The organism is Bradyrhizobium sp. USDA 3262 (assembly GCF_054060035.1).
This window is the reverse complement of record NZ_JBSSCT010000001.1, coordinates 1,250,837-2,171,383: the sequence shown is the minus strand read 5'-3', so window position 1 is coordinate 2,171,383 and position 920,547 is coordinate 1,250,837. Positions and strand designations below refer to the sequence as shown.

The 920,547-nt window shown below is 64.1% G+C and carries 819 protein-coding genes, 3 tRNA genes, 1 other RNA gene, 17 pseudogenes and 2 riboswitches (2 of these 842 only partly in view); of the genes and pseudogenes, 456 read left to right on the top strand and 384 right to left on the bottom strand.

Translation table 11 applies throughout. The features are described 5' to 3' along the window. Positions 1-430, bottom strand: partial view of a UTP--glucose-1-phosphate uridylyltransferase GalU gene (galU, locus tag ACVWYP_RS10035; protein ID WP_304498507.1) — the 5' end (the start) only. Its footprint begins 446 nt before the window's first position; 430 of the gene's 876 nt are visible here — the first part of the coding sequence; the start codon lies at positions 428-430; the stop codon falls past the left edge of the window. Between the two features lie 223 nt (positions 431-653). Between galU and ACVWYP_RS10030 the strand changes: the two genes are divergently transcribed. Together ACVWYP_RS10030 and ACVWYP_RS10025 are read left to right on the top strand one after the other, a co-directional pair. Continuing rightward, positions 654-2,033 (top strand): lytic murein transglycosylase, encoded by a 1,380-nt coding sequence (locus tag ACVWYP_RS10030; protein WP_304498506.1) that lies wholly within the window; start codon positions 654-656, stop codon positions 2,031-2,033. Between the two features lie 329 nt (positions 2,034-2,362). Then, positions 2,363-4,069, top strand: a complete 1,707-nt coding sequence (locus ACVWYP_RS10025; protein ID WP_304498505.1) for an SGNH/GDSL hydrolase family protein — start codon at positions 2,363-2,365, stop codon at positions 4,067-4,069. A 172-nt stretch (positions 4,070-4,241) separates the two neighbouring features. Here the strand turns inward: ACVWYP_RS10025 and ACVWYP_RS10020 are convergent, their stop codons facing one another. Next, the gene (locus tag ACVWYP_RS10020) at positions 4,242-4,619 is read right to left on the bottom strand and encodes a CsbD family protein (RefSeq protein ID WP_304498504.1); all 378 of its coding nucleotides are present in this window, start codon (positions 4,617-4,619) and stop codon (positions 4,242-4,244) included. Positions 4,620-4,763: 144 nt separating this feature from the next. After that, positions 4,764-5,498 (bottom strand): SDR family NAD(P)-dependent oxidoreductase, encoded by a 735-nt coding sequence (locus ACVWYP_RS10015; protein ID WP_304498503.1) that lies wholly within the window; start codon positions 5,496-5,498, stop codon positions 4,764-4,766. 181 nt (positions 5,499-5,679) lie between these two features. Between ACVWYP_RS10015 and ACVWYP_RS10010 the strand changes: the two genes are divergently transcribed. Together ACVWYP_RS10010 and ACVWYP_RS10005 are read left to right on the top strand one after the other, a co-directional pair. Next, on the top strand, positions 5,680-6,459 hold the full coding sequence (locus tag ACVWYP_RS10010) for an SDR family NAD(P)-dependent oxidoreductase (protein ID WP_304498502.1): 780 nt from the start codon (positions 5,680-5,682) through the stop codon (positions 6,457-6,459). A gap of 101 nt (positions 6,460-6,560) precedes the next feature. Continuing rightward, positions 6,561-7,448 carry a TauD/TfdA dioxygenase family protein gene (locus ACVWYP_RS10005; RefSeq protein WP_304498501.1) on the top strand — a complete coding sequence of 296 codons (888 nt, stop codon included), beginning with the start codon at positions 6,561-6,563 and terminating at the stop codon, positions 7,446-7,448. Between the two features lie 223 nt (positions 7,449-7,671). Here ACVWYP_RS10005 and ACVWYP_RS10000 read toward each other — a convergent pair whose 3' ends face one another. Continuing rightward, positions 7,672-8,328 carry a YqgE/AlgH family protein gene (locus ACVWYP_RS10000; RefSeq protein ID WP_028342624.1) on the bottom strand — a complete coding sequence of 219 codons (657 nt, stop codon included), beginning with the start codon at positions 8,326-8,328 and terminating at the stop codon, positions 7,672-7,674. Positions 8,329-8,464: 136 nt separating this feature from the next. On the opposite strand from ACVWYP_RS10000, the gene ACVWYP_RS09995 reads away from it, so the two are divergent. Then, positions 8,465-9,304 (top strand): protein-disulfide reductase DsbD domain-containing protein, encoded by an 840-nt coding sequence (locus tag ACVWYP_RS09995; protein ID WP_304498500.1) that lies wholly within the window; start codon positions 8,465-8,467, stop codon positions 9,302-9,304. 211 nt (positions 9,305-9,515) lie between these two features. Next, a complete protein-coding gene (locus ACVWYP_RS09990; protein ID WP_304498499.1) occupies positions 9,516-10,898 on the top strand; it encodes an oligosaccharide flippase family protein in 1,383 nt (460 codons plus the stop codon). 84 nt (positions 10,899-10,982) lie between these two features. Here ACVWYP_RS09990 and ACVWYP_RS09985 read toward each other — a convergent pair whose 3' ends face one another. From ACVWYP_RS09985 to cysG, 14 genes are all read right to left on the bottom strand, one after another. Next, on the bottom strand, positions 10,983-12,164 hold the full coding sequence (locus ACVWYP_RS09985) for an MFS transporter (protein ID WP_304498498.1): 1,182 nt from the start codon (positions 12,162-12,164) through the stop codon (positions 10,983-10,985). A 23-nt stretch (positions 12,165-12,187) separates the two neighbouring features. Next, positions 12,188-13,585: an FAD-binding oxidoreductase gene (locus tag ACVWYP_RS09980; protein WP_304498497.1), complete on the bottom strand. Its 1,398-nt coding sequence runs from the start codon at positions 13,583-13,585 to the stop codon at positions 12,188-12,190. Between the two features lie 241 nt (positions 13,586-13,826). Next, the gene (locus tag ACVWYP_RS09975) at positions 13,827-14,615 is read right to left on the bottom strand and encodes a 3-hydroxybutyrate dehydrogenase (RefSeq protein ID WP_304498496.1); all 789 of its coding nucleotides are present in this window, start codon (positions 14,613-14,615) and stop codon (positions 13,827-13,829) included. Positions 14,616-14,627: 12 nt separating this feature from the next. Further along, entirely contained in the window at positions 14,628-15,797 is a 1,170-nt protein-coding gene (locus tag ACVWYP_RS09970; protein ID WP_438077346.1) for a DUF3734 domain-containing protein, read from the bottom strand. A 187-nt stretch (positions 15,798-15,984) separates the two neighbouring features. Further along, on the bottom strand, positions 15,985-16,482 hold the full coding sequence (locus tag ACVWYP_RS09965) for a CAP domain-containing protein (RefSeq protein WP_028342239.1): 498 nt from the start codon (positions 16,480-16,482) through the stop codon (positions 15,985-15,987). A gap of 302 nt (positions 16,483-16,784) precedes the next feature. After that, entirely contained in the window at positions 16,785-17,834 is a 1,050-nt protein-coding gene (locus ACVWYP_RS09960) for a sulfate/molybdate ABC transporter ATP-binding protein (protein WP_028342240.1), read from the bottom strand. Continuing rightward, positions 17,824-18,786, bottom strand: coding sequence for a sulfate ABC transporter permease subunit CysW (gene cysW / locus ACVWYP_RS09955; protein WP_439711146.1), 963 nt, complete (start codon positions 18,784-18,786; stop codon positions 17,824-17,826). The genes ACVWYP_RS09960 and cysW overlap by 11 nt, the downstream gene beginning before the upstream one ends. Before the next feature lie 8 nt (positions 18,787-18,794). Beyond that, positions 18,795-19,601, bottom strand: a complete 807-nt coding sequence (gene cysT, locus ACVWYP_RS09950) for a sulfate ABC transporter permease subunit CysT (protein WP_028342242.1) — start codon at positions 19,599-19,601, stop codon at positions 18,795-18,797. 50 nt (positions 19,602-19,651) lie between these two features. Beyond that, positions 19,652-20,641, bottom strand: coding sequence for a sulfate ABC transporter substrate-binding protein (locus ACVWYP_RS09945; RefSeq protein ID WP_304498494.1), 990 nt, complete (start codon positions 20,639-20,641; stop codon positions 19,652-19,654). Positions 20,642-20,845: 204 nt separating this feature from the next. Then, on the bottom strand, positions 20,846-21,574 hold the full coding sequence (locus ACVWYP_RS09940) for a phosphoadenylyl-sulfate reductase (RefSeq protein ID WP_028342244.1): 729 nt from the start codon (positions 21,572-21,574) through the stop codon (positions 20,846-20,848). After that, positions 21,571-22,086: a DUF934 domain-containing protein gene (locus ACVWYP_RS09935; protein WP_028342245.1), complete on the bottom strand. Its 516-nt coding sequence runs from the start codon at positions 22,084-22,086 to the stop codon at positions 21,571-21,573. Before ACVWYP_RS09935 ends, ACVWYP_RS09940 begins: the two co-directional genes overlap by 4 nt. Next, the gene (locus ACVWYP_RS09930; RefSeq protein WP_304498493.1) at positions 22,073-23,728 is read right to left on the bottom strand and encodes a nitrite/sulfite reductase; all 1,656 of its coding nucleotides are present in this window, start codon (positions 23,726-23,728) and stop codon (positions 22,073-22,075) included. Before ACVWYP_RS09930 ends, ACVWYP_RS09935 begins: the two co-directional genes overlap by 14 nt. A gap of 12 nt (positions 23,729-23,740) precedes the next feature. Next, positions 23,741-24,058, bottom strand: coding sequence for a DUF2849 domain-containing protein (locus tag ACVWYP_RS09925; RefSeq protein WP_028334721.1), 318 nt, complete (start codon positions 24,056-24,058; stop codon positions 23,741-23,743). Continuing rightward, the gene (gene cysG, locus ACVWYP_RS09920; RefSeq protein ID WP_304498492.1) at positions 24,055-25,506 is read right to left on the bottom strand and encodes a siroheme synthase CysG; all 1,452 of its coding nucleotides are present in this window, start codon (positions 25,504-25,506) and stop codon (positions 24,055-24,057) included. Before cysG ends, ACVWYP_RS09925 begins: the two co-directional genes overlap by 4 nt. Positions 25,507-25,753: 247 nt before the next feature. On the opposite strand from cysG, the gene cysD reads away from it, so the two are divergent. The 3 genes from cysD to ACVWYP_RS09905 all read left to right on the top strand — a co-directional run bounded on the left by cysD (position 25,754) and on the right by ACVWYP_RS09905 (position 30,840). Next, entirely contained in the window at positions 25,754-26,548 is a 795-nt protein-coding gene (cysD, locus tag ACVWYP_RS09915) for a sulfate adenylyltransferase subunit CysD (protein ID WP_038386140.1), read from the top strand. Positions 26,549-26,611: 63 nt separating this feature from the next. Next, positions 26,612-28,531: an adenylyl-sulfate kinase gene (gene cysC / locus ACVWYP_RS09910; protein ID WP_304498491.1), complete on the top strand. Its 1,920-nt coding sequence runs from the start codon at positions 26,612-26,614 to the stop codon at positions 28,529-28,531. Positions 28,532-28,677: 146 nt separating this feature from the next. Further along, a complete protein-coding gene (locus ACVWYP_RS09905) occupies positions 28,678-30,840 on the top strand; it encodes a malate synthase G (RefSeq protein WP_304498490.1) in 2,163 nt (720 codons plus the stop codon). A gap of 457 nt (positions 30,841-31,297) precedes the next feature. On the opposite strand, the gene ACVWYP_RS09900 is transcribed toward ACVWYP_RS09905, so the two are convergent. The 3 genes from ACVWYP_RS09900 to ACVWYP_RS09890 all read right to left on the bottom strand — a co-directional run bounded on the left by ACVWYP_RS09900 (position 31,298) and on the right by ACVWYP_RS09890 (position 33,316). Next, a complete protein-coding gene (locus tag ACVWYP_RS09900) occupies positions 31,298-31,453 on the bottom strand; it encodes a Thivi_2564 family membrane protein (RefSeq protein WP_016842974.1) in 156 nt (51 codons plus the stop codon). Between the two features lie 112 nt (positions 31,454-31,565). Beyond that, positions 31,566-32,198 carry a DUF2865 domain-containing protein gene (locus ACVWYP_RS09895; RefSeq protein ID WP_304498489.1) on the bottom strand — a complete coding sequence of 211 codons (633 nt, stop codon included), beginning with the start codon at positions 32,196-32,198 and terminating at the stop codon, positions 31,566-31,568. A 287-nt stretch (positions 32,199-32,485) separates the two neighbouring features. Then, entirely contained in the window at positions 32,486-33,316 is an 831-nt protein-coding gene (locus tag ACVWYP_RS09890; protein WP_304498488.1) for a L,D-transpeptidase, read from the bottom strand. Between the two features lie 227 nt (positions 33,317-33,543). Between ACVWYP_RS09890 and ACVWYP_RS09885 the strand changes: the two genes are divergently transcribed. The 3 genes from ACVWYP_RS09885 to ACVWYP_RS09875 all read left to right on the top strand — a co-directional run bounded on the left by ACVWYP_RS09885 (position 33,544) and on the right by ACVWYP_RS09875 (position 35,711). Further along, on the top strand, positions 33,544-34,656 hold the full coding sequence (locus ACVWYP_RS09885) for an AI-2E family transporter (RefSeq protein WP_028342252.1): 1,113 nt from the start codon (positions 33,544-33,546) through the stop codon (positions 34,654-34,656). A 76-nt stretch (positions 34,657-34,732) separates the two neighbouring features. Continuing rightward, positions 34,733-35,104, top strand: a complete 372-nt coding sequence (locus tag ACVWYP_RS09880; protein ID WP_016842979.1) for a DUF883 family protein — start codon at positions 34,733-34,735, stop codon at positions 35,102-35,104. Between the two features lie 166 nt (positions 35,105-35,270). Beyond that, positions 35,271-35,711, top strand: a complete 441-nt coding sequence (locus tag ACVWYP_RS09875) for a hypothetical protein (protein WP_304498487.1) — start codon at positions 35,271-35,273, stop codon at positions 35,709-35,711. A gap of 165 nt (positions 35,712-35,876) precedes the next feature. On the opposite strand, the gene ACVWYP_RS09870 is transcribed toward ACVWYP_RS09875, so the two are convergent. From ACVWYP_RS09870 to ACVWYP_RS09845, 6 genes are all read right to left on the bottom strand, one after another. Next, a complete protein-coding gene (locus ACVWYP_RS09870; protein ID WP_028342254.1) occupies positions 35,877-36,269 on the bottom strand; it encodes a hypothetical protein in 393 nt (130 codons plus the stop codon). A gap of 351 nt (positions 36,270-36,620) precedes the next feature. Next, entirely contained in the window at positions 36,621-36,794 is a 174-nt protein-coding gene (locus ACVWYP_RS09865) for a hypothetical protein (protein WP_196238193.1), read from the bottom strand. A 134-nt stretch (positions 36,795-36,928) separates the two neighbouring features. After that, positions 36,929-37,111 carry a hypothetical protein gene (locus tag ACVWYP_RS09860; protein WP_016842983.1) on the bottom strand — a complete coding sequence of 61 codons (183 nt, stop codon included), beginning with the start codon at positions 37,109-37,111 and terminating at the stop codon, positions 36,929-36,931. An 83-nt stretch (positions 37,112-37,194) separates the two neighbouring features. Continuing rightward, positions 37,195-38,127, bottom strand: a complete 933-nt coding sequence (locus tag ACVWYP_RS09855; RefSeq protein WP_304498486.1) for a DMT family transporter — start codon at positions 38,125-38,127, stop codon at positions 37,195-37,197. Between the two features lie 43 nt (positions 38,128-38,170). Further along, complete coding sequence (locus ACVWYP_RS09850; RefSeq protein WP_304498485.1) at positions 38,171-38,851, bottom strand: transglutaminase-like domain-containing protein; 681 nt, start codon at positions 38,849-38,851, stop codon at positions 38,171-38,173. 167 nt (positions 38,852-39,018) lie between these two features. Next, the gene (locus ACVWYP_RS09845; RefSeq protein ID WP_304498484.1) at positions 39,019-39,240 is read right to left on the bottom strand and encodes a hypothetical protein; all 222 of its coding nucleotides are present in this window, start codon (positions 39,238-39,240) and stop codon (positions 39,019-39,021) included. Positions 39,241-39,437: 197 nt separating this feature from the next. On the opposite strand from ACVWYP_RS09845, the gene ACVWYP_RS09840 reads away from it, so the two are divergent. Then, on the top strand, positions 39,438-39,692 hold the full coding sequence (locus tag ACVWYP_RS09840) for a hypothetical protein (protein ID WP_304498483.1): 255 nt from the start codon (positions 39,438-39,440) through the stop codon (positions 39,690-39,692). 357 nt (positions 39,693-40,049) lie between these two features. Here the strand turns inward: ACVWYP_RS09840 and crcB are convergent, their stop codons facing one another. From crcB to ACVWYP_RS09820, 4 genes are all read right to left on the bottom strand, one after another. Next, the gene (gene crcB, locus ACVWYP_RS09835; protein ID WP_304498482.1) at positions 40,050-40,436 is read right to left on the bottom strand and encodes a fluoride efflux transporter CrcB; all 387 of its coding nucleotides are present in this window, start codon (positions 40,434-40,436) and stop codon (positions 40,050-40,052) included. Beyond that, complete coding sequence (locus ACVWYP_RS09830) at positions 40,433-40,606, bottom strand: hypothetical protein (protein WP_304498481.1); 174 nt, start codon at positions 40,604-40,606, stop codon at positions 40,433-40,435. The genes crcB and ACVWYP_RS09830 overlap by 4 nt, the downstream gene beginning before the upstream one ends. Positions 40,607-40,674: 68 nt before the next feature. Then, a riboswitch (Fluoride riboswitch) is annotated at positions 40,675-40,735 on the bottom strand. A 61-nt stretch (positions 40,736-40,796) separates the two neighbouring features. Further along, entirely contained in the window at positions 40,797-40,919 is a 123-nt protein-coding gene (locus tag ACVWYP_RS09825; RefSeq protein WP_304498480.1) for a hypothetical protein, read from the bottom strand. A gap of 37 nt (positions 40,920-40,956) precedes the next feature. Beyond that, on the bottom strand, positions 40,957-41,133 hold the full coding sequence (locus ACVWYP_RS09820; protein ID WP_196238195.1) for a hypothetical protein: 177 nt from the start codon (positions 41,131-41,133) through the stop codon (positions 40,957-40,959). 186 nt (positions 41,134-41,319) lie between these two features. Here ACVWYP_RS09820 and ACVWYP_RS09815 point away from each other — a divergent pair, with 186 nt between their 5' ends. Beyond that, positions 41,320-41,562 (top strand): hypothetical protein, encoded by a 243-nt coding sequence (locus ACVWYP_RS09815; RefSeq protein ID WP_304498479.1) that lies wholly within the window; start codon positions 41,320-41,322, stop codon positions 41,560-41,562. 25 nt (positions 41,563-41,587) lie between these two features. On the opposite strand, the gene ACVWYP_RS09810 is transcribed toward ACVWYP_RS09815, so the two are convergent. From ACVWYP_RS09810 to ACVWYP_RS09800, 3 genes are all read right to left on the bottom strand, one after another. Further along, the gene (locus tag ACVWYP_RS09810) at positions 41,588-41,728 is read right to left on the bottom strand and encodes a hypothetical protein (RefSeq protein ID WP_155258615.1); all 141 of its coding nucleotides are present in this window, start codon (positions 41,726-41,728) and stop codon (positions 41,588-41,590) included. Positions 41,729-41,785: 57 nt separating this feature from the next. Next, a complete protein-coding gene (locus tag ACVWYP_RS09805) occupies positions 41,786-42,667 on the bottom strand; it encodes a DMT family transporter (RefSeq protein ID WP_304498478.1) in 882 nt (293 codons plus the stop codon). 124 nt (positions 42,668-42,791) lie between these two features. Beyond that, the gene (locus ACVWYP_RS09800; RefSeq protein ID WP_304500211.1) at positions 42,792-43,514 is read right to left on the bottom strand and encodes a TetR/AcrR family transcriptional regulator; all 723 of its coding nucleotides are present in this window, start codon (positions 43,512-43,514) and stop codon (positions 42,792-42,794) included. A 113-nt stretch (positions 43,515-43,627) separates the two neighbouring features. Between ACVWYP_RS09800 and ACVWYP_RS09795 the strand changes: the two genes are divergently transcribed. Then, positions 43,628-44,851 (top strand): cytochrome P450, encoded by a 1,224-nt coding sequence (locus ACVWYP_RS09795; RefSeq protein WP_304498477.1) that lies wholly within the window; start codon positions 43,628-43,630, stop codon positions 44,849-44,851. Between the two features lie 85 nt (positions 44,852-44,936). On the opposite strand, the gene ACVWYP_RS09790 is transcribed toward ACVWYP_RS09795, so the two are convergent. Next, on the bottom strand, positions 44,937-45,749 hold the full coding sequence (locus ACVWYP_RS09790) for a response regulator (RefSeq protein ID WP_016847263.1): 813 nt from the start codon (positions 45,747-45,749) through the stop codon (positions 44,937-44,939). Positions 45,750-46,019: 270 nt separating this feature from the next. On the opposite strand from ACVWYP_RS09790, the gene ACVWYP_RS09785 reads away from it, so the two are divergent. Together ACVWYP_RS09785 and ACVWYP_RS09780 are read left to right on the top strand one after the other, a co-directional pair. After that, positions 46,020-46,223, top strand: a complete 204-nt coding sequence (locus ACVWYP_RS09785; protein WP_018269610.1) for a NepR family anti-sigma factor — start codon at positions 46,020-46,022, stop codon at positions 46,221-46,223. Further along, positions 46,223-46,771 (top strand): sigma-70 family RNA polymerase sigma factor, encoded by a 549-nt coding sequence (locus ACVWYP_RS09780; protein ID WP_016847265.1) that lies wholly within the window; start codon positions 46,223-46,225, stop codon positions 46,769-46,771. Before ACVWYP_RS09785 ends, ACVWYP_RS09780 begins: the two co-directional genes overlap by 1 nt. Positions 46,772-46,859: 88 nt before the next feature. On the opposite strand, the gene ACVWYP_RS09775 is transcribed toward ACVWYP_RS09780, so the two are convergent. Beyond that, positions 46,860-49,769 (bottom strand): EAL domain-containing protein, encoded by a 2,910-nt coding sequence (locus tag ACVWYP_RS09775; protein ID WP_304498476.1) that lies wholly within the window; start codon positions 49,767-49,769, stop codon positions 46,860-46,862. A 217-nt stretch (positions 49,770-49,986) separates the two neighbouring features. Here ACVWYP_RS09775 and ACVWYP_RS09770 point away from each other — a divergent pair, with 217 nt between their 5' ends. Beyond that, a complete protein-coding gene (locus tag ACVWYP_RS09770; RefSeq protein WP_304498475.1) occupies positions 49,987-50,352 on the top strand; it encodes a methylamine utilization protein in 366 nt (121 codons plus the stop codon). Positions 50,353-50,371: 19 nt separating this feature from the next. On the opposite strand, the gene ACVWYP_RS09765 is transcribed toward ACVWYP_RS09770, so the two are convergent. The 18 genes from ACVWYP_RS09765 to urtA form a co-directional block, all read right to left on the bottom strand. Next, a complete protein-coding gene (locus ACVWYP_RS09765; RefSeq protein WP_028342265.1) occupies positions 50,372-51,355 on the bottom strand; it encodes a hypothetical protein in 984 nt (327 codons plus the stop codon). Positions 51,356-51,859: 504 nt separating this feature from the next. After that, positions 51,860-52,888, bottom strand: a complete 1,029-nt coding sequence (locus ACVWYP_RS09760; protein ID WP_051003091.1) for a cytochrome-c peroxidase — start codon at positions 52,886-52,888, stop codon at positions 51,860-51,862. Between the two features lie 176 nt (positions 52,889-53,064). Next, positions 53,065-54,726 (bottom strand): CHASE domain-containing protein, encoded by a 1,662-nt coding sequence (locus ACVWYP_RS09755; RefSeq protein ID WP_038386111.1) that lies wholly within the window; start codon positions 54,724-54,726, stop codon positions 53,065-53,067. A 424-nt stretch (positions 54,727-55,150) separates the two neighbouring features. Next, the gene (gene ureG, locus ACVWYP_RS09750; RefSeq protein WP_028334695.1) at positions 55,151-55,789 is read right to left on the bottom strand and encodes an urease accessory protein UreG; all 639 of its coding nucleotides are present in this window, start codon (positions 55,787-55,789) and stop codon (positions 55,151-55,153) included. Between the two features lie 173 nt (positions 55,790-55,962). Continuing rightward, complete coding sequence (locus ACVWYP_RS09745) at positions 55,963-56,700, bottom strand: urease accessory protein UreF (RefSeq protein ID WP_304500210.1); 738 nt, start codon at positions 56,698-56,700, stop codon at positions 55,963-55,965. Beyond that, positions 56,681-57,298 (bottom strand): urease accessory protein UreE, encoded by a 618-nt coding sequence (locus ACVWYP_RS09740; RefSeq protein ID WP_304498474.1) that lies wholly within the window; start codon positions 57,296-57,298, stop codon positions 56,681-56,683. Before ACVWYP_RS09740 ends, ACVWYP_RS09745 begins: the two co-directional genes overlap by 20 nt. Positions 57,299-57,305: 7 nt before the next feature. After that, on the bottom strand, positions 57,306-57,605 hold the full coding sequence (locus ACVWYP_RS09735; protein WP_028342270.1) for a putative quinol monooxygenase: 300 nt from the start codon (positions 57,603-57,605) through the stop codon (positions 57,306-57,308). 24 nt (positions 57,606-57,629) lie between these two features. Further along, complete coding sequence (locus tag ACVWYP_RS09730) at positions 57,630-57,929, bottom strand: putative quinol monooxygenase (RefSeq protein WP_024581875.1); 300 nt, start codon at positions 57,927-57,929, stop codon at positions 57,630-57,632. Positions 57,930-57,977: 48 nt separating this feature from the next. Beyond that, entirely contained in the window at positions 57,978-59,693 is a 1,716-nt protein-coding gene (ureC, locus tag ACVWYP_RS09725; RefSeq protein WP_028342272.1) for an urease subunit alpha, read from the bottom strand. Position 59,694: 1 nt separating this feature from the next. After that, on the bottom strand, positions 59,695-60,249 hold the full coding sequence (locus ACVWYP_RS09720; protein WP_304498473.1) for an HD domain-containing protein: 555 nt from the start codon (positions 60,247-60,249) through the stop codon (positions 59,695-59,697). 5 nt (positions 60,250-60,254) lie between these two features. Further along, the gene (locus tag ACVWYP_RS09715) at positions 60,255-60,560 is read right to left on the bottom strand and encodes an urease subunit beta (RefSeq protein WP_038387566.1); all 306 of its coding nucleotides are present in this window, start codon (positions 60,558-60,560) and stop codon (positions 60,255-60,257) included. A 111-nt stretch (positions 60,561-60,671) separates the two neighbouring features. Continuing rightward, positions 60,672-60,974, bottom strand: a complete 303-nt coding sequence (locus ACVWYP_RS09710) for an urease subunit gamma (protein WP_304498472.1) — start codon at positions 60,972-60,974, stop codon at positions 60,672-60,674. A 28-nt stretch (positions 60,975-61,002) separates the two neighbouring features. Next, on the bottom strand, positions 61,003-61,839 hold the full coding sequence (locus tag ACVWYP_RS09705) for an urease accessory protein UreD (RefSeq protein WP_304498471.1): 837 nt from the start codon (positions 61,837-61,839) through the stop codon (positions 61,003-61,005). Between the two features lie 49 nt (positions 61,840-61,888). After that, positions 61,889-62,584, bottom strand: coding sequence for an urea ABC transporter ATP-binding subunit UrtE (urtE, locus tag ACVWYP_RS09700; RefSeq protein WP_024581870.1), 696 nt, complete (start codon positions 62,582-62,584; stop codon positions 61,889-61,891). A 4-nt stretch (positions 62,585-62,588) separates the two neighbouring features. Then, positions 62,589-63,350, bottom strand: a complete 762-nt coding sequence (gene urtD / locus ACVWYP_RS09695; protein ID WP_304498470.1) for an urea ABC transporter ATP-binding protein UrtD — start codon at positions 63,348-63,350, stop codon at positions 62,589-62,591. A 4-nt stretch (positions 63,351-63,354) separates the two neighbouring features. Further along, on the bottom strand, positions 63,355-64,524 hold the full coding sequence (gene urtC, locus ACVWYP_RS09690) for an urea ABC transporter permease subunit UrtC (protein WP_168858008.1): 1,170 nt from the start codon (positions 64,522-64,524) through the stop codon (positions 63,355-63,357). Positions 64,525-64,759: 235 nt separating this feature from the next. After that, on the bottom strand, positions 64,760-66,358 hold the full coding sequence (gene urtB, locus ACVWYP_RS09685) for an urea ABC transporter permease subunit UrtB (protein ID WP_439711187.1): 1,599 nt from the start codon (positions 66,356-66,358) through the stop codon (positions 64,760-64,762). A gap of 118 nt (positions 66,359-66,476) precedes the next feature. Then, positions 66,477-67,772 (bottom strand): urea ABC transporter substrate-binding protein, encoded by a 1,296-nt coding sequence (gene urtA, locus ACVWYP_RS09680; protein WP_439711144.1) that lies wholly within the window; start codon positions 67,770-67,772, stop codon positions 66,477-66,479. A 522-nt stretch (positions 67,773-68,294) separates the two neighbouring features. Here urtA and ACVWYP_RS09675 point away from each other — a divergent pair. From ACVWYP_RS09675 to ACVWYP_RS09665, 3 genes are all read left to right on the top strand, one after another. Then, positions 68,295-69,767: a DEAD/DEAH box helicase gene (locus ACVWYP_RS09675; RefSeq protein WP_439711143.1), complete on the top strand. Its 1,473-nt coding sequence runs from the start codon at positions 68,295-68,297 to the stop codon at positions 69,765-69,767. A gap of 24 nt (positions 69,768-69,791) precedes the next feature. After that, the gene (infA, locus tag ACVWYP_RS09670; protein ID WP_016842649.1) at positions 69,792-70,085 is read left to right on the top strand and encodes a translation initiation factor IF-1; all 294 of its coding nucleotides are present in this window, start codon (positions 69,792-69,794) and stop codon (positions 70,083-70,085) included. Between the two features lie 279 nt (positions 70,086-70,364). Continuing rightward, the gene (locus ACVWYP_RS09665; protein ID WP_016842648.1) at positions 70,365-70,577 is read left to right on the top strand and encodes a cold-shock protein; all 213 of its coding nucleotides are present in this window, start codon (positions 70,365-70,367) and stop codon (positions 70,575-70,577) included. A 222-nt stretch (positions 70,578-70,799) separates the two neighbouring features. Here ACVWYP_RS09665 and ACVWYP_RS09660 read toward each other — a convergent pair whose 3' ends face one another. The 5 genes from ACVWYP_RS09660 to ACVWYP_RS09640 form a co-directional block, all read right to left on the bottom strand. Beyond that, a complete protein-coding gene (locus tag ACVWYP_RS09660; RefSeq protein ID WP_168858009.1) occupies positions 70,800-71,429 on the bottom strand; it encodes a TadE/TadG family type IV pilus assembly protein in 630 nt (209 codons plus the stop codon). Positions 71,430-71,437: 8 nt separating this feature from the next. Further along, complete coding sequence (locus ACVWYP_RS09655) at positions 71,438-72,007, bottom strand: TadE/TadG family type IV pilus assembly protein (RefSeq protein ID WP_016842646.1); 570 nt, start codon at positions 72,005-72,007, stop codon at positions 71,438-71,440. A 170-nt stretch (positions 72,008-72,177) separates the two neighbouring features. After that, complete coding sequence (locus ACVWYP_RS09650) at positions 72,178-72,684, bottom strand: pilus assembly protein N-terminal domain-containing protein (protein WP_038387572.1); 507 nt, start codon at positions 72,682-72,684, stop codon at positions 72,178-72,180. Positions 72,685-72,880: 196 nt separating this feature from the next. Beyond that, complete coding sequence (locus tag ACVWYP_RS09645; protein WP_304498466.1) at positions 72,881-74,326, bottom strand: hypothetical protein; 1,446 nt, start codon at positions 74,324-74,326, stop codon at positions 72,881-72,883. A 15-nt stretch (positions 74,327-74,341) separates the two neighbouring features. After that, on the bottom strand, positions 74,342-75,172 hold the full coding sequence (locus tag ACVWYP_RS09640) for a sterol desaturase family protein (RefSeq protein ID WP_026192176.1): 831 nt from the start codon (positions 75,170-75,172) through the stop codon (positions 74,342-74,344). Positions 75,173-75,452: 280 nt separating this feature from the next. Here ACVWYP_RS09640 and ACVWYP_RS09635 point away from each other — a divergent pair, with 280 nt between their 5' ends. The 9 genes from ACVWYP_RS09635 to ACVWYP_RS09595 all read left to right on the top strand — a co-directional run bounded on the left by ACVWYP_RS09635 (position 75,453) and on the right by ACVWYP_RS09595 (position 84,204). Further along, positions 75,453-75,617, top strand: a complete 165-nt coding sequence (locus ACVWYP_RS09635; protein ID WP_016842642.1) for a Flp family type IVb pilin — start codon at positions 75,453-75,455, stop codon at positions 75,615-75,617. 172 nt (positions 75,618-75,789) lie between these two features. After that, positions 75,790-76,314, top strand: a complete 525-nt coding sequence (locus ACVWYP_RS09630) for an A24 family peptidase (protein ID WP_028342284.1) — start codon at positions 75,790-75,792, stop codon at positions 76,312-76,314. A 127-nt stretch (positions 76,315-76,441) separates the two neighbouring features. Beyond that, positions 76,442-77,236 (top strand): Flp pilus assembly protein CpaB, encoded by a 795-nt coding sequence (gene cpaB / locus ACVWYP_RS09625; protein WP_304498465.1) that lies wholly within the window; start codon positions 76,442-76,444, stop codon positions 77,234-77,236. Positions 77,237-77,238: 2 nt separating this feature from the next. Next, the gene (locus ACVWYP_RS09620) at positions 77,239-78,717 is read left to right on the top strand and encodes a type II and III secretion system protein family protein (RefSeq protein ID WP_085970777.1); all 1,479 of its coding nucleotides are present in this window, start codon (positions 77,239-77,241) and stop codon (positions 78,715-78,717) included. 8 nt (positions 78,718-78,725) lie between these two features. After that, positions 78,726-79,478 carry a CpaD family pilus assembly protein gene (locus ACVWYP_RS09615; RefSeq protein WP_304498464.1) on the top strand — a complete coding sequence of 251 codons (753 nt, stop codon included), beginning with the start codon at positions 78,726-78,728 and terminating at the stop codon, positions 79,476-79,478. After that, positions 79,475-80,743 carry an AAA family ATPase gene (locus ACVWYP_RS09610; protein ID WP_028342288.1) on the top strand — a complete coding sequence of 423 codons (1,269 nt, stop codon included), beginning with the start codon at positions 79,475-79,477 and terminating at the stop codon, positions 80,741-80,743. Before ACVWYP_RS09615 ends, ACVWYP_RS09610 begins: the two co-directional genes overlap by 4 nt. A gap of 24 nt (positions 80,744-80,767) precedes the next feature. Beyond that, the gene (locus ACVWYP_RS09605) at positions 80,768-82,231 is read left to right on the top strand and encodes a CpaF family protein (RefSeq protein WP_028342289.1); all 1,464 of its coding nucleotides are present in this window, start codon (positions 80,768-80,770) and stop codon (positions 82,229-82,231) included. A gap of 11 nt (positions 82,232-82,242) precedes the next feature. Continuing rightward, a complete protein-coding gene (locus tag ACVWYP_RS09600; RefSeq protein WP_028342290.1) occupies positions 82,243-83,220 on the top strand; it encodes a type II secretion system F family protein in 978 nt (325 codons plus the stop codon). Positions 83,221-83,229: 9 nt separating this feature from the next. After that, entirely contained in the window at positions 83,230-84,204 is a 975-nt protein-coding gene (locus ACVWYP_RS09595; protein ID WP_028342291.1) for a type II secretion system F family protein, read from the top strand. A 335-nt stretch (positions 84,205-84,539) separates the two neighbouring features. Here ACVWYP_RS09595 and ACVWYP_RS09590 read toward each other — a convergent pair whose 3' ends face one another. Continuing rightward, the gene (locus tag ACVWYP_RS09590; protein ID WP_016842632.1) at positions 84,540-85,337 is read right to left on the bottom strand and encodes a tetratricopeptide repeat protein; all 798 of its coding nucleotides are present in this window, start codon (positions 85,335-85,337) and stop codon (positions 84,540-84,542) included. A 205-nt stretch (positions 85,338-85,542) separates the two neighbouring features. Here ACVWYP_RS09590 and ACVWYP_RS09585 point away from each other — a divergent pair, with 205 nt between their 5' ends. From ACVWYP_RS09585 to ACVWYP_RS09575, 3 genes and pseudogenes are all read left to right on the top strand, one after another. After that, positions 85,543-86,919, top strand: a complete 1,377-nt coding sequence (locus tag ACVWYP_RS09585) for a leucyl aminopeptidase family protein (RefSeq protein ID WP_304498463.1) — start codon at positions 85,543-85,545, stop codon at positions 86,917-86,919. Beyond that, positions 86,912-87,754: a C40 family peptidase gene (locus tag ACVWYP_RS09580; RefSeq protein WP_304498462.1), complete on the top strand. Its 843-nt coding sequence runs from the start codon at positions 86,912-86,914 to the stop codon at positions 87,752-87,754. The genes ACVWYP_RS09585 and ACVWYP_RS09580 overlap by 8 nt, the downstream gene beginning before the upstream one ends. Positions 87,755-88,045: 291 nt before the next feature. After that, positions 88,046-88,642: pseudogene (locus tag ACVWYP_RS09575) on the top strand (IS630 family transposase); the annotation flags it as partial. 121 nt (positions 88,643-88,763) lie between these two features. Here the strand turns inward: ACVWYP_RS09575 and ACVWYP_RS09570 are convergent. The 6 genes from ACVWYP_RS09570 to ACVWYP_RS09545 all read right to left on the bottom strand — a co-directional run bounded on the left by ACVWYP_RS09570 (position 88,764) and on the right by ACVWYP_RS09545 (position 97,247). Next, the gene (locus ACVWYP_RS09570; protein ID WP_304498461.1) at positions 88,764-90,389 is read right to left on the bottom strand and encodes an ABC transporter ATP-binding protein; all 1,626 of its coding nucleotides are present in this window, start codon (positions 90,387-90,389) and stop codon (positions 88,764-88,766) included. A gap of 3 nt (positions 90,390-90,392) precedes the next feature. Further along, positions 90,393-91,577, bottom strand: a complete 1,185-nt coding sequence (locus tag ACVWYP_RS09565) for an ABC transporter permease (RefSeq protein WP_028342296.1) — start codon at positions 91,575-91,577, stop codon at positions 90,393-90,395. Next, positions 91,577-92,686 (bottom strand): microcin C ABC transporter permease YejB, encoded by a 1,110-nt coding sequence (locus tag ACVWYP_RS09560; RefSeq protein ID WP_304498460.1) that lies wholly within the window; start codon positions 92,684-92,686, stop codon positions 91,577-91,579. Before ACVWYP_RS09560 ends, ACVWYP_RS09565 begins: the two co-directional genes overlap by 1 nt. Before the next feature lie 3 nt (positions 92,687-92,689). Next, a complete protein-coding gene (locus ACVWYP_RS09555; RefSeq protein ID WP_304498459.1) occupies positions 92,690-94,561 on the bottom strand; it encodes an extracellular solute-binding protein in 1,872 nt (623 codons plus the stop codon). 17 nt (positions 94,562-94,578) lie between these two features. Then, positions 94,579-96,435, bottom strand: a complete 1,857-nt coding sequence (locus tag ACVWYP_RS09550; RefSeq protein ID WP_304498458.1) for an extracellular solute-binding protein — start codon at positions 96,433-96,435, stop codon at positions 94,579-94,581. 263 nt (positions 96,436-96,698) lie between these two features. Then, complete coding sequence (locus ACVWYP_RS09545) at positions 96,699-97,247, bottom strand: c-type cytochrome (RefSeq protein WP_028342300.1); 549 nt, start codon at positions 97,245-97,247, stop codon at positions 96,699-96,701. A gap of 200 nt (positions 97,248-97,447) precedes the next feature. On the opposite strand from ACVWYP_RS09545, the gene ACVWYP_RS09540 reads away from it, so the two are divergent. Continuing rightward, positions 97,448-98,188, top strand: coding sequence for a 3-deoxy-manno-octulosonate cytidylyltransferase (locus ACVWYP_RS09540; RefSeq protein WP_304498457.1), 741 nt, complete (start codon positions 97,448-97,450; stop codon positions 98,186-98,188). A 21-nt stretch (positions 98,189-98,209) separates the two neighbouring features. Further along, the gene (locus ACVWYP_RS09535) at positions 98,210-99,070 is read left to right on the top strand and encodes a prephenate dehydratase (protein ID WP_028342302.1); all 861 of its coding nucleotides are present in this window, start codon (positions 98,210-98,212) and stop codon (positions 99,068-99,070) included. 153 nt (positions 99,071-99,223) lie between these two features. Here the strand turns inward: ACVWYP_RS09535 and ACVWYP_RS09530 are convergent, their stop codons facing one another. Then, positions 99,224-100,240: an LLM class flavin-dependent oxidoreductase gene (locus tag ACVWYP_RS09530; protein ID WP_028342303.1), complete on the bottom strand. Its 1,017-nt coding sequence runs from the start codon at positions 100,238-100,240 to the stop codon at positions 99,224-99,226. A 389-nt stretch (positions 100,241-100,629) separates the two neighbouring features. Here ACVWYP_RS09530 and metF point away from each other — a divergent pair, with 389 nt between their 5' ends. The 3 genes from metF (at position 100,630) to maiA (ending at position 106,288) form a co-directional block, all read left to right on the top strand. Next, the gene (gene metF, locus ACVWYP_RS09525) at positions 100,630-101,544 is read left to right on the top strand and encodes a methylenetetrahydrofolate reductase [NAD(P)H] (protein ID WP_016840922.1); all 915 of its coding nucleotides are present in this window, start codon (positions 100,630-100,632) and stop codon (positions 101,542-101,544) included. Positions 101,545-101,547: 3 nt separating this feature from the next. Next, the gene (gene metH, locus ACVWYP_RS09520; protein ID WP_304498456.1) at positions 101,548-105,402 is read left to right on the top strand and encodes a methionine synthase; all 3,855 of its coding nucleotides are present in this window, start codon (positions 101,548-101,550) and stop codon (positions 105,400-105,402) included. Positions 105,403-105,628: 226 nt separating this feature from the next. Next, a complete protein-coding gene (gene maiA, locus ACVWYP_RS09515) occupies positions 105,629-106,288 on the top strand; it encodes a maleylacetoacetate isomerase (RefSeq protein ID WP_304498455.1) in 660 nt (219 codons plus the stop codon). Positions 106,289-106,592: 304 nt separating this feature from the next. Here the strand turns inward: maiA and ACVWYP_RS09510 are convergent, their stop codons facing one another. From ACVWYP_RS09510 to ACVWYP_RS09500, 3 genes are all read right to left on the bottom strand, one after another. Further along, positions 106,593-107,219, bottom strand: coding sequence for a glutathione S-transferase family protein (locus ACVWYP_RS09510; protein WP_304498454.1), 627 nt, complete (start codon positions 107,217-107,219; stop codon positions 106,593-106,595). Positions 107,220-107,422: 203 nt separating this feature from the next. Next, positions 107,423-107,713, bottom strand: a complete 291-nt coding sequence (locus ACVWYP_RS09505) for a hypothetical protein (RefSeq protein WP_028342307.1) — start codon at positions 107,711-107,713, stop codon at positions 107,423-107,425. Positions 107,714-107,725: 12 nt separating this feature from the next. Next, positions 107,726-108,319, bottom strand: coding sequence for a GNAT family N-acetyltransferase (locus ACVWYP_RS09500; protein WP_456684100.1), 594 nt, complete (start codon positions 108,317-108,319; stop codon positions 107,726-107,728). 152 nt (positions 108,320-108,471) lie between these two features. Here ACVWYP_RS09500 and ACVWYP_RS09495 point away from each other — a divergent pair, with 152 nt between their 5' ends. Continuing rightward, positions 108,472-108,753: a hypothetical protein gene (locus ACVWYP_RS09495; RefSeq protein ID WP_304498452.1), complete on the top strand. Its 282-nt coding sequence runs from the start codon at positions 108,472-108,474 to the stop codon at positions 108,751-108,753. A 190-nt stretch (positions 108,754-108,943) separates the two neighbouring features. Here the strand turns inward: ACVWYP_RS09495 and ACVWYP_RS09490 are convergent, their stop codons facing one another. The 5 genes and pseudogenes from ACVWYP_RS09490 to ACVWYP_RS09470 all read right to left on the bottom strand — a co-directional run bounded on the left by ACVWYP_RS09490 (position 108,944) and on the right by ACVWYP_RS09470 (position 116,468). Next, positions 108,944-111,388 (bottom strand): penicillin acylase family protein, encoded by a 2,445-nt coding sequence (locus ACVWYP_RS09490; RefSeq protein ID WP_304498451.1) that lies wholly within the window; start codon positions 111,386-111,388, stop codon positions 108,944-108,946. A gap of 263 nt (positions 111,389-111,651) precedes the next feature. Next, a pseudogene (gene glpK / locus ACVWYP_RS09485) lies at positions 111,652-113,155 on the bottom strand (glycerol kinase GlpK). Positions 113,156-113,413: 258 nt separating this feature from the next. After that, a complete protein-coding gene (locus tag ACVWYP_RS09480; RefSeq protein WP_304498449.1) occupies positions 113,414-114,415 on the bottom strand; it encodes an SGNH/GDSL hydrolase family protein in 1,002 nt (333 codons plus the stop codon). A 14-nt stretch (positions 114,416-114,429) separates the two neighbouring features. Then, on the bottom strand, positions 114,430-115,212 hold the full coding sequence (locus ACVWYP_RS09475) for an SGNH/GDSL hydrolase family protein (protein ID WP_439711142.1): 783 nt from the start codon (positions 115,210-115,212) through the stop codon (positions 114,430-114,432). Next, on the bottom strand, positions 115,209-116,468 hold the full coding sequence (locus ACVWYP_RS09470; RefSeq protein ID WP_304498447.1) for an OpgC domain-containing protein: 1,260 nt from the start codon (positions 116,466-116,468) through the stop codon (positions 115,209-115,211). The genes ACVWYP_RS09475 and ACVWYP_RS09470 overlap by 4 nt, the downstream gene beginning before the upstream one ends. 273 nt (positions 116,469-116,741) lie before the next feature. Here ACVWYP_RS09470 and apaG point away from each other — a divergent pair, with 273 nt between their 5' ends. After that, positions 116,742-117,140, top strand: coding sequence for a Co2+/Mg2+ efflux protein ApaG (gene apaG, locus ACVWYP_RS09465; protein ID WP_028333747.1), 399 nt, complete (start codon positions 116,742-116,744; stop codon positions 117,138-117,140). A gap of 126 nt (positions 117,141-117,266) precedes the next feature. Here apaG and ACVWYP_RS09460 read toward each other — a convergent pair whose 3' ends face one another. From ACVWYP_RS09460 to ACVWYP_RS09450, 3 genes are all read right to left on the bottom strand, one after another. Next, the gene (locus ACVWYP_RS09460; protein WP_304498446.1) at positions 117,267-118,286 is read right to left on the bottom strand and encodes an Hsp33 family molecular chaperone; all 1,020 of its coding nucleotides are present in this window, start codon (positions 118,284-118,286) and stop codon (positions 117,267-117,269) included. Positions 118,287-118,497: 211 nt separating this feature from the next. Beyond that, positions 118,498-119,424, bottom strand: coding sequence for an ornithine carbamoyltransferase (gene argF, locus ACVWYP_RS09455; RefSeq protein ID WP_016844071.1), 927 nt, complete (start codon positions 119,422-119,424; stop codon positions 118,498-118,500). Next, the gene (locus ACVWYP_RS09450; RefSeq protein ID WP_304498445.1) at positions 119,424-120,632 is read right to left on the bottom strand and encodes an aspartate aminotransferase family protein; all 1,209 of its coding nucleotides are present in this window, start codon (positions 120,630-120,632) and stop codon (positions 119,424-119,426) included. The genes argF and ACVWYP_RS09450 overlap by 1 nt, the downstream gene beginning before the upstream one ends. Positions 120,633-121,119: 487 nt before the next feature. Here ACVWYP_RS09450 and ACVWYP_RS09445 point away from each other — a divergent pair, with 487 nt between their 5' ends. Continuing rightward, entirely contained in the window at positions 121,120-121,632 is a 513-nt protein-coding gene (locus ACVWYP_RS09445) for a GcrA family cell cycle regulator (protein ID WP_304498444.1), read from the top strand. Between the two features lie 347 nt (positions 121,633-121,979). Beyond that, positions 121,980-122,921 (top strand): IS110 family RNA-guided transposase, encoded by a 942-nt coding sequence (locus ACVWYP_RS09440; RefSeq protein ID WP_304498443.1) that lies wholly within the window; start codon positions 121,980-121,982, stop codon positions 122,919-122,921. A 79-nt stretch (positions 122,922-123,000) separates the two neighbouring features. Here the strand turns inward: ACVWYP_RS09440 and phoB are convergent, their stop codons facing one another. The 13 genes from phoB to ACVWYP_RS09375 form a co-directional block, all read right to left on the bottom strand. Beyond that, positions 123,001-123,711 carry a phosphate regulon transcriptional regulator PhoB gene (gene phoB / locus ACVWYP_RS09435; RefSeq protein WP_016844067.1) on the bottom strand — a complete coding sequence of 237 codons (711 nt, stop codon included), beginning with the start codon at positions 123,709-123,711 and terminating at the stop codon, positions 123,001-123,003. 146 nt (positions 123,712-123,857) lie between these two features. Beyond that, on the bottom strand, positions 123,858-124,574 hold the full coding sequence (gene phoU / locus ACVWYP_RS09430; protein WP_016844066.1) for a phosphate signaling complex protein PhoU: 717 nt from the start codon (positions 124,572-124,574) through the stop codon (positions 123,858-123,860). 107 nt (positions 124,575-124,681) lie between these two features. Continuing rightward, the gene (gene pstB / locus ACVWYP_RS09425; protein WP_016844065.1) at positions 124,682-125,500 is read right to left on the bottom strand and encodes a phosphate ABC transporter ATP-binding protein PstB; all 819 of its coding nucleotides are present in this window, start codon (positions 125,498-125,500) and stop codon (positions 124,682-124,684) included. Continuing rightward, positions 125,497-126,342, bottom strand: coding sequence for a phosphate ABC transporter permease PstA (pstA, locus tag ACVWYP_RS09420; RefSeq protein WP_035631484.1), 846 nt, complete (start codon positions 126,340-126,342; stop codon positions 125,497-125,499). Before pstA ends, pstB begins: the two co-directional genes overlap by 4 nt. 4 nt (positions 126,343-126,346) lie before the next feature. Further along, on the bottom strand, positions 126,347-127,336 hold the full coding sequence (gene pstC / locus ACVWYP_RS09415) for a phosphate ABC transporter permease subunit PstC (protein WP_028340523.1): 990 nt from the start codon (positions 127,334-127,336) through the stop codon (positions 126,347-126,349). Positions 127,337-127,565: 229 nt separating this feature from the next. Continuing rightward, positions 127,566-128,576 (bottom strand): phosphate ABC transporter substrate-binding protein PstS, encoded by a 1,011-nt coding sequence (gene pstS / locus ACVWYP_RS09410; protein ID WP_038384874.1) that lies wholly within the window; start codon positions 128,574-128,576, stop codon positions 127,566-127,568. 135 nt (positions 128,577-128,711) lie between these two features. Then, on the bottom strand, positions 128,712-130,025 hold the full coding sequence (locus tag ACVWYP_RS09405; RefSeq protein WP_028340521.1) for an ATP-binding protein: 1,314 nt from the start codon (positions 130,023-130,025) through the stop codon (positions 128,712-128,714). A gap of 84 nt (positions 130,026-130,109) precedes the next feature. Beyond that, the gene (locus ACVWYP_RS09400) at positions 130,110-131,165 is read right to left on the bottom strand and encodes a putative bifunctional lysylphosphatidylglycerol flippase/synthetase (protein WP_026192163.1); all 1,056 of its coding nucleotides are present in this window, start codon (positions 131,163-131,165) and stop codon (positions 130,110-130,112) included. A 333-nt stretch (positions 131,166-131,498) separates the two neighbouring features. Then, entirely contained in the window at positions 131,499-131,726 is a 228-nt protein-coding gene (locus ACVWYP_RS09395) for an Rdx family protein (protein ID WP_304498442.1), read from the bottom strand. Positions 131,727-131,744: 18 nt separating this feature from the next. Further along, positions 131,745-132,653, bottom strand: a complete 909-nt coding sequence (locus tag ACVWYP_RS09390; protein WP_304498441.1) for a haloalkane dehalogenase — start codon at positions 132,651-132,653, stop codon at positions 131,745-131,747. Further along, complete coding sequence (locus ACVWYP_RS09385; RefSeq protein WP_304498440.1) at positions 132,650-133,240, bottom strand: TetR/AcrR family transcriptional regulator; 591 nt, start codon at positions 133,238-133,240, stop codon at positions 132,650-132,652. Before ACVWYP_RS09385 ends, ACVWYP_RS09390 begins: the two co-directional genes overlap by 4 nt. A 108-nt stretch (positions 133,241-133,348) precedes the next feature. Continuing rightward, positions 133,349-133,645 carry a hypothetical protein gene (locus ACVWYP_RS09380; protein WP_028340517.1) on the bottom strand — a complete coding sequence of 99 codons (297 nt, stop codon included), beginning with the start codon at positions 133,643-133,645 and terminating at the stop codon, positions 133,349-133,351. A gap of 2 nt (positions 133,646-133,647) precedes the next feature. Next, entirely contained in the window at positions 133,648-135,042 is a 1,395-nt protein-coding gene (locus ACVWYP_RS09375; RefSeq protein ID WP_304498439.1) for an OmpA family protein, read from the bottom strand. A gap of 168 nt (positions 135,043-135,210) precedes the next feature. On the opposite strand from ACVWYP_RS09375, the gene ACVWYP_RS09370 reads away from it, so the two are divergent. The 3 genes from ACVWYP_RS09370 to ACVWYP_RS09360 all read left to right on the top strand — a co-directional run bounded on the left by ACVWYP_RS09370 (position 135,211) and on the right by ACVWYP_RS09360 (position 137,800). Beyond that, positions 135,211-136,269 carry a polysaccharide deacetylase family protein gene (locus ACVWYP_RS09370; RefSeq protein WP_304498438.1) on the top strand — a complete coding sequence of 353 codons (1,059 nt, stop codon included), beginning with the start codon at positions 135,211-135,213 and terminating at the stop codon, positions 136,267-136,269. A gap of 252 nt (positions 136,270-136,521) precedes the next feature. After that, positions 136,522-137,322 (top strand): SDR family NAD(P)-dependent oxidoreductase, encoded by an 801-nt coding sequence (locus ACVWYP_RS09365; RefSeq protein WP_028340514.1) that lies wholly within the window; start codon positions 136,522-136,524, stop codon positions 137,320-137,322. Between the two features lie 148 nt (positions 137,323-137,470). Beyond that, entirely contained in the window at positions 137,471-137,800 is a 330-nt protein-coding gene (locus tag ACVWYP_RS09360) for a patatin-like phospholipase domain-containing protein (RefSeq protein ID WP_304498437.1), read from the top strand. Between the two features lie 20 nt (positions 137,801-137,820). On the opposite strand, the gene ACVWYP_RS09355 is transcribed toward ACVWYP_RS09360, so the two are convergent. After that, positions 137,821-137,970, bottom strand: a complete 150-nt coding sequence (locus tag ACVWYP_RS09355) for a hypothetical protein (RefSeq protein ID WP_304498436.1) — start codon at positions 137,968-137,970, stop codon at positions 137,821-137,823. Between the two features lie 36 nt (positions 137,971-138,006). Between ACVWYP_RS09355 and ACVWYP_RS09350 the strand changes: the two are divergent. The 3 genes and pseudogenes from ACVWYP_RS09350 to ACVWYP_RS09340 all read left to right on the top strand — a co-directional run. Further along, positions 138,007-138,229, top strand: a pseudogene (locus ACVWYP_RS09350) (SDR family oxidoreductase); the annotation flags it as partial. Between the two features lie 132 nt (positions 138,230-138,361). Beyond that, on the top strand, positions 138,362-138,670 hold the full coding sequence (locus ACVWYP_RS09345; protein ID WP_304498435.1) for a type II toxin-antitoxin system RelB/DinJ family antitoxin: 309 nt from the start codon (positions 138,362-138,364) through the stop codon (positions 138,668-138,670). Between the two features lie 30 nt (positions 138,671-138,700). Further along, positions 138,701-138,951: pseudogene (locus ACVWYP_RS09340) on the top strand (type II toxin-antitoxin system RelE/ParE family toxin). 200 nt (positions 138,952-139,151) lie between these two features. Here the strand turns inward: ACVWYP_RS09340 and boxB are convergent. From boxB to ACVWYP_RS09320, 4 genes are all read right to left on the bottom strand, one after another. Beyond that, a complete protein-coding gene (gene boxB / locus ACVWYP_RS09335) occupies positions 139,152-140,603 on the bottom strand; it encodes a benzoyl-CoA 2,3-epoxidase subunit BoxB (protein ID WP_304498434.1) in 1,452 nt (483 codons plus the stop codon). 12 nt (positions 140,604-140,615) lie between these two features. Then, positions 140,616-142,304, bottom strand: a complete 1,689-nt coding sequence (gene boxC / locus ACVWYP_RS09330; protein ID WP_304498433.1) for a 2,3-epoxybenzoyl-CoA dihydrolase — start codon at positions 142,302-142,304, stop codon at positions 140,616-140,618. Between the two features lie 176 nt (positions 142,305-142,480). After that, complete coding sequence (locus ACVWYP_RS09325) at positions 142,481-143,290, bottom strand: alpha/beta fold hydrolase (protein WP_304498432.1); 810 nt, start codon at positions 143,288-143,290, stop codon at positions 142,481-142,483. A gap of 153 nt (positions 143,291-143,443) precedes the next feature. Then, positions 143,444-144,976 (bottom strand): benzoate-CoA ligase family protein, encoded by a 1,533-nt coding sequence (locus tag ACVWYP_RS09320; RefSeq protein ID WP_304498431.1) that lies wholly within the window; start codon positions 144,974-144,976, stop codon positions 143,444-143,446. An 80-nt stretch (positions 144,977-145,056) separates the two neighbouring features. On the opposite strand from ACVWYP_RS09320, the gene ACVWYP_RS09315 reads away from it, so the two are divergent. After that, a complete protein-coding gene (locus ACVWYP_RS09315) occupies positions 145,057-146,049 on the top strand; it encodes a helix-turn-helix transcriptional regulator (RefSeq protein WP_276325856.1) in 993 nt (330 codons plus the stop codon). Positions 146,050-146,202: 153 nt separating this feature from the next. Here the strand turns inward: ACVWYP_RS09315 and ACVWYP_RS09310 are convergent, their stop codons facing one another. Next, the gene (locus ACVWYP_RS09310) at positions 146,203-146,988 is read right to left on the bottom strand and encodes an IclR family transcriptional regulator domain-containing protein (RefSeq protein ID WP_304498430.1); all 786 of its coding nucleotides are present in this window, start codon (positions 146,986-146,988) and stop codon (positions 146,203-146,205) included. Positions 146,989-147,112: 124 nt separating this feature from the next. Between ACVWYP_RS09310 and ACVWYP_RS09305 the strand changes: the two genes are divergently transcribed. Further along, positions 147,113-148,471 carry an aromatic ring-hydroxylating dioxygenase subunit alpha gene (locus ACVWYP_RS09305; protein ID WP_304498429.1) on the top strand — a complete coding sequence of 453 codons (1,359 nt, stop codon included), beginning with the start codon at positions 147,113-147,115 and terminating at the stop codon, positions 148,469-148,471. A gap of 192 nt (positions 148,472-148,663) precedes the next feature. Then, on the top strand, positions 148,664-150,100 hold the full coding sequence (locus tag ACVWYP_RS09300; protein ID WP_304498428.1) for a glutamine synthetase family protein: 1,437 nt from the start codon (positions 148,664-148,666) through the stop codon (positions 150,098-150,100). 133 nt (positions 150,101-150,233) lie between these two features. On the opposite strand, the gene ACVWYP_RS09295 is transcribed toward ACVWYP_RS09300, so the two are convergent. Further along, positions 150,234-151,394, bottom strand: a complete 1,161-nt coding sequence (locus ACVWYP_RS09295) for an enolase C-terminal domain-like protein (RefSeq protein ID WP_304498427.1) — start codon at positions 151,392-151,394, stop codon at positions 150,234-150,236. 60 nt (positions 151,395-151,454) lie between these two features. Here ACVWYP_RS09295 and ACVWYP_RS09290 point away from each other — a divergent pair, with 60 nt between their 5' ends. Then, the gene (locus ACVWYP_RS09290) at positions 151,455-152,030 is read left to right on the top strand and encodes a TetR/AcrR family transcriptional regulator (RefSeq protein ID WP_028340504.1); all 576 of its coding nucleotides are present in this window, start codon (positions 151,455-151,457) and stop codon (positions 152,028-152,030) included. A 185-nt stretch (positions 152,031-152,215) separates the two neighbouring features. Here ACVWYP_RS09290 and ACVWYP_RS09285 read toward each other — a convergent pair whose 3' ends face one another. The 5 genes from ACVWYP_RS09285 to ACVWYP_RS09265 all read right to left on the bottom strand — a co-directional run bounded on the left by ACVWYP_RS09285 (position 152,216) and on the right by ACVWYP_RS09265 (position 157,021). Continuing rightward, on the bottom strand, positions 152,216-152,944 hold the full coding sequence (locus ACVWYP_RS09285) for an ABC transporter ATP-binding protein (protein ID WP_304498426.1): 729 nt from the start codon (positions 152,942-152,944) through the stop codon (positions 152,216-152,218). A 7-nt stretch (positions 152,945-152,951) separates the two neighbouring features. Beyond that, positions 152,952-153,719: an ABC transporter ATP-binding protein gene (locus tag ACVWYP_RS09280; protein WP_304500209.1), complete on the bottom strand. Its 768-nt coding sequence runs from the start codon at positions 153,717-153,719 to the stop codon at positions 152,952-152,954. Positions 153,720-153,723: 4 nt separating this feature from the next. Then, entirely contained in the window at positions 153,724-154,671 is a 948-nt protein-coding gene (locus ACVWYP_RS09275) for a branched-chain amino acid ABC transporter permease (RefSeq protein ID WP_304498425.1), read from the bottom strand. Beyond that, complete coding sequence (locus ACVWYP_RS09270) at positions 154,668-155,585, bottom strand: branched-chain amino acid ABC transporter permease (RefSeq protein ID WP_018269575.1); 918 nt, start codon at positions 155,583-155,585, stop codon at positions 154,668-154,670. Before ACVWYP_RS09270 ends, ACVWYP_RS09275 begins: the two co-directional genes overlap by 4 nt. Before the next feature lie 263 nt (positions 155,586-155,848). Beyond that, a complete protein-coding gene (locus tag ACVWYP_RS09265; RefSeq protein WP_304498424.1) occupies positions 155,849-157,021 on the bottom strand; it encodes an ABC transporter substrate-binding protein in 1,173 nt (390 codons plus the stop codon). Positions 157,022-157,243: 222 nt separating this feature from the next. Here ACVWYP_RS09265 and ACVWYP_RS09260 point away from each other — a divergent pair, with 222 nt between their 5' ends. Continuing rightward, a complete protein-coding gene (locus tag ACVWYP_RS09260; RefSeq protein WP_304498423.1) occupies positions 157,244-157,963 on the top strand; it encodes a hypothetical protein in 720 nt (239 codons plus the stop codon). A gap of 188 nt (positions 157,964-158,151) precedes the next feature. Here the strand turns inward: ACVWYP_RS09260 and ACVWYP_RS09255 are convergent, their stop codons facing one another. Beyond that, positions 158,152-159,048, bottom strand: a complete 897-nt coding sequence (locus ACVWYP_RS09255; protein ID WP_304498422.1) for an RNA polymerase sigma factor — start codon at positions 159,046-159,048, stop codon at positions 158,152-158,154. A 35-nt stretch (positions 159,049-159,083) separates the two neighbouring features. Next, on the bottom strand, positions 159,084-159,392 hold the full coding sequence (locus tag ACVWYP_RS09250; RefSeq protein ID WP_028333780.1) for a hypothetical protein: 309 nt from the start codon (positions 159,390-159,392) through the stop codon (positions 159,084-159,086). Positions 159,393-159,572: 180 nt separating this feature from the next. On the opposite strand from ACVWYP_RS09250, the gene ACVWYP_RS09245 reads away from it, so the two are divergent. Together ACVWYP_RS09245 and ACVWYP_RS09240 are read left to right on the top strand one after the other, a co-directional pair. Further along, positions 159,573-160,979 carry a DHA2 family efflux MFS transporter permease subunit gene (locus ACVWYP_RS09245; RefSeq protein ID WP_304498421.1) on the top strand — a complete coding sequence of 469 codons (1,407 nt, stop codon included), beginning with the start codon at positions 159,573-159,575 and terminating at the stop codon, positions 160,977-160,979. A 108-nt stretch (positions 160,980-161,087) separates the two neighbouring features. After that, positions 161,088-162,362 (top strand): NAD(P)/FAD-dependent oxidoreductase, encoded by a 1,275-nt coding sequence (locus ACVWYP_RS09240; RefSeq protein ID WP_028340496.1) that lies wholly within the window; start codon positions 161,088-161,090, stop codon positions 162,360-162,362. 176 nt (positions 162,363-162,538) lie between these two features. Here ACVWYP_RS09240 and ACVWYP_RS09235 read toward each other — a convergent pair whose 3' ends face one another. Continuing rightward, positions 162,539-163,489 (bottom strand): AraC-like ligand-binding domain-containing protein, encoded by a 951-nt coding sequence (locus tag ACVWYP_RS09235; RefSeq protein ID WP_304498420.1) that lies wholly within the window; start codon positions 163,487-163,489, stop codon positions 162,539-162,541. Positions 163,490-163,637: 148 nt separating this feature from the next. Between ACVWYP_RS09235 and ACVWYP_RS09230 the strand changes: the two genes are divergently transcribed. Continuing rightward, positions 163,638-164,297, top strand: a complete 660-nt coding sequence (locus ACVWYP_RS09230) for an isochorismatase family protein (protein ID WP_304498419.1) — start codon at positions 163,638-163,640, stop codon at positions 164,295-164,297. Positions 164,298-164,497: 200 nt separating this feature from the next. Here ACVWYP_RS09230 and ACVWYP_RS09225 read toward each other — a convergent pair whose 3' ends face one another. After that, entirely contained in the window at positions 164,498-165,724 is a 1,227-nt protein-coding gene (locus ACVWYP_RS09225; RefSeq protein ID WP_304498418.1) for an ABC transporter substrate-binding protein, read from the bottom strand. 53 nt (positions 165,725-165,777) lie between these two features. Beyond that, positions 165,778-166,980, bottom strand: a complete 1,203-nt coding sequence (locus ACVWYP_RS09220) for a cytochrome P450 (RefSeq protein WP_304498417.1) — start codon at positions 166,978-166,980, stop codon at positions 165,778-165,780. Positions 166,981-167,062: 82 nt separating this feature from the next. Between ACVWYP_RS09220 and ACVWYP_RS09215 the strand changes: the two genes are divergently transcribed. Further along, positions 167,063-167,587 (top strand): MarR family winged helix-turn-helix transcriptional regulator, encoded by a 525-nt coding sequence (locus ACVWYP_RS09215; protein ID WP_028340491.1) that lies wholly within the window; start codon positions 167,063-167,065, stop codon positions 167,585-167,587. Positions 167,588-168,067: 480 nt separating this feature from the next. On the opposite strand, the gene ACVWYP_RS09210 is transcribed toward ACVWYP_RS09215, so the two are convergent. Beyond that, complete coding sequence (locus ACVWYP_RS09210; protein ID WP_304500208.1) at positions 168,068-169,924, bottom strand: feruloyl-CoA synthase; 1,857 nt, start codon at positions 169,922-169,924, stop codon at positions 168,068-168,070. A 162-nt stretch (positions 169,925-170,086) separates the two neighbouring features. On the opposite strand from ACVWYP_RS09210, the gene ACVWYP_RS09205 reads away from it, so the two are divergent. Then, a complete protein-coding gene (locus ACVWYP_RS09205) occupies positions 170,087-170,608 on the top strand; it encodes a MarR family transcriptional regulator (protein WP_439711141.1) in 522 nt (173 codons plus the stop codon). A gap of 194 nt (positions 170,609-170,802) precedes the next feature. After that, on the top strand, positions 170,803-172,632 hold the full coding sequence (gene atzF, locus ACVWYP_RS09200) for an allophanate hydrolase (RefSeq protein ID WP_304500207.1): 1,830 nt from the start codon (positions 170,803-170,805) through the stop codon (positions 172,630-172,632). A 53-nt stretch (positions 172,633-172,685) separates the two neighbouring features. Here atzF and ACVWYP_RS09195 read toward each other — a convergent pair whose 3' ends face one another. The 9 genes from ACVWYP_RS09195 to ACVWYP_RS09155 all read right to left on the bottom strand — a co-directional run bounded on the left by ACVWYP_RS09195 (position 172,686) and on the right by ACVWYP_RS09155 (position 182,249). Continuing rightward, the gene (locus ACVWYP_RS09195) at positions 172,686-173,405 is read right to left on the bottom strand and encodes a GntR family transcriptional regulator (RefSeq protein ID WP_038384905.1); all 720 of its coding nucleotides are present in this window, start codon (positions 173,403-173,405) and stop codon (positions 172,686-172,688) included. 13 nt (positions 173,406-173,418) lie between these two features. Beyond that, positions 173,419-173,811, bottom strand: coding sequence for an oxalurate catabolism protein HpxZ (gene hpxZ, locus ACVWYP_RS09190; protein WP_016845830.1), 393 nt, complete (start codon positions 173,809-173,811; stop codon positions 173,419-173,421). A 1-nt stretch (position 173,812) separates the two neighbouring features. Further along, a complete protein-coding gene (locus tag ACVWYP_RS09185) occupies positions 173,813-175,189 on the bottom strand; it encodes an AtzE family amidohydrolase (protein ID WP_439711186.1) in 1,377 nt (458 codons plus the stop codon). Between the two features lie 28 nt (positions 175,190-175,217). Continuing rightward, positions 175,218-175,397 (bottom strand): DUF4089 domain-containing protein, encoded by a 180-nt coding sequence (locus ACVWYP_RS09180; protein ID WP_018269566.1) that lies wholly within the window; start codon positions 175,395-175,397, stop codon positions 175,218-175,220. 19 nt (positions 175,398-175,416) lie between these two features. Further along, a complete protein-coding gene (locus ACVWYP_RS09175; protein ID WP_304498414.1) occupies positions 175,417-177,189 on the bottom strand; it encodes a dipeptide ABC transporter ATP-binding protein in 1,773 nt (590 codons plus the stop codon). 97 nt (positions 177,190-177,286) lie between these two features. Further along, the gene (locus ACVWYP_RS09170; protein ID WP_028340483.1) at positions 177,287-178,186 is read right to left on the bottom strand and encodes an ABC transporter permease; all 900 of its coding nucleotides are present in this window, start codon (positions 178,184-178,186) and stop codon (positions 177,287-177,289) included. Positions 178,187-178,189: 3 nt separating this feature from the next. Beyond that, the gene (locus ACVWYP_RS09165) at positions 178,190-179,203 is read right to left on the bottom strand and encodes an ABC transporter permease (protein WP_304498413.1); all 1,014 of its coding nucleotides are present in this window, start codon (positions 179,201-179,203) and stop codon (positions 178,190-178,192) included. A gap of 309 nt (positions 179,204-179,512) precedes the next feature. Next, positions 179,513-181,135, bottom strand: coding sequence for an ABC transporter substrate-binding protein (locus tag ACVWYP_RS09160; RefSeq protein WP_453945714.1), 1,623 nt, complete (start codon positions 181,133-181,135; stop codon positions 179,513-179,515). A 412-nt stretch (positions 181,136-181,547) separates the two neighbouring features. Then, on the bottom strand, positions 181,548-182,249 hold the full coding sequence (locus tag ACVWYP_RS09155; RefSeq protein WP_304498412.1) for a hypothetical protein: 702 nt from the start codon (positions 182,247-182,249) through the stop codon (positions 181,548-181,550). A gap of 182 nt (positions 182,250-182,431) precedes the next feature. On the opposite strand from ACVWYP_RS09155, the gene ACVWYP_RS09150 reads away from it, so the two are divergent. Continuing rightward, on the top strand, positions 182,432-182,767 hold the full coding sequence (locus tag ACVWYP_RS09150) for a Rap1a/Tai family immunity protein (protein WP_304498411.1): 336 nt from the start codon (positions 182,432-182,434) through the stop codon (positions 182,765-182,767). A 43-nt stretch (positions 182,768-182,810) separates the two neighbouring features. Here the strand turns inward: ACVWYP_RS09150 and ACVWYP_RS09145 are convergent, their stop codons facing one another. Together ACVWYP_RS09145 and ugpB are read right to left on the bottom strand one after the other, a co-directional pair. Then, positions 182,811-183,758: an aminoglycoside phosphotransferase family protein gene (locus tag ACVWYP_RS09145; protein WP_304498410.1), complete on the bottom strand. Its 948-nt coding sequence runs from the start codon at positions 183,756-183,758 to the stop codon at positions 182,811-182,813. Positions 183,759-183,985: 227 nt separating this feature from the next. Further along, positions 183,986-185,305, bottom strand: coding sequence for a sn-glycerol-3-phosphate ABC transporter substrate-binding protein UgpB (gene ugpB, locus ACVWYP_RS09140; protein WP_439711185.1), 1,320 nt, complete (start codon positions 185,303-185,305; stop codon positions 183,986-183,988). Between the two features lie 228 nt (positions 185,306-185,533). Here ugpB and ACVWYP_RS09135 point away from each other — a divergent pair, with 228 nt between their 5' ends. The 6 genes from ACVWYP_RS09135 (at position 185,534) to ACVWYP_RS09110 (ending at position 195,181) form a co-directional block, all read left to right on the top strand. Next, complete coding sequence (locus ACVWYP_RS09135) at positions 185,534-186,490, top strand: TRAP transporter substrate-binding protein (protein ID WP_304498408.1); 957 nt, start codon at positions 185,534-185,536, stop codon at positions 186,488-186,490. A gap of 34 nt (positions 186,491-186,524) precedes the next feature. Further along, on the top strand, positions 186,525-188,591 hold the full coding sequence (locus ACVWYP_RS09130) for a sensor histidine kinase (protein WP_304498407.1): 2,067 nt from the start codon (positions 186,525-186,527) through the stop codon (positions 188,589-188,591). Beyond that, complete coding sequence (locus ACVWYP_RS09125) at positions 188,561-190,309, top strand: ATP-binding response regulator (protein ID WP_304498406.1); 1,749 nt, start codon at positions 188,561-188,563, stop codon at positions 190,307-190,309. Before ACVWYP_RS09130 ends, ACVWYP_RS09125 begins: the two co-directional genes overlap by 31 nt. Then, positions 190,306-191,043: a response regulator gene (locus ACVWYP_RS09120; RefSeq protein WP_028333805.1), complete on the top strand. Its 738-nt coding sequence runs from the start codon at positions 190,306-190,308 to the stop codon at positions 191,041-191,043. The genes ACVWYP_RS09125 and ACVWYP_RS09120 overlap by 4 nt, the downstream gene beginning before the upstream one ends. Before the next feature lie 223 nt (positions 191,044-191,266). Then, positions 191,267-194,302: a DNA polymerase I gene (polA, locus tag ACVWYP_RS09115; RefSeq protein ID WP_028340474.1), complete on the top strand. Its 3,036-nt coding sequence runs from the start codon at positions 191,267-191,269 to the stop codon at positions 194,300-194,302. Positions 194,303-194,545: 243 nt separating this feature from the next. Continuing rightward, on the top strand, positions 194,546-195,181 hold the full coding sequence (locus ACVWYP_RS09110) for a LysE family translocator (RefSeq protein ID WP_028333807.1): 636 nt from the start codon (positions 194,546-194,548) through the stop codon (positions 195,179-195,181). 250 nt (positions 195,182-195,431) lie between these two features. Here ACVWYP_RS09110 and ACVWYP_RS09105 read toward each other — a convergent pair whose 3' ends face one another. After that, complete coding sequence (locus ACVWYP_RS09105) at positions 195,432-196,058, bottom strand: glutathione S-transferase family protein (RefSeq protein ID WP_304498405.1); 627 nt, start codon at positions 196,056-196,058, stop codon at positions 195,432-195,434. A gap of 214 nt (positions 196,059-196,272) precedes the next feature. Here ACVWYP_RS09105 and pyrE point away from each other — a divergent pair, with 214 nt between their 5' ends. Both pyrE and ACVWYP_RS09095 read left to right on the top strand, forming a co-directional pair. Continuing rightward, a complete protein-coding gene (gene pyrE, locus ACVWYP_RS09100) occupies positions 196,273-196,836 on the top strand; it encodes an orotate phosphoribosyltransferase (RefSeq protein ID WP_057019495.1) in 564 nt (187 codons plus the stop codon). Positions 196,837-197,024: 188 nt separating this feature from the next. Further along, the gene (locus tag ACVWYP_RS09095) at positions 197,025-197,822 is read left to right on the top strand and encodes a DUF2865 domain-containing protein (protein ID WP_028340471.1); all 798 of its coding nucleotides are present in this window, start codon (positions 197,025-197,027) and stop codon (positions 197,820-197,822) included. 129 nt (positions 197,823-197,951) lie between these two features. On the opposite strand, the gene ACVWYP_RS09090 is transcribed toward ACVWYP_RS09095, so the two are convergent. Continuing rightward, positions 197,952-198,383, bottom strand: a complete 432-nt coding sequence (locus tag ACVWYP_RS09090) for a hypothetical protein (RefSeq protein WP_028340470.1) — start codon at positions 198,381-198,383, stop codon at positions 197,952-197,954. A gap of 194 nt (positions 198,384-198,577) precedes the next feature. Between ACVWYP_RS09090 and ACVWYP_RS09085 the strand changes: the two genes are divergently transcribed. Then, on the top strand, positions 198,578-198,871 hold the full coding sequence (locus ACVWYP_RS09085) for a GIY-YIG nuclease family protein (protein WP_304498404.1): 294 nt from the start codon (positions 198,578-198,580) through the stop codon (positions 198,869-198,871). A 269-nt stretch (positions 198,872-199,140) separates the two neighbouring features. Here ACVWYP_RS09085 and ACVWYP_RS09080 read toward each other — a convergent pair whose 3' ends face one another. Further along, positions 199,141-199,374 (bottom strand): hypothetical protein, encoded by a 234-nt coding sequence (locus tag ACVWYP_RS09080; RefSeq protein WP_304498403.1) that lies wholly within the window; start codon positions 199,372-199,374, stop codon positions 199,141-199,143. A 270-nt stretch (positions 199,375-199,644) separates the two neighbouring features. Here ACVWYP_RS09080 and ACVWYP_RS09075 point away from each other — a divergent pair, with 270 nt between their 5' ends. Together ACVWYP_RS09075 and ACVWYP_RS09070 are read left to right on the top strand one after the other, a co-directional pair. Further along, positions 199,645-202,188, top strand: a complete 2,544-nt coding sequence (locus ACVWYP_RS09075; RefSeq protein ID WP_439711140.1) for a glycogen/starch/alpha-glucan phosphorylase — start codon at positions 199,645-199,647, stop codon at positions 202,186-202,188. Positions 202,189-202,323: 135 nt separating this feature from the next. Further along, a complete protein-coding gene (locus ACVWYP_RS09070; RefSeq protein WP_304498401.1) occupies positions 202,324-203,145 on the top strand; it encodes an acyl-CoA thioesterase in 822 nt (273 codons plus the stop codon). Positions 203,146-203,336: 191 nt separating this feature from the next. Here the strand turns inward: ACVWYP_RS09070 and ACVWYP_RS09065 are convergent, their stop codons facing one another. Continuing rightward, positions 203,337-204,350 (bottom strand): IS5 family transposase, encoded by a 1,014-nt coding sequence (locus ACVWYP_RS09065; RefSeq protein ID WP_259244704.1) that lies wholly within the window; start codon positions 204,348-204,350, stop codon positions 203,337-203,339. Positions 204,351-204,698: 348 nt separating this feature from the next. Between ACVWYP_RS09065 and rocF the strand changes: the two genes are divergently transcribed. Further along, on the top strand, positions 204,699-205,676 hold the full coding sequence (rocF, locus tag ACVWYP_RS09060; RefSeq protein ID WP_028340465.1) for an arginase: 978 nt from the start codon (positions 204,699-204,701) through the stop codon (positions 205,674-205,676). Positions 205,677-205,903: 227 nt separating this feature from the next. Here the strand turns inward: rocF and ACVWYP_RS09055 are convergent, their stop codons facing one another. Then, on the bottom strand, positions 205,904-207,520 hold the full coding sequence (locus ACVWYP_RS09055; RefSeq protein ID WP_304498400.1) for a phosphoenolpyruvate carboxykinase: 1,617 nt from the start codon (positions 207,518-207,520) through the stop codon (positions 205,904-205,906). Between the two features lie 927 nt (positions 207,521-208,447). Beyond that, the gene (locus ACVWYP_RS09050; RefSeq protein ID WP_304498399.1) at positions 208,448-209,194 is read right to left on the bottom strand and encodes a HugZ family pyridoxamine 5'-phosphate oxidase; all 747 of its coding nucleotides are present in this window, start codon (positions 209,192-209,194) and stop codon (positions 208,448-208,450) included. A 241-nt stretch (positions 209,195-209,435) separates the two neighbouring features. Between ACVWYP_RS09050 and ACVWYP_RS09045 the strand changes: the two genes are divergently transcribed. From ACVWYP_RS09045 to ACVWYP_RS09025, 5 genes are all read left to right on the top strand, one after another. Next, complete coding sequence (locus tag ACVWYP_RS09045) at positions 209,436-210,137, top strand: response regulator transcription factor (protein ID WP_016843287.1); 702 nt, start codon at positions 209,436-209,438, stop codon at positions 210,135-210,137. 110 nt (positions 210,138-210,247) lie between these two features. Continuing rightward, the gene (locus ACVWYP_RS09040) at positions 210,248-212,056 is read left to right on the top strand and encodes a sensor histidine kinase (RefSeq protein ID WP_304498398.1); all 1,809 of its coding nucleotides are present in this window, start codon (positions 210,248-210,250) and stop codon (positions 212,054-212,056) included. After that, on the top strand, positions 212,053-212,493 hold the full coding sequence (locus ACVWYP_RS09035; RefSeq protein ID WP_304498397.1) for an HPr kinase/phosphorylase: 441 nt from the start codon (positions 212,053-212,055) through the stop codon (positions 212,491-212,493). The genes ACVWYP_RS09040 and ACVWYP_RS09035 overlap by 4 nt, the downstream gene beginning before the upstream one ends. 214 nt (positions 212,494-212,707) lie before the next feature. Further along, positions 212,708-213,109, top strand: a complete 402-nt coding sequence (locus ACVWYP_RS09030; protein ID WP_021076632.1) for a PTS sugar transporter subunit IIA — start codon at positions 212,708-212,710, stop codon at positions 213,107-213,109. Further along, complete coding sequence (locus ACVWYP_RS09025; protein WP_028340460.1) at positions 213,106-213,432, top strand: HPr family phosphocarrier protein; 327 nt, start codon at positions 213,106-213,108, stop codon at positions 213,430-213,432. The genes ACVWYP_RS09030 and ACVWYP_RS09025 overlap by 4 nt, the downstream gene beginning before the upstream one ends. Before the next feature lie 168 nt (positions 213,433-213,600). On the opposite strand, the gene ACVWYP_RS09020 is transcribed toward ACVWYP_RS09025, so the two are convergent. Further along, positions 213,601-215,214, bottom strand: a complete 1,614-nt coding sequence (locus ACVWYP_RS09020) for a glycosyltransferase family 39 protein (protein WP_304498396.1) — start codon at positions 215,212-215,214, stop codon at positions 213,601-213,603. 110 nt (positions 215,215-215,324) lie between these two features. Continuing rightward, entirely contained in the window at positions 215,325-215,543 is a 219-nt protein-coding gene (locus ACVWYP_RS09015; RefSeq protein ID WP_304498395.1) for a M15 family metallopeptidase, read from the bottom strand. A gap of 238 nt (positions 215,544-215,781) precedes the next feature. On the opposite strand from ACVWYP_RS09015, the gene lepA reads away from it, so the two are divergent. The 4 genes from lepA (at position 215,782) to ACVWYP_RS08995 (ending at position 220,827) form a co-directional block, all read left to right on the top strand. Beyond that, positions 215,782-217,593, top strand: coding sequence for a translation elongation factor 4 (gene lepA, locus ACVWYP_RS09010; RefSeq protein ID WP_018269553.1), 1,812 nt, complete (start codon positions 215,782-215,784; stop codon positions 217,591-217,593). Between the two features lie 100 nt (positions 217,594-217,693). Beyond that, positions 217,694-218,023 carry a hypothetical protein gene (locus ACVWYP_RS09005; protein ID WP_304498394.1) on the top strand — a complete coding sequence of 110 codons (330 nt, stop codon included), beginning with the start codon at positions 217,694-217,696 and terminating at the stop codon, positions 218,021-218,023. Positions 218,024-218,276: 253 nt separating this feature from the next. Then, complete coding sequence (locus tag ACVWYP_RS09000) at positions 218,277-219,503, top strand: MFS transporter (protein ID WP_304498393.1); 1,227 nt, start codon at positions 218,277-218,279, stop codon at positions 219,501-219,503. A gap of 151 nt (positions 219,504-219,654) precedes the next feature. After that, complete coding sequence (locus tag ACVWYP_RS08995) at positions 219,655-220,827, top strand: acyl-CoA dehydrogenase family protein (protein ID WP_304498392.1); 1,173 nt, start codon at positions 219,655-219,657, stop codon at positions 220,825-220,827. A gap of 238 nt (positions 220,828-221,065) precedes the next feature. On the opposite strand, the gene ACVWYP_RS08990 is transcribed toward ACVWYP_RS08995, so the two are convergent. Next, positions 221,066-221,278 (bottom strand): hypothetical protein, encoded by a 213-nt coding sequence (locus ACVWYP_RS08990; protein WP_304498391.1) that lies wholly within the window; start codon positions 221,276-221,278, stop codon positions 221,066-221,068. Positions 221,279-221,574: 296 nt separating this feature from the next. On the opposite strand from ACVWYP_RS08990, the gene ACVWYP_RS08985 reads away from it, so the two are divergent. Further along, complete coding sequence (locus ACVWYP_RS08985) at positions 221,575-223,542, top strand: methyl-accepting chemotaxis protein (protein WP_304498390.1); 1,968 nt, start codon at positions 221,575-221,577, stop codon at positions 223,540-223,542. A gap of 218 nt (positions 223,543-223,760) precedes the next feature. Here the strand turns inward: ACVWYP_RS08985 and ACVWYP_RS08980 are convergent, their stop codons facing one another. Beyond that, entirely contained in the window at positions 223,761-224,672 is a 912-nt protein-coding gene (locus ACVWYP_RS08980; RefSeq protein WP_304498389.1) for a sterol desaturase family protein, read from the bottom strand. Between the two features lie 106 nt (positions 224,673-224,778). Between ACVWYP_RS08980 and ACVWYP_RS08975 the strand changes: the two genes are divergently transcribed. Genes ACVWYP_RS08975 through ACVWYP_RS08965 form a run of 3 tightly spaced genes read left to right on the top strand, consistent with a single transcriptional unit; the run spans position 224,779 to position 226,672 of the window. Continuing rightward, positions 224,779-225,384, top strand: coding sequence for a TetR/AcrR family transcriptional regulator (locus ACVWYP_RS08975; protein ID WP_304498388.1), 606 nt, complete (start codon positions 224,779-224,781; stop codon positions 225,382-225,384). 11 nt (positions 225,385-225,395) lie between these two features. Then, positions 225,396-226,178 carry a sulfite exporter TauE/SafE family protein gene (locus ACVWYP_RS08970; protein ID WP_304498387.1) on the top strand — a complete coding sequence of 261 codons (783 nt, stop codon included), beginning with the start codon at positions 225,396-225,398 and terminating at the stop codon, positions 226,176-226,178. Between the two features lie 35 nt (positions 226,179-226,213). Next, on the top strand, positions 226,214-226,672 hold the full coding sequence (locus tag ACVWYP_RS08965) for a DUF1801 domain-containing protein (protein WP_304498386.1): 459 nt from the start codon (positions 226,214-226,216) through the stop codon (positions 226,670-226,672). Positions 226,673-227,550: 878 nt separating this feature from the next. Here the strand turns inward: ACVWYP_RS08965 and ACVWYP_RS08960 are convergent. The 3 genes from ACVWYP_RS08960 to ACVWYP_RS08950 all read right to left on the bottom strand — a co-directional run bounded on the left by ACVWYP_RS08960 (position 227,551) and on the right by ACVWYP_RS08950 (position 231,888). Further along, positions 227,551-228,210: a hypothetical protein gene (locus tag ACVWYP_RS08960; RefSeq protein WP_304498385.1), complete on the bottom strand. Its 660-nt coding sequence runs from the start codon at positions 228,208-228,210 to the stop codon at positions 227,551-227,553. A 741-nt stretch (positions 228,211-228,951) separates the two neighbouring features. Then, the gene (locus ACVWYP_RS08955) at positions 228,952-231,150 is read right to left on the bottom strand and encodes an EAL domain-containing protein (protein ID WP_439711184.1); all 2,199 of its coding nucleotides are present in this window, start codon (positions 231,148-231,150) and stop codon (positions 228,952-228,954) included. 357 nt (positions 231,151-231,507) lie between these two features. Next, on the bottom strand, positions 231,508-231,888 hold the full coding sequence (locus ACVWYP_RS08950; protein ID WP_016843321.1) for a L,D-transpeptidase: 381 nt from the start codon (positions 231,886-231,888) through the stop codon (positions 231,508-231,510). Between the two features lie 252 nt (positions 231,889-232,140). On the opposite strand from ACVWYP_RS08950, the gene mepA reads away from it, so the two are divergent. The 6 genes from mepA (at position 232,141) to ACVWYP_RS08920 (ending at position 237,440) form a co-directional block, all read left to right on the top strand. Then, a complete protein-coding gene (gene mepA / locus ACVWYP_RS08945) occupies positions 232,141-233,103 on the top strand; it encodes a penicillin-insensitive murein endopeptidase (RefSeq protein WP_304498384.1) in 963 nt (320 codons plus the stop codon). Between the two features lie 130 nt (positions 233,104-233,233). Further along, positions 233,234-233,743 carry a hypothetical protein gene (locus ACVWYP_RS08940; protein ID WP_304498383.1) on the top strand — a complete coding sequence of 170 codons (510 nt, stop codon included), beginning with the start codon at positions 233,234-233,236 and terminating at the stop codon, positions 233,741-233,743. Between the two features lie 202 nt (positions 233,744-233,945). Further along, positions 233,946-234,731: a molybdate ABC transporter substrate-binding protein gene (modA, locus tag ACVWYP_RS08935; RefSeq protein ID WP_304500205.1), complete on the top strand. Its 786-nt coding sequence runs from the start codon at positions 233,946-233,948 to the stop codon at positions 234,729-234,731. Positions 234,732-234,735: 4 nt separating this feature from the next. Beyond that, positions 234,736-235,431, top strand: coding sequence for a molybdate ABC transporter permease subunit (gene modB / locus ACVWYP_RS08930; protein WP_028340445.1), 696 nt, complete (start codon positions 234,736-234,738; stop codon positions 235,429-235,431). A 2-nt stretch (positions 235,432-235,433) separates the two neighbouring features. Further along, a complete protein-coding gene (gene modC / locus ACVWYP_RS08925) occupies positions 235,434-236,105 on the top strand; it encodes a molybdenum ABC transporter ATP-binding protein (RefSeq protein WP_304498382.1) in 672 nt (223 codons plus the stop codon). Between the two features lie 93 nt (positions 236,106-236,198). After that, a complete protein-coding gene (locus ACVWYP_RS08920) occupies positions 236,199-237,440 on the top strand; it encodes a hypothetical protein (RefSeq protein WP_304498381.1) in 1,242 nt (413 codons plus the stop codon). A gap of 9 nt (positions 237,441-237,449) precedes the next feature. On the opposite strand, the gene ACVWYP_RS08915 is transcribed toward ACVWYP_RS08920, so the two are convergent. Next, on the bottom strand, positions 237,450-239,243 hold the full coding sequence (locus tag ACVWYP_RS08915; RefSeq protein WP_304498380.1) for a potassium/proton antiporter: 1,794 nt from the start codon (positions 239,241-239,243) through the stop codon (positions 237,450-237,452). A 239-nt stretch (positions 239,244-239,482) separates the two neighbouring features. Here ACVWYP_RS08915 and ACVWYP_RS08910 point away from each other — a divergent pair, with 239 nt between their 5' ends. Together ACVWYP_RS08910 and map are read left to right on the top strand one after the other, a co-directional pair. Then, positions 239,483-240,799 carry a mechanosensitive ion channel family protein gene (locus ACVWYP_RS08910; RefSeq protein ID WP_028340442.1) on the top strand — a complete coding sequence of 439 codons (1,317 nt, stop codon included), beginning with the start codon at positions 239,483-239,485 and terminating at the stop codon, positions 240,797-240,799. 167 nt (positions 240,800-240,966) lie between these two features. Beyond that, a complete protein-coding gene (gene map / locus ACVWYP_RS08905) occupies positions 240,967-241,791 on the top strand; it encodes a type I methionyl aminopeptidase (protein WP_016844429.1) in 825 nt (274 codons plus the stop codon). Positions 241,792-241,838: 47 nt separating this feature from the next. Here map and ACVWYP_RS08900 read toward each other — a convergent pair whose 3' ends face one another. Further along, complete coding sequence (locus ACVWYP_RS08900) at positions 241,839-242,558, bottom strand: DNA-3-methyladenine glycosylase I (RefSeq protein WP_304498379.1); 720 nt, start codon at positions 242,556-242,558, stop codon at positions 241,839-241,841. 123 nt (positions 242,559-242,681) lie between these two features. Here ACVWYP_RS08900 and ACVWYP_RS08895 point away from each other — a divergent pair, with 123 nt between their 5' ends. Further along, positions 242,682-243,284, top strand: a complete 603-nt coding sequence (locus ACVWYP_RS08895; RefSeq protein WP_456684099.1) for a JAB domain-containing protein — start codon at positions 242,682-242,684, stop codon at positions 243,282-243,284. 162 nt (positions 243,285-243,446) lie between these two features. Continuing rightward, a complete protein-coding gene (locus tag ACVWYP_RS08890) occupies positions 243,447-244,700 on the top strand; it encodes a tyrosine-type recombinase/integrase (RefSeq protein ID WP_456684098.1) in 1,254 nt (417 codons plus the stop codon). A gap of 437 nt (positions 244,701-245,137) precedes the next feature. Here the strand turns inward: ACVWYP_RS08890 and brxL are convergent, their stop codons facing one another. Genes brxL through ACVWYP_RS08845 form a run of 9 tightly spaced genes read right to left on the bottom strand, consistent with a single transcriptional unit; the run spans position 245,138 to position 260,594 of the window. Continuing rightward, positions 245,138-247,234, bottom strand: a complete 2,097-nt coding sequence (gene brxL / locus ACVWYP_RS08885; RefSeq protein WP_456684097.1) for a BREX system Lon protease-like protein BrxL — start codon at positions 247,232-247,234, stop codon at positions 245,138-245,140. Between the two features lie 11 nt (positions 247,235-247,245). Beyond that, positions 247,246-249,747: a BREX-1 system phosphatase PglZ type A gene (pglZ, locus tag ACVWYP_RS08880; protein WP_456684096.1), complete on the bottom strand. Its 2,502-nt coding sequence runs from the start codon at positions 249,745-249,747 to the stop codon at positions 247,246-247,248. Between the two features lie 2 nt (positions 249,748-249,749). After that, on the bottom strand, positions 249,750-253,229 hold the full coding sequence (pglX, locus tag ACVWYP_RS08875; RefSeq protein WP_456684095.1) for a BREX-1 system adenine-specific DNA-methyltransferase PglX: 3,480 nt from the start codon (positions 253,227-253,229) through the stop codon (positions 249,750-249,752). Then, positions 253,229-253,729 carry a hypothetical protein gene (locus ACVWYP_RS08870; protein WP_456684094.1) on the bottom strand — a complete coding sequence of 167 codons (501 nt, stop codon included), beginning with the start codon at positions 253,727-253,729 and terminating at the stop codon, positions 253,229-253,231. Before ACVWYP_RS08870 ends, pglX begins: the two co-directional genes overlap by 1 nt. Beyond that, entirely contained in the window at positions 253,726-254,898 is a 1,173-nt protein-coding gene (locus tag ACVWYP_RS08865) for an AAA family ATPase (RefSeq protein WP_456684093.1), read from the bottom strand. The genes ACVWYP_RS08870 and ACVWYP_RS08865 overlap by 4 nt, the downstream gene beginning before the upstream one ends. Next, positions 254,898-258,431, bottom strand: coding sequence for a BREX system P-loop protein BrxC (brxC, locus tag ACVWYP_RS08860; protein WP_456684092.1), 3,534 nt, complete (start codon positions 258,429-258,431; stop codon positions 254,898-254,900). The genes ACVWYP_RS08865 and brxC overlap by 1 nt, the downstream gene beginning before the upstream one ends. Before the next feature lie 8 nt (positions 258,432-258,439). Further along, positions 258,440-259,051, bottom strand: coding sequence for a DUF1788 domain-containing protein (locus ACVWYP_RS08855; RefSeq protein ID WP_456684091.1), 612 nt, complete (start codon positions 259,049-259,051; stop codon positions 258,440-258,442). Next, a complete protein-coding gene (locus ACVWYP_RS08850; protein ID WP_456684090.1) occupies positions 259,051-259,671 on the bottom strand; it encodes a DUF1819 family protein in 621 nt (206 codons plus the stop codon). The genes ACVWYP_RS08855 and ACVWYP_RS08850 overlap by 1 nt, the downstream gene beginning before the upstream one ends. Next, complete coding sequence (locus ACVWYP_RS08845; protein ID WP_456684089.1) at positions 259,671-260,594, bottom strand: WYL domain-containing protein; 924 nt, start codon at positions 260,592-260,594, stop codon at positions 259,671-259,673. Before ACVWYP_RS08845 ends, ACVWYP_RS08850 begins: the two co-directional genes overlap by 1 nt. Positions 260,595-260,721: 127 nt before the next feature. Here ACVWYP_RS08845 and ACVWYP_RS08840 point away from each other — a divergent pair, with 127 nt between their 5' ends. Beyond that, a complete protein-coding gene (locus ACVWYP_RS08840; RefSeq protein WP_456684088.1) occupies positions 260,722-260,865 on the top strand; it encodes a hypothetical protein in 144 nt (47 codons plus the stop codon). 20 nt (positions 260,866-260,885) lie between these two features. After that, positions 260,886-264,227 carry a DEAD/DEAH box helicase gene (locus tag ACVWYP_RS08835; protein WP_456684087.1) on the top strand — a complete coding sequence of 1,114 codons (3,342 nt, stop codon included), beginning with the start codon at positions 260,886-260,888 and terminating at the stop codon, positions 264,225-264,227. Between the two features lie 84 nt (positions 264,228-264,311). Here ACVWYP_RS08835 and ACVWYP_RS08830 read toward each other — a convergent pair whose 3' ends face one another. The 5 genes from ACVWYP_RS08830 to ACVWYP_RS08810 form a co-directional block, all read right to left on the bottom strand. Beyond that, positions 264,312-265,829 (bottom strand): 3'-5' exonuclease, encoded by a 1,518-nt coding sequence (locus ACVWYP_RS08830; protein WP_456684086.1) that lies wholly within the window; start codon positions 265,827-265,829, stop codon positions 264,312-264,314. Next, a complete protein-coding gene (locus ACVWYP_RS08825; protein WP_456684085.1) occupies positions 265,829-267,598 on the bottom strand; it encodes a UvrD-helicase domain-containing protein in 1,770 nt (589 codons plus the stop codon). Before ACVWYP_RS08825 ends, ACVWYP_RS08830 begins: the two co-directional genes overlap by 1 nt. Further along, a complete protein-coding gene (locus ACVWYP_RS08820) occupies positions 267,595-270,243 on the bottom strand; it encodes a PD-(D/E)XK nuclease family protein (protein WP_456684084.1) in 2,649 nt (882 codons plus the stop codon). Before ACVWYP_RS08820 ends, ACVWYP_RS08825 begins: the two co-directional genes overlap by 4 nt. A 172-nt stretch (positions 270,244-270,415) precedes the next feature. Next, a complete protein-coding gene (locus ACVWYP_RS08815; RefSeq protein WP_456684083.1) occupies positions 270,416-270,805 on the bottom strand; it encodes a PIN domain-containing protein in 390 nt (129 codons plus the stop codon). Positions 270,806-270,813: 8 nt separating this feature from the next. Further along, the gene (locus ACVWYP_RS08810) at positions 270,814-271,050 is read right to left on the bottom strand and encodes an antitoxin (RefSeq protein WP_456684082.1); all 237 of its coding nucleotides are present in this window, start codon (positions 271,048-271,050) and stop codon (positions 270,814-270,816) included. A gap of 152 nt (positions 271,051-271,202) precedes the next feature. On the opposite strand from ACVWYP_RS08810, the gene ACVWYP_RS08805 reads away from it, so the two are divergent. The 4 genes from ACVWYP_RS08805 (at position 271,203) to ligD (ending at position 277,778) form a co-directional block, all read left to right on the top strand. Further along, positions 271,203-271,964, top strand: a complete 762-nt coding sequence (locus tag ACVWYP_RS08805) for an ImuA family protein (RefSeq protein WP_456684307.1) — start codon at positions 271,203-271,205, stop codon at positions 271,962-271,964. After that, a complete protein-coding gene (locus ACVWYP_RS08800) occupies positions 271,879-273,402 on the top strand; it encodes a Y-family DNA polymerase (RefSeq protein ID WP_456684306.1) in 1,524 nt (507 codons plus the stop codon). Before ACVWYP_RS08805 ends, ACVWYP_RS08800 begins: the two co-directional genes overlap by 86 nt. After that, entirely contained in the window at positions 273,399-276,668 is a 3,270-nt protein-coding gene (locus ACVWYP_RS08795; RefSeq protein WP_456684305.1) for an error-prone DNA polymerase, read from the top strand. Before ACVWYP_RS08800 ends, ACVWYP_RS08795 begins: the two co-directional genes overlap by 4 nt. A gap of 162 nt (positions 276,669-276,830) precedes the next feature. Beyond that, positions 276,831-277,778, top strand: coding sequence for a non-homologous end-joining DNA ligase (gene ligD / locus ACVWYP_RS08790; protein WP_456684081.1), 948 nt, complete (start codon positions 276,831-276,833; stop codon positions 277,776-277,778). A 28-nt stretch (positions 277,779-277,806) separates the two neighbouring features. Here the strand turns inward: ligD and ACVWYP_RS08785 are convergent, their stop codons facing one another. Continuing rightward, positions 277,807-278,397 carry an SOS response-associated peptidase gene (locus tag ACVWYP_RS08785; protein ID WP_456684304.1) on the bottom strand — a complete coding sequence of 197 codons (591 nt, stop codon included), beginning with the start codon at positions 278,395-278,397 and terminating at the stop codon, positions 277,807-277,809. 60 nt (positions 278,398-278,457) lie between these two features. Here ACVWYP_RS08785 and ACVWYP_RS08780 point away from each other — a divergent pair, with 60 nt between their 5' ends. The 4 genes from ACVWYP_RS08780 (at position 278,458) to ACVWYP_RS08765 (ending at position 282,809) form a co-directional block, all read left to right on the top strand. Then, a complete protein-coding gene (locus ACVWYP_RS08780; protein ID WP_456684080.1) occupies positions 278,458-278,964 on the top strand; it encodes an SOS response-associated peptidase family protein in 507 nt (168 codons plus the stop codon). 203 nt (positions 278,965-279,167) lie between these two features. Then, entirely contained in the window at positions 279,168-280,121 is a 954-nt protein-coding gene (locus ACVWYP_RS08775) for an ArdC family protein (RefSeq protein WP_456684079.1), read from the top strand. Continuing rightward, complete coding sequence (locus ACVWYP_RS08770; protein WP_456684078.1) at positions 280,118-280,483, top strand: DUF2958 domain-containing protein; 366 nt, start codon at positions 280,118-280,120, stop codon at positions 280,481-280,483. The genes ACVWYP_RS08775 and ACVWYP_RS08770 overlap by 4 nt, the downstream gene beginning before the upstream one ends. A 175-nt stretch (positions 280,484-280,658) precedes the next feature. After that, positions 280,659-282,809 (top strand): ParB/RepB/Spo0J family partition protein, encoded by a 2,151-nt coding sequence (locus ACVWYP_RS08765; protein ID WP_456684077.1) that lies wholly within the window; start codon positions 280,659-280,661, stop codon positions 282,807-282,809. A 70-nt stretch (positions 282,810-282,879) separates the two neighbouring features. On the opposite strand, the gene ACVWYP_RS08760 is transcribed toward ACVWYP_RS08765, so the two are convergent. Beyond that, positions 282,880-283,002, bottom strand: coding sequence for a hypothetical protein (locus tag ACVWYP_RS08760; RefSeq protein WP_456684076.1), 123 nt, complete (start codon positions 283,000-283,002; stop codon positions 282,880-282,882). Between ACVWYP_RS08760 and ACVWYP_RS08755 the strand changes: the two genes are divergently transcribed. From ACVWYP_RS08755 to ACVWYP_RS08600, 32 genes and pseudogenes are all read left to right on the top strand, one after another. Beyond that, a complete protein-coding gene (locus tag ACVWYP_RS08755) occupies positions 283,001-283,156 on the top strand; it encodes a hypothetical protein (RefSeq protein ID WP_456684075.1) in 156 nt (51 codons plus the stop codon). The genes ACVWYP_RS08760 and ACVWYP_RS08755 overlap by 2 nt on opposite strands. A 173-nt stretch (positions 283,157-283,329) precedes the next feature. Next, positions 283,330-287,685: a strawberry notch-like NTP hydrolase domain-containing protein gene (locus ACVWYP_RS08750; RefSeq protein ID WP_456684074.1), complete on the top strand. Its 4,356-nt coding sequence runs from the start codon at positions 283,330-283,332 to the stop codon at positions 287,683-287,685. Then, positions 287,685-288,744: pseudogene (locus tag ACVWYP_RS08745) on the top strand (DUF7146 domain-containing protein). Before ACVWYP_RS08750 ends, ACVWYP_RS08745 begins: the two are co-directional and overlap by 1 nt. A gap of 333 nt (positions 288,745-289,077) precedes the next feature. Continuing rightward, a complete protein-coding gene (locus ACVWYP_RS08740) occupies positions 289,078-290,007 on the top strand; it encodes a DUF2493 domain-containing protein (RefSeq protein WP_456684073.1) in 930 nt (309 codons plus the stop codon). 140 nt (positions 290,008-290,147) lie between these two features. Then, positions 290,148-290,588, top strand: coding sequence for a hypothetical protein (locus tag ACVWYP_RS08735; RefSeq protein ID WP_456684072.1), 441 nt, complete (start codon positions 290,148-290,150; stop codon positions 290,586-290,588). A gap of 585 nt (positions 290,589-291,173) precedes the next feature. Next, positions 291,174-291,497, top strand: coding sequence for a DUF736 domain-containing protein (locus ACVWYP_RS08730; protein WP_041751133.1), 324 nt, complete (start codon positions 291,174-291,176; stop codon positions 291,495-291,497). Between the two features lie 205 nt (positions 291,498-291,702). Continuing rightward, positions 291,703-291,954 carry a helix-turn-helix domain-containing protein gene (locus ACVWYP_RS08725; RefSeq protein WP_456684071.1) on the top strand — a complete coding sequence of 84 codons (252 nt, stop codon included), beginning with the start codon at positions 291,703-291,705 and terminating at the stop codon, positions 291,952-291,954. A 108-nt stretch (positions 291,955-292,062) separates the two neighbouring features. Further along, positions 292,063-292,320: a DNA -binding domain-containing protein gene (locus ACVWYP_RS08720; RefSeq protein WP_012047453.1), complete on the top strand. Its 258-nt coding sequence runs from the start codon at positions 292,063-292,065 to the stop codon at positions 292,318-292,320. A 125-nt stretch (positions 292,321-292,445) separates the two neighbouring features. Continuing rightward, positions 292,446-292,766 (top strand): transcriptional regulator domain-containing protein, encoded by a 321-nt coding sequence (locus tag ACVWYP_RS08715; RefSeq protein WP_456684070.1) that lies wholly within the window; start codon positions 292,446-292,448, stop codon positions 292,764-292,766. Next, positions 292,744-293,217, top strand: a complete 474-nt coding sequence (locus ACVWYP_RS08710) for a DUF2285 domain-containing protein (protein ID WP_083780742.1) — start codon at positions 292,744-292,746, stop codon at positions 293,215-293,217. The genes ACVWYP_RS08715 and ACVWYP_RS08710 overlap by 23 nt, the downstream gene beginning before the upstream one ends. Positions 293,218-293,354: 137 nt before the next feature. Further along, positions 293,355-293,630, top strand: coding sequence for a helix-turn-helix transcriptional regulator (locus tag ACVWYP_RS08705; protein ID WP_012047456.1), 276 nt, complete (start codon positions 293,355-293,357; stop codon positions 293,628-293,630). A gap of 10 nt (positions 293,631-293,640) precedes the next feature. Then, positions 293,641-294,519, top strand: coding sequence for a replication initiator protein A (locus ACVWYP_RS08700; protein WP_456684069.1), 879 nt, complete (start codon positions 293,641-293,643; stop codon positions 294,517-294,519). A 208-nt stretch (positions 294,520-294,727) separates the two neighbouring features. Further along, positions 294,728-295,366 carry a ParA family partition ATPase gene (gene parA, locus ACVWYP_RS08695; RefSeq protein ID WP_456684068.1) on the top strand — a complete coding sequence of 213 codons (639 nt, stop codon included), beginning with the start codon at positions 294,728-294,730 and terminating at the stop codon, positions 295,364-295,366. Next, a complete protein-coding gene (locus tag ACVWYP_RS08690) occupies positions 295,363-295,617 on the top strand; it encodes a ribbon-helix-helix protein (protein WP_456684067.1) in 255 nt (84 codons plus the stop codon). Before parA ends, ACVWYP_RS08690 begins: the two co-directional genes overlap by 4 nt. After that, on the top strand, positions 295,614-296,123 hold the full coding sequence (locus ACVWYP_RS08685; protein WP_456684066.1) for a DUF2840 domain-containing protein: 510 nt from the start codon (positions 295,614-295,616) through the stop codon (positions 296,121-296,123). Before ACVWYP_RS08690 ends, ACVWYP_RS08685 begins: the two co-directional genes overlap by 4 nt. Continuing rightward, positions 296,120-296,665, top strand: coding sequence for a S26 family signal peptidase (locus ACVWYP_RS08680; protein ID WP_456684065.1), 546 nt, complete (start codon positions 296,120-296,122; stop codon positions 296,663-296,665). Before ACVWYP_RS08685 ends, ACVWYP_RS08680 begins: the two co-directional genes overlap by 4 nt. Before the next feature lie 44 nt (positions 296,666-296,709). Then, positions 296,710-297,045: a DUF736 domain-containing protein gene (locus tag ACVWYP_RS08675; RefSeq protein WP_342640208.1), complete on the top strand. Its 336-nt coding sequence runs from the start codon at positions 296,710-296,712 to the stop codon at positions 297,043-297,045. A 4-nt stretch (positions 297,046-297,049) separates the two neighbouring features. After that, positions 297,050-297,823 (top strand): lytic transglycosylase domain-containing protein, encoded by a 774-nt coding sequence (locus ACVWYP_RS08670; protein ID WP_456684064.1) that lies wholly within the window; start codon positions 297,050-297,052, stop codon positions 297,821-297,823. A gap of 244 nt (positions 297,824-298,067) precedes the next feature. After that, positions 298,068-299,807, top strand: coding sequence for a relaxase/mobilization nuclease domain-containing protein (locus ACVWYP_RS08665; RefSeq protein ID WP_456684063.1), 1,740 nt, complete (start codon positions 298,068-298,070; stop codon positions 299,805-299,807). A 28-nt stretch (positions 299,808-299,835) separates the two neighbouring features. After that, positions 299,836-301,821, top strand: coding sequence for a conjugal transfer protein TraG (locus ACVWYP_RS08660; protein WP_456684062.1), 1,986 nt, complete (start codon positions 299,836-299,838; stop codon positions 301,819-301,821). Between the two features lie 6 nt (positions 301,822-301,827). Continuing rightward, on the top strand, positions 301,828-302,262 hold the full coding sequence (locus ACVWYP_RS08655) for a CopG family transcriptional regulator (protein WP_456684061.1): 435 nt from the start codon (positions 301,828-301,830) through the stop codon (positions 302,260-302,262). A 217-nt stretch (positions 302,263-302,479) separates the two neighbouring features. Continuing rightward, positions 302,480-303,415: a P-type conjugative transfer ATPase TrbB gene (gene trbB / locus ACVWYP_RS08650; protein ID WP_456684060.1), complete on the top strand. Its 936-nt coding sequence runs from the start codon at positions 302,480-302,482 to the stop codon at positions 303,413-303,415. Then, on the top strand, positions 303,412-303,771 hold the full coding sequence (locus tag ACVWYP_RS08645; protein ID WP_456684059.1) for a TrbC/VirB2 family protein: 360 nt from the start codon (positions 303,412-303,414) through the stop codon (positions 303,769-303,771). Before trbB ends, ACVWYP_RS08645 begins: the two co-directional genes overlap by 4 nt. After that, the gene (locus ACVWYP_RS08640; protein WP_456684058.1) at positions 303,768-304,049 is read left to right on the top strand and encodes a VirB3 family type IV secretion system protein; all 282 of its coding nucleotides are present in this window, start codon (positions 303,768-303,770) and stop codon (positions 304,047-304,049) included. Before ACVWYP_RS08645 ends, ACVWYP_RS08640 begins: the two co-directional genes overlap by 4 nt. Positions 304,050-304,057: 8 nt before the next feature. Next, positions 304,058-306,496: a conjugal transfer protein TrbE gene (trbE, locus tag ACVWYP_RS08635; protein ID WP_456684057.1), complete on the top strand. Its 2,439-nt coding sequence runs from the start codon at positions 304,058-304,060 to the stop codon at positions 306,494-306,496. Then, positions 306,493-307,257 (top strand): P-type conjugative transfer protein TrbJ, encoded by a 765-nt coding sequence (trbJ, locus tag ACVWYP_RS08630; RefSeq protein ID WP_456684056.1) that lies wholly within the window; start codon positions 306,493-306,495, stop codon positions 307,255-307,257. Before trbE ends, trbJ begins: the two co-directional genes overlap by 4 nt. Positions 307,258-307,267: 10 nt before the next feature. Then, positions 307,268-307,603, top strand: a complete 336-nt coding sequence (gene trbK-alt / locus ACVWYP_RS08625) for a putative entry exclusion protein TrbK-alt (RefSeq protein ID WP_456684055.1) — start codon at positions 307,268-307,270, stop codon at positions 307,601-307,603. A gap of 4 nt (positions 307,604-307,607) precedes the next feature. After that, the gene (trbL, locus tag ACVWYP_RS08620; protein ID WP_456684054.1) at positions 307,608-308,960 is read left to right on the top strand and encodes a P-type conjugative transfer protein TrbL; all 1,353 of its coding nucleotides are present in this window, start codon (positions 307,608-307,610) and stop codon (positions 308,958-308,960) included. Then, a complete protein-coding gene (gene trbF, locus ACVWYP_RS08615; RefSeq protein ID WP_456684303.1) occupies positions 308,960-309,640 on the top strand; it encodes a conjugal transfer protein TrbF in 681 nt (226 codons plus the stop codon). Before trbL ends, trbF begins: the two co-directional genes overlap by 1 nt. Before the next feature lie 2 nt (positions 309,641-309,642). Beyond that, a complete protein-coding gene (gene trbG / locus ACVWYP_RS08610) occupies positions 309,643-310,617 on the top strand; it encodes a P-type conjugative transfer protein TrbG (protein ID WP_456684053.1) in 975 nt (324 codons plus the stop codon). After that, positions 310,617-311,819 carry a TrbI/VirB10 family protein gene (locus tag ACVWYP_RS08605; protein ID WP_456684052.1) on the top strand — a complete coding sequence of 401 codons (1,203 nt, stop codon included), beginning with the start codon at positions 310,617-310,619 and terminating at the stop codon, positions 311,817-311,819. The genes trbG and ACVWYP_RS08605 overlap by 1 nt, the downstream gene beginning before the upstream one ends. 2 nt (positions 311,820-311,821) lie before the next feature. After that, a complete protein-coding gene (locus tag ACVWYP_RS08600) occupies positions 311,822-312,055 on the top strand; it encodes a DUF2274 domain-containing protein (RefSeq protein WP_456684051.1) in 234 nt (77 codons plus the stop codon). Between the two features lie 51 nt (positions 312,056-312,106). Here ACVWYP_RS08600 and ACVWYP_RS08595 read toward each other — a convergent pair whose 3' ends face one another. Beyond that, positions 312,107-312,526, bottom strand: a complete 420-nt coding sequence (locus ACVWYP_RS08595) for a hypothetical protein (protein WP_456684050.1) — start codon at positions 312,524-312,526, stop codon at positions 312,107-312,109. 149 nt (positions 312,527-312,675) lie between these two features. On the opposite strand from ACVWYP_RS08595, the gene ACVWYP_RS08590 reads away from it, so the two are divergent. The 5 genes from ACVWYP_RS08590 (at position 312,676) to ACVWYP_RS08570 (ending at position 315,901) form a co-directional block, all read left to right on the top strand. Then, the gene (locus ACVWYP_RS08590) at positions 312,676-313,395 is read left to right on the top strand and encodes a class I SAM-dependent methyltransferase (protein WP_456684049.1); all 720 of its coding nucleotides are present in this window, start codon (positions 312,676-312,678) and stop codon (positions 313,393-313,395) included. Positions 313,396-313,605: 210 nt separating this feature from the next. After that, entirely contained in the window at positions 313,606-313,941 is a 336-nt protein-coding gene (locus tag ACVWYP_RS08585) for an ArsR/SmtB family transcription factor (RefSeq protein WP_300778872.1), read from the top strand. A gap of 46 nt (positions 313,942-313,987) precedes the next feature. Beyond that, on the top strand, positions 313,988-314,476 hold the full coding sequence (locus ACVWYP_RS08580) for an SRPBCC family protein (protein WP_456684048.1): 489 nt from the start codon (positions 313,988-313,990) through the stop codon (positions 314,474-314,476). A 43-nt stretch (positions 314,477-314,519) separates the two neighbouring features. Beyond that, positions 314,520-314,933 carry a DoxX family protein gene (locus tag ACVWYP_RS08575; protein ID WP_456684047.1) on the top strand — a complete coding sequence of 138 codons (414 nt, stop codon included), beginning with the start codon at positions 314,520-314,522 and terminating at the stop codon, positions 314,931-314,933. 176 nt (positions 314,934-315,109) lie between these two features. After that, a complete protein-coding gene (locus ACVWYP_RS08570; RefSeq protein ID WP_456684046.1) occupies positions 315,110-315,901 on the top strand; it encodes a phosphodiesterase in 792 nt (263 codons plus the stop codon). Between the two features lie 252 nt (positions 315,902-316,153). Here ACVWYP_RS08570 and ACVWYP_RS08565 read toward each other — a convergent pair whose 3' ends face one another. The 5 genes from ACVWYP_RS08565 to ACVWYP_RS08545 form a co-directional block, all read right to left on the bottom strand. Then, on the bottom strand, positions 316,154-317,110 hold the full coding sequence (locus ACVWYP_RS08565; RefSeq protein ID WP_456684045.1) for a LysR substrate-binding domain-containing protein: 957 nt from the start codon (positions 317,108-317,110) through the stop codon (positions 316,154-316,156). After that, the gene (locus ACVWYP_RS08560; RefSeq protein WP_456684044.1) at positions 317,107-318,006 is read right to left on the bottom strand and encodes a LysR family transcriptional regulator; all 900 of its coding nucleotides are present in this window, start codon (positions 318,004-318,006) and stop codon (positions 317,107-317,109) included. The genes ACVWYP_RS08565 and ACVWYP_RS08560 overlap by 4 nt, the downstream gene beginning before the upstream one ends. A 16-nt stretch (positions 318,007-318,022) precedes the next feature. Continuing rightward, on the bottom strand, positions 318,023-318,589 hold the full coding sequence (locus ACVWYP_RS08555; RefSeq protein ID WP_456684043.1) for a dihydrofolate reductase family protein: 567 nt from the start codon (positions 318,587-318,589) through the stop codon (positions 318,023-318,025). Positions 318,590-318,717: 128 nt separating this feature from the next. Then, positions 318,718-319,218 (bottom strand): SRPBCC family protein, encoded by a 501-nt coding sequence (locus ACVWYP_RS08550; protein WP_456684042.1) that lies wholly within the window; start codon positions 319,216-319,218, stop codon positions 318,718-318,720. A 120-nt stretch (positions 319,219-319,338) separates the two neighbouring features. After that, the gene (locus tag ACVWYP_RS08545; protein ID WP_456684041.1) at positions 319,339-319,692 is read right to left on the bottom strand and encodes an ArsR/SmtB family transcription factor; all 354 of its coding nucleotides are present in this window, start codon (positions 319,690-319,692) and stop codon (positions 319,339-319,341) included. Positions 319,693-320,910: 1,218 nt separating this feature from the next. Here ACVWYP_RS08545 and ACVWYP_RS08540 point away from each other — a divergent pair. The 3 genes and pseudogenes from ACVWYP_RS08540 (at position 320,911) to ACVWYP_RS08530 (ending at position 322,510) form a co-directional block, all read left to right on the top strand. Continuing rightward, complete coding sequence (locus ACVWYP_RS08540; protein WP_456684040.1) at positions 320,911-321,624, top strand: SDR family oxidoreductase; 714 nt, start codon at positions 320,911-320,913, stop codon at positions 321,622-321,624. 7 nt (positions 321,625-321,631) lie between these two features. Next, positions 321,632-321,905: pseudogene (locus ACVWYP_RS08535) on the top strand (ArsR/SmtB family transcription factor). Between the two features lie 35 nt (positions 321,906-321,940). Beyond that, positions 321,941-322,510 carry an AAA family ATPase gene (locus ACVWYP_RS08530; RefSeq protein WP_456684039.1) on the top strand — a complete coding sequence of 190 codons (570 nt, stop codon included), beginning with the start codon at positions 321,941-321,943 and terminating at the stop codon, positions 322,508-322,510. A 63-nt stretch (positions 322,511-322,573) separates the two neighbouring features. Here the strand turns inward: ACVWYP_RS08530 and ACVWYP_RS08525 are convergent, their stop codons facing one another. Beyond that, positions 322,574-323,206: a hypothetical protein gene (locus ACVWYP_RS08525; protein ID WP_456684038.1), complete on the bottom strand. Its 633-nt coding sequence runs from the start codon at positions 323,204-323,206 to the stop codon at positions 322,574-322,576. Between the two features lie 130 nt (positions 323,207-323,336). On the opposite strand from ACVWYP_RS08525, the gene ACVWYP_RS08520 reads away from it, so the two are divergent. Further along, positions 323,337-323,555, top strand: a complete 219-nt coding sequence (locus tag ACVWYP_RS08520; protein WP_456684037.1) for a helix-turn-helix domain-containing protein — start codon at positions 323,337-323,339, stop codon at positions 323,553-323,555. Between the two features lie 680 nt (positions 323,556-324,235). Here ACVWYP_RS08520 and ACVWYP_RS08515 read toward each other — a convergent pair. Both ACVWYP_RS08515 and ACVWYP_RS08510 read right to left on the bottom strand, forming a co-directional pair. Continuing rightward, positions 324,236-326,770, bottom strand: a complete 2,535-nt coding sequence (locus ACVWYP_RS08515) for a S8 family peptidase (RefSeq protein WP_456684036.1) — start codon at positions 326,768-326,770, stop codon at positions 324,236-324,238. Further along, complete coding sequence (locus ACVWYP_RS08510) at positions 326,760-327,968, bottom strand: AAA family ATPase (protein WP_456684035.1); 1,209 nt, start codon at positions 327,966-327,968, stop codon at positions 326,760-326,762. The genes ACVWYP_RS08515 and ACVWYP_RS08510 overlap by 11 nt, the downstream gene beginning before the upstream one ends. A gap of 352 nt (positions 327,969-328,320) precedes the next feature. On the opposite strand from ACVWYP_RS08510, the gene ACVWYP_RS08505 reads away from it, so the two are divergent. Next, positions 328,321-330,450, top strand: coding sequence for a helix-turn-helix domain-containing protein (locus ACVWYP_RS08505; RefSeq protein WP_456684034.1), 2,130 nt, complete (start codon positions 328,321-328,323; stop codon positions 330,448-330,450). A gap of 5 nt (positions 330,451-330,455) precedes the next feature. Further along, positions 330,456-331,919, top strand: a complete 1,464-nt coding sequence (locus tag ACVWYP_RS08500; protein ID WP_456684033.1) for a hypothetical protein — start codon at positions 330,456-330,458, stop codon at positions 331,917-331,919. Positions 331,920-332,036: 117 nt separating this feature from the next. On the opposite strand, the gene ACVWYP_RS08495 is transcribed toward ACVWYP_RS08500, so the two are convergent. Continuing rightward, the gene (locus ACVWYP_RS08495; RefSeq protein WP_456684032.1) at positions 332,037-332,834 is read right to left on the bottom strand and encodes an HNH endonuclease; all 798 of its coding nucleotides are present in this window, start codon (positions 332,832-332,834) and stop codon (positions 332,037-332,039) included. Positions 332,835-333,103: 269 nt separating this feature from the next. On the opposite strand from ACVWYP_RS08495, the gene ACVWYP_RS08490 reads away from it, so the two are divergent. Together ACVWYP_RS08490 and ACVWYP_RS08485 are read left to right on the top strand one after the other, a co-directional pair. Continuing rightward, entirely contained in the window at positions 333,104-334,300 is a 1,197-nt protein-coding gene (locus tag ACVWYP_RS08490) for a hypothetical protein (RefSeq protein ID WP_456684031.1), read from the top strand. A gap of 1 nt (position 334,301) precedes the next feature. After that, on the top strand, positions 334,302-335,039 hold the full coding sequence (locus ACVWYP_RS08485; RefSeq protein ID WP_456684030.1) for a hypothetical protein: 738 nt from the start codon (positions 334,302-334,304) through the stop codon (positions 335,037-335,039). A gap of 635 nt (positions 335,040-335,674) precedes the next feature. Here ACVWYP_RS08485 and ACVWYP_RS08480 read toward each other — a convergent pair. After that, positions 335,675-336,745, bottom strand: a complete 1,071-nt coding sequence (locus tag ACVWYP_RS08480; RefSeq protein WP_456684029.1) for a sensor histidine kinase — start codon at positions 336,743-336,745, stop codon at positions 335,675-335,677. A 288-nt stretch (positions 336,746-337,033) separates the two neighbouring features. Between ACVWYP_RS08480 and ACVWYP_RS08475 the strand changes: the two genes are divergently transcribed. Beyond that, positions 337,034-337,720 carry a Crp/Fnr family transcriptional regulator gene (locus tag ACVWYP_RS08475; RefSeq protein WP_126700687.1) on the top strand — a complete coding sequence of 229 codons (687 nt, stop codon included), beginning with the start codon at positions 337,034-337,036 and terminating at the stop codon, positions 337,718-337,720. Between the two features lie 170 nt (positions 337,721-337,890). Continuing rightward, a complete protein-coding gene (locus tag ACVWYP_RS08470) occupies positions 337,891-338,913 on the top strand; it encodes a fatty acid desaturase (RefSeq protein ID WP_456684028.1) in 1,023 nt (340 codons plus the stop codon). Positions 338,914-339,063: 150 nt separating this feature from the next. Here ACVWYP_RS08470 and ACVWYP_RS08465 read toward each other — a convergent pair whose 3' ends face one another. Both ACVWYP_RS08465 and ACVWYP_RS08460 read right to left on the bottom strand, forming a co-directional pair. Next, positions 339,064-340,224 (bottom strand): AI-2E family transporter, encoded by a 1,161-nt coding sequence (locus ACVWYP_RS08465; RefSeq protein WP_456684027.1) that lies wholly within the window; start codon positions 340,222-340,224, stop codon positions 339,064-339,066. Between the two features lie 121 nt (positions 340,225-340,345). Next, positions 340,346-341,248, bottom strand: coding sequence for an alpha/beta fold hydrolase (locus ACVWYP_RS08460; protein ID WP_456684026.1), 903 nt, complete (start codon positions 341,246-341,248; stop codon positions 340,346-340,348). A 376-nt stretch (positions 341,249-341,624) separates the two neighbouring features. Between ACVWYP_RS08460 and ACVWYP_RS08455 the strand changes: the two genes are divergently transcribed. The 7 genes and pseudogenes from ACVWYP_RS08455 to nhaA all read left to right on the top strand — a co-directional run bounded on the left by ACVWYP_RS08455 (position 341,625) and on the right by nhaA (position 346,076). After that, entirely contained in the window at positions 341,625-341,804 is a 180-nt protein-coding gene (locus ACVWYP_RS08455; protein WP_126700689.1) for an immunoglobulin domain-containing family protein, read from the top strand. A 536-nt stretch (positions 341,805-342,340) separates the two neighbouring features. After that, positions 342,341-342,604, top strand: a complete 264-nt coding sequence (locus tag ACVWYP_RS08450; RefSeq protein ID WP_456684025.1) for a hypothetical protein — start codon at positions 342,341-342,343, stop codon at positions 342,602-342,604. Continuing rightward, entirely contained in the window at positions 342,601-342,903 is a 303-nt protein-coding gene (locus ACVWYP_RS08445; protein ID WP_126700691.1) for a hypothetical protein, read from the top strand. The genes ACVWYP_RS08450 and ACVWYP_RS08445 overlap by 4 nt, the downstream gene beginning before the upstream one ends. A gap of 170 nt (positions 342,904-343,073) precedes the next feature. Then, positions 343,074-343,316, top strand: coding sequence for a hypothetical protein (locus tag ACVWYP_RS08440; protein WP_456684024.1), 243 nt, complete (start codon positions 343,074-343,076; stop codon positions 343,314-343,316). A 310-nt stretch (positions 343,317-343,626) separates the two neighbouring features. Continuing rightward, entirely contained in the window at positions 343,627-343,896 is a 270-nt protein-coding gene (locus ACVWYP_RS08435; RefSeq protein ID WP_126700715.1) for a DUF1488 family protein, read from the top strand. Positions 343,897-343,905: 9 nt separating this feature from the next. Further along, a pseudogene (locus ACVWYP_RS08430) lies at positions 343,906-344,714 on the top strand (transglutaminase-like domain-containing protein). 48 nt (positions 344,715-344,762) lie between these two features. After that, complete coding sequence (nhaA, locus tag ACVWYP_RS08425) at positions 344,763-346,076, top strand: Na+/H+ antiporter NhaA (protein ID WP_456684023.1); 1,314 nt, start codon at positions 344,763-344,765, stop codon at positions 346,074-346,076. A gap of 80 nt (positions 346,077-346,156) precedes the next feature. Here the strand turns inward: nhaA and ACVWYP_RS08420 are convergent, their stop codons facing one another. After that, a complete protein-coding gene (locus ACVWYP_RS08420; protein WP_456684022.1) occupies positions 346,157-347,020 on the bottom strand; it encodes a transglutaminase family protein in 864 nt (287 codons plus the stop codon). A gap of 107 nt (positions 347,021-347,127) precedes the next feature. Between ACVWYP_RS08420 and ACVWYP_RS08415 the strand changes: the two genes are divergently transcribed. After that, positions 347,128-347,337 (top strand): hypothetical protein, encoded by a 210-nt coding sequence (locus ACVWYP_RS08415; protein WP_456684021.1) that lies wholly within the window; start codon positions 347,128-347,130, stop codon positions 347,335-347,337. Between the two features lie 739 nt (positions 347,338-348,076). Then, a complete protein-coding gene (locus ACVWYP_RS08410) occupies positions 348,077-348,418 on the top strand; it encodes a hypothetical protein (RefSeq protein ID WP_456684020.1) in 342 nt (113 codons plus the stop codon). On the opposite strand, the pseudogene ACVWYP_RS08405 reads toward ACVWYP_RS08410, so the two are convergent. Both ACVWYP_RS08405 and ACVWYP_RS08400 read right to left on the bottom strand, forming a co-directional pair. Continuing rightward, positions 348,415-348,573 (bottom strand): annotated as a pseudogene (locus ACVWYP_RS08405) (IS5/IS1182 family transposase); the annotation flags it as partial. The gene ACVWYP_RS08410 and the pseudogene ACVWYP_RS08405 sit on opposite strands and share 4 nt — an antisense overlap. 55 nt (positions 348,574-348,628) lie before the next feature. Then, positions 348,629-348,848 (bottom strand): annotated as a pseudogene (locus ACVWYP_RS08400) (transposase); the annotation flags it as partial. A 200-nt stretch (positions 348,849-349,048) separates the two neighbouring features. On the opposite strand from ACVWYP_RS08400, the gene ACVWYP_RS08395 reads away from it, so the two are divergent. The 9 genes and pseudogenes from ACVWYP_RS08395 to ACVWYP_RS08355 all read left to right on the top strand — a co-directional run bounded on the left by ACVWYP_RS08395 (position 349,049) and on the right by ACVWYP_RS08355 (position 360,612). Then, the gene (locus ACVWYP_RS08395) at positions 349,049-349,468 is read left to right on the top strand and encodes a CopG family transcriptional regulator (RefSeq protein WP_126700697.1); all 420 of its coding nucleotides are present in this window, start codon (positions 349,049-349,051) and stop codon (positions 349,466-349,468) included. Positions 349,469-349,473: 5 nt separating this feature from the next. Beyond that, the gene (locus ACVWYP_RS08390) at positions 349,474-350,673 is read left to right on the top strand and encodes an extracellular catalytic domain type 1 short-chain-length polyhydroxyalkanoate depolymerase (RefSeq protein ID WP_456684019.1); all 1,200 of its coding nucleotides are present in this window, start codon (positions 349,474-349,476) and stop codon (positions 350,671-350,673) included. A gap of 281 nt (positions 350,674-350,954) precedes the next feature. Further along, the gene (locus ACVWYP_RS08385; protein ID WP_456684018.1) at positions 350,955-352,730 is read left to right on the top strand and encodes an SLC13 family permease; all 1,776 of its coding nucleotides are present in this window, start codon (positions 350,955-350,957) and stop codon (positions 352,728-352,730) included. 483 nt (positions 352,731-353,213) lie between these two features. Beyond that, positions 353,214-353,465, top strand: coding sequence for a helix-turn-helix transcriptional regulator (locus tag ACVWYP_RS08380; RefSeq protein ID WP_456684017.1), 252 nt, complete (start codon positions 353,214-353,216; stop codon positions 353,463-353,465). A gap of 186 nt (positions 353,466-353,651) precedes the next feature. Then, positions 353,652-353,819 (top strand): annotated as a pseudogene (locus tag ACVWYP_RS08375) (JAB domain-containing protein); the annotation flags it as partial. 351 nt (positions 353,820-354,170) lie between these two features. After that, complete coding sequence (gene glgX, locus ACVWYP_RS08370; protein ID WP_304498374.1) at positions 354,171-356,285, top strand: glycogen debranching protein GlgX; 2,115 nt, start codon at positions 354,171-354,173, stop codon at positions 356,283-356,285. Positions 356,286-356,674: 389 nt separating this feature from the next. After that, positions 356,675-358,540 (top strand): sigma-54-dependent Fis family transcriptional regulator, encoded by a 1,866-nt coding sequence (locus ACVWYP_RS08365; RefSeq protein WP_304498373.1) that lies wholly within the window; start codon positions 356,675-356,677, stop codon positions 358,538-358,540. A 38-nt stretch (positions 358,541-358,578) separates the two neighbouring features. After that, entirely contained in the window at positions 358,579-359,643 is a 1,065-nt protein-coding gene (locus ACVWYP_RS08360) for a hypothetical protein (RefSeq protein ID WP_456684016.1), read from the top strand. 564 nt (positions 359,644-360,207) lie between these two features. Next, a complete protein-coding gene (locus ACVWYP_RS08355; protein ID WP_304498371.1) occupies positions 360,208-360,612 on the top strand; it encodes a hypothetical protein in 405 nt (134 codons plus the stop codon). Between the two features lie 9 nt (positions 360,613-360,621). Here the strand turns inward: ACVWYP_RS08355 and ACVWYP_RS08350 are convergent, their stop codons facing one another. Beyond that, on the bottom strand, positions 360,622-361,377 hold the full coding sequence (locus ACVWYP_RS08350) for an SDR family oxidoreductase (RefSeq protein WP_304498370.1): 756 nt from the start codon (positions 361,375-361,377) through the stop codon (positions 360,622-360,624). A 495-nt stretch (positions 361,378-361,872) separates the two neighbouring features. On the opposite strand from ACVWYP_RS08350, the gene ACVWYP_RS08345 reads away from it, so the two are divergent. Beyond that, positions 361,873-362,316, top strand: coding sequence for a hypothetical protein (locus ACVWYP_RS08345; RefSeq protein ID WP_304498369.1), 444 nt, complete (start codon positions 361,873-361,875; stop codon positions 362,314-362,316). Positions 362,317-362,610: 294 nt separating this feature from the next. Here the strand turns inward: ACVWYP_RS08345 and ACVWYP_RS08340 are convergent, their stop codons facing one another. The 3 genes from ACVWYP_RS08340 to ACVWYP_RS08330 form a co-directional block, all read right to left on the bottom strand. After that, positions 362,611-363,165, bottom strand: coding sequence for a flavin reductase family protein (locus tag ACVWYP_RS08340; RefSeq protein WP_016847112.1), 555 nt, complete (start codon positions 363,163-363,165; stop codon positions 362,611-362,613). 135 nt (positions 363,166-363,300) lie between these two features. Next, positions 363,301-364,401, bottom strand: a complete 1,101-nt coding sequence (locus tag ACVWYP_RS08335) for an LLM class flavin-dependent oxidoreductase (protein ID WP_304498368.1) — start codon at positions 364,399-364,401, stop codon at positions 363,301-363,303. A gap of 321 nt (positions 364,402-364,722) precedes the next feature. Then, positions 364,723-367,065, bottom strand: a complete 2,343-nt coding sequence (locus ACVWYP_RS08330) for a mechanosensitive ion channel family protein (protein WP_304498367.1) — start codon at positions 367,063-367,065, stop codon at positions 364,723-364,725. Positions 367,066-367,379: 314 nt separating this feature from the next. Between ACVWYP_RS08330 and ACVWYP_RS08325 the strand changes: the two genes are divergently transcribed. Next, positions 367,380-369,110: an ATP-dependent Clp protease adaptor ClpS gene (locus ACVWYP_RS08325; protein ID WP_304498366.1), complete on the top strand. Its 1,731-nt coding sequence runs from the start codon at positions 367,380-367,382 to the stop codon at positions 369,108-369,110. A gap of 7 nt (positions 369,111-369,117) precedes the next feature. Here ACVWYP_RS08325 and ACVWYP_RS08320 read toward each other — a convergent pair whose 3' ends face one another. Beyond that, positions 369,118-371,205, bottom strand: coding sequence for a tetratricopeptide repeat protein (locus tag ACVWYP_RS08320; protein WP_304500204.1), 2,088 nt, complete (start codon positions 371,203-371,205; stop codon positions 369,118-369,120). A gap of 332 nt (positions 371,206-371,537) precedes the next feature. On the opposite strand from ACVWYP_RS08320, the gene ACVWYP_RS08315 reads away from it, so the two are divergent. Both ACVWYP_RS08315 and ACVWYP_RS08310 read left to right on the top strand, forming a co-directional pair. Next, positions 371,538-372,002 carry an Rrf2 family transcriptional regulator gene (locus ACVWYP_RS08315; RefSeq protein ID WP_304498365.1) on the top strand — a complete coding sequence of 155 codons (465 nt, stop codon included), beginning with the start codon at positions 371,538-371,540 and terminating at the stop codon, positions 372,000-372,002. Beyond that, positions 371,989-372,807 carry a class I SAM-dependent methyltransferase gene (locus ACVWYP_RS08310; protein WP_304498364.1) on the top strand — a complete coding sequence of 273 codons (819 nt, stop codon included), beginning with the start codon at positions 371,989-371,991 and terminating at the stop codon, positions 372,805-372,807. Before ACVWYP_RS08315 ends, ACVWYP_RS08310 begins: the two co-directional genes overlap by 14 nt. A 45-nt stretch (positions 372,808-372,852) precedes the next feature. Here the strand turns inward: ACVWYP_RS08310 and ACVWYP_RS08305 are convergent, their stop codons facing one another. The 9 genes from ACVWYP_RS08305 to ACVWYP_RS08265 all read right to left on the bottom strand — a co-directional run bounded on the left by ACVWYP_RS08305 (position 372,853) and on the right by ACVWYP_RS08265 (position 379,222). Then, positions 372,853-373,020 (bottom strand): hypothetical protein, encoded by a 168-nt coding sequence (locus tag ACVWYP_RS08305; RefSeq protein ID WP_168857300.1) that lies wholly within the window; start codon positions 373,018-373,020, stop codon positions 372,853-372,855. Between the two features lie 50 nt (positions 373,021-373,070). After that, positions 373,071-373,490 carry a large conductance mechanosensitive channel protein MscL gene (mscL, locus tag ACVWYP_RS08300; protein WP_028340425.1) on the bottom strand — a complete coding sequence of 140 codons (420 nt, stop codon included), beginning with the start codon at positions 373,488-373,490 and terminating at the stop codon, positions 373,071-373,073. Positions 373,491-373,568: 78 nt separating this feature from the next. Then, positions 373,569-373,853 (bottom strand): hypothetical protein, encoded by a 285-nt coding sequence (locus ACVWYP_RS08295; RefSeq protein ID WP_304498363.1) that lies wholly within the window; start codon positions 373,851-373,853, stop codon positions 373,569-373,571. Between the two features lie 77 nt (positions 373,854-373,930). Beyond that, positions 373,931-374,335, bottom strand: a complete 405-nt coding sequence (locus ACVWYP_RS08290) for a DUF3597 domain-containing protein (RefSeq protein WP_304498362.1) — start codon at positions 374,333-374,335, stop codon at positions 373,931-373,933. A 331-nt stretch (positions 374,336-374,666) separates the two neighbouring features. Further along, positions 374,667-375,167 (bottom strand): Rab family GTPase, encoded by a 501-nt coding sequence (locus ACVWYP_RS08285; protein WP_212054222.1) that lies wholly within the window; start codon positions 375,165-375,167, stop codon positions 374,667-374,669. Continuing rightward, positions 375,167-376,918 carry an OmpA family protein gene (locus tag ACVWYP_RS08280; RefSeq protein ID WP_304498361.1) on the bottom strand — a complete coding sequence of 584 codons (1,752 nt, stop codon included), beginning with the start codon at positions 376,916-376,918 and terminating at the stop codon, positions 375,167-375,169. Before ACVWYP_RS08280 ends, ACVWYP_RS08285 begins: the two co-directional genes overlap by 1 nt. Position 376,919: 1 nt before the next feature. Next, positions 376,920-377,306 (bottom strand): hypothetical protein, encoded by a 387-nt coding sequence (locus ACVWYP_RS08275; RefSeq protein ID WP_304498360.1) that lies wholly within the window; start codon positions 377,304-377,306, stop codon positions 376,920-376,922. 139 nt (positions 377,307-377,445) lie between these two features. After that, entirely contained in the window at positions 377,446-378,102 is a 657-nt protein-coding gene (locus tag ACVWYP_RS08270) for a response regulator transcription factor (protein WP_018269507.1), read from the bottom strand. A gap of 49 nt (positions 378,103-378,151) precedes the next feature. Beyond that, positions 378,152-379,222 carry a sensor histidine kinase gene (locus tag ACVWYP_RS08265; protein ID WP_304498359.1) on the bottom strand — a complete coding sequence of 357 codons (1,071 nt, stop codon included), beginning with the start codon at positions 379,220-379,222 and terminating at the stop codon, positions 378,152-378,154. Positions 379,223-379,359: 137 nt separating this feature from the next. Between ACVWYP_RS08265 and ACVWYP_RS08260 the strand changes: the two genes are divergently transcribed. From ACVWYP_RS08260 to ACVWYP_RS08240, 5 genes are all read left to right on the top strand, one after another. Further along, the gene (locus ACVWYP_RS08260) at positions 379,360-379,785 is read left to right on the top strand and encodes a hypothetical protein (RefSeq protein WP_137481307.1); all 426 of its coding nucleotides are present in this window, start codon (positions 379,360-379,362) and stop codon (positions 379,783-379,785) included. A 211-nt stretch (positions 379,786-379,996) separates the two neighbouring features. Further along, complete coding sequence (locus ACVWYP_RS08255; protein ID WP_304498358.1) at positions 379,997-380,449, top strand: MarR family winged helix-turn-helix transcriptional regulator; 453 nt, start codon at positions 379,997-379,999, stop codon at positions 380,447-380,449. A 41-nt stretch (positions 380,450-380,490) separates the two neighbouring features. Then, positions 380,491-381,093 carry an isochorismatase family protein gene (locus ACVWYP_RS08250; protein ID WP_304498357.1) on the top strand — a complete coding sequence of 201 codons (603 nt, stop codon included), beginning with the start codon at positions 380,491-380,493 and terminating at the stop codon, positions 381,091-381,093. Then, positions 381,080-381,409 carry a hypothetical protein gene (locus tag ACVWYP_RS08245; protein WP_016848133.1) on the top strand — a complete coding sequence of 110 codons (330 nt, stop codon included), beginning with the start codon at positions 381,080-381,082 and terminating at the stop codon, positions 381,407-381,409. Before ACVWYP_RS08250 ends, ACVWYP_RS08245 begins: the two co-directional genes overlap by 14 nt. After that, positions 381,406-382,668, top strand: a complete 1,263-nt coding sequence (locus tag ACVWYP_RS08240) for an MFS transporter (protein WP_304498356.1) — start codon at positions 381,406-381,408, stop codon at positions 382,666-382,668. Before ACVWYP_RS08245 ends, ACVWYP_RS08240 begins: the two co-directional genes overlap by 4 nt. Before the next feature lie 67 nt (positions 382,669-382,735). Here the strand turns inward: ACVWYP_RS08240 and ACVWYP_RS08235 are convergent, their stop codons facing one another. Continuing rightward, the gene (locus ACVWYP_RS08235) at positions 382,736-382,912 is read right to left on the bottom strand and encodes an MJ0042-type zinc finger domain-containing protein (protein ID WP_311986722.1); all 177 of its coding nucleotides are present in this window, start codon (positions 382,910-382,912) and stop codon (positions 382,736-382,738) included. A 391-nt stretch (positions 382,913-383,303) separates the two neighbouring features. On the opposite strand from ACVWYP_RS08235, the gene ACVWYP_RS08230 reads away from it, so the two are divergent. The 6 genes from ACVWYP_RS08230 (at position 383,304) to ACVWYP_RS08205 (ending at position 390,849) form a co-directional block, all read left to right on the top strand. Next, entirely contained in the window at positions 383,304-384,011 is a 708-nt protein-coding gene (locus ACVWYP_RS08230; protein ID WP_304500203.1) for a TetR/AcrR family transcriptional regulator, read from the top strand. Between the two features lie 19 nt (positions 384,012-384,030). Beyond that, a complete protein-coding gene (locus ACVWYP_RS08225) occupies positions 384,031-385,002 on the top strand; it encodes an ABC transporter permease (RefSeq protein ID WP_253588656.1) in 972 nt (323 codons plus the stop codon). Between the two features lie 42 nt (positions 385,003-385,044). Beyond that, positions 385,045-386,061, top strand: coding sequence for a sugar ABC transporter substrate-binding protein (locus tag ACVWYP_RS08220; protein ID WP_028340412.1), 1,017 nt, complete (start codon positions 385,045-385,047; stop codon positions 386,059-386,061). Positions 386,062-386,138: 77 nt separating this feature from the next. Continuing rightward, positions 386,139-388,262 carry an ABC transporter permease gene (locus tag ACVWYP_RS08215; RefSeq protein ID WP_304498355.1) on the top strand — a complete coding sequence of 708 codons (2,124 nt, stop codon included), beginning with the start codon at positions 386,139-386,141 and terminating at the stop codon, positions 388,260-388,262. Next, positions 388,259-389,356 carry an SMP-30/gluconolactonase/LRE family protein gene (locus ACVWYP_RS08210; RefSeq protein WP_304498354.1) on the top strand — a complete coding sequence of 366 codons (1,098 nt, stop codon included), beginning with the start codon at positions 388,259-388,261 and terminating at the stop codon, positions 389,354-389,356. The genes ACVWYP_RS08215 and ACVWYP_RS08210 overlap by 4 nt, the downstream gene beginning before the upstream one ends. Beyond that, positions 389,353-390,849 (top strand): sugar ABC transporter ATP-binding protein, encoded by a 1,497-nt coding sequence (locus tag ACVWYP_RS08205; protein ID WP_304498353.1) that lies wholly within the window; start codon positions 389,353-389,355, stop codon positions 390,847-390,849. The genes ACVWYP_RS08210 and ACVWYP_RS08205 overlap by 4 nt, the downstream gene beginning before the upstream one ends. Before the next feature lie 112 nt (positions 390,850-390,961). On the opposite strand, the gene ACVWYP_RS08200 is transcribed toward ACVWYP_RS08205, so the two are convergent. The 3 genes from ACVWYP_RS08200 to ACVWYP_RS08190 are packed head-to-tail and all read right to left on the bottom strand — an operon-like array spanning position 390,962 to position 392,470. Continuing rightward, a complete protein-coding gene (locus tag ACVWYP_RS08200; RefSeq protein ID WP_304498352.1) occupies positions 390,962-391,336 on the bottom strand; it encodes a hypothetical protein in 375 nt (124 codons plus the stop codon). A 50-nt stretch (positions 391,337-391,386) separates the two neighbouring features. Continuing rightward, positions 391,387-391,674 carry a DUF5658 family protein gene (locus ACVWYP_RS08195; protein ID WP_249167463.1) on the bottom strand — a complete coding sequence of 96 codons (288 nt, stop codon included), beginning with the start codon at positions 391,672-391,674 and terminating at the stop codon, positions 391,387-391,389. Beyond that, positions 391,661-392,470, bottom strand: coding sequence for a sterol desaturase family protein (locus ACVWYP_RS08190; protein WP_304498351.1), 810 nt, complete (start codon positions 392,468-392,470; stop codon positions 391,661-391,663). Before ACVWYP_RS08190 ends, ACVWYP_RS08195 begins: the two co-directional genes overlap by 14 nt. 303 nt (positions 392,471-392,773) lie before the next feature. Here ACVWYP_RS08190 and ACVWYP_RS08185 point away from each other — a divergent pair, with 303 nt between their 5' ends. After that, on the top strand, positions 392,774-394,561 hold the full coding sequence (locus tag ACVWYP_RS08185; protein WP_051447845.1) for an adenylate/guanylate cyclase domain-containing protein: 1,788 nt from the start codon (positions 392,774-392,776) through the stop codon (positions 394,559-394,561). A 160-nt stretch (positions 394,562-394,721) separates the two neighbouring features. On the opposite strand, the gene ACVWYP_RS08180 is transcribed toward ACVWYP_RS08185, so the two are convergent. Beyond that, positions 394,722-394,798 (bottom strand) — tRNA-Arg (locus ACVWYP_RS08180). A gap of 152 nt (positions 394,799-394,950) precedes the next feature. Further along, positions 394,951-396,429 carry a sensor histidine kinase gene (locus ACVWYP_RS08175; protein WP_028340405.1) on the bottom strand — a complete coding sequence of 493 codons (1,479 nt, stop codon included), beginning with the start codon at positions 396,427-396,429 and terminating at the stop codon, positions 394,951-394,953. 365 nt (positions 396,430-396,794) lie between these two features. On the opposite strand from ACVWYP_RS08175, the gene rpmH reads away from it, so the two are divergent. The 8 genes from rpmH to ACVWYP_RS08135 all read left to right on the top strand — a co-directional run bounded on the left by rpmH (position 396,795) and on the right by ACVWYP_RS08135 (position 403,562). Next, positions 396,795-396,929, top strand: a complete 135-nt coding sequence (gene rpmH / locus ACVWYP_RS08170) for a 50S ribosomal protein L34 (protein ID WP_008542748.1) — start codon at positions 396,795-396,797, stop codon at positions 396,927-396,929. A 32-nt stretch (positions 396,930-396,961) separates the two neighbouring features. Then, the gene (rnpA, locus tag ACVWYP_RS08165) at positions 396,962-397,372 is read left to right on the top strand and encodes a ribonuclease P protein component (protein ID WP_212054238.1); all 411 of its coding nucleotides are present in this window, start codon (positions 396,962-396,964) and stop codon (positions 397,370-397,372) included. A 3-nt stretch (positions 397,373-397,375) separates the two neighbouring features. Beyond that, the gene (gene yidC / locus ACVWYP_RS08160; RefSeq protein WP_212054240.1) at positions 397,376-399,283 is read left to right on the top strand and encodes a membrane protein insertase YidC; all 1,908 of its coding nucleotides are present in this window, start codon (positions 397,376-397,378) and stop codon (positions 399,281-399,283) included. Between the two features lie 213 nt (positions 399,284-399,496). Further along, positions 399,497-400,147 (top strand): ribosome biogenesis GTP-binding protein YihA/YsxC, encoded by a 651-nt coding sequence (gene yihA, locus ACVWYP_RS08155; RefSeq protein WP_304498349.1) that lies wholly within the window; start codon positions 399,497-399,499, stop codon positions 400,145-400,147. Next, on the top strand, positions 400,147-400,515 hold the full coding sequence (locus ACVWYP_RS08150) for a DUF423 domain-containing protein (protein WP_304498348.1): 369 nt from the start codon (positions 400,147-400,149) through the stop codon (positions 400,513-400,515). The genes yihA and ACVWYP_RS08150 overlap by 1 nt, the downstream gene beginning before the upstream one ends. Positions 400,516-400,743: 228 nt before the next feature. Beyond that, the gene (gene argB, locus ACVWYP_RS08145) at positions 400,744-401,637 is read left to right on the top strand and encodes an acetylglutamate kinase (protein ID WP_016848093.1); all 894 of its coding nucleotides are present in this window, start codon (positions 400,744-400,746) and stop codon (positions 401,635-401,637) included. Positions 401,638-401,696: 59 nt separating this feature from the next. After that, positions 401,697-402,683 (top strand): DUF1036 domain-containing protein, encoded by a 987-nt coding sequence (locus ACVWYP_RS08140; protein ID WP_304500202.1) that lies wholly within the window; start codon positions 401,697-401,699, stop codon positions 402,681-402,683. 186 nt (positions 402,684-402,869) lie between these two features. After that, a complete protein-coding gene (locus tag ACVWYP_RS08135; RefSeq protein ID WP_304498347.1) occupies positions 402,870-403,562 on the top strand; it encodes a pyrimidine 5'-nucleotidase in 693 nt (230 codons plus the stop codon). 39 nt (positions 403,563-403,601) lie between these two features. Here ACVWYP_RS08135 and ACVWYP_RS08130 read toward each other — a convergent pair. After that, positions 403,602-404,542: pseudogene (locus ACVWYP_RS08130) on the bottom strand (IS110 family transposase). A 386-nt stretch (positions 404,543-404,928) separates the two neighbouring features. Between ACVWYP_RS08130 and dapD the strand changes: the two are divergent. The 3 genes from dapD to dapE all read left to right on the top strand — a co-directional run bounded on the left by dapD (position 404,929) and on the right by dapE (position 407,817). Beyond that, positions 404,929-405,774, top strand: coding sequence for a 2,3,4,5-tetrahydropyridine-2,6-dicarboxylate N-succinyltransferase (dapD, locus tag ACVWYP_RS08125; protein ID WP_028335932.1), 846 nt, complete (start codon positions 404,929-404,931; stop codon positions 405,772-405,774). A 247-nt stretch (positions 405,775-406,021) separates the two neighbouring features. Beyond that, positions 406,022-406,633: a DUF805 domain-containing protein gene (locus ACVWYP_RS08120; RefSeq protein WP_304498345.1), complete on the top strand. Its 612-nt coding sequence runs from the start codon at positions 406,022-406,024 to the stop codon at positions 406,631-406,633. 17 nt (positions 406,634-406,650) lie between these two features. Next, positions 406,651-407,817, top strand: coding sequence for a succinyl-diaminopimelate desuccinylase (dapE, locus tag ACVWYP_RS08115; protein WP_304498344.1), 1,167 nt, complete (start codon positions 406,651-406,653; stop codon positions 407,815-407,817). A 218-nt stretch (positions 407,818-408,035) separates the two neighbouring features. Here dapE and truA read toward each other — a convergent pair whose 3' ends face one another. From truA to def, 3 genes are all read right to left on the bottom strand, one after another. Then, entirely contained in the window at positions 408,036-408,773 is a 738-nt protein-coding gene (gene truA / locus ACVWYP_RS08110; protein WP_057018975.1) for a tRNA pseudouridine(38-40) synthase TruA, read from the bottom strand. Further along, positions 408,773-409,708: a methionyl-tRNA formyltransferase gene (gene fmt / locus ACVWYP_RS08105; RefSeq protein ID WP_304498343.1), complete on the bottom strand. Its 936-nt coding sequence runs from the start codon at positions 409,706-409,708 to the stop codon at positions 408,773-408,775. The genes truA and fmt overlap by 1 nt, the downstream gene beginning before the upstream one ends. Before the next feature lie 224 nt (positions 409,709-409,932). Then, on the bottom strand, positions 409,933-410,460 hold the full coding sequence (gene def / locus ACVWYP_RS08100) for a peptide deformylase (protein WP_038385628.1): 528 nt from the start codon (positions 410,458-410,460) through the stop codon (positions 409,933-409,935). A 170-nt stretch (positions 410,461-410,630) separates the two neighbouring features. Between def and ACVWYP_RS08095 the strand changes: the two genes are divergently transcribed. From ACVWYP_RS08095 to ACVWYP_RS08085, 3 genes are all read left to right on the top strand, one after another. Further along, complete coding sequence (locus ACVWYP_RS08095; protein WP_304498342.1) at positions 410,631-411,839, top strand: DNA recombination protein RmuC; 1,209 nt, start codon at positions 410,631-410,633, stop codon at positions 411,837-411,839. A 283-nt stretch (positions 411,840-412,122) separates the two neighbouring features. After that, positions 412,123-412,428 (top strand): GIY-YIG nuclease family protein, encoded by a 306-nt coding sequence (locus ACVWYP_RS08090; protein WP_304498341.1) that lies wholly within the window; start codon positions 412,123-412,125, stop codon positions 412,426-412,428. 78 nt (positions 412,429-412,506) lie between these two features. Further along, positions 412,507-413,883: an AmpG family muropeptide MFS transporter gene (locus ACVWYP_RS08085; protein ID WP_304498340.1), complete on the top strand. Its 1,377-nt coding sequence runs from the start codon at positions 412,507-412,509 to the stop codon at positions 413,881-413,883. A 249-nt stretch (positions 413,884-414,132) separates the two neighbouring features. On the opposite strand, the gene ACVWYP_RS08080 is transcribed toward ACVWYP_RS08085, so the two are convergent. From ACVWYP_RS08080 to ffs, 5 genes are all read right to left on the bottom strand, one after another. After that, positions 414,133-414,576, bottom strand: a complete 444-nt coding sequence (locus ACVWYP_RS08080) for a hypothetical protein (RefSeq protein WP_439711183.1) — start codon at positions 414,574-414,576, stop codon at positions 414,133-414,135. Between the two features lie 148 nt (positions 414,577-414,724). Continuing rightward, the gene (gene recR, locus ACVWYP_RS08075) at positions 414,725-415,330 is read right to left on the bottom strand and encodes a recombination mediator RecR (RefSeq protein ID WP_304498339.1); all 606 of its coding nucleotides are present in this window, start codon (positions 415,328-415,330) and stop codon (positions 414,725-414,727) included. Further along, complete coding sequence (locus tag ACVWYP_RS08070) at positions 415,331-415,651, bottom strand: YbaB/EbfC family nucleoid-associated protein (protein WP_028335943.1); 321 nt, start codon at positions 415,649-415,651, stop codon at positions 415,331-415,333. A gap of 23 nt (positions 415,652-415,674) precedes the next feature. Continuing rightward, a complete protein-coding gene (locus tag ACVWYP_RS08065) occupies positions 415,675-417,528 on the bottom strand; it encodes a DNA polymerase III subunit gamma/tau (RefSeq protein ID WP_304498338.1) in 1,854 nt (617 codons plus the stop codon). A 112-nt stretch (positions 417,529-417,640) separates the two neighbouring features. Further along, an RNA gene (gene ffs, locus ACVWYP_RS08060) (signal recognition particle sRNA small type) lies at positions 417,641-417,737 on the bottom strand. Between the two features lie 110 nt (positions 417,738-417,847). On the opposite strand from ffs, the gene ACVWYP_RS08055 reads away from it, so the two are divergent. From ACVWYP_RS08055 to ACVWYP_RS08030, 6 genes are all read left to right on the top strand, one after another. Beyond that, positions 417,848-418,267 carry an HIT domain-containing protein gene (locus ACVWYP_RS08055; protein ID WP_028344138.1) on the top strand — a complete coding sequence of 140 codons (420 nt, stop codon included), beginning with the start codon at positions 417,848-417,850 and terminating at the stop codon, positions 418,265-418,267. Positions 418,268-418,274: 7 nt separating this feature from the next. Beyond that, a complete protein-coding gene (gene nudC, locus ACVWYP_RS08050; protein ID WP_304498337.1) occupies positions 418,275-419,225 on the top strand; it encodes an NAD(+) diphosphatase in 951 nt (316 codons plus the stop codon). A gap of 78 nt (positions 419,226-419,303) precedes the next feature. Next, entirely contained in the window at positions 419,304-420,251 is a 948-nt protein-coding gene (locus tag ACVWYP_RS08045) for a sugar kinase (protein WP_304498336.1), read from the top strand. Positions 420,252-420,327: 76 nt separating this feature from the next. Beyond that, a complete protein-coding gene (locus ACVWYP_RS08040; protein ID WP_016848075.1) occupies positions 420,328-420,828 on the top strand; it encodes an Lrp/AsnC family transcriptional regulator in 501 nt (166 codons plus the stop codon). 161 nt (positions 420,829-420,989) lie between these two features. Then, complete coding sequence (locus ACVWYP_RS08035) at positions 420,990-421,301, top strand: hypothetical protein (protein WP_245288899.1); 312 nt, start codon at positions 420,990-420,992, stop codon at positions 421,299-421,301. After that, positions 421,282-422,748 (top strand): methyl-accepting chemotaxis protein, encoded by a 1,467-nt coding sequence (locus tag ACVWYP_RS08030; protein WP_304498335.1) that lies wholly within the window; start codon positions 421,282-421,284, stop codon positions 422,746-422,748. The genes ACVWYP_RS08035 and ACVWYP_RS08030 overlap by 20 nt, the downstream gene beginning before the upstream one ends. Positions 422,749-422,892: 144 nt before the next feature. Here the strand turns inward: ACVWYP_RS08030 and ACVWYP_RS08025 are convergent, their stop codons facing one another. The 4 genes from ACVWYP_RS08025 to hrpB form a co-directional block, all read right to left on the bottom strand. Continuing rightward, positions 422,893-424,392 (bottom strand): phosphomannomutase/phosphoglucomutase, encoded by a 1,500-nt coding sequence (locus tag ACVWYP_RS08025; RefSeq protein ID WP_304498334.1) that lies wholly within the window; start codon positions 424,390-424,392, stop codon positions 422,893-422,895. 356 nt (positions 424,393-424,748) lie between these two features. Further along, the gene (locus ACVWYP_RS08020; protein ID WP_304500201.1) at positions 424,749-425,249 is read right to left on the bottom strand and encodes a TIGR02281 family clan AA aspartic protease; all 501 of its coding nucleotides are present in this window, start codon (positions 425,247-425,249) and stop codon (positions 424,749-424,751) included. A 201-nt stretch (positions 425,250-425,450) separates the two neighbouring features. Beyond that, a complete protein-coding gene (locus tag ACVWYP_RS08015; RefSeq protein ID WP_304498333.1) occupies positions 425,451-426,917 on the bottom strand; it encodes an NCS1 family nucleobase:cation symporter-1 in 1,467 nt (488 codons plus the stop codon). Positions 426,918-427,330: 413 nt separating this feature from the next. Next, complete coding sequence (gene hrpB, locus ACVWYP_RS08010; protein ID WP_304498332.1) at positions 427,331-429,799, bottom strand: ATP-dependent helicase HrpB; 2,469 nt, start codon at positions 429,797-429,799, stop codon at positions 427,331-427,333. A 227-nt stretch (positions 429,800-430,026) separates the two neighbouring features. Here hrpB and ACVWYP_RS08005 point away from each other — a divergent pair, with 227 nt between their 5' ends. From ACVWYP_RS08005 to ACVWYP_RS07965, 9 genes and pseudogenes are all read left to right on the top strand, one after another. After that, the gene (locus tag ACVWYP_RS08005) at positions 430,027-431,094 is read left to right on the top strand and encodes an acyltransferase family protein (RefSeq protein WP_304498331.1); all 1,068 of its coding nucleotides are present in this window, start codon (positions 430,027-430,029) and stop codon (positions 431,092-431,094) included. Positions 431,095-431,340: 246 nt separating this feature from the next. Next, positions 431,341-431,954: pseudogene (locus tag ACVWYP_RS08000) on the top strand (sigma-70 family RNA polymerase sigma factor). 404 nt (positions 431,955-432,358) lie between these two features. Beyond that, entirely contained in the window at positions 432,359-433,114 is a 756-nt protein-coding gene (locus tag ACVWYP_RS07995) for a cytochrome c biogenesis CcdA family protein (protein WP_369525578.1), read from the top strand. 17 nt (positions 433,115-433,131) lie between these two features. Next, positions 433,132-433,710 (top strand): thioredoxin family protein, encoded by a 579-nt coding sequence (locus tag ACVWYP_RS07990; protein WP_304498329.1) that lies wholly within the window; start codon positions 433,132-433,134, stop codon positions 433,708-433,710. A 190-nt stretch (positions 433,711-433,900) separates the two neighbouring features. Further along, on the top strand, positions 433,901-435,307 hold the full coding sequence (locus ACVWYP_RS07985) for a cytochrome ubiquinol oxidase subunit I (RefSeq protein ID WP_304498328.1): 1,407 nt from the start codon (positions 433,901-433,903) through the stop codon (positions 435,305-435,307). After that, the gene (cydB, locus tag ACVWYP_RS07980) at positions 435,304-436,305 is read left to right on the top strand and encodes a cytochrome d ubiquinol oxidase subunit II (protein ID WP_304498327.1); all 1,002 of its coding nucleotides are present in this window, start codon (positions 435,304-435,306) and stop codon (positions 436,303-436,305) included. Before ACVWYP_RS07985 ends, cydB begins: the two co-directional genes overlap by 4 nt. After that, entirely contained in the window at positions 436,305-436,433 is a 129-nt protein-coding gene (locus ACVWYP_RS07975) for a DUF2474 domain-containing protein (protein ID WP_304498326.1), read from the top strand. The genes cydB and ACVWYP_RS07975 overlap by 1 nt, the downstream gene beginning before the upstream one ends. 170 nt (positions 436,434-436,603) lie before the next feature. Next, positions 436,604-437,197, top strand: a complete 594-nt coding sequence (locus tag ACVWYP_RS07970) for a L,D-transpeptidase (protein WP_028343513.1) — start codon at positions 436,604-436,606, stop codon at positions 437,195-437,197. Between the two features lie 60 nt (positions 437,198-437,257). Further along, entirely contained in the window at positions 437,258-438,295 is a 1,038-nt protein-coding gene (locus tag ACVWYP_RS07965; protein ID WP_304498325.1) for an amino acid ABC transporter substrate-binding protein, read from the top strand. Positions 438,296-438,567: 272 nt separating this feature from the next. Here the strand turns inward: ACVWYP_RS07965 and ACVWYP_RS07960 are convergent, their stop codons facing one another. After that, positions 438,568-439,707: an acyl-CoA dehydrogenase family protein gene (locus ACVWYP_RS07960; RefSeq protein WP_304498324.1), complete on the bottom strand. Its 1,140-nt coding sequence runs from the start codon at positions 439,705-439,707 to the stop codon at positions 438,568-438,570. Positions 439,708-439,838: 131 nt separating this feature from the next. Beyond that, entirely contained in the window at positions 439,839-441,023 is a 1,185-nt protein-coding gene (locus tag ACVWYP_RS07955) for an acyl-CoA dehydrogenase family protein (RefSeq protein ID WP_095732334.1), read from the bottom strand. Positions 441,024-441,193: 170 nt separating this feature from the next. Here ACVWYP_RS07955 and ACVWYP_RS07950 point away from each other — a divergent pair, with 170 nt between their 5' ends. Together ACVWYP_RS07950 and ACVWYP_RS07945 are read left to right on the top strand one after the other, a co-directional pair. Next, positions 441,194-441,739, top strand: coding sequence for a carboxymuconolactone decarboxylase family protein (locus ACVWYP_RS07950; RefSeq protein ID WP_038385649.1), 546 nt, complete (start codon positions 441,194-441,196; stop codon positions 441,737-441,739). Between the two features lie 134 nt (positions 441,740-441,873). After that, positions 441,874-442,368, top strand: coding sequence for a VOC family protein (locus tag ACVWYP_RS07945; protein ID WP_304498323.1), 495 nt, complete (start codon positions 441,874-441,876; stop codon positions 442,366-442,368). Between the two features lie 353 nt (positions 442,369-442,721). On the opposite strand, the gene ACVWYP_RS07940 is transcribed toward ACVWYP_RS07945, so the two are convergent. Further along, on the bottom strand, positions 442,722-443,225 hold the full coding sequence (locus ACVWYP_RS07940) for a DUF2938 domain-containing protein (RefSeq protein WP_304498322.1): 504 nt from the start codon (positions 443,223-443,225) through the stop codon (positions 442,722-442,724). Beyond that, entirely contained in the window at positions 443,218-444,081 is an 864-nt protein-coding gene (locus tag ACVWYP_RS07935; protein ID WP_304498321.1) for a class I SAM-dependent methyltransferase, read from the bottom strand. The genes ACVWYP_RS07940 and ACVWYP_RS07935 overlap by 8 nt, the downstream gene beginning before the upstream one ends. Before the next feature lie 82 nt (positions 444,082-444,163). On the opposite strand from ACVWYP_RS07935, the gene ACVWYP_RS07930 reads away from it, so the two are divergent. Then, positions 444,164-444,601: a helix-turn-helix domain-containing protein gene (locus ACVWYP_RS07930; RefSeq protein ID WP_304498320.1), complete on the top strand. Its 438-nt coding sequence runs from the start codon at positions 444,164-444,166 to the stop codon at positions 444,599-444,601. A gap of 249 nt (positions 444,602-444,850) precedes the next feature. Here the strand turns inward: ACVWYP_RS07930 and ACVWYP_RS07925 are convergent, their stop codons facing one another. The 3 genes from ACVWYP_RS07925 to ACVWYP_RS07915 form a co-directional block, all read right to left on the bottom strand. After that, positions 444,851-446,065, bottom strand: coding sequence for an MFS transporter (locus tag ACVWYP_RS07925; RefSeq protein ID WP_304498319.1), 1,215 nt, complete (start codon positions 446,063-446,065; stop codon positions 444,851-444,853). Between the two features lie 117 nt (positions 446,066-446,182). Continuing rightward, positions 446,183-447,427, bottom strand: coding sequence for an MFS transporter (locus tag ACVWYP_RS07920; RefSeq protein ID WP_304498318.1), 1,245 nt, complete (start codon positions 447,425-447,427; stop codon positions 446,183-446,185). A gap of 308 nt (positions 447,428-447,735) precedes the next feature. Continuing rightward, complete coding sequence (locus ACVWYP_RS07915; protein ID WP_172645969.1) at positions 447,736-448,227, bottom strand: type II toxin-antitoxin system HicB family antitoxin; 492 nt, start codon at positions 448,225-448,227, stop codon at positions 447,736-447,738. 86 nt (positions 448,228-448,313) lie between these two features. On the opposite strand from ACVWYP_RS07915, the gene ACVWYP_RS07910 reads away from it, so the two are divergent. Further along, the gene (locus ACVWYP_RS07910) at positions 448,314-449,186 is read left to right on the top strand and encodes a protein-L-isoaspartate O-methyltransferase family protein (RefSeq protein WP_028343525.1); all 873 of its coding nucleotides are present in this window, start codon (positions 448,314-448,316) and stop codon (positions 449,184-449,186) included. Positions 449,187-449,192: 6 nt separating this feature from the next. Here the strand turns inward: ACVWYP_RS07910 and ACVWYP_RS07905 are convergent, their stop codons facing one another. After that, positions 449,193-449,867 carry a DUF938 domain-containing protein gene (locus ACVWYP_RS07905; protein ID WP_304498317.1) on the bottom strand — a complete coding sequence of 225 codons (675 nt, stop codon included), beginning with the start codon at positions 449,865-449,867 and terminating at the stop codon, positions 449,193-449,195. A 395-nt stretch (positions 449,868-450,262) separates the two neighbouring features. On the opposite strand from ACVWYP_RS07905, the gene soxX reads away from it, so the two are divergent. The 8 genes from soxX (at position 450,263) to ACVWYP_RS07865 (ending at position 456,510) form a co-directional block, all read left to right on the top strand. After that, the gene (gene soxX / locus ACVWYP_RS07900) at positions 450,263-450,553 is read left to right on the top strand and encodes a sulfur oxidation c-type cytochrome SoxX (RefSeq protein ID WP_304500200.1); all 291 of its coding nucleotides are present in this window, start codon (positions 450,263-450,265) and stop codon (positions 450,551-450,553) included. A gap of 32 nt (positions 450,554-450,585) precedes the next feature. Further along, positions 450,586-451,080, top strand: coding sequence for a thiosulfate oxidation carrier protein SoxY (gene soxY, locus ACVWYP_RS07895; protein WP_028343528.1), 495 nt, complete (start codon positions 450,586-450,588; stop codon positions 451,078-451,080). A gap of 293 nt (positions 451,081-451,373) precedes the next feature. Next, complete coding sequence (gene soxZ, locus ACVWYP_RS07890; protein WP_304498316.1) at positions 451,374-451,685, top strand: thiosulfate oxidation carrier complex protein SoxZ; 312 nt, start codon at positions 451,374-451,376, stop codon at positions 451,683-451,685. After that, the gene (gene soxA, locus ACVWYP_RS07885; RefSeq protein ID WP_304498315.1) at positions 451,682-452,539 is read left to right on the top strand and encodes a sulfur oxidation c-type cytochrome SoxA; all 858 of its coding nucleotides are present in this window, start codon (positions 451,682-451,684) and stop codon (positions 452,537-452,539) included. The genes soxZ and soxA overlap by 4 nt, the downstream gene beginning before the upstream one ends. Continuing rightward, positions 452,536-452,850, top strand: coding sequence for a hypothetical protein (locus tag ACVWYP_RS07880; protein WP_304498314.1), 315 nt, complete (start codon positions 452,536-452,538; stop codon positions 452,848-452,850). The genes soxA and ACVWYP_RS07880 overlap by 4 nt, the downstream gene beginning before the upstream one ends. Before the next feature lie 34 nt (positions 452,851-452,884). Continuing rightward, complete coding sequence (soxB, locus tag ACVWYP_RS07875; RefSeq protein WP_028343531.1) at positions 452,885-454,633, top strand: thiosulfohydrolase SoxB; 1,749 nt, start codon at positions 452,885-452,887, stop codon at positions 454,631-454,633. Beyond that, positions 454,630-455,085, top strand: a complete 456-nt coding sequence (locus ACVWYP_RS07870) for a DsrE family protein (protein WP_304498313.1) — start codon at positions 454,630-454,632, stop codon at positions 455,083-455,085. The genes soxB and ACVWYP_RS07870 overlap by 4 nt, the downstream gene beginning before the upstream one ends. Positions 455,086-455,469: 384 nt before the next feature. Further along, the gene (locus ACVWYP_RS07865) at positions 455,470-456,510 is read left to right on the top strand and encodes an MBL fold metallo-hydrolase (protein WP_304498312.1); all 1,041 of its coding nucleotides are present in this window, start codon (positions 455,470-455,472) and stop codon (positions 456,508-456,510) included. A 172-nt stretch (positions 456,511-456,682) separates the two neighbouring features. Here the strand turns inward: ACVWYP_RS07865 and ACVWYP_RS07860 are convergent, their stop codons facing one another. The 3 genes from ACVWYP_RS07860 to ACVWYP_RS07850 form a co-directional block, all read right to left on the bottom strand. Then, the gene (locus ACVWYP_RS07860) at positions 456,683-457,498 is read right to left on the bottom strand and encodes an ABC transporter substrate-binding protein (protein WP_304498311.1); all 816 of its coding nucleotides are present in this window, start codon (positions 457,496-457,498) and stop codon (positions 456,683-456,685) included. A gap of 203 nt (positions 457,499-457,701) precedes the next feature. Then, positions 457,702-458,475, bottom strand: a complete 774-nt coding sequence (locus tag ACVWYP_RS07855; RefSeq protein ID WP_304498310.1) for an ABC transporter ATP-binding protein — start codon at positions 458,473-458,475, stop codon at positions 457,702-457,704. Continuing rightward, entirely contained in the window at positions 458,472-459,515 is a 1,044-nt protein-coding gene (locus ACVWYP_RS07850) for a FecCD family ABC transporter permease (protein ID WP_304498309.1), read from the bottom strand. The genes ACVWYP_RS07855 and ACVWYP_RS07850 overlap by 4 nt, the downstream gene beginning before the upstream one ends. A 112-nt stretch (positions 459,516-459,627) precedes the next feature. Next, a riboswitch (cobalamin riboswitch) is annotated at positions 459,628-459,825 on the top strand. Between the two features lie 163 nt (positions 459,826-459,988). On the opposite strand from ACVWYP_RS07850, the gene ACVWYP_RS07845 reads away from it, so the two are divergent. The 3 genes from ACVWYP_RS07845 (at position 459,989) to ACVWYP_RS07835 (ending at position 463,689) form a co-directional block, all read left to right on the top strand. Continuing rightward, positions 459,989-462,202 (top strand): TonB-dependent receptor, encoded by a 2,214-nt coding sequence (locus tag ACVWYP_RS07845; protein ID WP_304498308.1) that lies wholly within the window; start codon positions 459,989-459,991, stop codon positions 462,200-462,202. 111 nt (positions 462,203-462,313) lie between these two features. Next, complete coding sequence (locus ACVWYP_RS07840; RefSeq protein ID WP_304498307.1) at positions 462,314-462,487, top strand: hypothetical protein; 174 nt, start codon at positions 462,314-462,316, stop codon at positions 462,485-462,487. Positions 462,488-462,696: 209 nt separating this feature from the next. Further along, positions 462,697-463,689 carry an ABC transporter substrate-binding protein gene (locus ACVWYP_RS07835; protein WP_304498306.1) on the top strand — a complete coding sequence of 331 codons (993 nt, stop codon included), beginning with the start codon at positions 462,697-462,699 and terminating at the stop codon, positions 463,687-463,689. 17 nt (positions 463,690-463,706) lie between these two features. Here ACVWYP_RS07835 and ACVWYP_RS07830 read toward each other — a convergent pair whose 3' ends face one another. After that, positions 463,707-464,954, bottom strand: a complete 1,248-nt coding sequence (locus tag ACVWYP_RS07830) for an ATP-grasp domain-containing protein (RefSeq protein WP_304498305.1) — start codon at positions 464,952-464,954, stop codon at positions 463,707-463,709. Between the two features lie 226 nt (positions 464,955-465,180). On the opposite strand from ACVWYP_RS07830, the gene ACVWYP_RS07825 reads away from it, so the two are divergent. Further along, complete coding sequence (locus ACVWYP_RS07825; RefSeq protein WP_304498304.1) at positions 465,181-466,419, top strand: MFS transporter; 1,239 nt, start codon at positions 465,181-465,183, stop codon at positions 466,417-466,419. Between the two features lie 124 nt (positions 466,420-466,543). On the opposite strand, the gene ACVWYP_RS07820 is transcribed toward ACVWYP_RS07825, so the two are convergent. Further along, positions 466,544-466,996, bottom strand: coding sequence for a MarR family winged helix-turn-helix transcriptional regulator (locus tag ACVWYP_RS07820; protein WP_092078941.1), 453 nt, complete (start codon positions 466,994-466,996; stop codon positions 466,544-466,546). A 76-nt stretch (positions 466,997-467,072) separates the two neighbouring features. On the opposite strand from ACVWYP_RS07820, the gene ACVWYP_RS07815 reads away from it, so the two are divergent. Next, positions 467,073-468,881, top strand: a complete 1,809-nt coding sequence (locus ACVWYP_RS07815) for a chloride channel protein (protein ID WP_304498303.1) — start codon at positions 467,073-467,075, stop codon at positions 468,879-468,881. Between the two features lie 168 nt (positions 468,882-469,049). Next, positions 469,050-470,768: an N-acyl-D-amino-acid deacylase family protein gene (locus ACVWYP_RS07810; protein ID WP_304498302.1), complete on the top strand. Its 1,719-nt coding sequence runs from the start codon at positions 469,050-469,052 to the stop codon at positions 470,766-470,768. 80 nt (positions 470,769-470,848) lie between these two features. On the opposite strand, the gene ACVWYP_RS07805 is transcribed toward ACVWYP_RS07810, so the two are convergent. Beyond that, positions 470,849-472,165 carry an MFS transporter gene (locus ACVWYP_RS07805; protein WP_304498301.1) on the bottom strand — a complete coding sequence of 439 codons (1,317 nt, stop codon included), beginning with the start codon at positions 472,163-472,165 and terminating at the stop codon, positions 470,849-470,851. A 225-nt stretch (positions 472,166-472,390) separates the two neighbouring features. Here ACVWYP_RS07805 and ACVWYP_RS07800 point away from each other — a divergent pair, with 225 nt between their 5' ends. From ACVWYP_RS07800 to ACVWYP_RS07780, 5 genes are all read left to right on the top strand, one after another. Beyond that, complete coding sequence (locus tag ACVWYP_RS07800; RefSeq protein WP_304498300.1) at positions 472,391-473,152, top strand: class I SAM-dependent methyltransferase; 762 nt, start codon at positions 472,391-472,393, stop codon at positions 473,150-473,152. Positions 473,153-473,188: 36 nt separating this feature from the next. After that, positions 473,189-473,842 carry an ABC transporter ATP-binding protein gene (locus ACVWYP_RS07795; protein WP_304498299.1) on the top strand — a complete coding sequence of 218 codons (654 nt, stop codon included), beginning with the start codon at positions 473,189-473,191 and terminating at the stop codon, positions 473,840-473,842. Beyond that, positions 473,839-476,298 (top strand): ABC transporter permease, encoded by a 2,460-nt coding sequence (locus ACVWYP_RS07790; RefSeq protein WP_304498298.1) that lies wholly within the window; start codon positions 473,839-473,841, stop codon positions 476,296-476,298. Before ACVWYP_RS07795 ends, ACVWYP_RS07790 begins: the two co-directional genes overlap by 4 nt. Next, on the top strand, positions 476,288-477,373 hold the full coding sequence (locus ACVWYP_RS07785) for a lipocalin-like domain-containing protein (RefSeq protein ID WP_304498297.1): 1,086 nt from the start codon (positions 476,288-476,290) through the stop codon (positions 477,371-477,373). The genes ACVWYP_RS07790 and ACVWYP_RS07785 overlap by 11 nt, the downstream gene beginning before the upstream one ends. Positions 477,374-477,742: 369 nt before the next feature. After that, positions 477,743-478,135 (top strand): MAPEG family protein, encoded by a 393-nt coding sequence (locus ACVWYP_RS07780; RefSeq protein WP_028343548.1) that lies wholly within the window; start codon positions 477,743-477,745, stop codon positions 478,133-478,135. Positions 478,136-478,301: 166 nt separating this feature from the next. Here ACVWYP_RS07780 and ACVWYP_RS07775 read toward each other — a convergent pair whose 3' ends face one another. From ACVWYP_RS07775 to ACVWYP_RS07765, 3 genes are all read right to left on the bottom strand, one after another. Further along, positions 478,302-479,492, bottom strand: coding sequence for an ABC transporter substrate-binding protein (locus ACVWYP_RS07775; protein ID WP_028344242.1), 1,191 nt, complete (start codon positions 479,490-479,492; stop codon positions 478,302-478,304). 275 nt (positions 479,493-479,767) lie between these two features. Further along, a complete protein-coding gene (locus tag ACVWYP_RS07770) occupies positions 479,768-482,941 on the bottom strand; it encodes an efflux RND transporter permease subunit (protein ID WP_028344243.1) in 3,174 nt (1,057 codons plus the stop codon). Continuing rightward, positions 482,938-484,122, bottom strand: coding sequence for an efflux RND transporter periplasmic adaptor subunit (locus ACVWYP_RS07765; RefSeq protein ID WP_375764675.1), 1,185 nt, complete (start codon positions 484,120-484,122; stop codon positions 482,938-482,940). The genes ACVWYP_RS07770 and ACVWYP_RS07765 overlap by 4 nt, the downstream gene beginning before the upstream one ends. Positions 484,123-484,986: 864 nt before the next feature. On the opposite strand from ACVWYP_RS07765, the gene ACVWYP_RS07760 reads away from it, so the two are divergent. From ACVWYP_RS07760 to ACVWYP_RS07730, 7 genes and pseudogenes are all read left to right on the top strand, one after another. Then, the gene (locus ACVWYP_RS07760; protein ID WP_456684015.1) at positions 484,987-487,059 is read left to right on the top strand and encodes a cadherin repeat domain-containing protein; all 2,073 of its coding nucleotides are present in this window, start codon (positions 484,987-484,989) and stop codon (positions 487,057-487,059) included. After that, positions 486,992-492,973 carry a cadherin domain-containing protein gene (locus ACVWYP_RS07755; RefSeq protein WP_456684302.1) on the top strand — a complete coding sequence of 1,994 codons (5,982 nt, stop codon included), beginning with the start codon at positions 486,992-486,994 and terminating at the stop codon, positions 492,971-492,973. Before ACVWYP_RS07760 ends, ACVWYP_RS07755 begins: the two co-directional genes overlap by 68 nt. A 319-nt stretch (positions 492,974-493,292) precedes the next feature. After that, a complete protein-coding gene (locus tag ACVWYP_RS07750) occupies positions 493,293-493,793 on the top strand; it encodes a phage tail protein (RefSeq protein WP_028344246.1) in 501 nt (166 codons plus the stop codon). Between the two features lie 12 nt (positions 493,794-493,805). Further along, a pseudogene (locus ACVWYP_RS07745) lies at positions 493,806-493,865 on the top strand (phage tail protein); the annotation flags it as partial. Positions 493,866-493,875: 10 nt separating this feature from the next. Next, positions 493,876-494,331 (top strand): phage tail protein, encoded by a 456-nt coding sequence (locus ACVWYP_RS07740; RefSeq protein ID WP_456684014.1) that lies wholly within the window; start codon positions 493,876-493,878, stop codon positions 494,329-494,331. Positions 494,332-494,343: 12 nt separating this feature from the next. After that, on the top strand, positions 494,344-494,877 hold the full coding sequence (locus ACVWYP_RS07735; protein WP_028344248.1) for a phage tail protein: 534 nt from the start codon (positions 494,344-494,346) through the stop codon (positions 494,875-494,877). A 7-nt stretch (positions 494,878-494,884) separates the two neighbouring features. Next, positions 494,885-495,445 carry a GNAT family N-acetyltransferase gene (locus ACVWYP_RS07730; protein WP_035633357.1) on the top strand — a complete coding sequence of 187 codons (561 nt, stop codon included), beginning with the start codon at positions 494,885-494,887 and terminating at the stop codon, positions 495,443-495,445. On the opposite strand, the gene ACVWYP_RS07725 is transcribed toward ACVWYP_RS07730, so the two are convergent. Then, complete coding sequence (locus tag ACVWYP_RS07725) at positions 495,427-495,729, bottom strand: DUF6916 family protein (RefSeq protein WP_245288904.1); 303 nt, start codon at positions 495,727-495,729, stop codon at positions 495,427-495,429. The two genes, ACVWYP_RS07730 and ACVWYP_RS07725, sit on opposite strands and share 19 nt — an antisense overlap. A 502-nt stretch (positions 495,730-496,231) precedes the next feature. Between ACVWYP_RS07725 and ACVWYP_RS07720 the strand changes: the two genes are divergently transcribed. The 10 genes and pseudogenes from ACVWYP_RS07720 to ACVWYP_RS07675 all read left to right on the top strand — a co-directional run bounded on the left by ACVWYP_RS07720 (position 496,232) and on the right by ACVWYP_RS07675 (position 507,990). Further along, complete coding sequence (locus tag ACVWYP_RS07720) at positions 496,232-497,386, top strand: iron-containing alcohol dehydrogenase (RefSeq protein WP_304498295.1); 1,155 nt, start codon at positions 496,232-496,234, stop codon at positions 497,384-497,386. 91 nt (positions 497,387-497,477) lie between these two features. After that, positions 497,478-499,028 (top strand): AMP-binding protein, encoded by a 1,551-nt coding sequence (locus tag ACVWYP_RS07715; protein WP_304498294.1) that lies wholly within the window; start codon positions 497,478-497,480, stop codon positions 499,026-499,028. A 113-nt stretch (positions 499,029-499,141) separates the two neighbouring features. Beyond that, complete coding sequence (locus tag ACVWYP_RS07710) at positions 499,142-499,840, top strand: DUF2270 domain-containing protein (protein WP_411783863.1); 699 nt, start codon at positions 499,142-499,144, stop codon at positions 499,838-499,840. 78 nt (positions 499,841-499,918) lie between these two features. After that, entirely contained in the window at positions 499,919-500,806 is an 888-nt protein-coding gene (locus tag ACVWYP_RS07705) for a TauD/TfdA dioxygenase family protein (protein WP_304498292.1), read from the top strand. A gap of 436 nt (positions 500,807-501,242) precedes the next feature. Next, a complete protein-coding gene (locus ACVWYP_RS07700) occupies positions 501,243-502,838 on the top strand; it encodes an ABC transporter substrate-binding protein (RefSeq protein ID WP_304498291.1) in 1,596 nt (531 codons plus the stop codon). Between the two features lie 90 nt (positions 502,839-502,928). Continuing rightward, complete coding sequence (locus ACVWYP_RS07695) at positions 502,929-503,876, top strand: ABC transporter permease (protein ID WP_304498290.1); 948 nt, start codon at positions 502,929-502,931, stop codon at positions 503,874-503,876. A 4-nt stretch (positions 503,877-503,880) separates the two neighbouring features. After that, the gene (locus tag ACVWYP_RS07690; RefSeq protein WP_028341495.1) at positions 503,881-504,774 is read left to right on the top strand and encodes an ABC transporter permease; all 894 of its coding nucleotides are present in this window, start codon (positions 503,881-503,883) and stop codon (positions 504,772-504,774) included. Next, the gene (locus ACVWYP_RS07685; protein ID WP_304498289.1) at positions 504,774-505,787 is read left to right on the top strand and encodes an ABC transporter ATP-binding protein; all 1,014 of its coding nucleotides are present in this window, start codon (positions 504,774-504,776) and stop codon (positions 505,785-505,787) included. Before ACVWYP_RS07690 ends, ACVWYP_RS07685 begins: the two co-directional genes overlap by 1 nt. Beyond that, positions 505,784-506,779 carry an ABC transporter ATP-binding protein gene (locus tag ACVWYP_RS07680; protein ID WP_304498288.1) on the top strand — a complete coding sequence of 332 codons (996 nt, stop codon included), beginning with the start codon at positions 505,784-505,786 and terminating at the stop codon, positions 506,777-506,779. Before ACVWYP_RS07685 ends, ACVWYP_RS07680 begins: the two co-directional genes overlap by 4 nt. 270 nt (positions 506,780-507,049) lie before the next feature. Beyond that, positions 507,050-507,990, top strand: a pseudogene (locus tag ACVWYP_RS07675) (IS110 family transposase). Positions 507,991-508,021: 31 nt separating this feature from the next. On the opposite strand, the gene ACVWYP_RS07670 reads toward ACVWYP_RS07675, so the two are convergent. The 4 genes from ACVWYP_RS07670 to ACVWYP_RS07655 form a co-directional block, all read right to left on the bottom strand. After that, a complete protein-coding gene (locus ACVWYP_RS07670; protein ID WP_304498287.1) occupies positions 508,022-510,001 on the bottom strand; it encodes an acetyl/propionyl/methylcrotonyl-CoA carboxylase subunit alpha in 1,980 nt (659 codons plus the stop codon). Beyond that, complete coding sequence (locus ACVWYP_RS07665) at positions 509,998-511,614, bottom strand: acyl-CoA carboxylase subunit beta (RefSeq protein WP_304498286.1); 1,617 nt, start codon at positions 511,612-511,614, stop codon at positions 509,998-510,000. The genes ACVWYP_RS07670 and ACVWYP_RS07665 overlap by 4 nt, the downstream gene beginning before the upstream one ends. After that, entirely contained in the window at positions 511,614-513,212 is a 1,599-nt protein-coding gene (locus tag ACVWYP_RS07660; RefSeq protein ID WP_304498285.1) for an AMP-binding protein, read from the bottom strand. Before ACVWYP_RS07660 ends, ACVWYP_RS07665 begins: the two co-directional genes overlap by 1 nt. A 142-nt stretch (positions 513,213-513,354) precedes the next feature. Beyond that, complete coding sequence (locus ACVWYP_RS07655; RefSeq protein WP_304498284.1) at positions 513,355-514,221, bottom strand: BKACE family enzyme; 867 nt, start codon at positions 514,219-514,221, stop codon at positions 513,355-513,357. A gap of 214 nt (positions 514,222-514,435) precedes the next feature. Here ACVWYP_RS07655 and ACVWYP_RS07650 point away from each other — a divergent pair, with 214 nt between their 5' ends. Continuing rightward, complete coding sequence (locus ACVWYP_RS07650; protein ID WP_304498283.1) at positions 514,436-515,659, top strand: ABC transporter substrate-binding protein; 1,224 nt, start codon at positions 514,436-514,438, stop codon at positions 515,657-515,659. Positions 515,660-515,800: 141 nt separating this feature from the next. Here the strand turns inward: ACVWYP_RS07650 and ACVWYP_RS07645 are convergent, their stop codons facing one another. From ACVWYP_RS07645 to ACVWYP_RS07630, 4 genes are all read right to left on the bottom strand, one after another. Next, positions 515,801-516,631, bottom strand: coding sequence for a helix-turn-helix domain-containing protein (locus ACVWYP_RS07645; protein WP_304498282.1), 831 nt, complete (start codon positions 516,629-516,631; stop codon positions 515,801-515,803). Between the two features lie 175 nt (positions 516,632-516,806). Further along, positions 516,807-517,463, bottom strand: coding sequence for a glutathione S-transferase family protein (locus tag ACVWYP_RS07640; protein WP_304498281.1), 657 nt, complete (start codon positions 517,461-517,463; stop codon positions 516,807-516,809). Beyond that, entirely contained in the window at positions 517,463-518,632 is a 1,170-nt protein-coding gene (locus ACVWYP_RS07635; protein WP_304498280.1) for an acyl-CoA dehydrogenase family protein, read from the bottom strand. Before ACVWYP_RS07635 ends, ACVWYP_RS07640 begins: the two co-directional genes overlap by 1 nt. Positions 518,633-518,818: 186 nt before the next feature. Then, a complete protein-coding gene (locus ACVWYP_RS07630) occupies positions 518,819-519,955 on the bottom strand; it encodes an acyl-CoA dehydrogenase family protein (protein ID WP_304498279.1) in 1,137 nt (378 codons plus the stop codon). A 214-nt stretch (positions 519,956-520,169) separates the two neighbouring features. Here ACVWYP_RS07630 and ACVWYP_RS07625 point away from each other — a divergent pair, with 214 nt between their 5' ends. Then, positions 520,170-521,711: an acyl-CoA synthetase gene (locus ACVWYP_RS07625; protein WP_304498278.1), complete on the top strand. Its 1,542-nt coding sequence runs from the start codon at positions 520,170-520,172 to the stop codon at positions 521,709-521,711. Between the two features lie 125 nt (positions 521,712-521,836). Beyond that, on the top strand, positions 521,837-523,057 hold the full coding sequence (locus ACVWYP_RS07620) for an ABC transporter substrate-binding protein (protein WP_028341508.1): 1,221 nt from the start codon (positions 521,837-521,839) through the stop codon (positions 523,055-523,057). A gap of 263 nt (positions 523,058-523,320) precedes the next feature. Here the strand turns inward: ACVWYP_RS07620 and ACVWYP_RS07615 are convergent, their stop codons facing one another. Further along, positions 523,321-524,085 (bottom strand): helix-turn-helix domain-containing protein, encoded by a 765-nt coding sequence (locus ACVWYP_RS07615; RefSeq protein WP_304498277.1) that lies wholly within the window; start codon positions 524,083-524,085, stop codon positions 523,321-523,323. Between the two features lie 253 nt (positions 524,086-524,338). Here ACVWYP_RS07615 and ACVWYP_RS07610 point away from each other — a divergent pair, with 253 nt between their 5' ends. The 3 genes and pseudogenes from ACVWYP_RS07610 (at position 524,339) to ACVWYP_RS07600 (ending at position 529,748) form a co-directional block, all read left to right on the top strand. After that, positions 524,339-526,558, top strand: a complete 2,220-nt coding sequence (locus ACVWYP_RS07610; protein ID WP_456684301.1) for a marine proteobacterial sortase target protein — start codon at positions 524,339-524,341, stop codon at positions 526,556-526,558. A 205-nt stretch (positions 526,559-526,763) separates the two neighbouring features. Then, a complete protein-coding gene (locus tag ACVWYP_RS07605; RefSeq protein WP_304498275.1) occupies positions 526,764-527,354 on the top strand; it encodes a class GN sortase in 591 nt (196 codons plus the stop codon). A gap of 170 nt (positions 527,355-527,524) precedes the next feature. After that, positions 527,525-529,748 (top strand): annotated as a pseudogene (locus ACVWYP_RS07600) (acetate--CoA ligase family protein). A 189-nt stretch (positions 529,749-529,937) separates the two neighbouring features. On the opposite strand, the gene ACVWYP_RS07595 reads toward ACVWYP_RS07600, so the two are convergent. Both ACVWYP_RS07595 and ACVWYP_RS07590 read right to left on the bottom strand, forming a co-directional pair. Beyond that, the gene (locus ACVWYP_RS07595; protein WP_304498273.1) at positions 529,938-530,699 is read right to left on the bottom strand and encodes a S1 family peptidase; all 762 of its coding nucleotides are present in this window, start codon (positions 530,697-530,699) and stop codon (positions 529,938-529,940) included. Positions 530,700-530,829: 130 nt separating this feature from the next. Continuing rightward, a complete protein-coding gene (locus tag ACVWYP_RS07590) occupies positions 530,830-531,105 on the bottom strand; it encodes a hypothetical protein (protein ID WP_155258555.1) in 276 nt (91 codons plus the stop codon). 26 nt (positions 531,106-531,131) lie between these two features. Here ACVWYP_RS07590 and ACVWYP_RS07585 point away from each other — a divergent pair, with 26 nt between their 5' ends. From ACVWYP_RS07585 to ACVWYP_RS07545, 9 genes are all read left to right on the top strand, one after another. Next, positions 531,132-531,809, top strand: a complete 678-nt coding sequence (locus ACVWYP_RS07585; RefSeq protein WP_245288750.1) for a LuxR C-terminal-related transcriptional regulator — start codon at positions 531,132-531,134, stop codon at positions 531,807-531,809. Between the two features lie 345 nt (positions 531,810-532,154). Then, on the top strand, positions 532,155-534,608 hold the full coding sequence (locus ACVWYP_RS07580) for a S8 family serine peptidase (protein WP_304498272.1): 2,454 nt from the start codon (positions 532,155-532,157) through the stop codon (positions 534,606-534,608). A gap of 172 nt (positions 534,609-534,780) precedes the next feature. Next, positions 534,781-534,972, top strand: a complete 192-nt coding sequence (locus ACVWYP_RS07575) for a hypothetical protein (RefSeq protein WP_016842276.1) — start codon at positions 534,781-534,783, stop codon at positions 534,970-534,972. Positions 534,973-535,029: 57 nt separating this feature from the next. After that, positions 535,030-535,209 carry a hypothetical protein gene (locus ACVWYP_RS07570; RefSeq protein WP_016842277.1) on the top strand — a complete coding sequence of 60 codons (180 nt, stop codon included), beginning with the start codon at positions 535,030-535,032 and terminating at the stop codon, positions 535,207-535,209. 36 nt (positions 535,210-535,245) lie between these two features. Then, positions 535,246-535,587: a hypothetical protein gene (locus tag ACVWYP_RS07565; protein ID WP_304498271.1), complete on the top strand. Its 342-nt coding sequence runs from the start codon at positions 535,246-535,248 to the stop codon at positions 535,585-535,587. 98 nt (positions 535,588-535,685) lie between these two features. Next, on the top strand, positions 535,686-536,372 hold the full coding sequence (locus ACVWYP_RS07560) for a methyltransferase family protein (protein WP_304498270.1): 687 nt from the start codon (positions 535,686-535,688) through the stop codon (positions 536,370-536,372). A 169-nt stretch (positions 536,373-536,541) separates the two neighbouring features. Then, the gene (locus tag ACVWYP_RS07555) at positions 536,542-537,174 is read left to right on the top strand and encodes an HAD-IA family hydrolase (protein WP_304500455.1); all 633 of its coding nucleotides are present in this window, start codon (positions 536,542-536,544) and stop codon (positions 537,172-537,174) included. Between the two features lie 441 nt (positions 537,175-537,615). Then, a complete protein-coding gene (locus ACVWYP_RS07550; protein ID WP_304498269.1) occupies positions 537,616-538,563 on the top strand; it encodes an AAA family ATPase in 948 nt (315 codons plus the stop codon). A 6-nt stretch (positions 538,564-538,569) separates the two neighbouring features. Continuing rightward, the gene (locus ACVWYP_RS07545; protein ID WP_304498268.1) at positions 538,570-539,946 is read left to right on the top strand and encodes a vWA domain-containing protein; all 1,377 of its coding nucleotides are present in this window, start codon (positions 538,570-538,572) and stop codon (positions 539,944-539,946) included. Between the two features lie 15 nt (positions 539,947-539,961). Here ACVWYP_RS07545 and ACVWYP_RS07540 read toward each other — a convergent pair whose 3' ends face one another. Continuing rightward, positions 539,962-540,489, bottom strand: a complete 528-nt coding sequence (locus ACVWYP_RS07540) for a hypothetical protein (protein ID WP_244481872.1) — start codon at positions 540,487-540,489, stop codon at positions 539,962-539,964. 458 nt (positions 540,490-540,947) lie between these two features. On the opposite strand from ACVWYP_RS07540, the gene ACVWYP_RS07535 reads away from it, so the two are divergent. After that, a complete protein-coding gene (locus ACVWYP_RS07535; RefSeq protein ID WP_304498266.1) occupies positions 540,948-542,168 on the top strand; it encodes a DUF2235 domain-containing protein in 1,221 nt (406 codons plus the stop codon). A gap of 203 nt (positions 542,169-542,371) precedes the next feature. Here the strand turns inward: ACVWYP_RS07535 and ACVWYP_RS07530 are convergent, their stop codons facing one another. Genes ACVWYP_RS07530 through ACVWYP_RS07520 form a run of 3 tightly spaced genes read right to left on the bottom strand, consistent with a single transcriptional unit; the run spans position 542,372 to position 546,425 of the window. Further along, positions 542,372-544,597, bottom strand: a complete 2,226-nt coding sequence (locus tag ACVWYP_RS07530; protein ID WP_304498265.1) for a xanthine dehydrogenase family protein molybdopterin-binding subunit — start codon at positions 544,595-544,597, stop codon at positions 542,372-542,374. Next, positions 544,597-545,085 (bottom strand): (2Fe-2S)-binding protein, encoded by a 489-nt coding sequence (locus tag ACVWYP_RS07525; protein WP_304498264.1) that lies wholly within the window; start codon positions 545,083-545,085, stop codon positions 544,597-544,599. The genes ACVWYP_RS07530 and ACVWYP_RS07525 overlap by 1 nt, the downstream gene beginning before the upstream one ends. Further along, positions 545,082-546,425: a c-type cytochrome gene (locus ACVWYP_RS07520; RefSeq protein WP_304498263.1), complete on the bottom strand. Its 1,344-nt coding sequence runs from the start codon at positions 546,423-546,425 to the stop codon at positions 545,082-545,084. Before ACVWYP_RS07520 ends, ACVWYP_RS07525 begins: the two co-directional genes overlap by 4 nt. Positions 546,426-546,558: 133 nt before the next feature. Between ACVWYP_RS07520 and recQ the strand changes: the two genes are divergently transcribed. Beyond that, positions 546,559-548,427: a DNA helicase RecQ gene (recQ, locus tag ACVWYP_RS07515; protein ID WP_304498262.1), complete on the top strand. Its 1,869-nt coding sequence runs from the start codon at positions 546,559-546,561 to the stop codon at positions 548,425-548,427. A 7-nt stretch (positions 548,428-548,434) separates the two neighbouring features. Here recQ and ACVWYP_RS07510 read toward each other — a convergent pair whose 3' ends face one another. Continuing rightward, on the bottom strand, positions 548,435-549,883 hold the full coding sequence (locus ACVWYP_RS07510) for a DUF6880 family protein (RefSeq protein WP_304498261.1): 1,449 nt from the start codon (positions 549,881-549,883) through the stop codon (positions 548,435-548,437). A gap of 45 nt (positions 549,884-549,928) precedes the next feature. Further along, a complete protein-coding gene (locus tag ACVWYP_RS07505) occupies positions 549,929-550,180 on the bottom strand; it encodes an SWIM zinc finger family protein (protein ID WP_304498260.1) in 252 nt (83 codons plus the stop codon). Positions 550,181-550,366: 186 nt separating this feature from the next. Here ACVWYP_RS07505 and ACVWYP_RS07500 point away from each other — a divergent pair, with 186 nt between their 5' ends. The 3 genes from ACVWYP_RS07500 (at position 550,367) to ACVWYP_RS07490 (ending at position 554,133) form a co-directional block, all read left to right on the top strand. After that, complete coding sequence (locus ACVWYP_RS07500; protein ID WP_304498259.1) at positions 550,367-551,065, top strand: alpha/beta hydrolase; 699 nt, start codon at positions 550,367-550,369, stop codon at positions 551,063-551,065. A gap of 297 nt (positions 551,066-551,362) precedes the next feature. Beyond that, a complete protein-coding gene (locus tag ACVWYP_RS07495; RefSeq protein ID WP_304498258.1) occupies positions 551,363-553,111 on the top strand; it encodes a flavin-containing monooxygenase in 1,749 nt (582 codons plus the stop codon). Positions 553,112-553,191: 80 nt separating this feature from the next. Then, on the top strand, positions 553,192-554,133 hold the full coding sequence (locus ACVWYP_RS07490; protein ID WP_304498257.1) for a metallophosphoesterase: 942 nt from the start codon (positions 553,192-553,194) through the stop codon (positions 554,131-554,133). Positions 554,134-554,397: 264 nt separating this feature from the next. Here the strand turns inward: ACVWYP_RS07490 and ACVWYP_RS07485 are convergent, their stop codons facing one another. Beyond that, positions 554,398-555,657 carry a S1C family serine protease gene (locus tag ACVWYP_RS07485; protein WP_304498256.1) on the bottom strand — a complete coding sequence of 420 codons (1,260 nt, stop codon included), beginning with the start codon at positions 555,655-555,657 and terminating at the stop codon, positions 554,398-554,400. 426 nt (positions 555,658-556,083) lie between these two features. Here ACVWYP_RS07485 and ACVWYP_RS07480 point away from each other — a divergent pair, with 426 nt between their 5' ends. Next, positions 556,084-556,215, top strand: a complete 132-nt coding sequence (locus ACVWYP_RS07480) for a hypothetical protein (RefSeq protein ID WP_259245081.1) — start codon at positions 556,084-556,086, stop codon at positions 556,213-556,215. 630 nt (positions 556,216-556,845) lie between these two features. Here ACVWYP_RS07480 and ACVWYP_RS07475 read toward each other — a convergent pair. Continuing rightward, entirely contained in the window at positions 556,846-557,019 is a 174-nt protein-coding gene (locus ACVWYP_RS07475; RefSeq protein ID WP_155258556.1) for a hypothetical protein, read from the bottom strand. Between the two features lie 1,163 nt (positions 557,020-558,182). Here ACVWYP_RS07475 and ACVWYP_RS07470 point away from each other — a divergent pair. Together ACVWYP_RS07470 and ACVWYP_RS07465 are read left to right on the top strand one after the other, a co-directional pair. Then, the gene (locus ACVWYP_RS07470; protein ID WP_245288752.1) at positions 558,183-558,494 is read left to right on the top strand and encodes a hypothetical protein; all 312 of its coding nucleotides are present in this window, start codon (positions 558,183-558,185) and stop codon (positions 558,492-558,494) included. Positions 558,495-558,900: 406 nt separating this feature from the next. Beyond that, positions 558,901-559,017: pseudogene (locus tag ACVWYP_RS07465) on the top strand (transposase); the annotation flags it as partial. 506 nt (positions 559,018-559,523) lie between these two features. On the opposite strand, the gene ACVWYP_RS07460 reads toward ACVWYP_RS07465, so the two are convergent. Both ACVWYP_RS07460 and ACVWYP_RS07455 read right to left on the bottom strand, forming a co-directional pair. Then, the gene (locus tag ACVWYP_RS07460; RefSeq protein WP_304500454.1) at positions 559,524-559,766 is read right to left on the bottom strand and encodes a hypothetical protein; all 243 of its coding nucleotides are present in this window, start codon (positions 559,764-559,766) and stop codon (positions 559,524-559,526) included. Positions 559,767-560,313: 547 nt separating this feature from the next. Then, positions 560,314-561,327, bottom strand: coding sequence for a 1-aminocyclopropane-1-carboxylate deaminase (locus ACVWYP_RS07455; protein ID WP_456684013.1), 1,014 nt, complete (start codon positions 561,325-561,327; stop codon positions 560,314-560,316). A 161-nt stretch (positions 561,328-561,488) separates the two neighbouring features. Between ACVWYP_RS07455 and ACVWYP_RS07450 the strand changes: the two genes are divergently transcribed. Then, positions 561,489-561,953 (top strand): Lrp/AsnC family transcriptional regulator, encoded by a 465-nt coding sequence (locus tag ACVWYP_RS07450; RefSeq protein ID WP_304498253.1) that lies wholly within the window; start codon positions 561,489-561,491, stop codon positions 561,951-561,953. Between the two features lie 181 nt (positions 561,954-562,134). Continuing rightward, the gene (locus tag ACVWYP_RS07445; RefSeq protein ID WP_304498252.1) at positions 562,135-563,307 is read left to right on the top strand and encodes an Ig-like domain-containing protein; all 1,173 of its coding nucleotides are present in this window, start codon (positions 562,135-562,137) and stop codon (positions 563,305-563,307) included. Positions 563,308-563,340: 33 nt separating this feature from the next. Here ACVWYP_RS07445 and ACVWYP_RS07440 read toward each other — a convergent pair whose 3' ends face one another. Continuing rightward, entirely contained in the window at positions 563,341-563,721 is a 381-nt protein-coding gene (locus tag ACVWYP_RS07440; RefSeq protein ID WP_304498251.1) for a c-type cytochrome, read from the bottom strand. Between ACVWYP_RS07440 and ACVWYP_RS07435 the strand changes: the two genes are divergently transcribed. Further along, positions 563,659-564,678 carry an NAD-dependent protein deacetylase gene (locus tag ACVWYP_RS07435; protein WP_456684012.1) on the top strand — a complete coding sequence of 340 codons (1,020 nt, stop codon included), beginning with the start codon at positions 563,659-563,661 and terminating at the stop codon, positions 564,676-564,678. The two genes, ACVWYP_RS07440 and ACVWYP_RS07435, sit on opposite strands and share 63 nt — an antisense overlap. Positions 564,679-564,788: 110 nt before the next feature. Here ACVWYP_RS07435 and ACVWYP_RS07430 read toward each other — a convergent pair whose 3' ends face one another. From ACVWYP_RS07430 to ACVWYP_RS07395, 8 genes are all read right to left on the bottom strand, one after another. After that, entirely contained in the window at positions 564,789-565,085 is a 297-nt protein-coding gene (locus ACVWYP_RS07430; RefSeq protein ID WP_016842303.1) for a hypothetical protein, read from the bottom strand. Further along, positions 565,082-565,360 carry a cell division topological specificity factor MinE gene (minE, locus tag ACVWYP_RS07425; RefSeq protein ID WP_026192121.1) on the bottom strand — a complete coding sequence of 93 codons (279 nt, stop codon included), beginning with the start codon at positions 565,358-565,360 and terminating at the stop codon, positions 565,082-565,084. The genes ACVWYP_RS07430 and minE overlap by 4 nt, the downstream gene beginning before the upstream one ends. After that, positions 565,360-566,175, bottom strand: coding sequence for a septum site-determining protein MinD (gene minD, locus ACVWYP_RS07420; RefSeq protein WP_016842305.1), 816 nt, complete (start codon positions 566,173-566,175; stop codon positions 565,360-565,362). The genes minE and minD overlap by 1 nt, the downstream gene beginning before the upstream one ends. A gap of 21 nt (positions 566,176-566,196) precedes the next feature. Then, a complete protein-coding gene (gene minC / locus ACVWYP_RS07415) occupies positions 566,197-566,913 on the bottom strand; it encodes a septum site-determining protein MinC (RefSeq protein ID WP_304498249.1) in 717 nt (238 codons plus the stop codon). Between the two features lie 50 nt (positions 566,914-566,963). Next, entirely contained in the window at positions 566,964-567,383 is a 420-nt protein-coding gene (locus ACVWYP_RS07410) for a hypothetical protein (protein ID WP_304498248.1), read from the bottom strand. Positions 567,384-567,401: 18 nt separating this feature from the next. Then, positions 567,402-568,379: a tripartite tricarboxylate transporter substrate-binding protein gene (locus ACVWYP_RS07405; protein WP_304500453.1), complete on the bottom strand. Its 978-nt coding sequence runs from the start codon at positions 568,377-568,379 to the stop codon at positions 567,402-567,404. A gap of 88 nt (positions 568,380-568,467) precedes the next feature. Next, positions 568,468-569,397: a LysR substrate-binding domain-containing protein gene (locus tag ACVWYP_RS07400; protein ID WP_304498247.1), complete on the bottom strand. Its 930-nt coding sequence runs from the start codon at positions 569,395-569,397 to the stop codon at positions 568,468-568,470. Positions 569,398-569,421: 24 nt separating this feature from the next. Next, the gene (locus ACVWYP_RS07395) at positions 569,422-570,738 is read right to left on the bottom strand and encodes a dicarboxylate/amino acid:cation symporter (RefSeq protein ID WP_304498246.1); all 1,317 of its coding nucleotides are present in this window, start codon (positions 570,736-570,738) and stop codon (positions 569,422-569,424) included. A 311-nt stretch (positions 570,739-571,049) separates the two neighbouring features. Between ACVWYP_RS07395 and ACVWYP_RS07390 the strand changes: the two genes are divergently transcribed. The 4 genes from ACVWYP_RS07390 (at position 571,050) to ACVWYP_RS07375 (ending at position 573,986) form a co-directional block, all read left to right on the top strand. Next, positions 571,050-572,192: an FAD-dependent monooxygenase gene (locus ACVWYP_RS07390; protein ID WP_304498245.1), complete on the top strand. Its 1,143-nt coding sequence runs from the start codon at positions 571,050-571,052 to the stop codon at positions 572,190-572,192. A gap of 23 nt (positions 572,193-572,215) precedes the next feature. Then, the gene (locus tag ACVWYP_RS07385; protein ID WP_028341542.1) at positions 572,216-572,614 is read left to right on the top strand and encodes a carboxymuconolactone decarboxylase family protein; all 399 of its coding nucleotides are present in this window, start codon (positions 572,216-572,218) and stop codon (positions 572,612-572,614) included. Further along, on the top strand, positions 572,604-573,455 hold the full coding sequence (locus ACVWYP_RS07380; protein WP_304498244.1) for an alpha/beta fold hydrolase: 852 nt from the start codon (positions 572,604-572,606) through the stop codon (positions 573,453-573,455). The genes ACVWYP_RS07385 and ACVWYP_RS07380 overlap by 11 nt, the downstream gene beginning before the upstream one ends. A 120-nt stretch (positions 573,456-573,575) precedes the next feature. After that, entirely contained in the window at positions 573,576-573,986 is a 411-nt protein-coding gene (locus ACVWYP_RS07375; protein WP_155258557.1) for a hypothetical protein, read from the top strand. Positions 573,987-574,194: 208 nt separating this feature from the next. Here ACVWYP_RS07375 and ACVWYP_RS07370 read toward each other — a convergent pair whose 3' ends face one another. After that, on the bottom strand, positions 574,195-574,461 hold the full coding sequence (locus ACVWYP_RS07370; RefSeq protein WP_028341544.1) for a hypothetical protein: 267 nt from the start codon (positions 574,459-574,461) through the stop codon (positions 574,195-574,197). A gap of 447 nt (positions 574,462-574,908) precedes the next feature. On the opposite strand from ACVWYP_RS07370, the gene ACVWYP_RS07365 reads away from it, so the two are divergent. Together ACVWYP_RS07365 and ACVWYP_RS07360 are read left to right on the top strand one after the other, a co-directional pair. Next, entirely contained in the window at positions 574,909-575,145 is a 237-nt protein-coding gene (locus tag ACVWYP_RS07365) for a DUF6894 family protein (protein ID WP_028341545.1), read from the top strand. A gap of 622 nt (positions 575,146-575,767) precedes the next feature. Continuing rightward, on the top strand, positions 575,768-576,184 hold the full coding sequence (locus ACVWYP_RS07360; RefSeq protein WP_304498243.1) for a VanZ family protein: 417 nt from the start codon (positions 575,768-575,770) through the stop codon (positions 576,182-576,184). Positions 576,185-576,237: 53 nt separating this feature from the next. Here ACVWYP_RS07360 and ACVWYP_RS07355 read toward each other — a convergent pair whose 3' ends face one another. Then, entirely contained in the window at positions 576,238-576,891 is a 654-nt protein-coding gene (locus ACVWYP_RS07355; RefSeq protein WP_304498242.1) for a LuxR C-terminal-related transcriptional regulator, read from the bottom strand. A gap of 463 nt (positions 576,892-577,354) precedes the next feature. Between ACVWYP_RS07355 and ACVWYP_RS07350 the strand changes: the two genes are divergently transcribed. The 8 genes from ACVWYP_RS07350 to ACVWYP_RS07315 all read left to right on the top strand — a co-directional run bounded on the left by ACVWYP_RS07350 (position 577,355) and on the right by ACVWYP_RS07315 (position 589,451). After that, the gene (locus ACVWYP_RS07350) at positions 577,355-578,275 is read left to right on the top strand and encodes a LuxR C-terminal-related transcriptional regulator (RefSeq protein WP_304498241.1); all 921 of its coding nucleotides are present in this window, start codon (positions 577,355-577,357) and stop codon (positions 578,273-578,275) included. A 97-nt stretch (positions 578,276-578,372) separates the two neighbouring features. Continuing rightward, positions 578,373-579,383 (top strand): UDP-glucose 4-epimerase GalE, encoded by a 1,011-nt coding sequence (gene galE / locus ACVWYP_RS07345; RefSeq protein WP_304498240.1) that lies wholly within the window; start codon positions 578,373-578,375, stop codon positions 579,381-579,383. Positions 579,384-579,724: 341 nt separating this feature from the next. Then, positions 579,725-582,340 carry an AMP-binding protein gene (locus tag ACVWYP_RS07340; protein ID WP_304498239.1) on the top strand — a complete coding sequence of 872 codons (2,616 nt, stop codon included), beginning with the start codon at positions 579,725-579,727 and terminating at the stop codon, positions 582,338-582,340. Between the two features lie 276 nt (positions 582,341-582,616). Next, positions 582,617-583,897, top strand: a complete 1,281-nt coding sequence (locus ACVWYP_RS07335) for a GNAT family N-acetyltransferase (RefSeq protein WP_304498238.1) — start codon at positions 582,617-582,619, stop codon at positions 583,895-583,897. A 323-nt stretch (positions 583,898-584,220) separates the two neighbouring features. After that, positions 584,221-585,063: a 4'-phosphopantetheinyl transferase family protein gene (locus ACVWYP_RS07330; protein ID WP_304498237.1), complete on the top strand. Its 843-nt coding sequence runs from the start codon at positions 584,221-584,223 to the stop codon at positions 585,061-585,063. Positions 585,064-585,110: 47 nt separating this feature from the next. After that, positions 585,111-586,151, top strand: a complete 1,041-nt coding sequence (locus tag ACVWYP_RS07325) for a thioesterase domain-containing protein (RefSeq protein WP_304498236.1) — start codon at positions 585,111-585,113, stop codon at positions 586,149-586,151. 40 nt (positions 586,152-586,191) lie between these two features. Continuing rightward, complete coding sequence (locus tag ACVWYP_RS07320; RefSeq protein ID WP_304498235.1) at positions 586,192-588,207, top strand: non-ribosomal peptide synthetase; 2,016 nt, start codon at positions 586,192-586,194, stop codon at positions 588,205-588,207. A 65-nt stretch (positions 588,208-588,272) separates the two neighbouring features. Continuing rightward, the gene (locus ACVWYP_RS07315; protein ID WP_304498234.1) at positions 588,273-589,451 is read left to right on the top strand and encodes an acyl-CoA dehydrogenase family protein; all 1,179 of its coding nucleotides are present in this window, start codon (positions 588,273-588,275) and stop codon (positions 589,449-589,451) included. A 151-nt stretch (positions 589,452-589,602) separates the two neighbouring features. On the opposite strand, the gene asnB is transcribed toward ACVWYP_RS07315, so the two are convergent. From asnB to ACVWYP_RS07300, 3 genes are all read right to left on the bottom strand, one after another. Beyond that, on the bottom strand, positions 589,603-591,342 hold the full coding sequence (gene asnB / locus ACVWYP_RS07310; RefSeq protein ID WP_304498233.1) for an asparagine synthase B: 1,740 nt from the start codon (positions 591,340-591,342) through the stop codon (positions 589,603-589,605). A 295-nt stretch (positions 591,343-591,637) separates the two neighbouring features. Continuing rightward, a complete protein-coding gene (locus ACVWYP_RS07305) occupies positions 591,638-592,267 on the bottom strand; it encodes a hypothetical protein (RefSeq protein WP_456684011.1) in 630 nt (209 codons plus the stop codon). A gap of 22 nt (positions 592,268-592,289) precedes the next feature. Further along, complete coding sequence (locus ACVWYP_RS07300; protein WP_456684010.1) at positions 592,290-593,018, bottom strand: polysaccharide biosynthesis/export family protein; 729 nt, start codon at positions 593,016-593,018, stop codon at positions 592,290-592,292. A gap of 180 nt (positions 593,019-593,198) precedes the next feature. On the opposite strand from ACVWYP_RS07300, the gene ACVWYP_RS07295 reads away from it, so the two are divergent. The 4 genes from ACVWYP_RS07295 to ACVWYP_RS07280 all read left to right on the top strand — a co-directional run bounded on the left by ACVWYP_RS07295 (position 593,199) and on the right by ACVWYP_RS07280 (position 598,805). Next, a complete protein-coding gene (locus ACVWYP_RS07295) occupies positions 593,199-594,680 on the top strand; it encodes an undecaprenyl-phosphate glucose phosphotransferase (RefSeq protein ID WP_304498231.1) in 1,482 nt (493 codons plus the stop codon). A 167-nt stretch (positions 594,681-594,847) separates the two neighbouring features. Then, a complete protein-coding gene (locus tag ACVWYP_RS07290; RefSeq protein ID WP_304498230.1) occupies positions 594,848-595,966 on the top strand; it encodes a Wzz/FepE/Etk N-terminal domain-containing protein in 1,119 nt (372 codons plus the stop codon). Positions 595,967-596,355: 389 nt separating this feature from the next. Beyond that, positions 596,356-597,780, top strand: coding sequence for an oligosaccharide flippase family protein (locus ACVWYP_RS07285; RefSeq protein ID WP_304498229.1), 1,425 nt, complete (start codon positions 596,356-596,358; stop codon positions 597,778-597,780). An 83-nt stretch (positions 597,781-597,863) separates the two neighbouring features. Then, the gene (locus ACVWYP_RS07280; protein WP_304498228.1) at positions 597,864-598,805 is read left to right on the top strand and encodes an FkbM family methyltransferase; all 942 of its coding nucleotides are present in this window, start codon (positions 597,864-597,866) and stop codon (positions 598,803-598,805) included. Positions 598,806-598,928: 123 nt separating this feature from the next. Here ACVWYP_RS07280 and ACVWYP_RS07275 read toward each other — a convergent pair whose 3' ends face one another. Further along, positions 598,929-599,942 carry a polysaccharide deacetylase family protein gene (locus tag ACVWYP_RS07275; protein WP_304498227.1) on the bottom strand — a complete coding sequence of 338 codons (1,014 nt, stop codon included), beginning with the start codon at positions 599,940-599,942 and terminating at the stop codon, positions 598,929-598,931. 336 nt (positions 599,943-600,278) lie between these two features. On the opposite strand from ACVWYP_RS07275, the gene ACVWYP_RS07270 reads away from it, so the two are divergent. From ACVWYP_RS07270 to ACVWYP_RS07235, 8 genes are all read left to right on the top strand, one after another. After that, positions 600,279-601,499 (top strand): glycosyltransferase family 4 protein, encoded by a 1,221-nt coding sequence (locus ACVWYP_RS07270; RefSeq protein ID WP_304498226.1) that lies wholly within the window; start codon positions 600,279-600,281, stop codon positions 601,497-601,499. A gap of 9 nt (positions 601,500-601,508) precedes the next feature. Continuing rightward, a complete protein-coding gene (locus tag ACVWYP_RS07265) occupies positions 601,509-602,642 on the top strand; it encodes a radical SAM protein (protein WP_038385697.1) in 1,134 nt (377 codons plus the stop codon). Positions 602,643-602,659: 17 nt separating this feature from the next. After that, positions 602,660-603,841: a glycosyltransferase family 4 protein gene (locus ACVWYP_RS07260; protein WP_304498225.1), complete on the top strand. Its 1,182-nt coding sequence runs from the start codon at positions 602,660-602,662 to the stop codon at positions 603,839-603,841. 93 nt (positions 603,842-603,934) lie between these two features. Continuing rightward, a complete protein-coding gene (locus ACVWYP_RS07255) occupies positions 603,935-605,284 on the top strand; it encodes an O-antigen ligase family protein (RefSeq protein ID WP_304498224.1) in 1,350 nt (449 codons plus the stop codon). Next, a complete protein-coding gene (locus tag ACVWYP_RS07250; protein ID WP_304498223.1) occupies positions 605,253-606,563 on the top strand; it encodes a glycoside hydrolase family 5 protein in 1,311 nt (436 codons plus the stop codon). Before ACVWYP_RS07255 ends, ACVWYP_RS07250 begins: the two co-directional genes overlap by 32 nt. Positions 606,564-606,934: 371 nt before the next feature. After that, entirely contained in the window at positions 606,935-608,380 is a 1,446-nt protein-coding gene (locus tag ACVWYP_RS07245; protein ID WP_453945726.1) for a hypothetical protein, read from the top strand. Positions 608,381-608,956: 576 nt separating this feature from the next. After that, complete coding sequence (locus ACVWYP_RS07240; RefSeq protein ID WP_304498221.1) at positions 608,957-611,605, top strand: type I secretion system permease/ATPase; 2,649 nt, start codon at positions 608,957-608,959, stop codon at positions 611,603-611,605. Beyond that, on the top strand, positions 611,592-613,019 hold the full coding sequence (locus ACVWYP_RS07235) for an HlyD family type I secretion periplasmic adaptor subunit (protein ID WP_304498220.1): 1,428 nt from the start codon (positions 611,592-611,594) through the stop codon (positions 613,017-613,019). Before ACVWYP_RS07240 ends, ACVWYP_RS07235 begins: the two co-directional genes overlap by 14 nt. Positions 613,020-613,143: 124 nt before the next feature. Here ACVWYP_RS07235 and ACVWYP_RS07230 read toward each other — a convergent pair whose 3' ends face one another. From ACVWYP_RS07230 to ACVWYP_RS07200, 7 genes are all read right to left on the bottom strand, one after another. Next, on the bottom strand, positions 613,144-615,993 hold the full coding sequence (locus tag ACVWYP_RS07230; RefSeq protein WP_304498219.1) for a hypothetical protein: 2,850 nt from the start codon (positions 615,991-615,993) through the stop codon (positions 613,144-613,146). Positions 615,994-616,127: 134 nt separating this feature from the next. Beyond that, positions 616,128-616,742 (bottom strand): DsrE family protein, encoded by a 615-nt coding sequence (locus ACVWYP_RS07225; RefSeq protein WP_304500452.1) that lies wholly within the window; start codon positions 616,740-616,742, stop codon positions 616,128-616,130. A gap of 37 nt (positions 616,743-616,779) precedes the next feature. Beyond that, positions 616,780-617,409 (bottom strand): hypothetical protein, encoded by a 630-nt coding sequence (locus tag ACVWYP_RS07220; RefSeq protein ID WP_304498218.1) that lies wholly within the window; start codon positions 617,407-617,409, stop codon positions 616,780-616,782. Beyond that, positions 617,406-618,410 carry a TAXI family TRAP transporter solute-binding subunit gene (locus ACVWYP_RS07215; protein WP_028341570.1) on the bottom strand — a complete coding sequence of 335 codons (1,005 nt, stop codon included), beginning with the start codon at positions 618,408-618,410 and terminating at the stop codon, positions 617,406-617,408. Before ACVWYP_RS07215 ends, ACVWYP_RS07220 begins: the two co-directional genes overlap by 4 nt. A gap of 1,254 nt (positions 618,411-619,664) precedes the next feature. Then, entirely contained in the window at positions 619,665-619,916 is a 252-nt protein-coding gene (locus tag ACVWYP_RS07210) for a hypothetical protein (protein WP_080686790.1), read from the bottom strand. A gap of 215 nt (positions 619,917-620,131) precedes the next feature. Next, complete coding sequence (locus tag ACVWYP_RS07205) at positions 620,132-620,503, bottom strand: hypothetical protein (RefSeq protein WP_028341572.1); 372 nt, start codon at positions 620,501-620,503, stop codon at positions 620,132-620,134. Between the two features lie 802 nt (positions 620,504-621,305). Further along, entirely contained in the window at positions 621,306-621,500 is a 195-nt protein-coding gene (locus ACVWYP_RS07200; protein ID WP_028341573.1) for a hypothetical protein, read from the bottom strand. Between the two features lie 186 nt (positions 621,501-621,686). Here ACVWYP_RS07200 and ACVWYP_RS07195 point away from each other — a divergent pair, with 186 nt between their 5' ends. The 9 genes from ACVWYP_RS07195 (at position 621,687) to ACVWYP_RS07155 (ending at position 627,850) form a co-directional block, all read left to right on the top strand. Further along, positions 621,687-621,932, top strand: coding sequence for a DUF6894 family protein (locus ACVWYP_RS07195; protein WP_028341574.1), 246 nt, complete (start codon positions 621,687-621,689; stop codon positions 621,930-621,932). Between the two features lie 342 nt (positions 621,933-622,274). Beyond that, positions 622,275-622,541: a hypothetical protein gene (locus ACVWYP_RS07190; RefSeq protein ID WP_018273180.1), complete on the top strand. Its 267-nt coding sequence runs from the start codon at positions 622,275-622,277 to the stop codon at positions 622,539-622,541. Then, entirely contained in the window at positions 622,534-622,830 is a 297-nt protein-coding gene (locus ACVWYP_RS07185) for a hypothetical protein (protein ID WP_028341575.1), read from the top strand. Before ACVWYP_RS07190 ends, ACVWYP_RS07185 begins: the two co-directional genes overlap by 8 nt. A gap of 40 nt (positions 622,831-622,870) precedes the next feature. Next, positions 622,871-623,152, top strand: coding sequence for a DUF1488 family protein (locus ACVWYP_RS07180; RefSeq protein ID WP_028341576.1), 282 nt, complete (start codon positions 622,871-622,873; stop codon positions 623,150-623,152). Between the two features lie 43 nt (positions 623,153-623,195). Next, the gene (locus ACVWYP_RS07175) at positions 623,196-623,396 is read left to right on the top strand and encodes a hypothetical protein (RefSeq protein WP_028341577.1); all 201 of its coding nucleotides are present in this window, start codon (positions 623,196-623,198) and stop codon (positions 623,394-623,396) included. A 383-nt stretch (positions 623,397-623,779) separates the two neighbouring features. Continuing rightward, on the top strand, positions 623,780-624,007 hold the full coding sequence (locus tag ACVWYP_RS07170) for a hypothetical protein (RefSeq protein WP_028341578.1): 228 nt from the start codon (positions 623,780-623,782) through the stop codon (positions 624,005-624,007). 607 nt (positions 624,008-624,614) lie between these two features. Further along, a complete protein-coding gene (locus tag ACVWYP_RS07165) occupies positions 624,615-624,749 on the top strand; it encodes a hypothetical protein (protein ID WP_259245075.1) in 135 nt (44 codons plus the stop codon). A gap of 1,254 nt (positions 624,750-626,003) precedes the next feature. Next, positions 626,004-626,804: a toll/interleukin-1 receptor domain-containing protein gene (locus ACVWYP_RS07160; RefSeq protein ID WP_453945727.1), complete on the top strand. Its 801-nt coding sequence runs from the start codon at positions 626,004-626,006 to the stop codon at positions 626,802-626,804. 35 nt (positions 626,805-626,839) lie between these two features. After that, positions 626,840-627,850 (top strand): hypothetical protein, encoded by a 1,011-nt coding sequence (locus tag ACVWYP_RS07155; RefSeq protein WP_453945729.1) that lies wholly within the window; start codon positions 626,840-626,842, stop codon positions 627,848-627,850. A gap of 239 nt (positions 627,851-628,089) precedes the next feature. On the opposite strand, the gene ACVWYP_RS07150 is transcribed toward ACVWYP_RS07155, so the two are convergent. Beyond that, the gene (locus ACVWYP_RS07150) at positions 628,090-628,458 is read right to left on the bottom strand and encodes a hypothetical protein (protein WP_453945731.1); all 369 of its coding nucleotides are present in this window, start codon (positions 628,456-628,458) and stop codon (positions 628,090-628,092) included. Positions 628,459-628,533: 75 nt separating this feature from the next. Here ACVWYP_RS07150 and ACVWYP_RS07145 point away from each other — a divergent pair, with 75 nt between their 5' ends. The 4 genes from ACVWYP_RS07145 to ACVWYP_RS07130 all read left to right on the top strand — a co-directional run bounded on the left by ACVWYP_RS07145 (position 628,534) and on the right by ACVWYP_RS07130 (position 635,568). Continuing rightward, positions 628,534-630,129 (top strand): recombinase family protein, encoded by a 1,596-nt coding sequence (locus ACVWYP_RS07145; RefSeq protein WP_453945733.1) that lies wholly within the window; start codon positions 628,534-628,536, stop codon positions 630,127-630,129. Next, positions 630,107-630,985, top strand: a complete 879-nt coding sequence (locus ACVWYP_RS07140; RefSeq protein WP_453945735.1) for a ParB/RepB/Spo0J family partition protein — start codon at positions 630,107-630,109, stop codon at positions 630,983-630,985. Before ACVWYP_RS07145 ends, ACVWYP_RS07140 begins: the two co-directional genes overlap by 23 nt. Before the next feature lie 3 nt (positions 630,986-630,988). Then, positions 630,989-631,885 carry a plasmid partitioning protein RepB C-terminal domain-containing protein gene (locus tag ACVWYP_RS07135; RefSeq protein ID WP_456684009.1) on the top strand — a complete coding sequence of 299 codons (897 nt, stop codon included), beginning with the start codon at positions 630,989-630,991 and terminating at the stop codon, positions 631,883-631,885. Positions 631,886-632,448: 563 nt separating this feature from the next. Continuing rightward, a complete protein-coding gene (locus tag ACVWYP_RS07130) occupies positions 632,449-635,568 on the top strand; it encodes a TIR domain-containing protein (RefSeq protein ID WP_453945739.1) in 3,120 nt (1,039 codons plus the stop codon). A 177-nt stretch (positions 635,569-635,745) separates the two neighbouring features. Here the strand turns inward: ACVWYP_RS07130 and ACVWYP_RS07125 are convergent. From ACVWYP_RS07125 to ACVWYP_RS07115, 3 genes are all read right to left on the bottom strand, one after another. Then, a protein-coding gene (locus ACVWYP_RS07125) for an IS3 family transposase (RefSeq protein WP_168859417.1) occupies positions 635,746-636,935 on the bottom strand; the annotation gives its coding sequence in 2 pieces (ribosomal slippage) (positions 635,746-636,686 and positions 636,686-636,935; 1,191 coding nt in all). A 993-nt stretch (positions 636,936-637,928) separates the two neighbouring features. Next, the gene (locus ACVWYP_RS07120) at positions 637,929-638,345 is read right to left on the bottom strand and encodes a hypothetical protein (protein WP_456684008.1); all 417 of its coding nucleotides are present in this window, start codon (positions 638,343-638,345) and stop codon (positions 637,929-637,931) included. Between the two features lie 269 nt (positions 638,346-638,614). Next, entirely contained in the window at positions 638,615-639,244 is a 630-nt protein-coding gene (locus ACVWYP_RS07115) for a hypothetical protein (protein ID WP_456684007.1), read from the bottom strand. Positions 639,245-639,423: 179 nt separating this feature from the next. Here ACVWYP_RS07115 and ACVWYP_RS07110 point away from each other — a divergent pair, with 179 nt between their 5' ends. The 5 genes from ACVWYP_RS07110 to ACVWYP_RS07090 all read left to right on the top strand — a co-directional run bounded on the left by ACVWYP_RS07110 (position 639,424) and on the right by ACVWYP_RS07090 (position 645,450). After that, positions 639,424-640,179 (top strand): hypothetical protein, encoded by a 756-nt coding sequence (locus ACVWYP_RS07110; protein WP_456684006.1) that lies wholly within the window; start codon positions 639,424-639,426, stop codon positions 640,177-640,179. Between the two features lies 1 nt (position 640,180). Beyond that, on the top strand, positions 640,181-641,116 hold the full coding sequence (locus tag ACVWYP_RS07105; RefSeq protein WP_456684005.1) for an AlbA family DNA-binding domain-containing protein: 936 nt from the start codon (positions 640,181-640,183) through the stop codon (positions 641,114-641,116). Positions 641,117-641,208: 92 nt separating this feature from the next. Next, the gene (locus ACVWYP_RS07100; RefSeq protein WP_456684004.1) at positions 641,209-641,439 is read left to right on the top strand and encodes a hypothetical protein; all 231 of its coding nucleotides are present in this window, start codon (positions 641,209-641,211) and stop codon (positions 641,437-641,439) included. A gap of 88 nt (positions 641,440-641,527) precedes the next feature. Next, complete coding sequence (locus ACVWYP_RS07095; RefSeq protein ID WP_456684003.1) at positions 641,528-643,294, top strand: hypothetical protein; 1,767 nt, start codon at positions 641,528-641,530, stop codon at positions 643,292-643,294. After that, positions 643,291-645,450: a hypothetical protein gene (locus tag ACVWYP_RS07090; protein WP_456684002.1), complete on the top strand. Its 2,160-nt coding sequence runs from the start codon at positions 643,291-643,293 to the stop codon at positions 645,448-645,450. The genes ACVWYP_RS07095 and ACVWYP_RS07090 overlap by 4 nt, the downstream gene beginning before the upstream one ends. A 198-nt stretch (positions 645,451-645,648) precedes the next feature. Here the strand turns inward: ACVWYP_RS07090 and ACVWYP_RS07085 are convergent, their stop codons facing one another. From ACVWYP_RS07085 to ACVWYP_RS07070, 4 genes are read right to left on the bottom strand one after another with little or no spacing between them, the layout of a single operon-like run. Beyond that, a complete protein-coding gene (locus ACVWYP_RS07085) occupies positions 645,649-646,188 on the bottom strand; it encodes a hypothetical protein (RefSeq protein ID WP_456684001.1) in 540 nt (179 codons plus the stop codon). A gap of 37 nt (positions 646,189-646,225) precedes the next feature. Next, positions 646,226-646,651, bottom strand: coding sequence for a DNA/RNA helicase domain-containing protein (locus ACVWYP_RS07080; protein WP_456684000.1), 426 nt, complete (start codon positions 646,649-646,651; stop codon positions 646,226-646,228). Next, positions 646,648-647,487, bottom strand: a complete 840-nt coding sequence (locus ACVWYP_RS07075) for an IS5 family transposase (RefSeq protein ID WP_168859419.1) — start codon at positions 647,485-647,487, stop codon at positions 646,648-646,650. Before ACVWYP_RS07075 ends, ACVWYP_RS07080 begins: the two co-directional genes overlap by 4 nt. Positions 647,488-647,547: 60 nt before the next feature. Beyond that, positions 647,548-649,143, bottom strand: coding sequence for a DNA/RNA helicase domain-containing protein (locus ACVWYP_RS07070; RefSeq protein WP_456683999.1), 1,596 nt, complete (start codon positions 649,141-649,143; stop codon positions 647,548-647,550). A gap of 40 nt (positions 649,144-649,183) precedes the next feature. Between ACVWYP_RS07070 and ACVWYP_RS07065 the strand changes: the two genes are divergently transcribed. Beyond that, entirely contained in the window at positions 649,184-650,080 is an 897-nt protein-coding gene (locus tag ACVWYP_RS07065; RefSeq protein WP_456683998.1) for a 3'-5' exonuclease, read from the top strand. 27 nt (positions 650,081-650,107) lie between these two features. Here ACVWYP_RS07065 and ACVWYP_RS07060 read toward each other — a convergent pair whose 3' ends face one another. The 4 genes from ACVWYP_RS07060 to ACVWYP_RS07045 all read right to left on the bottom strand — a co-directional run bounded on the left by ACVWYP_RS07060 (position 650,108) and on the right by ACVWYP_RS07045 (position 653,986). Continuing rightward, positions 650,108-651,097 (bottom strand): c-type cytochrome, encoded by a 990-nt coding sequence (locus tag ACVWYP_RS07060; RefSeq protein WP_456683997.1) that lies wholly within the window; start codon positions 651,095-651,097, stop codon positions 650,108-650,110. Positions 651,098-651,871: 774 nt separating this feature from the next. Continuing rightward, positions 651,872-652,513 carry a hypothetical protein gene (locus ACVWYP_RS07055; protein ID WP_456683996.1) on the bottom strand — a complete coding sequence of 214 codons (642 nt, stop codon included), beginning with the start codon at positions 652,511-652,513 and terminating at the stop codon, positions 651,872-651,874. Between the two features lie 408 nt (positions 652,514-652,921). Continuing rightward, complete coding sequence (locus ACVWYP_RS07050) at positions 652,922-653,119, bottom strand: helix-turn-helix transcriptional regulator (protein WP_456683995.1); 198 nt, start codon at positions 653,117-653,119, stop codon at positions 652,922-652,924. Positions 653,120-653,263: 144 nt separating this feature from the next. Next, positions 653,264-653,986 carry a hypothetical protein gene (locus ACVWYP_RS07045; RefSeq protein WP_456683994.1) on the bottom strand — a complete coding sequence of 241 codons (723 nt, stop codon included), beginning with the start codon at positions 653,984-653,986 and terminating at the stop codon, positions 653,264-653,266. Between the two features lie 225 nt (positions 653,987-654,211). On the opposite strand from ACVWYP_RS07045, the gene ACVWYP_RS07040 reads away from it, so the two are divergent. The 7 genes from ACVWYP_RS07040 (at position 654,212) to ACVWYP_RS07010 (ending at position 660,162) form a co-directional block, all read left to right on the top strand. After that, on the top strand, positions 654,212-654,412 hold the full coding sequence (locus ACVWYP_RS07040) for a hypothetical protein (RefSeq protein ID WP_456683993.1): 201 nt from the start codon (positions 654,212-654,214) through the stop codon (positions 654,410-654,412). Further along, positions 654,409-654,855, top strand: a complete 447-nt coding sequence (locus ACVWYP_RS07035; RefSeq protein WP_456683992.1) for a DUF2924 domain-containing protein — start codon at positions 654,409-654,411, stop codon at positions 654,853-654,855. The genes ACVWYP_RS07040 and ACVWYP_RS07035 overlap by 4 nt, the downstream gene beginning before the upstream one ends. Further along, positions 654,852-656,231 carry a recombinase family protein gene (locus ACVWYP_RS07030; protein ID WP_456683991.1) on the top strand — a complete coding sequence of 460 codons (1,380 nt, stop codon included), beginning with the start codon at positions 654,852-654,854 and terminating at the stop codon, positions 656,229-656,231. Before ACVWYP_RS07035 ends, ACVWYP_RS07030 begins: the two co-directional genes overlap by 4 nt. A 176-nt stretch (positions 656,232-656,407) precedes the next feature. After that, on the top strand, positions 656,408-656,680 hold the full coding sequence (locus ACVWYP_RS07025) for a hypothetical protein (RefSeq protein ID WP_245453018.1): 273 nt from the start codon (positions 656,408-656,410) through the stop codon (positions 656,678-656,680). Between the two features lie 491 nt (positions 656,681-657,171). Continuing rightward, positions 657,172-657,522 carry a DUF3606 domain-containing protein gene (locus ACVWYP_RS07020; RefSeq protein WP_456683990.1) on the top strand — a complete coding sequence of 117 codons (351 nt, stop codon included), beginning with the start codon at positions 657,172-657,174 and terminating at the stop codon, positions 657,520-657,522. An 835-nt stretch (positions 657,523-658,357) separates the two neighbouring features. After that, positions 658,358-658,582 (top strand): hypothetical protein, encoded by a 225-nt coding sequence (locus ACVWYP_RS07015; protein WP_456683989.1) that lies wholly within the window; start codon positions 658,358-658,360, stop codon positions 658,580-658,582. A gap of 233 nt (positions 658,583-658,815) precedes the next feature. Then, on the top strand, positions 658,816-660,162 hold the full coding sequence (locus ACVWYP_RS07010) for an IS5 family transposase (RefSeq protein ID WP_026191834.1): 1,347 nt from the start codon (positions 658,816-658,818) through the stop codon (positions 660,160-660,162). Positions 660,163-660,552: 390 nt separating this feature from the next. Here the strand turns inward: ACVWYP_RS07010 and ACVWYP_RS07005 are convergent, their stop codons facing one another. The 6 genes from ACVWYP_RS07005 to ACVWYP_RS06980 form a co-directional block, all read right to left on the bottom strand. Further along, entirely contained in the window at positions 660,553-662,856 is a 2,304-nt protein-coding gene (locus ACVWYP_RS07005; RefSeq protein ID WP_453945743.1) for an AAA family ATPase, read from the bottom strand. 33 nt (positions 662,857-662,889) lie between these two features. Beyond that, on the bottom strand, positions 662,890-663,870 hold the full coding sequence (locus ACVWYP_RS07000; protein ID WP_453945745.1) for an FRG domain-containing protein: 981 nt from the start codon (positions 663,868-663,870) through the stop codon (positions 662,890-662,892). Between the two features lie 37 nt (positions 663,871-663,907). Beyond that, positions 663,908-665,104, bottom strand: coding sequence for a hypothetical protein (locus ACVWYP_RS06995; RefSeq protein ID WP_453945747.1), 1,197 nt, complete (start codon positions 665,102-665,104; stop codon positions 663,908-663,910). Further along, the gene (locus ACVWYP_RS06990; protein ID WP_453945749.1) at positions 665,101-666,669 is read right to left on the bottom strand and encodes a type I restriction-modification system subunit M; all 1,569 of its coding nucleotides are present in this window, start codon (positions 666,667-666,669) and stop codon (positions 665,101-665,103) included. The genes ACVWYP_RS06995 and ACVWYP_RS06990 overlap by 4 nt, the downstream gene beginning before the upstream one ends. Further along, positions 666,659-669,016 carry an EcoAI/FtnUII family type I restriction enzme subunit R gene (hsdR, locus tag ACVWYP_RS06985; protein ID WP_453945751.1) on the bottom strand — a complete coding sequence of 786 codons (2,358 nt, stop codon included), beginning with the start codon at positions 669,014-669,016 and terminating at the stop codon, positions 666,659-666,661. Before hsdR ends, ACVWYP_RS06990 begins: the two co-directional genes overlap by 11 nt. A 520-nt stretch (positions 669,017-669,536) precedes the next feature. After that, a tRNA-Ser gene (locus tag ACVWYP_RS06980) sits at positions 669,537-669,626 on the bottom strand. Between the two features lie 708 nt (positions 669,627-670,334). Here ACVWYP_RS06980 and ACVWYP_RS06975 point away from each other — a divergent pair. Further along, a complete protein-coding gene (locus tag ACVWYP_RS06975; protein WP_304498217.1) occupies positions 670,335-670,487 on the top strand; it encodes a hypothetical protein in 153 nt (50 codons plus the stop codon). Positions 670,488-670,493: 6 nt separating this feature from the next. Here the strand turns inward: ACVWYP_RS06975 and ACVWYP_RS06970 are convergent, their stop codons facing one another. The 4 genes from ACVWYP_RS06970 to ACVWYP_RS06955 form a co-directional block, all read right to left on the bottom strand. After that, on the bottom strand, positions 670,494-670,667 hold the full coding sequence (locus ACVWYP_RS06970; protein ID WP_304498216.1) for a hypothetical protein: 174 nt from the start codon (positions 670,665-670,667) through the stop codon (positions 670,494-670,496). Positions 670,668-671,476: 809 nt separating this feature from the next. Then, positions 671,477-672,928 (bottom strand): trehalose-6-phosphate synthase, encoded by a 1,452-nt coding sequence (locus tag ACVWYP_RS06965; protein WP_259245074.1) that lies wholly within the window; start codon positions 672,926-672,928, stop codon positions 671,477-671,479. A 202-nt stretch (positions 672,929-673,130) separates the two neighbouring features. Then, positions 673,131-673,964, bottom strand: coding sequence for a trehalose-phosphatase (otsB, locus tag ACVWYP_RS06960; RefSeq protein WP_028341580.1), 834 nt, complete (start codon positions 673,962-673,964; stop codon positions 673,131-673,133). 3 nt (positions 673,965-673,967) lie between these two features. Continuing rightward, positions 673,968-675,458 carry an MFS transporter gene (locus ACVWYP_RS06955; RefSeq protein WP_304498215.1) on the bottom strand — a complete coding sequence of 497 codons (1,491 nt, stop codon included), beginning with the start codon at positions 675,456-675,458 and terminating at the stop codon, positions 673,968-673,970. A gap of 184 nt (positions 675,459-675,642) precedes the next feature. Between ACVWYP_RS06955 and ACVWYP_RS06950 the strand changes: the two genes are divergently transcribed. Then, on the top strand, positions 675,643-676,011 hold the full coding sequence (locus tag ACVWYP_RS06950) for a DUF3175 domain-containing protein (RefSeq protein ID WP_304498214.1): 369 nt from the start codon (positions 675,643-675,645) through the stop codon (positions 676,009-676,011). A gap of 141 nt (positions 676,012-676,152) precedes the next feature. On the opposite strand, the gene ACVWYP_RS06945 is transcribed toward ACVWYP_RS06950, so the two are convergent. After that, the gene (locus ACVWYP_RS06945; protein WP_304498213.1) at positions 676,153-678,186 is read right to left on the bottom strand and encodes a methyl-accepting chemotaxis protein; all 2,034 of its coding nucleotides are present in this window, start codon (positions 678,184-678,186) and stop codon (positions 676,153-676,155) included. A gap of 463 nt (positions 678,187-678,649) precedes the next feature. Here ACVWYP_RS06945 and ACVWYP_RS06940 point away from each other — a divergent pair, with 463 nt between their 5' ends. Both ACVWYP_RS06940 and ACVWYP_RS06935 read left to right on the top strand, forming a co-directional pair. Then, positions 678,650-679,822 (top strand): FIST N-terminal domain-containing protein, encoded by a 1,173-nt coding sequence (locus ACVWYP_RS06940; protein WP_304498212.1) that lies wholly within the window; start codon positions 678,650-678,652, stop codon positions 679,820-679,822. Next, the gene (locus ACVWYP_RS06935) at positions 679,819-681,192 is read left to right on the top strand and encodes an ATP-binding response regulator (RefSeq protein ID WP_304498211.1); all 1,374 of its coding nucleotides are present in this window, start codon (positions 679,819-679,821) and stop codon (positions 681,190-681,192) included. The genes ACVWYP_RS06940 and ACVWYP_RS06935 overlap by 4 nt, the downstream gene beginning before the upstream one ends. A 322-nt stretch (positions 681,193-681,514) precedes the next feature. Here ACVWYP_RS06935 and ACVWYP_RS06930 read toward each other — a convergent pair whose 3' ends face one another. From ACVWYP_RS06930 to ACVWYP_RS06915, 4 genes are all read right to left on the bottom strand, one after another. After that, on the bottom strand, positions 681,515-682,255 hold the full coding sequence (locus tag ACVWYP_RS06930) for a LuxR C-terminal-related transcriptional regulator (protein WP_069278684.1): 741 nt from the start codon (positions 682,253-682,255) through the stop codon (positions 681,515-681,517). Positions 682,256-682,374: 119 nt separating this feature from the next. Next, positions 682,375-683,055 (bottom strand): response regulator, encoded by a 681-nt coding sequence (locus ACVWYP_RS06925; RefSeq protein ID WP_016843264.1) that lies wholly within the window; start codon positions 683,053-683,055, stop codon positions 682,375-682,377. Between the two features lie 135 nt (positions 683,056-683,190). Further along, on the bottom strand, positions 683,191-684,393 hold the full coding sequence (locus tag ACVWYP_RS06920) for a c-type cytochrome (RefSeq protein WP_369525594.1): 1,203 nt from the start codon (positions 684,391-684,393) through the stop codon (positions 683,191-683,193). A 26-nt stretch (positions 684,394-684,419) separates the two neighbouring features. Then, a complete protein-coding gene (locus ACVWYP_RS06915; RefSeq protein ID WP_369525593.1) occupies positions 684,420-686,087 on the bottom strand; it encodes a PQQ-dependent dehydrogenase, methanol/ethanol family in 1,668 nt (555 codons plus the stop codon). On the opposite strand from ACVWYP_RS06915, the gene ACVWYP_RS06910 reads away from it, so the two are divergent. From ACVWYP_RS06910 to ACVWYP_RS06890, 5 genes are all read left to right on the top strand, one after another. After that, on the top strand, positions 686,071-686,271 hold the full coding sequence (locus tag ACVWYP_RS06910) for a hypothetical protein (RefSeq protein ID WP_245288893.1): 201 nt from the start codon (positions 686,071-686,073) through the stop codon (positions 686,269-686,271). The genes ACVWYP_RS06915 and ACVWYP_RS06910 overlap by 17 nt on opposite strands. A 268-nt stretch (positions 686,272-686,539) precedes the next feature. After that, entirely contained in the window at positions 686,540-687,025 is a 486-nt protein-coding gene (locus ACVWYP_RS06905) for a (2Fe-2S)-binding protein (protein WP_304498208.1), read from the top strand. A 90-nt stretch (positions 687,026-687,115) separates the two neighbouring features. Further along, the gene (locus ACVWYP_RS06900; RefSeq protein ID WP_304498207.1) at positions 687,116-689,455 is read left to right on the top strand and encodes a xanthine dehydrogenase family protein molybdopterin-binding subunit; all 2,340 of its coding nucleotides are present in this window, start codon (positions 687,116-687,118) and stop codon (positions 689,453-689,455) included. 13 nt (positions 689,456-689,468) lie between these two features. Then, a complete protein-coding gene (locus tag ACVWYP_RS06895; protein WP_304498206.1) occupies positions 689,469-690,269 on the top strand; it encodes an FAD binding domain-containing protein in 801 nt (266 codons plus the stop codon). Positions 690,270-690,502: 233 nt separating this feature from the next. Continuing rightward, on the top strand, positions 690,503-691,615 hold the full coding sequence (locus ACVWYP_RS06890) for a CaiB/BaiF CoA transferase family protein (RefSeq protein ID WP_304498205.1): 1,113 nt from the start codon (positions 690,503-690,505) through the stop codon (positions 691,613-691,615). 166 nt (positions 691,616-691,781) lie between these two features. On the opposite strand, the gene hppD is transcribed toward ACVWYP_RS06890, so the two are convergent. Further along, a complete protein-coding gene (gene hppD / locus ACVWYP_RS06885; RefSeq protein ID WP_304498204.1) occupies positions 691,782-692,900 on the bottom strand; it encodes a 4-hydroxyphenylpyruvate dioxygenase in 1,119 nt (372 codons plus the stop codon). 123 nt (positions 692,901-693,023) lie between these two features. Between hppD and ACVWYP_RS06880 the strand changes: the two genes are divergently transcribed. Both ACVWYP_RS06880 and ACVWYP_RS06875 read left to right on the top strand, forming a co-directional pair. Beyond that, a complete protein-coding gene (locus ACVWYP_RS06880) occupies positions 693,024-693,500 on the top strand; it encodes an Lrp/AsnC family transcriptional regulator (protein ID WP_304498203.1) in 477 nt (158 codons plus the stop codon). A gap of 268 nt (positions 693,501-693,768) precedes the next feature. Continuing rightward, positions 693,769-694,080: a DUF1272 domain-containing protein gene (locus ACVWYP_RS06875; RefSeq protein ID WP_304498202.1), complete on the top strand. Its 312-nt coding sequence runs from the start codon at positions 693,769-693,771 to the stop codon at positions 694,078-694,080. 286 nt (positions 694,081-694,366) lie between these two features. Here ACVWYP_RS06875 and fahA read toward each other — a convergent pair whose 3' ends face one another. The 5 genes from fahA to ACVWYP_RS06850 all read right to left on the bottom strand — a co-directional run bounded on the left by fahA (position 694,367) and on the right by ACVWYP_RS06850 (position 700,155). Further along, complete coding sequence (fahA, locus tag ACVWYP_RS06870; protein ID WP_304498201.1) at positions 694,367-695,638, bottom strand: fumarylacetoacetase; 1,272 nt, start codon at positions 695,636-695,638, stop codon at positions 694,367-694,369. A gap of 108 nt (positions 695,639-695,746) precedes the next feature. After that, complete coding sequence (hmgA, locus tag ACVWYP_RS06865; RefSeq protein ID WP_304498200.1) at positions 695,747-697,093, bottom strand: homogentisate 1,2-dioxygenase; 1,347 nt, start codon at positions 697,091-697,093, stop codon at positions 695,747-695,749. A gap of 2 nt (positions 697,094-697,095) precedes the next feature. Next, positions 697,096-698,049, bottom strand: a complete 954-nt coding sequence (locus ACVWYP_RS06860; RefSeq protein ID WP_028344095.1) for an MBL fold metallo-hydrolase — start codon at positions 698,047-698,049, stop codon at positions 697,096-697,098. 231 nt (positions 698,050-698,280) lie between these two features. After that, complete coding sequence (locus tag ACVWYP_RS06855) at positions 698,281-698,517, bottom strand: DUF2783 domain-containing protein (RefSeq protein WP_304498199.1); 237 nt, start codon at positions 698,515-698,517, stop codon at positions 698,281-698,283. Between the two features lie 9 nt (positions 698,518-698,526). Then, on the bottom strand, positions 698,527-700,155 hold the full coding sequence (locus ACVWYP_RS06850; RefSeq protein WP_028344093.1) for an FAD-dependent oxidoreductase: 1,629 nt from the start codon (positions 700,153-700,155) through the stop codon (positions 698,527-698,529). A 169-nt stretch (positions 700,156-700,324) separates the two neighbouring features. Between ACVWYP_RS06850 and ACVWYP_RS06845 the strand changes: the two genes are divergently transcribed. Next, a complete protein-coding gene (locus ACVWYP_RS06845) occupies positions 700,325-700,885 on the top strand; it encodes a MarR family winged helix-turn-helix transcriptional regulator (protein ID WP_028344092.1) in 561 nt (186 codons plus the stop codon). 293 nt (positions 700,886-701,178) lie between these two features. Here ACVWYP_RS06845 and ACVWYP_RS06840 read toward each other — a convergent pair whose 3' ends face one another. Then, positions 701,179-702,093 carry an NAD(P)-dependent oxidoreductase gene (locus tag ACVWYP_RS06840; protein WP_453946187.1) on the bottom strand — a complete coding sequence of 305 codons (915 nt, stop codon included), beginning with the start codon at positions 702,091-702,093 and terminating at the stop codon, positions 701,179-701,181. Between the two features lie 24 nt (positions 702,094-702,117). Continuing rightward, positions 702,118-702,924, bottom strand: coding sequence for an N-acyl homoserine lactonase family protein (locus ACVWYP_RS06835; protein WP_016843242.1), 807 nt, complete (start codon positions 702,922-702,924; stop codon positions 702,118-702,120). 389 nt (positions 702,925-703,313) lie between these two features. Between ACVWYP_RS06835 and ACVWYP_RS06830 the strand changes: the two genes are divergently transcribed. The 4 genes from ACVWYP_RS06830 (at position 703,314) to ACVWYP_RS06815 (ending at position 709,995) form a co-directional block, all read left to right on the top strand. Then, positions 703,314-704,873 carry a caspase family protein gene (locus tag ACVWYP_RS06830; protein WP_456683988.1) on the top strand — a complete coding sequence of 520 codons (1,560 nt, stop codon included), beginning with the start codon at positions 703,314-703,316 and terminating at the stop codon, positions 704,871-704,873. Between the two features lie 141 nt (positions 704,874-705,014). Further along, positions 705,015-705,665 carry an OmpA family protein gene (locus ACVWYP_RS06825; RefSeq protein ID WP_304498196.1) on the top strand — a complete coding sequence of 217 codons (651 nt, stop codon included), beginning with the start codon at positions 705,015-705,017 and terminating at the stop codon, positions 705,663-705,665. A 246-nt stretch (positions 705,666-705,911) separates the two neighbouring features. Next, a complete protein-coding gene (locus ACVWYP_RS06820; protein ID WP_304498195.1) occupies positions 705,912-706,829 on the top strand; it encodes an efflux RND transporter periplasmic adaptor subunit in 918 nt (305 codons plus the stop codon). A gap of 13 nt (positions 706,830-706,842) precedes the next feature. Beyond that, the gene (locus ACVWYP_RS06815) at positions 706,843-709,995 is read left to right on the top strand and encodes an efflux RND transporter permease subunit (protein WP_028343654.1); all 3,153 of its coding nucleotides are present in this window, start codon (positions 706,843-706,845) and stop codon (positions 709,993-709,995) included. A 778-nt stretch (positions 709,996-710,773) separates the two neighbouring features. Here the strand turns inward: ACVWYP_RS06815 and ACVWYP_RS06810 are convergent. From ACVWYP_RS06810 to ACVWYP_RS06785, 6 genes are all read right to left on the bottom strand, one after another. Then, entirely contained in the window at positions 710,774-711,409 is a 636-nt protein-coding gene (locus tag ACVWYP_RS06810) for a pyridoxamine 5'-phosphate oxidase family protein (RefSeq protein ID WP_304498194.1), read from the bottom strand. Between the two features lie 75 nt (positions 711,410-711,484). Next, complete coding sequence (locus tag ACVWYP_RS06805; protein ID WP_304498193.1) at positions 711,485-712,786, bottom strand: ArgE/DapE family deacylase; 1,302 nt, start codon at positions 712,784-712,786, stop codon at positions 711,485-711,487. Next, the gene (locus tag ACVWYP_RS06800) at positions 712,783-714,471 is read right to left on the bottom strand and encodes a dipeptide ABC transporter ATP-binding protein (RefSeq protein ID WP_304498192.1); all 1,689 of its coding nucleotides are present in this window, start codon (positions 714,469-714,471) and stop codon (positions 712,783-712,785) included. The genes ACVWYP_RS06805 and ACVWYP_RS06800 overlap by 4 nt, the downstream gene beginning before the upstream one ends. After that, entirely contained in the window at positions 714,468-715,301 is an 834-nt protein-coding gene (locus ACVWYP_RS06795; protein ID WP_304498191.1) for an ABC transporter permease, read from the bottom strand. The genes ACVWYP_RS06800 and ACVWYP_RS06795 overlap by 4 nt, the downstream gene beginning before the upstream one ends. Further along, a complete protein-coding gene (locus ACVWYP_RS06790; RefSeq protein WP_304498190.1) occupies positions 715,301-716,302 on the bottom strand; it encodes an ABC transporter permease in 1,002 nt (333 codons plus the stop codon). The genes ACVWYP_RS06795 and ACVWYP_RS06790 overlap by 1 nt, the downstream gene beginning before the upstream one ends. Beyond that, complete coding sequence (locus tag ACVWYP_RS06785; RefSeq protein ID WP_304498189.1) at positions 716,299-717,876, bottom strand: ABC transporter substrate-binding protein; 1,578 nt, start codon at positions 717,874-717,876, stop codon at positions 716,299-716,301. Before ACVWYP_RS06785 ends, ACVWYP_RS06790 begins: the two co-directional genes overlap by 4 nt. 185 nt (positions 717,877-718,061) lie before the next feature. Here ACVWYP_RS06785 and ACVWYP_RS06780 point away from each other — a divergent pair, with 185 nt between their 5' ends. Further along, positions 718,062-718,922: an AraC family transcriptional regulator gene (locus tag ACVWYP_RS06780; RefSeq protein ID WP_304498188.1), complete on the top strand. Its 861-nt coding sequence runs from the start codon at positions 718,062-718,064 to the stop codon at positions 718,920-718,922. 247 nt (positions 718,923-719,169) lie between these two features. Here ACVWYP_RS06780 and ACVWYP_RS06775 read toward each other — a convergent pair whose 3' ends face one another. After that, entirely contained in the window at positions 719,170-719,844 is a 675-nt protein-coding gene (locus ACVWYP_RS06775) for a Crp/Fnr family transcriptional regulator (protein ID WP_016845951.1), read from the bottom strand. 214 nt (positions 719,845-720,058) lie between these two features. Here ACVWYP_RS06775 and ACVWYP_RS06770 point away from each other — a divergent pair, with 214 nt between their 5' ends. The 5 genes from ACVWYP_RS06770 to ACVWYP_RS06750 all read left to right on the top strand — a co-directional run bounded on the left by ACVWYP_RS06770 (position 720,059) and on the right by ACVWYP_RS06750 (position 726,872). Next, entirely contained in the window at positions 720,059-721,777 is a 1,719-nt protein-coding gene (locus tag ACVWYP_RS06770; protein WP_369525552.1) for an AsmA family protein, read from the top strand. After that, positions 721,734-722,105 carry a hypothetical protein gene (locus tag ACVWYP_RS06765; protein ID WP_369525551.1) on the top strand — a complete coding sequence of 124 codons (372 nt, stop codon included), beginning with the start codon at positions 721,734-721,736 and terminating at the stop codon, positions 722,103-722,105. The genes ACVWYP_RS06770 and ACVWYP_RS06765 overlap by 44 nt, the downstream gene beginning before the upstream one ends. Positions 722,106-722,240: 135 nt before the next feature. Beyond that, entirely contained in the window at positions 722,241-724,685 is a 2,445-nt protein-coding gene (locus ACVWYP_RS06760) for an adenylate/guanylate cyclase domain-containing protein (RefSeq protein WP_304498187.1), read from the top strand. Between the two features lie 404 nt (positions 724,686-725,089). Continuing rightward, positions 725,090-725,986: an alpha/beta fold hydrolase gene (locus ACVWYP_RS06755; RefSeq protein ID WP_304498186.1), complete on the top strand. Its 897-nt coding sequence runs from the start codon at positions 725,090-725,092 to the stop codon at positions 725,984-725,986. A gap of 7 nt (positions 725,987-725,993) precedes the next feature. Then, positions 725,994-726,872 (top strand): efflux RND transporter periplasmic adaptor subunit, encoded by an 879-nt coding sequence (locus ACVWYP_RS06750; RefSeq protein ID WP_304498185.1) that lies wholly within the window; start codon positions 725,994-725,996, stop codon positions 726,870-726,872. Between the two features lie 165 nt (positions 726,873-727,037). Here ACVWYP_RS06750 and ACVWYP_RS06745 read toward each other — a convergent pair whose 3' ends face one another. After that, positions 727,038-727,889, bottom strand: a complete 852-nt coding sequence (locus ACVWYP_RS06745) for a caspase family protein (protein ID WP_304498184.1) — start codon at positions 727,887-727,889, stop codon at positions 727,038-727,040. A gap of 372 nt (positions 727,890-728,261) precedes the next feature. Between ACVWYP_RS06745 and ACVWYP_RS06740 the strand changes: the two genes are divergently transcribed. The 9 genes from ACVWYP_RS06740 to ACVWYP_RS06700 all read left to right on the top strand — a co-directional run bounded on the left by ACVWYP_RS06740 (position 728,262) and on the right by ACVWYP_RS06700 (position 740,471). Further along, positions 728,262-729,989: a hypothetical protein gene (locus ACVWYP_RS06740; RefSeq protein ID WP_304500451.1), complete on the top strand. Its 1,728-nt coding sequence runs from the start codon at positions 728,262-728,264 to the stop codon at positions 729,987-729,989. A gap of 289 nt (positions 729,990-730,278) precedes the next feature. Continuing rightward, the gene (locus tag ACVWYP_RS06735; protein WP_028343641.1) at positions 730,279-731,004 is read left to right on the top strand and encodes a thermonuclease family protein; all 726 of its coding nucleotides are present in this window, start codon (positions 730,279-730,281) and stop codon (positions 731,002-731,004) included. Positions 731,005-731,187: 183 nt separating this feature from the next. Beyond that, positions 731,188-732,021: an LssY C-terminal domain-containing protein gene (locus ACVWYP_RS06730; RefSeq protein WP_304498183.1), complete on the top strand. Its 834-nt coding sequence runs from the start codon at positions 731,188-731,190 to the stop codon at positions 732,019-732,021. A gap of 135 nt (positions 732,022-732,156) precedes the next feature. Then, entirely contained in the window at positions 732,157-733,341 is a 1,185-nt protein-coding gene (locus tag ACVWYP_RS06725; RefSeq protein ID WP_304498182.1) for a pyridoxal-phosphate-dependent aminotransferase family protein, read from the top strand. Between the two features lie 258 nt (positions 733,342-733,599). Continuing rightward, positions 733,600-733,908, top strand: coding sequence for a GIY-YIG nuclease family protein (locus tag ACVWYP_RS06720; protein WP_304498181.1), 309 nt, complete (start codon positions 733,600-733,602; stop codon positions 733,906-733,908). A 283-nt stretch (positions 733,909-734,191) separates the two neighbouring features. After that, positions 734,192-735,244, top strand: a complete 1,053-nt coding sequence (locus tag ACVWYP_RS06715) for an ABC transporter ATP-binding protein (RefSeq protein WP_304500450.1) — start codon at positions 734,192-734,194, stop codon at positions 735,242-735,244. Positions 735,245-735,267: 23 nt separating this feature from the next. Beyond that, positions 735,268-736,332: a substrate-binding domain-containing protein gene (locus ACVWYP_RS06710; RefSeq protein WP_304498180.1), complete on the top strand. Its 1,065-nt coding sequence runs from the start codon at positions 735,268-735,270 to the stop codon at positions 736,330-736,332. 125 nt (positions 736,333-736,457) lie between these two features. Then, positions 736,458-738,179 (top strand): ABC transporter permease, encoded by a 1,722-nt coding sequence (locus ACVWYP_RS06705; RefSeq protein WP_304498179.1) that lies wholly within the window; start codon positions 736,458-736,460, stop codon positions 738,177-738,179. Between the two features lie 183 nt (positions 738,180-738,362). Continuing rightward, a complete protein-coding gene (locus ACVWYP_RS06700) occupies positions 738,363-740,471 on the top strand; it encodes a S9 family peptidase (RefSeq protein WP_304498178.1) in 2,109 nt (702 codons plus the stop codon). Between the two features lie 210 nt (positions 740,472-740,681). Here ACVWYP_RS06700 and ACVWYP_RS06695 read toward each other — a convergent pair whose 3' ends face one another. The 3 genes from ACVWYP_RS06695 to ACVWYP_RS06685 all read right to left on the bottom strand — a co-directional run bounded on the left by ACVWYP_RS06695 (position 740,682) and on the right by ACVWYP_RS06685 (position 744,050). Next, positions 740,682-741,401 (bottom strand): ribonuclease activity regulator RraA, encoded by a 720-nt coding sequence (locus ACVWYP_RS06695; RefSeq protein ID WP_304498177.1) that lies wholly within the window; start codon positions 741,399-741,401, stop codon positions 740,682-740,684. Between the two features lie 101 nt (positions 741,402-741,502). Continuing rightward, positions 741,503-743,242, bottom strand: coding sequence for an L-arabinonate dehydratase (araD, locus tag ACVWYP_RS06690; RefSeq protein WP_304500449.1), 1,740 nt, complete (start codon positions 743,240-743,242; stop codon positions 741,503-741,505). 175 nt (positions 743,243-743,417) lie between these two features. Then, on the bottom strand, positions 743,418-744,050 hold the full coding sequence (locus ACVWYP_RS06685; protein WP_018269422.1) for a response regulator transcription factor: 633 nt from the start codon (positions 744,048-744,050) through the stop codon (positions 743,418-743,420). 153 nt (positions 744,051-744,203) lie between these two features. Between ACVWYP_RS06685 and ACVWYP_RS06680 the strand changes: the two genes are divergently transcribed. Further along, on the top strand, positions 744,204-744,512 hold the full coding sequence (locus tag ACVWYP_RS06680; RefSeq protein ID WP_304498176.1) for a hypothetical protein: 309 nt from the start codon (positions 744,204-744,206) through the stop codon (positions 744,510-744,512). A 134-nt stretch (positions 744,513-744,646) separates the two neighbouring features. On the opposite strand, the gene ACVWYP_RS06675 is transcribed toward ACVWYP_RS06680, so the two are convergent. The 6 genes from ACVWYP_RS06675 to ACVWYP_RS06650 form a co-directional block, all read right to left on the bottom strand. Next, complete coding sequence (locus tag ACVWYP_RS06675; protein WP_028343631.1) at positions 744,647-744,964, bottom strand: hypothetical protein; 318 nt, start codon at positions 744,962-744,964, stop codon at positions 744,647-744,649. 3 nt (positions 744,965-744,967) lie between these two features. Next, a complete protein-coding gene (locus tag ACVWYP_RS06670) occupies positions 744,968-745,825 on the bottom strand; it encodes a CheR family methyltransferase (RefSeq protein WP_304498175.1) in 858 nt (285 codons plus the stop codon). A 37-nt stretch (positions 745,826-745,862) separates the two neighbouring features. Continuing rightward, on the bottom strand, positions 745,863-746,252 hold the full coding sequence (locus ACVWYP_RS06665) for a response regulator (protein ID WP_018269419.1): 390 nt from the start codon (positions 746,250-746,252) through the stop codon (positions 745,863-745,865). Between the two features lie 43 nt (positions 746,253-746,295). Next, positions 746,296-746,778, bottom strand: a complete 483-nt coding sequence (locus ACVWYP_RS06660; protein WP_304498174.1) for a chemotaxis protein CheW — start codon at positions 746,776-746,778, stop codon at positions 746,296-746,298. Between the two features lie 22 nt (positions 746,779-746,800). Continuing rightward, positions 746,801-749,524 carry a hybrid sensor histidine kinase/response regulator gene (locus tag ACVWYP_RS06655; RefSeq protein ID WP_304498173.1) on the bottom strand — a complete coding sequence of 908 codons (2,724 nt, stop codon included), beginning with the start codon at positions 749,522-749,524 and terminating at the stop codon, positions 746,801-746,803. Between the two features lie 390 nt (positions 749,525-749,914). Next, positions 749,915-751,438: a flagellin N-terminal helical domain-containing protein gene (locus ACVWYP_RS06650; RefSeq protein WP_028343820.1), complete on the bottom strand. Its 1,524-nt coding sequence runs from the start codon at positions 751,436-751,438 to the stop codon at positions 749,915-749,917. Between the two features lie 551 nt (positions 751,439-751,989). Here ACVWYP_RS06650 and ACVWYP_RS06645 point away from each other — a divergent pair. From ACVWYP_RS06645 to ACVWYP_RS06630, 4 genes are all read left to right on the top strand, one after another. Next, positions 751,990-752,700, top strand: coding sequence for a Crp/Fnr family transcriptional regulator (locus ACVWYP_RS06645; protein WP_304498172.1), 711 nt, complete (start codon positions 751,990-751,992; stop codon positions 752,698-752,700). A gap of 190 nt (positions 752,701-752,890) precedes the next feature. Continuing rightward, positions 752,891-753,595: a Crp/Fnr family transcriptional regulator gene (locus ACVWYP_RS06640; RefSeq protein WP_304498171.1), complete on the top strand. Its 705-nt coding sequence runs from the start codon at positions 752,891-752,893 to the stop codon at positions 753,593-753,595. Between the two features lie 105 nt (positions 753,596-753,700). Then, positions 753,701-754,640 (top strand): IS630 family transposase gene (locus tag ACVWYP_RS06635; RefSeq protein WP_370143840.1). Its coding sequence is split into 2 segments (ribosomal slippage): positions 753,701-754,036 and positions 754,038-754,640, totalling 939 coding nucleotides; the frame shifts between segments, so codons are not numbered across the junction. 171 nt (positions 754,641-754,811) lie between these two features. After that, positions 754,812-755,060 carry a hypothetical protein gene (locus ACVWYP_RS06630; protein WP_304498170.1) on the top strand — a complete coding sequence of 83 codons (249 nt, stop codon included), beginning with the start codon at positions 754,812-754,814 and terminating at the stop codon, positions 755,058-755,060. Between the two features lie 119 nt (positions 755,061-755,179). On the opposite strand, the gene ACVWYP_RS06625 is transcribed toward ACVWYP_RS06630, so the two are convergent. Next, entirely contained in the window at positions 755,180-755,782 is a 603-nt protein-coding gene (locus ACVWYP_RS06625; RefSeq protein WP_304498169.1) for a helix-turn-helix domain-containing protein, read from the bottom strand. Positions 755,783-756,393: 611 nt separating this feature from the next. On the opposite strand from ACVWYP_RS06625, the gene ACVWYP_RS06620 reads away from it, so the two are divergent. Continuing rightward, positions 756,394-756,789, top strand: a complete 396-nt coding sequence (locus tag ACVWYP_RS06620; protein WP_304498168.1) for a hypothetical protein — start codon at positions 756,394-756,396, stop codon at positions 756,787-756,789. Between the two features lie 95 nt (positions 756,790-756,884). On the opposite strand, the gene ACVWYP_RS06615 is transcribed toward ACVWYP_RS06620, so the two are convergent. Continuing rightward, positions 756,885-757,067, bottom strand: a complete 183-nt coding sequence (locus tag ACVWYP_RS06615; protein WP_028343814.1) for a hypothetical protein — start codon at positions 757,065-757,067, stop codon at positions 756,885-756,887. Between the two features lie 96 nt (positions 757,068-757,163). Further along, positions 757,164-758,165, bottom strand: a complete 1,002-nt coding sequence (locus tag ACVWYP_RS06610) for a glycoside hydrolase family 3 N-terminal domain-containing protein (protein ID WP_304498167.1) — start codon at positions 758,163-758,165, stop codon at positions 757,164-757,166. A 182-nt stretch (positions 758,166-758,347) separates the two neighbouring features. Here ACVWYP_RS06610 and ACVWYP_RS06605 point away from each other — a divergent pair, with 182 nt between their 5' ends. Beyond that, positions 758,348-760,393: an acetoacetate--CoA ligase gene (locus ACVWYP_RS06605; protein ID WP_304498166.1), complete on the top strand. Its 2,046-nt coding sequence runs from the start codon at positions 758,348-758,350 to the stop codon at positions 760,391-760,393. A gap of 14 nt (positions 760,394-760,407) precedes the next feature. Here ACVWYP_RS06605 and ACVWYP_RS06600 read toward each other — a convergent pair whose 3' ends face one another. Further along, the gene (locus ACVWYP_RS06600) at positions 760,408-761,331 is read right to left on the bottom strand and encodes a LysR substrate-binding domain-containing protein (protein WP_304498165.1); all 924 of its coding nucleotides are present in this window, start codon (positions 761,329-761,331) and stop codon (positions 760,408-760,410) included. 71 nt (positions 761,332-761,402) lie between these two features. Between ACVWYP_RS06600 and ACVWYP_RS06595 the strand changes: the two genes are divergently transcribed. The 3 genes from ACVWYP_RS06595 to ACVWYP_RS06585 are packed head-to-tail and all read left to right on the top strand — an operon-like array spanning position 761,403 to position 764,384. Further along, positions 761,403-762,563, top strand: a complete 1,161-nt coding sequence (locus ACVWYP_RS06595; RefSeq protein ID WP_304498164.1) for a DSD1 family PLP-dependent enzyme — start codon at positions 761,403-761,405, stop codon at positions 762,561-762,563. Positions 762,564-762,580: 17 nt separating this feature from the next. Beyond that, positions 762,581-763,237 (top strand): HAD-IA family hydrolase, encoded by a 657-nt coding sequence (locus tag ACVWYP_RS06590; RefSeq protein WP_304498163.1) that lies wholly within the window; start codon positions 762,581-762,583, stop codon positions 763,235-763,237. 13 nt (positions 763,238-763,250) lie between these two features. After that, positions 763,251-764,384, top strand: coding sequence for a threonine synthase (locus ACVWYP_RS06585; protein WP_304498162.1), 1,134 nt, complete (start codon positions 763,251-763,253; stop codon positions 764,382-764,384). Between the two features lie 26 nt (positions 764,385-764,410). Here ACVWYP_RS06585 and ACVWYP_RS06580 read toward each other — a convergent pair whose 3' ends face one another. Together ACVWYP_RS06580 and ACVWYP_RS06575 are read right to left on the bottom strand one after the other, a co-directional pair. Further along, positions 764,411-765,604: a methyl acetate hydrolase AcmB gene (locus tag ACVWYP_RS06580; protein WP_304498161.1), complete on the bottom strand. Its 1,194-nt coding sequence runs from the start codon at positions 765,602-765,604 to the stop codon at positions 764,411-764,413. 40 nt (positions 765,605-765,644) lie between these two features. Continuing rightward, positions 765,645-767,285 (bottom strand): flavin-containing monooxygenase, encoded by a 1,641-nt coding sequence (locus ACVWYP_RS06575; protein WP_304498160.1) that lies wholly within the window; start codon positions 767,283-767,285, stop codon positions 765,645-765,647. A gap of 302 nt (positions 767,286-767,587) precedes the next feature. Between ACVWYP_RS06575 and ACVWYP_RS06570 the strand changes: the two genes are divergently transcribed. Further along, positions 767,588-768,490, top strand: coding sequence for a helix-turn-helix transcriptional regulator (locus ACVWYP_RS06570; RefSeq protein WP_304498159.1), 903 nt, complete (start codon positions 767,588-767,590; stop codon positions 768,488-768,490). Positions 768,491-768,509: 19 nt separating this feature from the next. Here the strand turns inward: ACVWYP_RS06570 and ACVWYP_RS06565 are convergent, their stop codons facing one another. Then, positions 768,510-769,544, bottom strand: a complete 1,035-nt coding sequence (locus tag ACVWYP_RS06565) for an aldo/keto reductase (protein ID WP_304498158.1) — start codon at positions 769,542-769,544, stop codon at positions 768,510-768,512. A gap of 22 nt (positions 769,545-769,566) precedes the next feature. Then, positions 769,567-770,748 (bottom strand): MFS transporter, encoded by a 1,182-nt coding sequence (locus tag ACVWYP_RS06560; protein ID WP_304498157.1) that lies wholly within the window; start codon positions 770,746-770,748, stop codon positions 769,567-769,569. A gap of 100 nt (positions 770,749-770,848) precedes the next feature. Here ACVWYP_RS06560 and ACVWYP_RS06555 point away from each other — a divergent pair, with 100 nt between their 5' ends. Together ACVWYP_RS06555 and ACVWYP_RS06550 are read left to right on the top strand one after the other, a co-directional pair. Further along, the gene (locus ACVWYP_RS06555) at positions 770,849-771,805 is read left to right on the top strand and encodes a LysR family transcriptional regulator (RefSeq protein ID WP_304498156.1); all 957 of its coding nucleotides are present in this window, start codon (positions 770,849-770,851) and stop codon (positions 771,803-771,805) included. A 92-nt stretch (positions 771,806-771,897) separates the two neighbouring features. Further along, positions 771,898-772,302, top strand: coding sequence for an SRPBCC domain-containing protein (locus ACVWYP_RS06550; RefSeq protein ID WP_456684300.1), 405 nt, complete (start codon positions 771,898-771,900; stop codon positions 772,300-772,302). Between the two features lie 6 nt (positions 772,303-772,308). On the opposite strand, the gene ACVWYP_RS06545 is transcribed toward ACVWYP_RS06550, so the two are convergent. Beyond that, a complete protein-coding gene (locus ACVWYP_RS06545) occupies positions 772,309-773,058 on the bottom strand; it encodes a class I SAM-dependent methyltransferase (RefSeq protein ID WP_304498154.1) in 750 nt (249 codons plus the stop codon). 336 nt (positions 773,059-773,394) lie between these two features. Between ACVWYP_RS06545 and ACVWYP_RS06540 the strand changes: the two genes are divergently transcribed. The 5 genes from ACVWYP_RS06540 (at position 773,395) to ACVWYP_RS06520 (ending at position 781,351) form a co-directional block, all read left to right on the top strand. Next, entirely contained in the window at positions 773,395-775,770 is a 2,376-nt protein-coding gene (locus ACVWYP_RS06540; protein ID WP_304498153.1) for a glucose/quinate/shikimate family membrane-bound PQQ-dependent dehydrogenase, read from the top strand. 237 nt (positions 775,771-776,007) lie between these two features. Beyond that, complete coding sequence (locus tag ACVWYP_RS06535) at positions 776,008-777,327, top strand: Hsp70 family protein (RefSeq protein ID WP_304498152.1); 1,320 nt, start codon at positions 776,008-776,010, stop codon at positions 777,325-777,327. Between the two features lie 132 nt (positions 777,328-777,459). Next, positions 777,460-779,049: an ABC-F family ATP-binding cassette domain-containing protein gene (locus tag ACVWYP_RS06530; RefSeq protein WP_304498151.1), complete on the top strand. Its 1,590-nt coding sequence runs from the start codon at positions 777,460-777,462 to the stop codon at positions 779,047-779,049. A 776-nt stretch (positions 779,050-779,825) separates the two neighbouring features. After that, entirely contained in the window at positions 779,826-780,464 is a 639-nt protein-coding gene (locus ACVWYP_RS06525; protein ID WP_304498150.1) for a flavodoxin family protein, read from the top strand. Then, positions 780,461-781,351, top strand: coding sequence for a sigma-70 family RNA polymerase sigma factor (locus ACVWYP_RS06520; RefSeq protein WP_304498149.1), 891 nt, complete (start codon positions 780,461-780,463; stop codon positions 781,349-781,351). Before ACVWYP_RS06525 ends, ACVWYP_RS06520 begins: the two co-directional genes overlap by 4 nt. A 62-nt stretch (positions 781,352-781,413) precedes the next feature. Here ACVWYP_RS06520 and ACVWYP_RS06515 read toward each other — a convergent pair whose 3' ends face one another. Then, positions 781,414-782,829: an MFS transporter gene (locus tag ACVWYP_RS06515; protein WP_304498148.1), complete on the bottom strand. Its 1,416-nt coding sequence runs from the start codon at positions 782,827-782,829 to the stop codon at positions 781,414-781,416. A gap of 246 nt (positions 782,830-783,075) precedes the next feature. Between ACVWYP_RS06515 and ACVWYP_RS06510 the strand changes: the two genes are divergently transcribed. Continuing rightward, on the top strand, positions 783,076-783,846 hold the full coding sequence (locus tag ACVWYP_RS06510; protein WP_304498147.1) for an ArsR/SmtB family transcription factor: 771 nt from the start codon (positions 783,076-783,078) through the stop codon (positions 783,844-783,846). Positions 783,847-784,065: 219 nt separating this feature from the next. Then, the gene (locus ACVWYP_RS06505) at positions 784,066-784,446 is read left to right on the top strand and encodes a hypothetical protein (RefSeq protein ID WP_304498146.1); all 381 of its coding nucleotides are present in this window, start codon (positions 784,066-784,068) and stop codon (positions 784,444-784,446) included. A 77-nt stretch (positions 784,447-784,523) separates the two neighbouring features. Here the strand turns inward: ACVWYP_RS06505 and ACVWYP_RS06500 are convergent. Then, a tRNA-Ser gene (locus ACVWYP_RS06500) sits at positions 784,524-784,613 on the bottom strand. A 213-nt stretch (positions 784,614-784,826) separates the two neighbouring features. Between ACVWYP_RS06500 and ACVWYP_RS06495 the strand changes: the two genes are divergently transcribed. Continuing rightward, positions 784,827-785,690, top strand: a complete 864-nt coding sequence (locus ACVWYP_RS06495; protein WP_304498145.1) for an alpha/beta fold hydrolase — start codon at positions 784,827-784,829, stop codon at positions 785,688-785,690. A gap of 439 nt (positions 785,691-786,129) precedes the next feature. On the opposite strand, the gene ACVWYP_RS06490 is transcribed toward ACVWYP_RS06495, so the two are convergent. Both ACVWYP_RS06490 and ACVWYP_RS06485 read right to left on the bottom strand, forming a co-directional pair. Continuing rightward, entirely contained in the window at positions 786,130-787,287 is a 1,158-nt protein-coding gene (locus ACVWYP_RS06490) for an ROK family protein (protein WP_304498144.1), read from the bottom strand. A gap of 165 nt (positions 787,288-787,452) precedes the next feature. Then, positions 787,453-788,256 carry an SDR family NAD(P)-dependent oxidoreductase gene (locus tag ACVWYP_RS06485; protein WP_304498143.1) on the bottom strand — a complete coding sequence of 268 codons (804 nt, stop codon included), beginning with the start codon at positions 788,254-788,256 and terminating at the stop codon, positions 787,453-787,455. Between the two features lie 124 nt (positions 788,257-788,380). On the opposite strand from ACVWYP_RS06485, the gene ACVWYP_RS06480 reads away from it, so the two are divergent. From ACVWYP_RS06480 to ACVWYP_RS06465, 4 genes are all read left to right on the top strand, one after another. Beyond that, a complete protein-coding gene (locus ACVWYP_RS06480; RefSeq protein WP_304498142.1) occupies positions 788,381-789,331 on the top strand; it encodes a GlxA family transcriptional regulator in 951 nt (316 codons plus the stop codon). Positions 789,332-789,587: 256 nt separating this feature from the next. Further along, positions 789,588-790,055, top strand: coding sequence for a 50S ribosomal protein L21 (gene rplU / locus ACVWYP_RS06475; RefSeq protein WP_016847849.1), 468 nt, complete (start codon positions 789,588-789,590; stop codon positions 790,053-790,055). Between the two features lie 102 nt (positions 790,056-790,157). Then, positions 790,158-790,427 carry a 50S ribosomal protein L27 gene (gene rpmA / locus ACVWYP_RS06470; RefSeq protein WP_016847848.1) on the top strand — a complete coding sequence of 90 codons (270 nt, stop codon included), beginning with the start codon at positions 790,158-790,160 and terminating at the stop codon, positions 790,425-790,427. Between the two features lie 170 nt (positions 790,428-790,597). Beyond that, positions 790,598-791,194 carry a GNAT family N-acetyltransferase gene (locus ACVWYP_RS06465; protein WP_016847847.1) on the top strand — a complete coding sequence of 199 codons (597 nt, stop codon included), beginning with the start codon at positions 790,598-790,600 and terminating at the stop codon, positions 791,192-791,194. Positions 791,195-791,299: 105 nt separating this feature from the next. On the opposite strand, the gene ACVWYP_RS06460 is transcribed toward ACVWYP_RS06465, so the two are convergent. Continuing rightward, positions 791,300-792,214: a DMT family transporter gene (locus ACVWYP_RS06460; protein ID WP_304498141.1), complete on the bottom strand. Its 915-nt coding sequence runs from the start codon at positions 792,212-792,214 to the stop codon at positions 791,300-791,302. 154 nt (positions 792,215-792,368) lie between these two features. On the opposite strand from ACVWYP_RS06460, the gene ACVWYP_RS06455 reads away from it, so the two are divergent. The 12 genes from ACVWYP_RS06455 (at position 792,369) to ACVWYP_RS06400 (ending at position 803,691) form a co-directional block, all read left to right on the top strand. After that, positions 792,369-792,848, top strand: a complete 480-nt coding sequence (locus ACVWYP_RS06455; protein ID WP_453945753.1) for a MaoC family dehydratase — start codon at positions 792,369-792,371, stop codon at positions 792,846-792,848. 101 nt (positions 792,849-792,949) lie between these two features. Then, positions 792,950-793,999 (top strand): GTPase ObgE, encoded by a 1,050-nt coding sequence (gene obgE, locus ACVWYP_RS06450; RefSeq protein WP_304498140.1) that lies wholly within the window; start codon positions 792,950-792,952, stop codon positions 793,997-793,999. An 82-nt stretch (positions 794,000-794,081) separates the two neighbouring features. After that, entirely contained in the window at positions 794,082-795,224 is a 1,143-nt protein-coding gene (gene proB, locus ACVWYP_RS06445) for a glutamate 5-kinase (protein WP_304498139.1), read from the top strand. 123 nt (positions 795,225-795,347) lie between these two features. After that, positions 795,348-796,640, top strand: coding sequence for a glutamate-5-semialdehyde dehydrogenase (locus ACVWYP_RS06440; RefSeq protein WP_304498138.1), 1,293 nt, complete (start codon positions 795,348-795,350; stop codon positions 796,638-796,640). A 45-nt stretch (positions 796,641-796,685) separates the two neighbouring features. Beyond that, the gene (locus ACVWYP_RS06435; RefSeq protein ID WP_453945755.1) at positions 796,686-797,309 is read left to right on the top strand and encodes a nicotinate-nucleotide adenylyltransferase; all 624 of its coding nucleotides are present in this window, start codon (positions 796,686-796,688) and stop codon (positions 797,307-797,309) included. 186 nt (positions 797,310-797,495) lie between these two features. Beyond that, positions 797,496-797,864 carry a ribosome silencing factor gene (gene rsfS / locus ACVWYP_RS06430; protein ID WP_028340796.1) on the top strand — a complete coding sequence of 123 codons (369 nt, stop codon included), beginning with the start codon at positions 797,496-797,498 and terminating at the stop codon, positions 797,862-797,864. A 50-nt stretch (positions 797,865-797,914) separates the two neighbouring features. Continuing rightward, positions 797,915-798,397, top strand: a complete 483-nt coding sequence (gene rlmH, locus ACVWYP_RS06425; RefSeq protein ID WP_304498137.1) for a 23S rRNA (pseudouridine(1915)-N(3))-methyltransferase RlmH — start codon at positions 797,915-797,917, stop codon at positions 798,395-798,397. A gap of 40 nt (positions 798,398-798,437) precedes the next feature. Next, on the top strand, positions 798,438-799,844 hold the full coding sequence (locus ACVWYP_RS06420; protein ID WP_304498136.1) for a murein hydrolase activator EnvC family protein: 1,407 nt from the start codon (positions 798,438-798,440) through the stop codon (positions 799,842-799,844). Further along, positions 799,841-801,208 (top strand): S41 family peptidase, encoded by a 1,368-nt coding sequence (locus ACVWYP_RS06415; RefSeq protein WP_018269401.1) that lies wholly within the window; start codon positions 799,841-799,843, stop codon positions 801,206-801,208. The genes ACVWYP_RS06420 and ACVWYP_RS06415 overlap by 4 nt, the downstream gene beginning before the upstream one ends. A 149-nt stretch (positions 801,209-801,357) precedes the next feature. Then, positions 801,358-802,572, top strand: a complete 1,215-nt coding sequence (locus tag ACVWYP_RS06410) for a divergent polysaccharide deacetylase family protein (protein WP_304498135.1) — start codon at positions 801,358-801,360, stop codon at positions 802,570-802,572. A gap of 81 nt (positions 802,573-802,653) precedes the next feature. Beyond that, entirely contained in the window at positions 802,654-803,157 is a 504-nt protein-coding gene (locus ACVWYP_RS06405) for an RNA pyrophosphohydrolase (RefSeq protein WP_076864732.1), read from the top strand. 33 nt (positions 803,158-803,190) lie between these two features. After that, positions 803,191-803,691, top strand: a complete 501-nt coding sequence (locus tag ACVWYP_RS06400; protein ID WP_304498134.1) for an RNA pyrophosphohydrolase — start codon at positions 803,191-803,193, stop codon at positions 803,689-803,691. On the opposite strand, the gene ACVWYP_RS06395 is transcribed toward ACVWYP_RS06400, so the two are convergent. The 7 genes from ACVWYP_RS06395 to ACVWYP_RS06365 form a co-directional block, all read right to left on the bottom strand. After that, positions 803,649-804,644: a helix-turn-helix domain-containing protein gene (locus tag ACVWYP_RS06395; RefSeq protein WP_304498133.1), complete on the bottom strand. Its 996-nt coding sequence runs from the start codon at positions 804,642-804,644 to the stop codon at positions 803,649-803,651. The genes ACVWYP_RS06400 and ACVWYP_RS06395 overlap by 43 nt on opposite strands. Positions 804,645-804,657: 13 nt before the next feature. Continuing rightward, a complete protein-coding gene (locus ACVWYP_RS06390) occupies positions 804,658-805,011 on the bottom strand; it encodes a hypothetical protein (protein ID WP_304500462.1) in 354 nt (117 codons plus the stop codon). A 96-nt stretch (positions 805,012-805,107) separates the two neighbouring features. Beyond that, complete coding sequence (locus ACVWYP_RS06385) at positions 805,108-805,515, bottom strand: F0F1 ATP synthase subunit epsilon (protein ID WP_028340802.1); 408 nt, start codon at positions 805,513-805,515, stop codon at positions 805,108-805,110. Positions 805,516-805,632: 117 nt separating this feature from the next. Further along, positions 805,633-807,075 carry a F0F1 ATP synthase subunit beta gene (gene atpD / locus ACVWYP_RS06380; RefSeq protein WP_016843821.1) on the bottom strand — a complete coding sequence of 481 codons (1,443 nt, stop codon included), beginning with the start codon at positions 807,073-807,075 and terminating at the stop codon, positions 805,633-805,635. A 25-nt stretch (positions 807,076-807,100) separates the two neighbouring features. Next, a complete protein-coding gene (locus ACVWYP_RS06375; RefSeq protein WP_028340803.1) occupies positions 807,101-807,979 on the bottom strand; it encodes a F0F1 ATP synthase subunit gamma in 879 nt (292 codons plus the stop codon). A 91-nt stretch (positions 807,980-808,070) separates the two neighbouring features. Continuing rightward, entirely contained in the window at positions 808,071-809,600 is a 1,530-nt protein-coding gene (gene atpA, locus ACVWYP_RS06370) for a F0F1 ATP synthase subunit alpha (RefSeq protein WP_028340804.1), read from the bottom strand. Continuing rightward, entirely contained in the window at positions 809,600-810,160 is a 561-nt protein-coding gene (locus tag ACVWYP_RS06365) for a F0F1 ATP synthase subunit delta (RefSeq protein WP_028340805.1), read from the bottom strand. Before ACVWYP_RS06365 ends, atpA begins: the two co-directional genes overlap by 1 nt. Positions 810,161-810,790: 630 nt before the next feature. Here ACVWYP_RS06365 and ACVWYP_RS06360 point away from each other — a divergent pair. Further along, positions 810,791-811,282 (top strand): septal ring lytic transglycosylase RlpA family protein, encoded by a 492-nt coding sequence (locus ACVWYP_RS06360; RefSeq protein WP_016843825.1) that lies wholly within the window; start codon positions 810,791-810,793, stop codon positions 811,280-811,282. A gap of 200 nt (positions 811,283-811,482) precedes the next feature. Here the strand turns inward: ACVWYP_RS06360 and ACVWYP_RS06355 are convergent, their stop codons facing one another. Then, entirely contained in the window at positions 811,483-813,693 is a 2,211-nt protein-coding gene (locus tag ACVWYP_RS06355; protein WP_304498132.1) for a primosomal protein N', read from the bottom strand. Between the two features lie 123 nt (positions 813,694-813,816). Here ACVWYP_RS06355 and ACVWYP_RS06350 point away from each other — a divergent pair, with 123 nt between their 5' ends. Continuing rightward, positions 813,817-814,788: a tyrosine recombinase XerC gene (locus tag ACVWYP_RS06350; protein ID WP_304498131.1), complete on the top strand. Its 972-nt coding sequence runs from the start codon at positions 813,817-813,819 to the stop codon at positions 814,786-814,788. Positions 814,789-814,934: 146 nt separating this feature from the next. Continuing rightward, complete coding sequence (locus ACVWYP_RS06345; RefSeq protein ID WP_026192099.1) at positions 814,935-815,525, top strand: DUF4337 domain-containing protein; 591 nt, start codon at positions 814,935-814,937, stop codon at positions 815,523-815,525. Between the two features lie 144 nt (positions 815,526-815,669). Here the strand turns inward: ACVWYP_RS06345 and ACVWYP_RS06340 are convergent, their stop codons facing one another. The 12 genes from ACVWYP_RS06340 to ACVWYP_RS06285 form a co-directional block, all read right to left on the bottom strand. Beyond that, complete coding sequence (locus ACVWYP_RS06340; RefSeq protein WP_028340809.1) at positions 815,670-816,209, bottom strand: hypothetical protein; 540 nt, start codon at positions 816,207-816,209, stop codon at positions 815,670-815,672. Positions 816,210-816,249: 40 nt separating this feature from the next. After that, the gene (gene lpdA / locus ACVWYP_RS06335) at positions 816,250-817,650 is read right to left on the bottom strand and encodes a dihydrolipoyl dehydrogenase (RefSeq protein WP_304498130.1); all 1,401 of its coding nucleotides are present in this window, start codon (positions 817,648-817,650) and stop codon (positions 816,250-816,252) included. An 84-nt stretch (positions 817,651-817,734) separates the two neighbouring features. Further along, positions 817,735-818,484, bottom strand: coding sequence for an SDR family oxidoreductase (locus ACVWYP_RS06330; RefSeq protein WP_038384688.1), 750 nt, complete (start codon positions 818,482-818,484; stop codon positions 817,735-817,737). Between the two features lie 72 nt (positions 818,485-818,556). Further along, entirely contained in the window at positions 818,557-819,786 is a 1,230-nt protein-coding gene (gene odhB / locus ACVWYP_RS06325) for a 2-oxoglutarate dehydrogenase complex dihydrolipoyllysine-residue succinyltransferase (RefSeq protein WP_304498129.1), read from the bottom strand. 165 nt (positions 819,787-819,951) lie between these two features. Next, positions 819,952-822,912 carry a 2-oxoglutarate dehydrogenase E1 component gene (locus tag ACVWYP_RS06320; protein WP_304498128.1) on the bottom strand — a complete coding sequence of 987 codons (2,961 nt, stop codon included), beginning with the start codon at positions 822,910-822,912 and terminating at the stop codon, positions 819,952-819,954. A gap of 254 nt (positions 822,913-823,166) precedes the next feature. Then, the gene (gene sucD, locus ACVWYP_RS06315; protein WP_028340814.1) at positions 823,167-824,048 is read right to left on the bottom strand and encodes a succinate--CoA ligase subunit alpha; all 882 of its coding nucleotides are present in this window, start codon (positions 824,046-824,048) and stop codon (positions 823,167-823,169) included. Positions 824,049-824,086: 38 nt separating this feature from the next. Beyond that, entirely contained in the window at positions 824,087-824,563 is a 477-nt protein-coding gene (locus ACVWYP_RS06310) for a DUF1579 family protein (protein ID WP_304498127.1), read from the bottom strand. A 2-nt stretch (positions 824,564-824,565) separates the two neighbouring features. Further along, positions 824,566-825,762 (bottom strand): ADP-forming succinate--CoA ligase subunit beta, encoded by a 1,197-nt coding sequence (gene sucC / locus ACVWYP_RS06305; RefSeq protein WP_304498126.1) that lies wholly within the window; start codon positions 825,760-825,762, stop codon positions 824,566-824,568. A 161-nt stretch (positions 825,763-825,923) separates the two neighbouring features. Then, positions 825,924-826,892 (bottom strand): malate dehydrogenase, encoded by a 969-nt coding sequence (mdh, locus tag ACVWYP_RS06300; RefSeq protein WP_038384693.1) that lies wholly within the window; start codon positions 826,890-826,892, stop codon positions 825,924-825,926. 223 nt (positions 826,893-827,115) lie between these two features. Continuing rightward, a complete protein-coding gene (gene zapE / locus ACVWYP_RS06295) occupies positions 827,116-828,303 on the bottom strand; it encodes a cell division protein ZapE (RefSeq protein WP_304498125.1) in 1,188 nt (395 codons plus the stop codon). 220 nt (positions 828,304-828,523) lie between these two features. Further along, a complete protein-coding gene (thpR, locus tag ACVWYP_RS06290; protein ID WP_244068727.1) occupies positions 828,524-829,060 on the bottom strand; it encodes an RNA 2',3'-cyclic phosphodiesterase in 537 nt (178 codons plus the stop codon). 166 nt (positions 829,061-829,226) lie between these two features. Next, a complete protein-coding gene (locus ACVWYP_RS06285; RefSeq protein ID WP_028340819.1) occupies positions 829,227-829,886 on the bottom strand; it encodes an arylesterase in 660 nt (219 codons plus the stop codon). Positions 829,887-829,941: 55 nt separating this feature from the next. On the opposite strand from ACVWYP_RS06285, the gene ACVWYP_RS06280 reads away from it, so the two are divergent. From ACVWYP_RS06280 to ACVWYP_RS06270, 3 genes are all read left to right on the top strand, one after another. Continuing rightward, positions 829,942-830,661, top strand: coding sequence for an ABC transporter ATP-binding protein (locus tag ACVWYP_RS06280; protein ID WP_028340820.1), 720 nt, complete (start codon positions 829,942-829,944; stop codon positions 830,659-830,661). Between the two features lie 13 nt (positions 830,662-830,674). Then, positions 830,675-833,245: an ABC transporter permease gene (locus ACVWYP_RS06275; RefSeq protein WP_304498124.1), complete on the top strand. Its 2,571-nt coding sequence runs from the start codon at positions 830,675-830,677 to the stop codon at positions 833,243-833,245. Positions 833,246-833,479: 234 nt separating this feature from the next. Then, positions 833,480-834,271, top strand: a complete 792-nt coding sequence (locus ACVWYP_RS06270) for a Bax inhibitor-1/YccA family protein (protein WP_021078796.1) — start codon at positions 833,480-833,482, stop codon at positions 834,269-834,271. Positions 834,272-834,652: 381 nt separating this feature from the next. Here ACVWYP_RS06270 and ACVWYP_RS06265 read toward each other — a convergent pair whose 3' ends face one another. The 3 genes from ACVWYP_RS06265 to acnA all read right to left on the bottom strand — a co-directional run bounded on the left by ACVWYP_RS06265 (position 834,653) and on the right by acnA (position 839,211). Beyond that, a complete protein-coding gene (locus ACVWYP_RS06265; protein ID WP_028340822.1) occupies positions 834,653-835,024 on the bottom strand; it encodes a DUF2794 domain-containing protein in 372 nt (123 codons plus the stop codon). A 543-nt stretch (positions 835,025-835,567) separates the two neighbouring features. Continuing rightward, complete coding sequence (locus tag ACVWYP_RS06260; protein ID WP_304498123.1) at positions 835,568-836,329, bottom strand: DUF1223 domain-containing protein; 762 nt, start codon at positions 836,327-836,329, stop codon at positions 835,568-835,570. Positions 836,330-836,490: 161 nt separating this feature from the next. Further along, positions 836,491-839,211 (bottom strand): aconitate hydratase AcnA, encoded by a 2,721-nt coding sequence (gene acnA, locus ACVWYP_RS06255; protein ID WP_304498122.1) that lies wholly within the window; start codon positions 839,209-839,211, stop codon positions 836,491-836,493. A 240-nt stretch (positions 839,212-839,451) separates the two neighbouring features. Here acnA and ccmA point away from each other — a divergent pair, with 240 nt between their 5' ends. The 5 genes from ccmA to ACVWYP_RS06230 all read left to right on the top strand — a co-directional run bounded on the left by ccmA (position 839,452) and on the right by ACVWYP_RS06230 (position 842,348). Next, positions 839,452-840,054 (top strand): heme ABC exporter ATP-binding protein CcmA, encoded by a 603-nt coding sequence (ccmA, locus tag ACVWYP_RS06250; protein WP_304498121.1) that lies wholly within the window; start codon positions 839,452-839,454, stop codon positions 840,052-840,054. Beyond that, positions 840,051-840,719: a heme exporter protein CcmB gene (ccmB, locus tag ACVWYP_RS06245; protein WP_018269392.1), complete on the top strand. Its 669-nt coding sequence runs from the start codon at positions 840,051-840,053 to the stop codon at positions 840,717-840,719. The genes ccmA and ccmB overlap by 4 nt, the downstream gene beginning before the upstream one ends. A 75-nt stretch (positions 840,720-840,794) precedes the next feature. Then, entirely contained in the window at positions 840,795-841,574 is a 780-nt protein-coding gene (locus ACVWYP_RS06240) for a heme ABC transporter permease (protein WP_304498120.1), read from the top strand. 4 nt (positions 841,575-841,578) lie between these two features. Next, positions 841,579-841,758 carry a heme exporter protein CcmD gene (ccmD, locus tag ACVWYP_RS06235; protein WP_304498119.1) on the top strand — a complete coding sequence of 60 codons (180 nt, stop codon included), beginning with the start codon at positions 841,579-841,581 and terminating at the stop codon, positions 841,756-841,758. After that, positions 841,755-842,348 carry a DsbE family thiol:disulfide interchange protein gene (locus ACVWYP_RS06230; RefSeq protein WP_304498118.1) on the top strand — a complete coding sequence of 198 codons (594 nt, stop codon included), beginning with the start codon at positions 841,755-841,757 and terminating at the stop codon, positions 842,346-842,348. Before ccmD ends, ACVWYP_RS06230 begins: the two co-directional genes overlap by 4 nt. A 187-nt stretch (positions 842,349-842,535) precedes the next feature. Here the strand turns inward: ACVWYP_RS06230 and ACVWYP_RS06225 are convergent, their stop codons facing one another. Beyond that, on the bottom strand, positions 842,536-843,138 hold the full coding sequence (locus ACVWYP_RS06225; protein ID WP_304498117.1) for a septation protein A: 603 nt from the start codon (positions 843,136-843,138) through the stop codon (positions 842,536-842,538). 61 nt (positions 843,139-843,199) lie between these two features. Then, positions 843,200-844,148 (bottom strand): annotated as a pseudogene (gene ftsY, locus ACVWYP_RS06220) (signal recognition particle-docking protein FtsY). A gap of 49 nt (positions 844,149-844,197) precedes the next feature. Between ftsY and ACVWYP_RS06215 the strand changes: the two are divergent. Both ACVWYP_RS06215 and ACVWYP_RS06210 read left to right on the top strand, forming a co-directional pair. Continuing rightward, on the top strand, positions 844,198-844,899 hold the full coding sequence (locus ACVWYP_RS06215; RefSeq protein WP_026192094.1) for an RluA family pseudouridine synthase: 702 nt from the start codon (positions 844,198-844,200) through the stop codon (positions 844,897-844,899). A 105-nt stretch (positions 844,900-845,004) separates the two neighbouring features. Beyond that, positions 845,005-846,144: a DUF2336 domain-containing protein gene (locus ACVWYP_RS06210; RefSeq protein WP_304498115.1), complete on the top strand. Its 1,140-nt coding sequence runs from the start codon at positions 845,005-845,007 to the stop codon at positions 846,142-846,144. Between the two features lie 256 nt (positions 846,145-846,400). Here ACVWYP_RS06210 and mtaB read toward each other — a convergent pair whose 3' ends face one another. Together mtaB and dapF are read right to left on the bottom strand one after the other, a co-directional pair. Next, entirely contained in the window at positions 846,401-847,675 is a 1,275-nt protein-coding gene (gene mtaB / locus ACVWYP_RS06205; RefSeq protein WP_304498114.1) for a tRNA (N(6)-L-threonylcarbamoyladenosine(37)-C(2))-methylthiotransferase MtaB, read from the bottom strand. A gap of 18 nt (positions 847,676-847,693) precedes the next feature. Then, complete coding sequence (gene dapF, locus ACVWYP_RS06200; protein ID WP_304498113.1) at positions 847,694-848,581, bottom strand: diaminopimelate epimerase; 888 nt, start codon at positions 848,579-848,581, stop codon at positions 847,694-847,696. A 183-nt stretch (positions 848,582-848,764) separates the two neighbouring features. Between dapF and ACVWYP_RS06195 the strand changes: the two genes are divergently transcribed. Next, complete coding sequence (locus tag ACVWYP_RS06195) at positions 848,765-849,475, top strand: GyrI-like domain-containing protein (protein WP_304498112.1); 711 nt, start codon at positions 848,765-848,767, stop codon at positions 849,473-849,475. 5 nt (positions 849,476-849,480) lie between these two features. After that, positions 849,481-850,209 (top strand): SIMPL domain-containing protein, encoded by a 729-nt coding sequence (locus tag ACVWYP_RS06190; RefSeq protein WP_304498111.1) that lies wholly within the window; start codon positions 849,481-849,483, stop codon positions 850,207-850,209. Between the two features lie 227 nt (positions 850,210-850,436). Here ACVWYP_RS06190 and ACVWYP_RS06185 read toward each other — a convergent pair whose 3' ends face one another. After that, the gene (locus ACVWYP_RS06185; RefSeq protein WP_304498110.1) at positions 850,437-851,501 is read right to left on the bottom strand and encodes an MBL fold metallo-hydrolase; all 1,065 of its coding nucleotides are present in this window, start codon (positions 851,499-851,501) and stop codon (positions 850,437-850,439) included. A gap of 451 nt (positions 851,502-851,952) precedes the next feature. On the opposite strand from ACVWYP_RS06185, the gene ffh reads away from it, so the two are divergent. From ffh to rimM, 3 genes are all read left to right on the top strand, one after another. After that, positions 851,953-853,500, top strand: a complete 1,548-nt coding sequence (gene ffh, locus ACVWYP_RS06180; protein WP_018269389.1) for a signal recognition particle protein — start codon at positions 851,953-851,955, stop codon at positions 853,498-853,500. An 85-nt stretch (positions 853,501-853,585) separates the two neighbouring features. Continuing rightward, positions 853,586-853,918, top strand: coding sequence for a 30S ribosomal protein S16 (gene rpsP / locus ACVWYP_RS06175; RefSeq protein WP_028340838.1), 333 nt, complete (start codon positions 853,586-853,588; stop codon positions 853,916-853,918). Positions 853,919-854,049: 131 nt separating this feature from the next. Beyond that, entirely contained in the window at positions 854,050-854,571 is a 522-nt protein-coding gene (rimM, locus tag ACVWYP_RS06170) for a ribosome maturation factor RimM (RefSeq protein ID WP_304498109.1), read from the top strand. Between the two features lie 13 nt (positions 854,572-854,584). Here the strand turns inward: rimM and gcvA are convergent, their stop codons facing one another. Beyond that, positions 854,585-855,496, bottom strand: coding sequence for a transcriptional regulator GcvA (gcvA, locus tag ACVWYP_RS06165; protein ID WP_304498108.1), 912 nt, complete (start codon positions 855,494-855,496; stop codon positions 854,585-854,587). Positions 855,497-855,667: 171 nt separating this feature from the next. Between gcvA and ACVWYP_RS06160 the strand changes: the two genes are divergently transcribed. The 6 genes from ACVWYP_RS06160 (at position 855,668) to ACVWYP_RS06135 (ending at position 861,666) form a co-directional block, all read left to right on the top strand. Next, complete coding sequence (locus ACVWYP_RS06160) at positions 855,668-856,867, top strand: MFS transporter (RefSeq protein WP_304498107.1); 1,200 nt, start codon at positions 855,668-855,670, stop codon at positions 856,865-856,867. Between the two features lie 311 nt (positions 856,868-857,178). Then, on the top strand, positions 857,179-858,261 hold the full coding sequence (locus ACVWYP_RS06155; protein WP_304498106.1) for a quinone oxidoreductase family protein: 1,083 nt from the start codon (positions 857,179-857,181) through the stop codon (positions 858,259-858,261). A gap of 9 nt (positions 858,262-858,270) precedes the next feature. Then, positions 858,271-859,032 carry a tRNA (guanosine(37)-N1)-methyltransferase TrmD gene (trmD, locus tag ACVWYP_RS06150; RefSeq protein WP_304498105.1) on the top strand — a complete coding sequence of 254 codons (762 nt, stop codon included), beginning with the start codon at positions 858,271-858,273 and terminating at the stop codon, positions 859,030-859,032. A gap of 109 nt (positions 859,033-859,141) precedes the next feature. Continuing rightward, on the top strand, positions 859,142-859,522 hold the full coding sequence (gene rplS, locus ACVWYP_RS06145) for a 50S ribosomal protein L19 (RefSeq protein WP_018269387.1): 381 nt from the start codon (positions 859,142-859,144) through the stop codon (positions 859,520-859,522). A gap of 417 nt (positions 859,523-859,939) precedes the next feature. After that, positions 859,940-861,346 carry a 3-isopropylmalate dehydratase large subunit gene (leuC, locus tag ACVWYP_RS06140; RefSeq protein WP_304498104.1) on the top strand — a complete coding sequence of 469 codons (1,407 nt, stop codon included), beginning with the start codon at positions 859,940-859,942 and terminating at the stop codon, positions 861,344-861,346. 110 nt (positions 861,347-861,456) lie between these two features. Continuing rightward, positions 861,457-861,666: a hypothetical protein gene (locus ACVWYP_RS06135; protein ID WP_016847629.1), complete on the top strand. Its 210-nt coding sequence runs from the start codon at positions 861,457-861,459 to the stop codon at positions 861,664-861,666. Between the two features lie 269 nt (positions 861,667-861,935). On the opposite strand, the gene ACVWYP_RS06130 is transcribed toward ACVWYP_RS06135, so the two are convergent. Beyond that, a complete protein-coding gene (locus tag ACVWYP_RS06130; RefSeq protein ID WP_304498103.1) occupies positions 861,936-862,490 on the bottom strand; it encodes a hypothetical protein in 555 nt (184 codons plus the stop codon). 158 nt (positions 862,491-862,648) lie between these two features. Here ACVWYP_RS06130 and ACVWYP_RS06125 point away from each other — a divergent pair, with 158 nt between their 5' ends. Further along, entirely contained in the window at positions 862,649-862,942 is a 294-nt protein-coding gene (locus ACVWYP_RS06125; protein ID WP_016847630.1) for a DUF1330 domain-containing protein, read from the top strand. 75 nt (positions 862,943-863,017) lie between these two features. Here the strand turns inward: ACVWYP_RS06125 and ACVWYP_RS06120 are convergent, their stop codons facing one another. Continuing rightward, positions 863,018-863,356, bottom strand: a complete 339-nt coding sequence (locus ACVWYP_RS06120) for a hypothetical protein (protein WP_304498102.1) — start codon at positions 863,354-863,356, stop codon at positions 863,018-863,020. Positions 863,357-863,483: 127 nt separating this feature from the next. Continuing rightward, the gene (locus ACVWYP_RS06115) at positions 863,484-863,717 is read right to left on the bottom strand and encodes a hypothetical protein (RefSeq protein ID WP_016847632.1); all 234 of its coding nucleotides are present in this window, start codon (positions 863,715-863,717) and stop codon (positions 863,484-863,486) included. 340 nt (positions 863,718-864,057) lie between these two features. On the opposite strand from ACVWYP_RS06115, the gene ACVWYP_RS06110 reads away from it, so the two are divergent. Then, on the top strand, positions 864,058-864,267 hold the full coding sequence (locus tag ACVWYP_RS06110; protein ID WP_304498101.1) for a hypothetical protein: 210 nt from the start codon (positions 864,058-864,060) through the stop codon (positions 864,265-864,267). Here ACVWYP_RS06110 and ACVWYP_RS06105 read toward each other — a convergent pair. After that, positions 864,264-864,590 (bottom strand): hypothetical protein, encoded by a 327-nt coding sequence (locus ACVWYP_RS06105; RefSeq protein WP_304498100.1) that lies wholly within the window; start codon positions 864,588-864,590, stop codon positions 864,264-864,266. The two genes, ACVWYP_RS06110 and ACVWYP_RS06105, sit on opposite strands and share 4 nt — an antisense overlap. A gap of 115 nt (positions 864,591-864,705) precedes the next feature. Here ACVWYP_RS06105 and ACVWYP_RS06100 point away from each other — a divergent pair, with 115 nt between their 5' ends. The 3 genes from ACVWYP_RS06100 to ACVWYP_RS06090 all read left to right on the top strand — a co-directional run bounded on the left by ACVWYP_RS06100 (position 864,706) and on the right by ACVWYP_RS06090 (position 866,678). Next, a complete protein-coding gene (locus ACVWYP_RS06100; protein WP_304498099.1) occupies positions 864,706-865,104 on the top strand; it encodes a metallopeptidase family protein in 399 nt (132 codons plus the stop codon). A gap of 86 nt (positions 865,105-865,190) precedes the next feature. Beyond that, complete coding sequence (leuD, locus tag ACVWYP_RS06095) at positions 865,191-865,793, top strand: 3-isopropylmalate dehydratase small subunit (RefSeq protein WP_304498098.1); 603 nt, start codon at positions 865,191-865,193, stop codon at positions 865,791-865,793. A gap of 93 nt (positions 865,794-865,886) precedes the next feature. Then, entirely contained in the window at positions 865,887-866,678 is a 792-nt protein-coding gene (locus tag ACVWYP_RS06090; protein WP_304498097.1) for a hypothetical protein, read from the top strand. Positions 866,679-867,042: 364 nt separating this feature from the next. Here ACVWYP_RS06090 and ACVWYP_RS06085 read toward each other — a convergent pair whose 3' ends face one another. Beyond that, positions 867,043-867,921, bottom strand: a complete 879-nt coding sequence (locus ACVWYP_RS06085) for an HpcH/HpaI aldolase/citrate lyase family protein (RefSeq protein ID WP_304498096.1) — start codon at positions 867,919-867,921, stop codon at positions 867,043-867,045. Positions 867,922-868,063: 142 nt separating this feature from the next. On the opposite strand from ACVWYP_RS06085, the gene ACVWYP_RS06080 reads away from it, so the two are divergent. Next, the gene (locus tag ACVWYP_RS06080) at positions 868,064-868,720 is read left to right on the top strand and encodes a carbonic anhydrase (protein ID WP_028340853.1); all 657 of its coding nucleotides are present in this window, start codon (positions 868,064-868,066) and stop codon (positions 868,718-868,720) included. Positions 868,721-868,723: 3 nt separating this feature from the next. On the opposite strand, the gene ACVWYP_RS06075 is transcribed toward ACVWYP_RS06080, so the two are convergent. Then, on the bottom strand, positions 868,724-869,284 hold the full coding sequence (locus tag ACVWYP_RS06075; RefSeq protein ID WP_028340854.1) for a TIGR00645 family protein: 561 nt from the start codon (positions 869,282-869,284) through the stop codon (positions 868,724-868,726). A gap of 25 nt (positions 869,285-869,309) precedes the next feature. Then, positions 869,310-870,344 (bottom strand): aspartate-semialdehyde dehydrogenase, encoded by a 1,035-nt coding sequence (locus ACVWYP_RS06070; protein WP_304498095.1) that lies wholly within the window; start codon positions 870,342-870,344, stop codon positions 869,310-869,312. A 116-nt stretch (positions 870,345-870,460) separates the two neighbouring features. Between ACVWYP_RS06070 and ACVWYP_RS06065 the strand changes: the two genes are divergently transcribed. Both ACVWYP_RS06065 and ACVWYP_RS06060 read left to right on the top strand, forming a co-directional pair. Then, the gene (locus ACVWYP_RS06065; RefSeq protein ID WP_304498094.1) at positions 870,461-871,255 is read left to right on the top strand and encodes a hypothetical protein; all 795 of its coding nucleotides are present in this window, start codon (positions 870,461-870,463) and stop codon (positions 871,253-871,255) included. 176 nt (positions 871,256-871,431) lie between these two features. Then, positions 871,432-871,836 carry a hypothetical protein gene (locus ACVWYP_RS06060; RefSeq protein ID WP_016847645.1) on the top strand — a complete coding sequence of 135 codons (405 nt, stop codon included), beginning with the start codon at positions 871,432-871,434 and terminating at the stop codon, positions 871,834-871,836. Between the two features lie 261 nt (positions 871,837-872,097). Here ACVWYP_RS06060 and leuB read toward each other — a convergent pair whose 3' ends face one another. Then, on the bottom strand, positions 872,098-873,210 hold the full coding sequence (leuB, locus tag ACVWYP_RS06055) for a 3-isopropylmalate dehydrogenase (RefSeq protein ID WP_304498093.1): 1,113 nt from the start codon (positions 873,208-873,210) through the stop codon (positions 872,098-872,100). A gap of 275 nt (positions 873,211-873,485) precedes the next feature. On the opposite strand from leuB, the gene ACVWYP_RS06050 reads away from it, so the two are divergent. Further along, positions 873,486-874,349 carry a DMT family transporter gene (locus ACVWYP_RS06050; protein WP_304498092.1) on the top strand — a complete coding sequence of 288 codons (864 nt, stop codon included), beginning with the start codon at positions 873,486-873,488 and terminating at the stop codon, positions 874,347-874,349. An 81-nt stretch (positions 874,350-874,430) separates the two neighbouring features. Continuing rightward, entirely contained in the window at positions 874,431-875,639 is a 1,209-nt protein-coding gene (locus ACVWYP_RS06045) for a YbfB/YjiJ family MFS transporter (RefSeq protein ID WP_304498091.1), read from the top strand. A gap of 95 nt (positions 875,640-875,734) precedes the next feature. Here the strand turns inward: ACVWYP_RS06045 and ACVWYP_RS06040 are convergent, their stop codons facing one another. The 3 genes from ACVWYP_RS06040 to ACVWYP_RS06030 all read right to left on the bottom strand — a co-directional run bounded on the left by ACVWYP_RS06040 (position 875,735) and on the right by ACVWYP_RS06030 (position 877,900). Next, a complete protein-coding gene (locus ACVWYP_RS06040) occupies positions 875,735-876,520 on the bottom strand; it encodes a molybdopterin-binding protein (protein ID WP_304498090.1) in 786 nt (261 codons plus the stop codon). Between the two features lie 11 nt (positions 876,521-876,531). Then, complete coding sequence (locus tag ACVWYP_RS06035) at positions 876,532-877,164, bottom strand: cytochrome b/b6 domain-containing protein (RefSeq protein ID WP_304498089.1); 633 nt, start codon at positions 877,162-877,164, stop codon at positions 876,532-876,534. A gap of 181 nt (positions 877,165-877,345) precedes the next feature. Continuing rightward, on the bottom strand, positions 877,346-877,900 hold the full coding sequence (locus tag ACVWYP_RS06030; protein ID WP_304498088.1) for a fasciclin domain-containing protein: 555 nt from the start codon (positions 877,898-877,900) through the stop codon (positions 877,346-877,348). A gap of 325 nt (positions 877,901-878,225) precedes the next feature. On the opposite strand from ACVWYP_RS06030, the gene ACVWYP_RS06025 reads away from it, so the two are divergent. Further along, on the top strand, positions 878,226-879,626 hold the full coding sequence (locus ACVWYP_RS06025) for an MFS transporter (RefSeq protein WP_304498087.1): 1,401 nt from the start codon (positions 878,226-878,228) through the stop codon (positions 879,624-879,626). A gap of 77 nt (positions 879,627-879,703) precedes the next feature. Here the strand turns inward: ACVWYP_RS06025 and ACVWYP_RS06020 are convergent, their stop codons facing one another. After that, on the bottom strand, positions 879,704-880,465 hold the full coding sequence (locus ACVWYP_RS06020; protein WP_304498086.1) for an SDR family oxidoreductase: 762 nt from the start codon (positions 880,463-880,465) through the stop codon (positions 879,704-879,706). Between the two features lie 86 nt (positions 880,466-880,551). Between ACVWYP_RS06020 and ACVWYP_RS06015 the strand changes: the two genes are divergently transcribed. The 3 genes from ACVWYP_RS06015 to ACVWYP_RS06005 are packed head-to-tail and all read left to right on the top strand — an operon-like array spanning position 880,552 to position 882,633. Continuing rightward, on the top strand, positions 880,552-882,081 hold the full coding sequence (locus ACVWYP_RS06015; protein ID WP_304498085.1) for a malonate--CoA ligase: 1,530 nt from the start codon (positions 880,552-880,554) through the stop codon (positions 882,079-882,081). Between the two features lie 26 nt (positions 882,082-882,107). Continuing rightward, the gene (locus ACVWYP_RS06010; RefSeq protein WP_304498084.1) at positions 882,108-882,359 is read left to right on the top strand and encodes a hypothetical protein; all 252 of its coding nucleotides are present in this window, start codon (positions 882,108-882,110) and stop codon (positions 882,357-882,359) included. 1 nt (position 882,360) lies between these two features. Beyond that, on the top strand, positions 882,361-882,633 hold the full coding sequence (locus tag ACVWYP_RS06005; protein WP_453945759.1) for a DUF3658 domain-containing protein: 273 nt from the start codon (positions 882,361-882,363) through the stop codon (positions 882,631-882,633). Here ACVWYP_RS06005 and ACVWYP_RS06000 read toward each other — a convergent pair. Together ACVWYP_RS06000 and ACVWYP_RS05995 are read right to left on the bottom strand one after the other, a co-directional pair. Beyond that, positions 882,611-883,471, bottom strand: a complete 861-nt coding sequence (locus ACVWYP_RS06000) for a sulfite exporter TauE/SafE family protein (protein WP_304498083.1) — start codon at positions 883,469-883,471, stop codon at positions 882,611-882,613. The two genes, ACVWYP_RS06005 and ACVWYP_RS06000, sit on opposite strands and share 23 nt — an antisense overlap. A 13-nt stretch (positions 883,472-883,484) precedes the next feature. Further along, positions 883,485-883,733 (bottom strand): hypothetical protein, encoded by a 249-nt coding sequence (locus ACVWYP_RS05995; RefSeq protein ID WP_304498082.1) that lies wholly within the window; start codon positions 883,731-883,733, stop codon positions 883,485-883,487. 122 nt (positions 883,734-883,855) lie between these two features. Here ACVWYP_RS05995 and ACVWYP_RS05990 point away from each other — a divergent pair, with 122 nt between their 5' ends. From ACVWYP_RS05990 to ACVWYP_RS05970, 5 genes are all read left to right on the top strand, one after another. Then, a complete protein-coding gene (locus ACVWYP_RS05990) occupies positions 883,856-884,758 on the top strand; it encodes a LysR family transcriptional regulator (RefSeq protein ID WP_304500448.1) in 903 nt (300 codons plus the stop codon). A 229-nt stretch (positions 884,759-884,987) separates the two neighbouring features. Further along, positions 884,988-885,386 (top strand): succinate dehydrogenase, cytochrome b556 subunit, encoded by a 399-nt coding sequence (gene sdhC, locus ACVWYP_RS05985; RefSeq protein ID WP_028340868.1) that lies wholly within the window; start codon positions 884,988-884,990, stop codon positions 885,384-885,386. A gap of 14 nt (positions 885,387-885,400) precedes the next feature. After that, a complete protein-coding gene (gene sdhD, locus ACVWYP_RS05980) occupies positions 885,401-885,775 on the top strand; it encodes a succinate dehydrogenase, hydrophobic membrane anchor protein (RefSeq protein WP_085964893.1) in 375 nt (124 codons plus the stop codon). Between the two features lie 3 nt (positions 885,776-885,778). Next, a complete protein-coding gene (gene sdhA / locus ACVWYP_RS05975) occupies positions 885,779-887,617 on the top strand; it encodes a succinate dehydrogenase flavoprotein subunit (RefSeq protein ID WP_304498081.1) in 1,839 nt (612 codons plus the stop codon). Between the two features lie 18 nt (positions 887,618-887,635). Continuing rightward, positions 887,636-888,421 (top strand): succinate dehydrogenase iron-sulfur subunit, encoded by a 786-nt coding sequence (locus tag ACVWYP_RS05970; protein WP_304498080.1) that lies wholly within the window; start codon positions 887,636-887,638, stop codon positions 888,419-888,421. 27 nt (positions 888,422-888,448) lie between these two features. On the opposite strand, the gene ACVWYP_RS05965 is transcribed toward ACVWYP_RS05970, so the two are convergent. The 3 genes from ACVWYP_RS05965 to ACVWYP_RS05955 all read right to left on the bottom strand — a co-directional run bounded on the left by ACVWYP_RS05965 (position 888,449) and on the right by ACVWYP_RS05955 (position 893,483). Beyond that, positions 888,449-891,199 carry a bifunctional acetate--CoA ligase family protein/GNAT family N-acetyltransferase gene (locus ACVWYP_RS05965; protein ID WP_304498079.1) on the bottom strand — a complete coding sequence of 917 codons (2,751 nt, stop codon included), beginning with the start codon at positions 891,197-891,199 and terminating at the stop codon, positions 888,449-888,451. 125 nt (positions 891,200-891,324) lie between these two features. Further along, positions 891,325-893,199: a ferrous iron transporter B gene (gene feoB / locus ACVWYP_RS05960; protein WP_304498078.1), complete on the bottom strand. Its 1,875-nt coding sequence runs from the start codon at positions 893,197-893,199 to the stop codon at positions 891,325-891,327. Continuing rightward, complete coding sequence (locus ACVWYP_RS05955; RefSeq protein WP_026192088.1) at positions 893,196-893,483, bottom strand: FeoA family protein; 288 nt, start codon at positions 893,481-893,483, stop codon at positions 893,196-893,198. Before ACVWYP_RS05955 ends, feoB begins: the two co-directional genes overlap by 4 nt. Before the next feature lie 333 nt (positions 893,484-893,816). Between ACVWYP_RS05955 and ACVWYP_RS05950 the strand changes: the two genes are divergently transcribed. The 6 genes from ACVWYP_RS05950 (at position 893,817) to ACVWYP_RS05925 (ending at position 902,867) form a co-directional block, all read left to right on the top strand. Further along, complete coding sequence (locus ACVWYP_RS05950; protein WP_304498077.1) at positions 893,817-895,961, top strand: hybrid sensor histidine kinase/response regulator; 2,145 nt, start codon at positions 893,817-893,819, stop codon at positions 895,959-895,961. Positions 895,962-896,305: 344 nt separating this feature from the next. Further along, positions 896,306-898,357 (top strand): ABC transporter ATP-binding protein/permease, encoded by a 2,052-nt coding sequence (locus tag ACVWYP_RS05945; protein WP_304498076.1) that lies wholly within the window; start codon positions 896,306-896,308, stop codon positions 898,355-898,357. A gap of 30 nt (positions 898,358-898,387) precedes the next feature. Continuing rightward, positions 898,388-899,245 carry an FkbM family methyltransferase gene (locus ACVWYP_RS05940; RefSeq protein ID WP_304498075.1) on the top strand — a complete coding sequence of 286 codons (858 nt, stop codon included), beginning with the start codon at positions 898,388-898,390 and terminating at the stop codon, positions 899,243-899,245. Between the two features lie 331 nt (positions 899,246-899,576). After that, the gene (locus tag ACVWYP_RS05935) at positions 899,577-899,963 is read left to right on the top strand and encodes a VOC family protein (RefSeq protein ID WP_304498074.1); all 387 of its coding nucleotides are present in this window, start codon (positions 899,577-899,579) and stop codon (positions 899,961-899,963) included. Positions 899,964-900,072: 109 nt separating this feature from the next. Further along, positions 900,073-900,306: a hypothetical protein gene (locus ACVWYP_RS05930; protein ID WP_304500447.1), complete on the top strand. Its 234-nt coding sequence runs from the start codon at positions 900,073-900,075 to the stop codon at positions 900,304-900,306. A 230-nt stretch (positions 900,307-900,536) separates the two neighbouring features. Beyond that, the gene (locus ACVWYP_RS05925) at positions 900,537-902,867 is read left to right on the top strand and encodes an OmpA family protein (RefSeq protein WP_304498073.1); all 2,331 of its coding nucleotides are present in this window, start codon (positions 900,537-900,539) and stop codon (positions 902,865-902,867) included. A gap of 257 nt (positions 902,868-903,124) precedes the next feature. Here ACVWYP_RS05925 and ACVWYP_RS05920 read toward each other — a convergent pair whose 3' ends face one another. Both ACVWYP_RS05920 and ACVWYP_RS05915 read right to left on the bottom strand, forming a co-directional pair. After that, entirely contained in the window at positions 903,125-904,882 is a 1,758-nt protein-coding gene (locus ACVWYP_RS05920; protein ID WP_453945761.1) for an alkaline phosphatase, read from the bottom strand. 110 nt (positions 904,883-904,992) lie between these two features. Then, positions 904,993-905,358 (bottom strand): nuclear transport factor 2 family protein, encoded by a 366-nt coding sequence (locus tag ACVWYP_RS05915; RefSeq protein WP_304498072.1) that lies wholly within the window; start codon positions 905,356-905,358, stop codon positions 904,993-904,995. A 95-nt stretch (positions 905,359-905,453) separates the two neighbouring features. On the opposite strand from ACVWYP_RS05915, the gene ACVWYP_RS05910 reads away from it, so the two are divergent. After that, positions 905,454-906,041, top strand: coding sequence for a TetR/AcrR family transcriptional regulator (locus tag ACVWYP_RS05910; RefSeq protein ID WP_304498071.1), 588 nt, complete (start codon positions 905,454-905,456; stop codon positions 906,039-906,041). 168 nt (positions 906,042-906,209) lie between these two features. Here the strand turns inward: ACVWYP_RS05910 and argG are convergent, their stop codons facing one another. The 6 genes from argG to ACVWYP_RS05880 all read right to left on the bottom strand — a co-directional run bounded on the left by argG (position 906,210) and on the right by ACVWYP_RS05880 (position 911,892). Next, the gene (gene argG / locus ACVWYP_RS05905; protein ID WP_304498070.1) at positions 906,210-907,547 is read right to left on the bottom strand and encodes an argininosuccinate synthase; all 1,338 of its coding nucleotides are present in this window, start codon (positions 907,545-907,547) and stop codon (positions 906,210-906,212) included. A gap of 98 nt (positions 907,548-907,645) precedes the next feature. Beyond that, complete coding sequence (locus ACVWYP_RS05900; RefSeq protein ID WP_304498069.1) at positions 907,646-908,428, bottom strand: phosphatase PAP2 family protein; 783 nt, start codon at positions 908,426-908,428, stop codon at positions 907,646-907,648. A 39-nt stretch (positions 908,429-908,467) separates the two neighbouring features. Then, a complete protein-coding gene (locus ACVWYP_RS05895) occupies positions 908,468-908,953 on the bottom strand; it encodes a hypothetical protein (protein ID WP_304498068.1) in 486 nt (161 codons plus the stop codon). A 65-nt stretch (positions 908,954-909,018) separates the two neighbouring features. Further along, a complete protein-coding gene (rlmN, locus tag ACVWYP_RS05890) occupies positions 909,019-910,233 on the bottom strand; it encodes a 23S rRNA (adenine(2503)-C(2))-methyltransferase RlmN (RefSeq protein ID WP_304498067.1) in 1,215 nt (404 codons plus the stop codon). Positions 910,234-910,308: 75 nt separating this feature from the next. Continuing rightward, complete coding sequence (locus tag ACVWYP_RS05885) at positions 910,309-910,893, bottom strand: invasion associated locus B family protein (protein WP_439711233.1); 585 nt, start codon at positions 910,891-910,893, stop codon at positions 910,309-910,311. A gap of 162 nt (positions 910,894-911,055) precedes the next feature. Then, positions 911,056-911,892 carry an SDR family oxidoreductase gene (locus tag ACVWYP_RS05880; protein WP_304498065.1) on the bottom strand — a complete coding sequence of 279 codons (837 nt, stop codon included), beginning with the start codon at positions 911,890-911,892 and terminating at the stop codon, positions 911,056-911,058. Positions 911,893-911,997: 105 nt separating this feature from the next. On the opposite strand from ACVWYP_RS05880, the gene ACVWYP_RS05875 reads away from it, so the two are divergent. The 3 genes from ACVWYP_RS05875 (at position 911,998) to ACVWYP_RS05865 (ending at position 915,575) form a co-directional block, all read left to right on the top strand. Next, positions 911,998-912,978 (top strand): NADPH:quinone oxidoreductase family protein, encoded by a 981-nt coding sequence (locus tag ACVWYP_RS05875; protein ID WP_016847222.1) that lies wholly within the window; start codon positions 911,998-912,000, stop codon positions 912,976-912,978. A gap of 866 nt (positions 912,979-913,844) precedes the next feature. Then, the gene (locus tag ACVWYP_RS05870) at positions 913,845-914,384 is read left to right on the top strand and encodes a hypothetical protein (RefSeq protein WP_453945763.1); all 540 of its coding nucleotides are present in this window, start codon (positions 913,845-913,847) and stop codon (positions 914,382-914,384) included. A gap of 18 nt (positions 914,385-914,402) precedes the next feature. Further along, complete coding sequence (locus ACVWYP_RS05865) at positions 914,403-915,575, top strand: TAXI family TRAP transporter solute-binding subunit (protein ID WP_304498064.1); 1,173 nt, start codon at positions 914,403-914,405, stop codon at positions 915,573-915,575. Positions 915,576-915,650: 75 nt separating this feature from the next. Here the strand turns inward: ACVWYP_RS05865 and ACVWYP_RS05860 are convergent, their stop codons facing one another. After that, positions 915,651-916,049, bottom strand: coding sequence for a YkvA family protein (locus ACVWYP_RS05860; protein ID WP_304498063.1), 399 nt, complete (start codon positions 916,047-916,049; stop codon positions 915,651-915,653). A 91-nt stretch (positions 916,050-916,140) separates the two neighbouring features. Further along, a complete protein-coding gene (locus tag ACVWYP_RS05855; protein ID WP_016847224.1) occupies positions 916,141-916,446 on the bottom strand; it encodes a 4a-hydroxytetrahydrobiopterin dehydratase in 306 nt (101 codons plus the stop codon). Between the two features lie 211 nt (positions 916,447-916,657). Here ACVWYP_RS05855 and ACVWYP_RS05850 point away from each other — a divergent pair, with 211 nt between their 5' ends. Together ACVWYP_RS05850 and ACVWYP_RS05845 are read left to right on the top strand one after the other, a co-directional pair. Beyond that, positions 916,658-918,061 (top strand): TAXI family TRAP transporter solute-binding subunit, encoded by a 1,404-nt coding sequence (locus ACVWYP_RS05850; RefSeq protein WP_304498062.1) that lies wholly within the window; start codon positions 916,658-916,660, stop codon positions 918,059-918,061. 185 nt (positions 918,062-918,246) lie between these two features. Continuing rightward, positions 918,247-919,809, top strand: a complete 1,563-nt coding sequence (locus ACVWYP_RS05845; RefSeq protein ID WP_304498061.1) for an alkaline phosphatase D family protein — start codon at positions 918,247-918,249, stop codon at positions 919,807-919,809. A 296-nt stretch (positions 919,810-920,105) separates the two neighbouring features. Here ACVWYP_RS05845 and ACVWYP_RS05840 read toward each other — a convergent pair whose 3' ends face one another. Continuing rightward, positions 920,106-920,547 carry the 3' portion of a hypothetical protein gene (locus tag ACVWYP_RS05840; RefSeq protein ID WP_304498060.1) on the bottom strand. 686 nt of this gene lie beyond the right edge of the window, so only the last 442 of its 1,128 coding nucleotides appear in the window; its start codon lies beyond the right edge, outside the window; its stop codon occupies positions 920,106-920,108.

Below are 920,547 nucleotides of genomic sequence, written 5' to 3'. Positions count from 1 at the left end.
GCTTCAGGCAGCCCGGTGTGTTCAGCACCAGCTCGTCCGGCAGCACCACCGCGAACGGCTCGTTGCCGACGATATCGCGCGCGCACCACACCGCGTGGCCGAGCCCGAGCGGCGCCTGCTGCCGGGTGAAACTCATCGCGCCGGCCTCAGGCTGGTTCTGCGCCAGGATATCCTGCTCGGTCTTCTTGCCGCGCTGCGCCAGCGTGGTGTCAAGCTCGAACATGCGGTCGAAGTGATCCTCGATGATACCCTTGTTGCGGCCGGTGACGAACACGAAATGCTCGATGCCGGCTTCCCGGGCCTCGTCGACCACGTACTGGATCAGCGGCTTGTCGACGATCGTCAGCATCTCCTTCGGCATCGCCTTGGTGGCGGGCAGCACGCGGGTACCGAGACCGGCGACGGGGAATACGGCTTTGCGGATCTTCATGGGATTATCGGAAGCCTTGAAATGGGTGGGACGGCGGCACGAAATGAATCATGCCTTTGGTACCCCGTTTTGCAGCCGCCAACAAAGGCGGATGTGTGGTGCGGCTTAATTCCGCCGTTCCCGTCAGCCAATGCGGGCCGCAACAAAATCTCGCCCTTGTTAAGTTATTGGAAACCGTGCCGGGGCCTTCTGGAACAGCACGATTTTGACAGGCACACGACAAATGCGCGCGATGGGAACATCAAGGACCAAGCTTTTCGGCGCGAGCCTGATCGCGCTGGCCCTGCTGCTGCCCGGCAGCGCGCAAGCCCAGTCGGCAGGCAACGGCCTGACCAACCTGATCGACAGCATCTTTTCCGGACCGAACGCGACGCCGCCGCAGGCCGCGACCGGACAGGATGGCGCAGCGCCGCCATGGAGCGGTGAAGACGGCGCCTCCGGCCATCCGCTGATGACGGCTGCGGCGATCCGCCAGGCCGCGTCGGACTTCCCGAACTGCGTCGCAGCGATGTGGCCAGATGCCGCACGACGCAACATCAGCCAAGAGAATTTCGAGCGCTTCACCGCCGGCCTCACGCCCGATCTGCGCATCATGGACCTGATGGATTCGCAGCCGGAGTTCACCAAGGCGATCTGGGATTATCTCGACATCCTGGTCAGCGACACCAGGCTCGCCAAGGGCCGCGAGATCCTTGCGAAATACAAGCCGCAGTTCGACGCCACCGAGAAGGCCTATGGCGTCGACCGCTACATCATCGCGGCGATCTGGGGCATCGAGTCGAACTACTCGACCCAGATGGGCGATCGCAGCGTGGTGCAGTCGACCGCGACGCTCGCCTGCATCGGCCGCCGTCAGGCCTATTTCAAGGACGAGTTCCTGTCGGCGCTGGAGATCCTCAACCGCGGCGACCTCAGGCCCGAGCAGATGCGCGGCTCCTGGGCCGGCGCGTTCGGCCCGACCCAGTTCATGCCGACCGCGTTCAAGCGCTATGCCGTCGACGGCGATGGCGACGGCCGCCGCGACGTCGTCGACAATCCGAGCGACCTGATCGCCTCGACCGCCAACAATCTCAAGAAGGACGGCTGGCAGACCGGCGCGAGCTGGGGCTACGAGGTCGTGCTGCCGCAAGGCCTCAATTACATGCTGGCCGACCGCGCCAAGGCGATGCCGCTGTCGCAATGGGAGCATCTCGGCCTCAAGCGGCCAGGCGGCCAGCCGTTCCCGCGGCCGTCCGACAAGGCCTATCTGCTGGCGCCGGCCGGCGCCGAGGGGCCGGGCTTCCTGATGCTGCAGAATTTCCGGGTGATCATGAAGTACAACCCGGCGGAAGCCTATGCGCTCGCCATCGGCCATTTCGCCGACCGCCTGCGCGGCGGCCAGCCCTTCGCGCAGCCCTGGCCGCGCCTGGAGCGGGTGCTGTCGCGCGCCGAACGGCTGGAACTGCAGCAGCTGCTCGCCCAGCGCGGCTTCTACAAGGGCACGCCCGACGGCCAGTTCGGCAGCCAGACCCGCGAGGCGCTGCGCGGCTTCCAGGTGTCGATCGGGGCACCGGCCGACGGCTTTGCCACCGCCGAGGTGCTGGAGCGGCTGCGGGGGCGGTAGGGCCGAAGCCGCAGGGCTGCCTCCCGTAGCCCGGATGCAGCGCAGCGAAATCCGGGGTTCTCGCCGTGCGGCTGGTCTGGTCCCGGATTACGCTTCGCTCCATCCGGGCTACGGCTCTCCCTCCCCCTCCCCCCGCAAGCGGGATCGGGGCACGGTTCCGTCGGGGCGAGATCCGCCCCTCCACCCCAAAAGTAACCGTGAAATCCGATATTTGCCGCCTGCCTTGACGGCTGCCGGAGACACCCGATTTATGGTGGAAAAGCTGCCCGCTTGCGGCCCGATTCCGCTAGTATGCTCACGTACTTCCAGATCATTTGCGACCGAACGCGATGCGAGAGCCAAAGTCCTTTTTGCGCATATTCACCGAAGCCGGTCCGCTGGTCGCGCTGACGGTGGCGCTTGCGCTGTTGATCGGCATTGCCCAGCCCGCCTCGGCGCAATTCTTCGGCTTCCCCGGCTTCGGCGGCGGACCGCCGCAACCACAGCGCCGCGCTCCGCCGCAGCATGGCGGTGGCGGCTGGTTCGGCGGCGATTTCTTCGCGCCGTTCCAGCAGCAGCAACCCCAATCATCGCAGCCGCAGCGGCCGCGCGAGGATTTCTCGCGTGCCCCGGCACCGGCCAAGCGCGAGGCCGCCGCCGAGCGCAACGTGCTGGTCATCGGCGACGCCATGGCCGACTGGCTCGGCTATGGCCTGGAGGATGCCTATTCCGACCAGCCCGACATGGGCGTGATCCGCAAGCACAAGACGGTCTCCGGCCTGATCCGCTATCAGCCCAAGGGCGACCCGGCGGATTGGGCCGCGGCCGCGAAGGGCATTCTCGCCACCGAGAACCCGGACGCCATCGTCGTGATGCTCGGCCTCAACGATCGCACCGCGATCCGCGAATCCGTCGTGGAGAAGAAGGTCGACAAGAAGGACGAGAAGAAGGACGCGCGCGGCAAGCCCGAGGCCAAGCCGGGCGACAAGCCCGATGCCGCCGCCAAAACTGATGGCAAGCCGGTCGAGGCCGAGCCGCCGGCCGACGACGCCGACAACGATCAGCAGGGCGCGCCGGAAAAGACCGCGCGCTCGCCCAATGGCCTCTATGAATTCCGCGACGACCGCTGGGTCGAGCTCTACGGCAAGAAGATCGAGGAACTGATCAACGTGCTGAAGAGCAAGGGCGTGCCGGTGCTTTGGGTCGGCCTGCCCGCGATCCGCGGCCAGAAGGGCACGTCGGACATGCTGTTCCTCGACGCGCTCTATCGCGACGGCGCCGGCAAGGCCGGCATCACCTATGTCGACGTCTGGGACGGCTTTGTCGACGAGGCCGGCCGCTTCATGCAGAAGGGCCCGGACTTTGAAGGCCAGCCCCGCAAGCTGCGTACCGATGACGGCGTGTTCTTCACCAAGGCCGGCGCGCGCAAGCTCGCGCATTATGTCGAGCGCGAGGTGACGCGCCTGCTCGCGGTGCGCTCCGGGCCGATCGCGCTGCCGAGCGAACCGGCGACGCCGGATACCAGCGCCGAGCCCGGCAAGCCCTCGCCGCGGCCGCTGGCAGGCCCGGTGCTGCCGCTGGTCGCCTCCACGGTCGGCACCGATCAATTGCTCGGCGGACCGGGCTCGCGGCCCGCCGCTGTCGATGCGCTCGCCGCGCGCACGCTGGTGAAGGGCGAGGCGCTGGCGCCGCCCGCCGGCCGCGCCGATGATTTCGTCTGGCCGCGCCGCGAGATGGGCCGCGAGCAGGCCAAGGGCGATGTTCCGGTTGCCGCCACCACGCCCGCCGCGCCGGCGGGCGGGCCGGCCAATCCGCCGCCCTCGACCACGGCGATCGCGCCCGACGGCTCGATCATCACCGCGCCGAAGCCGCCAAGGCGTGTGTTCCGGCCGGCCCAGACCCAGGCCCAGCCGCAACAGCAGCCGCAGACACAGCCCTGGCTGCGCGATCTGTTCGGGTTCGGTGCGCCGCAGCAGCGCCCGCTGGTCGCTCCGCCGCCGCGCCCGCCGCGCGGTGTCGGACAGCGGGCCGGAGTGCCGGGGAATCCGTGGCAGTAAGCCGCGCGCCTTCCGATAGAATTGACGCTACATCCACGTCATTGCGAGCCAACGGGTCGCGCGAACGCGCGCCCGATGACAGGCTCCGCGAAGCAATCCATCGATCCGCACGCGCGGACGGCTGGATTGCTTCGTCGCTTCGCTCCTCGCAATGACGGTGGGCGAGATGGTATCAACCGTAATAGCGCCAGCGCGACGGCGGCGGGCGGCGCGGCTGGCGCGTCATCAGGAGCGCGAGCGCAAAGCCGATGCCGCCGGCGATCAGCAGCGATCCCAGCGGGTTCTCCTGCACCGCATGCGCCATCGCCTTTTGTCCGCTGCGAACCGTCTCGCCGCGATGCTCATAGGCGTCCTTGGCGTAGTTGACCGCGGTGTCGGCGGCGTCGCGCGCGGCGTCCTTGGCCTGGCCGTAGAGATCCTGCACCGAGCCTGCGGCTTCGCGCACGCGGCCCGAGGCCTGGGTCTGCGCATCGCCGGCCGCATCGCCGACCGCGCCTTCGGCCTTGCCCGCGAACTCCTTCGCCGTTCCGAAAATCCGATCCTTGTCCATCGTCACGCTCCCTGATCTGTCCGGGAGCTAACCGGGAAACGGCGCGCAGGTTCCTGTGCGCCAAAGCGCAATAGTCGCGCTTTGGCCCCCCTATTCGAGCATGATCTTTCCGGAAAACCGCTTCACACTTTTCCGGATCATGCTCTAGAGGATCAGCCCGCCGTCGACGACGATGGTCTGGCCGACGATGTAGGAGGCGAGCGGCGAGGCCAGGAACAACGCGGCGCCGGCCATGTCGGCGGGTGTGCCGAGACGCTTCAGCGGAATGCGCTCGAGCGCACCTTCGAGACGCTTCGGATTTGCCGTCGTCGCCTTGGTCATCTTGGTGTCGACGAGGCCGGGCGCGATGCCGTTGACGCGGATGCCGTTCTCCGCCCAGGCCTCGCCGAGCGTGCGCGTCAGCCCGACGGCGCCGGTCTTCGAGGCGTTGTAGGCCGGATTGCCCATGGTGGAATGATAGGCCGCGGTCGAGCTCACGATGATCAGCGAGCCCTTGGCTGCGCTCAGCATCGCCTGGAATTTGGTGGCGCAGGCCATCAGGCTCATCAGGTTGACCTCGAGCACCTTGCGAAAACCCTCCATCTCGAATTCCCCGCGGCGGTAAATCACCGCGCCCTGCGCCAGCACCAGCACGTCGAGCCGGTCGAACGACGGCTTGAAGGCCTCGATCGCTTGCGGGTTGCTGACATCGAGCTGCGCGTAGGCAAGGCCCTCGAGATGCGAGCCTTCCTCGGTGGAATAATCGCTCGCCTGCGCGCGCGTACCGCAGATCGCGACGCGCGCGCCCCTGGCCCGGAACGCCTGCGCGATGCCGTTGCCGATGCCGCTGGAGCCGCCGACCACCAATATTTGCTTGCCGCCGAAATTGAGCTCGTTCATCGCGCGTTCCTCTCTCGTGCTGTTGTCTTGATTGAGCATGATCCTTTTCGGAAAGCCAACCGGGAAACTTGCGTTAACGCGCTGCGCGCATGTCGATATCGGGTCGGTGGTTTGACGTATCTTGCGATCAGTGCCAGCGTTGCCGTCTCTCACAACGCAAAAAATCAACGGGGGGTCCGTCATGTCCGAATACAAGCAGCTCAGCCGTTCGGTGAAGGGCCTCACCGTTCTCGTCACCGGCGCCGCCAGCGGCATGGGCCGCGCCACCGCGCGGGTGTTTGCCGATGAAGGCGCCAATGTCGCGGTCACCGACCTGACCGAAGAAGGCACGCAGGCGGTGGCGAAGGAGATTTCGGCGAGCGGCGGTTCGGCGAAGGCCTGGACGCTCGACGTCGGCGATCGCGACGCCATCACCAAAGTCGTCAACGACGTCGCCGCGCATTTCGGCGGGCTCGACATCATCGTCAACAATGCCGGCATCTCGGTGCGGGTGCCGATCGACGATCCCGCTTACGAGGACGCCTGGGCAAAGGGCATCGCGGTGATGCTAACGGCGCATCCGCGCATCATCCGCGCGGCACTGCCATACCTGCGCAAGTCGCGCTCGCCGCGCATCGTCAACATCGCCTCGACCGAGGCGCTCGGCGCAACCGCGCTGCACAGCCCCTACTCCGCTGCCAAGGGCGGCGTCACCGGCCTGACGCGCTCGCTCGCCGTGGAACTGGGACGCGAAGGCATCACCGTGAACTGCATCTGCCCGGGTCCGATCCGCACCGCGATCACCGACCGCATCTCCGAGGAGCACAAGACGCTCTACGCCAAGCGCCGCACCGCGCTCGCCCGTTACGGCGATCCGGAAGAGGTCGCGCACATGACGCTGAGCCTGTGCCTGCCCGCGGCGTCGTTCCTGACCGGCGCCGTGATTCCGGTCGACGGCGGGTTGATGGCGCGGAATGCCTGATCCGCGCGCGGCCGCGAAGCGTTGACAGCGCGCGCGTGGTGAGTAGCCTTCCCGTCAAACGAAGCGGGAAAACCGCCCGCGACAGACGGGGAGATACGCCAATGACGGTCCTGATCCGGCAGCTTCACAAGCACTTTGTCGGCGAGGTCTCCGGCGTCGATCTGCGCAAGCCGCTGACGAAGCAGGAAGCGATCGACATCGAGGCCGGCATGGACAAATACGCCGTGCTCGTGTTCCACGGCCAGGACATCACCGACGACCAGCAGATGGCATTCGCGCTGAACTTCGGCGAGCGCGAAGATGCGCGCGGCGGCACCGTGGCGAAGAAGGAGGACTATCGTCTCTCCGCAGGGCTCAACGATGTCTCCAATCTCGGCAAGGACGGCAAGCCGCTGCCGAAGGACCACCGCACCCACCTGTTCAACCTCGGCAACTGCCTGTGGCACTCAGACAGCTCGTTCCGGCCGATCCCGGCGAAATTCTCGCTGTTGTCGGCGCGCGTGGTCAACCCGAAGGGCGGCAACACCGAATTCGCCGACATGCGCGCCGCCTATGACGCGCTCGACGACGAGACCAAGGCCGAGCTCGAGGACATGATCTGCGAACACTCGCTGATGTATTCGCGCGGCTCGCTCGGCTTCCTCGACTACACCGACGAGGAGAAGCAGATGTTCAAGCCGGTGCTGCAGCGCCTGGTGCGGACGCATCCGGTGCACGGCCGCAAGTCGCTCTACCTGTCGTCGCACGCCGGCGCCATCAGGGGCATGAGCATGCCGGAGGCGCGGCTGCTGCTGCGCGACCTCACCGAGCACGCGACGCAGCCCGAGTTCGTCTATGTGCACAAATGGACGGTGCATGACCTCGTGATGTGGGACAACCGCCAGACCGTGCACCGCGTCCGCCGCTACGACCAGTCGCAGCCCCGCGACATGCGCCGCGCCACGGTCGCCGGCACCCAGCCGACGGTCGCGCAGGAAGCGGCAGAGTAGCGGCGCCGCCATCGTAGCCCCACTCACCGCTGTCGTAGCCAAACCCACAGCCGTCGTCCCGGGCAAGCGAAGCGCGACCCGGGACCCATCACCACGGAGCGCCGTTGTTGCGCGACGCTGTGGCCCCAGCGCGGCATCACAACCGTACGCGGCGGTTATGGTCCCTGCTTTCGCAGGGACGACACCGTGAATGTGGACGGATCGTCGACGACGTCAGCGCGGCCTACGCGTGGCCGGCGTCGTTCGACAGCATGCCGGCCTCGATGCCGATCTTGCGCAAAGCGCGCGCGTATTTCTCGTCGACGTCGGTGCCGAAGATCAGCTCCGGATCGGCATCGCAATGCAGCCAGCCATTGTGCTGGATCTCGTTCTCGAGCTGGCCCGGCGCCCAGCCGGCATAGCCGAGCGCGAGGATCGCGTGCTTGGGGCCGGCGCCCTTGGCGATCGCCTTGAGAATATCGACGGTCGCGGTGAGCGAGATGCCGTCGTCGATGTTCAGCGTCGCATCCTGAATGTAGAAGTCGCTGGAATGCAGCACGAAGCCACGGCCGGTGTCGACCGGCCCGCCCTTCATCACCTTCATCATCTCGGCATTCTCGGGCAGCTGGATCTGGTCCGACTTCTCGATGATGTCGAGCTGCACGAGCAGCCCGGGGAAATCGATGCTGCCGGCCGGACGGTTGACGATGATGCCCATCGCGCCCTCGGAGGAATGCGCGCACATGTAGATCACGGAGCGTTCGAAGCGCGGGTCGTTCATGACAGGCATCGCGATCAGCATCTGGCCGTCGAGATAGCCGCCTTCGGCGGCATGGGCGCCGACGGCCGGGCTTCTGCCGGCGGTCTTGCGAGTCTTGCCTGTTTTGCCTTCAGGGCGCATCCGCAAAGGCCTTTCCTGCTGATTTGACATCCTGATATCGGGTGGCGGTTCTGTCAATCAACCATCGACCGCCGTGCGGCGATGCATCACAAGCAATTCAATGGTTTGCACCGAAAGTTGCAGGTAAAGACGTCTCATGATCGTCATAGTTCCCTTGCGTGCCGCATTTGGCGTTGCCGCCCTGTTTTCCGTCGCATGTATGGCAACGGAGGTGCGCGCCGACGACGCCTCGCCGTGGCAACAGGACACGCATTCGGCGGTGCGGCTGCTCGCCGGATCGCGCAGCGGCGCGGTGCTGCTTGGCGGCATTGCGTTCCAGTTGCAGGACGGCTGGAAGACCTATTGGCGGACGCCGGGCGATTCCGGCGTGCCGCCGCGGTTCGATTTCTCCAGGTCGGATAACGTCGAGGCGGTCACCGTGATGTGGCCGGCGCCGCGGCAATTCGACGACGGCGCCGGCGGCACCTCGCTCGGCTACAAGCACCAGGTGGTATTGCCGCTGCGCATCGTGGCGAAGAATCCCGACAAGCCGCTGGTGCTGCGCGCCGACATCAACTACGCGGTGTGCGAGAAGCTGTGCGTGCCGGTGGAGGCGAAGGCCGAGCTGGCGTTCGCAAGCGTCGCATCGACCGAGGACGCCGTGCTGTCGGAGGCGCTCAACGCGGTGCCGAAGCCCGCCAATATCGGCGACCCCATCCCGTTTTCGATCCGCGACGTCAAGCGCGACGGCAAGAACCACGTGCTGGTCGATGTCAGCGCGCCCGAGAGTAGGGACCTCAGCCTGTTCGTCGAGGGGCCGACGCCCGACTGGGCGCTGCCGGTGCCCAAGCTCGTCGAACACGCGCCGCCGGGCGTGAAGCGCTTCTCTTTCGAGCTCGACGGCCTGCCGCCCGGCGCCAAGGCCGACGGCGCCGCGCTGAAGCTGACGCTGGTCGGCGGCGACAAAAGCTACGAATTCAATATCAATTTGAATTGAGCCGTAGGGTCATTCCGGGGCGATGCAGCGCATCGAACCCGGAATCTCGAGCTCCCCCGGTGCGCAATTGCGCACCTGAGGTTCAGTGCTTCGCACTGCCCCGGGACGACCCCGAAGGGGTGCGTCACCCAACCCAATCTTAACGTTTCGTTGATAGATCGGGGCCATTGCCGCCTCGCGGCGCTTTAGGAATTTTTCCGCCTTGGCTGTGATGGAGACACAATCCGCAACCTCTGCGCCATTGGGCCGGGCCGCACGCCTGCGAGGGCTCGCCGCGCGCGCGCTCGGCGGCACCAATGAGGCGTCGGTCACCAAGCGCCTCGCCGGCATGATCTTCGCCATCCGCGTCATCAGCGCCGCCATCGCCTATCTCGCGCAGATCCTGCTGGCGCGCTGGATGAGCGGCTCGGACTACGGCATCTATGTCTATGTCTGGACCTGGGTGCTGCTGCTCGGCAGCACGATGGATTTCGGCATCGCGCCCTCCGCGCAGAAGATCATTCCGGAATACCGCGCGCGCGGCGACCTTGCGGCGCTGCGCGGCTTCCTTTCCGGCGGCCGCTGGGTGGTGCTTGCGACGTCCAGCATGGTCGCGCTGCTGCTCGCCGGCGTGATCCACCTCGCCTCGCCCTGGATCGATCCCAACGCAATCGTGCCGCTCTATATCGGCTGCCTGACCTTGCCGCCCTTCGTCGTCGCCAACACCCAGGACGGCATCTCGCGCGCGCATGACTGGATGCAGCTCGGCCTGATGCCGCAGTTCATCGTGCGGCAGGGGCTGATCATCGCGCTGACCGCCGGCGCGCTGGCGCTCGGCCTCAATCTCGGCGCCACCGCGGCAATGATCGCGAGCGCCGCCGCGGTGTACATCGCGGCGATCGGCCAGATGGTCGTGCTCAACCGCCGCCTCACCGCCCACCTCGGGCGGGGCGAGAAGAGCTACGACGTCAAAGGCTGGTTCGCGATCTCGCTGCCGATCATGCTGGTCGAGAGCTTCTATCTCCTGCTCGGCTACACCGACGTGCTTATGCTGCAGCAATTCCGCTCGTCCGAGGAGGTCGGCATCTATTTCGCCGTGGTGAAGACGTTGGCACTGGTGTCGTTCGTGCACTACGCGATGGCGGCGACCACGGCGCACCGCTTCGCCGAATACAACGCGCTCGGCGACAAGGACCGGCTGTCGGCCTATGTCGCGCACGCCATCAGCTGGACGTTCTGGCCCTCGCTGCTCGCGACCGTCGCCCTACTGGCGTTCGGCAAGCCGCTGCTGTGGCTGTTCGGCCCGAAATTCGTCGACGGCTACAGCATCATGTTCGTCGCCGCGATCGGCCTCGTGGTCCGCTCGGCGATCGGCCCGGTGGAGCGGCTGTTGAACATGCTCGGCCACCAGAGCATCTGCGCAATAGCCTATGCGGTGTCGTTCCTGATGAATGTCGGGCTCTGCATCGCCCTCGTCCCCCGCTACGGCGGCATGGGCGCCGCCGCGTCGACCTCGCTGTCGCTGACCTTCGAGACGATCCTCTTGTTCTATGTGGTGCGCTCGCGCCTCGGGCTGCACGTATTGGCGTTCGGCAAGCGGCGACCGGCGCCATAGCATTCCGCCGGACGCGGCCTAATGCGATGGCATGACCGCCGCCGGACTGGAAAACCTGCCTGACCGCGTTCAACCTTGCGCCTGTCAGGCGCGCCTGACGTCCGCCTGCTGCCAATCGTGGCCGGCAACCATACGGCGGAAGAACCACAGCACGGCCGGGCAAGCCAGCAGCGCGGCGGCGCCGAAGTCGAGCGCCGCGCTGGCGGAGCCGACCGAGGTGGAGAGCTTTCCTCCGATCGCAGGTCCCGCCAGCATGCCGGCGTAGAAGACGGTGTAGAATATTCCCATTCCGATCGGCCGCGTCTTCTGCTCGAGCACACGCGCAGGCAGGCTCATGATCGGACCGGCAGGCAAGCCACAGAGGATTCCAAGAGCAATGACGACGGGAAGCACCGTGCCGCTGCGCGACAGGAGCAGTGTCAGGAGCGCGAAGGCGATGCAGCCCGTGACCAGGATGACCTCGCCGCGCCTGGTCCGATCGGCGAGCAAGCCGCCCAACGGCACCGAAAGGGCGGCGAGCCAGAGCACGATACTGATGGTTGATCCGGCTGCGGCGCCGGACCAGCCGTGCTCGACAAGCATCGACGGACCAAAACTGAAGATCATCGCAAAACCGATGTTGTAAAGACACCAGATCAGGCCGGCGGCAATCACGGCGCAGATCGTGTCCGCGGTCAGGCTGCTGCGCTCGCCTTCAACCGCGACGGCCGCATCCGGCGCGCGATAAACCAGAGCGATGAGGCCGAGACCGATCAGGATCACCCCGGCGACGGCAAGATTGACGGCATGGAGCCCGAGCGTGGCTCCGATTGCCGGCAACAACATGAGAGCGACGGCGATGCCGGCCGGCCATGAGTTGATGAAAATGGCCATCGCGGTGGCGATTTCCCGGCCGGCAAACCAGTCCGCGACCATCTTGGTCATCAGAACGTTCAGGAGGACGCCGCCGATGCCGGCAGTCAGTCGGCCCGCGATCTGCACGCTCCACGACATTGACGTGGTCATCAGCAGTTCGCCTGCCAGCATCATCAGGAGACCGGCAAGCACCACCAACTTGTCGCCATAGCGGCGGCCGATCGCGCCGCCAGGCAAGGCAAGCAAGGCGCCCGGCGCAAAGTAGAGCCCGATCAGAACGCCGATATCGGCCAGGCTCGCGCCCAGACCCTGGCTGAGCTGCGGCGCGATGGCCGCGACGCTCTGAAACTGAAAGGCGATGGTGGCACGAGCGACGAACAGGACCGCAAGCATGGTCCAGCGGCTGCGCATCTGGTTTCCTCCAGTTCCAGTTATCATGATTGTGTCGTCGGCCTGATATTCTGGTTCAGGCGGAAGAAATTGGTCGGATCGTATTTGGCTTTGAGCGCGGCCAGCCGGGCATAGTTCTCGCCATAGGCGTCGCGGACACGATCCTCGCCCTCGTCGCCGAGGTTGTTGGCATAGACGCCGCCGGTCGAATAGGGCCTGACGGCACTCCACAACTCGCGCGCCCAACGCATGTTCGCCTCGTCACCGGCCGGATCGTCCCAGACCGCCACGGGAAAGCAGTCGAACGCCGCATCGCGGTTTGCGTAGGGCGAGTTCGATACCGGAACCCGTGCAATTGCGCCGCCGACATGCTGGAGGACCAGCAAGGACGAGGTGTTGGGGGCTCTCGCATAGGCGTCGAGCAGCGCGTCGATCGCGCCCGCACCGATCTCGCGCAGGAACTGCGCCTTCCAGTAATAGCGGCGTCCCCGCGGAAACAGGGCATCGCCACCCGACTGAATCTCGAGATAGGGCACGGTTGCGAGGCGCGTCTCGACGGGCGAGCCGAACTTGACGATCGGCGAAAGCGCGCGCTCACCGTCATGATGCGAGCCGACGTAGCAACCGGAGATGTTGAAGAACCGGTCGCCCGACGGCAGCGTCACAAGGGCCGCATCGACGTTGACCTCGTCGGCAGCGTTTCGGGCGAATTCATCGTAGAACTGCATGGCCTCGCGCGCCTGATCGTAAGGATAAAGCGTTGACGCCACGGGCAACGACGTGCCGATCGGATGCAACCGGTATTCGAACGCAGTCACGATGCCGAAATTGCCGCCGCCGCCTTTCAAGCCCCAGAGCAGGTCGGGGTGTTCGGTCGCGCTGGCCCTTAAGACCTGTCCCTCGGCTGTCACCACTTCGGCGGCAATCAGATTGTCGCAGGTCAACCCGTATTTTCGCCCGAGCTTGCCGAAGCCGCCGCCAAGCGTCAGCCCGGCGATGCCGGTGTCGCTGTTGACCCCCATGGTGGTCGCCAGGCCGTGCGCCTGCGTGGCACGATCGAATTCGCCGAGATCGAGGCCGGCCTCCGCGCGCGCGGTGCGCCGGACCGGATCGACGTCGATGCGTTTCATCCGCGACAGGTCGATGACCATGCCGCCGTCACAGACCGAGAGGCCGGCGACGTTGTGGCCTCCGCTGCGAACGGCCACCGGGAACGTGCGGGACCTCGCGAACGTCACAGCCTCGACCACGTCCTGGGTATCCGCGCAGTAGGCGATCATGGCCGGCCGCCTGTCGACGGCGCCGTTCCAGACCCTGCGCGCCTCGTCGTAACCGGCGCTCCCGGCGAGGACCACCTTGCCCTTGAGCCGTAGCTGGGAGGCGGACCGAAGCTCGGAATGCGATTTGCCCATCACCTCGTCATATGGCTGCCGCTGCTCCATCCGATTTGCTCCTCGCCACGAATGCCCATGCCATCATCTCACGGCGTGCCAAATCGTCCTGAATCCGATCGGAAAAAGTTGCGAAATTTGCCGAAAAGGGATGGCTCCAGGCGCTGGCGACGACGCCGACATGCGCACCGCCTGCGATGTCGTCCGCCCTGGCCCGCTGCCTCAAAACAAAAGCCGGCCCTGATCCAATCAGGGCCGGCTTGTTCTGAAGCCGCCAAATCCCGCCGGAAAATTACTCCGCGGTCCAGCCGCCGTCGATCGAGTAGTTGGAGCCGGTGATCTGCGCGGCGTCGTCGCTGCACAGGAACAGCGCAAGCGCCGCGACCTGATCGGAGGTCACGAACTCCTTGGTCGGCTGCGCGGCGAGCAGCACGTCCTTGATGACCTGCTCCTTGGTCATGTTGCGGGCCTTCATGGTCTCCGGGATCTGGTGCTCGACCAGCGGGGTCCAGACATAGCCCGGGCTGATGCAGTTGCAGGTGATCTTGTGCTGCGCGAGCTCCAGCGCCACCGTCTTGGTGAGGCCGGCAATGCCGTGCTTGGCCGAGACATAGGCCGACTTGAAGGGGGAAGCGACCAGCGAGTGCGCCGAGGCGGTGTTGATGATGCGGCCCCAGCCGCGCTTCTTCATGCCGGGCACCGCGGCGCGGATGCCGTAGAACGCCGACGACAGATTGATCGCGATGATCGCTTCCCACTTCTCCGGCGGGAATTCCTCGATCGGCGACACGAACTGAATGCCGGCATTGTTGACGAGGATATCGACCGAACCGAAGGTCTTCTCGCCGAGCGCAATCATGTCGGCGATCTCGGCCGGCTTGGTCATGTCGGCCGGCGAATGCACGGCCTTGACCTTGAAGTCGGTCTCGATGCCCGAACGCTCCTTCTCGATATCGGCCGGAACGCCCATGCCGTTGAGAACGATATTGGCGCCGGCTCCCGCGAAGGCGCGCGCGATCGCCAATCCGATGCCGCTGGTCGAGCCGGTCACAACGGCGGTCTTGCCTGTCAACGTACCCATTATCGGTCGCTCCTATTTGCTTGCGGGGGGTGTGGGTTCATCCCCCGTGAGATCGTAAGTCACCATGGTTTCCCCGGACTGCGGCCGTTCTAGCCATTCTTTGTGACGCATCGACAAATGCACGTCGCGGACGCCCGCGCCCCAGTGCTCGACCATCGCAACATGGGAGAAGTCGTAGTCCTTCGAGGAGCTCTCGTAGTTCTTGCTCTTGTAGATCAGGTGAACCACCGTGACGGTGTTCTCCTTGGACGCCTTGCGCAGCAGCTCGACCGACGGATCGTTCTTCAGGTAATCGGGCAGCTTGCCGATCAGGTCGCGCACCGCCATTCGGGCGTTGTGGATCTGCCTGTTCTTGTCGGTGTTCATCCGCGTCCGGCTGGAATAGCGGATGTCCTTCTCCCGCTCGGCGGCCTCCAGCAGCGTCTCCGGCAACGGCCCGCGCGCGCTGAACAGATCGACCTGGAAGATCAGGAGATCGCGGCTGGTCTCCTCGTCGAGCACGAAGTCGAGCGGGGTGTTGGAGGCGATGCCGCCGTCCCAGTAATGCTCGCCCTCGATGACGACGGACGGAAAGCCCGGCGGCAGCGCGCCCGAGGCCATGATGTGCTCGGGGCCTATCTTCTTGCCGAGCTTCCTGAACTCGTAATTGTCGAAATAGCGGAAATTGCCCGAGGTGACGCTGACCGCGCCGACCGACAGGCGCGTCTTCAGATCGTTGATGCGGTCGAAATCAACGAGGCGCTCCAGCGTCTTCTTCAGGGGCGCGGTGTCGTAATAGCTCAGCGATTGCGAGCTGCCGGGCGGCCACAGCGGCGCCGGCGGGATCCGCGGCGTGAAGAAGCCGGGCACGCCGAAGGTCGCGATGATGGCGGCGCTGGTCTCGTTGAACAGCGAGCGGGCGCGTTCATGCTTCGAGACCGGATTCCACGGCACCGGCGCCGACACCATCTCCCAGAATTCCTTCAGCCGCGGCACGCGCTCGGCCGGCTCGTTCCCGGCGATGATCGCGGCGTTGATGGCGCCGATCGAGATGCCGGCGATCCATTCCGGCTCGAAGCCTGCGTGGCAGAGCGCCTGAAAGGCGCCGGCCTGATAGGAGCCGAGCGCGCCGCCGCCCTGGAGAACCAGCACGCGCTGCGCTTGCGCGGGCGTCGAGGCCGGCGCGGAATCCGAAGTATCCATGCGTAACCGTTGGGTCAGGAAATGACTTCAGGCGCACCGTGGCGGCTGTTCGCCGCGGCGTCAATCAACGAGATGCGGGGCTCTTTGTTTGAGCATGATCTCCGCGCAAACGCTTCGCGTTTGTCGCAGGGAAAACCGCCTCACACTTTTCCGGATCATGCTCCAGATCACGCGGAATTTATCGAGATCAGGTTGCCGCCAAAATGAGCGTCCAGAACACCTTGTACTTGGTGTTGGGTGCATAGACCGCCGCGATGCCCATTTTTGTGACACCGCCCTTCAGCATATTGGCCTTGTGCGGCGGTGAATCGCGCCAGCCCGAAAAGGCTTCCGCAAGCGTGTGATAGCCGGCCGAGATGTTCTCGACCGCCACCGTCGCAGGATAGCCCCCGGCCTGCAGCCGCTTGCCGAGCGGGGCCTTCACGTCGTGGTCCATCTTGTTGCGGGCGGCCATCGCCTGCGATTGCTGCTCGGCGAGCTTGGTCAGATCCGGATCCACCACCACCGTGCCAAGACCATTGTTCTGGCGGTACTGCGAGAACATGATCGCGGCGGCCTGGCTATCCAGCACCGCGCCGGGCTGTGCCATGTTGAGATACATGGTCGGTTCTTCCGGGAGTTTGGTGTCGGCGGCGCAGCCGGCAAGCACCAGAAGCCCGAACAGGGCGACCGTCGTCCGTTTCACTTTTGAGAACCCCCAAGGTTGGCCCGCCGTTGTTGCATACCAACCGTGGCTGAATGGTGAACAGGGGCTAACTTTTGGCCACACAAAACGCCGTCATTCCGGGGCGATGCGGTAGCATCGAACCCGGAATCTCGAGATTCCGGGTTCGGTCCTGCGGACCGTCCCGGAATGACAGGTGAGATTGTTGGCCTGGTAGCCCGGATGAAGCGAAGCGTAATCCGGGACAGCCCATCCGCGGAACGAAGCCCCGGATTTCGCTGCGCTTCATCCGGGCTACGGGCACTTCGCGCGGGGCTACGGCCCTACTCCTGGGCGGCAAAGATCCGGTAGCGGCGGGGCTGCAGGGAGACGATTTCGCCGGCCTGGAGCTCGCGGTCGCGGGGGGCGTCGATCTCGATCACGGTCTTGCCCTCGCTCCCCGACAGGGCCACCTCGGCGCGCTGGATCGGACCGAACGAACGGACATGCCGGATGGCGCCTTCCAGGGCGCCGGTTCCAGCCGGGCCGACCGCCATGTCGTGGCGGCGGACGAACAGTTTTGCCGCGCCGGACGCCGCGCCCAAGGCCGGAATGTTCAGGGGACGGCCGTCCAGCCGCACCGCATCGCCGGCAACGTCGACCGGCAGCACGATGGATTCGCCGATGAAGCCGTGCACGAAGGCAGTCGCCGGATTGTCATAGACCTCGCCGGGCGAGCCGATCTGCTCGATCTTGCCCTTGTCCATCACCACGACGCGGTTGGCGACTTCGAGCGCTTCTTCCTGGTCATGGGTAACGAAGATCGAGGTGACGTGGATCTCGTTGTGCAGCGAGCGCAGCCATTGCCTGAGCTCCTTGCGCACCTTGGCATCGAGCGCGCCGAACGGCTCGTCGAGCAGGAGGATCCGCGGCTCGATCGCGAGCGCGCGCGCCAGCGCGATGCGCTGGCGCTGGCCGCCGGACAATTGGCTGGGATACCGGTTGGCCAGCCAATCGAGCTGCACCAGGTCGAGCAATTCCTTGACGCGGGCGCGGATCGTCGCTTCGTCCTTGCGGATCGCGCGCGGCTGCACGCGCAGGCCGAAGGCGACGTTCTCGAACACCGTCATGTGGCGGAACAGCGCGTAGTGCTGGAACACGAAGCCGACCTGGCGCTCGCTGGCGCCGCGCGAGAGCGCATTCTCGCCGTCGATCGCGACCTCGCCCGAGTCAGGCCAGTCCAGGCCCGCGATGATGCGCAGGAGCGTCGTCTTGCCGGAACCCGATGGACCGAGCAGGGCCAGCAACTCACCGTCGGCGACCTTGAGATCGACATTGTCGAGCGCGGCGAAGCTGCCGAACGTCTTTACGATATTCTTGACTTCAATCGCCATCGGGCACCTCTGCCTCGTCGAGCCGCCGCTCGAGAACGGTTTTCGCCACCAGGGTGATCAGCGCCAGCATCGCGAGCAGCGACGCGATCGCGAACGAGGCGACGAACTGGTATTCGTTGTAGAGAATTTCGACCAAGAGCGGCATCGTGTTGGTCTCGCCGCGGATGTGGCCGGAGACGACCGACACCGCGCCGAACTCGCCCATCGCGCGCGCGTTGCAGAGCAGGACGCCGTACAGCAGGCCCCATTTAATGTTGGGCAGCGTGACGCGGAAGAAGGTCTGCAGGCCGGAGGCGCCGAGCGAGATCGCCGCCTCCTCTTCCTGGGTGCCCTGCTCCTGCATCAGCGGGATCAGCGCGCGCGCCACGAAGGGGAAAGTGACGAAGATCGTCGCCAGCGCGATGCCGGGCACCGCGAACAGGATGTGGACGTTATGGGCCTGCAGCCACGGCCCGAAATAGCCCTGCGCGCCGAACAAAAGCACGAAGACCAGGCCCGAAATCACCGGCGAGACCGAGAACGGCAGATCGATCAGCGTGATCAGGAAGGTCTTGCCGGTGAACTCGAACTTCGAGATCGCCCAGGCCGCGATCACCCCGAACACGAGATTGACCGTGACCGAGATCGCGGCGATCAAGAGCGTCAGCTTGATGGCGGCGAGCGCCTCGGGCTCCGCCAGCGCCGCGAGATACGCGCCGATCCCCTTCGAGAAGGCCGACGCAAACACCACGACCAGCGGCAGCACGACGAAGATGCTGAGGAAAGCGATCGCCAGCGCGATGATGATGAAGCGGACCGGGCCGGGCTCGGTGCGCAAGTTGCGCTGCGCCGTCCCCGGCTCCGCGCGCGCGATCTCGAGCCGCGGCGCCGGCGCCGCCACGCTGACATCGGTCGCGGGTGCGTAGGTCCGCAGTTGCGAGGTCGAGGTCACCAATCCCGTCTGCATCGACATCTTGAGCCTCAATGCACGGGGATGCGGGCTTGCGCCCAGCGCTGCAGCCGGTTGATCAGGAAGATGATCAGGAACGAGGCCACCAGCATCACGACCGCGATCGCGGTGGCATCGGCATAGCGGAATTCGGACAGCCGGATCACGATCAGCAGCGGCGCGATCTCGGAGACATTGGGCAGATTGCCCGCGATGAAGATCACCGAACCGTACTCACCGATGGCGCGGGCAAAGGCCAGCGCGAAGCCGGTGAGCAGCGCCGGAATCAAACTCGGCAGGATGACGCGAAACACGGTGTGCCAGCGATTGGCGCCCAGGCTCGCCGCCGCCTCCTCGATCTCGGGATCGAGATCGATCAGCACCGGCTGCACCGTGCGCACCACGAACGGAATGCCGATGAAGATCATCGCGATGAAGATGCCGATCGGCGTGAACGCGACCTTGATGCCGAGCTCGGCGAGCGGCGCGCCGAGCCAGCCCTTCTGGGCGAACAGCTGCGTCAGCGCGACGCCGGCGACCGCCGTCGGCAGGGCAAAGGGAATATCGACGATGGCGTCGAACAGCCGCCGGCCCGGAAAGCGGTAGCGCACCAGCGCCCAGACGATGATGGTGCCCATCACCAGGTTGACGCAGGCGGCCGCAAACGAAAGCCCAAACGAAATCTTCAGGGCATTCAGGGTGCGGCGGCTGGTGATGATGCCCCAGAACTGGTCGAGGCTGAGCTCGAACGTCTTGAGGAACAGCGCGGCCAGCGGAATCAGGATGATAACGGAGAGCCATGTCAGGGTCAGTCCCATGGTGAGACCGAACCCCGGCAGGGTACTGCGCCGTGCAACCGCTGTGCTCACATATCCCCCTGATAATCCGATCAGTTCTTGTAAATCTGATCGAAGATGCCGCCCTCGGCGAAGTGCTCCTTCTGCGCCTTGGTCCAACCACCAAAAACGTCGTCGATGGTGAAAAGTTCAACCTTGGCGAAGGATTTTTCGTACTCCTTGGCGATCTCGGGATCGCGCGGCCGATAGGAGTTGCGCGCGGCGATCTCCTGGCCTTCCTTGGTGTACCAGTACTTCAGATAGGCTTCGGCGACCGCCCGGGTGCCCTTCTTGTCGGTCACCTTGTCGACGACGGCGACCGGCGGCTCGGCGAGGATCGACTGCGGCGGGGCCACGATCTCGAACTTGTCCGCGCCGAATTCGCGCAGCGCCAGAAAAGCTTCGTTCTCCCACGCCAGCAGCACGTCGCCGACGCCGCGCTCGACGAAGGTGACGGTCGAGCCGCGCGCGCCGGTGTCGAGCACCGGCACGTTCTGATAGAGGTCGGCGACGAATTTCTTCGCCTTGTCGGCCGAGCCGAACTTCTTCTGCGCATAGCCCCAGGCGGCGAGATAATTCCAGCGCGCGCCGCCCGAGGTCTTCGGGTTCGGCGTGATGACGCTGACGCCGGGCTTGATCAAATCGTCCCAATCCTTGATGCCCTTGGGATTGCCCTTGCGCACCAGGAACACGATGGTCGAGGTGTAGGGCGAGGCATTGAGCGGCAGCCGCTTCTGCCAGTCGGCGGCGATCAGGCCCTTGCCCGCGATCGCATCGATGTCATAGGCAAGCGCCAGCGTGACGACATCGGCCTGCAATCCGTCGATCACCGAGCGCGCCTGCGAGCCCGAGCCGCCATGCGACTGCTTGATCTCGACGCTCTTGCCGGTTTCCTTCTGATAGGCCGCGGCGAACGCCTTGTTGAAATCGACATAGAGCTCGCGCGTCGGATCGTAGGACACGTTCAGCAGCGAATAGTCGGCCGCAAAGGCCGAGCTCGCCCACAACAGTCCCGCGACCAGCGGCAGGATACGACGGATCATTTCTGTCTCCATTCAACCTGAGAAATGTCAGGGAACACGCAAGACATAACTCACGGCGAAGTGGTCTTAAGTCAACGAAACCGGTTTTCTTTGTTTTCGGCGGCGCAGCGCGCTTGTGCTACGAAGTCGCCGCACTGCGAAGGCTTTGTCGCGTCGCCAAATCGCGATGAACCGTCATCGCGATCGAGCGCCCTGCTCCATGCCCTATGACATCTTCATTGTATGGATGCCGCATTCCGTCTTGGCCCGGCCGCGCCAGCGGCCGTCGCGCGCATCCTCGCCGGCAGCGGACCGGCTGCTGCAAGGCATACACCCGACCGACTGATATCCCGATGCGACAAGTGGATGCGGCGGCAGCTTGCCGAGCGTGTAGATCGCCTCGATCTCCTCGCGGGAGACATTGGCGAACGGATTGAATTTCAGCCTGACGCCATCATCCTCGACAACCGGGATGTCGGCGCGGGCACCGCCCTGGAAACGCTTGCGGCCGTTGATCCAGCCGGCGAACGGCTTCAGCGCGCGCGCCAGCGGCTCGACCTTGCGGATGCGGCAGCAGGCGTCGGGATCGGTGAACCACAATTCGCGGTCCGGATCCTGGCGCGACAGCGCTTCCTCATCGGGCTTGATCGAACGCACATCGGTGAGGCCGAGCGTGGCTATCAAAGTGTCACGATAGGCCAGCGTCTCCTCGAACAGCCAGCCGGTATCGAGAAACACCACCGGGATCGCCGGATCGACGTCCGCCATCACCTTGAGCAGCGCGGCGGACTCGGTGCCGAACGACGACACCAGCGCCACCTTCTCGCGGCCGAGCGTCTTGACCGCGGCCGCGATCACCTCGGCGGGTGACGCCGTGCGCAGCGCGCGATCGAGCGCATCGGCCGCGGGCAATGCGGCCGGCGCCACTGCGAGCTCTGGTGCAAGCGTGCTCACTGGCCGGCGCTCTCCGAGTGACGCAGCTGCGTGCGGCGGTTGAGTGCGGTGACGCGGCCGTCGCCGGTCGGCTGGTAGAACACCGAATAGCGCTTCATGGTCGCGGCAAACGCGTCGGCATCGGCATCCTTCTTCACCTCGAAGGCGTCGAAGCCGGCGCGCGTCATGAACACGAACTGGTCGCGCAGGATCTGGCCGGTGGCGCGCAGCTCGCCGTCATAGCCGTAACGCTCGCGCAGCAGGCGGGCCTGGCTGTAGGCACGGCCGTCGCGGAAGGTCGGAAACACCAGCGCGACCGAGGCCAGCCGGTCGAGATGCGGCACAAGATCGTCGAGGTTACGGTTGTTCGGCCAGATCACCCCTAGCTTGCCGGGACGGCGCAGCAGCGCCTCCGGATCGGCGAGAAAGCGCTCGGCGCTCACCAGCACCGCGCCGTCGCCCGGCAGCTCGGCGCCGTCGGCGACATGCACGAACAGATCGGTGGTGATTCTTCCCTGCTTAACGAGTGGCATAGACCCGCTCCCTGATAGGCTCGACGCCCAGACGCTTCACCGTATCGACGAACAATTCCTCGGGACGGTCGCGCAGCGCGAGATAGGCTTCGACAATGTCTTCGATCACGTCGGCGACTTCCGCATAGGGAACGGCCGGGCCGATCAGCGTACCCAACTGCGCGTTCTCGTCGGCGCGGCCGCCGATCGTGATCTGGTAGAATTCCTCGCCGTTCTTCTCGACGCCGAGAATGCCGATGTGGCCGACATGGTGATGGCCGCAGGCATTGATGCAGCCGGAGATGTTGATGTGCAGCCGCCCGATCAGGTCCGCGGTGTCGTGGTTGGCGAAGCGCCGCGTCAGCTCCTGCGCGATCGGGATCGAGCGCGCATTGGCCAGCGAGCAGTAATCCAGCCCGGGGCAGGCGATGATGTCGGTGACGAGGTTGACGTTCGGCGTCGCGAGGCCGAGGCGGTCGAGCGCCTTGAACAGCTGCGGCAGGTCGCGCTTGGCGACGTGCGGCAGCGCCAGGTTCTGCTCGTGGCCGACGCGGATCTCGCCGAACGAATATTTGTCGGCGAGATCGGCGACCGCGTCCATCTGCTCGGCGGTGGCATCGCCCGGAGGGCCACCGACCGGCTTCAGCGACAGCGTCACGATCGAATAGCCCTGCACCTTGTGCGGCGCGACCGAGTTCTTGCGCCAGCGCTCGAACAGCGGATCATGCGCGGCCTGCTTCAGCTCGTCCGGCATGTGCGGCAGCTTCTCGTAAGGCGGATAGGAGAAGCGCGAGCGCACCTCCTCGATGGCGGCGTGATCGAGCGTCAGCCCGACATCGCCCATCGCCTTCCACTCCTCCTCGACTTCCTTGGCGAACTTCTCGATGCCGAGCTCGTGCACCAGGATCTTGATGCGCGCCTTGTAGATGTTGTCGCGGCGGCCGTACTGGTTGTAGACGCGCAGGATCGCCTCGATGTAGCTCAGGATATCGCGGCCCGAAACGAACGGCTTGATGGTCTTGGCGATGAACGGCGTGCGGCCGAGGCCGCCGCCGACCAGCACCTCGAAGCCGGTCTCGCCGTCGGCATTCTTGTGCAGGCGCAGCCCGATGTCGTGGATCTTGATCGCGGCGCGATCGTGCTCGGCGGCGGTGATCGCGATCTTGAACTTGCGCGGCAGGAACGAGAATTCCGGATGCAGCGTGGTGTGCTGGCGGATCAGCTCCGACCAGATCCGCGGATCTTCGATCTCGCCCGGCGCGACGCCGGCCCACTGGTCCGAGGTGACGTTGCGCATGTTGTTGCCGGAGGTCTGCATCGCATGGATGCCGACTTCCGCAAGATCGGCCAGCGCGTCGGGCAGCTCGGCGAGCTTGATCCAGTTGAACTGGATGTTCTGCCGCGTGGTGAAGTGGCCGTAGCCGCGGTCGTAGCGGCGCGCGACATGGGCGAGCCGGCGCAGCTGCTTCGACGACAGCGTGCCGTAGGGGATCGCGACGCGGAACATGTAGGCGTGCAATTGCAGGTACACGCCGTTCTGCAAGCGCAGGATCTTGAATTCGTCCTCCGTGAGCTCGCCGGAAAGGCGGCGCTTCACCTGGTCGCGGAATTCCGAAACACGCTCGTTGATCAGCGTGCGGTCGAGTTCGTCATATGCATACATGATGGATGAGCCTTACGCCGGCACCTGAAGATCGATCGTGACGCCCTTGGCGCGGATGTGTTCGCGAAGATTGCCCGGCTTGAGCTTGCCGCCGTCCTTGAGCTCGACCGGCGCGATGTAGGGGCCGACCGCGCCGACATCGTCGGCGGTAGCTTCGGCCAAAAGCGCGCGCGCGTCGTCGGAGGTGCTGACGACGGCGGAATCGGACAGTTCGGTGGACCAGCCTTGCTTGGCGGTTCGGTACACCACGGCACCATCCCAGGTGCGGTTGGCGGTCACCACCGAGGGGCCCGTGATCCTGATTTTCTTCTGTTCAAGCGGAGAGGTCATTCGGCAGCTTTCAGCAGTTCGGAGAACATCTGGTTGGAGAAGAGTTGGGTGACGTTGGACCGGCTCCACGGCGCGGAATGCGCGACCACGTCGCCGATGATGAGAATGGCGGGACCGCCATCGACCTGTTTGACGAGCTCGGGCAGCCGCGCCAGCGTGCCGACCGCGGCCTTGGCATCCGGCCGCGTCACGCGCGCGAACACGCCGACCGGCGTCTCCGGCGAGCGGCCCGCGGCAAGCATGCCTTCGCGGATCGAGGGCGCCGCGGTCATGCCCATATAGACGACGACGGTCATCTTCTTGTCTGTCAGCACTGACCAGTCGACGACCTCGGCATCGCGCGCCTTGTGCGCGGTGAGGAAGGTGATGCGCAGCGCCTCGTGCCTGAAGGTCAGCGGCACTTCGAATTGCGCGGCCGCACCCAGACCGGCCGAGACGCCCGGAATGATGGAGTAGGCGACGCCGGCGTCGCGCAGCGCCTCGATTTCCTCGCCGCCGCGGCCGAAGATAAAGGGATCGCCGCCCTTCAGCCGCACCGCGCGCTGGCCCGACTGCGCCGCCTCGATCATCAGTGCATTGATGGCGTCCTGGCCGATGCCGGGCTTGCCGACACGGCGGCCGACCGGGATCCGCGTGGCATCGCGCCGGATGCGATCGAGAATTTCCGACGACACCAACTCGTCGTAGAACACGACGTCGGCATCCTGCAGCGCGCGCAACGCCTTCACCGTGAGCAGATCCGGATCGCCGGGACCGGCGCCGACCAGCGTCACGTGACCAATGGCTTTGCCTTCCGCGCTCGCGCCGGCGAATGCGGCGGGATCGGTGATCGCGTTCAGCGCCCGCTCGGCCTCGTCCTTGCGGCCGGCCAGCACCAGTGCGCCGATCGGGCCGTCGACGATGCGCTCCCAGAAGCGGCGGCGCAGCGGAAACTCCTCGATGCGGGCGTGGATCGATTTGCGGACGCCGCCGATGAAGCCGGCGAGATCGCCGATCCGCGCCGGCAGCACCGCCTCGATCTTCTCGCGGATGCGGCGCGCAACCACCGGCGACGTGCCGCCGGTGCCGACTGCGACCACGACATCGCCGCGATCGACGATCGCCGGCATGATGAAGGTGGAATGTACGAGGTCGTCCATCACGTTGACCGGCAGGCCGATCGCTTTGGCGCGCACCGACATCGCAACACCGATCTCGCCTGCGCCGGCACAGAGGACGGCGATGACATCGGAGAGATCGGCGGTGAGCGGATCGCCTTCGGCGCGCTCGATCCGCGCGGCGTCCTCCGCCGTGAGACCGGCAATGTCATGATCGCCGTCCGTCGCGTACCAGCGCACTGCGGCGCCGGCGGCTGCGAGCAGCCGCAACTTGGCGCGCACGAGCTCGCCCGCTCCAACGAGCAGCACCTTGCCGCTTTGCAGATCCAGAAACACCGGCAGATATCGCATCAGACACTCGCTTCCCCAATTTGGGGGTTGACTGAAATTATTTTCTATTTATCTCTCGATCAAGCCCAGCAAAGAGAAAATTATTTCTTCTCTATTGCAGCGCAACTTTAGAATTTTCAACTCCACAGGCCAAGGCCAAGAGATGCATCTTCTCGACAACGAATCCGTCGCCGCCAGGACGCGGTCCGCAGCCCTTAGCAATGCATCTTCCGTGCCGGGGATTCCTGCCAATCAGCCCCCTCCGTCGATGGATCATCTCGACGAGCTGGAGGCGCAGAGCATCTACATTTTGCGCGAGGCGTTCGCCCGGCTGAAGAAGCTCGCGCTGCTGTGGTCGCTCGGTAAGGATTCCAACGTGATGATCTGGCTGGCGCGCAAGGCGTTCTTCGGCCGCGTCCCGTTCCCGGCATTGCACGTCGACACCGGCAAGAAGTTTCCGGAGATGTATGCGTTCCGCGACCGCTTCGGCAAGGAATGGGACCTCGACCTGCGCGTCGAGCCTTGCCCGCCGATCGACAGCGTCGACCCGACCCTGCCGCCGGCCGCGCGTTCCGCCGCGCGCAAGACCGAGGGGCTGAAGCTCGCACTCAACAAATTCGGCTTTGACGGACTGATCGCCGGCATCCGCCGCGACGAGGAGGCGACGCGCGCCAAGGAGCGCGTGTTCTCGCCGCGCGGCCTCGAAGGCGAATGGGACGTCCGCGACCAGCCGCCGGAGTTCTGGGACCAGTTCAACGCCTCGCCGCCGCAGGGCGCGCATTTGCGCATCCATCCGATCCTGCATTGGACCGAGGCCGACATCTGGGCCTACACCAAGCGCGAAGGCATTCCGATCATCCCGCTCTATCTCGCCAAGGACGGCAAGCGCTACCGCTCGCTGGGTGATGCCGACATCACCTTCCCGGTCGCCTCCACCGCCTCCAACATCGACGAGATCCTCACCGAGCTCGACGGCACCAAGGTCCCGGAGCGCGCCGGCCGCGCGCTCGACCACGAGACCGAGGATGCGTTCGAGCGGCTGCGCGTCGCCGGCTATCTCTGATCGACACTCGAAGCAACACCTGACTCCAAGCAAACTGGCTTCCCACTTCGTGCGAGCGTTCCGATGAACATGATCCTTCCCACCGCCTCGATCTCGGCAACGCCCAACGGCACGACGCGGCCGCAGGTGCGCATCGTCATCGTCGGCCATGTCGATCACGGCAAGTCGACGCTGGTCGGGCGCCTGCTGCATGAGACCGGCAGCCTGCCGGACGGCAAGCTGGAAATGCTGAAGGCGGTGAGCGCGCGGCGCGGCATGCCGTTCGAGTGGTCGTTCCTGCTCGATGCGCTGCAGACCGAGCGCGACCAGGGCATCACCATCGACACCACCCAGATCCGCTTCCGCACCCGCTCGCGCGACGTCGTGCTGATCGACGCGCCGGGCCACGCAGAGTTCTTGCGCAACATGATCACCGGCGCCTCGCAGGCCGACGGTGCGGTGCTGATCATCGATGCGCTGGAAGGCGTGCGCGACCAGACCAGGCGGCACGGCTATCTCTTGCATCTGCTCGGCGTGAAGCAGGTCGCGGTCGTGGTCAACAAGATGGACCGCGTCGAGTTCAGCGCCGATCGCTTCAAGGAGATCAGCGACGAGATTTCCGCGCATCTGACCGGCCTCGGCGTGACGCCCACGGCGGTGATCCCGATCTCGGCGCGCGACGGCGACGGCGTTGCCGAGCGCACGGCACGGATCGACTGGTACCAGGGACCGACCGTGGTCGAGGCGCTCGATGCGCTCGAGCCGGCACGCCCGCTGGCCGAGCTGCCGCTGCGGCTGCCGGTGCAGGCTATCTACAAGTTCGACGACCGCCGCATCGTGGCCGGCCGCATTGAATCCGGCAGCCTGAAGGCCGGCGACGAGATCGTGATCATGCCGACCGGCAAGATCGCGCAGATCAAGACCGTCGAGAGCTGGCCGGTGACGCCGGTGGGCGCCCCGCAGGGCGCCGGGCGCTCGGTCGGCATCACGCTCGACCGCGAGCTGTTCCTCGAGCGCGGCGACATCATCGGGCATGCCGGGCAAAGCCCGCGCGACACCCGCCGCATCCGCGCCCGGATCTTCTGGCTGCACGACAAGCCGCTGACCAAGGGCGAGCAGATCCTGATCCGGCTCGGCACCAAGGAAAGCCGCGCCACCGTGGTCGCGATCGAGAAGGCGATCGATCCCGGCGCGCTGTCCAACGAAGAGAACACCGCGATCGCACGCAACCATGTCGGCGAGATCGACATCTCGCTGGCGCAGCCGGTTGCAACCGATCCCTACACCGACAATCCGCGCACCGGCCGCCTCGTGATCGAGGTCAACGGCCGGATCGCCGGCGGCGGTCTCGTGCTGTCGGTCGACGCCGGCCGGCCGGCGGTGCCGGTCGATATCGTGCCGGTGGAGTCCGCGTTGCGGCCGGACGAGCGCTCGGCGCGCTACCATCACAACGGCGCGGTGATCTGGCTGACCGGCCTGCCCGGCTCGGGCAAGTCGACCCTGGCGCGGGCGCTGGAGCGGCGCCTGTTCGGCAATGGCGGCTCGCCGATCCTGCTCGACGGCGACACGCTGCGTGCCGGGCTGAACGGCGATCTCGGCTTCTCGCCGCAGGACCGCGCCGAAAACATCCGCCGCCTCGCCGAAGTCGCTACCCATCTGGCGCGCAACGGCCATATCGCGATCGTCGCCGCGGTGTCGCCCGCGGCTGCCGACCGTGCGGTCGCACGTCGCATCGCCGACAGCGCGTTCCGCGAGATCTATGTCGCGACGCCGGCCGAGGTCTGCGAGACCCGCGATCCCAAGGGCCATTACGCCAAGGCCCGCTCCGGCGGATTGCCGTCCTTCACCGGCATCACCAATGACTACCAGCCGCCGACCGGCAATGAACTGACCATCGACACCTCGAACCGCTCGGTCAGCGATGCCACCGACGAGATCGAGCGGATGCTGGCCACGACCGGCATCCTGTTCGACGAACTGACCGACCTCGCGGCGAATATCTAGGCGGCATGGCCTCCTCCTCTGGGGGGCCTTCTCAGAGCCGTGGCTTTAGGGCTAAAAGGGCCGTGAACGCGGCTCTTTGGCGCGTTTTTTGCTGATTTCTCTCGAAAACAGCCCCTAAACGCCCCGTTTCTTTGAGAAAGCCCATCATGACTCGTGTCGATGCCCATGGATTGAAGATCGCCCCTGTCCTGTTCGATTTCATCGCCAAGGAGGCGACGCCGAAAACCGGGATCGCCCCGGATGCGTTCTGGGCCGGACTTGCCGCCATCATCCAGAAGCTCGGACCGAAGAACCGCGAGCTGCTCGCGGTCCGCGACGCGCTGCAGGCCAAGATCGACGACTGGCATCGCGTCAACAAGGGCAAGGCGTTCGACATCAACGCCTACACCGCGTTCCTCAAGGACATCGGCTACCTGCTGCCCGAGCCCGCGACCCACAAGGTCGAGACCGCAAATGTCGACGAGGAAATCGGCAAGATCTGCGGCCCGCAGCTGGTGGTGCCGCTCACCAACGCCCGCTACGCGCTGAACGCCGCCAACGCGCGCTGGGGTTCGCTGTACGACGCGTTCTACGGCACCGACGCGATCCCGCACGATCCGAGCGAGGCTGGCCGCGGTTACAACAAGGCCCGCGGCGACAAGGTGATCGCGAAGGCGAAGGCGTTCCTCGACGCCGCCGTGCCGCTTGCGACCGGAAGCCACACCGACGTGACCTCCTACGCCGTGATCGCGGGCCAGCTCTCGGTCAAGCTGAAGAGCGGCAACTCGACCGCGCTGAAGAACGCCGCCCAGTTCGCCGGCTATCAGGGCGACGCCGCCCAGCCTTCCGCGATCCTGCTCGTCAACAACGGCATGCATGTCGAGGTCAAGATCGACCGCAACAACGTGATCGGCAAGGATGACCCGGCCGGCGTCGCCGACATGACCCTGGAATCGGCGGTCTCCACCATTCTCGACATGGAAGACTCGGTCGCCGCCGTCGACGCCGAGGACAAGGTTCTGGTCTATCGCAACACGCTCGGCCTGATGAACGGCACGCTGTCGGCCGATTTCGAGAAGGGCGGCAAGACGCTGACCCGCTCGCTCAATGCCGACCGCGTCTACAGGAAGCCCGACGGCAGCGAGCTGAAGCTGCACGGCCGCAGCCTGCTGTTGATGCGCAATGTCGGCCACCACATGTTCACCGACGCCGTGCTCGACGCCAAGGGTGAGGAAATCCCGGAAGGCATCCTGGATGCCGCGGTCGCCGGCCTGCTCGCGATCCACGACCTCAAGGGCAATTCCAAGGTCAAGAACAGCCGCACCGGCTCGGCCTATATCGTCAAGCCGAAGATGCATGGCCCCGACGAGGTGACGCTGACCTGCGACCTGTTCGCCGAGGTCGAGAAGATGCTCGGCCTGCCGGAGAACACGCTGAAGGTCGGCATCATGGACGAGGAGCGCCGCACCACGGTCAACCTCAAGGCCTGCATCCAGCGCGCCTCCAAGCGCATCATGTTCATCAACACCGGCTTCCTCGACCGTACCGGCGACGAGATCCACACCTCGATGGAAGCGGGTCCGATGATCCGCAAGAACGACATGAAGGCGCAGCCATGGATCAAGGCCTATGAGGACTGGAACGTCGACAACGGCCTGATCGACGGCCTGCCCGGCCATGCCCAGATCGGCAAGGGCATGTGGGCCGCGCCCGACAAGATGGCCGACATGCTGGCGCAGAAGATCGGCCATCCGCAGGCCGGTGCCACCACCGCCTGGGTGCCGTCGCCGACCGCGGCCACGCTGCACGCGCTGCATTATCACCAGGTCAACGTGATCGCCCGGCAGCAGGATCTCGCCAAGGGCGGGCCGCGCGCAAAGCTGTCCGACATCCTCACCATTCCGGTGTCGCAGTCGAACTGGGCGCCCGACGACGTGAAGCAGGAGATCGACAACAACTGCCAGGGCATCCTGGGCTACGTCGTGCGCTGGATCGACCAGGGCGTCGGCTGCTCCAAGGTGCCCGACATCCACGATGTCGGCCTGATGGAAGACCGCGCCACGCTCCGCATCTCGAGCCAGCACCTCGCGAACTGGCTGCACCAGGGCGTCATCACCAGGGATCAGGTGATGGAATCGCTGAAGCGCATGGCTGTCGTCGTCGACAAGCAGAACGCCGGCGATTCACTCTACAAGCCGATGGCGCCTTCATTTGGTGGCGTTGCCTTCAAGGCGGCTTGCGACCTGATCTTCGAAGGCCGCACGCAGCCGAACGGCTACACCGAATACATCCTCACCGCGCGCCGCCGCGAGGCCAAGGCCGCGGGCTGATCCGCGAGCGATCGCAACGACTAAGCAAAGCCCCGGTGCGAGCCGGGGCTTTTTTGTTGGCGCCGCGAGCCTGCCGTCGCAGGGGCGCACTGCCAAATTATCGAAAACAACCCCATGCAAAGGTGCCGGCGGCGGCCTGCGGACACGGCAACTTGACTCGTCGGGCAAATCAGCGGCATTATTCCATTATTCCGAAATCGTGCCGACGCCCTCGCCGTGTCATCACCCGCGCATGCATGCGCGGGGGGCGACACCGAGAAGCTGTTTGACAACTTGAATCGCGTCCCACCGTCATCGTCGTCCCTGCGAAAGCAGGGACCCATAACCACGAATGGTAGTTGTTGGATAGCGCCGGAACGACGCATCCCGTTCACAATAAAAGCCGCGGAGTATGGGTCCCTGCTTTCGCAGGGACGACGATGAGGATGGTTCCGCTTCGCTCCTCGCAATGACGGATCTAAAACACTGCCAGATACTTCAGCAGCGAGACGATGCCGATGATGATGACGACGGCGCGGGCGATCTGCTTGGCGCGGCCGTCGAGCGGCAGCATGTTGATGAGATAAAGAACGAGAATAACGACAAGGAAGGTGACGAGTACGCCGACGAGCATGCGGAGCCCCCTGATGGCATCGGTGAATGTGCTGTTCGCCCTTTGCTAACGTGCAGGAGGCAGGCCGGTTCCGCGCCAGGAACCGAAAGCGACCGCCCGCGTGCGATCGACGCTACTCGCGTGCCAGCACCGCCGGCCGGCCATATTTGGCGCGGATGCGATCCGGCGCCGGCGTGAAGTTGAGCTGCGCGCCGCGCCGGTCCGGACGGCCCACCGACATCAGCCCGTCCTTGCCGGCAACGATGTCGCCCTTGCGCAAGGTCGGATCGTCCTCGATTTTCACCGCGGCGAGGCCGACCGAGTCCTTGCCGTTGCAGGTGCAGCCCGAGACCAGCTCGTCGCGATAGCGGAACGCGTTCGGCAACTCGGAATACGGCTTGCCGTCTTCCGTCGCGGCGTTGTCGATATTGCCGCCATAGACCACTTCGGTCGCGCTCGCCGGACAGAAGCTGTTGCAGCTTTCCGCCTTGCTCTGGTTGCCGGTCGCCGCAAGCGGGAAATAGCGGCCGTCGCAGGTCCGCACGCAATAGGCCTGGCCGACGTCATAGCGCGGACGGCGCTCGATCCGCGGCGCCATCGGCGCCGGGCCGTCGTCGAACGGCATCCGGATCACCGGCGGGCGGCCATGCATGAAGCCGCCGAACAGTTGCGAGAAGAAATCCTGAGCTTGCGCTGCGGGCGCAAGGGACAGGCCGAGCAATGCCGCCGTCCCAAACGCGCAGCGTCTCACGTGCCGTTTCACCATTACCGACCTCGGTACAATCCCGATCCCTGGAGCCCCCCGTTCCGATTGAATCGGAACGGGGCTCTCGATTCTTGTTCTGACGCGTTTTCTTCACGCGAACGGGTATCCACTTCGCTCGAAGACGCTCTAGTGTCCCGAATCCGAAGTTCGCATCATTTGCCGCACCTTCGGAGCGAACTTCGGATTCGATAAGGACACTAGGAAACTTATGATTCTAGTGTGCTTTATGAATGCGAAGTTCGTGAAAGCGGCTGCCGCGAAATCGCACGAACTTCGCATTCAGCACACTAGTACAACGAGGAAGCCGTCGGGATGTTCATTGCCTGACGCCCGGAAGGCAGCGTCATCGCCGCTGGGCGCGGCCGCGCCGCGGCCGGCCGGACCGAGATCTGCGTCGTGGTCGAGCCGATCTCGCGCGCGGCGAGGTGCGGCGCGTTCTTCGGCAGCACCACGACCCTGGTACCGACATCGACCCGGCTGAACAGGTCGGAAACGTCTTCATTGGTCAGGCGGATGCAGCCGGACGAGACGAACTTGCCGATCGTCGAGGGATCGTTGGTGCCGTGGATGCGGTATTCGCTGGACCCGAGATACATCGCGCGCGCACCGAGCGGGTTGCCCGGGCCACCGGCCATGAAGCGCGGCAGATAGGGCTGGCGCCTGATCATCTCGGCCGGCGGATGCCAGTCCGGCCATTCCGCCTTGCGGCTGATGCTCTGCACGCCGGCCCAGGTGAAGCCTTCGCGGCCGACGCCGACGCCATAGCGGATCGCCCGGCCGCCGCCGAGCACGTAATAAAGTGCGGTGTTGCCGGTATCGATGATAATGGTGCCGGGTGCCTCAGTCGTGTTGAGCGCGACGGTGGTCCGGCGCAGCCGCTCTGGCAGCGCGCCGTCCTCACCGGCCCCACTCGAAGGGTCGTTCATCACCTCATCGGCGGGAAATGCGCCCGGTTGCGTCGACGCATAGCCAAGCGCAGAAGAGCGGACCTGGGCGCTGGCCGACGTGCTGACGACAAGCGGCGTCACCAACAGGACGCTGCCGATGGCGAGAGTGCGGGCAAGGGTGCGCGCGGCGCGCGACGCAAGCCGGCGGCTGGAAACAGGCTGCTGTGTCATGTGCTGCCCCTGGACGGGATGCGCATCGTGGTGATGCGATGCCGGGCCAACGCGCAGGGCCGCGAGTCAGTTCCGCCGCGAATCGTCGCGAGGTCGCGATTGTCAACCCGTCACGTCTCACGAAGCCGCGATGGAACTTTCTCCGCGGCGATCAGTTGTCATCGCGCAATTCGGCGCGCGGGGCGACCACGCGACGGGTTTGTTCGTCCTCACGCGGGAGGAGTTCGGTGCGCGCCTTTCCGAGTGAAGACCTGCTTGGCAATGCGCCCGAAGGCACGCCCGTCCCCGACAGCAAGATCGAACTGCCGCCGGTTGTCAGCCGCGCCGAGGCCGTCGCCTTCGCATTGATCGCCCTGCTGGTCATTGTCGTTGTGGCGGTGCTCTATCTCGCACGCGCCTTCTTCCTCCCGATCACCATGGCTTTCATCGTCGGCACCATGCTGTCGCCGGCGGCGAGCATGCTTGAACGCTATCGGATCCCGCGCGCGCTCGGCGCGGTCGTCATCGTGATCGCGGTCGGCGCCGCCGTCAGCTTCATGGTCGGGCTGATCGCCTCGCCGGTGATGGAGTGGAGCTCGCGGCTGCCCGAACTCGGCGCGATCCTGAGGGAGAAACTGCATGTGTTCGACCGGCCGCTCGCGCTGTGGCAGGAATTGCAGACCATGGTCGGCGGCTCCGATACGCTGGCCACGCTCCAGCTGCCGAAATTCGAGTGGGTGCAGCCGACGCTGGAATTCCTGTCGCCGACCTTCGCCGAATTCCTGCTGTTCATCGCGACCCTGATCCTTTTCATCGCAAGCTGGAAGGATCTGCGCCGCGCACTGGTGATGGCCTTCAGCGAACGCACGGCGCGGCTGCGTACGCTGCGCATCCTCAACGAGGTCGAGACCCATCTCGGCAATTATCTGCTGACGGTGACCATGATCAATGTCGGCGTCGGCATCGTCACCGGCGCGATCTGCGCGATGACGGGCATGCCAACCCCGGCCGGGCTCGGTGCGCTCGCCGCGACGCTGAACTTCGTTCCGATCATCGGTCCGGTCGCGATGTTCGTCGTGCTGGTCGTGGTCGGCATCATCGCCTCGCCGACCATCGGCGCCGGGCTGATCGCGCCGGCATGTTTTGCGGTCGTGACCTTCCTGGAAGGACATTTCGTGACGCCGACGATCGTCGGACGGAGGCTGTCGCTGAATGCGCTCGCGGTCTTTCTGGCGCTGGCGTTCTGGACCTGGCTGTGGGGTCCGATGGGCGCCTTCCTGTCGTCGCCGCTCTTGATCGTGGCGCTGATCGTCAAGGAGCATTTGATGCCGGTCAATTCGCCGCAGCTGCCGGAAGACTAGCCCCGGTTTCGCATCGGGAACCATGCACCGCGCGGCGCGTTTTTGTTCCAGCACGCAAGTTCTCCGGGAGCCTTCGATGTCGAGCACGGACAGCGCATTTGGGATCAAGAACATGACGGACAAAGCGACCTACGAACGCCTCGAAAAGGATGTCACCGCCGTGAAAAACGATATCGCCGCCCTCACCGAACAGATCACCGACGCGCTGAACTCGTTTGCCAACAACGCGGGCAAGCAGGCCCGCCGCCGCTACAAGGATGCGCGCGCCAGTGCGGAAGATACACTCGACGACATGTCGGAGCGCGGCAGCGCGATGATGGGCGCGGCGCAGGATGCCGCATCCTCGATCGAGGAATCGCTGGAAGATATGATCACGCAGCGGCCGCTGGCGACGGTCGGCCTTGCACTCGGTCTCGGCTTTCTGATCGGCGTCACCTGGCGCCGCTAGGCAGTCTGCGGTCTCCGGGGAATGAGCCCCATGGTGGCGATCATGCGAAAACCACCGTTCTGGATGCGATGGCGGCGCTGGCGCGCCGCCGCCGCGTTTGTCGATGCACTCTTCAGGGCAAGATTCAAGGCAAGAATCAGGGCAAGATTCAGGGCAGGGCTGGTCGATGCTTCAGCGGCTGATCAATGACGTCAAGGACTCCACCGGCAACGCGCTGCGGCTGACGTCGCTGGCCGCGGCCACGGCGATCGCGCTGTTCATCACCATCGCCTTTCTGTGCGCGGCGGCCTTCGTCTACGTGCTGCAGCACTACGGGCCGGTGGAAGCGTGCCTCGCCGGCGCCGCGCTGTTTCTTGTCGTCACATTGATCGCCACCAGCGTCTACATGGTGCGCAAGCGCGAGATGCGCCGCCGCGCCGAGAAGGCGGCAAAGGCCGCCGCGGCCAATGTGTTCGCCGATCCGGTGGTGGTCGCCACCGGCCTGCAGATCGTGCGGGCCATCGGCGTGAAGCGGCTGATCCCGCTCCTGGCGGTCGGCGGCCTCGCGCTCGGCCTGATGGCAAGCCGCAGCGCTGCCAGCAGCAGCGAGGCGGACGAGGAGGAATAGCCTGCGTTGCCCGGTAAGGTGCAAACCGCAACCAACGATGTCATCGCCCGGCTTGACCGGGCGATCCAGTATTCCAGAGACGATTGTGATTGAGCCGATGGGCCGCGGCGTACTGGATCGCCCGGTCAAGCCGGGCGATGATATTAGACCGACTGTGCGCCCTGCTCAGGTCACGCAGCGGCCGGGCTGCAGCAGCTTGGCCACTTCGGTCAGCACGCTGACCACCGGCTCGCAGGCCACCTTGCGGGTGTCGCCGGGCCGTGCCCGAGCCGGCACTGCGGGGCGATGGCGCGCCTCTTCCTTGGCCACGGGGACGCGGACCAGCACCGACGTATCGGGAAGCCGCTCGACCTTCAGCGCAACGGTCCGGCTCGGCAGGCCGGTGACTGGAACCGTGGCACGGTCGGTCTTGGCGGCGCGATTGACGGCGCTCTCCGGCGCCAGTGCAGTGGTGACCTGCTGGCCGCCGATGAGATCGTGGCCCGATGCCAGCTGGACGGCGCCAAGCGTCAGCCCAGCCGCCAGCGCAGCGAAAATTCCCATCTGAATCTTTGACATGGTGATGTCCCTCGCCCCATGGAAATTCGCTCGACGATCCCTTGGCGATCCCGGACACAACGCGAACGAAACCCGCGGGGTTCTCGCGTCCGGCCATCACTTAACCGTGTACGAAAATATTTTCGCTTGCGCGGAACGACTCAGGGGGTCTGCGAGTCATTGGAAGAGCCGGTTATTCCCCCTGCCCCATTGACCGGCGACGTAGGGCGCGACCGTGGTGATGCCGGTCGCGCCCTGCTCTTTTTCTGGTGTGCCGCGAACGATGCGTCAGCCGGCCTGTCGCTCACCGGTCGCAATCGAAAACCTGAAACCAAAGGCCCGGTCCTCCCACGCGCGAGAGGACCGTCCGCGTCAGGCATTGTCGTTGGCTGGCATATCCTGGGATCGAACAACCGTCACTTCACGGCATGACGGGCAACGACCGACGTGAAACTTGATTCCGGTTGTCTGGTCGTCGACGAGCATCAATTCGCTCAAGGGCTCACCGCATTTGCAGGTGACCGTTTTCTGATCGGCAAAGTACATCTGACGTCCTCCATAAGCCTGGAGATTTCTCGTCTTCGGGGCGAGCTCGCTTGCGCCGTGCTCGCCCCCTCGCTTCCGCTCCTTCTCGTTCGGTCAGATCCGGCCATCCGGATGGTTGGTGTGGCTCCTGGCGCTTATTTCGAAGCGGATTGCGCCTTCCTTGACTCCGCGGCTTCGCGCGCCTGCCGCTCGGCCTTGAGGCGCTGGAAGTTGTCGTAGAACGCCTTCTCGTTGGCGCGATGCTCCTTCATCGCCTGCGATGCGTCTTGCTGGCGCTGCGCATCACGGTCCTTGCGCTGCTGGGGAGTAAGATTCATACGACCTCCGACTAAGCTCTTGAATCAACGCTGGATTCAACGCGCGAGGCCGGAAAAGGTTGCACCTTGGAAGGGAACTGGGTCTATTTGCGCAGGCTCGCCCAGACGCCGCCGAGGATCAAAAGACCGCCAACCAGATGGATCAGCTTCGGCGGTTCGCCGAGGATGATCCAGGACAGGAAGGCGCTCGCGATCGGCGCGACGTAGAGCACCAGCGAGCTCCGCACCGAGCCGAACCGCGCGCCGAGCCAGGCGAAGCCCGCATAGGCGATCAGGCCGGGCACGAGGCCGGCGAAGACATAGGCCTCGAACGCCCGGGTGTTGAACACCTCCGCCGGGGTGGCCCACATCTCCTGGAGCGCCGGCGGCAGCGAGCACAGCGCGCCCGCCGCCGAGAACAGGCTGACCCGCGCCAGCAGCGAGGCGCGCGGCGCGACGCGCGACTGCAGCAGCGTGTAGCCGGACCAGCCGAGCATCGCGCAGACCACCAGGAGATCGCCCCAGGCCGCGCTCGATTGCGTCAGCGTTTCCAGATGACCGCCCGAGACGATCAAGAGCGCGCCGCCGAGCGCCAGCGCCGTACCAAGCCATTGCAGCGGACCGATATGTTCGATGCCGAGCGCCGCCGAGATCAGCAGCACCATGATCGGCGACAACGCGAAGATCAGCGCGATGTGGATCGCCGTGGTCGTGATGCCGGCGATGTAGACCGGGGCGCCGCACAGGAACATGCCGAGGAAGCCGGCGGCGAGGATCGGCCAGAGGTTCTGCGCCAGCGGGATCTTGCCGTCGCGGATCGCCGCGATCGCAAACGGCGCGAGGCCGATGGCGATGATGCTCCAGCGGAAGAAGGCCAGCGAAAACGGCGGTACCGAGCCGGCAAGCCCGCGCGCCAGAACCTGGTTGGAGGCCTGCCCGACCGCGACCAGGATGAAGCCGGTCAGCGCGACCGCGTCCTCCCAGCCTTTGGCGGGGCGGCTGACCTGCGCCTGCGCTTTCGGCGGCTCCGCATCCATGACACCGCCCCCTCAGCCGGCGCGCGATCGGCTCACACGTCCGCTACTGCTCGGCCGCCTCGCGCTCCATGTCGCGGCCGGCGAGATCCTCGCCCTGCATGTTGGCGTATTCGCGCGCCATCTCGCGCATCAGGAATTTGGCGGGGACGTCGTGATAGCTGCCGTGGTCGTTGACATACTGCATGTAGGCGCGCCCTTCGCCGTCGAAGGGATGCAGCAGCGCGTCGGCGTGGCCGTCGAAATCGAGCGGCTTGACGCCGAGCTTGGCGCACAGCGTGTCGTTGAAGGTCGGGGTCGCCTTGCGCCAGGCGCCATCGACGAACACGTCGGTGAAGCCGTGCCAGGTGAACAGGTCCGAGCCCATGCTCTGGCGCAGCTTCTCGGTGGTGAGATGGTTGCGCACATCGGCGAAGCCGACGCGCGCCGGGATGCCGTGGACCCGGCAGGCCGCGGCATAGAGCGCCGCCTTGCCGACGCAGTAGCCGTTGCCGGCGGCGAGCACGCTCGAGGCCCGGTAGCTCTCGGGCGAGCGCATGCTGACATAGGGGTTGTAGCGGATGCCGTCGCGCACCGCGGTGTAGAGCCGGCGCGCCTTGTCGCGCACGCTGGCGTCAGACGGAACGGCGGCGCGGGCGAACGCCTCGACGGCGGGATGGTCGCTGTCGACATATTCGCCTGGGTCGGTGTAGAGGCGGCTGATCGTATCGGGGAGCTGCTCGGTCATGGCATAAGCTTAGCAAGCCATCTGCGCAGTTCAATGCAGCACGTGCGGCCCTTCCGGCAGCCCTGTCCCGCCGAAGCCCCGCTCCAATTAGATCGAAACGGGGCTCTGGATTATAGTTTGACGCGTTTCCTTCACGTGAACCGGTGCCCACTTCGCTCGAAAACGCTCTAGTTCTCGAAGTGTTCATCCAACCGCGGTGACGGGTAGCCGCGCCGCTTCGCCTTGAAGTATTGGCGTGCGAAATGGATGCCGATCCCGATCAGGAACGGCGGCGCAAGCGCGGCGGCGATCATGAGCGCGGTGATCGACTTCGGCGTCAGGATGTCCAGCACCATCGACGCCAGCAGCCACAGCGTGGCAGCAATCACCGCGACGTCGACGTGCTTCATTCCCCGGTCTCTCCCTTGGTTCCTGGCTACCATCCGGGTTCCATCCTACCGGCTGGCCCCGGACGCGCCAAGGATTCCGGGCGGCAGACGATACCTCCGGCCCTTCACTTTTTTGGAACGGCGCTTGTTTGGAACGGCGCCTGCGCGCGCCACGTTTATCCAGATCAGACCTTGATCAACCGAGTTCGGAGGCCGCGATGGGCAACTCCAGTGACATCCACAGCGGCGTCGACCGTCCCGCCAGCCGGAACGGCGTCAACGATCCCGTCGGCGGGGTCGATGTGAAGCGAACCTTCAACGACAACCAGACGCCGCACGAACGCGCGCAATGGGCCGCCGATGTGCGTGCCGACGCCACGCCGAAGCGCGGCGAGCCGTTCCTGCCCGAGGCGCTGCGGCGGCGCCCGACGTCGCCGATCAATCCACGCACCGGCCGCCGTGCGACTGATTAGCGCCTAGCGAGACTGGTATATCCATTCGTCAATTTCGCCCCGTCATCCTGAGAGCCTGACCGAAAATGAAATCGAGTCATTTCAACATCTTGCGGCGGGCATCATCGGAACAGAAACCTCGGATCGCTGTTGCGAAAGCGCTTAATTCGTAGAGGATTCCGATCGGGAGGAATCTATTACCTCCTAAGAGCCCGGCACCGCGTCCCTTGGTTTTCAAAGACTTATTTTGAGTCAGACTCTGAGGTGCGAGCGAAGCGAGTCTCGAAGGATGTACGGCCACTAGCCTGGCCGTGCATCCTTCGAGACGCGCGTTCCGCGCTCCTCAGGATGACGGAAAAGCGACCGCTTATCTGACCATCAAGTCGTGAACGCCCGCACCAGCAGCAGGCCGCCGAACAGCGCGAGAATCGAGAGCACGACGGAGGCTGCGATATAGGTGCCGGCCGCCCACAGCTCGCCGCGCTGCATCAATACGATCGCATCGAGCGAGAAGGTCGAGAACGTGGTGAAGCCGCCGCAAATGCCGACGGTGAGGAACACCCGCATCGCCTGGCTGGCATTCCAGCTCAGCGCGAACGACTCCGCGAACACGCCGATCAGGAACGAACCCACGATATTGATCACCAGCGTGCCCCAGGGAAATTCCGCGCCGACCAGGCGCCCCGCGCCGATCGCCACCAGATAGCGCGCGACCGATCCCAGCGAACCGCCGATCGCGACCGCCGCCAACAACTGAACGTTCAATGCTTCACCTTTCCGGCTCGCCATTCGACGAAGCCCGCCAGCACCCCAAACACGAAGGCCGCAGCGACCAGCTCGCCCGGCGCGTCGACCAGCAAGGCGACGACACCGACGAGCCAGATCGACCCGACCAGCGACAACGCGATTGAGAGTGAACCAGGAAGACCCGTCATGCGCTGTCCCTTCTCATTCGCGGGACACGGCGGGTCAGCGGTGGCGCATGCTCCTACCGACGCTGTCGCGCCCGGTAGGAGTCATCAGCCTTGCGGCGGTTATCGGGGGACTCCATCCCCATCAACATGGCGATGGTAGGCGAGCGGAGCGGCAGGAGCAAGTGGCCGTTCCGCCGTTTCGCTTCTCGGCTTAGCCGGTCGTCGACAGCATCGCGTTCAATTCGACGGCTGTCCGGAGCTGATCGATGCGCGCGACAATCTGCTCGCGTTCGACACCACGCGGCAATTGAGCGAGCAGGCCTTCAAGTCGCACACGATGTTCCTCGAGGCGCTGCTCGAATGTATGGGGTTCAGATCGCTTCCGCTTTTGAATCGTCCTCTGCATTATCGACCTTTGGCGGTTGAAGACCGGGGCTGTTGGCCCAGCGGTCCAGTTGCTCAATGACTTTCGCGTGGCTCGGGCGCCGCGGTTTCGGGGCTTCCGGCTCGTCGGACAGCTTGCGGGGAAGCTTGACTTGGTTGGCCATAGCATCTCTCCAGCGACTTCGACATAACGAGACGGGCAGCCGGATCGTTCCCAAATTTTTTTATCTAAGTTATTGATTTCATTTGTTAATAATACTCAATTGGCATTTTTGTCTCAACCGGTGGAACCTCACGCGAGTTTGGCGGTTTAGCAAATTACTCAACAAGCTAAGTCTGGGTGTTTTGCGATGAATGAGCTTCGCGCTGAACGGCTTCAGGTCATGCTGTCGCCAGAGGAGTTGGCAGCCCTCGACGATTTCCGGTTCAAGCACCGCATGCCGACCCGCGCTGCGGCGGTCCGCGAGCTGCTCAAGCTCGGTCTGGCCGGCATTGGCACCGACGGGGCGGCAGGAGTGAAATCGAGCGATTATGGGGTGTTTGACCGGGGGCCGGATGGGCACACCCAGAGCGACGCGCCGCAGGAGGAATGACGGCGCGTTGGCAGCATGGTGACGATCAACCGGCGGCGAACAGGTCCACAATCGCCTTCAGGATGCACACCACGAGGGCCGACGTGAACATCGCCGTGCCGAGATCTGCGAGATAAAGCAGTTGCGCCCTCTGCTCAGCATCAAGCCGCGCGATCGCTTTGCGCATGGCCAAGCTCCCTTTTCGGGAGAACGCAATGCGCCGATGTCCGTTCCCTCCTTTGCGTCAAGCCCGCTGCAGCGCCAGCGTCACGCCGCCGAGCGTCAGTGCCATGGCGCCGATCTCGCGCAGCCCCAGTGGCTCACCGAGAATGATCGCGGCCGACACCACGCCGATGACCGGCACCAGCAGCATGCCCGTTGACGCCGATGTCGGCGGCAGGCGGCGCAGCGTCTCGAACCAGGTGAGATAGCAGATGCCCATCGGCATCAGCGTCATGTAGGCAAAGCAACCGAGGCCGAGCGGCGTGATCGCGGCATAGTTCGGATGCTCGAAGAGAATGCCGAGCAGGAGCATCACGAGACAGCCGATGCCGACCTGCCAGGCCACCACTGCGAGCGGCGGCATCGGCAGCGGCTTGCGATTCAGCACGTTGCCGAGCGCGAACAGGATGGCGCAGGCGAGCGCCAGCGCGATCCCGGAGAGCTTGTCGGCGCTGAACGCAAAGCCATTGCCGCCGAGCAGGAGCGCAACGCCGGCGACGCCGAGCACCAGCGCCGCAAGATCCCGCAGCGTCGGGCGGCTGTGCAGCACCGGCCATGCGAACAGCATCGCCCAGATCGGCATCGTGTAGGCGAGTAGCGCGCCCTCGCCGACCGTGACGAATTTCATCGCGATGGTGCCAAAGCCCATCCAGGCGAAGACATTGGTGAAGGAAGCGAACAGCAGCCGCGGGATCGCCTCGCGCGGCACCGCGAGCGACTGCCCGCGGGCCAGCGCCAGCGTGCCCAGGATCACCGCCGCGCAGGTGCCGGCAAGCCCACGGGCGAACAGCGGCGGCCATTGCTGCAGCAGCAGCTTCATCAGCGGCCAGTTCAGGGCCCAGCCGAACGCCGTCACCACCAGGCAGAGAAAGCCCACCGTTCTATCGCGCTGCGTCGTATCCATGGGCCGCGCTTAGCAGGCGAAGGCACGGGATTCCACATCGCTTGGCGTATGAGGGGCGCGTCGCATATGCAGGGACGCGTGGCACGCGCGAATAACCGGGCGTCGACCTTCGGACACCGCGCCGTCAGGCGAAGGTGCCGATCGTGATCCGCGGCCAGCCGTCGCTTTTCCGCGCGGCGGCAAGCCTGGCCGTCCAGGCATCGATCAGGCTTGCGATGAGCAGGCGGCCGGTGCCGCGCATGTCGGGCAGTTTCATGGTCGGCGTGCCGAGCGTCAGCGCGACCACGCCGTGGGTCGCCGCCAGCAGCGCGGTCGCGAGCCGCTGCGGCAGGCCGGGCGCCGGCTCGGCGCCATGTGCCGCCAGAAATTCCCGCACCGAGACCACGAACAATTCGTAGCTGCGGCGCGCGATCTCGGTCTCGCCGAAATAGACGCCGTCGGGAAAACGGCGGTCCTCGATCGTACCGGACATCGAGAACAGCGAGCGGAAGTGATCGGGATTGTCGGCCCAGTAATCGAGATAGGTTTCCATCACGCGCCGCAGCCGCAACTCGCTGTCGGCCGTCTCCGCGCGAACCCGCTCGAGGCGTTCGGCGACCGCCTCGAGGTTCTGCTGCTTCACCGCGAGCAGCAGCAACAGCTTGGTCGGGTAATATTTGAGGACGGTGCCCTTCGAGTAGCCGATCGCGTCGGCGATCTTCTGGATCGATACGGTCTCCAGCGTGCCGGCGGCGAACTCCTTGCGCGCGGTTTCCAGGATCAGCGCCTTCAGCGCCTCCTTGTCGGCCTCCTGGCGCGCCCTGCGCTGAAAGCGCCGTGCGCCTTTGGCTCGCTCCACGATCGACATCCCCATCTGCCTCGCGCCTCCATGCCGCGCACCCGCCCCGATGGCAACCCCGCCCTTGCAATATGCAAGTTAATTGACTATGGTCAATTAACTTGACAAGACGGAAGGATCCGATGAGCACCGATGCGAGCCCCCTTGCGACCCCCCTTGCAGGCGAAATTGTCCGCAGCGATTTCGATCCGTTCAGCGCGGCGACGCGGGCCGATCCCTACGGCACCTATGCGGAGCTGCGTGCCGCGGCGCCGGTCATCCGCCTGACCAGATATGACATCTGGACGGTGCCGCGCTTTGCCGAGGTCAAGACGATCTTCGGAGACCATGTCAATTTCAGTAACGCCGGCGGCGCGGGGCTTGCGAACCACTTCAAGGAAAAGCCGTGGCGGCCGCCAAGCATCGTGCTGGAAGCCGATCCGCCGCTGCACACGCGAACCCGTGCGGTGCTGGCGCGGATCCTCTCGCCCGGCGCGATGCGGCGGCTTGCCGATGACTTCAAGGCGACGGCGACGCGGCTGATCGACGGGCTGGTCGAACGCGGATCGTTTGACGCCATCAGGGACATCGCCGAGGTGTTTCCGGTCAGCGTGTTTCCCGACACGCTCGGCATCGACCAGGAGGGCCGCGAGAACTTCCTGACCTATGGCGCGATGGTGTTCGCCGGCTTCGGGCCCGAGAACGACTATTTCCGCAACCTGATGAAAGAGGCGCCGCGCGTGCTGCCCTGGGTCGCGGCGCGCTGCCAGCGCGAGGCGCTGCGCCCGGGCAGTTTTGGCGCGCAGGTCTATGAGGCGGCCGACGCTGGGGAGATCAGCGCGGAGGAAGCGCCATTGCTGGTGCGTTCGCTGCTCTCGGCCGGGCTCGACACCACGATCAGCGCGATCGGCATGGCGCTGTACACGCTTGCGCGCCATCCCGAGCAGTGGTCGCTGCTTGCAGCCGATCCGTCGTTGTCGCGCGCGGCATTCGACGAGACCCTGCGCTTCGATTCACCGGCGCCGTTCGTGTTCCGCACCACGCCGCATGACACCGAGATTGCAGGCGTCAGGATCGGCAAGCACGAGAAGGTGCTGCTGCTGCTCGCCTCCGCCAACCGCGACGAGACGCGCTGGGAGCATGCCGACCAATTCGACGTCAGACGGCGGCTGTCCGGACACATGGGCTTCGGCGTCGGCATCCACGGCTGTGTCGGGCAGATGGTGGCGCGGCTGGAAGCCGAGGCCGTGATCACAGCGCTCGCCAGCCGCGTCAAGCAGTTCGAGATTGCAGGCCCCACGGCCTTCCGCGACAGCTCGGGCCTGCGGGCGCTCAGCACAATGCCGGTCCTCGTGACGCCGAAGTAACGTCACGATCGAAGGCTCGCTCAAAAAAAGCCGGCGTACCTTTCGGCACGCCGGCCTGGATTTTTGCCGCTTGCGTAAATTCAGCTCATGCCGATGCCGCGCGCGGCGTGCGGTTGCGCGAGTTGCGCTGGAAGAACAGCGCCTGGCTCGCCACTGCCGACACCATCGCCGGCTGGAACGGCTTTGAGATCAGGAATGCCGGCTCCGGCCGCTCGCCGGTCAGGAAGCGCTCGGGATAGGCGGTGATGAACACCACCGGCACCTCGAAGGTCCGCAGCAACTCGTTCACGGCATCGAGGCCCGACGAGCCGTCGGCGAGCTGGATGTCGGCGAGGATCAGGCCCGGCTTCTTGTTCTTGGCGAGCGCCACCGCATCCGAATGCGTGCGCGCAACGCCGATGACGTTGTGGCCGAGATTCTTCACCAGGCTCTCGAGGTCCATGGCGATGAAGGTCTCGTCCTCAATGATCAGGACGTCGGTGGCGATCTCGGCGGCCATCTCGCGGCCGGCGGCATCGGTCAGCTTGCGCGTCTCGGCGATATCGGTGCCGAGAATGTAGCCGACCTCCTCCTCCGAAAAGCCCTCCAGCGACAGCAGCAGGAAGGCCTGGCGCGGCAGCGGCGTGATGTTGGACAGCCGCCGCTCCGGCGGCAGCGACAGCGTCGCCACGTCGGCATTGTCGTTGTTGTTCACCGACACCGAATTCCAGATCTGGGTGAACAGCCGAAACAGGCCGGCGCGCGGCCCGTGGGTCTGGTCCAGCAACGATCCATCCTGCAACAGGGCCTCGAGCATGGCCCCGACATAGGCGTCCCCCGACGCCTGATTTCCGGTCAGTGCGCGAGCGTAACGGCGCAACAGCGGAAGGTGTTCGGCAACGATCTGCGATCGGGACATTCCCACTCCATCCTTGTTCGTGAGGCCTGGTGGCCTGAAACCCGTTGTCTGGGGGCGCCAGAATCCAGTTCTGGGGCGCCCCCGGTTCCCCTGCATGCCCGACTACGCGCGAAAGCCGAAAAAGTTCCACGAAATAGTTCCAGCATTCCGGAACTTTCTGCGCAACTTTGCATTAGCTCCAGACCGACGAGGCAACGCGGCCAGCCTCTTTTTTCGAGGAAACGACTTGGAAATCAGAGACTTAACTCCCGGGGAAGCGTGGATCACATCATGAAGGAAGTAAAGAAGCAGGGCGGTCTCAACGCCGAGATTCAATCGAGAATCGGCCACCAGCTTCGCGCCATGTACGATGACGTGGTGCGACAGGGCGTACCCGACCGCTTTGCGGAGCTGATCCGCAAACTCGACGGGCCGGAGGCAGCGGCGGCGGCCGTCGCCGGGGGCGATACCGACAAGAACAATGGAGGGGACTAATGCCTCTCACGAATGAACTTCGCGACGATATCCTTGCGTCGGTCCCGAGCCTGCGCGCGTTCGCGATCTCGCTGTCCGGTAATGGTGACCGCGCCGACGATCTGGTGCAGGAGACCCTGCTGCGCGCGATCGCCAACATCGACTCGTTTCAGCCCGGCTCGAACCTCCCCGCGTGGCTGTTCACCATCCTGCGCAACCTGTTTCGCTCCGACTACCGGAAGCGGCGGCGCGAGGTGGAGGATGCCGAGGGCAACTACGCCAAGACGCTGAAGAGCCAGCCTTCGCAGGCGGCGCATCTGGAGTTCGAGGAATTCCGCGCCGCGCTCGAAAAGCTGCCGCAGGACCAGCGCGAGGCGCTGATTTTGGTCGGCGCGTCCGGCTTCTCCTACGAGGATGCCGCGGCGATCTGCGGCTGCGCGGTCGGCACCATCAAGAGCCGCGTCAACCGCGCACGATCGAAGCTCTCCGCGCTGCTCTATGTCGACAGCGCCGAGGATTTCGGCCCCGACAACACCGTGCGCGCCGTGATCGGCGGCAATGGCGGCTAAGCGCGACCACGGCGATAAATGAGAAAAGGCGGCCCGCGGGCCGCCTTTTTATATTGGCCTGCAAGGCCGGGTGACGCTCAGCGCGCCATCAGCTGGCCATCGCCGTCTTGACGGAGGCCGGCTTGAAGCCGTTTCTCAATTCGAGGATCTTGGCCGCAATTTCGGTCACCGGGACCGGGTGACTGAGCAGGAAGCCCTGCGCCTCGTTGCAGCCTTCGGCCCGCATATGATCCAGCTGCTCGACGGTCTCGATGCCCTCCGCGATCGTGGTCATGCCGAGGCTTCTGCCGAGGCTGATGACGGCGCGGACGATCGACTTCGATCCATGCGTCGCGGTCGCGTCGCGCACGAAGGATTTGTCGATCTTGAGCTTGTCGAACGGGAAGCTGCGCAGATAGCTCAGCGACGAATAGCCGGTGCCGAAATCATCCAGCGCGATGCGCAGCCCCTGCGCCTTCAGCTTGTGCAGCGTTGCAAGCGTCTCGTTGCTGTTCGCGAGGAACACGGACTCGGTGATTTCGAGCTCCAGCCGGCGCGGCGACAATTTTGACGCCGCGAGCGCGTTGACAACGACGTCGATGAAGTCGGCATCACGAAACTGGACCGCGGAGACGTTGACCGCGAGCTTCATCTCGCCGGGCCAGGTCGTCGCCTGCTCGCAGGCGCGATTGAGCACCCATTCTCCCAGCGGGCCGATCAGGCCGATCTCTTCCGCGATCGGGATGAACTGGTCCGGCGACACCAGCCCGCGCTTGGGGTGATGCCAGCGCAGCAGCGCCTCGAAGCCGCAGATGCGGTCGAGATGGAGATCGTAGAGCGGCTGGTAGAACAACGAGAACTCGTCCTTGGCCATCGCCTCGCGAAGGTCGAGCTCGATCGCCCGTCGCCGCTGCAGGCTGGCGTCCATCGCAGGCTCGAAGAAGCGCCAGGTGCCGCGGCCTTCCATCTTGGCGCGGTACAACGCGACGTCGGCGTTCTTCAGGAGCTTCTCGCCGGTGGTGCCGTCGCCCGGCGACATCGAGATGCCGACGCTGCATCCGACGACGACGCGATGCCCGTTCAGCTCGTAGGGCGCGCCCACGCATTCCACGATGCGGCGCGCGAGGCGTTCGGCCTCGTCTCCGCCCTGGACGCCACACTGGATGACCGCGAACTCGTCGCCGCCCAAACGCGCGACGGTGTCGACCTCACGGACGCAGGCGTTGAGCCGGTCCGCGACCGCGCACAGCAATTCGTCGCCGACCGGATGCCCGAGCGTGTCGTTGACCTGCTTGAAATTATCGAGATCGAGGCAGAACACCGCGAAGCCGAGCCCGCGGCCGACCTGCGCAACCGCCAGCTCGATCCGTTCGGCCAGCAACGTCCGGTTCGGCAGCTTGGTCAGCGCATCGTGCCGGGCCATGAACGCGATCTGCGATTCCGCCCGTTGCTGTTCGGTGACGTCCTCGCAGGTGACGAGCCAGCCGCCATCGGACGTCGGCCGTTGCGCGATCGCAATGATCCGTCCATCGCTGAGATGCTGCAGATAGTTGCCGTCGTGCTGGGCCATCGAGCGCTCGCGCTCCGCCAGCAGGTCGGCGACAGTCCGCTCGCCGTGATTGCCTGCGGCGATGCTCAGGTCGAGCACCTCCTCCATGGTCATTCCGGGAACGACAAGCTCCGGCGATATATCGAAGATTTCGCAGAACCTACGATTGGCGACCTGCAGCCGCGCCTCGCTGTTGTAGAGGCACAACCCTTGCGACATGTGCGTGAGCGCCGCGTCGAGCCGCAAATTGGTGGCGTGCAGCTCCGCCTTCTGCTGCTTCAGCGCGGAGATGTCGCTGTAGACGAGAACGACGCCGCCCTCCTGCGTCTCGCTGCGGCTGACGCGCAGCCAGCGTCCATCCGAAAGCTGCGCCTCACTCGCAAAGCCGCCGATGTCACCGTCGGCGGGCGCCAGCCTGGCGGCATCGAGCGGATGCGACTGCAGAAGCTGCGGCGAGAGACGGATGAATTCACTCGCGCGCGAGTTGGCCAGCGCGACCTGGCCGTCCGCGTCGAGCAGCACGACGCCCTCACGCGACGTTTCAAGCGCATCGGAAAGCCGTGCCTGCGCCGAGCGGCGTTGCGATACCTCTTGATTGACCATGCGCCGGATGTTGTCGCGCATCGTTTCCATGGCGGTCAGAAGCGTGCCAAGCTCGTCGGTACCGCCCTTGGGGATGGTCGCGTCGAGGTCGCCGCCGGCGATGCTTCGCGCGGCCCGCGATGCGATCGCGACCGGTCCGATGATGCGGCGCGCCAGCAGCCACGAAAACAGGGCCGACAGAAACAGCGCGACGGTCAGCCCGGCGACGTTGAGCTGCAGGTCCCGCTTGATCGTCGAGAGCGCCTTCTGCCGGAACAGAAAGCCATCGCCGGCCGTATAGTTGACCAGCAGCTCGACCTGCTGGCTGACGATCTTGGAGTAGCGATCGACATCGCCGACCGTCGCACCCGGTGCGCGCGGATCAGCCACCGCGCTTCCCTCTGTGGACGATCCGATCGCGCGTCGGTGCAGCGCCATCCAGGCGTCGGCGGCTTCCTGAACCTTTGCGGCGGCTTGCGCGGCGCGCGAGGATTGCGACCGATCGGCAGCAATAGCCAAATCTTCCGAGAGCGTCTTCGCGAGCTTTTCAATCTGGCCATCGAGATTGGCGCGGATCTCCGGATCCGTGGTCAGCAGGCGCTGCGACGAGGCGACCCGCATCGTGGCGAAATCCGCACCGGCCGCGCGGGCATAGTTGATCGACATCAGGGATTCGTCGAACGTCTTGGCCACCAGATCGCCGGCATGGCGGATGCCGAGGATGGAGTACCCGCCGAGGGCGACCGCAACGGCGCTCATCGCAAGGCAAAAAATCAGAATCTGGCTGCGGATCGAACCCTTGGTCAGGGCAAGACGCGAAAGGCGGCCGGTTGCGAACCGAAAGGCCGCACCGCTCTTTACCTTGAGGTTGCCAAATAGGCTGTCCATGCCCGCGTTTCGCCGTAGTGCTCGATACTCAAGCTACGCAGAAACGCGCAGCACTGCGGAAAATAACTGTCTGCTCAAAATTGCCTTAGTAGTGACTGGAACTCATGCTGAAATCGTTAAGATCAGCTGGCGATAATCACCCTTACAGGTAATCCGGGAGCCACGCTTGCAGCCCGGGATAGCCGATATTTGGTGTTCGAGGTTCAGCGGGGGTCTTATGCAGTCAGGCTTGTTGCGCGCCTTGCGCCTGGGCCAATTCGGTCGCGTGCCATTTGCGGCGGCGATCGTCACTGGAGCGCTTGCGGGAGCCGCTTTGGGCGCAGCCCCTTATGTCATTTCGCAGAAGGATCGTGAATTCAAACCCGCGCAGATCTCGATCAAGCGGGGTGAGGTTTTACGATTCGTTAACGATGACGGTGAACTGCTGCATCACGCTTATTTGAGCACCGATACGTTCAGTTTCGACTCGGGCGACCAGCAGCCGGGCAGCAAGTTCGACGTCACCTTCTCGGTGCCCGGCGACTACACGGTGCTGTGCGGTATTCATCCGAAGATGAAGCTCGCCGTCCACGTCGCCAAATAGCCGCCCAGGCGGCGGCGATCTACAGGACCGACGTCTTGAAGATCGCGGCGTGGCCGAAATAGTAGACGAACAAGGTCACCGACAGCGCGGCACAGAGCGCGACCGGGGCAAGCCACGGCGCGCGGCGGTCGCGCGACAACACCTTGTTGTCGGCGACAATCGCAAGCAGGACGGCGATGATCGCCGAATGTCCGATGGTATCGATCTTGCCGAATTCGAAGCACGCGCTGATGAACATCCCCGTCAGCACGGTGGCGGCGCAGCGCCGGATCAGCGGGGTCCAGATCAAGGCAAAGGCGAGCGTGAATTCCACCATGCCGGCAGCGCGCATGTAGAACTCGTTGTCGAAGCCCAGCGTCATCGCGGAATGCTCGATCAGCAGCGGGAAGCTCCACTCCGGATAGGCCCATTTTTCGACCGAGGCCCACATCAACGTCACCGCGGCGGCGTAGCGCATCACGTCGATCGGCCGGATTCCGAACAGATCCTTGTTCAGCCCGACGAGCGCAAGATAGGCGGCAACACCGAGAAAGATCGGGTAATCGGCGAGGTGAAAGACACCGTAGTCGCGCACGCCGATCCCGAACAGGACCACCATCCCCGCCGCCGACAGCGGCAGCGTGCGGCGTGACAGCATCCCGGCAGCGATCGCAAGTTGCAGCGCGCCCACGAACGGCGACGTCGTCTTCAACTCGGGCGTCAGCAGGATGCCGCCCACGGCCCAGATCGAGATGAAGAAGAACGCGCATACGGCGCGGATCATCAATTCGGTGCGCAGCCGCAGTCCCTCGGTGACGCGGTCCATCACCCGGATCGTGGCATCACCCAGCGAGGTGGGCTCGATCAGGCAACCCGCAAACAGCCAGAAAATGGCGACGCCGAGCAGCAGCTCGAAATCCAGGCAAAGAACATTCTCGAGTCCGCGGGGTTGACCGGCGACATCGTAAGCACAGAACCATTTGACATGTGCCTCGGCACTGCGCGCGGCTACGACACAAAACAAAACCGCTGCAAGGCACGTGGCGAAAAAGGAGCGCACCGCCGAGACGGTATCTCGCGCCCATCCACTAAACATTGAACCAACCGCCCACACACTTAAGGACTTGTTTAACTTATATCAAATTTTACGCTTTGCGCCTGCCGGGACACCCCGTGGTTGCATTGTGGTTAATCATGGCAGGCGAGCCCCCGGCCTGTCCCTTAGTGCAGTCTTTACAGCCGGTTCCCTCAAATTTTAGCTAATTCCGGCACGGGAGCTCAATTCAACTGTCGTAGTCAAATCCGGACAAAATCGGATCGGGAGGCCGGTACAGTGTTCGGAGCGTTGAGCGTCGTAAGTATCGGGGTGGGGTCGGCCCTCGCCTACATGACAAGATCGTCCGCTGCGCGCGCAGCGACACTCGAGACCTGTGCGGGCGCATTCGTGATCGTCGGGTTCGGCCTGCTGGGCGCGGCGCTGCCGCACCTGTGCTGAACGAACCTCGTTCTGAACCGCGTTGGGCCGAGGTCAGCGCGGCAGTTTGGGGACCCCTGCCACCGGCGGGGCCGTTGCAGTCAGGGTTTGCAGGAAGGCGATGAGGTCGTTCTTCTCGCCTGCCGTCAGGGACAGCGGCTTGATGTCGGGCGATCGGCTCGGCCGATCGATCCCGCCCTTGTTGTAAAGCTCGATGACATCTTCCAGCGTCGCCACCGATCCGTCGTGCATATAGGGCGCGCGGCGCGCGACGTCGCGCAATGTCGGCGTCTTGAACGCATATTTCAGCTTCGCCGAGGTCGGAAAGAAACGGCCGCGCCCGATGTCATGGCCCTTGGCGGTGCCGATATCCTGGAAGGATCCGTCGGAAAACGACGGGCCGCTGTGGCAAGCCGAGCAACGCGCCTTGCCGTTGAAAAGCTCAAAGCCGTGCTGGGCTGACTTGCTGATGGCGGTATCGTCGCCCTTGATCCAACGGTCGAACGGAGCCTCGCCTGCGATGATGGAGCGCTCGAAGGTCGCCAATGACGCCTCGATCCTCGGCCGCGTGATCGCGCCGTCTCCGAACGCGTGGGTGAAGGCATCGACATAGCCGGGGATCGCCGACAGTCGTGCGATCAATTCCGGCTCGGTCATGTTCAGGTTCGCCGGACTGAGGATCGGCCCGAACGCAACGGATTCCAGATCCTTGAACTTGCCGTCCCATCCCAGCGGCTCGAAGAAGGCCACATCGATCAATGTCGGCGAGCGGATCGGCAGGCCCTTGGGATCCTCACCGATGGCGCGCGGAAGGCCGTCGGCCCATGAAAGGGATGGCCTGTGGCAGCTCGCGCAGGAGTGCGTCTTTGACCTCGACAGCAGCGGATCGAAGAACAGCAGCTGCCCAAGGGTGGATTTCGCCTCCGAATAGGGATTGCTGCTCGGGAACGGAACGACGTCCGGCCGCCGATAGCTGGCACGGATTGTCGCAGGGTCGCCCGGCGCTGTCGCCGGGGTCAAGGCAAGCGACAGCCCTACCGGCAAAACTGCCGCGAGCAAGGTCAGGCTGACCCAAAGCCTCATCGGGGTCCTCAGACGGTATCCTGCTCGGTATATGCCCAAGCAAGTTCAACGAAGTTTTAACAAACGGTTGCGGCCTATTACGGATACCGGGCATTGGTCACGATGACGCGGGGCCTGCGCGCGCCTGATTTCGATCAATCCGCGCGGCGGTCTGGTCACACAACCTGAGGCAGCCGCTACTTCTTCACCGGGCGCAGCGGCGCGGAGAACTGCTCGGTACGGTCGCGCTCGGTCATGTCGACGACGGTATCCATCGGCGCGGTCAGCTCATAGACATAGGAGACGTCGGTGAAGTAGCGCTTTGCGGTGCCGCCGAGCGCCTCGGGCGCGACACGGTCGAGCAGGATCAGGCCGAAATCACTATCGACCCGCCGCGTCGCCTGGCTGGTGTTGAACTCCTCCCAGCGGAAATGGAAGACCGCGTCGGCGTCCTCGCCGACGACCTCCCAATTGGCGACGATGTGCGGGTGCTTGCCGACCAGCGACAGCCCTTCGTCGGAATGCGAGGCAAGCTCGAAGAACAGCAGCGACAGCGATTGCGCGGCGCGGGCGCTGACGGTGATGTCGGGACCGTTCACAGCGATCCGGTCGGCATGCGGGATCGAGCGCGATTCGAACAGGCCCTTCAGCTTGACGCCCTGCCACTGGCTCTCGCTGAGCAGCGTGACGACGTTCGACATCGCGTGGATGCGCCCGATCAGGAGCTCGCGCGCGACGTCGATATCGGCGCCGTGCCGCAGCGTGCGGGTCACGATCGACTGGATCACCGCAAGGATGTTCTTGACGCGATGGTTGAGCTCGTCGATCACGGCGGTCAACCGGCGCTCGAAGCCGATGCGGACCTCGATCTCGCGGCTGAGGCGCAAATTGTTGTAGGCGACATAGCCGAACAGGCCGCAGACGATACCGGTCAGCGCGAGGCCGATCGCCGCGACGATGGTCGCGGTCTGCTGCGCACGCACCGTGGCGTTGCTCTTGGCGTAATAGTCGAGCGACCAGTCACGGCCGCCGAACGTCACCGTGCGCACCATCGACGGCAGCGGGCCGTCCTGGCGCACCGCGCGCGAGGTGACGATGCCCTGCTCGTTGGCAGTGAACTCGTCATTCGAATCGCGCGGGTCCTTCAGCGCCACCGCGAACAGCGAGCTGTCGTCGTTGGTCAGCATCAGCGACGACAACTCATAGGAGAAGGTGATGAAGCCGGCCGGCTCGGATGCGCCCTCCTGGAACACCGGCGCGGCGAGCACGACCCCGACCGGGCCGTTCTGCCGCAACAGCGGCACCGGGTCGGAGGCCACCGGCTTGGCGTTGGCCATCGCCCGCGCCAGCATCGGGCCCACCACCGAGTGGCGGTCGAAGGCGCGGCCCGGAATGCTCAGGGTCTCCGGATTGCGCGGCTCGACGTCCATCAGCACGTTGATCGGCTTGTCGAGCGCCTTGAGGTCGAGCGCCTGGTCGTCGAAATCGCGGATGGTCGGATTGGTGAAGCCGTTGGCCTTCAGCTCGGCCTCCGCCGCGGCGAGCTCGTCCGGCTTGAGCCGCGCGATCCAGGCAGCGACGACGAAATCGGTCTTGAAGGCGTAGATCGCCGAGCGCAGCGGCTGCAGCATGTTGGCCTTCACCATCGACGGCGCCCGGAACAGCCCCGAGGCGACCCGCGCCAGCAGCTCGCGCTCGGTCAGGCGGTCCTGCACCAGGCTGGCATGGACGTCGATCGCCCGCGCCAACGCAATGCCGTCGATCGCGAGCTCCTGATCGTGCACCCGATAGGCGGCAAGACCGGAGAGCAGAACTCCGATCAGTGCAATCAAGGCAACGATGAAGCCCAGTCGAACCACACGCTTACTCGGCAATCAGGGGGTGGCGAAAGGGGACGGAAGGCATCTGGCTTCTGCGAGGGCGGCGACAAATCAGGATGCGATGAAAGCCCGCCGCAAAGTAATATGGAATAGCGATCATCGGTCCGCAACAGGAGCCGGTCGGCAACATTAACGACGACGCCACCCGGCGGTCTTTGGCGGCGCCAACGGTTGCTAATCGTCAAAGTTGGAAATTGTTCCGGCTATTGCGCAGCTTTTTTGCGGCGAGGTGCGCGCCCCTCTCATCGACCGTCACCCCGCGCAAAGGCTTCGCCTTTGTCGCTGGAGGAGCGCGGCACGCGCGTCTCGAAGGGTGAACGGCCCGACTGGTGGCCGTGCACCCTTCGAGGCTCGCGACGCTCGCACCTCAGGGTGACGGGACCCGTGCCACAATGATTAACGCCTAACCCGCCTTGACCTTGCCCTGCGACCGAAGGCCGCCCTTGGTCTCGATGAAGCTGATGATGCGATCGAGGCCGTCGCTCTTCTTCAGGTTGGTCATGACGAAGGGCCGCTCGCCGCGCATCCGCCTGGCGTCGGTGTCCATCTTCTCGAGCGACGCACCGACATGGGGTGCGAGATCGATCTTGTTGATCACCAGGAGGTCGGATCGCGTGATGCCAGGGCCGCCCTTGGAGGGGATCTTGTCGCCGGCGGCAACGTCGATGACGTAGATCGTCAGATCGGCCAATTCCGGCGAGAAGGTCGCCGCCAGATTGTCGCCGCCGGATTCGATCAGCACCAGATCGAGGTCGGGGAATTTCGCCCGCATGTCGGCGACCGCGGCGAGATTCATCGAAGCGTCCTCGCGGATCGCGGTGTGCGGACAGCCGCCGGTCTCGACACCGGCGATGCGGTCCGGCGTCAACGAGCCGGAGCGCACCAGAAACTCGGCATCCCATTTGGTGTAGATGTCGTTGGTGATCGCGGCGATGTCGTAGCGCTCCCGCATCGATTTGCAGAGCAGGTCCATCAGCGCGGTCTTGCCGGAGCCGACCGGACCGCCGACGCCGACGCGAAGTGGGCCGTGGGAAGTGGGCATGAGGCGCTCTCTCCGTTATCGTCGTCCCGGCCGAGTGCGCAGTTGCGCACGGAGCCGGGACCCATTACCACCGAATTCAATTGTTGCGAAAAGCTGGGGCCGCAGACTTGCGTAACCACGAAGGCCGGTGGTTATGGGTCCCGGCTTTCGCCGGGACGACGGCGGAGGGTGCCTCATGACCGGAACAGCCTCGTGTACTGCGTCTCGTGACGCAGGCTTGCGAGATCGGCGCGAAAGGTCGCGCTGCCGAGATCGTCGAGCGAGGCCGCGTCGGCCCGCGCCGCGGTCGCGGCCACGACCGGCTCGAGATCGGCCAGCACGCGCTGGCTGTCGGTCTGCCCGAGCGGGATCAGCCGGCTGCCCGCGGAAATCCAGTTCGAGGTCACTGCATGCAGGAAGGCGTGCAGCACAGGCGGAAGCCGAATGCCATGCGCGGCGCTAACGAGGCCGACTGCGATCGGATAGACGATCGGTCCGTCGCAAGCCGCGATCATGGCGTCGAGGCCGGGCGAATTCCAGGCGGCACGGGCAATCTCGATGAAGGCGCGCCCCTGCGTCGTGGTCTCGAGTTGCCGCTCGCGCGACGGCACGAAGGCGGCCGCGCGTTCGGCAATCTCCTTCAGCCCGGCGGGATCATGCTCAGACGCCGCGCGAAAACTCTGCGCGAGAAACACGGCGTCGCAAAATCCGCTGCCGTCGGCGAGCATCGCGGCGAGCCAATCGCGCAGCGACGCTGCATCGGTGATGTCGCCGGCCTCGACCGCCCATTCGATGCCGCCGGAATAGGCAAATGCTCCGACTGGAAAGGACGGCGACAGCCATGTCATCAGCCGGTACAGCGCGGCCGCCTCGTCCTCCGCCATCCCGCCGCGCAGCACGGCGGGATCGGGCTCATTTGTGGTCATGAGCATGGGAGTGGTCGTGGTGATGATGGGCATGCTCGCAATGCTCATCATGATGATGGTGGTGGTCATGGTCAGGCCCATGTTCATGGCCATGGTGGTGACCGTGATCATGCGCATGGCTGTGGGCATGATCGTGCCCGGTGTGACCATGCGCGTGCTCGTCGGCATGCGCATGCTCGGCATAGGCGCCGCCCTCGGGATCGAACGGCGCCTCGATCTCGATGACACGGGCCCCTAACCCCTTCACCATCGCCTCGATCACGTGATCCCTGCGGATGCGCAGGCCCTTCGGCATGATCTGGGTCGGCAGATGACGGTTGCCGAGATGCCAGGCGACCCGGATCAGATGATGCGGATCGCTGCCGCGGATTTCCGCGAGCGGCTCGGGAGCTGCGACCACCTCGACGAGGCGGCCGTCCTCCAGCACCAGGGCATCGCCGCCGCGCAGCGCGACGGCGTTTTCGAGATCAAGCAGGAATTCGAGCCCGCGCGTCCCTGACATCACCATCCGCCGCCGATGCCGGTCGTCGAAATCGAGCACGACGGTGTCGGCTGCCGCTTCCTTCCAGCGATGCTGTCCCAGGACTTTGGTGGCGCGGATCATCGATGCCTCAGAGCTTCTCGACCTTGGCGTCGCTGATGATCTCGATCACCGTCGGCCCGGTCTTCATGTTAGCGGAATATTCGCGCCATACCTTCATGTGCGGCGCCCTGGCATGGCCGTTGAGATCCTCGCGGCTCTCCCAGCGCTCGACCACCACATAGAGGTTGGGATCGTTGACGCTGACATTGCCGTCATAGGAGATGCAGCCCTTCTCCTTGCGGGTCTCGACCGTGCAGGCCTTGTGCCCCTTGATGAAGTCGTCCTTGTTCTCCGGCTTCATCGGCGTGGTGGCGATGACATAGATCATGCTGTTGCTCCCGTTCTTCTTATTTTAGCGGACGTCGACCTTCTCGGGCGTGATCACCTCGATCTTCGGCGGCGCGGCCATGCATTTCACCGCGACCCGGCCGAACGTCTTCATGTGCTCGGCGGTGCGATGCGGCACCAGTGCCTCCGCGTTCTCCCACTGCTCGACGAACACCATCTTGCTGTGGTCGGTGACGCTCTCATGCAGATCGTAGGCGATGTTGCCGGGCTCCTTGCGGGTTTCCTTGATGCAGGCCGTCGCCGCGGCGATGAATTCGGCGCGGGTCTCGGGCTTGATGGTCAGCGTGGCAACGACGTAAATCACGGAAATTCCTCCCGGTTTTCTTTTCTGGGTGAGATACCGGGATGGGTTTTAGAACATAAAATAGCGCTGTGCCATGGGCAGCACCTCGGCCGGCGCGCAGGTCAAGAGCTCGCCGTCTGCGCGTACCTCATAGGTCTCGGGATCGACCTCGATCTCGGGCGTCGCGTCGTTGTGGATCATGCTCTTCTTGGAGATCTTGCCGCGGGTGTTCTGCACCGCATAGAGCTTCTTGGCTGTGCCGAGCTTGCGGGCGAGACCGCCGCTCGCCGCGGCCTTCGAGGTGAACACCACCGAGGACGCGGTGAGCGACTTGCCGAAGGCGGCGAACATCGGCTGGTAATGCACCGGCTGCGGCGTCGGGATCGAGGCGTTGGGATCGCCCATCGGCGCCGCCACGATCGAGCCGCCCTTGATGATGCAATCCGGCTTGACGCCGAAGAACGCCGGCGACCACAGCACGAGGTCGGCGAGCTTGCCTTTCTCGACCGAGCCGATCAGCTTCGACACGCCGTGCGCGATCGCGGGGTTGATGGTGTATTTGGCGATGTAGCGCTTGACGCGGAAATTGTCGTTGTCGTTGCCCTTGTCCTGCGGCAGCGTGCCGCGCTGCTTCTTCATCTTGTCGGCGGTCTGCCAGGTACGGATGATGACCTCCCCGAGCCGCCCCATCGCCTGCGAGTCCGACGAGATCATCGAGAGCGCGCCGAGATCGTGCAGGATGTCCTCGGCGGCGATGGTCTCCTTGCGGATCCGGCTTTCGGCGAAGGCGAGGTCCTCGGCGATCGACGGATCGAGGTGATGGCACACCATCAGCATGTCGAGATGCTCGTCGATGGTGTTGCGGGTGAACGGCCTTGTCGGATTGGTCGAGGACGGCAGCACATTCTTGAGGCCGGCGACCTTGATGATGTCGGGCGCGTGGCCGCCGCCGGCACCTTCAGTGTGGAAGGCATGGATGGTGCGGCCCTTGAAAGCCTTGATCGTATCCTCGACGAAGCCGGATTCGTTGAGCGTGTCCGAATGCAGCATCACCTGGACGTCGTAATCGTCGGCCACCGATAGACAGGTGTCGATCGCCGACGGCGTGGTGCCCCAGTCCTCGTGCAGCTTCAGCGCACAGGCGCCGGCCTTGATCATCTCGACCAGCGCCGCCGGGCGCGAGGCATTGCCCTTGCCGGAGATGCCGAGATTGACCGGGAAAGCGTCGAACGACTGGATCATCCGTCCCATGTGCCAAGGGCCGGGCGTGCAGGTGGTGGCGAAGGTGCCATGCGACGGGCCGGTGCCGCCCCCTAACATCGAGGTGACGCCACTCATCAGCGCGTGCTCGATCTGCTGCGGGCAGATGAAATGGATGTGGCTGTCGAATCCGCCCGCGGTGAGGATCTTGCCCTCGCCGGCGATCACGTCGGTGCCGGGGCCAATGATGATGGTCACGTTGGGCTGGATGTCGGGATTGCCGGCCTTGCCGATCGCCGCGATCATGCCCTCCTTGATCGCGACGTCGGCCTTCACGATGCCCCAGTGATCGACGATCAGCGCGTTGGTGATGACGGTGTCGGCCGCGCCCTGCGCGTTGGTCACCTGCGACTGCCCCATGCCGTCGCGGATCACCTTGCCGCCGCCGAACTTCACCTCCTCGCCATAGGTGGTGAGATCCTTCTCGACCTCGATGATCAGGTCGGTGTCGGCAAGCCGCACCTTGTCGCCGGTGGTCGGGCCGAACATGTCGGCATAGACGGAACGCTTGATCTTCACGGACATATCAGCCCCCAGTTTCAGCCAGCGCGGCCCTGGCGCGCGCAATCGTGTCGTCGAAAATGCGGTCGAGCCGCGGATTGATGCCCCGGCAGCCGGCAACGACCTTGTTGGCCCAGGTCGCATAGTCGGCGAGATCGTCGCGCTCGTCCTTGCTTGGATGCGGCACGATCCGCGCGCCGATATTGCTGATCTTGTCGGCGATCTTGATCAGCTTTGCATCGGGAGACTTGTGCGGAGCGTCCTCGATCTGCTTTTGCCGGCGGGCAGCCTTTGGCAGGCTCATGTCGTCGGTGCATTCGGCCACCAGCGAGGCAACGCGCACGCTGAACTTCTGCACGAGCTCCTCGCGCGTGGTCTCGGTGTCCTCGATCGTGTCGTGAAGCCAGCCTGCCGCCACCAGCTCGGCATCGGCGCCATCGGTCACCTGCGCGAGCAGGTTCGCGACCTCGGCGAGATGATTGATGTAAGGCTCGCTGCCCCGCCCCTTGCGCGCCATGCCGTTGTGACGGCGCGCAGCAAGCTCGGCGGCTTCGGAGACCATGCGGAGCGCGGGCAGCATCGGACCTAAAGCTTCCCCTTCACCTCGGCGCGAAAACCGTAGATCACGCGCTTGCCGGCGAGCGCGACGAGGTGGACGTCGCGGGTCTGGCCGGGTTCGAAGCGGACGGCGGTGCCGGCGGCGATGTCGAGGCGCATGCCGCGGGCTTTCTTGCGATCGAATTTCAGCGCCGGATTGGTCTCGAAGAAATGGTAGTGCGAGCCGACCTGGATCGGGCGGTCGCCGGTGTTGGCGACCGAGAGCGTCACGGTCTTGCGGCCGGCATTGAGCTCGATCTCGCCGTCCTTGATGAAGAGTTCGCCGGGGATCATGTCCTTCTCCTCGTCATTCCGGGGCATGCGAAGCATGAACCCGGAATCTCCTTAAACAATCTCTGGATTCCGGGTTCGGCCTTCGGCCGCCCCGGAATGACGCGCGCGTGGCTATCGGATCGGCTCGTGCACGGTGACGAGCTTGGTGCCGTCGGGGAATGTCGCCTCGACCTGGATGTCGTGGATCATCTCCGGGATGCCATGCATCACCTGCGCGCGGGTCAGGACCTGGGCGCCGGCTTGCATCAGATCGGCGACGGTGCGCCCATCACGCGCGCCCTCGACGATGAAATCGGTGATCAACGCGACGGCCTCGGGATGGTTCAGCTTGACGCCGCGCTCGAGCCGGCGGCGCGCCACCATGGCCGCCATCGATACCAGGAGCTTGTCCTTTTCGCGGGGAGACAAATTCATGCGAGCACTCTGATCGTTCTTGAAAGGTTTAGTTGAGCCACAGCCGCGGCAGCGGGACAGTGGAGGCGCGACCGAGCACCATCATCATGTCGGCGCGCAGCCGGGCCGCATCTTGGGCACAGAAGCGGGCCATTGCAAAGCCATTCCAGGCGGAGATGCCGACCTCGCCGCCGAAGTTTTCCGACGCCTCGCGGATGCGCTCGACCAACGCCTCGTCGCCCGGCACGATCAGCGCCGTGCCGATCGCGCAGCCGCCATTGGCAATCGCTGGCCTTGCCAGCTTCTCGCCAATCTCGCCGTCGAGCCTGACGGTCTCGGCAAACACCAGCCTGCCGCCACGCCGCATCCGCCAGCGATCGACAAATTCGCCGTGGCGCATGGTCTCGCCCATCGCTGCGCGGCCGAACACCACGATCTCGCAGAGCAGGAGCGAAGCACCCTCGGCGAGGTCGATGTCGAAGCTGCGGTGAATGCGGGCACGGTCGAACAGGATGGTTTCCTGCGGCAGCCAGGCGAGATGCGCGCCTGCGGCAACGGTCAGCGCGATGTCGAGCCGTGCCGCCGCTGCCGGTGCGCGGTAGACTTTCTCAGCCGCCGCCGTGGTCAGCGTCAAACGCGCGCCCTCGCCGGCCGCGATCGCGATCTCGAAGCGATCCCCGCCGGCAATGCCGCCGGCGGTGTTGACGAACATGGCCGAGAGACCGTCGTCCTCCGGCGATGGGAAGCGGACGCGCAACGAGCCCGACTCATGCAGGTCGCCGCGGCGGGTGGCACCGTCTTTGAGATGCACACCGAATCGGACCGCACCCTGGGCGCGGTTTGCCGCAAACGTCGCCGCTGCCGCGCCTGCGATCCCGCTCCGCATTCCCCCGACGCTCCCTCCGCGCGCCACGACAGGCGGCGTCACATCCTGTTCACAGCGCCATCTGGCGGCTGATCTCGGCGGGATCGAGGCTTGCGCGGTCGCAGGCATATTTCACCGCACCCCGGTCCATCACGGCAAAACTGTCGCCGAGTTCGCAGGCAAAGTCGAGATATTGTTCGACCAGCACGATCGCGATGTTGCCAAGGTTGCGCAGATACGAGATGGCGCGGCCGATATCCTTGATGATCGAGGGCTGGATGCCCTCGGTCGGCTCGTCGAGCAGCAGGAGCTTTGGCCGCATCACCAGCGCGCGGCCGATCGCGAGCTGCTGCTGCTGGCCGCCGGAAAGGTCGCCGCCGCGGCGGCCCAGCATGGTCTCCAGCACCGGAAACAGCGAGAACACGTCGTCGGGAATGTTGCGGTCTTCGCGCTTGAGCGGACCGAAGCCGGTCTTGAGGTTCTCTTCCACCGTCAGCAGCGGAAAGATCTCGCGGCCCTGCGGCACGAAGCCGATGCCGCGACGCGCCCGCTCATAGGGCTTGAGCGCGGTGATGTCCTTGCCGTCGAAATTGATCGCGCCGGACGCGATCGGATACTGGCCGACCATGGCGCGCAGCAGCGAGGTCTTGCCGACGCCGTTGCGGCCGAGCACGCAGGTCACCTTGCCCGGCTCGGCGGTCAGCGACACGCCGCGCAAGGCCTGCGCCGCACCGTAGTAGAGATTGATGTTGTCGATCTTCAGCATCGCCCTAGCGCCCCAGATACACTTCGACCACCCGCTCGTTCGACGACACCTGGTCGATCGAACCTTCGGCGAGCACCGAGCCCTCATGCAGGCAGGTCACCTTGACGCCGAGCTCGCGTACGAAGGTCATGTCGTGCTCGACCACCATGATGGTGTGGTTCTTGTTGATCTCCTTCAGGAGCTCCGCGGTCAGATGGGTCTCGACATCGGTCATCCCTGCGACCGGCTCGTCGACCAGCAGCACCTTCGGGTCCTGCGCCAGCAACATGCCGATCTCGAGCCACTGCTTCTGGCCGTGCGACAGGCTGCCGGCGAGGCGGTTGCGCGCATCGGTCAGGCGGATGGTCTCGAGCACCTTGTCGATACGCTCGGACTCGGCCTTGCTGCCGCGCCAGAACAGCGTGCCGCGCACGGAATGATCGACATTGAGCGCGAGCAGCAGATTGTCCTGTACGGTCTGGCTCTCGAACACCGTCGGCTTCTGGAATTTGCGGCCGATGCCGAGCTCGGCGATCCGGGTCTCGTCGAGCCGGGTCAGGTCGACGGTGCCGTCGAACAGCACCGTGCCCTCGTCGGGCTTGGTCTTGCCCGTGATGATGTCCATCATCGTGGTCTTGCCGGCGCCGTTCGGGCCGATGATGGCGCGCATCTCGCCGGGCTCGAGCGCCAGCGACAGATTGTTGATGGCGTGAAAACCGTCGAACGAGACGTGCACGCCATCGAGGTAGAGCATGGCCGAAGTGGCGCGGGTATCCATGACGTTCATCTGCCTACTCCGCCGGGTTCGGTGCGCCGATGCCGTCTTCGCGCGCGGCACTCTCGGCGTCGGGTGAGTTGCGCCGCGCTTTCAGCGGCTCCCACCAGGCGTTGAAGGTACCGACGATGCCCTTGGGCAGCAGCAGCGTGACCAGGATGAACAGCGCGCCCAGCATGAACAGCCAGTACGGTGCGAGTGGCCCCGAGGTGAAGAACGTCTTGGCATAGTTGACGACGACGGCACCGAGCGCCGCGCCGATCAGCGTGCCGCGGCCGCCGACCGCGACCCAGATCACCGCCTCGATCGAGTTGGCGGGCGCGAACTCGCTGGGATTGATGATGCCGACCTGCGGCACGTACAGCGCGCCGGCGACGCCGGCCATGCAGGCCGACAGCGTGAACACGAACAGCTTGTAGGATTCGACACGATAGCCAAGGAAGCGGGTCCGGCTTTCGGCGTCACGCACCGCGATCAGGACCTTGCCGAGCTTCGACGTCACGATCGCGCGGCAGATCAGGAAAGCGATGATCAGCGCAAGGCAGCTCAGCAGGAACAGCGCCGCGCGGGTGCCTTCGGCCTGCACGTTGAAGCCGATGATGTCCTTGAAGTCGGTCAGCCCGTTGTTGCCGCCGAAGCCGAAATCGTTGCGGAAGAACGCCAGCAACAGCGCGTAGGTCATCGCTTGCGTGATGATCGAGAGATACACGCCGGTGACGCGCGAGCGGAAGGCGAGCCAGCCGAAGCAGAAGGCGAGCAGACCCGGCACCAGCAGCACCATCAGCGCAGCAAACCAGAACTTGTCGAAGCCGTACCAGTACCAGGGCAGCTTGCTCCAGTTCAGGAACACCATGAAGTCGGGCAGGATCGGGTTGCCGTAGACGCCGCGGCTGCCGATCTGGCGCATCAGGTACATCCCCATCGCGTAGCCGCCGAGCGCGAAGAATGCGCCGTGGCCGAGCGAGAGGATGCCGCAATAGCCCCAGATCAGATCGATCGAGAGCGCGAGGATGGCGTAGCAGACATATTTGCCCCACAGCGCGACCAGATAGGTCGGCACCTGGAACATCGAGCCCTGCGGCAGCAGCAGGTTCGACAACGGGATCAGCACGCCGATCGCGGCCACGATCAGGACGAACGCGGTCGCGGCGCGGTCGAGCGAACGGGTGAGGATGTGCGGCGTCATCGGCGAACTCCCTTGCCTCTCCCGCTTGCGGGGGAGCGCAGGCCGCCTTGGGCGGCCGTTCTTAGGAGACGCCGAAGCGGAGCTTCGGCTATGGCGCGCATCAGCGCGCGGCGGGTGGGGGTCTCTCCACATCGGGAGTGTACCGTGTGGAGAGACCCCCACCCCAACCCTCCCCCGCAAGTGGGAGAGGGAGTCGCAGCGCACTTCGGGGCAGTCATTGGTGGCTCAAAGCAGGTCATGCTTCCACCGCCCGACCCTTGAGCGCGAACAGGCCGCGCGGCCGTTTCTGGATGAACAGAATGATCAGCACCAGGATCGCGATCTTGCCGAGCACCGCGCCGGCCATCGGCTCGAGGAACTTGTTGGCGATGCCGAGCGTGAAGGCGCCGACCAGCGTGCCCCAGAGATTGCCGACGCCGCCGAACACCACGACCATGAAGCTGTCGATGATGTAGCTCTGGCCGAGATTCGGGCTGACATTGTCGATCTGCGACAGCGCCACGCCGGCAATGCCGGCGATCCCCGAGCCGAGGCCGAAGGTCAGCGCGTCGACGCGCGAGGTGGCGATCCCCATCGAGGCCGCCATGCGGCGGTTCTGGGTCACCGCGCGCATCTCGAGTCCGAGCGCGGTGTAGCGCAGCATCGCCAGCAGGATGGCAAACACCGCGAGCGTGAAGCAGAGAATCCAGAGCCGGTTATAGGTGATGGTGATCTGGCCGAGCTCGAAGGCGCCGCTCATCCAGGACGGGTTGCCGACCTCGCGGTTGGTCGGACCGAACGCGGTGCGCACCGCCTGCTGCAACACCAGCGACAGGCCCCAGGTCGCGAGCAGCGTCTCCAGCGGACGGCCGTAGAGGAAGCGGATGATGGTTCGCTCGATCACGACACCGATCAAGCCGGCGACCAGGAAGGCGAGCGGCACCGCGATCAGCAGCGAGTAGTCGAACAGCGCAGGATAGCGGCTGCGGATCACCTCCTGCACCACGAAGGTGGTGTAGGCCCCGAGCATCACCATCTCGCCATGCGCCATGTTGATGACGCCCATCACGCCGAAGGTGATGGCAAGCCCGATCGCCGCGAGCAGCAGCACCGAGCCGAGTGACAGGCCGTACCACGCATTCTGCACCATCGACCACATCGCCAGATTGCTCTGGATCGAGGACACCGCGCTCGCGGCGGCGTTGGCAACCAGCGGCGGCTGGTCGGTGCCGAGGGCGGTGAGCAGCGCCAGCGCCTCCTGATCGCCGCGCGCCTTGACCACGGCGACGGCGTCGAGCTTGTCGCTGTCGGATGCGTCCGACTTGAACAGGATGATGGCGGCGCGCGCCTCGGCGAAGGCCTGCTTGACCGACTTGACGCTCTCCTTGGCGAGCGCGCTCTCCACCGTCGGCAGCAAATTCTCCTCGTGGCTCTTGAACACCGACTGCGCGGCGGCGAGGCGCTTGGCCGGATCCGGCGACAGCAGCGTCAGGCCGCCGAGCGCGGCCTCCACGGTGCGGCGCAGGCGGTTGTTGAGGCGGACGGCGGCGGCGTTGTCGGGCAGCTTGTCGACGGCAGCACCCGTGGCGGCGTCGACGATCTTGCCGTCGGTCCGCGTGATGAAGACCTTCTTGCTGTCGGGATCGGCCGAGAGCCGGCCGTCCTGCAGCGCGCTGATGATGGGCGAGGCCAGCGCATTGCCCGACGCGGCAACCTCACCGATCGCAGCCTCGGTGTCGGAGAACTCGTCATTGGCGAATTTGGCGACCGAATCCTCGAACGGACCAGCCAGCGCCGGCACAGCGACGCAGCTCAGCAGCAGGATCGAGAGACAAAGCGCGCGAAAGCGATCAATACAATTGGCAAACACGTCAGTACCCCGGCAGGAGTGTGAGGAGAAGGCGGCGAGCGGTGCCGCCTTCTCCGGTGTTGGAAGGTTGTGTTGTGTCGTTGTTGAGGTCAGGCGCGCCCGATCAGGAGCCCTGGCCGCCGCACTTGTTGGTCTTGGTGTTGTAGTTGCCGCACTTCTTGCCGACCCAATCGCCGATCAGGTCCTTGGAGCCCTCGAGCTCCTTCGACCAGGCATCGCCGGCCACCAGGCCCGGGGTCTTCCAGACCACGTCGAACTGGCCGTTGCCCTTGATCTCGCCGATGAACACCGGCTTGGTGATGTGGTGGTTCGGCAGCATCTGCGACACGCCGCCGGTCAGGTTCGGCGCCTCGATGCCGGGAAGCGCATCGATCACCTTGTCCGGATCGGTCGACTTCACCTTCTCGACCGCCTTCACCCACATGTTGAAGCCGATGTAGTGCGCTTCCATCGGATCGTTGGTCACGCGCTTCGGATTCTTGGTGTAGGCCTGCCACTCCTTGATGAACTTCTCGTTCGCCGGGGTCTTGATCGACTCGAAGTAGTTCCAGGCGGCGAGATGGCCGAGCAGCGGCTTGGTGTCGATGCCGGCGAGCTCTTCCTCGCCGACCGAGAACGCGACCACCGGGATATCGGTCGCCTTGATGCCCTGGTTGCCGAGCTCCTTGTAGAACGGAACGTTGGCGTCGCCGTTGATGGTGGAGACCACCGCGGTCTTCTTGCCGGCCGAGCCGAACTTCTTGATGTCGGCCACGATCGTCTGCCAGTCGGAGTGACCGAACGGCGTGTAGTTGATCATGATGTCGTCCTGGGCGACGCCCTTCGACTTCAGATAGGCTTCCAGGATCTTGTTGGTGGTGCGCGGATAGACGTAGTCGGTGCCGGCCAGCACCCAGCGCTTCACCTTCTCTTCCTTCATCAGATAGTCGACGGCGGGGATCGCCTGCTGGTTCGGCGCAGCGCCAGTGTAGAACACGTTGCGCTCGGACTCCTCGCCCTCATACTGCACCGGATAGAACAGGATGTTGTTCAGCTCCTTGAACACCGGGAGCACGGATTTGCGCGACACCGAGGTCCAGCAGCCGAACACGACCGCGACCTTGTCCTTGGTGATCAGCTCGCGGGCCTTTTCGGCGAACAGCGGCCAGTTCGAGGCGGGGTCGACCACGACGGGCTCGAGCTTCTTGCCGAGCACGCCGCCCTTCTTGTTCTGCTCGTCGATCAGGAAAAGGATCGTGTCCTTCAGCGTGGTTTCGCTGATGGCCATGGTGCCTGACAGCGAGTGAAGGATGCCAACCTTGATGGTGTCGTCGGCCGCTTGCGCGGGCGCGAGGGACGAGGACGCAGCCAGGCCCAAAACCAGGCCGGCCGTCGCCGCGAGCGCGCGGCGGCGGGTCATCGTCGTTATTTTGTGAGAAAGGTGAGTAAGCATGAAATGTCGTCTCCCTGACGCAGGCGTGGAACGCTGCGAACGGCCGCTTGGCCGCCTGCGGTTAAGGGAATCGCAAGAACTGTGCCACGGTGCGCAGCCCCCGTAAGCCGATGAACCGGCTGGATAATTTCATCGGTTCCGGGCAAATACGGAAGCCGCTTGCTCAATCATTGAGCTGTCAACTTGACTGCCGAAAGAGCAATCAGACTATTTTGTAGGCAAAATCGCAGTCTTGGCTAAATTTCCGGCACCGATTTGTGACAGTTTGCGCGATGGTTCAGCGAACTCCGGGCACCAAAGACGGCGATCTCATCTTGAAACCGCCCAGTTCCTGGTCCATATCCTCGCCATGCCCGCGACATCGCGGTGCCTTTGCGAGCTGCGTGTTCAAGCTGCCCCAAGCGGCTTCTGGCTCGCCTTTCAGCTAACCCAGCTTGACGCCCCAGACACGCGGGTGTCCCCGAATGCCTTCCTGCGCTTCCGGCCGATATGGGCCGGGACGACGACGGCTTTTATGGAAAGAACCACCTTTTGACCTCCTTTCAGGATTTCGGCCTCGCCGATCCCATCGCCCGCGCGCTCCGAGAAGAAAATTATCTCACGCCGACCCCCATCCAGGCCCAGACCATCCCGCTAGCCCTTGCCGGCCGCGACGTCGTCGGCATCGCCCAGACCGGTACCGGCAAGACCGCCTCCTTCGCGCTGCCGATCCTGCACCGGCTGCTTGAAAACCGCGTCCGCCCGCAGCCCAAGAGCTGCCGCGTGCTGGTGCTCTCGCCGACCCGCGAACTGTCCGGGCAGATCCTCGACAGTTTCAACACCTATGGCCGCCACATCCGGCTGTCCTCGACGCTCGCCATCGGCGGCGTGCCGATGGGCCGCCAGGTCCGCTCCCTGATGCAGGGCGTCGAGGTGCTGGTCGCCACCCCCGGCCGCCTGCTCGACCTCGTGCAGAGCAACGGACTGAAGCTCAACCAGGTCGAGTTCCTGGTGCTCGATGAAGCCGACCGCATGCTCGACATGGGCTTCATCAACGACATAAGGAAAATCGTCGCCAAGTTGCCGATCCGGCGCCAGACGCTGTTCTTCTCGGCCACCATGCCCAAGGACATCGCCGAGCTCGCCGAAGCGATGCTGCGCGACCCGGCCCGCGTGGCGGTGACGCCGGTGGCCTCGACGGTGGATCGCATCGCCCAGCGGGCGATCCAGGTCGATTTCGCGGCCAAGCCGACGGTTCTCGCCCAGTTGCTGAAGCAGGAACCGGTCAACCGCGCCCTGGTCTTCACCCGCACCAAGCACGGCGCCGACAAGGTGGTGAAAAGCCTTGCCAAGGCCGGCATCGAGGCCAATGCGATCCACGGCAACAAGTCGCAGAACCACCGCGAGCGCACGCTGGCGGCGTTCCGTTCCGGCGAAATCCGCACGCTGGTGGCGACCGATATCGCCGCCCGCGGCATCGACGTCGACGGCGTCAGCCACGTCGTGAATTTCGACCTGCCCAACATCCCGGAGACCTACGTCCACCGCATCGGCCGCACGGCACGCGCCGGCGCCGACGGCGTCGCGATCTCGCTGATCGCCGGCGCCGAGGAGATGGGCTATTTGCGCGATATCGAGCGGCTGATCCGGATTACCGTGCCGCGGGAAGACCGCCGCACGCAAGGCAGCTCCTCTGGCGGCCGCGAGGCCGCCGCGCCGGCGCAGGCCACCCACCCGCACCGGGGCGGCCGTTCTGCGCCCCGGGCACATAATGTCCGTGGGAATGAGGCCGCTCCGGGTGCAAAAGGCCCTCGCCGCCGCCGCCGTCGAGGTGGTAATAATGGCGCGCCGCAGACGAGCCGGGGCGAGTCGCCGCGTCCGTCGCAGGCCGGCAACAGCGAAGGCATTCAGGGCGTCGCCTTCTTGCATCGCGAGAGCCGGCCGAATCCGCAACACAACCGCAACAACCGACCGAAGCACTAGCCGTCGCTCGATCTGGAGAAACATATGGCTAAGGAAGAGCTGATCCAGTTCGAAGGACTGGTGACCGAAATCCTCCCCGACGCTCGTTACCGGGTGCAACTCGATGCCGGGCACGAGATCGTCGCCTACACCGCCGGCAAGATGAAGAAAAACCGCATCAAGACGCTGGCCGGCGACCGTGTTACGATCGAAATGTCGCCCTACGATCTCGAAAAGGGGCGCCTGATCTTCCGGCACAAGGACGAACGTCCGAGCGGCGCGCCGGGCGGCCCGCCGCGGGGCGGAGCCCAGCGCGGCGGCCAGTTCCGCCGCCGATAAGCGGGGTATTGCAACCGCTGCGGGCATGATGTCCTGATGTCCTGCGCACAATTGGCCGGCGGCTGCGCCGGCCAAAAAATCGCGCACGTCAGGATTGTTTTCAGGATTGTTTTGAAGCCTTCTATCGAATAATATCCTACCCATCGATTTTCGGCCGGACGACATTAGCCAATACCGGTACAGCCGGTTCAGACGCTGACGACCCTTCCAAAAATTCGATCTCACCACCCCGCCGATCAGCGGGTCTTGAACTTGTATATCTGAGAAGGGACTACCCACGTGAGCATGGGAACCGTGAAGTGGTTTAACGCGACCAAGGGCTACGGCTTCATCCAGCCGGATGAAGGCGGGAACGACGTGTTCGTGCACATCAGTGCAGTCGAGCGCGCCGGCCTTGGCACTCTGCGTGAAGGCCAGAAGATCTCCTACGAGATCGTGGCTGACCGCCGTTCCGGCAAATCCTCGGCCGACAATCTGCGCGCCGCCGGATAAGCCGATTTCCCGGGAGCACGAAGCTCCAGGAAATTGTCGCTAAAGCATCAAGGGCCGCATCTTCGGATGCGGCCCTTTTTGTCTGGATTGCCAACCGGCGTCAGCGTCGTTCGAAGAGCTCTAGAGCCTATCCCGTTCCGATTGAATCGGAACGGGGCTCTAGATTCTTGTTTTGACGCGTTTTCTTCACGCGAACCGGTATCCACTTCGCTCGAAAACGCTCTAATAGGTCGAGCAGGTCGTCGGCATCGTGGCGGAGGTCGGGGCGTAGAACACGCAAACCGACTGCCGCGGCCTGGTGAAGGCGACGTCGGTGAGATTGATGCCGCTCTTGGCCATCACATAGCCGACCGTCGGAACGTATTTGTAGCTGACTTCGCTGAAGATCAGGTAGGTGCCCGCAACCAGCAGCGCCGCCGGAACGACGCTGGTCACGACATCGCCCTGACTGCGGCTCGAGGCCGTCAATGTGGCCTGCGTGGCGCCCGTGGCCATCACCCCCGCCTTGCTCCACTGGATCCGCGCGACCTTCGAGGCATCGACGTAGATTTCCGACAATGTGACCTTGGTCGGCGTCGGATCGTATGGCGTCATGATGCCGACGCTGGCGCTGAAGAAGTTCTGCAGGTCGGCATCCACCACCTGCGTCGACTGCGAGGTCAGGTCCGACGCTGCGCGCGCCATCAAGGTGACCTTGCGGTCGACCGCGACACCGGATGAAAACTCGACGGTGCCGAAGAACAGCACCAGCATCAGCGGCAGGACGAAAGCGAACTCGACCGCGGCAAGGCCCCGGCGGTCATTGCAGAGGGCCGCGACCGAGCGCAGCAAGGCCGCTGCCTGGGTTTTCATGACGTTGCTCATGAGCATGTCGCCCCGGCGGTGCCGGATGGCTCGTTCTTGAATGTCGCGGTCGCGGTCAGCAGCCGCTTGCCGTTGGCGAGGTTGGCGACATTGAAGCCAAGCTTGGTGACGAACAGCGGCCACTGATAGAACAGCCGGACCACCACGACGTCGCCGTCCTTGCCAGGACACCATTTCATGGTCGGAATGAATGCGTTGTTGGAATCGATCGGAGGCGCGATGTTGACGCTGCTGAAGCCCGTCGCAGCGGGATAGCTGCGCACGTCGACCGATATGCCGTTGGCGCAATCGAACAGTGCGCTGACCTGGCCGCAGACGAAGTTCTTGAACTGCTGCTGGGTATAGCTTGCGCCCTGCGCCTGACCGGTCATGATCATGCGCGCGGAATCCTGCGTCACCGTCTCCAGCACCTGGCTCGCGAAGAAGATCATCGCCACTTCGATGATCGCAAACAGCAGTCCGAAAAACAGCGGCGCGACCATCGCGAATTCGACCGCGGTCGCGCCACGGCGGTTTCGGCGAAAGCGATGGAGGAGGCGCGCAAAAGAATGAGCGGGCAGCGGCATCAACGACCCCGGATCAACATGGCGACAACAACTACCCAAGACTCATTGTCGAAGTATTTCGCCGGATCGAGACAGAGCGACCCGATCCGTTAGGCTTTTCTTAACCATGTCGGATGAACCGCCTCGGCCGACGGCTGCCCCGGCGTGTGAAACGCCGGCGCGGACACGCGCTAGTTCTGCGGCTTCGCGGCCGCGCCCGAGCCGGAGGCCTGGCTGTTGAGCGAGCCGGCCTGGTCCATGGTCGACTTGAAGTAGGTCTCGCCGTCGCCGAGGGTGATGCGGCGCTGGCAGACCGGCATGCAGCTGTAGGTCTCGCGATCGACGCCGCGATAAACGGTGACCAACTGGTCGGTCGGACCTTCGACCTGGATCTGGCGATCCACCAGCACCTGGCCGGTGCGGTCGAGTGCGATGAAGTTGGTCGCGCCGTAGCCCTTGCCGGTCACGACAACAACGCCGCCATTCTGCAGGGTGACGTCGGCGATCAGCGGGTTGCCGACCACGATGGTGGAGATGCCGCCGGGCAGCTTGACGAGCTTGGCCTGATCGACATTGACCGCAATCCGGTCCGGATCCGGCGCAGCCGTTGCGAATGCGGGCCACAGCAGAACGGCTGCGGCCAGCGAGATGAATCCAATGCGCGCGACGGCGCGAATACGCTGGGACTGAAACGACATACCTTACCCCGGGACGTTAACAAGCCGGCAAAAGCGATACGCAGCGGACCGGCGCCCGACGCAGGCAAATCTGACGGCAATTCATTTAAGAAGAGCAAAAATCGACCGCTGAATTGCGCGGATGTCACGACTTCCGGAACGGATCGGCCAACGGCCCGGTGATCCCGCGGAAAAACACCCCCGCGGGGACCGCCGCCTAGCCGGCGCCACGCACATGCACCACCACGCGGTCGTCCGCGTAGAGGCGCTGCCATCCATCGATGTGATCGAGAAATTTGGAGGCGGGCGTGGCCGGATCGAGCATCACCGCATCGATTCTGTAGGTCTTGAGCAGATCGAGGAAGCCGTTGACGTCCTTGAGCTGGAGCGCACGATAATAGGCCATCCCGAACTTCTCGCCGTAAAGCTCGGCACGGCCGTCGACGAACACCGGCACCTGGCGCCAGATCAGATAGCCGCCGAACTGCAGATCATTGAGCACGCGCTGCACGTTGTGCGCCTTCAGCGCGTCGACGGCGGCGGTGGGCGAATGGATCGTCGGCGGCGACATGTCCCGGCGCGCCGCAATGAACCAGGTCGAGACGCAGAGCGCGGCGATCAGCATCGCGGCCGGCGTGGCCTTCAGCCGGACCACGCTTGCGGCCCGCAGGCCGAACTGGGTTGCCACCGGCGTCAGCACGGCCAGCGGCAACAGCAAAGCGAAGAGCTCGAGATTCCTGACATGGGATAGCGCCATGTGCAGCAGGCCCAGCGCCAGGGCGATTCGCGGCAGCGGCAGCTTCACCCCGCAATAGAGCGCCCCGCCGATCAGGCCGAGAATGGTCAGCTCGAACGCATCGACGTGGCTGAAACTCGCCGGCATCCACTCCGCGATGAGATGCAGCAATTCACCGAGGCTGAGAATCCTCAGCGAGGCGAGGATCGTCCCCCAGCCATAGGGCGTCACGCAGCACGCGGCCAGCGCGCCGAGGCCGAATGCGGCCCAGCGCAGCGCCAGCGGCAATCTTTGCGCTGGCGCGGCGTTCCACAGCGCATCGAGCGCGAAGGCGCCGGCCAGCACCAGGCCGAACAGAAAGCCGCCATGCAGGTTGGCCCAGAGCGCGATCAGCGGCAGCAGCCAGAACGAAGGAGCCTCGCGGCGTTCGCTGGCGACCATCAGGCCGTTCGCCCAGACCATCATGATCGGCAGCGCAAGCACATGCGGACGGGCCAGCAGATGCCCGCATGTCAGCACCAGCGCCGCCAGCGCGATCAGGCTGGCGTAGATCGCCGGCAGCGCGCGGCTGAGGATGGCGGTGAGCAGTGCGAAGGTGGCGGCGCCGCAGGCCGCGGCGAGCGCCGCGGGCCCGGTCCACCCGGCAAGGTCGTAGGCCTTCGCGAACAGGACCTGCGCCAGCCAGGACGACGACACCCATGGCTCACCCGCCTTGGTGAAGGAATAGATATCGACCGACGGCAATGCGCGGTGGTCGAGGATCCACCGGCCGACGGCAATCTGCCAGTAGGTGTCGGAATCGGCGAGCAGCCTGTCGCCGACGACCAGCAGCAGCGCATAGACGCCGCACGCCATCCAGAACCAGGCCGGGACTTCGGCGAACACCGAGGCCCGCGCCTGTGGGACGGTTGCGGTCTCAGCACTCATGCGCGCACGGTCCGGTCAATGACGGAACGGATAGGCCAGCTGTCCGCCGATTTCGGCCGGCACGCCCTGCTCGGCGTCGACGCCGTAATCATCCGGAAGCTTGCCTTCGGGCATGCGGAATGTCCCGAACAGAATGTCCCAGAGCGGAAACGTGCCGGCAAAATTGGTGTCGCCACCCTCCTCGAGCGCGGTGTGATGCCAGCGATGAAACACCGGCGTGGCGATCACATATTTGAACGGACCGAGCGTCCAGTTCAGGTTGGCGTGCACGAAGGCGGAGTGGAATGTGGTGAAAGGACCGACCCACAGCATGATGTTCGGCGAGATGCCGGCCATCAGCAGGATCACGTCGACCGAGATCGTGCCGATCAGCAGATTGACGGGATGGAAGCGCGCCGCCGAGATCCATTCGAGATCCTCGGAGGAATGATGAATGGCGTGGTACTTCCAGAAGCCGCCGCCGTGAAACATCCGGTGCAGCCAATACAGCATGAAGTCGGAGGCGACCAGGAAGATGATCGATTGCAGCCAGAGCGGCAGCTGCGCCAGCGGGCCGTGTCCGTTCTCGTAGAACGAGATCAGCTCGTCGGCACCGTGCACGTCGAACACCGCGGCCGCGCCCACCACCAGCAGCCCGATGCGCAGCACGCGGGCGAATACCGGCACGAAGAACCAGTAGCAGATGTCCGTGACCAGCTCGCGCTTCTGCCACCACGGCTTGCCGGGATTGCAGGCCCAGAAGTGGGTCAGCACCGTGAAGAACAGCGCGAGGCCGATCGTGATCGGCACCACCCTCATCATCGTCTGGCCGAGCATCTCGATGACTTCGATCGGAAGGGTGGACATGGCAGCCTCATACTACGGAAGCCCCATGGGTATAGATGTGCGCTTAAGGAGCCGTGAATAGGCCCCGGGCGCCCGATCGCAGCAACAGTCTGCAATTTTAGCGGACCGCTTAATGCCAAATTTACTGTGCGCAACAACAGCGGGTTCCCGCGGAGTTTCTACGATCAAATTAACTGCGCCGAAATCGTCCAACACTAGGGTGCCGCAATGGTCACGGTGCTGAGAACGCCGGCGAGACCAAATCTAGTTCGACCAGCCACGTGTACACAGGAGTGATTTTATGAAGAACCTCGTTTCGCGCTTCGTGAAGGACGAATCGGGCGCGACCGCCATCGAGTACGGCCTGATCGCCACCGGTATCGCCATCGCGATCATCGCTGCAGTCAACGGCGTCGGCACGAAGCTCTCGGGTACCTTCAACTCGATCTCGGGCTCGCTGAAGTAAGCCGGCTTCGACGAATTCGCATCAAAGGTCCCGGCAATCCCGGGACCTTTGCTATTTGTCGGGGGCCGATCGGCAGCCTCCGTTGAAGGTGCCGGCAATCCTTTTCCGATTGTTCACCATTGGCCGCTAGCGTCGGGTCTCGACCGCAGCTCCAGCTTGACGGCATGAATTCATGATCCTCGACATCGCACGCTTGATGCTGTTTCCGGCCCTGATGGCCTTTGCGGCGGCAAGCGATCTGTTGACCATGACGATCCCGAACCGGATTTCGCTGGCACTGGTGGCGGGCTTCTTTGTCCTGGCGCCGCTGACCGGGATGGGCGTCCACGATATCCTCACCCATGCCGGCGCAGGCGCGCTGGTTCTCGTGGTGGCGTTCGGCATGTTCGCGATGGGCTGGGTCGGTGGTGGAGACGCCAAGGTCGCGGCCGCGGCCGGCCTGTGGTTCGGGTTCGAGCATCTGCTGCCCTATCTGGTCTTTGCCTCGCTGTTCGGCGGTGCGCTGACCGTGCTCTTGCTGCAGCTGCGGCAATGGCCCCTGCCCTACCCGCTCGCGTCGCAGGCCTGGCTCAGCCGCCTGCACGACAAGCAGACCGGCATTCCCTACGGCATCGCACTCGCCCTCGGCGCCCTGCTGATCTATCCCGAGACGGACTGGATCAAGACGATCGATCTCGCGCACTTCGCGATGCGCTGAGAAAGCAGCGGTAACCGCCCGTTAAGGCGATTTAGATACGCCTCATTAACCATGCTTTGACGAATAGCTGGTCAACTCCCATCACGGCGGCGGCAGCGTCGCGGCGTCATGTGGAAAGTGAAGCGTAATGGATAAGGCCCGCATTCTGGTCCTGGCAATTGCAGGCTGCGCCGGCCTTGCGGCGCTTTATTTGGCGAGCGGAAGCGACGACAAGCCGGCGGCCCCTCCGCCAGTTGCCCAGCTGCCGACAGTCGACATCCTGGTCGCGCGCGCCGACATCGGCCTCGGCCAGGCAGTGAAGGCCGAAGATCTGCAGTGGCAGACCTGGCCGGCGGCGACCGCCAGCGCCAGCTTCATGCGCAAGGACAGCCACGCCGACGCCATCAAGGACGTCACCGGCTCGATCGCGCGCGCCCCGTTCATCCAGGGCGAGCCGATCCGCGAGCAGAAGCTCGTCAAGGCCGACGGAAGCGGCTTCATGGCCGCGATCCTGCCGAGCGGCATGCGGGCAGTATCGACTGAAATCTCTCCCGAGACCGGTGCCGGCGGCTTCATCCTGCCGAACGACCGGGTCGACGTCCTGCTGTCGAAGCGGGACAAGAATCCCGACCGCAGCGGCGCCGACATCGTCAACTCCGAGGTCATCCTGACCAATATCCGCGTCCTTGCGATCGACCAGGCGCCGAAGGAGAAGGACGGCACCAACGCACTGATCGGCAAGACGGTGACGCTGGAGCTGAAGCCTGACCAGACCGAGACGCTGGCGCGCGCGCGCCAGAGCGGCGTCCTGTCGCTGGCGCTGCGCAGCATCGCCGACAACAACGGGACCGACGTCAGGACCGACGACAACCACCAAAGACGCGGTGAGACCATCAACGTCATCCGCTTTGGCGTTGCCAACCAGGCAACGATGCAGAAGTGACCATGAGGACACAGGTGATGAAGGGCGGGGCAACTCAACGGACGATGCGGGCCTTCATGGTCCGCGCATTGTCGTTCTCGGCCGTCGCGGCGCTCACGCTCAACCCGGCACTGACGCCGGTGGTGGCGGGCGACTACCGCGCCGCTCCCGCCGCGGCCGACGGCCAGATGAACGCCCGCTTCCTCGCACTCGGCGTCGGCAAATCGGTGGTGATCGATCTGCCGAGGGACATCAAGGACGTGCTGGTCGCCGATCCCAAGATCGCCAATGCCGTGGTCCGCTCGGCGCAACGCGCTTACATCATCGGCGCGACGGTCGGCCAGACCAACATCGTGTTCTTCGACGCCGCCGGTCAGCAGATCGCGGCCTATGACATCGCGGTCAAGCGCGACCTCAACGGCGTGCGCGCGGCCCTGCGCGCAGCACTGCCGAATGCCGATATCCAGATCGAGGGTGTCGGCGAGGGCGTCATGCTGACCGGAAGCGCAGCGAGCCCGATCGAAGCGCAGCAGGCCGGCGAGATCGCCACGCGGCTGGTCGGCAGCGCCGACAAGGTCGTGAACTCCATCACGGTTCGCGGCCGCGACCAGGTGATGCTGAAGGTGACGGTCGCCGAAGTCTCGCGCAGCCTGATCAAGCAGCTCGGCATCGACCTCACCGCGAACCTCAACTACGGCACCACCGTGGTGAAATTCACCAACAACAACCCGTTCACGGCGAACAACGCGGCGCTGGTGCCCGGTAACGCCCTCACCACATCGTTCGGCGCGGCTCCATCGGTGTCGGCGACACTACGCGCCATGGAAAGCGCGGGCGTGGTGCGGACGCTCGCCGAACCGAACCTGACCGCGATCTCCGGCGAATCGGCGACCTTCATCTCGGGCGGCGAATTTCCAATTCCGACCGGCGTGACCTGTCAGACGACGACGGGAGGCGCGATCGGAAATTGCGTTCAGACCGTCAGCTTCAAGAAATTCGGCATTTCGCTCAACTTCACGCCCGTGGTGCTGACCGAGGGACGGATCAGCCTGCGCGTGATGACGGAAGTGTCGGAAGTCTCGACCGAGAACTCGCTGACCGGCGGCGCCGGCGGAACGACGATCCCCTCGATCAAGACCCGGCGCGCCGAGACCACGCTGGAAATTCCCTCGGGCGGCTCGATGGCGATGGCCGGCCTGATCCAGGACCAGACCAAGCAGGCGATCAATGGCCTGCCCGGGCTGGCGTCGCTGCCGGTGCTCGGAACGCTGTTCCGCAGCCGGGATTTCGTCAACAACCAGACCGAGATGATGGTGCTGGTGACGCCCTATGTCGTTCGCGCGGTGGCGCAGAAGGACCTGTCGCGTCCGGATGACGGCTTCGCCAACGCATCCGATCCGCAGGCCGATCTGCTGGGCAGCATCAATCGCGTCTACGGCGTGCCCGGCCGCACCGAGCCGGCGCGGAATTACCGCGGCACTTACGGCTTCATTACGGACTGAGGCGGACGATGACACAGACCATATCCAGGACATCCGCCGGTTACCGGCGCGGCATCGCTCTCGCCGGAGCGCTCGTCAGCCTCGCGATGACGCTGGGCGCCTGCCAGCACGCCGCCGACAACAGCTTCGCGATGGTGAACGCGCCGGCCGACTATCGCCAGCGTCACCCGATCGCGGTCACCGAGGCTGATCGCTCGATCGTGGTCTTCGTCGGCCGCAGCCGCGGCGGCCTGACTGCGGAGCAGCGCGCCGAGGTGATGGGGATGGCGCAGGACTGGATGCGCGAGGGAACCGGCGCCGTCACCATCGACGTTCCCGCCGACACGCCGAACGCACGGACCGCCCAGGAATCGCTGCGCGAGATCCAGGCCACGTTCGCCGCCGCCGGCGTGCCGCCGCGCGGGATCCTCGTTCGCAAATACCGTCCCGAGGATCCGCGCCAGATGCCCGCGATCCGCGTGAACTATCCAAAGATGAAAGCGGTCGCCGGGCCGTGCGGCCTCTGGCCGGAAGATCTCGGCCCGTCGATCCACAACGGGTCCTACATCGAGAACAAGCAGTACTACAATTTCGGCTGCGCCAATCAGCGCAACCTCGCAGCCATGGTCGAAGACCCGACCGACCTCGTGCAGCCGCGCGCGGAAACCCCTGCCTATACGTCGCGTCGTAACATCGCCTTCGACAAGTATCGCAAGGGCACCACCACCGCCACGACTTATCCCGAGTCCGACAGGGCCAAGCTAAGCGACACAGGAAAATGATCACCTACGCGCAGCAAAACTCCGAAGAGCAGACGGACGCGCCGCCGCAGGCCGCGGACGACCATATTGCTCCGGCGCCACGGGTTTCGGTCCAGGCGTTCTGCGAAACGGTCGAGACCGCTGCCGCCGTGCAGTCGGCGGGCGAGGATCGCCGGCTGGCCAAGGCTCACCTCAAGATCCAGATGGGCGGCATGGCGGCCGCCATCGAGGCCTATCGCTCGGCGCCGACGCCCAACGTCATCATCCTCGAGACCGAGGGCCGCGGTGACATCCTGGCCGGCCTCGATCAGCTCGCAACAGTGTGCGACGCCGGCACCCGCGTGGTCGTGATCGGCCGCGTCAACGACGTGACGCTGTATCGCGAGCTGGTGCGCCGCGGCGTCAGCGATTACGTGATTGCGCCTGCCCATGCGATCGACGTGGTGCGCGCGGTCTGCAACCTGTTCTCGGCGCCGGAAGCCAAGGCGGTCGGCCGCATCGTCGCCGTCGTCGGTGCCAAGGGCGGCGTCGGCGCCTCGACCATCGCCCACAACGTCGCCTGGGCGATTGCCCGCGATCTGGCGCTTGATTCAGTGGTCGCCGACCTCGACCTCGCCTTCGGCACCGCCGGCCTCAACTACAACCAGGATCCCGCGCAGGGCATCGCCGACGCCGTGTTCTCGCCGGACCGCGTCGATACCGCCTTCGTCGACCGCCTGCTGTCGAAATGCACCGACCATCTGAGCCTGCTGGCGGCGCCGGCGACGCTCGACAAGGTCTACGATTTCGGCGCCGAGGCGTTCGATGCGATCTTCGATACGCTGCGGACCACGATGCCCTGCATCGTGCTCGACGTGCCGCATCAATGGTCCGGCTGGACCAAGCGCGCGTTGATCGCGGCCGACGACATCCTGATCGTGGCGGCGCCCGACCTCGCCAATCTGCGCAATGCCAAGAACATGTTCGACCTGCTGAAGGCCTCGCGGCCCAACGACCGCGCACCGCTGTACTGCCTGAACCAGGTCGGCGTGCCGAAGCGTCCCGAGATCGCAGCCGGCGAGTTCGCCAAGGCGATCGAAAGCCAGCCGATCGCCGCCATCCCGTTCGATCCGCAGATCTTCGGTTCGGCCGCCAACAACGGCCAGATGATCGCCGAGATTTCCGCCAATCACCGCGCGGTCGAGATGTTTCTGCAGATGGCGCAGCGGCTGACAGGCCGCGGCGAGACCAAGAAGCCGAGGGGGTCCTTCCTGTCGCCCCTGCTCGAAAAGCTGCGGTCCAAATAGTGGTCCGCGTGGAGTTAAGACGTCGTGTTTGGTAAGCGTAGCGGAAACGATGGGGACGTGCGGGCACCCAAGCCCGCGTTTCAGGCGCCGGAGCCCGCCGGCGCGCCGGCGATGTCGCGCGAGTCCGCCGCACCGGCGATCTCGTCGCCGCCGCTGGCACCGAGCAAGCCACCGCCTGCCCCCGCCGTCGAAGCCCGCCGCTCGGACAACTACTACCAGGTCAAGGCGACGATCTTCGGCGCCCTGATCGAGGCGATCGACCTTGCCCAGCTCGCCAAGCTGGACAGCGAATCGGCGCGCGAGGAAATCCGCGACATTGTCAACGAGATCATCGCGATCAAGAACATCGTGATGTCGATCGCCGAGCAAGAGGAGCTGCTCGACGACATCTGCAACGACGTGCTCGGCTATGGCCCGCTGGAGCCGCTGCTGTCGCGCGACGACATCGCCGACATCATGGTCAACGGCGCAGGCACCGTGTTCATCGAAGTCGCCGGCAAGATCCAGCGCACCGGCATCCGCTTTCGCGACAACCAGCAGCTTCTCAACATCTGCCAGCGCATCGTCAGCCAGGTCGGCCGGCGCGTCGACGAATCCTCGCCGATCTGCGACGCCCGCCTCGCCGACGGTTCCCGCGTCAACGCCATCGTGCCGCCGCTGGCGATCGACGGGCCCGCGCTCACCATCCGCAAGTTCAAGAAGGACAAGCTGACGCTGGAGCAGCTCGTCAAGTTCGGCGCGATCACCCCCGAAGGGGCGACCATCCTGCAGATCATCGGCCGCGTCCGCTGCAACGTGATCATCTCCGGCGGCACCGGCTCGGGCAAGACCACGCTGCTGAACTGCCTGACGAACTATATCGAGCACGACGAACGCATCATCACCTGCGAAGACGCCGCCGAGCTTCAGCTGCAGCAGCCGCATGTGGTGCGGCTGGAGACCCGGCCGCCGAACATCGAGGGCGAGGGCCAGGTGACGATGCGCGAACTGGTCCGCAACTGCCTGCGTATGCGCCCGGAACGCATCATCGTCGGCGAAGTCCGCGGCCCCGAGGCGTTCGACCTGTTGCAGGCCATGAACACCGGCCACGACGGCTCGATGGGCACGCTGCACGCCAACAATCCGCGCGAAGCACTGTCGCGCTGCGAATCCATGATCACCATGGGCGGCTTCTCGCTTCCGTCTCGCACCATTCGCGAGATGATCTGCGCCTCGGTCGACATCATCGTGCAGGCGGCGCGCCTGCGCGACGGTTCGCGCCGCATCACGCACATCACCGAGGTGATGGGCATGGAAGGCGACACCATCATCACCCAGGATGTCTTCCTCTACGACGTGGTCGGGGAAGACGCCAACGGCAAGATCATCGGCAAGCACCGCTCGACCGGCATCGGCCGGCCGCGCTTCTGGGAACGTGCGCGCTACTACAATGAAGAGAAGCGGCTTGCGGCGGCGCTCGACGCCTCCGACGCGCCGGCGCCGGTCTAGGGGAACGCAGGATGCAGACGCAAACTCTGGCTCTCGCCTTCCTCGCCGCCACGACGGTCGGCGGCATCGCCTGGGTCTTCCTGTATCCCTACCTTTCGGGGGAAAAGAAGGCCGAGTCGCGCCGCGCGTCGGTGGCGCGCAGCGAACCCACGACGACACGAAATGCCGACCGCACGCAACGCTCCCGCCGCGAGCAGGTCGAAGGATCGTTGAAGGAGCTCGAGGCGCGGCGTCAGAAGGACAAGAAGGTCCCGCTCGGCGTGCGCATCTCGCAGGCCGGACTGGACTGGTCGGAGCAGAAATTCTGGATGATCTCGGGCGCCCTTGGCCTGTTCGGGTTCGGCGTGGCCTTCATGGTTGGCGGAGGCCTGCTCGGCGCGGCCGGCATCGGCTTTGCCATGGGTCTCGGCCTGCCGCGCTGGGTGCTTGGCTTCCTGAAGAAGCGGCGAGAGAAGGCGTTCCTGAAGGCGCTGCCCGACGCCGTCGACGTCATCGTGCGCGGCATCAAGGCCGGCCTGCCGCTGTTCGAATCGCTCAAGGCGGTCGTCAACGACGCCCCGGAACCGCTACGCAGCGAGTTCCTTGCGATCATCGAGACCCAGGCGATCGGCATGCCGCTCGGCGAGGCCTGTGCCCGGCTCTACGAGCGCATGCCGCTGCCAGAGGCCAACTTCTTCGGCATCGTGATCGCGATCCAGCAGAAGTCCGGCGGCAATTTGTCGGAAGCGCTCGGCAACCTGTCGAGGGTGCTGCGCGACCGCAAGAAGATGGCCGAGAAGATCCAGGCGATGTCGATGGAAGCGAAGGCCTCCGCCGCCATCATCGGCTCACTGCCGCCAATCGTGATGATCCTCGTGTTCCTGACGACGCCGGACTACATCGCCCTGCTGTGGACGAATTCGATGGGCCAGCTCATGCTGGTCGCCTGCGCGATCTGGATGTCGATGGGCGTGCTGGTGATGAAGAAGATGATCAACTTCGATTTCTGACGGTGCAGCATGATTGATATTCTGGTCGCCAAGCTCCACGACGTCAGGTTCATGACCATGCTGCTTGCCTTCTTCGCGGCAAGCGCGACGGTCTACACGCTGGTGATGCCGCTGCTCGCCGGCGGCGATCTCAACAAGCGCATGAAGGCGGTCGCCAGCGAGCGCGAGCGCCTGCGGCAGCGCGAGCGCGACCGTCTCTCCAAGTCGGAAAAGGTGACGCTGCGCCAGACGCCGAAGCAGGCCGTCTCCAAGATGGTGGATGACCTGAATCTCACCAAATGGCTGGCCCAGGAAGCGGCGATCGAGAAGCTCGTGATGGCGGGCTATCGCGGCCACGCTCCGTATGTCTATTTCCTGGCAGCGCGGGCGGTCACGCCGATCCTGATGCTGATCGGCGCGATCATCTATACGTTCTTCATTGCCGGCGCGAACTGGTCGCTCACGCTCAAGATCGGCATTTGCGTCGGCGCGGCCTATGCCGGCCTGCAGGCGCCGATGCTGTTCCTGAAGAACGCAATCTCCAAGCGCCAGCTCCAGATCAAGCGCGCGTTCCCGGATTCGCTCGACCTGCTGCTGATCTGCATCGAGTCGGGCATGTCGGTCGAGGTCGCATTCCGGAAAGTGGCCAACGAGATCGCCGGGCAATCGGTCGCGCTGTCGGAGGAGTTTGCGCTGACGACCGCGGAACTGTCCTATTTGCAGGATCGCAAGACGGCCTATGAGAACCTGGCGCGCCGCACCGGCCTCGAAGGCGTGAAGTCGGTGTGCATGGCCTTGCAGCAGTCCGAGCGCTACGGCACGCCGCTCGGCCAGAGCCTCCGCGTGATGGCGCAGGAAAACCGCGACATGCGGATGAACGAGGCCGAGAAGAAGGCCGCATCACTGCCGCCCAAGCTGACGGTGCCGATGATCCTGTTCTTCCTGCCCTGCCTGTTCATCGTGATCCTCGGCCCGTCCTACATCAAGATCGCCACGATGCATTGAGTTGCGCAGCAGCGGACTGCGTTACTGCTTTTCCTTCCCCCTGAAAGGGGGAAGGTCAGGATGGGGGTCGGCCGCAGACGCCGCTGCGCAATGGAGAGATGATCCCCACCCGCTTTGCTCTCGCGAGCAAAGCGACCTCCCCTTTTCAAGGGGAGGTTTGGAGTATGCATAGCCCAAATGACGGCCTGCCTTCTCCTTCCCCCGGAAAGGGGGAAGGCCGGGATGGGGGTCGGCCGCAGACGCCGCTGCGCGTGGAGAGATGATCCCCACCCGCTTTGCTTTCGCGGGCAAAGCGACCTCCCCTTTTCACGGGAGGTGGAGCTGCCACGTTTGGTTTAGTCGTCCTTGGCGACGACCGGCGCCGCACGCGACGCGGTCCGCGGGCCGTCCTTGCGGTTCAGCATGTCGCGGAGATAGGCGACGTTGGCCGCGGCCTCATCCGACGGCAGGTCGGCCTTGACGATCGTTTCGGCCTCCGCGAAGCGGCCCTGCAGGCCGACGACCAGCGCAAGGTTCTGCCGGATCCGGGTGTCGGCGCGGGCGCTGGCATAGGCCTGGCGCAGCGTCTCTTCCGCTTTCGGCAAATCCTTGGTCAGCATGTAGGACAGGCCGAGATTGGACAGCACCGACGGCTCGTCCGGTGCCAGCCTGAGCGCACTGGCGTAATAGCGCCGCGCCTCCTCGTGCCGGTTCATCTTGTCGAGCGTGGTGCCCTGCACCGACAGGATCCGCCAGTCCGGATTGTCCGGGCTGTGCGCGCGGCTCAGCACGTCGAATGCAGCCTGCGAATTGCCGTTGTCGGCCAGCGCACGGCCATAGGCGGCGAGCAGCGCCTTGTTGCCGGGGTTGGCGATCGTGGCCTGCTCGAGCACGGCGCAGGCCTGCGAGCGCTGTCCGGTCATCCGCAGGGCCTGGCCGTAGCCGACCGCGGCGGCGACATCCTTGGGATTCTTGCGATAGCGCTCGCCATAGACCTCGACGGCGCGGCGCGGATCATCGGGCGTGGGATCGGACCGCGACGTGATCGATCCCGCCACGTCGGACATGGTCTGGCAACCGCCAAGCCCTGCGGCCAGGACCGTCAGGAGGGCTGCGGAAGCGAGATGCCGGGTCAGATTGGACTGTCGACGCATGGCACGGTGACTCACGAAATCGGGCGAACGGTTCCAGCCGAGTGTGCCAGCAATAGACTGTTAACCCTAACGTCCGGTTAACTGCCGGCGCGGGCAGCCGCCTCTCCGGTTCCGGCCTGCACGTCGCGTGAACCGTTGGCGCGCTACCATCCGTGGCGAAAGGCGTGTAGTAGCCACCAACGACGCCAGAACAGCCGAGAGCCGCATGCCATCCGTGTTCGAGACCACCACGACCGCCGCCACGCCGATCACCTTCGTCACCAAGGCGACATGGGATGCGATTCGGGGCGAGCTGCCGGCACCGGCGCGGCAGTTCGCGGCGGCCAATGACTTTGCGGCCAAGCCCGGCAAATCGCTCGTCCTGCCGGCGGCAGACGGCGGCATCGCGCAAGTGCTGTTCGGTCTCGAGGACGCCGACCACAAGGCGCGCGATCCGTTCCGGCCCGGCGCCCTGCCCGGCCTGCTGCCGCCGGGCGTCTATCGGTTCGCCAATGCACCGCATGACACCAGACTTGCCGCACTCGCCTTCGCACTCGGCTGCTATCGCTTCGGCCGCTATCGCGCGAACAAGGTCCCCGAAGTCCGCCTGGTGCCGCCCGACGGCGTCGACACGGCCGAGATCACCCGGATGGCGGATGCCGCGGCGCTGGCGCGCGACCTCATCAACACGCCGTCCAACGACATGGGGCCGGCCGAGCTCGCCGACGTGGCGCGCGACCTCGCGACGCGGTTCGGTGCGGCCTTCAATTGCATCAGTGGTGACGAGCTCGCGCAGAACTTTCCGCTGATCCACGCCGTCGGCATGGCGTCGACTCGGGCGCCGCGGCTGATCGAGCTGAGCTGGGGCGACCCCGCCCATCCGAAGGTGACGCTGGTCGGCAAGGGCGTCTGCTTCGATACCGGCGGGCTCGATCTCAAGCCGTCGAGCGGCATGCTCATTATGAAGAAGGACATGGGCGGCGCCGCCAACGTGCTGGCGCTGGCCCAGATGGTAATGGACGCGAAGCTCAAGGTGCGGCTGCGCGTGCTGATCCCGGCGGTCGAGAACGCGGTTGCCGGCAACGCGTTCCGCCCGCTCGACATCTTCAAGTCGCGCAAGGGCATCACCGTCGAGATCGGCAACACCGACGCCGAAGGGCGGCTGGTGCTCGCCGACGCGCTGGCGCTCGCCGACGAGGAGACGCCCGATCTGCTGGTCGATCTGGGCACGCTGACCGGCGCCGCGCGGGTGGCGCTGGGCCCGGATCTGCCGCCGTTCTACACCAATGACGAGGCGCTTGCCGGCGACGTCGCATCTTGTGCAAAGAGCGAGAACGACCCGTTGTGGCGGATGCCGCTGTGGCCGGCCTACGACGCCTGGCTCGACTCCAAGACGGCCGACATCACCAACGCACCGTCGGGCGGCTTCGCGGGCTCGATCACCTGCGCGCTGTTCCTGCAGCGCTTCGTCGAGCATGCGAGGAGCTGGCTGCACGTCGACATCTACGGCTGGACGCCGTCGGCAAAGCCCGGCCGTCCCGAAGGCGGCGAGTGCCAGGCCGCGCGCGCGATCTACAAATTGTTGAGCCAGCGCTATGCATGACCCCCGTCTGACGCCGGCCCGCGACGACCTCGCGGCGAAATATCTCGAGGGCAAGGTCAAGGCCGCGCGCTTCGTCGAAGGCGAGGCCTTCGAGGTTTTTGACGCGATCGCGCCGCTGCGCCAGGCGCCGGCGAGCGATGCCGAACAGATGACGCAGGCGCTCCGGGGCGAGCGGATCACGGTGTACGATCGCAACGGCGAAGGCTGGGCCTGGGGCCAGCTTGCCGATGACGGCTATGTCGGCTGGATTCCCGAGGCCGCGCTGACGACGCCCGGCGCCGCCCCGACGCACAAGGTCGCGGCGCTGCGCACGCTGGCGTTTCCGGGCCCGTCGATCAAGCTGCCGCCGGTCGAGGCGCTGGCGATGGGGACGAAGCTCGCCATCATCCGCGAGGACGGTGCGTTCGCGCTGACCCGCGAAGGCTGGCACCTGCCACGCCAGCATCTCGCGCCGCTCGACACGATGGCAGGTGATTTCGTCGCGATCGCCGAGCAATTCGTCGGCACACCGTATCTGTGGGGCGGCAAATCGAGCCTCGGCATCGATTGCTCCGGCCTGGTGCAGATTGCGCTGACCGCCGCCGGCACCGGTTGCCCACGCGACAGCGACATGCAGCAGGAAGGGCTCGGCGGCGAATTGACGGCTGTCGAATCGAAGCAGCTGCAACGCGGCGACCTGATATTCTGGAAGGGCCATGTCGCCATCGTGCGCGACGCGACGACGATCGTGCACGCCAACGCGCATCACATGGCAACGGCGCTGGAGAACACGCACGCCGCCATCGCCAGGATCAAAGCCGCCGGCAGCGAAGTCCTCGCGATCAAGCGGCTTTAGGCAATATCCATCCCCGTCATCCTGAGGAGCGCGCTCTCGCGCGCGTCTCGAAAGATCGACGGCCCCACTCGGGCCACGCATCCTTCGAGGCTCGCCCAGCGGCGCAATTGCGCCGCAAGGCTCGCACCTCCAGCGACAACGGCGAAGCCGTTGCGCGGGGACGACGTAGGACTAAAGCGGGATGGGTTTAGGTTGAATCGATTTGGGATTCCCAAATCAGTGTGTTTCTGATTCACCATGCTGGCTGGATAGGAGGCCGGCATGGATGGGCAAGCCTTATTCCCTGGGGACGGCGATTTCACCATACGTGGTCTCGTTGCCGAGCTCGCCCGTCGCGGCCTGAAGGTCGATTACCACTCGGTGTGGGACGAAGCTGAGCGGCTGGTCTTCATCGACGAGACCTGGACCAGGACCGATATGGCGCCCTTGCGGGGATGGGCGCCGCGCGGACACAGACTTCACGCCAAGGTTCCTCACGGCCGCTGGAAGACCATGACCTTCCTGGCGGCCTTGCGCCATGACCGGATCGATGCGCCATGGTTCATCGAAGGGCCGATCGATGGCGTGAGCTTTCGCACCTATGTCGAGAAGGTTCTGCTGCCCGTCCTTCGACCCGGCGATATCGTCATCTTGGACAACCTCGGCAGCCACAGGAGCAAGGTAGTTCGCCAGCTCATCCGCTCGGTCGGCGCCAAGCTCTTCTTCCTGCCAAAATACTCGCCCGATCTGAACCCGATTGAACAGGTCTTTGCCAAGCTCAAACACCTGCTTCGCAACGCCGCCGCGCGAACCGTCGACGCAGTCTGCGCCGCTATCGGCCACGCGCTCGACGCCTTCACCTCCGAGGAATGTGCCAACTACCTCAAAAATTCAGGCTATCGAACTTAATGCCATCACGCTTTAGAAGCGAGATGCCGTAGGATGGGTAGAGCGCAGCGAAACCCATCAAGCTGCTTCCGCGCGGATGAATGATGGGTTTCGCTTCGCTCTACCCATCCTACGAAGCTCGCTACGTCGCCACCGCCCCGTCGCCGGCCGCTTCGATACGGAACGCGGCGGCGAACAGCGCGCGGGTGTACTCGCTCTTCGGATTCTTGAACAGCTCGGAAGCCGGTCCCTCCTCCTCCACCTTGCCGGATTTCATCACGATCAAATGGCTCGCCAGCGAGGCGACCACGCGCAGATCGTGCGAGATGAACATGTAGGTGAGGTCGCGCTTGCGCTGCAGGTCGCGCAGCAGGTCGACCATCTGGGCCTGCAGCAGCATGTCGAGCGCGCTGGTCGGCTCGTCCAGCACGACGAAATTCGGCTCCAGCACGACCGCGCGCGCGATCGAGATGCGCTGGCGCTGGCCGCCGGAGAATTCGTGCGGATAGCGGAAGCGCCAGTCGGGATCGAGCCCGACATCCTTCAAAGCCTTGATCACCCGCGCTTCACGCTCCTCGCGCGACAGCTGCTTCTGGTGCACCTCGAGGCCCTCGGCAATGATGTCGGCCACCGACATGCGCGGGCTGAGCGAGCCGAACGGGTCCTGGAAAACGATCTGCATGTCGCGGCGGAACGGCCGCATCTGCTTGAAGCGCAGGCCCTGGATGTCGCTGCCGAGGAACACGATCGGACCATCGGACGAAATCAGCCGGAGCAGCGCGAGCCCGAGCGTGGTCTTGCCGGAGCCGGATTCGCCGACCACGCCGAGCGTCTCGCCCTTGCGCACCGCGAGGCTGACGCCATCGACCGCCTTGATGTGGCCGACGGTCGAGCGCAACAGCCCGCGCTTGATCGGAAACCAGACCTTGAGATTGTCCGCCGACATCACGACCGCTGCGCCCGGCTGCGGCGGCGCCGGATCGGGCTTCGGCTCGGCCGCGAGCAGCGCCTGGGTATAGGCGTGCTTCGGCGCGGTGAAGACCTGCTCGACCGGCCCCTGCTCGACGATCTTGCCGTTGTTCATCACGCAGACCGTGTCGGCGATGCGGCGGACGATGCCGAGATCGTGGGTGATGAACAACAGGCTCATGCCGAGCCGCGCCCTGATCTCGGCCAGCAGCGCCAGGATCTGCGCCTGCACGGTGACGTCGAGCGCGGTGGTCGGCTCGTCCGCGATCAACAGATCGGGCTCGTTGGCGAGCGCCATCGCGATCATCACGCGTTGGCGCTGGCCGCCGGACAATTGGTGCGGATAGCTCTTCAGCCGGGTCTCCGGCTCGGGGATGCCGACCTGGCCCAATAGCTCCAGCGTCCGCGCCCGCGCTGCCGCGCCACTGACGCCCCTGTGCAGCGACAGGATCTCGCCGATCTGGGTCTCGATGGTCTGGAGCGGATTGAGCGAGGTCATCGGCTCCTGGAAGATGATCGAGATGTCGTTGCCGCGAACCTCGCGCATCTCCCGATCGGACGCGGTCAGGAGGTCGCGGCCGCGGAAGCGGATCGCGCCGGTGGGATGCGACGCCGTCGGATAGGGCAGCAGCTTCAGCACCGACAGCGCGCTGACGGATTTTCCCGAACCGGATTCGCCGACCAGCGCGACGCACTCGCCGCGCTTGATCGAGAACGAGATGCCGTCGACCGCAAGCGCGCGGCCGAAGGCGACCGAGAGGTCGCGGACATCGAGCAAAGGCTGGTTGATCGCGTCCATGCCTCAGCCCTTCGAGAACGTCTTGCGTGGATCGAAGGCGTCGCGCGCGGCTTCGCCGATGAAGATCAGGAGCGACAGCATGATCGCGACCGAGAAGAAGCCGGTGAGGCCGAGCCAAGGCGCCTGCACATTGGCCTTGCCCTGCGACAGCAACTCGCCGAGCGAGGGCGAACCGGGCGGCAGGCCGAAGCCGAGGAAATCCAGCGCCGTCAGCGTCATCACCGAGGACGAGACGATGAAGGGCAGGAACGTCATGGTCGCGACCATCGCGTTCGGCAGCAGATGGCGGAACATGATCACGCCGTTGGACACGCCGAGCGCACGCGCCGCCTGGATGTATTCGAAGTTGCGGCCGCGCAGGAACTCGGCGCGCACCAGGCCGACCAGCGAGACCCAGGAGAATAGCAGGAGGATTCCGAGCAGGATGAAGAAGCCCGGCGGCAGCACCGCCGAGATGATCAGCAGCAGATAGAGCGAGGGGATCGCGGTCCAGATCTCGATCAGCCGCTGGAACATGAGATCGGTCCAGCCGCCGAAATAGCCCTGCACGCCGCCCGCGGCGATGCCGATGATCGAGGACAGGATAGTCAGCGTCAGGCCGAACAGCACCGAGATACGGAAGCCGTAGATCAGCCGCGCGACCACGTCGCGGCCCTGATCGTCGGTGCCGAGCCAGTTGTATTCGAGGTCGCGGCAGCCGGTCAGTCCCTTCCGCTTCACCACGTCCTTGCACTGCTCTTCGGTCAGGAGCCAGGTCGGCTTCGACGGCACCGCCGTCGGCGGGTCGAGGTTGCGGCTGTCGTAGGAGTAGCGGATCGGCGGCCAGATCATGCTGCCGCCCTTGGCGGCGATCTGTTTCTGCAGGTAAGGATCGCGATAATCGGCTGCGGTCTCGAAGTCGCCGCCGAACGTGGTCTCGGCGTAGGTGAAGATCACCGGCCAGTACAGGCGGCCGTCATATTTGACCATCAGCGGCTTGTCGTTGGCGATGAAATTGGCGAACAGCGACGCCACGAACAGCACGAGGAAGATCCAGAACGACCAGTAGCCGCGGCGATTGGCCTTGAAGTTCTGCCAGCGCCGCCTGTTCAGCGGCGACGGCGAAAAGCCGTGCCGCGTGGCGGGCACCGCCTCGCCGAGCGGCGATTGCGTCGAGGTCTCGACCGGTTGGGGCGCGAGCATCGTCATCAGACCTCCCGCGCTTCGAAATCGATCCGGGGATCGATCCACATATAGGCGAGATCGGAGAGCAGATTGACCACCAGTCCGACCAGCGAGAAGATGAACAGCGTCCCGAACACCACCGGATAGTCGCGGTTCAACACGCTCTCGAAGCCAAGCAGCCCGAGCCCGTCGAGCGAGAAGATGGTTTCGATCAGCAGCGAGCCGGAGAAGAACGCGTGGATGAACGCGCCCGGAAAGCCGGCGATCACGATCAGCATGGCGTTGCGGAAGATGTGGCCGTAGAGCACCTGGCGCTCGCTGCAACCCTTGGCGCGCGCGGTCATCACATATTGCTTGCGGATCTCATCGAGAAACGAGTTCTTGGTCAGCAACGTCATGGTGGCGAAGGCGCCGAGCGCCATCGATACCAGCGGCAGCGTCAGGTGCCAGAAATAGTCGATGATCTTCCAGTACCAGGGGAATTGCGCCCAGCCGTCCGAGGTCAGGCCGCGCAGCGGAAAGATATTGAGGAATGAGCCGCCGGCAAACAGCACGATCAGGAGGATCGCGAACAGGAAGCCCGGGATCGCAAAGCCGACGATGATCACCGCCGAGGTCCAGGTATCGAACCGCGAGCCGTCCTGCACCGCCTTGCGGATACCGAGCGGGATCGAGATCAGATAGGTCAGCAGCGTCATCCAGATGCCGAGCGACATCGAGACCGGCAGCTTCTCCTTGATCAGCTGCAGCACGCTGACACTGCGGAAATAGCTGTTGCCGAAGTCGAACCGCGCGAAATTCCACACCATCAGCGCGAACCGCTCCGGCGCCGGCTTGTCGAAGCCGAACTGCACCTCGAGCTTCTTGATGAAATCGGGATCGAGGCCCTGCGCGCCGCGGTATTTCGAGTTGATGGCCGCGCCTGCACCCGCGCCCTGGCCGCGCTGCGCGCCGAAATCGCCGCCACCTCCCGACACCCGCGACGTGCCGCCAGTGTCGGCGCCGTTGATCTGCGCGATGACACGCTCGACCGGACCGCCGGGGGCAAACTGCACGACCACGAAGGAGACGAACAGGATGCCGAGCAGCGTCGGCAGCATCAGGAAGATACGTCGGGCGATATAGGCGCTCATCGGCTACTTCGCCTGCTCGAGCTTCGCGGCCTTGGCCGCATCATACCACCAGTTCTCCGGGGCGCCGACGCCCTGGGCATATTTCGCCAGCTTCTCGGTATGGCCGAACTGGTCCCAATAGGCGATCGGGTGCGTGTTGCGGTACCATTGCGGCACCCAGTAGCGGCCGGCGCGGAACACGCGGTCGAAGGCGCGGCAGGCGATCGTCAGCTCATGGCGGCCGTTGGCGCCGATGATCTTCTCGATCAGCACGTCGATCGCGGGATTGGCGATGCCTGCGAGATTGTAGGAACCCTTGGTCTTCGCGGCGTGCGAGGAGAAGAACGGCCGCATGCTGTCGCCGGGCGTCGCCGAGAAGCTGAAGCGCTGCATGGTCATGTCGAAATCGAAATCTTCCACCCGGGCGCGGTACTGCACCGCGTCGACCAGGCGGAACGTTGCCTCGATGCCGAGCGTGCCGAGGTTCTTGATGTAAGGCCCATGGTGCGGCTGCAGCGAGGGCTCATCATTGAGGAATTCGATGGTGATGGGCTCGCTGTTCGGCAGCACGCGCTTGCCGTCCTTGACGACACAGCCGGCCTCGTTGAGCAGCTGCACCGCCTTGCGCAGCAGCGCGCGATCCTGGCCGGAGCCGTCGGACATCGGCGGCACGAACGGCAGGCCGAACACTTCGTCGGGCACCTGGCCGCGGAACGGCTCGAGCAGCGCCAGCTCCTCCGGCGAGGGAGGCCCGTCCGCCACCATATCCGAGTTCTGGAACGGCGAGACGGTGCGCGCATAGGCATCGTACATGATGGTCTTGTTGGTCCACTCGAAGTCGAAGGCGCAGATCAGCGCCTCGCGCACGCGTGGATCCTTGAACTTGTCGCGGCGCGTGTTGATGAACCAGCCCTGTGCGCCGGACGGCGTATCGTCGGGCAGCGTCTCGCGCTTGACGCGGCCATCCTTCACCGCGGGGAAATCGTAGCGTGTCGCCCAGACGCGCGCGGTGAACTCCTCGCGGAACAGATAACTCTTCGAGGTGAAGCCCTCGAACGCCACATCGCGGTCGCGATAGAATTCGTAACGCACGGTGTCGAAATTGTAGCTGCCGCGATTGACCGGCAGCTCGGCACCCCACCAGTCCTTGATGCGGTCGAATTCGACGTAGCGGTTGACCTCGAACCGGCCGACCTTGTACGGCCCCGAGCCGAGCGGCGCATCGAGCGTCGAGTCCTCGAAGGACCGGTTCGCGTAATAGGCCTTGGAGAAGATCGGCAGGCCCGCAACATAGAGCGGCACGTCGCGCGCGCGCCCCGCCGCGAAGGTCACCACCACGGTCGCGTCATCGGGCGCCTCGGCCTTGACGAAGTCGCGCAGCTGCACCTGGATCAGAGGGTGGCCTTTTTCCTTCAGCGTATTGAGCGAGAAGGCGACGTCCTGCGCGGTCAGCTTCGAGCCGTCATGGAAGCGCGCCTCGGGGCGCATGGTGAAGCGGTAGGTCAGCTTGTCCGGCGAGATCTGCACCGAACTCGCGGCATAGCCGTACATCGCGTCGGGCTCGTCATTGGCGCGCGACATCAGCGTCGCGAACGTCATGTCCATGCCCTGCGCGCCTTCGCCCTTGAGGACGTAGGCATTCAGCGAATTGAACGTGTAGTAGGACTGGTTGTAACCGCGCACCCACGGGATCACCGAGAACGCCCCGCCCTTCGGCGCCTTCGGATTGACGTAGTCGAAGATCTTGAAATCCGCCGGATATTTCAGGTCGCCGAACACCGACATGCCGTGCATCTCGGTTCCGTTGTCGGCCGCCGCCGGTGCAGCACGCAAGCCTGCAGCACTCAACGCACCGATGCCGAGACCGAGTGCGTGCCGACGGGAGAATAGCGCCATGCGCGAATCCTTGAGTTTTATGAACGCTTGAGCTTGGCCGCCTTGTCGGCGTCGTACCACCAAAGATTCGGGAATCCAGAAACAGCGTATTTCGGCAGCGGGTCGGGATGGCTGAAGCGATCCCAATAGACATAGCGCTGCTTGTCGTAATTGAAGTGTGGAACAAGATAGAAGTTCCAGAGCAAGACCCGGTCCAGCGCCTTGGCGGCGGCGACCTGATCGACGCGGCTGGTGGCGAAGATGATGCGTTCGATGATGGCATCGACCGCCGGATTCTTGATGCCGGGAAGATTGTTCGAGCCGGGCCGGTCGGCCGCCTGCGAGCCGAAATTGTCGCGCTGCTCGTTGCCGGGCGAGATCGACTGTCCCCAGACCTGGGTTACCATCTCGAAATCGTATTCGCGGACCCGGTTCTGATACTGCACCGTGTCCACGGCACGCAGATTGACGGTGATGCCGAGGCGCTCAAGGCTCGGCTTGTAGAACAGCGCAATCCGCTCCATACCGGAATCGCCGCTGTTGCCGAGTATCTCGACCGTGAACGGCTGACCGGACGAATCGACCAGCTTGCGGTCGCGAATCTCGAAGCCGGCTTCCTTCAACAGCCGCGTCGCCTCGCGCAGATTGGCGCGCACGTTCTCCGGCGTGCCGCCGACCGGATCCTTGTAGGGCGTCGTGAAGACTTCCGGCGGCACCTTGTCGCGCACTGTCTCTAGGATCTCGAGCTCCTTGCCTTCCGGCAGGCCGGTCGCCATCAGATCGGGGATGCCGTCGAAATAGCTTGAATCGCGATGATAGTCGCCGGTCGAAAGCACGCGGTTCATCTCTTCGAAATCGAACGCGTAGTTGAAGGCGCGGCGCAGCCTGGCATCCGCGAATTTCGGGCGCCTCAGGTTGAACACCCAGCCCTGCATCCGACCCTGGTTGCGGACGGTGAAGAGCTCCTTGAGCAACCGCTTCTCACGCACCGGCGGAACGTCGTAGGCCGACGCCCACTCCTTCGCGCTGCGCTCGCCGTACCAATCGAACTGGTCGGCCTTCAGCGCCTCGCGCGCGACCGTGTCGTCGCGGAAATATTCGTAGCGCAGCTCGTCGAAATTGTTCTGTCCGATCGCGATCGGAATGTCCTTGCCCCAGTAGTCCTTGACGCGCTCGAGCACGACCGACCGTCCGGCGACGAACTCCTTGATCCGATAGGGACCCGAGCCGATCGGCGGCTCCAGCGTGCTCGCGGTGATGTCACGCTTCTTGCCCTGCGCGTCGGTGCCTTCCCACCAATGCTTGGGCAAAATAGTGAGCTGGCCGGTAATCATCGGCAGTTCGCGGTTGCCTGCGCTGTCGAAGGTGAACTTGACGTCGCGATCGCCGATCTTCTCGGCCTTCACGATATGCCGGTAGTAGGCGCTGAACATCGGGCTGTTCGCCTTCCACGCCTCGAAGGAGAAGATCACGTCCTCCGGCGTGACCGGCTTGCCATCATGCCAGCGCGATCCGGGCCGCAAGCGGTAGATCACATAGGAGAAATCATCGGGGAAGGCTGCCGCCTCGGCGAGTTCGCCGTAATAGGTATCGGGCTCGTCGAGCGAGGCCTCCATCAGCGAGTCGTAGATGCGAGCGACAGCGGCCGAGACGGAGCCTTTCAACCCCGCAACGACGAGGTTGAAGCTGTCATAGGTGCCGGGCTGGAACAGCCGCACCACGCCGCCCTTCGGCGCGTCCGGCTTGACGTAGTCGTAGCGCTTGAAGTCGGCGGGATATTTGATTTCGCCGTAGGTCGAGAGGCCGTGCCGCCATTTCAGCCCGTTGGGGGCATCGTCGGCGAAGGCCGGCGTGATCGCCGACAGGCTGGTGGTGAGTCCGAGCGCCGGAGCCATTGCCGCCAGTGCGCTGCCTTGAAGGAGGTGTCGTCGGGTGATCGCCAAATTCGGTCTTCCTGCTTGCGGCCCCGCTTACATGGGACCCAATATAAGGCAACGGTTCGACAAATTACGTTGCTTTTTCCTCATGATATTGGCCCGGGAACAATATCGGTGCGGCGAAACGTCCCGATAACAACCCCGCGACAGCGGATTCCCCATGCGAAAACGGCCAGGCATTGCCTGGCCGTTTCATCCGCATGCTTGCGCGAAGCAAATCGTTACTTCGAGGCGGTCGGGAGCGGAGCCGGATGCTCCGAGTTCGAATTCAGATAGGCGATGATGTCGGCACGCTCGCTGTCCTTCGGCACACCGGCAAAGCCCATCGCGGTGCCCGGGATGAAGCCCTTCGGGTTGGTCAGGAACTTGTTGAGGTCGTCGAACGACCATTCGCCGCCCTTGCCCTTCATCGCGGCCGAGAAATTGAAACCGCGGCCCTCGCCCTTCTTCTCGCCGACGACGCCGAACAGGTTCGGACCGACGCGGTTGGGACCGCCCTTCTCGAAGGTGTGGCAGGCCTGGCACTTCTTGGCGGCCGCGGCGCCCTTCTCGACGGACGCGGTCTGCAGCAGCTTCTCGATCGGCTCGGATGCGGCCGCAGCGGCCTCGCCGCCACCGCCATGGGACTCTTCCTTCACCGCGATCTCAAAACCCGGCTTCTCCGGCAGCTTCGGCGCGAATTTCGCGCTGGCGGCAAAGCTCATCACCAGGACGACGATGCAGGTGCCGAGAACCGCACCGAGGATTTTGTTGAGTTCGAAGGAGTCCATTTTGGGTCAGGCTCCGGGCCTTGAATGTCGACTTCAGGCCGGGAATACGGCCGCGGGGAAAGACCTGGGAATCGGCCTTATCGCACCGCCCCAAGCAGGGTTGAGATATCGGTTTGCCCGCGCTCTGGCAACCCGTATAAACGCGCCGAATTCAACCTCCTCCCCGGCAATTTCCGCAGGCCGGACGGGCCCCGACACGAATGACCCAACCCCGTACCTTGGTGCTGATTCCGGCTCGCATGGCCGCCACCCGGCTGCCAGGAAAGCCGCTGCTCGAGATCGCCGGCGTGCCGATGATCGTCCATGTGCTGCGGCGGGCCGAGGCGGCCGGCATCGGCCGGGTTGCGGTTGCGACCGACACGGCCGAGATCGCTACGGCGGTGAAGGCTGCCGGCGGCGAGGTCGTGATGACCCGCGCCGACCACCCGTCCGGCTCGGACCGGATTTATGAAGCAATGACGACCCTCGACCCGGGCGGCCATGCCGAGATCGTGGTCAATCTGCAGGGCGATTTTCCGACCATTAGTCCCGAGACCATCCGCAGCGTGATGCCGGCGCTTGACGATCCCGCAGTCGACATCTCGACCCTGGCCTCGCGCATCCATAGCGAGGAGGAGGATCAGGCCCCGAGCGTCGTCAAAGCGGTCGGCTCGCCGATCGGGCCGAACCGGTTGCGCGCGCTGTATTTCACCCGCGCCACCGCGCCCCATGGCGACGGGCCGCGCTACCATCATATCGGTCTGTACGCCTATCGCCGGGCCGCGCTGGAGCGGTTCGTAGCGCTGCCGCCCTCACCGCTGGAGCAGCAGGAAAAGCTCGAGCAGCTGCGCGCGCTGGAGGCCGGGATGCGGATCGACATCACCATCGTCGACACCGTCCCGCGCGGCGTCGACACCCCGGCCGACCTCGAAACCGCCCGCAGAATACTTTCCAAAGCCTGACCGGCTGGTAAAAGGCCACCCATGACCAAGAAGCTGAAAATCGCGTTCCAGGGCGAGCCTGGCGCCAATTCCCATATCGCGATCGTCGAGGCCTATCCCGACGCCGAGCCGATGCCCTGCCCGACCTTCGAGGACGCGCTGGCGGCGATTTCCTCGGGCGAGGCCGATCTCGGCATGATCCCGATCGAGAATTCGGTCGCCGGCCGCGTCGCCGACATCCACCATCTCTTGCCCGCCTCGGGCCTGTTCATCGTCGGCGAATGGTTCTTGCCGATCCGCCACCAGCTGATGGCGATCAAGGGCACCAAGCTCGCCGACATCAAGAGCGTGGAGAGCCACGTCCACGCGCTCGGCCAGTGCCGCCGCGTCATCCGCAAGCTCGGCATCAAGCCGATCGTCGCCGCCGACACCGCCGGCAGCGCCCGCGACATCTCCGAGCGCGGCGACAAGAGCGTGGCGGCGATCGCCTCCCGCCTCGCCGCCGATATCTACGGCCTCGACATTCTCGCCGAGGACATCGAGGACGAGGCCCACAACACCACCCGCTTCGTGGTGCTGGCGCGCGAGGCCAAATGGGCGGCGCAGGGCTCGGGGCCGCTGGTCACGACCTTTGTCTTCCGGGTGCGCAACTTGCCCGCCGCGCTGTACAAGGCGGTGGGCGGCTTTGCCACCAACGGCGTCAACATGACCAAGCTCGAAAGCTACATGGTCGACGGCAATTTCTTCGCCACGCAATTCTATGCCGATGTCGACGGCCACCCCAACGACCGCGGGCTCGCCTTTGCGATCGAGGAATTGAAATTCTTCTCGCGCGAATTCCGCATCGTCGGTGTCTATCCCGGCCACCCGTTCCGCGCCACCTTCAGCGAGACGCAGGATTAGACCAGGCGAGCGCAGCCTCTCTACGGGGTCGTCCCGGCGAAAGCCGGGACCCATAACCACCGGATTGGGTTGTGGGAGCGATAGCGACCCCAGCGAAGTGTAACAACTTTCATTCGTGGTAATGGGTCCCGGCCTGCGCCGGGACGACAATCTTTATGCCGCCCTCTTCGCAAGCCCGAACGCCTCGGCGAGCAGGCTGTACGACTTCTTCCGCGCCGCGTGGTCGTAGACCGCTGATATCACCATCAGCTCGTCGGCCTGGGTCGCCGCGATCAGCGGCTGCAGCTTCGTCATCACGGTTGCGGGGCTGCCGACGAAGAGGCGGGCGCGGTTGCGCGCGATCGAGGCGCGCTCGGCGTCGGTGTAGGGATAGGCTTCTGCCTCCTCGACGCTAGGCAGCGGCAGATACTGGCCGCGGTCGCGGCGCAGCCGGTTGAGATCCATCGACATCGCAAGCCGCTCGGCTTCCGCGTCGGTCTCCGCCGTGACGACGGCGACTGCCAGGATCGACTGCGGCGTCGCGCGCCAGCCCGACGGCTTGAAATGTGCGCGGTAGTTCGTCATCGCCGCAATTGCGTCGTGAGTGGCAAAATGATGTGCGAACGCAAAGCCCATCCCGACCTGTGCGGCGAGCTCGGCGGAATAGTCGCTCGAGCCGAGCAGCCAGATCGGCGGCAGCGGCGAGTCGTCCGGCATCGCCACCACATTGTTGTAGGGATGGCCGGGTGGGAAATCGCGCGTCTCCCACAAGGTCAGCTCGTGCAGCCGCTCGAGGAAATCATCGCCCTCGCGGCGATCGAGCCGGCTGCGCAGCGCGTAGGCGGTGGCGCCGTCGGTGCCGGGCGCGCGGCCGAGGCCGAGATCGATGCGGCCGGGAAACAGCGCCTCCAGCATCTTGAAGCGCTCGGCGACGACCAGCGGCGCATGGTTGGGCAGCATCACGCCGCCGGAGCCGACACGGATATGCTGCGTCACCGCCGCGATCTGCCCGATCATCAGATCGGGCGCCGGACTCGCGACGGAAGCGAGGTTGTGATGTTCGGCGAGCCAATAACGTGTGTAGCCGAGACCATCGACATGGCGCGCCAGATCGATGCTGTTGCGGAGCGCAGCGGCCGGCCTGGTGCCAGTGGTGACGACGGACAGGTCGAGGACGGAGAGCGGAATCATGGCCGTCAACCTAGTGTGGCGCCACGGGGCGACAAAGGCCCCGGCCGCGCAGACCAGTCCCGCAGCGGAACGTCGGCGCCGGCAGCGGTTGATCTTGGGACGATATACGACGATTCACTGATGCACCAAGCTACCCACAATCGATCTCGACCTCCAATCACTTGCATAATCGTTATTATATTAATATATTCAATACTTTAATACTACAATCGCGAAACAGATTACCTGCCCACCGGACGTTCTTGATAGTCAATTTTTGCCGAATCTACGCCATGAATGGGCAATTTCCCATATCCGATGGGCTGTTTGATCCCACGCGTTTGGCTTATCTTAGGGTCTTCATATCCAGGCCGGACGTCTGCCCTCCAGTTGCGGAGCCTTTGCGTATCATGACCGAGACCATTTCCTCCGTGCCGAACGCACCGCGTGCGCCCAAGGCGCCGAAAATCTCCTTCGAGTTCTTCCCGCCGAAGACCGAGGAGATGGAGCGCAATCTCTGGGAGACGATCAATCGCCTGGCGCCGCTGACGCCGAACTTCGTCTCGGTCACCTACGGCGCCGGCGGCTCGACCCGCGAGCGCACCCATTCGACCATCACTCGCATCCTGCGCGAGACCGATCTGCTGCCGGCCGCGCATCTGACCTGCGTCAGCGCCTCGCGCGGCGAGATCGACGACATCGTCGACCGCTATCATGAGGTCGGCGTCCGTCACATCGTCGCGCTGCGCGGCGATCCGCCCGGCGGCATCGGCACGCCCTACTTCACCCATCCGGACGGCTACCAGAGCTCGGCCGAGCTCGTCGCCGGGATCAAGCGGCGCCACGCCGACATCGAGATCTCGGTGTCCGCCTATCCGGAGAAGCATCCGGAAGCGAAGGACTTCGACGCCGACATCGACACGTTGAAGGCCAAGGTCGACGCCGGCGCGACGCGCGCGATCACCCAAGTGTTCTTCGACAACGACCTCTACCACCGCTACGTCGACCGGGTGCGCGCGCGCGGCATCGAGATTCCGATCGTGCCGGGTATCATGCCGATGCACAATTTCAAGCAGGCCCGCAATTTCGTGACGCGCGCCGGCACCAGCGTGCCGGACTGGCTCGCCGAGAAGTTCGAGGGCCTCGACAACGACGCCGAGACCCGCAAGCTGGTCGCCGCCACCGTCGCCGCCGGCCAGGTGCAGAAGCTGTTCAAGCACGGCGTCGATACCTTCCACTTCTACACCATGAACCGCGCGGACCTCGTGTTCGCGATCAGCCACCTGCTCGGCATCCGGCCGAACGGTGCCCAGAAAGCTGCCTGACACATGTCCGTTCCCGTTTCCCCCAAGCGTAACGCTTTGCTCGCGGCTGCCCGCGAGCGCATCCTGGTGCTCGACGGCGCCATGGGCACGATGATCCAGGGCCTGCAATTCGACGAAGCCGCCTTCCGCGGCGCGCGCTTTGCGGACTTCCACCGCGACATCAAGGGCAACAACGATCTCTTGATCCTGACCCAGCCCGATGCGATCACGGACATCCACGCCGCATATCTGCGCGCCGGCGCCGACATCGTCGCGACCAACACCTTCTCCTCGACCTCGATCGCGCAGGCCGACTACGACATGTCGGATCTCGCCTATGAGCTGAACTTGCAGGGTGCTCGTCTGGCGCGCACCGCCGCCGAGCGGGTGAGCGCCGAGGACGGCAAGCCGCGCTTTGTCGCCGGCGCACTCGGCCCGACCAACCGCACCGCCTCGATCTCGCCCGACGTCTCCAATCCCGGCTATCGCGCGGTCACCTTCGACGATCTGCGCAAGGCCTATGGCGAGCAGGCCAAGGGTCTGCTCGACGGCGGCGCCGACCTGCTGCTGGTCGAGACCATCTTCGACACGCTGAACGCCAAGGCGGCGCTGTACGCGATCTCCGAGATCATCGAGGAGCGCGGCATCGACGTGCCCGTGATGATTTCCGGCACCATCACCGACAAGTCCGGCCGCCTGCTCTCCGGCCAGTTGCCGGAGGCGTTCTGGCATTCGGTGCGGCACGCCAGGCCGATCACGATCGGCTTCAACTGCGCACTCGGCGCCGAGGATCTGCGCGCGCACATCGCCGATATCGGCCGCGTAGCCGACACGCTCGTGTGTGCATACCCGAATGCCGGCCTGCCCAACGAATTCGGCCAGTATGACGAGACGCCGGACTACATGGCACGGCTGATCGGCGAGTTCGCCGCCGCCGGCCTCGTCAACATCGTCGGCGGCTGCTGCGGCACCACGCCCGACCATATCGCGGCGATCGCCAAGGCCGTCGCCCCGCACAAGCCGCGCGTGGTGCCCGAGATCGCACCGCGGCTCAGGCTGTCCGGCCTCGAGCCGTTCACGCTGACCGACGCCATCCCGTTCGTGAATGTCGGCGAGCGCACCAACGTCACCGGCTCGGCGCGCTTCCGCAAGCTGATCACCGCCGGCGACTACACCGCAGCACTTCAGGTCGCGCGCGACCAGGTCGAGAACGGCGCTCAGGTCATCGACGTCAACATGGACGAGGGCCTGCTCGATTCCGAAGCGGCGATGGTGACGTTCCTCAACCTCGTCGCCGCCGAGCCCGACATCGCGCGCGTGCCCGTGATGGTCGACTCGTCGAAGTTCCACGTCATCGAGGCCGGCCTGAAATGCATCCAGGGCAAGCCGATCGTGAACTCGATCTCGATGAAGGAAGGCGAGGAGAAATTCCTGCACGAAGCGACGGTCGCCAAGCGTCACGGCGCCGCTGTCGTGGTGATGGCGTTCGACGAGACCGGCCAGGCCGACACGTTCGCGCGCAAGACCGAAATCTGCAAGCGCGCCTACGATATCCTGGTTGGCAGGCTCGACTTCCCGCCCGAGGACATCATCTTCGATCCGAACATTTTTGCGATCGCGACCGGGCTCGAGGAGCACAACAATTACGGCGTCGACTTCATCGAGGCGACGCGCTGGATCCGGGCGAACCTGCCGGGCGCCCACATCTCGGGTGGCGTCTCCAACCTGTCGTTCTCGTTCCGCGGCAACGAGCCGGTGCGCGAGGCGATGCACTCGGTATTCCTGTATCACGCGATCCATGCCGGCATGGACATGGGCATCGTCAATGCCGGGCAGATGATCGTCTATGACGACATCGACCCCGAGCTGCGCCAGACCTGCGAGGACGTCATCCTCAACCGCGATCCCGGCGCCTCCGAGCGACTCTTGGCGCTGGCCGAGAAGTTCCGCGGCAAGGAGAAGCAGACCAAGGAGCAAGATCTCGCCTGGCGCGAATGGCCGGTCGAGAAGCGGCTGTCGCACGCGTTGGTGCACGGCATCACCGAGTTCATCGAACAGGACACCGAGGCAGCCCGCCAGAACGCGTCCCGTCCGCTCGACGTCATCGAGGGCCCGCTGATGGCCGGCATGAACGTGGTCGGCGACCTGTTCGGCGACGGCAAGATGTTCCTGCCGCAGGTCGTGAAGTCGGCCCGCGTGATGAAGCAGGCGGTCGCCTATCTGATGCCGTTCATGGAGGAGGAGAAGGCCCGCAACCTCGCCAACGGCATCACCGGCGGCCGCAACGCCGCGGGCAAGATCGTGCTCGCGACAGTGAAGGGCGACGTCCACGACATCGGCAAGAACATCGTCGGCATCGTGCTCCAGTGCAACAATTACGAGGTCATCGACCTCGGCGTCATGGTGCCCGCCAACAAGATCATCGAGACCGCGAAGGCCGAGGGCGCCGACATCATCGGCCTGTCCGGCCTGATCACGCCCTCGCTCGACGAGATGAGCTTCCTCGCCGGCGAGCTGCAACGGCAGGGCATGAGCCTGCCGCTCCTGATCGGCGGCGCCACCACGAGCCGCGTGCACACCGCCGTCAAGATCGACCCGAACTATCCGGGCGGCCCGGTCGTGCATGTCAACGATGCGAGCCGCGCCGTCGGCGTCGCCTCCTCGCTGCTGTCGGCCGAGAGGAAACAGGCCTACGCCGCCGAGGTGCGGGCCGAATACGCAAAAATCTCGACGGCGCATTTCCGCGCCCAGGCCGACAAGAAGCGGCTGAAGCTGGGCGACGCCCGCGCCAACAAGGTCGCGATCGACTTCGCGGCGGCGCCGCCGAAGAAGCCGGCTTTCTTCGGCCTGAAGAGCTTCGACGCCTACGATCTCGCCGAGCTCGCCGACTACATCGACTGGACGCCGTTCTTCCAGACCTGGGAGCTGACCGGCCGCTACCCGGCGATCCTCGACGACCCCAAGGTCGGCGAAGTCGCCCGCTCGCTCTATGCCGACGCGCGCAAGATGCTCGACACGATCATCAAGGAGAAGTGGTTCACCGCCCGCGCCACCGTTGGCTTCTGGCCGGCCAACGCAGTCGGCGACGACATCGAGGTGTATGCCGACGAGAGCCGCGCCGGGAAGATCGCGACCTTCCATACGCTGCGCCAGCAGCTCGAGAAGCGCGAGGGCCGCTTCAACGCCGCGCTGTCCGATTTCATCGCGCCGAAGGAAACCGGCATCGCCGACTATATCGGCGGCTTCGTCGTCACCGCGGGGATCGGCGAAGATGCGGTCGCCGATCGCTTCAAGAACGCCAATGACGACTACTCCTCGATCCTGTGCAAGGCGTTGGCCGATCGCCTGGCGGAAGCCTTCGCCGAGCGCATGCACCAGCGCGTGCGCAAGGAGTTCTGGGCCTATGCGCCCGACGAGGCCTGGTCGGCGGACGAACTGATCCTCGAGAAATATGACGGCATCCGCCCCGCGCCCGGCTATCCGGCGCAGCCCGACCACACCGAGAAGCAGACGCTGTTCGCGCTGCTCGACGCCGAGGCAACGGCCGGCGTGAAGCTGACCGAAAGCTTTGCGATGTGGCCGGGCTCGTCGGTCTCGGGCCTGTACTTCTCGCATCCCGAAAGCTTCTATTTCGGCGTCGGCAAGATCGAGCGCGACCAGGTCGAGGACTATGCCGCGCGCAAGGCCATGACGGTCGCCGAGATCGAACGCTGGCTGGCGCCGGTGCTGAACTACATCCCCGCGCAGGACGGCGCCAAGGGACCGGCGATCGCGCCCGCCGCGACGCCCGCCAACGACGCGGAGCTGGCCTCGCATCCGCAGGGCTGCACCTGCGCCGTGCACCTCGCCTGGCGCAAGAAGAAGGTGGGCGCGGGATAGCTCCGCTCGTCTCTTCACCTCGCCCCGCTTTTGCGGGGAGAGGTCGAAGCCGAAGGCTTCGGGTGAGGAGTGCCCCCGCAATGACAGTCGCCTTTGTTGTCCGGTGAGGATTTCCGAGTCGGAGAGGGCTATAGTGCGGGACAACCGTGCCTTGCCCCTCACCCGGCGCTGCGCGCCGACCTCTCCCCGCCAAAAGGCGGGGCGAGGTGAACATCGGATCCCCCCCATGCAATTCTTCTCCTTCTGGCGATCGCTGGCGAGCTTTCGGGTGCGGATTGCGCTCAACCTCAAGGGCGTGGCCGCCGATGTCGTCTTCGTCGATCTCGATGCGGACGCGCATCGCGCCGACGCTTATCGCAAGATCAATCCGCAGATGGCGCTGCCGGCGCTGGTGACCGACGACGGTACGGTGCTGTTCCAGTCGCTGGCGATCATCGACTGGATCGACGAGACTTTTCCGACGCCGCCGCTGCTGCCGGCGGATGCGCTCGGCCGCGCCCGGGTGCGCGGGCTGGCGCTGATCGTCGCCTGCGAGGGCCATCCGCTGCTGACGCCGCGGGTGCGCCGCTATCTCGACCGCGAGCTCGATCTGCGCGACAGCCAGCAGAACGCGTGGCGGCGGCACTGGACGATCGAGACGCTGGCGGCGCTCGAGGGCCATCTCGCCGGCCACAAGGCAACCGGCCGGTTCTGCCATGGCGATGCGCCGACCCTTGCCGACATCTGCCTGGTCGGCCACGTCACGGCGGCGATCAACCAGCAGATCAGCCTGTCGCCCTGGCCGACCGTGAAGCGCATCCACGAGACCGCCATGGCGCTGCCGGCGTTCGCCAAGGCGCATCCATCCGCGCAGCCGGATACACCGGAAGCGATGCGGGCGAAGTAGCTTGCGGACGCGTTGCAAAGGACACGCAGAGGCACAAACCTGTGCGCGGTTCTCTCTCGACCGTCGTCCCGGCGAAGGCCGGGACCCATACGCCGCAGCGGATGTTGCGGATGGGACTGGTCGTTCCAGCATCGCATAACCATTTGCAGCGGTGGTTATGGGTCCCGGCCTTCGCCGGCACGACACTGAGTGTGTTGCACGGGCTGTCAGTCATACTTGCGCATTCTCACTTGCGCATTCTCATTCCCCGGTGCGCAATTGCGCGCCGGGGAATGACGACGGAGAGAGATGACGCTACGCCGCCCTAACCGCTCGGCGGCGCCAGCGGCTGCACGATCTCCTGGAACGGCGGCAGCGCCTCGCAACGCGCGGCGTGGGCCTTGAGCGCCGGATAGCGCGCATCGAACAGATGCGGATGCGCCTCGCCGGTGAAGCGCAGCGCGCAGGCCACCGCGACGTCGGCATGACCGATGCGATCACCCAGCCAATAGGGCGACGGCACCGCCGCGCGCTCCTGCTCCAGCACCGCGAGCACGCCCGCGATCTGCGCCTCGCAACGCTCGACCCAGAGTTTCAACTGCTCCTTGCGCAGCACTCGCTCATAGACAAGGCTCACCGCCTTGTCGGCGAGCCCGGTCGCCAACGCCGTGATGCGCAGGTGCTTGCGCCGCTCCGGCCCCGAGCGCGCGATCATCGCCTTGTCCGGCCCGACCAACTCGTCGAGATAATCCAGGATCGCACCGCTCTCGATCAGCGTCTCACCGTCGTCGAGCACCAGCGTCGGCACCCGCCGCACCGGGTTGTAGGCCGCAACCTTCTCCGCATCGCCGAAGGTCGACCACGGCTTGTGCTCAAACGGCAATCCATAAAGCCGCAGCGCGATCGCGGTGCGGCGGACAAAGGGCGAGTCATATTGGCCGATCAAAAACATCTATCATCTCGTCGGTCATGCCGCGGCAGGCCGTGCCTCGAAAGCAGGCTTTCGAAGTGTAGCGGCCCAAGCCGGGTCAGAGGTTGCGCTTTGCACCATCCTAGATGAGATGTACCGCGTTGCAATATGGCAAGTCATTCCGGCGAAGCATTGCCTGCTATTGATTCTGCCGAGGCCACAGGCGGGACGCGACAGAACCGGCGCTACTCCTCAACCATGTTGGTGAGCTCACCTGACTCCATCAATAGCGCCACGGCCTGCTCCATATTCGCCCTTGTGATGGATTGAACTATCACCAGGTTCGGCTCGAAGAACACCCTGCCACGCTCAAGCTCGTCATTGATGGCTTGCGCGAGTCGTGCGGGGTCATAGAAATTCAGAAGGTATCGCTTTCCTGAAGCGTTGATCCACGCTTGCGAGAACCAACCCTTCGCCTCGACTTCCCATTCGTAATCTGCAAAGTCCGCTGGCAATTCCAACGCGAAGTCGGACATATATTCGCCTCTCTATCCAATCACCGGCACATGCCGCGCCGCATCGCGCGGCAGTTTGCCGTCGAGCCTCGGATCATCCGCCACCTCGATCTGCCGCAGGAACGGACGGAAGCCGGAGCGCTGGTAGAACGCGACGGCCGAGGGATGATCGAAGGTGCAGGTGTGCACCCAGACGCGGCTGACGTCGCGCGACCAGGCGATCTCGAGCGCGCGGTTCATCAGGAAGCGCGCGGCGCCGGTGCCGATGAATCTTGCGGTGACGCCGAAATAGAGCAGCTGGCATTCGCCGGGCACGCTGAAATCGAGTTCAAGCAGGCCCTCATCCTGGCCGTCGACGCCCAGCCCGTAGAGCTCGTTGCCGGGGGCGTGGATCCTCGAGGCGAGATCGGAATCATCGAGCGCGGTGCGGGTGAACCACAGCCACTCCTCGCCGACCCGGCGATAGAGATCGCGATACCAATCGAGCGCGGGCGGCTCGACCTTGCGCAGGCGCCACGCGCCGGGCGGATCGTCGCGCAGCGGCGGGCGCACAGTCATTTCCAGATGTGTGACGACAGCGGCGATCTTGCCGTGGGGGATGTCGGAATAGCCGTCGGGCAGCAGCATTAAGCGACCTTTGTTTCCATATTGCCGTCGGGAAATATCGGCATGTCACTGCGCAGATGCAATGCAACGCCGCGCAACAATGTTACCGATTTGTCAGTGGGGATTTGCGCGAATCAGGCGCTCGATGTCGAGAGGCCACCGGAGCACCGACCGTGTCGCGCCATCACACGCTGCCGCCGATCATCACTACGCCGCCACCCCCGAAGCCGAAGCCCACGCGGCGCCGGCGTGGCGTCGGTTACGCGCAGGGTGCGCGTGTGGCTGACGAGGCCGCAGACATCGAGCATGGTGCACCAGTGCGCAGCACGCCGGTTGTTCCGCAGCATGCGCGCCCGGTCGAGACCGTCGAGCGGCGCGCGCCGTCGCCGAACGGCAAGCTCAGCGACGACACGCTGCGCGCGATGCTTGCGGTGCAGGAGAAGCTTGAGAGGTAGGGTGCGCCGGCGCTTGCCACCCACTCACTGTCGTCCCTGCGGAAGCAGGGACCCATAACCACAGGGTTGCGTTGTCGAAGGGCGCTGTGGCCCCGGCACCGCAAAGCATCGGCATTCGTGGTTATGGGTCCCGGCCTTCGCCGGGACGACGGTGGAGTTTGTGGCGCAGCCAGTGAGACGTACTCGCCCCTCACCTCGGCGTCAGCGTGATCGCTTCTGCGGTAGCGGCTTCCACAGCGCCGCGGCTGTAGAGCAGCGGCACATACTGGCCCGTCGCCCACAGCGGCGCGAGGTCGCGGTAGTGGCCGCTGAAGGGATCGCCGGATTGGCCCGGCGTATTGATCGCGCGGCTCGCATCCCAATTGCCGACATCGAGCACCATGCGGAATGAAGCGCCGGAGATCAGATGATAGTCGGAGCGGCGATAGGTGGCGGCGCGCGGCACGTTGGCGGCGCCGCCAAAGGCGAGCGGGCCGACCTGCATCTGCGCCGCGGTCGCCTTGTCGGCGAGCGGCATCAGCGCGTGATTGAACTGCGCGACATGCAGCCGGCCCCAGCGCCAGGTCGACGCATCGGGACCGAGTTTGTCGGCAACATCGGCGACGGCCTCGCCGAGGCTGTCGCACAGCACGCGGTCGCGCTCGGCTGAGGGATCGCTGCCGAGCGCCGCGTCCGGCTTTTCGAGATAGCCGACAATCGCGGAGATGCTGGAGGCTTCCGGCGCGATCAGCTCGGCCGCCTTCGGCGCGGTGGTCTTGAGCAGCACCGGGCCGAGATGGTTTGCGATCCACACCTCATAGACCGCGGCGGCCGCGCTGTCGGCCGCGTCGCGCGCATCCCACGCCTTGAGCAGATCGAGGCCCTTCTTGACGTTCGCGTCATCCGACGTGAGCGGCTTCAGCAGCGCGACCAGGCGCCGCGCGAGCATGCCGGTGTCGTCGTTCTGCAGCGCCATCGCGTCCGCCAGCGTCACCTTGCTGTTGGCCTGCAGCACCTCGGTGATGCGCTGCCAGCGCGCGCTGTCGGCCCATTCGAATCCGACCCTGCGCTCACCCACCGGATAATCCGCCGGCAGGTTCATCTGGTTGGCGGTGGCGATGAAGCCCTGCTTCGGCTGATAGAGCTTCGGCAATTCGTCGAGCGACAGAAAGCCCTGCCACTCATAGCGGCCGTCGCCGGGCACCGGCATCAGGCCGTCGAAACTGGCGCGGCGCGGCGTCTTGCCGGCGGCGACCCAGCCGATATTGCCGCTGATATCCGCATAAACTTGGTTCTCCGACGGCGCGCCCCAGCGCCGCATCGCACCGAGGAAGCCGTTCCAGCTTTTCGCGGTCATGTAGTCCGACGAGCCGAAATAGGCCGAGGTGCCCGGCTCGAACCAGATCGAGCGCACGGCGAACGCATGCTTCTTGTCGGCGTCGACGAAGATCACCGGGCCGTGGCGGGTGAACTTCAGCTCGAGGTCGCGGTCGGCCTCGCCCTTCACCGCTTCCTTCTCGTGCACGATCCGCATGTCCTCCCAGCCGGTGCCGTAGCGGTACTGGTTCGGATTGTCGGGATTGAGCTCGTAGACGTAGAGGTCTTCCTGGTCGACGTTGAAGATGGTCAGCCCGAACGCGATGGTGTCGTTGTGGCCGATCGAGATGCCCGGCAGCGCCGGCTCGCCGGCGCCGATCACGGAGATGCCGGGTGCGTTGAGGCCGACGATGTAACGCAGCGACGGCACCGAGTGCTCGCGATGCGGATCGTTGGCGAGGATCGGACGTCCGGTCGCGGTGCGCGATGCCGCGATCACCCAGTTGTTGGAGCCGATGGTGTCGCGCTGCTGGTCGGCCTCGGCGAGGAACGTGTCGGGGTCGTGCGCCAGCGCCGCCTTCTGGTCCTTCGGCGCGGCGAACTTCACCGGCCGCGTGGCAAGATCGTAGGCGGCGAGCACCGCCTTCGGCACGCTGCAGGGATCGAGGCCATCGGGGATCCTGGTGGTCCAGGTCGGCTCCAGCTTGACGCGGAAGCGATCGGCATCGAGGCCGGCAGCGCAGGCGACACGCGAGCGCTTCACCTCGGAGGCGACGTTACGCGTGAGACCATGGCTGCGGACGCGCACGACATCCTCCGCCGACCACAAATCCGGCATCGTGCCTGCGATCCTGAACTCGATCGGCAGCGCACGCTTGCCCGCCTGAACGTCGGCGACATAGGCGTTGACGCCGGCGACGAACGCCTCCGCATAGGATTTTGCCTTCGGACCATAGGCCGTCCATTCCGCATTCATGTCGCCGCGATAGAGGAACAGACGCAGCGCCTTGTCCTGCTCGGCATAAGCGGGGCCAAAGTCCTTCGCCAAGAGACCGAGCCCGCGCTTGCGCCAGAGATCGATCTGCCAGAGCCGGTCGCGCGCGGCGTTGAAGCCTTGCAGGAAGAACAGGTCGTGCTCATTGCCGGCATAGATGTGCGGAATGCCCCAGACATCGACCAGGATCTGGCCCGGCGCCTTCAGCCCCGCGACGTCGGTCTTGACCTGGCGCGCTGCGACGAGCGGGCTCGGTTTCTCGCGCGCGGTGGCGGGAGCGGTGAGTATTGCGGCACAGAGCGCGGCGGCGAGTAGCTTGGCGACGCGGTTGAGATCCGTGTTCATGTTGTTCTCCGATGGTTGTTATTGATTGTTGTGCGCACTTGACGAGATTGAATTGAGCGGCAGCCGCAGCGGCGCTGCGCCCCCTCCCGCTTGCGGGTCGCGACGAGCAAAGCTCGCGCTGAGAGGGCTGGGGTGGGGGTTTCGCCGCTTGCGACACTCTTGGTGAGGAGAGAGCCCCCACCCGTAGCGCATCTGACGATGCGCTACGACCTCCCCCGCAAGCGGGAGAGGTGCAGCGAGCTTGCCGCAGCATCAGATCATTACTACTCCCCCTCGTCGCTCGCCAGCACGCCCTTCACGGCGCGGGCCCAGCCGGCGAGCTTGCGCTCGCGCGTCGCCTGGCTCATCGCCGGCCTGAAGCGGTGCTCGAGCCGCCAATTGTCGGCGAATTTCGCGGGCTCCGGATAGACGCCGGCATCGAGGCCGGCGAGATAGGCGGCCCCTAACGCCGTGGTCTCCTGGATCATCGGGCGATCGACCGGGGCGTTGAGCAGATCGGCGAGCCGCTGCATGGTCCAGTCCGAGGCGGTCATGCCGCCGTCGACGCGCAGCACGGTGTTGGCGGCATTGGCCTCCGGCCAGTCGGTGCGCATCGCGGCCCACAGATCGAAGGTCTGGTAGCAGACACTCTCCAAGGTCGCATGCGCGAGCTCGGCCGGACCGGTGTTGCGGGTCAGCCCGAACAGCGCACCGCGCACGCGCGGATTCCAGTACGGCGCGCCCATTCCGACGAAGGCGGGCACGAGGTAGACGCTCTGCATGCTGTCGGATTTGTCGGCAAGCGGCCCGGTCTCGGCGGCGTGCTTGATGATGCCGAGGCCGTCGCGCAGCCACTGCACCGCGCTGCCGGCGACGAAGATCGAACCTTCGAGCGCGTAGGTGCGCTGGCCGCCGAGCTGGTACGCGATGGTGGTGAGCAGCTTGTTCTTCGAGGCCACCGGCGTGGTGCCGGTGTTGAGCAGCGCGAAGCAGCCGGTGCCGTAGGTCGACTTCATCATGCCGGGCTCGGAAGCAGGCCTGACCGATGGTCGCGGCCTGCTGGTCGCCGGCGATACCGGAAATCGCGATCGGGCCGCCAAATAAGTCCGCCGTGCTCTCGCCGAACCGGGCGGAGGAATCTTTCACCTCGGGCAGCATCGAGCGCGGCACGCGCAGCAGCTTGATGAGGTCGTCGTCCCAGGCGCCGGTGTGGATGTTGAACAGCAGCGTGCGCGAGGCATTGGTGGCGTCAGTGGCGTGGACTCTCCCGCCGGTGAGCCGCCACAACAGATAGCTGTCGACGGTGCCGAACAGCAGTTCGTCGCGCTCGGCGCGCTCGCGCGCACCCGGCACGTGATCGAGGATCCAGGCCACTTTGGTGCCCGAGAAATAGGGATCGATAATGAGACCGGTCTTGGCCGAGATCGCCGGCTCATGGCCCTCGGCCTTGAGCCTGGCGCAGATGTCGGCGGTGCGGCGGTCCTGCCAGACGATGGCGCGGTGCACGGCCTGTCCGGTGGCGCGATCCCACACCACGGTGGTCTCGCGCTGGTTGGTGATGCCGATCGCGGCGATGTCCTTCGCCTTCAGGCCGGCCTTCTCCAGCGCCTCGCGGCACACCATCACGGTCGAGGTCCAGATGTCCTCCGGCTCGTGCTCGACCCAGCCGGAGGCAGGGAAATGCTGCGGAAACTCCTGCTGCGCGACGGCGGCGATGGAGATGTCGCCGCGAAACACCATGGCGCGCGACGATGTGGTGCCCTGATCGATGGCCAGCACGAAAGACATGAGCGTTTCCCTTAAAGAGCTTCATCCCGAGAGGGATTGGTGCAGGCGCAAAGGGAGCGGATTACCGCGGCGAGGTCAAGATTGGTGGTGAGTGTGGCATAGCGAAGGTATTGGTCCCGTCATCCTGAGGAGGCCGCAGCGCGGCCGTCTCGAAGGATCGACGGCCACCAGCCGGGCCGTGCATCCTTCGAGGCTCGCAAGAGCTCGCACCTCAGGATGACGGTGAACGAGACAGGCGCAGCGAGAGAGGCCAGCCGATCACATCGGCCGGTAGGTCCTGACGTCGGCGGGGACGTTGACGCCGATCTTGATCGCGCCGACCGAGCGGATGATGTCGTCGCCGAGTAGCTGGGCGAAGCAGGCATAGCCCCAGTCGTTCATGTGCAGGCCGTCGGCAGTGACGAAATCGGTGATCGGGATCGCCTGTTTCTCGTGCCAGTCGCGCATCACCTCGAAGCGCGGGAAGATGCCGACATGGCGCAGCGCGGCGATGCGGCCGAGCAGCTTCACCATGCCGCGCGCGCTTTCGGGACGCTCGGTGACGCGCGGCGAATATTGCGGATCGACCAGCACGACGTCGGCGCCGGACGCCTGAAGGCGCGCCACGCCGTCCTCGACCTGCTTGGCGGTCTCGGCAGGATCGAGGTTGCGCAGCACCGCGTTGGTGCCGACCTGCCAGATCACCATGTCGGGATGTACGTCGATCACTTCGGTTTGCAGCCGCGCCATCATCTCGGGCGCGTCCTCGCCGCCCTTGCCGCGATTGAGCACGGTGATGTCGGCGGACGGATACTGCCGGCGCAACTGTCCGGCGAGCCGGTTGGGATAGGTGAATTCCGGCGCCGACGAACCATAGCCCTGGGTCGAGGACGAGCCGAACGCGATGATGACGACCGGCTTGCCGGCGGCGAGCTTGGCCGCGACATGCGGCAGCGAGCCGGTGCTGTTCGGCACGCCCTTGGGCTGCTGACAGGGCACGCGGTGGAAGATGTCGCTGGCGGATTTCGCGGCCTGCTTCACCCTGTCGAACGCCTTCGCGGCGACGCCGGGTTGCGGCTGCTGAGCGGCGGTCGCTTCGATCGCGGCGGGCCTGCTCGGCTCTGTCTTCGTGGCTTCAGCCTTGGTACCGGATGAGATCGCTGCATGCTGGTCGGCCTGTCCGGTCTGCGCGCGCGACGGCGCGACCGCGAGCAGTGCCAGCGCCGCAGCGGCGCACAGACTCCGCCCTGCGGAAGCGCGAAAAGGGAAGGCAAAACGCATTTACTCTGCTTCCTCTAATTCTGCTGCACCGGGCCCAGATGGGCCGCATCGATCACGAATTTCGCCAGTGCGCGGCCGAGACAGGCATGAACCTTCTTGGCCAGATCGACACCATGCGAGGTGCTGAACAGGTCAAAATATCCGGCGTCGCTCCACTGCTTCATAATCGCGAACCGGTCGAACAGCGGAACGTCGTGCTGCTGCGCCACCACCTTCATGTTGTCGAGATATGGCGGCGCAGAGATCATCGTCTCCGTACGCGGGCTGTATTGCAGATTGACCAGCACCACGTCGGTCCCGGCGTCCCGCAACGCAACAACGCCTTCGTTGATGGCGGTACGGAAATCGTCGGGATCGACTGCTCGCATAGCATCGACCGTTCCGGTCTGCCAGATAACCAAAGTAGGCTTTTTTGCTTCAACAAGCTTAACAAGAGTTCCCGCGGTCTCCTCGGCGGTGCTCTTTCCCTGTAATTCTACGGATAGATCGATCGTCGACGACGGCAACGCCTCCTTCAGCGCCGCCTGCAGCGTGGCCGGATAGGCGCTCGCCTCGTTGCCCTGGATGGTCGAGGAGCGGCTGCCGACCACCAGCACGTTGAGCGGCCGGTTGGACTTGATGGCGTCGGTGACCTTGGGCAGCGAGCTCTCGCTCGTAAGCAGATAGGCGGGCACGTCGCAGGGCGGCGGCGGTGCCGGCTCCGCCGTGTCGCCGGCGCGCGCGGGCACCGCCGCCAAACCGGCCGTCAGGCAGGCTGCGAGCAGCGTCAGGCCCAGCATCGTCCGCGCGGACTTCATGCTCCCCCTCCCGCCAGATCGGCGTTGCCGGCGGCGCCTTTTTTCGAGGCGCCTTTGTCGGCGGAGTGTTTGTACCACGAAATGATCCACGCCATGCCGCACATGATGAGGATGCCGCAGACGCTGATCAAGGCGTGCAGTGCGGCACCGCCAGATACTTCGGCAAGCACGAAGTGACCGGCAAAGGCGAGGAAGACCCCGAGGCAGAATATCTCAAGCGAATGCTGGCCACACAGGATCAAAGGTCGCAGCCAGGGCGATTTCAGGCCCGGCCAGTCCTTGGGCAGGAAGCGCACGGTGAGCGCAGCGAGCGCCAGGAAGTGTGCGAACCGCAACACGTCCAGGTCGGTCTTGTTGATCGGATACATCCATTGCTCGATCACCTTCGGCATGATGTGGCCGAGCTGCGGCACGTACCAGGTCAGCGTCACGAAGAACGCCGCGACCAGATAGACGATGCAGATCCACATCGTGATGTTCGACGACAGGATGCGCGACATCCGCCGGGCGCCGCCGAGCGCGCACCAGGCGCCGAACACGAACAGCAATTGCCAGGCGAACGGATTGAACGCCCAGAAGCCGTTCGGGTAGGCCGAGAGATAGAGGTCGAACTGCCAGGTCAGCGCGTAGAGCAAGACCGAGAGGCCGAGCGTGACGTCGGGCTTCCATTTCATCAGCCACAGGATCAGCGGCAGGAACAGCATCAAGACGATATAGAGCGGCAGCACGTCCATGTTGACGGGACGGAAGCGCAGCAGCAGCGCCTGGACGATGGTGACGTCGGGCTGCTTGAGGAAGTCCATGATCCCCATTTCCTCGCTGTAGAGCGGGTTCTCGAACGAGGTCGCGACATAGGAGATCTCGGCGAGGAAGATCGTGAACAGGAAGACGTGCGCGACATAGATCTGCCAGACCCGGCGCAGGATGCGCGCGGTCGCGATCACGAAGCCGCCCTCCAGCATGGCGCGGCCGTAGACAAAGGCCGCGGTGTAGCCGGAGATGAAGATGAAGATCTCGGTGGCGTCGGAGAAGCCGTAATTGCGGATCGTCAGCCAGGTCAGAAGATTGGTCGGCAGATGATCGATGAAGATCAGCCACAGCGCGAGCCCGCGGAACAGATCGAGGCGGAGCTCGCGCTCGCCGGTCGCCGGCAGAGTGATCGCGGGCGCAGCAACCTTCGCCTCGGCCTCAGCCTTTACTTCGGCCTTGGCGTCAGCCACCGGCGAACCGGCTATGGGGTCGGCAATCGAGCTCATCAAACACCGTGTCGGCTGCGGATGCCCCGCACGCCGTGCTGAAAAGATAATATCGGTCCGCGAGTTGCCGACAAAGCACGGAGTGCGGCGGCATGCGGCCGCGCTTTAGAGCGGAACTATGTTGAAACCGCGATGAACGGACCGCCCCTGGGCCGCCTTTTCACGGCCTGGCAGGCGATTGGTTCCGGCGGCTCAATTGGCTATGATGGCGCCCTGTTCGAGCATGATCCGGTCGAAAACGGACCATACGCCAGGACCATCGGATTGAGCCGCATGTACCGCGCCGTTACCCGCCAGATCGAAGTCACCGTCGAGCCGAACTTCATGCCCGAGCGCTCGTCGGTCGACCGGCGCGAATATTTCTGGTCGTACAAGATCGTGATCGTCAATTCGGGCCCGGAAACGGTGCAGCTGCGGACGCGGCACTGGATCATCACCGACGCCACCGGCCGCCGCCAGGAGGTGCGCGGTGAGGGCGTGGTCGGCGAGCAGCCGGTGCTCGCGCCCGGCGAGCGCTTCGAATACACCTCAGGCGTGCCGCTGCCGACCGCCTCCGGCTTCATGACCGGCAGCTATCAGATGGTCACCGAAGCTGGCGAGCGCTTCGACATCGACGTGCCGACATTCTCGCTGGACAGCCCGAGCCCGGGCGGCAAAAGGGTGTTGAACTGACGCCTGCATAGCCCGGATGGAGCGAAGCGCAATCCGGGGCAGGTGCATACGCGATTGGAGCGGCCCCGGATTGCGCGGAGCCTGTCATCGGGCGCGCGTTCGCGCGACCCGTTGGCTTCATCCGGCCTACGATGACGAACGCGCCTGCTCCACGCCGGCTTCCTGCGGCGTGAACTCATACACCGACGAGCAGAACTCGCAGGTCACGACGACCTTGCCGTCCTTCACCATCTCGGCGCGGTCGTTCGGCGCGAAGCTCTTCAGCATCGACGACACCGCATCGCGCGAGCAGGAGCACTGCGCGCGCAGCGTTTGCGGGTTGAAGACGCGAACGCCGCGTTCGTGGAACAGGCGATAGAGCAGCCGCTCGCCGGACAGATCGGGATCGATCAGCTCGACGGCCTCGACGGTCGAGATCAGCGACTGTCCCTCGACCCACGCATCGTCGTCCGGCACGCTATGCGTAGCCGTGCCTTCCGGCGCATCGCCGGGATGCAGATCGGCCTGCTTGGCCCGCTCGGGCGCCTTGGGCAGGAATTGCAGCAGGATGCCGCCGGCGCGCCAGTGCAGCTTGCCGCCCTCGCCACCGCGCATCTCCTCGCCGACCGCAAGCCGCACACGCGTCGGAATCTGCTCCGAGCGCAGGAAATATTCATGGGCTGCCTCTTCCAGGCCGCCGCCGTCGAGCGCGACCAATCCCTGGTAGCGGCTGGTGTTCGAGCCCTGATCGATGGTCATCGCAAGGTGGCCTTTGCCGAGCAGCTCGCCCGAGCTCTGGCCGTTCTTGAGGCGCGATGCGTCGTAGCGCGCATAGGCGCGCAGCCGGTCGGGCGCCTGGAAATCGACGATCAGGAGCGACACCGGACCGTCGGTCCGGGTCTGCAGAATGAAGCGGCCCTCGAACTTGACCGACGAGCCGAGCAGCGTGGTCAGCACGATCGCCTCGCCAAGCAGCTTGCCGACCGCGGGCGGATAATCGTGCTTGTGCAAGATCTCGTCGAGCGCGGGGCCAAGCCGGGTCAGCCGGCCGCGCAGGTCCAGCGCGCCGACCTCGAAGGCCAGCACGGCATCGTCGACAGGAACCGCTGAGGGCGCGCGAACCGGCGCCTCGGGCGTGATTTTGATGTCGGGGGATTGTGAAACCATGGCGCTCTATCTGGGGTCTCGGACCGCAAAACGAAAGGGGTTCACCGGAACGGATCTATCCGTCGTCCCTGCGAAAGCAGGGACCCATAACCACCAATGTGAGTTGCTGCATCAAGCTGGGGCCCCAGCTTTCACAACAATTGACAGCGGTGGTTATGGGTCCCGGGTCGCGCTGCGCTTGCCCGGGACGACAGCGCTTACTGATCTACGACTACGCGACCGCGTCGAAACACCAGGCCAGGATGCCCTTCTGCGCATGCAGGCGGTTTTCCGCCTCGTCGAACACCACGGATTGTGGCCCGTCGATCACCTCGTCGGTGACCTCCTCGCCGCGATGCGCGGGCAGGCAGTGCATGAACAATGCGTCCGGCTTGGCGAGCGACATCAGCTTGGCATTGACCTGATAGGGCCGCAGCACGTTGTGGCGGTGCTCGCCCTCCTTGTCACCCATCGACACCCAGGTGTCGGTGACGACGCAGTCGGCGCCGCGCACGGCGGCTTCCGGATCGCTGCCGAGCATGATCGGCGCGCCGGTCGCCTTGATCCAGTCGCGCATCGGCTTCTTCGGCGACAGCTCCGGCGGGGTTGCGACATTGAGCTGGAACTTGAACCGCTCGGCGGCATGCGCCCAGGAGGCCAGCACGTTGTTGTCGTCGCCGGTCCAGGCCACGGTCTTGCCCTCGATCGAGCCGCGGTTTTCCTCATAGGTCATGAGGTCGGCCATCACCTGGCAGGGATGCGAACGCCGGGTCAGGCCGTTGATGACGGGGACGGTGGCGTGAGCCGCGAGCTCGAGCAGCGCGTCATGGTTGAGGATGCGGATCATGATCGCATCGACATAGCGCGACAGCACGCGCGCGGTGTCGGCGATGGTCTCGCCGCGGCCGAGCTGCATCTCGGCACCGGTCAGCATGATGGATTCACCGCCGAGCTGGCGCATGCCGACGTCGAACGACACCCTTGTGCGGGTCGACGGGCGCTCGAAGATCATCGCCAGCGTCTTGCCTTCAAGCGGCTTCCTGCCCTTCTCATGCGCCTTCAGCTTCGCCTTCATGGCGGCTCCGGCGGACAGCATGTTGCGCAGCTCGCCGAGCGGCAGCTCGTTGATATCGAGGAAGTGACGGACCGGCTTGCTCATTATCCAGCCGCCTTCTTCGGCTGGGCCGCCGACAATGTCGCGCAGGCGCGCTCGAGCGCGGTGATCGACGTATCGATCTCGGCCTCGGTTACGATCAGGGGCGCCAGGAACCGTACCACATTGTCGCCGGCGCCGACGGTGAGCAGCTTCTCGTTGCGCAGTGCTGCGATCAGGTCGCCCGACGGCACCACGGCCTTGACGCCGATCAACAGCCCCTCGCCGCGCACCTCCGACAGCACGCCGGGATAGCGGTCGACGACGGAAGCGAGCTTCTGCTTGAGCAAGAGCGACATCTTTTGCACATGCTCGAAGAAGCCGGGTTTCAGCATGACGTCGAGCACGGCATTGGCGGCGGCGACCGCGAGCGGATTGCCGCCGAAGGTCGAGCCGTGCGAGCCGGGCGCCATGCCTTCGGCCGCTTTCGCGGTCGCCAGCACCGCGCCGATCGGGAAACCGCCGCCGAGCGCCTTGGCCAGCGACATCACATCCGGCGTGACGCCGGTGCGCTTGTAGGCGAACAGCTCGCCGGTGCGGCCCATGCCGGTCTGCACTTCGTCGAAGGCGAGCAGCAGGCCATGCTCGTCGCAGAGCGCGCGCAGCGCCTTGAAGAACGCCTGCGGCGCCGAGCGCACGCCGCCCTCGCCCTGCACCGGCTCGATCAGGATGCCGGCGGTGTGCGGACCGATCGCCTTCTTCAACGCCTCGATGTCGCCATGCGGCACCTGGTCGAAGCCGTCCATCGGCGGGCCGAAGCCTTCGAGATATTTCGCCGAGCCGGTCGCGGCCAGCGTGCCCAGCGTGCGGCCGTGGAAGGCGCCCTCGAAGGTGATGATGCGGTAGCGCTCGCCATGGCCCTTGGAGAAGTGATAATGGCGGACCAGCTTGATCACGCCCTCCATCGCTTCGGCGCCGGAATTGCAGAAGAACACGAAGTCGGCAAAGCTCTGCTCGCACAGCCGCGCGGCCAGCACCTCGCCGTCCGGGCTCTTGAACAGGTTCGACATGTGCCAGAGCTTGGTCGCCTGGTCCTGCAGCGCCTTGACCAGATGCGGATGCGCATGCCCGAGCGCGTTCACCGCAACGCCCGAGGTGAAATCGAGATAACGGTCGCCGTTGGTTGCGATCAGCCAGGCGCCCTCACCGCGCTCGAAGCCGAGATCGACCCTGGCGAAGACGGGGAGCAGATGCGACGTGGCAGCGTTGGTCATGGCGTTCACTGACGGTTTTTGAGCCGACAATTGCCGCGGGGCTTGACGCCAGCGCAGCAACGGCCAGCTTCGGAAAACAAAACGGCCGCCTTTGCGGGCGGCACGTGGCGGACATTCTATGCTGCGGTCGGTAGGTGTCAATCGCCACGAAGTGGCCTTCCTGCAATGCGAAACGAGCGCAATCCGGAGCATTCCGGTGCGGTGGAAAAGCCTCATCGCAATGCTTAACTGTATCGGAACATGTGGACGCACGGCCGCGGACTCTTGCGCCAGAGTCACGCCATATTGTAGCGTTTGGCCTGTCGGGTACGACATCTCGTGCGGCAGTACTGGACCCTCTAAGTAGCCTTCGTATCGCGCGTAAACGTTCGGGCGCAAGACCGCGCCCGGCGAGGGCTAAGGGATTCTGGCCGCAGGGATATTTGTCCAGATTGGCTCGCAGCGCCGCTCCAATGATTGGCCGGCGCTACGCGAAGGGAAGAATGCGATGACTGTATTGACCTGGTCCGACGATCGCGTCGAGCAGCTGAAGAAACTCTGGGAGTCTGGCCTGTCGGCCAGCCAGATCGCGGCGGAACTTGGCAATGTGACGCGAAACGCCGTGATCGGCAAAGTGCATCGGCTCGGCCTCTCCGGCCGCGCCAAGGCCCCCTCCACGGCCGCGCCGCGGCAGCGCAAGGCCCGCCCCGCCCAGCACATGATGCGGGTGGCGCGCCCGGTGTCCCGCGGCAACACCGCGCTGGCGCACGCCTTCGAGGTCGAGATGGAGCCCGATCCGATCTCCTACGACAATGTGGTGCCGATGAGCCAGCGGCTGTCGCTGCTCGAACTCAACGAGGCCACCTGTCACTGGCCGGTCGGCGATCCCTCAAGCCCGGAATTCTTCTTCTGCGGCGGCAAGGCGCTCGGCGGCCTGCCCTATTGCGCGCATCACTCGCGCGTCGCCTACCAGCCCGCCGCCGATCGCCGCCGGCCGTCGGCGAAACCGCAGATCAAGTGAGCACTCGGGAAACTACGGAAGACCTGAAAAACAAATCCCCGCGAAAGCGGGGATTTTTTTATGGCGCGTGGCCCGTTACATCATCGGCGTCGTCCCGGCGAAAGCCGGGACCCATAACCACTAATGCGTGTTGTTAGAAAGCCGTCTGGCCCCGTGCCGATTACGCCGGCCGCGGCGTATGGGTCCCTGTGTCTTGGAAGTCTGTCAGGATGAGGGTGGGCGGGAAGCCGTTGGGTCCTTGGCGCTTGACGCCGTGAGCCGGCTCGGTCTCCCGCCCGTTCCATCTATCAACCTGAACAGTTGCACGAGGCTGCGCCAACAGACCTCGCATCACAGGGACAGGCACCGTGATCATAGCTCTTCGTTACGTCGGAATCGACATCTCCAAAGACCACCTCGACATCTTTGATGAGGCTGACGGCGTGCCGAGGCGCATTGCCAACGCGCCACAGGCCATCACACAGCAGGTGGCGCGTTGGCAATGCGATGCGCTGGTGGTCTTCGAGGCGACGGGTATCTATGACCTCGCGCTTCGCGAGGCGCTGCGTCAGGCCGGGATCCAGTTCGCACGGATCAACCCGGCCCGTGCCCGCGACTTTGCACGGGCCAGCGGCCTACTCGCCAAGACCGATCCGATCGATGCGCGGATGCTGGCGGCCTTTGCGCGGGCCATGCAACCCGCCCCCGAGCAGGTCGCCGATCCTGCACGGGGCGCCTTGGCGAGGCTTGCAAAACGGCGGGATCAGCTGGTCCTCATGCGCGCCCAGGAGAAGAACCGGCGCAGCGAGGCCGACGATCGCGCCATGGCCGAACGCATCGGCCGCCTCATCGAGGTCCTCGACAGCGAGATCGCCGAGATCGAGGCCGACATCAGCGCATTGATTAAAGCCGAAGCGGAGATCGCGGACGATGCGAAGTTAATGCGTTCGCTGCCCGGCGTGGGTCCCGTGGCCTGCATGCAGCTCATCGCGCAGATGCCGGAACTCGGGCGGGTCGGACCGAAACAACTCGCAGCGCTCGCTGGCCTTGCTCCCTTCAACGTCGACAGCGGCGCCTTCCGCGGCAAGCGCAAGATTGCGGGCGGCCGAAAGCGCGTTCGTGACGCCCTCTATATGGCGGCCCTCAACGCAGTTCGCAGAGCAGATCCGTTCAAGGCCTTCTATGCACGACTGCGACAGGCGGGAAAACCAGCCAAACTCGCCCTCATCGCCGTCGCCAGGAAGCTGCTCACGGTCCTCAATGCCATGATGCGAGACCGAAAGCCGTACCTGCAGACCAAACCAACATAACAGTTGCCGGCTCCCGTGCGCAATTGCGCACTAGGCCGGGACGACACCGTGCTACGGGATATGAATCCCGCAACGGCCATTACGGCTGCGGCTCGGCCTTGGCAAAGCGGTCGTCGAGCGCGTAGCCGGCGCCGCGCACGGTGCGGATCGGATCCTGCTCGCGGCCCGGATTGAGCAGCTTGCGCAGGCGGCCGATATGCACGTCGACGGTGCGTTCATCGATGTAGATGTCGCGGCCCCAGACGCTGTCGAGCAGTTGCTCGCGGCTGAACACGCGGCCGGGATGCTCGAGGAAGAATTCGAGCAGGCGATACTCGGTCGGCCCGAGATCGATCGGGCGGCCCGAGCGCGCCACGCGGCGCTTCTCGCGGTCGAGCTCGATGTCGCCATAGGTCAGCACGGTTGCAAGCCGCTCCGGGCTCGCGCGGCGCAAGAGGCCCTTCACCCGCGCCAGCAGCTCCGGCACCGAGAACGGCTTGACGATGTAATCGTCGGCGCCGGTGGCAAGCCCGCGCACGCGCTCGCTTTCCTCGCCGCGCGCGGTCAGCATGATGATCGGAAGCTGCTTGGTCTCGGGCCGCGCCCGCAGGCGGCGGCACAGCTCGATGCCGGACAGGCCCGGCAGCATCCAGTCGAGGACCACGAGGTCGGGAACGCGCTCCTTCAGCCTCGTGTCGGCATCGTCGCCGCGCCCCACCGTCTCGACATCGTAGCCTTCCGCATCGAGGTTGTAGCGCAACAGCGTCGTCAGCGCTTCCTCGTCTTCGACTACCAGAATGCGTGCGCTCATCGGTTTAAGTTCTTTCTCTGTGGTGATCCGTTGCCCAGACGCAAACCGAAACGCTTACTTCCTTGAGCATAGTCCCCGCGGAAACGAATTGTCGCGAGGATCGTCCAGTTTCACTCTTGCCGGTTTCGCGCTTGCCGATGATGCCTTCAGTTGCCCGGCACCGTGGTGGCAAAAGTGGTCATGTCCCCCTTCGGGCGCTTGTCGGTGATCTGCTGGCCCTCGATCATGTAGAACACGGTCTCTGCGATATTGGTAGCGTGATCGCCGATCCGCTCGATGTTCTTGGCGCAGAACATCAGATGGATGCAGAACGAGATGTTGCGCGGATCTTCCATCATGTAGGTGAGCAGTTCGCGGAACAGCGAGGTGCAGATCGCATCGACCTCCTCGTCGCCCTTCCAGACGTTCATCGCCGCCGGCAGGTCGTGCGCGGCGTAGGCGTCGAGCACCGACTTGACCTGCGACAGCACGAGGTCGGTCATGTGCTCGAGGCCGCGGATCAGCTTCAGCGGCTGGAAATCGCTCTCCAGCGCCGCGACACGCTTGCCCATGTTCTTGGCGAGGTCGCCGATCCGCTCGAGGTCGGTGGCGACGCGCATCGCGCTGACGATCTCGCGCAGGTCGATCGCCATCGGCTGGCGGCGCGCGATCGTCAGCACCGCGCGCTCTTCGATGTTGCGCTGCAGATTGTCGATCTCGATGTCGGCGGCGACCACGCGCTTGCCGAGCGCGACGTCGCGACGGATCAGCGCGTCGACCGACTCGGTAATCATCCGCTCGACCAGGCCGCCCATCTCGGCGACCAGGCGGGTCAACTCCTGCAGGTCGCTGTCGAATGCCTTGGCGGTATGTTCAGAAGCCATCGCTTGTCTCCCTCAAACCATGATCCCGGGGATCATGGTTTCGTGTCCTGAATTTTAGCATGCCCTGATCGGAAAACCGGTTTCCACTTTTCCGGATCATGCGCCGGTCAACCGAACCGGCCGGTGATGTAGTCCTGGGTGCGCCGATCGCTCGGTGAGGTGAAGATCTTGTTGGTGTCGTCGAACTCGATCAGCTCGCCGAGATACATGAAGGCGGTCTTGTCGGAGACGCGCGCCGCCTGCTGCATGTTGTGGGTGACGATCGCGATCGTGTAGTCCTCGGAGAGCTCCTGGATCAGCTCCTCGACCTTGGCGGTCGAGATCGGGTCGAGCGCCGAGCACGGCTCGTCGAACAGGATCACCTCGGGGCGCACCGCCACGGTGCGCGCGATGCACAGGCGCTGCTGCTGGCCGCCGGAGAGCGACAGGCCGGACGCGTTCAGCTTGTCCTTGACCTCGTTCCACAGCGCGCCGCCGCGCAGCGCCTTCTCGACCCGGTCGTCCATCTCGGACTTCGAGATCTTCTCGTAGAGGCGGATGCCGAAGGCGATGTTCTCGTAGATCGTCATCGGGAACGGCGTCGGCTTCTGGAACACCATGCCGACCCGCGCGCGCAGCAAGTTGAGGTCGAGCTTGGGGTCGAGAATGTTGGTCTGGTCCAGCATCAGCTGGCCGACCGCGCGCTGGCCCGGATAGAGGTCATACATCCGGTTGAAGATGCGCAGCAGGGTCGACTTGCCGCAGCCGGACGGGCCGATGAACGCCGTGACGCGGTTGGTGCCGAGCGTCAGGTTGATGTTCTTCAGCGCGTGGTGCTCGCCGTAATAGAAATTGAGATTGCGCACCGTGACTTTCGGCGGCGCTTCAGGCAGCGGAACCTGGGGAACGTGGCCCGCGGCAGTCGTGGAGACGGAAAGCTCGGTCATTTTGCGGCCCTTTCGGCACCAAGGATACGCGCGCCGATATTCAACGCGAGCACGGTGAATGTAATGAGCAGCGCACCGCTCCACGCCAGCTCTTTCCAGTAGGCGTAGGGGCTCTGCACGAAGTTGTTGATGGTCACCGGCAGGTTGGCCATCGTCTTGGTCAGATCCAGGCTGAAGAACTGGTTCGACAGCGCGGTGAACAGCAGCGGCGCGGTCTCGCCGGCGACGCGGGCTGTCGCCAGCAGCACACCGGTGATCAGACCCGATCGCGCCGCACGATAGGCGATCCGCTTGATCACCAGCGAACGCGGCAGGCCGAGCGCGGAGGCGGCCTCGCGCAGCGGATTGGGCACCAAGAGCAGCATGTCCTCGGTGGTGCGCAGCACGACCGGGATCACGATCACCGCGAGCGCAAGACTGCCTGCGATCGCCGAGAAGCCGCGCATCGGCACCACCACCGCACCATAGATGAACAGGCCGATGATGATCGAGGGCGCGCTGAGCAGGATGTCGTTGATGAAGCGGATCACCGAGGTCAGCTTGTCGTGCTTGCCGTATTCGGCGAGGTAGGTGCCGGCGAACAGGCCGAGCGGCGCGCCGATGCCGACGCCGATCACCGTCATGATGAGCGAGCCGACGATGGCGTTGAGCAGGCCGCCTTCGGTCGAGCCGGGCGGCGGCGTGTTCTGGGTGAACAGCTGCACGCTGAGGCCGGCAAGGCCGTTATAGACCAGCGTGATCAGGATCAGCGCCAGCCAGGTGACGCCGAACAGCGCCGCGCCGACACAGAGTGCGCGGATGACGATGTCGCTGCGGCGGCGGGATTTGTAGATCGGGTTCATGGCGTTACTTCCCCGCCTTCTTTTCAAGCCGCATCAGCATCAGCCGCGCGCCGGCGAGCACGAAGAAGGTCAGCACGAACAACAGCAGGCCGAGCAGGATCAGGCCGGACTGGTGCAGGCCGTCGCTCTCGGCGAATTCGCTAGCGATCGCCGCCGAGATCGTGGTGCCCGGCGCGAAGATCGACGACGAGATCCGGAACGAGTTGCCGATGATGAAGGTCACCGCCATGGTCTCGCCGAGAGCGCGGCCGAGCGCCAGCATGATGCCGCCGATCACGCCGACGCGGGTGTAGGGGATCACGACGTTGCGGACGACTTCCCAGGTGGTGCAGCCCATGCCGTAGGCGGCTTCCTTCAGCACCGGCGGCACGGTCTTGAACACGTCGACCGAGATCGCGGTGATGAAGGGCAGCACCATGATCGCAAGGATCAGCGCGGCGTTGAACAGGCTGAGATAGGACGGCGGACCGGCGAACACCGCGCCCAGCACCGGGACGCCTTCGAAGATCCGGATCATGAAGGGCTGGAAGGTGTTGGCCAGGAACGGGCCCAGCACGAAGAAACCCCACATGCCGTAGATGATCGAGGGAATGCCGGCGAGCAGCTCGATGGCGATGCCGATCGGGCGGCGCAGCACTTGCGGGCAGAGCTCGGTGAGGAACACGGCGATGCCGATGCCGACCGGAATGGCGATCATCATCGCGATGACGGAGGTGATCAGCGTGCCGTAGATCGGGCCGAGCGCGCCGAGCACCGGCGGATCGGCCGAGGGCGCCCAGCGCTGCGTCCAGAGGAAGGCGAAGCCGTATTCCTTCATCGCCGGCCAGGCGCCGACGATCAGCGACAGGATGATGCCGCCGAGGATCAACAGAACCGAGATCGCCGAGATGCGGGTGATCCAATAGAAGGTGAGGTCACCGAGCTTGAAGGCGCTGAGGGCCTTGGCGCGATCGTAAGGTCCCGCGGCTTCCATCACATCGCTCTGAACAGCCATGTCTGCCACGCCAATCCCCTCTTTAGTATGCAAAAGCCACGCAAACCGCTACGCCCCGAAGCGATCTTCACTGACGCATTTGGCCGGGCGTCGTCGTTCCAGCCACGCCTCTTGAGGCGCGAACCCCGGCCTCGATCCCGCGCTTGTTGCCGCGGTGATGGAGACCGGGTCTTGGTCGCTCAACCTGTGCCGCGATCGAGTCGGCACAGGTCCTGCCGCAACGTCGGACTTAGCTCTTGATGTCCGAGGACCAGGTCTTCTCGATCAGCTTGACGACCGCGTCCGGCATCGGGATGTAGTCGAGCTCTTCGGCTGCCTTGTCGCCCTTCTCGAAGGCGTACTTGAAGAACTTGAGCGCTTCCTGCGAGGCCGCCTTGTCGGTCGAGTCCTTATGCATCAGGATGAAGGTCGCCGCGGTGATCGGCCAGGAGGCTTCGCCCGGCTGGTCGGTCAGGATCACGTAGTAGCCGGGAGCCTTGGCCCAGTCGGCGTTCGAGGCGGCGGCCTGGAAGGCAGCGATGGTCGGCTGCACGGTCTTGCCGGCCTTGTTGACCAAGCCGGTGTAGGTCAGCTTGTTCTGCTTGGCATAGGCGTATTCGACATAGCCGATCGCGTTCTTGGTCTGGCTGATGTTGCCGGCAACGCCTTCGTTGCCCTTGGCGCCGACGCCAACCGGCCATTCGACCGCGGTGCCGGAACCGACCTTGGACTTCCAGTCGGCGTTCGACTTGGAGAGATAGTCGGTGAAGTTGAAGGTGGTGCCCGAACCGTCCGAACGGCGCACGACGGTGATCGCATCGCCCGGCAGGGTCAGCTTCGGATTGAGCTTGGCGATCGCCGCGTCATTCCACTTCGTGATCTTGCCGAGATAAATGTCGCCGAGCACTTCGCCCGACAGGATCAGGTCGCCCGGCTTGATGCCTTCGAGGTTCACGACCGGGACGATCGCGCCCATCACCATCGGCCACTGGACGAGGCCGTCCTTCTCGAGCTGCTCGTGCTTGAGCGGCGCGTCGGTGGCGCCGAAGGTCACGGTCTTGGCCTGGATCTGCTTGATGCCGGCGCCGGAGCCGATCGACTGGTAGTTCAGACCGTTGCCGGTCTCCTTTTTGTAGGCGTCAGCCCACTTCGAATAGATCGGGAACGGAAACGTCGCGCCCGCGCCGGTAATATCGGCAGCGAAGGCCGACGTCGAAGCGGCGATCATGCCGGCTGCGACGATTGCTTTGATGAAATTCATGGGTTGTCTCCATCCAGTGAGCGAAGCGCCGAATGCGCCCGATCGCGCTCACGCCGGTCCATCTAGGAGCGGTCGGTGCTGCTTTTACGAAGGTTGGATGACAGTTGGATGACAGCGCTAACCAGCTGAAAACGCTTAGCTTTGGGTTGGTAACGGGGTCTTCGGGCGGGGAAAACAGGCGGTAAAAGTGGCGCCGTTCTTGGGCACGCTCTCGATCAAAAGACGCCCGCGATGACGGTTAAGAATATGTTTCACCAGCGATAATCCAAGGCCCGTTCCGCCCTGGTTACGGCTGTCGCCGACGTCGACCCGGTAGAAGCGCTCGGTCAACCGCGGCAGGTGCTCCGGGGCGATGCCGGGGCCGAAATCCCGTACCATGACACGGATTTCGGGGGTGCCCTCGCCCGATGCGCCCGAAACGGCCTGATTCAGCGACACTATGACGCGGCCCCCCGAGGCGCCGTATTTGAGGGCGTTCTCGATCAGGTTCTCGAACAGGCGGAGCAGTTCCTCGCGGTCGCCGGCGATCATGACCGGGGCCTGAGGCAGGTCGACCTCGATCTCGACCTGGCGCTCGCTGGCCAGTGCCTCGAGCCCGTCGGCCACCTGGCGGATGATCGGCACGATATCGATCGAGGCCTCGGGCCGCACATGGGCCGACAGTTCGACCCGCGACAGCGACAGCAAATCGTCGATCAGCCGCGCCATGCGGGTGGCCTGGGTGTGCATGATGCCGAGGAAGCGCTCGCGCGCCCGCGCGTCCTCGCGCGCCGGCCCCTGCAGCGTGTCGATGAAGCCGGACAGCGCGGCGAGCGGCGTGCGCAGCTCATGGCTGGCATTGGCGACAAAGTCGGCGCGCATCTCCTCGACCCGGCGCAGCGGCGTCAGGTCGTGGAAGGTCATCAGCATGCATTTCTCGGTGCCGCCGAACTGGGTCGGCACCGGCACCGGCGTGATCACCAGTTCCATCCAGCGATCGACCGGAACGTGGTCGGTATAGGTGGCGCGGCGCGGCTCGGTGGTCGCGATCGCCTCGCGCAGCGCGGTGATGATCTCCGGCGAACGCAGGGCAAATTGCGCCAGTTCGTTCTTGCGCAGCGCCGGCGCGAGCTGCGCCGCGGCGGTGTTGAGATGGATGACGCGGCCGGCGCGATCGAGCAGCACGGCCGGGTCCGGCATGCCAGCGACGACCGCGCTGACCGCGGCGGCCTCGACCGGATTGACGCCGCGGACATCCTCGCGCGAGGTTCCGGCATCATGCAGCCGCCATGGCACCAGCGCCGCGGCCGCGATGCAGACGAACACGGCGCAGGCGCGCACCAGCGACAATTCGCCGAGCGCGACCACCACGCTCAACGCCAGCGCTGCGGCAAGCAGGATCAGCGCGGAGTGGCGCAACCGGTCGGGCCAGGGCGAGAAGATGGAGGAATGCGAATCGTCAACTGCCATCGCGGCGGCTTTCATCCCGTCGGTTCATGTCTCGCCCAGGCGCGGTCACATCGACCTTCCCTCGGGAGGCATCGGGCCGCTTCATCAGACCCCGGAGTCACCGCGCTTGCGAACCAGAACCGCCTCATGGTGCGGCTCGGCGCGGGGACCCGAATCAGCCTGCGGCAGCCGTTTGAGTCGGGCGCCGACGATAACCTCCCGAAACGTCAGCAAGATTACAGATATGACGAACGGCGCAATATAGTAGAGCAGCCGGAACAGCAGCATACCGCCGAGCAGGTCCTCGCGGTCCATCTGCCAGAGGCCGACCAGCATGGCGGCGTCGAACACTCCGAGTCCGCCGGGGGAGTGGCTGGCGAAGCCGAGCAGGGTCGCGGACACGAAGATGACCGCGACCACGACGAAGCCGAGATTTGGCTCGTCCGGCACCAGCACGTACATCGCCAGCGCGCAGAAGCCGAGGTCGAGGATACCGATCGCGATCTGCAGCAGCGTCAGCGGGCCGCCCGGCAGGGTCACGGTCCAGGGGCCGCGGCCGACCACCCGCGGCTGGGTCCAGACCCAGACCACATAGGCGACCAGCGCGGTGATGATCGCGAATGCCAGCGCCCGGTTGAGCCAGGGCGGCAGCTGGTCGATGTTGGCGGCCGCCTCCGGGTGGTAGGCGATGCCGAGCCCGAGCACCGCGGCATTGCCGAGCCAGAAGGTGAGCCCGGCGAGAAAGCAGATCTTGGCGACGTCGATCGCGTTCAACCCCCACGCCGAATAGATCCGGTAGCGCACCGCGCCGCCGGTGAAGACGCTGGCGCCGACATTGTGGCCGATCGAGTAGGAGGTGAAGGCCGCGAGCGCGTTGATGCGGTAGGGCACATGGGCGTGGCCGATCGCGCGCACCGCGAACAGATCGTAGAAGGTCAACGTGAAGTAGCCCGCCGCGACGAACAGTCCCGCCAGGGCAATCTGCCGCGGCTCGGTGCTCTTGATGGCCTCGAGCACCTCGTTGGTGTCGATGCCGCGCAGCATGTGATACAGGACGTAGCAGGCGATGCCGATGACGGCGATGCTGATGACAACACCCAGCCGATGCAGGATTTGCTTCTGGCGCAGAAACGCCATCGCCCTGCGTATTGCTTCCAGCATCTAGACCTCGAATTGCGATCCCGCGACGACGGCTCCCGGGCGAACTCCGCCGGCGCTTCGCTGTGCCCTGGCCCGTGTAGCGCGTTTTAAACCGGAGTGGAATTCGTCAAAAGACAATAAAACGCGCATCTTCAAGATATTACGGATGATTCATGACAGCGGGTGCACAAATATGCGCGTTTCCCGCCGCCTTCGACAAGACTTGACATGCGCGTGCGGCAGTTAGCCCGCCGAACGGTCCGCAAGGCCATCCGGGAAACTACGGTGAAGCATCGGCACGGCCGAATAGAGAATGATCGTCCGCTACCCGGCCGACAGGCGCTCGGCTGATCGTCAATCCCGCGCGGCCGTGACCGCGGCGACGATCTCGGCGGCATCGGGAAAATGTCCCTTGGCGCGCCTGGCGACAACCTCATCGCCAAGCTTGACCTCGAAGATGCCGCCCTTGCCGGGGATCAGCGTCGCGTCGACGCCAAGGCGCTCGCGCAACAGCGCCGCGGCCTCTTTCGCACGCTTCTCATAGCCGCACGGCCGGCAATAGGTGATCGAGACATTCGTCATGTCATGCCCTCCGTGCTCTCATGCGGCATGGCGCTGCGCGGAGGCGGCCTCGACGCCGGCGATCCAGCCGGCCACAGAGCGGCCGATCGCCTCCGGATGATCCTCCTGCAGATAATGCGCGCCCGCGCCGAGTTGAATGACCGTGCAATGCGTGAGCGTCTTGGCGAATTCGGCGGCAAAGGCCGGTGACACCAGTGCCCCGGGCGACCCAACGAACAGCAGCTTCGGATAGGTCGATGCCGCGAGCGCGGCATGCGCCGCCGTGAGCGCCTGAGTAACGTCGGCCGGCTCGCCCGCGATCGGCAGTTCGCGCGGCAGCATCAAGGTCGGCTTGCGGCTCTCGCGCGTCGCAAACGGCGCGCGGTAGGCGGCCATCTCCTCCTCGCTGAGCGTGCGCAGGATCGAGCCGGGCAGCACGCGTTCGACGAACGCATTGTTATCGAGGATCATCGCCTCGCCCACGCCCGGCGTGCGGAATTTCCGGAACGTCTCCCGCGCGGCGTCGTGCTGGTGGAAGTCCGACCAATCGCGCATCGGGCGGATGAATTCCATGAAGGCGAGCCCGCGCACCAGTTGCGGACGGCGTGCCGCGAGGTGGAAGGCGAGCGCCGTGCCCCAGTCCTGGGCGACGAGATAGGCCGAGGAGATGCCGAGCTCGTCGATCAGCGCGTCGAGATAGTCCGCCTGGTCGAAGAAGCGATAGCCGATGTCGGGCTTGCCGGATTGGCCGTAGCCGATCAGGTCGGGCGCGATGCAGTGCCCGACGGGGGCGACCAGCGGCATGATGTTGCGCCAGATGTAGGACGACGTCGGATTGCCGTGCAGGAACAGCACGTGCGGCGCGTCGCTGCGGCCGGTCTCGCGATAGGCCATCGTGCTTCCGAGCACGGCGCGATGATGCAGGCTGATATCGGCGGATATGGTCATGGCAACTCCTTGAACACGGTTTGGAATGCGATCGTCTTGAAACGCGTCAGCGCGGCTTCGCTGCGTTCGACCTTCATGCGCAGCATCGCGCCCTGCCAGGATGCGAGCAGGAAATCGGCCAGCTGATCGGGATCGAAGTCGGAGGCGATCTCGCCCGTGGCCTGAGCCTCGGCGATGCAGGCCGCAAACGGCGCGCGCCATTCCCGGAAGATGTCGTCGAGCTGCTCGCGCAGCATCTCGCTCGAGCCCGACGCCTCGAGGCTGAAATCGCCGATCAGGCAGCCGCGGGTGAAGCCGTCATGCGCGAGCTTGCCGGTGATCAGATCGAGATAGCTTCTCAGCCTTTCGCGCGGCGTCAGCGTCGTGTCGCCGAGGGCTTCCGCGACCAGGCCGCGCACATAGAGGAAGTAGCGGTCCAGCACCTCGGACGCGAACAGCTCCTTCGAGCGGAAATGGTTGGTGAAGGAGCCCTGCGGCGCACCGGCGGCGACCGTGACGTCGCGCACGCTGGTGCCGTGATAGCCGGTCCGGAACATTTCCTTTAGGCCGGCGTCGAGGATGGCATCGCGGAGAGAGGGTTTTGGCATGGGCGGAATTTAATACGTACGTACGTATTGATGTCAAGCGCTAAAATGAATGCGGCTCGACCTGCGCTTGGCGAGGCCGCTCAGGCCTGTCGGATCAGGAGATTGAGGTCAGCTCGCGGGCTTGCTGCGCGAAACCACCCAGTCGCGCAGCCAGGAGCCGATCGCGCAGCCGACGAGATAGAGCGCGAACATGACCAGGAAGAGGTCGAGCCAGTAGCCGAACCGGCCGGGCACGATCCGCGCGAACGACGCCGCCACCAGCGCGGCGGCGAGCAGTGCCAGCCAGCGCATCCAGACCTTCGAGACGCCCTGCGCCCGATGCACCACCGCGATCCAGCCCATGCAGAAGCCGAGCAGCGCCGCGCCGAGCAGCCAACCCCAGAAGAATGTCGCGAGCACGGTCATCGCTACTTCACCACGAATTCGATGCGGCGGTTCTGCGCCTTGCCGTCTTCACTTTCGTTGCCGGCCAGCGGCTGCGTGCTGCCGTAGCCGATCGGCGTGAAGCGGCTGGCGGGCAGACCGGCGCGCACGAGGTAATCCACCACGGCCTGCGCGCGCCGCTCCGACAGCGCCTGGTTGGCGGCCTCCTCGCCGTCGCTGTCGGTATGGCCGGCGATCTCGATCGTCGCATTGGGGCAGCGCAGCGCGGTCTCGATCAGGCGGTCGAGCAGGCCGGCGGAATCCGGCACGATGTCGGCTTTCCCCGACTCGAAGCGAATCTTGCCCTTCGAGAGGATTTCGGAAAACAGCTGCTGGCACACCGTGGGATCGACCGGGGCCGCCGCCGGCTTGACCGTGACCTCGGCCTTGTACTGCCAGCCCTGCGGAAAATCCTTGCCGAGCCCGTCGCGGATCTGGCCGGCGGCGGCATCGTAGAGCGCATCGCCCGACAGCTTCACCTCGCGGTCCGACACCACCAGCGTTCCGGTCGACAGCCGCGACAGCGCGCCGAGCGCGGGCACCACCGCGGCCGCAAAACCCGACGGCGCGCCGATGCTGGCCTTGAGGTTGTCGACCACCTTCTCGCTGAAGAACTTGCGGCCGGCGGCAGCGACCAGCGCGGCATGCACGTTGTTGTCGGGGACGTAGCCGGTCAGCGTCAGCGTCACCGCGACCGGGTCCTTGTAGGCCTGGAACACGTAAGGCGGCGCCTTGATGTCGTTGGCGGCGATCGAATAGCCTTCCGGCAGGTTCTTCAGCGCCGCGGCGACCGCTTCGCGTCCGCCGAGCTCGCGCGCCATGCCGGCGAGATTGACCTTGTTGTCGGTCAGCGTGATCTTGCCTTCCTTCAGCTTGCCGATCTGGTCGAGCAACAGCAGCGCCGCCGCGTCGAACCGCAACGGCGCGCCGCGGGCGAGCACCATCTGATCCACCACCTCGACACCGCCGAGACTGGCCTTCGCGGCCTCGGTCAACTTGCCCTTGCTCGACGGCAGCGGCGCATTGCCGCCGAGCGTGACCCGCACCACGTCGCGTTCGGCGGACCAGACAAAGGGCTTGGCTTCGGGAACAAGGCGGGTCTCGTCGTTCACCAGCCGCACGCCGGGCACAGCTTCGACCGACGCCACCGCGCTGAGGCGGCCGTCTTCGGAGAAGGCGTTGGCCGCGAACGTCACGTCGCGCCCGTCGACGCTGATGCGGCGCTTGTCGAGGACAGTGTCCTTCAGTGCGGTATTAGAGCGCGCGGCAAGGTCCGCTTCGACCGTTGTGGTGCTGGTCCAGGCCGCAATACCCCAAAGCACGACCAGTGGAATCACCCCCGGCCACCACTTGCTACTCCACTTGAAAAGTCCGTGCATTCAGCGTCCTGCGGGGTCGGGAACCAGAGAGAAAACAAACCCTTGGCTGACTGTCAAACCCCAAATGACGCCCATGGCGGGGGCGCCATGTCGGACCGGGATAACAGTTTCTTCAGTGGTCTTTCGCTAAGTTTGCCGCGGAATGCAAATCGGCCGGCCCGCGCCCTCATGAAACAACTCCGCAACACCGTGATCCGTGCCGGCATGGAGGCGTTGTATTTCTCGGGTGCGCATATCCTGCTGCGGCCGATCTTCGCCGGCGTCGGCGCCATCTTCATGCTGCATCACGTCCGCCCGCGGCGCGGCGATGCGTTCCAGCCGAACCATCATCTCGAGGTCACGCCGGACTTCCTGCGCGCGATGCTGACGCATCTGCGCGCGCTCGACGTCGACGTGATCAGCATCGACGAGGCGCATCGCCGTCTCAGCGAACGGAATTTCGCGCGACGCTTCGCCTGCTTTACCTTCGACGACGGCTATCGCGACAACCGCGATTTCGCGCTGCCGGTGATGCGCGAGTTCGGCGCCCCGTTCACGGTCTATGTCGCGAGCGATTTCGCCGAGGGCTGCGGCAGATTGTGGTGGATCGCGCTGGAGCGGGTGATCGCGGCGGCGTCCGCGATCGCGGTGCCGATCGACGGCACCATGACACGGATCGACACCGCGACACCGCAGGCCAAGCGCACTGCTTTCGGCCGCATGCACGACTGGCTGCGTTCCCTGCCCGGCGAGCAGGAGATGCAGGCCGAGATATCAGCGCTGTGCGCCCGTCACTGCGTCGACGAGACCGGCATCGCGCGCGAGCTCTGCATGTCCTGGGACGAGTTGCGCGGCTTTGCCGACGACCCGCTGGTGACGATCGGCGCGCACACCATCACCCATTGCAATCTCGCCAGGCAGAGCGAGACCATCGCATCGTTCGAGCTCGCGACCAGCCGGGCGCGGATCGAGGATGCGCTGCAGCGGCCGGCATTGCATCTCGCCTATCCCTATGGCGACCGGATCGCCGCCGGGCGGCGTGAATTCGCCCTCGCCCGGTCGATCGGCTTTCGGACCGCGGTGACGACGCGGCCGGGCATGCTGTTTCCCGAAAGCGCCGACCATCTGACCGCCCTGCAGCGGGTCTCGCTGAACGGCAATTACCAGGACGCGCGCCTGCTGCCGGTGCTAACATCAGGCGCAGCCACCGCGGTGTGGAACGGCTTTCGCCGCATCGACGCGGCGTAACGCGTTTCCCGTTTCCATCCCGACTCGACGCAACCCAATTTCGGTCTGACTTCCCCTTCCCCCTGAAAGGGGAAGGTCGGGATGGGGGTCAGCCACAAGCGACGGTGTCTGGGGAGAGAGCAGATCCCCACCCGCTTTGCTCTGTCGAGCAAAGCGACCTCCCCTTTTCAAGGAGAGGTACCGATCCCTCCCCTCTCCTTGACTCGATCCCCGGCCGCGCCCAGAACCACTGGCAACGCAATGGAGGAGCGCATGTTCAAGGATCTGTTTTCGCTGAAGGGCCGCGTCGCATTGGTGACCGGGGGATCGCGCGGCATCGGCAAGATGATCGCGGCCGGCTTCCTCGCGCAGGGTGCCGCCAGGGTCTACATCACCGCGCGCAAGGCAGGTCCCTGCGAGGCGACCGCGCAGGAGCTGTCCGCCGCCTATGACGGCGAATGCATCGCGCTGCCGATCGACATCTCGACCGTCGAGGGCTGCGAGAAGCTCGCGGGCGAGATCATCAAGCGCGAGCCGAAGCTCGACATCCTCGTCAACAATGCCGGCGCGGCTTGGGGCGCGGACTTCGACGAATTCCCGGAGAGCGGCTGGGACAAGGTGATGAACCTCAACGTCAAGTCGATCTTCTTCCTGACCAAGGCGCTGGCCAAGCCGCTGCGCGCGGCGGCGACGCACGACAGGCCGGGCAAGGTGATCAACATCGCCTCGATCGACGGCATCTTCGTCAACCCGATGGAGACCTATTCCTATGCCGCGAGCAAGGCCGCGGTGATCCATCTGACGCGCCGCATGGCGACCCGCCTGGTCAAGGACAACATCAACGTCACCGCGATCGCGCCCGGCGCCTTCAAGTCGGACATGAACCGCGCCGCGCGCGACCACGCCGACGAGGTCGCCAAGCGTGTGCCGGCGAAGCGCGTCGGTACCGACGAAGACATGGCGGGCACCGCGATCTACCTCGCCTCGCGCGCCGGCGACTATGTCGTGGGCAACACCATCGCGGTCGATGGCGGCGTGGTCTACGCGACGGCAGGACTGGAGATCGCGGGGTAGCGATTGCCTGCTCTCGACTAAGGAAAGGGGTGAGTCCGAGACCTTTTCGGCTCACCTCTCTCCGGCCTCTTCAAAGGAGAGAAATCCTCAGCCGACGGCTGATAACGGAAAGGCCGCCAACGGCGGCGGTTAGTCTATAGATTTGAATATGCCGATAACCGACTTTATGGGCGCCATAGTCGCGTGCCTGATCGCTGATGGTTACGATCCGACTGACATTAAAGAGTTGGCCGACGAACTTCGACAGATCGCTATTGAGCATCCTGATTTTGTCGAACGGTATGACAGAGCGCTTGCAGCGCGCGATGCAGGAGAGATCGAGCGGCTATGGTTTCAGTGCCAGCTAATTCTACGGTCCTGGGGTAGCCTGCGCATCAACGCGGTAACGAAGCGTCTGCATGTTGGACACAGCAGCCAATCCTACCCGTTGTTTCCGCGCATCTTCCAAGTTTGGCCCGCAAAACGAGATTCGCACTGAGTGATAAGAACAACCCATTTCTAAAGGCTCGACGCGAACGCATCGACGAGCCGATCGAACGCGTCGGCTCTTTCCCATTGCGTGGCGTGGCCGGCACCGTCGACCAGTTGAACCTGGCCACGCCACAATGTCGGCGCCGTCAGCCGTTGCAGATAGCCGAGATCGACCATCTGCTCCTCGCTGCCATGCGCGATTGCCAGCGGAATTCCGCGATTGCGCCCGGCGCCTTCAAGTCGGACATGAACCGCGCCGCGCGCGACCACGCCGACGAGGTCGCCAAGCGCGTGCCGGCGAAGCGCGTCGGACGAGGACATGGCGGGCATCGCGATCTACCTCGCCTCGCGCGCCGGCGACTATGTCGTAGGCAACGCCATCGCGGTCGATGGCGGCGTGGTCTACGCGACCGCGGGGCTGGAGATCGCGGGCTAAGCGGCCGCGCGACCGACCTACAGCAAAGGCTCCGCCGAAGGGCGGGGCTTTTTTTTGTCGCTGGCTCACCTGCTTCCATAGGCGCATGTCATTCAAATGCATTACATTGGATGCGAGTGAAGGAGGATCGCTATGGCTTCGAATGCCCTGGTCCAGACCCGCATCGATGCGGACGTAAAGGAAAAGGCCACCGAGGTTCTGGAGAACACGGGTCTCACGGTATCCGACGCCGTGCGGATTCTGCTGACACGCACGGCCAATGAAGAAATGCTTCCACTGGAGCTCGTGAGCAACAGCCAGGCTTACGACAGCTGGTTTCGCGAGAAGGTGCACCAGCCGTTAGCGGATACCCGGCCCGGTCTCGATGATTCCGAAGTCGAAGTGCATTTCGCGCAACGCCGCGCCGCCGCGCTTCTAAAAGCGACAGGGCGTAAGCGGTGAAACTCGTCTGGTCGCGCTGATCGCGACGACATTTTCAGCTACATCGAGGCCGAGAATCCTCGTGCGGCGGTCCATGTTGACGAACAGATTGCCGATGCTGCGCGGCGCCTGCTCGACTTTCCTGACAGTGGCGGCCCGGGCGTGTCGCCGGCACGCGCGAGTTGGTCATCCCGCGCACACCTTATGTCGCGGCGTACCTTGTCGACGGTGAGACCGTTCGTATCTTGCGCGTGATTCACGGCGCGCAGATGTGGCCCGACGAACTTACAAATGACGATTGAGGCCGGGCTCCGTACCGGCATCTGATCAAAAAAGAAAGGGACGAGCCCGGGACCTTTTCGGCTCGCCCCTTCCTGTTCTCTCCCTGCGGAAAGAAACCGTTAGGTCACGATGCGATTCTCACATCACGACCTAATCTGTCGCTTGAGCATGATCTCTTCGGAAAACCGCTTCACACTTTTCCGGATCATGCTCGCGCCGATCAGCTCTCGATCCTCACATATTCGAAGTCGCCGGGCTTGTTGTCGATGCCGACCTTGGGCGCCGAGATCCACGAGGCGAACTCGCCCGGTTCGGTCACCGGCTTCATCAGCGAGGCGATGAAGTCGCCGTCCGCGGTCGACGGCAGCCAGTCGTTCTTGCGCTTGGCCCAGGTGGCGTCGTCGATCAGCAGGCCATCGGGCGTCGCATGGACGTCCTTGAACTCGCCGATCTGGCGGTGGAAGGCGGTGTTCGGCACCGCGAGCTTGTAGTCGATGCCCGCGGTCGAGATCACCTTGTTCCAGCGCAGCATGCCCTTGACGCAGTCCTGCGTGTAGTCGTCGCGCAGCCGCATGTTGAGCGCGGTCAGCGCCGGCTCGTCGACCATCTTGATCTGGCCGTCCACCATCTTCATGACCGGATAAGTCGAGCTCTTGAGCTGGTGGTCGTCGTCGATCGTGGTCTCCTTGTAGCGGCCCTTGATGCCGGCGTTGAAGGCGTTGGCCGCGTTGGTCGACACTTCCGAGCCGAACAGGTCGAGCGACAGCGAATAGTGCAGGTTCAGCTTCTTCTGGATGGTCGGCAGATCGATCACGCCGAGCGCGCGGATCCTGGCGATGTCGTTGGGATCGGTGATGCCGGCTTCCTTCATCGCATCGCAGGTGCGCTGCACGACGCGGGTGATGCCGGTCTCGCCGACGAACATGTGGTGGGCTTCCTCGGTCAGCATGAAGCGGCAGGTGCGCGACAGCGGATCGAAGCCCGACTGCGCCAGCGAGTGCAGCTGCATCTTGCCGTCGCGGTCGGTGAAGTAAGTGAACATGAAGAACGACAGCCAGTCCGGCGTCGCCTCGTTGAAGGCCCCCAACATGCGCGGGCTATCCGCGTCGCCCGAGCGGCGGCGCAACAAATCATCCGCCTCCTCGCGGCCGTCGCGGCCGAAATACTTCTGCAAGAGGTAAACCATCGCCCAGAGATGGCGGCCTTCCTCGACATTGACCTGGAACAGGTTGCGCATGTCGTAGAGCGAGGGCGCGGTCTTGCCGAGATGGCGCTGCTGCTCGACCGAGGCCGGCTCGGTGTCGCCCTGGATCACGATCAGGCGACGCAGCATCGCGCGGTGCTCGCCGGGGACTTCCTGCCAGGCTGGCTTGCCAAAATCCTCGCCGAACGGGATGACGCGGTTCTCTTCCTGCGGGGCAAGAAGAATGCCCCAGCGATATTCGGGCATCCGCACGTAGTCGAACTTGGCCCAGCCGCGTGGATCGACCGAATAGGCGGTGCGCAGATAGACGAGCGATTCCTGGAAGCCGTCCGGACCCATGTCGCTCCACCAGTCCATGTAGCCGGGGTGCCAGCCCTCCAGGGCTTTGAGCACCTGGCGGTCCTCGGCGAGATTCACGTTGTTCGGAATCTTGGTCGAGTAATCGACGTTCATGATGTTCATGCTCATGGCCGTGCTCCCTTAAACCCTCGTCATGTCGAATTGCGCCTTCTGGCCGGTGCCGTAGCGGCGCAGCGCGCCGTCCTCACCGACCGCGTTCGGCCGCTGGAAGATCCAGTTCTGCCACGCGGTGAGGCGGGAGAAGATCTTCGATTCCATGGTCTCGGGGCCGACGAAGCGCAGATTGGCTTCCATGCCGGTGAGGCCGTCGGGCGAGAACGAGGTGCGCTCCTCGAAGAACACGCGGACCTCGTCGTCCCAGTCGATGTCGTCGAGCGCGAAGGTGACGAGGCCGAGCTCCTCGGCCTCCTCCGCGTCGAGCGCCTTGCCGATCGAGCCTTGCGCGCGCTCCAGATCCGACGGGTCGGCCTGGAAGCGCGATTGCAGCCGGGTCAGGCCGTGGCTCATCGGATAGGGCCCGAAGTTCATCGCCGTCAGCTCGATCGCCGGCGGCGGACGGTTGTCGCCCTGCTTCTGGCCGATCAGCATGTAGGAGCGGTCGGCGGCGAACACGAGTTCGGCCAGCGTGCCGACGAAGCAGGAGCCGGGCTCGACCAGCGTCACCAGCGTGCGCGAGGTGACGTCGATGCGCTTGAGCACGCGCTTCCAGTAATGCCTGACCTCGTTGACCAGCCAGTGCGCCTTGTTGGCCTCCAGGAACGCGTCATAGGACACGACATTGGCGCGCTCGCCATGGCTCTTGAACACCAGCATCGCGATCTCGAGCTCGTTGATGCGCAGATGCAGGATCGCGTCATCGAGCTCGCGGGCGACCTGCAGCGGCCAGAACGTCGGCCCTTGCGCGATCATGCCGTCGATGTCGGCGGGCGCTGCGGTCTCCGGCGCCTTGATCGAGATGGTGGCGATGCGCGCCGCGCGATCGATGTCGACGCTGACGAAGGCGTAGCGGATGGCGCTGTCGTCGATGGTGCGCGTCAGCGGCGCCAGCGCGATGCCTTTGCCGGCGCCGTTGCGCTTCGACTTCGCGGCGAATTCCTTGACGCGCTCGGCCAGCTTGCCCTCGAGCTTGGAGTTCGGCGCGATCTCGTCGACCAGGCGCCAGGAGACGGCGCGCTTGCCCTTGATGCCTTCCTCGATGGTGCAGAAGAAATCGGCGTGGTCGCGGCGCACCTTGCGTTTGTCGACGACGCGGGTGAGGCCGCCGGTGCCCGGCAGCACCGCGAGCAGCGGCACTTCCGGCAGCGCAACGGCGGCGGCACCGTCATCGGCCATCATGATGTGGTCGGTCGCGAGCGCGAGCTCATAGCCGCCGCCGGCCGCGGTGCCGTTGACGACGGTGATGAAGCTCTGGCCGGAATTCTCGCTGGAGTCTTCCAGGCCGTTGCGGGTCTCGTTGGTGAACTTGCAGAAGTTGACCTTGTGGGCATGGGTCGAGCCCGCCAGCATGCGGATGTTGGCGCCGGCGCAGAACACGCGGTTCTTGCCCGAGCGCATCACCACGACCTTGACCTCGGGATGCTCGAAGCGCAGCCGCTGCACAGCGTCCGCAAGCTCGATGTCGACGCCGAGGTCGTAGGAATTCAGCTTGAGCTGGTAGCCCTCGAACAGGCCGGCGTTCTCGTCGACGTCCATGGTCAGCGTCGCGACATCGCCGACAACGTCGAGCTTCCAGTGCCGGTAGCGCGACGGATCGGTCTGGAAGTCGATGTACTTCGCCCCGCCTGCAAGGACGCGATCGTCACCAGCCATGGGCCACCCTTATCTGTTGTCTTGCTGTTGTTCGTTTGAAGGTTCGTCGTCGAGGTCTTCATGCACAATAATGCATGTTTTTGATCCGGTCTAGTTCAAAACGCAAAAACATGCATTTTGTTTCATGTCCGCGAAATTCATTGGCTCGGCCAGTGGCCTGGCACCGGCACCAAAGGTCAGGCCGCCAGTGCCGGGTCGTCGCGGAGCGCCGCCCTGGCGAATTCGGTGACCGCCTCGAGCGTGACCGCGGGCGCCTCGCGATGCGGCGAGTGGCCGGCGCCAGCGATGGCCACGACGTCGACCGGGCAGTAGCACTCGTCCTGGGCGATCTCGACCTGGCGCATCGTGCCGTACTCGTCAGCCGCGCCCTGCACGATCAGCACGGGCACGCGGATATAGGCGAGATAGTCGGAGATATCCCAATCGCGGAATGCCGGATCGAGCCAGGCGCCGTTCCAGCCATGGAAGGCGTTGTCGACGTCCTTGTGCCAGCGCGCCAGCTTCTCCTTCAGGTTGGTGGTCTCATACGCCGTCTTGATCTCGGCGATCGACTTCACCGAAATGTCCTCGACGATGAAGTGCGGCGCCAGCAGTGCCAGACCGTGCAGGCGATGATCCTGATGCGCGCCGGCATAGATCGCGGCAATCGACGCGCCGTCGGAATGACCGAGCAGCAGGCCGCGGCGGAAGCCGATCCGGTCGAGCAGCTTCGGCAGCACGTCGAGCGCCTCGCGATGCATGTAGTCGACCGGACGCGGCAGCTTCGCCGGCGACGAGGCGCCGTAGCCTGATCGCGAATAAACGAACACGCCGGCGCCGGTCGTCGCCTGCAGCTTCTCGGGGAAGTCGCCCCACAGCCCGACGCAGCCGAGGCCTTCATGCAGCATCACGATGGTCGGCGCCACATCCGGCGAGGGACCGATCATGCGGTATTCGAGCTCGGCGCCGTCGATGCTGAGGAAGCCTGTGGGGTTTAGATTCGTCATGATCACGATAAGCCTTCCTCACTCGTCGTCCCGGCGAAGGCCGGGACCCATACGCCGAGGCCTTCGTTTTGAGAGATGCTGTTCAACGGCTTTCGCACAACAACTAACGCCTGTGGTTATGGGTCCCGGCCTTCGCCGGGACGACGTGGGGAGCTAGTGCTCGTGCTCCCGCAACTTGAACCGCTGGATCTTGCCGGTCGCGGTCTTCGGCAGATTGTCGACGACGTCGATCCAGCGCGGATATTTCCACGGGCCGATCTTCTGCTTGACGTGCTCCTTCAGCGCCTCGTGCAGGCCGGCGGCTGAACTGTCGGGCCGCAGCACGACATAGGCCTTCGGCTTGAGCAGGCCTTCCGGATCCGCCTCCGGCACCACGGCGGCTTCCAGCACCGCGGGATGGGTGATCAGCGCGCTCTCGACCTCGAACGGCGACACCCAGATGCCGGAGACCTTGAACATGTCATCTGCGCGGCCGCAGAAGGTGTAACGGCCATCGGCATCGCGCGTGTATTTGTCGCCGGTGCGGGTCCAGGCGCCCTCGAAGGTGGCGCGGCTCTTGGCGCGTTGATTCCAGTAGCTCTCGCCGGCCGAGGGCGCATCGACCAAGAGCTCGCCGACCTCGCCGTCCGCGACGTCGGCACCGAGCTCGTTGACCAGCCGCACCTTGTAGCCGGGCACCGGACGGCCGGACGAGCCGTATTTGATGTCGCCGGGCGCATTCGACAGGAAGATGTGCAACAGCTCGGTCGAGCCGACGCCGTCGAGGATGTCGACGCCGAACCGCGCGCGCCAGGCATTGCCGACCGATTCCGGCAATGCCTCGCCCGCCGAGGTGCAGACGCGCAAACGATCGCCGCCGGACTGCGCCTTGGTCGCTTCGTCGTTCAGCATCGCCGCGAACAGGGTCGGCACGCCGAAGAAGATGCTGGGATGATATTTGTTCATCAGCGCGAACATCACGGCCGGTGTCGGCCGTTCGGAGTTCAGCACCGTGGTGGCGCCGACCGACATCGGGAAGGTCAGCGCATTGCCGAGTCCGTAGGCGAAGAACAGCTTTGCCGCCGAGAGGCCGACATCATCCTCGCGGATCCCGAGCACCTGTTTCGCGTAGGTCTCCGCGGTCGCCGCGAGATTGGAATGCAGATGGCGCACGCCCTTCGGCATGCCGGCCGAGCCCGACGAATAGAGCCAGAATGCCGGCTCGTCGGCATGGGTCGGCGCGGTCGCGAACACGTCGCTCTCGCGCGCGATCTCGTCGGACAGCTTCTTGTGCCCGTGCGCATCCTTGCCGGAGACCACGACATGCTCGAGGTCGGGCATGCGCGCGATGATGTCCTTCACCACCGGCAGCAGCGCCTCCGACACGAACAGCACGCGCGCCCGGCAATCGCCGAGGATGTAGCCATACTGCTCCGCGGTCAGCAGCGTGTTGAGCGGCACCGGCACCACGCCGGCGCGGATCGCGCCCAGGAACACGATCGGGAAATCGACCGTATCAAGCATGATCATGGCGACCCGCTCTTCGCGGCGGACGCCGAGCCGGCGCAGCATGTTGCCGACGCGGCGGGTCTGCTGCTGCAACTGGCCATAGGTGATTTGCGACACCGTATCGTCGAACACGACCTTGTCGCCGCGGCCTTCATCGACGTTGCGGTCGAGCAGCCAGGAGACCGCGTTGTAAGTCATGCTCCGCTCCTCGGACCCGGACGTGCCACGCTTCCCTCTCCTGTGAATTTAAGAATTATAATTCATACAAAGCCACTACGTTGGCTTGCTGTCAATCCTTATCGGCACTATGTTTCCTAGAACATCGGTCTGATTCAGTCAGGACCGCGCGTCGCACAGGGATCATGACCGCAGCCAACGATCCGGAAACCGACTTCCTTGAGCAGCTCGGCCAGCGCGTGCGCACGATGCGCGCCCTGCGCGGCATGTCGCGCAAGGTGCTCGCCAAGGTTTCCGGCATTTCCGAACGCTACATCGCCCAGCTCGAAAGCGGCAAAGGCAATGTCTCGATCGTGCTGCTGCGCCGTGTCGCAGGCGCGATGGGGGCGCATCTCGAGGACCTGATCCCCTCCAGCGAGCCGGTGCCGGACTGGGCCGTGATCCGCGATCTCCTGCGCAAGGCGTCGCCGAACCAGATCGCGCAGGCCAAGGACATGCTCGCCGGCAGCAGCCCGCTGGCGCCACGCCGCGCCTCCTTCTCCGGCATCGCGCTGATCGGCCTGCGCGGCGCCGGCAAGACCACGCTCGGCCGGATGCTGGCGAAGAAGATCGGCTGGAGCTTTGTCGAGCTCAACAAGGAGATCGAGGCGCAGAACGGCCTCTCGGTCGCCGAGATCATCGCGCTGTACGGCCAGGAGGGCTTCCGCCGCATGGAGCAGGCCGCGCTGACGCAGCTGCTGGCGCGCAAGGAATTGATGGTGCTGGCGACCGGCGGCGGCATCGTCTCCGAGGCGTTGACCTTCGACCTGATCCTGTCGTCGTTCTACACGATCTGGCTGAAGGCCGAGCCGGAAGAGCACATGGCCCGCGTCCGCCGCCAGGGCGATCTGCGCCCGATGGCCGACGACCGCTCGGCGATGGCGGAATTGCGCAACATCCTGGTCAGCCGCGAGCCGCTCTACGCCCGTGCATCCGCCGTGGTCGACACCGCCGGCCTCTCGGTCGACGCTGCCGCCGCGCGGCTGATCGATTCGGTGCGACCGGTGCTGCAGAACGAGGCGCGCTCGTTCGGGCTGCGCAGCGTGGCGCTGTAGGCGCACCACAACTCCTGCGTCACAACCGGTTTATCCCCTCATCCTGAGGAGCTTGCGCAGCAAGCGTCTCGAAGGACGAGGCCACTAGTCGGGCCTCATGGTTCGAGACGCGCTTCGCGCTCCTCACCATGAGGGACCTCCCACGCATTAAAACTACAGCAACCGGCTCTTCACATCATCGGCGCCGTCGCGCAACAGCGGCAGGAAGCGGTCGATCAATTCCTGCATTGGCACGCGATCGACATGCGCGCCCATGTTGATCGCGGCGACAATGGTGCCGTCGTAGCGGTGCACCGGCACCGAGATGGAGCGGAAATGCGGCTCGGCCTCGCGATCGACCAGTGAGTAGCCCTGCGCGCGATCGGCGATGATGGTGGCGAGCAGCTTCTTCGGATCGGTGACGGTCTGCGCCGTCACCGGATCGCGGCGCATCGTCCTCAGCCGCGCCGCGAGCTCGGCATCAGTGAGCCGGCCGAGCATCGCGCGGCCGACCGAGGTGCAGAACGCCGGGAGCCGGTAGCCGATGTCGAGACCGGCGGAGAACACCCGGGTCGGGCTCGAGCGCGCGACGAACACGACGTCGTCGCCGTCGAGCAGTGCGAGCGAGGCGATCTCCTGCGCTGCCGTCGCGATGCGATCGAGCACCGGCTGCAGCACCGTCACCACCTGGTTGGATTGCAGGAACGAGCCCGCCAGCGTCAGCACATGCGGCGTCAGGGTGAACAGCTTGCCGTCGGTGGCGACGAAGCCGCCATGCGCGAGCGTGAACAGGATGCGGCGCGCGGTGGCGCGCGGCAGATCGGCGGCACGCGCCAGATCACTCAGCGTTGCCGGGCCGGACACGGTGCCGAACATCTGCAACAGGCGCAGGCCGCGATCGAGCGCCTCGACGAAATCGGTGGCGCGTTCGTCCTGGTCGGTCCGCTTCAGCTTGGGCATGGCGTTTTAGGTTGGGTTGCGGCTTTGAACGGTTCAAAAATTGCGCTTGCTGTCCGAAACAGACATGGCATAATTCGCACATTCGTTCAATAGGCGAACAAATCCAAATCCGGGAGACGCCGCCATGATGAGCCAGGAAGCGAACGATCTGATCACCCGCACCGGGCGCAAGGACCCCTGCGGCAGACTGATGCGGAGCTACTGGCAGCCGGCGGCACTGGTCGACGAGCTGGAAGGACCGCGCCCGGTTCGGCCGGTGCGGCTGCTCGGCGAGAACCTGGTGCTGTTCCGCGGTGAGGACGGAAGCTACGGGCTGATCGATCGCCGTTGCGCGCATCGCGGCGCCGACCTCGCCTTCGGCCGGCTTGAGAATGGCGGGCTGCGCTGCGCCTTCCACGGCTGGCTGTTCGACACGTCAGGCCAGTGCATCGAGACGCCGGCGGAACCGGCCGGCTCGCAGCTCTGCAAGGGCATCAAACAGCGCTCCTATCCCGTGGTCGAGAAGAGCGGCATCCTGTGGGCCTGGCTCGGCGAAGGCGCCCCGCCCGCCTTTCCGGAACTCGACTGCTTCGTCGCGCCCGGAAGCCACACGTTTGCGTTCAAGGGCCACATGAACTGCAACTGGCTGCAGGCGCTCGAGGTCGGCATCGATCCGGCGCACGCCTCCTTTCTGCATCGCTTCTTCGAGGACGAGGACACCTCGGCGGCCTACGGCAAGCAATTCCGTGGGGCCTCGGCCGGTAGCGACATGCCGATGACCAAGATCCTGCGCGAATATGACCGGCCGATCATCAATGTCGAGCACACCGAATATGGCCTGCGCCTGATTGCGCTGCGCCAGCTCGACGCGGAGCGCACCCATGTGCGCGTCACCAACCAGCTATTCCCGCACGGCTTCGTCATCCCGATGTCGACCGAGATGACGATCACGCAGTGGCACGTGCCGGTCGATGACGAGAATTGCTACTGGTATGCGATCTTCACCAGCTACGCGACGCCGGTCGACAAGCAGAAGATGCGCGACCAGCGGCTCGAGCTCTATACGCTGCCGGACTACAAGTCGCGCAAGAACAAGAGCAACGATTACGGCTTCGATCCGCACGAGCAAGCGACCGAGACCTATACCGGCATGGGCACCGACATCAACGTGCATGACCAGTGGGCGGTGGAATCGATGGGCCCGATCCAGGACCGCACCAACGAGCATCTCGGACAGAGCGACAAGGCGATCGTGCAGCACCGTCGCCTGCTGCGACAGGAGATCGAGAAGGTTGCAGGCGGCGAGAAGCCGATGCTGTTCCTCGACGACGCCTCCGCGCGCAGCATCCAGGGCCCGGCGACGATGGACGGCATCGGCCCGACCCAGGGCTGGGAGCTCTACTGGATGGAAGTCGACGTCAAGCGCCGCCGCGGCGCGCCATGGGCCGCCCCGGTGCCGAGCGAGATCGCCGGCAAGGTGCATCATCTGACGGCGGCGGAGTGATGATGGCTTCTGTCGCGCAGCGCAGCATCCTTCACCTCGCCCCGCCTGCGGGGAGAGGTCGGATTGCATCGCCAGATGCAATCCGGGTGAGGGGGTACAGGTCCATCGACAAATCGAGGTGGCGGAGAGAGCCCCTCACCCCAACCCTCTCCCCGCAAGAGCGGGGAGAGGGAGAGACAAAGGAGTGACGCGGTGAGCTTCGTCGAGCGTCATGGCCTGTGGTCGGATGAGCAGAAGGAGGCCGCACAACGCCTCCGCCGCATCGTCGAGGAAAAGAACCTCGAAGTCATCCGCCTGTCGTTCCCCGACCAGCATGGCATCCTGCGCGGCAAGACGCTGATCGCCGGCGAAGCGGTGCGCTCGCTGGAGGGCGGCTGCTCCATCACCACGACGATGCTCGCCAAGGACACCTCGCACAAGACGGTGTTTCCGGTGTTCACATCAGGCGGCGGCTTCGGCATGAAGGAGATGGAAGGCGCGGCCGACGTGCTGATGGTCGCCGATCCCACCACGTTCCGCGTGCTGCCCTGGGCTGACAACACCGGCTGGCTACTCTGCGACCTCTATTTCAGCGACGGCCGGCCGGTGCCGTTCGCGACCCGCAACCTCTATCGCAAGGTGCTCGATCAGCTCACCGGCCGCGGCTACGATTTCGTGGCCGGCCTCGAGGTCGAATTCCATCTGTTCAAGCTCGACGACGCCCACATGGCGCCGGAAGACGCCGGCCAGCCCGGACAGCCGCCGTCGGTCAGCCTGCTGTCGCACGGCTATCAATACCTCACCGAGCAGCGCTACGACCTGATGGAGCCGGCGCTCGAGATCATCCGCCGCGACATCATCGCGCTCGACCTGCCCTTGCGCACGGTCGAGGTCGAGTTCGGCCCGAGCCAGTGCGAATTCACCTTCGCGCCGACTGTGGGTCTTGCGCCCGCCGACACCATGGTGCTGTTTCGTTCGGCGGTGAAGCAGATCGCGCGCCGCCACGGCTATCACGCGACCTTCATGTGCCGGCCGAAACTGCCGAACGTGTTCGCCTCGGGCTGGCACCTGCACCAGTCGCTGGTATCGCGCGCCAATGGCGAGAACGTCTTCATGGCGAAGGAGACGGGCGAGCCGCTCAGCGCGCTCGGCCGCGCTTGGCTCGCCGGCCTGATCGAGCACGCGCGGGCCTCGACCGTGTTCACGACGCCGACCATCAACGGCTACAAGCGCTACCGCTCCTATTCACTGGCGCCGGACCGCGCGATCTGGGGCCGCGACAACCGCGGCGTGATGATCCGCGTGCTCGGAGCGGCCGGCGATCCGGCGACCCGTCTGGAGAACCGGATCGGCGAACCCGCCGCCAATCCCTATCTCTACATGGCTTCGCAAATTCTATCCGGCCTCGACGGCGTCGACCGCAAGCTCGACCCCGGCCCGTCCGCCGACACGCCTTACGAGACCAAGGCCGCGCTGTTGCCGAAATCGCTGCGCGAGGCGGTGTTCGCCCTCAACGACGATCCGTTCTTCCGTCAGGCGCTGGGGCCGGAGTTCGTCGACTACTACGTCTTCATCAAGAACGCGGAGATCGAACGCTTCCAGGCCGAGGTGTCGGACTGGGAGCACCGCGAATATTTCGAGATGTTTTGACGGAAGCGTCGGCGCAGGCGCCCCCGCCGCTCTACAGCATGATCCGGAAAAGTGTGAAGCGGTTTTTCCGAAAAGATCATGCTCAAAGAAGGAGCTAAAGCGCGATGACGATTCAACCCAATCTCATCGCGCTTTAGACGCTTGCAAGGTGAGCCGCAACGGCCGCTTCGTTCCATTCCAGACCGACACCAGGCGTGTCGGGAATATGCAAAAGACCATCCTTGATTTCATATGGCCGTTCGAGAATCGGATCGGCCCAGTCCTGCCATTCCAACCAATGGGCGGTCTCGGTTGCGCGCATGACGTGAGCGGCAACTTCCGGATAAAGATGCGTTGAGATGGGGATACCCGCCGCGCCGGCGATCGCAGCCGCGCGCATCCAGCCTGTCACTCCGCCGATGCGCATGAAATCCGGCATCACCAGGTCGCAAGCCCTCTTCGCGATCGCCTTATGCATCTCCCTCGGACCATAGAAGTTCTCCCCGATCTGGATCGGCGTCTTCAGCTCCGCCGCCAGTTGGGCGTGTCCGTCGAGATTGTCATAGACGACAGGCTCTTCGATCCAGTCGAGGCCATAATCATCGATCGCATGGCACCGCTCGATGGCTTCGGCGAGATTTAGCCCCTGGTTGTAGTCCACCATCAAATGCATGCGATCGCCGACGGCTTTTCGAACGGCGTCGAGGGTCGCCAGATCCTCGCGCGGATCGCTCCTGCCGAGGCGCAATTTCAGGGCTGAGAACCCTCCTTCGTCCCGCAATTCCAAAGCCTCGGCTGCGACGGCGGCTGGCTCCTTCAGCCAAAGGCCGTTGCTATTGTAGGATCTCACGGCGCCGACCGTCGCCCCCAACAGCACGCACAGCGGCTTGTTTGCGGCTTTCGCCAACGCGTCCCACGCGGCCATGTCGAGGCCCGACGCCGCGATCATCGACAATCCCTCATAGCCGACAAAGTGAAGCGATTTGCGCGCCGCCGCGAACAGCTCGACAGGCGCCACGCTCCGACCTCTGAGCAATTCGCCGAGATCATGCAACGCGGGGACCAGATAGCGCAGCGATTTCACGATATAGGGCTCGAGATAGCCGCGCCCGACGATGCCCTCCTCGGTCACCAGATCGATGAGGACGAGCGGCCACTCCGATATCGTGACAATGCGCGCGACCACGGGCCGCTTCAGCTTGATCACCACCGGACGAGCTTTGATCTCTCTGAGCGTCAATGAATCGGGCATGGCAATTGCTTTCGCAGCGCGAGGAAGCTGACTGGCGCGGGCCGAGAAATCCCGGAAAGCCATTCCAATTGGTTTTTCAACCGATGTAAATTCACTACCCGGTATATTTAAGAGGGTGACTGCATGGCGCGATCTGCAGAACCGACCCGGCGGCGCATCCTTGCGGCCGCATACGTCCTGTTTCGCCAGCGCGGATACAGCCGCGTGAGCATGGACGAGATCGCATCGGCGACGAGGGTTACGAAGCGCACGCTCTACAATCATTTTCAAAGCAAGGATCAGCTGCTCGCCTTCGTGCTCGAAGCCCAGAACGAACTGGCCCTGGCTGCGTTCGCGACGTTTGGCGACAAGCTGTCCGGCTCGCCGGCGGCGATCATCGACGGCCTATTCCGCGACCTCGCGGTCTGGGCGGACAGGCCGCGATGGGCCGGCTCGGGATTCACCAGGCTGGTCATCGAGCTCGCCGATCTCCCTGGGCATCCCGCACGCGCAATTGCGCGCCGGCACAAGGCCTTGCTCGAAACCCATCTCGGCGCGCTGCTGAAGCGGGCCGGCGTCCGCGAGGCTGACCGCCGCGCACGCGAGATCTGGCTGCTGTCCGAGGGCGCGATCTCCCTGATGCTGGTGCACGGCGACCGCGCCTATGCAGCAGCAGCGGCCGACGCAGCGAAACGACTGCTGCGGGGCTCTTCACGGTAAGCCGCGGCAGCCCGCCTCTCTGATCCGTCATCCTGAGGAGCGCCAACGGGTCCGCGCGAAGCGCGGCCCGATGACAGGCTCCGCGCGTCTCGAAGGATGCACGGCCACCAGCCGGGCCATCGATCCTTCGAGACGCCTGCTACGCAGGCTCCTCAGGATGACGGCGATACGGCAATGCTTGCTGCTCAAATCCCGAGATATTTGTGCTGCAGATCCGGCTCGGCGAGCAGCTGTTCGCTGGTGCCGCTCCACACCGTGCGGCCGCGCTCGATGATGTAATGGCGATCCGCGATGCGGGCGAGGTTTCCGACGTTCTTGTCGATCACCAGTACCGACTGCCCGCGTCCCTTCAGCATCGACAGACAGCTCCAGATCTCGTCGCGGATCAAAGGCGCGAGGCCTTCGGTCGCCTCGTCGAGGATCAGCAGCTTCGGATTGGTCATCAGTGCGCGGCCGATCGCGAGCATCTGCTGCTCGCCGCCCGACAGCGTGACGCCCATATTGCCTGACCGTTCGGCGAGCCGCGGAAACAGCGCATGGATCTTGTCGATGGTCCACGGATCGGAGGCACCGAAGCGATTGCCTGACGCGGCGACGAGATTTTCGCGCACCGTGAGGTTCGGGAAGATCTGGCGGCCTTCCGGCACCAGGCCGATGCCGAGCTTGGCGATCTTGTAGGACGGCAGGCCGCGCACCGCCTCGCCGGCGAAGCGGATGGCGCCTGATCGCGCCGGCGTCAGGCCCATGATCGAGCGGATCGTCGTGGTCTTGCCCATGCCGTTGCGGCCCATCAGCGCGACCATCTCGCCCGACTTGATCTGGAGCGACAGGCCGAACAGCACCTGGCTCAGCCCGTAGCAGGTCTCGATCGCGTCGACTTCGAGCAAGGTATCAGCGGTTCTGGTATCAGCCATCCTGGTCTCAGTCATGGCGCGTCACCGCATGCTGTTCGCCGAGATAGGCGCGCTTGACCTCGTCATGCTTGCGGATCGCATCCGGCACGTCGCAGGCGATGACGCGGCCATAGACCAAGACCGTGATGCGGTCGGCGAGCGCGAACACCGCCTCCATGTCGTGCTCGACCAGCACGATGGTGACTTCCTTGCGCAGCTCCTTCAGCAGCGCGACCATCCGCGCCGATTCGGTGACGCCGAGCCCGGCCATCGGCTCGTCCAGCAGCAACAGCTGCGGCCTGGTGGCGAGCGCGACCGCGAGCTCGAGCTCGCGCTGCTCGCCATGGCTCAATTGCGACACCACAATATCGGCGCGCGGGCCGAGGCCGACGCGCTCGAGCGCCGCGCGCGCGGACTCGCGCAGATGCCGCTCCTTGCGCGCATTGCCCCAGAAGTGGAACGAGTGGCCGTCATGCGCCTGCGCCGCCAGCGCGACATTGTCGATCGCGGAGAAATCCTTCAGCAGCGAGGTGATCTGGAACGAGCGCGCCAGCCCGAGCCGGCTGCGCTTGTAGGACGGCAGGTTCGTCACGTCGCGGCCGGCGAAGCGGATGGCGCCGGAGTTCGGCATCACCTGCCCGGTGAGCTGGCTGATCAGCGTGGTCTTGCCGGCGCCGTTGGGGCCGATGATCGCGTGCAGCTCACCTGGCACCACCTCCATCGAGAGGTTGTCGGTCGCGGTGATGCCGCCGAAGCGGCGGACCAGGTTGTCGACGCGGAGCAAGGGATCAGGCAAGGAATCAGCCACGGCGCATCCTCCCGAGCAGGCCCATGATGCCGCCGCGCGCGAACAGCACGATCAGGAGCAGCACCGGGCCCAGGATCAGCCCCGAATATTCGGTGAACTGCGACAGCAGCTCCTCGAGCAGGAGATAGACGATCGCGCCGATGACGGGACCGAACAGCGAGCCCATGCCGCCGAGGATCACCATCACCATGAGGTCGCCGGAGCGGGTCCAGTACATCACCGCGGGGCTGACGAAATCGGTGTTGTTGGCAAGCAGCGCGCCGGCCAGGCCACAGATCGTGCCTGATATCACGAAACAGACCAGGCCGTAGCGATTGGCATGGAAGCCGATTGCCTGCATGCGCTGCTCGTTGGAGCGGACGCCCTGCACCACGAGGCCGAAGCGCGAATTGACGATGCGCCAGATCAGATAGAGGCCGCCGAACAGGCAGGCCAGGCAGAGGTAATAGAACTGGTTGCGATCCGACAGGTTGATCAGACCGGCGAAATCGCTGCGCTTGTAGACGGTGAGTCCGTCGTCGCCGCCGTAGCGCGACAGCGCGGAGGCGATGTAATAGGCCATCTGCGCAAAGGCCAGCGTGATCATGATGAAATAGACGCCCCGGGTGCGCAGTGACAGCGCGCCGATCAGCAGCGCAAACAGCGCCGAGACGGCGAGCGCCACCGGCCACTGGATGAAGCCGGAGCCGATGCCCTCGGCGGCGAGGATGCCGACGGCATAGCCGCCGATGCCGAGATAGGCGGCGTGGCCGAAGCTCATCATGCCGCCATAGCCCATGATCAGATTGAGGCTCGCGGCGGCGAGCGCGAAGATCACGATCCTGGTGAACAGCGTGAGGATGAAGATATTGCCCGTGACCGCCGAATAGAACGGCAGCAGGATCAGGGCGGCACACATCAGCGCCGCGACCGCATTGGAGACGTTGAGCTTACCCGTCATCGTTTGGCCGCCGGGAACAGCCCCTCGGGCCGCAGCACAAGGATGATGGCCATCAGGAGGTAGATCAGCATCGAGGACAGCGCCGGCGCCGCGGTGGACGCCGCCGCCCCGCTCAGCACCTTGCGCAGCAGGTCCGGCAGGAAGGCGCGGCCCATCGTGTCGATGATGCCGACGAAGATCGCGGCCATGAACGCGCCGCGGATCGAGCCGATGCCGCCGATCACGATGATGACGAAGGCCAGGATCAGGATGTTCTCGCCCATGCCGATCTGCACGGTGAGGATCGGCGCCTGCATCAGCCCGGCGAGACCGGCGAGCGCCGCGCCAAGGCCGAACACCAGCGTGAACAGCAGCTTGATGTTGATGCCGAGCGCCCCGATCATCTCGCGGTTGGAGGCGCCGGCGCGGATCAGCATGCCGATGCGGGTGCGCATCACGACGAGATAGAGCATCGCTGCGACCGCCAGCGCGACCACGATGATCATGAGGCGGTAGGCCGGATAGTAAACGCCGGGAATGATCTGCACCGGCACGGTGAGCCAGGCCGGCAGCGGCAGCGCGAGACCGGCCGGGCCCCAGATCAGCCGGACGGCGTCGTTGAAGAACAGGATCAGGCCGAACGTCGCCAGCACCTGGTCGAGATGGTCGCGGCCATAGAGATGCCTGAGCGCGACATATTCCAGCACGATGCCGAGCAACAGCGTGGCGCCCAGCGCCATCAGCGCGCCGAGCACGAAGCTGCCGGTCCAGGCCACGAAGGTCGCCGCGAAATAGGCGCCCATCATGTAGAGCGAGCCGTGCGCCAGATTGACGAAGTCCATGATGCCGAACACCAGCGTCAGCCCGGCCGCCAGCAGGAACAGCAGGAGACCGAATTGCAGGCCGTTCAGCAGTTGTTCGACGACGAGATACATCGTGAGGCTACGTCACCTTTAAATGAAACAGCGGCAGCGCGCATGCGCCGCCGCTTATACGGCTTGTTGCTCTCCCTCGCCCCGCTCTTGCGGGGCCGGGACGAGCAAAGCTCGCCCTGAGAGGGTTGGGGTGACGGGCTCATTCTGCGAACCGAATTCGCGGAAAGAGCCCCTCACCCAATCGCTTCGCGATTGACCTCTCCCCGCAAGAGCGGGGCGAGGTGAAGCGAAAGCAAGCCGCGCGCCAAAAAGACGCCCGACAATCACTTCATCGGACACTTGTCGTGGAAGCGATCCTGGTCGTCCTTGACGATGGTCGCGACCGTCTTCAGCGACAGCTGGCCCTCGGCATCCTTGACCACGTCCTGCAGATAGAAGTTCTGGATCGGAATGTGGTTGTTGCCGTACTTGAACGGTCCGCGAACCGATTTGAAGTTCACCTTCTCCATCTCGGCCTTCATCGCGTCTTTCTTTGTCAGGTCGCCCTTCACCGCGACCACGGCGCTGTTGATGAGGTTGGCAGCGTCGTAGGACTGCGCGCCGTAGAAGGTCGGCCGCAGGCCCGGATACTTCTTGCGGTAGTCGGCGACGAACTTCTTGTTCTCCTCGTTGGGCAGGTCGTTGACCCATTGCTGCGCGCCGGGAACGCCGAGCGCATTGTCCTTTTGCAACGGCAGCGACAATTCGTCGATCGTGAACGCGGTGTAGAGCGGGATCTGCTGCTTGATGCCGGCCTGCGCGTACTGGTTCAGGAACTGCACGCCGGCCGCACCCGGATAGAACACGAAGATCGACTCGGCCTTGGAGTTCTTCGCCTTGGTGAGCTCGGCGGAGAAGTCGAGCTGGCTCGGCCACACCGTATATTCCTCGCCGACCACCTGGCCCTTGAACGTGCTCTTGACGCCGGCCAGCATGTCCTTGCCCGCGGCGTAGTTCGGGCCGATCAGGAACACCGACTTGACGCCCTTCTGGTTCATGTAGGTGCCGACCGCCTGCGGGGTCTGGTCGTTCTGCCAGGAGGTCGAGAACACGTAAGGCGAGCACAGTTCGCCGGCGAGCTGCGACGGACCGGCATTGGCCGAGATCAGGAAGGTCTGCGAATCGACCGCGGTCTTCAGCGACGCCAGCAGGACGTTCGACCAGATGTAGCCGACGATGAAGTCGACCTTGTCGGACTGCACCAGCTTCTCGGTCTTCTGCTTGCCGACATCGGGCTTCTGCTGGTCATCCTCGTAGATCACCTGGACCGGCTTGCCGTCGATCTTGCGGCCGAGATGGTCGAGCGCAAGTTCGAAGGAATTGCGCATGTCGTTGCCGATCACGGCGGTCGGACCGCTGAAGGTCGAGACGAAGCCGATCTTGACGCTGTCAGCCGCCGTCGCGGGCTGCGCCAGCGCCAGAGCCATGGCGCCTGCCAGCCAAAATGCCTTTTTCATATTCACTCCCCTCCTCAACCAAAGATCCCGCCAGGCTCGATCACGAGGGCCCGGGGGTCACGCTTTGCGCGCGTCGTTCTGTGACGTATTTTGTGCGCGATATCGCAAGTCTGCAGCAAGCATGAACCGACGGCGCTGACTTAGAACCTTCGGCGCATACCCCAGCACCTTGCATCATAATTCGTCTAAATCGACCATGGCAAGAAATATAATGCCGGTTGCGTGGGCAACGATTGTCGCAGGCGCCGGCCTTCGGCAACGACCCACGCCCGCACGGCAGCAGGCTTTAACGATCCGGTAAAGCACCCGGAAACCACAGGCCGGCAAGCGCCTGCGGGCTTCATTGTCCGGAAAGCATCCCTGGCCGACGCTGCCGCCAAAGGGGTGCGTCACATGCTGAATTACATCTTCGGCTTCAATGCCCGGATGGGCCGACTGGCTTTCTTCTTCTGCACCTTCGTGGTGGGCCTCGGCTTTATGATGCTGGTCTACGGCGTCACCGGCAACGCACCGGCGAGCGGCAGTATGGACGTGCTGCTGGCGCAGGCATCGAGCAACCCCGTGCTGGTCATTGCCTTCTACGGCATGCTCGTCATCTGCTTCATGCTGCAGTCGATGCGGGTGCGCGACATGGGCTGGGATCCGGTCTGCGTGATGGCGGCATGGATCGCCCTCCTCGTGCTCGACAGGGCCATTGCCGGACGATTTCCCGAATATGCGCTGACCTATCAGCACACCGAAACGGTGGTCGGCGCCGCCGTCAATGGCGCCATGAACATCGTCCTGCTGGTCTGGCGGAGCGGCGGCTATTTCGAAGAACCGCCGCCATTGCCGCGTGAGACCAGCGGCGACGGCCTGTTTCAACGAAACAGCACACCGGCCGCAGGCGGCAGCCGCGTTGCGCGGATCGCCAACGGCGAATTCGGCGGAAAGACTCGGTAGCCGCCCTCCTGTCGTCCCTGCGAAAGCAGGGACCCATAACCACCGCCTTGTGTTGTCGAAGCAAGCTGTGGCCCCAGCATCGTACACCAATTGCCATTCGTGGTTATGGGTCCCGGATCGCGCTTCGCTTGTCCGGGACGACACGGAATTTGCGGCGCGATCACTGCTCCACAGCCCGTCGGCGACCACTAACCTCTATCCACCGCCCATTCGGCGCCGTCGATCGCATAGGACGCGTGGCGGAAATCCCTGATCGTCGCAACCTTGTCGGCCGACCAGTCGAGCAGCATGAACGATCGGGGCGGCGCGCCCTGTGCGTTCGGGTCGAACACCAGGATCGCCGGGCGTCCCTCGACCTGTCCGGTCACCAGGTGCCAATCGTCGATCTTCGAGTAATTGCCGAAGTAGCGCGACACCTCGGCCTTGCCGTTCAGCCCTGTCCGGTTGACGAGCTCGAGCCTGATGTCATCGGCGATCATGGCGCGGATGGCATCGAAGTCGCGGGCGTTGAAGCTGCTGACATAGGCGTTGAGCCTGATGCGATCGGCCGGCGACAGGCCGGGCCGCGGCGCATCGTCCGGTTCGCTGGCAAACTCGCGCAGCTGCGTGCGTCCACGGTGCAGCGCGGCCTTCACCGCGGGCAGACTGAAATCCATGATGCCGCAGATCTCCTGCAGGGAACAGCCGAGCACATCCATCAGGATCACGCTGGAACGCTGCGCCACCGGCAGGCGCAAGAAGGTGCGCAGGCTGGTCGCGGCGATCTCGCGGCGGCCGACGTCATCAAGCTCTCCGGCCATCATGTCCACCTCCTCCGGCGCGTGGAGCGCTTCCTGGCGGTTGCGCCGCCTGAGGAAGTCGAGCGCGGTGTTGTGCGCGATCCGGAACAGCCAGGCTTGCGGATTCTGGATCGGCGCGGCGGACCCGAAGGCTTCCACCGCCTTGATCAGCGCGTCCTGCAGCACATCCTCGCCGTCGATGACCGATCCGACCATGCGGGCGCAGTAGCGATGCAGCCTTGGCCGCATCGCCGCCAAGAGCGCGTCGACGTCGGTCGCGGCCGGCGCTTGGTGTGGTGACGTCATGATGGCTCCGCCAGATCGGTGCACTGCCCGCCGGTTCACGGCTCATCCAGCATACGATAATTCCCGACAATCACCGCACTGCGAACCAGCGGCGGCTCGGCGCAACGATCGCGGATGCCGTCCTGGAACGCCTGGAACGCGGCCAGTTTCGGGATCGGGCTCGAGCCGTCTTCGGCGGCGGTCTCGACCATGTGGATGAAGGTATCGTCCTCCAGCCGCAGGGTCAGATAGCGCACGCCGTCGGGTCTCGCCGCCTTCAGCTCGGCGAACACAGCCGACACCAGCGCGGCATTCTTCTCCGCCATCTCCGGCTTCGCCTTGTACCTGATCAGGGTCCGTCTCATCGCAGCCTCCTTGGCCCGGTTCTGCGGCCTGAACCGGCCGCGTCAAACCCAAGGACGTTCGCCAACCGCCAAAGGATGCGGTCCGGCAAAAATAAATTTTGGCCGCATCCTTTGCCCGTTCCGGTTCGTCCCTGCCGGCGAAGCGCGCGCAACCTCGCGGCGCGGCAACGGAGAACGACCATGCAGACCCCTCAGCAGCGCGCCGAACAGCGCTGGGTGCTCGGCCTCACCGCGCTGGCATCCTTCATGATGGCGCTGGACGCCATGATCATGACCACCGCCTTCGCCACCATCCGCGCCGATTTCGGAAGCCGGGTGGAGACGCTGCAATGGACCGTCAACGCCTTCAACCTGACCTTCGCGGTGCTGCTCCTGACCGGCGCGGCGCTCGGCGACCGGTTCGGGCGGCGCAGGATGTTCGCGGCCGGTATCGGCCTGTTCGTCGTGGCATCCGCAGCCTGCGCGCTGGCCGGCAGCGCCACGGCACTGATCGCCGCCCGTGCCCTGCAAGGCGCGGGCGCGGCGCTGGTGATGCCGCTGGCCATGGCGATCCTGAGCGGCGCCTTCGGCCGCGAGGAGCGCGCCCGCGCGCTGGGCATTTTCAGCGGCATCACCGGATGCGCGCTGATCATCGGTCCCGCGATCGGCGGCTTCATCACCGAACATCTCGGCTGGCGCTGGATCTTCTGGATCAACCTGCCGATCGGCCTGGTCGCGATCGCCCTAGTGATCGCCCGCTTGCGCGAAAGTTTTGGGCCGGCAGCGCCGCTCGACATCGCCGGGCTGACGCTGGTGGCGCTCGCGGCGCTCGCATTAGTCTGGGGCCTGCTGCGCGGCAACAGCGTCGGCTGGGCCAGCGCGGAAGTCTCGGGCGCGCTGATCGCCGGCGTCGCGCTGGCGGCGCTGTTCGTGCTGTGGGAGCTGCGCGCCACAAGCCCGATGGTGCCGATGCGGCTGTTCGCGGCACGGCCGTTTGCATCCGGGATGGCCGCAAGCGTGCTGTTCTACGCCGCGATGTATGGCGTGCTGTTCCTGCTGCCGCAGTTCCTGCAGATCGCGCTCGGCTTCGACGCCTTCGGTGCCGGGCTGCGTCTGCTGCCGTGGACGGCGACGCTGTTCGTCACCGCGCCGATCGCCGGCGCCGCGGTCAACCGGTTCGGCGAGCGCACGCTGGTCGTCGCCGGCCTCTTGATGCAGGCGATCGGGCTCGGCTGGATCAGCGAGATCGTGGGCCCCACGGTGCCCTATTCGGCGCTGGTCGCGCCGCTGGTGCTCGCCGGCGTCGGCGTGTCGATGGCAATGCCGGCCGCGCAGAACGCGGTGCTGGGCGCGGTCGCCGTCAGCGACATCGGCAAGGCGTCGGGCGTCTTCAACATGGGCCGTTTCCTCGGCGGGATGTTCGGCATCGCGGCGCTGGTGGCGAGTTTCACCGCCAATGGCGCGGCCGATTCATCCGGACATTTCGCCAACGGATTCGCATCGGCGATGAGCCTTGCCGCAACGCTGTCATTCGCCGGCGCGGTCGCGGGACTGTTCCTGCCGATGCGGCGGCGGGCCGTCGCCGCGGCCGCGCCGCAGGATGCGTGAGGCGATTGGGTTTTGCTATCGGGCGATCGGGCATTTCGTGTTGGAATGAGGCTGCGAATGAATACATAATCAAACGACGAAGCCGTTCGAACCCGAGGGCGACATCAGATGACGCAAGCGCCGGCCAAACCTCATCGCGTGGTGATCGTCGGCGCCGGCTTCGGCGGCTTGGAAGCCGCCTTCGGTCTCGCGGGCGCGCCGGTCGAGATCACCCTGATCGACCGCCGCAACCACCATCTGTTCCAGCCGCTGCTCTATCAGGTCGCGACCGCTTCGCTTGCCACCAGCGAAATCGCCTGGCCGATCCGCTATCTGCTGCGCGACCGGCCCGAGGTGACGACGCTGTTCGCCAATGTCTGCGGCGTCGACGCGGTGGCGAAGCAGGTGCAACTCGACGACGGCGGCAGCATTCCCTACGACACGCTGGTCCTCGCCACCGGCGCGCGCCACGCCTATTTCGGCCATGACGAATGGGAGCCGTTCGCGCCCGGCCTGAAGACGCTGGAGGACGCCACCACGCTGCGGCGGCGCATCCTGGTCGCCTTCGAGCGCGCCGAGCGCGAGACCGATCCGGACAAGCGCGCGGCGCTGCTGACCTTCGTCATCATCGGCGCCGGGCCGACCGGCGTCGAGATGGCCGGCACCATCGCCGACCTCGCCAAGGACACGCTGCCGCAAGACTTCCGTCACATCGATACGCGCAAGGCGCGCGTGGTGCTGATCGAGGCGGGCCCGCGCGTGCTGGCAGGATTTCCCGACGATCTCTCGGCCTATGCGCAGGCGTCGCTGGAAAAACTCGGCGTCGAGGTGATGCTGGGCGAGCCGGTCACCGAATGCTCGGCCGACGGCGTGGTGTTCGGCGGCAAGCGGCTGGAGGCGCGCACCATCGTCTGGGCCGCCGGCGTGCGCGCCTCGCGCGCCGCCGAATGGCTGAAAGCGCCGGCCGATCGCGCCCATCGGCTGCAGGTCGAGCCGGATTTGACCGTGCCGGGCCATCCCGATGTCTTCGCCGTCGGCGACACCGTCACGATCAAGGACCCCGACGGCAATCCGGTGCCCGGCATCGCGCCGGCCGCCAAGCAGGAGGGGCGCTACGTCGCCGCGCTGATCAAGGCCCGGCTCGACGGCAAGACGCTGCCGCCGTTCCGTTACAAGCATGCCGGCAGCCTCGCCCAGATCGGCAAGAAGAAGGCGGTGATCGATTTCGGCTGGCTCAAGCTGCGCGGCTCGCTGGCATGGTGGATCTGGGGCCTCGCCCACATCTACTTCCTGATCGGCGTGCGGCATCGGATTGCGGTGGCGATGAACTGGCTCTGGATCCACACCCGCGACCAGCGCGCCGCACGGCTGATCACGCAAGGCAGCAGCAAGGTGGCGCAGTAGGTGACTCGGCCTCGGCGATCCGTGCACAATCGCCGTTCCGTCATCCTGAGGAGCGCGTAGCGCGTCTCGAAGGATGCACGGCCACCAGCCGGGCCGTCGCCCTTCGAGACGCGCGTTCCGCGCTCCTCAAGGTGACGGATTGGAGATCGGTGCACGACGCAACAAACCGCAGCCCCTCACCCCATCACCTGATGCGGCGAGCGGCCGAACGCGGCCTTGAAGGCGCGGCTGAAATGCGAGACGTCGCTGAAGCCGAAGCTCAGCGCGACATCGGTGACATGGCTGAAGCGCCGCTCGGCCAGCGCCTGATAGGCAGCGGCGAGGCGCTGCTGCCACAGCCAGCGGATCGGCGTCGAGCCTTCGCGCGCGAACAGGCGATTGAGCGTGCGCGGCGCCATGTTCTGCGCCGTGGCGATCGCATCGAGATCGAGCCCGGGATCGTCGAGATTGGCCAGGATGTAGGCCTTGACCCGCACCAGCCGTTCGTCGCCGCGCTGGAGCCCTTCGTCCGTCAGCTCGGTCTGCAGCGTCGTCGCGAAAATATCGAGCGCCGCCGCGCCTAGCCGTATCGCCGCAGGTCCGGCCGCGTCATCGAGTCGCGTCAGCCGGCGGATCAGCGATCCCGCCAGCGCTCCCACTTTCGACGCGTTGCCGACCCGCCGCGCCGTCAGGCGCTGCGCATCCGGCAGGCGTGCGAGCAGCAGAGGCCGCGGGATCGACACCATGATCGCGCGCGCGCTCGGGGCGAATTCGAGCGTGAACGGCTGCGCCTGGTCATGGAGCATTAGATCGCCCCGGCGCATGTGCACGTCGCGGCCGCCCTGGGCGAAGCTGACCTCGCCGCGCAGCGTGAGCCACAGCATGAAATAGTCGCGCGGATCCCTGCGGACATCGCTCGCGCTGCGCATCACCCGGATGCGGTCGGCGGCCGGCGTCGACGACCAGATGTCGTTGATGGCAAGCGGGCCGAGATGGCGGATCGAGATCGACGCCTGGAACGCCTCGTCGGCGACGCGGCGGCATTCGGTCAGCGAGAATTCGCGGCAGGTGACGTGATGCCAGCGGTCGAAACTGTCACCCGGCGCAACAAGCGTTTGCGCGACGACTGTGTGATCTGGGGTCTGCATCGGACCTTGCTCCCGCCCAACCCGGCAGCGGGATATTCTGCGTCCAGCCCTCCCTTCTGGCAAGCAGAGACCAGCGGCTGGCCGGCGCAGCCAAGAACGATCGCGGGAACCGGCGTAGAAATTGTCTCTCACCAGGAGGAGACACCACATGGGCTACCAATGCGAAATCATCGATCCCGCCCGCACGGTCATGATCGTCGTCGACATGCAGAACGATTTCGTGGCCGAGGGCGCCAAGCTGCGTTCGGCGCAGGCCGCTGCCATGGTGCCGCGGCTGGCCCAGACCCTGAAGGCCTGCCGCGACAAGGGCATCCGCGTCGTCTACACCGCGCATGTGCATCGCCGCGACGGCAGCGACATGGGGCTCTATGACGATCTCTATTCGCCGATCGCCGACCGGTCGTCGCTGGTCGACGGCACCGAGGGCGTCGAGATCTTCAACGACCTCGCGCCCGCCCCCGGCGAGCACGTCATCAAGAAGCACCGCTACAGCGCGTTCTTCGCCACCGATCTCGATCTCATCCTGCGCGAATGGGGCATCACCACGGTGATCATCTCGGGGACCACGACCGAGAACTGCTGCCACGCCACCGCGCGCGACGCCATGTTCCACAATTACAAGGTCGTCTTCCTGTCGGACGCGACGGGCACCTTCGATTATCCGGATGTCGGCCAGGGCGCGCTGTCCGCCGAGGAGGTGCACCGCGCCACGCTGACGATCCTCGCATTCTCAACCGCACATGTGATGACGGCGGCCGAGATGCTGGCGCGGGTGAAGGTGGCTGACGGAGCAGCGAAGGCAGCGTAGCGAGTTCACGAACAGCGCACCGCACATTCGGTCCGCCTCTCCCCTTGTGGGAGAGGCCGGAACGCATGAAGCGAAGCGAAATGCGATCCGGGTGAGGGGTCGCGATCTCTCCGCGCAGCACGCCGCATGGAGAGATACCCCTCACCCCAACCCTCTCCCACAAGGGGAGAGGGGGCGCAGCGGTGTTCGCGGCAGCAACCTCACTTCACCAGTGAGCAGCCGCCATCGGCCAGCGGGCGGAACGCCTGGTCGGCCGGGATGGTCGCGATCAGCTTGTAATAGTCGTAGGGGTACTTCGACTCGTCCGGCTTCTTCACCTCGAACAGATACATCGGGTGGATGACGCGGCCGTCCTGGCGAATCGTGGTGTCGCCGAACAGTCTGTCCTTGCCCTTGAAGGTCTTCATCTGCGGCACCACCGCCTTGGCGTCGTCGCTGCCGGTGGCGGCAACCGCGTTGAGGTAGGCGAGCGTCGCGGCATAGACGCCGGCCTGGTTGCCGCTCGGCATCTTGCCGTTCATGCCGGGACGCGCGGCAAAGCGTTTTGCGAACGCGCGGGTATCGTCGTTCATGTCCCAGTAGAAGGCTTCCAGCAGCTGCAGGCCCTGCGCGACCTTCAGGCCCATGCCGTGGACGTCGTTCACGAACAGCAGGAACGCCACCATGGTCTGGCCGCCCTGCTGGATGCCGAACTCGGCCGCCTGCTTCACCGCATTGATGGTGTCGCCGCCGGCATTGGCGAGCCCGATCACTTTTGCTTTCGAGCTCTGCGCCTGGAGCAGGAAGGACGCGAAGTCCGACGTGCCGAGCGGATGCTTGCTCGAGCCCAAAACCTTGCCGCCGTGCTTCTCGATGTAGTTCGTCGCCTCGGCTTCAATGCCTTTACCGAGCGCATAATCGACGGTCACGAAATACCAATCCTTGCCGCCGCGCTGCATCATCGCGGCCGCGGTGGTGTTGCCGGTGGCCCAGGCGTCGTTGACCCATTGAATGGTGTTCGGCGAGCAGGCCTTGCCGGTGAGATCGGAGCTCGCGGTCGACGACGCCAGGAACGTCATCCGGCTATCGCGCAGGATGGTGTTGATGGCGAGCCCGACCGCCGAGTTGGGCACGTCGACGATGGCATCGACGCCTTCGACATCGAGCCATTTGCGCGCGATCGCCGAGCCGACATCGGCCTTGTTCTGGTGATCGGCATAGACGATCTCGACCTTGATGCCCTTGCCGCCACCGCCGAAATCCTCCGCGGCCATCCGCGCGGCTTCCACCGAACCCATGCCGTTGGTGTCCTGGAAGATGCCGGAAATGTCGTTGAGCACGCCGACGCGGACCACATCGCCGGAAATCTCCGCGCGTGCGCTGCCCGCGGCGCAGGCCAATGCCAGCGCAAGTCCAATCCTCAATCGCCCAACCCCGAAGCCCCTCATCGTCTCCCTCCCATGTTTCCTCAATCGACCTTTTGCTGGTCTTGAGCGTCTCGTCAGGCCGGCGTGATCTCGACCGGCAGGCTGCTGAGCCCGCGCAGCGTGTTGTTGAAAAGGCGCTTCGGCTCGCCGGTGATGTCGATCCTGGCGACACGACGCGCCAGCGCCGCCATCATCACCTCGCCTTCGAGACGGGCGACCAGCTGGCCGACGCACATATGGATGCCCGACCCATAGCCGACATGGCCCGACGTGCGGCGGGTGATGTCGTAGCTGTCGGGCTCCTCCCAGCGGCGCGGATCACGATTGGCCGCGGCCAGGAACATCAGCACCTTCTCGCCTTCGCCGATGCTGGCCCCACTGAGCTCGACGTCACGGGTCGTGGTACGGAAGAAAGTCTGGACCGGACTTTCGAACCGCACGGCCTCCTCGAAGGCGTTGCGCGCCAGCGTCGGATCGTTGCGCAGCTTCTGGAACTGGTCGGGGAAGCGGGCGAGGCAGTAGACGGCGGCGCCGATGCCGTTGACGGTGGTGTCGAGACCGGCTGACAGCAGCGAGCGCACCAGCAGCGGCGCTTCGGTCGCGGTAATGGCGCCGGTATCGACATGGGCGTGAATACAGGCGCCGATGCCGCCTGGGGTGAGATTGTCGCGCTGGCATTGCTCGGCAACATAGGCCTGATGCGGTGCCGAGCGCTCGATCGCCTCCTTGCGGAGCTCGTTCGGCGGACCGAAGGCATTGAACACCAGACTGGCATAGGGCAGCAGATGCTCGCGGCCCTCCGGCCTCAGGCCGAGCGCATCCGGGAAGATCGACAACGGATAGGCTTCCGCAAGGTCCGCGATCGCGTCGAAGCGGCGCTTCTCCAGCAGCGCGTCGAGGCGGGCCTCCGCGGCGGCGGCAAATTGCCCACGAAGCTGCTTCATCACGGTCGCCGACAACACCGTGCTCAGCACGGCGCGGGTCCGGGTATGGGCGGGCGGGTCGGCCTCCAGGATCAGGCTCGCCGGCCGCCACGGCTTCTCCTTGGAAAAATCGCTGAGGCCGACGCCGCGGCTGGAGCAGAAGGTCGCGGGGTCGTTCAGCACCGCATGGACCTCGGCGTAGCGCGCCACGCCATAGACATTCCACTTGTCGAGATAGACCACCGGCCCCGCCTCGCGCAGCCGCTCGTGGGTCGGGAATGGATCGGCGAAGAACTCGAGCGCGAATGGATCGACGTCGAGATGCGGGACGGACGCAGCTTCTGTTGCAGTCATCGGGACCTCCCGAGGTTTGATCTTGTCAACACGGGCCGCATATCTATTGCTCCCGAACGGTTTCGCAGCGATGATTTGAGAGATGAGCAGCCAGCCCCTCCCCCGAAAGCCCCGCCGGCCGAGACCGGCCGATCCCGCAGACGCCAGCGATGGCCCGCTGCTGGACCTTGATCGCTACGTGCCGGCGTTCATCACCTTCATCGGCAACAAGCTGTCGAACAGCGCCACCGCGTTTTACCAGAAGAATTTCGGCGTCAACGTCACCGAGTGGCGGATCATCTCGCAACTGGCGATCGAGCCGGGCATTCCCGCCTCCCGGATCTGCCAGGTGATCGGCTTCGACAAGGGGCCGGTCAGCCGCAACCTCGCGGCATTGCAGAAGCGCGGCCTGCTGACCATCCGCACCGCGCCGGACGACGGCCGTACCCATTCGATCACGCTGACAGCGCGCGGCCGCGCCATCCACGACAAGGTCATCGTCGCGGCGCTGGAGCGCGAGCGGCGGCTGCTGGCGTGCCTGAAAAAGGACGAGCGCGAGGTGCTGATCGAGCTGCTGCGCCGGCTGCACGAGAATCTCGGCGCCGTCACCGGGCAAAGCACGACCTGACGGCGCAGCCGGGCCACGGGCGGCGCGCTGCGCCCCCACGGTCTTCGCCCGATTGTCCATGCGTGCCGTTCGCGCCATGCTGCGCAACATTCTCCTCCCAAACGCGTGGCCGTTGACCGGCCCTGTCCCGATTGGGGTGGAAACTCGCATAGCTTAGTTGCTATGGCAACTAAAAATCCGTGATGCACTGCGTCGTCGGGTCGCAAGCGGAGGGACGTGACGCCGCCATCAGGTCAGGCGAGCACACTCCTCAGGCTCCCTCCCCCCTTGCGGGGGAGGGCTGGGGAGAGGGGTGGCCCCGGGCTCAACTCGAGCCGTTGCGCAACGCCACATCAACGACTTGGCTCACCGACCAACGCGTGTCCTCGTGTTCAATCGGCAGCGGAGCAAGCGGTACCCCTCTCCCTAGCCCTCCCCCGCAAGGGGGGAGGGAACCCTTCCGCCGGTGCCTTCCTTACGTCCGCCTTTTCTACCGCAATCTCAGCCCGCGCAGGCGATCGCCTCACCCGACCCGTCGTCCTCCAATACCGCCACCGCTGCGGCGCGGCGCGTCAGCACGGCGCGCTGGTTGATGTAGCCCTTGTCGGTGATCTCTCCGCCATCGACCGAGGCGGGCTCGGCCAGCAGCAGCGCACGGGTGGCATGGCCGGAGGAATGACCGCCCTGCGCCTTCAGCGCCGCCAGCCCCTGCCCGATCGCGGAACGGACCGCCGGATGGCCGATCACCTCGCTCGCGTCGGCGCTCTCGGGCAGCCCTGCCAGCGAACGGCAGGCGGCGAGGTTCGGAAACACCAGGAAGCGCACCTCGTCGCGGCCATGGCCGGTGACGACGATGTCCTGCGCGAGCGGCGCCAACGCCGCGATGCCGGTGACGCGCAAGGTGCCGACGCTGACCCAGGTGCCGGAATTGAGCTTGAAGTCCTCCGCCACGCGGCCGTCGAAGAACAGGCCGAGATCGGGCCGCGCGGGATCCGCGAAGGTGACGGCGTCGCCGATCTTGTAAAAACCCTCGTCATCGAAGGCCTCAGCGGTGAGCCCAGGCGCCTTCCAGTAGCCCGGCGTGACGTTGGGCCCGCGCACCCGCACCTCCAGCTTGTCGCCCGACGGCACCAGCTTGAGCTCGGTCCCGGGAATCGGCACGCCGATATTGCCGGAGCGTTTGGCCAGGAAGTGGCAATCGGTCGCGAGCGGCGAGGTCTCGGTCGAACCCCAGGCCGACACCATCGGCAGCCGACGGCCGACGGTCCGCAGCGACAAGTCCTCCAGCGCGTCCCACAGATTCTGCGGCAGCGCCGCGCCGGCATAGAAGGCGAATTTGGTGCCCTCGAAGAATTTTTTCCGCAGTTCGTCGTCGATGCGCAGCGCCGCGATCAGCATGTCGAAGCCGCGCGGCACGTTGAAATAGACCGCCGGCACCACGCTGCGCAGGTTGGCCAGCGAGGTCGCAAACAGGCCGGGCGTCGGCTTGCCGCCGTCGATATAGAGCGTGCCGCCGTTGCGCAGCACCAGGTTGAAATTGTGGTTGGCGCCGAAGGTGTGGCTCCAGGGCAGCCAGTCCAGGATCACAAGCTCCTCGCTACCGCCCTCGAGGAACGACCAAGTCTGCGCCTTGGCCTGCTGGCTCGAGGTCAGCATGCGCTGGGTGTTGATCACGGCCTTCGGCGTCCCTGTCGAGCCCGAGGTGAACAGGAATTTTGCGATCGTGTCCGCCGTCACCGCCGCGAACGCGTTGGCGACCTCGGGCGCTTCCGGCGTGGCAGCGACGGTACGGAACGGCAAAGCATCGGCATCGTCGGGATTGCCGCTGACGATGGTTGCGCGATGCAGCGGCTTGATTGCGCCAAGCGCCGCGGCAAAGGGCTTTGTGCTCGAAACGTAGATGGCACCGGGATCGAGCAGGCTGACCATGCTCTTCAACTTGTCGAAGTCTTTCGACATCAATGAATAGGCCGGCGAGATCGCGGCCGAGGGCACGCCGACATGCTGCGCGGCGAGCGCAAACAACGCGTGGTCGATGCCGTTGTCGGAGAGGATGACGAGCGGACGTTCAGTGCTCAGCCCCTGCGCGAGGACCCATGATGCGGCCCGCCGGACGATGCCGAGCGCGTCGCGATAGCTTACTGTGGTCCAGGGCGCCTCGGCGTTGGCGCGCTCGCCGAGAAAGACGCGGTCCGGGGCCTGCCGCGCCCAATGCTCCAGCCAGTCGCCGACGCAGCGGGCGCCTTGCTTCAGCGGCGTGGTGGAGCGGACCAGGATGCTGCCGTCGTCGCGGCTGACCGCAACGATCGCGGGCGTCGCGAACAGGCTGCTCGGATTGTCTCCGCTGGCGGCGGCCATCGTCATGGTTTCCTCCTCGCCCGTGTCTTTGCGGGATCGCGCCGCAACATGGTGCGGCGCCGCGGTCCCGGCCGGGCTCTTTGGTGATAATGTTGCGGACATCAATTGTTGTCGTCAACAACAATCTTTCCATCCCGCCTTGGGCGCGCTAGCCTTGCGGTCATGGCAGGCCAGCAAAAGACATCGCGCAAGGCGGCAGGAACGGCAGCGGCAATGCGCCGCTCCCGGTCGCATGGAGCAAATGGCGGCGCGCCCAGCGGCGACGACATCGGCCTCGACGCGCTGGTCGGTCACGCCGGCTATGCGGTGCGCCGCTTCCAGCTTTGGATCTTTCAGGATTTCATCAAGACGCTGGCGACGGTCGATATCCGCCCAACCCAGTATTCGGTGATGACCGTGATCGGGGCCAATCCGGGCCTCAGCCAGATGGCGGTGGCAAAGCGGCTCGGGATCGAGCGCGCGCGGCTGGTGCATCTGCTCGACAGCCTGGAAGAACGCGCCTTCGTCAGCCGCGTCCCCTCCGCGACCGACCGCCGCTCCCATGCGCTGCATCTGACCGGGCGCGGCAAGACCGCGCTGGCGCAGTTCAAGCGGCTCGCCGCCGAGCATGAGCGGCATGTCGCCGAGAAGATCGGCAAGGAAAACCGCGAGCAGCTGCTGCAGATCCTCGCCTGCTTCACCTGACCTCGCGACGAGATTTCGGCTTGATCAAAGCTGCCTTTAAATTGGGCAGCTACTCTTTCATGCGAGCCCGCGTTCGTTCCCGACAGGCATTTCAAGCGACTGATATTGTGCAATAATCCGTCTCACGACGGGCGCGGGCGAATTGTACACAATGGCATATTGCTTGCTTCGCTCAGGCTGCAATTCCCTTGCGGATGGCATCCGACGCCTCCCGCTCACGAGATGAGGCCAAGCACGTGACTGAAACTGTCGCCGCGATCGTCGCCGCGCACCGCGCCAAGACCATGACGCCGGCCCAAACCGTGACGCGCTGCTACCAGCGCATCCGCGAGCACAATGATCCCGCTATCTTCATCAGCCTGCGCGACGAGAAGGATGCACTTGCCGAGGCCGGGCGGCTCTCCGATCCGACGCTGCCGCTTTACGGCGTGCCGGTCGCGGTCAAGGACAACATCGACGTCGCGGGCCTGCCGACCACCGCCGCCTGCGCGGCGTTCTCGTATGTGCCGGCACAGGACTCCGCCGCAGTGGCAAAACTGCGTGCGGCCGGCGCCATCATCATCGGCAAGACCAATCTCGACCAGTTCGCCACCGGCCTGGTCGGCGTGCGCTCGCCCTACGGCATCCCCAAAAATCCGGTGCGCGGCGATCTCGTGCCGGGTGGATCGAGCTCCGGCTCCGCGGTCGCGGTATCAGCTGGACTTGTGCCGCTTGCGCTCGGCACCGATACCGCGGGCAGCGGCCGCGTCCCGGCGATGCTCAACAACATCGTCGGGCTTAAGCCGAGCCTCGGGCTGATCTCGACCAGCGGCGTCGTGCCGGCGTGCCGGACGCTCGACTGCGTCTCGATCTTCTCGCTCACCGCCGACGACGCGCTGGCCGCGCTTGCCGTGATGGCCGGGCCGGATGACGCCGATCCGTACTCGCGCGACCGGCCGCTGGCTCCGCTCGCGGCGTTTCCGGCGAAGCTGAAGCTCGGCATTCCCCAAGGCGGCCAGCTGAAATTCTTCGGCGATCATGAGGCCGAGAAGGCCTATGGCGAGGCGTGCAGGCGCTGGCGGGCGCTCGGCGCCGACTTCGTCGAGTTCGATCTCGCGCCGTTCTACGAGACCGCACGGCTGCTCTATGAGGGCCCGTGGGTTGCGGAGCGCTATCTCGTGATCCGCGACCTGCTCGCGTCGTCGCCCGAGGCGGTCCATCCGGTGACGCGCGAGATCACCGTCGGCGGATCGCGTCCCACCGCTGCGGATACTTTTTCTGCGCTGTACCGCCTCGAGGCGCTGCGCCGCGTCGCCGAGCGCAGCCTCGCACACCTTGATGCGATCGTGCTGCCGACCGCCCCGACCGTCTATTCCACCGCTGATGTGCTCGCCAACCCGATCGAGCTCAACTCGCGGCTCGGCACCTACACCAATTTCGTCAACCTGCTCGATATGTGCGGCCTGGCGCTGCCGGCCGCGATGCGGCCCGACGACGCGCCGTTCGGCATCACGCTGCTCGCCCCTGCCGGCCGTGACGCGGAGCTTGCCAGTATTGGCCGCGTCTTCCATGCCGACACTGGACTTACCCTCGGCGCCAATTCACTTCCGCAGCCGCCGCTCACGGCCGCGCCGACGCGGGCCGGCCCCGGTGACATCACCATCGCGGTGGTCGGCGCGCATCTCTCCGGCATGGCGCTGAACCACGAGCTGACGACGCTCGATGCGCGCCTGCTGGAAGAGGCGGTCACCGCGCCGGACTACAGGCTGTATGCACTCGACACCACGCCGCCCAAGCCCGGCATGCTGCGCATCGAGGCCGGCGCGGGCCATGCGATCAAGCTCGAGCTGTGGGCGATGTCACCGGCAGCGTTCGGAAAATTCGTCGCCGCGATCCCGCCGCCGCTGTCGATCGGCACGATCAGGCTCGCCGACGGACGGCAGGCCAAGGGCTTCATCGTCGAGCCTGCCGCGATTCATGGTGCGAGCGATATTTCATCCTATGGCGGCTGGCGGGCGTTCATGACGGAGAAGACGAAAGCCTAGCCGCTCCGGCGGCACGCTCCCTCGCCCCGCAAGCGGGGCAAGGTAAGAAGAAGCTACACCGACACCGCGTAGGTCTCGTATTCCCCGCGCACCTGCTCGATATGGGCGCGCATCGCCGCGGCGGCGCCTGTCTTGTCGCCGCGCATGATGGCGACGACGACGCGGTCGTGCTCGGCGTGGGATTTTGCCAGACGCCCGAGATTGCGGAACTGGGCGCGGCGGAACGGCTGCACGCGCACCCGCGTCGCCAGCGTGATCTCGGCAATATAGGCGTTCTGCGACCCGGCATAGATCGCGTTGTGGAAGCGCTCATTGACCTCGTGGAAGCGTTCGGGATTGCCGGTATAGCTCAGCACCCGCAATTCCTCGTGGATCGCTTCCAGCGCGTGGCGCTCCGCCGGCGTCATCCGCTCGGCGGCAAGGCCGGCGCAGATCGCTTCCAGCTCGGCCATCGCCTCGAACATGCCGGTGAGCCGTTCAAGCGAGGGCCGCGCCACGACGGCGCCGCGATGCGCGCGGGCATCGATCAGGCCGCTCGCGGCAAGCTGCCGCAGCGCTTCGCGCACCGGGGTGCGCGAGACGTTGAATCGCCGCGCAAGGTCGGTCTCGTCGAGCCCGGCCCCCGGCGGCAGCGTGCCGCGCACGATCTCGTCGGCAAGCTGCAGCCGCAGCTCTTCGGCACGGGTGACCTTGTCGACCAGCGACGACGGCCGATCGATGCGGCGCACCGTCATCTCGGATTCTGCGCCCTGCGGCAGATCGTCCAGGCTCATCCTCGATAGCCCTTCAAGCACCTTTGGGTTCATCGATGACGCTGACATGGGCCGCGACGATTCTCCAGCCCTCGGGGAAACGAATCCAAGTCTGCATCTGCCGCCCCACCCTACCCGGTGCGCTGTCCCGGTAGAACAGCGTCGAGGCGATCGCGGTGTCGCGGCCATAGGTCGTGATCACGGTCCGCTCGATCTTGCGCATCAGCCCGACCGGTGAGCGTCCGGCGCGAAACGCCATGATCTCGGCATAGCCATAGAGGTTCTCGCCAATGCCGTAACGCAGCGTACGGCGGTCGTCGCGGAACAACTCGTCGAGCACGGCAACATCGTTCGAGACCAGCGCTTTCTCATATCGCTGGAACTGCGCGGTGACCTCGGCGACCACATCGGGAAGATCGATATCCATATCAGAGTCCTCTCGGCGCCGGCGCGGCCACAACGCCCATCTGTTCCAGCGCGTAGGCGACCCGCAGTGCGACGTCCTCGCGCCAGGGCGCCGCGATGATCTGCACACCGATCGGCATCGGTTCGAGCGGTACCGGCACGGCGACCACCGGCAGGCCGATGAAGGAGATCGGCTGGGTGTGGATGCCGATATTGGCGCGCACCGGAAGCTCGACGCCGTCGAGCGTGAAATTGGCCTGGCCGATCTTCGGCGCGGTGCACGGCGTTGCCGGGGCCAGGATCACGTCGACCGACTGGAACAGCTCCAGCACCCTGGCGCGATACCAGCGGCGGAATTTCTGCGCCTTGTCGACATAGACCGCCGGGATCATCGCGCCCGCAATGAGACGGTCGCGCACCGCCGGATCGAAATCGTTGGGACGCTCGCGCAGGTGATCGAGATGCAGCGCGGCACCCTCGGTCGTGGTGATGATGTAGGCCGCGGCACGGGCGCGCGCCGCTTCGGGAAGCTCCACGGTCCGCGTGGCACCGAGCGCCTTCGCGACGCGCGCGACCGCCTCTGCCGCCTCCGGAAACAGATTCTGCTGGAAATAGCCGCCGGCGATCGCAACCCGCAGCCCGCCAATATCATTGGCAAGTAATCGCACGGTCGGCTCGACCGACTGCACGATGCAAGCCGGATCATCGGCATCAGGTCCCTGCATGGCGTCATAGACGAGCGCGAGATCCTTCACGCTGCGCGCCAGCGGGCCGAGATGATCGAGGCTGGCGACGAACGGATAGGACCGCGCGCGCGACAGCCTGCCGTAGGTCGGCTTCAGGCCGAACGTGCCGCAGAACGACGACGGCACGCGGATCGAGCCGTTGGTATCGGAGCCGAGCGCGATCGGCACCAGCGCGCCGCCGACGGCGCTGCCGGAGCCGCCGGAGGAGCCGCCGGTCATCCGCGCCGGATCATGCGGATTGCGCGACGGACCGTCATGCACGTTCTCGCCGGTGAAGTCGTAGGCGTATTCGCCCATGTTGAGCGCGCCGACCAGCACCGCACCGGCCGCTTCCATCCGTTCGATCAGCGTCGCGTCGCGCGGCGACGGCGGCAGGTCGCGGTTGATCTTCGAGCCGGCGCGGGTCGGAAGACCCTGCACATCGAACAGGTTCTTCACCGCGAACGGAACGCCGGCGAGCGGGCCGACCGGCTGACCGGCCGCGATCGCGGCATCGACCGCGCTGGCCCTGGCACGCGCGCGATCGGCGGTGACGTCGGTGAAGGCATTGAGGACCTTGTCATGCGCCGCGATCCGCGCGAGCGCAGCCTCGGTCGCGGCAAGAGCCGTGATCTTGCGGCTCGATACGGCCTGCGCGGTCTCGGCGGCCGACATGGAAGCGGGAATTTCGGACATCGCGATCTCAGGTCGAATAGACGGCGGCCGACACGACGTCGTCCGGCAGCGGGAAGTCATCGACCAGCCGCGCCAGCCGCAGCGAGACGTCGAGATTGGCGCGCACCGCCGGACGCCAGGCGTCCTCCAGCGGCAACGCCATCGCGCGGGCGACGGCGTTCATGTAATCGTCCAGATGATCGGTCATTTCGCTCCCAATGAGTTTCTCAAGCGACCGGCAGCGGCGGATGCGGGATCGCCGTCAGCAGCTCCCTTGTATAGGCATCCTGCGGATTGCCCAAGACGTGTTCGGATGTGCCCTGCTCCACGATGCGACCGGCGCGCATCACGATGACGCGATCACACAGCAGGCGCACGACATTGAGGTCGTGCGACACGAACAAATAGCTCATGCCCATCGACTGCTTGAGGTCCTGCAGCAAATTGAGCACCACCGCCTGCACCGAGACGTCAAGCGCCGCGGTCGGCTCGTCGAGGATCACGAGCTTCGGGTGCAGCGCGATGGCGCGCGCGATGCCGACGCGGGCCTTCTGGCCGCCGGACAGCTGGTGCGGGAAGCGATCCAACAGATTGACCGGCAGGCCGACCAGCCGCGCAAGCTCCTCGCAGCGGTCGCGGAGCGCATCACGCCCCTTGATGTCGCCGAGCTGCATGATCGGGTCCGCGATCGCGCGCGCCGCGGTAAAGCGCGGGTTGAGGCTGTCGGTCGGATCCTGAAACACCATCTGGATCTGGCTGCGCCGCGGCAGCCGCGCGAAGGACTGCGGCGCGATGCCGCCGATGTCCTCGCCATCGAACATGATGCGGCCGGAAGTCTGGTCCAGCAGCCGCATCACCATCATCGACGTCGTCGACTTGCCGCAGCCGGATTCGCCGACCAGCCCGACGCTCTCGCCGTGGTCGATCGAGAAACTGATGCCGTCGACGGCGCGGAAGGTCTCCTCCTCGACCGGCGGCTTGCGCCCGAACAACTTTGCGAGCACCCCGCCCGCGCCCTGGCGCGGATATTCCTTGACGAGCTTTTCGACCAGCAGGAGGGGTTGCTTCTGCTCCCTCTCCCCGTTCTTCACGGGGAGAGGGTTGGGGTGAGGGGCTGTATCCGCGAGCACAGTATGCGGAGAGTCCCCCTCACCCGCCACGCTCCGCGAAGAGTCCTCCTCCGGCAACAGATCCCGCAACGACACACCGAGCCGCGGCGTCGCGCGCATCAGCTTCCGGGTGTAGGCGTGCCGGGGCGCGGCGAAGATATCGGCCGACTTGGCGGTCTCGACCACGTGGCCCTTCTCCATCACCACGACGCGGTCGCAATAGGCGGCGGCGAGGCCGAGGTCATGCGTGATCAGGATCGTCGACATCGAGCGGCGCCGGGTCAGCTCGACGATCAGATCCATCACCGCCTTCTGGGTGGTGACGTCGAGCCCGGTGGTCGGCTCATCGGCGATCAGAAGCTGCGGATTGCAGGCCAGCGCCAGCGCGATGACGACGCGCTGGCACATGCCGCCCGACAGCTCGAACGGATAGGCATGATAGCGCTCGCGTGCGCGCGCGATCTTGACCTGCTCCAGCGCCTCGATCGCCTTTTCGCCGCGATCGGTGACCTGGGCCTGCTGGACGTGCTGGCGCAACACGTCCTCGATCTGGTGCCCGACCTTGCGGATCGGATTGAGGGCGGCGCGTGGGTTCTGGAAGATCATCGAGACTTCGCGGCCGCGCAGATCGCGCATCTGGCTCTCGGTCGCCGACTTGACGTCGATGCCGGAAAACATCACCGAGCCCTCGGCGATCCGGCCGGCGCGATCGAGGATCCGCATCACGGCATAGGAGGTCACCGACTTGCCGGAACCGGACTCGCCGACGATGCCGACGGTCTCGCCCTTGCCGACGGATATGTTGACGTGCTGCACCGCCTTGACGATGCCGCGACGCGTCGTGAACTCGACCGTGAGGTCGCTGACGTCGAGCAGCGGCTGAGCGGTCATGCGCGCCTCCCCTCATGGGGCGCGTCATCCAAAAATCCGCAAAACAACCCCATGCAAAGGAGCGGAGCGGTAGCACGACACCGGACCGGGACAGGCATCACGTCCTCCGCTGCGGGTCGACGATGTCGCGCAGGCCGTCGCCGAGCAGGTTGAAGCAGAACACCGCGATCATCAGCGCCAGGCCCGGGAACAGCGCGATCCACCATTCGCCCGACACCATGAAGCCGGCGCCCTCGGCGACCATGATGCCCCACTCGGCGGTCGGTGGCCGGACGCCGAGGCCGATAAAGGAAAGGCCCGCGGCGTTGAGGATCGCATAACCCATGGTCAGCGACATCTGCACGATCATGATCGGCATGATGTTGGGCAGGATGTGCCCGAGCAGAATGCGGTATTCGCCATTGCCGGACAGCCGCGCCGCCTGCACGAAGCCGGCGTTGCGGCGGACGTTGGCCTCGGCGCGCGCGACGCGGGCGTAGAGTGGGAAGTTCACGATCGCGGTCGCGATGATGATGTTCTGCACGGTGTTGCCGAGCGCCGCGACGATGCCCATCGCCAGCACGAACAGCGGAAACGCCATGATGGTGTCGGCGATGCGGCCGACGATGCGGTCGGTCCAGCCGCCGAAATAGCCGGCGGCGATGCCGGCCAGCCCGCCCATCAGGAACACCAGCACCACGGAGGCAACCGCGATGAAGGTGTCGAGCCGCGTGGCCACGATGACGCGGCTGAAGATGTCGCGGCCGAGCTGGTCGGTGCCGAACCAGTGCGCGGCGGACGGCGGCTTCAATGCTGCCGCGGTGTCGGAGGCGAGCGGGTCGTACGGCACGACGTAGGGCCCGAACAGGGCGGCAAACAGGATCAGGACCAGCAGCGCGAAGGCAAAGCCGGTGACCTTGTTTTCGCTCAAAACGTAGCGGGTCTGCTCGAACATCGCGGCAAGGGCCGACGTGCGGGCGGGACCTGCGGGCTCGACGGTTGGAGCTACGGTACTCATGCTCTAGCCCTCCAGCCTGACGCGGGGATCGATCACGCCGTAGAGGATGTCGATCAGGAGATTGAGCAGCACGTACATGACCGCCATGGTCAGCACGAAGCCCTGCACCGGCGCGAAGTCGGACGCGATCAGCGCCTCGACCGCGTAGGAGCCGATGCCGGGCCAGGCGAACACCTTCTCCACCAGCACATTGGCGCCGAGCAGGAAGGAGAACACCATGCTGAGCGTGGTGATGACCGGCAGCATCGCGTTGCGGAAGGCGTAGGTGACGATCACCTTGCCGGGCGACAAGCCGCTGGCGCGCGCGGTGCGGACGAAGTCGGACGCCAGCACCGCCAGCATCGAGGCGCGCGTCATCCGCGCGATCGGCGCCAGCGAGAAGATCGCGAGCGTCACCGCCGGCAGGATCAATTGGCTGAGCGCGGAACGAAACGCCTCGAAGTCCCGCGCGATCAGCGTGTCGACGAGATAGAAGCCGGTGACCGTCGGCGGTGCGCTAGTGAACACGTCGAGCCGGCCGAGCGGCGCCGGCGACCAGCCGAGCCGGAAATAGAACACATAGACCAGCACGAGCCCGGTGAAGAACACCGGCAGCGACACGCCGGCCGTGGTGGTGACGCGGCAGAGATGGTCAATCCAGGAGCCCGGCCGCGTCGCCGCCAGCACGCCGAGCGGAATCGCGATCACGATGGAGACGACGAGGCCGAGCAGAGTGAGCTCGGCCGACGCCGGCAGGCGGTTGCGCAGCTCGGCTGCCACCGGCTGGCCCGTGGTGAGCGATGTGCCGAGATCGCCGTGGGCGAGATCGTTGGTGTAGCGGACGAACTGCTCGATCAGCGGCTTGTCGAAGCCGAGCTTCTTCCGGATCTGGTCGACCGCCTCCTTGGTGGCCGCGGGGCCAGCAAAATACGCCGCGGGATCGCCCGGCAGCGCACGCGTCAAAAGGAACGTCACGATCACGACCCCGATCAGCGACGGGATCGCGAACAGCAGCCGCTTGCCGATCAGGGTCAGCATGGCGTGCTCCCGGCTGGATCGCGCAAAGCCACAACGGGACTGGACGGGCTCCCTCCCCCACAAGGCAGGACAATCGCATATGGGACGCACGAGCTTATCGGCTGGCTTACTTCGCCTCTCCCGCTTGCGGGGGAGGCCGACGCGATCGAAGAGCGCGGCGGGTGGGGGCTCTCTCCACTCAGGGATTCCCAATGTGGAAGCACCCCCACCCCGCCCTCCCCCGCAAGCGGGAGAGGGAGCCTGAGAAGCGTGCTCACCTCACTAACGAGGTCGACACACGCGAGTGCGTCGCGCGCGCTCATCACCGCCTCACCCCTTCGCCATCGCGCGATAGTCCAACCGGCGGTGGAACCAGTATTCGTAGCCGGTCACGTTCTTCTGCATCGCGACGTTGACGAAGGGCTGATAGAGCGGGATGCGCGGGATGTCGGTGAAGGCGAGATCGACGAAACCCTTGACGTCAGCGTCGTAGGCCGCGGTGTCGCCGTTCGCGGCGGCGATGCGCGCGCCGTCGATGAGCTTGTCCATCTCTGATGACTTGTAGCTCATCGTGTTGAAGATCGAATTGTTGCCGTGATAGCACCAGTAGAAGAAGTACTCGGGGTAATCGAGCCAGCCCGAGAACACGTTGGTGAACAGCGGCATTTCCTTCTTGGTGAGCTCGGTGCGCCAATTGGCGCCGGGCACCTTGTTGATCGTGGTCTTGATGCCGAGCTGCGCGAGGCTCTCCTGCACCAGCACGCAGAGCGGCTCGTTGACGCCAGCGAAATTCAGGTCGAACGAGATCGTGGTCTCGAAACCGTTGGCGTAGCCGGCCTCAGCGAGCAGCGCCTTGGCCTTCTCCATGTCGGTGTAATATTTCGTCGGCTGCGGCCAGGCGACCTCGGTCGGCTTGTCCTTTGCCGCGCCGAACATCGGGTTGGCGAGACCGAACAGCACCGCATCCATGATCTTCTGATACGGCATCGCGTAGGCCATCGCCTGCCGCACCTTGGGATTGTCGAACGGCGGCTTGGTCACGTTCATGCCGATATACTGGATGCCGTTGGAGAACGGCAGCGACACCACGTTGAGCTTGCCGTTCGCCTTCATCTCCTGGAAATCCTTGAACGGCAGCTCGTAGGAGATGTCGGCGTCGCCGCGCTCGAGCAGCGCACGGCGGTTGCCGGCCTGCGGCACCATGCGCCAGATCACGCGCTTGATCTTCGGCAGCGGACCGCAGACCCAATCGTCGTTGCGCTCCATGACGACTTCGGTGCCGGCGGTCCACTTGGTCACCCTGTAGGCGCCGGAGCCCGCGGTCTGCTGCTTGGTGAATTCGAGACCCCAGGGATCCTTCTCGCTGGCGTTCTTCTTCACCAGTTCGGAGTTGACGACGCAGGGCACGATGACAGCGAGGTCGGGGATCGTCAGCTTGTCCTTCTTCAGGAAGTCGACGCGCACCGTGGTGTCGTCGACGATCACGAACTGCTCGGGCTTGGTCAGCGAGCCCGCGCTCATCTGGAAGGTCGGGAAGCCGCCGACAGAGACGGCACGGTCGAGCGACCATTTGACGTCCTTCGCCGTCACCGGCGCGCCGTCGTGGAACTTGGCGTTCTTGCGCAGCTTGAAGGTGACCGACATGTCGCCGATGTTGATGTCCTCGGCGAGCTCGGGCTTAAACTTGTCGCGGTCGTAATAAGGCACACCGCCCGGACCGCTCTTCATCTCGTGGCTGATCAGGCGGTCGTAGCAATTCCACGACACCTCGTAGCCCGGCACGTTGGTGCCGACGCCATGGATATCGAGATTGTTGGGACCGCCTTCGGAGACGATCAGCAGCGTCTCGGAGCGCGCATCGGCCTTGGCCGGCGACCAGATCGCCGGCGCGGTCGGCGCCAGAGCCCCCGCGGCCAGTCCGGACACCGATTTGAGGAAATCGCGACGCTTCATGTGATGCTCCAACGCCTTGGGAAACGGCCTTGGAACTCAGATCGCAAGGATTGTGCCAACCCTTAACGAAACGTTATGAGGCGCTAATACGCTGTAGAGATGGAGGAAATCGTCAAAGGTATTTTGAGCTGGCCTCAGTTACCAATTGACGATTGCATACAAAGGCCGACAATCTGCCCAATTAACGAGCAAACATCGGCGCTGCTCGCTTTATGGCCGATGTTCGATGCTGCCGCACGACCGGTATTATGGCGCAAACACCACAAGCGGGGTCATAGAGGTGATCGGGTTATGTGGCCTTATTGATCGTTGGTGCCATTGCCTTCAATGGTTTGGGACATTGCCCCAAGCGTGACCCCATCCCTGCTGAAGAACCGCGCACCGGCGTCTCCACCAAAAATGAAGCGGAAGTTTACGACGCGGGTCTCTGGAAAGCGTCCTGATACTCGATGCGGCCGAAGGCCCAAATCGCGGTTTCCCCAGCTTGCAGCGCCGCTTTTCTCTCAGGCGTAATTTCGAAAGGTAGGTTTATGACAACCGACGCAGTCTCAGCCCCCGGAGGAATTGTGACTATAATTACCCGCTGGTCGCCATTTGGGTCCCTGGAAAACTCACTTCGGGGAAACGATCCATAGGCTACCGCCCCTACATTTGTGAGTTTGTAAGCGGGCGTCTGCCCGTAGTTTTTTAGATGGATATGAACGACTGGAACTTCCGGTCCATTCAAATTGCGAATGAAAGCGTCACTGACAAAAACGTAAGCGCGAAGTTGCCGTTCAGCGGTCTTGTCGGCGTTCGTTACCAATCTGGCAGTGGCCAGCCAGAGCATCCAAGTGACAATGCCCAATAGCCATTCACCGGGCTTGATTCCAAGGACCGTTACTTCGGGAGTGTGCTCGCCTCCATGCTGATTCTTCTGTTCACTAGCAGCGCTTATTGGAGGAGCGGGCGGATGATTGGAGGCATCTTGGCTGCTTACGGAATCTTTGGCTTGCTCCTTCGTCTGGGCATTTGGAATTTGACTATAGGGATGCTTTAAGGGCCACAGCGACACGACCGCCAAAGCAAGGGCAACGATGATCGCCCACAGCAACTCCCTTGGTAAAGGCCACATTCCCATCCCCCAAATAGACCGATACTACCTATTGGGGTTCCGTAGCCGCAATACACCTAAAAGCCAATTCCGCGAAGCCAGGATTACAATGAAGCTCAAGCGTGGATCGTTTGCGGCAAACTTCTTGCGTGCGTTGCGGAGCTTGAGCTTGAACAAGTCGTTTTGGAGGAAATCTGAATCCAATGCCCAGAGTCTTGCTGATCGCCATTGCGACCGCTTTTACGTTTCAGAGCGCTAGCGCCCTCACTGGGTTGGAACTTAAGAAGGCGTGTGATCAGAAATCCGGCGTCGGGAATACCGTATGCCTTGTGTATTCGCGTGGCTTCATTGACGGCTTCGTGACCGGAAGGATTGTCGGGAAAAACGACGTTACTGTTTGCCTTCCCAAGGAAGGCGTGGCCGCAGAACAAGCCCGACTTATCGTCGAAAAGTATCTACGGGATAATCCGGAGCAACTACACCAAGAAGCGGGCCTGTTGGCTGCGAGCGCCATAGTTGGCTCGTTTCCGTGTCATTGAAATTGCTTGTGGCGTTTGCGCAATAATACCGCCGTATGAGAAGCTAGTCCGGCCAGATCAGCTCCTGCAATTGCACGAAGTCATCGACCCGGTCCGGCCAACCCTCGATGCAGATGTGCCGGAGCGGATCGCTGGCCGAGTGCAGCATCAAGAGCGCCATCAGCCGCCGCTTCAACGCGAACGTCACCTCGGCACGCGGGATGCCGAAACCGTCGAACAGGCTGCGCACCCGGCGGGGATGCCCGGCGGCCATGAAGGCGCTGGGGCCGAGCAGGTCGTACTCACCCCACCCCGTCCGGACGTCGCCGAAGTCGATCAGGCCGGAGACGTGCCAGCCGTCGGCCCGGCGTCCGAGCAGAAAGTTCTCCGGGATGTATTCGCCGGTCAGGATCACCGGCGGCGCGGTCATCGGGATCAACTCAGTGGCGTCACGCAGGAGATCGCCGAGCGAGGTGAGGAATTTCGCCGGCAGGCCGAGCCGTTCGTGCCGGGTCCGGCACTGCGCAATCTGGGTGCGCATGAAGGCCTCCCAGCGCGGCTCGATCGCGAGCAGGCTGCCGGGCGGCACGCGCTGCACCTCGGCAATCACGGCCCCGATCTCGGCGAGCACGCGCTCCCGCTCGGCTTCCGACAGCGACGGCCACACCTCCGAGCCGACGGTGCCGGCGAGGTGCGTGATGACGAGATAGGGCCAGCCGTCACGCTCGCCCTCTGCGACCAGGTCGGGAATCGGAATGCCGAGCCGTCCGCGCAACGCCGCGAGCGCGCCGCGCTCGGACACGAATTGCGGGCGCAGAAACGGCGGGAAGAGTTTCAGGATCAGGCCATCGTCCAGGGCGACAACCAGATTGGTGCCGGTCGAGAACACATGCGGCGCGACGCACGACAGCCCGTGGCCATCAGCAATATCGCGCGCGACCGGCAGCCAGCGCGACGTGTCGCTGCGCCAGGCGCGGTAGCTGTCGTAGTTGGTGAGGGAAGGAAGATGCATTCGCGCGCGGCCTCTCAACGCTGTCGTCCTGGCGAAAGCCAGGACCCATAACCACCGAATTTGATTGTAAGCGGGATCGCGGCCCTAGCCTCGCGCAACGATGAGCAGCCGGGGTAATGGGTCCTGGCTTTCGCCAGGACGACCCTGAGTGTGTGGCGCCGCTTGCGAGCGATACATTCACATCCTCTCAGGATGACGGAGAAACAGTTGAGCAGTCTGGATGCCCCTCACCGATCCGGATTGGCGCGCTCGAACTGGCGCAAGAGGCGGTTGCCGCGCTCGACGGCGTTGTCCATCGCGGCCTGCGCTGAACGCTTGCCGGCGAACACCTGCTCGAGCTCCTCCTCGATCACGTCGCGGATCAGGACGAACGAGCCGAGGCGGATGCCCTTCGAATGGTCGGTCGGCGGCTTCAGCGTCACCTCCTCGATCGAGATCGAGGCGCCGGGATTGCGATCGTAGAAACCCTGCGCGCGGGTGAGATCGAATGCGGCGCGGGTGATCGGCAGGTAGCCCGTGTTCTGGTGCCAGGCGGCCTGCACCTCCGGCCGCGACAGATAGGCGAAGAACTTCGCCACGCCGGCGTATTCGGCGCGCGGCCGGTCGCGCAGCACCCACAGCGTCGCGCCGCCGATGATCGAGTTTTGCGGCGCGCCCTGCACGTCGGGTTCGTACGGCATCATGCCGTAGCCGACCTCGAATTTGGAATTGGCCCTGATGTCGGCGCGCGTACCCGACGAGCCGATGAACATGCCGCATTCGCCCTTCTGGAAACGCGGCTCGGCCGCCTGCCCGCGGCCGCTGTAGTCGAAGGTCTTGTCGGCCTGCCATTGCGCGAGCTGCGCGATGTGGCGCACCACCAGCGGATTGTTGAAGATCAGCTGGGCGTCGAGCCCGGAAAACCCGTTGGCCTTGGTTGCGATTGGCAGATTGTGGAAGGCGGAGAAGTTCTCGACATTGATCCAGGACGGCCACGACGTGGTCACGCCGCACATCGCGCCCGCCGCGCGCAGCCGCTTGGCCACGACGCCGAGCTCCGGCCAGGTCCTCGGCGGCACACTCGGATCGAGCCCGGCGGAGCGGAACATATCCTTGTTGTAGTAGAGGATCGGCGTCGAGGCATTGAAGGGGAACGACAGCATGTTGCCGTCGACGTCGGCATAGTAGCCGGCCACCGCGGGCAGATAGGCCGACGGCGCGAATGCCTCGGATTGATCGCGCATCAGCTCGAACACCGGATAGATCGCGCCGCGGGCCGCCATCATAGTTGCGGTCGCGATCTCGTTGACCTGTACGATCGCCGGCTGGCTGCGCGAGCGGAAGGCGAAGATCGCCGCGGTGACGGTCTCGGTATAGTTGCCCTTGTAGGCGGGCACGATCCGGTAGTCGGATTGCGAGGCGTTGAAATCGGCGGCAAGCTTCTCGAGCTGCTTGCCGAGCTCGCCCGACATCGCGTGCCACCACACGATCTCGGTGGCCGCCCGCGCCGGCGACACAAGCAGAAGAGCCGCGACGACGAGGTGCAAAAGCTTCAAGGCGAGCTTCAAAGCGAACTTCACGACGAGCCGTTCCCGGATGCCAACACGCCCTCATAAGGCGCTACAACCGCAGATTCAACCGACACCACAGGTTGCACCGCGGATTTAACGTTTGGCCGATGGCGAACCAGCGCCATTCTGCTAAAATTGCGTTGAACCTTTTCTTCCCGCCCTGGACACAAATCACAAGGGGAATTGTAGCCTGTGTACCGCCGCGCCGGCCTTTCGCGGATAACGATGCTTGCCGTCGCGCTGTCATGGGCAGCGGTCCCGGCGAGCGCTTTTGCGCGCGAATTCCGTACCGCCGATACCCAGAATGAGGACTATCCGACCGTCCAGGCGCTGAATTACATGGACCGCCTGATCGCTGAACGCACCGCCGGCCGGCACCGCATCGTGGTCTTCCATTCCCGCCAGCTCGGTGAGGAAAAGGAGACGCTGGAGCAGACCCGGGCCGGCGCCATCGACCTGAACCGGACCAATGTCGCGCTGATCGGGACAATGGTGCCGTCGGTCAACGTGCTGGCAATGCCGTTCCTGTTTCGATCGCCCGAACACCTGCAGAACGTGCTGGATGGACCGATCGGCAGCGAGATCCTGAACAGTCTCGGGGCTCACGGCTTCGTCGGGCTGGCCTTCTACGATTCCGGCGCCCGCTCGATCTACAACAGCGTCCACCCGGTCCATTCGCTCGACGACGTCAAGGGACTGCGGTTGCGCGTGCAGCAATCCGAACGGATGTCGGACGTGATGCGCGCGCTCGGCGCCCAGCCGGTCCAGATGCCCTACGGCCAGGTGCTGACCGGATTCGCCACCGGGCTGATCGACGGCGCCGAGAACAACTGGGCGTCCTTCGTCACCACCGGTCACTACAAACACGCCCGCTACTACACGTTGACCCAACACACCTTCAGTCCGGACGTGCTGCTGATGTCGCAAAAGGCCTGGGCCAGCCTCTCGCCGGAGGAGCAGGCGATCTTCCGCGAGGCCGCGCAGCGCTCCAGCGTCTACATGCGCGAGAGGTGGCGGGAGCTCGAGGAGCGCTCGCGCAAGCAGGCGGAGCTGGCGGGCGTCGAGATCGTGACCGATATCGACCGCAAGCCGTTCGAAGCTGCAATGGCCGGCATCTACGCCAGGGCCGAGCGCGATCCCGCGACATCAGCGCTGATCGAACGCATCCGCAACATGGAGTAACCGGATCTTGGACGCATCAAAGCAGGACGGGACGATGCGACGGCGGGCGGCCTTCGGGCCGCAGGGCCGTTTCCGCATCGTCCAGCTGCTGCGTGCGGTGCCGATCCGCTGGCGCATCCTTTCGATCGCCCTGCTCAACTCCGCGGTCGTGATCGTGCTGGCGGTGCTGATCTGGAACGGCTCGAAGGTGCTCGGCTCGGCCTGGGAGGACGTCCGCCAGGTGCGGGAATCCGACAAGATCCTGGCCAAGCTCGAAAGCGAGACCAGCCGCCTGCAGAACCTGATCCACCGCTACATCAATCAGCCGAGCCCGGACCTGTTCGCCGAAATCCTGCTGCTCCGCGAGGCCGTGCTCGGCACGCTGACGAACCGGGCCTCGACCGACCCGATGCTGTCAGGCTCGGTCGAGCAGCTGGAGCGCGTCACCAGCCGCTTCCTCGACGGCTTCGGCGAACTGCGCACCGTGCAGACCAGGATCGCCAAGACCTATGACGAGCAGGTGCTGTCGCCGACCAAGGACATGGCCGGGCTCTATTCGATCATCGAGGGCGCGACCGGCCATCGCGATGCACTGATCTGGCCCGCGCTCGGCAAGTCGCGCGAAGCGTTCACCTCGCTGCTGGTCGCCGCGAACGCCTACTATCTCTCGCTTGCCTCCTCGTCGGCCGAGGAAGCCCGCCGCAACATCGATACGATCGAGAAGACGATTCCCGTCATGACCGATCTGGCCGAAAACGATCTGCAGCGGATGGCGCTGGCGCGGCTCAAGGTCAAGACCGCCGAGCTGCGCGACGGGCTCGGCAAGCTCAGCGAGCAGCTCAGCAACCGCACCGATCTGCTGCGCAACTCGATCGACGCCAGCCAGGCGGATGCGATCGGCGCGATCGACGATCTCTCGGTCAAGATGCGCCAGCGCGAGCAGAAGGCGCAGGAGACGTTCGACAAGACGCTGACCTCGATCTCGCGCCGGGTGCTGTCGATCGCCGTGATCTTCCTCGGCGTCATCATGTCGGCCGGCGTCATGATCGCGCTGTCGATCCGCCTGCCGCTGGCGCAGATCATGGCCGCGATGCGCACCATCACCTCTGGGGATCTCGACCGGCCGGTGCAAGGCACTTCGGCCAAGGACGAGGTCGGCGCCATGGCGCGTGCGGTCGAAGTGTTCCGCGAAAACGCGATCGCCAAGCGCAAGACCGAGGACGAGCTGCGCACCGCCAAGGAGGAGGCCGAAAGCGCGCTGCTCGAGCTCAATACCGCGCAGCAGAACCTGATCGATGCCGAGCGTCTCGCCGCGCTCGGCGGCCTCGTCGCCGGCGTCGCCCACGAGGTCAACAATCCGATCGGCATCAGCCTGACGGTGGCCTCGAGCTTCGCCCGCCGCAGCGAGATGTTCGAGAACGACCTGAAGACCGAGCCGCTGCGCCGCTCCAAGCTCGACGAGTTCGTGCGCGCCTCGCGTGACGCATCGCAGCAACTGGTCGCGAACCTGACGCGCGCCGGCGAGCTGATCCAGTCGTTCAAGCAGGTCGCCGTCGATCGCTCGCATGCCGAGCGCCGCCAGTTTGCCTTGAGCGAATCCACCGACCAGATCGTGGCGAGCCTGCGGCCGGTGCTGAAGAAGGCCGCGATCGCGCTCTCGGTCGATGTGCCCGAGGGGCTCTTGATCGACGGTTATCCCGGCGCCTATGGCCAGATCTTAACCAATCTTTTCCTCAACGCCGTCAATCATGCCTTCGCCGATGGCCGCTCCGGCACCATCACCATCTCGGCGCGCGGGCGCGGCGCCGACGATGTCGAGATTATCTTCGCGGACGACGGGGCTGGCATGACGCCGGACGTGCAGCGGCAGGCGTTCGACCCGTTCTTTACGACGCGCCGCAACGAAGGTGGTACGGGCCTCGGCCTCCACATCGTCTATAACCTCGTCACCCAGCAGCTCGGTGGACGCATGATGCTGGAGTCAAGGGTAGGACAAGGCACCACTTTTCGCATTATCATGCCCAGGATCGCCAAAGGACAGCCCATGGGCCAGCCCACGATCACTGACGCAGCAGCCGACGGAACCAGTCAATGGCCGAACAGGACGATGTCCTCCAACTGATCGACGATACCGAGAGCCCCCCGGAGGACTCGTCGGCCCGCAAATGGAAGATCGCCGTTATCGACGACGATCACGCCGTCCATGAAGGCACCCGCTTCGCGCTGAGCGATTACAACCTGAACGGTTCGACGCTGGAGATCCTCTCCGCCTACTCTGCGGCCGAAGGCCGCACGCTGATGCGGGACAACCCCGACATCGCAGCCGTGCTGCTCGACGTCATCATGGAGACCGACGTCGCCGGCCTCGAGCTCGTCGAGTTCATCCGCAACGAGATCAGGAACGAGACCGTGCGCATCATCCTGCGCACCGGCCAGCCCGGCCAGGCGCCGGAACGGCGCGTCATCGTGCAATACGACATCAACGACTACAAGGCGAAGACCGAGCTCACCGCCGACAAGCTGTTCACGTCGCTGACGGCCGCGCTGCGCAGCTATCAGCAGCTCGAGCGCATGGTGCAGACGCGGCGCGGGCTCGAGATCATCATCGACGCGGCCTCGACGCTGTACGATTTCAAGTCGATGCAGCGGCTGGCCGAGGGCGTGCTGACCCAGCTCGCCTCGCTGCTCAACGTCGACTGCGCCGGCATTCTGGTGCTGCGCGACGACGGCAATTCGGCCGCGGCCGATTTCTCGGTGCTGGCCTGCTCGGGCTGCTACAGCCGCTTCATCGGCACCACCTCGTCGAAGGCGCTCGATCCGGACCTGCGGCACATGGTGGAGGAAGCATTCCAGCGCCGCAAGAACGAGTTCGCCGACCATCGCAGCGTGCTCTATTCGCGCACCGGCAGCGGCCGCGAGGTCGTGGTGCTGCTGCAGGCCGAGCGCCAGCTCTCCGACACCGACCGTGCGCTGGTCGAGATCTTCTCGAGCCGGCTGTCGATCGCGTTCGACAATGTGATCCTCTACCAGCAGCTGCACGAGGCCAACACCCAGCTCGAGGACCGCGTCGCGCAGCGCACCCGCGCGCTGATGCAGGCCAACCGGCGGCTCTCGGCGCAGTGGCTGCGGCTGCAGCGCGCCAACGGCTTCAAGAACGAGATCCTCGGCACCGTCGCCCACGATCTGAAGAACCCGCTCGGCGTGATCCTCGGCCGCACCGAGATGCTGACCGAGCTGATCGGCGCCGGCTCGCCGAAGGAAAACGTCACGTCGCAGGTCGAGCACATCAGGGACGCGACCAAGCGGCTGACCTCGATGGTCGACCATCTGATCTCGGACGCGATGGCCGATGCGTTCGACATCACCATCCGCCGCGAGCCGGTCGACGTCGCGGCCCTGGTCAACGAGGTCACCGAGGCCAATTTGCCCTCGGCGGTCAACAAGCAGCAGAGCATTTCGGTCTCGGGGCCGCAGCAGTTCGTCACGATGTGCGACGCCGACCGGATCCGCGAGGCGATCGACAACCTCGTCAGCAACGCCATCAAGTATTCGCCGATCGGCGGCAAGATCACGGTCACGGTCAGCCATGAGGGCGACGACACCGTGATCCGCATCGTCGACCAGGGTCCCGGCCTCAGCCCGGAGGATCTCGGCCGGCTGTTCGGCCGGTTCCAGCGGCTGTCGGCCAAGCCGACCGCGGGCGAGAGCTCGACCGGCCTCGGCCTTTCCATCGTCAAGCGCATCATCGACATGCATGGCGGCCATGTGACCGCGCAGAGCCCGGGCCCCGGACAGGGGTCGACCTTTACGGTTACACTGCCGGCGACAGAGACATCATGAGCCAGAACCCGCATATCTTCATCGTGGACGATGAGGCACCGGCCCGCGAAATGGTCGGCGATTACCTCAAGATGCACGGCTTCGGCGTGACGCTGTGCGATGGCGGCAAGAGCCTGCGCAAGGAGATCGAGGGCTGCACGCCCGATCTCGTGGTGCTCGACCTCAACATGCCCGAGGAAGACGGGCTGTCGATCATTCGCGACCTCAAGAGCAAGATCAACGTCCCCGTCATCATGCTGACAGCTACTGCCAGCCCGATCGACCGGGTGGTCGGGCTGGAGCTCGGCGCCGACGACTACGTGGCAAAGCCCTGCGAATTGCGCGAGCTGATGGCACGCATCCGCTCGGTGCTGCGGCGGAGCGGGCCGGCGAAAGCGGCTGCGCCGGAACCGGCGAGCGCGAAGGCCGAAAAGGAGCAGCTGGTGCGGTTCGGCACCAAATGGCTCGATCTCGAGGCCCAGGCGCTGCGCGACGACGAGGGCAACGAGCATCCGCTGACGGCCTCCGAATTCGGCCTCCTGAAGGTGTTCGCGGCCAACCCGAAGCGGGTCTTGTCGCGCGAGCGGCTCCTGGAACTCGCCAATGCGCGCGACGCCGAAGCCTTCGACCGTGCCGTCGACCTGCGCATCATGCGCATCCGCCGCAAGATCGAATTCGACCCGACCAAGCCGTCGGTGATCCGGACCATCCGCGGCGGCGGCTACCTGTTCTCGCCGACCGGGGACAAGGCTTAGCGCTGCGAAAGCTGTCCCGCTTCTCAATGTCGTCCTGGCGAAAGCCAGGACCCATAACCACGACTGCCCGGGTTGGGTAGGCTGGACCCACAGCGGGCTCAAACAACGATCATTTGGGGTAATGGGTCCTGGCTTTCGCCAGGACGACAAATCGTTGTGTGGCACCGGCGGATTCAGCGACACAAAGGCTGTCAATCCGCGCAAAAATCCCTAAGTTTCGGCCATGCCGAAAACAGCCTCCAAAGCCCCCGCCAAGCCCGCATCGAAGACCGACCCCAAGCCCGTCGCCGCCAAGGCCACGGCGAAGGGCGACCATGTCTTCCTGGTCGACGGCTCGTCCTACATCTTCCGCGCCTACCACGCGCTGCCGCCGCTGAACCGCAAATCCGACGGGCTGCAGGTCAACGCCGTGCTCGGCTTCTGCAACATGCTGTGGAAACTGCTCCGCGACATGCCCGAGGACAACCGGCCGACGCATCTGGCGATCGTGTTCGACAAGTCGGAGATCACATTCCGTAACAAACTCTACCCCGACTACAAGGCGCACCGGCCGCCGGCGCCCGACGATTTGATCCCGCAATTCGCGCTGATCCGCGAGGCGGTGCGCGCCTTCGAACTGCCCTGCCTCGAGCAGGTCGGCTTCGAGGCCGACGATCTGATCGCGACCTATGCGCGGCTCGCCAGCGAGCGCGGCGCGACCACGACGATCGTGTCATCGGACAAGGATCTGATGCAGCTCGTCAACGACAAGGTCGTGATGTACGACACGATGAAGGATCGCCGCATCGGCCGCGACGAGGTGATCGAGAAATTCGGCGTGCCGCCGGAGAAGGTGGTCGAGGTGCAGGCACTGGCCGGCGACTCCACCGACAACGTGCCCGGCGTGCCCGGCATCGGCATCAAGACCGCCGCGCAGCTGATCATCGAATATGGCGATCTCGATCAGCTGCTGTTCCGCGCCGGCGAGATCAAGCAGCCGAAGCGGCGCGAGGCGCTGCTGGAGAACGCCGAGAAGGCGCGCATCTCGCGCCAACTCGTGCTGCTCGACGACAAGGTCGAGCTCGAAGTGCCGCTCGACGACCTCGCCGTGAACGACCCCGACTCGCGCCGGTTGATCGCCTTCCTCAAGGCGATGGAGTTCACCACCCTCACCCGCCGCGTCGCCGACTACGCGCAGATCGACCCGGCCAATGTCGATGCCGATCCCGGCAACAAGAGCGGCGCGAGCGTGTTCTCGCCATTGCCGCCATCCGATGTGACTCCGGCGCCCGGAGACGCCCCGACATCTGCGGCACCGCTGCCGAAAGCCAAGCCGACCGGCGCGCGTGACGACAAGAATTCGAGCCGCAAGGGCACGCCGGCGACGCTGGCCGAGGCCCGTGGCGAGGCGATCCGGAAAATTGGCTTCGACCGCAAGGCGTATCAGGCGATCGGCAGTCTCGATCAGCTCAGCGCCTTCATCGCCCGCGTGCCCGACACCGGCTATGTCGCGATCGAGGCGATGTCGGAATCGATCGACCCGATGCAGGGCGAGCTCTCGGGCCTTGCACTGGCGCTGGCGCCAAACGATGCGTGTTACGTCCCGCTCAGCCACAGGCAGGCCGGCGGTGGCGCGGGCCTGTTCGACGCCGGACTCGCACCCGGCCAGATCAAGACGGCCGAGGCGCTGGAAGCGCTCAGGCCGCTGCTGGAGTCCGTCGGCATCCAGAAGGTCGGCTTCGACGTCAAGTTCACCTCGGTGATGCTGGCGCAGCACGGAATCACGCTGCGCAACATCGACGATGCGCAGCTGATGAGCTACGCGCTCGATGCGGGCCGCGGCTCGCATGCGCTGGAGGCGCTCGCCGAGCGCTGGTTCGGCCACGCCGTCGTCAATTACGGCGGCCTCGTCGGCAGCGGCAAGGGCAAGCTGACCTTCGATCAGGTCACGATCGACAAGGCCAGCGAATATGCGGCCGAAAGCGCCGACGTGATCCTGCGGCTGTGGCGGGTGCTGAAGCCGCGTCTCGTCGCCGAGCGGATGGCGACGGTGTACGAGACGCTGGAGCGGCCGCTGGTCTCGGTGCTGGCGCGGATGGAGCGGCGCGGCATCTCGATCGATCGCCAGGTGCTGTCGCGGCTGTCGGGCGATTTCGCCCAGACCGCGGCGCGCGTCGAGGCCGAGATCCAGGAGATCGCCGGCGAGCCGGTCAATGTCGGCAGTCCGAAGCAAATCGGCGACATCATCTTCGGCAAGATGGGATTGCCCGGCGGCAGCAAGACCAAGACCGGCGCGTGGTCGACCACCGCGCAGGTGCTCGACGAGCTTGCCGAGCAGGGCCACGAATTCCCGAAGAAGATCCTGGAGTGGCGCCAGGTCTCGAAGCTCAAGTCGACCTACACCGACGCGCTGCCGACCTACGTCAATCCGCAGACCCATCGCGTCCACACCACCTACGCGCTGGCCGCGACCACCACGGGCCGGCTGTCGTCGAACGAGCCGAACCTGCAGAACATCCCGGTGCGTACCGAGGACGGCCGCAAGATCCGCCGCGCCTTCATCGCGACGCCGGGCCACAAGCTGGTGTCGGCCGACTACTCACAGATCGAGTTGCGGCTGCTCGCCGAGATCGCCGACGTGCCGGTGCTGCGCCAGGCATTCCGCGACGGGCTCGACATTCACGCCATGACCGCATCCGAAATGTTCGGCGTGCCGATTAAGGACATGCCGAGCGAGGTGCGCCGCCGCGCCAAGGCGATCAATTTCGGCATCATCTACGGCATCTCGGCATTCGGCCTCGCCAACCAGCTCGGCATCGCCCGCGAGGAGGCCTCGGCCTACATCAAGAAATACTTCGAGCGCTTCCCGGGCATCCGCGCCTATATGGACGAGACCAAGGATTTCTGCCGCCGCAACGGCTATGTGACGACGCTGTTCGGGCGCAAGTGCTACTACCCCGACATCAAGGCCTCCAACGCCTCGGTGCGCGCCTTCAACGAACGCGCCGCGATCAATGCGCGCCTGCAGGGCACCGCGGCCGACATCATCCGCCGCGCCATGATCCGCGTCGAGGACGCGCTCACCGAGAAGAAGCTCTCGGCGCAGATGCTTTTGCAGGTGCATGACGAACTGATCTTCGAGGTGCCGGACGATGAGGTCGCGGCGACGCTGCCGGTGGTGCAGAAGGTGATGCAGGATGCGCCGTTCCCGGCGGTGCTCCTGTCGCTGCCGCTGCAGGTCGATGCCCGCGCCGCGAACAATTGGGACGAGGCGCATTAGCGCTTCCTCACCTCTCCCCGCTTGCGGGGAGAGGTCGGATCGCTCTTGCGATCCGGGTGAGGGGGTACAGGTCTCACCTCGGTCCTTGCACGTTGAGAGAACCCCTCACCCCAACCCTCTCCCCGCAAGAGCGGGGCGAGGGAGCGCACCACCTTCGCCGCCACATTGCTCCGAGAGCAATTCCGGCATGGCCGCGCCGCGGACGACACGCTAGAAGTGTGCGCATCCCTCGCGAGACCCGTCATGCCCCACACATCCGCTTTGCTCGGCTTTGCGCTCATCTGCCTCGGCATGGTGCTGACGCCGGGGCCGAACATGATCTATCTGATCTCGCGCTCGATCACGCAAGGGCCGGCGGCCGGCATCGTCTCGCTCGGCGGCGTGGCGCTCGGCTTCGTGTTCTACATGCTGTGCGCGGCGTTCGGCATCACCGCATTGCTGTTTGCGATTCCCTACGCCTATGACGCGCTGCGCTTTGCCGGCGCGGGCTATCTGCTCTGGCTGGCATGGCAGGCCGTGAGGCCCGGCGGCCGCTCGCCGTTCCAGGTCAAGGCGCTGAAGGTCGACGGCCCGCGCAAATTGTTCGCGATGGGCTTCGTCACCAATCTGCTGAACCCGAAGATCGCGATGCTTTATCTGGCGCTGCTGCCGCAGTTCATCGACCCCGCCGGCGGCAGCGTGCTGACGCAGTCGCTCGCGCTCGGCTCGATCCAGATCGTGATCAGCGTCAGCGTCAACGCGATGATCGCCCTCGCCGCCGGTTCGATCGCGGTGTTCCTCGGCACCCGCCCGACCTGGCTTTTGGTGCAGCGCTGGCTGATGGGCACCGTGCTCGCAGGGCTGGCGATGAAGATGGCGCTCGAGGCGCGGCGGGCCTAGCGAGTACCCTCTCCCCTTGTGGGAGAGGGTGGCTTCGATGCTTCGCATCGAAGCCGGGTGAGGGGTTGTTTCCACGAGTTCGTCTGCGGGGACAACCCCTCATCCGGCGCTTCGCGCCACCTTCTCCCACAAGGGGAGAAGGGAAGTAAGCGCGTAGGATGGGTAGAGCGCAGCGAAACCCATCCTGACCACCGCGGATTCGAAGTGATGGGTTTCGCTGCGCTCTACCCATCCTACGGTTCAGCAACCCTCAATCCAGCTTCGCCTCCATCCCCCGCTTCGTCGCCGGGCGGGCCATCAGCGTCTCGTACCAGCGCTTGACGTTGGGGAAGTCGGCCAGGTCGACCTTGTGGCGCGGATGGCGCCAGGCCCAGCCGAGGATGGCGAAATCGGCGACCGAGAGATCGCCGGCGACGAATTCGCGCCCATCAAGCCGGCGATCCAGCACGCCGTAGAGTCGCCGCGTCTCGGCCATGTAGCGCTTCAGGCCGTAGGCGCGGTCCTGCTCGTTCTCCAGCGCGATGAAATGGTGCACCTGGCCCGGCATCGGGCCGAAGCCGCCCATCTGCCACATCAGCCACTCATAGACCGGAATCCGTTCCGCCAGCGGCTTCGGCAGGAACTTGCCGGTCTTCTCGCCGAGATAGAGCAGGATCGCGCCGGACTCGAAAATGCCGACCGGCTTGCCGCCGGGCCCATCCGGATCGACGATCGCCGGGATCTTGTTGTTCGGGCTGATCGCAAGGAAGGCGGGCGCCATCTGTTCGCCCTTGCTGATGTTCACCGGGATCACCTTGTAGGGCAGGCCCATTTCCTCCAGCGCGACCGAGATCTTGCGGCCGTTGGGGGTGTTCCAGGTGTGCAGCTCGATGGTCATTTCCGCTTCCCGTGCAAGTGTTTGGGCAAGTGTTTGGCCGAGTGTTTGGCGCCTGCTTACGGGGAACGGAACGGCCGCACAACCGCGCTTTCCGGAAAGCACGCCCGCGGAAATCGCGGCTTGGGCACTGTTGACGGCGGAATTTCCGCGCTGGAATGTGCCGGTAAGCGTGGATAGATTGCCGCCCGCCTCAAACCCTCAAGGGAAAAAGTCTTTGTCCAAATCAGCCTCCCGCGCCCGCCTCGCCGAGATCATCCGCAAGCGTTCGTTCGGCCGCGGCGAGATCACGCTGGCGTCGGGCCGCAAGAGCGACTTCTATTTCAACCTGAAGCCGACGATGCTCGATCCCGAGGGCGCGGCGCTGCTCGCCGAGCTCACCTATGAAGCGCTGAAGGACGACAAGCTCGACTTCGTCGGCGGGCTCGAGATGGGCGCGGTGCCGCTCGCCGGTGCGATCGCGCAGCTGTCCTGGCTGAAGGGACACCCGATCGCGGCGTTCTTCGTGCGCAAGAAGCCGAAGGAGCATGGCGCGAAGCTTTCCGTCGAAGGGCTTGCGAAGGGCGAGAGCCTTGCGGGCAAGCGCATCGTGATCGTCGAGGACGTCACCACGACAGGCGGCTCGGCGCTGAAGGCGGTGGAAGCCGTGCGCGAGGCCGGTGGCGAGATCGCCCTGGTCTTCACCATGGTCGATCGCGAGGAAGGCGCCACCGAGACGTTTGCCGAAGCCGGCTTGCAATTCCGCGCGCTGTATAAGGCCGGCGAGTTCCTGAAGGACTGAGGTTCCTTCGCGGCTATCTCCCGCCGTCGCGTATCGCCGCGCGGTGCGCGTTTCCTGTGACGCCGTCACCCCAAATCAATCGCTCGTTTACCATCCCGCCTTAAGGTGAGTCCGCCGGGGCAGCTTGTCGCCGCGGCGTGGCGCGTCGGGTGGAGTTGGCGTTGCGTACAGAGTTGAGTGATCGGCGCATGCGGCGCCGCGTGATGCTTGCCGCCGCAGCCGTTGCGGGTTCCATCCTGGTGGTGCCCGCGCCTGTGTCAGCCGAAGGGCTGCTCGACTTCTTCTTCGGCGGTTCCCAGAAGCAGCAGAGCCGGCAGGCACCGCCGCAAGCCAGTTTCTTCGCCGACCCGTTCGGCCTCAACCAGCAGGCTGAGCGGCAACCGTCCGCCCCCATCTCGGCGCCGCGCGTGGCCGGTTCCGGACCGGCATATTGCGTGCGCAGCTGCGACGGCAAATATTTTCCGCTGACGATGCGCGGCAACGCCACGCCGGCGCAGCTTTGCCAGGCGTTCTGTCCGGCGAGCGCGACCAAGGTCTATTACGGCAGCCATATCGACAGCGCCGCATCGACCGCCGGCGAACGCTACGCCGACAGCGAGAACGCCTTCGCCTATCGCAAGGCGCTGCGCGCCGACTGCACCTGCAACGGCCGCGACCCGGCGGGGCTTGCGCCGGTCGACCTCGCGCTCGATGCCTCGCTGCGTGCCGGCGACGTGATCGCGACCACCGACGGCCTCGTCGCCTACACCGGCATCCGCGTCGGCAACGAGCAGTCCTTCGACTTCACGCCGGTCGCCTCCTATCCCGGATTGACCACGGCGGTCCGCGCGCGGCTCGGCGAAATGAAGGTTGCCCCCGTCAGCGCCGAGATCGCGGGCGACGCGCCGCTGCCTGAAACCGGCCGCGATGTCGCGCCACCTGCGCCGTCGTCTGGTGCGCCGAAGGGCAACGCCGCAAAGCCCGCCAAGCGGGCCGAAGCGAACTGACGGGCGTAAGGCCGTCATTCCGGGATGGTGCGTAAGCACCAGACCTCAGATGCGCAATTGCGCATCGGGAATCTCGAGATTCCGGGTTCGCCTCTTCAAGGCGCCCCGGAATGACGCTGTTACAAATTGCTACCGCGCCACGATCACGCCGATCACGTTCGGCGCGGCCATGTATTTCTCCTCGATCGCGGCCCGCGCGGCCGCGCGGTTCTCCGGATTGAGGATGCCGCGCTTCTCGGCGAGGATCATCCAGCAATAGCCCCACCAGTCCGTCAGCATGCCGTGATCGTCGACGAGATCGTAACCCTGCTCGCCGGCGAAAATCCGCGCATGCGCTTCATCGAGCGAATCGAGCCAGGCGTGGTCCTCGTCCGAGAACAGCCCGTCGCTGAAATCATCCGTGGTGTAGCCCCAGATCGACATGCAGACCGCGTTGAACTCGCGATCGAGCTGGTCGTCATCGATCGGCTGGCGCCGCGAGGCCTGGTGCAGCCGCGATAGCGACCGCGCGAAATCGGCAATCCGGGTCAGAGCGAATTGATCGAAGGCGATGGTGGACATGTAGTCCTCGCGGAGACTGAGAGACCATAGATATTGTGTCGGCACAGGCGCCGAATCACAATGATATATCAAAGACTTGCTAAAGTGTTCTTAATTCGTTCTGATTGGTTTATAGACCGCCCCCGGACGTCGTCCTGGCGAAAGCCAGGACCCATTACCCCAATAGGCCGACATCTCGCGAGCTCGGGCCACGAATGAGCACCGCTGGCAGCTATTACGTCTACATCCTCGCAAGCCGGCATCACGGCACGATCTATATCGGGGTCACCAACGATGTCGGCGCGCGGCTTGAATTGCATCGTTCCGGGCGAGGCTCCAGATTTGTGCTGAAGTACAAAATATTCCGCCTCGTCCATATCGAGGAATTCGCCTCGCCGCAGGAAGCCATCGCACGCGAGAAGCAGCTGAAGTTCTGGAAGCGCGATTGGAAGATCAGGCTGATCGAAGCGGAAAATCCGGATTGGAACGACCTGTCGGGCCTCATCTGACTATTGGGGTAATGGGTCCTGGCTTTCGCCAGGACGACGATGTGGGCGGCACTGCATGCCTGCCCACAAAGCAATTCGGGCCGCTGACCAGGTCAGCGGCCCGTTGAAAATGGCTTCGGAATGAAATGCGTCGGAATGAAATGCGTCGGAGCTGAAAAATGTGCCCGCCCCACGAGCGACAGCTGTGTTTGTAAAGGCTCCGTTAAGCCTTGGAAATCCGTATCACCACGGTGTTTCGGATCGCGCGTGAAAGCGCGTGATGCGGCCGCTCAATTCGCTGCCGAGAGCAGCTTGTCGCCGCAGGCATTTGCGTAGAACTTGCCGCCGCATTGCCGCTTGATGGCGGCGCAGCGCGCGGCGGGCGATGCGTTCTGCGCCACGCTGAAGGCGCAACTCAGGCCGTCGGCACTGCGGCCCGGTCTGCCCGCTGCATCGGCTGCGCTGGTCGCCGTGATGCACACCACGAGCAACGCCGCGGCCGCGATCTCGATCAAGAGTCTCATCACGCATCCTCCGGTCAATTGTCGCCAAATCCCGGCTTCTGCAGCGCCATCGTAGCACCCATGACGGCTGCTCCGGAAGGTTCCCGAAGCGGCCCGGTCCTTGCATAAAATCACGGCAGCGCTGTCTATGGCATCGTCCCTGACGGTTTCGATTGCCATGCAACGCGGGTATCATTGCGCTGGAGCCTGATCGGAAGGCCGCGGAACCGGGATTTCCGGGGGAACCATGCTCCACCAATGAGATGGGGTCATGATGCACATCATCGCATCATGTTCCGGTTTGAACGGCAGGGATTGGGCGCGTTGCAGGAACAGACAAACTACCCGGCATTGAACCAGCCGATCGATGAGCTGGCGCTGACCGAAATCAAGAGCGCGATCCTGGCCAAGCTCCGGCTTGCGATCGGCAAGGACGCCACCGTTGCGACCAGACGCGACTGGTACAAGGCCGCGGCGCTGACGTTGCGCGACCGCATCGTGCACCACTGGCTGACGGCCGAGAAGCAGAGCTACGACGCCGGCGCCAAGCGCGTCTATTACCTCTCGCTCGAGTTCCTGATCGGCCGCCTGTTCACCGACGCGCTGAACAATATGGGACTGCTGCCGCTGTTCGAGGCGGCGCTCGGCGACCTCGGCGTCGATCTCTCGGACCTGCGCAAATGCGAGCCGGATGCGGCGCTCGGCAATGGCGGCCTCGGCCGGCTTGCAGCCTGCTTCATGGAGAGCATGGCGACGCTGGCGATCCCCGCGACCGGCTACGGCATCCGCTACGATTTCGGGCTGTTCCGCCAGATCATGAACCATGGCTGGCAGCAGGAATATCCCGACGAGTGGCTCGCCTTCGGCAATCCCTGGGAATTCCAGCGGCCGGAGGTGGTGTACAACGTTCACTTCGGCGGCCATGTCGAGCATGTCGACGATCGCGGCCGCGACCGCGCCACCTGGCACCCGGCGGAAACCGTCGAGGCCATGGCCTACGACACGCCGATCGTCGGCTGGCGCGGCCAGCACGTCAACGCGCTCCGCCTGTGGTCGGCGCATGCGCCCGACCCGCTCGAACTCGACGTCTTCAACACCGGCGACTACGTCTCGGCCAGCGCCGAGCAGGCCCGCGCCGAAGCGATCTGCAAATTCCTCTATCCGAACGACGAGAGCGCGGCGGGCCGCGAGCTCCGGCTGCGCCAGGAATATTTCTTCGTCTCGGCCTCGTTGCAGGATCTCGTGAAGCGGCATCTCGCCTCCGACGGCGGCCTGCGCAACCTCGCGCAGAAGGCGGCGGTGCAGCTCAACGACACCCATCCGAGCCTTGCGGTCACCGAGCTGATGCGCATCCTGGTCGACCTGCACAATTTCCGCTGGGACGAGGCCTGGAAGATCACGGTCGCGACGCTGTCCTACACCAACCACACGCTGCTGCCGGAGGCGCTCGAGACCTGGCCGGTCGAATTGTTCGAGCGGCTGCTGCCGCGGCATCTCGAGATCATCTACCGCATCAACGTGGCCCATCTCGCGCTCGCCGAGGAACGCTTCCCCGGCGACATCGAATATCGCGCCTCGGTCTCGCTGATCGACGAGCGCAGCGGCCGCCGCGTACGGATGGGCCAGCTCGCCTTCGTCGGCTCGCACCGCATCAACGGCGTTTCCGCGATGCATTCCGACCTGATGAAGGAGACCGTGTTCCACGACCTGCATCATCTCTATCCGTCGCGCATCACCAACAAGACCAACGGCATCACCTTCCGCCGCTGGCTGATGCTGGCCAACCCGCGGCTGACCGCGCTGCTGCGCGAAACCTGCGGCGAGGCCGTGCTCGACGACTTCTCGCTGCTCGAGCGGCTCGAGACCCATTCGAGCGATCTGGAATTCCAGAAGCGCTTCCGCGACGTCAAGCATCACAACAAGCTGGCGCTGGCGCGGTTGATCCGCGAGCGCAACGGCATCCAGGTCGATCCCTCGGCGCTGTTCGACGTGCAGATCAAGCGCATCCACGAATACAAGCGGCAGCTGCTCAACATCCTGGAGACGATCGCGCTGTACCACGCGATGAAGGACGAGCCGCGGCGCGACTGGGTGCCGCGCGTGAAAATCTTCGCCGGCAAGGCGGCGGCGAGCTACCGCTACGCCAAGCTGATCATCAAGCTGATCAACGACGTCGCCGAGGTCGTCAACAACGACGCTTCGCTCGGCGGCAGGCTGAAGGTCGCCTTCCTCGCCGATTACAATGTCAGCCTCGCCGAGGTGATCATTCCGGCCGCAGATCTCTCCGAGCAGATCTCGACCGCCGGCATGGAGGCGTCCGGCACCGGCAACATGAAGCTCGCGCTGAACGGCGCACTGACGATCGGCACGCTCGACGGCGCCAATATCGAGATCCGCGACAATGTCGGCGAGGAGAACATCGCGATCTTCGGCCTCGAGGCCGGCGACGTCATGGTCCGCCGCAAGCAGGGATTGGACGCCAGCGACGCGATCCGCAAATCGCCGCGGCTCGAGCGCGCGATCCGCGCCATCGAGAGCGGCGAGTTCTCGCCCGGCGATCCCGCACGCTTCGCCTCGATCGGGCACGCGCTGCGCTATCTCGACCACTACATGGTCTCGGCCGATTTCGATTCCTATTACGACGCGCAGCGCGGCATCGACGCGCGCTGGCGCGTGCCTTCCGCCTGGACCCGCGCCTCGATCCTCAACGTCGCGCGCATGGCGTGGTTCTCCTCCGACCGCACCATCCGCGAATATGCCGAGGACATCTGGCACGTGCCGGTGCATCCGGGCGCCTCGCCGCAGCTCGGCAACCAGCGCGAGGCGAAGGGCTAATCCCGGGACGCGGAAATCGATTACGCCCGACGTCATTGAAATCAGCGCGATTGCCCGCGATATTGCATGATGGACGTCATTGCTCGTCATTGCGTATGGCGATACGGAAGCGCCAGTCGATATTGAAAGATCCGCATGCTCACCAAGACCCCGCACCTTTTCGATGAAGCAACCGCCGTGACCGCCGGCGACAGCCGCTGGCAGGGACGGACCAGTCCCGATTACTGGGCGTTCGTCGGCCCGTTCGGCGGCTGCACGGCCGCGACCATCCTGCGCGCGCTGATGCAGCATCCGCAGCGCGCGGGCGATCCGCTGGCGCTGACGGTCAACTACTGCGCGCCGGTCGCCGAGGGCGCGTTCGATCTCGATGTCCGCCTGGTCAAGGCCAACCGCTCGAGCCAGCACTGGTCGGTCGAGATGACGCAGGGCGGCGGCGAGGTCGCGACGCTGGCGACCGCCGTGTTCGCCGAGCGCCGCCCATCCTGGTCGCACCAGCCCGCCGAGTTTCCGGGCGCCGTGCCGTTCGACGAGCTGCGCTCCTTTCCGAAGCTCAAGATGACCTGGGCCAACCAGTACGATTTCCGCTTCGCCGAGGGCGAGCCGAAGTTCGCCGGCGGCGGCGGCGCGCAGCAGCCGTCGAGCCCCTACTCAAAGCTCTGGATCGCCGACCGTGTGCCGCGCAAGCTCGATGCGCTGTCACTGATGTCGATGTCGGACGCGTTCTTCGGCCGCGTCTTCCACGCAAGGCACGAGCTGGTGCCGTTCGGCACCGTGTCGCTGACGACCTATTTCCACGCCGACGCGGCCGACCTGGATGCGGAGGACACCACCCGCGTGCTCGCCACAGCCGACGCCAAGACCTTCCACAAGAGCTACGGCGACCAGCACGGCGAATTGTGGTCGCCTTCCGGCCGGCTGCTCGCGACCACGACGCAGATCGCTTATTTCAAGGCGTAGCGCGTGAAGAAGTTAGGTTGAACTGGCGATGCAAAGGCGGTGCGCCCCCTCTCCCGCTTGCGAGGGCTTTGCGCAATCGGGCGTGCGCGGGTGCAGGCCAGTGTCAGGCATTTTTTTGCGTGGCTTCTGGGGGCGCGCGGGAGTGGACAGCTTCGTTTGGGCGGCCGATTGACGGCATTGCGGAGCGGCGGTCACAGCGCAACACCCGTTGGACGCAGCATTGCCCATCGTTTGAGGTTCATGGCGAGGCAGAGAAGATGCAGATGGGTCTGATTGCGTGCCAAGCCCAGATAGCGAGCGCGCGCCCAGCCATAGACGCCCTTGAGGCGCGCGAAGACCTGCTCGACCGGGGCGCGGCGCCGTCCCACGGCGTCGTTGAAGCGCTTCTGACGCGCGGTCAGGGGATGATGCTTGTTGGGCCGGAACATCAGCCGCGGCTTGATGCCCCGGGCCGCGAGGAGGGCGCGGCGCTCGTGCTTGTCATAGGCCTGGTCGGCGTAGACCGCCTTCTCGTCGCCGCAGATCAACTCGTCGGCCGGCACCGTGTCGTTGACCGCGGCGTCGGTCAGCTTGCTGCGACGGATGATCGCCGAGCCCTGGTCGACGCCGACATGCGCCTTGTAGCCGAAGTACCGCTTGCCACCCTTCTTGGTCCATCGCGCATCCGCATCCCGCTCGCTGTTGACCAGCTTGCTCGGCGCACGCCCGTCCGGGCCGAGCGGCAGCGGGTCTTTCGGCGGCTTCGGCGGCTTCACCGCCGCCGGGATCAGGCTCGCATCGATCAATGTGCCCCGGCGCAGCACCAGCCCGCGCGCGTCGATCTGGCGCAGGATCTCGCCGAACAGCCTCTCCTCCAGATCGGCCTGCTGCAAAGCTTCGCGGAAGCGCCAGATCGTCGTGTGGTCGGGCGTCTCGTCACCGAGCACAAAGCCGCAGAATTCGCGGAACGAGGCCCGATCATCGAGCGCCTCCTCCAGCTCCGGATCAGACAACCCATACCATTGCTGCAACAGCAACGCCTTGAACATCACCAGCCGTGGATAGGGCGGCGCTCCACGCTCCGGTTCAGCAAGGCTGCGCAGCACGCACTCCACAGCCGCCCAATCGACCAGCTCGCAAATCCGCCTCAGCACCGAACTCCCTTTCCCCCGCCGCGACACCAGCGCATCTGCGAAGCTCGCTTGACCAACCTGCCGATACGCCATCCCCGCCTCCCCCTTCAGATCGGTCTTAGAGAATCGCAGATTCCCCTTTGCGCAAAGCCCTCGCTTGCGGGGGAGGGCTGGGGTGGGGGCTCTCTCCACGAATCATATCGCGGAGAGAGCCCCCACCCGCCACGCTTCGCGTGTCGGCCTAAGAGCGAGCTTCGCTCGTCTCGACCCCGCAAGCGGGAGAGGCGAAGCGAGTCCGTGGCCTGACTTATTCAACCAAGAATCAACCCGGGCGCGCCCGCAACTATCCACATTGGTCTGTTACGACCGCATTGCCTATTTCAAGGGTTGAGGGAACATTGGCACGTCGCTTCTGTTCCACACCTTTGGGAGCACTGCTGCATGTCCGAAGCCGACACTTCAAGACCCTCGCGCATCGCCCTGCTTGGCGTTCCCATCGAGATCGGCGCGTCGCAGGCCGGCCCGCTGATGGGGCCGGATGCGCTGCGCACCGCGGGCATCGCGCGCCTGCTCGAGCAGCTCGACTTCCAGGTCGACGACCACGGCAACCTTGCGATCCCGCAGGTCGTCGCCGACGGTCCGGTGCCGGCCAACACCAGGTTCTATGACGAAGTGAAGACCTGGACCCGCGCGCTCTCCGAGCGCGCCTATTGGCTGGCGCATTCCGGCGCGATCCCGATCTTCATGGGCGGCGATCACTCATTGTCGATGGGGTCGATCAACGGCGTCGCACGCTACTGGCAGGAAAAGGGCCGGCCGCTGTTTGCGCTGTGGGTCGACGCGCATGCCGACTACAACACGCCGGCCACCACCATCACCGGCAACATGCACGGCATGTCGGCCGCGTTCCTGTGCGGCGAGCCCGGTCTCGACGATTTGCTCGGCGGGCTGCCGCGCGCCTCGATCCCGCCCGATCAGCTCGACCTGATCGGCACGCGTTCGGTCGATCCGCTGGAGCGCAAGCTGCTGCGGCAGCGCAATGTGTCGATCGCGGACATGCGCCAGATCGACGAGTTCGGCGTCGCCGTGCTCACGCGCCGCGTCATCGAACGCGTCAGGGCGAAGAACGGCGTGCTGCACGTCTCGTTCGATGTCGACTTCCTCGATCCGGCGGTGGCGCCCGGCGTCGGCACCACGGTGCCCGGCGGCGCGACCTATCGCGAAGCCCATCTCATCATGGAGCTGCTGCACGATTCCGGGCTGGTGCGCTCGCTCGACATCGTCGAGCTCAATCCCTTCCTCGACGAGCGCGGCCGCACCGCGCGCGTCGCGGTCGAATTGATCGGCAGCCTGTTCGGCCTGCAGATCACCGACCGCCAGACCCCGAGCAACGCGGTGCTGCCGGAGATGGGGGAGTAAGGCATAGCGAAACGCACTCCAGCTCCTGCCCGTCACCCTGAGGAGCGCGCACTTACGCGCGTCTCGAAGGGTCGACGGCCCGACTGTGGCCGTGCATCCTTCGAGGCTCGCAAGAGCTCGCACCTCAGGATGACGGGGGAGATAGCGTTGCGCGCTGCATAACAAGGCAACAAACAAAAAGGCGGCCACGAGGGCCGCCTTTTCAAATCGCGTATCGCTTGCGCGGCTTACTCCGCCGCCAGCTTCACTTCCGGCGCGGCGGCGCGGACTTCGGCGTCGACCTGCGCTTCGAACTTGGCGAAGTTCTTCTGGAACATGCCGACCAGCGCACGCGCAGTCTTGTCGAACTCGACCTTGTCGGCCCAGGTCTTGATCGGATCGAGGATGTGCGGCTCGACGCCCGGCAGCGAGGTCGGCACCGCGAAGCCGAAATACTTGTCGGTGCGGAAGTCGGCGTTGCGCAGCGAGCCGTTCAGCGCCGCGGTGAGCAGCGCGCGGGTCACCTTGATCGGCATGCGACGGCCGGTGCCGTACTTGCCGCCGGTCCAGCCGGTGTTGACCAGCCAGCAATCGACATTGTGCTTGGCGATCAGCTCGCGCAGCATGTTGCCGTAGACCGACGGATCGCGCGGCAGGAACGGCGAACCGAAGCAGGTGGAGAATTCCGGCTGCGGCTCATTGCCGAGGCCGCGCTCGGTGCCGGCGACCTTCGCGGTGTAGCCGGACAGGAAGTGATACATCGCCTGCGCCGGCGTCAGCTTGGCGATCGGCGGCATCACGCCGAAGGCGTCGGCGGCGAGCATCACGACGTTCTTCGGATGCGGCGCGCAGCCGGTGCGCGAAGCGTTCGGGATGAAATCGAGCGGATAGGCCGAGCGGGTGTTCTCGGTCTTCGAGCCGTCGTCGAAATCGGGCACGCGATCGTTGGCGCCGAGCACGACGTTTTCCAGCACCGCGCCGAAACGCTTGCTGGCGGCGTAGATTTCCGGCTCGGCTTCGCCGGACAGCTTGATGCATTTGGCGTAGCAGCCGCCTTCGAAATTGAAGACGCCGTCCTCGCTCCAGCCATGCTCGTCATCGCCGATCAGCGTGCGCTTGGGATCGGCCGAGAGCGTGGTCTTGCCGGTGCCGGACAGACCGAAGAAGATCGCGGTGTCGCCGTCGGCGCCGACATTGGCCGAGCAGTGCATCGGCATCACGCCCTTCTCGGGCAGATAGAAGTTCAGCGTGGTGAACACGCTCTTCTTCATCTCGCCGGCATATTGCGAGCCGCCGATCAGGACGATCTTGCGGGCGAAATCGATCGCGACGACGTTCTCCGACTTGCAGCCGTGGCGCTTCGGATCGGCGCGGAAGCTCGGCAGGTCGATGATCGTGAGTTCGGGCACGAAGCTCGCGAGCTCCGACGCCTCGGGGCGGATCAGCAGCGTGCGGATGAACAGCGAGTGCCAGGCAAGCTCGGTGAAGACGCGGGTCTTGATGCGATGCTTCGGATCGGCACCGCCATAGAGATCCTGCGCGAACAGCGTCATGCCTTCGGCATGCTTGAGGAAGTCGGCATGGAGCGCAGCGAACTGCTCCGAGGTGATCGACTGGTTGCCGGCCCACCACATGCTCTTGTCGGTCAGGCCGTCGCGGACCGTGAACTTGTCCTTCGGACTGCGCCCGGTGAACTCACCGGTATCCGCGCAGAGCGCGCCATCGGCCGACAGCACCGCTTCGCCATTACGCAGCGAATGCTCGTAAAGCTGAGGCGCGCCATAATTCCAATGCACGCCCTTGAGATTTTTTAAGCCGAATTTATCGGCGCCGAAGGCACCGTTATGCACGCCCGTCTCTTGCACGAAGAACCTCCTCGAACCCGCGTATCCTTGTTCGCGCGAATGTCGCTAGTCGCGCCCCGCCGCGGTGACCGTGATCAGAATATAGCCTCTCGGCTTCGGTCCGGCGACCTAATAGTGGGGATCGCCGGGCTTGCCAAGCCAATCGAACGGCTTTTGGCTGATTCCAAGGCAGGCACATCATCTGGCGCAAATACCGCAGCGCGAAACCCTTTCGTCTTGCTTTCGTTTTCTTGTTGTTTTCCCGACGGTCGAGCGACGTTTCGTCGCCTTTCCCGCCGCGCACGGAGCTTTGCGATGCACAAAAAGTGCCAGCCGGCGGGCAGCGCCTTCGCCGATCGAGGCGAACGGCGCGGAGAATGCCGGGTATGCATTTCGCGCTGAGGATGTATCGTTGAGATGAGCCGCCGCGCATTGACGCAGCGCTGCAGAGCCGAGCATGACCACCATCGTGTTGCACGCGGCACCACCTGATCGGCATTGAGCTGCAGATCAGAGCTGCTGACGAGCAGTTTCGATTGCGCTCAACACGCCTTCGTCGAAGCCCGATTGTATCAATGCTCAACTGCGATGAATGTTCCGCAGTGCGTCGCGTTCGGCGGCGAGACGATCGCTGACCCCGGCGATCGATGATAACGCAATCAGCGCGGTCGCACGCGCGCGTCATCGCGGTCGACATCGCGATCCGGCTGATTTTCCGAGGCAGCCGCGCCAGACATTCTTGCATGCACATCGAGCCGACGGGCGATGACACGACACGCCCGTGCGAAATGATCGCGCTGTCAAATCCGCGCAGACTGGAAGCGACGCGCGGTTGGAGGACAGCTCGCCTCGGCGACCGCGCAATCGCGCCGCCGCGGCCATGCGACACCATGCCTCGCCACGGCCGCAGCACCGCAGTGCGGACAGGTGGTTTTCGCTGATCGCTTCCTATTCCTTGGCGCGTTCCTTGGCGCGCGCCTCGCCGGCGAGCCGCACCAGCATCTTGCGCAGCTCGGTGCCGGTGGTGACACGCTCGGGGAAATCCAGCCGCAGCGTGTCGCGGCCGGCCTGCATGTCCATGCCATCAGGATCGCAGCCGGTGCAGAGCCATTCGGCACTCTCCGCGCCGAGCAGCCGCGTGGCGTAGAGGTTCATGGCCTCGCGGTGATCCTCGTTCATATGCGCCACCGCGCCGGGCTCGGCTTCGAGCAGCTCCTCGGCTCCCCCGAGATCGGTCAGGAATTGCGCGGGTTTGAGGTCCACGATGCGGCCAAACCCGGCGACCAGATGGGCACCGCTCGGCCTGATCCGGAAAAACGAAAAATCCTTAAATTCCACAAAGGCTTCCGCTGACGGATGGGCGCCGAGATAGCGCCGGCGGACGAGCTCCCGCCCGGCCTCCGCGACCTCCTCCGCCTGACCGGCCAGCATGATCCGGGCACCCTCCAGCGGATCGCCCTCGGCGCGCTCGTCCAGCATCAGCGACACCCTGGGATCGGCCAGGACGTTCTTGGTATGCAGCGCCAGCCGGGAAATCAGCAGGATCGGCGAGCCGTCGGGATGGCTGGCCAGATTGACCAGCGAGCAATAGGGATCGCCGGTGCCGGCCATCAACGTGGCGAGGGCGCCCTGGCGGCTGCGGCGGAGCAGCGAGCGGGCAAGGTGGGCAGGATCGAAGTCGGCGGTCGGTTGCATGGGCCTATCGGGTCATTTTGGGGGCGAATCGGGCGGGTTCCCTATGAAAAAAGGGCCTTTTCTCATGGTCCAAGGGTGCTATATGGGGACCCATCGCGTGGGTCGCAGAAGCGGATTTTTGCGGAACTCGGTCACACTTCAGCCCAGCTTGCATTGCTCGTTGACCGCGTTCGAAGCCCAATTCTACGGCGCGTCGCCAGAGTGCCCGCCGTCTAAGCCACTCTCATTGTGAAAGCAGCACATGCCCACAATCGCCCTGGTCGACGACGACCGCAACATTCTCACTTCGGTTTCGATCGCGCTCGAAGCCGAAGGCTATCGCATCATGACCTACACGGACGGTGCGTCGGCGCTGGATGGGTTTCGCACGTCGCCGCCCGATCTTGCGATCCTCGATATCAAGATGCCGCGCATGGACGGCATGGAAACGCTGCGCCGGCTGCGCCAGAAGTCCGACCTGCCGGTGATCTTCCTCACCTCGAAGGATGAGGAGATCGACGAGTTGTTCGGCCTGAAAATGGGCGCCGACGATTTCATCCGCAAGCCGTTCTCGCAGCGCCTGTTGGTCGAGCGGGTCAAGGCCGTGCTCCGCCGCGGCCAGCCGAAGGATCCGACCGCCGCACCGAAGGAGCCGGACGCCCGCGCACTCGACCGTGGCCTGCTGCGGATGGATCCGGAGCGCCACACCTGCACCTGGAAGAACGAGCCGGTGACGCTCACCGTGACCGAATTCCTGATCCTGCAGGCGCTCGCCACCCGCCCCGGCGTCGTGAAGAGCCGCAACGCGCTGATGGACGCGGCCTATGACGACCAGGTCTATGTCGACGACCGCACCATCGACAGCCACATCAAGCGGCTGCGCAAGAAGTTCAAGGTGGTCGACGACGACTTCGAGATGATCGAGACGCTGTACGGCGTCGGCTATCGCTTCAAGGAAGCCTGATCTGCGCTTCCCGGGCGGCTTGTTAACTGACAGGCTCCGCACGGCTGGGGTAAGCTCGGTCGATTGTCTGCTTCGCGGGACGACATCCATACCAACCGGCAGCTTTGCCAGTGCTTGATCGAACGCAGCTCGAGCAAGGCCTGAACACCGAGGACGCGTCGCAGCTCCTCGATCAAGAGGCCGTGGCCGACGAATTGGCGCGCGACAAGGGCTGGCGCCGTCCGCTCGGCTGGCTGCGCCGCGCCGGCCAGTTCTTCTTCGCGCTGTCGTTCTCGAGCCTGACGCGCCGCATCGTCTCGCTCAACCTCGCCGGCCTCGTCGCGCTGGTCGCCAGCATCCTCTATCTCTCGCAGTTCCGCGCCGGCCTGATCGAGGCGCGCACACAGAGCCTTCTGGTCTATGCCGAGATCATCTCGGAGGCGATCGCGGCGTCCGCGACCGTCGAAGGCAATACCGTCACGATCGATCCCGACCGCCTGCTCGACCTCAAGCCGGGCGAGAGTTATGGCCAGCCGGACGAATCGGCGGATTTCCCGATCAATCCCGAGCGGGTCGCGCCGGTCCTGCGCCGCCTGATCGCACCGACCAAGACGCGGGCCCGCATCTTCGACCGCGACGGCGGGCTGATCCTCGACAGCCGCAATCTGTTCGCGCGCGGCGACGTGCTTCGCATGGAGCTGCCACCGCCGTCGGAGAAGCCGTCGCTCTATGAGAAGACCAAGGCCACGATCAAGACCTGGCTCAACCGCGGCGACCTGCCGATCTACCGCGAGCTCGGTCCCGAAGGCGGCAAGGGCTATTCCGAAGTCGCACAATCGCTCGAGGGCATGAAGGGCAGCGCCGTGCGCGTCACCGAGCGCGGTGCGATCATCGTGTCGGTTGCCGTCCCGGTGCAGCATTTCCGCGCCGTGCGCGGCGCATTGATGCTGACCACCCAGGGCGACGACATCGACCAGCTGGTGATGTCCGAGCGCCTCGCCATCCTCAAGATCGGCGGGGTCGCCTCCGCCGTCATGATCATGCTGTCGCTGCTATTGGCGAGCACGATCGCGGGCCCGGTGCGGCGGCTCGCCGACGGCGCCGAGCGCGTCCGCCACCGCATCCAGACCCGCGTCGAGATTCCCGACTTCACGGGGCGCCGCGACGAGATCGGCCATCTCTCCGGCGCGCTGCGCGACATGACCAACGCGCTCTACAGCCGCATCGAGGCGATCGAGATGTTCGCCGCCGATGTCGCCCATGAGCTGAAGAACCCGCTGACCTCGCTGCGCTCCGCGGTCGAGACGCTGCCTTTGGCGCGCAACGAGAACAGCCGCGCGCGGCTGCTCGCCGTGATCGAGCATGACGTCAGGCGGCTCGACCGCCTGATCTCCGACATCTCCGACGCCAGCCGGCTCGATGCCGAATTGCAGCGCCAGGACATGGCGCCGGTCGATCTGCGGCGGCTGCTGACGACGCTGACCGGCGTCGCCAACGAGACAAGGCTCGGCCACGACGTCGCCGTCGAAGCCCGCTTCGAGGGCCGCGGACCGACCGATACGCTGTCGGTGCCCGGCCATGATTCGCGGCTCGGCCAGGTGATCTCGAACCTGCTGTCGAACGCGCAATCATTCTCCAAGCCGGGCGACAAGGTGCGCATCGTCTGCCGCCGCACCCGCGGCGAGGTCGAGATCGTGGTCGACGATGACGGGCCCGGCATCGGCGAGGACGCGCTGGAGCGGATCTTCGAGCGCTTCTACACCGACCGGCCGCACCAGGGTTTTGGCCAGAACTCCGGCCTTGGGCTTTCGATCTCCAAGCAGATCATCGAAGCGCATGGCGGACGCATCTGGGCCGAGAACCGCTTTGGCCCTGCGGACGCAGACGGCAAGCCCACCGTCGCCGGCGCGCGTTTCGTGGTCAGGCTGCCGACACTATGAGCGACAATTCGAGCGTGCACGCATCCGCCGTTCTGGTCGGCGAGCGTGCGGTGCTGATCCGCGGCCCGTCGGGCGCCGGCAAGTCGCGTCTCGCCTTCGACCTGATTCTCGCCGGGCGCACCGGAGCGCTTCCGCCGGCCATTTTGGTGGGGGATGACCGTGTCCATCTCGACACAGCCGGCGAACAATTGTGGGTTCGTCCGGTTCAGCAATTGGCCGGTCTGATCGAGATCCGAGGCCTCGGAATCCGCCATTGTCCGTTCGCAGGCGAGGCCGTGGTGGGGCTGATCGTCGACCTCGCCGCCGACGACGCCGAGCGGCTGCCGTCGCCCGAGGCGCTCACGATTCGCCTTAATGGTGTTTTGATACCGCGAATTCCCGTCGGCATCGGCTTCCAACCCCTGCCGCTGGTTGTCGCTGCGCTGACGACAACCTGAAAGTTCATGTTCCCGTAATCTTGCGGCCAATTGTGGGAAGGGAATTGGTAACCATATCACATCCACTATCGCGTCGGATTTTGCCGGCGCAGCCTCCCCTCTCTACCGCCAGGAACCGGGAGACTAGCCAAGATGCCCTCTTGCGCAGGGCCTCTGGATGGTCAAAGTGGCGCGTTCGTGCGGTGCACCAAAGGGCGCCCGCGAGGAGTTTCCGATGATTGGTCTAGTGCTGGTGACCCATGGGCGCCTTGCCGACGAGTTCCGAGCGGCGCTCGAACACGTCATGGGTCCGCAGAAACAAATTGAAGCGATTACGATCGGGGCCGAGGACGATTCCGATCTCTGTCGAAGCGACATCATCGAGGCGGTGAACCGCGTCGATAGCGGCGACGGCGTTGCGATTCTCACCGACATGTTTGGCGGCACGCCGTCCAACCTTGCGATCTCCTGCATGAGCCGCCCGAAGGTGGAAGTGCTCGCAGGCATCAACCTTCCCATGCTGGTCAAGCTTGCCAAGGTTCGCGAGGAGCGTTCGCTGCCCGACGCGATCGCGATGGCCCAGGAAGCCGGCCGCAAATACGTCACCATCGCCAGCCGCGTTCTCGCAGGCAAATGAGCGACGAGGCTCCGGGCGGAAATCAAATCGGCCCGGGCGTGCCAGCCGGCGCCATTTCCCGTGAGCTGCTGATCGTCAACAAGCGCGGCCTGCATGCGCGGGCATCTGCCAAGTTCGTCCAGCTGGTCGAGCGCTTCAACGCCGAGATCTGGGTCACCCGCGGCACCGAGACCGTCGGCGGCACCTCGATCATGGGCCTGATGATGCTCGCCGCCGGGCCCGGCACCACGGTCGTGGTCTCCGCAAAGGGCGAGCAAGCGCAACAGGCGCTCGACGCCATCGCCGAACTCGTCGCCAGCAAGTTCAACGAGGAAGGCACTTAGGTGCTGCCTCGCGTGCCGCGACGCTAAGCGGAAGCCTCTTCCCGTCATCCTGAGGAGCGCGAAGCGCGTCTCGAAGGATGCACGGCCCGGCCGGTGGCCGTCGATCCTTCGAGACGCCGCTTCGCGGCTCCTCAGGATGACGGAAAACGGCGGTGATGCCGGGAATGGCTACTTCGCCGGCGGCACCAGATAGACCTTCCACACCGTCGACGGACCGGGATGGCCGTTGAAGAAGCGCATGGTGGTCATCACCAGCGGCTCGGCATCCTTGGCGTGCTCCGCCATCCACGCCTCGCAGGGCTTCAGGAACACCGGATCGGTGGTGTCGCAGACGCCGATGAAGCCGAGGCGCTTGGCTTCGTCGAGCGACGTCAGCCCCGACGACCAGGCTTCGCCCGGCACCAGCGATGCCGGATGATCCGGACTGTAGAACGTCATCGGCTCGCCGATATCAGACCGCGCGACGACCACGGCCCAGCGCGAATGGAATCTGTCCTGCCAGGTCTGGGTGAGCTCGCGCGCGAGCTCGGAGCGCGCGGCGTAGGTCGAGCCGCCGATATGGTTGGACGCGATCTCCTGCGTCGCGATGCTGGGCGCGGCGATCAGCGTGACGACCGTGGCCACGAACCAGATCGCGGTGATCGAGAACAGCGCCATGCGCGGGAAGCGGAGCGAGGGGATCGCGACCAGCGCCAGCGGCACCAGGAAGAACAGCGGGATGCCCCAATCGGTCTTGATATAGACGGTGAACGCCAGCGCGCCGAGCGGCGGCCCGATCGCGACGATCAGCTGGATGATCCAGACGTTGAGCGCCTGCGGAAGGTTGACGGCGGGATTGGGTCCGCGCGACCAGATCCGCGCCAGCACGTCCGACGGCCGCCACGGCACCGAGCCCAGCAGCAGCGCCACAAGGCCCAGCACGACGGGAATCGCGAGCAACCCGGCATTGTGCACGACATAGCCGATCACGAGCTGCACATTGAGTGCGCGGCTCGACAGCGCGTAGACGTCACCGGCATAGGTGAACGGCACGAAGTCCACCTCCTCAAGCCACACCAGATGCGGAATCATCGCCACGATCATCGTGCCGATCGCAACCCATGGCGCCGGCGAGCGCAGGAATTGCGTCCGTTGCGGATGGATCAGCGCGGCGAGCCCGACGGCGCCGATCATCGTCACCACCCAGTACTTGGTCATCAGCGCCAGCATGCCGGCAAAGCCGAGCCAGAGCCCCGATTTGAAGCTGCGCTTCTCGAACGCGTTCAGATAAGCCAGCACCAGCAGCGGCAGCGGCACCAGCTGCGCGAGATCGGCATTGTATTTGAAGCCCTTGAAATTGAAGATCGGGTAGAGCGCGAGCATCACCACCATGAAGAACGCGCGGCGGCGATCGACGACGCGCAGCGCGATCAGCCAGCACACCACCAGCGCGAAGCTGACCGTCGTCATCGCGAGCGCATAGGTCGACCAGTTGGTAACGGGAAAAATCCTGAACCAGACCCCGGCGATCCAGCCCGACAGCGGCGGGTGCTTGCCATAGCCGAGCAGGAAGCGCTGGCCCCAAGCATAGGCTTCCGCAACATCCATATGGATGTCCTGCGCGGCCTTGAGCTTGACCAGGATCAGCGTCCACAGCACCGCATGAACCAGTGCGAAGCCGATCACGAACCACAGGCTGGTCCCGGGATCGGTGGCGCGCGAGGCGATCCAGGCGGCGATCCGCCGGATCGTCAGCTTGCGGTTGGTGCGCCGGGCGGCGGGGAGTGTGGAGGCGGTCGACATGGCCTGTGCCTGAGGCATGCCCCGGAAAAGTGGGAAGCGGTTTCCCGGAAGGATCATGCCCGAATGGAAGCGGAAACGCAGATGGGTGCTGATCTGCATTTCAGCGCGCTTTAGCGCGTTTTTGTGGCCAGTGAAATCAGCTTGGCGTGAGAACGCCTCCAGCAAGCGGATTCACTTTCCGGGAAGTCCGGCCGGGACTCGAAATGCATGGTATCGTAGTGACGCCGCTTGCCGCCCCAGATGAAGCCGTGGCGCGCGAAGATGAAGATGTTGACGATCTTGCGCGGCGTCCGGTTGTTGCAGGGGATGTCTTGCCCTTGCCGGCCCACAGCCGGTCATCCGAAACTTTCAGGTTGAGGTCGATGGCGGCGGCGTAGCCATGCATGCTCATCCGCCCGGTGCCGGCAACGCGAAAGACGATTTTCGGGCCGAAAGACCTGGCAGGAACATACCCGGAAATCGGTTACGGCAACCCTGCCGGAAACGGCGTGGTGATTCGCCGTCACACCCCTGCAAAATACCGCAATTTGGTTGCCCGCGCGGGGGTGCGGATGCTATCCCGCGCCCATGACAACTGCCCCGATTTCGAACATCCGCAACTTCTCCATCGTCGCCCATATCGACCATGGCAAATCGACCCTTGCCGACCGCCTGATCCAGATGACGGGCGGCCTGTCGGATCGCGAAATGGCGGGCAAGGAGCAGGTGCTCGATTCGATGGATATCGAGCGCGAGCGCGGCATCACCATCAAGGCGCAGACCGTCCGCCTGAACTACCGCGCCAAGGACGGCAAGGATTACATCTTCAACCTGATGGATACGCCCGGCCATGTCGACTTCGCCTACGAGGTCTCGCGGTCGCTGGCGGCCTGCGAGGGTTCCCTGCTCGTGGTCGACGCCAGCCAGGGCGTCGAGGCGCAGACGCTCGCCAATGTCTATCAGGCGCTCGACAACAATCACGAGATCGTGCCGGTCCTGAACAAGGTCGATCTGCCCGCCGCCGAGCCCGAGAAGGTCAAGCAGCAGATCGAGGACGTGATCGGCATCGATGCGTCCGACGCCGTGATGATCTCGGCCAAGACCGGCGTCGGCGTACCCGACGTGCTGGAAGCGATCGTCACCCGCCTGCCGCCGCCGAAGGGCGACCGCGACGCGACCCTGAAGGCGCTGCTGGTCGACAGCTGGTACGACGTCTATCTCGGCGTGGTCGTGCTGATCCGCGTCGTCGACGGCGTGATGAAGAAGGGGAGCCGCATCCGCATGATGGGCACCGGCGCCGCCTATGACATCGAGCGCGTCGGCTTCTTCACGCCGAAGATGGAGCAGGTCGAGGAGCTCGGCCCCGGCGAGATCGGCTTCATCACCGCGGCGATCAAGGAAGTCGCCGACACCCGCGTCGGCGACACCATCACCGATGACAGGAAGCCGATCAGCGAGATGCTGCCGGGCTTCAAGCCGGCGATTCCCGTCGTGTTCTGCGGCCTGTTCCCGGTCGATGCCAACGACTTCGAAACGCTCCGCGCGGCGATGGGCAAGCTGCGGCTCAACGACGCGAGCTTCTCCTACGAGATGGAAACCTCCGCCGCGCTCGGCTTCGGCTTCCGCTGCGGCTTCCTCGGCCTGCTGCATCTGGAAATCATCCAGGAGCGGCTGTCGCGCGAATTCGACCTCAATCTGATCGCGACCGCGCCGAGCGTGATCTACAAGATGAAGCTGACCGACGGCACCGAGCTCGAGATCCACAACCCGGTCGACATGCCCGACGTGGTCAAGATCGCCGAGATCGAGGAGCCGTGGATCGAGGCCACGATCCTCACCCCCGACGAGTATCTCGGCAGCGTCTTGAAGCTGTGTCAGGACCGCCGCGGCTCGCAGAAGGAGCTCACTTATGTCGGCTCCCGCGCGATGGTGAAATACGACCTGCCGCTCAACGAGGTGGTGTTCGACTTCTACGATCGCCTGAAGTCGGTCTCCAAGGGCTACGCCTCGTTCGATTATCATCTGACCGACTACAAGCCGGCCGACCTGGTCAAGATGCAGATTCTGGTCAACGCCGAACCGGTCGACGCGCTGTCGATGCTGGTGCATCGCACCCGCGCCGAAGGCCGCGGCCGCGCCATGGTCGAGAAGATGAAGGAGCTGATTCCGCCGCACATGTTCCAGATCCCGATCCAGGCGGCGATCGGCGGCAAGGTGATCGCGCGCGAAACCGTGCGCGCGCTGCGCAAGGACGTCACCGCGAAGTGCTACGGCGGCGACATCACGCGCAAACGCAAGCTTCTGGAGAAGCAGAAGGAAGGCAAGAAGAAGATGCGGCAGTTCGGCAAGGTCGACATCCCGCAGGAAGCCTTCATCGCCGCGCTCAAGGTGGACAGCTGAGGCGACGCCGCCGGCGCAACTGTTGCGCATTCTTGTCCCAGCAACAAAACGCACCATGATTTGAATCGCCACTGCATCGCGCTCCGACTAGACTGCGATCATGTTGCGCATCCTGTTCCTCCTTGTCGTCATCCTCGCCTTGCTGCAGCCGGACCTGAGCTCGGCCGCCTCCTCGAAGAAGCGGCACGGCACCCGCTGGCACGGCTATGGCTTCCTGCCCGGCTACCGGCAGCCGCCGAACCAAACCATTCCGGTATTCGGCCCGCGCGGCGCCGCGCGCGGCTACCCGGACTATTCGCCGCAATACTGGTATGGCGGCGATTGGTACTATTTCGGCCGCCCCGGATTCTATCGCGGCCGCTACAATGGCGGCAGTTTTGGTCCGTGCTGGACCTGGACGCCGATCGGGCGGGCCTGGCAGTGCGGGTAGAGCGTTTTCGAGCGAAGTGGCTCCCGGTTCGCGTGAAGAAAACGCGTCAAAGCAAGAATCTAGAGCCCCGTTCCGATTCTATCGGAACGGAAAAGGTTCTAGCCGCGCGTCGCTGCGACATCCTGCGCACGCAACTCACAATCCGCTGATCCCGGAATGCGAGGCATGTTGCCCGTCATGTTGCCCCCGGACCTCGGATAGGCCACCATCCTCCCTGCGCGCACCACAACAAACAACAGCGCCGTGGAAACGCATGAGCAAGGCCGCTCGGTTCGATTATGGCTGGGTCGTCGTCGGCGCGGGCGCGCTGATGACCTGCGTCGGCTTCGGCACCATGCTGTCGCTCGCGGTGTTCCTGCAGCCGATCTCGGATGCGATGGGCTGGTCGCGCGCCGGCATCTCGGCGGCGGCGACGCTGGATTTCCTCTGCATGGGTTTTGCGGCGTTCGCCTGGGGCGCGCTGTCCGACCGCTTCGGCACCCGCGTCGTGGTGCTGGCGGGCAGCCTGCTGCTCGGGCTTGGCCTCGTGACGGCAAGCCAGGCGCAGAGCCTGTGGCAATTCCAGCTCTGCTTCGGCGTGCTGATCGGAATCGCGGCCGGCAGCTTCTATGCGCCGATGATGGCGCTCGCCAGCGCCTGGATCGACAAGCATCGCAGCCTCGCGGTCGCGCTGGTGTCGGCCGGCATGGGCGTATCGCCGCTGACCGTCGCGCCGTCGGCAAGCTGGCTGATCGCGGCCTATGACTGGCGCTTCGCGATGCTCGTCATCGGCATCGCCGCATGGGCGCTGCTGATCCCCGCATCGTTCCTGGTGCGCCCGGCGCCGCAGGGAACGGACGTCGCAATCCCAACCGCCGCGAACGCGCCGCAAACCGAATGGACCGCGGCGCAGGCGCTGCGCACGCCGCAATTCATCACGCTGGCGCTGGCGCATTTCGCCTGCTGCGCGGCGCATTCCGGGCCGATCTTTCACATGGTGTCCTACGCCATGGTGTGCGGCATCGCGCCGCTCACCGCGGTCACGGTCTACAGCCTCGCCGGCTTCTCCGGGCTCGGCGGCCGCCTGCTGCTCGGCGTGCTCGCCGACCGGCTCGGCGCCAAGCCGGTGCTGGTCGGCGGCCTCCTGGTGCAGGCGCTGTCGATCGCGACCTATCTCGCGATCGCGCAGCTCGGCGAATTCTACGCGCTGTCGGTTGTGTTCGGGCTCGCCTATGGCGGCGTGATGCCGCTCTACGCCGTGCTGGTGCGCGAGTTCTTCGGCGCGCGCATCATGGGTACGGTGTTCGGCGCGGTGTCGGCCTTCGCGAGCCTCGGCATGGCGCTCGGGCCGTGGGCCGGCGGTTACGTGTTCGACACGTTCCACGGCTATACATGGCTGCACGCCGGTTCCTTCGCGATCGGCCTTGCCGCGGTCGCGGTGGCGTTGAGTTTTTCGACCAAGCGCCAGCCGTCGCTCGATCTCGGCCGCGCCGCCGCCTGAGCGCGGACGCATTCGTCACGCTCGCGTGCACCGGGGCAGCGGATGGATAGCTGATCTGCGTCGGCGCCGACCTGCCTTGCCCTCCCTTGCCGGATGAGCCACCATCGCCTGGCCTGCCCAACAAGAATGACAGAAGGCGCCGAGGACACGCATGAACAAGCCGCAGGGATTCGACCTTGTCGAGCGGGCGCGCGCGCTGGCGCCGCTGATCACGAGCGAAGCCGACGAGATCGAACGGACACGGCGGCTGACGCCATCGGTCACCGCGGCCCTCGTCGAGAACGGGCTCTATCGCGCGCTGCTGCCGAAGCGCTTCGGCGGCGCCGAGGCGACGCTGGACGCGTTCATGCAGATGCAGGAGGAGATCGCCAAGGCCGATGCCTCCACCGCCTGGTGCCTCGGCCAGTGCAGCGTCTGCGCCATGACCGCGGCCTATCTCGAGCCCGACGCTGCGAACGAGATCTTCAACACCGCGCCCGGCATCCTGGCCTGGGGCGCGATCGCCCATGAGGTCCGCGCCGAGCCCGGCGGCTATCGCGCCAGTGCGCGCTGGGATTTCGCCTCGGGCTCGCGGCAGGCGAGCTGGCTCGGCGCCCATGTCCGAATCGTCGAGGCCGACGGCTCACCGCGCAGGAAGCCCGACGGTTCGCCGGAGATCCGGACCATCCTGTTCCCGATGTCGCAGGCGACCATGTACGACGTCTGGGACGTGATCGGCCTGAAGGGCACCGGCACCGATTCCTATTCGGTCGACAACCTCTTCATTCCGGAAAAATTCGCCGCGCTGCGCGACGATCCCGCCGCGTGCCGCGAGGGCGGCCCGCTCTACAAGCTCTCGACCAACATGGTGTTCAGCATGGGCTTTGCCGCCACCTCGCTCGGCGTCGCCCGCGCCACGCTGGATGCGGCGACCGAGCTTGCCCGCGGCAAGACCCCGCAGGGCCTCAAAGCGATGCGCGACAACAACGCCGTGCAGGGCCAGATCGGCCGCACCGAGGCCAGCCTGCGCGCCGCGCGCGCCTATCTGTATGCGACGGCCCACGAGGTCTGGAGCGATCTCGCCCGCGGCGATCCGATCACCGAGGCGCATCGCATCGCGATCCGCATCGCCTCGACCTGGACCATCCACCAGTCCGCCGCCGTGGTCGACATCGCCTATCACATGTCGGGGGCGACGGCGGTGTTCGCCAAGAATCCCTTCGAGCGACGGTTTCGCGACATGCACGCGATCGCGCAGCAGATCCAGGCCCGCGACACCCAGTATGAGGACGCCGGCAAGGCGATCCTGGCGGGCAATCTCGGCGCTCCGCCGACGGCGCGCTGAAGCGCGATCAAGTCAGATACGGCATCCCGGTTTTGGGCCAGAAGCAGAACAGCCTTGCGCGGCGTGACACGTTTCAAAAAGGTGACCAGCCTGAATGGATCACCCAATCACCAACGCAGTCTGTAGGATGGGTGGAGCGCAGCGATACCCATCATCCCTCCGCGCGGATAAAGGTTGATGGGTATCGCTTCGCTCCACCCATCCTACGACGCTAAAGCTCTTGATGCGGCTGTGTGTCTCAGCGCTCCCAGACCTTCGAGGTTTTTCGTCCTCGCAAGAGCTGACGTACGCCGAGCAAAATGCCGGTCAAGGCCAAGCAAAGCGCCAAGACCAACGAAAAACCCATGAACATAATGACGATGCTTGCACCCCTTCCAACGGCGAAGTACAGCGCTGCGGATGCCACCGTGAAACCAAGCGTGATTGCGAGCTGAAAAAGCCAGTACCGCATCCATCTCATTTTCCGACATTAACACGAATGGCCGCGTCGCCTATCAATGGCTCTCGGTTTTCCGCGCTCTTGTTTGGCGGGTTACTGTTTAAGCCTTTTCGTCCGGGGAGATTAGCGTCGGCCCACAAGCGGCAAGGTCGGCTTCGAGCCCAACCTGATCTCGATTGAGCTGCATGGTACGAAAGTAGCACCGGCGGCAATGGTCGCGGCACGAATACCGGCGGCGCAACATCCGGTTGTTAAGCTTTTTCTGGGAGTTTGCGGACGGCGCAAATGCCTGGAGTTCCGCTGGTCCCATGTTCACGCTTCGATCGATTGCCGCCCGCCTGATTCTGGCGATTTCGCTGACTGTCGCAGTCGCCTGCGCCATCCTCGGCGGCTTCTCCATCAGCCAGCAGCGGGCGCTGACGCGGCTCGCGCTCGATCAGCAGCTCAAGCTGCAATATGACAGCGTGATCGCAGCGATCGACTATGAAGGCCGCGCCGCGCTCGCGGTCTCGGCGGTCATCGCTGCCCTGCCGCCGGTCGAAGATGCCATCGCCAAGGGCGACCGCGACGGCCTCGGAAAGCTGCTCGGCGCCTCCTGGGCGTCGATGAAGGCGCAGGGCATCCCGCTGATCTCGTTCTGGCAGCCCCCGGCGACCAGCTTCTACCGGGTCCACGCGCCGAAGACCTTCGGCGACGACGCCTCGACGCGGCGGACCACGGTGGTGGAATCGAACAGGACCGGCAAGCCGATCGTCGGCGTCGAGCCCGGCCGCGAAGCGCTTTCGATCTTCGGCATGACCCCGATCATGCACGAGGGCAAGACGCTGGCCAATGTCGACGTCGGCGCCGCCTTCGGCAAGGAATTCGTCGACCGCGCCAAGAGGCGCTTCGGCATCGACCTCGCCGTGCATTCCTACGACGGCCAGAGCTTCAAGCGGCTGTCCTCGACCTTCGGCGATACCGTGGTCGCGACCCCCGACGAGCTCAAGCGGGTCATGAACGGTGCGGCGCTGCTGCGCGACGCTGTTCTCGACGGCCATGCGGTGGAGCTCTATCTCGGCCAGATCAAGAACTATGCCGGCGAGCCGGTCGCCGTGCTCGAGATCGTCAAGGACACCAGCGACTATGAAGCCGCCGCGGCGAGCGCGCAGCGCAATCTGATCCTCGGCACGGTCGCGATCCTGGCCGCAGCCGTGCTGCTCGCGTTCCTGCTCGGCCGCGGCCTGTCACGGCCGCTCACCGCGATCACCGCTGTCATGAACCGCCTGTCCAGCGGCGACACCAGCGTCACGATACCCGGCAGCGAGCGCCGCGACGAGCTCGGCACGATGGCGAAGGCGGTCGACGTATTCCGCCGCAGCATGGTCGAAACCTCCTCGCTGCGCGAGGCGCAGGAGGCCGACAAGGTGAAGGCGGAGGCCGACAAGCAGGCATTGCAGCGGCAGATGGCCGACCGTTTCGAAGCCGACGTCAAGGGCATGGTCGCCGCCGTCGCACGGTCCTCGGGCGACATGCAGCGCGTCGCCAACGAGATCACGGCCAGCGTCAACGGCGCCTCCGAACGGACCTCGGCGGCAGCCGCCGCGTCCGAAGAAGCCTCGGCCAGCGTCAATGCGGTCGCAGCCGCAACCGAAGAGCTGGCGTCCTCGATCACCGAGATCGGCCGCCAGGTCACCCATTCCAGCCGCGTCGCCGACAGCGCCGTGACCAAGGCCATGGAGACCACCGAGATGGTGACGAGCCTTGCCGCATCGGCGGAGAAGATCGGCGACGTGCTGCGCCTGATCAGCGCGATCGCGAGCCAGACCAATCTGCTGGCCCTCAACGCCACCATCGAGGCCGCGCGCGCCGGCGAGGCCGGCCGCGGCTTTGCCGTGGTCGCCGCCGAAGTGAAGGATCTGGCGAGCCAGACCGCGAAGGCGACCGAAGAGATCGCCGGCCAGGTCGGCGCGATCCAGTCCGCCACCGGCAATTGCGTCAGCGCGATCGGCGACATCAGCGGCACCATCCGCGAGATCTCGGGTATCGCCACCGCGATCGCGGCCGCCGTCGAGCAGCAGGACTCGGCGACGCGCGAGATTGCCCGCAGCGTGCAGCAGGCGTCCACCGGGACCGTCGAGGTCTCCGCCAATATCGCGGGCGCGAGCGAGGCCGCCGGCCAGTCGCGGGCCCTCACCGGCAACGTGCTGGATGCGTCCGGCCAGCTCGGCGATCACGCCGCCGCGCTGTCGCGCAGCGTCGACACCTTCCTCGCCGGACTGCGCAATGCGGCGTAATCTTACTGTGTCATAGGCACAATACCCGTCATCCGTCACCCCCGCGCAAAGGCTTCGCCTTTGTCGCTGGAGGTGGCCGCTTCTTCAGCGGCCCTCGAAGGGTCGACGGCCACCAGCGGGGCCGATCCATCCTTCGAGACGCCGCTTCGCGGCTCCTCAGGATGACGGGACAGAAAGCATACGCCTCGGAGCTATGACGCGGCAGGACCAGGCCGCGATCATGGCCAGGGCAATACGGGCGGCGGAGCCGATCGATCCGCCTTATCGTCCGGCCCTGCCCCAGCCCGCCCCCAATCGCGCATGAACGGCATCTTCAGCAGTCCGCGCAGCGACTGCTTCTCGGGATCGTCAAAGCCGTCGAGGCCATAGCGCAGCTCCGCGAAGCGCGGACCGCGATTATAGGTGCCGCCGAGCCGGTCCCAAATCGAAAGCAGGTTCGAATAATTGCTGTCGGTCTCCGGCTGATGACGCGAATGATGCATCTTGTGCATGTTCGGCGTCACGAAGACGAGCCGCAGCCAGCGGTCGAGCCGCTCGGGCAGGCGGATATTGGCGTGCTCGAACTGGGCGTTCAGCGCCGACAGCGTCAGATAGCTAACCAGCACCCAGGCCGGCGTTCCGAACACGACCACGCCGGCGATGTGCCAGCCGATCCGCCACAACGTCTCGCCGGGATGCTCGCGGAAGGCCGTCGTGACGTCGACGAAGCGGTCGGCGTGGTGCATGCGGTGGAAGCGCCACATCCAGCCGAGCTTGTGCATCGAGACGTGGGCGAAATAGGCGAACAGGTCGAGCCCGATGATGCCGAGCAAGAGCTGGTTCAGGGGTGACAGGCCGAGCCAGTGCGACAGGCCGAATTTCGCATCGAGCGTCCATTGCGCGGCCAGCGGCGACAGCGGGCTGAGCAGCAGGTTCACGCCGACAAAGATCACGGTGATGGCGGCGTTGCGGCCGATATTGCGCAGCCGGTCACCGCGCGCATAGCTGAATAGCGGAAACGCGGCCTCGAACAGCAGCACGATCGCAAACGACGCGAGCAGGAACGCGATCCGGGCGGCGGTGGACGGCAGCTCGACATGGGCGATCTCGCCTGCGCCCGGATGCCACAGAAGCTTTGCAAAGCCGATCATGCCGATAGCCTCCTCTTTACAAAACGAATATTCGTTCTTTATAATGGCGACGAATGATCGTCAAGCCCGCCGCATCGGCCGGCCGCGACCTGACAAGGACCCGACAATGCCGAAGGTGAAACCCGAAACGCTGGCCATCCGCCGCGAGGAGATCCTGCAGGCCGCGGAAATCTGCTTTGCCCGCCAGGGATTTCACCAGACCACGATCCAGGACGTGATCAAGCAGTCCGGGCTCAGTGCCGGCTGCATCTACGGGCATTTCACCGGCAAGGAGGAGTTGATCCAGGCGATCGGCGAAAGCCGCCATGGCCGCGACAGCGCGCTGCTGGCGCTCAAGGATCCATCGGACGATGTGTTGCAGAGCCTGCGGTCGATCGCCCGCGGCTTCCTCGGCGACCTGCAGAAGGAAGAAGGCCTGCGCGCCCGCCGCGTCGCGCTGCAGCTCTGGGCGGAGGCGCTGCGCGACGACGTGGTCCGCGACCAGGTGGTGAGCGGAATCCGCCAGCCGATCGCCCTGATCGTGGACCTGCTGCGGCGCGGCCAGAAGAGCGGCGCGATCGATCCTCACGTGCAGCCGCGCGGCGCGGCGCGGGCAATGGTCGCGATGTTCCAGGGCATCGTGCTGCAACGGCTGTGGGGCGAGACCGTCTCGACCGCGGAGGCGATGCACGCCTTCGACATCTTCCTTGCCGGCCTTGCCGCCAGGCGCTGACGGGGGATGCGGTGATCGTCCACGACCTTCTCGCCGGTATCGGCACGGGCCTTGCCGGCGGCCTGACCGCCGGGCTGCTCGGCGTCAGCCCCGGCGGCGGACTGGTCGTGTTCTCGGTGCTGCTGCTCGGCGCCGGGCAGCACGTCGCGCAGGGCATCTCGCTGGTCGCGCAAGTGCCGCCGACCAGCCTCACCGGGATCAGGCGCTATTGGCAAAGCGGCAACCGCACGCCATTGCGCTGGATCGCGCTGCTGACAGTCGGCTTCGTCGCCGGCGGCGCGGCCGGCGCGCTCGCCGTCAACCATGTCGCCGAGCCCGCGCTGCGCTGGACCTATGTGGCCTATCTCGTCGTGCTCGACGCGATGCTGATCCTGCGCGGCGGACGCGACGAGGCGAAGCATGACGGCAAAGGCACCGCGCGCGACATATCCTGGCCGGCGCTGCTCATTGTCGGGCTGCTCGCCGGCCTGTCGTCGGGCTTTCTCGGCATCGGCGGCGGACTGGCGACCGTGGTCGGACTGAGCGCCGTGCTCGGCATGCCGCAGCATCAGGCGCAGATGGTAAGCCTCGTGATGTCGCTGATCCCGACCACGATCCCCTCGGCCTGGATCTATTGGAGCGAGGGCTCGCTCGCATCATGGCCGGTGCTGGCAGGCGTGATCGTCGGCCTGCTCGCCGGCACCGATCTCGGCGCCCGCGCCGCCAACCGCATCGACCGCGCGCGGTTGCGTCGCGCGATGATCGTCTTCGTCTCGCTGATGGCGGTCTATATGACCTTCAAGGCGCTGTGGTAGATAGACGTGGATACGTCCTCCTCGCGGAGCCCACCATGCGCAAGCCGGCAACATCGACCAGCAGAGCGGCATCACGGTCGCACGCGAAACCGGCAGCTGCGCTGTTCGACGCCTACCCTGCCCCGGTCAAGGCCAGGCTGCTGGCGCTGCGGCGCCTGATCTTCGAGACCGCGAAGGCGACCAAAGGCGTCGGCGCGCTGGAAGAAACGTTGAAATGGGGCCAGCCGAGCTACCTCACGCCGGAGACCGGCAGCGGCAGCACGGTCCGGATCGATCAGGTGAAGCCGGCAGCCGACCGGGTCGCGGTCTACTTCCACTGCCAGACCAATCTGGTCGAGACCTTTCGCGAGCTCTATCCCGAGCTCAGCTACAGCGGCAACCGCGCCATCCTGCTCGATGTCGCGGGCAAGCTGCCGGAGCCCGCGCTGCGCCACTGCGTGGCGCTGGCGCTGACCTATCATTTGAAGAAGCGGACGGCGGGCGACCGGGTGTAGTACTTTCCACGGCATTGCGTAGAGCGAAGCGACGAGGAAATCCCTCTAGGCGCGCGTGAGGCTAGGGCGCGTATTTATGAACCCGGCATGTCCGCTTTCGAGGAGAAGCCGACACGCGGTGCAGACCGCGGAGATGTCGCCTTGTGACCCGAAGCAGACTTCCTCTGTTCATGGAAAATTGAGCATTCACCGTGTTCCCGGTTGACGGAGCGCTGTTGTGCAACCCAAAAGTGGTGTGTGTTGTCGGCACTTTTGTCCCCCGAAACGAGATTACCGTGAACCCTCTCTGCAAGAGCGCAGTCTTAGCTCTACTTGCTGCTACGAGCTTATCAGCAGTGGCTTGTTCTCCCCAGGAGGACGTCCATCTCACCTGCGCGACGACTATCTTTGTTGCGGACAAGCTTACCCGATCTGAGACGATGACTTCTGCTAGTGGCCCATAGCTGACGGTCTGCATGACCACGGGAAGTCGGCTCTCCGAGGTGAACCGGAAGTCGCCCGGCTCGGTCGCTATGGGCGGCTTTTGACCCACAGCGGACATTCACCTTTCCAGCGCGCACGATCTTCGCCGAGTGGTCTTCTTCATGGCAAAACAGCTCGCTGTTGGGAAAAATCTCGCCGCGATTCGAAATACGGAATTCTGTTTCGCGGGTGCTTTGCACATATCATCGAGGTGATTGGTAACACTCCGAATGCCTCGGCTACGAATTGTCTTAGAAGATGGCCAGACATGCCGATGGACAGTGGGGCGCGAGAAACGACGGTACACGGAGGTAGGCGAGCAACGGCGATCGACTATCTCACAGTCTCACGCTCTGACTCACGCGACCTGGAACACCTCGTACTCAAGGCCGAAACCCGGTCTGCGGATAGCCTCATCAAAGGCATCCGAAGATACTACACCGCCGAATGGTAGTATGGGTCACGGAATCAGGCGGACCCAACATAATCATGGGACGCCTAACCACGTGGGTCATGGCCCGGGGCGCACGCGCCTTCAGAAAAGCCACGACCTCGGGACTTATGTCCCCCACAGACCGGTGCATCTTTCCGGCGTTCGAAAACAGCCCGCCACCTTCCTGATCAAGCCGAAGCGCGCCGATGTCGACGATTTCCCCAACGCGAACCTGGAATTTGGCGTGAGGGCCACCATACCCTTCATTTGTATTGCCGCACTTTACACTCCGCAAAAGGTACTCGCCTGGAGGAAGTGAGGTAATCCCGCCAAACGCCGCCAGCTTTCCGCCTCCGATCACGCTGGCCCTGATCGTTTTCGTCGGCGCGTCCTTGTCGAGATTTTGGCCGAGAGTGACTACAGGAAAGACACAACGAGTGACACCCCCACCGATCTTTGGTGTGCTGAGGATCGCGTCAACGATCACCACACCTCGATGGTCTTGCAGCTCTCGAGCGATGTGTTCGTCGACCGGCAAACCATCCTCCGGTCTTAGAACGTCCCCGCTTTGTGCCCGAGCAGCAGTCATTGAAGCGACGGCTGCGAGCCAGACAGCCAGAAGAATGGTAGGCTTCATCGCCATTGTGCCTCCCGCAACTGCTCTCAATCCTAGCAGGCGCAGCTTACCGAATACAACCTTTAGGCCAAACGACGCGGAAAATCAGCCAAGCGAACACGCATAAAAACTTCATACTACCTCTGGGTGCATTGGCAATGCCGATCACCTTCCCTTGGGACCGAACCGACAGCGGCCGATGAACGACGTCCGTTCATGGTCCTTCGCGCCATGCTGGCAGGATCACTGTTGGTCGGCTTCTCGGGGTAGACCGGAAGCGGAAGGCATGCCGCTCAAACGGCGAATTTGACCGGTTGCAGCCATTGCCGAATGCGGTCAAATCGATCTGTTGGCTTGCTCGCGGCTGGCCGATCTAGCAACCCCCATACGTAAATGAATGCGGGAAAGCCCGCAAGCAAGCATCCAAACACGCACAGGTGGACGATCCATCGTCTGCTCTGTGTCCGCAAAGCAAATAATCCGCCTAATAAGGTCAAGATGGGCGCCAACCAAATCCAACCGAAAATGATCAAAAGCACATGCGCCATGGTCGACCCGTTGGGAGACGAAATTCATCCAGGGTGCTTAATCATATCGCACCGCGCCCGCCTTGTCCGCTTCTGGCCCTTTGCGGACATTCACTTAGGCATCGTCGATGTCTGCTTTTGAGGGCAACTAGGACCGCGCACGCGCGTACCGGCTTCATGAGTACACGCCCTAGATGGATTGCTTCACTGTGCTCACAATGATGCGGTGGAGACAGCTCCACTACGCCACCAGCGCCGCGGCGACGCGCTGCGCCTTCAAGAGTCTGATGACCTCGGCGTTCGGCCGGGCGCGGCTGAACAGAAAGCCCTGGCCCTCGTGGCAGCCTTCGGCGCGCAGGCAGCTCAACTCCGCCTCGGTCTCGACGCCCTCGGCGGTGATGGTGACGCCGAGCCCGACGCCGAGACTGACGATCGAACGCACGATCGCCTGCGCGTCCGGGTTCGCGCCGAGGTCGCGCACGAACGACTGGTCGATCTTGATCTTGTCGAACGGAAAGCTGCGCAGATAGCTGAGACTCGAATAGCCGGTGCCGAAATCGTCCATCGACATCCGCACCCCGAGCGCACGCAGCGCATGCAGCGTCGCCAGCACCTGGCTGCTCTTCTCAAGCAGCAGCGTCTCGGTGATCTCAAACTCGAGCCGCCGCGCCGGCAGGCCGGATTGCCGCAGCGCGTCGGTGACCAGCGCCAGCAGATTGCCGGTACGGAATTGCAGCGGCGACAGATTGACCGCGACGCGCACGTCGTCAGGCCATTGCGCCGCGTCCATGCAGGCGCGATGCAGCATCAGCGCGCCCAGCGGATTGATCAACCCGGTCTCCTCGGCCACCGGGATGAACTCACCCGGCGAGATCATGCCGCGCTCCGGATGCGGCCAGCGCACCAGCGCCTCGAAGCCGGTGATGCGCCCGCTCGTGAGATCGACCAGCGGCTGGTAATAGGGCTGCAGGCCTTCGTTCTGGATCGCATCGCGCAGGTCGATCTCGATCTTGCGGCGGCTTTGGGCGCGCGCGTCCATCTCCGCCTCGAAGAAGGAGAAGGTGCCGCGGAATTCGCTCTTGGCGCGCGACAAGGCCATGTCGGCGCTCTTCAGGAGCTTTTCGGAATCCTCGCCGTCGCCGGGCGACATCGCGATCCCGATGCTGGCGCCGATCACCACCGAATGCCCCTCGAGCAGATAGGGCTCGCCGATCGCGTCCAAGATCCGCCGCGCCAGCAACACCGCGTCCTCGGGCCGCATCACGCCGCCCTGCACGATGGTGAACTCATCGGAGTTGAGACGGGCCAGCGCATCTTCCTCGCGCAGGGTCGAGCGCAGGCGCTTTGCGACCGCGCGCAGCAGCTTGTCGCCGATGCCGTGACCGAGCGTCTCGTTGACCGCCTTGAAATTGTCGAGGCCCAGCATCAGCACCGCGACCTTGTCGGTCGAGCGGCGGGTGTGCTGCAGCATCTCGTCCATCTGCTGGCGCAGCAGATTGCGGTTGGGCAAGCCGGTCAGGCTGTCGTGCTGGGCCATGAAGGCGAGCCGCGCCTCGGCGCGCTTGCGTTCGGTGATGTCCATCAGCGCGAGCAGCATCGCCGGCTGGTCGCCATGCATCAGCTGGCGCGAATAGATCGCAAGGTCGATCAACGTGCCGTCGGCGCGCACATGCTTCCAGGTCCGCGCCGCCTGCTCGTCGCTGCTGCGACCCGCCGCCCAGGGCAGCTCGGCATCGAACGCCTGCAGGCTCCTGATCGTCATCCGCTCGAATTCGGCGCGGACATAGCCGTAATGCGCGATCGCGGCGTCGTTGACCGCGAGGATCCGCTCGCCGTCGAGCGCGCACAGGATCATCGGCACCGGATTGCCGTCGAACAGCAGGCGGAACGACGCCTCGCGCTGCTTCAGTTCGGTGATGTCGACGCGCAGGCCGACGATGCCGCCATCCGAGGTCAGCCGTTCCTCGATCAGCACCACACGGCCGTCGGCCAGCACCTGCTCGTGCCGCTCGCCCGGCTGGTACATCTTCCTGAGCCGCTCGGCGATCCACGCCTCCTCGCGGCCGGCAGCCTCGGGATAGTCGCCGCGCGCGACGCCGACGCGGATGGTGTCTTCGAGACGCGCACCGTGCTCGAACAGATCGGAGCTGCGCTTGTAGATTTCCGAGTATTTCTTGTTCCAGAGCGTGTAGCGGCCTTCGGGGTCGAGGAACACGATGCCCTGCGGCAGGATGTCGATCGCCTCACGCAGCCGCGCGTTGGATTTGCGCGCCTCGGCGATCGCCGCCTCGGCCTGCGCGCGCTGGCGCACCAGTTCACCGATCTCGACCGCGGGGCGGCGCGATCTGCCCGACACTTTCGGCATCGGTGTGGGACGACGGCCCCGAGGACGGGACAGTTTGGCCTGGTTCGGCTTCTTGGTGTTTTTCTTCGGCCGCATCATCGGTGTCGCACGCCCCACGCGCATTCCAGTTCGGCGATATATCTGCGATAAGTCTCTGAAAAATTGGTATCTCTTGGCGAGTAGCTGCGCTGCCCGAGAAGCCCTGGCATGCCTGCTTTGCAGGCGAATTCACGCCGGGCGCGAGTTCGCTTCCGGTGCGCCAGCGGCGCACGGCACAGATTCGCAGCATGGAAGCGCCTGCGCTTGGTGAAGGAAGCGTAAACAAGCGCGCGATTGCACAATGAATGCGCCGAAGACGCTTCAAGCGCACCAATGTTTGTCAGCGTGCAGCAGGGTTATCGTGCGGTTAAGCCGCGGTGCGCCTCGGCCTTCGCATTTTTGCCGAATCATACCTTAGTTGGTGATCTCAATCCGCGTGCCGCCGCGGCCGTTGCGCTCGACCAGCCCATAGAGCATTGCGGCGTGCGAGGGATGCAGGCGCACGCAGCCATGCGAGGCCGGTCCGCCAAGGCGCGTGAGTTCGTATGTTCCATGAATGGCAAACCCGCCATGGAAGAAGATCGAATGCGGCATCGGCGAGTTATAGTACTTCTTCGAGTACCAGCGGCGCGCCAGCATCTGCGGGCGGAAGACTCCGCTCGGCGTGCCATAGCCGCGGCGGCCGGTCGACACCGGCCAGTTGTAGCGTCTCGCGCCGTCGACGCTGACCGCCATGCGCTGCGATGATTTATCGATGTGAACGACGACGTCGGCCCGCGCCGGGGAGAGCGCCAATATCGACGCAGCTATCGCGGCGGCAAATGCAGGCCGTACGCACGATACGCTTGTCACAATAACGCCTACCCTGAAATTATTGCGGACATGATGTCGCCCACAACGTGCGCTTGTAAAGTGGCGTGGCTCACATCGGAGCCTGGAAGCCGCGGGTAATCTTAATCCACCCTGTGGGCGATCAAGCGAATGGGATGAAAGCGCGGTCCGCCTGCTCCGAATCCATGCTAGCCTTGCGCCGACAGAGTGATCCGAATGACACCCCGCCTGCGTCTGTTCCCACTCCTGATCTTAGCCCTCGTCGCCTGCACCATCTCCGCGCGGGCGCAGGACAGGGGCTCGCTCAATCCACAGCCGCTGCCGCCGCTCGCCAACCCTGACGATCCAAAGATCGGGGCGAAGCAGCTGTTCGCGCGCAAGGTGCTGCCGGCGGCGTTGCCGACCCGGTCGATCGGCGGCTACACCAAGGGTTGTCTCGCCGGCGCCGCGCAGATGCCGCTCAACGGCGACACCTGGCAGGTGATGCGCTTGTCGCGCAACCGCTACTGGGGTCACCCCAACATGATCGCGCTGCTGAAGCGGCTCGCGGCCAACGCGCACAAGGACGCCGGCTGGCCGGGTATCCTGGTCGGCGATATCGGCCAGCCGCGCGGCGGCCCCGCGCTCTCCGGTCACGCCAGCCACCAGATCGGACTCGACGCCGATATCTGGCTGACGCCGATGCCCGATCGCAAATTGTCGCGCGAGGACCGCGAGGAGATGTCGGCGGTGATGATGGTGCGCGACGACCGGCTCGACATCGATCCGCGCGTCTTCACGCCGGGCCATGTGCTGGTCATCCGCGACGCGGCGCGGGAGCCGGCGGTGCAGCGCATCTTCGTCAATCCCGCGATCAAGAAGGCGCTGTGCCGCGAGGCCAAGGGCGATCGCGGCTGGCTGTCGAAGATCCGGCCGTGGTGGGGCCACGACTACCACTTCCACATTCGCATGCGATGTCCGCCCGGCAGCCCTGGCTGCGAGGGACAGAAGCCGCAAGCGGAGGGCGAAGGCTGCAAGCCGTCCGATCTCGCCTTCTGGTTCAAGGATTCGGTGCTGCACCCGAAGCCTCCGCCGAAGCCGCCGAAACCCCGCCCGCCGATGACGCTGGCGCAGATGCCGGCTGACTGCAGGACGGTGCTGAACGCCCCCGACGCCAAACAGCAGCTGCCAGGGCAATAACATCTTCGTCAGGCGGCTATGCCGGCCGCTTCGAACTGCGATATGATCTCGTGCCGTTGCGCCGTAAGCGCGTTCGGGCGATGGATCGGGGCGGCTGATCTATTTATCCGTCATCATGAATGGACCAGACATGCGCAAATCGCTCCTCGCGGCATCGCTGCTGCTCGTCTCGGCTCCCGCTTTCGCGGCGGAGGAGCCGAGCGGCTGCGACAAGTTCAAATGGTCGATCGAGCGCGCACGCGCCGCGCTGACCGCGCCCGATCGTGCCAAGGTCGTATCGGGAAGCGAGCAGACCGCGCTGCCGGCGACCGCGATCACGCTGGCGCTGGTGGCCCCCGGCGACGCCAAATTGCCGATCCCGCCGGAGCGCGCGCCGAAGGAAGGCACCTTCGCCGGCTTCACCAGCTTCAAGGCCGCGCCGAAGGCCGGGATCTATACCGTCAGCCTGTCGGCCGGGGCCTGGGTCGACCTGGTGCAGGACGGGCATTTCCTGAAGCCCAAGGCGTTCAGCGGCGCGACCGATTGCGACGGTATCCGCAAGACCGTGAAATATGACCTCGCCGCCAGCCCCTTCGTGCTGCAGGTCAGCGGCTCAAAAGAGAATTCGCTGTCGATCGCGATCCAGCCGTCGGACGAATAGGACGCGTTAGACAAAGGGTCGCCTTTACCGTAAGCCTCAGCCTGCTATGTTTGCAGTGCGATATCCCTGAGGACCGTAAGTCCGTCGGGGACCAGCGGAACAGCGCTTCCGTCCGTCGCAGGCCAGACCTCACCCAACGCCTGATTTGCGCGCCGGTTCGCGCGTGAACTCGCACGGAGCGCTTTCCATGTCACGACTTTCAATTTCAAGGCTTGCCGGACTTTTCACCGCTTTCGTCATCGTGCTCGGCACGCTGCATTCGCCCGCGAGCGCCGAGGACAAGACGCTCACCGTCTTTGCCGCCGCCTCGATGAAGAACGCGCTCGACGACATCGATGCGGCCTATACCGCCAAGACCGGCGTCAAGATCACCGCCAGCTATGCCGCGAGTTCGGCGTTGGCAAAACAGATCGAGCAGGGCGCGCCGGCCGACGTGTTCGTCTCCGCCGATACCGACTGGATGGACTATGCGATCAAGCAGAAGAACATCAATGAGCCGACGCGGGTGAACCTGCTCGGCAACTCGATCGTGCTGATCGCGCCGAAGGATTCCAAGATCGACAACGTCAACATCGGACCCGGCTTCGATCTCGCCAAGCTCGCCGGCGACGGCAGGATCGCAACCGGCGACGTCAAGGCGGTGCCGGTCGGCAAATACGCCAAGGCCGCGCTGGAGAAGCTCGGTGCCTGGCAGGCGGCCGAGCCAAAATTCGCGATGGCCGAGAGCGTCCGCGCGGCGTTGACTCTCGTGGCGCGCGGCGAAGCCGTGCTCGGCATCGTCTACTCGACCGACGCCAAGGTCGAGCCGGGCGTCAAGATCGTCGGCACCTTCCCGGCCGACACCCATCCCGCCATCATCTATCCGGTCGCGGCGACCACGACCGCGAAGGGCGAGACCGCCGACTATCTCGCCTTCCTGCGCTCCTCGACGGCGAAGACGATCCTCGAGAAGTACGGCTTCAAGTTCCTGATCAGCCCGACGACCTAAGCGCGTGTTTGAGATCTCGCCGGCCGAATGGACGGCGATCCTGCTGTCGCTGCGGGTCGCCGTCATCGCAACACTGGTGGCGACCCCGTTCGGCATCGCGCTCGCCTGGCTGCTGGCGCGGCGCGATTTCTGGGGCAAGTCGCTGCTCGATGCCGCCGTGCATCTGCCGCTGGTGCTGCCGCCCGTCGTTACCGGCTATCTGCTGCTGCTGACCTTCGGCAGGCGCGGCCTGGTCGGCGGCTGGCTGGCCGACCATCTCGGCATCGTGTTCGCGTTCCGCTGGACCGGCGCTGCGCTCGCCTGCGGCGTGATGTCGTTTCCGCTTCTGGTGCGGCCGATCCGTCTCTCGATCGAGGCGGTCGACCGCCGCCTTGAGCAGGCGGCCGAGACACTCGGCGCCGCGCCCTGGCGGGTGTTCGCAACCGTGACGCTGCCGCTGGCGCTGCCCGGCGTGCTGGCCGGCATGGTGCTCGGTTTTGCCAAGGCGATCGGCGAGTTCGGCGCGACCATCACCTTCGTCTCCAACATTCCCGGCGAGACCCAGACCATTTCGTCGGCGATCTATTCGCTGATCCAGACGCCGGATGGCGACACCGCCGCCGCGCGGCTCGTGATCATCTCGATCGTGCTCGCGGTCGGCGCACTGGTTGCGGCTGAAGTGTTCGCGCGTCGCGCCACCGCGCGCCTGCACGGGCAATAGCCATGCTGCGCGTCGACATCACCAAGCAGCTCGGCGAGTTCTCGCTTGCGGCCTCGTTCACGAGCGAGGGCCGCGTCACCGGCCTGTTCGGCGCGTCCGGCTCCGGCAAGACCTCGCTGATCAACACCATCGCGGGGCTGTTGCGTCCTGACCGCGGCACCATCGTGATCGACGGCGAGACCGTCGACGATACCGCGACCGGCATCCACGTCCCGACCTGGCGCCGCCGCATCGGTTACGTGTTCCAGGACGCGCGGCTGTTTCCGCATCTCGACGTCGGGCAGAACCTCGACTACGGCCGCCGCATGAACGGCCTCACCGAGGATCCCGCGCAACAGCGGCGCGTCGTCGACCTACTCGACATCGGCGCCCTGCTCGACCGCCGTCCCGGAAAGCTCTCCGGCGGCGAGCGCCAGCGCGTCGCGCTCGGCCGGGCGCTGCTGTCCAAGCCGCGGCTGCTGCTGCTCGACGAGCCGCTGGGCGCGCTCGACGAAAGCCGCAAGCTCGAGATCCTGCCCTATCTGGTCCGGCTGCGCGACGAAGCCGGCGTCCCGATGGTCTATGTCAGCCACGACGCGGCCGAGCTGCGCCAACTCGCCACCCAGATCGTGATGCTGCGCCGCGGCCAGGTGACCGCGTTCGGCGGTGTCAAGGTGCTGACGGCGGGCTCGTAGCTGGCCGTTTTTCCGAAAGTCGGCATAAGATAGCCTATCTTGTCTGCTAGGCCCGGATCGGGACGTCCGATCGGGCATGGGGAAGGGTGAATTGTGCGACTGACTGGCTGGGTGTTGCTGCTGATCGGCGGGCTGCTGTGCGCCACGATTTCGTGGGCCGCGCTCGGCTTCCTGCTGATGGGCGTCGGCCTGATCGCGCTGCAGGTCGCCGAGGGGCGCCGGCGTCCGGCCGATGCTGCCGTGCCGGCCGGCGTCTCGGGATTTACCCCGCCTCACCTCAGCGACGGGCTGCAGCCGCCGACCCTCGACCCGGTCGCAGGCCAGGATACCGGGCAGCGTCAGCCGCGCCGGGTGGCCTGGCCCGACAAGAACAACGACGCGCCCTACGATCGCGAGGCGTGGCGGCGGCTGGTCGAGAGCGATCCCGACCTCGCCCAAATCGCCAATGTGCTCGCCGATTACGGCCCGCAATATGTCGATGAGCTGGCGGCGAGCTATCTGGCCGCCCCCGACAAGGGCCGTTTGGCGGCGATCGTCGACGGCATCATCGCGCGCGCCCGCGACGGTCAGGCGGTCCCGCTGCCGCCCGCGCCAGTCGAAGCATCGCGGCCACCGCCGTTGCCGCCCCGGCCAGCGCCGAAGCCGGTGACCGCCCCTGCCGCCAAGCCGGCGACTTCGCCGAGCAATTCCGCCGATGCGCTGGAAGCGTCCCTGCTCGCCACGGTCGAGGAGGCTTCCGCCAGGATCGCCGCCGAACGTGCGGGTCTCTTCAAGCCTGCCAAGGAGATTAACAAGGAGCTTAACAAGGAGCCCGGCGAGGCAACCGACAGCCGGCCGCAGGCGGCGGGCCAGCGGCAACCGCTATTCGGTCGCGCCCCCCGGGACGCCAAACCCGCCGAGCCGCCGCCAGTGCCAGCCTCGCCGCCGCCAATGCCAGCGGCACCGCCGCCGATGCCGGCCGACACGCCCGCCGATCTCGAAGCATCGCTGATCGCCGCCGTCAGCGAGGCCGCCGTCCGGCGGGCGGACGCCAAGGACACCCCCAAACCGGCGCTGGAGCCCGCGCCGTCGCCGGCGAAACGCGAGCCCGAGATTGGTAGCGTCGCGCCTGCCTCTCCACCGGCACCACCTGCGAAGACACCACCTGCGAAGACACCTGCCGACAATCTCGACGAGACGCTGCTCGCGGCGCTGGCCGAGATTTCCGGTCAGAAAATCAAAGGCGAGCCCAAGCCGGACTCAGCGTCCAAGGGCCCATCCGGTCCGCCGGACGACGGGCTGTCCGACATGATCAAGAAGTTCGCCCCGGATTCGAACTTCCTGCGCAAGACGTAACGGCGCGGCTCAGACCCCCGCCACCGACGCCCAGATATCGGCGAGCTTGCGCTTGACGATCTGCATCCGCGTTTGCGGCGCGACCTTTTCCTCTTCCTCCGGCAACCGCAGGCCGACCACGTTGACGCGGCCGCCGCTGATGCTGCGCGCCACCAGCACGATCTCGTCGAGCGCCAGTTCGGCCCCTTCCTTCGGCGCGCGGTCGAGATTGACGTCGAAATAGTCGGCGAGCGTCAGCTTGGCCTGGTGCTCGTCGACCTTGACGCCGTAGATCTCGGCGAGCTCGCCGAGCGTATGCTCCGCCGACACCATGAAGTCGCCGAGCAGATGCGGATCGGGCGCGCTCGACGGCGCCATGTCGACGAAGAAGCGGTCGAGCGCCTCGGCGCGCTTCGGCGGCGCCAGCAGATAGATGTAGTCGCCGGGCGCGACCGGATCGGCCTCGGTCGGCGTCAGGATCCGCTCGTCGCGGATCACCAGCGTCGGCTTCGACCAGGAGGGGATCAGCCCGCGGCGGAAGTACAGGCTCTTCGGCCGCACCGGATAACCGACCAGCTGCTGCTCGAGCTGGCCCGGCAGATCGAGCTCGACACGGCGCGGGCCGCGTTCGGCGCGCGGCAGCGCGACATGCAGCCGCCGCGCCGCCGGCGCCAGCGTCCAGCCCTGCAACAGCAGCGAGATGATGACGACGACGAAGGCGACGTCAAAATAGAGATAGGCCTTCGACAGCCCGACCAGCATCGGGATCGAGGCGAGGAAGATCGCGACCGCGCCGCGCAGGCCGGTCCAGGCGATGAAGACCTTCTCGCGCCAGTTGAACTTGAACGGTGCGAGGCAGATCAGGACCGCCAGCGGCCGCGCCACCAGCATCAGCGCGAACGCCACCAGCACGGCGCCGCCGGCGCTGGAGAGCAGGCGATGCGGCGAGACCAAGAGGCCGAGCAGCACGAACATCACGATCTGCGCCAGCCAGGTCGCGGCGTCGAGGAACGTCACCACCGAATTATGCGCGCGGGTCGGCCGGTTGCCGATGATGATACCGGCGAGATAGACCGCGAGGAATCCCGAGGCATGCACGATCTGCGAGCCGCCGAAGATCACCAATGCCGCGGTGGTGACGAACGGCGCATGCAGGCCCTGCGGCAGCGCCACATAGTTCAGCGCGATCACCACCAGCCGGCCGCCGATCACCCCGATGATGGCGCCGAACACGGCCTCCTGGATGAACTCCAGCGCGATGTGCGAGGCCGAGCTCTGGCCGATCGAGATGAACTCGACCAGCATCAAAGTGAGGAAGATCGCGAACGGATCGTTGGTGCCGGATTCCGCCTCCAGCGTCGCGCCGACGCGCGGCCGCAGGCGCAGGCCCTGGGTGTGCACCAGCAGGAACACGGCAGCCGCGTCGGTCGAGGCCACGACGGCGCCGACCAGCAATGACTCGGTCCAGTTGAGGTCGAGCACAAAGCGGGCGACCGGCGCCGTGATCAGCGCGGTCAACAGCACGCCGGCGGTCGCCAGCACCATCGAGGGCACCAGCACGGTGCGGATGCTGGCAAACCGCGTCTTCAATCCGCCGTCGAACAGGATCAGCGCCAGCGCCACCGAGCCGACCAGATAGGTGGTGCGGACGTCGTCGAACTGCAGCCGGCCTGGACCGGAATCGCCCGCCAGCATGCCGATCAGCAAGAACACCAGCAGCAAGGGGGCGCCGAACCGCAAGGCCAGCAGGCTCGACAGGATGCCGGCCATCACCAGCACCGCACCGAGCAGGATCGCTATACTGACGGAGTCGAGGGATGCCATGCGCCTTCGGAGGTCTCAAGGACTTGGGAGGTCTCAAATACTTGCAATTGCATCCTTATCGTCGCCACACTGGGACGCCAACCGATTTCTGACATGAGCGGCAATGTGCCCGGTCTCATCAGCCCTAGGTCGCCTCCACACTGTGTTGTATCGATGGTCGCGTGAGCGCCTTTGTGGGATTCTCGCTGGGCATTCGAATCACATTTGGCTGACCCGCACTGCAAGTTGAGAATTTGCCGATGGACATGAGCCTGAAGGACGTCCTGGAATCGATCCAAATGGCGGCGCGCTCGGTTGGCGCCGAGGTCGCCTCGCCCTGGTTCTATCTGCAGTTCGGCATCATCCTCGCCGCCGCGGGCCTCGCCTACGCCGCCGATACCGCCATTCATGCGCGGGTCGACATGGCGTCGCTGGCGATGCGCTGGCCGCTGCCGCTCCGGCACTTCGCCCGCGTGATGGTGAAGAGCGCCTCCACCGCCGTGTTCGCGGTCCTGATGATCATCTCGCGCATCGTGATGTGGCACGCAACCTGGCCGAGCCGCAGCTATCTGATCGCGGTCTCCGCCAAGCTGGCGCTGGCCTGGCTGGTGATCCGCCTCGTCACCTCGGTGATCGACAACGCCTTCATCGTCAAACTGGTCTCGATCGCGGCCTGGGTGGTCGCCGCCCTCAGCATCATCGGCCAGCTTGACTGGGCAGCCGAGACGCTGGATTCGTTCGCCGTTGTGGTGGGCGGTCTGCGGCTGACGCCGCTGCTGCTGATCAAGGCCGGCGCGCTGCTGATCGTGGCGCTTTGGCTGAGCAATATCGCCAGCAATTTCATCGACGGCCAGATCACCCGCTCGACCGACCTGACCCCGTCGATCCAGGTGTTGTTGGTCAAGATCATTCGCATCGGCCTGATGGTGGTCGCGGTCGCCATTGCCCTGAGCGCGGTCGGGATCAATCTGTCGGCGCTGGCGGTGCTGTCTGGCGCCGTCGGCGTCGGCATCGGTTTCGGCCTGCAGAAGATCGTCGCCAACTTCATCTCGGGTATCATCCTGCTGGTCGACAAGTCGGTGAAGCCGGGCGACCTCGTCACCATCGGCGACAGCCAGGGCCGCATCAGCGCGATGAAGACCCGCTACATCTCGGTCGCCGCCGGCGACGGCCGAGAGTTCCTGATCCCGAACGAGGACCTGGTGACGCAGAAGGTCACCAACTGGACCTACACCGACAAGAATACGCTGGTGAAAATCGCTTTCGCCGTCAACTACGACGCCGATCCAAGGCTGGTCTGCAAGCTCGCGATCGATACCGCCGCGGCCCACGCCCGCGCGCTCAAGGGCAAGCCGCCGAACTGCATCCTCACCGAATTCGCCGAGCTCGGCATGAAGTTCTCGCTGACCTTCTGGATTGCCGACCCTGATGGCATGGACAATGTGAAGAGCGACGTCATGCTGGCGCTGTGGGACGCCTTCAAGCAGCAGGGCATCCGGGTGCCCTACCCGGTGCGGGAACTCCGCATCCGCGGCGGCGCGCTGCCGGTCGAGAGCGTGGTCGAGGTCTCCAACTGACCCTTGAGCACAATCTTTTTGCAGGACCGGTGGCCGCTGTTCCGGATTGTGCCCGGAAATCAAGCCGTTTGGACATGTCCCCATGCCCAAGCTTGGCTTGCGCCGGGCGCGCCGATCATTAAATTAGGGCCTGAAATCAGCCCCTTGCCCGCAGAAACAGCCCGCCCATGAGCTATATCGACGCCACCGACACCTCGCTTCGCAAGACCGGCCAGATCAAGCTGCACGGACCGAGCGGCTTTGCCGGCATGCGCAAGGCGGGCGCCCTGGTGTCGAAATGCCTCGACGCGCTCACCGACATCGTCAAGCCGGGCATCCCGACTTCCGTCATCGACGAGTTCGTCCGCAAGTTCGCCTTCGATCACGGCGCCTATCCGGCGACGCTGATGTATCGCGGCTACCGCTACTCGACCTGCACCTCGATCAATCACGTGGTCTGCCACGGCATGCCGGGCGACCGGCCGCTAAAGGAAGGCGACATCGTCAATGTCGACGTCACCTTCATCGTCGACGGCTGGTACGGCGACTCCAGCCGCATGTACGCGATCGGCGCCATCGCGCGGAAGGCCGAGCGGCTGATCGAGGTGACCTATGAGGCGATGATGCGCGGCATCGCCGCGGTGAAGCCCGGCGCCACCACCGGCGATATCGGCCATGCCATCCAGAGCTATGTCGAACCGCAGGGCATGAGCGTGGTGCGCGACTTCTGCGGCCACGGCCTCGGCCGCCTGTTCCACGACGAGCCGAACATCATCCATATCGGCCGGCCCGGCGAAGGCGCGCCGCTGAAGCCCGGCATGTTCTTCACCATCGAGCCGATGATCAATCTCGGCAAGCCGCATGTGAAGATCCTGTCCGACGGCTGGACCGCGGTGACCCGCGACCGCTCGCTGTCGGCGCAATTCGAGCACTCGGTCGGCGTCACCGCCGACGGCGTCGAGATCTTCACGCTGTCCGAACGCCATGGCGAGAAGCCCTGGGTTCAAGTGTAATCGGATTCAGGCGTAATCGGATCCAGGTCCAGTCATCCTCGGCAAGTTCAGTAGTCGCTCCGCGTGCGCTCGACGATCTCCTCGCGCGTGTGGTTCTCTCCGATCGACATCGCGCAGATCCGCGACAGATGCAGATAGGACAGCCCGGTCTCCTCCGCCCAGGCGTTGAACTGCGCCTGCACCTTGGCGAGATCGCGCTTCGACTTGACCTCCTCGGCGATATCGAGGCCGGCATCGCGCAGGCAGGCGACGACGTCGCGCGAGGTGACGAAGCCGTCCCAACCGAGGAAACGTAGCAGCATCTGTCCGGTGTTGCCGCCGAGCCGGCTGCCGCGCTTCGCCAACAGCTCCAGCAGTCCGACCTCATCCGATGACGGCCAGGCGCTAAGGAATTTGCCGAAGCTGCCGTGCTCGCGTGCGATCTCCTGCACGAAGCGGCCGTTGTCGCGCACCGACATGATCTTGGCGCCGTTGCGCACGATCCTGGCGTCGCTGACGAGCTTCTCCCAGAATTCGTCAGGCTTGAAGGCGAGCTTGGCGGGCTGGAAGCCGAGGAACGCCTCCTCGAAGCCCGGCCATTTGGCATCAATCACGCTCCAGGCAAAGCCCGCGCAGAACACGCGCCTGGTCATCTCGGCCAGCACGCGGTCGTCGCCGAGCTTGGCCAGCGCCTTGGCGCCCGCCGGCGGCCGCAGCAGCTTCTCCAGCGCCTTCGGCCCGCCCTTGCGCTTCTCGGCGCGCGAGCGGATCACCTTGAATGATGTCACGCCGCCCTCCCCCTCTTTGCTCTCGAACCGTTGCAGCCGACGGTAATTCGCCCGAAGCATCGTGGCAAACCGGAGCAGCATCGGCTCTTGCAAATCGCCGCGAGCACGGCATGGTTGTGGCCGATGCCCACCAAAGCCAGTGACAGCCCCGATCAGCCCGACGAGACGCCACATTATCACGGCCATCGCGAGCGGCTGCGCGAGCGCTTCTATGCGGCCGGGCCCGACGCGCTGACCGACTATGAGTTGCTCGAAATGGCGCTGTTCGCCGCGATCCCGCGCCGCGACACCAAGCCGTTGGCCAAGGCGCTGCTGAAGAAGTTCGGCTCGTTCGCCGAGGTGGTGCACGCGCCGGTGGCGCGGCTGCGCGAGGTCGAGGGCGTCAGGGATGCCTCGATCAACCAGCTCAAGCTGCTCGCCGCCGCCGCCGGCCGGATCGCCAAGGGCGAGATCAGGCGCAACATCGCGCTGTCGTCCTGGAACGACGTCATCGACTATTGCCGCACCGGCATGGCGTTCGCCGACAAGGAGCAGTTCCGCCTCCTGTTCCTCGACAAGCGCAACCAGCTGATCGCCGACGAGGTGCAGCAGACCGGCACCGTCGATCACACCCCGGTCTATCCGCGCGAGGTGATCAAGCGCGCGCTGGAATTGTCCGCCACCGCGCTGATCCTGGTGCACAACCACCCCACTCACCCCTTTTGCGTCACGTTGGATCACGCTTAAGCACGGTTAAACACTAGCAAAATCGCGGCTTTTTGGCATTGCGCGGTGGGGGCGGTTTTGGCAAATTGGGGGCTGTAAAAGGGGTAGAAAACGGCCTTCCGCTCCCAGCTAGCGATCCCTGTTTCTCCTCGACCGATCCCAGTCCGGGAAGGAGGAAACGCCATGCCCGCCCTAACCGACACCGCGATCCGACATGCACTGAAGCGCGTCGAGGTCAGCCGCAAACAAGAGAACCTCGCCGATGGCGAAGGACGCGGCACCGGCCGTCTCGTCCTCGTTCTCAAACCCATGCCGAAACGCGTCACCGCCGACTGGATGGCGCAGCAATGGCGCGACGGCAAACGCACCAAGAAGAAGATCGGTGCCTATCCGTCGATGTCGCTCGCGCAGGCCCGCGAAATTTACAAGCGCGACTTTGCCGACGTCATCCAGAAGGGCCGGAGCATCAAGATAGCCACCGATACCCGCCCAGGCACGGTCGCCGATTTGTTCGAGGGTTATGTCGCGGCGCTCAAGGAAGCCGGCAAGCCGTCCTGGAAGGAAACCGAAAAGGGCCTTAACAAGATCGCCGACACGCTTGGGCGCAACCGCCTCGCCCGCGAGATCGAGGCCGAAGAAATCATCGAGCTGATCCGCCCGATCTACGAGCGCGGTGCAAAGTCGATGGCCGATCACGTGCGCTCCTACCTTCATGCTGCCTTTAGCTGGGGCATGAAGTCCGACAACGACTATCGCCAGCAATCGTCTCGCCGCTTCCGTCTCCCCTTCAATCCCGCAACGGGCATCCCGACCGAGCCCAAGGTCCAGGGTACTCGCTGGCTCGACGAAGACGAGTTCGTGCAACTCTATCGCTGGTTGGAATGCCCTGACACGCCGGTCCATCCCTCCTATCCGCGCGCCGTGCAACTCATCATGCTGACCGGCCAGCGCGTCGAGGAGATTGCGCGCCTCCATGTCGATCAATGGGACGCCAAGGAGCGGATCATCGACTGGTCGAAAACCAAGAACGAGCAGCCCCACGCGGTCCCAGTGCCCTCGCTCGCTGCGGAGCTGATCGAGTCGATCAAGCCGAACGAATACGGTTGGTTCTTCCCTTCGGCAAAAGAACCGAAGAAGCCCGTCAGCCACGGCACGCTGTATAGCTTCGTCTGGCGACAGCGGGACCGCGGCGTGATCCCCTATGCGACGAACCGCGATCTCCGCCGAACTTTCAAAACGCTTGCCGGCAAAGCGGGCGTATCGAAGGAAATCCGCGATCGCCTCCAAAACCACGCCCTCCAGGACGTCAGCTCCAAGCACTACGATCGCTGGCACTATATGGTCGAAAAGCGCGCCGGCATGGCCAAGTGGGACAGGTTCGTTCGCGCACTGCTCAAGAAGAAAAGGGTCAACGACACACTGAAGCAGGCCGCGTGAACTGTCGCGTCGTCACCGTCGTCGGCACGCTCGGGCTGCTCTGGCCCATCGCTCCCGTCCATGCCGACCCATGCGAGGCGCCACTGCCAAGCCAGGCCGGCGTCCGCTTTTCTGGATTCGTCCGATACGTCGGTGATGGAGACGGCCTTTGCGTCGGTAAGACGGCGAATCCCAAGGAGTGGATCGAAGTTCGGCTTGCAGATTTTGACGCGCCGGAACTACACAAGCCCGGTGGTCCCGCAGCCAAGGCGGCCCTTGAGCACGTCGCCCTCCAGCGCGCAGTTGTATGCACGACGGAACGAGGCCGTGGCGGTCGCGTCATTTCCTTCGATCGGGTGATCGCCCGCTGCTGGATTGGGCCCAAAAGCATCGGCGACCTGCTTCGACGGGCTGGCATCGCCGAAGGTGGAAATTAGCTGTGGTCGGCGCCGCCTCGGCTAGCCGGAGCTCTCGCTGCTTGGCGCGGCGCTCTTTGCTTTCAGGTACGTAACCTCAAAGGCTTTGACCAGACGAAACGATTGCACTCGATTGGCAAGACTGAATGCATCGTTCATCTCGAATTTTTGGAAAATATCCAAGCCCCGATCGAGACTGATTTTCCAGCCGGTGTCACTCACAACGTGACGCGCGTGGATCGTGTTTGTCCCATCAAATTCCCATGAAAATTTAACCCCTGCTGCCGTGCAAGCGTTCTCGACAGCGACAAGATTTGCTTGCTGCTTCTCTGGGTAATTTTCGTCCGGACAGGTGATTAGTCGCACCGTGACCTCATCCTCCGGTGCCTTGCGCACGGCGATCATCTCGATGAACTCCATCAGATTCCGCACCTGATGGAACATCCGGATATAGGGGTCGGTGATCACGATGTTTGTCGCGCCCTCGAGCCATGGCCAGAAAAGCTCAGCGAAAGTGACGCCTTTCTGGTTCTCGCTGAAAACCTTGTGCCCCTCGCGCGGACCAACGCGAGCGCCCTTCGTCTCCGCCGGCTTCTGGACAACCTGCGGGACAGGCGCGTCAGCGCGCCCCTTCACTCCTTCAGGCACAGGCTCGTCATGGGCGGGCGCGCGCTTATGGTAGTATTGCGGATACTCAGCTTCCTCGAGTGTCTTGACGACCACCTTACGGCCATCGCGAGCGGTGAATGAGAAATCCGTCTCTGGATAGGTACTGTCGATCCGAAGAAGCTGGTCCTTCACCCGCTTCCGTCCTTCAGCAGCGAGATGCAGGATCTCCTCCACCTCTGCCTCTGTCGCGTTGTCCGCCGGGAAGAGCAGCTTCATCATCCCGGAGAACGCCTTGTTCACGCCATCGCGGTCGCGCGTCGAAATATCCGATGAGAGCGTGAACAGGGGCTGGTAGCGATTGGAGTAGTCGTCATTACGCATGTGCCGAAGAATTTCGGCAAGGTAGTCGACGACGAAGCCATACCCTGATGCAAACATTTCTCCGCGGATGACGTCGATCTCCCAACCAGGCACATAGGTGTGGAGTCGGTCGATGAAGGCCGAATCGTAATATTTCTCCGGAAGCTCCTCGAATAAGTCGGTATGCTTCAGCATGTACGGGACATTGTGCTTGGTGTTCCCGACAAAGACCATCGACGACTCGGCGCCAAGTGTTTCTACTCCTCGCGAGAAGCTCTTGTTGGCCATATAGTTTTTCATGATGTCGACAAGCGCCTTATCGACCCGCTTTTGCCGACCGGCGAACTCATCGAAGGCTACGACGTCCCAGTAGCCGACCAATCCGATCTTTCCCGAACTGTTATTGACGAACAGCTTCGGCACCGTCACTTCGCCTCCGGAGATCAGGATGCCGTGCGGCGAGAACTCTGAGAAGATATGCGACTTGCCAGTGCCTTTCGGCCCCAGCTCGATCAGATTGTAGTTTCGCTCGACGAAGGGCACGAGGCGCATCAGTTGCAGGAGCTTGCTGCGGCGTCCGAACATCTCGGGATCGAAGCCGACCGTCTGGAACAGCAGATCGATCCATTCGTCGGTCGTGAATCCCGCGCGCGCGCCGAGAAAAGCCTCATAGTCGAACTTCGATAGCTGGATCGGCTTGATGCTCCCCAGAATCCAGGGTTCGATGTTCTTGTCCTCGCTGTGCTCGTATTCGACGTCGGCAATGCACCAGACACCGCTAACTAGTAGCTTGGGATGAGCCTTCACGGTGTCGGAGTCGATGATGACCTTCTTGATGCCCAGGTTGGCGAAGGTCGCCTCATAGGCATCCTTGTCGGTGTTGAGATCGACGCTGATCTTGTCGATCACCTTCCATCGGCCCTTTTCCCGGATGTTCGATCGGATCAGCCCGGCCTCATTGCGATGGACGTAGTGCTTGCGAAGGATTTCCTTGACGGTCTCGATCCCCGATTGGATCGAGCTCTCATCATTGGTAGCGCAGTATTGCCCGAGCAGGAACTCCAACACGTAGGACGGGACAATGGCATTGCCCTTTACCGCCTTGACCAGGTCCTTGCGAACCACGAGGCCCGGGAAGCGTTCGTTGATTTTGTCATCCAGCGCGGTCATCGCTTCCCCCGTCAAAAATCGAAATCACTCGAGAAACTGCGGCGCAGCGTGTAGCGAGCCGTGCGGTACTCCCTGAAGTGGGACGTATCGCCATGCCGCTCTTCCAGCTTCAGCATCACCTCCTGGCCGTTGAATTCGTCGGCCCGGCGGAGCAGGAGGAATCGTACCGGGACTTCGCGCTCGCGCGCGTTTTCGGATCGGAAGTCGAACACAAGCTCGTGGCTATCCGAGATCAATTCGCCCGACTGGGCATAAATCCCCGTTCTGAGGGTGCGCGCCTGGGTTTTCTCCGTGATGGCCTCCACCTGGTAGAAGCGAACCGAGATCTGGCTCGACGTGATCAACTGGTTGGAGCTTCCGATGATCTCCACCTCAACGGCGGTCGTGTCGCTCTGCCGTTTCTTGTTGATCTTGACGACGGGAACGACAACCTCCTGAAGGGTTGCGCCGCCATGCACGAACCGGCTCCCCGATCCCTGCCGGCGGAGCCGATTGATGGATTTGGGGATGAGCAATTCCACCGAGCCTTCGAGACCGGCCTGCTCCGGCGTAAAGCGTCGCAGACCATGATTGCCCTTCAGACCGTGTCCGAGGATGAAACGCCGGTCGCGGAAAAGAATCACGTCACCTTCGACCTGCGCGGAGGAGAAGTCGCTCTCTTCGATCGGGCGGTGTTGGTAGATGAAGCCATGATCGGACGTCACGATCATGTTGTTGGCGTTCGCGCCATTGAGCTTTTTGACAACCCGCACGATCTCCTCGATCGTGTCTTCGGCGGCCTCGAAGACGCGCTCCTCTGAATCCCGCTTGTCGCCGATCGCGTCGATCAAATTGTGATAGACGTAAACGACGTCATGATCTCGGACGAGCGCTCGCGCCTCGTCCTTGTCCAGAGCCATGAGGTCCTCGGCCTTCAAGGCCGCCGTTCTATCGCCCGTCCGCCCCGTCGCGAGGATTTTCTTGCGGTTTTCGATACCCTGCGAACTCTGGCCATTCACCAGCACGGTGCCGCTGTCGTGGTCCGCAATCTGCAACTCGCCATTGGGCAGAAGCGCCGCCATCCCGAGCTGGGTGTAGCTCGGAAGGCAGCCGAACATTGGATCGATGCCAGCCTCGTAGCGGTCCAAGCTGAGGATGCGCCCTCGTAGTTCCTCTGCCACCTCATAGCGGAGCGCGTCGGAAATGATGACACACACCTTCTGATCGCGCCGGCGAAATTCGCCCACATGCTCCCTGTAAAAAGTGCGCTGCGCGGGAATCGGGGGCGCTGACCAAGTTTCAGCCCCGTCGACATGCGTCTGCCAGGCCTCGTTCAGGCGCAGGAGGTAGCTGTTTACGTAGTGGTTCTCGACCTGTTCGAACAGCTCGCGCATCAGCGTCGCCTGGCCGGACTTCTGGATGCGCGAGATGAATTTCCGGTAGAGCTGATCGATCCGGAACCAACTCTTCGCGTAACGCTCGACGCCCTCCGCGAGGCTGGTCATGCCGAGCGTGACCTGTGCCATCGCTTGCTGGAACTCGGCGGCGAAGCCGATCGCTTCATAAAGGTCGCGATAGGCGCCATACCAATGGCTTTGCCGACGCTGGCGGATCCAGTTCAGGACTTCTCCCTGCGCCACAGTCTGGCTGCCCACCTCATGGACCAATGCGCGGATGATTGCGCGGTCGACCTCCTCGAAGTAATCCACTTCGATCAGCGCGCGGAAGTCGCGCTTAGCGAGATCCTGGGCCACGCTCAGCGCCTCGGCATATTCGGCCGAGAGGGTCGCAAAGGCTTCCTCCGCATTCCGGTTGTTCTTCCAGCGACGGAAGAACACCAGGGCTTCGGGAGCCAGAATCGCTTCGCCACCGACCGCGCTCTGATAGCAGGACTTGAACAGCGTGATCGCGAAGTCGCCAACGCTCCCCTTTTCAGGGCGGTAGCCGAAGAGCCGTTCCATCTGATCCCAGAGGAAACCGCTCAAGCCGACACGGTCGATCAACCGCAGGCTGTCATCCTTGCCGGCTGCCAGCTCGCCCAACAACGCCTCGACGACCGTATCGAAGTCGCCGTCGGCCCCAGCGCACACGCTGAGCATCCTCAGACGCAGCTTCGCCTTGGTGTCGTCTCCGCGAACGGCGGCCTTGAGCTTCTCCAGCCGGCGTCCGGAGCGAAAGAACTCCTGATGTTCCCGAACCACCTCCTCGAAGCTGATCGGCAATCCCAGGTCCGCCAGCCAGATCGCGACCTGATCGCTCTTGAACACCCCGTGCGCTAACTCGATGTCGAGCAGCCAGTTGTCGACGTCGGCCGGGCGTGGTCCGTCGCGATAGAGCAAAAAGCGCCGCTTCGGCTCCTCACGCAGGACGCGATGCTTCACCGCGAACTCGGTGTTCAACACCTCGATCTTTTCGACATCATCGAGCGTCAGCGCCTCGAACGCCTGCCGGAATTCGTGCGACGGATCGTACCAGAAGACGATCCGGTGCTTGTCGAATTGGGTTTCGAGCCCCTTGGCGATCCGGTGCTGCATGCTCAGTCGTCCGAATCGTTGAGGCCCTTGATCGACTTCAGGGCGGCGCCGAACTTCGGATAGTTGCCCTTCACCCCATCATCGAGGTCTATCTCGATCTTTTGGGTCGCCAGCGGGAACAAAACGTCACGCTCCCAAGCATCAAGCTCCTCGATCTGCCGGGCTGTCGTTTCGATCTCCCTCAAGGCCTTGGTTTTCTGCGCGGTCGAAGCGTCCCCGCTGATGCTGAGCGCTTCCTGCGCCCGGCGGTGCGCCTCGAGCTTGGACCGGAACTCGCGAAGATAGTCGTTCAGCACGATACTCACCGTGTCGGGGCGGTAGCGGTGCATATAGATCAGCGCGTTGAAGGTGCCCTTCGGGCTGGAGAACAGCCAGTAGATGGGCCTCTTCTTGTACCGCTTCACATGTTCGTTGAAAAAGTCCCGAGTGAAGTACCTGCGAATGTCCTTGCCCAACGCCTGCTCGACGAAGGCGAGGTCTTCCTGGAAATGCTCCTCGCCTAAAGTGACACGCAAGAAGCTGCGGAACCGCGCAACAATGTCGTCCGCGAACCAGTCACCGTCGAGCACGGGGATCACATTGTCGGCGTCCACCTCAAAGGTAGGGTTTGGTACCTTGGCGCGATAGTCCTCCAACCCTTCACCCTGGTTCGCGAGGATCAGGCCGGGCACATCGAGACTGTAGCGGCCGAACATGCAGCCCACGGCATAGTGCAGGAATTCGGCCATGGTGTCGGAAAGCAGCCGTGCCTCGCGCTCCGCTTCCGTGCCCTTCACGCCGTAGCGATAGGCCGGGTTGCAGGTGAGGGTGATTTCGTCGATCGGAACATCAGGCGTCAACTCGTCATGCAAACCGTAGGCATCGATGAAGATGCGGTTGTTCTCTTCCTCCAGCCGCTGCATCTCGTCCGTCATGCCCTGCCAATGGGCGCGCAGGCGGGCATAGGTGGCCTTTAGCGTCTCGGCCCGGTGATCGAGCGAGAGCAGCGGGAGCGTGGTGAAGTCCCAAGAGGTTTCGTGGGCGTCCCAGTCGGATTTTCCAAGCTGTATAGCTGTTGAGGCGTTGCGTTTGACCCTAGTGTCACGAATTTCATCACGAATTGGTAAGTTCACCAGGCTGCCCGGGTTGAAGTCGAGTGTCGGGCAGATGATTTCAAGAATCTTGGCGCAAGGCTTACTAAGGAGAAAGGCGAGAATCGAATTGGTTTCATCTGCATCGTGCGGTAAGAAAACGCTACCCTTTTGATCGAAAATCCCGAAGTCGTCTTTTAGACGCGCTGAGAACGAACCAGAGCTCAGGTTTGTGTACGTGATGCCATTTTCGAAGTATCGACGATGATTGCGCAAGACCGCACTTGGATGAGTGCGGATTTCTTGACCATCATTGGACCAGTTCAGAACGTAGTCTTTATTTCCATACCATTTGCGAAATTCTCCACCCTTGGTGTAAGGGACCCACTTCCATCCTGAATTCGTGGCGCCTTTGCGCAGTCTTTGATCGGTTTCATGCCAGTATCTCAGGAATCTGTTATTATCGCCCGTCTGTAACCCAACACAGATGTCGCAACGTTCGCCAAGGCGTTCATTCTCTTTGAAGGCATGAAGCATTTCTTCCGAAAGCCAATATGCGATTGGATTACCGGGGATCGAGAGAAGGTCGGTTTGCTTGAAGGTGAACCTGCCATAACTGCGGTCCAGAAATAGGGCCTCGATCTCGGATGGCGTTCGGACTTGAACGTGCTTTTCAAAAAGCCGCCTGTATAGTCCGATTGTGTTCTCAGCTGGAGCTGTCTTCCTAACGAGGAATGCAACGCTGCCAAAATCAGAACCAAAAACTCCTCTTCCAAGATGGAGCAGCCCAACAATTGAAGTTCTTTCAACAAGCGTAAGTCGTAGCTTTTCAAATGATCCGAGGAACATCCAAGATGGCAGGTTGATCATTCCATACATGCCGTTCGGCAAAAGCGCGTCAACGGCTCTCTCCATGAAAGCCGTCATCAAGTCGGACTTTGAGTTAGGATAAACTGTCTGAAGGTGAGACTTTAGCTTCAAATTCATGCCGTTAGCGTTCATATACGGCGGGTTGGCTACCACCACATGATACTTCGGCGACAGCGCCTCGGCCATGTGCAGCACAACCACAACTCTGTCCTGCACCTCTTTCAGTAGCAAATCGCTGCCGAAGTCCTGCGCCTCCACCACGCGCAGTGCCTCGGCCGCGTCGCGCAGCTTCGGCACGATCAGTGAACCGAAGTTTTTCGCCTGCTCGAACTGCACGAGCGTCTCGCGCAGTTCATCCGTGAACAGGTCGCGCCCCACCAGTGCAGCCACGTCCGTCATCTCGGCCGCGGTGAATGTCACATTCTGCAGGACGACGATGTCAGGCTTAGCCTCCATCCGCAGGAATCGACGCCGCCCCAGCCGCGCCGCCGCCTTCATCGCCAGCGCGAAGGCCGCCATCGCGCCGGCGCGGTCGTCGATCTCCAGCCCGGTGAGATTGTGCTTCAGGATCAGCGTCGGGATCTGGGGCGGGTCGTAGCCTTCTTCCTCGTAAATCGCGTGGAGGAGGTCGAAGGCGTAGGTTAGCATATGTCCGGACCCGCACGCCGGATCGCAGACTTTGATCTCCTCTGGTGACGTGATGCGCAGGAAGTTCTTCTCTGGCTCTTCCGGCGCGATGTAATAGTCCATGCGCTCCCTTAGCCGGGAGGTCGGCCGATTCAGCATCCAGAGCCGACCGAGGGAATTCTCGACGAGGTAGCGCACGATCCAGTGTGGCGTGAACAGTTGCGTGGCTGCCGGGATATTCTCGGCCGTGATCTTCACGTTTTTCTTCAAACCCGCGAAGACCTCATCCTTCTTCTCGGAGATGTAAAATTGGTAGAGCCAGCCGATGACTTCGACATCTTCGCAGACCTCCGGCGTCATCGCCTCGCGCAAATGGGCGAGAATCGAGGCGTTCGATAGCAGGTCCTCGGGCAGCAGCAGCTCGGTGTAGTCGTCGATCCGCTCGAACAGGAAAGGCATAACCCTGTGCCAATCGTTACAGATCGCGACGAGCAGCAGCCGATAGGCTTCGGCCTGCGCGTCCGGGCTTGGAGCACGGCCGTCCAGCAGAGCGCGGACCTGAGCGCGAATCTTCTCCGGGACGCGGTCCTCATCCATGTTCCCGGCCTTGGCTTCGGCCAGGATTTCCGGCTGGAACTGACCGGACAAAGGCGAGACAACCCGAACGGGGTTGAGCTCGTTCACGTCCATGAAGCGCAGAGCCGAAAAGCGGTTGAACCAGACATAGGCCACTCGCTCGATCACCTGGTTCTTTCCATCCAGCGCGATGGCCGCCTCAAGCTTCTTCATCGCCTCTAGATGCTCGCGCCTAGCGGCGGCGCCTTCCGCGAGCACGGAGTCCAACTTGGCGCTGACCTGCCCCATCAGAGTGCGGCGGGCAAACTGCGCGAACTTCTTGAGCCTCGTGGTGTCCATCAAGCCGCCCCCTCACTAATCCGCCGGATGGATTGATCACCAAACCGCTTTTTCCATTGCTCAATATTCAAGATGATGCAGCTTGCTGCGCAATCGCGCGCCCAATCCGCGTGGCGTATGGGGATCGATTTCTTCAGGTCATCCTGCTTTGTTAGCAGCAAGGCTGCTTCCAATTTCTTCATTGAAAGCAGTACAACATAGACGACGCTTAGGTCGCCCTTCCCCTGGACAGATCGAAAGAAAAGAGTGTCTCGAAATTTCCCGGACAGGCTTTGCACAAGCTTGCCGGAGTTCAGTTTCTGCTCAAACGCGGGCACGTCCTGGGCAGAAGGATTATCGGGGTCCTTTATTTCAACGAATATAGACCGATCTTCGTATTCAGCGATGAAATCGACGCGCTGCATGGTACTATTGCCATGATAGGCGCTGTCATCAAAATGAATAACCGCCTTCGCCTCCGGGAACGCGATTTCCAAATCGTATTCCTGCACCGTTGTCATAGCGTGACTCCCTCTAGGGAGCGCTCGATTTCAGCGTCGTACAACTCGCTGAAGGTCTTAGCTATTCCGGTATTCACGAGCTGGTCGTAGTCATCGGTGGAGTGAACGGCTATCGCTTCACTATCCTCCTCTCTAACCAGCACATGGAATCGAACGTGATCCTCCTTGCCCTTTTCCATGAGCAAGTCGAACCACTTCAGCAGAACATAATCATGGGTCGCGAGGACGATCTGCTGACCGTTGCGCGACAGCTCTAGGAGAAGCTGAACGAGCTTCTTCATCAGCTTCGGATTGAGGTTGGCCTCCGGTTCATCCCACAGCAGAACGCCAGTGGCACCGGGGTTGATCGAGCCGTTGCAGAGCAGCCGATGGAGTACGCCGATTTTCCTGTACCCCTCGGCTGTCATGCCGCTCGACAGCGATTGCCCGCCTTTCGGCACGAAACGGGTGACAGTCGAGTCCTGGTAGGCCTGCGCTGCCTCAGACTTCGACCGGGCGGGATCGGCCTTCGCCTCGTAGCGGCCAGGCTCGAAGCGGAAAGCGCCTTCGCTCGTCCAGCGATACCGCCCGCCGACGAGGTCGACCAATTCGTGGACAACGCTCGATAGCCTCGGATCGTCATCGAGGCTCGAAGCCTCGTCGTCGAAACCCGGACGGACGAGGAGTTCCGCGAGGTCGATATAGCCGTCGTCGAAGATCATCTCGACGGTGGCGCGATCATGATCCGCGTGGCACATGCCACGGACGAGCGACAGCACCTCCTTCGTCGGAATGAAGACGGGTTGCAGTTCATGCCCCGACCCGCCGGCATCCACCTTGATCTGCACGGCTTGAGAGCGGCTGCTGAACGAAATCGCCACGCGAGCGTCATCGCTGCTCACCAAGTTGAGCCGCGTTGGGGCCTTCGCGCCGTTGGCGCGCAGGGTGCCTATCCTGCGTTCCTCAGGAGAAAAGAGCCGTAGCAACTTCCTTGATATCTCGGCCGCTACCTCCTTGGCCGAGCGATCGTCGGATGGAGGCAGGCCCGCCAGCGCCAGGCCATAGATCGCCTTCAGGAGGTGTGTTTTGCCCGTCCCGTTGGAGCCTATGACCACGTTCACCCGCGGGGACAGCGATAGCTGCAAGCTCCCGAACGCCGTGAAATTCTCGATCTCGACGCCGGCGATCATCACACAGTCACCCGCTTGCCCGCGCGGATTTCGGCGATCAGCGTCTCGCGCAGGGTATTCAGATAGGCATCAATGTCCTGCTCGTCGGCGAGGTACGGCTTGGCATAGGTGACGCGCAACGCGCTGGCGGCCACATATTCCGGTTGGGTCGGCGCCGGCGGTGTGCCGCTCGTGCTGTCTCTGAAGCCGCGCGGCTTGTCGTCCTCACCGTCCTTCTTCACGGGAGGCGGCGCGGTTACGCGGCCGAGCAGTGCCGGAAAGCCGGACGCCCGAAATCCGCTCACCCGCTCCCTGATCACCGCAATCAGCTTGCTGGTCTCGATGGTATCAAGAACCATCGTGAAAGCTGCTTCGATTTCGCGGCGGTCAGGCTCCGCCAAGGAAGCGAATTCGGGGAGCGCCCGCAGCTTGGCGCGAAGCTCATCGACATCGGCAATCGCCGTCTTGCGTTCCGCCGCGAGCCGTTTGTCAACCTCCGCCCTCAGGGCATCAAGGGCGCCCTTGATCTGCTGGATGGCGTTGCCCTTGAAGCAGTTGGGATCCTCCAAGACCTCGTGGATGGTGCGGGCCTGATCTTCGCCACCATATCCGAAATTGGCATTTTGATCGGCCAGATAGGTCCGCGCCTCGTCATAGATCGCCTTCTGACCACCGCCCATGAAGCGACGAATCGGATCGAGAATGACCTCCTTCAGATCGAGCAGCCGATCCTCGTGGCGACCGAGGTCCTGAAGATACCAGGCATAGGGCTTTCCCGTGACCTCACGGAGCGCATCCTGAAGACTGCCCAGCGCAGACAGAAAGGGGTAACGCGACGATTGACGTTCGAGGACCACGAGTTCGGTCTTGAGCGCGCCGAAGGCTTCGGCTGTCTCGATCCCGAGTGCTTTGCCCTCAGCGCCTGCCGGCTGCGCATCGAAAAACTCGCGGAAGAATTCCTTGAGCTTGCGCGTCTGCGCCGGCGTGAACTCCACTTGGAGTTCGAGAACGATATTGCCGAGAGCGTGGGCGTTCTGGAGCCCGCGCAGCAAGGCGTCGCCTTCCAAGGGGCTGCCGTCCGAGCGCGCTTCGATCTTGCCGCGGCCAAGCAGGCTGGCCATGGTGCAAAGGATGGCGGCGTAGGACCAGCCATAGGGCTTGCGCTCGAACCGCTCGACGATGGCCTTCACCGTCGTCCTGATGCCGTTGCGCGCGTTTGACTGCGCGAAGTTGAGAATCTCCTGCTCGGCCTCGGTGAGATTGGCGCCATCCTCGCCGAACATGCCGTCGTTACCGTGCGTAAGGAACCGGCCGATCTCGTTTTCGGAATAGGCAGCGCCGCGCAGCATGCCGAGATTGACGTGGACCTTGTCGACAAGGGTCTGGAACGCACGCTCGATCCGGGCCTGAGCATCCTCGGAGCGAACCTCAATTTCCTCCCCGCGCACGAAAAGCCGGGCATCGCTCACGAGGGCGCGGGCCTTGAGGGTGAGATCGCGCTGCCGGCCGTTGTTCTGCTCGCCCTTCTCGCGGACGATGCGCTCGATGCTCGGCTGCTGCGTCACGGAGCGCGCCTGACGGACATATTTGTCCGTCCGCTTGAACGTCATCACGTCGCTGACGAAGCGGTTGTCGGCATTGAGAACGATGGCGAGTTCGTCCCTCGACATGGTCCGCATGGCGGTCGCTTCGGCGTTACCGCTCTGCTCGTGAAAGGGCGTGATGACGTTGATCGCCAGCTCGTAGTCGCGACCGAGCAGCCGATCATCGAGGTAGCGCGCAAAGGCATAGTCCTGCGAGGACGCCTCGTGCCGAAGCTTGCGGCTCTTGATGACGCCATCGAAAATCAGCGTCTCCAGCTCCTTGGAGATTTCCGCTGTGTCGACTTCGATCGCCTTGATTTCCTGTTCGACGTCCTTCTCCTCATCGGTCAGGAACTCGAACAGCTCGCCATTGCGCTGGATGTAGGTGTTCTGCTCAAGCAGGCTCAGCGCCTCATCAACACGCCGCTTATGCTTCGTCAGGTCCGTGTCGAACCCGTCGAGCATCAGGACGGCGACATTGCGGGCCGTGGGCTTGAAGCCCTTGACGTATTTGACCAGAAACAGCGCCTTCAGAATCCGTGTGGCGAATTCGTCACCCAGGTTCTTCTCGGCAATCAGGATCGATTGCTGAACATTCGATTTGAGCGCGGCGCGGATGCCCTCGAACATCTGATCGAAGGTCGCAAGCCCACCGACCGGCAGCTCCGCGAGCCGCACCGCGACTTCCTGGAAAACGCCCAGCATGGACCGTTCACCGACCGAGCTGTGCTTTCCCTCGAACGCGTTGTGCTGGGACAGATTCTGAATCGCCAATTGGAACAGCGGATACTGGTAGGGAACAAAGGGATAGCTGTGAATGAAATGATCGCGGTCGCGGAAGTTCTCCAGCCGGATCGAGCCATCCGTGAAGTCGAACAGCGTCTTCAGGTTGTTCGACTCGCGGTGGTAGACGTCGGACAGGCTACTGATGCCGGACTCCGTCTTTTTGAGCAGCCGCCTCTGGATCACTTCGGCGACATCGGCGCTGTTAAGCGGCATCCGATTGGCGAAGCGTGCCTGAATCTTGGAGAAGTCGTTCTCCTGTCGCTGGTTCATATCGCCGATAACCGACGCCATATCCTGCTGCGCCGTGACGATGATCCAGGCCCGACCGCGGCACTTGGTGTTCAAACTCTCCGCGATCGTCTGGAGGTTCGTCATGAGCTTGACGTTGTCGGCGATGTACTGACCCACCTCATCGACGAAGAAATTCAGCCGGAAGCCCGGCTTCTGGGTTTCGATATAAGCCTTCACCTTCTCGGCAAAGTCCTCGATCGACGACCGGAAATCCTGGCGATACCGCGTCAGGATGCCTTCGCCCTCGGAGGGATTGGCGCCAGTGGCTTGGGTATAGGCTTTGGCGACATTCGCGTTCTCTAGCAGCGCCTGCTCGCGTCCGCGCTCCCAGGGTTTCCCGGCGACAGACTGATAAGCTTCCCTGAACGCCTCGAGCACCCCACGACTGTCCAGATCGCGCTCGAACTGCGCGATGTGCGGCTGCTTGCCATAGTAGCCGCCCATCTCGTCGAAGACTTTCTGGAACACAGAGAGCAGCGCGTCGGTCTGCACCTTCGAGATGACGTCGGCCTTCTGGTCGATATTGAACAGGATGCTCTTCGACGGGATCGACACGGCTTTGCGTAGGTCGGCCGCGAGGATCTCATTGTGCGCGCATTTCAGTTTGAAAAGCTCATAGGCTGAGCTTCCGCCGATGTCCCGGTTCTCCAGAAGGAGCGCCAGCATTTTCAGCAAATGCGATTTGCCCGAGCCGAAAAAGCCCGAGATCCAGACCCCGTTGGCCGTGCCATAGTTGTTGTAGGCATCAAGGAATTTTTCGAGCTGACGCTCGATCTCATTCGTGATGACATATTCCTCAAGTTCGACCCTGAGGCTGGCTTCGTCATCGGCCTTGATGACCCCTTCGATCGCACGATCGACGGGCTTTTCGAAGATGTCGCGAAGTGTGGTCATGCCCCCCCTCAGATCTCATAGTGCGTTATGTCGAATGCCCGGTAGTATTTGTCGTCGTGCAGGATTCCGAACAAATCGAGTGACGCGCCGGAATCCAGGCTTTGTGTATATTTTCCCGGGAAGAACATCACCGTCGGTTTTTCCTTGGCGGTGCTCTGAAGGTTATTCAACACATTGTGGGATCGGATATAGGGGTAGACCTCGCCGACACCCGACAGGAACAGAACATCGAACTCCCGCTCAGCAAGAAGGGCCCCAATTTCCGGAATGAGATGGGTTTCCGGATCGAGAACCCCTTGCAGAAGCTCTTTGAGCTCGTCCTTTCCGATGCTTGGCTCCGCCGCGAGAACGTCATCCCATATGCCGCGATTACGCAGCAGGGAGATGCTGAGGTCATAGAGGTTGATCTCGACCACGCGCACGCCGTGATTCTCGAGTTGCTTCACGAGGCTCGCGCGCATCGCCTCCATTCCGACCGCTTCCTCGACCGGATAGGGGCAGATGAAGAACGGCACTTCATTGCCGAGACCCTGCTTTTTGAGGAATCTGTCGCTCGCGATCACCCTGAGAAGGTGGTCGAAGCGGTCCTTGGAGGTTGCCGTCTTGCTCAGCCGCGCCATTACCCCTTCCTCCCCACCTGCCGATCCGCTCCTGGGAAATATCGGAGTTCATCGGGTTTTCCCGCCTGAATGACGACCAACAGGCGCGGTGACAACATCGCTCCGAGTATTCGGTTGTCGTGCGACAAGATTTCAGCCTCGCGCATCAGGCGAAAAAGCACCGCCCGAAGCTTGGCTCGCGTGGACATCGAGAGCGCCCCAAGCTTTGGAGACCACTCTTCCTTCGCAGCGTAAAATGTATCGAAATCATCGTAGGTCAGGTCCGTTCGCAGCGACATGAACCTGTCGCTCAGTACCTCGACAGCGAATTCGGCAATGAACCTGTAAGCGCGACAGGCGGCGAGCCACAGAAGCGCCGCCTGTTCGCTCCGCGCTCCTTCGATTAGCAGAGCCAGCTCGCCCGGGGACAGGCGCTTCAAGCGATTTACGATCTCCCGAATTGACCGCCGCGCCGAACTTGTCTTCCGAACCGGAAACGCCCCGCTCCGTTGCGCTTCCGCCACCGTCGCTTCCCAATCGTTGCCAGCGTCATGAAGACGGGCGATAGCCACGCTTTCGTTGATGTAGAGCCCGCCAGTACCGAATGACATCAGATAGGGCTGTTGCTGCGGTCTCTCCATCAAGCACCTCCAACCCTTTTTGGAGTCTGCTCGACCTCCCCGAACTCGAAATCTGCGCGTCTCAGTGCACGCTCTGTCTCATGGAGGTTGAGCGCAACAATATGTTGAGTGCGCGGATTTTGCTGGCTTGCATCTCCCAATAGGCCCAGTCGCTTAAGCACATAAAACAGCATCGCGTAGCGAACGCTGAGGACGGCACGATCATTCGTCATACCGTAGTCCTTCGCGACCACCGCGCGCTGAGTAGGCGTCAGCCCTGGATGGGGACCGATCTCAATGTCAAAGGTCTTCTTCCACAAAGCATCCTGATCACCACCTGGACCGGGCACGTCCATGTGACGCACACCAAGAATGCGCGGCAGCAAGAAGTCTTTGAATTTTTCATCGATATGGCAGTAGCCCCGAACGTGCCACCGGAGTCCGTCATAGCCAAAGGCGTGTGGTGTCATCCGACGCCACATTGGGTCGGTTCGCCTGCTCCCCATCGACTGATAGTAGACTTCCACCGAACGGTTTTCACGAAGGGCTTGAAGGACCGCCTTCAGCACATCAGAATCCACCTCGCGGCGGGGCGTCAGCGCGATGTCGGTCTCCGGTGGATTCGAGATCCACGACTCACTGGGATCGGCGAGCCCTTCCGCCAAAGACCGCAGACGCGACAGATACCCGTCGGGGTCCGGTTTCAGGAAAATCGGCGAGAACTGCGGGCCCGCGACATAGCGCTTGGCGCTCTTGTCATAAATGGCGTTCTGCGGCGCGCGCTCCTGATAGAGCGTCAAGTCTTTCGACGCTTGTGGCACGGACACGCCGAACATCTCGATGATGTCAGACCGGTTGACGCCGCCCTCCCAGAACAGCCGGAACTCGATGAACTCGAGCCGGCGTTCCACGCCCCATTTCAACGCTGCGCCGCCTTCTGGCATCACCAACTCCACTTTTCGCCGATACGGATAAAAACTATATGGACATATCGACGCGATCTGTGTAGTTATTATTCCCATCAAAGGCGCCCGTCAATGGTGACCGGCGCGATAGCCCGGAGGCAAGGGGATGGCGAAACGCAGTTCAAAGGGGGAAGTCACCAGCAAGAAGGCGGCGAGCGCCGCCGGCAAGGTACTGCGGAACCCGAGAAGCAGTAAGGCCGCAAAGACAGCGGCTGCATCGGCGCTCACCCAGCGTCCGAACAAGAAGTAGCGCCCCGGGAGGAGCTGACGTTGTCGTCACGCAAGCGCACCGCCGGCTCCGTGCAAGACGATCTCTTCAACGAAGAAATCTCTTTGCTCCTTCCCGCCCGCCATGCGGTCGACGGGAAGGTGCTCGGGAGTCCGGTGCGGCAATTGGCGGTTCCCGCTTCGCGGGAGAGCTGCCGGCTCAAGCCCTTTTCAATTCGACGGGTCAATGGATACGAAGCGACCCTGAAATCCGGCGAGACGCTGAAGGTCATCAGCGCCAGGACGGCAACGCGGCTAGACGCCGACCTGGTCCTTCTGGTGCCAGGTGCGTCGGAAAAGACCCAGATTGCCGAGGCACTCGAACTTGGCGAAGGCCGATGGATCAACATCGCGCCCCTCGACATCGCGGCGCTCGATGTTGCTGCGCGGAATGCGCGCCTGGCCGCCGTCGTAGCTTCATGGCGGGACGCGGTCCGCATCCGGGAAACCCGTCCCGCCGAGCCTGGTCAGCCTCCCGCGCGCGGATTGCGGCGTCCCCAGATCGGCGCGCTCCATGCGGCACTCGCGCATGCAACGCGCTCCACCGAACCCGCCACCATCGTCATGCCTACCGGCACGGGCAAGACGGAGACGATGCTCGCGCTCAATGCCCTTCAACGGTTCGAGCGATTGCTGGTGGTCGTCCCTACCGACGCGCTGCGCGAGCAGATCGCAGGCAAGTTCGAGACGCTCGGCGTCCTCAAGCAGCAGGAATGCCTCGAAGCGTCCGCCCATTTCCCGGTTGTGATGCGCCTCTCCCACATACCCCTGACCCCGGCTGAGGTGGACCAGATCTTCGACAGCGCAAATGTCGTTGTCACCACGATGCAGATCGCAGGACGTGCCGAAGCGCCGGTTCAGGAGCAGATGGCGGCGCGCGCCTCGGCGCTCTTCATCGACGAGGCGCATCATATCGGCGCGCCGACCTGGGCACGTTTCCGCGGCCTGTTCGTCGATTCCGCCTCGCCATTGCCCATCGTTCAGTTCACCGCCACGCCATTCCGCGAGGATGGCCGACGTGTCGACGGCGAATTCATCTACACCTATCCGCTCAAGAAGGCGCAGGCTGAAGGTTATTTCAAACCGATTCGATTCGAGGCCGTGTTTGGCCTCGACCAAGCCGACGCCGATCAGGCCATCGTCGAAAAGCTCGGCACAATTCTGCAGGCTGATCTGGACGCCGGTCTCAATCATCTCGCCATGGCGCGCTGCTCCACCATCGACCGCGCCAAGGACCTTCATAAGCTCTACAGCGCGATGTTCCCGGAGTTTCGGCCCGCCATCGTCCACAGCCAGCAGCCCGAACGCGACCGACGCGCAAATCTGGCAGCCCTTCGTCGCTTCGAGAGCCGAATCATTGTCTGCGTCGACATGCTGGGGGAAGGCTTCGACTTACCCGAGCTCAAGATCGCCGGGCTTCACGACCCCCACAAGAGCATTGCCGTAACAATTCAGTTCGTCGGAAGGTTCACCCGACAGGATCCCACACTCGGAGATGCGACGGTGATCGCTAACACCGGCATCGACGACATCGATCGATCCCTAGCAAAGCTTTATGCCGAGGACGCAGACTGGAATGCGCTGGTCGAGGCGCTGAGCTCCGCGCGGATCGAGCGGCAGGTGCGGCGCGCCGAAATGTTCAAGGGTTTCGTCGGCGACCTCAGCGACATCCCACTGCAGACGCTCGAACCCAAGATGAACGCCGTTGTCTACAGGACCTCGTGCGACGCCTGGGAGCCGCTGCGCGCCGAAGACCTGTACAATCCGGGCGTCTACCTCGGGATGAAGATCAATCCGCACCAGCGTGTCGCCATCTTTGTCACCCGTTCCGAGGAGCAGGCCGGGTGGACGACCGCGCAGCACGCAACCAACGTGATCTGGGACCTGCACATGATGCACTGGGACCAGGCGAAGGGCCTGCTCTACATCAGCAGTTCGGCGAAGGGGCCCTATGACAGACTTGCCAAGACCGTCTGCGGCGAGACCACGCGGCGCGTCGAGGGCGAAGAAGTGTTTCGCAGCCTTCATGGCTTCAAGCGCCTGATCTTGCGCAATCTCGGCCTCACGCATCACCAGGGGCGCGGCGTACGTTACTCCATGTATATGGGTGTCGACGTCGCCGACGGCCTCGACACCGCGAAGTCACAATCGCGGATCAAGAACAACGTCTTCGCAAGCGGTTTTCTCGATGGTATGCCGGTCACCCGTGGCTGCTCGGCCAAAGGCAAATTTTGGTCGATCTCTCCGGTGCGCGATCTCACCGACTGGACGGAATGGTGCGAGGACATCGGCCGGTCGGTCAATGACCCCGGCATCACAACCGACGGCGTTTTCAAAAGCGCCATGCGACCGCGGCAAATCAACCAGCGACCCGAAGTTCCTCCTGTCGCGATTCATTGGCCGGAATCGCTGCTGATGCAGATCGAGGATCGAGTCGAGATCAGTTTCGGCGATCAGCCCGTCCTATTCACGGAATGCGACATCGACTTGCTTGACCACGAACGAACGGGACCGCTTCGCTTCGCCGTGCGCAGCGACGCTCATGTCGCCGAGTTCGAAATCGTGTTCATCGACGGAGCCGCCCGCTACCCGCAACGCTCTGGCCCCAAGGCGACCATCAAGATCGGCGCCAAGGTGAAGACGTTGTCAGAGTCCTTCGGCGACGATTCTCCTCAGATCGACTTCGGCGACGGTTCGCTCCTGATCTACAGCCACCTCTACGCGCTGCCGGAAGGCGAAGCCGTAGAGCCCTATCCTGCCGACGGGATCGAGGCGTGGGATTGGTCCAAGACCAATATCCGAGCCGAATCCCAGGGGCCCGAAAAGCGAGCCGAGTCCGTCCAGCGGCGCGTGATCGACAATTTGCTTGCCGACGGTGAGACTTATGATCTGATCTTCGATGATGACGGCGCCGGGGAAATCGCCGACGTCGTCTCGCTCCGCGTCAAAGAAAGCCTTGTGCAGGTCACGCTGTATCACTGCAAGTATTCGAGCGGGACGACGCCAGGCGCGCGCGTGAAAGACCTCTACGAAGTTTGCGGACAGGCTCAGAAATCAGCCCGATGGCGCGACCGACCCAGCCGCATGTTCACCCATATGCTCAAGCGCGAGAAGCTGCGGCTCGACAAGGGGCTCAGCTCCCGGTTCGAGCTTGGCACTGCTGCAGGCCTGAGGAAACTGAAGGCGAGCTGGCAAGACTATCGCTACGAATTCGACGTGCGAATCGTGCAGCCCGGTCTTTCCCGGAAAGCGATCACTGAGGAAGGGCTACACCTTCTGGCTGGCGTCGAGACATACCTCCTCGAGACACGCGCCATGCATCTCAAGGTCATCGGCAGCAACTAACCGACACGGGTACCGAGCGACCCAACTTGCGTGGCGTGCTAGGTGAACCAATTCTCGACACTGAGACCGCTGACGCAGTCAGATTCAACACTCGACCCAAACGACTTCCCCGATGCTCATGAACACAAGGGCGCCGCGCGCTGCGCCCGTCGCCTCGAGATAATCTCGTAGCTGTCCGACATATCCAGCTCGAATGCTCGCGGTTGGGTTCAGGTCAGATTTCCAGTCGACCACGACATCGATCTTCCCCTGCCTGATCGCAAGGGCGTCAGCCCGCCCCGCGACAAAAGCGGCGTCCCGCGCTGCCCATACTGCCAGTTCGGGAACGAGGTAGGGCTTGAGCGCCGCGATCTCCGGCAAGGCCAGCGCCCGCAATGCGGTCTCAGCCATTTCAGCGGGCTCTGGAAGAGGTCGCTCATCGTCCGCCGTACTGATCAACTGTGACAGCAACACATCCGCCCGATCCACCGCGGCTTCTCTCTTGTTCAGCAGCTCGCCGGTCAGGAGCTCTTCCATCAGTTTATGAAGAATAATTCCGCGCAGGGCGCCCGCTCCGACTACATCAGGATGTTCAGCTATCGCCTCTGCGACGATCACGCTTTCCAGCGGATCCCGAAGACGCTCCAGATCGTGATCGCTAGGGCGGCGCCAAACGATAGGTCTTGCACTCTCGTCTATGCATCGCTGCTCGGATGCAAATGCGTCCGCGGACTGCCCATTCTTGCTGCTAGGCGCAGGGCGTGCTGCCGGCTCAGGAAGAGCCGAGAGATCGAGTTCAGGAACCTCGCTCTGCCTGAGATTGATCGAGCTGAACCACGAGTCCTTCGCGGCTTGGGGAATGGAGGGGAGGATCAGGAGATCACGCGCACGGGTGCAAGCGACATACCAAATCCGTTCCCTTTGGTCGGCGTCTTCCTCGCTTTCCTCCGCGCGCGCGGCCGCCAGATCCGGTGGCGCGACGCCGCCGAGCATCCAGTGCAACGTGTTATCGGACTGGCGATGAACGAATTGATCCCCGCGATATAGCTCCGTCGTCGAATTAATCGGGATTACGACAGGCCATTCGAGGCCTTTGGCGCTGTGGATGGTGACGATCTCGATCGCATCCTCAGCTGCGTCAATGCGACCTTCAGGCACTCGAATCCTTCGCTCCCAATCGGCCTGGAGGTCGCGCACAAAGGCGCGCAAGCCCGCGACGCCGTAGCGCCTAGCCCGCTCGATCAGAGCGTCGAGGTTCGCCAACGCTCGCGCATTGCGGTTCTTGTGGCGGGCCGCCATGATGACCCGCGCGTTAAGCCGCTCAATCGCGGTCGCCAGAACTAAGCTCGGCGTTGAAATCGCGGCCAATTTTCGCAGATTTTGCAGTTCCTGCAGAACCGAACTTGCCAATGGATGCCGCACAAGGGCCGCATCGGTCCTCACCGTGAAGTACGTCGCTTGGCCTGCTTCGCCGGGAGGAAGCGAGGCTGTGATGTCGAGGAGTTCCTGCTCACTCAAACCGACGAGCGGCCCGCGCATCAATGCACCGAAAGCGAGCACATCCGAGGAGTCTGCCAGGACGCGCAGAAGCGCAAGTATGTCCTGCGTCTCCTGTCGCCGCATTAACGTCTGACCTGCTTGAGAAGATACCGCGAGGCCGCGCTGTTCAAGAGCGCGTTCATACCGCGCCAGAGTTCAGTATGCCCCGGCGATAGCAGCGCGATTTCTCCCGGCTTTAGCGGCGATTGCGACTTGTCTGCGCGCGTAATCGTTACGTTGCCGATCAAGCGCGTGCAAATCTCCGCAACGCGCTCGGCCTCGGCTTCTCTGAACATCTCCGCGTAGATGCGCCCGTCCGTATGGACCTCGACGGTGAAGCGGCTCACGCAGGAAACTGGGTAATCATAATCAGGAATCGTCGGCGCTAGAGCCACGTATCGGGGCTGCGACGGCTTGGAAAACACATCTTCAAAGCAGGAATTGACGTGCCTGATGATTGCATTTTGCGATCTGAAGTTTGCGGTGACTTCAAGGACCGCACCGGAATCCTGCGCTCCGATCAGCTCGCAACAGTGCTGATAGGCTTCGATGTCGGCGCCGCGGAAACGGTAGATCGCCTGCTTCGGATCGCCCACGAGGAACAGCGAGCCGGGCCGGAGCTTGCCTTCGTGCCAAGGTCCTGGGTGTCCCGGTATCGCGGCGATCAGGAAGAGAATCTCGTTTTGGACCCGGTCCGTGTCCTGAAACTCGTCGATGAGAATGAACTTGTATCGCCGCCCAATGGCTTGCCGCACGTCGTCGTGACACCGGACCAGATCTCGCACATGAAGCAAAAGATCGTCGAAGTCGAGGACTGCCGCCGCCCGCTTCCTGTCACGATAACCCACCAGCAACTGGTCCAGCGAAGACGACAGAGTGCAAACGAGGCAGCTCGCGATGTGACCGACGAGTTCGTTCCATGCATCGTTTACGACTTGGTACCGTGCGATAGCATCCGCATCGCCTCCTTCCTCCCGATAGGCGCCGAACCTCTGTGCGGCTTCGTCGTACGAGATGAGTTGCAGGCCTTTGTCGATGAGACGCGAACGTCCGGCGTCGCAGAGCTTCCAAAGCGCGGCAAAATCGGGAATAGCAACGAAGGTATCGGTATAGCGCGCTGCGAGCTTTCGGAGCTCCTGCGCAATCCCGCGCGCCCACCTGTCACGCTCGCCGCTCGACTGCCATCGGTCAAAATCGTCAACCGCTTGGACAAAGTTGATGTCAGGGCGCGCGTTCGAGACCGGTGGGACGGGTTTGGCATCGGGATGTTTGCGGCGCAGGACCGCGAGTTCGCGAACGAGTTCGACGACCTCGAGCGGAATTTCCTGCGCGAGCACGACGATCGGATCGTCGGCAGTGGCGTCTGCAGCCAGGCGTCGCGAGAACCAAGCTGAAAGCTCAGATAGGAACAGCGCATCTGCAACCGGCGCATCCACGACTCGAGCGCCGGGATCGAGTGCAGCCTGCACGCCGTGAGTATGCAAGATGGATTGGCAAAATCCGTGAATCGTGGTCGCCGTGAGATCGTCGAGCCGCGTGGCTGCGCTCGCAAGGCATGCGCGCTGAGTGTCCGTGAGCCGCCCGTCAGGCAAAACCGGTTTGACAAATGCTGGTATATCGTTGAGGAGCAGCGCGTCTACCGTGTCCCTGATGCGACGTGCGAGCTGGCTGGCAGCGAGTTCGGTGAACGTGATCGCGGCGATTTCGCCGGGTTCGTGGCCATTCGCGAGCATCATGGCGATCCGACCGGCCATGAGAGAGGTCTTGCCCGTGCCCGCCGCGGCCTCCACCAGCAACACCGATGTAAAATCGGTCATGGCACGTCGGCGATTGTCCTGATCGACGAGGGTCATGTGGACGCGTTCCAAAGCTTGCTCAGTGTCTGATTGGCGGCTCGGAACTCGACGTTTTTTCTGCGGAGATAGCTCTCGCGATCGGCAGGCAACGCGAGACGCATGTCGTCGTAGTCTGTGTCCTTTTCCCACCGTGGCGCGAGACGGCCACTGCGCAGAATTTCCGCGGCTGCCTTCAAATACGTCGTGGCGTCGGTGATGGCGCGGTCGAGTTCTTCGCCTCTGAGTTCGAACCTCGCAGGATCGTCGGCGAGGTAAATCAGTCGGGCTACGATCGTTCTGACCTCGGGAAGAAGCTTGCGCACCGCCATCGCATAGAGGACCCGCTGCAGCTCGCGGCCCTGCCCAAGTGCGATCCGCTGGCTCTTTGGCGGCGGTTTGACGCTCTTATAGTCGGTGATCTGCGCGCCATCGCCGGAGGCGCGAATGTCGATCCTGTCGATGCGGCCACCATAGATAAGGCTGGCTTCTGAAATCGGGATGGTGACCGTTGCATCCCATGGCCACACATTCAGATCGGTCTTGTCTTGACCAAATGGCACCTCACTCCAGCTCCGTGTGTCGGCGCGTGTCGGATCATCAGAGCAAAGCCCCCTGGATGTGCGTCGTGCCGCTTCGCGAACCGTGTGCCGCCACAGAATTGGTGGCGGCACGGAACGCTGCAGTGGCCACGATGAGACGACCGAAGCTGACGCCTTTTCAATTGCCTCGGCGATTTCCTCTTCGTTCGCTCGGGCAAAACCCGGTATGGGCTCAAGTGTCGTGATGGCGCTGCTTATTAGCTCATGCACCAGCTCGCCGAATGTGAAGGGATCGAGTTGGAGTGGTTCCGGCTCCAAGCGAACAGAACGCCATCCCAGAGCATGGCGCCACACGAAGCCGAGCGGATCACGTAATAGACGCTGGAGCGTTGTTGTCGACTGCGTGCGGGCGAGAGCGGCGATAATTGCAGGATGGTTCGCGGCGACCAAGCCGTCGTGGGCAGTATGCGTCCCTTCTCGGTGCCAGTTTCGCCAGCACAACTGAGTTTGACGGACATGCTGAAGTTGGCCCGCATCCTGGGGGCGCGCCAGCAGACGATCCGGCTCGCTGAAAGCGTGCTCGGGAATACGATCGCGCTTGCGCACGATTTCGTCGGCAGGCCACAGAGAGCTTGGTGACAGAATGCTGCCCTTTGCACTCCGTTCTGGGCGTGACAGAACCAGGACACCTCGCGTTCCGGCGCGGATGACTTCGAAATTCAGCCGATCGCGTTCCGCCATCGTGACGGGACGAAGTTTGCGGCGACTGAGCACGTGGTCTGGGATCAGAGGATCATCATTCTCCGAGCGTGGCCAGGACCGACTCGTCAAGCCAAGCAAGCGGGTAAAAGGTCGGGGGCTCGCGGCCAAATGAGACGCCGGACACCACACGACATTATTCGCGGGATCGCGTCCGTCGGTCACCTTTAAGACCTCCAGCGAGAGACCGATCGCATGTGGTGGCGCGCTTCGCAGCGCTTCGTCCCACATCGCCAAACTTGCTCCGCTGAACAACCGCCGACCGACCTCGCGTCCTGCAACAGGTCCCTGCGCAAGAAGCTCAAGGATCGGAAGCAAGATCCGTTCGGCAACATCGCCTCCTGTCCGATGGATCCTCGCCGCTGACAATGCTTGCTGCCAATGATCGAGAGCCCTAAGGCCCGCGCTTCGCGGGATAGCGGCAAACCAGTCGTCCGGGAGCGTGTTGAGGAACGGTCGATTGGGCAGCCTCCTTATGAGACGCCAAACACGTTCTTGGCTGAGACCATTCGTCAGGACGTCAGCAAGCGCGGCGCACGCCTGGCCTTCGGGCGTGCTGAGAGCGGGAACGCCGTGCGAGAAGTGCACCGGAAGACCGGCGTTGCGGGCATATGCCAGAACATGATCGTCCCAGTCCTGGGTCGAGGTAGCGGCGATTGCTATTTCTTCGGGCTTTGCCTGGCCTGACGACAGAAGCGCGCGCGCCCAGCGCAGTGCTTCAATCACCTCAGATTTTGGATCGGCGCTCACTTCGGCGGAGACTTGCGGCGTGAACGGCGTGCGAGGGCGGACTGTTCCTCTGAACCATGCATGATCGCTCTGGGACGGCAACTCCCAGATCACATTTGTAAACCGCGTGAGTTCGTTCACCAACGAGCGCCAGATCGGATCCACGGACACAAGCCCGACCAACGTCACAGGTCCGAGGAGCGTCTTTGCTTGCGATGCGCGCTCGATTGCGGTGGATCGAAGATCGCGTGGTAGCATCCGTGCTGCCGGAAGGCCTTGCCGAATGCGTGTTTCGATTAGGTGTAGATCGGCGAGACGACTGATATCGTTCGGAAGCGATGACAGGTCGACGTCCGCGCGCCAAATCGCATCCAATGATTGAAGCACCGCGCGCGGCATTCCGGGCAATCCCGCTACATTTGCGATATCCTTGAAGCCGCCATCAGCGAGTGCGCTTTGAATCGCCGGAAAGAGAACGTCGGTGCCAAGAGGTGACAAAAAGCCACCCGCAAGGCGCGCCGCAAGAAGGGGGAATGTCAGGATATCTCGGCCGATAGCCCCTTCGCGGGCAGCGGCAAGGCGTTGGCTGCGCAGTGCGAGCGGACCATCAACGATGAAAGTCGACCGCGTGACCAACAGCCCCCCCTCTGACCTTATCGCAAACAGTAGCTTGAGCGTCCGGCGCAGGCGGACATGCTGATTCTCGGTCGTTTGATCGCGCGTCTTAAGCAGCGAAATCCGGCGCTATGGCCGCACAATTCTGTTCCGTTCAGCCGGGCTGAGCTTAAAGAATCGAGCTTCGGCAGGGTCAAGCGAGCCAGTTCTCCACGTTAAGACCGCGGATACGGCTGAACTCATCGGTATTGGCCGTAACGATGGTGGCGCCCGTCGTGTATGCGTGCGCGGCGATCAGAAGATCATTACCGCCGATTGGTCTCCCAGCGGCCTCCAGTTCAGAGCGGATGCCGCCATACTCGGCGTCGGCCGGGACATCAAATGGCAGCACAGGAATTTCTCCAAGTAGATCTTCGACGGCCTTAAGCAGGCGCTTTGAACCGCTCTTTGCGCAACCGTAACGCAGCTCCGCTGCCACGATAATGCTGGTGCAGATGTTATCCTCGCCGACCTTTGCGATCCGCTGTGCCGCCTTGCCCTGCGGATTCTTGACGAGATCGGAGATGATATTGGTGTCGAGCATGTAACGCGTCACAGGACGCGCTCCGGCGTCGGAATGGGATCCTCGATCTCGGGGAAGTCCTCGTCGAGTGGCTTCATCGACTTGAGCAAAGCAACGAGGCCGCGCTTGCGCACCGGCTCGATCACGAGCCGCTCGCCGTCGCGATGCATGATCGCCTCGTCGCCGGGCAGTTCGAACTCGACCGGGATGCGAACGGCCTGATTGCGGCCATTGCGGAAAAGTCTGACGTGCCGCTGCTCACCCATTGGGACCACCTCTAAGCATATGCCAAAGACATATGCCGTCAAACGCCCAGCGACAAGGGCCGAATTACGCGCGGCCCTCGACTCTCATTGACTCTTCCTGCAATGAGAACAAACATAGAACATACCTCAACCTGGGATCGTTTCAAGCGGATATGAGCACGCCCGCTAGCCATTTGACCGTGTCCGAACTTCGAGAGCGGATCGCCCGCCTTGAAGGCCACGGCCGCCGCGCCAAATCGGTGCTTCCCTTCGGAATCATCGATCTCGACACCCGCCTTCCCGGCGGCGGGCTGGCGCTCGGCGCTCTCCACGAAGTGGCGGGAGGCGGCAATGGCGCAGTCGACGGCGCTGCGGCCGCGCTCTTCGCGGCTGGCGTGGCGGCGCGGACCAAGGGCAAGGTGCTGTGGTGCATCACGCGGCCAGACTTGTTCGCGCCGGCGCTGGCGCAGGCCGGATTGGCGCCGGCCCGCGCAATCTATGTCGAGGCCGGCGACGACAAGACCGTTCTGGCCTGCATGGAGGAAGGGCTGAGGCATGGCGGCCTCGGCGCCGTGGTCGCCGAAGTGGGCCGTCTCACAATGACAGCCTCGCGCCGGCTTCAACTCGCGGCCGAGGGCAAAAGCACCATCGGCATCGCGTTGCGGCGCTGGCGCCGCCAGACCGAGGCGGCGGACTTTGGACAGCCGACAGCAGCGATGACGCGCTGGCGCGTCTCGGTGCTGCCATCAACGCCGCTGCCTGTTCCAGGTGTCGGGCGACATCGCTGGCTTGTCGAACTCATCCGCGCTCGCGCGGGTGAAAGCGCAGATTTCGAGTTGGAGGCATGCGATGACACGGGTCGTCTCGCTCTTCCTGCCGACCTGGTCCACCGACCGGCTGCGGCGGAAGGCTGGCGACGCGGCGCCTCCGCCTGAGGCGCCGCTCGTCCTGATCGGCCGCGAAGGAAGCAGGCGGGTTGTGCTGGCGGCGGACGCCGCCGCGCATGCCGCCGGCCTTCGCGTCGGCATGCCGGTCGCCAAGGCCCAGATTCTCGTGCCGGCCCTCATTATCAAGGACGCGGATCCGGCAGCGGACGTCGACGCGCTGGACCGTCTCGCCCTGTGGATTCTGCAGCGCTTCGCGCCGATCGTCGCTGCCGACCCGCCTGACGGCATCGTCATCGACTCGACCGGCGCCGACCATCTTCATGGCGGCGAGCTGGCAATGCTCGACGCGCTCATTGGCCGGCTGGCGATGTCGGGCGTCGCTGCGCGCGCAGCCATCGCCGATAGTTGGGGCGCGGCCCATGCGCTGGCGCGCTATGTCGCGCGACCGACCTTCATCGCGCCGCCCGGACACGGTGCATCCGCTATCGCCCAGTTGCCGCTGGAAGCGCTGCGGCTTCCGGCCGCGATATCCGGGGACCTGCGCGTTCTCGGTTTCGAGCACGTCCACGACATTCGGGCGCAACCGCGCGCCCCGCTGATATTGCGGTTTGGGCCAGAGCTCGGACGGCGTCTCGACCAGGCTCTCGGCCAGGACGCCGAACCGATCGAACCCATCCGACCGCCCGATCTGGTTGAGGTAAGGCGCGCCTTCGCTGAGCCGATCGGCGCGGCCGAGACGATTGCTCGCTATGTCGGCAAGCTCGTTATCGATCTCTGCGCCGCGCTCGAGGACAAAGGCCTCGGCGCGCGACGACTGGACCTCCTGTGCCGCCGCGTCGACAACCGCATGCAGGCCGCGCGGGTCGGCACCGCGCAGCCGGTGCGGGACAACAAGCGCCTGACCCGACTGATCTGCGACCGGATCGAGACCATCGATCCGGGCTTCGGCATCGAAGCGATGACGCTGGCAGCGACCATCGCCGAGCCGCTCGTGCGCAGGCAGCTCATGAGCTCACTGGTCGAGGAAACTGCACCTGATATCTCGGACCTCGTGGACACGCTCGCCAATCGCGTGGGCGAGCGCGCGATCTATCGGATCGCGCCCGTCTCGAGCGACGTGCCCGAGCGCTCCGTCTGTCGCATTCCCGCGATGGCGCCCGACAGTGACGCGACGTGGCCGAACCACTGGCCGAGGCCCGCACGCCTGCTCGCGCGGCCGGAGCCGATCGAGACGGTCGCACTCCTGCCGGATCATCCGCCGGTCTCCTTCACCTGGCGTGGCATCCGCCGCAGGGTGAAGCGCGCCGACGGTCCCGAACGCGTCTTCGGCGAGTGGTGGAAGCGGGATGCCGAGCTCGCAGCCGTCCGCGACTATTTCCGCATCGAGGACGACGCCGGCGAGCGCTACTGGGTCTATCGTTCCGGGGACGGCGAGGATGCGTCGACCGGCTCGCACCGCTGGTATCTGCACGGGATGTTCGGATGAGCACCCAGCGCTACGCCGAGCTTCAGGTTACCTCGCATTTCAGCTTCCTGCGCGGCGCGTCGTCGGCCGAGGAATTGTTCTGCCTGGCCGCCTTGCTCGGAATCGACGCGCTCGCCGTAGTCGATCGCAACTCGCTCGCTGGCATCGTGCGGGCCCATGAAGCGGCGAAGGCGACGGGCGTGCGCCTCGTCGTCGGATGCCATTTGGATCTCGCAGGCGGCATTTCGGTCCTCGTCTATCCGACCGACCGGCCGTCCTATTCACGGCTCTGCCGTCTGCTTTCGCTCGGCAAGAAGCGCGCCGGCAAGGCCAAGTGCCATCTCGAATGGAGCGATCTCGTCGCCTATGGCGAGGGGCTAATCGCGATCCTCGTGCCGGACCTCGCCGACGACGAATGCGGGCTTCGCCTGCGCCGCCTGCGCGAGTCCTTTGGCGATCGCGCCTATCTGGCGCTCACGCTGCGGCGTAGGCCGAACGATCAGCTCCGCCTTCACGAGCTCTCGAACCTTGCCGCGCAACTGCGCGTGCCGACTGTCGTCACCAATGATGTTCTGTTCCACGAGCCCAGCCGGCGCATGCTGCAGGACGTCGTGACCTGCATCCGCCACAACGTCACGATCGATGAGCTAGGCGATCGTCGCGAGCGTCACGCCGATCGCTATCTCAAGCCGTCCGAAGAAATGCACCGGCTGTTCAGCCGCTATCCCGAGGCCCTGGCCCGCACGCTGGAAATCGTCGAGCGCTGCCGCTTCTCGCTCGATGAGCTCGCCTACCAGTATCCGGAAGAGCGCGACGACCCCGCGCTCACGCCACAACAGGCGCTGGAAAAGCTCACCTGGGTTGGCGCCGGCGAGCGATACCCCGAAGGGCTTCCCGACAGCGTGCGCGCGACCCTTCAGCATGAGCTGCGGCTGATCGAGAAGCTCGGCTACGCGCCGTACTTTCTCACGGTCAACAGCATCGTCAGATTCGCGCGTTCGCGCGATATCCTGTGCCAGGGCCGCGGATCGGCTGCCAACAGCGCCGTGTGCTTCGTGCTCGGCATCACCAGCATCGATCCGGGCCGCAATGATCTGCTCTTCGAGCGGTTCGTATCGGAAGAGCGGCGCGAGCCGCCCGACATCGATGTCGACTTCGAACACGAGCGGCGCGAGATCGTCATGCAGTGGGTCTTCGACACTTACGGTCGCGATCATGCCGCGCTTTGCTCGACCGTGATCCGCTACCGGACCAAGGGGGCGATCAGAGATGTGGGTAAGGCGCTCGGTTTGCCGGAGGACCTCATCCGCTCGCTTTCCGGCCAGGTCTGGGGTTGGTCAGAGGAAGGCGTCGCCGACCGGCACGTGGCGGAGTTGAATCTCAATCTCTCAGACCGGCGCCTGCGCCTCGCGCTCGACCTCGCCCGGCAGCTCATGGGCGCGCCGCGACACCTGAGTCAGCATCCCGGCGGCTTCGTGCTGACGCACGATCGCCTCGATGACCTCGTGCCGATCGAGCCGGCCGCGATGATCGATCGCCAGGTAATCGAATGGGACAAGGACGACATCGATGCCCTGCGCTTCATGAAGGTCGACGTCCTGGCGCTCGGTATGCTGACCTGCATGAAGCGCGGCCTCGACCTTCTCGCCGACCACAAAGGCGTCAACCTCGATCTCGCAACCATTCCCGCCGAAGATCCCCGCACCTATGCGATGATCCGCAAAGCCGACACGCTCGGCACCTTCCAGATCGAATCCCGCGCGCAGATGTCGATGCTGCCGCGTCTGAAGCCGCGGACCTATTACGACCTCGTCGTCCAGGTCGCGATCGTCAGGCCCGGCCCGATCCAGGGTGACATGGTGCATCCTTATCTGCGGCGACGCGAGGGACTGGAGCCGGTCCACTACCCGAAGCCGGAGCTCGAGAAAGTCCTGGGCAAGACGCTCGGCGTGCCGCTCTTTCAAGAACAAGCGATGCGCGTCGCCATCGAATGCGCCGGCTTCACGCCGGGCGAGGCCGACTTGCTGCGCAAGTCGATGGCGACTTTCAAGCACACGGGCGGCGTCAGTTCGTTCAGGACCAAGCTCATCGAGGGCATGGTCGCCAACGGCTACGATCGCGATTTCGCCGAGGCGACGTTCCGCCAGCTCGAAGGCTTCGGCTCTTACGGATTTCCGGAAAGCCACGCAGCCTCTTTTGCGCTTATTGCGTATGCCAGCGCCTGGCTCAAATGCTGGCACCCCGATGTCTTCTGCGCGGCGCTGCTCAATAGCCAGCCCATGGGATTCTACGCGCCGGCGCAAATCGTCCGCGACGCCATCGCGCATGACGTCGAGGTGCGCCCCGTCTGCACCAACGCTTCACGGTGGGACTGCACGTTGGAGCCGACCGAAAACGAGGATCGCTTCGCCGTCCGTCTTGGCCTGTGCATTGTCAAGGGCCTCGCCAATGCCCACGCCGCCGCGATCGTCGCGTGCCGGGCGGACCGGCCGTTCGCGTCTGTGGACGACCTGTGGCGCAGGGCCGGCGTCCCCGTCGCCGCGTTGACGCAGATCGCCGAGGCGGACGGGTTTCGTGCGGCCTTCGGCCTGGCGCGCCGCGAGGCGCTCTGGGCGATCAAAGCCTTGCGCGACGAACCGCTGCCGCTCTTCGCCGCCGCATCGGCGCGCGAGAACGACAACGTCCCCGAGATCATTGAACCGCCTGTGTCGCTACGGCCGATGACCCGCGGCCGCGAGGTTGTGGAGGACTATGGCCACGTCGGACTTTCGCTGCGCAATCATCCTGTGACCTTCCTGCGCGACGATCTCCGCCGGCGTCGGATCGTTTCGTGTTCCGAGGCGATGCAGGCGCGCGACGGCCGCTGGCTCGAAGCCGCGGGAATCGTGCTGGTGCGGCAAAGGCCCGGCTCGGCCAAAGGCGTCATGTTCATCACGCTCGAGGACGAGACCGGGATCGCCAACCTCGTCGTCTGGCCCCAAGTGTTCGAGGCCAACCGGCGCACCGTCCTCTCTGCCGGCATGATCGCTGTGCGCGGCAGAATCCAGCGCGAAGGCGAGGTCGTTCATCTGGTCGCGCAGCGCTTCACCGATCTCTCGCCCGAGCTGGCAAGCGTCGGCGACCGCGACGCGCCGTTTCCGGTGCCGCATGGACGCGGCGATCAGGTTACGCACGCCGGCGGCCCCGATCCGCGCGAGCTGCCGCCCAAGGGCCTGCGCGCCCGCGATATCTATATTCCGGACCCGCACATCGATACGATCAGGGTGAAGACCCGGGATTTCCACTGATGTGGACTGGGTAGCGGCGCAATCGTTGGCGCACGAAACGGTTATCGATTAAGTGCGGGCGATCTGCCGACTTGTCGGCCAGCTCCGCGGAGGAACGGCGGAATGGCGCGAACAATAAAGAGGAGCGACAGAGCAGCCGCCAAACACCCGCCGGCCTGGATCATGCCGCAGCTCACGCGTCTCGTTACCGAAGCCCCTGACGGTCCCGAATGGCTTCACGAGATCAAGTATGACGGATACCGGATTCACGCGCGCATCGATGGCGACGATATCCGACTGCTGACCCGCACCGGCCTTGATTGGAGCCATCGCTACCAAGCCACGGTTTCGGCGCTCCGCGCACTTTCGGTCGAGAGCGCATATCTCGACGGGGAGCTCTGCGCGGTTCGGCCTGATGGCGTAACGTCCTTCGGCCGCCTGCAAGCGGCGATGGACGAAGGTCGCACCGGCGACCTCGTTCTCTTTGCGTTTGACCTTCTGTTCCTGAACGGCAACGACACGGCGAAGCTGCCGCTCATTGAGCGCAAAGCGCGCTTGGAAGCGGTGCTCTCGAAACCGACACCTGGGCTCCACTTCGGCGAACACGTGGTCGGCAACGGGCCCAGGTTTCGCGAGCACGCCTGCCGGCTGGGACTCGAGGGCGCCATTTCGAAACGGAGCGATCGGCCCTACGCGCCGGGCGACCGCGGCCTCTGGGTAAAGTCAAAATGCCTCAACCGTGAGGAATTCGTCGTCGTCGGGTGGACCGACCCCACAGGCAGCCGCCCCCATATCGGCTCGCTGCTGCTCGCCTACTACACCGACGACGGCACGCTGCGGTATGCCGGGCGGGTCGGCACTGGGATTACGATCTCGGAGCTGAAACGCTTGGCCCGCAGACTCGAACCACTGAAGACGTCACGCATGCCGCTCGACGTCCCGCCGCCCCGCGAAACCCGTTTCGGCTCACCGCTTGAAGTGTCGCGCGTGCATTGGGTCAAACCCGAACTGGTCGTCGAGGTGACCTACCTTACCTGGACGGAGGACAACCTCTTGCGCCAGGTTTCCTATCAGGGCGAGCGGCAAGACAAGCCCGCCCGCCAGGTCGTGCGCGCCGTGCCGCATCCATGATCCAGATTTTGCGGCGCTTTAGCTCGGCTTACCCGACCTGCTCGACGAGCAGCGTTCCTGGCGCGAGCGGCGTGATCAGCGATTTCGCCGGCACGGATGGATCGAGCCAATCCGCCCAAGCATCGCGATCGAGGATCACGATTTGCCGATCGTGGTAAGGTGCGATGTCAGGGCCCGGCTCCATGGTGAGCATGGTGAACGCCTCGCCGACCTCGGGCGTGTTCCGCCAAATCCCGGCGATGCAAAAGAGCGGCTCGTCTTTCTTCGTGAAGAGCCATTTGTCCTTGCGCTTCTTCTTCGGGTCCTTGGGATCGGTGAACTCGTAGAATCCGTCGGCAACGATCAGGCAGCGGTTCGATGAGAATTCCCGACCTTCTGACCTGAAGTTATAGACCGGCCGCTTGTTCGGTCCTGGCCAGCTCCATCGCCGTTGCACCATGTCGCCTTCGCCTCGCGCGCCCTCGACCGTCCGGATGATCGGACCCACATCGGTGATCTTGATATCGTTGCGGGCCTCGATGTTCGGGCGGCCTTCGGCGAAGCGGATTTTGATCTTGAGATCGGCGAAGTCCTCGACGATGGAAGCGACGTCCACGTGTAGGCGATAGTCGTTGCACATCGTCCAAGGTCTCCTTTCCCGTTTGCGCGAGATGGCCGTTCTTGTTATGTTCGCTCCACCATGAGCGCAAGCGTTTTCGACTCCGAGGCAGCGATCGGTCAACGACGCGTCGTCATCCGGCGCAACGGCGGCGACCTCGAAATGGTCGAGCTGCCGTGGGGCCTTCAACCACGCGAGCCCGGAGGCCGCGCCTTCACCGTCATCCGCGCAGAAGGGCGCACCTTTCCCGATCACCGCTGCCTCGTGCCAGCCTCCGAGTTCCGCCATCGGAGCCGCGGCAAACACTACGCCTTCTCGCTCGCCGACGGCGACTGGTTCTATTTTGCGGGTATCTGGCGTCCCGCGACGTGCGAGTGGCCGGAAGCCTACGTGATCCTGACGATCGAGGCGAACGCGAATGTTGCTCCGTTCCATGATCGTCAGATGGCAGTCATTCGCCGCGAGCAACGCATGGCCTGGCTCGATCGGACACAGCGGGAAGACGAGCTTCTTCGACCGCTGCCTGTCGGGACCTTCAAGGCCAATCGAACATCGGCTGAGCGGCGACAGGCGGAGCTAGCATTTTGAAATCCTGACTGACGCTCTGCGCGTTTCAGGATCTGAGGCTTTGAGGGGAAAGCCTTCCCCTGCGGCCGAGCCAGGGTCTCAGCCGACCCCTTCTGCGGGGAGACCCCGCAACGCCCCCTTTAGAGTGAGAGTGCGGACCGGGGTTGCCGTGACGGGTTGAGGGCTGGAGGAGAGGCCTCCGGCGCCCGTCGCGGAGAACCGCGATGTCCAGACATGATCGCCATGCTCGCTCCGGCGTCGACCGGACCAGTCTCTACGACGACATCACCAGCAAGATCATCGCCGAGCTGGAGGCCGGGCGCGTGCCCTGGGTCCAGCCGTGGGGCACGGCGGCGGCGAAGGCGCCGCTCGCCATGCCGGCGAATGCCGCGACCGGGCGGCAGTATTCCGGGATCAACGTGCTGATCCTCTGGGGGGCGGTGATCGACCACGGCTTTCCCGTTCAGAGCTGGTTGACCTTTCGCCAGGCGCTATCGCTCGGCGGCAATGTCCGCAAGGGTGAACGCGGCACCACCGTCGTCTATGCCGATCGCTTCATCCCCGATGACGAAAAGCGACGCGCCCAGGAGACCGGCGACGAAGCGCAGGCAATTCCATTTCTCAAACGCTTTACCGTGTTCAACGTCTCTCAATGTGAGGGTCTGCCCGACGACCTCGCGGTCGCGCCGCCTGCGCCCGAGCCCGGCACGATCGAGCCACGGGTCGAGGCACTGATCAAGGCCACCGGCATCGACTTCCGCATCGGCGGCAATCGCGCCTTCTACATGCCGGCGGCCGACTATGTGCAAGTACCTCCACCACAGGCGTATTTCGAAACCATCAATTGGCATCGCACTGCGCTGCATGAACTCGGCCACGCGACGGGTCATGAGTCCCGTCTCGGCCGTGACTTCTCCGGCTCCTTCGGTTCGAAGAAGTATGCCTTCGAAGAGCTGGTCGCCGAAATGAACGCGGCCTTCTGCTGCGCCTCCATCGGCATCATCCCAACCGTGCGCCATGCCGATTACATCGGCTCATGGCTGGAGGTGCTGCACGAAGACAATCGCGCGATCGTGCGTGCTGCATCGCAGGCGAGCAAGGCGGCCGACTGGCTGCTTGCGTTTCTCCCCGAGGCCGCGACAGTCAGCGAACCCGCGCATGACAGGAGGGCGGCATGATCCTCCTGACCGATGACCTGCGCGAGCGTCTGCTCGCCAACGGACGTGATCGCGGGGCCGACCACGTGCCCGTGGTCAAGTTCTTCAACCCGTTGGGCGAAGGCGTCTGGCTCGCGACCGAGCTGGATGCGGACGGCGACACGCTCTTCGGCCTCGCCGATCTCGGCTCGCCCGAGCTGGGCAGCTTCTCGCTTGAAGAAATCGCTTCGATCCTCCTGCCGTTCGGCATGTCAATCGAGCGTGACATTCTCTTCACCGGCGAATTTCCCATCTCGGTCTGGGCGGAGGCCGCCCGCGAGGCGGGAAGCATTCGAGCGGCCGAGCGCATTCTCTACCGAGCGGCTTCGCCACGTCGAGCGTGAGGCGCACATCCTGAAATCCGTAAAGCCAGAAACGCACACTTCCGTATCTCCGCCTCTATGGAAAACCGGATCATCTGCTGGCGGCGCCGTCCTCAGAGATAGAGGGCGGCGCTTCGCTTCGTGACGGGTTGGAAGCAGAGAGAGGCTCTCGGCGCCCGTCGCGGAGTATCCCGACATGGCAAAGGCTGCCAAGAAGATCGTCTTCTCGCGCTCGCGCGACATTCCCTTCAACAAGCTCGTGCTCTCGGAGGCCAACGTCCGGCGAACCCGGCCGGAAGCCGAGCTCGACGAGCTGGTCCACGACATCGGCCGACGCGAGGACCTCGTCCAGGGCCTCAATGTCCGCGCCATCCTCGATGAGGACGGCAACGAGACCGGCACGTTCGAGGTTCCGGCGGGCGGGCGCCGCTATCGCGCGATCGAGCGTCTGGTGAAGGCCAAGCGCTTCCCGAAGGACGGGTTCGTCCCCTGCATCGTTCGGAAGTCCGACACCAAGATTCTCGCCGAAGACGACTCTCTTGCCGAGAACCTACTGCGTGCCGGACTTCATCCGCTCGATCAGTTCCGGGCGTTCCAGGACATGCTCGACAAGGGCATGACCGAGGAGGAGATCGCCGCGGCCTACCTCACGACCGTCCAGGTCGTGAAGCAGCGGCTGCGTCTCAACGCGGTCTCGCCTGTCCTGCGCGACGCTTATGCTCAGGAGAGCATGACGCTCGACATGTTGATGGCCTTCACTGTCAACCCCGATCACGAGCGCCAGGAGCAGGTGTGGGAAGCCGTGCAGCATTCGTACAATCGGCAACCCTTCCATATTCGCCAGTTGCTGACCGAGACCACGATTCCGGCCTCCGACAAGCGCGCGCGCTTTGTCGGCGTAGACGCCTACGTCGGGGCCGGCGGCGCAGTGCTACGCGACCTGTTTGAGGACGATAACGGCGGCTGGCTTCAGAACCCAGCGCTGCTTCACCGCCTGGTCGGCGAACGGCTCAAGACCGTGGCCGAGGAGATCGCCAGCGAAGGCTGGAAGTGGGTGAAGATCGACCTCGACCTGCCGTATGGCTACGACCATGGCTTGCGTCAGATCACCGGCTCCTTCGTCGATCTCACCGACGAGGAACGGGCGGAACGCGAGACGCTGCGCGCGGAATACGATCGGCTCGAGGCGGAGTATGACGGCGCCGACGAGCTGCCGGACGAGATCGATCAGCGCCTGGGCGAGATCGAGGAAGCGCTCGATGCCTTCGAGAAGCGCCCGGTCGTCTATGATCCCGCCGACATCGCTCGCGCCGGGGTCTTCGTCAGCGTCGATCGCGACGGCGACATCGTGGTCGACCGTGGCTATGTGCGGCCCGAGGACGAGGCGCCTGTTGCCGTCGACGGCGGCGACGCCGAGATCGAGGGAGAGGACGGCAGGATTGATGCCTCCGCAGCACCGTCCGCTCAGCGGGCTGTCATCACCATCGGCGGACAAGACCCGGAGGGCGACGACGATGAGGACGATGATGGCGTCAAGCCGCTGCCCGAGCGCCTGGTCATCGAGCTCACCGCCCATCGCACCCTGGCTCTACGTGAATCGGTCGCCAACAACCCGCACGTCGCTCTCACGGCGCTCCTGCACAAGCTGGTGCTCGACGCGTTCAAGCGCAACGCGCACGGCTCCGCCGTCGAGGCGGCGGTTCGGGAGGTCCACTTCCCCGTTCAGGCCACCGACCTGAAGGACAGCGCTTCCGCCAAGGCCATCCAGGCCCGTGTGGAAGCGTGGAAGGCCGACATGCCGCTAGAGGACGACGATCGGCTGTGGGACTGGATCGCAGGGCTCGACGATGCGAGCCGTCTCGCCCTGCTCGCGCATTGCGTCAGCTTCGGGATCAACGCTCTTTACGAGCGTCCGAATCCCTATAGCGGCAACGGCGTCTCGCAGCACTGGCTCGACCGGCGGATGCGCGACGCCGATCGGCTCGCGCGCGAAACGGGCCTCGACATGGTGGAGGCTGGATGGCGCCCGAGCGTGGCGAACTATTTCGGCCGCGTCACGAAGAGCCGGATCGTCGAAGCTGTGCGGGAAGCGCTCGGCGAGGAGAAGGCGCAGCTCATCGACCACCTCAAGAAGCCCGACATGGCCAAGGAAGCCGAACGGCTGCTCGCCGACACCGGCTGGCTGCCGGAGCCGCTGCGTCCCGCCGATCCCGACGCAACGAGCACGGCAGAGGCCAGCGAAGCCGACGGAGACGATGCGCTGCCGGCCTTCCTCTCCGACGATGAGGACGAGCAGCCAGGTGACGGCGACGTCGACGCCTCTCCGACGATGATCGCGGCCGAGTGAAACGACCATGGCGGGAGCGGCTTCGATCGCTCCCGCCATTTCTCAGCAAGGAGCGTTCCGATGACCAAGCTCAGCTCGGCCACGCCCGCGCCGGGTCGTCTTCCAGTATTTCGTGCCCGTCCATGTCGAGATCGAAGACAGTCTCGTCTGCGCCGTGACGGTGATCGACGAAAGGCACCGATCCGGACTTCATGACCCTTACGCCGGAGGCAGTGTCGGATGACGACGTTCATGCGGCTTGCCTGTCCGTCGCCGCCAACATCGACCTCGCCGAGGAAATCGGCGCGGCAGAATTCCGCGCGGCGCTCGCTGCCTTGCGAGCGGCCAAGAAGGCGACCGGAGACTGAGGTGCCGGCGCGTATCGCGAACGCGACACGAGCAGTGCGCATCGCGTGGTGGCGCGCTGTGAAGGCAGCGGCGTGACGAGAGAGAGAGCTTGGCCGGGACGGGTTTGAGCCGGTGCGGTCCAGAGAGAGCGCCGGCCGGCTCGCCCGTTCCCGCTCTCCCGAGGTTCACCGACATGATCCCATCCAGCGCTCTCGCGGCCGCGCCTGCGGTCGCGGCGTCGCCGCTTGCGTCTCCCTCCGACATCGCTCGCTGCATCGGCGCAGCCGCGCACCATCTCCTTCCGCATCTCGAACAGGGCCGTCAGATCGACGCGGCAACCCTTCGCGCCGTGATGGAACCAGCGTTCGGCGGCTCCGACGCGTCCGGCGCCTGGGACTGGAAAACGGCCTACGACGCCTGCGAGGCCGCGACCGTTTTGTTTCTCCGCAAATACGGAAAGGCGCTTCTGCGCAAGGCCGGTTCTCCGGCCCTGGCCCTCCCCATGCTGGAGAAGATCGTCGGCCTCCTGCCGACCCACACGCGCCGTTCGACCGAGAGCGAGGCCCTCCAGCAGTTCTCGACACCTATCCCGCTCGGCCTCGCGGTCGCGGCCGCCGCGGCGATCACGCCGGCCGACCGCGTGCTCGAGCCTTCGGCGGGCACCGGCCTGCTCGCCATCCTCGCGGAGATCGCAGGCGGACCGCTCGTCCTCAACGAACTGGCGGAGACCCGCGCCGGCGTTCTCTCCCTACTGTTTCCGACGATCACCACGACCCGGCACGACGCCGCGCAGATTCACGATCACCTCGACGCCGCCGTCGTGCCGAGCGTCGTCATCATGAACCCGCCGTTCTCGGGGATGGCCAACGTGCAGGGCCGCATGGCCGACGCCGCGCTCCGCCATATCGGCTCGGCGCTGGCGCGGCTTGCCGACGGCGGTCGCCTGGTCGCAATCACCGGCGCCAACTTCGCGCCGGACGCTCCGGCCTGGCGCGACGCCTATGTCCGGCTACAGGAGCGCGGGCGTGTCGTCTTCTCCGCCGCCATCGACAGCCACGTCTATGCCAAGCACGGCACGACGTTCCCGACGCGGCTGACCGTCATCGACAAGCGCCCGTCCGACGATCCCACCGTATTCCCGGCTGCGCCCGGGGTTGCGTCGGACGTCGCCACGCTGCTGGCCTGGATCGCGGAGCACGTTCCGACACGGCTGCCGGTCGAGGCCTCCGTCACGGTTCCGGCTGTCAGCACGCCGCGCACCGTTCGCGGCTACCTCGCCCGCGCCGCACAAGCGGCAACCCGACCGTCGACCATCGCCGAGCCTGACGGCGTCGAACTCAGTTACGAGATAATCGACTGCACGCCGCCGCAGGGCGCGCGCCTCTCGGATTCCATCTACGAGGACTATGCGCTCCAGAGCATCCGGATTCCCGGCGCTCAGGATCACCCGACGCAGCTCGTACAATCGGCGGCGATGGCCTCGGTCGCGCCGCCGAAGCCGAGCTACCGTCCGAAGCTCCCCGGGAATATCCTCAGCCTGCTCTCGGCCGCGCAGCTCGAAACGCTGATCTACGCAGGCGAGTCGCATGGCAACCATCTCGCCGGCGGCTGGTCCGTCGACGACACCCTCGATGTCGTGACCGTGGCGGCCGAGGACGCCAAGGGTGCGGTCCGCTTCCGCCGCGGTTTCATGATCGGCGACGGCACGGGTGTCGGCAAAGGGCGCGAGTCTGCCGGCATCATCCTCGACAACTGGATGCAAGGCCGCCGCAAGGCGGTGTGGATCTCCAAGTCCGACAAGCTCATCGAAGACGCGCAGCGCGACTGGTCCGCGCTCGGCATGGAGCGCCTGCTCATCACGCCGCTCTCGCGATTCCCGCAGGGCAAGCCGATCACGCTGCCGGAAGGCGTCCTATTCACCACCTATGCCACGCTACGCTCCGACGACCGCGGCGAACGCCTTTCCCGCGTGCGGCAGATCGTTGAATGGTTGGGCCCCGACTTCGACGGAGTGATCATTTTCGACGAAGCGCACGCCATGCAGAACGCGGTCGGCGCCAAAGGTGAACGCGGCGATCAGGAGGCCTCGCAGCAGGGCCGCGCGGGCCTGCGCCTCCAGCACGCGCTGCCGGACGCCCGCATTGTCTATGTCTCCGCCACCGGCGCGACGACCGTGCACAATCTCGCCTATGCGCAGCGCCTCGGCCTCTGGGGTGGCGAAGACTTCCCGTTCTCGACCCGGGCCGAATTCGTGGAGGCGATCGAAGCCGGCGGTGTCGCCGCCATGGAGGTGCTCGCCCGCGACCTGCGGGCGCTCGGCCTCTACACCTCGCGCTCACTGAGCTTCGCCGGCGTCGAATACGAGTTGGTCGAGCATGAGCTGACGCCCGAGCAGACCCGCGTCTACGACGCCTACGCGGACGCCTTCGCGATCATTCACAACAACCTCGATGCCGCCATGCAGGCCGCCAACATCACCGGCGGAAGCGAAGGCGGATCGGGAACGCTCAACCGCCAGGCCAAGTCAGCCGCGCGCAGTGCATTCGAGTCTGCGAAGCAGCGCTTCTTCGGGCACCTGCTCACCAGCATGAAGACGCCGACCCTGATCCGCTCGATCGAGCGCGATCTCAAAGACGGCCATGCCGCCGTCATCCAGATCGTCTCGACGGGCGAAGCGCTGATGGAGCGCCGCCTCGCCGAGCTGCCGACCGAGGAATGGAACGATGTTCGCGTCGACATTACGCCGCGTGAATACGTTCTCGACTATCTCGCCCACTCCTTTCCGGTCCAGCTCTACGAGCCGTTCACTGATTCGGAAGGCAAACTGTCGTCGCGTCCGGTCTACCGCGACGGGCAGCCGGTCGAGAGCCGCGAGGCTGTTGCACGTCGCGATGCGCTGATCGCGAAGCTCGCGAGCCTACCTCCCGTTCCGGGCGCGCTCGACCAGCTCGTGCAGCACTTCGGCACAGACATCGTCGCCGAAGTGACCGGCCGATCGCGCCGCATCGTCCGCAAGTCCATCGGCGCCGCAAAGAGTGACCGCCTTGTTGTCGAGACCCGAGCGGCCTCCGCCAACCTCGCCGAGGCGCAGGCGTTCATGGACGACTACAAGCGTATCCTCGTGTTCAGCGACGCGGGCGGCACCGGCCGCAGCTATCACGCCGAGCTCACGGCGAAGAACACGCGCCTTCGCGTGCACTATCTCCTCGAGCCCGGCTGGAAGGCGGACGCCGCCATCCAGGGGCTCGGCCGTACGCATCGCACCAACCAGGCGCAGCCTCCGCTGTTCAGACCGGTCGCGACCAACGTCAAGGCCGAGAAGCGCTTCCTGAGCACGATTGCACGGCGGCTCGATACGCTTGGCGCGATCACGCGCGGACAACGCCAGACGGGCGGCCAGGGTCTGTTCCGGCCGGAGGACAATCTGGAGTCCCACTATGCGCGGGACGCCTTGCGCCAGCTCTACATGCTGCTCGTTCGCGGCAAGATCGAGGGTTGCTCGCTTCAACGCTTCGAAGCGGCCACCGGCCTGAAGCTCATGGATGCCAACGGCATCAAGGATGACCTGCCGCCAATCACCACCTTCCTCAACCGCATGCTCGCGCTGACCATCGAGCTGCAAGCCATCCTGTTCACGGCCTTTGAGCAACTGTTGAACGCCCGCATCGAGGGCGCCGTCGCCGCCGGCACCTACGACATGGGCCTGGAGACGCTGCGCGCCGAAAGCTTCGTCATCACCAACCGTGAGACGATCTACACGCACCCGGGCACCGGCGCGGAGACGCGGCTGCTGACCATCATGCAGCGCCAGCGCAATCGTCCCGTCACGCTCGATGAAGCGCTGAGCCGGCTGCGCGAGCGCGGATCGCGGCTTCTTGTCAATGAGCGCTCCGGGCGTGCTGCCGTGCAGGTCCATGCACCGTCCATCATGCTCGACGACGGCGAGGTCGAATACCGCGTTCGCCTGATCCGTCCGATGGAGGTGCCGAATTTCCCCATCCGCACGATGGCGGAAAGCCATTGGCAGGAGGCGGACGAGGCGACATTCGCCGCGGCCTGGACCACGGAACTGAACGAGGTGCCGGCGTTCGCCGACTCGACCATCCACATCGTCGCCGGTTTGCTGCTTCCGATCTGGAAACGGCTGCCGAACGAGTCGACGCGAGTCTACCGGCTGCAAACCGACGACGGCGAACGCATCATCGGCCGCAGGGTCTCGCCGGCGTGGGCGGCGACCGCCACGGCGACCGGCCTGCCTTCGCTAACGCCGGACGACGCCTTCGCCGCCTTGATCGAGGGCAAGACCGTCATCGATCTCGCCGAGGGGCTTCAGCTTCGTCGCGTCCGGGTGATGGGTGGTCATCGCATCGAATTGTCGGGCTTCACCGACACCATGGGCGAACGGCTCACGGCCTACGGGCTCTTCCACGAGATCATTTTGTGGAAGCTGCGCATGTTCGTTCCCACAGACGCCAGCGGTCCCACGATCCTCGCCAAGGTGATGGATCGCTATCCGGTCGCGCGCGTCGGCGAGCGGGAGGCGGCGTGATGTCTCGGCTCGATGCTTCTGAACTGGCGCACCGTCTCGCGCGCAATGCCGAGGCGGTGTGCCGCCACTATCTGTCCAACGGACGTCGCGAAGGTCGCTACTGGATGGTAGGCGACGTGCGCAACACGCCTGGACGCTCGATGTTCGTGCGCCTGGCCGGCCCCAAGAGCGGCAAGGGCGCGTCGGGCAAATGGACCGACGCCGCCACCGGCGAGCATGGGGACCTTCTCGACGTCATCCGCGAGAGCTGTGGCCTCGTGGATTTCGCCGATGTCGCGAGGGAGGCACGTGCCTTCCTCAGCTTGCCGCAACCGGAGCCGCCGCGCGACGAGCGCCGCGCGATACATCCTGCTCCGACCGGGTCTCCGGAGGCCGCCCGGCGCTTGTTCGCCATGTCGCGACCGATTCATGGCACGCTGGTCGAGGCGTATCTCCGCAGACGCGGCATTACATCTTTTCGCGGAGCCGGATCGCTCCGCTTCCACCCGCGCTGCTACTACCGTCCCGACGAGCATTCCGCGACCGAGACCTGGCCCGCCATGATCGCCGCCGTTACCGATCTCGACGGCCACGTCACCGGCGCACATCGGACCTGGCTCGATCCCGACGGCTTCGATCCCATACGGCTCGGCAAGGCGCCGATCGCGACGCCGCGTCGCGCGATGGGCGATCTTCTCCGTCACGCCGTCCGCTTCGGCGTCGCCGGCGAGGGTCATGGCCGCGGGCGAAGGCATCGAGACGATGCTCTCGCTCAGGATGGCGCTGCCCGACATGCCGGTGGTCGCCGCTCTGTCGGCAGCCCATCTCTCGGCCATCGTGTTCGCGGACACGCTGCGCCGGCTTTACATCGCGCGCGACGACGACCCGGCCGGCAACGGTGCGATGGCGACGCTGATCGAGCGCGCGTCCGGCGACGGCATCGAGGCGATCGTGCTGTCGCCGACTCTTGGCGATTTCAACGAGGATCTCCGTATGCTCGGGCCCGACGCGCTGCGGGCGAACCTTCGGGCGCAGCTCGCGTCGCGGGACGTCACCCGTTTCATGGCCGAGGCCGCATAGAGCTTGCGAGCATGAACGACCGCCGGAACGGCGGTGAGGGCAACCTCGTCGCCAGTGGCCGATGCTCCACGGTGCTGACGAGAGCCGCGCCCACGGCCTTCAAGAGGGCGATCGGGACGGCAAACGGCCCGGCCCGGCAACCTTGTGGGCCGACTATTTTCCGTCGGCGGCGGAGCCGCCTTTACATCGCGAAGCAAAATAGTCGGCCCCCTGCGGTCCTTCGCTGACGCTTCGGCCCTGCGCTTCGCTCCGGGTGCAGGGCCGACCCGCCTGCCGTCTTTCGTCGCCATGAAGGCCGCGAGGGTCGCGGCCAATCCAGCGACGGAGCATCCCATGACCACCGACGACGACTTCGAACCCCACCACACCTCATCTCCGACCGACCACGTTCTTTCCGAGCTGCAGCTCTACGGCTTCCGTCCCTTCCAGGACGAACCGGACCCCCGAGCGCTTCCCGAAGGCAACCTCGTTGCCGGGGCCATCGCCGACATCTTCGATGCTCTCGTTGCCACGCTCAGCGACACACGCCTCGAACCCGATCTCGAAGACCTGCTGTGGTCGACCACCAACGTATTTCATCGCGCCGCCGGCCGCATCGCCCGAGAGCTCGATGATAACGAGCAGGCGCAGCGGCGCAGCCAGCGCGAACAGGACGGCACTGAGGTCAAGTCCGTCGAGCTGGAGCGGCTGATCGCCGAAGGACAGACGCTCATCGAGCGGCGCGACGCCTTCGAGCTGATGCGCGACCAGGCCTGCGAGCACTTCGAGCGCCACACCGGATCGGCCTGGCGGCCGCGCAACGGCTCACTCGTCAACCATCGCGCGATGACCGCGGCGATGATCGACAGCCGAGACTTCCTGGCCGCGAAGAAGCGCGCCGAAGCCGAGGTCATGCTGCCCCCAGGCCCGAAGATCGCGCTCAGCGGCGGGCTCGACTTCAACGATCATCGCCTGATCTGGGCCAAGCTCGACCAGGTGCACACGAAGCACCCGGACATGGTGCTCATGCATGGCGGTTCGCCGAAGGGCGCCGAGCGCATTGCCGCGCGCTGGGCTGATCACCGCAACGTGCCGCAGATCGCCTTCAGGCCGGACTGGACGAAACACGCCAAGGCCGCACCCTTCAAACGGAACGACGCCATGCTGGCCGGCCTGCCCATCGGCGTCATTGTCTTCCCGGGCACGGGCATCCAGGACAACCTGGCCGACAAGGCCCGCAAGCTCGGAGTTCCCGTCTGGCGCTACGGCGATAAACCGAAGTGACCGCCGTCAACACTTTCCGGAATCCGAGCGCCGCGGCGAATTCAACTCGCCGCGGTCTTCCAATTTTTGCTATTCTCCATCCGCGCCGTGGTGGTGGTGGAAGGCGCGACCGTTAGACGCTTCTCACGGAGGCCACCACCATGATTGTCCTCAGCATTCTCGCCAGCATCGCCGCCATTGGCGTCATCTGCTGTCTTTTGTTCTACCTTGCCGTCTATGCGCTACCGCTGTTCGCCGGCGTCACGGCGGGCGTATGGGCCCATGGCGGCGGCGCTGGCTGGCTCGGAGGCCTCGCCGCCGGCTTCATCACTGGTCTCGCGACCCTTCTTGTCGGCCACCTGTTGCTCACGTTCGTCAAGCCGCTCTGGCTGCGGCTGCCGATCGCCCTTGCTTTCGTCGCTCCGGCCGCGCTCGCCGGCTATCACGCGACACATGGGATTGTGAAGCACACCATGCCTTCCGAAACGTGGCAGATTGCCTTCTCGGTGGTGGGGGCGATTGTCGTCGCCATCACTGCCTTCGCTCGCCTCGCGACACTGGCCCCGCCCGGTCAGGCCGGTCAGGGCATGGCTCGCGCCTGACGCCATTCCAGCGGTGCGGCGTTGCCAGACCAGCCCGCAGCCTTCGGTTTCACGCGTCAGTTGGCTTTCGCCGTGCGCCGCGGGACTTCGGGGGTCGCAGCGAGCCGCTGGTAGCGCGTCACGTTGGAACGCGCCAGGGCCGCGCAACGAACGACGATGTCTGCGAAGACAGCGGCCGGATCGTTCGCCCCCGCGTTTCTCATCGGGGCATTGATGCGCGGGTTCGCTTCCCTCGACGTGGTGAAGCACTGGCCGCCGTCGCTGTCGGATCTCTGCGGTTGCACGACGGGATCGCCAAGTTCTCCTTGATCCTTCCCTGTCTGATCGAGCGCTCCAAGCGGCCTCTTTGATGGGCTGATCTGGCCGAAGGCCGGCTTCGCCTCGATCGCCTATGCCGCAATGGCGTCGATCGACTTTCTTCCCCTGGGCTGCGCCCATTCCTCGCGAAACAAGAAAGTCTTCCGGCTGCCATCCTCCGCTGCGCTCCGGCCCGCAGGCAGGTGCGGCGTCGATCGCCTCCGGCCAACCGATCGCCATCGAGGCCGCAATGGTGCGGGCTCGAAACAGAGATCAAGGAGAACTACCATGGCGACCATCGGCACCTTCAAGAAGTCCGGCAACGAGTTCGTCGGCCAGATCGTCACCCTCAGCGTCCAGGCCAAGAACGTCCGCATCGTCCCCGAAGCCACCCGCTCGGGTGAGAACGCCCCCAGCCACCGAGTCTTTGCGGGACGCGTCGAGATCGGCGCCGCCTGGACCAAGCGCTCCAACGAAGGCCGCGACTATCTGGGTCTCAAGCTCGACGACCCGTCGTTCACGGCTCCCATCTACGCCAACCTCTTCGACGACGAGGAAGGCGAAGGCTATAGCCTAATTTGGTCCCGCCCCAACCGCCGCAACGGCGAGTGAGGCGTAAGCCCCAGGCCCCGCCCGGCTTGACCGGGCGGGGCCTGGCTCGCTCCCGGAGACGAGGGGCCAGACGACCGAATCAGTTCACGGCGAGTCGGCTAACAGCCTGTCTTTGTCGGCCATTTTTGCTCGCTTTCTTGACCAAGAACGACTATTTTAGTCGTAGTTCTGGCTGCTCGATCGGCCCGGTGGGAGGTGATCATGCATGATCACCGCCCGACAATCGCGGGCCGCTCGCGCGTTGCTGGGATGGACACAGGAGACGCTCGCGGACAAGGCCCTGGTATCGCTGACGGCGCTCAAACGACTCGAATCCGCTCACAGCGCCGTCTTCGAGTCGACGGAAGATCAGGTCCGTCGCACGCTAGAGGCCAACGGCATCGTCTTCCTGTCGTCCGACCAGGGCGAAGGAGTGATGCTTGTACGCGCGAAAGTGGGCGGCCACGGCAGAACTTGACGCGGCACCCCCGTGCAGCGTGCACGGCGCTCCTCTTGCACCGGCCGCCAGTGTGCGTAGGGTTAACAATCCGTTGCACCGAACCCGTGTCGATTGTCGGGGCTCGAATTGACACACCAAGCATTCCTAGACGAGCCGCCGCAAAGCACGCTGCTGACGAGCTACGACCGCGCTCACATGAAGCTCTACATGCGGCTGCTCGACGCGGAAACCGACGCCGCCGATTGGCGCGAAGCCGTGGCGCTCCTGTTCGGCATCGACGCCGGCAGGGAACCTGAGCGCGCCTATCGCGTGCACCGCAGCCATCTCGCCCGTGCCCGTTGGATGCGTGAGTACGGCTACCGGCAGCTCGCGCGCGAGGCCTGATATCGAGACGTGATGCTGTCCTAGCATCACCCCTTGCATGTTCGGCGGCTACCCGCCGTCGTCTCAACCCGCGATCGTATTCCTCCTTCGCACGCGCCCGACCAAAGGGTCGGGGGAGGAAACACATGGGTCCCGACACATCGCGCTGGCGCACCTCCGAGACCTACGACTATCTCGATTATCTCTTCGCGCCGGACCTCGCCTGGGAATGGCTGAGGCGCAACCCGAAATACCAACGAGACTTTGCCGAAAGCGAGCGATCCTCCGCTGCCGCCCAGCGCTTCGCCGTGCTGGTGCGGCCGCGCTGGGGGTTGCGCTTTCGCGATCGACCCGTCGCTGGCCGCCACGAACGCCACCGTCTTCTGGACCCCCGATGTCGATCCCGGCACTGTCATCCTCACCGCAGTGCCTCCATCGCCTTCAGTGGAGAGCGCCGTCCCGCCTGACCTCGATGCGAATACCGCCCGCGACGGCGCAGACGGGTTAAGCATTGTCCAGGGTCGCGGCGCGAACGCCGTTCGACTCTTCCTCACAACTGATGCCTCGCCCGCGAACCCAGTTGTCGCATTGGTCCCGCTGGGGGCCGATGGCCTCGACCGCATCGACGCGGTCACCCGTCTTTGGCGTGCCGTCAACGGACGAAAGGTGCCGATCGACGGGCGACTGACCAAGCAGCAGCGTCGGCGACTTCGGCGCATGCTTCAGGCGGTGGATGGACACACGGAAGGGGCGAGTTACCGCGAAATCGCCGAAGCTATCTTCGGGGCCGCCCGCATCGCCGATGCGTCTTGGAAGACCTCCGCCCTTCGCGACGTGACGATTGATCTCGTGAAGGACGGCCTCGCGCTGATAGCTGGTGGCTATCGCGCGCTCCTGCGTCGGCGACGCCGTCAGTAATCCCGCCCCGCTATTCCGCAGGGGTGCGATTTTAGCACTCGCATCTTCGCCATCCCCCCACGCAGCTTTCCTCCGCCACCGTGGCCTTCGCTCGCCGGTACTCGCCGGCAACCTGAACGAACGCCCGGAGGTGCGACATGACGAATCTCGCCGGCTTGCCGCCGCGCTTCTTGCGGACGCCGGAGGCCGCCGACTTCCTCGGCCTCTCCAGCCGGACACTTGAGAAGCATCGCACCTACGGCACCGGGCCAGCCTATCGGAAGCTCGGCGGGCGCGTCGTCTATGCGCTCGACGATCTCAAGGCCTGGGCCGACCGCGGCGCGGTCACCTCGACGTCCGACCCGCGCGGCTCCGTGCTGCCGGCCAAGCGCCACGACTCGGCCTCGGCGCAGGCCGGCCGTAGCCGTCGTTGAGAGGCACGGCATGTCCTGGGCGCGACGCCATAGCGAACGCGAGCAGCTCGATCTTTTCCGGGCGCTGCCCGGCGATCTCGCGCCGCGCGACGCGCAGGACCTCATGGCCTATCCGTTCTTCTCACTCGCCAAGTCGAAGCGGCTGGCGCCGATCAACTTCAAAGCCGGCACCATCGTCATCCGGGTCGAGGCGGTCCCGGAGCACGGCATGGCGACGATCTGGGACGCCGACGTGCTGATCTGGGCAGCCTCACAGATCGTCGAGGCGCGCGACCTCGGCCTGCGGCCGTCGCGCCTGATGGCGGCGACGCCATACGAAATTCTCTCCTTCATCGGCCGCGGGGTGAGCGCGCGCGACTACGACCGCCTGAAGGCCGCGCTCGACCGCCTGCAATCGACCACCGTCGCGACCTCGATCCGCCAGCCGACCGAGCGGCGGATGCACCGCTTCTCCTGGATCAACGAGTGGAAGGAGCGTGCGGACGCGCACGGCCGTCCGCTCGGTCTCGAGCTGATCGTACCGGACTGGTTCTTTGCCGCTGTCCTTGATGACGCGCTGGTGCTCACAATCGACCGCGCGTACTTCCGTCTGACCGGCGGGCTGGAGCGCTGGCTGTATCGCCTGGTGCGCAAGCACGGCGGCCGCCAGCACTACGGTTGGAGCTTCGACGTCGCCTATCTCCATGCGAAGTCCGGCAGCCTCTCACCGCTCAAGCATTTCGCCTACGACCTGCGCGACATCGTTCGCCGGCAGACGCTGCCCGGCTACCGGCTGACCATCGAGCAGCCGTCGGACGCGCCCGAACGCCTGGCCTTCGCACCCATCGATCCTGCTGCCCTCGCTCCACTAGGCCGGCGCGGAATCTCTCGCGCTGGGGATAAGCTGTGAATCGCCTCGTGCTATCAGGGACCCGGCCTCTCGTGCCATCGGGGACCCGAACCTCGTGCTATCGGGGATCGGAATCATGGAATCCGGGCGCGGATTCAAGACATTGCGCGCGCCGTAACTCTTCTAACCAAGATTCCTTCGGAATCTTTCTAACGGCCGTCCCGCACTCCACACCTGTGCATGAGTGCCGCCGCCAGCGAGCCGCGCCATGATCGTCGCGCTGCTCAACCAAAAAGGCGGCGTCGGCAAGACCACGCTCGCCCTCCATCTCGCCGGTGAGTGGGCGAGACGCGGCCAGCGCGTCACGCTCATCGACGCGGACCCGCAAGGCTCGGCACTCGACTGGTCTCAGCAGCGCGCACGCGAAAGCCTTCCACGCCTGTTCGGCGTCCTCGGCCTGGCGCGCGATACGCTCCACCGTGAGGCGCCCGAACTCGCGCGCAATGTCCATCACATCGTCATCGATGGCCCACCACGCGTCGCCGGGCTGATGCGTTCGGCACTGCTGGCGGCCGACTTCGTCGTGATCCCGGTTCAGCCGTCGCCGTTCGATGGCTGGGGCTCGGCCGAAATGCTCGCCTTGCTGAGCGAGGCGCGCGTCTATCGTCCGCAACTCGTCGCCCGCTTCGTTCTCAATCGGTGCGGCGCGCGCACCGTCATCGCGCGCGAGACGGCCCTCACGCTCGCCGATCACGATCCGCCGCTGCTCGCCTCCAAGATCGGTCAGCGTGTCGCCTTTGCCGACGCCGCGCAGTCCGGGCGTCTCGTCTGGGAAGCACACACGGCAAGTCCGGCGGCGCGCGAGATCACCGCCCTCGCCGCCGAGGTCGGGAGGTTGGCGCGATGACGCAGCGCTCCTCCAAACGCGCCTTCATCGCGCGGCCGGCCGATCCCGAACGCTGGATCAAGGCGCCGGCGCCGCGCTCCAGCGGCAACGGTGACGCGGCCGCGTTCACCGCGCGGCTGACGATCGACATCACGCCGGAGCTGCGCGGCCGCATCAAGGTCGTCGCCTTTCAGCGCGGCCTGACCGTCGCGGACATGCTGCGCGACCTGCTCGCCCACGAATTCCCTCCAGCCGAAGGAGACCTGCCATGACCAGCGCGTCCCACCTGCGTCTCGTGCCGCCCGCGCCCCCCGTCGACGGCCTGACGCGCGTCGAACTGACGTGGATCGAGAAGAAGGTCGAATACTGGATCCGCTTCGGCAAGGAGAAGGAGGAGCAGATCCTCGACCGGCGCCGCCGCACTCTCAGCTTCGCGTCGAACAGCATCTTCGCGCTCGTGCGCTGGGCGTCGAATGACCACGGCACGATCATCTCACGCATCGACATCGTGCGGGCGATCACGCCCGGCGAGCATTTTCAGACGCTTCCGTTCGTGCGGCCGGGCGGCGACATCTTGCTCAAGATGGAGGGCTGGCCGAAGGTCGAGCGCGTCCTTCAGATCATCGATTCGATCGAGGCGATCGGCATCGATCCGACGGAGGTATCGCCGCATCACTGGCGGCAGGTCCACAACCGCCTGACCGCCGGCCAGGAGCCGCGCAGGTATACCGTCGAGCAGCATCGGGCGATCCTTCTGCGCCGGAGCGTCGAGCCGTGACGCGCTTCGGCTACGTCATGACGACGTACTTCGCCGTGATGGTGGTTGGCGTCCTTTCCTTCCTTCCGGTGGCGCCGAAGCTCATCTGGAATGCATCGGCCAGCGTGCCGCTCGGCCTCTATTCCATCGAGCCGGCGCGGCACCTCGAAGTCACCGACCTCGTCGCTGTCGCGACACCCGAGCCACTCGCGTCATTCATGGCGGAGCGCCGCTATCTGCCGCACGGCTTGCCGCTGATGAAACGCGTCGCCGCCCTTCCGGGCCAACGCGTTTGTCGTCACGGGGCGCACATCACGGTCGACGGCATCGACATGGGCGACGCGCTGGCGCGCGACCACGCGGGCCGCGACCTGCCGGCCTGGCAGGGCTGCCGCGGCATCGCCGATGGTGAAATCTTCCTCATGAACTGGGCCGCCCCCGACAGCATGGACGGCCGCTACTTCGGCCCCCTTGCCGCCACCTCAATCATTGGCCGCGCGATCCCGCTGTGGACCGACGAGGACGGCGACGGCCGATTCGAATGGCGCGCCGCAACGCGGTGACGGCGCACCAAACGCATCCTCTTCACCGCAAACAGGAGCTTTCAATGCCACAGATCGGAGAGTTCACGCGCACCAAGAACGGCTATACCGGCCATGTCCGCACGCTCGCAGTGAACAGCGAGATGGTGCTGATTCCGGCCGAACATTCGGACGCCGAGAATGCGCCGGACTACCGGGTGCATCTCGGCGACAGCAACGGCCCCGAGATCGGCGCCGGCTGGAAGCGCACCGGCGAAAAGGCCGGCGACTATGTCTCCGTCCAGATCGACGACCCGACGCTGGGCCAGCCGATCCGCGCCAACCTGTTTCAGTCGGGCGACGCAAAGTCGGTCTGGGGTTTGCACTGGAATCGTCCCCAGAAGCGGCCCGAGCGGGATTGAGGCGATGCTCATCCGCTCGACATCGCGGAGACGGAGTAAGGCCGCCGGGCGACTCCCGCTCGCCCGGCGTCTTTCCGCTCTTCTCCTTTCCGGCCTGCTGATCTTCGGCCCGTTCACTGGCGCGGCATATGCGCAGAACGCGCCTGCCGTGCGTCCGCTGCGCGCGCACCCGATCGCCGACTACATCGCGGAAGCCGCGCGGCGGTTCGGCGTGCCCGTCTCCTGGATACGAGCCGTCATGGGCGCCGAAAGCGCCGGCGATACGCGCGCCGTATCGCGCAAGGGCGCGATCGGCTTGATGCAGATCATGCCCGACACGTGGTCGGAGCTGCGCGCCCGTTACGGCCTCGGTCGCGATCCTTTCGATCCGCACGACAACGTCCTGGCCGGCGCGGCGTACCTGCGCGAGATGCACGACCGCTACGGATCGCCGGGCTTCCTCGCGGCCTACAACGCCGGCCCTCAGCGGTACGAGGAATACCTCGCTGGCGTTCGCGCATTGCCCGCCGAAACACGCGCCTATGTCGCTGCGCTTGCGCCCCTTATCGGCGGCAAGCCGCTCGAAGACGCGACCACGATTGCGCCTGTTCCGCTCGCGTGGACCCGCTCTCCCTTATTCGTCGTGCGCGCGAACGGCGGCGCGAATGCAGCGGCATCGCAAGAACAGCGCGGGCCAGGTGACAACGCGACGACACCACGAGCGCCTGATGCGGCATCGCTTTCACCGCGCTCCTCCAGCCTCTTCGTCGCGCAAGCGAGTCCGGACCCGCAGAAATGACGCCTCCGTTGCCAGATCGCGGCGTAGCGAGCCCCAGCGTACAGGAGCGTGTGGAGAGGCGAGAAGGCGCAACCACAACCGCACGATGGCAGGATAAAGGGGCGCGATGTGCGCGCCATGACGGTTGTGCTTTTTCAATAGGTTACATGCCGAAACCGCGAGGTGCGCCGTCCCGGCGCGGCCTGCGGTTTCCGCCTTTTCTCAATGAATTCCGATCTCTGGCGCGATGTGCGGGGCCGCGGCCATGAGCACTGAAGACGATTTCCGCATTCGGCCTGGCCGCATCCGCTCTAGCCGTGCGCAGCGGGCGCGGCCCTTCATTGCGCAGGCGCTGGCCGCTGCTCAGCGAGCTGGCGGCTCTGTCTCGCGCAAGGGGACGATCGGCCCCGGGCATCGTTCGCGCTTCGGCCGCGGCCAGCGCGCCTCGGTGCAGGCCAACCGCCTCATTACTTCACGCTCGCGAGGCGCCGTCGTGAAGGCGCGTGTCGTCCGCCACGGCGCGCGCGGCGCACCGCTCGCGACCCATCTCGGCTATCTGCGGCGCGAGGGCGTCACCCGGGACGGGGAGAAAGCACGGCTCTTCGGTCCTGGCACCGACGAAGCCAACCCGAAGGACTTCGCCGATCGCTGTGCCGACGACCGCCATCACTTCCGCTTCATCGTGTCGCCGGACGACGCGATCGAGATGGCCGACCTCAAGCACTTCACTCGCGACCTCGTCGGCCAAATGGAGAAGGATCTCGGGACCACGCTGGACTGGGTCGCCGTCGATCACTGGAACACCGAGCACCCGCACGTCCACCTGATCGTCCGTGGCATTCGCGACGACGGCGAGAACCTCGTCATCTCGCGCGACTATATCAAGGAGGGCATGCGCGACCGTGCGCGCGACCTGATCACCCAGGAGCTCGGCCCGCGCACCGACCACCACATCCGCACCGCGCTGGAGCGCCAGATCAATGCCGAGCGCTGGACGAACCTCGACCGTCAGCTCACGCGCGATGCATACAGCACGGGCGTCATCGACCTCGCGCCGCGCGCCGATCGCCGGCCGGATGAATTCCATGCCCTGAAGGTCGGACGCCTACGCAAGCTGGAGACACTCGGTCTCGCCGATCAAGTGGGGCCGGGGCAATGGGTCATCTCCGATGCGGCCGAGAAAAGCCTGCGTGAGCTCGGCGAGCGCGGCGACATCATCAAGCGGATACATCACGGTCTCGCGGAGCGCAGCCTCGAACGCAGCGCGGCAAGCTACGTCCTGGCCGGCGAAAGCCTGGACGAACCCATCGTCGGCCGCTTGCTCGCGCGCGGGCTCGACGACGAACTGAAGGGCAGCGCCTTCGCGATCGTCGATGGTGTCGATGGCCGCACTCACCACATCAAGCTTGCCGACCTCAACGCCGCCGGCGACTCCGCCCCCGGCTCGATCGTTGAGCTGCGCCGGTTAGACGATGCGCAGGGCCGGCGCCGTGTCGCGCTCGCCGTCCGATCGGACCTTCCGCTCGAACAGCAGATCACCGCGAACGGCGCCACTTGGCTCGACCGACAGGCCATCGCCCGCGAGCCAGCCCCGCTCGGCGACGGAGGTTTCGGCGCCGAAGTCCGCGACGCGCTCGACCGCCGTGCCGAGCATCTCATCGGTCAGGGGCTGGCGGAACGACAAAGCCGTGGCGTCAGCTTCAGCCGCAACCTGATCGGGACACTGCGGCGTCGCGAGCTCGACACGTTGAGCGAACGTCTCACCGCCGAGACAGGCCAAGCGGCCGTCAAGACCGGCGTCGGTGAATACGCCGCCGGCACCTATCGTCGCCGCTTTGATCTCGCTTCCGGCCGGTTCGCCATGCTCGACGATGGCCTGGGCTTCCAGCTCGTGCCGTGGTCGCCGTCCCTCGAACAGCATCTCGGCCGCCATGTCTCCGGCGTCACGCGCGGCGACGGCGGGATCGATTGGAGCTTCGGGCGCAAGCGGGGAATCGGCCTGTGACAAAGCTATTCGACAAGGAGCGCAGGTGATGTCCGCAACAAAGATTCTCTGGGGCCAGATCCTCGTCGTCGCGCTGATCATCGTCGCCACGTCGTGGGGTGCGACCGAGTGGACCGCGTGGCGACTAGGCTTCCAGGCGCAGCTCGGTGAGCCTTGGTTCACCATCCTGGGATGGCCCGTCTATTATCCGCCGTCATTCTATATGTGGTGGATCGTCTACGACGCTTACGCGCCGGCGATCTTCGTCGAGGGTGCCTATATCGCGGCGTCGGGCGGCTTCATCGCGATCGCAGTCGCGATCGCCATGTCGGTGTGGCGGGCTCGTGAGTCCAAGAACGTCGACACCTACGGCTCCGCGCGCTGGGCCCGGCCCGATGAAGTGGAGGCCGCAAGCCTTCTCGGTCCCGACGGCGTGGTGCTCGGTAAGTTCGGCCGCGACTATCTCCGGCACGACGGCCCCGAGCACGTCCTCTGCTTTGCCCCGACTAGGAGCGGCAAAGGTGTGGGTTTGGTCATTCCCTCGCTACTCACTTGGCCGGGCAGCGCCATCGTGCACGACATCAAAGGGGAAAACTGGCAGCTCACGTCGGGATTTCGCGCCCGGCACGGCCGCGTGCTGCTGTTCGATCCGACCAACGCGAAGTCTTCGGCCTACAACCCCTTGCTCGAAGTGCGGCGCGGGGAATGGGAAGTCCGGGACGTCCAGAATATTGCCGACATCCTGGTCGACCCCGAAGGATCGTTGGAAAAAAGGAATCATTGGGAGAAGACTTCCCATGCCCTCCTGGTCGGCGCGATTCTCCATGTGCTCTACGCGGAGGAAGACAAGACGCTCGCCAGCGTCGCCTCCTTCCTCTCCGACCCACGACGACCGATCGAGTCGACGCTCGCAGCGATGATGAAGACCCCGCATCTCGGGGAAGCCGGACCACACCCGGTCATCGCGAGCGCGGCGCGCGAGCTCCTCAACAAGTCGGACAACGAACGGAGCGGCGTGTTGAGCACCGCCATGTCGTTCCTCGGCCTCTACCGCGATCCTGTTGTCGCCGCCGTCACGCGCCGCTGCGACTGGCGCATCACTGATATTGTCGGGGGAACGCGGCCGACGACGCTGTATCTCGTTGTGCCACCGTCGGACATTGCGCGCACCAAACCTCTGATCCGTCTGATACTCAACCAGGTCGGTCGACGCCTGACGGAAGATCTCCATGCGAAGTCGCGACGCCACCGCCTGCTTCTCATGCTCGACGAGTTTCCGGCGCTCGGCCGGCTGGACTTCTTCGAGAGCGCACTGGCGTTCATGGCCGGCTATGGCTTGAAGGCGTTCCTGATCGCGCAGAGCCTCAACCAGATCGAAAAGGCCTACGGCCCGAACAATTCGATCCTCGACAACTGTCACGTCCGGGTCAGCTTCGCCACCAACGACGAGAGGACCGCCAAGCGCGTCAGCGATGCGCTCGGCACCGCGACCGAGCTCCGCGCCATGCGCAACTATGCGGGTCACCGGCTGAGCCCCTGGCTCGGCCATTTGATGGTGTCGCGCTCCGAGACCGCGCGTCCGTTGCTCACGCCTGGCGAGATCATGCAGCTCCCGCCGACGGACGAGATCGTCATGGTCGCAGGAACGCCGCCCTTGCGCGCGAAGAAGGCGCGCTATTTCGAGGACCATAGATTTCAGGCGCGCATCTTGCCGCCGCTGGCTCTGACGAAGCCGGATGATCCGCAGTCGAACGACTGGACCGGCAGGTTCGTATCACCCCCACCTTTGCAGGAGGCCATATCGCCGGTGAGCCCCATGGACGACGAAGACCCGACCGGCTCCGAGAAGCGACGCCAGCCGGAGCTCAATCGCGTGGCGCCCATCGAGAAGATGCCGCCGATCGACAACGAGTTTGAGATCGATCCCAACGATGACGAGCCGGACGATGCCGCGCGGCTGAGCCGCATGAACCGGATCGTGCAAGGCATCGCGCGCCAGGTCTCACTCGATCCCAACGACGGCGTGGAGCTGTAGGACGCCATGCCGAATCCGAACAAGAAGCGGCGGCTTTCCGTCTATCTCGATCCCGGCGTGACCAAGGCGCTCGCCGAATACGCGGCGCGCCGCGCGCAGCCCCGATCGCTCATCGCCGAGGCTGCCATAGCATCCTTCCTGTCGCCGGATGCCGCGGAGCGGCAGGAGGCAGCGCTCACCAAGCGGCTCGACCAGCTCGACCGGCGCATGGCGCGCCTCGAGCGCGACCTTGGCATCGCCGTCGAGACGCTCGCGGTCTTTGTCCGCTTCTGGCTGACGACCAACCCGCCGCTGCCCGAGCCCGCGCAGGCGGCCGCACGCGCCCAGGCCGGCGAGCGTTACGACGCCTTTGTCGCCGCGCTCGGACGGCGACTCGCCAAAGGTCCAAAGCTCCGCCAAGAAATCTCCGAGGACGTTCCGGCCGACGCGAGTAACGAATAGGCGCGATCACGCCGCTCGCAAGTCGTCCGCTACTTCGCCGTTTCCCTGTATTTCTACGCCACACTACGACGACCCCTTCAGGGTTGTTGCGCTGCCCCATTTTCTGCCTCTTCTACTCATCCCCGATCCAGGGCCGCTCACGAGCGGTCCCGCGCAGAACGGGGGCGAAGTGGCAGCGTCATTCCAACAATCCGAGGCAGTTCTTCGCGGCACACGGATGCTGCGCACGGCCCTCGGCCCGGCCATTGCCGGATTCCTGGAAGACCCGTCGATCGTCGAGGTGATGCTCAATCCCGATGGGCGGCTCTGGATTGACCGGCTCTCGGAGGGCTTGGCCGACACAGGCGAGCGCTTATCGCCTGCCGACGGCGAACGGATCGTTCGGCTGGTCGCCCATCATGTCGGCGCCGAGGTTCACGCCGGAAGCCCGCGTGTGTCGGCGGAGCTGCCCGGAACGGGAGAGCGTTTCGAGGGTCTCTTGCCGCCGGTGGTGGCCGCCCCGGCGTTCGCGATCCGCAAGCCGGCCGTCGCCGTCTTCACGCTGCAGGACTATGTGGCCGCCGCGATCATGACGGCCGACCAGGCCGAGATACTTCGCCAAGCGGTCGCCGATCGCCGCAACATTCTCGTCGCCGGGGGAACGAGCACCGGCAAGACCACGCTTACCAACGCACTGCTCGCTGAGGTGTCGAAGTCGACCGATCGTGTCGTCCTGATCGAGGATACGCGCGAGCTTCAGTGCGCGGCACCCAATCTTGTGGCCATGCGCACCAAGGACGGCGTGGCCACGCTGTCCGATCTCGTGCGCTCGTCTCTGCGCCTGCGGCCCGACCGCATTCCCATTGGCGAGGTGCGCGGCAGCGAGGCGTTGGACCTTTTGAAGGCTTGGGGCACCGGACATCCCGGCGGGATCGGGACGATCCACGCCGGCACCGCGATGGGTGCGCTCCGTCGTCTGGAGCAACTCATCCAGGAAGCCGTCGTCACGGTGCCCCGCGCTCTGATCGCCGAGACCATCGATCTTGTCGCCGTGCTGAGCGGCCGCGGCGCATCGCGCCGGCTCGCCGAGCTCGCCCGCGTCGAAGGTCTCGGAACCAGCGGCGACTACCGCATCACCCCCGCAATACCAAGCACAGCAGGAGACCACGCATGACCGCAGTTCAACAGCCATCATTCAAGCAACGCCCATTCGCCGGCTCGGTCCTCGATCGGTTCGGCGCCATTGGTCTAACCGCGGCCGTGCTTCTCTACGCAGCGCCGGCCTATGCCAGCGGCTCGTCCATGCCCTGGGAACAGCCGCTCCAGCAGATCCTCCAATCGATCGAGGGCCCGGTGGCGAAGGTCATCGCCGTGATCATCATCATCGTCACCGGCCTGACGCTGGCCTTCGGCGATACCAGCGGCGGCTTCCGCAGGCTCGTGCAGATCGTCTTTGGCCTGTCCATCGCGTTCGCCGCATCGAGCTTCTTCCTGTCGTTCTTCAGCTTCGGCGGCGGAGCGCTGATATGACGACGGGTATGCTCGACGCCGCCGAGGTGCCCGGCTTCTCGGTGCCGGTTCATCGTGCGCTGACCGAACATATCCTCCTCGGCGGCGCACCGCGTTCGATCGCCATTCTCAACGGTACGCTCGCCGCCGCGCTCGGACTCGGCCTGCGGCTCTGGCTCGTCGGCCTCGGCCTTTGGGCCGTCGGCCACTTCGCCGCCGTCTGGGCGGCGAAGCGCGACCCGATGTTCGTCGAGGTCACGCGCCGTCATCTGCGCATTCCCGGCTTCATGGGCGTGTGAGGCGGCCGATGATGAACCTTGCCGAATATCGCCGCACCTCCTCGCGCCTCGCCGACTTCCTGCCCTGGGCAGCGCTCGTCGGAGAGGGTGTCGTCCTCAACAAGGATGGCAGCTTCCAGCGCACAGCACGCTTTCGCGGCCCCGATCTCGACTCCGCCGTGCAGGCCGAGCTGGTCGCGGTTGCCGGTCGCCTCAACAACGCGTTCCGCCGGCTCGGCTCCGGCTGGGCGATCTTCATCGAAGCGCAGCGCCACGGCGTCGGCGCTTATCCATCGAGCCGCTTCCCGGATGCCGCGTCCGCCCTGGTCGACGCGGAGCGCAGGGGGGACTTCGAGGAAGCGACCGCGCATTTCGAGTCGAGCTACTTCCTCACCTTTACCTACCTGCCCCCGGCTGAAGACGCCGCCCGCGCCGAGAACTGGCTCTACGAGGGCAAGGCCGACCGCAGCGTCGATCCCTATGAAGTTCGGCGCGGTTTCGTCGATCGGACCGACCGAGTCCTGCAGCTCATCGAAGCCTTCATGCCCGAATGCGCCTGGCTCGATGATGGCGAGACGCTGACCTACCTGCATTCCTGCATTTCGACCAAGCGGCATCGCGTACGCGTGCCCGAGACGCCAATGTATCTCGACGCGCTGCTGGCCGACCAGCCGCTTACGGGGGGCCTCGAGCCGCGCCTCGGCCAAGCACACCTTCGTATCCTAACGATCGTCGGCTTTCCTAGCGCCACGACGCCGGGACTCCTCGATGATCTCAATCGGCTCGCCTTCAGCTATCGGTGGAGCACGCGCGCCATCCTGCTCGACAAGACCGACGCGATCAAGCTGCTGACGAAGATCAGGCGGCAGTGGTTCGCTAAGCGCAAGAGCATCGCAGCGATCTTGAAGGAGGTGATGACCAACGAGGCATCCGCGCTCGTTGACACCGATGCCGCGAACAAGGCGGCAGACGCTGACCTCGCGCTGCAGGAGCTCGGCGCTGATTACGCCGGCGAGGCCTACGTCACCGCGACGGTGACGGTCTGGGACCATGACCCCCGCATTGCTGTCGAGAAGCTGCGGCTGGTCGAGAAGGTCGTGCAAGGTCGCGACTTCACCGCAATGCCCGAGACAATCAATGCCGTTGATGCCTGGCTCGGCTCACTGCCGGGGCATGTCTACGGGAACGTGCGCCAGCCGCCGATCTCGACGCTCAACCTCGCCCACATGATCCCGCTGTCGGCGGTGTGGGCGGGGCCGGAACGGGATGAGCACTTTGGTGCGCCCCCCTTGCTGTTCGGCAAGACCGAAGGGTCCACCCCGTTCCGGTTCTCTTTGCACGTTGGCGACGTCGGCCACACGCTCGTCGTCGGCCCGACGGGCGCCGGCAAGTCGGTGCTCCTGGCGCTGATGGCGCTTCAGTTCCGGCGCTATCCCAACTCGCAGGTCTTCGCCTTCGACTTCGGCGGCTCGATCCGCGCCGCGGCGCTTGCGATGGGCGGCGATTGGCACGACCTCGGCGGCGGCCTCACTGAAGGGTCCGCCGAGAGCGTTTCGCTGCAACCGCTCGCCAACATCCATCATGTGCCCGAGCGGGCTTGGGCCGCTGATTGGATCGTCGCGATCCTGATGCGCGAAGGCGTCGCCATCACGCCCGAGGTCAAGGAGCATCTCTGGACCGCGCTGACCTCGCTCGCGAGCGCGCCCGTGATCGAGCGCACGATCACCGGCCTCGCGGTGCTCCTGCAATCCAACGACCTCAAGCAGGCGCTTCGGCCATTCTGTGTCGGCGGAGCCCATGGCCGCCTCCTCGACGCTGAGCACGAGCATCTCGGCGAAGCATCGGTCCAGGCATTCGAGACCGAAGGCCTCGTCGGGACCGGCGCGGCGCCGGCCGTGCTCGCATACCTGTTTCACCGCATAGAGGATCGCCTCGACGGGCGCCCCACCTTGCTGATCGTCGATGAAGGCTGGCTCGCGCTCGACGACGAAGGCTTCGCCGGTCAGCTCAGAGAATGGCTGAAGACGCTCCGGAAAAAGAACGCCAGCGTCGTCTTCGCCACGCAGTCGCTGTCAGACATCGATAATTCGCCCATCGCCCCAGCCATCATCGAAAGCTGCCCGACGCGAGTGCTGCTCCCGAACGAGCGCGCGATCGAGCCGCAGATCGCCGCGATCTACGGCAGGTTCGGGCTGAACGTCCGCCAGATCGAGATTCTCGCGCGCGCGATGCCGAAGCGCGACTACTACTGCCAATCGCGGCGCGGCAATCGTCTCTTCGAACTCGGCCTCTCAGACGTCGCCCTCGCGCTGTGCGGCGCGTCCTCCAAGACCGATCAGGCCGCTATCGCCCGCATCGCTGCTGAGCACGGCCGCGACGGCTTCCTGCCCGCGTGGCTGCGCCACCGCGGCGTCGATTGGGCTTCCGATCTCATCCCGAGCCTCACCAACCTGGAGACACCATCATGATTGTCCGTCGCACCCGCGCGGCGCTTCTTGCCGCCACGGCTCTTTCGCTTCCGCTTTCGTTTTCGCCCGTCTGGGTCGCGGCTGCTTCGGCGCAGTGGATCGTCTACGACCCGACCAACTACGCGCAGAACGTGCTGCAGGCCGCACGAGCTCTGGAGCAGATCAACAACCAGATCACCTCGCTTCAGAACGAGGCGCAGATGCTGATCAACCAGGCCCGCAATCTCGCGAGCTTGCCGTATTCATCGCTGCAGCGTCTTCAGCAGTCCATCCAGCGCACGCAACAGCTCCTCGGCCAGGCGCAGAACATCGCCTTCGACGTCCAGCAGGTCGACCGCGCCTTCCAGACAACTTACGGCAATGCGTCGCTGACGGCATCGGATCAGCAGTTGATCGCGGATGCGCGCACGCGCTGGCAGAACACGGTGGGCGGTCTTCAGGACGCGATGCGTGTCCAGGCCGGCGTGGTCGGTAACATCGACACGAACCGGAACGAGATGTCGGCGCTGGTCGGCCAGAGCCAGGGCGCTACGGGTGCGCTGCAAGCGACCCAGGCCGGCAACCAGATCCTCGCGCTGCAGGCGCAGCAGCTCGCGGACCTCACGGCTGTCGTGGCGGCCGACGGACGCGCACGCGCGCTTGCCGACGCCGAGCGCGCGGCCGCCGCCGAGCAAGGGCGCGAACAGCGCCGCCGTTTCCTGACGCCCGGCTCCGGCTATCAGCCCGGCAACGCGCGCATGTTCCCGAGCAGCGGCAACTGAGGGCGCTGCTGTGGACGCCAAGCTCCTCGCCCGGATCGGCGCAGTTGCGTTCGTCGCCGTCGCGATCACCGCGACGGTCCTTGAGCTGACCCGGAAGGAGGAGCGGCCTGAGATCACGCCGGTGCGGCCGGCACAGGCGGGTGCCGCGGACCCGCTGCGAGCCGAGCTGTTGCGATGCCAGGAACTCGGCGAGGCCGGGCCGCGCGATCCGGCATGCCTGCGCGCCTGGGCGGAGAGCCGCCGGCGATTCCTGATGCCGCGCACCACACCTTCGATGAGCCCGTCGCGTGCGAGCCGGCCCGCCAGCGAGACGCGCGGCGAAGGCGCCGCGCCGAGCGACGAGTAGCATCATGGGCGGCACGGGCGTCATCGACCATTTCCTCGAAGTCTTCACCCGCTACATCGACAGCGGCTTCGGGCTGCTTGGCGGGGAAGTCGCGTTCGTTGCGACCACGCTGATCGTGATCGACGTGACGCTGGCCGCGCTCTTCTGGAGCTGGGGCGCCGACGACGACATCCTCGCCCGGCTGGTCAAGAAGACCCTGTTCGTCGGCGTATTCGCCTACCTCATCGGCAACTGGAACAACCTCGCACGGATCGTCTTCGAATCCTTCGCCGGTTTGGGACTGAAGGCGAGCGGGACAGGCTTCACGACCGCCGATCTTTTGCGTCCGGGTAAGGTCGCGCAGACCGGCCTCGATGCCGGCCGCCCGCTCCTCGACTCGATCAGCGGCCTCATGGGCTACTGGTCGTTCTTCGAGAACTTCATCCAGATCGCCTGCCTCTTCCTCGCCTGGGCGCTCGTCCTGCTGGCGTTCTTCATCCTCGCGGTTCAGCTCTTCGTCACGCTGATCGAATTCAAATTGTCGACGCTGGCGGGCTTCGTCCTCATCCCGTTCGGGCTGTTCGGACAGAGCGCGTTCATGGCCGAACGCGTGCTCGGCAACGTGATCAGTTCCGGCATCAAGGTGTTGGTGCTCGCCGTCATCATCGGCATCGGCTCGACGCTGTTCTCTGAGTTCACCTCCGGTTTCGGCGGCGCCAGCCCGACGATCGACGATGCGATGGCGATCGTGCTTGCCGCGCTCTCGCTCCTCGGCCTCGGGATCTTCGGGCCCGGAATCGCCAATGGGTTGGTCAGCGGCGGCCCGCAGCTCAGCGCCGGCGCGGCGGTCGGCACCGGCCTCGCCGCGGGCGGCGCGATGGTCGCAGCCGGCGCGGCCGGAGGACTTGCACTGCGCGGGGGAGCGGCCGCCATATCGGGGACGGCGGCCGCTGCGCGGGGAGGAGCGGCCGCCGCAGGAGGCGCGGCAACTGCCTACAGCCTTGGTGCCGCAGGGCAGTCCGGCGCAGCCGGCGTCGCCTCCGGCCTGGGCGGCGTCGCGCGCGCCGCCGGGAGCGCGGCCGCTTCTCCACTTCGCCGTGCCGCGAGCCGCGCAGCAGACAGCATGAAAGAGAGCTTCTCCGCGGGCGGCCGCGCCGCCTTCGCGGCGACCGGGGGCTCCTCGACGATGGGCACGATCGGCGGCGATGACTCCGCTGCGTCCGCCAGCGCCGGGACGCAAGAACCGCCCGCCTGGGCCCGCCGCATGAAGCGCTCGCAGCAACTCAATCACGGCGTCATGGCCACCGCGCACGCGATCCGCGCCGGTGACAGCCACGGCGGCGGCAGCTCCGTCAACCTTTCCCAGCGAGACCAATGATGTTCAAGCGACCCTCCACGCACTACGGCAAAACACCCGAGCCCGAGACGCCCTATCAGCGCGCCGCGCAGGTCTGGGACGAGCGCATCGGCTCGGCGCGCGTGCAGGCGAAGAACTGGCGACTCATGGCTTTCGGCTCGCTGGCCTTGTCGGCCGCCTTCGCCGGCGCGCTTGTGTGGCAATCGGCGCGCGGGTCAATCGTGCCGTGGGTGGTTCAGGTCGACAATCTCGGCCAAGCCCAGGCCGTCGCGCCCGCGGTTGCCGACTATCGCCCGACCGATCCGCAGATCGCGTTCCATCTCGCTCGCTTCATCGAGCAGATCCGCTCGATCCCGGCCGATCCGATCGTCGTTCGACAGAATTGGTTCCGCGCCTACGATTTCACAACCGACCGTGGCGCTGCGACTCTGAACGACTATGCCCGCGCCAACGACCCTTTCACCAAGGTCGGCAAGCAGCAGGTCGCAGTCGACGTCTCGAGCGTCATTCGAGCCTCGCCTGACAGCTTCCGCGTCGCCTGGACCGAGCGCCACTACGACAACGGCCAGCTCGCGTCGACCGAACGCTGGACGGCCATCCTCACCATCGTCGTGCAGCCGCCGCGTGACGCGGAGCGGCTACGGGCCAATCCGCTCGGCATCTACGTCAATGCGCTCAACTGGTCGCGGGAGCTGGGGTAACAATGAACCGAGAGAACGTCAGCGCCGTAAATCCGGCTTTCCGTAAATCCGCAATCTCTGCCGCTCTTCTATCGGCCATGCTGCTGGGCGCGTGCGCCACGAAGCCTCCGCAGATCAGCTATGATTCCGATGTCCCGCCCTTGCCGGCCGTTCCGGCGGCGATTGTCGACGAGCGGCCGCGCCCACTGCACATCCCACCGGCCTGGTCGCCCAGCCATGGCGGCGCGGTCGCGAGCTCTCCGACACTTCGGGTGGCTAATGCCAACGCCGCCGCCCGCGTCGAGCCGCGCAGGGAGGGCTATTACAACGCCATCCAGATCTATCCGTGGTCGGAAGGCGCGCTCTATCAGGTCTATACGTCGCCGGGCCAGATCACCGACATCGCGCTCGAACCGGGCGAAGGCCTGACCGGCGCCGGCCCGATCGCCGCCGGCGACACCGCCCGATGGATCATCGGCGACACCGAAAGCGGATCGGGAGTCACCCGTCGTGTCCATGTGCTGGTGAAGCCGACACGCACCGACATCACGACGAACCTGGTCATCGCCACGGACCGCCGCATCTACATGCTCGAGCTGCGCGCCGACGCCAATCCCTACATGCCGGCCGTCGCATGGGCCTATCCGCAACTTCCCGCTTCGCAGGCCCAAGGTGTTCCGGCGACGCCAGTCATCCCCGCCGCTGCGGCGCGCAACTATCGCTATGCGCTGAGCGGCAACACTCCGCCGTGGCGGCCGACCGCGGTCTATGACGACGGCCGGCGAGTCTACATCGAATTCCCACGCGGCATCGTTCAGGGCGAGATGCCACCTGTCTTCGTCATCGGCTCGGAAGGCGAACTCCAGATCGTCAACAGCCGCATCTACCAGAACGTCCTTATCGTCGACCGCCTCTTCGGCGCCGCTGAGCTCCGTCTCGGCAGCGGTGACCACCAGCAAACAGTGAGGATCTCGCGCAGTGACGGGAGGCCATCATAATGAGTGACTTCGACAATCCCGGCCGCGGAGCCGAGACCGAGGAAGGCTCGAGCGACTCCGCGGCGCCTATGCGGCTGCGCGGAGAGCCACCTCGTGTCACCCGGCTGTCCCGCAAAACCCTCGCAGCGATCGGCCTGGTCGCGTCGATCGGTCTTGGCGGCGCGCTGATATACGCGCTCCAGACCCGCAACGCGGGACCTCGGAACGAGGAACTCTATTCCACCACGAATAGGTCCACCGCCGATGGACTTGCTGGCTTGCCACGCGACTATACCGGCCCGCGACTTGGACCGCCGCTGCCGGGCGACTTGGGCCGACCCATCCTGAGCGCGCAAGATCGCGGACAACCGGTCGTACCGCCAACCGTCCAGCCGACCGTGGATGCGGCCGAACAGCGTCGTCTCGCCGAGCAGGAAGCCGCGCGCACGAGCCGTGTCTTTTTCCAGGCCGAAGCGCGGGCGATTGCCGCTTCACCCGCACCTGGCGGCGGCGCCACCAATGCGAACCTGACAGGCCTCGGGCTTCCTGGGCAGTTCAACATGCCGACCGCACAAGAGCGCGCGCAGGATCGGCAGCTCGCCTTCCTCAATGCCGCCACCGATCGCCGCACTGTCGCTCCGGATCGCGTGATGCCACCGGCCTCACCCTACGTCCTGCAAGCCGGAGCGGTGATTCCCGCCGCCTTGATCACCGGAATTCGCTCCGACCTTCCCGGACAGATCACGGCCCAGGTGACCGAGAACATCTATGACAGCCCGACCGGCCGACTTCTCCTTGTGCCGCAGGGCACCCGGATCATCGGTCAGTACGATAATGCGGTACAGTTCGGCCAGCGTCGTGTTCTGCTCGTGTGGAATCGCCTGATCTTCCCCAACGGCCGCTCGATCGTGCTTGAGCGCCAGCCGGGGGCGGACGCGGCGGGATATGCCGGCCTCGAGGATGGCGTTGACTATCACTGGTGGGACCTCGCCAAGGCGGCGGGCCTCTCCACGTTGCTTAGCGTTGGGGCCGAACTGGCGATCGACGACGACGACCGATTGCTGCGCGCCATCCGCAACGGTGGCCAGGACACGATCAACGACGCGGGTCAGGAAATCGTCCGCCGACAGTTGAACGTCGCGCCGACGCTCACCATCCGGCCCGGCTTTCCAGTCCGCGTGATCGTCACACGCGACCTCGTGCTCGAACCGTATCGGGGATAACGATGCCAAAGCTCAAGCTTGCCGCACTCGAAGACGATAAGCCCGTCAAGGTGTCATTCGAACTTCCAGCAGACGTCCATCGGCAGCTCATCGCGTATGCGGAAATCTTGGCAAGGGAGACAGGCAAGCCCGTTTCCGATCCTGTGAAACTCCTTCCTCACATGATCCAGCGATTCATGGCGACCGATCGGGGATTCGCGAAGGCGCGTCGGCAGCATGGTACCACTTCTACGTAATCCTATTTTCGAAGCACGATCTGCTCCGCCCGCCACAGTCCGCCCTGGTGATCACCTGCTCGAGCAGGCGTGCCGAACTTGATCGTAGGAGCCCGTCTCGAAATAGACCTTGCTCAGTTTTAGCACGAGGCCAATGTCAACAATGATATTCCTGCGTTTGCAGAAATAGCCCTGATCACTTTGCCAAAGGCGGACGTCCTCGTCGCCGCCCTCAGGGCTATCGAACTTCCATCCCGGGATAAATTCGAACAGGGCGAACCCAGTAGCGGAGCCACCGACAATATTGAACGAGGTCTCGTCATCGAAGCAGGAGTCTACATCGTTCCAGCTCAATTGGACGATGGGGAATTCTGCGTCGTCCATCTGCCGGATTGCAGCCGAGACATCTACCCAGCTCGGCTCTCGAACTTCAACACAATGCCAGTGTTGTCGCGGCGGGTAATGCAGGACGGTCAGATGGCGTGCTGTCATGCTGTGAACTCGGAAGGTAGACAGCCGGCTTTTCCTAGCCCCCGTTTCGTGCACGAGACGCAACCTGCATTGCATCTCACGCGCCTACCCATTCCTGACTTCTTTGGGAAACGACTGGCGGTGGTCCAGTATTGAAGAGGTTCTTCCGCATGAACGACGACGTGAACGAGCCAACGAAAAAGTTCGATGCATCCCGAGCCGCAGAATATGAGAGTCAGAGTCGAATAGCTCTTGCTGGTTATGACGCTTGTCATGAACTCGCGGCCTGCATTCTGGCTGCTGCCCTTGGAACTGGCGGAAATCGGCGGATTCTTATCGTCGGTATAGGTGGCACCGCCCAAGAAGTGATTTCGATTTCCCGAATTGAGCCCACGTGGGAATTTACCGGCGTGGACCCTTCGCAGCCAATGCTCGCGCTCGCCGCGGAACGGCTTGAGGCGCACGGGCTAAGCGACAAAACCATGCTGCATATCGGGACCTTAGATAGTCTCGCGAGAGAGCAAGACTTTGACGCCGCCATGATGCTCGGGGTGCTGCATCATTTGCCAGGCGATGACGCGAAGAGCGCCATTCTGAAGGCAATTGCAGATCGGATCGCGCCGGGCGCTCCTCTAATTCTAGCCGGTAATCGCTATGCCTACGCCAGTAAGCCGCTACTCCTTGCTGCGTGGGGAGAACGTTGGCGAATGCATGGCGCGGCGAGCGAAGAAGTGAAGGAAAAGCTCGGCAAGATTCTACAAGGTGCCGACCCACCCCACTCCTCAGTATCGGTATTTGAGCTACTTGACGGGGCAGGTTTTGAACAGCCGGAAAGCTTCTTTTCGAGCCTGTTTTGGAACGCATGGATCGCGTGGCGAAAGCGCCCTTAACAGCTGCACACCCGACTGGTTACGTTTTTGGTTGCAAGGGCCGCGATGATAAGCCTAGCGCCCGCCGCGTGCGCCGATATTGAGGCGCGGCCGTATCGCGTCAATTCATTGCGTGACACGCGCCCTTTGTTGCGTGCAGCGCGCCTATTCGCGGCGTGAACAATTCGTCACTGTTCAACCAACACGTTGGCAACCAATCGGTTGGATACGATGACGGACGATCGACTGAGCAACATCTTCTTCGCCCTGTCCGCCAGAACGAGACGCGACGTTCTGACACGGCTTGCCGCCCGCGACGCAACCGTCAAAGAACTGGCCGAGCCCTACGACATCAGCCTCGCGGCCGTTTCCAAGCACCTCAAGGTCTTGGAGAGCGCTGGCCTCATCTCGCGACGCAAGGATGCTCAGTTTCGCCCATGCCACTTCAATCCCGCGGCACTCCAAGCCGCAGACGATTGGCTGGCGGATTACCGGCACTTCTGGGACCGCAGCCTCGATAGGCTCACCGAATATCTGAGGACAGTACATGTGACCTCGACCGACTGACCAGTGATCGGACCCGCTCCCATTTTCCATAGCTAAGAAAGGCATCATGATGACGACGCAAATAGACCAGAACTCTACAGAAAAGCCGGTGATCACGATGAGCCGCGTCTTCGATGCGCCGCGTGACGTGGTTTGGAAGGCTTGGACGGATCCAAAGCATGTAATGCAATGGTGGGGCGGCGAAGGTTTCACCAGCCCCGTGTGCGAGATGGACGTCCGCGTGGGTGGCGCATGGCATCAGATCATGCAGTTCCCTGACGGCACCAAGATTACGATGGACTTCGTCTACACCGAGGTCGATCCCCCAAAGCGCCTGTCCTGGCGTAACGCGGTAACGCAGCCGAACGGTCCGCCGTCCCTGCTTCAAACTCTATCGTTCGAGGATCTCGGCGATGGCCGAACCAAGTGGGACTTGGTCGCCTTGGCTGAGTCGTTCGAGCAGCGAGATATCGCGGCTCGTATGGGCTTTGCGGGCATGGTGACGCAAGGCCTTGATCGCCTGGCGAAGCACCTCGCAGCTGCTGAACGTGTCTGACTGTAAGCGCGAGCCCAGCATCTGGCATGGCAGGGGGAAATCGATGGACACAGCGATCGACGGTCTCATCAATTTGAAGGTCCAGCGTCTAATCGGATGGATTTTCACCGTCCTAATCAGCGCACTACTGGGCTTCTCATCCGTGATCAAGCTGGTGGCTGTGCCCGAGGTTCGACAAACCCTGTCGGGCCTCGGCTGGCCAGCTCACCTCGACTTTACAGTGGGCGTGATCGAGCTGATCTGCCTTGCGCTCTTTCTGCTCCCTCGCACCGCGGTTCTCGGCGCGGTGTTGGAAACGGCGCTGCTTGGCGCGACCGTCGCCCTGAAGCTGCGCGTGGGCGATCCAATGATTACGCACGTACTCTTCGGCGTTTACATGGGATTTTTCGTCTGGGGCGCGCTGTACTTCCGCGAACCCCGAGTTCGCCAACTAATGCCGTGGCGGGGTCTACCTTAGCTAAGCATTCGCTGTTTCCGTCGCTGGCGACGCGTCGCCGGGCGGCCCGTCCGGATACGGCCGGCCGCTTGAACGTTCGCCATCTCCCGCCCCCAAGTCCCACTCATGCTCGATCATCGATGCTAGGCCGGCGACGGCCGCTTCCTGGGACGACTATCCGCGTCAGGAGATTCAAATTGATCATCGCTCAGATCACCGACCTTCACGTGGCATCGACTTCCGCGCCTTTGTTCGGGCGGGTCGACACTCGCGAGCACTTTCGAAGAGCTATCGACCACCTACGCGGAATTTCGCCCTTGCCTGACCTGCTCGTCTTGACCGGCGACATCGCGGACACAGGCTCGCCGGAAGAATATCGATTTGTTCGCGAAGCGCTGGATCAGCTTTCGATCCCATCATTCATCATTCCGGGCAATCACGATAAGCGCGAGGCGCTGCGAGAGGTATTTCAGCATCATCAGTACCTCCCGCGATCGGGCTATATTCAATACCTCGTGTCGCATTTGCCCCTTCAATTGATTGGTCTCGATACCCTAGCAGAAGGCCACGGCCATGGAGAGCTGTGCCAGGAGCGGCTGGACTGGCTCGATGCTCGACTCGCCCAAGCTGACAAGCCGGTCATCTTGTTCATGCACCATCCTCCTGCTGCGACCGGCCTCGACGCCATCGACGAGATGGGATTGCGCGTTGGCGCCGAGCGGCTCGCCGAAATTGTGCAACGCCACCGAAACGTTGAGCGAATCCTCTGCGGCCATGTCCATCGCCCCATCTCCTTTCGTTGGGCGGGCACAACGGTCTGCGTTGCCCCCAGCAGCGCGCATCAAGCGACCCTGGATTTGGCGCCCGGCGCTGAACTTACTTTTATGATGGATCCCCCGGCTGTCGGGCTTCATCAGTGGATGCCGCCAACCGGACTCGTCTCACATCTGAGCTTTATCGGGCCGTTCAGTGGGCCTCATTCGTTCTGATGCTCCATCCGCACTGTGCTGAACAGTCTTGCGCGCGGCACCCAGCGCGTCCTGCGCCGACTGCGATGCGGGGCTGAGTCCAATGTCGAGGCCGAATGACAAAAAGGCATTGCCACGGCCCGACCACGCTTAAATGAATAGGCGGCTCGGTCGCCAGTACCGGACGTCGTCAGTTTTCACTGCCACCGCATAAACCGACGGAGACGCCTCCCGGCGGAAGCCGAATGCAGCTCTTGCTCTTGGCGAATGCACTTACTGATGGGGTAAGATCGACCCCTGATTGCCAACCGCCGGCTTTTGCCGACTGCGCTGCTGGAGCACCCCAGAGCGATTCGACATTATTCTCGCGAGGCTAAGCATGCGACGAAGAGCCGGATTGTCGTTTCGCGGCGACCAAAATGCGCAAAATGGCAACAGCTCCGCCGCGAGAGGCTTGTAAACAACCCCTGGAAAGTTCGCTCCCACGGTTGCTTCGCTGGTCAGCGTCAGACCTCCGCCGATCGAGACCAAATTCATAAGGTTGTCTCTGCTTACACGATGGCGTTCGATACTAGGATGGTGGCCCAGCCCGGCTAAATGCTTCACCAGGTAGTCATGGATTTCGGGACCAGGATCCGCTTCGCTGACAATGAAGCGCTCGGCGCGGAGATCTTCCCATGAGAGCGCGGCAAAGTCCGCCAACCTGTGTAGCCGGGGCATCGCAACGAGAACCCGCTCGTCCCAAAGATGAAGCCGATCGCAACCATCGACTTCCTGCTCACCCGTTAGAAAGGCGATGTCGGTCTGATGATGCCGGACGGCCGAGAGATGTCCGCTCGGACTTCCTTCGAATACGTCAGTCCGCACGTCAGGATGCTTGATCAGGTACTCACGCAGCAGATCCGCCAAGAAGCCTGAGGCGAGTGACGAGAATATCCCAATGCGCACCGCGCCAGCTTCCCCACGCCCAATAGCGCCAACTTCGACCATGGCATGCGTCACCTCTCCCATGGCACGACGGGCGTGATCGAGGAAACGTTCCCCCGCGTAGGTGAGCTGGACGCCGCTAGCGCGTCGCATGAATAGAGCTGCCCCAAGTTCATCCTCGAGGTCCCGAATCCGACGGCTGAGCGTAGATTCCTCAACCGAAAGTGTCCTCGCCGCGCGCCGAAAGCTGCCATGGTCGGCCGCTGCGATAGCATATCTCAGGTGGCGCAATTCCACCGTCACGGGGCGCCTCGAGACACAGATCGTGCTCGAGCTTCGTCCCGGAGAAAGGCAACGAATCTGCCGACCACTGCTTCTTCCCTGTCGGGTGTCCAAGTGAGATCGACGTCCACCCATGCATCGCTCTCGGCGACGGGTTTGACGGTCACTCCGGGACAGGAAAAGTCGGTCCTACTTTCCGCGATTAAGGTGACGCCGAAGCCTGCGGCAACCAGGGTCAACAAGCCTTGCCTGCTCACCGGGTGGGAGTGCAGCGATGATCCCGCGCCTAAGAGCGAACTGATGAATTCTCCCGAAAGTGAATCCGCACCGCTTTCGTGAACGAGCACCACTTCTTCGCGGAGCTCATCCCAAGTTACGGAATTGCTGGCGGCAAGCCTGTGCCGCACGGGTACGGCGGCGACGATCGGCTCCCGATAGATGGGGACAGCTACCGCCTTCGGCCATAATAGGTGCCGCGGCACGAGCGCCGCGTCGAGCCATCGCTCCTGCAGTGCAGGTGCAATTTCCTGCTCGTGCAGTTCGTGGAGCACGAGACTGACCATTGGGTGAGCAACCCGCCAGTCTCGAAGTAGCTCGCGAATCAGTTCCCCGGAGGGCGGCACCTTCACGCCAAGCCTGATCTCTCCTAACTCACCGTTCGCATTACATTGCGCAGCGCGTCTGATTGCATGAAAGTCTCCGAGCGCGCGGCGGACATGGACCATGATGGCCCTCCCGCCGGCGGTCAGTCGGACGCCAAAGCGGCCCCTTTCAAAAATCGTGAGTCCCAGCTCATCCTCGACCCGGGTGACGCCGCGACTTACAGTCGACGCGTAAATGCCGAGCCGCTTCGCGGCCTCGCCGAAGTTTCCGGCATCAACCGTTGCCGCCACGTATTGCAGATCGATCAGTTCCATCGATCAGCCAGAAGACTCAGGCTGCCGCTCGGTGGTAAGTTAGAACTGCCACGCCCATAGGAAATGTTTGCGTCTCAACCAGGTCCATCTCTATCTTTTGCTCCGCGTCAGGAAACAGCCGGCCTCCGACCCCAAGAGCAAGGGGCATAACCATGAGGCGATACTCGTCGATCAGCTTTGCCCCTGCTAAGGCGTGGGACAAACGCCGGCTGCCGGCGATAAGGATCGGACCGCCATCCTGCTGCTTGAGGCTAGTGATCTCGCTCGCTAGGTCCCCTTGAATGACCCGGCTATTGTTCCAATGCGCCTCGCTTATCGTACGTGATGCGACGAGCTTTGGCATTGCATTCATCTTCTCTGCGAACGGCCCGAATCGAGACGGCCACGCGGCAGCGAATGTCTCATAAGTTACGCGGCCAAGAAGCAATGTCTCTGCTTCTTCGACCTCATTGAACTTGTAAGCGAATTGCTCGGGGCTTTGGTAAGGCGTAACCCATCCACTCCAAGAGCGGTCCGGCTCAGGCGATGGTGCCTCCATAACCCCGTCGAGTGTTACAAACGCCGAGAGTATTAGCCTTCTCACAATCTTCTCCCTTCAAAGTGCATTTGGTTTCCGTGATCGCTGCCTGCGGCGTCCGCTTTCCGATGCGAGGATGCCAAAGATGACCGAGCCCGGCTCCGACATCATGGGGCCGGACCGGCCGCGCCGGCCTAGGTCGCAGTTGTCGCTTTGATGTGCTCGATGAGCTGGTCGAGCGCTGTCGCCCAGCCATTATGAAAGCCCATCTGCTCGTGCCGCTGGCGGCCCTTCTCGTCTTTATGGAGGGCCGTGGCGACGTAGCGGGTGCTCTCGCCAATCGACTGCAGCTCGAGCACGACGGTCATCCCAAACCGAATGCCGTCCGCCGGCCGCCAACCCGGAAGCAAGGTGTCCGTCCAAACAAGCCGCTCGCCAAGAACGACCTCAAGGTAGCAGCCGACATTATCGACTGTCGCGCCACCTTCGGGGGCTTGCATCACCGTTCGGAAAATGCCTCCTGGTTGGAGGTCGATCTCGCAGTGTATCGTGCGCCACGGCCTCGGCGTGTACCACGCTTTGAGGTGCTCCGGTTGGGTCCAAGCCTTCCAGACCAATTCCCGCGGGACCTCAACGACCCTGTCGAGGACGAGGTCGAGTTGAGGGTCTGGCTTCTGCAGCACCGACTTCTTCATACATACTAGCCTTCTTCTTGATGGAATTTCAGCATCAGCGGCAATCGCCCGAAATGCGTGAGACCGGTCGATGTCGTTCGGGTCCAATGAGGCTGGTCGGGACCGCCGCGTCCGCACACCTCATGGTGTGTTCTTCCGATCGTTCTTCAACTGAATGACGTACTCATCCAGCTGATCGAGCCGTCGCTCCCATAGTTCGCGCTGCCGGCCGAGCCACTCCTCTGCAAGCCGCAGCCGTTTCGGGGCTAAGCGATACATTCGAACGCGCCCTGCCTTTTGCGAGCTCACCAAACCGCAGCGTTCGAGCACGCCGAGATGCTCGACGAACGACGGGAGGGCCATGCCAAACGGCGCAGCAAGCTCGCTCGCACTGGCCGGGCTTCGGCTTAGGCGTTCGAGCACCCGCCGCCGGGTGGGATCCGCCAGCGCCCGGAATACGGTGTCGATGGGTTCAAGCGCGGCGGTGGCGACCATCAAATGCTCTCTCACTAGTGGATTTGCAGCGATACTAAGGGCGAGCATCGATTAGGGCAAGGCCTAAGTGATGCGCCTGTTTGTGTAGCAAATTCGGCCATTTTCGACTAACTGACTTAGGTCTGTTCCTAAGTGAGGCTGTCAGGCGCGTCCGTATAGGCCGGCGTCGTCCGGAGCGTCGTGGGGCTGTGACAACATCAAATTGAGTGCTTGCCGACTCCACCCGTGCGCCAGCGCGCAGGAGATCAATTTCCTCCGCCTGCCGGAGCAGCACGTCACCGCGTGCTGATCGCAGGCTGCTCGGGAGCCGGGGGAATGGGCCTCGCTCAGGAACTCTCCGCGCAAGCTGCCTAGCCACTCACTTAGAAACCCTCGAATGGCGAATTGGGTCTCGCTGATCCCGATGACTGCTGCGCGCGAAGGAACCGACTGGGCCTGGCGTCAGGGTCGTGTGCATCGCGCAAAGGCGTCTCTCGCGGCATCACTGTCGCTTGAACGAAAACAAACTCATTGCCCTTGAGCGCTACGGTAAAGTCCACGGCTGCCTTAGCGGCCCAACATATACAGGAGGGCCTCCGAATTGATCTGCTGTGACATCAATGACCGTCGAGCCGACTATCAACACCGTATGGAGGTCGGCGTTGTAGCGACCGCGCCGGACGGTTCCGCAGTGGAGCACAGCACGCAAATAGGTTGAGCAGAGCCCACAATTCAGAGCCGGAAAGAGCCTGCGAGAGTGCGACAGGAAGAGATCGACATCAATGTCTGGCGCGTATTCGGTATACGCTCGTCGTGCAACTGATACGTCGAAGCAACCTGACTCAAACGCCCTGCGCGTCTGATGGGCCTTGGCGCGAATCTCTGCGAGGCAAGGATGAAGCGGATCAGGCATTTGTAAGATGTGCTCCAAGCCGCAGTGAGGACGGAGCTTTCCTATGCTCATGCCTCCGGCGTAGACTCGGTCTTAGCAAATTCGGGCCGCGAGTTCCGTTGCAGCCGACGCAGGTTTTAGTGCGCGCCGCGCACGTTATCGCCGGACGGAAATGACCCTAGCTAAAGGGTGACGACATTTCGGTCATTCACGCACGACCTCGCATGCACGCCCCCTCCTGCTCGACGGCAGTCACGTCGGACTCGGGGCCTCTGAACCAAGCACTACCTAGTTCGAAGAGGAATTGGCGAAGAATGGAGGCACGCAGACTTCAAGGACGGGTAGCCTTGGTAACCGGTGCCTCGTCAGGAATCGGCGAGGCCACCGCACTCGCGCTTGCGTCGGAGGGGGCTAAATTAGCGATCATCGCGCGCCGGCTCGATCGCCTTGAAAGGTTGGCTGACCGAATCCGCGAGAACGGTGGCGTGGCGCTGCCTATCCAGACCGATGTTGCTACAGAGACGCAGGTGTCCGCGGCAGTTGACCGGGTCGTGGATGAATTTGGACGCTTGGACATGTTGCTCGCCATCGCGGGCGTCGGGGTGGCTGCGCCATTCCAACGCACCACGACCAGCGAGTATCGGCAAATGTTCGATGTCAACATTTTCGGGTTGCTCTATTCCATTGCTGCTGCGTTGCCGATCATGAAAGCTCAGCGTGATGGCCATGTTGTGATCTTGTCGTCAGGTACGGGCCGTTACATTCACCCCTCGACGGTCTATTCGGCCTCTAAACACGCGGCCACCGCGATCGCGGAATCGCTGCGGCGTGAAGTCTGCACAGATGGCATCCGAGTAACCTCTGTCGAGCCCGGTGCCGTAAGCACAGAGTTCATCTCTCAAATGCGACCCGAGGTCCGCGACGCCGTCGAGAAGCGTCTTGGCGACATGGAACTACTTGAAGGCCAGGACGTCGCGGCCGCCATCATTTACGCGGTCACCCAACCAAAAAGGGTCAACGTCAACATCCTTACGCTCTATCCCGCTCAACAGGCCGCATAAGGGGCCATTGTCGCTGAACCAAATCTTCGACGCTTTATCAGATCCGACGTGTCGGACCCCTGTTCGAGCGGCTTTGTTGCACAGGCGAGCAAAACGTGCGTGATGTAACCGCCTACGCTGGAATCTCCCAGCCAGCTGTTTCGAAGCATCTAGGCGTCCTCAAAGAGGTTGGCCTCGTCCGCCACCGGAAAGAGGGGTGTCAGACGCACTATCGAGCAAAGCCACAGGGCCTCGCGCCGACGATCAGCTGGGTGGCTGTTTATGCCGTCCTTCAGCACTGACCTCACCCCCGCAATGCTAAGGAAAGGAAGGACAAATGATCGAGCCGACCACGCAGGCCGTTTCTCGCGAGCGCTATATGGCACGCGTATTGATCACGGGCATGTCAGGGGCCGGAAAATCGGCGGTGATAGACGAACTTGCAAGACGAGGCTACGCGGCCATAGATCTCGATTCGCCGGAGTGGTCCGAATGGATCGACTGCGACGCCTCTGACACGCTCACTCCGCAGAAGGGAAAAGATTGGGTCTGGCGCGAAGGGAAGGTCAGAGCGCTTCTCTTAGAGCATACGGAAGGCACGTTGTTCATTGGAGGATGCGCGCAGAACATGGCGCGCCTATTCCCGTTGATCGACAAAATCATTCTCCTCTCCGCTCCTGTTGGAACGGTCATGGAGCGGCTCGAGGCACGTTCCTCTGGTGGTTATGGCAACAACGAAGAAGATCGGAGCAAAGTTCGAGAGCTCATTGCGCTGGTCGAGCCATTGCTGAGAAAATCATCCAATCATGAAATCGACACGGCGAGACCCGTTGGCACAACAGTGGATGAGATTATTCGATTTAGCACCCGCGGGCTGCGAGCATCGACTGGAAGCGGTGCTGGCTGAAATTGAAGACTTGGTGAGGTCTCCCCTTATGTTGGACAACGGCCACCCCTGTGAGGAGAGGAGTTACCTGATTGCATTGAGAAAGGCCGCAGACATGCCCCAGCTGTAGATCGGCCACGAGTCTTCGGCTTCATCCTCCAAAGTGAAGTGAAAATCCTTCAGGCGCTTTGCCTCCAGCATCCGCAACATGTCCGAAAACTGCCCGCGCGTGACCTCAAGTGACAGGTTCAGCGAGCCAAAATGCTCGGTTCGGAATAATCGGCCCGCATCCGGAAATTCGGTTTTCATGGGGGTGGGTGTCATAATCATAATGACGCCGGGCCAAGTGAACCGAGCCTCGGGCATGGTAAGAGCTCCAGGCATTATCACATAGGTGAACTCGACCGACCGCCGTGGCGGACCGGGCTGAACGACCTGCCCAAAACTGGCCGTGCAGCTCCCAAGAATCTCGCCGCGCCAGTTGCCCGGCTGTATCTCCGGCAGCTTGAGTGTAGGCCTCTTCCCCTTGGTATTTGGCATTTGGCTCGTCCTTCTGGGTTTGCCGTTCAATGCAACTCCGATGCGACGCTCGTTTGGCCAGAGAGTGACGCGAGTTCTCATCGCGGCGAGTTTCGCTCCGACCGATTTGCCGCCGCTATTATCCATTTTTACGACCACAATCGGAGACCACTTCCACCACAACCAAATGCGCGGCATTTCTTTTCGTGAACGAGCGTGAGTGGACGTGTGCTGCGGGGCGACCCGTGAAGCGCACGTGACCAAGTCTGTCCGCTCGGAGCACGAGCCACCAAGTGGCCGGTGGCCTTAAAATGGAACGGAGTCGCTCATGGATGCCCCCAAATTCCTGACCCCCGAAGAAGTCGCAGAACGCTACCGTGGCGAAGTCTCTGTCGGTACGCTAAGAAACTGGCGTTCGATGCGAGTCGGACCTGGCTTCGTAAAGATCGGAAAGGCCGTTCTCTACCCGATCGCCGAGCTCGACGAGTGGGACGAACAGAATCGCGTCTCTTGTCGTGCGTCGAACCGACTCATGGAGCTCACGTGATTGACCGTGATGGTCCCGTTGGCGCACTTGATACCTCTCCCAGTTATCGGCACCAGTTCTGCCGCCCCGCGCTGATCCGCGCGTCAAATCAATCACTTATTTGGAGACCTCGCCTCCTGCACAACAATCCCGCCCGATACCCCATCTGAATGCTCGATCACGATCCATCATTTCAGGCAGTGATTGAGCGTGGTTCTGACCCCTAATCGCAATAGCCGCAATTGATGCCCTTTACCCAACCACGTTGCGCGTCTCGCTACCAATATCGGTGGAAGTGCTCGCTGGTCATGGTCGTGGCAACGGATAAAGGCGGCGGTGAATCGTTCGGAATGGGATCGGTAGAAAGGTGAAGTCGACGGCGGGGCGCCCAGCCTCGCCGCTGCGAAGGCAGAGGTCGTGGGTTCGGCCAGGTGCTTGCGGCGGCGCTCGCCCGCTCCTGACGGTGGTCCATCACGCTGGCGAGGAATTGCTTCAGCCGGTTGGATTGTTGCAACAAACGGTCCCCAATATGGTCGTCCACAAGGCTGTCTAGCCCGCCCATCGGGATGGTGTGGCGCTTGCAGCCGGCGGCCTGGCGCGACGCCTCATGCGCGTATATGCGCTGGCAGCACCCCTTGTTGTCGTTCGTGTCTGACAGTTTACTCTCAGCGCGCCGCGCCAACGCAGAATTGGCTCCACCACTATCGGCGTGGGCGCAGCCGTACTGCTGTCCGCACGTCCTGTGCATTGGCCCTGCTGGTCTGGAGCCATTGTCTGAACTCAGGGAAAATGGGCTTAGACCCGTCAGGATCCTCCAGCGTCAACAGAACACCAAAAGGCACGCCTTCAGCCGGGAAGCGAGCTTCGGCGCGAACAAGACTGGTCACTTCCAGACGCCATAGCTCCGAGGCGCCGTTGTCGACGAAATTGGATTCGTATTGCTTGGAAGGCCACCACTTCAGGCCGTGGTCGATCAATGCCCTCTCCGGGATCGCAAGCTGCGCCGATTTGGGCAGATAGCGAGCGGCAATCTGATTCGTATACCGATCGCTTCCATCCTTCGCGGGCTCGAGTTGACGCTGCTTAAGGGACGCTTCGAGATTGACCCGCACGAATTCCGCGCCAAAGGCGGGGTCGAGCGGCGGCGAATAGACGAGCGTTATGCGAGCGCGGCCAGAGCACATTCCACCGTTGACCAGGCTTTGCGGCCAACTGAACGGAAACCGAAGAATAACCGGCTTGCTCTCGCCGATGCTGAGACGGCTTTGAAAAAGGAGCGTGATCTGATGGTCTTCCGTCTGAAGCATGTCAGCGACACTTCCCGGCTGCCCGAAGCCTGCGAACTGGCGGCCAAGCTCTCTCAACCCGCGTTTCGTCAGAGGATCCGGCATGCTGGCGTGATGGAGCAGCATGGCGCGAAGCGCTTCGGTGGTCAGACCGCCCTCAGTCGCAGTATCCATGCCGGCCAAAGCGCGTGCGACAAGCGGTGCAGCATAGCTCGTGCCGACGACGTCTTGTTTTGTCCCGTCGCTTGCAATGGACGCGAGACCGGTCGAAGCCCCCGTCGCCACGCCGGTGCCGCCGTAGGTCGCAACATCCGGCTTCACGCCAACCTGCAAGCCGGGCCCACGCGTTGTGTAGATCGTTGGAGCACGATGGATTTGCTGTGTCTTTGGCGGGTTGAGCGCACCGACGGAAATGGATCGCACGCTCTCCGCCGGCTTATAAATCGTGTCCGGCGATGTCCGCGCGGCGAAATAGTTCACAACGTCGACGGGCCGGTTTTGCCACGGCGCGCGCGATTGCGCCTTTGGCAGATTACCGGCCGAGTTCACGAAGATCACGCCATGTGCGTCGGCGATCTGGTCCAGGCGCGACGCATAGATGCTGTATCGATGCCGCTCAACGTCGGCAACGGCATTGATCGACAGATTGAAGATTCGGACGCCATGCGTTTCCTTCGCCTCCGACACGGCCTGTTCGAGTTCTTCCAAAAAATCCGAGAATCCTTTGGGATATTTCGCGATGAAGGAGCCCTTGGGATAAAGCGGCGCATCATAGATGCGACAGCCATTTGCCTCGGGCGTTATCTCCGGGGCGTTGGCGAGCTGTCCCATGGCGATCAAGCCGGCGACGCCGGTGCCATGAGCTGGGTCATATTCGGTCGGAGCTAAGTAGTCGAACCGGTCCACAATCCAGTCGTCGAGGACGGCGGACACCCCTGAATCGATCACGCCGACGACCGGATAGGCCGATCCGATCTCCGGTTTTGGGATCGACAGCTTTTGAGACTGTGCGCCGTTTTCATTTGTCTGACCGGCTGCCGACACTTCGTCCGTAAGCTGGAGCAGGATCGGAGGAAGGATGGCGCGCACCAGCGGATGCTGTTGGAGAGCGCTCAGAGCGGCCTCATGCCGTTCGGGGTTCTGGTCGATCTGCGCATAGGCCGGCAACGGCGCGACATCGGCGCGCGCAAGACCCGATCGGTTGTCGACCAACGCTTGGTGCTCGCCCCGCGTCAACTGCACTTCAAGAATCGGTGTGCGGCCGATGGCTGAAGCCACGTAACTTCGCGCGCCGCGGCCGAGAGAAAGAAGCAAGACTTCTAAAGTTCTTTGCAGGGTGTTGCGACCGGTTGGATCGTCAGCGATGACACGGTCATCGGGCGTCTCGAACAGTTCGACCTGATAACCCGAAACCGAACGCGGGTCTTCCAACCAAGCCATCGCGGCGGCCGTTGAAAACGTGCGCTTCTGTTCGGGAGGCGCAATTTCAATGGACTCCACCGCGCCGACTTCCGCGCGCGCGATCGTCGGCGCTTTGTAGGGTTGGTCGTCCTTCTGGCGATATTTTGTTTCGACCGTGATCTCGGCCTGCTCGATCCGGTTCCGAAGCGCCCCGAGATAGATCAGCGGCGCGCGAAAATACAGCGTGCCCACGGCGTCAGCGCCGACGCAGGGAAATTGATCGCGCTTGAACAGCCATCCGACGGGTCGATAGGATTTCGCCAGCGCCTCATTTCGCATCTGCACCTTCACATAGGCGGCCGGGCCATATGGACTTTGGCGTATCTCCGCAATGATGGCGTCGATCGATGCGAGCAGCGACTGCTTATGCCGTGCGAAAGCCTGGTCCGCGCCGTCGAAGAAGTCTTTATTGCGCGGCGGCTGCCCGGGGTCTGGCGCCTGATGGAAGTCCTGATCGTTGAGGATGATCTGGACTGGATTATTGGGCATGGACCCCCTCCATCAGGACGAGGTGACGTTTCGCCTTTTTCAGATCGCTGACCCTCGACTGGCCGTATCCCGTCGCTTCGCCAATTTCGGTCTGCTTCATCGAGAATTCGGGATCATTGGCGATGAGGCTGACGAACGCCTCCTGATCTGTTGCAAGGATTCGCGCCGGCAAGTGGTCGTGATAGGGAGCGCGCGACAGCACTGTGCTCAAGGCGCGAAATACGCCTGGGCCGTCATGCGCTTCCCCGCCCAGCGCCAAGGTGCGCTTGACGGACCTGCAAACACGCTCAATGTCGGCGCCCGTTCTTCCAGCAAGACAATATGAGAATACGCGCAAGGTCGGCGCTTCTGCTTTGATCGGCATTAAGAAACGCGCGATCAACTGCTCCCGCGCCTGTAGGTCTGGCTCGCCAATCTGAACCTGCGTCTCGAAGCGCCGCCAGACCGCCGGATCGAGAAGCCTGTCATGGTTGGTGATTGCGATGGTCACGCCGTAGCCGCGCCGATGATCGAGATTCTGAAGCAGGGTGTTGACGACCCTTTTGATTTCTCCAATCTCCTGCGGGTCGTCCCGCAGCTTGGCGAGCGCATCAAATTCATCAAGCAGGAGCACGCAGGCGTAGCGGTTCGCGAAGTCGAATAGGTTCGCGATGTTTCTCGCTGTTGTTCCCAGAAACGACGAGATCAGCCCGTCAATGCGGGCTGTAACCAACGGCAGATCGAGGCGCTGCGCGATGTAGTGTGCCGTGACCGTTTTCCCCGAGCCGGGAGGTCCATAGATCAGCAGCGACCGTGTCGGCTCAACACCCATAGACTGGAGGGCACCAGCGCTGCTCCATTCTTGAAGCAAGCCGTCGATCGTCTCGCGGATGGTGTCTGCATAAACCGGCTGAGGATTTCCACTCTCCGGAAATTCGATGGAACACAGCCGCGCCCCGGTCTCGCGATCGATCGGCGGATTGACGGCGGGCGTCAGTTTTTCGCCGGAGACTTGGGCGCGCGAGATTTCTACCCGGCTAGGAGCCATCTCATGGGTTTCGTTAACGGCAGCGCGAAGCCGATCGATGGTCGCGGCTTCCTTCGTGTGCCCCGCCTTTTCCAGCCGTTCGCGCAGTCTCAGCACCTGCTTGTCCAGCGCCTCGCGGTCGCCGGACAAGCCTGCGCGGATGATGCTCTGCACGACCGAAAAGTGCTCCATAGGACGATCCTGACTTCCATATCGAGAAATTGATGATTCGTATAGCTACTATGCGGCTCTTCTAGGGAAAAATCAACGAGATTATCGGCTATGTATGCGTTTCGATCGGCCTGCGCGCAGATTGAATCGGTCTGAGGGCGATCGCGATCCGGTCCTATGACGCTGGTTGAGGATTGGGCGCAGCGCTGTTCTCAATCCTGCCTGTGGGCGAATCGGGGCAGCAGAGGGCAAAGGCGGAATCCCAGCAAGCTGGCTCGGCAACCAAAGCGGGCACCAAGAAACGTTTATGAAACGTTTCTTGATTTGTGAGAAATGTTGTGTGATACGTCTGGCCGACAGAAGGAAGCCGACGATGAGCCGCGATGCTGCCATTGGAAAACACCTCGCCAGGCTGCGCGAGCATGCGCAGCTCAAGCAAAATGAACTCGCCAAGAAGCTTGAGTGGAGCGCAGCCGTGCTCTCGCGCGTGGAGGCAGGTGACCGCCCGCTCGCCGACGATGAGCTGGACATTATCCTGAAGGGTATCGGCACGCCGGAAGCGGCGCGGCTCAAAGAGATCCTCGGACGGCAGTGGCAGCGGCTGCCCGAACCCGCTCTCGGTGACGCTGATGCCGATCTCCTGTGGGAGGCAGAAGAAGTCGCTGAAGAAATCCACGCGCTCGCGGAGCACCCCGATGTGAAGCAGCTCTTCGAGCGGCGTCTAGTGCGCTATGAGGAAGAGCTTCGCCTAGCGGCGCAGCATGTTCTCAACAAGCGCTATAACGTCGCCTTCGTGGGAACGATCGGTGTCGGCAAGTCCACCGGCATCTGCCGCATCGAGCAATTGGAACTTCCGAGCGCAAAGGGCATGCCAAACGCCGTGTTGGAGACCGGCTCTGGCGGCATCACGATTTGCGACGTGCATGTCCGGAAGGGACCGGGATATGGCTTGATCGTCGAGCCCTGCACCGAAGATGAAGTCCGTCATCACGTCACGGACTTTGCCAACTCTCTGCTGAACCCCGCCAAAGCCGGCGACGACGACGAAGAGGAAGCCGGTTCCGGCTCTCCTGGAATCTCGCGCGAGATCGACCGCGCCTTGCGCAGCATGACGGGCCTCCGCCGCCGCCGCTCCGAGCGCAAGCCCGACGGCGCCATCATACCTGCGAGCGATAATGCGCGCGTTCTCGCCGCGCGCCATCCGGACGCCAAGACGTTGTCCGTCGAGATACTCGCCCGCATGGAGCTGCATAAACGGGACCGCCGCGACCTGTGGCACGACGCCAGCACCGGCAAGCCGCCGCTGGTGTGGCTGCAGGAGAACTTCGAGAAGATCAATAATGGCCGTCATCCCGAATTCACGGTGCCCAAGCGCATCGAAGTCGTGGTGCCGAACGACATACTGGGTGACGACACGGTGACGGTCACGCTCATCGACTCCCGTGGCATCGACGATCTCGCCGCGCGCGCCGACCTTGAGCAGCACTTTGATGATCCCCATACGCTCGTGATGCTCTGCACACTCTTTGCTCAAGCACCATCGACCGAAGTACGCCAACTCCTGACGCGCGCCAAAGAAGCGGGTGTTCGCACCCTCGCCACGCAGGCGGCGATCCTGGCGCTGCCGCGATCGGGCGAGGCGCTTGCGGTTAAGTTTGACGGGGAACTCGCACAGACCGAAGAGGAAGGCTACGAGCTGAAAGCAGACGAGGTGCGGCTCAAGCTTCATGCGCTCAACCTCGATCATTTGCCGATCGCCTTTTTTAATTCGGCAACCGATGAGCCGGCAACGCTTCGCGCCTTCATCGCGGAACGCATCGAAGCCCTCCGGAATAGCCATCGTGCGGCGTTGCGCGAGATCATCGCCGGCGCCAGGGACCTGCTCGCCAACTACGAGAAGGCGCAAGCAGAAGAGACGCTGCGGACGGCGGCCAAGCGCCTCACGATCTGGCTCAAAGATAATGCCGAGCTGCCGCGCTCGGCGTCGCGCCGCGTGCACGATAGCCTTTTGTCGACGACACGGGCCGCCCATTGGAAAACGATCTACGCCACCATCAGCCGCCGCGGAGGGTGGCCGAACCTTGATTATGCGCACCAGCTCAGCCATGGCGCGCGCCGTATCGCAACGCACGTGGTCGAGAACAAGATTGAGGGCTTCAAGACGATCGCCACCAGCGTCTTGAGCGACGACGATCTCGTCGACGCGCACGACCTTGCCCGCCAGGCCGTGCGCACGCTCGAAGCCGGCTTCGATGAGATCATCCGCAACGCGCAGTTGGTCGGCGAAAGCATCTATGCCGATGATCTGCGTGAGGATCTTGAATTCTGGCGCGCCTGCAGCGCCATCGCCGGCCGCGGCTACAAGGACCGGGTCAATGAGAAGAACCAGCACTGGTTCGAGGACGAACGCCATGGCGAGGCCGAGGCGCGCGTGATGGAGCTGGTGGCACAGAAGTGGAGCGAGGCCGTGACCGGCGTCCGGGCCTTGCTGCCGGAAGGCTAACGGCGATGGCGTATCTTTCCGAGATCGAAGCGGCTTTGTTTCTCGGGTTGAAGGTCGAGACCGTTCAGTACCTGTCCAAGACCTGCCCAAAAAAAGGCGACGACCGCACGCTCAGATCCGTCAAACTCGATGGCGGTAAGGCGTATGACGAGGCTGAGCTCGAAGCTTACCGCACTTATTTGAACGAGCCGTGGCCGCTCCCCAAGCCCGGCGTGCGGCCGACGATCCCCAAAGCGATCCGCGACGACGTCAAGGAAGAGTCGCACCACGGCTGCGCGATCTGCGGCCACATGGATAACGGCGAGATTGCCCATATCGAAGCCGTCGCCAAGACGCTGAACAACGCGCCCGGCAACCTCATCTATCTGTGCCCCAACCACCACACCAAGTACGACCTCGGTTACAAGGTCAAATCGAACGTCACCGCCGATGAGATCAAGGCGGCGAAGCTCTTGAAGCAGAACGCCCGCCGCCGCGTCATGAAATACGAGGCGTTCGCGACCAAGTCGCTGATCTCCCTGATCCAGTTTGTGCGCAATCTCGAAAAGAGCATCGCCTCGGCCGCCACCGACAACCTCAAGGCCATGCATCTCGCCGAGCTGACCAACCTCTTGGCCGCGGTGCCGGAGCTGACCAAGGCGGCCGAAGCGGAGGCCAAGGCCGACAAGCTGACTACCAAGCCCGAAAAAGCGCTTATCAAGATCGCGCCCAAGCTAGCGGCCATTTCCGCCACGGTGCCCGCCAAGCAGACCGAAAAGGCGGTCCGCGACAAAGCCAAAAAGCTGGTCGCCGAGGTCGAAGGCGTGCTGGTGAATATCGACGAGGTCGATTGCCCGCACTGTGGCGGCCGCGGCCTTACGGGCCTCGTCGGCGATTTTTGCCGTTACTGCAAGGGATCGTGCTTCGTGAGTTCGGCCAAGGCAAACGCTTATGACCCGGGCGAGCTCGACGAGGTCGAATGCCCGCGCTGCCACGGGCGCGGCACGACCGGTCTCGTGTCCGATCTTTGCGCCTATTGCCGTGGTTCATGTGTCGTCACGCACGCGAAGGCTGAGGCCTACGAGCCGGATGACATTGACGAGGTGGAGTGCCCGCACTGCGGCGGGAAAGGCACGACCGGCCTGGTGAACGATCTTTGCGCTTACTGCCATGGCTCGTGCGCGGTTAGTCAGGCGCGGCATGACGCCTATGATCGTGAAGAAATCGATGAGGTCGATTGTCCGCACTGCAATGGAAAAGGCATGACCGGCCTGGTCTCCGATCCGTGCGCCTACTGTCACGGCTCGTGCGTGGTCAGTCAAGCGAGGCATGACGTCTATGATCCCGAAGAAATCGACGAGGTGAAATGCCCGCGCTGCGGCGGCAAGGGTACGACAGGGTTCGTTGGCGATATCTGCAAATTGTGCCACGGATCGTGCGTCGTCAAAGAAGCCAAGGCCGACGCCTACCGGCGCAAACGTGAGCGATAACGTGGTGTCAGATGAACATCGATGATCCGGTCATCGTCCAGCTTCGCGTCTATTGATTTTGGAGCGACCTTTTTGACGAACCTCAACGATGGGCTGAACTGAATTGTACGCAATAAGCTACCTATCCAGCTCGAACTGCGAAAATCTTTCAGCGAGACGATCTCGGTCTGGATAGTCCTGGGATCGCGACGGGAGCTTAATCAACTGCCCTGCCATAGCCTTGAGCCCATACTCGAACATTGGCCCGTCATTCATTGAAAGCAACGCCTCGCTCACGTGGATTCGGTAGACGGCGCAGCGACGTTCGTAGCTATCAGTGATCGTTAGTCGGAATGCTCCCTGGCCCAATCGCGGCTTGATCAATGTCGGCTTACCGAAACGTTCAGCCATGATCGGCCCTGCGTTTTGAATTCCGGGAACCGAAGTCAATCGATCAGTGACCGCGGACCAGAGGTATTGGCCATCCCTTTCTTCAGTGCTGAACCCCTTGCCGGTCACGATATTTGGCGACCAGCCCTCTGGAACAGGTAGCCACAGATCCCTCGACCAGAAGAACGGCTGGGTCAGAATTCGGCAGCCAATGACAGGATCCTGTCGATCGTCCAGAGTAATCGGGTCACGACGATAACTCCCAATTCGTGCCCGCATCTCGGCGCGGCTGGAAACGCCGTTCTTGAGGCCAAAAGCGTCCCACGCCAGCGACAGCGGCGCGATCGATGCATGACCGAAAATGCCCCCGCCTACGATGAAGTTGTTTGGCGCATGCAGCTTGAAGAGGAAAAGCTCGCCCGGTTGGAGCGCCCGAAACTGCGTGGTGCCGCTAGGTTGCCAGAAATTGACTTCGTCGTGTGGAGCGGACGCGCTCAATTGGTCAAACCAGGATTTGTCCGTAACAGCGACGAACAGGCGGACCATGATCAATCTCGCTGGTCCACTGTGGCGATGGACAGAGATACTCCTCGGCTCCGATTAGCCGGTCGCACATCGATCTTTGGCATCACGCTTCAGGGATTTCCTCGGGTCCGTATATCACGTCATCACCGCTTTTCGTACTCCGATACCTAATACATCGACCGCCCCACTCCATCCATCCCTTCCCTCGACCACCGAAGCCAGGCCGAGGCCGTCGCGCCTTCGCAATACTCAGTGATTACAATCGAGACGGACTGACCCAGAGGATTGGATTGACCACCATTTGTCGTGAGGCGCTTTACGATCTTGTATGGACTGAGCCGGTGCGCATGATCGCTCAGCGCATGGGCGTCTCCGATGTGTGGCTGAAAAAGTGCTGCGCTAAGGCTGACATTCCCGTACCGGACCGGGGCTACTGGGCGAAACTCCGCGCAGACAAGAAGGTTGTCCGCCAAAAACTGCCGCTACGGTCACCGGGAATGGCGACCGACGTGACGATCGGAACCGGTCCGCGCTCATATCCATGGCCTCCCAATCCTCAAGCGGAACTTGCCGCGCCGCTGCCCACTGAACCTACGTTCGCTGAATCTATTGAAGCTGTCGCCGTCAGAGTCGACCAATCACTCGGGAAGGTGCGCTTTGTGCGCGATCTCGGATCGGCCCACAAGTTGATCCGCCATCTCCTCGACGAAGATGCGCTGCGTCGTCTGAAACCCAGCGATGCTGCGTATAGACTCCGTTACAGTGAACCCTTCTTCGATAGCCCTTTCGAACGGAGACGACTGCGGATCCTGAACAACCTGTTCCTTGCCCTGATCAAGGCCGGCCACCAGCCCTGGCTTGGCGAACAGGCCCGCAATGTCGGTGTGACAGTGGGCAGCCAGAAGATCTCGTTCACACTGGACCACCCCAGGGCCAGGACGCAGGCCAACGGACGAATCCAAGCGCCACACGAAGCTTACGAAATCCTGCGGCTAGAAATCTCAGCATCCGGGGACTCCTGGGAGGATGACGACAGCGGACGCATCGAGGATCGACTTAGAGAAATCGTCCTGAAGCTGATCGTGGCCGGTGAGGTTCAGTACCGTGCCAGTGCCCACACCGCCTATGAAAACGCGTGCCGACGCCGTGCCGAGATGGAGCGCAGGCTGGCCCAACAACGCGCCGAGGCAGCCCGACTTGCACGTGAAAAAGCCGCCAAGGCAGAAGCGGAGCAACGTAAAACATTGCTCCGAATGGCAGCCGATCATCGAGCGGCCCAGGATATTCGAGCGTTCGTCAAAGCCGCCATCACGGCCTTCAGTCCAGAAAAGGCCGAAGAAAGCCTCGTCGCAGGCTGGGCGGCCTGGGCCTTGGGAGTCGCAGACCAGATTGATCCGGTAGGCCGCCTTCAGATCACAGAGGATGGACCGTCCATCGAGAATCCGGCGGTCGCCCCGGAAGCAGAGCAAGGGAGCCAAAGGAGGTGAGATGCCAGAAGACGAGAGGTTACAGGCTGTCAAGCATCTCCTTTTCAACTATGTGCGGAGCCCCTCCTTGCGCCACATTCGGGATCCGCATGCGGTCATTGTGCTCGCTAACGAGATCATGCGCGTCGTCGACCGCCGCAATTCAGTTTGGCTCAAATGGGATGAGCAGCGGGAGAAGCTCGTAAAATCGGCCGTAGGCTGCTGGATTCCACTCGATGATCTGAGCGACTTTCTGAACGGACTGCCTGGACCGGCGCTGACAACGACGGACGTCACCCAGCGCATGCGGGCTTTCGAAGACGAAGACTATTTCTCCTACCCCAAGGAAGGGCTGCAGCCGGGCTGTCTGGCGATTTATGAGCGTGAGAAAGCCAAGGGGACCGAGCTACCAGCCATTATTGGGCTCTTGCGCGACCATGTCGAACGCGAAGAAGAGCGCCTCAGGATCGAGCAAAAAGAACGATATGAGCAATCGCGCGAAAAGGACCGGGTCGCCCGGGAGCAACGACTTCTGTCCGGCGCCGATTGCAAGTGGACACAGCTAGCGAAATCGCCCGACTGGCATTGCCGCACGAATGGACGGCTGTACCGGCTCTCGCCGACGAAGGACAAGATGTGGAATCTCCACCGCGCGAACAAGGTAGACGGTCCGAGTGGTTCGCTGATTGGAAAATATCAGAGCCGGCGTGATGCGTCGAAAGTGGTCGCCCAAGTGGCGTATCAGCCCGACCAGCTTTAGTTGGTTGGCTGCCACGCCCAGCCGGGCTGTCTTCCTTTTCAGCGATAACGATCGAGCCTAGTCGCGCGTCGAAGATCCCGAATCTTTCAGAGGATTGAAGACATCCACTGCAAAGCTAGAGCCACCTAGCTTTTGAGCATTTCGCGTGAATGGGTTAGAGTAGTTTGGTGACTCAACGTGCTCGGACCATCCTCAGCGTGACCAGATGTTGCTAAGGATGAAGATCACGTTAGATCACCGATTACCGACCCCAAACTCATACCCCAGCGATTTCTTGGCCCAAGAGAAATTCCTTTCCAATCAATGCGATATCTTCTGTGAGAATATTGGTGCACAACAATCCCACTCGATACCCCATCTGCATGCTCGATTACGATCCATCATTCTTAGATAGTGATTGAGCGTGATTCTTATTTTCCGTCGGATGATTCCCACAATATCGCCAAACGCAAGCGGCGCCTGTTCACGCCTGACGGACTATTCTGCGACTGGGACGTAGACAGTTGCTCTCCGAAGGTGGAGGCCGCACGTTCGCATCATGCGGTGCGCCAGCGACAAGCTGTTTCGTCAAATTTCATCGCAAGCGTCCAGCGTTCGTCGACGCAGTGTTGCTGTGGCCGAGGCGGCGAAGCCGCTTACGCGGCATGGATTGCGTTTGTGGCAAACGTTGCATGGGTGATCGCCACGGTGGTTCCTGCGGGACCCGCCACAGTCTCGACAGTAGCACCGAGTTGTTGGGCGAGCGCATTCACGATGCCCGTGCCGAGCCCGGTTTTCGGTTGAGCAAAGACACCGTCCGGCTTGCCGACGCCATTGTCCGCGACCGAAAGCTTCCAGTTCGTCCCATGGACCTCATATGCGACGGAAATCCGGCAATCGATCTCATCATTTGGAAACGCGTGCTTCAGGGCATTCATGACAAGTTCGGTGACAATCAAGCCAAGACTCTCGGCCTGACGGGACGTCGCGTTGCCTGCCTCCCCGACCACTTTCAGCGAGACGGGCCGCGTATCACCGATCATCGACGTTGCGAGCGTGTCGCATAGCCTGGTCAGATAAGGCATCATCTCAATAGGTCCGCTGGCCCCGGATCCATGGAGTTGTCGCTGTACGGCCGCAACGGACATGACGCGCTTGTGGGCATCTTGCAGGTGGACGCGCGTCTCCTCAGACTCCACCGTCTTCGCCTTCATCAAGATGATGCTGGCGATGATTTGCAGGCTGTTTGAAATGCGGTGCTGAAGCTCATCAAGGAGCATGTCCTTCTCCCGTAGCAACTCGTCTTTCTCGCGCTCCAGGGCGCGTCGCTCCGTGACGTCTTCCATGCCGAGCAGAACGGTTGCTTGGGCACCACCCTCGTAGAACACTTGCCGGGCGCTTAAACGGATTCTGCGGTGTCCGAGATCGGGGAATTCATGCTCGACGTCGTAGCCTTCCATAACACCGTGCTGCGATATGACCTTTTCGAGCAATTCCCGCAGTTTTGGAATGTCCCATTGTCCGTCGCCCAAGGCATACAAATGCCGGCCTTGGGTGTTCTCCGGGCTGACCTTGAATGTCGAATAAAAGGAGCGGCTCGCGGCGACCACGCGCAGTTCATTGTCCAGTACGAGAATGGGCGCGCGGACGGTGTCGACGATGCCCTGAGCGAGCGCGCATGCGTCCGCGACATTGGTGAACTGATCTCTGAAGGCGATGGAATGCATAATTGTCGCAGTCCCCGTACACGCTGCGAAGCCCCGTGGCGACGCGACCGCGCCGGGCCTTGCCGGATCAACGCAAGGGCTGACAAACCACCAAAACGTCCAGCAATTGAAGCGTAGCGTCGATGCCGACGGAGAACTGTATAATATTGCTCACGCGCATCGGGCGACGGGCGGAGCTACAAAAAACGTCTCGCCCGGATGCTTCAGGATCATCTAAGTGCGGACAACATTCAGATTTCTGTCACGCGTCTCCAGTGTGTATGGGAGGCCAAGGAAAGAGACCCCATCATGACACGGAAAGCAGAGCCCACGTTCGATCCCAAGGCCTTCCTCGCCAAGGCTAACGGGGGGCGGACCATCTCCAAGCACCAGATAAATCAAGTCATCTTTGCGCAGGGTGATCCGGCCGATTCAGTCCTCTATATCCAACACGGAAAGGTGAAGGTGACGGTGAACTCCGCACAAGGCAAGGAAGCGGTGGTAGCCATCCTGGGGCCAGATGAATTCTGCGGCGAAGGTTGTCTCGCGGGCCAGCCTCGGCGCATGGCGACTGCGACGGCAATGACGGACTGCGAGATCATGCGGATGGAAAAGAGCACCATGATCCGCGTCCTCCACGACGAGCCGGCCTTTTCCGAGATGTTCGTTGCGCATCTCTTGGCTCGAACCATTCGAGTCGAGGAGGATCTGGTTGATCAATTGTTCAATTCTAGTGAGAAGCGCTTGGCGCGGGCGCTCCTTCTGCTGGCCAATTTCGGCAAGGAGGGAAAACCCGAGCCAATCATTGCAAAGGTCAGCCAAGAAACGTTGGCGGATATGATCGGGACCACGCGGTCTCGCGTCAGTCATTTCATGAACAAGTTCCGGGAACTGGGCTTCATCGAGTACAATGGTACTTTGAAGGTTCACAGCTCGCTGTTGAGCGTCGTTCTGCATGATCACCCCCAGATCAGACGGGACGATGAGCAAGATTGACCAACTGTGCCCTGGCTATGTGTTATATTGGTGGATGCCATCGTAGCTCTGGCGTGGCGACGTGTCCTGAATGACACGGACCGCAATAGGCCTCAACCACGCGGTGCGGTAAAGCGCCGGCCCATTCGCGTTTCTCGGCCGGAGAGCGTCATTCAGCGGAAGCCATTAGCATGGATCAACGCGCGACCAATGTCCCCACGTCCGATTCCCGAGCCCTGGCCCGTGCAATGGGCCGCTATCGCGAACTGAATAGCGCGCGCAGCATCTTCGAGACCCTGATCACGGCAGTGCCGTTTTTCCTTCTGTGGGTTTTGATGTGGGCTGCTCTCGATGCCCGCTATTGGATTGGCCTTCTGCTGGCCGTACCGGCTTCAGGCTTCCTCGTACGCCTCTTCATGATCCAGCACGACTGTGGCCACGGATCATTCTTTCGCCATCGTCTCGCAAACGATTGGGTCGGACGCGTTATAGGCGTGCTGACATTGACGCCGTACGATTTCTGGCGGCGCACCCACGCGTTGCATCATGCAAGCTCGGGTAATCTCGATCGGCGTGGAATTGGGGACATCGACACGCTGACCGTCCGTGAATTCAAGGCGCTGTCCAGGGGGCGCCGGCTGCTGTATCGCCTGTACCGTCACCCAATCGTCATGTTCGGCATCGGGCCGGCGTATCTATTCATCTTGCGGCACCGGCTGCCGATGGGACTGATGCGCAGTGGTTGGCAACCCTGGGTAAGCGCGATGGCAACAAATGCTGCAATCGTGGTTTTGATCGCGCCGATGATGTGGCTCGTCGGCGTTGGTCCATTCCTGCTTGTTCAGGTGCCGATCACGCTTCTCGCCGCCTCGATCGGGGTCTGGCTGTTCTATGTCCAGCACCAGTTCGAAGATACATTCTGGGCTCACGAGGAGGGTTGGGATTTTCATGAAGCCGGATTACACGGCAGCTCGCATTATGATTTGCCAATCGTCTTGCGCTGGTTTACCGCCAATATCGGCGTGCATCACGTCCACCATCTATGTAGCCGGATTCCTTATTACCGCTTGCATCAGGTGCTGCGGGATCACCCGCAACTTTCTGCCGTCGGGCGGCTGACGCTCTTCCAGAGCCTTCGCTGTGTGCACAAGGTCCTTTGGGATGAGGATCGACATAAGCTTGTTTCGTTTCGCGAGATGACGTCTGCCTGCTAGCCCTTGTAAACGTTGGGATTGCGCGAGTGAGATGCCTCTTCCCGCTTAATAGCGGAACCGCAACATTGGTTAGCGCAGCCCGCGCCAAAGCGGACGCCAGCCGCTTCGTCTCTCAGCCGCCGGTCCCGCGCGCAAGGATCTGCACCGCCATTAGCCTTCAAGCAGGTGTCCCAAAGGCTTTAGCGGGCGCAGCCGATCGCTGACGATTTTTAGGACGGCCAGCATTGGAACGGCCAGGATCGCGCCTGGCACGCCCCACATCCAGAACCAGAACACCAGCGACAGGATGACCAGCACGGGGTTCAAGGTGAAACGCCGCGCGAGAAGCATAGGCGTCAGCGTCTCGCCTTCGACGAGATGGATACCGAAATAGAGGGCCGGCGGGAGCAGGGCCCACCACAAGCTGTCGAAGCTCAACATTCCGGCCAGGAGGAAAATGATGGTTCCAAACAGCGGTCCCAGAATTGGAACATAGTTGAGCAGGAAGGCGGCGGCTCCCCACAACAGGGGGTCTCCCAGCCCGCAGAGATACATTGCAATCGCCGTCGCGACTCCCACCGCAGCATTCATGGCGGTGATTGTCAGCAGATAGGCGGATATGTCCGCTTCGATCTGCTGAGAGATGTCCACAGCTTGCCGCTTGTCGGCAAAATTCGGCAGCACCTCGACGATACGTCGCAGGAAGATCTCGCCTGCGACCAACAGAAAATAAAGCACCAGAACGGTCGTAAACAAGCCGTCCAGGACGGCACGCGTGCCGGCAAAGAGTGCGCCCGTAAGACCGAGATCCCGGCGAACCGAAACGGTGGAGTCACTTTTTCCCGGAGCGTCTGCGACATGCTCGGCCTGCTGGATGGTCTTTTGCAGCACTTCGATCGGGCGCTTCAGGACGACCATGTGAGCCTCCAGGCGCGGTATGCCTTCCGGCAATTTCTCAGCCCACGTTGTGGCAGGCACGGACAAAGCTGCCACAAAGCCAACAAGCGCTCCGACGACCAACAGGATCGCCAAGAGCGCTCCGACGGCGCGGGGTAGACGGACCCGTTCAAGGAGACGCACGGCGGGTTGCAGAATGAGCTGCAATACGAAAGCGAGCACTACGGGCAATATGATCGAGCTGGCCACGTAGACGGCCGCCAAAACGGCCAAGGCTAACAGACTGCCGAGAAAGAACGTCTGCGGATTGGACGGCAGCGGCATTTCAACATTGTCGGCCGCCGCGGTTGGCAGGGCATTCGGCTCCGGCGGTACCCTAGCGTCCCGCTGTGGCGACGGCGGGGGATGCTCCGGCAACGTCGAAAGCGAAACCACGGTCTTCCCTCCAGTCCCGGTGTGAACTGTCCTGGAACCCGAACCCGCGTCACCCGCCTCAAACCATTCTAACCCGTCAGCGGTAGCGATATCTGACAGCGCTTCTTTGTTTGCCGATGAACTAATGCAAAGTTTCGGCAGCGGCTTCGTTGATGGCCGCCATCAGATCAGCAGTGGCAGACTGTTGGATCATGTGCCCCGCGCCGGCGATGCGGTGCAATCTGCTCTGCTTGACTTCGTCGTGCAGCCTGACCGACTGCTCATTGATGTCGATCAGACGGTCGTTCTCACCGGCAAGTATGATCGTAGGCATCTCAAGTTCGCCGTAAGTCTTCGAGGATGCAAATGCGGCGGGAATCATCAACGCCGCCTCCGCGGCGCTAGCGCGTATCTGGGATGGCCGGACGGCCATTTCTTTTGGAAAACCGCTGAATTTCGCGGGAACTGATCGCGGGCCGAACACCTTGCGCAACATGACGGGCCACATCAAACGACTGAGAATCGGCGAGATGGTGTAGCTGATGATATCCCCGAGCCCGGGTATCGCAGGTAGCGATGAGGCCGTTACGTCAGCGCGGGCAGTTGGGAAATAATATCCCGAGGCGAGCACCAGCGCTTCGACGAAAGACGGGTGCCTTATTGCCAGCGCTACGGCAACGGAGGCCCCCCAAGAATGCCCGAGCACAATCGCTTGCTGAACATTCAGTCGATCAAGCGCCTTCTTGAACAGATCTGCCTGCGCTTCCGGGGTCCAAACGACATTCCGGGGCCGCAAGCTATGTCCGAATCCCGGACGATCGAACACGATGACCCTGTAATTTTCGGCCGCCAGATCGATCAAACCGCTCGACTCGAAATCCTGGATCATGCTGCCATTGCCGTGAAACAGAACCAGCGGCAGGCCATTTCCGCGTTCCACGTAGTGCAGATGAACCCCATCGACGTCGATGAAATGCCCCCGTGGCGGGTTATCGCGTTGCGCTTTCCTGGCAAAATGCCGGTTGGCGAGCGCTGTCCCTGCCATAAGGGTCGCTGCCCCAGCAAGGGCGGTCGTTATAGGATATCGACTGAAGGCGACCAGACAGTGGGACAGAAATGAGGAAGAATGTTTTTGCGGAAAGGCCATGTGCAATACCTCAGGGGGTCTGCACGATGCCTCAGGAAAATGAGAAATGTTGCAGATGTTCTAGAACCGGGGCAGTCGAGTTTTCGTTCCAATTATCGCGGAAGAAGCTGCATGTGCCGGAAGGGGCTGCCTGCTGTTCCCTTTGTACAAATTAACGCATCATCACCCACGGGCGCTGTCGGATTTCCGCGTATCGGGCCCACCAAACTACCGCGATCTAGAAAGGAACTTATCCATTGCGCCACTGTTGTCGGCATATCCAATGGAGAGTTTCATGCCTGATAACAACAACAAAAATCCGAACGAAAAGCAGCCCGGCGAAAAACCGGAAGGCACGTATCATTTCAATCCGGGCAACCAGTCCGGCAAAAGCAAAGCTGTCCCCAAAGATCGATCTGAACCAAGTAACGACAGGGATGCGATTGAAACGAACGAAAAGCGCCCGCGAGAATAATCGTTCGGTGTCAGAAATAATCGAATTCAGCAAATGTGGATGGAGGTTGGCGCGTCCAGCGTGGACGACCTTAGGCCGAAGCGTAAGACATTGACGCGAGCTGAATACCTTAGCAGCCAGAGACACTTGCGTCGCCTGGACATGAGCGGAGAAGCGACAGATCACGATTTCGACGACGACGACGTCCACCGCTGCAAGTTGATCCCTCTCACCGGGGTGGGTGAGCCTGCTCCTGGCCAGGCCGGAGATCGATACAAAAGCGAGCCGATCTCCTTGTTTAGAACTCAGTCGAGGCCCATATAAATAAGGTTCGTTGATTTGGCCGATATGGCTTTGCGGTGTCAGAGACCCGCCATCCTCTTACGAATGTTCGATAGCGAATGCATGCGCCCTCCGGCGCGGCATGTCGCTCCATTCGATCTCTGGAATGAACTCCGACGCTGACCACGAATGTACTGGCTGCTAGGAGAGCGTTCCGGTCCGAATGGGCACACCGGGCACGCGGTCATTCCGTGGCCCTGCGGAGACCCGCAACCATGGCCAACCGTACGACACAAGCCATCGTCCGCTTTACGAATGCGTTCCTGCTACCAGGCTCTAATAAACCGCAACCGGCCGGGGACTATCGCGTCGACCATGACGAGGAGTCCATTGAAGGCGTCTCCCGACTGGCGTGGCGCCGCGTTGGCTCATTCATCCATTTGCCTGGGATCGGCGTGAAAATATCGACTCATCAGATGGTGCCGATCAATGCAGCGGACCTCGATGCCGCACTCGAAAAGGACAACAAGACATCATGAACGCTCCGAATCTTTCCCGACGTATCACCCGTCCGATGCGCGCCGACGCCCCGACCCATCTTTACGCCGTGGGGCAGGCAGTCCGGCTAAAGGGCGGTTTCGTGCGGCGGTCCCTAGGCGCCAGCATTTATCACATTACCGGTACCTTGCCGTCGCGTGGAGAGCTTCCGCAATATCGTATCCGCAACGACGACGAACGTCACGAACGGGTGGCGACGCAGGACAACCTCGAGCCGGTGAGCACTTCGTCTGGTAGCGAAGGCGACACTCTCATCGAGAGAACGTTCGGTCATGGCTAAGGGACAGAAGCGCGGCAATCGCGAGGCCAAAAAGCCGAAGCAGGAGAAGGCCGCCCCTAAGTCAGCGGACCCGTTCGCCAGCCAAACCAGACTCGCCGCGAATACAAACACCAGGCGCGCCAAAGGCAAAGCGCGGTGGTCGTGACGCTGTGTGGCGTCGGGAATCAGCGATGAAGATCGTGATCGAGTTCTACCGTATCCGCGAAACGGACAACGCGCACGCTGTCATTGGCCAGGAGACTGCACACGCCGCAAATCTCGATGATGCAATCGAGATTGCACAGCGGCTTGCAAAGACTCTCAACATGCCGCAGCAGCCAGACGCCATGTTGATCAGCGATAGCGACGGAAACAAGCTTTATGTTCACAGGTTCCGCGTATTTGAAACACCGGATGAAAGGTCACTACCATGAACGCTCCCGGGACGGAGACCGAACTCGGACGGCATGCCCTCGCGATTGGCGTTTGGGAAAATGAGGGCGGAGCACCGGCGCCCGACACGCTTGACCATCAAGACGATTGGAAGATAGAGGCGGATCGATCCCGGACGCTCCATCCCGTGTTCCCCCGCGTAGATACGCCTCGACTCACGATGACGGCCCTCTGGCGTTGGGCAGTGAGCGATAACCGTTTGTCGCTCGCCGAACGCTACGCTAGCTGCAGAAAGGACCGCAGTGGGCTACCAACGGCCGCCTTGATGCCGGTTATAGCCGTGTGCCGATCATGACACTGGCTTTCCTCAATCCGAGCCGGAGCTTCGATGAGGCGCGCAATGCGGTTGTCTTCTTCGGTCATGACGGCATGTTCGAGATACGGTTTTTTGTCGAGATCGCGGCACTCGCAGGAGGCCAGCCACGGGGCGCGCGAATGTCGGAGGCGCAATATCTTTCGGCGTTCGATGCAATGCGTGCATCCATCCATGATGTTGCACGCAAGGCCTATTCCCACAGCCGCCGCAATTCGAACACCCTGACCGCCACCGATTTCCGGTAGGGCGGTGCGATGCTGATCCGCTACGGCTACGAGATCATCCTGACCTGCACACAACCGACCGCGTTGGTGTGCCTGCTATCGGTCCATGAGGATCGCGCGGACGAGATCAAGGTTCCCGAGACGATCGTCACGACACCGGATGTGCCGGTGTCGACCTATCGCGACTTCTTCGGCAACCGGTGCCGGCGGCTTGTCGCGCCGGCTGGCGACCTCTTGATCTTGGGCGACGCCACGATCGAGGACGATGGCAAGCTGACCCCGTGGTGCCCGAGCCCGGGAACTCCCGTGCCGGATCTGCCGGACGAGTGCCTCGGCTACCTCATGGGCAGCCGCTATTGCGAGACGGATCGTCTCAGCGAGATCGCGTGGGATACATTCGGAAAGATTCCGCCCGGTTGGGGCCGGGTGCAGACCATCTGCGACTTCGTGCAAGCCCACATTCGTTTCGACATATGCAAACTCGCGCGACACGCACGGCGTTCGACGCCTTCCATGAGCGTGTCGGGGTCTGCCGCGACTTCCCGCATCTGGCGATCACCTTCTGCCGCTACCTCAACATCCCTGCACGTTATGTGAATGGCCATCTGGGCGACATTGCTGTGCCGGTCGTCGATCCGACGGACTTCAACGTCTGGATCGAGGTTTTTCTCGACGGTGCGTGGCATACATTCGATCCGCGCAACAACGTTCCAAGAATTGGCCGGATCGTGGTCGCGCGTGGGCGCGACGCCGCCGACGTCCCTCTCATCAATTCATTCGGACCTCATGTCCTGAAATCCTTCCGAGTCTGGACCTACGAGGTGCAGGCATCGCTATAGCCGCAGAACCTGTCGCCACCGCTACCGAGACAAGGAGGGGCATTTAAGATGAACGAGAGTCTCTCCCGACTCCCGAGAGTGCCTGCTGATCGGCTGACCAAGCCATTCATGCGTTTCCTTCGCATCGAGGCCATGGCAGGCGCCGTCCTGTTGCTGAGCACCCTCGTGGCACTCGCTCTCGCCAACTCATCGTTGTCGGCTTCGTTTCTCGCCCTGTGGGATATCCACGCCGGGATCAATCTTGGCGGCCTGGAGATATCGCGATCGCTGAAGCATTGGATCAACGATGGGTTGATGACGCTCTTCTTTTTCGTCATTGCGCTCGAGCTGAAACGTGAACTGGTGCTGGGCGAACTGCGCGATCCCCGAGCGGCCTTATTGCCTGTCGCCGCAGCGATCGGCGGGATGGTCGTGCCAGTCAGCGTATTCCTACTGATCGAAGGCGGTGGCCCTGGAGCAAGCGGCTGGGGCACCGTGATGTCAACCGACACGGCCTTCGTGATCGGCTGCCTGGCGGTTCTCGGTTCGCGCATTCCGGAGAGTTTGCGGCTGTTCCTGCTCTCGCTCGCGATCTTCGATGATGTCGGTGCCATCCTGGTCGTGGCGGTCGGCTATGGCGGCGCCTTGAACTGGCTGGCTCTCGGCGCGGCGGGAGCAGGATTGGTCGCCGTGGCCGCGATCGCACGCTTGGGCGTGCGCAGCATCCCAGTCTATTTCGCTATGGGCGGCGTTATCTGGCTCGCGTTCGATGCTTCCGGCATCCACGCGACCCTGACGGGGGTCATCCTCGGATTGATGACGCCGGCGCGGAGCTGGGTGAGCGACAGGCGTCTCCATGCTATTCTTGATCGGGTCGTTGCCTATCCGCCTGGTGACCATTGGAGCAACGACACAGCCGCTCGCGATGATCTCAACAAGGCGGGCATCGCAACGCGCGAGGCGCTGTCCCCGATCGAGCGCCTTGAGATTGCGCTCCATCCTTGGGTCGCATTTGGCATCTTGCCTCTTTTTGCCTTGGCCAATGCGGGGGTCCCAATGATCGCCGCAAAATTCGACCCTACGCTTACGACTGCAATCTTCGCCGCTTTCGTTGCAGGCAAGCCGGTTGGCGTGATCCTCTTCAGCTTCCTTGCTGTGAAATCGCGCCTCGTCATTCGTCCGAGCGAGTTGTCGTGGGGTCTGCTGGCAGCAGGAGGATTGCTGACCGGCATCGGTTTTACGATGGCGCTGTTCATTGCCGAACTGGCTTTCGATTCGGTCCTTCTGAACTCGGTCAAACTCGGCGTCATGGTCGCCTCGGTCATCTCGGCCGCAGCGGGATTCCTGGCGTTGATCTGGCTAACGTCCTCTCGCAGGGAATAAGGCGCGTCGAATTGCCTTCAGCGTCGGACTTAGGGCGATCGTGACTCTTGCTGTGATCGGCGGAACGTCGCGTGATGCATCTATGAAACGACACGAACCTCGACCGACATGCCAAGGAAGGCATCGCTCATCCCCACGAAGCTGCCGGCTACGGGGGTCACCTGCCGGATGTCTCGCCCCACTGCAACGGGAATGAGATTGACACCGCCGACGCTGCGGTTCGTCGGATCGAAGGTGATCCAGCCCGCGCCCGACAGATAGACTTCCGCCCAGGCATGGGTTGTGCCTGCCCCGTCGGATCCGACGATGTCCTGAGCCGGATTGTGGAGATAGCCCGACACGATCCTCGCTCCGAATCCGAGCGTCCGAACCGCCTCGATGAAGAGGACCGCGAGGTCGCGGCAGGAACCCCATCCGCGCTCCAGAGTCTGCACGGGTGACTGCGTGCCCTCCTCGTCGCGACCCTGGTAGGAGACCCATGCCAGGATGCCGGCATTGATATCCTTGAGAAGTGAAAGCGTATCGGTCGGATTGCTGCGGATAAAGGCTTGAACCCATTCTCGCAATCGTCTCGTCGGATCGGGATGCTGCGGAATTGCCAGAGCCCCAAGGTCCGTCCATTCATCGTCGCTGTATCGAAATGGATAGAAGATCGCAGACGCCGCGACATCGAAAACCGGCCATGCAACGGCATCGAGCTCCAATTCGGCAACGCTATCGATGATCAGCCTCTCCGCCATGCTCTGGAATGTGGCTGTCGCGACCATGTTCCCTGCAACGTCCTGCGCCCAGGTCACGACCGCATGTGGCTCCACACTCAGTTCCATTGACAGCAGACGGAGTTCGCGGCTCTCCCGCGGCCGAAGCATGAGGCGATGCGGGCGCAGGCTAACGAGCTTGCCATAGCGATAGGTTGTCCTATGGCTGATTCTGAACTTGATCATAATTCTCTTCCAACCGGGGTACCGCTCCGTTTTCCTTTGCACGGGCAAGCCTGCAGTCGCTGCCCACAACCGCTCAATGAGCATGTCTGATCGTTCTATGGCCGCCGATGCTTTCGGAGCGGATCGCAACCATATCACGGCATATTGCCCTGCATGGCGATCATCCGGCCTGCGAGATTGACCCCAAGAACGGGCGGCTGGCTTCCCAATTTAACCCCTTCATTGCGACGATCGCAGGGTTGTTCGTCATTGATGAAGGAGATGGCCAGGGGATGAAGAGCTTGAACACGATTGCACTTATCCGTCGCTGCCTTTGAACGGGAGAGTCGGCACCGTAGTTAGACCCAGGCGTCTACTTTGCCCCTCTCGGGCCGCCACCTTGTATGGAACAAACCGTCGATTTTGGAACCGGGCTACGTCTGGTGGGCGCAGGTCGGCATATGAGACCGTGCTGATTTCTACCGGTCGCCAGCCCTATCATGCAGAACAAATCTTCGCTGACTCTGGTGAACCACCATGCGATGACTGCACTTCTGTGGATAGCAAAGCGACGCCGTCATCACCATATGTTCATTACGAGTGGCGCAGAACTCCCTCACATCAGCCACTAGTCGAGGAGGCCCCTATGCGAGGCCAACGCTTCGGAAGCAAGATCAAGCTCCCCTCAACCATAGCAATCAAACATCAACTTCTGACGATGATGTTCGAGGACGAGATCAGGGCGATTCCACCTGGTGGCGCTTTCAATGAAAACAAATCTCCAGCGCTCGCCATGTTGAAACGGCTCAGAGGTTCGCCCCTCGCGCGCGCCCGCTAGCTGAGGGCAGTCATTCCCCTCGCCACCGGCTTTCGTTCTTGGAAACTGCGACGGCGATGCGTCGATGGCGGGAGCGTCAGCTTTCGGGCCGCGCGTTCTTGGAGTGAGCGCTGGCGAGAGCATACGTGGGTGCACTGGTCAATTTTGCACAGATCAAATTACTCGCGGCGCTAATTTAGGCCAGCGAGGCCGGCTCGACCGCTCCGAGGCTCGGCGCGCCTGCTCAATGGAGGAAGCCAGTGAAAGTTGCGTATGCCTTCATGGCAGCGGGTTTGATCATCGTTCCCACAGTGCAGGTCGCGGCCGCAGAGCAAGCGGTACTGGGGCAAGGCAACGTGTCCTGCAGGACATGGAGTTCCGATCGCAACAGTAGTGAAGCCTCTGCCCGCGTCGCTTGGATACTCGGCTTCATTACGGCGTTCCACCAGTACGGGCCACGTCCCGAGCGCGACGTCTCCTCCGGTAGCAGTACCCAGCAAATCACTGAGTTGGTCGACCATCATTGTACCCAGCACCCTACCGACGATGTGTATCGCGCGGTGCTTGCGGTGATCGACGAGTACAAGCGTATCCGGAACTAGGCCGTGGACTCGTTAACGCGCAGCGATAGCGGCATTGACGAAAGTTGAATAAAGGCGAGGTAGTTCGCAGCGAGATAGTCGTAGCGCGTCGCGACTCGACGACGCTGCTTGATCTTGTTGAAGAACCGTTCAACCAGATTGCGCGCAGGGTAGAGAAGCGGACCGAAGCATAGCGCATCGGTGCGCTTCGTTTATTGGTGGGCTACTCGCCCACACGCCGGCTCGCCGCCAGCGAACGAAGCGATTGTAACAAGTGGTGCGCGGACCGAAGTTGACCGGCAGATCACGCCACGGTGCCCCAGATCGCAAGAGACCTAGAAGATGCCATTGAGGACGGGACGGTCGTTCTCCCGCGGCACTCCGCGCGGTTTATTGGCAGCAACGGCCTGATGCCAGTCCGTTCCTCGTCGGTGAGTGCGTAGCGAATGATTTGGCCCCTTCGGTTGGGGCTTGAATCACCGTTCGGCAGGCGGGCTCAACATCCGCGGCCAAGGAACGCTTTGGTCCCGATGCGCCCGAAGCGGACTGGTTATGCTCCCATTGAGTTTTGTCCGTGACCCAAGTGGCCTTGAAAGTCGCCTCCTGACATCCATATACCATCCAACCAGATGGTTATTGGATGGAAGCGCTATGCCCGACAATGTCCGCGAACTCCGGTCGAAGCCCCCCGAGACCGAAAAAATTACGATCAATCTGGGTTATGTCGACTTGGGTCACGTCGATCTTATGGTGCAGGAAGGGTTCTACTCGAACCGGACCGATTTCATTCGGACGGCGATCCGCAACCAACTCGAACGTCACGCCGACGTCGTCAAGCAATCCTACGCCCGGAAAAGTCTGGACCTCGGCCTGCGGGATTACAGCCGCGAGCAACTCGAAGCGGCGCGGCGAGCCGGTGAGATGTTGCACATCAATGTTCTGGGGCTTGCAAGCATCGGCCACGATGTCACGCCCGAACTCGCTCGCGCGACCATTGCCTCGGTCTCGGTGCTGGGAGCATTGCACGCCAGTCCCCTGGTAAAGGCCGCTCTCGCCGACAGGATGAGGTGAAGACGATGCTCAACCAAGACGCAATTCGCGAAGCCACACGCCTCACGCGCGAGGGCCAACTCGCCGAGGCCACGGCGCTCCTTCAGCGCATGCTGCGCGGTGAGAGCACGCCACCGCGCACGAGCGGGCGCACCGCTCTTCTAGAACGCGAGCCGCCAACCATTGACGCGAAGGCCGATCCTTTCGATGGGCCGGATAGTCCGCACCTCGGGCGGGCCACACCCGCCCAGCCGTCCGTGCTTCGCCCGCTGCTCGACCGTGCGCAGATGCGCCCGGGATTCTCTTTGCGGGATGGGGTCAAGCCCGCCCCGCCGTCCATACGCGACATCGTGCCCGATGGCGCAAGGTTCATCGAAGGGACCTATAGTAACGCGGCGGGAAGCCGTGCCTACAGGCTCTTCATCCCCAGCCATTATCAGAAGGGGCAACCACTTCCCTTGGTCGTCATGCTGCACGGCTGCACCCAGTCGCCGGACGATTTCGCGGCCGGCACAAGGATGAATTTCATCGCAGAAGAGCAGACATGCTTCGTGGTCTATCCTGCACAGCGCAGCGACGCCAACCAGGCGAAATGCTGGAACTGGTTTCGCACGGCCGACCAGCAGCGGGACAGCGGCGAGCCTTCGCTGATCGCGGGTATCACGCGCCAGATCATGCGCGACTATTCGGTTGATCCAAAGCGAGTCTACGTTGGTGGACTGTCAGCCGGAGGCGCCGCTGCCGCCATCATGGGAGCAACGTACAACGATCTGTATGCGGCAATTGGTATGCATTCCGGCCTCGCCTGCGGGGCCGCCGTTGATCTCCCCTCCGCGTTTGTCGCCATGCGGCAAGGCGGAAGGTACGATGACATGGTCATTCCCGGTGACCGGCTTCCTGTTCCGACTATTGTTTTTCACGGCGATTGCGACACGACGGTCCATCCCAACAATGTCGATCAAATTCGTAAGCTGGTACTGAGAGCGACGGGCACGCAAAAGAAGGTGCATCGCGGGCAAGTACCGGGGGGGCACGCCTATACCCGCACGATCCATGCCGACGCGGCTGGGCGTGGCATCTTTGAGCACTGGAATATCCACGGAGCTGGACACGCATGGTCGGGAGGCAGCCCTGCAGGGTCCTACACCGATCCGCGTGGGCCAGACGCAACGAGGGAAATGATGCGCTTCTTCCTAGAGCATTCGCTATCACTGCAGCGGGGCTAGATTTCGTCCGATCGTGGCCTTCTCAGAAGTTTGGCGATGTCCGGTTTTGCGCCGCTGTTGGGGGACAAGGACATCAAACGCGCGTCATCCGGCTCCGTCGTTATGAGTACACGACCTAGTGAAGGACGCAGCCGGAGTTTGCGGCACCGGCGCACGTCCGGTCGTTTGGCTCCATAGCGGCGCGACTTTCCGCCGGAACTCTCCTGAAGCGCTGTAGATTACGACATTGCGTTCCTTCTCCCGCAGCTACGCGCGCGGCTGCAACCTTTGCCAGGTGCTGCTTGACCACCGATCAGGTTATTGTCTTCGCGGTCATCGCTGGGCTGATGGTCCTCTTCATCTCGGAGAAGATCCGCTACGACTTGGCGGCACTGTTGGGCCTCCTCGCCGCCGTGGGCACCGGGATAGTCCCCGTCGACAAAGCCTTCGGAGGTTTCAGCGACCAAGTCGTCATCATCGTCGCTTCCGCGCTCATCATTAGCGCGGGCGTAAGCAAATCGGGCGTCATCGCGCGCCTGATCAGGAGGGGGGAGCCCTACATGAGGACGCCCGGCACCCAGGTCTTTATTCTCGCAACCTCCGTCGCTCTGCTCTCATCATTTATGAAGAACATCGGTGCGCTCGCGATCTTTCTTCCCGTCGCTCTGCAAATCGCGCGTCGGAGCGGGACGTCTGCGTCGACACTGCTGATGCCGATGGCCTTCGCCTCGTTGATCGGCGGCGTCGTCACTCTCGTCGGAACCTCGCCCAATATACTGGTCTCTCGGATCCGCCAGGAGGTTCTTGGTAAGCCGTTCGAGATGTTCGACTTCGCCCCGGTCGGGCTCGGCATTCTTGTCGCAGGTCTCGGTTTTCTGGCCTTTGGCTGGCGCCTCCTGCCAGCAAGCCGGGGCGCACAGGCTTCAGCGCAGGACGCTTTCCAGGTTGACGCCTATATTATCGAAGCATCAGTCCCCGCATCTTCCCCGTTTGTCGACAAGACGGTGGAGTCGCTCGAAGCTCTTGGCGACGGCGAGGTGAGCGTTACGGCGATCATCCGGGAGGGCGGGCGTCGCTATATCCCTTCCGGCCACTGGTGGATTTTTGCGGACGACGTGCTCGTCTTGCAGGGCGATGCCCATGCGGTGCAGGAGCTCGCGCAGGAGGCGCGGCTCGATGTGGTCGGCACGGCAAAGACGCCCGACGAGACGCTCGCTCCCGCGCAGATCAGCGTCGTGGAGGCTGTTGTTATGGCCGACTCGCAGCTTGTTGGCCGCACGCCTTCAGACCTGCGGCTGCGCGACCGATTCGGGGTAAATCTGCTTGGTATTAGCCGCCCCGGGCAAGCAGGCAACGCCCGGTTGGGCCGGACGCCTTTCAAGGTCGGCGACGTCGTCATCCTGCAGGGAAGCACCGTGGGCACACCGGACATCCTAAGGGATCTTGGCTGCCTTCCCTTGACAGACCGGGCAACGGGCTTTGGTTCCTCCCGTAAAGATTATCTGCCACTCGTGATCCTCGCGATCGCGATCGTCCTCATCGCGGCAAAGCTCGTTCCCGTTACGGCGGCCTTTTTCGGTGCAGCGGTTTTGATCGTGCTTTTACATGTACTCACGCTCGGCGAAGCATACCGCGCGCTCGACCCTCCGATCCTGGTCCTTCTAGCTTGCCTCATCCCGATTAGCGATGCCGTCAGCAGCACCGGCGCGGCAGGCATCGTGGCGGGCGCGCTCTCGGCCGTGGCGGGAGAACTCTCGGCGACCGGCACGGTCGCGCTTGTACTCGTCGCGACCATGGCGATGACGCCCTTCCTTAACAATGCTGCCACAGTCCTCATCATGGCGCCGATCGCGGTCGGCGTAGCCAGAAATCTCGACCTTAATCCTGATCCGTTCCTGATGGCGGTAGCCATTGGAGCGGCATGTGATTTCCTGACGCCGATTGGGCACCAGTGCAACACGCTCGTAATGGGGCCGGGCGGCTATCGGTTCGGTGATTATTGGAAGTTAGGCCTACCACTCTCCGTTATCGTTATCGTGTTGGCCGTCCCACTGATCACGTTGCTCTGGCCATTGTGAACGGTTCTGATCGATAAGCGTGGTTCGCCGGCGGCTTTTCTGAGAAACTGGCAAGTGGCGCTTCTGACAAGTCGCGATCGACCGCGTAGGCGGTCTGCCTGAACTCCGCCCCGTCGAGCAGGCTGGATGAAGCCGGATATTGTGTCTGCCGCATACGACCGCGATGTCTGGCGTGTGGATAACGGCCATCGTTTGCCGAGCGATGCATCACTAAGGGCCTGATACTCTTTGTGACTACTGGTTGGCCTACAGTGCAAGCACGGCCGACGGTCCGAGTGGTTCGCCTATTTGGAAATATCAGAGCCGGCGTGATGCGTCGAAAGACGTCGCCCAGGTGGCATATCAGCCCATCCAGCTTAGCCGGCTGCCAAGCTGGGCTGGGCTGTCTTCCTTCTCCGCGATGACCCGGGGCTCCTATTCTGCGTGATGATCAAACCAATCGTGCAACAGGCTGTTGCACGATTGCAGCTACAAGGAGCGTCCGTGTCGAGTCCCACCTACCTGACGATTGATGAAGTTATAGAGCGATACCGTGGCCAAATCAGCGAAGGCACATTCCGCAACTGGCGATCTCTGCGAATCGGACCGTCGTTCATCAAGATCGGCAGAGTGCCTCTTTATCCGATCGAGGAGCTCGATCGCTGGGATCAATCGAACCTGGTCGTTTGCCGACGATCACAAACCTTTCGAACGAACCAGTCGGCCATTGCAGAACTCGAAGCGTCCAGCTTTTGAGCATTTCGCTCGAATGGTCTAGGGTTGTTGGTGACCCAACGTGTTCACCGCATCCTCAGAATGACTAGACGTTGTCGAGGATGAAGAACACGTTGGATCACAGACTACCGGCCCCAAACCCATACCCCAGCTACTTCTCGACTTAGCAAGAATGCTTTTTGGTTCAATGCGATATGTTCCGAGAGAATGCTGCTGCACAACCATCCCTCCGGCGACCCGACGCCGTCGCAGGCCGACATCCAGATGACGAAAGCCATCGTCGACATCGCCAAGCCGCTCGGGATCGCCGTGCACGACCACATCATCGTCGGCAAGAACGGGCATACCAGCTTCAAGGGCATGCGGCTGATTTAGGATTGCACTCAACAAGCCCTCCGCTGTCGTCCCGGCCTAGTGCGCAATTGCGCACGGGGGCCGGGACCCATAACCACAGGGTTGCGTTGTCGAAGCACACCGTGGCTCCAGCTTTGCAAGCCAATTTGCTTTCGTGGTTATGGGTCCCGGGTCTCGCTGCGCTTGCCCGGGACGACATCGAGATTGTGGCGGAGAGTCATACGTCCGCATTCTCGCGACATCTCTTGCCGAGCCTTGCATCTCGTTCCGTCCGCGTCATACGAACCAAGCGCAACTGACGCTAAACTAGCCCATGCAACGTTTTCCGCGCGGCGGCGTTTGTTGCAGGTTGATCTCATGGCTGGGGGACCGATGTCCGATTACGTCATTGAGGAGGGGCTGCCCTATCCGCTGGGCGCCCACTGGAGCGGCCACGGCACCAACTTCGCGGTGTTTTCCGCCAACGCCACCAAGGTCGAGGTCTGCCTGTTCGACGGCGAGCGCGAGACCCACCGCTTCGAGCTGCCCGAATATACCGACCAGGTGTTTCACGGCTTCATCAACGGCGTGCAGCCGGGGACGTTCTACGGCTATCGCGTTTACGGTCCCTACCAGCCGGACGGCGGCCACCGCTTCAATCCGAACAAGCTGCTGCTCGATCCCTACGCCTGCGCCCATGCCGGCAGCCTGACCTGGAATCCGGTGGTGTTCGGCTACAAGATGGAGAGCGGCGACGACCTCACCTTCGACGAGCGCGACAGCGCGCCGTTCATGCCGAAATGCGTGGTGGTCGATCCCAATTTCGACTGGGTCCAGGAAGCGCAGCGGCAGGACGTGCATTGGGACGAGACCGTGGTCTACGAGACCCACGTCAAGGGGTTTACCAAACAGCACCCGGGCGTCGACGAACATTTGCGCGGCACCTATGCCGGCTTCGGCTCGAACGCCGCGATCGATCATCTCAAGGCGCTCGGCATCACCTCGGTCGAGCTGCTGCCGGTGCATTCCTTCATCAACGACAGCAACCTCCTCGACAAGCGCCTCACCAATTACTGGGGCTACAACACCATCGGCTTCTTCGCGCCGGATCCGCGCTACGCCGCCGACGTGCCGAACAGCCTGCGCGAATTCAAGGAGATGGTGTCGCGGCTGCATGGCGCCGGCCTCGAGGTGATCCTCGACGTCGTCTACAACCATACAGCCGAAGGCAATGAGCGCGGCCCGACGCTGTCGTTCAAGGGCATCGACAATGCGAGCTATTACCGGCTGCTGCCGGACAAGCGGCGCTACTACATCAACGACACCGGCACCGGCAACACGGTGAACCTGTCGCATCCGCGGGTGATCCAGATGGTGATGGACAGCCTGCGTTACTGGGCCGGCCACATGCACGTCGACGGCTTCCGCTTCGATCTCGGCACCATCCTGGCGCGCGAGGTCTACGGCTTCGACGAGCAGTCCGGCTTCCTGAAGGCGATGAACCAGGACCCGCTGCTCGCGACCGTCAAGCTGATCGCCGAGCCTTGGGACTGCGGTCCCGGCGGCTACCAGGTCGGTGGCTTCCCGCCAGGCTGGGCGGAATGGAACGACAAGTATCGCAACGTCGTGCGCGATTTCTGGCGCGGCGAGGCGGCGCCCGGCGCGCTGGCGCCGCGGCTGCTCGGCTCGCACGACGTGTTCAACCGCGAGGGCCGCCGCACCTGGGCCAGCGTCAACTTCATCACCGCCCATGACGGGTTCACCCTGAACGACTGGGCGAGCTACAACAACAAGCACAACGAGGCCAACGGCGAGAACAACAATGACGGCTCGTCGGACAACCACTCCTGGAATTGCGGCGCCGAGGGCCCGACCGACAATCCGGATATCCGCACGTTGCGCGAACGGCAGAAGCGCAACATGCTGACGACGCTGCTGGCCTCGCAGGGCACGCCGATGCTGCTCGGCGGCGACGAGTTCGGCCGTACCCAGCGCGGCAACAACAATGCGTACTGCCAGGACAACGACATTTCGTGGTTCGACTGGAATTTTTCCGACGACGCCGGGAAGCTGCTCGCTTTCACCAAGCGGATGATCAAGCTGCGGCGCGACTATCCGATCCTGCGCCGCAGCCGCTTCCTCTCCGGCGATCGCGATCCGCAGCTCGAGATCCGCGACGTGGTCTGGATCAACACGGCAGGCGTGGAGATGACGCAGGCCGACTGGACCACCGGCTGGATCAAATGTTTCGGCGTCGTGCTCGACGGCCGCGCGCGCAAGACCGCGATCGCGCGCGAGGGCGAGGACGACACCGTGCTTGTCATCCTCAACAGCTACGAGGGCGAGGTCGACTTCAAGCTGCCGCCGACGTCGGCCGGCCCGCGCTGGTCGCTGCTGCTCGATACCAATGCGCCGGAAGAGCCGCCGGGCGCGCAGTTTGCGTTCGACGGCACGTACAAGGCGGCGGGGCGTTCGTTCGTGCTGTTCGCGGCGGGTGAGGTCAAGTAGTCCCCGTAGCCCGGATGGAGCGCAGCGAAATCCGGGGACTGGACCATCCGCGGTTGAAGCAACCCCGGATTACGCTGCGCTCCATCCGGGCTACAGGTGCGCCTTCTCCTTCCCCCTGAAAGGGGGAAGGTCGGGATGGGGGTCAGCCACAGGCGACGCTCTTTGTGGAGAGAGCAGATCCCCACCCGCTTTGCTCTGCCGAGCAAAGCGACCTCCCCTTTTCAAGGGGAGGTTGGAGCCGATCCGCTCGGAATGGCGGATTACGCTTCGCTGATCCTCTGGACAGAGCTGCCTTCCCAAATGCTTCCCGCCCCGCGACCCCGTCGGCCAATTGACATTCGGCCGCGGACTGCCAGACTTCGCGGAAAATTAGGGGTGGAGACCTCTGGATGGCCAATCTTTCGGCCTCAAATCACGTCGCCCGTGTTTTGTCGGCGGCCAACCAGGTGGCCGGCGTCGACACCGAGACGCGGATTGCCGCGTCCTGGCGGCGCTGCGTGGTCAGTCACAACCTCGATCCGGCCCGGCGCGGCCCGCCGCAGACCCTGACCGAGGCCGAGGTCCGGCACCTCGCCGAGCCGATGGAGGATTTGATCCAGGTCGCGATCCCCGAGCTCGAGGACCTTGCCCGCGTGCTCCACGACTCCGGCTACTGCGTCAACCTCGCCGATCCCAACGCCACCATGCTGGTGAGCCGGCTGCCCGGCGGGGACTACGCGCGGATGTTCCTGGAATGGAAGATCTACACCGGCTCGAACTTCGCCGAGACGTTCGAGGGCACCAACGGGCTCGGCACCGCGCTCGCCGAGCAGCGGCCGATCCTGGTGCATGGCGACGAGCATTTCCGCGAGCAGTGGCACATGTTCACCTGCGCGGTGTCGCCGCTGTTCGATCATGCCGGCCGCCTCGCCGGCGCCGTCAACATCACCTCATGCCGCAGCGACCTCGGCCGCAGCGCGCATGAACTGGCGCTCGCCGTCACCACGGAGGCAACGCGGCGGATCGAGCAGTCGTTCTTCCGCCGGCGCTACCGCGCCTCGTGGATCGCGATGCTGCCCGGCGACGGGCACGGCATGCTGGCCTATGACGACGACCGCCGCGTGGTCGGCGCCTGCCGCACGGCGCGCGCCGCGTTCGGCCTGACGGATGCGATGATCGAGGACGGCATCGACCTGTCGCATCTGGTTCAACTGGACGATCGCGCGACACGCGCCGCCGGCGAGCAGGTCGCACTGCGCCGCGCCGACGGCACGCCGTGGGGCCGCGGCCATCTGGCGCCGCCGGTGCGGGCGCGTTCGCCGCGTCCACCATCCACGCCGCCGCGCGAACAACCGCCCGAACAGTTTTCCGGCCTGCACCGGCTGGCGGGCCGCGATCCCATGCTGATCAAGGGCGTGAAGCGGCTGATGACGGTCGGTAATCTCGATCTGCCGATCCTGCTGCATGGCGAGACCGGCGCCGGCAAGGACGTGTTTGCGCGCGCCATCCATGCCGCGAGCAATCGCGCCGGCCGCAATTATGTGGCGCTGAACTGCGCGGCGATGCCGGAGAGCCTGATCGATGCCGAGCTGTTCGGCTACGAGGCCGGCGCCTTCACCGGCGCGCGGCGCGAGGGATCGAAGGGGCTGATCGTGCAGGCCAGCGGCGGCACGCTGTTCCTCGACGAGATCGGCGACATGCCGCTTTCGCTGCAGACCCGGCTGCTTCGCGTGCTGGAAAACCGCGAGGTCTGGCCGCTCGGCGCGCTGAAGCCTGTCGCGGTCGACATCCGCCTGATCAGCGCCACGCATCGTGATCTGGCGCGGATGGCAGAGGACGGCAGCTTCCGCTCCGATCTGTATTACCGGCTGCGCGGCATGGAGATCCGCCTGCCCGCGTTGCGCGAGCGCGCCGACCGCAAGGACATCATCGCGCAGATCGCCGACGAGGAAGCACCTCACTGCCGCATCGCGGCCGACGCCTGGGCGCAGCTGATGGCCTATCCGTTCCCCGGCAACATGCGCCAGCTCCGCCATGTGCTGCGGCTCGCCGGCGCCACCGCGGAGGACGGCGTCATCACAGAGGCCGATCTCGATCTGCCGCCGTTCAGCGCATGCGGTGTGGAGGCCGATCACGCAGCGAGCGAACGCGCCGCGATCGTCGATGCATTGCGCGCCAATGACGGAAGAGTGACGAACGCGGCCAAGGCGCTCGGGCTCAGCCGTGCGACGTTGTACCGGAAGATCAAGGCGTTAGGGATCGCGCTGGACAGCTAGACCAGAACGGCCCCTGCTGTTCCGGCCGTGCGGGAAAGGTGATATCGTACGGTTTTCGCCTTCAACGCCACGGAGCGGGTCCCATGACACGGTTTCCCCTCGCTGTGGTCGTTGGCCTCATTGCCGCGACCATTTCGCAGCCTGCCGCCTCGGATTCTACCGAACAACGATTGGGCAAAGTCCATTTTGTAACATCCTGCAAGCCTGAAGCGCAGGAGTTGTTCGATCGGGCCATGCTGTATCAGCATTCGTTCTGGTACAGCGCGTCGCGACGCACCTTCGAGGAGGTGCTGCAGGCCGACCCACAATGCGCCATCGCCTATTGGGGGATCGCGCTCAGCTACCTCTACAATCCGCATGCACCGCCGCCACCGGAAAACCTTCCGCTCGGCCTTGAAGCTGCGAAAAAAGGCCAGGCGCTGAATGCCGGCACCCCGCGCGAGCGGGAATACATCGATGCGATCGCGGCGATGTATGTCGACTACGACAAGGTCGATCACCGCACCCGCGTGCAGCGATTCCTGGCGGCCGAAGAGCAGGTCGCGACGCACTATGCCGACGATGACGAGGCGCAGATCGCCTATGCGATCACGCTCAACGTCGCGGCCTCGCCGGGCGACAAGACCTACGCCAACCAGCTGAAGGGCGCGGCGCTGCTCGAACCGATCTTCACGCGCCAGCCCGAGCACCCCGGCATCGCCCACTATCTGATCCATCTCTACGACTACCCGGCGCTCGCGGAGAAGGGCCTCCCCGCGGCGATGCGCTATGCCAAGATCGCCGAACACGCGCCGCATGCCCAGCACATGCCGTCGCACATCTTCACGCGCGTCGGCTACTGGAAGGAGTCGATCGCCCTCGAACAAGGAATCCGCGCGCATTGCCAAGGAAGACGGCGAGCAGCAGGACCAGGCGCACGCGATGGACTATCTGGTCTATGCGTATCTGCAGCTCGGGCAGGACAAGGAGGCGCGTGCGGTGGTCGACGAGCTCGGCAAGCTCCAGTTCAAGCTCGACCGGTTCGCAGGCCCCTTCGCGGTGGCGGCAAGCCAGGCCCGCTATGTCTTCGAACGCGGCGACTGGAAGGGTGCTGCCGCGCTTGAAGTGCATCCGACCAAATACGCCTATGCTGACGCCATCACCTATTTCGCCCGCGCGGTCGGCGCTGCGCGCTCCGGTGATCCCGCTGCCGCCAAGGCCGATGTCGCCAAGCTGGTCGAGCTGCGCGACAAGTTGAAGGACACGAAGGACGCCTACTGGTCCAACATCGTCGACATCCAGCAGCAGATCGCGAGCGCCTGGGTGCTGTACGCGGACGGCAAGTACGACGAGGCGCTCGGCGCGATGAATGCCGCCGCGGAGGCGGAAGACAAGACCGAGAAACATCCCGTCACCCCGGGACCGCTGGCGCCGGCGCGCGAGCTCTACGCGGCGATGCTGCTCGATCGCGGCATGGCCAAAGAGGCGCTCGCCGCCTACGAGGCCGTGCTCAAGAAGGAGCCCAATCGGCTGGCGACTTATCTCGGCATGATCAAGAGCGCCAAGGCGGCCGGCGATCAGGCCAAGACCCAGGAATGCGCGGATCAGATCGCCCGGCTCACGGCCGACGCCGATCTATCGCGGCCGGAGCTGATCGAATTGCACCAGACGACCGGAAGCAAGCTGTGATGCCACTGATGACATGGCGCAACGGTGGTGCGGCGCTGCTCGGCGCCGTTGCGCTATCGCTTTGCCAGGTGCCACCGGTTGGCGCGATGGAGATCCTCGGCCAGGCCGGCGTGCTCGGCGAATGGGAGCTGACCGGACATCTCACCGAAAGCGCGCCGGGCACGCCCAGGCAGTTCTCCGGACCACTCAAGATGAAGCATGTGGGCATCTGCACGCAGGACGGGCCGGACGAACGCGCCGGAGAGATCAAGCTGCAAATCACGGGTGCGGATTCGCAGGTCACCGCCGAGCTGGTGCTGGACGGCGCGCCCTGCACCTACAGCGCCCGCAAGACGCGCAATTACGAGGGCACGCTGTCCTGCGCGGGCCGCGCGCCCGTTCCGCTGCTGGTGTGGCTCAAATAGCCGATACCGTCAGGCCGCCGGCCGCGCGCGGCGCAGCCATTCGTTCAGATCGATGCGGCCGAGGCGCGCCTCGCCGAGCGGCACCAGCGAGTGCTGCTCGACCCGGCCGCCCCAGTAGAGCGCGTCGGGATCTTTGACCACCTCGCGCGGATCGCCTTTTGCCTTCAGGTAGCGCGCGACGATCTCGTTGAACGGCGCGCGGTCGGGACCTGCGATCTCGACGATGCCGTTGCGCGGCGGCTCGAGCGCGATATCGGCGACGAGCGCGGAAACGTCCTCCGCCGCGATCGGCTGGAACAGGCCGGGCGAGAGCCTGACCGTGTTTCCAGCCGCGCTCGCATCGGCAATCGCGCCGACGAATTCCATGAACTGGGTCGCGCGGATGATGGTGTAGGGAATGGCGGACGCTTCGATCAGCTTCTCCTGCGCCACCTTGGCGCGGAAGTAGCCGTTCTCGGGCGTGCGGTCGGTGCCGACGATCGAGAGCGCGACATGGTGCCTGACGCCGGCCGGCTTCTCCGCCGCCAGCAGGTTGCGGCCGGAGGTCTCGAAGAATTCCATCACCGCCTTGTCCTCGAACGAGGGCGAATTGGCGAGGTCGATCACGACGGCCGCGCCGGCCAGCGCCTCCTGCAGCCCCTCGCCGGTGATCGCATTGATGCCGTTTTTCGGCGAGGCGGCGACGACGTCATGGCCGCGCTGGCGCAGAATGGCAACGGTCCTGGAGCCGATCAGTCCGGTACCGCCGATCACAACGATCTTCATGATGATACTCCTTGTCGGTGACGAGGTTTCTCGAGACATGCTTGCCGGATTTGCCCGCGGCAATCGTCATGGGTACGTCGATCCGCAGCAACTTCGATGGTTGCCGCGCGCGCGGCCGACCACGGCAGCGGGGAGAAGGATTGGTGAGTCGCGCGCCCTCCTCGGTCGCTCTCTCGCATGCAACCACACTATAGCACGCCACGGCTGTTCTGATGTCGCGGAACCTGCCATCTGGTGCGTCATCTGATGCGCACGAGCCGTTGGTGGCTACGCTTGCTGAACCTTCTACCGTCGCGTAAACTAATGCGTGCGTTCCAGCCAGCGTGCTGGGGTACCGAAAGCTTCGGCCGCTGCCGGGACATCACCGCGGGCTCTCTTTCGTGCTGCAACGCAAATGCTGGGCATGACGTTTAGCCCGCTGTGCACTCCTTGATTTGATTTCAGCAAACGCAGGAGGAGTCTATGCGGAATTTTATCACCTTTTTCGTTTCCAGCATGGCAATCGTCGTTGCGGGGTCGACCGCGTTAGCGGGTGAGAAGGTGCTCGAGTTCAAGCTCGTCACCAAGCCTGTCGACGTCAAGGTCATCGAAGCAGCAAACGTCGAAGGGCAGACGGTCGTTTCCGGCAAGTTCTTTGGTGTCGCCGTCTTCAATGACGGCCATATCGGGGTGAAGGAGTTCGTCCATTCAGGAGACATGCTGAAGGGCTCGGGCTCCTATTACGGTTACAGCACCTACACGTTCGAGGAAGGCGCGATCACCGCGCGTTACACCGGCGCGATCAAGGACGGAAAATCAAACGGCGAATATACGATCCTTTCGGGCACGGGCGCCTATGCGAATGCGACGGGCACAGGAACGATCGAAAGCGCGCCCAACCCGTTCAAGGGGGTCAATCTCCTGAACATCAAACTGGTCGTGAGAACGCCGGGGTCATAGCGGCGCAGCGTCCGCAGGACCACGGCAAGGACAGCGACGCCTCACATGAGGTTGGCCCGGCCAGCGGTCGCACGGCCGCGCCGGGCCCACGCTGCGCGGGAAGGTCAAGGCGTTGACGATCGGGCTGAATGGTTGGCGAGTTCGTATTCTATCTCCGTCATGGCCGGGCTTGTCCCGGCCATCCACGTCTTGGCCGTGCAGGAAGTAAGGACGTGGATGCCCGGCACAAGGCCGGGCATGACGAGTGCAAAGAGTGTCGCAGCGAACCAAACAATCGCCGATTTGATCAATCCGTCAGGAAAACTCGTTCCAGCTGACACGCCGTGCGTCGAGGTCGCCGAGCTCGACCGGATCATGGATGTTGCGCACGCTCTGGAAGCCGCTGCGCAGATAGATCAGCGGATCGACGGTGGTCGCAGCGCGGACGTGCTGGACCTCGCCGATGAAGATCGAATGGGTCTTGGTCTCGAGCTCCTGCGCCAGCACGCAGTCGAACGCCGCGACGGCATCCTCCAGCACCGGGGCGCCGGTGGCGCCGGTGGTCCAGCGCCCAAACGCAAAACGGTCGTCGCCGTTGACGCCCTTCTGGCCGGAGAAGGTCAGCGCCAGCAGCGCGTGGTCTTCATTCAGGAAGTTGATGACGAAATGGCGCTCCTCGCGGATGCGCTGATGCGCGCTGGCGTTACGGTTAACGCAGACCAGCACCGAGGGTGGATTGTCCGACAGCGAGCAGGCCGAGGTCACGGTCAGGCCGGTGCGCTGCCCGGTCTCGGAGCCGACCGTCACCAGCGCGACGGCGCCCGCGCAATGGCGCATCGCCTGCTTGAAACTCTGTGCGTCGACCGTCATGCCGCAAGCCCTGTTTGAGCATGATCTTGCCCGGAAAACCGCTTTGCACTTCTCCGGATCATGCTTCGATAAAAAACACTCCGTTCAAGATATGCGACGCGGGGTGCGAGGCAAGCCCCGCACCCCGCGCAGCTGTCATGCAGCCTTCTCGAACTCGGCGCCGAGATGCTTGAGCCGCGGCATCACCTCGTTCTTGAGCAGGTCCAGCGAGTGCCGCCAGGCTTCCGGCTTGTGCTTGTAGTCGAAGCCGAACACACAGAGGACGCCGAAGCCGCCGACCTCCCGGTAGATCTTCTCGATCTTCTCGGTGACCGTCGCGGGCGAGCCGACGATCCAATTCCGGCGCGCGCAATATTCGACGGTGACGTCGCTGTCGGGCACGTCGGGCGCGTGCTTCAGATAGTCCTTGAAGCCGAAATGGCCGAGCAGCGGCAGGAAGTACTCGCTCATCATCCGGCCCATCATGTCGCCGGTCGAGAGCTTCCACGCCTCCTCGTCGGTATCCGCCACGAACACCTCGCGCACCAGCCGCCAGTCCTTGCGGCTCGGCTTGCGGCCGGTCTTGGCAGCACCGGCCTCGACCGAATCCCAGTGGCTGCCGACATAGGCAGGGTTGAGGTTGAGGCTCATCGGGATGAAGCCGCGCTCGCCGGCGAGCTTGAGCGTGTCGGAGTTCTTCGACAGGCCGGCGACGCCGATCGGCGGGTGCGGCCCCTGCAACGGCTTGATGTGCGGCTTGAGGAAGTCGAACATCGTGTCCGGCTTGCTCACCGTCCAATATTTGCCCTTGTGCGTCCAGGGAGCCGGTTCGGACCACATCTTCAGGATGATCTCGAGCGCCTCGCGGGTCATATCGCGGTTCTGGCCCGACATGCCGTCGACATTGAACATCGCCCAGTCGCTCGGCAGGCCCGAGGCCGCGACGCCGAAGTTGAGGCGCCCGTTCGAGAGATGATCGAGCATCGCAACGCGGTTCGCGAGTTCAGCGGGATGATGATACGGCAGCAGGAAGCCGCCGGGCCCGATGCGCAGATTCTTGGTCTGCAGCAGCGCCTGCGCCACCAGCAGGTCGGGCGACGGGTGCGGCTCCCACGGCGCGGTGTGGTGCTCGCCGATCCAGGCTTCCTGATAGCCGAGCTCGTCGAGCCAGCGCATCGTCTGCAGGTCCCAGTCGTGGCCCTCCTTCAATCCGCACTCCGGCGGGTGCGAGGGCATGGTGAAGTATCCAAGCTCCATGTGCGTTTCCTTCCTTCGCGTTGGGTTCAGTCGTGCAATGCGTCTTGCCGCGCATTGCATGACGATCAGCAAGCGCTGTGCCAGCGGAGGAAGTCGCAAGGAATGGGTGAGAACGGCCGGATTTCGGCCGGCTGCGCGCCGGTCTTCGGGCTCAGGAGCGCCGCGACCGTCTCACGGTCGCGAGACGTGTCGCAACCGTGAGACGGATAATGCCCCTCATGGTGAGGAGCGCGAATGTGCGTCTCGAACCATGAGGCCCGTCTGTGGCCTACATCCTTCGAGACGCCCGCTATGCGGGCTCCTCAGGATGAGGGTCAGGAATCACCCCGCCGCGCGGCGCGGCTGGGCGTTGGTATCGGGCTCGGAGGGTGGAGGAAGCTGCATCAGGATGGTCTGGCCCATCGAGGCGATCTCGATGCCCTCCTCCTGGAAGCGCCGCTTCATGCGGCGGTTGAACTCGCGCTGCACCGCCCAGCGGCCGCTATCGGTGCAGCGGATCTGGCCGACGATGGTCACGACCGAGCCGTCGACCTTGTCGACGCCCCACAATTCGAGGTCGCCTCGGATGAATGCGCGATACGCCGTCTCCTGGCGCATCCCGGCGACGATGTCCTTCAGCACCTCGCCGGCGCGGTCGGTGTCCTCCTTGTAGGACACGTTGACGCTGACCGCGGCATTGCCGGCGCCGCGGCTGGAGTTGGTGATCGTCGTCACCGCGCTGAACGGCACGACGTGCACCGAGCCATCGCCGGCGCGCAGCCGCATGGTGCGGATCGAGACGTTCTCGACCACGCCCGACAGGCCCGACACCGTGACGTTGTCGCCGACCTGCACGGTGTTCTCGATCAGGAGGAACAGCCCCGTGATGAGGTCCTGCACCAGCTTCTGCGAGCCGAAGCCGATCGCGATGCCGACGATGCCGGCGCCGGCGAGCAGCGGCGCCACATTGACGCCGATCTCGCTGAGCGCCGTGAGCCCGACCACCGCGACGATCATGCAGAACAGCGCGGTTCGCAGCATCGGCTGGAAGGTGCGCAAGCGCGCGGCGCGGGCGTAATGCCCGTCGCGCGACAGGGTGTCGATCTGCCGATCCATCAGCGCATTGGCGACTTCCCAGATCACGGCCGCGGCCAGCGCGGCGATCCCGATCGTCACCAGCGCCGAGATCAGGCGGCTTCCGATCTGGCCGCCATAGAACCAGACGATGGCGTCGACACCCCAGACCTCGAGCAGCGCGACGAAGCCAATGAAGGCGATCACCGCCGTGACCACCTTGCGCAGCAGCGGCAGATAGCGGTTGGCGCGGGTCTCGAGCCCCGGGAAGCGCTGGATCAGTTCCGGGCTGATGCGGAAGCCGCGATCGATCAGGCTCAGCACCACCATGGTGACGAGGCGGGTAACCAGCAGCACCGCGATGGTGCCGACGAAATATTGCAGCAGCAGCGAATAGCCGTTGCGGATGTTGAGCGCCCACACCGCCCACAGCGCGAGGTCGAGCGCGATCGCCAGCACATGCCAGAGTGCCGCGAGCCGGTTGCGCGTCCGCGCCGCAAGCCCGGTGCGATCGGCCGGCGCGCGGATGACGTCGGCGACCTGGCGGCGGCACTGCAGGATGATGACGACTACAAAGAGATGCACCACCAGCATCACGAGCCGGATCAGCGCGGCATAGCCGGCGCGATGCAGCCCGAGCAGCAGCGCGACATTGGCAAAGGCGATGCCGGAGACGCCGACGGCAACGATCCGCCGGGCCCAGATCTCGATATAGGCCGCGGTCTCGGCACGGACGCGGAACAGGCCGAACGGCCCTGCCAGCGCGCGCACCGCGCAGATCAAGACGCGCGAGAACACATAGGCGTTGACGACGGCAAGGATCACGAGCCGCGTGGTCGATTGATCGCCGATCTCGGTGCCGAGCAGCGCGGTGGCGATGCCGCCGAACACGACGACCGGCAGCAATTCGAGCAACAGGCGCCCAAGCACGAAGGGCAGCCGGATCAGCGACTGCCAGGCCCGCGCCAGGCTCAGCCGGCGCCGCTGCAACTCGGGCGCCGGCGTGACGTCGGCAACCGACGACGGCGGATCGACGCTGGCGAGCGTCTGCACCGGCATGCGCGCGGTCTGCGGCAGCCGCGCTTCCAGGAACGCGACCGGCCGCTTGATCAGGCGGAACACCACCCATTCGGCGGCCAGCGCGCAGCCGAACACCAGCGCCAGCTTCCAGGCGATATCGATCAAGAGGCCATAGGCGACCGGATCATTGGCGGTGCGCACGAACCAGTAATAGAACGCCGGGAAATGCGTCAGCGTGCGCGCGACGTCGGCGACCTCGCGCGACATCTCACCGACCTGCTCGGACACCATCAGCAACAGCTGCGCACCAAGGCTGTCGGCGGTGAGCGGGATCGATGACTGCGGCTGCTCGGGCGCCGGCTGCGCCGCCGCCTGCGGCGAGGCATTGGCGATGGCGCGCAGCGTGTTGATGATCTCGCCGCGTTTCTTGTCGTCCTGCAGCGTGTCGAGCGCGCGCTTGGCCTGCTCGGGCGTCAGCGCGTCGTTGGTAACGGGTTGCGGCGGCGCCGGCTTGGCGGCCGGCTGCGCGAACGCGGGAGAGACGAACAAAGTGAAGACGAGAAGCAGCGCAAGGCGAAGTTTGTGCGACACGAGGGCCTCATAAAATAACTGCGCGACCGCAAACCCTTGGGAGGAATCTGCTCTCGCGCTCGCGCCATGTCGGATACTCCTTTTCGCCCCGATGGTGTGTCGGAAGTTTGCCGCTGTGACGGCCATCTCTTGGCATTTGCCGCAACACAATCGTCACAGGCGTTGAGCCGCGTTTACACTTCCAGTGCGCGTTCCCGGCCGATCGGCTCACTACACGTCAGGGATGAGACGGCAGAAACTTTCGCTTGACGCGCAGGAGCCGCCATGATGTTCTTATTTTGTTCTTTTGTTCCCAATTGCGTTTCGGAGGTCTCATGCACGACGTGTTTAGCGACGACGGTCCGGTGCGGCTCTTCATTCACGACGACGACGAGACCCCGCTGGAATTCGTGCAGGATTTGTTGCGCACGGTGTTCGGGAAATCCGAGCAGGAAGCCATCGCATCCGCTGCCTTGATCGAGGCCAAGGGCGCCATTCCGTGCGGCCCCTATCCGGGACCGGTCGCACGGGCAATCTTCAACTCGGCGAAGTGGCTGATCCGCTCGAACGGCCAGCCGTTGATGATCACCACCGAATCCGCCGACGCCAGCCGCCCCTGCGATCTCTGCGAAGCCCCGAGGGCCGTGACGGAGATTCTGATCCCCGGTACGACTGCGTCGCTGTGCAGCGAATGCCTGCTCGCTGCACGCCGCAGCTCGGAAGAATTGCCGGGCGAGACGTTTCGGTCCGCTTACGTTGCGCTCGACTGGCATTTCGCCGGCGTTCCGCGCAACCTGATCGTGACACGGGCGCGACAGTTTCCGGGCCACATGCGCGCCGACGTTCAGGTCGCGATCGACAAGCTGCTCACCGATCCAATCCATTTCTTCGGCATCCATGAGGAATATCGCTACGAGACGCTCGACTTCGCGGCGCTGATGAAGGCCGGCCGCAATGCGCCGGCGATCGCGCCGCCGCAATATCGCGACGTCGATATCGGCGAGGCCGAGCCGGTGAAATGCCTTGCCAATGGACTATGGCTGTGCCGAACCGGCGAACTGCGCTACGCCGTGCTGCTGACGTTCCATCGCGAATATAATCACGAGCCGTCGCTGCGAATCGAGCTTGCGTTGCCCGCGGGGGCGGCCGGCAATGCTTTCGTGCAGCGCACCTTCTCCGAACTGGAAGCCGCCGTGCATGCAGCGCGATCCTATCGCGGCAAGATCCTGTCGCTGGAGGATGGCGCCAACTATCGCGGACGTTCGCGTGGCTTGACCGTGCATCGCCTGCCGACGGTCGCTCGCGACGACGTGATCCTGCCGGACCGGACGCTGCGGCTGCTCGACCGCAACGTGCTCGGTTTTGTCGAGAGCCGCGATCTGTTGCGCGGGCTCGGCCAGTCGACCCGCAAGGGCATCCTGCTCTACGGCCCGCCCGGCACCGGCAAGACCCACACCATCCGCTATCTCGCCACCAACCTGCCAAACCACACAACGCTGATCATCACCGCCGAGCAGGTCGGCCTTCTGGGCGCCTATATGAGTCTTGCCCGGCTGCTGCAGCCGACCATGGTCGTGATCGAGGATGTCGATCTGATCGCACGCGACCGCGAGGACATGGGCGGACCGTGCGAGGAATCCCTGCTCAACAAGCTGCTCAACGAGATGGACGGCCTGAAGGAGGACTGCGACATCCTGTTCGTGCTGACCACCAATCGGCCGGAAGAGCTGGAAGGCGCGCTGGCCGGCCGGCCCGGCCGCATCGACCAGGCCATCGAGGTGCCGCTGCCCGACGAGACCGGACGCGGCAAGCTGATCCGGCTGTACGGCAAAGGCCTGCCGCTGGAGCAGCCGATCGTCGACGAAGCGGTGCAGCGCACCGCCGGCGTCAGCGCCGCCTTCATCAAGGAGCTGATGCGCCGCATCGCGCAGGCCAGCATCGCCCGCGAGGGAGGCCAGGATGTCACCGCTGACGACATCGACGGAGCGCTGAACGAGATGCTGTTCGACGGCGGCCGGCTCAACGTGAAGCTGCTCGGCGGCGCGCAGGGGATGAGTGCGGGGTGATGGCCGATCACTTCGCCGCTGCCGGCAGCAGCAGCGCGCCCTCGCCGGCCGCGACGCGCGCAAGCTCGTCCGACACGCGGGCCAGCACGCGGTCCCAGGCCTGCGGCTTGTCCTGGCGGAACAGCCGCATGGTCGGATACCAGGGCGTGTCGGCGCGATCGCGCAGCCAGCGCCAGTCAAGCGCATATGGACACAGCATCCAGACCGGGCGGCCCAACGCGCCGGCAAGATGCGCCACCGAGGTGTCGACGGCGATCACGAGATCGAGCGCGCAGACGGCCGCCGCGGTGTCGGCGAAATCGCCGAGCATCGGCGCGAGGTCGACGATACCTGCGCCAAGGCCCCGCAGCACCGGAGCATCGTCCGGCCGCGGCTCCTTCTGCAGGCTGTAGAGCTGCACGCCTGATGTGACCAGCCGCGGCAGCACCGCGTCCGCCGGCAGCGAGCGCTGGCGGTCACCCTTGTGCCTGGGATTGCCGGCCCAGACCACGCCGACCTTCAGTGCAGTCACGCCGGCGAGCGCCTCGCGCCAACGCGCGAGCTTGCCGGCATCCGCCTGCAGATAGGATATCGCTGCGGGAATGGTCTCGACGGTGGTGCGGAAGATCCGCGGCAAGCTCAGCAGCGGCAGTTGCAGATCGAACGGCGGCAGCGGCTCGCCGCGCGCGAACACCGCGACATCGGACAGCATCGGCCGCAGCAGCGCGACCAGCGCCGGCTGCACCTGCAGAATGATCCGGCCGCCCCTGCCCGCCAGCATCGGCACATAGCGGACGAAATTGATGGCGTCGCCGAGTCCATATTCGGCAAACAGCAGCAGCGTACGTCCGGCAAGCGGCTCGCCCTGCCATTCCTGCTCGTCGAACACGGGATCGCCGTCGCTGAGCATCCTGGTCTTGCGGCGCCACTGATACCCCTCAAAGCCCTCCTCGAACTCGCCGTTCATCAGCAGGAAATGCGCGTGGTTGTAGTGCGCCAGTGGCTGCTCGGGATCGAGCGCGATGGCCCGGCGCGACGCGACGAGCGCGGCATCGATCTCGCCGGCATTGCGCAGCGCGACCGCGAGATTGGCGTGGCCCTTGGCATAGAGCGGCTCGAGCTCGATGGCGCGCCGATGCGCGGCGACCGCGGCCTCGACCAGGTTCTGCGCCTCGAAGATGATCCCGAGATTGGTGTGCGCGGCGGCGTAGTCCGGCTTCAGCGCCAGCGCGAGCTCGGCGCAGGCGATGGCGTCGTCGACCTCTCCGAGCTCGAACAGGCAGGCGCCGAGATTGTTGAGGATGACGTGATCGGACGGGTCGCGGGCCGAGACTTGCCGATAGATGCGGATAGCCTCATCGCGTTCGCCCGCCTCGTGCAGCACCATGGCCAGCAGGCGCTGCGGCGCGATGTTGCCGGGATCGAGTGCGATCGCGCGGCGGTAGTGCAGGATCGCATCCTCCAGCAAGCCCTGGCGATAGAGCGCCGCGCCAAGGCCGCAATGCAGCCCGACATTGTCGGGATCCGCGGCAAGTCCGCGGCGATAGGCCGTGGCGGCCGCTTCGTGCCTTTTCTGATCGCTCAACACATTGCCGAGGTTGAGCCAGACGCCGCGATAGACCGGATCGCGCGCGATCACCTCGCGATAGGCCTGTTCCGCCTCGACCGGCCGCTGCTGCCCGGCCAGCGCGACGGCGAGGTTGAACCGCGCCCGCGTCAGGCCGCCATCGAGTGCGATCGCACGGCGGAACGCGGTCTCGGCCTCGTCGAAACGCGACAGATCGCACAGCGCAACGCCGAGCTTGATGTGCAGGCCGGCATCGTCCGGCCGCAGCGTGACGCCGCGCCGGAACGCCGCCGCCGCGCCTTCGTGCTCGCCCTTCACGGCGAGCGCGTCGCCGAGTGTGGCGAAAGCCGGTGCATGATCCGGATCGAGGTTGAAGACCCGATTCAGCAGCAGCGCGCCTTCCGCGGCACGATCGGTCACGAAGGCGATGACGGCGGACAGATGCAGCGCCAGAACGTGGTCGGGATCGGCGGTGAGGATGTCGCCGCACAGCGTGCCGGCCTCCGCCGCGCGGCCCGCGCCGTAATGCGCCACCGCATCCCGCAACATCCGATCGACCGCCACACTGCCCACGATACCGCCCCTGCCAACGACCCCGATGCGGATTAAACGGGCGGCGCCGCAAAATCCGGCACGCGAATCTCGGTTGAACAATCAAAGCCGAGGTGCAGGTCCTTGATCTCTTCTCCTTCCCCCTGAAAGGGGGAAGGTCGGGATGGGGGTCAGCCGCAGACGACGCTGCAAGTGGAGCGAGCTGATCCCCACCCGCTTTGCTCTGACGAGCAAAGCGACCTCCCCTTTTCAAGGGGAGGTAGGAGGGCGACCAGGAGCCCGCCATCGCCCCCTTGACGGCCGCCGCGTCATGTAACATATGAAGTTACATGATCCGAGATAGCCGTCTGTCCAGTGTCCTGCATGGCCTGCTCCACATGATCGGGGCCGGCGAGCCGGTCACGTCGGAGCAACTTGCGCAGGCGATGGCCACCAACCCGGTGGTGGTGCGCCGCGTGATGGCGGGGCTGCGCGAGCAGGGCCTGGTGCATTCGGAGAAGGGCCATGGCGGCGGCTGGACGCTGGCGCGCGATCCCGCCGACACCACGCTCGCGGACATCTATCGCGCGGTCGGCGCGCCCACGATCGTCGCGATGGGCCATCGCTCGGAAAATCCCGGCTGCCTGGTCGAACAGGCCGTCAACGACGCGCTCGGAGACACGTTTCGCGAGGTCGAAGCGCTGTTCCTGAAGCGGCTCGGCGCGGTAACGCTCGATGCGCTCGCGAGGGATTTCAAGCGTCGGCTCGCCAAACACAAGCAAAGTCTCGAGGACCAGATTCATGCAGTCAAGTGAGCAGGCGAAACCTCTGCCGTACAACGATCCCGCGCACTGGGACAAAATGGTCGCCGCCTACGAGGCACAGTCGCAGCCGTTCACGACATTGTTCGCCGACGCCGCAGTCGCAACGCTGCCGATCGACCCATCATCCAGGGTGATCGACGTCGCCACCGGCACCGGCGCCGCGGCGCTGGCCGCCGCCCGCACCGGGGCCCAGGTCACTGCGATCGACTTTTCCGCCGGCATGGTGGCGCGGGTCCATGCGCATGGGCTTCCAAATATCGAGGCGCGGCAGATGGACGGCCAGGCGCTCGACCTGCCGGATGCCGCCTTCGACGCGGCGGTGTCGGTGTTCGGCGTGATGCTGTTTCCGGACTGGCGCGCCGGCCTCTGCGAGATGGCGCGGGTGACGCGACCAGGCGGATCGGCGGCGATTGCGGTCTGGAAAAGCGCCGATGGCGCCGCCGTGCATCTCTTGCTCTCGCAGATCATCCGGCGGCTCTATCCTGACAACGTCACGCCGATGCCCTGCACGGGCCTCGCCGAGCTCGCCGATCCCGGCCGCCTCGCCGCTGCGCTCATCGCCGCCGACTTCTCCGATCCGGCGATTGCCGAGATCACCCACGACTTCAAGCTCAATGTCGCCAATCCCGCCGACGTCGACAAATTGTTCGAGTTCATGCCGCATTGGAGCGGGCTCGATGCCGACCAGAGCGCCGCAGTCGCGCGCGCCTTCCGCGCCGAGATCGCGCGCAGGCGGGTCGGCGACAGCTTCGCGATTCCGTCGACCGCGCTGATCGCGACGGCGCGGCGGGCTTGACCGCAGCTGGCGTGATCCGACTACGTTTGCGGTCCCCTGCCGGCGCTAGCGCTTGTCGTCGTCCGGCTTTTCTTCATCGCTCGGCGGCTGCAGGCCGGGGCTATTGGCCCAGCGATCGAGTTCCTCGATGACCCGCCGGTGGCTCGGCCGTAGCGGCTCTGCACCACCGGGCTCTTGCGACAATTTTCGGGGCAGCTTGACCTGATCTGGCATGGTGAGGCTCCAGAGCTGGGGGCTGTACGCAGTGGCATTCGCAGCGGTTACTACGCGCGCGACTTGAGGAGATCGCGGATCTCGGTGAGCAGATCCTGATCTTTGGTCGGCTTCGGCGGTTCGGCCGGCGCCGCGGGCGCTTCGCGCTTGAGCTGGTTCATGAGGCGGACCACGATGAACAGCACGAAGGCGACGATCAGGAAGTTGAGCGTCAGGGTCAGGAAGTTGCCCCAGGCCAGCACCGCGCCCTGCTTCTTGGCATCGGCAAGGTTGGTCGCCGTCACCGACTTCGACAGCGCGGTGAAATAGTTGGAGAAGTCGAGCCCGCCGCTGACCGCGCCGATGATCGGCATGATGACATCGGCCACCATCGACGAGACGATCGCGCCGAACGCCGCACCGATGATCACGCCGACGGCGAGATCGACGACGTTGCCCTTCATGGCGAATTCCCTGAATTCCTTCAGCATGGGATCTCCTGTTTTCCGAATGGATGCGATGGCACGGCGCGGCGACCGGATCGCCGGCCGCTCCAAGGGGACGAAAGATTATTTGCGATCGGCCGGCTTCGCGGGCGCCGCGACCGGCTGCGCAGGCGCGGCCTGCTCCCATGGCGCCGGCAGGATGACCCGCGCCGGCGGCAGGTTCTGCGCCGCGCGTTGCACATTCGCATTGGCCGGGTGCGCCTCGTCGGCGGAATTATCCGCGCGGGCGATGGCGACATGGATGCCGAGCGCCAGCGCAACGAATCCAATTCCCGCAGCGAGCGCCGCGCCAAACCGCAGCATGGCAGGCCGCTGCCGGTTCATGATGGCAGGATGAGATGAGGTCATCGCAACTGCTCCTCACGCAATACACATCGTTCGGAACCGCGCGGGCGCGAGCGCCGCGCGCGGCTGGAGGCAGGACGTCAGGTCTTGATGTCATCCGGCAGCTTGCCGCCATTGGCGGCGAGCTTGGCCATCACCTGCTGATGCAGCCAGACATTCATGGTGGCGGTGTTGCTGGTGTCGCCGGTGTAGTGCAGCTCCTTCGCGAGCTCCTTGCGCGCCGCAAGGCCGCTGTCGAGACCGAGCGCCTTCATCAGGTCGACGATCGAGCTGCGCCAGTCGAGCTTCTCGCCGGTCGCCGCGGCCGCCTTGTCGACGATCGCGGCGACGTCGACGGTTTGTGCCGCCGCGGTGCCGGACGCAGCGGATGCAGACGTCGACGCCGATGGCGCTGCGCCGGGCGCTGCCGCCGTCGTGCTCTCAGCGGTCTTGGCCTGGGCGCCGTGGCCGAAGATTGCACCCATGATGCTTCCAAAAATGCCCATGATCTCTCGCTCCATGCGCCCGAGACACCGTTCGTCCCGTGGCTGTTTCCAGTGACCGGCGGACGATAGGCAGGCCATTGGCCGAGCGGAAGATGACCATCGTCACTATCGGAGTGTGGGACGGCGTGGTGCTGTTGGCGGCGTGCGGCCTCAGCGCCCGCGCGAGAGCCTTTCATCGTACGCCCCACGTGCGATGAAGTCAGCCGTCCCGGCCCGATTCGCCAGCCCCGAGAAGTCGGGACGGCTGACACCAGCGCGCGTTCGATGTGAGGCGAGCGTTTTCGAGCGAAGTGGATACCGGTTCGCGCGAAGTAACGCGTCAAACAGAAATCTAGAGCTGGCGGCGGCGGATGGTCTGGGCAAGTTCGACAAAGCTCTCGGCAATGCCGACGCCGGTCTTGGCGCTGACCGATTTGACGCTCGACCTGGCGAGCTCGGCAATCGCGCCCGCGCTGCCCGCGGCTTCCGGCAGATCGATCTTGTTCAGCAGCGCCCGGTAGGGCCGGCCGGGGAAGCGCTCCTCGAAGCCGCGGACCAGTTCGACCATGCGGGTCACCGTCTGCGGCCGCGTGACGTCGGACACGATGATGGCGGCGGAGGCGCCGGTGACATAGACGGTGTCGAAGATCTGCGTGCCGAAATCACCGTCGGTGTCCCACAGCACGAGGCGCATCGGATCGCCGCCGTCCGCCGGCACCACGTCGTGGCTCAGGATCTCGACGCCCAGCGTCGATTTGTACTGGCCCTCGAACCGGTTGTAGATCAGCCGATAGAGGATCGACGTCTTGCCGACCCCCATATCGCCGAGCAGCATGACTTTCGCGGTGAGCATCAGCGGGCCACTTCGCCTCGATAGACCGTCTCGAACGCCACGCGGCGATTGCCGCCGACGGTGGCGTCGACCCGGTCGGTGATCGGCATCGTCGCGGCGCGCGAAACCAAAATCAGCCGCGACGGATCGACCCCCAGCGCGGTCAGCCTGCGCTGGACCTGCTCGGCCCGCTTGCGCGCCAGCGTCCGGTTGGTGCCTTCCGTGCCGCTCTGATCGGCATAGCCGACGATGCGCAGCCTGAGATCGTTGTTCGCCATTAGTCCGGCGAGCTCGCGCAGCTGCTGCTCGGCCTGGTCGTTGTCGAGGACCTCGTCTGAATTGTTCGCGAAGAAGATCGCGGTCGTGGCGATGAAGCGGTCGAGCCGCGCCGCCGGGCCGTCGACGACGGACTGCAGCTTCGCATATTGCTCGCCCAGTTTGGCGTACTGCTCGCCGAGCTTGTCAGATTGCTCGGTCAGGGCGGCATATTTCTGGTCGCCCGACTTCGCCTGCGCACCGATCGCCTCGCGCATCTGGTCGAGGCTCGCCTGCAGGCGCGTCAGGCTCTGCTGCAGGCGCGCGATGCCGGCCTGCGATGCCGCGATTTGCTCCGGTGCGGACACCAGACCGATGTGGTTGACGATCTTGTACGGTGCCGCGGCCGCGGCGAGCGCATCGATCAACGGCGCGGTCTCCAGCTGGCTCGGCTCTATGCCTGAAACGGCCACGCTTCGGCTGCCGTGATCAAACTCGAGCCGCAGCGGGAACGAGGCCAGCAACGGCTGCTTTGCGGCGAGCTGTTCCAGCGCCGCCTGGGTCCGCCGCTCCACAAGACCGCGCGTCACCGACGTCGCGGCAAGCCAGAGCAACAGCGCAGCCACCGCCGCGAGCAAGGCGAAAAGGATCACCTTGCCGCGCCGGCTCGCGATCCTGGGTGGCGTATCGTCGGCCTCGATCGCGGCTGCCAGCGACGCCAGCATCGGCCCGTCGCAATCCGCGCCGCGGTCGATGCGCTCGATCGCATCGAAGAACAGCGAGTTGATCCTGGCGTTGTCGGCGGGACGCAGCGGTCCCAGGCACTCCGCCGCCAGGATAAAGCGCGGCGAGGCGCGCAGCGCGAGCTGCCGTCCGCCGAAATCGAGCGTTTGCAGATTGCCTTCGCCGGCCAACGCCTGCACGGAGAATTCCAGGATCGCCGCGACCATCGCGCTGAGCAGGTCGGCGCGTTCGTCGGCGGTCGCTTCGCGCTTCCAGTCCGCGATCAGGCGGCCATTGCCGCGTTCGATGATCAGGAGCCGGTTGATCTGCGGCGGCTGGTCGGCGAGCACGAATTCGCTGATCGGGCGCCCCGTCACCAGCGACTTGACGCGGCCGACCCACAACTGCGCCGAGGTCAACGCATTGATGCGCTGCTCGAGCGAGGCAACCAGCTCCCTGAACGAATTCGCCACCGCGGCGCTGACCAGCCGGCCGACGATCGGATAGAGCGCCTCGATCATCTGCTCGCGCGAATTCTTGATCTCGCTGCGGATCGCCGAGACCACAACCGGCGCAATCGCACTGGCGAGCTCGCGCGGCCGGTTGACCTCGGCGCGCTCCAGCGCCTCGACCAGGATGCCCGCGGTTGCCGTCTCCAGGCGGTCGGCGTTGCCGACATAGCGCTGCAGCGAGTCGAGGTCGGCCTCCAGCGACGTCAGACGCGTCGCCTCGGGCTGAAACAGCAATGTCTTGAGCTGCTCGATCTCGCGGTTCTGGCCGGCAGCAGCTGCCATGCTATTTGCCCGTGCGGTCGGATCCCAATCCGCTGATGACCGAGCCGAGCTGGGTGATCGCCGCGCCGACATCCTTCAGCGAGTCGAGCCGCTTTTGCTCGGTATCACGCTCGAGGTCGGAGAGCCGCGCAGAAAGCGCGGTGAGCTCGTTGGTGAAGTCCGCCTGCATCTGCTTGAGCGATGCCTGCATCTCCTCGCGCAGGCCCGAGAGGTTGGTCTCGAGCGAACGTTGCGCACCGCCGAACAGCAGGTCGCGGACCTGATCGATCGCCGCCATGCCATGCGCCACGGCGTCCGCGCCGTTGCCGGCCGCCGGAGCGTCCGCCGGTCCGTCCGTACCTTTGGTCTGGCGCTCGATACCCTTCATGGTCATTTCCCGCTTACTCATAGCCGCGCAATCCGGACCTGCGGTGTCAAAAAGCAAATCCGAAACAACCCTATAGCCAATTTTGCGGGCGCGGCCCAGAGAAAGGCGAGCAATCTCAGCCGGATCAACCGCGTGGTTGTGCGATCGCGGCCAATTATTTCTAGTAAGTTATTGCCTTTATTGCGAGTTCTGTACGGTTCTTGACCTGGCATTTCTCCAGAATCGTGCTGACATAGTTCTTCACGGTTCCTTCCGCCAAATGCAGCTGCTCGCCGATCTCGGTGTTGCTCTTGCCCTCGACGATCAGCGTAAGAATTTCATTCTCCCGCGCCGTCAGCCCGTCACGAACCGGCAGCTTCGCCGAGACGCGCGGACCGCGCAGCCGCTTGAATTCATCGAGGATGCGCGCGGCGACGCTGGGCGAAAGCCCGGACTGGCCGTTGATCACCGCGCGGATCGTCGAGGCGATCTCCTCCATCCTGGCGTCCTTCAGGAGATACGCCTTGGCGCCTGCGCTCACCGCCTCGAAGATCAGATCGTTGGTCTCGAACGTCGTCAGCACCACGATATGGGTCTGCGGCAATTCGCGGAGAATCCGCTGGGTCGCGGCGATGCCGTCGACCCGCGGCATCTGCAAATCCATCAGGATGACATCCGGCCGATAGCGCCGCGCGAATTCGATGGCCTGCTCGCCATCGGCCGCGCCGGGAAGGATCTCGAAATCGTCGTTCTGCTGGGCAAGCAGCGTGGCGATACCTTCCCTGATCAGGGTCTGATCCTCGGCGATCAGCACCCGTATCTTCTCAATTCTGCTCACGGGCTTTCCGTCATCCTCTCGAAAACGCGTTGAACGCGCGGCAACGAATTCACTCGGCCAGCACGCCGGCAGACGCTGCCGGCGGCACCGCCACGGGGAGCGAGATCCGGACCAGCGTTCCCTGCCCGGGCGCGCTCTCCACCGCACAGCTGCCGCCGACAAGTTCAGCAAATTCGGCCATTCCAATCAATCCGAAATGTCCTGGCGTCGGGACCGCGAGATCGAAGCCGCGGCCGTCATCGCGGATCTCGACAATCAGCTTGCGGCCGACCGCGGCCGGTTCGTCGAAAGCGTGAAAGGAGACGCGGCGCGCCTGCGCATGCGTCTGAACATTGCGCAGTGCCTCGCTGAGAATGCGCTGAACCGTCAAGCCGCAATCGCGCAAGCCGGGGCGCGCCGCTTCGTCGATCTGGATCGACACCCTGACGCCGCTGCGTGCGGCGAAGTCGCTGAGCAGCCCCTCGACGTCGGGATCAAGCTTCAGGTCGTCGGGCGTGCGCAGGCGATCGATAGCTTCGCGGGCGCGCGAAAGGCCGCTCGCGGCCGCATCTTCAGCGGTCGCAAGGCTGTCCGCCACACGGGCGGGATCAGCCGACAGATAATGCCGGATCAGCCGGATCTGGGTCAGCAGCGCCACGATCGAGTGCACCAGCGTATCGTGCAGATCGCGCGCCAGCCGCAGCCGCGTCCGCGCCAGCGAGGCAAAGCGCACCTCCGCGCTCGCCGCCTCGAGCTGCTGCTCCATCAGGCGCCGGGCGCGGCGCTCGCTGCCGAGCAGCGTTTCGACCTGACGGCCGGCAAAATCCGGCATGGCGATGACGAAGTAATGCGACTGCGCACCGTTCCAGAGCACGACCGCCGTCATCGGCTGCGTGATGTCAGGCGACGCGCCACGCACACCGGCCAGCGCAATCATGTCCCGCTGGCCTTGGGCAAGCGCCGCCAACTCGGCTTCCATGCCGACCAGCAACACACACTCGCAGCAATCGACGCCGGTTGCGGGAAGCCACTCGACCAGCCGGCCGATCTTCCGCTGCATGCTTCGATCGGCGCCGATGACGGCGAGACCGATGACGTCGGCTTCTGCGGCCGCAAGCAAATCCGCGCTCAGATCGATCATGCGTTGCCCATCAGCTCAGCGAGCAGCCCACTCTGGCGTAAGCCGGCAGCGGTCGCAAACGAATATGACTTTCGTCACAACCGGTCCTGACCTTCGTCAGATGCCGCCGCTGCTCGAAATGCGGTTCTGTCTCACGAATGAGCAACAGCGCAAGCCATGATGTGCCACATGCCGGCGTCCATGGCGATGCCGGCCGGGCGCCGGGCCTCGCGGAAGGTCGCGCCAGTCGGCCGGAATGTGAGCTGACAATGAAGGGCGCACCACGAAAACCGTCGGGCATCGAGCTGCGCATGTTGGCGGAAGCAAGCAAGCCCGCGCGGCGCCGGCGCCTGAGCGCAACCCAGAAGATGGCGTTGCAGGAAGCGCTCGCCGGCCGCCTGCAGCTCTATCCGCGCGGATATGCCGCGAGCAAGACCGGACCGTTCCACTCCCGACGCGCCATTCTCGGACTGGTGCGCGCCGGCCTTATGAGCCTCAGCGCGACGGCGCGCTATGCGGCCGTGACCAGGCGCGCGCGCGAGATGTACGAGGCCGCGGCAAGCAGCGACGCTGCGCCCGAGTAAGCGCGCACCATTGCGCTGAGGCGCTCGAAGCCCTCACCATCCATTTCATTTCTCCGCAGAGGCCTGGCCGGCGTCACACGCGCGTGGACGCTCTCGCGTGCCGGCCGCGAGCAGCGTCAGACCAGCCGGTTGGCTGCAGCAGGGCACGTATGCAGATAAACTGCGAAGATAATCTTTACAGTTTACCTTCATATTTGCTATCCGATCCGGCATGAGCAATGTACCGGCCCGTCCCGGCTCGGCGCGCACATCCGCGCTCGCCGAAGATCTTCGCCTGTTGATTGGAACGCTGAAGCGGCGGCTTCGCGAGCAGGGCCAGCGCGAGGACCTCCCGCCTTCCCAGGTTGCGGTGCTGCTTCGCCTCGAAAAGGACGGTCCCGCGACCGTGTCCAGCCTGGCGCGATCGGAGGGCATGCGTCCGCAGTCGATGAGCTCGGCGATATCGGCGCTCGAGGCTGCGGGCCTGGTCCGCGGCGCGCCGGATCCGGACGACGGCCGGCAAACCATCATGTCGCTCACCGATAGCTGCCGCGAGCGGCTGCGCACCGGCCGCGCCGCGCGGCAGGACTGGCTGTCGCGCACCATCGCCGCGCGGCTGTCGGCGCGGGAGCAGGACGAACTCGCCGGCGCCGTCGGCTTGCTGAAGCGGCTGGTCGAGGATTGAGGCCGGCTGCGCCGCGACCGCTTGCGAAAAAGGTAACGACCATGGCCCTGACGACGCTCGATCCGATCACCGCATTGATCGTCATCGATCTACAAAGCGGCCTCATGGGCTGGCCCTTCGCCCATCCGATCGGCGACATCGTGGCTCGCGCCGCCGCGCTTTGCGCTGCGTTCCGGCGGCGCGGTCTACCGGTCGCGCTGGTCAATGTCGACGGCAGTTCGCCGGGACGAACCGAGCAGGCGCCGCGCCATGGAAATTCAATTGGAAATCCATTTGGCGGCCCGCTTCCCGACGGATGGACCGATCTCATTCCGGAGCTCGACCGACAGCCCAGCGACATCGTCGTGACCAAGCGAACGCGAGGCGCATTTGCCAGCACCGACCTCGAAAGCCTGCTGAGAGCCCGCGGCGTCACGCAAGTCGTGATCGTCGGCGTCGCCACCGCCGGCGGCGTCGAATCGACGGCAAGACAGGCCTATGAAGCGGGCTTCAACGTCACGCTCGCGATCGACGCCATGACCGACGCGAGGCCGCACGCACATGCCTACAGCGTCGAGCACGTGTTCCCGCGGCTCGGCGAAACCGGCTCGACGCAGGCGATCATCGATCTCGTTGAAAGGACCAACGCGCATGAATTGGCTTGATCTCGTTGCTTATTTCTTCGGCGGCGCCTTTCTCACCAATGCGATCCCTCACGTCGTCGCCGGCATGATGGGCGAAGCGTTCCAGAGCCCGTTCGCCAAGCCGCCCGGCGAAGGCCTGTCCTCATCGACCGTCAACATCGTGTGGGGCTTCTTCAACCTCGCGGTCGGATATCTTCTGGTCTGCCGCGTCGGCGACTTCGGCCTGCGAACCACCAGCGACGTCGCGGCGCTCGGTCTCGGCGGTCTGCTCATCGGCCTGTTCCTGGCGCGGCGGTTCGGGCGGTTTCACGGCGGCAATGAACCTCAGAGAACATGAGACGCGTATTTCGATCGTTCGCGAGCTTCAACTACCGGGTCTGGGCGGCCGGCGCGCTGGTATCCAACATCGGCACCTGGATGCAGCGCGCCGCGCAGGACTGGCTCGTTCTCACCCAGCTGACAAATCACAGCGCGTCCGCCGTCGGCATCGTGATGGCGCTGCAATTCGGGCCACAACTATTATTGATGCCGTGGACCGGCTTTGCCGCCGATCACTTCAACCAGCGCAAGCTATTGATGGCGACCCAGGCGACGATGGGCGCGCTCGCACTCATCCTCGGCATTCTCACCGTCACCGGGTTGGTGCAGCTCTGGCACGTCTACACCTTCGCGTTCCTGTTCGGCTGCGCGGCAGCGCTCGATGCCCCGGTGCGGCAGACCTTCGTCGCCGAGCTGGTCAGCGATACCAATCTGTCGAATGCGATCGCGCTGAACTCGACCTCGTTCAACGCCGCGCGCATGATCGGCCCCGCCGTCGCCGGCCTCATCATCGCCTCCGTCGGCACCGGCTGGGCGTTCCTGTTCAACGGCGCATCGTTCCTGGCGGTGCTGACCTCGCTGACCCTGCTGCGCACCTCCGAGCTGCGTCCGAACGCGCGCGCCCATCGCACCAAGGGCAGAGTGATGCAGGGCTTCCATTATGTCTGGTCCCGGCCTGATCTCAGGGCGACGCTGATCATGCTGTTCCTGATCGGGACCTTCGGACTGAACTTTCCGATCTTCATCTCCACCATGGCGGTTGGCGTGTTCCACACCGATGCGCGCGGCTTCGGCCTGCTGTCGTCGATGATGGCACTCGGAACGATGTCGGGCGCGCTGCTTGCCGCGAGCCGCGAGGAGCCGCGCTTCGGCTCGTTGATGCTGGGCTCCGCGATCTTCGGGCTGGGCTGCACGCTCGCCGCATTGGCGCCGGGCTATTGGCTGTTCGCCGCGGCGCTGGTCGTGATCGGCGTCGCCGCGCTGACCGTCACCAACACCTCGAACGCGCTGATGCAGCTCTCGACCGAGCCGGCAATGCGCGGACGGGTGATGGCGCTGCGGCTCGGCGTTGCGCTCGGCGGCACGCCGATCGGCGCACCGATCGTCGGCTGGGTCGCCGATCACCTCGGCCCGCGCTGGGCACTCGGCGTCGGCGCCGCAGCCGGCTTTGCCGCGGCGATCGTCGCAATCGGCATGCTGTCCCGATCGGGCGGCGAAGCCGAGCGCCGCAGCCAGGAGGCGCGAAGGAGCGAGGTCAACCTGCCGCAGCAGCGTTGATCGCGGCGCCATCGACCGGCGCTCCTACTCTGTGTTTGGACACGTGTCCGTCACACGGACCGAAACGCTAGTAAGCGTAGGACGGCTTGCCCGGCTGCACGGTCAGCCGAAAGGCGACATCGGTCGAACCATCCATCAGTTCGATGATGTGGTCGCACACCAGGCAACGAAACTCACCCGCGACGCCGCCCTTCGACGTCAATTCGATCCGGCGATAGCCGGCCTGGCAATGGGGGCACGTCACGTCAGATTTTCGCATGGAATCAGCAAGCCGTTGCGCTCTCGAGTTTCCCACACGCCCATGATCGGAAATGTGACGGCCGTCTAACCGGCGTGCTGGTCGACGAGAGCGCCGGGAATTTGTGCTGTGCTTTCAGCGCGAAAAGTTCCCGACGATGGCCGGAACGACGCCGAGCCCAGGCTGGCAACACGGCCGCGGACCCAAAAACGAGCGAGCGCTCTCTCAGAAAATTTCATCATCCCCCTTTTCCGGGCGCCGTTTCGTGGGCTAGGAATTAGGCAAGGGCGTAAAGCCCAGCCCGGACCAGCAACAAAATGAAATGGTCCGGGAGCATAGCCAGGGAGGCAACGTGGGTCTCGCGCGTCAGCGACCGGGGACGGCGAATGCGTTCGCGATGGACGTGCTTTGCGCACGCATCCTCGAACGTCATCGGGATTCCATCCGGGTCCAGAAAACCCATCTCGCCGTTCCGAATCTCACGCGCATCATCGGCGCCACGCTCACGCTTTCCAACAAGCACGGTTTTCACGCCACCACGCTGCGCCAGCTCGCGGAAGCTTCGGGCCTCAGCATGGGCGGCCTTTATACCTACTTCGACAGCAAGCCGACGCTGCTGTCGATGATCCTCGGCGAGGTCGCCGAGACGGTGGCGGAGGTCCTCAACTCGCCGCCCGCCGACGTGAAGCAGGATGCGCGCAAGCATCTGCACTGGATCATCGCGACCCATGTCCGCATGAGCGAGGCGATGCAGCCCTGGTTCGTGTTCTGCTTCATGGAAGCGAAGTCGTTTCCGCCGGCGGAGCGCCAGCGCGCCATCGAGATGGAGGTGATGACCGAGAAGATAATCGCCGGCGTTCTCAAGCAGGGTGTCGCCAGCGGCGTCTTCGCGATCGACCAGGTCACGCTGACCGCATCGCTGATCAAGCCGCTGCTGCAGGACTGGTACGTCAAACGCGCGAAGTACCGCAGACGCGGCACCTCGATCGAAACCTACATCAGCGCCGTCGGCGCATTCGTCGATGCCGCGGTCGCAGGCCGGACGCGGCCCGGCCGCGTCGCGCCCGGCTCCCGCACGAGAACCAGACAGACGGCGCACCCATAGCCGCAGGAAGGACGAGGCAATGAAGCGATTGCGGTTCAATCAACAGGAGATCGTCTTCGCCGTCTTTGCCGTGCTGTTCCTGGCGTTCTCGATTTTCCTGCGCGGCTTCCTGACGCCGGAGAACATGCTGACGCTGCTGCAGAACGTCGCGGTGCTCGGCATCCTCGGGCTTGCGATGGCGATCGTCGTGATCGGGCGCGGCATCGACATCTCCCTGATCGCAGCCCTCGCGGTACCGCCGGGGCTCGTGCTGCAGATGGTGCAGAACGGCCACTCGCTTCCGACGGCGCTGGTGACGGCCGTGCTGCTCACGATCGCGTTCGGCCTGGTCAATGGCTGGCTGATCGCCTATGCCGAGGTCCCTTCGCTGTTCGCGACGCTGGCGACCGGCCTGCTGCTCGCCGGCCTCGGACAGGCCGCGCTGTTTCAGCTCGACGTCGTGCAGTGGAGCGACGGCATGAAGGGCTTCGAGCGGCTCGGACAAGGCACCATCCTTGGCATTCCGACCTCGATCGTGATGTTCGCGATCGCCTGCGTCGTGGTCGCGTTCCTGCTGCGCCAGACGCGCTGGGGCGCCTATATCTACGCGATCGGCGACAATCCCTACGCGGCCCGCGTCACCGGCATCCCCTCGCGCCCGATCATCGTGCTGCAATATGTCGTCGCGGCGCTGATCGGCTGCTTCGCGGGCCTGGTGATGGCGGCATCGGTCAACTCGATGCCGACCCGCATCTTCAATTCGACCCTGATCTACGACGTCATCCTCGTCGTCGTGCTCGGCGGCATCGGCCTGTCGGGCGGCCGCGGCGGCGTGCTCAACGTCATCATCGGCACGCTGCTGATCGGCACCATGCTGAACGGCATGACCATCATGGACATTTCCTACGCCGGACAAAACCTCGTCAAGGGTGTCGTCCTGCTGCTCGCCGTCATCACGGATTCATTCCTGAATCCGCGCAACGAAGAAACGGCACAGCAGGGCGACATCTGAACCAAGCCACAAGAACATTCAATCACGACCAAGGAGGAAGCAATGAAATACGCTGTCAGGACTGCAAAGGTGATCGCCGCAGCGCTCGGTCTTGCCGCCATCGCCGCTCCGGCTCTGGCCCAGCAGGGCCTGGACGAGCCGTTCCAGAAGCCGTTCAGGGAAGCTCTCGCCGGCAAGACGGTGGCCTACGTTCCGGTCGCCATGAACTTCGACCTCACCGAAGGCTGGTACGCCGGCATGAAGAAGGAGCTCGAGCCCTTCGGCGTGAAGTTCGAGATCCGCGATCCCAACTGGAACACCAATGCCGGCGCGCAGGCGGTGACCTCGCTGATCTCGGAGAAGCCGGCCGTGATGGTGATCCACAATCCGGACGTACAGACCTACGCCAAGTTGCTGCAGCGCGCCGAGAACGAAGGCATCTACGTCATCCAGATCAACATGGGGTCGGCCTATCGCTCGTCGGCTTTCGTCGGCGCCAACTGGATCGAGATCGGCGAGCGGGACACCGAAGCCGTGGTGAAGGCCTGCCAGGGCAAGTCGAACAAGATCGCCATCGTGCAGGGCGCGCTCTCGGCGGCCGCCAGCGCCTACACGCTCAAGGGCGTCGAGAACGTGCTCGCCAAGCATCCGGAGATCAAGGTGGTCTCGAGCCAGGCGGCCGACTGGGACGCCGCGAAGGCCAAGGCGATCACCCAGACCGTGCTGAAGCAGAATCCTGATCTTTGCGGCATCGTCGGGTTCTGGGACGGCATGGACATCGGCACCGCCGCCGCGGTGAAGGAAGCCGGCCTGACCGGCAAGGTGTTCGTCGCGACCTCCGGCGGCGGCGAGCGCAAGGGCGCCTGCGAGCTCGTGAAGTCGGGCGCGTTCGATCTCAACATGAGCTACGACGTGCCGACCCAGGCCGCGCAGATGGCCGGCACGATCAAATGGCTGCTGTCGTCGGGCGCCAAGGCCGGCTCGATCAAGGGTTCGGAATACACGACGCTGATTCCGATCACCAAGGAGAACGCGGACAGCCAGACCGCGTGCTGGAATCTCAGTGACCTGAAGAAATAGTCCGGCCATTCCCGCTCGACGTCCCGGGCGATTTCACCCCGGGACGTCGATCTTCCCAAATCGAACGCCTTGCTGGAATGCCGATGCGCGACACCCTGACGAGCCTGCGTTACCGCTACTGGCCGGATCATCTCCTCGGCGAGATCCTGTCGAAGCGTTGGACCGAGACCGCAATACCGGTGATCCTGCTTTTGATCGTCGGCTTCGCGCTCAGCCGTTCCATCGATCACTTCCTGTCGCCGTCGAGCCTCGCCGACACCGCGCGGCAGGCCGGCGAGATCGGCTTCATCGGCCTCGGCATGGCGCTGGTCGTCATCGTCGGCGGCATCGATCTGTCGGTCGGCTCGATCTTCGCGCTGACGGATTTCTGCGCGCTTTATCTGCTCGACGTGCTGAACTGGCCGGTACCCGCGGTGGTGGTCGCCACCCTCGTCTGCGGTGCACTGCTCGGCGCCGTCAACGGCGTCCTGATCGGCTACTTGCGGCTCCGCGCCTTCATCACCACGCTGATCACCTTGATCATCTACCGCTCGGCGTTCGATCTGTTGATCCAGCGCTACTCCAATTCGATCGCCGCGGCCTTCCCCGACATCCCGTCCTGGAATTTCATCGGCGGCGGCGACGTGTTCGGCATTCCGAGCGTCGCCTTGGTCTACATCGCGATCGCGATCTTCGGCCATATCTTCATGACCCGGCTGCGCCCGGGCTGGCACATCACCGCGATCGGCGGCTCGCGCCGTTCGGCCTACAATTCCGGCATTCCGGTCCGCCGCACCATCGCGCTCTGCTATGTCGCAAGCGGCGTGCTGACCAGCATCGCCGCGCTGTTCTTCGCGGCCCGGCTCGGCACCGTCGGCGGCGACATCGGCGTCGGCCTCGAGGTGATCGTGCTGACCGCGACCGTGCTGGGCGGCATCACGCTCGGCGGCGGCAAGGGCTCGGTCGCCAAATCGCTGGTCGGCGTGCTGATCGTGCTCTTGATCACCAACGGCCTGACCACGCTCAATGCGCGCGGCGGCATCAACCGCATGGCGCTGGCCGGTATCCTGCTGGTCGCCGCGATGGTCGACATCCGCTGGCAGAAGAACCGCACCCGCATCATCAGCAAGGTCTATGTCGCGCCGACCTATCACGCGCTGCCGCCGCCGCCGGCAACCGAGATCGGCCAGGGCGGCCCGTTCGAGCAGAACGACAAGCTGCGTGACGTCGAACTGATCGGGCTCGGCCGCATCGAGGCGCCGGAGGACGTGATCCTCGATCGCAACAACAATCTCTACGCCGGCTCGCGCCATGGCGACATCATGCGCTTCTTCGCGCCCGACTATCAGCGGATGGAGGTGTTCGCCCATATCGGCGGTCAGCCGCTCGGCATGGCGTTCGACCGGCAGGACAATCTCTATGTCTGCATCGGGGGCATGGGGCTGTATCGGATCAAGCCCGACGGCACCGTGGAGAAGGCGACCGACGAGACCAATCGCAGCATGCATTCGGTGAATGACGACAGCCGCCTGCGGCTCGCCGACGACCTCGACATCACCGACGACGGCCTGATCTTCTTCTCGGAAGCCACCGTGCGCTACGAGATGGACGAATGGCCGATCGACGGGCTCGAGGCGCGCGGCAACGGCCGCATCATCTGCTACGACACCAAGACCGGCGCGACGCACACGGCGCTGCGCGGCCTCAAATTTCCCAACGGTATCTGCGTCGCCAGCGACGGCCAATCGATCCTGTTCGCCGAAACCTTCGGCTGCTCGATCAAGCGGCTGTGGTTCGCGGGGCCGAAGAAGGGCCAGGTCGAGGTGGTGATGGACAATCTGCCGGGCTATCCTGATAACATCAACCTCGCCTCCGACGGCAATTACTGGCTGGCGCTGGTCGGCATGCGCAGCCCCTCGCTCGACCTCGCCTGGAAGATGCCGGGCTTCCGGCGCCGCATGGCCAAGCGCGTCCCGGTCGACGAATGGCTGTTCCCGAACATCAACACCGGTTGCGTCGTCAAGTTCAACGAGCAGGGCAAGATCCTCGAATCGTTCTGGGACCTGCGTGGCGAGAACCATCCGATGATCACCTCGATGCGCGAGCATCGCGGTTATCTCTATCTCGGCGGCATCATGAACAACCGGATCGGCCGCTACAAGCTGGAGAACGCGGACCCGAACTTCGTGCAGTATGACAAGCGCTGGGGGAAGCTGTCGTGATCGCGGCCGTCAGGGAATTCGCCAACCGCTTTCTCGGCCGCGGCGAGGCCACCATCACCGTGCCGTCGTTCGACGGCGCGCTGAAGCCGAACCAGAAACTGGAATCTGCGACCACCTTGCTGGAATGCGAGGCGCTAGAGGATCTCGCAACCGACGGCCGCAACCTCTATGTCGCCGACGGCCGGCGTCTGCTGCGCCTCGACGGAGGCGGAGCGGCCGAGCTGCGCAGCTTCGAGCAGCCGATTTCGGCGCTCTGCGCGCTCACCGGCGGCGGCATCGCGGTCGCGCTCGGCGGCCGCGAGGTGCGGCTCTATACCAATCCCTCGTCGGGCGAGCCGAGCGTGACGTTCAGCGATGCAGCCTTCAACGCGATCAACGCGCTGACGCAGGCCGGCGACGGGACCCTGATCGCAACCGACGGCTCGGCGAGCTGCGGCATCGATGATTGGGCGCGCGACCTGATGGAGCTCAACCGGAGCGGCCGCGTGTTCCGGCTCGATCCCAGGACCAGGTCGGTGCAGCCGCTGGCGTCGAAGCTCGGCTACGCCTTCGGCGCCTGCGCGCGCGGCGATGGCGTGCTGGTCAGCGAGAGCTGGCGGCATCGCCTCGTCCTCGTCTCGAACGGGAGGCCGCCGCAGGTCGTGCTCGGCCACCTGCCCGTCTATCCGTCGCGGCTGTCGAAGGCCGCGGGCGGCGGCTATTGGCTCACCGCATTCACCGCGCGCACCCAGCTGATCGAGTTCGTGCTGCGCGAGCCGGCCTACCGGCGCCGCATGATGGCCGAGATCGACCCGGCCTATTGGGTGGCGCCGCGGCTGCGCTCGGGCTTCTCGTTCAAGGAGCCGATGCAGGGCGCCCACATCAAGACGATGGGCGTGATCAAACCGTGGGCGCCGCCGCGCTCCTATGGCCTCGTCATCCGGCTGAGCGAGGACGGCAAGCCAAAGTATTCGCTGCACAGCCGGGTCGACGGCGTCAATCACGGCGTCGTCGCGGCGCTCGAGCTGGGCGGCGACCTTGTGCTGATCGCCAAGGGACCGGGCCGCGTGCTGAAACTGCCCCTCGCCGGGCTCGCCGAGGAGGTCGGCTCATGAGCGACACCGTGCTTTCCCTGCGCAAGGCCACCAAGCTTTACGCCGGCGTGCCCGCCATCGAGGGCGTCGACTTCGATCTGCGCCGCGGCGAGATCCACGCGCTGGTCGGCGAGAACGGCGCCGGCAAGTCGACACTGACCAAGGTGATGGCCGGCGTCGTGACCTTGACCTCCGGCGGCATGAGTGTCGACGGCGCGGAGGTCGCGCCGCGGACGCCGCTCGAGGCCCGCAATCTCGGCATCGCCATGGTGTTCCAGGAGAACAGCCTGGTGCCGACCATGACGGTCGCGCAGAATCTGTTTCTCGGGCAGGAGAAATTCTACAACCGGCTGCGCGGCATCTACATCGCCGCCCAGCAATTCCTGCAATCGCTGAATTTCGACGTGACGCCGACCGCGACCGTCAGCGGGCTCGGCGCCGCCAAGAAGCAGATGGTGGAGATCGCGCGCGCGGTTCTGCACAAGGCCAAGGTCATCATCTTCGACGAGCCGACCGCGTCGCTGACGCCGGAAGAGAAGAAGTATTTCTTCGACCTGGTCCGTGACCTCAAGAAGCGCGGCGTCTCGATCATCTTCATTTCGCACGCGCTGGAAGAGGCTCTGCTGCTCGCCGACCGCATCACCGTGCTGCGCGACGGCAAGCACGTCATCACCGACGACGCCGCGAAATTCGATCGCGCGGCGATCGTGCAGGCGATGGTCGGACGCGACCTCTCCAACACGCTGTATGGCGCGCGGAAGACCAGCGTCCGGCCGGCGGGGACGCGCGTGCTCACGGTGCAAAACCTCAAGATGGCGCCGATGGTGAAGAACAATTCGCTGTCGGTATTCGCCGGGCAGATCACCGGCGTGTTCGGCCTGGTCGGCGCGGGCCGCACCGAGACCTTCAAGATCGTGTCCGGCGTGTTGAAACGCGACTTCTTCCACGGCGGCGAAATCATGCTGCACGACAAGCCGGTGCGCTACCGGGTTCCGGCGCCGGCGGTCAAGGCCGGCATTGCCTATGTGACCGAGGATCGCAAGGTCGAGGGCTTCTTCGAGACCGCCTCGATCGCCCGCAACATCTATCTCGGCCTGCTTTCCAAATTCCCCGGGGGCCGCATGATGTTGTCGCGGCGCGAGACCAATTCGGTCGGCAAGACCTGGACCCAGCGCCTCAAGGTTCGCGCCATCGGCGACGAGGCCAAGGTGGTCGAGCTGTCGGGCGGCAACCAGCAGAAGGTGGTGATCGCCAAATCGCTGGTGCAGGAGCCCGAGCTGATCATCTTCGACGAACCGACCCGCGGCGTCGACGTCGGCGCCATCGTCGAAATCCACGAGCTGATCAACCAGCTCGCAGACGAGGGCAAGGCGGTGGTGGTGATCTCGTCCTATCTGCCCGAGATCATGGCGCTGTCCGACCGCATCCTGGTCTCGCGCCAGGGCAAGGTGGTCGAGGAATTCTCCGCGCTCGAAGCCACCGAGGAGAAGATCATGTACGCGGCGATTCATTGATCGCCGCAACGGACATGCGTCACGGCCGGCTCGCCGCACGCAGCGCATTCATGCAAGCATCGCTCAAGCAGGTGCGGCGCGGGAAGCCGCCTGCTGCGGTCATGGTCGCGCGCTACTTCGGTCCGACGGTTCCAGTCACCTTCAGCCTCGCCGACCTCACCCAACCCGAGACGTCGTTGCCCGTCCCCGGATTGAGGTACATCACCGACGACCAGCCATCATTGGTTTGCGCATACGCGATCAGCGCGTCATTTGGAATGACGAACACCCCGCGGATCGGACAGTGCAGATTCGGTGCCGAGTAGAATTGCAGCCGTCCCGTGCCTGTCACCACATTGGCCAGCGGCGGCGACAGCATCGGGACGCGGCTGGTGCCGGTCTGCGGCTCCTTGCAGCTCGACGGCATCTGCGCGTGCACGGTCGCCCCCGGAGCCCCCAGGATCACGGCACACCAGACCATGCAGGCGACGACAAACCTGTCCGACATCACTGATCCTCCTGATTTCGCCAGTTGCGGCAACCGGCGAAGGGATTGATTCAGTTCGTGCCCGCGATGATGACGAGGTTGTTCAGGACAGGCGTGGAGCAGAAGGCGACGACGAGAGCGATGTTGTAAACGTTGTTGCTCCGCCAAAGCAGCCACGTGATCACGAACGTCAGGCCAAGCTTGGGCACCAGCCACCATACGCCGAACCATGTCTGCGCCAGATGCATGAACGGGTTCAACTCACCCAGTCCGAGACTCAGGATCACATTCGTCGACACGAGGTCGGCGTAACCCAGCAGCAGGGCGAGGAGCACCAGAAGACCCTTAACCCAATTCATTCCGAGACTCCCGATGCCAGTAATGCCGAAGATGCCGGATTGGCCAGATCACACTATTGATGATGTCCACGCGCTCGGCAGGCACGAGGCCCGTTGCAGGATATTCGTCCGGCTTCGGTACCCAGGCCGTGCCGAACAGAATGTCGAGGAGCGGAAAGCAGGCGGCGAAGTTTTTGTCCCTGTGCTCGGGAAGGACCGAGTGATGGATCCGGTGCCATTGCGGATTGTTGATCCATGTCACGTACCGACCGAGCGGAATGCGGACGTTGAGATGGGCACACGCATCGGGCATGAAGAAGATGAATCCCACCGCGATCACCATGTCCGGCGGGATGCGGAACAGGATCGCCATGATCGGAAGAAAGGCGTCGGACAACACCCGCTCCAGCCAGAAATGCCGGCCGCCGGTAATGAACGTCACGCCGTTCGCGCTGTGATGGAAGGAGTGCATCGCCCATAGAAAGGGGATCGCATGTTGAAGGCGATGGTATGCGTACTTGTAGAGATCGAATGCGACCACGATGATTGCGAGGGAGGCGTACCACCAGTAACCGTCGGTCGGCAGCTTGATCCAGCCGAGACCGGTATAGCTGGCAATTTTCCCCGCACTGATCGCCGCGATCGGAGCGAGCATGGACGACAACCCGAGGCTCACGATCACCGCGAGCCAATCATCGCGAAACTCGCCGTAGGGAACGTCCGCGATCGGCCATCTTTTTTCCAGGATGCGACTGGTGTAGACGATGCCCAGGAATACGGCCGCATAAAATACGGCGTTTGCGACGTCACTCTGCATGAGGGATGACTCGCCGGTTCAAAAGGACAGACAATAAGAATAAAAACATTTGTGTGCCTATAAGCTGAAAAAGCTTATTTTTTCTCAACGTTCCGGCGGCGGCAAGCAGGGTTTTTACGGGGGGCGGGTCCGAGTGGGGGCCCCGGGACAGGTTGCATCCAGACGGCGCTGGCGCCCATTTCTGGTCTGAGGAAGCCGACCGGTGTCGCCTTTCGACCCATTTCGCAAGTTTTCGCTGGCTCAGGCGGAGCCCGCCGTGCTTTGATCGCTGGCAATATTTTGAGAATATTTTGAGGGCATGCCTTGGCCTCCGATCGCATCGAGCGGCGATTGGCTGCAGTGCTAGCGGCCGACGTCGCTGGGTACAGCCGGCTGATGGGACGGGACGAGGAAGGCACGCTGACTTGCCTGAAGACCCTTGTAGGGACCATCGTTAATCCGGCAATAGCCGCCCATCGGGGCCGTGTCGTCAAGACAACGGGAGATGGCCTGCTCGTCGAGTTTGCGAGCGTCGTCGACGCGATACGCAGTGCCGTTGAAATTCAAAACACGTTGGCGGCGCGGACGATCGCCGTGCCGCTGGATCAAAAGATAGAATTTCGCATCGGCATTCATACCGGCGACATCATCATCGATCGAGACGATATTTTCGGGGATGCCGTCAACATCGCCGCTCGACTCGAAAGCATCGCCGAACCGGGCGGGATCTGCGTATCCGACGACGCCTACAGACAGATCAGAAGCAAGGTCGACATTGTCTTTGAAGATATGGGACTGCAGTCTCTGAAGAATATCGCCGAACCAATTCAGGCTTGGCGATCCCGGTTGAGCACTCAAACGCCATCCGACGAAAGGTCAGCTTCGGCTGCGGCCCATCCGCAGCCGCTCACTCTTCCTGACAAACCTTCGATCGCGGTGTTGCCGTTTCAGAACATGAGCGGCGATCCCGAGCAGGAGTATTTTGCTGACGGGATGGTTGAGGAGATCACGACGGCACTATCGCGCAGTCGCGCCCTTTTTGTCGTCGCACGCAACTCCGCCTTTACTTACAAGGGAAAGGCCATCGACATAAGCCGTGTCGGACGGGAGCTGGGAGTCCGCTATGTCCTCGAGGGCAGCGTGCGAAGGTCGGCCGACCGAATAAGAATAACGGGACAATTGATCGAGGTGACAAACCAGGCCCATATCTGGGCGGATCGCTTCGACGGATATCTAAACGACATTTTCGTGCTGCAAGATACGGTTGCATCAAGCGTAATCGGAGCGATCCTTCCCAACATCGAAAGGGCGGAGATTGCGCTTGCCGTTCGCAAGCCGCCTGCGAACCTCACCGCCTATGACCACTACCTTCGCGGCCTCTCGTCTTTATATCTGTTTACAAGAGAGGCGCATCGCGGGGCCCTGCCTCTTTTTGTGCGCGCCACCGAACTCGATCCGGGCTTTGCACTTGCCTACGCAGTACAAGCTGGATGGTACCTCACGGCCAAGGCCTTCGACTGGGTCAGCATCGGACGCGTCGAGATAGAACATGCCGAGCGAATCGCGCGCGAAGCATTGCGGCTGGGCGATGACGATCCGCGAGTGCTCGCTTTCGCGGGTCAAGTCTTGACCTATGTCGTGAAGAAGGTTGCGGAAGGCGAGGCACTCCTCTCGCGCGCAGTCAATCTGGACCCTAATCTTGCGACGGCGCGATTATGGCTCGGCGGAGCCAAGAATTTCCTCGGCGAGTATGATGAGGCGATCGAGCAGTTACACCTTGCATTGCGATTGAGCCCGCTCGATCCACGAACTTTCCTCGCCTATCAAGGATTGGCGAGTGCACACTTCCAGGCAGGACGATACGACGAGGCTTTGGTATGGGCGTCCGACGGTGTCCGGCGTTGGCCTGACTTTGTTCAACTCCATCGTCAGATGATGGCGGCTCTCGCGATGCTGGGCCGGATAGACGAAGCTACCAAATGCAGCGATCAGGTCCGTCGATTGAGCCCGGGCTTGACGATCGCGGAATACAAGAGAACGACGCCCTTTGTGCGCAGCGAGGATGTCGAGAAGGTCGCGGCGGCCTGGCGACTGTCCGGTATGCCCGAATAGATCCTCTGAAGCGCCCGACACCGACAGCCGATTCCCGGCCCGGTCTCACCCCGCATCCTGACCATCTTTCAACGTCGGCTTGCGACCCGGCGCCTCGGTCCAGGCCGCCATCGCGGGCAACCGGGTCGAGAACGGAAATGTTCGTGGTTTTGAACGAAAATGGCGCGCCCGGAACGATTCGAACGTCCGACCCTCAGATTCGTAGTCTGATGCTCTATCCAGCTGAGCTACGGGCGCATTTTCGCGGGAGGGCTTGAGCCCGCATGGCTCCGGGAGCCCCGGAACGTCGCGAAAGAGCGCTCTAGCTACAGGCTCCGGCTCCAGTTGGCAAGGTCTGGAAGTACCAATTTCGGCGCGGCTTTAGCCGCCCCGGAATACCGGAACGGCCCCTACGCCCTCGCCCGCTCGCTGCGGACCGACAGCAGTTCCACCGGACGATCCGGGATCGAAATCCGGAAGGTGGCGCCGATGGTGCCCTCGACCAGATGGATGTGGCCGCCGTGAGCCCGGATCAGCTCGGCGGCAATCGCAAGGCCGAGTCCGCTGCCGCCGGGGCGGCCGGAGGTCTGGAACGCCTCGAACAGGTGCTCGCGCGCCTTGGCTGGAACGCCCGGACCGGTGTCGGAGACCTCGATGATCGCAACCGTCCCCTCGCGGCGACCGGTGATGCGGATCTGCTGCGCGCCGCCGTCGCTGGCCGGCCGGCTTTCCAGCGCCTGCGTCGCGTTGCGCACCAGATTGAGCAGCACGCGGAACAGCTGGTCCGGGTCGGCGTCGATGGTCAGGCCGCGCTCGATCGCGCTGATCCAGGTGATCGAGACATCGGTCGCAAGTCCCGCCGACTCCCGCACCTCGGCAACCGCGGGCTCCACCATGATCACGCGGCGATCAGGCGCCGCCTCCTGCGCGCGGCCATAGGAGAGTGTCGACTGGCAGAAGGCGATGGCGCGCTCCAGCGAGCGCAACAATTTCGGCGCAAAGCGCTGCACCCGCGGGTCGGGCACGCTGGCGAGCTGGTCCGACAGCAATTGCGAGGACGCCAGCAGATTGCGCAAATCATGGTTGATCTTGGAGACGGCGAGCCCGAGCGCGGCAAGCCGGCTCTTCTGATGCAGCATCGAGACGAGGTCGCGCTGCATGTCCGACAGCTCGCGCTCGGCAACGCCGATCTCGTCGCCGCGCTGGCTCGGCACGATGATTCGCGCCGAACTCTCCGGATTCTCGTGGAAGCCGACCAGGCTCGCGGTCAGCCGCCGCATCGGGCGCACGAACAGATAATGCAGCGCCAGATAGACCAGGCCGGCGGTCAGGCCGGCAATCAACAGCGCGACGACGAGGACGTTGCGCGAGAAGCGGTACATCGCCTGCCGCAGCGGCTTCTCGTCGATCACGACCTCGATGAATTGCGCCTGGCCCGGCGCGGGTCCGACCACGCGGATGGTCTGGTCGCCATGCTCCAGCATGATCTCGAAGGCATCGACGATCGCCGACCACACCGTCATGGTCCGCATGTCGACGTCATGGTCGATCGCGGCCGGCAGGTCGGCGCTGGCGAGCAGCCGGCGCTGCTGTCCCAATTTGATGGCGACGGCACGGGCGCCGATGCTGGTCAGTATCTGCCGCGCCAGCGATTCCGGCACCAGGCCGGACGGGGCGGCATCAAGCACCAGCGCAGCGGTATTGGCGGCGGCCAGGCGGTCATTGAGCCGGTTCATCCGGAAGTTGGCGATGGCCGGGACGTAGATCAGGAGCCCGGCGATCATCACCAGGGGAATCGTCAGCAGCAAAAGCTTGCCCGACAGCCCGAGCCGGGGGGACGGCTTGGGCCGCTGCTTCTGCGCGGTCGCCTGATCGTCAGTTAGAGCCACAAGATAAGGCCTTGTTTGGCTTAGGGGTCGGAAGATGGGGCCCGGCCCCCAAGCCGGTCAAATTACGGATCGCTAATGTGGGCGGTTCCCCGAACGCCCCAAAGCGTCTCCATACCGTCAATTACCCCGCGAAATCAGATATATTCGCCCCAATTGCGACGTTTCGAAGAAGCCTTTTTGCGACGCCCTGTGACATTGACGAAAACAGGGCGCTCCCTTATAAGCCGCGCCAACTGTCCGCGATGGCCCGGTTCTTGACCCGGGGGCGGCTCCTTGGGGCCGTCAACGGCTCGTTTGGGCCTGCCAGCATCACCGGATTCCATCTCAATACAACGGCAAATTGCCCGGTCAGCGGAGAATTACCCGTGAAGCGGACTTATCAACCCAGCAAACTGGTGCGCAAGCGCCGTCACGGCTTCCGCGCCCGCCTCGCCACGGCCGGCGGCCGTAAGGTCCTCGCTGCGCGCCGCGCGCGTGGCCGCAAGCGCCTGAGCGCCTGAGCCCGGACGTCTCCTCTCCGGAGATACCCATTATGGATCGGCTGAGGCAGCGGGCGGATTTCCTCGCCGTTGCCAATGGCGCACGGGCGAATACCGCAGCTTTTGTGCTGCAGGGCCGCCGCCGCGACGATCAGGGCCCGATCCGCGTCGGCTATACCGTCACCAAGAAGAACGGCACCGCGACCGAGCGCAACCGCATCCGCCGCCGGCTTCGCGAAGTGATGAGACAGGTCGACGCCGTATTCATGCGGCCGCACCATGATTATGTGCTAGTGGGCCGTCGTGACGCGCTGACCCGCGACTTCGCGACCATGCTTGACGACCTGCGGTCGGCGCTGCGCCGCCTCGACCGGCCTGCGCCCAAGACGGGTAATAACAAGACGGGTACCAACAAGGCGGGTAACAAAAGCGCGCCCAATCCGAATGGAATGACGAGACCCTAAGAGATGTCCGACAACCGCAACACGATCCTTGCCGTCATTCTGTCCGGCCTCGTCCTGATCGCCTGGCAATACTTCTACAATGTGCCGCAGATGGAGAAGCAGCGCGAGGCGCAGCGCCAGGCGGAGTTGCAGAAGCCGGCGCCGCAGGCGACTCCGGGTGCTGCTCCTGGCGCTACTCCCGGCGCCGCTCCGGGAACCTCGGCAACCCCCTCTCCGGCCCCCGGCGCGCCTGCTGCTGACGCTCCGGTCGCGAGCCGCGAGACGGTGCTTGCCTCCGGCCCGCGCATCAAGATCGAGACCCCGCGCGTCACCGGCAGCATCGCGCTGAAGGGCGCCCGGATCGACGACCTGGCGCTGGTTCAGTTCCGCGAGACGGTCGATCCCAAATCGCCGGCTGTCGTGCTGCTTTCGCCGTCGGGCACGGCCGAGCCTTATTATGCCGAGTTCCTGTGGCTGACCGCCAACGGCTCATCGGTGAAGACGCCGAACGCCGAAACCGTCTGGCAGCAGGAGGGATCGAACAGCCTGTCGCCGAGCACCCCGGTGATTCTGAAATACGAGAACGGCCAGGGCCTGACCTTCCGCCGCACCATCTCGATCGACGATCGCTACCTCTTCAGCATCAAGGACGAGGTCATCAATCAAGGCAGCGCGCCGGTGACGCTGTATCCGTTCGGGCTGATCTCGCGCGGCGGCAAGCCGCCGGTCTCCGGCTACGCGATCCTGCACGAAGGCCCGATCGGCTATCTCGGCGAACACGGCCTGCAGGAATTCAGCTACAAGAACATCGACGAGGCCAAGACCCCGACCGGCGGAAATTCGCGCGGCATCGTGTTCACGAAGGTCACCGACGGCTGGCTCGGCATCACCGACAAATACTGGGCCACGGCACTATTGCCGGAGACCACCGCAACGCTCGAAAGCGCCCGCTTCACCACCGGCGACAAGCGCTACCAGACCGACTACATGCTCGGCGCGCAGACCATTCCGATCGGCGGCACCGGCGTCGCCAACGGGCGGCTGTTCGCCGGCGCGAAGGAGGCCGCCACGGTCGGCCTCAACTTCCCGCTGGTCGGCTTCGGCGGTTACAACAAGCAGCTCGGCCTCAACCATTTCGATCTCCTGATCGACTGGGGCCACTTCTACTTCATCACCAAGCCGATGTTCCTGGCGCTCGACTGGTTCTATCGCCTGGTCGGCAATTTCGGCATCGCGATCCTCTTGGTGACCGTGATCGTGAAGCTGTTGTTCTTCCCGCTCGCCAACAAGTCCTACGCCTCGATGGCGAAGATGAAGTCGGTGCAGCCGCAGCTGCAGGCGCTGAAGGAACGCTATCCTGACGACCGCGTGAAGCAGCAGCAGGAGATGATGGAGATCTACAAGAAGGAGAAGATCAACCCGATCGCGGGCTGTCTTCCCGTCGCCTTGCAGATCCCGGTGTTCTTCTCGCTCTACAAGGTGCTGTTCATCACCATCGAAATGCGGCATGCGCCGTTCTTCGGCTGGATCAAGGACCTCTCGGCGCCCGATCCGACCAACCTGTTTACGCTGTTCGGCCTCATTCCGTTCGATCCGATCGCGCTGCTCGGACCGCATTTCGGCTCCTATCTGGTGATGGGCATCTGGCCGATCATCATGGGCATCACGATGTGGGTCCAGATGAAGCTCAATCCGGCGCCGCCGGATCCGACCCAGAAGATGATCTTCGACTGGATGCCGCTGATCTTCACCTTCATGCTGGCAGGCTTCCCGGCGGGTCTCGTGATCTACTGGGCCTGGAACAACCTGCTGTCGGTGCTGCAGCAGAGCTACATCATGAGGCGCAACGGCGTGAAGGTGGAGCTGTTCGACAATCTGAAGTCGACGTTTCAAAAAAAAAGCGTGACGACTGAGACAAAGAAGGCGACGTAGCTTCCAGCAACAGCGCTTCGTCACCATGTCATGCCCGGCCTTGTGCCGGGCATCGACGTATTGGAGGGCGGCCAGCGCGTCTTCGAGCGAAGCGGGCGACCTTCGATTCAATCAGAACCGAGGCTCTGGACATTGACCTGGATGGCCGGGTCGTCCTACGCCAAGGACCCGCCTTGGGCCTTTGCCCGGCCGCCACGAGATGGAATCCTTCGCATGAGCACCGAACCCGATGCGGCGCTGATCGAGCAAGGCCGAAAACTGTTCGCCGGCGACTGGCGCTTCATCTGGGCCTCGCCCTCGATCGAGACGCTGCCGCCGATGGCCGGCCTCGAGGTCGCCTTTGCCGGCCGCTCCAATGTCGGCAAGTCGAGCCTGATCAACGCGCTGACCGGCCGCGGCAACCTGGCGCGCACCTCGCACACGCCGGGGCGAACCCAGGAGCTGATCTTCTTCGAGGGGCCGGAGAAGGCGGGCTTCCGCCTTGTCGACATGCCCGGCTACGGCTACGCCTCGGCGCCGAAGACCAAGGTGGCGTCATGGACGGCGCTGATCCACAAATTCCTGCTCGGGCGCGCGACACTGGCGCGGGTCTACGTGCTGATCGACGCGCGCCACGGCATCAAGGACGTCGATCTCGACGTGCTGAAGACGCTGGACAAGTCCGCGGTCAGCTATCAGGTCGTGCTGACCAAGGCCGACCAGGTGAAGGCCGGCGAACTCAAGACCGTCATCGCCGACACGTCAGCAACGCTCGCAAAGCATCCAGCCGCCTTCCCCGAAATGCTGGTGACCTCGTCGCGCACCGGCGACGGCATGCCGGAGCTGCGTGCCGCCATGGTGCGCTTGATCGAGGAACGGCGCTGATGAGCGGCGCATCCCGCCTCCTGATCGGCCTTGCCGCCATCATGGGCGCCTGTGGCGTGATGCTGGCGGCGGCCGCAGCCCATCTGCCTGATGCCACGCGGCTGGCGGCGGCATCCTCGATGCTGCTGTTCCATGCACCCGCCGTCGTCGCGGCCATCGCGGTCGCGGATCGCGCGATCATCCATGCGAAGCTCGCAGTCGCGGCGGCGGCCGGGTTCGTCATCGCGGCGTCACTGTTCGCAGGCGACCTCGTGCTGCGCCAATATGCCGGCCATGGATTGTTTCCGATGGCTGCGCCGACCGGCGGAACGCTCTTGATCCTGAGCTGGCTGGTGCTGGCGGTCGCGGCGGTGTGGCCGAAGCGGTGATGACCGCCATACTTCCTTCTCCCCTTGTGGGAGAAGGTGGCGCGGATGCAATCCGCGCCGGATGAGGGGTCTCTATCCGCGGAGTCAGACCCCTCACCCGTCTCAATCGCGCGTTGCGCGATTGATCCACCCTCTCCCACAGGGGGAGAGGGCTGAAGACCGCTTTGCGCCCTGCCCGCCAATCAGATAGAACCGCGCCACCCCTCCGCTGACGACGAGACCAGCCCCATGACTGACCAGCACATCAGCCCGCTCGATCAGGCCCGCATCCTGTCCGAGGCGCTGCCACACATGCAGGAATATGACGAGGAAACCATCGTCATTAAATATGGCGGCCATGCCATGGGCGCCGAGGACACCGCGAAGGCGTTCGCGCGCGACATCGTGCTGCTCGAGCAGACCGCGATCAATCCGGTGGTCGTGCATGGCGGCGGGCCGCAGATCGCGACCATGCTGAAGCGCCTCGGCATCCAGTCGGAATTCGCCGCGGGCCTGCGCATCACCGACGCCGCGACCATCGAGATCGTCGAGATGGTGCTGGCGGGCTCGGTCAACAAGCAGATCGTCGGCTACATCAACGAAGCCGGCGGCAAGGCCGTGGGCCTCTCCGGCAAGGACGGCAACATGGTGAAGGCGTCGAAGACGACGCGCACCATGGTCGATCCGGATTCCAACATCGAGAAGGCCATCGACCTCGGCTTCGTCGGCGATCCCGAAAAGGTCGACCTCACGCTGCTCAATCAGCTGATCGGCTATGAGCTGATCCCGGTGCTGGCGCCGCTCGCGACCTCGCAGGACGGCCAGACCCTGAACATCAACGCCGACACCTTCGCCGGCGCGATCGCGGGCGCGCTGAAGGCCAAGCGCCTGCTGCTGCTGACCGACGTGCCGGGCGTGCTCGACAAGTCCAAGAAGCTGATTCCGGACCTGTCGATCAAGGAAGCCCGCAAGCTGATCGCCGACGGCACGATTTCCGGCGGCATGATCCCGAAGGTCGAGACCTGCATCTACGCGCTCGAACAGGGCGTGCAGGGCGTCGTGATCATCGACGGCAAGACGCAGCACGCGGTGCTGCTCGAGCTCTTCACCAACCAGGGCACCGGCACGCTGATCCATAAGTAATGGCAGACGCGGGACACACGGCGAGGATCCCTCGCCGGTCGCCGGCGGCGCGGCTCGCGATGGCGCTGCCGGCCGCGCTGGTGTCGTTCCTGTTCTCGGCGGCGCCGGCGCATGCCGACCTCAAGCTCTGCAACCGCATGAGCTATGTGATCGAGGCCGCGATCGGCATCGACGACAAGGCCGCAACCGCGACACGCGGCTGGTTTCGAATTGATCCGGCGAGCTGCCGGGTCGTGGTGCAGGGCGCGCTCACCGCCGACCGCGTGCTGCTCAATGCGCGGGCGCTCGGCGTCTACGGCGCTTCGCCGATCCCGCAGAACGGCACCGACACGCTCTGCGTGGCGCAGGACAATTTTGTGATCGCCGCCGCGCGGCAATGCCGCTCCGGCCAGATGCCCGCGCAATTCACCCAGATCACGCCGACGAAGACCGACGACGGCAATCTGGTCGCCTATCTCGCCGAAGACAGCGAATATGACGACGAGCAGGCGCGCCTCGCCGGCATCCAGCGCCTCTTGGTGATCGCGGGCTACGATGCGGCGCCGATCGACGGCGTCGACGGGCCGAAGACCCAGAGTGCGCTGTCGGCGTTCCTCAGGAGTCGCGGGCTCGCCGGCGACATCGTGCAGTCGCCGAATTTCTTCGCCACCATGATCGATGCCGTGCAGAAGCCGTCGCCATCGGGGCTGACCTGGTGCAACGACACGCCGCACAAGGTGATGGCCGCGGTTGCAACCGACGACGGCAAGGTGGTGACCAGCCGCGGCTGGTATCGCATCGACCCCGGCAAGTGCCTGCATCCGGACGTGTCAGGCACACCGAAGCAGATCTATTCGTTTGCCGAAGCGGTCGACAACGACAACCGCGCCATCCGCATCAAGGACAAGCCGCTGAACTGGGGCGGCGGGGTCCAGCTCTGCACCCGCGAAAGCAAGTTCGAGATCAACGAACAGGGCGACTGCAGCACCCGCGGCCTCGCCGCGCTCGGCTTCACCACCGTCGACATGACCAGCGGCGGCAAGACGCTGCGCTTTGCGATGCCGTGATGAAGACAACGGCGCCACAAACACCACAGTCGTCCTGGCGAAATCCAGGACCCATAACCACAGGATTGCGTTTGGCGAAGAACGACGAGCATCGTGCCACATTGATAGATTCCGCGGTATGGGTCCTGGCTTTCGCCAGGACGACAGCGGAAGACCGGGCGATCGCGCCGACACGCGGAGAAAGCCATGACTAAAACTGCCCGCAGCTTCGGCCATGTCGAGACCTGGGTGTTCGACCTCGACAACACGCTGTACCCGCATCACGTCAACCTGTGGCAGCAGGTCGATGCGCGGATCGGCGAGTTCGTCAGCAACTGGCTGAAAATCTCGCCCGAGGAAGCGCGGCGGCTGCAGAAGGACTACTATCTGCGCTACGGCACCACGATGCGCGGCATGATGACCGAGCACGGCGTGCAGGCCGACGACTATCTCGCTTATGTGCACAAGATCGACCACTCGCCGCTACAACCCAATCCGGCGATGGGAGCCGCGATCGCAAAACTGCCGGGGCGCAAGCTGATCCTGACCAACGGCTCGGTCGACCATGTCGACGCGGTGCTGGGCCGGCTCGGCATCAGCAACCATTTCGACGGCGTGTTCGACATCATCGCCGCCGATCTCGAGCCGAAGCCGGCGCCGCAGACCTACCAGAAGTTCCTCAGACTCCACGACGTCGATCCGGCGAAGGCTGCGATGTTCGAGGACCTCGCGCGCAACCTCGTGGTGCCGCATGAACTCGGCATGACCACCGTGCTGGTCGTGCCCGACGGCAGCCAGGAGGTGGTACGCGAGACCTGGGAGCTCGAAGGCCGCGACGCCGCTTATGTCGACCATGTCACGGATGATCTCACCGGCTTCTTGCAGCGGCTGAAGCCGTAGCCTCTCGACAGATGTCGTCCCGGCGAAAGCCGGCAACTGTTATGTTGGTTTGGTCTGCAGGTACGGCTTTCGGTCTCGCATCATGGCATTGAGGACCGTGAGCAGCTTCCTGGCGACGGCGATGAGGGCGAGCTTGGCTGGTTTTCCGGCCTGTCGCAGCCGTGCATAGAAGGCCTTGAACGGATCAGCTCTGCGAACTGCGTTGAGGGCCGCCATATAAAGGCGTCACGAACGCGCTTTCGGCCGCCCGCAATCTTGCGCTTGCCGCGGAAGGCGCCGCTGTCGACGTTGAAGGGAGCAAGGCCAGCGAGCGCTGCGAGTTGTTTCGGTCCGACCCGCCCGAGTTCCGGCATCTGCGCGATGAGCTGCATGCAGGCCACGGGACCCACGCCGGGCAGCGAACGCATTAACTTCGCATCGTCCGCGATCTCCGCTTCGGCTTTAATCAATGCGCTGATGTCGGCCTCGATCTCGGCGATCTCGCTGTCGAGGACCTCGATGAGGCGGCCGATGCGTTCGGCCATGGCGCGATCGTCGGCCTCGCTGCGCCGGTTCTTCTCCTGGGCGCGCATGAGGACCAGCTGATCCCGCCGTTTTGCAAGCCTCGCCAAGGCGCCCCGTGCAGGATCGGCGACCTGCTCGGGGGCGGGCTGCATGGCCCGCGCAAAGGCCGCCAGCATCCGCGCATCGATCGGATCGGTCTTGGCGAGTAGGCCGCTGGCCCGTGCAAAGTCGCGGGCACGGGCCGGGTTGATCCGTGCGAACTGGATCCCGGCCTGACGCAGCGCCTCGCGAAGCGCGAGGTCATAGATACCCGTCGCCTCGAAGACGACCAGCGCATCGCATTGCCAACGCGCCACCTGCTGTGTGATGGCCTGTGTCGCGTTGGCAATGCGCCGCGGCACGCCGTCAGCCTCATCAAAGATATCGAGGTGGTTTTTGGAGATGTCGATTCCGACGTAACGAAGAGCTATGATCACGGTGCCTGTCCCTGTGATGCGAGGTCTGTTGGCGCAGCCTCGTGCAACTGTTCAGGTTGATAGATGGAACGGGCGGGAGACCGAGCCGGCTCACGGCGTCAAGCGCCAAGGACCCAACGGCTTCCCGCCCACCCTCATCCTGACAGACTTCCAAGACACAGGGACCCATAACCACCAATCTGCGCTTGGCTACTCGCTGTGGCCCCAGCGTGCCGCAACGCTGGCATTCGTGGTTATGGGCCCCGCTCGCGCTGCGCTTGGCCGGGACGACGGGAGGAGAGAGTCGGCTTGGCAGGAAGGAGTTTGCCTTGACTCGGCGGCCCCAAATTCCGAAAAAGCCCTGCAAAATTCCCGCCATATCCCCGATACGCCCAAGGATTGTCCTGATGTCGCTGTCCGCCCTCGAAACCACCGTCAACACCGCGTTCGACGCCCGCGAAGGCATTTCGACCTCGACCAAGGGTGAGGTCCGCGAGGCGGTCGACCACGCGCTGGAGCTGCTCGACAAGGGCGAGGCCCGCGTCGCCGAGCGCGAGACGAGCGGCAAGTGGAAGGTCAACCAGTGGCTGAAGAAGGCCGTGCTGCTGTCGTTCCGCCTCAACGACATGGGCCAGATCGCGGGCGGCCCGGGCAAGGCATCGTGGTGGGACAAGGTGCCGTCGAAGTTCGAGGGCTGGGGCGAGAACCGTTTCCGCGACGCCGGCTTCCGCGCCGTGCCGGGCGCGATCGTGCGCCGCTCGGCCTTCATCGCCCGCAACGTCGTGCTGATGCCCTCCTTCGTCAATCTCGGCGCCTATGTCGATGAAGCCACCATGATCGACACCTGGTCGACGGTCGGCTCCTGCGCCCAGATCGGCAAGCGCGTCCACATTTCCGGCGGCGTCGGTATCGGCGGCGTGCTCGAGCCGCTGCAGGCCGAGCCGGTGATCGTCGAGGACGATTGCTTCATCGGCGCGCGCTCGGAGGTCGCCGAGGGCGTGATCGTGCGCAAGGGCGCGGTGCTGTCGATGGGCGTGTTCCTCGGCGCCTCCACCAAGATCGTCGACCGCGAGACCGGTGAAATCTTCGTCGGCGAGGTCCCGGAATATGCCGTCGTAGTGCCCGGCACCCTGCCGGCCAAGCCGCTGAAGAACGGCCAGCCGGGACCTGCCACCGCCTGCGCCGTGATCGTCAAGCGCGTCGACGAGCGCACCCGCGCCAAGACCAGCATCAACGAGCTGCTGCGGGACTGATCGGTCTTTCGCCGCGAGATCAGTCCGTCACCGTCACCGTCACCCTGAGGAGCCTGCGAAGCAGGCGTCTCGAAGGGTCGACGGCCACCAGCGGGGCCGTGCATCCTTCGAGGCTCGCCCAGCGGCGCAATTGCGCCGCAAGGCTCGCACCTCAGGATGACGGGTCTGGACTGATCGAACCAATTTCGATCTGACGCCGACATATCTCCGGGCCGCGAAGAATTGCCGCAGCCCGGAGTTTATTTTCATGGACTGGGCCAACTACCTGTTCGGCTTCAAGGGCCGCGTCAACCGGGCCAAATTCTGGCTCGCAGGGCTGATCATCGTCTGCTGGATGATGTTCCTGGCCTTGCTGGCGGTCTCGGCCGGCCTCGGCGGCAAGAACGGGTTCAGCTTCAATGTCGACGACATCTTTCGGGCCTTCGACCCCGACAGCTACAAGTCGCTGAGCTGGGCCGGATTGCCGGCATTGCTGGTCAAGGCCTGCGGAACGTTCTTGTTCGTTTGGGTCTATGTCGCTGTCTCGATCAAACGCCTGCACGACCGCGACAAAAGCAGCTGGTGGATGGTCCCGTTTTTCGCGATCCCGGGTCTGATGAGCCAGTTCTCGGACCGGCTCCCCGATGAATCCTATTGGGTGGTGGCCGCGGGAACGATCGTCTTCGTGCTCTATGTCTGGGGCTTCATCGAGCTCGCCTTTCTGCCCGGCACCAGCTATCCCAATCGCTACGGCCCCAACCCGCTTGGGAAAACCCATGTGCGGCAAAGCCGCGACAGCGGGTCGCGCTCCGCGCGCGGCTGGGACCAGCAGAGCGAGCTCGATACCGTGCCGCACAAAGCTGGTCCCCCCGCCGTGTGACGTGTTAAGCGAGGCGCATGAGTGATGCCGTCTCGATTACCCGCGATCTCGTTCGCTGCCCCTCCGTCACCCCGGCCGACGCCGGCGCGCTTGGCGTTCTCGAAAACCTGCTGAAAACCGCAGGCTTCGAGGTCCACCGCGTGACCTTCTCCGAGCCCGGCACCGCCGATATCGACAATCTCTACGCCCGTATCGGCAGCTCGGCGCCGCATATCACCTTCGCCGGCCACACCGACGTGGTGCCGCCCGGCGATGAAGCCGCGTGGACGCTCGGCGCGTTCTCCGGCGAGGTCAAGGACGGTTATCTCTATGGCCGCGGCGCCGTCGACATGAAGGGCGGCATCGCCTGCAGCGTCGCCGCGGTGCTGCAATATCTGCAGGACCATGGCGGCAAGCCACAAGAGAATGGCAACGGCTCGATCTCCTTCCTGATCACCGGCGATGAGGAAGACGTCTCGATCAACGGCACCGTCAAGCTGCTCAAATGGTGCGCCGAGCGCGGCGAGACATTCGATCATTGCGTGCTCGGCGAGCCTTCGAATGTCGAAGTGCTCGGCGACATGATCAAGATCGGCCGGCGCGGCTCGCAATCCGGCACGCTGGTCGTCGACGGCATGCAGGGCCATGTCGCCTATCCGCACCGCGCCTCCAATCCGGTGCCTGATATCTCGCGGCTGATCGTAGCGCTGAGCGACGAGCCGCTCGATCTCGGCAGCGCGCAGTTCCAGGCCAGCAACCTCGAATTCACCACGGTCGATGTCGGCAACACCGCGAGCAACGTGATCCCCGGCCAGGCGCGGGCAAAATTCAACATCCGCTACAACGACAACCACACCCAGGAGAGCCTGCGCCAGCTGGTCGACGAACGGCTGGTGAAAGCCTGCGGCAACCGCATTCGCGCCCACATCGATTGGCAACCGTCGAACTCGAACGTGTTCGTCACCCAGCCCGGCCCGTTCACCGACCTCGCGGTCGCCGCGATCGAGGAGATCACCGGCCGCAGGCCGGAGCTATCGACCTCCGGCGGCACCTCGGACGCACGCTTCATCTCGAGCTATTGCCCAGTGATCGAGTTCGGCCTGGTCGGCCAGACCATGCATCAGGTCGATGAGCGCACGCCGGTGGCCGATCTGGAGAAGCTGACGCGGATCTATCGGGGCGTGCTGGACAGGTATTTCGGGTAGGTCAGCCGCCCGGCTGGACAAAAACATCGAAAACAACCCCATGCACAGTAGGGGTTGGGGCTACGAGCCATCCACCCGCACCAGATACAGCGTGGTATTTCGGGTAGGCTCACATCCGTAGGATGGGTAGAGCGCAGCGAAACCCATCATGGGCGCCGCGGATTCGAAGTAATGGGTTTCGCTTCGCTCTACCCATCCTACGAGATCATTCACACCGCCTAGTAATCCACCCGCATCAGATAGAGCCCGTCCGGTGGCGCCACGGGGCCGCAGGCGGCGCGGTTGCGGGCGGCGAGCGCACCCGCGAGGTCGTCTGCGCTCCAGCGGCCCTCGCCGACCCAGACCAGCGAGCCCACCATGGAGCGCACCTGGCTGTGCAGGAACGAGCGCGCCGACGTCACGATGTTGATGGCGGCACCGTCACGGGTGACGTCGAGCTGATCGAGCGTCTTCTCCGGCGACTTGGCCTGGCACTCGGTGTCGCGGAAGGTGGTGAAATCGTGCTTGCCGAGCAGGCGCTGCGCGGCGGCGTGCATCGCGTCAGCATCGAGCGCGCGCGGCACGCGCCAGACCCGGCCGATGTCGAGCGCGAGGTTCGCGCGCGTGTTGGTGATGCGATAGAGATAGTGCCGCCTGGTCGCGGAGAACCGCGCCTCGAAATCGTCGGGCACGATGTCAGCCGCGAGCACGCCGATCGGATTGGGCCGCAGATGCGCGTTCAGCCCGTCGCGAAAGCGACCGGGCGGAAAATGCTTGGCGATGTCGCAATGCGCGACCTGGCCGCGCGCATGCACGCCGGCGTCGGTACGCCCGGCGCCATGGACGCGCACGTCCTCGCCGCAGATCGCCTTGACCGCCGCCTCCAGCGCGCCCTGCACGGTCGGCGCAGTGTCCTGGATCTGCCAGCCGGAGAACGGCGTGCCGTCATATTCGATGGTGAGCTTGTAGCGGGGCATCAGCTAAGCCGCGCAGGCGGCTTCAACGGCGTGCCGCGCAGAAAATCCGCTGCCTTCATCGGCGCCTTGCCGGCGCGCTGCAGTTCGAGAATCCGGATCGCGCCGTCGCCGCAGGCGATCGCAAAATTGTCGTCGAGCACATCGCCCGGTGTGCCCGAGCCCTTGGCCAGCTCGCAGCGCAGGATCTTCAGCCGCACCGGCTCGCCTTCGCCGGTGAGCTCGCACCAGGCGCCGGGGAACGGCGAGAGCCCGTGAATGTGCCGCAGCACCGCATGCGCCGGCTGCTTCCAGTCGATCCGCGCCTCGGCCTTCTCGATCTTGGCCGCATAGGTGACGCCGTCCGCGCTCTGCTTCGTCAGCTGCAAGCCGCCGCGCCCGAGCGCCGCCAGCGCGCGCACCATCAGGTCGGCACCGAGCGGCGCCAGCGCGTCGTGCAGATCGGATGCCGTCATGCTGTCCGAGATCGGCAGCCGTTCGGCCATCGCGACGTCGCCGGTGTCGAGGCCGACATCCATCTTCATCACCATCACGCCGCTCTCGGCATCGCCCGCCATGATGGCGCGGTTGATCGGTGCGGCGCCGCGCCAGCGCGGCAGCAGCGAGGCATGCAGGTTGAAGCAGCCGAGCCTGGGCGCGTCGAGAATGGCCTGCGGCAGGATCATGCCATAGGCGACGACCACCGCGGCGTCTGCGTCATGCACGCGAAACTCTTCGAGCGCTTCCGGCGTTTTGAGGGTCTTCGGCGTCAGCACGGGAATGCCGAGGCGGCGCGCCTCCTGCTCGACCGGCGTCGGCTGCAGCTGCAGGCCGCGTCGCCCGCCCGGCTTCGGCGCGCGAGTATAGACCGCCACGACCTCATGGCCATGGGCCACGAGCTCCAGCAGCGTCGGCACCGCGAAATCGGGCGTGCCCATGAAGATCAGGCGGAGAGGCATGACGAGAACTCGGTCTGTTCCTCCCCTTGCGGGGAGAGGAATCGCATATGAAGCACGCGGGTCTATCCGCGAATTCGGTTGGCCTCTCCCGCTTGCGGGGGAGGCCGGATCGCATCGAAGATGCGATCCGGGTGGGGGCTATTTCAGCGATACGACTCGTGGAAAGACCCCCACCCCAACCCTCCCCCGCAAGCGGGAGAGGGAGTCGAGTGCCGATGGCGATCCTACTCCGCCGCGCGCTTGGCGGCCTTCTCGAATTTCTTGAAGACGCGGTCGCGCTTCAGTTTCGACAGATAGTCCACGAACAGCACGCCGTTGAGATGATCGATTTCGTGCTGGATGCAGGTGGCGTAGAGCCCCTCCGCATCCTCCTCATGCACCGTGCCGTCGAGATCGGTGAATCGCACGCGCACCCGCGCCGGGCGCTCGACCTCCTCGTAATATTCGGGGATCGACAGGCAACCCTCTTCGTACACCGACAGCTCTTCCGAACGCGCAATGATCTCCGGATTGATGAAGACGCGCGGCTTCGCCGTGGTCTCGCCGTTCTCGTCGCGCTTGGCGAGGTCCATGGTGATCAGCCGCAGTGGCTGCGCGACCTGGATCGCCGCGAGCCCGATGCCGGGCGCGTCATACATCGTCTCGAGCATGTCGTCGGCCAGCTTGCGGATCTCCGGCGTCACCTTCTCGATCGGTTTCGACACCAGCCGCAACTGCTTGTCCGGCAGGATGATAATTTCTCTTAATGCCATGGCGGCGATTTAAGCTGCTGACTTCATGGGGTCAATGCGCTCAGGAACCCGTTAGGACAACGTTAACCACGTTTCTTCACCCCGCATTAACCCGGAAAATCAGGGATGCATTTGCCATAAGCGTTCCCTCTTCGTTCGCGTCGGGCCGCGAATCGGCTACAACTGCCGGCATGAACGAGATTCTCCTCACGATTGGCGACCTTCCGGTCCGTGTCTCCGACGCATTGATCGGCCTTGGGGCGCTGGCGCTGATCCTGCTGCTCGCCATTGCGGTGGTGATCGCACGCGCCAGCCGGCGCGGCGCGGAACTCGCGATGGCCCAGGCCATCCGCGCCGACGAGCTGGAGGAGCGGCTCGCCGACATGCTGCGGGCCCAGAGCGAATCCTCCGGACGCGTGGACGCGATGACGCAGGCGCTGGCCGGCCGCCAGGCGGAGATGGCCCGGGCCGTCAACGAGCGGCTGGATTCGGTGACCCACCGGGTCGGCCAGTCGATGGAGCAATCGACCCGCAACACGATGGATTCACTGCGCGTGCTGCACGAGCGGCTCGGCATCATCGACCACGCGCACAAGAACCTCAACGAGCTCACCACCCAGGTGACGACGCTGCGCGACGTGCTCGCCAACAAGCAATCCCGCGGCGCGTTCGGCCAGGCGCGGATGGAGGCGATCGTCCAGGACGGCATGCCGAAGGGTTCGTTCGAGTTCCAGTACACGCTGACGTCGGGCAAGCGGCCGGACTGCGTCGTGTTCCTGCCCGACCAGCGCCCGCTCTGCATCGACGCGAAATTCCCGCTCGAGGCCATGACCGCGCTGCACGATGCGCGCAGCGACGAGGAGCGCAAATTCGCCAGCCAGCGGCTGCGCGCCGACGTGCTGAAGCATGTGAGCGACATCGCGGAGAAGTACCTGATCCCGGGCGAGACCCAGGACACCGCGCTGATGTTCGTGCCGTCGGAATCGGTCTATGCCGAGATCCATGACGGCTTCGACGACGTGATCCAGAAGGCCTATCGCGCCCGCGTCGTGCTGGTGTCGCCGTCACTCTTGATGCTGGCGATCCAGGTGATGCAGCAGATCCTGAAGGACGCCCGCATCCGCGACGCCGCCGACCAGATCCGCAACGAGGTGATGCATCTCGGCGACGACCTCGGCCGCCTGCGCGAGCGCGTGCTCAAGCTGCAGACCCATTTCGGCCAAGTGAACGAGGACGTCAGGCAGATCCTGATCTCCGCCGACAAGATCGAGAAACGCGCCGGCCGGATCGAGGAACTCGACTTCAGCAAGTCCGAGACCCCGATCGAGGTGCCGCGCTTCGTCAAGCCCAGCACGTCCGACCTGTTCCCCGCCCCGCGCAAGCTGCAGGCGGGGGAGTGATTGTTGTTTCTAGAAGTTGTCCGGCGTGCGCCACCTAATCGATGTCATCGCCCGACTTATCCCGAAATAGCCGCGGGTGGCGGATAGGCCTCTGGGATATTGGATCGCGCGGTCCATGTGCGCAATTGCGCACAGGCCGGGCGATGACAGTCTTTTTGAGGCTGATTCTGGCAACAACTTCTCTATGACGGCACCTAGCGATGTTGCCGACCAAAGATCGCACCACATAATCAGGTGTCATCGCCCGGCTTGACCGGGCGATCCAGTATCCCAGAGGCGGCAGATGGGGGCACGCAGCTACTACGTCTACATCCTCGCCAGCCATATCGGCGGCACGCTTTACATCGGTGTGACAAATGACCTCATTCGTCGCGTCGGCCAGCACAAGTTGAAGTTGGTCGAAGGCTTCACGGAAAAGTACGATGTCGTAAGGCTGGTCTATTTCGAGCAGTTCGATGATCCTGAGAACGCGATCCGACGCGAGAAGCGGCTGAAGAAATGGCGACGCGCTTGGAAGATTTCCCTAATCGAAAAAGACAATCCGGACTGGAACGATCTTTATCCCGAAATTGCCGCAGGTGGCGGATAGGCCTCTGGGATACTGGATCGCCCGGTCGAGCCGGGCGATGACAGTCTTTTTGGGGCCGAATCTGCTACCAACTCCTCTATGACAGCACCTGAAGCGACGTCAGACGCGTCTGCAAAGCCGGAGCCAAAGCCCGCCGCCACCTCCTGGCGCGACAGTTTTGCGGTGTACCTGCAGCCGCGGGTGCTGATCGTGCTGCTGCTGGGCTTCTCCTCGGGGCTGCCGCTGGCGCTGTCGGGCTCGACGCTGCAGGTCTGGATGAAGGAGGCCGGGGTCGATCTTGGCACCATCGGGCTGCTGGCGCTGATCGGCACGCCCTACACGCTGAAGTTCCTCTGGGCGCCGCTGGTCGACGCGCTGCACGTGCCGCTGTTCACGCAGATGTTCGGCCGCCGCCGCGGCTGGCTGCTGTTCTCGCAGTTGCTCTTGATCGCGGCGATCCTGGTGCTGGCGATGGCCGATCCGGCGCGCTCGCCGTGGTTCGCGGCCTTCGCCGCGCTGCTGGTCGCAACCGCTTCGTCGACGCAGGACATCGTGGTCGATGCCTTCCGCGTCGAAAGCCTGCCTGAAAGCGAGCAGGCCGCCGGCATGGCGTCCTATGTCGCGGCCTATCGCGTCGGCATGCTGGTCTCTACCGCCGGCGCGCTGTTCATCGTCAGCGGCTTCGAGTCCGCTGGCCTGGCGCGCCCGTCGGCCTGGATGTGGGGCTATGTGGTGATGGCCGCGCTGGTCGTGATCGGCATCGTCACCGCGCTCGCGGCGACCGAGCCGGCGCAATCGAAGGGCGCGGAGGCGGCCACGCACGCGCAGAACGCCGCGGAACGCGTATTGCACGCGGCGCTCGGCGCGTTCTCCGAGTTCCTCAGCCGCAAGGACGCCTTCGCCGCGCTCGCCTTTGTGGTGCTGTTCAAGTTCACCGACGCGTTTTCCGGCACCATGACCGCGCCGTTCGTGATCGACATCGGCTTTTCCAAGGTCGACTACGCGGCGATCGTGAAGGGTGTCGGCCTCGCCGCAACCCTGATCGGCGGCTTTGCCGGCGGCTTCGTGGCGCGGCGCTATTCGCTGGCGACCAGCCTGTGGATCGGCGGCGTGCTGCAGGCGGTCGCCAATCTCTCATTCTCCTGGCTCGCCCATGTCGGCGTCGATCAATGGGCGCTCGCGCTGGCGATCACTGCGGAGAACTTCACCAGCGCGATCGGCACCGTGATCTTCGTCGCCTATTTGTCGGCGCTGTGCCGCAATCCGCTGCACACCGCGACCCAGTACGCGCTGCTGACGGCGCTCGCCGCGGTCGGCCGCACCTATCTGTCATCGGGCGCCGGCTATGTCGCCAAGGCCGTCGGCTGGCAGGTGTTCTTCGTGATCTGCGTACTGGTCGCGATCCCGAGCCTGATCCTGCTCGCCTGGCTGCAGCGGCGCGGGCATTTCGACGAGTTGGGGCCGGTGAGGGTTTAGCTCAGCCCCCGTAGCCCGGATGGAGCGCAGCCAATCCGGGAGACCTCTCCACTGACGCGACCGTCCCGGATTTCGCTGCGCTCCATCCGGGCTACAGGCTCTCCGCGCGTCGTCCTGGCGAAAGCCAGGACCCATTACCCCAAATGCGAATTGTTGCGCGACGTTGGGGCCACGATCCATCCGACAACCAAAGCCGGTGGTTATGGGTCCTGGCCTTCGCCAGGACGACGATGAGGATGGGTGAGGCAGCTACTTCGCCACCACGCTCCACTTGGTGACGATGGCTTCGCTCATCTCGCCGGCGTCCTTGGCGCAGGCGACCTCGTCGACCTTCACCGAGATTTCCTTGCCGGAGAGGCTTTTGAGCTGCGCGGCCTGGGCGTCGTTGGTTGGAACGAGCTGGAAGGTTTCCGGCCCGGTTTCGAGATTGCACAGACCGTTCGGCGGCGGCAGGCGGCGCGGCTCGCTGGTGATCTGGTAGGTCGCGACGCGCTTGCCGCGGTTCTTCGCGTCGCGCACCTTCATGACGCCGAGTTCGCCCGACAGCACGTCGCCGGCGTGGATCATCTTGCCGGGCTTCTGCGGCGCGTCGGCCTGCTGTGCGATGGCGCAAGGCGCGGCGAACGTTGCCGCCAAAAGCGCAAAGCCCAAACGTACGCCGAACAAGCGTACGCCGAATCGGTGTGCCGTCATTGTCAGTGGTTCCGTATCTTGATTCGTCAGAGCGTGAATGACCGTCCCCGAATCGGCATCCACCCTACCATTTTGTTTCGGTGCGATCTTTTCGGATTGTAACCGATCGCTTGGCGCCCGACGCCGTGCTCGGCGCCGGCATCGCGCGCTAGAACAGCGTCCGCTGCCGCATGGCTGCAGATAGCGTACCTTCATCGAGGTAATCAAGCTCTCCGCCGACCGGCACGCCATGCGCGAGCCGCGTCACCCGCACATTGGCCTCCGACAACAGGTCGGTGATGTAATGCGCGGTGGTCTGGCCATCGACGGTCGCATTGAGCGCCAGGATGATCTCGCTGACCTCGGGCGCATGCGCGCGCGCCACCAGTTGATCGATGGTGAGATCCTGCGGACCGACGCCGTCGAGTGGCGACAGCGTTGCGCCGAGCACGTGATAGCGGCCATTGGTCGCATTGGCGCGTTCCAGCGCCCAGAGATCGGCGACGTCGGCGACCACGACGATGATCGAGGGATCGCGGCGCGTATCGGTGCACACCGTGCAGGGGTTTTGTGTATCGATGTTTCCGCAGGTCTTGCAGACCTGGATCTTGTCGATCGCGACCTGCAGCGCCGCGGTCAGCGGCGTCATCAGGGCTTCGCGCTTCTTGATCAGATGCAGCGCCGCGCGCCGCGCCGAACGGGGCCCGAGGCCCGGCAGCCGCGCCAGCAACTGGATCAGCCGTTCAATCTCGGGGCCGGCAACGCTTGCAGCCATTTAAGTCGGACCAAATCCCGGCGGCAGGCCGAGCCCGCCGGTGAGCGCCATCATCTTCTCCTGCATCGCGGTCTCGGCCTTGCGGCGGGCATCGCCATGCGCGGTGACCAGGAGATCCTCGAGCACCTCGCGTTCCTCCGGCTTCATCAGCGACGGATCGATCTTGATGCCCTTCACTTCCATCTTGGCGGTCATGCGCACCGTGACCAGACCGCCGCCGGAGATGCCTTCGACCTCGACATTGCCGAGCTGTTCCTGCATCTCCTGCATCTTGGATTGCAGCTGCGCTGCCTGCTTCATCATGCCGAGAAAATCAGCCATGCGTGCGTCCTTGTAGCCAAATATCAATCGTCGTCGCTGTCGGAAGTTTCAATCGGATCTTCGCCGGTCGCATCCGCAACCGGAACCTCGGCGGCAAGGCGGCGGACCTCGACCACCTTGGTGCCGGGGAAGCGCGCCAGCACCTCCTGCACGCGCGGATCGGCTTCCGCAGTGCGCTGATGCTCGCTGCGCGCCAATTCGTTCTGCGAACGGACGGTCGGCTGGCCGGCCTCGTTGGAGATGATCACGGTCCAGCGCCGCCCGGTCCATAGTTCGAGCTTGCGCGACAGATCGGTGACCAGCGCGCGCTGCGCCTTTGGCTCGAGGGCGATCTCGAGCTGGCCGTCCTCGATGCGCACCAGCCGCACATCGGCCTCCAGCGCACTCTTCATCATGATGTCGCGCTTCTCGCCGGCGAGCGCGATCAGCTGCGGAAAGCTTGATATCCGGAGCGCCGGCGCGGCATCGGCGGCCGGCGCTGCCATCTGCGGACGCGCGGCGAAATCGGCGCGCGGCGCGGCCTGCGGCGCGCGCACCGGCGCGGATGACATCGCAGGCATTGCCGAGGATGGTGCGCCGCGCGACGGTTGCGAGGCGGCGGATCCCGACGCCGCGGGCGCAGCGCCGCCGCCATTCTGCTCGATCATCCGGATCGCCTCATCCGGCGTCGGCAGATCGGCGACATAGGCGATCCGCACCAGCACCATCTCGGCGGCGGCGGCCGGGCGCGTCGCGGTCTGCACCTCGGCGATGCCCTTGAGCAGCATCTGCCACATCCGCGACAGCACCCGCATCGACAGCTTGGCGGCGAATTCACGCGCCCGCACCCGCTCGGTCTCGCCGAACGCGACATTGTCTGCCGTCCCCGGCACGACCTTCACGCGGGTGACGAAATTGACGAACTCGGCAAGGTCGGACAGCACCACGACCGGATCGGCGCCGACGTCATATTGCGCGCGAAATTCGGCGAAGGCGCTGGCGAGATCGCCGCGCGCCAGCGAATCGAACAGGTCGATCACGCGGGTGCGGTCGGCGAGGCCGAGCATCTGCCTGACCGCGTCGGCCTTCACATTGCCCGCGGCATGCGCGATCGCCTGGTCGAACAGCGACAGCGAGTCGCGCACCGATCCCTCGGCCGCGCGCGCGATGATGCCGAGCGCCTCGGGCTCGACCTCGACGCCTTCCTTGGTCGCGATATTGCCGAGATGCTTCATCAGCACGTCGGCTTCGACGCGGCGCAGGTCGAAGCGCTGGCAGCGCGACAGCACCGTGATCGGAACCTTGCGGATTTCGGTGGTGGCGAACACGAACTTGGCGTGCTCCGGCGGCTCCTCCAGCGTCTTCAGGAAGGCGTTGAAGGCCGCCGTCGACAGCATGTGGACTTCGTCGATGATGTAGACCTTGTAGCGCGCGCTGGCCGGCGCATAGCGCACGCTGTCATTGATCTGGCGGACATCGTCGACGCCGGTGTGGGAGGCGGCGTCCATCTCCAGCACGTCCATGTGCCGGCTTTCCATGATCGCCTGGCAGTGGATGCCGAGATCGGGCATGTGGATGGTCGGCCCGTTCACCGAGCCGTCCGGCTTGGCGTAGTTCAGCGCGCGGGCGAGGATGCGCGCGGTGGTGGTCTTGCCGACCCCGCGGACGCCGGTGAGGATCCAGGCCTGCGGAATCCGCCCGGTCTCGAACGCGTTCGAGACGGTGCGCACCATGGCCTCCTGGCCGATCAGATCCTCGAAGCTGGAGGGTCGGTATTTGCGGGCGAGAACGCGGTAGGGCTTGGCGGCGTCCGGCGCGGCGCCGAGATCGAAACCGCCGTCAAGGCTTGCTTTGCCTGCGCCATCGGACGGTTGGGAGGGGTCGCCAGCGTCATTCATGCATCGATCCGCAACTTGGGAATTGTCTCTTCGGCCGGCGTGCGGATAGGAGCCGAAATCGAGCGCCGGGCGCGGAGACCGCCATTCCAGCGCGATTCGCTCGGAAAAACAGGTAGGAGACTGACGAGCGACCCGATCCGGACCTCGTTAGGGCTGCTTCCTTCCGGACCTGACCCGGTTGGCGAGTGGCTCGTCCACCGCCAATCTCCCGGTCCCTATTTGGGGCCAAAACCGCCGGAAAGCAAGCGGCCTGACCCGGCTTTGTAAGGCTGGCTTTGTGGGACTTGTCTGGGAACACGGAAAGGCATTATTTGCCCGTATGCCCGCCTCCAATTGGTCGCTGCATTCGCAGCTCAAGAAAGACACTATCGACATCGGCGACCTGCCGCTGTGCAAGGTGCTCGTCATCAAGGATGCGCATTATCCGTGGCTGCTGCTGGTGCCGCGGCGCGACGGCGCGGTCGAGATCATCGACCTCGACGAGGTCGCGCAGGCGCAGCTGATGACGGAAATCACCCGCGTCTCGCGGGCCCTGAAAGAGGTCACCAAGTGCGACAAGCTGAATGTCGCAGCGCTCGGCAACCTCGTCCCGCAGCTCCACGTCCATGTCATCGCGCGCCGCACCAGCGACGCTGCATGGCCGCGTCCCGTTTGGGGCGTGATGCCGCCGCTGGCGCATGACGCCGAGGAAGTGCAGAATTTCATCAGCGCGCTTCGCCGCAAGATCTGGTTGGGTTGAACATTCAATGTCCGCATTCGATTCCTTTCCGCTCGGCCAGCCGGCCTTTGTCACCCATGTGCTGGACCGCGCCGCGCATCTGCGCACCAACGACGAAAAACTATTCGCGCTGGAGGGCCACCGCGAAGCCCGTGCCTACGTGATCTATCGCGACTCGCTGGTCGTGAAGCAGGAGGACGGCGGGGCCCGCGCCCTGCTCTCTCTGGAGGAAGCCCGCAGCTACGGCGCCAATCCCGGCACGATTTTCCTGGGGCTGCGCGACGCCGCGCCGATCTTCGGCATGGGGATCGCGCCGCAGGCGGCCGAGAAGCTGGTCGGACGCGCCGACGTCGCGATCACCGAATTGCGCGGCATGGCGATGCAGGGAGTGGTGCCGCCCGAGCAGCTCTCGGCCATCGCGATGGCGAAATCGATGGTAACCTGGCATCAGCGCCACGGCTTCTGTGCGAACTGCGGCACCCGCACGGCGATGAAGGACGGCGGCTGGAAGCGCGAATGCCCGAGCTGCAAGGCCGAGCACTTTCCGCGCACCGACCCGGTCGTGATCATGCTGGTCACCTACGGCGACAAGGTGCTGCTGGGGCGGCAGAAGCAGTTCATGCCCGGCATGTATTCCTGCCTCGCCGGCTTCGTGGAAGCCGCCGAGACCATCGAGGACGCCGTGCGACGCGAGATTTTCGAGGAGTCCGGCATCCGCTGCACCGACGTCAACTACTACATGACGCAGCCCTGGCCCTATCCGTCATCGCTGATGATCGGCTGCACGGCGCGCGCGACCAACGAGGATATCGTGGTCGACCGCACCGAGCTGGAGGATGCGCGCTGGTTCGACCATGCCGAGGCGTCGCTGATGCTGAAGCGCCAGCATCCCGACGGGCTCGCCGGCCCGCATCCGTTCGCGATTGCCCATCATCTGCTCGGCCGCTGGGTGCATCACCAGAACCCGTTGGACAAATAGCGGGAACCGGACATCGTTCTGCCGATTAAAGCTGGACACAGTTCTGGCAGTAACGGAACCATTGCGACGGATCCCCGCATGAATTTTCAGAACGGCGCCCCGAAAGTCCCGCCCCGCATCCTCTGCATCGGCCTGCCGGTGCGCGACCTGACCTTTCGGGTCAGCGTGCCGGCGCGCGGCTCCAAGGAGAACGCGACGCATTTCGACGAGATCTGCGGCGGCAACGCGCTGAACGCCGCGATCGGCATCGTCCGGCTGGGCGGCCGCGCTTCGATCTGCGGACCGATGGGCGATTCGCAGGAGACCTCGAGCCGCTACATCTTCGACAAGCTCGCCCAGGAAGGCATCGAGACCAATCATCTGATCCACATGCCGAACCTGGTCACCCCGATCTCGGCGATCATGATCGACGACAGCGGCGAGCGCACCATCGTCACCTTCCGCGATCCGGAGCTCTGGAAGGTCAAGCTGCCGCCGACCGAGCTCTTGCTGGAGGATTGCGCGGCGATCCTGACCGAGAGCCGCTGCGCGCCGTTCTGCACCGAGCTTTGCGCCGAGGCGGTCAAACGCGGCATTCCGGTGGTGGTCGACGTCGACCGCGCGATGTCGATGCGGGAGGGGCTGCTCACCGCCTCCTCCCATCTGGTATTTTCCAGCGAGCCGCTGCAGGAGACCGCCGACGTCACCGACGACGGCCAGGCGCTGCACAAGCTCGCCAAGCTCACCCCGTCCTTCCTGGCCGGCACCCGCGGCCCTCAGGGCACGATCTGGCTCAACGAGAAGGGCGGGCTCGAGGAGACCCCGGCCTTCCCGGTCCATACCGTCGACACGCTCGGGGCCGGCGACGTCTTCCACGGGGCGTTCGCCCTCGCCATCACCGAGAAACAGCCGCTGCGGGACGCGCTCCGCTTCGCCTCGGCTGCTGCAGCACTGAAATGCACCCGCTTCGGGGGTGCTTATGCCGCACCGCAACGCACTGAAGTTGAAGAGTTTTTGGGTCAGCACGCCGACGCCAAGCCGGCCTGAGTCGTCACGAATCGCTTGATTTGGAAGATTCTTCTCTATATGAGGGATATTGAACCTTCATATGGAACTTTCTTCTATGACAGATGTCGCCATTCAGCTTCATGACAACAGCCGCCGCCTCGACGCGATCGATCGCAAGATTCTGACCGTGCTGCAGGAGGATGCGTCGCTCTCCGTCGCCGAGATCGGCGACCGGGTCGGACTGTCGTCGACGCCGTGCTGGAAACGCATCCAGCGGCTGGAGGCCGACGGCGTGATCCTGCGCCGCGTGGCGCTGGTCGACCAGAACAAGATCGGGCTCGGGATTTCGGTGTTCGTCTCGGTCGAGAGTGCCGACCATTCGGAAGCCTGGCTGCGCAAATTCGCCGACGCGGTCAGCGCCATGCCCGAGGTGATGGAGTTCTACCGGATGGCCGGCGACGTCGACTACATGCTGCGCGTCGTGGTCGCGGACATGCAGGCCTACGACGTGTTCTACAAGAAGCTGATCAGTGCCGTGCCGCTGAAGAACGTCACCTCGCGCTTCGCGATGGAGAAGATCAAGTCGGTGACGGCGCTGCCGGTGCCCGCGGCGTAAGCGCCGCCGCACGATCCCGCACGAGACGTCGATACGCTCCCAGGTAGTTCGCCTGTCCGGCATTTACCTGAAGTTAGCGCCGGCAGCGGTATCCTGCTGCGATGGAGCCGGGGGAGATCATCCCAGCGAAACGACCGCCTGCCTGGCTGGGCGCGGCTGCATTGCTGCTTGCGAGCTGGATCGCGGTCGCAGTGCCGTCGCTAAAGGTGCGGGCGGGCAGCGACGTGGTGGCCGTGGCCTTTCCGCCATGGTGGCGCGCCGAGCGCGCGCTGATGGCCGCCGCGTCCGCCGATGCGTCGATCGTTCGGATGACCGCGATCCCGGCCCTGCTGGTGGTGCGGCCTGATCGCGATGGCGGGCTGCGCCGGCTGTACGAGGCCGGCGCCTTGCTGACCATGGATCCGCAGGCGATCGCCGGCTGCTTCACGGCGGATGACGATCTGGGGGCTGGGGATGACCTTCGAAGGCGATGAGATGGCCGCCCTGCGCGAGACGGCCAGCAAGATCCTGCTCGTGGTGCTCTGGCTGCACGTTCCGATCGCAGTCATCGTCGGCATGACGCTGCACACCGACTGGCTGATGCCGGCCGGCTTCATGGTCGCGATGGCGCTGGCTGCGACATTGTCGTGGCGCATCTCGGGGAACGGCGTTTCAACGCGCCTGATCGTTGCCGTGGCCCTGATGGCCGGCGTGTCGATGCTGGTCTACCAGTTTGCCGGCCACCGCTGGCAGGTCGACATGCACATGTATTTCTTCGCCGCGCTGGCGTGCCTGGTCGCCTATTGCGACTATCGGCCGATCGTCGCCGGCACTTTGGCGGTTGCCCTGCATCACCTGACGCTGAATTTCATCCTGCCGGCCGCGATCTATCCCGGCGGCGCCGATTTCGGCCGCGTCGTTCTCCACGCCGTGATCCTCCTGATCGAGGCCGGCGTGCTGATCTGGCTCGCGCACACGCTTGCCGAACTGTTCGAGAAAGCGGCGCAGAAGGCGGCGGAGGCCGAGGCCGCCGGTGCCGCCGAAGCGCGCGCCAACGCCGAGCGGATCGAGGCCGAACAGGCCAAGCGCGACCGCGATGCCGCGCGGCGCGAGCTCGCCGCCGGCTTCGAGCGCAAGATCGGCGAGGTCGTCGAGGCCGTCGCGGTGGCGGCGAGCGCGATGCAGGGCCTGTCGACAACGATGAACGGCAGCAACGCGGAAACCATTCGCCAGGCCACCGCCGCCGCCTCCGCATCGACGCTGGCGTCGAGCAACGTGGAAACCGTCGCGTCCGCGACCGAGGAGCTGACGGCCTCGATCAACAGCATCGCCGAGCAGGTGACGCGCTCGGCGCGGATCGCCGCCAAGGCCGCCGACGAGGCACGCCGCACCAACAGCGTCGTCGAAGGCCTTGCCGCCGGCACCCAGAAGATCGGCGAGGTGGTGACGTTGATCCAGAGCATCGCCAGCCAGACCAATCTGCTCGCCCTGAACGCAACCATCGAAGCGGCGCGCGCCGGCGAGCATGGCCGCGGATTCGCCGTCGTCGCGAGCGAGGTCAAGGCACTGGCCAACCAGACCGCCAAGGCGACCGAGGAGATTTCGGCCCAGATCCAGGATATCCAGAGCGCGACGGGTGCTGCCGTCAGCGCGATCGGGACCATCGGCACCACCATCGCGGAGATCGACCAGGTCTCGGGCGAGATCGCGGCCGCCGTCGATCAGCAGGGCGCGGCGACCCGCGAGATCTCCAGCAATTTGCAGCAGGCCGCCGATCGCACGCGGGACGTCAACAAGGGTATCCTCAACGTTAACCGCGCCTCCGAACAGGCCGGCAGCGCGACCGCACAACTGCTCGATGCGGCGAACGGCCTGTCGTCGCAATCGGAATGGCTGAAGACCGAGCTGGACCGCTTCCTGGCCTCGCTGCGGGCAGCGTGAGCACCACCTCCTGAGCTGTCATCGCCCGGCTTGACCGGCGATCCAGTACGCCGCGGCCTCTCGGCTCAATCACGACCGTCTCTGGAATACTGGATCACCCGCTTTCGCGGGTGATGACACCATTCTTCGCGGCGAGCAGCCAGCTCAGATCTTCTGATTGTACTCGCCGACCTCGGGATGCGTGCGCAGCACGGCATCCATCGCCTCGAACATGTCGTGCATGCGCCGCTCGCTGACCGGGCTTTCCACCACGACCACGAGCTCCGGCTTGTTCGAGGACGCGCGCACCAGGCCCCAGCTGCCGTCCTCGACCGTGACGCGCACGCCGTTGACGGTGACGAGGTCGCGGATGTTCTGGCCCGCGACCTTCCCGCCCTGCTGCTGCAACGCTTCGAAGTGCTTCACGACCGCGTCGACGACGCCGTACTTCGCCTCGTCGGCGCAATGCGGCGACATGGTCGGCGACGACCAGGTCTTCGGCAGCGCGTCCTTGAGGTCAGCCATCGACTTGCCGGGCGCGCGGTCGAGCATTTCGCAGATCGCGATCGCCGACACCAGGCCGTCGTCATAACCGCGACCGAACGGCTTGTTGAAGAAGAAGTGGCCGGACTTCTCGAAGCCGGCAAGCGCGCCCAGCTCATTGGTGCGGCGCTTCATGTAGGAATGCCCGGTTTTCCAGTAGACCGTCTTCGCGCCCTGCTTCTGCAACACCGGGTCGGTCACGAACAGCCCGGTCGACTTCACGTCGACGACGAACTGCGCATTCGCATTGATCGCCGACATGTCGCGCGCCAGCATGACGCCGACCTTGTCGGCAAATATCTCCTCGCCGGTGTTGTCGACCACGCCGCAGCGGTCGCCGTCGCCATCGAAGCCGAGGCCGACATCGGCCTTGTGCGCCAGCACCGCATCGCGGATCGCGTGCAGCATCTCCATGTCTTCCGGATTCGGATTGTATTTCGGGAAGGTATGGTCGAGCTCGGTATCGAGCGGAATCACCTCGCAGCCGATCGCCTCCAGCACCTGCGGCGCGAACGCGCCCGCGGTGCCGTTGCCGCAGGCCGCGACGACCTTCAGCCTGCGCTTCAGCTTCGGCCGGCTGGTGAGGTCGGCGATGTAGCGCGCCGGATAATTCTCGTGGAATTGATAGGAGCCACCGACCGTGTTGTTGAATTCGGCGTTGAGCACGATTGCCTTCAGCCGCGACATCTCGTCGGGACCGAAGGTGAGCGGACGGTTGGCGCCCATCTTGACGCCGGTCCAGCCATTGTCGTTATGCGAGGCGGTGACCATGGCGACGCAGGGCACGTCGAGATCGAACTGCGCGAAGTAGGCCATCGGCGTCACCGCAAGCCCGATGTCATGCACCTTGCAGCCCGCCGCCATCAGGCCCGAGATCAGCGCGTATTTGATCGAGGCGGAATAGCCGCGGAAATCGTGACCGGTGACGATCTCTTGGCGGACGCCGAGCTCCGCGATCAGCGCGCCGAGCCCCATGCCGAGCGCCTGCACGCCCATCAGGTTGATTTCCTTGTTGAACAGCCAGCGCGCGTCGTACTCGCGAAACCCGGTCGGCTTCACCATCGGCTCGGATTCGAAGGCATAGGTGTTCGGGACCAGCGCGGATTTCGGCTTCGGAAACATGGGTCGGCCTTATGGTCGTATGCAGAAAGACATCGTCGCAGCCTTTAGCGAATGCGCGGGCCGGGCGAAAGCAGAGACTGGGGCTGGTGACCAACAATTACGGCAGAAATGGCGGCAACTATCCCGCGAGTTGAACGCCGGATCGCGCCGGCCTTCCCAGCATTACGGTGACAGATTCGAGCCCGCGATCTCCGCAATCGTCGTCCCGGCGAAGGCCGGGACCCATACGCCGCAGCGGGTGTTGGGTTCGGGACCCGTCGTTCCGGCGTTGCTCACCAAAGACGGTCTGTGGTTATGGGTCCCGGCCTTCGCCGGGACGACAGCGAGTGTGTCGCACGCTATCCCGTGAGGATGACTTATTGCTCCAGCAACAATTTGCCGTTGGCGTATTCGAAGCGCTTCAGCTTCGACAGGAAAGATAGGCCGAGCAGGTTTTCCGACAGCGCCTCGTCCGGCAGCACCAGGGCGTCGACGTCGCGCACGGTCAGGCCGCCGATCTCGATCATGGCGATGCGGGCGCGCGCGGCCTTGATGGTGCCGTTCGCGGTGGTAACGCGCGAGGTGTAATCGCCCGGCACCGGGCGCAGGCCGAAACGGGCAGCCGAGGCCTCGTTCAGCGCAACCACCGAGGCGCCGGTGTCGACCATGAAGTTGATGCGCTGGCCGTCGATCCGGCCGTCGGTCGCGAAATGACCGCGAGGATCGGGCGCAATGCTGAACGTGCGGGCGCTGGCCTGCGCCACCGTGACGGCTGGGGCGGCGGTCTGCCTTGTGGTGGTCGCGGCGGCGGGCGACATCTTGCTGGCCATCTGAGCCATGAAGGTGCCCAGGCCGATCAGGATGGCCGCGAAAATCATCAGGTTACGCATGACACCATACTCGGAAAACCGAACACGCAATTTCACCACGCCGCCCGCCCCGCCGCGAGCGAGGGCGGCGGCACGAGCCTGCCATTTTGGCGAAAAGGATGAGCGAAGGGTTAATGTGAGCCCAGAGAAGCGGCCGAATGACATCGGCCGGCTGCCCGGGCAACAATTTGCCGGCCTTCAGGCCGTCTTTCAGGCCGTCCTGGCAACCGGGCTCGGCATCGCAACGCGCAGCGCGTAATAGACCGCGCCGGCGATTCCGACACCGAAGAACCAGCCATAGACCGCCCACCACGCCGGCAGGATCGAGGTGAAGTTCGGCAGCACCGACGAGAACAGCGCGCCGATGCCGGCCGCGATCAGCGCGCTGACGTTCCAGCCGTTCTGGAAGCGATATTCGCCGTTCTCCTGATACAGCGCCGGCACATTCACGCGACCTTTGGCGATCAAATAGTAATCGACCATCATGACGCCGAAGATCGGCCCCATCGTCGCGCCGATCAGCCCGACGAACGAGGCGGCGCTGCCCTCCCAGGGCGCAAACGGATACAGCGCGAGCGCAATCAGCGCCGCGATATAGCCGCCCTTCTTGAAGTCGATATGCCGTGGAAACACGTTCGAGAAGTCGAACGCCGGCGAAACAAAATTGGCGACGACGTTGATGCCGAGCGTCGCCACCGCGAAGGTGACCGCCGCGAGCAGCGCCAGGAACCAGCTGTCGAACTTCGCCGAGATCTGGTCGGGATGCAGCAGCACCTCGTGATAGACGTTGAACGCCGCGATCGTGGTGACGCCGGCAACCAGCGAGAACAGGATCAGATTGACCGGCAGGCCCCAGATATTGCCCTTGCGCAGCGCTTTCTCGTCGGGCGCATAGCGCGAGAAGTCGCAGAAGTTGAGATAGAGCGCGGCGAAATAGGTGATCCATGTGGCGGCGACGGCGCAGAGCGCCGGGAAAGAGCCGGGCACGCCGGGCACGCCGGCTTCCTTGGTCTTTTCCAGCAGCACGTCCTGCGGGATCGGCGCGGTGAGCGAGATGCCGCCGGCCGCGATGCACAGATAGATCGCAAGGATCAGCATCATCAGCCACACCGCAGGACCCGCCCAGTCCTGGAAGCGCCGCACCGTTTCCATGCCGCGCTGGATGATCAGCAGTTGCAGCGCCCAGATCACGACGAAGCAGATCACCTCGAGCGTGGAATGGCCGAGCATATGGCTGGACTGGTGGAACGCCTTGAAGCCGTCGATGCGCGTCAGCAGCGCGACGATCGCGCCCGAGGCCGCCGCGGTCTGCGCGCCGTACCAGAAGCATGCCACGACGGCACGGACCAGCGCCGGAATGTTGGCGCCCCAGACCCCGAACGAGGCGCGCGCCAGCACCGGATATGGCACGCCGGTCCTCACACCCGCATTGCCGATCAGGCTCATCAGCACGAAGATCACCAGCGAGCCGGCGCCGATCGCGATGATGAAGTTGACGAAGCTGCCGCAGAGCAGGAACAGGCTGGCGGCGAGATAATAGCCCCAGAGGCTGTGCACGTCCGAGGTCCAGACGTTGAAGATGCTGAAGGCGCCCCAGTTGCGTTCCTTGGCCGGCGCCAGATCTTCGTTGTACAGCGACGGCGATGCGTTCTTGATCTCCAGGTTCTTGAAGTCCATGCCGGCCTCCCCAAGTGCGAGCCCGTGATCCCATCCCAGCGCGCAAATCTAACCACCGTTTGCCGGCGCTCGCCAGCGCAACCGATCAAGCATGATCGGGAAAACGGAGACCGGCGCCCTTAAGGCATGATGAAGTTAGGTTGAGCCTGCGACCGCAAAGATGCTGCGCTCCCTCTCCCGCTTGCGGGGGAGGGCTGGGGTGGGGGCTCTCGCCGCGAGTCGCATCGCGGAGAGAGCCCCCACCCGCCGCGCGCAGGCGCGCAAGAGCGCTGCCGAGCGCGTCGGCCTCCCCCGCAAGCGGGGGAGGCGAAGCGAGCCTGCGGTCCGACTGATTCAACCAAGAACCATCGTGCTCTAGCTAGCGCAACAACGCGAAACGTTGACGCGGCGCGACAAAGCGTTGCCTCGAAGATTCAAGTGCCGCGCGGTTTCACGCGCCTGGTCGGCATCGCGCTGGCGGGATCTTCCGGCCAGGGATGGCGCGGATAGCGGCCACGCAGGTCGGAACGCACCGCGGCGTAACTGCCGCGCCAGAAACCGGGCAGATCGCGCGTCACCTGTACCGGCCGCTGCGCCGGCGACAGCAGTTCCAGCACCAGCGGCACCGCGCCCTTGGCGATCGAGGGATGGGTGTTGAGCCCGAACAGCTCCTGCAGCCGCACCGCGATGGTCGGGCCCTGCTCGGCCTCGTAATCGATCGCGAGTTGCGTTCCAGTCGGCGCCTCGAAATGCGTCGGCGCCTCGCGATCGAGCCGCGCGCGCAATTCCCACGGCAGCAGCGCCATCAGCGCATCCGACAGATCGCCGGCGGACAGGTCCTTCAGCGCGGTCTTGTCGTAGAGCGCCGGCACCAGCCAGTCGTCGGCACGCGCGGCGAGCGCGGTGTCGGACAGATCGGGCCAGCTCTCGTCCTCGGCCCTGCGCAGGAACATGACACGGTCGCGCCATTGCTTGGAGTGCTTCGACCACGGCAACCGGTCGAGCCCGGCCGCGATCAGCCCGTCGGCGAAGACGCGCGCGGTCTCGGCCGAGGGCTGTAGCGACATCGGTGCCTCCGACAGCGTGATCGCGTGCAGCGAACGCCGGCGACGGGCGCGCAGCGCCATCGCGCCGCGGTCGAACGTCACCTCTTCCACGTTCTCGATCTGGTCGGCGAAGCGCTGCTCGATCTCCTCCTGGGTGATCGGCGCCGCCAGCAGGATGCGGCCGCTCGCGGCCGTGCCGGTCAGTTCGGCAACCGCGATATAAGGCAGCCTCGCCAGCGCCGCGGTCTGCTCGACGGCGGCGCCGCGGCCATTGGCCAGCACGAAGCTGCCATTGCCGCGGTTCCTGGCGACGCGATCCGGAAACGCGAAGGCCAGCATGACGCCGGTGGAGAGATCCTTCGTTTCGCCGGCCGCCGACTTCACCTGGGCGGCCCAGCGCGCCGCCATGCTGCGGGCGCTCGATGCCCGCTGCGAACGGTCGCGGCGGAACTGGTCGAGCCGGACGTCGAGATCGACACTGTCGCCGCCGAGCCCGCGCTCGGTCAGAACCGCGGCGATCTCGGCCGCCTCCTCGCCCATACCGAAGCGGGCGGAATCCACGATCATGCGTGCCAGCCGCGGCGGCAGCGCAAGGGCGCGCAGGCTCTGTCCTTCCTCTGTAATGCGGCCATCGCCGTCGAGCGCCCCGAGCTCGGACAGCAGCGATTTGGCTTCCTTCAGCGCCGGCCCCGGCGGTGGATCGAGGAAGGCAAGGCCTGCGGGATCGCTGACGCCCCATTGCGCGAGATCGAGCACCAGCGAGGACAGATCGGCGGAGAGGATCTCGGGCGCGGTGTAGGCCGGCAGCGACGTGGTCTGCGGCTCGTCCCAGAGCCGGTAGCAGACGCCGGGCTCGATACGGCCGGCACGGCCGCGCCGCTGATCCACCGCGGCGCGCGAGGCCCGTACGGTCTCAAGCCGCGTCAATGCAATGTCAGGCTCGTAGCGCGGCACCCGCGCGAGGCCAGAGTCCACCACGATGCGCACGCCCTCGATCGTCAGCGAGGTCTCGGCGATCGAGGTCGCCAGCACCACCTTGCGGGTGCCCTTCGGCGCCGGCGCGATGGCGCGATCCTGCACGGCGGCATCGAGCGCGCCGAACAGCGGCACGATCTCGACCGCGGCGTCGTGCACACGCTCGGCCAAAAAAGTCTGGGTGCGGCGGATCTCGGCGGCGCCCGGCAGGAAGGCCAGCACCGAGCCGGCATCGGCGCGCAGCGCGGCCGCGATCGTCTCGGCCATCTGCCGCTCCAGCGGCGCGTCGACCTTGCGGCCGACGTAACGGGTCTCGACCGGAAAGGCGCGCCCCTCGCTTTCGACCACCGGCGCGTCGCCGAGCAGTTTTCCGACGCGTGCGCCGTCGAGCGTTGCCGACATCACGAGGATTCGCAGGTCCTCGCGCAGGCCGGTCTGCGCGTCGCGTGCCAGCGCCAGCCCGAGATCGGCATCGAGCGAGCGCTCATGGAATTCGTCGAACAGCACCGCGGCGACGCCGTTGAGCTCGGGATCGTCGAGGATCCGGCGCGAGAAGATGCCTTCGGTGACGACCTCGATCCGCGTCGCGCGCGACACCTTCGAGCCGAAGCGCACGCGATAGCCGACGGTCTCCCCGGCACGCTCGCCGAGCGTCTTCGCCATCCGCTCGGCGCTGGCGCGCGCGGCGATGCGGCGCGGCTCCAGCACGATGATCTTCTTGCCCCTCGCCCAGGGTGCATCGAGCAACGCGAGCGGCACGCGCGTGGTCTTGCCGGCGCCCGGCGGCGCCACCAGCACGGCGGCGTTGTGACCATCGAGCGTGCGGTCGAGCTCATCGAGCACGGCGTCGATCGGCAGCGGGCTATCGAATTGGCGCGGCAAGGATTCTCATCACCGCAGCGGCGCTCGGGCCGGGCTGCGTCCCATGGTTAACAAACCGTCTCGGATTCCTCTTGGATTCTTTTGGGTTCTTGGGCCTCTTAGACCATTCGCCGGCTACGGGAAACCCGCGGAAAGGTCCGGTTCGGTGGCACATCGCTTGTATCGATAAAGGAGAAAGCAACCGATCGGGCCGATGATAGGCCCGATCACGCCGGAACAGGACAAAGATGACCACAAACGGCACAGCCGCTGCGACAGATCGTTCCGCCCCACGCGCGAGCGGACGCGTCGATTGGGTCGACTATGCCAAGGGCATCTGCATCATCATGGTCGTGATGATGCATTCGGTGCTGGGGGTCGAGAAGGCCGCCGAGCAGACCGGCTTCATGCATTATGTCGTGATGTTCGCGAAGCCGTTCCGGATGCCGGACTTCTTCCTGATCTCGGGCCTGTTCCTGTCGGTCGTGATCGATCGCGACTGGCGCACCTATCTCGACCGCAAGGTGATGCACTTCGCCTATTTCTACGTGCTCTGGGTGACGATCCAGTTCGGCTTCAAGGCGCCGTCGCTGGCCGCCGAGACCGGCTGGGCCCAGGTTGGGCTGCAATATCTCGAGTCTTTCATCGAGCCGTTCGGCACGCTGTGGTTCATCTATCTGCTGCCGATCTTCTTCGTCGTCACCAAGCTCGCGCGCAACGTCCACCCGCTCGTGATCTGGCTGATCGCGGCAGCGCTGGAGACCGCGCATGTCGCGACCGGCTGGACCGTGATCGACGAATTCTGCTCCCGCTTCGTCTACTTCTACACCGGCTACGTCCTCGCCGATTACGTGTTCGCGCTGTCGGACCGCGCGCGGGCACGGCCTGCGCTGACCCTGCTCGGGCTTGGGCTCTGGGCGCTGATCAATGGCGGCCTGGTTGCGCTCGAGGTGAGCGAATGGCCGGTCGTCTCGCTCGCACTCGGCTTTGCCGGCGCCTGCGCGATCATCGTGACCGGCACGCTGCTGGCGCGCGCGCACTGGCTTGGCTTGCTGCGCTTCTGCGGCGAGCATTCGATCGTGATCTATCTCGCCTTCTTCCTGCCGATGGCGGCGACACGCACCCTTCTGCTGCGCTTCGGCGTCATCCACGATATCGGCCTGATTTCGCTGATCGTGACCGCGGTCGGCGTCGCCGGCTCGCTCGTGATCTGGCAGCTGGCGCTGGCGGCGCGGGCCAATTTCCTGTTCGAGCGGCCCGATGCGTTCTGGATTGCCCCGAAGAAGGCGGCGCCCTCGCTGCAGGCGGCCGAATAAGCCCCGACAGTGCCAGAAGTCATGACTGCCGGATTCGTTCCGACGGCGGGAATCCGGCCGTTCGAACTTTCCGCACATTGAAATTATTGGCTTTTTGATCCCGAATGTTTCGTCGCCTGGGCCGCGACGAAACAATTCTCCCGGTCACGAAACCATTTTCCGCTTTTCGCGCAGACATCCGGAAACGGGCCGTAACTAACGTTTGTCCCAACGAACCGCCGCCCAACGGCGAACTGGGAGCCTGTCATGCCGAACGTCATCGCCATCAACGCTGCAGCCACGAAGCATATCGACGCTGCTCGCGCGACCTCGGATGAAACGCTGCTCGCGCGTATCGCCAAGAATGACCGCACCTCGATGCACACGCTCTATGCCCGTCATAACGTCCGGGTCTACCGCTTCGTGCTCCGCATGGTGCGCGACACCACCATGGCCGAGGACCTGGTCAGCCAGGTGTTCCTGGACGTCTGGCGCACCGCAGCCCAGTTCGAGGGCCGTTCGCAGGTCTCGACCTGGCTGCTCTCGATCGCCCGCTTCAAGGCGCTGACCGCGCTGCGCCAGCGCAAGCATGAGGACATCGACCAGGACGACGTGCTGGAGATCGCCGACGGCGCCGACACGCCGGAAACCTCGCTCGATCGCGCCACCACCAGCGAGATCCTGCGCGCCTGCGTGGCCAAGCTGTCACCGGCCCACCGCGAGATCATCAATCTGGTCTACTACCATGAGAAGTCGGTCGAGGAGGCTGGCGAGATCATCGGTATCCCGCAGAGCACGGTGAAGACCCGCATGTTCTATGCCCGCGCAAGCAGCTCGCCGACCTCCTGCGGGGCGCCGGCGTGGATAGCGTCGCCGCATAAAGGATAGCTAATTCAATATCTTAACGGGAGATCACGCGATTCAGGCAATTGTCCACGAAGCCGAAAAATTCAGGCGACGAAACAATTGAAACAATCGACGACATCACCCGGAAAAACACGATCTCTATACCTATATCCAACGACGCAACCCCATTTACTGAACCGGTTTCGATACCTCTTCGTTCTAACCTCCCAAGTAGCCTCCAACGACCCGGCCGGGATGCCCCCCAGCCGGGTCGCTCTGTATTTGGCGCGGCGCCGTGATGCCGAGCGCGCCTCGCCTCACACAGACGTGACGCGGCTCGCGACCGGCCCACCGTAACGGCCAAACCGTCCCCGCGAAGAACATCAGGCGTACCCGGCGCGGCCCTCTGGCGCGCCGGGACTCCGATGGACGGATGACGATGCTCAGCCTTGCCCTTGCCCTGCTTGCCGGTGTCGCCACCGTCGCCGCCCCTTGCACCCTGCCGATGCTGCCGATCCTGCTTGGGGTATCGATAGGCCAGACCGGCAAGGCGCGGCCCGCGATGATCGCGCTTGGTTTCGTGATGTCATTCTCTGCGGTGGCGTTGCTGCTGAGCGCGATCACGCGCGCCTTCGATTTCGATCCGAACGTGCTGCGGACCGGCGCGGCCGTGCTGCTCGCGGGCTTCGGCCTCTTGATGATCTGGCCGGCGCCGTTCGAATGGCTGTCGATCCGGCTCACCGGCGCCGCCAAAGCGTTTTCGAGCGAAGCGGATACCGGTTCGCGTCAAGAAAACGCGTCTACACAAGAAGGCAGCTTCGGTCAGGCTGCGCCGTCGCACAGCCTGTTCGGCGGCTTCGTGCTCGGCTCTACGCTCGGCCTGGTGTGGACGCCGTGCGCCGGCCCCGTGCTCGGCTCGATCCTGACCATCGTCGCGACCTCGAAGGACACGGCGTGGGCGAGCCTGCAGCTCGTCACCTACGCGATCGGCGCCGCGATCCCGATGCTTGCGATTGCCTATGGCGGACAGGCCGTCACCACGCGCGTGCGCAGCATGGCGCGGATCGCGCCGCGCCTGCAGCAGGGCTTCGGCGTCGTGATCGTCGCATTCGCCGCGCTGTCCTACCTGCAATACGACACGCTGATCGTGGCGTGGCTGACCCAGTTCTATCCCAACGGCCAGATCGGCCTGTAAGCCCAAAGGAGATATCGATGTCCCTGCGCTTGATTGCCGTATCCGCTCTGGTAGCGGGCCTTGGCCTCGGCGGCGCCGTGATCCCCGGCCTCTGCACCGAGTCAGACGCGCCGGCGCAGCCGGTGCCGCGGGCGATCGCCATGACAACCGAACGGAGCCAGACCGCGCCCGAATTCGCCGGCATCAGCAACTGGTTCAATTCGCAGCCGCTCAGGCTGGCCGACCTGCGCGGCAAGGTCGTGCTGGTGGATTTCTGGACCTATGGCTGCGTCAACTGCGTCAACACGCTGCCGCATGTCACCCAGCTTTATTCAAAGTACCGGGATCGCGGCCTCGTCGTGATCGGGGTCCACACGCCGGAATTCCCGTTCGAGCATTCGGCCTCCAACGTGCAGGCGGCGCTGAAGCGGCACGGCATCCTCTATCCGGTGGCGCAGGACAACAATTCGCAGACCTGGAACGCCTACCGCAACCAGTATTGGCCGGCGCAATACGTGATCGACCAGAACGGCAAGATCGTCTTCCAGCACGCCGGCGAGGGACAGTACGACGAGATCGACCGCACCGTCGCGCGGCTGCTCAACGCCAACAGCTGAGGCCTGATGAGATCAGGTTGAGCTGGAACGGCATCGGAGGTTCACCTCTCCCCAACGGGGAGCGGTGAACCGGGACCGCGCCAAGCCGATCCAGCCAAAACTCAACCCGCTTTAGTCGGACAATCCGCCCTCTTTGTCGTCACAGCCGACGTGGTAAGGTCCACGCCAGGTCGACGATGGATGGTGCGTGATGTTCGAAGGCTGGGATGCGGTCGTACTCGCCCGCGCGCAATTCGCTTTCACGATGTCGTTCCACGTCGTGTTTCCCGCATTCTCGATCGGGCTTGCGAGCTATCTCGCGGTGCTGGAAGCGCTGTGGCTTGCCACCAAGCGCGAGGTCTACATCAACCTGTTCAATTACTGGCTGAAGATCTTCGCGGTCGCGTTCGGCATGGGCGTGGTCTCGGGCATCGTGATGTCCTACCAGTTCGGCACCAACTGGTCGGCGTTTGCCGACAAGACCGGGCCGGTGATCGGCCCGATGATGGCCTATGAGGTGCTGACCGCATTCTTCCTGGAAGCCGGCTTCCTCGGCGTGATGCTGTTCGGGCTGGAGCGCGTCGGCCCCAGGCTGCACTTCGTGGCGACGTTGATGGTCGCGATCGGCACGCTGATCTCGGCGTTCTGGATTCTGTCGGCCAATTCCTGGATGCAGACACCGACCGGCCACGCCGTCAACGCCGACGGCCAGTTCGTCGCCGCCGACTGGCTCAAGGTGATCTTCAATCCGTCGTTCCCCTACCGCCTCGTGCACATGGTGCTGGCGGCGTACCTCACCACCTCGCTGGTGGTCGGCGCGGTCGGTGCCTGGCATCTGCTGCGCGACCAGCATCTGGCGGGAGCGCGCGTGATGTTCTCGATGGCGATGTGGATGGCGACGCTGGTGGCGCCGATCCAGATCCTCGCCGGCGACCAGCACGGCCTCAACACGCTGGAGCACCAGCCCGCCAAGGTGATGGCGATGGAAGGCCATTACCAGAGCCACAAGGACGGCGCGCCGCTGATCCTGTTCGGCTGGCCCGACCAGCGTGAGGCGAAGGTGAAGTATGCGATCGAGGTGCCGAAGCTGTCGTCGCTGATCCTCAAGCATTCGCTCGACGCGCCGCTGGCCGGCCTCGACACCGTGCCGCGCGAGAACTGGCCGCCGGTGCCGATCACCTTCTGGTCGTTCCGCATCATGGTCGGCCTCGGCTTCCTGATCATGGGGCTTGGCCTGTTCAGCCTTTTGATGCGCTGGCGGGGGATGATGTACCAGTCGCCGCTGCTGCATCGGTTCGCGGTGCTGATGGGCCCCGCCGGCTTCATCGCGGTGCTCGCCGGCTGGATCACCACGGAGACCGGGCGGCAACCGTTCACGGTCTACGGGCTGCTGCGCACGGCGGACTCAGCGTCGCCGCTGGCGGCGCCGGCGGTGGGCTCGTCGCTGATTGCCTTCATCATCGTCTATTTCGCCGTGTTCACCGCGGGCGTGATCTACATCCTGCGGCTGATGGCGCAGCCGCCGCATCCCGGCGAGCAAGGCCCGACGAAAGATCTTCCCGCCCGCGCAGCCGGCATCACGCCGGCGGCAGGTGCTGCCGTGGAGGGCGCACGATGATCGATCTCGCCACGATCTGGGCCTTCATCATCGCCTTTGCCGTGTTCGTCTATGTCGTGATGGACGGCTTCGATCTCGGCCTCGGCATCCTGTTTCCGCTGTTTCCGCAAAAGACCGACCGCGACGTCATCATGAATACGGTGGCGCCGGTGTGGGACGGCAACGAGACCTGGCTGGTGCTCGGCGGCGGCGGCATGATGGCGGCGTTTCCGCTGGCCTATGCGGTGCTGATGCCGGCGCTCTACACGCCGATGATCGCGATGCTGCTCGGCCTCGTGTTCCGCGGCGTCGCCTTCGAATTCCGCTGGCGGACCCAGAAGGCGCGCAACAAATGGGATCTCGCTTTCGCCGGCGGCTCGCTGCTCGCGACACTGGCGCAGGGGATCGCGCTCGGCGCCATCCTGCAGGGCATCCATGTCGAGGGGCGCCAGTACGCCGGCGGCTGGTGGGATTGGCTGACACCGTTCAGCATTCTGACCGGCGTCGCGCTGGTGATCGGCTACGCGCTGCTCGGAGCGACCTGGCTGGTGATGAAGACCGAGGGTGAGCTGCGCGACCGCGCCTACCATCTGAGCTGGATGCTGTTGATCGCGATGCTTTGTGCGATCGGCGCCGTCAGCATCGCAACCCCGTTCCTGGCCGTGCAATACACCCAGCGCTGGTTCGCCTGGCCCAACATCATCCTCACCGCGCCGGTGCCGATCGCGGTCGCCGCCGTCACCGCGCTGCTGCTGCGCGCGCTCAGCGACAAGAACGACCACCAGCCGTTCTTCCTGACGCTGGCGCTGTTCGCCCTGTCCTATGCCGGGCTCGGCATCAGCATGTATCCGTACATCGTGCCGCAGAGCATCACGATCTGGCAGGCGGCGGCGCCGGCGAACAGCCAGATCTTCATGCTGGTCGGCGTCTCGATCCTGGTGCCGCTGATCCTCGGCTACACCGCCTGGGCCTATTGGGTGTTCCGCGGCAAGGTGCGCCCCGGCCACGGATACCACTGATGCCCGAGGGCCCGAATCAGCGGCCGCTCGGCCAGCGCCTGCTGTGGTTCGCAGCGCTGTGGCTCGGCGGCGTCGGCACCGTGGCGCTGATCTCGTTCGCCTTGCGACTCTGGATCGCGCCGAAATGAGACGGCCCGCGCAACGTGCCGCGCCCGTCAATGACAAAAAACAGAAGCATTACAGGGATATACCTGTGATGCCGTCCTAAGCTTGCCATCAAGCTGCCGCTGAGATTTGATGCTGCCTGATTTGCGGGTGGAGCAACCATTTGGCCGCGCGCCAACAAGGAGAGCTTTGCATGACGAAACTTCGTCACCTGGTCTGGATGTTGATCGCGACGGGCGCGCTCGTGCTGTCGACGTCGCAGGGCTTCGCCCAGAGCCGCCCGGACTCCGACGAGCCCGGTCTTGTCGCTGACGACAGCTACGAGCTCGACCCGGAATGGCAGAAGCAAGTCGTGTATTACCGGACCAATGAGGCACCGGGCACCATCATCGTCGCGACGGCCGAGCGCCACCTTTACCTGGTGCAGGGCAATGGCCGCGCGCTCCGCTACGGCATCGGCGTCGGCCGCGAAGGCTTTCAATGGCAGGGCCTGGTGAGCATCACCCGCAAGGCCGAGTGGCCGGACTGGGTGCCGCCGCCGGAAATGATCGCGCGCCAGCCCTATCTGCCGCGCTTCATGGCGGGCGGCCCGGGCAATCCGCTCGGCGCACGCGCGATGTATCTCGGCACCACGGTCTACCGCATCCACGGCACCAACCGGCCCGACACCATCGGCACCGCCGTGTCCTCCGGCTGCTTCCGCCTGGTCAACAACGACGTCGCCGATCTCTACAACCGCGTTCCGGTCGGCACCAAGGTGATCATCCGGCAGAAGCCCGAACTGTAGCCATCAGCCTGCTTCGATATCCGTCCCGCTTTCCCCCCGATCATTCGCGAGAGAGAACCCATGCGTACATTTCGAGGCGGCCTGACGATCGGGCTCGCGATCGCCGCGCTGGTTGCGGCCGCCGCCATCACCTATGAGCGCTACGACACCCGCACGCTGAAGCGCACCGTCCGCCGCGGCGACGTGCTGTGCGGCGTCAACAAGGGCCTGCCGGGCTTCTCGATCCCGGACGACAAGGGCAACTGGACCGGCTTCGACGTCGACTTCTGCCGCGCGGTCGCGTCGGCGATCTTCGACGATCCGTCGAAGGCGAAGTTCGTGCCGCTCGACGCCAGCGAGCGCTTCAAGGAGCTGCAGAACCGCAAGGTCGACATCCTCTCGCGCAACTCCACCTGGAGCATGTCGCGCGAGACCAATTACGACCTCTATTTCCCCGCGGTCGCCTATTATGACGGCCAGGGCTTCATGCTGCCGCGCTCGCGCAACATCGATTCCGCGCTCGACCTGAACGGCAGCAAGATCTGCGTGCAGGCCAACACCACGACGCAGCTCAATCTCGCCGACTATTTCCGTGCCAACAATATGAAGTACACGGAGATGAAGTTCGACAAGCTGGACGACGTCGTGAAGGCCTACAACTCCGGCCAGTGCGATACGCTGACATCGGACGCCTCGCAGCTCTATGCGCTGCGGCTCAACCTCGCCAAGCCGAGCGACCACACGATCCTCGCCGACATCATCTCCAAGGAGCCGCTGGCGCCGGTGGTGCGCTTGCGCGACGACGACTGGATGATGATCGTGAAGTGGACGCTGTACGCCATGATCAACGCCGAAGAACTCGGCATCACCTCGAAGAATATCGACGAGGCGCTGAAGTCGAAGAAGCCGGAGGTGATGCGGCTGGTCGGCACCGAGGGCTCCTATGGCGAGGATCTCGGCCTGACCAAGGACTGGGCCGTGCGCATCATCCGCCATGTCGGCAATTACGGCGAGGTCTACGACCGCAACGTCGGCGCCGACTCCAAGCTGAAGATTCCGCGCGGCATGAACCAGCTCTGGAACGCCGGCGGCGTCCAGTACGCACCGCCGATCAGGTAACGGCGCGCAGCCGGGCCACGGCCGCCACCACATACAACGCCGTCGTCCCTGCGAAAGCAGGGACCCATACGCCGCGGCGGATATTGTAGGTGGGACTCGTCGTTCCAGCGGCGCGCGACAGTCACCCATTCGTGGTTATGGGTCCCTGCTTTCGCAGGGACGACAGTGAGCATGCTGTACGGCTTCGGTGTCATCACCCGGCTCGAGCCGAGCGATGACAGCGTGTTGCGTGGCGACGACGCCGCGTTATGCGACGACGACGATGCGGCCGATCAATATCCCTTGCCGCTCGCCAGCTGGTCGGTGTGGAAATTGCTGTCGCCGAACAGCTCCTGGCAGACCCGGGCGCGCTTCATGAAGAAGCCGATGTCGAACTGGTCGGTCATGCCCATGCCGCCATGCATCTGCACGCCCTCCTGCACCGCCAGCGTCGCCGTGGTGCCGGCGCGCGCCTTTGCCACCGCGACCGCGGTTGCGGCCTTGTCGGCATCCGTATCGAGCGCCTGCAGCGCCTTCAGCACCGCGGCGCGGGTGATCTCGATGTCGATGTAGAGCTGGGCGGCACGGTGCTGCAGCGCCTGGAATTCGCCGATCGCCTTGCCGAACTGCTTGCGCTCCTTGAGGTAGGCCACGGTGCGGCCGAACACCTCGTCGGAGAGGCCGACCATTTCGGACGCCACCGCGCCACGGCCAATATTGAGCACCCCCTCGAGCAGCCCAAAGCCCTGATCGACCTCGCCGAGCACGCTGTCGGCGTTGACCTCGACATTGTCGAACACGATGCGCGCCGCGTTGTGCGAATCGACCATCGCGGTGCGCTCGACCGCGAGCCCCTTGGCCTTCGGATCGACCAGGAACAGCGTCAGCCCGTTCTTGTCGCCGGCGCTGCCGGCCGTGCGCGCCGCGACGATCAAGAGATCGGCGGTGTGGCCGTCGACCACGAAGGCCTTGTCGCCCGACAGCTTGAAGCCGTTGCCGGAGCGCGTGGCCTGCAACTTCGTCTGCAGCGGGCGATGCTTGGCGCCCTCATCGATCGCCAGCGCCGCCAGCAGCGAGCCGTCGGCGATTTTGGGCAGATGCTGCGCCTTCTGCGCCTCGCTGCCGCCGCGCGACAGCGCCGAGGCGGCGAGCACCGAGGTCGCGAGGAACGGCGACGGCATCAAGGTGCGGCCGATCTCCTCCATGACGATGCCGGCCTCGACGCAGCCGAGCCCGCTGCCGCCGAACTGGTCCGGCACCAGGAGGCCGGAGAAGCCCATCTCCGCAAAGGTCTTCCAGAGATCGCGCGAGAAGCCGGTGGCATCCTTGGCATCGCGCAAGGACCGCAGATGCGCCACCGGCGCCTTGTCGCTGATGAGGCCGCGCGCACTGTCGCGCAGCATGGATTGTTCTTCGGTGAGGACGAGGGCCATAGGAAAATCCGATCTAACGTACTAAGCAACTGTCTGAGTTCGTCATTCCGGGGCGATGCGCAGCATCGAACCCGGAATCTCGAGGTTCCGGGTTCGCCGCTTCGCGACGCCCCGGAACGACGGTGCAGCGATCACGCGCCCGGCAAATCGAGGATGCGCTTGGCGACGATGCCGAGCATCACCTCCGAGGTGCCGCCCTCGATCGAATTGGCCTTGGTGCGCAGCCAGGCGCGCGGGCGGGCGCCGCCCCGGGAGCGGTCGCTCTCCCATTCCAGCGCGTCGATGCCGCCGGCCGACATCAGGATCTCGTAGCGGCGCTTGTTGAGCTCGGTGCCGTAATATTTCATCGCCGAGGAGAACGCCGGATGCGATTGCCCGGCCTTGGCGAGATCGACCGCGCGCTCCGCGGCAGCCGCGAGCGCGGCCTCGTCGACCTCGAAGTTCGCGATCTGGCTGCGCAGCTGCGCGTCATCGAGCTTGCCTTGCGCGTCCGCACCGACCGAGTCGGCGGCGATCTGGCCGAGCGGACGGCCGACGCCGCGCTCGCCCATGCCGGAGATCATCGCGCGCTCGTGCTGCAGCAGGTATTTCGCGACATCCCAGCCCCGATTGACGGTGCCGACGACATGCGACTTCGGCACGCGGACATTGTCGAAGAAGGTTTCGCAGAACGGCGAATAGCCCGAGATCAGCAGGATCGGTTTTGTGGACACGCCCTTCGACGTCATATCGAAGAGAATAAAACTGATGCCGTCGTGCTTCTTGGCCGCCGGATCGGTGCGCACCAGGCAGAAGATCCAGTCGGCGTAGTTGGCATAGGACGTCCAGATCTTCTGGCCGTTGATGATGTAGTCGTCGCCGTCGCCGACCGCGCGGGTCTGCAGCGAGGCAAGATCGGAGCCGGCGTTCGGCTCCGAATAGCCCTGGCACCAGCGGATCAGGCCCGCGGTGATCTTGGGCAGGTGCTCCTTCTTTTGCTCCTCGGTGCCGTATTTCAGCAGCGCCGGTCCGAGCATCGAGATGCCGAACGAGGTCAGCGGCTGACGCGCGCCGATCGCAGCCATCTCCTGGCGCACGATCTTGGCCTCCTCGCCGTCGAGGCCTCCGCCGCCATATTCCTTCGGCCAATGCGGCACGGTCCAGCCCTTGTCGCGCATCCGCTCGAACCAGACGCGCTGCGCTTCGGACGAGAATTTCGTGTTGCGGCCACCCCAGAAGGTGTCGCCATCCGAGGTCATCGGCTTGCGCATCTCCGCCGGGCAGTTCTGCTCCAGCCAGGCGCGGGTCTCCGCGCGGAATTTCTCGAGGTCAGCCATGGTGCGTTTCCAGTCAAAAAATCGTCGAATTGGATTCGACCTTAGACCTACGCAGCCGCCGAATTCAATATGCCTCGCGGCCGCGCCATGCTCTGGCGTCGCTACTCACTGCGCGCGATCGGGTGTATCGCCGAGATGGGGTAACGCTTGAAAAACAAGAGGAAACGGACATGCGGCTGAAGCTGCTTTCGCCTAGCGAAATGAACGCCGCCCAGAAAGAAACCTACGACGAGTCGATCGCCGGCAAGCGCGGCGCGCCACCGGCGCCGATGATGGCCTGGCTGAACAGCCCGGAGATGGCACGGCATGCCACGCGGCTCGGCGAGGTGCTGCGCTTCGACACGATCTTTCCGCCAAAACTGTCGGAGATCGCGATCCTCGTCACGGCCCGGCACTGGACCGCGCATTACGAATGGTATGCCCACAAGCGCCTGGCGCTGAAGGGCGGCCTCGACCCGAAGATCATCGAGGACATTCGCGTGCGCCGGACGCCGACCTTCGACGATCCCAAGGCCAGGGTGATCTACGACGTCGCCAAGGCGCTGCACGAAGGTCACGGCCTGCCGAAGGCACTGTATGACGAGGCGGTCGAGGTGCTGAGCCAACGCGGCCTGGTCGAGGTAATCGGCCTCTGCGGCTACTACACCATGGTGTCGATGACGCTGAACACGTTCGAGTTCCAGCTGCCCGGCGGCGAGTTGTCGGAGCTCTGCTAGGCCCCCGCCGACCGTGGCGCGTCCGGAAACCTTGCGTTTCCGGATCGGTCGCTCTGTCCTCGGCAAATCCGGACTATATCAACGGCAGAAGCCTTGCCCGTAATGCAGGGCGCTGACCCGAACGGAGCCGGACTATGCCGCAGAATCCCCCCATCATCGCGGGCACGCGGATTGGACATGTCCACCTCAAGGTGGCCGATCTCGACCGGGCGCTCGGCTTCTATTGCGGCGTGCTCGGCTTCGAGCTGCAGCAGCGCATGGGCACGGACGCGGCCTTCATCTCGGCCGGCGGCTATCACCACCACATCGGCCTCAACACCTGGGAAAGCAAGGGCGGCCATCCGCCGCCGCCGGGCACCACCGGCCTGTTCCACACCGCCATCCTCTATCCCACCCGCCCGGCGCTCGCCGACGCGCTGCACCGGGTGCTGTCCGCCGGCATCCAGCTCGACGGCGCCAGCGACCACGGCGTCAGCCAGGCACTGTACTTGCGCGATCCCGATGAGAACGGCGTCGAGCTCTATTGGGATCGCCCCGAGGCCGAATGGCCGCGCAGCGCGGACGGCAAGCTCGCGATGTTCACGCGACGGCTGGACGTTGAGGACCTGCTGAAGAAGCGGGCGGCGTAATTCCGCAACCCGGGAGAAGCGTGTAGCCCGGATGAAGCGCAGCGAAATCCGGGTTCGCTCCATGAGGTGATACTGTTCCCGGATTACGCTGCGCTTCATCCGGGCTACGGGTTCTACAGGTCTTTATTCCCCTTCCCCCTGAAAGGGGGAAGGCCGGGATGGGGGTCAGCCGCAGGCTCTGCTGCAAGTGGAGAGCAGATCCCCGCCGCTTTGCTCTGCGAGCAAAGCGACCTCCCCTTTTCAAGGGGAGGTCGTAGATCGGATGCAGTTTGTAGCCCGGATGGAGCGCAGCGAAATCCGGGTTCGCTCCATGAGGTGATGCTGGCCCCGGATTGCGCTTCGCTTCATCCGGGCTACGGGTTCAGGAACAGGTGCGCGAGCCGGCCGGCCGCATAGAACCCAAAGCCGAACACCGCATGCGTCACGAGGCTCTGCAGCCGCGCCGCCCATGGACGGGGCGTGCGGCTCGCGGCGATGCCGGCGCCCATCGCGGGCTGCATCACCAGGAACGGCGCGGCCACGTTGCCGATCCCGACCATCAGGGCCGGAGCGATGGTGGGCTGCCGCAGCCAATCGAGGCCGAAGGTCGCAAGCAGCACGCCGGCAAAGCCGATCCCGATCAGATAATGCGCGGCCCATCCGATCACCCGTTCGCCCGCGACCTGCGGTGACGCGGCGATGCGGTCGTGGCGCAGGCGCCCGCATACGAGATGGCCGAGCCAGCGGCCGACCAGGGCATAGTCCAGCGACGGGATGCCAAGCAGACGCTTTCGAACCATCCCCCAGATGTCCATCACGACGGTCGCACCGGTCCCGATCAGCACCGCGCTCGCCACAAATTCCTCCGCTTCAACCATGCGCGGCCTCCGCCGGCGCTCGTGCCGCGACCATCCAGCAGGCGGCAGTGAAGCGAATCTCGGTCCCATGGATGTAGCGATCGAACACGTCGCGCACGGTCTCGATCACCTGCGTTCGGCGCGGTTCCTCCATCGCCTGCAGCATCGTCCCGACCGGGCCGAGCCAACTCACATAGCGGGTCAGCTCCGATGCCGGAAAGCTGAGGGCGACATCGACCGGATCGATCGCGATCGCCTCCCAGCCGCTATCATCCAGGATAGCTTCGACCCGCTTCCGGTCGGCGAAGCCGAATTGCCCCGGCGCATCGGGACGCCGCGCCGGAAGATCCGGCAGCAACGGCTTCGACGCCTGTTCCGCCGTCGTCATGAACGGGTTCTCGGCGGCGCCACGCCACGCGATGAAGCGGAGCGCAGCACCCGGCCGGGCCGCGCGGCGCAGATTGACGAAAGCCTGCACCGGATCGGCAAAGAACATCACGCCGAGGCGCGAGATGATCATGTCGAAACTCGCTGGCGCGAACGGACAGGACTGCGCGTCGGCGCAGATGAAGCTGACCGGCCGCTCTTCCCGCTCCGCGCGGGCGCGCGCCGCCGCGATCATCGGCTCGGAAATGTCGATGCCGGTGCAATGCCCTTGCCGGCCGAGCACGCCGGCAGCAGCGAAGGTCGTGGCGCCCGTGCCGCAACCGATATCGAGCACGCGGCTGGCCGCGGCATCGGACACTGCTCGGACGAGCAGCTCTTCAAGCGGCTTGAACATCCCTTCGAGCACGTCGCGCGTCTCGACCCAGGCGCGGCCGGCGGCGCCGTTCCAGAGTTTGACCTGCTCGTCGCCAGCTTGCGGTGCGACACCCATGATTCTCGTCCTTCTTGATGCTTGCCTTACGCAAGCGGTAGGCTGGATACTGCCAGTTCAAGTGAACTTGAGGTCAAGGGCCATGCGGGACATCGACATCGCGGAGGTGGCGGAGCTATCGGGCGTGCGCGCCTCGACCTTGCGCTTCTACGAGGAGAAAGGTCTGATCGCCTCGCATGGCCGGCGCGGGCTGCGCCGCCTGTTCGATCCGGCGGTGCTCGACCGGCTGGCGCTGATCGCGCTCGGGCGCGCCTCCGGCTTCTCGCTCGACGAGATCGCGAGAATGTTCGCGCCCGATGGAAGGCCGCGCATCGACCGGAAAATGCTCTCTGCCAAGGCCGACGAGCTCGACCGCACCATCCGCAGGCTCAACGCGATGCGCGACGGCCTGCGCCACGCCGCCGTCTGCCCGGCTCCGAGCCACATGGAATGCCCGACTTTTCGCCGGCTGCTGCGGGTCGCGGCGGCGGGCAAGATCGGTGAGCCGAAGACGGCGAAGAAGCGGCCCAAGAAGGCGTGACAGAGATCGCAGCCCGGATGAAGCGCAGCGAAATCCGGGATTCCCTCCAAGAGGTGATACTGTTCCCGGATTGCGCTTCGCTTCATCCGGGCTACGGGCTACTACAGGTCTTTATTCCCCTTCCCCCTGAAAGGGGGAAGGTCGGGATGGGGGTCAGCCACGGGCTCTGCTGCAAGTGGAGAGAGCAGATCCCCACCCGCTTTGCTCTACGAGCAAAGCGACCTCCCCTTTTCAAGGGGAGGTGGAAAGCTACTTCCCTTTCGTCATGATCGTCGCCGCCGCGATCAGCTCGAGGCCAATGCAGCCGTAGAACGGCAGTGCGTAGCTGCCCGAGAGATCGTGCAGCAGCCCGACCACGCCGGGGCCGAAGGCGTAGGTGATCTGGTTGATCGCGGTGATCAGGCTGACCAGCACGCCGAACGCACGCGGATCGAACTCGCGCTGCACGATCAGCGCCGGCAGCGTGATCAGATTGCCGACCGAGAAGCCGAACAGCGCGCAGGCGGCGATCTGCGCTACGTCATTGTGCACATTGATGATGACGGCGAGCGCGACCGCCTGGCTGACGAAGGACAGCGCCGATGCCAGCCGCTGGTTGAGCCGGTCGATCACGAAGGAGAACGAGACGCGCCCGACCACGGCCATCGCGGTCAAGAGCGCCATCGCCACCGTCGCGCGCTCGCGGCCGATCACCTGATCGAGATAGGCGATCAGATGCACGATGAAGCCGACCTGGGCGAACAGCACCAGCGCGAAGGCAATCGACACCGAGAGGAAGCGGATGTCGCGCAGCGCCCGCGCGCGCACCTGGGTCGCCGATGGCGCGTCGGCCGCCGCGGCAGTGACTGCGTGCAGATGCGCCGGCGGCCGCCCGACAAAGATCAGGATGACAGGCACCATCACCACGATCAGCAGCCCTGCGGCCGCGATCATCGCGCCGGAGAAGCCGAACGTGCCGATCCCCGCCACCAGCAGCGGCACGCCGACGATGCCGCCGAAGCTCGCGCCGTTCAGCGCCAGGCTGATCGCCATGCCGCGCTTCTTGTCGAACCACAGGCCGAGCGTGTTGGTGATGATGCCGAGGCTGGTGCCGGCCCAGCCGAACGCCAGCAGCGCATCGGCAAGAAAGAGCTGCCAGGGCTCGCGCACCTCGCCGATCGCAACTGCCGCGACCGCCATCGCGAAGGTGCCGGCGATCAGGCAGCTGCGCGCGCCGAACGCCTTGATCGCCTCGCTGACGAAGGCAACCAGCGCCGCGCCGAAAAGGTAGAAGAAGGTCGTGCCCGAAGAGATCAGCGACGCCGGCCAGCCGTGCAGCCGCTGCAGCTCGGCGACATAGACGCTCTGGCCGTAGAAGCCCAGCCCCCAGCCGAAGGTCGCAAGCAGGAAGCAGACGACGACGATGCGCCAGCCCTCATAACCAAGCGAGGATTCGTCTGATAGCGTGGATGAGGATGCGTCCATTTCTTGCTCTTGCTTCCGACATCGTCATGACCGGTTTTATCCGTTCTCACGATGTAAGGAGCCGTGCAAGCCGGTCACTTCGAAACGGATCGAAGTGTCAGCAATTGGCAGCAGGAACTAGATGCTCGGATCCGGGATTTCTTCCACCGCGCGCAATTTCATACGTCGCTTGGCGAATGAAGCCAGCCACAGCACGGCAAGGCCGAGCAGCACAGGCGGGAACACCACCCAGTTGACGGCATTCCAGCCGTAATGCGCGAGCAGCTGGCCCGACGAGAACGAACCGATCGCCATCATGCCGAACACGAGGAAATCGTTGAACGCCTGCACCTTGTTGCGCTCCTGCGGCCGGTGCGTTTCCAGCACCAGCGCGGAAGCGCCAACGAACGCAAAATTCCAGCCGATCCCGAGCACGAACAGCGTCGCCCAGAAGTGCGGCGCAGTGACGCCTGACAGTCCGATCATCGCGGCGACCGCCTCGAGCGCCAGCCCGAGCGCGACGATAACCGGCGCGCCGAACCGCGCGATCAGCGAACCCGTGAAGAAGCTCGGGCCGTACATCGCAACGATGTGCCACTGAATGCCGAAATTGGAATCGCTGACCGACAACCCGCACATCTTCATGGCGAGCGGCGCCGAGGTCATCACCAGATTCATCATCGGATAGGCGATCACGCCGCACAGCGCCGCGGCGATGAAGCGGGGCTGCCTGGCGATCTCGAGCAGCGGGCGGCCGCCATACAGGTCCGCAGCCGCAGGCTTCGGCGCGTCGACGCCCGAGAGCACCGCCATCGCCACCAGCGCGACCAGCGCCTGCATCACGAAGGAGAACGCGAACAGATAGGGCGGCCAGATGTCCATGGTCCATTGCACGAGCTGCGGCCCGAGCACGCCGGCGAACACGCCGCCGGCCATCACCCAGGACACCGCCTTGGGCCGGAACCCGACACTCGCGCCATCGGCGGCGGCAAAGCGGTAGGACTGCGCGACGGCGCCGTAGAGCCCGCCGAGGAAGGTCGCGCCGCAGAACAGCCAGAACGATGAATGCAGGATCGCCCAGGCGCCGAGCGCGCCGGTGAGCGTGCCGCAGAAGGTGCCGATGATGAAGGCGACGCGCCTGCCATAGGCGCGCGAGATCGCGCCGGTCGGCAGCGTGCCGGCGGCAAGCCCGAGCACATACATCGAGAGCGGCACCGTCGCGAGCGAGACGTCGGGCGCCAGCGTTGCGCCGACGATCGAGCCGGTGGCGAAGATCACCGCCGAATTGGCGCCGGTCAGCGCCTGCGCCGCCGCAAGCCGCCACACATTGCTGCGCGCCCGCGCGTCGTCGGCCGCCTCATCGGATGCTGTCACGTCGATCATCGGTAGTCCCGCCTCGAAGCCCCGGCGGGAGCCCCCAATCGCCGGCACTATGGAGAGCGGGTCGAGGCCGATCAACCGGCGCAAACGGACCGAGGCCATGCAGGAGGCGCACACGACATCGCTTGCTCTCACAGAGTGACGTCACAGCAGCCCGGCACTTCTATCAGTACCGTCATCCTGAGGAGCGCGTAGCGCGTCTCGAAGGATGCACGGCCCCGCTGGTGGCCATCGACCCTTCGAGACGGCCGCGTTGCGGCCTCCTCAGGATGACGGTGATAGAGTTGAACAATGGCGTGACGACGGACTTTCTACCGCGCTGGCTTCTTGCCAGGCCGCTTCTCGGCGCGCAGCGCGCCGGTCTTGTGGACCTTGGAGCGCGGCCCGACGAGGTGCGGCTTGTGAACGTGCCATTCAAGCGCGAGCGTCGCAGCGAAACCGAAAAAGCTCGAACGGCTCATGCCGAGTCCGGCGGCATGCTTGTCGATCCGTGTGATCAGGCTCTTCGGCAAATAGACGTTGACGCGCTCGGACGGGTCGGGCGGATCGACGCCGACCATGAAGAAGGCCGCGACGTCCGAGCCCTTCGGCGCCACGATGCGCTCGATCGGGGTCGGCTCCGGCAATGGCTTGCCCTGCTCGACCCAGCCGTCGACGGTCTGCGCCAGCGTTTGCTCGGCGCGCTCGATCGCGTCTTCCTGCGATCGCCCCGCGGCGACGCAGCCGGGAAAATCCGGGAACCATGCCCCGAACGCGCCGCGCGGCCCGCGCTCCAGCACGGCCGGATAAAGCCGCCTCTTCATTCTGGCCTCCGTCGTCGGAGTATGCTATTTCACACACATCGGTGTGTCAAATCACACAACAGGCGACATCGTGGGAGACCGCGGCAATGGACCCGCAAGCCGAACTCCGCGTCATCCGCGCGGCCTATGCCAAGCAGATCCTGGCCGCCGCCAACACCATCAATCCGCGGCTGACGGAGGCCTTCGCCGCCATTCCCCGCGAGGACTTCGTCGGCCCGGGACCATGGATGATGCTGCGATGGTGGAGCCGCGACTATGCGCCGACGCCCGATGCCGACCCGGTCTATCTGTACACCAACGATCTCGTCGCCTTGCGCCCCGAGCGGCGTCTCAACAACGGCCAGCCGTCGCTCCACGCCCATCTCATGCACCAGGCCGCGGCCGCCACCGGCGAGCACGTGGTGCATATCGGCACGGGCACAGGGTACTACACCGCGATCCTCGCGCATCTGGTCGGACCGTCCGGCCGCGTGACCGGCATCGAATACGATCCGGACCTTGCGGCGGACGCGCGCGCCAATCTCGCCGCTTACGCAAATGTCGAGATCATCCAGGGCGACGGCACGATTGCGCCGTTCGAGTCCGCCGACGTGATCTATGTCAACGCCGGCTGCACCCGGCCTGCCGCGCGATGGCTCGACGGGCTCGCCGCCGGCGGCCGCCTGATCCTGCCGCTGACGTCGGACGAGGGATTCAAGGGTGGCGCGCCGGAGCAGGTGGCGCGCTCCGGCGCCGTGTTCCGGATCCGGCGCGAGGGCGCAGAGTATCAAGCGGACTGGATATCGCCGGTCGCGATCATTCCCTGCGACGGCGGCCGGGACGAGACGTCCGAAAAAACGCTCGCCGAAGCCTTCGCCCGCGGCGGCTGGCAGAACGTGACCCGGCTCTACCGCGACGCCGGGATCCCCGACGAACGTTGCTGGCTGCGTGGGCCAGGCTGGTGCCTGGCTTACGATTGAGCGCGGCTACTTGCGGGCAAAAACCAGAATCATGTTGTTGGCCGGCATTTCGAAGCTGCCGGCGAGCTTGAGCCCGACGCTTCCCGCAAGCGTCTCGAGATCGGCGATGTCGCGCACGCCCCACTCGGCGTCGCGTTCGCGCAACGACGTGTCGAACACGGCATTGCTGAGCGCGGTGTGCTTGCCGCCACGCTTGAACGGGCCGTAGAGCAACAGCCGGCCGTCGGCGCGCAGGTGCCGCGCGGCGCCGGCGAACAGGCCCTCGGCCACGCGCCACGGCGCGATGTGGATCACATTGGCGCAGAAGATCGCGAGCAGTTGGTCCGGACCTTTGCCGTCCGACGGCGCCGGCGACCAGACCGGGTCGGACAGATCGATCGGCTGCGGCGGCCGGATGTTGGCAAGGGCGGCATGCGCGCGCCAGGCCTCGATGCTGCGCAGGTGCGCCGCATGGAGGTCGCTCGGCCACCAGGTGATGTCGGGCGTCTGAGCGGCGAAATAGACGACATGCTGGCCGGTGCCGCTGCCGGCTTCCAGCACGTCGCCGGATTGGCCGGCGAGGTAGTCCTTCAGGACGGTCCAGATCGGCTGATGGTTGCGATGGAACGCCGGCGCATCGAGCCGCCCGTCCGCCTCGACCGGTTGGCCGTCCTTGCCGAACTCCGCCACGAATTCCGCCACCGCGCTTCTCCTGTTAGCCGTATGTAGACAGTGCAGCCGTAATCAGCAAAGCGGAACCGAGCGGCGATACTGCCAAATCCGTCATCCTGAGGCGCGAGCCCTTGCGAGCCTCGAAGGATGCACGGCCACCGGCCGGGCCGCGCACCCTTCGAGGCTCGCTCCGCTCGCACCTCAGGGTGACGGGTCTCATCTCGTCGGTGCGGACCGCTGCTCTGGCATTAACCCCGTCGCAACACGCCTATTCTCCACATTGCCAGCCGATGGCCTTTGTGCTTTCCACTCTTTATATTGCGATATATTGCGATGGGATCATCGAGATTGAAGCCCGGGAAACGTCCTTGATCGCCACTTTCTCCAAGCCAGCCTTCGTCCTGGCGCTGCTGGCAGGCACCGCCATGGCCGCGCCCGCGCGGGCCCAATCCGCCGCCGAGGGACAGAAGCTCGCCTTCGACCGCGGCAAGGGCAATTGCCTGACCTGCCACGTCATCAAGGGCGGCGACCTGCCCGGCACGATCGGCCCCGAGCTGAGCGGCCTGAAGGCCAAATACAGCCGTGACGAGCTGATCGCGATCGTGACCGACGAGACCAGGCGCAATCCGCAGACGGTGATGCCGCCGTTCGGCCGAAACCGGATTTTGAGCGAGAAGGAAATCGACGCGGTGGTGGACTTCCTGCAGACGCTGTGACGCCGCAACCGTCGCTTGAGGAGATTTTTTTGATGAACATCACGACCAGCGAATTTTCTAGAGCGCGCCGGATGGTGCTGAAGGGCGCGGGCGTCGCCGCGCTGATCGGCCTCGGCGTCATTCCGTTCGACGTGCCGCAGGCGCTCGCCGCCGCCAACGACAAATATCCCGAAGACGCATTCAAGCAGAAGACCGAGGCCGACGCGATCAAGGCGCTCTATGGCAAGACCGCCGAGCCGACGGACAAGGTCAAGATGGACGCGCCGGAGATCGCCGAGAACGGCGCGGTGGTGCCGATCTCCGCGACCACGACGCTGGCCGATGTCACCTCGATCTCGTTTCTGGTGAGCGAGAACCCGATTTCGCTGGTGGCGTCGTACAAGATTCCGGCGGGCACGCTGCCGACCGTCGCCAACCGCATCAAGATGGCGAAGACCAGCAACGTCACCGTGATCGTCGAGGCCGGCGGCAAGCTCTACAGCGCCAAGAAGGAAATCAAGGTCACCGTCGGCGGCTGCGGCGGCTAGTGCATATATGAGCGTCGATCGAACCCGCGAACTCGCTGTGCCCGCTCTCCCGCTTGCGGGGTCCGAGGCGAGCGAAGCTCGCTCTCGAGGTTGGGGTGGGGGTATCGCCACGATGGACATTCTTCGTTTGGAGAGAGCCCCCACCCGGATCGCATCTAGCGATGCGACGCAGCCGAAGCCTTGCTTCGGCGTTCTTCAGAGACGGCCGCTGAAGGCGGCCTATGCTCCCCCGCAAGCGGGAGAGGTGAAGCGAGCCCGTCGATGGGCTGTCGCGACAACAGAGGACTAAACCGATGGCATCGAGCATTCGCGTGCGCGCCACGTCAAACGGCGACACCACCGAGGTGCAGGCGCTGATCCAGCACCCGATGGATTCCGGCTTCGTCAAGGACGCCAAGGGCGAGATCATTCCGCCGCATTTCATCCAGCAGCTCACCTTCGAATATGACGGCAAGCCGGTGTTCGTCGCCGACTGGGGCGGCGGCGTCTCCAAGGATCCCTATGTCAAGTTCGCCTTCAAGGGCGGCAAGAAGGGCGACGATCTGAAGGTCAGCTGGATCGACAACAAGGGCGCGACCGACACCACCACGGCGAAGATTCAATGACACGGCGCCTCGCAATCCGCGCAACAATAGCCACGCTCGCGCTTGGCTTGCTGGCGTGCGCACCAGCGCGCGCGGCCGACAGCGTCGATCCCGCCGCCGACAAGGCCGCGTTCCAGAAATTCTTCACCAGCAAATTCCCCAAGCTGAAGCTCGAGGATTTCGTCAACGGTCCCTATTCGATGAATGAGGACCTGCACAGGCAGTGGGAGGAGAAGGAGCAGTTTCCGCCCTACGAGTTCTCGCTCGAAGCCGGCAAGGAGATGTTCGCGACGCCATTCAAGAACGGCAAGACCTACGCCGACTGCTTCCCGAACAAGGGCATCGGCATCCGCCAGAACTATCCTTACTTCGATGAGAAGGAAGGCAAGGTCGTCACGCTCGAGCTCGCGCTCAATCGCTGCCGCGAAGCCAATGGCGAGGCGCCGTTCTCCTATGTGAAGGACGACATGGCCGCGCTCACCGCCTACATGGCCTTCACCTCGCGCGGCAAGCCGATGGATATCAAGATCCCGAACGATCCGCGCGCGCTGGAGGCCTATCAGAAGGGCAAGGAGTATTTCTACACCCGCCGCGGCCAGCTCAATTTCTCCTGCGCCACCTGCCACATCCAGAGCCCGGGCGAGCGGATCCGCGCCGAGGTGCTGGCGCCGGCGCTCGGCATCCTGAACGCGATGCCGATCTACCGCTCGGAATGGAGCGGCATGGGCACCACCAGCCGCCGCTTCACCACCTGCAACAGCCAGATCCGCGGCGTGCCGCTCAATCCGCAGGACGACGAGTACCGCAACCTCGAATACTATTTGTCCTATGTCAGCAACGGGCTGCCGATCTCGGGGCCGGGAGCACGGCCATGAGCGCGGCCATCAAAGCTGTCTTCGCAGCATCGGCCCTGCTGATCGCAACCGCGAGCGGCGCCCTCGCCGCCTCCGAAGCCGACTACAAGGCCGCCTACGCCGCCGCCGAAGCCGCCAACAAGGAGGCAGGCAGCCTGCGCAACCAGTGGACCACCACCGCCTCGACACTATCTGCCGCAAAAAAGGCCGGTGAGGCTGGTGATTTCGACACCGCAGTCGCCAAGGCCAAGGAAGCCGAGGCACTGGCAAAGGCCTCGATCTTCCAGGCCACCAGCGAAAAGGAACGCTGGAAGGACATGGAAGTTCGTTAAGAGCGCGCAGGCCAGGGGCCGCGCGGAGAGAGTGATGATCATCCGCCGCCGGGAATTCCTGAAAGCTGCGGCCGCCGCAACGCTAACGGCCGGCCTGCCCCGCCTTGCGCGCAGCGCCGACACCGCCAGCGTCTACGACCTCGAGCGGTTCGGCAACGCCCGCATCCTGCACATGACCGACACGCATGCGCAGCTGAAGCCGGTGTTCTTCCGCGAGCCCGGCGTCAATCTCGGCGTCGGCGCGATGGCCGGCCAGCCGCCGCACCTCGTCGGCAAGGCGTTCCTCGACCGCTTCGGCATCCGGCCCGACAGCGCCGACGCCTATGCCTTCACCTGCGTCGAGTTCGAGAAGGCCGCCGGCCGGTTCGGACGGCTCGGCGGCTTCGCCCACCTGAAGACGCTGGTCGACAAGCTGCGCGCCGATGTCGGCGAAAAGCGTTCGATCCTGCTCGACGGTGGCGACCTCTGGCAGGGCTCAGGGCTCGCCAACGCCATGAACGGCGCCGACATGGTGGAGGCCGCCAATCTGCTCGGCATCGAGGCGATGACCGGGCACTGGGAATTCACCTATGGCGAGCAGGTGCTGCGCGACAACCTCTCCCGCTTCAAGGGCGAGTTCCTGGCGCAGAACGTGTTCCTGACCGAGGAAGCCGCGTTCAACGACGCCAAGGCGTTCGACCCGGCTTCGGGGCGGGTGTTCAAGCCGTCCTTCATCAAGGAGATCGGCGGCCATCGCGTCGCGATCATCGGCCAGGCCTTCCCCTACGTGCCGATCGCGCATCCGAAGCGCTTCACGCCGGACTGGAAGTTCGGCATCCGCGACGAGGAGCTGCAGAAGCTCGTCGACGGCCATCGCAACAACGATAAGGTCGAGGCGGTGATCCTGCTGTCGCACAACGGCATGGATGTCGACCTCAAGCTCGCCAGCCGCGTCACCGGTATCGACGTCATTCTCGGCGGCCACACCCACGACGCGATCCCGATCCCGATCACGGTGACCAATGCCGGCGGCGTCACGCTGGTGACCAATGCCGGCTCCAACGGCAAGTTCATCGGCGTGCTCGATCTCGATCTCGCCAAGGGCAAGGTCGCCAATGTCCGCTACCGGCTGCTGCCGGTGTTCGCCGAACTGCTGAAGCCCGATCCTGCGATGCAGACGCTGATCGACAAGATGCGCGATCCGCATGTCGACGAATGGAACAGCAAGCTGGCCTCGGCCGACCGGCTGCTCTACCGCCGCGGCAATTTCTCCGGCACCGTCGATCAGTTGATCTGCGATGCGCTGCTGAACGAGCTCAACGCCGAGATCGCGCTGTCGCCGGGCTTCCGCTGGGGCATCACCACGCTCGCCGGCCAGCCGCTGACTATGGAAGACGTGCTGTCGGAAACCGCGATCACCTATCCGGAGACCTACGTCGCCACGATGACCGGCAGCCAGATCAAGGATGTGCTGGAAGACGTCTGCGACAATCTGTTCAACGTCGATCCCTATTATCAGCAGGGCGGCGACATGGTCCGCGTCGGCGGCCTCGCCTACACCTGCACGCCCGGCGAGACCGTCGGCAAGCGCATTTCCGAGCTGAAGCTCGGCAGCGGCAAGCATCTCGAAGCCGGCAAGCACTACAAGGTCGCAGGCTGGGCCTCGGTCAACCAGCAGAGCGGCGCGCCGATCTGGGATGTCGTCGCCAGGCATCTGCGCTCCGGCCGGCCGCCGAACCGCGACGAACCCGGCGTGACGCTGAAAGGCGTCGAGGACAATCCGGGCATCGCGAGGCACGGATGACGCGGCGCACGATCATCGCGGCGCTCGGCCTCGCGGCGATCGCACTGGCGACGCCGCTCGCCCGCGCCCAGCTGGCGCCGTTGCAGGACAAGCCGTTCGCCGAGCACAAGGTCGTGCTGCAGCTCTCCGACAACGATCCGAGGAAGCAAGGCCTCGTGATCGGCGTCGCCAACAATCTGATGAAGCACTACGATCCCGACAAGGTCGCGGTCGAGATCGTCGCCTTCGGCCCGGGCATCGACCTGCTCAAGCCCGACAACCCGAACCGCAAGCTGGTCGAGAGCCTGGTCGCGCAGGGCGCGCGGGTCGACATCTGCCTCAACACCGTCGACACGATCGAGCGCGACAGCGGCAAGCGGCCGGACTACATCGCCGCCGCCACCCCCGTGCAGGTCGGCGTCGCACAGATCTTGCTGCTCACCGAGAACGGATACACCCTGGTGAGGCCGTAACCCTAATCGCCTCGACGCCACCATCGTACCATCGGGAGTGGTGCCCCTGATGGAGCTGCAGGAGCAGGGCCGGAGTTACGTGCGGCCGTAGTCGCGCCGCCCAAACTGCGAAAATATGTCCCGTCATCCTGAGGCGCGAGCGGAGCGAGCCTCGAAGGATGCACGGCCCCGCCCGCCCTCCGCGCGTCCGCCCCTCATTCCCTGAAATATCTGGGCCATCCACCCTTCGAGGCTCGCTTCGCGAGCACCTCCAGCGACAAAGGCGAAGCCTTTGCGCGGGGGTGACGGGACAGGAGTCGCACGGGGATGGATTTGCTTTGAATGGACCCTATCTATGGAATAATATCCTCCATGTGACTCGGCCCGGAGAATAGGTAAGCCGTCATGATCTTTCGCCAGCTCTTCGACAGCGTATCCGGCACCTACAGCTATCTGCTCGCGAGCCGCGCCGGCGGCGAGGCATTGATCCTCGATCCGGTGCTGGAGAAGGCCGACCGCTACTGCAAGCTGCTGCAGGAACTCGACCTCAGGCTGGTCAAGGCCGTCGACACCCATCTGCACGCCGATCACGTCACCGGCCTCGGCGAGCTGCGCGACCGCACCCAGTGCATCACCATCATGGGCGAGCAGAGCAAGGCCGACGTGGTGTCGATGCGCGTTTCCGACGGCGACAAGGTGACGATCGAGGGCCTCTGCCTCGAGGCGCTGTACACGCCCGGCCACACCGACGATTCCTATAGTTATTTAATGGGCGACCGCGTCTTCACCGGCGACACGCTGCTGATCCGCGGCACCGGCCGCACCGACTTCCAGAATGGCAGCGCGCGGGCGCAGTACGATTCGATCTTCAACCGCCTGCTGAAGCTGCCCGAGGAGACCATGGTGTTCCCCGCGCATGACTACAAGGGCGACACCGTCTCCACCATCGGCGAGGAGAAGCGCTACAATCCGCGGCTGCAGGTCAAATCGATCGACGACTATGTCGAGCTGATGAACAACCTCAATCTGCCGAACCCGAAGCTGATGGACGTCGTGGTGCCCGCCAACATGCATGTCGGCCTGCACCAGGACGAACTCGCCAAGGAAGGCCTCTCCCTCAACGCGCGCGACGCCATCGCGAGCCTCGGCCGGCCCGATATCCTGCTGGTCGATTTGCGCGAGAGCGGCGAGCGGGCCAAGCACGGCACGCTCGCGGGCGCGCTGCACGCGCCCTATCCGGGGATTTGCGCCACCTTGCAGCCCGGCGGCATGCTGCGCGAAGTCGCGGCCGCAACCGGCCGCCGCGTCGTGTTCTTCTGTGCCTTCGGCGAGCGCTCGGCAATGGCGGTGGCCGCCGCGAAGAAAGCCGGACTGGTCAATACCGCTCATATCGAAGGCGGCATCGACGCATGGAAGAAGGCCGGCGGGCCGGTGGTGATGGGGTAAACGTCCAACCGTCTAGCCCACACGAAAATATGAGACCGTCACCCTGAGGTGCGAGCGGAGCGAGCCTCGAAGGGTGCACGGCCACGTCCTGTCCGCAAACATTTGGAGACATCCGGGCCGTGCATCCTTCGAGACGCGCTACGCGCTCCTCAGGATGACGGATGACGAAGGATCACCGCGTCACTCGCTGCAACTCTTCCGTCAGCCGATCCAGCGCATCCGCCAGCATCACGCCGCCGCACACGGTGAGCCGCTCGGGCAGCACGATGCGCTTGCTTTGCGGATAGAAGCGCTCCAGCGCCGGATGCAGCAGGAAGGCGCGACCGTCATCCTCGGCGCGGTCGCCGGCTTCCGACACCAGGATGAAATCCGGCCGCAGTTTTACGATCGCCTCCAGCGAAGCAAACCCGCCTGCGCCGACGCCAAGTTCGCCGGCGGCGTTGGCGAGGCCGGCTGCCGCCAGCAGCGAGCTGACCAGGCTATGGTCGCCCGAGACAAAGCCGCGCCGCTCCAGCGGCAGCACGCGGTAATGATGCGCGCTTGCCGCCGCCCGCGCCCGGGCGGTGGCCGCGTCGAGGCGCACGATCTCGGCCTCCGCGCGATCGGGATGCTGCACCACATCGCCCATCGCGCGAATCTGGTTCTTCACCTCATCCAGCGTGCGCGGCACCGTGAATTCGACGAGGTGCAGCCCGTTGGCCTTCAACAGGTCGCGGGTCGCGCGCTTGTCGAACAGGCTGACCACGACGAGATCGGGCTTGAGCAGCAGTACGTCCTCGGCCTCGCCGGACAGGCGCGGAAAATTTCGCGCCTTCTCGGCGGCCCAGGATTGCCAGGCATCGCGCGAGAAGCGGCTGAGACCGATGATCTGGTCGGGGTCGGCCAGCGACAGCACGAGCTGGTCGCTGCAGACATTCATCGAGACGATGCGCGGTCCGGCGGCGGACGCGGCACCGGCAGAAACAAGCCACAGCAGAATCGCGACCATCGCTCCAAGATGAAGCGAAGCAAGATGGCTGCCACGCTGACGCTGAGCCCCCTCTCCCGCTTGCGGGGGAGGGTTGGGGTGGGGGTGTCGCCGCGAGTCATATCGTGGAGAGAGCCCCCACCCATAGCGCATCTTTCGATGCGCTATGACCTCCCGCGCAAGCCGGAGAGGTGCAGCGAGTTCGCTGCGATACTCCGGCCACATCACACGTCCGCCCACGGCACGATGACGGCCTCCCGCTGAAATTCGGCACGGTAGGCGCTGACCCGGAATACGCTGGCGAGGACGCTCTCCGACAATGCTTCAGCAGGCGCGCCCTGCGCGGCAAGCCGCCCCTCCGCGAGCACCAGCACATGATCGGCAAAGCGCGCCGCGAGCCCGAGATCGTGCGTCACCACGATCACCAGCACGCCGGTGTCGGCGACGTTGCGCAGCTTCTGCATCACGTCGATCTGGTGGCGCGGATCGAGCGAAGCGGTCGGCTCGTCGGCGAGGATCACCGGCGCCTCCACCGCGAGCACCCGGGCCAGCGCGACGCGGCTGCGCTCGCCGCCGGAGAGTTCGGTGACGCGGCGATCGCTGAATTCAGTGACGTCGACCGCCTGCATCGCCCGCAGCACCGCGTCCATATCCGTCGGCGACAGCCGCGCCGGATCGGTCGCGCCGTGCGGGTAGCGGCCGAGCGCGACGATGTCGCGCGCCGGCAGCGGCCAGTGCACCATGTGCCCCTGCGGCAGATAGGCAAAGCGCTTCGCACGCTCGCGCAGCGGCAGCGACGCCAGCGGATCGCCGCCGATCCGGATCTCGCCGTCGGAGGGAATCAGCCCGGCCAGTGCACGCAACAGCGTGGTCTTGCCGGCGCCGTTCGGCCCGACCAGCGCGACCAGATGGCCCGATGGCAACGACAGCGAGACATCGTGCAGCACCTTGCGGCTGCCGAGCGAGGCATTGAGCGCGGCGGCGGAGAGCAGCGTCATGCCACACCTCCGCCGAGCGCGCGGCGTTCGCGCATGATGAGGTAAAGGAAGAACGGCACGCCGATGATCGAGGTCAGCACGCCGACCTTGATGTCCGATGTCGAGGGGATGATACGTACCGCGATATCGGCGGCGAGCAGCAGCGCCGAACCGGTGAGCGCGCTCGGCACCAAGAGCCGCGCCGGATCGTGACCGATCAGCGGACGCATCAGATGCGGCGCGACGAGGCCGATGAAGCCGATCGTGCCGGTGACCGCGACCGCGCCGCCGACGCCGAGCGCCACGCCCGTGATGACGAGTAGCCGCAACCGTCCGACATCGACGCCGAGGCTCTGCGCCGCCTCCTCGCCAAGCGTCAGCGCGCGGAAGGCGCTCGCCTGGCTGAGCAGGATGGCGGCGCCCGCGACGATGAAGGGCAGTGCCAGCGCCACGTGCTGGAAGCTGCGGTCCTCCAGCGAGCCGAGCAGCCAGAACGCGATCTCCAGCACCACGAAGGGATTGCTCGAGAGGTTCATCACCAACGCGGTCGCAGCACCCGCAAAGCTCGAGATCGCGAGCCCGGCCAGGATCAGGATCAAGAGCCCGGCATTGCGGCCAGCGATCGCAAGCAGCGCGAACACCGAGCCGAAGGCGGCGATGATCGCCACCACCGGCAGCGCATAGGAGCGCACATCGGCGAGGCCCAGCGCGATCACCAGCACCGCGCCGAAGGCCGCCGATTGCGGCGCGCCGAACAGCGACGGTGAGGCCAGCGGATTGCGCAGCAGCCCTTGCAGCGCCGCGCCTGACAGCCCGAGAATACCGCCGATCGCGAATGCCAGGATGGTGCGCGGCAGGCGGATCTCGCGCACGATCACCTGCGCCACATCGCTGCCGCCGCCGAACAGCGCCTCGATCACCGCAAGCGGCGATAGCCGCACCGGCCCGATGCCGAGCGAGATCACCAGCAGCAGGACCACGAGCGCGAGCAGCGCCGCGGTGGCGCCCCACCGGCGCCGCGCCGCGACCTCGGCCGCCAAGGCAAAATCCTGCACGCTCATCGGATCCATGCTCTTACAGCGATCGCCGTGGCAGACAAGCGACACTCGACAAAAACCGTGGCCGCCCGGCCGCCGCCCGACTTCCGCCGGATTGACTTTGCTGCCCGGCCGAACCCTAGATGAACATGACGGTTCTTTCATGAGATGAAAAGGGAATGCGGTGCGGGGAAACTTCCCCAACGCCGCGGCTGCCCCCGCAACTGTATGCGGTGAATCCTTCGTCACAGGCCACTGGGAATCTCGGTCCTGGGAAGGCGACGAAGGGTAACGACCCGCGAGCCAGGAGACCTGCCGTCAGCCGTGGTCACACGCGAGGATGCCGGTCGGGGAGTACAGGCATGAGCTTCACCTGATGCCGTGAGCACGATGGTGAGACTGGTTCGCGGTGACGTGCCACTGACGTTGCCGAGGCCTCGCTTATGTTCCCCTTCCCTTTCCATCGGCGGCACCGCGTGCATCTGCTTGCGTCGACGATGATCGCACCTGCAATCCTTGGCTCCGCCGCGCGGGCGCAGCAGGCACCCGCTCCCGATCAGTTGCCGGCGATCGAAGTCACCAAGCCGGGCGACCAGAACGTCACGCGCGCCAGGCCGGCCGCAGACGAAGCGCCGGTGCCGCGCCGCCCGGCGCCGGGCACCACGCAGAGTAATAATACGGGCAGCGGCAGCGGATCGGGCACGACAGCGACCGGCGTGGCCACCGGAACGGGTGGCACCGGTGGCGGCCGCCAGTTCGCCGGCATTGTCGGCTCCTCCTCGGCCGTGATCACCGCCGACGACATCGCGCATTCGCCGGTGCAGTCGCTACCGGAGATTCTTGCGCAGGTGCCGGGCGTGCAGTTGCAAACGCCCTATGGCGGACCGAACGGCGCCAAGACGTCGGTCGACCTGCGCGGCTTCGGCGCATTCGCGACCGACAATACCCTCTTCCTGCTCAACGGCCGCCGCCTCAACGACGTCGACAAGGCCGGCTTCGACCTCACCACGATCCCGCTCGATTCCATCGAGCGCATCGAGGTCACGCGCGGCAACAGCGGCGCGGTGCTCTACGGCGACAACGCGGTGGGCGGCGTGGTCAACATCATCACCAAGACCGGTGTCGGCAGCCCGCCGACGACGATGCGGGCCGAGGGCGGATACGGCTCGTTCAACACCCGCATGGCCACGGTCTCCGCGGCGCTCAATTCCGGACCGTGGTCCACCTCGTTCTACGGCAACGGCATCAAGTCCGACGGCTACCGCGTCAACAATGCGCTCGACCAGCGCAACGCCGTCGGCAACATCAACTACACCACGCCTGATCTCACCGCCTTCCTCACCGTCACCGGCAGCGACCAGAAGCTCGGCCTGCCCGGCGGACGGCTGGTCGATCCGTCGATCGGCGTCAACGAGTTGCTCACCGATCGCCGCGGCGCCGCGACGCCCTTCGACTATGCCAACCAGCAAACCGCCAGCGTCACCGCCGGCTTCACCAAGACGCTGATCAACGGCGTCGACCTGATCGTCGACGGCGGCTGGCGGCAGCGCGAGACGCAGAGCGGCTTCTTCGGCAAGGTGCCGACCATCAGCTTCGCTTCGACCTACAATGACGCCGCGCTGCAGACCTGGTCGCTCACGCCGCGGCTCAGCGTCAAGAATGTGATGCTGGGGATGCCGTCGACGATCCTGACCGGCATCGACTATTACGATTCGACCTTCCGCGAGGCGCGCGGCGCCTATCAGGGCGTCGACCCGTTCCACATCTACAATATCGAGCAGCAGTCCGTGGCCGGCTACTGGCAGCACACGATCGGCGTGCTGCCGACGACCGACTTCTCCTACGGCGCGCGTGTGCAAAACACCAGCGTCTCGGCGCGCGATCGCTACGACCCGAACGCGCCGTTCGCGTTCGACGCGCAGGCGGCACCGCTCGACAGCAACGAGACGCAATACGCGCTGCATGTCGGCGTCGAGCATCGCCTGACCGACACTTTCTCGGTGTTCGGCCGCGCGGCACGCGCATTCCGCACGCCTGATGTCGACGAACGCGTCGCGTCGGGTCCGTCATTCGACCCGCTGACCTTCGCCCCGATCCCGCAGACCTTCCAGCTCAAGACCCAGACCTCGCAGGATGTCGAGGGCGGCTTTCGCGTCAGGACCAACCGCTTCCAGGTCCAGACCAGTGTCTATCTGATGGATCTCGAGAACGAGATCCATTTCAACCCGGTGCTGTTCTTCAACACCAACCTCGACCCCACCCGCCGCTATGGCTCGGAGACCAGCGCGGCGCTCAAGGTCAGCGACAGCGTCACCCTGCGCGCCGGCATGGCGATCACCCGCGCGGTGTTCCGCGAAGGCATCTGGGCCGGCAACGACGTGCCGCTGGTGTCGCGCTACACCGGCAATCTCGGCGTCACCTGGAATATCTGGCAGAACTATCTGGTGTTCGACGCCACGGTGCGGGCCTGGAGCGCGCGCATCATGGACAACGACCAGGCCAACACCCAGAGCCGGATTCCCGGCAACGCCACCGCCGACATCAAGCTGAGCGGGCAGTATGACCGCTTCTTCTGGTCGCTGAGCGTGAACAACCTGTTCAACGCGCTCTATTACGACTACGCCATCGCGAGCACGTTCACGGAGGGCCGCTTCTCGGCCTATCCGCTGCCCGGCCGCACCTACATGGTGAAGGCCGGCGCGACGTTCTGAGCTGTCCAGCACGGCGGGGTGTGCGCCCGCCGCGTCGTCTCATCACGTTACAAGCGTCCGCAAACTGGAGTAGAATTCCGGCAGCTGATTTGACCCGTGCAGGGGAAACGCATGGCCAAGGCCGGAAAGACGAGCAAGGACGGCGCCAAGACCAAAGACAAGATCGACGACAAGTCGAAGAAGCCTCCGCCGCCCGCAGCGCTGCAGGACGATGACTATTACGAGGACGGCGACATCGCCACGCCGAAGCTCGACCGCTACGGCAATGATGACGAGCCATTGTGAGGCGCGGCAGATGTCCATCCAAATGTCCCGGGCGCAGTTGCGCGCCGGGTCGCGGGCGGCGGCCTCGTAGCTTGCGAGCTACCGAGCCCGGTTCATCGTCGCCAAGCAGACATTAGGTCGCAGCGGGGTCATGGGCTGGCCCCCCTTCCGGATTGGTTGCCGTGCTAGGCTCCGCATGGACGCTGGGTCCTTGCCCGGGGGGCGGTGCCATGAGGTTTGCGAAGGCGGTGCTCACGGTCTTCTGCATGATCGCGTCGACGTGCGAACCGTCCAATGCGCAACAAGCCCCCAGGAAAGTAGGAATCCTTCTCAACGGCAGCCCGTCGCCGCTCTTCGACTCCATCAAGAAAAACCTTCTGAGCGACTTCGCCGACCGCGGCTATCTCGAAGGCCCCGACATCGTCATCGAACCGCGATTTGCCGAGTCGAAGCTCGAGCGCCTTCCGGGCCTCGCCTCGGAGCTGGTCGGTGCGAACGTGGATGTCATCCTTGCACTCGGCGGCCCGGCGTCGGTGGCGTCGCAGAAGGCGACGTCGACGATTCCGGTGATCTTTGCAATCGTGACCGACCCGGTTGCATTGAAGCTTGTCGCCTCGATGGAAAAACCGGGAGGCAACATCACGGGCCTCACCAACCTCGATCCGCAGCAGGCCAGCAAGCAATTCAAAATTCTGAAGGAGGCATTGCCCGGAATCACGCGCGTTGCGATTCTCAGCGATCAAACGATCCCCGGCGCCGATGAACGCGGGCTCGCTCCGATTGACCGTGCCAACGAGGCCGCAGCCAAGGCCTTGGGGTTGGAGCCGCAAATCGTGAAGGTCAAGAGTGCGGACGATCTGGAGGCCGCAATTGCCGGGATGGCAAAGGAACGCGCGGAGGCGCTGCTGGTCCTGGAAGTGCCGGTGCCCTTCAGCAATCGAAAGCAAGTTGGTGAACTGGCCCTGAAGAACCGCTTGCCGGCGATGTTTCCCGGCGGCCAGGCGGACGCGGGCGGGGTGATCACCTATGGCGCCAACGTCGCCGATACATGGCGCGAGTTTGCGACGTTCGCCGACAAGATTTTCAAGGGCGCGAAGCCGGGCGACCTGCCGGTCGGCGTCGTCACCAGGCGAGAGCTGATATTCAATCTCCAGGCGGCCCGGGCCGTGGGCGTCGAGATCCCACCCGAGCTATTGAAGCGTGCAGACAAGGTCGTGCAGTGAATTCGCGGTGAAGGATACTATCGGAAATCGCCATTTTCGATCGCCTTGATGCTGCCGCGATCGAGCAGATGCGCGCCAAAACCGCCGCGCGCGAGCGATGAGGCGATCTGCGGTGATGCCAGCAGCAACGCCGTGGTCATCGCGAGCGGCACGGCACTGAGCCAGTCGAGCCGCACCGGCGTCAGCTCTTCACTGCTTCCCCGGTAGTGCCCTTCGCCCGCGGCGATGCGGCCGCATTCCCGGATCAGGTCACGCCGCGTACCATCGCGCGACGCACTGCCGAGCAGCGCCTGCATCGCCAGATGCGTCCGCACCCCGGCGCGGCCCTCGGGCAGCGGCGCCGGGGTCTCGCCGCGCGAGACGCGCAGCAGCAAATCGACCAGATCGACGCCCGACTGAAAGGCGTTCATCGGCTCGACCAGCCGGGGGTTGCAGTCGATCAACAGCGGCGTTGCGCTGTCGAGCGGCATGATGACGTCGACCGAGAGCGCACCGTGCCAACGAAGATGCGCGCCGATGGTCTCGAGGCCGGCGCGGATCGCCGGCCTGCTCACGCTCTCCTTGATCGCCTCGCCGCCGCCGACACCGGCCGCAATCTGGCGGTAGGCATGGAAGCCGACAAGCGTGCCGTGGCAGAACACCGACTGCGCCTTCTCGACCGTGCCGGTGATCAGATCCTGCGCCAGCACCTCGCCGGCAAAATCGTCCGCGGACTCGAGGTCGTAGAGCGCTCTATTGAGATCACCAGCGTCGCGCACGAACCAGACGCCGCGGCTGGCGGTGCCGACCGACGTCTTGACCACGGATGGAAACCGCACCGCCTCGCGCAGCTCCTCGGCCGAGTTCACGATCCGGGTCGTCGGCTGCGGCAGGCCGAGCCGGTCGAGCAGACGGCTGAAGCCGGCCTTGCTGTGCACGGCGCGATAGCTGGCGAAATCCGGCAGCGCGAGGCCGGTACGTGATGCCAGCCCCGCCGCGGCGCGGGCGAACAGAAATCCCTGTTCATGCGTCGGCAGCAGCACATCGAAATGCCGCGAGGCCAACAGGCGCTCGACGAAGCGCAGGAAGCCGGCTGGATCCGACCGCAGCGGCGGACAGTGGTGGTATTTGCGGACGAAGCGGGAGTAGCGCGCCAGGCACCAGCGCGAGGGGTCGCAAACCTCGACGTGATGGCCGGCCAGTCCGAGGATCGTGATCGCCTCGCGGCCGGAGGTGCTGGAGCCCTCCGACACCAGCACGCGGAGCTGCTTTTTGGGGTCGATCATGGCCGATCATCGCCGTGCCGCCGCGCTTTGTCGCCGCATTTAATGCCGCATGTGTCGATCCGGCACGCCCGCGCCGGGGGCAGCCATGCGCCCGCGTTCATGGACAATTAGCGGCCAATCTCTATTTTCGGCGGGCCCTGCCGGGCATTTTGTTTGACGCGTTTTCTTCACGCGAACCGGTACTAACTTCGCTTGAAAACGCTATGGAACTGGGGTTTTCGACGACATGGTCGACGTTCTGGCCGCACCGCAGCAAGCGAAGGCCGACAGCGCGCTGCGCACGCTGACGGGGATTTCGGTCGCCCATTGGGTCAGCCATTTCCATATCTTCGTGCTGCCGATGTTGTTCCCGTTCCTGAAGCAGCAGCTCGGCGTCGGCTATGTCGAGCTCGGCCTCGCGCTGACGGTGTTCGCGGTGGTCTCCGGGCTGACCCAGGCGCCGATCGGTTACCTCGCCGACCACATCGGGGCGCGCAAGATCCTTTTGATCGGACTGACCATCGGCGGTTGCGCGCTGATCGGGCTCGGCCTGCATCTCAGCTATACGTCGCTGATCGTCTGCGCGGTGCTGCTCGGCCTTGCCAACAGCGTCTATCATCCGGCTGACTATGCAATCCTCTCGGCTCATATGGACGAGGCGCGGATGGGCCGCGCATTCTCGATCCATACCTTTGCCGGCTTCCTCGGCGGCGCGGTGGCGCCCGCGATCATGGCGGCGCTGGTTGCCTCGATCGGCGGCCTCGGCGCGCTGATCGTCGCCGGCGCGGTCGGTCCGCTGGTGGCGCTGTTCCTGATCGTGCTCGGGATTCCCGATGCCGGCGCCAACAAGAACAAGGCAAAGGACGATGCGGCACCGAAGGCGAGCGTGATCACGCCGGCGCTGATGGTGCTGACGGCCTTCTTCACGCTGCTCAGCCTGTCGACCTCGGGCATCAACAATTTCGGCGTGGTCGCGTTGATGGGCGGTTACGGCGCGTCGTTCTCGACGGCCAATATTGCGCTGACCGCATTCCTCGGCGCCAGCGCCGCCGGCGTGCTCGCCGGCGGCTATCTCGCCGACTGGACCCACCGCCACAGCCAGGTTGCCGCGGCCTGCTTCGCGGTCAATGCCGCCCTCGTGCTGCTGATTGCGCTGCTCAACCTGCCGTCCGTGGCGCTCACGCTGGCGATGGGGCTCGCCGGATTCCTCGGCGGCGTGATCGCGCCGTCCCGCGACATGATGGTGCGCAACGCGGCGCCCCCCGGCGCCGCCGGCCGCGCCTTCGGCATCGTCTCCACCGGCTTCAACTTCGGCGGCATCGTGAGCCCGCTGCTGTTCGGCTGGATCATGGACCAGCACATGCCGCACTGGGTGTTCGGCGCCTCCGTGGTGTTCATGGTGCTGACCGTGCTGCTTGCTCTGGTCACCGAGCGCAAGCCGCAGGCTTCGGCGTATCAGGCCGAGACCGCCAGCCCGCGCGCCTGAGAGGCTTTCACCGCCGTCATTGCGAGGAGCGATAGCGACGAAGCAATCCATCTCTCGTGCTGCTGAGCTATGGATTGCTTCGCTCCGCTCGCAATGACGTGGATAGAGTTTGCGCGACGTGAATTCATTCCGACCGTCGCGACAGCACCTGCTTCAGGAGCGGCTCGATCCGCGACAGCTCATCGAGATGGACAGCCGACAATTCGGCGAGATGATCGGCCGCAAGGCCGGTTAATTTCAGCAGCACCCGCCGCTGGTCGGCGGGATCAAGCACGCGCTCGACCAGCCCGGCCTCGGACAGCCGGTCGACCAGTTCGACCGTGGTGTGGTGACGAAGCCGCAGCCGTTCGGCCAGATCGCCGACCGCAACCGGGCCACCGCCCGGATAGCCCCTGATCGCCAGCAAGGCCTGATGCTGCCGCGGCGTCAGGCCCGCGGCCTTCGCGGCATCCTGGCTGAACTCCAGAAAACGGCGGATCAGATAGCGAAATTGCGACAGCGTTTCGTAATCGCCCTGGCTGGGAACCCGTTTTTGGTCCTGCCTCGGCGATTTCGACGGTCCTTTCAACGCTGCCATTCGATGTCTCCCGCTTGTAATTATATCGCAATGCGATATGACGCCGCGTCCACTTCACCCGAGCCTTACGCCACCAATGAGCGTCATTTCCACCAAATCGAGCGCCTCCGCCAAGACCAGTGCCAAGATCGGCGACAAGGCCAGCCACCTCCTGAGCGACTTCACGACCGATCCCCGCGTCGTGGTGATCTCGGCGATCGCCGTGTTCGTCTCCGCCGCCGGCGTGCTGGCCGGTGCGGGACTGCTGCAGCTGATCAAGCTTGCCACCAACATCGCCTATTTCGGCCAGTTCAGCTTCGCCGACCTGAAATTGCAGGATTCGCCGCTCGGGCTCTGGACCGTGCTGGTGCCGGTCGCGGGCTCGCTGATCATCGGGCTGATGGCGCGCTTCGGCAGCGAGAAGATCCGCGGGCACGGCATTCCGGAAGCCATCGAAGCCATCCTGCTCGGCCGTTCCCGGCTCGACCCCAAGGTGGCGATCCTGAAGCCCTTGTCGTCAGCGGTGTCGATCGGCACCGGCGGTCCGTTCGGCGCGGAGGGCCCGATCATCATGACCGGCGGGGCGATCGGCTCGCTGATCGCGCAGATGCTTCCGGTCAGCGACAACGAGCGCAAGACCCTGCTGGTGGCGGGCGCCGCCGCCGGCATGACCACCGTGTTCGGAACGCCGATCGCCGCGATCATGCTCGCGGTCGAACTGTTGCTGTTCGAATGGACGCCGCGCAGCTTCATTCCCGTCACCGTCGCCGCCGTGGTGGCGGCGGTCGGGCGCACCTTCCTGCACATGCCCGCGCCGCTATTCCCGTTCACCGGCGGCGTCGACATCTCGGTGCTGCAGCTCGGCGCCTGGATGCTGATCGGAATCCTCTCCGGGCTGCTGTCGGGCGTGCTCACCCAGCTGGTCTATGGCTGCGAGGACATCTTTCTCAAGCTGCCGATCCACTGGATGTGGTGGCCGCTGATCGGCGGCCTGGTCGTCGGCCTCGGCGGGCTGATCGAGCCGCAGGCGCTCGGCGTCGGCTATGACAACCTCGCGTCGATGCTGAGCGGCGACGTGGTGCTGAAGGCCGCGCTGCTGCTGCTCGTGGTGAAAGCGGTCATCTGGTCGGTCGCGCTCGGCTCGGGCACGTCGGGCGGCGTGCTGGCGCCGCTGCTCATCATGGGCGGTGCGATGGGAACGGCGCTGAGCGGCTATCTGCCGGCGGCGAGCCCCGGCTTCTGGGCACTGCTGGCGATGGCGGCGACGATGGGCGGCACGATGCGCTCGCCGCTGACCGCGACCTTCTTCGCCGTGGAGCTCACCGGCAACACCCATGTGCTGCTGCCACTGATCGCGGCCTGCGGCACCGCGCATGGCGTCACCGTGCTGCTGATGCGGCGCTCGATCCTGACCGAGAAGGTGGCGCGGCGCGGCCATCATCTGGTGCGCGAGTACCGCGTCGATCCGTTCGCGCTGACCCGCGTGCGCGACGTCATGACCAAGGCGGTCGAGACCGTCGCCGACACCATGACGCTGCACGGCGCGGCCGCCTTCCTGACCAACCCGAAGACCGGGCACCCGAGCTTTCCCGTCGTCGACGCCAGCCATCACGTGCTCGGCGTGATCGACCCGCCCTCCGTGCTGCGCTGGCGCCGCGCCGGCAAGCATCGCACCGCGACGCTCAGGCAGCTGCTGGCCGGCAGCAAGATCACCGTCGCCTATCCCGACGAATATCTCGACCGGCTCGCCGACCGCCTGATGCAGGTCAACGTCTCGCATCTGCCTGTGATCTCGCGCGAGGACCAGCGCCTCGTCGGCTATATCGGCTGGAAGGACCTGATGCGCGTCCGCGCCAGGCTGCAGGCCGAAGAGACCCAGAAGACAGCGTTCTTCGGCGCGCGCTAGGTTCGCGGCGATTTGCCCGGCGGAACAAATTTCCGCCGGGCGGCAACGTTCGATCCCAGCTGGCAAATCAGCATCCGCGCATCCCAGAGCTTCATCGGCGCTGGTTGACAGCATCAGGGGCTGACCCATGATGCCGTCAACCAAAAAACAGCCTCGGGATGAAATGCCATGACCTCGACCCCAGACCTCGTGATCCGCGGCGGCACCATCGCTGACGGCAAGGGCGGCGACCTCTATGAAGCCGATGTTGCGATCACAGGCGGCAAGATCACCGACGTCGGCAAGGTCTCGGCAAAGGGCAAGGAAGAGATCGACGCCCGCGGCAAACTGGTGGCGCCCGGCTTCGTCGACGTCCACACCCATTACGACGGCCAGGTGACCTGGAGCCATGACATCACGCCGTCGTCGCAGAACGGCGTCACCACGGCGATCATGGGCAATTGCGGCGTCGGCTTCGCGCCGTGCCGGCCGAGCGACCACACCAGGCTGATCCAGCTGATGGAAGGCGTCGAGGACATTCCGGAGCCGGTGCTCTCCGCCGGCATTCCCTGGGCGTGGGAGAGCTTCCCCGACTACATGGAGTGGCTGTCGAATCGCAATTTCGACATGGACATCGGCGCACAGCTGCCGCATGCCGCGCTGCGGGTCTATGTGATGGGCGAGCGCGGTGCGCGCCGCGATCCCGCAACGGCCGAGGACAACAAGGCGATGGCAGCGCTCGCCGGCGACGCCGTGCGTGCGGGCGCGCTGGGCTTCTCGACCTCGCGCACGCTCAATCACCGCACCTCGACCGGCGACTACACGCCGACGCTGAAAGCCGGCGAAGATGAACTGACCGCGATCGCCGGCGCGATGCACGGCGTTGGCCGCAGCGTGCTGCAATTCGTGCTCGACCAGAGCACCGTGCACGAAGACCTGCCGATGATGCTGCGGGTCGCCGAGAACACAAGGTGCCCGATCTCGTTCTCGGTCGCCCAGGCCGACAAGGCGCCGCGACGCTGGCGGCAGACCATGGACACCATCAATGAAGCCGCCGCCCGCGGCCTGTCGATCACGACCCAGATCGCGGCGCGGCCGGTCGGGCTGCTGCTCGGGCTCGAATTGTCGCGCAATCCGTTCCAGACCCATCCTAGCTATCGCGAGATCGCCAAATTGCCGCTGGCCGAGCGGCTCGCGCATCTGCGCCGACCCGAGGTGCGCGCGGCGATCCTGAGCGAGAGCGCGACGGCGACCGACGATCCGCTGTTCTTCCGGCCGAACTACGACAAGATGTACCTCCTGGGCAATCCGCCGGACTACGAGCAGCCGCCGGAAAACGCGCTCGGCCCGCAGGCGCGCCGCCAGGGCCGGCAGCCGGAAGAGCTCGCCTATGACGCGATGCTGACCGACGAGGGCCGCGGCATGCTCTACGTGCCGTTCCTGAACTATGCCGACGGCAACCTCGATGCCGTGCATGAGATGCTGCGCGAGCCGAGTGCCGTGCCCGGCCTCTCCGACGGCGGCGCGCATTGCGGCATCATCTGCGACGCCAGCTTCCCGACCTATCTCTTGACGCACTGGACGCGCGACCGCAGCCGCGGCGAGAAGCTCTCGATTCCGTTCGTGGTCGCGGCGCAGTCGCGCAAGACCGCGCTGTCGGTCGGTCTGCATGATCGCGGCGTGATCGCTCCGGGCTTCAAGGCCGACGTCAACGTGATCGATTACGACCGGCTGCACCTGCATCCGCCGAAGGTGCATTACGACCTGCCGGTCGGCGGCCGCCGCCTCTTGCAACAGGTTGACGGCTATGACGCCACCATCGTGTCGGGCATCGTGACCCAGCGCGAGGGCAAGGCCACCTGCGCACGTCCGGGCAAGCTCGTCCGCGGCGCGCGGGGATTGAATTAAGACAAGACAGTCGCGGCAAACACCCGCCTCTCCCCTTGTGGGAGAGGCAAGGTGCAGCAAGTCTCTAAGGGTGCGCCCCCTTACGTCGGCGACATCGCGCCTTTGATCGTGTCTGCCGGCTGCGACGTGCCGGTCAGGCGCGCGCGCTCGGTGTTCGGCCACAGCAGCAGCAATCCGAGCAGGCCGGAGCCGGCCATGATCGCCGCGTTGATGGTGAAGCCGGACATGTAGCCGGCCATCGGCGTGGCCGCATGCTGAATCACATTGCCCATCACCATCGGCGCCAGGATGCCCGAGATCGTGTAGAGGGCACCGTAGATCGCGATGATCGCGCCGCGCTGCGACACCGGCGTGAACTCGCCGAGCATCGGCGGGCACACCACATAGATCGAGCCGCACAGGCCCGAGCCGATCACCAGCAGCGCGATCATGATCCCGCCGGGCGGCGCATAGGGCAGCATCGCGAGAATGGCGCCGCCGACGATCAGCGGCACCGAGCCGAGCACGCCGCGCGCGCCGCGGGTGGTGAAGCCGCGCGTCAGCATCAGCTGCGAGATCCAGCCGGTCAGCAGCACGATCGTCGCGCCGAAGATCCAGGGCAGGATCGAGACGAAGCCGGCCTGGTGCTGCGAGAAGCCGAGCCCCTCGATGATGAAGGACGTGAACCAGGTGAGCCCGAGCGACAGCGCCCAATAGGCGCCGAAGGTTGCCACCACGCAACCGATGAAGGTGCGCGAGGTCAAAAGCTTCAGGTAAGGAATCCGCGGCTCGTCGGCCGTCACGGCAGACGTCGACACCAGCGGCCCTTCCTTGCCGAGCGCGAACCAGGCGACGGCCCAGATCAGGCCGACGATGCCGAGCGCGCCGAAGGCGTGATGCCAGCTGTGATTGACGATGATCCAGTTCAGCGCGGGCACGGCGAGGATCACGCCGAATGCGGAGCCCTGCGACAGGATCGCGGTCGGCAGCGTGCGCTTCTCGTCCGGAAACCATTTGTAGATCGCGTGCGCGGCGACCGAGAAGGCCGGCCCCTCGCCGGCGCCGAGGATGATGCGGCAGATCACCAGCGTCGTGAAGCTGACGGTGCCGACCATCGGAAATTGCGCCAGCGACCAGATCACCGCCAGGATCAGCAGCACCCAGCGGGTGGCGACGCGATTGACGATGAAGCCGACCACGATCGCCGAGATCGAGAACAGCAGGAAGAATGACGAACCGAGATCGCCGAACTGCTCCTGGGTGAGGCCCATTTCCTTCTTGATCGGCACGCCGGCGAGCCCGACCACGATCTTGTCGGCAAAGTTCACCACCATGAACAGGAATAGAAGGAAGGTGATTTGCCAGGCGCCCTTCGGCGTCCCCTCTGACGTCCTCTTGGACGTCGCTTGCGTCGTCATGTCCGGCTCCCCGTCGTTTTCGTTTTTGGCTTCGTAAAATCGGCCCCGTCCGGCGATGCTAGCCACGCCTCGCCGTGCAACGCAACACCGCATTTCCTCGGGGTCACGCGCCCCAGAGCGCTTCCAACGGCCTGATCACGATCGCGTCGGTCGCGCCAGTGAAGCGGTGAACTGTCATGTCCCGACTGCTATGTTCGAGGTCAACGAAAAGCCCGGGGTTATTTCATGAACAGATCGATCCTACGTGCGGCCGCTTGCATTGCACTCGTATCCGCCGCCCTGCTTGCCGTACCTCAAGTTCGCGCGGAAGACGCCGCCAATCCCGACTACGCCGCGATCGTCGCCGCACCCGATCGCAGCGATGCGGATCGCCAGGTCGACCAGCGCCGGCAGCCGGCCAAGATGCTCGCCTTTGCCGGCGTCAAGCCCGGCATGACGATCCTCGACATGGCGGCAAGCGCCGGCTACAGCACCGAACTGTTGGCGCGCACCGTCGCGCCGTCGGGCAAGGTCTATGCGCAGGATTCCGCGACCGTGCTCGAGCGCTTCGTCAAGGACAAGTTCGACACCCGCGCCAAGGCGCCGGCGATGAAGAACGTGGTCCATGTGGTGCGGGACTATGACGACCCGATCCCGCCCGAGGTCAAGAACCTCGACATGATCACCTTTTTCTTTTTCTATCACGACATCACCTATTTGCCGGTCGACCGCGTCGCGATGAACAGGAAGATGTTCGCCGCGCTCAAGCCCGGCGGCTTCCTCGTGATCGCGGATCACTCCGCCAAGGCCGGCGAAGGCACCAGTGTCGCCAAGACGCTGCACCGGATCGAGGAGAGCACCTTGAAGCAGGAGATCGAGGCGGCCGGCTTCAAGCTGGTGGCCGAGGGCGATTTCCTGCATCATGCGGAGGACCCCAAGGACATTCCCGTCTTCAAGGCACCGGTGCCGATCGACGAGTTCGTCCTGAAATACCAGAAGCCGCAATGAGGCACGGCCATCGCTTCATCTGACCAGACCGCCGCGGTGCTTCGCGTCACCGGCCTGACCAAGAGTTACCGCTCTGCCGGCGAAGACGTCGCCGTGCTGCGCGGCGTCGACCTTGCCGTTGCAACCGGCGAGAGCGTGGCGCTATCAGGCGAATCCGGCAGCGGCAAGAGCACGCTGCTGCATCTGATCGCCGGGCTCGATGCCGCCGACAGCGGCGAGATCGCGCTCGCCGACATCGTCGTCTCCCACCTCAACGACGCTGGCCGCGCCGAATTGCGCCGCGACCGGCTCGGCCTCGTCTTCCAGCAGTTCAACCTGATCCCAAGCCTGACGGTCGCGGACAATCTCGTGTTTCAGTCGCGCATCGCCGGCCGGCATGACGCCGCCTGGCACGACGAACTGGTCGAGCGCCTCGGCCTGAAAAGCCTGCTCAGGCGCTATCCCGAGCAATTGTCCGGCGGTCAGCAGCAGCGCGTCGCGATCGGCCGCGCGCTGGCGCCAAAGCCGCTGCTGCTGCTCGCCGACGAGCCGACCGGCAATCTGGACGAGGACACCGCCGACGAGGTGCTGGCACTGGCCCGCGATCTCGTGACCCGCACCGGCTGCGGCTTCCTGATGGTCACGCACAGTGCGCGGCTCGCGGCGACGCTCGACCGCCAGGTCACTTTGCATGCCGGGATCGTCGCATGAGGCGCGCGCTGTGGATTCTTGCGGTGCTGCTCAGCCACTGGCGGCGGCATCCGATGCAGCTCGCAACACTGCTGATCGGCCTGATCTCGGCCACCGCGCTGTGGAGCGGCGTGCAGGCGCTGAACCAGCAGGCCCGCATCGCCTATGACCGCGCCGCCGCGACCTTCGGCGGATCGCGCACCGCGATGCTGGTCGCCAAGGACAGCGCGACCTTCCCGCAAGCACTGTTCGTCGATCTGCGCCGTGCCGGCTGGCCGGTGTCGCCGATGCTGGAGGGCCGGGTCCAGATCGACGGACGCAGCTTCCGCCTGCTCGGCATCGAGCCGGTGACGCTGCCGTCCGAGGTCGGCAACGCGCCGGCCGTCGGACGCGGCAGCCTGCAAGCCTTCGTCACGCCGCCGGGCGAAATGCTGGTGGCGAGCGAAACGCTGCGCGATCTCGGCCTCAAGGAAGGCGAGCGGCCACAGGCCAACGGCACGAGCTTGCCGCCGCTGCGCGTACAGGCCGAGCTCGCGCCCGGCGCGCTGATCGTCGATATCGGCATTGCGCAGGACATCCTCAAAATGCCCGGCCAAGTCTCGCGCCTGCTCGTCGGCAAGTCCACAGCACCGCACGCAGCGCTGGAAAGCGTGGCGGGTGACAAGCTCCGTCTGGTCGAGCCGAGCGCCGAGAGCGACCTCGAACGCCTCACCGACAGCTTCCATCTCAACCTCACCGCGTTCGGCCTGCTGTCGTTCTTCGTCGGCCTGTTCATCGTCAACTCCGCGATCGGCCTCGCCTTCGAGCAGCGGCTGCCGATGCTGCGCACGTTGCGCGCCTGCGGCGTCTCGGCGCGGATGCTCAACACCGTGCTGGTGATCGAGCTGGTGTCGCTGGCGCTGGTCGCCGGCCTCATCGGCCTCGTCTGCGGCTACTTCATCGCGGCTGCCTTGCTGCCGGATGTCGCGGCATCGCTGCGTGGGCTCTATGGCGCGCAGATCCCCGGACAGCTTTGGCTCAAACCCGTCTGGTGGTTCGCCGGCATCGCCATCAGCATTCTGGGCGCGCTCGCCGCGGCGGCCGCGAGCCTTGCCAAGGCGATCCGGATGCCGGTGCTGGCGACGGCGCAGCCGCAGGCCTGGCAGCAGGCGCAGCGCCGCTGGCTGATCATCCAGAGCGCGGCGGCACTCGCGGTCTTTGCGGTCGCCGCGGGCCTGATCTGGTTCGGCGATTCCCTGATCGCGGGATTTGCCGTGCTGGCCGCGCTGATGCTCGGCGCGGCGCTGATCCTGCCGATGGTCCTGCAGATTGCGCTGGCCTTCGGGCAACGCAGCGCGCGGGCGCCGGTCGGCATCTGGTTCTGGGCAGACAGCCGCCAACAATTGTCGGGACTGTCGCTGGCGCTGATGGCGCTGCTGCTTGCGCTCGCGGTCAATGTCGGCGTCGGCACCATGGTGGAAAGTTTTAATCGCACTTTCCTGGTCTGGCTCGACGGAAGGCTCGCCGCCGACGTTTACATCAGCGCCGCCAGCGATCAGCAGGCAAAGGAGATCAAGGCCTGGCTGCGCCACCGGCCCGAGGTTGAGGCAATCCTGCCAGGCGGCCGCGCCGACACCCAGCTCGGCGGCGCGCCGATCGAGGTGCTCGGCCTGCCCGACCACGCCACCTATCGCGACAACTGGCCGTTGCTCGAAAGCGCTGCGAATGCGTGGGTTCGGCTGCGGCCCGGCGACACCGGCCTCGTCAGCGAGCAGCTGTCGCGACGGATGAAGCTGTCGATCGGCGATCATATCGAGGTACCCGCCCCCGGTGGCAACTGGCCGCTCGAGATCGTTGGCATCTATGCCGATTACGGCAACCCCAAGGGCCAGATCGCGGTCAACTTCGCCGCGCTGACCCGGCACTTCCCGCAGACACCAATGACGCGGATGGGCCTGCGCGTGGCACCGGACAAGATCGCACCGCTGATCACCGCGCTACAGGAGAAATTCGGTCTCGATGATCGCAACATCGCCGACCAGGCCAGGATGAAAACGGAATCCAGGCGGGTCTTCAATCGCACCTTCTCGGTAACCGCGGCGCTCAACGCCTTCACCCTCGGTGTCGCCGGCATCGCGCTCTTGACCAGCCTGCTGACGCTGGCCAACTCGCGGCTGCCGCAGCTGGCGCCGCTCTGGGCGATCGGCCTGACCCGGCGGCGACTCGCGGCGCTCGAACTGTTGAAGACCATGGCGGTCGCACTGATCACCGCCCTGTTCGCGCTGCCGCTCGGCCTGCTGGTGGCGTGGTGCCTGCTTGCGATCGTCAACGTCAAGGCGTTCGGCTGGCGGCTGCCGTTCCACGTATTTCCCTTGCAGCTGATCGAGCTGCTCGCGGTGGCGCTCGCCGCCGCATTCTGCGCGGCGGCGCTTCCGGTCGCCAGGCTGGCGCGCATGCAGCCGGCCAGCCTGATCAGGATCTTTGTCAATGAGCGCTAGCGGCACCATCACCCGTCGCGCCTTTGCCGGCGGTGCGCTGGGGCTCGCGCTCGGCGGCAAGACGTTCGCGCAGGGCTTCGCCGGGCTCGGCGAGACCGCGGAGGGATTTGCCGCCGTCACGCCGGGCAAGCCGTTCACGTTCCCCGCAGACCACGGCCCGCATCCGGAATTCCGGATCGAGTGGTGGTACGTGACCGCCAACCTGTCCGACACGAGCGGCGCGGCCTATGGCGCGCAATGGACGCTGTTCCGCCAGGCGATGAAAGCGGGCGGACCGGCCGAGGGCTGGGCCAATCAGCAGCTCTGGATGGGCCACGCCGCCGTGACCAGCGCCGGCACGCACCGCTTCCGCGAGACCTTTGCCCGCGGCGGCGTCGGGCAGGCCGCTGTCGAAGCCACGCCGTTCCGCGCCTGGATCGACGCCTGGGAGCTGCGCGGGCGCGATCCGTTCGATGCGCAACGCGTCGCGCCGCTTGAGCTCAAGGCCTCCGCCACCGACTTCAGCACCGCGCTGCGGCTCGAGGCCGACCGCGCGCTGGTGCTGCAGGGCGACCACGGCTACAGCCGCAAGTCGGATCGCGGACAGGCCTCCTATTACTACAGCCAGCCGTTCTACAAGGCGTCCGGCCGTATCGTGATCGACGACAGACCGGTCGACGTCACGGGCATAGCCTGGATGGATCGCGAATGGAGCAGCCAGCCATTGGCGGCCGACCAAACCGGCTGGGACTGGTTCTCGCTGCATCTGCCCGGCGACGAGAAGCTGATGCTGTACCGGCTGCGCCAGAAGGACGGCCGCGAAAACCTGTTCGGCAACTGGATCACGCCGGACGGCCGCTCGGCCGAGATCGCCGCCGGCGGCAACAGCATCGTGCCGCTCGCAACCACCGAGATCGACGGCCGCAAGCTGCCGACGTCATGGCGCGTCAGCCTGCCCGCACGCGGCCTTGCCATCGAGACCACGCCGCTCAATGCACGGAGCTGGATGGGAACCAGCTTCCCGTATTGGGAAGGCCCGATCCGCTTCTCAGGCAGCCACGCCGGAATCGGCTATCTTGAGATGACGGGGTACTAGAGCTTTTCCCGTTCCGATGGAATCGGAACGGGGCTCTAGATTCTTGTTTTGACGCGTTTTCTTCAGGCGAACCGGTATCCACTTCGCTCGAAAACGCTCTAGGACGTGACGGAATTGGTCCGAATGGGGCCGCGGCATAACTATGCTCCCTCGCCCCGTTCTTACGGGGAGAGGGTTGGGGTGAGGGGCCGTCTCCGCGTACTCGGTGACAGCTGGTCTCGCCGAGGTCCCCCCTCACCCGGAACGCATCTGACGATGCGTTCCGACCTCTCCCCGCGCGCGGGGAGAGGTAAAGCAAGGCCGCATGTCACACCGGGCTTCGCTGTCCCGTCATGACATCGGGGTCAATGGAAAGAGGACACGCCTGACATGTACCACTACACCGCCATCGTCACCTGCCTTGCGGTCGCGCTGCACTTCTTCTTCGCGCTGCAGGTCGCCCGCGCCCGCGCGGTCTACGGGGTCAAGCTGCCGGCGATCACGGGCAATCCGGATTTCGAGCGCATCTACCGCATCCAGATGAATACGCTGGAATGGATGCCGATCTTCCTGCCGTCGCTCTGGCTGTTCGCGGTCTATGTCGGCGATGCCACGGCCGCGGCGGTCGGCGCAATCTGGGTGATCGGCCGCATCGTCTATTTCATCGGCTATCGCGAAGCGGTGGCGAAACGCAGCCCCGGTTTCGCCATCCAGGCGCTGGCCTGCGTCATCCTTTGGGTCGGCGCGATCGGCGGCGCGGTGTGGCGGCTGGTCCACGCGTAACGCCGCCACATATTCCGCCGTCGTCCCGGCGAAGGCCGGGACCCATTACCACAGGCAGGTGTTTTGCGAAGGCTGGAGCTCCAGCTGCGCACAACAACCGACATCGGTGGTTATGGGTCCCGGCCTTCGCCGGGACGACACCGATGTTTGTTTCGCCAGCCACGCCTCACTTGGTCAGCGGGCAGCCGCTTTCCTTGGCGGTGAAGAAGGCCTTGTCGCCGGGCACCACGGCGATCTGCTTGTAATAGTCCCACGGCTTCTTCGACTCCGAGGGCTTCTTGACCTCGAACAGATAGAGGTCGTGCACCATTCGGCCGTTCGCGAGCACCTTGCCCTTGGCGAAGGCGTCATCGACCGGCAGCTCCTTCAGCTTGGCGGCGACCGCCTCGCTGTCCTTGGTGCCGGCGGCCTTCACCGCCTTCAAATAGCTCAGCGTCGCCGAATAGGTGCCGGCATGGATCATGCTCGGCATCCGGCTGGTGCGCTTGAAGAAGCGCTCGCTGAAGGCGCGCGAGGCATCGTCGTGGTCCCAGTAGAAGCCCTCGGTGAGCACGAGACCCTGCGCCGCCTCGAGCCCGAGACCGTTCACCTCCGACAGCGTCATCAACAGGCCGGCGAGCTTCTGCCCGCCGCGCACGATGCCGAACTCGGCCGCCTGCTTGATCGAGTTGGTGGTGTCGAGGCCGGCGTTGGCGAGCCCGATGATCTTGGCCTTCGAGCTCTGCGCCTGCAGCAGGAAGGACGAGAAGTCCGACGAATTGAGCGGCACGCGGACCGAGCCGACCACCTTGCCCTTCTTCGACACGACGATGTCGCTGGTATCCTTTTCCAGCGCGTAGCCGAAGGCGTAGTCGGCGGTCAGGAAGAACCAGGTGTCGCCACCCGCCTCCGTCAGCGCGCCGCCGGTCCCGACGGCGAGCGCGCGGGTGTCATAGGCCCAGTGGAAGCTGTAGGGCGTGCAGGCATCGCCCGTGATACGCGAGGTCGCCGCGCCGACCACGATGTCGATCTTCTTCTTCTCCTTCGACAGCTCCTGCACCGCGAGCGCGACCGACGACGTCGTGAGCTCGGTGATCATGTCGACGTTCTCGACCTCGTACCAGCGTCGCGCGATCGCGGTCGCAAGGTCCGGCTTGTTCTGATGGTCGGCGGTGACGATCTCGATCTTCTGTCCCAGCACCTCGCCGCCGAAATCCTCGACCGCCATCCGCGCGGCTTCGAGCGAATATTTGCCGCCGTAGTCGGCATAGACGCCGGACTGATCGTTCAGGATGCCGATCTTGACGCCCTGGGCCATCGCCGGCGCCGCAAGCATCAGGCTGCAAGCCGCGACCGCGGCCAAAAATCCGGACTTCATTCTATGCTCTCCCAGCAGTTTCTATCAGGAAAATCGGCGCGACATTATTTTATAACCCCACGCCTGCCCATCTCTTTCCGCTCAGCCAAAAGTATGGGCTGCGTCGGAAGGCACTCGCTGCTTTCCCGTCACCCTGAGGAGCGCGGAACGCGCGTCTCGAAGGGTCGACGGCCCGGCTCGTGGCCGTGCACCCTTCGAGACGCCTGCTTCGCAGGCTCCTCCAGCGACAAAGGCGAAGCCTTTGCGCGGGGGTGACGGACACAAGTGTAGGCTGCTCAACCCGCCACAGTCGCCTTGGGCTCCGCCGGCTTGCCCTCGTTCTTTCCTTCCGCGAGGTTGCGCACCACCATGTAGAAGATCGGCGTGAAGATCAGGCCGAACAGGGTGACGCCGAGCATGCCGAAGAACACGGCAACACCGACCGCCTGCCGCATCTCGGAGCCCGAACCGGTCGACACCACCAGCGGCAGCACGCCGAGGATGAAGGCGAACGAGGTCATCAGGATCGGCCGCAGCCGGAGCCGGCAGGCTTCGATCACCGCGTCCAGCCGCGACCGGCCCTCGAGCTCGATGTCGCGCGCGAATTCGACGATCAGGATCGCGTTCTTGGCGGCCAGCCCCACCAGCACCACGAAGCCGATCTGGGTCAGGATGTTGACGTCCTGGCCCATCAGACGCACGCCGATCGTGGCCGCGAACAGGCACATCGGCACGATCAGGATCACCGCGAACGGCAAGGTCCAGCTGCCATATTGCGCGGCCAGCACCAGATAGACAAACAGCACGCAGATCGGGAACACGTAGAGGCCGGCATTGGCGCCCGTGACCTGCTGGTAGGACAGGTCGGTCCACTCGAAGGAAAAGCCGCTCGGCAATGTCTGGTCGGCGAGCTGCTTGATGGTGTTGAGCGCCGTCGTCGAGCTCACGCCCGGTGCCGGCTCACCCTGCAATTCGGACGCCGAGTATAGATTGTAGCGCGCGACGCGGTCGGGTCCCGAGACGTCCTTGAAGTCCACGATGCTGCCGAGCATCACCATGTCGCCGGCAACGTTGCGGGTGCGCAGCCTTGCGAGATCGGGGCTATCTTTCCGGAACGGCAGATCGGCTTGCGCGGTAACGTGATAGGTGCGGCCGAACAGGTTGAAGTCGTTGACATAGGTCGAACCAAAATAGGTCTGGATCGTGTCGTTAATGTTGGCGATCGGCACCCCAAGCTTCTGCGCCTTGACGCGATCAATGTCGACGAACAGCTGCGGCGTGTTCGCGGTGAACGGAGAGAACACCGACGTGAGAGACGGCGATTTGCGCGCGGCTGTCACCAGTTCATCGGTCGCGGAGGCCAGCAGTTCGGGTCCGCGCCCCTGGCGATCCTGGACACGGATGGTGAAGCCACCACCGGTGCCGATACCGGGCACGGCCGGCGGCGGAATGACGATGATGAAGGCGCCCTGGATCACCGAGAGACGCTTGCGCAATTCGGCCGTGATCGCGTTCGCCGTCAGCCCCTTCTTCAGGCGCGCCTCCGGCTCGTCGAATACCGGGAACAGCGCCGCGGCGTTGCCCTGCTGCGTGCGCGTCGCACCGGAGAAGCCGGCGAAAGCCGCGACGCGAACGATGCCCGGCGTATCCAGCGCGATCCGCTCGATCTCGCGCACAACAGCGGTGGTCCGCGCCAGCGACGCGGCGCCCGGCAGCTGCGCCGAGATGATGACATAGCCGCGATCCTGCGCCGGAATGAAGCCCTGCGAGGTGGTCGCGAGCAGCCAGCCGGCGCTGCCAATCAGTACGAGGTAGAGCGCAAGCATCACCACCGTATGCCGGATCACGAAGTCGGCCACCGATGCATAGCCGTGCGCGAGCCGGTCGAACACGCGGTTGAACAGCGCGGTGAAGCTATCCCAGCCGCGCGCGATGATGTTCCAGCGCGCCGGCGGGCGTTTCTCCTCATGCGGCACCAGGATCTGCGAGGCCAGCGCCGGCGACAGGGTCAGCGAGCAGAAGCAGGAGATCGCGGTCGCGACCGCGATCGTCACCGCAAATTGCTGGAAGAACTGCCCGGAAATGCCGCCGAGGAAGGCGGTCGGCACGAACACCGCGCACAGCACGAGCGCGATCGAGACCAGCGCGCCGCCGACCTCCTCCATGGTCTTGAGCGCAGCGTCGCGCCTGCTCATGCCGTGCTCGAGATGTCGCTCGACATTCTCGACCACCACGATGGCGTCGTCGACCACGATGCCGACCGCCAGCACCAGACCGAACAGCGTCAGATTGTTGATCGAGAAGCCGAGCGCGGCCATCACCGCGAAGGTGCCGACCAGCGACACCGGGATCGCGATGATCGGGATGATCGCAGGCCGCCATCCCTGCAGGAACACCAGCACCACGATGACGACGAGCGCCATCGCCTCGTAGATCGTCTTGATCAGCTCGTGGACCGATTGGGCGATGAATTCGGTCGGGTTGTAGCCGATATTGTAGTCGAGCCCCTTCGGGAAACTCGCCTTCATCCGCTCCATCGTGTCGGAGATGCTCTTGGCGGTGGCGAGCGCGTTCGATCCGGGCCGTTGCGTCACCAGCAGCGCGACGGCGGATTTGCGCAGCAGGAAGCTGTTGGTGGCGTAGGACAGCGCGCCGAGCTCGACGCGGGCGACGTCGCGCAGACGTACCGTGCGGCCGTCGGAGCCGGCCTTCACCACGATATCCTCGAACTGCCTGATGTCCTTGAGGCGGCCGGTGAAGACGAGGTTCGGCTGGAAGGCGCGATCGGCGATCGGCGGCTCGGCGATCTGTCCGCCGGCGATCTGCAGGTTCTGCGCCCGGATCGCCGCCAGCACCTCGGTCGATGTCAGACCGAGATTGGCGATCCGGTCGGGATCGAGCCACAGCCGCATCGAGTAATCGCGCGCGCCGAACATCTGGATGTCGCCGACGCCATCGAGCCGCAACAGCTGGTCGCGGACCTGCAGCAGCGCGTAGTTGGAGATGTAGAGCTGGTCGAACGTGTCGTCGGGCGACAGCATGAACACGACCATCAGGATGTCGGGCGAGTTCTTGCGCGTGGTCACGCCGTTGCGCTGCACCTCTTCGGGCAGCCGCGGCTGCGCGATCGCGACGCGGTTCTGCACCAGCACCTGGGCCTTGTCGAGGTCGGTGCCGAGCTTGAAGGTCGCGGTGATGGTGAGCTGGCCGTTCGACGTCGCCTGGCTGTAGAGATACAGCATGTCCTCGACGCCGTTGATCTCCTGCTCGATCGGAGCGGCGACAGTGTCGGACACGGTCTGCGCCGAGGCGCCCGGATATTGCGTGGTGACGACGACGGTCGGCGGCACCACTTGCGGATATTCCGAGACCGGCAGCGTCGGATAGGCGATCGCCCCGACGATCAGCAGCACGATCGACAGCACCATCGCGAGGATGGGCTGGTTGATGGAGAGCCTGCCGAGATTCATGGTTTGGCACCTGCGGCGGGCTTGTCAGCGGCGGCGGGCTTGTCGCCTGCGGCGGGCTTGGAATCCGCCGGAGCCTGCGCCATTTTCGGCGTCACCTTGGCGCCGACGCGGGCGCGCTGCAGGCCGTCGACGATCACGTGATCCTCCGCCTTGAGGCCTTCGCGAACAACGCGCAGGCCATCGTCGAGCGGCCCGAGCGTGACTGCTCTTGCTTCCACCGTGTTGTCGTCCTTGACCACGAACACGATCTTGCGCGACTGGTCGGTGGCAACCGCGCTGTCCGGGATCAACAGCGCCTCATAGGGCGACGAGCCGATGATGCGGACGCGACCGAACTGGCCGGGCAGGACCGACAGATCCTTGTTCGGAACGACCGCGCGGCTGCGCAGCGTCGCGGTCGAGACGTCGAGCCGGTTGTCGAGGAAGTCCATCTTGCCCTCATGCGAGGGCTTGGTTTCGCCGGTCAACGCGATCTGCACCGGGTTCGCCGTGTCGCGCGAGCTCGGCCGCCTGCCTTCGAACCACAGCTTGCTGTTGCGCTGATAGGTCGCCTCGTCGACGTCGAAATAGATGTAGATCGGATCGAGCGACACGATCGAGGTGAGCAGCGTCGCGCCGCCCTCGCTGCCCTGCACCAGATTGCCCGGGGTCACCAGATGCCGGCTGACGCGGCCCGTGATCGGCGCCAGCACATGGGTGAATTCGACGTTGAGCTGCGCGGCCTTCAGCGTGCCTTCGGCCTGGGTCTCGGCAGCGCGCGCCGCCTGCAACGCCTGGCGGCGCTGATCGACGACCTGCTCGGAGACCGCGCTGGTCTGCACCAGGTTCAGCCCGCGCTCGAGATCACGCTTGGCAAGCTCCCCCTTGGCCCGCGCGTCGGCGAGCTGGCCTTCGGCCTGCAGCACGACCGCCTCGAACGGCCGCGGATCGATGATGTAGAGCAGATCGCCGGCATGGACGATCGCACCATCCTTGAACTCGACGCTGTTGACGAAGCCGCCGACACGGGCGCGGACCTGGACCTCTTCGATCGCCTCGAAGCGGCCGGTGAACTCGTCCCAGTCGGTGACGGTGCGCTTGACCGGCTGCGCGACGGTCACGGGCGGCGGCGGAGGCGCGGCCTGCGATTGCGCGCTCTTGTTGTCGCAGCCGCCGAGCGCCAGCCCGGCCAGCAGCCCGATCGGCGCAAGACCGAGCCAAGGCCTGAGCGACGGGCCGCGCGAGGCATGGCGGCGAAGCGAATGACGCTCGACGCCGGTCACCGGAGCCACACGTCCCGTTCTGTCAATCGAACTCAATTCCCTCTCCCCCAGGATCAGTGCAGGGCTACCAAAGTCGCAATTGGACTTGCGGTGATTCAACGCGGATGGACCACCGCAATGTCGCGGCAGCGGACGTCACAGATGTAGCCGCTCCCCAGTCTGTTCAAGATGGCCGCCGGATCAAGCAAATAGTTGCGCAATCTGAAAGCCTTACGACGTGATCGCGAAGCCGTGACGACGGGAAGGGACAGATTCACTGGCCTTTCGGGTGAGGAGAGATCACAGACGACTCGCCGAGAATCAATCACAAGGCGAATCACCGACACATATCCGTCACACAACGCCAATTCGGTCTGCGGCGCAGAAACCACCGGGGGTCGCACAAGATTAAAAATGGTCGAATCCCCATATTCTACCTCCCGCTGCATGGCCGAATCGTGGTTAACGACGCGGTGTCACGTGGACACACATTGACACTCGGAAACATCGACAATACGGTCGTGGTTGCCAACCGGTAAATTTTCTTGGCCGCCGCGCTTTTCTCGAACATTCATTGGGCTTTTCTCGCGGCGTGAGTGAGTGGAAGCGATTACGTAATGGCAAGCGCATTTGATCTTGCTGATGTCGGGACTCCGCAACCGTCGCGGTGTCCGCATATTGCGAGCGGACCGGTGCGATCTCGGGTCGCGGGTGGTCAACCTCAACGTGTGAAATGCTTCACACGTCATCGTCCCCAACAAATGTAGTTATTGATCGGCTTTCACGCCGATCGCAGGAGTGCTCATGTCGACCATACCTGCCTATACAATCGGTGGTTTAACCCGCCCCGAACTTCATCTCGATCCGAGCGGCAATATCATTCTGGATCCGGCCGCGCAGGCGTTCGTCAATACATATGGTCTGCAATATCTTTACCTGGGCTGCCCTCCCGGCACGCCGTATCCGCCGGTGCCCGGCTTCCTGTCGCCTCCGACCGACGCCAATTCCGGCGCCAACACGGTCGTTGAGGGCGCCGCAGCCAATACATCGGTCGGCATCACCGCGCAATCCACCAGCCTGATTGGTCTTCCGGTCACCTATTCGCTGGTGTCCGATTCCTCGCATGGCGGCTTCAAGGTCGATCCGCATACCGGCGTGGTGTCGATTGCCGATCCCTCCAAGGTCGATTTCGAGAGCTCTGGCGGCAGCTACGTCGTCAATGTGCAGGCGACCGACGGTATCTTCGTCTCGTCGCAGAGCTTCACGATCGCGGTCAGCAATGCCCCGCCCTCGACACCGACTGACGGCAACGCCACCGCCAACGCCGTCAACGAGGGCGCCGCGGTCAACACCTCGGTCGGCATTACCGCGTCGTCGGCCGACGTCAACGGCCCCGGCGTCACCTACTCGCTGACATCGGATTCCTCCAATGGCGGCTTCAAGATCGATCCCACCACCGGCATCGTCACCGTCGCCAATTCGGCCAAGATCGACTTCGAGACCGCGCCGGGCCACGCCTACACCATCACGGTCCAAGCCAGCGACGGCCATGGCGGCGTCAGCTCGCAGAGCTTCACGATCAACGTCAACGACGTCGCGATCAGCACCCCGGTCGACGTCAACGCCGCCGCCAACAGCGTCGTCGAAGGCGCCGCCGTCAACACGCTGGTCGGCATCACCGCCTCCGCGGTCGATCCGAACGGCCCCGCAACCACCTATTCACTGACCGGCGACACCTCCGGCGGCGGCTTCGCCATCAATGCCACGACGGGCGTCGTCACCGTCGCCGATCCGAACAAGCTCGATTACGAAAGCGCGCCCGGCCACGCCTACACCATCACCGTCCAGGCCACGAGCGGCGCGAGCTCGACGACGCAGACCTTCACGATCGGCGTGACCGACGCTGCACCGTCGGCGCCCGCCGACTCTGACGCCGCGGCCAACTCCGTGGTCGAAGGCGCCGCCATCGGCACCGCCGTCGGCATCACCGCGCACGCCACCGACATCAATGGCGGCACCGTGACCTATTCGCTGGTCGGCAATGCCCACGGCCTCACCATCAACGCCGCGACCGGCGTCATCACCGTCGCCGATCCCACCCAGATCGATTTCGAAACCGCGCCCGGCCACGCCTACACCATCACCGCACAGGCCAGCGACGGCACGCAGACCAGCACGCAGACCTTCACCGTCAACGTCACCGACGTTGCGCCGTCGACCCCGGTCGACAACAATGCTGCCGCCAATACGGTTGTCGAAGGCGCGGCCGCCGGCACCACGGTCGGCGTCACCGTATCCTCGACCGACATCAACGGCCCGGGGGTGACCTATTCGCTGACCGGCGACACCTCCGGCGGCGGCTTCACCATCAACGCGACGACGGGCGTCATCACCGTCGCGGACCCGAGCAAGCTCGATTACGAAAGCGCGCCCGGCCACGCCTATACCGTCACCGCGCAGGCCAGCGACGGCACCCTTGCGACCTCGCAGACCTTCACCATCGCCGTCACCGAAGCCCCGCCGTCGACCCCGGTCGACAGCGACGCCGGCGCCAATGCGATCGCCGAAGGCGCGGCCAACGGCTCGACCGTCGGTGTCACGGCGTCGTCGATCGACGTCAATGGCCCGCCGGTGACCTATGCGCTGATCGGCGACACCTCCGGCGGCGGCTTCACCATCGACGCGACAACCGGCGTCATCACCGTCGCGGATAGCACCCAAGCTCGATTACGAAAGCGCGCCCGGCCACGCCTACACCGTCACCGCGCAGGCCAGCGACGGCACGACGGCGAGTTCGCAAACCTTTACGATCGCCGTCACCGACGTCGCGCCGTCGACCCCGGTCGACTCAGATGCCGGCGCCAACACCGTCCTTGAAGGCGCAGCCAACGGCTCGACCGTCGGCATCACCGCGTCGGCGACCGACATCAACGGTCCGGCCGTGACCTATTCGCTGATCGGCGACAGCTCCGGCGGCGGCTTCACCATCAATGCCGCAACCGGCGTCGTCACGGTCGCCGATTCGAGCAAGCTCGATTTCGAAAGCTCGGGCGGCAGCTACACCGTCACCGCGCAAGCCAGCGACGGCACGCTGGCGAGTTCGCAGACCTTCACCATCAACATCGCGGATGTTGCGCCATCGACCCCGGTCGACGGCGATGCCGCCGCCAACAGCGTTGTCGAAGGCGCGGCCGCCGGCACTGCGGTCGGCATCACCGCGCATGCGACCGACGTCAACGGCCCGGCCGTGACCTGGTCGTTGATCGGCGACACCTCCGGCGGCGGCTTCACCATCGACCCGACGACCGGCGTCATCACCGTCGCCGACCCGACCAAGATCGATTATGAGAGCAGCGGCCCAACCCATTCCTACACGGTGACCGCGCAGGCCAGCGACGGCACGCTGGCGAGCTCGCAGAGCTTCACCATCGCCGTCAACGACGCCGCACCGTCGACCCCGGTCGATGCCGACGCCGGCACCAACACGATCGCAGAAGGCGCTGCCAACGGCTCGACCGTCGGCATCACCGCGTCGGCAACCGACGTCAACGGCCCCGCCGTGACCTGGTCGCTGATCGGCGATACCTCCGGCGGCGGCTTCACCATCAATGCGACGACGGGCGTCATCACCGTCGCGGACAGCTCCAAGATCGACTACGAAGGCCCGGCCGGGCACGCCTACACCGTCACCGCGCAGGCCAGCGACGGTTTGCTCACGAGCTCGCAGACCTTCACCATCGCCGTCACCGACGTCGCGCCGTCGACCCCGGTCGATGCCGACGCCGGCGCCAACCGCGTTGCGGTCAACGCGCCGATCGGCGCGGGAACCGGCGTCACGGCATCCTCGACCGACGTCAACGGCCCCGCCGTGACCTATTCGCTGGTCGGCGACACCTCCGGCGGCGGCTTCACCATCAATGCGACCACCGGCAAGATCACGGTCGCCGATCCCAGCAAGATCAACATTGCCGACCCGTCCTATGACGTCACGGTCGATGCGAGCGACGGCACGCTGCACAGCCAGCAGACCTTCACCATCGCCGTCGTGGTCGACCAGGCGCCGGTCGTCACCGCAGGCCACACGCTGAACTACACCGAGAACCAGGCTGCGACCGTGATCGATTCGGCGATCACCGTCACCGACGGCGACGACGCCAATCTGGTGTCCGCGACGGTGCAGATCACCGGCAACTACACCAACGGCCAGGATGTCCTCGGCTTCACCAACCAGAACGGCATCACCGGCTCGTTCAATGCCGCGACCGGAACGCTGACGCTGACCGGCTCCTCCAGCGTCGCGAACTACCAAACCGCGCTGGCGTCGGTGACTTATATCAACACCAGCGACAATCCGTCCGGGCTGGCGCGCACCGTCACCATCACGACCAATGACGGCACGCTCGACAGCTCACCCGTCACCGACACCATCAACGTCACCCCGGTCAACGACCCGCCGGTCGTCACTGCTGGTCATACGCTGAACTACACCGAGAACCAGGCCGCGACCGCGTTCGACCCGGCGATCATCGTGTCCGACGTCGACAACACTACGCTGACCGGCGCGACGGTGCAGATCACCGGCAACTACGCGAACGGTCAGGACGTCCTCGCCTTTACGTCCCAGAACGGCATCACCGGCTCGTTCAATGCGGGAACCGGCATGCTGACGCTGACGGGCACCGCCAGCGTCGCCGATTATCAGGCCGCGCTCGCCTCGGTGACCTATCAGAACACCGGCGACAACCCGTCGGGCCTGGCGCGCACCGTCACCATCATCGCAAACGACGGCACAGCGACCTCCACGCCGGTCACCGGCACCATCAACGTCACGCCGGTCAACGATCCGCCGGTCACGACCGCCGGCGGCACGCTGAACTACACCGAAAACCAAGCCGCGACCGTGATCGATGCGTCGGTCAACGTGACCGACGTCGACAGCGCCAATCTGACCGGCGCGACGGTGCAGATCACCGGTGGCTTCGCCGCCGGCCAGGACGTGCTGGGCTTCGTCAACCAGAACGGTATCACCGGCTCGTACAATTCCGCGACCGGCGTGCTGACGCTGACCGGCTCCTCCAGCGTCGCCAACTACAAGGCCGCGCTCGATTCCATCACCTATTTCAACTCGAGCGACAACCCGTCCGGGGCGGATCGCACGGTCAGCTTTACGGTCACCGACGGCACCGACAGCAGCAACACCTCGACCTCGACCATCCATGTCACCCCGGTCAACGATGCGCCGGTCGTGAGCTTCGGTGCCATCACCGGCTTCTCCGAGCCGCCGAACGGCACGCCGGCAGCGAACTCGACGCCGGTCACGATCACGCCGAACCTGACGATCACGGACGCCGAAGGCAACAATCTGACCGATGCGACCTTCGTGCTGAACAATCTGAAGCCGTCGGATGCGCTGTCGATCGCCGGCCACGCCGGCAACAGCGGCGATATCGGCGGCATCCATTTCGAGATCACCAGCACCGCGGGCACCGAGACGATCAGTTTCACCGGTACCGACACGCTCGCGCACTACAATGCGGCGCTGGACCTGATCCAGTTCAACAACACCAGCGAAAACCCCGACACCACCGCGCGGTCCTACAGCCTGACCGTGCACGATGACGGCGGTACCGCGAATGGCGGCAGCAACACCGGGACGGGATCGACGACAGGAAGCGTCACCGCCGTGGACGACGGACCCACCGCGTCGGTGCCGGCGGACAATTCGATCGGAACAGCGTTCTCGCACACCAATTTCGCGATTTCAGGGCTCTCGGTCGCCGACATCGATGCCGCGAGCGGCAACGTCACGGCGACGATTGCCTCAAGCCATGCGAACCTGACCTTCAATACCGCCGGGCTCGCCAGCTTCACCAACAACAGCAGCCACACGGTGACGCTGACCGGCACCGTCGCGCAGGTCAACACCGCGCTGGCGACGCTGACCTACAACAGCGACGACGGCTTCACCGGCTCGGATACCGTCACGCTGAACATCAACGACAACGGCAACACCGGCACCGGCGGGCCGCTCACATCGGGCGCCCAGACCTTCCATGTCGGCGTCGTCCCGCAGGTGTTCTATATCGACAACTCGCCCACGGCGCTGGCCAACAGCGCCAATCTCGGCACCGCGGCCGATCCATACACCTCGATCGCCGCCTACAACGCGGCGAATCCGGCGGGCTCGGGCGACTATGTCGTGCTGAGGTCCGGCACTTATACCGAGGCCAACGGCATCAACCTCGCCAATGGCGTCAACCTGGTCGGCGGCAGTCACTCCCTGACGTTCACCAATCCGGTGACCGGCGCCCTGGTGACCGCGAACACCGCGACCGGGACCGATCCGGTCATCAAGGTGACCGGCGCCGACAACGGCATCGACTTGCTCGGCACGTCCGGCCACAGCATCAGCGGCGTCAGCATCGATACCTCGGCCTCGACCGGCATGGGCATCAGTGACGACGGCAACAATGTCGGCACCGTCACGATGTCCGACCTCACGATCAAGACCGCCAGCGGCGCGGGCATGAGCTTCACGCATGGCGGCACCATCACGCTGACCGGCACCAACAACTCCATCACGTCAGGCACCGGCACCGCGCTCGATGTCGAGAACACCCAGATCGGCTCGTCCAACCTCATCCTCAAGAGCATCACCTCGAGCGGAGGGTCCAACAACGGCATCATCCTGTCGAATACCGGCACGGCCGCCGGCAACGGCGGCCTGCACATCACCGGCGACGGTTCGACGGCCGGCAGCGGCGGCACCATCGCCAACAAGACCGGCGCCGACGGCAGCACCGCGCAGGGCAGCGGCGTCTATCTGAACAACACCAAGGACGTTCAGCTCTCTTATCTGGCGATGCACGACTTCCAGAACTACGGCATCGTCGGCACCAACGTCACCGGCTTTACCCTCGGCAACACCACGGTGACCGGTACGAACGGCACCAGCGTCGGCGGAATCGGCGAGGGCGACGTCTACTTCACCGGCCTGTCCGGCACGGCGTCGGTGACGAATTCGACCTTCACGGGCGCGGCGCTCGATGCGTTTCACGTCTTCAATAACAGCGGTCAGACACTCAACCGCATCACCATCACCGGCTCGACCTTTGCGACCAATTCGGCGGCCGGAAACAGCTCGGGCGACGCCCTGGTGTTCCAGGCCACCGACGGAACATTCAACGCGACCGTTCAGAATTCGACATTCACGTCGGCGCGCGGCGACCTGTTCCAGCTCGATCTGCACGGCGGCGTCAGCTCGGACCTCGTGCTGAACGGAAACAGCTTCTCGAACAACAACCAGAACATCGTCTCGGGCGGCGGCGGCATCACCATCAGCTCCGGCGGGACCGGCGACCACGCCAACCTGACCTTCAATATCGCCAACAATACCATGCGTGATGCCCTCGGCACCGCGCTCGCCATCAGCACGGGATCGGGAGCAAGCTCGTTCAACGGCACGATCGATTCCAACACGATCGGCGTCGCCGGCGTCGCGAACAGCGGCTCCGCCCAGGGCAGCGACATCGGCTTCGTCACGATGGGCGGGGCCAATTCCAGCGTCACGATCACCAACAACCATCTGTATCAGTACAACAACGACGGCATCGAACTGCAGACCGGTGACGCTGCGAACGGCGGCAACGCCCTATTGACCGCGATCGTCATGGGCAACACGGTGTCCAACCCCGGCACGTTCGGCAATCATGGATTTGAGCTCAACGCCGGCACGGTCGCAGGCGATGCGCAGAGCGTCTCGCTGACGCTGGGCGGCACCGGCGCCCAGGAAAATCAGTTCCTCGGTTCGGGCGCGAATGGCGGCACCGATATCCGGCTGCGCGATCGGTTCGACACCACCGTCGGCCTGCACGCGGGCGATGGTTCGTCCTATGGCGGCGGCGCGACCGATACCGCCGCGATTTCGAGTTACGTCCTGGCGCACAATACGGTCACCACGGCGCCGACATTCAGCGTCACGGCGGGCAGCACACACGGGTTCGGCTCATCGCCGCTGCTCGCCGCGGACGGCGGCGTGCAGGCCGCCGTCGCGACCCCGGGCGAAACCCACCTGACACAGAGCGAGCTCGACTCGGTCGTCTCAGCGGCCATTACCCAATGGGCAAAGGCTGGCGCAGACGCGGATCAACTCGCCGCGCTGCGTGCCGTGACCTTCAGCGTCGCTGATCTCGCCGGCCAGGTCGTCGGCCTGGAAAGCGCCGGCCACATCACGATCGATACCGATGCCGCCGGCCATGGCTGGTTCGTCGATTCGACACCGTTGGACAATTTTGAGTTCACCCACGCGCTCAACGCTTCCGGCTCCGATCTGCAGACCGATCCGTCGACAGCCGCAGCAGGTCATCTCGATCTATTGACCGCCGTGGTCCATGAATTGGGACACGTGCTCGGCCTCCCCGACCTGACGTCGTCATCGGATGTCAACGACTTGATGTATATCAGTCTCGCCGATGGCGAGCGGCGGCTGCCAACTGCGGCGGATGTCACGCAAGCCAACGTGGGATCGGCGAAGGCGATGCCCATGCAGAGCGACACATCCGCAAACCTCAACCGCGACGGCTTCGACTTCTCGTCGTTCACCCAGACGCCCTCGCAGGCCAACACCGGCCATGCGGACCTGGCCGCGAACACCCAGGCCTTTTCCGATCTGTTCAGCGGGCACGCCAATGCCGGCCCCCCCTGGTGGGTCGGCCACGAGACGGTGTTCGCGGCCATGGGTGGCACGCCGGCCGACAATCACGCCCAGCCGCACCATGACCTGATCGTCTGATCGGACGCCGTATCGACCGCACAGCGCCTGCCGAACCGTTTCGGCAGGCGTTGCCGCTGACGGATACCAGTAAATTTCAATCGCCTCATGATGTCCGCGTGGACATGTCCGATTCGTGACAACGGTGCCGCCAGCGGCGATACCGTCTCGTCGCGAGCCGCGAATGACTCACGCGGCCGCGGAATCGAAAAAAAACGCAGAAGTCCGACAATCGTTGAGGTTGCACTGGCCGTAAAACACGCTATCGTGCAGACGTTGCATACGCAGCATCATTGTCTCGAATTTTTTACAAATCGTACGACGTATTCGCGGAGGACCTATGGCTGATCCGTATCTTTCCGAAGTCCGCATGATGTCGTTCGGCTTTGCGCCCAAGGGCTGGGCATTCTGCAACGGCCAGCTGCTTCCCATCGCTCAGAATCAGGCGCTGTTCTCGTTGCTGGGCACGACCTATGGCGGGGATGGGCGCGTCACTTTTGGCCTGCCCGACCTTCGGGGCCGGGTGCCGATCAGTACGGGCGCTGGCTATGCGCTCGGCCAACGCGGCGGCGAGGAGAGTCACACGCTCACGATCAACGAGATGGCGCAGCACAATCATTTGGCCAACGCCACCAACAGCAACGGTAGCCAGCCGCTCGATTCGGGTGCCTATCTCGGTGCCTTCAACAACGGCTACAGCACGTCGACGACCGACATCACCCCGCTCAATCCCTTGACCGTGGGCAATGCCGGCGGCAGCCAGGCCCATCAGAACATGCAACCGTTCCTGACGATCAATTTCAGCATTGCCCTCCAGGGCATTTTCCCCTCGCAGAATTGACGAGAAGCGCCGATGTCAGAAGCTTTTGTAGGCGAAATCCGTATGTTCGGCGGCAACTTTGCCCCGGTCGGATGGAATTTCTGTGACGGCAGCCTGTTGGCGATCTCCCCAGTACGACGCGCTGTTCAATCTGATCGGCACCACCTATGGCGGCGACGGCCAATCTACCTTCGCGGTCCCCGATCTGCGCGGCCGTGTGCCAATCCACACGGGCACCGCCAGCAGCGGCACGACCTATGTCATGGGACAGACTGGCGGCGTCGAAAACGTAACACTCACGACGCAGACGATCCCGCAGCATTCACACGCCTTCATCGCCGCGAAGCAGACCGGCACCGCGTCGAACCCGCAGGGAAATATTCTCGATCAGACGACCGGTACGATCGCCATGTATATCGACGGCCAGCCGCCCGATGGCCCGATGGCGAGCGGAATGCTGACGAATACCGGCGGGAACCAGCCGCACAGCAATTTGCAGCCGCTGCTTTGCGTCAGCTTCATCATTTCGCTGTACGGCATTTTTCCGAGCCAGGGCTAGGAGCGCGACGACATGTCCGATCAGTTTCTCGCCGAGATCCGCATCTTTCCATTCAACTTCGCTCCCAAGGGCTGGGCCTTCTGCGGCGGTCAGATCCTGCCGATCTCGCAGAATACGGCGTTGTTCTCACTACTCGGCGTCACCTATGGCGGCAACGGCACGTCGAACTTCGCGCTTCCCAACATGCAGGGCAACGCACCGGCGGCGCCCGGACAGGGCCCCGGGCTGTCGCTGTATGACCTCGGAGAGACCACCGGCTCTCCCAATGTGACGCTGCTGCAAAACCAGATACCGCTTCACAACCACCCTGTGAACGTCGGCACGCAGGACGTCGCTGACGTTCAGGTCCCCAGCCCGACCCGCATCCTGGGCAAATCGGCCAATGCCTTCGCCTATGTGCCCGGTAGCGCAACGCCAACACTGACGCAGATGAACGCCACCATGATCGGCATGACGGGCGGCAACCAGCAGCACAACAACATGCAGCCTTACCTCACGCTGAACTTCTGCATCGCGCTGCAGGGCGCCTTCCCGGCGCGCGGCTGAGGTCGTCTTGGGTCTCGACGCGCCAGGCACCACGCCCGCACCAGCGTTCGGCTGGACGCGCGCGGCCGCTTCCGGCTGCCGCTTTCGCCGCCTGGCGGAGCCGGATCTGCCGTTCCTCGGCCAGCTCTATGCCTCGACCCGCGCCGAGGAGCTGGCGCCGGTGCCCTGGAGCGAGGCGGACAAGGCCGCCTTTCTCGATCAGCAATTCCGTGCCCAGCACGCGCATTACCAGAAATACTATCCGAACGCCGACTGGCTGGTGATCGCGCAGGGTGGTGAGGACATCGGCCGGTTCTACATCGAGCGCTGGCCGAGCCAGCACCGCATCATCGACATCGCCTTCATGCCGGCGCATCGCGGCAAGGGTTATGGCGCGGCGCTGCTGCGCGACGCGATCGACGAGGGGGCGGCCGCCGGCAAGGACGTCTCGATCCATGTCGAGAAGCTCAATCCGGCGATGCGGCTCTACCGGCGGCTCGGCTTCATCACCGAGGAAGACAAGGGCGTTTACGACCTGATGCGGTGGCGGGCGGCAGGAGCTTCCGACCGTCAGGTGAAGACCGCCTGATAGCCATTGCCATCTCCGAGCGGGCCGATCGGCACCAGGAAGATCTCCATCACGCCCCGCGCCGGATGCCGCACCGGATAGATCGCCTGCGGCAGCCACGCGCCCTTCGGGCCCGTGAACAACAGCGAGAACGCACCGCCCGGCCGGCCGCTGTTGCCCGCGGGCTCGACCTTGGCGAGCTTCAGCGCCACCGCGCGATCCGCCGCCTGCATCTCGAACTCAGCATCCTGATGCGGCGTGAAGTCGTCAATGTGCAGTTTGGCGAGATCGACGGTGGATGTCATGCGCACGTCCCTGTTGCTTTCGAGGTGTAACACACGCCGCGATGTTGCCGTCAAGATTTCTGCCGGTCATCCGATTTCGACCTGAAGCTTTCACCGTCATTCCGGGGCGCCCTCTGCTTCCAGGGGGAGGCAAGTAAACGCAAGACTCGGATGCAGCGCGCCGCGAGGATGCGGATGTATGACTCACGCGAGCGCCACATATTCGATGTCGTCCCGGGCAAGCCAACGGGTCGGCGCGAAGCGCCGCCCGATGACGGGCTCCGCGCGACCCGGGACCCATAACCACCGATGCCAATTGTTTAGCCAGCGCTCGGGCCACAGCTCACTTCAACAACGCAACCCTGTGGTTATGGGTCCCTGCTTTCGCAGGGACGACAGCGGAATGGGCGGCGCGACCGTATCAAACCACCGGCAGGACCCTGATGACTGCCCCGCCTTCCTCCGCTAACCTCGCCGCAAAGGACCGCCAGCAAGGCGGACCGTGTTGAGGGAGGACAGGCGCGTGCATCGAGGCCGTGTCGTATTCGGCGCCATGGACGAGGTCGTGTTCGGGCGGCCCGCGCGTGAGGCCATCGTCGAGCAGCTGGACCGGCTGGGCGCCGAGCGCGCCTTTCTGATGGTGTCGGGCACGCTGAACCGCGAGACCTACGAGATCGAGAAGGTCCGCGCGGCGCTTGGGCGCCGCTGCGTCGGCACGTTCGACAAGATGCCGGCGCATACGCCCCGCGCCGCGGTGATCGCGGCGGCGGAGCAGGCGCGCGGCGCGAAAGCGGATTTGATCGTCACGATCGGCGGCGGCTCGATCACCGACGGCGCCAAGGCGGTGCAGCTTTGCCTCGCCAACAACGTCACGACGTCCGACGGCATCGAGACGATCCGCACCCATGGCGGCGTCTCGCCCGCGATGAATCCGCCGACCGTGCGCCAGATCAGCGTGCCGACCACCATCGCCGGCGGCGAGTTCTCGTCGATCGCCGGCGTCACCAACGAGGCCAAGCGGCAGAAGGAGATGCTGCGCCATCCGCTGGTGATGCCGCGCGCCACCATCCTCGATCCGGAACTGTCGGTGCACACGCCGGAATGGCTGTTCCTGTCGACCGGCATCCGCGCCGTCGATCATTGCGTCGAAGGCATCTGCTCGCGCGAGGCGCATCCTTACGGCGACGCGCAGGCGCTGAAGGGGCTCGAGATGCTGGCGGCCGGCCTGCCGCGGGTGAAAGCCAACCCGAAGGATATTTCGGCGCGAATGGATTGCCAGATCGGCACCTGGCTCTCCACCGGCCCGCTCGCCTCGGGCGTGCCGATGGGTGCGAGCCACGGCATCGGCTACGTGCTCGGCGCCGAGTTCGACGTGCCGCACGGCTACACCTCGTGCGTGATGCTGCCCGCGGTGATGCGCTGGAACAAGCGCGACAATGCCGACCGGCAGGCGCTGGTCGCGGCCGCAATGGGGCATGCGGGCGCGGACGCCGGCGACGTGCTCGACCGCTTCATCCGCGACCTCGGCATGCCGCGCAGCCTGCAAGAGGTGCGCGTCGGCCCCGAGCATTTCGACCGCATCGCAACGCAAGCGATGCGAACGCCCTGGGTGCCGCGCAATCCGCGCAAGATCGACGATCCATCCCAAGTTCGCGAGATTCTGGAGATGGCTGCATAGAGCGTTTTCGAGCGAAGTGGGTACCGGTTCGCGTGAAGAAAACGCGTCAAAACAAGAATCTAGATCACGATAAAGGGGGATGTGACGTTCGATGTACACCGGCAAGCATGCTTACCTGCGCCCGCTGCAACCCGCCTTCATCATGGCCGGGACCGGCGAGACCGTCACCTATCGTGAGCTCGAGGCACGCTCCAACCGGCTCGCGCATCTGTTCCGCAAACAGGGGCTGCGGCGGCTCGACCATTATTCGATCTTCATGGAGAACAACAACCGCTACCTCGAGGCCTGCGGCGCCGGCGAGCGCGCCGGGCTCTACTTCACCTGCGTCAACTCCTACCTCACCGCGGGCGAGCTCGCCTACATCCTGACCAACAGCCAGTCGCGGATCCTGATCACCTCGAGGCTGAAGCTCGACATCGCGCGCGAGGCGCTGAAGGAGTGTCCGCAGGTCGAACTCTGCATCGTGGTCGACGGCGAAAGCGAGAGCGATCGCGTTGTCGGGCTGCAACAGGCCACCGCGGACCTGCCGTCAACGCCGATCGCGGACGAATATGCCGGCACCGCGATGCTGTATTCCTCCGGCACGACCGGCCGGCCCAAAGGCATCGTGCGGCCGCTGCCGGAGCAGCCGCCGTCGCAGAACCTGCCGCTGTTCGATTTCCTGACGAAGCTCTGGCACTACCGCGAGGGCATGGTCTACCTCTCGCCGGCGCCGCTCTACCACTCGGCGCCGCAAGCCGCGGTCAATCTCACCATCCGGATGGGCGGCACGGTCGTCATCATGGAGAGTTTTGATCCCGAGCGCTATCTCGAGCTGGTGCAAAGATGGGGCATCACCCACAGCCAGCTGGTGCCGACCATGTTCTCACGCCTTCTGAAGCTGCCCGAGGAGGTTCGCACCCGCTACGATCTGTCGACCCTCGAGATCGCGATCCATGCCGCCGCGCCTTGCCCTGCGCTGGTCAAGGACGACATGATCAAATGGTGGGGACCGATCATCCACGAATATTACGGCGCGACCGAGGGCCTCGGCTTCACCGCCTGCAACAGCCAGGAGTGGCTCGCGCATCGTGGCACCGTCGGCAAGGTCCTGCTCGGCGATCTGCATATCCTCGACGAGAACATGCAGCCCTGCTCCAAGGGAACGCCGGGCACCGTGTGGTTCAGGACCGCCACACCATTCGAATATTTCAACGACCCCGCCAAGACCAGCGAGGCGCGCTCGGCCGACGGCAGCATGAGCACGGTCGGCGACGTCGGCTATGTCGACGACGACAACTTCCTTTATCTCACCGACCGCGCCACCTTCATGATCATCTCCGGCGGCGTGAACATCTATCCGCAGGAATGCGAGAACCTCCTGATCACCCATCCCAAGGTCGCCGACGCCGCGGTGTTCGGCGTGCCCAATGTCGATCTCGGCGAGGAGGTGAAGGCGGTGGTGCAGCCGGTCGACGGCATCGCGCCGGGGCCGGAGCTTGCCGAGGAACTGATCGCGTTCTGCGCCAGCGCGCTGTCGCGCCAGAAAGTGCCGCGCTCGGTGGATTTCGAGGCTGAGCTGCCGCGGCTGCCGACCGGCAAGCTCTACAAGCGCCTGTTGCGTGACCGCTATTGGGGCAACAAGACCTCGCGGATCGTGTGAGCGGCATCCGGACTGATGCTGCCAATCCAAGCCGGCGGACGCAACGGACTCGCCGGTCGCGCGGATTTCGCGCTATGCTCCGGGATCGCAAGCCAGCTTCGCCGGAGGCCGCCATGCCATCGCCCCAGCCGCGCGAGCCGGAGCCGGTGCAGGCCGGAAGGCTCGAATTCACTGCCGCCGAGATCGGTGCACTCGCCCATCTCTATCGTGGCGAGGTCTATCGCAGCACGGTCTGGCGCACCCGTCTCGACAGCTCGACCAACTGGGCGGTGGTCACGACCGGGATCGCGCTGTCGGCGACCTACAGCAGTGCGGAAGCCTCGCCCTTGCCGATGGTCCTGGTCGGACTGCTGGTGACCGTATTCCTGCTATTCGAGGCGCGGCGCTATCGCTATTTCAACGTCTGGCGCGCCCGGGCGCGGTTGCTCGAAACCGATTTCTACGCACCGATGATCCGCGGCGAGGGCCCCACACCGAACGCAGCCTGGACCGAACTGCTCGCCAACGACTACCGCCGCCCCAGCTATCACATCAGCTATGTCAGAGCGATCGGCCGGCGCCTGCGACGGACTTATGGCTGGATCTTCGCGATCCAGGCCATCGCCTATTACGGCAAGCTGGCGATCCACCCGCTGCCGCTGACCACGATGAGCGCGATCTTGGACCGCGCTTCGATCGGTCCGATTCCCGGAACCATCGTGATTCTGGCCGGTGTCGCCTTCCATTCCAGCTGGGCGCTGTTCGCCTTCGTCACACATCGCATCGAGGTCGCGGACCGGCGCACGCGGCACAATCTGATCGCAATGGGCTGAGGCGCCGCGGGCCGCGTTGCCGATCGCCGGCTTTTCCCCTAACCTCGCCTCAACAACAAAGAAAAGGGAGGACTTGCGATGGAAGTGATCCCACTGCGTCCGGGATTCGGTGCCGAGCTGCGCGGCGTCACGTTGGCGGACGTTGCCGCCAGCGATGCCGCCTATGCGGCGGTGCGCGCGGCGTTCGAGGAACATTCGGTGCTGGTGTTCCGCGGCCAGGAGGTCAGCGACGACACCCAGTTCGCCTTCTCGCGCCGGTTCGGTCCGCCCGAGGTGACCAAGGTCGGCTCAATGGGCACCGGCTCGCATTTCGTGATCCTCTCGACCTTCGGGCCCGACGGCAAGGTGGTTCCATCCGATCACCGGCAGCAGCTGCGCGCCAGGGCCAACCAGCTCTGGCACACCGATTCCTCCTTCAAGCGCGTGCCGGCGCTGACCTCGATCCTGTCGGCGCGCATCATTCCCGAACATGGCGGCGAGACCGAATTCGTCTCGATGCGGCTTGCCTTCGAACGGCTCGACAAGGACACGGCGAAGCGGCTGGAGAACGCGTTCGCCTGGCACTCCTACGCGCATTCGCGCAGCAAGGTGGCCACCGGCCTTGCGACGTCGGATGAAGTCGACGCGCTGCCGCCGGTGTGCTGGCGCATGGTCTGGCGCAATCCCGTCAACGGCCGTGGCGCGCTGTATCTCGCCTCCCATGCCTATGGCGTCGAGGGCATGGATGCCGAGGCCGGCGAGGCGCTGATCGAGCAATTGACCGAAGCCGCGACCGCGCCCGGCGTCAGCTATCTGCACCAATGGAAGCAGGGCGACGTCGTGATGTGGGACAACCGCGCCACCATGCATCGCGGCCGCCCCTGGCCGGCGCATGAGGGCCGCCTGATGATTCGCACCACGATCTCGGCGACCGAGGCCGATGGCGTCGCCAACATGCACCTGCCCTCGCCGCAGGCGGCGGAGTGAGGCGAATGCGAATGTTTCCCCGTCATCCTGAGGTGCGAGCCTTGCGGCGCAATTGCGCCGCTGGGCGAGCCTCGAAGGATGCACGGCCACCAGCTGGGCCGTCGATCCTTCGAGACGCGCTTCGCGCTCCTCAGGATGACGGAGAGCGCGTGCAGTGCGCGGCTTACGTCGGCGACAAACTGTCGCTGATTGCGGCCTGCTTCACGCCATACGCATCGGCGCCCGCAACTTAATTCGAAGGGAGTTTCGCCGCTGGATAGCAAAACAACCCGAGTTCCCCGCAATCACAGCCATTATTCCCGATCCGTGGAAATTTTAATGTTGTGGGGTCATCCGAATTGCCAATCCCCGCGCGATCCTCGCTGGTTGCCCGACAGCCTCACCGTGGTATCGTCGATGCCAATCGGCCATTGAGACCGAAATGTGGGAGGGGACCATGCGGAGCGTGCAAGCGCTGGCCGTCGCGGTGTTGTCTGTGCTGATCATCGGCGACGTTTCACGCGCAGCCGAGCCGAAACCGGGCGGCATCTTCAGGATCTATCACCGCGACAGTCCGGGCAGCGCCTCGATCCACGAGGGCGCGACCTATTCGCTGAACGTTCCGTTCATGCCGATCTTCAACAATCTCGTCATCTTCGACCAGCACATCGCCCAGAACAGCGCCAGCACGATCCGGCCCGAGCTTGCGGAGAGCTGGGCCTGGAGCGGCGACAACAAGACGTTGACCTTCAAGTTGCGCAAGGACGTGAAATGGCACGACGGCAAGCCGTTCACCGCAGCCGACGTCAAATGCACCTTCGACATGCTGATGGGCAAGTCGCAGCAGAAGTTCCGGCAGAACCCGCGCAAGTCCTGGTACGAGCAAGTCGAAGAGGTCACGACCAACGGCGACTATCAGGCGTCGTTCAAGCTGAAGCGGCCGCAGCCCGCCCTGCTGTCGCTGCTCGCCTCGGGCTATTCGCCGGTCTATCCCTGCCATGTGTCGCCGGCCGAGATGCGCACCAAGCCGGTCGGCACCGGCCCGTTCAAGTTCGTCGAGTTCAAGGCCAACGAGTCGATCAAGCTCACCAAGAACCCCGACTACTTTAAGAAGGGCCTGCCTTATCTTGACGGTATCGAGTTCACCATCATCCCGAACCGCTCGACCGCGATCCTCGGCTTCGTCTCCGGCAAGTTCGACATGACGTTCCCGACCGAGGTCTCGATCCCGCTGCTCAAGGACGTCAAGTCGCAGGCGCCCAATGCGGTCTGCGTGGTGGAACCGAACAACGTCTCCACCAACATCATCATCAATTCGACCGCGCCGCCGTTCGACAATCTCGACATCCGCCGCGCGCTGGCGCTGGCGCTCGACCGCAAGGCGTTCATCCAGATCATGTTCGAGGGCCAGGGTGACATCGGCGGTACCATGGAGCCGGCACCGGACGGGCTGTGGGCGATGCCGAAGGACATGCTGGAGCAGATCCCCGGCTACGGTCCCGACATCGAGAAGAACCGCGAGGAAGCCCGCAAGCTGATGCAGAAGGCGGGCTACGGCCCGGACAAGCACCTGCAGATCAAGGTCTCGACACGCAACATCGCGGTCTATCGCGATCCCGCGATCATTTTGATCGACCAGATCAAGAGCATCTACATCGACGCCGAGCTCGACGTCGTCGACACCGCGCAATGGTTCCCGAAGATCGCCCGCAAGGACTATTCGCTCGGCCTCAACCTCACCGGCAATGCCGTCGACGAGCCCGACCAGTCCTTCTACGAGAACTATGCCTGCGGCTCGGAGCGGAACTACACCAATTATTGCAACAAGGAGATCGAGAAGCTGTTCGACCAGCAGTCGGAAGAAACCAATACCGACAAGCGCAAGAAGCTGGTCTGGGAGATCGACAAGAAGCTGCAGGAAGACGTCGCGCGTCCGATCATCTTCCATGCCCGCACCGGCACCTGCTGGCAGCCTTACGTGAAGAATGTCACGATCATGTCCAACAGCTCCTATAACGGCTATCGTTACGAAGACGTTTGGCTGGATAAATAGAAATAGCGTTTCGAACGAAGTGGATACCGGTTCGCGTAAACAAAACGCGTCGGAAGACAAGACACAGGCGGGATCAGGGAGAGAGCCAGGGTGTTTGCCTATATCGTGCGGCGGCTGTTCCTGATGCTCGTGACCCTGTTCGGGATCTCGGTCATCATCTTCGCGCTGCTGCGCGTCGTTCCCGGCAACATCGTCGACATCCTGTTCGACGCCGCGGGCTTCGTCGACCCCGCCGACAAGGCCAACCTCGAGCGCGAGCTCGGGTTGAGCCAGCCGATCGTGATCCAGTATCTGCACTGGATCGGCGGCCTGCTGCGCGGCGATCTCGGCTATTCCTACGTCTCGGAAAAGCCGGCGCTGGAGGAAATCCTGCCGCGGATTCCGATCACCGCGCGGCTTGCCGGACTGGCGCTATTGTTCTCCGCCTCGATCGGCATTCCGCTCGGTGTCATCAGCGCCGTCCACCAGGGCTCAAGGCTCGATTATGCGCTCCGCGTGGTCAGCCTCAGCGGCCTGTCGCTGCCGTCATTCTGGCTCGGCCTCTTGATCCTGATGGCCTCGGTCTCGCTGTTCGGCACCATGCCGATCTTCAATCCGAACCCGAAGACCTGGCTCGAGGCGCTGACCATCTATGCGGTGCCGGCGATGGCGGTCGGCTTCCGCAGCGCCGCGCTCACCATGCGCATCACCCGCTCCTCGATGCTGGAGATCCTGCGCCAGGATTATATCCGCACCGCGCGTGCCAAGGGCGCCTCCGAGGCCTCCGTGAACTATCACCACGCGCTGAAGAACGCGGTGCTGCCGGTCATCACCGTGATCGGCATCGAGGCCGCGTTCCTGATCGGCGGCCTGATTGTCACCGAGACCGTGTTCAACATCCCCGGCATCGCCCGCTTCCTGGTCGAGGCGCTGCGCTGGCGTGACTACCCGATCGTGCAGAACCTCGTGATGTTCATCGCCGTCGTCGTGGTGGTGGTCAACTTCATCGTCGACATGCTCTATGCGGCAATCGACCCGCGTATCCGGTTTGGAGACTGAGCGCTTGGCAACGATCAATTTCGACAGCGAATTGCGACGTGCCGGGGCCAACGCCACCGGTGGCTGGGGACGGTTTGCATTCCTCGCGCAACGCCACGTGCTCGGCACGGTCGGCCTCGTCATCATGCTGCTGTTCGTGCTGACCGCGATCTTCGCGAACGTCATCAGCCGCTACGATCCGCTCAGCGTAGATTCCGCGCATCGGCTGGCGGCGCCGTCCGCGCTGCACTGGTTCGGCACGGACTCCTTCGGCCGCGACGTCTGGAGCCGCATCATCCATGGCGCGCGGATCTCGCTTGCGGTCGGCATCGGCTCGACGACGCTCGGCGCCACGCTCGGCGTGATCGTCGGCCTCGCCTCCGGCTATCTCTCCGGCTGGGTCGACCTCGTGTTCCAGCGGGTGACCGACATCCTGCAATCGCTGCCGCTCTTGGTGCTCGCACTCGTCATGACCGCGGCGCTCGGCCCATCGCTGCCGAACGTGATCCTGGCGATCGCAATTCCCCTGATCCCGACGGTCGCGCGCGTGATCCGCGCCAACACGCTGGCGCTGCGCGAGCAGCCGTTCGTGGAGGCCGCCAAATCGATCGGCATGAGCGAGACGCGGATCGCGCTGCGCCACGTGCTGCCCAACACCATCGCGCCACTGATCGTGCTCGCCACCGCGCAGCTCGGCTCGACCATCCTGACCGAAGCGTCGCTGTCGTTCCTTGGCCTCGGCATCCCCGAGCCTTATCCGTCCTGGGGTCGCATGCTGTCCGAATCCGCCGCCGAATATGTCCGCACCGCGCCATGGCTGGTGATCTTCCCCGGCATTGCGATCAGCCTTGCGGTGTTCGGCACCAATCTGTTCGGCGACGCGTTGCGCGACATTCTCGATCCGAGGCAGCGCGGCTGATGAGCGAGGCCAAGACGCTCGATACGATTCTCGATGTGAAGAACCTGCAGACGGTGTTCTTCACCAACTCCGGCCTGTTCCGCGCGGTCGACGACGTCTCGTTCTCGGTCCGTCGCGGCGAGACGCTCGCGATCGTCGGCGAGTCCGGCTGCGGCAAGAGCGTCAGCGCGCTGTCGATCATGCGGCTGGTGCCCGATCCGCCCGGCCGCATCGTCGGCGGCTCGGTGACACTCGAGGGCACTGATCTGCTGAAGCTCGACGATGCCGCGATGCGCGACATCAGGGGCAACCGCATCTCGATGATCTTCCAGGAGCCGATGACTTCGCTCAATCCGGTGATGCGGATCGGCGACCAGATCATCGAGGCGGTGCGGTTGCACCAGAAGGTCAGCAGCAAGGAGGCCTGGAAGCAGGCCGTCGACATGCTGCGGCTGGTGCGCATCCCGGAACCGGAGCGTCGCGCGCAGGAATATCCGCATCAGCTGTCCGGCGGCATGCGCCAGCGCGCCATGATCGCGATGGCGCTGGCGTGCCGGCCGGCGCTCCTGATCGCGGACGAACCGACCACGGCTCTCGACGTCACCATCCAGGCGCAGATCCTGGCACTGATCGTCGATCTGCAAAAGCGGCTCGGCACCGGGCTGATCCTGATCACCCACGACCTCGGCGTCGTCGCGCAAACCGCGCAGCGCGTGATCGTGATGTACGCCGGCAAGAAGGTCGAGGAGGCGACGGTCGAAGCTTTGTTCGAGACGCCGCTGCACCCCTACACGCGCGGACTGATGGCCTCGATGCCGGCGGTGATCGCGCTCGGCGCGAAGACCGATGCGCGGCTGACCGAAATCCCCGGCATGGTGCCGTCGCTGACCAAGCTGCCGCCTGGCTGCGCCTTCGCGCCGCGCTGCAAGCTGGCAGTCGACCGCTGCCGGCAGGAATATCCGCCGCTCGACGAGGTCAAGAGCAATCACTGGGCCGCGTGCTGGCGCGCCGGCGAGATGGCGGAGGCGTCATGACCGAACAGCGCCCGCTCCTCGAGGTGACCGACCTCGTCAAGCACTACGCGGTGCGCGGCGGTGTGCTGCGCCGGCAGGTCGGCACCGTGCATGCGGTCGACGGCGTCAGCTTCGCGCTAGGCGCCGGCGAGACGCTCGGGCTGGTCGGCGAATCCGGCTGCGGCAAGTCGACGGTGGCGCGCACCGTGCTGCGGCTGGTCGAGCCGACCAGCGGCGCCATCAAGCTCGATGGCGAGGACATCGCGCCGCTCAGCAAGACGGCGCTGCGGCCGTACCGGCGCTCGATGCAGATCGTGTTCCAGGATCCGTTCGCCTCGCTCAACCCGCGCATGACGGCCGGCGACATCGTCGGCGAGCCCCTCACCGTGCATGGCCTCGCGACCGGCGCGAAGAAGCAGGAGCGTGTCGCGGAACTGTTCCAGCAGGTCGGCCTACGGCCCGACCAGATGAAGAATTTCCCGCACCAGTTCTCCGGCGGCCAGCGCCAGCGCATCTGCATCGCGCGTGCGCTGTCGCTCGGGCCGCGGCTGATCGTCTGCGACGAGCCGGTCTCCGCGCTCGATGTCTCGATCCAGGCCCAGGTGATCAATCTGCTGATCGACCTGCAGCGCCAGCAGAACTTCTCCTATCTGTTCATCGCGCACGATCTGGCGGTCGTGGCCCATATCAGCCACCGCGTCGCCGTGATGTATCTCGGCCGAATTGTCGAGATCGCCGACAAGCACGAGTTGTTCGCCAATCCGCGCCACCCCTACACCCAGGCCCTGCTCGCCTCGGTGCCGATCGCAGATCCGAAGGCGAAACGCACCGCCCCCCTGATTGACGGCGATGTCCCGAGCCCGATCAATCCACCTTCAGGCTGCGCCTTCCACACCCGCTGCCGCTACGCGATGGATCGCTGCAAGACCGAACGCCCGGTGCTGCAGGCGGCCGGCCCGGCGCATCAGGTCGCCTGCTGGCTGAATGACGGCACGGGGCAAGCGGCCTCATAAATCAGTGTCGTCCCGGCGAAGGCCGGGACCCATTACCGCGAATGCCCGTTGATTTGCCAAACTGGGGCCACAGCTTGCTCCAACAACATACAGCGGTGGTTATGGGTCCCTGTGTCTTGGAAGTCTGTCAGGATGTGGGTGGGCGGGAAGCCGTTGGGTCCTTGGCGCTTGACGCCGTGAGCCGGCTCGGTCTCCCGCCCGTTCCATCTATCAACCTGAACAGTTGCACGAGGCTGCGCCAACAGACCTCGCATCACAGGGACAGGCACCGTGATCATAGCTCTTCGTTACGTCGGAATCGACATCTCCAAAAACCACCTCGATATCTTTGATGAGGCTGACGGCGTGCCGAGGCGCATTGCCAACGCGCCACAGGCCATCACACAGCAGGTGGCGCGTTGGCAATGCGATGCGCTGGTCGTCTTCGAGGCGACGGGTATCTATGACCTCGCGCTTCGCGAGGCGCTGCGTCAGGCCGGGATCCAGTTCGCAGGATCAACCCGGCCCGTGCCCGCGACTTTGCACGGGCCAGCGGCCTACTCGCCAAGACCGATCCGATCGATGCGCGGATGCTGGCGGCCTTTGCGCGGGCCATGCAGCCCGCCCCCGAGCAGGTCGCCGATCCTGCACGGGGCGCCTTGGCGAGGCTTGCAAAACGGCGGGATCAGCTGGTCCTCATGCGCGCCCAGGAGAAGAACCGGCGCAGCGAGGCCGACGATCGCGCCATGGCCGAACGCATCGGCCGCCTCATCGAGGTCCTCGACAGCGAGATCGCCGAGATCGAGGCCGACATCAGCGCATTGATTAAAGCCGAAGCGGAGATCGCGGACGATGCGAAGTTAATGCGTTCGCTGCCCGGCGTGGGTCCCGTGGCCTGCATGCAGCTCATCGCGCAGATGCCGGAACTCGGGCGGGTCGGACCGAAACAACTCGCAGCGCTCGCTGGCCTTGCTCCCTTCAACGTCGACAGCGGCGCCTTCCGCGGCAAGCGCAAGATTGCGGGCGGCCGAAAGCGCGTTCGTGACGCCCTTTATATGGCGGCCCTCAACGCAGTTCGCAGAGCTGATCCGTTCAAGGCCTTCTATGCACGGCTGCGACAGGCCGGAAAACCAGCCAAGCTCGCCCTCATCGCCGTCGCCAGGAAGCTGCTCACGGTCCTCAATGCCATGATGCGAGACCGAAAGCCGTACCTGCAGACCAAACCAACATAACAGTTGCCGGCCTTCGCCGGGACGACAGTCTTTATGCCGCCGCCTCGATCTCCACCACGATCTTCCCCGTCGTCACCTGCTCCCCCTCGGCGACATCGATCGACAACACCGTGCCCGCGACGCCGGCGGTGTGGACGTGCTCCATCTTCATCGCCTCCAGCGTCATCACCGGCTGGCCGGCCGCGACCTTGTCGCCCGGCTTCACCAGCACCGCGACGACCCGGCCGTTCATGGCGGCGCGGACCTTGCCGTCGCCTCCGGCCGCCGTCGCGCTTTCCGGCGGCGCCAGCGTGAGGTCGCGCGCCGACAGCGTGACGCCACAGTGCAGGATATAGAGCCGATCGCCATCGCGCAGGAATCTGGCCTGCTCCATCACCCCGTCGTGGTGGAAGCGGATGCTGTCCTGACTGAGCTCGTCGATCACGAAGCTGAAGCGATCGCCGTTGCGGGTCGCGAGGTAGCTGCCGTCGCGTTCGCGAACGATCTCGATCTCCTGCACGCCGTGGCCGAGATCGATCCGCAGGCCGAGCGGGAATGTCGCTGCAAGCGACCGGCCGCGCTGCCATGGCGGGCCGTGCGGATTGGTGACGTAGAGCAGCAGCGCCGCAAGCGCGACATCGCTGCCGCGATCGGGCCGGACCGCGAGCAGCGCATCGCGGTTGTCGCCGATGAAGGCCGTGGTCGCCTCGCCCCTGGCAAAGACCGGATGGCGCAGGCAGTCGATCAGGAAGCCCTGATTGGTGGTGACGCCGAAGGCCGTGACCTGCTCGAGGGCACAGATCAGCTTGCCGCGCGCTTCATCGCGGGTCGCGCCGTGGCTGATGACCTTGGCAATCATCGAATCATAGAACGGCGGAATCTCCGAGCCGGACTGCAGCGCATGCTCGACGCGGATACCATCTGGCATCTGCCACCGCGCCATCGTGCCGGATTGCGGCATGAAATCGTGCGCGGCATCCTCCGAACAGAGCCGGACCTCGATGGCATGGCCGGAGAACTTGACGTCCTCCTGGGTCAAGCCGAGCGGCGCGCCGCTGGCGACGCGCAGCTGCAATTCGACTAGGTCGAGCCCGGTGATCGCCTCGGTGACGGGATGCTCGACCTGCAGCCGCGTGTTCATCTCCATGAAGTAGAAATTTCCGGCGCGATCGAGCAAAAATTCCAGCGTGCCCGCACCCTCGTAGCCGATCGCCTTGACCGCCTGCACCGCGACCGCGCCCATCCGCGCGCGCAGCTCCGGCGTCACCGCCGGCGACGGCGCCTCCTCGACCAGTTTCTGGTGCCGCCGCTGCACCGAGCAATCGCGCTCGCCGAGATGGATGGCGTTGCCGTGGCGGTCGCCGAACACCTGGATCTCGATGTGGCGGGGATTGACGATCGCGCGCTCCAGAATGACGGTTGGATCGCCGAACGCGCCCTGCGCCTCCGATCGCGCGCTGCGCAGCGCGTCGGGAAATGCCGCCGCATCGGTGACCAGCCGCATGCCGCGGCCGCCGCCGCCGGCGACCGCCTTGATCATCACCGGAAAGCCGATCGTCCCCGCTTCCGCCAGCATCACGGCATCGCTCTGGTCGGCGCCCTGATAGCCGGGCACGCAGGGTACGCCGGTCCGCTGCATGATCTCCTTGGCGCCGGCCTTGTTGCCCATCGCAAGGATCGCCTCCGGCGACGGACCGATGAACACCAGACCCGCATCGCGGCAGGCCTGCGCAAAATCCTCGTTCTCGGCGAGGAAACCATAGCCGGGATGCACCGCGCCGGCGCCGCTCGCCTTGGCGGCGGCGATGATCGCGTCGATCTTCAGATAGGATTGCGCCGGCAGCGCCTCGCCGATCCGCACCGCCTGGTCGGCCTCGCGCACGTGCAGCGCATCGCGGTCGGCGTCCGAATAGACCGCGACGACGCCATGGCCGAGCCGCCGTGCCGATCGCATGATGCGCAGCGCGATCTCGCCGCGGTTGGCGATCAGGATCTTGAAGAACGGCGTCCGCTTCACGATTGCCCCGCTCATGGCCGCGCCACCGAGAACTGCATGCGCTGTGGGCTGCGGGCCTCGGCTTCGCGGCAGATCGAAAGCACCTCTGACAGCACCGTCCGCGTATCGCGCGGATCGATCACGCCGTCGTCGAGCACGCGGGCGCTGGTCGAGAATACGTCCATCTGGCTGTCGAACACGCCGGTGATCTGCGCCTTCATCGCGTCCAGCTTCTCCTTCTCGATCGGCTTGCCGCGCCGCGCGGCGGCGGCTTCAGTGACGATCGCCATTGTTTCGGCGGCCTGCTCGCCGCCCATCACCGCGGTCTTGGCGTTGGGCCAGGAGAAGCAGAAGCGCGGGTGGAAACCGCGACCGCACATGCCGTAATTGCCGGCGCCGAACGAGGCGCCGCAATACAGCGTGATCTGCGGCACCGTCGCCGAGGTCACCGCCTGGATCATCTTCGAGCCGTGCTTGATCATGCCGGCCTCTTCATAGGCCCGGCCCACCATGTAGCCGGTGGTGTTGTTCATGTAGAGGATCGGCGTACGCGATTGGCAGCAGGCCTGGATGAAATGCGTCGCCTTGTTGGCGCCGGGCACATCGAGCGGGCCATTGTTGGTGATGATGCCGATCGCTTGGCCCTGGATGCGGGCATGGCCGCAGACCGTCGCCGGGCCGTAATTGGCGCCGAACTCGGTGAAGTCGGAATCGTCGATGAAGCGCGCGATCGCCTGGCGCATGTCGACGGGGCGCTTGTGGTCCATCGGCATGATGCCGAGCAATTCCTCGGCGTCATAGCGCGGCGGCTTGAACGCAGCCGGTTCGCGGTCCGGACGGTCCCAAGGCAGCTTGGCCATGATGTCGCGCGCGATGCGCAGTGCGTCGCGGTCGTCCTCGGCGAGATAATCGCCAAGGCCCGAAATCGAGGTATGCATCTCGGCGCCGCCGAGCTCCTCCTCGGTCGCGATCTCGCCGGTGGCGGCCTTGAGCAGAGGCGGACCGGCGAGGAAGGCGCGGGTGCGGCCGCGCACCATCACGATGTAGTCGGACAGGCCGGTCTGGTAGGCGCCGCCCGCGGTCGAGGAGCCGTGGGTGACGGTGACGACAGGAAGCCCCGCCGCCGACAGCCGCGCCAGGTTGCGGAAGATGTTGCCGCCACGGACGAAGTCCTCGACGCGGTAGCGCAGCAGGTTGGCGCCGGCGCTTTCGACCAGCTGCACATAGGGCAGCTTGTTCTCCAGCGCGAGTTCCTGCACCCGCAGCGTCTTGTCGAGGCCGTAAGGCTGCAATGCACCCGCGTCGATGCCGGCATCATTGGCGCTGACCATACAGCGGATGCCGGAGACGAAGCCGATGCCCGCGACCAGTCCGCCGCCGGGCACGCTCTTGTCCGCATCCGCTACGTCGAACATGTAGCCGGCGAGCGTCGACAGTTCGAGGAAGGGTGAACCGGGATCGAGCACCAGCGCGACGCGTTCGCGCGGCAACAGCTGGCCGCGCTTGTGGAAGCGGTCCTTGGCCGCGGCGGAGGCCGCGCGCGTCCGCTCCTCCAGCGCGCGCATCCGGGCGATCAGCGCCAGCATGCCGTCGCGATTGCCCTGGAAGGCGGCGCTGCCGGTGGAAATCGTGTTCTCGATGATGGCCACTAGGCGCGCTCCACAAAATGCCCACTGTATTGCTGCCGCAGCTCGACCTTGCGCAGCTTGCCGGTCGCGGTCATCGGCATCTCCTCGAGGATACGCACCAGCTTCGGCACCTGGAAGCCGCCGAGGTGCTTTCTGCAATGCGCCTCGATGCCGGCCTCGTCGGCCACCGCGCCGGGCTTCAGCTTGACGAAGGCGGAGACCGCCTCACCCCATTGCGGATGCGGCAGGCCGACCACGGCGGCATTCTGCACGGCGGGGTGCGCCAGCAACGTCTCCTCGATCTTGACGGAGGCAACGTTCTCGCCGCCCGACTTGATCATATCCTTCTTGCGGTCGAGGAACAGCACCTCGCCATTGCCGTCGATCAAGGCAAGATCGCCGGTATGGTGCCAGCCGAACTTGCGCGCCTCCTCGGTCGATTTTGGGTCCTTGTAGTAGCCCATCATCACGTTGGGCCCGCGATGCACCAGCTCGCCGATCTCGCCGCGCGGCAGCAGGTTGCCATTGTCGTCCATGATCGCGGTCTCGTTGACGATCAGCGATTCGCCCCAGTAATTGCCGAAGCGGTCGAGCTGAACCTCCGGGCGGGACATCGTCGTCGCCGGATACATCTCGGTCTGGCCGCTGGACAGCACGAAGTTCGGACAGAGATCGGCCATAGCGCGCTCGAGCAGCGGCTTGCTCATCGGCGCCATGGTGTAGATGCAGCAGCGCAGGCCCGACAGGTCGTAGTCGCGCCGGCGCGGATGGTCGAGGATCGCCTGGTACATCAAGGACAGGCCGACGAACACGGTGAGCTTATCGCGAACGATCGCCTCCATGCAGGCAACCGGATCGAAACCGCGCATCAGCGCCATGCGGCCGCCGACCGAGAGATAGCTGAGCAGCAGCACGTGGCCGGCGCAGTGGAACAGCGGAAACTGTCCGGTGATCCCGTCATCGCGAGAAAGCTGCATCTCGATGCAGTTGCTCATCACGGCCATGACAACGGCGAGGTGACAATGCATCGCGCCCTTCGGCCGCGAGGTCGTGCCTGACGTATAGATGATCATCGCGAGGTCGCGGTCGTTGATCTCGATGTCAGGCTCGATCTCGGGCTGTCCCTCCAGCAGACCGTTGAACTCCTGCAATCCGGTCTTGCCGGCATTGCCGGTCAGGTCGATTGCGATCATCTCCATGCCGCGCGCTTCCAGTGCGGCGCGGCGGTCGGCCTGGGCATGAAGGGCGTCGTCGATGACGGCGAAACGCACCTCGGCATGGCCGAGGATGTAGTCCATATCCGACGGCCCGAGCATGGTGTTGATGGGCACCCAGACCAGGCCGGCGCGGTGAATGCCGAACAACGCTTTGACGAATTCGACCGAGTTGTTGCAGACGGTCGAGATCTTTTCGCCCGGCTTCAGCCCGCGCTGCACCAGATGATTGGCGAAGCGATTGGCGTCGCGCTCGAGTTCGGTGAAGGTGACCTGCCTGTTGCCGTCCGTCAGCGCGATGCGATCCGGAAATCGCCGCGCGGCGCGCTTCAACAGATCGCCGATCGCGACCCGCCCGATGCGGCCCGGCCCGGTGACACCGCCGGTTGCTGCGAGATTGTGCATGTATGTCCTCCTGCCTCGTCATTGCGAGGAGCCCGCGACAAAATTGCAAAGCAATTTTGCGCTGAAGCGACGAAGCAATCCATACTTTCCAAACGGCAGGATGGATTGCTTCGCTGCGCTCGCAATGACGGCTGGCGTGGCCCTAGTGCCTGACCCCGAAAATCTGCCGCGCTTCCGCCGGGCTCGCGATCTCGCGGCCGGCACGTCGCGCGCAGGCGGCGAGGCCTTCGACGAGCTGCCCGTTCGACGTCACCTTGGTGCCGTCGCCGAGATAGAACGTATCCTCGAGCCCGCTGCGCAGATGGCCGCCGAGGTCGGCGGCGCGCTGATGCAGCGGCCAGATCTCGGCGCGGCCGATCGCAGTGACCTGCCAATGCGCCTCCGGCGCCTTCAGCTTCAACAGGATCGGCAACAGCTCCGGATCGGCCGGCATGCCCGAGGCGACGCCCATGACGAAATTGTATTCGAGCGGACCGGAATACATCCCGGTCTGCCGGTACATCCCGACGCAGCGCACGATACCGACGTCGAAGCACTCGAATTCGGGGATGGTGCCGGCCGCCTTCATCACGTCGAGATAGTCCTGCACCTTCTCGACGGCGTTATCGAACATCATGGGCGGCCAGGCCCAGGTGTTGTCGGCCTTCACCTTGAGATAATTCAGCGAGCCGGCATTGCAGGCGGCGATCTCGGGCCGCGTCTCGCGCACGCAATCGAGCGCGCCCTGGTAGTTCGGGCCCGAGGTGCCGGTGGTGTGGTTGATGATCACGCCGGGACAAGCCTCGCGGATCGCCTGCTGGATCTCCTTGCTGACGCCGACTTCCCAGGACGGCAGATGGCCCTTGTTCGGCTCCTGCTGGCGCAGGTGGATGTGCATGATGCTGGCGCCGGCGTTGAACGCGGCCTTGGCCTCGCGCGCCATCTCTTCCGGCGTCACCGGAACGTTGTGCTGCTTCGGGTCGGTAAGCACGCCGTTCAGCGCGCAGGTGATGACGGCCTTGTCGCTCATGGGTCTCTTGTCCGCTTTGCGGCGCACATGCGCTGCTGATCGCCCCATGATGAGAACTTTGTCGTCGCGTCATCTTGCGTTGACTGGCTAAGTGGATGCGCTCACGACGCAATCCGTCGCCAGCCGGTTAACACAAGACGCGACGCCCGCATCACGCCTAACCTTGCCGCCAAGCAGAAGCGGCGCAACAAGCCGGCATCACGGGGAGAACGTCATGGTCTCGATCAACCGGCGCACATGGCTGACGGGCGCGGCAGGCGCGGGATTTGCCGCTATGGCAGGCCTCTGGCCTTCGCTGGCCGATGACACGCCCGGCGTCACCGCGACCGAGATCAGGATCGGCAGCACCACTTCGCTCAGCGGCCCGGTATCCGCGCTCGGCGTGCAGGCGCGCTGCCAGGAAGCCTATTTCAAGATGCTGAACGAACAGGGCGGCATCGCCGGCCGGCAGATCAAATACATCTACTACGACGACGCGTTCAATCCGGCGAAGACGGTCGAGCAGGTGCGCCGCCTGATCGAAAGCGACAATGTCGCCTTCCTGTTCAACATGCTCGGCACCGCGCCGAACTCGTCGGTCGTCAAATACATCAACGCCGCCAAGGTGCCGCACCTGTTCCTGTCGGTGAACGGCGACAAATGGGGTGACTACAAGACCTATCCCTGGACCATGGGCTTTGCGCCGAGTGCGCGGACCGAGGCGCAGGTGTTCGTCAAATACGCGTTGAGCCAGAACAAGAACGCGAAATTCGCGGTGCTCTACCAGAACGACGACCTCGGCAAGGATTTTGTCGCCGGAGCCAAGGACGTGCTCGGCGAGCGGTTCGCGACCGCAGCCGTGGTGGCCTCGCACGAGGTCACCGATCCCACGATCGATTCCCAGATCGTGGCGCTGCGGGGCGCTAATCCCGATGTGCTGATCTCGGGCACCACGGCAAAGTTCTGCGCGCAGTCGATCCGCAAGATCTATGAGCTCGGCTGGAAGCCGATGCATTTCATCGCCAGCGGCGCCGCCTCGATCTCATCGACCATTGCGCCTGTCGGCCTCGACAAGTCGCAGGGCACGATCTCGTCGGCCTATGTCAAGGACGTCGCCGATCCGGCCTGGGCCAATGATCCCGGCGTAAAGAACTTCCTCGCCTTCATGGAGAAATACTTCCCCGACGGCAATCCGAAGGAGGGCTACAACCTCTACGCCTACACGGTAGCGCAGGTGCTGAAGATCGTGCTCGAGCAGTGCAAGGGCAATTTCAGCCGCGACAGCATCATGGCGCAGGCCAACAATTTGAAGGACGTTGAGGTCCCGACGCTGTTGCCCGGCATCCGCGTCAACACCAGCCCGACCAATCATCACCCACTGCAGCAGCTTCAGCTGCAACGGATCGAAGGCCCCGGCTGGCTGCGGTTCGGCGAGGTGATCCAGGGCGCGAATTTGTGACCCCAGGCGTCGTCCCGGGCAAGCGAAGCGCGACCCGGGACCCATAACCACGAATGGAGGTTATAGAGTCCTCTGGAGCCACAGCCGTCTAAAGTACTGAGATCGGTGGTTATGGGTCCCGGCTTTCGCCGGGACGACAGTCTACGTCAACGCGCGCTCGCTCGCGGCCTGTCCGGTGCGATAGATCGCAAGATCCCGCGAGCCGGAGAAGATCGCGCGCGGCTTCAAACCATAGAAGCGGCGGATCGAGTGGCTGAAATGCGTCGAGTCGGGATAGCCGATATCCTGCGCGAGATGCGCGAGGTTGATGTCCTGGTTGGCGAAGTGCAGCAGATGCCGCGCGCGCTTCCAGGCGCGGAAGGAGCGGAACGAGATCCCGGTCTCCTCCTTGAACAGATGCAGGAAGCGCGAGGGCGATAGCCCGGCCTCGCCAGCGCAGCCTGCCGCGGTCACCGGCTCGCCGGAGAACTGCCCGATGCGGACGATCGCGCGCACGACACGCGGATCGAGCACGCGCTGCGGCAGCGCGTCGCCGAAGCACATGGTGTCGAACTCGGCATTCGCGATCGCATCGCGATGCTGCATCTCGGCAAGCGTCGCATAAGCGTTGCGAATGCGATTGGCGAACAGATGAGAGTCCGGTCCTTGCAAACGGCGGGCGACCGCCTCAAGCGTGCCGTCGGGCACGCTTTCCGGCTCGATCGCGACGCAGATCGCCGAGCGATATTCGCTGGTGATGGTGTGGCGCAGGTTCGGCATCGTCACCGCGAGCTCGCCATGCGACTCGCGGCCTTCGCTGGTCGACAGATGCAGCCCGTCGCGGATCGCGACATAGACATGGAATGCGCCGGGACAGCGCTCGCGCGGGCGGCCGAGCAGCCCGGCATAGAACACCCGTTCCGGCGTAATCAGCATCCGGTGACCGGATTGCTGACTGGAGCTCTGGCACTTCGCGTCCACGATCGCGTCCATGGCGGTTCCTCCTCGCGCGGCTCTTTGGGCTGCTGCGGCGGAGCTACCATAACGCAAATTCGCGAGCTGTCACCGATGTGAAATGTCGTCATTCCGGGGCGCATCGAAAATGCGAACCCGGAATCTCGAGATTCCGGGTTCGATGCTGCCGCATCGTCCCGGAATGACGGAGAAGTTACGGCCGCGCCCGCGGCGCAACGTTCTGTTCCTGCCCGGCTTTTTGCTCCGCCGCCACCGCGCGCTGGTAACCTTCGCGCTGCTGCAGCCGCGCCCAATAGGCCGCGACATTCGGCCCGAAATCCTTGGCGAGGCCGATATTGCTGGCAAGCCGCAGCGCATAACCGTTCGTAATGTCGGCCGCCGTGAAGCGTTCCGCGCAGAGGAATTCCGACTTCGCGGCAGCAGCTTCCACTGCACGCAGGCGGCCCAGGAACCATTTTGCATAATCACCCGAGACCTGCGGGTTGCGCCGCTCCTCCGGCTCGAGCTGGCTGTAGCGGAGCACCAGCGTCTGCGGAAAGGTCAGCGTCGCGTCGGAAAAATACATCCAGTTCAGAAACGCGCCATAGGCCGGCTCATCGACGCCGACAATCAGCGGCGTCGGGCCGTATTTGGTGCCGAGATAATGGCAGATGCCGGAGGACTCCGTCATCCTGGTCTCGCCATCGATCATGAACGGGATGGTGCCGAGCGGATTGATGCCGAGATATTCCTTGGCGAACACCCGCGGCGGGAACGGCAGCATCTTCAGCTCATAGGGCAGCCCAAGCTCCTCCAGCATCCACAGGGGACGGAACGAGCGCGCGGCGTCGCAGTGATAGAGCGTGATCATCAGGCGTTTCCCTTTTGCTTCAGGCCAGGCAGCGTGCCCATCATCTTGCACAATACCATGAGCATCACCTCGTCGGCGCCGCCGCCGATCGAGGTCAGGCGGCTGTCGCGATAGGCGCGGCTGACCGGCGTCTCGTTGGTGAAACCCATGCCGCCCCAATATTGCAGGCAGGCATCGGTGAGCTCGCGGCCGAGCCGGCCGGCCTTCAATTTGGCCATGGTCGCGAGCCGGGTCACGTCCTCGCCTGCCACCAGCGCCTCACCGGCACGATAGATCAGCGAGCGCAGCAGCTCGACCTCGGTCTGCATCTCCGCGAGCTTGAAGTGCACCACCTGGTTGTCGAGGATCGAGCCGCCGAACGCCTTGCGGTGGCGAGTGTAGTCGATGGTCTCGTTGATGATGAATTCATGCGCCTTCAGGCAGGCTGCCGCGCCCCACAGCCGTTCCTCCTGGAACTGGATCATCTGGTAGGTGAAGCCCTGGCCCTCCTCGCCGATCCGGTTGCGCTTCGGCACCCGGACATTGTCGAAGAAGATCTGTGCAGTGTCGGAGGAGCGCATGCCGAGCTTGTCGAGCTTGCGCGCGACCTGCGCCCCCTTGGTCTTCATCGGGACGCAGATCAGCGACTTGTTGCGGTGGACCTGACCGTCGCTGGTGTTGGCGAGCAGGCAGATCCAGTCGGCCTGGGTGCCGTTGGTGATCCACATCTTGCCGCCGTTGATGACGTAATCATCGCCATCGGAGCGCGCACTGGTCTTGATCGAGGCGACGTCGGAGCCGGCACCGGGCTCGGAGACGCCGATGCACGCGACCTGATCGCCGGCGATCGCCGGCACCAGGAATTCGCGCCGCACCTCGTCGGAGCCGAACCGCGCCAGCGCCGGCGTCGCCATGTCGGTCTGCACCCCGATCGCCATCGGCACGCCGCCGCAGGTGATGGCCCCTAACTCCTCGGCCATCATCAGCGCGTAGGAATAGTCCAGCCCCTGGCCGCCGAACTCGACCGGCTTGTTGAGGCCGAGGAAGCCGAGATTGCCGAGCTTCTTGAACAGCTCATGCGCCGGGAAGATATCGGCCTTTTCCCATTCGTCGACATGAGGGTTGATCTCGGCCGCGATGAACTTTTGTAGAGCGCGGCGCGGTTCGTCGTGGTCGGCGGTGAAGAGCATGTTGATCTCGCGTTTCCTCGTCTCTTTCCTCAGCTCCCCCTGAAAGGAGGAGGTCGGCACGCTCGGCAACGCCGAGCGGGCCGGGTGGGGGTCACACCGGCAGTCGAACGCGCGGCTTGACCCCCACCCTGCCCTCCCCCTTTCAGGGGGAGGGTGTTTCCTCGCTCGCAGCCCTATCCAGCGCGTTCACAATCCCATCTGCCGGCTCGCGAGATCTTTCATGATCTCCTCGGTGCCGCCGCCGATCGCGTTGACCTTGACCTCGCGGTAGATGCGCTCGACCTTGATGCCGCGCATGAAGCCGGCGCCGCCGAAGATCTGCACCGCCTCGGAGGCGCAATGCGCCATGGTCTGCGTCGCCTGGTTCTTCATCATGCAGATCTCGGCGACCGGGCTTTCGCCCTGGCCGAGCCGCCACGCCAGCATCTCCAGCATCGCCTGCGAGGCCGCGACCTTCTGCGCCATGTCGACGATCTTGTGCCTGATCACCTGGTGCTGGGCGATCGGCTTGCCGAACGTCTTGCGCTCCTTGGCATAGGCGACCGCCTCGTCGAGGCAGACGCGCGCATAGGCGGTGCAGCTCGCCGCCATGCCCATGCGCTCGCTGTTGAAGTTCTGCATGATGATCTTGAAGCCCTGGCCTTCCTCGCCGATCAGGTTCTCGACCGGCACCCGGCATTCGTCGAAATGAAGTGTCGCGGTATCCGACGCCCACCAGCCCATCTTCTTCAGCTTGGTGCGGGACAGGCCCGGCGTGCTGCCTTCGATCAGCAGCAGGCTGACGCCGCCGGGGCCCTCGCCGCCGGTGCGCACCGCGACCGTCAGATAGTCGGCCCGCATGCCCGAGGTGATGAAGGTCTTCTCGCCGGAGACGACGTAATGATCGCCGTCGCGCCGCGCCTTGGTGCGCAGGTTCGCGACGTCGGAGCCGCCGCTCGGCTCGGTGATCGCGAGCGCGGAGATCTTCTTGCCGGCGAGCACCTCCGGCAGCACCCGTGCCTTGACCTCGGGCCGCGCGGCGCGCGCGATCGGCGGCGAGCCGATGGTGTGGCTCATCAGGCTCGAGGAGACGCCGCCGGCGCCGGCCCGCGCCAGCTCCTGCGAGGCCACGATCTTCATGAACTGGTCGGCGGCGATGCCGCCATATTCTTCCGGGAAGCCAAGGCCGAGCAGCCCGATCGCGGATGCCTTGGCATAGAGCTCGCGCGGAAACTCGCCGTCTTCGTCCCATTGATGGGCATAAGGCTCGATTTCCCTGGCAACAAAGCGCCGCATCACCTCGCGAAAGGCCTCATGCTCGCCGGTGTAGAACGGGTTTGCCATCGCGTGCTCCGTTGATTCTTCGCTCCGACGATGTCCGGATTTCTCCCGGTTCACTTGCGTCGAGTGGCTGTCATCGGTGCCGGCGTCCGGTCCGGCGATTTGCCAGCCACTAAACGCAAGACAGTATCCTAATACGCCGCCTCCACTGCTATTTCATGGCATCAATTGAGCCAGGAACAGGCGGCGCAAGACTGCCGTTCCGGAGGAGGGAAATTTGCCGGTTCGTTATTACGACTGGATCGCGCATCATCGCCGGCGCACGCCGGACAAGATGGCGCTTGTCGATCTCGCGAGCGATCGCCGCTTCAGCTATGCGGAGCTCGACGCCCGCGTGTCGCGGCTCGCCGCCTGGCTGCGCGACGGGCTGAAGGTCGCCCACGGCGACCGCGTCGCGGTGCTGGCGCTGAACACGACTGATACGCTGGAGGTGCAGTTCGCCTGCTTCCGGATCGGCGCGATCTTCCTGCCGCTCAACACGCGCCTCACCGTTCCCGAGCTGCGCTACATCACCGGTGACGCCGCGCCGAAGGTGATGATCCACGACGACGACCTCGCCGAGACCGCGCTTGCGGTAGCAAAGCTCTGCAATGTCGCTGCGACCGTGAGGCTGGGCCCGGGCGGGGCCTATGAGACCGGCATTGCGGCAGCCGCGCCGCTCGAGCGGTTCGAGGAGGTCATGCTCGATGACATCTCGACCATCATGTACACCTCGGGGACGACGGGCCAGCCCAAGGGCGCGATCATCACGCATGGGATGACGTTCTGGAATTGCGTCAATCTCGGCGGCCCCGCCTACATCTCGCCGGCCTCGGTGCTGCTGACGGTGCTGCCGCTGTTCCACACCGGCGGGCTGAATTGCTACACCAACCCCGTGCTGCATGCCGGCGGCACCGTGCTGATCATGCGCGCCTTCGATCCCGGCGAGGCACTGAAGCTGATCGGCGACCCGGCGCAAGGCATCAACGTATTCTTCGGCGTGCCCGCGATCTACCAGTTCATGGCGCAGCATCCTGCCTTCGCATCAGCGGATTTCAGCCGCCTCGTCATCGGCGGCGTCGGCGGCGCGCCGATGCCGGTGCCGTTGCTCAAGACCTGGGAGGCGCGCGGCGTGGCGCTGCAGCAGGGCTACGGCATGACCGAGACCTCGCCGGCGGTGATGGTGCTCGACCGCGAGGATGCCGCGCGCAAGGCCGGCTCCTCCGGCAAGCCGGTGCTGCACACCGAGGTCCGCATCGTGCGGCCCGACGGCAGCGACGCCGCGGTCGGCGAGCTCGGCGAACTCTGGGTCAAGGGTCCGAACATCACGCCGGGCTACTGGAACAGGCCGGACGCCAATGCCTCCTCCTTCACCGACGGCTGGCTGCACACCGGCGACGCCACGCGGATCGACGAGGAGGGCTTCTACTACATCGTCGACCGCTGGAAGGACATGTACATCTCGGGCGGCGAGAACGTCTATCCGGCCGAGGTCGAGAGCGTGCTGCATCAATTGGCCGCCGTCGCCGAGGCCGCTGTCATCGGCATCCCCGACGAGCAATGGGGCGAAGTCGGCATGGCGATCATTGCCGTAAAGCCAAGCCATTCGCTGACCCCGGCCGAGGTCCACGCGCATTGCCAGGCCAATCTGGCGCGGTTCAAGTGCCCGCGCCTGATCGAATTCATCGAGGTCCTGCCGCGGAACGCGACGGGCAAGATTCATAAGCCGACGCTTCGGCAACAATTCAGCCGGCCGAAGCCAACCGATACCGCGGCGTGAGCCAGACGCGCGCCGCGCGCTCCGGAATTCGCCGCGACAAGGATTACCCCGTTGCCGTCTGCCGGGACCGGCTGCGGGTTCGTTGCGTTAGTCCCCAACCAAAATCAATCGAGGAAATTGCCTTTATGAAAACAACAACACTGTCGCTGCTGGCAGCCGCCACGGCGCTCTGCCTGCTCTCCACCCAGGCCGCCTTTGCACAAAAGAAGTATGATACCGGCGCCTCCGACACCGAGATCAAGATCGGCAATGTCGAGGCCTATAGCGGTCCTGCCTCCGCCTACGGCGTCATCGGCAAGACCGAAGAAGCCTATTTCAAGATGATCAACGACCAGGGCGGCATCAACGGCCGCAAGATCAACTGGATCTCCTATGACGACGGCTACTCGCCGCCGAAGACCGTGGAGCAGATCCGCAAGCTGATCGAGAGCGACGAGGTGTTCCTGGTGTTCAACGCGCTGGGCACGCCGACCCAGACCGCGGTACAGAAGTATCACAATGCCAAGAAGGTGCCGCAGCTCTTTCTCGCCACCGGCGCCAGCAAGTGGAACGATCCGAAGGATTTCCCGTGGACCATGGGTTTCCAGCCGAGCTATCGCGTCGAGGCGCGGATCTTCGGCAAGTACATCCTGAAGGCCAAGCCGGATGCCAAGGTCGCGATCTTCTATGCCAATGACGATTTCGGCAAGGACTACCTGGTCGGCTTGAAGGAGATCCTCGACAAGTCGAGCGTCAAGATCGTCGCCGAAGAGAGCTACGAGACCACCGAGCCGTCGATCGACTCCCACATCGTCAAGCTGAAGGACACCGGCGCCGACGTGTTCGTCAACATCTCGACGCCGAAATTCGCGGCGCAGGCGATCAAGAAGATCGCCGAGCTCAACTGGAAGCCGATGCAGGTGATGACCGACGTCTCGATCTCGATCGGCGCGGTCATGAAGCCTGCCGGGCTCGAGGCCTCGGAAGGCGTGCTGTCGGCGGGCTATCTGAAGGACGCGTCCGATCCGCAATGGAAGAATGACGAGGGCATGAAGAAGTTCATGGCCTTCGCCGAGAAGTACATGCCGGGCGCCAACCTCGCCGACGCCAATCTGGTCTATGGCTACGCCGCGGCACAGACCATGGTGCAGGTGCTGAAGCAGGCCGGCGACAACCTGACGCGTGAGAACGTGATGAAGCAGGCCGCCAGCCTGAAGGATTTTGCGCCCGACACGCTGATCCCCGGCATCAGGATCAACACCAGCGCGACCGACTTCGCGCCGGTCGAGCAGCTCAAGATGATGCAGTTCAAGAACGGACAGTGGGAGCTGTTCGGCGACATCATCAGCGCCGAGACCGGCGGCTAGCGCCAACCGCACGAACAGCTAGCACTGAGTATCGCGAAGCCGCCCATCCGGGCGGCTTCGTTGTTTTGCGGTCCTTCGCAGGTTGGGGCTTGCCGAGTTAATTCCGCCGGCGACCACTCTTTCACCGTCACGCTGAGGAGCGCGCCCTTGCGCGCGTCTCGAAGGGTCGACGGCCCGGCCGGTGGCCGTGCATCCTTCGAGGCTCGCCCAGCGGCGCAATTGCGCCGCAAGGCTCGCACCTCAGGATGACGGAGCTAACTCTGTTAGCCCGGCAAAAAGATCGCGAACGGCTCATCGATCGTCCGACGCAGATGCTCGCGATAGGCGGCGTAGTTCGCATCATCCGCCGACACCCGGCCGAGGCTGGGCTTGGGCACGTTCTTCACCGGCAGGAACGCGATCGGCGCGGCGACTGGCGTCAGCAGCGAGCCGCGGCCGGCGAGCAGCGTCGTGATGATGCCGTACATCTCGCCGGAATTGCGCGGGCGCGACACCGTGATCACGCGATGCTGGCCGTGCCGGTTGGTCACGAGATAGACGAAGCCGGATTCATTGGGCACCGCGACTTCGCCGTACTGCGTATAGTCGGCGTCCTGCCGCTCGCCTTCGCGGAAGCCGAGCGATGACGACGCCTCGTCCCAGGTGATCTCCGTCCGATAGGCGTAGAGTGCGCCCTGCTCGCCGAACGACGGCCGCACTGTGATGTAGGTGCCCTCGATCCGCGCCACCGCCCGGCGCGAATAAGATCCGAGGCTGTCGGGCGCGATCCCGCCAATGGCGGGTGCGGCCACCGTGATCGTCTCCGGCAGCTTGCGCAAGGACACGCCCAGCGCCTGCTCCAGCCGCACGGTGGTCGCCAGCGTGAACGGGCGGCGGCCGCCGAGCACCTTTTCCAGCGTCGAGAGGCTCAGCTTCGCCTGCTCGGCCAGCGCCTGCCGCGAGATTCGACGGCGCGCGATTTCCTCGCGGATGGTCTCTGCGACCTGCCGGCTCTGCTCGGCGGACAGCTGCTTGTCAGGCGTCGGCATCCAGATTCCTGCCCGGTTCCCCTTGATTCCGCGCAGTCTAGCAGACCGCACAACCCATCACAAAACCGCACAAACCCGCCTCCCGCGGCGGCGGGCCGTGCCGGACGGCGGCCAATCATTGCCGATCATTCTGCTCGCGCCAAAACCGCCGTTCTCCATGATCGCGAGGCAGCGAAAGCCTCGCTCGGGAGTGACGAAAATGACGATTTACGATGCATGTGAGAGCAGCCCGCAGATCCGCCTGTCGCGCAGGATGCGCATTGCGCTGTTCTTCCTGGTGGAAGGTGAGGCCGCGCTGGTGATCGGCTTTGCGGCCTTGTTCGTGAGCTTCGATCCGGTGTGGTCGGCCGAGCTGCCGCGACAGGCGGTGCTGCGGCCATCAGATGCGCGTTCCGGCTCGCTGCTGTTCAAGACCGACGATGGCTACCGGGATGCACTCAGGCTCGGCGTCGATGTCGACCTCACCGTGTCGGGCCCGACCGTCCGCGCCCGCGTCACGCAGATCTTCCGCAACCCGACCAAGGAGTGGGTGGAGGCGACCTATGTCTATCCGCTGCCGGCCGGTGGCGCGGTCGACACGCTGAAGATGGTGGTCGGTAACCGCGTCGTGGTCGGCGACATCAAGGAGCGGCAGCAGGCCCGCGCCATCTACGAGCAGGCCAAGCAGAATGGCCAGAAGGCCGCGCTCACCGAGCAGGAGCGGCCAAACATCTTCACCAATTCGGTCGCCAATATCGGCCCCGGCGAAACCGTGCTGGTGCAGATCGAGTATCAGGAGCCGGTGCAGCAGAACGGCAGCGAATTCTCGCTGCGGGTGCCGATGGTGGTCGGCCCGCGCTACAATCCGCGTCCGGTGGTGCAGAGCGTCGACCTTCGCGCCGACGGCAACGGCTGGGGCGCCACGTCAACCGATCCCGTGCCGGACCGCGACCGCATTGCGAGCGAAGTGCTCGATCCGGCGGAGAATGCGCCGGTCAATCCGACCAACATCACCGTGCGCCTCAACGCCGGCTTCCCGCTCGGCGAGGTGAAGAGCCATTTCCACCAGGTCAGGATCGAGAGTCCCGACAGCACCACGCGCATCGTCAAGCTCGCCGAAGGTCCGGTGCCGGCCGATCGTGATTTCGAGCTGACCTGGAAGCCGGCCGCCGAGAAGGCGCCGTCGGTCGGGCTATTCCGCGAGCATGTCGGCAATTCCGACTATCTGCTCGCCTTCGTTACCCCGCCGTCGGTCGAGCAGGCGCAACAGAAGCCGTTGCCGCGCGAAGTGATCTTCGTGATCGACAATTCCGGCTCGATGGGCGGCACCTCGATCATCCAAGCCAAGGCGAGCCTGACTTACGCGCTCGGTCGCCTGCAGCCGGCCGATCGCTTCAACGTGATCCGCTTCGACGACACCATGGACACGCTATTCCCGTCGCCGGTCGCCGGAAACAGCGCCAATATCGGCAATGCGACGGCGTTCGTCAGCGCGCTGCAGGCCCGCGGCGGCACCGAGATGGTGCCGGCGATGCGCGCGGCGCTCTCAGACACCAACCATGACGACGCCAATTACGTCCGCCAGGTCGTGTTCCTGACCGACGGCGCCGTCGGCAACGAGCAGCAATTGTTCGAGACCATCAGCGCGCTGCGCGGCCGCTCGCGCGTCTTCATGGTCGGCATCGGCTCGGCGCCGAACACCTATCTGATGACGCGCGCCGCCGAACTCGGCCGCGGCACCTTCACCCATATCGGCTCGGTCGAGCAGGTCGACGAGCGCATGCGCGGCCTGTTCGCCAAGCTGGAGAACCCGGCGGTGACGAACCTCTCGGCGAAATTTTCCGAGGCGACGGCCGACCTGACGCCGTCGGCGCTGCCCGACGTCTATCGCGACGAGCCGCTGGTGCTGGCCGCCAAGCTCGACAAGCTGGCCGGCTCGGTCGAGATCAAAGGCCGCATCGGCGACCGCCCGTGGAGCGTGACGCTGCCGCTCGCGAATGCCGCTGAAGGCAAGGGCCTGTCGAAACTGTGGGCGCGCCGCAAGATCGCCGATGCCGAGGTAGCGCGCACCACGCGGCAGCAGAGCCCCGAGGAAGCCGACAAGACCATCCTCGCGCTGGCGCTGGAGCATCAGCTCGTCACGCGGCTGACCAGCCTTGTCGCGGTCGACAAGACGCCGAGCCGTCCTGAAGGCGAGCCGCTGAAACTCTCCGAGTTGCCGCTCAACCTGCCCACCGGCTGGGATTTTGCGAAGCTGTTCGGCGAGCGTCCGAGTCTGCCGGCTGCACCGGGCGAGCGGCGCGCCGACGGTGGCGACGGCAAGGTGCAGCTCGCTGCGCTGAAGCGGTCATCGGTCGCGACGCAAGCTCCCGGCACGATCCAGCTGCCGAAGACCGCGACCGATGCGGAGCTGAAGATGATCGCGGGCGTGATCCTGCTCACGGTCAGCCTTCTCCTCTTGGTGTTCAACCGGCGTCAGACGTCGCCCCAATGACGTCGGATGAAAGGAGGAGGTGCCCCCCAACCTCCTCCTTCAAGAGCGCGCGCGGCCTTCCACCCGTCCCCCAAAGGGCCGCGCGCGCCACTCTTTTCCAACCCGCAATGTCATTCCGGGGCGATGCGCAGCATCGAACCCGGAATCTCGAGATTCCGGGTCTGGTCCTTCGGACCATCCCGGAATGACAGCAACAGGCGCAACAATGCCCCGCTTCATCCCATCCCTCGCCTTCGCCCTTATCGGCCTGATCCTGTTCGGCCAGGGCGCCTATATCCATGCCAAGGCGCTGCTCGCGCAGGTCCTGCTGGAACGCGCCTTCGCACAGAGCATCGCGACCGGCCAGCCGGTGAAGCCGTGGAGCTGGGCCGACACCTGGCCGGTGGCGCGGATCGAGGTGAAGCGCCTGCACGCTTCCGCGATTGCACTTGCCGGCAGCAGCGGCCAGGCGCTGGCGTTCGGCCCCGGCCATGTCGAACAGACCGTCGATGCCGGCGAGCGGGGCGTGGCGGTCTATTCCGCACACCGCGACACGCATTTTCGCTTTCTCAGGGATGTCACAATCGGTGACGAGATCGACGTCACGCGAAGCGACGGCAAGATGTTTCGCTATCGGGCCGATCGCAGTTCGGTGGTCCGCTTCGATCAATCGGGGGTCGATCCGCTCACCGACCGACGTGAACTGGTGCTATCGACCTGCTGGCCGTTCGATGCGCTGACATCGGGGCCCGAGCGTTATCTGTTGCACGCGACTTTGGTCGAAGCGGATTCGCGCCCGCGCGAATCGGGTTCCTGATACGCAATCAATTTTGCGCCTGCCGGGATATTGCGCGCGGTGCCCTGACCTGCGCCAGCATGAGTTGCTACCCCCTTTCCCTCGCCATAAAAACAATGAAAAATCGCGCGCCTCACGGTGATCCGCCGTGGCCACAGGAAACAAAGACAACAAGGATAAGGGCAGGCTCCATGGAAGCTTTCGCAAGCACCGCGTCTCATGTGTCCCACAAATGGGCGCCGCCCGCTGACGCCAGCGATATCGTCAAGAGCATCCACGCGATGCTGCATCCGCGCAACATCGTGCTGGTCGGCGCCACCGACAAGCCCGGCAATTACGCCGAACGGATATGGAACAATCTGGTCAAATACGGCTACGCCGGCGGCCTCTATCCGATCAACGCCAAGCGCGAAGCGATCTGGGGCGTCACCTGCTACAAGGACTTCGCCAGCCTTCCCGAAAAACCCGACCATGTGCTGGTGCTGGTGCCGGCCCGTTTTGCGGTACAGGTGATCCGCGATGCGGCCGCGGCCGGCGCGCGCTCGGCGACCATCGTCACCTCCGGCTTCAGCGAGTTGCAGGATGAAGAGAGCCAGCGGCTCGCGGTCGAGCTGAAGCAGGCGATCAAGGAGACCGGGCTTGCCGTCACCGGCCCGAATTGCCTCGGCAATCTCAGCGCCGGCGAGAACCTGTTCACCAATATCGACGACCGCATCGTCACCATGGAGCAGGGTGCGGTGGCGATCGCCGGCCAGTCCGGCGCGATCGTGATGGCGATCCGCCAGGCGCTGGAGGATCGCGGCGTCGGTGTAGGGTACATGGTCACCACCGGCAACGAATCCGGCCTAGAGACCCCGGACCTGATGAGCTATTTCGCCGCCGATCCGAGCATCCGCGTCATCGTGGTCTATCTCGAAGGCGTCAGGAACACAAAAGTGTTCCGCGATGCCTGCAAGGCCGCGCGCGCCGCCGGCAAGCCGGTGATCGCGCTCAAGCTCGGCGCCTCCGAAGGCGGCCGCGCCGCTGCGATGGCGCATACCGGTGCGCTCGCCGGCTCGATCGAGACCTTCGATGCGATCTCGACCCGCGAAGGCGTGATCCGGGTGCGCGGACTGGATGAATTGATCGAGACCACCGAGTGCTTCGTCCATGCCGATCCGCCGAAGGGCAATCGCCTCGCGGCGGTGTCGCTGTCGGGCGGCAAGCGCGGGCTTTTGATCGACGCGTTCTATTCCGCCGGGCTGAATTTTGCGCCGCTGAGCCCGAACGCCTCGGAGCAGCTGGCAAAAATGCTCGGCCCCGGCAGCATCGTCGGCAACCCGCTCGACGCCGGCTTTGCCGCGGTGGTCGATCCCTCCGTCTACATGAAGTCGATCAAGATCATGATCGACGATCCCGACACCGATATCGTCATCATCGATGCCGAGCTGCCGAAGGCGCCGCACGAGCTGCGCGAGCGCAATTTGCGCATCGTCAACGAGATGGCGGGCCAGGCCAACAAGCCCGTGATCTATATCAGCGCGATGTCGATCGGCTTCACCGAATTCACCAAGGGGCTGCGCAAGTCGCGTGCCCGATATCGCGGTCATGCAGGGCCTCGACCGCGCGGTCGGCGCGATCAAGTCGCTGATCGAATATGCCGGCCTGCGCAAGGAAGTACCCGATATCGCGTCGAGCTCGAAGGCATCGGCGCGCGCGGTGCTGGAGAAGACGCTGAAGGCCGCCAACGGCGCCGCCGCGCTCGACGAGGTCGCCTCGAAGAAGCTGCTCAAGGCCTACGGCATCCCGGTCTCAAAGGAAGAGGTCGCGCAGACCGCGGCTGAGGCCGTGAAGATCGCCAGGAAAATCGGCTTCCCGGTGGTCGCCAAGGTGGTCAGCCCCGACATCCTGCACAAATCCGATATCGGCGGCGTGGTGCTGAACCTTGCCAGTGCGGCCGAGGTGAAGAAAGCGTTCAACGACATCACCGCGCGGGTGAAGAAGCTGAAGGGCAAGCCGAAGCTCGAGGGCATCCTGATCGCACAGCAGGTCAAGGCCGACCTCGAGCTCGTGGTCGGTGCCTCGCTCGACGCCGAGATGGGCCCCGTCGTGCTGTTCGGCACCGGCGGCGTCGATATCGAGCTGATGAAGGACGTCGCCCTCGCCGGCGCGCCGCTCGACGCCGCCGAGGCGAAGGAGCTGATCGCCAGGACCAAGGCCGGGGTCAAGATGAAGGGCTACCGCGGCAAGCCCGCGCTGCACGAGCCGTCGGCGGTGAAGGCGCTGGTCGGTCTTTCCAACCTGATGGCAGACGCCAATGGCCGCATTGCCTCGATCGACGTCAACCCGTTCCTGATCAACAGCAAGCTCGGCGTCGCCGTCGACGGCCTGATCGTGCTGAACAACGCCGCCGCGAACAAGGCCGCGGGGCATTAGGTTCGGCGCACGCTCGCAGTTCCGTCATCCTGAGGTGCGAGCGGAGCGAGCCTCGAAGGATGAATCGGCCCGGCTGGTGGCCGTGCATCCTTCGAGACGCCGCTTCGCGGCTCCTCCAGCGACAAAGGCGAAGCCTTTGCGCGGGGATGACGGAACTCTGAGCGCGTCAGCGGTTCGACCGCCATCGCGCTAAAAGCTCGCACCCCACGGCCGCGCGGTCTGCATCACCCAGTCGCGATAGAGTGTCAGCGGCGTCACGCCGGTGATGCCGCCGCAGCCGGCGGCGCCGTTCGGCCCCGTCGACCAACTCACCACGCCGACGATTGCGGGGCCGCCCTGCTTGTCTTCGAACACCGGCGCGCCGGAATCGCCGGTGCAGGCCCCGAGCCCTTCGCGCACGCCCTGCCCGACCGGATCGACGAGACGGATCTGCAACGTGCCGGGCTTGCCGCTCGCGATCAGGCCGGCGACGCGGGTGGCGCCGCCGCTTTTGCCGTCACCGCGCACGGTGACGCCGACGCCCGCGATGGTGAAGCGGCCGCCGACCTGGATCGGAATGTTTGGCATGCCGAGCGCGGCCGGCGCCTTGCCTGCGGCCGGCGCCGCAAGCTGCAGCAGCGCGACATCGGCGGTCGCAACATGACTGGTCATCGCCTGCATCCGAAAGCCGGGATGGATCGCAACCGTCCTGACATCCTGCAGCGTCGGCTGCCTGTCCGCGCCATATTCGACGATCTTGTAATCGGCGCCGGGCTGCACGCAATGCGCCGCGGTCAGCACGACCTTCGGGGCGATCAGCGCACCGGTGCAGAAATTGCCGCGCGAGCCGACGATGGTGACGACGGAGCGCGCAACGCCATCCGTCGACGGCGCGCCGCCGCCGACGATGGCCAGCGCCGGCGTCGCCACCAACAGGGTCAGAAAAGCTGTCGCTCGAATCACGCTCGTCATGAAACCCCGTCGGTCTGCTGCTGAATCGAGCCTATCCGAGGCGCGGCATTGCGTCGCTCGCACCGGGCTCTGGAGAACACGCAATATTGTACAGAGCATCCAGACCTGCGCGCGTCAATTGTCTAAATATCTACGCGTCGATCTCTACGACGTTGAAGTCGCCGCCGGAATCCTGCAGCGCCATTGCGTTCACGCGCCACACATCGCCGTCTTGTCGCCATACGCACACATCGAATCGCGCGTCCGGCGCGCGGGTGACGTTCGAATGTGAACTGCGTCTCTTGATTGCCCGCATCAGCGCCGTAATTTCGATCCGGCAATCATACAACCTCCGGCAGCATATCGCATACTTACCTTTATGACTTTTCTGGATGCCGGCGCCGTAGATCTCAACACGGCGCTCCATCCGTCATTTCGTTGAGTTAGAGGATAATGATGAGGATAGCGGTCGTCACGCCGATCAGGCTGTTCAGCGAGGGGCTTACCTCGAGTTTCCAGAACCACGCCGAGTTTGCGATTGCGGCGGCGGTGTCCGATCTCGCCGGCCTGCGCGAGACCCTCGAGACCGACAGTGTGAATGTCATTCTGATCGACGTCACACAGGGCATCGATCTCGACGAAGTGCGTGCGATTGCGAGCGACCATGCGGATGTCGCACTGGTGGCGCTCGGCCTCAACGAGGACCGGCGCGACGTGGTCCGCTGCGGCCGGGCCGGATTCAGCGGCTACATTTCCCGGAACGCCAGCTTCGATGAGCTCTGCCGGGCGCTGTCGGATGTGGCATCGGGGCGGCTCGCCTGCAGCGCCGAGATTTCCGGCGGCCTGCTGCGCGCGCTGTTCTGCATGGAACGTCAAGCGGATACGATCGACGCGGACCAGGGGCTGACGCGCCGCGAAAGCGAGGTTCTCAAGCTGATCGGACACGGCCTGTCGAACAAGGAGATCGCGCGCGATCTCAATCTCAGTCTTGCGACGGTCAAGCACCACGTCCATCACGTGCTGCAGAAGCTCGGCCTGCCGCGCCGGGCGCAGGCGATGCGACGGGTGCGCGAAGCACCGTGGATCGCATCATCGGCAGCGATCCCCGATCGGGCCCGCGAGCTCGACTGACACCGACATCCTGAATTCCGTGTTCGCCCGACGCGCGGGTCGCGTTCGCGCACCGGCGCGCAGATGCAAGCGCATGTCTGCCCTGGCACGCACAATGGTGCGGTGAGATCGGTCTCGACTAAACCCTTCGATCGATCGTTCGAGAGGCAGGATCGATCTCATCGACCGATCGATCCGTATCGCCGGCTCGATCCTTTCTGATCCACCGCGGTGAATAGGCCTTTCGCGTCACAGCTGCCACAACTGCACCAACGCAACGACATGTGGTTCGCTGCGTGAGAGCAAATTGTCGCGGAAGACGGATCGGCTGCACGGATTTGCGGCTGATCAGTCGGGATTGATTTCATGAATCCAGTTGCCGATATCGCTGGTCTGGCTGCCTTATGGCAGAGAACGTCGGGCGGCGACCCCGCGGTCAAGATCGCGATCATCGACGGCCCCGTCGATTTTAATCATCCTTCGCTCAGGCAAGCCCGCGTCGCCAGGGGCGGCGAGTTCGTCGCACCGGCTTCGCCGATGATCCAGTCCGAGCACGGCACGCATGTCACGAGCGTGCTGATGGGTACGCCCGGCAGCCCGGTGCTCGGCGTCGCGCCGAATTGCAGCGCGACCGTGTTCTCGATCTATCGCGAGAATGTCGCCGGGCAGATCGAGCCGTCGTCGCAAAGCACCCTGGCGCTCGCGATCAACCAGGCGCTCGCCGCCGGCGCCGACGTCATCAATATCAGCAGCGGCCAGCAATCCGCGACCGGCCAAGCCGACCGCATTCTGGTCGACGCGGTCCGCGCTTGCGAACGCGCCGGCAAGCTGATCGTCGCCGCCGCCGGCAATGACGGATGCCGCTGCGTCCAGGTGCCGGGCAGCCTCGCTTCGGTGCTTGCGGTCGGCGCGTGCGATCCGGCCGGCAATCCGCTGCCCTTCAGCAATTTCGGCGACGCCTATCTCGAGAACGGCATCCTCGCGCCGGGCGAAAACATCGCCGGCGCCTCGCCGGTCCGCAATATCAGCCTGCGCTCCGGAACGAGTTTCGCGGCGCCGATCGTCAGCGGCGTCGTCGCCCTGCTGCTCTCATGCCTGCGCCAGACCGGACGCAAGGCCGATCCGCAAGCCGTCCGTGCCGCGCTGCTCGAAAGCGCGGTGCCCTGCCGCAGCGACGGCAGCGCCTCGCGCTGCCTCGCCGGACGGCTCGATATTCCCGCGGCTGTCGCCGCCCTGCTTGGCGAGCAGGCGGACGCCGTCATGCCGTCGGGTGCCACGGCCGCGACTCCCCGTTTCCGGGGAGTGTCCGCGCGCCCTTTCGTCCAACCGTCATCCGCCGCTCAGCCAACTGCAACCAGAGAGGGTTCCATGGGAGATCTATCAGCAATGTCTGCACCATCGGCTCCGCGCATATTCGGGCCGGACGGCTCGGTCCTGCGCAGCAGCGCCGGGATCATGCCAAGCGAAGCGCAGCCTGCTGCGCCCGCAGCGCCTGCGGCCATCGCCGCGGCCGTTGATCACGGCGTCGCCGTCGCGCCGATCGCAGCGCCGGCGCCGTATCCGTATCACGCCCCCCACGCGGGCGGCGACATGGTCTGGATGCCGACGCCGGCGCCGCAGATGGTCATGCCGCCGATGATGATGCCGCAGATGGCGATGCCGGCGGCCGGCATGATGCCGCAGGCCTGGCTGCAGCCGCAGCAGCTGCCTGCGCTGATGCCGAGCAACGCGCTTCCCGTCGCGATGCCGCAGGCGCTGCCGATGTACGAAGCCCCCGCGGTTCGTACCAGCGAGAAGAGCTGCGGCTGTGGCGGCGGCATGCGTCCGCAGGGCGCCGCGGCGGAATCCACCGGACAGCTCGCGTTCCCGATCGGCCGGCTGTTCTACGATTTCGGCAAGGAGGCCCGCCTCGACTACTTCGTGCAGGCCATCGCCAATTGGCGCGACAGCCTGATCGGACGCGGCGATCCGGCGTTCGGACCGGAGCGCGACCGCTCCGGCGATACCTCGGCGCCGTACAATCCGGCGATCATGGCGCGCTATCTGTTGAACCAGGCCGAAGGCGAAAGCGCGACGCCGAGCGGCTCGGGCAACAACTTCCCGGATGCCGATGCCATCATCTGGACGATGACGATCGACTCGATCCCGATCTATGCGGTCAAGCCGCTCGATGTGTTCGGTCTCGGATTCTTCGCCGCGCTGATCCTGGCGCTCTGGCATCAGGAGGTCTCGCATGACGATCCATCGAACACCCGAACCGTGGTACCGGCAGCGCGCGGCGGCGACGATACGCCACCGACCACGCCCCCGGCTTTCCCGCCGCGCGGCGGTGTTGCGCGGATTTCGATGGCCGGCTGGGTCGACAGCGCCAACACGACCAAGCTCCTGAACGGGACCGTCGTGCCGACGCTGGTGACCGACTGGCGCGGCTTCTACCAGTGGGATCTCTACACGCTCTTCGGACCCGATCCCGACACCTGGCCGGCCGGCGCGGAAGGCTTCCTCGAACGGATCTACAACGAGTTCCGCAATGTCGGCCTCTCGCCGCAGGATCGCGCGCTGAACTATTCCGCGATGAATGCCTACAACACGCGGAAGATCTTCACCGACGTCGCCAAGAAGGGCTTGCGGCTCGACACCGTCGAGGTCGACCAGAGCATCATCTGCCGCCCGGACTCGGTTTGTCACGACGTGACTTACCGCTTCTTCAATCCGACCCAGGTCCTGACCCAGGCGCGCGAAGTCTATCAGTACACGATCGACGTGAGCGACGTGGTGCCGGTGGCGGTCGGACCGCTGCGGCAGTGGCAGGTCTATTGACGCGATTGCTCCTCTGCGTCCGGAGGAGATCAGAACGTGGCGCGAATGCGTCACGTGGTCCGGGGGATCGACGCGATGAGCGATCCCCCGGGCGACGTCCAGCGACGGCTGCCCCGGTCGGTGCCCACCTCCCGTAGTTGCCGTCAATTCAAACCGAAAGAAGGAGCTGAACATGTACGCAAGGAACGACTTTGAGACCTTCGGCAGCGTGCGTAGCCCGATCCAGTGTGAGGGCATCGAGCGCGGTCCGAAGCGGATTGCCGACGTGGCGACCAACGGGTCGGTCAACCCGCAGGGCTGGGGAGAAATCCTCGGCGGCGTCGCGCAGGCGCTGCCGGGTGTCCTCGGCGCCTTCGGCATCTGATCGCCAAACTCGGGGCCCGGCGCTGTCGGGCCCCACCCCATCTTCGAGGAGGCCGACATGATGCAGAAATCCACCGCCAGGAGCCCGCAGCAACAACAGCAGAATGGTCGCCGGATCGAGCCATCCGGCAAGATCGTCGTGTCGTCAGTCGTGAGCCACGCCTCGCTGATCGCTGCGATCAGCGACCGCAACCCGATCATCGCCAAACGCACCACATCCGACGAAGACAAATCCTGACGTCGTCGTCATCACCGAACCTATGGAGCCGATGCCATGGCAAAACCGCCCCGCAAATCCGGATCCGACAGCGCCGCCTCGCCGCCGCCGGCGGAAGCACCTTCCGCAGCGTCACGCATGGCCCAGGCGCGGCGCCCGATGGAGGCCGCTGTTGTCGCCCGTCCGAAGATCGCCACCACCCCCACTCCGCCGACAACGCCGACCTATCTGGCGCCGCCGCAGGGCCCCGGGGCTCCGCAGCAGATGCGCCATGATGGCTCACCGCATTCGGAGGAGCGGCTCAACACCGCGATGAAGATCCTGCTCGATCCCACGGCGCGCGCGCTGCCGAGCAAGGTCTATTCCGGACAGGCGCGAAACTGGACCCGCAGACCGTAATCGGCGTTGCGCGCCGAGCAGGCCGCGATCCGCAACCACGCACGCAACGGCCCGCCCCGATCCGGCGGCGGGGCCGTTGCCGTTCGCCGGAGAGAAACATGAACGAGAACGGCAATCCCCCTCGCGTCAATCTGCGCCGCGCCGCCTTCACATGTGTTGGCCTCGGCACATTCCTGTTTCTCGCGGCCGGCACGCTGCGATGGGCCGGCGCCTGGGTGTTCCTGCTCGAGATCACGATCGGCGGGCTGATCACCGAGGCCTGGCTCGCCCGACACGATCCGGGGTTGCTGGCGGAGCGGCGCACCGCACGCGGCCAGGCCGGATGGGACCGCATCATCACGACGATCATGCCGCTGCTGTGGCTGACATGGCTGCCGCTGATGGCGCTCGACGCAGTCCGCTACCAGACATCGCTCGTGCCCTTCTGGTTGCAATGCGCCGGCGCCGTGATGATCGCGGCATCGTTCTACATCGTCTACCGGACCTACCGGGAAAACAGCTACGCCGCGCCGGTCGTGAAGATCCAGCGCGCGCGCGGGCATGCGGCGGTGACCACCGGACCCTACGCCTATGTGCGGCATCCGATCTATGCCAGCGGACTTCTAACCTATGTCGGCACGCCGCTGCTGCTGGGATCCTGGTATGGCCTTGCCATCGTGCCTGTGATGGCGGCGCTGCTCGGCCTGCGGTCGCTGATGGAGGAGCGGATGCTGACCGCCGAGCTCGACGGCTATGCCGAATATCTCGCACGGGTGCGCTATCGCCTGGTGCCGATGGTCTGGTGAGCTGGTTCCGCGTGGCGGATTTTGCCGCGAACTGGCGGCTTGCCTGATCGGCGGCAATTCCAATAAAGAAGGCTGGACGCGCGTTTCCCTGTTGTCCTGCAATCGGCCGGACGATCCGAGGCGAAGCCGCCGCTTTGCAACGGGCAGGACTTTGATGATCGAGACTTTGATGATCGAGGCAGTGATCTGGGATTTCGGCGGCGTCTTGACCACCTCGCCGTTCGAGGCATTCGCGCGCTATGAGACCGAGCGCGGCCTGCCGATCGACATCATCCGCCGCACCAACGCCGCCAATCATCTCGAGAACGCCTGGGCCAAGTTCGAGCGCGCCGAGATCGATATCGAGGCGTTCGACGCGCTGTTCGCCATGGAATCGAAGGCGCTCGGCGCCGAGGTGCGCGGCAAGGACGTGCTGCCGCTGCTCTCCGGCGACCTGCGCCCCGAGATGGTCGAGGCGCTGAAGCGCATCAAGGCGGCATTCAAGACCGGATGCATCACCAACAATCTGCCGGCGAACGCGATCGGCAGCCGCAGCGGACGCACGCTCTATGTCGCCGAGGTGATGACACTGTTCGACCACGTCATCGAGTCCGCGAAGATCGGCCTGCGCAAGCCCGACCCGCGGATTTACCAGATGATGGTGGAGACGCTGCAGGTGAACCCGAAGAACTGCGTCTATCTCGACGATCTCGGCGTCAATTTGAAGCCGGCGCGCGAGATGGGCATGACCACGATCAAGGTCGCGAACGCCGCGCAGGCGATCGGCGAGCTTGAAGCCGCGACCGGCCTCACGCTGAGGTGAGGCGGTTTCGCAGCCGGCACGACCAGATGCAGCTCTGCATGGCGCATGCGCATCTGGACTGCCTGAAGTAGGCGATCGACCAGAAGATCGTTGGCCCGCAGCGCAAGGAATACGTGAGGAGCTGCGCGGGCTGACGGTAGCCGGTCTACGAGATTCTTCCCCTTCCCCCTGAAAGGGGGAAGGTCGGGATGGGGGTCAGCCGCAGACGCCGGTGTTGATGGAGAGAGTAGATCCCCACCCGCTTTGCTCTGGCGAGCAAAGCGACCTCCCCTTTTCAAGGGGAGGTTCGAACTACACGCTAACGACCGTATTGCGCTCGGCGGAAATACCCCGGAACCCTTGCGCTAACGCCATGCCTTTGCGGGCCAAACGAGCCTTGTGCTTTGTCCGCAACGGGCGCAGAACAGGTCCGAGTTCAAGGCAAATTCGGAGCTGATCCTCGTGGCTGACACCAGGCCCACCGCCTCGATCGAGGCCGTGGAAAGCGGCCTCGCCGCGCAAGGCTATATTGCGAGCCGGCAGATCGCGACCGCGGTCTTTCTCTCGCAGCAGATCGAGAAGCCGATCCTGGTCGAGGGCCCTGCCGGCGTCGGCAAGACCGAGCTGGCGAAGGCGATCGCCGCATGGCGCGGCATGAAGATGATCCGCCTGCAATGCTATGAGGGCCTCGACGAGGCCAAGGCGCTGTATGAGTGGAAATACGCCAAGCAGCTGCTCTACACCCAGATCCTGAAGGACAAGCTCGGCGAGGTGCTCGGCGGCGCGCAGTCGCTGGCGGCTGCGCTCGACCAGCTCCACACCTTCGGCGACGTGTTCTTCTCCAAGGAATTCGTCGAGCCGCGGCCGCTGCTGCAGGCGCTGGAGCAACCGGCCGGCTGCGTGCTGCTGATCGACGAGATCGACAAGTCGGACGCCGAATTCGAATCGCTGCTGCTGGAAATCCTCTCGGACTTCCAGGTCACGATCCCCGAGCTCGGTACCGTCTCCGCAGTGGCGCCGCCGACCGTGATCCTGACCTCGAACAGCGAGCGCGATCTCGGCGATGCCTTGAAGCGGCGCTGCCTGCACCTGCATATCGGCTTCCCCGAGCAGAAGCTGGAGGAGCGCATCGTCGAGAGCCGGGTGCCCGGCATCTCGCAGACCCTGCGCAAGCAGATGGTCGGTTTCATCCACGAGATCCGCTCGCTCGACCTGAAGAAGCTGCCCTCGGTCAGCGAGGCGATCGACTGGGCGCGCGTGCTGGTGCTCTTGCAGGCCAGCGAGCTCGACCACGAGATCGTCAAGGACACGCTCAACGTGCTCCTGAAATACGAGGCCGATATCGAGGCCGCGACGCCGCAGATTTCGTCCTTCATCGCCAAGGCGTCGCGCCAGGGCGTGTTCAGCTAGACCAAGATGCGCGAGAACCTGCATCGCTTCTTTCGTGCGGCGCGGGGGGCCGGGGTCCGGGTCTCGCCCGCCGAAAGCATCGATGCGATGCGGGCGGTCGCCCAGGTCGGCTTTGCCGATCGCGACATCCTGCGCGACACCTTCCTGCTGACGCTGGCCAAGACGCAGGACGAGAAGCGCGCGCTCGGCGAATGCTTCGACCTGTTCTTCAGCCAGCCCGAGCCGCAGCAGGAGAACGCCGAGCAGAGCAAGACCGACGACGGCAGCGAATCCGGCGCCAACCCGTCGGCCGACGAGCATGGCGATGCGTCGGGCGGCGCCGCCAGCGAGAATGTCGGGCCACTGGCGCAGATGCTGCTGTCGCAGGATCGCTCCGCGATATCGAGCGCGATCGCCAACGCCTCCGGCGCCGCCTCGCTGCCCGATATCCGCTACTTCACCCAGCGCGGCATCTTCCAGACCCGCATCCTCGATGCGATGGGGATCCAGCGCCTGCGCGACGACATCGACGACCTGACCACGCGCAATCCCGCGCTCGCCGAACGGCTGCAGGAGGCGCTCAACGGCCTGCGCGGCACCGTTCGCGATGCAGTCTCGCAGGCCCTGCTGCTGTACGGGCGCGAGGAAGCGGAGAATTTGCGCAACGAGATCCTGCGCAACGCGCCGCTGGCGCGGATCGAGCCGCGGCAGGTCGAGCAGATGCGTACGCTGATCCGCCAGATCGCGCGCCGGTTGCGCGAGCGCTACTCCAAGCCGCGCAAGCGCCAGCGCCGCGGTCATCTCGACGTCCGCCGCACGCTGCGCCGGAACGCGGCCTGGGGCGGCGTCCCCTTCCTCACCGCGTGGAAGCGCAAGCATCGCGACCGCCCGAAGATCGTCGCGCTGTGCGACGTCTCGGGCTCGGTCGCCCGCGTCTCGGACTTCTTCCTGCTCCTGATCCACAGCCTGCACGAGGTGGTGGACGACGTCCGCTCATTCGCCTTCTCGGGCCACCTGATCGAGGTCAGCGACATCCTGGAATCGAACTCGCCGGAAGAGGCGATGAAGGAGATCATGTCCAAGGTCGGCTTCGGCTCGTCCGACTATGGCAATTCCTTCGCCGATTTCGAGGACAATTGGATGAGCGCGATCACGCCACAGACCACGGTGATCGTGCTCGGCGACGCCCGCAGCAACAATCTCGATCCGCGCGCCGACATCCTGCGCCGCATCGGCGAACGCTCCAAACGGCTGGTCTGGCTCAACCCCGAGGGCCGCATGGTCTGGGGTTTTGGCGATTCCGAGATGCCGCGCTACGCGACCTTCTGCAGCGTGGTGCGCCAATGCGCGACCGCGCAGCAACTCGAGCGCGCCGTGTCGGATATCGTCGCGACGTATCAGTAGGCCGCCGGCCGCGCCTTAGATGGCAAGCGACTCGCCGTGGAACAGCCACCCGACGAACGCAGCCAATGTCAGTGCGATCGAGGCGAAGATGCCGACCAGCTTGATCGTCGTGATCGCCTTCAGGATCGAGACCGACCGCGCCGCCGCATGCGGGTCGCCGTGCAGCAGCAGCCATGCCAGGAGACAATCCTCGATCAGATCGCTGAGCAGGTACACCGCCGGCACCACCAGGCCGAGCCACGCCGCGGACGGATAGATCCGGCTGAGCCAGTGCGATGATGCCGCCCCCATCGCGCCCGCCAGCGCCAGCATGACGATCAAATCGAACGGAAACAGGATCGGAAAGACGTACTTCATCCGCAGATCGGACTGCACCAGCTCGCCAAGCTGGTCGCCGGTGTAGCTCAGTGTCTTCTCCGGAAATCGGGTGCGGAACCTGCTTGCGAACACACGGTCGGAATAGCTGCCGACCCACCAGAACAGTCCGAACGCCGCCACCACAAGTCCTGAGAGAATGGCCGTCACGAGAGCTTGAGGGCTCATGCCGACCCGTTCCTGTTGTTGTTGAGGAAGCTGTGGGAGGCCGCAGGAAAAATGATCGCGTGCACCGCGGAGTCCCTGAAAGGGAGAAAATGTCGACGCATATAGCAATGATCGACGAGCAGGTTTCCATCTTTTCCGAAGTGTTGCAATTGAATTCTGGGAGCGCCATTGGCGGCCGACCCAACGCATCGCAAACGGAATTGGATCACGGCAACTCTCCGTCATGGCTGGCATCGGCGAGCTGAAGCGACGCCGTCCTTCGCAGCTTTGGCCGGCCGTGGCGAGATTCGATTCGATCCAAAGGCAGGCAACGCCGACGCGCATCGCGCTTCGACTACCCGGCACCACCGGCGGTTACGCCGCCGCCACAGAACCGTCTTCAATTGGAGATTGAATTTTCACCGCATTCTGCCGTACATAGATGCCGCGAATTTTCACGGCGACCGCGAGGGCAACGGATGCCGAAGGATATTGTGATTTGTTGCGACGGCACCGGCAACGAGATCGGTGACAATATTTCCAACGTGCTGAAGCTGTTCCGCGTCGCCGACAAGAATGACCGGCAGCGGATCTATTATCATCCCGGCCTCGGCACCATCGGCCTGCAAAACGCCTGGGGACGCTTCAAGCAGCAGGTGCGCGGCTTGTTCGGGCTGGCTTTCGGCGCCGGTCTCGACCAGGACACGCTCGGCGCCTACCTGTTCCTGTGCCGAACGTGGGAGCCCGGTGACCGGGTCTGGATGTTCGGCTTCAGCCGCGGTGCCTACACGGTGCGCGTGCTCGCGGCCTTCGTCCATGTGATGGGCCTGCTGCCCGTCGACCAGCTCGACCTCGCAAGCTACGCCTTCGGCACCTACAAGAAAGCCAGCTCCGACGCCCAGAAGTCCGACGGCACGTTCGACTATGCTCCGTTGAAGGAAGCCTGGCACTTCAGCCAGATTGCCGGCGGCCGCAACATCGACATCGAGTTCGTCGGGGTCTGGGACACCGTGGCCTCGATCATCGTGCCGCGACAGGACAACTTCCTGTTCGACTTGCAGACCCTGCTGTTCACCCGCACCAATTCCAGCGTCAAACGGTTCCGCCAGGCGATCTCGATCGACGAGCGCAGGCGCATGTTCCGACTCAATCGCTGGATCGAGCCGCAGAAATTCCGCTCAGATCCGTTCGATCCGGCAACGGAGGTGGAGCAGGACATCCGCCAGGTCTGGTTTGCCGGCGTGCACTCCGACGTCGGCGGCGGCTATCCGGAAGACCAGAGCGGCCCGTCAAAGTTTCCGCTGATCTGGATGCTCGAACAGGCCAAGGCGGCCGGCCTGCACATGGATCAGGCGCTGATCGATCATCTCGCCTGGGGGATGCCGTTGCCGCCGCACAAGCACGACTATGTGCCGCCGAGCGCGACCGCCCCGCTGCACAATTCGCTGACCGCCGCCTGGGAAATCCTGGAATGGATTCCGAAGAGCGACAAATGGAAGGAATGGCCGGAGCGGAAATCCTTCCTCGGTCTCTATCTGCCGCGCGGCGAGCCGCGGCCGATTGCGGACGGCGCGACCATCCATGCATCGGTGCTGGAGCGCATGGAGAAGGATTCGGCCTACAAGCCGGTCAATATGCCGAAGACCTACAACGTCGAGCCAATGACGCCGCCCCCGGCCCCACCCGCGCCGACGGCTTGAGCGTTAGAGAATGATTTAGCAACCGGGAAGGCAGCCTGCTCCCTCTCCCGCTTGCGGGGGAGGGTTGGGGTGGGGGTATCACCGCGAGTCACATCGAGGAAAGAGCCCCCACCCGCATCGCATCTTCGATGCGATGCGACCTCCCCCGCAAGCGGGAGAGGTGCAACGAGTTTGCGGTGAGATCAATCCAAATCAGTTTCATTTCACGTATCGATCGCGTCCTTGATCCGCTTGCGGCTGAGCGGCAGGTCGCGCAACCGCTTGCCGGTTGCATGCGCGATGGCATTGGCGAGCGAGGCGGCGGCCGGGCCCTGCCCGGTCTCGCCGCTGCCGAGGAACGGCTGGCCGGGGCGGTTGATGATGTGGACGGCGATGCTGTCGGGCACAGCATTGAAGCGCAGGATCGGGTAAGTCTGCCAGTCGATGCTGGTGATCCTTGTCTCATCGAAGGTGACGCCTTCATAGAGCGTCCAGCTCGTCGACTGCACGATCGCGCCCTCGATCTGGTTGGTGATGCCGTCCGGATTGACGACCTGGCCGGCGTCGACGGCGGCGACCGCGCGCACCAGCCGGGCCCGCCCGGTTTCGCGGTCGACCTCGACCTCGGACGCGATGGCGCAATAGGCGGCGAGATTCTTGTAGCGCGCGAACGCGAAGCCGTAACCGCGATTTCGCGGCGGCTGCTGCCCGCGCGTCCAGCCGAACTCCTCCGCGGCCTTCTCGACCACCGCTCGGCCGCGCTGGTCGTCGAGATGCCTGAGGCGAAACTCGACCGGATCGGCGCCGGCGAGACCGGCCAGTTCATCCATGAAGCTCTCGGTCGAGAACACGTTGTGATAGGCGCCGAGCGCGCGCATCGCGGAGATCCGCAGCGGCATCGCGGGGATGAAGTGATGCATCACATGCGCGTTCGGAAAATTGTAGATCGGGATCGCGTTGCGATCGCCGCCACCTTCCGGCAGCGGCAACGGCTTTGGTGCGGGCACCGCGAATGATCGCGCCATGTGCTGGGCCGCAAGCAGCGCGCCGGCGCCGCCCGGCCGCATCGAATGCGTGTTGCTCCACACCGCAAAATTCCAGTCGGCGATCTTGCCGTCGGCCGTGAGCGACGCGCTCAATTTCGTCACCATCGCCGGACCATAGGGCTCCCAGCCGTGCTCCTGCTCGCGCATCCACTGCACCCGTACCGGGCGCCCTGGCAGCGCTCGGGCGATCAGCGCGGCGTCGGCCGCAGCATCGTCGGCGCCATTGTGGCCATAACAGCCGGAGCCTTCGACATGGATCAGGCGGACGCTGGCGGGCGTCATGCCGAGCATCTCGGCGATCGCCTGCCGGTCGGGATAGACGCCCTGCGTGTGCGTCCACACCGTCATCGCACCATCGACGAATTGCGCGACCGCGCAAGACGGCCCGATCGAGCCGTGCGACTGGTAAGGCCGCGTATAGGTTGCTTCGAGCGACCGCGCGCCGCTCACCGTGGGATCATTCCTTTGAAAGATTGCAAAGTCCTGCGACGGCAGCGCAGTCAGCACGTTGGCCAGATCGTGCTGGTTCGGCAGCTTCGCGCTCTCTCGCCACTTCGCCGCGGCGGCCAGCGCGTGCATGGCCTTGACCGCCGAAAATTCCTTCTCCGCCACCACGGCCAGGAAGTTGCCGTCGCGCACGATTTGAATCACGCCGGGCATTTTCTCGATCGCGGCCGTGTCGCATTCCACGAGCTGCGCGCCGTAGCTCGGCGGGCGCACCACGCGCGCATGCACCATGCCGGGAAGCCGCATGTCCTGCACATAGGCGGCGCCGCCCGTGACCTTGGCCGGAATGTCGACGCGTGGCACCGGCTGGCCCATCACCTTGAAGCTCGCCGGATCCTTCAGGCTCGATGTCGGTTGCGCCTGGACGTGCAACATGTCCGCGGCGACAAGCTCGCCATAGCCCAGACGCCGGCCATCGGGAGCGACGACGGCCGCATTCTCGGTTCGCAAGCCGTCGGGCGGCAGGTCGAAACGCTTTGCCGCCTCGGCCACCAGCAACATGCGCGCCTGCGCTGCGGCATGCAGGATCGCCGTGCCGCTGTCCTGCATCGAATGACTACCGGACGTATAGCCTTCGTTCGCCGTGAGTTTGGTGTCGGCGGTGATCACCTTCAGCGCATCGAAGGGAATATCGAGCTGCTCGGCCGCGATCTGCTGGAACGCAGTGCGGAATCCCTGGCCGAGTTCGGCCTTGCCCGTAAAGGCCGTGACCTGGCCATTGGCATCGATGCGGATCCAGGAATCCAGATTGGGCGATTTCGCCAGGTTGCCCGGCAACTCCGGGCTCTGCGTAGCCTTCTGCTCCTGCGCCACCGCATGGCGCAGCGAGAAGCTGACGATCAGCGCGCCGCCGCCGGCCAGCACGCTGCGGCGATCGAGAACCACCGGCGCGGTCATCAGACGCTCCTGTCGCTTGCGGCGTCGGCCGTATCCATCAACCTGGCGGCGCGGTGCACTGCGCGCAGGATGCGCATATGGGTGCCGCAGCGGCAGAGATTCGGCTCCAGCTCGGCGCGGATCTGCGCATCCGATGGCTTCGGATTGCGCATCAGCAGCGCCTGCGCGCGCATCATCATCCCGGCGATGCAGTAGCCGCACTGCGCCGCCTGCTCCTCCATGAAGGCGCGCTGGATCGGCGCCGGCGCGGCCACGGTGCCGAGCCCTTCGAGCGTCGTCACCTGCTTGCCTTCGACCAGGACCAGCGGCGTGACGCAGGACAGCACCGCCTTGCCGTCGACGATCACCGTGCAGGAGCCGCATTGCCCGAGACCGCAGCCGAACTTGGCGGCATTGAGCGCCAGATCATTGCGCAGCGCATAGAGCAGCGGCGTATCCGGCTCCGCATCGACCTGATGATCGTGGCCATTGACCTTCAATGTCATCATGGCTTGCCTCGCTGTCTGGATTCTGATGGCGTGTCGCGCGCCGCAAGCGACGTGGCCTGCACCGCCCGCGCATCGCGCACCGCCTTGTCGAGATTGGCCCACGCCGGCCGCTTGCCGAATCGGGCGCGCAGATAGGCCGTGAGCGCGACCATCCGCGCATCATCGATGCTGGCGGCGAAGCCCGGCATGATCGGGCTGCGCTCGCCTTCGACGGCGCCAACGCCCGACAGCACGATATTGAGGAGGTTGCGCGGGTCGGGGCTTGCGATCGCCGTGCTGAGCGCGAGATTGACGCCGCCATAGGGCAGCGCGCGGCTCCCTTCATGGCAGGAGGCGCACGCCGCGGCATAGATCGCCGCGCCGGCAGCATGGGCCTGTGCCGCATCATCCGAAGACGATTGTGCTACGACGTCGGCTGGCCGCTTGCGATCCGGCGCCGGCGCGCCCGAGATATCGGCCATGTACACGGCGATGGCCCGCACGTCGCTGTCGGGCACCGTCGAGAGATTGCCGACCACGTCAGCCATCGGCCCGCGCGCGGTGCCATGATCGGCCTGCCAGCCATGGCGCAAATAGGCGTAGAGCGCGTCGGCGGTCCACCGCACCGGGGCGTGCGAGGTGTCGTTCAGCGCGTAGGCATGCCAATTGTCGACCTCGCCGCCGGAGAACTGCGCATTGACGCGCTCGGCGCCCAGCGCGTTGCGCGGCGTGTGGCAGGCGCCGCAATGCGCGAGCCCCTCCACCAGATAGGCGCCGCGGTTCCATTCCGCGCCCTTCGCCGAGTCCTGAGGGGCATCGCCGCCGCGAAGATACAGCAGTTTCCACCCTGCGATCAGCGGTCGATAGTTGAACGGAAACGACAACTGATTCGCCGGCGGCGACGCGTGGACCGGCTGTCGTGTCATCAGGAATGCATATAGTGCCCGGTCGTCCGCATCCGAGACGTTGGTGAAATGGTCATAGGGAAAAGTCGGGTAGAGATGCTGGCCATCGCGCGCCACGCCCGAGCGCATCGCGCGGACGAACGCCTCCTCCGGCCAGCGCCCGATACCGGTTTCGGCATCCGGCGTGATGTTGGATGAGAAGACGATGCCGAACGGCGTTGGAACCGGGAGCCCGCCGGCATAAGTCGCGCCGCCCTGCACGGTATGGCAGGTGTTGCAATTGCCGATCGCGGCGAGTTCGCGGCCGCGTTTGACCGCATCGGGGTCGAAGGTATCGGCCCGCGGCGGCGCAATGGCGGCAATCTGTGGCCGCCGGGCGACCGCGAGGCCCATTGCCGCGCCCGCGACCAGCACGATCGCGGCAATGCCTGTGATGATCCGCAGCTGACCAGTCATGCTGAATTGAGTTTGTTGTTGGGACGTGTATTAACACCTTTCGTTCCGGTATCGTTCGGCCATAAGACCTCGATCACCGCCTGTTGACCCCGAGGAAATCCTGGGAAATCCCAAAGGGATCGCGCAAGGGACCATGACCGCCCAGCCCGCCCTCGATCGCGCCTCCGCCCCGTCTCGCGATGCGCTGTCCGTGCTCAGTTCCGTGTTCGGCCTGTCGGGCTTCCGCGGCGCGCAGGAAAAGATCATCCGCCACGTCACCGATGGCGGCAATTGCCTGGTGCTGATGCCGACCGGCGGCGGCAAATCGCTGTGCTATCAGCTGCCGTCGCTGCTGCGCGACGGCTGCGGCATCGTGGTATCGCCTTTGATCGCGCTGATGCGCGACCAGGTCGCGGGCCTCACCGAGGCCGGCGTCAACGCCGCGGTGCTCAATTCCACACTGTCCTATGAGGAGGCCTCCGAGGTCGAGCGGCGGCTGCTCGCCGGCGATCTCGACCTGCTCTATGTGGCGCCCGAGCGGCTGCTGACGCCGCGCTGCCTCAATCTGCTCGGCCAGGCGCAGATCGCGCTGTTTGCGATCGACGAGGCGCATTGCGTCTCGCAATGGGGCCATGACTTCCGCCCGGAATATATCGGCCTGTCGGCACTCGCCGAGCGCTTCCCCAAAGTGCCGCGCATCGCGCTGACCGCGACCGCGGACGCGCTGACCCGGAGGGAGATCGCCGAGCGGCTGCAGCTTACCGACGCACCGCAATACGTCGCGAGCTTCGATCGGCCCAACATCCGCTACGAGATCGTCGACAAGCAGAATGCGACCACGCAGCTGAAGAACTTCATCAAGGAGCGGCATGCCGGCGACGCCGGCGTGGTCTATTGCCTGTCCCGCGCCAAGGTCGAGGATGTCGCGGCGGCGCTCAGCGAGGCCGGCATTGCCGCGTTGCCCTATCATGCCGGGCTCGACGCCGGCCTGCGTGCCCGGCATCAGGACCGCTTCCTCAACGAGGACGGCATCGTGATCGTCGCCACGATCGCGTTCGGCATGGGCATCGACAAGCCCGACGTGCGCTTCGTCGCGCATCTCGATCTGCCGAAGAGCATCGAAGCCTACTACCAGGAGACCGGACGTGCCGGCCGTGACGGCAAGCCGTCGGCCGCGTGGATGGCCTACGGGCTCTCCGACATCGTGCAGCAGCGCCGCATGATCGATGAATCGACCGGCTCCGACGCCTTCAAGCGCGTCTCGGTCGGCAAGCTCGACGCGCTGGTTGCGCTGGCTGAAACGGTGCATTGCCGCCGGCAGCGCCTGCTCGGCTATTTCGGCGAGACCCGCGCGGAGGAAATCTGCGGCAATTGCGACAACTGCCTGACGCCGCCGCGCGTCCGCGACGGCAAGGTGCTTGCACAAAAGCTGCTGTCCTGCGTCTACCGCACCGGGCAACGTTTTGGCGCCATGCACCTGATCGACGTGCTGGTCGGGCGGCTGACCGAACGGGTCAAGCAGTTCAACCACGACCAGCTGTCGGTGTTCGGCATCGGCCGCGAGCTCAACGAGAAGCAATGGCGCGCAGTGCTGCGCCAGCTGGTGGCGATGGGCCATCTGCGTGCCGACAGCGACGCGTTCGGCGCGCTTGTTCTGACCGACAGCGCCCGCGGCGTGCTGAAGGGCGAGACCGCGGTGATGCTGCGCGAGCAGCCGGAAGGCGCGCGCAACCGCGCAGTCCGCGGCAAGTCGCGCCGCGGCGAGCTTGTGCCCGCGGCCGACAGCCCGGGTGGCGTCGCAAATCCCGCGCTGCATGCGGCGTTGCGCGCCTGGCGCTCGGACGTCGCGCGCCAGCGCGGCGTGCCGGCCTATGTCGTGCTGCACGATTCCACCATCGACGGCATCGCCGCGATGCGGCCGGACACGCTGGGCGAGCTGCGCAACATCGCAGGAATCGGCGACAAGAAGCTCGAGCACTACGGCGACGAGCTGATCCGCATCGTGAAGGCGACGGAAGGCTGAACCATTCTCACGACGTCTTCTTCGACGTCAGCAGCTTGATAAAATTCCGCTTCGCCTTATGGCGCGTCATGAGATCGGAGAGGTAGGCCGAATGCTGGGTGGCTCCCTCAAGCCGCCGCATCCGCTTGATCATGGCGTGAGCGTCGCTGTAGTTGCCCTGCCCACCCATCCGAACCTTGCGTTCGACCAGGTCGGCGTAGGCCTTCAACGCCTCGGCAGGAAGATCGGCTTCGCTCGCCTTCGCGAGCTCTTCCATCAGAACTTCGCGGCATCCGTGCTTGCCGGCAGCCGCCCATGCGTCCGCCAGCAGCCCCTCCGCGATGAGCACTCGAACTAGAACTTCGGCCGCTCCAAACACGTCCCATTCCGATTGCAGGCCAGATCTCCCAGCTCGGACGCTCAGTCCGGCAACGGCCTTGTCGCGGACGAGGATCTGCGCGTTGTCGTCACCAGCGGCAGATTTCAATCGCAGGTAAAGTTCAACGCTGGGTTCCCGACTGAACAGCTTCCAGAGCAGTTCGTTGGCGTCTTCATTTCGTCCGTTGCGCTGAAGCAGATCACAAGTAAGGAGAACCAAATTCTGGTCCGGCTCATCCTCAAATTTCCACAGCCCCTCTTCGGCCCATTTCAGCGCCTCCTGCTCCCGCCCCTTGTCGAGACAGAGCTGAGCAACGTCGAGATAGTGATACGCCGTCGACAGATCACTCGCCCGAATGGCGATGATCCCGTCAACATCACCGTCCCGTTCAGCAAAACGCTCCATCAGAGCTCGAAGCGCATATCCTTCGACGGGTTGATCCTCTGTTCGCCTCCCTCGTCGGGATTTCAGCTTTTGCCACCCTTCGGCTGCCAGCCTGCGATATTCAGCGAGCCCCGCCGCGCCGAGAACGTCGGCATAGGTCTCGCTCGCGCCAAAGAAGAACTCCCATTCGGAATTGACTTCGCGGGCAAACAGCGCGCGCGCCAATTCGATGGGATCAGGCTTTACCTGCTGGCAGGCGGTAAGATGAATTTCGCAAGCCCGTGCGTAGCAGGCTCCTCCGCCGCCATCGGAATCATCGACCTTGGTCAAGGCCTCGTCCATTCGCGCGAAGAGATGATCGAGCAGTTCAAGGACAAGCGACGCTCTCCCGCCTTCGAGCAGAACCGAAATGCGATTAAGGGTGCCATCAATCTGACGAGCCCAGTCTCGCATATCGCGATACTCGATGTAGCCGCGGACCCGGGTCGCGTCGGTGATGGCCCTCTTGAGTTGCGCGCTCAGCGTGGCATCATCGGCCGTGTCGAGCGCGACGGACAGTTGCAGTTCTTCAAGCAGCTTGGGGTCGCGCTCAGCGAGCCCAATAACCATCTCGACAAGACGATCGACACCCTTCGCGCGTAGATGATCACGAATCTTGCCAAGCCGGTTCGAAGCCTGTCCCGGTTCGCCCAGCTCCAGATCGTTGACCGTCAAGGCCACCGCTGTCAGATGCTTGCAGAAGCCCCGATCGGCGAAGGCCTAACAAGTACAATTGCCGGAGAAGCTTTTGCCTCGCCCAGTCAGCTCACAGCGATAGATTTCAGTACCATCCACCCGCGCAACCACGCGGGCCTCGCCGATCGTCATGATCTCCACCCGGCCATCCGCCTGATAAGCGCTGCCGCGAGCGAAGGTTTTGTCGCCAGCGGTCTCCCGCAGCGCGGCAATATCGAACCGGCCGGGCCGCGCCCCGGTTTCAATGTCGCGCGCGGAGCGTTTTGGAGATTGCATCACACGGGCTCTCTTGATCTCCGGGGATCTGGATGTCCCAGCATATCAACCCGTGTCGACCGCGACGAGTAGATGACGCCATCGTGACACCGGCGCGATGCGGCCGTGCTTTGTCTCGTTGACGGCCGCTGGATGCCCGCTCATCCTGACCGCGTTTCCCTAACTCATCCACCAGAGGAGCCGAACATGAGCAGCAAGCCGACGATCGTTCTGGTTCACGGATTCTGGGGAGGCGCGGCGCACTGGAGCAAGGTGATCGTCGCACTCTCGCGCAAGGGGCACACCGACCTGCAAGCGGTCGAGATGCCGCTGACCTCGCTCGCCGACGACGCCGAACGCCTGCGCAAGATGGTCAAGCAGCAGGCCGGCCCGACGCTGCTGGTCGGCCATTCCTATGGTGGCGCAGTCATCACCGAAGCCGGTGATCTTCCAAACGTCGTCGGCCTCGTTTACATCGCGGCCTTCGCGCCGGACGCCGGCGAGAGCCCCGGCGGCATCACCGCGGGCCTCCCACCGGCGGCGATTGCCAATGTCGCACCGGATAGCGACGGCTATCTCTGGATCAAGCCTGACAAGTTTCACGAGAGCTTCTGCCAGGATCTGCCCGCCGATGAAGCGCTGGTGATGGCAGTCACGCAGAAGGCACCGCTCGCCAGCACGTTCGGAGACAACGTCACCGCGCCGGCCTGGAGAAAGAAGCCGGTCTGGTACCAGATTTCCAGCGAAGACCGGATGATCAACCCCGACAATCAGAAGCGGATGTCGGAACGGATGAAGCCCCGCAAGATCATCACGCTCGCTGCCGGCCATGCCTCGCTGGCCTCGAAGCCGGACGAGGTGACCGCCTTCATCGACGAGGCCGCGGCCAGTCTGGCAAATGCGTAAGCACGCGCCTCCAAGCGATTCGGTGAGTTCGAAAGCGGCGTTACCGCAGCGCTGACCGGCACCATCCCTGCTGCTTTGGATCGGCGGCATCGGCACGGTCGTGTGGTTCTGTTCCAAGGTCCAGCGGCTGGAGTGAAGCAGCGCCCGGATACCGCAGCCCTTCGCCTCGCGGCATAGGAGCCATACCCGACGGGGCAACGCCCGCGCTTGCGGGCCGCGCCGCCCTCGCCCTAATCTTCGTCCACCGCGTCCAACGAGGCGCGGACAAGACATAACGATATAGGGAAGAGACGGCCCATGGCTCAGGAGAGCACCGCGCGCAAGGCTGCGCGCCCTGCCGAAACCGGAACGTTCGATGCCGTGGTGATCGGTGCAGGCTTCGCCGGCATGTACATGCTGCATCGGCTGCGCGGCCTCGGCTTCACCGCGCGGGTCTATGAGGCCGGCGGCGGCGTCGGCGGCACCTGGTACTGGAATCGCTATCCCGGCGCGCGTTGCGACGTCGAGAGCCTGCAATATTCCTTCTCGTTCTCCGAGGAACTCGATCAGGACTGGAGCTGGTCGGAGAAGTATTCTCCGCAGCCCGAAATTCTCGCCTACGCCAATCACGTCGCCGATCGCTTCGATCTGCGCAGCCAGATCGTGTTCGACACCCGCGTCACCGCGGCGACCTTCGACGAGCAGGCAGGCACATGGCTGATCGAGACCGACCGCGGCGACAGGGTCACCGCAAAGTTCTGCATCATGGCGGTCGGCTGCCTGTCGGCGCCGAACCGGCCGGCTTTCCCAGGCATGGCGGATTTCCGCGGGCCGATCTATCACACCGGCGAATGGCCGCATGAGGGCGTCGACTTCACCGGCCTGCGTGTTGGCGTGATCGGCACCGGCTCATCGGCGATCCAGTCGATCCCGATCATCGCGCAGCAGGCGTCCGAGCTCACGGTGTTTCAGCGCACCGCGACCTGGTCGGTGCCGGCATGGAACGAGCGGCTGTCGACGGAATATCTGAGGGAAGCCAAGGCGCATTATCCGGAGCTGCGCGCAAAAGCCCGTGCGCGCCCGACCGGCTTCTATTTCCAGTTCAACGCCCAGCCCGCCTTGCAGGCGAGCGAGCGGGAGCGCGAGCAGCAATACGAAGAAGCCTGGCAGCGCGGCGGCCTGCCCTTCCTCGGCGCGTTCGGCGATCTCCTGTTCGAGAAGGCCGCCAACGACACCATCGCCGATTTCGCGCGCGAGAAGATCCGCGGCATCGTCAAGGATCCCGCGACGGCTGAGCTGCTGTGCCCGCGAAACGTGTTCGGCTGCAAGCGGCTCTGCGTCGACACCAATTATTTCGAGACCTACAATCTGCCGCATGTGAAGCTGGTCGACGTGTCGACGACGCCGATCGATCGCTTCACGACGGAAGGCATTATCGTCGACGGCACCGAATACAGGTTCGATGCGATCGTCTCCGCCACCGGCTTTGCCGCCATGACCGGCTCGTTCGACAAGATCGCGATCACCGGCCGCGGCGGGCAGACGCTGGCCGAGAAATGGCGGGCCGGCCCGCGCGCTTATCTCGGCCTCGCCTCCGAGGGCTTTCCGAACCTGTTCATGATCACCGGGCCCGGCAGCCCGTCGGTGCTCGCCAGCATGATCCAGGCGATCGAGCAGCATGTCGATTGGCTGGCGGATTGCATCAGCCATATGCGCGACATCGGCGCCGGCACGATCGAGGCGGCCCGCGACGACGAGGACGCCTGGGTCGCCCATGTCAACGACGTCTCCACGGTCTCGCTGCGCTCGACTTGCAGCTCCTGGTATGTCGGCGCCAACATCCCGGGCCGTCCCCGCGTGTTCATGCCCTATATCGGCGGCTTCCCGATCTATGTGCAGAAGTGCAATGAGGTGATGAACTCGGGTTACGACGGCTTCGTGCTGCAGGGCGGGCGCAACGGCAACGCGCCGCCGCAGGTGCGTTTCACCGAGCGCTGGCAGGTGCCGCTCGACATCGAGGTGATCTCGCCGGCCGCGGTCGCCGCGAAGCGGGTTCCCGTGGTCTGAGTGCCGGCGGTATCCCCACCGGGATTGCGCATGATAGTGTCGCGCCGGTCCGCGTTTCAAACCGCGGGCCGACGGGGAACATGGCCGACACAGCATTGCAGGGATTGATCGAGCGGATCGGCGCCGACCATGTGGTGCGCCGGCTTGGGATCGAGGCCGCGCACGAGAAGCAGCTGTTCGGTCAGGGCACGCTGGTGTTCAATGTCGAGAACTGGAAGCTGGCGCCGCGGATCATCGAGACCGCGCTCAAGGTGACCGGCCTCCATGGCCGCGCGCGGCGCAATGCCGATAGGGTCGAGGTGCGGCGCAATCTGGTGACGTCGGCGCGGCTGCCGGTGGCCTTCGACGGCTTCACCATCCTCCAGCTCAGCGATCTCCACGCCGACATCAGCCAAGGCGCGATGCGGCATCTGATGGACATCGTGCGCGATATCACCTGCGATATCTGCGTTTTCACCGGCGACTACCGCGGCAAGACGTATGGGCCGTTTGAAGCGAGCCTCGCGCTGATGCGAGATCTGTGCGCGCGGATCAAGCTGCCGCTCTACGGCATCCTCGGCAATCACGACAGCATCCGCATGACGCCGGCACTGGAGGCGATGGGCATCAGGATGCTGTTCAATGAGCAGGAGCCGATCACGCGCGATGGCGCGACGATCCATCTCGCCGGAATCGACGACGCGCATTTCTACCGCACCGACGACACCGCAAAGGCTGCCGCGGCGATCCCGCGCGATGCATTCTCGATCCTGCTGGCGCATACGCCGGAATCCTACCGCGCGGCGGCGGCGGCCGGCTTCGATCTGATGCTGAGCGGCCATACCCATGGCGGCCAGCTCTGCCTGCCCGGCGGCATCGCGATCAAGCTGGAGGCGCGGCTGCCGCGCCGGATGGGCAGAGGCGCCTGGTGGTTCGGTGAACTTGTCGGTTACACCTCGGCCGGCGCCGGCACCAGCCTTGCGCCGGTGCGGCTGAATTGCCCGGCCGAGATCACCGTGCACACGCTGCGGCGGGCCGGTTGAGCTCACCCCGCCCGTACAGACGTAGGATGGGTAGAGCGCAGCGAAACCCATCGTTCTCGCACGCGGAACGGTGATGGGTTTCGCTTCGCTCTACCCATCCTACGAACTACGAACTGCCGTCGCAGGCGCCCATTGCCAAAATATCGAAAACAACCCCATGCAAAGTAGCCGGGGGCTGCCCGGACGTCGCAAGGAAAGACGCATGGCCGGTAGCCAGATGCAGTCGCCCTGCGGTAAGGACGGGAAGACGGCGTAGCGGAGGTCTCAATTGCCCTTCTTCGCGTTCGCGCTCTGCTCGTTCACCGTGCAGGTGATCAGCAGCGTGTAGCCGCGCGCATTCTTGGCAATCTCGGCGGTTTCCTTCTTCATCTCCTCGCGCCACTCGGCGGTCCGGTACGCCACCGCGCTGTTGTCGAGAAAGTCGCGCAGCGCGCCGGTCTTGATCGCGAAGTTGATGTTCTCCGGGATGGTCCCCGTCGCCCGCGCCATCCTGACCGCGTCGAGCTTGGCAGCCACCACGCCGACCACCGCGCCGGTAAGATCGAACAGTGGACCGCCGCTGTTGCCGGGCTGCACCGCGGCGCTGATCTGCAGATGACGGGTATCGTTGAGGATGCCGCTCAACGAAGAGACAATGCCCGTGGTGACGGTGAAATCGGATGTCAGCAATCCGTGATAGGGATAGCCGATCGCCACCACGCCGTTGCCGACCAGGATGGGGTTTTGCCTGAGGCTGACGACATCCTTGAACGGGGTCGGCGCCTGCAGCAACGCGAGATCATTGGTCTCGTCATCGGACACCAGGCGCAGCTTGACCGGCGCCTCGCCGCTCAGGTTGCCCGTGATCTCGCTGCAGCCGCCGACAACATGGTGATTGGTGACGACGTGGCCGCTGCTGCTGACCACAAAGCCGGTCCCCGTCCCTGATCTGGCCTGTTTCTGCGTGGGCCCCGGAGCCGCCTGCTGCGGCGGCGCAGCCGCGGGCTTTGTCGCGACGGCGAACTCGCCGGCATTGGCGACGCCGTTCTTCTTCACCGAGACGACGCAGTTGAGCAGTGCCGGCAGCAGCTGCGCGGTCTGATTGAGGTTGAACTGAAACAATTGTCCCTGCGCGAAGGCGGTCATCTGGCGCGCCTTGCGGAACTGGTTGATCAGCGCCGAGTTCACCGGCATCTCGACATTCACGAGCTGCGTGCCGAGCGGCATGCCGTAGACGTTGAAGGCCGGCTGGCCGTCGAAGGTCAGCGCGAGCGGAAAGGCCTCGCCCGCCGTCAGGCGCCAGCTCTCATGGGCAAAGCCGAGCCGCCAGCTGCCATTCTCGGCGATCGACACCATGAAGAAGATGCCGCTTTGATACGTGGTGCCCGCCGAGCAATGCGTGAAGGCGCCGTTCTTGTCGTTGGTGAAGGCGCCGCCTTTCCAGTTGCCGACGCTGATCGAACCGTAGGGACCGCGCGCGCTCGACGGAGTTGCAGACGCAAACAGCCATGCGGCTGCAACGACCGCCCAGACCGCAACTCTCATGACGCACACTCCCCAGCCACAACCCATCATAGGAGGCGGAGAAATTCATCCGCAAGTGGAGCGCGGCTTGGACTTTGGTCCTGCAGCCACGCAAGCCCGCCGCGGATGAGGCCATCGCCACACCCTCAGGTTATAGAACCTATGTTCCTATTTTGTTCCTATGTCAATCGAGGTGCCGTCCGTATTCAAGCCCCATGTCCTGAGTTGGATTTCGGAGTGTCCTAATTCGGATTAAGCGAACGGAAACCAAGGGTTGGCCGTTGTTCTCGGTAGAGCTACTGAGGCGGTTTGGTGAATGTTCTGCCCACGGCGAACATTCGTGGGTGAACGGACCGGAATGATCCGGATAGGCCCATCAAGAGTTCTTTAAAGTGGCCCTGCGACGATCCTCAGCATTGGCTGAATGAGCTTAAGGATTGCCCATTCATGAAAGGGCTGTTTATTGCAATAAGCGTCATCGCCGGCCTTTTCATCGGCGATCAACACTTCAACCACGGTCAATACACGGACGCCGTGCAGCGCATGGTTGCTCAGATGAGGCATTCTTTCGGAATATAAGGCCGCCTCAATTGAACGGAGTGCCAGTCGCTCTTAGTGCGATTTATATGCCGTGATGATTTGGGCGAATTCGTCGTCATCATCGACGGTCACTAAACCGATGACCATCCAGCCTGCGCACAAGCCGAGAACCATCAACGTCATCTTTAGCCACGGTCTCATAAAAGCTAATATGCTCCGAGAACCAGCTATTTTCCACCCCACCGGTCGTTTGGTGCTCTCCGTATTAGGCCCCAGTGGGCCATTGGATGTTCTGGCCCCATCAATTTCCATGGTCGCCATCTGTTCTTGATCTAGCTCAACGAGCGGAACAACGGCGGCATCCGGGGATTCACCGTGGGTGAACCGAGTTTCCTTGGCCTGATTTTGATTTGAGCGCTAAAGTGCGCACGCTCGCTCGAAACACCTTTGAGGGGAGAGTCATGAAGTCAATTTTCAGAATTGCTTTGGCCTTAGCTATTTTTGCCGGTTCCACCGCGACCTATGCGCAGACCTCAACCACACAGAAGGCCGCGACCGGCCAAAAGGGCGCCGCTAAAAACGCGAAACGAACTTCCATGCATGATGGCTGCCATAGCAGGGCGGCCCAAATGTCGGGAAAGCCTTGCCATTAACGTAAAGGAGGCCGCCTCAGTTGGTGGCCTCTTCCTCGTCCTGTTCGGCCAAAATCTCTTTGTCGAGTTCGAGTTTCTTAATCAGCCCGTTCGATTTCCTTGACGCCGATCTGTCCGTCACGAGCAAGCAGAAACTGGCATCCTTCGCCAAAAGCCCTGTTGTTAGTTCGCGTTCGCCAGCCATCAGCATAACCTTTCCTTGACCTACTGGCGCCGCTTGGAGAGGGGACGCGGACGATGGGCGCTGCGACGCAGCCCCATCCATTTCGCTCTCTTCCCCGGCCACGCCCGGCCTCAACCTCGTCGATCACAAGTCGCCCGGCGATCTCATCACGTAAAAAGAAACGGCCCCAGCGAGGCATCGGGCCGGGGCCGAGTTGCACTTTGGTCGTCCCAGCGCTCGTCCAGCGCCGGGCATGCGGCAACGGCAGTCGCCCTTCCCGTGTCCCAAATGAAATGGCCGCAGCATCCCGTGTGAATCAAAAGGGGCCGCACCAAAATGCGGCCCCCGCTGAACAGCCACTCAAAATGCCCCTGCCTCTCAGCAGAGGGCTGTAGCTCTCGCCAATATTTAGACTTTTAACGGTGTTGTGGATTCCGGGTCATAACGGATCTGTTTTCAGGTGTCCTAATTCCCCCGCTGCGAGTGTCCTAACTAGAATAGGACAGCACCTCAATCGGGGTGCTGTCCCGTATTTAAGCCTCGTGTCCTGAGTTGGATTTCGGAGATTACTGAGCAAGAATTTCCAAAGAAACAGCCCCAGCACCCTTGGAGGGTAGTGCTGGGGCCGTTCTCATTGCTGTCGCCGAGCCGCCGCTGTCGGTAATCGGGCTAGCCCCTCTGGGCCTCAAAAAATTGTCCTTAATGAAACCTTCCCTGCCCAAGTGAGGCGAATGATCCAATCAAAGCGTGAGCCAGTCAATTAACTTGCGTAAATCAAAGGTAAAGAAGTCGTCCGGATGCTTAACGGGCCGGGCCGGGTGTCCTAATTTCCGGCTGCGAGTGTCCTAACTAGGACAGCACCTCAATTGGGTCCTGTCCGTATTTAAGCCTCGTGCCCTAAGTTGGATTTCGGAGTATCCTAATTCAGAATAAGCGACGGAAACCGCAACTCGGTCAATGTTCTCAGTGGGACAACCGAGACGGCCATCGGATGTTCTGGCTCCATCAATTTGCATGGGACACCATTCGTTCTTGATCTAAGTCAATGAGCAGAACAGAGGGGCATCCGGGGTTCTCCGTGGGTGAACGGAGTTCCAGCCAGCCTGTTCGCTGCTTTCGTCCCCCTTAGCATTCCACACGGAATACCCCGCCATCGCAGGGGTTGGAAGCTGAGGGAGGTCGAGCAAGCCATGGAAAGCGAAAGCACGCCTTCAAGGCCGGGTGAAGCCGCATGGGAAGCGTTGACATTCGATGAGCCGGTCAACGTCGCGCTAGCCATCTGGGCGGCGCTATTGGTGGCCCACGTCATCGCGGCGTCGGTGTATTATTGGCGGGAGCAGCGCAGCCCGGAATGGTTGGCCGCACTTGCGGTTTTGGCATACTTGCCGATCTTGGTGCCGATCGTCTGTCTTGGCCTTGTCTTTAAATATCTGATCCGGCCGCTGATCGGAAAAATAAGACTGTTTCGGCGAAGGTCCGATATCAAAGGCGTCGTTGAGTAAGGCCGCCTCAGTCATGGCGTCCTATCTCCAGACAAATCGCTACAAGGCGCTCGGGCTCGCCACTTCCGTAGAAACACGGCCCCAGTGCCAGGGGACACTGAGACTACGGCAAGGTCCCGCGTTTACGCGAACAGAAGCCACGCTATGCTGGCAAGAAGCCCGATGAACGACATTGCCAAAACGCTGGCGAAGGCAATCTCCACACCGTCTATCCGCTCAGAATGCAATCGCATCAAACCGCCCTCCGGCGAAAAGGGATCGAAATTCTTTAACCGATTGCAGGTGTCCTGGTTCCTTGCAGCGAGTGTCCTAGCCAGGACAGCACCTCAACCCGGACACTTCCCGTTCGCCGCGAAGACGGGGGTACTGCGGCTCCTCAACCGAGGAGCGCGGCGTGCCAGGAGCCATCTCGACCAGCTATGTCGAACGTCAGAACCTCACGCTGCGGATGACGCAGAAGCGGTTTGCTCGCTTCACCAATGGCTTCTCAAAGAAGCTAGATCACCACGCCGCAGCCGTGAGCCCGAACGTGGCTCATTGCGCGCCGCTCCCCTCCTCTAGGTCGGCGGCCTAAAGAAACGGCCCAGCGAGGGAGTGCCTACGGCGTCAGGCGCGCTGAGCGCCCTCAGCCCATTTGGCCCTGTTGGCGATCACTGCGAGCCGCCTATTAATTCCGGCTTCGGTCCGGCGCATATGATCCGCTATCAGCCGATGATCCAGCCCAGCTTCATGCAACGCGACCAACAAGCGCTCCTCGATCTCAGTCCAACTCTTGAACCGGTTCGCACGCATTCGACAAGGCCCGCCTTGGAGCTCAAACAAACGGCCCCAGCACTCGGCAAGGAGGCTGAGGCCGAGGAGCGCCCGTGGGGTAGGGAAAGATTCTGGACACCCCCGCGTGAGCTAGAACCTCGATGGCACGGAAGGGCATTTGCATATGTGAATGAGTGTCCTGATTTCCCCAGGCAAGTGTCCTAACTAGAACAGCACCTCAACCCGGACATTTCCCGTTCGCCGCGAGGGCGGACGCTATTGCTGTTCCCCAACCGAGGAGCGCGCCGGCGGATTTGGTTCGCTGAACCAGTACCAGGATGCGAGGGCATGGACGCCGACGCCGATCAGGAAAATGCCTGCATAGAGCTCGACTGCATGATTCATCGCCAGCAGGCGGGCATGCGGCGCGGCACCCTGGCCCTGGTAGACCCAGCACCAGTGCCCCACGGCGACGATGCCAACGCCGAGCGCGGCGGCGGCTCGGCCGAATGCATTCATCCTCACGCGATGGTCTCCCAACTCGCCCGGCCCGGCAAAAATACCGGGCGAAGCTGACGCGGACCTGACGTGGGACGGGAGGCGTGTAGCCCGGATGCAGCGCAGCGAAATCCGGGATGATCCCCGAGCGGCACGAACCCCGGATTGCGCTTCGCTCCATCCGGGCTACGGTTCTTCTCCTTCCCCCTGAAAGGGGGAAGGTCGGGATGGGGGTCAGCCGCAGGCGACGCTGCAAGCGGAGAGAGCAGATCCCCACCCGCTTTGCTCTGCGCGCAAAGCGCCCCCCCTTTTCAAGGGGAGGTGAGAATGCGTGGCCCGGATGGAGCGCGGCGAAATCCGGGATAGTCCCCGAACGGCACGGGCCCCGGATTGCGCTTCGCTGCATCCGGGCTACGGCTCTTCTCCTTCCCCCTGAAAGGGGGAAAGGTCGGGATGGGGGGCAGCCACAGGCGACGCTGCAAGCGGAGAAAGCAGATCCCCACCCGCTTTGCTCTGCGCGCAAAGCGACCTCCCCTTTTCAAGGGGAGGTGAGAATGCGTGGCCCGTCTCAGCCGTTCCTGAACGCGTAGGCGTAGCCGTTGAGCGCCGGCGCGCCGCCGAGATGGGCGTAGAGCACCTTCGATCCGGCGGGGAAATAACCCTTCTGCACCAGATCGATCATGCCCTGCATCGACTTCCCCTCGTAGACGGGGTCGGTGATCATGCCTTCCAGCCGCGCGCTGAGGCGGATCGCCTCCTTGGTCTCCTCCGACGGCACGCCGTAAGCCGGATAGGCATAGTCCTCGATCAGCACGACATCGTCCTCGACGATGTCGCGGCCGAGCTCGACCAGCTTTGCGGTGTTCTGCGCGATCGACAGCACCTGCGCCTTGGTCTGCGCGGGGGTGAACGAACCGTCGATGCCGATCACGTTGCGCGCGCGCCCGTCGGCGGCGAAGCCGACCAGCATGCCGGCATGTGTCGAGCCGGTCACCGTGCAGACGACGATGTAGTCGAACTTGACGCCGAGCTGGCGCTCCTGCGCGCGCACCTCTTCGGCGAAGCCGACATAGCCGAGCCCGCCATATTTGTGCACGGAGGCGCCGGCCGGAATCGCATAGGGCTTGCCGCCCGCCGCCTTCACTTCCTCGGTCGCCTGCTCCCAGCTCTTGCGGATGCCGATGTCGAAGCCTTCGTCGACCAGCCGCACATCCGCGCCCATGACGCGCGAGAGCAGGATGTTGCCGACGCGATCATAGACCGCGTCCTCATGCGGCACCCAGCTTTCCTGCACCAGCCGGCACTTCATGCCGATCTTGGCCGCGACCGCCGCAACCATGCGGGTGTGGTTCGACTGCACGCCGCCGATCGAGACCAGCGTGTCGGCGTTGGAGGCGATCGCGTCGGGGATGATGTATTCGAGCTTGCGCAGCTTGTTGCCGCCATAGGCCAGCCCGGAATTGCAATCCTCGCGCTTGGCGTAGAGCTCGACCTTGCCGCCGAGATGCTTTGACAGCCGATCGAGCTTCTCGATGGCGGTCGGCCCGAATGTGAGCGGATAGCGCGCGAACTTCTCCAGCATGCTGGTATCCTCATTGGTGGTCTAGAACGGCGGCCACAGCTATCACCCCTGGCGCGAAAGGTGCTCTCTAACTCGGCTTGAGGAGTTACCGGAAATTGCTGGATTTGCCACGTATGATATGTTTTCTCTCACAAAACTGCTCAATCGCGAGAGATTCTTCCATGTCCGCCCGACTCGACCGCATCGACCTCAAGATGTTGAGATTGCTGCAGAAGAACGGCCGGCTCGGCAATGCCGAGCTGGCCGAGCAGGTCGGCGTCAGCCCCGCGACTTGCCATCGCCGGACGCAGGCGCTGTTCGACGAGGGGTATCTCAGCGGCGTCCGCGCCATGGTGGCGCCGCGCAAGCTCGGCAAGGGCACGCTGGTCATGGTCGGCGTCGTGCTCGACCGCTCGACGCCGGAAAGCTTTGCGAGCTTCGAGCAGGCGGTGGCGAAACTCAAATGCGTGCTCGACTGCCACCTCGTCGCCGGCGATTTCGACTACTTCCTCAAGATCCGCGCCGGCGACGTCGACGACTTCAAGCGCATCCATGGCGATCAGCTGATCGCGCTGCCCGGCGTGCGGCAGACCCGCACCTTCTTCGTCATGAAGGAGGTGGTGGACAATGCGGCGCTGGAGTTTTGAACGTGATCCCGGCACAGGCCAGGCGCCGTGAGCCGCCAGGTCGGCCGGCCTGCCCGAGAGAAGTAATCCCTTCATCCGACTTGATGGCCAGCGCAAACCGGCGCAGTCTGTGCCGGAATCCCCGCGGGGTGCGGGATCGCGCGCGCGGACGCGCGGGGGCATTGATCCGCGGATGACAATCATGAACGCCACGGCGATCCGACTGGTCATTCCGTTGCTGGCACTTGCCGCCGGCGGCACGGCAGCGCTCGTCTTCGGCATCCGCCAAACCCAGCAAATCCTGGGCGGGAACACGCCTTTGACGGCGACGGCACCATCCGCGCCAGCGGCTCCGGCGCGAGGCCAAGACGCGCGAAACCAGGACAAGACTGCGCTGGCAAAGACGCAAAGCGAGACCGCTGCCTTGGCCGAGGCGCTGGCAGGGCCGCCGCCGGCACCAGGCGGCGACGCGGTGCCGGAGTTCGACGTCGTCAACATCGAGCCGACCGGCGAGACCGTTGTCGCCGGCCGGGCGCACCCGGGCACGACGGTGGAACTGCTGCGCAATGGCGAGGTGCATGATCGCGTCGTGGCGGACAAGTCGGGCCAGTTCGTCATGGTCCCGCGCCCGCTTCCGCCGGGAAACTATGACTTGACCCTGCGCATGACGCGTGACGGCAAGCAGGTGACCTCCACGCAAAGCGTGGCGGTGGCGCTCGAGGCTGCGACAAGGGAGCGGCCGATGGTGGCGCTGATGGCACCTGACAAACCGGTCCGCGTGCTGTCGCAACCTGCGGCCACGGCGCCGGCGGCCGGGAAAGTGGCCATCGAGGCCGTCGAGACCGAACCGGACGGCAAGCTCCATGTGAGCGGTCAGGCAGCTCCCGGCGCGACCGTCAGGCTCTATCTCAACGGCAGCTTGATCACGTCCGCGACAGCCGACGAGAAGGGGCACCTCTCGGTCACGATCAACAAGGGCGTGACCGCCGGCAACTATCAGGTGCGGCTTGACGACGTCGACCCCACCTCCGGCAAGGTCCGCGCGCGTGCCGAGGTGCCGTTCAACGTTCCGGACACGATGACGACCGCATCGATCCCGGCATCGCCAACCTCGTCCGCCCGTGCGGATATGGCCAAACCGCAGCTCGCCGCGGCGGCAACCGCCACCGCATCTGATGTGAAGTCCCCCTCCGCCGTGATCGTGCCGAAGATCACGACGACCACCGTCGCCCGCGGCGACAGCCTGTGGCGGATCAGCCAGCGCGCATTCGGCGCCGGACAGCGCTACGCCGTGATCTATCGGGCCAACTCGCAGCAGATCCGCAATCCCAATTTGATCTATCCCGGCCAGGTCTTCGTCGTGCCGGCAAGGTGAGACCGGCCTTCCGTCAACGGTCACTTGCAACGGTCACTTGCCGGGGGATTTCAGGAACGCCACGATCCTGGCGCGATCCTCCGCCGAGCGCACGCCGGTATACGGCTTCATGCCGTTGCCCGACACCACGGCCTCGGGATCCTCGATGAAGCGCAGCAGCGTGCTCTCATCCCAGACGATGTCGGATGATTTCATCGCCTCCGAATAAGGAAAGCTCGCAACCGATCCGGCCTTGCGGCCGACGACATTGTGCAGGTTCGGGCCGGCGCGGTTGTCGCCGTCCTTGATCGTGTGGCAGGTGCGGCAGGAATTGTTGAACGCCTGCTCGCCGGACACGCCGGCATCCTGACCATGGGACGGCGACAGCGCCAGCGACATCAACCCGCAAACGACGACGATGAATCCCGGCCGCATCGATCACTCCGTCGGCAATTGCGCCAGGCAAACAGGCGCGCGCAGCACCACGTCTCGGGTGCCATGCGGTCAACGCAGAGGCAGCGTGAAAGGTCCGCTCGCGGCAGGCCCCACATCTGGCGCAGGCGCGCGCACCGCACTAGATGTGCTGCCATGCAACACCCCGCCCTGCAGGATTTCGTCGCCGGCCACCAGCGCTTGTTTGTCCTGACCGGGGCCGGCTGCAGCACCAATTCCGGCATTCCCGATTACCGCGACAGCGATGGCAACTGGAAGCGGACGCGCCCGGTCACCATCCAGGCGTTCTTGGGCGAGGCGGCGACGCGGCAGCGCTATTGGGCGCGCAGCATGGTGGGCTGGCGGCGGTTCGGCCGCGCGGCGCCGAATGGCGCGCATCGCGCGCTGGCCAAGCTCGAACAGCAAGGGCGCTGCGAGCTGCTGCTGACCCAGAATGTCGATCGCCTGCACCAGGCCGCCGGCAGCCGGCGCGTGATCGACCTGCACGGCCGATTAGACGTGGTGCGCTGCCTCGGCTGCGGCGCGACGATGCCGCGCGAACAATTCCAGGACGAGCTCGCGCGGCTGAACCCCGCCTGGCTCACGCTCGATGCCGCCGACGCCCCCGATGGCGACGCCGATCTCGAGCAGGATTTTTCGTCGTTCGTGGTGCCGGCCTGCGAGGCCTGCGGCGGCGTGCTGAAACCCGATGTGGTGTTCTTCGGCGAGAACGTACCGCGCGATACGGTCGCGTCAGCGCAGGCGCATCTCGAGCAGGCCGACGCCGTGCTGGTGGTCGGCTCCTCGCTGATGGTCTATTCCGGCTTTCGCTTCGTCCGGATGGCAGAGCAGCGAGGCCTGCCGATTGCCGCCGTCAATCTCGGCCGCACCCGAGCCGACGAGCTGCTCACCCTCAAGATCGAGGATAGTTGCGAGACGGCGCTGGCGTTTTTGTTGTAAGCCGCTGCTCTCTCCACGTCATTGCGAGGAGCGATAGCGACGAAGCAATCCATCGTTCCGCGGAGGGATGCTTCGCTGCGCTCGCAATGACGATGGGCCAGGTTATCGCACTACGCGCGATGGCGCGGCGCCTTGGCCATCGGCATGTTGGCGTTCCAGTGCGTCCAGCTGACGCTGGCGAGGCTGCCGAGATCCGTCGCCAGCGGACGACGGGTGCGGCGCTCGTACTCGGCGATGCAGCGGCCCGACTCGCCGATCTTGCGCTGCAACTCGTCGATCGTCATCTGCGTCGCGCGGCCGCAATTGGCCTTGCCGAGCTGATCGGCCTCGATCGCCTTCAACGCCGCCCGCAGCTTCTTGAGCTGCGCGCGCTGCCAGGCAATGTGACTATCGCTGTCTGCCGTCATGTGGCCGCCACCATCTTTGATCGTTGCACGCCATTGGGAACCTCGATGTCGACCTCGAGCATCGAGACAAACTTGCCGCGGTCCATCCGGACCACGACCTTGTCGGGGTCGACGTCGATATGCTTGGAAACCACGCTCAGGATTTCCGAACGGAGTGTCTCCAGGAGATCGGGCGCGCCGGTCCGGCCACGCTCATGCGAAAGCAGGATCTGCAACCGCTCCCGCGCGACGGGCGCCGATGCGGCGCGGCCGCCGAACAGCCGCATTACGTTCATCATGCCGCCCTCCGTCGCAGTAGCCGATCCATCAGCCCCTTGCGTTGAACCGGCACGGTCATCTCCACCGCCTCGCCCATCAGGCGGCGTACCGCGTCGGTATAGGCCCGCGCCGGCGCGCTGCTTGCTGCGTTCAGCGTGACCGGACAGCCGACATTGGAAGCGCGCAGCACGTCCTGGCTTTCCGGGACGATGCCGAGCAAGGGGGTCGCAAGGATTTCCAGGATATCGTCGATCGAGAGCATCTCGCCGCGCGCGGCGCGGCCGGCATCATAGCGGGTGACCAGAAGATGCTTCTCGACGCGCTCGCCGCGCTCGGCGCGGACCGTCTTGGAATCAAGCATGCCGATGATGCGGTCGGAGTCGCGCACCGACGACACTTCCGGATTGGTGACGATGACGGCTTCGTCGGCGTAGCGCATCGCGAGCGTCGCGCCGCGCTCGATGCCGGCCGGGCTGTCGCACAGGATCCAGTCGAACTTGGTCTTGAGGTCGGCGATCACGCGCTTGACGCCCTCTTCGCTCAGCGCGTCCTTGTCGCGGGTCTGCGACGCCGGCAGCAGCCAGAGATTCTCCAGCCGCTTGTCGCGGATCAGCGCCTGCGGCAGCTTGGCGACGCCCTGCACCACGTTGATGAGGTCGAACACCACCCGCCGCTCCGCGCCCATCACCAGATCGAGGTTGCGCAGGCCGACGTCGAAATCGATGACGACGACGTTCTGACCCATTTGCGCGAGCGCCGCGCCGAGCGCGGCGGTTGAGGTCGTTTTGCCGACCCCGCCCTTCCCAGACGTCACGACCAATACCTTGGCCATTCTCTCTCTCCTTGTGGTCGGTCAGTTCAAAGGTGTGATGCGCAGCATTTCGCCCTCGAGCCACGCCTGGGCGGGCCGGTTGCGCAAGCTGTCGGCGATTTCGTCCGCGGTCTGGTAGTAGCCGTCGATCGCGAGCAGCTCGGCCTCGATCCTCTGGCAGAAGATGCGGGCCGCCGAATTGCCGTTGATGCCGGCCATCGCGCGGCCGCGCAGCGTGCCGTAGACATGGATCGAGCCGCCGGCGACGATCTCGGCGCCGGAGCCGACCGAGCCGAGCACGGTGACGTCGCCCTCGGCGAACACGATCGACTGGCCGGAACGAACCGGGCTCTCCAGCAGCAGCGACGGCAACTTGGTCTTGTCCTTGTCCTTGTTTTTTTCCTGCGCCTGCGGCTTCTGCGGCTCGACATGGGTGATCGCGCAGGCCCGGCCGCCGGTCAGAAGCGGCGGCATGTTGGCGCCGAGCTTCGCTTCGTCGACCCCCTCGATGCCGAGGATGCGGATGTTGCGTTCAGCGAGGCTGCCGATCAGATGCGCGATCGCGGTCTGGCTGAGATCAACCGCCGAAAGGTCGAGCACGATGGGCTTGCCGGTGAAGAAGCCCGGCGACTTCGCCAGCGTCGCGTCGATCTCGGCCAGCCAGGACACCACAGGCACGACCGGCGAGAAAACGAACGCAACGTAGGAACGGCCGCGCATGCGGACCTGCTGACGTGCGACCTGTTGAGTTGCGTCCATCGCCCCTGACTCAGTTGTCTTGTCGAATGGTTAACAATCGGACCGCATGGTTAATCAAAGGTTAACGCGGTCAGGGTTTTCACCGATTTGAACAGCACTCGCCCCGGGACCCCGAAACGCGCTTCGGCGTTTGAACAGGTGGAATTGGGGGAGATACGGCCGCGTTTTTGAGCTGGATCAATTTTCTTCGCGCCAGACGGGGCTATCATTCCGAGCAAGCGTTTACAGACCACGTCATGACCCACTCCAGCTGGATTGAGATCCTGCGGTGCCCGAAATGCCGACGCACGGGCCACGCTGAGCTGTCCGAGGTCGCCCCGCTTCGCAACCGAATTGTCCGGGTCTCGGAGGAATTCGAAGTTCGCCCCGACGAGCGCGGCGACGATTTCCAGTGCCGAGCGTGCAAGCTGCCAGCCCTGCCATGACAGATGCTTTGGCTCGCAGTTGCCCGTCACGTCAGAAAACGTCATCAAATCAAATAATTGCAGCTATTCCGCCTTAATATTCGCCGACTTGACGATCGGCCACCACTTCTCGACCTCGGCAGCCTGATGGCTGCGCAGCGCGTCGGGGCCCTGTCGGTCGGGCAGCGGGATCTCCTGGCCGAGCTCGGCGAAGCGTTGCCGGACGGCAGGCTCGGCAAGCGCCGATATCACCGCATTCGACAGGATCGACACGACGTCAGCGGGCGTGCCTTTCGGCGCCCAGATGCCGTGCCAATAGGCGATATAGAGACCCGGCAATCCGGCTTCATCGACCGTCGGAATCTCCGGCGCCGATGCAAGCCGCGACGACTGGGTCACCGCAAAAGCCTTCACGGTCCCGCTCTTCACCTGCGGCAGCGAGTTCGAGGCCTGATCGAACATGATGTCGATATGCCCGGCCATCAGATCGTTCAGCGCCGGACCGGCGCCGCGATACGGCACGAAGGAGAAGTTCGCGCCGGTCAACTGCTGGAAGAACACGCCGGCGACATGCGCGCCGGATCCCGGGCCCGCGGTGCCCGCCGTCGCCTTGCCGCCATTGGCCTTGAGCCAGCCGATCAGCTCCTTCAGGTCCTTCGCCGGCAGATCGGGCCGGCCGATGATGAGCTGCGGCCCGCTGGCGATCAGCGCGATCGGCCCGAATTCGCGCACATCATATTGCAGTTGGTAGATCGCGCCGTTCAGGCAATGCGTGCCCCAATGCCCGATCGTGATCGTGGTGCCGTCCGGTGTCGCACGCGACACGCGCAGGCCTGCGACGGTGCCGGAGGCGCCGGTGACATTCTCGATGATGACGGGATGGCCGAGCGTGCCGCGCATATATTCGGCGAGGATCCGCGCCAGCACATCGGTCGGCCCGCCGGCGGCGAACGGCACGATCATGGTGACCGGGCGCGCGATGGTCTCCGCGCGAGCGCTGATCGATGCCACCGGCAGCGTCGCCGCGCCGAGTGCGAGCTGCAGGAATGGCCGGCGAGACATGTTGGGCATCTGCGTTCCCCCTCATCTGTCATAGAGCCGGCATCGTCGGGCGGTCCAGCCTGAAGACGCGACGTCCCCCATTCGCTCGCTAGAAGCTCCAGCCCTTCGACGTGGCCCAGTCCAGCATGAATTGCTCGGTCTCGCGCCCGGCATCGGCGAGCCATGCGGTGAAGTCTGCGATGGCCCCGGCGCTTTCATTGTCGGCGAGATAGAACGAGCGGTATTCGCGCTTGCGCAGGCCGAGGTCGCCGAACGGCAGGCAGAGCTGGCCGGCCATCAGCTCGTCGATCACGAGAAACAGCGGAAACAGCCCGATGCCGATGCGCTCGATTGTCGCCTGCAGGGCGAAGAACATCTGCTCGAACCGCAGCGTCTCCTGATCCGCGCTCATCTCGCCGCCGGCCTGGGCGAGCCAGCGCGGCCAGTCATAGGGCTCGGTCAAATAGGTGATGAGGGTGTGATGCCGCAGATCATCGGGGGTGGCGAGCCGCCCGCGGCTCAAGAGATCGACATGGCAGACCGGTGCGATCAGCTCGGTCATGAAGTGCTGCGACATCCAGCCGACCGGCTCGCCGACATTGCCGCGGATCGCGACGTCGAATGAACGGTCGTTGACGTTGAGCGGCCCGATCGAGGTCAATAGTCGCAATTCGACATCGGCGCGCATGCGCTGGAACGACGCGATGCGGCGGATCAGCCAGCGCATCGCAAAGGTCGGCGGCGCGCTGACGCGCAGCACCGACGGCGAGCCGTATGCCTTCATGTCCATCGAGGCGAGCGCCAGCCGATCGAGGATGGCCGTGACCTCGCGATAGTAGATCTGCCCGGCGGCGGTCAGCGTCAGTTGCGAGGGGGCACGGCGAAACAGCTTGACGCCGAACCAGTCCTCGAGAAGCGCGACCTGGCGGCTGACGGCGCCGTGGGTGACGAGCAGCTCTTCGGCGGCCTTGGTGAAGCTGACGTGCCGCGCGGCCGCCTCGAATGTTCGCACCGCGTTCAGCGGTGCCAACTTTCTCATGGTCGTGTCGCGTCTCCGGATGCATCAGGAAGATAGCGTGGCGGCGTCCGGATTGTCGAGGGCGCGGACGAATTGGGCGCGGTCGAGGTCGCCTTCCCAGCGCGCCACCACCACGGTCGCCACCGCGGTGCCGATGAAGTTGGTCAGCGCACGCGCCTCCGACATGAAGCGATCGATGCCGAGCAGCAGTGCGATGCTTGCGACGGGAACATGACCGATCGAGCCCAGCGTCGCGGCCAGCACGATGAAGCCGCTGCCCGGCACGGCAGCCGCGCCCTTCGATGTCAAGAGGCAGACCACCACGAGGCCGATCTGCTGGACCAGCGACATCGGCGTGTCGGTGGCCTGGGCGAGAAACACGGCGGCCATGGTCAGATAGATGCAGGTGCCGTCGAGATTGAAGGTGTAGCCGGTCGGGATCACGAGGCCGACGGTCGATTCCGCGCAGCCGGCGGCCTTCATCTTGTCGATGAAGCGCGGCATCACCGATTCCGAGCCGGACAGGCCGAGCACCAGCAGCAGCTCCTCGCGGAGATAGCGGATCAGCTTGAAGATGCTGAAGCCGGCAAGGCGCGACACGACGCCGAGCCCGACGATCACGAACAGCACGCAGGTGAGATAGAACACCAGCATGAAGTGCGACAGCGCGACGATCGAGCCGACGCCGTATTTGCCGATGGTGAAGGCCATGGCGCCGAATGCGCCGATCGGCGCGATCCGCATGATCATGCCGATCAGGATGAAGAGGATCTTCGACAGCTTCTCGATCGCCACCAGCACCGGCTTGCCGCGCTCGCCATAGCGTTGCAGGGCGATGCCGAACAGCACGGCGAAGAACAGCACCTGCAGCGTGTCGCCGCTGGTGAATGCGCCGCCCACGGTCGACGGGATCACGTTCATCAGGAAGCCGACGACGGACTGGTCGTGCGACTGCGTCACGTAGGAGGCGACAAGGCGCGAATCCAGCGTATCAGGCGAGACATGCATGCCGACGCCGGGGCGCGCCAGGTTGATGACAACAAGGCCGAGGATCAGCGCCGCGGTCGTGGCGATCTCGAAATAAACAAGGGTCTTGACGCCGATCCGTCCGGCCTTGCGCATGTCGCCGAGGCTCGCAATGCCGTGCACCACGGTGAGGAAGACGATCGGCGCGATCGCCATCTTGATCATCTTGATCAAGGCGTCGCCGAGCGGCTTCAGCGCCGCGCCGATATCGGGCCAGAGATAGCCGACCAGCACGCCGAGCGCGATGCCGATCAGCACCTGGACATAAAGACGCGCATGCCAGGGCGCAGCGACAGCGTCGAGACGGGCGGCGCCGTCATTGGTGATCGTGGACATGGGCGTCGATCCTCTGATGTCTTTGATGTTGGCCGCGCAGCAGGCATCGTCGGCAGACGCATCGCTGCAGCAGCGGCGGAACGTTGGCGGGCGATTGGCCGAAGCGCAAACGAGTTAAGCTCAGGCAGCGTGACCTCAGCTCACAGGCCGACCGCCGTCTCGATCGGCGACGGCGGCACGAGGCGCGAATGGGGCCACCCCGCGTGAGCCCACCTCACGCTCCGTCAGCATTACTCGTTTGCGGGCGCCGCCGGCTTTGGCCGACAAAAGCCGCGAAGCCGGTCAACCGGCGCAAGCTGTGAGGAGCGACAATGAGCAGACTTTCGGTGGCGGTGATCGGCGCCGGCATGGGCGGGCTTGCCTCCGCCGCGGCGCTGACCCGCGCAGGGATTGATGTGACGGTGTACGAGCAGGCCCAGCGCTTCACCCGGCTCGGCGCCGGCATCCAGATCGGCTGCAACGCCATGAAGGTGATGCGGGCGTGGGACCTCGAGCCGCTGCTGCGCCGCGAGGCGTTCTATCCACGCTCCTGGAACAACAAGGAGTACGACACCGGCGAGGTGCGCTTCGACATGGTGTTCGGCCCGGCCGCCGAGGAGCGCTATGGCGCGCCTTATCTGCTCGGGCATCGCGGCGATCTGCATGCGGCGCTCGCCAGCGCCGTGCCGGAGAAGCTGGTTCGTCTCGACCACAAGCTGACCGCGATCGAACAGCGTGCGGACCGCGCGGTGGCGCTGACCTTCGCCAACGGCCACAGCACGACGGTCGACGCCGTGGTGGCGGCGGATGGCGTGCATTCCTTCGTCAAGGAACGGCTGTTCGGCCGTGATGAACCGAACTTCACCGGCCGCATCGCCTATCGCACGGTGTTCCCGGCATCGCTGCTCAACGGTTATCCGATCGACGACTGCACCAAATGGTGGGGACCCGATCGCCACATTGTCATCTACTACGTCAAGCCTGATCGTAGCGAAGTCTACTTCGTGACCAGCCAGCCGGAGCTCGGATTTACCGTGGAATCCTGGTCCGCCACCGGCGACGTCAACGAATTGCGCAGGGCGTTCGAGGGCTTCCATCCGCAGGTCCGCAAGGTGCTGGAGGCCTGCCCGTCGGTGCACAAATGGGCGCTGGTCGACCGCGATCCGCTGCCGCGCTGGAGCGAGGGCAACATCACGCTGCTCGGCGACGCCTGTCACCCGATGACGCCTTACATGGCGCAGGGCGCGGCGATGGCCATCGAGGACGCGGCGGTGTTGTCGCGCTGCCTCAAGGGCGTCGATCGCGACGGCGTTTCCGACGCCTTCCGCCGCTTCGAGGCGACGCGCAAGCCCAGAACCTCGCGCGTGCAGGCGAGCTCGCGCACCAACACCTGGCTCAAGAACCCGACCGATCCGGACTGGGTCTACGGCTATGACGCCTGGACCGCGCCGCTCGCCGAGCCGGCGCTGGCGTGACCACACTTCAAGAGGAGACGCTGATGACCGACGCAAATCCCCGCGGCGAGAAGTTCGAGCGCGGACTGCAGACCCGCCGCACCGTGCTCGGCGACGCCTATGTCGAGCGATCGCTGAAGGCGGCCGACGATTTCAACTGGCCGATCCAGAAGCTCGCGACCGAATATTGCTGGGACGAGATCTGGAATCGCCCCGACCTCGACAAGCGCAGCCGCAGTCTGCTCAACCTCGGCATGATCGCGGCGCTGAACCGGCCGCATGAGCTCAAGGTGCATATCCGCGGCGCGCTCAACAACGGACTGAGCAAGGCCGAGTTGCGCGAGGTGTTCCTGCAGATCGCGGTCTATTGCGGCATGCCCGCCGGGCTCGACAGCTTCCGCATTGCCAAGGACGTGTTCGCGGAGATGGGCCTTGTCGACTGAACCGGCCCCGATCGAGATTGCTGCGTGGCAGGGCTTTGTCCGGCACGAGGTGCAGGGCAAGGCCGGGCGGCTCAGCGTCCGCAGCGGCGGCCCCGAACGCGGGACGCCGGTACTGCTCTGCCATTCGATCCTGACCAGCAGCGCGATCTGGCATCGCCAGGCACTCGCGCTTGCTGCCCGCGGCCATCGCGTGCTCGCACTGGACAGCAGGGGTCACGGACAATCGGAGGCGCCGCGCGGTCCCTACGCCATGGACGATCTGGTGGCGGATGCGGTCGCGGCGCTCGATCACTTCGACATCGCGCGGGCGCACGTGATCGGCGTCTCCCAGGGCGGCATGACGGCGTTCGGTCTCGGCGTGCGCCATCCCGACCGCCTCCTCAGCCTCTGTGTGATCGCCGCACGGGCCGATGCACCGCCACCATTCGCCGCTGCTTGGGACGACCGCATCGCGCTGGTGCGCGAACAAGGCATTGCGGCGCTGGCGGCGCCGACCGCCAGGCGCTGGTTCGGACCCGCCTTTCTCACGGCACATCGGGCGATCGCCGCGACGCTGCTCGACTGCATCAACCAGACCGATCCTGAAGGCTTCATCGGCTGCGCGCGCGCAATCCAGTCCCTCGCCTATCTCGACGGCGTCAAGCAGCTGCAGGTTCCGCTGACAATGATCGTGGGCGCAAACGACCAGCTGCTGGTGCAGCCGATGACGGAGCTTGCAACGATGCTGGGTTGCCGGCTCGTGATCATTCCCGGCGCCGGGCATCTGCCTCAGGTCGATCACCCGGACGCGGTCGACGCCGCAATCAAACTCCACCTGCGCGAGATTGGGCCAGTGGCGTGAGGCGTGTCATCCGACCGCGAACGCCGCTCCAATAATTATCGGCGGTGTAAGGTGCTTCACATGCAACTCACAAGCGATGAGGTTGAATCGCGCGGACTACTTGTGCAGGAGGAGAACTCTATGTCCACGTATGTGACAGGCTTCACAAGAGACGCCAAATCCCAGAACGTCGTCGAGTTCGCGTCTGACCTGGCCCCGGACACCTGGATATCGATACCGCGGGGCCTGATCGAGAATATCAAGGAATTGCCCGGCAAGGCGGCACAAGGCGCTTACGTCAGGGTGGGCATCAAGCTCGCGGAGCCGGCCTCGCCTGAGGGAAAAGTCTTTGCAGCGCTGACCGACGGGCTCAACACCGCAATTGTCTCGCTTTCGCGGAAGGTCGCCCCCGCCCTGGACAGCACCGGCAAGGCAACGCACGCGAGCGACTCATGCATCCGTTGTCTCGAGGCCTGCAAGCTGATCGTCCTTCCTCCGGACGACCCATTTGCTCAGATTACTTGCATGTTGGGGTGCGCGGCTTGCCCATGAGCTCCTGAAAGAGAGGCTGGGCTAGCCGATCGGCATCTGCGCGGGTTCAACCAATCGACATGGCGCTTGCCGTCCGCCGCAAGGCACCACTTGGCGGCGGCGAACGGCACGAGCTTGCGTCGGACGCAACCGGGCATCGATGTATTTGCTCTACGCCCGAGGAAGACCCGCGACTTCGTCGCGGGCCTCCCGGGAAGGACTATGCCGATCAGTGGACCGAACGGTCGGTGCGGGCAGCGGCCCGCGCGGTCGTCATCTTGTTGCGGGGCGTCAGAACGCTGAGTTGATGCGGCGTCGCCGACGTCGTCGCCACGGGCGCCTGTTCGCGGGCGTTGGCGGCGCCAATGACGCCGGCCTGCACCGCCGAGATCGGCAGGCCCGCGGCCTCGTAGGTCGGAAGCTCCGCGGCGGACACGGCGGTTGCGCTCGCGATCGCGAGAGCGGCGGCAATGGTGGAGAGGGAAATCTTGATCACGGAAGGCTCCTCAATGGCACGTGAGAAGCAGAGTTAGTCAGCTATTATTGCAATGCAATATCATTATTGCGGCACCGCACAAATAATTGATTGCCGGCGCGACCCAGCAGCCGTCGTGAACCGCTGCTCGTTAGCTTCGGATGTCAGGGATTGCCGCACGCTTCCTTGACCGTCCGAGAGAGATCTCGGCGCATCCGGGCTTGTCCCGGGCATGACGGCGCGGAAGAATCGGTTCATTCCAAATGCGATTGCCCTGCTATCGACCCGATGCGTCGTTCGACCTTCCGAACCGATGATGATGCAGGTCCACGTCGGGGTACTCAACAATGATGATCCGCCCTCCTAGAATAGCGGCTTGCCGTCCGCCTCCCCATGGTGCGATGACACCATCCTGATGCGTAGAGTTCGGCGCAGTCGTCGGAATGTTCGCCTCATCCGGAGACACCAATGCCGCGGTATTTTTTTCATATCCACGGCGGCCATTCAGTGCTCGATGATGTCGGCTTGGATCTTCCCGACATTTTCGCCGCACGGACGACGGCGATTGAACTGAGCGGCGAGATACTCAAGCACGACGTGACGGAGCCATTCTTGCGTCATCTTCGCTGGCATGTCGAAATCAGCGACAGCCCCGAGCCGGGCGGCCAGTCACTGTTCGTCCTTCGGTTTTCCATTGCGGCATGAATAGCAGCGAACGCAGCGCTCGCCTGGGGCGCCTCGTGGCCATTTTAAAACTTCGCGATCGAGCGCAGCGTGCAAGCTTGATGTCCGGGAGGAGTACTCAGAACGCACCGGAGACACGCTGAGCGAAAGCTGCAATTCCAGTCCATTGTGGCCGGACCAGCCGCCGGCTTGCCTTGGCTCGCAGAAACCAATCACCACTACATCATGGAGAAGAAGCTTTCTGCCGATCCGCTTTCAAACATCACCGCCTGGTGTCTCGAATTTGTTTTCGCGCCTAGACCTGACCTCGGAGGTCCCGCATGACAGCAAGACACATCTGGTACGTCTCCTTCGTTGATCAACGCGATGCTCCGCCCGACAGGCACGCACGAAGGACTGCGACATTCGTATCCGAACAGGATGCGAAGCAGTTCACAATGAAACTGGCGGAGGACCGGCGCATCGAGAGACTCTCGGCTGGAACGATCAACCCGTACCGGCCAAAACGGATTATCGGATCCAGGGAAATTGGCCAGTGGCTTGGCAAGACTTAGCCCACCATGGTGATCCGCAGTTGAGCTTGCCCCCACCGTGGAACGACGATCCACCTCTTAAAACGGCCGCGCCTGGAGAGTAGTTGCGAATGCGAATGATGAAACCAAGCTACTCCGTTCTTGCTGACCCACAAGGGATGACGCAAACCGTATTCCGATGTTTGGCCTGGGGATTAATCCTGGGCCTCTTCATCGTCACCGATACACCGCTGGCATTCCGTCCGCACACATTGGTATCGGCGAACATTGATCGTTTTGCAGCTCTGTTCATTATCGGGGTCGCCTTTTCGCTCGCCTATCCGAAGCGCGTGCTGCCAATACTGCTCGTCCTGCTAGTTATAGTCGTCGGCTTCGAACTCATCCAAAGACTGCTCCCCGACAGACATGGATACGTGAGGGACATGCTCGTTAAAGGCGCCGGCTGCTGTGCAGGCGTTTTCATCGCAACTGCCTTGAGACGCTCGTTCTCTGCAATCTCCAGGCGTACAGGCAGCCCGTTGATCTAGCGGGAATGGTCATCTCGCGCGAAGCTCGATGAAAAAATGCCGGTTCGTCGCCGCTATTCGGATGGAACGCCGGTCGGCCCGGAATATGAGACGGCCAGCGTAGCAAGGACGGTCCTGTTGCTGATCTCGAGCTTGCGGAAGATGTGGTGCAGATGGACCTTGATGGTACCGTCGGCCACCTTCAGACGGCGGCCAATCTCCTTGTTCGATAGGCCCTCCGACACCAAACGCATGATCTGACGCTCGCGGTCCGTCAGCACCGCAAGATATTTCTCCGGAATCGTCGTTTGCGCATAAGGGATGGCTTCTTCGTACGAGGGCGGAGGCAACGTCTTCTGGCCGTCGGCGACTTGCCGCAACGTCTGCAAGAGAGTTTCAGGCTCCTCCTCGCTCAGAAGAACACCGCAAGCTCCCGCTGCTGCGAGCATGGCGAGATCGCGATCCTCAACCGAGGCGGCAAGAAACACGAGCCGCACACCGAGCGCCCCGGAATTTGCGACCTCGAGCATGGCCTGCCCAAAAATGTCGGGCATCGACATGTCCAGAATGGCGATGTCCGGCGCAAGGCTCTGCATTGCCTTGAAGCAGCTCGCAATGTCATTGCAGCGAGCAACAACTTTGAAATCGCGCTCTGCTTCGAGCAGGCAGTTCAGACCCAATAAAACGACTGGATATCTACTGGCAATTACAACACGACTGAAATGCATTTCCGATCAACCCTCAGTCCCCCTCCAGTTCAGATCGGCGCCCATGTCATTAATAAGTTACTCTAATATGAGACATGCTAGTAAGGTTTTGTTGTCGCGTGGCCCCGTGAATCTACCGCCTGGAGCGCGCCGATAAACATGATTCCACAACGCGTAATCGCAGCGACGATCCGACACACCCTCAGCGAGCGTCCGTCGACCAGGACCCGGCGACCGCCCTCGTCAAGTTGATGGTCCCAAATGCCCTATAACCAACGGTATATAGGGATATTGGGGATTAGCATCTAACATTCGTAAATATTTTCTGAGTGGGTTAAGCGCTTTTCGTCCCGGGTTTGTTCCATCGACCAAATCTGAGGAAGCTTGTTTTTACGTCGTTCTTTTTAGCTGGGCGGGCCACCGAAAATGAACCGGGTTCAACCGTTCAACCGCTTGTATCATTGTAGCGTCCGGGAGAGTTTCCATGAGACGACGATATCCTTTTGCCATTGCGCTGGTTGGTGAAAATAGTCTTCGCAAAGAAGGCCTTGCAAGAATTCTAAATTCGGAGAATTTTGTCCTAGCCTCAATAGACGATGCCGATGATTGGCCGAGCGACGAGGCGCTTCAGAACGTCCCCGCCAGTCAGGCATTGTTCCTCATTGTTCATAGCGGCGATGATTTTCGCTCGACAGTCGAGCAGATCGAATCGTTCAAGCACCGCTGCACGGATGCACGTGTGGCAGTTGTCGCGGATCACTTTCACCTGAGTGATCTGGTTGCCGCATTCCGGGCCGGCGCCACCGGATATTTCATCGACGTGATGAACTGCGACGCGTTCATCAAATCCATCGAACTCGTCATGATGGGTGGGACGGTATTCCCGCCGGCATTCTTGACGTCCGCCCTCGATACCGAGAAACGCGAGGTGGACGATGCTCCCGTAGCCAACGATGACGATCGCGCCGTCGCAACGGCAGATGACACGCTGGCTCAGCAACTTTCGCCGCGGGAAGTTTCAATTGTGCAGTGCCTGATTGAAGGCGATTCCAACAAGTGCATTGCGCGCAAGATCAAGATTGCCGAAGCCACGGTGAAGGTTCACATCAAGGCGATCCTTCGCAAGATCCGGGTTCAAAACAGAACGCAGGCAGCAATCTGGGGATTGAACCATCGATCTGCGGCTTGGTCGAGAAGCAGCAGTTCGGCACATCAGATCGTCGACGTAACCGAGCGGCTCCTCCCGCCTGGCCGGGAAATTTCCAAGATCGCGAGAGCGGGCCGGCCGGCGCCACTTGGCGCGATCGACCATGCGGAGAGCTACTTTGAAGCCTCCCTCGCCAACGGCCATACCCGCAAGGACATGAGCTCAAAAGCCGACGGGGCGATCCGACTGCGAAAATAGCTGAGACTCGTCCGGTCTGGCGCATCGGCATCACCGCGCGGGATGATTTCCCGCGCGCGGCGGGCAATGACCACGCAGACGCGAAACGGAAGCGGAAATGATCTTGTTGACCGGCGGTGCCGGCTATATCGGGTCTCACATTGCTGTCGCGCTACTCGACGCCGGGCTCGATGTCGTCGCGGTCGACAATCTTTGCAACAGCAACAGCGCCTCCCTCGAACGGATACGAGCCATCTGCGGACGATCGGTCATTTTCCGGCATGCCGATATCCGCAATGAAGAGGCGATCTACCAGATCCTGCGCGCCCACGACGTGACCGCGGTCATTCATCTCGCCGGCCTCAAGGCGGTGGGCGAGTCCAGCGCGCAACCCATCACCTATTACGACAACAACGTCGTGGGAACGATGCGGCTCGTGTCGGCCATGACGCGAGCATCCGTCAAGACGCTGGTCTTTAGTTCATCCGCAACCGTTTACGGGACACCCGCGTACCTGCCGCTGGACGAGAAGCATCCTGTCGCGCCGATAAATCCATACGGCCGCACAAAATACTTCATCGAAGAAATCCTGAAGGATCTTCATGGGGCCGACAAGGATTGGCGGATTGCCATCTTGCGCTACTTCAATCCGGTTGGCGCCCACGAAAGCGGACTGATCGGAGAAGATCCTCTGGATGTGCCGAACAATCTGCTGCCGATTGTCGCACAAGTGGCGATCGGACGGCGTCCGAAGGTGCATGTTTGGGGAAACGACTATGATACTCCGGACGGCACCGGGATCCGTGACTACATTCACGTTGTCGATCTTGCATCCGGACATCTGAGCGCCCTGAGCCAACTGAGGCAGCCGGGCCTCCTGACTGTCAATCTCGGAACGGGAAGCGGCAGCAGCGTCATGGACGTGATCCAGACATTCAAGGAAGTGAGTGGCCGGCCAGTTCCGTATGTGATCGACCAACGCAGGGTCGGCGACGTCGCGATCTGCTATGCCGATCCAGTTCTCGCGAAGAACCTGTTGGGCTGGACATCAAAGCGATCCCTGACACAGATGTGTGCCGACCATTGGCATTTCCAGATGAAGAACCCGAATGGCTATCGCGGCGCGTAGTCGGCGAGAGCCGTCTGCGTCTTGCGCGGTCACGACGATGACCTAGCGGCTGCCAAGACCACACCATCTCGGTGGCTGACGAGAACTCCTGTGTTGTTCGAGGCCCGCTCAATCCCGCGCAAGATGGACGACTGCTCTCATCGGCGAGCGCAAGTAGCGCCGCTGCCCGGTCTGGTTAAGCCACCACTCACCAATGCTCGCAATCGGCAGGATGGCAGGATGCCGCACTGAATATTGGCTAATCCCGAATTGCTGCCTTCACTTGCTGTACAGCAAGGCATCTTCGGGAGCGGCGCGCTATGGTTGTGCGAGCCGACTTAGGTTGTTCAAGGTGGGACGGAATGCTTCTGGACAACGAGACGCCTGCCGCCACCATGTGTTCCGAGAGCTTCCGCGCTCGCGACAGTGGGGAGCCGGAAGCACGACTCACGATAGGCCAGATCATCGGTCGAACAGCCAGTCGGTTTCCGAACCAGCCGGCGATCGTCTCGAGCGCTTTCGAGCCTCTGACATACAGCGGTCTTGAACGCCAGTTGAATGCATTCCGACGGCGGCTGCGCTTGGCCGGATTCGACTGCAATACCCGGATCGGGGTCTTGATGCCGAACGGCCCGGAGGCGGTTCTCGCCATCGTGGCAGTCGCCTGCTGTACCGTCGCGGTGCCCCTCGACCCACGCCTCTCCCAGCCTGAGATCGAGCAGCGTCTCGACATGCTGAACCTGAGCGCCCTCGTTGTGCTGCAGGGCAGCGCCCCTGAAGCTCGCCAGGCCGCAGCTCGCAGAACGCTTGCCATTATAGAAGCCGCTCCGGTCGGACAGGGGCAGCTTGGACTCGAGATCGCCGTGCAAGTTTCCGCCTCCCCTGCCATCGACGCCGAGCCGGATCCGCGCTCCCCCGCCTTCATCCTGCAGACGTCGGGCACGACCGCGCAGCCGAAGCTCATTCCGTTCAGTCATGACAATATGCTGGCGGCGGCCGAACGCCTTCGGGCCTGGTTCGGCCTCACGTCCCGGGACCGATGCCTGAGCGTGTCGCCCCCGTACTATTCTCATGGGTTGAAAGTAACGGTCTTCACGCCGTTGCTCACGGGAGGCAGCATTGCCATCCCGGCGAACAATGCGATCGTCGCACTCGATGAGTGGTTCGATGTCCTGCGGCCGACCTGGTACTCGGCGGGCCCGACGCTTCACGCCACGGTGCTGGACAAGGCGCAGAGCCTCGAGAATGCAGGGGCTGCGCACACTCTGCGATTCGCCATGTCAGGCGGCGCGCCGCTGCCGAGGACCGTGCAGGACGGCCTGCAACACGCTCTGGGCGTGCCGGTGCTGGAGCATTACGGCTCCAGCGAGGCGGCGCAGATCGCCGCCAACCAGCTGCCGCCCGGTCCGAACAGGCCGGGCACCTGCGGGAGACCCTGGCCCGATACGGTGGCGATCGTTGGTGAGGATGGACATCCCCTGGCGGCCGGCGAGCGCGGAGAGATCTGGATTCGTGGACCGACCGTGACGTCGGGCTATCTCGATGCGCCGGAACTCAATCAAGCCGCTTTCACGAAGGGTTGGTTTCACACCGGCGATATCGGCAGCCTCGACGAAGACGGCTTCCTTTCGCTGGACGGCCGCCTGAGCGAGCTGATCAATCGCGGCGGTGAGAAGATTTCTCCCGCCGAGATCGAAGCCGCGCTATTGCGGCATTCGGCCGTCGCCGAAGCTGCGGCCTTCGCGATCTCACATCCGCGCCTGGGCGAGGACGTCGCAGTCGCCATCGTCCCTCATCGCGGCGCGCAGCCGACCGCTGCGGAGCTTCGCCAGTTCCTGCAACGCGAGTTGGCCTCGTTCAAGATTCCGAGACGCATTCTGACGCTCGACCATCTGCCGAAGGGGGTGACGGGAAAGGTTCAGCGGCGACGTCTGCGCGAGCTGGTCGACCGGCCACGGGGGCATCTGGCGCCGATGCCGGCGCCTGTCGCGAACGGGCCGCTGAATCTGGAAGCCGAGTTGCTGACGCTCTGGCGCAGGCTGCTCAAGAACCAGGCCGTGACCGTCGACAGCGATTTTTTTGCCAGCGGCGGAGACTCCCTTCTCGCGATGGAGATGCTGCTCGAGGTCGAGCGGCTCGTCGGCTATCCCGTGCCGGAAACCATCATGTTCGGGGCGGAAACCATCCGGCAATTTGCCGCAAGGGTTTCCGCACCAATGGACACGTGGGCGACGGCGTTCTTCCAGCCCCATGCGTGCGGCACGCGGTCTCCGCTGTACTTTTTTAACGGCGACCTTGTCAGCGGCCACGCGAGCGTGCGGCGGCTGGTAGAGCTTCTGGGGCCGGATTATCCGATCATCTCGATCAATCCCCACGGCCTTCATGGGGAGCCGATTCCGGTCTCGATCGAGGCCATGGCCGCCGACCGCCTGCCGTTCATCCTGGCAAGGCAAGCGAGCGGTCCCTTTCTTCTTGGTGGCAAGTGCAATGGCGCCATGGTGGCGTTCGAAGTGGCCCGCCAGCTGATGGCAGCCGGCCACACGGTTGATTTGGTCACGATGGTGGACCCGCCGACTGTCAGTGCCCGTCCAATGCCACGGGCGATCCTCAGGCTGCTGAAGCCGCTGGTTTCGCCTTATCTTTTGCGTTGGACCTTCGAGCAAATGGTGAGACTGGAGCGATACATGAAGCTCCCCGCGAACGGACAGACTGCGAGCGCCAAGGTCGAGATTCCCGCGGCGTTGTGGGACGCTCATTCAATCGCAATGGCGCAGTATTGTCCGGCGCCGCTCGAAATCCCTGTGGCCTTTTACGCGGCCGACCACGATGGCCGAGCGTGGCGGCATCTCAGCTCTCAACTGGAATTGATACAGGTGCCTGGCGGACATCCCGGCTGCCTGTTGATCGGTGCGGAACTGCTCGTGGATCACCTGCGGCGGAGATTTGAAAAACTCACCTCGGGATCGAGCGCCACGTGAGAAACCGGACGTCAGCCATGGCAGGCCGTGGTGAGCGGGCGGGGGATCAAGGCCGTCGGACGCCGAAGGCTGGAGCACGCTGCACCAGCCTTGAGCCCGGTCGATCTCAGCTTCACCTCGGCACAGTTGCTCCGCCGGCACAAGAGGCTAGCGTGGGTACTCAGGAAGGGTCCGCACCTCGATCAAATTCCGGATATAGTTCGCGTTATCGGCCTCCGCCGAGGCAACGGTCGGAGACGCCCAATCACGACGTGTCCGTCAGAGGGATGCCTGTGTGTGACCAGCCACCCGTCATCGGATCTTGCATCGGATCTTGCGCGCGCGTTGCAGCTTGGTCCTTCGGTCTTCCCGTCGCGGCGCGCGTTCGGTCCTCTGGCGTTGGAACGGGAAAGCATGCCTGAGACGGTTACCGATGTCAGCCTGGATGCCCTGGAGAGCATTGCGTGGCTTGAAACCTCATGGAAGGAGCTCGAAGCGCGAGTGACTCACTCGTTCTTCTTGTCCTGGCTCTGGATCGGCACCTGGCTCCGGCATATCCCGAAGGGCGCGCAACCACACGTCCTCGTGGCCCGGTCATCAGGCAAGATCGTTGGCCTGGCGGTCATTTGCCGGCGGAGAACGTGGAGTCTCGGGCCGCATGCACGGACGCGCTGGCTGCTCAATGAAACGGGAGATACCCGCTTCGACCGATTGTTCATCGAGTACAACGGCATTCTTGCAGAGCAATCCGATGCCATCATGTCGGCGGGTCTCAATGCGTTGACGTCCCGCCTGCACCGGTCGGATCAGTTGGTGCTCTCCGGAATTGATCCGGACCTTGAGGCGACTGCCAGTCGCGCCGCAGGCCTGGCTGGGCTCGTGACCGAGGTGAAACAGGCTGATGCGGCATTGTGGGTTGATTTTGTCCCGGTCCGCCAGCGAGGGGGCGATTATCGCGCCACATTGGGCCGCAGCACGCGCCAGGCCGTGAGCCGTGCCATGCGGTTATATGCCGAACGCGGCCCCGTTGAACTCCGCATCATGGAAACGACGACGGAGGCCCTCGCCGCGTTCGATCTGCTGAGCGACTTTCATCGGTCGCGATGGGGACGCAGGGGAGCCTTCGCCAATCCCGGCTTCCGTCCGTTTCACGAGGACCTCATTGCCCGCGGCGTTCCCACGGGGGCCGTTCGCATCTCACGGACGATGGTGGGGAACGAGACAATTGGGGTGGTGTACAATTTCGTGCACGACGGCCGTGTCCTGAACTACCAGAGCGGCTTTCTCTATGAGAGCGACAGCCGGCTCAAGCCCGGGCTCGTCAGCCATGTGCTGGCCATTGAGGACAGCATTGCACGCGGGGAAAGCGGCTACGACTTCCTGGCTGGTGGCGGCGGGCACAAGTCCCATCTGGCCAATCGGGAACAGGCCATGACGTGGATCGCTGTAGGCAAAGACAGTCCGGAGCGCCACATCGAGGCCAAGATCCGCAGCGCCAAGCGGATGCTACGAACCATTGCTACGAATCTTCCAAAAAAGACCGCGGCTCTATATTCGGTGTTCGGGACTAGTTCCTAGTCGATCGGTTTGGGCTCTTTGGCGAGAACCAACGTCTGGGTTGGCGATGTGGCCATTGTCGGTGCTGCGCCTTTTTGGCTGCCGGACCGGGTCGCGCTTACGCCCGGACTGCATCCATTGACCGTTTAGCGGTTTAACTCTCCTAGGAATATTCCCCGCTACCGCTTTGGCGGAAGGACGCGCCGCGCTTTGCCGCCGGGTCACTCAACCCAAGCCGCACAATCCGGGGGCACCGGATGGGAACTGGCAAAAAATGGGTAATTACGATGGTCCATTGAGCCACGGCGGTGCGCGACTAAAATTTCGACCAGCAGTCCGTTCGAATGCCCATCGCAAGACCCGTTCGCAACCTACCGGCGGCAATCCGGATCGAGGCCAATAGAAAGCAAGTTGTGATGGCTTTTCGCATAGGTGCCTGTGAACAGAGCGCGTGGGAAAATAGTCGTTCCTTTGACGGGCAAGGCTATCGCAAACTTGAAAGCGGAGCTCGCGGAGCCGGCACCGCCCGCTCGAGCTTTTCGGACAAAGCAGTTGAGCTGAGACGAGGGATCATCACGCCGGTTCTCGAGAATGATGGCTTGGAGGTCCTGGCATTCATGCTCCATGTGGAGCAGGACGTCATCCGGGAGCTAAGCGTTTGCCTCAACGCAGAGGAACATCGGCGCGCCGAGGGATTGAGATTGGAGCGAGACCGCCGCCGCTTCATCGTTAGCCGCTGGCAGCTGCGCCACGTGCTCGCGTCCAAACTGGGAATTTCGCTTGCGGAGATCGAGCTGGAATATGGACGGCTGGGCAAACCCCACCTCTCCCGCCGCATGCCCGCCCGCGACTTGCGCTTCAGCGTCTCACGATCCGGAGAAGTCGCGGTCATCGCCCTCTCGATCACGCAAGAGGTCGGGGTGGACATCGAGGCAGTTCTCCCTGTGCCCGAAGCGGACGAGATCGCAGCGCTCTGCCTTTCCACCTCCGAGTACGAGTCCTACGCCGCCCTCGATCCGGAAGACCGGCTGGAAGGCTTCCTGCAGCGCTGGACCCGGCTGGAGGCTGTCTCCAAGGCGCTGGGGTGCGGCCTGGGACAGCCGATTTGCTGGGATGAAAAGGATTGGGCTGTCCGAAGCTTCCTACCGCAACCTGGATATGTCGGGAGCGTGGTCGTCCGGAAATGAACTGTCATCCGGGGTCGAAGATACCGCGATGGCGCACGGAACAGGAAATGTCAGCTTCATCCATGAAAAGCCCGATGTCAGCGCAGGTGATGCAGTTTTCGGAGCTGCTCGCAGACCTCGCGGTCAAGGACATCAAGGTCTGGGTCGAGGGCGACCGGCTGCGCTGCAACGCCCCGGCCGGCGCGCTGACGGCGGAGCTTCGCGATCAGTTGCAGGGTCGGAAGGGCGAGATCATCGCGTTTCTGAACATGGCCACGGCCGCCGCCACGCAATCGCCTGCAATCGTTCCGTTGCAGTCCGGCGGAACACGCACGCCCATTTACGCCGTACCCGGTCATGTCGGGGCACCGTCCTCATTCCTGGACCTCGCGAAGAACCTGGGCGGCGATCAACCGTTCTACGCACTCCAACCGCCTGGCTTCGATGGGCAGAGCGAGCCGATGGACCGCGTCGAAGATATCGCCGAGTACTTCGCCCGCCAGATCGTCGAATATCAACCGACCGGTCCGTACATCATCGCCGGCTATTGCTCCGGCGCTTCAACAGCTTTCGAGCTGGCGCAAATCCTGGGACAACGGGAAGCGGAGGTCTCATGCGTTGCGCTGTTTGGCCCGCTTCACCCCACCACCTATGGGGAATGGCCGCGCCGGCTGTATTTCCTTGCCCGGGGCAAGGCGGAATCGTTCCTGCATGAGACAGCGAAGCTGCCGACATTCAGCGCCCGTCTTCGATATTTCGGCAGTCGCCTCCGCGAGCACTTCCGCGCCTTCGTCCCCCTCGTTGGCAAGAGCGAAGAGCCTGTCGCGGCAGATCCGGTGTTGGCGAGCAGGGCTCTACTCAAATCCACGGCGATCGCGGCCTTTCAGCGGTACGCTCCCACTGCGTATTCGGGTCGGGTTTGCATATTTCTTCCCAACAAAGCGTGGCTGCGATCGGGTGCCGCGCCACACCGATGGCTACCAGTAGTACCGCATGCCGAATTTTACTTCGGGCCCGATGACTGCAACGAAGCCACGATGCTGATGGAACCTGACGCACCTGCCATCGCAGACCTCTATCGCCAGGCAACCCAAAAGCAGAACGATTGACGTGATTTGATTTTTAGTTTTCCCGATGGGAGCGTATTTCATGAACGAAGTCCTACCTATCGCGCCGGAGGGCGTCGCGCTTCCTCTGCTGAAGGATTCCGATCATCAGGCGCTGGTTGTCGATTACAACGCCACGGCAACACGCTATCCGTCGGACAGGACGATCATCGATCTCTTCCGCGACCAGGCGACGCGCAGTCCTGACGCCGAAGCGATCCGCTTTGGCAATGCAACGCTGACCTACCGGCAGCTCGACGAACGCTCCAACCAGATGGCCGCGCATTTGGGCTCGACCGGCGTCGGTCCGGGCCGGATCGCCGTTGTTTTCATGGAGCACTCCATTGAAGTCGTCGTTGCGATCCTGGGTGTCCTGAAGTCCGGCGCAGCCTATGTGCCGGTGGATGCGGCAACGCCGAAGGGGCGTATCGCAACAATCCTGCAGGACATTTCCAACGGGACCGACGGGCGGGCGCCGGTGGCGATCACCCAGTCGCGCCTACGTTCCGGCATTCCCCCGGACCTTGCCGACATTTTCGTGCTCGACGCCGATTTCGATTCGATCATGAATCAGCCGGCCTCGGCCCGGCCGTCCGCGGCCACGCCGGACGGCGCCGCCTATATCATCTTCACCTCGGGCTCGACCGGCACGCCCAAGGGCGTCGAGATCGAGCACCGGAGCCTGGTGAACTACATCTGGTGGGCCGCCCAGGTGTACAGTTCCGGCGAGAGCCTCGCATGGCCCCTCTTCTCATCCCTCGCATTTGACCTGACCGTCACAACGCTCTTTACGCCACTCATCACCGGCGGCCGCATTGTGGTCTATCTTGGCGATCCCGGAGTGCAGAGCATGGTCGCGCTCAAGGTGATCGACGACAATGCGGTCGATATCATCAAGCTGACGCCGGCGCATCTCGCGATGATCCGCGACCGCAATCTTGAGACCACAAGACTGCGCAAGTTCATCGTGGGCGGTGAGGACTTTAAGGCCGCGCTGGCTCGCGACATCACCAACGCTATTCCCCATCCCATCGAAATCTACAACGAGTATGGACCAACCGAAGCCACGGTGGGCTGCATGATTCACCGTTTCGACACCGACCGGGATCAATCCGCATCGGTGCCGATCGGCGTTCCGGCCGCGAACGCGGGAATCTACGTCCTCAGCAAGGAATATCAGCCCACCGGCCCCGGGATCATCGGTGAGATGTTCATTGCCGGCGACGGTCTCGCGAGAGGTTATTTCAATCGCGCTGATCTGACCGACGAACGTTTCCGCACGGTCGCCGATCCCCGAGATGGGCGCTCGAAGCTGCGGCTCTATAAGACGGGCGATCTCGCCCGCTGGAACTCCGAAGGACGCCTGGAATTTCTCGGCCGCGCCGATCATCAGGTGAAAGTCGGTGGCACCCGTATCGAGCTGGGCGAGATCGAGGCTCGGCTGCTCAAGCACCCGGAAGTTCAGGAATGCGCCGTCGTCGCCATCGCCACCTCGATGACGAAAGCGGCGACGCAGAAAACGAACGGCCATGTCGAACCGTCGACGCCCGAAGACGGCATCGCACGGCTTGTGGCCTACTATGTCTCGTCGAAAGCTCCGACCGTGGCGGACCTGCGCGCGCACCTCGCCGAAGAACTCTTGGAGTCGATGATTCCGACGCACTACGTTCGCCTCGAGCGGATGCCGCTCACGTCCAACGGCAAGATCGACCGCTCGTCGCTTCCCGAGCCGACGGCGGAAAACATCCAGCCGGCGCAAGTCTTCGCCGCCCCCTCGACAGAGACCGAGAAGACCCTGGCCGCGCTATGGTGCCAACTCCTGAAACTCGAGTCGATCGGACGCCACGACAACTTCTTCGACCTTGGCGGGGAGTCGCTCCTGGTGGTGCGAGCGGTGTCGCGCATGCGAAAGATCTTCGGCGTCGACGTGCAGCTTCGCAACCTCTTTGAGCGCCCGACACTGGCCGAACTGGCGGAAATCATCGACGGCATGCGCTGGGTGGCCGGTTCCAATACCCCTTCCCTCTCGGAGGGACCGAGAGAGGAGGTCGAACTCTAGCCGGAAGGCCTCCGCCCGGTCTTGGGCGTCGGGACAGGCCTTTGAGTCAGCTCGTAGCAGATCGGATGAAGACGATGGACAAAGCTTGGATGTCGGCGCGAGAGCCGGAGCTGCCTTGGATGGCGGCGGAGTATGAGCTCTTACGGGACCAGGTCCGCCGGTTCGTCAAGGAGGAAATCAAGCCCTGCGCGGATCGCTGGGAAGAGAACGGGTTCATTCCGCGTTCGATCCTGCGCCGCATGGGCGAGCTCGGTTTCTTCGGCATCCGCTACCCGGCTGAGTATGGCGGCGCCGAAATGGACTCTGTCGCGTCAACGGTCTTCGCCGAGGAGCTCGGGCGCTCGACCTATGGCGGCGTCGCCGACGCGATGCTCGTCCATGCCGACATGGCGTCCTTGTATGTCTTTCACGACGGGACCAAATCCCAGCGGGCCCGCTGGATGCCTGGCATTGTCAGCGGCGAGGTGATCACCGCGGTCGCCATCACGGAGCCGGATGCGGGCTCGGACGTGAAAGCCATCCGCACGCGCGCGGTTCGAGACGGCGACTCCTACGTGCTCGACGGCACGAAGCTCTACATCACGAACGGCGTCCACGCGGATCTCTACTGCGTCGCGGCCAAGACGGATCCCGCGGCAGGAACCAACGGGATCACGATGTTCCTCGTCGAGAAGGGGACGCCAGGCTTCAGCGTCGCGCGCGAGCTGGACAAGCTCGGCTGGCGCTCCTCCGACACGGCGGAACTTGTCTTCGACGGTTGCCGCATCTCCGCCGAGAACGTGCTTGGCGCGGAGGGACAAGGCTTCTACTCAATCATGCGAAACTTGCAGAACGAGCGCCTTGTCCTCGCCGCCATGTCGATAGGGATGGCCGAGGCGGCGATCGATATGACCGTCACCTACGTGAAGACCCGCCGCGCATTCGGGGGCGTCCTTTGGGACATGCAGGCGATCCGTCAACGTCTCGCGATGCTCTCTGCGAAAGTAGAGGCAAGCCGTCAGTTTCTCTATGCCACTGCTTGGCGCATGGCGGCCGACGACGATTGCCTGCGCGAGACCTCGATGTTGAAGGCCATCTGCGGCGAACTCGTCAACGAGGTCGCATATGCGTGCGTGCAGTTCCACGGCGCTATGGGCGTCATGCGCGAGAGCGCGATCGAGCGCGTAGCGCGTGACGCGCGCGTCCTCTCCATCGCCGGCGGCGCGACGGAGGTGATGCTTGAGGTGGTCGCGTCGATGTCATGATCTTGATGCGGCGCCGACGACGTCGCTCTGGCATTGGTTGCAGGAAGGCCGAGTGCCGGCTCTTCGTGCGGCGGTCCGGGCTTGGATCGATTCGGCATCCGGGCCGGTCGCGGCGACCGACGCAGCAAACGGCGCGCCGGATTCACCGATTTCACTCCGCCGCTGCAACCCGTTCGCTCGATGAGGCCTCCGAACTGCCGAGGCTTCCAGCTGATTGAACATGATCAATGGCCTGAACGTGTATCCCTTTCACTGCCCTTCCAGATGGGTCATTCATGCTCGCAAATTGCTGAGACCAGAGAAACGCGGTCGGCGTGGAGCATGCGATCGAAGGACCGACGGGGACAGTTAGGCAGGCTGTCGGGTTGTCGAAAACGCCATCAAAGATGGTCCTGTAGAAATATCCCTCTTTGGACGTCGGCGTTTGCCGCGGAAAGCGCTTGCTCGCCTCCGCGAGCATCTGATCCGAGACTTTATTCTCGGCTTGATGTTTCAAGCTCTCAATCCAGCTATACCCCACCCCGTCGGAAAACTGCTCCTTCTGACGCCACAAGATCGCTTGCGGCAACAGATCGGTAAATGCTTCCCGCAATATGCCCTTCTCGATTTTCTCCCCAGGGCACATTTTCTCGGCGGGGTTTATCGACATTGCGTAGTCCAGGAATTCCTTGTCCAGGAAGGGCACACGAGCTTCGACCCCCCAGGCCGCCATTGCCTTGTTCGCGCGACAGCAATCATACTTGCTGAGCGCAAAGATCTTTCGGACGGTCTCCTCATGGAATTCTTCCGCTGATGGTGCCATGTGGAAGTAGAGATAGCCGCCAAATACCTCGTCAGCGCCTTCTCCGGACAACACCATTTTGATGCCCATTGATTTTATCTTACGCGCCATGAGGTACATCGGCGTGCCGGCACGAATGGTGGTGACATCAAAGGTCTCCAGGTGCCGGATCACGTCCGGCAATGCGTCCAACCCTTCCTGCACGGTAAAGACAATCTCATGATGGACCGTGCCGATGTGAGCCGCCACGTCTCGCGCATGCTTCATGTCAGGTGAGTTTTCGAGGCCGACGGAGAACGAGTGCAGCCTCGGCCACCATGCTTCTTCGGTTTCTCCCGACTCGATCCGCTTGAAGCGGTGGCGGGCCGCGAGCGCCGCGATAAGCGAAGAGTCGAGCCCCCCGGAAATAAGCACTCCGTAAGGCACATCGCACATCATTTGCTGCTTGACCGCAGCTTCGAGCGACGTCCGGAGTTCCTGCAGGGATACCTTCCTCGTTGGAAGAGTATGTGCCCACTGTGGATCATACCACTTGACGAACTGTCCGGCCTTTCCGCTGTAATGATGTCCCGGAGGGAACTCCCGGATCGTCTCGCATACGCCATCGAGAGCCTTCATTTCGCTCGCGACGTAAGTCGTGCCGTCGCTGCCCCATCCGATGTAAAGCGGAACGATGCCGATGTGGTCTCGGGCGACGAAGAAATCGCCACTGCGCTCGTCGAAGAGGGCAAATGCAAAAATTCCACTCAGCATATTGCACACGGCAGGTCCGTACTCGTCGTAGAGATAGAGGATAATTTCGCAGTCGGACTTCGTCTTCCAAGCGTGCGGCAGCTTCAGTGCCTCGCGCAAAGCGACATGATTGTAGATCTCTCCGTTCACGGCCAACGCCCGACCCGCGGTGACGTCGAGAAGGGGTTGAGCACCGTGCTCCACGTCGACAATGGAAAGGCGCTCGTGCGCGAGCACTGCGCCGTCGCTGGAGTAGATGCCGCTCCAGTCTGGCCCGCGGTGCCTGACTGTCTTGGCCATCTCGAGCGCCCGGCTGCGAACCGTCTCGATCGAATCCTTAAATCCAAAGATGCCAACGAAGCCGCACAAGGAGGTCACCCTTCTGTGAGTTCTAGATCGCAGAGAAGCGGAAGAGCGGATCGAGAACGGTCAAGGTCACAAAATATTCAAGGTTCAGATCAAGCGGAATTACCCTCTGCCTAAGCGGCGTCACCGTCGGATAGGCGATAAAATATGCGGACAAGCGGCATCAAACTCCATGGCTGCTCGTGTCTTCCAATTCCAGGTAGTCCCTGATGCGGGCTGACCGGCCGCTTCATGCGATCGACCGGAGTGCAAATTCCTCGCCTCGCTTGATGTGCCGATCTCGACCACGATGCCGCTTCCGGCTTCGTCACCTGCTGTCGCGCCGCGAGTCTGCCGCGGTCACCTCAGACCGGCCTATCACGACGGGGGCATTTGAACTGCTCAGCTTTCGGGGTGACGCGTCGGGACCGTCCTGGTATCGCAGCGAGACCTCGATGGTGTCGCCCGGCTGCAACTCAGCGTCCTCGTTCACGACAATCCGTTCCGGTCCCTTCTCGCTCTTTCTAATAATGACAATATCCGGCTTACTGCCGGCGCCCCGTGCGAGCTGCGATCGAACCATCGAAGTGTACTGAAGCTTCTCGCCGACGCTCTGCAGTTTCTCGCGAATCTGATTGAGCTTTAAGCTGGTCTCTTGCAGCTCACGAAACAGATCAAGCTTCCGCTGATCGTCGAGCTTTGCCAACCGTCTGGCGTACTCGTCCTGCAATTTCTTGACCTGGAGCAATTGCGCAGAGGTCTGCAGCCTCCGGGTCGCCGACAGCAGAACCGCGCGACGCGCATCCGTCACGCGAGGGCTGATCAACGATCCCTTGCCGAACAGGTCGGTCGCTTTCTGAAGGTCCTCGACGTCGGACTGAAGTCCCTCTTCATCTTTCTTTTGCTGCTCCGATAGTACGCGGACCTCGTCGTCTCCCTGCCGAACGCTGCGCTGCAAGTACGCCTTTTCCTGCTGATAGTCACTCTGCTTCGTCTTCAGATATTCGGCTTCCGCATTGACGATTTCCGAAACCGCCGACCGGGCTATCGGCACGTCGGCAAGAGAAGCGCTTGGATTGATCTGCGTCCCTTTCCCCGAGTTCGCTCTTGATGCGCCACATACGCGCCTGTTCCTTGGCGAGTTCTGTCCAGAGCGATCCATACTCGCTTCTCAGGTCAGCTGACTCGAGATACGGGTTATTCATCCTGATATGCATGATGTCGTAGCCACCCGCCATGGCGATGAGCTGGCGCGCGGTGCTCGCCGGACGATAAGGGTACTCGCCCGGCTTCGACACGTCCCCGTTGACGTAAACAGGCCTGTACTCCGCCACGATCGCCGTGACCTGATCTGCATCTATCACGACCACGACCTCGCGGCCGTCCACGGTCCTCTGTCGAAAGACCTTGCTCGTCAGTGCGGCCCCGACCTTGGCCCGAATCTCTTGCAACGGCAGGCCGGCGACCGGGACCATCCCAACCAGCGGCAACGAGATATTGCCATCGACCTGGACCGGAGCACGCTGCCGCAGCTCCGGCACGCCGGCTACCGCGACCTCCAGAACATCTCCGACGTTCACTCGATATTCGGCTTTCGCCTGAGCGGAAATCGTCAGGCCAACAGCCACCAGGCCCCATCTGACACAACGGCCGGATTGACCGCCACGGTTGTCAAGATGAAAGAAATTACGCAGCTTGGCGTTCGGCATGGCGTGCTCGATGGCTCGGTCTCACTGAATGATCGACAATCTAAACCCGCAGCGCCTCGGCTCAACTGACCATCGTAGTTACTCCCGGCTACCCATTTATTGCCAGTCCGCCTCCTGACCCGAATGCTATTGTTTTTGTCAGGGGGACGGACTGCTTGACGGACTGCTTGGGAGTAACCGGTGAGTTATGCGTTTTTCACCAATTCGCCGGCTCCTACCGAGCGTTCGGCGCATTCGGTCACTGGCCGCAAGGCAATTCCGGCTGACATTGGCAAGAATCGATTGGCCGCCTTGCTGGTATTGGCGGCAGGCGCCGAGTTCGTCCTCGTAGCCGTTGGGGCTTTTGCCGCCGCCGTCCTCTATTACCGACTGGTCCTTCAGCTCGACTATCCGGACACTCCCAAATATATCCTGGAATCCATTCTGATTGCCACGTTGCAGCTGCTCGTATCCGTTGGGCTGCGGCAGTATTCGCGGATCCAGACGCAGCCCCGGCACATCTTCATGTGGAGCGGCGTCAGCGCCGTCTTCTTCGTATTCTCCTTCTTCATCTCGACGATATTTCTTCTCAAGATCTCGGACGGCTACTCGCGCGCGACCGTGATGGCCCAGGCAGCAAGCGTCATCGTCATGGTGCTCTGCGCGCGGGCAATATGCTTCTCGTTGCTGCAACCTGCCATCGCATCCGGACTGATCGATGCCAGGCGCGTCATCCTCATAGGTGAACCGGGCCACTGCTTGAATTTTTCCGGACGAGTGAGCGCCACCGGAATCCGGACCATTCGCTCGTTCGAGTTGCCGACCTTTCGCACTGGCGCTTCGGCACCGGAGGTGCGATCCCATGTCCGAGAACTGATCGCGGAGTGCCGGCCGCTGCGAGCGGATGACATTGTCATTCTGACCTCGGAGTCGGATGTTCCGGCTGCCCTCGCGCTCGCCGGCGCCCTGTCAGAGCTCCCGGTTGACGTTCACGTCGTCCCGGTCGGCGCAATCGACCTCATGGCCGTGTCGCGCATCACGCAGTTCGGCAACATGGTGACGATGCGGATCTTCCAGTCTCCGCTGACGCCGTTCCACCGGGCAATCAAACGAGCCTTCGACATCGCGGCTGCAACTGTCGGACTTATCATCATCAGTCCCCTCTTCGTCATCCTTCCACTCGCAATCAAGCTCGATTCCCCCGGGCCGGTGCTATTTCGTCAGACGCGGCACGGCTACAACAACGAGACTATTCGCGTGCTGAAATTCAGATCGATGACCGTGATGGAGGACGGCGACAATTTCAAGCAGGTGACCAGGCACGATCCACGCGTGACCCGGTTGGGGCGCTTCATGCGCCACAGCAATATCGATGAGCTTCCACAGCTCTTCAACGTGCTGGTCGGCGATATGTCACTCGTCGGACCGCGTCCGCACGCGACCTCGCAGAACGAGAGCTTCGCCCGCCTGATTTCGTCATTCTCCCGCCGCCACAACGTCAAGCCCGGCATTACCGGCTGGGCACAGGTCAACGGCTATCGCGGCGAAACCGACACCTTGGAGAAGATGCAACGCCGTGTCGAGCACGACCTGTATTACATCGACAATTGGTCATTCCTTCTCGATCTCAAGATCATCGTCATGACCCTCTTCTCCAGAAAGGTCTATTGGAATGCCTGTTAACGCGATGTCGATTGCTGCGTGCACTCCGTACAGCAAGACCGCAAGGGCATTGCAATCGATCCCGTTCCGGTTTGATCGGCGGAGGCTTCGGTAGGCCACCAGTAACTGCAGGTTCGAGACAAATGCTGCAAACTCACAGAACAGACAATTCGGCACCTCAGGACCCGATGCCGCCTGAATTTGGTTCGCCGGCCGAATTCGTGGCGGAGGGCTTCGCCTTTTTGCGCCGCCGCCTCTCGATCATACTGCTGACGTGTTTTCTGATGTTTGGCGCCGGCTTGCTCTATCTCGTTGTCACCGTTCCGACGTTTACGGCAACCGCGCAACTCATCGTCGACGCCAAGTCGGCTTCTTCCAACGACACGGCGTCGGCAACGACGGCCGTCGAAAGCCAGGTCGCAATCCTGAAGTCCGAAAGTGTCGCTCGCGCGGCGATCGCGAAGCTCGGTTTGGCGGGGGATCGGGAATTCTCCAGCGGCGCCCTGCACCGCTTCAGCCGGTCGATATCAGGGATGCTCGGCTGGAGCAGACCGGACACGGACGTCGTCACGCGTGATGCGATGGAAGCATTCGCGCGCAAGCTCTCGGTGAAGCGCGCCGGCCTCACCTACATTGTCGATCTCGCCTTCAACTCCGCCGACCCCGATCGGGCAGCGCAGGTCCTGGACACCATCGTAGAGACCTACATTACGACGCAGATGGACGCGAAATACAAATGGGGTCTGCAAAACGAGAAATGGGTCAAGGATCGTGTCAACGAATTGAGCAGCCAGGCGTCGACTGCCAAAAAGGCCGTAGCGGATTACAAGACTGGCATGGCGGCTCCCGCGAACACCGCCGCGGCAGGTCCACCCTCGGCGCAATCGACCGGAACGACGCAAGACGAACTCCGCGAACTGGAAGCCACGGCGGACGCCGCCGCCAAGACGTATGACAGTTTCCTCCGCATGTTGCGTTACATGGACGCCATGCAGCAGCAATCCGCGCCGGTGTTCGAGGCTCGTCTGCTCACCGGGGTGTCTCATCCCTACACGGCCAGCTCGCCAAACGCCCGATTGATACTTGGATCGGCGATCCTCGGCGGCATGCTTCTGGGGATTGGAATTGGATTGCTACGCGACAGGTCTGACCGGGAACGCGCCCCCGCGCGCAGGTCTGCAGGCACCGCACCCGGAGGAACTGCAGTGGTCCAGGGGCTCAAGGCGAGCGGCGTCAAGCCCCATTTCGATGGTTCGTTCAAGGTCGAGAAACAACATACGTACAAGGAGGCCAATCCTGACTTATAGGCGCATGAATTGGCTCCCGATCGCGATACGCAAGCTCGATTGAAATGCCCCCGTACATCACCGTCGAACAGTGCGCGTCGGCGAACCGCCTTCATCGCGATGAAGGCAGCATGCTTCCCGCTGCGGCCACCGGAGTGGGTAATCCAGAAGGGCCGAACGCTCTCCGCAGCCGTGGGGTTATATTCGACCCTGCGACAATGTGTCGATTTGACAATGAGTCGCCTTTGAACGCTCAGCCTCCGCGCAGTCCGCTCCTCCGCCCACGAGGTGCGCCGAACCGGGAATTTCGGGCAAGAGCTCGATCACAATTACTGGGCGCCGCGTGGCGTCCACCAACGTTGGCTTGAGCAATGACGAGCTTTACCCGAGCGCCCGGCGGACCGGCGACCATGTTCAGCAATGTCTTCCGGCAGTCATGGCTGGCTTTGGCATACCGATGCTCGGGCGCGGTCGTCTCGTTCCTCTTCGGCGTAAGCTTTGCGCGGATGATGAACATAGAGGAATACGGCGCGCTCATGTCGTTGATGACGTTCGCGCTCGTCGCCTCCACGGTCGGCCTCGTCGGTCAGCAATTTCGCGTGTTGCGGGAAATACCAAGCATCGCCGCCCGGAAAGACTACCCGGAGATCGGCTCGATCGTCGCGAAGCGGCTTCGAGTGGCATGTCTGGGCAGCGTTGCCGTGACCGTAATCGCCCTCCTTCCGTTCGTCGCCGCTCACGGCCGCGGCGGGATATTCGGAAGCTGGCTATATGCCACGAGCGTACTGCTGATATTGCCGTTGTCCTTGATCGAAATGCAGAGCTCGCTGGGGCGCGCGCTCGGCTCCGTCAATCTCGCACTCGTGTCGAAGGATGTGTTGTGGCGATTTCTCATCATATTGCTGGGCGCCGTTCTGTTCGCGACGTATGGCCATCCGCTGCCGGCGCAAGACGTTCTGCTGATTGCGACTGCAATCCTGGTCGTGCTGATCGCCGCTCAGAACATTTACCTACGGCATCTCGCGGAGGGATGTAAGGTTTTCACCATGGCGGTGAGGCGGTCCAACGACCGGCTTGGCGACGTCCTTTCCAGTTCGGGACCGTTCTGGGTAACCAGCGTCACCAGTATCATGGGCGGCACGATCGACCTCGTCGTCATCTCGGTCATGGTCGGCCCGGAAGCCGCTGGATATTACTACGCTGCCAGCCGGATCGCGCTCCTTCTTGATTTCTTCCTGGCGACCTTCTGTATTCCGGCGGCGCCCCTCATCGCACGTCTGTTCGATGAGAATCGTCATGCGGAAATCACACGCGTCACGTCGGGAGCGTCATTGGGTGCGTTTGTCGCCGTCCTCGGCTGCGTGGCGACGTTGGCGCTGGGCGGCGACCTCGCGCTGATGGCGTTCGGAGAGACTTTCACTCGCGCCTACAGCGTCCTGATGGTCCTGGCAATCGGCATGCTGGTGTCGACATATTTCGGGATCGGCCCCATCGCCTTGAACATGACGGGGCATCAGCGCGCCGCGATGCACATCGTGGTGATCACCTGGGCGGTGGGGATCCTGGCCATGATCGGCGCGACCTTGGCCTTCGGGACAATAGGAGCGGCGGTTGCCGGCGCCTGCGCAGGCATCGCAACCAGGGCATGGACAGCGGCCTACATTTATTCGGCGGAAGGGATCGATATCACGGCCACCACGGCGCTCCTCGCGTTGGTCAGGCGCGCAACGGGGAGAGGCGCATCCGAACCGCGTACCGAGGCAATACGGCCGGAAGCCAGCGCCACCATTCTTGACCTGCAGCCTGCTCGCGGCAGTCGGGACACGCGTACATGAATTGGGGAGGTAGTTGAATGCGTTCGCTGTCATCCGAGGACGCGGCTGCTGCAATCGGACTTACGCACGGGAGGCGGTACCTGATGGACCGGGGTACATTCGAATACGAGGTGTCAGGGAGCCGGCTTTCCATGGGCCTGGTGAGGCTTCTGCACACCGTTGTTGCGCGGAGTACCGGGCGCGGCATGGGACTTGCCATGCGGGCGGTCAAGCCGCTTCTGCATTCCCAGCTGTCTTGCGTGCATTTCGCCGACGGCAGCCGCTTGTACTTTGAGCTGAACGACGTCTACTGGAATGCGTTCTTCATCGGCCAGCCCGGCATGACCTACGAGCCGGACATAGCGACGCTTCTGCTGCGGCTGAAGGATACCGACTATACGTTTTTCGATTGCGGTGCGAACATCGGATACTGGTCCGTTCTCGTCACGTCGGAAATGCTGGGTCGCAAGCGCGCGATTGCCGTCGAGGCTTCACGGGAGACGCTTGCAATTCTCGAGCAGAACCGCGACGCGAATGATCAGCGCTTCGAGATCTGCCGCAGGGCATTGTTCGAGTACGACGGGCGCAGCCTGTTCTTCTCCGACGACGGACCTCATTCGGCCCGACACATCGTAACGTCGCAGAGCAGCCGTCCGTCACATACCGAACCCGTCATGTCGATAACGATCGATGCGCTGGCAAGGGACCAGCAGCTGACCGACCGCGATCGGCTCGTCATCAAGCTCGACGTCGAGGGCCAGGAGGTTGCGGCCCTGAAGGGCGCCCGTCAAGTTCTGAAGCGCGACACGCTGATAATCTACGAAGATCATGGCCAGGATCGCAGCCACGCGACCACGAGGTATGTGTTCGAGGCACTCGGACTTCCAGTGTTTTCTCTTGCTGCGGACGGGTCAGTCACGAGAGTCAGCGACCTCGGCACACTGGATCGCCTGAAGGTGAACCCCAAGATCGGCTACAATTTCGCGACCTGCCCACCCGGCTCCGGCTTCCACCGCTGGATCTCAGGAATCGCAAGTCACGCATGATCGTGTGGAGCGCTGCCGGCGGCCGATCCCGGCGCACGAGATCGCCGGCTGCTCAATCCGCTTCGCGCGCCCAAGCCAAATTCGCGTGCACTCGGCTCTCCGACGCGATCAGAATGCACGATATCAATTGCTGCGACCGAACAGCATCTCGACCGCCGACTGGACGCCATTCATTCGCCCTTCGAACGGAACTCTGTCGTCGGATGGACCTCCGACCGCGATGCGGGGAAGCCCAAAAACATTCGGCTCGCGATCAGATATCTGTCCATGCCGAGTTGTGACTGCAGTCGAAAAACCGACTTCCACCGCGAGATCTTGTTCTCGAGGACCGCATGCCCTGGAGTTGCCGTAGGGAAAAGCGACGTGCCGAACCGGGCGCTGAAGCAGTCCCTCCAAATAGGTGCGATTACCCGCCATTTCGGCGCGCGCTGAAGCTGCATTCAGGTACGCGAGTGCCGGATGCGATTCCGTGTGTCCGCCAATCGAAGCCAGGGGGTGTCGTGCCAGGGCCTGGAGCTCGCGCTCATTGATGAAATAGGTGTCGTTCAAGGCCTCCAGCGATAGATCAGCCTTGCTGAAGGTAGGGGCGAGCATTTCGACTCGTTGGTAATCCTCATGGACCCAGTTGCTCACCTTCTCCAGGGCCGATGCTTTCTCGTCAAAATCGCGACAGCTGAATCGCATGTTCATTGCGTCGATCGCAAGACTGTCTCTCGAGCGGAACAGGTCGCGCAAGCCCAGCCACCACGGTTGCATCGTTCGCGTCACCGCACCCGTTGGAACATAGACGGTGAAGGGCGCGTTATTTCGCTCAAGGATTGGCAATGCAGTCGTGACGTTGTCCTTGTAGCCGTCGTCGAAGGTAAGCACCGCATACCGGCGGGGTTGCGGATCCACCGCCAGCTGCTCGAGACATGCATCGAGACTGACGATCTCCCATCCTTGCTGGCGCAGCCACTTCAGAGTGTATTCAAGGAAATCAGGCGATGCACCGGTCTTCAGCTCCGAGTGCCAGTCCTGCTGAATCTCATGGAACATCAGGATAGCGGCCCTGCCGGCAAATGCCTTGCGCAAAGCAGGCGCAAATCCCGCCCAACTAGCCGCATGGAATATGGTTCGGCTGAGAAGTCGCTTCACGCGAAGCCACCACCGGACAGGCTGATTGCGTGCAAGCCGACCAAGCGGCTTCGGTGCTCATTTGATTGCGTGTGCGATCTCCCCATGCTCATCCTCAAATAGCCGTCGTGAACACAGCAATGTTTCCGATGGGAAACAGCCCTCCATTTATCAACAAACCGCGTCGCTCTGGCAACCACGGCGCTGGTACTCACTACTGGGTACCCCAGATTTCATCGCCTCCACTCTGAATGCGCCGCCTGCATCGAACTGCTTTCACGGTAGCTTTTCGTCGGACACAGAGTGCACCGGCCACTGGTGATGCCGGCCTTTGTGATGTGCGTGTCGAGGGCCCTAATGAAAGTACTGCTCGCCAATAAGTTTCTGTTCAACAACGGTGGCGCAGAGGCAGTGCTGCTTCAGGAAAGGATGTTCCTGACGAGCAGCGGGGCGGACGTCATTGACTTCGCGATGCAGCACGAGCGGAACATCGAATCCCGCTATGCAAATCACTTCGTGTCTCGCCAGGAATACCGGACCGGCGGCCATCTCGCCAAGATCAAGAGCGCGCTCTCGTTGATTCACTCGCGCGAAGCCGTGAGCAAACTCGCATCCCTGATCGAGGAGACCCGGCCGGACCTGATGCATTGCCACAACATCTATCACCAGCTGACCCCGTCGATTGTCGGCGTCGCCAAGTCGCGCGGGATTCCGGTCGTGCTGACACTGCACGATTCGAAGCCGGTGTGCCCGGTGCACACCCGCATGCGAGAGGACCAGCTATGTTCGTCGTGTCTCGCCGGCGATTTCCATCACGTGCTGATGCACCGCTGCGCTGACGGCTCGATCGCACAGAGCGCCACGCTTTACATGGAAGCGGTCATTCAGCGCTGGTTTGGCAGCTACGAGAAGGTGGATCGCTTCCTCGCGCCGAGCCAGTTCATGCGGGAGTCGGTGTTGCCGCGGTTCGCAGCGGACCGGGTCCAGGTGCTCTACAATGGCGTGGATGTCACCGGCATTTCGGCGAGCGATCGGGACAAGGGATACGTGCTCTATTGCGGCCGGCTCGCGCCGGGAAAAGGTGCGGAGACGCTGTTGCGCGCCCACGAAGCAGCGGACTGCCGGTGGCCTCTCGTCATCGCGGGCTCCGGCCCGCTGGCGGATAATTTGAAGGCGCAATTCACCCGAAATGTGCGTTTCGCGGGCCAGCTATCCGGCGAAACTCTAAACGAGACGATCGCCGAGGCTTCCGTGGTGGTTGTGCCTTCGGAGTGGTGCGAGAACTGCCCGATGTCGGTGCTGGAGGCGATGGCCTATGGCAAGGCGGTCATAGCGACCCGCGTCGGCGGCATTCCGGAGCTCGTGGACGATCGCGTGACGGGGCTTTTGTTTGAGCCCGGCAATACGGACGAGCTTCGACGCCACCTCGATTGCCTGATGAGCGACGCCGCACGCCGTGCAGGCATGGGAGCAGCAGGAAGAAGCCGCGTCGAAGCGGACTTCTCTCTCGAGAAGCATAACACCGAACTGATGGCCGTCTACCGATCACTGGTGAGCGAGCGGCATTCATCGCATTGAGGATTGCAAATGGACCTCACCGTCATCTCCACGTTTCGTTGCAACTCGAGATGCCAGATGTGTTACATCTGGAAAAATCCGACCGATCCAAAGGAAGAGGTCACGCTCGAGACCCTGGCGAAGCTTCCTGGCGGGTTCGATAATCTCAATATCTCCGGCGGAGAACCGACTCTGCGGAAGGATCTCGCCGAGATGGTGGACCTGCTCCACCCCAAGGCCCGGATCATAGAGATCAGCTCGAACGGCCTGCATCCCGAGCGTCTCCTCCCCATCATCAAGAAGCACCCGAAGATCAAGGTTCGTTTCAGCCTCGAGGGTGACGCGACCACCAGCGACTGCATCCGCGGCGAGAAGGACGGCTATGCCACGAAGGTAGCCGGACTTCGCATGCTGCAGGAGGCAGGCGGGCAAGACCTCGGATTCGCCTTCGTCATCCAGGATGAGAATGTGGCGCAGCTCGTTCGAACCTATGAACTGGCGCGTTCGATGGGGTTCGAACTTGCGACCTCGACGCTGCACAACGCGTGGCAGTTCTACAAGAACGACAATTATTTCTACGAGCGCGTCGCCGTGGCCCGGCAAGTGGAAGGGCTTATCACTGCGATGCTCAAGAGCAACAAGCCGAAGAACTGGTTTCGCGCCTACCTGAATCTGGGCTTGATTGAAAAGATCCTCGGCCATCCGCGGTTGATACGCTGCAGCGCAGGCACTGATTTCGCATTCATCGACCCCTGGTCCGATGTGTGGGCCTGCAATGTGCGGTCGGATCTGCCGCTGGGCAACCTGGCGCGCCAGTCCTGGAGTGAGATCATGGCCAGTGACACGGCCAAGAACTCCGTCGCCAAGGTTCACGCTTGCCAACAAAACTGCTGGATGGTGACGACCGCGCGCACGGCAATGCGCTCAACGCTGATTCCGCAGGCGCCGAAGATGGGGCCGCTCATCTGGGTGCTGAAGAACAAGCTGAAGGTCGAACTCGGCCGGCCGATCTGTTTCGATCAGTACATCGATTACTCCAACGTCGCGCCTACCCCGCGTGTCCAGCGAACGTCATTCCTCAACGAAAAGCAAAAGGCACGATTGGTGCGCGGGAGAGAGACGGTCGACGCCCGATATCCGCTCAAGGAATTCATGAATAACTAATTTGACAGGAGGGTGCAGTGAGTGCGGATCATCTGGTACTGCGGGTGATCATGCTTGGCCTGCGTGGATTTCCCAATGTGCAGGGAGGAGTGGAAGTTCACGCAGAGCACCTCTGCCCTCATCTCAAGGAACTGGGCTGCGATGTCGAGGTGATCGTTCGCTCCTCGTATATGCCGCCTGATCGCGGCAACGAGTGGCAGGGTGTGCGTTACCAGCGGGTATGGTGTCCGAAGACCTCGGGTCTCGAGACAATCGTCCATTCGTTCCTCGGAGTGCTTGTCGCCGCATGGCAGCGGCCGGACGTGTTGCACATCCAGGCCATCGGGCCGGCCTTGATGGCGCCACTCGCGCGCTTGCTGGGACTGCATGTCGTCGTGACGCACCACGGCCCGGATTACGAACGGGAGAAGTGGGGCCGCTTGGCCAGGATGGCCCTGCGCGCCGGCGAGGCCTGGGGAATGCGATTCTCCGACGGCCGCATCGTCATCTCCCAGACCATCCGAAAGCTGGTGCGGGATAAGTACGGCCTGAATTCGGACCTCATTCCAAACGGCGTCACCTTGCCTGACGTGCCGAAAAGCACTTCGGTGCTGGAGAAGCTCGGGCTTACGCCGGGACGATATGTGCTGATGGTAGGCCGGCTGGTACCAGAGAAGCGGCACACCGACCTGATTCAGGCCTTTGCCGATGCCAGACTCACCGGATGGAAGCTCGTGTTCGTCGGCGCCTCCGAGCATCCGGACGCGTATACCGAAATGCTTGCGGCGCGCGCCGGGGCAACCGCTGGGGTGATCATGGCGGGCTTCCAGTGCGGCCTCGCATTGCGGGAGCTATACGCCCACGCGGGCATTTTCGTTTTGCCATCCTCGCACGAAGGCTTGCCGATCGCGCTGCTGGAAGCTCTGAGCTTCGGTTTGCCCGTGGTGGCCAGTGACATTCCTGCTCACCTGGAGATCGGATTGAATGACGCGCACTATTTTCATGTGGGAGATGTATCAGGGCTCGCGGATCGCCTGGCATCGTTTGCACACAGTCCGTGGCCGTTGGAACTGCGCGAGAAGACACGCAACTGGTTGGCTGAGCGGGAGGACTGGCGCTCTATCGCAGAGCGCACTCTCGGATGCTATCGCAGAGCAATCGAGCCTCGTCGAGGCGGTCCTCATGCGCGGTCCCGGACAGCGCCGCCCAGCACCGCCTAGCGAGCTGCGCACGCGGCGTGCCGGCCAACGCGCCATGCCCGTCCCGCGGTTGAGGTATTGCCTCAAACCGATCGAACCAAAGCGACGTTCAAGATGAATACACTCCTGCTGTATTTTCTTATCTATACGTTCTTTCGATCGATCTCCAACGGCCTCGACCGTCTGTCCGGGACGAGCTTTTCCATGATCCTGTCGCTCACCGTCATCGGGATCGGTGTTGTGGCCGCCTGGCACGCGCGACATGTCAGGATACACAAAAGACTGTTCGTACTCTTGATAGCCATGTCCGTCTTTGTTGCCGCTTGCATCCTGTCTTTTGTCACCAATGGCTTCGGAGCCGGCAAGATCGTCAACCAGTATACCGCCCTGTACGAGATGTTCAGGTACGTGCACCTGATCATGTTCGTCACACTACTTGCTGCCCTTTATCGTCATCCGGATTTTTGCCCGCGCCTCCATCGTGTTTACATGTGGCTGTTGTTCGTCATTTCCGCGGTGGGGCTCGGTCAATACCTGACCGGTCATGCAGAGCTCGTCACGCAATACGACAAGTTTGAACGGGTGGCAGGTCTTTCTTCGCACCCCGTACCCTACAGCCTGGAGATCGTGCTGACCTTTTTCGTTTGCGAGCTGTCGCGCCGGAAAATGCGGCTTCCCATTCAGCACTTTCACCTCGCGGTGTACTCGCTGTTTGTTGTTGCCCTGGTCCTTTCCGCTTCAAGGACCGGAGTCGCTCTGCTCGGGGTGGCCCTCAGCGTATACCTTTTTGTCCAGAGGCCTGCCCTGCTTCCCGCGTTCGCGGCAGCATTCGCGATCCTCATGTGGGCATCTCCATTTGGAGAGTTGTTCTCGGACCTGAAAACCGTTCCGGACTACATCATGAACGGCGAATATGTGGTGTGGGACTGGCAAACCGCCGTGACCTCGGTCCATTGGCGCATTCACCACTGGTACTATCTGTCCACACTTGGGTTGGAACGAGCTTGGATCGGATATGGCCCCGGTCAAACCCCACTCTACAGTCCGTTCCTTCTGCAGGCGCACAATCAATTCGTGGAGATTTTCTTCGATACGGGCATGGTAGGCCTGATCTCCTTTGCCGCGTTTTGGTTCAGCCTTCCGGTGGCTGCAATGTCCGAACGGCGACGGCTCATCAACACATTCGGAAAAAAATCGGCGGAAGCCGGAATTCTGCACTTCTGGGTCGCCATCTTTGTCGGCGTGACGCTGGTTGCATTGCTCGATCAAAGCTTTAACCGGGAAACAGTGGCGTTCTCGCATTTGATCGTCACCGTTTTCATCGTCCTGTCCCAGCCGGAGGCGGTCACCGCACGAAGCCCCGGATGGTCCTTCCGCCACCTTTTGATGACCGCCGGTTCGCCGGCCGATGTAGCATTTGGAGAACGTAACCTTGCAGTCGCGGAAGAACGGCGCTCCACCTAGATCTCAACCTGGATTGAGCCGGCGTCACGCACTTCAGGCCGTCGCCGGCGCGGCTGCGTACGGCGTGACGCGATCGCCGGTCTTCGGACAGCCAACCGCCGAACCGTCCCTTGATCGCCAGTCGGACGTCGCGTTCGCGTCGTCGCACGACCGCCTGCGCGGCATAAACATCCAGCAGCCCTTCGCGCATTGGCAGACGGGTGAGCCCTGGAACATCCGTAGGGGCTGGGACAGTTGGATGCCGAAACAGCGGCTTGAAAGAATTGCCGCCAGCGGAGTCGACTTCCTGCGCATCTGTGTCGATCCAGCGCCGCTGCTCGCCGTCGAGACCAAGGCTGATTTGACCTCAGGCATCGAAACTGTCCTCCGATCGGTCGACGCCGTCCTTCAGGCCGGCATGAAGGTGCTATTCGACGTTCACGTCAGTACGGAGCACACGGACTGGAACATTCAGACGTTGACCGATGGAATCGCAGGCCCGCATTTTCTGCGTCTTGTCGAAGTGGAGACGAGCATCGCAGCGGCATTGCAGGCGAGATATAATCCCCAGTCGGTCGCGCTGGAGCTGTTCAATGAACCGCCGCCGCCGTCGGATTTCAGCTCCAAGACGGCTTGGGCGGAGCAGCTCAAACATCTTTACGACGCGGTACGATCAGCCGCTCCGAAACACACGCTGATCCTTTCAGGAATGAACTACGCGAGCATCGATGGTCTGCTCTCGATCGACGTAAGCGCCTTCGACGCGAATACAATATTCGTGTTTCACTACTACGAGCCGTTCATCTTCACGCTTCAGGGCGTGAATGTGTCCTACAACAAGTATGTGCATCGCCTCCAATTTCCCCCACAACCCGACGACCGCGTTCGGGTGATCGAGCGAGCGACGGGTCTGGCGAAATCGGACGAGGAAACCTCCGTGTTGCGAAGGACGTACCTTGTCGAGCAGTTGAGCAACAACGCAGGTCAGTATTTCGATGTCCCTCAGGGTATCGAGTTCATCCGTCGCAGAGTCGGCGAGGTCGCCGCCTGGTCCGACAAGAACAAGGTCGATCGCAAGCGCGTCATGTGCGGTGAGTTCGGATGTTTTGGCGACTTCGCCGGTCGCACCGGTGCCGCGTTATCGGATCGGGCGACGTGGTTGCAGTCGGTACGTCAGGCCGTCGAGGAAAACGGATTTGGCTGGTGCGTTCACGACCTCGATGAGTCGTTTCGCATCACCAGCGACAACGGCGCATTTGTCCCGGAGCTCCTGACAGCGCTCGGTCTGCGCAATCCATGAGACCGTAGGCTGAGCCAGGCGAGCCGACGCGACCTTGCAGAAATCAAATGTGGCGCGAAACCGACCAACGCTGCAAATTTCAGCGGAAAATCGCCCGTGTGCAGTAAATGTCGGTCAGGTTATACGTGTGTATAAATCACACTTTGAAAGTTTTTTTGCCATCTTTGATTATTAACCCACCGACTCAGCAGTCGGGGGGGCAACTTCCAAAAATCCCACTGCTTGAAATCTCCTCGCGGTTCGAGGCTGCAATTCTTTGGAATCGGAATCTGTTCGCGGCTGAAGTCGCGAGCATGCAATCTGTCGCACATCTCTGATGCGCGGCAGCGGAATTCCTCGTCCTTAAATTTGGTCTGCAATGGAGAACTAAAGTGGCGCTGACCGATGTCATCTATCAAAACACGCCTGGCAACAGCGAAGGGTTTCCGCTTGGCGTCCCTTCAAGCTATTCCTGGTACGGCGGGAGCACCGGCCATACAGGCAGCACCCCGCCCTCCAATTTCACCTCCGTCACGGGGTGGGGTCAGGTCTATCCCAAGTCCGGGGCAACCAACGATTCCAATCCGGCCAACGTTCAGATCGCCGACTTCCAGACGTGGGTGCATCTGAAAACTGGCGGCTGGGTTCTCGTGCAAGATCAGGCGACGGACCCGATCGCCGGATCTCAGTTTCTCGCCGACTTTTCCGGAAACACGAACTCTGCCTGGAGCGTGACAAGGCAGGCGGACGGCAGCGCGATGGGCGCTGCGCCCCTCAGTGGATACAACGACCATTTCTGGCCGGGCTCACGCGGCAGCTATTCGGCCGGAACGGTCGATGGGGTCTACGTCCAGGCCAATATGAGGACCACTGATCCGAACGAACATCTCGTTGCCGATCTGGGAGCTGATTGGTGGTCGACTCCAACAGCCGCATACGTCGACGGGTTCTCCAACAATCCCGGTGCCGGGATGAGCGATTGGGTCGAACTGACGACGAGCTACAAGACCCTTTACTTCACCTCGATGACGTCTGCGCAGTTGCAGGCCGATCTGCCGCCTCCGCTGCAGGGCACCTCTTCGCCGACGACGCCCACGACGCCGACGACACCAACGACGCCGACCGACCCGACGATACCGTCGCAGCCGACAACGCCGACCGACCCCACGACGCCGACAACCCCCACGACTCCGAGCGTGACTGCGCCGGTGCTCGACGTCGCGGACAAGTCTCTCTGGGTGGCCGGCAGAGGCGGTCAGGTCGACTTGGGGACGACTCTTACAACGACCGACCCCAACGATAACCTCACCCTGAATATCATGGGACTGCCGCGATACGAGACGATCACGACCGGCGATGGCACGACGCTCAGGGGCAACAACATCACCCTGACGTCCGCGCAGGTCGACAGCGGACTGACGCTGACGTCGAACTACAAGGGCAATGCTCATCCGGTCGCGAACCTCACGCTGACCGCGAGCGCTATGGATCCGACCACCGGTGCTGTGATGTCGTCGGACCCGCAGACGATCCGCGTGACGGATCCCCGGCCGTCCAGCTCGACTGGCGGAAACACCGGCAACTGGGCAAACCACGGCTTTGCGCAGTGGCAGCAGCAGATGGGCGTGGACTCCAGCACCCTGGCGAACACGGCATCGCAGATGACCGGTTGGGGCGATCAAGGCACGCGAGCGTCCCAGGCAAGCCAGGGCTTTGCGCTGCTGAACCAGTATCTGGCCGGTAGCTCCGGTCGGGTCGACGGTGGTCAGATCGCAGCGGCCATGTCGAATGGGACCGGCTGGACGCACAACTCGTTCCTGAGCAAACCTCAGGGTTGATCCGGCTACTGCACCCGGGGGCTCTGCGCCCGGGTGCAGTACCCATCAACGTGTTGGGAATTGGAAACGGACAGTCGATCGCGGACGGTAACGGCGAAGGGACTGTCACGCGCGGGTCTCGATCTCGGTTGGCTTCATCGCCCGCATCTGTTTCCGAGCGATCAAAACGCGTGCTGGCGCAACAGCTTCGGGTATGCGGCAAATTTGCGCGCAATTTACCGGTGCAAAAATCAAGATTTGAAACTTTTTTCGCCATTTTTGCGCATTAACGAACCGGTTCAGCAGTCGGGGGGCAGGTCTAAAATCCCACTGCTTTGAAATCCCTCGCGGTTCGAGGCCCTAGTGCTTTGATGTTGCTTGCGCCTTTTGGCTGCGAGCAAGCGGTATGTCGCATGCTCTGTCGATGCGCGGCATTGGAATTCCCAGTCTTTGGAAATGCACGAGAAGGAACACAAACGCGGCCGGGTAGCCGCGAAGGGTTGAGTAAGAATGGCGATCCAGAACGGAAATGCCCCCGCCGCAGATCTAGGGCTTCGCGCGCTAGCTCTGTTCCTGCGCCTCCATGGCGTGAATACTGTGCCGGACCAGCTCCGCGATCGTTGCGGGAGCGACGAGATCGGCATTCGCGCGATGCTTCGCTGCGCGCGCGAATTCGGAGTCAAAGTCCGTTCGCGGACAATGGATTGGACCCGCCTTGCGGGTATCCAGCTGCCCGGAATCGCCTCGCTGCGTGACGGCGGATTTCTGCTGCTGGGCAAGATCGACGACCAGGTGGCGCTTGTGCTGCACCCGACCTCGCCGCATCCGAGCCGGATGACGCGCGCGGAATTCGAAGCGATCTGGGATGGCGGTCTGATCTGCGCTGGATCACAGAGCTTCGCGCAGCGCGCACGTCATGCATTTGCCGACATCCGCACGCGCTCGTTTGACTTGGGCGCCGGCCTGATGCACCGCGCCGGCGAGGGCCTGATGCGTGCCCGTGACGGCCTCACGAAGAGCTTCTTGGCGATGAGACCTGGCATCCTGATGCGCGGGCCTCGCGACGAGGCCGCAATCCATCCGGCGAACACAAACACCGAATCCCCGGCCGCCGGCGTCGAATCCGAACATGACGATGAATCCGGGCTCATTGCGCTGGCGATCTTGCTGCGTTGCCATGGAATCGCTGCCGACCCCGGCCAAATTCGCCACCGGATCGGCTCAGCGCGCCTCGGCGTTACTGAAATCCTGCGCTGTGCCAAGGATTTCGGGCTCAAGGCAAAGGTGCAGAGGACGAGCTGGAACAGGCTTGCCGTCACTCCGCTGCCGGGAATTGCGGTGCTGCGCGACGGCAGCTTCCTGATCCTCGGCAAGGTTATCGACGACAAGCTTCTCGTTCAGCGCCCGCTGTCTCCGCGCCCCGAAGCAATCACCCAGGCCCAACTCGAGGCCATCTGGGACGGCGGCATCATCCTGATGGCCCGGCGCGCCAGCCTGACCGATCTCGCGCGGCGCTTCGATATCTCCTGGTTCGTCGGCGCCATGCAAAAGTATCGTCGCCTGCTCGGCGAGGTGCTGGCGGCGTCGTTCTTCCTTCAGATCTTCGCCGTTGTCTCACCGCTGTTCTTCCAGGTGGTGATCGACAAGGTGCTCGTGCATCGAAGCATGAGCACGCTCGACGTGCTGGTCGTCGGGCTTGTCGTGCTGACCGTGTTCGAGGCCGTTCTCGAGACGCTGCGCGTCTACCAGTTCGCGCATACGACAAACCGTATCGACGTCGAGCTCGGCGCCAGGCTGTTCCGTCACCTGTTGGCGCTGCCGATCGCCTATTTCCAGACCCGCCGCGTCGGCGATTCGGTGGCGCGCGTCCGCGAGCTCGAGAACATCCGCCAGTTCCTGACCAGCTCGGCGCTCACGCTGGTGATCGATCTGCTGTTCACCGTCGTCTTCCTTGCGGTGATGTTCTATTACTCGACGACGTTGACGTGGATCGTGCTGGCGTCCTTTCCGCTCTACATCGGCATCTCCGCGGGAGCCGCGCCGCTGTTCCGTCGGCGCCTCGACGAGAAGTTCAATCGCGGCTCCGAGAACCAGGCCTTCCTGGTCGAGAGCGTCACCGGTATCGAGACGCTGAAGGCCATGGCGGTCGAGCCGCAGATGCAGCGCCGCTGGGAGGAGCAGCTCGCCGGCTACGTGTCCGCAAGCTTCCGCGTGCTCAGCCTGAATAACACGGCGAGCCAGGCGGTCCAGATGATCAACAAGCTGGTCATCGCCGCGACCCTTTACTTCGGCGCCCGCCTGGTGGTCAGCGGGGATCTCACTGTCGGCGAGCTCGTCGCGTTCAACATGCTGGCCGCGCGCGTCAGCGCGCCGGTTCTGCGGCTCGCACAGATCTGGCAGGACTTCCATCAAGCCCGCCTGTCGATTGATCGTCTCGGCGACATCCTCAACACCATTCCCGAGCCGAGCTTCACGCCGGCCCGCGCGGCGCTGCCGCCGATCCGCGGCCAGGTCACATTCGAGCACGCGACCTTCCGCTACCGCATCGACGGCCCCGAGGTGCTGCACGACGTGTCGTTCAGCGTCGAGCCAGGCCAGGTCATCGGCATCGTGGGTTCATCGGGCTCGGGCAAGAGCACCATCACCAAGCTGATCCAGCGTCTCTATGTCCCGGAGAGCGGACGCGTGCTGGTCGACGGCGTCGATCTCGCGATGGTCGATCTGAGCTGGCTGCGGCGCCAGATCGGCGTCGTGTTGCAGGAGAACGTGCTGTTCAACTGCACGGTCCGCGACAACATCGCGCTGGCCGATCCGGCGATGCCGATGGAGCGCGTCATCGAAGCGGCGGAGCTAGCCGGCGCCCACGACTTCATCCTCGAACTGCCGGAGGGTTACGACACCGTCGTGGGCGAGCGCGGCAGCAGCCTGTCCGGCGGGCAGCGCCAGCGAATCGCAATCGCGCGCGCGCTCATCACCGATCCACGCATCCTGATCCTGGACGAGGCGACCAGCGCGCTGGACTACGAAAGCGAGCGCGCGATCCAACAGAACATGAGGCGGATTTCCGCCGGACGGACCGTGTTCGTCATCGCCCACCGGCTGTCGACGGTGCGCAATGCAAACCGGATCATCACCCTCGAGCATGGCCGCATCGTCGAGGACGGCAGCCATGACGAGCTGATCCGCACCAACGGCCGTTACGCCAACCTCCATTATCTGCAGGCCGGTATCCATGACGTCCGCTAGCCGCAATGTCGTCGCGTTCCCGAGACGCGAACCTCGCCGCCGCGAGCACGAAATCGCCTTTCTGCCGGCGGCGCTCGAGATCGCCGAATCGCCGCCGTCGCCGATCGGGCGCGCGATCGGGGCCTGCATCATCGCCGCGTTCTGCATCGCGCTGTTGTGGGCGACGCTCGGCAGCGTCGATATCGTCGCCAGCGCGACCGGCAAGATCGTGCCGGGCGGGCGCACCAAGCTGATCCAGCCGTTCGAAACGGGTGTGGTCCGCGCCATCCGCGTCCGCGACGGCCAGAGCGTCAAGGCCGGCGACGTCCTGATCGAGCTGGACCCGACAATGACGGAAGCCGACCAGGAGCGCCAGAAGAGCGATCTGCTTGCGGCCGAGCTGGACGTCGCGCGGCTGCGCGCCGCGCTGGCCGCAGATCCGCTCGCGGCCTTCCGGCCGCCGCAAAACGCAAGTGCCGCCGAAATCGAGATGCATCGCCAGTTCCTGATCAGCCAGCGCGCCGAACAGAGCGCAAAGCTTTCTGAAATCGAGCGCCAGCAGGGTCAGAAGGAGGCGGAACGGGCGACCACATCGGCGAGCGTCGACAAGCTGGAGGCGACGATCCCGGTACTGAAGGAGCGCGTCGACATCCGCAAGGGTCTCGTCGAGAAGGCATTGGCGTCAAAGGTCGTCTATCTCTCCGAATATCAGGAGCTGGTCGCCATGCAACAGGACCTCGTCCTGCAGCAGAGCCGGCTGCGCGAAGCCGATGCGGCGATCGCCCTGCTGAAGGAGACCAAGGACAAGACTGCCGCGGAGTATCGCCGCGCGACCTATGATGCCCTTGCGAAGGCCGAGCAGAAGGCTGCGAGCGCTGCCCAGGAGGTGGTCAAGGCGGATCGGCGAACGAAACTGCAGAGCTTGACCGCACCGGTCGACGGCGTCGTGCAGCAGCTTGCCGTTCATACGGTGGGCGGCGTGGTGACGCCCGCTCAGGCGCTGGCCGTCGTGGTCCCGAGCGAGAGCCAGCTCGAGATTGAGGCCATGCTCTCGAACCGCGACATCGGCTTCGTTCATCCGGGCCAGAAGGCGGAGATCAAAGTCGATACGTTCAACTTCACCCGGTATGGGCTGCTTCATGGCGATGTGCTCAGCGTGTCGACGGATGCCATCACGCGCGAGAAGCAACAGGGCGGCCCCAATGACCGGACACTGGGCGCGGCACAGAGCAGCAGCGAGCCTAAAGGTCAGGAGCTGGAATACGCCGCGCGCGTTTCGCTCGACCGGACGCACATGCAAATCGAGGACAAGCTCGTCAAGCTCGGGCCGGGCATGGCGGTGACGGTCGAAATCAAGACCGGCACGCGCAGGATCATCAGCTACCTGCTTTCGCCGCTGGCACGGTACCGGCAGGAGGCCCTGCGCGAACGGTAAAGCGAAGCGCGTCGCCGGACATTGCGGCCGAGCGACGCGCCACTCGCTTCAGAGCGACGCTGATCGCGTTGGTGCCGGTCGTTCAGACGATTGCGGTGAAATTGCCGGTGGGTTGGCGCATGCGCTATCGGCGCAGCGCCTCCAGGCGCGATTTCGCCTCCTGGACTCCCGCGGCGTTGGCCTTGGCATAGAGGTCTTGTGCCCTGCGCTCGTCACCGCGCGTGCCGTAAGTTCCCCATTTCGCAAGAATCAGGGGATCGTAGGTTTCTGCGAGCGCGAAGCTCGCCTGGGCGCTGCCCATTTCCACGGCGCGCTCGAGGACAAGCCGCGCCGCGCCTATGTCGCCCTGACGCAGCAAGGAGCTCGCCCGCGCAACCAACCCTCCCGCTTCCGCAGCCTGCTCGGGAGCAGGCTGCGCAACTGCGCGAGCAGGCGCCGCTCGTGTCTGTTCGGCGACTGGATTGGTGGCCACTTCGATGGACTTGTCCCGCGCGGTCGCACCGGTCGTCAACGCCGCGCCGTGCGCTTTGCGATCCTCGACCTCATACGCATGGATTGCGCTCCGCGACAAAGGGAGGTGCTGCGCCTGCACGTCGACCCTGGCGCGCAATTGCTTCAATTCGGCAGCGCTGGCTTCCGCTGCCTGCTTCTGCAGCACGATTTCTTCGCCCGCTTTTGCCGCCCGCGCCGTCTGGGCCTCGCTGTCGCGATGCGCTGCCGCCAGATCCTGCTCCAGCCGCGCGGACCGCTCTCGCTCCTTTTGCAGGTCCGCCGCAGCGCTCTTTCCCGTCGCTTGCAGCCGGGACGTTTCTTTGCCCGCTTCGGTCACGAGCACGGCCTTGCTCTCGATATCACGTCGCGCCGCCGCAAGATCCTGCTCCAGCCGGGCGGACCGCTCGCGCTCCTTTTGCAGGTCGGCCGCACCGCTCTTCTCCGCCGCCTTCAGCCGGGACGTTTCTTTGCCCGCTTCGGTCACGAGCACGGCCTTGCTCTCGATATCACGTCGCGCTGTCGCAAGATCCTGCTCCAGCCGCGCGGACCGCTCTCGCTCCTTTTGCAGGTCGGCCGCGCCGCTCTTCTCCGCCGCCTTCAGCCGGGACGCTTCCTCGTCTGCTTTCGTCACCAAGGCCGTCTTGGTCGCGACATCGCGCCGCGCTGCCGCAAGATCCTGCTCCAGCCGGTCGGCCCGCGCCGCTTGCAGTGAGTTCTGCAACTCCGCCGCTCCGCTTTCCCTTTCCCGCTTCAGTCGGGCGGTTTCCTCGCTCGCTTTCGCCGCCAGCGCGGTCTGCGTCTCAACATCGCTGCGGGCAGCCGCAAGATCCTGCTCCAGCCGCACGAGTCGCTCACGTTCGTCCGGTGTGGATTTGTGAACCGAAGCGGCGCCGTTCTCGGCCGCCTGCCTGAGCTCCGCCGCTTCTTCACCGGCTTTGCGTGCCTGCGCCTCGAAGGCATAGATCGTGCTTCGGGTCTGGGAAAGCTCCTGTGCCAGCGCGTCGGCCTTGGCACGCGATTCCCGCAGCTCGGCGGCCCCGGCCTCCACCGTCCGCTTCTGCCGCAGGGCTTCATCGGCCGCCTTTGCGGTCAGCGCGGTCTGGGCCTCGACATCACGCCGCGCGACCGCGAGATCCTGCTCCAGCCTTGCGGACCGCTCTCGCTCCTTTTGCAGGGAGCTCTGCGTCTCGGCCGCTCCGCTTTCGCTTTCCTGCTTCAGTCGGGAAACCTCCTCGCCTGCTTTGGTCGCCAGCGCGGCCTGGGTCTCGACCTTGCTGCGGGCAGCCGCAAGATCCCGCTCCAGCCGCGCGAACCGCTCACCTTCGTCGGGTGTGAATTTGCTGACCGAAGCCGTGCAGCTTGCAACCGCCTGCCTGAGCTCCGTCGCTTCGTCTCCGGATTTGCGGGCTTGGGCTTCGTATGCATAGATCGAGCTCCGCGACAGGGAGAGGTCTTGCGCCAGCGCCTCGGCTCGTTCGCGTGATTGCCTGAGCTCGGCAGCTCCGACGTCCGCTGCCTGCTTCTGCCGCAGAGCTTCTTGCTTTGTCGTTGTCGCCAACGCCATCTGGGTCTCGACATCGCGCCGCGCTGCCGCCAAATCCTGCTCCAGCTGCGCGCTCCGCTCGCGCTCCCTTTGCAGGGACGACTGCATCTCCGTAGCGCCGCTTTCACGCATCCCTTTCAGCCGGGAAACCTCCTCGCCCGCCTTTGCCGCCAGCGCAGTCTCGGTCTCGACGTTGCGGCGCGATGCCTCGAGATCCTGCTCGAGCCGCGCGGACCGCTCGCGCTCTCGTTGCAGATCCGCCACGCCGCCTTCCGCCGCTGCCTTCAGCCGAGACGCTTCCTCACCCGCCCTTGTCGCCAGCACGGTCTGGGTTTCGACATCACGCCGCGCTGCCGCCAGATCCCGCTCCAGGTGCTCCGCCCGCTCACGCGTCTCTTGCAGGGAGTTCAGCAACTCCGCGCCGCCCTGCGCGGCCTGCTTCTCTTCGGCCGTTTTGTCCGTCAACGCGGCCCGGGCCTCGATATCGCGGCGCGCCGCGGCGAGACTCTGCTCCAGCGATTCGGCCCGATAGCGCTCCTGCTCGAGACGTTGCAGCAACTCGATGTCACGTCTGGCATTCGTCAGTTCACAGGAGAGCGACTCCGCCCAGTTGTATTCCCGTTTCGAAGTCTGCCCCGTGTCGCCGACTGTCGCTTGGGCAAGCTGCACCGGTCTGTCGTTGCCGGCTCGACCCGGCGGCAAGGCTTCGGGAGCGCCGTTCCTTGCCGCTTCGATGAAACCGGGACTACGGGCAGCCGCCGAATGCTGCGGTTGCGTCGAAGGGCGGGCCGGATCAGGGGACGCCCGTGTTTCCGTCGTGCACGCCATTGCGAGCACGGCAGCAGTCGTCCACGACAGCGCGGACCGTCCCGCCTTGGGCAGCAGCCGGCGCGACGAATCTGCGATGTCGCGGCCGGCAACTGCTTTGTCCTTGAGCATAACCGGACCCATCCGCAATCACCTGTCGCGTAGCGACACGATCTGTTGAGGTGCGGTATTATGCGCCGTACTGCAGCGCGAAGCCTACAGCCCGCATGGAGGACCCACCCACCCCTTTCGGGTTAGGCCACAGGTCACGGCTTCACATAGGACCAGCCCTTCTCCTGCAGTTCCATCACGCGCACGACGCCTGACTTCACCACCTCCGCCTGGCGAACGATCGGGATGTCCTTGTTCTCGGCCTTGTGCATTTTTTCCTGGGTATTGCCGCAGGCCTTGAACGAGACCTCCGGCGTGCTCAGCGCCATTTCCTCGAGACGGGCTTTCACCGGCGACGTGTCGTCGCGCAGCATGTGGAGGCCAGGCCCGAAGGTGACCACCTCGATCTTCACCTTCTCGCCGAGATCCTTGTAGTATTGCGCAACGTTGACTGCGTTGTTGAGCGCGAGATTCATGGCTGCGGGATCGTTCGTGTTCACCTGCAGGATCAGGTTGTGCGACTTGGCGTTGGATGGAAGCCGGGCGTTGGCGTTGAGAGGAGATCGTTCCCCCTTGTGGGTGGTCGCCTTGCGCGAGACATGAACCCTTTGGACCTTTTCTGAAACGTGCCGATAGTCCGCAGTGGGATTCGTTGTTGTCGGTGTCCAATACCGTCCGCCGCCTTGCTCCGCCGCAGCGTATGAAGCGGACAGCAGCACCGTTGCGGCTCCGATCATGGTTACCTTCGCAATTTGCTGAAACACGCGCATGGATGCCTCTCCTGTTAAAGACACGTCATTCAAATCTCTAACCGTTGGGTTTTGCGGTCGGTTGTGGCCACCTGCACGCAGCGGTGATCTTCGCGCGCACCACATCCATCCCGCCCAACGGGAACACCGCATCCAGCGCCGGTCCGGTACGGGGTGCGAGGTGAATATTGAGACCTCCGCCGTCCGGAAGGGACTGCAGCAAGCGAATCACGTCGCCACCGAACGCAACGCCGGTCCCGGACGCAGGCACAGCTGCCGCGACCTGCTGCGGCGGACCGTCGTTGATACGGTAGGAAATCGCATATCCATCGCCGCGACCGGACACGCGGGATCCGGCGACGATCAGTTCGCTCCGCCCGCCATGGCAGCGAATCGAAAGCGTCATTACGCTTTCGCCGGCACCGTCGCGCGATGACGTTGTGGCGGTGGCGACCGGTGAATAGTCGAGCGGTGAAGTGGTCAGGCTGACGACCCAGCTGCTACCTTGGTTCGCCTGGGGCGGCGCTGACGCCCGCGGTGTCTTCTCGGAGCACTCCGGCCGTTCGGAGCGCTCCTTGGCGGAGCAATCGCGGAGCTGAGCGATCTGACGAAATCCTGCCGCCTGCGCCGAAGCAATACCGCTTGCGAGCAAAACTCCAGCCACCGCGCAGGTCGCCGCGCGTCTCATTGCGATGGATTTGCGGCGGTGCGCGGCCCGCGATCGAGCCACGCCTGCGCCGCGGGGAAGCGCGTCAGGCCGGGAACGGTCGCGGCGAGATTGATCGTCTTCCACTTTTGGTCGAAGCCCGGCTGCTGCAGCTTGTCGATCCGCGAGAACAGATACTCCACGAAGCGCGCGAGGCGCTCATAGCGGTTCGATTTGGCCGGAAAGTTGAAAGCCACCAGAGCGGTCGGCACTGCGATTGTCGTGACGCGCTCGCCCTGCTTGATGAGATTGGGATACTCCGTGGCCTCGAGCGAGGCGGGAAGATAAAAGTCTTCGAACCTCCTGTCATAGGGAACAGGCAGGAACTTGAACCCCGGCTCCCAGCGGCCGCGCACGAAAGCATCCACCGGCTTCGAGGTGATGAAGACGACCGCGGCCATCTCGCCCTTGCGCATCTGCTCGAGCGCGACCTGATGAGGAATGAAGGTTTTTTCCACATCGAGGCCAAGGCGGCTGAAGATCAGCGGCCCCGAATAGGCCGCCGCAGTACCCAGATTATTGAAGTTCACCTTCTTGCCGGCGAGATCGCTCAGGCTTTGGATCTCGGGACGAACGAAGATATGCAGTTCGGACGGAAACAGGTTCAGCACGAACGCCAGCCGTTGCTGGATATCCGGCACCTGGCTTCTGTATTCCTCGAGCACGTCGGAATTGATGATGGCGGCATCGATGCCGCGCAAATACAGCAGTGAGTTCACATTCTCCGTCGGCCCGCGCGTCACGACCGGCAACACATGCAGCTTGTCGCCATCGTCTACGACGCGGGCGATTTCGGCCGCGAGACGAATGGGCGCGCCCTCGAGCAGGCCCCCGGCGAGGCCGACCGTCCAGGCATTCATCGTCACCTGCGGCTTTTGCGGCGGCGGCTCGCGTCGCAATTGACGCGCTGCAGCAGGTTGCGCCTGTGCATCCACGTTGGACATCGGAACGGTCGCGAGCAGCGGAATCAGCAGCGCCAGCATGCGCAACGGATGCAATTCACTTTTTGCGGTCTGTCCCATGGGATCTGCGCCCTCGCCGATCGGTCATTTTGTCGTAGTTTCATGCAGTTCATCGGCGCGCGCCATTTCTCCGCATGGGGGAGCCCCCTACCCCTTCCGGATTATCCACTGTGCCTGCCCCCACGCCGCAGCAGCGAGGGATCACAGGGTGGAACATCACCGGCACCATACTGACGGCAGGCGCCGGAAACCCTGCCTGACCGTCGGCGAGGTTGCGGGTTTCCTCATTCAGCGCGCAAGGCCAGCACCGCGACGTCGGCTTGCGACAAGCGTGACGGCAGATTCGCGGCGTCGACACGCGATCGGGACCGCTTCAATGGTGGCGCCTTGGTACGTTTGGCGATCTCACGGCCGATGCTTCCGAACCCGACGATCAGCCAACGCGTCTGCGCGATTTAGCGAAATCCCGCCGTTCCCACTGATGCGCCTGCTGATGGGCTGCTTGTTCGGCGATGGGATGCAAGTGACTGAGCGTATGGATGGTCCCGTATTCGGCCATCGCCGGCGCCGAGGCGCTGGAGCTCGTCACGGTGAGGCCCGGACGGACCAAAAACAGCAACGGCAGGAAGAACCCGGCTGCCGGTATCATCAGAAACGCGCAAAAGCCGCGCCATCGTGATCCGGCTGTTGCACGCTCCGTGATACGGCGAACGAGTGGCGTTGTTCCGAGACATTTCAGCAGCCGCGGCAGATATTCTTTATCTTGGCAGCTGTCCGAGCTTCTTCTACTGCAAACGGGTCCTTGTATGGAGGCCGCCCGGCGTCGCTTTCAACGATTGCGGGCTTTTCCAATTTCGGAGGATAGGCTGCGTCGTAGCAGGCCAGGCGTGCGGTCGCGCCTCCGATGGCGCGACAGTCCGGCCCCTTAGCGATGGCGCTTTGCACGCACGTAGACAAAACTATTACGGCAATAATGCTTCGCATCGAATTTCCTTTGCGCATATGGTCGCTTGACGCACGGATATGAAACCAAAATCTGCTTCCAGGAAGGCCACGTCGACCCGACACCTCGCAAGAAGAGCCAACGGGCATCATGTTACTTGTACTGTTGCAGGCTCCTGCATTGATCGCTGCGTCACCATCTCGCTAAAATCGAGTTAGCTGCCATGCTCCGATCTTTCGGCTCGGCGCCGCCGCAATTGTCCTGATCTTTGTCGACTCAGTAGAGAGCCCGCCAGTCTTCATTGCCGAAGAAGCAATGACGCAAAACAGATATCAAGGCATCGAATCGAATTCAGCAGGCACCCTACCTGCTCGAAAGAACACAGTCGGCTGGTCGTCGTAATCACCCGTCTCGGGATCCGAGCTTGTCGAGAAGGCAACGACGCCTGCCTTACTCATGGCAAGCCTTTCGGCAGTTCGACGCGCACTTTCCTCGCTCCGGCACGCAATTGGCGTACCGGCCTTTAACTGATCGCCTTTCGCAGGGTCAAAGGATTGAACGAGAAAATGCGTCTGGCGCGGCATCATGACCGCTTTTCAGCACTGTGGTCCGACCAGCTACGCATTTCTTGATGCGTCGTTTCGGTCCGACCAATTGAGCTCCGATTGAGGGCACCTACGCCGCCCCCGGCGCCTCCGCTTCGTTGGCGCGCAGAATCGAGCCGGCGTTATCCCGACCCCATGAAGCGCGAGCGGCAATCTCGGAGCGCGTGATCCTTCCCGGCTTGCTTGTACGCTCGTCAACTCTTTGTTGCTGCGTTTGCGAGCTCCGTTTCGATCCCGGTGGCACAAGCCTTGGCAAACGAGTAATCCATGCTCGTGGATGCCACATTCTTCACGAATTCTCTGACGACGTTCTCTTTAGAGTAAATGCTTGCCGCCTTGAATTTGGCGAGAGCGCCGTCCGCGGCTGTGAACTGAGCGACGCAAATCGGTACCAGAACGGACATCCGGCCGCTGGTCTCCGCTGTGGTGCGCATGATTCTGGCGCCTTCCTCCGTGACCCAACCGCCCCAGATAAATCCAATCGCCATGGTTGCCACCGCGCCGAACGCGATCCCTTGAAGGAAGCGGGTCCGTGCCTCGCCTTGCAGGATTGCAGGAATTTTCATGAAGGTCGCCTTTCTTGAGCGCGCGCAGAGACGCGCCCGCGACGCTGACGCTCCGTGACAAACACAATGTTATGATTGCGCCTTCCGATGGCACGTGAGCTGCTGCTACGACGACTGGCGGCGACTTCGGAAGTCGCTGCTTCATGGGCAGCTTCGAGGTGAGCAATTTGCCAACCCGTATTCGGACGCTATATGGCTAGCTTGATGGTGTAAAGGGCGTTCTGTTCTGCGGCGGACTGCGCACGCAGATTGTCACTCGTGACAAAAACGCTACTGGTAGCGTTCTGCGTACGAACGGCGCGCCATGATTTCCTTGGGGTGGTCCTTCACGCTGCGACCGGCGTGACTTGAAACTGCGCAAGCGTTAATCGAACGTCGCATAATTCTGGGGCGAACTGCCGGAGAGGGATTGCGACGGTTGGCTACTTCCACTGCCTATCGGATAAGATCCTCGACGATTGGCCCCGCTTTGCGACGCACGATGTGGCATGGCCCGTCACCGTCGGTCAGCGACGGCCATCCCGACGAAATCCTCCTCGGCAGCGTGCAATTCGCGAGGAATGGTCATGGCCGCTTGTCGTTCTTTCGCGGGAGTGACGTCACGGTATTAACACCTGACATTTCGAGCACTGAAAGCTGCTGGTCTCCGGATCGATGCAGGCAAAGCCGACGGGCACATGGTCGGCGCGGGTAGCGGTGTCCCCCCTCACATAGGCGTAGCCGTCCGCCTGTGAGAGCCGTGCCACGTCCAGCCTCCCACAACGTGGACACTCAATATCTACGGTCCATTCGTCGCGCGTGGTCATTCGCGGCTTTTGGGGACAGAACCACGCGACCCCAACTCATCGGCCTGGCCAGAATCAATGAATTCCTGAGCCTGCGCCTTGGTGGCGAAGGTGATGAGTCCATTGCCGACTACACCACCCTCGAGGAGTTCGGCCACTGCGTAGTTGCCGCCAATGGAGGGGCAAGTCGTCCAACCGATGCGGTTCTTCATTCGTCGAGTATGCGCCGCGGCCGGTCAACATGCCAGACCGAACCTCACCACAATCGAACTGACATCGTCTAAGATTGAGGAATGCTTGGAAGTCGGCTAGCTTGGCAACCATCACCAGATCCGATCTGGGCATTTTCCGGTGACAGAGAGACGCTACAGCGCTCCCGCCTATTCGGGAGCAATCGCATGCGTAGGCACTTTTTCGATCAGCGCGAAGGTGATGAGATGATCCCCGACGAACAGGGGATAGATCTCGTTTCACTGGAGGCTATGCAACACGAAGCAACCTTCGCGCTGGCACACTTGGCCAAGGATGAAGCTCGACGCTGCATTATCGATGCTCCTGCACGCCGTCTTGCAATCAACGTTCGCGACGAAGATGGACCGGTCTTACGGGCGACGTTCACCTTCGAGATTAGACGTTTCCAGTGAGGCCCCATATCCCCCTCTCGCTCGGCGCGAGAGGTCGACCACCGCCCGATGTGGCTGCACAATAGAGCCCTCACAGTAGTCAAAAGCAGCAAAAAACAGTGGGGCGACGCTCCTCGTGTTTGGCGGGAGCGCACTTAACTCTCAGTGACCGATGGATGCCGACGAATGGGCGGTTATGGGGCATCATGACGCGTCCGCCGGGGGAATAGCGAGCGCTTGAGGCGTCCCGGCCGCGCGACATCGGACCGCGAGAAAGCGGTAGCTAATGCCGTCGAAAGAGCGCATGGTTGCTTATGGGCGAGCCGACACGGGCGCCCGAGCGTTGGCAAAAGGCGGGCGTACATGAAAACTCGCTCGCGACGGGAAGTCGTCACCTTCAAGCATTCGTTCCAGATCAGGGGCATCGATCACCCCCTGCCCGCCGGACGCTACGAAGTCATCACAGACGAGGAGATGATCGAAGGGCTTTCCTTCGCGTCTTATCGCCGCGTTGCGACCATGATGATCGTGCCGGCAGCCTCGCACGGCGCCAGGATGGAGATGTTTTCCATCGGTCCGGTCGACCTGGCGGATGCACAACGGATCGACGCGAGCATGCCAGATGAGTGACGAACCGCTCGATCTGGATAAACATCGTGGGATTGCAGCGCAGAAAGCGACGGAAATCCGCCGCGCAACGACGGATGTCGAGAGTCGTGCGCGGGAGCTGCGCGAACGGCAAAGCGTGCTGGAAAACGGACTAATGTCGGTCGCTGCGACCTCATGGCCGGAAGCGGCCGCCAAGGCACGGTACGTGCTGAACATCTACGCTGCGAGCCTGTCGCCTGACGACACAAGGCATCGCGATCTCGTCGCGGCGATTCTGGCGGATTTTGTCCGGCTCGATGGGCAGGGCTGAAGCTGTGCCGGCTTCAGCCAACGGCAACGGGTTTAGTCGCATGGCACTTGAACAAGCTTGTTTCACCAGTTTCGAATACGACCGCATGATCGTCCAGTTCTCGATGCGCGACGGCGCGAAGGTCGTCCCCTGTGCGATCTCGACCTCCGCGATGGATGAGCTAGAAGGGGCAGGACGCGCACCATCGAGCGAGCGCGAAGCGCAGTTCATGCGACTGCGAGAGCGCATTGAAGCCCGCGCCACCGTCAAATACATGGCGGGCGAGTTCGAAGGTGTGCCCGCCGGCATCATCCTAAGAAGCATCGACTTCAGGAAGCAGTAAGAGTCGCGGGCCACCGAGGTCGCGAAAACAAGGGAGACCACGCTTGAAGGGCGACATAGTCAACAGTGATGGCGTACACGTCGCCGTGGTGATCGATACCGCTATTTTCGACCTTAAGGGCCGGAAGCTTTACGATCTGAAGGGCAGCAGGATTTATCGGCTCTCGGGTGAACTGGTGGGTCACCTCAACGAAACCGGCGGCTCCTTAAGACGGCTCGACAAGTCGACAGACAGTTTGTTCTAGCAATTTCCGTATGGGAGGCGTCGTCGCAGGAACCGGAATGACACCAGGACGTTTGACGAAGGCGGCGAAAGATCGTGAATCGTAAGGCCGCCGCCAGCGACGGACGAACACACCGAGACCTAAGCCGAAGTCGTGTCTCCCGAGACTGTCTCATAATTTAGGGAGGATCGAGTGCCAGGGATGATTAGAGACCGAGGCTTCGGACGCCAGGGCTCTACCGCCGCGGCGCGAGAAGCCAACAAGATATTCCGAAAAGTGGAGGCCGCGCCGAGCGAGCGTGCCAAAGCCGACAAAGCGTTCCAGGCCAACCGCGAGCGTCTCAAAGCCGAGCGATTGGCGCGAGAATCCGAGCTTCCCGTCAAACCGCCAACAAGGCCCGCTAAATGACGTCGCATCATCGCGAAGCGAGGCAGGCGATCGTTCGCGAATGGAACCACTGGATCGGGACGCAGCCGCTTGATGGAAAAGCCTGCGCACGCGACGCGCGGCGGTTTTTCCTCGAGATCAAAGCCAGGCGCGAGCCAACATTACTGGATTTTCGGTCGGGCGCCGATGACAAATGGCAGATCGTCCATCAATGGCTCATGGCGGAGCGGCTGATATCAAACTAAGACACCGCTTTCTTTGCTGTACTCTTGCTAGGCGTAGCGACAGAGCTCCACGAATACAAGACTTTCACGGCGGCAGCACAACGGGATGAATCCGCACTGCTCGATCAGGACTATACGACGCCGCGTTTGCTCCAAGTTTTCGCTGCGCACTGACTTTAGCATCGCGACCGTCGCACGCGTTTTAGTGCTCGCTATTGGCCAGCCACAGGCGTAGGGTGGCTGGTATCACCGTATCATCAACGGCATCGACCGGTGACTGAGGGTCACGTGCGCTCCCGCCAATGGACTAGCAGGAGCGTTCGATGACGCGTTTTCGTGCCTCGGAATGGATCGTTCCGCCGGTAATCGTGCCGCTGTTTCTTCTGCTTCTCGTATGTGCTGCGGCCATCCTCAACGGCTAGCACGGCTCCCTTCGCCTGCTTGGTGACAGGGAGAACCTATCACGGCAAACGCCACTTTCGACGCAGTCGCGGCAAGACCGTTGTGATGCGCCTTGCGCGAACTGGGCACGAGGGCAACGTGTGCGTCCGCATCGTTACGTCGCCCGCGACGCTTATTGCAGCCGAATGGGCTGGAAGAACTCAGACCCCAATTGGAGATAGACATCATGGCCAAGGGACAGCAACGCGGCAATCGCGAAGCCAAGAAACCGAAGAAGGAAAAAGCAAAGGTGATTGCAGCGGCGCCCAGCCGCAAAGAGGCAGGCTGGCAGCCGGACTTCGGTCCTGCAAAGAAGAAGTAAGCAGAGGTTGAAGCTTTAGCTTGATTGCTTCCAAGATCCCGAGCGAGTGGCGCTGGCAGTAGCTCATCAATTCCCTCTATCGGTCCTGGAAAGTCATTTTCGTCATCACGAGCGGCACAACGCCGTCAGGCGTTGAAGCGATCGCTGACGGCACTGAGCTTCTCCTTGATGCACATCGACGGCGGTACTGAGGACGACAGGCGCTTCCGCCTCCTAGCTGGAGACTCTCCATGTGCGAGAAGTGCATCGAACTCGACAAGAGAATCGAGCATTATCAAAAGCTCTCAAGCTGCGTAACCGACCAGACTGCGCAAGAGGGAATCCGCTTTCTTATTGCAAAGTACTGCGCGGACAAGAAGGCGATACATCCGGATCAGGGATGAAGCCGGCTTCAGCTGCCGACGAGGCAATGGCCGCTAGGCTGCATAGTTTTGCGACCAAAGGCTGACGGCCGAGCGATCGAAGAGTATCCGGCCGCCTCCACGATACCGTCTTAGCCGCTGCCGAAACCCCGAAGTTCGTGCCGCTTCCGACCCGGCGGAGTGTTGGCACATTAGAGATCGCAGCCCTCACCATGACGATCCCACGAAAGGTGGTCGTACAGGGAGGATTTCGCATGTACGACAACGCAAGTTGCTTGCCGAGGCATGTAAAGGTTCGCGAAATGCGCTCGGAGAAGCGAAGGCCTACGGCGCTGGCGCAAAGCGCTTGCAAAGGTGGCGTTCCGCCGCCATTGAGGGCTCGAAATCGTAGTTTGGCGTGCCAAATCGCGCGATGGCGGAGGGAGAGAATCTAGAAAAAAATTTGCTCTTCTGCTGCGGCTGGGGTGCCCTCGCTAGGGGAGAACATCCGAATCTCCAGGGCTCTCGGTATCACTTAGGCCATGCAAATTAGCCCGAGCCGCCAGCCCGGACAGTTGCTGCCCCTAAAGGAATGCGCCTTCAGGCCTGTAGGAGCGACCACTCATAAATCCGGTGATGTCCGCTTCCGAGGGCAAAGCCGACACGTGCCCCCTCCCCCGGGATGTCGCTTTGTGACCCCAGAACGGACATGTCGTAGGGATCGCTGTACTCGAGACGTACGCGGTGTCTGGAGAGCGAGCGTTTTGGATGTCAGCGCGTAGCGCCGTCACCATCGGCAAACTGTGTCCAGCGAACAACTACGAGACCCCACGGCCAAAAATCCAGCCATGCGTATCAATAGTCGGACGAGGCAACTTCTGTTAATCTCTCGAACTGCGCATTGGAAACCGCCGTGAATTACTTCGGTAACTTGGGGAGCCGCATGCCCGAAAAATCAAAAAAGATATTTATTAGCTACAGTCACCAGGACTCGGAAATCGTCGAAAGGGTTTTGTCATCCCTCAGAACATCGGACGTGATCGATTATTTCTACGAGTTCTTTTTCGATACAGAAGCCATCCGGATAGGAGGCCACATAGCTGACAGTCTGGCCACCGCTCTGAAGTCTTCAGACTACTATGTGCTTTTCATTTCGGAGTCCTCCCAGAAATCAGACTGGGTAAAGCGCGAGATCGCCACTGCTTTTGAACTGGCGCGCAAAAAAGAGCTTACGGTCGTTCCTCTGCTCGTCCAAGGCGCCGAGGTGCCTTTTGAATTTCGCGGCCTGCTTTACGTCGATTTTCGTGAGGATTTTACCAGGGCCGTCCGCCAGCTTGAGGGCTTCTTCGAGAGTGAAGTGACGCAGGCAAGAGAAGTCGCAAAGCCTAACGTGGCAGGTCTGCAGCCACATCCGCCACCGACTGCATGCAAAGACTTTCTTGGAGTCATGCGTCTCGGCGACCTCCGCCAGCTGCTCACGCGCCGCCTTACCAATAATGACATCAAAGTCGTATGGTTCGATGTCTTCAACACGAGGATGGAGGACGAAGTCGGAGCAGTGCCTCTGGCGCTGAGCTGTGTCGAGCTGCTTGACAGAGCGCGTCGGCAGGAGGTGCTTGATCAATTACTGAAAGGCCTCTGCCAGAATCATCCATATCTCGGCAAAGCCGCAGAACAGGCGTGGCTTTCCGGCGTGAAGGACGTTGAACGGTAGAGGCGCCGGGCATTAAGCGTAATAGGAACAGCAAAGTGGCGCACAATCCGACCTTCAATTCCTTGGTATCCCAGCTACGCCTTACGCCGGCAGAGACGCCACCGCCAGAACTGGCTGATCAAATAGAGATTACACTGCGGTGGTTCGAGCGAGTGGTTGCAAATCTGGCGGCCGGCACAGAAACGGCTCGCACCGTGTCGGCCGGGTATCTGGCAGATAGGGAGTTCAACGCCTTTGCGGGTACGGTCGATGGAAGGGATGTTGTTGCCGTCAATTTGGGAATTTTGATCAGATCGCAAAACCTCTGTTCGATGGCTTTGGCATCAAATGTTGACGTCCCCTGGCTGCATCCGGATCGCTCACGAAGATCTGTAGGTCTTCCAGCTATCCGGTCCGGCGCAGTCCGCTACGTGTTTTTGCACGAACTCGGGCATATCTGGAAGGGACACACGCTCCTAATCGCACAGCAGTACGGCCGGAATTCCATAGACGAAATGAACATGGCTTCGTCCTCAAGGGTTAGTAAGCTGGACGCGCAGACTATGGAAATGGATGCGGACGTATTTGCCATCAGTGGGATCGTGTTGCAGCAGTTGCACAGGGCAAAAGCCGACAGCTGGATCAATCCGGAATTTGAGGAGATCAATGGTAATGGTGCTGCAGCTGTCGCCAGCTCGCTGTTCGCCATCTACCTAGTTTGGCGGATGTTCGAAGAGGCGTGCGATCTGAAAGGCGTAAGAATAAGCTCCCACCCTCCCGCCCCCATGCGGCAGAACATGATATTTGCCCACGCATTAAGTGAGTTGACCGGTCGCCACGGTTTCGAGTTTTCCAAAGCGTCGGCCATAATTGAGGCCGTCTTTAAATCGGCTGAATTGTGCTATGCGGCCGCGCGCGGCCATCCTGTTGACGTGGCAGGATTCGCACAGACCATTTCACCGGAAGGCCACAAGTATGTTGGAAGCCTGATTAGCAATCTGGAGGTGCTTCGGCCCCGCCTTCAACTGCTTCTACGTAATCGAAAGCCCGAAGAACTCGCCGAGTGACACCGTGCGACATACTGAATTGATCTGTTGGCGATCGCGCTGACTTGGCTGCGGCCGCTGTGCGAGACTCTCGTTTTTCAAGGAAGTGCCTGTCTTCCGACGGCTCGTCGATGATGACACGGACCGCGCCGCGATTTTCAGTCGGAACGTGGGCATGGCCCGTCCTCTCTCCAGCCGCACACCCGGCAGCACAACTGCGCGACAAAGCTTCGCGGCTTCGAATGCTGCCCAGAATCGGCCTAATGCTTGGTATCGGCTGGCTCGATTAAATCGGATAGAAGTGCCGCTGTCGCTTCGAGGCTCTCTCTAACCTGGACGAGTTTTTTATCGGACAAAATCAGCCGGCGTCCTGACGCCTTCACCACACATTCAAATATTCCATCTGAATGTCTCATGAGACTTAGCAGGTGTTCCCCGCTCGGACCATTAACGCCCGCTAGCCAGTTCTTTGCCGTTCGCTCGTTGGCTCCGGTCCATCGGATGAGTAGCTTAAGTGCTTGATGGGTATCACCCAGCTCAGAGCGGAGCACTTCTGCAATCAGCAGCGCATAGTCAGTGGCCAGCGCCTCATAATCTACTGGAAGAGATCTGCCCGCTTTAGGAAGCATTTTTCCGCCAGGGATGCATATAGTGTGGTCGTCCCGGACAGCTCATCACCCCTTCTTGACGTTAGTGGGGCAGTCATGACCGTCTTCGAATCATCAAACCTACCCACTTCCGCAACGCGCGTCGGACCGCGGCCGCTAGCGGCAGAATACGTGCGAATGTCGACCGACCATCAACAATACTCAACCGCCAACCAATCACAGGCGATTCGGGAATATGCCGCTCGGCATGGCTTTCAGATACAGATGACTTACGAAGACAGCGGCAAGAGCGGTCTAAATCTAGATGACCGAGACGCGCTAAAGCAGCTCATCGAAGATGTGCAAAGCGGCGCAGCGGACTTCTCGACAATTCTGGTTTATGACGTCAGTCGCTGGGGCCGCTTTCAGGATGCCGACGAAAGCGCCTATTACGAATACATCTGCAAACGTGCGGGCATCTCGGTCCACTACTGCGCCGAACAATTCGAGAATGATGGAAGCCCCGTTTCGACTATCGTGAAAGGCGTCAAGCGGGCGATGGCCGGCGAATACAGCCGCGAGCTTTCGGTCAAGGTTTTTGCTGGGCAGCGACGATTGATCGAACTCGGCTACCGTCAAGGCGGACCAGCTGGCTACGGACTAAGGAGACAATTAATCGATCAGAACGGCGCACCCAAAGGGGCGCTGCTGCGCGGTGAGCACAAAAGCATTCAGACGGATAGAATCATCCTTATTCCTGGCCCCAATGAGGAAATTGAGACCGTTCGATTTATCTACGAGAGTTTCGTGCATCACGCCAAGAGTGAGCGCGAAATTGCGTCCTATCTCAATGACAGGGGCATCTCCACCGATCTCGGCCGTCCCTGGAGTCGGGCCACCGTGCACCAGATCCTGATCAATGAAAAATATGTCGGCAACAACGTCTGGAACCGCTGCTCCTGCAAGCTGAAGGGTCACCGGGTCCATAACCCACCCGAGCACTGGATCCGGCACGACAAAGCGTTCGATACGATCGTCGATGACGAGACCTTCCAAGCAGCACAAAAGATCATCAACGATCGCGCCAAGACCTATTCCAATGAAGAATTGCTGGACCTGCTGCGCGGCTTGCTCGAGAAGTACGGTTACCTGTCCGGCATCATCATCGATGAGTTAGAGTTTGGTCCCTCGAGCAGCGCCTACCGTGCCCGCTTCGGGAGCCTTATTCGGGCATATGAACTGATCGGTTTCACTCCGGAGCGGGACTACCGCTATGTTGAGATTAACCGAGCATTGCGGCGGATGTATCCCGAGCTGATCGCGACTACGATCCGCGGCATCGAAGAGATCGGCGGTACCGTCGAGCAGAACGATGAAACCGATCTCCTCTCGGTCAACGACGAATTCACAGCCTCGCTATGTTTGGTTCGTGCGCAGGAGACGATGGCCGGCTCATATCGCTGGAAAATTCGATTTGATGCCGGCCTGCGGCCGGATATCACGGTCGCGATTCGTATGAACCAGATGAACAGCGCAATCCTCGACTACTATCTGTTGCCGCGCTTCGAGATTGAGCACTCAAGTACTGCGCTCGCCGAGGACAATGGCTTGGCGCTGGATGCGTACCGCTTCGATACGCTGGACATGCTGTTTGAACTTGCCGCGCGTTCGCAATTGATGGAGGTCAGCTATGGGCTCGGTTCAATCCATTGAGATGGTCTCAATCGGCGCGATCGATGTGGTGAACCCACGGGCTCGCAACCGGCGTGTCTTCAAAGAGATTGTCACTAGTGTTGCAGAACTCGGGTTAAAACGGCCGATCACGGTGAAGAGGAAGGCGGGTGATGGCGAGCAGCGCTACGACCTCGTCTGCGGTCAAGGGCGGCTCGAGGCCTATCAGGCACTCGGGCAGCGCGAGATCCCGGCGATCGTCGTTAATGCAACCAATGAAGACAGCGCGATCATGAGCCTGGTCGAGAATTGCGCCCGGCGCCAGCATCGCTCAATTGACCTGCTGCACGACATCGAAGGCCTGCGGCAGCGGGGCTACGAGTTCGATGACATCGCCCGCAAGACCGGGCTCACCGTCGAATATGTGAGGGGTGTCAGCAACTTGTTGGAGAGTGGCGAGCAGCGATTGTTGCGCGCGGTCGAGGCCGGGCAATTGCCGGTCAGCATCGCCGTCTTGATATCCCAGGCCGAAGACAGTGACGTCCAAAACGTCTTGCAACACGCATATGAGGAGAAGCTATTGCGCGGCCAGCGCTTGCTTGCGGCCAAGAAATTGATCGAGCAGCGGCGGCGCCGCGGCAAGGGATACAAGACCGGCCCACGTCGGACCGACGATACCCCGATCAGCTCGAATGCCCTGCTGCGCGCCTACAAGCAGGACGTTGACCGTAAGCGCGTCTTGGTCCGCAAATCCAACAGCACAAAGGCGCGGCTGGTCTTCATTCTGGAGGCTTTACGGAAGCTCCTCACCGAGCCGGACTTTCTGACGCTTTTGCAAGGTGAAAAGCTCGATACCCTGCCGAAGAACCTTGCGGTTCGACTGCACGGCCAAGGCTGAGCCATGGCGCGCCGACCTCATATTGCAGTACGGATGAGCTTTGAGGAGCGCACGCTCGCCGTCCGGCTTGCCGACATCCAGCCCCTCAAGCTGGTGTCGGAGGAGGTCAAGCGCTCGGCAAAGTACCGGCAGATCGCGGCCTCGATCGCCGAAATCGGATTGGTCGAGCCGCCGGTTGTGGCGCGCAGCCGGGACGCAAGTGGCAGATTTCTGCTGCTCGATGGTCACCTGCGATTGGAGGTTTTGAAGGATTCCGGCCTGATGGAAATCGAATGTCTGGTGTCGACCGAAGACGAGGCCTTCACCTATAACAAGCGCGTCAACCGCATTGCGATCATTCAGGAACATCGAATGATCCTCAAAGCGATCGAGAAGGGCGTCTCGGAGGCGCGGATCGCGAAGGCCCTTAATGTCGACGTCGCCAGCATCCGTCGTCGCCGCAAGCTGTTGGACGGCATCTGCGCTGAGGCGGTTGAGCTGCTCAAAGAGAAGCATTTGACCCTCAATACGTTTTCAGAATTGCGCAAACTCGCGCCGATCAGGCAGATCGAGGCTGCGGAGCTGATGATCGCGATGAACAATTTCTCGAACAGCTATGTGCGGTCGCTGGTGGTGGCAACGCCACGCGGTCAATTGGCGGTCGGCTACACGCCGCGCCAGCCCAAGGGCCTGTCCGATGAGCAAGTTGCATTGATGGAACGGGAATCCGCGTCGCTTGCCCGTGAGTTCAAGGTCGCCGAACAGACCTATGGCACCGACCATCTCGATCTGGTGTTGGCGGTCGGCTACGTCTCAAAACTGCTGCGCAACGGCAAGGTCGTTGGCTATCTGGCAAAGCACTTCCAGGAGCTGCTGTTTGAATTCCAGCGGATCACGGAATCCGAGGCGACCGCGGCCTGACAGCCCGCGTTCGGCAGCCCTTTAATTAAATTGGCCGCCTTCGCGTATTGAAAGTTATGACATAAATCAGCCGCTGAGCGACCACCACTCGGAATCCGGCTATCAGCAACTACAAGGAATTAACCCGCCAAGAACTCTACGACCGCATCTGGACAACTCCAATCGTGAGGCCCGCCAAGGAGTTTAGGCTGTCCGACGTCGGACTTACGAAAGACCTGTCGCCGCCACCCGCTCGAGCTCCGGGAGAACCTCGCCAGCGGACGTCGAGAAACCGCGGCTCCGAAGCGTTAGAAGTGGAAGCGCAGCCGACAAAGCTCTCGACGAGAGGTTGTACGTGACGTATGATCTAGAAATTGAGGGGTGAATTCACCCGACGCCGTTAATTATCGCAATGCTTGTCCGATGCTTGGCATCGAGGCCGGGGCTGATTCAGCACGGCAAGCAACGCATTGCGCGAACTGCTGCTGGATTGATTTCTTGGTCGACCCACCTGGCGCTACAAACCCATCGCTTTCCGCATAGCCGCTGCGCAAGTTGTGGCCGATGGCATAGGCGAGGCCATTATGTTGGATGTTCCTGCCAATGGAAATGCGGACGCAACGCCCGAGGCGGCTTCGCAGAATCCCGCGCAGTTCGCTCCTCGATACTGGTGCTTCCTCAGCTATTCGCGAGCCGACGCCAAGCTGGCGACACGCCTTCAAAAATTCCTCGAGAACTATCGGCTACCGGGCAATCTTGCCCGCCAAGTCACACCACCGGCCGGACTATCGCCAATCATTCGACCGGTTTTTCGAGATCTCACTGACCTAGCTGCTGCGCCGCAACTTTCGGAAGCACTCAAAGAGGCTTTGCGAAATTCCGCTAAGCTGGTTGTACTTTGTAGCCCGAATGCTGCTGCCTCTGAGTGGGTGAACGATGAGATCAAGTATTTTCAGTCGCTCGGCCGCCACGCTGACGTCTACCCTCTGATCATTGCAGGCGAGGCAAATTCGAAAGACCCAAAGACCGAGTGCCTGCCTGCCGCATTGCGGGGAAGAGAAAGGATTGACGAGCCCTTCCTTGTCGACTTGCGGCAGAACGACTTCAAGTCCGGTGGCCTCCGGCTCATTGCGGGCCTACACCACCTATCACTCGACGACCTGGTGCGGCGTCATGTTCTAAGACAGCGGAAGGTTATCGCATCAGCAATAGCGCTTGGATTCTTTCTAGTCGCGGCAGGAACACTTGCGATGCTGCGAGTTGCGGCTGACAACAGCTATGCGTCCATCTTGGCAGAAGCGAAGGCGCATGAGGCCTCCGAGCGCTTTCGTACGGCAGAGCATGTCCTAGATGCCGTCCCCCTCTGGGTCGACCGCTTTGCCTCATCGTCAAATCGACAGACCTCAAGCGAGTTGAAGCTCAAATTGAGCTACCAAGCGGGCTCAGAGCCGCTTGATCCAATTCAGTTCGAAATGCCTCTCGACCCGGGCCTTGCTTCCTCATTACCGTTTTCCGGAGACGGTCGGCGGATGGCTACGCCCGAACATATCACTACGATAAAACAAAGCCCTAAGAACGATTGGCTGGGCGTATTCGACCGCCGGTCGGGAAAACGCGTGTCGCGGATTTTTGGGCAGGTGAACTCAACAAACATTGCCCTCAATCGAGACGGCACCGTCCTTACGACATTGACCGACAACAACCTTGTGTTTCGTTCCGTTGCAACGGGAGACATCGTTTCGAAGACTGCGACAGCCGAAGATGATGATGGCTTGACGTTTGCAGCGTCAGACCGCGACCGACTCATCTATTTTGGCACTAATAAGGATGGCCCCCTTCAGGTCTTCGAGAGCACGACTGGCCATATCTTGGCAACTGTTTCGTCAAAGAAGAGCAGCCGGGTCAAACGTATTTCGACCGGCGAAGAGAGGGAATCCGTCAAGCACCTCCCGGTTCTGTTTGGGAATGGCGAGCTCTGGTTCGTCAATCTGGACGATGGCACGCAGAACGTCGCAAGCTTGCCGGATCACGCGACTGCGCGCGACATCCTGTGGGTCTCTGCAGCACAAGATGCTGTCCTCATTGTCACTGGCAAAGACACCTTAGCGCTTTATCGAAAAGGCGAGCCTCGCCCGGTCGTCGTGTCCAAGCCGACAATGCCAGACATTGGTAAGGCTGTCGTGCTTAGCGATCACCGCTTTGCGGTGATCTCGTCTGATGATCCCAAGGAGATCGTCTTTTTCGATCCCGTTGATCAATCCGAAACCAGTCGCCATAAATTGTCCGAAGAAGTGACCGGTTTAGCCTCCCTCGGAGGATCTCGCTCTGTAATGGCCGCACTTGCGTCGGGCGCGACCTACCTGGTCTTCGACGGTGACGACAAGGAGGTGGAACTCCTAGGCCAGCGAATGCCGGTCTCATATGCGGCCAAAAACGAGATCGGAGGTCTCTACGCCTTAGGCACAGAAAACGGGTACTACATTATCGGGCAACCAGACTCAGGGGTAATTTTGCGCGAGGGGACCATCGGTCAGACTCCGGTCTTAGCAATTGACATCGAGCCGAGGGCCCGATCAGTCGAGATTATCGGAGGAGATGGTCGCCGCAAGCAGGTCGAAATGTTGGCGCCTCGCCAGCTTGTAAGCTGGCTGGTGTCGGACTTCACCACAATCAATCCCCATGGCGAAGACGATAAATGCCGCGATCTGGCTCTTTCGCCGCAAGCAGATACCTTGGCAGTTCGCACCAAAACTGGGCTTGGACTATACAGGTCCAATGGCGAATTCCTTTCCAGATTTCTTTACAAGACAGACGGATTAGAAGGCGAAAAGCCGACGTTCGAATTCGACCCGACAGGCCGCTGGATTCTATTTGCGTATCATGGAGAGCCTATTTCCGTAATAGAAGTAGCAACGGGCCTGGCGGCGGAGACGCATCCCCAATATCCTGACAAGTTGTCGGACGTGGATCCCGACAGTTGCCCGCGGTCGTTCGACGGCGCTCTCTCCTGGATTGATACAACTAGCCTTTTGCTTCCAACGACGACGGGCGGGCAGCGGTGGCGCATTGCATCGGGACAGAATGGCGCGCCGCCGACATTGACCCTTGAAGGCGAGGATCCTGAGCGTGCCGTCAGCATAGAGCCACAGGATTTCAAGACTAAGTTTTCCGCTCCCGCAGGAGACCGTGAGGTGTCGAAAGAGCCGACGGAAGCTCCTGTTTTGCGCAGAGCTTCAAATCAGGAAACTATAGCCGTCTTGGGCCAATTCCAGCAGTACGCCGATTATTTCACCTTCAGCTCAGACGGAACCAGGCTGCTTATCGCGGCAGCACTGTCCGGAAACGACGACGATGCGCGCCCCAACGGAGGCTACGCGCTGATAGACGCTAAGACTGGAGCAACGATTCGCGAGCACCGAGAATACATGGTCGACCCGACGCGCCTCGAATTTCAACCCCATGGTAAGTATCTTCTCGCCGCCCCAGCAGGAGGTGCTGATTTTGAGTTCGAGGGGGTTGCAACTCGAGCCGACCTCATCGAGGCCTCTTCCGGCGAGCTGGTTGCCGATTTGACGAAGGGATTCGGCACAAGCGTCAAAGCCAGAAAAGTTGGCGGCTACGCGGACCATGTTTTTTCGTCCGATGGGCGACTGCTTTATGCCGTCCGGCAGACTGGGAATATCGACGTCTGGTCATTGAACTAGCGCTCGGCGCTGAACCGTACTCTTGATTCGAACGTTGTGCGGCATCGATCTTAATTGGTGAGCATCTACTTAGACCACTTTGATTGCGATGACCGATAATGCCAAAAGGAGCTTGGCCCATGGCACTGTTCAAGGCTGCACTACTCACGATGGCGACGGTGACCTTGCCCCCAAGTTTTATCCAATCCTGAGTTCGCTCCGGCCATTGGATTTGCCCGGTTGGGCGGTGGTAGCGGCGGGAGCTGGCGCGGAGCCCTCGGCATAGCGCAGCGCCAGATCCCGTCGCGGATGGCAGGTGACGGCGAACTCGGACGGCGTCTTCCATCCAAGCCGCGAGTGTGGGCGTGCATCGTTGTAATCGGCCCGCCAGCATCCGAGCGCGACGCGGGCCTGGGCCAGCGACGTGAACAGCGTCTCGTTCAACATTTCGTCCCGAAGCCGGCCGTTGAAGCTCTCGATGAAGGCATTCTGCATGGGCTTGCCTGGCGCGATGTAGTGCCAAGCGACGCGGTTCTGATCAGCCCATGTCAGGATGGCGTTGCTGGTCAGCTCGCTGCCGTTGTCGCTGACCACCATCTTCGGCTTGCCGCGCTCGATCACCAGCCGGTCCAGCTCCCGCGCTACACGGGTGCCGGAGAGCGAGGTATCGGCCACCAGCGCCAGGCACTCGCGAGTGCAATCATCGACAACGGTGAGGATACGGAAGCGGCGGCCGTCAGTGAGCTGATCCGACACGAAGTCGAGCGACCAGCGGTCGTTCGGCACCATCGGCACGGTCATCGGCGCCCGGGCCCCGATCGCCCGCTTGCGGCCGCCACGGCGGCGCACCGCGAGCCTCTCTTCCCGGTAGAGCCGGAACAGCTTCTTGTGGTTGACCAGATAGCCCTCCCGCTTGAGCAGCACATGCAGGCGTCGATAGCCGAAACGACGACGCTCCTGGGCGATTGCCCGCATCCGCTGGCGAAGGCCGGCTTCGTCGGCCCGGGTCGTTTGGTATCTCATGGTCATGCGGCAGCAGCCGATGGCTTTACACGCCCGCCGTTCGCTCATCCCGAAGGCGCCTCGGAGATGGGCGACAGCTTTCCGCTTGGCCGCGGGCGTCACCATTTCTTTCCCACGAGGTCCTTCAAGGCCGCGTTGTCCAGCATGGCGTCGGCCAACAGCCGCTTCAGCCGCGTGTTCTCGTCCTCCAGCGTCCTCAGCCGCTTTGCCTCGGAGACGTCCATCCCGCCAAACTTGGCTTTCCATTTGTAGATACTGGCGTCACTGACGCCGTGCTTACGGCACAGATCGGCGACCGAAACGCCGGCCTCGTGCTCCTTTAAAATCCCGATGATCTGCTCTTCCGAAAAGCGGCTGCGCTTCATGCTCTGGTCCTTGTTGTGGGCCAGAACGAACTTCAAGCTGGATTAAGCCCGTGGGGCAAGGTCAACGGGCCTGCTTCTAACATTCAATTGGGCTTGTCTGGCACAAGTCCCAACCTGCGACGACATCAGAGATGCTCTTGATGCCTCAGCCGATTTTTCGAAATGGAGAGGCGAACAGGTTAGCGACGGTCAGTGGCAAACGTCTCATTCAGTCTTTGGCTTTGATAGTTGTGTAGTGACTAAGAGAGACTTCCGCTGTGAGCTGGGGCCCATTAGCTCTCTGGAATTGGCAACGAACAGCTTCACTAGCTTCCGAGATCTCCTACAGCGATGCCTACCAAAACCGGATTGGATCCACAAAGCGGGTCATGATGCGCTACCAAATCAGGGATTCCTAAATATGGATGGACAGAACGGCTCTCTGTATTTGATGAAGACCAAACAAGAGTCGCAGGACGTGTACATCTTAACTCTTCTCATACTGGAGCGGATGTAGCTCGCGATCGCTTTTTCGCGGACTGGCGAGAGCGACGGCTACCCTCGCAGCTCTGCCTCCGGCCCCTCGAACCGATCAAGATCATGTCTTGATAAGAGCGTGAGATGCTCAACACTCCGATACGCCTTGCCTTGCGATGCTGGACCGATCTGTCGTCGTTAGGCGATACCGACGAATAAACGCCTCGGTAACGGCTAAGCTCGGTACCGTTCGCATATCCGATGTTATGGAAGAAGTCGGCCTTTGGGCGAACAAGGCATGTCCTTGACAGAGGACCAATAGTACCTAGGACGCGACGTCCGCATCGACCTAAGAACCAGACATGAGCACCGCCCATCGCTCGGTCCGCTAAGGGCCACAAGCGGCTGCGAGCGGATGCAGCAAAAACCGCGCCGCTACCCGACACGTCGTCGGCTCGTGCGAGCAGCGTCGGCGGTACTTCGAAGCCGAGCGCCTTGGCAGGCTTTCAAGTTGATCAGGATCTGGCAGCAACAACCCTAGCTCGCCATTTGGTAGTCTTTCGGCAGTCGGCCAACGACCCAATCAGCCAGCATCTCGACCTCATCGATAGCAAGCAGGAACCGCTCCTGCGTTACTTGGAGCAACGGCGCAAGAAAAGAGTCGGGATTTCCGCCCGCCTCCTGCCAAGTCTGCCACTCCGTTTCGCTCGCAAAGAAGGGCATAGAATGCTTCGTCAGCGTTCCATTGTCATGTCTAACATCAAGCGAAGTGAGATTGGTCCCATGCTGTCCGCGATTCCGAGCAAGCACCACTTGCTCGATCACATTAAGCCGCACCGGGCAATCGCTCCAATCCGTGTCTAGAATGTGACCGAGGACGGCAATGTACGCGGCGACGAATCCCTCTTTCTTTGCAAGAGCTTTCTGCGCTTCCTCGAACTCAAATCTGATCACGTGCTTTTGTAGAGTCTGGAAGTAAAGCTTTAGCGTGTCGGACAGCAGCGATACCGCAGACAGGCCCAGTAGTCCTTCGCCGTTTCCGCATCCATCCACTCCCGCAGGAAGGGCGGTTCGGGGTCCTCGCTATACGGCGGATTGTCGTAGGGGCTCTCACTGCGATTTGATGTCCTCGAACGGTTTCACGCCTTCTGCGTAAAGAAACCGAATGAGGCTCGTTCGCTGTTTGAGGAAATGAGTAACGTCCATAGCGGTACATCCGCGAGCTATGCCAATGGAATCGATAGCGAGTGTGCGAAGAGCTCCAGCTCCTTCGGGCGCGAAAATTTTTCGTTCAGATGGTTCAGCACGCGCACAGCGAATTCAAGCGCCCAAACGACGGTCTTGGCTGAGAATGCCGCGTTCTCGTCGCGCGGTACATCCTTAATATCAACGTCGGTCTGAATGTGCACCTTGTTCCGGTATTTCCGCAACTTATGCAGTTCATCGTAAATATCGGCCCCAAGCCCCTTGAGGATATCGTACTTCTTCATGACGTTGATAATGTTGTTGAAGAGTTCAACATTCTTTGTCGCCAGCTCGTCGCGATCCGCTTTCGTGATGTTGGGCACGCCTTCGCGAGTGAAGTTCTGAGCGCGGTAGATGATCTCGTGCAATGCCGCTTCTACGATCGATCCCGTCTGGACGACAATCAGTTTATTGAACACGCCATTCTCGTTCAACGCACTCAACCGGCACAGGGCATCAGCGTTGCGGACGAGGTTGTCGCCGACCTTGAAATCACCGATGAACCGGCACACGACTTGTTTGGTCGTCCGGGCCAACTTCTTTCTGTCTGGTTGGAAATAGTTCCTCAGAAATGGATATTTCTGTATTTGAGCCTTGATTAAATCCATGATTTGGCTCCAAGCGATGTCCCGCTCAATTGCACCCGCCGAACAATATCACAGATAAGCTGACGGGAGAGCGGCCATGCGCCCGCCGCGCCTATGCGCGGATAGCGTCCAAACTGGCTTGAAGTGAATATGCACATTTGGGAAAGTTCTAGCCTACACCTCCAATTCCAGGCGAACCAATGTTCGATAAGAACCGTTTGACACCGGACGATCCGACCTATCCCGATATCGACGACATTAATGACGCGGTACGAAAGGTTCGCTCGCTCGTCGCTGACGAATTGAACGCCGGCAGTGAGTCTCTTGAATCCGCCCTCTACGAAAGCGCGAGATGCTACCTGCAGGCCCATGTCAGACGGGCCTTAATGTTTTTGGATGGCGGCGCTCAAGCTCTTGAGGCTGGCTACGGTCTGGTGACCTTGACCTGCGCCCGATCGCTGTGGGAATCTACCGCCTGCGTTCATGATTTCGGGAAGAAGTTGTGCGCGATGATGGATGAGGACGACGTGGTTAGCGCCACCAAGTTCGTCCACCAGCGGACTTTCTCGACCCGCTTTCAAGTCGAACAAATGAATCATGACGATTTCGACTACACCGCGGTTAACATACTTAAGCAGATCGATGCGCTGGAGAAGGTCATACCGGCTGCGCGACGAAACTACGACCAGCTATCCGAAACTGTCCACCCAAATGCTTATGGTGCCCACGCATACTTCGAGTTGACTCGAGAAGGCGGCGTCGCAAGGTTCAGCAATACTCACAAAGATAGAGAACTCTACAGCTTGTTTGCATCATCAGCCGGCCTTCTGTCTCTCGTCTACCGGACCTACCTGGACATCGACATTTCATTTCTGGCGCTCATGGAACGCGAGCTGGGTAATCGCATCAAGGATTATGAGCGTCGGAAGGCTTTGGGCCTCGTGAAGGAAACGTGAAATGCTCACGCTGGATAACGAAGCCGAACTTATTGCCCTTCATACCGGAGGCGTGAAAGAAAGCCTGCACCTCGAATACAAAGCCTCGGACGCCGTAAACAAGCGTGATAGTCAAAAAAAGCTTGAGATGGCGCGCGATGTTTCCGCCTTTGCTAACGCAGATGGTGGGCAAATCGTTTATGGCATGACTGAGAAGGATCATGAACCGAATGGCTTGGACGATGGTGTAGACCCGCACGAATATCCTGAAATCTGGTTTGAACAGGTCCTCCAGCAGTACATCACGCCTAAGCTCACAAACGCAAAACCCCGACATGTACTGCTCTCAAACGGTCGGGTTGCGGTCGTAATTGATATTCCTGCCGCTACGGGTGATCCCCATCAGGTCGATAACCGCTATTACCGGAGGCACAACTACAACAAGCTGGCGATGGAGCATTATGAAGTGCGGGACATGTTCCGCCGTTCCACCTATCCCGACCTCTATCTTGAATTCTACTTCGACGATCTGAAAAAGAAAGAGATGTTGAAGCATATCCCTGACGCTGATCATAAGCCTGTTGGCCTAAGTCCCGTCATTAAGAACCGCTCTAACGAGCCCGCGCTATATGTCGTTGCCCTTGTATACGTCGATGCGAGGCTCAAAGTGCTCTTCGACTCTTCTTACGATAGACTTGGGGAGACTGATTTTGATGGGGTAGCGGTCATTCCCTACCGGATTAGTTTTAATCCTAACAAAACGATGCCGGTGTTCAAGGAGCAGCCGACGCTCATGCCCGCTCTGGGAATTGTCGTCCCTGAACAGCAGCTACGCCACGACAGCGACTACATCTTGGCCTACGAAGTTCGCGCACCCGGCTGTCATAAGACAGGCAGCAATCTGCTTATGGTTGAGTGGGGAAAGTTTCTCGTCATAAAACCGGGCGTGGCTGACTGAGACTCCCCAGTTCGGCTTTGGGTCACAAATGGAAGTGCCCATCATGCGCCGCGCGGGTCAGCACTTACTTCGATAGCGGACCTGCACTAGCTTTGGCGGATAAGATCAAAAGGGCCAAGACCGTTGGCCTGCTGGATGAGGCAGCCCGCAAGGATGCCGATACGCTCCGCAAAATGCGAAACGAATTTGCGCACCTGAAGACCAAAATCCATTTCGATAGTCCTCCGATTGAGGCGTTGGCCGCTCAGCTCAGCACCGATGAGCTGGACAAGCCGAACCAGAAGGCTGTCGAGGCGGCGATGGCCAAGGTGGAAAGGCGGTAGCGCCTACCCGAAAAGATCACCAAGGCCTGGTGCACTGGTCCCGTCGTCCGGCTATACTACCTGGAGGCGAATGGCGGGCGGGGGGATTATGTTTCAGATAGGCAAACCGACAGAGACGTTGCGGCTTTTGCACTGGACGAAAGAGCTGCCACGCGCGAGTGAAAACGATCCGCTCGGCCTCGAGCTACGGGTTTCCGCGCGGCTCGCCAACGAACTTCTTTACTGCATCACCTCCATTACGCCCCGCGCCCGCTACTACGCGTTTTTTCCTTGGGCCATGCAGAACTACAATGAGCAAGAGCGTCTTACCAAAGGCGATCGCGGTCGCATTCAAGGCGTTCTGGCGCGCGAACGCGCCATGGTCGTAGGGGCCGTTTTGCACCACAATAAGAAAACATGCCAAGGCGGAAGTCTCGGCGGAAGCGACAAAGCCATCAAGCTCGTCCAGAAGCCGGCGCGCTATTACGATCTTCTAACCTGGAAGCATCTCAATAATGAGGAAGGGCAGTTTGGCGCTGCTTACAAGGGTTCGCTTATCAATCTCGGCGTGTTCAAGGCGGCAGATGAAGTAAGCGAAGAGGTCGAAGCCGAAACCAATGAGCTGGATAAAAGAACACAATCCATAGAAGTCCGCGAATTGAGCCCGCTTGGTTTGCGCTTGGCGAACGCCTTCGGCAAGTCGATCCACAAAACGGCTTATGTCTCGCAGTCGCTGACGTTGAAAGATAAGATCGCCTCCAATGTGCTGTTGGAATTTGGAAGCAAGGCGGGCCTTTGCGAAATTAATCACCGACGCTCTAAGGATCGGGAGGTCCTTCGCGACGTCTTCTTTGCGAATTGCGTGGAACTGAACCGGCCCGCGCATCATCGGCGGCGGATGTCGCTCCTGCTCCTCCTTGCTTGCGTCAAACAAGCGCGGGACGCTGGCGTTTCGCTTGACGTTCGCACCTTCAGCGATATGTGCTATTTCGATGCAGTTATCAACGAGGAAGAAGAGCCAACAACGCACCCGGTCGTTCTGCCTGCCATCCTTTCCGACATTAAGGAGCGTTGGCGCATTTTTCACACGCAAGGGTATCTTGCGGTTGCTTTGCAGTCATTTTTGGTCGCAATCGTCAGGCAAATTGCTAACAAGCCGGCCGGTGTTGAACGTGAGCAACTGGCGCTTCTCCTAAATCCGCCGAATTTGTCCGAGCGCTTCACGGAGGTCTTTGGCACCGATCTACCCCGTGACTTCTACGAGATGACGCCACGGGAGACCCTTGCCCTTTGCGGAATCACGCTCGGCAACGCGAAGAAGCCGTCTCTATCGATCGATGCCAAGTTCTCAGAAAGACAGCTCGAGGAACTATTGGTCGAGAGTGAAGCCAATGAAGCCGCAGGTGTCGTGCTCGCGTCCATGCTACTATATCAAACTATCCACCGCCATAAGCTCCGAAATTCAGACCAGTTCAACAACTGGTATGGCCAGCAAATTCGTAACGACTACGCCGACGTAGCGCTCCCCGGGCTCATTCGTTTCTTCGAAGGCGAGTTTGGCGAACAGTGGACCGAGCAGACAAATGGCGAAATACTGGATCGGGTCATCTGGCGGTTTGTCATCCGGCAACATCAGACGATGAGCTACGAACGCGGGTTTGGAGGCGCAGCGCCACTCTTTCATGTTGACGTGACGCGAGTCGTCGCAACCGAGATGAATTATACCGATCCCCATGCGAAGAATTCCCGTTTTTGGTCAGCGCTACAGATCCTGACGGATCTCGGCCTGATTGTTAGGGACGACCAAGTTTATGAGCTGACCAAAGATGGTGAAGCTTGGCTTGCGTCTGAGCTCGGGCGGGTAGGCACAGCATGAAACCTATCGACCTCCTTGAACAATTCGACAAGAGCAATGGCGCGGTTGGTTTCATTGCCACGTATGAGTTTGATCCACAGTTCTTCGAGCGGCGGATTCTGACGAAGAAGTCGTTTGGGTCAGCGGAGCGCCTTGTGGTGTTCATGGATCGCGCGCGTTACCAGGAACTTGTCGACAACGGATTGGGGGTCTCTGGCTTCAATCGCCGTTATCTCGTCATACCGGTCGGCCGCGCGCCTTATGTGTTTCATCCGAAGCTCTATTTAACGCTGGGCGAAAAGCGGGCTGATGCGCTGATCGGCAGCAGCAACTGCACAAGCGCCGGGATCGGCTATAATCTCGAACTTTGTTCCGGGTTTTCCGTATCCGAAGGCGCGCCCAAATCTGACGAGCAGCATCAGAGGGCGATCATCCGTCAGGTCTATGAGGCCATGAAAGCGTTCACTGCGGATGCCGGGCCGCTCCGCGAGTTGATCGAGACCGAATTCTTCCGATCGGCAGAAAATCTCTATCCTTGGCTCGATCCAAGAGTTGCCGTCCCGCCCGGCGATATCACCCTCCTTCACTCTCATGAAGCCCCTTTGTGGAAGCAGCTTGTCGCGCGCATTGACAAGGAGAGCGTGCGCAGGATTACGATCGTCTCGCCATTCTACGACCGCGATCTTGGCTTTATCAAGCAGTTGCGCGCGCAATGGCCCAAAGCCAAACTATCCATCGTCGCCCAGCCGCAATACGCAACATTGGCAGGCGAAAAGCTGGCCGACGTTTTCAAAGGCGGGAAGCACGAACTGCTCGCCGCTAGTCCGCAACCTGGCCGGCGGCTTCACGCCAAGGCGTTTGCCTTTGAGACCAGTTCTGGCACTTATTGGTTTACCGGAAGCGCAAACGCCACGCGCGCGGCTTTTAACGGGCGCAATACAGAAGCTGGTTTCTTGCTGGAGACGAAGGAAGGCGCCGAGTTTCTCCTGAAAGAGAGCGGTCTCAAGCTGAAGCGGCTTGATCCGCGCAAATTTCAAGCGGGTCATGATGACGAGCCAGCGAGCGTCAGCCAGCCACGGGCGCTGGTTCTCCATTCAGCGGTGCTCGACGACAATGGGTTGCTTGTCTGTGAAGTAAACGTCGCAAGCGGCATCGACGCTTTGACGCTCCGCGTCCGCAATTACAATGAACCGTTGCCTATGCTGTCAGCGCCTCTCCGCCGCCAAAAAGGAGACACGGTCTCATTGGAGTTGAGCGAGACTCAGATTGAGCAAATCCGCGTCGCGGCGGTCTGTGATATCAAGGGCATCTCAGGCTCAGGCACAGAAGTGCTTAGCAACGGTGTCGCGCTGGTCCAAGTCTACCACCTGCTTCGCGAACGACCGGGATCACATGGCGGCGGAAACCCGCTACGCCGGATCGAGGAAACCGGCGAAAATCTGGTCTCGTATGTGGAATCGCTCGGAAGCGTCCGGGAAGCCGTAGAGTTTTTCAACAATTGCAGCATCCGGTTCTTCGACGGTGAAGGCACCGGGCGCGGTTCCAAGGGAACGTTCTGGCGACCACGCGATCCATTTAAGCCCGATGCTCCACCGAATTGGCTTAATATTCGTTTGGGAGGATCGCCGGCTGATCTCCGGGCAGCTATTGAGGATTTTGTCGAGCGCCATCAGTCAGACAGGCTTTATCGTCACGTACGCCGCGCAAATCTCAATGGCCTTTCCAACTTTCTCGATATCTTTCGAACCCTCAATAGCCTTCTCTTCGCCTATCACTCTCGGACAGCCCCAAGGGTCGGACCGATCATCCCGTTTGGCGTCGTTACTCGCTACGTCATGATAAATATAGAATTGCTTATTGGTCCTTATGAGCCGCGCGAAGATGCTTATGAGGGCAACGGCTTTATTTCGGCAGTGTACGCCAACTTCGCAGGCGACCGGGCAATCGTTCGTGACCGGCTGAAGGAAGAGCGTGTTCCGCAGATGCTCTGCGCCGCGATGGAGGCTATGCTGCGTGTCCGAGCCAAGGCACGTAAAATGGATGGGCTCGATGATTGGGCTGCCCGGCGGGTTCGGTGGATTACAGCGTGGATCAAGGCGCAAGGGCAACCAGAACCGAAGCGCGAGGACATCGAGGCCGCAGGTCTGGAATACTTGCCTGGCAAGAGGGCTGCTTGACGGGCAAAGCCTCAAGATGAGGTGACGTTTGGTACAGAGACCAGGATCGAGATCGTGTATCCTTCCGGCTCATCGCTCCCCTCGTAGGTTGATCGGATGTCCGCTTCACGTCCATAAGCAGGTTTCGCGTATGAGTTGTTATGGAAGAAGTCGGCCAGTGGCCGAGGCCAGGGTGCGCAACAATGAGAGCGTCCGTAATCAAGCATTGTGCGGTAGGTAGCGTCCCGCCACTTTCAGAAACTGCCCAAACGCAAATAATGCACGATCAATCTTTCTTGGATCGAAGTCTAGCAGACGGACGAACGGCACATATTCGGTCTTATAGGCCTGGTAGATCTCGGCCTTCACTTTCGGAAGCTCCGCCACTTTCCCGGTCTTCATGAAGTGCATCGCCCGGTACGTGTGTTGGTCAAATATCGGCCACGAATCCGGATCGATACAGTGCATATAGAATATATTCCAGATCGCTCCTCCCGAAGCGGCTGAATGCAAATATTGCTGCTCCAGCCTGTTTTTTGGGAACGATAGCGGATAATTTGTAACGACGCTGTTGTGCTTTTTCTTCGAAAGCACCGATCCATTCTTCCACTCGAAGAGCAGCAAACGTGACGTCTCGGATAGCGGCCGCCCAACATAAGGCTCGTACTTCTCGGGATCATACGAATCCGGATATCTTCCACTCCAGTGATCCAAGAACTGCTCAAGCGAACCCAATTCAATTGAAAATGATAAGATCATTTTGAATCGCCCCTGTTGGGCAGGAACCGACGCCGCCTCAAGTGGGTTCGAGCAACGATAGACCGCAGTGACGGAGAAAATCTGCCGTTCCATCATAGTAGGATGGTGGCCGCGTCGCATCGATTTCGTCACCCGTCGGTACGTAGATGACCATACCTTGGCGCGCGCGCGTCAGCAGCACACGATAGGCGTTAGTTAGGTAAATCTTTCGGCTCTCATCGTTGACGTTCTGCCAGCGCGTACCCGAAAATCGGTAGTACTGCCATTTGCCATCGATTGAACGAAAATCAGCATCCCAGCAAACACCGACCCAATCCAGCTCCAGACCTTGAATGTCGAACTCGGTCGCCGGGTCTTCCATGTAGTAGGACGAGCGGACGTCGTCTCTTCCGTTCAGAAACCAGGTCGCGGCATCAATCTTCTCATGGACATTGATTCCCTCAGAGTCTGACTCAAAATTCATGACTTGACGTTGGCCGATCTGGCGATGCGGCGGACCAGTTGTCGAGTTGACGCAATAAGGAGCCATGCTTCAGCCGAGGTGACGGAGGCCTCCCAATCCTTGGCAAGACGTCGGCAGCGGTTAAGCCATGCCAACGTTCGTTCGACGACCCAGCGTCGGGCAACAACAACGAAGCCTTTTGCCTCATCCGGGCGTTTGACAATTTGAATAGTGGGCCCGTCGATTCTCCGGAGCGCGTTCTCAAGCTTTTCGCCGGCGTAGCCGCCGTCAGCAAACAAGTGCGCAATAGTCGGGTAGCTCGCACACGCCAAAGTGACGACGGTCGGCGCACCGTCCCGATCCTGAACATTGGCCGGGTGCACGATGGCGCTCAGCAAATTTCCTTGTGTGTCGGTGACGATATGACGCTTGCGACCTTTGATCTTCTTGCCCGCATCAAAGCCGCGCGGCCCACCGCTCTCGGTCGTCTTGACCGATTGACTGTCGATGATCGCCGCCGTTGGTTGCGGCTCCCGTCCAGCAAGCCTGCGCGCGATTTCAACCAAGGCGTCATTGATCAAGTCCAACACCCCGCTGTCGCGCAGGCCATAAAAATAGTACTGGACCGTCGTAAAGGGAGGAAAATCCTTCGGCAAAAGCGCCCATTGGCATCCCGTCGTCGCAATGTACTGGATCGCATCCCATACCGATCGCATGCAGGTCTTGCGCGGTCGACCCACCTTGCTCCGCCCTGGCATCAACAGCTCGATCAAGGCCCATTCCGCATCCGTACAATCGCTTGCATAGCGCAGCGCTCGTCTGTCATGCTGACAGCGGGTGATTTCGGTCCAGGTCATCTGCTTCTCCGATGGCTTCGAACACCTCGAAGAATCACAACCTGCTGAAATCACCCAACTTTAATTTCCGGTCAGCCTCTCAGGCTTAAGACGCGAGGCGCCTGATGATGCGACTAAGCCGATCCGCTCCGACCCGCGCGCGCGATTACGAAGCCATTGCTTTGCCTGTTTTAGGCTCCGCGTGACGGCGATTGGATATGACGCTTTGATCTGCCGATAGAGGTGCGTGGCTTCCTCGGCTTCACCTGCAACCAATGCGCCGACAAACTCCGACATCTTTTCAGCACGGAACGATCGAACGGAAACTGCCAGGTGAAGGGCTGGCAGAGATTGGCTCTCGAGCCCATCTAGAAGCGCCTCCAGATTCTGACCCCAATGGTAATCACGATGAGCAAGCTGCTCGGATGTGTAGACTTTCCAATCACGAAAGCTGCGCTTGAGCGCTGAGAACCATTCAGTCAAACCCGCTTCGCCAGCGTTGATCTCTTGCCCTCCACCTACGAGGCAAATGATCGTGCACCAGCCGTCATGTCTGTCCATTACGCTGATGAGGAATTCAGGCTCAGACATTTGAAAGTTTGTCTGCCCCTTTTTTTGACTCATGAAATTTGCCAGATGCTTGGCGTCCCACGCACGCTGTGCTTCGTCGAAAACGGCGACACGCTCGATCGGAGGCTCAGAGGTCACCAGATTGGCGTCCCGGAAATGCATAATATTTTGAACGAAGCTTCTGACTTTGCGGACGGCATCGGACTTCTTGGCTTTCTCGCCACGCTCCTTTAGTTGCGCATGTTCGTCCCGAGCCAGTGCCTCGCGCAGCACTTCTACCAAGGGGCCGTTGCCGGATAGGAAAACGGCATGCTCTTCCTCGTGGGTTTTGGTCCGAAGTGTCACCAGATTAAGGCCAGCCAACGTCTTGCCGGCGCCTGGCACCCCAGTGACAAAGCAAATGGCCTTTCGTCCTTGCGACTTGGCATCTTCGATGACGTCCGCAAGGCAGGTAGCCGTCTGACTTAGGTTTTTTGCGCCAGCGTCGGAACGAGTAATGTCTTCAACTCGGTGCCCTTGATAAAGCGCTTGAGCCGCCTCAATAATTGTCGGCGTGGGCTTGTATCCAGCTTTTGCCCATTGCGCGCCCTCGAGGTCGCCCTGTCTCGGCGTCTCGGCAATGACCCGCCCAATGATCTGACCAAGATTTCCCCCGTTCGAGCGGATCGGGCTCGCGACTCCGTCTGCTCCCCACGTTAGAGCAAACGAAGGGAGCTCAGCCAGGGTAGCGACGACGATCGGGACTATTCGGCGCTCGTGGCTACCGGAATGAAAATTCTTGAGGTCGAGCGCGTAGTCCAGCACCTGGTCGATAGCCGCTGCATCGACCTGATGCGCACCAACCTTGAATTCGATGACAAAGACGATCCCCGCTGCAGTCATGACCACATCGGCACGCTTGCCCATACGTGGGATCGCGAACTCAAATGCGACCCAACCGTCGAGCCCACGTGACTGGGCCCGCACAAGATCGATCTGACTCAGCCATGCATTGCGCTGCAATGCATCCAACGCAAAAGGATTTTGCTTGGCAAGGATTCCTAAAACAGCTTCAGGGGTATGATCGAAAAGCTCTTGGATCGAGCTAGAATAAAAGGCACCATTCATCGAGATTTGCGCACTTCCGCCTATTTTATTGGTTGATCCTATGCCGTCGGACGAAATCGATCTAGCGACAATGGCCGAGATACTGATGAGGTCTTCCGACTATCGGGTGCTTCGTCGTCTCGCGGCTCGAACCGAGTTCACCCCGTCCGAAGGACAAGCAACAAAGACCGGCATTCTGCTCGATGTCGAGACCACTGGGCTCAATACAGCGCAGGATGAAATCATCGAACTTGCGATGGTGAAATTCGACTATCTGCCAGATGACAGCATAGCTCGAATCACGGACGTATTCTCATCATTCAACGAGCCTCAGAATCCCATCCCTGCTGAGATCACCGAACTCACGGGCATTGCCGACGAAATGGTAGTGGGGCATCGGATTGAGCCCGAGGCCGTCTCGGCGTTTGTCTCCGACGCTGTAATCATAGTCGCCCACAACGCGAACTTTGACCGGAAGTTCGTGGAACGCTATTGGCCCGTTTTCGAACGGAAGCCCTGGGCGTGCTCCGCCACAGAAATCGAGTGGCGCAAGCACGGATTTGACGGATCGCGCCTTGGCTACTTGTTGGCCGGGGTTGGCCTATTTCACCAGGCCCATCGGGCAATTGACGATTGCCGCGCTTTGGTTGAGATCCTGTCTTTTAATATGCCGAACCTCAATCGATCCGCATTCGCCGTTCTTCTTGAGCGTGCGCGGCGCAAGACAATCCGCATATGGGCCGAACAATCCCCCTTCGAATTGAAGGACGCTTTGAAGAAGAGAGGCTATCGGTGGAGCGACGGGTCAGATGGAAGACCTCGGTCTTGGTACGTCGATGTTGACGAAGCTCACCAGGACGCCGAAATCGCCTTTTTGAGAAAGACGATCTATTTGCGAGACGCTGATCCACGACAGCAGATATTGAGCGCGATGAATCGGTTTTCGATTCGCGTGTAGATGATCTAGCGGTTCGCGCTGACATGCTCAACGCGCCTTCTTTACCTTTGCAATCGCGGCCCGGATCGGTGCGAACGGTCCATACTTGTGCTGTCGCTCGCTGAAACCGTCGGCATAAGGGCCGTAGGGCGTATCGACCGGCTTTCGCAAAAGATCAGGGAAGTCCCTATCCAACCCAGCCTTTTTCGGACGCGACTGCGAAATGACGAAGGCCGCCACGTCCCACGCCTGCTCGACGGAAAGCTGCGGGTTCAGGTAATCTGCGCCATGCGGCATGTTGAAATGCAGGAAGTTCGCCGCAGTAATTAATCGCGCCATTCCTGCGCCGTCGTTGAAGCTGTCCGGCCCCCACAACGGCGGCATCACATACCCGAGATCCGTTGTCGGCAGGCTGCGGCGGATTCCAGAACCATCTGTGTTGTGACAGGATTGACAGGAATTTGCATAGATCACCTTGCCGCGAGCAGGATCGGCCGCTCGTTTGAGTTCGGGCATCGTTCCGGCACCGAGCCCAGGCAAGATCTGTCCCGCTGCAACGCCCGACGACAGAAACTTGATATAGGCGACGATCGCCTGCATCTCGGCGCTATCATTCGGCAGTTCACGGCCATTCATACTGCGCACCATGCAGGAGTTGACCCGCTCCTCGATGGTAATTTCAGCACCGAGCCTTGCACTATATTGCGGAAACAATTCAAACAGGCCGAAGATCGGCAATCCAAACTTCTTCGTTCCGGCGGCGAGATGACAGTTGCTACAGGCGAGATTGTTGCCCGCAAACCGCTTTGCCGTATCCGCGACTTCTGGGCCGATATGTGCATATGTCGCGGTGATGAGGTCGCGTCCCCTCCGCACCTGAACACCAAAGGCATCGTTCGGCAATGCACCGACCTCTGGCGCCGTCCAGACTGCCGGCGCCTGCGCGCACGCCGCGCTAGACGCAGAAACTCCGGCGGCAGCGGCGGTAAGAATGCAGGCAGCCCGTAAGAGAGAAAAACATTGGCTTTGTAACAGCATGTCTGCTCCTCGTGCCCGAATGCGCAACTGGATCATTCAACGACGGTTTCTGTCAACGATAGGTAGCCTCCGTGAGCGAGCGGCTCATTCCTCGATCTGGATCAGCCTGTGCACAAGCTACGGACTACCGGAAAATGAATGATTCACGGTGTGATGCAACTTTCCGAGCGAACATCAGCAGCGGGTCAAAAGTCGACATCAGCCAAAGGTCGTCCCGATGCACGCACGTTGCGGAGCAGGTTTATCCCGAGCGGACTTCTACGACTTTAGCCCAAGTGGGCTTTTTGTTTTTATTTCCGAACTTTTTGCGTGTGAACCATGGAGACCGGTCGACGAGAAACGCTCGTAGACTTTTGACCCCCACCCCCTCGTCAGACCGACAGTTGTCCGCTGACCGCATCGGCGCACGTAGCGCTCAACTGCGCGATGTGGCTTCATTCGATATCTGTCAGGTCCTCTTCACCAGCACGAGACCCTCGCATGTTCGGTGGTGAAGGTTTGTTGCGGAGGACATAGGCGAGCAATCCCGGCGCTTTCGCGTCGAGATGCTTCCCACGTCCTCAGCGATCATGCTCGGCGGAGCCAGGCCCGTCGCTATCGGACCCCGTGCATGCGATGGTACTGCACAGGTCGCGTCTACTTGCGGCGATCACCATCTCGCCGGCAGCCGCCCTCACGCTCGAGGCCGGGCTTTGCTTAGGCTGCATCCCACGGTAAGCGATCAATATGCGCCGCCGCCGTTAACCGACCAGCGCATACGAACTTAACAACAAATCAACCGCGCGCTGGAAGTAACAGGCTGGCGACCCTTGCTCGCATTCCCGCGCGGTGTTCCTCGCTGAACTCGATGATCGGCTCAGCCGCAAGAAGCCGGCGCAGCGTTCGGGTTTGCACGTACAGTGGATAGGTCACGCTCATTGCGACCTTCTTCAGTACAGCTGGAACTGGCCTCCATTGGCTATCGTACGGTTCGCCACGTTCATCGTTGCCGCAGAAGCCGCCGATCCAGTCGTCAACCGCGATTTCGACGGCCCATGACGGGACGTCCCGAAGGGCCAAAAGATAGTGCTTGCCAGCTATCTCAGCCTCATCAGCTGAGGGGCGCGCACTACGAAAGGGAGCGAAGAAGAGCTCTGTGATCTTGGCCAGCGTAGCTCGCTCCCAATTTTCATGCTGAGCCGGCGTCTGCTCGCAAAGAGCGAGCACGTCGGAGATGTAGCGCTCAATCTCCGTTCTCTGATCTTGGGTCAAAGCCAAGTCGACGGGGAGCGTTGGCAGCGTCCTGTACTTCCCGTCCACCAGCGACCGTTGACACTCGTCTTTCATCGATCGCACGCGCAAGTCGACCCATTCCGGCCAGGACGGCGTCCGGCCCAGTTTGCGAACGTTGGGAAGCGGAATAGGAAGAACGGGCATTGATGCGCTCCGCGGCTGCAATAATCCAGTTGCGCCAAGTGGCACTCCAGTCGCGTTTCGTAGCGCCGGCGCCGACTTTGGCTGTCCAGTAGTTTATGAATTTTTCGGCTTCAGCTAGCGCACGCTCGTGGCTGAGACCGCGCCCTAAGGCGAACTGCAGTTCATGTGGCGTCGGGCGCCACCCGGCCGGCAGGCGGCAGCCACGTCCCTGATTCTGCCTCCGAACGGGAAGCGTTCGCGTGTTGGCGCGCTCAAGAGCTGCGACGAATGGCACTGCGCCATCGATCGCGCCTCCGCGTTTGAAGTAGGCCTCAAGCTCTTGAGCGATCGGAGTAAGCGCGACGGAGGAGTTAGCCCGATCGAACAAATCGCCACTCTCGGATTCTGCTGTCATGGCGGGCAGTCGGATCAGCCTGCCCGACGATGTCCGTCGGCCCACTCAAGGAGATCTTGTTGCCGATAACGGACTGCACGTCCCAGCTTAATGAAGGATGGACCGAGGCCTGTCCTCCGCCAAGCCTGCAGCGTTCGAAATGAGATAGCGAGCAAACGGGCGGCCTGCTTTTCATTGAGCAGGGCGATACTGCCAAACTCGGGGGTAGTCATCGGAGCCTCCTGGAGCGCGATCAATTACGTTTCAGCGCTTCAAGGGGTAACCAAGCGGCGAGCCTGCTCCAACCAGCTGTACGTCCGAACTGGACAATTCGGATTTCGTTTACGTCCGAACTGGCGAATTCAGAATTGAAACCGTTACCGCTGGGCGCCGGCTTCCTTCAAAGCTGCACTCAAATGGTCTGAAATGGACTTCACGGCGAGGGGCTCTCGACCGAGTCCTTGCTTCTTCCGTTCACCGTTTACGGCCTTTTCGATCTTTTTAGCCGTATTGTGATTTTGGCCATTTAGCTTCGGATGCTGCTTCCAGAATTCTCGTGCAATCGACAAGATCGATTGACGCTGCAATTCTCCCTTCGACTTCTTGGCTTGCGATCCTTTTGCTCTGTTGCCCCTTGAAATCTTCCCATCGACCGCCAACTCGTTGAGTTCCCCAGCGGAGGAGTGGAGGTGAAAGAGGTACATCGCGCGGTATATATCGCTCAGCTCGTCGTCACTGAATTTCGTAAATAGACGTGTGATTGCGTGTAGCAGCTCGACCGCCAATCGATCCTCGCTCAACGGCTCTGTCGAATCCCGCGCTATCACATACCAGGCATCCTCGCCTGCCGCGGCGGCACGCTCCTCAGGCGTATATCCGCAACTATCTTCAATTGGCGCGAGAACAGCTTTATCAGTTGGCAAATTCTTAGCAGCCAGGTGAATACGCAGCCGGTTGGCAAGAGCGCCCAAAACCTCCTTCCCATCCGGCTGAAAAAAGAGCTCGCGCAGAGCGCCCGTGTGGGTCTTGACGCCGACGTCCAGCAGAAAGCCCCGGCTCCTAGTGCTGACAATCACCGGTCCACTTTCTTGGGAATACAATAGCTCTCTCACCTCCTGGAGAGGGACCGATCCGCGCTTCTGTTTTGACATGCGATACCTGGCAGTGATTCGGGTGCTCGACCGCAATTAAGCGCAACTACTCGTTTTCAAGACAGGCAAATCTGCAAATCCTCCACGGCTACCATTTACGATGCACCACGTTTGACGCCCGCCAACTGCGGCAAGCCCAAATCGATCTAGCGCGCGTCTTCAGTCGAATGCAGCTTGCCGGCCATGCAATCAGAAGCTCACCATCGCAATCAGGAAGATTTGGCCGAACTCGGCTCGCTATTAGCCATCGGCCTCCAGCGTCTTCTGGAGCGAAAGTCCAGTCCTTTATCGCACCGCAGCGAAGAAAATCCGCTCGACTGTGACGAGGTGGTTGAGGGTCATGTCCGGCGAAATAGCAAGGAATCAGCCCTGTGAAGACCCCCGTCCTGTCGCAGCTGGTGGCCCTGAAGAGCGCCCCCGTCGACGCACTTAAAGCCCGCTGGCGCGAGCTCTTCGATACCGAGCCTCCAGCCTATAACCGACGCTTCCTGGAGAACCGATTGGCCTACCGCATCCAGGAACTGGCTTACGGCGGGCTCAGCCGCGAGACTCAAGACCGCCTGAAGGCCATGGCCAAGCAATATGCCAATCAGGAGCCGGCTGAGCGCAGAGCTCGGCCCGCCTTACGCCCAATCGCCGGAACCAGGCTAATCCGGGAATGGCAGGGCGTGGAGTATTGCGTAACGGTCCGCTTGAACGACTTCGAGTATCTTGGCCGGCCCTACAAGTCGCTCTCCTCGGTCGCCCGCCAGATCACAGGCACCAAATGGAATGGCTGGGTCTTTTTTGGCCTTAAGAACACCCTGGATCACAAATGAGCCTCCGCCATCGACCTCAAAGCGGCGCGAAGCGCTCAAGTAGCCTGTTCGATTCGAGCGCTCGTCCGGGCGCTACTCGCAAAACGCGTTGCGCCGTCTACACCCGCAAGTCGAGCGAAGAAGGGCTCGACATGGACTTTAACTCACTCGATGCGCAGCGGGAGTCCTGTGAGGCCTACATCACAAGCCAAAGAGCCGAGGGCTGGTCCCCGGTTTCGGACCGCTACGACGATGGCGGCTTCTCGGGCGGAACGTTGGAGCGACCTGCGCTCAAGCGGCTGCTGGCCGACGTCAAAACCGGGAAGATCGACGTCATTGTCGTCTATAAGATCGACCGTCTTTCTCGCTCGATGCTCGATTTCCTCCAGCTGGTCGAGCTATTCGAACAGCACGGCGTCACATTTGTCTCGGTAACTCAGTCCTTCAATACCAAGGACGCCATGGGCCGTATGGCGCTGAACATTCTGATCACGTTTGCGCAGTTTGAGCGGGAAGTGATCGGCGAGCGCATCCGCGACAAGGTTGCCGCGTCCCGTAAGCGTGGCAAATGGATGGGAGGCTGGACGCCCCTCGGCTACGAAGTTCGCGATCGCAAGCTACTCATCCACGAGCAGGATGCTGAGCGCGTGCGGTCGATCTTTCGACGATTTGTCCAGCTTAAGTCCGCAACGCTGCTGGCTCGCGAACTCGTCGCCGCCGGCGCGAAAAACCGATATGGCCACGTGCTCGACAAGGGAGTCCTGTATAAGATCCTCCACAACCGGGTTTATATCGGCGAAGCGGTGCATAAGGGCACGTCGTATCCCGGCGAGCACGAAGCGATTATCGATCGCAAGCTCTGGGACCAGGTCCACGGCATCTTAAAGGAGAGCCCCCGCAAGCGAGCAAACAACGCCCGTGCGCGATCGCCAGCACTGCTGAGAGGCCTCCTCTTTGCTCCTGACGGGGCAGCCATGACGCCAACCAACACACGGAAATCCGGGCGGCTCTACCGCTACTACATCAGCCAGACAGCACTGAAACAGGGCAGGTCCGACTGTCCGGTCAGAATGGTGCCGGCTGCCGAGATCGAACGAATCGTCGTCGATCAGGTTCGCCTTCTGCTCCAAACGCCTGAAGTCATCGTTCAGACTTGGCGCGCAGCACGCATGCAGCGCAAAGACGTCACTGAGAACGACGTCCGCGATGCGCTACTTGAGTTTGACGAGCTATGGAATGAGCTATTCCCAGCAGAGCAAGCCCGCATCGTTGAGCTGCTCGTGGAGCGCGCCGATCTTGGGTCGGACAAGCTGGACATCACGCTCAAACTTGACGGCCTAACCTCACTAACCAACCAACTCAGCGCACAACCAATCCTTCAACAAGCTGCCGAATGACCCGCCCGGCCCCCATTACCATCGGCGCGCCCAGCCGCCCCAAACTGAGCCGTGATGGCCGCACCATTGTTGTGAGCATACCGATTTCGCTACGGCGACAGGGAGGCCGGAAGCGCGTTGTTACGCCGGCCGACTCTTCACCCTGGTCGCCGGCTCCGACACGTGTCGACAACACCATGATCAAGGCGCTCGTTCGCGCTCATCGATGGCGCGGCATGCTCGAGTCGAACCTATTTACTTCAGTCCGCGACTTGGCAAAGGCTGAGAAGATCAACGAATCCTACCTCTGCCGGGTGCTCCGGTTGACGCTACTCTCGCCAACGCTCACGGAAGCGATTCTCAACGGCAGACAACCCACTGGGCTTGATCTGGCAACTTTGCTTAAGTCGCTTCCAGTCGAGTGGGATCGGCAAGAAGCTCTCCTGCAGCAGATGACAGCACGTGACTAGCTGAACGCGAGCCATTCTATGCCGCTCGGCGATTTGCAGCGATTGCAATGCGCAGGCTGCCCGAAAGTGCTTGTCAATTGCCAGTCTTGGGCCTCATTGCTCCATTGGATGGTTGCGTGACAAACAATGTCATCTGAACCGCAACGATCGCACACCGGCGTGTATCTTTGAGCCGGATCCGCACCCTGGCTAGGTGTTTCGGCGAGCAGATTAAAAGGATTGATCAGTAGTGTCCGCCGCATGTCGTCGGTCCCGGGCATCTCAGCCTGCAGCTAACTTACATCTGTCGGCTCCCTGCGAAAGCCCGAACCTCATTGTGCGATGCAATCGTGCACCGTTTGCGACGATCGACGCCTGTCCGATGTACGGTCGAAGCATGCACCGGTCGGTGTCCGATGCCGGATCGTTCACTCTCGCGCTTGGGAAGATTAGCGCGATCAATCGCCAGTTCCTACTCAGGAACGTAACGCCCCAGCCCGAGTTATTCGAGAATGGACGGCCTTACGAAGAAAGATCAATTCCAGCGCTCAAAAATTGATCTGCACGCGCCTGACCAAATGAAATGCTGGCCTCATGCGCTGGGTGTCTCGAAAGAAGAGCTTCGCAAGGTCGCCGATAAAGTCGGGAATTCTGCCGCGGCCGTCCGCAAGGAGCTGGAGCGAACCGTGACGAAGGAACACGAACTCAACGCTGAGTGTGCACAGGAAGCGCGAAGACAGGCCGCTCTTCTTCCGCCCGGTCCAGTCAGAGACGCGCTGCTGGAGAAGGCCCGCCAGTACGAATTGGCCTCAAAGACTGATTTGCATCACAATGCCAAAGAACCGCCCCTGGGATCCTGCTGAAGACGGTACTCTGCAAAAGCTCATCGCCGAGGGCCGTTACGCTGTCGACATTGCGGTTGAGATGAACCGCAGCGAAGCCGCGGTGCGGCTCAGAGCTAAGGTTCTTGGTCTAACGTTTGCCACCGCGCCGCGGGGCCCGAGGCCGAGATAACGCGGGGTCGCCCCGGCCGAACGCGGGACGACCCGCACGCCGGCTACTTGGACCTGGTCGAGCCGCCTGATTTCATTCCGGTGCTCGACCCTGTCGTCTGACCAGGAGCATATCCCGATGCGCCGGGGCTGCTAGGCTTTGAGCCCTTTGCCTGCATTTCCTGTCCGGGCGCATAGCCTGAGGCGCCAGGGCTCCCCTTCTTGGAACCTCGGTCCTGCATCTCGTGACCGGGAGACTTGTTAGAGACGCCCTGCGCGAACACGGCGGTGCTCGAAGCCATCAGGCAGGCGGCAGAAAGTGCGATAATTGTGCGCTTCATTTTGTCCTCCAAAGCAGGCCCCGGCAACCAACCGCGCGATCCGGACGACGTTCCATGAATATGGCTCGTCAGATTCCGATCGACACGAGAGGCTTCTGGACGCGCCCAAGCGTGGCATCGATGAACCGTAGGTGAATGCACCGTTCAGCGAGCATTGCAATGCGCGGCTGATAGTCTGCTGGGTTATCGTTCAGAATGGGAGGACTGTCTTAAGATGAAAAGACTCTTGGCAATCGCATTTATGGGTTGTGCTTTTTCGCTTACGCCAATGTTGTCGGCATCGGCTATGCCGATGGCAACGCCACATGCAATGGGTGGCTCCGCGGGCGAGGTCATTCAGGTCAGAGGCGGCCACGGACACGGACATGGACACGGGTGGGGCCATCACGGCGGTCGCGGGCATCACTACGGTTGGGGTCGCGGCCGTCACTATGGCTGGCACCGAGGCCATCACTACGGTTGGCGCCACCATCACCGCCATTGGTGGTGACGTCCTGATCGCAAAAAGAGAGGCCGCAGCGATCTGCGGCCTCTTTTATGTCTACGACTTCGTTACAGCTGCCAGACACCCGAGGCCGTATGCAAATTGAATTGGCCGAGAGCACGCGCCCGTGCCGGCCCGGATTCGCCCATCGAATGTTATGGAATGTCGCTGGTCGTCCGTGAAGATCGGCTAAGCGATTGAGGCAGAATCGCATTTGCTGGTGTGGACTGTTTTTGGATTGCAAGGTTTTGATGTTTCGAGCCTCGGAACCTTGCAATTTCATTTTCAGGATTCAGTCGAATCGCCAGTCATGATTCCGTGGTCGCGTCGGAGGTGACGATGCGACCGAAGAAGCAAAGGACGACGGGATCTGGCGATCTGTTCCGGGCCAGGCTGGACCAGATCATCAACATGAAGCACGAGCTGGTTCAGCTCGCCGGCAAGGTCGATTGGGACTGGATCGACGGCGAGATCGCGCCGCTCTACAGCGAGAACGGTCGGCCGGGGATCGCGACCCGCTTCGTGATCGGGCTGCTGCTGCTCAAGCAGATTTACGGCCTGTCCGATGAGGGGGTGTGCGAGCGCTGGGTCCACGACCCGTATTTCCAGTACTTCACCGGCGAAGAGTTCTTTCAGCACGCGTTTCCGCACGAGCGCTCGGACCTGAGCCACTGGCGCAAGCGGCTCGGCGACAAGCTGGAGCTGTTGCTGGCCGAGAGCCTGCGGGTGGCGCACGAGGCCGGCGCGTTACGCAGCCAGGACCTCAAGCGGGTCACGGTCGATACCACCGTGCAGCCGAAGGCCATCGCCTTCCCGACCGATGCCAAGCTGCTGCACGCGGCGATCAGGGGGCTCAACCGCCTGGCGAGGAAGCACGGGGTCAGGCTGCGGCAGTCCTATCTTCGCATTGCCAAGACCGCGGCCATGATGGCGGGACGCTACGCCCATGCCAAGCAATTCAAGCGGCATCAGCGGCAGTTGCGTATCCTGCGCAGCCGGCTGGGCCGGATCATCCGCGATATCCGCCGCAAGATCGAAGGTCAGGCCGTGCTCGAGAACGCGTTCGCCCTCCCGCTCGGCCGGGCCTCGCAGATCCGCTCGCAGCAGCAGCGCCAGCGCGGCTGGAAGCTCTATTCCTTCCACGCCCCGGAGGTGGAGTGCATCGGCAAGGGCAAAGCAGCCGCGCCTTACGAGTTCGGTGTCAAAGCCTCCATCGTCACCAACAACCGCCGTGCTCCCGGTGGCCTGTTCGTGCTGCACGCCAGGGCGCTGCCCGATAACCCCTACGACGGTCATACCTTGCGCGACGTCATCGACCGCACCGAGACACTCACCGGCTGCGCGATCGAGCGGGCCTATGCCGACAAGGGATATCGCGGCCACGACGCACAGAACCCGCGCCGTGTCTTCATCTCCGGCCAGAAGCGCGGGGTCTTCGGTATCATCAGGCGCGAGCTGCGCCGCCGCTCCGCCATCGAACCCATCATCGGACACCTGAAGACCGATGGTCACCTCGGCCGCTGCTACCTCAAAGGCCGCGCCGGAGACGCCGCCAACGTCATCCTCTCAGCCGTCGGCCACAACTTCCGCCGCATCCTCGCCTGGCTGAGGGGTCTTTGGCGCCTCTTCCTGGCCACCCTCATCGCAGCCATCAGCGACCGTTCACCGCTGCAATCGGCTTCTTAACGGACGACTCGCTGGCTGATTAGCTTTGCGGCCAAACCTCATCAGTCGATCCGTCACTCGACAGATTCCCAAGCGCGAAGCCGGACCATGTCCGCGGCCGCGCAGGCAAAGAAACGCGAACGCCGGCAGAAGGTCCTCACGAAGGCCGAGGCAGCAAAGACGGCGAGCGACGATCGACCTGTCCGCCTTTCTCCCGGCCGATCCGAACAATATCGTTGGCCCCATTCACCCCAAGGCAATGCCGGTCATCCTGACACCCCCCAAGACGAGACCTTTCTAACGGCCTCGTGGGAGGACACTTTGCAGCTTCAAAGGCTGTTGCCGGACAAGACGCGTAGACAGCGGCGCGCACGAAGAGGATAGTGCCGGGGAATATCGGCACTGCCTCGTCTAGCGCGTCGCGAAAGCCAACGTGCGTCTCGCAAAATCAACGAGTTCTGCATCGTTAATAGCTTGCGCACGATACGCCGGATTGCTGTCGTGATGAAAGCGATTTCCGTAGTCGGTCAGACGACGCAACTCGTCGATGTCGGCCTGATTCATGATTTCATTGGCGGTGCCTACTCGCTGCTCGCACAATCCGCGAAAGGGTCCGAGCAGCGTGCCCGGCGTGAAGTGCTGCGGATATGCCACGCGCATGAAGGCTTCAAGCGTCGGCCGCAGCGCTTCCGCGACCTCGCGGCGCTCGCCTTGGGCAGCATCGACGAAGTTGCGGAGAAGCGCGTGACGCCGATCGTGATCCGTGATGAGATCTTGGTTGACATCCCACGCGCGAAGGGTCGATCCGCTAATCGCTCTGTCGAACATAAAAGCCGAGCGCAATGTGGGATCGGTACCTTCCCACAGCGCGCATAGGAATGGCTTGCTATGCGATAGAACGACAACTTGGCTTACCCGCTGTGCAAGCGCACAGATTTCGTGAACCGTGGAAAGGGTGCGATGGTCGTCCAGACTGGAAACGGGATCATCGATGACGACGACCTTGTTCGCCAGATTCGCGTCTTGCTCAAGCGATGCGAAGAAGATCGCGAGCGCAAGCGTATTGCGGTCACCAGCACTCAGGGTGCTCTTGAATGACGGGGAGCCAGCGGACGGATTTGCCGCCGATACCGGCACCGTTCGGCTGTTGATCAGCACATTATAGGTGCATGACGATCCGCCGCGCGTGTTATTCGAAGTCACGCTGTCGAGGCGGAAGCCAGCATTAAAGCGACGTAGGCAATCGTTGATCGCGGCTTGATACGTCGGAAAGATAGTCGTGCGAAACTGATTGAGCGCCGCCCGCGCCGCGTCCCGTGCGGTTTCCGCCGCCATTTTTCTGTTCTGCTCATTCAGATAGTCGGTACACAGCGGCGCGACCTGCGCGCTATGGCGTGACTTAGTCGCGCGCAGGCGCGTGAGGTCGCTTTGCAAAGCAGCTGCATTCGCCGACGCCGCCTGCTCCTTGACAAGTTTGATCGCCGCATTGGCTTCTTGAAGCTCGGCCGAGGCTAAGCGGACTTCGTCTGCCTTCTGCTGGTAAGCAGCGATGGCACTTTGGGCTTCTGCGCTCAACTCAATCCGCTCGAGGGGCGCCGCGGCCTTGGCATCCAACACATGGTTAACCGCCTGACGCATATTCATCCACGCGTCATTGATGCCAACGCTGTCAAAGCGCACATCGCCGATCTCAGTGAACTCTGACCAGAAAACGCGTCGCTCGTCTTCGACCTGCCTCTCGCGATCGTAGTACATCTGTGCATCGCTGCCGAACCGGTGGTGAAATGCTTCGTAAGCTCGCTCGATTGAGGCTTTGTGAGCCTCATAGGCTCCCGCGAAAAATGCGCGGTAGTGACCGACGATCGACGAGCTGCCGAGATCTTGGGCGCAGAAAGGACATGGCTTACCTTCCGGATTTTCCAAGCCGCCCTGAACACGCCCGACGCCTTCTGCAATCCAGCGCTCGCCGCCCACCCCAATCATCTCGCAATGAGCCTGCACTTTATCGGTCGCGATTTGATCTACAGCCTCGATGCCAGCAGCAAGCAATTGTACAATATCGTCCACGTCCACAGCGGGAAGCTGCAAGTCGGTAAATTGCATTGTTGTCTGGATGGCGGTTTGCTTACCGGCGGCGGCAATGGCTCGCTCGACATCGCGTATGCCTTCGTCGACCTGACGATTTTCTGGAAGTGCGCAGAACGTCTCAACAGGCAGGCCGAAACGTGCCGCCTCCGGGATGGCGTTACCGAGGTCGCGCAATGACCGCGTGAGCATCTCAATTGCTTCGATTTGTGTCTGCACCGCCTTGTTCAGGGCGACGCCCTGTGACCCGAGAATAAACTCGTGCAGATGCTGCCGGTGCGCGGCATCGATCGCTAGACCAGAGCAGATGTTCTGGTCGACGAAGGCGTCATCGAAAATCGCAATATCGGGGACGTGGCGATTCCATGCACCATTTTCGAACATGGCCTGCGGCGGCCCACCTGCGCAGTCAATGATGATGCGCGGAGGATGCGTGGCGCCAAGCCGGTGCCGCTCGCGGATAAGCACGGGATCGTTTTCGGCAAGGGATCTCACAATCGCCGACAGAGTCGTCTTGCCGCGTCCGTTCTCTGCGTAACCGAGCGCCAACCTCGCCAGCGGCAGGTTTGCTCCAGTCGAGACTGAATCGAACTGGCCGACGTTTTGAAGAAGGCGAAAGGTGATCAGCATAGCGACGCTCGGCACTCGGAAACGGGAGCTCAGTTATATCCTGGAAACAGCGCGGACAGCGGCTTTTGCGGCATTTTCCAAGGTCGGCATAAGCCTTTCGCGTGTTATGCCCTCGCGCTCCAGCATGATACGCAAGTGGGGAATTTCCTTCGCCGGTAGAACAATCCGGCGAAGCATCGGATGGTCTTCATCATACAGGTAAGAGGCAGGATCTTCGTCGGTGTACTCGGGTTCATTATTCAGCGCCACAACAACTTCTTCAACAGATGGCCAAGCTCCGTTCCGCGCGAAGAATTCAAATGCCCATTCGTGCTGAACCTCAAGCAGCAGCCCATCCTGAGCCAGAATAAAGTCGTTGCCGCGCCTCCGCGGCAAGAATGGACGTAGAAGGGTCGTGCCGATACCACCCTTGAAATCATACATTGACTCGACAGCATTCATATCCATTGCCCAGACGCACAGATCAGTCCCATCAAGGCCTGGGCCATAATCCTCCTGAGCAAAGAAGATCGCGAACAGGGGATTGAAGGTCCAGTCCAGAAAGCGGGTTGGCACGCCGTAGTGCTGCGCGATCCCGATATCGTTGGCGGAGAGAAACGGACTTTCGCTATCGGGCGCCTGTCGGGTGTCGTCGATAACGACCGGCCCATAATTCAAATCCATCGAATAGGAAGTGTCCGGTTCGTCCACGTCGAAGCCCATGCGCCAACCGATGCGTCTGAATTCGTTCAGGACGAGCTTTTCAGCGTGTGTCCAGGCTAGGGCCCTCTGCAGATTTGTGCCTGATGGGACCTTGGCATCAATTCCGTTCCTTGTGCGGATCTCAGCTTTCGCCAGCTTCTCAATCATCGCATGCAGGCGGCTTCCTTCCGCAGCGGATCTCCATGCTTGAGGCTTTAGCCGCCAGGCCACATTTCTGTGACCGCGAAAGACCCATCGCGGGACGTCCAGATCACTCTTATGCCAAACGGGATTCGATGCCCTGAGGAGGGCCATAAAACTTGCTGCATCCATTACAGCTCTCCAATGAAAGGCTATTCGGACCCGTTAGTCAGCCGTGCGCAACCAGAGGCTCGTTGTTTTCCTCAGCGGTCTGCGCTGGCGCCTGGAACACCCTTTCGAGGATGGCGGGCGTCAGCGCATCGTACAGACTGCGGATCTGCTCTTGTTCGGCCAGAAGATGTTCGGCCATGGCGTGCAACTCAGAAAACCAGCGCTGCTTCTCAATCGACGGTACCGGGACTTCAATGTTTGCCAGGGCTTCAAGCCCAAGCGTTCGATTGCGGCCAGCCCCACCTGGGGAGGCATCCTGAATGCGGCCAAATCCCTCGTCGGTTTGAAAATATTGCAGGAGAAATCGAGCTTCGGCGACGCCTGCTTTCGGAACACAAGTTATGTAGCGATGTGAACCCACTCGATGTGCGTCCTCCGGCTTCGCAATGGCGATGGCTCCCTCCCACGCGAATACGTTGCTGAATAGCAGGTCTCCAGTTTCTATCCAGAATACGCGCTTCGATCCTAGTTCAAGCGCCGAAAGACTCGGTTTGTGAAAGGTACCTCTGAAAAACGAGCGAATTCCAAGCTCGGGGTAACTGGCTTCAAAGGAAAGATCGATCGGCCGTCGAACCAAGGGAGAAACTGCTTCCATCGTGGCTCGTGGCGCATTTATCGCGATTTCGCGGAATCCCGCGAGCAAGAGCTTTCCGATATCATCTCTCTGACGCTCGCGTAGATGTAGAGCATCACCGATCTGGGTTGCTGCACCCTGAATTCGATCGAGAATGCGCTGCTGTTCGACAAGTGGGGGGAGCGAAATAGTATGTTCCAGCAGTTGCTGCGGATGAACGCGCTGCCTACGATGGCCGATCCCGGTGCTCGTGGCAGCTATATCTTTCCATATCGCCGGATGCCGAAACATCCAGGCTAAGTATTCCGGGAACACGCGACGACGGTCACAATCGAAGGTCGGAAATTCATTGGAAACGAAGTGCTCATCGCAGCTTTCCGGGACAACTCCGTAAGCGCCTTCAAAGGCAAATAGCCGGCTGTAGATAAATTGGCCCGCGTGTATTCGATAAAGGGTGTCAGCACTCGTGGAGCGGCCCTCAATGGGTGGTTTCGAGAACACCCCCCGGCCGAAGCTGTAGATTCCAACGTTCGGGTAAGCGCGCGAGGGATCCACGGCATACGGTTCTCGCGCCAGGGTAAGGATTTCGCCCAGAGGTACCTTCGCCCCAAATTTGTTCATGCGGGCACTTTTTTCAGATGGCCAATAATGCCTTCGACCAGTCCTAGGATATTTCTCTCCTTGGCGAGGATCTCCTCGGCGAGGAGCTCCGGCGCGACATGCTCAAAGTCCATAGCACCCCTGGGATTTCTCAGATCAAGATTGCAGTTGTTAGCGATGATTTCACCGGCGGGTACCTTCCACGCGCGTTCGTTCTCCGAGCGCTGCGTCCACCACTCGAAGCAGGGCTGGAACTCTTCAAACTGCAGCGGAAGCGTCTTCGTATAGTTCTTGCGTCCTTCCGGGATCGGATGCTCGTAGTACCAAACATCCTTGGTGGGACCTGAGCGATCAAAGAATAGTATGTTCGTCGGGATTGGCGTGTAAGGCGCGAACACTCCGTTCGGCAGCCGGACGATAGTGTGAAGGTTGAATTCCTTGAGCAACTCTTCCTTAATGCGAGCGCAGACACCATCACCAAAGAGTGTACCGTTGGGGACGACGACAGCGGCTCGCGCCGGCCGTTTGGCATTTGTCGGCTGACGATGAAGTTTACGCATGATAAGTTGAAGAAACAGAAGCGCCGTCTCCGCCGTCTGCCGATCCTCGGGGAAGTTACCCTGGATTCCTTTTTCCTCCTCCCCGCCAAAAGGCGGGTTTGTCAGGATAACGTCAACCCGTTCCTTCTCTCCGATCTCGGAGAGCTTAAACCGCAGCGCGTTTCCCGGATCAATCTGCGGTGCATCGAGCCCGTGCAGCAGCAGGTTCATTTGCCCAAGAAGGTAGGGAAGCGACTTGGGCTCGCAGCCAAAGATGCTCTCGGTCTGAAGCCGCTTTCGATCGCTAACCGTTTTGACCTGCGTCGATAGGTGATTGAACGCCTCGACGAGGAACCCGCCCGTGCCGCTTGCCGGATCAAGGACGGTTTCGCCAAGGCGCGGATCAGTCACCTCGACCATGAAGCGAACCATGGCCCGGGGCGTGTAGAACTCGCCGGAGTCGCCAGCCGCATCGCGCATTTCGCGCAGCATTGATTCATAGAGTGCACCAAGCGTGTGAAGCTCGACAGACGAGGTGAAATGAATGTCAGCGACCTTATTGATCACATCGCGAAGCAGATATCCGCTTTTCATGCGGTTATCGACACCGCGAAAGACGGTGGCGATCACGTCACGCCGATTGTCACCATTCGAGCTCGACAGTCCGCGCAGATAGGCGAAAACACCAGGACCCTTCTTGCCTGTTGGGAGGCGCGTTTCATCCTGATTGATGAAGGCCAACAGTTCGTCCCCGGTAATGCCCTGAGGATTGGCTGCCCAATCTCGCCAACGGTAGGGTGGATCAATAGCGGGGCGGAACTTTTTCTTTCCCAGCTCAGCCTCTTGCTCGCGCTGCTGCTCAAGGTCATCCAGAAACTTGAGAAACATGATCCAGGTGAGCAGGGGTAGCCGGTCGAGATCCCCATTCAGGCCCTTGTCCTTGCGCATGATAGCGCGGGCAGCTTTGAGCAAGCTGCCGAGCCCTTGCGCCGTCGTAAGCTGCGCTTCAGCACCATTTGGATTGGTGGTCTTCTTACTACGAGCCATAAAGGATGCCTTGCAGATCGGTTACCGCGGTACGGAGCTGCTCGGGTCCTCCGAACAGCTTGATGATTTCTCCCGGATTGCCATGATTCGAGATGGGCGGTACATGCAGAACGTCGGGTAGCACAAATTGCGCGTCGCCGTGTTCCGCATATTTCTCAAGGAGTTCATCGAGAAGCTGCCGCGCCTCGGGCCCATATTTCTCGAAAAAGTCCTTCCGTTCCTGCTTTAGGCGCTGAGCTCGCTCCCGCCGGGTGCGCAGGGGCGCATTAAATGCCAGATGGCAGAGAAGATCGAATGGGTCGGCGTCCGGCTGCTCGGTTTGTTCGGCCAGTTCGTCAAAGCCGACACCTCGCTCAGCCAAAGCCTGAATAATCTCGTCGCGCTGGGCAGCGTCCGCCCAGCGTTTGCGCAACTCCTGCGCCGTCGGACAAAGCGTCCGGATCGTTTCAGCAGCGTAGTCGGTATATCGAACGACGCGTAGCTGCTTTCCATTTGGGTCGAGCTCGTGCACGAGATGCGCAACAATCGAGACCTGACCACCGTCAAAATAGAACTTGCGCGGTTCTCCGTCAGGCGGCTCGACAATGGCAGGCTCAGCTTCTGGAGGTACTATTTCTCCGTCCGGAGTGGTTTCGGTTGTAGCGACGATGTCTCCCTCGTCGTCCACCTGTTCCTCTGTTATTTGAGATGGATCATCGTCGAAGGCTGGATCGGCGAACATCCGCGTTGCTGATCCCGTGTAGTCGATGATGTTAAACCAGAGCTTTCCATAGTCGTCGCGCAACCGCGTTCCGCGGCCTATGATCTGCTTGAATTCACTCATCGAGCCCACGACACGCGCCAGCACTACATTCTTGCAGGTCGGCGCGTCCACGCCGGTCGTCAGCAACTGCGAGGTCGTGAGGATCGCCGGCGTGCGGGTTTCGACATCCTGGAAGCGGCTGAGATGGCCGCGCCCGATTTGCCCTTCGTCGGCTGTTACACGGCAGATGTAATCGGGATTTTGCGCGTTGAGATCGGCATTCAGATTCACCAGCGCTTCGCGCATTTCACTGGCGTGCTCCTGATCAACGCAAAAAACAATAGTTTTTGCGAAACGATCCGTTTTTTTGAGAAACTCCGTGAGGTGATGAGTAATCGCATTTGTGCGGGCTCGAAGCGCGATGACCCGCTCGAAGTCCTTAGTTTGATACTCATCATCGGGTATCGCGCGACCAAAGCGATCGACCTCGTCCTTGCTGGGTCGCCATCCGGCAGCATCCCATTGGGTAACGACACGATGAACACGATACGGGGCAAGGAAACCGTCGTCGATCCCTTGACGAAGACTGTACTCGTAGATCGGCTTGCCGAAATAGAGGTAAGTGTCGCGGTTGTCTTCGCGAAGTGGCGTGGCGGTCATGCCGAGCTTGTAAGCCGGCTTAAAATAGTCAAGGATGACGCGCCAAGAGCTGTCGTCGCGAGCGCTGCCACGATGGCATTCGTCGATGATGATCAGATCGAAGAAGTCCGCCGCAAAGGACTTGAAAAGGCCCAAACGTCGCTCATCTTCGGCGAGCGCCTGGTAGATCGCGAAGTACATTTCGCGACTCTGCACGACCTCGCCGGATTCGATCTTGTAACGGGCATCTCCAAACGCCGCGAATAGACCGTCCTTAGGCTGATCGACCAGGATGTTGCGATCGGCGAGATAGAGAATCCGTGCACGGCGGTGCTCGCCGGTGCGATTCCAACGCGACGACCACAGCTTCCAGCAAATCTGAAAGGCCACAAAGGTCTTGCCGGTGCCGGTGGCCATCGTGAGCAACAGACGCTCACGGCCTTTAAGTATCGCCTCGACGGTCCGGTTGACCGCGATCTGCTGGTAGTAGCGCTCGTCTTTACCGCCGGTGTGATTGAACGGGGTTAGGAGGCGCTCGCCCACCTCGGGCTTTCCGAGGCCTTGTCCTGCTTCATAACGCGCCCAGAGATCCTGCGGTGTTGCATAGTCTGTAACGTGGCGTTCTGTGCCGGTGAAATAGTCGATCTCGATGATGTCATGCCCGTTGGTGGCATAGGCAAACTTGAGGCCGAGCATTTCCGCGTAAGTGCGGGCCTGCTGGACAGCGTCAGCGGCGGTCTTGTAGGCCGCCTTCGCCTCGACTACGGCCAGTGGAAAGTCGCGCATGTAGCGCAGAAGGTAGTCAACACGTTTTGGCGGTTTGCGAATGAAGCCCTTGCCAACCGGGACGATCCGCCCGTCCGTGATTGTGCGCTGCTCGGCGATAGAGTGAGGATCAGTATCCCAGCCTGCGCTCTGTAGCTTCGGCACAACAAGTTTTCGGCAGGTATCCGCTTCTGTCGCCATCAAATCATCAGACCAAAACTAGGTTGAGAAAGGAAAGAAGATCAACTTAAGGCTAATCTATCGGAGCGAAGCAGAATGAAATCAATCCCCTAATGGTATCAACTATCGAATAAGCTTTCGCACTTCTCCACGGTCATAAGTTCAGCGCGGGCGCCGCCAGTTGGTAAGCTTGTTAGGATTCTCTTGACGCCATTTGACCGCGGCCAGTTCTGCGGCGCCGGGGATTCAAGGCCGATCGAATCCGCAACCGAACCAATGAAGACACACATTGGAATCGGCTGCTTATTCTTTTCGGTTGAGCGAGAGAGATTCAAAACTGGCCCCTACGAGGGCCTAGTTTTCGCCGAAATGCCGTACTGTACCAATTCCCGACGTTCTAGGATTCGGAGAAAAATGCGTTCTCCAGCCCCGTTCGCGGCTCGTTTTTAGTACGGCCAGCATTCTCCAGGGCAAAAAGATCACGAAAACGGCCGAGTTTTCGGGCCGTCTCCGTTTCGAGGTACGAAATTTGGTGGCAAAGTGGCGGAGAGAGTGGGATTCGAACCCACGGTACGGTTTCCCGCACACACGCTTTCCAAGCGTGCGCCTTAAGCCACTCGGCCATCTCTCCGGGAGGCCCTCTCTTGAAGGGCTGAGGCGGATTTTGCAAGGGAGCGCGGGCCGGGCGCGCGAAATTTCCACAACAGATTGAAAACATTGGGTAAATTGATAGCGATGGCGGCCGCGCGCCGTCGCCTTGCGCGCGGCCGCGCGCGATTTTGGCCGGCGGTCGGTCAGGGAGCGGCGCAAATCAATGGATGCATCCGATCAGCCCGCCTCTTCGTCATTCCGGAGGCTCGCCGCAGGCGCGAGCCCGGAATCTATTGGGCCGCATCGCTCCTGGAAGAACGGATGCCGGATTCTCGCTTTCGCGAGCCCCGTCGCGGGAACGCGAAGTTATGACCACTGGCCGCGGGTGCTGTCCGTATTTAAGCCCCCGTGTCCTAAGTTGATTTTCGGAGTGTCCTAATTCGGATTAAGCGAACGGAAACGGTAGCTTGGCCGATGTTCTCGGTAGGACTACTGAGTCGCGCGGCGGATGTTCTACCCATAGCAATCGTTATGGTCCGCCAACTGTTCTTCCTCCACAGAGGAGAAGTGTTACCGGGGTTCTCCGTGGGTGAACGGAGTTCCAGTCACCCCCTTGCTGCCCGGGCGAACTCTACAGGAACGCATCCAATGCCGCCCCCGTTATCTCCGTATCACCGGCAACTACACCGCGCGTCGGTGACAGAGAGACCAGTTTGCGCTCCCGCCTTTCACGGATTGGGAGCGTGTCATGTGCGAAAAGTGTGTCGAACTGGACGGCAAGATCGAGCATTTAAAGGCGCTGTCCATCCATGTCACCGACGAGTTTACCTTGGCGGGGATGGCCCTTCTGACCAAACATTATGAAGATCAGAAGCGCGAATTGCACCCCGAACAGAAATAAGCCGCCTCAGTTGGCGGCCTTATCCAAATCAATCTTCAACTCGACCGGTTCGTCCATATCGCCGTCGCCATCATAGATCTGCGAGACGTTCATTGCGAACGTCCGAAACCAGCGCACCCGTTGTGCAGCAGGCCAACCTTTTTCAGCGGCGGGAATCTTCTTGAGAAGAGCGATCAGCAAAGGGTCCAAATCAAGTGACGTGCCCTCTCCATTGCCTCCGCCGGTGCCGCCAGTCCCGCCACTAAATGGCTTCTCAAAGAAGCCGGATCACCACGCCGCAGCCGTGATCCTGAGCATCGAATCGCTGCGACGTACGACGTGAATCCCGGTCGCGTGAATGAGGTGCTGAAAGGCTCTCGACATCGCGGCAGTCGAGAAGCGGCGCTATCTCGCAAGTCAGCTTGAACTACGAAGCACGGCGCGAGCCGGGCTTTTTCTTGGCCCAAAGAAACGACCCCAGCGAGGGGCATGCTGAGGCCGCAACATAGGCAAATGCCGCCCCGGTCGAAGCGTTCTAATACAACCCATGACGCCGGAAGAGATGCGAGCGATGGCAGAGCAGTGTGATGAGGTGGCCTTGAAGCTACTCACTCCCGAGCGTGCAATTGTCAGGAACGTCGCAGACCAATGGCGTATGCTGGCGGACCAATCCGAGATAATACGTAAAGAGTGGCAATCAATCAGGTCTTCCAGCTAGACCGTTTTCCTGGCGATACCCCAAGGAAACGGCCCCAGCGCGTTGGAACAAACGCTGAGGCCGCCTTACCGCGCCGCCTGTAGAAGATTGCAGATTATGACAGCCGCGTCCCTCAAATATGTTTCGCTGTCTGTCCTAATTCCCCTCTGCGAGTGTCCTAACTAGGACAGCACCTGGCCGCGCAACACACTCAGTGTCCTCCCTGCTCCCGTGCGCAATGGCGCACTAGGCAGGGACGACAGCACGGCGGATGGGCGAACTAACGCACCCATCCTGCATCGTCATGATTCGCTCAGTGATATCGCGCGGCAAAATCCGCCGTGCGGCGCGGCCACAGGGTTGGTGGCTCGGGCAGCGCCGCGTTTCCCGCACTGTGCGTATCCTGCAGCGCCTCGATGAAATCGGCGAACCATTGCTGGATGGTGCCGCTGTTGAGCTTCTCCATCATCGCTTCCCAGCGCATCCGCCGCTCGGTCAGCGGCATCGCGAGTGCCGTCGCCAGGGTGCGCGCCATGCCGTCGATGTCGTGCGGATTGACCAGCAGCGCGGCGTCGAGCTCGTTCGCCGCACCGGCGAATTTCGACAGCACCAGCACGCCCGGGTCCGCCGGGCTTTGCGCGGCGACATATTCCTTGGCGACCAGGTTCATGCCGTCCTGCAGCGGCGTCACGACGCCGACCTGCGCGGTGCGGTAAAGGCCTGCGAGCACGCCCTGGCCAAAGCCCTTGTTGAGGTAGCGGATCGGCGTCCAGTCGACCTCCCCATGCACGCCGTTGACGTCGGTGACGAGCTTCGCCACCTCGCTCTGCAGATTGCCGTAGGCTTCGATCGCGCCGCGCGAGGGCGTTGCGATCTGCAGCAGCGACACCGAACGCTTCAGGTTCGGATGCAGCGTCCACATCTTGTCGAACGCCTTGATGCGGTTGACGAGGCCCTTGGAATAGTCGAGCCGGTCGACGCCGATCGCGAGCTTCTCGCCGTTGAGGCTGCGCCGCAGCCGCGTCACGTCGGGATGCGTCATCGCCTTGGTCGCCTGCTGCGCGAACTTGCCGGGATCGATGCCGATCGGAAATACCGCGGCGCGGGTGCGGCCGAACGGCGAATTGATCACGCCGTCGCGCAGCTCGAAGTCGAGATCGTGCTGCACATAGCTCAGGAAGTTCTCGCAGTCCTCATCGGTCTGGAAGCCGATCAGGTCATAGGACAGCATCGCCTCGATCAGCTCGCGATGATTGGGCACGCCCGCGATCACCGCGCGCGCCGGCCATGGCGTGTGCAGGAAGAAGCCGATCGGCTGCGTGACGCCGAGATCGCGCAGCTCGGCGCCGAGCGCGAGGAAATGATAATCCTGGACCCAGAACACGGAATCCGGCTTGCGGAAGCGCAGTAACGCGCGCGCCATGAACGCGTTCACTTCGCGATAACTCATGTAGTCCTCGCGGGACGCACGAATCAGATCGGCGCGCGAATGCATCGCGGGCCACAGCGCCGAATTGGCAAAGCCTTCGTAATAGCCGCCATAGTGCGCGGCCGGCAGATCGAGCATCGCCAATGCGCCCGCCCCGAGCGCTTCGACCTCTGCGAAAGGTTCCTTCAGGTTCCCGTCGCGGACGCGTCCACTGGAACCAACCCATATTGCCCCTGTCTTTTCCACCACCGGCAATAATGCCGCTGCCAGCCCCCCCGTCATGGGTTCATTGGGTTTTCCGCGCGAGACGCGGTTCGATACGACGACGAGGTTCACCAGGTCCCCTCCTGTTGGTCAACTCGCGTATTAACAACCATTCATCAAGATGGTTCCTGATCAAGGAATCTCCCAATTGAAACCAAATTCTGGCGAACACGCACGGAACTCGCGGGAACTCGCGAAAAGAAAATTGCGCGCGAGGTTGACGCCACGACGCAAAAGCACCGTATTCGATTCGGCTGCGATGAATGGGTTTCGGTTAGGACAGGCTGACGTCCCTATCAACGTCGAGCAGGTGCGCGAGGAATTCGCGCACATCGCTCGGTCCGTCGAAATGTCCGGCGACGCCGGTTGCGCGACGGCCGACGGAGAACGCGAGACCGTCGAAATCAGGCATGATCGCGAACACGGTCTCGTCGGTGACGTCGTCGCCGATGAAGAACGGACGCCGTCCCTTGAACGGCTCATGCGTCATCAACTCGAGCACGCCGGTCGCCTTGGTGAAGCCGGAATGCTTGATCTCACAGACGCTCTTGCCCGGCAGCACCTCGATCGGCGCATTCGGCAGCTCGGCGCGGATCAGCGACACCGCCTCATAGATCGCCTTCTCCGCCTGCGGCGCCAGCCGATAGTGCAGTGCCAGCGAATAGCCCTTGTCTTCGAGCAGAATGCCGGGGCTGAGCTTTGCGATCGCGGCAAGACGGCGCTTCAACTCCTTGTCGAGCGGCGGCGCGTGTGCGGCGACCGCCTCGCTGTCCGGCTGCAGCCGCATCTCGGCGCCATGGCCGCCGATCGCAGGAAACACTTCCGGCGCGAAGATCAGGTCGATGTCATTGAGGGAGCGGCCGCTGACCAGCGCCAGCGCGCCGTGGGTGCGCTCATGCAGCTGCTTCAGCGTGGTCGACAGTTCCGGCGGTACCCAGACCTCGCGCGGCGTCGGCGCGAAATCGAGCAGGGTGCCGTCGATGTCGAGCAGCACCGCGGCCTGGCGGAGCGGCGGAATCAGCGACGCCTGCGTCGGCACGCTGTCCGTCTTGGCGTCAGGGGCGATGTCATCATCCATGGGCATCTCGGCCACGTCATGCTTCGTCATAGTCTACTCCACACATGCCAGTGGTCGCGCGACAGATTCGAGCGATTTCCGCTCGGCCGCGACGGCATAGCGCCATGCGACCACTGCGGCGACCATCATGAGCGCCGACCCCAAGAGGTAGCCGGCGAAGACGCTGTTGCGCGATCCGGTGTCGATCAGCACGCCGAACAACGCCGGCCCGATCACGCCGCCGATGCCGGTGCCGATCGCATAGAAGGCGGCGATCGCGAGCGCGCGGACCTCCAGCGGAAAGGTCTCGCTGACGGTGAGATAGGCGGCGCTCGCGGCCGGCGAGGCGAAGAAGAAGATCACCATCCAGGCGATGGTCTGGGTCTGCGCGCTGAGCACGCCGATCGAGAACAGATAGCCGGACAGCGCCAGCAGCACCCCCGAGACGCCATAGGTCAGCGCGATCATGGTGCGGCGGCCGAGCGTGTCGAACAGGCGGCCGAGCAGCAGCGGCCCGAGGAAGTTGCCCGCGGCGAAGGGGAGGATGTACCAGCCGACATTGCTGGCGGCGACACCGAAGAAGTCGGTCAGGATCAATGCGAAGGTGAAGAAGATCGCATTGTAGAAGAACGCCTGCGCGGCCATCAGCGTGAGCCCGACCAGCGAGCGCTGCCGGTAGGTGTAGAACAGCGTCACCGCGACCTCGCGCAGCGGCGTGTGATCGCGCATCCGAAGCCTGATCTTCTCAAAGCCGTCGCTCGGCTGCTCGTGACCAAGCACGGAGGTCTCGATGTCGGCCACGATCTTGTGGGCCTCCTCGGGACGCCCGTGGATCATCAGCCAGCGCGGGCTCTCCGGAATCCACATCCGCATCAGCAGCACGACGAGGCCGAGCACCGCGCCGGTGAAATAGGCGATCCGCCAGCCGTGATCGGGTGCAAGGAACGTAGGGTCGAGCAGGATGATGGCGCTCAGCGCACCGATCGCCGCACCGATCCAGAAGCTGCCGTTGATGACGAGATCAGTCCAGCCGCGATAGCGCGCCGGCACCAGTTCCTGGATGGTCGAGTTGATCGCCGTATATTCGCCGCCGATACCGGCACCGGTGAGAAAGCGAAACAGCGCGTAGCTCGCGACATTCCACGACAGCGCGGTTGCGGCGGTCGCCGACAGATAAACCGCGAGCGTGATGAAGAACAGCTTCTTGCGCCCGATCCGGTCGGTGAGCCAGCCGAAACCCAGCGCGCCGAGCACGGCGCCGGCGAGATAGGCGCTGCTGGCAAGCCCGACATCGGCATTGGAGAAGCTCATCGTCGGGCTGTCCTTCAGCGCACCCGACAATGCACCCGCGAGCGTCACTTCCAGCCCGTCGAGGATCCAGGTGATGCCGAGCGCCAGCACGACGCGGGTGTGAAAGCGGCTCCAGCTGAGATTGTCGAGCCGGACCGGAATCGAGGTCTCGATGATGCGGTCGTCGTCCGGCGTGACCGGGGCCACGGCCTGTTGCGTCGTCGCGGAGTTCAACTGTGTCGGCTGCAGTGTCATCAGGATCGACCAATGAGAAAAGCCCCGGAACGATCTGTTCCAAGGTTCACTCACCCGGAATTGCGGCAAACGGAGTGCCCGCCACGCGACGTCAACGCCGCAGGCCGGCAAGGGTTCCCGCAATGCGGCATAGGAACCGCGATTGCGGCGAACTGTTCTCGGCTCAAAAGACACGGAGGCATCGATGGCCGCACACAAGCAAGCAACACGCAAGACGGCAAGGAAATCACCGGCACGGTCCACGAGCACGACGCGTCGCAGGCGTGGCGCAAGCAAGACGACGGCGAAGCGCTGGTCGCAGCGGGTGACGAAAGAGAGCGACGCGCTCGATCTCAAGCGCGGCGTGTTCAAGCAGACCAGCGCGAAGAAGATCGCATCATCGCTGAAGCAATCCGCCGAGCACAGCGCGCGTCGCAAGAGCGGCGCCTATCGTTCCGCCCTGTCGATGCTGACCTTCTATATCAACCGCGCCGGCAAGACCCTGCCGAAGACCGAGCGGTCGCGGCTGGAGCGCGCCAAGGTCGAGTTGAAGCACCAGTTCGGACGGGACTGACGCTGTCGTCCTGGCGAAAGCCAGGACCCATACGCCGCGGCCCACGAAAAGGGCACGCGGCGAGCAGCCCTTCCGCCGACAAACAGTTGTGGTTATGGGTCCTGGCTTTCGCCAGGACGACGATGGATAGACCAGCGCGCCTTACGCCGCGCGGATATTCGCCATGAAGCGGTCGAGCTCTTCGCGCAGCCGCGAGCTCTCGACCGACAGCGAGCGGGCCGAGTTCAGCACCTCCTCGGAGGCAGCTCCGGTCTCGGTGGCGCCGCGGTTGACCTGGGTGACGCTGGAGGCCGCTTCCTGCGTGCCCTGCGCGACGTTCTGCACGCTGCGCGCGATCTCCTGCGTGGCCGCGCTCTGCTGCTCGACCGAGCTTGCGATGTTGGTCGCAATCCCGGAGATCTGCCCGATGGTGCCGCCGATCTCCTTGATGGCGGCGACCGATTCCTGCGTCGCCGCCTGCATGCCCGAGATATGGGTGGAGATCTCGTCGGTGGCCCTGGCGGTCTGGCTCGCCAGCGACTTCACCTCGGCCGCGACCACCGCGAAGCCACGCCCGGCGTCGCCGGCGCGCGCGGCCTCGATGGTGGCGTTCAGCGCCAGCAGATTGGTCTGCTCGGCGATCGCGGTGATCAGCTTGACGACGTCGCCGATCTCCTGCGCGGCGCGCGAGAGCTTGCCGATCCGGGCGTCGGTCTGCTCGGCCTGACGCACGGCGGAATCCGCGATCTGGCTCGACTCCTTGGCGCGACGGCCGATCTCGTCGACGGACGCCGACAGTTCCTCGGTCGCGGAGGCGACCGACTGCATGTTGCTGGAGGCCTCCTCGGAGGCGCCGGCGACCTGGCTCGACAGGTTCTGCGTGGTCTCCGCAGTCCGCGTCAGCGTACCGGCCGCCGATTCGAGCTGCACGGCGGAGGCCGACACATTGGAGACGATCGAGCCGACGGCGGATTCGAATTCGTCCGCGAAACGAATCAGCTCGTTGCGCCGCGCGGTCGCACTCGCCTTGTTCTGCGCTTCCTGGGTCGCGGCATCGCGTTCGGCCTTGGCGATCGCCTGAACCTTGAACTCCTCCACGGCGCCGGCCATCTCGCCGAGTTCGTCGCGGCGGCCGAGGCCCGGCAGCACGACGTCGAAATTGCCCGCCGCGAGCTCGCGCATCGCCGCACACATCGCCGCGATCGGTCGCGAAATACCCTTGCCCAGCAGGAACGCCCACACCAGCCCGAGCACGAAGCTGCCGGCGGCGAGCATCAGGATCAGCTGCTCGGTTTCGCCGATCATGGTGTGCGATTCGTTTTCAAGCCGCTTCTGGTCGGCGAGCAGATCGGACTTCATCGCCGCCGCGCCCTGGCTGATGGCGGCCGCGGACTCCGTCATCTCGACGGTCAGTTCGTCGATCGACTTCGCATTCGCGATCAGTTTGGCGAGCGCCTCGCGGTACTCTTCGAGCAGCGCGGTGATGTCCTTCACGCTCTGGGTGATGCGCTCGTTATTCGAGGTGATCGCCTTCACCAGATTGTCGGCGAATTTCAGCCGGGCGAGCGCGCTGGAGGCGACCGTCTTGTCGCCGTTGACGACGAAGGTGTTGACGGCCCCGGTGATCGACTGGAGCTGGTCGGCCACCTTCTTGGCGCCGAACTGGATCGACTGCAGCTCGGAATCATCGGCATTGCTCGGCAGATCGTCGAGCTTGTAGCGCATCGAGGTCGCGCTGCGGGTCAGCTTGTTCTGCGCGGTCTGTGCGCTGTCGTCCTTGATGCGGACGATCTCGGCGAAGATCTTGGTGAAGGCGCGGAATTCGCGCTCCAGCTTGGTGATCTGCTCGAGCCGGGCCGGATTGGTGGTGCCCTTCATCGACGCCATGATAGCGTCCTTCAGGCTGGCCTCGGCGGCGAGCGCGGCCTTGGCGTCGTCCTCCTTGCCGGTCGCGACGAAGTAGCGCGCCAGCGAACGGTAGGAGATCAATTCGCGATCGATGTTGCGGGCCAGATCGGCTTCCGCGACGCTCTGGCGATAGGAGCCGACGCCGGCGGAGACCCGCTCGAAGCCCATATAGGCAAAGCCCATGGTGGCTGCCGACAGCGCCAGCGTGACGGCAAAGCCGAGCATGATCTTGGCGCGAAATCTGAGGGTTGGGATCCTGATCGACAACGATCGCTTCAGCCCCGGCATTCCAACCCCCGTCTTCATTCTGAAAACCACGCGAGGTCCGGCAGCAACCCGCCCCAGACCCCGGAGCGCAAAACTAAGGCAGAATCGATAAGGCCCGGTAAATGGGCAGCGGCCGCCCGGTCCGGCGCGATACTACCTTGGTCGGGCTAGGAGGGTGGGTAAGGTGATTGACGCGCGGGTCCGGCCCGATAGTTTAGAACCGATCAAACCTGACCCTGCCCGGGCCAGGAGAACACATCGGGAGGTGTCCCATGTCATCGCGTCGACCGGCGCCATCGGCGCTTGCGGCGAGCGTAGCTGCCGGCGCGGTCGCCCGGCCAATGGCATTTCCCCTCACGACCTGAAAGACACGGGCGAGCCGGAACGCGAGCCATCGCGGCATGGCCCGGACGCCCTCACGACCCGCGCGGGCTCAACCGGCCGCGCCAAGAAAAGCAAAAAATTCTGGTCAGGGAGAGCGCCTTTGGCGAAGCAGAACGGTAGCGCCGCCGACAGTATAGTCGTGGTGCAGGCAAAGACCGACGGGCCGCGGGAAGCAGCCGACGAGATCGCGCGCCAACTGGCGGCGGCTGATCTCGCGATGCTCGTGGTGTTCGTGTCGCCGGTCTATGAGCCGCAGACATTCATTGCCGAACTGTCCAGCCGGATGCCCGACGTTCCGATCTTCGGCTGCACCACGGCCGGCGAATTGTCGCCCAGCGGTTGGGACGAGGACAGCGTCGTCGCGATGGGCTTCAACGCGGCCGATTTCATCATCGCGGCCCGGCCGCTGTTCGACCTTTCGACATTTCGGGTCGACCACGGTCGCTCGATGTGCACCGAACTGCAGAACGAATTCGCGCAGCGCACCGAGCATTGCGATCACACCCATGATTCCTTCGGGCTGCTCTTCATCGACGGCATGTGCCAGCGTGAGGAGACCATCATGTCGGCGATCTATGCATCGCTCGGCGATATCCCGGTGGTCGGCGGCTCCGCCGGCGACGGCCTGCGCTTCGAGAAGTCCTGGGTCTTCCATGGCGGCGAGGCCTTTACCGATGCCGCGGTCCTGATCCTGATCCGGACCCGGCTGCCGTTCCGCCTGTTCAAGTGCGACCACTTCGAACCGACCTCGACCAAGATGGTGGTGACCGAGGCCGACATCGAGCACCGCATCGTCAAGGAATTGAATGCCGAGCCGGCCGCGCTGGAATATTCCCGCGCCGTCGGCCTCAGCGACAGCAAGCTCGAATTGTTCTCGTTCGCCGCGCACCCCGTGCTGGTTCGCGTCGGCGGCGCCTATTACGCGCGGTCGATCCAGCGCACCAACCCGGACGGATCGCTGCAATTCTTCTGCGCCATCGACGAGGGCATGGTGCTGACGGTGGCGCGCGAGCGCGACCCGATCGACGTGACGAGCCGCCTGCTCAAGGAGCTGACCGAGGATCTCGGCGAGGTGTCGATGTTCATCGGCTTCGAATGCGTGCTGCGTCGGCTCGACGTCGAGCAGCGCCAGCTGTCGCGGGAGATGTCGGAGCTCTATCGCCGCAACAAAGTGATTGGCTTTCAGACCTATGGCGAGCAGTATCGCTCCATGCATGTCAACCAGACGCTGACCGGCATCGCCATCGGCAAGCGGGCACTCGCGCCGCAATGACGGATACCAAGACCACGCGAATTGCGGCGCTCGAACGCGAGGCCGAGAAGCTGCGCAAGATCAACGCGGCGCTGATGTCGCGCGTCGAACGCTCGACCGATCAGCAGCTCAACGCCTTCTCACTGTTCGAGACCGCGATCGCGCTGGACCAGCAGGTGCGCGACCGCACCCAGCAGCTCAAGCACGCGCTGCAATCGCTGGAGAAAACCAATGGTCGCCTGCTGCAGGCCAAGCAGCAGGCCGAGGCGGCGAGCTCGCTGAAATCATCCGTGCTGGTCTCGGTCACGCACGATCTGTTGCAACCGCTGAATGCGGCGCGGCTGACGCTGTCCGCGCTGACCGAGATGGCAACCGAGTCCAAGAGCGGCGCGCTGACCGACCAGATCGATCGTTCGCTGGCGACGCTCGAGGACATGCTGCGGACGCTGCTCGACATCTCCAAGCTCGATGCGGGCGTGCTCAGGCCCGAATTCGGGCCGGTCGCGATCGCCTCGCTGTTCGAGCCGCTGGAGCAGGAATTTGTCGCGACCGCCGCCAAGCGCAATCTCGGCTTCCGGATCATGCCGTCGTCCGCGGTGGTTCGCTCCGATCCGCTGATGCTGCGACGGATCCTGCAAAACCTCGTCGCCAATGCGCTGCGCTACACCCAGCGCGGCAGCGTGCTGATGGGATGCCGGGCCAGGGGCGATGACATCTGCATCGAGGTGCACGACACCGGGCCGGGCATTCCGGAAGCGCAGCGCGAGGCCATCTTCGTCGAGTTTCAGCGCGGCGAGACCAGCGCCGGCGACAAGGCCGGCATCGGGCTTGGTCTTTCGATCGTGCGCCGGTTTGCCGACCTGCTCGGCCATGACATCAGGCTGAGCTCGCGCGCCGGCAAGGGCTCGGTGTTCTCGGTCACCGTGCCCCGCACCCAGGATCCGGTTGCGATTCCGGTGCGCGAGCAGGCCAGCGTCGACTATCGCTATGGCGGCATGGAGGGCGCCAAGATCCTGCTGATCGAGAACGACCTCTCGAGCGCCGAGGGGCTCGCCCATTTGCTGGAAAAATGGGGCTGCGACGTCGCGGTGACGATCTCCAAGACCGAGGCGCTCGAGCGCATCCACGCACTCGACGGCATTCCCGACGCCATCATCGCCGATCTGCATCTCGACAATGGCGAGACCGGTATTCAGGCCGTCGACGTCATCCGCGGCGCGATCAACGCCAAGGTACCGGCGATCATCGTGACCGCCGACTACTCGGCCAAGGCCGCCGCCGACGTATCGGCCTTCGGCCATGAGCTTTTGAAGAAGCCGATCAAGCCCGCCGAGATGCGCTCGCTGCTGTCGTTCCTGCTGGCGGCGGAGCAGTCGGGCGCGCGGTTATGATCAAAAGCGTTTTCGAGCGAAGTGGATACCGGTTCGCGTGAAGAAAACGCGTCAAGACAAAAACCTGGAGCATGATGAGATTAGGCTAAGCTGGATCGGCATCGGAGGTTTACCTCTCCTTTGGGAGAGGTCGATTTGCGCAGCAAATCGGGTGAGGGGTTACGGTCCATCGAGAGAGCAAGAGCCCTCACCCGGATTGCTTCGCAATCCGACCTCTCCCCGTCGGGGAGAGGTGAACCGAAACCGCCGTGAGCCGACTCAACCAATCTCATCTCGCTCTAGCTGGAGCCCCGTTCCGATTCCATCGGAACGGATAAAGGCTCTAGTCGCCATGCGACGACGGCGAGGCCGTCACCGGCGCGTGGTCGTGCTTGCCGAAGTCCAGCTTCGACAGCGCGATGATGGCCTCGGTGCGGCTGCGCACGCCGAGCTTGCGCAGTATCTCCGAGACATGCACCTTCACGGTGGTGACCGAGATATCGAGCTCATAGGCGATGTGCTTGTTCTGCAGGCCGCGGCAGATCATGTCGAGCACGCGAAGCTGCTGCGCAGTGAACTGGCCGAGCTGCTGCACCAGCTCGCGCGTCTCGGCCTGGGCCTTCCGCGCGGTGGCGGTATCGCGGAAGCGCGTCGGCAGGCACACCGCGCCTTCGAGGATGCCGCGCAACAGCCGCGCCAGCTCGAGCTTCGGCGTCGACTTCGGGATGTAGCCGGAAATGCCGAGCGAGATCGCGCCGCCGACGATCCGGGGATCGTCATGCGCCGACACGATCACGAGCGCGCTGCGCGGCGCGGCGGCGCGCACCCGGTAGGCACCGAGCAGGCCCGTGGTCCCGGGCATCGACAGATCGAGCAGGATCAAATCGAGGCCGTCGCGCGCGGCGATCACATCCAGCGCACCGTCGATCGAGGTCGCCTGCAGTACCTCGGCATCGGGAAATTCGGCCCCGATCACGCCGATCAGGGCGGCACGGAACAGCGGGTGATCCTCGACGATCAGCAATCGAGGCGCACCCGCCTTGCCGGGCGGCGGCTCGTCCGCCAGGGGCGCGGTCGTGGTCAATGCTGCGCCGTCCTCCCTCGGATGCTCATGACAGCCATTGTGCGCGCGACGTTATCTCAAAGCCGGTTGGCAGCCTATAGGCAGGATATCCAATGCGCCCGCCTCGCAGTGCAGCACGGCTAGGGCGCCTTCTCCGCCTTTGCGCCCGAACAGGCCTCCGGGACCGGAAGCGGAATCTTGCCAAGCTCGATGATCGCCTTGTTGCGGCTGAACAGCTTCAGCTTGCGCAGGATCTCGGTCACATGCGCCTTCACGGTGGATTCCGCGAGCTTGAGCTCGGCGGCGATCTCGCGGTTCTGCAGGCCGCGGATGATCAGATGGAGCACGCGAATCTGCTGCGGCGTCAGCTTCTGAATGCGTTCGCGCAGCGTCCGCGCCGTCTCGGACTGTTCCAGCGCGCCGACCGCGACGAAATCCCGCGGCGCCGAGACCGACCCGCTCAGCACGCGCGCGATCGCCTGCGAGAGCTCGCCGAGCGAGGTCGACTTCGGCAGATAGCCGACCGCGCCCATCTCGAGCGCCTCGCGGATGGTGTGCTTGTCCTCTTCGCTCGAGACGATCGCGATCGGCAGCCGCGGATACCGATCCCTGATCTTCTGGAAGCCGGAGAAGCCGACCACGTCGGGCAGCAGCAAGTCGAGCAGCGCCAGGTCGATATTCGGCTCGCTGGCAAGGATGCCAAGCGCCCCCTTGATCGAGGTGGCCTCATAGATCCGGGCATCGGGATGCGAGATGCGGATGGCGTTGCCAAGCGCCTCCCCGAATAGGGGGTGATCGTCGATGATCAGGAACCCCATCATGAGGACCCTCGCACGGCTCAAGCCTCCGTTCCGATTGGATCGGAACGAGGCTCTCGATTCATATTCTGACGCGTTTTCTTCACGCGAACCAGTATCCACTTCGCTCGAAAACGCTCCTCTTGCGAATCGCAGCTTCTAGTTCGATCCGCCGGTATCCTGCACGCTCTGCAGATAGACATATACGTTTCTGAGCTCGTCGTCGTTGAAGACGTCCTTCCAAGCCGGCATGCCCTTGGCCGGCCGCCCGTCATGGACCGTCTTCCAGAATGTCGATTCCATGTCGTCAGCATAGCGCTTCTTGAGCAGCCTGAGATCGATCTTTCGCTCGGCCTGCACCGCGTCCGGGCCGTGGCAATGCGCGCATGTTCCGTTGAAAACCTCCCGCCCGGCGGTGGCATCCCCTTTGGCATCGCCTGCGGTCGCGGCGGTCTGAACCGGCTTCTCGGCCACGGCCGCCTGCCCGACCGTGAGGGGCTCGCTGGCGCCAACGGACGACGTCGTCGCCCGGTCGGCCTCGCCGAACTTCACCGGTGCGCCGTTCGGCACGCCATATTTGGCAAACAGGGCGGAAATCTCCGGCTGCAGTGACGGCAGCACGCCGTCGACTTCGTCGCGCAGTGCGCCGGACGCCTTGGCGAAACCGATCGCGGTCGCCCAGAGCAGGCCGTCGCCTTCGGTCGGCACGATCTGATATTTGTCGCCGTAGCTGGTCTTGTTGAGCCAACCCGCCACCGGCGCCCAGATGAAGGCGATGTCGACCTTGCCCTGTTCGAGCGCCGTCATGCCCTCCTCCGGGCTGAGCACGGTGACCTTCTGGATTTCGTCGCGCAGCGCGAGCAGGTTCTGCGGCGTCGATTGATACTGCACCGCAACCCGCAATCCCCTGAGGTCGTCGATGCCGGCAAGCTTGCGATCCCTGCCACCGACCAGTGCATAGCCTTCATGGGCGATCGGCTTCGAGAAGATCACCGCCGGGCCCATGAAATCGTCGATCAACGGCAGGCCGACCATGGCGTCGCACTGCTTGCTGAGCAGCGTCTCCCGCACGGTGCGCTTGCCGAAATAGGACTTGTACCAATTGGTGCTCACCGTCCGGCCGAGCTTCTGCGCCACCGCCTGGCCGATCTCGAGATAGAGGCCGGGCTTGCCCGGGTCGTCGCTCGAGAACGGAAGATTGGTGGGGTCGGCGCAGAGCCGCAGCGGCGGCTTTGCCTCGCCGGCGCCGGCCGCCAGGGCCGGCGCCATCAGCAGGGCGGAGAGCAGCACGGTCCGGATTGCATGTTCCAACCGCGTGTTGCGCGAGGGGGTGCGCAGTTCGTTTCGGGCGATGCAAGACACGGACAATGCTGCCTCCTTGACGATCGTTACTGCAGGGCGAACACGAACAGCGAGCCGCCTTCGGGCGCCGCGGCGACCATCTTCTTGCCGATGTCGCCGAGGAAGGCGGGCAGCGCCGCGGTGCGTCCGACCACGATCGCGACATACTGCTTGCCGTCGACCGAATAGGTCACCGGACCTGCGCCGATGCCACTGCCGAGGTTCTTGCTCCACAGCACCTTGCCGTTCTTGGCATCGATGGCGCGGAAGTCGCCGTGCAGATTGCCCGAGAACACCAGATTGCCGCCGGTCGTCAGCGTGCCGCCGTTGAAGGGCAGGTCTTCCTTGATGCTCCACACCTTCTTGTTGGCGATCGGATCCCAGGCCACGAGCTCGCCGAGGAAGCCGCCGGGACCCGGCTTGGTCGGGAATTCGGCGCCGAGATAGAACACGCCACGCTTGTAGTTCACGTCAGAGACCGACCAGTCCATGCAGACATTGTTGCTCGGGATGTAGACGAGGCCGGTCTGCGGGTTGAACGACATCGGCTGCCAGTTCTTGCCGCCGATCAGGTTCGGGCAGATGTCCTTGGCGGGATGGCCGGGGCCCGGACGCTTGTCCGGATCCTCTTCCGCCCGCATCGTGTTGATGTCCCACTTCTTGGCCCAGTTGGCGAAGACGTATTTCTCCGCGGAGATCATCTTGCCGGTCTCGCGGTTGGCCACGAAGAAGAAGCCGTTGCGGTCCGCCTTCATCAGTACGGGCGTCTCGGTGCCCTTGATCTTGAGGTCGGCGAGCAGCAGCTCGTTGACGCCGTCATAGTCCCAGGCGTCGGCCGGCGTGCCCTGGATGTGCCACTTGATCTTGCCGGTATTGGGATCGATCGCCAGCGTCGAGGCCGTGTAGAGGTTGGTCAGCTTGCCGAAATTGCCGTCGCCGGTGGAGCGCACCGCAGTATTCCACGGCCCCGGATTGCTGGTACCCCAGTAAACCGTGTCAGACTTGGCGTCGTAGGAGCCGACCAGCCAGGCAGCGCCGCCGCCGTGCAGCCCGGTGTCGCCCTTCCAAGTGTCGCTGCCGGGCTCGCCCGGTGCCGGCACCGTGTGGGTCTGCCAGAGCAGCTTGCCGTCCTTGAGCGAGAAGGCCTGCAATGCGCCGCGGACGCCATATTCGCCGCCGCCGAAGCCGGTGATGACCTTGTCGCGGACGATGAGCGGCGGCGAGGTGATGACCGAGCCCTGCTTGTAGTCGACGACCGTCGAGGTCCAGAGCTCCTTGCCGGTCTCGGCGTCGAGCGCGGTCAGCTTGCCGTCGAGCCGGCCGACGAAGATCTTGCCGTCGGCATAGGACACGCCACGATTGTTGACGTCGCAGCAGGCGTATTGGAGCACGTCATCCGGAATGTCGGGCTGCCAGGTCCATTTGCGCGCGCCGGTCGCGGCATCGATCGCATAGACGTATTTCGGCCCCCACGAGGTCGACACATACAGCGTCTTGCCGATCACCACCGGCGACGATTCGTTGGAGCGGAGCGAAGCCAGCGACAGCGAGTAGACCAGCTGCAGCTTGCCGGCGTTCTCTGAGTTGATCTGCTTCAACGGGCTGAAGCGCGTATTGCCGTAGTCGTGGCCGGCGACCGCCCATCCATTCGGATCGGACGCCGCCTTCACGACGGAATCATTCGCTTTCGACACGCCAATGCCTGCCAGCACCATGGCGACCAGCGACACGCCGGCAAAGAAAATCCCGCTCCTCAGCTTCATTGGCTTCCTCCAATATGGTTTTGTTGCCGCGATGGATGCATCGCGCGCGCGGATCGCTACCGAATTTCATGAACCAGCGATCTTCTGCCGCTGCGTCGGCGATGAAAATGACAGCAACGCCTTTGCGTCGTTATAGGCGGAAGGTAGTAGCGATCGCGGCGACGATTTTTGCGCGCCGCAGGCTCCAGCGGATTGCCGAAAACCGCTTGCGCTGCCGGGCAACTTCGTCGCGCCGGAGTGCGCCGCCGGCAGCTTGCAAATTGCCCATTGAACGGCTGCCTGCTAGGATCAGAGGCACTGCCCGGCGCCTTCATGACAGGGCCGCGACTACGACTTTGATCGCGGTTACGACCCACATGAAGCGTGGTCTACTGGGCCCATAACGAAGCTATTGGGAGAGACGCGTGTCTACAGTCAAACTGACGGTAAACGGCAAGGCGGTCTCGGTCGACGTTGAGGACCGAACCCTCCTCGTGCACCTCTTGCGCGAAAACCTGAACCTCACCGGCAGCCATGTCGGCTGCGATACCAGCCAATGCGGTGCCTGCGTCGTCCATGTCGATGGACGGGCGGTCAAATCCTGCACCATGCTGGCCGGCCAGGCCGCGGGCTGCAACGTCACCACGATCGAAGGCCTCGCCAAAGGCGACGAGCTGCACCCGATGCAGGCGGCGTTCCGCGATAATCACGGCCTGCAGTGCGGCTATTGCACCCCCGGCATGATCATGTCCGCGGTCGACATCGTGCATCGCCATGGCGGCAAGCTCGACGAGGAAACGGTTCGCCACGAGCTCGAAGGCAATATCTGCCGCTGCACCGGGTACCACAACATCGTCAAGGCGGTGCTCGACGCTGCCGGCCGCATGAAGGTTGCGCAGGCCGCCGAATAGCGCGCCACGCAGCGCGCATGATCAAGCTCACCACCGCCGGTCTCGATGGAAACGGCGGCAAATCGAATCTCCGGTCGGGAGGACTAGACAATGGGTGTTGAAGGAATTGGCGCACGTGTCGTGCGCAAGGAAGATCGCCGGTTCATCACCGGACAAGGACGTTACGTCGACGACGTCAAAATGGTTGGCATGAGCTACGCTCACTTCATCCGCAGCCCGCATGCACATGCCAAGGTCAAGGGCATCGATTCCGCCGAGGCCATGAAGATGCCCGGCGTGATCGCAGTGCTGACGGGACAGCAGATCGTCGACGACAAGGTCGGCAATCTGATCTGCGGCTGGGCCATCACCTCGAAGGACGGCTCACCGATGAAAATGGGCGCGTGGCCGGCGATGGCGCCGGAGACCGTGCGCTTTGTCGGACAGGCGGTCGCGGTCGTGATCGCCGAGACCAAGAACCAGGCCAGGGACGCCGCCGAAGCGGTCGTCGTCGATTACGAAGAGCTTCCCGCAGCGGCCGACATCAAGGCCGCGATCAAGCCGGGCGCGCCGCAGCTTCATCCCGAAGCCCCCGGCAACATCGTGTATGACTGGCATCTCGGCGACGAAGCCGCGGTCAAGGATGCGTTCAGCAAGGCCGCCAATGTGGTGACGCTCGACCTCACCAATAACCGCCTGGTGCCGAATGCGATGGAGCCGCGTGCGGCGATCGCGCATTACGACCAGGCCGAAGAGCACTATACGCTCTACACGACATCGCAGAACCCGCACGTCGCCCGCCTCGTGCTGTCGGCGTTCTACAACATCGCGCCCGAGCACAAGCTGCGCGTGATCGCGCCCGACGTCGGCGGCGGCTTCGGCTCCAAGATCTACATCTATCCCGAAGAGATGGTGGCGCTGTGGGCCTCGAAGAAGGTGGGTCGCCCGGTGAAGTGGACCGGTGACCGTTCGGAAGCCTTCCTCACCGACGCGCATGGCCGAGACCACGTCTCGAAGGCGGAGTTGGCGTTCGACAAGGACAACAAGATCCTTGGCCTGCGGGTGAAGACCCACGCCAATTTCGGCGCCTATATGTCGCTGTTCTCTTCGGCGGTCCCGACCTATCTCTACGCGACGCTGCTGTCGGGCCAGTACGTGATCCCGGCGATCTATGCCGAGGTGATCGGCGTCTACACCAACACCACGCCGGTCGACGCCTACCGCGGCGCCGGCCGTCCCGAGGCGAGCTATCTGATCGAGCGCATGATGGAGACGGCGGCGCGGCAGTTGAAGGTCGATCCGACCGAGCTGCGCAAGAAGAACTTCATCACCCAGTTCCCGTATCAGACGCCTGTGATCATGGCGTATGATATCGGCGACTTCCACGCCTCGATCGATGCCGCGATGAAGGCGATCGACTATGCCGGCTTCCCGGCCCGCAAGGCCAAGGCCAAAGCCGACGGCAAGCTGCGCGGCATCGGCATTTCCTGCTACATCGAGGCCTGCGGCATCGCGCCGTCGAAGGCGGTCGGCAGTCTCGGCGCCGGCGTCGGTCTGTGGGAGTCGGCTGAGATCCGCGTCAACCCGGTCGGCACCATCGAGGTGCTCACCGGTTCGCACAGCCACGGCCAGGGCCACGAAACGACGTTCTGCCAGATCATCGCAGAGCGGCTCGGCGTGCCGATCAGCCAGGTCTCGATCGTCCATGGCGACACCGACAAGGTGCAGTTCGGCATGGGCACCTACGGCTCGCGCTCGCTCGCGGTCGGCGGTACGGCGATCGTGAAGGCGATGGAGAAGGTCGAGGCCAAGGCCAAGAAGATCGCCGCGCATGCGCTCGAGGCATCCGAGAGCGACATCGTGATCGAGAACGGCGAGTTCAAGGTCACCGGCACCGACAAGTCGATCGCGCTGCCGATGGTCGCGCTCGCCGCCTACACCGCGCATAACCTGCCTGATGGCATGGAGCCCGGCCTGAAGGAGACGGCGTTCTACGACCCGACCAACTTCACCTTCCCGGCCGGCGCCTATATCTGCGAGCTCGAGGTCGATCCGGGCACCGGCAAGACCTCCTTCGTCAACTTCGTCGCAGCCGACGATTTCGGCCGGCTGATCAACCCGATGATCGTCGAAGGTCAGGTCCATGGCGGTCTTGCACAGGGCATCGGCCAGGCACTGCTCGAAGGCGTCGTCTATGACGGCACCGGTCAGCTCATGACCGCGTCCTTCATGGACTACACCATGCCGCGCGCGGACGACCTGCCCTCGTTCCAGCTCTCCCACACCACGACGCTGTGTCCGGGCAACCCGCTCGGCGTCAAGGGCTGCGGCGAAGCCGGCGCGATCGGCGCCTCTGCTGCCGTGATCAACGCGATCACGGACGCCATCGGCGACAACAAGCTGGAAATGCCGGCGACGCCCGATCGCGTCTGGCACGCCATTCACGGTTGAGGGAGGAAGAGCCATGTACGAGACAAATTATCACCGCGCTTCCTCGGTCGCTGACGCCGCCGCAACCTTCGCCAAGGGCGCGGAATCAAAATTCCTCGCCGGCGGACAAACCCTGCTTCCGGTGATGAAGCAGCGTCTGGCCGCGCCTTCCGACGTGATCGACCTCTCCAAGGTGCAGGAGATGATCGGCATCGAGGTCTCGGGCGACACCGTCACCATCAAGGCCGCGACGCCGCATTACGATGTGGCGCAAAGCGACGCTGTGCAGAAGGCGATCCCGGCGCTCGCCAATCTGGCGTCGATGATCGGCGATCCCGCCGTGCGCTATCGCGGCACGATCGGCGGCTCGCTCGCCAACAACGACCCGGCGGCGGATTATCCGGCGGCGGTGCTGGCGCTCGGCGCGACGGTCAAGACCAACAAGCGGTCGATCGCGGCGGAGGACTACTTCAAGGGCCTGTTCACGACGGCGCTCGAGGATGGCGAGATCATCACCGCGGTATCGTTCCCGGTGCCGGCCAAGGCGGGCTACGCGAAATTCCCGAACCCGGCCTCGCGCTTCGCACTGACCGGCGTGTTCGTCGCCAAGACCAAGTCGGGCGACGTCCGCGCTGCCGCAACCGGTGCGTCGCAGAGCGGCGTCATGCGGGTCGCGCCGATCGAGCAGGCGCTGAAGGCGAACTGGGCCGCCTCGGCGCTCGACAGCGTGACGATCCCGGCGAGCGGCCTGCTCGCCGACATCCACGGCTCGGCGGATTACCGCGCCAATTTGGTGAAGGTGATGGGACAGCGGGCGGTCGCTGCCGCGGGCTGATAGCGTCTAAACACAAGTCTGCAACGGCGCGCAGCGATGCGCGCCGTTCGCGTTTTTACCGGCGGCACAGGACAAAAGGTGCTTGCCACACCCCGCATTAGGCGAGACAATTTAGCTAATCAGCTAATTAAAAATACCGTCCCACGGACGGCTGGGAGAACGCATGAAGTTCGGCACCAAGCCAGCCGTGACATCTCAGCCGCCTAGCGCCCCGCAACCAACGGAATAACAACGTGCTCGATAAACCCGCCTCCCAGACCGCCGCTCGCACCTCGGGCCCGCTCGCCGGCTTCCGCATCGTCGAATTCGCCGGCATCGGCCCCGGCCCGTTCGCCTGCATGCTGCTCGCCGACATGGGCGCCGAGGTCATCACGCTCGATCGGGTCGGCGCGGGCAAGAATCTGAAGGCCGTCGCAACTCGCGGCCGCAAGGTCATCGAGCTCGACCTCAAGAACAAGGCGGCGATTGCCGAAGTGCTCGACCTGCTCGGCCATGCCGACGCGCTGATCGAGGGCTTTCGTCCCGGCGTGATGGAGCGCCTCGGCCTCGGCCCGGATGTCGTGCTCGCGCGCAATCCAAAACTGGTCTATGGCCGCATGACCGGCTGGGGCCAGGAAGGCCCGCTGGCCAATGCCGCCGGCCATGACATCAACTACATCTCGATCACGGGTGCGCTGGCTGCAATCGGCACCAAGGAGAAGCCGGTGCCGCCGCTCAACCTGGTCGGCGATTTCGGCGGCGGCGCGCTCTACCTCGTGGTCGGCGTGCTCGCCGCGCTGCTGGAAGCGCAGAAGTCCGGCAAGGGCCAGGTGGTCGATACCGCGATGTGCGATGGCGCGGCGTCGCTGATGTCGATGTTCTACGACATGGCCGCGCAGGGCCGCTGGAGCGGCGGTCGCGACCAGAATTTCCTGGACGGCGGCGCGCATTTCTACGGCGTCTACGAATGCTCCTGCGGCAACTTCATCTCGATCGGCTCGATCGAGCCGCAGTTCTACGCGCTGCTGCGCAAGCACGCCGACCTGATCGACGCCGATTTCGACGCGCAGATGGACCGCAAGGCCTGGCCGGCGCTGAAGGAGAAGCTGACCCGGGTGTTCAAGAGCAAATCGCGCGCGGACTGGTGCACGATCATGGAAGGCACCGACATCTGCTTCGCGCCGATCCTGACCATGGAGGAAGCCCCCAAGCATCCGCACATGGCAGCCCGCCAGGTGTTCGTCGAACGCCACGGCGTCACCCAGCCCGCCCCCGCGCCGCGCTTCTCGCGCACGCCGTCGGCAATCCGCGAGCCGGAGTTGGCCAATATTGGCGACGTGGCCAGCGCGTGGAAGGCGGGGAAATAATTCACCGTCGTCCCGGCGAAGGCCGGGACCCATTACCCCAAATGCCGGCTATTGTGCGACGTTGGGGCCGCTATCCCTTCTACAACTGGACTCGGTGGTTATGGGTCCCGGCCTTCGCCGGGACGACGACTGAGAGTTTTGAGCGAACGCGCTCCCCTCCAAGGGCCTACGCCGCGTGATCGACCTTGAGCACGCCGCGGCGGATCTGGTCTTCCTCGATCGATTCGAACAGCGCCTTGAAGTTGCCTTCGCCGAAGCCGTCGTCGCCCTTGCGCTGGATGAACTCGAAGAAGATCGGCCCGATCGCGTTCGCCGAGAAGATCTGCAGCAGCACCTTGGTCTGATCGCCGTCGACCACGCCCTCGCCGTCGATCAGGATGCCGTTGGTCCGAAGCCGGTCGACGTCCTCACCGTGCTTGGGCAGGCGGGCGTCGATCCGCTCGAAATAGGTGTCGGGCGGCGACGGCATGAACGGCAGGCCGTCGGCGCGCAACCTCTCGACCGTCGTATGGATGTCGCGCGCGCCGCAGGCGATGTGCTGGATGCCCTCGCCGCGATAGACGTTGAGATATTCCTCGATCTGACCGGAATCGCCGGCGTCCTCATTGATCGGAATCCGGATCTTGCCGTCCGGACTGGTCAGCGCGCGGGAGAACAGGCCGGACGCGCGGCCCTCGATGTCGAAGAAGCGGATCTGGCGGAAGTTGAACAGCTTTGCATAGAAGCCGGTCCAGACATCCATCCGGCCGCGATGGACGTTGTGGGTGAGGTGATCGACGTAATACAGGCCCGAGCCCGCGGGGCGCGGGTTGGCCGCGCCGAGCCACTCGAACTCGGCATCATAGGCCGAACCCTTGGCGCCGTAGCGGTCGACGAAATAGAGCAGGCTGCCGCCGATGCCCTTGATCGCGGGCACATCGAGCGTCTTCGCTGCGGACGCGACGTCCGCCGGCTCGGCGCCGAGCGCGAGCGCGCGCTCATAGGCATGCTTCGCGTCGACGACGCGGAACGCCATCGACGGCGCGCAGGGGCCGTGCGCGGCGACGAAGTTGAAGCCGTGGCTACCCGGCTCCTCATTGACGAGATAGTTGATGTCGCCCTGGCGATAGACCGTGATTGCCTTGTTCCGGTGGCGGGCGACCGCGACAAAGCCCATCAGCTTGAACAGCGCGTGCAGCTCCGCCGGATTCGGGTGGGCGTATTCGACGAACTCGAAGCCGTCGGTGCCCATCGGATTGTCGGCGCTGATTTCGGCCGGCGGCGCATCGTGCGGAAACGGACCCATGGCGGCAACTCCCTGATTTGTCTGGAGATCAATTTCCGTCACTTGCTCCGCAATGTGCGTGCAAAATAGGTCCCATTTTGCTATTTTCGCGCACGATCCGTGCATGAAATTGACATTCTGAGCATGCCTGAAGTCGACGCCTTCGACCTGAAAATGCTCGCCGCACTGCAGGACGACGGCCGGCTGACCAACCAGCAGCTGGCCGACCTCGTCGGGCTGTCGGCATCGCAATGCTCGCGGCGAAGGATGCGGCTGGAGGAGGAGAAGGTCATCGCCGGCTACCACGCCGAGCTCGCCGGCGAGGCGCTCGGCTTCGGCCTGATCGCCTTCATCCACATCACGCTGGCGACCCACTCGCCCGACAACGCCAAGCGGTTTCGCGAGCTGGTCAACCGCGTCGACGATATCCAGGAGGCCTACGCGCTGACCGGGGATGCCGACTACGTGCTCAAGGTGATGCTGCGCGACCTCAAGAGCCTGTCCGACATCGTCAACAACGTGCTGATGCCGCACCAGAGCGTGGCCCACGTGCGCTCGTCGATCGTGCTCGACCGCCTGAAGGAGAGCACCAGGCTGCCGCTGAAGTCGCTACCGACCTGACCCGGCGCAAATCGAGGGAAATACGTCATTCGCTTCTGCGGCGCGACCTGCGATCATCTGCGCGAATTGGTTCGATGCCGCGACATCGGCGGTGGGCTCCCTCTCCCCTTGTGGGAGAGGGTTGGGGTGAGGGGTTCTCTCCGCCGAGCACACCCCGTCGAGAGACCGCGACCCCTCACCCGGATCGCATCTTGCGATGCGATCCGACCTCTCCCACAAGGGGAGAGGTGCAGCGGTGTACGCGGCATCCAGGAATCAGAGGAAAGCCATGGCGCTGCAGCTGCGACCGAACTGCGAATATTGCGACAAGGACCTGCCACCCAGCGCAACCGACGCGCGGATCTGCTCCTATGAATGCACGTTCTGTGCGGATTGCGCGGAGACCAAGCTCGGCAATGTCTGCCCGAACTGCGGCGGCGGTTTTGCGCCGCGGCCGATCCGCCCGGCCAAGCCGTGGCGGCCGGGCGTCTGCACCGTGAACCAGCCGCCGTCGGACAAGCGGGTGCATCTGAAGTACAGCCTCGAGGACGTCGCGGCGAATACCGCGCGGCTGAAGGATGTCAGGCCCGAGGAGCGGTGAGACTCACTCGTCATTGCGAGCGAAGCGAAGCAATCCATTCTCTCCATGACGCGGATGGATGGATTGCTTCGTCGCTTCAGCGCAAAATTTCTTTGCAATTTTGTCGCGAGCTCCTCGCAATGACGGCCCCGCTGTCGGGCTCCTTCCCCCTGAAAGGGGGAAGGTGGATGGGGGTCAGCCGCGGTCGCCGGCGCGCATGGTGAGAGCAGATCCCCACCCGGTTTGCTGCGCAAACCGACCTCCCCTTTTCAAGGGGAGGTGAAGTAACCGACGGCGGTCCCGCAGATCACTCCGCCGCGACGATGGTGCCTTCGACCTCGCCAAAGCCGACGCGATAGCCGTCGCCCTGGCACCAGCCGCGCATCACCAGTGAATCGCCGTTTTCAAGGAACGAGCGCGTGACGCCGCTGGCGAGCTCGACCGGCTCGGTGCCGTTCCAGCTGATTTCCAGGAGACTGCCGCGCTGATGCTTTTCGGGGCCGGAGATCGTGCCGCTGCCCAGGAGATCGCCAACATTCATCGCGCAGCCGCTGGAAGCATGGTGCACGAGCTGCTGCACCGAGGACCAGTACATGTATTTGAAGTTGGTGCTGCAGATCGTCTTCGCCTCGTTCATCGCGCCGCCGCGCAGCGCGACGTCGAGCTGCATGTCGTAGTTGTTCGGCTGGGTCTGCTTCAGGTACGCCAGCGGCTCCGGCTGCTGTGGCGGGCCTTGCATGCGGAACGGCTCCAGCGCCTCGCGCGTCACCACCCACGGGCTGATCGAGGTCGCGAACGCCTTGGCCTGGAACGGGCCGAGCGGCACGTACTCCCACTGCTGGATGTCGCGCGCGCTCCAGTCGTTGAGGATGACGAAGCCGAAGATCATCTCCTCGGCCTGCTTCTCCGTGAGCATTTCGCCCATTGGCGAGGCCTGGCCGACGACCACGCCCATCTCGAGCTCGAAGTCGAGCCGCTTGCAGGCCCCGAAGCTCGGCACCTCAGCGGTCGGCGGCTTCAGCTGGCCGCGCGGACGCCGCACCTTGGTGCCGCTGACCACCACGGTCGAGGCGCGGCCGTTATAGCCGATCGGCATATGCAGCCAGTTCGGCTGCAGCGCATTGTCCTTGCCGCGGAACATGACGCCGACATTGGTGGCGTGCTCCTTCGACGAATAGAAATCGGTGTAGCCCGAGACCGCAAACGGCATGTACAGCCTGACGTCCGTCATCGGCACCAGCGCCCGCGCTCGCAATTCCCTGTTGTCGCGCAGCTCCGGATGATCCGAGCGGAGCAGCTCGCTGATCCGTGCCCGCGTCGCCGACCACACTTTCGGCCCGAGCGCCATGAAGGCGTTGAGCGACGGTTGCGAGAACACGCCGAGCGGCCCGACATCGAGCCGCGAGTCCTGCTCGAGCTCCCAGAGGTCGAGCACATAATCGCCGATCGCAATGCCGACACGCGGCGCAAGACCATCCTTCGACGAGAACACGCCGTAGGGCAGGTTCTGGATCGGGAAGTCGGAGGTCGGTGCGACGTCGATGAAGGAGCGGAGCTTTGGGTCGTTGGGGTGGGGCAATCATTCCTCCAATCAGAAAGTCGTCATGCCCGGGCTTAACCCGGGCATCCATCTTTTCGAAGTGCGATGGATCGCCGGGTCAAGCCGGCGATGACGAGGGACACAAATTCACGGCTTGTTCGGGTCGAACTTCTTCTCCAGGCCTTTCCAGCAATCCGAGTAATCGTCCTGCAGCGTCGACGACTTCGCCGCATGCTCGGTCACCCGCTGCGGAAAGCGGGTCTCGAACATGAAGGCCATCGTGCCGGTCAGCTTCACCGGCTTCAGCTCGCTGTTGCTGGCGTGCTCGAAGGCTTCGCGGTCGGGGCCGTGCGGCAGCATGCAATTGTGCAAGCTGATGCCGCCGGGCACAAAGCCCTGCGGCTTGGCGTCGTAGACGCCGTAGATCAGCCCCATGAACTCGGACATGATGTTCATGTGGTACCACGGCGGACGGAAGGTGTTGTCGGCCACCATCCAGCGCTCCGGGAAGATCACGAAGTCGATATTCGCGGTGCCCGCGGTCTCCGACGGCGAGGTCAGCACCGTGAAGATCGAGGGATCGGGATGATCGAAGGCGATCGCGCCGACCGGCGAGAAGGTGCGCAGATCGTATTTGTAGGGCGCGTAATTGCCGTGCCAGGCGACCACGTCGATGGGCGAATGCGGCAGCGTGGTCTTGAACAGCGAGCCGCCCCACTTGACGTAGAGCTCGGTCGGCGTGTCCTTGTCCTCGTAGCTCGCCACCGGCGTCAGGAAGTCGCGCGAATTGGCGAGGCAATTGGCGCCGATCGGGCCGCGCTCCGGCAGCGTGAACGCGCCGCCGTAATTCTCACAGAGATAGCCGCGCGCCGGGCCGCCGGGAATTTCGACGCGGAATTTGACGCCGCGCGGGATCACCACGATCTCGCCCGGCTCGGCGTCGATGCGGCCGAACTCGGTGACGAGGCGCAGATTGCCCTGCTGCAGCACGAACATCATCTCGCCATCGGCATTGTAGAAATGCTGATCGACCATCGATTTGGTGATGAGATAGATGTGTGCGGCCATGCCGGCCTGGGTGTTGGCATCACCCGCCGTGGTCATGGTCTGCACGCCCTGCAGGAAGGTCATGTCCTCCTTCGGGATCGGCGCGGGATCCCAGCGCAGCTGTGCGATCGGCATGTCGTATTCGTGGCACGGCGCGGTGCGCCACAGCCCGGCATCGGCCTTGGCGAAGCGGCCGGAGTGCCGCACCGACGGGCGGATGCGATAGAGCCAGGAGCGCTCATTGGTGCCACGCGGCGCCGTGAATGGCGAGCCGGACAGCTGCTCGGCATAGAGCCCGTAGGCGCAGCGCTGCGGCGAGTTGCGCCCCATCGGCAGCGCGCCGGGCAAGGCCTCGGTCTCGAAGCTGTTGCCGAAGCCGGACATGTAGCCCGGGGTGACTTGCCCTGAGCTGCGAACGATCTGATCAGGCGAGGTATTGATGTTCATCACTATCCTCCTTGCAGGGCGGCCCACATTTCCTGGTCGCGCTTGTCGGTCCAGATCACGGGATCGTCGATCCCGGACGCCTCGTCATAGGCGCGCGAAACGTTGAACGGCAGGCAGTGCTCGTAGATCGCAAACTTCGAGAACTTCGGATCCATCACCTCGCGCGTCGCCGCCATCGATTCCTTCAGGCTGCGGCCCTTGGCGACGGAGGATTCGGCGGCGCCGTAGAGCGTGGTGACGAAATCGCGGGTCATCGCGATCGCATCGCGGCCGGTGGCGAGGCCCTTCAGCGCGTCGCCGCGGCCTGGCGCGATCGCCTTCGGATTGAAGGCGCGGATCTCGTTCAAGGTCGTCGGCCATTCGCGCAGATGCGCATCGCCGCAATAGCAGGCCGAGTGATATTCGATCAGATCGCCCGAGAACATCACCTCGGCATCCGGCACCCAGGCGACGATGTCGCCCGAGGTATGGCCGGCGCCGAGCTGCATCAGCCGCACCTCGCGCTTGCCGAGATAGATCGACATCTCGCCTTCGAAGGTCAGCGTCGGCCAGGTCAGGCCGGGAATGCTCGCGGCATCCTGGAACAGCCGCGGGAAGCGGCCATATTCGGAATCCCAGTCCTGCTGGCCGCGCTCCTCGATCAGGCGATAGGTTTCCTGCGAGGCCACGATGCCCTGCGCGTGATAGGCGGAGGCGCCGAGCACACGCACCGCGTGATAATGCGACAGCACGACATATTTGATCGGCTTGTCGGTGACGGTCTTGACCCGCTCGATCACCTTGTTCGCCATCGCCGGCGTCGCCTGCGCGTCGAACACCAGGCAGCCGTCGTCGCCGACGATCACGGCGGTGTTGGGATCGCCCTCGGCGGTGAAGGCATAGAGATCGGTGCCGATCTCGGAGAAGGTGACCTTCTTCTCCGCGAGATCCGTGGTCGATGCGAAACCTTTGGCCATCAGTTCAATCCTGTTCGTTCAAGAGCATTCGCCCCCTCTCCCCGTTCTTACGGGGAGAGGGTTGGGGTGAGGGGCTGTCTCCGCATACACGGCGACAGATGTATCTGCGGAAGCTCCCCCTCACCCGGAACGCATCTAACGATGCGTTCCGACCTCTCCCCGCAAGCGGGGCGAGGTGAGGTGGAGGTTGCTGCGCGATTTGAAAGCGATTCATTCGCGTTCGACTCGTTGCTACTGTTGTTGCTGCTGTTGCTGCTGTTGCTGCTGGCTGGCGTCCAACATCCGCCGCTTCGCCAGCGCGATCGCCTCGCGCAGCACGTCGAGATCGCCGATATGGTTGGCGAGCACCAGGACCAGCGCGGCATCGAGATCGGCGCTCTGCGCCTCGGTGAGGCCGCGATGCGCCTCGACGATGGCGCGGAAGGCGTCATCGGGCTTTGCGAAGTTCGAACCGGTCGACAGCGCCATGACTGCTCCTCAGTTCAGGCCGGCTGCGCGCGCCAGCGCCGCATCGAGTGCCGGCCGCGCCGCGTTGCGGAAGCGTGCCGCGACATAACCGTCCGGCCGCAGCAGATAGGCGGTGCCGGGCTCGGCATCGTAGCGCTTGCCGGCAAGGCCCTGCGCGTCGACCAGCCCATCCTCGCCGCCGATCCGGATGCTGCCGACGCCGTCCGGGACATCGACCGCAGCGCCATTGCCAAACTCCAGCAGCGTGAAGCGCGTTCCCTGTCTGATGAAAACATCGGTCAAATAGGTGGAACCACCGCCCTGCTCCGTCACCGGCGCATCCGGCATCGAAGCGCCCGGCCGCGGGCCGCCGCGCCAATCGTCGCGATCGCCGCTCGACAGCGGCGTGTCGTAGACCGACGGCACCGAGAGCCGCCCGCCATTGACCATGCGCTTGCCGAACTCGGTGTCCTTGGCGAGCGACAGCACGGCCTGGCGCAGCCGCGCTTCCTGTTTCGTCACCGGCGCCATGAAGTCGGTCGAGCGAGTGGACTCGCGGATGTTCTCGTCCGCCGCCGCGCTGCGCTCGATGTGATAGCTTTCCAGCAAGCCCTCCGGCGACAGCCGGCGCAGCACGCGGTCGAGCTTCCACGCCAGATTCTCGGCGTCCTCGAGCCCGGAATTGGCGCCGCGCGCGCCGAACGGCGAGACTTGGTGGGCGGAATCACCGGCAAAGATCACCCGGCCGTGGATGAACTTGGCCATCCGGCGGCACTGGAACTTGTAGAGCGAGATCCATTCGAACTCGAACTTGTCATGGCCGAGCATGCGCTCGATCCGCGGCCGGACATTCTCGGGCTGCTTCTCGGCCACCGGATCGGCATCCGGATTGAGTTGCAGATCGATCCGCCAGATATCGTCTGGCTGCTTGTGCAGCAGCGCCGAGCGCCCGGCATGGAACGGCGGATCGAACCAGAACCAGCGCTCGGTCGGGAACGCCGCCGTCATCTTGACGTCGGCGATCAGGAACTGGTCCTCGAACACCTGGCCCGCGAACTCGGCACCGACCATCTGCCGCAGCGACGAGCGGGCGCCATCGCATGCGACGACAAAGGAGGCGTGCACTTGATAGGAGCCTTCAGGTGTAGAAATCGTCAGCGCAACGCCGTCGTTGCGGCTCTCCAGCGCGATCACCTTGTTGCGCCAGCGCAGGTCGATTTCAGGCAGTTGCCCGACCCGGTCGACCAGATAGGCTTCGGCGTAGAACTGCTGCAGGTTGATGAAGGCGGGCCGCTTGTGGCCTTCCTCGGGAAGCAAATTGAACTGGTAGAGCTGCGAGGCGCCGTGGAAGATCTTGCCGACGCTCCACACCACGCCCTTCGCGACCATGCGGTCGCCGACGCCGAGGCGATCCCAGAACTCCAGCGAGCGCTTCGAGAAGCAGATCGCGCGCGAGCCTTCGCCGATCCGGTCGGCATCGTCGAGCAGCACCACGCGCTGGCCGCGCTGCGCGAGATCGATCGCGAGCGACAATCCCACCGGCCCGGCGCCGACCACGACGACGGGATGCTCCGCGACGTTGGCGCCCGAGCGCTCCTGGTCGGGATGACGGCGATAGCCGAACTGGGTTTTGGCCTGTGCCGTGTTGGCGTGTGCCATTGCGTGACCCTGGATGTTTCCCTTGCGCCGCGGCCTCTGGCTGCGGTTCTGTGTGACCGGCTTGCGACCGGGACCTTGCGAGCCGGCCGCGACCTTGCTAAATTAGTCTCACTTGCAACTATCTTAAACCCCCAGTCGGGGCTGCCGTCAACTCAAATTGGAGGGATTTTTGGCACGGACCTCTGCAAGCCAGCCTCCGGCCCGCCCGCGCAGTGCGGTGGAAGCGGAGGTGCGCGACACGATCGCGCCGACGAAGAAGCGCCTCGATCTCTTCCATTTCATGCCGTTCCGCCTGAACCGGCTGGCGGCCGAGGTGTCCTCGGCGCTGTCGAGCGAGTATCAGGCGCGCTACGGCCTCGACATTCCGGAGTGGCGCGTGCTCGCAACGCTCGGCTTCCGCAGCGATCCCTGCAGCGCGCAGTATATCGCGCACTGCACACGCACCCATAAATCCACCATCAGCCGAGCGGTGTCGGCGCTGATGGAGCGCGAGATCGTCGAGCGCGTCGAGAACGCCGACGACCGCCGCGAATTCCGCCTGCGACTGACCAAAACGGGCCAGGCGCTCTACGAAGAGCTGATCCCGCGCCTGCTGCGCAAGGAACAGGACATCCTGTCCTGCCTCTCCGCACAGGAGCGCCGCGACCTCGGCCGCCTGCTCGGCAAGGTCGAGAGCAGCCTCGAGCTGGTACAGACCAGCGAAGAGGCCGACGCCAAGGATTCGTATTAAACCCCACACTCCGCTGTCGTCCTGGCGAAAGCCAGGACCCATACGCCACGGCCTATGTTTTGAACGGGACTCGTCATTCCAGCGAGCCCAACAAAGGACATTTGTGGTTCTGGGTCCTGGCTTTCGCCAGGACGACGCTGGGGTTGGCTTCACGCCTCGCCCTACGCAGCTTGATCTCTCCGTCATTCCGGGGCGTGCGCAGCACGAGCCCGGAATCCATTCATCCACGAAATGTGCGGCCCGATGGATTCCGGGCTCTCGCTTCGCGAGCCCCGGAATGACGACGGGGCGAGCTATGTCCGCTCGATATGTTTTGCGATGACCGGGAAGTAATTGTCCTTCGATCCCTTGTCGATCGCCTCCTGCAGCACCGTGCCGATCAGCTCCGCACCGCGGATCTTGATGCCGGCATCGGCGGCGAGCTCCAACGCGTAGGACAGATCCTTCAGCGCATATTCGGTCGAGAATGCGCGCTCGGGAAACACGCCGGGCACGATCGCCTTCATGCCATGGTTACGCAGCGCGAAGCTGTCGGCCGAGCCCTTCGACAGGGTATCCAGCAGCAGTTTTGGATCGACGCCATTGTGCTTCGCCACCGCGACGGCCTCGGCCAGCGCGTTCACGGTCTCGAACAACACCATGTTGTTGAGGATCTTGGTCACCTGCCCCGCGCCGACGTCGCCGCAATTGGTGACGTCGGTGGCAAAGCAGCGGATCAGCGGCTCGATCGCGGCATAGAGCGCGGGCACCGCGCCGACCATCACGCTGAGCGTGCCGTCCTGCGCCGCCTGCCGCGTGCGCGCGATCGGCGCGTCGGCCCAGGCTGCGCCCTTGGCCTGCAACTGCGCGGCGAAATCGCGGGTCTGGCTGACTGAAGACGTGCCGAGATCGACCACGATCTGGCCGCTTCTCGTGTTCTTCAAGATGCCGTCGCCTTCGAACACCGCGCGCACGTGCCTGGCGCTCGGCAAGCAGAGGAACAGCACATCGCTCTGCTTGATGACGTCGGCGACCGACGCCGCAACCTCGGCACCGTCGGCGCGCAACCGCTGCAGCGGTTCGGCCGAGAGGTCGAACACGACAACGCGCTTGCCGCTCTTCTTGACGAGGTTGCGGCAAATCGGCTCACCCATCACGCCGAGGCCGATGAACCCAAGAGTCTTATTGTCAGTCATATCGCTTCTTTTTGACGTTTCTTGACGTTGCAGACGTGCCTCGCCCAATCGGCGAGGCTATTTCGCGAACGATCGCGACGGCGCCAGATGCAGCGCGAAGGCATCGACCTTGTCGCTGGCGCGCGGATAGATCTCGCTGACGATCGGATCGTGACCGGGAATGAAGCGGTCCGGATGACCGGCGAGCCGCTCGACGGTCTCCCAGCCCTGCGCCATGTCGCCGACATTGTAGACGATCGGGAACGGGCTGCGCTTGTGCAGGTTCGCATAATAATGCGCGGCATCCGACGCCAGCACGACCGGGCCGCGCGCGGTCTCGATGCGCACCACCTGCAGACCGTCGGAATGGCCGCCGACGCGATGCACGGTGACGCCGGGCGCGATCTCGCCGTCGCCGGAGTGGAAGGTGACGCGCTCGCCATAGACGTGGCGCACCATCTGCGTGACGTGTTCGATGGAGAACGGATGGCGCAGCATGCCGTTGCACATGCAGCGGCCGGTCGCGTAGCTCATCTCGCGTTCCTGCAGATGGAATTTGGCGTTCGGGAAGCGATCCAGATTGCCGGCGTGGTCGTAATGCAGATGGGTGACGACGACGTCCTTGATGCTGTCGGCGCTGACGCCGAAGCCGGCCAGCGCATCGACCGGGTTGAGCGTCAGCTTGCGGGCTCGCGCCTTGGCCTCCTCGGCGTTGAAGCCGGTGTCGACCAAGATGTCGCGGCCATGGCCACGGATCAGCCAGACGAAATAGTCGAGGTCCTGCGCGGTGGTGTCGTGCGGATCAGGCACCAGGAAGTTGAGGTGGGGCGTGCGCGGCGACATCGTCGCATAGCGCAGGGCGTAGATCTCGTAGGCGTTTCCCATCGGTTTCGCTCTTGTTTGCAAGGCCTGTTTTGAACGGCTTGTCTTCGAATGGCTTGCCGTCCTGAACACAAAGCCATCGCCTCGCGCAAAGGTCAAACCGCGCGGCGTGCGACGAGCGCATGACAGGGTGGCGACAGCCGTTGTGAGTGCCAGCACATTATCGGCTCACAGGAACCAGCACCATGCCGTGACGGCGATGGCCGCCATGACCGTGTGCTGTTGCACTGCGGTCTCACCAGTATCACCGCGATAAACGATGCTGCCGCAAGCCGTTGACGGGGGTTTGGCCGTGGTTTGATAATGGATTTTCGCTAGAGTAAGGTCCCCGAGGCGCAGGCTGGAAGCGGCGCCGTTTCATTGGAATGCCGCGATCTGGATTTGCTGCGATTATGAAAATCCGCCTTGCCTTGCTCGCCACGCTGATTTTTTCAATCGCGGCGCCCACTTTGTCCTTCGCCGCCGGCGACCGTTTCGCGCTGGTCATCGGCAACGCCAAATATCCCGACGCCGACGCACCGCTGAAGGAGCCGGTCAACGACGCCCGTGACGTCGCCGACGAGCTCAAGCGCGATGGCTTCACCGTCGAGGTCGGCGAGAACCTGACCGGCGACGGCATGCGCCGCGCCTTCGACCGCCTCTACGGCAAGATCAAGCCGGGCTCGGTCGCCCTGATCTTCTTCTCCGGTTACGGCATCCAGTCGAACCGGCAGAGCTACATGATCCCGATCGATGCGCAGATCTGGGCCGAGGCCGACGTTCGCCGCGACGGCTTCAGCCTCGAGACCGTGCTCGGCGAAATCAACAGCCGTGGCGCCGGGGTGAAGATCGCCTTGATCGACGCCTCGCGGCGCAACCCGTTCGAGCGGCGCTTCCGCAGCTTTTCGGCAGGGCTCGCCCCGGTGATCGCGCCGAACGGCACATTGGTGATGTATTCGGCCGCGCTGTCGTCCGTCGTCTCCGACAATGGCAGCGACCACAGCCTGTTCGTGCGGGAACTCCTGAAGGAGATCCGCACCCCCGACCTGATGGCCGAGGAAACGCTGAACCGCACCCGCGTCGGCGTCACCCGGGCCTCGCGGCAGGAACAGGTGCCGTGGATCTCGTCGTCACTGGCCGAGGATTTCTCGTTCATCCCGGCCGGCGCGGGCGGCCCGTCGAACGCCGCGCCGGCACCCGCCGCGTCGCCGTCACCCGAGGTGGCAGCGGCACCGCCGGTCGCGCCTCCGCCGGCTCCGCCCGCAGCAACGCCGACACCGCCTGCGGCGACCCCGACGCCACCAGCGGCAACAGCGCCGACACCACCGCCGGCGCCGCCAAAGCCTCCGGTTGCGGCAGCGCCGACCGCACCGCCACCCGAGCCAAAGGCGCCCGAGATCGCCTTGCCGCCGCCCGCGGCTCCCCCGCCGGTGGTGATCCAGCCCACGCCGGCGCCGAGCAATTCGCCCGTGCTCGCCGATGATCCGACGATCAAGAGCCTGAGCGAAAAGCTGGACAAGAATCCCGACGACGCAGCGGCGCTGTATCGCCGCGGCCAGGTCTATGCCAGCAAGGGGGCCTACGACCTTGCGGTGAAGGACTTCACCAATTCGCTGCGGTTGAACCCGAAGGATGTCGAGGCCTATAACAACCGCTGCTGGGTCCGCACCGTGATCGGCGACCTGCAGGCAGCGCTGAAGGACTGCAACGAGGCGCTGCGGCTGCGTCCGAACTTCGTCGATGCGCTCGACAGCCGCGGCTTGATGAACCTGAAGGGCGGGCAGAACAAGAACGCGATCGCCGATTTCGACGCCGCGCTGAAGATCAACCCGCGGCTGACTTCGTCGCTGTACGGGCGCGGACTCGCCAAGCAGCGCAACGGCGCGGTCGCGGAAGGCGATCTCGACATCGCCAACGCCAAGGCGATGGACCCGAACATCGTCAAGGAATTCGCCGACTACGGTGTGCAGTGACAGACCGACGAAGACCTGCCCGCGGCTCGAACCGCGGACGGAGTTGCGCGACTAATCAGGGGGTGCGTGCCGGGCAGCAACGCCGGCGATCAATCTGAATAGTTGCCTGGAACCGCGCCAGCTTGCGCAAGAGGGACCGAAATGTTCAAGCCGTCGGCAAAGGCCGCGATCGTTTCAATCATGACCGTTGGCGCCGCGCTGTCGTTCGGCATGGCCGTCGCCCATGCCGGCGACGTCACCGAAGATCAGATCATCAAGGCGCTGACGCCCGACAAGAAGCCGCTGACCCGCGGCCTTTCGGCCGGCCCGCAGGCCACCTCGCCGGAGCTGAATGCCGACCAGGCCAAATTCGTGCAGAGCGTTCGCGGCCGCGCCACCCGCTCGCTGTCCTCGGCGGAACGCGAGGAAATCGCGACTATCGTCCAGGACAAGCCGAAGATCGATCTCGAGATCAACTTCGACTACAACTCCGCCGACATCAGCGCGAAGTCGCTGCCGTCGGTGCAGGCGCTCGGCCGCGCCTTGACCAATCAGGACCTGAAGGGCTCGACCTTCGTGGTCGCGGGCCACACCGACGCCGCGGGCGGCGAGGATTACAATCAGGGTCTCTCGGAGCGCCGCGCCGACGCCATCAAGCGCTATCTCGTCGACAAATACGGCATCAACGGCACCGATCTCGTCACCGTCGGCTATGGCAAGAGCAAGCTGAAGGACCCGAGCCACCCGATGGCGGAGGTGAACCGGCGCGTGCAGGTCGTGAACGTGGAAAACAACGCCACCGCCGCCAAGTGATGGGCGGTGGCGGACTGTGTTTTTGAGGATACAATGCGCCCCGCACCCCGGCGGGGCGCATTGCTTTTGGGCCAATGCCGTTGGGCCGAGACCCAAAGCGGCCCACAGGTGGCCCGCCTCACATGACGTCAGGGCATGATCCGGAACAATGGCACCGGCCTTCCGAATGCCCAGGCAGTACGATAGCGAGCGTGATGAGACTTCGACCAACACCCATGATGCGCCAGGCTCTGGATTGATCAGGCGATGAATTTTTCCCAATACCTCAAGCCTGCGCTCGGCACGGTGTTTTTCCTCGCCCTTGCGATCGCCTATTACGCGTTCGAGCATCGCTCCCATCCCGAGGAGAAGGAGACGCCGGGCCAGGCGCTGGTCGTGGTGACGAAGTCGACCAATGCCTGCTTCTCCGACATGGTCCGCGTCACCGGCTTCATCGTGCCGCGCCGCGAGGCGCAGGTGAATGTCGACCAGGACGGCTCCAAGGTCATCGACGTGCTGGTCCGCGAGGGCGACACGGTCACCGAGAACCAGGAACTCGCGCGGCTGACCCCGCCGCCGCAGCAGGCCGCACAGGCCAATGCCAAGCCGCTTGTGCTGCGGGCGCCGGCGGCCGGCCTCGTCACCGAAGTGCGCACCGCGCCCGGCGCGCCGGCCTCGCCGCAGGGTCCGCCGATGTTCAAGATCTCCATCAACAACGAGATCGAGCTCGACGCCGAAGTGCCGGGCTTCCAGCTCCTGAAGCTCAATCCCGGCGCCAATGTGCGGATCAGCCGCGACGATGCGCCCGACATGGTCGGCAAGGTCCGCCAGATCTCGCCGCAGATCGACCGCACCACCCAGCTCGGGCACGTCCGCATCACCATCAACAACAATCCGACGCTGAAGGTCGGCATGTTCGCGCGCGCCAATATCGATGCCAAGCGCTCTTGCGGGGTCGCGGTGCCGCGCACCGCGATCGACCGCCTGACCCTGCAGGTCGTGAAGGGCAACACCGTCGAGACCCGCCGGGTGCGCGTCGGGCTGACCTCCGACACTTCGACCGAAATCCTTGAAGGCCTCGACGTCGGCGAAATCGTCGTGGCCGACGCTGGCACCTCGCTGCATGACGGCGACCAGATCAAGACCATGTTCGCCGACGAACTCGATCGCACGCGATCACGGTAATTCGGGCACGCTAATGGCTTTGAACATCTCGGCATGGTCGATCCGGAACCCGCTTCCCTCGATCGTCTTCTCGATCATCCTGCTCGTGCTGGGCTGGGTCTCCTTCACCAAGCTCGCGGTGACGCGGCTGCCGAGCGCCGACATTCCGGTGATCTCGGTCGCGGTCTCGCAATTCGGCGCCGCGCCGTCGGAGCTTGAATCGCAGGTCACCAAGACCATCGAGGACGGCGTCTCCGGCGTCGAGGGCGTGCGCCACATCTCTTCCTCGATCACCGACGGCCTGTCGGTGACCACGATCCAGTTCGCGCTGGAGACCAACACCGATCGCGCGCTCAACGACGTCAAGGACGCGGTGACGCGCGTGCGCGCCAATCTGCCGCAGAACGTCACCGAGCCCCTGATCCAGCGCGTCGACGTGATCGGCCTGCCGATCGTGACCTATGCCGCGATCTCGCCCGGCAAGACGCCGGAGCAGCTGTCCTATTTCGTCGACGACGTGGTCAAGCGCGCCCTGCAGGGCGTGCGCGGCGTCGCCCAGGTCGAGCGCATCGGCGGTGTCGAGCGCGAGATCCTGGTCTCGCTCGATCCTGACAAGCTGCAGGCGGTGGGACTGACCGCGGTCAATGTCAGCCAGATCCTGCGCGGCACCAATGTCGACGTCGCCGGCGGCCGCGCCGAGATCGGCAAGAACGACCAGGCGATCCGCACGCTCGCCGGCGCCAAGACGCTGAACGAGCTCGCTGGCACCATGATCCCGCTGTTCGGCGGTGGCGAGATCCGGCTCGACGATCTCGGCACCGTCACCGACACCATCGCCGACCGCCGCACCTTCGCCCGCTTCAACGGCGAGCCGGTGGTCGCGCTCGGCATCAAGCGCTCCAAGGGCGCCAGCGACGTCGTCGTCGCGGCCGCTGTGCAGAAGCGGATCGACGCGCTGAAGGTGGCCTATCCCGACGTCGACCTGAAGCTGATCGACACCTCTGTCGAGTTCACCAAGGGCAATTACGAGGCCGCGATCTCGACCTTGTTCGAGGGCGCGATCCTTGCCGTGATCATCGTGCTGCTGTTCCTGCGCGACATGCGCGCCACGATCATCGCGGCGGTCTCGCTGCCGCTGTCGATCTTCCCGGCATTCTGGGCGATGGACCTGCTCGGCTTCTCGCTCAACCTGGTCTCCTTCCTCGCCATCACGCTTTCGACCGGCATCCTGGTCGACGATGCCATCGTCGAGATCGAGAACATCGTCCGCCACATGCGGATGGGCAAGACGCCTTATCGTGCCGCCCTCGAAGCCGCCGACGAGATCGGCCTTGCGGTGATCGCGATCTCGCTCACCATCATCGCGATCTTCGCGCCGGCGAGCTTTATGTCAGGGATCGCCGGGCAGTTCTTCAAGCAGTTCGGCATCACCGTGTCGGTGCAGGTGTTCTTCTCGCTGCTCGCCGCGCGCTTCGTGACGCCGATGCTGGCCGCCTATTTCCTCAAGCATCACGACCACGACGATCCGCCGCCCGGCCCGATCCTGCGCGGCTATCACAGCCTCGTCACCTGGTCGGTGAAGCATTACTTCGTCACCGTACTGATCGGCTTTGCGATCTTCGCCGCGTCGATCTGGAGCATCACGCTGCTGCCGCAGGGCTTCCTGCCGGCGCAGGACACCGCGCGCTCGCTGCTCGCGATGGAGCTGCCGCCCGGCTCGCAGCTCGCCTACACCGAGAAAGTCACCGAGGAGATCGTGGCGCGGCTGCGCAAGCGGCCCGAGGTACGGAGCGTGTTCGTCGACGGCGGCCGGGTGCCGCCGGGCCTCCAGGAGGTGCGCCGCGCCGCGCTGATCATCAACTACACGCCGAAGGCCGACCGCAAGATCACCCAGCGCGAGCTCGAACTGTCGATCGGCAAGGAGCTCGATAACGTTCCTGACATCAGGTTCTGGTTCCTCGACGAGAACGGCCTGCGCGCGATTTCGCTGGTCGTCACCGGTACCGACAGCAACATCGTCAACAATGTCGCCAGCGAACTCGCGACGCAGATGAAGCGGATTCCGATCATCGCCAACGTGATCTCGGAGACCGCGCTCGACCGGCCCGAGCTGCGCATCCGTCCGCGCGCCGAGCTCGCGGCGCGGCTCGGCGTCTCGACGGAAAGCCTGTCGCAGACCATCCGCGTCGCCACCATCGGCGATGTCGGTCCGGCGCTGGCAAAGTTCGACGCCGGCGACCGCCAGGTGCCGATCCGCGTCCAGCTCGAGGACAATGCGCGCAGCGATCTGCAGATGCTGGAGCAGCTGCGGGTGCCGCTCGGCCAACGGGGCGAGCGCGGCGGCGTGCCGCTCTCCGTCGTCGCTGACATCCAGCTCGACCAGGGCCCGACTAGCATCAACCGCTACGACCGCGAGCGGCAGGCCACCGTCGCGGCCGATCTCGTCGGCAACGCCGCGCTCGGCGACGCCACCAAGCTGATCTACGACCTGCCGGTCATGAAGAGCCTGCCGAAGGGCGTGAAGGTCAGCCCGTCCGGCGACGCCGAGAGCCTTGCCGAACTGTCCGACGGCTTCGCCACCGCGATCACCGCCGGCCTGATGATGGTCTATGCCGTGCTGGTGCTGCTGTTCGGCACCTTCCTGCAGCCGATCACCATCCTGTTCTCGCTGCCGCTCTCGATCGGCGGCGCGATCGGCGCGCTGCTGCTGACCGGCAAGCAGCTCACCACGCCGGTGTGGATCGGCATCCTGATGCTGATGGGCATCGTCACCAAGAACGCCATCATGCTGGTGGAGTTCGCGGTGGAGGCGATCCGCGACGGCAAGGCGCGCGAGGAAGCCATGATCGATGCCGGCATGAAGCGCGCCCGTCCGATCGTGATGACCACGATCGCGATGGCCGCCGGCATGATGCCGTCCGCGCTGGCGTTCGGCGCCGGCGGCGAATTCCGCTCGCCGATGGCGCTCGCGGTGATCGGCGGCCTGATCTTCTCGACCGCGCTGTCGCTGGTGTTCGTGCCGGCGATGTTCATGGTGATGGACGACATCGGCAGCCTGATCTGGCGCTTCGGCAAACGGTTCGTGGTCTCGCATGCCGACCACGAGCTGACCCCGAACGAGAAGCAGGCTGACGAGACCAAGCGGCCACCCGGCCCGCCGAACATGATCTCGCCCGCCGCGGAATGAGCTGAGGCTCGCCAGCGGTGCCGCCAAAGCAGGTGAAGCCGGGTTTGGCAGCAGTCGCGAAGGCCGCCGTCGCAGGGGGCACTGCCAAAATATCGAAAACAACCCCATGCAAAGTAGCCGGCGGCCGCCGGCGTTCGACACGGCAACTTGACTCGTCGGGCAAATCAGCAGTATTCTTCCATTATACAGAAATTGTGCAGATGCCCCGAGGCTATGGCATATGGGAAAGCCCTGGCGCGTCGCTTCCCTGCGGCCATCCGTCGCGACGCCCGCCGTTGAGTCCGCGGCCCCTCCAACACGTCGTCCCTGCCTAGTGCGCAATTGCGCACGGGAGCAGGGACCCACACGCCGCGGCGGACCTTGTTGCAGGGACTCGTCGCTCCAGCATCGCCCAACATTGGCAGTTGTGGTTATGGGTCCCTGCTTTCGCAGGGACGACCATGAGGATGGTTCCCGATTCAACGCGTCACACCGTGCGGTGTCATCACATGCGGGTGATTTGGTATTCCAGAGACTGCGGTGCTTGGGCCGAAGGGCCGCGGCGTACTGGATCGCCCGGTCGGAGCCGGGCGATGACAGCAGCGGACGAGGATATACGTCTTATTGCGCGGCGAAACTGTAGACCCTCATGGTGAGGAGCGCCGCTTGCGGCGCGTCTCGAACCACGAGGCCAAGCACCTGCGCGGCCAGCGAAGACGCCTATGGGATTGCCCTGCCGCAAACGGGAGAGGGCGGAACCAGTCCGCTGCAAGACCGATTCAATTGGTTTCATCAAGTTCTAGTAGAGTCTCGTGCGATAGGCCTCTTCCATCGCCTTCTCGGCGACCTCGACCTCGATCGCGGCGGTCTGTTCGGCGATGATCCGGCCGAGCGTCGGAAAGCTGTGGCGCTCGACCTGCGCGGCGGGATTCCAGAGCTTCGAGCGCATCAGCGCCTTGCCGCAGTGGAAGTAGGTCTCATCGACATGCACCTTGAGGCCGATGACCGGCGTGACGTTCTGCACCGTCAGCGGCGTCAACAGATCCGGCTCCTGCGAGATCTCGGCGCGCCCGTTGACGCGCAGCGTCTCGTTGATGCCGGGCACCATGAAGATCAGCCCGATCCCGGGCGACGCGATGATATTGCCGAACGTATCGACCCGGTTGTTGCCGCGCCGATCCGGGATCAGCAGCGTCTTGTCGTCGAGCACGGAGACGAAGCCCGGCGCATCGCCGCGCGGGCTGGCATCGGCATGCCCTTTGCCGTCGCTGGAGGCGATGACGAGGAACGGCGACAGCGCGATGAAGTCGCGGCAGAACTTGTCGAGATGGTAGAGCACCTTTTTCTCGGCGAGCGGGCTCAATTGCCCGAAATGCGCACGAAGATCCTCCTGCGATTTGACCGGCGGCTTGCCGCCTGCATTCTGGTCACCCATAGCGAACCTCCCGTTTGGTTTGTCTCAATTCGTTGAGCATGATCTTGTCGGAAAACCGCTTCGCACTTTTCCGGATCATGCTCTATCGACACCGCACCAGCTCGCGACGAAGAGGGCGTAAGCCTTGGTGACCTTCTTCAGCGAATCGAGCTGGACCCGTTCATTGAAGCCGTGCGCGTTCTCCATCCTGGCGCCGAAGCAGAATGCGGGAACACCATAGTCCAGGCCATAGAAGCGCGCATCCGTCAGCGCGGTGGAGGGAAAATCCGTCAGCTCGCGCCCGAACACGTGCTCGTAGACCGAGCCGAGGACGGCCTCGCTCTCCTGCACTTCGGTCGCTTCATAGCCCGGCGACAGGAAGCCGGACCAGACGATCTCGGGCGGATTGTTGGCGAGGAACGGATGGGCCCGGGCGGCCTTGGTCACGCAGTCGACGATCTCGGCCTGGCAGTCGGCGATTTTCCATCCCGGCAGGATGCCGATTCGGCAATCGACGTCGCACCAGGCCGGCACGCTGGAGGCCCAATCGCCACCCTTGATGATGCCGGGATTGAAGTTGAGCGGGTGATGCACCGCGCCGAAGTAACGATGCGACTTGGCGCGCTCGTTCCACTCCGCCTCCAGCGCGTCGAGATGGCCGATCAGATGATAGGCGGCGCGGATCGCGTTGGAGCCGGTGCCGGCGCGCGCGACATGGACCGGGATTCCGCGAACCCTGAGGCGAAACCAGATCACGCCGACCTGGGCGCGCATCAACCGTTCCTCGGTCGGCTCCGGCAGCAGGCAGGCATCGGCACGGTAACCTCGCTGCAACGTCGAGAGCGCGCCGAGACCGGTGCTCTCCTCCTCGATCACGGATTGCAGATGGATGCGGCCCTTCGGCGCAAAGCCCGCGGCCTTCACCGCATCGAGCGCGTAGAGCGCGGCAATGGTGCCCGACTTCATGTCGCCGGTGCCGCGGCCATAGAGCCAGCCGTCCTCGACCACCGGCTGGAACGGCGGCCGCTCCCACATGTCGAGCGGCCCGACCGGCACCACGTCGCAATGCCCCTGAAGGATCAGCGAACGCCCCTCCTCGCGCGCCGGCCGATAGGTGCCGACGACGGTCCGCGCGCGGGAGAAATCGGTCTCGACCGGCCCGTAGCCCGGCAGCGTCTTCAGCTCGTCCTGATTGATGACCCAGTCGTCGACCTCATAGCCGCGCTCGCGCAGCAGCTTCGCGAACATGTCCTGACAGGGACCTTCCTGACCGCGCGTGCTGGGAATCGACGAGAAGGCGATCGTGGTCGCGATCTGCTGCTCGAAGGCGGCGTCGACAGCCGCCTCGATGCGCTCGCGCGCGCCGGCCGGAAGGGGGACTGAACGGCTGTCGGTCATGAATTGATCCTTGCTGTGGGGCGTGCATCGGCCGCGGCCGCAAAGCCCGGCTGGTCGAAGAAATCGCGCCCGGGAATCGCGTCGAGCAGATCGCGAGTGTAGGCTTGGCGCGGCGCGGTGAACACGTCGGCGGTGGTGCCTTCCTCCACGATACGCCCCTTCTGCAGGACGATGACGCGGTCGGCGATCTCGGCGGCGATCCGCAAATCGTGCGTGATGAAGATCATCGCAAGCCGCATCTCCTGGCGCAACTCGGCGAGCAGCGCCAGCACCTGGGCCTGCACCGAGACGTCCAGCGCCGACACCGCCTCGTCGGCGATCAGAACCCGCGGCTTCAGCGCCAGCGCCCGCGCGATGCAGATGCGCTGGCGCTGGCCGCCCGAGAATTCGTGCGGATAGCGATCGGCGGCGGTCGCCGACAAGCCGACCCGCACCAGGAGCTTGTTCGCCTGCGCCATCGCCTCGGCCCGCGACGTGCCATACGCCATCGGGCCGCGCGCGATGGCATCGCCGACCTTCTGGCGCGGATCGAGACTGGCAAACGGATCCTGGAACACGATCTGGAGCTGGCGCCGCGCCTGGCGCAACGCCTCGCCACGCAGCTGCCGGAGATCCGCGCCGCCAAAGCGGATGGCACCGGCGTCAGGTTCGGTGAGCCGCATGATCATACGCCCGAGCGTCGACTTGCCGGAGCCGGATTCACCGACCACCGCAAGCGTCTCGCCCTCGTGCAGCGTCAGCGAGACGCCATCAGCGGCGATCACCTCGCGTGGCGGCTGCAGCCAGCCGCGCTTGACCCGAAAGGTCTTTTGCAGGCCGATGACCTCGAGCAACGGCTCGGGACGCACGATGGCCTCGTGGATGTCGGCGAGGCGCGCCTTCGGAACCGCGTCGATCAATTCGCGCGTATAGGCGGCCTGCGGATTGCGAAGCACCTCGCCGGCCGTGCCCTGCTCGACCACCTTGCCATGGCGCAGCACCACGACGCGATCGGCAACGTCGGCGACAACGCCGAAATCATGGGTGATCAGCAGCACGCCCATGCCGCGCTCGCGCCGGAGATCGTCGATCAGGCGCAGGATCTGGCGCTGGGTCGTGACATCGAGCGCGGTGGTCGGCTCGTCTGCGATCACGAGCGCGGGGCGGTTGGCCATCGCCATCGCGATCATCACGCGCTGGCGCTGGCCGCCGGAAAGCTCGAACGGGTAGCTCTTTTCCAGCAACCGCGGATTCGGCAGCCCGACCTGGGTCAGCAGCGCCAGCACCCGCTCGCGGACTTCGGTCACCGAGGGCGCAGGCCGCTGGTGCGCCAGGATCATCTCCTCGATCTGCCTGCCGACGCGCTTCAGCGGATTGAGCGAGGACAACGGCTCCTGAAAGATCATCGCAGCGTTGCCGCCGCGCAACTTGCGGAGGGCGCGGCCGTCGAGCTTCGACGGATCCTGCCCTGCGACCGTCACGGCGCCGGACGCGATGTCGACGCCCCGCGGCAACAGCGACAGCACCGCATGCGCGATCATCGACTTGCCGGAGCCGGATTCGCCGACCAGGCAAACCACCTCGTTTGGCCTGATTTCAAACGACACATTCTCGACCGCGAAGGGCCGGTCGCCCCCCTTGGGGAGCGCGATCGAGAGGCCCTCGACGGCAAGAACAGGCGCGCCGGACTGGATGGCTTCGCTCATGACCGGCGCCTCGAGACGCGCGGGTTGAGAACGTCCGACAGTCCCTCGCCGAACAGGTTGATCGCCAGCACCGTGACGAGGATGGCAAGGCCCGGAAACACGCTCATCCACCACGCATTCCGGATCACGGTGCGGCCCGCACCGATCATGAAGCCCCACGACATCAGATTGGGATCGCCGAGCCCCATGAAGGACAGCGCGCTTTCCAGCAGGATCGCAGTGGCAACCGTCAGCGACGTCACCACCAGGATCGGCGAGATCGCGTTCGGCAGGATATGGCCGAGCACGATGCGCCAGGTGCGTTCACCCTGGCACAGCGCGGCCTCGACGAATTCGCGGTGCCGCAGACGGAGGAATTCGGCGCGCGTGAGCCGCGCCAGCGGCGGCCAGCTCACCGCGCCGATGGTCAGGATGATCGTCAGCAGCGACGGATTGAAGGTCGCGACCAGCAGGATGGCCAGCACGAAGGCCGGAATGGTCTGGAACAATTCCGTCATCCGCATCAGCACCAGATCGATCTTGCCGCCGAAATAGCCTGACATCGCGCCGATCACGACGCCGATCGCCATCGCCGCGAGCGCCGAGGCGATGCCGATCAGGAGCGAGACGCGCGCGCCGTAGGCGACCCCGGCGGCGACGTCGCGGCCGAGCGTATCGCCGCCGAGCCATAATCCATCCTCGCCGGGCGGCGTGAACGGCGCGCCGACCATCTCCCAGGGCGAGACCGGAAATGCGATCGGCGCGATGATCGCGACGACAATAACGACGAGCAGCAGGACAAGGCCGATCATGCCGCTCGGATGACGCAGGAAGGCGCGCACCGTGTCCATCACGCCGCCCCCGTGGTCATGCGGGGATCGATCAACCGGTAGACCAGGTCGGTGAGCAGGTTGAGCGCGATCACGACGATCGAGAGGATCAGGAAGATGCCGAGCAGGACCGGATAGTCGCGCTGCAGCAGTGCCTCGAAGGTCAGGCGGCCAAGGCCCGGCCAGGCAAACACCGTCTCGATCACCACGGCGCCGCCGACCAGCGCGCCGGCCTGCATGCCGGCGACGGTGACGACCGGCACCAGCGCATTGCGCAGCATGTGGCCGACCACGATGCGCGCTCCGGACAAGCCCTTGGCGCGCGCGGTCTTGATGAAATCCTGCTGCGCGACCTCGATGATCGAGGAGCGCATCAGCCGGGCATAGATCGCCAGATAGATCGCCGCCAGCGACGTGACCGGCATGATCATGTGTTTCATGATGTCGAGCGCATGTTCGACCGGCGAGAGCTGGACGTTGATGGTCTCGTAACCGAACGGCGGCAGCCAGCCGAGCGTCACCGAGAACACCAGCACCAGCATCAGGCCGAGCCAGAACACCGGCGTCGCGTAGAGCACGAGCGAGAGCACGGTGAACACCGTGTCGAGCACGCTGCCGGCCGCGAGCCCGGCCAGCGCGCCGAGCGCGGTGCCGATCAGGAGCGCGAGGCAGAAGGCCGTCACGGTCAAGAGAAGCGTCGCCGGAAGCCGTTCGAGGATCAGATCGACGACCGGACGGCGCTGGCGGTAGGAATAGCCGAGGTCGAGCCTGACGACGCGGCCGAGGTGGCTCGCAAGCTGCACGAAATACGGCTTGTCGAGGCCATATTCCTTGCGCAGATCGTCGAGCAGCTTCGGATCGGACGCGCCGGATTGCCCGGCCATGACCTGGGCCGGATCGCCGGGCGCGGCCCGCACCAGCACGAAGTTGAACGTCGCGATGACGAGGATCACGGCGACGAGTTGGGCGATGCGGCTGACCGCCTGAAGTCCGATCGCCGCTGCGCTCCCGAGCCGGGTCACGATTTGTAGACCGACCCGAAGGTTTCGTGCGAGCCGATGCCCGTCGTCACGATGTTCTTGAACGCCTTGTCGTAGATGATGGGATATTCGATCTCGAGCGTCCAGGCCACCGGCACGTCCTCGACCAGGATCTGCTGCACCTTGGTGTAGAGCTCCTGGCGCTTGGCTTCATCGAGCGTCACCGCGGCTTCGTCGAACAGTTTGTCGACTTCGGGATTCGAATAGCCTTGCGTGTTGGAGAACAGGATGCCCTTCTTGATGTTCGACGAAATATAGGTGCGGGCGACGCCCAGCGCGGGATCGCCGAGCTGGTAGAGCAGATTCTGGGTCATCTCATAGTCCCAGTTGCCGACCTTCTCGGCCCATCCGGCCATGTCGGTGCCGACAAGCACGAGGTCGATGCCGACCCGCGCGAAGCTCTGGCGGAAGAATTCGCCGGCCCGCTGATAGGACTCGCCATAGGGCGGCACGATATATTTGATCTCGGCGCGCTTGCCGTTGGCGCCAGGCTTCAACCCCATGTCGTCGAGCAGGGCCTTGGCCTTGTCGACCGAAAACTCGTAGCGCTTCACGTTCGGATCGTAGAACCGCGTCTTCGACGAGATCGGTCCGGTCGCCACCTTGGCATTGCCGAAATAGACCCGCTTGCTGAACGCCTCGCGATCGATCAGGTGCATCACCGCCTGCCGGAACCGCTTGTCGTTCATCGGTGCGATGCGGTTGTTCATTTCGAGCCACTGATGCGGCGCGAAATACTCGTAGCCCATGGTGGTGAATTCGAGGCTCTTTTGCGCCTTGAAGCGCTGGACGTCATAGAATTCGACGTCGGACCATTGCACGAGCTGCACCGTGCCGTTCTCGAGCGCCAGCGCGCGCGAGGCCGCATCCGGAATCACGCGGTAGACGATTTCGTCGAGATAGGGCTGGTCCTTCTGATAGTAGCCGTCGTGGCGGACGAGATGAACATGCGAGCCGCGCACCCACTCCTTCAGCTTGAAGGGGCCGGTGCCGATCGCCTTGTCGTTCTCCGGGTTCTTGCGATAGTCGGTGCCGTCATAGATGTGCTTGGGCACGATCGGGGCGGACGTGCAATCGAAGCAGCCGATGAAGGGCGCGAACGGCTGCTTCAGTTTGAACACCACGGTGAGCGGATCGGGCGTCTCCGCCGACGCCACGCGGGCGAAGTTTTGCCGTGCGCGCGGATGCGTCTCCACCAGCAGCTTCATGCAGCTGAAGACCACGTCCTCCGAGGTCATTGGCTTGCCGTCGTGGAAGGTGATGCCCGGAAACAGCTTGAACGTATAGGTCAGGCCGTCGGGCGAGACTTCCCAGGACTGCGCCATGCCCGGCATCGGCTTGAGATCGGCGCCGTATTTCAGCAGGCCTTCGTAAATCTTGCCGCCGAGCGTCAAGGTCGGCTGCTGCTGGTTCAGCGCGGTCACCAGAACCGGCGGTTCGGGCTGGATGATGGTGTTGAGCGTTCCACCGCGGGTCTGGCCCGCCGCCCGCGTGATGCCGAACGGGATGGCTGCACCGCAGGCCAGCATTGCCTTGGTGAATTCGCGTCTGTTCATCGGACCTCTCCGTCTCCGCGCTCTCACATTCGATTTCGGCGAATGCCGCGGGGTGAGGCATTGTTGCCAAACGCCATAGCCCGCGCTACCTGAAGGGGGACAACAACCATCGCGATCGGGCCAAGTGGCCCGGAAGATGCATGAGCACCCTGCGAAAACGACGATCGATCAGGAGCTCACGACACTTGAAAGTCGCAGCGCGACGAAATGACACCACCGACTTGCGCGTTTGCCGCAAGCAATCGGGTCCCGCAGCGGCCGCGCACTATGCCGGGCAGCTGCAACAGGTCGAACGGCCGCTCGCGGCGATGGCGGCCTCCTATCCGAACGAAAGCACCAGCGCACGACACGCGCACCGACGCGATCAGTTCATCCTGCAGACCGCGGGCGTGACCTCGATGATGACCGAGCGCGGCCATTTCGTCGTGCCGCCCGGCCACGGTCTGTGGATTCCGGCCGGCGTCGCGCACCAGTCGCGGGCTTGGGGCGAGGTCGAGATCCAGACCATCTATGTCACGCCTGACCGCATCAGGAATGCTCCGGCGACATGCCGCCTGATCAGGGTCTCCGCGCTGGTCGAAGCGTTGATGGAAGAAGCGGTGCACATGCCGACCCGTTACGATCCGGAAGGGCGCGACGGCAGGCTGGTCGATTTCCTGCTCGACGAGATCGGCAGGATGCCGGAAGTGTCGCTGCATGTGCAGGTGCCGCCCGATCCACGGCTCGCCGCGATCTGCGAAGCCGTGCTGGTCGATCCGAGTTCCGATCTCACGCTCGACGAATGGGCCGATCGCTGCCAGCTCAGCCGGCGGACGCTGACACGTCTGTTCCGGCGCGAGACCGGCCAGAGTTTTGCGGCCTGGCGCCAGCGGGTGCGGCTGCTCGAAGCGCTGGCGCGGCTCGGCGCCGGCGAGGCCGTCACCTGCGTTGCGCTCGACGTCGGCTATGAAAGCCCGAGCGCTTTCGCCGCAATGTTCAAGCGTGAGCTCGGCGCCGCGCCGCGCCAGTATCTGCGCTGGGCCGATCCCGAAGTGGTGTTGAGGTAGGCTGATTCGCGTCACGCATCTGCCGGAACGCAAAACCCCTGCGGTCAACGGGAGAGACCGCAGGGGTTTGCAGGTGGATGGCGTGAGGCCAGCAAAGGCTGGGTGTCACCCCAAGGACCGGCGGCCGGATGAAAGCGGTACCGGCCTCATCATGCAAGCACGTCTTTTAGGCAGGAGTGCGTCAACATTCGCGAGCAGCGCGCGCGAAAGAATCGGATCTTCCCGCGCGCGTTGCATGCGGTCCGCTTCAGTCGTTGCGCGCAACCGCCGTCAGCTTGGTCATGTTGTGCAGCATGATCCGGCCGCGTTGCAGGTCGACGATGCCGTCCCTGCGCCAGGTCTGCAGCTGCCGGTTGACGCTTTCGCGCGCGGCGCCGACGAAGATGCCGAGCTGTTCCTGCGAGATGTGCACCTCGGAACCGAAATCCTCGGCCAGCGCGCACAGCCGCCGTGCGAGGCGGACCGGCAATGGCTGCAGCACGGATTCTTCCATCCGCTCGCTCTGCCATCGGATGCGCTGGCACAGCAATTCGATCAGCCTGACCGCAACCTTCGGCTCGCGCTCGAGGAAGCCGAGGAAATCCTGCCGCCGCAACACGAACAATTCGCTGGGCTCGCCCGCGGTCGCATCCGCGGTGCGGTCCTGACCGTCGAGCACGGCGACTTCGCCGAACAGGTCGCCGGATCCCATGAAGTTCAGTGTGAGCCGGCTGCCGTCGGAGGCACCGGTCTCGATCCGGATCTGGCCACGGCGGACCCCAAACAGGGCATCGCCGGGATCGCCTTTCTGGAACAGCACCTCACCGGTCGCGAGCTGCTGGGTGTGGCAGAGGCCGGAAAGCCGCTGCAATTCGTCCGCACCGAGATCGGCGAACATCGGATTCATCTTCAGAATGACCGCAAATTCGGCCTGTTTGCTCATTGTACTGCTGCCTTCCAAATCCATCCGAGCCGATCCCCTGACGCCCGGTTAGCAAAAATCACCCTCATAAGAGTGTGGGAGAGGTCACATAAGTTCATGCGGTAACGGATTATTTTTCCGGTCATTGGAGCCAGATCCCGCTTGCGGGATAAACTCGTGTGATCGGCCGTGACTTTCTGCAACGGAACCCCGCTTGCCGGCCTGGAACAACGACATGAGAGCACTGAAATTCGCCGGGGCCGCCATCGCTGCCGTGATCGTGATCATCGCGCTGGTCGCAGCGGTCGGGATCCCGTCCTCGTTCCTCACATCTGCGATCACCGATCAGGTCGAGCGCGAGACCGGCTACAAGCTCACCATCAATGGCGGCGCCAAGATAGGCCTCTGGCCGAGGGTCAATCTGACGCTGAGCGATGTCGTGTTGCAGGACCCGCGGGGGCGCGACGTCAACAACCGGTTCGCAGCCGCTAGCGTCGGGGCCGAGATGACGTTGTCGAGCCTGTGGTCGGGCCGGCCCGACATCACCGACCTTTCGATCGTCAAGCCGGTGATCAATCTGCCGCTGCAGCGCGAGCGCACCCGCGACCACAATCCGCCGGCGAAATCCTCCGCGTCCGATGGCGGCGGCATCACGATCCGGCATGTCAGCATCACCGGCGGAACCATCGTGCTCTCCAATGTGCGCGACCGGGTCGAGAACCGGGTCGAGACGCTCAACGCGGACGCGACCATCGGCGACGACCGCAAGATCGTCGTGACGGGTGACGCACACGCCGGCGACAAGCCGCTGAGGTTCGAGATTCGCGCGACCGCGCCGCAAGCGCTGGAGCGTCAGAGCGTGCCGGCCGAATTCAGCATCGATGCGCCCGGCCTGTTGCCCGCGGCGATCAAGGCAAATGCGGACGCGCGGTTGAACGGCACGGTGGTGATGTTCAACGGCGTGTCCGGCACGCTCGGCGATGGCGGCTTCACCGGTTGGGCCTCGGTCGATTTCGCCAGCAACAAGCCGCTGGTGAAGCTCGATCTCGACTTCCAGCGCATTGCGATCGCGATGCCGCCGGGCCAGTCCGGCTCCACGCAGCCGCTCGGCACCAATACCTGGAGCAACGCGTCGATCGACCTTGCCGGGCTCAACTATGTCGACGCGCAGGCGCGCATCTCGGCGGCGGAGCTCGTGATCGGCGACGGCCGCTTTGCGCAGGCGGCAATCGATGCATCCATCGACAGCGGCGTGCTGAAGGGCCGGCTCGCCAATCTCGGCGCCTATGAGGGCACCGCCGATGCCGACCTCACCATCGACGCGCGAGCTACGAATCCAACCTACGCGCTGCGGCTCGACCTCGCCGGCGTGCGCGCGCTGCCGGTGCTGAGGAGCCTTGCCGAGTTCGACAAGCTCGACGGCAAGATGCAGGCCAAGATCGCGCTGACCTCGCAAGGCGGCAGCGAGCGCGCCATCGTCGGCAATCTCGCCGGCACGGCCTTCGTCGTGTTCCAGGACGGCAAGATCCTCGGCCTCAACGTGGCGCAGATGATCCGGAGCCTCACCAGCAGCACGTTGTCGGGCTGGCAGGAGAGCCAGGAATTGTCGACCGATCTCAGCCAGCTCTCGGCCTCGTTCAAGGTCGACAAGGGCCAGGCCGTCACCACCGATCTCAATCTGATCGGCCCGCTGGTGAAGATGACCGGGGTCGGCACCATCGACCTCAACACGAGGCAGATCGGATTCCGCGTCGAGCCGCAGCTCGTGATGACCACCGAAGGCCAGGGCCGCACCGGCAATCCGGTCGGCCTCGGCATCCCCGTGATGCTCGAGGGGCCCTGGGTATCGCCGCGGATCTATCCGGAGCATCCTCGACAATCCGCAGGCGGCCTATGCCAAGCTCAAGGAGATGGGCAAGGGCCTGTTCGGGGCGAACGGCCAGGGGCTGAGTGAAGGCCTCAACGGGCTGACCAACCTGCTCAACGGCGTGCAGGGCGGCGCGCAGCCCGGCACCGGCCAGCCACCCGGCGGCGGCGCCGGCCAGAGCAACCCGCTCGGCGGGCAGCTTGGCGACACCATCGGCAATTTGCTGCAGCAGGGCCTCTCCACCCTCAATCAAGGCAACGCATCGCGGCCGAGCCGCAGCCTGGCCAAGCCCGAGGCGGACGCGCCGCCGGCCGCCGATCCGGCTCCGCCACCGCCCCCTCCGCCCGGCGAGACCGCCGAGCAGCACGACAGTCCGGCGATGAAGGACGTGCTGCGTCAGCTGTTCAATCGCTGATATTCCCGGACATCCCCCGCCAATATGAAGGGATAACCATGCGGCCCGAGCGGCCGCCCCGCCTCGCCGATCCGTGCTAAACAGCGGCGGATCATGCGGCGCACCCGATTGATGCGAGGGGGCGGACGAGGCTGGATGAACGCGGCTACGGACAAGGGCAAGAACTGGTTCCTGCGCGGCGGCCTGTTCGCCAAATATGTCCTCGCGCTGGTCGGCCTCGTCGTGTTCGTGCTCGCGGTCAACGGCGCGCTCGAGACCTGGATCAGCTACCGCGGCATCAAGGGCACGCTGACGGACGCGATGAGCGAGAAGGCGGATGCCACCGCCAAGCGCATCGAGCAGGCGATCTCCGACCTCGAGCGCCAGATCTCCTGGGTGACCCGCGCCTCCTCCAACACGATCGAGTTGCGCCGCGCCGACTACGCGCAATTGCTCGGCCAGGTGCCGGCGGTGAGCCAGCTCACCCTGATCAGCGGCCAGGGCCGCGAGCTGCTGCGGCTGTCGCGCCAGACCACCACCGTCAACTCCAACGCCGACTTCTCCCGCGATGGCAGATTCACCGAGACCATCGCCCGCGGCACCGCCTATGCGCCGGCGTATTTTCGCGACGGGCGGCCGTTCATGTCGATCGGCGAGCAGCATTCCGGCTTCAATGCCGGCGTCACCATGGCCGAGATCGACCTGCGCTTCCTCAATGACTATTTCGGCGATTCCCAGGTCGGCCGGCTCGCTCATGCCTATGTCGTCGACGGCAAGGGCCGCGTGCTGGCGAGCTCGTCGAAGGGGCCCGAGGTCGGCAAGGACCTCGCCGCGCTGCCGCAGGTCGCTGCGGTGCTGTCGCCGAGTGGCAGGCCGATCGCCTCCGGCAAGGATGTCGACGGCAACGCGGTGCTGACGACAGCAACGGCCGCGCCGAACCTCGGCTGGCACGTGTTTGTCGAGCAGCCGACCGCGCAGGCGCTGTCCCCGATCCGCGACCAGCTGGTGCGCATTGCGCTCTTGATCGCGCTCGGCCTCGTGGTCGCGATCATTGCCGGCACGATCCTGGCGCGGCGCATGCTGGAGCCGATCACGGCGCTGCGCACCGGCGCGCGGCGGTTAGGGGCCGGCGACTTCGGCCATCGCATCGAGGTGAAGACTTCGGATGAGCTGGAGGAGCTCGCCGGCCAGTTCAACAGCATGGCCACCCAGCTTGCCGAGACCTATTCCGACCTCGAGGCCAAGGTGAAGGAGCGCACCCACGACCTCGCGCAATCGATCAACGAGCTGAAGGTGCTGGAGGAGGTCGGCCGCGCCGTGGCGTCCTCGCTCGATCTTGCCGCCGTGCTGCCGACGGTCGGCGCCCGCGCGCTCGAGATCACCCACGCCGACGCCGTGCTGATCTATGGCTATGACGCGGCACGGCGCACGTTCAACCTGACGCAATCGATCGGCATCGCCAGCGGAGCCGAAGGCCATCGCGCGATCGATGCGGCGAACAGCCCGCTCGGCGAGGCTGCCGCGAAGGGCGAGCCGCTGGCGTTTCCCGATCTCGCGGCAAGTCCCGATTATCCGCCCGATCATCCGCTGCGCGATGTCGTGGTCGGCGCCGGCTTCCACTCGGTGCTTGTGGTGCCGCTGGTCGACCAGCAGGGCGTGCTCGGCGCGCTGGTGGTGCTGCGCAAGGCGGCCGGCGATTTCCCGTCGAGCCTGATCGGCCTGATGAAGACCTTCGCGCATCAGGCGGTGCTGGCGATGCGCAACGCGCGGCTGTTCACCGAGGTCGACCAGAAGAGCCACGCGCTGGAAGCGGCCAACGCCACCGTGCGCGAGCAGGCCGACAAGCTTCGCGAGCAGACCGAAGCGCTGAAGGACTGGAACAAGTCGCTGGAGCAGCGGGTCGAAACCCAGCTCGGCGAGCTCGAACGGGTCCGGCGGCTCGAGCGCTTCCTGGCGCCGCAGGTGGCGCAGCTGATCGCCTCGTCAGACAATCCCGAGGGCCTGCTCGACAGCCATCGCCGCGAGGTCACCGTCGTATTCTGCGACCTGCGCGGCTTCACCGCCTTCACCGAGGCGACTGAGCCGGAAGAGGCGATGAACGTGCTGCGCGAATATCACGCTGCGCTCGGCAAGCTGATCTTCAAATACGAAGGCACGCTCGACAAATATGCCGGCGACGGCGTGATGATCCTGTTCAACGCGCCGATCCAGCTCGCCGACCACACCGCGCGCGCCGTGAAGATGGCGGTGGAGATGCGCGACACGGTCGGCCCGCTGACCGAGAAGTGGCGCAACCGCGGGCACAGCCTCGGCTTCGGCATCGGCATTGCGCTCGGCTATGCCACGCTCGGCCAGGTCGGCTTCGAGCAGCGGCTGGAATACGCCGCGATCGGCAGCGTCACCAACCTCGCCTCCCGCCTGTGCGGCGAAGCCAAGGCCGGCCAGATCGTGGTGAGCCGCCGCGTCTACGGCATGGTCGAGGCTTGCGTCGACGGCCGCGCCCTCGACGACCTCGTGCTGAAGGGATTCAATCATCCCATCCTCGCCGCGGAGATCCTGAGCTGGAAGGGCGAACGATCAGCGGAAGCGGCGGCGGAGTAAGCCCGGCTCTCTCCCCACGTCGTCCCGGCGAAAGCCGGGACCCATAACCACCGCTATTCGTGATGAGAGGGATCGCGGCCCCAGCCTCGCGCCACAACCACCATTCGGGGTAATGGGTCCCGGCCTGCGCCGGGACGACATCGAAGATGTGGCCGCGTCCGCCGATCAGCGCGCGTCGTCGCACGCGCCGGCCAGCGTCCACCACCTCCCGCCGCACGTTCGCGATACGCCCCTCTTGCCGGGCGGGACTACTCACCATCCAGTGAATCTGACTGCGCGCGCAATCACGATCACGACCTCCTCCACCCCTCCACAGGAATAACCCCTCCCCCGCCTCGCTCGCGTCATGACGGGCGCGTGCGAACGCGCGTCCGGCGATAACAAGAACACGCAGGATGGGTTTGATGACGGGTTTGGATGGGACGCACGCGGCGGCGTCGGTGGTGGCGCTGCATTGCTCGCTGGGGTCGGGACGGCAATGGACCAAGCTTGCGGCCGCGCTCGGCGGCGACAGGTTCATGGCGCCGGATATTTCCGGCTATGGCGTTGCCGCCTGCGGGCGCGACTGGCCGCGGACGCTGGATGGCGAGATCGCGCGGCTCGAGCCCTGGCTCGCCAAGGCCGACGGGCCGATCCATCTGATCGGGCATTCCTATGGCGGGGCGATCGCGTTTCGGCTGGCGACCACGTCGCCTTATGCGCAGTACATTCGCAGCCTGACGTTGATCGAGCCCGTCCTGCCTACGCTGCTTCGCGACACGCCTGCCGACGCGCGGCTCTATGATCGCTTCGCGCGGATCGCGCAGGTCGTCTCAAAGGATATTGTCGACGGCGCCGTGCTGGAGGCGGTCGAGGCGTTCACCGCGTTCTGGGCCGGCTCCGGCCCGCGCGAGCAGTTCTCGCCGAGCGGGCGGCTGCGGATGATCGAGCAGGCCGACAAGCTGCCTTGCGATTTCAACGCCGCGCTCGATCTTGACGGGGTGGCGGAAGCCGCGCGTGCCTTGAAGGTGCCGACGCTGCTGATCTCGGGCGGGCTGTCGCCCTATGTGACCCAGCGCATTGTCGCAAAACTCGCCGCGCTGATCGATGGCGCCGAGCTGCGGCATCTGCCGGGTGCCGGCCACATGCTGCCGGTGACGCATGCCGATCGGGTCAACCCGGAGATCCTGCGGCACATCTGGCGCGCCCAGGAGCTGGCGAAGCTGGAGCTGGCGGCGGATGCGGGACCGGCCGACGCAGCGCAGCCGGCTGGCTCGGCCAGGCGGCATCTGGTATTCAGGAGGCCCTCATTTTGGGAATAGTTTGCCGATGATTTTGCCTCGCACGCGCGCCTCAGCCCTCGCCGCCTCCGCGCTGCTCGTGCTCGCAGCCTCTCCTGCGTCTGCCGCGGGCGAAGCCGACGCCGCGCCGAAGGGCGCGGCAGTGACGGTGCTGAAGGCCGCAAAGTTCTGCTTCGGCAATATCGTCGAGGTTTCGGGCATCGTGCTGCCGCGCGACGAGCAGCAGATCCGGCCCGACCGTTTTGGCTTGAAGGTGGCGGAGGTGCTGGTCGATCCCGGCGACACTGTCACCGCAGGGCAAGTGCTGGCGAAGCTGACCGACGGCGCCAACTCGGTCAACGTCACGGCGCCGGTGGCGGGCACGATCTCGGCGTCGTCGGCGATCGTCGGCGCGCCGGCATCGGGCAAGGACGCGCTGTTCTCGATCATCGCCAAGAGCGAGTACGACCTGGTCGGCATGGTGCCGACCCGCGACATCGCCAAGCTGAAGACCGAGCAGACGGCGCAGCTCAAGATCCTCGGCGCCGGCGATCTCGACGGCAAGGTGCGGCGGATCGCGCCGACGGTCGAGCCGAACAGCCAGCTCGGCCAGGTGTTCATCGGCATCGGCGCGAACAAGCGGCTGCTGGTGAATTCGTCCGGCCGCGCCCAGATCAAGACCGGGCAGAGCTGCGGCGTCGCGGTGCCGCTGACCGCGATCCTCTATTCCACCGCCGGCACCGTGGTGCAGGTGGTGCGCGGCGGCCGCGTCGAGACGCGGCGGGTCGAGACCGGATTGATGTCGGCGGGACAGGTCGAGATCCGCGACGGCATCCAGGAAGGCGACATCGTCGTCGCCCGCGCCGGCGCGCTGCTGCGCGAGGGCGACCCGGTGCGGCCGGTGGGTGCGAGCGCGGATGCGAAGTAGGTTCATCCATACTGTCGTCCCGGGCAAGCGAAGCGCGACCCGGGACCCATAACCACGAATGCGCCAATAGGATTGCGCTGGGGCCACGGCGCGGAGCCACAATAACCGGTCGTGGTTATGGGTCCCGGCTTTCGCCGGGACGACGTGGGGAAAGAGCTAGGACTTTCAGCCGCCGAGCTTGATGTCTTCCAGCAGCGAGGACGACACGCTCGGCACCTGCTCGCCTTCGCTGGCGCGCGAGATCGCGACGCGGGTCTTGTTGAAGGCGGTTTCGGCGCCGGCCTGGGCGTTGAGGTTGTTGAGTAGCTCGGAGACCAGCACGCTGTTCGGCGCCTTGCTGTCGTCGGCGACTTTGCCCGGCGTCGCCGAGCTCAGCACGATGGTGTTCTCCGGCGGGCTGATCGGCGCGAGACCGTGCGAGAACGCGCGGAAGCGGCGCTCATAGGGATTGCGGCGCGAGGCGTCGAGCACGACGAGCTTGGCCTTGGCGCCGCGCTCCTTCATCGCATCGAGCACGGACTCGACGCTTACGCCGGTGCGCTTGACGTCGGCTTCCTTCCAGATCGTGGCATCGACCGGGATCATGTAGCTTTCACGCCCCACCTGCACGCCGTAGCCGCCGAAGAACAGCATCACGACGGTGTCGGGACGGATCTTGGCCTTCATGCGCTCGACCGCGCGGAACATGTCGTCCTTGGTCGCATCCTCGACCACGTCGACGTCAAAGCCCTCGCGGCGCAGCGCCGTCGACAAGGTGCGGGCATCGTTGATCGGCTGGGCCAGCGGCGCCGCAGCGTCCGGATAGTGGCCGTTGCCGATGATCAGCGCGAGGCGGGAGGTGCCGGTCGGAATGCTGCCGGTCTGCTCTGAGGTGACGGCTCCGACCGCCCCCTTGGCGACATCGAGCGTCCGCTTGTTGAGCGCGGCATGGGCGCCAATCGCCAGCGACACCGTGCCGGCCACCGCCACGCAGACGGCGATGGTGCGGCGGGAAATGCGAAGCTGCCTAAGGTCCATAGCGTTCCTAAGTCCCAATTCTTATCCCGATGGCGCTCAAGCGAAGATCGCGCCAGTTAGTCGCGTCAAAGACGTTCAGGTTTAATGGGGTTGAGGTGTGTGTGCCGTTGAATTGAACTCAATTTGCGGCGCCGCAACAAACGCTCCTTTAACCCGGACGGCCGCTCGGGGCAACCCGAATTGCCGCATGCTGCCGCCCGGCAGAGGCCATTGACGCCGTTAAAATCCCGTTACGTGATCTTAGTCACATTTGTGTTTTGTGGCGATTCATGTAGCTTTCCAAAGGCTTGCGAGTTTGGGGCAGAGCGACTGGAAACACCGTCGGGCGGCGGCGTTAACCGGTTCCTCGGGAAAGGGGATTCTTTGAGCTTCTTGGGCCTTCACGAGATCGCAGGCGCGGTGTGCCGGTCGCTGACCGTCAAGAAGGACGGCCCGTCGCTGTACGAGGTCTGCGACCCCGTGCTGCAGGCCTATCGCGGCGGCGATGCCCATCTCGGCAAGTTCTACCGGACCGCGCTCGGCAATCCGCCGCTGCGCGCGCTGCTCCGCCGCACCGGCCTGCCCGCGCTCAACGATCCAGACCGCGTCGCCGGCCTGCGCGCGGCGCTCACCGCGGCGCGCGACGTCGAGGCGCCGGACTGGGCCGCGATCGGCACGCCGATCGCAGCGTTGATGGACGGTATTGGCGTGCGCCACCCGGCCCCGCCGCCCGCGACCGCACCTAGCCGCCCGCCGGAGATCGCCGAGATCGACCGCGTGATCCGCCTGACCGGCGCGCATCTGTTGCTCTCGTTCGGCAAGAACGGCTTCATCCCGACCTATGCCGCCTTCAATTTGATCGGCGACCCCGACGTCGGCGGGCGCGAGTTGCTGATGGCGCTGACCGGGCTGAACGCGCGCGGCTACAAGAACTCGACCTTGCTGTTCAATCTGGCGCGCATCTTCATCGCGCATTCGCCGGCGCGCGCGCTGATCAACCCGGCCTGGCGCGGCATCGCCGAGCCGATGTGGGAGCCGGTGCAGATCCGCCACCGCTCGGCCTATTACGATGCCTTCTTCACCGAGGCGCTGCTCGGCTTCGTCGAGACCGGGCTCGCCGCGCCGGATGAAGCGAGCGCTGCGCGGCGCGCGATCGCCGACATGGTGGACTTTTGCCTGAAGACCAGCGCCGAGGAGGTGCCGTCGCATGACGGCTCGACGGTGAAGGTCATCACCGCGCTGGCGCCGGGGCGGCATCCGCGCTTCTCGCGCTTCTTCGCCCAGATCAAGCAGGATCTCGGCTTCGGCATCTATGTGCCGGACTGCGACACCACGGCCTGCTCGTTCTCGGCCGCGACCCAGGCCGGCTCCGACGATCCGATCCTGCAGCAGCCGCTGCTCGACTTCTACCGCGGCTACCAGGTGCGATCGGGCGCCAACGAGCCGCGCGTCACCGTGCCGCTCAACGATAACATCGATTACGATGGCGGCGTCGTCACCTGGATCGACAATCTCGCCGGCGAGCGGCCCTATGGCAACGACCTCGATCCGACGCTGAACCTCGACATCCTCGAGGTCTCGTTCCGCAACCTCGCCCGCTGGCAGATCATCGAAACACCGCAGCGGCTGGAGACGGTGCATCGCATCATCGCCTTCCAGAAACATCTGGTCGAAAGCGGCGCGTTCAAAAATCCGCGCTCGCACATCTACTATCTGCCCGAGCTCTATTCGGCCTATTTCGGCCGCTGCTATGCCGCCTTCGTCGCGCTGCCGCTGGCGGCGCAGCGCATCATCGATCCCGGCAACGTGTTCGCGCTGATCCGCGCCCGCGTGCTCGGCTATGTCACTCACGAGCTGATCGCCCACGAGATGAACCCGTTCGACGCCGCGCTGGCGCTGATGGCGCTGGCGCATCTTGGCGCCGAGGTCTCGACCTTCACGCCGGCGCTGCACTGCATCGTGCAGGGCCTCGGCGAGGGCGGCCGAAAGGGGCCCTACCGGGCCTATGAGTGGAATAAGATGAAGACGCCGACCCGCATCCTGGTCGGCGGCCCGGAGGTGACCTCGGCTTTCGTGCTGATGGCGCTTGCGCTGGCGAAGCGACGAATGGCCGCGGTGTAGGTGTAGGATGGGTAGAGCCAACGGGTCCGCGCAACGCGCGGCCCGATGATAAACTCAGCGAAACCCATCAATATTGTCCGCGTCGTGAGATGATGGGTTTCGCTACGCTCTACCCATCCTACGAACCGACGAAGACGAACGGCGCATTGATAGCCGGATGACGCGAAGTTGAAACTGACGGAAACGCAACAGCACTGGCACGGTTGCCCAATTGCCCGCACAATCGTTGGGCACTGACCACTGCACGCCAAAAGCCATTTGAACGATAAGAACCTGGCCGGGAACGCCGATGTTCAAGACGCTGCTCACCGCGGGCCTGCTGCTCTCGCTGCCGACGCTGGCTGCCGCCGCCGACATCACCGGCGTGCCGAAGATCCGCGACGGCGACCAGCTCATGATCGGCAGCGTCCGCATCCGGCTCGCTGGCATCGACGCGCCGTCGACCGACCAGCTCTGCCTCAACACCAAGGGCGAGCGCTGGACCTGCGGCGTCGCCGCGCGCGACGAGCTGATCAAGCATGCCGGCAGCAAGACCTGGACCTGCCACGCCCGCTCGGTCGATCGCCGCGGCCGCACCATCGCGCGCTGCGAGGTCGACGGCGAGGACATCCAGAAATGGCTGGTCGCGAGCGGCTGGGCGCTGGCCTACACCCGCGCCTCGCATGACTACGAAGCCGACGAGAAGGCCGCGCGTGAGGCAAAAGCCGGGATGTGGCAGGGTGCCTTTATCGCGCCGTGGGACTGGCGGGTGCGCAACAAGAAGACCACCGTGCTCGGCGCGGTGAAGCCGCCGGACGGCGCCAACGCGATCCTGCTCGCCTCGGCCTCCGGCCCGGTGGCGCCCTCGCCCGATTGCACCATCAAGGGCAACGTCAACCGCTCCGGTGAATGCATCTTTCACCAGCAGACCAGCCGCTGGTACGCCAAGATCGAAATGAAGATCAGCAAGGGTACGCGCTGGTTCTGCTCGGTCGAGGAGGCCGAGGCCGCCGGCTGCCGCGAGACGCGGCGCTAGTCGGAAGTCTGATTGAATTGTAGCCTCATCGGCACCGCGCTCCCTCTCCCGCTTGCGGGGGAGGGTTTGGGGTGGGGGTGTCACCGCTTGCGACGCTCCTTATGAGGAGAAAGCCCCCACCCGGATTGCATCTTCGATGCAATCCGACCTCCCCCGCAAGCAGGAGAGGTGAAGGACCGCGGCATGAGCGATGTCGAGATCGATCCTCCTTCCGTGCGCCGGCGCAACCGCCTCCGGCAAGCGCAGATGTCATTGCTGTTCGTCCTGGTGATCTACCTGATCGCCGCCTATCTGCTGCTGCCGGCGCTGTGGACGCATTACGAGCATCAGAAGGGTCTCGCCAATCTGCCGATGGTGACGCGCACCGCGCAGGGCATTCCCGGCGATCCGATGAATGTCGGGCTGATCGGCGACAAGCGGGACGTGGTCTGCGCGATGCACGAGGCGGGCTGGTTTCCGGCCGATCCGGTGACGCTGAAATCCTCGATCGAGATCGTGGGCAGCGTGCTGCTCGATCGTCCCTACAAGGATGCGCCGGTGAGCAACCTGTTCTATCTCGACCGCCGCGAGGATCTTGCCTTCGAGCGGCCCGTCGGATCGAGCGCGGATCGCCGCAACCATGTCCGGTTCTGGAGGGTGCTCGATCAGGGCGAGGAGAAGCGTCCGGTGTGGCTGGGCGCTGCGACGCTCGACCGCAGCGTCGGCATCAGCCACTACACCGGCGCGGTGACGCATCACATCGCGGCCGACCTCGACGCCGAACGCGCGCTGCTCGCCACGGACCTCGAATCCGCCGGCATGGTCACCGCGAAATATCAGGTGACCGGCATCGGCCCGACCTTCAACGGCCGCAATGGCGGCGGCGACCTCTACTACACCGACGGCGAAATCTGGGTGCTGCGGCTGGTCGAGGCCTGCCGCAAGAACAACGGCACCGTCGAGCAGCTCCCGAGCCCCGCCGCGACCGAGTTCAAGGACCAGGTCTGGCGCGCGGTTGTCGAGGCGATCGGCAAATAGGGCCGTTGTGTCCCGCGGTTTTGGAAACGCTGGATTGCTTCGTCCTGCTCGCAATCGAAGCCGCGATGGAATATTCTCCGCACCTGACCCCTCACACGCATGATTTGCGTTGCTTTACCCAAAAGGAACAGGACGATGACCGTTCGCGCGGGCCGGGAATTTCTGGCCATCCCCGGGCCCACCACGATGCCGGATCAGGTGCTGCAGGCCATGCACCGCCCGGCGCTCGACATCTACTCCAACGAGATGGTCGAACTGACTGACAGCCTGCTGCGCGACCTCTCGAGGCTGTTCGCCACCCAGGGCAAGTCCTACATCTACATCTCCAACGGCCACGGCGCCTGGGAGGCGACGCTCTCCAACGTGCTGTCGCGCGGCGACAAGGTGCTGGTGCTGGAGAGCGGACGCTTCGCGATCGGCTGGGGCCAGGCTGCGGCCGCGATGGGCGCCGAGGTCGAGGTGCTGAAGGGCGACTGGCGCCGCGCGATCCGTCCGGCCGAGGTCGAGGAGCGGCTGCGGCGCGACAGGGAGCACACCATCAAGGCGATCCTGGTGGTGCAGGTCGACACCGCGTCGGGCGCCTATAACGACATCGAGGCGATCGGCAAGGCGATCAAGGCCGCCGGCCATCCCGCATTGTACATGGTCGACACCGTGGCCTCGCTCGGCTGCATGCCTTTCGAGATGGACAAATGGTATGTCGACGTCGCAATGAGCGGCTCGCAGAAGGGCCTGATGACGCCGCCTGGCCTCGGCTTCGTCGCCGCCAACGACCGCGCCTGGGACGCCCACAAGAAAGCCGATCTGCGCACGCCCTATTGGGACTGGACCGAGCGCGAGGGCTCGGAGCACTACCGCAAATATGCCGGCACCGCGCCGGTGCATCTGCTGTTCGCGCTGCGCGAGGCGATCAACATGCTGCACGCCGAAGGCCTGGAGAATGCGCATCTGCGGCATCGGCTGCTCGGCGAAGCCGTGCGCCGCGCGGTCGCCGTCTGGGCCGAGGGACAGGTGCTCGGCTTCAACATCACCGAGCCCGCCGAGCGTTCCAACACCGTGACGACGGTCACCGTGAAGGGCGCCGATCCCGCCGCGATCCAGCGCTACGCCAAGGAGAAATGCGGCGTGGTGCTCGGCACCGGCATCGGCGATTTGCAGGGCCAGGCCTTCCGCATCGCGCATATGGGCCACGTCAACGCGCCGATGATCCTCGGCACCCTCGGCGTCGTCGAGGTCGCGCTGACGGCGCTGAACATCCCGCACGGCAAGGCCGGCGCCGACGCCGCCATCCAGTGGCTCGGCGAGAACGTGAAGGCGTAGGCCGAGGCGGCCTGAGGTTTTAACCCGTCATCCTGAGGAGCCCGCCAAAGGCGGGCGTCTCGAAGGATCGACGGCCCCGCTCCCGCCGCGAGCGAATCGGAGTGCGCGGAAATAGCCGGGCCGTGCATCCTTCGAGGCTCGCTCCGCTCGCACCTCAGGATGACGGGATCGAGGTCGCGGAAAGGATAGATGCCTCTCCTTTTGACCGTGACTACGCTTGCCGCATGATCCGTGCATTGCGCGCGCGGGACTGGTGAAATGGGCATCTACGTCTACATGCTTCGCTGCGCCGACAACTCGTTCTATGTCGGCAGCGCTACGGGCGACGATCTCGCGCCGCGCATCGGACAGCACAACACAGGTGCTTTCCCAGGCTATACCTACAGTCGTCGACCAGTGGTCCTCGTCTGGTCAGAGTATTTCGATCGCGTCACTGACGGTATCGCTGCGGAACGGCAGATCAAGGGCTGGAGTCGAGCGAAGAAGGAAGCTCTGATTCGGTCGGATTGGGCCACGATCAGCCGACTGGCTCATCGACGCAGAACGACCCCTTCCCCGTCATCCTGAGGAGGCCGCGGAGCGGCCATCTCGAAGGATCGACGGCCGAGTTGCCGCCGCGAGAGAATCGGAGCACGCCGCGATATCTGGACCGTGCATCCTTCGAGACGCGCGCAAGGGCGCGCTCCTCAGGATGACGGAAGAGTGGTCGGGGATAACGCAACGAAAAGGTGCCACGACTTTTTGACGGGGCACGAACACTTTCCGTCGTCATCATTTTCCGCTTTACTGCCGGCAACAGCCGGGCATGGATCCCTGCGACACAACAAAATGGAGGGACCGCTTGGCATCGGTGGAATTGCGCGGCCTGGTCAAGCGGTTTGGATCGTTTGTCGCGGTTGATGATGTTTCGCTCACGATCGATCATGGCCAGCTGGTCTGTCTGCTCGGACCGTCCGGCTGCGGCAAGACCACGACGCTGCGGCTGATCGCCGGGTTCCTCGAACCATCCGACGGCGAGATCCGCGTCGGCGACCGCGCGGTGTCGTCGAAGGCGCGCACGCTGCCGCCCGAGCAGCGCAACATGTCGATGATCTTCCAGAGCTACGCGCTGTGGCCGCATATGACGGTGGCGGAGAACATCGTCTACGGCCTGCGCTTGCGCAAAATGGATCGCGACACCATCGCCAAAAAGCTCGCCGCGATCCTGGCCACAACCAAGCTGGAACCGCTGGCACAGCGTTATCCGGGCGAGCTCTCCGGCGGCCAGCAGCAACGCGTCGCGCTGGCGCGCGCGCTGATCGTCGGCCCTGAGACGCTGCTGCTCGACGAACCCTTGTCCAATCTCGACGCCAATCTGCGCGAGGAGATGCGGTTCGAGATCCGCCGCCTGCACGACGAATATCGCTACACCACGGTCTACGTCACCCACGACCAGTCCGAGGCGATGACCACAGCCGACCTGATCGCGGTGATGAATGCCGGCAAGATCGACCAGCTCGGCAGCCCTGAGGACATCTACGCGCGGCCGGAATCCGAATTCGTCGCGCGCTTCATCGGCGCCGCCAATGTGATCAAGGGCACCGCGCGCGATGCGAACCACGTGGAGTTCGCCGGCGCAACGCTCGAGGTGGTCGGCGCCACGCTGACGGCCGGCCAGAGCGCGCCGGTGGCGATCCGCCAGCATGAGATCCAGCTCGCGACGCAAGCACCCATCGCACAGCAGAACACACTCAAAGCCATCGTGACGCGGCAGGTCTATCTCGGCATGAATCGCGACTACATGGTGGAAACCGCTGACGGCACATCGCTGCGGGTGACCACGCCGACCGAAACCGCGGTCGAGAAAGGCAGCGAGGTGTGGCTGACCTTGCCGCCCGCGCGCTGCCGGGCGCTCGGCCGATAAGCAACAAGAAACGGAGCACCCCGATGCGGAAGCCGATTTCCAGACGCGATGTCCTGAAAGGCTCTGCGGCGCTTGCGGCAGGCACCGTGTTCGCTTCGCCCGCGCGCGCCGCCGCACCCGAGCCGGTCGCGATCACGCCCGATCTCGTCGCGGCCGCGACCAAGGAAGGCAAGCTCGTGTTCTATTCGTCGATGGACCTGCCGGTCGGCGAAAAGCTCGGCAAGGCGTTCGAGGCCGCCTATCCCGGCATCACCGTGCAGATCGAGCGCTCAGGCTCGGAGCGGCTGTTCCAGCGCGTGGCGCAGGAATTCGATTCCAACATCCACGCCGCCGACGTCGTCAACAGCGCCGATGCCTCGCATTTCATCCCGTGGAAGAAGAGCGGCTGGCTGATGCCGTTCGTGCCCGAAGACGTCGCCAAGCATTTTCCCGACAGTTATCGCGACCCCGACGGCATGGCCGTAACCACGCGGCTATGGCTGTCGTCGATCGCCTACAACACCAACCTGGTGAAGGCGGAGGACGCGCCGAAGAGCTTTGCCGACCTGCTCGACCCGAAATGGATGGGCAAGATGGTGAAGGGCCATCCGGCCTATAGCGGCACCATCATGACCACGACGTTCCAGATCGTGCGCGAGCTCGGCTGGCCGTATCTGGAGAACCTATCCAAGCAGCGCGTGATGCAGGTGCAGTCCTCGACCGATCCGCCGAAAAAACTCTCGCTCGGCGAACGCGCCGTGATGGCCGACGGCAATGAATATGGCATCGTGCTCTTGAAGGAAGCCGGACAGCCGGTCGAGCCGGTCTACCCGACCGAGGGCACGCCGACGATCTCGGGTCCCACGGGCATCTTCGCCGGCGCGCCGCATCCGAACGCCGCAAGGCTGTTCCAGGCCTGGCTGCACACCCGCGAGACCCAGCAATTCTTCGTCGACTTCACCGGCCAATATTCGCTGCACGCCCAGGTGCAGCCGAAGGCCGGCCGGCGCAAGCTTTCCGACATCAAGCTGATGAAGGAGGATCCGGCGGGAGTGGAAGCGATGACCGAAGAGATCAAGACGCGCTATGCGCGGCTGTTCAAAGTCTAGGACCCTCATGGTGAGGAGGCGCGAAGCGCCGTCTCGAACCATGCGGCCCCACTGGTGGCCTCGTCCTTCGAGACGCGCGTTCCGCGCTCCTCAGGATGAGGGGATAGAATGGATGCGCGGATAAGATGACCACAACCATCACCACCTCCCCGGCCCCAAGCTCCCGCATCGACTGGACACGCCCGGTGCTGTGGCTGTTCGCGGCAGTGCTCATCCTGCTGATCCTGCTGCCGCTGTCGTGGCTCGCGGTGTTTGCCTTCACCGACAAGAGCCGGCATCCGACGCTGCAGAACTTCGTCACGCTGTTCAGCAATCCCGATTTCCTCGATCCACTGCTGACGACCGCGATCATCGCGACCACGTCGGCGCTGATCTGCTGCATCGTCGCGGCGCCGATCAGCTGGCTGGTGTCGCGCACCGACATGCCGGGGCGGCAGACCATCCGCGCACTGGTGACGGCCTCGTTCGTGACGCCGCCATTTCTCGGCGCGGTCGCCTGGGAGTTGCTGGCGGCGCCGAACTCCGGGCTGCTCAATCAGCTCTACCGGCTGTTCGCCGGCGAGGATGCCGACGCGCTGTTCAACATCTATTCGATGACCGGGATCATCTTCGTGATCTCCTGCTACACGTTCCCGTTCGTGTTCGTGCTGGTGGCCAATGCGCTCGACACCATGCCGGGCGAGCTGGAAGATGCCTCCGCGATCCTCGGCGGCAATGCCTGGACCACGGCGCGAAGGGTGACGATCCCGCTGGCGCTGCCCGCGCTGGTCGCAGGCGCCCTGATCGCGTTCCTGCAGGCGATGACGCTGTTCGGCTCGCCCGCGATCCTGGCGCTGCCGGCCGGCTTCCACACCATGACGACCAAGATCTGGAGCCTGTTCCAGTATCCGCCGAAGCTCGAGCTCGCGGCCGCCGCCGCGGTGCCGCTGCTGGTGCTGACCATCCTGCTGCTGCAGGGCCAGAAGGCGCTGCTCGGCCGCCGCGGCTATTCGGTGATCGGCGGCAAGTATGGCGCGCCGCGCCGGGTCGAATTGCGCGGCTGGCGCTGGGCCGCGCTCGGCTTCTGCCTCTTGGTGCTGCTCAACCCGGTGTTCCTGCCTTACCTCGCGCTGCTCAACGCCGCATTCTCGCCGAACGCGACCACACTGGTGACGCCGTCGACGGCGACGCTGCACAACATCGTCTTCGTGTTCACCGAGCTGTCGTCGACCCAGCTCGCGCTCAAGAACACCGTGATCCTCGGCACCGCGACCGCGACGATCGGCACCATCCTGGCGCTCGTCATTGCCTATGTCACAACGCGCAAGGCGATCGCGGGCCATCGCGTGCTCGGCTTCCTCGCCACCGCGCCGGTCGCGGTCCCCGGCATCGTGCTCGGCGTCGGCCTGTTCCTGAGCTATACGCGGCCGCCCTTCGTGCTCTACGGCACGCTGTGGATCCTGCTGCTGGCGTTCCTCACCATCAATCTGCCGTCGGCCTATCAGCAATTGCAGGCGGCGTTCTCGACCATCCATCCCGAGCTCGAGGAGGCGAGCCGCATCCTCGGCGCGACGCGGTTGCAGGCGCTGCGCCAGATCACAGCGCCGCTGCTGCGCACCGGCGTGATCGCGACCTGGTGCTTCATCTTCATCGGCGTGATGCGGGAACTGTCGGCGGCGATCGTGTTGTTCACCTCGCAGACCAAGGTGCTGTCGGTCCTGATCTACGACCTCAACGAAGGCGGCGACCTCGCGGCGATCGCGGTGCTCGGCATCGCGATGCTGATGATCACCTTCGCCGTGGTGTTGGCGGTGAACCGGATTCCGATGTCCGGTGGCAATGCGGGGGCGAGGCTACGGAACGGGTAGCTCCCCCTAACCACGTCGTCATTGCGAGGAGCGAAGCGACGAAGCAATCCATTCTATCCCTTCGCGGAACGATGGATTGCTTCGCTTCGCTCGCAATGACGAGGCAACCAAGGATGCGCGCCCCATCTGGCAATCGCCACATTCATCCCGATATAGAGCGGAACCCCGCACCATGAGGATCGTGTGACCAAACCCGCCACCACAACATCGCCCCCTGTCGCGCCGCGCCGGCCGCATTCCTTCACCACCCACGGCATCACGGTAACGGACGATTATGCGTGGATCAAGGATCCGAAATGGCAGGAGGTGCTGCGCGATCCCTCGATCCTCGATCCCGATATCCGGAGCTATCTCGAAGCCGAGAACGGCTACACCGAGAGCCTGCTCGGCCACACCGACGGCTTGCAGAAGCGGCTGGTCAAGGAGATGCGCGGGCGGATCAAGGAGGACGATTCCAGCGTACCGTCGCCGGACGGCCCGTTCGCCTATTTCCGCAAGTTCCGCGAGGGCGGTCAGCACGAGCTGTACTGCCGCACGCCGCGCGACGGCGGCGACGCGCATGTCGTGCTCGACGGCGACGCGCTGGCGAAGGACCACAAATATTTCAGGTTCGGCGGCAGCCGGCATTCCAACGATCACCGCCTGCACGCCTGGAGCGCCGACACCAAGGGCTCCGAATATTTCTCGATCCGGGTGCGCGACTGGGCCACCGGCGGCGATCTCGAGGACCTCGTCGAGGAGACCGACGGCGGCGTGGTCTGGGCCGCGGATTCCAAGAGCTTCTTCTACGTCAAGCTCGACGACAATCACCGGCCGATGCAGGTGTGGCGGCACAAGCTCGGCACCAGACAGGCCGACGACACCCTGATCTATGAGGAGCAGGATTCCGGCTGGTTCACCCATCTGCACGAGAGCGCGAGCGGCCGCTTCTGCGTGATCGCGGGCGGCGACCATGAGACCTCCGAGCAGCGGCTGATCGATCTTTCCGATCCCGACGCGCCGCCGCGCCTCGTCGCGGCACGCGAGGAAGGCGTGCAATATTCGATCGCCGACCGCGGCGACGAGCTGTTCATCCTGACCAATGCCGACGATGCCATCGACTTCAAGGTGGTCACCGCGCCGCTTGCCGCGCCCGAACGCAGTAACTGGCGCGACCTGATCCCGTATCGCGAAGGCGTCTATGTGCTCGACGTCGAGCTCTATGCCGGCCACATGGTGCGGCTGGAGCGCGCCAATGCGCTGCCGGCGATCATCATCCGCGACCTCAGGAGCGGCGAGGAGCACGCGATCGCCTTCGACGAGGCGGCCTATTCGCTCGACACCATGGGCGGCTACGAGTTCGACACCACCAACTTGCGTTTTGCCTATTCGTCGATGACGACGCCGTCGGAAGTCTATGACTATGACATGGCGACGCGGACGCGGAGCTTACGCAAGCGCCAGGAGATTCCGTCCGGCCACAACCCGGCGGACTACGTCACCACCCGCATCATGGCGACCTCGCATGACGGCGCGCAGGTGCCGGTCTCGATCCTGCATCGCAAGGATTTCGTTCGCGACGGCAAGGCCCCGCTCCTGCTGTATGGCTACGGCTCCTACGGCATGGCGATGCCGGCATCGTTTGCCGCCAACCGGCTGTCGCTGGTCGACCGCGGCTTCGTCTATGCGATCGCGCATATCCGCGGCGGCGCCGACAAGGGCTGGGGCTGGTATCTCGACGGCAAGCGCGAGAAGAAGACCAACACGTTCGACGATTTCGCCGCCGCCGGCCGCGCGCTGATCGAGGCGAAATACACGGGCGCCAAGCGCATCGTCGGCCATGGCGGCTCGGCGGGCGGCATGCTGATGGGAGCGGTCGCCAACCGCGCCGGCGAGCTGTTCGCCGGCATCGTCGCCGAAGTGCCGTTCGTCGACGTGCTCAACACCATGCTCGACGACACGCTGCCGCTGACGCCGCCGGAATGGCCGGAATGGGGCAACCCGATCGAGAGCGAGAAGGATTTCCGCACCATCCTGTCCTATTCGCCCTTCGACAATGTCGCGGCCAAGGACTATCCGGCGATCCTCGCGATGGGCGGGCTCACCGACCCGCGCGTCACCTATTGGGAGCCGGCGAAATGGATCGCGCGGCTGCGCGCCACCATGCGCGGTGGCGGCCCGGTGCTGCTGCGCACCAACATGGGCGCCGGCCACGGCGGCGCCTCCGGCCGCTTCAACCGCCTCGACGAGGTCGCGATCGTCTATGCGTTTGCGCTGTGGGCGGTCGGGATGGCGGACAAGGCGGAGGTGTAGACCTCGTAGCGGGATATCTCCCCATCGTCGTCCTGGCGAAAGCCAGGACCCATACCGCGTGATCCATCGAGCAAGGAAGTCGCAGTACCACGGCACTGCCGGTCTTCGCCAAACTTCTCCCTGTGGTTATGGGTCCCTGTCTTCGCAGGGACGACAGCGGAATGTATGGCAGTCACTCATCAAGGACGACGGCGGAGAGCGCGGCGACAACTACCGCCCCTTCGCCTTCCGCCAGGCCGCAAAATCCTTCAGCGTCTGCTCGTCGGTTGCAGGATAAAGGCCGAAGATGCCGCGGCCGTTCTGGACCTGCTCGGTGACGAAATCCTCGAACGCGGTCATCTCGAACGTCTCGTCGGCGATTTCGTCGGCGAGATGCGCCGGGATCACAATGACGCCGTCGCTGTCGCCGAGGATGACGTCGCCGGGAAACACCGGCGCATCGCCGCAGCCGATCGGGACGTTGATTTCGATTGCCTGATGCAGCGTCAGGTTGGTCGGCGCGCTCGGGCGATGATGAAAGGCCGGGAAGCCGAGCCGCGCGATCTCGGCCGAATCCCGGAAGCCGCCGTCGGTGACGATTCCGGCGCAGCCGCGCTTCATCAGCCGCGTCACCAGGATCGCGCCGGCCGACGCCGCGCGCGCATCCTTGCGGCTGTCCATCACCAGCACCGCGCCCACGGGGCAATCCTCGATCGCCTTGCGCTGCGGGTGCGCACGATCGCGGAACACCTCGATGGTGTTGAGGTCCTCTCGCGCCGGCATGTAGCGCAGCGTGAAGGCCTCGCCGACCATGGTCGGCTGATCCGGGCCGAGCGGATGAACGTCCTGGATCATCTGGATGCGGAAGCCGCGCTTGAACAGCGCGGTCGCGACGGTCGCGGTGGAGACGGATTTCAGCTTGTTGCGGGTGGTGTCGCTGAGTTTTGACATGGGATTTTCCGGTTGTCATTCCGGGGCGATGCGTCAGCATCGAACCCGGAATCTCGAGGTTCCGGGTTCACGCTTCGCGTGCCCCGGAACGACGTTGTGAGTCAGTAAATCGACGGCTCGCCGACCGGCTTGCCAAAACCTGTCTCGAGGAAATCGAAGTCGCAACCCTCATTGGCCTGCTTGATGTGCTTCGAAAACATCCAGCCGTAGCCGCGCTCGAAGCGCGGCTCGGGCGGCGTCCATTCGGCGCGGCGCCTGGCGAGCTCGGCCTCGGACACATCGAGATTGATGGTGCGCGCGGCGACGTCAAGCGTGATGCGGTCGCCGTTCCGCACCAGCGCCAGCGGGCCGCCGATATAGGATTCGGGCGAGACGTGCAGGATGCAGGCACCGTAGCTGGTGCCGCTCATCCGCGCGTCCGACAGCCGCACCATGTCGCGCACGCCCTGCTTCACCAGCTTGGTCGGGATCGGCAGCATGCCCCATTCCGGCATGCCCGGCCCGCCCTGCGGGCCTGCATTGCGCAGGATCAGCACGTGATCGGCCGTGACGTCGAGATCGGGATCATCGACCGCCTTCTTCATCGACGGATAGTCGTCGAACACCAGCGCCGGCCCGGTATGCTTGAGGAACCGCGGATCGCAGGCGCTTGGCTTGATGACGCAGCCATCGGGCGCGAGATTGCCCTTCAACACCGCGAGCGCGCCTTCCTTGTAGATCGGGTTGTCGACGGTGCGGATCACGTCGTCATTGTGCACCTCGGCGCTTGCGATGTTCTCGCCGAGGGTCTTGCCGGTGACGGTCACGCAATCGAGATGCAAATGCTGCTTGATCCTATTCATCAGGCCGGGCAGCCCGCCGGCATAGAAGAAATCCTCCATCAGATAGAGGTCGCCACTCGGCCGCACATTGGCGATGACAGGCACCCTGCGGCTCGCTTTCTCGAAATCATCCAGGGAAATGTCCTGGCCGGCGCGGCGCGCCTGCGCGATGAGGTGAATAATGGCGTTGGTCGAGCAGCCCATCGCCATCGCGACCGTGATCGCGTTCTCGAAGGCCTTGCGGGTCTGAATCTTCTGCGGCGTGAGATCCTCCCACACCATCTCGGCGATGCGGCGGCCGGCCTCCGAGCTCATGCGGATGTGGTTGGCGTCGGCCGCGGGGATCGACGAGGCGCCCGGCAGCGTCATGCCGATGGCTTCCGCGATCGCGGTCATCGTCGAGGCCGTGCCCATGGTCATGCAGGTGCCATAGCTGCGGGCGATGCCGGCTTCCATGTCGATCCAGTCCTTGTCGGAGATCTTGCCAGCGCGGCGCTCGTCCCAGTATTTCCAGGCGTCCGAGCCGGAGCCGAGCGTGCGGCCCTTCCAGTTGCCGCGCAGCATCGGTCCGGCGGGCAGGTAGATCGCCGGCAGGTTCATGCTGGTGGCCCCGAGCAGCAGGCCGGGCGTGGTCTTGTCGCAGCCGCCCATCAGCACCACGCCGTCGACCGGATGACCGCGCAGCAGCTCCTCGGCATCCATCGCCAGCATGTTGCGGTAGAGCATCGTGGTCGGCTTCAACAGCGATTCCGACAGCGACAGCGCCGGCAGCTCGAGCGGAAAGCCGCCGGCCATCAGCACGCCGCGCTTGACGTCGTCGACCCGGCTCTTGAAATGCATGTGGCAGGGCTGCGCATCCGACCAGGTGTTGATGATCGCGATCACCGGCCGGTCGCGCCACTCCTCGGGCGCGTAACCCATCTGCATCGCCCGCGACCTGTGGCCGAAGGCGCGCAGATCATCGGGCGCGAACCAGCGCGCGCTGCGCAATTGATCCGGGGTCTTGTTCTTTTTCGTCATCGCCATGTGTCTCGACATTGCTCGCACGCGCGCGGTCCCGGCACGCTTGCCCTGCGTCAGGCATACACTCGATTTTCAGACATGTCGTCCCGCCCCCGGCGCAGACGTGCCGTTCGCTGAACGTGCGCCGCACGGGCTCCGCAATGTGGCAATCGGAACGTAAACCGGCCTTGGCTTATTTTTGCTGCGCCGTCATCACGATGCGGACCAGGTCGGCGGCGTTGCGCGCGCCGAGCTTCTTCATGATGTTGGCGCGGTGATCCTCGATCGTGCGCGGACTGATGCCGAGGTGGCGCCCGGCTTCCTTGTTGGAGGCGCCCGCGGTGAACTGCTCGAGCACCTCGCGCTCGCGGCGAGTCAGCGGCTCGCGACCCGGGAAGTGCAGCGCGGCGATCCGCGACGCCGAGGTCTCGGCCTGGCGCCTGGTGTAGGCGTCGATCGCCTCGTTCAGACGGCTCACGATCTCGTTGCCGCGGAACGGCTTCTCGATGAAGTCGAGCGCGCCGTTCTTGATGGCGCTGACCGCCATTGCGATGTCGCCCTGACCGGAGATCATGAAGATCGGCGCCGGATAATCCTCGCCATGCAGCTCTCTGAGGATATCGAGGCCGGATTTGCCGGGAATATGCACGTCGAGCAGGATGCAGGCCGGCGTCCTGCTACGCGCCACCGCGAGCAACGCCGCGCCGTCCGCAAAGCAGATCACCTTGTAACCAGCGGTCGACAGGACCACTGAAAGCGTCTCGCGAACGGCAGGATCGTCGTCGACTACAAAGATTTCCCCGCGCGGAGCGCCATTCTCAACCATATGCATCGTCCATCAGTGGTGAAGCGTGCTGCCCTGACCGCACAAGAACTAACTAGACCATCTCGATCAATGGACCCGTATTTGTACGGGACGTCCGCTTAACGCACAAGTAGCACCGCGTTCCCTAAAAGTGGGGGCAGTGGAGAAACATGGATGGAAAATGCAGCGGCGGACCGCGTTGCAGTGCGCTTGGACGAGGGCAGTGATCCCACCGGTCTGATCGTGACGGACCTGGTCGCGCTGATTGGCCATGTCCAGGCGAGCCTGCGGCTGATCGAAGCGGCGATTGCGCGCGAGGCCGTGCTGGCCGAGCGGCAGGCCGACACCGACATCGTCGTTCGCGACGACGTTAGCCCGCACTGCCTCACAGCCTCCACCGCCCTGAAAGCCTGCGATGCCGGCCTCGGCGCGGCGCTCGACCGGCTGCGCGATTCCGGGACCCCGGCGCGTCTGCTGAACTGACCCGCAACCGACGGTTCGGCCCAATCACCTCGATTGTCCCGACGACGCCCAACCCATCAGGCGACGATCTGTTCCATGCATCGTCCGGATGGCCGCGGGCCTTGCCCGCCCGGCCGGATCAGGTCTTCTTGACGTCAGGCCCTGGCCCGCTCTTCGTCGGCGGACGACCGCCGCTTGCTCGGCTTGCCCTTGAGGAAGCTGATGTCCATTTCGGTGCCGTTGACGCGGACCAGTTCGCAACGGCGATAGGCAAGTCCGGTCGAGGACAGCAGGAGGAAAAACTCCTTCAGGTTGAGCCCCTGAATGGAACCTTCGACCGTCAGCGACGCATCGGTGTCGGAGATGGCATTGAGCTGGCAGTCCCGCCGCCAGGTGCCGTCGATGGCCATGATGCAGACATCGACGCCCCGGCTGAAGGTGACCCGCTCAATGGATTTGCCGTCCTCGGTCATCGCTCAATATCCGACCGCCATGGCATGCTTCGGCATGGCGAGCCCGCCCCGCATCCCACTCGGCCGATACAGGCCACGCCGCTCGGGAAGCGGCTTGAACGTGTCGGTCAGGCCGACCACGGTTTCGGCGGCACCCAGCACCAGGAAGCCGTCGGCCTCCATCAAGCGGGCAAGGCGGTTGAAGATGTTGATCTTGGTGTCCTGATCGAAATAGATCAGCACGTTGCGGCAGAAGATCACGTCGAACGTGCCGAGCTGGGAGAAATCGTGCAGCAAATTGAGCTGGCGGTGCTGCACCATCGCGCGCAATTCGGGATTGACCTGCCAGAATTCACCCGACTGCTTGAAGTACTTGACCAGCATCTGGATCGGCAGCCCGCGCTGCACCTCGAACTGGCTGTAGATGCCGGCCTTCGACTTCTCCAGCACCTCCTGCGACAGATCGGTCGCGATGATCTCGACGCGCCATCCGGCAAGCGCCGCGCCCATTTCCTTCAGGCACATCGCCAGCGAATATGGCTCCTGGCCGGTCGAGCCGGCGGCGCACCAGATCCGGACGCTGCGACGCGCGGCGCGTGCCTTCAGCACCTCCGGCATGATGGTGTCGCGGAAGTGCTCGAACGGCACCTTGTCGCGGAAGAAGAACGTCTCGTTGGTGGTCATGGCTTCGACCACCTGGACGGTGTGCGCGGACGAGCCCGCCTTGATCTTGGCGACCAGGTCGGGGATGCCGGACAGGCCGCTTTTGCGCGCCAGCGGCAGCAGACGGCTCTCGATCAGATATTGCTTGTCCGCGGACAGATCGAGACCGGACTGGTCCTTCAGGAGCTTACGCAGATACTCGTAGTCGGGGGGCGTCACGGGAGCCTCACAAGGGACTGAATGGTGAAACTGGGTGTCAGGCTTCGGCCGATGCGTCGAGCGCCAGCAGACCCACTTCCTGGAACTTCGCGATCACGATGTCCTTGTCGAACGGCTTCATGATGTACTCGTTGGCGCCGGCATGCAGCGCCCGCGAGATGTGATCGATGCCGTTCTCGGTGGTGCAGAACACGACCTTGGGCTGATCGCCGCCGGGCATGCGGCGGAGTTGCACGAGGAATTCGAAGCCGTCCATGACAGGCATGTTCCAGTCGAGCAGCACGGCATCCGGCAACGCGCGCTTGCAGGCTTCGAGCGCGACCGCGCCGTCCTCGGCCTCGATGACGGTGAACTCCATTCCTTCGAGGATGCGGCGCGCGATCTTTCGCACCACGCCGGAATCGTCGACGACGAGACATGTCTTCATGTGTTGGCCTCCTTGTGGAATCCACCGTCTCCGCGGTGGAGTGTTACGCTGCAGCAGCTGTCCTTGGATCGGTCTTGGGCACCAGTTCGAGCACGCGATCGACATCGAGGACGACCATGAGCTGGCCGTCGAGGCGGTGGACGCCGCCGGCGAGCTTGGCCATGCGGGGATCGAGGTTGACGGGGTTGTCCTCGCGGCTGTCGTCGGGCAGCCGCAGCACCTCGCCGATCTGGTCGATCAACAGGCCATAGGATTCGCCGCGCTGGTCGACGCCGACCGCCATCGGAGGCTTACCGTCGTCGGCCTTCGGCAGCCCGAGCCGGGCGCGCATGTCGACCACGGTGACGATGCGGCCGCGCAGATTGAGCACCCCGGCGATCTCGCTGGAGGCCAGCGGCACCCGCGTCAGCCGCTCCGGCATGAACACGTCCTGCACCCGCGAGATCGGCAGCCCGAACAGCTGCCCGCCGATCACGGCAGTGACGTATTCGGCCATCGCGCCTTCGGTCTCGGTCTTGCTGGTCATCGTTTTATCCCTTCAAGCCCGGTTATGCCGCCCGGCGCAGTTCGGCGGTCTGCTCTTTCAGCGCCGCGATCAGCCCGGGACGATCAAACTTGGCGACATAGTCGTGGAAGCCGGCCTGCCGGCCGCGCTCGATCGCCGCCGGCGACACCATCGCCGACAGCGCGATGATCGGCAGCACGATCAGATTGTGGTCGCTTCGGATGTTCTCGGCGAACTCGAAGCCGTTCATCTCGGGCATCTCGATGTCGGTCAGCACGATGTCGAAGCTCTGCCCCGAGCGCAGCGCGGCGAGCCCTTCCTGCGCGCCGCCCGCGGTCCTGACCTTGTAGCCGGCGGCCTTCAAGACCGGCGCCAGCATGTTGCGGAAGAACGCTGAGTCATCGACCAGCAGCACCGACTGCGCCGAAGCCGACGGGCGCATCTCCTTGCGCGAGAACCAGTCGGCGAACGCCATCGGCAGGAAGTGGCCGACGTCGATCACCTCGGTGGCCTGGCCCTTGATCACGGCCGAACCGAGGATGCCGTCCTGCGAACCCGCGACCTCGATGTTGAGCCGCTCCTCGACGATGTCGATGATCTCGTCGACCACGAGCCCCATCGAGCGGCCGTCGTCGGCGAACACCAGGATCGGCTGCGAGCCCTGGTTCTGCACCTCGACCCCGGCCATCTGCACCAGCGGCATCAGCTGCTCGCGGTACTGCACCATGTAGCGGCCGTTCGAGAGCTCGATCTTGTCGGTTGCGATCTCTTCCAGCCGGGTGACGAGGCCGAGCGGCACCGCCTTGGGCTGCGAGGAGCCGGCGCGGAACACCAACAGCGAGGTCAGCTGCTCGCCGCTCGCGGCATGTGCCGCGGCATTGTCGTCGGCGAGGTCATGGGCCGAGGAGCCGGACGCGCCGAGGGCCTTGGCGATGCCGTTGGGGTCGATGATCATGATGACGGCGCCATCGCCCAAAATGGTGTTGCCGGAGAACATGTCGATGTGCCGCAGCTTGGTCGACATCGGCTTGACCACGATCTCCTCGGTGTGGAACACGCCGTCGACCACGATGCCGAAGGTCTGGCTGCCGACTTGCGTGACCACGATGAAGCCGTTCTCGGCATCTGACGTGGTCGCGCCGTCGTCGATCTTCAAGAGCTTCTTGAGGTGGATCAGCGGCAGCAGCTTGTTGCGCAGCCGCAAGACCGCGGTGTCCTTGATGCGCTCGATGCGGTGCTCGGAGTTGGCGCGGGCCCGCACCAGCTCGACGACAGACAATTGGGGAATCGCAAAACGGTCGCCGCCGGCTTCCACGATCAGCGCGGAGACGATCGCAAGGGTCAGCGGGATCTTGATGGTGACCGAGGCGCCCTCGCCGGCCACGCTCTTGATGTCGATGGTGCCGCCGATCTGGTCGATATTGGTGCGCACCACGTCCATGCCGACGCCGCGGCCGGACACCGAGGTCACCTGCGCCGCGGTCGAGAAGCCCGGCGCGAAGATGAACTTGTGGATCTGGGCCTCGGTCATCTTCTCGAGCTCGGCCTCGGTGACGAGACCGTTCTGGAGCGCCTTGGCCTTGATCCGCTCGGTGTTGAGCCCGCGGCCATTGTCGGCGATGCAGATGATGATGTGGCCGCCTTCGTGATAGGCGGAGAGGCGAATGGTGCCCTGCTCCGGCTTGCCGGCCGCGACCCGCTCGGCGGTGGTCTCCAGCCCGTGATCGGCGGAGTTGCGCACCATGTGCGTCAGCGGGTCCTTGATCAGGTCGAGCACCTGGCGGTCGAGCTCGGTGTCGGCGCCGTGCATCTCGAGCTCGATCTGCTTGCCGAGTTCGCCGGAGAGATCGCGGACGATGCGCGGCAGCTTCTGCCAGGCATTGCCGATCGGCTGCATGCGCGTCTTCATGACGCCTTCCTGCAGCTCGGCGGTGACGTTGGAGAGCCGCTGCAGCGGCACCTTGAACTCGGTGTCCTCGTTGCGGCGGGAGATCTCCAGCAGCTGGTTGCGGGTCAGCACCAGCTCGGAGACCATGGTCATGAGGTGTTCGAGGGTGCCGACATTGACCCGGATCGACTGGTTGGCGATCTTGTCGCCTTCCTGGACGTCTTCACCGGCGGCCTTGCGGGCCGGCTTCCTGGCGGCTTCAACCGGCTCGGCTGCGGCGGCAGCAGGTGCAGGCTTCGCGACCGGCGCGGGCGCGGCGACTTCGGTCTCGGTCTCGCGGAAGGCGCGCTCGAGCTCGTCGAGCGAGACCTCGCCCGGGCGCAGCGGACGCTCCAGCGTCTGCACCACCAGGGTGCCTTCGGTCATTGCCGCCTGAACCGGCGGAGCTTCGACGACAGGCACATCTTCTTCAGCCGCAGCTTCGCCAGCAGCCATGGCGGCCATGCCGTGCTCGACCATGGCCTCGAGCTGATCGATCAGATCACGGTCGTTGCCCTCTGGCTCGGCCTCGGTCGCCTCGAGGCCGCCGAGGATCTCCTTGATGCGGTCGATCGAGGACAGGATCAGCGTCACGGCTTCCGCCTTCACCGGCATGCCGTCGCGGAATTTGCCCATCAGGGTCTCGCCGGCATGCGCCAGCGCCTCGAGCCGCGGCAGCCCGAGGAAGCCGCAGGTCCCCTTGATGGTGTGCACCAGGCGGAAAATGTTATCCAGGATCTTCGCGTTGTTCGGATCCTGCTCGAACTGCACCAGCTGGTTGTCGACCGTATCCAGGCTCTCGCTGCTCTCCGTCAGGAACTCGCGCAACAGATCGTCCATGGATAGGTCCCCTCAAGGTGCTACGGAACGCTCGCCTTGCATCGATAACTTGGCCGGCTTCACGGCGACGTTAATTTTGCCGTCCGTGCAAATACGGACGATGAAGCGCTTCAGCAGTTCGACGACGCATCACGACATCACGGCCAGTCTCACAAGGACAGGCCCTTACCACCCGGACGGGAAAGAGGCCGTTCCATCGCTCATCGCAATTTGAACTAATTGGAATTGAGGACCGCTAAGTCTTGCGAAACGTTCGCGACATGCCGACCACTTGCATCAGAACGCGATCGCCCTTTGGTTGAAGCCGGCAGGATGGTTAAGCGCAACCAAAGCAAAAGGCGGCGGAGTTTCCTCCGCCGCCTCGATAGTCGATGTCTGTCGCGGCTACGCTTAGCGGAGCAGCTGCAGAACGCTCTGCTGCGACTGGTTGGCCAGCGCCAGCGCGGACACCGCGATCGACTGGCGGGTCGACAGCGCCTGGCTGTTGGCCGCTTCCTCGTTGGTGTCGGCCAGCGTCAGGTTGGACGAGCCGGTCTGCAACACGTTGATCAGGTTCTTCGAGAAGTCCTGGCGGATCTGCACGATCGACAGGTTCGAACCGAGGGTCGAAGCCTGGGTGCGCAGCAGGCCGCTCGCGCTGTTCAGCGTCTTCAGCGTGGCGTTGGCCGAAGCATTGTCCACGAAGTCCGTGCCGGCGGTCAGCTTGGTGAGGTTGAGGCCGGTGGCGTCGAAGGTCACGCCCTGGATCTTCAGCGTCGAGGAGCCCGTCTCGTTGAAGGTCAGCTTGAGCTGATCGCCGTTGAGCAGGTTGATGCCGTTGTACGACGCGTCCTGGGCGGTCGTGGTGATCTGGTCCAGGATGTTGTTGTACTGGTTGACCAGGTTGGCGCGGTTCGCCAGCGCAGTCGGGTCCTGCACCGGAGCGCTGCCCGTGAGGCCGTTGAACAGCTTGCCGGCGCCGGCCGCCGTGCCGCCAATCGTGCCGATGGTCGCCGAAGCGGCATCGTTGGTGGTGCTGATGGTGAGCGCACCGGCGGCGCTGAGCGAGGCCTGCAGGTTGTTGGCCGCGAGTGCGGCGTTCAGGTCGTTGAGGGACTTCACCTTGCCGGCACCGGTGCCGAAGGTGATGTTGGTCGCGGTGCCGTTGCCGGTTGCGCCGATGGTCAGCGTGAGCGTGTCCAGCGGGCTCGCGCCGGCCGTGCCGTTTGCGGTCGCCGTCGCACCGGCCGGGAGGCCGAGCTGCGTCGCGTCGCCCGAGCTGAACGTACCGACCGTGAGCGAGTCCGCGGCACCGGCGGTGTTGGTGCTGGTCAGGACCAGCTTGCCGGTGCCGTCGATCGAGGCGGCGACCTTGGCGCTGGCGCCGACCTGCGTGTTGATGGCGTCGCGCACCTGGGTGGCGGAATAGTTCGTGCCCGAGTTCAAGGTCACAGTCTGGCTGTTGATCTGGAACGTCAGGTTCGCGCCGGCCGCGGTGAGGTCGATGCCGGTATAGGCGGCGGTGCTGGTGAGGGTTGCGTTGGTCGGGGTCGCGGTGCCGAGCAGGTTGTCAGCGGTGGCGCCGGGGATCGCAGCGGTCGTCACCTGCGACTTCGCGGAATAGCCGACCGCGGCCTGCAGGGCCTGGTTGGCGACCGACTTGGCGCTGTCGACGAGCTTCTGCAGCGAGGTGATGCCGGTGTTGGCGGCCTGCAGCACCTGCACGCCGTTGCCGATGCCGTCCAGCAGGTTGTTGATGTCGCTGGCGCGGTTGTCGAGCGACTGCGCCGTGAAGAAGTTGGTCGGATTGTCGAGAGCAGTGTTGACCTTCTTGCCGGTGGACAAGCGGTTCTGCGTGGTGGCGAGCAGGTCAGCGGTCGACTGCAGCGAAAGCAGATTTTGACGGACCGATGCCGAAAGAACGATGCCGGACATACTGGATACCCTTCTGGATGAACACGATTGACGCGACGCCGTAAATTTCGCACGGCGACCCACGCCACACTGGTCCGTCCGCGCTACCCGTTCGTTAAAGGGCTGATCCGTACAAATACCCAGAACGGCGTTGCCGGTGATTCGACGGGCGGCCGGCGCGACGGCTGACCGCGGCAGCGCGCGTTTGGCGCCGGCCCGACGTCATGGCCGCGAATTTCCTGCGCATGTGCAGGACTTGCGACATCCCGGCGCTGCCGGCCCGGCGCGTCGATCGCCGGCGTTGCAAGTCACGACGATGCAAAGTCCGGCGAGGAACAGAGTTAATGGAAATCAATAAATGAGAGACAAAGTCGCGCTCGTATCGCGCGCCGCGCGGATCGACGTCGATCACCGGGTGCCGGCGGCGGCCACGCCGTCTGCCCTCTAGAGGGTATAGTTTCAACACCACAACCCTTGTGCAATTGGACAGGCAAGCTATGTTCGCAATCATTCCACACGCCAAGAGTAGGTGATGCGAGACCGCAGTGCTCCCGCCCTCGGCAGGAGCACCAATGTCCGCGGTATCGCGTCCGCCCAATCGTCTGTTGCAAGCCCTTCCCTCCACGGAGTACGCGCAACTTCATCCCCTTCTGGAAACCGTCGACCTGACCAGGGAAACGGCGCTCGCCGATGCCGGCGCGCCGGTGCAGCGGGTTTATTTTCCGCATAGCGGCGTGGTCTCGATGATGATCAATCTGTCCGACGGGCAATCTGTCGAGATTGCAACCATCGGTCGTGACGGCGCCGTGGGCGCGTCCGCCGCCCTGCACGAGCGGCCGCTGCTTGCCGACGCGATTGTCGTGGTGCCGGGCTCGGCCTCGATGGTGCGGGCGGAGGATTTTCGCGAGGCAGTAGATCGCAGCGCGGATTTCCGGACCCTGGTTGCGCTCTATGAGCAGGCGCTGATGGCGCAGACGCAACAATCCGTCGCCTGCAATGTTTCCCATCCGGTGGAGGCACGGCTGTCGCGATGGCTGCTGCGCGCACGTGATTTGTGCGGCAGCGAGGCGTTGCCGCTGACCCAGGAGATGCTGGCGCAGATGATCGGCGTCCGGCGCAATGCGGTTTCGATTGTCGCACATGGGTTTCAGCAGGCCGGCATCCTGCGTTACAGCCGCGGTCATATCGAGATCACCGATATCGACGGCCTGCGGAAGGCGGCGTGTGAATGCTACACGACGGTCAAGGCGCACGCCGAACAATTGATCGGGCCGGAAGACTGACCGGCGCGCCGCCCTGCCCCAACTGTGACCGGCCAGACAACGCGGACGTGCGGCGATAGGTCTATTCCTATTGGAACCAAGACATGTTTCCATCGGAACCCTGACGTGCCAGAATAGGTTGCAAGGACGTCCAGCCGCACGTCAGCCCTGGGGCCCAGAGACAAGCTTTGCCGGAAGGCTGGAGGTTGCTTTGGAAACGGTTCCTCGATCACCCAACGGATTTCTGGCGTCGCTCTCGGCAAGCGATTTCGAATTGCTTCGGCCGCATCTGCGAACGGTCGACCTCGCGGCCAATTCGGTCCTGGTCGAGACCGACGAGATGCTCAAGCGGACATACATGCCGCACAAGGGCGTGATCTCGCTGGTGGTCAGGCTCGCAAAAGGCGAGCGCGTGCAGGTCGCGATGGTCGGCCGCGACAGCATCTATGGCGCATTCGCCCCGCTCGTCGAAGGACCTGTCCTCAACAACGCCACGGTGCTGGTGCCCGGCGTCGCTTCGACCGTGGAACTCGAGCCGTTGCGCGCGGCTGCCGGCCAGAGCCCGACGCTTCGCGCGAGATTGATCCGGCATGGGCTCGCCGTCTACGCCCAGATCCAGCAGACGGCCGGCTGCAACGCCGCGCACACCGTGGAGTCACGGCTGGCGCGATGCCTGCTGCACACGCGCGATCTCTCCGGCAGCAACAAGATCGTCCTGACGCAGGAGGCGATGGCGCAGATGATTGGTGCGCGCCGCAACAGCGTGTCGCTGGTCGCGCATACCTTGCAACAGGCCAATTTCATCCACTACAGCCGCGGGCACATCGAGATCACCAACGCGGATGGGCTGATCAGGACCGCATGCGAATGCTACGCTGCGGTCAAGGCGCAATATGCGGGACTGCTGAATTGTTAGGAAGTCGGCCGCTAAAGCGGGATGGGTTTAGGTTGAATCGATTTGGGATTCCCAAATCAGTGTGTTTCTGATTCACCATGCTGGCTGGATAGGAGGCCGGCATGGATGGGCAAGCCTTATTCCCTGGATCTCCGTAACCGTGTCGTAGCCGCGATTGAGGGCGGGATGTCCCGCAATCGGGCCGCCAAGCAGTTTGGGGTGGCGATCAGCACTGCCATCGGCTGGATGCAGCGTGTCGATGAGACCGGCAGCGTTGAGCCTGGCCAGATGGGCGGTCACAAGCCGAAGGCGGTTTCGGGAGACCACGCAGTCTGGCTGTCGCAGCGGATCAGGGACGGCGATTTCACCATACGTGGTCTCGTTGCCGAGCTCGCCCGTCGCGGCCTGAAGGTCGATTACCACTCGGTGTGGGACTTCGTCCATGCCGAGAAGCTCAGCTTCAAAAAAAAGCGTGGCGGCTGGCGAACGCGATCGACCCGAGGTCGCGAGGCGACGAGCCCAGTGGACAAAGTATCAAGATCGCGTCGAAGCTGAGCGGCTGGTCTTCATCGACGAGACCTGGACCAGGACCGATATGGCGCCCTTGCGGGGATGGGCGCCGCGCGGACACAGACTTCACGCCAAGGTTCCTCACGGCCGCTGGAAGACCATGACCTTCCTGGCGGCCTTGCGCCATGACCGGATCGATGCGCCATGGTTCATCGAAGGGCCGATCGATGGCGTGAGCTTTCGCACCTATGTCGAGAAGGTTCTGCTGCCCGTCCTTCGACCCGGCGATATCGTCATCTTGGACAACCTCGGCAGCCACAGGAGCAAGGTAGTTCGCCAGCTCATCCGCTCGGTCGGCGCCAAGCTCTTCTTCCTGCCAAAATACTCGCCCGATCTGAACCCGATTGAACAGGTCTTTGCCAAGCTCAAACACCTGCTTCGCAACGCCGCCGCGCGAACCGTCGACGCAGTCTGCGCCGCTATCGGCCACGCGCTCGACGCCTTCACCTCCGAGGAATGTGCCAACTACCTCAAAAATTCAGGCTATCGAACTTAATGCCATCACGCTTTAGAGTTCGTTATCTTGCCGCGTTGTCTTCGCGCGAGCCGGCACCCGCTTCGCTCAAAAGCGCTCTGACCGCCGTGCAAGCCGTACTTCTACGGCGTGCGATTTTCACCGTCGGATAACGCTGCATCCCCACAGTTGCGTGGACGCACGGGGGAGCCGATGTTCACGTACCAGACGACCGACCGGAAGGAGGCCCGGCGCTTCCGCATGGCCCAGTTCAACGGCCGGACCGCCACCGTACGGTCGGCCGGCGCCACCGTCACCGGACGCGTGCGCGCGATCGTCGAAAGCAAGTCTGGCGCGACGGCGGCATGGGTGGTCACGATCGTTCCGGATGAACCGAAGGCCGCCGCGCCGGCCGCGCGGCTCGCGCCGCGCCTGTGCTTCGCTGCGGAAGACGATTTCTGAGAACAGGGCTCTAACGAACCGAACACGCTCAGAGCCCCATTCCGATGGAATCGGAACGGGGCTCCGGATTTCAGTTTCGACGCGTCTTCTTGACGCGAACCACTTCGCTTGAAAACGCTTTATGCGGAATGCAACAAGGCCTTGCGAACGAGATCGGCGGTGTTGCGCGCGCCGAGCTTGCGCATGGCCTCGGCGCGATGGCTCTCGAACGTGCGCGGGCTGATGTTCATCCGCAGCGCGCCCTGCTTGTTGGAATAGCCGTCGCTGATCAGGCTGAGCACTTCACGCTCGCGCTTGGTCAACGGCTTGCGGCCGGCTTCCGGCGCGAACATGACATCCGGCGACCCGGAGCCTGCCGGCTTGTCGTCGCCCGGCGGCTTGAGATCGGCGGCCGGGACGGCATTGGGATAGAGGTCGGAAATCTGCTTTAGCATCGCGGACACGCGCTCGGTCTGCTCGAGCGCGTTCTCGATCACCTGCCGCAGATAGACGCCATTGCCGGGCGCGTGTGCGAATTGCTGACTGTGCTGTTTGAGCTCGTTCATATAGAGCAGCAGCGCCGTCACCGGCCCATTGAACTGCCGGACGATCGCGGCACCGGCGTCCGCCTGCGGCCGCGGCGCAGCGGCTCCCTGAGTCTCAAGCGGCTGCGGCTCGAGCGGCGCGGTTCCACCCGTCCATGCCGGAAGGCGCGCCTCGGCCCGATTGTCATGTTGCGTCATAGGTATGGTTTACCAAAGGTGAACTTGTGGTCGCGTTAACACGGGACTCCGTAAAACTACGGGTGACGCAACTGTGACCTCGGGCCCCGACCTGCCAAGCTGGCGCAGATTACCGCTGATTTGGCAACGAATCTCGCATATTTGAGTCGAATTACAGTATTCTTACGGGACGGGTGGGCGAGGTTGCCACCGGCGGGATTCTCCGCCTGGCATCGACCTTGAACGGTTCGGCCAGCCGTTTCCGGCCCCTGGTTCCGGATTTGAAAAAAGGCCGGAATTCGCGGCCCGGTATCGCCTCAGGGGCGCCGGAGCCGAAGGAATTTCTGCAGGAACCGGCCCGAAAGAACGAACCTGAACCACCAATACGCCATTCGCCGGGTCGTCATCGATCATCCCTCTCGGCATCGGGATGGCCTCGGCATACCGCACGCGGGCGCGCGCACCTATGAGACGGTTCACATCAACCGAGCATCGGGTGCGCATTGGGCAGGCATCGGATCAGGCGAATGTCAATTTACAGCCCCGACAGGCGTCGCGATGATCGCCGCCTCCCGATCGGCAATAAGGGCGCGGCCATGAAGCGAGGGCGGAACGGATCCTGGATATCCTGGATGACGGTTGCGGCGCTCGCCGCGGCACTGCTGCTTGGTGCAGGCGCGCAGGCCCAGACCGCGCCGACCGGCGATGCAACGCCGACGCCCGACAACGCGGTCATGCTCACCATCTTCTTCAAGCATGATCAGTCACGACCGCTCGGTGAGCTCAATGCCCAGCTTGAGCGGCAGGGCTTCTACAAGGCGTTTCCGCCCGAGGGGGTCGAGGTCGTCAGCTGGTACGTGATGATGGGGATCGGCCAGGTGGTGACGCTGCGGCTGCCGGCATCGCGGCTGCGCGAGGTCAACCGCATCATCGAGAACAGTGCCTGGGGCGCCTACCACACCGAGTTCTACCCGACCTACGACTACAAGGCGGTCGGGATCGGCAATCATGAAAAAGCAAAGCAGTAGCTGATCGCATCGAGACCGACGCCGGAGTCACGGCCGCACGCCGGACTTGCCGGTTTGGCCGAGAACCGGCCGCGTGATCGGATCCGATCCACCGCCTATGCGTGGGCCCGCGAGCGCTGGCTCAATTTCTTTGCCAGTGTCCGCAAATCCTCGGCGCGCCCGCTGCAAAGCAGGCGGCTGAATTCGTCAGGATCGATGGAGGCAGGCGGAAAATCGGCTGGCTTGCGCGCGGCCCGGCGTAGCCAGGTCAATCGGAAGAGACGCTTGAGCATCTTCATGGTTGTCAGCCCCGATGAGCGTCATTGTTAAATCGCGGCAATGAAATTTGGTTCCACCTCTTGTTGTCACCCGGCGCGGAATTTCGTTCAATGCCGTCAGGCGAGCAGCGCCTTGCGCTTTCGCACCCGCGCAATGGAGCGCTGAACCGCGGCGCGATCCAGCGCCCCGTCTTGCACCGCACCCGCGACCGCCGCGGCGATGCCGGCCATCTCCTGCTCCTGGTCGAACAAATTGTTGCCGATGCAGATCATGTCCATGCCGGCGGCGATCGACTGCAGGCTGGCCGCGCTTGTGCCGAGCGCCTTCTGCAGCCCCTGCATCTGCATGTCGTCGGTGATCAGCAGCGTCTCGGGCAGGCGGCGGCGAAGCCGGCCGAGCCCGGCCGATGACAGTGTCATCGGATGCTGCGCGTCCCACTGCCGGACAATGGCGTGGCTGACCAGCACCGCATCGCCATAGGTGCGCGGCGCCAGCGCGTAGAACAGCTCCTCCTGTTCGGGACGCAGCGCATCGGAAATGTCCATGAACTCCAGGTGCGAATCGACGCTTGCGCCGCCGATGCCCGGAAAATGCTTCAGGCAGAGGCCTACTCCCGCCTGCCGCGCCGCAGCGTCGACCAGGCGGGCATTGGCCTCGACCTCACCGATATCGGGCGAATAGGACCGCTTGATCCTGCCGATGTTGGGATTGTCGGAATTGTAGTCGACGTCGATGACAGGCGCGAAATTGTAGCGGATGCCGAGCCGGCGCAGCTCGCCGTAGCTTGCGGCCAGGACCGTCTGCTTTTCCGCGTGCGCGAGCAGATTGAACTCCTTTGCGCTCGGCAGCGGCTGAAAACCGCAGGAGTCCTTGAGCCGGCGCACCAGGCCGCCCTCCTGGTCGATGAAGACCAGCGGCCGCGACGGCAGCGCCGCGATCTCGGCGCAGAGCGACTGCACCTGCGCGGGCGAGGCGATGTTGTTGTCGTACTGCCGGGTCTGGCAGGAATAGTCGAACAGGATCACGCCGCCGAGCCCGAATTGCCCGGCAAATTCCTTCAGCCAGGGCGGAATGACCTTGCCGTGGAAGCCGAGGATGAAGAGTTCGCCGATGGACATGGCCGCTCGATTCGGTTGCCGCATGGAATCAGCCGCGCCCGATGGAATAGCATGCTGCGGCGGCGGTAAGAATATGACGCAGGCAGCAGTTCGACTGCGTTCCCCGTGCTCGCATCACTATGTTAAGACACGCTGGCGGGCCTCGATCGCCTGCCACGACACAAGGACTTTCGGAAACGCGCATGACAGCAGCTTACGTCCCGCAAATGGCCCTTTACCGCCAATGGCTGAAGCAGACGCGCGGCCTTGAATTTGCGGATTTCGAGGCGCTGCGGCGCTGGTCGGTCACCGATATCGACGGCTTCTGGCAGAGCGTGTGGGATTATTTCGACCTGCGCTCGCCGACGCCGCATTCGGCGGTGCTGGCCGAGCGCAAGATGCCGGGCGCGGTGTGGTTTCCCGGCGCTTCGGTGAACTACGCGCGCCAGGTCTTCCGCCATGTCGCGCCGGCGCATGCCGCAGGACTGCCGGCCCTGATCTCGAGCGGCGAGGACGGCAAGCTCTCGGAGACGAGCTGGCCCGAACTGCAGCGCAGATCGGCAGCGCTGGCGCTGCATCTGAAGGCCAACGGCGTCGGCGCCGGCGACCGGGTCGCCGCCTACTTGCCGAACATTCCCGAGACGATCATCGCGTTCCTCGCGACCGCGAGCTTGGGCGCGGTCTGGAGCGTCTGTGCGCCCGACATGGCGGCGCCCGCGGTGATCGATCGCTTCAAGCAGATCGAGCCGAAGGTGCTGATCGCCTGCGACGCGGTGACCTATGCCGGCCGGCGCCACGACCGGCAAGGCGTGATCGAGGAATTGCGGCGCGCGCTGCCGACCGTGCAGCATGTCATCCTGCACAGCGACGCCGCGCCGTCCGAGACGCGATTGTCATCGATTCTCGCGAGCCAGAGCGCGGAGATCGACGCCTTCGAGCCGGAATGGCTGCCGTTCGATCATCCGCTCTGGATCGTCTATTCCTCGGGCACCACCGGATTGCCGAAGCCGATCCTGCACAGCCATGGCGGCATTATCGTCGTGGCGCTGCCGCTCTCGACGCTGCACAACGACATCGGCTGCAGCTATCAGCAAAACTCGTTCGGCGAACGCTTCCACTGGTACTCTTCGACCGGTTGGATCATGTGGAATTGCCAGGCCAACGGCCTGCTCAACGGCACGACCTGCTGCATTTTCGACGGCAGCCCCGGCGGCACCAAGGACAAGCCGGACTGGGCCACGCTGTGGCGCTTCGTCGCCGACGCCAAGGCCACCTTCTTCGGCGCCGGCGCGGCATTCTTTGCCAATTGCACCAAGGCGGAGATCGATCTCGCAGCCGTCGGCGACCTCTCAGGCCTGCGCACGCTCGGCTCGACCGGCTCGCCGCTCAGCGCCGACACCCAAGCCTGGTTCAACGAGCGCTTCGCCGCGCTAGCGAAGCAGAACGGCAACGCCGCGCAAGCCGATATGTGGTGGGCCAATATTTCCGGCGGCACCGACTTCGCCGGCGCCTTCATCGGCGGCAATCGCGAATTGCCGCAGACGCCGGGCATCATGCAATGCCGCCTGCTCGGCTGCGCGGTGGAAGCGTTCGACGAGCAGGGCCGCGCCGTGATCGACGAGGTCGGCGAGCTCGTCTGCACCGAGCCGCTGCCCTCGATGCCGCTGCGGTTCTGGAACGATCCCGGCAACGCGCGCTACCTTTCCAGCTATTTCGAGACCTATCCCGACAATTTCGACGGCTCAGGCCGCGGCCCGGTGTGGCGGCATGGCGACTGGCTCAAGATCAATCCCGACGGCTCCTGCGTGATCTACGGCCGCAGCGACGCCACCATCAACCGCCATGGCTTGCGGATGGGCACCAGCGAGCTCTATTCCGCGATCGAGGCGCTGCCGGAGGTGCTGGATTCGATGGTGGTCGACCTCGAATATCTCGGCCGCGACAGCTACATGCCGCTGTTCGTGGTGCTGCGCGAGGGCATTGCGCTCGATGCCGCGATGAGAGGCAAGATCAACAAGGCGGTCGAGGCCGGGCTGTCGCGCCGCTTCCTGCCCAACGATATCTTCGTCGTGGCGGAGATTCCGCGCACGCTGTCCGGCAAGAAGCAGGAGCTGCCGGTCAAGAAGCTGTTGCTCGGCCATCCCGTCGAGAAGGTCATCAACCGCGATGCGATGGCCAATCCCGGCTGCCTCGACTGGTATCTCGATTTTGCCAAGGGCTATCTGAGCCGGCAGGCGGGCGCGGCGTAAGCGGTCGCCGTCTGTCAGCGCGGCCTGCTGCGCCATGGCGGCGGCGCGAGGGCGGCGCGCAAATGCTCCACGAAAGCCTGCGTGCGCCGGGCCCGCCCGCCGCGGCCCGGATTGAGGAGCGCGACGACGTCGGCCGGCGGCAGGCGGAAGTTCGGCAGAACCCGCACCAGCCGGCCAGAGGCGAGATCCTCGGCGACATCCCACTCCGACCTGACGATCAGGCCGTGATCCATGAGCGCCCAGGCCTTCACGACCTCGCCGTCATTGCTCGACAGCATCGGCTCGATCCTGACGACATCGGGCACCGCCGCGCCACGCCTGCGGGAGAACCGCCACAGCGTCACGTCCTCCTCGTTCTCGCGCAGTGCGATGCAATCATGTCCGCGCAGCTGCTGCGGGCTCGCCGGCGTTCCGCGGCGCTTCAGATAGGCCGGCGAGGCGCAGAGCAGGCGTTCATTGGGCGCAAGGCGCAGCAAGCGAAGCGTGGAATCCTGCAGCGCACCGATATGGATCATGACGTCCCACGCGCCGGCAGCCGCACGCCCCGGCCGATCGGACAGCTCGAGCTCGACCGACACGTCGGGATGGCGGGATCGGAACGTCGCAACGATCGGGGCGACGTAGCGGCGTCCGAAGCCGAGCGGCGCAAGAACCTTCAGATGGCCGGCGATGGTGCCGCGACGCGCCTGCAGCGCCTCCGTCAGCTCCGTCGCCTCGTCGAGCAGCGTGCGGCCGCGCAATACCAGGAGCTCGCCCTCATCGGTCAGCGTCAACCGCCGGGCCGAGCGGCTGACCAGTTGAACACCCAAACGCTGCTCGAGGCTCTGCAGCCGCTGCGACACTGCCGATGGCGTGACGTCGAGCGCCCGCGCCGCGGCCGCGAGCGACCGTGCCACAGCGATCGCCAGGAAAAAGCGGATATCGTCGGTCGAGAGCATTAAGTTCAGGCTTAATATAAGAATGACATTCGGTAAATTGTGCTTAGCGTGGAAACGGCTAGTCTTGCCGCATGTCATCACCCCTTGCCTCGAACGCACCGCATCCGCTCGCCGGGATCGAGACGCCCTGCCTCGTGCTCGACGAAGACCGGATGCTGCACAACATCGCCCGCCTGAAGACGCGGCTGTCGCGGCTCGGCGTGCCGCTCCGCCCGCATCTGAAGACCGCGAAATCCATTCCGGCGGCGCGCGCCGTGATGGACAGTCCGGCTGGTCCGGCCGCGGTCTCCACGCTGCAAGAAGCCGAAATGTTTGCCGCGGCAGGCGTGAAAGACATCCTCTATGCCGTCGGCATCGCGCCGCAGAAGCTCGATCGCATCGCGGCGCTGCGGCGGCGGGGCGTGGACCTGTCCGTGGTGCTCGACAGTCTCGATCAGGCCGCCGCCGTCACCGCGATGGCCCGCATGTCGAACGACCGCATTCCCGTGCTGATCGAGATCGACTGCGACGGCCATCGCGCCGGCGTCGGCGCGCACGACCCGCTGCTGGTCGAGATCGGCCGCGCGCTGCATCAAGGCGGCGCCGAGTTGCGCGGCGTCATGGCGCATGCCGGCGAATCCTATTCCTGCCGCAGCGTGGCGGCGCTCGAGCAGGCCGCCGAGCAGGAGCGCGCCGCGGCGGTCGCCTGCGCCGAATCGCTGCGCGCGGCCGGACTGCCCTGCCCCGTGGTCAGCGTCGGCTCGACGCCGACAGCCCATTTCGCGCGCCGGCTCGATGGTGTCACCGAGGTGCGCGCCGGCGTCTTCGTGATGTTCGACCTTGTGATGGCGGGGATCGAGGTCTGCGCGGTCGAGGACATCGCGCTGTCGGTGCTCGCGACGGTGATCGGCCATCGCGCCGACCGCGGCTGGACCTTCATTGACGCCGGCTGGATGGCGCTGTCGCGCGACCTCGGCACCGCGAAGCAACCGATCGACCAGGGCTATGGCATCGTCTGCGACATCGATGGACGGCCGCATCGCGACCTGATCGTGACCGAAACCAATCAGGAGCACGGCATCATCGCGCTCCGCCCCGGCAGCACGGCGCCGCAGGTGACGCTGCCGGTCGGCACCAAGGTGCGGATCCTGCCGAACCATGCCTGCGCGACCGGAGCCCAGCACGACCGCTACCATGTCGTCGCCAGCGGCTCCGATACGGTGAGGCAATGGGAGCGGTTTCGCGGATGGTAGGAGACGGAGCGCAGCCCATGACCCGAGCCTATGACGCCGTTCTGTTCGATCTGCTGACCGCGCTGCTCGACAGCTGGACGCTCTGGAACAAGATCGCGGGCTCTGATGAAGCCGGGCTGCGCTGGCGCGCCGAGTATCTCAAGAACACCTACGCCACCGGGCGCTACCGTCCCTATGAAAACCTGGTGGGTGAGGCCGCGCGCAACGTTGGACTCCCTTTCGAACGCGCCGCGGAGCTCGGTGCACGCTACGCCGAGCTCGATCCCTGGCCCGAGGTTCGCGACGTCCTGCAAACGCTGCACGGTGCCGGCGTCGCGCTCGGCGTCGTGACGAACTGCTCGGAGCGGCTCGGCCGCATCGCCGCCGATCGCCTCGGCGTTCCCCTCACCGTGTTCGTGACGGCCGAGCGCGCCGGCTATTACAAGCCGCAGCCGCAACCCTATCGGCTCGCGCTCGACGAACTGCCGGTCCCGGCCAATCGATGCCTGTTCGTTGCAGGATCGGCCTATGATCTGTTCGGCACGGCACGTGTGCATCTGCCGACTTGGTGGCATAATCGGGCCGCAATGAACCTGCCGGAAGGGGCGCCCGCCCCGATCATGGTTCGTGACAACCTTGCGAGCTTGCCGGCTTTCGTGCTCGGTCGCGATGTGTCCGGCCGGACCGTGCCTTGAGGACTGAATAGCGATGCCTTCACCCAGTTACATCGACCCGCTCAACGGAAAACTGTATCCGCTGGATATCCCGCGCTGGTGCTCCGACGAAGGCAAGCCGCTCCTGATAACGCCGCTGCCGGGCATCTCTCGCGACGAGATCGATCGCGCGACACGATCGCTGTGGCGCTATCGCGCGGCGCTGCCGGTCGAAATCAGGCAGCCGATCACGATGGGTGAAGGCTGCACGCCTGCCGTCGAGAAGGCGTGGGATGATCTGCGGCCGCATTTCAAGCTTGAATGGTTCAATCCGACCGCGAGCTTCAAGGATCGCGGCACCACGGTGATGCTGTCGTTCCTGCGCCAGCTCGGCGTCGATGCGGTGCTGGAGGACTCTTCCGGCAATGGCGGCGCGTCGGTTTCAGCCTATGGCGCGGCCGGCGGCATGCGGGTCAGGATCCTTGCGCCGGCGACGACGTCGCCGATGAAGGTGGCGCAGATGCACGCCTTCGGCGCCGAGGTGCAGCTGGTCGAAGGCCCGCGCGAGGAATCCGAGGCGGAGGCGATCCGCCAGTCGAAGCAGATCTTCTACTCCAGCCACAACTGGCAACCGTTCTTCCTGCAGGGCACCAAGTCGCTGGCCTATGAGATCTGGGAAGATTTCGGCTTCACCGCGCCGGACAACGTCATCATGCCGGTCGGCGCCGGCAGCAGCCTGCTCGGCTGCTATATCGGCTTCAAGGAGCTCTTCGCGGCCGGGCAGATCACGCGGCTGCCGCGCCTGTTTGCGGCCCAACCGCTCAACTGCTCGCCGGTCGATGCCAGCTTCGCCGCCGGCGTCGACACGCCGGTCGATCGCGCGGTCCGCAAGACCATCGCCGAGGGCACCGCGATCAAGCACCCGCTGCGGCTGAAGCAGATGATCGCGGCGCTGAACGAGAGCGGCGGCGGCACCGTCGCAATTCCCGAAGACGGCATCGTCGCCGCGTTGAAGCGATTGGCGCAGACCGGCCTGTTCGTCGAGCCGACCTCGGCCTCGGCCGCCGCCGCGCTTGACGTCCTGAAGGCGCGCGGCGCGATCCGGCCGGCGGAGCGCACCGTCGTCATCATCAGCGGCACCGGGATCAAGGCGGCGGGACTGATCACGGAGTTGCTCGGAGCGAGCTAGCTTTAGCTCGCTCCGATGAGCTGTCTCTAACCCGCCTTGCGCAGCCTCAGGGATTCGTAGAACGCCGTCTCGAAATTGATGTAGCCGATAAAGGATGTCGGATCGCCAAACGGCAGGATCTGCGTCGCCCAGTATCCGCCAAAACCGTTCTGCCGATCGATCCAGTAGAACAAATTGGCGAGCCCCGCCCAGCCCAGCGCGCCGGCGGGGCGGCCGGTCGGAGCCTGCTCGTCATTGATCATGAAGCTCAACGCCCAGGACTTCGACTGACCGGGGAAGAACTCGGCGTCGTTGGCGAGCGAGGTGATCACGCCGGTGATCGCGGTGACCTTGTTGTTGCCGAGATGGTTCTTCTCCGCCATCCGCACAGTCTCGGCCTTGAGGACCCGTCCATGCTCGCCGGCGCCGTCGTTCAGCCACATCCGGATGAAGCGCATATAGTCGCCGATGGTGCCGTAAAGCCCGTGGCCGCCCATGTGGATTTCGGGCTTGGCCGGCAATTCGAAGTCCATCGGCGTGAGCGAACCGTCGGCGTTGCGGGCGTGGATGCCGGCAAGCTTGCGGCGCATCGCGTCGGTGAGCTCGAACGTCGTATCCATGATCCCGAGCGGTTCGAATATCCGCGTCTTGAAGACTTCCCCGAGCCGCCTGCCGGTGATGGCCTCGACGATCTGGCCGCACCAATCCATGTTGGTGCCGTATTCCCAGCGCTCGCCCGGATCGAACAGCAGCGGCGTCATCAGCGAAGCCTTGGACGCCGTGATGACGCTGGGTTGCCCCTTCTCCTGCGCCAGCCGGTTATAGGTGTGATTGATGAAGTCGTAGCTCAGACCCGCGGAATGGACCATCAGCATGCGGGTGGTGATGTCGCGCTTCGGTGGACGCAGCCGCGGCTCGCCCTTGTCGTCAAAACCCTCGATCACCTGGAGCTTGCCGATGTCGGGCGCGTAGGTCCTGGCGGGCGCGTCGAGATCGAGCTTGCCTTCCTCGACGAGCTGAAGGACGGCCGTTCCGGTGATCGCCTTGGTGGTCGAGAAGATCGCGAACACGCTGTCGGTCGTCATATCCGCGGGCTGGTCGAGCCGGCGTTTGCCGGCGGCACCTTCATAGATGTTGCGATGACGGTCGGTCACCATCGCAACGACGCCGGGAACGCGCGGGTTTGAAGTCACGACACCGTCAAGGATTGCATCGGCGGATGCACTGAAATTCGTGCTCATTGTCTTCCTCCTGTGTTTTTTGATGTTGACCCGCGTAGCCCTACTGCGTGGCGAAGCCGCGATAGCCGCTGGCGGCGACCTCGTCGCATTTCTGGCGGTAGGTGCCGACGCCGCCGCAATAGGACAGCACCCGGCGCGGCTTGCCCTCGACATTGGAGCCCAGGTACCAGGAGTTGGTCTTCGCGATCAGCGTTGCGTTGGCGGTCTCGTCGTGATGCGCCACCCATTGATCCTCGGTATCCCTGGTCGGCTCGATGACGTTCAGGTTCTTGCCGCGCAGATATCTGATGCAATCGGCAATCCACTCCACCTGCTGCTGCAAGCATGTGGTCATGTTGCAGAGTGCGGCCGAGGGCGCGAGCGGCACCGCTGTGGTGAACAGGTTCGGGTAGCCATGGACCTGCAGGCCCATCGTGGTGCGGATATCCCTGCCCCAATCGTCCTTCAGCGATCGCCCGTCGCGGCCGCGGATGTCGATCCGCGTCAACGCCCCCGTTCCGGCGTCGAAGCCGGTCGCCAGGATGATGACGTCGAACTCATGCACCGTGCCGTCGGCGGTCTGGATGCCCTCAGGCGTGATGCGGGCGATCGGATTGTTCTTGACGCTGACGATCTCGACATTGGGCCGGTGGAAAGCCTCGAGGAAATTGCTCTCCAGCGGCACCCGGTGCGTGCCAAAACCGTAATCGGCGGGAATCAGCAGCTCACACAGCTTGGGGTCCTTGATCCGCTCGCGCATCTTCTCGCGCACGAATTCGGTGATCTCGGCGTTGACGGCTTCGTCGAAGAACAGTTCGGCAAAGGACGAGACCCACAGCTTCAGGGATCCGTCGTTCCAGCAGTCCTCGATCACCTGGCGGCGCTGCTGCGGCGTCAGGTCGGCCCAGGCGTGCTCGAAGTCGAATTCGAATCCGGTGAACGTTTTCGGCAGCCGTTCGGTGAGGAATTTGAACTTCGACTTGTAGGCCTCGGCGTCCGCCGCGTCCCATTTCGGGTTCTTCATCGGGATGATGTATTGCGGGGTGCGGATGAACACCTTGAGATGGCCGACCTCACCGGCGATCGACTGGATCACCTGGATTCCGGTCGCGCCGTTGCCGACCACGCCGACGCGCTTGCCGGCGAGCTCGATCGGTCCCTTGGGCCAGCGCGCGGTGTGGAACAGCTTGCCCTTGAACGTCTCCTGTCCCGGGAAGGACACGTGCGGGGCCGAGAGCATGCCGCAGCAGGTGACGAGGAACTGGGTATCGATCACGTCGCCCTGGTCGGTCGCGACCAGCCAGCGTTGCGTCGCCTCGTTGAAATGCGCGCTCTTCACCGTGGTGCCGAACTGGATGTCTTTCCCGAGGTCGAGGCGGTCGGCGACGTAGTTCAGCCAGCGCTCGATTTCCGGCTGGCCCGGGAATCGCTCGCTCCAGCTCCAGCCTTTGTAGAGCTCCTCGGAGAACAAGTACTGATAGGTGTGGCCTTCGGAATCGAATCGCGCCCCGGGATAGCGGTTCCAGTACCAGGTGCCGCCGACACCAGACCCGGCGTCGATCGCCTTCACACTCAGTCCCTGCTCACGCAGGCGGAACAATTGATAGAGACCGGCGACGCCGGCGCCGACGACCACGGCGTCGAGCTTGGTCGTTGCATGCGCACCATTGCTTCCATTCGACCTTGTGACGGTCTCGGTCATGATTTCCTCCTGTGTCTGGCTTCTCGCACGCACCTTCCCACCCGCGGTGTCGCCGGATGATGGTGCGTTGCGTCAATTTGGTCTCGGCCGCTCGCGCTGTCGCCGAAACGCAGAGCAGGCTACGGGCCGTTCGGCCGCGCGGCTTGGACGAAACCGACAATCTCTGGAACGCCGCCGTTCAATTGCCCGACCGGCCATTGGTCTCCTTGGCAAACGGCGAAAGCGGCCTATTCTGCGCTCAGCCGTCCGGCCAAGAACAAGCGGTCAACCGCGCCACCAATCCCAGGGAGGAGGCTCGCGCGATGGGCCAGTTGATCACGGTCGAGGAGCTGCCGCGCTACGCTCCCGGTGAGCTGAAGCTGGATAGCGCCTCGGTCGGGAGGAACGATTTCCGGCTGCGCATCTTCCGCTATGCGCCGTCCGACATCTGGGTCCCGCCGTCGGAGAACTTCCTCCTCGTGCTCTATCGCGACGGCACGACGTCGATGAACCGCCGTGTCACCGGCGCATGGAAGCAGGATCACGTCGGTCGCGGCGTCACGTCACTCCTGACCCGCGCAGAGCCGTCAAGCTGGCACTGGAAGAATGACATCGAGGTCACGCATTTCTATATCGCTCCCGCCCTCATGATGAAGACGGCGAGCGATGCCTTCGACCGCGACGCCGAGGCGATCGAGCTGCACGATCTGCTCAAGGCCGAAGATCCGATGCTGACGTGGATCAACGACCAGATGGTTCAGGAGGTTGCCTCAGGAGGTCCGGGCGGACGCCTCTGCTATGATGCGCTGGCGCTGCAGGCGAGCGTGCACATCCTGCGGAAATATGCGGCGATCGAGTTCAAGATGCCCTGCGCGCAAGGACGCTTTCGCCCGGCGCATGCCCGGCTGATCGAGGACTATATCGAGCAGAACATCTTCCGGAACATCACGCTGGAGGAATTGGCGAACATCTGCAATTGCACGCCGGTCCAGTTCGCCCGCAAGTTCCGCGTGCACTACGGCATGCGGCCGCACGCCTATGTCCTGCGGCGCAAGGTCGAGCATGCGTGCCAGCATCTGCGCAAGGATCGCGTCGCGCTGAAGGAGATCGCGCTGCTCGCCGGCTTCGCCGATCAAAGCCACCTCAATCGCGTGTTCCGGCAGCACATGAACGTCACGCCGGCGGAATATCGCCGGCAGGTCTGCGAGCACACCGTCCAGGCGTGAAACCGGGTCTGCGACGGACTCACACCGGCGGCGGATTGAGGCGCGCGAAGCCTTCCTGGATACGGTAGGGATAGTACGGATAGGCCGGCATCACCGCGCTCGCGCGGTCGAGACGCGCGATCTGGTCCGGCGAGAGCGACCATCCAACCGCGCCGAGATTGTCGCGTAGTTGCACCTCATCACGTGCACCGATGATCACGGACGAAACGCTCGGCCGCGTCAGCAGCCAGGCAATCGCGATCTGCGGCACGCTGCAGCCGGTCTCCGTGGCTACCGCGTCCAGCGCGTCGACGATCGCGTAAAGCTTCTCATCGTCGACCGCCGGCCCGAACTGCGCGGTCTCATGCAGGCGGCTGTTGGCGGGCAATGGCTGGCCGCGCCTGATCTTGCCGGTGAGGCGGCCCCAGCCGAGCGGGCTCCAGACCAGCGCGCCGACGCCCTGGTCGAGCGCGAGTGGCATCAGCTCGGATTCATAGTCGCGGCCGACCAGCGAATAATAGACCTGGTGCGCCACATAGCGCGGCCAGCCATGCCGCTCGGCGAGACCGAGTGATTTCATCAGATGCCAGCCGGAGAAATTCGAGGCGCCGACATAGCGCAGCTTGCCGGCGCGCACCAGCGTGTCGAGCGTCGACAGCACTTCATCGACCGGCGTGACGGCATCAAAGGCATGAAGCTGCAGCAGGTCGATATAGTCGGTGTTGAGCCGGCGCAGCGCGGCGTCGACCGCGGCGACCAGGCGATATCGCGACGTACCGGCATCGAGCGGGCCGTCGCCCATCGGCAGGCCGGTCTTGGTCGAGATCAACACCTTGTCGCGGCGTCCCTTGATCGCGGCGCCGAGGATCTCCTCCGACGCGCCGTTCGAATAGACATCGGCGGTGTCGAACAGGTTGACGCCGGCCTCGAGACAGATGTCGATCAACCGTCGCGCCTCGTCGGCGCCGCTGCGGCCCCAGGCCGAAAACAAAGGCCCCTGGCCGCCGAACGTGCCGGTGCCGAAGCTGAGCACCGGGACTTTGAGGCCGGATGCACCGAGATTGCGGTATTCCATGGTCATACTCCCTTGATCCGATTCATTCCGCCGGGCACTGCGCGGCGAGCGCGATCGGCCGATCGAGGCGCAGGCTCCACAGCGCAAGCAACAGGCCGATTGCAGTGATGACGGCTGCCACCAGCGGCAGCGCGCCGAGGCCGAGGCCGCGATCGATGGTGACGCCGCCGGCCCAGGCGCCGAGCGCGTTGCCCAAATTGAACGCCGCGATGTTCAGGCTGGAGGCCAGCGTCCGCCCTTCGACGCCCGCGGCCTCGAGCACGCGGAGCTGCAGCGGCGCCACGGTCGCGAACGCGGCGATGCCGAGGATGAACAGCAGCACGACCGCCAATGCCTTGATCGAGACGACCGCCGTCAGCGCGACGAGCACGGCGGCGAGGCCACCGAGCGATACCAGCAGCGCCCGCGCAAGTCCCTTGTCGGCGAGCCGTCCGCCCGCGACGTTGCCGATCGCAAGGCCGGCACCGAACACCAGCAGGATCGGCGACACCGCGGCGTCGGAGAAGCCGGTGAGCCGCGTCAGGATCGGCTGTACATAGGTGAAGACCGCGAACAGCCCGCCGAAGCCGAACACCGTCATGGCAAGTCCGAGCAGGACCTGCGGGCGGCCGAGCACGGCGAGTTCCTCGCGCAGCGGCGCGGGCTTGTCATTGGCGCCGACATGGCTGGGGACCAGCAAGGCCAGCACGATGAACGCGATCACGCCGATCGCCGCCACCGCCCAGAACGCCGCGCGCCAGCCGAGGATCAGGCCGAACCAGGCCCCGAAGGGCACGCCGAGCAGGGTCGCGACCGTGAGGCCGATGAACATCGTGGCGATCGCCGAGGCGCGCTTGTCTTCCGGGACGAGGCTTGTCGCCACCACGGAGCCAACGCCGAAGAAGGTGCCGTGCGCCAGCGAGGTGAGAATGCGCGCCGCCATCAAAAGCCCGTAGCTCGGCGCCAGCGCACACGCCGCATTGCCGAGCGTGAAGATCGCCATCAGCGCCAGCAAGACCGCCTTGCGCGGCATCCGCCGCGTTGCCAGCGTCAGGATCGGCGCGCCGACGAATACGCCGAGCGCGTAGCCGGAGATCAGCAGGCCCGCCGCGGATACGGATACCTGCATGTCGGCGGCGACCTGCAGCAGCAGTCCCATGATGAGGAATTCGGTGGTGCCGATACCAAAGGCACCGGCGGTCAAGGCAAGGACTGCAGCAGGTATGTGTCGCTCCGGACAAAAGGATTCCACAAAGCGAGATAGCGGTCCGGGCGGGGAAGGATTAGAATGGCCGCAATCCAATCATTTGTGACTTGAATTCAAGATGTCCCGCACCGACACCAACCGCTCCGGCGAGATGGACGTATTCGTCCGCGTCGTCGATCTCGGCGGCTTCACGGCTGCCGCGAACAGCCTGCGCCTGACGCCGTCGGGCGTCAGCAAGCTGGTCTCGCGGCTCGAGACGCGGCTCGGCACGCGGCTGGTCAACCGCACCACGCGCAAGCTGCAGCTCACCGAGGAAGGCCAGGCCTTCTACCAGCGCGCCCAGCGCATCCTCGCCGATATCGACGAGGCCGAACGCGAGGCCGCCTCATGCGTGCCGCGCGGCCATCTCACCGTGAACAGCAACATTCCGTTCGGCATGCTGCATGTGATGCCGCTGCTGCCGCGTTTCATGCGCGAGCATCCCGACATCACGCTCGACATCGTGCTGACCGACACGCTGGTCGATCTGATGCAGGCACGCGCGGATATCGCGATCCGCGCCGGCCCGCTCGGCGCCTCGCGGCTGATCGCGCGCAAGCTCGGCACCAGCCGCATGGCGGTGGTCGCCGCGCCGTCCTATCTCGCCCGCTTCGGCACGCCGAAGACGCCGGCCGACCTCGCCGCCCATCGCGGCATCGGCTGGACCTTTCCGCGCAGCATCCGCGGCTGGCCGTTCCGCCGCGCTGAACGGATCGAGGAAGCGCTGCCGCCGCCGGTGGCCCGCGCCAGCGACGGCGAAACCGCACGCCAGCTCACGCTTGGCGGGATCGGGCTCGGCCGGCTGGCGCTCTTCCACATCGGCCCCGATATCGAGGCCGGGCGTCTGGTGCCGGTGCTGCAAAATCTCAATCCCGGCGACCGCGAGGACATCCATGCGGTCTATGTCGGCCATGCCGGCCCGCTGCCGGCGCGGGTCCGCGCTTTCATCGATTTTCTTGCGCAACACATCCGCATCGGCGATCCCTCTTTGCGGCGCGGCGCTGACGGAAAATGGAAAGTCGTAGGCGACAAGTGAGCATTCGATGACGAACGAACTCTTGCCCTTCCAGTCTGTCACCGAGTCGATCCGGATTGCTGCGGAGCTAACGCAGGTGTGGAACACGATCGATCAACCCCAAGGCGGGCGAGAGATGGCGCAACGCGCATTTCAGGACCGATTGGCGGATCGGCGCGCCAATCGACATCGAGGCGGAGATCGGCGCAAAGCGCTATCGCGACAAGGGCCGCGTCCTCCATGTCGAGCCGTCGATGCGGCTCGCATACTCCTATTGGTCGCAGGTCTCCGGCCTGCCGGATGTTCCGCAATCCTATGCGACGATCACGATGACACTCGTGCCTGACGGCGGCGAGACGGTGCTGACCGTCACCCAGCAGGTGCCGCCTTCGCCGATCCGCCGCGGAAGCGGCTGGGAAATCGGACCCGACTCAGGCGCCAAACACGTTGCCTTCTACTGGCGCATGACGCTGCCGCGCCTGAGGCAGACCGTCGAGCAAGGATGCGCCGCGCAATAGTGCGGTCTATGCCCGCTTCAGCAGGAAGAGCTGCGTGACATAGGGGAACACCACTTCGTCGGCGTCGCCGAGACCGGCCTCACGCAGGATGCTGCCGGTCTTGTCGCGCAGGATCGCCTTCTCCGCACCGGGAAGATTGGCGACATAGCTCGTCGATGCGATGCGCTCGAAGACGTCCCGTCGCTTCATCCGGTGCGGATGGTCCTGCACGATTTCCCTCTCGAGCACGAAGCGCGGGTCCTTCAGGATCCAGCGCCAGCGTCCGGTCCGTTGCCGGGGCGTGTCGCCCGCATAGCCCTCGATCATGACGGACAACGCGTCGACCCACGGCGTGCGGTCATCCCGGTTGTTCCAGACCAGCGCAAGCGTCCCGCCGGGATGCAGCAGTCGCGCGATCTCGGCAACCGACGCCTCGTTGTCGAACCAGTGAAACGCCTGGGCGCAGGTGACAAGGTCGACGCTGCCGGTTTCGAGATTGATCGCATCGGCGCGCGTGTTGATGACCTCCACCCCGGCCTCCTTCGCCAGCCTGGCCGACATCTCGGCAACGGGCTCGACCGCGACGAGGCGCGCAGTCGCGGGCAAATGCTGCAGCAGAAGGCGGGTGAACTTGCCGGTTCCGGCACCGAGATCGACGACACAGCGCGCGGCCGCAAGCGGCAGCGCGGCGACAATCTCCGCGGGGTAGCTCGGTCGGCCCGCCTCGTAGGCGGCGACCGCGACACGATAATTCTCGGCAGTGGGGTTCCGTGTCATTGTTGCTTCTCCTGCGTGCCAACCGTCCGCGGTGTGATCCGCGGAACGGTATAGAGCAGCGCCTGCACAGGGCTGGAAGAGCGCGTCGATTCAAAATCCGCTGAAAACCTCTCACCTTTGCGTCAGCGCCGCAACTCTGCTGCTGCCTGTTGAAGGTGCGCGCATTTTGAATGATTTGCTTCGGCGGGTTTCGCATGGACCTTACGTGCTTGTGTTGTATCAACGTCGCAGTTCCAGGTTGCAAGTTGCGGTCGACTGAACGACAGTTCGCGATGGCGGACCCAGTCTGTCGCGCTTGTGCGGGACAAGCCCGATCCGCCCCGCACCGGAGCGACCATGCAGCGATCCAGGGCAGTCCTCATCACAGCCATCGTCTACGCCTTGATCGGCCTGGTCCTCGCCGGCGGCGGCATTTGGCTCGCCGCATTGGGTGGATCCATCTTCTACACTGTCCTCGGCGTCGGCATTCTCGCCACGGCTATGCTGCTGCTGGCGCAGCGCCATCAGGCGCTATGGCTGTTTGCGATCGTGCTGCTCGGCACGCTGGCGTGGGCCGTCCATGAGGTGCGGTGCGACTGGTGGCCGCTCGCGGCGCGTGGCGACGTCGTCTTCCCGATGGCGCTCTGGCTGCTCACGCCGGCGATCGTTCGCGCCCTGACACGAAGCGGGCCGGTGCCTTACATGCGCGCAACGGCGCCACTCTGGATCGGCGTCGTTGCTGCGGCGGCGGTGCTGAGCGCCGGGCTGCTGTCCAGCTATCACGACATCAACGGCACGATTGCCGAGTCCGGCTCCGCCGTGCCGCAAAGCGAAGCCGACCCGCAGCCGGACGGCGACTGGCGCGCCTATGGACGCACGCAATTCGGACAGCGCTATTCGCCGCTGAAGCAGATCACGCCCGACAACGTCGCTAACCTCAAGGTCGCCTGGACCTTCCGCACCGGCGACGTGAAGACGCCAGAGGATTCCGGCGAGACGACCTTCGAGGTCACCCCGATCAAGGTGCGCGATACGCTCTATCTCTGCTCGCAGCACCAGGTGCTGTTCGCGCTCGACGCCAAGACCGGCACGGAACGCTGGCGCTACGACCCCAAGCTTGTGCACAACAAGACGTTCCAGCACATGACCTGCCGCGGCGTCTCCTATCATGAAACCGCGTCTGGCGCCGTCGACTCTGGCGGCAGTCCGGCGCCGGCCGAATGCCCGCGGCGGATCTTCCTGCCCGTCAATGACGGCCGCATGATCGCGCTCGATGCCGACAGCGGCAAGCTCTGCGATGGTTTCGCCGATCACGGCAACCTCGACCTGCAGCAGGGGATGGGGATCAAGACCGCGGGCTTCTTCGAGCCGACATCGCCGCCGGTCGTCAGCGACAAGATCCTGGTCGTGGCCGCCGCGGTGATCGACAATTATGCGGTCGAGGTGCCGTCGGGCGTGATCCGCGGCTTCGATGTCTACACCGGCAAACTGGTCTGGGCCTGGGATTCCGGCGCGGCGGACGAGAACGCGCTGCCGTCGCCGACGCGGCATTACACCAACGGCTCACCGAATTCCTGGATCACGGCCTCGTTCGATCCGAAACTGAATCTGGTCTACATCCCGACCGGTAACAACGGACCTGACATCTGGGGCGGCAATCGCGATGCGCTGGTCGAGCGCTATTCCAGCGCCATCGTCGCGCTTGATGTCGACACCGGCAAGCGCGCCTGGTCGTACCAGACCGTGCATCATGATCTCTGGGACATGGACGTTCCCTCGCAACCGAGCCTGGTCGATGTGACGACGGCGAAGGGCGTCATCCCCGCGATCATCCAGCCGACCAAGGTGGGCAACATCTTCGTGCTCGACCGCAGGACCGGCGAACTGATCGTGCCGGCGCCGGAACGCGCGGTGCCGCAAGGGCCCGCGCCCGGCGACCGCTCAGCACCGACCCAGCCGTTCTCCGAACTGACCTTCCGCCCCGAGGCGAAGCTGACCGGCGCCGACATGTGGGGCGGCACGATCTTCGACCAGCTGCTGTGCCGGATCATGTTCCACCGCTTGCGCTACGAAGGCACCTTCACGCCGCCGTCGTTGCAGGGCACGCTCGTCTTCCCGGGCAATCTCGGCATGTTCGAATGGGGCGGCATCGCTGTCGATCCTGTCAGGCAGATCGCGATCGCCAATCCGATGTCGTTGCCCTTCGCCTCAAGACTCATTCCGCGCGGCCCGCAGAATCCTCCGGCGCCGACGGCCGAAAAGCCGGTCGGCAGCGAGGTCGGGGTGCAGCCGATGTATGGCACGCCGTTCGGCGTCGATATCTCGAGCTTCCTCTCGCCGCTCTCCGTGCCGTGCTATCGGCCGCCATGGGGCTCGATGGCCGCGATCGACCTGAAGACGATGAAGATCGTCTGGCAGCATCCCAACGGCACGATCCGGGACACAACACCGCTGCCGCTTCCATTCAAGATGGGCGTGCCGATGCTGGGCGGGCCGATCACCACCGCCGGCGGCGTTGCGTTCTACACCGGGACCTATGAGTACACGATCCGGGCCTACGATGTGCGCAACGGCAAGGTGCTCTGGGAGGATCGCCTGCCGGCCGGCGCCCAATCGACGCCGATGAGCTACGAGGCTGGCGGCAAGCAATACGTCGTCACCGCGGCCGGCGGCCACGGCTCGTTCGGCACCAAGCGCGGCGACTACGTCATCGCCTACGCATTGAAGGATTGAGCCGCTTCATCGGGACCGTCATCTTCCTTCTCCTTCCCCCCGAAAGGGGGAAGGTCGGGATGGGGGTCAGCCGCAGGCGATGCTGTTTACGGAGCGAGCAGATCCCCACCCGCTTTGCTCTGGCGAGCAAAGCGACCTCCCCTTTCCAAGGGGAGGTGGATAGCGTCCATACGGGTTGGCAAATCCGGCCAAAGCCGCTAAAGGTCCGCCCCCTTTCACAGACAATCCGAGCATGACATGTCGAGCGCCCCGCCCGCCGTCTCGATTGGCGTCGATTTCGGCACCAGCAACACCGTGGTCGCGCTGTCCGACGGCGACGGCCGCGTCGAGGCTGTTCGCTTCGACCACGGCGGCCGCACGCATAGCGTCTATGTGTCCGCGCTGTGCTTCTGGGAGGAACGGCCCGGCGCCGGCCTGCATCCGCGCGCCGAGGGCGGTCCGTGGGCGATCGAGCAGTTCCTCGAGGGACGCACGATCCATCGCTTCATCCAGTCGTTCAAGACATTTGCGGCCAGCTCGGCCTTCAACACCACGCAGATCTTCCGGCAACGTTACAAGTTCGAGGACCTGCTCGCGGCGTTCCTGCGCACGCTGACGCGCCATGCCGGCGAGGGTTTCGACTTGGGCGCACCGACCATCATGGTCGGCCGCCCGGTGAAGTTTGCCGGCGGCAATCCCAATGACGAGCTCGCGATGCAGCGCTACCGTGCCGCGTTCGAGCGGCTCGGCGCCGGCCATGCGCGCTATGTCTACGAGCCGGTCGGCGCGGCGTTCTCCTTCGCACGCACGCTCGACCACGACGCCACGGTGCTGGTCGCCGATTTCGGCGGCGGCACCAGCGACTTCTCCGTGATGCGGTTCTCGCGCAAGGGCGGCGTGCTCCGCGCCGAACCGTTGGGCCATGCCGGCGTCGGCATCGCCGGCGACACCTTCGACTACCGCATCGTCGACCACATCGTCTCGCCGCGGCTCGGCAAGGGCACCAACTACCGCTCGTTCGACAAGGTACTGCCGATCCCCAATCACTATTATTCGAGCCTCGCCCGCTGGCATCAGCTCGCGATGATGCGGGGCAATGGCGACTTGCGCGAATTGCAGCAACTCGCGCGCACCGCGCTCGATCCGGCGCCGCTGCACGATTTCATCACCATCGTCGACCACGATCTCGGCTTCGCGCTTTATCGCGCCGTGTCCGACACCAAGGTCGCGCTGTCGAGCCGCGACCGCGTCGAGTTCCGCTTCGCTCGCGAAGGCATCGATATCGGCGCGACGGTCACGCGCGACGATTTCGAATCCTGGATCGCCGACGACATCGAACGGCTGGGCGCGACGGTGGACGAGGCGCTGGCGAAATCCGGCATCACCGCGCGCGACGTAGAGAAGGTGTTTTTGACCGGCGGCACCTCGTTCGTGCCGGCCGTGCAGCGGCTGTTTGCAGAGCGCTTTGGCGAAGCACGGCTGACTTCGGCGGATCAATTCGAATCGATCGCCTACGGCCTCGCTTTGATCGGCCACACGCCCGATCCCGACCGCTGGACCTTCGCCGAAGCCGCGTGACGGCTGGCTTCGCGCCTTGATCCCGGCGCAATAGACGACTACATCACGCCAATCATCAATCCCCGAGGATGCCGACGACCATGGATTTCACCCTGACAGCAACGCCCATCAGCCTTGCCCTCGGGGATATCCATGCCTGCATCGATCGCGCTCTCTCATCTGACCCTGTCCGCGCCTGACGGCCGGGTTCTCCTTTCCCATATCGATCTGAATTTCGGACCTGAACGCACCGGCCTTGTCGGCAGGAACGGCGTCGGCAAGACGACGCTGCTCGGCCTGATCGCGAGGCTGCGCACGCCGCAATCCGGCACGGTCTCGGTTCAGGGACGCGTCGGGATGCTGCGTCAGACGGTTCAGCTGAAGCCGGATGAATGCGTCGTCGACCTGTTCGGCGCGCGCCGCGCACTGGCCGCGCTGCGCCGTGCCGAACAGGGCCTTGCGAGCATCGAGGAGATTGCCGACGTCGACTGGACGCTCGACACGCGCATCGCGGCCGCGCTCGAGCGCGTCGGACTGAACGATGCACTCGACGCGCCGCTGGCGACGCTGTCCGGCGGCCAGGCCACCCGCGCGCGCCTCGCCGCGCTGACCTTCGCACAGCCCGATTTTCTGCTGCTGGACGAGCCCACCAACAATCTCGACCGTGCGGGACGCAAGGCGGTGATCGACCTGCTCGCCGACTGGCGGCAAGGCGCCATCGTCGTCAGCCACGACCGCGAATTGCTGGAGACCATGGATGCGATCGTCGAACTGACCTCGCTGGAAGCCAGGCGCTACGGTGGCAATTGGAGCGCGTACCGCGCGCGCAAGGCCATCGAGCTGTCGGCAGCACGGCACGATCTGGCGGATGCCGAGAAGCGCGTCGCCGAGATCAACCGCAACGCCAGAGAAGCCAACGAACGGAAGGCGCGCAAGGACGGCGCAGGTGCAAGGAAGCGCGCCAGGGGCGATCTGCCGCGCATCGCCGCCGGGCTGCGCAAGGACCGCAGCGAGGACAGCGGCGGTGAGAACGCCCGCCTCGCCGAGCGCAGGCGGACGCAAGCGCTCGAACTCGCCACCGCGGCGCGGCAACGCATCGAGGTGCTGCAACCATTCTCGGTGCAATTGCCCTCGACGCATCTGCCGGCGAGCAGGATGGTGCTGCGAATCGATGCGGCCGATGTCGGCTACAGCACGGAAGCGCCGATCCTGCGTGATCTCACCTTTTCGATCTCGGGTCCGGAGCGCGTCGCGATCACTGGCCCCAACGGCGCCGGCAAGACGACGTTGCTGAAGCTCATCAGCGGCGACCTGACCGCGGCGCGCGGCACCGTCGAGGTGATGACCCGGTTTGCCATATTCGATCAGGCAGTCAGCCTGCTCGATGCGTCGGCCTCCATCCTGGAGAATTTCCGGCGCATCAATCCGGATGCCGACGAGAACGCCTGTCGCGCGGCGCTGGCGCGATTCATGTTCCGCGCCGATGCCGCGCTGCAGGCCGTTGCGAGTCTCAGCGGCGGCCAGTTGCTTCGCGCCGGTCTCGCCTGTGTGCTGGGCGGCCCAATGCCGCCGCCGCTCCTGATCCTCGACGAGCCGACCAACCACCTGGACATCGAATCCATGGAAGCGGTCGAGGCTGGCTTGCGCGCCTATGACGGCGCGCTGCTGGTTGTGAGCCACGACGAGACCTTCCTCGAGGCCATCGCGATCACGCGCAGAGTGGACCTCGCTTCGTGGAGGTGACGCGGAGAGCGGAAGAATTGGCCTTACGCAATCAATGTTTCGAACAACGAAGATTGGTCCGGAATTGAACAGCCGAGCACGCGTCGCCTTGGGGTAGGGCGTAAGGCGCGGTGCTCGGCTGTCAGGCCGCGCGGCGGTGCGGCCATCCCGCCAGCCTCGCTTGTCCCCAAGCACGAGGCCGTCGGAGCTGAATCTGGTCTGTTGCTAAATCCGCGCCGTCGAATGGAGCGCGTTTCTCCAAAGGGCAAATGCGACGAAGCCAGCGAGCAACAAAAAGCCGCCACCGGCCGCGATCAGGAAATGCGCGAGCGTCATCTTGGAACATCCCAATTGAAAGGCTTCATGCGGAGCGATATGCGCCGCAACCTGGCAATCAAAAGCACTTCAAAATTGATTTGCCCCGCCGGCCGCCGCCGGACAGCCCGAAAGGTGGCTGGCACTGCGCTCTGCCCACCCTTCGATTTCAGAGCGGTCGTCCAGCCACTCGGCTGTTGCCGCTCATCGCGCGGTTCGTCACACCGCTCAATGGCCACGAGGATAATCGATAAAACTTTATCGACAATCGAAACGGAAAATTAAGGTTACCGAGGCGGCCCGAAGGCCGGCTCCCGGCAAAATATCGAAAACAACCCCATGCAAAGTAGCCGGCGGCGGCCGCTCCGGCCTGAGCGGCGGTCAATCGGAGCAACATCCTCCGGACGAGAATTCGCAGGGCATGTCACGTTTCGACGCGCTGCCTTGTCTTAGCTTCTGCAATGGCAGCAGCAGAGGACACCATGCACACACTCGGAACCGGAGGCGGTCGCACCCTGATCGCCATCGTCTATCACAGCGCCTACGGCCATACCCGGCGGCAAGCGGAGGCCGTCAGGTCCGGCGTCCAGGATATCGATGGCGCAGAGGCGCTTCTGGTGCCTGTCGAGCACGTGGAACAGAACTGGGATAGCCTGATGGATGCGGAAGCGCTGATCTTCGGCACGCCCACCTACATGGGCGCCGCCTCCGCGGCCTTCAAAGCCTTTCAGGAAGCAACTTCACGGGCGGTGATGTCCAAGGGCTATCGCTGGAAAGACAAGCTCGCGGCAGGCTTCACCAATTCGGGAGCACACGCCGGCGACAAGCTCTCCACCTTGATCCAGCTTGCCTTGTTCGCCGCCCAGCATGGCATGCATTGGGTCAATCTCGATCTGCCTCCGGGGAACAACTCCGCATCGGGATCGGAAGCCGATCCGAACAGGCTGGGGTTCTGGCTCGGAGCCGGGGCGCAGTCGAACACCGACGAGGGTGCGGACACCGCCCCGCCCGAATCCGATCTCGCAACCGCCCGTCATCTGGGACAGCGGGTGGCGAGGACCGCGCTGCAGTTTGCGCGTGGCCGTGACGTGGCCTCAGCGGCCGTTCGGGCAGCGTCATGACAGACGCCGCTGAAGACGCATCGGCGGCCGAGATCTTCGCCGATCTGCGGCCGCGCCTGATCCGGCTGGCCTATCGGATGCTGGGTTCGGTCGCCGACGCAGAGGATGTCGTGCACAGCGCCTGGGTGCGTTGGCTCGCCGCCGATCGCGACCAGATGCGCGATCCCAAGGCGGTCTTGCACACCATCGTCACGCGCCTGGCCCTCAACGAATTGAAATCCGCACGGCGCCGTCGGGTGACCTATGTCGGACCGTGGTTGCCCGAACCCTTCTTCGACCCCGAAGACGAGGAGTCCGCCGACGATCTGACCCTGCCGCTGATGATCGCGCTGGAGCGATTGTCGCCATTGGAACGGGCGGCCTTTCTGCTGCATGACGTGTTCGGATTGGAGTTCGATGCCGTATCGGAGACGATCGGGCGCGAGGCTGCGACCTGCCGCAAGCTTGCCAGCCGCGCCCGCGCGCATATCCACGCTGCCGAACCCAGGTTCGTCGTCGGGAACGAAGAAGGCTTGCGGCTCGCAAATGCCTTTTTCACGGCAACGCGGACCGGCGACCTTGCTGCGCTCCGCGCCATGCTCGCCGAAGATGTCGTGGTCTATGCGGATGGCGGCGGCCAGGTCCCGGCACCGACCAGGCCTCTGCTCGGGCTCGAAGCCGCCATGGAGCGCTTCGCGGGGCTCGCCCGCCTCTTCACCGTGCATCCCTCACGATTGATCCGCCACGCCATCATCAACGGATTGCCCGGCTTCATCACCGTAGAGAACGGCAATGTTGTTCAAACGACAGCCTTGCATATCGAGAATGAACGGGTCGTTGCGATCTATGTGACGCGGAATCCGGACAAGCTGCAGAACGTGCCTGGTGTGACGGGATGGCGGAATTGACTATGCTCCATACGTCCCCACTCGGCGCCGATAGCGGTAGACGAGATCGTGCACCTCCCCTGTCATCGTCCCTCCTTTGCCCGGCCCTGCCAGATCGCGACCGCACCTGCGAGTAACACAGCGGCCGATATCACGAGCGAGGCATGCACGCCTGCCATGAACGCGTTGTTCCCGGCGACCAGCGAGCCGAACAGGGCAACGCCAAGCACGCTGCCGGTCTGCCGCGTCGCGTTCAATACACCGGCGGCGATGCCGGATCGCGACTTCTCGACACTGCCGAGCAGCGTCGAGGTCAAAGACGGCACGAGCAGGCCGAGCCCGCCGCCGAGGACGAGGAGCTGCGCGCCGATCGCCCCGTAGCTGGTGCCTGAGGCCATAGGCAGCAGCGCAACGCAGCCCGCGGCGGTGATCATACAAGCCAGCGCAATGGTTTGCGGCGCGCCGAGGCGCTCGCTGACCGACGCGGTAATCAGGTTGGCGGGCAGCACCATGGCCATCATGGGCACGAAGGCGAGGCCCGTTGCGAACGGCGACCAGCCATTGACGTTCTGGAAGTAGAGACTGAGTACGAAGATCAGACCGTAGAAGGCGATGTTGAAGAGAAGCCCGACCAGAGCGGTCAGCGCGAACATGTGATGGCGGAACAGCGACAGCGGCAGCATCGGTTGCGGCGCGCGCGCCTCGCGCCATACGAACAGGAGTCCGATTACGGCCGCCCCCGCGAAGCCCATGATGACGAGCGGATGGCTCCAGCCCAGCGCGCCGCCCTCGATCAGGGCGCCGGCCAGCGTGCCGAGGGTTGCAATCGCCGCGATCTGTCCCGGCAGATCGATCTCACGCTGCGCGAGCCGCGGCGTCTCCTCGGCGTAACGCCAGGCGAGCCAGAGGCCGGCGGCGCCGATCGGCAAGTTGACAAGAAAGATCGCACGCCAGCTGACCAGCGCGATCAGCGCGCCGCCAACTAGCGGCCCCGCAGTCAGTGCGACGCTCGCACCTGCGGCCCAGAAGCCGACCGCGCGGCCGCGCGCCTTCGGATCGGTATAGGCGTGATTGAGTAGCGTCAGCGAGTTCGGCACCAGGATTGCCGCCGCCAGGCCCTGCACGGAGCGAGCAACGATCAGGAACATCGCCGACGGAGCCAATGCGCAGGCGAGCGAAGCCAACGTGAAGATTGCGAAGCCCCCTATAAATATCCGCTTGGCGCCCACGCGATCACCGAGCGCACCAGCGGTCAAAATGAAGGCAGCGAATGCGACGGTATAGGCGGTCACCACCCATTGCAGCTCGGCGACGCTGCCGCCGAGCGAGGTGCTGATGCTGCTGAGCGCGGTATTCACGATGGTGATATCCAGCTGCACGACGCCGAGGCCAAGGCTCGTGGCGGCAAGCGCCAGCGCCGCGGCAAGAGGCGAACGGGATGACGCGCTGTCAGAGCCGGCTTGTTCCGGCTGCCTTGTGTTGAGCGAAGTCGTTTGCATTGATCACACTCGGTTGTCCGTGAGATTTTGATGGCTCAGACCAGCCCGTTTTGCGATTATCATTCGATGCCAATCGAACATTTGGAGCCGCGAGACTTTCGTCCCATCGCGGCGATGCCGTTCGCTTGGGCTTAGTGGTGTCCAGACAACCTATGTCCCGCGATTGAATCGGTCTTGCAGAAACACTACGATCTTGGCCGAAGTATTCGTGCTTGGCACTGCGTCCCCGTCGGCGTAAAACAAGACATGGACACGGGACCCAAAATCGCTCAGGTCGCGGCACTCATCGGCGATCCGGCGCGCGCCAACATGCTCAGTGCGCTGATGGATGGCCGAACGTTGACCGCCTCGGAGCTCGCCTATGTGTCTGGCGTGGCGCCGCAGACAGCGAGTGGCCATCTTGCGAAACTCAGCGACGCCGGATTGCTTGCGCTCGCAAAGCAGGGCCGACGACGATATTTTCGCTTGGCCTCTCCGCACGTCGCACGCGTGCTGGAAGGTCTCATGGTGGTGGCGCAGGACGGCCCCGCCCGGCAGCGCAATCTCTGGCGCGGCGGAGAGACGCTCCGACACGCGCGGACGTGCTATGACCATATGGCCGGCCGCATCGCCGTCGCAATCGCCGACCGGCTGGTCCAACAGTCGTTCATTCTGCTCGACGAGGATGGCGGACAACTGACCGATGCCGGTCGGTCATTCTTCGACGAGTTCGGCGTTGATCTTCGCCTCGCCTCCAAGCGCCGGGTGTTCTGTCGCCCCTGTCTCGACTGGAGCGAGCGCCGGCCGCATCTGGCCGGGGCGCTCGGCGCTGCCATTCTTCATCACGCTCTCGAGCACGATTGGGTCGAGCATGTCAGGGACAGCCGTGCGCTCGTCGTGACTCCTGCTGGAGTTAGAGATCTCGCCACAACGTTCGGCATCGAGGGCGCACTCCCGAGAGATGGACGCGAAGGGCAGGTTGCATCACTGTCCAGAGGCCGGGTATTCCCATTGCCAAGCAGGCAAATGCCGACGTGATACGTTGGGTGGTAAACATTGCGACCGAACGCGCCATCGATTTAGAGCGCGCTCTTAAGGCTAGGCGAAGGGAATTTAGCCGCACGCCAATTCTATATTGCCGACTAGGGACATTTTGATGCCGTTTTGGAACGACATCAGATGGCGCAAAAATGGCCCGGTTCAAAAGATCGTTGAACCATGGGATGGCTCGCGAGTGGCCGATCTTCCCGCCAACAGATGAAGAAGGGTTATCTCGACCTCCCGTCGAAGAACATCAACCAAATCTCGGGTAAGTTTACGACTGCGTATCAGGTCGAGAAGCACATTGATGAGTTGCGCGATCAGATCAACGAACTGAAAGCGTTCAAGACTCAAGCCATTGTAATACTTGCCGTCGCGGCCACACTGCTCTTGCCGCTCTTCAAGGAATCGATCACTAAAGCTTTTCAGTGGCTCAGTCCTGAGACCTCGTTGTCAAGTGAACCGAAGACGGGCACTTCGGCGTTCACTGCCACTCCTCCTCCGAGCGTGGCGCCAACGTCTAACCCTAACGCTCGGCCTTCGCCGCAAGTATCGCCGACAGACGGGCCTTCGCCTTCGAATCAGCGCGTCAAGTAACAGCAGACTATGCCGATACAGTCTCCCTACACTTCTCCGAAGCTTCGGGAGACACCCTTCGCGCTGGTCTGAAAGGGTGGCGGAGAGGGAGGGATTCGAACCCCCGATAGGCTTGCACCTATGCCGCATTTCGAGTGCGGTGCATTCAACCACTCTGCCACCTCTCCGATGGCCCGGGTGATTTGCGCCACCCGCGGTCGGGGCGTGTTCTAGGCGAGGATGGCGGGACAGACAAGGCGCTGCAATAATATTTCCGTCACCGACGCCTCGCCCCATCAAAGCACCGGGGCAGCGGGAGAAAGCGCGCGGAAACAAAGCGCTAGCGGAACGGTCCTGGTTCGATCGGCGCGCGAGCGAACCAGCCGGAGCAGGAGCGGGCCATGGAGCATGTGACGATTCGAGCCAATGGTGCGGCGTTCCACGTCGCGCGGACCGGCACTGGGAGGCCGCTGCTGCTGTTGCACGGCTGGCCGGAGTTCTGGTTGACCTGGAAGCCGGTGATGGCGCGCCTCGCCGACCGCCACACCCTGATCGCCCCCGACCTGCGCGGCTTCGGCGACAGCGACAAGCCGCAAGGCGCCTATGGCCCCGATCAGCATACCGACGACATGCTGGCGCTGCTGGACGCGCTCGGCGTCGGCAAGGCCGGCGTGGTCGGCCACGACGTCGGTGGGGCCGTGATGCAGCCCCTCGCCCGCAAGGCGCCCGAGCGCATCGCCGGACTATTTTTCTTCGATTTCGTCTATCCCGGAATCGGGCCGCGGATGGCCGCGCCCGACCGGCTGAACCACATCTGGTACCAGTCGTTCCACCAGATGGAGATGGCGCCCGCGCTGGTCGGCGCCAGCAGAGACAGCTGCCGCACCTATATCGGCCATTTCCTGCACCACTGGTCGCACCGCAAGGCCGCGTTCGACGACGTGATCGAGGATTTCGCCGACAATTTCTTCAAGCCCGGCAACCTCGCCGGCGGCTTTGCGCATTATCGCGCGTCACATGCGGGGCGCGTGAAGATGATGCAGGGCGAAGCCTCGGCGCTGCCGCCGATCGCGGTGCCGACCTGCATCCGCTGGGCCGAGCACGACCCGCTGTTTCCCTATGCCTGGACCGACCGGCTGGGCGAGACCTTCTCCGATCTGGACCTCGAGATGTTTCCCGATGTCGGGCATTTCCCGCATCGCGAGGACCCCGACCGCGCGGCCGCCGAGATCGCCGGCTTCTTCGAGCGGATCAATTGGAAGTAGAAGTGGGTGGGACCGCCAGGACGCGACAAAAACTGGCGGTCCCGTGCCGCTTCTTAATATTGCTGGCCGGGAAGTGCGGCTTCGCCGGTCGGCGGGAGCGACACGGGCCACGGTAGCGAGCGACGTCGAAACGGCAACGCGAACCCGATCTTAACCTAACCGATCAACCTTACCGCGCGTAATCCAGGGCCGCTGTCATCACGGATGAATTTGTCCCGGATTGCGCGGAGCCTCATCTAGGGGCCGCACGTTCCAACCTCCCCTTGGAAAGGGGAGGTCGCTTTGCTCGCCAGAGCAAAGCGGGTGGGGATCTGCTCTCTCCGTAAACAGCATCGCCTGCGGCTGACCCCCATCCCGACCTTCCCCCCTTTCAGGGGGAAGGAGAAGGCAGACAGCAGCACGGATGGAGCGCGCGCGAGCGGCAGCAAGCCCGCGCGGCTCAGGCGTCGGCCTTCTTTGCTTTCTTGGCCTTTTTCTCGCTCTTTTCGTTCTCGTCGTCCTTGTCTTTCTTCTCGGCCTTCTTCTCGTCCTTGCCGTTGTCCCGCTTGCGATTGGTGTAGCGGGCATTGCCAAGCCCGGTTCCGATCGTCAGCACGCCCCAGCGCGCGACGTCCTGCATGAACGGGACCTCGGCCAGCCCCTGCACCACGCCGTCATTATGCATCACGATCGCGGTGTCATGATCGCCGATCTGCGGGATCGCCTCGACCAGGCTCGCCGGCAAGTTGAACTTGCTGCTCTCCCAATTGCCGGGCAGGTTCTGCGCCCCCTTTTCGATCGACCCATCCTCATTGATGACGCCGGGACAGGCGATACCGATGAACGGCGCGAGCTTGAGATTCTCCTTCTCGGCGGCGGCGATCAACTCCTTCAGCATCTTCACCAGCCGCTTCACCGCGCCTTCGCGCGTCGGCTCGTCATCGGCGTGGCGCCACAGCTCCGATTTCCAGACTGCGGCCTTGGAGAGATCGGGCGCCTTCTTCCAGCGCGTCTCGACAACGCCGCAGCGGATATTGGTGCCGCCGATGTCGACGGCAAGGACGCCGTCATGGGCCTCGAAAATCCATGATGGCGCCAGATGCAGCGTGCCGATCAGCCCGGCATCGTCGGGGTGAAAGCGGATCGGCAGCAAATCGACCTTGAAATCCTCCGACTTCAGGATGATCTCGGTGCGCGCGATGGCGAGCTCACCGAGCCTGGAGTCGCGGAAGCCGCCGCCGACCACGATGCGCTCGGTCTTGGCCCAGGCCTTGGTGTTGAGGAAGCGCCGCGTCACATAGGCGAGCTCCTGGGCAAACTCCTCGATCGCGCTGTGCACGACCGCGGAGGCCTCGGTGTCGTCGCCGACCAGCAGCTCATCGAGCTTCTTCTTGCTGATCTTGTCCGACGGCTCGTCGCCGAACGGATCCTCGTCCGACTTGCGCAACGGCTTGCGCCAGCGGTCGAGGATCTTGCGGAAGGCGCCCTTGGAGGCGCGATCGCCGAGAAAGCCCTCGTCGTCCTTCAGCTCGATGTTGAAGCTGTCGATGTCGACAGATGGCAGCCGCGCGGCACCGTGGTGCGCGATGCCCGTGGTCAGTCCAGCGTCTTCAGCCATTCGCCCGTGCCTGCCCGCTTGAGGATCCCAACGCTATTGTTGGAGCATGATCTTTTCGGAAAACCGCTTCACACTTTTCCGGATCATGCTGTAACGGCCGGGAACTCAAATGGTTGCGTCCCGCGCTGCGCCGTCTGGCCGGCGCGGGACGCAATTTCGCGTGCCTCAGGCGGCCTTCACCCGGTAGCGCGCCGCAGGTGCACTGCGCGACAGGTTCGGCATCAGCTTCTGGCGGGCCGTTTCATAGGCCTGCCAATCGGCAGCCTCCGGCAGCGACGGCACGGTGATGACTTCGCCCTGGTCGAGACCGGCGAGTGCGGCGTCGACCATGTCCTCGGCCTTCATCACGATCTCGCCGGGCAGATGCTCGACCGGCGTACCGGCCACGTCCCAGAACTCGGTCGCCGTGGCGCCCGGCAGCACCGCCTGGACCCGGATGTTCTTGTCCTTCAGCTCATGCTGCAGCGACTGCGTCAAGGCGAGGACGAAAGCCTTGCTGCCGCCGTAGACGCCGTTGAGCATCTCCGGCGCGACGCCGACCACCGAGGCGATGTTGACGATGGTGCCGCCGCCGCGCGCGACGAATCCGGGCACCGCCGCATAGGTCAGGCGCATCAGCGCGTCGACATTGAGCGCGATCAAGTCGCTCATCTTGTCGACATCGGATGCGAGCAGCGGCGCGGTCGCACCGACGCCCGCATTGTTCACCAGCACGCTGATGCCGGTATTGCTGCGTAGAATGGATTCGATCCGCGATACATCGCCGCGCTTGCTGAGGTCGGCGGCAACGATCTCGATCGATCGGCCTGTCTCCGCCACAAGACGCTTGGCGAGCCCATCGAGGCGCTCGCGGTTACGTGCGACGAGGATCAGATCGTAGCCACGCCGTGCGAGCCGGTCCGCGTAGAGGGCACCGATTCCGGACGACGCACCGGTAACGAGCGCCGTTCCTTTGGCTGACTTGGTCATGTTGGTCTCCTGTTTGACCTGGGCGGCCGGTCTTGGCCGCTGGTCAGGTTGTACAGGCCCCCTTGTATGTCTCAAATGTCATATATACACCTTTTTAGGACAAGAACTACGGCCGGAGGGTTCCATGCAGCACATCGGCTTCGTCGTCTTCCCGGAATTCCAGGTGATGGGCTTCACCGCCATCACTGCCTTCGAGGTCGCCAACCTGATCGCAGGCGAGCCGTTCTATGAGGTCACGCTGCTGTCGGAGACTGGCGGCCCGGTGCGGTCATCCGCCGGCTTCAATGTCGAAACCGAAACCTTTGGCGATCGCAGCTTCGACACGGTGTTCATCGGCGCCGGCCACGAGCTTCATCCGGCGTCGGCGAAGTTGATCGACTACATGCGACGCGCCATGAGGACATCGCAGCGGATCGCCGCGCCCTGCATCGGTGCCTTCTCGCTGGCTGAAGCCGGCCTGCTCGACGGCCGGCGCGTCTCCACGCACTGGCAATTCGCCCCCCAATTGCAGGCACGATTCCCCGGGCTCAAGGTCGAGCAGGATCGCATCTACATCGTCGACGGACCGATCTGGACCTCGGCCGGCATGACCGCGACGATCGATCTGGCGCTGGCGATGGTCGAGCATGACCTTGGCGTCGAGGTCGCCCGTTCGGTGGCGCGCAAGCTCGTCGTCTATCACCGCCGCACCGGCGGACAGTCGCAGTTTTCCGCGCTGCTCGAGCTCGACCCGAAATCCGACCGTATCCAGAACGCGCTCAACTACGCCAAGGCGCATCTGCGCAACGAGCTCTCGGTCGAGGAGTTGGCCGCCGTCGCACGGCTCAGCCCGCGCCAGTTCAGCCGCGCCTTCCGTTCGGAGACCGGCCAGTCGCCGGCCAAGGCGATCGAGCATCTTAGGGTCGAGGCGGCGCGCGAATTGATCGGTGACGGCCGCCATTCGATGGACGAAATTGCTGGTGAGACCGGCTTTGCCGACCGCGAACGGATGCGGCGGGCGTTCCTGCGGGTGCTGGGCCAGCCGCCCCAGACCATCCGCCGCCACGCGCGGGCCGCAGCACAGACCGCGGCCTGAGGGTCGATTCGGGCCGAAACCACGCCAAACCCTTCATTTTTGGCCGGTTTTTGCCCCGCTTTACCTTGACTCTCGGTCGATTGCGGCTATAAGTCCGCCCATCCGGCGCGGGGATTTCTCGCGCCGATCGTTTTTGTGCGATCCAGTTTGGGAATTCATTCCCTTCGCGCGAAACACATAACCCATAGCGACTGAACAAAAAGCCGACCCGGGCGATCCGTCCGAGGGCCGGAACCGAACACGAAGGAATCAAACGATGTTCGCAGTCATCAAAACCGGCGGCCGGCAGTACCGTGTCGTTCCGAATGATGTACTCGAGATAGGCAAGATCGCCGGCGATGTCGGCACGATCGTGCAGCTTGGCGAAGTTCTGGTGCTCGGCGGTGACACGCCGGTGCTGGGAACGCCCACCGTGGCAGGCGCGTCCGTTGCAGCCGAAGTGCTGCAGCACAAGCGCGGCGCCAAGGTGATCGCGTTCAAGAAGCGTCGCCGCAAGAATTCACGCCGCAAGCGCGGCTATCGCGACGAGCTCACGGTGCTTCGCATCACCGAGATCCTCGCCGATAACGCCAAGCCGACCGTCGGCCCGCGGCCGAAGAAGGAAAAGGTCGCAGCGCCCGCCGATGGCGAGGACGCCGCGCCGAAGGCGGCCAAGAAGAAGGCGCCCGCAAAGGCACCGGCCGCCAAGAAGGCTCCGGCCAAGAAGGCCGCGGCCAAGGCTTGAGAAGAAGTGATCGTCGCGCTTTCAGATGTGAAGCGTGACAAAACGTGAAATGATTCCGTCAAGGAATTGATCTAGAGATCAAAGCGAAGTCGGAGACGAGCCATGGCTCACAAAAAAGCAGGCGGTTCATCGCGCAACGGACGTGATTCCAAGGGCAAGCGCCTTGGCATCAAGGCGTTCGGTGGCGAGCGCGTGATCCCCGGAAACATCATCGCGCGTCAGCGCGGCACCACCTGGCATCCTGGCCTTAATGTCGGCATGGGCACCGATCATACTCTCTTCGCCAAGGTCGAGGGTCATGTCGAGTTCCGTGCCAAAGCCAACGGCCGCACGTTTGTATCGGTTATTCCGATGGCAGAGGCGGCCGAGTAGACGGTGGACACACATGAGTCCGCCGGGTCCTGTTGAACCGGCGGAGTCGCAAAGGGCTCCAAGGGGAGGCGGGATGACCGGCCTCCCCTTTTTGTTGCGCGCGTTCCACTTCGACCGCGCGTGACGTTCCAAGCGTTGCGTAACGATTTTTCGCATCACAGGAGCTCGACATGTTGCAGGACATCCCGACGCCGACCTTGCGCGAGGCAAGAGCATGCGTCCTCGAGACCGAACGGCTGACATTGCGCAAGCCGACGCTCGCGGACGTAAAAGCAATCGCACGCCTCGCCAATGACCGCCGCATCGCGGAGAACACCCGCCGCCTGCCGCATCCCTATACCCACGACGACGCCATCGACTTCGTGCGCGCGCTCGGCGCCGGCGGACGCGAGACCGTTTTCCTGATCGAGAACAATCACACGCCGATCGGCATGGTCGGCATCGACTGGCGCGAGGAGACATCGGCCGAACTCGGCTACTGGCTCGGCGTCGACTATTGGGGCCAGGGTTTCGGCACCGAGGCCGCGCGCGCCGTGATCGATTACTTCTTCGAGGAATTCGATCTCGACCAGCTGATCTCGGGCGCCCGCGTCGTCAACCCGTCGTCGCGCAACATTCTCGAGAAGTGCGGCTTCCAGTGGGGCGGCGTCGAGCTGCACCGCTTCGAGGCGCTGGGCTCGTCGAGCCCGGTCGACTGCTTCCGCCTGTCGCGCGGCGTCTGGGCGTCGCTGAAGAGCTGGAACAACTCGACCCGGCGGGAGAGCTAGCCCCCGTCATTGCGAGGAGCAAAGCGACGAAGCAATCCATCTCTCCGCTTGTGGCGCCATGGATTGCTTCGCTTCGCTCGCAATGACGGAATTTGTCGAACAACCTTACGCCGGCGGATTGATCGCGGAGTCCGGGCGTCCAAGCTGCTGCTCGCGGACGAAGATGTAGAGGCCGGCCGCGATGATAACAGCGGCGCCGATGATGGTGGCCCAGGACGGCACGTCGCCGAACACCACGAAGCCGAAGATCACCGCCCAGACGATCATCGAATACTGGTAGGGCACCACCACGCTCGCCGGCGCGAGCTTCAGCGAACGATTGACGCAAAGCAGCGCCGCGACCGAGATGATGCCGGCAGTGAAGAACAGCACGAGGCTGCCGGCTGACGGCGTCACCCAGCCGAATGGCGAGAGCACGAGGCCCAGGATGAACGTGCCGCCGAACTGCGTCGTCGCCAGCACGATATCGGGCGTCGCGCGCAGCGAGCGCGTGATCAGCATCAGCACCGCAAACGACAGGCTGCCGCCGAGCGCGATCATCGCCGGCCAGCTGATCGTCTGCGCCGACGGCCGGAGCGCGATCAGCACCCCGCAGAAGCCGACCAGGATCGCGGTCCAGCGCCGCCAGCCGATATGCTCGCCGAGCACGAGGCCCGACATCGCGGTGACGAAGATCGGTCCGGCCAGATAGTAGGTGATGACGTCGGCGAGCGGCAGATAGACGGTCGCCAGGAAGAACGCCGCAACCTCCAGCGTCGACAGCGTGACGCGCAGCAATTGCAGCCACGGGCGCTCCAGATGCAGGAAATCCGCGCGCCGCTGCCACACGATCGGCAGCAGCACGAGCAGCGCCGCGCAGGCGCGCAGCCACAGCAATTGCCCGACCGAATAGGTGGCGACGATGAATTTGCCCATCGCGTCGCCGAACGAGAACATGAAGATCGACAGCAGCATCAACCCGATGCCGGCGAGCCGCGCCGATCGGTCGTCGTAGGAGGACAGTTTTGCGAACAGGCTCATGAATCGAATTGCGCTTTTGTTCCGGAGTCGTCCGGTTTTAAAGACGTGGATGCCCGGGACAAGCCCGGGCATGACGAATTGAACGGATTGCCGCACCTGCGTCGCTGCGATACCGGTAGCTGATCCCGGCAACAAAAAGAGCAGGAAACGCCGCATGAGCGACTTCGACCCCACCCAGCATCGCATGGTCCCCGCGCAGCGCTGGTTCGAGGATTTCGTGCTCGGCGAGCGCTTCGTGATTCCGAGCCGGACCCAGACCTCGGCCGTGTTCGCGGCGTTCCAGACCGCCAGCGGCGATACCCATCCGATCCATTACGACGTCGAATATTGCCGCGCGCGCGGCATGCCTGATTTGCTCGCCCACGGCTTCCAGACCCTGGTGCACACCGCGCCCGGCGCCGGATTGTTCCCCTATGTCGTGGAGGAATCGCTGATCGGCTTCCTCGAGCAATCGAGCAAGTTCCTGAAGCCGGTCTATGCCGGCGATACCATCTACCCCGCGCTGGAGGTGATCGAGCTGTCACCGGGTAAGACCACCGGCGTCGTGACGCTGCGCTCGACCGTGCACAACCAGCGCCGCGAGCTGGTGCTGGAGGGGATACAGAAATTCCTGGTCCGGCGGCGGCCTGCTTAGCCGCAGGGACCGTAAAAAGGCCCGAAAATTAAGGCTTTTCGCCGAAGTCAGGGCCTTTCCGGGTTGCCGCAAAGGCCACCCTGCCCTAACTAGAGCGGATCATGAAATTCCTCGATGAAGCCAAGGTCTATATTCGCTCGGGCGACGGCGGCAACGGCTGCGTCGCGTTCCGGCGCGAGAAGTTCATCGAGTTCGGCGGTCCCTCCGGCGGCAATGGCGGCCGCGGCGGCGACGTCATCATCGAGTCCGTCGACGGGCTGAACACGCTGATCGACTACCGCTACCAGCAGCACTTCAAGGCGCAAAAAGGCACCAATGGCATGGGCAAGGACCGCCATGGCGCCAACGGCAAGTCGATCGTGCTGAAAGTGCCGGTCGGCACCCAGGTGTTCGACGAGGACCGCGAGACCCTGCTGCACGACTTCACTGAGCTCGGCGAGACCTTCGTGCTGGCCAAGGGCGGCAATGGCGGCTTCGGCAACGCACATTTCAAATCCTCCACCAATCGCGCGCCGCGCAACGCCAATCCCGGCGCGCCGGGCGAAGAGCGCTGGATCTGGCTGCGGCTGAAGCTGATCGCCGACGCCGGGCTGGTCGGCCTGCCCAATGCCGGCAAATCGACCTTCCTCTCGGTGGTCAGCGCGGCACGGCCGAAGATCGCCGACTATCCCTTCACCACGCTGCATCCGCAGCTTGGCGTGGTGAATTTCGGCGGCCGCGAATTCGTGCTCGCCGACATCCCCGGCCTGATCGAAGGCGCGCATGAAGGCGCCGGCCTCGGCGACCGCTTCCTCGGCCATGTCGAGCGCTGCCGCGTGCTGCTGCATCTGGTCGACGCGACCTGCGAGCATGCCGGCAAGGCCTACAAGACGGTGCGCACCGAGCTCGAAGCCTATGAGGGCCAGCTCGCCGACAAGATCGAGATCGTCGCGCTCAACAAGATCGACGCCGTCGCGCCCGACGAACTGAAGAAGCAGAAGGATCGCCTCAAGCGGGCGGCGAAGAAGACGCCGCTATTGCTGTCAGGCGCGACCGGCGAAGGCGTACAGGATGCGCTGCGCGTGCTGGTCGAGGTGATCGGCGAAGCGCCGGTGTCCAACAAGGCCAAGGGTCAGGCGGAGCCGTGGGCGACGCCGGTGCCGCAGGGTTGAACGGCAAGAGCCGCGTAACGCCTGGACTTCCCAAGCCACATTGTGGCGTCTATTGCTTCCACCTTCCTGCCAGACCAAATCCATGAAACGCCCCGCGCTCAAGAACTTTCGCCGCATCGTCGTCAAGGTCGGCTCGTCGCTGCTGGTCGACTCGCAGGCCGGCGAAGTGCGCGCGTCCTGGCTCGCCGCGCTGGTCGAGGATATCGCAAAGCTGCACAAGCGGGGCTGCGGGGTCATGGTGGTGTCGTCGGGCTCGATCGCGCTCGGCCGCAGCCGCCTGAAGCTGCCGCGCGGCCCGCTGAAGCTCGAGGAGAGTCAGGCTGCCGCAGCGGTCGGTCAGATCGCGCTGGCGCGGATCTGGTCGGAGGTGCTCGGCCATCACGGCATCGGCGCCGGGCAGATCCTGGTGACGCTACAGGATACCGAGGAGCGCCGCCGCTATCTCAACGCGCGCTCGACCATCGCAAAGCTGCTGGAATGGGGCGCGGTGCCCGTGATCAACGAGAACGACACGGTCGCGACCACCGAGATCCGCTACGGCGACAATGATCGCCTCGCCGCCCGCGTCGCCACCATGGCGAGCGCGGATCTTCTGATCCTGCTGTCCGATATCGACGGCCTCTACACAGCGCCGCCCGCGCTCGATCCCGACGCCAAGCTGATCCCGGTGGTCGAAAGCATCACCTCGGAGATCGAGGGGATGGCCGGCTCGGCAGGCTCGGAGCTGTCGCGCGGCGGCATGACCACCAAGATCGAGGCCGCGAAGATCGCGACCACCGCCGGCACGCACATGCTGATCGCGTCCGGCAAGATCGAGCATCCGCTTGCTGCGATCGCCGATGGCGGCCGCTGCACCTGGTTCCTGACCCCCGCCAATCCCGTCACCGCGCGAAAACGCTGGATCGCGGGATCGCTCGAGCCGAAGGGCACGCTGACCATCGATGCCGGCGCGGTGGCGGCACTGCGCGCCGGCAAGAGCCTGCTGCCGGCCGGCGTGATCCGGGTCGACGGCCAGTTCGCCCGCGGCGATGCCGTGGTGGTGCGCGGCCCCGACACCCATGAGATCGGCCGCGGCCTGGTCGCCTACGACGCCGAGAACGCCGAGAAGATCAAGGGCCGCTCCTCGCCCGACGTGATGGCCATTCTGGGCATCAGCGGCCGGTCCGAGATGATCCATCGCGACGACCTCGTGATCGGTCCAGCCGGGGCGATCCCGCCCAAATAAGCCACTGGATAGGCCATTGGCCGAGCGGGGCGGCCTGCCGCCCACCTGCCATGCCGGTTCCGCGCCTCGCCACCCTTCAATTGCCATGCTAGAACATGGCCTTAGTCCAAAGCTGGTAGTTTCATGAGCGCCCCCCTGAAGGCGATCGACGGCAACGCCGATCTTACTGCCCTGATGACCGACCTCGCCGCCAAGGCGCGCGCCGCGGCGCGCGTGCTCGCGCTGGCGCCGCCGGAGCAGAAGGACCGGGCGCTCGCCGCGATCGAGCGCGCGATCCGCGCCAACGCGCCGGCCATCCTCGCCGCCAATGCCGAGGATGTCGCCGAGGCCCGCGCGGGCGGCATGACCTCCGCCTTCGTCGACCGCCTGACGCTGACCCAGGCGCGCGTCGCCGGCATGGCCGATGGCGTTGCGACCGTGCGCGAGATCATCGATCCGGTCGGCGCCGTCACCGAAAGCTGGCAGCGGCCGAACGGCATGACCATCGAACGCGTCCGCGTGCCGCTCGGCGTGATCGGCGTGATCTTCGAGAGCCGCCCCAACGTCGCCGCCGACGCCGGTGTACTTTGCCTGAAATCCGGCAACGCCGTGATCCTGCGCGGCGGCTCGGACAGTTTCCGCTCCTGCCGCGCGATCCATGATTGCCTGGTGCAGGGCCTGCGTGAAGCCGGCCTGCCTGAGGCCGCGATTACCCTGGTGCCGACCCGTGACCGCGCGGCCGTCGGCCTGATGCTGACGGGATTGAACGGCGGCATCGATGTGATCGTGCCGCGCGGCGGCAAGAGCCTCGTCGCACGCGTCGAGGCGGAGGCACGCGTTCCAGTGTTCGCGCATCTCGAGGGCGTCAACCACATCTATGTCGATGCCGGCGCCAGGCTCGATATGGCCAAGGCGGTCGTGCTGAACGCCAAGATGCGCCGTCCCGGCGTCTGCGGCGCCGTCGAGACCCTGCTGATCGATCGCAACGCTGCCGGGACGCAGCTGAAACCGCTGGTCGAGCTGTTGATCGATGCAGGCTGCGAGGTGCGCGGCGACGACGTCGTGCAAAGCGCCGATGCCAGGGTGAAGCCCGCATCCGACGAGGACTGGGACACCGAATATGAGGACGCGATCATCTCGGCGAAGATCGTCGACGGTCTCGATGAAGCGATTGCGCATATTCAAAATCACGGCTCGCATCACACCGATGCGATCGTGACGGAGGATGCCGCGGCCGCGCAAAGATTTCTCAACGAGGTCGATTCGGCGATCGTGCTGCACAACGCCTCGACCCAGTTCGCCGACGGCGGCGAGTTCGGCTTCGGCGCGGAGATCGGAATTGCCACCGGCAAATTCCACGCCCGCGGGCCTGTTGGCGCCGAGCAGCTGACGAGCTTCAAGTACCGCGTCCACGGCACCGGGCAGACGCGGCCGTGATCATTGTCGCACGCGCACGGTAAGCCCTTGCAGCAAGCATCGAGCGTGTCGTTATCCGCAGCCCGGGCGCTTCCGTTCTATACCAACGGCATGCGCATCGGGCTGCTTGGCGGCTCGTTCAATCCGCCGCACGCCGCGCATCGCGCCATCAGCCTGTTTGCGCTCAAGCGCCTGCAGCTCGACCGCGTGTGGTGGCTGCTGACGCCGGGCAATCCGCTGAAGAACCATGATGGCCTGCACGCGCTCGCCGAGCGCGCCGAGGCCGCGCGCCGCGTTGCCGACGATCCGCGCATCGACATCAGCTGTCTCGAAGCTGTCATTGGCGTCAGCTACACTGTGGACACGATCATCCACTTGCGCCGCCGTGTCTCCGGCGTGCACTTCGTCTGGATCATGGGCGCTGACAATCTCGCGCAATTTCATCGCTGGAAAGATTGGCGGCGCATCGCGTCCGATGTGCCGATTGCCGTGATCGACCGTCCGCCCCAAAGCTTCCGCGCCCTTGCCGCACCGGCGGCGCAGGCGCTCGCGCGCTATCGCATGCCCGAAAATCAGGCGACACGGCTGGCCGACCAGCAGGCGCCGGCCTGGGTGTTCCTGACAGGAATGAAATCCAATCTGTCTTCGACCGGACTTCGGAACCCGGACGGGAGCTGGAGAACGGGATGAAGCGCAAAAGGGTTACTGGAATATTGAAACCATTAACCCCACATGCGTAGTATGGTGCGTGGGGCCGAGGATTCGGCACCCGCGATACAGTGAAAGGAATGGTCCCTGGCCACATCTGTATTGTCAAAGTCTGTTTTACCCAAGGTTCCAAAGACTGCGCGTAAAACATCGACGAAAACCGCGGCCTTGCAGGCGCAGCCGGACGCCGACAAACCGGATGCCAACAAGACGCTGAGCCTGATCCTCTCCCGCCTCGAGGACATGAAGGCGGAAGAGACGGTCACCATCGACCTTCGGGGCAAATCCGCATATTCCGACTACATGATCGTCACCACGGGCCGCGTTAACCGGCACGTTGGCGCGATCGCGGAAAATGTGACGAAGAGCCTCAAGGAGAACGGGATCAGGAACATCCATGTCGAGGGCTTGCCCAATTGCGACTGGGTGCTGATCGATTCCGGCGACGTGATCGTGCACGTGTTCAGGCCTGAGGTGCGCGAGTTCTACAATCTCGAGCGGTTGTGGACTCAGAACCCGGCGGTCGCGGCGGTCTAAGGGGTATCGTAGCCGATGCGAATCGGCTGCAGCGCAGCTAGTCTGCGTTGATGCGCCTTGTCGTGATCTGCATCGGCCGTCTGAAACAGGGCCCTGAACGGGAGCTCGCCGAGCGTTACCGCGAGCGCTTCGAGGATATCGGCCGCAAGCTCGGATTTCGCGGCCTCGACATCCACGAGATCGCGGAAAGCCGCGCGCGCGACACCGCAGCGCGCATTGCCGAAGAAGCTGCGGCGATCTCGGCGCTGCTGCCTGAGAAGCACGCGCTGGTCGCGCTCGACGAACGCGGCAAGAGCATCGACAGCGCGAGCTTTGCCCAGCAGCTCGGCCGCTGGCGCGACGAGGGAACAGCACATACTGTCTTCGTGATCGGCGGCGCGGACGGACTTTCGCCTGAATTGCAGCGCAAGGCTTTGTTGCGAATTGCATTCGGCTCCGCGACCTGGCCGCATCAAATGGTCCGCGTCATGCTTTTGGAACAGATTTATCGCGCCGCGACCATTTTGGCCGGCCACCCCTATCATCGCGCGTAAGGCGTGGTGACGGACAGTCGAAAGCGCTGAACTCACGCGAATGCAGCACAAGCGGGACACAGCTTCGTATTCGGCTTCGCATGTCGGCACCGCGCGCCGCCGCCGGTTGCCGGCATCGCTGCCGCTGTCGATCGCGATGTTCGCCGCCTATCCGCTGGCCGCGGTGCATGCGCAAGCGACACCACCCGCACAACAGCCCGCGCCGCCCGCACAGCAGGCCGCGACAGCAGAGACATCGCCCGACGCGATCAAGCAGCGCGAGCAGGAACTCGAGGCCGCGCGCGAGCAGCAGCGCAAGGCGACCGAGCTGCAGGAGAAGCTGAAGGCCGATATCGCCGCGATCGGCCAGGACCGCAGCAAGCTCAATCAGCAGCTGATCGACATTGCCGGCCAGGTGCGCGGCGTCGAGACCCGGACCGCGGACGCCGAGGCGCGCCTGCAGCCGCTCGACGGCCGTGAGCGCGAAATCCGCGCCTCGCTCGATTCACGCCGCTCCGAGGTGATCGAGGTGCTGGCCGCGTTGCAGCGCGCCGGGCGGCGCACGCCGCCGGCGCTGCTGGTGCGGCCCGAGGACGCGCTGCAATCGCTGCGCACCGCGATGCTGCTCGGCGCCGTGGTGCCGGAGTTGCGCGTCCGCGCCGAGAAGCTTGCGGCCGATCTCGGCGAACTGGTGGCGTTGCGCAAGACCATCTCGACCGAACGCGATGCGCTGGCGGCCGACCGCGACAAGCTGAGGGAAGACCAGACCCGGCTGGCGGCACTGGTCGATGAACGGCAGCGGCAGCAGAGCGCGGCCGAAAAGGACATGGAGGCCGAAGGCGCCCGCGCCATCGCGCTGTCGAAGCAGGCCGACAATCTGCAGAGCCTGATCGCCAAGATGGAGCAGGATCTCAAAAGCGCGGCCAAGGCCGCCGCCACGGCCAGCCTCCAGGGAGCGCCGGCGACGGTTAACGGCAAGCCGAATCTGGGGGCGCTGAAGGACCCGGCCCGCATGAGCCCGGCGGTCGCTTTCGCCTCGGCCAAAGGCCTGTTCTCCTATCCCGTGAATGGCACCAAGATTCGCGAATTTGGCGGTTCCGACGGCGCGGGGGGCGTACAAAAAGGCATTTCTTTGGCAGCCAAGCCGGGCGCGCAGGTCACAACCCCGTGTGACGGCTGGGTTGTTTACGCTGGTCCTTTCCGCAGCTATGGACAACTCTTGATCCTCAATGCCGGGGGCGGGTATCATGTCCTGATCGCCGGGATGGAGCGTATTTCGGTAAACATCGGCCAGTTTGTACTTACGGGGGAGCCGGTTGCGACCATGGGGTCGACGTCCCAAGTTGCATCCATTCTCTCCACCAATGCGAGCCAGCCAGTGCTCTATGTCGAGTTCCGGAAAGACGGCACTCCAATCGATCCAGGTCCATGGTGGGCCGCAAATGAAGGCGAAAAGGTTCGCGGATGATGCGCAAGACTTCGGTAATTCTCCTTAGCGCCGCCACCGGCGCGGCCCTGACGCTTTTCGTCACGCAGCCCCGCGCTGTGCTGATGGGATCGAGCGCGCGCGCCGCGACGTCGGACACCTATCGCCAGCTCAATCTGTTCGGCGACGTGTTCGAGCGGGTGCGCAGCGACTATGTCGAGAAGCCCGATGACAGCAAGCTGGTCGAATCCGCGATCTCCGGCATGCTGTCCGGCCTCGACCCGCACTCGAGCTACATGGACGCCAAGAGCTTCCGCGACATGCAGGTGCAGACCCGCGGCGAGTTCGGCGGCCTCGGCATCGAAGTCACGATGGAAGACGGCCTGATCAAGGTGGTCTCGCCGATCGACGACACCCCGGCCTCAAAGGCCGGCATCATGGCCAACGACATCATCACGACCCTCGACGACGAGGCCGTGCAGGGCCTGACCTTGAACCAGGCCGTCGAGAAGATGCGCGGTCCGGTCAACACCAAGATCAAGCTCAAGATCATCCGCAAGGGCCAGGACAATCCGATCGACGTCACGCTGGTGCGCGACAACATCCGCGTCCGCTCGGTGCGTGCGCGCGTCGAGGCCGATGACATCGCCTATATCCGCATCACCACCTTCAACGAGCAGACCACCGAAGGCCTGAAGAAGGAGATCACCAATCTGCAGGGCCAGATCGGCGACAAGCTGAAGGGCTACGTCATCGATCTCCGCAACAACCCCGGCGGCCTGCTCGAAGAGGCGGTCACGGTGTCCGACTCCTTCCTGGAGCGTGGCGAGATCGTCTCGACCCGCGGACGCAATGCCGAGGAAACCCAGCGCCGCGCCGCCCACCCGGGCGACCTGACCAAGGGCAAGCCGGTGATCGTGCTGATCAACGGTGGCTCGGCCTCGGCCTCCGAAATCGTCGCCGGCGCGCTGCAGGACCACAAGCGGGCGACGCTGGTCGGCACCCGTTCGTTCGGCAAGGGCTCGGTGCAGACCATCATCCCGCTCGGCTCGGGCAATGGCGCGCTGCGCCTGACCACCGCGCGCTACTACACGCCGTCGGGCAAGTCGATCCAGGCCAAGGGCATCGTGCCCGACATCGAGGTGCTGCAGGACGTGCCGGAAGAGCTGAAGGCGCGCACCGACACCAAGGGCGAAGCTTCGCTGCGCGGCCATCTGAAGAACGACGGCGACGAGAAGACCGGCTCGCAGTCCTACGTCCCGCCGGACGCCAAGGACGACAAGGCGCTGAAGATGGCCGACGACCTGCTGCACGGCATCAAGTCGACCTCGAGCGCGCCAGCGGCGCCGGAGGCTGCGCGCGACAAGGCCGCGGTCGACAAGCCGGGCAACAAGGCCGCGAACTGATTTAATCCGATCGATTCGGCGAAAGGGCGGCCCTCGGGCCGCCCTTTCTGCTTGCGGCGTCCACCCTTGACCGTGCTTTGACGGGCAGGCCGGCGCGCGGGAATGCACCGCATCGTGCTATCGTTCGCGCTGTTGATTCGGGGAGGGTCATGGCAGAGGCGGCCGACGAACTGAGCACGCCGCTTGGGCAGACGACCGCGGGCAGGACGCACCGGTTTCGCCTGCCGTTCACGGCGATGCAGGCGCTCGCCGTGCTGCTCGGGCTCGTGCTGGTCGGCTTTGTCGGCATCGCGCTGTTCAACGACAACCCGCTCGGCGGCGAGCCGATTGCCCGTGTCACGCTCCGCAATCCCCCGCCCGCCGCGGCTGACGACAAGCACGCTCCGGCTGCCCAGGCGGCGGCCGAACCGGCGGCCAAATCCGCCGCCAAGGCGCCGGCCGCAGCCAGCGACGCCAGAACCGTCACCATCATCGACGGCTCCAGCGGCAAGCGCCAGGACGTGGTGATCGGCGCCGGCGATCCGGCCGACAAGGCCGATGGCGATACGCCGCCACTCGCGATGACCGGCATCGATCCGCGCCTGCTGGAAAAGTCACGCTATGGCATGATCCCGGTGGTCGCCGACGGCCTGAAGCCGTTTACGGTTTACGCGGCCGAGGCCGACCGCGCCAAGGCCGCCCGGATGCCCGTGGTCGCCATCGTGGTCGGCGGCCTCGGCGTCGGCGCCGCCAAGACCACCGACGCCATCATGAAGCTGCCGCCGGCGGTGACGCTGGCCTTCACGCCCTATGGCTCCGATCCGGGCAAGCTTGCGGAACGCGCCCGGACCCAGCGCCACGAGATCCTGCTGCAGATCCCGATGGAGCCGTTCGATTATCCCGACAACGATCCCGGGCCGCAAACCCTGCTGACCACGCTGAGCAGCGAGCAGAATCTCGACCGCTTCTATTGGCACCTGAGCCGCCTGCAGGGCTATGCGGGGATCGCCAATTTCATGGGAGGCCGGTTCGTCGCGGCCGATCCCGCGATGCAGCCCATCGTGCGCGAAGCGGCCAAGCGCGGCCTGAGCTATTTCGACGACGGTTCCACCCCGCGTAGCGTCGCGCAGAACCTTTCCGCGGGCCAGTCGTTGCCGTTCGCCAAGGCCGATTTCGCCATCGACGCGGTGCCGACGTCGGCGGAAATCGACCGCGCGCTGGTCAAGCTGGAAACGATCGCGAAGGAACGCGGCACGGCGGTGGGCGTCGCCTCGGCGTTGCCGGTCTCGATCGAGCGGCTCGGCGTCTGGCTCAAGACACTGGACTCCAAGGGCATTATGCTTGTGCCATTGACAACGGCGATGCTGAAATCAAAATCGGGCTAAAGATCAATCCTTTGGTGTTGCGCGAGACCTTGCCGGGGGGCCGGGTCGGGCGGCGCCGGAACTGTGCGAGGTAGCGGCAGCATGGCACGTTATGAAGACCTGCCCTATCGAACCTGCGTCGGCATCATGCTGCTGAATACAGCAGGGCTGGTCTTCATCGGACGCCGCGCGGGCGGCATCGAGCATGTCGACGACGCGCATGTCTGGCAGATGCCGCAAGGCGGCGTCGATCCCGGCGAGGATACGTTTCAGGCCGCGCGGCGCGAACTCTATGAGGAGACCAGCATCAAGTCCGTGGAGAAGCTCGGCGAGGTCTCGGACTGGCTGATCTATGATATCCCGCGCACCGTCGCGGGCCGCGCCTGGAAGGGCCGCTATCGCGGACAGCGGCAAAAGTGGTTCGCGTTGCGCTTCACCGGCAATGAGAACGAGATCAACGTCGCCAATCCGGGCGGCGGCCACAAGGCCGAGTTCATCACCTGGCGCTGGGAGCCGATGAAGAATCTGCCGGAGCTGATTGTGCCGTTCAAGCGTCCGGTCTATGAGCGCGTCGTGAAGGAATTTGCCGGTCTGGCGGCCAAGTAACCGGCCGGGTCAACGCGCGACGTAGCCACCGAGATGTCATCAGATAAGCCCTATCGCCCCAATGTGGGCATCGCGCTGTTCAACGCCGACGGACGCGTGCTGATCGGCCACCGGATCAAGGACGACGGTCCGGAGATCGTGCTGCCCGGCCTCGAATGGCAGATGCCGCAGGGCGGCATCGACGCCGGCGAGGATCCGCGCGAGGCCGTGATGCGCGAATTGTGGGAGGAGACCGGGGCGGTCAACGCCGACTATCTCGGCGAGACCGACTGGATGACCTACGAATTCCCCGCCTATGACGGGCCGGCATCGCACCGGCTGGCCAGATTCCGCGGCCAGCGCCAGAAATGGTTTGCGCTGCGCTTCACCGGACGCGACGAGGAGATCGATCCATTGACGCCGCGCAACGGCCAGCCGGCTGAATTCGATCGATGGCGCTGGGAGCGCCTCGATCGCGTTGCCGATCTCGTGGTGCCGTTCCGCCGCGACGTCTATCGCGCGGTCGCGACCCGGTTCGCGGAATTCGCCGGCTGATCCTGCGGCGGAATGCGCCGCGCGTCGCCCGGCGTCATGCCGTAGGTCGAACGGAAGACGCGATAGAAGGTCGCGATGCTGTCGAAGCCGTACGAGAACGCGATCTCGTCGATGCTGCGCTCCTGTATGGCGTAGAGCGCACGCCTCGCCGCCTTCAACCTTGCTGCCGTCAGCGTCCGCGCGAAAGACAGTCCGGTCGGCTCGAACAGCGCATGCAATTGCCGCAGCGAGATGCCGAGCTCGGCGGCGACCGCGGCCGGCGTGAGCGAGGCGCGATGCAGGTCGCGGAGCAGAATTTCGCGGGCGGCATGCAGGTAGCCCGCATGCAGCGCGGCACGGATTTCGTCCTGGCGTGGCCGCAGGCGGCCGCGCGCGAGCAGCGCCAGGCGGACCATATGCGCAACATCGCCGGCGAACTGCCCGGCTTGCGCGAGATCTCGCGTCATGGAGCGGAACATGGCGCCGACAAGCCGGGTCAGGCTCGCATCGCGCGCCAGCGCGACCGGCGGCGCGTCCTCGATCCGCGCGCCGAGCACGAGCTCGTCGGTGGCCGGGATCTTGAGGCTGAAGAAGTCAAAGCCATCGGTCCGTTCGGGCGTCGAGGCAAACGGAAGATTGGAATGGCCGAACACCAGGTCGCCGTTGCGCACGAACTGGACGCGATCGCGACCGATATTCATGTGGCCGGGGCCGCGCACCTGCCAGGCGAGATGCAGGCTGCTGCTCGGAACGCGCGCGATGTCGGATGCGGTCCGGCTGACGCGGTAGGAGGAGGCCGACATTTGCGCCAGCACGGCACTCCCCACCGGCGTCGCGGAGAAGCGCCCACGGAAATCGGCCCTCTTATCGCGCTCGAGTTCGATCGTGACCCCGAACAGGCTCTTGCCCCGCACCTCGCACCAGTGCTCGAAACGGTCCTGCGGGCGGAGAGCATCGGTGGAGAAAGTCAGCACGGCAGCTTGTCCGTTATGTCAGGAATGAAATCGCGATGCGGTCGGGCCAAATCGTCATCGCGCTGCAGCTTGTCATTTGTGCACGATCACTGCTGTAAGCTGCTTCACAAATTGCAGGTCGTTCGTTCGGGCCGACCGCGAGGATGCCGACTTGTCGAGAAGAGGCGAGCCGCCGCGGCGTCTCTTCCTCATCGTCGGCAACCAATCGGCTCTGACTTGCAATATCGGCCGCGAGGATCGCTGCGACCTGCGCTTCATGAATACCAGCCCCGGAACCCAGATATGCCGGGGAGAATGCCGCCAGACGATCCCGCGCGCAATAAGCATTGAACGCTCGCCAGGGCGTGGCGAGCGTTGAATTATTCAAGCCTTTGCAGGCGTGATCGAAAAAAACGTGAGCTATTCCACTAAGGGGGTCGGCTCACTCGACGCAAAGGCGCGATCGCCGGTCAGCAACCGCGCCCTAGTGCATAGCCGTCGTGTTGAGCTCTTGCTGGATGCTCTTGAAGTGGTCGAGCCGCTCGATCGCGTGGTCGAGCTCGGAGCCCTCCTTCTCGGCGAGCTTCTCCTGCATCTCGTTGATCGTCTCGGCGAACTTCGCGCGATCGATGTCCGCAAGCGCGGTCGCGACGTCGGCGAGCACGGTGAGGCCCTTGTCCGAGACCTCGGCGAGGCCGCCGAGCACGATCACCTTCTCGCGCTTGCCGGCCGCCGTGATCGTCAGGATGCCCGGACGAACCGTGGCGATGACCGGAGCGTGTCCGGCGAGCACACCGAAATCACCCTCCACGCCGGGGACGTCAACCTGATCGACCTCGCCGGAGAAGGCGAGCTTTTCGGGAGAGACGAGATCGAAGTGGAAGGTGGCCATGGTCTTTCCGTTCTTTGCGCGCTCACCCGCGGGCTCGACCCGCGGGTCCATCAGTCAAAATACTTCGCGTGCGATGGATCGCCGGATCAAGTCCGGCGATGACGACATCCCAAAGCTTTAGGCGGCTTCAGCCGCCAGCTTCTTGCCCTTCTCGACGGCTTCTTCGATGGTGCCGACCATGTAGAACGCCGCTTCCGGCAGATGGTCGTACTTGCCCTGGCAGAGATCGCGGAAGCCCTTGATGGTGTCGGCGAGGTCGACGAACTTGCCGGGCGAGCCGGTGAAGACTTCGGCGACGTGGAACGGCTGCGACAGGAAGCGCTCGACCTTGCGGGCGCGGGCCACCGTCAGCTTGTCCTCTTCCGACAGTTCGTCCATGCCGAGAATGGCGATGATGTCCTGCAGCGACTTGTAGCGTTGCAGGATCTGCTGGACCATACGCGCGGTGTTGTAGTGCTCGTCACCGACGACGAGCGCTGACAGCATGCGCGAGGTCGAGTCGAGCGGGTCCACCGCCGGATAGATGCCCTTTTCCGAGATCGCGCGCGACAGCACCGTGGTGGCGTCCAAGTGCGCGAACGAGGTGGCGGGCGCCGGGTCGGTCAAGTCGTCGGCCGGCACGTAGATCGCCTGCACCGAGGTGATCGAGCCCTTCTGGGTGGTGGTGATGCGCTCCTGCAGCGCGCCCATGTCGGTCGCGAGCGTCGGCTGATAACCCACCGCCGAAGGAATACGACCGAGCAGCGCCGACACTTCCGAGCCCGCCTGGGTGAAGCGGAAGATGTTGTCGACGAAGAACAGCACGTCCTGGCCCTGGTCGCGGAAGTGCTCGGCGACGGTCAGACCGGTCAGACCGACGCGGGCGCGGGCGCCCGGCGGTTCGTTCATCTGGCCGAACACCAGTGCGCACTTCGACTTCACGCTCGGATCCGGATTGTGCGGATCGGCGTTGACCTTCGATTCGATGAACTCGTGATAGAGGTCGTTGCCCTCGCGGGTGCGCTCGCCGACGCCGGCGAACACGGAGTAACCGCCGTGCGCCTTCGCGACGTTGTTGATCAGCTCCTGAATCAGCACGGTCTTGCCGACGCCGGCGCCGCCGAACAGACCGATCTTGCCGCCCTTCGCGTACGGAGCAAGAAGATCGACGACCTTGATGCCGGTGACGAGAATTTCGGCTTCGGTCGACTGGTCGGTATAGGTCGGCGCTTCCTGATGGATGGCGCGCAGGCCGTCGGACTTGATCGGGCCGGCTTCATCGATCGGCTCGCCGATGACGTTGATGATGCGGCCCAGCGTGCCTTCGCCGACCGGCACCCGGATCGGTTCGCCGGTGTCGGTCACTTCCTGGCCGCGCACGAGGCCCTCGGTGATGTCCATCGCGATGGTGCGGACGGTCGATTCGCCGAGATGCTGCGCGACTTCGAGCACCAGGCGGTTGCCGCCGTTCTTGGTCTCGAGCGCGTTCAGAATCGCCGGAAGGTGGCCTTCGAACTGCACGTCGACCACGGCGCCCGTGACCTGGGTAACGCGACCGATCTGGTTGGCTGCTGTAGCCATGGACTGTTCTCCTTCGAAATCTGCCTTAGACCGCCTCAGCGCCGGAGATGATCTCGATCAGCTCCTTCGTGATCTGGGCCTGACGGGTTCTGTTGTAAATCAGGGTTTGCTTGCGAATCATCTCGCCGGCATTGCGGGTCGCGCTGTCCATCGCGCTCATCTGCGCGCCATAGAACGAGGCGTTGTTCTCGAGCAGCGCGCGGAAGATCTGCACCGCGAGGTTGCGCGGCAACAGGCTGCCGAGGATCTGGTCCTCTTCAGGCTCGTATTCGTAGGACGTGGAGGGCGCCGCATTTGCCGCGGGTGCAGTCACCTCCAGCGGGATGATCTGCTGCGCGGTCGGGATCTGCGCGATCACCGACTGGAAGCGCGAGTAGAACAATGTGCAGACATCGAACTCGCCGGCCTCGAACCGCGCCAGCACCTTGTTGGCGATGTCCTCGGCATTGGCGAAGCCGATCTGGCGCACCGAACGCAGGTCGAGGTGCTCGACGATGCGCTTCTCGAACGTCCGCCGCAGCTGCTCGTAGCCCTTGCGGCCGACGCAGAAGAATTTGACTTCCTTGCCCTGCGCGAGCAGCGCGTTCGCCCGCTCGCGCGCCAGGCGCACGATGGCGGAATTGAACGCGCCGGACAGGCCGCGCTCGCCGGTGCAGACCAGAAGCAGGTGCACCTGATCGTTGCCGGTGCCGGCAAGCAGCGCCGGCGCGCCGGGCGTGCCGTTGGCAGCCGCGGCGATGTTGGAAATCACCGCATCCATCTTGGTGGCATAGGGCCGCGCCGCTTCGGCGGCGTTCTGCGCGCGACGCAGCTTCGAGGCTGCGACCATCTGCATGGCCTTGGTGATCTTCTGCGTCGCCTTGGTCGAGGCGATGCGGACCCGCATGTCTTTTAGTGACGCCATTCTTCGTTCACCCCGGCGATCCGACCACAATGGTCAGATCGCAAGCCTCCGTTCGTCACGCCCGGCAGCGAGCCGGGCGACGCCCCATTCGTTATGCAAACGTCTTGGCGAAGCCCTCGACGGCCGTCTTGAGCTTGGCGGCGGTGTCGTCGGACAGATCGCGGCTGGTGCGGATCGCATCGAGGATGTCGGCATTCTTGCCGCGCAGCAGCGACAGCAGGCCGTCCTCGAACGCCTTCACCTTGTTGAGCGGCAGCGGATCGAGATAGCCGTTGGTGCCGGCCCAGATCACGCAGACCTGCTCTTCCATCTTTAGCGGCGAGAATTGCGGCTGCTTCAGGAGCTCGGTCAGGCGCGAGCCGCGGTTGAGCAGGCGCTGGGTCGAGGCGTCAAGGTCCGAACCGAACTGCGCGAACGCCGCCATTTCGCGGTATTGCGCGAGCTCGCCCTTGATCTTGCCGGCGACCTTCTTGGTCGCCTTGGTCTGCGCCGACGAACCGACGCGCGACACCGACAGACCGACGTTCACGGCGGGACGGATACCCTGGAAGAACAGGTCGGTTTCCAGGAAGATCTGGCCGTCGGTGATCGAGATGACATTGGTCGGAATGTAGGCCGACACGTCGTTGGCCTGGGTTTCGATGACCGGCAGCGCCGTCAGCGAGCCCAAGCCATGCTCCTTGTTGAGCTTGGCGGCGCGCTCGAGCAGGCGGGAATGCAGGTAGAACACGTCGCCCGGATAGGCTTCGCGGCCCGGCGGACGGCGCAGCAGCAGCGACATCTGGCGATAGGCGACGGCCTGCTTCGACAAGTCGTCATAGATGATCACGGCGTGCATGCCGTTGTCGCGGAAGTATTCGCCCATGGTGCAGGCGGTGAACGGCGCGATGTACTGCATCGGCGCCGGATCGGACGCGGTGGCCGCGACGATGATCGAGTATTCCAGCGCGCCCTGCTCTTCGAGCACCTTGACGAACTGCGCCACGGTGGAGCGCTTCTGGCCGATCGCGACGTAGACGCAATACAGCTTGAGGTTTTCGTCCGGCTGGGCGTTGAGCGGCTTCTGGTTCAGGATGGTGTCGAGCGCGATCGCGGTCTTGCCGGTCTGGCGGTCGCCGATGATCAGCTCGCGCTGGCCGCGGCCGATCGGGATCAGCGCATCGATCGCCTTGAGGCCGGTGGCCATCGGCTCGTTCACCGACTTGCGCGGAATGATGCCGGGCGCCTTGACGTCGACGCGCTTGCGTTCGGTGGCCTGGATCGGGCCCTTGCCGTCGATCGGGTTGCCGAGCGCGTCGACGACGCGGCCGAGCAGGCCCTTGCCGACCGGCGCGTCCACGATCGCGCGGGTGCGCTTGACGGTCTGGCCTTCCTTGATCTCGCGGTCGGCGCCGAAAATCACGATACCGACGTTGTCGGTTTCGAGGTTGAGCGCCATGCCGCGCGTGCCGTTCTCGAACTCGACCATTTCACCGGCCTGAACGTTGTCGAGACCGTAGACGCGGGCGATACCGTCACCGACCGACAGCACCTGGCCAACTTCGGTGACCTCGGCTTCCTGGCCGAAATTCTTGATCTGGTCCTTGAGGATCGCAGAAATTTCTGCGGCGCGGATGTCCATCAGCCTGCCTCTTTCATCGCGTTCTTGATCGAATTGAGTTTGGTGCGAAGCGAACTATCCACCATGCGGCTGCCGAGCTTGACCACCAGGCCACCAATAATGGAGGGATCGACCTTCACGTTGAGCGCGACGTCCTTGCCCGTCACTGATTTCAGTGCGGCCTTCAGCGCGTCGAGATTCTTGTCACTGAGCTGCTCGGCGACGGTGACTTCCGCAGTCGCCTCGCCCTTGAACTTCGCCACCAGCGCGCGATAGGCGCGGATCACATCGGCAACGGCGAACAGCCGGCGATTGGCGGTGAGCACCTTGAGGAATTTGGCCGACGTACCGGCGATGCCGGCCTTGTCGAGCACCGCGGTCAGCGCCTTCAGCTGGGCATCGGCGGCGAACACCGGGCTGCGGACGAGGCGCTTGAGATCGGCGCTCTCGTTGAGCAAGGCCTCGAACTTGTCGAGGTCGGCCCGGACTTGATCGACGGATTGCTCGTCGCGCGCCAACTCGAACAGGGCCGTTGCGTAACGACCGGACACTCCCGAAACGGACGGATCTTCAGCAGCCACGAGCTCGCTCTTTTTTGCTGTCAAATTCGCAAGGGAAAAACCGTCGCCACCAAAGCAGCGCCTAGCGATCCAAGCCCTTGGAATTCAAGCGGGACTTCGATTTTCGACCGGCACAGGACGTGCCGGGACCGTTAAAATCGCGGCTTTGCTAACATAGCAATCGCGCAGGTGCAACATGACGGCATCGTGAGTGCCGCCTTGTCGCATGCGCTTTTTGCCGACCGCAGCCAGCGGCCAAATCGGGAAAATTTGGCGCGCGGAGATTCGGTGCACCAGGTGCGATTCGCGCCGCCGCGATTTTGTTCCATCGAAATTTGCATAGGCCTATGGCCGAGCGCGCAGGGAACTCAGGGCGGGCTGCGGTTTCATTTGGCGATTACTTACCGAAAACTTACCGTCGCCTCGATAATCAGTATTGGCAAGTATATTGTTCGTTAACAATTGGTTAAATAGCAAGATTACGGAACCTCGACCGACTACCCCAAGGCGGTAACAAGATATTTCAGCACGAGATAATCCGGATTTACTGCCCAATTCGTGCCTCATTGGGAAACCAAACGGCCTTGGTCAACGAAGGGACGGGGGTTCCACTTGCCGCGTTAGCGGCAATACTGTCTGAGGGTCTTATCAATGCTGAATATCAAGAAGGCGGCGGGCAATGTAACCCGCTCGCGCACGGCGCTTGCTTTTGTAGCCGCAACTATTCTGGTCGGGGGCAGCGTGACCGAGGCGTCCGCGAAGTCCCGGCACCACCATCATCGCCACCACCATCATCACCACGCCCGCGCCGAAGGCTCGTCCTGGCGCGACGCCAATGCATCGATCCAGCCGTCCGGCGGCCACTCGTTCTCGGGGATGGCCTCCTTCTACGGCAATGAGTCGGGCAGCCGCACCGCTTCCGGCCAGCGCTTCAACCAGAACGCCATGACCGCGGCCCACCGCTCGCTGCCGTTCGGCACCAAGCTCCGCGTCACCCATGGCGGCCGCAGCGTCGTCGTCACCATCAACGATCGTGGCCCGTTCATCCGCGGCCGCGTGCTCGACCTCTCCACCGGCGCAGCTCGCGCCATCGGCCTGACCGGTGCCGGCGTCGGCCGCGTCACCGCTGAGGTCGTCTCGTAAGCGCCTTCAGTAAGCGTTGCGTTGCGTAACGGCCGCGAGGCCTGCTTCGCGCCAAAAAAGGCCTGCCGTCGCAAATGACGGCAGGCTTTTTCTTTTGCCACCTCTCCCTCGCCATTCCGGGGCGGAGCGAAGCGACGAACCCGGAATCTCGAGATTCCGGGTCTGGTCCTGCGGACCATCCCGGAATGACGGTGGTGAAACTACAGAAAGCTCTGCGGATCGACGTCGACCTCGAGCTTCAGATTGCCCTTGGTCTTGGGACCCGCCGCCAGCCATTCGCGCAGATATTGCGACAGGTCGACATTGCGCAGCGACTTCACCAGCAGGCGGAAGCGGTAGCGGCCCTTGATGACGGCGAGCGGCGCCTCCGCGGGGCCGAGCACCTGAATCCGCTCATCGAGCGGTGCCACCGCGGCGAGCTTGCGGGCGAAACCTTCCGCTGTCGGACGGTCGCCGGCGGAGACGATCAGGCTCGCCAGCCGGCCGAACGGCGGGTAGCCGGTGCGCTCGCGAATCTCGATCTCGCTGGCATAGAACGCCTCGCGGTCATTGGCGATCAGGGCCTTGATCACCGGATGCTCGGGCTGGTGGGTCTGCAGAAAGCCGACGCCGCGGCCCTGCTCGCGGCCGGCGCGGCCGACCACCTGGTTCAGCAGCTGGAACGTCCGCTCGGCGGCGCGCGGATCGCCATTGCTCAGGCCGAGATCGGCGTCGATGACGCCGACCAGATTGAGCCGCGGGAAGTTGTGGCCCTTCGCCACCAGCTGGGTGCCGATGATGATGTCGACGCGGCCCTCGGCGATCTCGTTGAGCTCGCTTCGCATGGTCTCGATCGAGGTGATGAGATCGCTCGACAGCACCATCGTCCGTGCCTCGGGGAAGATGTGGGCGGCCTCTTCCTGCAGGCGCTCGACGCCGGGACCGACCGCGACCAGCGATTCCTCGGCCGCGCAATGCGGGCAGATATTCGGGCGCGGCATCGAGAAGCCGCAGTGATGACAGACCAGCCGCTGCCGGAACCGGTGATCGACCAGCCAGGCGTCGCAGATCGTGCAGGCGAAGCGGTGGCCGCAGGCGCGGCACAGCGTCAGCGGCGCATAGCCGCGGCGGTTGAGGAACAGCAGCGCCTGCTCGCGGCGCTCGATCGCATGGCGAATTTGCTCGGCCAGAACCGGCGAAATGAAGCGGCCGCGCGGCGGCGGCGCGCGGCGCATGTCTATCGCCTCGATATGCGGCATGTGCTGGCCGCCGAACCGCGACGGCAGCGCGACGCGCTGGTAGCGCCCCTTGCGCGCATTGACCTCGCTCTCGACCGACGGCGTGGCTGAGGCCAGCACGATCGGGATCTTGGCGATATGGGCGCGGACCACCGCCATGTCGCGGGCGTGATAATGCGCGCCGTCGTCCTGCTTGTAGGCCTGGTCGTGCTCCTCATCGACGATGATGAGGCCGAGATCGGCATAGGGCAGGAACAGCGCGGAGCGGGCGCCGACCACGACCGGCGCCTTGCCTTCGGAGATCGCGGCCCAGTTTCGCGCGCGCGTGCGCGGCGTCAGCTCCGAATGCCATTCCAGCGGCCGCACGCCGAAGCGCTGCGCGAAACGGTCGAGGAACTGGCCGGTCAGCGCGATCTCCGGCATCAGGATCAGCGTCTGCTTGCCGCGACGGATATTCTCGGCGATCGCCTCGAAATAGACTTCGGTCTTGCCGGAACCGGTGACGCCGTCGAGCAGCGCGACGTGAAAGCTGCCGCTCGCAGCCAGCGTCCGCATCACGTCGACGGCACTGCGCTGCTCGCGCGAAAAATCCGGCTGCGCGTAGGAGGGATCCGGAACGGGCGGCGGTGCCGGCGGCGGCATCGCCTCGACCGTGAGGGTGCCTTCGTCGACCAGGCCGTCGATCACGCCGGAACTGACGCCGGCCTCGCGCGCCGCCTCCGACTTGCCGTGCAGCAACCGGTCCGACAGCACCTCGATCACCCGCCGGCGCGCCGGCGTCAGGCGCCGTGGCGGCTCGCCGACCAGCCGCACGCCGAGCCGCATCCGCTCCGGCCCGAGATTGTCGCCCATCCGCAGCGTCATCCGCAGCACCATGCCGCGTGCCGACAAAGTGTAATTGGAGACCCAGTCGACCAGCTGGCGCAGCTCCGGCTTCAGCGGCGGAACATCGAGCTTCTCGCTGACGTCCTTGAGCCGGTTGTGCAGCCGCGGATCCGGATTGGCGTTTTCCGCCCACACCACCGCAACGACCTCGCGCGGCCCGAGCGGAACGCCGATCACGTCGCCCGGCACAAGCTCCATGCCGCGCGGAACGCGGTAGGAATAGGTCTGGTTCAGCGCGACAGGCACCAGCACGTCGACGACACGAGTCGTCGATGCAGAGGATGGGCCGGGGCGCGTGGTGTGGTCCATTAAATCAGAGCCTTGGAGTCCGAACGTTGCACCGGGCTAGCACCGCCTTGCGGTCTTAGCGATCGGTAAACGAAGGCAGTGCGATATAATCAGGAGAATCGCAGCGCCAATAGCCCTTAACAGATGGCCCGGACCGATCAGCCCATCCCACCGCTCGAGCTCGACTGCGCCGACGCATCAGTCACGCAGGAGATGACGCGCTGGCTGTCGCATCTGCGCGCGGAACGGCGGCTTTCGCCGAAGACGCTCGAGGCCTATGCGCGTGATGTACGCCAATGCCTGGCGTTCCTGGCCGAACACTGGGGCGCTCGCGTCACACTCAAGGCATTTTCCGCGCTCGAGGCGAGCGATGTGCGCGCCTTCATGGCGATGCGCCGAACCGAGGAGATCGGCGGGCGATCGCTGATGCGGGCACTGGCGGGCCTGCGCTCGTTCGGACGCTTCCTGGAACGCGAAGGCAAGGGCAAGGTCGGCGCGCTCTCGGCGATCCGCGCGCCCAAGGTGGCGAAGAGCCTGCCGAAGCCGATTCACATGGAAGCGGCGAAACGCTTTGCCGATGCCGACGAGCGCGCGGACGAGACCCGCGAGACCTGGATCCTGGTGCGTGACGCCGCCGTCATGGCGCTGCTCTATGGCTCGGGCCTGCGCATCTCCGAAGCACTGGGGCTGAAGCGCCGCGACGTGCCGAAACCCGGCGAAGGCGACGTGCTTGTGGTGACTGGCAAGGGCAACAAGACCCGCATGGTGCCGGTGCTGCAGAACGTGCTGCAATTGATCGCGGACTATGCGGCGATCTGCCCGCATCAGCTCAGCCCCGCGGGGCCGATGTTCGTCGGCGCGCGCGGCGGCCCCTTGAGCCCGCGCATCATCCAGCTCACCATGGAGCGGCTGCGCGGCGCGCTTGGCCTGCCCGACAGCGCAACGCCGCATGCGCTGCGGCACTCCTTCGCCACGCATCTGCTCAGCCGTGGCGGCGATCTGCGTGCGATCCAGGAATTGCTCGGCCACGCATCGCTGTCGACCACGCAGATCTACACCGGCATCGACAGCGAGCGCCTGCTCGAAGTCTATCGCTCGGCGCATCCGCGCGGCTGAGCGCCCGGGTCTGGATTCAAATAAAGCGCGGGCTTTGGCCCGCCGTCATGCGCCGTTCATCTTCAGACGGCTACTCCAAGCCGCCCGCCCCTTGCCTTGTGCACCGCATTCGGCAATCGTGGCGCGGTCGCATCCGGAGGGGAATCATGAGCGCACATGAAAGTATGGAGCACGCGGAGCATGCCGAGCATGCTTCGGGCGAGAACAAGAAGATCGCGCTCCTGATCGCCGTGATCGCCCTGTGCCTGGCGCTGTCGGAAACGCTCGGCAAGGGCGCCCAGACCGAATCGATCAGCAAGAATGTCGAGGCATCCAACCTGTGGGCCTTCTTCCAGGCCAAGAGCATCCGCCGGACCGCGGTGCAGACCGCGGCCGAACAGGGCAAGCTGAACCTCGCGACCACCACCGACGAGGCGGCCAGGGCCGCGCTGCAGAAGCAGATCGACGACTGGCAGAAGACCGCGGCGCGCTATCGTTCGGAGCCGGAAACCGGCGAGGGTTCAGAGCAGCTCTCCGAACGCGCCAAGCACGCCGAGCATGAGCGCGACGAGGCCACCGCGAAATATCATCATTTCGAGCTTGCCTCGGCCGCCTTCCAGATCGCCATCGTGCTGGCATCGGCGACCATCATCACGGGTATCCTCGCGCTGGCCTGGGTGTCCGGCCTGGTGACGCTCGCCGGCATCGTGATGACGGCGCTCGGCCTGTTCCAGCCGCACTTGCTGCATCTGCATTGAGGCGCAGCGCGCCGCTTTCGAACCGTCATCCTGAGGAGCGCGCCCTTGCGCGCGTCTCGAAGGATCGACGGCCACCGGCCGGGCCGTGCATCCTTCGAGACGCGCGTTCCGCGCTCCTCAGGATCACGGAATAGAAAGTTTTGATCAAAGAGGCTTGCTGGTCTGATGCACGCTTTTGCGGAAGCGCGCGATCACGCGCAGCGTGCGTGCCGCCCAGCCCTCGCCGTCGCCGCTGATCATCTCGCGAATGCGCCGCTTGATCGGCTCGACCAGCGCGGTGGCCTTGGCCCGCAGCGCCATCACGAAATTATAGAGCGCTTCGAACCAGGGCATCTCCAGCAGTTTCGGCCGCGTCACGTCGAACAGGAAGGCCGTCACGCCGACACCGACGAACTTGGCGAACAGGATCAGCGAGACCGCACTGAACCAGTATTGGTTCGCCAGCAGCCAGAGCCCGATCAGCTTGAGCGGAAACAGCGGGATGACCGGCACGACGAAGACGATCAGCGTCATCGCCGGCGACAGCGAATCGACCCGGTCGGCAAGCCATTGCTTGAGCGCGCGGAGCGGGATCCACGCGACCACCCGCGCCACGATCGGCTCGAGGTGGTCCCATAGCCAAGCCTCGATCAGGAAGACGATCGCAAGCAGGACCCAGAACGGCTGAAGCAGGCGGCGCAGCATCGCTATGATCTCAACCCGGCTGACGCCGGACGTTCGATCATCACATATGGATGGCGCGCTTGCCCACCGCAAGCGCGGCTTCCTTGATCGCCTCCGAACGGGTCGGGTGCGCGTGGCAGGTGCGTGCCAGATCTTCGGCCGATCCGCCGAATTCCATCAGAACGCAGGCTTCATGGATCATTTCGCCGGCTTCGCGGCCGACGATGTGGACGCCAAGCACCCGATCCGTCTTCGCATCTGCGAGAATTTTCACGAAGCCATCGGTGGTCTGATTGACCTTGGACCGGCCGTTCGCCGTGAACGGGAATTTGCCGACGGTGTACGCGACGCCGGCCTGCTTGAGATCTTCCTCGGTCTTGCCGACCGACGACACTTCCGGCGTGGTATACACAACACCTGGAATGACGTCGTAGTTCACGTGGCCGGCCTGGCCCGCGATGATCTCCGCGCAGGCAACGCCTTCGTCTTCCGCCTTGTGCGCGAGCATCGGCCCGGCCACGACGTCGCCGATCGCATAGATACCCTTCACGTTGGTCGAGAAATGCGCGTCGATCTCGACGCGGCCGCGATTGTCGAGCGCGACGCCGGCTTCCTTCAACCCGAGGCCTTCGGTGTAGGGTACGCGGCCGATGCAGACGAGCACGACGTCGGCTTCGATGGTCTCCGCAGCGCCGCCGGCGGCCGGCTCGACCTTGACCTGCAGCGTCTTGCCGGAGGTATCGACCGCGGTGACCTTGGCGCCGAGCTTGAAGACGAAGCCCTGCTTCTCGAGCATGCGCTGAAATTGCTTTGCCACCTCGCCATCCATGCCGGGCAGGATGCGGTCGAGGAATTCCACGACCATGACGTCCGCACCGAGACGCCGCCAGACTGAGCCAAGCTCGAGGCCGATAACCCCCGCACCGATGATCAACAATTTCTCCGGCACCTTCTCCAGCGACAGCGCGCCGGTCGACGACACGATGCGCTTCTCGTCGATGTCGATACCCTTCAGGCGGGCGATATCGGAGCCGGTGGCGATCACGATGTTCTTGGTCTCGACGGTCTCGGTCTTGCCGTCGCCGGAGACCTCGACCTTGCCGGCACCGAGGATCTTGCCGGTCCCCTTGAGCACGTCGATCTTGTTCTTCTTCATCAAGAACTCGACGCCCTTGACGTTGCCGTCGATGCCCTGCTGCTTGAAGTTCATCATCGCGGGCAGATCGAGCTTCGGCGCCGGGACACTGACGCCCATCTTGGCAAAGGAGTGCCCGGCTTCCTCGAACATCTCGGAGGCATGCAGCAGCGCCTTCGACGGCATGCAGCCGACATTGAGGCAGGTGCCGCCCAGCGTCGCGTCCTTCTCGACGACGGCGACCTTCATGCCGAGTTGCGCCGCGCGGATCGCGCAGACATATCCGCCCGGGCCGGTGCCGATGACGACGAGATCGTAAGAAGCCATGATAGAAGGTCCTGTAGCTAAGCTCTGTGACAATTACGCGGGCGCGATCGTGTCGGCAGACCGCCGCCCGCTCTTGATCGTGTGCTAGCGACCGCCCGACACGTCGAGGATCGCGCTGGTGACATAGGAAGCCTCGTCCGAGATCAGCCAGACGATGGCGTTGGCGATTTCATCGGCCGTGCCGACACGCTTCATCGGCACCATATGGGCAAGCCGGTGCGCGCGATCGGGCTCGCCGCCCGCAGCGTGGATGTCGGTGTCGATCAGTCCGGGCCGGATGCCGGCGACGCGGATGCCTTCATTCGCGACTTCATAGCCGAGGCCGATCGTGAAGGAGTCGATCGCGCCCTTGGACGCGGCATAGTCGACATAGGTGTTGGGAGCACCGAGTTTCGCCGCGACCGAGGACAGGTTGACGATGACACCGCCCTTGCCGCCGTGCTTGGTCGACATGCGCTTCACCGCCTCGCGCGCACACAGGATGCTGCCGGTGACATTCACCGCCATCATCTGCTGGATACGCTCGGCCGACATCTCGTCGACGCGCACGCCGCTCTTGCCGACAATGCCGGCATTGTTGACGAGCGCGCCGAGCGTGCCGAAGCCGTCGGCCGCCTTGAACAGCGCCAGGATGTCCTGCTCGCTGCCGACATCGCATTTCACCGCGATCGCCTTGCCGTTCTTGGCCTCGATCGCGGCGACGACCTCGTCCGCCGCGGTCTTGTTGGATGCATAGCCGACCACGATGCGATAGCCGCGCGCGGCGGCAGCGAGCGCGGTGGCGCGGCCGATGCCGCGGCTACCGCCGGTGATGACAACGACCTTATCCGTCACTTTGATCCCCAAATGTGAGCACCCAACAGATAGCGGCGCCCGAGCCGATCGGACGCCGCGCGCGATACGACCTTAGAGGTCCAGCACCAAGCGGGCCGGATCCTCCAGGCTCTCCTTGACGCGCACCAGGAAGGTCACCGCTTCCTTGCCGTCGATGACGCGGTGATCATAGGACAGCGCCAGATACATCATCGGGCGAACCTCGATCTTGCCGCCGACGACCATCGGCCGCTCCTGGATCTTATGCATGCCGAGGATGCCGGACTGCGGCGCATTCAGGATCGGCGTCGACATCAGCGAACCGTAGATGCCGCCATTGGTGATGGTGAAGGTACCGCCCTGCATCTCGTCGATCTTGAGCTGGCCGTCACGGGCGCGGCGGCCGTAGTCGGCGATCGACTTCTCGATCTCGGCGATCGACTTGTGGTCGCAGTCGCGCACCACAGGCACCACGAGGCCGCGGTCGGTGCCGACCGCAACGCCGATGTGATAGTAGTTCTTGTAGATCAGGTCAGAGCCGTCGATTTCAGCGTTGACCGCCGGAATGTCCTTCAGCCCCTGCACGACGGCCTTGGTGAAGAAGCCCATGAAGCCGAGCTTCGAGCCGTGCTTCTTCTCGAACGTGTCCTTGTAGAGAGCGCGCAGCTTCATCACCTCGGTCATGTCGACCTCGTTGAAGGTGGTCAGCATCGCGGCGGTGTTCTGCACGTCCTTGAGGCGGCGCGCGATGGTCTGGCGCAGCCGCGTCATCTTCACGCGTTCCTCGCGCGCGGCGTCGTCGGCCGGCGACGGCGCACGAACCTGCACGGCGGCGGCCGGCTGGTTGACCGGGGTCGGCGCCGAGGCGGCCTTCTCGATCGCGGCCAGCATGTCGCCCTTGGTCACGCGGCCGTCCTTGCCCGAACCGGGTACGGTGGACGCATCGATGCCGCTTTCGGCGGACAGCTTGCGGACCGAGGGTGCCAGCGGCGCATCCGCCGGCGGCGCCTTCGGCGCGGCGGCAGCAGCCGGCGCAGCGGCCTTGGCGGGAGCAGCAGCAGCGGCGGCAGCGGGCTTGGCCGCGGCCGCGCCGTCATTGATCTGGCCGAGCAGCGCGCCGACGGCGACGGTCTCGCCGTCATTGGCGATGATCTCGCCGAGCGTGCCGGCGACCGGCGCGGGCACCTCAATCGTGACCTTGTCGGTCTCCAGCTCCACCAACGGCTCGTCCACCGCGACGGCTTCACCGGCCTTCTTGAACCAGCGGCCGATCGTGGCCTCGGTCACGGATTCGCCGAGCGTTGGAACGCGAATTTCAGTCATGGTCTTTTCCTCGATAACCTTGCGGTCGCAAAATTGGCAGTCGTGAAACTGTCCACCACCGCCCGCCAAAGCGAGCGATCCGGTACTCCGTGACGACAGCACTTCTGCTGGATGACGCGGGATACCGGATGCCCCGCTTTCGCGGGGCATGGTCAATGAAGGTCGTTAGTTCAGTGCGTCGTCGAGCAGCGCCTTGAGCTGCGCCAGATGTTTCGACATTAGGCCAGTCGCGGTTGCCGCCGATGCCGGACGGCCGGCATAGCGCGGACGCCTGTTGGGTGCGTGGATCTGGTTGAGCACCCATTCCAGATAGGGCTCGATGAAGTGCCAGGAGCCCATATTGCGCGGCTCCTCCTGGCACCAGACCACTTCGGCGTTCTTGAAGCGGCCGAGCTCCTGCACCAGCGCCTTCAGCGGCACCGGATAGAGTTGCTCGACGCGCATCAGATAGATGTCGTCGATGTCGCGCTTCTCACGCTCCTCGTAGAGATCGTAATAGACCTTGCCGGAGCACAGCACGACGCGGCGGATCTTGTCGTCCGGCACCAGCTTGATCTTCTCGTCCGGCAGCATCTGCGCGTCATCGTACAGGATGCGGTGGAACGTGGCGTTCTTGCCGAGCTCCTCGAGCTGCGACACGGCGCGCTTGTGGCGCAGCAGCGACTTCGGCGTCATCAAGATCAGCGGCTTGCGGATTTCGCGATGCAGCTGGCGCCGCAGCACGTGGAAGTAGTTCGCCGGCGTGGTCGGATTGACCACCTGCATGTTGTCTTCGGCGCACATCTGCAGGTAACGCTCGAGGCGCGCGGAGGAGTGCTCCGGTCCCTGCCCTTCGTAGCCGTGCGGCAGCAGGCAGACGAGGCCCGACATGCGCAGCCACTTGCGTTCGCCCGACGAGATGAACTGGTCGAACACCACCTGCGCGCCGTTGGCAAAGTCGCCGAACTGCGCTTCCCAGAGCGCCAGCGCGTTCGGCTCGGCCAGCGAGTAACCGTATTCGAAGCCGAGCACCGCCTCTTCCGACAGCAGCGAGTTGATGACCTCGTAGTGGCCGGTGTCTTCGCCGCCGAGATGGTTGAACGGCGTGTAGCGGCTCTCGTCCTCCTGGTCGATCAGCACCGAATGGCGCTGCGAGAAGGTGCCGCGCTCGGAATCCTGCCCGGACAGGCGCACATGATGGCCTTCCTGCAGCAGCGTGCAAAACGCCAGCGCCTCACCGGTGGCCCAGTCGATCCCGACACCGCTGTCGATCGCCTTGGCGCGATTGTCGAGGAAGCGCTGGATGGTGCGGTGGACGCGGAAACCGTCCGGCACCCTGGTGATCTTGCGGCCGATGTCCTTGAGCACCGCAAGGTCGACGCCGGTGACGCCGCGGCGGGCGTCCTCTTCCTGGTCGGCGATCTTGAAGCCCGCCCACTTGCCGTCGAGCCAGTCGGCCTTGTTCGGCTTGTAGCCGGCGCCGGCTTCGAGCTCGGCGTCGAGCCGCGCGCGCCAGTCGGCCTTGGCCTTCTCGACCTCGCCCTCGGTCAACACGCCGTCAGCGACCAGCCGCTTGGCGTAGATCTCCAGCGTTGACGGGTGAGACGCGATCTTCTTGTACATCACCGGCTGGGTGAACGCCGGCTCGTCGCCCTCGTTGTGGCCGTGGCGCCGGTAGCAGAACATGTCGATGACGACCGGCTTGTGGAATTTCTGCCGGAATTCGATCGCGACCTTGGCCGCGAACACCACGGCCTCCGGATCGTCGCCATTCACGTGGAAGATCGGCGCATCGATCATCTTCGCCACGTCGGACGGATAGGGCGACGAGCGCGAATAGCGCGGATAGGTGGTGAAGCCGATCTGGTTGTTGACGATGAAGTGCAGCGAGCCGCCGGTGCGGTAGCCCTTCAGATCCGACAGGCTGAAGCATTCCGCCACCACGCCCTGGCCCGCGAAGGCCGCGTCGCCATGCATCAGCAGCGGCAGGACGGAGATGCGCATATCCGGCGGATCGCCGTGCTGGTCCTGCTTGGCGCGCACCTTGCCCATCACGACCGGATCGACGATTTCCAGATGCGACGGATTTGCGGTCAGCGACAGATGGATGTTGTTGCCGTCGAACTCGCGGTCCGAGGAGGCGCCGAGGTGATACTTGACGTCGCCGGAGCCTTCGACCGAATCCGGATTGGCCGAACCGCCCTTGAATTCATGAAACAGCGCGCGGTGCGGCTTGCCCATCACCTGGGTCAGCACGTTGAGGCGGCCGCGATGCGGCATGCCGACCACGATCTCCTTCACGCCGAGATTGCCGCCGCGCTTGATGATCTGCTCGAGCGCCGGGATCAGCGATTCACCGCCGTCGAGGCCGAAGCGCTTGGTGCCGGTGAACTTGGTGTCGCAGAACTTCTCGAAGCCGTCCGCCTCGATCAGCTTGTTGAGGATCGCGCGGCGTCCCTCGGGCGTGAACGAGATCTCCTTGTCCGGCCCCTCGATGCGCTCCTGGATCCAGGCCTTCTGCGCGGCGTTGGAGATATGCATGAACTCGACGCCGAGCGTCTGGCAGTAGGTGCGTTCGCAGATCTGCACGATCTCGCGCAGCGTGCCGTATTCGAGGCCGAGCACGTGGTCGAGGAAGATCTTGCGATCGAAGTCCGCCTCGGTGAAGCCGTAGGAGCGCGGATCGAGCTCCTCGCGGTCGCGCGGCGCCTCGATGCCGAGCGGATCGAGCTTGGCGTGGAAATGGCCGCGCATGCGGTAGGCGCGGATCAGCATCAGCGCGCGAACCGAATCGCGGGTGGCCTGATGGACGTCGGCATCGGACAGCTCGGCGCCCTTGGCCTGCGCCCTGGCCGCGAGCTTGGTGCCGACCGCCTTCTCGACCTGGGCCCAGTTGCCGTCGAGCGCGGAGGTCAGCTCGTCGCGCGGCGTCACCGGCCAGCTGTCGCGGCCCCACGAGGCGCCCTCGGCGTTCTTCTGGACGTCGGCCGGGGCGTCCTTCAGGCTTTTGAAGAAATCCTGCCATTCGGCGTCGACCGACGACGGGTCCTGCTCGTAGCGGGCGTAGAGGTCGTCGATGTAGGCGGCGTTGGTGCCCTGCAGGAATGATGAGAGTGCAAAAGCGGCGTTCGCGTCTTGGCGAGACATGGGCAGTCCTGGTGATTTTTTCGGTTCGCGCGTAGGAGACGGCGCTGATGCCGGTCTGGAAGTGCGCCGGCTGGATTGATACCCTTTACCCTATCTAGGACAGATATTCCTGCCTAAAAGAACTAAGAAATGAATTTATTTTCATTTTTTATTGATCGGTATTCTGGCGACAAAACGCAATAAAAAAGCGGGTTCCCCAAGGAGAACCCGCCCGAAACACGCCAAATCTGGAAGGGAACTTCGCCGGACGGCGGTTACTTCAGCATCTCCGCGAGCGTGTGCCCGAGGCGCGCCGGCGACGGCGACACCCTGATGCCGGCGGCTTCCATCGCCGCCGTCTTGGAACCGGCGTCGCCCTTGCCGCCCGAGATGATCGCGCCGGCATGGCCCATGCGGCGGCCGGGAGGTGCGGTGACACCGGCAATGAAGCCGACCATCGGCTTCTTGCGGCCGCGCTTGGCCTCGTCCTTGAGGAACTGGGCGGCGTCTTCCTCGGCCGAGCCGCCGATTTCACCGATCATCACGATCGACTTGGTCTTCTCGTCGGCCAGGAACATCTCCAGCATGTCGATGAACTCGGTGCCCTTGACCGGGTCGCCGCCGATGCCGACCGCGGTGGTCTGGCCGAGGCCCTCCTGGGTGGTCTGGAACACCGCCTCATAGGTCAGGGTGCCGGAGCGGGAGACGATGCCGACCGAGCCGGGCTTGAAGATGTTGGCCGGCATGATGCCGATCTTGCATTCGCCGGCGGTCATCACGCCGGGGCAGTTCGGCCCGATCAGCCGCGACTTCGAGCCCGACAGCGAGCGCTTCACGCGCACCATGTCGAGCACCGGGATGCCCTCGGTGATGCAGACGATCAGCGGGATCTCCGCGTCGATCGCCTCGCAGATCGCGTCCGCCGCGCCCGGCGGCGGGACATAGACCACGCTGGCGTCGGCGCCGGTCTTCTCGCGCGCTTCGGCGACGGTGTCGAACACCGGCAGGTTGAGATGGGTCGAGCCGCCTTTGCCGGGCGCCACGCCGCCGACCATCTTGGTGCCGTAAGCGATCGCCGCTTCCGAATGGAACGTGCCGTTCTTGCCGGTGAAGCCCTGGCAGATGACCTTGGTGTTCTTGTCGATCAGAATGGACATGGTTCGAGATGCTTTCGCGAGACGATCAGTGAAGGGTTTCAGTGAACACGCCGGTACACGCCGGTGAGCACGTCGGCCCACCCTTCCGCGTCAGGCGAGAACTGGATTTTCATGTTGTAGGTGTTGTCGTCGACGACCTCGTAGACGTGACGGGCATTGCCGCGCAGTGAGCCGCGCACCAGGATCAGCGACTTGCCCGCCCAGCCACCGGACGCCGGCGACGGCGGGTAGTAGCCGAGCGAGTCGTGCCAGAACAATTTGTAGGCCCGATCGTCGCGGTCGTAGGTGAACACGCCGTGGGTGGCGAAGCTCTCCTTGCCGTCGCGGGTCTGCACGCTGTCCTGGATCAGGTAGAAGCCGTTGAGCGCGATGCGCGCAACGACATGCGAGGTGGCCGGACCGCCGGCGGTCCAGCGCGACGGATAGACCATCTCTTCGCCGCTCCACTCGCCCGCAAACGCCGCGAGCTTGCGGTGTTCGTCCAGCGGTGTCGGAGCGTCGAGATGATCGGCCATCGTTAGCCTCCCTTGACGGCTTTCACGATCTTCTGTGCAGCGTCATCGAGGTTGTCGGCGGGCAGGACGTTGAGGCCGCTCTCGCGGATGATCTTCTTGCCCTGCTCGACATTGGTGCCTTCAAGGCGCACCACTAGCGGCACCTTGAGGCCGACCTGCTTCACCGCGGCGACCACGCCCTCGGCGATCACGTCGCACTTCATGATGCCGCCGAAGATGTTGACCAGGATGCCCCTCACGTTCGGATCGGCGGTGATGATCTTGAACGCGGCCGCGACCTTCTCCACGCTGGCGCCACCGCCGACGTCGAGGAAGTTCGCCGGCTCCATGCCGTACAGCTTGATGATGTCCATCGTCGCCATGGCGAGGCCGGCGCCGTTGACCATGCAGCCGATCGTGCCGTCGAGCGCGACGTAGTTGAGGTCGTATTTCGACGCCTCGATCTCCTTGGCGTCTTCCTCGGTCTCGTCGCGCAGCGCGACCACGTCCGGATGACGATAGAGCGCGTTGCTGTCGAACGACACCTTGGCGTCGAGCACGCGCAACTGGCCCTGCTTGGTGACGACGAGCGGATTGATCTCGAGCATCGCCATGTCCTTGGCGGCGAAGGCGGCATAGAGCTGGCCGGTCAGCTTCTCGGCCTGCTTGGCGAGATCGCCGGTCAGCTTCAGCGCCTTGGCAACCGTGCGGCCGTGATGCGGCATGATGCCGGTCGCGGGATCGACCGAGAACGAGACGATCTTTTCCGGGGTCGAATGCGCGACCTCTTCGATATTCACGCCGCCTTCGGTCGACACCACGAAGGAGATTTCGGAGGTCTCGCGATTGACCAGGATCGAGAGGTAGAACTCCTTGTCGATGTCGGAGCCTTCCTCGATGTAGAGGCGGTTGACCTGCTTGCCGTGCGGACCGGTCTGCACCGTGACCAGCGTCGCGCCGAGCATCTGCTTGGCGAATTCGCCGACCTCGGCGGCCGACTTGGCGATGCGGACGCCGCCCTTGTCGCCGGCCGATGCTTCCTTGAACTTGCCCTTGCCGCGGCCGCCGGCATGGATCTGGCTCTTCACCACCCAGATCGGGCCGGGCAGCTGCTTGGCCGCCGCGTCGGCCTCTTCCGGCTTCAGCACCGGCACGCCGCGCGAGATCGGCACGCCGAATTCATGCAGCAAAGCCTTGGCCTGGTATTCGTGGATATTCATGGAAAGACGCTCCCAAACCCTCGTGCGGCGACCTTTTACGTCAGCCTTGAGACTGGCATACCATATACCAAAGCTCGCGCAACTAAAAAATCCGCCGGAATTTCATCGCCTTGCACCCGATAGACGATTGAAACCGCCTATCGGGTCATTGCCATTCGAGATTACTTGCCGAGCAGATCGGGCGCGATCTTCTTGCAGGCGTCGACCAGGCCCTGCACCGCACCGACCGACTTGTCGAAAGCCTCGCGGTCCTTGCCCGCCAGTTCGATCTCGACGATGCGCTCGACACCCTTGGCGCCGACCACGACCGGCACGCCGACATACATGTCCTTCACGCCGTACTCGCCGTTGAGATAGGCGGCGCAGGGCAGCACGCGCTTCTTGTCCTTCAGGTAGCTCTCTGCCATCGCGATCGCGGACGCAGCCGGCGCGTAGAACGCGGAGCCGGTCTTGAGCAGGTTGACGATCTCGGCGCCGCCGTTGCGGGTGCGATCGACGATCTCATCGATGCGCGTCTGCGAGGTCCAGCCCATCTTGACGAGGTCGGGCAGCGGAATGCCGGCGACAGTCGAGTAGCGGGTCAGCGGCACCATGGTGTCGCCGTGGCCGCCGAGCACGAAAGCGGTGACGTCCTCGACCGAGACGTTGAATTCGTCGGCCAGGAAATAGCGGAAACGCGCGGAGTCGAGCACGCCGGCCATGCCGACCACCTTCTTGTGCGGCAGGCCCGAGGCCTTCTGCAGCGCCCACACCATGGCGTCGAGCGGGTTGGTGATGCAGATGACGAAAGCGTCGGGCGCGTACTTCTTGATGCCGGCGCCGACCTGCTCCATGACCTTGAGGTTGATGGAGAGGAGATCGTCGCGGCTCATGCCGGGCTTGCGCGGCACGCCGGCGGTGACGATGCAGACCTTGGCGCCGTCGAGCGCTTCATAGGAATTGGCGCCGACCAGATTGGAATCGAAACCGTCGACCGGCGACGACTGCGCGATGTCGAGCGCTTTGCCCTGCGGCACGCCCTCGGCAATATCGAACAGCACGACGTCTCCGAGTTCCTTGAGGCCGACGAGGTGCGCCAGCGTTCCGCCGATCTGTCCGGAGCCAATCAGAGCAATCTTGTCGCGTGCCATGGGAAATCAGTCCTTTGAACTGTGTACGGGAGGGAGGGAAGTCGGTTGCAAGGGTGGTTATCCCTTTCGAATGATCCATTCAAGTCGCGGCCTGCCCGATTGCGGGCCCTGCCTGGAATTCGATCAGGCATGCCAGCACGTCCGCCCCGGAGACACGAAAAGTTGCTCCGAACCGGACCGCGCGCAAGACGAAATTTCAAGACGGAATTTCGAGGCTGAAATTTCAGGTCTCGACCAGGCCGGTCGACGCGCCGCTCGCGGAGGAGTCCTTCCGGCCGTGCGGCAGCGCCAGGTAGGATTCCGAGCTCATCTCGATCAGGCGCGAGGACGTGCGCTTGAACTCCATCGCCTCGACGCCTTCGGTCGCAAGGTACAGCGACACCGGATCGGCCTCGGCCGAGGCCATCAGCTTCACGGCATTGTCATAGAGCGTGTCGATCAGCGAGATGAAGCGCTTGGCGGCATTGCGCTCGGCGTAATCCATCACCGGAATGTGGTCGACCAGGATCGTGTGGTAGTCGTGCGCGAGCCTGAGATAGTCAGACGCGGCCAGCGGCTTCTCGCAGATGTCCATGAAGCTGAAGCGCGCAACGCCGTGCGCCGAGCAGGGCACGTTCAGGATGCGTCCCTTGATCGGAATGAGGCGCGCCTTGCACGGGGCATTGCCGGTCATCTTGCGCCAGGCCGCGTTGAGCGCGGCATCGGCCGCGTCATCCGCGGGCACCAGCCACATCTTGACGCCGACGAGTTTCTCCAGCCGGAAGTCGGTGCGCGCATCGAGCCGCAGCACGTCCATGTGGTCGGAGATCTGCGCGATGAACGGCAGGAACAGCGCGCGATTGAGACCGCCCTTGTAGAGATCATCAGGCGCGACGTTCGAGGTCGCGACCACCACGGTGCCGAGATCGAACAGCTTTGCGAACAGCCGGCCGAGGATCATCGCATCGGCAATGTCGGTGACGTGAAATTCGTCGAAGCAGAGCAGCCAGGCTTCGTCGAAGATCGCCTGCGCGGTGAGCGAGATCACGTCGCCGTCCACGATCTCGCCGCGCGCGATCTGCTGACGGTAGCCGTAGATGCGCTCATGCGCCTCGGCCATGAATTCGTGGAAGTGCGCGCGGCGCTTGTGCTCGACCGGGCTCTGCTGGAAGAACAGATCCATCAGCATGGTCTTGCCGCGACCGACCTCGCCGTGGACGTAGAGCCCGCGCGGCGGCTTGTCGTCCTTGTCGCCGCCGAACAGCCGCCCGAACAGGCCTTGCTTGCGCTGCGGCTTGTAGCTCGCGAGCCGCTCATCCAGCGCGCCGAACGCCTCGGCGGCGCGGGCCTGCGCGGGATCGGCCTCGATCGCGCCGGAGGCGACCAGGGATTTGTAGAGCTCGAGAAAGGAACTGGGCGAGGTGGACAACATGAGCCCACTTTACGGCCCTAGTGCGCGGCAAATTGCAAGCCGTGAATTGTGCCAGTGGCTATGCACTTTCCTCTCCCTCGCCCCGCTCTTGCGGGGAAAGGGCTGGGGTGAGGGGCTCTCACCACCCGACGCGCTCTATCGACGGACCTGTACCCCTCACCCGGATCGCATCTTCGATGCGATCCGACCTCTCCCCGCAAGCGGGGCGAGGTGAAGAGGCTCACGCGCAGAGCGCGTAGGAATCCTCGACCACATAGGGGCCGCCGCCTGTCGACGCGCGCGACGAGAACAGCACGAAGCGGTCCGCCATGAAGCTGCGGCTCGGGAAGTAGCCGCGCACCGACAGATAATCCGCGACGTCCTGGCTTGACGCGTCATGCAGACGCGCCAGCGTGACATGGGGCGTGAATTTCCTGCCCTCGGGATTGAGCCCCATCCGCTGCATCATCCGCTCGAGCTCGGCCTGCAGTTCGATCAGCGGCCGACTGGGCTCGACGGCGGCAACCACCGCGCGCGGCTTGCGTCCGCCGAAGCTCGACAGGCCCTGCAATTTGACCTCGAACGGTTTTCGGTTCACCCGAAACAGCATCGTCGCGATCTCGTTGGCCCAGAGGCCATCGATGTCGCCGATGAAGCGCAGAGTGACGTGATAATTTTCGGGATCGATCCAGCGTGCGCCGGGAAGGCCGCCACGCAAATTGGAAAGTGTCTGGCCGATCTCGGCCGGAATTTCCAGTCCAGTGAACAGACGCGGCATCGCATTAATCCTCGATGCTTGGCGCGGGTTTTGGGAGCCCGCACCCTGTAACAGCCCGGTGACGAATCACCGATGCCTATTTGTACCCGAGATATGTGACTCTGCGAAGCATGACCCGTTAACAGCTCGTAAACCTACGGACACAACCCGGCTCGCTGCCTGCGTTTCAGCTGCGTTGCCCTGATATTGCGCCGAGAAATGCCTCCACCGTGGGCAGGATATTCTTCACGATGATGTCCACACCTTCCGCCTTCGGATGCATGCCGTCAGCCTGGTTGAGCTTGGCATCGGCAGCAACGCCATCGAGGAAGAACGGATAGAGCCGCACGCCAAGGGACTTCGAGAGATCCGGATAGATTGCGTTGAACTTCGCTGCATACTCACTGCCATAGTTCGGTGGCGCGAGCATGCCGCACAAGAGCACGGCGATCTTGCGCGCCTGCAACTTCGTGATGATGTCGGAGAGCGCGGCACGCGTGACGGCGGGATCGATGCCGCGCAACGCATCGTTGGCGCCGAGCTCGACGATCACGGCATCGGTTCCATCGGGCACCGACCAGTCGAGCCGCTCGCGGCCGCCCGAGGCGGTGTCGCCGGACACCCCGGCGTTGCTCATCTCGACCTTTATCCCCTTGGCTTCCAACGCCTTTTGCAGCCGGATCGGGAACGCCGCCGGGCCCGGGAGGCCGTACCCGGCGCTCAGGGAATCGCCCAGAACCACCATCTTGATCGGCTTCGCCGGGCCTTTCTCCGGCCCGTTCTCCAGTCTTGGCGTCTGCGCGCTGGCCGCCGTCATCAAGCCCATAAGCAACACGAGTATGTGCACGAAGATTCTCAACCGGCCCTCGACCGCAGCCGCGGAAGTGCCATATGACCGAACCATGGACAGTCTCATCGAACCCTCTTCACTGACCGACGTCGAGCCGGACACCATTGCCGTCAGGAACGTCAATCTCTCGCTCGGCACCGGCGCGGCACGGGTCCATATCCTCAAAGATATCAGCCTTCGTGTGGCGGCGGGTGAGGCCATCGGCCTGATCGGCCCGTCGGGCTCGGGCAAGTCGACCTTGCTGATGGTGATGGCGGGGCTCGAACGTCCTGACAGTGGAGAAGTGGTCGTCAACGGCACCTCGTTCAATGCCCTCGATGAAGATGCGCTGGCGCGCTTCCGCGGCCGCCAGGTCGGCATCGTCTTCCAGTCGTTCCATCTGATCCCGACCATGACGGCGCTGGAGAATGTCGCGGTGCCGCTCGAACTCGCCGGCAATCCCGATGCGGCCGCGCGCGCTGCGCAGGAGCTGCAATCGGTCGGGCTCGGCGAGCGCCTGCATCACTATCCGACGCAACTCTCCGGCGGCGAGCAGCAGCGCGTCGCGATCGCGCGCGCGCTCGCGCCCGATCCCGCGATCCTCGTTGCCGACGAGCCGACCGGGAATCTCGACGAGACGACGGGCAAGCAGATCGTCGACCTGCTGTTCACCAAGCACGACGAGCGCGGCATGACGCTGGTGCTGGTGACGCACGATCTCGCGCTCGCGCAGCGCTGCGACCGCGTCGTGCGGCTGCGCTCCGGCCGCATCGACGGACAATCAACTACATGAGCTTTGCCACCACATGAGCATTGCGTCAGAAGTCGCGCTGCAGGGCCGCGCGTCGTCGCTTGCCTTCCGTTACGCGCTGCGCGAATTGCGCGGCGGCCTGCGCGGCTTCTACGTGTTCATCGCCTGCATCGCGCTCGGCGTGATGGCGATTGCCGGCGTCGGCTCGGTCGCCGCCAGCCTCGGCGACGGCCTGTCGCGCGAGGGACGCACGCTGCTCGGCGGCGACGCCGCGTTCTCGCTGATCTCGCGCGAGGCCAAGCCCGAGGAGGTCGCCTATCTGCGCACGCGCGGCGAGGTTTCGATCGCGGCCACGCTCCGTGCGATGGCGCGCAGCAATGACGGCAAGCTGGCCCTGGTCGAGCTCAAGGCGGTCGACGGCAAATATCCGATGCTCGGCGAGCTGACGCTCGAGCCGAACATGCCGGTCGCCGATCTGCTCGCCGAACGCGACGGCGCCTATGGCGCGGCCGCCGATTCGACGTTACTGGCGCGGCTCGACCTGAAGCTCGGCGACCGCGTCACCATCGGCAGTGCGACTTACCAGATCCGCAGCGTGGTGGTGGCCGAGCCCGACAAGCTCGCCGGCGGCGTCGGCCTCGGTCCGCGCTTCCTGATCAGCGAAGCCAGCCTGCACGCCACCGACCTGCTGCAACCGGGCAGCCTGGTGCGCTGGATCTACCGGGTGAAACTGCCTGACGGCGCCAACGACGATCGCGCCACCACCGCGCTGATCGACGGTGCACGCAGCGCCGCGCCGGAGGCCGGCTGGGAGGTCCGCAGCCGCAGCAATGCCTCACCGCAGCTCGAGCGCACCATCAGCCGCTTCACCCAGTTCCTGACCCTGGTCGGCCTCGCGGCGCTGCTGGTCGGCGGTGTCGGCGTCGCAAACGCGGTGAAGAGCCATATCGACCGGCGCCGCGACGTCATCGCCTCGTTCAAGGCGCTCGGCGCCACCGGCCGCGACGTCTTCACGATCTATTGCACGCAGGTGGTGGTGCTGGCCGGGATCGGCTCGGTGATCGGGCTCGTGCTCGGCGCCGCGCTGCCCTTCGTCATCGTCGGCCTGTTCGGCAAGCTGCTGCCGCTGCCGGTGGTGCCCGCGCTGCATCCCGACGAGCTGGCGCTGTCCTTCATCTACGGCCAGCTCACCGCGCTGGCGTTCGGGCTGTGGCCGCTCGGCCGGGTGCATGACGTGCCGGTCGCCGCGCTGTTCCGCGAGACCGTCACCAGCGAGTGGCATCGCCCGCGCTGGAGCTATCTGGCGCTGATGGCCGTGGTGATCGCGCTCCTGATCGGCGTCGCGATCGGGCTTGCCTATGACAAGCGGGTCGCCGCCGTGTTCGTCGCCTCGTCGATCGCGGTGTTCCTGCTGCTGCGCGGAATCGCCGAGCTCCTGATGGCGGTGGCGCGGCGGCTGCCGCGCAGCCGCATGACCATGCTGCGGCTCGCGATCGCCAACATCCACCGGCCGGGCGCGCTGACGCCGTCGGTGGTGCTGTCGCTGGGGCTCGGGCTCGCGGTGCTCGTCACCATCACCCAGATCGACGGCAATCTGCGGCGGCAATTCCTGGCCGCCCTGCCCGAGCGGGCGCCGTCGTTCTTCTTCATCGACATCCCCTCCACCGAAGCCGACCGCTTCAATGCCTTCCTGGCCAAGATCGCCGCCGGCTCGACCGTCGAGGACGTGCCGATGCTGCGCGGGCGCATCGTGGCCGCGCGCGGCGTCAAGGCCGACCAGCTCAAGCCGTCCGTCGATTCGGAATGGGTGCTGCAGAGCGACCGCGGCCTGACCTATACCGGCGAAATTCCCAAGGGCTCGAAGATCGTCGAGGGCGAATGGTGGGGGCCGGACTACAGTGGGCCGCCGCTGGTCTCGATGGAGAAGAAGATCGCCGACGGCCTGTCCCTGAAGATCGGCGACGAGATCGTCGTCAACGTGCTCGGCCGCGACGTGCCGGCGAAGATCGCCAACCTGCGCAACATCGACTGGCAGGGCCTCGGCATCAATTTCGTGCTGGTGTTCTCGCCGAATGCCTTCAAGGGCGCGCCGCACAGCCATGTCGCGACCCTGACGGAACCACACGCCGATTCCGCCGACGACGCGCGCATCATCAAGCAGGTCGCCGACGCGTTCCCGATGGTGACCAGCGTACGGGTCCGCGAGGCGCTGGAGACGGTCGGCAGCGTCGTCAGCAATCTGGTGCTGGCGATCCGCGGCGCCAGCGCCGTGACGCTGATCTCGGCGATCCTGGTGCTCGGCGGCGCGCTCGCCGCCGGACACCGCCACCGCGTCTATGACGCCGTGATTCTCAAGACGCTCGGCGCCACGCGGGTGCGATTGCTCGGCGCCTACGCGCTGGAGTATCTGATGATCGGTTTTGCAACCGCCCTGTTCGGGGTGATCGCCGGCTCGATCGCGGCCTGGCTGATCGTGACGCGGCTGATGACGCTGAGTTTTATCTGGCAGGCCGGCAGCGCCGCGCTGGTCGTGGTCGCCGCGCTGGTCGTCACGGTCGGACTGGGGCTAGCCGGGACGCTGCTCGCGCTAAACCAGAAGCCGGCCTCAGTGTTGCGGAATTTGTGACAAAATGTAGCGGCGCGAGCGCCGTTTTTGCCTGTAACGCTAGGGTAGAGCGACATTCGGCCGCGCGTGGAAGCTTGCGTCGGATGTGTTAATTTCCCACATACCAATCGGGTCGGATAGTCGGTTTGAATGACACGGAATTAATGTTCCGCAAACCGAGCCATCTGAGATAGATTTACGACCGGCGCCGCAAATCCCTTGCGCTCCACCGGGACCAACCACGGGAATTCGACCATGTCGGACCTAGACCGCAACTACGCTTCTCCTTTCGGCCGGGCCGCCGGGCGCATTGACGCTGCGGCCGTCGACGCCGGTCTGCGCGCCTACATGCTGCGCATCTACAACTACATGAGCATCGGCCTGGCCATCACCGGCCTCGCCGCGCTCGGCGTCTACATGGGTGCGGTGACCACCGACCAGTCGGCCGCCGTCGCCAAGTTCGGCAACGCCTATCTGACGCAGTTCGGCTACGCGATGTTCGTGAGCCCGCTGAAGTGGCTGTTCATCCTCGCCCCTCTGGCGATGGTGTTCGTCATCTCGGCCGGCATCAACCGCCTGCAGCCCGCGACCGCCCAACTCCTGTTCTGGGTGTTCTCGGCGCTGATGGGTCTGTCGCTGTCGTCGATCTTCCTGGTGTACACGCACACCTCGATCGTGCGCGTGTTCTTCATCACCGCGGCGACGTTCGGTGCGCTGAGCCTCTACGGCTACACCACCAAGCGTGACATGAGCGGCATGGGCTCGTTCCTGTTCATGGGTCTGATCGGCATCATCATCGCGAGCCTGGTCAATCTGTTCCTGGCGAGCTCGGCGCTGCAGTTCATCGTCTCGGTGGTCGGCGTGCTGGTGTTCGCGGGCCTCACCGCCTGGGACACCCAGCGGCTGAAGAACGACTACATCTACGGCTACGCCTCGCAGGGTGGCGTGATGGCAGAGCGTGCGGCAATCACTGGTGCGCTGTCGCTCTACCTGAACTTCATCAACCTGTTCACGCTGCTCCTGCAGCTGCTCGGCCAGCGCGACTAAGCGCCTCGAGCGAGCCGATCAAGTCCAAGCCCCGGCCATCCGGCCGGGGCTTTTCTTTTGCGCGGAGCAAATGTGGCGTAGTGGCGTAGCCCGGATGAAGCGCAGCGCAATCCGGGGCAAGTTCATCCATGGCTGCGACAGTCCCGGATTCCGCGGAGCCTGTCATCGCGCGTTCGCACGACCCGTTGGCTCCATCCGGGCTACAAGCTTTTCGTTTGCGCGAGGCAAAAATAGTGGCGAGGCCGCGCGAGGGCCGCACAACTGCGCCGGCGGATTAGCGGATTTGTAGCCCGGATGAGCGAAGCGATATCCGGGGAAGCTGTACCCGGGTGGTGAGATCCTCCCGGATGTCGCTTCGCTCATCCGGGCTACGAGAAATCCCTACACCAGCGACAGCTTGCGGTCGATCACGAACAGCACGCGTTCCAGTTCATGGCCGCGGCGCAGGATCAGGCCGGTCGCGGAAATCACGCTGTACATGCCCTGCTTGCGCGCAAGCCGGGGGTCCTTCTCGATCCGGTAGATCGGCACTTCCGACGCGCGCCGGAACACCGAGAACACGGCACGGTCCTTCAGGAAGTCGATCGCATAATCGCGCCACTCGCCGTCGGCGACCATGCGGCCGTAGAGATTGAGAATGCGGTTGAGTTCAAGTCGATTGAAAGTCACGCGGTTGGGCTGAGGGGTCGCGGCGGCGGTGCGCGCCGCGGCACGACTCCCGCTCGGATCGGTGTCCTCCGAGATCAAACTCATCGAGCGCCTCCTGTCACCTCGGCGACGATCGGGTTCCGAAGGCCCCTCTTCGGGATCGTCACGAGAGTGACATGATCGCGCTAAGCGAGCGTGCCCGCAAGGGGCCAATCGCAATGCAACCGGGCCTTAACCACGGCCGCGCGCGGCGGATTGTCCGGAAAACCGCAGAGTCACGGGAACGTTAGCGGAATCATATTGCTGCCCCACTTCCGCCCATCGCCCGCCCCGCTGCCCTGCGAAAACGAAATCCTGCGTTGGCCCGGTCCTTTCGGTTCCGGATTCCTCAGCCCCCAGCCCCCCGGGGCCGTCGGGATCGGGCCTGTTCGCAGGGGAGTTAAATCCCAACACTGGGCCAACGAAAGTTGGTCCTTTTTGTTTTTGGGACCTGCGCAAGCGAGACGCGCGCAAAACCCCGGCGCTTTCCTTTCGGCAAATCACTGAATGCAGGTTCGTCGCCATGCGCGGCTGCACGACGACATGCGCGCGGTCCAACGGCGCGCCACGGGCGGAAGCCGGCGCATCGCGCCTTACCGCAGCAAGGCTCTAGTGAAGCGAGGTGAAGGCAGCGCCGAGCATCGGGCCCGGCTTGTCGCGGTTGCCGTCCTGGACGTACACCGCCGCAGCATCGACACCGTCACGCGTGATGTTCTCCAGCGGCACGGTCCAGCTCCCGGACGAACCGTTCCAGTCACCGACCTTGAGGAGATTGCGCACCACGTTGTGGTAGGTGATCTCGCGGCCGCGGTTCTCGCCGCGCGCGATCGAGATCGGCACCGACTTCGAGATCGAGCAGATCCAGACCTCGCCGCGCGACACTGCGGGCGACTTCGACGCGGCGACCGACACGTTGATCTGCTTGCCGGTCAGCGTCATCGTCACCGGCACCGACATCACGCTGCCGCTCTTCTCGGTGTCCTTGATCGCGCTCTCGATGCTGGCGCGGTCGCTGCCGATCACATGCGCGGAGCCGTTGATCACGGCCTGCGGCGTGTAGACGTCGCGATCGCCGCGCACATGCGAATAGGCCTTCTGGCGCGCGCTGAAACGGGAGTCGGCCAGCGTGTCCTTCCAGCCGAGATAGTCCCAATAGTCGATCGGCATGCTCAGCGCGATGACGTTGGGGTCCTTCGCGAGGTCACCGATGATCTTGTCCGCGGGCGGACAGGACGAGCATCCCTGCGAGGTGAAGAGTTCGACGACTGCACGCGGATCGGCGTGGGCGGGGCGGATGATCGCGACGATTGCGCAGATACCAAGAGCGCCGGACCATCGCGAGATAGAATTATAGGCCATCATCGCTGTCATACTGCGAACCAGTCGTGATGATTTCCATCCGTAATTGTACGGAGCATGAAGTCTGTCCCTGAACTTGCGTGCCCCAAAACGCGAGAAAGCGGCCTTTTCATAGGCCGCCTTCTTTTTAGTCGCTACTCACTAAGCGGTGAGGCACCGATCACAAATCCGCGTTAGGCCGCGAGTTTGCGCAGCACATAATGCAGGATGCCGCCGTTGCGATAGTAGTCGAGCTCGTCCAGCGTATCGATGCGGCAGAGCAGCGGCACATCCTTCTTGCCGCCGTCGGCGGAGACGATTTCGGCCGTCAGCGTCTGGCGGGGCTTCAAATCGCCCTGCAACCCGCGGATCGTGACCTTTTCGTCGCCCTTGAGGCCGAGCGAGGACCACGACGTGCCGTCCTGGAAGGTGAGCGGAAGCACACCCATGCCGACCAGGTTGGAGCGATGGATACGCTCGAAGCTCTGGCAGATCACCGCGCGCACGCCGAGCAGACGGGTGCCCTTCGCGGCCCAGTCGCGCGACGAGCCGTTGCCGTATTCGGCGCCGGCGAACACCACCAGCGGCACGCCTTCCGCCTGGTACTTCATCGCGGCGTCGTAGATCGACATCTGCTCGCCGTCGGGCCAGTGCTTGGTCAAACCGCCTTCCGGAATATTGCCGTCGGCGCCCTTCAGCATGAAGTTCTTGATGCGGATGTTGGCGAAGGTGCCACGCATCATCACTTCATGGTTGCCGCGCCGTGTGCCGTACTGGTTGAAGTCGGCGGGGCGCACCTGGTGCTCGCTGAGGAACTTGCCGGCGGGCGAGGTCAGCTTGATCGAACCGGCCGGCGAGATGTGGTCGGTGGTGATCTTGTCGCCGAACATCGCGAGGATCCGTGCATCGACCACGTCGGTGACCGGATCCGGCTGCTTCTTCATGCCTTCGAAATAGGGCGGGTTCTGCACATAGGTCGAGCTCATGTTCCAGCGATAGGTCTCGCTTTCCGTGGTCTTGATCTTGCGCCAGTTGGTATCGCCCTTGAACACGTCGGCGTACTTCTTCTTGAAGATCGTCGCGGTGACGTACTTCTTCATGAAGGCGTTGATCTCCTTGGCGGTCGGCCAGATGTCCTTGAGGAACACCGGCTTGCCGTCCTTGCCGATGCCGAGCGGCTCGACCGCGAGATCCTTGGTCACGGTGCCGGCGAGCGCATGCGCGACGACGAGCGGCGGCGAGGCGAGGTAGTTCGCCTGCACGTCGGGCGAGACGCGGCCTTCGAAGTTGCGGTTGCCCGACAGCACGGCGGCGGCGACGATGCCGTTCTCGTTGATCGACTTCGAGATATCTTCCGGCAGCGGGCCGGAATTGCCGATGCAGGTGGTGCAGCCGAAGCCGACGAGGTTGAAGCCGACCTTGTCGAGATCGGCCTGCAGGCCGGAATTGGCGAGATACTCCGCCACCACCTGGCTGCCCGGCGCGAGCGAGGTCTTCACCCACGGCTTGGCCTTGAGGCCCTTGGCGGCGGCCTTGCGCGCCAGGAGGCCGGCGCCGATCAGCACGCTCGGATTGGAGGTGTTGGTGCAGGAGGTGATTGCCGCGATCACGACGTCGCCATGGCCGAGATCGAAGTCACGGCCCTCGACCGCATAACGCTTCTGCTCGCCCTCGGGCTTCTTGTATTCGCCAACCAGCGCGGTCGCGAAACCGGTCGACACCGCCGGCAGCGCGATGCGGCCTTCGGGGCGCTTCGGTCCGGCCATCGACGGCACGACGTCGCCGAGGTCGAGCGTCAGCGTGGTGGTGAACACCGGGTCAGTCGACTTGGCGGTGCGGAACAGGCCCTGCGCCTTGGCATAGGCCTGCACCAGCTTGACGCGATCGGCCTTGCGGCCCGAGGTCTTCAGGTAATCGATGGTCGCGGCATCGACCGGGAAGAAGCCGCAGGTCGCGCCGTATTCGGGCGCCATGTTGCCGATGGTCGCCTTGTCCGCAACCGAGAGATAGTCGAGGCCCGGGCCAAAGAACTCGACGAACTTGCCGACCACGCCGAGCTTGCGCAGCATCTGGGTGACGGTGAGCACGAGGTCGGTCGCGGTGACGCCTTCCTTGAGCTGGCCCTTGAGCTTGAAGCCGACCACCTCAGGCAGCAGCATCGACAGCGGCTGGCCGAGCATGCAGGCCTCCGCCTCGATGCCGCCGACGCCCCAGCCGAGCACGGCAAGGCCGTTGACCATCGTGGTGTGCGAGTCGGTGCCGACGAGCGAGTCGGGATAGGCGACCTCGAAGGTGCCGGTCTTCCGGCCGACCGTCATCTTCTCCTTCTTGGTCCACACCGTCTGCGCGAGATATTCGAGATTGACCTGGTGGCAGATGCCGGTGCCGGGCGGCACCACCGAGAAGTTCGAGAACGCCTTCTGGCCCCACTTCAGGAACTCGTAGCGCTCCTGGTTCTGCTTGTATTCCTCGGTGACGTTCTTCGCGAACGCCTTGTTGTCACCGAAGAAGTTGACGATCACCGAGTGGTCGATGACGAGATCGACCGGCACCAGCGGGTTGATCTTCTCGGCATCGCCGCCGAGGTTCTGCATCGCGTTGCGCATCGCGGCGAGGTCGACCACGGCCGGGACGCCGGTGAAATCCTGCATCAGCACGCGCGCCGGGCGGAATGCGATTTCGTGCTCGAGCTGGCGCTTCTTCAGCCACTTCGACACCGCAACGATGTCTTCCTTCTTGACGGTGCGGCCGTCCTCGTTGCGCAGCAGGTTCTCCAGAAGAACCTTCATCGAATACGGCAGCTTCGAAATCCCCTTCAGTCCGTTCTTCTCTGCCTGGGGCAGGCTGTAATAGACGTAGGACTTGCCGCCGACCTTCAGGGTCTTGCGGCATTTGAAGCTGTCGAGCGAGGTCATGCGAGGAATCCCAATTCTCAGTTATACCCGGCAAGGGTAACTAAACACCGGCGATCGGCACTGGCCAAGGGATGGCCTGGGGTGGGTTGCGGCCGCCGATTGTGTGTGCTGCATCAAGTTCCGGGCTTATAGAACCTTTCTAGAAGCACCGCCACACCGACAAGCGTGCGACAGCGTTGCGCGACCCAAAAATTCTCACGCGGTAGCGAAAGATTTCAGAGGGCTGTGACAAGACGAACCATGCGGCTCTCGGGACGAAATCTGAAATGCGTGCGCGGCGGACGCGAGGTGTTTTCCGGCCTCGATCTGTCGGCCACGGCCGGCGAGGCGCTCGCCATCACGGGCCCCAACGGCGCCGGCAAGACCTCGCTGCTGCGCGTCCTCGCCGGGCTATTGGTTCCCGCCGAGGGTGTGGTCGCGCTCGAAGGCGGCGACGCCGAGCTCAGCCTGCCTGAGCAGGCCCACTATCTCGGCCATCGCGACGCCCTGAAGCCTGCGCTGAGCGTTGCGGAGAATCTGTCCTTCTGGCGGGAATTCCTCGGCGGCGAGACACAGGACGCCGGCGGCTGCCTTGCCGCGGTGGCGCTCGACCACGCCGCGCATCTGCCGGCGGCCTACCTCTCCGCCGGCCAGCGCCGCCGCCTGTCGATCGCGCGCCTGCTCTCGGTGCGGCGGCCGGTGTGGCTGCTGGACGAGCCGACATCGGCGCTCGATGCGGCCGGACAGGCGCTGTTCGTCGGGCTGATGCGCGACCATCTCGCACTGGGCGGCCTGATCGTCGCGGCGACGCACCTTCCGCTCGGCATCGATGCGCGCGATCTGCGGATGGGAGGCGCGGCATGAGCGCGCTTGGCGCCTTGATCCGGCGCGACATCCGCATCGCGCTGCGCGTCGGCGGCGGCGCGCTGATCGGCGTGCTGTTCTTCCTCACCGTCACCGTGCTGATGCCGTTTGCGGTCGGGCCGGATCTGGCGCTGCTGTCGCGGCTCGGCCCCGCCATCCTCTGGCTCGGCGCGTTGCTGGCGAGCCTGCTCACGCTCGACCGGCTGTTCACGGCCGACCACGAGGACGGCTCGCTCGACCTGATCGTGATGAGCCGGACGCCGCTGGAACTCGCCTGCGCGGCCAAGGCGCTGGCGCACTGGATCGCGGCGGGCCTGCCGCTGATCGTCGCAACCCCGGTGCTCGGCCTCCTGCTCAATCTCGACGGCACCGCGACGCTTGCGGTCGCCGCGACGCTGCTGGCGGGAACACCGGCGCTGACCTTCACGGGTATGATCGGCGCGGCCCTGGCGGTGACGCTGCATCGCGGCGGGCTATTGCTCGCGGTGCTGGTGCTGCCGCTGTCGATCCCGGTGCTGATCTTCGGCGTGGCGGCCTCGCAGGCCGCGATATCGGGGCCCCTGCCCTTTGGAACACCGTTCTCGATCCTCTGCGCGCTGTCGCTTGCCAGCCTCGTGATCGGCCCCTTTGCCGCCGCCGCGAGCCTGCGGCACGGGCTGGACTGAGATGAGCCCGATCAAATCTCGCCGAGAGGAAATCGGCCGATTGCCTGCGACACATCGGACGATTATCAGAGTGCCATGACGCTGACCGACCTCGCCAATCCGACCAAGTTTCTGGCGCTGACCACGCGCATCCTGCCGTGGCTCGCCGGCGTGACCGCGATCCTGCTCGCGATCGGGCTCTACCAGTCGGCGATGGCGCCTGACGACTACCAGCAGGGCGCCACGGTGAAGATCATGTTCATCCACGTGCCGAATGCGTGGCTGTCGATGTTCGTCTGGGGCGTCATGAGCGTGGCCGCGCTCGGCACGCTCGTGTGGCGGCATCCGCTCGCCGACGTCGCCGCGAAGGCCGCCGCGCCGATCGGCGCCGCCTTCACCTTCCTTGCGCTCGTCACCGGCTCGCTGTGGGGCCGGCCGATGTGGGGCACCTATTGGGAATGGGATGCGCGCCTGACCTCGGTCTTGATCCTGTTCCTGATGTATCTCGGCCTGATGGCGCTGTGGCGCGCAGTGGAGGACCCGTCGCGCGCGGCAAGAGCGGCGGCGGTGCTGACCCTGGTCGGGGCGATCAATATCCCGATCATCAAATTCTCGGTCGACTGGTGGAACACGCTGCACCAGCCGGCCTCCGTGCTCCGGATGGGCGGATCGACCCTCGACAAGGCCTTCCTGTGGCCGCTGCTAGTGATGGCGATCGCGTTCTCGCTGCTCTTCATCACCTTGCACCTGGCGGCGATGCGCAACGAGATCCTGCGCCGGCGCGTGCGCAGCCTGCAGATGATGCAGGCCAGCCGCGTCTCGTTCACGACCGGTTCGCGCGATCAAAGCGCGTCAAACGAAATTGGAGCGGCGTGACACGATGGCGCTTGGTCCCTACGCCTCCTTCATCGTGACGTCCTACGCGCTGGTCGCGGCGGTCGTGCTGCTGTTGATCGTCTGGATCATCGCCGACTATCGCCGGCAACAGTCGCGTCTCAGGGAGATCGAGGCCAGCGGCGTGACGCGCCGCTCCGGCCGCAGTGCGGCGGACATCAGATGAGCGATCAGGCGACCAACGGCCCGCCGCAAGCCCGCCGCCTGCTGGTGGTGCTGCCGCTGCTGATCTTCCTCGGCCTCGCCGGACTGTTCCTGCTGCGGCTCTTTGGCGGCGATCCCTCGAAAATCCCGTCGGCGCTGATCGGCCGGCCGGCGCCGCAGACCGCCCTGCCCGCGCTCGACGGCCTGGTGCGGGACGGCGCGCCTGTCCCCGGTCTCGATCCCGCCGCCTTCAAGGGCAAGGTCTCGGTCGTCAATGTCTGGGCGTCGTGGTGCGTGCCGTGTCACGATGAAGCGCCGCTGCTGACCGAGCTCGGCAAGGACAAGCGCTTCCAGATCATCGGCATCAACTACAAGGACTCGCCCGAGAACGCCCGGCGCTTCCTCGGCCGCTATGGCAATCCGTTCGGCATCGTCGGCGTCGACGGCAACGGCCGCGCCTCGATCGAATGGGGCGTCTATGGCGTGCCCGAAACCTTCCTGGTCGGGCGCGAGGGCACCATCGTCTACAAGCTGGTCGGCCCGGTGACCCCGGACAACGTCAACAGCGTGCTCAAGGCCGAGATCGAGAAGGCGCTCGCGGCGGGCAGTTAGCCACAGCGGCTTCTCGGCCCTCACCTCTCCCCGTTCTTTACGGCGAGAGGTCGAAATTCGCGCGAAGCGGGAATTTCGGGTGAGGGGCTTTGGACGGTGTTTGTCACAAACTCCGAGCCTATCCGTGGAGAGACACCTCACCCCAACCCTCTCCCCGCAAGAGCGGGCCGAGGGAGCAGAGTGCTGATCACCCCTTCCGCACGTCGCCCGCGTCGGCCTCGCTCGCCTCCAGCGAGACCGGCTCGAGGTGATAGCGCTTGGTCAGCGGCATCTGGGCGATGGCGAAGATCATGGTCAGCGGCGTCACCCCGAACACCTTGAAGTTCACCCAGAAATCCGTGGTCTGCGTGCGCCACACGAGCTCGTTGAGAACCGCCATGCCGGCGAAGAACAGCGCCCAGCGCATGGTGAGGATGCGCCAGCCCTGCGGCGTCAGGTTGAACACCTGGTCGAACATGATGGCGATGAAGGAGCGGCCGAAGAAGAGCCCGCCGCCGAGCACGGCCGCGAACAGGCCATAGATGATGGTCGGCTTGAGCTTGATGAAGGTCTCGTCGTGCAGCACCAGCGTCAGGGTGCCGAACACAAGGACGATCGCGCCGGTCACCAGCGCCATGATCGGCACGTGCCTGGTCACCACATAGGATGCGATCATTGCGGCCACGATCGCCACCATGAACGCGCCGGTCGCGACGAACAGATGGTACTTCGCGTTGGCGATAAAGAACACGAGCAGCGGCCCGAGTTCGGTCGCCAGCTTGAACAGCGGATGCGGCTGGGTCTTGTCCATCAACTCTCTACTTTGATTTGAGGCATGACCCGATCCGAAAACCGGTGTCCACTTTTCGGGGTCATGCCTCGATTCCAGCAATTGCCTTGGCAAAATCCTTCGCCGTGAAGGGCGCGAGGTCCTCGACGCCTTCGCCGACGCCGATGAAATGCACCGGCAGCTTGTGCTTCTCCGACAGCGCGACAAGGATGCCGCCGCGCGCCGTACCGTCAAGCTTGGTCATCACGAGCCCGGTGACGCCTGCCGTACGATGAAACGCGCTCGACTTGCGACAACGCATTTTGTCCCACCGTGGCGTCGAGCACGAGCAGCACCGCGTGCGGCGCCGACGCATCGACCTTCCTGATGACGCGCACGACCTTTTCGAGCTCGTTCATCAGCTCGGATTTGTTCTGCAGGCGGCCGGCAGTGTCGATCAGCAGCACGTCGCGCGCCTGCTCCTTCGCCGCGGTCAGCGCGCTGAAGGCAAGGCTCGCCGAATCCGACCCCTGGGCGCCAGCGATCACCGGCGACTTGGTGCGCTCGCCCCAGACCTTGAGCTGCTCGATTGCCGCGGCACGGAAGGTGTCGCCGGCGGCCAGCATGACCTTGCGGCCCTCTGCGGAAAATTTCGCCGCCAGCTTGCCGATCGTCGTGGTCTTGCCGGAGCCGTTGACGCCGACCACCAGGATGACGAACGGCTTTTTTCCGGCATCGATCTCGAGCGGCTTCGCCACCGGCGACAGCACCTTCTCGACCTCGGTCGCGACCACGTCCTTGACCTCGTCGGCCGAGATCGCCTTGTCGTAGCGCCCTTTGCCGACAGCCTCGGCAATGCGGACCGCGACATCGGTACCAAGATCGGCGCGCAGCAGCACATCCTCGATGTCATCGAGCATGGCCGAATCGAGCTTGCGCTTGGTGACGAGGTCGGCGACCGCGGTCCCGATCGAACTCGAGGTCCGCTTCAGGCCGCCTTTCAGCCGCTGCCACCAGCTCTGTTTTGGAGTTCCCGCAGTGGTATCGTTCATGGCGCGGCTGTGTTAGCCGTTTCGCACTCCAAACGAAAGTCTCGACGAATTGATCGATGTTCCCCAATTGACCGCGGAAGAAATCCTGGGCCGCGTGCTCCACCGCGACGGGCTGATGCTGGTGATCGACAAACCGGCCGGCCTGCCGGTGCATCGCGGGCCGAAGGGCGGGCCCAATCTGGAGGCCTCGTTCGACGCGCTGCGGTTCGGCCTGCCGCGGCCGCCCGTGCTGGCGCATCGGCTCGACAAGGACACGTCCGGCTGCCTTGTCCTGGGACGCCACCGCAAGGCAACCGCCTCGCTCGGGCTGTTGTTCAAGCACAGCAAGATCTCGAAGACCTATTGGACCGTGGTCGAGGGCGGCCCCGCCGAGGATGAAGGCACCATCGACATGCCGCTCGGCCGGCTCAACGCCGAGCGCGGCTGGTGGCAGAAGCCGGACCCGGACGGCCAGAAGGCGATCACCAACTGGAAGGTGCTGGGGCGTGGCGACGGCCTCACCTGGCTCGCGATGGAGCCGGTCACCGGCCGCACACATCAGCTGCGGGTGCATTCAGCGGCGATGGGCTGGCCGATCGTCGGCGACAATATCTATGGCAACGGTCCGCGCTTCGGCGAGCCGACCTTGCATCTGCATTCCCGGGAGATCGGCATCCCGATCTCCAGGAACAAGGACCCGGTGCATGTGGTCGCGCCGGCACCCGAACACATGCGGGAGCGGCTCAAGGCCTGCGGCTGGAACGGGCAGTAGCCTCCGTGATTTTACGGAGAATTATCCTTTACGGAACATTCAGGCCGATCGGATAGTCCTGCAGGCGGCTTAGAAAAAGCGCGCCGCGACGGCTCAGGACGAGCAATGCTGAATGATGGGCAGGCAATTGTCGACGAGGTCGAGGCTGCGATACGCGCCGGCTCCGCCGATAAATGCCTGGCCACGGCAAGGCGCGTCACCAGCCTTTTCCTCGCATCCGCCGGCAGGTTCAACAGCGAACAGATCGAGCTGTTCGACAACGTGCTCGAGCGTCTGGTGAAGACCATCGAGTTGCGCGCGCTCGCCGACATCAGCGCGCGGATGGCGCTCACCGACATCAGCGAGCAGCTCGCACCGGTCGCCCAGGCACCGCCCGCGATCATTCGCCGTCTCGCCAGCAATGACGAGATCAGGATCGCGCGGCCGATCCTGCAGGAATCGTCGCGGCTCAGCGCGGACGACCTGGTCGAGATCGCACGGACCAAGAGCGAGCAGCATTTGCTCGCTGTCGCCGGCCGCTGGTGGCTGAAGGAGGTCGTCACTGACGCGCTCCTGGCGCGTCGCTTTGCGAGCGTGAGCCACCGCCTGGTCAGCAATCCCGGCGCCAAAGTATCGCCGGGCGGATTTGCCGTCATCCTGGCGCAGGCCGAGCACGATCCGGTCCTCGCAGTCGAGACCGGCATTCGCGCGGACCTGCCGTCGGAGCTCCGCCTTCAGCTCCTGCGCCGCGCGACGGAAGAGGTTCGCGGCCGTCTGCTGGAACGCGCCCCGCCCTATCTGTTCGAAGAGATCCGGCACGCGATCGCCGCGGTCGCCGCCGGCGTCGAGCGCGACATGTCGCAGGTCCGCGACTTCACCGCGGCCAAGCACCGCGTCGCGAAGCTGAAGGACGACGGCGAGCTCAACGAAGCCTCACTGCTCGGTTTCGCCAGGCAGCGAAAATATGAAGAGACCATCGTTGCGCTGGCGTATCTTGCGCAGTCGAACATCGAGGTGATCCGCTCCCTGATGCAAAGCCTGCGCAGTGAAGGCCTGCTGGTGCCGTGCCGGGCGGCAGGCCTGAGTTGGGATACCGCCGCCGCGGTGATGGAATGTCGCTATACCACCGGCTCCATGGGACCGGTCGAACTCGCCCATGCGAAGAGCCAGTTCACCAAATTGACCCGCGAAAACGCCGACCGCCTGCTGCGGTTCTGGCAGGTTCGCGCATCGCAGCCGGCAAGGCCGGGCGGGCGCACGCACTGAGTGCGTCATGCACGATGCGCATGTAGAGATTCAACCTGTCGAATAGCTCGTATCATCACCTGCGAAATGCAGGTGATCCGCTGCTCCGGAGGCGCCATGCGCGGCTCCCCACATTCGTCGTCCTGGCGAAAGCCTGGACCCATCAACCACCGCATTCGGTGACCGTGCGAGATCGCGGCCCCAGCGTCGCGCAGCAATTGAGATCTGGGGTAATGGGTCCCGGCCTGCGCCGGGACGACAATGGGAGCGAACTTTCTCAGCGGCCCGATGCAATGAGCCGCGCACCGTCATGGCCGCGGATAGTCATCGCGCGCACCATGCCCGGCACTTCTCTCTCGATCGCGACCGGCAGGAAATGCTCGGTGCGGCCTTGCGTGCCGCTTTCGATCAGCACCTCGCGCGTCGCGCCGAGTTCTGCATCAAGCCGGCGCAGCAGCGCGGCTTCGCCTGCCGTGCGCAGCCGCCTGGCACGCTCCTTGATCGCGCCGCCCTCGACCTGCGGCATCCGCGCGGCCGGCGTGCCCGGACGGCGCGAGTAGGGAAACACGTGCAGGAAGGTGAGATCGCATTCCTCGACCAGATCGAGCGAGCGCGCAAACATCTCCTCGGTCTCGGTCGGGAAGCCCGCGATGATGTCGGCGCCGAGCGCGATGTCCGGCCGCAGCCGGCGGACCTGCGCGCAGAAATCGATCGCGTCCCGGCGTGAATGCCGGCGCTTCATCCGCTTCAGGATCATGTCGTCGCCGGACTGCAACGACAGATGCAGATGCGGCATCAGCCGCGCATCGTCGGCGATGACATCGAGCAAGTCGCGATCCGCCTCGATCGAATCGATCGACGAGATGCGCAGCCGCTTCAGCGCGGGCACATGGCGCAGGATCTGCCGGGTCAACTGGCCGAGTCTCGGCGCGCCCGGCAGGTCGGCGCCATAGCTCGTGAGATCGACGCCGGTCAGCACGATCTCGGCGTGGCCGCGCTCGACCAGCGCACGGACCTGATCGACCACCGCCCCCATCGGCACCGAGCGCGAATTGCCGCGGCCGTAGGGGATAATGCAGAAGGTGCAGCGATGATCGCAGCCGTTCTGCACCTGCACGAACACCCGAGGCAGGCCGCGCTCGAAGCCATCGAGCAGATGCGGCGCCATCTCGGTCACGGCCATGATGTCGGCGACCGCGACCTTTTCGCTCGCGTCGATGCCGAACGGCGCCTCGAATGCTGAACGTGTCGCGCGCCAGGCGTCGCTGCGCATCTTCTCGTCATTGCCGACGACGCGGTCGACCTCGGCCATCTCGGCGAACATCTGGCTTTGCGTCTGCGCCGCACAACCGGTGACGACGATGCGCGCATACGGGCGTTCGCGTTTCAATTTGCGGATCGACTGCCGGGCCTGCGCCACCGCCTCGTTGGTGACGGCGCAGCTGTTGATGACGATGGCATCAGTAAGCCCGGCCTGCTCCGCCTCGCGCCTGATCACCTCGGATTCGAATGAATTGAGGCGGCAGCCAAAGGTGACGACATCGACGCCCATAACCGATCTCACGCCCGATCAAGCAACGCTGGCGAACAGCGCCGGATCGAAGCGGCCCTCATACTCGAAATCGGCGGTGCCGGTCATCAGCACGTGATCGTCGCGCTCGCGCCATTCGATGCCGAGCTTGCCGCCGGGCAGCGTGATCTCGACGCTGCGATTGGCACGCTTCAGCCGCGCCGCCGCGACCGCCGTCGCGCAGGCCGCCGAGCCGCACGCTTTGGTGAGGCCGGCGCCGCGCTCCCAGGTGCGGATCGTGATGTGGTCGCGATCGACGATATGGGCCAGCGTGATGTTGGCGCGCTCCGGGAAGATCGGATGGTTTTCCAGCAGCGGCCCGAAACGCTCGAGGTCGTAGGCATTGACGTCATCGACCCAGAAGATCGCATGCGGATTGCCCATCGAGACCACCGAGGGCGAATGCAGCACCGGATTGTCGATCGGCCCGACCTGGAGCTCGATGTAGCGGGTGTCGCGAAATTCCTCAGCCAGCGGAATGTCCTGCCAGCCGAACTTCGGCGCGCCCATGTCGACGGTGTAGAGATCGGGCGCCGGCCCCTGCCAGCAATTGAGCAGGCCGGCGCGGGTCTGGAACGTCGCTGATGTCTGGCCGGTCTTCTCGAAGATCCGCCGCACCACGCAGCGCATGCCGTTGCCGCAGGCGCCCGCCTCGGAGCCGTCATTGTTGTAGATCGAGATGAACGCTTCGGTGCCGTCGAGCCGTGGCGGCTGCAGCACCATCAGCTGGTCATAGGGCACGCCGCCCGCCGGCGAAGCCACGGCGCGCGCCTCCGCCGCCGAGACCTGCGCCCGACCTTGTGCCTCTGAATCGCGCAGGTCGACGACGACGATCTCGTTGCCGATGCCGTTCATCTTGGCGAATGCGTGATTGGCGAGCGCGCTCATCGATTTTCCCAAATTCTGCCCGGTTATATGGCGAGTGATGGCCCGTTAGCCAGCCTGAATAGCCCCATGACACATCTGTCATGGGACGAATGCAGAACTTGCGTGTTAGGAATATCGCACCTCGCGGACCGCGCGCCGGGACAGATCGAGCGGCCGTTTGAGGAAGGGGATGGAGAATAACCAATGAACCGTATCAACACGCTCCGCGCGGCCCTGGTCGCGCTGCTGCCCTTGGCCGCGATCGCACTGGCAAGCCCGGCCCCTGCCCAGTCGCCGTCCGCCTCGCCCGCTCCCGCAGTGAGCCCAAGCCCGACCCCGGCGCCCGCACCATCGGCGACGCCGGTGCCCCCGCCGGCCGAGACCAAGTCGCCGGCCGACAGCCCGGCCGCAGCGCAGACCCCCGCGCCGGCGCCGGCCGCCCCGGTGCAGACCGCCGATCCCTTCGGCGAGCCGTTCACGCTGGAGCCGAAGAAGGTCGTGATGCTGAAAGGCACGGCCAATTGGGATTCCGCCTTCGACGCCTTGATCGAGGCGTTCAAGCAGCTCACCGCGCTGCTCGACAAGGACGGCGTCAAGGCAGCCGGCAATCCGATGATCGTCTACACCTCGACCGACGACACCGGCTTCACCTTCATCGCCGAGATCCCGGTCGATCAGGACGTCAAGAACCTCGGCAAGAACATGAGCATGGGCAATTCGCCTGACGGCAAGGCGCTGAAGTTCGTCCATCGCGGTTCCTACGACAACATGGACAACACCTATGAGGCGATCACCAATCACCTCGACGACAAGAAGCTCGAAGCCAAGGACACCTTTATCGAGGAATACATCACCGATCCGCTGAAGACCGCGGAGGACAAGCTTGTGATCAACGTCTACGTACCCTTGAAGTGAGCCAGATGACCCATCGCCTCTCCCTTGGCCTCCCCCTCGCCGCCACCCTGATCGCGACCACGCTGCTGGCTGCGCCCGTACTGGCCAATGACGACTTTCCGCCGGCGATTTCGGTCACCGGCGAGGCGACCGTGTCGGCGCCGCCCGACCAGGCGCAGCTCGACGCCGGCGTCACCACCGACGCCAAGACCGCACGCGAAGCCGCCGAAGCCAACAATGTGACGATGGGCAAGGTGCTGGCCGCGCTGAAGGGTGCCGGGATCGCGGAGAAGGACTTTCAGACCTCGCGGCTGTCGCTGCAGCCGCAATTCGCCAATCGTGGGCCGTCGTCGCCGAACGCCCCGCCCAGCATCGTCGGTTACCACGCGAGCAATCGCGTCACGATCAGGCTGCACGATGTGAGCAAGGTCGCCAGCGTCATCGACGCGCTGGTCGGCGCCGGCGCCAACGATATCGGCGGGCTCAATTTCTCGGTGTCGCAGGCCTCGAAGCTGCTCGACGACGCCCGCGAGAAGGCGATTGCCGACGCCCGCCGCAAGGCGGAGATCTACGCCAAGGCCGCCGGCGTCACGCTCGGCGCACCCGTGAATATCGCGGAGGTCGGCTCGGCGCCGGTACCGGTGTTCCGTCCCAAGATGGCCACGGCCGGCTTCGCCGCGCCGACGCCGGTGGCGCAAGGCGAGGAAACGCTGACGGTCAATGTCAGCGTCTCCTGGGCGATCAAGGAGAAGTAGTGCCGCAGGCGTAGCCCGGATGGAGCGTAGCGAAATCCGGGGCCAGCTTCTTCGCGGATAGTCTTTCCCGGATTTCGCTGCGCTTCATCCGGGCTACTCATTATTGTCGTCCCGGCGAAGGCCGGGACCCATAACCCCAAATATCGATTGTTGCGCGACGCTGGGGCCGCGCTTCCGTTCACAACCAGACTCGGTGGTAATGGGTCCCGGCCTTCGCCGGGACGACGCTAAATCTCGAACACCTGACCCGGCTTCAACACGGCGAATTTCTCGCGCGGCACGCTCGCTGCGTCGAGCGCTTCGCCAAGCGCGATCGCGGGCGCGTCGATTGCCTCGTCGGTCAGCTGGAATGTGCCGTGGTGATGCGCCAGCGCTTGCGCCGCGCCGCAATCAGCCAGCGCCTTCACCGCATCCTCCGGATTCATGTGCTGGTCGCGCATGAACCAGCGCGGCTCATAGGCGCCGATCGGCAGGATCGCGAGCCTGAGCGGGCCATGCGCCTCGGCCACCCGGCGGAAATGCCCCCCGTCGCCGTAGCCGGAATCGCCGACGATGTAGAGCTTGCCGACCGGCGTCTCCAAAACAAAACTCGCCCACAGCGCCTTGTTGCGATCGAACAGCCCGCGCGCCGACCAGTGCCGCGTCGGCACCAGCGTCGCGGCAAGGCCATTGCCGAGCTCGACGCGCTGATGCCAGTCGAACGCCTCGGCTTTGATCGCGGCATCGGATTCGCGCATCGTGACGTCGTTGCCGAGCGGCGTGATCACGCGAGGACCAAATGCCCCCGCAAGCTTCGACAGCGTCGCGACGTCGAGATGGTCGTAATGGCCGTGCGACACCAGCACCACATCGATCCTGGGCAGTTTCTCGAACGCGATGCCGGGATCGTTGTGCCGCTTCGGCCCGGCGAAGCCGAACGGCGAGGCACGCATCGACCAGACCGGATCGAACAGGATGTTGAGGCCCGCGGCCTGGATCAGCCAGCTGGCATGGCCGACGAAGCAGAGCCGCACCTTGTCGCCCTCGACGCGGGGCGGCGGCGTATCGGCATGGGCGCTTGGCGCCCATTCCGGCCAGATCGCGCGCTGCCGGCCGCCCCCGAACTGCCAGCGCAGCACCTCACCAAGCGATTTCGGCGGCGAGCCGTCCGGATCGAAGAAGTGCAGGCCGTCGAAATGATCGGAGACGGGGCCGTCGTAGGTTTTCATGTAGATCATCCAGATCGAGGGCACGCCGATTGCGGCGGCGGCTCCGGTCAAGGTTGCAAGAAGGCGGCGGCGGGTGATCAGCACGCGGGTTCCGGAATAGGAGGCAGGCTCCGGTTTATATGGGTGGCAGCGGCAAATTCGGAACTAAGACGGCAAATCGGCGTGATTTCAGTACCTTACTGTCCAAGCCGAGCGGATTTCAGCGAAACTTTCCTTGACTTTGCCTGCCCGGCAGCGTTTAACGCGGCCACTTTCTCGGAAAGCTCCGTCTTTTCGACCCGCCGACTGGTCCTGGAGGTCAGAGGCCAACGCCCGACAGCGCGATGCGCCCTCGGGCGCGAAAGTGTTTGGACCATCGTCTTGGCACGGTGCCCAGGCAAACTATCTGGTCATCACCCGCGAAAGCGGGTGATCCAGTATCCCAGAGGCACCTCGGATTGAACCGGGAGGCCGCGGCGTACTGGATACCCCGCTTTCGCGGGGTATGACGAGAAACGGGTGACCGCGCTCACGGGCGCAACGAAGGACAACGGCATTGTTCGACAATCTGTCGGAACGGCTTGGTGGCATTCTCGATCGTCTGACGGGGCGCGGTGCGCTGACCGAAAAGGACGTCGATGCCGCGATGCGCGAGGTGCGCCGCGCGCTGCTCGAGGCCGACGTCGCGCTCGAGGTGGTCCGCAGCTTCATCGACCGGGTCCGCGAGCAGGCGATCGGCGCCACCGTCGTCAAGTCGGTGACGCCGGGCCAGATGGTGGTGAAGATCGTCCATGACGAGCTCGTCGCCACGCTCGGTTCCGACGGCCAGACCATCGATATCAACTCCGTGCCGCCGGTGCCGATCATGATGGTCGGTCTGCAAGGCTCCGGTAAGACCACCACCACCGCGAAGCTCGCGCGCCGCATGGTCCAGCGCGACAAGCGCAAGGTGCTGATGGCTTCGCTCGACGTCTACCGTCCGGCGGCGATGGAGCAGCTCGCGGTGCTCGGCCGCGACCTCGACATTCCGACGCTGCCGATCGTCGCCGGCCAGATGCCACCGCAGATCGCAAGGCGCGCGCTAGAAGCCGGCAAGCTCGGCGGCTACGACGTCGTGCTGCTCGACACCGCCGGCCGCACCACGCTCGACGAAGACATGATGAAGGAGGCGGCCGAGATCAAAGCCGCCGCCAACCCGCACGAAGTGTTGCTGGTCGCGGATAGCCTCACCGGCCAGGACGCGGTCAACCTCGCGCGCTCGTTCGACGAGCGCGTCGGCCTCACTGGCATCGTGCTGACGCGCGTCGACGGCGACGGCCGCGGCGGCGCGGCGCTGTCGATGCGCGCCGTCACCGGCAAGCCGATCAAGCTGATCGGCACCGGCGAAAAGACCGACGCGCTGGAGGACTTCCATCCGAACCGCATCGCCGGCCGCATCCTCGGCATGGGCGACGTGGTCTCGCTGGTCGAGAAGGCCGCCGCCAATATCGACGCCGAGAAGGCCGCGCGCACCGCCGAGCGGATGCGCAAGGGTCAGTTCGACCTCAACGACATGCGCGAACAGCTGCAGCAGATGGCCAATATGGGCGGCATCGGCGGCCTGATGGGCATGATGCCCGGCATCTCCAAGATGAAGAACCAGATCGCGGCGGCCGGCATCGACGACAAGATCCTGAAGCGCCAGGTCGCGATCATCGATTCGATGACGCGGCAGGAGCGCAAGAACCCGGACATCCTGAAGGCGAGCCGCAAGAAGCGCATCGCGGCGGGCGCCGGCCAGAGCGTCGAGCACGTCAACAAGCTCTTGAAGATGCATCGGAACATGGCCGACATGATGAAGGCCATGGGAAGCGGCAAGCGCGGCCCGCTCGCCGGCATCGCACAGGCGATGGGATTCGGCGGCGGCATGAAGCCGCCCTCGGCCGAGGAGATGAAGGCGCTCGCCGAGAAGATGCAGGGCGGCGCCGGCGGCGGCCTGCCCAATCTGCCGAAGGATTTGCCGGCCGGCCTACGCGGCGGCCTGCCGAATGTGCCGGGCCTGACCGGCCTTTCCGGCAAGCCGATGCTGCCGGGCCTCGGTGGTTTCCCGGGCAAGAAGAAATGAGGAATTCGTCGCGACGGCTCACATGCGGCCGGCGCGACGCGGAATGCCAATCAATCGAACACATCGACCTTTGAAGGAGAACTGAATGTCCGTTGTTATCCGCCTCGCTCGCGCAGGCACCAAGAAGCGTCCGGTCTATCACGTCGTCGTCGCCGACTCGCGCTTCCCGCGCGATGGCCGCTTCATCGAGCGTCTCGGCCACTTCAACCCGCTGCTGCCGAAGGACAACGAGTCGCGCCTGAAGCTCGACATGGACAAGGTGAAGGCTTGGCTCGCCAAGGGCGCGCAGCCGTCGGATCGCGTGACCCGCTTCCTCGATGCCGCCGGCGTCGTGAAACGCACCGCGCGCAACAACCCCGAGAAGGCCGTGCCGCGCAAGGAGCGCAAGGCGCAGGCCGAAGCCGCCGCCAAGGCTTAAGGTACCAAGACGATGACCTCGGCCTCGTGCTTCGAGACGCACGGCATTCGCCGTGCTCCTCAGCACGAGGGTCTCTCACCTCATCCTGAGGAGCGGCGTCTTCGCCGCGTCTCGAAGGATGAGGCCCGCTGATGCCGTCCCTCGTCTGTGTCGCCCGAATCGGCGCTGCGCATGGTGTGCGCGGCGCCGTCAGGCTTTGGACCTTCACCGAAGACCCGCTGGCCGTGAAGGACTACGGCCCGCTGACGACCAAGGACGGCACGCGCCAGTTCGAGGTCACGCATGCGCGCGAGGCCAAGGACCATCTGGTGGTGACGCTGAAGGGCGTCGCCAGCCGCGATGATGCCGAACGGCTCAACGGCCTCGAGCTCTACGTTCCGCGCGACCGGCTGCCGGACACGGACGACGGCGAATACTACCACACCGATTTGATCGGGCTCGCCGCGGTGACGACGACGGAGCAGCCGCTCGGCAAGGTGATCGCGATCCATAATTTCGGCGCCGGCGACATCATCGAGATCGCCCCGCCGCAGGGCGCGACGATGCTGCTGCCGTTCACCAATGCCGTGGTGCCGACTGTCGACGTTGCCGGTGGCCGAGTCGTGATCGACCTACCGCGGGAAATCGACGGCGACGATCCGTCGGCGGCCTGATCAGATAAAATCTTCAGCCCGTCATCCGGCCCTGCTGCTCGAGCCAGTCGCAGAACACCGCGCTGTGCGGATCGTTGCTGCGGCCCGCCGGAAAATACGCGAAGTAGCTCCGCGCCGGCAGGCTAACATCCGGAAACGGCGTCACCAGACGCCCGGCCGCGAGATCGTCCGCGATCAGCGCGGTCGGTCCCATCGCAACGCCGAGCCCATCGAGCGCGGCCTGGATCGTCAGATAGAAGTGATCGAAGGTCAGCGCGGCCGCCGGCTCCAGCGCGGATTGCCCGGCCTCGGTGAGCCAGTCGCGCCACAGCCGCGGCATCGACGTGACATGCAGCAGCGTGTGCCTGGAGAGGTCCGCGATCTCATTGAGCGGCAGCTGCGCCAATAGCGACGGACTGCACACCGGCAATCTGCGCTCCGACACCAGGAAGCGCGACGAGAAGCCGTGGAAGGTGTCGGGGCCACCGCGGATCACGACGTCGAATGATTCAGACAACGCATCCACCGGATCGTTCGACGTGCTCAGGCGTACCTCGATATCCGGATGCTCGGCGCGAAACCGGCTCATCCGCGGTAATAGCCAGCGCAGGCTGAAGGTCGCGAGCGCATTGACGCGCAGCACCGCGACCGCTGCATCGCCGCGCCGCTCGCGATGCTGCTGCACGGCGGCGGAAATCCGGTCGAGCGCGGGCGCGAACTCCGCCAGCAATGCCGCGCCTGCCGGCGTCAGCACCACGCGCCGCACCGATCGCCGAAACAACGACGGCGCGCCCAGCCATTCCTCGAGCAGGCGGATCTGCTGACTGACCGCGCCATGGGTCACGCTGAGCTCGGCGGCGGCCTCCTTGAAGCTGCCTAGCCGTGCGGCCGCCTCGAAGGCGCGGACCGCATTGAGCGGCGGCAGGCTGCGGCGTGGGACGAACATGATCCCTCAATACAAGATTTTCTAACGCATGATCCGATTATTACTGATTTGTGACAACAGCCTTGGCGGCGCATACTGCCATGCAAGCCACTTACATGGCTTTCTTTTTTGAGGCCCCCTCCTGATGTTCGCCCGTCCCAACTTTAGATTTTCTTGCACCGGAGGGCGGCAATGAGCGTATCGGCTGAAACCGGCGCGACGCGGCCCGACCGTGCCCGGTCAACCCGCACCCTGACCGTGACCGGGCTCAACCACGCCCTCCACGACGGCTACACCGACGTCATCTACGTGCTGCTGCCGGTCTGGCAGGCCGAATTCGCGCTGAGCTACGGCCTGCTGGCGCTGCTGCGCGGGCTCTATGCCGGCGCCATGGCCGGGCTGCAGATTCCAGTCGGACGCATCGCGGAGCGGATCGACGGCAAGGTCATCCTGATCGCGGGCACGGCGCTGTCGGCGCTCGGCTACGCGTTTGCTGGATTCTCCGGCGGTGTCATTGGCCTTGGCCTCGCACTCGCGCTCTCGGGCGCGGGGTCGAGCACGCAGCATCCGATCGCTTCCGCGGCGGTGTCGCGTGCCTATGGCACGGCGGCGCGCGGGCCGCTCGGCATCTACAATTTCTCGGGCGATCTCGGCAAGGCGGCGATCCCGGCCCTGACCTCGATCCTGCTGGTGATCATGTCGTGGCGGCACACGCTGCTCGTGCTCGCTCTTGCAGGCCTGCTCGTCGCGGTCTGCATCGCGCTCTGGATGCCGTCGGTCGGCAAGGGCGCCGAGCACAAGGCGGCATCAGCATCGCGCGGCGCCAGCACAGGCCGCGGCTTTCACTGGCTGCTCGCGATCGGAATTCTCGACACCGCGGTCAGGATGGGCTTCCTCACCTTCCTGCCGTTCCTGCTGCGCGACAAGGGCGCCTCGCTGCCGACCAACGGCCTCGCGCTGGCGCTGGTCTTCATCGGCGGCGCCGCGGGAAAATTCACCTGCGGCTGGCTCGGCGCGCGGGTCGGCACGCTGCGCACCGTGCTGATCACCGAAGGCGGCACGGCGGCGCTGATCGTCGCGGTGCTGGCGCTGCCGCTCGCACCGGCCATCGTGCTGCTGCCGCTGCTCGGCGTGATGCTCAACGGCACGTCATCGGTGCTCTATGGCACGGTGCCCGAGCTCACCCCCGCGCATCAGACCGAGCGCGCCTTCGCGCTGTTCTATACCGGAACGATCGGATCGGGCGCGATCGCGCCGGTGCTCTACGGCCTGCTTGGCGACGCGCTCGGTCCGACGCTCGCCACAGCTGCGACCGCGCTCACGGCGCTGGCGATCTGTCCGCTTGCAGTGGCGCTCGCGCGGCATCTCGCCGACGATCCGAAGGCGGCGTGACGCATAGTTATTTGCCGAATTCCGTAGCCCGGATGAAGCGCAGCGAAATCCGGGACCGCTCTCACCGCGGATAGCCCGCTCCCGGATTTCGCTATGCTCCATCCGGGCTACATGTCCTCACTTCTCCTTCCCCTTTGGGGGAAGGTCGGGATGGCGGTCCAGCCGCGGGCGATGCTGCCAGCGGACAGAGCTGATCCCCACCCGCTTTGCTCTCGCGAGCAAAGCGACCTCCTCTTTTCAAGGGGAGGTTGGAGCGGATTGCGCTTCGCTCCATCCGGGCTACTTAAGCGATGGTGTCACGGAGCATCCCAATGACAAGCACGCACAAGGCCTGGCGGCTGCACGCCCACAATGATCTCCGCTTCGAGGATGTCGCGACGCCGAGGCCCGCGCCCGATGGCGTCGTGGTGCGGATCGAGGCCGGAATGGTGCTGTCCTATACCAACAAGCTTCTGTCCGGCGCGCTTCCCTACAGCCTGCCGCCGATGCCGTTCGTGCCGGGCACCAATGCGATCGCACGCGTCGTCGCCGTGGGCGACAACGTCACGCATGTGCAAAGCGGCGACCGCGTGTTCCTCAGCCCGCATCTGCGCGGCGACGTGCCGGATCGCGATCCGCCGCAGATCCTGATCGGCCTTACCGCGACGGTGACGACGCCGGAAGCGCTCGCCTTGCAGACGCGCTGGCGCGACGGCGTGTTCGCGGAGATCGCGCACTGGCCGGCCGCCTGCGTCACGCCGCTTGCCAATCTCGACGACAAGCCGGCCACCGAATTGATCGGGCTCGCAAAACTGATCGTGCCGTTCGGCGGATTGCAGCGCTCCGGCCTGTGCGGCGGCCAGACCATCATCGTCAACGGCGCGACCGGCTATTTCGGTTCGGGCGGCGTGATGCTCGCGGTCGCGATGGGCGCGGGCCGCGTCGTTGCGGTCGGACGCAGAGAGGCCGCGCTCGAGCAATTGCGCGATGCGTTCGGCCCACGCGTCATTCCCGCCGTCGTCACCGGCGATGCCGCAGCCGACCTTGCGGTCATTCGCCGCGCCGCCGGCGGCAGCGCCGATGTCGCGCTCGATCTGCTCGGCGCCGCCAAGAGCACATCGACCACGCTGTCCTCTCTGCGCGCGCTCAGGCGTGGCGGCCGGATGGTGCTGATGGGCAGCGCCGAGGTGCCGCTCGAGCTCTCGTTTCGCGAGATGCTGGCCAATGATTGGGAGGTGGTCGGGCAGTTCATGTACGACCGCACGGCACCGGGCCAGCTCGCCGGCCTCGCCGCCGAAGGCCTGCTGGACCTGCGCCAGATCAACGTCGCGACTTTCAAGCTCGCCGACTTCCGCCGCGCGGTGGATGCCGCCGCGATGATGCAGAGCCTCGACCTCACGGCCGTGGTGCCGTAACCAGAGGCCATGACATCGCAAGAGACCCCAGCCCAGGCGACACCATGGCGCGCCACCGTGCTGACCCTATTCCCGGACATGTTTCCGGGGCCGCTCGGCGTGAGCCTCGCCGGCAAGGCGCTGGCTGGCGGACTCTGGGCGCTGGAGGCGCGCGACATCCGGGCCTCGGCCACCGACAAGCACCGCAGCGTCGACGACACGCCGGCCGGCGGCGGTCCGGGCATGGTGCTGCGGGCCGATGTGCTGGCGGCGGCGATCGACGCCGCCGATATCGCGCCTGACCGTCCGCGCCTGCTGATGAGCCCGCGAGGTCGGCCATTGACCCAGACCCAGGTCGCGGAGCTGGCGGCCGGGCCCGGCCCCCTGATCGTCTGCGGCCGCTTCGAGGGCATCGACCAGCGGGTGATCGAGGCGCGGGGCCTCGAGGAGGTCTCGATCGGCGACTATGTGCTGTCCGGCGGCGAAATCGCCGCGATGGCCCTGATCGACGCCTGCGTCCGCCTGCTGCCGGGGGTGATGGGCAAGCAGGCCTCGGGAACCGAGGAAAGCTTTTCCGAAGGACTACTGGAATACCCCCAATACACCCGCCCGCAGGAGTTCGAGGGCAAGCCAATCCCGGAAATCCTGATTTCCGGCGATCACGCCAAGGTCGCGGCCTGGCGGCTGGCCCAGTCCGAGGCCCTGACGGCGGCCCGGCGGCCCGATCTCTGGGCCCGCAAGGCCGGCCAAAAAGCCGCTCGGCGAGGGACAAAAAACAAGACAGACGGGTGACAAACCCTGCGCTTTGCCTTATACGGGCGGCCAAATCCGCACCCGCGCAGGATAGATGGACGTTTGCGCAGCCCGCGAAAGGCTGGGCGCGCCGCCGATGGAGATTTCAATGAACCTTATTCAGCAGCTCGAAAAAGAGCAGTTCGACAAGCTCGCCGCCACCAAGGATATCCCGGAATTCGGACCCGGCGACACCGTCATCGTCAACGTGAAGGTGGTTGAAGGCGAACGTACCCGCGTGCAGGCCTATGAGGGCGTTTGCATCGGTCGTTCCGGCCAGGGCCTCAACGAGAGCTTCACCGTGCGCAAGATCTCCTACGGCGAAGGCGTCGAGCGCGTCTTCCCGGTGATGTCGCCGATGATCGACTCGATCAAGGTCGTGCGCCGCGGCAAGGTTCGTCGCGCCAAGCTCTATTACCTGCGCAACCTGCGCGGCAAGTCGGCCCGCATCGTTGAGAAGCAGGACCGTCAGACCGCCGTCGGCGAGTAATTTTTCCCTCGTAGCGTTTTCGAGCGAAGTGGGGACCGGTTCGCGTCAAGAAAACGCGTCAAACGACAACCGGATGTGACCGAAAGCGCGGGGCCTGCCCCGCGCTTTTTTGTTGCGGCATACCTATCTGACGTACAGGCCCGCGCATGGATCGATTGTCGCGGGCGCGAGCCCTGTGTTAGAAATTTAGAATGGTTCCGGATCAAGCAAGCCAGCGCTGTCCAAGTCAGACCTGCAAGCGCGTCGTGATCGACGATCGCTCGCGGCTGCCCGGCCGCTTCTTCGGGCGCTTTGCGACGTCGGCCACGTCAGAGCTTAGACGCGCAGCGTAACGCTGCCTGGACGCTTTCGCCTGTCCGCGCGCCTAAGACGCGCTCATGCCATTCCACCACTGAATTTCTTCTGGAGCTGAAGCTCATGTCCAAACCGACAACGCTGTACGACAAGATCTGGAACGACCATCTGGTCCACGAGGCCGACGACGGCACCTGCCTGCTCTATATCGATCGCCATTTGGTGCACGAGGTGACCTCGCCGCAGGCGTTCGAAGGGCTGCGCGCCGCCGGCCGCAAGGTGCACGCGCCCGAGAAGACACTCGCCGTCGTCGACCACAACATCCCGACCACCGACCGCTCGAAGCCGAACCCCGATCCTGAAAGCATCGAGCAGATGCGGGTGATGGCGGAGAACGCCAAGGAATTCGGCATCGAGTATTACAACGAGTTCGACAAGCGCCAGGGCATCGTTCACGTCATCGGCCCGGAGCAGGGTTTTACGCTGCCCGGCACCACCATCGTCTGCGGTGACAGCCACACCTCGACGCATGGCGCGTTCGGCGCGCTCGCGCACGGCATCGGCACCTCCGAAGTCGAGCACGTGCTGGCGACGCAGACGCTGATCCAGAAGAAGGCCAAGAACATGCGCGCGATCGTCGACGGCAAATTGCCCGAAGGCGTGACCGGCAAGGACATCATCCTGGCGATCATCGGCGAGATCGGCACCGCCGGCGGCACCGGCTACGTGCTGGAATATGCCGGCGAGGCGATCCGTGCGCTCTCGATGGAAGGCCGCATGACGGTCTGCAACATGTCGATCGAAGGCGGCGCGCGCGCCGGCCTGGTTGCGCCCGACCAGAAGGCGTTCGACTTCCTGCGCGGCCGCCCGAAGGCCCCGAAGGGCGCCGCCTGGGACGCCGCGATGCGCTACTGGGAGACGCTGTGCTCCGACGAGGGCGCGCATTTCGACCACGAAATCCGGCTCGATGCGGCCAAGCTGCCGCCGATCGTCACCTGGGGCACGAGCCCTGAGGACGTCATCTCGGTGACCGGCTTCGTGCCCGATCCCGACAAGATCGCCGATGAGGCCAAGCGCATCTCCAAGCATCGCGCGCTGAAATATATGGGCCTGACCGCCGGCACGAAGATCACCGACATCAAGCTCGACCGCGTCTTCATCGGCTCCTGCACCAACGGCCGCATCGAGGACCTGCGCGCCGCTGCGAAGATCGCCGAGGGCAAGACCGTCAACGCCAACGTCAACGCGATGATCGTGCCGGGCTCGGGCATCGTGAAGGAGCAGGCGGAAGCCGAAGGCCTCGACAAGATCTTCATTGCGGCCGGCTTCGACTGGCGCGAGCCGGGCTGCTCGATGTGCCTTGCGATGAACCCGGACAAGCTGAAGCCGGAAGAGCGCTGCGCCTCGACCTCGAACCGCAACTTCGAGGGCCGCCAGGGCTTCAAGGGCCGCACCCATCTGGTCTCGCCCGCGATGGCCGCGGCCGCTGCGATCGCCGGACACTTCGTCGACGTCCGCGACTGGCGGTAAGGCAAGCGCGGGTTTCGTCTCAAGCTCGAGTCGTTTCGGAAACGGCTCGTTAACGGGGCGCACGCACACTGCCTCCTTGCGAAAACGAGCCTTCGCAAGGAGCGCGTGCCGTGGCCGATAAACCCGAATTCGTCGACATGATCAGTGACGCGACGCGCCAGAAGCGCCGTCGTGCAGTAGCGCGCATCATCGATCCGCTTCCCGAGGTGAAGGAAACCTCGCGCCTCAGCCACTGGCCGCCGGAGCGCTGGACGCAATGGCGGATGGAAAACCTGACGCCGTGGAAGATAAAATCCTGGAAGCTGAAGAACTGGGACTAACGCGTGATGAGATTGGGTTGAATCGGCTTGCCGCGACTTCGGTCCACCTCTCCCCGACGGGGAGAGGTCGGATTGCGAAGCAATCCGGGTGAGGGCTCTACTCCCTCGATAGACCGTAACCCCTCACCCGATTTGCTACGCAAATCGACCTCTCCCAAGGGAGAGGTGAAGCTTCGATGCCGCTCCAGCTCAACCTCATCTCATCACGGCTTCGGCCGCAGAAGCGTGAGAGAACGGGCGCCGTGAGGCGCCCGCTGTCATTTCAGCCGTTACCAATAGACCCGGTACGGCCGCCAGTAGTGGCGGTGGTGCCACCACGGCCGGCAGATCCGGCGCGGTCCGTAATAGGTCCAGACCACCCGGCAACGGCGGTGATGATAGTAGGCGGGGTAATAGTAGGACGATCCGTAGAAGAAGCGCCGGTGATGGAAGTGCCGGCGATAATAGGGCCGATAGCCGTAGCGGTAACCGCCGCCATAGAAGCGGTGATAACCGCCATAATGGCGATAGAAGCCGCCATGGCGATAGCCGCCATGGAATGCCGGTGCGGCGCGGAAGCCGCCACCATGGAAGCCGCGGAACCCACCGCCGTGAAACCCGCCGCCGCGGAAGCCGCCACCATGACCTCCGCCGCCGTGGCCACCGCCGTGCCGGACCTGGGTCGTCATGGCATCGGCCGCAGATTTTGCTGCGGGCGCGGCGCCCGGGCTCACCAGCGACAGCGCTTCGGCGCGCTGCTGCGAGGCGACCGACAATGCGAAGACCGCGGCCGCCGCAACGCCGAGACGGCGCACCAATCCGCGCCGCAAATAGCTCTCCCTCATCTCTGAACCTCCCTGACAACGGCAACGAGCACCACGCTGCATGGCAGCCGGCTTCATTGCGTTCATTGCAGTCGCTCCCGGCATGACGCTAGAAACCGCTGACTGAATGCGCCATGAACGCGCAAAACGCTGCCACGAAACGTCCGGGAGAAACGTCAGTGACTGTCTATGTGATCGTGCAACTCAAGATGACCGATCGCGCCGCCTATGATCGGTATCAGGCGCGCTTCTTCGACGTGTTCAGGAAGTTCAACGGACGCCTGCTGTCGGCCGACGAACAGCCCGCGGTGCTCGAGGGCAGCTGGGATCGCGACAAGCTGGTGCTGATGTCGTTCCCTGATGAAGCCGCATTCCGCGCCTGGTCGGAGTCGCCCGAATATGTCGAGATCTCCAGGGATCGCAAGGCGGGTGCGCAGGGCATTGTGCTGCTGGCGAAGGGCTTCGCGCCCTGAGGCGGACGGAGCAGCTCCGATCGGAGCTGCTCTCTCGTTGCAGCGCTGATGTCGCGCCCAGCGCGACGGCGCGCATCACCAGAACGGGCCGAACCCGAAGCCGAAGGTGAATGGCGCCGGCGCGGCATATGGGTACGGCCGATAGTAATAGGGCCGCCCGTAATAATAGGAGCCGTACGGCCGATAATAGGAATAGGGCCGGTAGTACGGCCGGTAATAGGGACGGTAGCCGTAGTGATAGTGGCGACGATGGTAATGGTGATGATGGCGCTGCGCGCTGATATCCGTTGCCTTGCCTGCTTGCCGCTGCGGTGCCGCGGCCTGCGGCTTGGCTGATGCCGCGGCGGTTGCCGATGCCGGCGCTGTCAACGCGAATGCACAAGCGACAGCCGCAACACCGATCCATCTCATCATGATCAACTCCTGCAGATTGCGATTGATATCATCTCGCGTGGGCGAATCTGCCGGTTTGATGGCTGAGAACGACAACAGGCCCGCTGCTCACGGGCCTGTGTCTCATCTGCGCTGATACGCCGCGCGATCAACGGCGCCAGTGGCGACGATGCCCCCAGCCGCGGTGATGTCCGCGATGCCAGCCACGATGCCAGCCGCGCCCGCCCCAGCGTACCTGCGTGGTCGTCTGGTTCGCGTTGTCCTGAACCGTTGCGGCTGTACCCGGCGTGGCGAGCGACATCGCGCTTGCACGCTCGGCCGGCGCCGCCAACACCAACACGGCACCGACGGCCGCCAGTCCCAGAACCTTCATCGCCTTCATGAATTGTCTCCTTGATCCCTCTAAGTCACGTCTTGCAACGAACGATCAGATCTTGCTTTGACGCGTTTTCTTCACGCGAGCCGACGTCCATCCCGCATCACGTGCGGGACAGGCTCCGCTGGAAAACGCTTGAGCTTTCGAATCGACCCCCGTTGCCGCGACGCAGATCGCAAGCAGAATGCGGACGACGTGAATGGGAAGTGAATAACTGCGCCACGATCATGAATGCTGCGAGCGCGCTTCAGGTTCCGACACAGCCGCAGGATTTTTCGTGTCGATGCGTAAATCCGGCATAGACTATGGTCGCATGTTGTGAGGTGCCTCTCGCAGGACATCGCCAATGGCACAACAAAGCCCGCGCAAATGGTTGGCGCTCGGCGGTTCCATCATTTCAATCGATGTCGCGCTCGCCTCGCAAGGACCGGGCGGCGCCATGGGCACTGCAAGCCATCTCACGCAATTGCTGATGGCGGTCGCGGTCTATGGATCGATGGGAGTGATCGCGGCTGTTGCGATGATCGGCGCGACGCGCCGACATACGCGCAACTAGCCCGGCCGCCAGAAGCAGTTCATGCGCGGCGTGATCACGGTACCGCTCGGCCGGTGCTCCTGCACATAAGTCGCGGTGCAGTCGCGGACGGCGTTCGGACCGGGATTGTAGCGCGGGATGACATCGGGTTCCCAATGATCGGGCCGGGACCGGTAGATCGGCACACGCTTCAGCCGGCGGCGCTCGACGACGCGCTCGCGCACGACCGGTGCCGCCTCGCCGACGCGCGCCTCAGCTGCCGCGCTCTGTGCCTGCGCCTCCGTCGCCGGGAGCGAGAGCCCGACTGCTACAGCCAACGACGCTGCTGCCACGATCCTTTTCATTACGCCCACCCAAGCTCGATTCTTGAGCCCCATTCGTGGGCGGCACGGTCTCCCATTGCGCCGCCAAGGTCAACTGCGCTGGCGCCGCCGACAGCACTCGCGCTAAAGGAGTGTCATGTGGACCACAGAAAAAGCCCCCTCGCTCGCCGAGATGGAGGCCATGGCGCACGACGTCTTCGAGCGCCTGCCCAAGACGTTCCGGGCCCTCTGCGAGGGCCTGATCATCCGCGTCGATGATTTCCCGACCGATGAGGTGCTCGACGAGATGCAGGCCGAGAGCGAGTTCGACCTGCTCGGCCTGTTTCAGGGCATCGGCCTGCCGCAGCAGAGCCATGGCGACGTGGCCCGGCTGCCCAACCTGGTCTGGCTGTACCGCCGGCCGATCCTGGATTACTGGGCGGAGCACGACGAGACCCTCGGCCACATCGTCCGCCACGTGCTGATCCATGAGATCGGGCACCATTTCGGCCTCTCCGACGCCGATATGGAGGCGATTGAGGCCGATGCGGGCTAGCCCTGCAGAAATGGCCCTTTTACCGCTGTCACATTCGCGATAAACATCCGGCCGATATCCGCTATTTTTGCCCGGGAAGAGCACCGATGGACAAGTTCACCACGCTGGAAGGCGTCGCGGCGCCGCTGAAGATCATCAATGTCGACACCGACATGATCATTCCGAAGCAGTACCTCAAGACCATCAAGCGCACCGGCCTTGGCAAGGGGCTTTTCTCCGAGCAGCGCTACAAGGATGACGGCAGCGAGAACCCCGATTTCGTCCTCAACCAGCCCGCCTATCGCAACGCGAAGGTGCTGGTCGCCGGCGACAATTTCGGCTGCGGCTCGAGCCGCGAGCACGCACCCTGGGCGTTGCTCGATTTCGGCATCCGCTGCGTGATCTCGACCTCGTTCGGCGACATCTTCTACAACAACTGCTTCAAGAACGGCATCCTGCCGATCCGCGTGTCGCAGGAGGACCTCGACAAGCTGTTCGACGACGCCGAGCGCGGCGCCAACGCGACGCTGACCATCGACCTCCCCAACCAGGAGATCCGCGGTCCCGACGGCGGCAAGGTCAAGTTCGAGATCGACCCGTTCCGCAAGCACTGCCTGATCAACGGCCTCGACGACATCGGCCTGACGATGGAGAAAAAGGCGTCGATCGACAGCTACGAGACCAGGCTCAAGGAACGCGCCTGGGCTTGAGGCTCAGCGCATCATCGTGCCCCGGTGCCGTCAGGCGCCGGGGCTTTTCTTTGCCGAATTCGCTCGCCGCAAACCCGCTGATAGCTGACGCGCATGCTGCCTGACATCGTCACCTTCTGGCACGGCTCGATGGACGCGCTGCGCCAGACCTGCCTGCGCTCGCAGGTGGCGGCGGGGCACAAGGTCACCGTCTACAGCTTTGATCCGATTCCCGGCCTGCCCGACGGTATCGGCAATGCCGAAGCCGAAGCCGTACTGCCGCATTCGTTCGCGGAGAAGCTGCGCCCGGCGGAGCCCGACGGCTCGTGGCGCGACTGGACCATGCTGCAGTTCAGCGACTTCTTCCGCATGCGGCTGATGGCGCAGCGCGCCGGCCTCTGGCTCGACGCAGACGTGCTGCTGCTGAAGGGTGTCGAGCTCGATCCGGCAAAGCCCTATTTTGCCTGGGAGCGGCCGCGGCAGCTCGGCAACTCCGTGCTGTATCTGCCGCAAGATGATCCCATCGTGCGCGCGTTCGAGGCGCTGATGCAGCAGGACGAGTTGATCCCGGACTGGCTGGCGCTGCGTCACCGCCTGACCTTTGCGATGCGCCGGCTGCGCGGCAAATCCAGCCGCCTCGCCGACGTCCGCGTCGCGATCTACGGCCCGGCGGCGCTCACCGCGCTGGCGCGTCGCGCTGGCGAATTGCAGCACGCGCTGCCGAAGCGATCATTCTACGCCGTGCACGCCGAGCCGAGACTGTTCTTCGAACCGTCGGATTTTTCGCGCTACCTGAACGATCCCGGGATCATCGGCCTGCACATCTCGCCGAAGGGGCGCGGCAAGGAGGCGCCGATCCCCGGCAGCCTCTACGCGTGGGCGGCGGATAGGTTTGGCGCGCGATAATCACCCTCCCCTGGAGGGGCGCACCGCCAAAATATCGAAAACAACCCCATGCAAAGTAGCCGGCGACTGCCGGCGCTCGACATGGCAGCTTGACTCGTCGGGCAAATCAGCGGTACTCTTCTATTATTCAGAAATCATGCGACCGCCCCGCGGCTATGGCATATCATGGGCGTCGGAGAGGTTTGGCAGCTGATACAGGCGCGGTCTTACCCTCTCCCCTTGTGGCAGAGGATGCGCTCGCGAAGCGAGCGCGGGTGAGGGGTTTCTCTCCGCACGGATAAATCTCGCTAGCGGAGACAACCCCTCATCCGGCGCTTCGCGCCACCTTCTCCCACAGGGGGAGAAGGGAAGACGCTTCGCTGGACTAATGCCCCATCGCGGCGATTGCATCGGCGATCGCGATGGTGCGCCTGGCCATTTCGGCGTGCAGGCGCTCGACCATGCGGCCGTCGAGCTGGATCGCGCCGCGCGAGGCGTTCTCCGGCTTCTCGAAGGCGGCGATGATCTTGCGCGCTTCGGCGACCTCGGCCTCCGGCGGCGTGAAGATCGCGTTGCAGGCATCGATGTGGCTCGGATGGATCAGCGTCTTGCCGTCGAAGCCGAGATCGCGGCCCTGCGCGCATTCCTCGGCGAAGCCGTCGACATTGCTGATGTCGCTGTAGGGCCCGTCGAGGATCTCGAGCCCGTGCGCGCGGGTCGCCAGGATGCAATGCGTGATCATCGGGATCATCGCCGCGCGGCCCGGCTTCATCCGGATCCGGGTCTCCCGCGCAATGTCGTTCGGCCCGAACACGAAGCCGGCGAGCCGGGTTTCGGAATCCTTCGATGCCGCGGCCAGCTTGTCGGCGTCGAGCACCGCGCGCGCGGTCTCGATCATCGCCCAGACCCGGATCGAGGCAGGCGCATTGATGTCGCTGAGGCGATCGGCCACGGCGTTGAGATCGCCGACGGTCGAAATCTTGGGAACCAGGATCCCGTCCGGCTGCGCCTTGCCGGCCATGCCGATGTCGTCGACCCACCAGGGCGTGTCGAGCGCGTTGATGCGGATCAGGACCTCGCGCTTGCCAAAGCCCCTGGCCGCGACCGCCTTGGCGATCTGCTCCCGGGCCGTGGCCTTGGCGTCGGGAGCCACGGAATCCTCCAGGTCGAGGATGATGCCGTCCGCCGCCAGCGTCCGGGCCTTTTCCAGCGCCCGTGCATTCGATCCCGGCATGAACAACAGGCTGCGGCGCGGACGGGTCATCGACACTCTCCTGGGGGCTTGGGCTCCGCCGGTGTCCATTGTTTGGGCATCGGGCGGAACCATTCTTCAACGCTGCCGTATCATCTCAGGCCACACGCCGAAAGTCTTGTTCCCGTTACCCGCATGTGGTTAGCCAGAGGCCATGAAATTCTTTCCGAAGCAGTTGATCGACGGCTACCGGACATTCGCGACCCAGCGGCTGCCGACCGAACAGTCGCGCTACCGCGACCTGTCGGAGCGCGGCCAGTTTCCCGAGACCATGGTGATCGGCTGCTGCGACTCCCGCGTCTCGCCGGAGGTGATCTTCGACGCCGGTCCCGGCGAATTGTTCGTGGTCCGCAACATCGCCAATTTGGTTCCGGTCTATCAGCCCGACAGCAACGCCCACGGCGTCTCGGCCGCGCTGGAATATGCCGTGACCGTTTTGAAGGTGAAGAATATCGTGGTGTTGGGCCACGCCCAGTGCGGCGGCATCCGCGCCTTCGTCGACAAGATCAAGCCGCTCACGCCGGGCGACTTCATCGGCAAATGGATGCAGATGTTCATCAAGCCCGGCGAGGTCGTCGAACAACGCGAGCATGAGACGATGCAGGACTTCGTCGTCCGCATCGAGAAGGCCGCGGTGTTCCGCTCGCTGGAGAACCTGATGACCTTCCCGTTCGTGCGCGAGCGCGTGGAGAGCGGCGAGATGCAGCTGCACGGCGCCTATTTCGGCGTCGCCGAAGGCTCGCTGTTCGTGCTCGACCGGGTCGCGAAGGAATTCATCAGCGTCCGCGACGAGCTGAAATCAGGCGGATAGAGGCTACTCCCCGCCGTGATGGCCGCTGCCCCAGCGGTCGGAGATCGCGAGCATGAAGGCCGAGACCACGAACACCAGGTGCACGCCGACGAGCCAGGCGAGCTTGCTGGGATCGAAGATGGTATCGATGTTCATGAACGCCTTCAGCACCTGAATGGCCGAGATCGCGACGATCGACGCCAGCAGCTTTTGCTTCAGGCCGCCGAAATCGACCTTGGTCATCCAGTCCGGCCAATCCGGGTGCCCTTCCGGATCGATCTTCGAGACGAAATTCTCGTAACCGGAAAACACCACGATCAGGATCAGATTGCCGGTCAGCGAGATGTCGATCAGGGCAAGCACGCCAAGGATGATGTCGGATTCCTTGGCCTGCGGCACATGCAGGATGAAGTGCCACAGCTCCATGCAGAACTTGAGCAGCAATGCCGCGAGGCTGATGACGAGGCCGAAATAGAATGGCGCCATCAGCCAGCGGCTGTTGAAGAGCAGGCTTTCGAAGCTTCTTTCGACGCGCTTCAGCGTCGGATTGGGCCGGTAGGTCGCCGGTTCTTCCGCTTCCGCCATGGCACGCGCTTCCCGATTTCCGCTGCTAGGCCGCTTTCTGCTTCGCGGTGATCAGCTTGCGGTTGATCAGGACCTCGGCGATCTGCACGGCGTTCAGCGCCGCGCCCTTGCGCAGATTGTCCGACACGCACCAGAACGACAGGCCGTTCTCCACCGTCGCATCCTCGCGGATGCGGCTGATATAGGTGGCGTCCTCGCCGGCGGCCTCATAGGGCGTGACGTAGCCGCCCGGCTCGTGCTTGTCGATCACGAGGCAGCCCGGCGCATTGCGCAGGATGTTGCGCGCCTCGTCCGCCGTGATCGGGTTGGCGAACTCGACGTTCACGGCTTCGGAGTGACTGACGAAGACCGGCACGCGCACGCAGGTCGCGGTCAGCTTGATCTTGGGATCGAGGATCTTCTTGGTCTCCACCATCATCTTCCACTCTTCCTTGGTGAAGCCGTCTTCCATGAAGACGTCGATCTGCGGAATGATGTTGAAGGCGATGCGCTTCGGAAACTTCTTATTGACTAGCTCGTCATTGGTGTAGACGGCCTTGGTCTGCGAGAACAATTCGTCCATCGCGTCCTTGCCGGCGCCCGACACCGATTGATAGGTCGAGACCACGACGCGCGTGATCGTCGCCTTGTCGTGCAGTGGCTTCAGCGCGACCACGAGCTGCGCCGTCGAGCAGTTCGGGTTGGCGATGATGTTCTTCTTGGTGAAGCCGGCGACCGCATCCGCGTTCACCTCCGGCACGATCAGCGGCACGTCAGGGTCCATCCGCCAGGCCGAGGAATTGTCGATCACGACCGCACCGGCCGCGCCGATCTTGGGCGACCATTCCTTGGAGACCGAGCCGCCGGCCGACATCAGGCAGATGTCGATGTCGGAGAAGTCATAGTGCTCGAGCGCCTTCACCTTCAGCGTGCGGTCGCCATAGGAGACCTCGATGCCGACGCTGCGGCGCGAGGCCAGCACGACGACCTCGTCGGCGGGGAATTTGCGCTCGTCGAGAATGTTGAGCATTTCGCGCCCGACATTGCCGGTCGCTCCGACCACTGCGACTTTGTAACCCATCGTTCACTCTCCGACGAAAAATGCCCGTTCCCCCGCCAGCTGCGGAAAGGGAAGAGGCAGCGCTTCTATGCGAGAAACCCCGTCAAGACAACGTTGCGTAGCTTTTGAGCGTTTTGATGCGTTTATTTCGGGCCGGTCCGGCCGCGCCCCATCATACGAGAAATCCGTCAGCGCTGACGAGCTTCGTCGACGAGGTGTACGCCACGCTCTCCCGGCTGTTCGCCTATGTCGCCGTGCTCGCGCTGTTCGTCGTCCTCGGCAACTATCTATGGAAGCAGCTACCCGACGCAACGGCGATGGCGGCACCTGCCGCCGCGAGCTGGAGCCCGGCCGGCCGCACGGCGCCGGCGTTTGCCGTGAGCCGGCTCGATCTGCGAGACAAAACAGAGACTTATGAGATCTTCCGGCACCCCGAAGGCGGCCGCAAGGACGTCTTCCGCTGGGCCGATGCCAACGGTGCACCGGTCGCCGAGCTGGAAATCTACCGCCCCGGCGGCGAGGCCATGGGCCCTGCGGTCACCGAGATTGCCGGGCGGCTCGACCCGAGCGGCGTCCGCGAGCTCGAGGCGGCCGGCATCGTCGACAGCAAGTTCGGCAACGTCACCTTGCTGCGCCCGGCGCGGCAGGACGGCGACCGCGCCTGCCTCGGCTTCCTCAAGCAGGCCGACGCGCCTGACCTCCGGATCTCCGGCTGGACCTGCCAGGGCACCAGCCTGCCGGCCCGGCGCGCCGCGATCGTCTGCATGCTGAACCGCCTGACCCTGCTGGCCGCGGGCAACGATCCGCGGCTCGCCGCCCTGTTCGCGCATGCCGAGCTCAAGCGCACCGACTACGTTACCTCCGGCGCGCCGGCCCTGTCGGCCGACTGGGTCATGGGCAGCGAGAACCCGCGCCTGCGCGGCGCCCTTTGATGGCGAGACCGTGGCAAGGCACTGGTTTTCATGAAACTTTTGCGCTTGGACACGCATTATCTCGGCCGGTGTGGCGCAATTGACCTAGTGACGGCCTCCCCACCATGGCTACAATGTGTTCCGAGTGATTTTGGCGGACGCGCCAGCCCCGATGGGGCCGTAATGACGAGGATGCGATGACCTTGAAATTCCCTGCCGCGAACAAGCTCGTGGTGTTGCTTGCCGCGGCTGCCGTCACCGCAACTGCGTTCGGCATGACCGCGGCCAGCGCGCAGAGCCCGGCCAAGCGCAAGCAGCAGGAGCAGTATGACCGCGACGGCCGCCGCTATTACGGCGCGCAGGGTCCGAACCGCGTCTATCAGCAGGGTCCGCGCACCCGCGTTTACGTCACCACGCGCTCGTGGCTCGACGCCGGCACCGAAGTGCTGCCGGGCGATCGCAAGTTTAACGATTACGCGTATCCGCCGGAGATCGGCTACCCCACGTTCGCACGCGAGAACAACAATCGCCCGATCGATCGCCAGCCGCTCAGCACGCCGGCCGATCTCGGCGGCTATCCGCGGAATTTCCCGCTGTACTGAGAATTTCGGCGAGCACCGACACGAAAATGCCCGGCTCCGGCCGGGCATTTTTATTTGGATCAAAGTGTAGGGTGGGCGCGCTTTCGCTTTGCCCAGCTTACTGATGTTCAACGTCCTGCGTCGTCCCGGCGAAGGCCGGGACCCATAACCACTGCTGTTGGTTATGACGCTCGTCTGCCAGTCGCTTCAGATTGAGAAGCCGCGGCGTATGGGTCCCGGCCTTCGCCGGGACGACATCGTGTTTGTGTCAGCCGCGCGCCATCACGCGTGCAGCTTCTGCAATTCCTTCAGGATCGCCTCGCCCATCTGGCTCGTGCTGGCCGGCGTGGTGCCTTCCGACTTGATGTCGGCGGTGCGCAGGCCGCTGGCGAGCACGGCCGCGATCGCGGCATCGACCTTGTCGGCGAGCTCGCCCATGTCGAAGGAATAGCGCAGCGCCATGCCGAACGACGAGATCATCGCGATCGGGTTGGCGAGGCCTCGGCCTGCGATATCGGGCGCCGAGCCGTGCACCGGCTCGAACAGCGAGCGCCGCTTCTTCGTCTTCGAGTCGACTTCGCCGAGCGAGGCCGACGGCAGCATGCCGAGCGAGCCGGTCAGCATCGCCGCGATGTCGGACAGCATGTCGCCGAACAGATTGTCTGTCACGATGACGTCGAACTGCTTCGGCGCCTTGACGAGGTTCATGCCGCCGGAATCAGCGAGCTGGTGCTCGAGCGTGACGTCCTTGTATTCGCGCGCATGGACCTGGGTCATGACCTCGTTCCAGAGCACGCCCGACTTCATGACGTTGCGCTTCTCCATCGACGTCACCTTGTTCTTGCGCTTGCGCGCCAGGTCGAAGGCGACGCGGCCGATGCGCTCGATCTCGTAGGTGTCGTAGACCTGGGTGTCGACCGCGCGCTTCTGGCCGTTGCCGAGATCGGTGATGGTCTTCGGTTCGCCGAAATAGACGCCACCGGTGAGCTCGCGCACGATCATGATGTCGAGACCCTCGACCACGTCGCGCTTCAGGCTCGAGGCCTCGGCGAGCGCCGGGTAGCACACCGCCGGACGCAGATTGGCGAACAGGCCGAGATCCTTGCGCAGCCGCAGCAGGCCGGCCTCGGGGCGGACCTCATAGGGCACGCTGTCCCACTTCGGACCGCCGACCGCGCCGAAGATCACGGCGTCCGCCGCCGTCGCCTTGGCCATGTCGCCCTCGGAGATCGACACCTTGTGGGCGTCATAGGCGGAGCCGCCGACCAGGCCCTGCTCGGTCTCGAACTTCGCGATGCCCTGCGCATTCAGCCAGTCGATCACGCGTTGCACCTCGGCCATCACTTCGGGGCCGATGCCGTCGCCGGGGAGAAGCAGCAGTTTATGGGTCGCCATGGTGTTACCTCGAGCTAATCGTTGTTGTCATTGCCGGGCAAGAGCGCGAAGCGCGTCCTCGCACAGATGACCCGGCAATCCATCCCGCTTCGAAAGGCCTCTCTGAAGATGGATGGATGCCCGGGTCGAGCCCGGGCATGACGAGCGGGGGAAATCCGGCCGGAGTGCTAAAACGCCGGAGCCGGATTGGCAAGGCACCCCGGATCGGCCCAGAATGGCCCCAACGAGCAACCCGCGCCCCAAGAAGCTAACAAGAAGCCAACAAGACGGACCTCATGACCGCAGCCATCGTCTACGCCTTCGCCTCGGCGATTTTCCTCGGTGCCGGGGTGGTGCTGGCGCAGCTCGGCCTGCGCACCGTCGAGCCGCTGTCGGGCGCCGCGATCAGCGTGCCATCTTTCACCCTGTTGTTCCTGCTGCTGTCGCCGCTGATCCTGCACGGCGAGCCGGTGGTCTGGCGCGCCCTGCCGATCTTCATGGCGATCGGGCTGTTCTTCCCGGCCTCGCTGACGCTCCTGACCTTTGCGTCGAACCGGGCGCTGGGACCGGTCATCACCTCGACCTTGGGCAATCTGGCGCCGCTATTTGCGGTCACCGCCGCCGTGGTGCTGCTGCACGAGCCCTTGCTGCCGCAGCAGCTCATCGGCCTCGTCGTCGCGGTCGCGGGCGCCGCCATCATCACCGTGACGAGGCCGCGCGATCTCGGCCACTGGCGCAGCTGGGCCCTGCTGCTGCCGCTCGCGAGCGCGCTGGTGCGCGGCATCGTGCCGCCGATCGCCAAGCTCGGCCTTGCGATCTGGCCAAGCCCGCTATGGGCCTGCCTGGTCGGCTATGTCATGTCCTCGCTGGTGGTGCTGATTGTGCAGCGGGTCCGCAAGGGCAGCTTCATGGTGCAGGCGCCGCGCCAGGGCCGATTTTGGTTCGCGCTGACCGGGATCAGCAACGGGCTCAGCGCGCTCAGCCTGTTCGCCGCGGTCCGCAACGGCCCGATCACGCTGGTGGCGCCGCTCGCCGCGATCTATCCGCTGGTTACCGTGGTGATGAGCGCGATGATGCTCAAGCATGTCGAGATCACGGCGCGGATCGTCGGCGGCACCCTGCTGACCGTGATCGGCGTCGCGCTGGTCCTGATTGCCTGATACGCAAGACAGTGTTGCGGGCATCGGCGCTGGGCAGCGCCGCCGCGGCCTGTCACAATGCGGGTATTGCCGGAGTGAATTGTGAGAGCCCCCGCCCCGTCCTACCCGCATCCCGCGCGGCTGATCCTTATTCTGTCGCTCGCACCGACGGTCGGTCTCGGCATCGGCCGGTTTGCCTATTCGCTGGTGCTGCCCGACATGCGCGACTCGCTGGCCTGGTCCTATTCGGCCGCCGGCTTCATGAACACGATCAATGCCGCCGGCTATCTGGCCGGCGCGCTGCTCGCATCGCGCCTGATTGAACGCTTCGGACTTGCCGCATCGGTGCGCTGGTCGACGCTGGCCTGCGCGCTGTCGCTGGCGCTTTGCGCCCTCTCGGGCAATTTCGTGGTGCTGAGTTTTGCCCGCCTGCTGGTCGGTTTCGCCGCCGCGATCGGCTTCGTCGGCGGCGGCGCGCTCGCGGCGACCATCGCGCAATCGCGACCGGAACGCGCGAACTTCCTGCTCAGCCTGTTCTATGCCGGGCCGGGCGTCGGCATCCTCGCATCCGGATTGATCGCGCCCTTCGTGCTGCAGGGTTTTGGCGCCGGCTCGTGGTGGATCGTGTGGTGGGCGATGACGCTGCTTTCCGCGATCATGACCGTGCCGCTGATGCTGGCGCCGCTTCACGCCAACGCCGCCGCCGGCGGCATCGTGCGGACCCAATTCGCCGTCATGCCGGTCCTGATCTACCTCGCCGCCTATTTCCTGTTCGGCGCCGGCTACATCGCCTACATGACCTTCATGATCGCCTATGTCCGCGACGGCGGCGGCGGCGCGGCTGCACAGAGCGCGTTCTGGAGCCTGATCGGCGTCAGCGCATTCGTCACGCCCTGGGTCTGGGGGCGGGTGCTGGCGCTCGACCGCGGCGGGCTCGCCACCACCATCATCCTCGGCGTCAACGCGCTCGGCGCCAGCCTGCCGATCTTCGGGCATTCGCCGCTGCTGCTGGCGATCTCGGCGCTGGTGTTCGGCGTCGCCTTCTTCGCCGTGGTCGGCTCGACCACCGCCTTCGTGCGTTTCAACTACCCGCCGCAGTCCTGGCCGACCGCGATCGCGGCGATGACCATCGCCTTCGGCATCGGCCAGACGCTCGGACCGATCGTGGTCGGCGCCATCACCGACGCGGTCGGCAGCCTGTCGTTCGCGTTGAACGTCTCGGCCGCGATGCTCGCGCTCGGCGCGCTGCTGTCGGCGTTTCAGAGGAAGGTCCCCGCCCAGCGTCGTCCCGGCGAAAGCCGGGACCCATAACCACAGCTGGTTGGGACGGAGGGGAGCGTCTCCCCTCGTACCTATTCCCGCGGCCGCGGGGTATGGGTCCCGGCCTTCGCCGGGACGACAGCAAGTTAGCTCCCGCTGAACGAATTGTAGCCCTGGTCTTCCCAGTAGCCGCCCTTGTAGTCGTTGGTGACTTCCATCGAGAGCACGTATTTCGGGTTCTTGAAGCCGAGCTTGGTCGGGACCCGGATCTTCATCGGAAAGCCGTAGGCGCGCGGCAGGATCTCGTCGGCGAATTTGAACGTCATCTGGGTCTGCGGGTGCAGCGCCGAGCGCATGTCGAGCGGCGAGTTGTAGCCGTCCTTGTCGGCGCACTGGAACCATACATATTTGGCGCGGGTGTCGGCGCCGACCAGCTTGAGGAAATCGCGCAAGGGCGTACCGGTCCAGCTGCCGATCGCGCTCCAGCCTTCGACGCAGATATGCCGCGTCACCTGCTTGACCTGCGGCAGCTTGTACAATTCGTCGAGCGTCCACGACTTCTTGTTCTCGACCAGCCCGCGCACCTCGAGCTTCCAGTCGGCGCCTGCGATCTCAGGCGCGTCGTCGAGATCGTAATAGGCGTTGAACGGGAACGGCTTGGTGATCATGCTCTCGGGAAAGGTCGGCGCCAGCGCATCCGGATTGAACATCCAGGCCTGCACCGCGTCGTTGAACTTCGAGACCTGCTTCAGCATTTCCTCGGCCGACGACGAATCGACCACGTCGCAGCCGGTGAGCAGCGTCAGCGCGCCGAGGCTGGTGCCCGCCGTGATGAAGCGGCGGCGCGTCAGCTCCGGCATCGTCTTCACCGCATCGCGCACGAGCAGCTTCTTGTCGACACCGGGGATCAGGAGCTTGCGGAGACGACCCATGACTACCTCCCTCAGCGTCCGATGATCATGGCGCGCAGGCTCTTCGGCACCAGCAGCGCGAGCGCGACATGGATCACCAGGAAGGCGACGATCAGCGCCATGCAGGTGAAGTGAACATAACGGGCGAAATCGTAGCCGCCGAACAGCGACACCAGCCAATGCAACTGCACCGGCTTCCACATCGACAGGCCGGATAGCACGATGACGACGCCGACGATGATGATGCCGGCATAGAGCAATTTCTGCACCGAATTGTATTTGCTGAGATCGTCATGCGACAGCTTGAAGGTCAGCGCCGCCTTGGTGTCGGCAATCACGCCGCCGGGGGTGATCGGCAGCAGCTTCTTGCGGAAGCGGCCGGTGGCAAAACCCAGCGCCAGATAGACCAGGCCGTTGACCATCAACAGCCACATCGCCGCGAAGTGCCAGAGCAGCGCACCCCCGAGCCAGCCGCCGAGCGTGATGTTCCGCGAGAAGGTGAAGCCAAACAGCGGCGAGGCGTTGTAGATCTGCCAGCCGGACATGATCATCAGGATCATCGCGAAGGCGTTGATCCAGTGCACCATGCGCACCCAGACCGGCTGGATCGCCTTCGCGGGCGCCGCGGTCTCTGCCTGGTGGTCGCTGACGGCAAGGCTCGTCATGGGATGTCTCTGCTCGTGGTCGTTACCGGGTTATACGCCCGGAACCGGCGTTCCGTTACGGGGTCGCGCACCATCAGTTTGATATACGCCACTTGATATAGTCACAAAAATGCGAGCCGGGGCGAGGCGCCGGCTCGCTATGTCGCGGGTCCTTTGAGGGACTAAATCAGGCCGCCAGGTGTTACGTCGCCGGCATCAGCACGGTGTCGACCACATGGATGACGCCGTTCGACTGGTTGACGTTCGAGATCGTCACCATCGAGCTGCCGCCCTTGGCGTCGACGATCCAGACCTTGCCGTCCTGCTTCTTCACGGTCAGTTCCTCGCCCTCGGCGGTCTTCAGCTTCTTGCCGTCGGTGAGGTCGGAGGCCTCGAGCTTGCCCGGCACCACATGGTAGGTGAGGATCTTGGTCAGCGTCGCCTTGTTCTCGGGCTTGACCAGGTTGTCGACGGTTCCGGTCGGCAGCTTGCCGAACGCGGCATTGGTCGGCGCGAACACGGTGAACGGGCCCTTGCTTTCCAGCGTGCTGACCAGGCCCGCGGCCTTCACCGCGGCGACGAGCGTGGTGTGATCCTTCGAATTGACGGCGTTCTGCACGATGTTCTTCGACGGGAACATCGCGGCGCCACCGACCATCACGGTCTTTTCCTCGGCGCGGACCGGCGCCACGACAGTGGCCGTGATCGCGAGCGCGCTGAAGGCGGCGGCGGTGAGATAGGCAATACGCTTCGACATGGTTTCGTCTCCCGATGAGTAGGCCGACCGGCGAGGCTTCGCCGGCGTTGAAGGGCAACAACGGCGCGTGCTGGTTGATGAATGCGTCGTCGTTGGCCGAGCTACGGCAGGTTTTCCGGACGGTTTCCGGAAATAATTCTTTGTGATTGCTGAAACCGGCCGGCGCGCGCTGCGTACACGCGACGCCGCGCGCAGCCCGCCAGGCATTCCATTCAGCGGAATGGACGCGTGCGCTGCCGCGAGCAATTTGCTTGCCGCAACTAGCCGATTGGTTCAGCTTGAGGTTGCGGCACGGCTTCGCAGAAAGCGGCCGCGGGGAGGCATCATGAGCAGCATCACGGCTGACGGCCACGCCGCACCTGCGGTGAACGATGCAAGCATCGACATCGGTCCGCTCGAGCAGAAGCACCTGCAATACGCCAACTACCGCGCGGTTGCGGACACAACCGAGATCACGAAGACGCATTGGCACATCGCCACCGCCAACGCGCTCGGCTGGGGCTTTGACGGCATGGACGGTGTGATCTTCGCGCTGATCTCGCCGATGGTGATCAAGGAATTTTCGCTGAGCCTGCCGGAGTACCGCTCCGGCATGCAGATCGCGCTGTTGATCGGCATCGCGGGGCTTTACTTCTGGCCATGGCTCGCCGACCGCTACGGTCGCCGCACGCTGCTCGCCGTCAATATCGCGCTGTTCTCGCTCCTGATGCCGGTCGCGGCGATGTCGCCGACCTTCGCGGTGTTCGTGATCGCGCGCTCGCTATTGTTCTTCGCGCTGAACGGCGAATGGTCGCTCGGCTCGATGCTAGTGGCGGAGACGTGGCCGGCCCGGCTCCGCGGCCGCGTCATCAGCATCACCCGCTCGGCCTGGTGCCTCGGCGCCACGCTCGCCGGCGCGATCACCGGGCTCGTGGCCGCCAATTTCGGCTGGCGCATCGCGGTGATGGTGCCCGGCGTGATCGCGCTGCTTGCGATCTATATCCGCTCCACCTGCCCGGAATCGCCCTATTGGGTGCGCGCGCAGGACCGCAAGCGGCGCATCTCGGAGACGCTGGCGCGCGGCGGCACGGTCAGCGCCGAGGACAGCGCCTGGTTCGGCAAGGCCAAGTCGGTCGGCATCCGCCAGGTGTTCATGCCCGACGTGCTGCCTGCCACGCTTGTCGCGCTGTTCGTCGCCTGCGCCTCGACCTGCATCTACGGCACGGTCGGCGCCTGGATGCCGCTGTACCTGTCGACCGAGAAGCACTGGTCGACCGCCGAATACAGCCTGTTCTACGTGTTCTACGGGCTCTGCGGCTTCCTCGGACTGTGCGTGGTGGGCTGGCTGATCGACAAGATCGGCCGCCGCCGCACCTTCATCATCACCCTGATCGAGGGCGCGATCTTCATGACGCTCTGGGTCTATTCCGAGGACCGCGTGCTGCTGTGGGCGTTCGGGCTCGCCTGGTGTCTCGGCTTCCTCGGCTTCTGGGGGCCAAGCACGACGCTGACCGCGGAGATCTTCCCGACCCGGATCCGCGGCGCCGCCAATGGCGTGGTCTGGGCGATCGCCTATTTCGTCGGCTTCGTGCTATTCCCGTTCGTCTCGATCGCGCTCCAGCAGCATACCGGCTCGTTCGCGCTGTCGTTCCTCTGCATCCCCGTGCTGATGATCGCGATGGCGATCGGCGTGTACCTGTTCGTGCCGGAACATACCGGCAAGGAATTGAACGAGATCATCGAGTGACGTAGATCGCACAACCATCCACGCCGTCGTCCCGGCCAAGCGAAGCGCGAGCCGGGACGACCGTTGTGAGAGCTACTCTAATCCCGGTTCGCCGGCGTCTGAATAAATCCGCGGTTGTGGGTCGGGCTGATCAGGATCTCATTCATGCAGACCCGCGCCGGCATGCTGGCGACGAAGGCGATGGTGCGGCCGCAATCCTCCGGCTGCAGCATCTTGGCCTGCTCGGCTTCGCTCGGCACCACCGGCCGCTGCTTCAGGATCGGGGTGGCGACCTCGCCCGGCGACAGGCAGCAGGCGCGCAGGCCGTTGACGCATTCGTCCATGTTGAAGGAATGGGTCAGTGCCAGCACCGCGTGCTTGGTCGTGGTGTAGGCCGGGCCCGGCATCTTCGAGACGTGGCGGCCGGCCCAGGAGGCGACGTTGATGATGCAGCCGTCCTTCTGCTTGCGCATCGTCGGCAGCACGGCGCGCATGCAGTAGAGCACGCCGTTGAGATTGATCTCGACCAGCTTGTCCCAGCCTTCCAGTTCCATGTCGGCCCAGCTGCGCTTCGGCACATTGATGCCGGCGCTGTTGACCAAAAGGTCGATGCGGCCGTGCTTGGCGACGATCGCCTCGGCGGCCTTGTTGACGTCGGCCTTGTTGCTGACATCGAGCGGGATCGCCTCGGCATTGCCGCCCTTTTTCGTGATGTTGGCCACCACGCGGTCGAGCTCTTCCCTGCGGCGGCCGGAGACCACCACCGTCCAGCCGTCCGCAGCCAGGAATTCCGCCCCGGATTCGCCGATTCCGGTGCCGCCGCCGGTGACCCAGGCCACGCGTTTCCCATTATTTGTCATGCAAACTGTCTCCGTTGCTTTCTGAAGGGCGTTTTTGCTAATCCAGCCGAAATCTTCCGGCCCTTCGCCCCTCGGGGAAACTTTGCATGAACACGACCACCAACGCCAATCTGTTTTCCCGCCTGTTCGACGGCCTCGACGACCCCGGCCGGCTCGCGATCGAGCAGCTCGACGGCAGCCGCATCTCCTATGGCGATCTGATCGCGCGCGCAGGCCAGATGGCGAACGTGCTGGTTGAGCGCGGCGTCAAGCCGGGCGACCGCGTCGCGGCGCAGACCGAGAAGTCGGTTTCGGCCCTGGTGCTGTATCTCGCCACCGTGCGCGCCGGCGGCGTCTACCTGCCGCTCAACACCGCGTATACGCTGAACGAGCTCGAATACTTCATCACCGATGCCGAGCCGGCGCTGGTGGTCTGCGATCCTTCCAAGCAGGACGGCATCAAGGCGATCGCCGCCAAGGTGGGCGCCAAGGTCGAGACGCTCGGTGCCAGCGGCAAGGGTTCGCTGACCGAGGCCGCCGACAAGGCGGCGACGGAATTCGCCACGGTGCCGCGCGGCAATAACGATCTCGCCGCGATCCTCTACACGTCGGGCACCACCGGCCGCTCCAAGGGCGCGATGCTGTCGCACGACAATCTGGCCTCGAACTCGTATTCGCTGGTCGACTACTGGCGCTTCACCGACAAGGACGTGCTGATCCACGCGCTGCCGATCTATCACACCCACGGCCTGTTCGTGGCCAGCAACGTGACGCTATTCGCGCGCGCCTCGATGGTCTTCCTGCCGAAGTTCGATCCGGACGTGATCATCAAGCTGATGGCGCGCGCCACCGTGATGATGGGCGTGCCGACCTTCTATACCCGCCTGCTGCAGAATCCCGGCCTGAACAAGGACGCCACCAGGCACATGCGGCTGTTCATCTCGGGCTCGGCGCCGCTGCTCGCCGACACCCACCGCGAATGGTCAGCACGCACTGGGCATGCCGTGCTCGAGCGCTACGGCATGACCGAGACCAACATGAACACGAGCAACCCCTATGACGGCGATCGCGTGCCCGGCGCGGTCGGCTTTGCGCTGCCCGGCGTCTCGGTGCGGGTCACCGATCCCGAGACCGGCAAGGAGCTTGCGCGCGAGACCATCGGCATGATCGAGGTCAAGGGCCCGAACGTGTTCCAGGGCTACTGGCGGATGCCGGAGAAGACCAAGGCCGAATTCCGCCGCGACGGCTTCTTCATCACCGGCGACCTCGGCAAGATAGACGACAAGGGCTATGTCCACATCCTCGGGCGCGGCAAGGATCTGGTGATCTCGGGCGGCTTCAACGTCTACCCGAAGGAGATCGAGAGCGAGATCGACGCCATGCCCGGCGTGATCGAGTCAGCCGTGATCGGCGTGCCGCATGCTGATTTCGGCGAAGGCGTCACTGCCGTCCTGGTCTGCAGCAAGGGCGCCGATATCAGCGAGGCCGCGGTGCTAAAGGCGCTCGACGGGCGGCTCGCCAAATTCAAGATGCCCAAGCGCGTCTTCGTCGTCGACGAATTGCCGCGCAACGCAATGGGCAAGGTGCAGAAGAATATTTTGCGCGATACGTATAAGGATATTTACGCGAAGGGATGAAGCCGCAAGAACGTCGTGAGGGGTAGATGGAGCGGGAGCAGGCTATCCAGATTAACGATCAACTCGTCATCGCGCACGAGGCGATGAAGAAGGCTCGAATCGCGATTGCGGAGCTCGGAAAGCAGGAGCGGCTTGAATTGGATGGCCCGCTTTATGACCTCCTGCTCGAGCTGGAATGGCAGGTGATGCTACCGCTCTACGAACAGTTTCGCGACCTGATGAAGCTGGAGCTTTCACGAAGAACTGCCTCCCCCGACCTCCGAACTGAAGTGGAGTGACGTGCGTCTCCCCCGTGGCGCTACGGAAGCTGCGCTCGACGACGTCATCATGTCGGCCCTGACATCGCGATGGCAAAAGGTCGCGAGGATTATAGGGATCGCGATGGCAGACTGCGAGAAACTGAAATTGCCAATAGCTCCTGAAATGATCGGAGCACGCTTGCGATTCCTGTCCCACGCCGATCGGATCGAGGGTGTCGGAGACCTCCGACGGTGGGGTCACAGCGAAGTACGGCTGAAGGACGAGCCGATCAGTGCCCTCCGGCGAGGCTGATCACGAACCGCCCGCCGACAATGAAGAGATAGGCCCCGAACGCCACCTCCAGCGCCCGCTTCGACAGTGCGTGCGCGACCTTCACCCCGAGCGGCGCGGTGACGAGCGTGGTCGGCATCACCAAGAGCGCGCCGATCAGCGAGACGTAACCGAGCGCGAACGGCAGTTGCAGCGCGGTGACGTCGGGGAAGCGCGCGGCGGCGGGCCAGCCGGCATAGACGTAACCCAGCGCGCCGGGGATCGAGATCAGCACCGCAAGCGCCGACGAGGTCGCGACCGCCTGATGGATCGGCCGGCCGTAGAAGGTCATCAGTAGATTGGCGAACAGGCCGCCGCCGATGCCCATCAATGTCGACAGCAGGCCGACGAAAAAGCCATAGACGCGCATCAAAAAGCCCTTCGGCACGTCGTCGCCGAACTTCCAGGTCTCGCGCGCCAGCAGCAATCGTGCGGCTGCCGACCACGCCACCATCACGAACACGATCTTGAACAGCCGCTCCGGCGCGAAGCGCGCGGTGACGCTGCCGGCGGCGACGCCGATCATGATCGGCAGCCACCAGCGCTTCAGGATCGCCATGTCGACCGCGCCGCGGCGATAATGCGCGCGGAACGAGCTCAGCGAGGTCGGGATGATGATCGCGAGCGAGGTGCCGATGCACAGCGGCATCCGCACCTCGAGCGGCACGCCGGCGAGGCGAAAGCATTCGTAGAACACCGGCACCAGGATCGCGCCGCCGCCGATGCCGAACAGACCGGCGAGAAAGCCGGACAGTGCCCCGACCGCGATCAGCAGCAGCGCAAGCTCGAGCAGTTCCTTGGGATCGAGGCCAGCCATCATGTCCTTCACATCGTCAGGAGGCGCCCGCCTCGGTGCGGTCGGCCAACCACAGCGCGACCGACGCTGCGACGGGAGCAGCGACCGCAATCAAGGCAAAGCGGAGAGGGATCGAGGACGTCGCGCCCTGCATCGGCAACGTCAACACGTCGATTAACAGTCCGACGCAGGAGAAAACAAGCAGGAGGATCGGATCGTCGGCACCGCCGCGGCCGGCACGTCTGCGCCGCTCGAGCGAATTCGGATGGATGAACGTCGAGGCCATGTCGGGCTCCTCAAATCGTGGAGCCGTCAGGCTAGACCCTTCTGAAAGACGGGGGTATTGCTGCAAATGAGCAGGCTCTCTTGCGGAATACGGAAGGATCGAGCTTGGACCAGCTTGCGGCGATGGCGGCCTTTGTCCGCGCGGTCGAGAGCGGCAGCCTGTCGGCGGCCGCGCGCGCGCTGCCGAGCTCGCTGACCTCGGTGAGCCGGCAGATCAGCGCGCTGGAGGAGCATTTCGGCACCCGCCTGCTGCTGCGTACCACCCGCCAGCTCGCGCTGACCGACGACGGACGCATTCTCTACGAGCGCGCGAAATCGATCCTCGGCGAGGTCAGGGAGATCGAGGCGGCGCTCGCGCGCGACCCGCATCAGCCATCAGGGCGGATCCGCGTCAGCTCGCCGAGCCTGATCGGACGGCTCGTGATCGCGCCGCTGCTGGTCGCGTTTCTGCGCCGCTATCCGGCGCTGTCCGTCGACCTTCTTCTGGTCGACCGCGCCGTCGACATGGTCGAGGAGGATATCCATCTGGCAATACGCATCGGCCGTTTGCGCGACTCGCAGCTGATCGCGCGGAAGCTCACCGATCTGCAGATGATCGTGTGCGCGTCGCCGGACTATCTGGCCCGGCGCGGCGCGCCGCAGACACCGGACGATCTTGCCGGGCATGACTGCCTGGTGTTTTCCGATTCGCCCGGCAGCGCAGAGTGGCGCTTTGCCGACGGCAGCAAGACGGGTCGCAAAATCCGCATATCCGGTCGGCTCTGGATGAATAGCCTCGACGCGCTGGTCAGTGCGGCGCGGGAGGGCGCCGGCATCGTCCGCGTGCCGTCCTGGCAAGTGCAGTCCGAGCTCGCCGACGGTCGCCTGGCGCGCCTGCTTATCGACCATGAGCCGGCACCGACGCCGCTGCATCTGATGCTTCAGCCGTCACGTCTCGCATCGCCTAAGATCAGGGCATTTGTCGATTATCTGGTGGAACAGTGGGGCGAAATCGATGCCTTGCGGACCCCGTTTGCGGGTGGCTGAGCGCGCCCATCGATCCGCGGGCATTTAGATTCACTACTTGGTTCGCTCGGCCTTGCATCTGGTATACCACACTGCGGATCAACCAGAATTCGGCAACTCTAACAATGAACTTCGGTTCGACCGAAGGCTATTTGGCCGTTGCGCGGGGTGATCCTAGTCCGTAAATAGAACTCCTCTACCGCGTTCCCCGATGGGCCGGCCGCGGTCCCTCACAACATAAAGCCCGCCGATGACCGCCAGGATCGAACGACCGCTTTCACCCCATTTGCAGACCTATCGGTGGACGCTGACGATGGCGCTGTCCATCGTCCACCGCGCCACAGGTTTGGCGCTCTATTTCGGCACGCTGCTGCTGGCCTGGTGGCTGATCGCCGCCGCCTCCGGCCCCTCGGCTTACGCCAACGTCCAGGCCTTCACCGGCAGCGCGATCGGCAAGCTGATCGTGTTCGGCTACACATGGGCGCTGATGCACCATCTGTGCAGCGGCATCCGGCATTTCGTCTGGGATCTCGGCTACGGCTTCAAGGCCAATGAGCGCGAAGCCCTGACCTGGGGCGCGCTGGTCGCCGGCATCGCGCTGACCGTGCTGATCTGGATCATCGCTTACGCCGTGGGAGGTGGACGATGAGCGGCCCCTCTTCGATGCGCACGCCGCTGGAGCGCGTCCGCGGCCTCGGCTCCGCGCACACCGGTACGGGCGATTTCTGGCGCCAGCGCCTCACCGCGGTTGCGATGACGCTGCTGATCGTTCCCGTGATCGTCGTGGTGATCACGCTGATCGGCCGCAACCATGCCGGCGCGGCGCAGATCCTCGGCTCGATCCCGATCGCCATCATCCTGCTGCTCTTCATCATCGCCAGCACCTGGCACATGAAGATCGGCATGCAGGTCGTGATCGAAGACTACATCCACAACGAGAAGCTGAAGATCGCCAGCGTGATGGCGAACAACTTCTTCTGCGTCGCGGTCGCATTGGCCTCGATCTACGCAATCCTCAAATTGTCGTCGGGAGTTTGATCCATGGCCGGTGAAGGAAACGGCAAGGCCACCAACGGTGGCCCGGCCACGAACGGCAAGGCCTACCCGATCCAGGACCATACCTACGACGTCGTCGTGGTCGGCGCCGGCGGCGCCGGCCTGCGCGCCGTGGTCGGCTGCTCGGAAGCCGGGCTGCGCACCGCATGCATCACCAAGGTGTTCCCGACCCGCTCGCACACGGTGGCGGCGCAGGGCGGCATTTCGGCCTCGCTCGGCAACATGCATCAGGACGACTGGCGCTGGCACATGTACGACACCGTGAAGGGGTCGGACTGGCTCGGCGACCAGGACGCGATCGAATACATGGTGCGCAACGCGCCCGACGCGGTCTACGAGCTCGAGCATTGGGGCGTTCCGTTCTCGCGCACCGAGGACGGCAAGATCTATCAGCGCCCGTTCGGCGGCATGACCATCGACTTCGGCAAGAGCCAGGCGCAGCGCACCTGCGCCGCCGCCGACCGCACCGGTCACGCCATGCTGCACACGATGTACGGCCAGTCGCTGCGCCACTCGGCCGAGTTCTTCATCGAGTTCTTCGCCATCGACCTGATCATGGACGACCAGGGCGTCTGCCGCGGCGTGATCGCACTCAAGCTCGACGACGGCACGCTGCACCGCTTCCGCGCCCAGACCACGATTCTGGCGACCGGCGGCTACGGCCGCGCCTATGCCTCCTGCACCTCGGCGCACACCTGCACCGGCGACGGCGGCGGCATGGTGCTGCGCGCCGGCCTGCCGCTGCAGGACATGGAGTTCGTCCAGTTCCACCCGACCGGCATCTACGGCTCGGGCTGTCTCGTGACCGAAGGCGCCCGCGGCGAGGGCGGCTATCTCGTCAACTCCGAGGGCGAGCGCTTCATGGAGCGCTATGCGCCGTCGGCCAAGGACCTCGCCTCGCGCGACGTCGTCTCGCGCGCGATGACGATCGAGATCCGCGAAGGCCGCGGCGTCGGCAAGAAGAAGGACCACATCTTCCTGCACCTCGACCACCTCGATCCGAAGGTGCTGCATGAGCGGCTGCCGGGCATCTCCGAATCGGCGAAGATCTTCGCCAATGTCGACGTCACCCGCGAGCCGATCCCGATCGTGCCGACCGTGCACTACAACATGGGCGGCATCGCCACGAACTATCACGCCGAGGTGCTGACCAAGCGCAACGGCGACGACAATTCGGTTGTGCCGGGCCTGATGGCGATCGGCGAAGCCGCCTGCGTCTCGGTGCATGGCGCCAACCGCCTCGGCTCCAACTCGCTGATCGATCTCGTGGTGTTCGGCCGCGCCGCCGCGCTGCGCCTCGCCGACAAGCTGACCGCGAACGCCAAGCAGCCGGAGCTGCCGAAGGATTCGTCCGACCTCGCGCTCGGCCGCCTCGATCATTTCCGCCATGCCTCCGGCGGCACGCCGACCGCGAAGCTGCGCGACAGCATGCAGCACGTGATGCAGAACAATTGCGCGGTGTTCCGCACCGGCGACGTGCTGCAGGAAGGCCAGAACCTGATTCACAAGGTCTATGGCGGCGTCGGCGACATCTCGGTGTCGGACCGCTCGCTGGTGTGGAATTCCGACCTTGTCGAGACGCTGGAATTCGACAATCTGATCGTGCAGGCGGTCGTGACGATGGATTCGGCGGCCAACCGCACCGAAAGCCGCGGCGCGCATGCGCGCGAGGATTTCCCGGACCGCGACGACAAGAACTGGATGAAGCACACGCTGACCTGGATCGATCCCGCCGGCAAGACCGCGATCGAGTACCGTCCGGTGCACAGCTACACGATGACCAATGACGTGCAGTACATCCCGCCGAAGGCGCGGGTCTACTGAGAACGAAGGCGAGCAAGCATGGTTGAATTCGCACTTCCGAAGAATTCGAAGATTTCCGGCGGCAAGACCTGGCCGAAGCCGGCAGGCGCCACCGAGACGCGCGAATTCCGGGTGTATCGCTGGAACCCGGACGACGGCAAGAATCCGAGCGTCGACACCTATTATGTCGACACCCATGATTGCGGTCCGATGGTGCTGGACGGCCTGATCTGGATCAAGAACCACATCGACCCGACGCTGACCTTCCGCCGCTCCTGCCGCGAAGGCGTCTGCGGCTCCTGCGCGATGAACATCGACGGCCAGAACACGCTGGCCTGCACCAAGTCGATGCACGACGTCGGCGCGGGCGGCGCGGTGAAGGTCAATCCGCTGCCGCACCAGCCGGTGGTGAAGGACCTGGTCCCCGACCTGACCAATTTCTACGCCCAGTATGCCTCGATCGAGCCGTGGCTGAAGACCACGACGCCGACGCCGCAGAAGGAGTGGAGGCAGAGCCACGAGGACCGTGAGAAGCTCGACGGCCTCTACGAGTGCATCCTCTGCGCCTGCTGCTCGACCTCCTGCCCGAGCTACTGGTGGAACAGCGAACGCTTCCTCGGCCCCGCCGCGCTGCTGCAGGCAAACCGCTGGGTCACCGACTCCCGCGACGAAGCGACCGGCGAGCGGCTCGACAATCTCGAGGATCCGTTCCGCCTCTATCGCTGCCACACCATCATGAACTGCGCCAAGGCGTGCCCGAAGGGCCTCAACCCCTCCGAAGCGATCGCCGAGCTCAAGTTCAAGCTGGTCGAACGCCGGATCTGATCTGACACGGCCGCGGCTGGCGCGTCGTCAGCGGCCAGCCGCAGCAGGCCGGATCAGGATATCGGCGCCGACCGCATCGACGCCGGATCGATCGAGGTCGAGCACGACATCGACGATGCTGTGATCGTCCGGATCCATCGTGACGGTGAAGCCGAGATCGCGGCACATCCCAATCATCGTGGTGTTCTCGGTCAGCACCTGGCCGGACAGGCGCTTCAAGCCCTCCGACCGCGCATAGTGGATCAGGAGCTGCATCAGCGCCCAGCCGAGTCCTTTGCCCTTGAGATCGGACTGCAGCAGGATCGCGTATTCGGCATTCTCATACAGCGAATCCGAGTGCAGCCGGACCGCACCCATCATCTCGCCGGTATTCGGATCGAGCGCCACAAAGGCCATCGCGCGCGCATAGTCGAGCTGGGTCAGGCGCGCGATGAAGGCGTGCGAGAATTCCTTCATCGCATGGAAGAAGCGCAGCCTGAGGTCTTCGGCGGTGACGCGCTTGAAGAACTCGCTGACCATCGGCTCATCCTCCGGCCGCATCGGACGCACCGTGACACGCGAGCCGTCGCGCAGCGCAAGCTCGCCCTCCCATTGCGACGGATAGGGCCGCACCGCGAGCCGGGTGTGGCCGGCGAACAGCCGCGCCGGCTTGCGGATCGCGACCCGCGCATCGAGCGCGAGCACGCCGCTCTCGTCCGCCAGCATCGGATTGATGTCGAGCTCGGCGACCTCGGGAATGTCGGCCGCCATCTGCGCCAGCTTGACGAGGGTGAGCGGCACCACATCGGCCGGGACCGCCGGCACATCGCCATAGCCGCCGAGCAGCCGCGAGACGCGGGTGCGTCCGATCAGCTCGCGGGCGAGATTCATGTCGAGCGGCGGCAGCGCCAGCGCCTTGTCGTTGATCACCTCGACCGCGGGGCCGCCACGCCCGAACACGATCACCGGACCGAAGGTTGGATCTTCGGCGATGCCGAGGATCAGTTCGCGCGCCGCGCGCCGCACGATCATCGGCTGGATCGTCACGCCTTGCAGGATGGCATCGGGCCGGGCACTTCGTGCCCGCGCCATGACCGTCCGTGCAGCTTCAACGACGCTGTCTTTCGTGCGCAAGTCGAGGATCACACCGCCGACGTCGGAGGCGTGCCGGATGTCGCGCGAGAACACCCTGACCACGATCGCATGTCCCTCGGCGAGAAACGGCGCCGCCTTCGCGGCGGCGTCCTCGGCGGTCTCGGCGACGAGCGTCGTCACGATCGAAATATGATAGGCCTCGAACAGGGCAACGATCTCGGCCGGATCGAGCCAGGCGCGCCCTTCCGAAAGCGCCTTCACGACAACGTGCCGCGCCGCCGCCGTCTCCGGCGTGAACACGGATGCGACACCCGGCGGGGTTGCGGCGAGCGCGGTCGAGGCCTCGCGATAGCGCACCAGATACATGAAGGCGCGCACCGCATCGTCCTCGGTTGGGAAATGCGGAATGCGCGCCGCCTCGAAGATCGCGCCGGTGCGTTCGTCGGCGCCGACCCAGGCCGCGAGCACCAATGCCGCCACCGCACTCCGCTTCGTCCTGCGGTCGCGCACGCATTGCGCCACCGCCTCGGCAATCCCCTGAGCCGGCGCTACCGCGGTTTCCACATTCGCGACCAGCACCGCGTCGCTGTTGGCATCATCGAGCAGTGCGTTGAGCGCCACCACGTAGCGGTCGGCATCGGCATCGCCCGCGATGTCGACCGGATTGGCGTAGGACCAGCCCGGCGGCAACACCTTGTCGAGCCGTTCGATGGTCTCCGCCGTCAGTGTCGCGGGAACGCCGCCGAGCTCGGCCAGCCGGTCGGTCGCGAGGATGCCGAGCCCGCCGCCATTGGTCAGGATGGCGAGCCGGTTGCCGCGCGGGATGAAGCCGCGGCCGAGCAGCTCGGCGCAATCGAACAGCTGGCGCAGGTCGTAGACGCGAAGCATGCCGGCGCGGCGGAATGCGGCGTCGTAGACCGCATCGGAGCCTGCCAGCGCGCCGGTGTGGGTCGCGGCGGCCTTCGCGCCCTGCGCCATCCGTCCCGACTTGACGATGACGACCGGCTTCAACCGCGCCGCGGCGCGCGCCGCCGACATGAATTTGCGCGCGTCCTTGACGGCTTCGAGGTAGATCAGGATCGCGCTGGTGTGATCGTCGAGCGCGAAATAATCGAGGAGGTCGGCGACGTCGACGTCGAGCTGGTCGCCGATCGACGCAATGCCGGAGAAGCCGAGCCGCCGCTCCGCCGCCCACTCGATCATCGCCGACGCGACCGCGCCGGACTGCGAGATCAGGGCGACATGGCCATCCGACGGCTGATGCGAGGCAAAGCTCGCATTGAGCTTCACACGCGGCACCATGACGCCGAGGCAATTCGGCCCGATCAGGCGCATGCCATGCCGTCGCGCCGTCTGCCCCGCGGTCTCCGCGAGCGAGCCCGCGCCATGGCCAAGACCGGCCGACAGGATCGCCGCACCGGCAACGCCGGCCGAAGCCGCCTCCGCGACGATTTCGGGAACCGCCGCCGCCGGTGCGCTGATGACGACGAGATCCGGAACGAATGGCAGCGACTTCAGGTCGGGGACGGTCGGCGCACCATCGACGTCGGCATAGTTCCGATTGACGACGCCGACGCGGCCGGTGAAGCCGCTCGCCTTGATGTTCCTGAGCACCGCCGCGCCGAGCGACGACGGGCGCGGGCTGCCGCCGACGATTGCGATGCTTCGAGGCGAAAATAGCCGCTCCAGGCCGTACGTCGACATTGCATGGTCTCGCAGGGAACACGCGGAGGCGCCCGCTTCATGCGCCCTCGACCAACTCTACTGCTTCGCTTGGCTGCATGCACCTATCGCAGTTTCGAGTCGAAATGATGAAACTGCGTTGCCGATCAATGCAGGCCGAGTGCCTGCGCGAGGTTGAAGGTCAGGAAGCTTGCGACATAGGCCAGCGCGAGCATGTAGATGAACGTCACCACCATCCACTTCGCGCCGCCGGTCTCGCGGCGGATCACCGCGAGCGTCGAGGCGCATTGCGGGGCGAAGATGTACCAGACCAGCAGCGACAGCGCGGTCGCCAGCGTCCATTTCTGCGCCAGCACCTGACCGATCTGGTCCGCCGCCTCCTTGCCGCCCTCGATCGAATAGACGGTGCCGAGCGCCGCCACCGCGACCTCGCGCGCCGCCATGCCCGGAATCAGCGCCACCGCGATCTGCCAGTTGAAGCCGATCGGCCGCAGCAGCGGCTCGAGCGCATGGCCGATCATCGCCGCAAAGCTGTAATTGATCGCCGGCCCCTCGGCGCCGGCCGGCGCCTGCGGGAACGAGGCCAGGAACCAGATCAGCACCATCATCGACAGGATCGTGGTGCCGGCCCGGTACAGGAACATCTTGGCGCGGGTGAACACGCCGATCGCGATGCTGCGCAGCCGCGGCATCTTGTAATCGGGCAATTCCAGCATGAACGGCGCCGGCGCGTGATCGCGCCACAGGAAGAATTTCGCGATCGCCGAGACCGTCAGCGCGCTGGTGATGCCGGCGGCATAGAGGCCGAACATCACGAGCCCCTGCAGATTGACGAAACCCCACAGCGTGGTCGCCGGAACGAAGGCCGAGATGATCAGCGTATAGACCGGAATGCGCGCCGAGCAGGTCATCAGCGGCGCGATCAGGATCGTGGTCAGGCGGTCGCGGCGGTTGTCGATGACGCGCGTCGCCATGATGCCGGGAATCGCGCAGGCAAAACTCGACAGCAGCGGAATGAAGGCGCGGCCATGCAGCCCCGCGCCGCCCATGATGCGGTCCATCAGGAACGCGGCGCGCGCCATGTAGCCGAAATCTTCCAGGAGCAGGATGAACAGGAAGATGATGATGATCTGCGGCAGGAACACGATCACGCTGCCGACGCCGGAGATCACGCCGTTCTGCAGGAAGCTCTGCAACAGGCTCCAGCTTTCGGGCAGCACGCCGTGGATCAGCTGCCCGAGCGCGGCGAAGCTGTCCGAGAGAAATTCCATCGCCGGCTGCGCCCAGGTGAACACCGCTTGGAACATCACGAACAGGATCACGGCCAGGATCACGAGACCCCAGACCGGATGCAGCACGACCGAATCGATCCGGTTGGTCAGCGTGTCGGGCTTGGTCGGCAGCGTCACCGCCGCGGCGATGATGCGGTCCGCCTCGCGCTGCGCCGCCTTGAGGTCGGCAATCGTCGGCGTCGTCCACTCGCTGGCCGCCGCCTCATGCGACCTCGCCAGGAATTCGTCGGTCCGCTTCAGGAGCTCGTCGATGCCGCCCTTGCGGACCGCGACCGAGGTCACGATCGGTAGCCCCAGCTCCTGCGACATCCGATCGATGTCGATCGTGACACCGCGGCGCCTGGCGATATCGATCATGTTGAGCACCAGCATCATCGGCCGGCCGACGTGCTTCAGCTCGAGCACCAGCCGCAAGGTCAGCCGCAGGTTGGTGGCGTCCGCGACGCAGAGCACGAGATCGGGCACCGCCTCGCCGTCGAAGCGGCCCAGCACGATGTCGCGGGTGATCTCCTCGTCCGGGCTGCGGCCGCGCAACGAATAGGTGCCGGGCAGGTCGAGCACGGTCACGCTGCGGCCCTCCGGCGTGACGAAGCCGCCGGACTTGCGCTCGACCGTGACGCCCGGGTAGTTGGCGACCTTCTGACGGCTGCCGGTCAGGCTGTTGAACAGCGACGTCTTGCCGGTGTTCGGCGCGCCGACCAGCGCCAGGCGCAGGGATGCAGTGGTCATTCGACGATCACAGCCATGGCTTCGCTCCGGCGCAGCGCGATCGTGATGTTGTCGACGCGCACCGCGATCGGGTCCTTTCGGATCGTGCCTTCATGCAGGATTTCCACGCGCGCGCCCTCGACAAATCCCATCTCCACCAGGCGCTGCTCCAGCTCCTGCGGAGACAGCGATGAGCCCGTCACGAGCGCATCGAGCCTGATGATCTTTCCGACAAAACCGCGATCCGCATGTCCGAGCCGGACATCCTGCAAATTATCCCGGGAGCTGTTTGGATCGCCTGTCATGCGGCCTGTTTTTCAGCAGGTAGTCACAGGGTCAAGCGTTTGCCCGTGAGAGGTTTTAGAACTCCTAAAAACAGCGCCCGGAAGCGCCATCCGGGCCGATTTTCCGCTTGACTGCCGGCGAGGCGCTAACGAGGTCGTGATGCCACCGCGCCGCGGCCGCCCGGCGCGGCCCCGGACGCGAGCCGGCTGCGAATTGATCGATCCGGGTTGGTCTCCGGTAACCTTGACCGATCGCGGAATGGCGAACGAGCATCCGCGCCGCGCCCGGCGGCGCCGTTTCGCTTCCTCCCGCGCAACGGTTTGCGTTATGGTTCGCGCGGAGCCGGAGCGCCCGTGCAGACCGCACAACGCAATTCGCTGAGACTGCTGCAATGGATGATGGCCGCCGCGCTGGCCCTTCCGCTGGCGCTGTTCGTTTTTGCCTCCGCAATGTCCTGGATCTCGACCAGCGAGGCCGCCGACCAGGAGATCCAGCGCACGCTCGATGTCGCCCATGAGCACGCGCTGAAGGTGTTCGAGACCATCGATCGCGGCCTGGCCGAGGTCACCGAGGTCGTCCGCGGCATGGGTGATGCCGATATCGGCGCGCGCGAGAAGAGCCTGCACGAGCGGCTGCGGCAGGTCGCCATGGCGCTTCCCCAGGTGAAATCGGTCTGGGTGTTCGACGCCAACGGCCGCGCCCTCGTCAACAGCCTGGTGCAGCCGGCACCCGACGTCGATTTCTCGGACCGGGACTACTTCCGGATCCATGCCCAGGGCGACATCGGCACCTATATCGGCGAGGTGCTGACGCCGCGGCCGCCTTATCTGGGCTCGCGGTTCTTCAGCGTCGGCCGGCGCCGCAACGGCGACGACGGCAGCTTTGCCGGCGTGATCCAGGCCTCCGTGCTTCCGGAATATTTCGAGAATTTCTACGCCAGGATCGGCCGCGAACCCGGCAGCTTCCTGGCGCTGATCCGGACCGACGGCGCCGTGCTGGCGCACTTCCCTGCCGTCAACCACGACGTCCGGTTCGAGCCGAGCGGACCGCTCGGGCGGCAGATCGTCGCCAATCCCGAGGCCGGGACAATGACGATCCGTTCCCCGGCCGACGGCATCGAGCGGCGCATGCGCTATCAGCGGCTGGCGGGATACCCGGTCTATGTCAGTGCCGGCCTCGAAACCTCGGCGATCCAGTCGCGCTGGATGTCGACCATGGCCCAGCACCTGATCTTCGGGATCCCGGCCACCGGCCTGCTGTTCGGCCTGCTCGCGCTCGCCTTCCGGCGAACCCAGCGCCTGCAGGAGGAGGCCAACCGGCGCATCGAGGCCGAGGAGGCGTTGCGGCACGGCCAGCGGCTCGAGGCACTCGGGCAGCTCACCGGCGGCGTCGCGCACGACTTCAACAACCTGCTCACCGTGATCCGCGCGTCGGTCGACATGTTGCGGCGGCCGGACCTGCCGGAGCCGCGGCGGCAGCGCTACATCGATGCGATCTCCAACACCGTCAACCGCGCCGCCAAGCTGACCAACCAGCTGCTTGCATTCGCGCGCCGGCAAACCCTCAAGCCCGAGGTGTTCGACGCCTGCCAGAATGTCCGCACCCTGAGCGAGATGATCGCAACCCTGATCGGCGCGCGCATCGAGATCGCGGCGCAGGTGCCGGACGAGACCTGCCTCGTCAACGCCGATGCCGGCCAGTTCGAGACCGCCATCATCAACATGGCGGTGAACGCGCGCGACGCCATGGACGGCGTCGGCCGGCTCACGATCGCGGTCCGCGCCGTGGACAGACTGCCGTCCGCGACCGGCACGCCGCCGAACTCGCCCGGCCATGTCGCGGTGTCGGTGACCGACACCGGCGTCGGAATTCCGCAGGAGCTGTTCGGCCGCATCTTCGAGCCGTTTTACACCACCAAGGAGGTCGGTCACGGCACCGGCCTCGGCCTGTCCCAGGTGTTCGGCTTCGCCAAGCAGTCCGGCGGCGAGGTGACCGTCACCAGCGAAGTCGGCAAGGGTGCGACATTCACGCTGTATCTGCCGCGCGTCGTCGGCGAGCGTGGCGCGCGGGCGCAGCGCACCGAGGACGCACCCTCGGTCGATCGGACCGGCGCATCGGTTCTGATCGTCGAGGACAATGCCGAGGTCGGAAAGTTTGCCGCCGACACGCTGACCCAGCTCGGCTGCACCTGCGTGCTGGTGGACAACGCCACCCACGCGCTGGAGGAGCTGGCCGTCGACGCTGACCGGTTCGACCTGGTGTTCACCGATGTCGTGATGCCCGGCATGAGCGGCATCGAGCTTGCGGAAGAGATCCGCCGGCAGCGGCTCGATCTGCCGATCGTGCTCGCCTCCGGCTACAGCCAGGTGCTGTCGCAACAGGGCAGCGGCGGCTTCGAACTGCTGCAGAAGCCCTATTCGGCCGAACAGCTCGCGCGCGTGCTGCACAAAGCGACGCGGTCGCGCCGGCTGAGGCGCGATCAGGCGCCGGCGGAGTGAGGTGATTGCGTGGCACATCTCAAGCACGCTGTCGTCCTGGCGAAAGCCAGGACGACAGTGAGGATGAGTCGCAATTCCAGATGTCACACCGCGCGGTGTCATCACCCGCGCATGCGGGTGATCCAGTATTCCAGAGGCGCCAGCGCTTGAGCCGAGAGGCCGCGGCGTACTGGATCGCCCGGTCGAGCCGGGCGATGACAGATGAGGATGAGGACATAGCTCAGCTTTCTCGCGACATAATTTGTCCGAGCTTTGCATCTCGTTTCGCCCTCTCTTGAACAGAGGGCGCAGCTGACCACCGGTCCCAGTGCGGAACCGGGTAATTTGCCTGGCGTTATCGTGCCATGGGCAAAGCTGAGGCAAAATCCCAATCGTCGGACAGGCCGCCGTCGGCCAAAACCGCATCGCGTCGGAAAGCGAGCGCAAAGCCGGCTGATCAAGAGCGCAAGGATCCCGCGGCAAGCGAAGCGGATGAGAAGTCGGAATTTGTCGAGGTGACTGCCGAAGGCGGCGACCATGTCGAACCGCCACCGCCTGAAATCGTCGAACCCGATCCCGAGCTGTCGGCCGAAGAGGCCGAAGAGGCGCGCAAGGACTATTTGCTGACGCGGTTCTGGATCAGCGCGCGCGGCTATTGGGGCCGGAGCGGCGACCGGCTGGCATGGCTGTTCACGATCGGCCTGCTGCTGCTGATCGTCGCCAATGTCGCCGTTCAATACGGCATCAATGTCTGGAATCGCGCGATCTTCGATGCGATCGAGAAGCGCGATTCGGCCAGTGTCTTCCACCTGACCGCCATCTTCTTTCCGCTCGCGATCGGCAGCGTGCTGCTGGGGGTCGCGCAGGTGTTCGGCCGCATGGGCATCCAGCGGCGCTGGCGCGCCTGGCTGACCAACGCCGTCGTGTCGCGCTGGCTGACCAACGGCCGCTACTATCAGCTCAACCTGGTCGACGGTGACCACAAGAATCCGGAGTACCGGATCGCGGAGGATCTGCGGATCGCGACTGATTCTCCGGTGGACTTCATCGCCGGCGTGACGTCGGCGCTGCTCTCGGCCGTCACCTTCATCGTCGTGCTCTGGACCATCGGCGGCGCGCTGACGGTGGCGCTCGGCGGCTCGTCGATCAGCATCCCGGGCTTCCTGGTCATTGCCGCGATCATCTATGCGGCGATCGCGTCGGGCTCGATCACGGCGATCGGCCGCAGCTTCGTGCAGATCTCCGAGGACAAGAACCAGGCGGAAGCGGAATTCCGCTACATCCTGACCCGCGTGCGCGAGAATGGCGAAAGCATCGCGCTGCTCGGCGGCGAAACCGAGGAGCGCGACGGCATCGACAAGACGTTCTCGAACGTGTTGCGGCAATGGGCGCGGCTCGCCGGGCAGCACATGCGCACGACGCTGGTGTCGCAGGGATCGAATCTCATTGCGCCGGTAGTCCCCTTGCTGCTGTGCGCGCCAAAGTTCCTCGACGGCAGCATGTCGCTCGGCCAGGTGATGCAGGCGGCCTCGGCCTTCACCATCGTGCAGACCGCGTTCGGCTGGCTGGTCGACAACTATCCGCGGCTCGCCGACTGGAACGCCTGCGCACGGCGCATCGCCTCGCTGATGATGTCGCTTGACGGGCTTGAACGCGCCGAGACCGGCGACGGCTTCGGTCGCATCGAGCGCGGCGAGACCGCGGGCGAGGCCATGCTGAGCCTCAACGATCTCTCCGTCACGCTGGACGACGGCACCGCCGTGGTCGGCGAGACCGAAGTGGTGATCGAACCGGGCGAGCGGCTATTGGTCGCCGGCGAATCCGGCACCGGCAAGAGCACGCTGGTGCGCGCCATCGCCGGGCTGTGGCCGTGGGGCGGCGGCAGTGTCGGCCTGCACGCGGACCGCCGCCTCTTCATGCTGCCGCAAAAGCCCTACGTGCCCTCGGGCACGCTGCGGCGCGCGGTGGCCTATCCCGGCGCGGCGGAAGACTGGACCATCGATGAGATCAGCCGTGCCCTGCACAAGGTCGGCCTCGACCATCTCAAGGACAAGATCGAGGAGGACGCGCCGTGGGACCAGACCCTGTCCGGCGGCGAGAAACAGCGGCTCGCCTTTGCCCGGCTGCTGCTGCACGCGCCCGACATTGTCGTGCTCGACGAGGCGACGTCCGCGCTCGACGAGAAGAGCCAGGACAAGATGATGGAGATGGTGACGACGGAACTGCCGAAAGCGACCATCGTCAGCGTCGCCCATCGCGTCGAGCTCGAAGCGTTCCATAGCCGCAAGATCGTGCTGGAGCGCCGCAAGGGCGGCGCCAAACTGGTCAGCGACGTCGATCTGATCCCGCGCAAGGGCAAGCGAAGGCTGCTCGGCCGCTTCCTGCGGCAACGGCAGGCAGCGGGCAAGGCGGCGTAACGGGCGTTGGCGCTGCCGTCAAAACCGGCTATGCATGCCGCGCTTTTGACGAGGCCATGCGTGATCCCGAGCAACGACATATCGCCGGCGCCGTTCGGCGCCTTCGCGCCCAACGCGGCGCAGGCCGCCATCATCCGCCTGGCGCATGGCTCAGGACTGAAGCGCGGCGCGTTCCGGCCCTGGCTGTCGAAGCTGGTCAATCTGTTCGGCGCGGGTCCGCTGGACGTGACCTACCAGAGCGCATCGTTCCGCTTCTATCATCAGCAAAGCGCGACCGAGCGCGGCGCGCTGTTCAATCCCGATTACAACCTTGAAGAACTCGCCTTCCTGCGGGCGCATGTCGGCGCGGATGGCACCTTCGTCGATCTCGGCGCCAATGTCGGCACCTATGCGCTGGCGCTGGCGCGCGATGTCGGGCCCGGCGGCAAGGTGATCGCGATCGAGCCGCATCCGGTGACGCATGCACGGCTCAAGTTCAACACCCAGGCCTCCGGCTTTCCGCAGGTGCGCCTGGTTGCGGCGGCCGCTGGCCCGACCGATGGCGAACTGATGATCGAGACCGACGGCGATAATCTCGGCGCCAGCCACATCGTCACCGGCACGCCGACGGGCAAGGCGTTCAAGGTGCCTTCGCTGCGGCTGCAACGCATTCTCGACGAGGCCGGCGCGAGCAAGGTCGACGCGCTCAAGATCGACGTCGAGGGTTTCGAGGACCGCGTGCTGATCGGCTTCTTCCGCGACGCGCCGCAGTCGCTGTGGCCCGGCGCGGTGGTGATCGAGCATCTGTCGAAGGACGAATGGACCGACGACTGCATTGCGGACATGCATGCGCGCGGTTACGTCGAGCAGGGCCGGACGCGGAGCAACACGCTGCTGGTACGGGGTTGACAGCCCTGTCTTCTCCTTCCCCCTGAAAGGGGGAAGGTCGGGATGGGGGTCAGCCCCAGGTAACGGTGCCAGCGGAGAGAGCAGATCCCCACCCGCTTTGCTCTCGCGAGCAAAGCGACCTCCCCTTTTCAAGGGGAGGTGAGGCAACGAGTCTGCGGATGTAAATCCGTAGCCCGGATGAAGCGCAGCGAAATCCGGGACCAGACCATCGGCGGCTGGAGCAGCCCCGGATTGCGCTTCGCTTCATCCGGGCTACGTTTCACCGCCCCTTTGCAAGGGGAGGTGAGACGAGAACGCGGATGCAAATGCATCACAACAAGGGAGGCTCGCGATGATCGACCATATCGGCTTTTCTGTCTCCGACTATCAACGCGCGAAGGCGTTCTACCAGACGGCGCTGGCGCCGCTCGGCTACGGCCTGATCATGGAAGTACCCGCTGAGGTGACCGGGCACGCGCCTGCGGCGGGTTTCGGCGCCGACGGCCAGCCGGACTTCTGGATCGGCGGCGAAGGCGCGATGAACAAGCCGGTGCATATCGCCATCACGGCCAAGGACCGCGCCACCGTCGATGCCTTCTACAAGGCTGCGATGGCGGCCGGCGGCCGCGACAACGGCGCGCCCGGCATTCGCGCGCATTATCACCCGAACTATTACGGCGCATTCGTGCTCGATCCCGACGGCCACAATATCGAGGCGGTCTGTCACACGCCCGGGTGAAACATCGGAACGCCGCGGCGCGCGATCCGTTGTCGCTGCGAACTTCGATGGAGCGATCAATGCGCGCGACGCGATCTGGCATCGGCAACCGCCGCGGGGTCTCGACATGATGCCGATCGAGCCCCCGGAGATTCCGCCGACGACGCCGGGCACCCCGAGCGAACCGCCGCCGGGAATTCCACCCGGCAATCCGCGTCCCGAGATTCCGGAGCCGGTGCGCGAACCCGGCGAGCCGCCGCGACCGGACGAGTTGCCCGGCAAGACACCTGACGAATCACCGGTGCGCGGGCCGCCAGGACCGTCCGGCCCACCGCCTGCGACAGATCGACTCGCCGGCCGGTGAGCCACTCTTGCGCCTTGGTTCCACGTCGATTGCATATGTGTCGGTGCGTTTCTTCTGAACGCGCGGTGAACAATCGCACATGCAACCCGTTATAATGTCGAAATAAACTTCGCCGATGATTCGTGGCTCGCCACAATCCGGCCTAACGGCTGGCGGTTCATCGTCCTGCCGAATTGTTCGGTTCTCACTTTGCTTTCCTGCCCAGACTTTCCGCCGGGGACTCCTAGACAATGACAAAGCTTCGTTTCGTGCTGCTTGCCACGACTGCGCTGACGGTGATGCAGTTCGCCACCTCAGCGTCGCACGCCCAAACTTCGCCTCTGGTCGTCGCACAGGCGCAGCAGAAGGAAGAAACCGGACCTGACGGAAAGCCGAAGGCGCGGCCGGCGCCGGGCGCGCCGGGTGCTCCTGCACGTCCGGCACCGCCGGCGGCCGCGCCGCACCCGCAGGCGCCACCTCCCGCCGCGGCACCGGCACATCCTGCTCCGCCGCCGGCCGCAGCGCCCGCGAAGCCGACCCCGCCTGCAGCACCTGCGCGGCCCGAGCCGCCCGCAGCTGCACCGGCAAAGCCGACGCCGCCTCCGGCAGCCGCACCGCATCCGGCGCCGCCGCCGGCTCCCGCACGGCCCGAGCCGCCTGCCGCGCGCCCGACGACGCCTCCGCCGTCTGCTGCTCCTGCGCATCCCACACCGCCGCCGCCCGCGGCCGCGCCCGCGAAGCCATCGCCGGCACCGGCACGGCCGGAGCCGCCCGCAGCGGCGCCTGCGAAGCCGACCCCGCCACCGCCGGCGGCCGCCCCCGCACATCCGACGCCGACTCCACCGCCGCCGGCCGCAGCACCGCAGCGACCGGGCACGCCGCCGCCTGGCGCAGGACCCGCGCACCCGACGCCAACGCCCGGCGCCACGCCGAACGCCGCGCCGGCAGCACGCCCCGGCACCCCGCCCGCGGCGGCAACGCCGACACCGACGCCCGCAACGCCGGGAGCTCCGACAACGGCACCGGCCGAACGCCGCCCTGGTGATCGTCCGGGTGGCGAACGCGGTGAACGTCCTGGCGGCGCCAAGCAACCGCCGGGCACCCCGCCCGCGGCGACGTCAACGCCCACGCCTTCGACAACGACAACGCCGCCGGCAGCAGGGGCACGACCGGGCACACCGCCCGCCGCGACAGCTCCCGGTGCGACACCGACCCCGACACCTCCGGCAGCCGGCGCACAGCCCGCGCGTCCAGGTACCCCGTCTGCCGCGACGCCTCCGGCACCCGGCGCGACGCCGACGCCACCGGCGCCAGGTCAGCAGGGACGTCCGGCGACACCGCCCGGAACACCGGCAACCCCGGGCGCGGCAATGGGCGCGCCCGGCGCGACCCCGGCTCCGGGTCAGCCGGCAGCACGTCCGGGCGTCGCGCCCGGCGTATCGCCAGCCCAGGGAGCAGCCATGGGCGCGCCGGCACCGTCGGTCGTCCCCGGTTCGGCCGCCGCAACGCCGCCGCCCGGCCGCGCGCAATACGCGCCGCCAACGGTTGCGCCCGCCTTCCGCGCCGCGCCTGCCGTCGCAGCACCGCTGCCGCCGCCGCCGCGCCATGACAACATCAAGCCGCTCGCGATCGGCGCCGCGGTCGGTGCCGGCGTGGTTGCCGGAGCCATCATCGGCGGCAGCATCGCCGACCTGCACAGCCAGCGGCAGGAGGTCGTCGAGGGCGGCCGCACCATCTACACCGAGCCGGACCGCGTCATCATCCGCGATCCGGGCGGCCAGGCCTATGTCCGCGGCGACGACGTCTATCGTTTCCGCTACGGCGCGCGCGATATCCGCACCGAGACGATCGGCGGCGAGACGCGGACGGTGGTGGTTCGTCCCGACGGCAGCGAGATCATCACGGTGGTCGGGTCCGACGGCCAGATGCTGCGCCGGATCCGCAGGGACACTGGCGGACGCGAGGTCGTCATCATCGACAACAGCTATCGCGATCCGCGGGCGGTCGGCGGCTTCTATGTCGACGCGCCACCGCCGGTGGTCAACATTCCCTACGATCGCTACATCGTCGACGCTCAGGACGCGTCGCCCGACGTGATCTACGAGACCATGGAGGCACCGCCGGTGCAGCGGATCGAACGGCGCTACTCGCTCGACGAGATCCGCTACAGCCCCAATGTCCGCATGCAGATGCCGAGCATCGACGTCAACACGATCAATTTCGACTCCGGATCGTGGACCGTCCCGCCAGACCAGGCTGCGCGGCTGCAGGTGATCGCCGACGGTCTCAATCGGGCCATCCAGCGCAATCCGCGCGAGGTGTTCCTGATCGAGGGCCATACGGATGCGACCGGCAACGACACCGACAATCTGTCGCTGTCGGACCGCCGTGCGCAATCCGCCGCCGAGCTCTTGACGCAGCAGTTCGGCGTGCCGGCGGAGAACCTGACCTCGCAGGGTTACGGCTCGCAATATCTGAAGGAGCAGACCGACGGACCGAGCCGCATCAACCGGCGCGTCACCGTCCGCCGCATCACCCCGCTGCTCAACGGCGGCACCGCCTCCGCCGCCCCGCCGCGCTGAGCCGGCGCGACATCACGCGACGAAATGGCCGGGAGCGATCCCGGCCATTTTTGTTTCTTCTCCTTCCCCCTGAAAGGGGGAAGGTCGGGATGGGGGTCAGCCGCAGGCAACACTGTTTGCGGAGAGAGCAGATCCCCACCCGCTTTGCTCTGACGAGCAAAGCGACCTCCCCTTTTCAAGGGGAGGTTGGAGAAGCGTCGCCCCCGCAAGCGGGAGAGGTACAGCGGGCCTGCTGATCGACCCAATCTCATCATTCGTTACTTCTCCGCCCCCAGTCCCAGCGCCTCGACCATCACGCGGAATACCTCGGTGTTGTCCATCGAGCCGTGGACGCGCTCGCTGCCCGGGCCGGTCGCGGTGAGGATGACATCCTCGCCGGAATGCACGCTGGCGCCGATCATCGCCGGCAGATTGCCGAAGCGCAGCACGACGCCGGGGACATCCTTGTACCTGTCATTGGCCTTGAACGTGTCGGGCTGGTCGCCCTTCACGGTCGGCTCGTTCGGATCGTCGAGTTTCGGGCGGAACGTCTCGTAGTGATCCGGCAGGCTGGCGGAGAAGATCGCAAGCCGCCGGCTGACATCGACGCGTGACGGATAACCCTCGGCGTCCGGCGCCGGATAATTCGGAAACCCGGCTTTCTCGTAGACGCCGACGCGCTCGCGCAGCGGCACGTTGGGTGTCGCCGCCATGTCGTCATTGATGGTGCCGACCAGGCTGTTCGGATGGTTGTGGTCGGCCACGACCAGGATCAGCGTGTCGTCGTTGCGCGCTTTCGCCCAGGCCTTTGCCAGCCGCACCGCATTGTCGAGCATGATGGTGTCGTAGACCGCGCGCTCCATATCGAGCAGATGGGCGTATTTGTCGATCAGGCCGGACTCGACCATCAGGAAGAAACCGGCCTCGTGCTTCGACAGCACCGTGAGCGCGGCCTGAACCTGCTCGGTCAGGTCCGGCTGCTCGGGGAATTTCCTGACGCCACCGCCCCTCAGGAACTTGCGGTCGAGCGCGCCGTCCATGTTGCCGGCGGCGAACAGGCCGAGCAGTTGGCGGGCGTCGGGCTTCGCCGCCAGCGCGTTCAGCTCGCTTGCGGTGGTCGCGACCGGATAGCCGGCGTCGCGGAAGCGCGCCAGATAATCGATATCGTCCTTGCGTTTCGACCCGGACGTGGATTGCGGCAGGAAGTTCGCGGAGCCGCCGCCCATTAGCACGTCGGGCTTCGCGTCGAAATATTGCGCGACGATCGCGTCATAGGCGGCGCGGCGGCGGGTATGCGCAACCATCGCCGCCGGGGTCGCATCCTCGACCTCGGTGTTGGTGACGATGCCGACGGCGAGGCCCGCCCGGCGCTTGACGAGGCTCGCGATGGTCTCGACCTTGGGATCGTCGAGCGGATCGGGCGTGCGGTCGGCGTAGACGCCGAGCGCATTGACCGCGGCCTTGTGGCCGGTGGCGTAGGCGCTCGCGGCGTTCGCCGAATCGGTGATGATCGAGTCCGAGCCCGCGGTCGCGACCAGCGCCATATGCGGCATGTCGTCGATCGCGAGCTTGCCGCGGCTCTTGCCCTCCGCAATTCCCTTGGAAAGGATTCGCGCGGCGACGCGATGCGACGGCGACATCCCGTCGCCGATGAACAGGATCACGTTCCTGGCCTTGCGTGCCCCGGTGTCGTAGACGGTCCAGGTCACCTTCCGGCTCTGCGTGCCGTCGCTGACTTCGACGGCGACCTGCCCGGGCTTGGCGAGCGAGACATCGCGCAGCAACAGCGCCGACTGCTCCCGGCCGGCCTCGCGCGCGGTGAATGTGCCGCCCTGGCCGAATACCGCGGCATAATCCGCGCCGTTCAGCGTGACCTTGAGCTTGGCTTGATCGACCAGCCCCGGAAGCTCGACCTTGAAGTCGAATTTGGCGCCGACGAGGATATCGGCGCGATCGATCGGATAGATCGTCTGGGCGAACGCCGGCGCTGCCGACAACGCCAGCGTGACGGCCATACCGGCAACTTGCTTGATCATGATCGATGCTCCGCCCTTACGCATCATGCGCATCGGAGCGGAGGCTAGTTGCGGCGGATGACGGCGCAATGAGGCGCGCCGGGGCGTATTGCCGCAAGGCCGGCGCGATTTCAGCGCGCCATCTGCTGCGGATCGTAGAAGAAGCGCTCCTCGACCAGCTCCTCGCCCCGCCAGGTCTGCCAAGCGACCTCCTCCATGCTGCGCACCTTGCCGTCCTTGCCGGTGAATTCGAAGCGCCAGCAGATCGCCGAATGATCGCCGTCGAGCAGGAGCGGCCCGAGCCGCGTGGTCTTGACGCCGGCGACCGCGGCCAGCACCGCCGCCTCGCGCGCTGCCAGTGCCTCGCGGCCGACCCGCCACTGGCCGTCATTCTCCTGGGTGCGGGCATCGTCTGAATAGAAGTTCCTGATCGCGCCGACATGGTCGTTGGATTCCACCGTGTCAGCGAAGGCTTGCAACGTCCTAAGCGAGGGCATGGGCACTCTCCAGTTACAGACTGATAGTCGGTATTTATCGACTGGCAGTCGGTAAGTCAATTGGCTTGCGCCTGGAACTGGGATAGAGATGCGCCATGGCAACCCAGGCCGAGCGGCGCGAGAAAACCAGAGCCGCCATCGTCAAGGCGGCGCGGCGCATTTTTGGCGAGCGCGGCTTTGCCGCTGCGACGATGGACGACATCGCCGCTGGAGCGCGCGTCGCCAAGGGCGCGGTCTATCATCACTTCGCGACCAAGGAGGCGGTGTTCGAGGCCGTGTTCGAGCAGGTGTCAATCGACCTCGTCGCCGATCTCGATCGCATCTCGCGCGCCGAGAACGATCCGCTGGCGGCGATGGCGGCGGGCACGCAAGGCTATTTCGCGGCGTGCTCGAAGGGCCCGACCGGCCAGATCATCTTGCGCGATGGTCCCGCCGTGCTCGGCTGGGAGCGCTGGCGCGAGATCGACGCCAAACATTTCGGCGGCAAGTTTCCACGCGCGCTAACTGCTGCGATGGACGCCGGTGTGATCGCCAGGCAACCGATCGAGCCGCTGGCACGGCTGCTGCTCGGCGCGGTGACGGAGGCGGCGGTCGCGGTTTCCGCGGGGCCGGATATCGGCAAGACCGGCACCGATTACGCGCGCGCGTTCCGCTCGCTGCTGGATGCGCTCAGGGTGAAGTAGGCCGATATCCATCCCCGGGTCGTCCCTGCGAAAGCAGGGACCCATAACCACAGGGAGGAGTCGTGGAAACGCGCTGGAGCACCAGCGTACTTCATAACCACGGCCTGTGGTTATGGGTCCCGGGTCGCGCTTCGCTTGCCCGGGACGACGAGGCGAGAGGGTGCCGCCTCAGTCCTTGTCGTTCTCGAGCTGGAAGATCTGCGCGCCTTCGCCGCTCGAGATGAGGCCGGTCTTGTTGTAGAGACCGAGCTTGGCACGGGTGTCTGATATGTCGAGGTTGCGCATCGTCAGTTGGCCGATGCGGTCGGCCGGCGTGAAGGCGGCGTCCTCGACCTTCTCCATGCTGAGCCGTTCCGGCGCATAGGTCAGGTTCGGGCTCTCGGTGTTGAGGATGGAGTAGTCGTTGCCGCGGCGCAGCTCGAGCGTCACCTCGCCGGTGACGGCGCGCGCCACCCAGCGCTGCGCGGTCTCGCGCAGCATCAAGGCCTGCGAATCGAACCAGCGGCCCTGATAGAGCAGGCGGCCGAGCCGCATGCCGCTGATGCGGTACTGCTCGATCGTATCCTCGTTATGAATGCCGGTGACGAGACGCTCATAGGCGATGTGCAGCAGCGCCATGCCCGGCGCCTCGTAGATGCCGCGGCTCTTGGCCTCGATGATCCGGTTCTCGATCTGGTCGCTCATGCCGAGGCCGTGGCGGCCGCCGATCGCATTGGCCTCGAGGAACAGCGCGACCGGATCGGCGAACGTCTTGCCGTTCAGCGCGACCGGCTGGCCTTCCTCGAAGCGCACCACGACCTTCTCAGCCTTGACGTCGCAATCGGCGCGCCAGAACGGCACGCCCATGATCGGGTTGACGATGGTGATGCCGCTCGCAAGGCTCTCGAGATCCTTGGCCTCATGCGTCGCGCCGAGCAGATTGCTGTCGGTCGAATAGGCCTTCTCCGCGCTCATCTTGTAGGCGAAGCCCTGCGCGGTCATGAACGCCGACATCTCGGCGCGGCCGCCGAGCTCGTCGATGAACTGCTGGTCGAGCCAGGGCTTGTAAATGCGCAGGCTCGGGTTGGTCAGCAGGCCGTAGCGATAGAAGCGCTCGATATCGTTGCCCTTGTAGGTCGAGCCGTCGCCCCAGATGTTGACGCCATCCTCCTGCATCGCCGCGACCAGCATCGTGCCGGTCACCGCGCGGCCGAGCGGCGTGGTGTTGAAATAGGTGATGCCGCCGGTCGAGATGTGGAACGCGCCGGACTGGATCGCGGCGATGCCTTCATGGACCAGCTGGGTGCGGCAATCGACCAGGCGGGCCTTCTCGGCGCCGAAATCCATCGCCTTGCGCGGGATCGCGTCGTAGTCGGCCTCGTCGGGCTGACCGAGATTGGCGGTATAGGCGAAGACCTTGGCGCCCTTCAGCTTCATCCAGAGCAGCGCCGCTGAGGTGTCGAGCCCGCCCGAGAACGCGATGCCGACTTTTTCGCCGGTGGGCAGGCTTTTCAGAATCGTACTCATGGGACGGTCCAATCGGTCGAAAATCGAAGTCGATGATGTTTCAGGGGTGGCGATATCAAATTTCGGCAGGCGGGGCACGCCTTTAATCAGGCCCCAAATCAGGCCTCGGGCTGGCTGGACGCCGCCTTGCCGCCGCGGCGCCAGCGCTGCATCAGCCGGTAGCCGGGCATTGCGAGCCGCGTCAGCGCGGCATCGACCTGGGCGTCGGTCAGCCGGGTCGCTGCCCAGCGGTAGATCAGCGCGTAGAACAGCCAGACCGTGAAGAACGACACCAGGCCCGCGATCGCCACGTCCGTGAAGAAATGGCCACCGAAGGCCATTCGCAGCCCGCTGGTGACGATGCCGAACACGGTGGCCCCGGCAAAGGCCAGCGGCCGCCACACGGGCGGCGTCAGCGCCGCCGGTGCATAGGTCCAGAACGCGGTGGCGCCCTCGCCGGAGAAGAACGAGCAGTTGCGCGGGCAGCCGCCGCGCGGGTCCCACCACGGCATGAATTGCAGGTCGCCGCCGAACTGCGTCACGAACACCGGCCGCGGCCGGCCCCAATAATTCTTGAAGGTGAAATTGGTGAGCACGCCGGCCGAGAGCAGCATCGTGGTGAGCAGGAACACCGCGGCGCGGCCGGACATCAGCATCGGCCGGTCCGGCCGGATGAATTTCCAGACGATGGTCACGATCGCCGGCAGCACCAGCGCCCAGGCGATCCACATCGCCGCATCGCGCGCAAACGACGCCACCGCGTCGAGCTTCAGCGGGAAGGTTTTCTGCGCCACATCGTAGAACAGCGCCGCCAGCTTCAGGTCGAGCTCGGGATAGATCCCGAACAGGATGCCGACGATGAGCGCCAGCGCCAGCGCGATGAAAAGTCCGGTCCGGTTCATGCCGCGCGGTTTAGCCGAGGCTGCGGGGCATGGGAAGCATCACGGCCGCGGCGATTGCGACGGCAAGGGCGGGGGCGGCGGCAAGGGACGCGGCGGCTCGCGCCAGGCGCCGGCGGTGCGGCCGGCGATCAGCCAGTAGACCAGGCCCGCGACGATGCCGGCGCCGGTCATGATCTCCATGTGCCGGCGCACTATGCCGTGGAATTGCATCATATCGGGATCGAACGGAACCAGGCCGAGATAGCAGGCCGCGCCGACGATGGCGCCGCCGACGGCGTAGGCCAGTACGCTGCGGATGAAGAACGCCTCGGTGATCAGCACCACGATCAGCGCCGGCAACAATGCGAAGCCTGATATGAAGATGAAACCGAAGCCGAGCACGACGTTGATAGCGCTCTGGTCGATCTGCCCGCCGAAATCGCTGATCTCGGGATACAGCACCGCGACGACCACGATGATCCCTGCCACGAAGCAGGCCATCAGGAAGCCGAACGCGACGACGAACAGGCGGCCGATCAAGGCCATTGGATTCTCATTTGAGTGGGCATGATCTGGTCCGAAAACCGGACTCCACTTTTCGGGATTATGCCCTAGTCCGTCATCGCCATCGCGCGCAGCGCCTGGCGCTCGCGGGCGGAGAGCTTTTCGGTCTCCGACTTGAGCTGGCCGCAGGCGGCGAGGATGTCGCGGCCGCGCGGCGTGCGCACCGGCGAGGAATAGCCGGCGTTGAAGATGTATTCGGAGAATTTCTCGATCTGCTCCCAGTCCGAGCATTCATAGGCGGTGCCCGGCCACGGATTGAACGGGATCAGGTTGATCTTCGCCGGAATGCCCTTCAGCAGCTTCACCAGGAGTTTTGCGTCATCGAGCGAATCGTTGACGCCCTTGAGCATGACATATTCGAAGGTGATGCGCCGGGCGTTGGAGGCGCCGGGATAATCGCGGCAGGCCTGCAGCAATTCCTTGATCGGATATTTGCGGTTCAGCGGCACCAGCTCGTTGCGCAGCTCGTCGCGTACCGCATGCAGCGAGATCGCAAGCATCACGCCGATCTCGTCGCCGGTGCGCTGGATGTTCGGTACCACGCCCGAGGTCGACAGCGTGATGCGGCGGCGGGAAATGCCGATGCCCTCATTGTCGGCGACGATCAGCAGCGCATCGCGCACCGCGTCGAAATTGTAGAGCGGCTCGCCCATCCCCATCATCACGATGTTGGTGACGCGGCGTGTGCCGTCCTCACGGTCGGCCCAGTCGTTCAGCCGGTCGCGCGCCACCATCACCTGGCCGGCGATCTCGCCGGCGGTGAGGTTGCGCACCAGCCGCTGCGTGCCGGTGTGGCAGAACGCGCAGTTCAGCGTGCAGCCGACCTGCGAGGAAACGCAGAGCGTGCCGCGATCGGTCTCGGGGATGTAGACGCACTCGACCTCGTGCGGCCGCTCGACCTTGTCGCCGCTCGGCAACCGCAGCAGCCATTTGCGGGTGCCGTCATTGGAGATCTGCTCGGCGACCACTTCGGGACGGTCGACGGTAAAATGCTTTTCGAGTTCGGCGCGCATGTCCTTCGAGACGTTGGTCATCTCGGCAAAGTTCTTGGCGCCGCGGAAATACATCCAGTTCCAGAGCTGTTGGGTGCGCATCTTGCGCTGGCCGGCCTGCACCCCGATCTCGCCCAGGCGATCGGCGATCTCGGCGCGCGACAGCCCGATCAGCGACGGCTTGGCCGGCGGCACATAGGTCTCGAGCGGAACCTTCTCGACCAGCGCGCTGGCGCCGGAGACGGCATGGGTGGTCACGGTGTCGGTCATGAAACCTCAAATAGGCCTTCCAGCCGGTGCTGGAAAGCCACCAAATACCTCGATTTTAGGCCTTAGGCCGGCTCTCTAGCGCCGGCAGTCCTGCCCGAGCCGGTCGAGCGCCTGCGCCAGGCCCTTCAGCGAGAAGGTGTCTGTCGTCTCGGTGCCCTTGGCCGAGACGGCTTTTACCGTCAGTTCGGCCGATTTGCGCATGGATTCCACCATCCGCTCCTCTTCGGCCGCATTCTTGATCCAGAGGCCGTCGCCCTGCGTGTACATCGCATAGGTCCCGCCGCCGACCTGAACGGTCGATTCGGAGCCCGGCTTCACCGTGTAGCCGATCATGATCGAAACTTCGTTGACGACCTTCTCCGCCGGACGGGTGGAGATGAAGGCATAGGCCGGATCGCGCGGCCGGTTCGCCGGATTGGTCTTCGACGAGGACGGCTTGGCGAGCGCAAAGCACACCTTTTTGCCGTTGGGCGATGCCGTGTACGCGCCCCAGGTCCCGAATTGGCCGATCAGCGTCGGCTCCGCACCGCCGGCCGCAGCCGCCGCGGCCGAAGGCGCCGGCTTGGCTGCTTCCTTTGCGGTATCTTTCTTGGGCGCAGCCTGCACCGGCGCGAGGGTGATGAACCCGCACAGGATACAAGCAACCAGTGATGTCAGAATCTGCCGCACGGCCAACTGGTTCCCCCATCATTGTGACTGCAAGATGGCCCGGCGATTCCCCTCCGCCGGCTCGGATGGATAACCGGGAAACGCTTTTTTGGGAAGGCAGTTAGGCCGAAAGACGAACGCCGCTCACCGTCGCGCGCGTTTCGCGACGCGTTATCACTTGGCGCGCGCAGCGCGCTGCTTCTCCCACTGTGCATCGGTCCATTGCAGCAGGTCTTCGGCACCGGAACTGCGCAAGTGCGAGCCGCCATCCTGCACCACCATCTCGCCGTTGATGTAGCCGGCCTGATCCGAGATCAGGAAGGTCGCGAGATTGGCGAGCTCCGCATGCTCGCCGGCGCGGCCGAGCGGATTGCGATGCGCCCAGCTCTCGCCGCGCCCTTCGGGACGCAACTGTCCGGTCGCACCTGCGGTCGGAAACGCGCCGGGCGCGATCGCGACGGTGCGGATGCCCTTCGGGCCCCACTCCACCGCAAGGCTCTTGGTCATCGCCAGCACCGCGGTCTTGGCCATCGAGGACGGCACCGTGAACGCGCGGCCGGTGATGGTCGAGGTCGACAGGATCGAGAGCACCACGCCCTTGTGCTTGCCGTCGATCCAGCGGCGGCCGGCGGCGAGCGTGCAATACATCGTGCCATGCAGTGTCGGCGCGAGGATCGCGTCCGCCGCGCGGAATGACAAATGTTCGCTCTGCGCAATAAAGGTTGCGGCAGCATTGTTGACGAGAACGTCGATCGGCGCGTCCTGCCAGACCTGATCCATCATCGCTTCGACCGCCGCGCCGTCGCGGATATCGCAGCGCGCGGTGGAAACCTTGGCGCCGAGCTCGCTGCGGAATTTTGCTGCGGTTTCCTCCAGCAGCCCCTCGCGCCGCCCGCAGATGATCAGTTCGGCGCCGAGTTCGGCGAAGCGGTGGCCCATCGCCGCGCCGAGGCCGGAGCCGCCGCCGGTGATCAGGATGCGCTTTTTCGCTAGCAGGCCTTTTTCAAACATAGTTTGATCCCTCCGCACTGTATTGTCGCTCCGCCGCAAATCCGGCATGAAGCTTGTAGTCCAAGATCTTGCAGCTCTTTCTGCGTCCGAAACTCAGGTGTGTCCATGAAAGCCATCCTCTGCTCGCAATACTGTCAACCCGACGATCTCGTGCTGGCTGACGTGCCCGATCCGGTGGCGGGTCCCGGCGAAGCCGTGATCGCGATCAAGGCGGCGGCGCTGAATTTCTTCGACATCCTGATGATCCAGGGCAAGTACCAGATCAAGCCGCCGTTCCCGTTCTCGCCGGCCGCCGAAGTTGCCGGCGTAATCGAAAGCGTCGGCGCAGGCGTCACTGACCTGAAGGTCGGCGATCGCGTCGTCGCTTCCTGCGGCCACAACGGCGCGCGCGACAAGATCGCGCTGCCGGCGAATTCGATCGTGAAGATTCCCGACAATCTCGATTACGACCGCGCCGCCGGCATCATCATCATCTACGGCACCGCGCTGCATGCGCTGGAAGATCGCGCAAGCCCGAAGCCGGGCGAGACGCTCGCGGTGCTCGGCGCCGCCGGTGGCACCGGCCTTGCTGCGTGCGAGCTCGGCAAACTGATGGGGTTGAAGGTGATTGCCTGCGCCTCGTCGGACGAGAAGCTGGCATTCGCCAAGCAACACGGCGCCGAGCTGACGCTGAACTATGCGAAGGAAGATCTCAAGGAAGGCCTGCGCAAGCTGACCGACGGCAAGGGCGCCGACATCGTGTTCGATCCGGTCGGCGGCGCCTATGCCGAAGCCGCGCTGCGCTCGACCGCGTGGGAAGGCCGCTTCCTGGTGATCGGCTTTGCCGCCGGCGACATTCCGAAGATCCCGCTCAACCTCGCGCTGCTGAAGGGCTGCGATATCCGCGGCGTGTTCTGGGGCGCCTGGGCGCGGCAGAACCCGGACAAGAACCGCAAGAACCTCGAGAAGCTCGTGCAGTGGACCGCGGAAGGCAAGATCTCCTCGCATGTCGACCGCACCTTCCCGCTGTCGCAGACCGCGGAAGCCCTGAAGGTGCTCGCCGGCCGCAAGGCGATGGGCAAGGTGATCCTGCACCCGGGAAGCTGAGGACAGTCGACCGCGCACCTTAACTATCACCGTCACCCTGAGGAGCGCGCTCTCGCGCGCGTCTCGAAGGGTCGACGGCCCGACTGGTGGCCGTGCATCCTTCGAGGCTCGCTTCCGCTCGCACCTCAGGATGACGGATCGAGAAAGTTCGTAGTCCGGATGGAGCGCAGCGAAATCCGGGATGCATCATAACCTCCCCTTGAAAAGGGGAGGTCGCTTTGCTCGCAGAGCAAAGCGGGTGGGGATCTGCTCTCTCCACTTACAGCGGCGTCTGCGGCTGACCCCCATCCCGACCTTCCCCCTTTCAGGGGGAGGAGAACGCAGACCTCACTCCTCAGTCGGCACTCCACGCTTCAGCGCTGCGCGCGCAACGCGAGCAAACCTTGTGAACTTCCTCTGAATTGGCGCGCGCTGCCGCAATCAAACCCAAATTTCTCCCGATTCGCAGCGACCGAGGCCGCTTTTTGGGCCCAATCGCAAGGCGATTAAGGACCCGTAACGGGCGCTCAGGTACCCCAATAAGAATAACAACCAGACACCAGAGATGCCCGATTGTTGCGTCATAGTAACGGGGAAGCGTCATCATGGTGGGGAATTCAGGACACGTTCACGGCAACGATCCGCCGCGCGGCGCAGTCAACGCAGATATCAACGATCCCGGATTTGCGCATTATCGCTACCGACGATCGCATCGGGCAGGCATCGACTTCGGCGCGGACGAACCAGCTCCGCTCTTTCTCTCAAGCCAAATTGACGAGTACGACGCGGATTGGGAAAGGCGCACGACGATTCCGCGTTCGCGCCTTCGCATCGGCCTGCTGACAGCTTCGGCCGTCGCGGCTGTCGCGGCGGCGGTCTTCGCGCTGTTGTCCGCCGGCGTCACGCGCGACACGATCCTGAGCGCCAAGGCCTTATTGGTCGGCGTTTCGCCAGTCGGGGTCCGGGCGGACCTTGCTGAGGCTGTTCGCGCCGTGGCAACGCCAGCATCACCCGCCATCGCGAGCCAGCCGTCGCGCGCTGAGATCGCGGCCGCCTATCAGGAAGCGATTCAGAGCCAAATCGTCGCGGTCGAAGTACCCGCTGCTGCGCCGGTCGAGCCATTACCGGCGGCGCCACAGGCAAGACGCCTCGATCCGGATGCGGTCGCGGCGCTTCTGAAGCGCGCCAACAGCCTGCTTGCGATCGGCGACATCGTATCGGCGCGACTCCTGCTCGAGCGGGCCGCGGATGCGCAGGACGCGGACGCGGCGCTGTTGCTGGCGCGCACCTACGACCCCGACGTGCTGGGGACTTTGGACAAGCGGAGCATCACGCCCGATCCGGAGACCGCGCGCCTCTGGTATCGCAAGGCCGCCGAACTCGGCTCGCAGTCCGCGCAGCAGCGCCTCGCGCAAATGCAGAACTAAGCTCATCTCGAGGGACACATGCGACGCTTGTTTGGATTGGTACTATGCACAGGCATGATGATTTGCGGCCTGGCGGCACGGGCCGAGCAGACCGAATTCGACCCGGCCAAGGTCAGCGACAGCCTGAAGGCGATCTTTCAGTTCGGCTCCGTAAGCACCAAGCAGAGCCTCAACGCCAACACGGTCACGCTGATCTCGGGTACGATCGGCGGCACCTATGTTCAGTTCGGCGCCGATCTCGCCTCCGTGCTCGACGATGGCAATAAGTTGCGCATCCTGCCGATCATCGGCCGCGGCTCGGTGCAGAGCGTCGCCGACATACTGTTTCTGCAGGGTGTCGATCTCGGCATCGTTCGATCTGACACGCTCGACTATCTCGAGCGGAAGGGCATCGCGAAAGACATCAAGAAACAGTTCACATACGTGACCAAGCTCTATAACGAAGAGATGCACGTGATCGCGTCGAAATCGATCCGTAATCTCAGGGAGCTTGAAGGCAAGACCGTCAGCGTCGACCTTCCCAATGGCGGCACCTTCGTCACTGCACTGACCGTGTTCGAGCGGCTCGGAATGAAGCCGAAGGTCGTCTATATCGAGCAGCGCATCGCCTTGGAGAAACTGAAGGCCGGCGAAATCGACGCGGTGATCGTCTGCGGCGGCAAGCCTTACAAGTCCGTGAGCGGCTTCAAGGACGACCGGTTCCACCTGGTGCCGGTCAACTACGAGAAACCGTTGCAGGACGACTATCTGCCGGCGAGCCTGTCGGCCAAGGACTATCCCAACCTGATTTCGGGCGAGGAGCGCGTTGACACGATCGCCGTTCCTGCCGTGCTTGCGGCCTACAACTGGGCACCGAAGACGGAGCGCTACAACAAGCTGGCCAATTTCGTGGATGCGTTCTTCACAAAATTTCCGACGTTCCAGAATCCGCCGTTCCATCCGAAGTGGCGGGAGGTCTCGCTGTCGGCGCCACTGCCGGGCTGGCAACGCCTGCCGGTAGCCCAGCAATGGCTGGACCGCCACGGCGTCGAAGCTGCCACGCGCACCCGTTTCGATGAATTCCTGAAGCAGAGCCCGGCGGCGACGCGCTTGCAGAGCGACGCCGACAAGGAGGTGCTGTTCAAGCAGTTCCGGGCGTGGGAAGCGGAAAACAACTCTCGTGCCCAACTGCGCGCCGGCGAGAAACGCTAGACTCCTCGGACCCGGATCGGGCGCAGCGAAACCCGCGACCGCTCGATCGATTGGCGAGAAAGACCACGGATTACGCTACGCTTCATCCGGGCTACTTTCCGCGCCCTCCGCTACCCCGCGCTTCAGCGCGGCGCGGGCGGCATCGCGGTGCTCCGGCGTGATGTGGCTTGCCACAATGCGGAGCGCTGTTGCGAGCACTGCGGCGTCATCGGTGAAGCCGAGGATCGGCAGCATGTCGGGCACGAAATCGAACGGCAGGATGAAATAGGCGATCGCCCCGAGCAGCGCCGCCTGCACATGGCGCGGCGTCTGCCGGTCGAACGCGCAGTAATAGGCAGCCAACAGGTCCTCCGCGAAGGGCAGGCTCGCCACCACCTTCTTGAACTTGATCCAGAAACGGCGGCGCACGCTTTCGGGGTCCTGCGCCAGCCGATCGGCAGGCCCAAATCCCACGCCGTGTTCGCTCGATGTCATCGCAAGGTTCCTCGACGCCGCGCCAGTTCGGCGGCGGACGATGCGAATCTGGGGATATCGGCGGACCCGCGCAAGGTTGCGCGCGCCGGGCTCAACTGACCCCAAGCTGCCTTGCGATCGCGTTCATGGCCTTGGCGAGGTCGATGTCGCGCTTGGTCACCCCGCCGACATCGTGGGTCGACAGCACCACCTCGACCGTCTTGTAGACGTTTTTCCACTCGGGGTGATGGTCGCTCTTCTCGGCGACCAGGGCGGCGCGGGCCATGAACCCGAAGGCCTCGTTGAAGTCCTTGAACACGAAAGTCTTGGCGATCGCCTCGCGGCCGGACGTTTCCGACCAGCCGGCCAGTTCCCAAAGGGCGGCCTTCCTTGCCTCCGCTGACAGCCGTTCGACCATGGTAACCTCCCGTTTAACGCCGACTTTAGCCTAACAACCGGCCTCCGGGATGGGATCCACGCCCAAATTAAGGCCGAAATCGCGTCCTATCGCCGCTGGTAACCATGACGGAGTTGTAACATCTGTCCATTCAGTAATTTGCTACACATAGGGGATGTATGCGCGTTGGTAGTTTTGCGAAATTGAGCCCCGACGATTGTTTGCGAGATCGATGACAGACGGCTCCGCCAGCATGTCGCCCAAGCCGCTCCGTTCGGCAAAGCGGCGGCTGATGTTCGTTTTGATCGCGGGCGCGCTGGCCATCATCGGCACGCTGACGGCGGGCTATTATTTCGCCGTGCGTCCGGTGACGCTGCGGATCGCGGTCGGCCCCGCCAACAGCGATGACCTCAAGGTCGTGCAGGCGCTGGCGCAGGCCTTCAACAACCAGCAGCAAACCCAGGTCAAGCTGAGGCCGGTGCAGACCGAGGGCGCCACCGCCAGCGCGCAGACGCTGGCCGACGGCAAGGCCGATCTCGCCATCATCCGCGGCGATCTCGAAGTGCCGAAGAATGCGCAGGCGGTCGCGACCCTGCGCAAGAATGTCGTGGTGATGTGGGTTCCGCCCGCCAAGGGCAAGGTCCGGAAATCGGCGCGGATCACCAAGATCGCGCAGCTTGCCGGCCGCAAGATCGGCGTCGTCGGCCGCACCCCGGCCAATGTCAATTTGCTGAAGCTGATCCTGACGCAATACGGCGTCGACCCGATGAAGGTCGAGATCGTGCAATTCCCGGCCAATGAGGCGGCGGAAGCGATCAAGAACCTCAAGGCCGACGCCTATCTCGCCGTCGGTCCGGCCAACAGCAAGATCACGATCGACGCGATCACGGCATCGGTCCGCGACGGCGGCGAGCCCACCTTCCTTCCGATCGACGCCTCGGAGGCAATCGCGCAGAACCATCCGGCCTATGAGGCCGCGGAAATCCCCGCCGGCTCGCTCGGCTCGGCCGACCGGCCCGACGATGAGGTGAAGACGATCAGCTTCTCGCACCACATCGTTGCGCGGAAGGGCCTGTCGGACTCGACGGTCGCGGCGTTCACGCGGCAATTGTTCGCGATCCGGCAGTCGCTCAAGACCGATTTCCCGCTTGCCGCCAAGATCGAGACGCCGGACACCGACAAGGACGCCACCATTCCGGTGCATCCGGGCGCGGCCGCCTTTGTCGACGGCGAGGAAAAAACCTTCCTCGACCGCTACAGCGACTACATCTGGTGGAGCCTGATGGCGTTCTCGGCGATGGGCTCGGCCGGTGCGTGGTTCGCCGGCTATCTCAAGCAGGACGAGCGCAACACCAACACCTCGCAGCGCGAACGCCTGCTGGAGATGCTCAAAGCCGCACGGCAAAGCGATTCAATCGAGGAACTCGACCAGATGCAGGCGGAGGCCGACGACATCCTGCGCCACACGCTGGACTGTTTCGAGCACGGCGCGATCGAGGAAGGCACGCTGACCGCGTTCAACATCGCGCTCGAGCAGCTTCATAACGCCGTCGCCGACCGCAAGGCCTTGTTGTTCAGCATGCCGCAAAATTTGCAACGGACTGCCACGCAGTTCAGGGCGGCGGGCACGGCGTAGGTTTTCTTATACGCAAGCTCCCTTTATCCGCGCACTCCCTTCGCCTCTCCCGCTTGCGGGAGAGGGAGCCTGACAGACGTGCCCACCTCACGCGACGCCCGCCGATGTAATCTCTCCGTCATTGAATTTTTCTAGGTCTTGGCGCGCCTGCGGCGCATTGTCGCTGTGACCTGAGGAGGCTCCCCATGACGATCCGGTTCTCGCGAAATCTCACCCGCCGACGCTTTCTCTCCACGGCGGCTGCGGCCGGCGCCGGCGTGATCGCGATGCCCTATCTGTCGCGGGCCGCCGACCGCCCGGTGATCACCCATGGCGTGCAGTCCGGCGATGTCGGCGTCGACGGCGGCGTGGTGTGGGCGCGGGCGGACCGGCCGGCGCAGATGATGGTCGAGGTCGCGACCACCGAGTCCTTCAAGGATGCCCATACGCTGCCGCCGATCACGGCGCTGCCGGAGAGCGACTTCACCGCCAAGATGCTGCTGGAGAACCTGCCCTCCGGCCAGGACATCTTTTACCGCGTCCGCTTCCGCGACCTTGCCCATATCGACATCGTCGGCGAGCCGGTGGTCGGCCGCTTCCGCACCGCGCCGGCCGATCGCCGCGACGTCTCGTTCGTCTGGGGCGGCGATGTGGCCGGCCAGGGCTGGGGCATCAATCCCGACGACGGCGGCATGATCACCTTCGCCGCGATGAAGAAGCACGCTCCGGATTTCCTTCTGCACTCCGGCGACACGATCTACGCCGACGGCGTGATCCCTTCAGAGGTGAAGCTTCCCGATGGCAAGATCTGGAAGAACGTCACGATTCCCGAGAAGGCCAAGGTCGCCGAGACGCTCGACGAATACCGGGCCGCCCACAAGTATAACTTCCTCGACGACAACGTCCGCGCCTTCAATGCCGAGGTACCGATCTTCGTGCAGTGGGACGATCACGAGGTGACCAACAACTGGTCGCTGTCGAAACAGCTGCCGGCGGCCTACAAGGAGCGCGACATCAACGTGCTCGCAGCGCGCGCGGCCAAGGCCTTCCACGAGATGTATCCGATGCGCGAGAGCATCGTCGAGCCGGGCCGCGTCTATCGCACGCTGAGCTACGGTCCGCATCTCGACGTCTTCATGCTCGACGAGCGCAGCTATCGCGGCCCCAACGGCCCGAACCTGCAGGAGCAGTACGGCCCCGACGCCTATTTCATCGGCCCGGACCAGATGGCCTGGCTGAAGCGCGCGCTGCTCAACTCGCGCGCCACCTGGAAGGTGATCGCCTCCGACATGCCGCTCTCGCTGATCGTCTATGACGATGCCGCCAACAAGAAGGGCTCGGAAGCCTTTGCGCAGGGCGATGGCGCGGCGCGCGGCCGCGAGCTCGAGATCGCCGATATCCTGCGTTTCATCAAGACCGCGGGTATCGTCAATACGGTGTGGCTGACCGCCGACGTGCATTACGCCGCCGCGCACTACTACAACCCGAACAAGGCCCAGTTCCAGGAGTTCGATCCGTTCTGGGAGTTCGTCTCCGGCCCGCTGCATGCCGGCACCTTCGGTCCGAACGAGCTCGACAACACCTTTGGCCCCGAAGTGAAGTTCATCAAGGCGCCGGGCGAGGCCAACCAGAACCTGCCGCCGTCGGCCGGCATGCAGTTCTTCGGCCACGTCAAGATCGACGGCAAGAGCGGGCAGATGACGGTGAGCCTGCGCGACCGCGTCGACGCCGAGCTGTGGGCGATCACGCTCGATCCGAAGCCAGTCTAGCGCGCGACGCGATTGGGTTGAGATAACGCCGCGAACGAACTGCGCTCCCTCTCCCGCTTGCGGGGAGGGCTATCGCATTTCGTGGCGGTGCCCTCGTGGCCATCCTTCGAGACGCCCGCCTTCGGCGGGCTCCTCAGGATGAGGCCTTGTTTTGCGGCACAATAGTAGACCCTCATGGTGAGGAGCGCCGCTTGCGGCGCGTCTCGAACCACGAGGCCAAGCACTTGCCCGGTCGCCAAGGGGCATATGCGATAGCCCTGCGCTTGCGGGGAGGGCTGGGGTCTCTCCGCAACCGATCAGCCCGGTTTGCCCGCCTTGATCTCCTTGAACCTGGCAAGCGCCTGCTCGAACTTGGCGTCGAACAGCCACATCGCATCGAGGATCTCGCGGAAGGTCGCAGATGTTCTTGCCCGGTCGGCCCGGCCGAAAGCGAAGATGCTGTTGTTGCGCAAGTATCGCATGATCCTGGCATCGGAAATTCTGTAACCGACGAGGTTGCCCGACCTGAGTGCGGCCCTGGTCGGCGTCGGAATGATCTGGATCAGCTCAAACAGCTTCATTTGATCGATCGGATCCGGCAGGGTTTTCAAAATCGCGGGGATCTCCGGGAAAATATCCGCGTGTGCGTTCATCAGTGCGTCCCGCACGGCGGTCCAGTGATTGAACCTGTGATCAAGGTTGCCGGCCCGCGCCTCTTCTTTGTCGTCACGACCGCTCAGTGCAGGATCGAGGGCCGCG

Coding starts and splice junctions, on each gene's coding strand:
- dapE (WP_304498344.1), top strand. CDS start 406,651: ATGAGTGATGCCGTCTCGATTACCCGCGATCTCGTTCGCTGCCCCTCC.
- dapD (WP_028335932.1), top strand. CDS start 404,929: ATGTCGCTGTCCGCCCTCGAAACCACCGTCAACACCGCGTTCGACGCC.
- ACVWYP_RS08575 (WP_456684047.1), top strand. CDS start 314,520: ATGGACACAGCGATCGACGGTCTCATCAATTTGAAGGTCCAGCGTCTA.
- ACVWYP_RS07570 (WP_016842277.1), top strand. CDS start 535,030: ATGATGCAGAAATCCACCGCCAGGAGCCCGCAGCAACAACAGCAGAAT.
- ACVWYP_RS09595 (WP_028342291.1), top strand. CDS start 83,230: ATGATTGATATTCTGGTCGCCAAGCTCCACGACGTCAGGTTCATGACC.
- ACVWYP_RS07140 (WP_453945735.1), top strand. CDS start 630,107: ATGGGCTCGGTTCAATCCATTGAGATGGTCTCAATCGGCGCGATCGAT.
- ACVWYP_RS09985 (WP_304498498.1), bottom strand. CDS start 12,164: ATGCGCAGCCGCTGGACCATGCTTGCGGTCCTGTTCGTCGCTCGTGCC.
- ACVWYP_RS09705 (WP_304498471.1), bottom strand. CDS start 61,839: ATGCGGAGCGGGATCGCAGGCGCGGCAGCGGCGACGTTTGCGGCAAAC.
- ACVWYP_RS08800 (WP_456684306.1), top strand. CDS start 271,879: ATGACACGGGTCGTCTCGCTCTTCCTGCCGACCTGGTCCACCGACCGG.
- ACVWYP_RS08455 (WP_126700689.1), top strand. CDS start 341,625: ATGCCTGATAACAACAACAAAAATCCGAACGAAAAGCAGCCCGGCGAA.
- otsB (WP_028341580.1), bottom strand. CDS start 673,964: ATGACGAAGCATGACGTGGCCGAGATGCCCATGGATGATGACATCGCC.
- ACVWYP_RS09975 (WP_304498496.1), bottom strand. CDS start 14,615: ATGGGTACGTTGACAGGCAAGACCGCCGTTGTGACCGGCTCGACCAGC.
- ACVWYP_RS06555 (WP_304498156.1), top strand. CDS start 770,849: ATGTCCCGCACCGACACCAACCGCTCCGGCGAGATGGACGTATTCGTC.
- ACVWYP_RS09375 (WP_304498439.1), bottom strand. CDS start 135,042: ATGCACGGACTTTTCAAGTGGAGTAGCAAGTGGTGGCCGGGGGTGATT.
- ACVWYP_RS09630 (WP_028342284.1), top strand. CDS start 75,790: ATGATCCTCGACATCGCACGCTTGATGCTGTTTCCGGCCCTGATGGCC.
- ACVWYP_RS08940 (WP_304498383.1), top strand. CDS start 233,234: ATGCGCAAATCGCTCCTCGCGGCATCGCTGCTGCTCGTCTCGGCTCCC.
- ACVWYP_RS06630 (WP_304498170.1), top strand. CDS start 754,812: ATGTTCACGTACCAGACGACCGACCGGAAGGAGGCCCGGCGCTTCCGC.
- ACVWYP_RS06575 (WP_304498160.1), bottom strand. CDS start 767,285: ATGACCGAGACCGTCACAAGGTCGAATGGAAGCAATGGTGCGCATGCA.
- ACVWYP_RS06000 (WP_304498083.1), bottom strand. CDS start 883,471: ATGATGGCTGGCCTCGATCCCAAGGAACTGCTCGAGCTTGCGCTGCTG.
- ACVWYP_RS09645 (WP_304498466.1), bottom strand. CDS start 74,326: ATGAGTGCTGAGACCGCAACCGTCCCACAGGCGCGGGCCTCGGTGTTC.
- mdh (WP_038384693.1), bottom strand. CDS start 826,892: ATGGCACGCGACAAGATTGCTCTGATTGGCTCCGGACAGATCGGCGGA.
- ACVWYP_RS09255 (WP_304498422.1), bottom strand. CDS start 159,048: ATGACGTCACCACACCAAGCGCCGGCCGCGACCGACGTCGACGCGCTC.
- ACVWYP_RS06270 (WP_021078796.1), top strand. CDS start 833,480: ATGTCGGACCTAGACCGCAACTACGCTTCTCCTTTCGGCCGGGCCGCC.
- ACVWYP_RS09325 (WP_304498432.1), bottom strand. CDS start 143,290: ATGACGAATCTAAACCCCACAGGCTTCCTCAGCATCGACGGCGCCGAG.
- ACVWYP_RS07200 (WP_028341573.1), bottom strand. CDS start 621,500: ATGAAGAACCGCATCGGTTGGACGACTTGCCCCTCCATTGGCGGCAAC.
- ACVWYP_RS07090 (WP_456684002.1), top strand. CDS start 643,291: ATGAAACCTATCGACCTCCTTGAACAATTCGACAAGAGCAATGGCGCG.
- ACVWYP_RS07825 (WP_304498304.1), top strand. CDS start 465,181: ATGGTCGACGTTCTGGCCGCACCGCAGCAAGCGAAGGCCGACAGCGCG.
- ACVWYP_RS09815 (WP_304498479.1), top strand. CDS start 41,320: ATGAATGAGCTTCGCGCTGAACGGCTTCAGGTCATGCTGTCGCCAGAG.
- ACVWYP_RS08305 (WP_168857300.1), bottom strand. CDS start 373,020: ATGCCAGATCAGGTCAAGCTGCCCCGAAAATTGTCGCAAGAGCCCGGT.
- ACVWYP_RS08645 (WP_456684059.1), top strand. CDS start 303,412: ATGACCGCAGTTCAACAGCCATCATTCAAGCAACGCCCATTCGCCGGC.
- truA (WP_057018975.1), bottom strand. CDS start 408,773: ATGCCCCGCTACAAGCTCACCATCGAATATGACGGCACGCCGTTCTCC.
- glgX (WP_304498374.1), top strand. CDS start 354,171: ATGTCCGATTACGTCATTGAGGAGGGGCTGCCCTATCCGCTGGGCGCC.
- ACVWYP_RS06585 (WP_304498162.1), top strand. CDS start 763,251: ATGCCTTCACCCAGTTACATCGACCCGCTCAACGGAAAACTGTATCCG.
- ACVWYP_RS08810 (WP_456684082.1), bottom strand. CDS start 271,050: ATGGGTGAGCAGCGGCACGTCAGACTTTTCCGCAATGGCCGCAATCAG.
- ACVWYP_RS09360 (WP_304498437.1), top strand. CDS start 137,471: ATGCCGATAACCGACTTTATGGGCGCCATAGTCGCGTGCCTGATCGCT.
- ACVWYP_RS06540 (WP_304498153.1), top strand. CDS start 773,395: ATGCAGCGATCCAGGGCAGTCCTCATCACAGCCATCGTCTACGCCTTG.
- ACVWYP_RS08295 (WP_304498363.1), bottom strand. CDS start 373,853: ATGACCTCATCTCATCCTGCCATCATGAACCGGCAGCGGCCTGCCATG.
- parA (WP_456684068.1), top strand. CDS start 294,728: ATGATCGTCGCGCTGCTCAACCAAAAAGGCGGCGTCGGCAAGACCACG.
- ACVWYP_RS07850 (WP_304498309.1), bottom strand. CDS start 459,515: ATGAGCGTGCAGGATTTTGCCTTGGCGGCCGAGGTCGCGGCGCGGCGC.
- ACVWYP_RS06085 (WP_304498096.1), bottom strand. CDS start 867,921: ATGACCCGTCCGCGCCGCAGCCTGTTGTTCATGCCGGGATCGAATGCA.
- ACVWYP_RS08225 (WP_253588656.1), top strand. CDS start 384,031: ATGAAGCGATTGCGGTTCAATCAACAGGAGATCGTCTTCGCCGTCTTT.
- ACVWYP_RS07985 (WP_304498328.1), top strand. CDS start 433,901: ATGTTCGAAGGCTGGGATGCGGTCGTACTCGCCCGCGCGCAATTCGCT.
- ACVWYP_RS09305 (WP_304498429.1), top strand. CDS start 147,113: ATGATGAGCCAGGAAGCGAACGATCTGATCACCCGCACCGGGCGCAAG.
- ACVWYP_RS05925 (WP_304498073.1), top strand. CDS start 900,537: ATGACAAAGCTTCGTTTCGTGCTGCTTGCCACGACTGCGCTGACGGTG.
- ACVWYP_RS08685 (WP_456684066.1), top strand. CDS start 295,614: ATGACCAGCGCGTCCCACCTGCGTCTCGTGCCGCCCGCGCCCCCCGTC.
- ACVWYP_RS09020 (WP_304498396.1), bottom strand. CDS start 215,214: ATGTCGACCGCCTCCACACTCCCCGCCGCCCGGCGCACCAACCGCAAG.
- nhaA (WP_456684023.1), top strand. CDS start 344,763: ATGAACGAGAGTCTCTCCCGACTCCCGAGAGTGCCTGCTGATCGGCTG.
- ACVWYP_RS08275 (WP_304498360.1), bottom strand. CDS start 377,306: ATGAGTAAGCGGGAAATGACCATGAAGGGTATCGAGCGCCAGACCAAA.
- ACVWYP_RS07215 (WP_028341570.1), bottom strand. CDS start 618,410: ATGCTGGCGCTGCTGATTCCGCTGCTCGCGACCGTTCCGATGTCCAAC.
- ACVWYP_RS08135 (WP_304498347.1), top strand. CDS start 402,870: ATGACTAAAACTGCCCGCAGCTTCGGCCATGTCGAGACCTGGGTGTTC.
- ACVWYP_RS09790 (WP_016847263.1), bottom strand. CDS start 45,749: ATGTCCCGATCGCAGATCGTTGCCGAACACCTTCCGCTGTTGCGCCGT.
- ACVWYP_RS07810 (WP_304498302.1), top strand. CDS start 469,050: ATGACCTCGACCCCAGACCTCGTGATCCGCGGCGGCACCATCGCTGAC.
- ACVWYP_RS06115 (WP_016847632.1), bottom strand. CDS start 863,717: ATGAAGGCGATGAAGGTTCTGGGACTGGCGGCCGTCGGTGCCGTGTTG.
- ACVWYP_RS06915 (WP_369525593.1), bottom strand. CDS start 686,087: ATGGTGCTGGCAGGCATTGGCGTGTCGAAAGCGAATGATTCCGTCGTG.
- ACVWYP_RS05930 (WP_304500447.1), top strand. CDS start 900,073: ATGCCGATCGAGCCCCCGGAGATTCCGCCGACGACGCCGGGCACCCCG.
- ACVWYP_RS07910 (WP_028343525.1), top strand. CDS start 448,314: ATGGACCCGCAAGCCGAACTCCGCGTCATCCGCGCGGCCTATGCCAAG.
- ACVWYP_RS06895 (WP_304498206.1), top strand. CDS start 689,469: ATGTACGAGACAAATTATCACCGCGCTTCCTCGGTCGCTGACGCCGCC.
- ACVWYP_RS06265 (WP_028340822.1), bottom strand. CDS start 835,024: ATGAGTTTGATCTCGGAGGACACCGATCCGAGCGGGAGTCGTGCCGCG.
- ACVWYP_RS07830 (WP_304498305.1), bottom strand. CDS start 464,954: ATGATCGACCCCAAAAAGCAGCTCCGCGTGCTGGTGTCGGAGGGCTCC.
- ACVWYP_RS07300 (WP_456684010.1), bottom strand. CDS start 593,018: ATGCCGAACGCCAAGCTGCGTAATTTCTTTCATCTTGACAACCGTGGC.
- ACVWYP_RS07270 (WP_304498226.1), top strand. CDS start 600,279: ATGAAAGTACTGCTCGCCAATAAGTTTCTGTTCAACAACGGTGGCGCA.
- acnA (WP_304498122.1), bottom strand. CDS start 839,211: ATGACCTCGCTCGACAGCTTCAAATGCCGCAAGACCCTGAAGGTCGGC.
- ACVWYP_RS06900 (WP_304498207.1), top strand. CDS start 687,116: ATGGGTGTTGAAGGAATTGGCGCACGTGTCGTGCGCAAGGAAGATCGC.
- ACVWYP_RS06765 (WP_369525551.1), top strand. CDS start 721,734: ATGGGCAAGGGCCTGTTCGGGGCGAACGGCCAGGGGCTGAGTGAAGGC.
- ACVWYP_RS06210 (WP_304498115.1), top strand. CDS start 845,005: ATGCTGAATGATGGGCAGGCAATTGTCGACGAGGTCGAGGCTGCGATA.
- ACVWYP_RS08200 (WP_304498352.1), bottom strand. CDS start 391,336: ATGTCGGACAGGTTTGTCGTCGCCTGCATGGTCTGGTGTGCCGTGATC.
- ACVWYP_RS06050 (WP_304498092.1), top strand. CDS start 873,486: ATGACCGCAGCCATCGTCTACGCCTTCGCCTCGGCGATTTTCCTCGGT.
- ACVWYP_RS06460 (WP_304498141.1), bottom strand. CDS start 792,214: ATGAGCCTGTTCGCAAAACTGTCCTCCTACGACGACCGATCGGCGCGG.
- ACVWYP_RS07930 (WP_304498320.1), top strand. CDS start 444,164: ATGCGGGACATCGACATCGCGGAGGTGGCGGAGCTATCGGGCGTGCGC.
- ACVWYP_RS06730 (WP_304498183.1), top strand. CDS start 731,188: ATGAGCGATGTCGAGATCGATCCTCCTTCCGTGCGCCGGCGCAACCGC.
- ACVWYP_RS08415 (WP_456684021.1), top strand. CDS start 347,128: ATGCTTTCGGAGCGGATCGCAACCATATCACGGCATATTGCCCTGCAT.
- ACVWYP_RS09090 (WP_028340470.1), bottom strand. CDS start 198,383: ATGTCCACCATCGCCTTCGATCAATTCGCTCTGACCCGGATTGCCGAT.
- ACVWYP_RS08705 (WP_012047456.1), top strand. CDS start 293,355: ATGACGAATCTCGCCGGCTTGCCGCCGCGCTTCTTGCGGACGCCGGAG.
- ACVWYP_RS09830 (WP_304498481.1), bottom strand. CDS start 40,606: ATGACGGGTCTTCCTGGTTCACTCTCAATCGCGTTGTCGCTGGTCGGG.
- ACVWYP_RS06530 (WP_304498151.1), top strand. CDS start 777,460: ATGCCTGCATCGATCGCGCTCTCTCATCTGACCCTGTCCGCGCCTGAC.
- yihA (WP_304498349.1), top strand. CDS start 399,497: ATGAGCACCGAACCCGATGCGGCGCTGATCGAGCAAGGCCGAAAACTG.
- ACVWYP_RS06705 (WP_304498179.1), top strand. CDS start 736,458: ATGACCACAACCATCACCACCTCCCCGGCCCCAAGCTCCCGCATCGAC.
- ACVWYP_RS07775 (WP_028344242.1), bottom strand. CDS start 479,492: ATGAAGTCCGGATTTTTGGCCGCGGTCGCGGCTTGCAGCCTGATGCTT.
- ACVWYP_RS07055 (WP_456683996.1), bottom strand. CDS start 652,513: ATGCCCGTTCTTCCTATTCCGCTTCCCAACGTTCGCAAACTGGGCCGG.
- ACVWYP_RS09225 (WP_304498418.1), bottom strand. CDS start 165,724: ATGAGGGGCTTCGGGGTTGGGCGATTGAGGATTGGACTTGCGCTGGCA.
- ACVWYP_RS07770 (WP_028344243.1), bottom strand. CDS start 482,941: ATGAATCTCGGCAGGCTCTCCATCAACCAGCCCATCCTCGCGATGGTG.
- leuB (WP_304498093.1), bottom strand. CDS start 873,210: ATGGCGACCCATAAACTGCTGCTTCTCCCCGGCGACGGCATCGGCCCC.
- ACVWYP_RS07410 (WP_304498248.1), bottom strand. CDS start 567,383: ATGACGTTTTCTGACGTGACGGGCAACTGCGAGCCAAAGCATCTGTCA.
- ACVWYP_RS06065 (WP_304498094.1), top strand. CDS start 870,461: ATGCGTTTATTTCGGGCCGGTCCGGCCGCGCCCCATCATACGAGAAAT.
- ACVWYP_RS08365 (WP_304498373.1), top strand. CDS start 356,675: ATGGCCAATCTTTCGGCCTCAAATCACGTCGCCCGTGTTTTGTCGGCG.
- ACVWYP_RS09740 (WP_304498474.1), bottom strand. CDS start 57,298: ATGATCCGCGCCACCAAAGTCCTGGGACAGCATCGCTGGAAGGAAGCG.
- ACVWYP_RS07360 (WP_304498243.1), top strand. CDS start 575,768: ATGCGAATGATGAAACCAAGCTACTCCGTTCTTGCTGACCCACAAGGG.
- ACVWYP_RS09245 (WP_304498421.1), top strand. CDS start 159,573: ATGCAGACCCCTCAGCAGCGCGCCGAACAGCGCTGGGTGCTCGGCCTC.
- ACVWYP_RS08070 (WP_028335943.1), bottom strand. CDS start 415,651: ATGGCTGATTTTCTCGGCATGATGAAGCAGGCAGCGCAGCTGCAATCC.
- ACVWYP_RS09490 (WP_304498451.1), bottom strand. CDS start 111,388: ATGAACACGGATCTCAACCGCGTCGCCAAGCTACTCGCCGCCGCGCTC.
- ACVWYP_RS08735 (WP_456684072.1), top strand. CDS start 290,148: ATGATTGTCCTCAGCATTCTCGCCAGCATCGCCGCCATTGGCGTCATC.
- ACVWYP_RS07000 (WP_453945745.1), bottom strand. CDS start 663,870: ATGGATGCAGCAAGTTTTATGGCCCTCCTCAGGGCATCGAATCCCGTT.
- ACVWYP_RS09365 (WP_028340514.1), top strand. CDS start 136,522: ATGTTCAAGGATCTGTTTTCGCTGAAGGGCCGCGTCGCATTGGTGACC.
- ACVWYP_RS06595 (WP_304498164.1), top strand. CDS start 761,403: ATGTCATCACCCCTTGCCTCGAACGCACCGCATCCGCTCGCCGGGATC.
- ACVWYP_RS08515 (WP_456684036.1), bottom strand. CDS start 326,770: ATGCCCAATAATCCAGTCCAGATCATCCTCAACGATCAGGACTTCCAT.
- ACVWYP_RS06620 (WP_304498168.1), top strand. CDS start 756,394: ATGACGGTTGCGGCGCTCGCCGCGGCACTGCTGCTTGGTGCAGGCGCG.
- ACVWYP_RS06750 (WP_304498185.1), top strand. CDS start 725,994: ATGATTTTGCCTCGCACGCGCGCCTCAGCCCTCGCCGCCTCCGCGCTG.
- ACVWYP_RS05875 (WP_016847222.1), top strand. CDS start 911,998: ATGAAAGCCATCCTCTGCTCGCAATACTGTCAACCCGACGATCTCGTG.
- ACVWYP_RS07320 (WP_304498235.1), top strand. CDS start 586,192: ATGAACGAAGTCCTACCTATCGCGCCGGAGGGCGTCGCGCTTCCTCTG.
- ACVWYP_RS08040 (WP_016848075.1), top strand. CDS start 420,328: ATGACAGATGTCGCCATTCAGCTTCATGACAACAGCCGCCGCCTCGAC.
- ACVWYP_RS07790 (WP_304498298.1), top strand. CDS start 473,839: ATGAGGCGCGCGCTGTGGATTCTTGCGGTGCTGCTCAGCCACTGGCGG.
- ACVWYP_RS09095 (WP_028340471.1), top strand. CDS start 197,025: ATGCGGCGCCGCGTGATGCTTGCCGCCGCAGCCGTTGCGGGTTCCATC.
- ACVWYP_RS09550 (WP_304498458.1), bottom strand. CDS start 96,435: ATGGCTCCGGCGCTCGGACTCACCACCAGCCTGTCGGCGATCACGCCG.
- ACVWYP_RS09400 (WP_026192163.1), bottom strand. CDS start 131,165: ATGCTGGAAGCAATACGCAGGGCGATGGCGTTTCTGCGCCAGAAGCAA.
- sucC (WP_304498126.1), bottom strand. CDS start 825,762: ATGAATATCCACGAATACCAGGCCAAGGCTTTGCTGCATGAATTCGGC.
- ACVWYP_RS08550 (WP_456684042.1), bottom strand. CDS start 319,218: ATGAAGAAGTCGGTGCTGCAGAAGCCAGACCCTCAACTCGACCTCGTC.
- ACVWYP_RS07450 (WP_304498253.1), top strand. CDS start 561,489: ATGTCCGCCCGACTCGACCGCATCGACCTCAAGATGTTGAGATTGCTG.
- hsdR (WP_453945751.1), bottom strand. CDS start 669,016: ATGGCGACAGAAGCGGATACCTGCCGAAAACTTGTTGTGCCGAAGCTA.
- fmt (WP_304498343.1), bottom strand. CDS start 409,708: ATGCCTCTCCGCCTGATCTTCATGGGCACGCCCGATTTCGCGGTGCCG.
- ACVWYP_RS06645 (WP_304498172.1), top strand. CDS start 751,990: ATGTCCGCGGTATCGCGTCCGCCCAATCGTCTGTTGCAAGCCCTTCCC.
- ACVWYP_RS06800 (WP_304498192.1), bottom strand. CDS start 714,471: ATGAGCGAAGCCATCCAGTCCGGCGCGCCTGTTCTTGCCGTCGAGGGC.
- boxC (WP_304498433.1), bottom strand. CDS start 142,304: ATGGCTGGTGACGATCGCGTCCTTGCAGGCGGGGCGAAGTACATCGAC.
- ACVWYP_RS09890 (WP_304498488.1), bottom strand. CDS start 33,316: ATGACACAGCAGCCTGTTTCCAGCCGCCGGCTTGCGTCGCGCGCCGCG.
- phoU (WP_016844066.1), bottom strand. CDS start 124,574: ATGGCTTCTGAACATACCGCCAAGGCATTCGACAGCGACCTGCAGGAG.
- ACVWYP_RS08955 (WP_439711184.1), bottom strand. CDS start 231,150: ATGCGGCCGAAGAAAAACACCAAGAAGCCGAACCAGGCCAAACTGTCC.
- ACVWYP_RS07545 (WP_304498268.1), top strand. CDS start 538,570: ATGCGCGAGAACCTGCATCGCTTCTTTCGTGCGGCGCGGGGGGCCGGG.
- ACVWYP_RS07635 (WP_304498280.1), bottom strand. CDS start 518,632: ATGCTCTTCACCGCCGACCACGACGAACCGCGCCGCGCTCTACAAAAG.
- ACVWYP_RS09770 (WP_304498475.1), top strand. CDS start 49,987: ATGCAGTCAGGCTTGTTGCGCGCCTTGCGCCTGGGCCAATTCGGTCGC.
- ACVWYP_RS09805 (WP_304498478.1), bottom strand. CDS start 42,667: ATGGATACGACGCAGCGCGATAGAACGGTGGGCTTTCTCTGCCTGGTG.
- ACVWYP_RS07650 (WP_304498283.1), top strand. CDS start 514,436: ATGGTCTCGATCAACCGGCGCACATGGCTGACGGGCGCGGCAGGCGCG.
- thpR (WP_244068727.1), bottom strand. CDS start 829,060: ATGCCGCGTCTGTTCACTGGACTGGAAATTCCGGCCGAGATCGGCCAG.
- ACVWYP_RS08260 (WP_137481307.1), top strand. CDS start 379,360: ATGAGCAACAGCGCAAGCCATGATGTGCCACATGCCGGCGTCCATGGC.
- ACVWYP_RS06615 (WP_028343814.1), bottom strand. CDS start 757,067: ATGAAGATGCTCAAGCGTCTCTTCCGATTGACCTGGCTACGCCGGGCC.
- ACVWYP_RS09935 (WP_028342245.1), bottom strand. CDS start 22,086: ATGCCACTCGTTAAGCAGGGAAGAATCACCACCGATCTGTTCGTGCAT.
- ACVWYP_RS07560 (WP_304498270.1), top strand. CDS start 535,686: ATGAACGAGAACGGCAATCCCCCTCGCGTCAATCTGCGCCGCGCCGCC.
- ACVWYP_RS07080 (WP_456684000.1), bottom strand. CDS start 646,651: ATGAATTTTGAGTCAGACTCTGAGGGAATCAATGTCCATGAGAAGATT.
- ACVWYP_RS05880 (WP_304498065.1), bottom strand. CDS start 911,892: ATGTTTGAAAAAGGCCTGCTAGCGAAAAAGCGCATCCTGATCACCGGC.
- ACVWYP_RS06420 (WP_304498136.1), top strand. CDS start 798,438: ATGCAGCACAAGCGGGACACAGCTTCGTATTCGGCTTCGCATGTCGGC.
- rimM (WP_304498109.1), top strand. CDS start 854,050: ATGCCGTCCCTCGTCTGTGTCGCCCGAATCGGCGCTGCGCATGGTGTG.
- ACVWYP_RS07935 (WP_304498321.1), bottom strand. CDS start 444,081: ATGGGTGTCGCACCGCAAGCTGGCGACGAGCAGGTCAAACTCTGGAAC.
- ACVWYP_RS07715 (WP_304498294.1), top strand. CDS start 497,478: ATGTACACCGGCAAGCATGCTTACCTGCGCCCGCTGCAACCCGCCTTC.
- ACVWYP_RS06855 (WP_304498199.1), bottom strand. CDS start 698,517: ATGGCGCTGTCGACCGGTTCGAACTTCGCAAAGCCCGATGACGCCTTC.
- ACVWYP_RS08780 (WP_456684080.1), top strand. CDS start 278,458: ATGAGCGCAAGCGTTTTCGACTCCGAGGCAGCGATCGGTCAACGACGC.
- ACVWYP_RS06805 (WP_304498193.1), bottom strand. CDS start 712,786: ATGACCGACAGCCGTTCAGTCCCCCTTCCGGCCGGCGCGCGCGAGCGC.
- ACVWYP_RS06485 (WP_304498143.1), bottom strand. CDS start 788,256: ATGACCAAGTCAGCCAAAGGAACGGCGCTCGTTACCGGTGCGTCGTCC.
- ACVWYP_RS09355 (WP_304498436.1), bottom strand. CDS start 137,970: ATGGTCGATCTCGGCTATCTGCAACGGCTGACGGCGCCGACATTGTGG.
- minC (WP_304498249.1), bottom strand. CDS start 566,913: ATGGACGCAACTCAACAGGTCGCACGTCAGCAGGTCCGCATGCGCGGC.
- ACVWYP_RS07520 (WP_304498263.1), bottom strand. CDS start 546,425: ATGACTGGTCAGCTGCGGATCATCACAGGCATTGCCGCGATCGTGCTG.
- ACVWYP_RS08230 (WP_304500203.1), top strand. CDS start 383,304: ATGGACGTGCTTTGCGCACGCATCCTCGAACGTCATCGGGATTCCATC.
- ACVWYP_RS06785 (WP_304498189.1), bottom strand. CDS start 717,876: ATGAACAGACGCGAATTCACCAAGGCAATGCTGGCCTGCGGTGCAGCC.
- ACVWYP_RS07500 (WP_304498259.1), top strand. CDS start 550,367: ATGAGCAGCAAGCCGACGATCGTTCTGGTTCACGGATTCTGGGGAGGC.
- ACVWYP_RS10030 (WP_304498506.1), top strand. CDS start 654: ATGCGCGCGATGGGAACATCAAGGACCAAGCTTTTCGGCGCGAGCCTG.
- ACVWYP_RS07115 (WP_456684007.1), bottom strand. CDS start 639,244: ATGGATTTAATCAAGGCTCAAATACAGAAATATCCATTTCTGAGGAAC.
- polA (WP_028340474.1), top strand. CDS start 191,267: ATGCCGAAAACAGCCTCCAAAGCCCCCGCCAAGCCCGCATCGAAGACC.
- ACVWYP_RS07640 (WP_304498281.1), bottom strand. CDS start 517,463: ATGATCACGCTCTATCACTGCGACGCCGCGCGCTCGTTCCGTCCCCTG.
- ACVWYP_RS06090 (WP_304498097.1), top strand. CDS start 865,887: ATGCTGCCTGACATCGTCACCTTCTGGCACGGCTCGATGGACGCGCTG.
- leuD (WP_304498098.1), top strand. CDS start 865,191: ATGGACAAGTTCACCACGCTGGAAGGCGTCGCGGCGCCGCTGAAGATC.
- ACVWYP_RS08690 (WP_456684067.1), top strand. CDS start 295,363: ATGACGCAGCGCTCCTCCAAACGCGCCTTCATCGCGCGGCCGGCCGAT.
- trbG (WP_456684053.1), top strand. CDS start 309,643: ATGAACCGAGAGAACGTCAGCGCCGTAAATCCGGCTTTCCGTAAATCC.
- ACVWYP_RS05915 (WP_304498072.1), bottom strand. CDS start 905,358: ATGCCCTCGCTTAGGACGTTGCAAGCCTTCGCTGACACGGTGGAATCC.
- ACVWYP_RS06240 (WP_304498120.1), top strand. CDS start 840,795: ATGACGCTGACCGACCTCGCCAATCCGACCAAGTTTCTGGCGCTGACC.
- ACVWYP_RS09380 (WP_028340517.1), bottom strand. CDS start 133,645: ATGACCGTGCTCGCGACATTCTTCTGGGGTTGGCTGCTCGGCGCGGCG.
- ACVWYP_RS07925 (WP_304498319.1), bottom strand. CDS start 446,065: ATGGACGCATCCTCATCCACGCTATCAGACGAATCCTCGCTTGGTTAT.
- ACVWYP_RS09120 (WP_028333805.1), top strand. CDS start 190,306: ATGAGCCAGAACCCGCATATCTTCATCGTGGACGATGAGGCACCGGCC.
- recR (WP_304498339.1), bottom strand. CDS start 415,330: ATGGCTGCAAGCGTTGCCGGCCCCGAGATTGAACGGCTGATCCAGTTG.
- ACVWYP_RS08605 (WP_456684052.1), top strand. CDS start 310,617: ATGAGTGACTTCGACAATCCCGGCCGCGGAGCCGAGACCGAGGAAGGC.
- ACVWYP_RS05920 (WP_453945761.1), bottom strand. CDS start 904,882: ATGATCAAGCAAGTTGCCGGTATGGCCGTCACGCTGGCGTTGTCGGCA.
- ACVWYP_RS07180 (WP_028341576.1), top strand. CDS start 622,871: ATGGCACTTGAACAAGCTTGTTTCACCAGTTTCGAATACGACCGCATG.
- ACVWYP_RS07290 (WP_304498230.1), top strand. CDS start 594,848: ATGCCGCCTGAATTTGGTTCGCCGGCCGAATTCGTGGCGGAGGGCTTC.
- ACVWYP_RS09310 (WP_304498430.1), bottom strand. CDS start 146,988: ATGCCCAAGCTGAAGCGGACCGACCAGGACGAACGCGCCACCGATTTC.
- ACVWYP_RS09155 (WP_304498412.1), bottom strand. CDS start 182,249: ATGTGGCCTTTACCAAGGGAGTTGCTGTGGGCGATCATCGTTGCCCTT.
- ACVWYP_RS08670 (WP_456684064.1), top strand. CDS start 297,050: ATGCTCATCCGCTCGACATCGCGGAGACGGAGTAAGGCCGCCGGGCGA.
- ACVWYP_RS08775 (WP_456684079.1), top strand. CDS start 279,168: ATGTCCAGACATGATCGCCATGCTCGCTCCGGCGTCGACCGGACCAGT.
- ACVWYP_RS08890 (WP_456684098.1), top strand. CDS start 243,447: ATGCCCGCCCTAACCGACACCGCGATCCGACATGCACTGAAGCGCGTC.
- ACVWYP_RS07350 (WP_304498241.1), top strand. CDS start 577,355: ATGAGACGACGATATCCTTTTGCCATTGCGCTGGTTGGTGAAAATAGT.
- ACVWYP_RS07145 (WP_453945733.1), top strand. CDS start 628,534: ATGACCGTCTTCGAATCATCAAACCTACCCACTTCCGCAACGCGCGTC.
- ACVWYP_RS09930 (WP_304498493.1), bottom strand. CDS start 23,728: ATGTATGCATATGACGAACTCGACCGCACGCTGATCAACGAGCGTGTT.
- ACVWYP_RS08830 (WP_456684086.1), bottom strand. CDS start 265,829: ATGCGGCGACAGGAGACGCAGGACATACTTGCGCTTCTGCGCGTCCTG.
- ACVWYP_RS06590 (WP_304498163.1), top strand. CDS start 762,581: ATGACCCGAGCCTATGACGCCGTTCTGTTCGATCTGCTGACCGCGCTG.
- ACVWYP_RS06755 (WP_304498186.1), top strand. CDS start 725,090: ATGACGGGTTTGGATGGGACGCACGCGGCGGCGTCGGTGGTGGCGCTG.
- ACVWYP_RS09990 (WP_304498499.1), top strand. CDS start 9,516: ATGGAGACACAATCCGCAACCTCTGCGCCATTGGGCCGGGCCGCACGC.
- ACVWYP_RS09565 (WP_028342296.1), bottom strand. CDS start 91,577: ATGACGATGCTCGCGCCCCAACCGGTCGAGACCTCGACGCAATCGCCG.
- ACVWYP_RS09450 (WP_304498445.1), bottom strand. CDS start 120,632: ATGACCAACGCTGCCACGTCGCATCTGCTCCCCGTCTTCGCCAGGGTC.
- ACVWYP_RS07190 (WP_018273180.1), top strand. CDS start 622,275: ATGAAAACTCGCTCGCGACGGGAAGTCGTCACCTTCAAGCATTCGTTC.
- ACVWYP_RS06505 (WP_304498146.1), top strand. CDS start 784,066: ATGAAGAAGGGTTATCTCGACCTCCCGTCGAAGAACATCAACCAAATC.
- ACVWYP_RS07330 (WP_304498237.1), top strand. CDS start 584,221: ATGCCCATCGCAAGACCCGTTCGCAACCTACCGGCGGCAATCCGGATC.
- ACVWYP_RS06910 (WP_245288893.1), top strand. CDS start 686,071: ATGCCTGCCAGCACCATGGCGACCAGCGACACGCCGGCAAAGAAAATC.
- argF (WP_016844071.1), bottom strand. CDS start 119,424: ATGAGCAAGCCGGTCCGTCACTTCCTCGATATCAACGAGCTGCCGCTC.
- ACVWYP_RS06975 (WP_304498217.1), top strand. CDS start 670,335: ATGTGCGAAAAGTGTGTCGAACTGGACGGCAAGATCGAGCATTTAAAG.
- ACVWYP_RS09210 (WP_304500208.1), bottom strand. CDS start 169,924: ATGGCCGCCGCCAGCGGAGACAATCCGAGCAGCCTGTTCGCGACGCCC.
- ACVWYP_RS08255 (WP_304498358.1), top strand. CDS start 379,997: ATGAGCAATGTACCGGCCCGTCCCGGCTCGGCGCGCACATCCGCGCTC.
- ACVWYP_RS05940 (WP_304498075.1), top strand. CDS start 898,388: ATGCATGCCGCGCTTTTGACGAGGCCATGCGTGATCCCGAGCAACGAC.
- ACVWYP_RS05860 (WP_304498063.1), bottom strand. CDS start 916,049: ATGACATCGAGCGAACACGGCGTGGGATTTGGGCCTGCCGATCGGCTG.
- ACVWYP_RS08520 (WP_456684037.1), top strand. CDS start 323,337: ATGGATGCCCCCAAATTCCTGACCCCCGAAGAAGTCGCAGAACGCTAC.
- ACVWYP_RS08740 (WP_456684073.1), top strand. CDS start 289,078: ATGACCACCGACGACGACTTCGAACCCCACCACACCTCATCTCCGACC.
- ACVWYP_RS07460 (WP_304500454.1), bottom strand. CDS start 559,766: ATGAATGCATTCGGCCGAGCCGCCGCCGCGCTCGGCGTTGGCATCGTC.
- atzF (WP_304500207.1), top strand. CDS start 170,803: ATGGCATCCGACGCCTCCCGCTCACGAGATGAGGCCAAGCACGTGACT.
- ACVWYP_RS09555 (WP_304498459.1), bottom strand. CDS start 94,561: ATGGCGCTATTCTCCCGTCGGCACGCACTCGGTCTCGGCATCGGTGCG.
- ACVWYP_RS09530 (WP_028342303.1), bottom strand. CDS start 100,240: ATGATTCCGCTCTCCGTCCTCGACCTGTCCGTCGTCACCACTGGCACC.
- urtE (WP_024581870.1), bottom strand. CDS start 62,584: ATGCTGAAGATCGACAACATCAATCTCTACTACGGTGCGGCGCAGGCC.
- ACVWYP_RS09510 (WP_304498454.1), bottom strand. CDS start 107,219: ATGTTTTTGATCGGCCAATATGACTCGCCCTTTGTCCGCCGCACCGCG.
- ACVWYP_RS09810 (WP_155258615.1), bottom strand. CDS start 41,728: ATGCGCAAAGCGATCGCGCGGCTTGATGCTGAGCAGAGGGCGCAACTG.
- ACVWYP_RS09270 (WP_018269575.1), bottom strand. CDS start 155,585: ATGTATCTCGTCGTCGAACAACTGCTGAACGGCCTGCAATTCGGTCTC.
- hmgA (WP_304498200.1), bottom strand. CDS start 697,093: ATGAACATCAATACCTCGCCTGATCAGATCGTTCGCAGCTCAGGGCAA.
- pstC (WP_028340523.1), bottom strand. CDS start 127,336: ATGGCTGTTCAGAGCGATGTGATGGAAGCCGCGGGACCTTACGATCGC.
- ACVWYP_RS08030 (WP_304498335.1), top strand. CDS start 421,282: ATGACCTTCGAAGGCGATGAGATGGCCGCCCTGCGCGAGACGGCCAGC.
- ACVWYP_RS06465 (WP_016847847.1), top strand. CDS start 790,598: ATGTTGCAGGACATCCCGACGCCGACCTTGCGCGAGGCAAGAGCATGC.
- ACVWYP_RS05845 (WP_304498061.1), top strand. CDS start 918,247: ATGACGATCCGGTTCTCGCGAAATCTCACCCGCCGACGCTTTCTCTCC.
- brxL (WP_456684097.1), bottom strand. CDS start 247,234: ATGACCGCGCTGGATGACAAAATCAACGAACGCTTCCCGGGCCTCGTG.
- ACVWYP_RS06340 (WP_028340809.1), bottom strand. CDS start 816,209: ATGCTGCGCCGCCTGCTTCAGCCGTTCTGGGTCCTGCTTGCGATCGTC.
- ACVWYP_RS06440 (WP_304498138.1), top strand. CDS start 795,348: ATGAGCGCCCCCCTGAAGGCGATCGACGGCAACGCCGATCTTACTGCC.
- ACVWYP_RS09780 (WP_016847265.1), top strand. CDS start 46,223: ATGCCTCTCACGAATGAACTTCGCGACGATATCCTTGCGTCGGTCCCG.
- ACVWYP_RS07405 (WP_304500453.1), bottom strand. CDS start 568,379: ATGTCTCGCCGGCCATTCCTGCAGCTCGCACTCGGCGCGGCGACGCTG.
- ACVWYP_RS06225 (WP_304498117.1), bottom strand. CDS start 843,138: ATGGACAAGACCCAGCCGCATCCGCTGTTCAAGCTGGCGACCGAACTC.
- ACVWYP_RS07440 (WP_304498251.1), bottom strand. CDS start 563,721: ATGCGGCCGGGATTCATCGTCGTCGTTTGCGGGTTGATGTCGCTGGCG.
- ACVWYP_RS07400 (WP_304498247.1), bottom strand. CDS start 569,397: ATGAGAAAGTTGGCACCGCTGAACGCGGTGCGAACATTCGAGGCGGCC.
- ACVWYP_RS06600 (WP_304498165.1), bottom strand. CDS start 761,331: ATGCTCTCGACCGACGATATCCGCTTTTTCCTGGCGATCGCTGTGGCA.
- ACVWYP_RS06665 (WP_018269419.1), bottom strand. CDS start 746,252: ATGAAGACATGTCTCGTCGTCGACGATTCCGGCGTGGTGCGAAAGATC.
- nudC (WP_304498337.1), top strand. CDS start 418,275: ATGTCCGCATTCGATTCCTTTCCGCTCGGCCAGCCGGCCTTTGTCACC.
- ACVWYP_RS06545 (WP_304498154.1), bottom strand. CDS start 773,058: ATGACACGGAACCCCACTGCCGAGAATTATCGTGTCGCGGTCGCCGCC.
- ACVWYP_RS05995 (WP_304498082.1), bottom strand. CDS start 883,733: ATGGCCTCGACGTTCATCCATCCGAATTCGCTCGAGCGGCGCAGACGT.
- ACVWYP_RS06675 (WP_028343631.1), bottom strand. CDS start 744,964: ATGACCGAGGACGGCAAATCCATTGAGCGGGTCACCTTCAGCCGGGGC.
- ACVWYP_RS08505 (WP_456684034.1), top strand. CDS start 328,321: ATGAGCCGCGATGCTGCCATTGGAAAACACCTCGCCAGGCTGCGCGAG.
- ACVWYP_RS08220 (WP_028340412.1), top strand. CDS start 385,045: ATGAAATACGCTGTCAGGACTGCAAAGGTGATCGCCGCAGCGCTCGGT.
- ACVWYP_RS09240 (WP_028340496.1), top strand. CDS start 161,088: ATGACGCAAGCGCCGGCCAAACCTCATCGCGTGGTGATCGTCGGCGCC.
- ACVWYP_RS08995 (WP_304498392.1), top strand. CDS start 219,655: ATGAACAAGCCGCAGGGATTCGACCTTGTCGAGCGGGCGCGCGCGCTG.
- ACVWYP_RS07975 (WP_304498326.1), top strand. CDS start 436,305: ATGCCCGAGGGCCCGAATCAGCGGCCGCTCGGCCAGCGCCTGCTGTGG.
- ACVWYP_RS09230 (WP_304498419.1), top strand. CDS start 163,638: ATGGGCTACCAATGCGAAATCATCGATCCCGCCCGCACGGTCATGATC.
- ACVWYP_RS08795 (WP_456684305.1), top strand. CDS start 273,399: ATGAGCACCCAGCGCTACGCCGAGCTTCAGGTTACCTCGCATTTCAGC.
- ACVWYP_RS07815 (WP_304498303.1), top strand. CDS start 467,073: ATGAGCGTCATTTCCACCAAATCGAGCGCCTCCGCCAAGACCAGTGCC.
- ACVWYP_RS05965 (WP_304498079.1), bottom strand. CDS start 891,199: ATGTCGACGTACGGCCTGGAGCGGCTATTTTCGCCTCGAAGCATCGCA.
- ACVWYP_RS09960 (WP_028342240.1), bottom strand. CDS start 17,834: ATGGCGATTGAAGTCAAGAATATCGTAAAGACGTTCGGCAGCTTCGCC.
- ACVWYP_RS06110 (WP_304498101.1), top strand. CDS start 864,058: ATGGCACAACAAAGCCCGCGCAAATGGTTGGCGCTCGGCGGTTCCATC.
- ACVWYP_RS06490 (WP_304498144.1), bottom strand. CDS start 787,287: ATGGCTGAAGACGCTGGACTGACCACGGGCATCGCGCACCACGGTGCC.
- ACVWYP_RS09170 (WP_028340483.1), bottom strand. CDS start 178,186: ATGAGTACCGTAGCTCCAACCGTCGAGCCCGCAGGTCCCGCCCGCACG.
- ACVWYP_RS05850 (WP_304498062.1), top strand. CDS start 916,658: ATGACAGACGGCTCCGCCAGCATGTCGCCCAAGCCGCTCCGTTCGGCA.
- ACVWYP_RS06760 (WP_304498187.1), top strand. CDS start 722,241: ATGAACGCGGCTACGGACAAGGGCAAGAACTGGTTCCTGCGCGGCGGC.
- ACVWYP_RS09105 (WP_304498405.1), bottom strand. CDS start 196,058: ATGACCATCGAGCTGCACACCTGGAACACCCCCAACGGCCGCAAGATC.
- ACVWYP_RS06100 (WP_304498099.1), top strand. CDS start 864,706: ATGTGGACCACAGAAAAAGCCCCCTCGCTCGCCGAGATGGAGGCCATG.
- ACVWYP_RS08195 (WP_249167463.1), bottom strand. CDS start 391,674: ATGAATTGGGTTAAGGGTCTTCTGGTGCTCCTCGCCCTGCTGCTGGGT.
- ACVWYP_RS08285 (WP_212054222.1), bottom strand. CDS start 375,167: ATGCTCACCGCGAAAGTCATGCTGCTCGGCGATATGGGGGTCGGCAAG.
- trbE (WP_456684057.1), top strand. CDS start 304,058: ATGATGAACCTTGCCGAATATCGCCGCACCTCCTCGCGCCTCGCCGAC.
- ACVWYP_RS08825 (WP_456684085.1), bottom strand. CDS start 267,598: ATGACCCTCGTCGATCAGGACAATCGCCGACGTGCCATGACCGATTTT.
- ACVWYP_RS07565 (WP_304498271.1), top strand. CDS start 535,246: ATGGCAAAACCGCCCCGCAAATCCGGATCCGACAGCGCCGCCTCGCCG.
- ACVWYP_RS07030 (WP_456683991.1), top strand. CDS start 654,852: ATGAGCCTCCGCCATCGACCTCAAAGCGGCGCGAAGCGCTCAAGTAGC.
- ACVWYP_RS09285 (WP_304498426.1), bottom strand. CDS start 152,944: ATGGCTGATACCAGAACCGCTGATACCTTGCTCGAAGTCGACGCGATC.
- ACVWYP_RS09205 (WP_439711141.1), top strand. CDS start 170,087: ATGGCAGGCCAGCAAAAGACATCGCGCAAGGCGGCAGGAACGGCAGCG.
- ACVWYP_RS08240 (WP_304498356.1), top strand. CDS start 381,406: ATGAGACGCGTATTTCGATCGTTCGCGAGCTTCAACTACCGGGTCTGG.
- ACVWYP_RS07010 (WP_026191834.1), top strand. CDS start 658,816: ATGCGACCGAAGAAGCAAAGGACGACGGGATCTGGCGATCTGTTCCGG.
- ACVWYP_RS09215 (WP_028340491.1), top strand. CDS start 167,063: ATGAGCAGCCAGCCCCTCCCCCGAAAGCCCCGCCGGCCGAGACCGGCC.
- ACVWYP_RS07820 (WP_092078941.1), bottom strand. CDS start 466,996: ATGGCAGCGTTGAAAGGACCGTCGAAATCGCCGAGGCAGGACCAAAAA.
- ACVWYP_RS07095 (WP_456684003.1), top strand. CDS start 641,528: ATGTTTCAGATAGGCAAACCGACAGAGACGTTGCGGCTTTTGCACTGG.
- rpsP (WP_028340838.1), top strand. CDS start 853,586: ATGTCCGTTGTTATCCGCCTCGCTCGCGCAGGCACCAAGAAGCGTCCG.
- ACVWYP_RS09025 (WP_028340460.1), top strand. CDS start 213,106: ATGAGCGACGAGGCTCCGGGCGGAAATCAAATCGGCCCGGGCGTGCCA.
- ACVWYP_RS09165 (WP_304498413.1), bottom strand. CDS start 179,203: ATGCTGACCCTGATCGGCAAGCGGCTGCTGTTCGCGATCCCGTCGCTG.
- ACVWYP_RS07785 (WP_304498297.1), top strand. CDS start 476,288: ATGAGCGCTAGCGGCACCATCACCCGTCGCGCCTTTGCCGGCGGTGCG.
- ACVWYP_RS09445 (WP_304498444.1), top strand. CDS start 121,120: ATGACTGTATTGACCTGGTCCGACGATCGCGTCGAGCAGCTGAAGAAA.
- ACVWYP_RS09470 (WP_304498447.1), bottom strand. CDS start 116,468: ATGAGCTCGATTGCCGACCCCATAGCCGGTTCGCCGGTGGCTGACGCC.
- ACVWYP_RS07705 (WP_304498292.1), top strand. CDS start 499,919: ATGGAAGTGATCCCACTGCGTCCGGGATTCGGTGCCGAGCTGCGCGGC.
- ACVWYP_RS07940 (WP_304498322.1), bottom strand. CDS start 443,225: ATGGTTGAAGCGGAGGAATTTGTGGCGAGCGCGGTGCTGATCGGGACC.
- ACVWYP_RS06850 (WP_028344093.1), bottom strand. CDS start 700,155: ATGGCACACGCCAACACGGCACAGGCCAAAACCCAGTTCGGCTATCGC.
- ACVWYP_RS09945 (WP_304498494.1), bottom strand. CDS start 20,641: ATGATCCGTCGTATCCTGCCGCTGGTCGCGGGACTGTTGTGGGCGAGC.
- ACVWYP_RS09175 (WP_304498414.1), bottom strand. CDS start 177,189: ATGACCGCTCAGCCGCTGCTCGACGTCAGCGACCTCACGGTCGAGTTC.
- cysC (WP_304498491.1), top strand. CDS start 26,612: ATGAACATGATCCTTCCCACCGCCTCGATCTCGGCAACGCCCAACGGC.
- ACVWYP_RS08005 (WP_304498331.1), top strand. CDS start 430,027: ATGACCACAAACGGCACAGCCGCTGCGACAGATCGTTCCGCCCCACGC.
- ACVWYP_RS08655 (WP_456684061.1), top strand. CDS start 301,828: ATGCCGAATCCGAACAAGAAGCGGCGGCTTTCCGTCTATCTCGATCCC.
- ACVWYP_RS09860 (WP_016842983.1), bottom strand. CDS start 37,111: ATGAATCTTACTCCCCAGCAGCGCAAGGACCGTGATGCGCAGCGCCAG.
- ACVWYP_RS06400 (WP_304498134.1), top strand. CDS start 803,191: ATGTCATCAGATAAGCCCTATCGCCCCAATGTGGGCATCGCGCTGTTC.
- ACVWYP_RS07225 (WP_304500452.1), bottom strand. CDS start 616,742: ATGCGCGTGTTTCAGCAAATTGCGAAGGTAACCATGATCGGAGCCGCA.
- ACVWYP_RS08020 (WP_304500201.1), bottom strand. CDS start 425,249: ATGATTTTCGCGGCCATCCTGATCGGCCTGGGCACCTTCATGGCTCAG.
- ACVWYP_RS09180 (WP_018269566.1), bottom strand. CDS start 175,397: ATGACCGATCATCTGGACGATTACATGAACGCCGTCGCCCGCGCGATG.
- ACVWYP_RS06565 (WP_304498158.1), bottom strand. CDS start 769,544: ATGGAATACCGCAATCTCGGTGCATCCGGCCTCAAAGTCCCGGTGCTC.
- ACVWYP_RS08150 (WP_304498348.1), top strand. CDS start 400,147: ATGAGCGGCGCATCCCGCCTCCTGATCGGCCTTGCCGCCATCATGGGC.
- ACVWYP_RS06275 (WP_304498124.1), top strand. CDS start 830,675: ATGAGCATTGCGTCAGAAGTCGCGCTGCAGGGCCGCGCGTCGTCGCTT.
- ACVWYP_RS08450 (WP_456684025.1), top strand. CDS start 342,341: ATGGCCAACCGTACGACACAAGCCATCGTCCGCTTTACGAATGCGTTC.
- ACVWYP_RS09840 (WP_304498483.1), top strand. CDS start 39,438: ATGGGCAACTCCAGTGACATCCACAGCGGCGTCGACCGTCCCGCCAGC.
- ACVWYP_RS07990 (WP_304498329.1), top strand. CDS start 433,132: ATGTCCCTGCGCTTGATTGCCGTATCCGCTCTGGTAGCGGGCCTTGGC.
- ACVWYP_RS06770 (WP_369525552.1), top strand. CDS start 720,059: ATGAGAGCACTGAAATTCGCCGGGGCCGCCATCGCTGCCGTGATCGTG.
- ACVWYP_RS08495 (WP_456684032.1), bottom strand. CDS start 332,834: ATGGTCCGCCTGTTCGTCGCTGTTACGGACAAATCCTGGTTTGACCAA.
- ACVWYP_RS06680 (WP_304498176.1), top strand. CDS start 744,204: ATGGAAAATGCAGCGGCGGACCGCGTTGCAGTGCGCTTGGACGAGGGC.
- ACVWYP_RS09000 (WP_304498393.1), top strand. CDS start 218,277: ATGAGCAAGGCCGCTCGGTTCGATTATGGCTGGGTCGTCGTCGGCGCG.
- galE (WP_304498240.1), top strand. CDS start 578,373: ATGATCTTGTTGACCGGCGGTGCCGGCTATATCGGGTCTCACATTGCT.
- ACVWYP_RS07395 (WP_304498246.1), bottom strand. CDS start 570,738: ATGTCCACGATCACCAATGACGGCGCCGCCCGTCTCGACGCTGTCGCT.
- ACVWYP_RS08335 (WP_304498368.1), bottom strand. CDS start 364,401: ATGGAGCTTGGATACTTCACCATGCCCTCGCACCCGCCGGAGTGCGGA.
- mtaB (WP_304498114.1), bottom strand. CDS start 847,675: ATGGGCGTCGATGTCGTCACCTTTGGCTGCCGCCTCAATTCATTCGAA.
- ACVWYP_RS07950 (WP_038385649.1), top strand. CDS start 441,194: ATGCGGCTGAAGCTGCTTTCGCCTAGCGAAATGAACGCCGCCCAGAAA.
- ACVWYP_RS09395 (WP_304498442.1), bottom strand. CDS start 131,726: ATGACGAATGTCTCGATCACCTATTGCCGGCCGTGCGGCTATGAGAAG.
- ACVWYP_RS09970 (WP_438077346.1), bottom strand. CDS start 15,797: ATGGATACTTCGGATTCCGCGCCGGCCTCGACGCCCGCGCAAGCGCAG.
- ACVWYP_RS06835 (WP_016843242.1), bottom strand. CDS start 702,924: ATGGGAAACGCCTACGAGATCTACGCCCTGCGCTATGCGACGATGTCG.
- ACVWYP_RS08870 (WP_456684094.1), bottom strand. CDS start 253,729: ATGACAACGGTGCAGGAATACGATTTGGAAATCGCGTTCCCGGAGGCG.
- ACVWYP_RS08085 (WP_304498340.1), top strand. CDS start 412,507: ATGACAGCACCTGAAGCGACGTCAGACGCGTCTGCAAAGCCGGAGCCA.
- ACVWYP_RS09295 (WP_304498427.1), bottom strand. CDS start 151,394: ATGGCTTTCCGGGATTTCTCGGCCCGCGCCAGTCAGCTTCCTCGCGCT.
- ACVWYP_RS06510 (WP_304498147.1), top strand. CDS start 783,076: ATGGACACGGGACCCAAAATCGCTCAGGTCGCGGCACTCATCGGCGAT.
- cpaB (WP_304498465.1), top strand. CDS start 76,442: ATGGATAAGGCCCGCATTCTGGTCCTGGCAATTGCAGGCTGCGCCGGC.
- ACVWYP_RS06570 (WP_304498159.1), top strand. CDS start 767,588: ATGGGCCAGTTGATCACGGTCGAGGAGCTGCCGCGCTACGCTCCCGGT.
- cysW (WP_439711146.1), bottom strand. CDS start 18,786: ATGTCGATGCAGACGGGATTGGTGACCTCGACCTCGCAACTGCGGACC.
- ACVWYP_RS07685 (WP_304498289.1), top strand. CDS start 504,774: ATGAGCGAGGCCAAGACGCTCGATACGATTCTCGATGTGAAGAACCTG.
- ACVWYP_RS06830 (WP_456683988.1), top strand. CDS start 703,314: ATGAAAATCCGCCTTGCCTTGCTCGCCACGCTGATTTTTTCAATCGCG.
- ACVWYP_RS07915 (WP_172645969.1), bottom strand. CDS start 448,227: ATGAAGAGGCGGCTTTATCCGGCCGTGCTGGAGCGCGGGCCGCGCGGC.
- ACVWYP_RS06825 (WP_304498196.1), top strand. CDS start 705,015: ATGTTCAAGCCGTCGGCAAAGGCCGCGATCGTTTCAATCATGACCGTT.
- dapF (WP_304498113.1), bottom strand. CDS start 848,581: ATGAGCGCGCTCGCCAATCACGCATTCGCCAAGATGAACGGCATCGGC.
- ACVWYP_RS09050 (WP_304498399.1), bottom strand. CDS start 209,194: ATGCAACCGACCGCCGACTTCGATCCTGCCCACCTTGCCCGCTCGCTG.
- hppD (WP_304498204.1), bottom strand. CDS start 692,900: ATGGGTCCGTTTCCGCACGATGCGCCGCCGGCCGAAATCAGCGCCGAC.
- ACVWYP_RS07220 (WP_304498218.1), bottom strand. CDS start 617,409: ATGAGACGCGCGGCGACCTGCGCGGTGGCTGGAGTTTTGCTCGCAAGC.
- ACVWYP_RS09655 (WP_016842646.1), bottom strand. CDS start 72,007: ATGCCGCTGCCCGCTCATTCTTTTGCGCGCCTCCTCCATCGCTTTCGC.
- ACVWYP_RS08065 (WP_304498338.1), bottom strand. CDS start 417,528: ATGAATGACGCTGGCGACCCCTCCCAACCGTCCGATGGCGCAGGCAAA.
- ACVWYP_RS07530 (WP_304498265.1), bottom strand. CDS start 544,597: ATGACCGCGCCGGTGGTTCTCGATCGCCGCAGCGTGCTGGCCGGCGGC.
- ACVWYP_RS06075 (WP_028340854.1), bottom strand. CDS start 869,284: ATGGCGGAAGCGGAAGAACCGGCGACCTACCGGCCCAATCCGACGCTG.
- phoB (WP_016844067.1), bottom strand. CDS start 123,711: ATGAGCGCACGCATTCTGGTAGTCGAAGACGAGGAAGCGCTGACGACG.
- ACVWYP_RS07835 (WP_304498306.1), top strand. CDS start 462,697: ATGAGGTTTGCGAAGGCGGTGCTCACGGTCTTCTGCATGATCGCGTCG.
- ACVWYP_RS08990 (WP_304498391.1), bottom strand. CDS start 221,278: ATGCGGTACTGGCTTTTTCAGCTCGCAATCACGCTTGGTTTCACGGTG.
- ACVWYP_RS07630 (WP_304498279.1), bottom strand. CDS start 519,955: ATGGCAAACCCGTTCTACACCGGCGAGCATGAGGCCTTTCGCGAGGTG.
- rnpA (WP_212054238.1), top strand. CDS start 396,962: ATGGATCGGCTGAGGCAGCGGGCGGATTTCCTCGCCGTTGCCAATGGC.
- ACVWYP_RS07760 (WP_456684015.1), top strand. CDS start 484,987: ATGTCGACCATACCTGCCTATACAATCGGTGGTTTAACCCGCCCCGAA.
- sdhC (WP_028340868.1), top strand. CDS start 884,988: ATGACCGCCAGGATCGAACGACCGCTTTCACCCCATTTGCAGACCTAT.
- ACVWYP_RS07680 (WP_304498288.1), top strand. CDS start 505,784: ATGACCGAACAGCGCCCGCTCCTCGAGGTGACCGACCTCGTCAAGCAC.
- ACVWYP_RS09895 (WP_304498489.1), bottom strand. CDS start 32,198: ATGGTGAAACGGCACGTGAGACGCTGCGCGTTTGGGACGGCGGCATTG.
- ACVWYP_RS08390 (WP_456684019.1), top strand. CDS start 349,474: ATGCTCAACCAAGACGCAATTCGCGAAGCCACACGCCTCACGCGCGAG.
- ACVWYP_RS06360 (WP_016843825.1), top strand. CDS start 810,791: ATGCTGAATATCAAGAAGGCGGCGGGCAATGTAACCCGCTCGCGCACG.
- ACVWYP_RS08660 (WP_456684062.1), top strand. CDS start 299,836: ATGTCCGCAACAAAGATTCTCTGGGGCCAGATCCTCGTCGTCGCGCTG.
- ACVWYP_RS08985 (WP_304498390.1), top strand. CDS start 221,575: ATGTTCACGCTTCGATCGATTGCCGCCCGCCTGATTCTGGCGATTTCG.
- ACVWYP_RS07710 (WP_411783863.1), top strand. CDS start 499,142: ATGCCATCGCCCCAGCCGCGCGAGCCGGAGCCGGTGCAGGCCGGAAGG.
- trbL (WP_456684054.1), top strand. CDS start 307,608: ATGGGCGGCACGGGCGTCATCGACCATTTCCTCGAAGTCTTCACCCGC.
- hpxZ (WP_016845830.1), bottom strand. CDS start 173,811: ATGGATATCGATCTTCCCGATGTGGTCGCCGAGGTCACCGCGCAGTTC.
- ACVWYP_RS07435 (WP_456684012.1), top strand. CDS start 563,659: ATGGGACGGCGACAGCGCCAGCGACATCAACCCGCAAACGACGACGAT.
- ACVWYP_RS06515 (WP_304498148.1), bottom strand. CDS start 782,829: ATGCAAACGACTTCGCTCAACACAAGGCAGCCGGAACAAGCCGGCTCT.
- ACVWYP_RS05865 (WP_304498064.1), top strand. CDS start 914,403: ATGCGACGCTTGTTTGGATTGGTACTATGCACAGGCATGATGATTTGC.
- ACVWYP_RS07165 (WP_259245075.1), top strand. CDS start 624,615: ATGGCCAAGGGACAGCAACGCGGCAATCGCGAAGCCAAGAAACCGAAG.
- ACVWYP_RS07285 (WP_304498229.1), top strand. CDS start 596,356: ATGTTCAGCAATGTCTTCCGGCAGTCATGGCTGGCTTTGGCATACCGA.
- ACVWYP_RS07575 (WP_016842276.1), top strand. CDS start 534,781: ATGTACGCAAGGAACGACTTTGAGACCTTCGGCAGCGTGCGTAGCCCG.
- ACVWYP_RS07660 (WP_304498285.1), bottom strand. CDS start 513,212: ATGCACAATCTCGCAGCAACCGGCGGTGTCACCGGGCCGGGCCGCATC.
- ACVWYP_RS07555 (WP_304500455.1), top strand. CDS start 536,542: ATGATCGAGGCAGTGATCTGGGATTTCGGCGGCGTCTTGACCACCTCG.
- ACVWYP_RS09760 (WP_051003091.1), bottom strand. CDS start 52,888: ATGAGGCTTTGGGTCAGCCTGACCTTGCTCGCGGCAGTTTTGCCGGTA.
- ACVWYP_RS09865 (WP_196238193.1), bottom strand. CDS start 36,794: ATGTACTTTGCCGATCAGAAAACGGTCACCTGCAAATGCGGTGAGCCC.
- apaG (WP_028333747.1), top strand. CDS start 116,742: ATGTACCGCGCCGTTACCCGCCAGATCGAAGTCACCGTCGAGCCGAAC.
- ACVWYP_RS07535 (WP_304498266.1), top strand. CDS start 540,948: ATGCCGAAGGATATTGTGATTTGTTGCGACGGCACCGGCAACGAGATC.
- ACVWYP_RS08975 (WP_304498388.1), top strand. CDS start 224,779: ATGCCGAAGGTGAAACCCGAAACGCTGGCCATCCGCCGCGAGGAGATC.
- ACVWYP_RS09070 (WP_304498401.1), top strand. CDS start 202,324: ATGCTCACCAAGACCCCGCACCTTTTCGATGAAGCAACCGCCGTGACC.
- ACVWYP_RS10010 (WP_304498502.1), top strand. CDS start 5,680: ATGTCCGAATACAAGCAGCTCAGCCGTTCGGTGAAGGGCCTCACCGTT.
- odhB (WP_304498129.1), bottom strand. CDS start 819,786: ATGACTGAAATTCGCGTTCCAACGCTCGGCGAATCCGTGACCGAGGCC.
- ACVWYP_RS07870 (WP_304498313.1), top strand. CDS start 454,630: ATGACGCGGCGCACGATCATCGCGGCGCTCGGCCTCGCGGCGATCGCA.
- ACVWYP_RS07065 (WP_456683998.1), top strand. CDS start 649,184: ATGCCGTCGGACGAAATCGATCTAGCGACAATGGCCGAGATACTGATG.
- metH (WP_304498456.1), top strand. CDS start 101,548: ATGTCCGTTCCCGTTTCCCCCAAGCGTAACGCTTTGCTCGCGGCTGCC.
- ACVWYP_RS10025 (WP_304498505.1), top strand. CDS start 2,363: ATGCGAGAGCCAAAGTCCTTTTTGCGCATATTCACCGAAGCCGGTCCG.
- ACVWYP_RS08725 (WP_456684071.1), top strand. CDS start 291,703: ATGATCACCGCCCGACAATCGCGGGCCGCTCGCGCGTTGCTGGGATGG.
- ACVWYP_RS09540 (WP_304498457.1), top strand. CDS start 97,448: ATGACCCAACCCCGTACCTTGGTGCTGATTCCGGCTCGCATGGCCGCC.
- ACVWYP_RS08770 (WP_456684078.1), top strand. CDS start 280,118: ATGATCCTCCTGACCGATGACCTGCGCGAGCGTCTGCTCGCCAACGGA.
- ACVWYP_RS07340 (WP_304498239.1), top strand. CDS start 579,725: ATGCTTCTGGACAACGAGACGCCTGCCGCCACCATGTGTTCCGAGAGC.
- ACVWYP_RS06535 (WP_304498152.1), top strand. CDS start 776,008: ATGTCGAGCGCCCCGCCCGCCGTCTCGATTGGCGTCGATTTCGGCACC.
- ACVWYP_RS09035 (WP_304498397.1), top strand. CDS start 212,053: ATGAGCGACAATTCGAGCGTGCACGCATCCGCCGTTCTGGTCGGCGAG.
- rlmN (WP_304498067.1), bottom strand. CDS start 910,233: ATGACCGACACCGTGACCACCCATGCCGTCTCCGGCGCCAGCGCGCTG.
- ACVWYP_RS08805 (WP_456684307.1), top strand. CDS start 271,203: ATGAGCACGCCCGCTAGCCATTTGACCGTGTCCGAACTTCGAGAGCGG.
- ACVWYP_RS07540 (WP_244481872.1), bottom strand. CDS start 540,489: ATGAGCCCTCAAGCTCTCGTGACGGCCATTCTCTCAGGACTTGTGGTG.
- ACVWYP_RS09800 (WP_304500211.1), bottom strand. CDS start 43,514: ATGTCGATCGTGGAGCGAGCCAAAGGCGCACGGCGCTTTCAGCGCAGG.
- ACVWYP_RS07390 (WP_304498245.1), top strand. CDS start 571,050: ATGAGCAGACTTTCGGTGGCGGTGATCGGCGCCGGCATGGGCGGGCTT.
- ACVWYP_RS06745 (WP_304498184.1), bottom strand. CDS start 727,889: ATGGACCTTAGGCAGCTTCGCATTTCCCGCCGCACCATCGCCGTCTGC.
- cysG (WP_304498492.1), bottom strand. CDS start 25,506: ATGCGATATCTGCCGGTGTTTCTGGATCTGCAAAGCGGCAAGGTGCTG.
- ACVWYP_RS09390 (WP_304498441.1), bottom strand. CDS start 132,653: ATGACCATATCCGCCGATATCAGCCTGCATCATCGCGCCGTGCTCGGA.
- obgE (WP_304498140.1), top strand. CDS start 792,950: ATGAAATTCCTCGATGAAGCCAAGGTCTATATTCGCTCGGGCGACGGC.
- ACVWYP_RS06455 (WP_453945753.1), top strand. CDS start 792,369: ATGAGCGACTTCGACCCCACCCAGCATCGCATGGTCCCCGCGCAGCGC.
- ACVWYP_RS08355 (WP_304498371.1), top strand. CDS start 360,208: ATGCCACTGATGACATGGCGCAACGGTGGTGCGGCGCTGCTCGGCGCC.
- ACVWYP_RS06190 (WP_304498111.1), top strand. CDS start 849,481: ATGACCCATCGCCTCTCCCTTGGCCTCCCCCTCGCCGCCACCCTGATC.
- ACVWYP_RS09905 (WP_304498490.1), top strand. CDS start 28,678: ATGACTCGTGTCGATGCCCATGGATTGAAGATCGCCCCTGTCCTGTTC.
- ACVWYP_RS06230 (WP_304498118.1), top strand. CDS start 841,755: ATGAGCGATCAGGCGACCAACGGCCCGCCGCAAGCCCGCCGCCTGCTG.
- ACVWYP_RS05935 (WP_304498074.1), top strand. CDS start 899,577: ATGATCGACCATATCGGCTTTTCTGTCTCCGACTATCAACGCGCGAAG.
- ACVWYP_RS09845 (WP_304498484.1), bottom strand. CDS start 39,240: ATGAAGCACGTCGACGTCGCGGTGATTGCTGCCACGCTGTGGCTGCTG.
- ACVWYP_RS07670 (WP_304498287.1), bottom strand. CDS start 510,001: ATGAGCGGGGCAATCGTGAAGCGGACGCCGTTCTTCAAGATCCTGATC.
- ACVWYP_RS08730 (WP_041751133.1), top strand. CDS start 291,174: ATGGCGACCATCGGCACCTTCAAGAAGTCCGGCAACGAGTTCGTCGGC.
- ACVWYP_RS06020 (WP_304498086.1), bottom strand. CDS start 880,465: ATGACAAATAATGGGAAACGCGTGGCCTGGGTCACCGGCGGCGGCACC.
- ACVWYP_RS09475 (WP_439711142.1), bottom strand. CDS start 115,212: ATGAAGTCCGCGCGGACGATGCTGGGCCTGACGCTGCTCGCAGCCTGC.
- ACVWYP_RS08545 (WP_456684041.1), bottom strand. CDS start 319,692: ATGGTCGCCACCGCCGCGCTTGAACCCATCGACACCGTATTCCGGGCG.
- rocF (WP_028340465.1), top strand. CDS start 204,699: ATGTCCGAAGCCGACACTTCAAGACCCTCGCGCATCGCCCTGCTTGGC.
- ACVWYP_RS08980 (WP_304498389.1), bottom strand. CDS start 224,672: ATGATCGGCTTTGCAAAGCTTCTGTGGCATCCGGGCGCAGGCGAGATC.
- ACVWYP_RS06695 (WP_304498177.1), bottom strand. CDS start 741,401: ATGTCAAAACTCAGCGACACCACCCGCAACAAGCTGAAATCCGTCTCC.
- gcvA (WP_304498108.1), bottom strand. CDS start 855,496: ATGTTCGTCCCACGCCGCAGCCTGCCGCCGCTCAATGCGGTCCGCGCC.
- ccmB (WP_018269392.1), top strand. CDS start 840,051: ATGAGCGCGCTTGGCGCCTTGATCCGGCGCGACATCCGCATCGCGCTG.
- ACVWYP_RS09160 (WP_453945714.1), bottom strand. CDS start 181,135: ATGAAGCGTCGCGATTTCCTCAAATCGGTGTCCGGACTGGCCGCGGGG.
- yidC (WP_212054240.1), top strand. CDS start 397,376: ATGTCCGACAACCGCAACACGATCCTTGCCGTCATTCTGTCCGGCCTC.
- soxB (WP_028343531.1), top strand. CDS start 452,885: ATGATCATCCGCCGCCGGGAATTCCTGAAAGCTGCGGCCGCCGCAACG.
- ACVWYP_RS09320 (WP_304498431.1), bottom strand. CDS start 144,976: ATGACTTACAACGCGGTCTCCTGGCTGCTCGACCGCAACGTCGATGAA.
- ACVWYP_RS08525 (WP_456684038.1), bottom strand. CDS start 323,206: ATGCCGCGCATTTGGTTGTGGTGGAAGTGGTCTCCGATTGTGGTCGTA.
- urtC (WP_168858008.1), bottom strand. CDS start 64,524: ATGACGCCGCACATCCTCACCCGTTCGCTCGACCGCGCCGCGACCGCG.
- ACVWYP_RS07135 (WP_456684009.1), top strand. CDS start 630,989: ATGGCGCGCCGACCTCATATTGCAGTACGGATGAGCTTTGAGGAGCGC.
- ACVWYP_RS08640 (WP_456684058.1), top strand. CDS start 303,768: ATGACGACGGGTATGCTCGACGCCGCCGAGGTGCCCGGCTTCTCGGTG.
- ACVWYP_RS06160 (WP_304498107.1), top strand. CDS start 855,668: ATGAGCGTATCGGCTGAAACCGGCGCGACGCGGCCCGACCGTGCCCGG.
- ACVWYP_RS08480 (WP_456684029.1), bottom strand. CDS start 336,745: ATGCATTCCATCGCCTTCAGAGATCAGTTCACCAATGTCGCGGACGCA.
- metF (WP_016840922.1), top strand. CDS start 100,630: ATGACCGAGACCATTTCCTCCGTGCCGAACGCACCGCGTGCGCCCAAG.
- ACVWYP_RS08090 (WP_304498341.1), top strand. CDS start 412,123: ATGGGGGCACGCAGCTACTACGTCTACATCCTCGCCAGCCATATCGGC.
- trbF (WP_456684303.1), top strand. CDS start 308,960: ATGTTCAAGCGACCCTCCACGCACTACGGCAAAACACCCGAGCCCGAG.
- ACVWYP_RS08315 (WP_304498365.1), top strand. CDS start 371,538: ATGATCCGAGATAGCCGTCTGTCCAGTGTCCTGCATGGCCTGCTCCAC.
- ACVWYP_RS07485 (WP_304498256.1), bottom strand. CDS start 555,657: ATGAGAGTTGCGGTCTGGGCGGTCGTTGCAGCCGCATGGCTGTTTGCG.
- ACVWYP_RS06710 (WP_304498180.1), top strand. CDS start 735,268: ATGCGGAAGCCGATTTCCAGACGCGATGTCCTGAAAGGCTCTGCGGCG.
- ACVWYP_RS09235 (WP_304498420.1), bottom strand. CDS start 163,489: ATGCAGACCCCAGATCACACAGTCGTCGCGCAAACGCTTGTTGCGCCG.
- sdhD (WP_085964893.1), top strand. CDS start 885,401: ATGCGCACGCCGCTGGAGCGCGTCCGCGGCCTCGGCTCCGCGCACACC.
- ACVWYP_RS08590 (WP_456684049.1), top strand. CDS start 312,676: ATGAACGACGACGTGAACGAGCCAACGAAAAAGTTCGATGCATCCCGA.
- ACVWYP_RS05900 (WP_304498069.1), bottom strand. CDS start 908,428: ATGAACCGGACCGGACTTTTCATCGCGCTGGCGCTGGCGCTCATCGTC.
- ACVWYP_RS07105 (WP_456684005.1), top strand. CDS start 640,181: ATGCTCACGCTGGATAACGAAGCCGAACTTATTGCCCTTCATACCGGA.
- argG (WP_304498070.1), bottom strand. CDS start 907,547: ATGAGTACGATTCTGAAAAGCCTGCCCACCGGCGAAAAAGTCGGCATC.
- ACVWYP_RS06320 (WP_304498128.1), bottom strand. CDS start 822,912: ATGTCTCGCCAAGACGCGAACGCCGCTTTTGCACTCTCATCATTCCTG.
- ACVWYP_RS07865 (WP_304498312.1), top strand. CDS start 455,470: ATGATCTTTCGCCAGCTCTTCGACAGCGTATCCGGCACCTACAGCTAT.
- ACVWYP_RS08865 (WP_456684093.1), bottom strand. CDS start 254,898: ATGATCGCCGGCGTCGAGATCGAGAATTTCACGGCGTTCGGGAGCTTG.
- ACVWYP_RS06810 (WP_304498194.1), bottom strand. CDS start 711,409: ATGGGTGACCAGAATGCAGGCGGCAAGCCGCCGGTCAAATCGCAGGAG.
- ACVWYP_RS06650 (WP_028343820.1), bottom strand. CDS start 751,438: ATGTCCGGCATCGTTCTTTCGGCATCGGTCCGTCAAAATCTGCTTTCG.
- ACVWYP_RS09620 (WP_085970777.1), top strand. CDS start 77,239: ATGAGGACACAGGTGATGAAGGGCGGGGCAACTCAACGGACGATGCGG.
- soxA (WP_304498315.1), top strand. CDS start 451,682: ATGACACGGCGCCTCGCAATCCGCGCAACAATAGCCACGCTCGCGCTT.
- ACVWYP_RS07780 (WP_028343548.1), top strand. CDS start 477,743: ATGTACCACTACACCGCCATCGTCACCTGCCTTGCGGTCGCGCTGCAC.
- sucD (WP_028340814.1), bottom strand. CDS start 824,048: ATGTCCATTCTGATCGACAAGAACACCAAGGTCATCTGCCAGGGCTTC.
- ACVWYP_RS06025 (WP_304498087.1), top strand. CDS start 878,226: ATGAGCAGCATCACGGCTGACGGCCACGCCGCACCTGCGGTGAACGAT.
- ACVWYP_RS09610 (WP_028342288.1), top strand. CDS start 79,475: ATGATCACCTACGCGCAGCAAAACTCCGAAGAGCAGACGGACGCGCCG.
- ACVWYP_RS06130 (WP_304498103.1), bottom strand. CDS start 862,490: ATGAGGGAGAGCTATTTGCGGCGCGGATTGGTGCGCCGTCTCGGCGTT.
- ACVWYP_RS07385 (WP_028341542.1), top strand. CDS start 572,216: ATGACCGACGCAAATCCCCGCGGCGAGAAGTTCGAGCGCGGACTGCAG.
- ACVWYP_RS08470 (WP_456684028.1), top strand. CDS start 337,891: ATGGATCAACGCGCGACCAATGTCCCCACGTCCGATTCCCGAGCCCTG.
- soxX (WP_304500200.1), top strand. CDS start 450,263: ATGGCCGCGCCCGCGCGGGCCCAATCCGCCGCCGAGGGACAGAAGCTC.
- ACVWYP_RS09125 (WP_304498406.1), top strand. CDS start 188,561: ATGGCCGAACAGGACGATGTCCTCCAACTGATCGACGATACCGAGAGC.
- ACVWYP_RS06655 (WP_304498173.1), bottom strand. CDS start 749,524: ATGGACGATCTGTTGCGCGAGTTCCTGACGGAGAGCAGCGAGAGCCTG.
- ACVWYP_RS09640 (WP_026192176.1), bottom strand. CDS start 75,172: ATGTCCACCCTTCCGATCGAAGTCATCGAGATGCTCGGCCAGACGATG.
- ACVWYP_RS07005 (WP_453945743.1), bottom strand. CDS start 662,856: ATGCTGATCACCTTTCGCCTTCTTCAAAACGTCGGCCAGTTCGATTCA.
- ACVWYP_RS09045 (WP_016843287.1), top strand. CDS start 209,436: ATGCCCACAATCGCCCTGGTCGACGACGACCGCAACATTCTCACTTCG.
- ACVWYP_RS08140 (WP_304500202.1), top strand. CDS start 401,697: ATGGCGCTGCCGGCCGCGCTGGTGTCGTTCCTGTTCTCGGCGGCGCCG.
- pstA (WP_035631484.1), bottom strand. CDS start 126,342: ATGAACCCGATCTACAAATCCCGCCGCCGCAGCGACATCGTCATCCGC.
- ACVWYP_RS07130 (WP_453945739.1), top strand. CDS start 632,449: ATGTTGGATGTTCCTGCCAATGGAAATGCGGACGCAACGCCCGAGGCG.
- ACVWYP_RS05970 (WP_304498080.1), top strand. CDS start 887,636: ATGGTTGAATTCGCACTTCCGAAGAATTCGAAGATTTCCGGCGGCAAG.
- ACVWYP_RS09500 (WP_456684100.1), bottom strand. CDS start 108,319: ATGCTGCTGCCCGACGGCTATTCCGACATCCCCCACGGCAAGATCGCC.
- ACVWYP_RS09735 (WP_028342270.1), bottom strand. CDS start 57,605: ATGATCTATGTCATCGCCACCACGCCGATGAAGCCGGAGAACAAGGAC.
- ACVWYP_RS06385 (WP_028340802.1), bottom strand. CDS start 805,515: ATGGCCACCTTCCACTTCGATCTCGTCTCTCCCGAAAAGCTCGCCTTC.
- ACVWYP_RS08915 (WP_304498380.1), bottom strand. CDS start 239,243: ATGGCATCCCTCGACTCCGTCAGTATAGCGATCCTGCTCGGTGCGGTG.
- ACVWYP_RS09250 (WP_028333780.1), bottom strand. CDS start 159,392: ATGAGACGGACCCTGATCAGGTACAAGGCGAAGCCGGAGATGGCGGAG.
- ACVWYP_RS06350 (WP_304498131.1), top strand. CDS start 813,817: ATGGCCCGGACCGATCAGCCCATCCCACCGCTCGAGCTCGACTGCGCC.
- ACVWYP_RS06775 (WP_016845951.1), bottom strand. CDS start 719,844: ATGAGCAAACAGGCCGAATTTGCGGTCATTCTGAAGATGAATCCGATG.
- ACVWYP_RS08435 (WP_126700715.1), top strand. CDS start 343,627: ATGACACTGGCTTTCCTCAATCCGAGCCGGAGCTTCGATGAGGCGCGC.
- ACVWYP_RS08055 (WP_028344138.1), top strand. CDS start 417,848: ATGCCCGCCTCCAATTGGTCGCTGCATTCGCAGCTCAAGAAAGACACT.
- ACVWYP_RS08895 (WP_456684099.1), top strand. CDS start 242,682: ATGCCCACCAAAGCCAGTGACAGCCCCGATCAGCCCGACGAGACGCCA.
- ACVWYP_RS09715 (WP_038387566.1), bottom strand. CDS start 60,560: ATGATCCCCGGCGAACTCTTCATCAAGGACGGCGAGATCGAGCTCAAT.
- ACVWYP_RS07735 (WP_028344248.1), top strand. CDS start 494,344: ATGTCCGATCAGTTTCTCGCCGAGATCCGCATCTTTCCATTCAACTTC.
- ACVWYP_RS07475 (WP_155258556.1), bottom strand. CDS start 557,019: ATGCTGATGGCTGGCGAACGCGAACTAACAACAGGGCTTTTGGCGAAG.
- ACVWYP_RS09385 (WP_304498440.1), bottom strand. CDS start 133,240: ATGCCAAAACCCTCTCTCCGCGATGCCATCCTCGACGCCGGCCTAAAG.
- ACVWYP_RS07185 (WP_028341575.1), top strand. CDS start 622,534: ATGAGTGACGAACCGCTCGATCTGGATAAACATCGTGGGATTGCAGCG.
- atpA (WP_028340804.1), bottom strand. CDS start 809,600: ATGGACATCCGCGCCGCAGAAATTTCTGCGATCCTCAAGGACCAGATC.
- pglX (WP_456684095.1), bottom strand. CDS start 253,229: ATGGACACCACGAGGCTCAAGAAGTTCGCGCAGTTTGCCCGCCGCACT.
- ACVWYP_RS08910 (WP_028340442.1), top strand. CDS start 239,483: ATGGACATGAGCCTGAAGGACGTCCTGGAATCGATCCAAATGGCGGCG.
- ACVWYP_RS08510 (WP_456684035.1), bottom strand. CDS start 327,968: ATGGAGCACTTTTCGGTCGTGCAGAGCATCATCCGCGCAGGCTTGTCC.
- minE (WP_026192121.1), bottom strand. CDS start 565,360: ATGAACGTAATGCGGCTGTTCGGCGGCCGCGCCGCATCGGCGCCCGTC.
- ACVWYP_RS07585 (WP_245288750.1), top strand. CDS start 531,132: ATGATGAGGATAGCGGTCGTCACGCCGATCAGGCTGTTCAGCGAGGGG.
- ACVWYP_RS06735 (WP_028343641.1), top strand. CDS start 730,279: ATGTTCAAGACGCTGCTCACCGCGGGCCTGCTGCTCTCGCTGCCGACG.
- ACVWYP_RS08485 (WP_456684030.1), top strand. CDS start 334,302: ATGCCAGAAGACGAGAGGTTACAGGCTGTCAAGCATCTCCTTTTCAAC.
- ACVWYP_RS09135 (WP_304498408.1), top strand. CDS start 185,534: ATGCTTGCCGTCGCGCTGTCATGGGCAGCGGTCCCGGCGAGCGCTTTT.
- ACVWYP_RS07960 (WP_304498324.1), bottom strand. CDS start 439,707: ATGGCCCTCGTCCTCACCGAAGAACAATCCATGCTGCGCGACAGTGCG.
- ACVWYP_RS07235 (WP_304498220.1), top strand. CDS start 611,592: ATGACGTCCGCTAGCCGCAATGTCGTCGCGTTCCCGAGACGCGAACCT.
- ACVWYP_RS08015 (WP_304498333.1), bottom strand. CDS start 426,917: ATGGACTTCAAGAACCTGGAGATCAAGAACGCATCGCCGTCGCTGTAC.
- ccmD (WP_304498119.1), top strand. CDS start 841,579: ATGGCGCTTGGTCCCTACGCCTCCTTCATCGTGACGTCCTACGCGCTG.
- ACVWYP_RS07525 (WP_304498264.1), bottom strand. CDS start 545,085: ATGATGACATTGAAGGTCAATGGCCACGATCATCAGGTCGATGCGGAG.
- ACVWYP_RS06525 (WP_304498150.1), top strand. CDS start 779,826: ATGCACACACTCGGAACCGGAGGCGGTCGCACCCTGATCGCCATCGTC.
- ACVWYP_RS08755 (WP_456684075.1), top strand. CDS start 283,001: ATGACCCTTACGCCGGAGGCAGTGTCGGATGACGACGTTCATGCGGCT.
- ACVWYP_RS06035 (WP_304498089.1), bottom strand. CDS start 877,164: ATGACGAGCCTTGCCGTCAGCGACCACCAGGCAGAGACCGCGGCGCCC.
- mepA (WP_304498384.1), top strand. CDS start 232,141: ATGACACCCCGCCTGCGTCTGTTCCCACTCCTGATCTTAGCCCTCGTC.
- ACVWYP_RS09710 (WP_304498472.1), bottom strand. CDS start 60,974: ATGAATTTGTCTCCCCGCGAAAAGGACAAGCTCCTGGTATCGATGGCG.
- ACVWYP_RS09030 (WP_021076632.1), top strand. CDS start 212,708: ATGATTGGTCTAGTGCTGGTGACCCATGGGCGCCTTGCCGACGAGTTC.
- ACVWYP_RS07605 (WP_304498275.1), top strand. CDS start 526,764: ATGCCCCGCTTCATCCCATCCCTCGCCTTCGCCCTTATCGGCCTGATC.
- ACVWYP_RS08340 (WP_016847112.1), bottom strand. CDS start 363,165: ATGACGGTCGACGCACAGAGTTTCAAGCAGGCGATGCGCCATTGCGCG.
- ACVWYP_RS09005 (WP_304498394.1), top strand. CDS start 217,694: ATGTTGCGCATCCTGTTCCTCCTTGTCGTCATCCTCGCCTTGCTGCAG.
- ACVWYP_RS06725 (WP_304498182.1), top strand. CDS start 732,157: ATGACCGTTCGCGCGGGCCGGGAATTTCTGGCCATCCCCGGGCCCACC.
- ACVWYP_RS07015 (WP_456683989.1), top strand. CDS start 658,358: ATGGACACGGGTGGGGCCATCACGGCGGTCGCGGGCATCACTACGGTT.
- sdhA (WP_304498081.1), top strand. CDS start 885,779: ATGGCCGGTGAAGGAAACGGCAAGGCCACCAACGGTGGCCCGGCCACG.
- ACVWYP_RS08460 (WP_456684026.1), bottom strand. CDS start 341,248: ATGGCAGGGACAGCGCTCGCCAACCGGCATTTTGCCAGGAAAGCGCAA.
- ACVWYP_RS06070 (WP_304498095.1), bottom strand. CDS start 870,344: ATGGGTTACAAAGTCGCAGTGGTCGGAGCGACCGGCAATGTCGGGCGC.
- ACVWYP_RS07955 (WP_095732334.1), bottom strand. CDS start 441,023: ATGGCTGACCTCGAGAAATTCCGCGCGGAGACCCGCGCCTGGCTGGAG.
- ACVWYP_RS09110 (WP_028333807.1), top strand. CDS start 194,546: ATGCCCCACACATCCGCTTTGCTCGGCTTTGCGCTCATCTGCCTCGGC.
- ACVWYP_RS09065 (WP_259244704.1), bottom strand. CDS start 204,350: ATGGCGTATCGGCAGGTTGGTCAAGCGAGCTTCGCAGATGCGCTGGTG.
- ACVWYP_RS08530 (WP_456684039.1), top strand. CDS start 321,941: ATGATCGAGCCGACCACGCAGGCCGTTTCTCGCGAGCGCTATATGGCA.
- ACVWYP_RS07965 (WP_304498325.1), top strand. CDS start 437,258: ATGCGTACATTTCGAGGCGGCCTGACGATCGGGCTCGCGATCGCCGCG.
- ACVWYP_RS08280 (WP_304498361.1), bottom strand. CDS start 376,918: ATGGCAGCTGCTGCCGGCCAGAACCGCGAGATCGAGCAGCTCAAGACA.
- ACVWYP_RS06955 (WP_304498215.1), bottom strand. CDS start 675,458: ATGACACTGCAGCCGACACAGTTGAACTCCGCGACGACGCAACAGGCC.
- ACVWYP_RS07495 (WP_304498258.1), top strand. CDS start 551,363: ATGGCTCAGGAGAGCACCGCGCGCAAGGCTGCGCGCCCTGCCGAAACC.
- mscL (WP_028340425.1), bottom strand. CDS start 373,490: ATGCTGAAGGAATTCAGGGAATTCGCCATGAAGGGCAACGTCGTCGAT.
- ACVWYP_RS05990 (WP_304500448.1), top strand. CDS start 883,856: ATGGCGGCCTTTGTCCGCGCGGTCGAGAGCGGCAGCCTGTCGGCGGCC.
- ACVWYP_RS05910 (WP_304498071.1), top strand. CDS start 905,454: ATGGCAACCCAGGCCGAGCGGCGCGAGAAAACCAGAGCCGCCATCGTC.
- ACVWYP_RS09480 (WP_304498449.1), bottom strand. CDS start 114,415: ATGCGTTTTGCCTTCCCTTTTCGCGCTTCCGCAGGGCGGAGTCTGTGC.
- ACVWYP_RS06375 (WP_028340803.1), bottom strand. CDS start 807,979: ATGGCGTCACTAAAAGACATGCGGGTCCGCATCGCCTCGACCAAGGCG.
- ACVWYP_RS08205 (WP_304498353.1), top strand. CDS start 389,353: ATGAGCGACACCGTGCTTTCCCTGCGCAAGGCCACCAAGCTTTACGCC.
- ACVWYP_RS05895 (WP_304498068.1), bottom strand. CDS start 908,953: ATGGCCTTGATCGGCCGCCTGTTCGTCGTCGCGTTCGGCTTCCTGATG.
- ACVWYP_RS07060 (WP_456683997.1), bottom strand. CDS start 651,097: ATGCTGTTACAAAGCCAATGTTTTTCTCTCTTACGGGCTGCCTGCATT.
- ACVWYP_RS09290 (WP_028340504.1), top strand. CDS start 151,455: ATGGCGCGATCTGCAGAACCGACCCGGCGGCGCATCCTTGCGGCCGCA.
- ACVWYP_RS06495 (WP_304498145.1), top strand. CDS start 784,827: ATGGAGCATGTGACGATTCGAGCCAATGGTGCGGCGTTCCACGTCGCG.
- ACVWYP_RS09080 (WP_304498403.1), bottom strand. CDS start 199,374: ATGAGACTCTTGATCGAGATCGCGGCCGCGGCGTTGCTCGTGGTGTGC.
- ACVWYP_RS07845 (WP_304498308.1), top strand. CDS start 459,989: ATGATCGCACCTGCAATCCTTGGCTCCGCCGCGCGGGCGCAGCAGGCA.
- ureG (WP_028334695.1), bottom strand. CDS start 55,789: ATGCCCACTTCCCACGGCCCACTTCGCGTCGGCGTCGGCGGTCCGGTC.
- ACVWYP_RS06105 (WP_304498100.1), bottom strand. CDS start 864,590: ATGAAAAGGATCGTGGCAGCAGCGTCGTTGGCTGTAGCAGTCGGGCTC.
- ACVWYP_RS09675 (WP_439711143.1), top strand. CDS start 68,295: ATGGGCCGGGACGACGACGGCTTTTATGGAAAGAACCACCTTTTGACC.
- ACVWYP_RS06405 (WP_076864732.1), top strand. CDS start 802,654: ATGGCACGTTATGAAGACCTGCCCTATCGAACCTGCGTCGGCATCATG.
- ACVWYP_RS10000 (WP_028342624.1), bottom strand. CDS start 8,328: ATGCGCCCTGAAGGCAAAACAGGCAAGACTCGCAAGACCGCCGGCAGA.
- leuC (WP_304498104.1), top strand. CDS start 859,940: ATGTCCAAACCGACAACGCTGTACGACAAGATCTGGAACGACCATCTG.
- ACVWYP_RS08850 (WP_456684090.1), bottom strand. CDS start 259,671: ATGGAGAGACCGCAGCAACAGCCCTATCTGATGTCATTCGGTACTGGC.
- pstS (WP_038384874.1), bottom strand. CDS start 128,576: ATGAATTTCATCAAAGCAATCGTCGCAGCCGGCATGATCGCCGCTTCG.
- ACVWYP_RS09130 (WP_304498407.1), top strand. CDS start 186,525: ATGCGACGGCGGGCGGCCTTCGGGCCGCAGGGCCGTTTCCGCATCGTC.
- ACVWYP_RS09720 (WP_304498473.1), bottom strand. CDS start 60,249: ATGCTGCCCGCGCTCCGCATGGTCTCCGAAGCCGCCGAGCTTGCTGCG.
- ACVWYP_RS09850 (WP_304498485.1), bottom strand. CDS start 38,851: ATGACCGAGCAGCTCCCCGATACGATCAGCCGCCTCTACACCGACCCA.
- ACVWYP_RS08750 (WP_456684074.1), top strand. CDS start 283,330: ATGATCCCATCCAGCGCTCTCGCGGCCGCGCCTGCGGTCGCGGCGTCG.
- ACVWYP_RS07430 (WP_016842303.1), bottom strand. CDS start 565,085: ATGACGGCAGACAGCGATAGTCACATTGCCTGGCAGCGCGCGCAGCTC.
- ACVWYP_RS09560 (WP_304498460.1), bottom strand. CDS start 92,686: ATGAGCGCCTATATCGCCCGACGTATCTTCCTGATGCTGCCGACGCTG.
- ACVWYP_RS07620 (WP_028341508.1), top strand. CDS start 521,837: ATGAAAACAACAACACTGTCGCTGCTGGCAGCCGCCACGGCGCTCTGC.
- ACVWYP_RS07455 (WP_456684013.1), bottom strand. CDS start 561,327: ATGCTGGAGAAGTTCGCGCGCTATCCGCTCACATTCGGGCCGACCGCC.
- ACVWYP_RS07210 (WP_080686790.1), bottom strand. CDS start 619,916: ATGCCGCGCCAGACGCATTTTCTCGTTCAATCCTTTGACCCTGCGAAA.
- ACVWYP_RS07725 (WP_245288904.1), bottom strand. CDS start 495,729: ATGACATCCACCGTCGATCTCGCCAAACTGCACATTGACGACTTCACG.
- ACVWYP_RS07645 (WP_304498282.1), bottom strand. CDS start 516,631: ATGGACGCGATCGTGGACGCGAAGTGCCAGAGCTCCAGTCAGCAATCC.
- ACVWYP_RS08845 (WP_456684089.1), bottom strand. CDS start 260,594: ATGCCAGAAGGCGGCGCAGCGTTGAAATGGGGCGTGGAACGCCGGCTC.
- ACVWYP_RS07255 (WP_304498224.1), top strand. CDS start 603,935: ATGAATACACTCCTGCTGTATTTTCTTATCTATACGTTCTTTCGATCG.
- ureC (WP_028342272.1), bottom strand. CDS start 59,693: ATGTCCGTGAAGATCAAGCGTTCCGTCTATGCCGACATGTTCGGCCCG.
- recQ (WP_304498262.1), top strand. CDS start 546,559: ATGACCGCCCAGCCCGCCCTCGATCGCGCCTCCGCCCCGTCTCGCGAT.
- lepA (WP_018269553.1), top strand. CDS start 215,782: ATGACAACTGCCCCGATTTCGAACATCCGCAACTTCTCCATCGTCGCC.
- ACVWYP_RS06990 (WP_453945749.1), bottom strand. CDS start 666,669: ATGGCTCGTAGTAAGAAGACCACCAATCCAAATGGTGCTGAAGCGCAG.
- ACVWYP_RS10005 (WP_304498501.1), top strand. CDS start 6,561: ATGACGGTCCTGATCCGGCAGCTTCACAAGCACTTTGTCGGCGAGGTC.
- ACVWYP_RS06480 (WP_304498142.1), top strand. CDS start 788,381: ATGCAGCACATCGGCTTCGTCGTCTTCCCGGAATTCCAGGTGATGGGC.
- cydB (WP_304498327.1), top strand. CDS start 435,304: ATGATCGATCTCGCCACGATCTGGGCCTTCATCATCGCCTTTGCCGTG.
- soxY (WP_028343528.1), top strand. CDS start 450,586: ATGAACATCACGACCAGCGAATTTTCTAGAGCGCGCCGGATGGTGCTG.
- ACVWYP_RS10020 (WP_304498504.1), bottom strand. CDS start 4,619: ATGGACAAGGATCGGATTTTCGGAACGGCGAAGGAGTTCGCGGGCAAG.
- ACVWYP_RS09880 (WP_016842979.1), top strand. CDS start 34,733: ATGTCGAGCACGGACAGCGCATTTGGGATCAAGAACATGACGGACAAA.
- ACVWYP_RS06155 (WP_304498106.1), top strand. CDS start 857,179: ATGACAAGCACGCACAAGGCCTGGCGGCTGCACGCCCACAATGATCTC.
- brxC (WP_456684092.1), bottom strand. CDS start 258,431: ATGACCACACTTCGCGACATCTTCGAAAAGCCCGTCGATCGTGCGATC.
- ACVWYP_RS06260 (WP_304498123.1), bottom strand. CDS start 836,329: ATGACAGCGATGATGGCCTATAATTCTATCTCGCGATGGTCCGGCGCT.
- proB (WP_304498139.1), top strand. CDS start 794,082: ATGAAACGCCCCGCGCTCAAGAACTTTCGCCGCATCGTCGTCAAGGTC.
- ACVWYP_RS06310 (WP_304498127.1), bottom strand. CDS start 824,563: ATGGCCGATCATCTCGACGCTCCGACACCGCTGGACGAACACCGCAAG.
- ACVWYP_RS09855 (WP_304498486.1), bottom strand. CDS start 38,127: ATGGATGCGGAGCCGCCGAAAGCGCAGGCGCAGGTCAGCCGCCCCGCC.
- ACVWYP_RS07580 (WP_304498272.1), top strand. CDS start 532,155: ATGAATCCAGTTGCCGATATCGCTGGTCTGGCTGCCTTATGGCAGAGA.
- ACVWYP_RS09195 (WP_038384905.1), bottom strand. CDS start 173,405: ATGAGCCTGGACGATCTGCCGCAGGGCGCAGAATCCGAGATGACGGTG.
- ACVWYP_RS07995 (WP_369525578.1), top strand. CDS start 432,359: ATGCTCAGCCTTGCCCTTGCCCTGCTTGCCGGTGTCGCCACCGTCGCC.
- pstB (WP_016844065.1), bottom strand. CDS start 125,500: ATGACCGAGCTTTCCGTCTCCACGACTGCCGCGGGCCACGTTCCCCAG.
- ACVWYP_RS07195 (WP_028341574.1), top strand. CDS start 621,687: ATGCGTAGGCACTTTTTCGATCAGCGCGAAGGTGATGAGATGATCCCC.
- trbJ (WP_456684056.1), top strand. CDS start 306,493: ATGATTGTCCGTCGCACCCGCGCGGCGCTTCTTGCCGCCACGGCTCTT.
- ACVWYP_RS08760 (WP_456684076.1), bottom strand. CDS start 283,002: ATGAAGTCCGGATCGGTGCCTTTCGTCGATCACCGTCACGGCGCAGAC.
- ACVWYP_RS06030 (WP_304498088.1), bottom strand. CDS start 877,900: ATGTCGAAGCGTATTGCCTATCTCACCGCCGCCGCCTTCAGCGCGCTC.
- ACVWYP_RS09775 (WP_304498476.1), bottom strand. CDS start 49,769: ATGGACAGCCTATTTGGCAACCTCAAGGTAAAGAGCGGTGCGGCCTTT.
- ACVWYP_RS09535 (WP_028342302.1), top strand. CDS start 98,210: ATGACCAAGAAGCTGAAAATCGCGTTCCAGGGCGAGCCTGGCGCCAAT.
- ACVWYP_RS08595 (WP_456684050.1), bottom strand. CDS start 312,526: ATGACAGCACGCCATCTGACCGTCCTGCATTACCCGCCGCGACAACAC.
- ACVWYP_RS08585 (WP_300778872.1), top strand. CDS start 313,606: ATGACGGACGATCGACTGAGCAACATCTTCTTCGCCCTGTCCGCCAGA.
- ACVWYP_RS09875 (WP_304498487.1), top strand. CDS start 35,271: ATGCTTCAGCGGCTGATCAATGACGTCAAGGACTCCACCGGCAACGCG.
- ACVWYP_RS09580 (WP_304498462.1), top strand. CDS start 86,912: ATGCATGACCCCCGTCTGACGCCGGCCCGCGACGACCTCGCGGCGAAA.
- ACVWYP_RS08025 (WP_304498334.1), bottom strand. CDS start 424,392: ATGTTTCCGAAGCCGAAATCCGCGCTGGTCCCGAACACCTATGCCTTC.
- map (WP_016844429.1), top strand. CDS start 240,967: ATGAGCTATATCGACGCCACCGACACCTCGCTTCGCAAGACCGGCCAG.
- trbB (WP_456684060.1), top strand. CDS start 302,480: ATGCTGCGCACGGCCCTCGGCCCGGCCATTGCCGGATTCCTGGAAGAC.
- ACVWYP_RS08560 (WP_456684044.1), bottom strand. CDS start 318,006: ATGGAACTGATCGATCTGCAATACGTGGCGGCAACGGTTGATGCCGGA.
- ACVWYP_RS09185 (WP_439711186.1), bottom strand. CDS start 175,189: ATGTCGGCCGCCGAGACCGCGCAGGCCGTATCGAGCCGCAAGATCACG.
- ACVWYP_RS06410 (WP_304498135.1), top strand. CDS start 801,358: ATGGCAGAGGCGGCCGACGAACTGAGCACGCCGCTTGGGCAGACGACC.
- ACVWYP_RS08325 (WP_304498366.1), top strand. CDS start 367,380: ATGCACGACGTGTTTAGCGACGACGGTCCGGTGCGGCTCTTCATTCAC.
- ACVWYP_RS09265 (WP_304498424.1), bottom strand. CDS start 157,021: ATGAAAAAGGCATTTTGGCTGGCAGGCGCCATGGCTCTGGCGCTGGCG.
- ACVWYP_RS08080 (WP_439711183.1), bottom strand. CDS start 414,576: ATGACGGCACACCGATTCGGCGTACGCTTGTTCGGCGTACGTTTGGGC.
- ACVWYP_RS09370 (WP_304498438.1), top strand. CDS start 135,211: ATGAAACAACTCCGCAACACCGTGATCCGTGCCGGCATGGAGGCGTTG.
- ACVWYP_RS09745 (WP_304500210.1), bottom strand. CDS start 56,700: ATGCTCATGACCACAAATGAGCCCGATCCCGCCGTGCTGCGCGGCGGG.
- ACVWYP_RS08045 (WP_304498336.1), top strand. CDS start 419,304: ATGAATTTTCAGAACGGCGCCCCGAAAGTCCCGCCCCGCATCCTCTGC.
- lpdA (WP_304498130.1), bottom strand. CDS start 817,650: ATGGCTTCTTACGATCTCGTCGTCATCGGCACCGGCCCGGGCGGATAT.
- ACVWYP_RS05945 (WP_304498076.1), top strand. CDS start 896,306: ATGGGCAAAGCTGAGGCAAAATCCCAATCGTCGGACAGGCCGCCGTCG.
- ACVWYP_RS08700 (WP_456684069.1), top strand. CDS start 293,641: ATGTCCTGGGCGCGACGCCATAGCGAACGCGAGCAGCTCGATCTTTTC.
- ACVWYP_RS08675 (WP_342640208.1), top strand. CDS start 296,710: ATGCCACAGATCGGAGAGTTCACGCGCACCAAGAACGGCTATACCGGC.
- ACVWYP_RS08095 (WP_304498342.1), top strand. CDS start 410,631: ATGAACGAGATTCTCCTCACGATTGGCGACCTTCCGGTCCGTGTCTCC.
- ACVWYP_RS07590 (WP_155258555.1), bottom strand. CDS start 531,105: ATGGAGCGCCGTGTTGAGATCTACGGCGCCGGCATCCAGAAAAGTCAT.
- ACVWYP_RS06040 (WP_304498090.1), bottom strand. CDS start 876,520: ATGGGTCGTCTCCGCAAGCTCCTGATCCCCGGTGTCGACAAGAAGCTG.
- pglZ (WP_456684096.1), bottom strand. CDS start 249,747: ATGCAGCACCGGATCGCCAAGGGGCTCGAAACCCAATTCGACAAGCAC.
- ACVWYP_RS06010 (WP_304498084.1), top strand. CDS start 882,108: ATGGAGCGGGAGCAGGCTATCCAGATTAACGATCAACTCGTCATCGCG.
- ACVWYP_RS09660 (WP_168858009.1), bottom strand. CDS start 71,429: ATGAAAACCCAGGCAGCGGCCTTGCTGCGCTCGGTCGCGGCCCTCTGC.
- ACVWYP_RS09075 (WP_439711140.1), top strand. CDS start 199,645: ATGTTCCGGTTTGAACGGCAGGGATTGGGCGCGTTGCAGGAACAGACA.
- ACVWYP_RS09545 (WP_028342300.1), bottom strand. CDS start 97,247: ATGGACTCCTTCGAACTCAACAAAATCCTCGGTGCGGTTCTCGGCACC.
- ACVWYP_RS06355 (WP_304498132.1), bottom strand. CDS start 813,693: ATGGACCACACCACGCGCCCCGGCCCATCCTCTGCATCGACGACTCGT.
- ACVWYP_RS06880 (WP_304498203.1), top strand. CDS start 693,024: ATGCCTGAAGTCGACGCCTTCGACCTGAAAATGCTCGCCGCACTGCAG.
- ACVWYP_RS08600 (WP_456684051.1), top strand. CDS start 311,822: ATGCCAAAGCTCAAGCTTGCCGCACTCGAAGACGATAAGCCCGTCAAG.
- ACVWYP_RS08420 (WP_456684022.1), bottom strand. CDS start 347,020: ATGATCAAGTTCAGAATCAGCCATAGGACAACCTATCGCTATGGCAAG.
- ACVWYP_RS09615 (WP_304498464.1), top strand. CDS start 78,726: ATGACACAGACCATATCCAGGACATCCGCCGGTTACCGGCGCGGCATC.
- ACVWYP_RS07840 (WP_304498307.1), top strand. CDS start 462,314: ATGGCCAAGGCCGGAAAGACGAGCAAGGACGGCGCCAAGACCAAAGAC.
- ACVWYP_RS08290 (WP_304498362.1), bottom strand. CDS start 374,335: ATGGGCATTTTTGGAAGCATCATGGGTGCAATCTTCGGCCACGGCGCC.
- ACVWYP_RS06795 (WP_304498191.1), bottom strand. CDS start 715,301: ATGGACACGGTGCGCGCCTTCCTGCGTCATCCGAGCGGCATGATCGGC.
- ACVWYP_RS07280 (WP_304498228.1), top strand. CDS start 597,864: ATGGACCGGGGTACATTCGAATACGAGGTGTCAGGGAGCCGGCTTTCC.
- ACVWYP_RS07945 (WP_304498323.1), top strand. CDS start 441,874: ATGCCGCAGAATCCCCCCATCATCGCGGGCACGCGGATTGGACATGTC.
- ACVWYP_RS08320 (WP_304500204.1), bottom strand. CDS start 371,205: ATGTTGCGGGATGCGGTGGCGCATTACGGCGCGGGCCGCGCGGCGGAG.
- ACVWYP_RS07800 (WP_304498300.1), top strand. CDS start 472,391: ATGAACAGATCGATCCTACGTGCGGCCGCTTGCATTGCACTCGTATCC.
- ACVWYP_RS09795 (WP_304498477.1), top strand. CDS start 43,628: ATGAGCACCGATGCGAGCCCCCTTGCGACCCCCCTTGCAGGCGAAATT.
- ACVWYP_RS06605 (WP_304498166.1), top strand. CDS start 758,348: ATGACAGCAGCTTACGTCCCGCAAATGGCCCTTTACCGCCAATGGCTG.
- ACVWYP_RS06660 (WP_304498174.1), bottom strand. CDS start 746,778: ATGACCAGCAAGACCGAGACCGAAGGCGCGATGGCCGAATACGTCACT.
- ACVWYP_RS08580 (WP_456684048.1), top strand. CDS start 313,988: ATGATGACGACGCAAATAGACCAGAACTCTACAGAAAAGCCGGTGATC.
- ACVWYP_RS07365 (WP_028341545.1), top strand. CDS start 574,909: ATGCCGCGGTATTTTTTTCATATCCACGGCGGCCATTCAGTGCTCGAT.
- ACVWYP_RS07110 (WP_456684006.1), top strand. CDS start 639,424: ATGTTCGATAAGAACCGTTTGACACCGGACGATCCGACCTATCCCGAT.
- ACVWYP_RS07170 (WP_028341578.1), top strand. CDS start 623,780: ATGACGTCGCATCATCGCGAAGCGAGGCAGGCGATCGTTCGCGAATGG.
- ACVWYP_RS09995 (WP_304498500.1), top strand. CDS start 8,465: ATGATCGTCATAGTTCCCTTGCGTGCCGCATTTGGCGTTGCCGCCCTG.
- ACVWYP_RS07970 (WP_028343513.1), top strand. CDS start 436,604: ATGACGAAACTTCGTCACCTGGTCTGGATGTTGATCGCGACGGGCGCG.
- ACVWYP_RS07050 (WP_456683995.1), bottom strand. CDS start 653,119: ATGACTACCCCCGAGTTTGGCAGTATCGCCCTGCTCAATGAAAAGCAG.
- ACVWYP_RS06580 (WP_304498161.1), bottom strand. CDS start 765,604: ATGAGCACGAATTTCAGTGCATCCGCCGATGCAATCCTTGACGGTGTC.
- ACVWYP_RS07315 (WP_304498234.1), top strand. CDS start 588,273: ATGAAGACGATGGACAAAGCTTGGATGTCGGCGCGAGAGCCGGAGCTG.
- ACVWYP_RS06520 (WP_304498149.1), top strand. CDS start 780,461: ATGACAGACGCCGCTGAAGACGCATCGGCGGCCGAGATCTTCGCCGAT.
- ACVWYP_RS07805 (WP_304498301.1), bottom strand. CDS start 472,165: ATGACGACGCAAGCGACGTCCAAGAGGACGTCAGAGGGGACGCCGAAG.
- ACVWYP_RS07355 (WP_304498242.1), bottom strand. CDS start 576,891: ATGCATTTCAGTCGTGTTGTAATTGCCAGTAGATATCCAGTCGTTTTA.
- ACVWYP_RS08855 (WP_456684091.1), bottom strand. CDS start 259,051: ATGGCGCGGCTGAGCAAGACGGCAACCTCCAAGGACCGCTTCGACCAC.
- ACVWYP_RS06345 (WP_026192099.1), top strand. CDS start 814,935: ATGAGCGCACATGAAAGTATGGAGCACGCGGAGCATGCCGAGCATGCT.
- ACVWYP_RS06080 (WP_028340853.1), top strand. CDS start 868,064: ATGAAATTCTTTCCGAAGCAGTTGATCGACGGCTACCGGACATTCGCG.
- araD (WP_304500449.1), bottom strand. CDS start 743,242: ATGACGAAAAAGAACAAGACCCCGGATCAATTGCGCAGCGCGCGCTGG.
- ACVWYP_RS08265 (WP_304498359.1), bottom strand. CDS start 379,222: ATGATCGATCTGAGCGCGGATTTGCTTGCGGCCGCAGAAGCCGACGTC.
- ACVWYP_RS09585 (WP_304498463.1), top strand. CDS start 85,543: ATGCCATCCGTGTTCGAGACCACCACGACCGCCGCCACGCCGATCACC.
- ACVWYP_RS06280 (WP_028340820.1), top strand. CDS start 829,942: ATGGACAGTCTCATCGAACCCTCTTCACTGACCGACGTCGAGCCGGAC.
- ACVWYP_RS06015 (WP_304498085.1), top strand. CDS start 880,552: ATGAACACGACCACCAACGCCAATCTGTTTTCCCGCCTGTTCGACGGC.
- ACVWYP_RS08665 (WP_456684063.1), top strand. CDS start 298,068: ATGAGCACTGAAGACGATTTCCGCATTCGGCCTGGCCGCATCCGCTCT.
- infA (WP_016842649.1), top strand. CDS start 69,792: ATGGCTAAGGAAGAGCTGATCCAGTTCGAAGGACTGGTGACCGAAATC.
- ACVWYP_RS07480 (WP_259245081.1), top strand. CDS start 556,084: ATGAAAGGGCTGTTTATTGCAATAAGCGTCATCGCCGGCCTTTTCATC.
- ACVWYP_RS06625 (WP_304498169.1), bottom strand. CDS start 755,782: ATGACGCAACATGACAATCGGGCCGAGGCGCGCCTTCCGGCATGGACG.
- ACVWYP_RS07505 (WP_304498260.1), bottom strand. CDS start 550,180: ATGCAATCTCCAAAACGCTCCGCGCGCGACATTGAAACCGGGGCGCGG.
- ACVWYP_RS08960 (WP_304498385.1), bottom strand. CDS start 228,210: ATGGCGATGAAGCCTACCATTCTTCTGGCTGTCTGGCTCGCAGCCGTC.
- ACVWYP_RS06815 (WP_028343654.1), top strand. CDS start 706,843: ATGGCTTTGAACATCTCGGCATGGTCGATCCGGAACCCGCTTCCCTCG.
- ACVWYP_RS09085 (WP_304498404.1), top strand. CDS start 198,578: ATGAGCACCGCTGGCAGCTATTACGTCTACATCCTCGCAAGCCGGCAT.
- ACVWYP_RS07070 (WP_456683999.1), bottom strand. CDS start 649,143: ATGAATGGTGCCTTTTATTCTAGCTCGATCCAAGAGCTTTTCGATCAT.
- ACVWYP_RS09925 (WP_028334721.1), bottom strand. CDS start 24,058: ATGACCTCTCCGCTTGAACAGAAGAAAATCAGGATCACGGGCCCCTCG.
- boxB (WP_304498434.1), bottom strand. CDS start 140,603: ATGAGCATGAACATCATGAACGTCGATTACTCGACCAAGATTCCGAAC.
- soxZ (WP_304498316.1), top strand. CDS start 451,374: ATGGCATCGAGCATTCGCGTGCGCGCCACGTCAAACGGCGACACCACC.
- ACVWYP_RS07150 (WP_453945731.1), bottom strand. CDS start 628,458: ATGCTTCCTAAAGCGGGCAGATCTCTTCCAGTAGATTATGAGGCGCTG.
- def (WP_038385628.1), bottom strand. CDS start 410,460: ATGGCATTAAGAGAAATTATCATCCTGCCGGACAAGCAGTTGCGGCTG.
- ACVWYP_RS09460 (WP_304498446.1), bottom strand. CDS start 118,286: ATGGTTTCACAATCCCCCGACATCAAAATCACGCCCGAGGCGCCGGTT.
- ACVWYP_RS08350 (WP_304498370.1), bottom strand. CDS start 361,377: ATGAAGATCGTTGTGATCGGCGGTACCGGACTGATCGGCTCCAGGACC.
- ACVWYP_RS08310 (WP_304498364.1), top strand. CDS start 371,989: ATGCAGTCAAGTGAGCAGGCGAAACCTCTGCCGTACAACGATCCCGCG.
- ACVWYP_RS07615 (WP_304498277.1), bottom strand. CDS start 524,085: ATGCCGACGCCTGACAAGCAGCTGTCCGCCGAGCAGAGCCGGCAGGTC.
- ACVWYP_RS09635 (WP_016842642.1), top strand. CDS start 75,453: ATGAAGAACCTCGTTTCGCGCTTCGTGAAGGACGAATCGGGCGCGACC.
- ACVWYP_RS08250 (WP_304498357.1), top strand. CDS start 380,491: ATGGCCCTGACGACGCTCGATCCGATCACCGCATTGATCGTCATCGAT.
- ACVWYP_RS06610 (WP_304498167.1), bottom strand. CDS start 758,165: ATGTCCATCGGCGAACTCTTCATCCTCGGCTTCCACGGCAAGGTCATT.
- ACVWYP_RS08785 (WP_456684304.1), bottom strand. CDS start 278,397: ATGTGCAACGACTATCGCCTACACGTGGACGTCGCTTCCATCGTCGAG.
- rplU (WP_016847849.1), top strand. CDS start 789,588: ATGTTCGCAGTCATCAAAACCGGCGGCCGGCAGTACCGTGTCGTTCCG.
- ACVWYP_RS08715 (WP_456684070.1), top strand. CDS start 292,446: ATGGGTCCCGACACATCGCGCTGGCGCACCTCCGAGACCTACGACTAT.
- ACVWYP_RS07265 (WP_038385697.1), top strand. CDS start 601,509: ATGGACCTCACCGTCATCTCCACGTTTCGTTGCAACTCGAGATGCCAG.
- ACVWYP_RS07205 (WP_028341572.1), bottom strand. CDS start 620,503: ATGAAAATTCCTGCAATCCTGCAAGGCGAGGCACGGACCCGCTTCCTT.
- urtD (WP_304498470.1), bottom strand. CDS start 63,350: ATGAACGTCATGGATACCCGCGCCACTTCGGCCATGCTCTACCTCGAT.
- ACVWYP_RS08190 (WP_304498351.1), bottom strand. CDS start 392,470: ATGCAGAGTGACGTCGCAAACGCCGTATTTTATGCGGCCGTATTCCTG.
- ACVWYP_RS07325 (WP_304498236.1), top strand. CDS start 585,111: ATGTCAGCTTCATCCATGAAAAGCCCGATGTCAGCGCAGGTGATGCAG.
- ACVWYP_RS09405 (WP_028340521.1), bottom strand. CDS start 130,025: ATGGCAGTTGACGATTCGCATTCCTCCATCTTCTCGCCCTGGCCCGAC.
- atpD (WP_016843821.1), bottom strand. CDS start 807,075: ATGGCTACAGCAGCCAACCAGATCGGTCGCGTTACCCAGGTCACGGGC.
- ACVWYP_RS06820 (WP_304498195.1), top strand. CDS start 705,912: ATGAATTTTTCCCAATACCTCAAGCCTGCGCTCGGCACGGTGTTTTTC.
- ccmA (WP_304498121.1), top strand. CDS start 839,452: ATGCGGCTCTCGGGACGAAATCTGAAATGCGTGCGCGGCGGACGCGAG.
- ACVWYP_RS09900 (WP_016842974.1), bottom strand. CDS start 31,453: ATGCTCGTCGGCGTACTCGTCACCTTCCTTGTCGTTATTCTCGTTCTT.
- modC (WP_304498382.1), top strand. CDS start 235,434: ATGCTGCGCGTCGACATCACCAAGCAGCTCGGCGAGTTCTCGCTTGCG.
- maiA (WP_304498455.1), top strand. CDS start 105,629: ATGCAATTCTTCTCCTTCTGGCGATCGCTGGCGAGCTTTCGGGTGCGG.
- ACVWYP_RS09870 (WP_028342254.1), bottom strand. CDS start 36,269: ATGTCAAAGATTCAGATGGGAATTTTCGCTGCGCTGGCGGCTGGGCTG.
- ACVWYP_RS08965 (WP_304498386.1), top strand. CDS start 226,214: ATGCGCAAGCCGGCAACATCGACCAGCAGAGCGGCATCACGGTCGCAC.
- ACVWYP_RS08445 (WP_126700691.1), top strand. CDS start 342,601: ATGAACGCTCCGAATCTTTCCCGACGTATCACCCGTCCGATGCGCGCC.
- ACVWYP_RS09590 (WP_016842632.1), bottom strand. CDS start 85,337: ATGCGTCGACAGTCCAATCTGACCCGGCATCTCGCTTCCGCAGCCCTC.
- ACVWYP_RS09220 (WP_304498417.1), bottom strand. CDS start 166,980: ATGACTGCAACAGAAGCTGCGTCCGTCCCGCATCTCGACGTCGATCCA.
- minD (WP_016842305.1), bottom strand. CDS start 566,175: ATGGCCAAGGTATTGGTCGTGACGTCTGGGAAGGGCGGGGTCGGCAAA.
- zapE (WP_304498125.1), bottom strand. CDS start 828,303: ATGTTGTCCACCTCGCCCAGTTCCTTTCTCGAGCTCTACAAATCCCTG.
- ACVWYP_RS08345 (WP_304498369.1), top strand. CDS start 361,873: ATGGCAATCGTCGTTGCGGGGTCGACCGCGTTAGCGGGTGAGAAGGTG.
- argB (WP_016848093.1), top strand. CDS start 400,744: ATGACTGACCAGCACATCAGCCCGCTCGATCAGGCCCGCATCCTGTCC.
- ACVWYP_RS06925 (WP_016843264.1), bottom strand. CDS start 683,055: ATGATGGGGTTCCTGATCATCGACGATCACCCCCTATTCGGGGAGGCG.
- ACVWYP_RS06060 (WP_016847645.1), top strand. CDS start 871,432: ATGACCTTGAAATTCCCTGCCGCGAACAAGCTCGTGGTGTTGCTTGCC.
- ACVWYP_RS09820 (WP_196238195.1), bottom strand. CDS start 41,133: ATGGCCAACCAAGTCAAGCTTCCCCGCAAGCTGTCCGACGAGCCGGAA.
- ACVWYP_RS08815 (WP_456684083.1), bottom strand. CDS start 270,805: ATGCTCGACACCAATATCATCTCCGATCTCGTCAAGAATCCGCAGGGC.
- ACVWYP_RS06195 (WP_304498112.1), top strand. CDS start 848,765: ATGAACCGTATCAACACGCTCCGCGCGGCCCTGGTCGCGCTGCTGCCC.
- ACVWYP_RS07610 (WP_456684301.1), top strand. CDS start 524,339: ATGCGCATTGCGCTGTTCTTCCTGGTGGAAGGTGAGGCCGCGCTGGTG.
- ACVWYP_RS07855 (WP_304498310.1), bottom strand. CDS start 458,475: ATGACGCTGCTCTCCGCCGCCGCGCTCAATGCCTCGCTCGGCAGCCGC.
- ACVWYP_RS07700 (WP_304498291.1), top strand. CDS start 501,243: ATGCGGAGCGTGCAAGCGCTGGCCGTCGCGGTGTTGTCTGTGCTGATC.
- ACVWYP_RS07860 (WP_304498311.1), bottom strand. CDS start 457,498: ATGGTCGCGATTCTGCTGTGGCTTGTTTCTGCCGGTGCCGCGTCCGCC.
- ACVWYP_RS07470 (WP_245288752.1), top strand. CDS start 558,183: ATGGAAAGCGAAAGCACGCCTTCAAGGCCGGGTGAAGCCGCATGGGAA.
- ACVWYP_RS06945 (WP_304498213.1), bottom strand. CDS start 678,186: ATGCCGGGGCTGAAGCGATCGTTGTCGATCAGGATCCCAACCCTCAGA.
- ACVWYP_RS06860 (WP_028344095.1), bottom strand. CDS start 698,049: ATGGCCAAAGGTTTCGCATCGACCACGGATCTCGCGGAGAAGAAGGTC.
- ACVWYP_RS08215 (WP_304498355.1), top strand. CDS start 386,139: ATGCCGATGCGCGACACCCTGACGAGCCTGCGTTACCGCTACTGGCCG.
- ACVWYP_RS08440 (WP_456684024.1), top strand. CDS start 343,074: ATGAAGATCGTGATCGAGTTCTACCGTATCCGCGAAACGGACAACGCG.
- ACVWYP_RS07075 (WP_168859419.1), bottom strand. CDS start 647,487: ATGACCTGGACCGAAATCACCCGCTGTCAGCATGACAGACGAGCGCTG.
- ACVWYP_RS06950 (WP_304498214.1), top strand. CDS start 675,643: ATGGCCGCACACAAGCAAGCAACACGCAAGACGGCAAGGAAATCACCG.
- ACVWYP_RS07020 (WP_456683990.1), top strand. CDS start 657,172: ATGGACGGCCTTACGAAGAAAGATCAATTCCAGCGCTCAAAAATTGAT.
- ACVWYP_RS06120 (WP_304498102.1), bottom strand. CDS start 863,356: ATGATGAGATGGATCGGTGTTGCGGCTGTCGCTTGTGCATTCGCGTTG.
- rplS (WP_018269387.1), top strand. CDS start 859,142: ATGAACCTTATTCAGCAGCTCGAAAAAGAGCAGTTCGACAAGCTCGCC.
- ACVWYP_RS08500 (WP_456684033.1), top strand. CDS start 330,456: ATGGCGTATCTTTCCGAGATCGAAGCGGCTTTGTTTCTCGGGTTGAAG.
- ACVWYP_RS07880 (WP_304498314.1), top strand. CDS start 452,536: ATGAGCGCGGCCATCAAAGCTGTCTTCGCAGCATCGGCCCTGCTGATC.
- urtA (WP_439711144.1), bottom strand. CDS start 67,772: ATGACCCGCCGCCGCGCGCTCGCGGCGACGGCCGGCCTGGTTTTGGGC.
- ACVWYP_RS10015 (WP_304498503.1), bottom strand. CDS start 5,498: ATGAACGAGCTCAATTTCGGCGGCAAGCAAATATTGGTGGTCGGCGGC.
- ACVWYP_RS06935 (WP_304498211.1), top strand. CDS start 679,819: ATGACGGATACCAAGACCACGCGAATTGCGGCGCTCGAACGCGAGGCC.
- ACVWYP_RS09275 (WP_304498425.1), bottom strand. CDS start 154,671: ATGACGGGTAAGCTCAACGTCTCCAATGCGGTCGCGGCGCTGATGTGT.
- ACVWYP_RS09145 (WP_304498410.1), bottom strand. CDS start 183,758: ATGCATCTTCCTTCCCTCACCAACTACGACAGCTACCGCGCCTGGCGC.
- ACVWYP_RS09980 (WP_304498497.1), bottom strand. CDS start 13,585: ATGGAGCAGCGGCAGCCATATGACGAGGTGATGGGCAAATCGCATTCC.
- trmD (WP_304498105.1), top strand. CDS start 858,271: ATGACATCGCAAGAGACCCCAGCCCAGGCGACACCATGGCGCGCCACC.
- ACVWYP_RS07230 (WP_304498219.1), bottom strand. CDS start 615,993: ATGCTCAAGGACAAAGCAGTTGCCGGCCGCGACATCGCAGATTCGTCG.
- ACVWYP_RS06720 (WP_304498181.1), top strand. CDS start 733,600: ATGGGCATCTACGTCTACATGCTTCGCTGCGCCGACAACTCGTTCTAT.
- ACVWYP_RS07085 (WP_456684001.1), bottom strand. CDS start 646,188: ATGATCTTATCATTTTCAATTGAATTGGGTTCGCTTGAGCAGTTCTTG.
- ACVWYP_RS08840 (WP_456684088.1), top strand. CDS start 260,722: ATGGCGAAACGCAGTTCAAAGGGGGAAGTCACCAGCAAGAAGGCGGCG.
- ACVWYP_RS07490 (WP_304498257.1), top strand. CDS start 553,192: ATGGCCGACACAGCATTGCAGGGATTGATCGAGCGGATCGGCGCCGAC.
- ACVWYP_RS07375 (WP_155258557.1), top strand. CDS start 573,576: ATGTCCACGTATGTGACAGGCTTCACAAGAGACGCCAAATCCCAGAAC.
- ligD (WP_456684081.1), top strand. CDS start 276,831: ATGCCGCAGCTCACGCGTCTCGTTACCGAAGCCCCTGACGGTCCCGAA.
- ACVWYP_RS09150 (WP_304498411.1), top strand. CDS start 182,432: ATGCCCAGAGTCTTGCTGATCGCCATTGCGACCGCTTTTACGTTTCAG.
- ACVWYP_RS05955 (WP_026192088.1), bottom strand. CDS start 893,483: ATGACAGGCGATCCAAACAGCTCCCGGGATAATTTGCAGGATGTCCGG.
- ACVWYP_RS09345 (WP_304498435.1), top strand. CDS start 138,362: ATGGCTTCGAATGCCCTGGTCCAGACCCGCATCGATGCGGACGTAAAG.
- ACVWYP_RS06415 (WP_018269401.1), top strand. CDS start 799,841: ATGATGCGCAAGACTTCGGTAATTCTCCTTAGCGCCGCCACCGGCGCG.
- ACVWYP_RS09505 (WP_028342307.1), bottom strand. CDS start 107,713: ATGTCCGACTTCGCGTTGGAATTGCCAGCGGACTTTGCAGATTACGAA.
- ACVWYP_RS09600 (WP_028342290.1), top strand. CDS start 82,243: ATGCAGACGCAAACTCTGGCTCTCGCCTTCCTCGCCGCCACGACGGTC.
- cysD (WP_038386140.1), top strand. CDS start 25,754: ATGGATCATCTCGACGAGCTGGAGGCGCAGAGCATCTACATTTTGCGC.
- ACVWYP_RS06995 (WP_453945747.1), bottom strand. CDS start 665,104: ATGAACAAATTTGGGGCGAAGGTACCTCTGGGCGAAATCCTTACCCTG.
- ACVWYP_RS09785 (WP_018269610.1), top strand. CDS start 46,020: ATGAAGGAAGTAAAGAAGCAGGGCGGTCTCAACGCCGAGATTCAATCG.
- ACVWYP_RS08245 (WP_016848133.1), top strand. CDS start 381,080: ATGAATTGGCTTGATCTCGTTGCTTATTTCTTCGGCGGCGCCTTTCTC.
- ACVWYP_RS07920 (WP_304498318.1), bottom strand. CDS start 447,427: ATGATCGACGTGACAGCATCCGATGAGGCGGCCGACGACGCGCGGGCG.
- ACVWYP_RS06685 (WP_018269422.1), bottom strand. CDS start 744,050: ATGGTTGAGAATGGCGCTCCGCGCGGGGAAATCTTTGTAGTCGACGAC.
- ACVWYP_RS08395 (WP_126700697.1), top strand. CDS start 349,049: ATGCCCGACAATGTCCGCGAACTCCGGTCGAAGCCCCCCGAGACCGAA.
- ACVWYP_RS07655 (WP_304498284.1), bottom strand. CDS start 514,221: ATGAGCGACAAGGCCGTCATCACCTGCGCGCTGAACGGCGTGCTTACC.
- ACVWYP_RS05855 (WP_016847224.1), bottom strand. CDS start 916,446: ATGGTCGAACGGCTGTCAGCGGAGGCAAGGAAGGCCGCCCTTTGGGAA.
- ACVWYP_RS07025 (WP_245453018.1), top strand. CDS start 656,408: ATGATCAAGGCGCTCGTTCGCGCTCATCGATGGCGCGGCATGCTCGAG.
- ACVWYP_RS08475 (WP_126700687.1), top strand. CDS start 337,034: ATGACACGGAAAGCAGAGCCCACGTTCGATCCCAAGGCCTTCCTCGCC.
- ACVWYP_RS06875 (WP_304498202.1), top strand. CDS start 693,769: ATGGCGCTGCAGCTGCGACCGAACTGCGAATATTGCGACAAGGACCTG.
- ACVWYP_RS08765 (WP_456684077.1), top strand. CDS start 280,659: ATGGCAAAGGCTGCCAAGAAGATCGTCTTCTCGCGCTCGCGCGACATT.
- ACVWYP_RS07445 (WP_304498252.1), top strand. CDS start 562,135: ATGAACGCCACGGCGATCCGACTGGTCATTCCGTTGCTGGCACTTGCC.
- ACVWYP_RS07595 (WP_304498273.1), bottom strand. CDS start 530,699: ATGACGAGCGTGATTCGAGCGACAGCTTTTCTGACCCTGTTGGTGGCG.
- feoB (WP_304498078.1), bottom strand. CDS start 893,199: ATGACCACTGCATCCCTGCGCCTGGCGCTGGTCGGCGCGCCGAACACC.
- ACVWYP_RS09650 (WP_038387572.1), bottom strand. CDS start 72,684: ATGTCGTTTCAGTCCCAGCGTATTCGCGCCGTCGCGCGCATTGGATTC.
- ACVWYP_RS07750 (WP_028344246.1), top strand. CDS start 493,293: ATGGCTGATCCGTATCTTTCCGAAGTCCGCATGATGTCGTTCGGCTTT.
- rlmH (WP_304498137.1), top strand. CDS start 797,915: ATGCGCCTTGTCGTGATCTGCATCGGCCGTCTGAAACAGGGCCCTGAA.
- ACVWYP_RS09570 (WP_304498461.1), bottom strand. CDS start 90,389: ATGGACGCGATCAACCAGCCTTTGCTCGATGTCCGCGACCTCTCGGTC.
- rpmA (WP_016847848.1), top strand. CDS start 790,158: ATGGCTCACAAAAAAGCAGGCGGTTCATCGCGCAACGGACGTGATTCC.
- ACVWYP_RS08120 (WP_304498345.1), top strand. CDS start 406,022: ATGGACTGGGCCAACTACCTGTTCGGCTTCAAGGGCCGCGTCAACCGG.